At 46.3% G+C, this 922746-nt stretch carries 789 protein-coding genes, 27 tRNA genes, 5 rRNA genes, 6 pseudogenes, 4 riboswitches and 3 other annotated features (2 of these 834 cut by a window edge); of the genes and pseudogenes, 637 read left to right on the top strand and 190 right to left on the bottom strand.

What is annotated here, in order from left to right:
- The 14 genes from MKY87_RS11275 to MKY87_RS11210 all read left to right on the top strand — a co-directional run.
- Positions 1–1521, top strand: the 3' portion of a protein-coding gene (locus tag MKY87_RS11275; RefSeq protein ID WP_340964464.1) for a glycoside hydrolase family 95 protein. It extends 861 nt beyond the left edge of the window; 1521 of the gene's 2382 nt are visible here — the last part of the coding sequence; its start codon lies off the left edge, out of view; the stop codon is at positions 1519–1521.
- 16 nt (positions 1522–1537) lie between these two features.
- Complete coding sequence (locus tag MKY87_RS11270) at positions 1538–2899, top strand: GH1 family beta-glucosidase (RefSeq protein WP_133387168.1); 1362 nt, start codon at positions 1538–1540, stop codon at positions 2897–2899.
- 358 nt (positions 2900–3257) lie between these two features.
- A complete protein-coding gene (locus tag MKY87_RS11265; protein ID WP_091038518.1) occupies positions 3258–3521 on the top strand; it encodes a hypothetical protein in 264 nt (87 codons plus the stop codon).
- A gap of 318 nt (positions 3522–3839) precedes the next feature.
- Complete coding sequence (gene cyoA, locus MKY87_RS11260; protein WP_091038520.1) at positions 3840–4814, top strand: ubiquinol oxidase subunit II; 975 nt, start codon at positions 3840–3842, stop codon at positions 4812–4814.
- A gap of 21 nt (positions 4815–4835) precedes the next feature.
- Complete coding sequence (locus tag MKY87_RS11255) at positions 4836–6806, top strand: cbb3-type cytochrome c oxidase subunit I (protein ID WP_091038522.1); 1971 nt, start codon at positions 4836–4838, stop codon at positions 6804–6806.
- Entirely contained in the window at positions 6807–7427 is a 621-nt protein-coding gene (gene cyoC / locus MKY87_RS11250) for a cytochrome o ubiquinol oxidase subunit III (protein ID WP_091038523.1), read from the top strand.
- The gene (gene cyoD, locus MKY87_RS11245) at positions 7428–7757 is read left to right on the top strand and encodes a cytochrome o ubiquinol oxidase subunit IV (RefSeq protein ID WP_091019256.1); all 330 of its coding nucleotides are present in this window, start codon (positions 7428–7430) and stop codon (positions 7755–7757) included.
- A gap of 216 nt (positions 7758–7973) precedes the next feature.
- Positions 7974–8813, top strand: coding sequence for a 5-dehydro-4-deoxy-D-glucuronate isomerase (gene kduI / locus MKY87_RS11240; protein WP_036606918.1), 840 nt, complete (start codon positions 7974–7976; stop codon positions 8811–8813).
- An 85-nt stretch (positions 8814–8898) separates the two neighbouring features.
- On the top strand, positions 8899–9657 hold the full coding sequence (locus tag MKY87_RS11235) for a DeoR/GlpR family DNA-binding transcription regulator (RefSeq protein ID WP_181155596.1): 759 nt from the start codon (positions 8899–8901) through the stop codon (positions 9655–9657).
- A gap of 77 nt (positions 9658–9734) precedes the next feature.
- Positions 9735–10487: a 2-dehydro-3-deoxy-D-gluconate 5-dehydrogenase KduD gene (gene kduD / locus MKY87_RS11230; RefSeq protein WP_036668040.1), complete on the top strand. Its 753-nt coding sequence runs from the start codon at positions 9735–9737 to the stop codon at positions 10485–10487.
- 37 nt (positions 10488–10524) lie between these two features.
- Positions 10525–11370: a sugar phosphate isomerase/epimerase family protein gene (locus tag MKY87_RS11225; protein WP_340912777.1), complete on the top strand. Its 846-nt coding sequence runs from the start codon at positions 10525–10527 to the stop codon at positions 11368–11370.
- A 238-nt stretch (positions 11371–11608) separates the two neighbouring features.
- Positions 11609–12916, top strand: a complete 1308-nt coding sequence (locus MKY87_RS11220; protein ID WP_036668035.1) for a homocysteine synthase — start codon at positions 11609–11611, stop codon at positions 12914–12916.
- Positions 12917–13339: 423 nt separating this feature from the next.
- Positions 13340–15355 (top strand): heavy metal translocating P-type ATPase, encoded by a 2016-nt coding sequence (locus MKY87_RS11215; RefSeq protein WP_340964461.1) that lies wholly within the window; start codon positions 13340–13342, stop codon positions 15353–15355.
- A 132-nt stretch (positions 15356–15487) separates the two neighbouring features.
- Positions 15488–16297 (top strand): alpha/beta fold hydrolase, encoded by an 810-nt coding sequence (locus MKY87_RS11210; RefSeq protein ID WP_215077971.1) that lies wholly within the window; start codon positions 15488–15490, stop codon positions 16295–16297.
- A 122-nt stretch (positions 16298–16419) separates the two neighbouring features.
- Here the strand turns inward: MKY87_RS11210 and MKY87_RS11205 are convergent, their stop codons facing one another.
- Positions 16420–17151, bottom strand: coding sequence for a ZIP family metal transporter (locus MKY87_RS11205; RefSeq protein ID WP_036606933.1), 732 nt, complete (start codon positions 17149–17151; stop codon positions 16420–16422).
- Between the two features lie 256 nt (positions 17152–17407).
- Between MKY87_RS11205 and trxB the strand changes: the two genes are divergently transcribed.
- The 3 genes from trxB (at position 17408) to MKY87_RS11190 (ending at position 20903) form a co-directional block, all read left to right on the top strand.
- Positions 17408–18349 carry a thioredoxin-disulfide reductase gene (gene trxB / locus MKY87_RS11200; RefSeq protein ID WP_036668032.1) on the top strand — a complete coding sequence of 314 codons (942 nt, stop codon included), beginning with the start codon at positions 17408–17410 and terminating at the stop codon, positions 18347–18349.
- A 62-nt stretch (positions 18350–18411) separates the two neighbouring features.
- Positions 18412–18642, top strand: coding sequence for a glutaredoxin family protein (locus tag MKY87_RS11195; RefSeq protein WP_036668031.1), 231 nt, complete (start codon positions 18412–18414; stop codon positions 18640–18642).
- A gap of 281 nt (positions 18643–18923) precedes the next feature.
- The gene (locus MKY87_RS11190) at positions 18924–20903 is read left to right on the top strand and encodes an AraC family transcriptional regulator (RefSeq protein WP_340964454.1); all 1980 of its coding nucleotides are present in this window, start codon (positions 18924–18926) and stop codon (positions 20901–20903) included.
- Between the two features lie 123 nt (positions 20904–21026).
- Here the strand turns inward: MKY87_RS11190 and MKY87_RS11185 are convergent, their stop codons facing one another.
- Both MKY87_RS11185 and MKY87_RS11180 read right to left on the bottom strand, forming a co-directional pair.
- Positions 21027–21224, bottom strand: a complete 198-nt coding sequence (locus MKY87_RS11185) for a hypothetical protein (protein WP_017692236.1) — start codon at positions 21222–21224, stop codon at positions 21027–21029.
- Between the two features lie 147 nt (positions 21225–21371).
- Complete coding sequence (locus MKY87_RS11180) at positions 21372–22538, bottom strand: ROK family transcriptional regulator (RefSeq protein WP_036668027.1); 1167 nt, start codon at positions 22536–22538, stop codon at positions 21372–21374.
- A gap of 198 nt (positions 22539–22736) precedes the next feature.
- Between MKY87_RS11180 and xylA the strand changes: the two genes are divergently transcribed.
- From xylA to MKY87_RS11130, 10 genes are all read left to right on the top strand, one after another.
- Complete coding sequence (xylA, locus tag MKY87_RS11175; protein ID WP_133387161.1) at positions 22737–24053, top strand: xylose isomerase; 1317 nt, start codon at positions 22737–22739, stop codon at positions 24051–24053.
- Between the two features lie 508 nt (positions 24054–24561).
- Positions 24562–24720 (top strand): hypothetical protein, encoded by a 159-nt coding sequence (locus MKY87_RS11170; protein WP_340964452.1) that lies wholly within the window; start codon positions 24562–24564, stop codon positions 24718–24720.
- A gap of 51 nt (positions 24721–24771) precedes the next feature.
- A complete protein-coding gene (xylB, locus tag MKY87_RS11165) occupies positions 24772–26265 on the top strand; it encodes a xylulokinase (RefSeq protein WP_340964450.1) in 1494 nt (497 codons plus the stop codon).
- Between the two features lie 223 nt (positions 26266–26488).
- Positions 26489–27205 carry a glycosyltransferase family 2 protein gene (locus MKY87_RS11160; RefSeq protein ID WP_340964447.1) on the top strand — a complete coding sequence of 239 codons (717 nt, stop codon included), beginning with the start codon at positions 26489–26491 and terminating at the stop codon, positions 27203–27205.
- Between the two features lie 1082 nt (positions 27206–28287).
- Positions 28288–29358, top strand: coding sequence for a glycosyltransferase (locus MKY87_RS30725; protein WP_445669454.1), 1071 nt, complete (start codon positions 28288–28290; stop codon positions 29356–29358).
- Positions 29359–29609: 251 nt separating this feature from the next.
- Positions 29610–30236 carry a bifunctional 4-hydroxy-2-oxoglutarate aldolase/2-dehydro-3-deoxy-phosphogluconate aldolase gene (locus MKY87_RS11150; RefSeq protein ID WP_339788867.1) on the top strand — a complete coding sequence of 209 codons (627 nt, stop codon included), beginning with the start codon at positions 29610–29612 and terminating at the stop codon, positions 30234–30236.
- A 167-nt stretch (positions 30237–30403) separates the two neighbouring features.
- A complete protein-coding gene (locus MKY87_RS11145; protein WP_315939679.1) occupies positions 30404–31330 on the top strand; it encodes an alpha/beta hydrolase in 927 nt (308 codons plus the stop codon).
- A 226-nt stretch (positions 31331–31556) separates the two neighbouring features.
- On the top strand, positions 31557–33950 hold the full coding sequence (locus tag MKY87_RS11140) for an S-layer homology domain-containing protein (protein ID WP_340964439.1): 2394 nt from the start codon (positions 31557–31559) through the stop codon (positions 33948–33950).
- A gap of 430 nt (positions 33951–34380) precedes the next feature.
- Positions 34381–35508 (top strand): transglutaminase domain-containing protein, encoded by a 1128-nt coding sequence (locus MKY87_RS11135; protein ID WP_062836448.1) that lies wholly within the window; start codon positions 34381–34383, stop codon positions 35506–35508.
- Positions 35509–35671: 163 nt separating this feature from the next.
- Positions 35672–40183: a collagen binding domain-containing protein gene (locus tag MKY87_RS11130; RefSeq protein ID WP_340964437.1), complete on the top strand. Its 4512-nt coding sequence runs from the start codon at positions 35672–35674 to the stop codon at positions 40181–40183.
- Between the two features lie 133 nt (positions 40184–40316).
- On the opposite strand, the gene MKY87_RS11125 is transcribed toward MKY87_RS11130, so the two are convergent.
- From MKY87_RS11125 to MKY87_RS11115, 3 genes are all read right to left on the bottom strand, one after another.
- A complete protein-coding gene (locus MKY87_RS11125; RefSeq protein ID WP_315939683.1) occupies positions 40317–40958 on the bottom strand; it encodes a class D sortase in 642 nt (213 codons plus the stop codon).
- 278 nt (positions 40959–41236) lie between these two features.
- Positions 41237–42718 carry an amino acid permease gene (locus MKY87_RS11120; RefSeq protein ID WP_340912800.1) on the bottom strand — a complete coding sequence of 494 codons (1482 nt, stop codon included), beginning with the start codon at positions 42716–42718 and terminating at the stop codon, positions 41237–41239.
- Positions 42719–42837: 119 nt separating this feature from the next.
- A riboswitch (Lysine riboswitch) is annotated at positions 42838–43053 on the bottom strand.
- A 147-nt stretch (positions 43054–43200) separates the two neighbouring features.
- Positions 43201–44343 carry a virulence factor gene (locus tag MKY87_RS11115; RefSeq protein ID WP_047841582.1) on the bottom strand — a complete coding sequence of 381 codons (1143 nt, stop codon included), beginning with the start codon at positions 44341–44343 and terminating at the stop codon, positions 43201–43203.
- Between the two features lie 242 nt (positions 44344–44585).
- On the opposite strand from MKY87_RS11115, the gene MKY87_RS11110 reads away from it, so the two are divergent.
- Complete coding sequence (locus MKY87_RS11110; RefSeq protein ID WP_339788881.1) at positions 44586–45005, top strand: hypothetical protein; 420 nt, start codon at positions 44586–44588, stop codon at positions 45003–45005.
- 47 nt (positions 45006–45052) lie between these two features.
- Here the strand turns inward: MKY87_RS11110 and MKY87_RS11105 are convergent, their stop codons facing one another.
- On the bottom strand, positions 45053–45751 hold the full coding sequence (locus MKY87_RS11105; protein ID WP_036668013.1) for a response regulator transcription factor: 699 nt from the start codon (positions 45749–45751) through the stop codon (positions 45053–45055).
- A 344-nt stretch (positions 45752–46095) separates the two neighbouring features.
- On the opposite strand from MKY87_RS11105, the gene MKY87_RS11100 reads away from it, so the two are divergent.
- From MKY87_RS11100 to MKY87_RS11075, 6 genes are all read left to right on the top strand, one after another.
- Positions 46096–48942 carry an ATP-binding protein gene (locus MKY87_RS11100; protein WP_340964435.1) on the top strand — a complete coding sequence of 949 codons (2847 nt, stop codon included), beginning with the start codon at positions 46096–46098 and terminating at the stop codon, positions 48940–48942.
- A 384-nt stretch (positions 48943–49326) separates the two neighbouring features.
- A complete protein-coding gene (locus tag MKY87_RS11095) occupies positions 49327–50673 on the top strand; it encodes a cytochrome ubiquinol oxidase subunit I (protein WP_338588552.1) in 1347 nt (448 codons plus the stop codon).
- The gene (locus tag MKY87_RS11090) at positions 50670–51704 is read left to right on the top strand and encodes a cytochrome d ubiquinol oxidase subunit II (RefSeq protein ID WP_307416099.1); all 1035 of its coding nucleotides are present in this window, start codon (positions 50670–50672) and stop codon (positions 51702–51704) included. Before MKY87_RS11095 ends, MKY87_RS11090 begins: the two co-directional genes overlap by 4 nt.
- Positions 51705–51712: 8 nt before the next feature.
- Positions 51713–51910 carry a cytochrome bd oxidase small subunit CydS gene (cydS, locus tag MKY87_RS11085; protein ID WP_091038556.1) on the top strand — a complete coding sequence of 66 codons (198 nt, stop codon included), beginning with the start codon at positions 51713–51715 and terminating at the stop codon, positions 51908–51910.
- A 71-nt stretch (positions 51911–51981) separates the two neighbouring features.
- Positions 51982–53028: an MBL fold metallo-hydrolase gene (locus MKY87_RS11080; protein WP_338588550.1), complete on the top strand. Its 1047-nt coding sequence runs from the start codon at positions 51982–51984 to the stop codon at positions 53026–53028.
- A 215-nt stretch (positions 53029–53243) separates the two neighbouring features.
- Positions 53244–54869 carry an ABC-F family ATP-binding cassette domain-containing protein gene (locus tag MKY87_RS11075; protein ID WP_091038559.1) on the top strand — a complete coding sequence of 542 codons (1626 nt, stop codon included), beginning with the start codon at positions 53244–53246 and terminating at the stop codon, positions 54867–54869.
- A 114-nt stretch (positions 54870–54983) separates the two neighbouring features.
- Here MKY87_RS11075 and MKY87_RS11070 read toward each other — a convergent pair whose 3' ends face one another.
- Positions 54984–55172, bottom strand: coding sequence for a hypothetical protein (locus tag MKY87_RS11070; protein WP_017692261.1), 189 nt, complete (start codon positions 55170–55172; stop codon positions 54984–54986).
- Between the two features lie 290 nt (positions 55173–55462).
- On the opposite strand from MKY87_RS11070, the gene MKY87_RS11065 reads away from it, so the two are divergent.
- Complete coding sequence (locus MKY87_RS11065; RefSeq protein WP_338588549.1) at positions 55463–56350, top strand: cation diffusion facilitator family transporter; 888 nt, start codon at positions 55463–55465, stop codon at positions 56348–56350.
- A 91-nt stretch (positions 56351–56441) separates the two neighbouring features.
- Here MKY87_RS11065 and MKY87_RS11060 read toward each other — a convergent pair whose 3' ends face one another.
- Together MKY87_RS11060 and MKY87_RS11055 are read right to left on the bottom strand one after the other, a co-directional pair.
- On the bottom strand, positions 56442–56921 hold the full coding sequence (locus MKY87_RS11060; RefSeq protein WP_340964434.1) for a hypothetical protein: 480 nt from the start codon (positions 56919–56921) through the stop codon (positions 56442–56444).
- A 369-nt stretch (positions 56922–57290) separates the two neighbouring features.
- Positions 57291–57455 (bottom strand): DUF1328 domain-containing protein, encoded by a 165-nt coding sequence (locus MKY87_RS11055; RefSeq protein ID WP_017692264.1) that lies wholly within the window; start codon positions 57453–57455, stop codon positions 57291–57293.
- A 220-nt stretch (positions 57456–57675) separates the two neighbouring features.
- On the opposite strand from MKY87_RS11055, the gene MKY87_RS11050 reads away from it, so the two are divergent.
- The 11 genes from MKY87_RS11050 (at position 57676) to MKY87_RS11000 (ending at position 69967) form a co-directional block, all read left to right on the top strand.
- On the top strand, positions 57676–58185 hold the full coding sequence (locus tag MKY87_RS11050) for a DUF948 domain-containing protein (protein ID WP_036606976.1): 510 nt from the start codon (positions 57676–57678) through the stop codon (positions 58183–58185).
- Between the two features lie 68 nt (positions 58186–58253).
- Positions 58254–58787: a hypothetical protein gene (locus MKY87_RS11045; RefSeq protein ID WP_339788891.1), complete on the top strand. Its 534-nt coding sequence runs from the start codon at positions 58254–58256 to the stop codon at positions 58785–58787.
- Between the two features lie 94 nt (positions 58788–58881).
- Entirely contained in the window at positions 58882–59226 is a 345-nt protein-coding gene (locus MKY87_RS11040; RefSeq protein WP_017692267.1) for a general stress protein, read from the top strand.
- A gap of 349 nt (positions 59227–59575) precedes the next feature.
- The gene (locus MKY87_RS11035) at positions 59576–60745 is read left to right on the top strand and encodes a PP2C family protein-serine/threonine phosphatase (RefSeq protein ID WP_338588546.1); all 1170 of its coding nucleotides are present in this window, start codon (positions 59576–59578) and stop codon (positions 60743–60745) included.
- On the top strand, positions 60742–64467 hold the full coding sequence (locus MKY87_RS11030; protein WP_339788893.1) for a response regulator: 3726 nt from the start codon (positions 60742–60744) through the stop codon (positions 64465–64467). The genes MKY87_RS11035 and MKY87_RS11030 overlap by 4 nt, the downstream gene beginning before the upstream one ends.
- Before the next feature lie 86 nt (positions 64468–64553).
- A complete protein-coding gene (locus MKY87_RS11025; RefSeq protein ID WP_074096446.1) occupies positions 64554–65426 on the top strand; it encodes a CheR family methyltransferase in 873 nt (290 codons plus the stop codon).
- A 16-nt stretch (positions 65427–65442) separates the two neighbouring features.
- Positions 65443–67119 (top strand): response regulator, encoded by a 1677-nt coding sequence (locus MKY87_RS11020; RefSeq protein WP_338588544.1) that lies wholly within the window; start codon positions 65443–65445, stop codon positions 67117–67119.
- Positions 67120–67205: 86 nt separating this feature from the next.
- Entirely contained in the window at positions 67206–67544 is a 339-nt protein-coding gene (locus MKY87_RS11015) for an STAS domain-containing protein (RefSeq protein ID WP_340912822.1), read from the top strand.
- 18 nt (positions 67545–67562) lie between these two features.
- Positions 67563–68015, top strand: coding sequence for an anti-sigma B factor RsbW (gene rsbW, locus MKY87_RS11010; protein WP_062836469.1), 453 nt, complete (start codon positions 67563–67565; stop codon positions 68013–68015).
- On the top strand, positions 68012–68785 hold the full coding sequence (locus MKY87_RS11005) for a sigma-70 family RNA polymerase sigma factor (RefSeq protein WP_047841571.1): 774 nt from the start codon (positions 68012–68014) through the stop codon (positions 68783–68785). Before rsbW ends, MKY87_RS11005 begins: the two co-directional genes overlap by 4 nt.
- Before the next feature lie 138 nt (positions 68786–68923).
- Positions 68924–69967: a magnesium transporter CorA family protein gene (locus MKY87_RS11000; protein WP_445669453.1), complete on the top strand. Its 1044-nt coding sequence runs from the start codon at positions 68924–68926 to the stop codon at positions 69965–69967.
- A gap of 21 nt (positions 69968–69988) precedes the next feature.
- Here the strand turns inward: MKY87_RS11000 and MKY87_RS10995 are convergent, their stop codons facing one another.
- The 4 genes from MKY87_RS10995 to MKY87_RS10980 form a co-directional block, all read right to left on the bottom strand.
- Positions 69989–70354 (bottom strand): DUF5665 domain-containing protein, encoded by a 366-nt coding sequence (locus tag MKY87_RS10995; protein WP_017692276.1) that lies wholly within the window; start codon positions 70352–70354, stop codon positions 69989–69991.
- Between the two features lie 84 nt (positions 70355–70438).
- The gene (locus MKY87_RS10990) at positions 70439–70846 is read right to left on the bottom strand and encodes a YtxH domain-containing protein (RefSeq protein WP_036606997.1); all 408 of its coding nucleotides are present in this window, start codon (positions 70844–70846) and stop codon (positions 70439–70441) included.
- A gap of 64 nt (positions 70847–70910) precedes the next feature.
- Positions 70911–71168, bottom strand: coding sequence for a GlsB/YeaQ/YmgE family stress response membrane protein (locus MKY87_RS10985; protein ID WP_017692278.1), 258 nt, complete (start codon positions 71166–71168; stop codon positions 70911–70913).
- 134 nt (positions 71169–71302) lie between these two features.
- Positions 71303–72004: a phosphatase PAP2 family protein gene (locus MKY87_RS10980; RefSeq protein ID WP_340964429.1), complete on the bottom strand. Its 702-nt coding sequence runs from the start codon at positions 72002–72004 to the stop codon at positions 71303–71305.
- 177 nt (positions 72005–72181) lie between these two features.
- On the opposite strand from MKY87_RS10980, the gene MKY87_RS10975 reads away from it, so the two are divergent.
- Positions 72182–73201, top strand: a complete 1020-nt coding sequence (locus MKY87_RS10975) for an asparaginase (protein WP_091038570.1) — start codon at positions 72182–72184, stop codon at positions 73199–73201.
- A 139-nt stretch (positions 73202–73340) separates the two neighbouring features.
- Positions 73341–74066 carry a pirin family protein gene (locus MKY87_RS10970; protein WP_340964425.1) on the top strand — a complete coding sequence of 242 codons (726 nt, stop codon included), beginning with the start codon at positions 73341–73343 and terminating at the stop codon, positions 74064–74066.
- A 95-nt stretch (positions 74067–74161) separates the two neighbouring features.
- On the opposite strand, the gene MKY87_RS10965 is transcribed toward MKY87_RS10970, so the two are convergent.
- The gene (locus MKY87_RS10965) at positions 74162–74386 is read right to left on the bottom strand and encodes a DUF1128 domain-containing protein (RefSeq protein WP_017692283.1); all 225 of its coding nucleotides are present in this window, start codon (positions 74384–74386) and stop codon (positions 74162–74164) included.
- Positions 74387–74544: 158 nt separating this feature from the next.
- Here MKY87_RS10965 and yyaC point away from each other — a divergent pair, with 158 nt between their 5' ends.
- From yyaC to MKY87_RS10940, 5 genes are all read left to right on the top strand, one after another.
- Positions 74545–75102 carry a spore protease YyaC gene (gene yyaC, locus MKY87_RS10960; RefSeq protein ID WP_340912833.1) on the top strand — a complete coding sequence of 186 codons (558 nt, stop codon included), beginning with the start codon at positions 74545–74547 and terminating at the stop codon, positions 75100–75102.
- 60 nt (positions 75103–75162) lie between these two features.
- Positions 75163–75954, top strand: coding sequence for an alpha/beta fold hydrolase (locus MKY87_RS10955; RefSeq protein ID WP_340964423.1), 792 nt, complete (start codon positions 75163–75165; stop codon positions 75952–75954).
- Positions 75955–76226: 272 nt separating this feature from the next.
- Positions 76227–76931, top strand: coding sequence for a DUF6483 family protein (locus MKY87_RS10950; protein WP_340964420.1), 705 nt, complete (start codon positions 76227–76229; stop codon positions 76929–76931).
- A gap of 96 nt (positions 76932–77027) precedes the next feature.
- A complete protein-coding gene (locus MKY87_RS10945) occupies positions 77028–78275 on the top strand; it encodes a class I SAM-dependent methyltransferase (protein ID WP_340964419.1) in 1248 nt (415 codons plus the stop codon).
- Between the two features lie 191 nt (positions 78276–78466).
- Positions 78467–81085 (top strand): O-antigen ligase family protein, encoded by a 2619-nt coding sequence (locus MKY87_RS10940; RefSeq protein ID WP_340964417.1) that lies wholly within the window; start codon positions 78467–78469, stop codon positions 81083–81085.
- A gap of 666 nt (positions 81086–81751) precedes the next feature.
- On the opposite strand, the gene MKY87_RS10935 is transcribed toward MKY87_RS10940, so the two are convergent.
- Positions 81752–82099, bottom strand: a complete 348-nt coding sequence (locus MKY87_RS10935) for a dehydrogenase (RefSeq protein WP_091019351.1) — start codon at positions 82097–82099, stop codon at positions 81752–81754.
- A gap of 160 nt (positions 82100–82259) precedes the next feature.
- Here MKY87_RS10935 and MKY87_RS10930 point away from each other — a divergent pair, with 160 nt between their 5' ends.
- From MKY87_RS10930 to MKY87_RS10850, 17 genes and pseudogenes are all read left to right on the top strand, one after another.
- Positions 82260–82874, top strand: a complete 615-nt coding sequence (locus MKY87_RS10930) for a DedA family protein (protein WP_339788914.1) — start codon at positions 82260–82262, stop codon at positions 82872–82874.
- Positions 82875–82876: 2 nt separating this feature from the next.
- The gene (locus MKY87_RS10925; RefSeq protein WP_340964414.1) at positions 82877–83446 is read left to right on the top strand and encodes a thioredoxin family protein; all 570 of its coding nucleotides are present in this window, start codon (positions 82877–82879) and stop codon (positions 83444–83446) included.
- Between the two features lie 6 nt (positions 83447–83452).
- Complete coding sequence (locus tag MKY87_RS10920; RefSeq protein WP_340964411.1) at positions 83453–84085, top strand: MBL fold metallo-hydrolase; 633 nt, start codon at positions 83453–83455, stop codon at positions 84083–84085.
- 319 nt (positions 84086–84404) lie between these two features.
- Complete coding sequence (locus MKY87_RS10915) at positions 84405–84671, top strand: hypothetical protein (RefSeq protein ID WP_340964409.1); 267 nt, start codon at positions 84405–84407, stop codon at positions 84669–84671.
- A gap of 113 nt (positions 84672–84784) precedes the next feature.
- Complete coding sequence (sigY, locus tag MKY87_RS10910) at positions 84785–85321, top strand: RNA polymerase sigma factor SigY (RefSeq protein ID WP_340964406.1); 537 nt, start codon at positions 84785–84787, stop codon at positions 85319–85321.
- Complete coding sequence (locus MKY87_RS10905; RefSeq protein WP_340964403.1) at positions 85318–85653, top strand: YxlC family protein; 336 nt, start codon at positions 85318–85320, stop codon at positions 85651–85653. Before sigY ends, MKY87_RS10905 begins: the two co-directional genes overlap by 4 nt.
- A complete protein-coding gene (locus MKY87_RS10900; RefSeq protein WP_340964402.1) occupies positions 85646–85876 on the top strand; it encodes a sigmaY antisigma factor component in 231 nt (76 codons plus the stop codon). Before MKY87_RS10905 ends, MKY87_RS10900 begins: the two co-directional genes overlap by 8 nt.
- 132 nt (positions 85877–86008) lie before the next feature.
- A pseudogene (locus MKY87_RS10895) lies at positions 86009–86393 on the top strand (ATPase).
- A gap of 205 nt (positions 86394–86598) precedes the next feature.
- The gene (gene gatC / locus MKY87_RS10890; RefSeq protein ID WP_036607033.1) at positions 86599–86886 is read left to right on the top strand and encodes an Asp-tRNA(Asn)/Glu-tRNA(Gln) amidotransferase subunit GatC; all 288 of its coding nucleotides are present in this window, start codon (positions 86599–86601) and stop codon (positions 86884–86886) included.
- A gap of 27 nt (positions 86887–86913) precedes the next feature.
- The gene (gene gatA / locus MKY87_RS10885; RefSeq protein WP_036667997.1) at positions 86914–88371 is read left to right on the top strand and encodes an Asp-tRNA(Asn)/Glu-tRNA(Gln) amidotransferase subunit GatA; all 1458 of its coding nucleotides are present in this window, start codon (positions 86914–86916) and stop codon (positions 88369–88371) included.
- Positions 88372–88397: 26 nt separating this feature from the next.
- Positions 88398–89837, top strand: coding sequence for an Asp-tRNA(Asn)/Glu-tRNA(Gln) amidotransferase subunit GatB (gatB, locus tag MKY87_RS10880; RefSeq protein ID WP_062836483.1), 1440 nt, complete (start codon positions 88398–88400; stop codon positions 89835–89837).
- Between the two features lie 96 nt (positions 89838–89933).
- On the top strand, positions 89934–90398 hold the full coding sequence (locus MKY87_RS10875) for a GNAT family N-acetyltransferase (RefSeq protein WP_091038586.1): 465 nt from the start codon (positions 89934–89936) through the stop codon (positions 90396–90398).
- Between the two features lie 32 nt (positions 90399–90430).
- Positions 90431–91141: an MgtC/SapB family protein gene (locus MKY87_RS10870; RefSeq protein WP_017692302.1), complete on the top strand. Its 711-nt coding sequence runs from the start codon at positions 90431–90433 to the stop codon at positions 91139–91141.
- A 147-nt stretch (positions 91142–91288) separates the two neighbouring features.
- Entirely contained in the window at positions 91289–91882 is a 594-nt protein-coding gene (locus MKY87_RS10865; protein WP_307542189.1) for a hypothetical protein, read from the top strand.
- A 26-nt stretch (positions 91883–91908) separates the two neighbouring features.
- Positions 91909–93318, top strand: coding sequence for a DUF4097 family beta strand repeat-containing protein (locus tag MKY87_RS10860; RefSeq protein ID WP_133387134.1), 1410 nt, complete (start codon positions 91909–91911; stop codon positions 93316–93318).
- A 167-nt stretch (positions 93319–93485) separates the two neighbouring features.
- Positions 93486–93908, top strand: coding sequence for a peroxide-responsive transcriptional repressor PerR (perR, locus tag MKY87_RS10855; RefSeq protein ID WP_026081471.1), 423 nt, complete (start codon positions 93486–93488; stop codon positions 93906–93908).
- 203 nt (positions 93909–94111) lie between these two features.
- The gene (locus MKY87_RS10850) at positions 94112–95776 is read left to right on the top strand and encodes a glycosyl hydrolase family 18 protein (protein ID WP_340964396.1); all 1665 of its coding nucleotides are present in this window, start codon (positions 94112–94114) and stop codon (positions 95774–95776) included.
- Between the two features lie 260 nt (positions 95777–96036).
- Here the strand turns inward: MKY87_RS10850 and MKY87_RS10845 are convergent, their stop codons facing one another.
- Positions 96037–96417 carry a DUF2614 family zinc ribbon-containing protein gene (locus MKY87_RS10845; RefSeq protein ID WP_017692307.1) on the bottom strand — a complete coding sequence of 127 codons (381 nt, stop codon included), beginning with the start codon at positions 96415–96417 and terminating at the stop codon, positions 96037–96039.
- 122 nt (positions 96418–96539) lie between these two features.
- Between MKY87_RS10845 and MKY87_RS10840 the strand changes: the two genes are divergently transcribed.
- The 20 genes from MKY87_RS10840 to MKY87_RS10745 all read left to right on the top strand — a co-directional run bounded on the left by MKY87_RS10840 (position 96540) and on the right by MKY87_RS10745 (position 105675).
- Complete coding sequence (locus MKY87_RS10840) at positions 96540–97418, top strand: nucleotidyltransferase-like protein (protein WP_340964394.1); 879 nt, start codon at positions 96540–96542, stop codon at positions 97416–97418.
- Positions 97419–97876: 458 nt separating this feature from the next.
- Positions 97877–99429 (top strand): 16S ribosomal RNA (locus MKY87_RS10835).
- Between the two features lie 313 nt (positions 99430–99742).
- Positions 99743–102665, top strand: a 23S ribosomal RNA gene (locus MKY87_RS10830).
- The 16S and 23S rRNA genes sit together here with 15 tRNA genes alongside, the layout of an rRNA operon.
- A 68-nt stretch (positions 102666–102733) precedes the next feature.
- A tRNA-Asn gene (locus MKY87_RS10825) sits at positions 102734–102809 on the top strand.
- A 3-nt stretch (positions 102810–102812) separates the two neighbouring features.
- Positions 102813–102904, top strand: a tRNA-Ser gene (locus MKY87_RS10820).
- Between the two features lie 9 nt (positions 102905–102913).
- Positions 102914–102985: transfer RNA gene (locus tag MKY87_RS10815), tRNA-Glu, on the top strand.
- Between the two features lie 67 nt (positions 102986–103052).
- Positions 103053–103128, top strand: a tRNA-Val gene (locus MKY87_RS10810).
- 17 nt (positions 103129–103145) lie between these two features.
- Positions 103146–103219, top strand: a tRNA-Met gene (locus MKY87_RS10805).
- Positions 103220–103246: 27 nt separating this feature from the next.
- Positions 103247–103324: transfer RNA gene (locus MKY87_RS10800), tRNA-Asp, on the top strand.
- A 95-nt stretch (positions 103325–103419) separates the two neighbouring features.
- Positions 103420–103495 (top strand) — tRNA-Phe (locus tag MKY87_RS10795).
- A 20-nt stretch (positions 103496–103515) separates the two neighbouring features.
- A tRNA-Thr gene (locus MKY87_RS10790) sits at positions 103516–103591 on the top strand.
- Positions 103592–103600: 9 nt separating this feature from the next.
- Positions 103601–103686: transfer RNA gene (locus tag MKY87_RS10785), tRNA-Tyr, on the top strand.
- A 6-nt stretch (positions 103687–103692) separates the two neighbouring features.
- A tRNA-Trp gene (locus MKY87_RS10780) sits at positions 103693–103766 on the top strand.
- Positions 103767–103795: 29 nt separating this feature from the next.
- A tRNA-His gene (locus MKY87_RS10775) sits at positions 103796–103868 on the top strand.
- Positions 103869–103890: 22 nt separating this feature from the next.
- Positions 103891–103965, top strand: a tRNA-Gln gene (locus MKY87_RS10770).
- Between the two features lie 4 nt (positions 103966–103969).
- Positions 103970–104044: transfer RNA gene (locus MKY87_RS10765), tRNA-Gly, on the top strand.
- A 6-nt stretch (positions 104045–104050) separates the two neighbouring features.
- A tRNA-Cys gene (locus MKY87_RS10760) sits at positions 104051–104124 on the top strand.
- A gap of 6 nt (positions 104125–104130) precedes the next feature.
- Positions 104131–104209 (top strand) — tRNA-Leu (locus MKY87_RS10755).
- 164 nt (positions 104210–104373) lie between these two features.
- Complete coding sequence (locus MKY87_RS10750) at positions 104374–105300, top strand: class I SAM-dependent methyltransferase (RefSeq protein ID WP_338588526.1); 927 nt, start codon at positions 104374–104376, stop codon at positions 105298–105300.
- A gap of 298 nt (positions 105301–105598) precedes the next feature.
- Positions 105599–105675, top strand: a tRNA-Asn gene (locus MKY87_RS10745).
- 56 nt (positions 105676–105731) lie between these two features.
- On the opposite strand, the gene MKY87_RS10740 is transcribed toward MKY87_RS10745, so the two are convergent.
- Entirely contained in the window at positions 105732–108095 is a 2364-nt protein-coding gene (locus MKY87_RS10740; protein ID WP_340964393.1) for a helix-turn-helix domain-containing protein, read from the bottom strand.
- 584 nt (positions 108096–108679) lie between these two features.
- Here MKY87_RS10740 and MKY87_RS10735 point away from each other — a divergent pair.
- The 12 genes from MKY87_RS10735 (at position 108680) to MKY87_RS10680 (ending at position 119372) form a co-directional block, all read left to right on the top strand.
- Positions 108680–108988 carry a LiaF transmembrane domain-containing protein gene (locus MKY87_RS10735; protein ID WP_017692311.1) on the top strand — a complete coding sequence of 103 codons (309 nt, stop codon included), beginning with the start codon at positions 108680–108682 and terminating at the stop codon, positions 108986–108988.
- A gap of 35 nt (positions 108989–109023) precedes the next feature.
- Positions 109024–109695: a PspA/IM30 family protein gene (locus MKY87_RS10730; RefSeq protein ID WP_091037978.1), complete on the top strand. Its 672-nt coding sequence runs from the start codon at positions 109024–109026 to the stop codon at positions 109693–109695.
- A 4-nt stretch (positions 109696–109699) separates the two neighbouring features.
- Positions 109700–109933, top strand: coding sequence for a PspC domain-containing protein (locus tag MKY87_RS10725; protein WP_017692313.1), 234 nt, complete (start codon positions 109700–109702; stop codon positions 109931–109933).
- 17 nt (positions 109934–109950) lie between these two features.
- The gene (locus MKY87_RS10720; RefSeq protein WP_340964389.1) at positions 109951–110454 is read left to right on the top strand and encodes a PspC domain-containing protein; all 504 of its coding nucleotides are present in this window, start codon (positions 109951–109953) and stop codon (positions 110452–110454) included.
- 1 nt (position 110455) lies between these two features.
- Positions 110456–111163, top strand: coding sequence for a PspA/IM30 family protein (locus MKY87_RS10715; protein WP_017692315.1), 708 nt, complete (start codon positions 110456–110458; stop codon positions 111161–111163).
- Positions 111164–111313: 150 nt separating this feature from the next.
- Positions 111314–111961, top strand: coding sequence for a cell wall-active antibiotics response protein LiaF (liaF, locus tag MKY87_RS10710; protein ID WP_036605686.1), 648 nt, complete (start codon positions 111314–111316; stop codon positions 111959–111961).
- A gap of 31 nt (positions 111962–111992) precedes the next feature.
- Positions 111993–113108: a sensor histidine kinase gene (locus MKY87_RS10705; protein WP_339788953.1), complete on the top strand. Its 1116-nt coding sequence runs from the start codon at positions 111993–111995 to the stop codon at positions 113106–113108.
- Positions 113050–113718, top strand: coding sequence for a response regulator transcription factor (locus MKY87_RS10700; protein ID WP_091020933.1), 669 nt, complete (start codon positions 113050–113052; stop codon positions 113716–113718). Before MKY87_RS10705 ends, MKY87_RS10700 begins: the two co-directional genes overlap by 59 nt.
- A gap of 447 nt (positions 113719–114165) precedes the next feature.
- Positions 114166–114915: a YwmB family TATA-box binding protein gene (locus MKY87_RS10695; RefSeq protein ID WP_339788956.1), complete on the top strand. Its 750-nt coding sequence runs from the start codon at positions 114166–114168 to the stop codon at positions 114913–114915.
- A gap of 214 nt (positions 114916–115129) precedes the next feature.
- Positions 115130–116680 (top strand): glucose-6-phosphate dehydrogenase, encoded by a 1551-nt coding sequence (gene zwf, locus MKY87_RS10690; protein ID WP_339788959.1) that lies wholly within the window; start codon positions 115130–115132, stop codon positions 116678–116680.
- Positions 116681–117035: 355 nt separating this feature from the next.
- Positions 117036–117434, top strand: a complete 399-nt coding sequence (locus MKY87_RS10685; protein ID WP_340967424.1) for a DoxX family protein — start codon at positions 117036–117038, stop codon at positions 117432–117434.
- Between the two features lie 354 nt (positions 117435–117788).
- Positions 117789–119372: a peptide chain release factor 3 gene (locus MKY87_RS10680; protein WP_091037965.1), complete on the top strand. Its 1584-nt coding sequence runs from the start codon at positions 117789–117791 to the stop codon at positions 119370–119372.
- A 227-nt stretch (positions 119373–119599) separates the two neighbouring features.
- Here the strand turns inward: MKY87_RS10680 and sspI are convergent, their stop codons facing one another.
- Positions 119600–119833: a small acid-soluble spore protein SspI gene (gene sspI / locus MKY87_RS10675; RefSeq protein ID WP_036673259.1), complete on the bottom strand. Its 234-nt coding sequence runs from the start codon at positions 119831–119833 to the stop codon at positions 119600–119602.
- A gap of 128 nt (positions 119834–119961) precedes the next feature.
- On the opposite strand from sspI, the gene MKY87_RS10670 reads away from it, so the two are divergent.
- The 9 genes from MKY87_RS10670 to MKY87_RS10630 all read left to right on the top strand — a co-directional run bounded on the left by MKY87_RS10670 (position 119962) and on the right by MKY87_RS10630 (position 127064).
- On the top strand, positions 119962–120663 hold the full coding sequence (locus MKY87_RS10670; protein WP_076211287.1) for a potassium channel family protein: 702 nt from the start codon (positions 119962–119964) through the stop codon (positions 120661–120663).
- A gap of 26 nt (positions 120664–120689) precedes the next feature.
- Positions 120690–121481: a TrmH family RNA methyltransferase gene (locus tag MKY87_RS10665; RefSeq protein ID WP_340964386.1), complete on the top strand. Its 792-nt coding sequence runs from the start codon at positions 120690–120692 to the stop codon at positions 121479–121481.
- Between the two features lie 181 nt (positions 121482–121662).
- Entirely contained in the window at positions 121663–122046 is a 384-nt protein-coding gene (locus MKY87_RS10660) for a hypothetical protein (RefSeq protein WP_340964384.1), read from the top strand.
- Positions 122009–122164, top strand: a complete 156-nt coding sequence (locus MKY87_RS10655; protein ID WP_340964382.1) for a hypothetical protein — start codon at positions 122009–122011, stop codon at positions 122162–122164. Before MKY87_RS10660 ends, MKY87_RS10655 begins: the two co-directional genes overlap by 38 nt.
- 310 nt (positions 122165–122474) lie before the next feature.
- Positions 122475–123233 carry an SDR family NAD(P)-dependent oxidoreductase gene (locus MKY87_RS10650; protein WP_340964379.1) on the top strand — a complete coding sequence of 253 codons (759 nt, stop codon included), beginning with the start codon at positions 122475–122477 and terminating at the stop codon, positions 123231–123233.
- A gap of 60 nt (positions 123234–123293) precedes the next feature.
- Positions 123294–124364: an alkene reductase gene (locus tag MKY87_RS10645; protein ID WP_340964378.1), complete on the top strand. Its 1071-nt coding sequence runs from the start codon at positions 123294–123296 to the stop codon at positions 124362–124364.
- Positions 124365–124555: 191 nt separating this feature from the next.
- Positions 124556–125554 (top strand): NADP-dependent oxidoreductase, encoded by a 999-nt coding sequence (locus MKY87_RS10640; protein ID WP_340967422.1) that lies wholly within the window; start codon positions 124556–124558, stop codon positions 125552–125554.
- 61 nt (positions 125555–125615) lie between these two features.
- Positions 125616–126194, top strand: a complete 579-nt coding sequence (locus MKY87_RS10635) for a TetR/AcrR family transcriptional regulator (protein WP_340964376.1) — start codon at positions 125616–125618, stop codon at positions 126192–126194.
- A gap of 87 nt (positions 126195–126281) precedes the next feature.
- Complete coding sequence (locus MKY87_RS10630) at positions 126282–127064, top strand: SDR family NAD(P)-dependent oxidoreductase (RefSeq protein WP_339788979.1); 783 nt, start codon at positions 126282–126284, stop codon at positions 127062–127064.
- 55 nt (positions 127065–127119) lie between these two features.
- Here MKY87_RS10630 and MKY87_RS10625 read toward each other — a convergent pair whose 3' ends face one another.
- From MKY87_RS10625 to MKY87_RS10605, 5 genes are read right to left on the bottom strand one after another with little or no spacing between them, the layout of a single operon-like run.
- Positions 127120–127683: a class I SAM-dependent methyltransferase gene (locus tag MKY87_RS10625; protein ID WP_340964374.1), complete on the bottom strand. Its 564-nt coding sequence runs from the start codon at positions 127681–127683 to the stop codon at positions 127120–127122.
- Positions 127684–127717: 34 nt separating this feature from the next.
- Positions 127718–128761, bottom strand: coding sequence for a sensor histidine kinase (locus MKY87_RS10620; RefSeq protein WP_340964371.1), 1044 nt, complete (start codon positions 128759–128761; stop codon positions 127718–127720).
- Positions 128762–128810: 49 nt separating this feature from the next.
- Positions 128811–129491, bottom strand: a complete 681-nt coding sequence (locus MKY87_RS10615; RefSeq protein WP_340964369.1) for a response regulator transcription factor — start codon at positions 129489–129491, stop codon at positions 128811–128813.
- Between the two features lie 57 nt (positions 129492–129548).
- Positions 129549–130115 carry a class I SAM-dependent methyltransferase gene (locus MKY87_RS10610; RefSeq protein ID WP_340964367.1) on the bottom strand — a complete coding sequence of 189 codons (567 nt, stop codon included), beginning with the start codon at positions 130113–130115 and terminating at the stop codon, positions 129549–129551.
- A 45-nt stretch (positions 130116–130160) separates the two neighbouring features.
- The gene (locus MKY87_RS10605) at positions 130161–130664 is read right to left on the bottom strand and encodes a DedA family protein (RefSeq protein WP_340964365.1); all 504 of its coding nucleotides are present in this window, start codon (positions 130662–130664) and stop codon (positions 130161–130163) included.
- A gap of 853 nt (positions 130665–131517) precedes the next feature.
- Between MKY87_RS10605 and MKY87_RS10600 the strand changes: the two genes are divergently transcribed.
- Positions 131518–132105, top strand: coding sequence for a sigma-70 family RNA polymerase sigma factor (locus MKY87_RS10600; protein ID WP_339788991.1), 588 nt, complete (start codon positions 131518–131520; stop codon positions 132103–132105).
- Entirely contained in the window at positions 132092–132841 is a 750-nt protein-coding gene (locus tag MKY87_RS10595; protein ID WP_340964362.1) for a DUF3600 domain-containing protein, read from the top strand. Before MKY87_RS10600 ends, MKY87_RS10595 begins: the two co-directional genes overlap by 14 nt.
- Positions 132842–132914: 73 nt before the next feature.
- On the opposite strand, the gene MKY87_RS10590 is transcribed toward MKY87_RS10595, so the two are convergent.
- Entirely contained in the window at positions 132915–133790 is an 876-nt protein-coding gene (locus MKY87_RS10590; RefSeq protein ID WP_340964359.1) for an AraC family transcriptional regulator, read from the bottom strand.
- Positions 133791–133901: 111 nt separating this feature from the next.
- Between MKY87_RS10590 and MKY87_RS10585 the strand changes: the two genes are divergently transcribed.
- The 3 genes from MKY87_RS10585 (at position 133902) to MKY87_RS10575 (ending at position 135659) form a co-directional block, all read left to right on the top strand.
- Positions 133902–135059: a Gfo/Idh/MocA family protein gene (locus MKY87_RS10585; RefSeq protein ID WP_340967420.1), complete on the top strand. Its 1158-nt coding sequence runs from the start codon at positions 133902–133904 to the stop codon at positions 135057–135059.
- 159 nt (positions 135060–135218) lie between these two features.
- Positions 135219–135440 (top strand): AraC family transcriptional regulator, encoded by a 222-nt coding sequence (locus tag MKY87_RS10580; protein WP_340964356.1) that lies wholly within the window; start codon positions 135219–135221, stop codon positions 135438–135440.
- Positions 135441–135443: 3 nt separating this feature from the next.
- Positions 135444–135659, top strand: a complete 216-nt coding sequence (locus tag MKY87_RS10575; RefSeq protein WP_340964353.1) for a hypothetical protein — start codon at positions 135444–135446, stop codon at positions 135657–135659.
- Between the two features lie 129 nt (positions 135660–135788).
- On the opposite strand, the gene MKY87_RS10570 is transcribed toward MKY87_RS10575, so the two are convergent.
- Complete coding sequence (locus MKY87_RS10570) at positions 135789–136109, bottom strand: winged helix-turn-helix transcriptional regulator (RefSeq protein ID WP_036605715.1); 321 nt, start codon at positions 136107–136109, stop codon at positions 135789–135791.
- A gap of 415 nt (positions 136110–136524) precedes the next feature.
- Here MKY87_RS10570 and zwf (MKY87_RS10565) point away from each other — a divergent pair, with 415 nt between their 5' ends.
- From zwf (MKY87_RS10565) to yunB, 4 genes are all read left to right on the top strand, one after another.
- Positions 136525–137979, top strand: a complete 1455-nt coding sequence (gene zwf / locus MKY87_RS10565; RefSeq protein ID WP_133387427.1) for a glucose-6-phosphate dehydrogenase — start codon at positions 136525–136527, stop codon at positions 137977–137979.
- Between the two features lie 534 nt (positions 137980–138513).
- Positions 138514–139407 carry a phosphogluconate dehydrogenase (NAD(+)-dependent, decarboxylating) gene (gnd, locus tag MKY87_RS10560; protein ID WP_017692367.1) on the top strand — a complete coding sequence of 298 codons (894 nt, stop codon included), beginning with the start codon at positions 138514–138516 and terminating at the stop codon, positions 139405–139407.
- An 86-nt stretch (positions 139408–139493) separates the two neighbouring features.
- Positions 139494–140138: a fructose-6-phosphate aldolase gene (gene fsa / locus MKY87_RS10555; protein WP_249912808.1), complete on the top strand. Its 645-nt coding sequence runs from the start codon at positions 139494–139496 to the stop codon at positions 140136–140138.
- 272 nt (positions 140139–140410) lie between these two features.
- On the top strand, positions 140411–141289 hold the full coding sequence (gene yunB, locus MKY87_RS10550) for a sporulation protein YunB (protein ID WP_340964350.1): 879 nt from the start codon (positions 140411–140413) through the stop codon (positions 141287–141289).
- Between the two features lie 92 nt (positions 141290–141381).
- Here the strand turns inward: yunB and MKY87_RS10545 are convergent, their stop codons facing one another.
- The gene (locus MKY87_RS10545) at positions 141382–142452 is read right to left on the bottom strand and encodes a M23 family metallopeptidase (protein WP_340964348.1); all 1071 of its coding nucleotides are present in this window, start codon (positions 142450–142452) and stop codon (positions 141382–141384) included.
- A 240-nt stretch (positions 142453–142692) separates the two neighbouring features.
- Between MKY87_RS10545 and lipA the strand changes: the two genes are divergently transcribed.
- Both lipA and MKY87_RS10535 read left to right on the top strand, forming a co-directional pair.
- Complete coding sequence (lipA, locus tag MKY87_RS10540) at positions 142693–143592, top strand: lipoyl synthase (protein ID WP_017692371.1); 900 nt, start codon at positions 142693–142695, stop codon at positions 143590–143592.
- 14 nt (positions 143593–143606) lie between these two features.
- Positions 143607–144026 carry a YutD family protein gene (locus MKY87_RS10535; RefSeq protein WP_340964346.1) on the top strand — a complete coding sequence of 140 codons (420 nt, stop codon included), beginning with the start codon at positions 143607–143609 and terminating at the stop codon, positions 144024–144026.
- Positions 144027–144054: 28 nt separating this feature from the next.
- On the opposite strand, the gene MKY87_RS10530 is transcribed toward MKY87_RS10535, so the two are convergent.
- Positions 144055–144858, bottom strand: a complete 804-nt coding sequence (locus tag MKY87_RS10530; protein WP_036673293.1) for an NAD kinase — start codon at positions 144856–144858, stop codon at positions 144055–144057.
- 100 nt (positions 144859–144958) lie between these two features.
- Positions 144959–146215: a sporulation integral membrane protein YlbJ gene (gene ylbJ / locus MKY87_RS10525; protein WP_340964344.1), complete on the bottom strand. Its 1257-nt coding sequence runs from the start codon at positions 146213–146215 to the stop codon at positions 144959–144961.
- Positions 146216–146368: 153 nt separating this feature from the next.
- On the opposite strand from ylbJ, the gene MKY87_RS10520 reads away from it, so the two are divergent.
- The 3 genes from MKY87_RS10520 to MKY87_RS10510 all read left to right on the top strand — a co-directional run bounded on the left by MKY87_RS10520 (position 146369) and on the right by MKY87_RS10510 (position 147930).
- Positions 146369–146533: a hypothetical protein gene (locus tag MKY87_RS10520; protein ID WP_155984997.1), complete on the top strand. Its 165-nt coding sequence runs from the start codon at positions 146369–146371 to the stop codon at positions 146531–146533.
- A gap of 244 nt (positions 146534–146777) precedes the next feature.
- A complete protein-coding gene (locus MKY87_RS10515) occupies positions 146778–147155 on the top strand; it encodes a globin domain-containing protein (protein ID WP_036605723.1) in 378 nt (125 codons plus the stop codon).
- 43 nt (positions 147156–147198) lie between these two features.
- The gene (locus MKY87_RS10510) at positions 147199–147930 is read left to right on the top strand and encodes a DUF2225 domain-containing protein (RefSeq protein ID WP_338588502.1); all 732 of its coding nucleotides are present in this window, start codon (positions 147199–147201) and stop codon (positions 147928–147930) included.
- A gap of 12 nt (positions 147931–147942) precedes the next feature.
- Here MKY87_RS10510 and MKY87_RS10505 read toward each other — a convergent pair whose 3' ends face one another.
- On the bottom strand, positions 147943–148176 hold the full coding sequence (locus MKY87_RS10505) for a hypothetical protein (protein WP_017692378.1): 234 nt from the start codon (positions 148174–148176) through the stop codon (positions 147943–147945).
- Positions 148173–148343, bottom strand: coding sequence for a YycC family protein (locus tag MKY87_RS10500; RefSeq protein ID WP_338588501.1), 171 nt, complete (start codon positions 148341–148343; stop codon positions 148173–148175). Before MKY87_RS10500 ends, MKY87_RS10505 begins: the two co-directional genes overlap by 4 nt.
- Positions 148344–148682: 339 nt before the next feature.
- On the opposite strand from MKY87_RS10500, the gene MKY87_RS10495 reads away from it, so the two are divergent.
- A complete protein-coding gene (locus MKY87_RS10495) occupies positions 148683–150488 on the top strand; it encodes a M3 family oligoendopeptidase (protein WP_340964342.1) in 1806 nt (601 codons plus the stop codon).
- 282 nt (positions 150489–150770) lie between these two features.
- Complete coding sequence (locus MKY87_RS10490; protein ID WP_017692381.1) at positions 150771–151181, top strand: hypothetical protein; 411 nt, start codon at positions 150771–150773, stop codon at positions 151179–151181.
- A gap of 85 nt (positions 151182–151266) precedes the next feature.
- Here the strand turns inward: MKY87_RS10490 and MKY87_RS10485 are convergent, their stop codons facing one another.
- Both MKY87_RS10485 and MKY87_RS10480 read right to left on the bottom strand, forming a co-directional pair.
- Positions 151267–151500 (bottom strand): alpha/beta-type small acid-soluble spore protein, encoded by a 234-nt coding sequence (locus MKY87_RS10485; protein WP_047841310.1) that lies wholly within the window; start codon positions 151498–151500, stop codon positions 151267–151269.
- A 205-nt stretch (positions 151501–151705) separates the two neighbouring features.
- A complete protein-coding gene (locus MKY87_RS10480; RefSeq protein ID WP_133387432.1) occupies positions 151706–152680 on the bottom strand; it encodes an aldose 1-epimerase in 975 nt (324 codons plus the stop codon).
- Positions 152681–152925: 245 nt separating this feature from the next.
- Positions 152926–153192 (top strand) — a binding site (T-box leader).
- Between the two features lie 76 nt (positions 153193–153268).
- Between MKY87_RS10480 and trpS the strand changes: the two genes are divergently transcribed.
- Positions 153269–154261: a tryptophan--tRNA ligase gene (gene trpS / locus MKY87_RS10475; RefSeq protein ID WP_133387433.1), complete on the top strand. Its 993-nt coding sequence runs from the start codon at positions 153269–153271 to the stop codon at positions 154259–154261.
- Positions 154262–154376: 115 nt separating this feature from the next.
- Here trpS and MKY87_RS10470 read toward each other — a convergent pair whose 3' ends face one another.
- Positions 154377–154577 carry a hypothetical protein gene (locus tag MKY87_RS10470; RefSeq protein ID WP_017692385.1) on the bottom strand — a complete coding sequence of 67 codons (201 nt, stop codon included), beginning with the start codon at positions 154575–154577 and terminating at the stop codon, positions 154377–154379.
- 120 nt (positions 154578–154697) lie between these two features.
- On the opposite strand from MKY87_RS10470, the gene MKY87_RS10465 reads away from it, so the two are divergent.
- Positions 154698–154916, top strand: coding sequence for an alpha/beta-type small acid-soluble spore protein (locus tag MKY87_RS10465; RefSeq protein ID WP_017692386.1), 219 nt, complete (start codon positions 154698–154700; stop codon positions 154914–154916).
- 116 nt (positions 154917–155032) lie between these two features.
- Here the strand turns inward: MKY87_RS10465 and MKY87_RS10460 are convergent, their stop codons facing one another.
- Positions 155033–156013 carry a metal-dependent hydrolase gene (locus MKY87_RS10460; RefSeq protein ID WP_076328972.1) on the bottom strand — a complete coding sequence of 327 codons (981 nt, stop codon included), beginning with the start codon at positions 156011–156013 and terminating at the stop codon, positions 155033–155035.
- 423 nt (positions 156014–156436) lie between these two features.
- Between MKY87_RS10460 and MKY87_RS10455 the strand changes: the two genes are divergently transcribed.
- Positions 156437–157048, top strand: coding sequence for an SCO family protein (locus MKY87_RS10455; RefSeq protein ID WP_340964337.1), 612 nt, complete (start codon positions 156437–156439; stop codon positions 157046–157048).
- A 75-nt stretch (positions 157049–157123) separates the two neighbouring features.
- On the opposite strand, the gene MKY87_RS10450 is transcribed toward MKY87_RS10455, so the two are convergent.
- Together MKY87_RS10450 and MKY87_RS10445 are read right to left on the bottom strand one after the other, a co-directional pair.
- The gene (locus MKY87_RS10450) at positions 157124–157471 is read right to left on the bottom strand and encodes a toprim domain-containing protein (RefSeq protein WP_062837991.1); all 348 of its coding nucleotides are present in this window, start codon (positions 157469–157471) and stop codon (positions 157124–157126) included.
- A 534-nt stretch (positions 157472–158005) separates the two neighbouring features.
- Positions 158006–159181: an MFS transporter gene (locus MKY87_RS10445; protein ID WP_340964335.1), complete on the bottom strand. Its 1176-nt coding sequence runs from the start codon at positions 159179–159181 to the stop codon at positions 158006–158008.
- 188 nt (positions 159182–159369) lie between these two features.
- On the opposite strand from MKY87_RS10445, the gene MKY87_RS10440 reads away from it, so the two are divergent.
- From MKY87_RS10440 to tnpA, 12 genes are all read left to right on the top strand, one after another.
- A complete protein-coding gene (locus MKY87_RS10440; RefSeq protein ID WP_174806458.1) occupies positions 159370–159852 on the top strand; it encodes an ATPase in 483 nt (160 codons plus the stop codon).
- A gap of 18 nt (positions 159853–159870) precedes the next feature.
- Positions 159871–161016, top strand: coding sequence for a transglutaminase domain-containing protein (locus MKY87_RS10435; protein WP_249912814.1), 1146 nt, complete (start codon positions 159871–159873; stop codon positions 161014–161016).
- A 105-nt stretch (positions 161017–161121) separates the two neighbouring features.
- Complete coding sequence (locus MKY87_RS10430) at positions 161122–163158, top strand: peptidoglycan D,D-transpeptidase FtsI family protein (protein ID WP_338588495.1); 2037 nt, start codon at positions 161122–161124, stop codon at positions 163156–163158.
- Between the two features lie 395 nt (positions 163159–163553).
- A complete protein-coding gene (locus MKY87_RS10425) occupies positions 163554–165506 on the top strand; it encodes a peptidoglycan D,D-transpeptidase FtsI family protein (RefSeq protein WP_339789034.1) in 1953 nt (650 codons plus the stop codon).
- A gap of 237 nt (positions 165507–165743) precedes the next feature.
- A complete protein-coding gene (locus MKY87_RS10420; RefSeq protein ID WP_338595045.1) occupies positions 165744–166688 on the top strand; it encodes a metal ABC transporter solute-binding protein, Zn/Mn family in 945 nt (314 codons plus the stop codon).
- Between the two features lie 31 nt (positions 166689–166719).
- Complete coding sequence (locus MKY87_RS10415) at positions 166720–167541, top strand: metal ABC transporter ATP-binding protein (protein WP_338588493.1); 822 nt, start codon at positions 166720–166722, stop codon at positions 167539–167541.
- A 3-nt stretch (positions 167542–167544) separates the two neighbouring features.
- Complete coding sequence (locus MKY87_RS10410) at positions 167545–168504, top strand: metal ABC transporter permease (RefSeq protein WP_338588492.1); 960 nt, start codon at positions 167545–167547, stop codon at positions 168502–168504.
- On the top strand, positions 168504–169376 hold the full coding sequence (locus MKY87_RS10405; protein WP_047841304.1) for a metal ABC transporter permease: 873 nt from the start codon (positions 168504–168506) through the stop codon (positions 169374–169376). Before MKY87_RS10410 ends, MKY87_RS10405 begins: the two co-directional genes overlap by 1 nt.
- A 394-nt stretch (positions 169377–169770) precedes the next feature.
- Positions 169771–170520, top strand: a complete 750-nt coding sequence (locus tag MKY87_RS10400) for a Cof-type HAD-IIB family hydrolase (RefSeq protein WP_036605740.1) — start codon at positions 169771–169773, stop codon at positions 170518–170520.
- A gap of 54 nt (positions 170521–170574) precedes the next feature.
- Complete coding sequence (locus MKY87_RS10395; protein ID WP_047841365.1) at positions 170575–171015, top strand: DUF456 domain-containing protein; 441 nt, start codon at positions 170575–170577, stop codon at positions 171013–171015.
- A 61-nt stretch (positions 171016–171076) separates the two neighbouring features.
- A complete protein-coding gene (locus tag MKY87_RS10390; protein ID WP_339789040.1) occupies positions 171077–172705 on the top strand; it encodes a putative polysaccharide biosynthesis protein in 1629 nt (542 codons plus the stop codon).
- 228 nt (positions 172706–172933) lie between these two features.
- Positions 172934–173407: an IS200/IS605 family transposase gene (tnpA, locus tag MKY87_RS10385; protein ID WP_307536646.1), complete on the top strand. Its 474-nt coding sequence runs from the start codon at positions 172934–172936 to the stop codon at positions 173405–173407.
- A 255-nt stretch (positions 173408–173662) separates the two neighbouring features.
- Here tnpA and MKY87_RS10380 read toward each other — a convergent pair whose 3' ends face one another.
- Positions 173663–174949 carry a DUF2515 family protein gene (locus MKY87_RS10380; RefSeq protein ID WP_340964330.1) on the bottom strand — a complete coding sequence of 429 codons (1287 nt, stop codon included), beginning with the start codon at positions 174947–174949 and terminating at the stop codon, positions 173663–173665.
- Between the two features lie 142 nt (positions 174950–175091).
- On the opposite strand from MKY87_RS10380, the gene MKY87_RS10375 reads away from it, so the two are divergent.
- The 6 genes from MKY87_RS10375 to MKY87_RS10350 all read left to right on the top strand — a co-directional run bounded on the left by MKY87_RS10375 (position 175092) and on the right by MKY87_RS10350 (position 180602).
- On the top strand, positions 175092–175436 hold the full coding sequence (locus MKY87_RS10375; protein WP_017692403.1) for a thioredoxin family protein: 345 nt from the start codon (positions 175092–175094) through the stop codon (positions 175434–175436).
- Between the two features lie 299 nt (positions 175437–175735).
- Complete coding sequence (locus MKY87_RS10370) at positions 175736–176674, top strand: COX15/CtaA family protein (RefSeq protein ID WP_338588489.1); 939 nt, start codon at positions 175736–175738, stop codon at positions 176672–176674.
- 204 nt (positions 176675–176878) lie between these two features.
- The gene (locus tag MKY87_RS10365; RefSeq protein ID WP_340964327.1) at positions 176879–177595 is read left to right on the top strand and encodes a Cthe_2314 family HEPN domain-containing protein; all 717 of its coding nucleotides are present in this window, start codon (positions 176879–176881) and stop codon (positions 177593–177595) included.
- A 129-nt stretch (positions 177596–177724) separates the two neighbouring features.
- A riboswitch (SAM riboswitch) is annotated at positions 177725–177866 on the top strand.
- 126 nt (positions 177867–177992) lie between these two features.
- On the top strand, positions 177993–179027 hold the full coding sequence (locus MKY87_RS10360; RefSeq protein ID WP_340964324.1) for a methionine ABC transporter ATP-binding protein: 1035 nt from the start codon (positions 177993–177995) through the stop codon (positions 179025–179027).
- A complete protein-coding gene (locus MKY87_RS10355) occupies positions 179028–179687 on the top strand; it encodes a methionine ABC transporter permease (RefSeq protein WP_047841298.1) in 660 nt (219 codons plus the stop codon). It abuts the gene before it with no gap.
- Positions 179688–179762: 75 nt separating this feature from the next.
- Positions 179763–180602 (top strand): MetQ/NlpA family ABC transporter substrate-binding protein, encoded by an 840-nt coding sequence (locus tag MKY87_RS10350; RefSeq protein WP_133387447.1) that lies wholly within the window; start codon positions 179763–179765, stop codon positions 180600–180602.
- Between the two features lie 135 nt (positions 180603–180737).
- Here the strand turns inward: MKY87_RS10350 and MKY87_RS10345 are convergent, their stop codons facing one another.
- Entirely contained in the window at positions 180738–181697 is a 960-nt protein-coding gene (locus tag MKY87_RS10345; protein WP_340964321.1) for a DUF2167 domain-containing protein, read from the bottom strand.
- A 212-nt stretch (positions 181698–181909) separates the two neighbouring features.
- Here MKY87_RS10345 and MKY87_RS10340 point away from each other — a divergent pair, with 212 nt between their 5' ends.
- Entirely contained in the window at positions 181910–182689 is a 780-nt protein-coding gene (locus MKY87_RS10340) for an SDR family oxidoreductase (protein WP_340964318.1), read from the top strand.
- Between the two features lie 139 nt (positions 182690–182828).
- Here the strand turns inward: MKY87_RS10340 and MKY87_RS10335 are convergent, their stop codons facing one another.
- A complete protein-coding gene (locus MKY87_RS10335) occupies positions 182829–183074 on the bottom strand; it encodes a NifU family protein (RefSeq protein ID WP_053783253.1) in 246 nt (81 codons plus the stop codon).
- A gap of 80 nt (positions 183075–183154) precedes the next feature.
- On the opposite strand from MKY87_RS10335, the gene MKY87_RS10330 reads away from it, so the two are divergent.
- On the top strand, positions 183155–183409 hold the full coding sequence (locus MKY87_RS10330) for a YuzB family protein (protein WP_036605750.1): 255 nt from the start codon (positions 183155–183157) through the stop codon (positions 183407–183409).
- Here MKY87_RS10330 and MKY87_RS10325 read toward each other — a convergent pair.
- Both MKY87_RS10325 and mqnE read right to left on the bottom strand, forming a co-directional pair.
- Positions 183406–184467, bottom strand: a complete 1062-nt coding sequence (locus tag MKY87_RS10325) for an NAD(P)/FAD-dependent oxidoreductase (protein WP_036673332.1) — start codon at positions 184465–184467, stop codon at positions 183406–183408. The two genes, MKY87_RS10330 and MKY87_RS10325, sit on opposite strands and share 4 nt — an antisense overlap.
- Positions 184468–184701: 234 nt before the next feature.
- Positions 184702–185808, bottom strand: coding sequence for an aminofutalosine synthase MqnE (mqnE, locus tag MKY87_RS10320; RefSeq protein WP_340964315.1), 1107 nt, complete (start codon positions 185806–185808; stop codon positions 184702–184704).
- Between the two features lie 671 nt (positions 185809–186479).
- Between mqnE and MKY87_RS10315 the strand changes: the two genes are divergently transcribed.
- The 5 genes from MKY87_RS10315 (at position 186480) to rarD (ending at position 190298) form a co-directional block, all read left to right on the top strand.
- Positions 186480–186836 (top strand): HesB/IscA family protein, encoded by a 357-nt coding sequence (locus MKY87_RS10315; RefSeq protein ID WP_062837974.1) that lies wholly within the window; start codon positions 186480–186482, stop codon positions 186834–186836.
- A 224-nt stretch (positions 186837–187060) separates the two neighbouring features.
- A complete protein-coding gene (locus MKY87_RS10310) occupies positions 187061–187702 on the top strand; it encodes an NAD(P)-dependent oxidoreductase (RefSeq protein ID WP_339790476.1) in 642 nt (213 codons plus the stop codon).
- A gap of 251 nt (positions 187703–187953) precedes the next feature.
- Positions 187954–188319 (top strand): hypothetical protein, encoded by a 366-nt coding sequence (locus MKY87_RS10305; RefSeq protein ID WP_340964312.1) that lies wholly within the window; start codon positions 187954–187956, stop codon positions 188317–188319.
- Positions 188320–188692: 373 nt separating this feature from the next.
- Entirely contained in the window at positions 188693–189322 is a 630-nt protein-coding gene (locus tag MKY87_RS10300; protein WP_340964310.1) for a hypothetical protein, read from the top strand.
- A 97-nt stretch (positions 189323–189419) separates the two neighbouring features.
- Entirely contained in the window at positions 189420–190298 is an 879-nt protein-coding gene (gene rarD, locus MKY87_RS10295) for an EamA family transporter RarD (RefSeq protein WP_249912823.1), read from the top strand.
- 534 nt (positions 190299–190832) lie between these two features.
- On the opposite strand, the gene MKY87_RS10290 is transcribed toward rarD, so the two are convergent.
- From MKY87_RS10290 to MKY87_RS10280, 3 genes are all read right to left on the bottom strand, one after another.
- Positions 190833–191288, bottom strand: coding sequence for a hypothetical protein (locus MKY87_RS10290; RefSeq protein WP_339789075.1), 456 nt, complete (start codon positions 191286–191288; stop codon positions 190833–190835).
- A gap of 876 nt (positions 191289–192164) precedes the next feature.
- Entirely contained in the window at positions 192165–193214 is a 1050-nt protein-coding gene (locus MKY87_RS10285) for a glycoside hydrolase family 53 protein (RefSeq protein ID WP_445669416.1), read from the bottom strand.
- Positions 193215–193562: 348 nt separating this feature from the next.
- Positions 193563–193790: a hypothetical protein gene (locus MKY87_RS10280; RefSeq protein ID WP_338588477.1), complete on the bottom strand. Its 228-nt coding sequence runs from the start codon at positions 193788–193790 to the stop codon at positions 193563–193565.
- 248 nt (positions 193791–194038) lie between these two features.
- Here MKY87_RS10280 and ppk1 point away from each other — a divergent pair, with 248 nt between their 5' ends.
- Complete coding sequence (ppk1, locus tag MKY87_RS10275; protein ID WP_036605760.1) at positions 194039–196120, top strand: polyphosphate kinase 1; 2082 nt, start codon at positions 194039–194041, stop codon at positions 196118–196120.
- Here the strand turns inward: ppk1 and MKY87_RS10270 are convergent.
- Both MKY87_RS10270 and MKY87_RS10265 read right to left on the bottom strand, forming a co-directional pair.
- Entirely contained in the window at positions 196080–197609 is a 1530-nt protein-coding gene (locus tag MKY87_RS10270) for a Ppx/GppA phosphatase family protein (protein WP_340964307.1), read from the bottom strand. The two genes, ppk1 and MKY87_RS10270, sit on opposite strands and share 41 nt — an antisense overlap.
- Before the next feature lie 26 nt (positions 197610–197635).
- Positions 197636–197890, bottom strand: a complete 255-nt coding sequence (locus MKY87_RS10265; RefSeq protein ID WP_017692428.1) for a hypothetical protein — start codon at positions 197888–197890, stop codon at positions 197636–197638.
- Between the two features lie 238 nt (positions 197891–198128).
- On the opposite strand from MKY87_RS10265, the gene MKY87_RS10260 reads away from it, so the two are divergent.
- On the top strand, positions 198129–198788 hold the full coding sequence (locus tag MKY87_RS10260; protein ID WP_091037871.1) for a YheC/YheD family protein: 660 nt from the start codon (positions 198129–198131) through the stop codon (positions 198786–198788).
- A gap of 354 nt (positions 198789–199142) precedes the next feature.
- The gene (locus MKY87_RS10255) at positions 199143–199286 is read left to right on the top strand and encodes a sporulation histidine kinase inhibitor Sda (protein WP_017692430.1); all 144 of its coding nucleotides are present in this window, start codon (positions 199143–199145) and stop codon (positions 199284–199286) included.
- Between the two features lie 21 nt (positions 199287–199307).
- Here the strand turns inward: MKY87_RS10255 and MKY87_RS10250 are convergent, their stop codons facing one another.
- Complete coding sequence (locus MKY87_RS10250; protein WP_074096361.1) at positions 199308–199559, bottom strand: hypothetical protein; 252 nt, start codon at positions 199557–199559, stop codon at positions 199308–199310.
- A gap of 76 nt (positions 199560–199635) precedes the next feature.
- Positions 199636–200610 carry an NAD(P)/FAD-dependent oxidoreductase gene (locus tag MKY87_RS10245; protein WP_210437008.1) on the bottom strand — a complete coding sequence of 325 codons (975 nt, stop codon included), beginning with the start codon at positions 200608–200610 and terminating at the stop codon, positions 199636–199638.
- A gap of 654 nt (positions 200611–201264) precedes the next feature.
- On the opposite strand from MKY87_RS10245, the gene MKY87_RS10240 reads away from it, so the two are divergent.
- Together MKY87_RS10240 and MKY87_RS10235 are read left to right on the top strand one after the other, a co-directional pair.
- Positions 201265–202458 (top strand): NAD(P)/FAD-dependent oxidoreductase, encoded by a 1194-nt coding sequence (locus tag MKY87_RS10240; protein ID WP_036605766.1) that lies wholly within the window; start codon positions 201265–201267, stop codon positions 202456–202458.
- Positions 202455–202706 (top strand): hypothetical protein, encoded by a 252-nt coding sequence (locus tag MKY87_RS10235; RefSeq protein WP_340913111.1) that lies wholly within the window; start codon positions 202455–202457, stop codon positions 202704–202706. The genes MKY87_RS10240 and MKY87_RS10235 overlap by 4 nt, the downstream gene beginning before the upstream one ends.
- Positions 202707–203009: 303 nt before the next feature.
- Here MKY87_RS10235 and hemQ read toward each other — a convergent pair whose 3' ends face one another.
- Positions 203010–203756 carry a hydrogen peroxide-dependent heme synthase gene (gene hemQ, locus MKY87_RS10230; RefSeq protein ID WP_062837936.1) on the bottom strand — a complete coding sequence of 249 codons (747 nt, stop codon included), beginning with the start codon at positions 203754–203756 and terminating at the stop codon, positions 203010–203012.
- A 228-nt stretch (positions 203757–203984) separates the two neighbouring features.
- Here hemQ and MKY87_RS10225 point away from each other — a divergent pair, with 228 nt between their 5' ends.
- The 5 genes from MKY87_RS10225 to MKY87_RS10205 all read left to right on the top strand — a co-directional run bounded on the left by MKY87_RS10225 (position 203985) and on the right by MKY87_RS10205 (position 212954).
- A complete protein-coding gene (locus tag MKY87_RS10225) occupies positions 203985–204278 on the top strand; it encodes a YuiB family protein (protein WP_091037866.1) in 294 nt (97 codons plus the stop codon).
- 383 nt (positions 204279–204661) lie between these two features.
- The gene (locus MKY87_RS10220; protein ID WP_340964303.1) at positions 204662–206197 is read left to right on the top strand and encodes a helicase DnaB; all 1536 of its coding nucleotides are present in this window, start codon (positions 204662–204664) and stop codon (positions 206195–206197) included.
- Positions 206198–206537: 340 nt separating this feature from the next.
- Positions 206538–211451 carry an immunoglobulin domain-containing protein gene (locus MKY87_RS10215; RefSeq protein WP_340964301.1) on the top strand — a complete coding sequence of 1638 codons (4914 nt, stop codon included), beginning with the start codon at positions 206538–206540 and terminating at the stop codon, positions 211449–211451.
- 299 nt (positions 211452–211750) lie between these two features.
- Positions 211751–212377: a hypothetical protein gene (locus MKY87_RS10210; RefSeq protein WP_340964298.1), complete on the top strand. Its 627-nt coding sequence runs from the start codon at positions 211751–211753 to the stop codon at positions 212375–212377.
- Between the two features lie 157 nt (positions 212378–212534).
- Complete coding sequence (locus tag MKY87_RS10205; RefSeq protein WP_340964295.1) at positions 212535–212954, top strand: hypothetical protein; 420 nt, start codon at positions 212535–212537, stop codon at positions 212952–212954.
- Between the two features lie 82 nt (positions 212955–213036).
- Here MKY87_RS10205 and MKY87_RS10200 read toward each other — a convergent pair whose 3' ends face one another.
- The 3 genes from MKY87_RS10200 to MKY87_RS10190 form a co-directional block, all read right to left on the bottom strand.
- Positions 213037–214275 carry an RNA polymerase sigma factor gene (locus MKY87_RS10200; protein WP_340964293.1) on the bottom strand — a complete coding sequence of 413 codons (1239 nt, stop codon included), beginning with the start codon at positions 214273–214275 and terminating at the stop codon, positions 213037–213039.
- A 657-nt stretch (positions 214276–214932) separates the two neighbouring features.
- The gene (locus MKY87_RS10195) at positions 214933–216579 is read right to left on the bottom strand and encodes an RNA polymerase sigma factor (protein ID WP_176873021.1); all 1647 of its coding nucleotides are present in this window, start codon (positions 216577–216579) and stop codon (positions 214933–214935) included.
- A 577-nt stretch (positions 216580–217156) separates the two neighbouring features.
- Positions 217157–217642, bottom strand: a complete 486-nt coding sequence (locus MKY87_RS10190; RefSeq protein ID WP_340964290.1) for a hypothetical protein — start codon at positions 217640–217642, stop codon at positions 217157–217159.
- Positions 217643–217935: 293 nt separating this feature from the next.
- On the opposite strand from MKY87_RS10190, the gene MKY87_RS10185 reads away from it, so the two are divergent.
- Positions 217936–219513, top strand: coding sequence for a class I adenylate-forming enzyme family protein (locus MKY87_RS10185; RefSeq protein WP_340964287.1), 1578 nt, complete (start codon positions 217936–217938; stop codon positions 219511–219513).
- A 141-nt stretch (positions 219514–219654) separates the two neighbouring features.
- Here MKY87_RS10185 and MKY87_RS10180 read toward each other — a convergent pair whose 3' ends face one another.
- Positions 219655–222477, bottom strand: a complete 2823-nt coding sequence (locus MKY87_RS10180; protein WP_340964284.1) for an endo-beta-N-acetylglucosaminidase — start codon at positions 222475–222477, stop codon at positions 219655–219657.
- Positions 222478–222689: 212 nt separating this feature from the next.
- Here MKY87_RS10180 and MKY87_RS10175 point away from each other — a divergent pair, with 212 nt between their 5' ends.
- The 11 genes from MKY87_RS10175 (at position 222690) to dnaI (ending at position 244100) form a co-directional block, all read left to right on the top strand.
- Positions 222690–224519, top strand: coding sequence for a sensor histidine kinase (locus MKY87_RS10175; protein WP_445669415.1), 1830 nt, complete (start codon positions 222690–222692; stop codon positions 224517–224519).
- A 1-nt stretch (position 224520) separates the two neighbouring features.
- On the top strand, positions 224521–226035 hold the full coding sequence (locus tag MKY87_RS10170) for a response regulator transcription factor (protein ID WP_340964280.1): 1515 nt from the start codon (positions 224521–224523) through the stop codon (positions 226033–226035).
- Between the two features lie 281 nt (positions 226036–226316).
- Positions 226317–227789, top strand: coding sequence for an ABC transporter substrate-binding protein (locus MKY87_RS10165; RefSeq protein ID WP_036673370.1), 1473 nt, complete (start codon positions 226317–226319; stop codon positions 227787–227789).
- Between the two features lie 77 nt (positions 227790–227866).
- A complete protein-coding gene (locus tag MKY87_RS10160; RefSeq protein ID WP_249912842.1) occupies positions 227867–228796 on the top strand; it encodes an ABC transporter permease in 930 nt (309 codons plus the stop codon).
- 23 nt (positions 228797–228819) lie between these two features.
- Entirely contained in the window at positions 228820–229740 is a 921-nt protein-coding gene (locus MKY87_RS10155; protein ID WP_091037844.1) for a carbohydrate ABC transporter permease, read from the top strand.
- Between the two features lie 36 nt (positions 229741–229776).
- Entirely contained in the window at positions 229777–232134 is a 2358-nt protein-coding gene (locus MKY87_RS10150) for a glycoside hydrolase family 3 N-terminal domain-containing protein (protein ID WP_340967418.1), read from the top strand.
- A gap of 4 nt (positions 232135–232138) precedes the next feature.
- Positions 232139–235363 carry an alpha-mannosidase gene (locus tag MKY87_RS10145; protein ID WP_340964277.1) on the top strand — a complete coding sequence of 1075 codons (3225 nt, stop codon included), beginning with the start codon at positions 232139–232141 and terminating at the stop codon, positions 235361–235363.
- Between the two features lie 258 nt (positions 235364–235621).
- Entirely contained in the window at positions 235622–236941 is a 1320-nt protein-coding gene (locus MKY87_RS10140; RefSeq protein WP_074096344.1) for a glycoside hydrolase family 125 protein, read from the top strand.
- The gene (locus tag MKY87_RS10135) at positions 236938–240117 is read left to right on the top strand and encodes a beta-galactosidase (protein WP_340964274.1); all 3180 of its coding nucleotides are present in this window, start codon (positions 236938–236940) and stop codon (positions 240115–240117) included. The genes MKY87_RS10140 and MKY87_RS10135 overlap by 4 nt, the downstream gene beginning before the upstream one ends.
- Positions 240114–242897 (top strand): alpha-mannosidase, encoded by a 2784-nt coding sequence (locus tag MKY87_RS10130; protein WP_340964272.1) that lies wholly within the window; start codon positions 240114–240116, stop codon positions 242895–242897. The genes MKY87_RS10135 and MKY87_RS10130 overlap by 4 nt, the downstream gene beginning before the upstream one ends.
- A 252-nt stretch (positions 242898–243149) precedes the next feature.
- Positions 243150–244100, top strand: coding sequence for a primosomal protein DnaI (dnaI, locus tag MKY87_RS10125; RefSeq protein ID WP_340964269.1), 951 nt, complete (start codon positions 243150–243152; stop codon positions 244098–244100).
- Positions 244101–244280: 180 nt separating this feature from the next.
- Here dnaI and MKY87_RS10120 read toward each other — a convergent pair whose 3' ends face one another.
- Positions 244281–244436: a YqzM family protein gene (locus MKY87_RS10120; protein WP_338588459.1), complete on the bottom strand. Its 156-nt coding sequence runs from the start codon at positions 244434–244436 to the stop codon at positions 244281–244283.
- Between the two features lie 264 nt (positions 244437–244700).
- Between MKY87_RS10120 and trxA the strand changes: the two genes are divergently transcribed.
- Together trxA and uvrC are read left to right on the top strand one after the other, a co-directional pair.
- On the top strand, positions 244701–245018 hold the full coding sequence (gene trxA / locus MKY87_RS10115) for a thioredoxin (protein ID WP_017692451.1): 318 nt from the start codon (positions 244701–244703) through the stop codon (positions 245016–245018).
- Between the two features lie 445 nt (positions 245019–245463).
- Entirely contained in the window at positions 245464–247551 is a 2088-nt protein-coding gene (gene uvrC / locus MKY87_RS10110; RefSeq protein ID WP_340964267.1) for an excinuclease ABC subunit UvrC, read from the top strand.
- Here uvrC and MKY87_RS10105 read toward each other — a convergent pair.
- Positions 247520–249217 (bottom strand): CPBP family intramembrane glutamic endopeptidase, encoded by a 1698-nt coding sequence (locus tag MKY87_RS10105; protein WP_340964265.1) that lies wholly within the window; start codon positions 249215–249217, stop codon positions 247520–247522. The genes uvrC and MKY87_RS10105 overlap by 32 nt on opposite strands.
- Before the next feature lie 446 nt (positions 249218–249663).
- Here MKY87_RS10105 and MKY87_RS10100 point away from each other — a divergent pair, with 446 nt between their 5' ends.
- Together MKY87_RS10100 and MKY87_RS10095 are read left to right on the top strand one after the other, a co-directional pair.
- A complete protein-coding gene (locus MKY87_RS10100; RefSeq protein WP_445669452.1) occupies positions 249664–250983 on the top strand; it encodes a TrkH family potassium uptake protein in 1320 nt (439 codons plus the stop codon).
- 54 nt (positions 250984–251037) lie between these two features.
- Positions 251038–251709: a potassium channel family protein gene (locus MKY87_RS10095; protein ID WP_017692455.1), complete on the top strand. Its 672-nt coding sequence runs from the start codon at positions 251038–251040 to the stop codon at positions 251707–251709.
- A gap of 60 nt (positions 251710–251769) precedes the next feature.
- On the opposite strand, the gene MKY87_RS10090 is transcribed toward MKY87_RS10095, so the two are convergent.
- Entirely contained in the window at positions 251770–252693 is a 924-nt protein-coding gene (locus MKY87_RS10090) for a LysR family transcriptional regulator (protein WP_339789148.1), read from the bottom strand.
- Positions 252694–252988: 295 nt separating this feature from the next.
- On the opposite strand from MKY87_RS10090, the gene MKY87_RS10085 reads away from it, so the two are divergent.
- The 6 genes from MKY87_RS10085 (at position 252989) to MKY87_RS10060 (ending at position 259531) form a co-directional block, all read left to right on the top strand.
- Positions 252989–253657, top strand: coding sequence for a succinate dehydrogenase cytochrome b558 subunit (locus MKY87_RS10085; RefSeq protein WP_339789150.1), 669 nt, complete (start codon positions 252989–252991; stop codon positions 253655–253657).
- 43 nt (positions 253658–253700) lie between these two features.
- Complete coding sequence (sdhA, locus tag MKY87_RS10080; protein WP_036673387.1) at positions 253701–255443, top strand: succinate dehydrogenase flavoprotein subunit; 1743 nt, start codon at positions 253701–253703, stop codon at positions 255441–255443.
- A gap of 414 nt (positions 255444–255857) precedes the next feature.
- Positions 255858–256622 (top strand): succinate dehydrogenase iron-sulfur subunit, encoded by a 765-nt coding sequence (gene sdhB / locus MKY87_RS10075; protein ID WP_036605794.1) that lies wholly within the window; start codon positions 255858–255860, stop codon positions 256620–256622.
- A 175-nt stretch (positions 256623–256797) separates the two neighbouring features.
- Positions 256798–257772: a metallophosphoesterase gene (locus tag MKY87_RS10070; protein ID WP_340964260.1), complete on the top strand. Its 975-nt coding sequence runs from the start codon at positions 256798–256800 to the stop codon at positions 257770–257772.
- A 226-nt stretch (positions 257773–257998) separates the two neighbouring features.
- Entirely contained in the window at positions 257999–258730 is a 732-nt protein-coding gene (locus MKY87_RS10065) for a metallophosphoesterase family protein (RefSeq protein WP_340964258.1), read from the top strand.
- Positions 258731–258898: 168 nt separating this feature from the next.
- On the top strand, positions 258899–259531 hold the full coding sequence (locus MKY87_RS10060) for a GNAT family N-acetyltransferase (protein ID WP_339789158.1): 633 nt from the start codon (positions 258899–258901) through the stop codon (positions 259529–259531).
- 488 nt (positions 259532–260019) lie between these two features.
- On the opposite strand, the gene MKY87_RS10055 is transcribed toward MKY87_RS10060, so the two are convergent.
- Positions 260020–260829 carry a histidinol-phosphatase gene (locus MKY87_RS10055; RefSeq protein WP_339789161.1) on the bottom strand — a complete coding sequence of 270 codons (810 nt, stop codon included), beginning with the start codon at positions 260827–260829 and terminating at the stop codon, positions 260020–260022.
- Between the two features lie 30 nt (positions 260830–260859).
- On the bottom strand, positions 260860–261762 hold the full coding sequence (locus tag MKY87_RS10050; RefSeq protein ID WP_036605798.1) for a LysR family transcriptional regulator: 903 nt from the start codon (positions 261760–261762) through the stop codon (positions 260860–260862).
- Between the two features lie 457 nt (positions 261763–262219).
- Between MKY87_RS10050 and MKY87_RS10045 the strand changes: the two genes are divergently transcribed.
- The 5 genes from MKY87_RS10045 to MKY87_RS10025 all read left to right on the top strand — a co-directional run bounded on the left by MKY87_RS10045 (position 262220) and on the right by MKY87_RS10025 (position 267316).
- Positions 262220–262678, top strand: a complete 459-nt coding sequence (locus tag MKY87_RS10045; RefSeq protein ID WP_036605799.1) for a chemotaxis protein CheX — start codon at positions 262220–262222, stop codon at positions 262676–262678.
- Between the two features lie 56 nt (positions 262679–262734).
- Positions 262735–263508 carry an SDR family NAD(P)-dependent oxidoreductase gene (locus MKY87_RS10040; RefSeq protein ID WP_339789163.1) on the top strand — a complete coding sequence of 258 codons (774 nt, stop codon included), beginning with the start codon at positions 262735–262737 and terminating at the stop codon, positions 263506–263508.
- Between the two features lie 434 nt (positions 263509–263942).
- A complete protein-coding gene (locus MKY87_RS10035) occupies positions 263943–265316 on the top strand; it encodes a DEAD/DEAH box helicase (RefSeq protein WP_340964256.1) in 1374 nt (457 codons plus the stop codon).
- A 27-nt stretch (positions 265317–265343) separates the two neighbouring features.
- Positions 265344–266096, top strand: a complete 753-nt coding sequence (locus tag MKY87_RS10030; protein WP_036605802.1) for an ABC transporter ATP-binding protein — start codon at positions 265344–265346, stop codon at positions 266094–266096.
- Positions 266097–266098: 2 nt separating this feature from the next.
- Positions 266099–267316, top strand: a complete 1218-nt coding sequence (locus MKY87_RS10025; protein WP_339789165.1) for an ABC transporter permease — start codon at positions 266099–266101, stop codon at positions 267314–267316.
- A 179-nt stretch (positions 267317–267495) separates the two neighbouring features.
- Here the strand turns inward: MKY87_RS10025 and MKY87_RS10020 are convergent, their stop codons facing one another.
- From MKY87_RS10020 to MKY87_RS10010, 3 genes are all read right to left on the bottom strand, one after another.
- Positions 267496–267621 carry a YjcZ family sporulation protein gene (locus MKY87_RS10020; RefSeq protein ID WP_206759599.1) on the bottom strand — a complete coding sequence of 42 codons (126 nt, stop codon included), beginning with the start codon at positions 267619–267621 and terminating at the stop codon, positions 267496–267498.
- Between the two features lie 217 nt (positions 267622–267838).
- Positions 267839–269137, bottom strand: a complete 1299-nt coding sequence (locus MKY87_RS10015; protein WP_339789168.1) for an aminotransferase class I/II-fold pyridoxal phosphate-dependent enzyme — start codon at positions 269135–269137, stop codon at positions 267839–267841.
- A 178-nt stretch (positions 269138–269315) separates the two neighbouring features.
- On the bottom strand, positions 269316–269933 hold the full coding sequence (locus MKY87_RS10010) for a pyridoxamine 5'-phosphate oxidase family protein (RefSeq protein WP_339789171.1): 618 nt from the start codon (positions 269931–269933) through the stop codon (positions 269316–269318).
- A gap of 155 nt (positions 269934–270088) precedes the next feature.
- Between MKY87_RS10010 and pdxR the strand changes: the two genes are divergently transcribed.
- Together pdxR and MKY87_RS10000 are read left to right on the top strand one after the other, a co-directional pair.
- Positions 270089–271546 (top strand): MocR-like pyridoxine biosynthesis transcription factor PdxR, encoded by a 1458-nt coding sequence (gene pdxR / locus MKY87_RS10005; RefSeq protein ID WP_339790483.1) that lies wholly within the window; start codon positions 270089–270091, stop codon positions 271544–271546.
- 369 nt (positions 271547–271915) lie between these two features.
- A complete protein-coding gene (locus MKY87_RS10000; protein ID WP_036605807.1) occupies positions 271916–272701 on the top strand; it encodes an AraC family transcriptional regulator in 786 nt (261 codons plus the stop codon).
- A 347-nt stretch (positions 272702–273048) separates the two neighbouring features.
- Here MKY87_RS10000 and asd read toward each other — a convergent pair whose 3' ends face one another.
- Together asd and MKY87_RS09990 are read right to left on the bottom strand one after the other, a co-directional pair.
- Positions 273049–273840 (bottom strand): archaetidylserine decarboxylase, encoded by a 792-nt coding sequence (asd, locus tag MKY87_RS09995; protein ID WP_047841263.1) that lies wholly within the window; start codon positions 273838–273840, stop codon positions 273049–273051.
- 85 nt (positions 273841–273925) lie between these two features.
- Entirely contained in the window at positions 273926–275137 is a 1212-nt protein-coding gene (locus tag MKY87_RS09990; protein WP_340964252.1) for a YheC/YheD family endospore coat-associated protein, read from the bottom strand.
- 434 nt (positions 275138–275571) lie between these two features.
- Between MKY87_RS09990 and MKY87_RS09985 the strand changes: the two genes are divergently transcribed.
- Positions 275572–280776: a WIAG-tail domain gene (locus MKY87_RS09985; protein WP_340964250.1), complete on the top strand. Its 5205-nt coding sequence runs from the start codon at positions 275572–275574 to the stop codon at positions 280774–280776.
- A gap of 173 nt (positions 280777–280949) precedes the next feature.
- Here MKY87_RS09985 and MKY87_RS09980 read toward each other — a convergent pair whose 3' ends face one another.
- Both MKY87_RS09980 and MKY87_RS09975 read right to left on the bottom strand, forming a co-directional pair.
- Positions 280950–282515, bottom strand: a complete 1566-nt coding sequence (locus MKY87_RS09980; RefSeq protein WP_339789179.1) for a M4 family metallopeptidase — start codon at positions 282513–282515, stop codon at positions 280950–280952.
- A gap of 45 nt (positions 282516–282560) precedes the next feature.
- Complete coding sequence (locus MKY87_RS09975; protein ID WP_339789181.1) at positions 282561–282833, bottom strand: hypothetical protein; 273 nt, start codon at positions 282831–282833, stop codon at positions 282561–282563.
- 450 nt (positions 282834–283283) lie between these two features.
- Between MKY87_RS09975 and MKY87_RS09970 the strand changes: the two genes are divergently transcribed.
- The 31 genes and pseudogenes from MKY87_RS09970 (at position 283284) to MKY87_RS09820 (ending at position 315152) form a co-directional block, all read left to right on the top strand.
- Complete coding sequence (locus MKY87_RS09970) at positions 283284–284240, top strand: glycosyltransferase family 2 protein (RefSeq protein WP_340964248.1); 957 nt, start codon at positions 283284–283286, stop codon at positions 284238–284240.
- A 41-nt stretch (positions 284241–284281) separates the two neighbouring features.
- Complete coding sequence (locus tag MKY87_RS09965) at positions 284282–285394, top strand: glycosyltransferase family A protein (RefSeq protein ID WP_339789184.1); 1113 nt, start codon at positions 284282–284284, stop codon at positions 285392–285394.
- The gene (locus tag MKY87_RS09960; protein ID WP_338588441.1) at positions 285394–286167 is read left to right on the top strand and encodes a glycosyltransferase family 2 protein; all 774 of its coding nucleotides are present in this window, start codon (positions 285394–285396) and stop codon (positions 286165–286167) included. The genes MKY87_RS09965 and MKY87_RS09960 overlap by 1 nt, the downstream gene beginning before the upstream one ends.
- Entirely contained in the window at positions 286164–286895 is a 732-nt protein-coding gene (locus MKY87_RS09955) for a sugar phosphate nucleotidyltransferase (RefSeq protein WP_036605812.1), read from the top strand. Before MKY87_RS09960 ends, MKY87_RS09955 begins: the two co-directional genes overlap by 4 nt.
- 5 nt (positions 286896–286900) lie before the next feature.
- Positions 286901–288442 (top strand): GT-D fold domain-containing protein, encoded by a 1542-nt coding sequence (locus MKY87_RS09950; RefSeq protein WP_340964244.1) that lies wholly within the window; start codon positions 286901–286903, stop codon positions 288440–288442.
- Between the two features lie 66 nt (positions 288443–288508).
- Positions 288509–290236, top strand: coding sequence for a glycosyltransferase family 2 protein (locus MKY87_RS09945; protein ID WP_340964242.1), 1728 nt, complete (start codon positions 288509–288511; stop codon positions 290234–290236).
- Positions 290237–290588: 352 nt separating this feature from the next.
- On the top strand, positions 290589–290867 hold the full coding sequence (locus MKY87_RS09940) for a glutaredoxin family protein (protein ID WP_339789189.1): 279 nt from the start codon (positions 290589–290591) through the stop codon (positions 290865–290867).
- A 321-nt stretch (positions 290868–291188) separates the two neighbouring features.
- The gene (locus MKY87_RS09935; protein ID WP_249912865.1) at positions 291189–292532 is read left to right on the top strand and encodes an LLM class flavin-dependent oxidoreductase; all 1344 of its coding nucleotides are present in this window, start codon (positions 291189–291191) and stop codon (positions 292530–292532) included.
- A 170-nt stretch (positions 292533–292702) separates the two neighbouring features.
- Entirely contained in the window at positions 292703–294346 is a 1644-nt protein-coding gene (locus MKY87_RS09930; protein ID WP_340964239.1) for an ABC transporter substrate-binding protein, read from the top strand.
- Between the two features lie 41 nt (positions 294347–294387).
- Positions 294388–295320 (top strand): ABC transporter permease, encoded by a 933-nt coding sequence (locus tag MKY87_RS09925; protein ID WP_036605816.1) that lies wholly within the window; start codon positions 294388–294390, stop codon positions 295318–295320.
- A gap of 60 nt (positions 295321–295380) precedes the next feature.
- Complete coding sequence (locus tag MKY87_RS09920) at positions 295381–296298, top strand: ABC transporter permease (RefSeq protein ID WP_091037784.1); 918 nt, start codon at positions 295381–295383, stop codon at positions 296296–296298.
- Positions 296299–296323: 25 nt separating this feature from the next.
- Complete coding sequence (ssuE, locus tag MKY87_RS09915; protein WP_074096318.1) at positions 296324–296872, top strand: NADPH-dependent FMN reductase; 549 nt, start codon at positions 296324–296326, stop codon at positions 296870–296872.
- 69 nt (positions 296873–296941) lie between these two features.
- A complete protein-coding gene (locus tag MKY87_RS09910) occupies positions 296942–297814 on the top strand; it encodes a LysR family transcriptional regulator (RefSeq protein WP_017692495.1) in 873 nt (290 codons plus the stop codon).
- A 121-nt stretch (positions 297815–297935) separates the two neighbouring features.
- The gene (locus MKY87_RS09905) at positions 297936–298997 is read left to right on the top strand and encodes an LLM class flavin-dependent oxidoreductase (RefSeq protein ID WP_340964237.1); all 1062 of its coding nucleotides are present in this window, start codon (positions 297936–297938) and stop codon (positions 298995–298997) included.
- Positions 298998–299047: 50 nt separating this feature from the next.
- Positions 299048–300274, top strand: coding sequence for an amidohydrolase (locus MKY87_RS09900; protein WP_340964234.1), 1227 nt, complete (start codon positions 299048–299050; stop codon positions 300272–300274).
- A 332-nt stretch (positions 300275–300606) separates the two neighbouring features.
- On the top strand, positions 300607–301467 hold the full coding sequence (locus MKY87_RS09895; RefSeq protein ID WP_340964233.1) for a diaminopimelate epimerase: 861 nt from the start codon (positions 300607–300609) through the stop codon (positions 301465–301467).
- Positions 301468–301510: 43 nt separating this feature from the next.
- Positions 301511–302305, top strand: coding sequence for an SAM-dependent methyltransferase (locus tag MKY87_RS09890; RefSeq protein WP_340964231.1), 795 nt, complete (start codon positions 301511–301513; stop codon positions 302303–302305).
- Positions 302306–302362: 57 nt separating this feature from the next.
- On the top strand, positions 302363–303649 hold the full coding sequence (locus MKY87_RS09885; RefSeq protein ID WP_340964229.1) for an opine metallophore biosynthesis dehydrogenase: 1287 nt from the start codon (positions 302363–302365) through the stop codon (positions 303647–303649).
- Positions 303650–303931: 282 nt separating this feature from the next.
- Complete coding sequence (gene cntA, locus MKY87_RS09880) at positions 303932–305563, top strand: staphylopine-dependent metal ABC transporter substrate-binding lipoprotein (RefSeq protein ID WP_340964226.1); 1632 nt, start codon at positions 303932–303934, stop codon at positions 305561–305563.
- Positions 305564–305576: 13 nt separating this feature from the next.
- Positions 305577–306509 (top strand): nickel/cobalt ABC transporter permease, encoded by a 933-nt coding sequence (opp1B, locus tag MKY87_RS09875; RefSeq protein ID WP_133387061.1) that lies wholly within the window; start codon positions 305577–305579, stop codon positions 306507–306509.
- Positions 306509–307405: a staphylopine uptake ABC transporter permease subunit CntC gene (cntC, locus tag MKY87_RS09870; RefSeq protein ID WP_340964222.1), complete on the top strand. Its 897-nt coding sequence runs from the start codon at positions 306509–306511 to the stop codon at positions 307403–307405. The genes opp1B and cntC overlap by 1 nt, the downstream gene beginning before the upstream one ends.
- On the top strand, positions 307386–308195 hold the full coding sequence (gene cntD, locus MKY87_RS09865) for a staphylopine uptake ABC transporter ATP-binding protein CntD (protein ID WP_340964220.1): 810 nt from the start codon (positions 307386–307388) through the stop codon (positions 308193–308195). Before cntC ends, cntD begins: the two co-directional genes overlap by 20 nt.
- Positions 308196–308948: an ABC transporter ATP-binding protein gene (locus MKY87_RS09860; protein ID WP_340964218.1), complete on the top strand. Its 753-nt coding sequence runs from the start codon at positions 308196–308198 to the stop codon at positions 308946–308948.
- Between the two features lie 13 nt (positions 308949–308961).
- Positions 308962–310155: a staphylopine family metallophore export MFS transporter CntE gene (gene cntE, locus MKY87_RS09855; RefSeq protein WP_340964215.1), complete on the top strand. Its 1194-nt coding sequence runs from the start codon at positions 308962–308964 to the stop codon at positions 310153–310155.
- Positions 310156–310196: 41 nt separating this feature from the next.
- Positions 310197–311417: a staphylopine family metallophore export MFS transporter CntE gene (gene cntE / locus MKY87_RS09850; RefSeq protein WP_340967415.1), complete on the top strand. Its 1221-nt coding sequence runs from the start codon at positions 310197–310199 to the stop codon at positions 311415–311417.
- Between the two features lie 559 nt (positions 311418–311976).
- Positions 311977–313173, top strand: coding sequence for a GTP-binding protein (locus tag MKY87_RS09845; protein ID WP_340964212.1), 1197 nt, complete (start codon positions 311977–311979; stop codon positions 313171–313173).
- 264 nt (positions 313174–313437) lie between these two features.
- Entirely contained in the window at positions 313438–313707 is a 270-nt protein-coding gene (rpsN, locus tag MKY87_RS09840; RefSeq protein WP_036605831.1) for a 30S ribosomal protein S14, read from the top strand.
- Positions 313708–313820: 113 nt separating this feature from the next.
- Positions 313821–313955: a hypothetical protein gene (locus tag MKY87_RS09835; protein ID WP_340964209.1), complete on the top strand. Its 135-nt coding sequence runs from the start codon at positions 313821–313823 to the stop codon at positions 313953–313955.
- A 30-nt stretch (positions 313956–313985) separates the two neighbouring features.
- A pseudogene (locus MKY87_RS09830) lies at positions 313986–314156 on the top strand (DUF3024 domain-containing protein); the annotation flags it as partial.
- Positions 314157–314432: 276 nt separating this feature from the next.
- Positions 314433–314909: a DUF2975 domain-containing protein gene (locus MKY87_RS09825; protein WP_192136289.1), complete on the top strand. Its 477-nt coding sequence runs from the start codon at positions 314433–314435 to the stop codon at positions 314907–314909.
- A 9-nt stretch (positions 314910–314918) separates the two neighbouring features.
- On the top strand, positions 314919–315152 hold the full coding sequence (locus MKY87_RS09820) for a helix-turn-helix domain-containing protein (protein WP_339789229.1): 234 nt from the start codon (positions 314919–314921) through the stop codon (positions 315150–315152).
- Between the two features lie 78 nt (positions 315153–315230).
- On the opposite strand, the gene MKY87_RS09815 is transcribed toward MKY87_RS09820, so the two are convergent.
- Positions 315231–316088: a helix-turn-helix transcriptional regulator gene (locus MKY87_RS09815; RefSeq protein ID WP_340964203.1), complete on the bottom strand. Its 858-nt coding sequence runs from the start codon at positions 316086–316088 to the stop codon at positions 315231–315233.
- 175 nt (positions 316089–316263) lie between these two features.
- On the opposite strand from MKY87_RS09815, the gene MKY87_RS09810 reads away from it, so the two are divergent.
- A complete protein-coding gene (locus tag MKY87_RS09810; RefSeq protein ID WP_339789235.1) occupies positions 316264–318336 on the top strand; it encodes a beta-galactosidase in 2073 nt (690 codons plus the stop codon).
- 143 nt (positions 318337–318479) lie between these two features.
- Here the strand turns inward: MKY87_RS09810 and MKY87_RS09805 are convergent, their stop codons facing one another.
- Entirely contained in the window at positions 318480–319523 is a 1044-nt protein-coding gene (locus MKY87_RS09805) for a helix-turn-helix transcriptional regulator (RefSeq protein WP_339789237.1), read from the bottom strand.
- A 237-nt stretch (positions 319524–319760) separates the two neighbouring features.
- On the opposite strand from MKY87_RS09805, the gene modA reads away from it, so the two are divergent.
- The 21 genes from modA (at position 319761) to MKY87_RS09700 (ending at position 337083) form a co-directional block, all read left to right on the top strand.
- Positions 319761–320633, top strand: a complete 873-nt coding sequence (gene modA / locus MKY87_RS09800) for a molybdate ABC transporter substrate-binding protein (protein WP_339789239.1) — start codon at positions 319761–319763, stop codon at positions 320631–320633.
- The gene (gene modB / locus MKY87_RS09795; RefSeq protein WP_338588426.1) at positions 320630–321316 is read left to right on the top strand and encodes a molybdate ABC transporter permease subunit; all 687 of its coding nucleotides are present in this window, start codon (positions 320630–320632) and stop codon (positions 321314–321316) included. Before modA ends, modB begins: the two co-directional genes overlap by 4 nt.
- A gap of 184 nt (positions 321317–321500) precedes the next feature.
- Complete coding sequence (locus tag MKY87_RS09790) at positions 321501–321833, top strand: hypothetical protein (protein WP_338588425.1); 333 nt, start codon at positions 321501–321503, stop codon at positions 321831–321833.
- Between the two features lie 316 nt (positions 321834–322149).
- A complete protein-coding gene (locus MKY87_RS09785) occupies positions 322150–322971 on the top strand; it encodes a transporter substrate-binding domain-containing protein (RefSeq protein ID WP_036673581.1) in 822 nt (273 codons plus the stop codon).
- Positions 322972–322994: 23 nt separating this feature from the next.
- Complete coding sequence (locus tag MKY87_RS09780; protein WP_133387072.1) at positions 322995–323750, top strand: amino acid ABC transporter permease; 756 nt, start codon at positions 322995–322997, stop codon at positions 323748–323750.
- A gap of 85 nt (positions 323751–323835) precedes the next feature.
- Positions 323836–324546 (top strand): amino acid ABC transporter permease, encoded by a 711-nt coding sequence (locus MKY87_RS09775; RefSeq protein WP_074096309.1) that lies wholly within the window; start codon positions 323836–323838, stop codon positions 324544–324546.
- Positions 324543–325295 carry an amino acid ABC transporter ATP-binding protein gene (locus MKY87_RS09770; protein ID WP_017692508.1) on the top strand — a complete coding sequence of 251 codons (753 nt, stop codon included), beginning with the start codon at positions 324543–324545 and terminating at the stop codon, positions 325293–325295. Before MKY87_RS09775 ends, MKY87_RS09770 begins: the two co-directional genes overlap by 4 nt.
- 121 nt (positions 325296–325416) lie before the next feature.
- Entirely contained in the window at positions 325417–325704 is a 288-nt protein-coding gene (locus MKY87_RS09765; RefSeq protein WP_017692509.1) for a hypothetical protein, read from the top strand.
- A gap of 23 nt (positions 325705–325727) precedes the next feature.
- On the top strand, positions 325728–326069 hold the full coding sequence (locus MKY87_RS09760) for a hypothetical protein (RefSeq protein WP_017692510.1): 342 nt from the start codon (positions 325728–325730) through the stop codon (positions 326067–326069).
- Positions 326066–326365, top strand: coding sequence for a hypothetical protein (locus MKY87_RS09755; RefSeq protein WP_076211204.1), 300 nt, complete (start codon positions 326066–326068; stop codon positions 326363–326365). The genes MKY87_RS09760 and MKY87_RS09755 overlap by 4 nt, the downstream gene beginning before the upstream one ends.
- A gap of 1 nt (position 326366) precedes the next feature.
- Positions 326367–326708, top strand: a complete 342-nt coding sequence (locus tag MKY87_RS09750; RefSeq protein WP_338588423.1) for a hypothetical protein — start codon at positions 326367–326369, stop codon at positions 326706–326708.
- Between the two features lie 250 nt (positions 326709–326958).
- Positions 326959–328053: a CgeB family protein gene (locus tag MKY87_RS09745; protein ID WP_340964197.1), complete on the top strand. Its 1095-nt coding sequence runs from the start codon at positions 326959–326961 to the stop codon at positions 328051–328053.
- A gap of 60 nt (positions 328054–328113) precedes the next feature.
- The gene (locus MKY87_RS09740; RefSeq protein WP_339789246.1) at positions 328114–329253 is read left to right on the top strand and encodes a CgeB family protein; all 1140 of its coding nucleotides are present in this window, start codon (positions 328114–328116) and stop codon (positions 329251–329253) included.
- A 45-nt stretch (positions 329254–329298) separates the two neighbouring features.
- Entirely contained in the window at positions 329299–330945 is a 1647-nt protein-coding gene (locus tag MKY87_RS09735; RefSeq protein ID WP_340964193.1) for a glycosyltransferase family 4 protein, read from the top strand.
- Between the two features lie 14 nt (positions 330946–330959).
- Complete coding sequence (gene wecB / locus MKY87_RS09730) at positions 330960–332051, top strand: non-hydrolyzing UDP-N-acetylglucosamine 2-epimerase (RefSeq protein ID WP_339789250.1); 1092 nt, start codon at positions 330960–330962, stop codon at positions 332049–332051.
- Positions 332044–333030, top strand: a complete 987-nt coding sequence (locus MKY87_RS09725) for a polysaccharide biosynthesis protein (protein WP_017692517.1) — start codon at positions 332044–332046, stop codon at positions 333028–333030. The genes wecB and MKY87_RS09725 overlap by 8 nt, the downstream gene beginning before the upstream one ends.
- Positions 333027–333854: a dTDP-4-dehydrorhamnose reductase family protein gene (locus MKY87_RS09720; RefSeq protein ID WP_340964191.1), complete on the top strand. Its 828-nt coding sequence runs from the start codon at positions 333027–333029 to the stop codon at positions 333852–333854. The genes MKY87_RS09725 and MKY87_RS09720 overlap by 4 nt, the downstream gene beginning before the upstream one ends.
- On the top strand, positions 333836–334777 hold the full coding sequence (locus tag MKY87_RS09715; RefSeq protein ID WP_340964189.1) for an NAD-dependent epimerase/dehydratase family protein: 942 nt from the start codon (positions 333836–333838) through the stop codon (positions 334775–334777). Before MKY87_RS09720 ends, MKY87_RS09715 begins: the two co-directional genes overlap by 19 nt.
- Positions 334774–335490: a glycosyltransferase gene (locus MKY87_RS09710; RefSeq protein ID WP_338588418.1), complete on the top strand. Its 717-nt coding sequence runs from the start codon at positions 334774–334776 to the stop codon at positions 335488–335490. The genes MKY87_RS09715 and MKY87_RS09710 overlap by 4 nt, the downstream gene beginning before the upstream one ends.
- Before the next feature lie 96 nt (positions 335491–335586).
- A complete protein-coding gene (locus tag MKY87_RS09705; RefSeq protein WP_338588417.1) occupies positions 335587–336303 on the top strand; it encodes a glycosyltransferase in 717 nt (238 codons plus the stop codon).
- Positions 336304–336552: 249 nt separating this feature from the next.
- Positions 336553–337083, top strand: coding sequence for a GNAT family N-acetyltransferase (locus MKY87_RS09700; RefSeq protein ID WP_340964186.1), 531 nt, complete (start codon positions 336553–336555; stop codon positions 337081–337083).
- A gap of 144 nt (positions 337084–337227) precedes the next feature.
- On the opposite strand, the gene MKY87_RS09695 is transcribed toward MKY87_RS09700, so the two are convergent.
- Both MKY87_RS09695 and MKY87_RS09690 read right to left on the bottom strand, forming a co-directional pair.
- A complete protein-coding gene (locus MKY87_RS09695) occupies positions 337228–337398 on the bottom strand; it encodes a hypothetical protein (RefSeq protein ID WP_340913248.1) in 171 nt (56 codons plus the stop codon).
- A complete protein-coding gene (locus MKY87_RS09690) occupies positions 337395–338633 on the bottom strand; it encodes a glycosyltransferase family 4 protein (protein WP_340913250.1) in 1239 nt (412 codons plus the stop codon). Before MKY87_RS09690 ends, MKY87_RS09695 begins: the two co-directional genes overlap by 4 nt.
- A 186-nt stretch (positions 338634–338819) precedes the next feature.
- Between MKY87_RS09690 and MKY87_RS09685 the strand changes: the two genes are divergently transcribed.
- On the top strand, positions 338820–339179 hold the full coding sequence (locus MKY87_RS09685) for a hypothetical protein (protein ID WP_340913252.1): 360 nt from the start codon (positions 338820–338822) through the stop codon (positions 339177–339179).
- A gap of 218 nt (positions 339180–339397) precedes the next feature.
- Positions 339398–340927 (top strand): DHA2 family efflux MFS transporter permease subunit, encoded by a 1530-nt coding sequence (locus tag MKY87_RS09680; RefSeq protein WP_340964184.1) that lies wholly within the window; start codon positions 339398–339400, stop codon positions 340925–340927.
- 65 nt (positions 340928–340992) lie between these two features.
- Here MKY87_RS09680 and MKY87_RS09675 read toward each other — a convergent pair whose 3' ends face one another.
- Positions 340993–342075 carry a glycosyltransferase family 4 protein gene (locus tag MKY87_RS09675; RefSeq protein ID WP_340913257.1) on the bottom strand — a complete coding sequence of 361 codons (1083 nt, stop codon included), beginning with the start codon at positions 342073–342075 and terminating at the stop codon, positions 340993–340995.
- Positions 342076–342311: 236 nt separating this feature from the next.
- Between MKY87_RS09675 and MKY87_RS09670 the strand changes: the two genes are divergently transcribed.
- The 8 genes from MKY87_RS09670 to MKY87_RS09635 all read left to right on the top strand — a co-directional run bounded on the left by MKY87_RS09670 (position 342312) and on the right by MKY87_RS09635 (position 350124).
- Entirely contained in the window at positions 342312–343445 is a 1134-nt protein-coding gene (locus tag MKY87_RS09670; protein ID WP_340915417.1) for an ABC transporter ATP-binding protein, read from the top strand.
- A complete protein-coding gene (locus MKY87_RS09665) occupies positions 343442–344158 on the top strand; it encodes an ABC transporter permease subunit (protein ID WP_340964181.1) in 717 nt (238 codons plus the stop codon). The genes MKY87_RS09670 and MKY87_RS09665 overlap by 4 nt, the downstream gene beginning before the upstream one ends.
- A gap of 4 nt (positions 344159–344162) precedes the next feature.
- Positions 344163–345557, top strand: coding sequence for a GldG family protein (locus tag MKY87_RS09660; protein WP_339789270.1), 1395 nt, complete (start codon positions 344163–344165; stop codon positions 345555–345557).
- Positions 345554–346570 (top strand): DUF4340 domain-containing protein, encoded by a 1017-nt coding sequence (locus MKY87_RS09655; protein ID WP_340964178.1) that lies wholly within the window; start codon positions 345554–345556, stop codon positions 346568–346570. Before MKY87_RS09660 ends, MKY87_RS09655 begins: the two co-directional genes overlap by 4 nt.
- A gap of 279 nt (positions 346571–346849) precedes the next feature.
- Complete coding sequence (locus MKY87_RS09650) at positions 346850–347839, top strand: YhcN/YlaJ family sporulation lipoprotein (protein WP_339789275.1); 990 nt, start codon at positions 346850–346852, stop codon at positions 347837–347839.
- Between the two features lie 359 nt (positions 347840–348198).
- Positions 348199–348807 (top strand): type IV toxin-antitoxin system AbiEi family antitoxin domain-containing protein, encoded by a 609-nt coding sequence (locus tag MKY87_RS09645; protein WP_076211329.1) that lies wholly within the window; start codon positions 348199–348201, stop codon positions 348805–348807.
- The gene (locus MKY87_RS09640) at positions 348807–349727 is read left to right on the top strand and encodes a nucleotidyl transferase AbiEii/AbiGii toxin family protein (protein ID WP_340964173.1); all 921 of its coding nucleotides are present in this window, start codon (positions 348807–348809) and stop codon (positions 349725–349727) included. The genes MKY87_RS09645 and MKY87_RS09640 overlap by 1 nt, the downstream gene beginning before the upstream one ends.
- A 172-nt stretch (positions 349728–349899) precedes the next feature.
- Positions 349900–350124 carry a helix-turn-helix domain-containing protein gene (locus MKY87_RS09635; RefSeq protein WP_017692532.1) on the top strand — a complete coding sequence of 75 codons (225 nt, stop codon included), beginning with the start codon at positions 349900–349902 and terminating at the stop codon, positions 350122–350124.
- A 198-nt stretch (positions 350125–350322) separates the two neighbouring features.
- On the opposite strand, the gene MKY87_RS09630 is transcribed toward MKY87_RS09635, so the two are convergent.
- Entirely contained in the window at positions 350323–350616 is a 294-nt protein-coding gene (locus MKY87_RS09630) for a hypothetical protein (protein ID WP_340964170.1), read from the bottom strand.
- Positions 350617–350842: 226 nt separating this feature from the next.
- Between MKY87_RS09630 and MKY87_RS09625 the strand changes: the two genes are divergently transcribed.
- The gene (locus tag MKY87_RS09625) at positions 350843–351382 is read left to right on the top strand and encodes a DUF4303 domain-containing protein (protein ID WP_340964167.1); all 540 of its coding nucleotides are present in this window, start codon (positions 350843–350845) and stop codon (positions 351380–351382) included.
- 112 nt (positions 351383–351494) lie between these two features.
- Here MKY87_RS09625 and MKY87_RS09620 read toward each other — a convergent pair whose 3' ends face one another.
- Positions 351495–351842, bottom strand: coding sequence for a hypothetical protein (locus MKY87_RS09620; protein ID WP_340964166.1), 348 nt, complete (start codon positions 351840–351842; stop codon positions 351495–351497).
- A 223-nt stretch (positions 351843–352065) separates the two neighbouring features.
- Here MKY87_RS09620 and MKY87_RS09615 point away from each other — a divergent pair, with 223 nt between their 5' ends.
- The 4 genes from MKY87_RS09615 to MKY87_RS09600 all read left to right on the top strand — a co-directional run bounded on the left by MKY87_RS09615 (position 352066) and on the right by MKY87_RS09600 (position 355420).
- Positions 352066–352929, top strand: a complete 864-nt coding sequence (locus MKY87_RS09615; protein WP_338706930.1) for a MurR/RpiR family transcriptional regulator — start codon at positions 352066–352068, stop codon at positions 352927–352929.
- Positions 352930–352938: 9 nt separating this feature from the next.
- Positions 352939–353667, top strand: coding sequence for a glucosamine-6-phosphate deaminase (gene nagB, locus MKY87_RS09610; RefSeq protein WP_091037991.1), 729 nt, complete (start codon positions 352939–352941; stop codon positions 353665–353667).
- Positions 353664–354884 (top strand): N-acetylglucosamine-6-phosphate deacetylase, encoded by a 1221-nt coding sequence (gene nagA, locus MKY87_RS09605; protein ID WP_340964164.1) that lies wholly within the window; start codon positions 353664–353666, stop codon positions 354882–354884. Before nagB ends, nagA begins: the two co-directional genes overlap by 4 nt.
- Before the next feature lie 164 nt (positions 354885–355048).
- A complete protein-coding gene (locus MKY87_RS09600; RefSeq protein WP_340964162.1) occupies positions 355049–355420 on the top strand; it encodes a hypothetical protein in 372 nt (123 codons plus the stop codon).
- 598 nt (positions 355421–356018) lie between these two features.
- Here the strand turns inward: MKY87_RS09600 and MKY87_RS09595 are convergent.
- The 3 genes from MKY87_RS09595 to MKY87_RS09585 form a co-directional block, all read right to left on the bottom strand.
- On the bottom strand, positions 356019–357605 hold the full coding sequence (locus tag MKY87_RS09595) for an oleate hydratase (RefSeq protein ID WP_340964160.1): 1587 nt from the start codon (positions 357603–357605) through the stop codon (positions 356019–356021).
- Positions 357606–357760: 155 nt separating this feature from the next.
- Complete coding sequence (locus MKY87_RS09590; protein ID WP_340964157.1) at positions 357761–358396, bottom strand: TetR/AcrR family transcriptional regulator; 636 nt, start codon at positions 358394–358396, stop codon at positions 357761–357763.
- Between the two features lie 984 nt (positions 358397–359380).
- The gene (locus MKY87_RS09585; RefSeq protein WP_340964154.1) at positions 359381–360736 is read right to left on the bottom strand and encodes a dipeptidase; all 1356 of its coding nucleotides are present in this window, start codon (positions 360734–360736) and stop codon (positions 359381–359383) included.
- 314 nt (positions 360737–361050) lie between these two features.
- Between MKY87_RS09585 and MKY87_RS09580 the strand changes: the two genes are divergently transcribed.
- From MKY87_RS09580 to MKY87_RS09550, 7 genes are all read left to right on the top strand, one after another.
- Positions 361051–363357, top strand: a complete 2307-nt coding sequence (locus MKY87_RS09580) for an AraC family transcriptional regulator (RefSeq protein WP_340964152.1) — start codon at positions 361051–361053, stop codon at positions 363355–363357.
- Between the two features lie 274 nt (positions 363358–363631).
- Complete coding sequence (locus MKY87_RS09575; RefSeq protein ID WP_445259869.1) at positions 363632–364618, top strand: ABC transporter permease; 987 nt, start codon at positions 363632–363634, stop codon at positions 364616–364618.
- A 12-nt stretch (positions 364619–364630) separates the two neighbouring features.
- Entirely contained in the window at positions 364631–365518 is an 888-nt protein-coding gene (locus MKY87_RS09570; RefSeq protein ID WP_017692544.1) for a carbohydrate ABC transporter permease, read from the top strand.
- 18 nt (positions 365519–365536) lie between these two features.
- On the top strand, positions 365537–367042 hold the full coding sequence (locus tag MKY87_RS09565; RefSeq protein WP_340964150.1) for an extracellular solute-binding protein: 1506 nt from the start codon (positions 365537–365539) through the stop codon (positions 367040–367042).
- Positions 367043–367281: 239 nt separating this feature from the next.
- A complete protein-coding gene (locus MKY87_RS09560) occupies positions 367282–370641 on the top strand; it encodes a glycosyl hydrolase (RefSeq protein ID WP_340964148.1) in 3360 nt (1119 codons plus the stop codon).
- 17 nt (positions 370642–370658) lie between these two features.
- Positions 370659–371480 (top strand): polysaccharide deacetylase family protein, encoded by an 822-nt coding sequence (locus MKY87_RS09555; protein WP_340964145.1) that lies wholly within the window; start codon positions 370659–370661, stop codon positions 371478–371480.
- 57 nt (positions 371481–371537) lie between these two features.
- Positions 371538–373715 (top strand): glycoside hydrolase family 88/105 protein, encoded by a 2178-nt coding sequence (locus MKY87_RS09550; RefSeq protein WP_340964143.1) that lies wholly within the window; start codon positions 371538–371540, stop codon positions 373713–373715.
- A 191-nt stretch (positions 373716–373906) separates the two neighbouring features.
- Here MKY87_RS09550 and MKY87_RS09545 read toward each other — a convergent pair whose 3' ends face one another.
- The gene (locus MKY87_RS09545) at positions 373907–374782 is read right to left on the bottom strand and encodes a DUF72 domain-containing protein (protein ID WP_340964141.1); all 876 of its coding nucleotides are present in this window, start codon (positions 374780–374782) and stop codon (positions 373907–373909) included.
- Positions 374783–375014: 232 nt separating this feature from the next.
- On the opposite strand from MKY87_RS09545, the gene MKY87_RS09540 reads away from it, so the two are divergent.
- The 5 genes from MKY87_RS09540 to MKY87_RS09520 all read left to right on the top strand — a co-directional run bounded on the left by MKY87_RS09540 (position 375015) and on the right by MKY87_RS09520 (position 379114).
- Entirely contained in the window at positions 375015–375758 is a 744-nt protein-coding gene (locus MKY87_RS09540) for a class I SAM-dependent methyltransferase (RefSeq protein ID WP_340964140.1), read from the top strand.
- 27 nt (positions 375759–375785) lie between these two features.
- Positions 375786–376769: an MBL fold metallo-hydrolase gene (locus tag MKY87_RS09535; RefSeq protein ID WP_340964138.1), complete on the top strand. Its 984-nt coding sequence runs from the start codon at positions 375786–375788 to the stop codon at positions 376767–376769.
- 198 nt (positions 376770–376967) lie between these two features.
- The gene (locus MKY87_RS09530) at positions 376968–377384 is read left to right on the top strand and encodes a hypothetical protein (RefSeq protein ID WP_340964136.1); all 417 of its coding nucleotides are present in this window, start codon (positions 376968–376970) and stop codon (positions 377382–377384) included.
- A complete protein-coding gene (locus MKY87_RS09525) occupies positions 377381–378424 on the top strand; it encodes an FAD:protein FMN transferase (RefSeq protein ID WP_340964134.1) in 1044 nt (347 codons plus the stop codon). Before MKY87_RS09530 ends, MKY87_RS09525 begins: the two co-directional genes overlap by 4 nt.
- A gap of 36 nt (positions 378425–378460) precedes the next feature.
- Positions 378461–379114: a ferric reductase-like transmembrane domain-containing protein gene (locus tag MKY87_RS09520; protein WP_338588385.1), complete on the top strand. Its 654-nt coding sequence runs from the start codon at positions 378461–378463 to the stop codon at positions 379112–379114.
- A gap of 161 nt (positions 379115–379275) precedes the next feature.
- On the opposite strand, the gene MKY87_RS09515 is transcribed toward MKY87_RS09520, so the two are convergent.
- On the bottom strand, positions 379276–379842 hold the full coding sequence (locus MKY87_RS09515) for a phosphatidylglycerophosphatase A family protein (RefSeq protein WP_340964131.1): 567 nt from the start codon (positions 379840–379842) through the stop codon (positions 379276–379278).
- Between the two features lie 188 nt (positions 379843–380030).
- Here MKY87_RS09515 and MKY87_RS09510 point away from each other — a divergent pair, with 188 nt between their 5' ends.
- From MKY87_RS09510 to MKY87_RS09470, 9 genes are all read left to right on the top strand, one after another.
- Positions 380031–381086, top strand: coding sequence for a GerMN domain-containing protein (locus tag MKY87_RS09510; RefSeq protein ID WP_339789321.1), 1056 nt, complete (start codon positions 380031–380033; stop codon positions 381084–381086).
- A 118-nt stretch (positions 381087–381204) separates the two neighbouring features.
- The gene (gene rph, locus MKY87_RS09505) at positions 381205–381960 is read left to right on the top strand and encodes a ribonuclease PH (protein ID WP_017692572.1); all 756 of its coding nucleotides are present in this window, start codon (positions 381205–381207) and stop codon (positions 381958–381960) included.
- Position 381961: 1 nt separating this feature from the next.
- Complete coding sequence (locus MKY87_RS09500; protein ID WP_340964128.1) at positions 381962–382585, top strand: XTP/dITP diphosphatase; 624 nt, start codon at positions 381962–381964, stop codon at positions 382583–382585.
- A gap of 351 nt (positions 382586–382936) precedes the next feature.
- Positions 382937–383779 carry an STM4015 family protein gene (locus MKY87_RS09495; RefSeq protein ID WP_339789323.1) on the top strand — a complete coding sequence of 281 codons (843 nt, stop codon included), beginning with the start codon at positions 382937–382939 and terminating at the stop codon, positions 383777–383779.
- A 3-nt stretch (positions 383780–383782) separates the two neighbouring features.
- Complete coding sequence (locus MKY87_RS09490) at positions 383783–385051, top strand: STM4014 family protein (protein ID WP_339789324.1); 1269 nt, start codon at positions 383783–383785, stop codon at positions 385049–385051.
- The gene (locus tag MKY87_RS09485; RefSeq protein ID WP_339789326.1) at positions 385044–385829 is read left to right on the top strand and encodes an STM4013/SEN3800 family hydrolase; all 786 of its coding nucleotides are present in this window, start codon (positions 385044–385046) and stop codon (positions 385827–385829) included. The genes MKY87_RS09490 and MKY87_RS09485 overlap by 8 nt, the downstream gene beginning before the upstream one ends.
- 47 nt (positions 385830–385876) lie before the next feature.
- A complete protein-coding gene (locus MKY87_RS09480) occupies positions 385877–387265 on the top strand; it encodes an STM4012 family radical SAM protein (RefSeq protein WP_339789328.1) in 1389 nt (462 codons plus the stop codon).
- Entirely contained in the window at positions 387262–388125 is an 864-nt protein-coding gene (locus MKY87_RS09475; protein ID WP_338588379.1) for an STM4011 family radical SAM protein, read from the top strand. The genes MKY87_RS09480 and MKY87_RS09475 overlap by 4 nt, the downstream gene beginning before the upstream one ends.
- A gap of 333 nt (positions 388126–388458) precedes the next feature.
- Entirely contained in the window at positions 388459–390153 is a 1695-nt protein-coding gene (locus tag MKY87_RS09470) for a methyl-accepting chemotaxis protein (protein ID WP_340964125.1), read from the top strand.
- A 142-nt stretch (positions 390154–390295) separates the two neighbouring features.
- Here the strand turns inward: MKY87_RS09470 and asnB are convergent, their stop codons facing one another.
- Positions 390296–392140 (bottom strand): asparagine synthase (glutamine-hydrolyzing), encoded by a 1845-nt coding sequence (asnB, locus tag MKY87_RS09465; protein ID WP_340967411.1) that lies wholly within the window; start codon positions 392138–392140, stop codon positions 390296–390298.
- Positions 392141–392333: 193 nt separating this feature from the next.
- Between asnB and MKY87_RS09460 the strand changes: the two genes are divergently transcribed.
- Positions 392334–392633 (top strand): hypothetical protein, encoded by a 300-nt coding sequence (locus MKY87_RS09460; RefSeq protein ID WP_017692581.1) that lies wholly within the window; start codon positions 392334–392336, stop codon positions 392631–392633.
- A gap of 31 nt (positions 392634–392664) precedes the next feature.
- Complete coding sequence (locus tag MKY87_RS09455; protein WP_340964123.1) at positions 392665–393021, top strand: hypothetical protein; 357 nt, start codon at positions 392665–392667, stop codon at positions 393019–393021.
- Between the two features lie 187 nt (positions 393022–393208).
- On the opposite strand, the gene MKY87_RS09450 is transcribed toward MKY87_RS09455, so the two are convergent.
- Positions 393209–393502 carry a DUF4870 domain-containing protein gene (locus MKY87_RS09450; RefSeq protein WP_017692583.1) on the bottom strand — a complete coding sequence of 98 codons (294 nt, stop codon included), beginning with the start codon at positions 393500–393502 and terminating at the stop codon, positions 393209–393211.
- Between the two features lie 291 nt (positions 393503–393793).
- Between MKY87_RS09450 and MKY87_RS09445 the strand changes: the two genes are divergently transcribed.
- The 3 genes from MKY87_RS09445 (at position 393794) to MKY87_RS09435 (ending at position 399284) form a co-directional block, all read left to right on the top strand.
- Positions 393794–393867, top strand: a tRNA-Arg gene (locus MKY87_RS09445).
- Between the two features lie 293 nt (positions 393868–394160).
- Positions 394161–394769, top strand: a complete 609-nt coding sequence (locus MKY87_RS09440) for a class I SAM-dependent methyltransferase (RefSeq protein ID WP_340964121.1) — start codon at positions 394161–394163, stop codon at positions 394767–394769.
- A gap of 555 nt (positions 394770–395324) precedes the next feature.
- Positions 395325–399284, top strand: a complete 3960-nt coding sequence (locus tag MKY87_RS09435) for a S8 family serine peptidase (RefSeq protein WP_340964118.1) — start codon at positions 395325–395327, stop codon at positions 399282–399284.
- 116 nt (positions 399285–399400) lie between these two features.
- On the opposite strand, the gene MKY87_RS09430 is transcribed toward MKY87_RS09435, so the two are convergent.
- The gene (locus MKY87_RS09430) at positions 399401–400630 is read right to left on the bottom strand and encodes a CynX/NimT family MFS transporter (RefSeq protein ID WP_340964117.1); all 1230 of its coding nucleotides are present in this window, start codon (positions 400628–400630) and stop codon (positions 399401–399403) included.
- A 633-nt stretch (positions 400631–401263) separates the two neighbouring features.
- Positions 401264–401337 (bottom strand) — tRNA-Arg (locus MKY87_RS09425).
- A 233-nt stretch (positions 401338–401570) separates the two neighbouring features.
- Between MKY87_RS09425 and MKY87_RS09420 the strand changes: the two genes are divergently transcribed.
- From MKY87_RS09420 to yajC, 66 genes are all read left to right on the top strand, one after another.
- Positions 401571–402500 carry a hypothetical protein gene (locus MKY87_RS09420; protein ID WP_445259889.1) on the top strand — a complete coding sequence of 310 codons (930 nt, stop codon included), beginning with the start codon at positions 401571–401573 and terminating at the stop codon, positions 402498–402500.
- A 138-nt stretch (positions 402501–402638) separates the two neighbouring features.
- A complete protein-coding gene (gene tig, locus MKY87_RS09415; protein ID WP_091037594.1) occupies positions 402639–403979 on the top strand; it encodes a trigger factor in 1341 nt (446 codons plus the stop codon).
- A gap of 379 nt (positions 403980–404358) precedes the next feature.
- Positions 404359–404949, top strand: a complete 591-nt coding sequence (gene clpP / locus MKY87_RS09410) for an ATP-dependent Clp endopeptidase proteolytic subunit ClpP (RefSeq protein ID WP_036605886.1) — start codon at positions 404359–404361, stop codon at positions 404947–404949.
- 12 nt (positions 404950–404961) lie between these two features.
- Positions 404962–406215 (top strand): ATP-dependent protease ATP-binding subunit ClpX, encoded by a 1254-nt coding sequence (clpX, locus tag MKY87_RS09405; RefSeq protein ID WP_036605887.1) that lies wholly within the window; start codon positions 404962–404964, stop codon positions 406213–406215.
- A gap of 121 nt (positions 406216–406336) precedes the next feature.
- A complete protein-coding gene (ispG, locus tag MKY87_RS09400) occupies positions 406337–407434 on the top strand; it encodes a flavodoxin-dependent (E)-4-hydroxy-3-methylbut-2-enyl-diphosphate synthase (protein ID WP_076216934.1) in 1098 nt (365 codons plus the stop codon).
- Positions 407435–407601: 167 nt separating this feature from the next.
- Positions 407602–409356, top strand: coding sequence for an ATP-dependent protease LonB (gene lonB / locus MKY87_RS09395; protein ID WP_133387115.1), 1755 nt, complete (start codon positions 407602–407604; stop codon positions 409354–409356).
- An 86-nt stretch (positions 409357–409442) separates the two neighbouring features.
- Complete coding sequence (lon, locus tag MKY87_RS09390) at positions 409443–411782, top strand: endopeptidase La (protein WP_338588371.1); 2340 nt, start codon at positions 409443–409445, stop codon at positions 411780–411782.
- 156 nt (positions 411783–411938) lie between these two features.
- The gene (gene yihA, locus MKY87_RS09385; protein ID WP_124117707.1) at positions 411939–412595 is read left to right on the top strand and encodes a ribosome biogenesis GTP-binding protein YihA/YsxC; all 657 of its coding nucleotides are present in this window, start codon (positions 411939–411941) and stop codon (positions 412593–412595) included.
- A gap of 267 nt (positions 412596–412862) precedes the next feature.
- Positions 412863–413450, top strand: coding sequence for a hypothetical protein (locus MKY87_RS09380; RefSeq protein ID WP_036605891.1), 588 nt, complete (start codon positions 412863–412865; stop codon positions 413448–413450).
- Between the two features lie 334 nt (positions 413451–413784).
- A complete protein-coding gene (speD, locus tag MKY87_RS09375) occupies positions 413785–414186 on the top strand; it encodes an adenosylmethionine decarboxylase (protein WP_338588370.1) in 402 nt (133 codons plus the stop codon).
- A 341-nt stretch (positions 414187–414527) separates the two neighbouring features.
- Positions 414528–415913, top strand: a complete 1386-nt coding sequence (hemA, locus tag MKY87_RS09370; protein WP_340964113.1) for a glutamyl-tRNA reductase — start codon at positions 414528–414530, stop codon at positions 415911–415913.
- A 14-nt stretch (positions 415914–415927) separates the two neighbouring features.
- A complete protein-coding gene (ccsA, locus tag MKY87_RS09365; RefSeq protein WP_445259491.1) occupies positions 415928–416755 on the top strand; it encodes a cytochrome c biogenesis protein CcsA in 828 nt (275 codons plus the stop codon).
- Positions 416756–416760: 5 nt separating this feature from the next.
- The gene (locus MKY87_RS09360; RefSeq protein WP_340964111.1) at positions 416761–417411 is read left to right on the top strand and encodes a precorrin-2 dehydrogenase/sirohydrochlorin ferrochelatase family protein; all 651 of its coding nucleotides are present in this window, start codon (positions 416761–416763) and stop codon (positions 417409–417411) included.
- A gap of 2 nt (positions 417412–417413) precedes the next feature.
- A complete protein-coding gene (gene hemC, locus MKY87_RS09355; protein ID WP_091037577.1) occupies positions 417414–418370 on the top strand; it encodes a hydroxymethylbilane synthase in 957 nt (318 codons plus the stop codon).
- Positions 418371–418374: 4 nt separating this feature from the next.
- Positions 418375–419937: a uroporphyrinogen-III C-methyltransferase gene (gene cobA / locus MKY87_RS09350; RefSeq protein ID WP_340964110.1), complete on the top strand. Its 1563-nt coding sequence runs from the start codon at positions 418375–418377 to the stop codon at positions 419935–419937.
- A 102-nt stretch (positions 419938–420039) separates the two neighbouring features.
- Positions 420040–421041, top strand: coding sequence for a porphobilinogen synthase (gene hemB / locus MKY87_RS09345; protein ID WP_340964107.1), 1002 nt, complete (start codon positions 420040–420042; stop codon positions 421039–421041).
- A 26-nt stretch (positions 421042–421067) separates the two neighbouring features.
- The gene (hemL, locus tag MKY87_RS09340) at positions 421068–422372 is read left to right on the top strand and encodes a glutamate-1-semialdehyde 2,1-aminomutase (RefSeq protein WP_047841187.1); all 1305 of its coding nucleotides are present in this window, start codon (positions 421068–421070) and stop codon (positions 422370–422372) included.
- Positions 422369–423268: an RluA family pseudouridine synthase gene (locus MKY87_RS09335; protein ID WP_340964105.1), complete on the top strand. Its 900-nt coding sequence runs from the start codon at positions 422369–422371 to the stop codon at positions 423266–423268. The genes hemL and MKY87_RS09335 overlap by 4 nt, the downstream gene beginning before the upstream one ends.
- A gap of 373 nt (positions 423269–423641) precedes the next feature.
- Positions 423642–425225, top strand: a complete 1584-nt coding sequence (locus tag MKY87_RS09330; RefSeq protein WP_340964102.1) for a LysM peptidoglycan-binding domain-containing protein — start codon at positions 423642–423644, stop codon at positions 425223–425225.
- 155 nt (positions 425226–425380) lie between these two features.
- Positions 425381–425662, top strand: a binding site (T-box leader).
- A 61-nt stretch (positions 425663–425723) separates the two neighbouring features.
- Positions 425724–428390, top strand: coding sequence for a valine--tRNA ligase (locus MKY87_RS09325; protein WP_340913339.1), 2667 nt, complete (start codon positions 425724–425726; stop codon positions 428388–428390).
- 78 nt (positions 428391–428468) lie between these two features.
- Complete coding sequence (locus tag MKY87_RS09320) at positions 428469–429845, top strand: bifunctional folylpolyglutamate synthase/dihydrofolate synthase (protein WP_124117791.1); 1377 nt, start codon at positions 428469–428471, stop codon at positions 429843–429845.
- 56 nt (positions 429846–429901) lie between these two features.
- The gene (murC, locus tag MKY87_RS09315) at positions 429902–431221 is read left to right on the top strand and encodes a UDP-N-acetylmuramate--L-alanine ligase (RefSeq protein WP_253442774.1); all 1320 of its coding nucleotides are present in this window, start codon (positions 429902–429904) and stop codon (positions 431219–431221) included.
- Positions 431222–431337: 116 nt separating this feature from the next.
- Positions 431338–432567: an SPOR domain-containing protein gene (locus tag MKY87_RS09310; RefSeq protein WP_340964099.1), complete on the top strand. Its 1230-nt coding sequence runs from the start codon at positions 431338–431340 to the stop codon at positions 432565–432567.
- Between the two features lie 145 nt (positions 432568–432712).
- Positions 432713–432955: a DUF4321 domain-containing protein gene (locus MKY87_RS09305; RefSeq protein ID WP_047841183.1), complete on the top strand. Its 243-nt coding sequence runs from the start codon at positions 432713–432715 to the stop codon at positions 432953–432955.
- A gap of 94 nt (positions 432956–433049) precedes the next feature.
- Complete coding sequence (locus MKY87_RS09300; RefSeq protein WP_340964096.1) at positions 433050–433661, top strand: Maf family protein; 612 nt, start codon at positions 433050–433052, stop codon at positions 433659–433661.
- A gap of 37 nt (positions 433662–433698) precedes the next feature.
- The gene (gene radC / locus MKY87_RS09295; protein WP_076216949.1) at positions 433699–434388 is read left to right on the top strand and encodes a RadC family protein; all 690 of its coding nucleotides are present in this window, start codon (positions 433699–433701) and stop codon (positions 434386–434388) included.
- Positions 434389–434571: 183 nt separating this feature from the next.
- Positions 434572–435606, top strand: a complete 1035-nt coding sequence (locus MKY87_RS09290) for a rod shape-determining protein (protein WP_017692612.1) — start codon at positions 434572–434574, stop codon at positions 435604–435606.
- Between the two features lie 185 nt (positions 435607–435791).
- The gene (mreC, locus tag MKY87_RS09285) at positions 435792–436664 is read left to right on the top strand and encodes a rod shape-determining protein MreC (RefSeq protein WP_047841182.1); all 873 of its coding nucleotides are present in this window, start codon (positions 435792–435794) and stop codon (positions 436662–436664) included.
- A complete protein-coding gene (gene mreD, locus MKY87_RS09280) occupies positions 436664–437197 on the top strand; it encodes a rod shape-determining protein MreD (protein WP_036605906.1) in 534 nt (177 codons plus the stop codon). The genes mreC and mreD overlap by 1 nt, the downstream gene beginning before the upstream one ends.
- Positions 437198–437271: 74 nt before the next feature.
- A complete protein-coding gene (minC, locus tag MKY87_RS09275; RefSeq protein WP_017692615.1) occupies positions 437272–437934 on the top strand; it encodes a septum site-determining protein MinC in 663 nt (220 codons plus the stop codon).
- A gap of 3 nt (positions 437935–437937) precedes the next feature.
- Complete coding sequence (gene minD, locus MKY87_RS09270) at positions 437938–438732, top strand: septum site-determining protein MinD (RefSeq protein ID WP_053783092.1); 795 nt, start codon at positions 437938–437940, stop codon at positions 438730–438732.
- Between the two features lie 149 nt (positions 438733–438881).
- A complete protein-coding gene (locus tag MKY87_RS09265) occupies positions 438882–439730 on the top strand; it encodes a M23 family metallopeptidase (RefSeq protein WP_340964089.1) in 849 nt (282 codons plus the stop codon).
- Positions 439723–440583: a site-2 protease family protein gene (locus MKY87_RS09260; RefSeq protein WP_338588359.1), complete on the top strand. Its 861-nt coding sequence runs from the start codon at positions 439723–439725 to the stop codon at positions 440581–440583. The genes MKY87_RS09265 and MKY87_RS09260 overlap by 8 nt, the downstream gene beginning before the upstream one ends.
- A 106-nt stretch (positions 440584–440689) precedes the next feature.
- Positions 440690–441940, top strand: coding sequence for an Rne/Rng family ribonuclease (locus tag MKY87_RS09255; protein ID WP_091037546.1), 1251 nt, complete (start codon positions 440690–440692; stop codon positions 441938–441940).
- A 56-nt stretch (positions 441941–441996) separates the two neighbouring features.
- Positions 441997–442081 (top strand) — a sequence feature (ribosomal protein L21 leader region).
- A 14-nt stretch (positions 442082–442095) separates the two neighbouring features.
- Complete coding sequence (gene rplU / locus MKY87_RS09250; RefSeq protein WP_017692620.1) at positions 442096–442407, top strand: 50S ribosomal protein L21; 312 nt, start codon at positions 442096–442098, stop codon at positions 442405–442407.
- A 14-nt stretch (positions 442408–442421) separates the two neighbouring features.
- Positions 442422–442751, top strand: coding sequence for a ribosomal-processing cysteine protease Prp (locus MKY87_RS09245; protein ID WP_036605912.1), 330 nt, complete (start codon positions 442422–442424; stop codon positions 442749–442751).
- 23 nt (positions 442752–442774) lie between these two features.
- Positions 442775–443086 (top strand): 50S ribosomal protein L27, encoded by a 312-nt coding sequence (gene rpmA / locus MKY87_RS09240; RefSeq protein WP_017692622.1) that lies wholly within the window; start codon positions 442775–442777, stop codon positions 443084–443086.
- A 90-nt stretch (positions 443087–443176) separates the two neighbouring features.
- Positions 443177–443974 (top strand): Spo0B domain-containing protein, encoded by a 798-nt coding sequence (locus tag MKY87_RS09235; protein WP_235193928.1) that lies wholly within the window; start codon positions 443177–443179, stop codon positions 443972–443974.
- Between the two features lie 17 nt (positions 443975–443991).
- Positions 443992–445302, top strand: a complete 1311-nt coding sequence (obgE, locus tag MKY87_RS09230) for a GTPase ObgE (RefSeq protein ID WP_076216952.1) — start codon at positions 443992–443994, stop codon at positions 445300–445302.
- Between the two features lie 228 nt (positions 445303–445530).
- On the top strand, positions 445531–445968 hold the full coding sequence (locus MKY87_RS09225; protein ID WP_017692625.1) for an ACT domain-containing protein: 438 nt from the start codon (positions 445531–445533) through the stop codon (positions 445966–445968).
- A 58-nt stretch (positions 445969–446026) separates the two neighbouring features.
- Positions 446027–447313, top strand: coding sequence for a homoserine dehydrogenase (locus tag MKY87_RS09220; RefSeq protein ID WP_133387123.1), 1287 nt, complete (start codon positions 446027–446029; stop codon positions 447311–447313).
- 115 nt (positions 447314–447428) lie between these two features.
- Complete coding sequence (gene thrC, locus MKY87_RS09215) at positions 447429–448499, top strand: threonine synthase (protein ID WP_036605915.1); 1071 nt, start codon at positions 447429–447431, stop codon at positions 448497–448499.
- On the top strand, positions 448496–449464 hold the full coding sequence (gene thrB, locus MKY87_RS09210) for a homoserine kinase (RefSeq protein WP_340964085.1): 969 nt from the start codon (positions 448496–448498) through the stop codon (positions 449462–449464). Before thrC ends, thrB begins: the two co-directional genes overlap by 4 nt.
- Positions 449461–450333: a prephenate dehydratase gene (gene pheA / locus MKY87_RS09205; RefSeq protein WP_339310536.1), complete on the top strand. Its 873-nt coding sequence runs from the start codon at positions 449461–449463 to the stop codon at positions 450331–450333. The genes thrB and pheA overlap by 4 nt, the downstream gene beginning before the upstream one ends.
- A 151-nt stretch (positions 450334–450484) precedes the next feature.
- A complete protein-coding gene (gene ilvE / locus MKY87_RS09200; protein WP_017692630.1) occupies positions 450485–451369 on the top strand; it encodes a branched-chain-amino-acid transaminase in 885 nt (294 codons plus the stop codon).
- A 195-nt stretch (positions 451370–451564) separates the two neighbouring features.
- Positions 451565–453193, top strand: coding sequence for a LysM peptidoglycan-binding domain-containing protein (locus MKY87_RS09195; protein ID WP_339789366.1), 1629 nt, complete (start codon positions 451565–451567; stop codon positions 453191–453193).
- 545 nt (positions 453194–453738) lie between these two features.
- Positions 453739–455291 (top strand): 16S ribosomal RNA (locus tag MKY87_RS09190).
- A gap of 313 nt (positions 455292–455604) precedes the next feature.
- Positions 455605–458530, top strand: a 23S ribosomal RNA gene (locus MKY87_RS09185).
- A 75-nt stretch (positions 458531–458605) separates the two neighbouring features.
- Positions 458606–458722: ribosomal RNA gene (gene rrf, locus MKY87_RS09180) — 5S ribosomal RNA — on the top strand.
- An 84-nt stretch (positions 458723–458806) separates the two neighbouring features.
- A tRNA-Asn gene (locus MKY87_RS09175) sits at positions 458807–458882 on the top strand.
- Between the two features lie 4 nt (positions 458883–458886).
- A tRNA-Glu gene (locus tag MKY87_RS09170) sits at positions 458887–458958 on the top strand.
- A 7-nt stretch (positions 458959–458965) separates the two neighbouring features.
- Positions 458966–459041: transfer RNA gene (locus tag MKY87_RS09165), tRNA-Val, on the top strand.
- Positions 459042–459058: 17 nt separating this feature from the next.
- Positions 459059–459132, top strand: a tRNA-Met gene (locus tag MKY87_RS09160).
- Between the two features lie 27 nt (positions 459133–459159).
- A tRNA-Asp gene (locus MKY87_RS09155) sits at positions 459160–459237 on the top strand.
- A gap of 25 nt (positions 459238–459262) precedes the next feature.
- Positions 459263–459337, top strand: a tRNA-Gly gene (locus MKY87_RS09150).
- Positions 459338–459343: 6 nt separating this feature from the next.
- A tRNA-Arg gene (locus MKY87_RS09145) sits at positions 459344–459420 on the top strand.
- 16 nt (positions 459421–459436) lie between these two features.
- Positions 459437–459515: transfer RNA gene (locus MKY87_RS09140), tRNA-Leu, on the top strand.
- A gap of 7 nt (positions 459516–459522) precedes the next feature.
- Positions 459523–459596, top strand: a tRNA-Pro gene (locus MKY87_RS09135).
- Positions 459597–459799: 203 nt separating this feature from the next.
- Complete coding sequence (locus tag MKY87_RS09130; RefSeq protein ID WP_340964082.1) at positions 459800–460492, top strand: BofC C-terminal domain-containing protein; 693 nt, start codon at positions 459800–459802, stop codon at positions 460490–460492.
- Positions 460493–460800: 308 nt separating this feature from the next.
- Positions 460801–461304 (top strand): crossover junction endodeoxyribonuclease RuvC, encoded by a 504-nt coding sequence (gene ruvC, locus MKY87_RS09125; RefSeq protein WP_017686765.1) that lies wholly within the window; start codon positions 460801–460803, stop codon positions 461302–461304.
- Positions 461301–461915, top strand: coding sequence for a Holliday junction branch migration protein RuvA (gene ruvA, locus MKY87_RS09120; RefSeq protein WP_338588354.1), 615 nt, complete (start codon positions 461301–461303; stop codon positions 461913–461915). Before ruvC ends, ruvA begins: the two co-directional genes overlap by 4 nt.
- 55 nt (positions 461916–461970) lie before the next feature.
- Positions 461971–462981: a Holliday junction branch migration DNA helicase RuvB gene (ruvB, locus tag MKY87_RS09115; RefSeq protein ID WP_091020485.1), complete on the top strand. Its 1011-nt coding sequence runs from the start codon at positions 461971–461973 to the stop codon at positions 462979–462981.
- Positions 462982–463073: 92 nt separating this feature from the next.
- Positions 463074–465161 (top strand): SpoIID/LytB domain-containing protein, encoded by a 2088-nt coding sequence (locus MKY87_RS09110; RefSeq protein WP_339789372.1) that lies wholly within the window; start codon positions 463074–463076, stop codon positions 465159–465161.
- Positions 465162–465168: 7 nt separating this feature from the next.
- Positions 465169–466197 carry a tRNA preQ1(34) S-adenosylmethionine ribosyltransferase-isomerase QueA gene (queA, locus tag MKY87_RS09105; protein WP_340964077.1) on the top strand — a complete coding sequence of 343 codons (1029 nt, stop codon included), beginning with the start codon at positions 465169–465171 and terminating at the stop codon, positions 466195–466197.
- A gap of 35 nt (positions 466198–466232) precedes the next feature.
- Positions 466233–467369, top strand: coding sequence for a tRNA guanosine(34) transglycosylase Tgt (gene tgt, locus MKY87_RS09100; protein WP_036616872.1), 1137 nt, complete (start codon positions 466233–466235; stop codon positions 467367–467369).
- A 67-nt stretch (positions 467370–467436) separates the two neighbouring features.
- Complete coding sequence (gene yajC / locus MKY87_RS09095; protein WP_340964074.1) at positions 467437–467751, top strand: preprotein translocase subunit YajC; 315 nt, start codon at positions 467437–467439, stop codon at positions 467749–467751.
- A 125-nt stretch (positions 467752–467876) separates the two neighbouring features.
- On the opposite strand, the gene MKY87_RS09090 is transcribed toward yajC, so the two are convergent.
- Positions 467877–468269: a TIGR04086 family membrane protein gene (locus MKY87_RS09090; RefSeq protein WP_340964071.1), complete on the bottom strand. Its 393-nt coding sequence runs from the start codon at positions 468267–468269 to the stop codon at positions 467877–467879.
- Between the two features lie 228 nt (positions 468270–468497).
- On the opposite strand from MKY87_RS09090, the gene MKY87_RS09085 reads away from it, so the two are divergent.
- Positions 468498–469211 carry a YetF domain-containing protein gene (locus MKY87_RS09085; RefSeq protein WP_445259890.1) on the top strand — a complete coding sequence of 238 codons (714 nt, stop codon included), beginning with the start codon at positions 468498–468500 and terminating at the stop codon, positions 469209–469211.
- 3 nt (positions 469212–469214) lie between these two features.
- Here the strand turns inward: MKY87_RS09085 and spoVB are convergent, their stop codons facing one another.
- The gene (spoVB, locus tag MKY87_RS09080; protein ID WP_340964068.1) at positions 469215–470849 is read right to left on the bottom strand and encodes a stage V sporulation protein B; all 1635 of its coding nucleotides are present in this window, start codon (positions 470847–470849) and stop codon (positions 469215–469217) included.
- Positions 470850–471076: 227 nt separating this feature from the next.
- On the opposite strand from spoVB, the gene MKY87_RS09075 reads away from it, so the two are divergent.
- From MKY87_RS09075 to MKY87_RS09050, 6 genes are all read left to right on the top strand, one after another.
- A complete protein-coding gene (locus tag MKY87_RS09075) occupies positions 471077–471316 on the top strand; it encodes a post-transcriptional regulator (RefSeq protein WP_036617497.1) in 240 nt (79 codons plus the stop codon).
- 91 nt (positions 471317–471407) lie between these two features.
- Positions 471408–472658, top strand: a complete 1251-nt coding sequence (gene secD / locus MKY87_RS09070; RefSeq protein ID WP_051447453.1) for a protein translocase subunit SecD — start codon at positions 471408–471410, stop codon at positions 472656–472658.
- Complete coding sequence (secF, locus tag MKY87_RS09065) at positions 472648–473556, top strand: protein translocase subunit SecF (protein WP_091027615.1); 909 nt, start codon at positions 472648–472650, stop codon at positions 473554–473556. Before secD ends, secF begins: the two co-directional genes overlap by 11 nt.
- Before the next feature lie 72 nt (positions 473557–473628).
- Positions 473629–474588, top strand: a complete 960-nt coding sequence (locus MKY87_RS09060) for a cation diffusion facilitator family transporter (RefSeq protein ID WP_340964065.1) — start codon at positions 473629–473631, stop codon at positions 474586–474588.
- Between the two features lie 40 nt (positions 474589–474628).
- Complete coding sequence (gene recJ / locus MKY87_RS09055; protein WP_340964063.1) at positions 474629–477037, top strand: single-stranded-DNA-specific exonuclease RecJ; 2409 nt, start codon at positions 474629–474631, stop codon at positions 477035–477037.
- Between the two features lie 37 nt (positions 477038–477074).
- A complete protein-coding gene (locus MKY87_RS09050) occupies positions 477075–477587 on the top strand; it encodes an adenine phosphoribosyltransferase (RefSeq protein ID WP_017686780.1) in 513 nt (170 codons plus the stop codon).
- A 153-nt stretch (positions 477588–477740) separates the two neighbouring features.
- Here MKY87_RS09050 and uraA read toward each other — a convergent pair whose 3' ends face one another.
- A complete protein-coding gene (gene uraA, locus MKY87_RS09045; protein ID WP_338588346.1) occupies positions 477741–479057 on the bottom strand; it encodes a uracil permease in 1317 nt (438 codons plus the stop codon).
- 373 nt (positions 479058–479430) lie between these two features.
- On the opposite strand from uraA, the gene MKY87_RS09040 reads away from it, so the two are divergent.
- From MKY87_RS09040 to MKY87_RS08970, 15 genes are all read left to right on the top strand, one after another.
- Entirely contained in the window at positions 479431–481608 is a 2178-nt protein-coding gene (locus MKY87_RS09040) for a RelA/SpoT family protein (RefSeq protein ID WP_062835889.1), read from the top strand.
- A 12-nt stretch (positions 481609–481620) separates the two neighbouring features.
- Positions 481621–482082 carry a D-aminoacyl-tRNA deacylase gene (gene dtd, locus MKY87_RS09035; protein ID WP_340964061.1) on the top strand — a complete coding sequence of 154 codons (462 nt, stop codon included), beginning with the start codon at positions 481621–481623 and terminating at the stop codon, positions 482080–482082.
- Between the two features lie 74 nt (positions 482083–482156).
- Complete coding sequence (locus MKY87_RS09030) at positions 482157–482324, top strand: hypothetical protein (protein ID WP_340913392.1); 168 nt, start codon at positions 482157–482159, stop codon at positions 482322–482324.
- Between the two features lie 267 nt (positions 482325–482591).
- Complete coding sequence (locus tag MKY87_RS09025; protein ID WP_340964060.1) at positions 482592–483098, top strand: type 1 glutamine amidotransferase domain-containing protein; 507 nt, start codon at positions 482592–482594, stop codon at positions 483096–483098.
- A 104-nt stretch (positions 483099–483202) separates the two neighbouring features.
- Entirely contained in the window at positions 483203–483649 is a 447-nt protein-coding gene (locus tag MKY87_RS09020; protein WP_338588344.1) for a hypothetical protein, read from the top strand.
- Between the two features lie 633 nt (positions 483650–484282).
- Positions 484283–485551, top strand: a complete 1269-nt coding sequence (locus MKY87_RS09015) for an SEC-C metal-binding domain-containing protein (protein WP_339789391.1) — start codon at positions 484283–484285, stop codon at positions 485549–485551.
- 819 nt (positions 485552–486370) lie between these two features.
- Positions 486371–487624 carry a histidine--tRNA ligase gene (gene hisS, locus MKY87_RS09010; protein ID WP_315938409.1) on the top strand — a complete coding sequence of 418 codons (1254 nt, stop codon included), beginning with the start codon at positions 486371–486373 and terminating at the stop codon, positions 487622–487624.
- 213 nt (positions 487625–487837) lie between these two features.
- Positions 487838–489616 (top strand): aspartate--tRNA ligase, encoded by a 1779-nt coding sequence (gene aspS / locus MKY87_RS09005; protein WP_340964055.1) that lies wholly within the window; start codon positions 487838–487840, stop codon positions 489614–489616.
- Between the two features lie 18 nt (positions 489617–489634).
- On the top strand, positions 489635–490393 hold the full coding sequence (locus MKY87_RS09000) for a tRNA threonylcarbamoyladenosine dehydratase (protein WP_091020457.1): 759 nt from the start codon (positions 489635–489637) through the stop codon (positions 490391–490393).
- A 434-nt stretch (positions 490394–490827) separates the two neighbouring features.
- On the top strand, positions 490828–492126 hold the full coding sequence (locus MKY87_RS08995) for an NCS2 family permease (protein WP_339789394.1): 1299 nt from the start codon (positions 490828–490830) through the stop codon (positions 492124–492126).
- 73 nt (positions 492127–492199) lie between these two features.
- A complete protein-coding gene (locus MKY87_RS08990; RefSeq protein ID WP_339789397.1) occupies positions 492200–493999 on the top strand; it encodes an ABC transporter ATP-binding protein in 1800 nt (599 codons plus the stop codon).
- 148 nt (positions 494000–494147) lie between these two features.
- The gene (locus tag MKY87_RS08985) at positions 494148–494813 is read left to right on the top strand and encodes a TetR/AcrR family transcriptional regulator (protein ID WP_339789399.1); all 666 of its coding nucleotides are present in this window, start codon (positions 494148–494150) and stop codon (positions 494811–494813) included.
- Positions 494814–494834: 21 nt separating this feature from the next.
- Complete coding sequence (locus tag MKY87_RS08980; protein WP_339789402.1) at positions 494835–495641, top strand: DUF4097 family beta strand repeat-containing protein; 807 nt, start codon at positions 494835–494837, stop codon at positions 495639–495641.
- A 39-nt stretch (positions 495642–495680) separates the two neighbouring features.
- Entirely contained in the window at positions 495681–495851 is a 171-nt protein-coding gene (locus MKY87_RS08975; RefSeq protein WP_176872515.1) for a hypothetical protein, read from the top strand.
- A 135-nt stretch (positions 495852–495986) separates the two neighbouring features.
- Entirely contained in the window at positions 495987–498167 is a 2181-nt protein-coding gene (locus MKY87_RS08970; protein WP_249911885.1) for a HelD family protein, read from the top strand.
- Between the two features lie 124 nt (positions 498168–498291).
- On the opposite strand, the gene MKY87_RS08965 is transcribed toward MKY87_RS08970, so the two are convergent.
- A complete protein-coding gene (locus MKY87_RS08965) occupies positions 498292–499194 on the bottom strand; it encodes a DMT family transporter (RefSeq protein ID WP_340964047.1) in 903 nt (300 codons plus the stop codon).
- Positions 499191–499934, bottom strand: coding sequence for an SDR family NAD(P)-dependent oxidoreductase (locus tag MKY87_RS08960; protein ID WP_340964044.1), 744 nt, complete (start codon positions 499932–499934; stop codon positions 499191–499193). Before MKY87_RS08960 ends, MKY87_RS08965 begins: the two co-directional genes overlap by 4 nt.
- Positions 499935–500070: 136 nt before the next feature.
- On the opposite strand from MKY87_RS08960, the gene MKY87_RS08955 reads away from it, so the two are divergent.
- The 4 genes from MKY87_RS08955 to crcB are packed head-to-tail and all read left to right on the top strand — an operon-like array spanning position 500071 to position 503102.
- Entirely contained in the window at positions 500071–500961 is an 891-nt protein-coding gene (locus MKY87_RS08955) for a LysR family transcriptional regulator (protein ID WP_340913413.1), read from the top strand.
- A 42-nt stretch (positions 500962–501003) separates the two neighbouring features.
- Entirely contained in the window at positions 501004–502311 is a 1308-nt protein-coding gene (locus MKY87_RS08950) for a replication-associated recombination protein A (RefSeq protein ID WP_340964041.1), read from the top strand.
- Between the two features lie 33 nt (positions 502312–502344).
- Complete coding sequence (locus MKY87_RS08945; protein WP_340964039.1) at positions 502345–502746, top strand: fluoride efflux transporter FluC; 402 nt, start codon at positions 502345–502347, stop codon at positions 502744–502746.
- Positions 502743–503102: a fluoride efflux transporter CrcB gene (crcB, locus tag MKY87_RS08940; protein WP_340964036.1), complete on the top strand. Its 360-nt coding sequence runs from the start codon at positions 502743–502745 to the stop codon at positions 503100–503102. The genes MKY87_RS08945 and crcB overlap by 4 nt, the downstream gene beginning before the upstream one ends.
- A gap of 131 nt (positions 503103–503233) precedes the next feature.
- Here crcB and mnmA read toward each other — a convergent pair whose 3' ends face one another.
- Positions 503234–504358, bottom strand: coding sequence for a tRNA 2-thiouridine(34) synthase MnmA (gene mnmA / locus MKY87_RS08935; RefSeq protein ID WP_339789425.1), 1125 nt, complete (start codon positions 504356–504358; stop codon positions 503234–503236).
- 321 nt (positions 504359–504679) lie between these two features.
- Here mnmA and cymR point away from each other — a divergent pair, with 321 nt between their 5' ends.
- On the top strand, positions 504680–505099 hold the full coding sequence (gene cymR, locus MKY87_RS08930) for a cysteine metabolism transcriptional regulator CymR (RefSeq protein WP_076212458.1): 420 nt from the start codon (positions 504680–504682) through the stop codon (positions 505097–505099).
- Positions 505100–505278: 179 nt separating this feature from the next.
- Here cymR and MKY87_RS08925 read toward each other — a convergent pair whose 3' ends face one another.
- A complete protein-coding gene (locus MKY87_RS08925) occupies positions 505279–505674 on the bottom strand; it encodes a hypothetical protein (RefSeq protein WP_340913418.1) in 396 nt (131 codons plus the stop codon).
- A 132-nt stretch (positions 505675–505806) separates the two neighbouring features.
- Here MKY87_RS08925 and MKY87_RS08920 point away from each other — a divergent pair, with 132 nt between their 5' ends.
- The 14 genes from MKY87_RS08920 to MKY87_RS08855 all read left to right on the top strand — a co-directional run bounded on the left by MKY87_RS08920 (position 505807) and on the right by MKY87_RS08855 (position 521826).
- Positions 505807–506958 carry a cysteine desulfurase family protein gene (locus tag MKY87_RS08920; RefSeq protein WP_340964034.1) on the top strand — a complete coding sequence of 384 codons (1152 nt, stop codon included), beginning with the start codon at positions 505807–505809 and terminating at the stop codon, positions 506956–506958.
- Between the two features lie 164 nt (positions 506959–507122).
- On the top strand, positions 507123–507644 hold the full coding sequence (locus tag MKY87_RS08915) for a PRC-barrel domain-containing protein (protein ID WP_017686814.1): 522 nt from the start codon (positions 507123–507125) through the stop codon (positions 507642–507644).
- A gap of 10 nt (positions 507645–507654) precedes the next feature.
- The gene (locus tag MKY87_RS08910; protein ID WP_017686815.1) at positions 507655–507864 is read left to right on the top strand and encodes a hypothetical protein; all 210 of its coding nucleotides are present in this window, start codon (positions 507655–507657) and stop codon (positions 507862–507864) included.
- 292 nt (positions 507865–508156) lie between these two features.
- The gene (locus MKY87_RS08905) at positions 508157–509224 is read left to right on the top strand and encodes an AI-2E family transporter (RefSeq protein ID WP_091027676.1); all 1068 of its coding nucleotides are present in this window, start codon (positions 508157–508159) and stop codon (positions 509222–509224) included.
- A gap of 435 nt (positions 509225–509659) precedes the next feature.
- Positions 509660–512290: an alanine--tRNA ligase gene (gene alaS, locus MKY87_RS08900; RefSeq protein WP_340964033.1), complete on the top strand. Its 2631-nt coding sequence runs from the start codon at positions 509660–509662 to the stop codon at positions 512288–512290.
- A 243-nt stretch (positions 512291–512533) separates the two neighbouring features.
- Entirely contained in the window at positions 512534–512794 is a 261-nt protein-coding gene (locus tag MKY87_RS08895) for an IreB family regulatory phosphoprotein (RefSeq protein WP_036616950.1), read from the top strand.
- A gap of 125 nt (positions 512795–512919) precedes the next feature.
- On the top strand, positions 512920–513336 hold the full coding sequence (gene ruvX / locus MKY87_RS08890; protein WP_062835871.1) for a Holliday junction resolvase RuvX: 417 nt from the start codon (positions 512920–512922) through the stop codon (positions 513334–513336).
- 12 nt (positions 513337–513348) lie between these two features.
- Entirely contained in the window at positions 513349–513648 is a 300-nt protein-coding gene (locus MKY87_RS08885; protein WP_017686820.1) for a DUF1292 domain-containing protein, read from the top strand.
- Positions 513649–513963 carry a DUF1292 domain-containing protein gene (locus MKY87_RS08880; RefSeq protein WP_047844066.1) on the top strand — a complete coding sequence of 105 codons (315 nt, stop codon included), beginning with the start codon at positions 513649–513651 and terminating at the stop codon, positions 513961–513963.
- 75 nt (positions 513964–514038) lie between these two features.
- Positions 514039–515079 (top strand): endolytic transglycosylase MltG, encoded by a 1041-nt coding sequence (gene mltG / locus MKY87_RS08875; protein WP_340964031.1) that lies wholly within the window; start codon positions 514039–514041, stop codon positions 515077–515079.
- 14 nt (positions 515080–515093) lie between these two features.
- Entirely contained in the window at positions 515094–516023 is a 930-nt protein-coding gene (locus MKY87_RS08870; RefSeq protein WP_340964028.1) for a peptidase U32 family protein, read from the top strand.
- Positions 516024–516040: 17 nt separating this feature from the next.
- Complete coding sequence (locus MKY87_RS08865; RefSeq protein WP_076252944.1) at positions 516041–517369, top strand: peptidase U32 family protein; 1329 nt, start codon at positions 516041–516043, stop codon at positions 517367–517369.
- 234 nt (positions 517370–517603) lie between these two features.
- A complete protein-coding gene (locus tag MKY87_RS08860) occupies positions 517604–519892 on the top strand; it encodes a methyl-accepting chemotaxis protein (RefSeq protein WP_340964025.1) in 2289 nt (762 codons plus the stop codon).
- Between the two features lie 122 nt (positions 519893–520014).
- Positions 520015–521826 carry a peptidoglycan D,D-transpeptidase FtsI family protein gene (locus tag MKY87_RS08855; protein ID WP_340964022.1) on the top strand — a complete coding sequence of 604 codons (1812 nt, stop codon included), beginning with the start codon at positions 520015–520017 and terminating at the stop codon, positions 521824–521826.
- Here the strand turns inward: MKY87_RS08855 and MKY87_RS08850 are convergent.
- Entirely contained in the window at positions 521805–523001 is a 1197-nt protein-coding gene (locus MKY87_RS08850) for an AI-2E family transporter (RefSeq protein WP_340964019.1), read from the bottom strand. The two genes, MKY87_RS08855 and MKY87_RS08850, sit on opposite strands and share 22 nt — an antisense overlap.
- Before the next feature lie 174 nt (positions 523002–523175).
- Between MKY87_RS08850 and MKY87_RS08845 the strand changes: the two genes are divergently transcribed.
- The gene (locus MKY87_RS08845) at positions 523176–524579 is read left to right on the top strand and encodes a polysaccharide deacetylase family protein (RefSeq protein WP_340964017.1); all 1404 of its coding nucleotides are present in this window, start codon (positions 523176–523178) and stop codon (positions 524577–524579) included.
- Positions 524580–524663: 84 nt separating this feature from the next.
- On the opposite strand, the gene ilvD is transcribed toward MKY87_RS08845, so the two are convergent.
- The 3 genes and pseudogenes from ilvD to MKY87_RS08830 all read right to left on the bottom strand — a co-directional run bounded on the left by ilvD (position 524664) and on the right by MKY87_RS08830 (position 528073).
- Positions 524664–526349: a dihydroxy-acid dehydratase gene (gene ilvD, locus MKY87_RS08840; RefSeq protein WP_074096200.1), complete on the bottom strand. Its 1686-nt coding sequence runs from the start codon at positions 526347–526349 to the stop codon at positions 524664–524666.
- Between the two features lie 317 nt (positions 526350–526666).
- Positions 526667–526909, bottom strand: a pseudogene (locus MKY87_RS08835) (KGG domain-containing protein); the annotation flags it as partial.
- Between the two features lie 123 nt (positions 526910–527032).
- On the bottom strand, positions 527033–528073 hold the full coding sequence (locus tag MKY87_RS08830) for an acyltransferase family protein (protein ID WP_340964014.1): 1041 nt from the start codon (positions 528071–528073) through the stop codon (positions 527033–527035).
- Between the two features lie 222 nt (positions 528074–528295).
- Between MKY87_RS08830 and MKY87_RS08825 the strand changes: the two genes are divergently transcribed.
- The 6 genes from MKY87_RS08825 to mgrA all read left to right on the top strand — a co-directional run bounded on the left by MKY87_RS08825 (position 528296) and on the right by mgrA (position 533648).
- The gene (locus MKY87_RS08825; RefSeq protein ID WP_339789453.1) at positions 528296–529261 is read left to right on the top strand and encodes a sugar kinase; all 966 of its coding nucleotides are present in this window, start codon (positions 528296–528298) and stop codon (positions 529259–529261) included.
- Between the two features lie 88 nt (positions 529262–529349).
- Positions 529350–530015: a bifunctional 2-keto-4-hydroxyglutarate aldolase/2-keto-3-deoxy-6-phosphogluconate aldolase gene (locus tag MKY87_RS08820; RefSeq protein ID WP_017686833.1), complete on the top strand. Its 666-nt coding sequence runs from the start codon at positions 529350–529352 to the stop codon at positions 530013–530015.
- A 95-nt stretch (positions 530016–530110) separates the two neighbouring features.
- Positions 530111–530875, top strand: a complete 765-nt coding sequence (locus MKY87_RS08815; protein ID WP_339789456.1) for an alpha/beta fold hydrolase — start codon at positions 530111–530113, stop codon at positions 530873–530875.
- A gap of 63 nt (positions 530876–530938) precedes the next feature.
- Positions 530939–531706, top strand: coding sequence for an HAD family hydrolase (locus MKY87_RS08810; RefSeq protein WP_339789458.1), 768 nt, complete (start codon positions 530939–530941; stop codon positions 531704–531706).
- A 115-nt stretch (positions 531707–531821) separates the two neighbouring features.
- Positions 531822–532562 carry an NAD-dependent protein deacylase gene (locus MKY87_RS08805; RefSeq protein WP_340964009.1) on the top strand — a complete coding sequence of 247 codons (741 nt, stop codon included), beginning with the start codon at positions 531822–531824 and terminating at the stop codon, positions 532560–532562.
- Between the two features lie 78 nt (positions 532563–532640).
- Positions 532641–533648: an L-glyceraldehyde 3-phosphate reductase gene (gene mgrA / locus MKY87_RS08800; RefSeq protein ID WP_340967408.1), complete on the top strand. Its 1008-nt coding sequence runs from the start codon at positions 532641–532643 to the stop codon at positions 533646–533648.
- An 81-nt stretch (positions 533649–533729) separates the two neighbouring features.
- Here the strand turns inward: mgrA and MKY87_RS08795 are convergent, their stop codons facing one another.
- Complete coding sequence (locus MKY87_RS08795) at positions 533730–534704, bottom strand: AraC family transcriptional regulator (protein ID WP_338588315.1); 975 nt, start codon at positions 534702–534704, stop codon at positions 533730–533732.
- Positions 534705–534857: 153 nt separating this feature from the next.
- On the opposite strand from MKY87_RS08795, the gene MKY87_RS08790 reads away from it, so the two are divergent.
- From MKY87_RS08790 to ptsP, 11 genes are all read left to right on the top strand, one after another.
- A complete protein-coding gene (locus MKY87_RS08790) occupies positions 534858–536039 on the top strand; it encodes a galactokinase (protein WP_340964006.1) in 1182 nt (393 codons plus the stop codon).
- 1 nt (position 536040) lies between these two features.
- Positions 536041–537030 (top strand): UDP-glucose 4-epimerase GalE, encoded by a 990-nt coding sequence (galE, locus tag MKY87_RS08785; protein ID WP_315938440.1) that lies wholly within the window; start codon positions 536041–536043, stop codon positions 537028–537030.
- A 14-nt stretch (positions 537031–537044) separates the two neighbouring features.
- Entirely contained in the window at positions 537045–538643 is a 1599-nt protein-coding gene (locus MKY87_RS08780; protein WP_340964002.1) for a UDP-glucose--hexose-1-phosphate uridylyltransferase, read from the top strand.
- Between the two features lie 152 nt (positions 538644–538795).
- The gene (locus MKY87_RS08775) at positions 538796–539383 is read left to right on the top strand and encodes an MSMEG_1061 family FMN-dependent PPOX-type flavoprotein (RefSeq protein WP_340963999.1); all 588 of its coding nucleotides are present in this window, start codon (positions 538796–538798) and stop codon (positions 539381–539383) included.
- 93 nt (positions 539384–539476) lie between these two features.
- Positions 539477–540640 (top strand): iron-containing alcohol dehydrogenase, encoded by a 1164-nt coding sequence (locus MKY87_RS08770; protein WP_338588311.1) that lies wholly within the window; start codon positions 539477–539479, stop codon positions 540638–540640.
- Positions 540641–540918: 278 nt separating this feature from the next.
- Positions 540919–541455, top strand: coding sequence for a hypothetical protein (locus MKY87_RS08765; RefSeq protein WP_017686844.1), 537 nt, complete (start codon positions 540919–540921; stop codon positions 541453–541455).
- Between the two features lie 63 nt (positions 541456–541518).
- Positions 541519–543075, top strand: coding sequence for a flotillin family protein (locus tag MKY87_RS08760; protein WP_340963996.1), 1557 nt, complete (start codon positions 541519–541521; stop codon positions 543073–543075).
- 165 nt (positions 543076–543240) lie between these two features.
- Positions 543241–544095, top strand: a complete 855-nt coding sequence (glcT, locus tag MKY87_RS08755) for a glucose PTS transporter transcription antiterminator GlcT (protein WP_047844046.1) — start codon at positions 543241–543243, stop codon at positions 544093–544095.
- 287 nt (positions 544096–544382) lie between these two features.
- Positions 544383–546434, top strand: a complete 2052-nt coding sequence (gene ptsG / locus MKY87_RS08750; RefSeq protein ID WP_340913447.1) for a glucose-specific PTS transporter subunit IIBC — start codon at positions 544383–544385, stop codon at positions 546432–546434.
- A 77-nt stretch (positions 546435–546511) separates the two neighbouring features.
- Positions 546512–546787 carry an HPr family phosphocarrier protein gene (locus MKY87_RS08745; RefSeq protein WP_036617010.1) on the top strand — a complete coding sequence of 92 codons (276 nt, stop codon included), beginning with the start codon at positions 546512–546514 and terminating at the stop codon, positions 546785–546787.
- A complete protein-coding gene (gene ptsP, locus MKY87_RS08740) occupies positions 546780–548492 on the top strand; it encodes a phosphoenolpyruvate--protein phosphotransferase (RefSeq protein WP_340963995.1) in 1713 nt (570 codons plus the stop codon). Before MKY87_RS08745 ends, ptsP begins: the two co-directional genes overlap by 8 nt.
- Positions 548493–548787: 295 nt before the next feature.
- On the opposite strand, the gene gcvPB is transcribed toward ptsP, so the two are convergent.
- The 3 genes from gcvPB to gcvT all read right to left on the bottom strand — a co-directional run bounded on the left by gcvPB (position 548788) and on the right by gcvT (position 552853).
- Positions 548788–550227: an aminomethyl-transferring glycine dehydrogenase subunit GcvPB gene (gcvPB, locus tag MKY87_RS08735; RefSeq protein WP_340967406.1), complete on the bottom strand. Its 1440-nt coding sequence runs from the start codon at positions 550225–550227 to the stop codon at positions 548788–548790.
- Between the two features lie 137 nt (positions 550228–550364).
- Positions 550365–551720 (bottom strand): aminomethyl-transferring glycine dehydrogenase subunit GcvPA, encoded by a 1356-nt coding sequence (gene gcvPA / locus MKY87_RS08730; RefSeq protein WP_340963992.1) that lies wholly within the window; start codon positions 551718–551720, stop codon positions 550365–550367.
- On the bottom strand, positions 551717–552853 hold the full coding sequence (gcvT, locus tag MKY87_RS08725; protein WP_340963990.1) for a glycine cleavage system aminomethyltransferase GcvT: 1137 nt from the start codon (positions 552851–552853) through the stop codon (positions 551717–551719). The genes gcvPA and gcvT overlap by 4 nt, the downstream gene beginning before the upstream one ends.
- A 216-nt stretch (positions 552854–553069) precedes the next feature.
- Positions 553070–553170: riboswitch (glycine riboswitch) on the bottom strand.
- Positions 553171–553173: 3 nt separating this feature from the next.
- Positions 553174–553296: riboswitch (glycine riboswitch) on the bottom strand.
- Positions 553297–553641: 345 nt separating this feature from the next.
- On the opposite strand from gcvT, the gene gcvH reads away from it, so the two are divergent.
- From gcvH to MKY87_RS08700, 5 genes are all read left to right on the top strand, one after another.
- On the top strand, positions 553642–554034 hold the full coding sequence (gene gcvH, locus MKY87_RS08720; RefSeq protein WP_047844042.1) for a glycine cleavage system protein GcvH: 393 nt from the start codon (positions 553642–553644) through the stop codon (positions 554032–554034).
- Between the two features lie 420 nt (positions 554035–554454).
- The gene (locus MKY87_RS08715) at positions 554455–555909 is read left to right on the top strand and encodes a PTS mannitol transporter subunit IICB (RefSeq protein WP_339789481.1); all 1455 of its coding nucleotides are present in this window, start codon (positions 554455–554457) and stop codon (positions 555907–555909) included.
- A 38-nt stretch (positions 555910–555947) separates the two neighbouring features.
- Positions 555948–558050: a BglG family transcription antiterminator gene (locus MKY87_RS08710; protein WP_340963986.1), complete on the top strand. Its 2103-nt coding sequence runs from the start codon at positions 555948–555950 to the stop codon at positions 558048–558050.
- The gene (locus MKY87_RS08705; RefSeq protein ID WP_017686856.1) at positions 558047–558481 is read left to right on the top strand and encodes a PTS sugar transporter subunit IIA; all 435 of its coding nucleotides are present in this window, start codon (positions 558047–558049) and stop codon (positions 558479–558481) included. The genes MKY87_RS08710 and MKY87_RS08705 overlap by 4 nt, the downstream gene beginning before the upstream one ends.
- Complete coding sequence (locus tag MKY87_RS08700) at positions 558478–559623, top strand: mannitol-1-phosphate 5-dehydrogenase (RefSeq protein ID WP_339789488.1); 1146 nt, start codon at positions 558478–558480, stop codon at positions 559621–559623. The genes MKY87_RS08705 and MKY87_RS08700 overlap by 4 nt, the downstream gene beginning before the upstream one ends.
- A 60-nt stretch (positions 559624–559683) precedes the next feature.
- Here MKY87_RS08700 and MKY87_RS08695 read toward each other — a convergent pair whose 3' ends face one another.
- On the bottom strand, positions 559684–559935 hold the full coding sequence (locus MKY87_RS08695) for a cysteine-rich CWC family protein (RefSeq protein WP_133385867.1): 252 nt from the start codon (positions 559933–559935) through the stop codon (positions 559684–559686).
- A 140-nt stretch (positions 559936–560075) separates the two neighbouring features.
- The gene (locus MKY87_RS08690) at positions 560076–562079 is read right to left on the bottom strand and encodes an endonuclease MutS2 (protein WP_340963980.1); all 2004 of its coding nucleotides are present in this window, start codon (positions 562077–562079) and stop codon (positions 560076–560078) included.
- Between the two features lie 527 nt (positions 562080–562606).
- On the opposite strand from MKY87_RS08690, the gene MKY87_RS08685 reads away from it, so the two are divergent.
- From MKY87_RS08685 to MKY87_RS08635, 11 genes are all read left to right on the top strand, one after another.
- Positions 562607–564943 carry an AraC family transcriptional regulator gene (locus MKY87_RS08685; RefSeq protein WP_176872517.1) on the top strand — a complete coding sequence of 779 codons (2337 nt, stop codon included), beginning with the start codon at positions 562607–562609 and terminating at the stop codon, positions 564941–564943.
- A gap of 281 nt (positions 564944–565224) precedes the next feature.
- Entirely contained in the window at positions 565225–566178 is a 954-nt protein-coding gene (locus MKY87_RS08680; protein WP_017686861.1) for an ABC transporter permease, read from the top strand.
- A gap of 45 nt (positions 566179–566223) precedes the next feature.
- On the top strand, positions 566224–567096 hold the full coding sequence (locus MKY87_RS08675) for a carbohydrate ABC transporter permease (RefSeq protein ID WP_133385864.1): 873 nt from the start codon (positions 566224–566226) through the stop codon (positions 567094–567096).
- 61 nt (positions 567097–567157) lie between these two features.
- A complete protein-coding gene (locus MKY87_RS08670) occupies positions 567158–568657 on the top strand; it encodes an extracellular solute-binding protein (RefSeq protein WP_340963977.1) in 1500 nt (499 codons plus the stop codon).
- Positions 568658–568681: 24 nt separating this feature from the next.
- Positions 568682–569794 carry a glycoside hydrolase family 88/105 protein gene (locus MKY87_RS08665; RefSeq protein WP_340963975.1) on the top strand — a complete coding sequence of 371 codons (1113 nt, stop codon included), beginning with the start codon at positions 568682–568684 and terminating at the stop codon, positions 569792–569794.
- 221 nt (positions 569795–570015) lie between these two features.
- The gene (locus tag MKY87_RS08660; RefSeq protein WP_340963973.1) at positions 570016–571527 is read left to right on the top strand and encodes an extracellular solute-binding protein; all 1512 of its coding nucleotides are present in this window, start codon (positions 570016–570018) and stop codon (positions 571525–571527) included.
- A gap of 347 nt (positions 571528–571874) precedes the next feature.
- The gene (locus MKY87_RS08655; protein ID WP_340963970.1) at positions 571875–573143 is read left to right on the top strand and encodes an S-layer homology domain-containing protein; all 1269 of its coding nucleotides are present in this window, start codon (positions 571875–571877) and stop codon (positions 573141–573143) included.
- 407 nt (positions 573144–573550) lie between these two features.
- A complete protein-coding gene (locus MKY87_RS08650) occupies positions 573551–576835 on the top strand; it encodes a DUF5704 domain-containing protein (protein ID WP_340963968.1) in 3285 nt (1094 codons plus the stop codon).
- A gap of 173 nt (positions 576836–577008) precedes the next feature.
- The gene (pulA, locus tag MKY87_RS08645) at positions 577009–579057 is read left to right on the top strand and encodes a type I pullulanase (RefSeq protein WP_340963965.1); all 2049 of its coding nucleotides are present in this window, start codon (positions 577009–577011) and stop codon (positions 579055–579057) included.
- A gap of 479 nt (positions 579058–579536) precedes the next feature.
- Complete coding sequence (gene pulA / locus MKY87_RS08640) at positions 579537–582413, top strand: type I pullulanase (RefSeq protein ID WP_340963962.1); 2877 nt, start codon at positions 579537–579539, stop codon at positions 582411–582413.
- A gap of 280 nt (positions 582414–582693) precedes the next feature.
- Positions 582694–583323, top strand: coding sequence for a 50S ribosomal protein L25 (locus MKY87_RS08635; protein WP_076212356.1), 630 nt, complete (start codon positions 582694–582696; stop codon positions 583321–583323).
- A gap of 142 nt (positions 583324–583465) precedes the next feature.
- Here MKY87_RS08635 and MKY87_RS08630 read toward each other — a convergent pair whose 3' ends face one another.
- Together MKY87_RS08630 and MKY87_RS08625 are read right to left on the bottom strand one after the other, a co-directional pair.
- On the bottom strand, positions 583466–585238 hold the full coding sequence (locus MKY87_RS08630) for a sensor histidine kinase (RefSeq protein ID WP_340963959.1): 1773 nt from the start codon (positions 585236–585238) through the stop codon (positions 583466–583468).
- A gap of 3 nt (positions 585239–585241) precedes the next feature.
- Positions 585242–585979 carry a response regulator transcription factor gene (locus MKY87_RS08625; protein ID WP_340963957.1) on the bottom strand — a complete coding sequence of 246 codons (738 nt, stop codon included), beginning with the start codon at positions 585977–585979 and terminating at the stop codon, positions 585242–585244.
- A gap of 379 nt (positions 585980–586358) precedes the next feature.
- Between MKY87_RS08625 and MKY87_RS08620 the strand changes: the two genes are divergently transcribed.
- From MKY87_RS08620 to MKY87_RS08570, 11 genes are all read left to right on the top strand, one after another.
- On the top strand, positions 586359–587363 hold the full coding sequence (locus MKY87_RS08620) for an ABC transporter ATP-binding protein (RefSeq protein WP_340967403.1): 1005 nt from the start codon (positions 586359–586361) through the stop codon (positions 587361–587363).
- Positions 587360–588358 carry an ABC transporter ATP-binding protein gene (locus MKY87_RS08615; RefSeq protein ID WP_340963954.1) on the top strand — a complete coding sequence of 333 codons (999 nt, stop codon included), beginning with the start codon at positions 587360–587362 and terminating at the stop codon, positions 588356–588358. The genes MKY87_RS08620 and MKY87_RS08615 overlap by 4 nt, the downstream gene beginning before the upstream one ends.
- 22 nt (positions 588359–588380) lie before the next feature.
- Complete coding sequence (locus MKY87_RS08610) at positions 588381–589331, top strand: ABC transporter permease (RefSeq protein ID WP_253440055.1); 951 nt, start codon at positions 588381–588383, stop codon at positions 589329–589331.
- A 50-nt stretch (positions 589332–589381) separates the two neighbouring features.
- Positions 589382–590281: an oligopeptide ABC transporter permease gene (opp4C, locus tag MKY87_RS08605; protein ID WP_253440053.1), complete on the top strand. Its 900-nt coding sequence runs from the start codon at positions 589382–589384 to the stop codon at positions 590279–590281.
- A gap of 58 nt (positions 590282–590339) precedes the next feature.
- Positions 590340–591989 (top strand): ABC transporter substrate-binding protein, encoded by a 1650-nt coding sequence (locus MKY87_RS08600; protein ID WP_338588292.1) that lies wholly within the window; start codon positions 590340–590342, stop codon positions 591987–591989.
- A 39-nt stretch (positions 591990–592028) separates the two neighbouring features.
- Positions 592029–593012 (top strand): ABC transporter ATP-binding protein, encoded by a 984-nt coding sequence (locus MKY87_RS08595; protein ID WP_340963952.1) that lies wholly within the window; start codon positions 592029–592031, stop codon positions 593010–593012.
- Positions 593013–593107: 95 nt separating this feature from the next.
- On the top strand, positions 593108–594586 hold the full coding sequence (locus MKY87_RS08590; protein ID WP_340963949.1) for a M20 family metallopeptidase: 1479 nt from the start codon (positions 593108–593110) through the stop codon (positions 594584–594586).
- Positions 594587–594610: 24 nt separating this feature from the next.
- The gene (locus tag MKY87_RS08585) at positions 594611–594748 is read left to right on the top strand and encodes a hypothetical protein (RefSeq protein ID WP_340913495.1); all 138 of its coding nucleotides are present in this window, start codon (positions 594611–594613) and stop codon (positions 594746–594748) included.
- Positions 594749–594808: 60 nt separating this feature from the next.
- The gene (locus MKY87_RS08580; RefSeq protein WP_340963947.1) at positions 594809–595423 is read left to right on the top strand and encodes a hypothetical protein; all 615 of its coding nucleotides are present in this window, start codon (positions 594809–594811) and stop codon (positions 595421–595423) included.
- Positions 595424–595698: 275 nt separating this feature from the next.
- Positions 595699–596676: a helix-turn-helix transcriptional regulator gene (locus MKY87_RS08575; protein WP_338588287.1), complete on the top strand. Its 978-nt coding sequence runs from the start codon at positions 595699–595701 to the stop codon at positions 596674–596676.
- Between the two features lie 40 nt (positions 596677–596716).
- Positions 596717–597079: an HIRAN domain-containing protein gene (locus MKY87_RS08570; protein ID WP_237176987.1), complete on the top strand. Its 363-nt coding sequence runs from the start codon at positions 596717–596719 to the stop codon at positions 597077–597079.
- 21 nt (positions 597080–597100) lie between these two features.
- Here the strand turns inward: MKY87_RS08570 and MKY87_RS08565 are convergent, their stop codons facing one another.
- Positions 597101–598204, bottom strand: a complete 1104-nt coding sequence (locus MKY87_RS08565) for a glycosyltransferase family 4 protein (RefSeq protein WP_340963946.1) — start codon at positions 598202–598204, stop codon at positions 597101–597103.
- Between the two features lie 216 nt (positions 598205–598420).
- On the opposite strand from MKY87_RS08565, the gene MKY87_RS08560 reads away from it, so the two are divergent.
- From MKY87_RS08560 to msrA, 6 genes are all read left to right on the top strand, one after another.
- On the top strand, positions 598421–598732 hold the full coding sequence (locus tag MKY87_RS08560; RefSeq protein ID WP_237176989.1) for a DUF3817 domain-containing protein: 312 nt from the start codon (positions 598421–598423) through the stop codon (positions 598730–598732).
- Between the two features lie 277 nt (positions 598733–599009).
- The gene (locus tag MKY87_RS08555; RefSeq protein WP_036617064.1) at positions 599010–599828 is read left to right on the top strand and encodes a TerC family protein; all 819 of its coding nucleotides are present in this window, start codon (positions 599010–599012) and stop codon (positions 599826–599828) included.
- Between the two features lie 500 nt (positions 599829–600328).
- Positions 600329–601792 carry an RtcB family protein gene (locus MKY87_RS08550; protein WP_340963944.1) on the top strand — a complete coding sequence of 488 codons (1464 nt, stop codon included), beginning with the start codon at positions 600329–600331 and terminating at the stop codon, positions 601790–601792.
- Positions 601792–603096, top strand: a complete 1305-nt coding sequence (locus MKY87_RS08545; protein ID WP_340963941.1) for an AAA family ATPase — start codon at positions 601792–601794, stop codon at positions 603094–603096. Before MKY87_RS08550 ends, MKY87_RS08545 begins: the two co-directional genes overlap by 1 nt.
- A 308-nt stretch (positions 603097–603404) precedes the next feature.
- Positions 603405–603662 carry a GlsB/YeaQ/YmgE family stress response membrane protein gene (locus MKY87_RS08540; protein ID WP_062835823.1) on the top strand — a complete coding sequence of 86 codons (258 nt, stop codon included), beginning with the start codon at positions 603405–603407 and terminating at the stop codon, positions 603660–603662.
- Between the two features lie 178 nt (positions 603663–603840).
- Positions 603841–604356, top strand: coding sequence for a peptide-methionine (S)-S-oxide reductase MsrA (gene msrA, locus MKY87_RS08535; RefSeq protein ID WP_315938472.1), 516 nt, complete (start codon positions 603841–603843; stop codon positions 604354–604356).
- 93 nt (positions 604357–604449) lie between these two features.
- Here the strand turns inward: msrA and MKY87_RS08530 are convergent, their stop codons facing one another.
- The 3 genes and pseudogenes from MKY87_RS08530 to MKY87_RS08525 all read right to left on the bottom strand — a co-directional run bounded on the left by MKY87_RS08530 (position 604450) and on the right by MKY87_RS08525 (position 606875).
- The gene (locus MKY87_RS08530) at positions 604450–605151 is read right to left on the bottom strand and encodes a methyltransferase domain-containing protein (protein WP_301290438.1); all 702 of its coding nucleotides are present in this window, start codon (positions 605149–605151) and stop codon (positions 604450–604452) included.
- Positions 605152–605160: 9 nt separating this feature from the next.
- Positions 605161–605262, bottom strand: a pseudogene (locus MKY87_RS30720) (putative RNA methyltransferase); the annotation flags it as partial.
- 353 nt (positions 605263–605615) lie between these two features.
- Positions 605616–606875, bottom strand: coding sequence for a hypothetical protein (locus tag MKY87_RS08525; protein WP_340963932.1), 1260 nt, complete (start codon positions 606873–606875; stop codon positions 605616–605618).
- 270 nt (positions 606876–607145) lie between these two features.
- Here MKY87_RS08525 and MKY87_RS08520 point away from each other — a divergent pair, with 270 nt between their 5' ends.
- Positions 607146–607742 carry a restriction endonuclease gene (locus MKY87_RS08520; protein ID WP_338588281.1) on the top strand — a complete coding sequence of 199 codons (597 nt, stop codon included), beginning with the start codon at positions 607146–607148 and terminating at the stop codon, positions 607740–607742.
- Positions 607743–607985: 243 nt separating this feature from the next.
- Here MKY87_RS08520 and MKY87_RS08515 read toward each other — a convergent pair whose 3' ends face one another.
- Positions 607986–608420, bottom strand: a complete 435-nt coding sequence (locus MKY87_RS08515) for a MerR family transcriptional regulator (protein WP_091027770.1) — start codon at positions 608418–608420, stop codon at positions 607986–607988.
- Positions 608421–608644: 224 nt separating this feature from the next.
- On the opposite strand from MKY87_RS08515, the gene MKY87_RS08510 reads away from it, so the two are divergent.
- From MKY87_RS08510 to MKY87_RS08500, 3 genes are all read left to right on the top strand, one after another.
- Entirely contained in the window at positions 608645–609763 is a 1119-nt protein-coding gene (locus tag MKY87_RS08510; RefSeq protein WP_340963928.1) for an NADH-dependent flavin oxidoreductase, read from the top strand.
- 164 nt (positions 609764–609927) lie between these two features.
- Complete coding sequence (locus MKY87_RS08505; RefSeq protein WP_315938477.1) at positions 609928–610155, top strand: hypothetical protein; 228 nt, start codon at positions 609928–609930, stop codon at positions 610153–610155.
- Positions 610156–610289: 134 nt separating this feature from the next.
- Complete coding sequence (locus MKY87_RS08500; protein ID WP_340963926.1) at positions 610290–611519, top strand: DNA glycosylase AlkZ-like family protein; 1230 nt, start codon at positions 610290–610292, stop codon at positions 611517–611519.
- Positions 611520–611700: 181 nt separating this feature from the next.
- Here the strand turns inward: MKY87_RS08500 and fabV are convergent, their stop codons facing one another.
- Complete coding sequence (fabV, locus tag MKY87_RS08495) at positions 611701–612894, bottom strand: enoyl-ACP reductase FabV (RefSeq protein WP_340963924.1); 1194 nt, start codon at positions 612892–612894, stop codon at positions 611701–611703.
- A gap of 203 nt (positions 612895–613097) precedes the next feature.
- Between fabV and MKY87_RS08490 the strand changes: the two genes are divergently transcribed.
- The 4 genes from MKY87_RS08490 to MKY87_RS08475 all read left to right on the top strand — a co-directional run bounded on the left by MKY87_RS08490 (position 613098) and on the right by MKY87_RS08475 (position 616698).
- A complete protein-coding gene (locus tag MKY87_RS08490) occupies positions 613098–614378 on the top strand; it encodes an XRE family transcriptional regulator (protein WP_340963922.1) in 1281 nt (426 codons plus the stop codon).
- 256 nt (positions 614379–614634) lie between these two features.
- Positions 614635–615039 (top strand): VOC family protein, encoded by a 405-nt coding sequence (locus MKY87_RS08485; RefSeq protein WP_145150094.1) that lies wholly within the window; start codon positions 614635–614637, stop codon positions 615037–615039.
- A gap of 325 nt (positions 615040–615364) precedes the next feature.
- Positions 615365–615781, top strand: a complete 417-nt coding sequence (locus MKY87_RS08480) for a hypothetical protein (RefSeq protein WP_339789568.1) — start codon at positions 615365–615367, stop codon at positions 615779–615781.
- Between the two features lie 122 nt (positions 615782–615903).
- Positions 615904–616698 carry a hypothetical protein gene (locus MKY87_RS08475; protein WP_340967402.1) on the top strand — a complete coding sequence of 265 codons (795 nt, stop codon included), beginning with the start codon at positions 615904–615906 and terminating at the stop codon, positions 616696–616698.
- 100 nt (positions 616699–616798) lie between these two features.
- On the opposite strand, the gene MKY87_RS08470 is transcribed toward MKY87_RS08475, so the two are convergent.
- Together MKY87_RS08470 and MKY87_RS08465 are read right to left on the bottom strand one after the other, a co-directional pair.
- A complete protein-coding gene (locus MKY87_RS08470) occupies positions 616799–617614 on the bottom strand; it encodes a class I SAM-dependent methyltransferase (RefSeq protein ID WP_340963919.1) in 816 nt (271 codons plus the stop codon).
- Between the two features lie 73 nt (positions 617615–617687).
- Positions 617688–618629: a helix-turn-helix transcriptional regulator gene (locus tag MKY87_RS08465; RefSeq protein ID WP_340963918.1), complete on the bottom strand. Its 942-nt coding sequence runs from the start codon at positions 618627–618629 to the stop codon at positions 617688–617690.
- Between the two features lie 308 nt (positions 618630–618937).
- Between MKY87_RS08465 and MKY87_RS08460 the strand changes: the two genes are divergently transcribed.
- A complete protein-coding gene (locus MKY87_RS08460; protein ID WP_036617092.1) occupies positions 618938–620371 on the top strand; it encodes a glycoside hydrolase family 1 protein in 1434 nt (477 codons plus the stop codon).
- A 164-nt stretch (positions 620372–620535) separates the two neighbouring features.
- Here MKY87_RS08460 and MKY87_RS08455 read toward each other — a convergent pair whose 3' ends face one another.
- Positions 620536–621204 carry a phosphatase PAP2 family protein gene (locus tag MKY87_RS08455; protein WP_340963915.1) on the bottom strand — a complete coding sequence of 223 codons (669 nt, stop codon included), beginning with the start codon at positions 621202–621204 and terminating at the stop codon, positions 620536–620538.
- A 171-nt stretch (positions 621205–621375) separates the two neighbouring features.
- Between MKY87_RS08455 and MKY87_RS08450 the strand changes: the two genes are divergently transcribed.
- Entirely contained in the window at positions 621376–621954 is a 579-nt protein-coding gene (locus MKY87_RS08450) for a hypothetical protein (RefSeq protein ID WP_340963913.1), read from the top strand.
- A 174-nt stretch (positions 621955–622128) separates the two neighbouring features.
- Here the strand turns inward: MKY87_RS08450 and MKY87_RS08445 are convergent, their stop codons facing one another.
- Positions 622129–622905, bottom strand: coding sequence for an AraC family transcriptional regulator (locus MKY87_RS08445; protein WP_340963909.1), 777 nt, complete (start codon positions 622903–622905; stop codon positions 622129–622131).
- A gap of 19 nt (positions 622906–622924) precedes the next feature.
- Positions 622925–623506 carry a LysE family translocator gene (locus tag MKY87_RS08440; RefSeq protein WP_340963907.1) on the bottom strand — a complete coding sequence of 194 codons (582 nt, stop codon included), beginning with the start codon at positions 623504–623506 and terminating at the stop codon, positions 622925–622927.
- A gap of 203 nt (positions 623507–623709) precedes the next feature.
- Between MKY87_RS08440 and MKY87_RS08435 the strand changes: the two genes are divergently transcribed.
- From MKY87_RS08435 to mmsB, 6 genes are all read left to right on the top strand, one after another.
- On the top strand, positions 623710–624717 hold the full coding sequence (locus tag MKY87_RS08435; protein ID WP_289390148.1) for a substrate-binding domain-containing protein: 1008 nt from the start codon (positions 623710–623712) through the stop codon (positions 624715–624717).
- A 91-nt stretch (positions 624718–624808) separates the two neighbouring features.
- The gene (locus MKY87_RS08430; RefSeq protein ID WP_340967401.1) at positions 624809–626677 is read left to right on the top strand and encodes a cache domain-containing sensor histidine kinase; all 1869 of its coding nucleotides are present in this window, start codon (positions 624809–624811) and stop codon (positions 626675–626677) included.
- Between the two features lie 8 nt (positions 626678–626685).
- Positions 626686–627990 carry a response regulator gene (locus MKY87_RS08425; protein ID WP_340963904.1) on the top strand — a complete coding sequence of 435 codons (1305 nt, stop codon included), beginning with the start codon at positions 626686–626688 and terminating at the stop codon, positions 627988–627990.
- A 360-nt stretch (positions 627991–628350) separates the two neighbouring features.
- Positions 628351–629436 (top strand): multiple monosaccharide ABC transporter substrate-binding protein, encoded by a 1086-nt coding sequence (gene chvE, locus MKY87_RS08420; RefSeq protein WP_340963900.1) that lies wholly within the window; start codon positions 628351–628353, stop codon positions 629434–629436.
- Between the two features lie 21 nt (positions 629437–629457).
- On the top strand, positions 629458–631023 hold the full coding sequence (gene mmsA, locus MKY87_RS08415) for a multiple monosaccharide ABC transporter ATP-binding protein (RefSeq protein ID WP_340963897.1): 1566 nt from the start codon (positions 629458–629460) through the stop codon (positions 631021–631023).
- Entirely contained in the window at positions 630992–632155 is a 1164-nt protein-coding gene (mmsB, locus tag MKY87_RS08410) for a multiple monosaccharide ABC transporter permease (RefSeq protein ID WP_340963896.1), read from the top strand. Before mmsA ends, mmsB begins: the two co-directional genes overlap by 32 nt.
- Before the next feature lie 67 nt (positions 632156–632222).
- On the opposite strand, the gene mgtE is transcribed toward mmsB, so the two are convergent.
- On the bottom strand, positions 632223–633593 hold the full coding sequence (mgtE, locus tag MKY87_RS08405; RefSeq protein WP_340913539.1) for a magnesium transporter: 1371 nt from the start codon (positions 633591–633593) through the stop codon (positions 632223–632225).
- Positions 633594–633782: 189 nt separating this feature from the next.
- Here mgtE and MKY87_RS08400 point away from each other — a divergent pair, with 189 nt between their 5' ends.
- The 12 genes from MKY87_RS08400 (at position 633783) to MKY87_RS08345 (ending at position 641775) form a co-directional block, all read left to right on the top strand.
- Entirely contained in the window at positions 633783–634487 is a 705-nt protein-coding gene (locus MKY87_RS08400; protein WP_340963894.1) for a DNA alkylation repair protein, read from the top strand.
- A 42-nt stretch (positions 634488–634529) separates the two neighbouring features.
- The gene (locus MKY87_RS08395; protein ID WP_340963892.1) at positions 634530–635084 is read left to right on the top strand and encodes a methylated-DNA--[protein]-cysteine S-methyltransferase; all 555 of its coding nucleotides are present in this window, start codon (positions 634530–634532) and stop codon (positions 635082–635084) included.
- A gap of 222 nt (positions 635085–635306) precedes the next feature.
- Positions 635307–636533: an amidohydrolase gene (locus MKY87_RS08390; protein ID WP_340967399.1), complete on the top strand. Its 1227-nt coding sequence runs from the start codon at positions 635307–635309 to the stop codon at positions 636531–636533.
- A gap of 128 nt (positions 636534–636661) precedes the next feature.
- The gene (locus MKY87_RS08385) at positions 636662–637072 is read left to right on the top strand and encodes a GNAT family N-acetyltransferase (RefSeq protein ID WP_340963889.1); all 411 of its coding nucleotides are present in this window, start codon (positions 636662–636664) and stop codon (positions 637070–637072) included.
- Positions 637073–637098: 26 nt separating this feature from the next.
- On the top strand, positions 637099–637554 hold the full coding sequence (locus tag MKY87_RS08380) for a GNAT family N-acetyltransferase (protein WP_340963887.1): 456 nt from the start codon (positions 637099–637101) through the stop codon (positions 637552–637554).
- Positions 637555–637571: 17 nt separating this feature from the next.
- Complete coding sequence (locus MKY87_RS08375; RefSeq protein WP_340963884.1) at positions 637572–638000, top strand: GNAT family N-acetyltransferase; 429 nt, start codon at positions 637572–637574, stop codon at positions 637998–638000.
- Positions 638001–638041: 41 nt separating this feature from the next.
- Entirely contained in the window at positions 638042–638743 is a 702-nt protein-coding gene (locus tag MKY87_RS08370; RefSeq protein ID WP_340963881.1) for a DUF1361 domain-containing protein, read from the top strand.
- A gap of 39 nt (positions 638744–638782) precedes the next feature.
- A complete protein-coding gene (locus MKY87_RS08365) occupies positions 638783–639412 on the top strand; it encodes a hypothetical protein (RefSeq protein WP_340963880.1) in 630 nt (209 codons plus the stop codon).
- Positions 639409–639870 (top strand): DUF6896 domain-containing protein, encoded by a 462-nt coding sequence (locus tag MKY87_RS08360; protein WP_340963878.1) that lies wholly within the window; start codon positions 639409–639411, stop codon positions 639868–639870. The genes MKY87_RS08365 and MKY87_RS08360 overlap by 4 nt, the downstream gene beginning before the upstream one ends.
- A gap of 38 nt (positions 639871–639908) precedes the next feature.
- Positions 639909–640853, top strand: a complete 945-nt coding sequence (locus MKY87_RS08355) for a GNAT family N-acetyltransferase (protein ID WP_340963876.1) — start codon at positions 639909–639911, stop codon at positions 640851–640853.
- Positions 640850–641596 carry a metallophosphoesterase family protein gene (locus tag MKY87_RS08350; protein WP_340963874.1) on the top strand — a complete coding sequence of 249 codons (747 nt, stop codon included), beginning with the start codon at positions 640850–640852 and terminating at the stop codon, positions 641594–641596. The genes MKY87_RS08355 and MKY87_RS08350 overlap by 4 nt, the downstream gene beginning before the upstream one ends.
- A 29-nt stretch (positions 641597–641625) precedes the next feature.
- The gene (locus MKY87_RS08345) at positions 641626–641775 is read left to right on the top strand and encodes a hypothetical protein (protein WP_339789607.1); all 150 of its coding nucleotides are present in this window, start codon (positions 641626–641628) and stop codon (positions 641773–641775) included.
- Positions 641776–641880: 105 nt separating this feature from the next.
- On the opposite strand, the gene MKY87_RS08340 is transcribed toward MKY87_RS08345, so the two are convergent.
- Entirely contained in the window at positions 641881–642783 is a 903-nt protein-coding gene (locus MKY87_RS08340; protein ID WP_340963871.1) for an ArsR/SmtB family transcription factor, read from the bottom strand.
- Between the two features lie 180 nt (positions 642784–642963).
- On the opposite strand from MKY87_RS08340, the gene MKY87_RS08335 reads away from it, so the two are divergent.
- The 13 genes from MKY87_RS08335 to MKY87_RS08275 all read left to right on the top strand — a co-directional run bounded on the left by MKY87_RS08335 (position 642964) and on the right by MKY87_RS08275 (position 651972).
- Complete coding sequence (locus tag MKY87_RS08335; RefSeq protein ID WP_340963869.1) at positions 642964–644454, top strand: glycoside hydrolase family 43 protein; 1491 nt, start codon at positions 642964–642966, stop codon at positions 644452–644454.
- 129 nt (positions 644455–644583) lie between these two features.
- Entirely contained in the window at positions 644584–645129 is a 546-nt protein-coding gene (locus MKY87_RS08330) for a GrpB family protein (RefSeq protein WP_340963867.1), read from the top strand.
- A 47-nt stretch (positions 645130–645176) separates the two neighbouring features.
- A complete protein-coding gene (locus MKY87_RS08325) occupies positions 645177–645593 on the top strand; it encodes a hypothetical protein (protein WP_340963866.1) in 417 nt (138 codons plus the stop codon).
- Between the two features lie 30 nt (positions 645594–645623).
- Positions 645624–646145 carry a cysteine hydrolase family protein gene (locus MKY87_RS08320; protein ID WP_340963863.1) on the top strand — a complete coding sequence of 174 codons (522 nt, stop codon included), beginning with the start codon at positions 645624–645626 and terminating at the stop codon, positions 646143–646145.
- Between the two features lie 47 nt (positions 646146–646192).
- Positions 646193–646627 (top strand): hypothetical protein, encoded by a 435-nt coding sequence (locus MKY87_RS08315; RefSeq protein ID WP_340963860.1) that lies wholly within the window; start codon positions 646193–646195, stop codon positions 646625–646627.
- A 12-nt stretch (positions 646628–646639) separates the two neighbouring features.
- Complete coding sequence (locus tag MKY87_RS08310; RefSeq protein ID WP_340963858.1) at positions 646640–646921, top strand: hypothetical protein; 282 nt, start codon at positions 646640–646642, stop codon at positions 646919–646921.
- Positions 646922–646937: 16 nt separating this feature from the next.
- Positions 646938–647474: a GNAT family N-acetyltransferase gene (locus MKY87_RS08305; protein ID WP_339789625.1), complete on the top strand. Its 537-nt coding sequence runs from the start codon at positions 646938–646940 to the stop codon at positions 647472–647474.
- Positions 647475–647503: 29 nt separating this feature from the next.
- Positions 647504–647983, top strand: coding sequence for a DinB family protein (locus MKY87_RS08300; RefSeq protein WP_339789628.1), 480 nt, complete (start codon positions 647504–647506; stop codon positions 647981–647983).
- A gap of 37 nt (positions 647984–648020) precedes the next feature.
- Entirely contained in the window at positions 648021–648893 is an 873-nt protein-coding gene (locus MKY87_RS08295) for an aminoglycoside phosphotransferase family protein (protein ID WP_339789631.1), read from the top strand.
- Positions 648894–649028: 135 nt separating this feature from the next.
- The gene (locus tag MKY87_RS08290) at positions 649029–649376 is read left to right on the top strand and encodes a hypothetical protein (protein ID WP_081746078.1); all 348 of its coding nucleotides are present in this window, start codon (positions 649029–649031) and stop codon (positions 649374–649376) included.
- A 241-nt stretch (positions 649377–649617) separates the two neighbouring features.
- Positions 649618–650619, top strand: coding sequence for an endo-1,4-beta-xylanase (locus tag MKY87_RS08285; RefSeq protein ID WP_339789634.1), 1002 nt, complete (start codon positions 649618–649620; stop codon positions 650617–650619).
- Between the two features lie 198 nt (positions 650620–650817).
- Positions 650818–650988: a hypothetical protein gene (locus tag MKY87_RS08280; protein WP_165980249.1), complete on the top strand. Its 171-nt coding sequence runs from the start codon at positions 650818–650820 to the stop codon at positions 650986–650988.
- A gap of 165 nt (positions 650989–651153) precedes the next feature.
- Positions 651154–651972 carry a purine-nucleoside phosphorylase gene (locus MKY87_RS08275; RefSeq protein ID WP_036617166.1) on the top strand — a complete coding sequence of 273 codons (819 nt, stop codon included), beginning with the start codon at positions 651154–651156 and terminating at the stop codon, positions 651970–651972.
- 117 nt (positions 651973–652089) lie between these two features.
- On the opposite strand, the gene MKY87_RS08270 is transcribed toward MKY87_RS08275, so the two are convergent.
- The gene (locus tag MKY87_RS08270) at positions 652090–653166 is read right to left on the bottom strand and encodes a LacI family DNA-binding transcriptional regulator (protein WP_340963855.1); all 1077 of its coding nucleotides are present in this window, start codon (positions 653164–653166) and stop codon (positions 652090–652092) included.
- 540 nt (positions 653167–653706) lie between these two features.
- Between MKY87_RS08270 and MKY87_RS08265 the strand changes: the two genes are divergently transcribed.
- From MKY87_RS08265 to pstB, 14 genes are all read left to right on the top strand, one after another.
- Entirely contained in the window at positions 653707–654567 is an 861-nt protein-coding gene (locus MKY87_RS08265; protein ID WP_340967397.1) for an ABC transporter permease, read from the top strand.
- Positions 654568–654583: 16 nt separating this feature from the next.
- Positions 654584–655465 carry a carbohydrate ABC transporter permease gene (locus MKY87_RS08260; RefSeq protein ID WP_091027870.1) on the top strand — a complete coding sequence of 294 codons (882 nt, stop codon included), beginning with the start codon at positions 654584–654586 and terminating at the stop codon, positions 655463–655465.
- A gap of 55 nt (positions 655466–655520) precedes the next feature.
- Positions 655521–657128, top strand: a complete 1608-nt coding sequence (locus MKY87_RS08255) for an ABC transporter substrate-binding protein (protein ID WP_017686933.1) — start codon at positions 655521–655523, stop codon at positions 657126–657128.
- Between the two features lie 25 nt (positions 657129–657153).
- Positions 657154–658626, top strand: a complete 1473-nt coding sequence (locus MKY87_RS08250; protein ID WP_340963849.1) for a glycoside hydrolase family 32 protein — start codon at positions 657154–657156, stop codon at positions 658624–658626.
- Positions 658627–658654: 28 nt separating this feature from the next.
- Positions 658655–659554, top strand: a complete 900-nt coding sequence (locus MKY87_RS08245) for an ROK family protein (RefSeq protein WP_339789643.1) — start codon at positions 658655–658657, stop codon at positions 659552–659554.
- A 247-nt stretch (positions 659555–659801) separates the two neighbouring features.
- Entirely contained in the window at positions 659802–660245 is a 444-nt protein-coding gene (locus tag MKY87_RS08240) for a GNAT family N-acetyltransferase (protein ID WP_339789645.1), read from the top strand.
- 206 nt (positions 660246–660451) lie between these two features.
- On the top strand, positions 660452–661684 hold the full coding sequence (locus MKY87_RS08235) for an MFS transporter (RefSeq protein WP_340963847.1): 1233 nt from the start codon (positions 660452–660454) through the stop codon (positions 661682–661684).
- 70 nt (positions 661685–661754) lie between these two features.
- Complete coding sequence (locus MKY87_RS08230) at positions 661755–663077, top strand: LLM class flavin-dependent oxidoreductase (protein ID WP_340963844.1); 1323 nt, start codon at positions 661755–661757, stop codon at positions 663075–663077.
- Between the two features lie 134 nt (positions 663078–663211).
- Positions 663212–664039, top strand: coding sequence for a sugar phosphate isomerase/epimerase family protein (locus MKY87_RS08225; RefSeq protein WP_340963842.1), 828 nt, complete (start codon positions 663212–663214; stop codon positions 664037–664039).
- Between the two features lie 301 nt (positions 664040–664340).
- Positions 664341–665741 (top strand): stalk domain-containing protein, encoded by a 1401-nt coding sequence (locus MKY87_RS08220; protein ID WP_340963840.1) that lies wholly within the window; start codon positions 664341–664343, stop codon positions 665739–665741.
- A gap of 72 nt (positions 665742–665813) precedes the next feature.
- The gene (locus tag MKY87_RS08215; RefSeq protein WP_017686974.1) at positions 665814–666677 is read left to right on the top strand and encodes a phosphate ABC transporter substrate-binding protein; all 864 of its coding nucleotides are present in this window, start codon (positions 665814–665816) and stop codon (positions 666675–666677) included.
- A gap of 105 nt (positions 666678–666782) precedes the next feature.
- A complete protein-coding gene (gene pstC, locus MKY87_RS08210) occupies positions 666783–667751 on the top strand; it encodes a phosphate ABC transporter permease subunit PstC (protein WP_340963839.1) in 969 nt (322 codons plus the stop codon).
- Positions 667748–668659, top strand: a complete 912-nt coding sequence (pstA, locus tag MKY87_RS08205; protein ID WP_339789659.1) for a phosphate ABC transporter permease PstA — start codon at positions 667748–667750, stop codon at positions 668657–668659. The genes pstC and pstA overlap by 4 nt, the downstream gene beginning before the upstream one ends.
- A gap of 96 nt (positions 668660–668755) precedes the next feature.
- The gene (gene pstB / locus MKY87_RS08200; RefSeq protein ID WP_062835772.1) at positions 668756–669511 is read left to right on the top strand and encodes a phosphate ABC transporter ATP-binding protein PstB; all 756 of its coding nucleotides are present in this window, start codon (positions 668756–668758) and stop codon (positions 669509–669511) included.
- A 59-nt stretch (positions 669512–669570) separates the two neighbouring features.
- Here pstB and MKY87_RS08195 read toward each other — a convergent pair whose 3' ends face one another.
- On the bottom strand, positions 669571–670449 hold the full coding sequence (locus MKY87_RS08195; RefSeq protein WP_340963834.1) for an SDR family NAD(P)-dependent oxidoreductase: 879 nt from the start codon (positions 670447–670449) through the stop codon (positions 669571–669573).
- Between the two features lie 135 nt (positions 670450–670584).
- Here MKY87_RS08195 and MKY87_RS08190 point away from each other — a divergent pair, with 135 nt between their 5' ends.
- Complete coding sequence (locus MKY87_RS08190; protein WP_340963831.1) at positions 670585–671046, top strand: MarR family winged helix-turn-helix transcriptional regulator; 462 nt, start codon at positions 670585–670587, stop codon at positions 671044–671046.
- A 130-nt stretch (positions 671047–671176) separates the two neighbouring features.
- Here the strand turns inward: MKY87_RS08190 and MKY87_RS08185 are convergent, their stop codons facing one another.
- Positions 671177–671521 carry a hypothetical protein gene (locus MKY87_RS08185; RefSeq protein ID WP_340963829.1) on the bottom strand — a complete coding sequence of 115 codons (345 nt, stop codon included), beginning with the start codon at positions 671519–671521 and terminating at the stop codon, positions 671177–671179.
- Between the two features lie 12 nt (positions 671522–671533).
- Positions 671534–672493 (bottom strand): hypothetical protein, encoded by a 960-nt coding sequence (locus tag MKY87_RS08180; protein ID WP_340963826.1) that lies wholly within the window; start codon positions 672491–672493, stop codon positions 671534–671536.
- Between the two features lie 608 nt (positions 672494–673101).
- Between MKY87_RS08180 and MKY87_RS08175 the strand changes: the two genes are divergently transcribed.
- Positions 673102–676641 (top strand): S-layer homology domain-containing protein, encoded by a 3540-nt coding sequence (locus MKY87_RS08175; protein ID WP_340963823.1) that lies wholly within the window; start codon positions 673102–673104, stop codon positions 676639–676641.
- A gap of 215 nt (positions 676642–676856) precedes the next feature.
- A complete protein-coding gene (locus tag MKY87_RS08170) occupies positions 676857–677564 on the top strand; it encodes a phosphodiester glycosidase family protein (protein WP_339789674.1) in 708 nt (235 codons plus the stop codon).
- Between the two features lie 44 nt (positions 677565–677608).
- Here MKY87_RS08170 and MKY87_RS08165 read toward each other — a convergent pair whose 3' ends face one another.
- The 3 genes from MKY87_RS08165 to MKY87_RS08155 all read right to left on the bottom strand — a co-directional run bounded on the left by MKY87_RS08165 (position 677609) and on the right by MKY87_RS08155 (position 678636).
- A complete protein-coding gene (locus MKY87_RS08165; RefSeq protein ID WP_340963821.1) occupies positions 677609–678028 on the bottom strand; it encodes a hypothetical protein in 420 nt (139 codons plus the stop codon).
- Between the two features lie 102 nt (positions 678029–678130).
- The gene (locus MKY87_RS08160) at positions 678131–678349 is read right to left on the bottom strand and encodes a helix-turn-helix domain-containing protein (RefSeq protein WP_339789680.1); all 219 of its coding nucleotides are present in this window, start codon (positions 678347–678349) and stop codon (positions 678131–678133) included.
- Positions 678250–678636 carry an RNA polymerase sigma factor gene (locus MKY87_RS08155; RefSeq protein WP_339790813.1) on the bottom strand — a complete coding sequence of 129 codons (387 nt, stop codon included), beginning with the start codon at positions 678634–678636 and terminating at the stop codon, positions 678250–678252. Before MKY87_RS08155 ends, MKY87_RS08160 begins: the two co-directional genes overlap by 100 nt.
- Positions 678637–678946: 310 nt before the next feature.
- Here MKY87_RS08155 and MKY87_RS08150 point away from each other — a divergent pair, with 310 nt between their 5' ends.
- From MKY87_RS08150 to MKY87_RS08135, 4 genes are all read left to right on the top strand, one after another.
- Positions 678947–679117 (top strand): S-layer homology domain-containing protein, encoded by a 171-nt coding sequence (locus tag MKY87_RS08150; protein ID WP_339789683.1) that lies wholly within the window; start codon positions 678947–678949, stop codon positions 679115–679117.
- A gap of 216 nt (positions 679118–679333) precedes the next feature.
- On the top strand, positions 679334–680281 hold the full coding sequence (locus tag MKY87_RS08145; RefSeq protein ID WP_340963818.1) for a helix-turn-helix transcriptional regulator: 948 nt from the start codon (positions 679334–679336) through the stop codon (positions 680279–680281).
- Positions 680282–680348: 67 nt separating this feature from the next.
- Positions 680349–680885, top strand: coding sequence for a DinB family protein (locus MKY87_RS08140; protein ID WP_340963817.1), 537 nt, complete (start codon positions 680349–680351; stop codon positions 680883–680885).
- A gap of 26 nt (positions 680886–680911) precedes the next feature.
- Entirely contained in the window at positions 680912–681388 is a 477-nt protein-coding gene (locus tag MKY87_RS08135; protein WP_340963814.1) for an EVE domain-containing protein, read from the top strand.
- A gap of 42 nt (positions 681389–681430) precedes the next feature.
- On the opposite strand, the gene yidD is transcribed toward MKY87_RS08135, so the two are convergent.
- Both yidD and MKY87_RS08125 read right to left on the bottom strand, forming a co-directional pair.
- Entirely contained in the window at positions 681431–681658 is a 228-nt protein-coding gene (gene yidD / locus MKY87_RS08130; protein ID WP_076329189.1) for a membrane protein insertion efficiency factor YidD, read from the bottom strand.
- Between the two features lie 295 nt (positions 681659–681953).
- The gene (locus tag MKY87_RS08125) at positions 681954–682175 is read right to left on the bottom strand and encodes a hypothetical protein (protein ID WP_036617217.1); all 222 of its coding nucleotides are present in this window, start codon (positions 682173–682175) and stop codon (positions 681954–681956) included.
- Positions 682176–682441: 266 nt separating this feature from the next.
- Between MKY87_RS08125 and MKY87_RS08120 the strand changes: the two genes are divergently transcribed.
- Together MKY87_RS08120 and MKY87_RS08115 are read left to right on the top strand one after the other, a co-directional pair.
- Entirely contained in the window at positions 682442–683035 is a 594-nt protein-coding gene (locus MKY87_RS08120; protein ID WP_340963811.1) for a YdeI/OmpD-associated family protein, read from the top strand.
- A 121-nt stretch (positions 683036–683156) separates the two neighbouring features.
- Positions 683157–683414 (top strand): type II toxin-antitoxin system HicB family antitoxin, encoded by a 258-nt coding sequence (locus tag MKY87_RS08115; protein WP_340963810.1) that lies wholly within the window; start codon positions 683157–683159, stop codon positions 683412–683414.
- Between the two features lie 25 nt (positions 683415–683439).
- Here MKY87_RS08115 and MKY87_RS08110 read toward each other — a convergent pair.
- Positions 683440–684312: pseudogene (locus tag MKY87_RS08110) on the bottom strand (amidohydrolase family protein); the annotation flags it as partial.
- A gap of 197 nt (positions 684313–684509) precedes the next feature.
- Here MKY87_RS08110 and MKY87_RS08105 point away from each other — a divergent pair.
- The 7 genes from MKY87_RS08105 (at position 684510) to MKY87_RS08080 (ending at position 694223) form a co-directional block, all read left to right on the top strand.
- Positions 684510–685256 carry a nucleotide-binding protein gene (locus tag MKY87_RS08105; protein ID WP_340963809.1) on the top strand — a complete coding sequence of 249 codons (747 nt, stop codon included), beginning with the start codon at positions 684510–684512 and terminating at the stop codon, positions 685254–685256.
- A gap of 11 nt (positions 685257–685267) precedes the next feature.
- Complete coding sequence (locus MKY87_RS08100) at positions 685268–689197, top strand: AAA domain-containing protein (protein ID WP_340963807.1); 3930 nt, start codon at positions 685268–685270, stop codon at positions 689195–689197.
- 23 nt (positions 689198–689220) lie between these two features.
- Entirely contained in the window at positions 689221–689520 is a 300-nt protein-coding gene (locus MKY87_RS30715; protein ID WP_445669414.1) for a topoisomerase DNA-binding C4 zinc finger domain-containing protein, read from the top strand.
- A 389-nt stretch (positions 689521–689909) separates the two neighbouring features.
- Complete coding sequence (locus tag MKY87_RS08095; protein WP_340963806.1) at positions 689910–690977, top strand: hypothetical protein; 1068 nt, start codon at positions 689910–689912, stop codon at positions 690975–690977.
- A gap of 207 nt (positions 690978–691184) precedes the next feature.
- The gene (locus MKY87_RS08090; protein ID WP_340963805.1) at positions 691185–691454 is read left to right on the top strand and encodes a hypothetical protein; all 270 of its coding nucleotides are present in this window, start codon (positions 691185–691187) and stop codon (positions 691452–691454) included.
- A 199-nt stretch (positions 691455–691653) separates the two neighbouring features.
- Positions 691654–692691 (top strand): ROK family protein, encoded by a 1038-nt coding sequence (locus MKY87_RS08085; protein ID WP_340963802.1) that lies wholly within the window; start codon positions 691654–691656, stop codon positions 692689–692691.
- A gap of 332 nt (positions 692692–693023) precedes the next feature.
- Positions 693024–694223, top strand: coding sequence for an MFS transporter (locus tag MKY87_RS08080; RefSeq protein WP_340967395.1), 1200 nt, complete (start codon positions 693024–693026; stop codon positions 694221–694223).
- 126 nt (positions 694224–694349) lie between these two features.
- Here the strand turns inward: MKY87_RS08080 and MKY87_RS08075 are convergent, their stop codons facing one another.
- Both MKY87_RS08075 and MKY87_RS08070 read right to left on the bottom strand, forming a co-directional pair.
- Positions 694350–694919: a hypothetical protein gene (locus tag MKY87_RS08075; protein ID WP_339789722.1), complete on the bottom strand. Its 570-nt coding sequence runs from the start codon at positions 694917–694919 to the stop codon at positions 694350–694352.
- A gap of 305 nt (positions 694920–695224) precedes the next feature.
- Complete coding sequence (locus MKY87_RS08070; protein ID WP_340963801.1) at positions 695225–695830, bottom strand: DedA family protein; 606 nt, start codon at positions 695828–695830, stop codon at positions 695225–695227.
- 313 nt (positions 695831–696143) lie between these two features.
- Here MKY87_RS08070 and MKY87_RS08065 point away from each other — a divergent pair, with 313 nt between their 5' ends.
- The 3 genes from MKY87_RS08065 (at position 696144) to MKY87_RS08055 (ending at position 701605) form a co-directional block, all read left to right on the top strand.
- Positions 696144–699311, top strand: a complete 3168-nt coding sequence (locus MKY87_RS08065; protein ID WP_340963799.1) for a GNAT family N-acetyltransferase — start codon at positions 696144–696146, stop codon at positions 699309–699311.
- Positions 699298–700176 (top strand): amidohydrolase family protein, encoded by an 879-nt coding sequence (locus MKY87_RS08060; protein ID WP_145323737.1) that lies wholly within the window; start codon positions 699298–699300, stop codon positions 700174–700176. The genes MKY87_RS08065 and MKY87_RS08060 overlap by 14 nt, the downstream gene beginning before the upstream one ends.
- Positions 700177–700441: 265 nt before the next feature.
- Positions 700442–701605 (top strand): iron-containing alcohol dehydrogenase, encoded by a 1164-nt coding sequence (locus MKY87_RS08055; protein ID WP_340963792.1) that lies wholly within the window; start codon positions 700442–700444, stop codon positions 701603–701605.
- A gap of 156 nt (positions 701606–701761) precedes the next feature.
- Here the strand turns inward: MKY87_RS08055 and MKY87_RS08050 are convergent, their stop codons facing one another.
- Together MKY87_RS08050 and MKY87_RS08045 are read right to left on the bottom strand one after the other, a co-directional pair.
- Positions 701762–702187 carry a hypothetical protein gene (locus MKY87_RS08050; RefSeq protein WP_340913676.1) on the bottom strand — a complete coding sequence of 142 codons (426 nt, stop codon included), beginning with the start codon at positions 702185–702187 and terminating at the stop codon, positions 701762–701764.
- A 25-nt stretch (positions 702188–702212) separates the two neighbouring features.
- Complete coding sequence (locus MKY87_RS08045) at positions 702213–702617, bottom strand: hypothetical protein (RefSeq protein ID WP_340913679.1); 405 nt, start codon at positions 702615–702617, stop codon at positions 702213–702215.
- A 239-nt stretch (positions 702618–702856) separates the two neighbouring features.
- Here MKY87_RS08045 and MKY87_RS08040 point away from each other — a divergent pair, with 239 nt between their 5' ends.
- Positions 702857–704914 carry a methyl-accepting chemotaxis protein gene (locus tag MKY87_RS08040; protein WP_340963791.1) on the top strand — a complete coding sequence of 686 codons (2058 nt, stop codon included), beginning with the start codon at positions 702857–702859 and terminating at the stop codon, positions 704912–704914.
- A 98-nt stretch (positions 704915–705012) separates the two neighbouring features.
- On the opposite strand, the gene MKY87_RS08035 is transcribed toward MKY87_RS08040, so the two are convergent.
- The 6 genes from MKY87_RS08035 to MKY87_RS08010 all read right to left on the bottom strand — a co-directional run bounded on the left by MKY87_RS08035 (position 705013) and on the right by MKY87_RS08010 (position 711636).
- Positions 705013–705399: a RidA family protein gene (locus MKY87_RS08035; RefSeq protein WP_340963789.1), complete on the bottom strand. Its 387-nt coding sequence runs from the start codon at positions 705397–705399 to the stop codon at positions 705013–705015.
- A 19-nt stretch (positions 705400–705418) separates the two neighbouring features.
- Positions 705419–706795 carry an amidase gene (locus MKY87_RS08030; RefSeq protein WP_340963787.1) on the bottom strand — a complete coding sequence of 459 codons (1377 nt, stop codon included), beginning with the start codon at positions 706793–706795 and terminating at the stop codon, positions 705419–705421.
- Positions 706796–706988: 193 nt separating this feature from the next.
- Positions 706989–708017 carry an ABC transporter substrate-binding protein gene (locus MKY87_RS08025; RefSeq protein ID WP_340963786.1) on the bottom strand — a complete coding sequence of 343 codons (1029 nt, stop codon included), beginning with the start codon at positions 708015–708017 and terminating at the stop codon, positions 706989–706991.
- A gap of 34 nt (positions 708018–708051) precedes the next feature.
- Positions 708052–708918, bottom strand: a complete 867-nt coding sequence (locus MKY87_RS08020; protein ID WP_340913689.1) for an ABC transporter permease — start codon at positions 708916–708918, stop codon at positions 708052–708054.
- A complete protein-coding gene (locus MKY87_RS08015) occupies positions 708918–709694 on the bottom strand; it encodes an ABC transporter ATP-binding protein (protein WP_338588201.1) in 777 nt (258 codons plus the stop codon). Before MKY87_RS08015 ends, MKY87_RS08020 begins: the two co-directional genes overlap by 1 nt.
- A 241-nt stretch (positions 709695–709935) precedes the next feature.
- Complete coding sequence (locus tag MKY87_RS08010; RefSeq protein WP_340963784.1) at positions 709936–711636, bottom strand: PucR family transcriptional regulator; 1701 nt, start codon at positions 711634–711636, stop codon at positions 709936–709938.
- Positions 711637–711833: 197 nt separating this feature from the next.
- Here MKY87_RS08010 and MKY87_RS08005 point away from each other — a divergent pair, with 197 nt between their 5' ends.
- The 7 genes from MKY87_RS08005 (at position 711834) to MKY87_RS07975 (ending at position 716816) form a co-directional block, all read left to right on the top strand.
- Entirely contained in the window at positions 711834–712310 is a 477-nt protein-coding gene (locus tag MKY87_RS08005; RefSeq protein ID WP_340963782.1) for a hypothetical protein, read from the top strand.
- A gap of 102 nt (positions 712311–712412) precedes the next feature.
- The gene (locus MKY87_RS08000) at positions 712413–712751 is read left to right on the top strand and encodes a hypothetical protein (RefSeq protein WP_340963781.1); all 339 of its coding nucleotides are present in this window, start codon (positions 712413–712415) and stop codon (positions 712749–712751) included.
- 126 nt (positions 712752–712877) lie between these two features.
- Positions 712878–713528 (top strand): hypothetical protein, encoded by a 651-nt coding sequence (locus MKY87_RS07995; protein WP_340963778.1) that lies wholly within the window; start codon positions 712878–712880, stop codon positions 713526–713528.
- A 233-nt stretch (positions 713529–713761) separates the two neighbouring features.
- Entirely contained in the window at positions 713762–714271 is a 510-nt protein-coding gene (locus MKY87_RS07990; RefSeq protein ID WP_340963775.1) for a hypothetical protein, read from the top strand.
- A 199-nt stretch (positions 714272–714470) separates the two neighbouring features.
- Positions 714471–715376 (top strand): AraC family transcriptional regulator, encoded by a 906-nt coding sequence (locus MKY87_RS07985; RefSeq protein ID WP_340963772.1) that lies wholly within the window; start codon positions 714471–714473, stop codon positions 715374–715376.
- 431 nt (positions 715377–715807) lie between these two features.
- Positions 715808–716278: an NUDIX domain-containing protein gene (locus MKY87_RS07980; protein WP_340963770.1), complete on the top strand. Its 471-nt coding sequence runs from the start codon at positions 715808–715810 to the stop codon at positions 716276–716278.
- 85 nt (positions 716279–716363) lie between these two features.
- The gene (locus MKY87_RS07975; protein ID WP_340963768.1) at positions 716364–716816 is read left to right on the top strand and encodes a hypothetical protein; all 453 of its coding nucleotides are present in this window, start codon (positions 716364–716366) and stop codon (positions 716814–716816) included.
- 153 nt (positions 716817–716969) lie between these two features.
- Here MKY87_RS07975 and MKY87_RS07970 read toward each other — a convergent pair whose 3' ends face one another.
- Positions 716970–717332, bottom strand: a complete 363-nt coding sequence (locus tag MKY87_RS07970; RefSeq protein WP_017687018.1) for an iron-sulfur cluster biosynthesis family protein — start codon at positions 717330–717332, stop codon at positions 716970–716972.
- 289 nt (positions 717333–717621) lie between these two features.
- Between MKY87_RS07970 and MKY87_RS07965 the strand changes: the two genes are divergently transcribed.
- From MKY87_RS07965 to MKY87_RS07930, 8 genes are all read left to right on the top strand, one after another.
- On the top strand, positions 717622–718650 hold the full coding sequence (locus MKY87_RS07965) for a LacI family DNA-binding transcriptional regulator (RefSeq protein ID WP_340963766.1): 1029 nt from the start codon (positions 717622–717624) through the stop codon (positions 718648–718650).
- A gap of 180 nt (positions 718651–718830) precedes the next feature.
- A complete protein-coding gene (locus MKY87_RS07960; RefSeq protein WP_253439739.1) occupies positions 718831–720102 on the top strand; it encodes an ABC transporter substrate-binding protein in 1272 nt (423 codons plus the stop codon).
- Positions 720103–720192: 90 nt separating this feature from the next.
- Complete coding sequence (locus MKY87_RS07955; protein WP_307542940.1) at positions 720193–721080, top strand: carbohydrate ABC transporter permease; 888 nt, start codon at positions 720193–720195, stop codon at positions 721078–721080.
- A complete protein-coding gene (locus MKY87_RS07950) occupies positions 721073–721918 on the top strand; it encodes a carbohydrate ABC transporter permease (RefSeq protein ID WP_036617294.1) in 846 nt (281 codons plus the stop codon). The genes MKY87_RS07955 and MKY87_RS07950 overlap by 8 nt, the downstream gene beginning before the upstream one ends.
- An 89-nt stretch (positions 721919–722007) precedes the next feature.
- On the top strand, positions 722008–723504 hold the full coding sequence (locus MKY87_RS07945) for a glycoside hydrolase family 30 protein (RefSeq protein ID WP_340963762.1): 1497 nt from the start codon (positions 722008–722010) through the stop codon (positions 723502–723504).
- A gap of 561 nt (positions 723505–724065) precedes the next feature.
- Entirely contained in the window at positions 724066–727104 is a 3039-nt protein-coding gene (locus MKY87_RS07940) for a beta-galactosidase (RefSeq protein WP_340963761.1), read from the top strand.
- Between the two features lie 498 nt (positions 727105–727602).
- Entirely contained in the window at positions 727603–728937 is a 1335-nt protein-coding gene (locus MKY87_RS07935; protein ID WP_340963759.1) for a glycoside hydrolase family 43 protein, read from the top strand.
- A gap of 199 nt (positions 728938–729136) precedes the next feature.
- Positions 729137–730981 (top strand): RICIN domain-containing protein, encoded by a 1845-nt coding sequence (locus MKY87_RS07930; RefSeq protein ID WP_340963757.1) that lies wholly within the window; start codon positions 729137–729139, stop codon positions 730979–730981.
- A gap of 130 nt (positions 730982–731111) precedes the next feature.
- On the opposite strand, the gene solA is transcribed toward MKY87_RS07930, so the two are convergent.
- Positions 731112–732245, bottom strand: coding sequence for an N-methyl-L-tryptophan oxidase (gene solA, locus MKY87_RS07925; RefSeq protein WP_340967394.1), 1134 nt, complete (start codon positions 732243–732245; stop codon positions 731112–731114).
- A 132-nt stretch (positions 732246–732377) separates the two neighbouring features.
- Here solA and MKY87_RS07920 point away from each other — a divergent pair, with 132 nt between their 5' ends.
- The 6 genes from MKY87_RS07920 (at position 732378) to MKY87_RS07895 (ending at position 737115) form a co-directional block, all read left to right on the top strand.
- On the top strand, positions 732378–732935 hold the full coding sequence (locus MKY87_RS07920; protein WP_340963755.1) for a GNAT family N-acetyltransferase: 558 nt from the start codon (positions 732378–732380) through the stop codon (positions 732933–732935).
- Positions 732936–733184: 249 nt separating this feature from the next.
- Positions 733185–733940, top strand: a complete 756-nt coding sequence (locus MKY87_RS07915; RefSeq protein ID WP_339236583.1) for an exodeoxyribonuclease III — start codon at positions 733185–733187, stop codon at positions 733938–733940.
- Between the two features lie 233 nt (positions 733941–734173).
- A complete protein-coding gene (locus MKY87_RS07910) occupies positions 734174–735157 on the top strand; it encodes an alpha/beta hydrolase (protein ID WP_340963752.1) in 984 nt (327 codons plus the stop codon).
- A 50-nt stretch (positions 735158–735207) separates the two neighbouring features.
- Positions 735208–735354, top strand: a complete 147-nt coding sequence (locus MKY87_RS07905; RefSeq protein WP_165980244.1) for a hypothetical protein — start codon at positions 735208–735210, stop codon at positions 735352–735354.
- Positions 735355–735386: 32 nt separating this feature from the next.
- Complete coding sequence (locus tag MKY87_RS07900; RefSeq protein WP_340963750.1) at positions 735387–735926, top strand: hypothetical protein; 540 nt, start codon at positions 735387–735389, stop codon at positions 735924–735926.
- Positions 735927–736137: 211 nt separating this feature from the next.
- Positions 736138–737115, top strand: a complete 978-nt coding sequence (locus tag MKY87_RS07895; RefSeq protein WP_372238418.1) for a diaminopimelate dehydrogenase — start codon at positions 736138–736140, stop codon at positions 737113–737115.
- Between the two features lie 160 nt (positions 737116–737275).
- Here MKY87_RS07895 and MKY87_RS07890 read toward each other — a convergent pair whose 3' ends face one another.
- A complete protein-coding gene (locus MKY87_RS07890; RefSeq protein WP_338588176.1) occupies positions 737276–738130 on the bottom strand; it encodes a pentapeptide repeat-containing protein in 855 nt (284 codons plus the stop codon).
- Between the two features lie 110 nt (positions 738131–738240).
- The gene (locus tag MKY87_RS07885) at positions 738241–739281 is read right to left on the bottom strand and encodes a LacI family DNA-binding transcriptional regulator (RefSeq protein WP_340963746.1); all 1041 of its coding nucleotides are present in this window, start codon (positions 739279–739281) and stop codon (positions 738241–738243) included.
- A 243-nt stretch (positions 739282–739524) separates the two neighbouring features.
- Between MKY87_RS07885 and MKY87_RS07880 the strand changes: the two genes are divergently transcribed.
- The 4 genes from MKY87_RS07880 to MKY87_RS07865 all read left to right on the top strand — a co-directional run bounded on the left by MKY87_RS07880 (position 739525) and on the right by MKY87_RS07865 (position 744956).
- A complete protein-coding gene (locus MKY87_RS07880) occupies positions 739525–740799 on the top strand; it encodes an apiosidase-like domain-containing protein (protein WP_340963743.1) in 1275 nt (424 codons plus the stop codon).
- Between the two features lie 66 nt (positions 740800–740865).
- Complete coding sequence (locus MKY87_RS07875) at positions 740866–741909, top strand: Gfo/Idh/MocA family protein (protein ID WP_340963742.1); 1044 nt, start codon at positions 740866–740868, stop codon at positions 741907–741909.
- 2 nt (positions 741910–741911) lie between these two features.
- Positions 741912–743000: an ethanolamine utilization protein EutH gene (eutH, locus tag MKY87_RS07870; protein WP_340963740.1), complete on the top strand. Its 1089-nt coding sequence runs from the start codon at positions 741912–741914 to the stop codon at positions 742998–743000.
- A gap of 87 nt (positions 743001–743087) precedes the next feature.
- Positions 743088–744956: a beta-glucoside-specific PTS transporter subunit IIABC gene (locus MKY87_RS07865; protein WP_340963739.1), complete on the top strand. Its 1869-nt coding sequence runs from the start codon at positions 743088–743090 to the stop codon at positions 744954–744956.
- Positions 744957–745068: 112 nt separating this feature from the next.
- Here MKY87_RS07865 and gdhA read toward each other — a convergent pair whose 3' ends face one another.
- A complete protein-coding gene (gene gdhA, locus MKY87_RS07860; RefSeq protein ID WP_445669451.1) occupies positions 745069–746445 on the bottom strand; it encodes an NADP-specific glutamate dehydrogenase in 1377 nt (458 codons plus the stop codon).
- 397 nt (positions 746446–746842) lie between these two features.
- Here gdhA and MKY87_RS07855 point away from each other — a divergent pair, with 397 nt between their 5' ends.
- The 5 genes from MKY87_RS07855 to MKY87_RS07835 all read left to right on the top strand — a co-directional run bounded on the left by MKY87_RS07855 (position 746843) and on the right by MKY87_RS07835 (position 751132).
- A complete protein-coding gene (locus MKY87_RS07855) occupies positions 746843–747316 on the top strand; it encodes a GreA/GreB family elongation factor (protein ID WP_339789814.1) in 474 nt (157 codons plus the stop codon).
- A complete protein-coding gene (locus MKY87_RS07850; RefSeq protein ID WP_339789817.1) occupies positions 747306–747812 on the top strand; it encodes a cation:proton antiporter regulatory subunit in 507 nt (168 codons plus the stop codon). The genes MKY87_RS07855 and MKY87_RS07850 overlap by 11 nt, the downstream gene beginning before the upstream one ends.
- A gap of 3 nt (positions 747813–747815) precedes the next feature.
- Complete coding sequence (locus tag MKY87_RS07845) at positions 747816–749021, top strand: cation:proton antiporter (protein ID WP_127550026.1); 1206 nt, start codon at positions 747816–747818, stop codon at positions 749019–749021.
- A gap of 338 nt (positions 749022–749359) precedes the next feature.
- Entirely contained in the window at positions 749360–750076 is a 717-nt protein-coding gene (locus MKY87_RS07840; protein WP_340963735.1) for an expansin EXLX1 family cellulose-binding protein, read from the top strand.
- A gap of 111 nt (positions 750077–750187) precedes the next feature.
- Positions 750188–751132 carry an alpha/beta hydrolase gene (locus tag MKY87_RS07835; protein WP_339789823.1) on the top strand — a complete coding sequence of 315 codons (945 nt, stop codon included), beginning with the start codon at positions 750188–750190 and terminating at the stop codon, positions 751130–751132.
- Between the two features lie 77 nt (positions 751133–751209).
- Here the strand turns inward: MKY87_RS07835 and MKY87_RS07830 are convergent, their stop codons facing one another.
- Positions 751210–752088, bottom strand: coding sequence for a PhzF family phenazine biosynthesis protein (locus MKY87_RS07830; RefSeq protein ID WP_339789826.1), 879 nt, complete (start codon positions 752086–752088; stop codon positions 751210–751212).
- Positions 752089–752298: 210 nt separating this feature from the next.
- Here MKY87_RS07830 and MKY87_RS07825 point away from each other — a divergent pair, with 210 nt between their 5' ends.
- Positions 752299–753225, top strand: coding sequence for an NADP-dependent oxidoreductase (locus tag MKY87_RS07825; protein ID WP_339789829.1), 927 nt, complete (start codon positions 752299–752301; stop codon positions 753223–753225).
- On the opposite strand, the gene MKY87_RS07820 is transcribed toward MKY87_RS07825, so the two are convergent.
- Entirely contained in the window at positions 753209–753844 is a 636-nt protein-coding gene (locus MKY87_RS07820) for a type 1 glutamine amidotransferase family protein (RefSeq protein ID WP_339790525.1), read from the bottom strand. The genes MKY87_RS07825 and MKY87_RS07820 overlap by 17 nt on opposite strands.
- Before the next feature lie 199 nt (positions 753845–754043).
- On the opposite strand from MKY87_RS07820, the gene MKY87_RS07815 reads away from it, so the two are divergent.
- The 3 genes from MKY87_RS07815 (at position 754044) to MKY87_RS07805 (ending at position 756708) form a co-directional block, all read left to right on the top strand.
- Positions 754044–754781, top strand: coding sequence for a cyclase family protein (locus tag MKY87_RS07815; RefSeq protein ID WP_340963731.1), 738 nt, complete (start codon positions 754044–754046; stop codon positions 754779–754781).
- Between the two features lie 214 nt (positions 754782–754995).
- Positions 754996–755535, top strand: coding sequence for a nucleoside deaminase (locus tag MKY87_RS07810; RefSeq protein WP_340963728.1), 540 nt, complete (start codon positions 754996–754998; stop codon positions 755533–755535).
- A gap of 300 nt (positions 755536–755835) precedes the next feature.
- Positions 755836–756708 carry an AraC family transcriptional regulator gene (locus MKY87_RS07805; protein ID WP_340963727.1) on the top strand — a complete coding sequence of 291 codons (873 nt, stop codon included), beginning with the start codon at positions 755836–755838 and terminating at the stop codon, positions 756706–756708.
- 284 nt (positions 756709–756992) lie between these two features.
- Here the strand turns inward: MKY87_RS07805 and MKY87_RS07800 are convergent, their stop codons facing one another.
- On the bottom strand, positions 756993–757493 hold the full coding sequence (locus MKY87_RS07800; protein WP_340963725.1) for an AAA family ATPase: 501 nt from the start codon (positions 757491–757493) through the stop codon (positions 756993–756995).
- Positions 757494–757724: 231 nt separating this feature from the next.
- Positions 757725–757925: a hypothetical protein gene (locus MKY87_RS07795; protein WP_026080945.1), complete on the bottom strand. Its 201-nt coding sequence runs from the start codon at positions 757923–757925 to the stop codon at positions 757725–757727.
- Between the two features lie 207 nt (positions 757926–758132).
- Between MKY87_RS07795 and MKY87_RS07790 the strand changes: the two genes are divergently transcribed.
- From MKY87_RS07790 to MKY87_RS07780, 3 genes are all read left to right on the top strand, one after another.
- On the top strand, positions 758133–758588 hold the full coding sequence (locus tag MKY87_RS07790) for a hypothetical protein (RefSeq protein ID WP_340963722.1): 456 nt from the start codon (positions 758133–758135) through the stop codon (positions 758586–758588).
- 568 nt (positions 758589–759156) lie between these two features.
- On the top strand, positions 759157–760143 hold the full coding sequence (locus MKY87_RS07785; RefSeq protein WP_340963721.1) for an ROK family protein: 987 nt from the start codon (positions 759157–759159) through the stop codon (positions 760141–760143).
- A 62-nt stretch (positions 760144–760205) separates the two neighbouring features.
- Positions 760206–760847, top strand: coding sequence for a sugar O-acetyltransferase (locus tag MKY87_RS07780; RefSeq protein WP_340963719.1), 642 nt, complete (start codon positions 760206–760208; stop codon positions 760845–760847).
- A gap of 55 nt (positions 760848–760902) precedes the next feature.
- Here the strand turns inward: MKY87_RS07780 and MKY87_RS07775 are convergent, their stop codons facing one another.
- From MKY87_RS07775 to MKY87_RS07765, 3 genes are all read right to left on the bottom strand, one after another.
- Positions 760903–762723 (bottom strand): ABC transporter substrate-binding protein, encoded by a 1821-nt coding sequence (locus MKY87_RS07775; RefSeq protein ID WP_340963717.1) that lies wholly within the window; start codon positions 762721–762723, stop codon positions 760903–760905.
- A gap of 73 nt (positions 762724–762796) precedes the next feature.
- Positions 762797–764308, bottom strand: coding sequence for an ABC transporter permease (locus tag MKY87_RS07770; RefSeq protein ID WP_253439690.1), 1512 nt, complete (start codon positions 764306–764308; stop codon positions 762797–762799).
- 12 nt (positions 764309–764320) lie between these two features.
- A complete protein-coding gene (locus MKY87_RS07765) occupies positions 764321–765763 on the bottom strand; it encodes an ABC transporter permease (protein WP_445669413.1) in 1443 nt (480 codons plus the stop codon).
- A 143-nt stretch (positions 765764–765906) separates the two neighbouring features.
- Here MKY87_RS07765 and MKY87_RS07760 point away from each other — a divergent pair, with 143 nt between their 5' ends.
- Positions 765907–767649, top strand: a complete 1743-nt coding sequence (locus tag MKY87_RS07760; protein WP_340963713.1) for an ABC transporter ATP-binding protein — start codon at positions 765907–765909, stop codon at positions 767647–767649.
- 116 nt (positions 767650–767765) lie between these two features.
- Here MKY87_RS07760 and MKY87_RS07755 read toward each other — a convergent pair whose 3' ends face one another.
- From MKY87_RS07755 to MKY87_RS07745, 3 genes are all read right to left on the bottom strand, one after another.
- Positions 767766–768545 carry a hypothetical protein gene (locus MKY87_RS07755; protein ID WP_340963712.1) on the bottom strand — a complete coding sequence of 260 codons (780 nt, stop codon included), beginning with the start codon at positions 768543–768545 and terminating at the stop codon, positions 767766–767768.
- A 107-nt stretch (positions 768546–768652) separates the two neighbouring features.
- The gene (locus tag MKY87_RS07750; RefSeq protein ID WP_340963709.1) at positions 768653–769414 is read right to left on the bottom strand and encodes a LuxR C-terminal-related transcriptional regulator; all 762 of its coding nucleotides are present in this window, start codon (positions 769412–769414) and stop codon (positions 768653–768655) included.
- A 63-nt stretch (positions 769415–769477) separates the two neighbouring features.
- Positions 769478–770542: a suppressor of fused domain protein gene (locus tag MKY87_RS07745; protein ID WP_340963707.1), complete on the bottom strand. Its 1065-nt coding sequence runs from the start codon at positions 770540–770542 to the stop codon at positions 769478–769480.
- Positions 770543–770690: 148 nt separating this feature from the next.
- Between MKY87_RS07745 and MKY87_RS07740 the strand changes: the two genes are divergently transcribed.
- The 6 genes from MKY87_RS07740 to MKY87_RS07715 all read left to right on the top strand — a co-directional run bounded on the left by MKY87_RS07740 (position 770691) and on the right by MKY87_RS07715 (position 779263).
- Positions 770691–770984, top strand: a complete 294-nt coding sequence (locus tag MKY87_RS07740; protein WP_340963701.1) for a hypothetical protein — start codon at positions 770691–770693, stop codon at positions 770982–770984.
- Positions 770985–771291: 307 nt separating this feature from the next.
- Positions 771292–772749 carry a glycoside hydrolase family 1 protein gene (locus MKY87_RS07735; RefSeq protein ID WP_253439678.1) on the top strand — a complete coding sequence of 486 codons (1458 nt, stop codon included), beginning with the start codon at positions 771292–771294 and terminating at the stop codon, positions 772747–772749.
- Positions 772750–772977: 228 nt separating this feature from the next.
- The gene (locus MKY87_RS07730) at positions 772978–774657 is read left to right on the top strand and encodes an S-layer homology domain-containing protein (protein ID WP_340963697.1); all 1680 of its coding nucleotides are present in this window, start codon (positions 772978–772980) and stop codon (positions 774655–774657) included.
- A 52-nt stretch (positions 774658–774709) separates the two neighbouring features.
- Positions 774710–776140 carry a glycoside hydrolase family 1 protein gene (locus MKY87_RS07725; RefSeq protein ID WP_340963694.1) on the top strand — a complete coding sequence of 477 codons (1431 nt, stop codon included), beginning with the start codon at positions 774710–774712 and terminating at the stop codon, positions 776138–776140.
- A gap of 232 nt (positions 776141–776372) precedes the next feature.
- Positions 776373–777224, top strand: a complete 852-nt coding sequence (licT, locus tag MKY87_RS07720; protein WP_036668684.1) for a BglG family transcription antiterminator LicT — start codon at positions 776373–776375, stop codon at positions 777222–777224.
- A gap of 128 nt (positions 777225–777352) precedes the next feature.
- The gene (locus MKY87_RS07715) at positions 777353–779263 is read left to right on the top strand and encodes a beta-glucoside-specific PTS transporter subunit IIABC (RefSeq protein ID WP_338588154.1); all 1911 of its coding nucleotides are present in this window, start codon (positions 777353–777355) and stop codon (positions 779261–779263) included.
- A gap of 74 nt (positions 779264–779337) precedes the next feature.
- Here MKY87_RS07715 and MKY87_RS07710 read toward each other — a convergent pair whose 3' ends face one another.
- The gene (locus MKY87_RS07710; protein ID WP_339310282.1) at positions 779338–780243 is read right to left on the bottom strand and encodes a LysR family transcriptional regulator; all 906 of its coding nucleotides are present in this window, start codon (positions 780241–780243) and stop codon (positions 779338–779340) included.
- A gap of 184 nt (positions 780244–780427) precedes the next feature.
- On the opposite strand from MKY87_RS07710, the gene MKY87_RS07705 reads away from it, so the two are divergent.
- Positions 780428–781015: an ankyrin repeat domain-containing protein gene (locus MKY87_RS07705; RefSeq protein ID WP_339789871.1), complete on the top strand. Its 588-nt coding sequence runs from the start codon at positions 780428–780430 to the stop codon at positions 781013–781015.
- Positions 781016–781065: 50 nt separating this feature from the next.
- The gene (locus MKY87_RS07700; protein ID WP_240768073.1) at positions 781066–782409 is read left to right on the top strand and encodes a uracil/xanthine transporter; all 1344 of its coding nucleotides are present in this window, start codon (positions 781066–781068) and stop codon (positions 782407–782409) included.
- Between the two features lie 72 nt (positions 782410–782481).
- Here MKY87_RS07700 and MKY87_RS07695 read toward each other — a convergent pair whose 3' ends face one another.
- Positions 782482–782859: a PilZ domain-containing protein gene (locus tag MKY87_RS07695; RefSeq protein ID WP_036617371.1), complete on the bottom strand. Its 378-nt coding sequence runs from the start codon at positions 782857–782859 to the stop codon at positions 782482–782484.
- Positions 782860–783047: 188 nt separating this feature from the next.
- Here MKY87_RS07695 and MKY87_RS07690 point away from each other — a divergent pair, with 188 nt between their 5' ends.
- The 7 genes from MKY87_RS07690 (at position 783048) to MKY87_RS07660 (ending at position 787540) form a co-directional block, all read left to right on the top strand.
- Positions 783048–783515 (top strand): DUF6386 family protein, encoded by a 468-nt coding sequence (locus tag MKY87_RS07690; RefSeq protein ID WP_339789874.1) that lies wholly within the window; start codon positions 783048–783050, stop codon positions 783513–783515.
- Positions 783516–783543: 28 nt separating this feature from the next.
- Positions 783544–784224 carry a hypothetical protein gene (locus tag MKY87_RS07685; RefSeq protein WP_339789877.1) on the top strand — a complete coding sequence of 227 codons (681 nt, stop codon included), beginning with the start codon at positions 783544–783546 and terminating at the stop codon, positions 784222–784224.
- A complete protein-coding gene (locus tag MKY87_RS07680) occupies positions 784184–784900 on the top strand; it encodes an SMI1/KNR4 family protein (protein WP_339789880.1) in 717 nt (238 codons plus the stop codon). The genes MKY87_RS07685 and MKY87_RS07680 overlap by 41 nt, the downstream gene beginning before the upstream one ends.
- A gap of 14 nt (positions 784901–784914) precedes the next feature.
- Positions 784915–785241 carry a hypothetical protein gene (locus MKY87_RS07675; RefSeq protein WP_339789883.1) on the top strand — a complete coding sequence of 109 codons (327 nt, stop codon included), beginning with the start codon at positions 784915–784917 and terminating at the stop codon, positions 785239–785241.
- A gap of 36 nt (positions 785242–785277) precedes the next feature.
- Entirely contained in the window at positions 785278–785679 is a 402-nt protein-coding gene (locus MKY87_RS07670; RefSeq protein ID WP_338588146.1) for a hypothetical protein, read from the top strand.
- Positions 785680–785877: 198 nt separating this feature from the next.
- Entirely contained in the window at positions 785878–786408 is a 531-nt protein-coding gene (locus MKY87_RS07665; RefSeq protein ID WP_062836143.1) for a sigma-70 family RNA polymerase sigma factor, read from the top strand.
- On the top strand, positions 786398–787540 hold the full coding sequence (locus tag MKY87_RS07660) for a DUF4179 domain-containing protein (protein ID WP_339789884.1): 1143 nt from the start codon (positions 786398–786400) through the stop codon (positions 787538–787540). The genes MKY87_RS07665 and MKY87_RS07660 overlap by 11 nt, the downstream gene beginning before the upstream one ends.
- 124 nt (positions 787541–787664) lie before the next feature.
- Here the strand turns inward: MKY87_RS07660 and MKY87_RS07655 are convergent, their stop codons facing one another.
- Complete coding sequence (locus MKY87_RS07655; protein WP_340963687.1) at positions 787665–789650, bottom strand: beta-galactosidase; 1986 nt, start codon at positions 789648–789650, stop codon at positions 787665–787667.
- A gap of 115 nt (positions 789651–789765) precedes the next feature.
- Between MKY87_RS07655 and MKY87_RS07650 the strand changes: the two genes are divergently transcribed.
- The 4 genes from MKY87_RS07650 to MKY87_RS07635 all read left to right on the top strand — a co-directional run bounded on the left by MKY87_RS07650 (position 789766) and on the right by MKY87_RS07635 (position 795135).
- Positions 789766–790608, top strand: a complete 843-nt coding sequence (locus MKY87_RS07650; RefSeq protein ID WP_340963685.1) for an AraC family transcriptional regulator — start codon at positions 789766–789768, stop codon at positions 790606–790608.
- A 289-nt stretch (positions 790609–790897) separates the two neighbouring features.
- On the top strand, positions 790898–791941 hold the full coding sequence (locus MKY87_RS07645) for a pectate lyase family protein (RefSeq protein ID WP_445669412.1): 1044 nt from the start codon (positions 790898–790900) through the stop codon (positions 791939–791941).
- A 307-nt stretch (positions 791942–792248) separates the two neighbouring features.
- Positions 792249–793727, top strand: a complete 1479-nt coding sequence (locus MKY87_RS07640) for a methyl-accepting chemotaxis protein (RefSeq protein WP_340963683.1) — start codon at positions 792249–792251, stop codon at positions 793725–793727.
- 184 nt (positions 793728–793911) lie between these two features.
- A complete protein-coding gene (locus tag MKY87_RS07635) occupies positions 793912–795135 on the top strand; it encodes a GNAT family N-acetyltransferase (RefSeq protein ID WP_340963681.1) in 1224 nt (407 codons plus the stop codon).
- A 119-nt stretch (positions 795136–795254) separates the two neighbouring features.
- Here the strand turns inward: MKY87_RS07635 and MKY87_RS07630 are convergent, their stop codons facing one another.
- Both MKY87_RS07630 and MKY87_RS07625 read right to left on the bottom strand, forming a co-directional pair.
- The gene (locus MKY87_RS07630) at positions 795255–795620 is read right to left on the bottom strand and encodes a VOC family protein (protein WP_339789891.1); all 366 of its coding nucleotides are present in this window, start codon (positions 795618–795620) and stop codon (positions 795255–795257) included.
- Between the two features lie 164 nt (positions 795621–795784).
- Positions 795785–797437 carry an alkaline phosphatase gene (locus tag MKY87_RS07625; protein WP_340963679.1) on the bottom strand — a complete coding sequence of 551 codons (1653 nt, stop codon included), beginning with the start codon at positions 797435–797437 and terminating at the stop codon, positions 795785–795787.
- Positions 797438–798161: 724 nt separating this feature from the next.
- Between MKY87_RS07625 and MKY87_RS07620 the strand changes: the two genes are divergently transcribed.
- Both MKY87_RS07620 and MKY87_RS07615 read left to right on the top strand, forming a co-directional pair.
- Positions 798162–800405 (top strand): carboxylesterase/lipase family protein, encoded by a 2244-nt coding sequence (locus MKY87_RS07620; protein ID WP_340963677.1) that lies wholly within the window; start codon positions 798162–798164, stop codon positions 800403–800405.
- Positions 800406–800551: 146 nt separating this feature from the next.
- Positions 800552–800764, top strand: a complete 213-nt coding sequence (locus MKY87_RS07615) for a hypothetical protein (RefSeq protein ID WP_340963675.1) — start codon at positions 800552–800554, stop codon at positions 800762–800764.
- A gap of 135 nt (positions 800765–800899) precedes the next feature.
- Here MKY87_RS07615 and MKY87_RS07610 read toward each other — a convergent pair whose 3' ends face one another.
- Positions 800900–802486: a choice-of-anchor I domain-containing protein gene (locus MKY87_RS07610; RefSeq protein ID WP_340963672.1), complete on the bottom strand. Its 1587-nt coding sequence runs from the start codon at positions 802484–802486 to the stop codon at positions 800900–800902.
- A gap of 321 nt (positions 802487–802807) precedes the next feature.
- On the opposite strand from MKY87_RS07610, the gene MKY87_RS07605 reads away from it, so the two are divergent.
- From MKY87_RS07605 to MKY87_RS07595, 3 genes are all read left to right on the top strand, one after another.
- Positions 802808–803767, top strand: coding sequence for a helix-turn-helix transcriptional regulator (locus MKY87_RS07605; protein WP_340963669.1), 960 nt, complete (start codon positions 802808–802810; stop codon positions 803765–803767).
- A 314-nt stretch (positions 803768–804081) separates the two neighbouring features.
- Positions 804082–805284, top strand: a complete 1203-nt coding sequence (locus MKY87_RS07600) for an MFS transporter (protein WP_340963667.1) — start codon at positions 804082–804084, stop codon at positions 805282–805284.
- A 191-nt stretch (positions 805285–805475) separates the two neighbouring features.
- Positions 805476–805919, top strand: a complete 444-nt coding sequence (locus tag MKY87_RS07595) for an Hsp20/alpha crystallin family protein (RefSeq protein WP_340963664.1) — start codon at positions 805476–805478, stop codon at positions 805917–805919.
- 122 nt (positions 805920–806041) lie between these two features.
- Here the strand turns inward: MKY87_RS07595 and MKY87_RS07590 are convergent, their stop codons facing one another.
- The gene (locus MKY87_RS07590; protein ID WP_340963662.1) at positions 806042–806689 is read right to left on the bottom strand and encodes an Imm50 family immunity protein; all 648 of its coding nucleotides are present in this window, start codon (positions 806687–806689) and stop codon (positions 806042–806044) included.
- Between the two features lie 55 nt (positions 806690–806744).
- Positions 806745–807302, bottom strand: coding sequence for a DUF1697 domain-containing protein (locus MKY87_RS07585; RefSeq protein ID WP_340963660.1), 558 nt, complete (start codon positions 807300–807302; stop codon positions 806745–806747).
- A 298-nt stretch (positions 807303–807600) separates the two neighbouring features.
- On the opposite strand from MKY87_RS07585, the gene MKY87_RS07580 reads away from it, so the two are divergent.
- Both MKY87_RS07580 and MKY87_RS07575 read left to right on the top strand, forming a co-directional pair.
- The gene (locus MKY87_RS07580; RefSeq protein WP_339186290.1) at positions 807601–808437 is read left to right on the top strand and encodes a sce7726 family protein; all 837 of its coding nucleotides are present in this window, start codon (positions 807601–807603) and stop codon (positions 808435–808437) included.
- 25 nt (positions 808438–808462) lie between these two features.
- Entirely contained in the window at positions 808463–809404 is a 942-nt protein-coding gene (locus MKY87_RS07575; RefSeq protein ID WP_340963658.1) for a sce7725 family protein, read from the top strand.
- 48 nt (positions 809405–809452) lie between these two features.
- Here MKY87_RS07575 and MKY87_RS07570 read toward each other — a convergent pair whose 3' ends face one another.
- Positions 809453–810103, bottom strand: a complete 651-nt coding sequence (locus MKY87_RS07570) for a hypothetical protein (protein ID WP_340963655.1) — start codon at positions 810101–810103, stop codon at positions 809453–809455.
- Between the two features lie 332 nt (positions 810104–810435).
- Here MKY87_RS07570 and MKY87_RS07565 point away from each other — a divergent pair, with 332 nt between their 5' ends.
- A complete protein-coding gene (locus MKY87_RS07565; RefSeq protein WP_340963653.1) occupies positions 810436–812070 on the top strand; it encodes a nucleoside hydrolase-like domain-containing protein in 1635 nt (544 codons plus the stop codon).
- An 84-nt stretch (positions 812071–812154) separates the two neighbouring features.
- On the opposite strand, the gene MKY87_RS07560 is transcribed toward MKY87_RS07565, so the two are convergent.
- A complete protein-coding gene (locus MKY87_RS07560; RefSeq protein ID WP_340963652.1) occupies positions 812155–812718 on the bottom strand; it encodes a TetR/AcrR family transcriptional regulator in 564 nt (187 codons plus the stop codon).
- On the bottom strand, positions 812711–813925 hold the full coding sequence (locus tag MKY87_RS07555; RefSeq protein ID WP_340963650.1) for an MFS transporter: 1215 nt from the start codon (positions 813923–813925) through the stop codon (positions 812711–812713). Before MKY87_RS07555 ends, MKY87_RS07560 begins: the two co-directional genes overlap by 8 nt.
- Before the next feature lie 219 nt (positions 813926–814144).
- Between MKY87_RS07555 and MKY87_RS07550 the strand changes: the two genes are divergently transcribed.
- Positions 814145–814951, top strand: a complete 807-nt coding sequence (locus tag MKY87_RS07550; protein ID WP_091028120.1) for an alpha/beta fold hydrolase — start codon at positions 814145–814147, stop codon at positions 814949–814951.
- A 25-nt stretch (positions 814952–814976) separates the two neighbouring features.
- Positions 814977–815960, top strand: a complete 984-nt coding sequence (locus tag MKY87_RS07545) for a sensor domain-containing diguanylate cyclase (protein ID WP_340963647.1) — start codon at positions 814977–814979, stop codon at positions 815958–815960.
- Positions 815961–816094: 134 nt separating this feature from the next.
- Here the strand turns inward: MKY87_RS07545 and MKY87_RS07540 are convergent, their stop codons facing one another.
- A complete protein-coding gene (locus MKY87_RS07540; protein WP_340963645.1) occupies positions 816095–817582 on the bottom strand; it encodes a DUF5123 domain-containing protein in 1488 nt (495 codons plus the stop codon).
- 102 nt (positions 817583–817684) lie between these two features.
- Between MKY87_RS07540 and MKY87_RS07535 the strand changes: the two genes are divergently transcribed.
- Positions 817685–818341: a DUF2625 family protein gene (locus tag MKY87_RS07535; protein ID WP_340963644.1), complete on the top strand. Its 657-nt coding sequence runs from the start codon at positions 817685–817687 to the stop codon at positions 818339–818341.
- Positions 818342–818495: 154 nt separating this feature from the next.
- Here the strand turns inward: MKY87_RS07535 and MKY87_RS07530 are convergent, their stop codons facing one another.
- Positions 818496–819836: an MFS transporter gene (locus MKY87_RS07530; RefSeq protein ID WP_340963642.1), complete on the bottom strand. Its 1341-nt coding sequence runs from the start codon at positions 819834–819836 to the stop codon at positions 818496–818498.
- Between the two features lie 247 nt (positions 819837–820083).
- Between MKY87_RS07530 and MKY87_RS07525 the strand changes: the two genes are divergently transcribed.
- Positions 820084–820467, top strand: coding sequence for a VOC family protein (locus MKY87_RS07525; RefSeq protein WP_340963640.1), 384 nt, complete (start codon positions 820084–820086; stop codon positions 820465–820467).
- 63 nt (positions 820468–820530) lie between these two features.
- On the opposite strand, the gene MKY87_RS07520 is transcribed toward MKY87_RS07525, so the two are convergent.
- Positions 820531–823182 carry a cation-translocating P-type ATPase gene (locus MKY87_RS07520; RefSeq protein ID WP_340963638.1) on the bottom strand — a complete coding sequence of 884 codons (2652 nt, stop codon included), beginning with the start codon at positions 823180–823182 and terminating at the stop codon, positions 820531–820533.
- A gap of 307 nt (positions 823183–823489) precedes the next feature.
- On the opposite strand from MKY87_RS07520, the gene hcp reads away from it, so the two are divergent.
- The 8 genes from hcp (at position 823490) to MKY87_RS07480 (ending at position 832967) form a co-directional block, all read left to right on the top strand.
- Positions 823490–824782, top strand: a complete 1293-nt coding sequence (gene hcp / locus MKY87_RS07515) for a hydroxylamine reductase (protein WP_091028135.1) — start codon at positions 823490–823492, stop codon at positions 824780–824782.
- Positions 824783–825080: 298 nt separating this feature from the next.
- A complete protein-coding gene (locus MKY87_RS07510; protein ID WP_339789936.1) occupies positions 825081–826490 on the top strand; it encodes a PTS transporter subunit EIIC in 1410 nt (469 codons plus the stop codon).
- Positions 826491–826716: 226 nt separating this feature from the next.
- Positions 826717–828342, top strand: coding sequence for a helix-turn-helix domain-containing protein (locus MKY87_RS07505; protein ID WP_339789938.1), 1626 nt, complete (start codon positions 826717–826719; stop codon positions 828340–828342).
- A gap of 102 nt (positions 828343–828444) precedes the next feature.
- Positions 828445–829461, top strand: coding sequence for an ABC transporter substrate-binding protein (locus tag MKY87_RS07500; protein WP_339789939.1), 1017 nt, complete (start codon positions 828445–828447; stop codon positions 829459–829461).
- The gene (locus MKY87_RS07495) at positions 829462–830487 is read left to right on the top strand and encodes an NAD(P)/FAD-dependent oxidoreductase (RefSeq protein ID WP_339789942.1); all 1026 of its coding nucleotides are present in this window, start codon (positions 829462–829464) and stop codon (positions 830485–830487) included.
- Between the two features lie 327 nt (positions 830488–830814).
- Positions 830815–831528, top strand: coding sequence for a collagen-like protein (locus MKY87_RS07490; RefSeq protein WP_340963632.1), 714 nt, complete (start codon positions 830815–830817; stop codon positions 831526–831528).
- A gap of 249 nt (positions 831529–831777) precedes the next feature.
- A complete protein-coding gene (locus tag MKY87_RS07485) occupies positions 831778–832014 on the top strand; it encodes a hypothetical protein (RefSeq protein ID WP_091028144.1) in 237 nt (78 codons plus the stop codon).
- A 182-nt stretch (positions 832015–832196) separates the two neighbouring features.
- Positions 832197–832967 (top strand): SDR family NAD(P)-dependent oxidoreductase, encoded by a 771-nt coding sequence (locus tag MKY87_RS07480; protein ID WP_338588111.1) that lies wholly within the window; start codon positions 832197–832199, stop codon positions 832965–832967.
- Positions 832968–833073: 106 nt separating this feature from the next.
- On the opposite strand, the gene MKY87_RS07475 is transcribed toward MKY87_RS07480, so the two are convergent.
- Positions 833074–833706 carry a TetR/AcrR family transcriptional regulator gene (locus tag MKY87_RS07475; protein ID WP_340963630.1) on the bottom strand — a complete coding sequence of 211 codons (633 nt, stop codon included), beginning with the start codon at positions 833704–833706 and terminating at the stop codon, positions 833074–833076.
- Between the two features lie 164 nt (positions 833707–833870).
- Here MKY87_RS07475 and MKY87_RS07470 point away from each other — a divergent pair, with 164 nt between their 5' ends.
- The 3 genes from MKY87_RS07470 (at position 833871) to MKY87_RS07460 (ending at position 837642) form a co-directional block, all read left to right on the top strand.
- Positions 833871–834413 (top strand): CueP family metal-binding protein, encoded by a 543-nt coding sequence (locus MKY87_RS07470; RefSeq protein WP_340963628.1) that lies wholly within the window; start codon positions 833871–833873, stop codon positions 834411–834413.
- 182 nt (positions 834414–834595) lie between these two features.
- A complete protein-coding gene (locus tag MKY87_RS07465; RefSeq protein ID WP_133385711.1) occupies positions 834596–835597 on the top strand; it encodes an ABC transporter substrate-binding protein in 1002 nt (333 codons plus the stop codon).
- Complete coding sequence (locus tag MKY87_RS07460) at positions 835594–837642, top strand: iron ABC transporter permease (protein ID WP_091028157.1); 2049 nt, start codon at positions 835594–835596, stop codon at positions 837640–837642. Before MKY87_RS07465 ends, MKY87_RS07460 begins: the two co-directional genes overlap by 4 nt.
- A gap of 223 nt (positions 837643–837865) precedes the next feature.
- On the opposite strand, the gene MKY87_RS07455 is transcribed toward MKY87_RS07460, so the two are convergent.
- Together MKY87_RS07455 and MKY87_RS07450 are read right to left on the bottom strand one after the other, a co-directional pair.
- Positions 837866–839038: an aminotransferase class I/II-fold pyridoxal phosphate-dependent enzyme gene (locus MKY87_RS07455; protein ID WP_340963625.1), complete on the bottom strand. Its 1173-nt coding sequence runs from the start codon at positions 839036–839038 to the stop codon at positions 837866–837868.
- Between the two features lie 94 nt (positions 839039–839132).
- Positions 839133–841208, bottom strand: a complete 2076-nt coding sequence (locus MKY87_RS07450; RefSeq protein ID WP_340963622.1) for a methyl-accepting chemotaxis protein — start codon at positions 841206–841208, stop codon at positions 839133–839135.
- 246 nt (positions 841209–841454) lie between these two features.
- Here MKY87_RS07450 and MKY87_RS07445 point away from each other — a divergent pair, with 246 nt between their 5' ends.
- A complete protein-coding gene (locus MKY87_RS07445; protein ID WP_340963620.1) occupies positions 841455–842483 on the top strand; it encodes a hypothetical protein in 1029 nt (342 codons plus the stop codon).
- 76 nt (positions 842484–842559) lie between these two features.
- Here MKY87_RS07445 and MKY87_RS07440 read toward each other — a convergent pair whose 3' ends face one another.
- From MKY87_RS07440 to MKY87_RS07430, 3 genes are all read right to left on the bottom strand, one after another.
- Entirely contained in the window at positions 842560–843279 is a 720-nt protein-coding gene (locus tag MKY87_RS07440; RefSeq protein ID WP_339789956.1) for an SDR family oxidoreductase, read from the bottom strand.
- Positions 843280–843524: 245 nt separating this feature from the next.
- A complete protein-coding gene (locus tag MKY87_RS07435) occupies positions 843525–845588 on the bottom strand; it encodes a beta-xylosidase family glycoside hydrolase (RefSeq protein ID WP_340963617.1) in 2064 nt (687 codons plus the stop codon).
- A gap of 33 nt (positions 845589–845621) precedes the next feature.
- Positions 845622–847562 carry a carbohydrate-binding protein gene (locus MKY87_RS07430; protein WP_340963614.1) on the bottom strand — a complete coding sequence of 647 codons (1941 nt, stop codon included), beginning with the start codon at positions 847560–847562 and terminating at the stop codon, positions 845622–845624.
- Positions 847563–848466: 904 nt separating this feature from the next.
- Here MKY87_RS07430 and MKY87_RS07425 point away from each other — a divergent pair.
- Both MKY87_RS07425 and MKY87_RS07420 read left to right on the top strand, forming a co-directional pair.
- Complete coding sequence (locus MKY87_RS07425; RefSeq protein ID WP_339789964.1) at positions 848467–848826, top strand: hypothetical protein; 360 nt, start codon at positions 848467–848469, stop codon at positions 848824–848826.
- 33 nt (positions 848827–848859) lie between these two features.
- Positions 848860–850482: an exosporium glycoprotein BclB-related protein gene (locus tag MKY87_RS07420; protein WP_340963610.1), complete on the top strand. Its 1623-nt coding sequence runs from the start codon at positions 848860–848862 to the stop codon at positions 850480–850482.
- 181 nt (positions 850483–850663) lie between these two features.
- On the opposite strand, the pseudogene MKY87_RS07415 reads toward MKY87_RS07420, so the two are convergent.
- Positions 850664–850835, bottom strand: a pseudogene (locus MKY87_RS07415) (iron(3+)-hydroxamate-binding protein fhuD); the annotation flags it as partial.
- A gap of 49 nt (positions 850836–850884) precedes the next feature.
- Positions 850885–851238, bottom strand: coding sequence for a DoxX family protein (locus MKY87_RS07410; protein WP_340963608.1), 354 nt, complete (start codon positions 851236–851238; stop codon positions 850885–850887).
- A 140-nt stretch (positions 851239–851378) separates the two neighbouring features.
- On the opposite strand from MKY87_RS07410, the gene MKY87_RS07405 reads away from it, so the two are divergent.
- Positions 851379–851783, top strand: coding sequence for a winged helix-turn-helix transcriptional regulator (locus MKY87_RS07405; RefSeq protein WP_340963605.1), 405 nt, complete (start codon positions 851379–851381; stop codon positions 851781–851783).
- A 2-nt stretch (positions 851784–851785) separates the two neighbouring features.
- Positions 851786–852823: an NAD(P)/FAD-dependent oxidoreductase gene (locus MKY87_RS07400; RefSeq protein WP_340963603.1), complete on the top strand. Its 1038-nt coding sequence runs from the start codon at positions 851786–851788 to the stop codon at positions 852821–852823.
- A 151-nt stretch (positions 852824–852974) separates the two neighbouring features.
- Here MKY87_RS07400 and MKY87_RS07395 read toward each other — a convergent pair whose 3' ends face one another.
- The 3 genes from MKY87_RS07395 to MKY87_RS07385 all read right to left on the bottom strand — a co-directional run bounded on the left by MKY87_RS07395 (position 852975) and on the right by MKY87_RS07385 (position 855890).
- Positions 852975–853736 carry an ankyrin repeat domain-containing protein gene (locus MKY87_RS07395; protein ID WP_340963601.1) on the bottom strand — a complete coding sequence of 254 codons (762 nt, stop codon included), beginning with the start codon at positions 853734–853736 and terminating at the stop codon, positions 852975–852977.
- Between the two features lie 83 nt (positions 853737–853819).
- Positions 853820–854791 carry a phosphotransferase gene (locus tag MKY87_RS07390; protein ID WP_340963600.1) on the bottom strand — a complete coding sequence of 324 codons (972 nt, stop codon included), beginning with the start codon at positions 854789–854791 and terminating at the stop codon, positions 853820–853822.
- Between the two features lie 325 nt (positions 854792–855116).
- Complete coding sequence (locus MKY87_RS07385) at positions 855117–855890, bottom strand: SDR family NAD(P)-dependent oxidoreductase (RefSeq protein WP_338588091.1); 774 nt, start codon at positions 855888–855890, stop codon at positions 855117–855119.
- A gap of 126 nt (positions 855891–856016) precedes the next feature.
- Between MKY87_RS07385 and MKY87_RS07380 the strand changes: the two genes are divergently transcribed.
- From MKY87_RS07380 to MKY87_RS07370, 3 genes are all read left to right on the top strand, one after another.
- Positions 856017–856850, top strand: coding sequence for a helix-turn-helix transcriptional regulator (locus tag MKY87_RS07380; protein WP_338588090.1), 834 nt, complete (start codon positions 856017–856019; stop codon positions 856848–856850).
- Positions 856851–857302: 452 nt separating this feature from the next.
- Positions 857303–859012, top strand: coding sequence for an AraC family transcriptional regulator (locus tag MKY87_RS07375; RefSeq protein WP_340963598.1), 1710 nt, complete (start codon positions 857303–857305; stop codon positions 859010–859012).
- A 67-nt stretch (positions 859013–859079) separates the two neighbouring features.
- Positions 859080–859667, top strand: coding sequence for an imm11 family protein (locus tag MKY87_RS07370; RefSeq protein ID WP_340963596.1), 588 nt, complete (start codon positions 859080–859082; stop codon positions 859665–859667).
- Positions 859668–859773: 106 nt separating this feature from the next.
- On the opposite strand, the gene MKY87_RS07365 is transcribed toward MKY87_RS07370, so the two are convergent.
- Complete coding sequence (locus MKY87_RS07365; protein WP_340963594.1) at positions 859774–860991, bottom strand: hypothetical protein; 1218 nt, start codon at positions 860989–860991, stop codon at positions 859774–859776.
- A gap of 569 nt (positions 860992–861560) precedes the next feature.
- Between MKY87_RS07365 and MKY87_RS07360 the strand changes: the two genes are divergently transcribed.
- Positions 861561–863120, top strand: a complete 1560-nt coding sequence (locus tag MKY87_RS07360; protein ID WP_340963592.1) for an acetamidase/formamidase family protein — start codon at positions 861561–861563, stop codon at positions 863118–863120.
- 129 nt (positions 863121–863249) lie between these two features.
- Here the strand turns inward: MKY87_RS07360 and MKY87_RS07355 are convergent, their stop codons facing one another.
- Together MKY87_RS07355 and MKY87_RS07350 are read right to left on the bottom strand one after the other, a co-directional pair.
- The gene (locus MKY87_RS07355) at positions 863250–863696 is read right to left on the bottom strand and encodes an OsmC family protein (RefSeq protein ID WP_340963591.1); all 447 of its coding nucleotides are present in this window, start codon (positions 863694–863696) and stop codon (positions 863250–863252) included.
- Positions 863697–864017: 321 nt separating this feature from the next.
- Entirely contained in the window at positions 864018–868991 is a 4974-nt protein-coding gene (locus MKY87_RS07350; protein WP_340963588.1) for a discoidin domain-containing protein, read from the bottom strand.
- Between the two features lie 436 nt (positions 868992–869427).
- Here MKY87_RS07350 and MKY87_RS07345 point away from each other — a divergent pair, with 436 nt between their 5' ends.
- Positions 869428–869553 (top strand): hypothetical protein, encoded by a 126-nt coding sequence (locus MKY87_RS07345; RefSeq protein WP_340963585.1) that lies wholly within the window; start codon positions 869428–869430, stop codon positions 869551–869553.
- 255 nt (positions 869554–869808) lie between these two features.
- Here MKY87_RS07345 and MKY87_RS07340 read toward each other — a convergent pair whose 3' ends face one another.
- The 3 genes from MKY87_RS07340 to MKY87_RS07330 form a co-directional block, all read right to left on the bottom strand.
- Positions 869809–869931 carry a hypothetical protein gene (locus MKY87_RS07340; RefSeq protein ID WP_340913834.1) on the bottom strand — a complete coding sequence of 41 codons (123 nt, stop codon included), beginning with the start codon at positions 869929–869931 and terminating at the stop codon, positions 869809–869811.
- A 24-nt stretch (positions 869932–869955) separates the two neighbouring features.
- Complete coding sequence (locus MKY87_RS07335; RefSeq protein WP_340963583.1) at positions 869956–870795, bottom strand: sulfurtransferase; 840 nt, start codon at positions 870793–870795, stop codon at positions 869956–869958.
- Positions 870796–870858: 63 nt separating this feature from the next.
- Complete coding sequence (locus MKY87_RS07330; RefSeq protein WP_340963580.1) at positions 870859–871803, bottom strand: DMT family transporter; 945 nt, start codon at positions 871801–871803, stop codon at positions 870859–870861.
- 429 nt (positions 871804–872232) lie between these two features.
- On the opposite strand from MKY87_RS07330, the gene MKY87_RS07325 reads away from it, so the two are divergent.
- The 3 genes from MKY87_RS07325 (at position 872233) to MKY87_RS07315 (ending at position 874658) form a co-directional block, all read left to right on the top strand.
- A complete protein-coding gene (locus tag MKY87_RS07325) occupies positions 872233–872934 on the top strand; it encodes a polysaccharide deacetylase family protein (protein ID WP_338588079.1) in 702 nt (233 codons plus the stop codon).
- Positions 872935–872971: 37 nt separating this feature from the next.
- Entirely contained in the window at positions 872972–873625 is a 654-nt protein-coding gene (locus tag MKY87_RS07320) for a YkyA family protein (RefSeq protein ID WP_338588078.1), read from the top strand.
- 142 nt (positions 873626–873767) lie between these two features.
- The gene (locus tag MKY87_RS07315; RefSeq protein WP_340963577.1) at positions 873768–874658 is read left to right on the top strand and encodes a hypothetical protein; all 891 of its coding nucleotides are present in this window, start codon (positions 873768–873770) and stop codon (positions 874656–874658) included.
- A 254-nt stretch (positions 874659–874912) separates the two neighbouring features.
- Here MKY87_RS07315 and MKY87_RS07310 read toward each other — a convergent pair whose 3' ends face one another.
- Together MKY87_RS07310 and MKY87_RS07305 are read right to left on the bottom strand one after the other, a co-directional pair.
- On the bottom strand, positions 874913–876085 hold the full coding sequence (locus tag MKY87_RS07310; protein WP_340963574.1) for a mannitol-1-phosphate 5-dehydrogenase: 1173 nt from the start codon (positions 876083–876085) through the stop codon (positions 874913–874915).
- A gap of 48 nt (positions 876086–876133) precedes the next feature.
- Entirely contained in the window at positions 876134–876802 is a 669-nt protein-coding gene (locus tag MKY87_RS07305) for an HAD family hydrolase (protein ID WP_340963572.1), read from the bottom strand.
- 505 nt (positions 876803–877307) lie between these two features.
- Here MKY87_RS07305 and MKY87_RS07300 point away from each other — a divergent pair.
- The 4 genes from MKY87_RS07300 (at position 877308) to MKY87_RS07285 (ending at position 881267) form a co-directional block, all read left to right on the top strand.
- Complete coding sequence (locus tag MKY87_RS07300) at positions 877308–878234, top strand: ADP-ribosylglycohydrolase family protein (protein WP_340963569.1); 927 nt, start codon at positions 877308–877310, stop codon at positions 878232–878234.
- Positions 878235–878260: 26 nt separating this feature from the next.
- On the top strand, positions 878261–879508 hold the full coding sequence (locus MKY87_RS07295) for an MFS transporter (RefSeq protein WP_340963567.1): 1248 nt from the start codon (positions 878261–878263) through the stop codon (positions 879506–879508).
- Positions 879509–879912: 404 nt separating this feature from the next.
- The gene (locus MKY87_RS07290) at positions 879913–880860 is read left to right on the top strand and encodes an alpha/beta hydrolase (protein ID WP_340963566.1); all 948 of its coding nucleotides are present in this window, start codon (positions 879913–879915) and stop codon (positions 880858–880860) included.
- A gap of 224 nt (positions 880861–881084) precedes the next feature.
- A complete protein-coding gene (locus MKY87_RS07285) occupies positions 881085–881267 on the top strand; it encodes a hypothetical protein (RefSeq protein WP_249912092.1) in 183 nt (60 codons plus the stop codon).
- A gap of 295 nt (positions 881268–881562) precedes the next feature.
- Here MKY87_RS07285 and MKY87_RS07280 read toward each other — a convergent pair whose 3' ends face one another.
- Entirely contained in the window at positions 881563–881913 is a 351-nt protein-coding gene (locus MKY87_RS07280) for a hypothetical protein (protein ID WP_338588072.1), read from the bottom strand.
- A 325-nt stretch (positions 881914–882238) separates the two neighbouring features.
- On the opposite strand from MKY87_RS07280, the gene sigK reads away from it, so the two are divergent.
- From sigK to MKY87_RS07265, 3 genes are all read left to right on the top strand, one after another.
- A complete protein-coding gene (gene sigK, locus MKY87_RS07275; RefSeq protein WP_090915017.1) occupies positions 882239–882937 on the top strand; it encodes an RNA polymerase sporulation sigma factor SigK in 699 nt (232 codons plus the stop codon).
- Between the two features lie 359 nt (positions 882938–883296).
- Complete coding sequence (locus tag MKY87_RS07270; protein WP_340963562.1) at positions 883297–883542, top strand: hypothetical protein; 246 nt, start codon at positions 883297–883299, stop codon at positions 883540–883542.
- A 428-nt stretch (positions 883543–883970) separates the two neighbouring features.
- Positions 883971–885332, top strand: coding sequence for an amino acid permease (locus tag MKY87_RS07265; RefSeq protein WP_340963560.1), 1362 nt, complete (start codon positions 883971–883973; stop codon positions 885330–885332).
- A gap of 136 nt (positions 885333–885468) precedes the next feature.
- Here the strand turns inward: MKY87_RS07265 and MKY87_RS07260 are convergent, their stop codons facing one another.
- From MKY87_RS07260 to MKY87_RS07250, 3 genes are all read right to left on the bottom strand, one after another.
- Positions 885469–886308 carry an alpha/beta hydrolase gene (locus tag MKY87_RS07260; RefSeq protein WP_340963558.1) on the bottom strand — a complete coding sequence of 280 codons (840 nt, stop codon included), beginning with the start codon at positions 886306–886308 and terminating at the stop codon, positions 885469–885471.
- A 58-nt stretch (positions 886309–886366) separates the two neighbouring features.
- Positions 886367–886789, bottom strand: coding sequence for a MarR family winged helix-turn-helix transcriptional regulator (locus tag MKY87_RS07255; RefSeq protein WP_340963557.1), 423 nt, complete (start codon positions 886787–886789; stop codon positions 886367–886369).
- A gap of 163 nt (positions 886790–886952) precedes the next feature.
- Positions 886953–888017, bottom strand: coding sequence for an ABC transporter substrate-binding protein (locus MKY87_RS07250; RefSeq protein ID WP_340963555.1), 1065 nt, complete (start codon positions 888015–888017; stop codon positions 886953–886955).
- Positions 888018–888150: 133 nt separating this feature from the next.
- Between MKY87_RS07250 and MKY87_RS07245 the strand changes: the two genes are divergently transcribed.
- Together MKY87_RS07245 and MKY87_RS07240 are read left to right on the top strand one after the other, a co-directional pair.
- Positions 888151–889260: a FecCD family ABC transporter permease gene (locus MKY87_RS07245; protein ID WP_340963552.1), complete on the top strand. Its 1110-nt coding sequence runs from the start codon at positions 888151–888153 to the stop codon at positions 889258–889260.
- A gap of 2 nt (positions 889261–889262) precedes the next feature.
- The gene (locus MKY87_RS07240) at positions 889263–890030 is read left to right on the top strand and encodes an ABC transporter ATP-binding protein (protein ID WP_340963550.1); all 768 of its coding nucleotides are present in this window, start codon (positions 889263–889265) and stop codon (positions 890028–890030) included.
- A 121-nt stretch (positions 890031–890151) separates the two neighbouring features.
- Here the strand turns inward: MKY87_RS07240 and MKY87_RS07235 are convergent, their stop codons facing one another.
- Complete coding sequence (locus tag MKY87_RS07235; RefSeq protein WP_340963547.1) at positions 890152–890781, bottom strand: TetR/AcrR family transcriptional regulator; 630 nt, start codon at positions 890779–890781, stop codon at positions 890152–890154.
- A 284-nt stretch (positions 890782–891065) separates the two neighbouring features.
- Between MKY87_RS07235 and MKY87_RS07230 the strand changes: the two genes are divergently transcribed.
- The 4 genes from MKY87_RS07230 (at position 891066) to MKY87_RS07215 (ending at position 896263) form a co-directional block, all read left to right on the top strand.
- Positions 891066–892520, top strand: coding sequence for a 4-hydroxyphenylacetate 3-hydroxylase family protein (locus MKY87_RS07230; protein ID WP_340963545.1), 1455 nt, complete (start codon positions 891066–891068; stop codon positions 892518–892520).
- Positions 892521–892538: 18 nt separating this feature from the next.
- Complete coding sequence (ssuD, locus tag MKY87_RS07225; protein WP_339310200.1) at positions 892539–893696, top strand: FMNH2-dependent alkanesulfonate monooxygenase; 1158 nt, start codon at positions 892539–892541, stop codon at positions 893694–893696.
- Positions 893697–893872: 176 nt separating this feature from the next.
- The gene (sfnG, locus tag MKY87_RS07220) at positions 893873–894949 is read left to right on the top strand and encodes a dimethylsulfone monooxygenase SfnG (protein ID WP_340963542.1); all 1077 of its coding nucleotides are present in this window, start codon (positions 893873–893875) and stop codon (positions 894947–894949) included.
- A 108-nt stretch (positions 894950–895057) separates the two neighbouring features.
- Positions 895058–896263, top strand: a complete 1206-nt coding sequence (locus MKY87_RS07215; protein WP_340913858.1) for an acyl-CoA dehydrogenase family protein — start codon at positions 895058–895060, stop codon at positions 896261–896263.
- 355 nt (positions 896264–896618) lie between these two features.
- Here the strand turns inward: MKY87_RS07215 and MKY87_RS07210 are convergent, their stop codons facing one another.
- Positions 896619–897185, bottom strand: a complete 567-nt coding sequence (locus MKY87_RS07210) for a DUF421 domain-containing protein (RefSeq protein WP_339790041.1) — start codon at positions 897183–897185, stop codon at positions 896619–896621.
- A gap of 130 nt (positions 897186–897315) precedes the next feature.
- Here MKY87_RS07210 and rnhA point away from each other — a divergent pair, with 130 nt between their 5' ends.
- The 7 genes from rnhA (at position 897316) to MKY87_RS07175 (ending at position 909275) form a co-directional block, all read left to right on the top strand.
- Positions 897316–897969, top strand: coding sequence for a ribonuclease H (rnhA, locus tag MKY87_RS07205; RefSeq protein ID WP_339790043.1), 654 nt, complete (start codon positions 897316–897318; stop codon positions 897967–897969).
- Positions 897970–898301: 332 nt separating this feature from the next.
- Complete coding sequence (locus tag MKY87_RS07200) at positions 898302–899171, top strand: alpha/beta fold hydrolase (protein ID WP_338588062.1); 870 nt, start codon at positions 898302–898304, stop codon at positions 899169–899171.
- A gap of 300 nt (positions 899172–899471) precedes the next feature.
- Complete coding sequence (locus MKY87_RS07195) at positions 899472–900461, top strand: serine/threonine protein kinase (RefSeq protein ID WP_091028275.1); 990 nt, start codon at positions 899472–899474, stop codon at positions 900459–900461.
- Positions 900462–901014: 553 nt separating this feature from the next.
- A complete protein-coding gene (locus tag MKY87_RS07190; protein WP_340963535.1) occupies positions 901015–906708 on the top strand; it encodes a S8 family serine peptidase in 5694 nt (1897 codons plus the stop codon).
- Positions 906709–906889: 181 nt separating this feature from the next.
- Positions 906890–908131, top strand: a complete 1242-nt coding sequence (locus MKY87_RS07185) for a transcriptional regulator (protein ID WP_253439511.1) — start codon at positions 906890–906892, stop codon at positions 908129–908131.
- Positions 908132–908262: 131 nt separating this feature from the next.
- Positions 908263–908700: an Imm48 family immunity protein gene (gene imm48, locus MKY87_RS07180; RefSeq protein WP_340963530.1), complete on the top strand. Its 438-nt coding sequence runs from the start codon at positions 908263–908265 to the stop codon at positions 908698–908700.
- 35 nt (positions 908701–908735) lie between these two features.
- A complete protein-coding gene (locus tag MKY87_RS07175; protein ID WP_340963527.1) occupies positions 908736–909275 on the top strand; it encodes an RNA 2'-phosphotransferase in 540 nt (179 codons plus the stop codon).
- Positions 909276–909462: 187 nt separating this feature from the next.
- On the opposite strand, the gene MKY87_RS07170 is transcribed toward MKY87_RS07175, so the two are convergent.
- Positions 909463–910320 (bottom strand): SDR family oxidoreductase, encoded by an 858-nt coding sequence (locus MKY87_RS07170; RefSeq protein ID WP_340963524.1) that lies wholly within the window; start codon positions 910318–910320, stop codon positions 909463–909465.
- A gap of 111 nt (positions 910321–910431) precedes the next feature.
- Positions 910432–910857: an Rrf2 family transcriptional regulator gene (locus tag MKY87_RS07165; RefSeq protein ID WP_036668516.1), complete on the bottom strand. Its 426-nt coding sequence runs from the start codon at positions 910855–910857 to the stop codon at positions 910432–910434.
- 423 nt (positions 910858–911280) lie between these two features.
- Here MKY87_RS07165 and MKY87_RS07160 point away from each other — a divergent pair, with 423 nt between their 5' ends.
- Together MKY87_RS07160 and MKY87_RS07155 are read left to right on the top strand one after the other, a co-directional pair.
- Positions 911281–911757 carry a DUF6790 family protein gene (locus MKY87_RS07160; protein ID WP_026080959.1) on the top strand — a complete coding sequence of 159 codons (477 nt, stop codon included), beginning with the start codon at positions 911281–911283 and terminating at the stop codon, positions 911755–911757.
- A gap of 63 nt (positions 911758–911820) precedes the next feature.
- Positions 911821–922746, top strand: partial view of a non-ribosomal peptide synthetase/type I polyketide synthase gene (locus MKY87_RS07155; RefSeq protein WP_340967392.1) — the 5' portion only. Its footprint extends 5853 nt past the window's final position; the window shows 10926 of its 16779 coding nt (coding positions 1–10926); it begins with the start codon at positions 911821–911823; its stop codon lies off the right edge, out of view.

Genomic DNA, 922746 nt, shown 5'->3' with positions numbered 1-922746 from the left:
ACCACACATGGCGCGGAAGTCCTTCGTGACCGACATATTCAGGATCATAGCGCGTTGTTTAACAGAGTCTCTATTAATCTGGGGGTGTCGGTTAACGCCGAATTACCTACAGATGAGCGGCTGCAGGCTTATCAGGCAGGGCAACAAGACCCTGGACTGGAGGCACTTTATTTTCAATATGGAAGATATCTGTTAATGGCTAGTTCGCGTCCGGGCAGCCAGCCTGCGAATCTGCAGGGAATCTGGAACCATCAGGTAGAGCCGCCATGGCATAGTGATTACACAATCAATATCAACACGGAGATGAATTACTGGCCGGCAGAAGTCTGCAATCTCAGTGAATGTCATGAGCCGCTGTTTGATATGCTGACCGATCTCAGTGATACGGGACGTAGAACGGCGCGGATTCTGTATGGAGCCCGTGGATGGACTGCTCATCATAACGTGGACATCTGGAGAACCTCTACACCAACAGGTGGAGATGCCAGCTGGGCTTTCTGGCCGATGGGCGGCGTATGGTTGACCTCGCATCTATGGGAGCATTATCAATTTACCGGGGATCAGCGTTTTCTTGAGGAACGTGCGTATCCCATCATGAAAGAGGCGGCGCTATTCTGTCTCGACTGGCTGGTGGAAGGGCCTGATGGTTATCTGGTTACGATTCCATCCACTTCACCAGAGAACAAGTTTCTCACAGATGCTGGGGAGGCACGCAGTATATCCATGGCTTCAACGATGGATATGACGTTAATTCGTGAACTGTTCAGCCGTTGTATTGAGGCTGCGAAGCAACTGGGCATTGATCAGTCATTGGTGAGCGAGTGGGATGAGGCTCAGGAGAAACTCTATCCATTCCGAATTGGAAGCGAAGGACAATTGCTGGAGTGGTTTAAAGATTTTGCCGAATCTGAACCAGGGCATCGTCACGTTTCCCATCTATATGGGTTGTATCCGGGGGAGCAGATCAATCGAGTGCACACACCGGAATTGGTAGAAGCAGCACGGGTATCGCTTGAACGTCGTATCTCACAAGGTGGCGGGCATACAGGATGGAGCTGTGCATGGTTGATCAATCTGTATGCACGACTGCTGGATAGCAGCCAGGCACATCAGTTTGTGCGCACGTTGCTGGCCCGATCCACACATCCGAATCTGTTTGATGACCATCCACCATTCCAGATCGATGGTAATTTTGGAGGCACGGCTGGAATCGCGGAGATGTTATTGCAGAGCCACTTGAACGAGTTACATTTACTGCCTGCACTGCCTGAACTCTGGACTCAAGGTCGTGTTGAAGGCCTTCGTGCAAGAGGTGGTTATACGGTAGCGATAACGTGGACGGACAACAAGCTTGCGTCAGCGGTTATTAAGGCAGATCGAAATGAGTCGCTGACCCTTCGCAGTGTTTATCCACTGCGTGTGGAAGGAAACGAACAAGCCAAGGCAGAGCTTACGCCTCAGGGCGATTATGTAATTATTTTAACCATGACCGCAGGACAGACGATCCGCGTGTCATCATGAGACGGAGGAGCCAACCATGACCATTTTCAAATTTCCGCAAGATTTTCGCTGGGGTACAGCAACAGCTTCCTATCAGATAGAAGGAGCGGCACAGGAAGGTGGACGCGGGGTATCCATCTGGGATACGTTTGCGCGCACGCCTGGCAAAGTATATAACGGAGACAATGGTGATGTCGCGTGTGACAGTTACCACCGGTATGAGGAAGACATCGAATTGATGAAGAAACTCGGGATTAATACGTACCGGTTCTCCATTGCGTGGCCGCGCATTATTCCTGACGGAGATGGGGAGATCAATCGGGAAGGTCTGGACTTCTACCACCGCTTCGTGGATGCATTGATCGAGGCTGGAATTGAACCGTTCCTCACCCTGTATCACTGGGATCTTCCGCAAACGCTGGAGGATGACGGAGGCTGGGGCAACCGCAGAACTGTGGATGCTTTTGTGAAATATGCCGAAGTGATCTTCAAAGAATTCTCTGGCAAAATCAACTTCTGGCTGACATTCAACGAACCATGGTGTATTGCGTTCCTGTCAAACCTTCTCGGGATTCATGCGCCAGGAAACAAAGACCTGCAGACGTCAATTAATGTTGCTCATGGATTGCTGGTCGCACACGGTAAAGCTGTTCAATCCTTCCGGCGTTTGGGTACAACCGGTCAGATTGGTATTGCTCCGAACGTATGCTGGGCTGAGCCGTACAGCAAATCTCCTGAGGACCAAGCTGCGTGTGATAGATCAATCGCGCTCAATACGGACTGGTTCCTTGACCCGATCTACAAAGGCTCGTACCCGCAATTTATGGTGGACTGGTTCGCAGAAGCGGGAGCTACGGTGCCAATCCAAGAAGGCGATATGGAGATCATCTCGCAACCGATCGACTTACTAGGTATTAACTATTACACCATGGGGATCAATCGTTTCAATCCAGAGGCAGGCGCTCTGCAATCGGAAGAAGTTGATATGGGTCTCACCAAAACCGATATTGGCTGGCCAGTGGAATCACGCGGCTTGTATGAATTCATGCATTATTTGCAAAAGTACGGCAATGTAGATGTGTATATCACGGAGAACGGTGCCTGCATCAATGATGATCTGGAGAATGGCAAAATTAATGATGATCGCCGGATTGCATATTATGAACAGCACTTGGCTCAAATTCACCGCATCATTAATGACGGGATTAACCTGAAAGGGTACATGGCATGGTCACTGATGGATAATTTCGAGTGGGCAGAAGGCTACCGCATGCGTTTTGGTCTTGTTCATGTGGACTATCGCTCACTCGTGAGAACGCCGAAGGAGAGTTATTACTGGTATCAGAACGTCATCAAGAATAATTGGTTGGAGACACGGAACGAACATAATCCCCAATAGTTTAGGTGGCAGGTTTAAGGGAAAAGCAGGTCCTCATTATATATAGTTCCCTTATTGAAGTTGAAAAAGACGGTAACATTGGAGTATTCCAATGTGCCGTCTTTTTTTGTATTTTTACCGTTGGAAATGAGTAGTTCATAAAGGTTTCATAAGGTCAAGTGCAGTTCCTGTTATGAAGAGACGTTTTTTGGGTTATAAGAAGTATGATGAATTGAAAAATGTTTTGTCAACGGTCGAAATCAAAATAAAGTGTCCAAATTGCGAATAAAATTTGAACATTTGTTGACTAAAAATCATACTGATGTGGTATATTGGTATAAGGAAAGCACTTACAAAAAGGGAAAAGGAAGTGTTTACTATGGCATCGAAGACAGCAATGGTTAGCCAATTGGAGCGCAAAGACAAAAATATGCGGCGCGCCGTCTTGACGATGACAGTTCTGGCATGGGTCGCACTCATTACGGGAGTGGTCATGTGTCTGATCAATCTGAACGACTTTAATGATCGTAATCTTGGCTTGATGGTTGGTATTGGATTCCTTGTAGGTAGTGTGTTTATTTACGTTATTGCCAAAGCGATTGGCCTTGTTCATACACGCCGGGAAGACGAAGGCGCCGATTGATTATAATCCTGCGTTAATTCGTTCATAATAAGACTGGATAAGTTCCCGGAATCCAGTCAATAAAGCCCTTTGCGGATTCGTTGACACTGTTCAACGGGACTGCAAAGGGTTTTATTTTGTGACTTGAAGTGTAAAGATTACGAAGTACAAATATCAAGCATGCAAGCGATTTGTGAGAAAAAATTCACACATTTAAGGTGTAAAATCGACAAATTTGTTAACAAGAACAAAAAAGTTGTTCATTTCTGATATCTTTAGTAGGAAGAGAGTAGTATACTGATTTTTCAGTATGAGCGAATTTAAGGAGAGGGGATCAAAATGAACAAGAAACCTAGGTCGCTAATCCGGATTATCATTCCGGTTGTCCTGACGTTGGTTACAATTGCATTGATTGTCTGGCCAATGCTGGCAGGCGGGCAGTACGTTGTTCTGGATCCGAAGGGGCCAATTGGCGCTTCGCAGAGAGATTTGATTGTCATCTCGACAATTTTGTGTGCTGTCATCATTGTGCCAGTACTCATTTTGTCTGCCGTAATCGTATGGCGTTACCGCGACAAGCCGGATAACAAAGCTGCTTATGAGCCTAACTGGTCTCATAGTACGAAGGCGGAGGCAATCTGGTGGACGGTTCCAATTATTATTATTGGAATACTTGCAATTGTAACGATTCGTTACACGTATGATCTGGAGCCTTCGAAGCCGTTGGCTCATGAGAAAGAACCAATTACCATCCAAGTGTCTTCACTGGACTGGAAATGGCTGTTTATGTATCCTGAGCAAGGGATTGCAACGGTCAACACGCTGAATATTCCGGCAGACCGGCCCGTGAAATTTGAACTCACTGCGGATTCACCAATGAACTCATTCTGGATTCCGCAACTTGGAGGACAGATTTATACGATGTCGGGTATGGCGATGACCTTGTATCTGCAGGCAGATCATGAAGGCAAGTACTGGGGTTCAGGCGCTAACTTCACAGGTGAGCATTTTGGAGAAATGCGTTTTGATGTGAATGCTACATCGGACGAAGATTTTGACAATTGGGTAGCTGAAGTGAAACAGAGTTCTCAGGCGTTGACTACAGAAGGTTACAAAGCACTGGCTGAACCAGGAACAAGCAATGTTGCTTATTATTCTGCCTTCCCAGAAGGATTGTTCCAAAATATTGTGACCAAGTATGTTGTAGATGGTCAAAGTGCTCACAGTAAGCATGGAAGTTCAAGTGAAGCTTCTGGAGCCATTCAAAGTGCAACTGACAAGTCCAATCAAGACGAGGACAAGAGTGCTAACTAAAGATTCGAAAGGAGGCCCCCAATGTTAGAGAGACTTAAAGAGTTTGCATCGGAGTTTTTCGTAACTGGCGACCCGCTGATCTATGGAGCAGACGTGGCCATCGGTATTACGATGATTACTATCGTAACGGTGCTGACTTATTTCAAAAAATGGGGCTGGCTCTGGCGTAACTGGTTAACTACCGTCGATCATAAAAAGATCGGTATTATGTATATCATTGCTTCCATTATCATGTTGTTCCGTGGTGGTGTGGATGCATTGATGATGCGTCTGCAGCTGGCTATGCCTAACATGGATTTCTTACATCCTGAACATTATAATCAGGTCTTTACAACTCACGGCACGATCATGATCTTGTTCATGGCGATGCCATTTATGTTTGGTTTATTTAACGTTATCGTGCCATTACAGATCGGAGCAAGGGACGTTGCCTTCCCGTTTCTGAATGCATTGAGCTTCTGGTTATTCTTCCTGGGAGCAATGCTGTTTAACCTGTCCTTCGTTATCGGTGGTTCACCGGATGCGGGATGGCTGAGTTATCCACCTCTATCGGAGCTGTCACACAGTCCGGGGGTCGGACAGAACTTCTATATATGGGGTATACAGATATCGGGTATCGGTTCCCTGGCTACCGGTATCAACTTCCTGGTTACCATCATTAAAATGCGTGCGCCAGGCATGAGATGGATGAAAATGCCGATGTTCACATGGTCGGTATTCTCCACTTGTATCATTATCTTGTTTGCTTTCCCGATCTTGACCGTGACACTTGCATTGTTATTCCTCGACAGGTTTGCCGGGGCGCATTTCTTCACACTTGATCTGGGCGGTAACCCAATGATGTATATCAACTTGATCTGGATGTGGGGTCACCCTGAGGTATACATTGTCGTCTTGCCGGCATTCGGTGTGTTCTCCGAGATTGTAAGTACCTTCTCTCGGAAAAAACTGTTTGGTTACAAGTCAATGGTATTTGCAATGTTAATTATCAGCTTCCTGTCCTTCTTCACATGGGCGCATCACTTCTTCACGATGGGTTCAGGAGCGGACGTGAATGCCTTCTTCGCCGTAACTACGATGTTGATTGCTATTCCAACAGGGGTTAAAATATTTAACTGGTTGTTTACCATGTATCGAGGAAGGATTCGCATGGCGACTCCGATGATGTGGACACTTGCCTTTATCCCGTGCTTTATTGTCGGGGGTATGACAGGCGTTCTGTTATCCGTTGCTCCTGCTGACTTCCAGTTCCACAACAGTTACTTCCTGATTGCCCACTTCCACCAAGTATTGATCGGTGGCGTTGTCTTCGGATACTTCGCTGGTCTGTATTACTGGTGGCCTAAAATGTTCGGTTTCCAACTCGAAGAGAAACTGGGCAAATGGGCATTCTGGACTTGGAATATTGGTTTCTATGTCTGCTTCATGCCGCAGTACGCTGTCGGTCTGATGGGTATGACACGTCGTCTGAGCACATACGGCTGGGATACTGGCTGGTGGGAACTGAACTTCGTATCCACAATCGGGGCATTCCTGATGGGTGTCGGATTCTTGTTCCAAGTTGCACAAATTGCAGACGGTATTCGCAAATACAAAACACTTAAAGCTTCCGGCGATCCATGGGATGGTCGTACGCTCGAGTGGTCGATTCCTTCACCAGCTCCTGAATATAACTTCGCTGTTACACCGCGCGGAGATGATATCGATGAGTGGTGGGAAGAGAAAGAACGTCGTGCCAAAGGCATCTATCCGCCTGAGCAACCGCTTGAGCCGATTCACATGCCGAAGAATTCCTCGATTCCGTTCATCATGTCTGTCTTCTGGTTCGTTGCTGGTTTCGGCTTCGTATTCGGTTGGCTGTGGATGGCGATTCTCGGACTTGCTGGCGTAGGCATCTGTATGATCGCCCGTTCATTCTCTTACGATACGGATTATTACATTCCGGTCGACGAAATTAAGCGTACCGAAGCGTCGTTAAGGGGGTCGGTATAGATGGCTCAAGCAGCCGCTAAGCACGGTGAGAATCATGCGCATGGTCATGACCATGGCCACCATGATCCACAGGAAATGAAAATTCTCGGATTCTGGTTCTTCCTGATTTCCGACGTTATCTTGTTCTCCGTATTGTTCGCAACCTTCATTGTGTTGCGTGACAATTCGGCGGGCGGACCGATTTTGTCCGAACTGATCAAAATGCCTGGCGTTATCGCCGAGACATTCATCTTGCTCACGAGTTCATTTACAAGCGGACTTGCCGTTCTGGCAATGAACCAGGGTAAAGTAAAACAATTGATTAACTGGCTGATTGTTACAGCTGTTCTGGGTGCAAGCTTTATCGCCCTGGAGGTTTACGAGTTTGTTGAGATGGTTCACGAAGGTTTTAGTTACACAACGAGTGCAGCTTCTGGTGCATTCTTCACCCTCGTGGGTACTCACGGACTTCACGTATCGCTTGGTCTGATCTGGATGATCGGACTCATGTTCCAACTGAAAAAACGTGGGATTACCGACGTTACTCGCGGTAAGATCAACGTCATCAGCTTGTACTGGCACTTCTTGGACGTCGTATGGATCTTCCTCCTGTCGATCGTCTATCTCATGGGGGTGATGTAGATGGCAGAGCACAACTCACATGATTCCCACGGCCATGAACAACATGGCTCACTGAAGTCTTATGTCATCGGCTTCATTCTGTCCGTCGTACTGACAATCATTCCACTTGTGGTGGTTTTGAACGACATGATGGGCAAAACAGGTACACTCATTGTGATTCTTGGTACAGCAGCACTTCAGTTTGTGGTTCAACTCTTCTTCTTCATGCATATCCGTGAAACAGAGAAACCACGCTGGAATGTCATGGCCCTTATTTTCGGATTACTGATTATGATGACCATCGTAATTGGTTCGATCTGGATCATGCTTAACAATGCTGTTGCACATTAATATGTGAAGCAAAGAAGATCTCCCGGTCTGTTTTACAGACTGCGGAGATCTTTTTTTTGCTTTTATTTAAGAAATAAACATCGTTAGTGATTAATGATATGAATTATTTTAAAAATAAAGGTACACAAAAGATACATAATGAACTAAAATGAACTTATATGAACATTATCAAACTCAATCCCAACTAATTCAAATGACGAAAGGAATGGATTAATAATGGAAAATCGTTATGCTGCACATCCCAATGAAGTAAAAACGTATGATACATCTCGCCTGCGTGAGGAATTTTTGATGGAGCAACTGTTTGCAACCGATGAATTGGTTACGGTGTATTCTCATGTAGATCGTTATATTGTGGGAACGGCTGTACCTGAGAGCAAGGACATTACCCTTGAAGTGAACCTGAAAGATATCGGAACGAACTTTTTCCTGGAGCGTCGTGAAATCGGTATCATTAATGTCGGTGGTCACGGAACAGTGACAGCGGACGGACAAGGTTATGAGATTGGAGCCAAGGAATGTCTCTACATCGGTAGAGGTGTGAAGGAAGTTGTGTTCACGAGCAGTGACAAGGCTCAACCTGCCCAATTCTATTTTGTATCCACACCGGCTCATCACACCTATCCAACAGTAAAAGCAACACAAGAACAAGCTCAGCCAAATCATCTGGGCAGCATCGAAACTTCCAATGAGCGTACGATCTATCGTTACATTCACCAAGGAGAAGGTGGAATTCAGAGTTGTCAGTTGGTGATGGGCATTACCGAACTCGACAAGGGTAACATGTGGAACACGATGCCTGCACATACCCATAACCGCCGTTCCGAAGTATACTTGTACTGGAACTTGCCTGAAGACGGTGTTGTATTTCATATGATGGGTGAGCCAAACGAAACACGCCATCTGGTTGTACGTGATCGCCAGGCAATCATCTCGCCAAGCTGGTCCATTCACAGTGGTGTGGGTACAAGTAATTACACCTTCTGTTGGGCGATGGCTGGTGAGAACCAGACGTTCGAAGATATGGACGGCGTAGCGATGAAAGACCTGAAATAATAAATTACAGATGTCTGAGTTAAATTGACAGGGTAGAAATTATAACTCATTCATTTTACTCAGGTAGTATAGGAAGTTGATTATGATGAATCCATTGAAAAGACATGAAAAAATTATGGAGGCTCTGCTGGAGCGCCAGGAAGTAACCGTCAGTGATCTGAGTGAGTTGCTGCAGGTGACTGGGAAGACTGTGCGAGAGGATCTCGACAAGTTGGAGAGTATGGGACTGCTCGTACGTGTCCACGGTGGTGCTATGCTGGCTCAGAATGATCAGTATGGCATCTTGAATAGCCGCGGAGTCACAGAGAAACATCATCCGGAGAAAACAGAGATTGCTGAACGTGCCCTTGCTTACATCCGACCTGGAGATATCGTTGCTCTCGATGGTGGCAGCACCACGCTGGAGATGGCCAAACGTCTCGATAATCAACCGCTGACGGTGGTGACCAATGACCTGTTCATTATTGCGGAGTTGACCAAAAAGGAGCAAGTGCGACTGGTTGTGCCTGGCGGGGCGCGTGTACGGAATATGTTGGTTGGGGATGATACGGCTGCATTTATATCCAGTCTTAACATTCACAAAGCCTTTATATCCACGACAGCCCTTCATCCGGAATTTGGATTATCCATATACACGGGAGATCTGGTTCCTTTGAAAAAAGCAATGATATCTGCCTCGCAGCAAGTATACGGCGTTGTGGATCATTATAAATTCGGACAATTTGCACTGCGAACTTTCGCCCAGTGTTCGGAACTGGACTACATTATCAGCGATAGTCGTTTGGATGAAGAGACGGCTGCCTTATACGAGCAGAGTGGTGTCACAGTGGATTATCAAAGTTAACCTCATTCATTATTCATGGGATTAAAGAACGGACGGCTCTAAGGATTGCATATCAAAACCATGCGGAGGAATCATTCATGAACCCATTTGATTTAAGCGGACAAGTTGCACTGGTGACAGGTACCTCGGGAGGACTTGGACAAGGGATGGCAATTGGTTTGGCAGAAGCAGGTGCTGATGTGGTGCTGGTCTCTTATTCCAAACCTGCAGAAACGGCAAGTGCCATTGAAGCCCTTGGGCGCAAAGCTTATGTGATTGAAGCAGATTTAAGTCGTGAAGATGAGTTGTCAGCTGTGTTCGAAAAGGCGCTTGCGTTCCAGGGCAGAATTGACATTCTCGTCAACAATGCCGGAATCATTCGTCGCACACCTGCGGCTGATCATGCAGGGCAGGACTGGCACGATGTAATTGGTCTGAACCTGAACACTGTATTTTTCCTGAGCCAATTGGCTGGCAGACATATGATTGAACGCGGAAGCGGCAAAATCATTAATATTGCTTCCATGTTGTCCTATCAAGGTGGGATCAACGTGCCAGGATATACAGCCAGTAAACATGGCGTTGCCGGTTTAACCAAAGCACTCGCCAATGAATGGGCAGGTAAAGGAATTCAGATTAACGGTATCGCACCTGGTTATATGGAAACCGATAATACTACTCAGATCCGTGCGGACGAGAATCGTTACCGGGATATTACAGCCCGTATTCCTGCGGGGCGTTGGGGAACACCTGAAGATCTGAAAGGCCCGGTTGTCTTCCTGGCATCTGCCGCTTCGGATTATCTGAATGGTCATGTGCTGAATGTCGATGGCGGCTGGATGGCACGTTAATCGTTTGATAATCGGATTAGCATAAGGAGGCAGTGAGATGAAACTTGGTATTCTGGCGCATACATTTGGCAAACAGCCTACAGCACAGCTTGCGCAGACGATTGCGGATAACGGATTTAATTCCGTACAGCTTGCGCTGGCCAAAGCATTATCAGATGTGGACTCATCGAATGGCAAGCTGAGCCCAGGGCTAGCGAATGAGATCGGAGATCAATTTGCACAGCGCGGGGTGAAGATTGCAGTACTGGGCTGTTATATTAATCCGATAGACCCTGATCCGATAAGACGACGTGCGGACATTGATCGATTCAAGGAGCATCTGCGTTATGCCCGGGATTTTGGTTGCAGCATGGTAGCAACGGAGACCGGGGGCTTGGACACCTATCAGGATACACATCCGGATGGATATGAAGAGAAGGCGTGGAGTGTGCTGAAAGAAACGGTTGAGGAGTTGGCTGAGGAAGCGGAGAAATGGGGCGTGCATGCGGCAATTGAGCCTGTGTCCACACATACCCTTCATACCCATGAACATATGACCCGTTTGTTTGAAGAGATTCCTTCATCTAATCTGGGGATGCTGTTCGACCCGTGTAATCTGATCAAGCAACCACATGCTGCAGATCAAGGGGCTTTCTTGCGCGAGGTGATGGAATCGCTGTATCAGCGCATGATTGTGATCCATGCCAAAGATGTAGCCTTTGATGCACAGGGAGAGAAGTTCAATCCGGTACCTGGGGCAGGAATACTGGATTACCCGTTATTTTTTGAATTGCTAAAAACGTATAAGCCACATATCGATATTTCACTTGAAGGCGTAACTGCAGAGGAAGCTGTACCTGCGGCCAAACATTTGCGTGAAGTATGGAGTGCAGTTCGGGTCTAACCAAACCCAGGATGAGGTATTGCATACCGAAGCCAAAATAGTTGAAAAACCTTTGCGAGGGCAAAGGTTTTTTTGGTACAGAAATCGATAAAGTACATATTTAATATTTCTTATCGGAACAATCGGAAATAAGTCTTTTCAAATGCGACATCTTGTGAGAGAATATGGAAAACATACGCCACCATGTGAAGACATCAGGAACGTAAAGAACGTATATATCGAGGGAGGATTCAGATTTATGTCAAACGAACGTGAGCTTTCATTTGAAACATTGGCAATTCATGCAGGCCAGGAGATTGATCCAACCACCAACGCACGAGCTGTACCCTTGTATCAGACAACATCCTATGGATTCAAGGACACCGAGCATGCAGCTAACTTGTTTGGTTTGAAAGAGTTTGGCAACATCTATACCCGTCTGATGAATCCAACAACCGACGTGTTTGAGCAACGGATTGCAGCGTTGGAAGGCGGAGCTGGCGCGCTGGCTACAGCTTCTGGTCAAGCAGCCATTACGTTTTCACTTCTGAATATTGCTGGTGCAGGTGATGAGATCGTGTCTTCGGCGAGTTTGTATGGAGGTACATACAATCTGTTCTCGACGACTTTGCCGAAATTGGGTATAGACGTGAAATTTGTGGATTCCAGTGATCCTGAGAATTTCCGGGCAGCGATTACGGAGAAAACGAAAGCACTGTATGCCGAAACGATCGGTAATCCAAAGGGGAATGTTCTGGATATTGAAGCGGTGGCAGCGATTGCTCATGAACATGGAATTCCTTTGATCGTGGATAATACGTTCCCAAGTCCGTACCTGCTTCGTCCAATCGAACATGGAGCAGATATTGTCGTTCACTCTGCAACGAAATTTATTGGCGGTCATGGTACATCCATTGGTGGCGTTATCGTGGATAGCGGAAAATTTGACTGGAAAGCAAGTGGCAAGTTCCCTGGATTGACGGAGCCGGACTCCAGTTATAACGGTGTTGTATATACGGAAGCGGTTGGACCGATTGCTTATATTATCAAAGCTCGTGTACAGCTATTGCGTGACCTGGGTGCAACAATCTCTCCATTCAACTCCTGGTTGCTGCTGCAAGGACTGGAGACATTACATCTGCGCGTAGAGCGTCATAGTAGCAATGCCCTTGCGGTTGCGGAATTCCTTGAGAAACATGAGGACGTGTCTTGGGTTAGTTATGCAGGTCTGCCGAGCCACGGTTCTTACGAGCTTGCACAGAAGTATCTGCCAAGAGGGCAGGGTGCCATTCTGACCTTTGGAATCAAAGGTGGTGCGGACGCAGGTCGCAAATTGATTGAAAGTGTCAAACTGTTCTCTCACCTTGCGAACGTTGGCGATTCCAAGTCACTGATTATTCACCCGGCAAGTACAACTCACGCACAGTTGACTGAAGATGAACAGACCGCAGCAGGGGTTAATCCGGAGTTGATTCGTCTGTCTGTGGGTACGGAGAACATTCAAGACATTATCTATGATCTGGAGCAAGCCATCAAAGCAAGTCAGGGAGCAAGTGTAGGCGCGTAAATGGCATTGGGTGGATGTGTAAACAATCACTTAAGCGATATGCCATAAACAGGTCATATTGAATATCAATACATGGTTAAAGCCGTTGTCCTCTGAGACAGCGGCTTTTTGTCTTTTTTTAACACGCATATATGAGTACCATCGAAAAAAGCCCATTTACAAATGTGGATCACAGGCATATACTGATTAAAAGTTGTATTGAGTAAAAATAATTGCATAAGTACAAAAATGATTATCATTCTCATTCGAGATTATTGTAAAATCATTCACAAAACCATGCTGCTGCGGGATTCCCGCAGCAGCATGTGTCATTTTTAGGGCATTAACAATGGCTCTCATTCTCAATACAACTTCATTTCTGGAAGCGGAACTTGAGCACATTCACTATCCGCAAACCTACCATTTGAAAGGAACGTGATTTATATGCAAGCGATACATCAACCTCTACACAGACAGCAACAAGCAGAACAACGCTCATCCCAAACACCCGGCCCCAATCGGGGCAAGAAGCCTGATTTTCGAGCCATGATGCAGAATAAAGAGATGCAATCTGCATTGGGCAGCGGGCTGTTGATGCTGATTGCCTGGGGAACTGCACCGTTTTTTGGTACCTTATCCATCATGCTCTACATTGTGGCGTATGCCGTGGGCGGTTGGACCAAAGCGAAGGAAGGTATCGAGACACTGGTTAAGGACCATGATCTGGATGTAAATCTGCTGATGATTGCCGCATCCCTTGGGGCAGCAGCCATCGGTTACTGGAATGAAGGGGCGATGCTTATCTTTATTTTTGCACTCAGTGGTGCGTTGGAAAGTTATGCGACAGAGCGCAGTCATAAGGATATCTCATCGTTGCTCGCACTTAAGCCGGAGACTGCACTGCGTATTGAAGATGGACAGATGAATCTCGTGGCTATTGATGATCTGCAGCCGGGTGATCTGCTGTTGGTCAAACCGGGAGAACTGATTCCTGCGGATGGCGTGGTGTACCGAGGGAGTTCTTTTATCAATCAGTCGTCCATTACTGGAGAATCCCTGCCTGTGGACAAAGTTGCGGGGGATGAAGTCTATGCAGGTACGGTAAATGGCGAGGGCGCATTATACGTAGAGGTCACAAAATCGGCGGAAGGTTCAGTGTTCGGCAAAATCATTAAAATGGTGGAAGAAGCGCAGGCGGAACTACCGGATTCTCAGCGTTTCATGGAGCGGTTTGAAGGGATTTACGCACGTATTGTTGTGGGGGTGACCTTACTTGTCATTGCAGGAACTCCGCTGCTGCTTGGCTGGACATGGAATGAGGCATTTTACAAAGCGATGGTATTTCTGGTGGTTGCTTCTCCTTGTGCATTGGTGTCTTCCATCATGCCTGTTATGCTGTCCGCGATGTCCAGCAGCGCCCGCCGGGGCATTCTTTTCAAGGGAGGTGCCCATATGGAGAATATGGCTCGCACGCGGGTCGTGGCTTTTGACAAAACAGGTACATTGACCATGGGCACCCCGCAAGTCACCGATATTATTACGGCTGAACATGTAGATCGTACCCAGCTGTTAGCTGCGGTGGCAGCGATTGAGAACATCTCCATGCATCCTTTGGCTCGTGCCATCGTAGATCAGGCGAATAAGGAGAATATCACACTTCAGGAAGCGGAGCACGTACAGGCTCTAACGGGCTGGGGCATCGAAGGAACGGTGAACGATGTGGTCTGGAGTATTGGCAAAACAAATGTAATGGAATCGATGCAGTCAGAGGAGATGAAAGACAGCAACGTTGATGATCCAGATAAACAGGGTGTTACCCCTGTGAAGGTGTCTTCTGAGTGGGACGATGTACGCTCTCGTCTTGAGGGGGAGGGAAAAACCGTATCCGTTGTTATGGCTGATGGTGAATTAGTCGGGCTGATCGCGATGCGGGACACGGTACGGCCACAGGCAGCAGCTGCAGTGAAAAAGCTTGAAGTGATGGGTGTAAAAGTTGTCATGTTAACAGGAGACCGAGCCAGATCAGCTTCTGTAATTGCCCGTGAAACAGGAGTAAGTATGGTCTATGCAGATTTGCTGCCTGAAGATAAAGTGAAGCAGGTCCAAGCGCTCCGCAAAAAGTATGGTCCTGTGTTAATGGTAGGGGATGGTGTCAATGATGCACCAGCACTTGCAGCAGCTACTGTGGGTATGGGGATGGGATTGTCCGGCAGCGGGACTGCATTGGAGGTCGCTGATGCGGTACTGATGAACGATAACATTGAAGAGATCGCTTGGGTGATTGGGCACGCTCGTCGAGCACAGCGCACGGTGAAGCAGAATATGTTTTTTGCCATCACCGTTATTCTGGCCTTAATTGCTGGTAACTTCCTCCAGGATGTCGCACTGCCTCTAGGTGTGGTAGGACATGAAGGAAGTACAATTCTGGTTATTCTGAATGGGCTCAGGCTGCTACGGTAATCAGATTTGGAGAGGAAAATGGTTAATTGGTTTCGCTGGTAGCATGCGGCTGGTTGAACAGCTTACGTTTGAACCTTGGGTCAGCGGGTAATGATTCGAAGAGACGATTCGATAATAAGGGAGTTGTGAAATATGGGACGTTATGTACAAGTGGAACCAAATGTAAAAGTATATGTTGAAGATATTGGCGAAGGCACCCCGGTTGTCTTTTTGCACGGCTGGCCTGTTAATTATAAAATGTTTGAATACCAATTGAACGTACTGCCGAACCATGGCATTCGTGCCATCGCGATAGATTTTAGAGGATATGGCTTATCGGATAAGCCTTCCACAGGATATGATTATGATCGCATGGCAGACGATGTTCGTGCCGTTATCGATGAGCTGGAGCTGAAAGACGCGGTACTTGCAGGGTTCTCCATGGGTGGAGCGATCGCAGTTCATTACATGGCTCGCCATAAGGGACATGGTGTCTCCAAGCTGGCCTTGTTATCTGCGGCAGCCCCTGTGTTCACACAGCGTGAGGGATATCCGTATGGATTGACTCCAGAGCAGCTGAACGAGCAGATCATTGAGCCGATCTTCGCAGATCGTCCGAAGTTGCTGGAGACGTTTGGCGGCATGTTCTTCGCGAAGAAACACAGCCAGCCATTCATGGATTGGTTCCACGCGCTTGGCATGGAGGCTTCATCTTATGGTACCATTCGCAGTGCAATTGCGTTGCGGGATGAGGACTTGCGTGGTGACCTGAGTTCGATCCAGGTTCCAACAGCCATTTTGCACGGGAAAAAGGATGAGATCTGTCCGTTTGAATTCGCCGAGCAGATGCACCAAGGTATCGCTTCGTCTCAACTGATTGCTTTTGAAGAGAGCGGTCATGGTGCATTCTATGATGAATTGGAGAAATTCAATTCGGAACTGATACGTTTCATCCAATCCTGATCAGGAGAGGGCATAATGCCTCTGACAGGCGATCCCAGTAATTTCATGGAATCTTCATTTGTGGCTAAACAAAGAACCCGGTCGACAGTCTTGGACTGATCGCCGGGTTCTTTAGTCTTCAATTAAAACAGTTCGGTCAGACCAATCATCGTGATGAGTCCGAGCAAAAAGGACATCGTCGCCACACGTGCATTGCCATCGCCGTGACTCTCGGGAATAAGTTCCTTGTAAACAATGAACATCATCGCACCAGCTGCAAAGGCCAGACCATAAGGCACAAGACCAGCTACGAGACTGCTCAAGGTGTAACCAATCATAGCTGTAATAATCTCTACCGCTCCGGTCAGGGTGGCAATACCCAGTGCTTTGAAGCGGCCAATGTTCTGGTTCACGAGAAAGAGGGCCACCAGGAATCCTTCCGGCGCATTCTGCAATCCGATGGAAAAGGCAATGAGATTGCCCAGGTTCTCATCCGAACTTGCATAGCTAACGCCAACGGATAACCCTTCTGGCAGGTTATGCATGGTGATGGCTGCAATAATCATGAAGGCTTTGGTTTCAATTTTAAAAGGCATTTTCTCGGGATTCTCCAGATCGACGTGTGGGATCTTCATCTCCAGCACCAGTAGAACCAGGCTACCAAGCATAATACCAAATGCAAGTACAAAGAGATTTGATTGGCCAAGCGCTTCGGGAATGAGATTATACACCGAGGCCGAGGTCATAATACCTGCGGCGTATGCCAGCAAGATATCACGCAGACGGTGCGATATTTTGCGCATAAATAGAATCGGTACGGCCCCTAGGCCGGTAGACATGGCTGATATAAAACTGCCAATGAGTGCATCGTTCATGCTTCCATTTTCCCTCCTGATGAAGACTTCTTCATAATCGCTGCCGAGCATTGACACCGTACATAAAAGAGATCATAATGAACAACAGATTAGAATGATTATAAATTAGAATTCCGTTTCTGCATAGGGCCATTGTCATATCACAGGCAGGTCTTGTGGACATGATGTGGGCTTTTCGTTCTAGTGTATGCAAAAGCCTAAGCTTTTGATGCCGGAGGGTCTAACCTTTTTGCAGAACCCGGGGGAGGAACTATACATGTATAAATCAATTATTATTGGAACAGGCCCTGCAGGGCTGACAGCAGCAATCTATCTGGCACGTGCCAACTTGAACCCACTCGTTATTGAAGGACCACAACCTGGTGGCCAACTGACAACAACGACTGAAGTGGAGAACTTCCCAGGTTTCCCTGATGGTATTATGGGTCCTGAACTGATGGACAACATGCGTAAACAAGCTGAGCGCTTCGGTGCTGAATTCCGTACAGGCTGGGTGAACAACATCGACATGAGCGAGCGTCCATTCAAGATTCAAGTTGAAGGTATGGGTGAACTCGTGTCTGAAACATTGATCCTGTCTACAGGCGCATCTGCTAAATACCTCGGTATTCCTGGCGAAGAAACAAATGTGGGCCGTGGTGTCAGCACATGTGCAACATGTGATGGATTCTTCTTCCGTAACAAAGAAATCATCGTTATCGGCGGTGGCGACTCTGCCCTTGAGGAAGCAAGCTTCTTGTCCCGTTTCGGTTCCAAAGTAACACTGGTACACCGTCGTGAAGAACTGCGTGGCTCCAAAATCATGCAGGATCGTGCACGCAGCAACGAAAAAGTAGAAATGGCTTTGAACCGTACACCACTCGAAGTACTTGCTGGCGACAACGGCGTAACCGGATTGAAAGTGTTGAACAACGAAACAGGTGAAGAAGAAGTGATTCCGGCAAGCGGCGTATTCGTAGCTATCGGTCACACACCAAACACTGGATTCCTTGGCGGACAGATCACTACGGACGAACATGGTTATATCCTGACTACACCAGGTACATCCGAGACAAACATCCCAGGTGTATTTGCATGTGGTGACGTACAGGATACACGTTACAAACAAGCGATTACAGCTGCAGGTAGCGGATGTATGGCTGCCATGGACACAGAGAAATACATTGAGAGCTTGGAGCACAGCGCAGTTGTTCTGTAATAGAATGAGCTGATTTCAACCAAACTATAGATTAATATAAAACCATATGAGGTGAATTAAACATGGAAAACGTAATTGTATATACATCAACGAACTGCCCGAACTGCAAATCCGTAAAAACGTTCCTGGCTGACAAAGGTATCTCTTATGAGGAGCGCAACATCGAAACTAGCGATGAATTTGCACAACAAGTATGGGACATGGGTGTACGTGCCGTGCCATTGACTGTAATTGGTGAACACCGCATTCTGGGTATGAACAAAACTCAATTTGCCAAAGCATTGGACGCTTAAATCAGGCTTATTATCTGAATTATCATGTGTTGAAAGAAATTTTCGATTCATATGCAATTCCGGTTTTCGCGAGCCGTTAGGATATAGAAAGAACCGTACCCGGAAGGGTACGGTTTTTTGTGCATTTACTCTGAGTGTAATGAACGGATATTTAACTGATCGCAAGCAACGTGAAGTTCTAAGATGATGGCGCAATGAATTATCATTCGCAATTGTCCGATGTACAGAAGTGCGATATCATTTTCTTAAGTCGCAGAGCATAATTGAGGTGAACAAGCAGCATGATTATAGATCAGGAGGAGCATTTTCGCTTCTGGGAACAGGCAAGTATACGAGATATCCATGTTGAACGTGCTATTCTTGCAAAGGGTGAAAGAGCATTATTCACGATGCAGTCCAGCAGTTTTTTCTGTATAAAGAGAGGGAACTTACTGGTATTGCTCAATCAGAAGACCTATTCCATCCATCCTTTTGAGGTTATTCATGCTCCTTCCAAAAGTCTGTTTGAAGTTAACGCAGGTTCAGACGGAGCAGAGTATATACTAATTTCGTATAAAGCAGAACGGCAGTCAACGTCCGGCGATGAGCCGCTGTTTGTAGATGAACACAAAGATCCAACTCACATTACATATCGTGTGACACTAGCGCAGCCAATGATGTTATATGAAATTGCAGATCGTATGTTAGAGACCCAGCAGCAGGAGGGGCCTTCGGTTCCGCTTCAACTTAAGGCTTCTTTCTATCAATGGGTTTATCATATGGTGGAACAATACTATTTACAGTCTCCGGTCGTCAAAACGGCCAGTCCAGTCGAGTTGGTCATACAGACTTTGGAGTACCTGTTGCAGAACTATGCAAAACCGCATACGTTGGATTCTTTGGCTGGGGTGATGGGGCGGAGTCCGGGTCATCTCTCGAATTGTTTCAAACAAGTGCTTAATCGTGGACCGATTGACTGTCTAATCCGTCTACGTATGCAAAAAGCATATAAACTATTGGCCGAGACGAAGCTTCCGTTACGAGTAATTGCATCATCTATCGGGTATCAGGATGCATATTATTTCAGCAATGCCTTTAAAAAGTACAGCGGAATTTCTCCACAGATGTATCGGAAGCAAATCAAGGAGGAAGATGTTATATCCTTAGCAGGAAGAAATCATATTGTAGGCTTTCCAGACCCGTGTTATATTCCATTTTATGATAATGATAATTATTATCAATATTTGGATGGAGGGTCTGATGAAATGGTGAAAAATATAAAGAGAGTCCCAATGGCTTTACTGATGGCTTTTGGGTTGCTGTTAAGTGCATGTAGTGGCGGTTCTTCAGGGAATACAGGGGCTGCTACAGGAGATGGAAGTACAGCTCAATCGAAAGCACCAGCTTCCCAAGTAAACAGTTCAAGCGATATTAATACAAATGAAAATGTCCAAGCGACAACACGTATAGTGAACACATCCATGGGTGAGGTCGAAGTGCCAGCTAATCCGCAGCGTGTCGTAACGGATTTCTTTTTGGGTCATATTCTGGCCTTGAATGTAAAACCCGTAGGAAGTAACGGCGTATTCATGCAAAACCCTTATCTGGAGGGCAAGGTTTCCGGTATCGAGGATATTTCGGACAATCTTGAAGCAATAACTGGACTGAACCCTGACCTAATCGTTACAGGTAATGCCAAAAGTTACGATGCTTATTCCAAAATCGCCCCAACCGTCTTTCTGGACAACTCGGCCCCCGTTCGTGATCAGGTTAAAGAGCTTGGCGTTATATTGGGGAAAGAGGCTGAAGCATCGGCATGGCTTACCGATTTTGAACAAAAGGTGACTTCGGCCAAGGATAGTTTAAGCAGTATAATCAAAGAGGGAGAAACCGTTACTGTGTTTGACGGAGGCTTGAGCAAAGAAATCACGCTTTATGGTAATGCGCATACAGGCAGAACGATCCATGGTGAATTGGACTTGCCTATGAACGAGAACGTGATACGCAGCATTGATCCAAAAGTGGGCTGGGCTACGATCTCCAATGAACTCGCCGGATCATATGCTGGTGATTACATATTTATGGCCGTGGATGCCAAAGCGGAATCGTTTGACTATGCAAGTGATCCGGTGTGGGGAACGCTAGACGCAGTCAAAGACAATGAGTTATACGAAATTGATGGCTACAAATTCTATTTCTCCGATCCGATCTCCGTGATGGGCCAGATTCAGGATATTGTCGACATGATGGAAGAACGCGCTCTAGAGAATTCCAAAAAGTAAGCACGGTTACGCTAAAATAGGTAAGTAGAAAAATCCCCTTGCGTCCGTAATTCAGAGTACATGATAACGTGTACCCATGAATAACTGCGAAAGGGGATTTTGCATGAAAACAAATAATTACATCTAGAAAAAAATACTCATGAAAGTCTGAAATACAACATACACCAGCAATCCTGACAGCATGTACATGAAACCAGCCTTCTTTTTGCTCTGGAACAATCGGAGTATGCCAAGGCTGAACAGGGGCGCAAGCACAATCAGGAACAGGAGGACGGTGACAAACATTTGCGCCGAGATATCTGAAGTATCCACGTAGGTCACGCTTTTTTTCACTCCGTTTCGTTATCGGAATTAACACAGCTTAATTCACACAGCCATGACAAAAATCACATAACCCCATTATACATCTGGATTTCTTTAACAAAAAGGGAGGAAATGGGGCGAAATGATGTCAATTTTCATCTGTTATTAGACAGACACTCTGATTTTTCCTAAAAACTGGGATATCGCAGAGTAAGCGGCACCAACGCGGGTGGAACGGCTGCCCAGAGCTGCCCATTCAATCTGCAAACTGCGGCGGTGATAAGGTAATGTACGTTCCTCGACAACCTGTTTTAACGACGTTTCAATCCAGGGACCTGCTTCAGAAAGCGGACCACCAATGATAATACGTTCCGGGTTGAAACTGTTAACGATGTTGGTTATGCCAATCCCCAGTTTGCGTCCAATCGTGTTGTATAATTCCTGAACAGTATCGTGGCCTTGCTCCGCATGATGAATAAGCTCTCGTGTGGTATGAGCAGGTAATTTTAGCTGATGGTCCGGGTGCTCGTAGGCTTTTTCCGATGCGTATAACTCCCAGCAACCACGATTACCACAGGAGCAGGGCAGACCTTCCGCTTCAATGGACATATGGCCTGTTTCCCCTGCGTAGCCCCACGCGCCTTTGTATAATTCACCATCTACCATGATGCCTGAACCAATCCCCATGCCTGCACTGATGTAGATCATGTGACGGACACCGATACCTGCCCCAAAATTCAACTCTCCATGAGCACCAGCATTGGCTTCATTATCGATCGTTACAGGCAGTTCAAATTCTTCTTCAAGCATCGAGCGCAGAGCTACCTTCTCCCACCCCAGGTTGGGTGCAAACAGGACCGTTCCTGCCTCATCCACCATGCCGGGCACTCCGATACCGATGCCAATGACACCGTGAGGGGAAGCAGGAGCAGCTTCAATGAGCTGTTTTGCTGCCAATTTCAATTGCTCCAGTACAGAGGAGACGTCATGATGTTCCAAGGTCACTGCGTACTCTGTAATGATGTGTCCTTCCAGATCTGTAAGCACGCCTTTCAAATGGGTCACACTGAGTTCCAGACCGACTGCATAGCCTGATGTCCCTCGGAACAGCAGCATGAGTGGTTTACGTCCGCCGCTGGATTCACCAGGGCCAATCTCCTGCACCAGGTCATCACTGATCAGATCAGCAACCAGGTTGGATACCGTTGCTTTGTTCAGCCCCGTAACCTCGGACACTCGTGCGCGAGAAAGAGGGGCATGGCGCCGGATCGTATCGAGAACGATCGACTTGTTTATTTTTTTGACCAGCATCTGGTCTCCGGTAATTTTCATATGGTTAAGGCACTCCTATTCTTCTGATAAAAGGGTTCTGACCCACATCCGAAACAAGTTATTCGACTATTATAGCGTAAACAAACATGTAAAAAACAATTTTATTTTACTTTGTTTAACCAATAGACAAAGTATATTCGATGTGATAGGATAACGGTGTAAACGATTTCTTAAAACTATTGAGGAGGCATTTTACACATGGCCTATTTTGAATCCGTTAATAAAATTGCATTTGAAGGTAAAGATTCCAAGAATCCTTTTGCTTTTAAACATTATAATCCGGAAGAAGTGGTAGCCGGCAAATCGATGGAAGAACATTTCCGTTTCGGCATGGCTTACTGGCATACATTAACTGCAGGCGGCAGTGACCCGTTTGGTGCGGAGACAGCTGTTCGTTCGTGGGATAAATACTCAGGTCTGGACCTCGCGAAAGTACGCGTGGAAGCGGCATTTGAATTTTTGGAAAAAATGAATCTGCCGTTCTTCTGTTTCCACGATGTGGACATTGCACCAGAAGGCAACAACCTGCGCGAGTTCTACAGCAACATTGATACAATCGTTGATCTGATTGAAGATCATATGAAATCCAGCGGCAAAAAACTGCTCTGGAACACGGCGAACATGTTCTCGAACCCACGCTTCATGTTTGGTGCAGCTTCCACTTGTAATGCAGACGTGTATGCTCACGCTGCGGCACAGATCAAGAAAGGTCTGGAAGTGGGTAAACGTCTGGGCGCTGAAAACTATGTATTCTGGGGCGGTCGTGAAGGTTACGACACATTGCTGAACACAGACATGCAACTGGAGCAAGACAACATTGCTCGCATGTTCCACATGGCTGTAGACTACGCGAAGGAAATTGGTTTTGACGCACAATTCTTGATTGAGCCTAAACCAAAAGAGCCAACGAAACACCAATATGATTATGATGCAGCAACTTCCATTGCTTTCTTGCAAAAATACGGTTTGGACAAACACTTCAAACTCAACCTGGAAGCCAACCACGCTACACTGGCTGGTCATACATTCGATCACGAAATCCGCGTAGCTCGTACAAACGGTATGCTCGGTTCCCTCGATGCAAACCAAGGCGATATGTTGATCGGTTGGGATACAGATGAGTTCCCGGTTGATATGTACGATGCTACATTGACGATGTATGAAGTATTGAAAAACGGCGGTATCGGCCGTGGTGGTGTGAACTTTGACGCGAAAGTACGTCGTGGTTCCTTCGAAGCAGACGATCTGTTCCTGGCACACATCGCAGGTATGGATACGTATGCGAAAGGTCTGAAAGTAGCAGCGAAATTGATCGAAGATCGCGTATTTGATGACTTCATCGAAAAACGTTACAGCAGCTTCAGCGAAGGTATTGGCGCAGATGTAGTTGCAGGTAAAGCAACACTGGCTTCCCTTGCGGAGTACGCGTTGAATAACGAAAACCCACGCAAAAACCAATCGGGACGTCAGGAACTGCTGAGAGCACAACTCAACCAGTACATCCTGGCTGACTAATAGCGGATTAGGCAGGGTTCGTGTACGTCGACAACCGATGGTTACTCAACTCATATGTGTTGGACATTAGTGTCGAAACTAGCCTATGCACAAGATTAGCTTGTACCATGGAACGCCTGAACAAGCATGACATTCGGACCGTCCCCGACTTTCCCTTGGGAAGACGGGGGCGGTTTTTTGATTAAATAACGCGATTTTTAAATTTTTGATATAAATGAATAATTTGCATGCAGAACGAAGTGAGCAGAAAGGACCCGAGGAAGCGGAGCGTTCGCTAAGAGCTTTCTGAAAGAAAGCTGGCTTCGGAAGCATAGGCTTATCCCCGGATTTCACCCTTGCTAAAGGGTATAAAGGAAATCCGGGGGTAACGGCGATCCAAGGGTTTTCTGATCACGGAGTGACCACATGAGCATCAAGGTTTCATTCATAACCAATGACGAATCAAGGTCATTGGATCAATCTTTCTGTTATAAGAACGAGTATGTTTTTACTGTTTTGATATAAATGTTTGTCTAAGATGGTACATGCAGAACGAAGTGAGCAGAAAGGACCAGAGGAAGCGGAGCGTGCGGATTTATCCCCGGATTTCACCCTTGCTAAAGGGTATAAAGGAAATCCGGGGGTAACGGCGATCCGAGGGTTTTCTGATCACGGAGTGACCACATGAGCATCAAGGTTTCATTTATACAATCCTGTTACAAACGAGAGGAGTTAACCTATGAGTTACGTAATTGGTGTCGATCTGGGAACCAGCGCGGTTAAAACCGTGTTGGTCAATCGTGAAGGGAAAGTGGCATTTGAAGCATCCGAGGCATATCCGTTGTACCAGCCCAAAGCCGGATACAGTGAACAAAATCCCGAAGATTGGGTAGAGCAGACGATTGTTTCCTTGCGTAAATTGCTCGAAGTGTCTGGCGTACAGCCTTCGGAAATCGAGGGATTGAGCTTCTCCGGTCAGATGCACGGACTGGTTTTGGTGGATGCTGAAGGTAAACCGCTGCATAACGCAATCCTGTGGAACGATACACGCACAACGGCTCAGTGCCGCCGGATCGAAAAAGTACTGGATGGCAAGCTGTTAAGTATTGCCCGGAACCGTGCACTGGAAGGATTCACCTTGCCGAAAATTCTGTGGGTTCAGGAGAACGAGCCTGAATTGTTACAGCAAGCATCCTTGTTCCTGTTGCCAAAAGACTATGTGCGTTATCGCCTGACCGGGGATTACGCTATGGATTATTCTGATGCAGCGGGAACTTTGTTGCTAGACGTTGCAGGTAAGCAGTGGAGCAAAGTGATTGCAGAAGCATTCGAGCTGCCGATCTCCCTTTGTCCACGGCTTGTGGAATCGTTTGAGGAAGTGGGCACGTTGTTGCCTGAGATTGCGGATCAAACGGGTCTGGCGGCTGCGACGAAAGTATATGCAGGTGGCGCGGATAATGCTTGTGGTGCCATTGGCGCAGGTATTCTGAGTGAAGGACAGACGATGTGCAGCATCGGAACGTCCGGGGTTGTGCTTTCCTACGAAGAGCGTAAAGATCTCGACTTCGAAGGCAAAGTACACTTTTTTAATCATGGGGAGAAAGATGCCTTCTATATTATGGGGGTAACGCTTGCCGCAGGATATAGCCTGTCCTGGTTTAAGGATACGTTTGCAGCGGATAAATCGTTTGATGTGCTCTTGCAGGGCATTGATCAGGTTCCGGCGGGCAGCAACGGATTGTTGTTCACACCGTATATCGTTGGGGAGCGTACACCTCATCCGGATGCGAATATCCGTGGCAGCTTCATCGGTATGGATGCAGGACACAAGCTGGAGCACTTTGGACGTGCGGTGATGGAGGGCATTACCTTCTCGCTGCGCGAGTCCATTGATATTCTGCGCGGCGCAGGTAAAACCGTTAATGAAGTCATCTCCATTGGTGGCGGTGCCAAGAACGAAGCTTGGTTGCAAATGCAGGCTGATGTCTTTAACGCTACGATTGTGAAGCTGGAGAGCGAACAAGGTCCTGCGATGGGTGCAGCAATGCTGGCTGCCTATGGCTGTGGCTGGTTCCCGTCCTTGCAGGAATGTGCAACAGCGTTTATTCGTCCAGCGAAGTCCTATGAGCCGAACCCGGAAACGGTTGCCGTCTATGATGGACTGTTTGCACTGTATCAGGAAGTCTATGGACAGACACGTAGTCTCAATGATCGTTTGGCTGAATACCGTTAATTCATTTATTTCACTACATTAATCTTATGATTACATTTAAAAGCATCCGCGAAGGCGGGTGCTTTTTTTGTCGTTCATCAAGATTAACCCCATGAAAGGTTTCCTTGTCCTGCATATCTGCATTCCGGCTCTGCATAGATTGAGAATAGAGAATTGTGATCCGTCCACGCATCGTGTGTCCGACGATTTTAATAGGTAGAAGCTTGAGCATGGGGGTGAAGCTTTGGATGGACATGAGGAACATGGAAGACCACATATTACCTTGTCGATGATCGTTCGTAATGAAGAGAATCGCTATCTCAGGCAGGCACTGGTGAGACATCGTCCCTGGATTGATCGCGCAGTAATCATTGATGACGGAAGCACGGATGGAACGGTCGCGCTGTGCAGGGAACTTCTGGATGGTATTCCACTCGTATTAGTGGAGAACGCTGCTTCACGTTTTGCAGACGAGGTAAGCTTGAGAAAACAACAATGGGAAGAGACGGTGGCGACCAATCCGGAGTGGATTTTGAATCTGGATGCGGATGAGATTCTAACCAGTGACTTTGGGGTGGTACGGGATCTGCTGCTCAGTGGCAATGAAGATGCGATCTATTTCAGATTGTTTGATATGTGGAGTGAGACGCATTACCGAGAAGATGAGTTCTGGCAGGCGCATGCCTATTATCGGCCATTTCTGATTCGTTATCACCCGGGGATGAGCTATGAATGGAAGGAAACACCCCAGCATTGCGGTCGTTTTCCGTTAACGATCCAACATTGGTCCTATGGATGTCATGCTCCCCGGGTGAAGCACTATGGGTGGGCGCGGGAAGAAGACCGCATCCGCAAATATGAACGCTATCAAGCACTGGACCCTGAAGCAAGATACGGTTGGAAGGAACAGTATGAATCGATATTGGATCAAGAGCCACGACTGTTGGCATGGTTCGAATAAGGAGAGGGGGAGTGAGCACGTTGAAGAAAGACCCGTTACGTAAATCGCAAGAAGAATTCAAACCTCAAGCAGAGCCGAATTCCCAAGAGAAAGAGAATCAGAATGAGAAGCAACATGAGAGCGCAAATGAGAATCAGAAAGAGAGCCAGATTAATCATCGACCGTCCAGTCGTTCTGATAAATCGCTGGAAACCCGCCAATCGGAAAAGCTTGAAGAACTTTGCCAGGAAAGAATACTGATCGCCAGCCCGGTTCGCCAGACAACTCCGGTGCTCCGTGAATTTCTGGATTCTCTGCATGCACTGGAACGAACAACAGTGAAGACGGATTATCTGTTTGTTGACGATAACGTGGAAGAAGCCGCATCGAATATATTGCATGAATTTGTGCTTCAGCATGAAGGGACGGTTATTCAAGCAGATGAACATGGCAGTGGTAGTTCTGACAACAAAGGGGTGTACACCAAGGATGAGGGAGGACACTATTGGCAGGATGAGCAGATTTGGCGTGTAGCCGGTTTGAAAAATCGCATATTGCAATATGCACGCGATAATCACTACGATGCGGTTCTCCTGATTGATTCTGACTTGGTGCTGCATCCGCGGACGCTGGAGCAACTTGTATCGAGTGGCAAAGACATTGTATCCAATATCTTTTGGACCCGCTGGCAGCCGGATGCCAGGGAAATGCCGCAGGTATGGCTGCAGGATGAGTATGCTCTGTATCGCCGCGGTGGCAAAACAGTAGACGGAACCGAGGCGGAAGACGAGGGCACGCAAACGACTGCTTTTCTAAATCAGCTGCGGATCCCGGGTTGTTATGAAGTTGGAGGGCTAGGGGCATGTACCCTTATTCGCAAAAATGTTCTGGCAGCAGGAGTTTCGTATGACCAGATTCCCAATGTATCCTTCTGGGGCGAAGATCGTCATTTCTGCATCCGTGCTCAGGCACTGGGTTTTCGTTTGTTCGTCGATACTCATTTCCCTGCGTACCACATCTATCGATTGTCCGAACTGCCGGGGGTATCTGCCTTTAATCGTAGGGCGAGACGAGGTGAGGAGACGATCAGTATTACCCTGTGTATGATTGTGAAAAATGAAGAAGCTTCCCTCGCCAGATGTCTGGACTCGGTCAACGGTATTGCCGATGAGATTGTAATTGTGGATACCGGATCAACGGATCGCACTCGTCAGATCGCTTCCAGATATACGGATCGTATCGTTGATTTTGAATGGGTGGATGACTTTGCAGCAGCACGCAATTATGCCTTCGATCAGGCAAAGAGTGAATATATTCTTTGGCTGGATGCCGACGATGTGTTCGAACCGGAAGATCGGGCGAAACTGATCGCCTTGAAACGTTCGCTGGACCCGGATGTTGATAGTGTCACGATGGATTACAATCTGTCATTCACAGCAGATGGCAAGGTAGCCTACAGCCTGCGCCGGAATCGTCTGGTGCGTCGGGATCGGCAATTTCGCTGGATTGGCGCGGTTCATGAATATCTGGCTGTAGCGGGCAATCTGCTGCATAGTGATATAGCGGTTACCCACAAGAAAGATAAGGAGTATACCGATCGTAATCTGCGGATCTATCGCAAAAGGGAACAGGCCGGAGAGGAATTTGGGCCGCGTGACTTGTACTATTTCGGTAATGAACTGAAGGACCATGGACAGCATGAGGATGCGGTGAAGTACTATGAGAAGTTTCTGGATACCGGGCTGGGCTGGGTGGAAGATCAGATCGCTGCTTGCCAGAAAATTGCGGATTGTGAAGCTGCACTTGAACATCCGGAACAGGAAGTCACGGCGTTGTTCCGATCATTTGCCTATGATTTGCCAAGAGCCGAGATTTGCTGTCGATTGGGTGGTTATTTTGCCGACCGTGAAGATTATCGCAAGGCCCTGTTCTGGTACGAACAGGCGACTCGTGCTGTACGTCCTGACGATCCTATGGTGGTGCTGAATGAAGCAGCCTGGACCTGGATGCCGCATCTGCAACTATGTGTGTGTTATGACCGGATGGGTAACCGTGCCAAGGCCCGAGAACATAATGATATCGCACTCGCCTATCATCCAACACATCCAAGCATGTTATATAACGATCGATACTTTAAAGATTTGGAGAAGGATAACGTATTGGAAAAAGCTTAGTATTTTTCGGTTGAAATGCTGCCTCTTTTGTGGAGTTTAATGGGTGAATTAATCCCGTTTTCCATGAAGAGGTTTTTTTGCGTTATGATAAAAATACTTCATAGTGTCCGTGGAACACTCATTCACTTCAGAAATGGATTAATGTATTTCATCCAGGGGAGGATATGCTTTACAATAATGAATAACGGAAAAGCGGTGACCATGATTGCCTGTCTTCGGCTGCCGAATTGATAAAGCAAGGGGAACTGGATATGAATCTGACGGAAGTACTATTGGAGTCAAGACTGGTAGCGATTGTGCGCGGTATAAGCCGCGAAGCGGCAGTAACAGCTGGACAAGGTATGACAGGTGGTGGAATCCGACTGATGGAAGTCACACTGAACACACCTGGAGCACATGATATTATTGCAGACTGGCGTGAGCGGCATGAAGGAAAGGCTTTTGTTGGAGCGGGTACGGTACTGAATGTGCAGATGGCGAAGGAAGCGGTCGCAGCAGGAGCACAATTTCTGGTGTCTCCCAATGTCGATCTGTCTGTCATTGAATATGCTGTAGAACATGGTGTCGAGATCTGGCCTGGAGCCATGACACCTACGGAGATTGTCGCTGCTCATGAAGCGGGAGCACGAGTTGTGAAGCTATTTCCGATGGCAAGTCTGGGCATTCCGTATCTGCGGGAGATCAAAGCCCCACTGAATCATATTCCACTGCTGGCAACAGGTGGTGCTACACTGGAGAATATTGCCGATTATTACGCAGCAGGCGCTGCTGCAGTGGGTCTGGGAAGTGCACTTTTACCACGAGAAGCTCTTGTAGCAGGAGATCATGAGCAGATTGCAGCTTGTGCACGGAGATTTGTGGAAGCAGCCGAAGCCTAGGCTCCAGTGTCAGATGAGGGATATGTATATTTGGGTATATATATGAAGGCACCTTTAATTAATTGTTGGATCAATCTTTATCATAATAACCGATGTCCTTTAACGTGCCGTTCATTCTATTGTTTTATGATGGATGTATGCCAGAATTCGGAGAGGAGAGATGCCCTGTGAAAGCTAAAACAATGATAGGCGGCATGCTCGCCGTGGCCGCAGTAACGGCAGGTGGATTATGGAAGGCAGCGGTAAAGAGCCAGACACCCAAGAAGATTCCAATCACACTGACACCCCCAATGCCATTTGAGGATGTGACCTTTGACAGTGGGGGAGGTCGGGTGCATGGCTGGTTCATCCCGGCCAGAGCCGACATTCCAAAACCATGGCCGCTCGTTATTATTGCACATGGCTGGGGCTCCAATCGCTCCCGTGTTCTTCGTTACGCACGTCCGATCTGGGAAGCAGGATATGCCTTATTTATGTATGATGTGCGTAGTCATGGGGCCAGTGATCCGGTTCGTGCTGCATCTGCCTACCTGTTCCGGGATGATCTGCTCGCGGCGTTGCAGTATACGACTGCACGACCAGAGATTGATGCGGATGCCATCGGAGTGCTTGGTCATTCTTTGGGGGGATTGGGTACGATTCTTGCAGTGACGGAGGGAATTCCTGTATCAGCAGTGATTACGGACTCGATGCCTTCGCAATTTGAGGTGATCGTCAGTTCAGAGCTGAGACGCCGGCGTCTGCCCTTGTTTCCACTGGCCCAGTTAATTCCGAGAATCTGGTTCTGGCGACTGGGTGAATCTCTGAAATCCTATCGTCAGCGTGATCCGGTGATGATGCTGAATGAACGGCGCAGGGGGATGCAACTGCCGATGCTTATGGTGCACTCCAAGGGAGATAATTTCATTCCCCCGAGTGAGCTTGAATATTTTATGTCCAAAGCCGATCCGCCTGTTGAACATCTATGGGTCAACAGCGGAGGACACAGTTGTTCCGAGGAAGATCCCGCCTTCTGGGACACCGTTATTCCCTTTTTGAAAACCCATGTCCAAGGTCAGGCGAAGTCGAATGATTCGTCTATAGCGAGTAGTTGATAAGGTAGAATCAGCCTACATAAGAGTGCAGGCTAACAGAGAAAACGCCAACGTGGTTGGCGTTTTTTTGCTGTTATTAGCAATATGCAGAAATTCACATTTGTAAAATTGCCCGGAAAACGACGATTAAAAAGGAAGCTTATGGTATCATAGAATAGACTGGCAATATTCATGCGAGGTTATTTGTTATGCTTCTTTGTATGAAATTGAAGGGAGAGGTCGAGATTTGAGTTTGAATTGGAAGTTTAATTTACGTATGAAAATGTTCGCAACCAAAGCAACAACCGCAGCGATGGCAACACTGCTGCTTGCTTCGCAAACACCAGGTTTTGCAGGCAGTGCATCAGCCGCGCAAGCAGAGCAGTTGACCGAAGCGACAACGGGGGAAAATGAACAACTAGACGCAACGAGCAATGACGTGCCTGAGGGAGCGAAAATCTCATCCAGGCAAGCCAGTGAAAATATACTGAAATTATTTCCATTGTTAAAAAAAGCAACAATCTCATCTGCACGATTCGATTCACCTAATTCCTATCCACCGCCAGACTACAAGGCATGGGAGATCGGGTTTCAGATTACACAAGGAAATCATACGTCGGGATTCAGTGGAACTGTACATGCAGGCACAGGGGAAGTGTTAAGTGTACATTTGCCGTCGGATATCCTGGATAAACATGTCTTGGAATCGGATGTGAAGTTAACCAAAGCTGAAGCTGAAGAAAAGGCCGTGGCATTGTTGTACCAAGCGATTCCAGGTCTTAAGGATAATGAATATGCTCCGCTTGGAGATCTGTATTCTTCCATTGAACAAGAGTCATTGTTTGGCAGAACAGAGTATCGATACGGGTACCAGTTAAAACATGATGGATTGTTATCTGACGCAGAGACAGTCTACATTAATGTGGATGAAAGTGGTTTGGTGACAGGTTACTCACGAGGTACGATCGAAGCTAAGTATCCCTCATCGAAACCGGCAGCTTCAGAAGAGAAGGCCAGACAGCAGTTTGAAGAACAGTTCGATGTGGAACTGGCTTATATCGCCAAAGATCGTCTATCTTCCAAGCAGGGTCAGCAGTATTACCTCGCATATACACCGAAAAACATCAGTATCGTTCCGATCGAAGCCAATACGTTGGAACGGATTAATACATTAACAGGTAAAGCTGTAGATGAGAACTCTTTACAGCAGGATACGAAGTTAAAAGGTGATGTGACTCCTTTTGTCCCGGCCAATGGTACGAGATTAAATGTTCAGCAGGCCGCCAATCGTGTCGCAACAATCTTTGATATTCCCAAGGGTTATAAGCTGGAACATAGCCAGTTGAGCAAGGGACATTACTCAAGTCCGAACAATCAGGTATGGAGTCTGAGCTGGAGCGATCGAAGTGCCAATATGTCCTATATGTTCATGCGGGATATCTCAGCACAGGTAGATGCAGTAACCGGGCAGATCTACAGCTATACGATGATGCAACGAATGGGACCGGAGATGGAACAGGAGAAGCCTGCTGAAGAGAAGGCAGGCCAATTGGTAACGCGGAAGCAGGCTGAGAAACTGGCGATGAACACGGTCATTGCGCTAGTTCCAGATGCAACGGAGCAGTTCCAGCTATCTAACGTTATTGAGGTAGATGATGCGCGTACCTTTATGTTCCAACGTTATCTGAACGGAATTCCGGTTAAGGATGATACGGCACAAGTACAGGTGTTGAACAACGGTACGATTAACGAGTTCTATACGCGTATTGCGGCTACGTCTGAACAACTGCCGGCAGATCTTAAGCCAGCCATCAGTTATGAAGAGGCCAAGGCACTCTATCTGGAGGAGTTCAAGCTGATCCTCGCATATTCCCGTTATGGCGGATATGGTATGAACGGTGGTCAAGTCATCCCAGCGGGGGTGAATCTTGCTTATATGCCTACACGTGATGAGAATTCGATCTATGGCAACTATGAAGCGCTGGATGCGAACACAGGGGACTGGAAGCTTTTATACGGGGACACAAGCTCTGCAACCAAGGTTGAACCTACGGATATCTTGGGTCATGTGGCCGAAGCAGCTCTACGCAATATGACACAGCATGGCGTATTGCTTGCTGATGAGCAGGGGCGCGTATTTCCGGATCGTGTAATCACCCGAGGAGATTGGTTTAACTATCTGGCAAGAGCGATTAATCCAAATATGGATCTGTACTACAGTGGGGACGGAGATGACAAGTTATACGCTGATGTGACACCTGACAGCCCTTATTATAAGGCAGTTCGGGCATTAATCGATCAGCGTTGGCTTGCCGGAGCGGACCCTGAACAGAATTTGAATCCGCAAGAAGAGATGACACGTGAAGAATTGGCAGTGTTACTTGTACGTATTTTACGCTATGAGAAGCTGGCCGGATTCTATACGTTGCCATCGGATCTTCCCAACATCGCGGATGCCAGTGCCATTACGAGTAAGGGAGCGGTTTCCCTGAGTCTGAAGCTGGGATTACTTCCTTCGATTGAAGGACGATTCATGCCTGCACGCAAAGTGACAGTAGCTGAAGCTTCACAAGTATTGGAACGGCTGGCGAAGCTTCAAGGTAAGACAGATACGTTTATGAGTGGTAATCGCTTGTATTAGACGAGGAATCAATCATATCGTGACCAAACGAATCATAGGATGAAGATAACGGGTAATCGTGATTCATTGAACTGAAGATCAAAGGGACCTTCCATAGAAGGTCTCTTTTGATTTAATTTTTACAAAAATTAAATCATTTCAACTAACATTTACACGATAACGGAGAGGTCAGAAATAACTTGAGGAAGCGAAGCGTGCGCCTAAAAGCTTTCTGAAAGAAAGCTACGTCGGAAGCATACGCTATCACCGGATTTTTCCTTTTGAATAAAGGATCAAAAAAATCTGGGGATAACAGCGATCGGAAAGTTGTTCTGACATCGGAGTGTTCTTGTAAATATTCTTTAGTTGAAATGATATAGAAGAATGACGATAGAGCCTTTTGTGATACAATAGGGCGTGAGAACTTTGCAAAGAAGGGTGGGTTCCTTTCATGGGTAAGAACGGGAAACGAATTATCACCATACTGCTGGCAGGCTGTCTGATTGCTGTAGCATTACCACGTACGGTTGATCTGGATCAGCTGTATGCTGCATCAGGGACATCAGATATATCCACGGCAACAGATTTGCGCCAGACCTTGCTTACCGCAATGTCACAGCGAACGGAGGAACTTGTTTTTACATACAAAGGCAATGTGAAAGGCCTCAAAAAACAATTACAAACCTCCATCGATGAGGCAATGAAGAGTGACCCCTATATCCAATATACCGTTAAAAGTTATGCATTTAATTATAAAGGCTCCAATGTGTCGGCCGAAGTACATGTGACTCTCTCCTACCGGGAGACCAAGGAACAGACCGATTATGTGAATCGTAAAGTCACAAATGTGTTGAAAGAAATCATCAAACCAGGCATGACGGATCATGAGAAGGTCAAGGTCATCCATGATTGGATTGTACTTAACCTTTCCTACGATACTTCGTTGAAGAAATATACGGCTTATGACGGGCTTGTAACAGGCAGTACGGTCTGTCAGGGATATTCATTGTTGGCATATCGGATGCTGGAGCGAGTAGGTATCGATAACCGGATTGTGGAAGGTACAGCGGGTGGGCAGCTTCATGCCTGGAATATCGTGAACCTGGACGGCAAGTGGTACCACATGGACACCACCTGGGATGATCCTACCCCTGACCGCAAAGGTAAGGTGAGCCACAGCTATTATTTGCTGAGCGATGATGAGATGGCACGTGACCATATCTGGACAGGCAAAAGCAAGTACCCCGCTGCGCCAGCCCCATATCGAGAAGCTTTATTAAAGCTGGTGAAGGCCGGAGATAGCAAAAAGGCCGCGTATCAGAAGCTGTACCATGCTCTGGACTATTCCCTGTATGATGAACAGGATGCCGTCAAAGGCCATGCTGCGCTGAAGACCAAGGTTCAAAGTACACTGAAGGAAGGCGGAACTTCGCTCACGTTCAGGTACAAGGGTACGGAGGCTGGACTGATTGAAGATTTGCAAGATTTGTACCAGCTTGGCATGAAATCGATATCTTATTATGTGTCCAAAATGGAAGGTACTACGGATCTGCGCGTCAAAATTAACTGGACACTATAACAATTGTTTGAACAGGATGCTCCGCTTGAGGGGTATCCTTTTTTGCGTTTAATTTTGTGTTCAAAAACGAGGATTTTAGTGTTGTCTATTTTTTGTATATGTCGCTTTGCTATTCTAATCTTCGGCGTATGCCAACACTACGTACGAGGAGGATATGCAAAAAATGAGGAAAAAAGTGAGCATAGTGATCATTGCTCTGTTACTGGTCACGCAAATGATGCAGGGTTGGATATTTACACCAATCATGCACGCTCAGGATGAATTAACTAATTTGCCAGCCAGTGCAATCAGCGATACAGCGTCAGAAGAAGGTTTGGCAGTTTCGGAAGAGGTGAACAACGTTGACGTTGCAGCCACTCCGGAAGAAGAGGGGGAGGGAAACCTCAACCAGAGCAGTTTAGCAATGGCAGCTGCAGGTCCGGTAATTACAGATCAATTGATTACCAGTGTGCAGATGTACAATCAGGTACCAGAAGACAACGGGAATGGCACGATTGAAGTCAAAGGAGATAAAATCGAGGATATTCGACCGCGCATTCAGGATGAGGTGGCTGTAGTCTTTACATGGGGACTTGCAGATGACAACCACAACTACAGCGATGGCTCTACGTTCACCTTTAACTTGCCCGATAAATTCATCATCGGATCGCAGCTTAAGGGTAATCTGGATGGCGGTGTTGGGGAGTATGTGGTGAATCCAGATGGCACAATCATTTTTACCTTTAATGAACTGATCGAGCATGCGCAGCTGGAAGGTAACTTCTACGTGTGGATTAAGTTCGATGAGAGCAAGATGGAAGATGGCTTGAAACAACAGATAGACTTTAGTTCCGTAGGGCAGGGCATCATTGATGTGCATTTTGCCAACACAGCTGTAGATAAGTTGAAGAAATCGGGAAGCGCAAACAAAGAAAACTTCAACTCCGACGAAATTGAATGGACCGTAGATTTTAACCAAGGCGAGAAGGCTTTGAAAAATGCGGTTCTTACAGATACGTTGCCAACAAACCTTGAACTCAAGGGCAATATCGAAATTCGCGAATTGGAAGTGCAATTGAATGGATCTGTAAAAGCAGGTCCAGTAGTTCAAACGGAACCACAGTTTCCAATCCAATTGGGGGATACAGATAAGGCCTATCGTGTGACCTACACGACAAGTGTTAAAGCACCAACCACTGCTCCGTTCACCAACGTGGAGTATCAAAACCAGGTTGCGCTTACAACGGATCAGAGTGAACACGATGAAACAGCTATTGGCCGAGTTCGTGTGAGTTTTAATGAGCCTTTGAACAAGTCAGGGCAAGATAGTGCTTATGATCCGGTGACACAGACGATCACATGGAAAGTGCAATATAACTACAATCAGCAAGAAATCATGCAAACGAATGCATGGATTGAAGACCGCTTTGATACGGCAAAACAGCAACTGATCAACAATTCCGTCAAAGTGTATCAAGTGGACATTAATGCAAGCGGAGCGGCTTCGAACAGAATACTGATCAATCCGAATGAATACACACTCGAAGCGATGGGTACAGGGTTCGATGATGGCTTCAGATTACATTTTAAGAACGATATTACCAAGGCCTATGAGATCGAATATGATACACAATCCATTCATCGTGTTTATACAAACGACACCATTACGAACACAGTGAACATGTATGATGGTACTGCAAAAACAGGCCGGAGAGACATTCAGGAAGTCATTTTTGCAAAAAGCGTGAAAAGTGAAAACTTCAACACAAAAGAAATCGAATGGCAGATTGTTTTGAACCGTGATTTGCAGGACATGACGGATATCATCATCACGGATAATTACGAAGGCAGGCACATGAAGCTGATTCCGGGTAGTCTTCGAGTGAGTGGGGTTAACAAAGAAGACTTCGAACTGACTCCAGACCCGGCTGATCCAACCTATGAAAAAGGATTCTCCGTTCGCCTGAAGGACGGCGTTACAATTAACACGGAACATGTCATTACCTATACAACAAGCTTTGACCCGACGGCAGGTATGCCAACGGATAATGAATATCGCAACTCTGCCAAGATCGATTGGGAAGAATCCAATGTAGCACAGACTGCGATTACCAAATCTGCTGTTGTCAAACCTCAAGAGTACACCATTCAAAATGGTAACAAAAAGGGCGAATACAGCGCCAAAGACAAAAAGATCACATGGACAATTGATGTAAACTACAACTTGTTTGATATTCACGAGGCCATCCTCAAGGATGCCTACACGGGTAACCAATCTTTTGTAGACGGTTCATTAAAAGTTCATGAGTTAGAGTTACAGGGAGCCAATAATGTTACTGCTGTAGGTAGCGAGGTTCCGCTCACACCTGGTCAATTCCAGCTGAACCCGGACGGTAAAGGTTTTACATTGGATCTGGGTAACATCGGTAAAACAGCTTATCGCATTCAGTATCAAACGAGCCTGGATGGACCTTATTCCGTCGAAGGCACGTATGCTAACCAGGCTGTTCTAACCGACGGTGAGGATGGTGAGGTACGCTTTAATCGATCAGCGAGCGTCACGCCAGTTCACGGTGGTGTGTATGTACAAAAAACAGGTCAACAGATCGGTACAACGGATAAAGCATCATGGACGGTAAATATCAATCCAAGTCAATCTTATATTCCAGCGGGTTCTCAATTAACAGATACCTTGTCGGAGAACCAAATTTTATTGGCTGATTCATTGAAATTATATGCAACGAACCTGCCTGCCAACAATTCAGGCAATGTATCCAACAAAGCTGGACTGGTTGATCCTGCTGATTATGAATTGATTGTGGAGGGCAATACATTTACCTTCACCTTCAAGAAAGATATCCATACTGCATTCATTTTGGAATATCAGTCCTATATTAATGCCGATCATGGCGCCCGAATTGAGAATAAGGTTGAATTTGCAGGCCAATCTTCTTCGGTGGTAGGGGAAGGCAATCAGGCGGGGATTAAAGTTTCATTAGCTGGAGCAGGTGGAGGAGCCTCCACTGGTTTAGGCAAAATCAGAATTCACAAAGTCAGTGATACCGGAGTTCCGCTGGAAGGAGCGATCTTCGCAATCTATAATGCGTCTGGAACTACGCTTCTGGAAACATTGAAACCAACGGACGAGAATGGAGTAGTTGAAAGCTCCAGAAACTATCGATTAAACAATCTGACCAATGGTGTACCTTATAAGTTAAAAGAATTATCTGCACCTGCAGGATACTTGGTTGATCCTGAATATGGCTCTGCCTCAGGTAAAACAATTGAGTTCAAAGATGCGGATATTGCTTTTGAAATTGAAAATAAAAAGATTCGTCAAGGCTTCGAATTAACTAAGGTAGATGCCGCTGACAGCACGAAAACGCTAAAAGGTGCAACATTCGAACTGTACCTGAAAGGTGGTACAACCAGCCAGTTGATCGATACGATAACTTCGGGTGACGATGGAAAGATCGGAGCAACAGATCTGGAGCCAGGGGATTATGAGTTGATTGAGGTCGAAGCACCTGAATTCTATCAATTGGATTCAACGCCCATACCTCTTACCATTGTAACCAATCAAACTCAGATTGTTACGCTCACACATACCAATACGCAGGGCACAAATGCCAAGCTGGTGGTGACCAAAGTGAACGCCAAGGATCAATCCGTGTTAGCTGGAATTGAATTCGAACTGCGTAATGGTACAAATGCGGTGGTTGACACACAGGTTACGAATATCAATGGGGTCATTGAATTTGATAACTTGCCGTATGGTCCATATACATTGGTAGAGACCAAGGCAGAAGGCTATGTTATTGAACAGCCAGAGACGCTTGTATCTATTATCAAGCCGGAAACTCAATTGACGATTGAAAATAAAGAAAATGATCGTTCCGTGAAATTGATTAAAACCAATGCGGGTCGAACTCAGCACCTTCAGGGAGCAGTATTTGAATTACGGGCTCAAACTGCATTGATGGATGCCAATGGGAATTGGGAGTTCCACAAGGTAACAGGTCTGGATGAAGCTACACTGACAACCAATCAACAAGGTGAAATTGTACTTAAAGACCTGGATATCAATAAATATCAGTTGGTTGAAATAAAAGCGCCTAACGGATATATTTTGGACACAACACCAGTACCATTTGAAATTACGAACATACAAACGGAAGCTGTAGTTGTGGAAAAAACGAATCAGGCTATCCCGGTATCGGGTGGTGGATCGAGTGGACCTTATAATCCGGGAACCCCTACTACGGGGGGAACACCAGACCCGGAGAAACCAGTAAATCCGGAACCAGGAACATCAAATCCGTCGGTTCCAGGCACGGTTGTTACTGAACCTACAGAGTCTGGGGGAGGAACCGAAAGCCCGACAGATGAAGATGGCGGGGTAGCGCCACCGACACCAGGCGTATCCAACGGTGAAGACACTGCACCTCCTGTTGGGGATACAGATGCACCGGATGGGGATGGTGCACTGGCACCTCCTGCTGGAACGGATACAGATGGATCACAGGGCAATGGAAATTCTGCATCACAGCCAAACGGAAGTCCTGGATCTCAGGGAATGCTGCCACAAACAGGTGAAGAGAGCACAATGGCTTACACTGCTGTGGGCATGATGCTGATGGCGCTAGGTAGCGCGGGATTCATGTACTTCCGCCGCAGACAATTGCTTCAGCGCTAGATCGCAGCACGTAATGCAGGAACAGATCATATTTGGATAAAAAAACACCCTCTAACTTTCACAAGTGACTCAGCGTCATCATGTGAATTACTAGAGGGTGTTTTATTTTATTTCAGCTGCACCTTAGGGAAGATCAATATCCGGCAACCTCCGGATTCACTTCAATAGCTCTTACAATTAGGCGATGTGTTGGATTGACGAGTGGATCACAGGTAATTAAGGTAAGGACCTGGCCAAGTCCGGGGTCTTCCAGCACAGACAAGTCATTTGGCTCCACAACGGATATCTGATCTACCTTGTACTGGATAATCGTTCGATCTGCCAAGGTGACTTGCATCGAATCACCAATCTGGAGTTCTCCCAGACGATTGAACAGCCGTCCTTTTTTGTGGGCGCGATGAGCGGCTATGGCGGCATTACCCTTGTTACCGATCCTAGTGGTTTCGACAAGATGGGTTGCAGCTACCTTCATGTTGGCTTCCGTTGCACCCTCCAGAATCGGTAAGCGGACATCAATCTTGTCAATCGATAGTATCCCCAACGTATCCGAAGAGGCGTCTTGCACTGTATCTGTACTATCCGTAGTCGGCTCGGCAGAAGCTGCATCTTGTATGCCCTGTTCGAAGGAGTGATTAAGCTTAGACAAGCCGTTTTGCAATTGCTCCAGATCGTTCATAACACGGGTTTGCTTCCAGTCATAATACGTTTCCCGCAGGAAAGGAAAGCTGATGATCAGGATGCCCAATAGAACGAGCAGAATAGAGAATTTTTTCATTATGCATCAACTCCCGTTGTCCAAGAAAAATAGTATACCTTTCTCTATTTTACTTACCGACCTATACAAAATATGGACAGGGACAAAAGGACGTACAGAAATGTTCGAAGGGGGAAGCCGACATAAAACAAAACCTCCCCGTTTCGCCACAGTAGGAAAACTGCAACGCCACGGGGAGGTTTTTTAATATGAAGTTAAATCGTATCAGCTGTATAAGTTGATAACAGCGATCGGTAGGTTATTCTGTCATCGAAGTGGCAAGTGTAAATATTGCTTCGTTAGTGCTTGTCACTTGGTGAATCGGTAGGTGTGAAATCACATTCCTGCAGCGGCACCACTTTGGTCTTTTTGATCCATTTGTAACCCAGCCACAACACCAGGAACAGGGGCACACTCAGGTAGGCAACGATGGCTCCACTCCAGTCGATCTGATCACCCGTGAATGCCTGGTAGTTCTGTCCGATGATTACGATGATACACAGGACAAACGCAAAGATCGGCCCAAACGGGAACCAACGTGCACGGTAAGGCAGATCGCTTAGGTCTCTGCCTTGTGCAACGTATGCACGGCGGAAGCGATAATGACTGATAGCGATACCCAGCCAAGTGATAAATCCGCACATCCCGGATGCATTTAGTAACCAGGTATACACAATACCATCGCCGAACAGGGAGGCAAGGAATGCCAACATACCAACGGCTGTCGTGAGCAACAGGGCATTCATTGGAATACCTTTTTTGTTCAACTTACCGAGGAAACGAGGGGCTTTACCGTCTCGGGCAAGGGCATAGAGAACCCGACTTGAAGCGTACATCCCTGAGTTACCGGCAGAGAGTACAGAAGTCAGAATAACGGCATTCATGACGGATGCCGCAATAGCAAGTCCTGCTTTCTCAAACACCAGTGTGAACGGGCTGACACCGATATTCTCCAGGTCACCTTTGAGCAGGTTCGGATGCGTATACGGGATGATCAGACTGATCACGGTAATCGCCAAAATGTAAAAAATCAGAATGCGCCAAAATACCTGACGAATTGCACGAGGTACATTTTCGCGCGGGTTTTCACTTTCACCAGCGGCTACCCCGATAAGCTCGGTACCTTGGAATGAGAATCCCGCAGCCATGAACACACCAAGCACAGCGAAGAATCCGCCATGGATGGGCGCATCACCGATGGTGAAGTTGCTGAAACCAACCGCTTCTCCGCCCATAATACCAAAGATCATGAGCACACCAACGGCCAGGAAGATGATAACGGTAGCGACTTTAATAATAGCGAACCAGTACTCGGACTCTCCATAACCTTTAACGGACAACACGTTCAAGGCAAAGATCAGCACGAGGAACAATAAGCTCCATAACATGGACGAACTCTCGGGGAACCAGTATTTAATGAGTACTGTAGCGGCAGCAAGCTCTGCTGCAATGGTTACCGCCCAGTTGTACCAGAAGTTCCAGCCCATAGCGAATCCGAGAGCAGGATCGACAAAACGTGCGGCATACGTATTAAATGAACCGGAGTCCGGCATAAAGGTAGCAAGCTCACCAAGGCTGGTCATTAGGAAATAAACCATGATGCCAACGGCCGCATAGGCAATTAATGCTCCACCAGGGCCTGCGGTTGAGATGGCGGTACCACTTGCGAGAAACAGCCCGGTACCAATCGAGCCACCGAGGGCGATCATCGTCATATGGCGTGCGCGTAATCCTTTTTTCAGGGAAGGTCCAGTTGTTGTTGGGTTACTGCGGTCTTGCATGGAAACACTCCTTCATTCGATATACTGATGTTTGCGATACTTGAATTCATAAAAACAAAAAGACCACAGGCATCAGCCTGCGGTCTTTAATATTTCAATGTCCGCACCATGTCCCAGATGATTAAGATAGCTCAACACAGAAGAATTCATACCTTTATATAAAGGAAATGTACTTCTGTGACAGTTCTGCGCCTTTCGACAGCAGCCCCAGCTCACTGAACCGTATAAGGAACGTCCAGCGAGCTTCGGCGGGTACACCTTTCGGCTGATCTCATAAGCGGCTCCTTAGCGCCTCCATCAGCGTACTGATCGCACCCGCGACCTCTACCTCACCATCAATGGATGAGGTGTATCTATTGTCTATGAAATTATGAACAACACAAATTAACACTGTGTGTCCTGTTTAGTAAACAGACAATCAGTATAACGCGCATGGTTTTCCAGTGCAATAACAATTGTTGGATGTGAGGTCTGAGAGACGACTATTCCTCTTTTTTGTTACGGCCAGCCATCTGCTGCCATACCGTTCCAGCGGCCTGTTCGCCCGATTCGATCCGCTCCAGAGCCATCTTGGCCTGTAGGCTGACTTCAAATTCAGGATCATCAGCTGCAACTCGCAACGCTTGCTCTGCTTCTTCAGTTCCGACCTCATAGAGAAAACGTGCTGCACGCCAGCGTACAAGTTTACTTTTATCGGATAACGTTGCTGTCATGGCTGGAGTAGCGGCAGGATCGCCGATATCAGACAAGGTATCCCCGGCAGTCCGGCGTACCGCAGGAGAACTGTCCTGAAGCGCTTCATACAGCAATTCCATCGCTTCCGGTGTACGAATGTCACCCAGGTATACGACAGCCAAGCGACGTATCTGCATTTTATTGTCATGCAAGGCATGGGCTACGAGAGGCAGTCTTTCTGCTGTAGGCTCCATGCCGTCAAATGCCGCATAGCGAACATTCCAGTCCTCGTTTCGCAGAGCCTCTTCAAGTTCGGCTCCATCCAATTCACGGCGGCGCTCGACGAACTCTTCGGATTTGGTACCATGTTCAATGGCCTGTTTAATGACTTGCTCCAGCCGTTCCGGCGGGTAAGCGGCTTCGAGTTCCTGCTCGACTTCACGTGCAATATCAGGCAATTCACCATATCGAACACCGTAATCACTCAGTTTACGTTCTTTAATCATCGTTGCACTGGCGACTTCTGTCACGGCTTTGACAAAACGATCTGACAACGAGATTCGTTCTTCCTTGACCCCGGCCTTGACCCTAATTTGCATCGGTACACCTCGGAAGAATTGTACAAATACCTGTGCTTCTCCGAAGTGCTCGCCTGAACCATCTTCGGATTCAATCCAGTCCAGATCAATGCCTTGCTGTCCAAGGCGATTTTGGACTTCGCCCAAGATAACGGACCAGTCGGCATTCCCTTTTCGATCAAGTGCGACAAAGTCTGTTGTGTGGAACACACTCTTTACACCGGGAATATGAAGCATCTGGCGAATGAACGCCGGAGCAGATCGTTCGTTGTCCAGTGTATATGTTTTGCGAATTCCGTCCTCCAGACGTTCATCGAGATGTAGCATCATCGTATTTGGGCTCGGTGTTGGTTCAATGGAAACAATATTCATCAATGTAACCTCCTATAGTACCAGATTCATCTTTCACTTCCCGTAAATTAAATCACACGGGTATTTCTCTATTTTACATCAATGTGTGGAATCTGCGAAATCATCCATAAGCGAAGTGGACGTGTCTAACACTTAATGTGAAGAAGTACGAAATTTGTTAACACTTCTTTCATGTTCACGCACAAACATTTTTAAACGAAAATTGGCACAATAAAGATAAGAATCAACTGGAGGTTATACCTATGGAACCCATTACCGTGCTCTCGGATGGAAAACGTCGTATTGCATATGAGAATATTATTCAATTGTTCAGGAACTGGATTGAGGACTCAACATCTGGTTCTGCCATAGAAACACATCGGGGAAGTTGGGAAAATGCCCGTTATTGTATTGTTGATTATCAGGTTGCCGAAGAAGCGGTGTCAGCAGCAAATGCCATTCGGGCTTTTATGCCACAACTTCCGTTACTGGTCATTACGGATTTCAAATCCCTTATTCGGAAGCGTCACCTGCAACAGATTACAGGTACAGGTGAGATGAAGATGATTCTCTGGAACGAGCATGACCCTGATCAACTCATCAAGGATATGGAAAGCTGGTTGCATTCGTCGTCTATCCATAAATCAGAAATAGCCATACCGCCCATCTTATCCATGAGATAAAAGAGAGATATGGCCAAAAGTGTTTAACTTCAATCGTTACGATCGTATTAGATCACATATTTATAGCCTGTTCCCCAAACCGTCTTAATATAACGTGGGTTTTTGGGGTCAGGCTCAATTTTTTTTCGCAGACTTGAGATATGAACATCAATGGTACGATCCAGATAGGCGCGTTCGGAGCCTTTGATCCGATCCATCAGTTCATTACGGGTGAACACTTTACCCGGATTTCGGTACAATTCCTTCATAATCTCAAACTCAATATGAGTGACCTCGATTTCAACGCCATCCACAAACAGAGTTCTTCTGTATTCATTCACATTCACATGTCCCGTAACCTCTGCCTGCTTGTCTTCTTTTACCGGTTTATCCTTATAGGAAATGATGGATCTTCGCAGCAGTGCTTTAATCCGGGCATCCAACTCTTTCAAACTAAACGGTTTGCACAGAAAGTCATCCGCACCATTATGCAATGCGCGAAGTCGATCGTTCAGCATGGTACTTGCCGAGATCATCAGAATGGGCACAGTGGAGTGCTGGCGAAAGGCTTCTACGAGATCATTTCCATCCATTTCAGGAAGCATGAGATCCGTTACAACAATATCCGGCTGGAATTGTGGAAACAGTTGAAGTGCCTCGCGGGCATGATGAACCCGTTCAGTGATATATCCTTCCTCCTCAAGAAAGAAAGCAATCATGTCGGCCAGATTTTTCTCATCTTCTATAAGAAGTACTTTGATAGTCATAGGGTCACACTCCTGGTGAAAATAATATGTTAAGAAAATGCTAAAAAAACAAGGTGAATTGCGAATAAATGCTGCAAATTTTTTAATGTTTCTATCCCAAAATATAGGATGTATATGTAGAGAAAGAATAAGCTTTTTTGATGAACTTCAATATTCTAGCATGAATGTAGTTTGGTTGCCGATCAATCAGAATTTCCCAAAGCTACACCAAGTACTAATTACAGTATAATGGATCAGAACGAGTTAAGGGGAAAAAAGTAAGATTGTATCCGCTTAAGTTTATAGGGGGAACCAACGTTGTTGTTGAAAACAGAAGAAACAATGATCCATGAGGGCAATTGCTTATGGATCGTATAAAGGCAAGACAAATGCTGGATTGGGTCGTGTTGAAGCTGAGAATACCCTGGATTGGGACCAGTCTTCTAATCATTCTGGGCTCACTAAGTACTATTTTTCCGTTTACTTTATTCTATGGTGTACAGTTTATGATTGGTAGCGCGGCAGCACTCGTTGCTCTTCGTTTGCATGGGGCCATCTATGGATTTGTCACCCTTACAGTCATCCATCTGCTAAATACCGTCTTTGTCGGCTTTGTGCCGCACAATTTAACTGTCATGCTTGCCCACTTCTTGGAATTAATCTGGATGCTCGTTTGGCAGATCCGTTGGAAGAATGGCAGCCTAATCAAGGCTAATGCAGTCTTTTGGGTAGTCATGTTACTTCCAGTTATCTATGCCGGGCATTTTATGTTGGGTTTAAATATAGACGATTTGAAGTATGAGTATATGTATATTGCTGTCATTGGTATGGTGAATGCGCTGATCGCGGGAATTGTAGTCGATTTCTGGATCACCACGGGTGAACACAAATCAAAGCGGACGGGAACCATCCCACTAACGAGAATTGCGTTTAAATACGTAGTCGCCTTTGTGGTATTTGTTTCTCTCGTACTGTTATCCGCAGATAGCCGTAGACAATTGGGTCAAATGAATGATGCCATATTACGTGATATGAAATATGCAGCGACTGCGGTTGTTCAGGATATTGATGAAGAGTATGTTACCTCCGAGAACATGGATCAGAATATGGCGCGTTATCGTCATCTACTGGGTGTGAATGTGATTCTGCTGAATCGGGATGATACAGTCGTTGCTTCTGGATTGAACACACTTCAGGCCGGCGATTACCTGGACATGGACAGATTCCGTCTTCTGAAATCAAGGGATAACCTTTTTCTGTTAAGTTCCGCAAATATCCATTACAGCGATGTATTGAATCACTGGAAACAAGCCTCTTTTATCTATGAAGCAGAAATGACAAATATAACACCTTATCGGGTATTCATTGTGACCGACTCGTCCAATTATTACCCCCGAATCGAATCCATCTATCTGACCACGCTGCAATCCCTGTTCATCATCATCGTGGCTTCCATGATCGTAGCGGCTCCCCTCAGCAGTAAAGTTGTTAGCCCATTGTTAAGACTGACCAGGATGACAGGCTCTCTTCCGAGACTGCTGTTTCGAAATGGGAAGATGGAGTGGCCAACTAGCCATGTAACCGAAGTACAGATTCTGATTGGTAATTTGCGCAAAATGGCCGATGTGCTGCTGGAACAATTTGAACAGATTCGTCACGACAAGTTAACGCTGGAGGACAGGGTAATTGAGCGTACCAAGGAACTCAAGAATAGTGAAGAGGTCAAACGTGCCATTATTGAATCCTCTATTGATGCGATTATCGCTGTGGACTCCAGTGGGCTGATCGTTGAGTTTAATCCGGAGGCTGAAAGAATGTTTGGATTGCGTCGGGAAGAAGTGATTCTGCACAAGGAAGCGCCGACTCTTTTTCAAGGGGCCAGCTGCAAGGAGATCAAAAATTTGCTGGAGCGATTTGAATATGTTGAAGGTAAAAGATACACCATCGTTGAAGAAATTTCAGGTATCCGACGGGATGGTTCCGTATTTCCGATTGAGTACAAAATTGTTGAGATCCAGTTGGGCAAAAATGAGACATTATATAACCTGTTTATTAAGGATATTACGGAGCGGACCAGAGCAGAAGAAGATCGTGTACGTCATGCCCTTGCGCTGGAGAAGCTGAACTCGGAGTTGTTCAATGAGAAGATTGCCATTCAGGAACAGCGAGATATCAGTGAGCAATTTATTGAATCCGTACGAGAAGGGCTCGTGATGTCTGATCGATCAGGGACCATAACCATCGTCAACCGAAGGATAGAAGAGATGTTTGGTTTGGGTGATTTTATGGGCAGATCCATTGAAGATTTGGCGCAGGCAATTGATACGATGGTATTAACGGACAATTTCAACCTGATGGAACAGACGAGAGCATTCCTGAATGGAGAAACGGCGTTTATCGAGACCGAATTTATATTTAATAATGTGGATAAAAGTGTGTTTTCCTTATACATGAAACAGATGGATGTCCCGGGTAAAAACCATGGGTTTCTGCTGGTGTTCCGTGACCGGACAGGAGAAGAACGGCTGGATCGGATGAAAAATGAGCTGATCAGCGTGGTATCTCATGAGCTTCGAACGCCTGTAGCCACCATTATGGGATATGTGGAATTAATGATGATGTATGATCTTCCGGCAGCTCAGCAGCGGGAATTCATGCAGACCATCTCTTCGGAGGGCAAGCGGCTGAGCAGTTTGCTCGATGATGTACTCGATATTCAGCGCCTCGACAACGAAGGTATGACTTACCACATGACGTATGTGCCGCTGATTGAGTTGGTAGAAGGGGTTGCGGAACAGTGGAATATGAAGTCTGCCCAACGTATCTACGTGCATACGTTTAATGGAGACTTTTTTGCTTATGCTGACCAGAACAGGATGGTTCAGGTTCTGCATAATCTGGTGGGCAATGCAGTCAAGTATTCGCCGGGAGCCGATCGTATCGATGTTACGTTATGGGAAGAAGAGGAATGGTTATGTCTTGATGTGCGTGACTACGGAATAGGTATTGCGGAGCAAGAGAAGGACATGCTGTTCAACAAATTCTATCGAGTCGATAATTCGGATCATCGGCAGATTGGTGGAACAGGAATCGGGTTGTACATTTCCCGTAAAATTGTAGAGGATCACAAGGGTACGTTGACCTTTATATCTGCACCGGGCAAAGGAAGTACGTTCAAGGTTCGACTGCCCAAGCAGGACGTATTGGTGTAGATTTAAGGATGGATGAAGAAATGTGTTTCACTTTTTTATGAATAATAATTATGTATGAGACCTACGGATAGAGCCTTTGCCCTTCAGCGCGTGAGCGTGATGAGGGGAAAGGCTTTTTTTGTTTTTCAATTTCCCCGGATAAAAAAACAACTTCTTTTGCAAACTGTCTATAGAGCCATAATTTGCATCCCATGCAAAAGGAGGACGGCAGGTATATGTTCCGTAAACAAGAGAAAACACTCATCATCGTCTGTCTGGTTGCAGCTGTGGTTGTGCTGTATGCCGTTGTGAAGAGCATCATCCGAATCATGAGTTATTGAGATACACGTTCAAGCAGAGTAACTGCTGTGGTACATAACGATTATGTGAAAGAGGAGTGTAACCATGTCATCCCTGGACCCTGTTTTGCTCAGCCGGATACTAACCGGCCTTACCCTGTTTGTGCACATTATTTTTGCATCTATTGGTGTAGGCGTGCCACTTATGATTGCCTTGGCCGAGTGGCGAGGACTCCGAACCAATGATATGCATTACACCTTGCTGGCACGCCGGTGGGCGCGAGGTTTTGTCATCACCGTTGCGGTTGGCGTCGTTACAGGCACCTCGATCGGATTACAGCTCAGTCTGCTGTGGCCGATGTTTATGCGGGTAGCGGGCCAGGCAATCGCCCTGCCGCTGTTCATGGAGACGTTTGCCTTTTTTATAGAGGCTATCTTTCTTGGGATTTACCTCTATACGTGGGATCGTTTCAAAAAGAAATATACGCATATGCTGCTGTTGATTCCGGTAGCTCTCGGCTCATCTGCATCTGCGATTTTCATTACGACGGTCAACTCCTTCATGAACCAGCCTCAGGGATTCACCCTGATTAATGGCATCATGAAGGACATTCATCCGATTGCTGCCATGTTGAATCCGGCAACGCCAACCAAAGTGTCCCATGTACTCGCCTCATCCTACACCTTGAGTGCAGGTATTCTGGCAGGGATTGCAGCATTCAGTTTGCTTCGGGGACGGGATCATGTGTATTACAAAAAAGCACTGAAACTCACGACGGTATCTGCGCTTGTATTTGCCATCAGTACCGTCATGATCGGCGATTCCTCTGGTAAATTTCTGGCGAAATATCAGCCGGAAAAGCTGGCTGCCGCAGAATGGCATTTCAAGACGATGAAAGAGGCACCGCTCGTCTATGGTGGTATTTTGGATGAGAACAATGAGGTGAAATACGCCATTGAGATTCCCTATGCTCTTAGCATTTTGGCGGGTAATCGTCCAGATACGGAAGTAAAAGGGCTCGAAGAGTTTCCTGCGGATCTGAGGCCACCGCTGTCCATTCATTATATGTTCGACCTGAAGGTCACAACGGGAGTAATCATCCTGATGATTCCTGTGTTATATGTTCTGCGGCGCTGGTTGCCCGGGCGCAAACCATATCCCAAATGGCTGTTGCTCGGCATTGTTTTGCTGGGGCCTCTGGCCATGATTGCGATCGAGCTGGGGTGGATGTTCGCTGAAGTTGGCAGGCAGCCTTGGATCTTACGCGGGTATATGAAGGTGGCGGAAGCAGCCACGACGTCAACTTCGGTAGGCTGGATGTTAGTGTTGTTCATCTTGCTGTATCTGATCCTGTGTTTCTCGTGCATTCGGGTACTCAGCAAGCTGTTCCGTAACAAGGAAGCAGAGAAGGAACTGGAAACGCTGGGGCTTGAAGGAGGGATCGTGCATTGAGTTTCGAAATTGCAGGCATCGCAATATTGTGGACGTTTTTGTTCGGTTACCTGATCGTTGCTTCGATTGATTTTGGCGCCGGGTTCTTCAGCTTTTACAGCATCTTGACCGGGCACGAGAACAAAATTCATAACATCATTCAGCGCTACCTGTCTCCCGTGTGGGAAGTGACGAATGTGTTTTTGATCTTTTTTGTGGTTGGACTGGTCGGATTTTATCCGGACAGCGCCTTTTATTACGGGACAGCCTTGCTGGTACCGGGTTCCCTGGCCATTGTACTGCTTGCGATCCGGGGCGTGTATTACGCCTACAATACCTATGGCAATCATGGGCAGAACAGCCGGATCTATATGGCATTGTACGGAGCGACGGGATTGCTTATTCCGGCCGTATTTTCAACCATTTTGGCGATATCCGAAGGTGGGATCATTGAGCAGGTGGGCGATCAGGTGTTTTTTCGCTGGCGTGAATTTTTGACGAATCCCTATACCTGGTCGGTCGTTTTGCTTGCACTGGTTAGTGTGCTCTACATCTCGGCGATGTTTCTATCCTATTATGCAAAACGGGCGGGGGATGAGCCAGCATATGAGGTGCTTCGAGAGTACGCGCTGCTCTGGAGTTTGCCTACCATTTTTGCGAGCTTTCTGGCTTTTCTGCAGATTAACAAACAGAATCCCGAACACTTTGAGCAGATGGTGAATATTTCGTGGATGTTCATCGCTTCGTTTATTTGTTTTGTCATTGCCGTGTCGCTGGTGTGGAAAAGTAAATATCTAGGTTGGTGCTTTGTCGCTGTCATGCTTCAGTTTGCCTTTGCCTGGTATGGTTACGGGCGATCCCACCTTCCGTACATTCTGTATCCTTACATTAATATTTACGACAGCTTTACGAATCGGACGATGGGGATTGCGCTCATTACAGCGTTTAGTCTGGGGCTACTCGTGCTCATTCCTTCGCTTGTGCTTATTATGAAGCTGTTCCTGTTTGATGCCAATTATGTGCGCGGTAATTCTGGTAAAAAGAAAGGATGAGTCTGTTCATGCACCCAAACATGTTCTTACTCATGACTCCCTTGCTGGATCCACTATCTACTGAGGGAGTCACGGGGATACCCGGTATAACCGGATTGAGCTTTTTTGAGACATTCACCATTATGTACGCCCCTCCACTGATCATTGCTGCTGCTATTGTCTTTCTGTTTGTATATCTGGCCGTATGTAAGAACCCAAAGGATTGATTGGTTGGTACGTCCATTCCCGTTTGGGGTAATCTTTTGTTAAGAAATGAGGAAGGGAGGAGGGCCCTTTCATGCCGAAAATCCGTTATAACAATATCGATAATGTAAGTACGGACAAAACGCTGAAGGAATTCAAACAATGGAGGGAGCAGCGGCGCAATAAAGTGAAGGACTACTCCTACACCGTGCCCAAACACCCGCCTGAACTGGATTATCTGCATGCCAACCGGGATGACACAAGTATCACCTGGATTGGTCACTCCACGTTTTTCATTCAATATTATGGATTGAACATCGTGACTGACCCGGTGTGGGCCGAAAAAATGGGATTTCAACGAAGGCTCGGTGCCCCCGGCATTCCGATTCAGGATATTCCACCTTTGGATGTGATTCTGATATCCCATTCCCACTATGATCATCTGCATCTGGCTTCCTTGCGCAAGCTGATTACAGCCAAGACGTTGCTGATCGTACCCGATGGTCTGAAGCGCAAGATGATTCGCAAAGGGTTCCATCGATGCCAGGAGATGAAATGGTGGGATCATATGACACTTGGCGGAGTCAAAATAACTTTTGTCCCTGCACAGCACTGGACGCGCCGAACGTTGTTTGATACCAACACGTCCCATTGGGGCGGTTATGTATTGGAATCAATCCATCCTGCAACGACTTCAGCAGCGGAGAGTGCTGCAACAACGAGCAATCAGGATGAGTCATCCACGGAATCAGGGAAGAACGAAACATCCAAAACATCAGGCGGTCCGCCTGTGTTGTATTTTGTGGGTGATACAGGTTACTTCCAGGGATTCAAAACGATTGGAGAACGCTTTGACATTGGTGTTACCCTAATGCCTATCGGTGCCTACGATCCGGAGTGGTTCATGACTTCTCAGCATGTGACACCTGAAGAAGCGCTTCAGGGGTTCGTTGAATCCGGCTCCCAGCTCATGGTGCCAATGCATTACGGCACATTCAAGCTGGCGGATGATACGCCCAAGGAAGCACTGGATCGGCTGGAAGTTGAACGTGAACGACTAGGCATTGGTAAAGAGCGGATTCGGGTGCTTGGTCATGGCGAGACGCTCCGCATTCACCACGAGAAAAGCAAACAGGACTAACAAAAGCGAGCCAAATATGTTAATGTAGGGATATGCCTGCATGAACAGTACATTTACCAAATCTTTAATAAGTAAAAAGCGGCCAATTTTCGAATTTGCCGCTTTTTTGTGTTATAATATGGTGCCAGAATAGGCATCGGGATATTGAATCCATGATTTACGCAACTTGCTATTCATGCAGTATGCAGATTAACCAATAAAGGATGGTATGCTTAATGATCAGTACAAGCGGCATCACGCTCCGCTACGGAAAACGTGCACTTTTTGAAGATGTAAATATCAAATTCACACCAGGAAACTGTTACGGCCTCATCGGCGCCAATGGAGCCGGTAAATCAACATTTTTGAAAATTTTGTCCGGTGAAATTGAATCAAACTCGGGAGAGGTGCACATCACCCCGGGCGAACGTATGGCCGTTTTGAAGCAAAACCACTTTGAATATGATGAGTATCCGGTTCTCGAAACGGTAATTATGGGTCATAGTCGTCTCTATGCCATCATGAAAGAAAAAGATACGCTGTATGCCAAAGCGGACTTCACTGAAGAAGACGGCCTGCGTGCAGGTGAGCTTGAAGGTGAATTTGCGGAGCTCAATGGCTGGGATGCTGAGCCGGATGCAGCGGCACTCCTGATCGGTCTGGGTATCGACCGTGACATGCACGATAAGAAAATGAATGAACTAAGTGGTAACGAAAAAGTTCGTGTCCTGCTTGCACAAGCACTGTTTGGTCGTCCAAACAACCTGTTGCTCGATGAGCCTACCAACCACTTGGATCTCGAATCCATTCAATGGCTTGAGAACTTCTTGATGGACTATGAAGGTACTGTTATTGTGGTATCCCATGACCGTCACTTCCTGAACAAAGTATGTACGCACATTGCGGATATCGACTTTGGTAAAATCCAGTTGTACGTAGGTAACTATGACTTCTGGTACGAGTCCAGCCAATTGGCACTTGCGTTACAACGTGATGCCAACAAGAAAAAAGAAGAGAAGATTAAAGAGCTTCAAGCCTTTATTCAACGTTTCTCGGCGAATGCCTCGAAATCGAAACAGGCGACTTCCCGGAAGAAACAACTCGACAAAATCACGCTGGATGACCTTCGTCCATCGAACCGTAAATATCCGTTTATCAACTTCAAACCTGAGCGTGAAGCCGGTAAACAATTGTTGACTGTAGATCGCATCAGCAAATCCATTGATGGTGTGAAAATGCTGAATGATATCAGCTTTGTCGTGAACAAAGGGGATAAAATCGCATTTGTTGGCCCGAACGGGAACGCCAAGTCACTGTTGTTTGATATTCTTATGGGTGAAACGGAATTGGATAGCGGCGAATACACTTGGGGTGTAACTACAACTCAAGCTTATTTCCCGAAAGACAACTCCAAATATTTTGACGGTGTAGACATGACTCTTGTGGATTGGCTCCGTCAATATTCCAAAGATCAGGATGAAACGTATCTGCGTGGATTCTTGGGACGTATGTTGTTCTCAGGCGAGGAATCCTTGAAAAAGGCAAGTGTACTCTCCGGGGGCGAAAAAGTTCGCTGTATGCTGGCGAAAATGATGCAGACTGGTGCTAACGCATTGATTCTGGATGAGCCTACGAACCACTTGGATCTCGAATCCATTACAGCGCTGAACAATGGTATGATTGATTTTGACGGCACCATGCTGTTCACATCCCATGACCATCAGTTCATTCAAACCATTGCTAACCGGATTATCGAGATTACGCCGAATGGCATCATTGATCGCCAAATGAGCTATGACGAATATCTGGAAAGTGATGAAATCAAAGAACTGCGCAATAAAATGTATCCGGTAGAAGCTTAAACCAAGCATCATCTACTGCACATTATTATAGGAACACCAAAGAACCGCAAGCCTCTGTGAAGAGGGCTTGCGGTTCTTTTTGTAATTCAATGGGTTTCTCTGCGGCTTTAAGACCTAAGATCCACCAGTACGGCGACGTTGGTTGTTAGGCTTCTTGTTGTTTTGACTCTTCATCGCTTTAGGTCCGCCTTCAAAGTAGGCGCTGGATTGGTTACCGGAATTTGCTTGTTCTTTCTTTTGCGCCAGCTTTTGGCGTATAGCATCCTGCAAACTGACCTTTTTCGGTTCGTTATTTTCGCTCATCGTTATTTCCCTCCCGGTCTTACAGTGAGCCGTCCAGATTGGACGGGATGTACCTATTTTATACGTTTTATAAAAGCCCCACAAGGGCAACCTGATAAAATGCTCAAAACCTTTGGTTTTACCCAGGCCAACATTTTTTCTCATTAACTACAGCCCTGCCGTCTGGCAACTTTGTTTCGGCTTGCCTACAGCAATGCAGCCTGGCAACACTGTTTCTGTAGACCCACACGCTCCGCATTTGGTAACATGGAAAAACCGTAATACGAAACGTTAAAGGGGTGTCGCCCGGTTTGAACGCTTATGAAGAAATTCGAAAAGGGGAGCGAGGGGCTTGGGTTAGTATCGTAGCCTATCTCGTCTTATCCGCCTTTAAGCTGATCTGTGGATATTTATTTGCTTCCAGCGCCTTGCTGGCTGATGGTTTCAATAACCTTACGGATATTGTGGCATCCGTTGCTGTATTGATTGGGCTTCGAATCTCCCAGAAACCACCTGATTCGGATCATGCCTATGGTCATTTTAGAGCGGAGACGGTTGCTGCCTTGGTGGCTTCATTTATTATGGCTATGGTTGGGCTGCAAGTATTGGTTGAAGCTGTTCGCTCCTGGTATGAAGGAGCCTTTGTGGCTCCCAACCTGTGGGCGGCAGCGGTGGCTGTAGTCTGTGCTGTAGTGATGTTAGGCGTATATCGTTACAATCACCGTCTGGCTAAACAAATTAATAGTCAGGCTCTGATGGCAGCGGCGAAAGATAATCGTTCGGATGCCTGGGTCAGCATAGGCGCTGCAGTTGGAATTATAGGCGCGCAGTTTGGACTTCCATGGCTGGATAAAGTAGCTGCCATTGCTGTAGGTCTGTTGATCTGCAAAACGGCTTGGGAGATATTTCGGGATTCTACACATCGTCTTACCGATGGATTTGACCAGAAGGAACTGACGGATCTCAGATCCTCAGTAGCACGCGTTCCAGGTGTTGAGATGATCAAGGATGTGAAGGCACGTGTGCATGGCAGTCATGTACTTGTGGATGTGGTCATTGAAGTGGACGGAAGTTTAAGCTTGATTGAAGGCCATCAGATCTGTGACCGAGTGGAAGAGCGTTTGAAGCGATCGCATAATATCATGCATGTACATGTACATGTGGAACCGAAGACAGAAGAAGTCATAGGGAACACTTGAACAGGGCGTGAACATCTTGGAAAATCAAAAGAGGACAGCCGCGATTGTGCGTGCTGTCCTCTTTACTTATCGTTAGAACGATTATACGATGTTACTGAATGGCAACGTGGATCCACGCTTTGCCTTTCCAAGTGTACACTTGCACCCACTCGCCACCGTCGAATCCGTCAACCACTTCACCTGTTGTATCGATGACTTGGGAGCCTAATGCACCGATTGGTTTACCGTTAGGTGCATCATAGAACCAAGTGCGCTCCAGAAGGTTCAGCAACATTGTAGGTGCCAGTACTTCATCACCTGGTTTTACAACTGGTTCGTCGAATAACTTATCTGTTGTAGGAGAAGGGTTATTACCATTAGTGCTGTAGGTAGCACCGGTTACTGTCTCAGTAGTACCTTCTACTGTTTCTACAGCAGGTTTGTTCACTTCAACTGCAGGAGTTGTTGTTGTCGTAGCCTCTGTTCCTTTTTCCGGAGTTACCGTTCCAGTAACTGCTTCCTCAGCACCTGCAGCGGCAGCCATCGAACCCATCAACGTTAAAGCAGCGGCGAAACTTACGATTTTTTTCATTTTTTTTCCTCCTCGGTTTGTTATGTAATTTGTTGTCCTGTGTTAAAAGTAACCAAGCAAGCTACCTTATGAATCACAAATTATAACAATATTTTCTTGCATTCTCCAGTGTCAACTGGATCATATGTGGGTATATAGCAAGCCTGTAAATATCATACTTCGGTGGGATAAAACCGGGTTGGCTATCTCAAAAAGGTCCTGTTTTTTTTAAATTCATGGGAGAGCAGCTTGGAATAAAGCAGGAAGGAGTGCAATACATAATATAGAAAAGTTGACCTATGCCTAAACGCACAAAAGCCAATCGGCTGGGTAGCACGATCGGCTTTTGTATGTATTCGTTAATATTGCTCAGTCATATCAGAGCTGAAGTTATCGCATTCGGCTACGTCCCGTAATCAGGGAGATTACGAACAGTACAACAAAGATGAAGAAGAGTACTTTCGCGATTGAAGCAGCTGCTTCAACAATACCGAAGAATCCAAAAATACCTGCTACCAGTGCAATAATTAGAAATAATACAGACCATTTCAACATAAGTATTCATCCTTTCGTTTACTTGATTGTGGAGTGAGTTGTGTTCACCTCACCGCCTTGTGTAGTCTAACTTTAACCGAGTGCTAACCGCTTGAAACATTGGTTTTTTTTCCAAGCGAAGGCATATATGAAGGGATATATAATTTTGTTTCGTCCGGGAAATCGCCGGGTAACTATAGCAATAACAAACTGATGCACATATGGAAAGTGAGGTTCTTCTATGATCTATCAAATTAGCGTGGCCCTGATTGCAGTGGCATTTGCAGTACTGGTTTTCTTTTTAATTCGTACCTTGAAATCCGCTCAGGGTTCTTTGGACAATGTCTCACAGACATTGCAGGAGGTACAGAAAACCATTGATGAACTTAGTTATGAAGTGAAGCAGACGGTAAGGCATGCCAATGATATTACGGTGGATGTACAGCACAAAATGAAAAAAATTGATCCTGTTATGGAATCTGTTGAGAATCTGGGAGAAGTGTTGAATGAAGTGACGGCAGCAGCCAAACAAGTCTCCACAACGCTGATGGCGAAATTTCAGACCAAACGTAACAACGCTGAACAGACGAAGCATGCTGAAGCGGTTCATGTAACTGCACCGCCTGCTACATCAACGGATCGTACCCTACAATCCTATGAAGCTACATATAATGGTGAAGCTAAGGGCGGGAAAAACTGGATGAAGTATGTTGATGTTGCAGCGAATGTATGGCAACGGATGCGCAAGTAACATGACCGCTTTGTAACCCATGAAGAAGCCTTCAGAGCGGTGATGAACCTGATGAAAGGGTGAGAATCATGATGAAACTACTGCTTGTGATGTTTAGCGTAATTTCTCCCTTTTCCGTTCAACCGGCAGCGGTACCCGCTGCTCACGATATGCAATGGACGGCAATGGAAGAGAAGGCGTCAGAGGTAACTCTGGCTGTTGATCGATCCGAGACTTTCCAGCATTTTCGGACTCTGAATGGCATTTCTCTGGATGACACCATGGATAATATGTTGGCCAAGAAGGGCCAGCCGGGGCATAAACAGGAAGATCCTTATCTGGGGTGTCCTGAATATCACTTTCATGATGTGAAGGTTGGCTTGTGTGAAGATACGGATGTCATTCAATATGTGCATATCGATGCATCTGAGAATCACATCATGTTAAACGGAAAGAGAATTGAGATGAATATTGAAGCGATCCATCATGCTCTAGGGAAACCGTATTATGTGGCAGAGGACGGAGAAGTGTTTCTCCGTGGAGACCAGGCTCTAAAGGTATATATGAAGTCAGGTTCTCATCAGATTGAAGGCATTGATCTTTTTGATGACACAGTTTCCTAGGATTGGTTATTACCGAATCGTTTCAACCCCATATAGTATGGTTATATATTAAGTAGCTTGATACAGAAGATTAAATCAGAGGAGAGTGGAAACGATGAATTCAACCAATGAGCAAGCTTATGCAAAAGTGGTAGAAAACGGAGTCCAGGCGGTAGAAGCGGTGAAAGAATTGCAGATTACCGGATACCTTGCTGATCAAATCTTTGTTCTCGCCCATGAGAAGGATCGTACAGATCGCATTGCTGATACAGCAGATGCCAAAGAAATTGGCATAAAGGAAGAAGGCGTATTTGATTCCTTGGCGAATCTGTTCCGCTCACGTGGTGATGAACTCCGGGCCAAAATTGTTTCGATGGGCTTTACCGAAGCCGAAGCTGACTTCTACGAGAGTGAGTTAGACAAAGGTAAAGTACTCGTAATTGCCAAAAAGAAAGATTGATCCATATAACAGTGCAAATGGAAGTTTGCTGAACAAGACAAGCTTCTGTATCACTTAAGTAAAATGCTTAATCAAAAACATAGATAAGGAATGGGGCTTTCCCCATTCCTTATCTATGTTTTTGCAAGTTTGGAAGCGGGATCAGAACGCTGCAAAAACAGGGTAACAAGCGGGCTATTTCCCCTGCGATGGTGCCATTTACTGATAGAGTTTTTTTGTTTTTACGATTATAGTTATACTAGGAATTATTATGTCTACTGCCGTTTTGTATGCAAAATTTGTATAATCAACGTTCGTTTTACCTTAATAAAAATCGACAAACCCGGACGCCACAGATAAGGAGATATCAATGAGAATACTTATTGTTGACGACAATCCGACGAATGTCATTATCATTCGAGAAATTCTGAAAAAAGAGAACTATCGTGACATTGTAACGGCGAGTTCCGCCATGGAAATGTTTGAAGTGTTGGGAATTGGAGAGGAAAGCAACGAACTTCGTCCAAAACCGTCGGATATTGACCTGATTTTGCTAGATATGATGATGCCCGAGATGGACGGTATCGAAGCCTGCAGTATTGTGCAGAAATTTGAGAACCTGAAGGATATACCGATTATTATGGTGACTGCCATCGGAGATTCCAAGAAACTTGCCGAAGCATTGGATGCTGGTGCATCTGACTATGTGACCAAACCGATTAATAAAGTCGAACTGATGGCCAGAATTCGACTCGCACTTCGTTTGAAACAGGAGAAGGATTGGCATAAAGAGCGTGATCAACGTATTCAGGATGAGCTCAAGTTGGCAGCAATGGTCCAAAATGCTGTTTTAAGTCCGGCAATTAGGGACCCGTTGTTCCAAGTGCATGCCATCTATAAACCATCCTTTGAGCTTGCGGGTGATCTGTATTCTTGGTACCCCCTTGGGGAAGGCCGTTACGGAGTACTGCTGCTCGACATGATGGGACATGGGATATCTTCATCCCTGTTTACGATGTTTATCGCTTCCGTGTTGAAAGATACGGTTACCACTTATGTGGATCCAGAGAAGGTCATTCAGGAGTTGAACCGTCGTTTTAACCAGCTCCATCTGGAGAAACAATTGGTGCAGTATTATTTTACGGCAATTTATCTGGTCGTTGATACACGGATGAAGCGCATTGATTATGTTAACGCAGGGCATCCACCTGCTTTATTTTTCCGAAACGACGGCAGTGTGACCACATTTGACAGCGTCTGCTGTCCTGTCGGTTTATTTGACAAGATGGATATTGAACCACAAACGATCCATTATGAGGGTGACGGGCATATTGCACTCTATACGGATGGATTATTGGAAGCTGTTCAGGGCGGGCAGGAGGAACAACATGAATTCCTGATCGAAAAACTGACCGGCTCGCATCAGTGGAATGAAGCTGCCATGCAGGCCATGTTTTTTGACGACGAAATTCCCCAGGAGCGGGATGATGATAAATGTCTGGTCTGGATTACTCTGGATAAAGGGGCGGGGGATGAATGAAGATCAGGAATAAACTACTGATTGGTTTTACCGCTCTGATGGCTATTTTGATCGTGCTCACATTTGTGAGTTATGAACGGCTAAACAGCAGTAATCAACAGATTGATCAGATGTATCAGGAACGTTATCTCAAAGTAAGGTTCACTTCTGCTGCACGTGGAGAAGTTAACGATATTGCCAAAGTGCTGGCTAACTTGTTATTAAATCCGAACAATTCGATCAGTGCTGCTGAAGGTGACCTGAAGGAGATGAAGGATCGGGGGGATGGCTACCTCGCAGAAGTGAGAAACCGAGCAGACAGTGCACCTGAACATCAATTGGTGGATCGTGTGAATACGGCGTGGACCGCTTATACTTCTTATGCAACGAGACAGATCAACCTGATGTCCCAAAGCAGGGTAGAAGATGCGAATAACTACCGCAATTCAACAGGACTCGCGGTGCAAAAAGAAGCTGTGGATAGTTTGAATGCTCTCTCCCGTTATCAGGACCAAGAGATTGATGCTGAGATCAAGAACGCTAACGCAGCGTATACGAGAGCCGTACAGATCACGATAAGTATCATGATTGCGGGGTTGTTGCTTGCATTGGGTGTCATTATGTGGGTGCTGCCGAGTATTACACGGGGTCTGAACACTGTATCTATGATGATTACCAGCTTTGGTAAAGGGCGTTACCGAACCATTCGGCGCATACAGGTCAAATCAACCGATGAGATTGGTCAGATTGCCAGTGTGTTCAAAGATGTATCCAGTGATCTGGAAGAAAAACTGGAGATCGAGAGGGCTTATGTACAGGCTCAGCAGGATCAAAACTGGATGAGTTCGAATATTGCAAGAGTCCCGGAGCTGCTTCGGGGGATTGGCTCCATTCGCCAAATATCACAGATGTTTATCAGTGAATTCACACCTGTGCTTGGCGCTCAGTTGGGTGTCGTCTATCTGATTGATGAGGAGAAACATCCCGACGAACTGAGACGCTACGGTGCATACGCATTTGAAGAGAACGAAGATGTTGGTAAAGAAATGTATCGCATCGGTGAAGGCCTGATTGGTCAAGCCGCGCTGGATATGACACCGATTATTCTGGAAAATACGCCTGAAGATTACGTGCATATTGGTTCAGCTTCAGGCTCAACACGTGCTGCGGGTATCATGATCTATCCTGTCGTGTTTGAAGATGAACTGATTGGTGTAGTTGAAGTGGCTTCCTTTGAAGGGTTCAACGAACTTCACAAGCAGTTGTTCACACAACTGATTATGAACCTGGGCGTAATTTTGAACAACGTTCGACGTCGTTTGCGTGTGGAGGAGCTGCTGCGTGAATCTCAGGCACTGACTGAGGAACTGCAGGTTCAATCGGAAGAATTGCAGACACAGCAAGAAGAACTCCGTCGTTCCAATGAGAATCTGGAGGAGCAGACAGAAGCGCTTAAACGTTCCGAGGAATTGCTGCAGCGTCAGCAGGAAGAACTGGAGCATTTCAATACGGAGCTCATGGCCAAGACGCGTGCGCTTGAAGAGCAGGTGCGTGAAGTCGAAGAGAAGAATGACGAAATTGAGAAAACAAAGACACAGTTGGAACAGCAAGCTACACAGCTGTCGATGACAAGCAAGTACAAGTCCGAATTTTTAGCGAATATGTCACATGAACTCCGTACACCATTGAACAGTTTGCTCATTTTGTCCCAGTTATTGTCGGAGAACAAAGGTGGAAATCTGACTGACAAACAGCAGGAATATGCGCAAACCATCTACATGTCGGGCGCGGATCTGCTGAAGATGATTGATGAGATTCTGGATCTGTCCAAGGTGGACGCAGGTAAGATGGATATCAATTATGAGACAGTTCGAATGGAAGAGCTGACCAGCTTTGTTCAGCAGAACTTTGGACCGATGGCGAATAAAAAGGAACTTAGCTTGAATATCGATTTCGACAGCAATCTGCCGGAATGGGTATACACCGACAGTCATCGCGTCAAACAGATTTTACGGAATTTGTTGTCGAACGCCTTTAAGTTTACCAATCGGGGTTCGGTTAGTCTGATTGGACGACGGATGAAACCGGAAGAACTTCCGGGTTATATGAACACCAATCAGGAATATCTCGGATTTAGTGTAAAAGACACGGGCATTGGTATTCCATCGGATAAAACAGATCTGATCTTTGAAGCGTTCCAGCAAGTAGATGGCACAACAAGTCGGAAATACGGCGGAACTGGCCTGGGATTGTCCATTAGCAGGGAGCTGGCACGTTTGCTTGGTGGCGCAATACAGGTGGAATCATCCGAAGGGGAAGGTAGCTGCTTTACCTTGTACCTGCCGGATAATCATGAAGAGGAAGCGCTGGCGGAGGAAGGTGCTTCAAGAGAAGCGGCTGTATCCTCAGAGGATCTTTATGAACAGTCCATCGAAACACGGACCATGCTTTCAAGTCATCAGTCCATTCTCTCTCCTGATCCGGAGCGTAGCGTGGGTAAAGATCTGTCTCCTTCCCATACTCCAGATGTCACGCAGATCGAAGATGATCGGGAGAATATCATGGAAGGCGACAAAATTCTCCTCATCATTGAGGATGATGTGAACTTTGCACATATTTTGATGGATATGGCGAGAGGAAGAGGATTCAAAGCACTTGTTGCCCTTCAAGGTGATAAAGGACTTGAAATGGCACGTGAATATCTGCCGGATGCCATTATCCTGGATATTCAACTGCCGGTGATGGATGGTTGGACCATTCTGGGCGAGCTGAAGAGCAGTTCGGCAACACGTCACATTCCGGTACATGTGATTTCAGTCATTGATGATATGAAGCAAGGGCTGATGATGGGTGCCATTGCGTATCTGAAAAAACCTTCGAGCAAGGATTCACTGGATAAAGCATTCTCGCATATCAAATCATATACCGAGAATCAATTGAAACGACTGTTGATCGTCGAAGATGATGAGATTCAGCGTAAAGCCATTATTGAATTGATTGGTCATGATGATGTTGCAATCACCGCTGTATCGACAGGTAGTGAGGCTTTGAATGAATTACACAGCCAACGTTATGACTGTATGGTACTGGATCTGATGTTAACGGATATGACCGGGTTTGAGTTGCTCGACCAGATTCGCGATGATGAATATCTGAACGATCTGCCGATTATAATTTATACAGGCAAAGAACTGGATTCCAAAGAAGAAATGAAGCTGCGCAAATATGCGGAATCCATCATTATCAAGGATGTGAAGTCACCGGAACGTCTGCTGGATGAGACCACTTTGTTCCTGCATCGGGTAGAAGCCAATTTGCCGGAAGACAAGCGTCGAATCTTACAGAAACTACACAACAAAGAAACGTTGTTTGAAGGCAAGAAAATATTGCTTGTAGATGACGATATTCGTAACGTATTTGCCCTTTCAAGTGTCCTTGAAGGCTATCGGATGGATGTGACGTTTGCTGAGAACGGCCGAGAGGCTTTAGAGATTTTGGACAAAAATCCGGAATTTGATCTGGTACTGATGGATATGATGATGCCAGAAATGGACGGTTATGAAGCAATGACACGAATCAGACAGATCCCGCAGTTTGAAAAGTTGCCGATTATTGCGCTCACGGCCAAAGCGATGAAAGAGGATCGCGGTAAATGTATTGAGGCCGGAGCATCTGATTATGTGAAAAAACCGATCCAGACCGATCAATTGTTATCCTTAATGCGCGTATGGCTGTATTCGTAAGTTCATTATTCGTATGCTCATTGTTTGGGTAATGAAGGACAATACGACGAATACGCAAGTAACAAATGAAGAAGTGGAGAGAACTTATGACACCGTGGGAACCTACCGAGACGGGGGCAGATTTGGTCCGTATGCCGCAAGATGAAGAACGCGAGCTGATCGAGATTGAGTTGCTGTTGGAAGGCATGCACCGTTTATATGGATATGATTTTAGAAACTATGCACTGCCATCCCTGAAACGAAGAATCTGGCATCATGCACATGCTGAAGGTGTTAAAAGCATATCCGGTTTGCAGGAACGTGTTCTTCATGACCGTTCCGCGTTTGACCGTTTTGTACAGAACTTATCCATCCCTGTAACGGAAATGTTTCGAGATCCTTCGCTTTTCCGAATGTTTCGGGAACAAATTATTCCTATCCTGAGAACCTACCCGTATATCCGAATATGGCATGCGGGATGCTCTACGGGAGAGGAAGTTTATTCCATGGCAATCATGTTGCATGAGGAAGGACTGTATGACAAGGCAAGAATCTACGCAACGGATATGAATGATCGCTCTTTGCAACAGGCCAAAGAAGGCGTATACGGTATTGAGAAAATGAAACTATTTACTACAAATTATTTGGAGGCAGGGGGTACCAGAGCCTTCTCCGAGTACTATACAGCGAAATACAATTCGGTGATATTTCATCCTTTTCTAAGGAAGAACATCATTTTCGCCGAGCACAACCTGGCAACAGACCGGTCATTTAACGAGTTTAATGTTATCTTTTGCCGTAATGTCATGATTTATTTTAATGATGAACTGCGGAACCATGTGCATGGGCTGTTTCATGAGAGCTTGAGCCACTTTGGTATTCTGGTTCTGGGGTCGAAAGAATCGATACATTTTACAGAGTTCAGTGATACCTATGAGCCGTTAGACCGGACCGAAAAAATATACCGGAAGATCAAATAGGGGGTTAGGGTTAGCCATGGGGCTCAATGAACCAATCCACATATTATTGGTAGATGACCGCCCTGAGAACTTGCTTGCTCTTGAAGCAGTTCTGGAATCGGAACAATATAAACTCGTTAAGGCAACTTCCGGAGAAGAGGCACTCCGCTGTCTGCTAAAAGACGAATTTGCGGTTATCGTTCTCGATGTGCAGATGCCTGGAATGGACGGAATTGAGACAGCAAAGTTAATTAAGGCACGGGACAAGTCCAAGGATGTGCCGATTATATTCATCTCTGCGAATAGCAGAGAAGCGGAGCACTTGTTTGCCGGATATTCAGCCGGGGCCATTGATTACATGGTTAAGCCATTTATTCCTCAGATTTTGAAATCCAAAATCGAGGGCTTTGTGGAGATGTTTATCACCAATAAACGTTTGAAGACACAGACCATGCTTCTTCACCAGAAGACACAGGAACTGGAGAAGATGAATCAACAACTCATTCAGGCTAAAGAAGAAGCAGAAATTGCAGCCAATGCAAAGACCGAGTTCCTGGCAATGATGAGCCATGAGATTCGTACACCGATGAACGGAGTTATCGGCATGGTTGATCTGCTGATGGAGACGGAACTGAGGGAAGATCAGAAGGAATATGCAGACATTGTTCGTCGCAGTGCAGATGCACTCGTTACGGTTATCAACGACATTCTTGATTTTACCAAGATGGAATCCGGCAAAATGGAACTTGAAGAGCATCCTTTTGAACTTGTCTCCTGTATTCGGGAAGTGTTGGGATTGTTTGCTGCAGAAGCAGGCAAAAAGAATCTGGAACTGGATTATTTTCTGGAAGATTCTGTACCTGAATTAATCTATGGAGATATGGCAAGGCTACGTCAGGTTCTCTTGAATCTTATTGCCAATGCAATCAAATTTACTGACCAGGGTGGAGTATATCTGATCGTGTCAGTGAATGAAGAAAAAGACGGACAAATAGCATTGGAGTTTGCTGTTAAAGATACCGGGATAGGTATCGCTTCAGACAAAGTTGATCGCCTGTTCCAGCCGTTTTCCCAGCTGGATACATCCATGACACGTAAATACGGTGGAACTGGCTTAGGACTGGCAATATGCAAGACTCTGGTTGAAATGATGGGTGGACAGATCTATCTGGATACAACAGAGCAACGGGGAGCGACGTTTGTATTTACAATTCAGGCGAAACGTTATGTAGAAACTGAACTGGTCCAGAGGAACGGGGAAGAGAAGCCAACGGATGTGAAAAATGAGAATAAATATCCTACGGTATTAATAGTGGATGATCATCCTATTAACCAGAAGTTGATGGCGATTATGCTCGGTAAGCTTGGGTTGCTCTCTGACATTGCTGAAGATGGGCAGAGCGCACTCGATATGGTAAACGGCAGCCGTTATCCCTATGACTATGTGTTTATGGATCTGCAGATGCCTGTTATGGACGGTTTGGAATGTACACGGCGGATTCGAGAGAGTCTGTCCCAGTCTGATCAGCCAATCATTATAGCCATGACTGCTAACGTGATGGAAGGTATTCAGCAGCGCTGTATTGCTGCCGGTATGGATGATTATATTAGTAAACCGGTGAAAATGGGCAATGTAAAACAGAAAATAGCCCAGTTTCAGAAACAACGACAAATGTTAGACCCAGGCCCTTCAGCCATGAATCAGGCCAATTGAAACTTTTGCCAAACTTCTTTTTGTTTCACTCGTGCTGAAGTTGGGTTATTAGGTAAGGAAACCATTGATCAGGAGAGAGATGTCTAATGAATACAAATAAAAGTGAAAAATTCAATGCAAGAACTGAAACTCAGGACGGCGTATGCACGGTGTATCTGACTGGCGAACTGGATTTGTCGGTTGCTCCTGACTTCCGCTTGGTGATGGAGCCGCTCGTGGATAACAAGGAACAGGATCTTGTAATCAACATGAAAGAATTGAAGTACATCGATAGTACAGGGATTGGTATCCTGTTATCTGTTCTGAAGGCAAGACATGGAATGGAAGCTCGCTTTGAAGTACAGGAAGTTCCTGCGCAGATTCAGAAACTTTTTGACATGACGGGCATCGCCAAATTCTTTGTCACACAGAAGAATTCCCAATAGGAAAGGATCGAAAAAGGAATGAATGCAGAAGTTCAAAGAGTCACCCTTAATTTACCGGCGACAGCTGATTACGTTGATATTGTAAGACTTAATCTCTATGGAGTTGCATCCAAAATGGGATTTTCTTATGAAGACATTGAGGATATGAAAGTTGCTGTATCCGAGGCCTGTAACAACTCTGTACTGTATGCCTACTCACACGAAGGCGGCATGGTTGAAGTTGTATTCGAAGTGGATGGCGAAACATTGTCCATTACTGTCAAGGACGAAGGTGCCAGCTTCGAGAACATGAACCCTGCTGTGTCACGCGCTGGTCTTCACGACAAAGAACTGACAGAAGCACAGATTGGCGGACTTGGGTTCTACCTGATGCAAGCCTTGATGGACGATGTCAGTGTGGAAAGTGAGACGGGCAAAGGTACGAAAGTAGTACTCGTAAAACGTCTTGCAAGAAGTGAGGAGAAAGTATGAATGAAAAAGTGACTCCCCCAGAGTCCATGTCTGAAGCTATAGGTTTGATCTGGGAATACCAGCAGACCCAAGATAATGAAATTGCAACAGTTCTCATCCGTAAATATGAACCGATGGTCAAGATGGCAGCAGGTAAAATCGCTCGGAATCGCCCCGATCTATACGAAGATTTGTATCAGACCGGGCAGATGGCCTTGATTCGTTTGCTTAAGCAATACGATATCAACCTGGGTATTCCGTTTGAACCTTATGCCATGAAGAGCATGATTGGTCATATGAAGAATTACTTGCGAGACAAATCCTGGTATATTCAGGTGCCCCGGAGGATTAAGGAAAAGGGAGCACTTGTGCAACATGCCATTGATGAGTTAACCGTGAAATTGGAGCGCTCACCCGGTGTGAATGAAATCGCTGAATACCTTGATTTGACTGCAGAAGAAACGATTGAAGTTCTGGCTGGTCGGGAATGTTATCACTATGTATCACTGGATTCTCCTTTATCTCAGGATGACAGTGCAGCTACTTTGGGTGAACTGATCAGTGCAGATGTTAACGACTATGATTCGGTCGAAAAACGGATGGACTTGCAACAGGCATTGGGACAATTGAAGGAACAAGAACAACAGGTACTTATTCTAGCATTCCAGGATGGCCAATCTCAGCGGGCAATTGCCCAGAAGCTTGGTGTTTCACAGATGAGTGTATCTCGGATTCAGAAACGTGCTACAGAGAAATTGAAACAGATCATGTCGAATGCTTCAATGTTATGAAAAATGGAACCCTAATGTTGTTGAGTACGGCATAAAGAAGGACACGTCATTGCACTGAAATGCATACGTGTCCTTTTTGGGATCAAAAAAAAGATGGGTATGCAATGAACGAACATAAGTGCAGGAGTGGATAAAGTGATTGTGAACCAAATCAAGTTGGAACCCCGCCGTGACAAGTTAAATTGCTCGGACCATTGGCAATGGTGGGATTGGGTTGCACCTGACACCGATAGCATGAAGGATGCTGTGAAGGAGCTGACAGAGGCATTTCCGGATATGCAGTATTGGCTTCATAAAATTCTGGAAGTTGAATCGAATTATCTGTCCGTGCGTTTTGTGAATGGTACAGAACCAATTATATTTGGTTCATTGTTGTATGCGATCAAGAATGAGAGAGATGACCAACGCCAAGATAATCAGATGTTTTTTTATGTCGATCGCAATAACCTGGTTACTTTAAATATGGATGACAATACCCGAGGGATTATGAAGACGGATGAACGAGCGTATATGTTACAGCAATGTAGTGAGGCCAGGGACGGAATGTTTGTACTTTTTCGAGCTATACTGCATTACTACCATGTGGGAATGGATCATTTTGAGATGAACCTGCGTGATCTGGAACGGAAGATGGAATCCCGCAATGCTCGCACCTTGATGGACCAGATTCTCGCTGCTCGATTTGAATTATTGTATTGGAGTAACCTGTTCATCCCTTATTCGGAACTGATGGCCGCTTCACATGAGGCTTACCTTGATGAAATAAATGAGAATCGATACTTCCAACAGCTCCAACATCGAGTAGAGCGAATGGAACGATTGTTTAGTCACTACGAGAAAGAGATCGATACATTAATCTCCATTGATAATGCAATCTCCGGTGTACGTGGCAATGAGATCATGAAAACACTGACCATTGTTACCGCTGTGTTCATACCCGCTACAGCAGCTGGCGCGATATGGGGGATGAACTTTGAGAACCTGCCCTTTATTGATAAATCATGGGGAGTTGTACTGGTCCTTGTTGTTATTATCTTAAGCATGATCAGCATGTATGTATGGCTGATGATGAAAGGCTGGACAGGAGATCTGCTCAAAGTGAAATCCTCACAGCCTTCAGCTGAAGAGACAGAGAAAAAAGGAGCAGCGGAAAAACGTAAGGGTAAGCCTACTGTTGGTTAGTCCTCTTAGTTTCTTTGTTTCTTAGTTTTTGTAATCTTCAATATAACCAAGCAAGTCAGCGATATATTGGCCCACAATCGGCATATTCACGAATTGGCTGAGAATGAATGCCAGCAAACCGAGAACAACAAAGGTACCCACAGTCAGACCGAGTCCTCGTGCCATGCCCGCTGTGAAATTGGTAATAATCCGCTTTTTGGGACTGCTGTAATTCTCAATAATATCCTTGATCTGTGCTCTCTCCAGACTGTCTGCAATCTGGTCCAGACGGGTGTTCAATCGCTTTACCTCATGACGCAATTCAAATGGATGCTCGCTTGTATCATACTGCTGTGCCGGTGTTCCTCCCGTAATTGGAGTATTACCGTTAATTGTAACTTTACTCATGTTATTCGTCCTCCTCAACTCGCATTGGATAAAAAATAGCCAGCTGGAGTGCAGCTGGCTATTGGTCACTCGATCTGTATAGCCTTACAGGCTAGTCGAGTTAAGTTCTTTGCGTGCATCTTCCTTCGCTTCAACGGAAGCGGCAGCCACTTCATCAGATGCACGGGATGCTTCGTTAGCCACATCAGCGGACGCTTTTCTCACAGAGTCCATTACATCATTGCGGCCTTGATTTACCGTTTTTGCAATGTCTGAAGTTTTGGAAGAGACCGTTTTAGCCAGTTCAGAGGCTTTGTCACCTACAACAGTTGCCACTTCTTTGGTGCGGTCAGTAACGATGCCCACTTTCTCCGAAAGGTCACCACGCAATTCACGTCCCGGTTTAGGCGCAAAGAGTAGTGCTGCTGCAGCTCCCAGCAAACCCCCGATGAAAATACCTTTTGCGAAAGTCGAACCCGTCTGTACAGGATATTGCTCTTCTGCTTTATTCATGTCTAATCACTCCTTCTTCAAATTAAGAAACAAATACGAAACAACGAACACCTTGTTGCCCGAATCAGGCAGCCTGTCTTAGCAGTCTGGACACAAGCCCCAGCAAGAAAACAAAGAGCGCTGTACCAATGATAGCAGGGATGATGGCAAAGTTACCGATAACTGGTCCCCAGTTACCAAGCAAAAGTGCTCCCAGCCAGGCTCCGGCAAATCCGGCAATCATTGCACCGATTATGCCTCCAGGCATGTTGTGACCGGCAAGTGCATCTCCGATCAAACCGATGATGACAGCCATCACAATGCTGATAATGATGCCCCACATAACAACCGCCTCCTTTAAACTTGATGTAGGATGTTGTCTGTTCGCGTTTGCTTACTTCGTATATAAACCCCGTGCAACCCTGTGAAACAATAAAGATGAGGATGAATGAACTGGAAATCAGAGGAATTCATTCTTTAGCGGCTTTGTTTAATGCCTTTAACCATGCAGAAGATCCATGCCAATCCAGCAGTAAACCCAGTAAATACATCCGTAGGATAATGAACGCCTAACATGATCCGGCTGAGGCCAATCAAGAAAATAAAACTAATGCCACATAGAACAGGAAGCCACACACCGGAAGAATTATGTCGCTGTCGTTCCATGGCCCAGATTACAAAGAGCATGCCGTAGAAGCCCATGGAGATCATGGCATGTCCGCTGGGAAAGCTGTACCCGTGAACGACCAGCAGATGATCCAGTTCAGGTCTGCTTCGTCTGAAAAATTCCTTCAATAACGTGTTCAGAATCCACATCATGGCAAAACTTCCCGTGAGCGCATATCCATATATAACAAACCTTGGGCTACGTTGAATGAAGAAAAGAAGAGCAAAACCTCCTGCAGCCACAGCAGAGATTTTGAATGAGCCCAGTGCGGTTATGAATGCAGTGTAAGGGAATAGATGAAGACGTGAATCTGAATTCAGATAAAATAATTGTTGAATTTCATCATCCAGACGAATAATAACTTCAGCACCCAACCAGGCACCCAGACCAGCCAAGATGAATACGACCGATGCGCTAAGGGCCAGACCAGCCAAACCCCAGTTGAGGAGTGGACGTAACAACGTGCCGGAAGTTGAACTGAATGAGGCTGATGAATACGTTTTGCGCTGCATAATGAGTTTCTCCTTCAGTTATTGTAGTAGATGAACATAGATGATAAAGCTATACCCGAAATGCCTGTCGAAAAAACTGTAAAAACGTCGCTTTTGTACTATACTATTTAAGATATCCCATGCGGCGTCGTGACGCAAAGCAGAGATGAAATCGGGAGCACAAAGGAGAGAACTCGCATGGAGAGTGCCTTGTTAATTAAAGAATACCGTGCAGGCGTTATGGAATGCGCCCATTACGGACACATAAGTATTACGGATGAGTATGGCCGAATCGTATACTCGGCTGGTGACCCTCATTTTAGAGCGTTCACTCGTTCATCTGCCAAACCTTTTCAAGCCATTCCAGGTATTCGGGCAGGGATTGCCAGTCACTATGGCCTCTCAGCACAGGAGATTGCCATTATGTCCTCTTCGCATCGTTCGGAACCGGAACACATTCGAGTGCTGGAGCAGCTATCCGGTAAAATCGGATTGGGAGAAGAATGCCTGATCTGTGCACCAAGTTACCCGCTTAATGAAGAAAGCCGTAATCAATGGTTACGTGGACAAGGAGAGAAACGGCGCATCTTGCACAACTGCTCCGGAAAACATCTGGGAATTCTGGGGTACAGTCAGATGAAGCAGGTTGATCTGGGCAGTTACGCTGAACCGGATCATCCGGTACAACGTGAAATTCTTGAAACCTTTGCCGACCTGGCAGGTATTGAGGAAAAAGAGATTGAGCTTGGGACGGATGGCTGCGGCTTTCCGGTATTTTCTTTGCCGTTGTCGGCATTGTCGAACGCTTATCTGAAGCTCGCCTGTCCGGATCTTATCGCTGATCCTTCCACAAGAACAGCTGTAGAGACCATAACATCAGCTATGAATGAACATCCGTTGATGGTAGGTGGCACGGAGCGTGTAGATTCAGTCCTGCTGGAAGATGATAACATTGTAGCGAAAGGTGGATTCAAAGGGGTATTCGGTTTTGGGCTGAAAAAAGAACGATTGGGGATCACCTTCAAGGTCCTTGATGGTTCTGAGGAAGAGTGGGCCTTTATTACCCAATCCATCCTGAAACAGATTGGTTACTCCAATGAGAGAACCATTGCGCGATTGGCTGAAGTATTCCCTTCGGACATCCGAAATGATGCGGGTACCCTTGTAGGTCATGCAGATAGTGAGTTCATTCTTCACTCACTTGAAGATAGCGTATAACCTTAAGAAGGGGCGTGATTAGAGTTGCCGGACCCCGGGTAAAGATGACATACCAACTGGTATTCATCTATACAATTCATATACACGCACGGACTGCCGCGGTAATGTGGCAGCTCTAAACCCTTGGAGGTGGATGAACATGATTAAAGTGGTGACATCGGAAGAAAGGCACACGTCGGATCGAGGTTGGATACACAGTGAATTCAGCTTTTCCTTTGCGGATTATGATGATCCAAGCAATGCCCATTTTGGCTGTCTGTTGGCTCATAATGAAAACACGCTGATGCCGCAAGAAGGCTTTAAGAAACATCCACATCATGATCTTGAACTTGTCAGTTATGTCATATCAGGTACACTCAAACATACGGATAGTATGGGAACAGAGCAATTGCTTGAACCGGGTACGGTCCAGGTGATGAGTGCGGGTACGGGAGTGGAACATTCTGAGACCAATCCGTCAGCGGATGAACCGGTACGTTTCCTCCAGATGTGGTTTTTGCCATCGGAGCGTATGCTGAAACCATCCTATACGAATCGGAGAATAGAGCCGCAGGAGCATTTAAATCGTCTATGTCCGATTGTATCCGGGCAAGGGGGAGAGGGAACCGAAGGCGCATTGCCTATTTCCCAGGATGTAACCTGTTACCTGTCCCATTTGGAGTCCGGGAAGAAGTTGATGTACCCACAACACGAAGATCGACGGACACATCTTTTCCTGATCAGTGGGCATGTGGAGATTCATTGTTCGGATGGTAACTTCAACCTGAAGCCGGGAGATGCTGCACGAATTCGCAAAAGTTGTGATCTGCAAATCACGAGCACAGCCAGTGAACCTGCCGAATTTGTTTTGGTTGACCTGCCTTAAGGATGGGATATATTCCTTAAAAGATAGTCTGGAAATATAAACATGTGAAAAAGGACCTGTTCCCACGGTGATGTGGAAACAGGTCCTTTTTTGGCTTAAGATTTACGAAGATTACCCAGTTCCGAAGCGACAGCTTCCACTTCAGAGATACTGAGATGTTCCTTGCTCAAAATCATTTCATACAGGTCAAACAGATCTTCATATTTCTCAAGTGGGAATGAAGAAGCTTGCATGGCGGCACCGCTTGCCATACGAAGTTTGGTTTTGATCGCTTCAATCATATATTCCATATTGGCTGCTGTTGCTTGTGTTAAATCCATCGTTAAGTTCATCCCTTCCGTATCGGAAACTCTTGTTATTGTATCATGATTGGAAGTGCTCAGGCCAATGCTTTTGCGGGGAAACCAAGCATCGGTTACAATGATGGATACAACAACAGGTTTTCATGGAAACCTGAGTGTACTGGAGGGAATACAGCTTGGCAGCGTATAAGCGAGAAATGGTTCGCCATCAAGGAAGGGAAGTCCGCAAAGGTGTGCCTGCAGAGAATCTGGTCTTATTTTTCAAAAACATCGTTCAACTTCATTCTCCAGCTGAAATCACGTTTGTCTGCATCGGTACTGATCGTTCCACCGGGGATGCTCTGGGTCCACTGACCGGAAGTTTACTGCAAGAGAGTGGAATGGAGAACGTGATTGGCACGCTGTCTTCCCCTTGTGATGCAGATACGCTGGAAAAGAAATTGGCACTTATTCCTGCACACCATGCCATCATAGCGATTGATGCATGTCTGGGTCCAAAAAATGCGGTAGGTACATACTATCTCTCGAATAACCCACTCATTCCGGCCCAATCGGTCGGAGGCAAGCTACCCCCTGTTGGACAATACAGTGTAGCAGCTGTGGTTAATGCGAATGGACCAAGGCCCTATTCCATTTTGCAGATGACCTCGCTCCACTTGGTCATGGGGATGTCCCGGACGATTGCAGACGCCGCAATTGAAGCATGGAAATGGAGACAAACGTTTCATTCATGATATGTAGGCTTAATAATATACAACCTGAATTATTTAATTCGCGCAGAGAGAGGGATTCATATGGAAAAAGTGATGTGTGATGGAACGACGATTTGTTATGCCGAACAAGGTAAGGGAGAAGCACTCATTTTGCTCCACGGATACTGTGGCAGTTCATCGTATTGGGATGAGGTCGTACCTGAACTGGCACGCAGCTATCGCTGTATCGTACCTGATCTGCGTGGACACGGAAAAACAGATGCACCTGTAGGAAGTTATACCATCGAACAAATGGGCAACGATGTATTACAGTTGATGGATGAGTTAAATGTGGAAAAGGCGGTCCTTCTGGGACACTCGATGGGGGGATACATTGCGCTCTCGATTGCACAACGTCACCCGGAGCGTTTGAATGCATTTGGTCTGATTCATTCGACGGCCTATCCGGACAGTGAAGAAGCCAAGGAGAAACGCCTTCGCGCTGTATCCACCATTCAAACTGAAGGTATCGTAAATTTTGTAGATGGACTGGTTCCCGGACTGTTTGCACCGGAACATGTGGAATCGCTATCTAAGCATGTCACACGTGTGAAGGAAATTGGTTACCAGACTGCTCCTCAAGGTGCGGTTGGTTCTGCACTTGCTATGCGAGAACGCCCGGATCGCCGCGATGTGTTATCGGCTACACCTTTACCTGTATTGCTGGTTGCGGGAGAGAAGGATGCTATTATCCCGCCAGAACGTACATTTACAAGTGACAAGCCACATATCGTACAGGCCGTGATTGCGGGTGCGGGTCATATGAGCATGTATGAAGCTCCTGAAGAATTAATTCAGGTCATTAAACAATTTATGGCTGGATTATCGAAGTAATTGATGAAGTGATTTATGTTGATATAATTAGAATATAGTTTGGTTTCTGGATGATTCAACCTCTTGTGGAGGAGGAGTAACCAGTTCCATTCCAACCGAGCCCCTGCAATATCCCTATGGGATAGGCGGGGGCTTGGTGTGTTCATGGCCAGAGCATAGACGCGTGTGTCTTGTTTTTGGCTTTTTGTCATGGCATGAATTAAAATAAATATAAAGGAACGATATTAGGGCGATTGGGATATATAGGGTCGAATGATGAGGGGGCATACAGCATGTTCAGAAAAGATTATCTGCTCCGCATGATGGAGGAAATGACTGAAGCAATTGGCAAAGTGTTCACGCTCAAACAGCAACGTAAACACACCGAGGCATTGTCTGAACTGGATGAGCTGATGCGCAGGCAGTTTGGGTTGAACTTATCTCTACTGAACTCATTGCCTGCAGAGGATGTTATTGAAATGTTCCGTTTTCGCGGAATGATTGAGGTAGACAATCTGCAGCAAGCCGCGAGGCTGATTGAAGAAGAAGCTTACATTTATCAAGAGAAGGCCAAAGTGGAAGGCATCGATGATCAGGAGAGAATGGACGCAGAGGATGAGGCTGTCATTCGATTGATGAGATCACTTCATTTTTACCTGTATGCATTGAATCATGGCGCTAATCCCAAATTATTGGACGCACCGGAACGGGTGGAGGGTGTATTGGGGCTTACGAAAGAATATGAACTTCCTGCTCGAACTGAAAGACAGCTTGCCCTCTATCGTGAACAACAAGGACGTTACGACCAGGCAGAGAACAGTTGGTACAGACTGCTCCAGCTTGGTGATGAGTTCCCGGTGAGCTACCGAGATGATGTACAGTCGTTCTACGAAAGGTTGAGCCAACTCGCGGATGAACAACTGGAGCAGGGCGGTCTGCCACGGAACGAAGTTGAAGAGGGACTAGATGAATTAATTCGTCAAGAGATGAACTCATAAAATATGGATTGGATCAAGGTCTGTTACATGCCTTTACTTGGAGAGGGAACGGAATTGTGGTATGGTAACGGATGACCAAACCAAACCGAAAGTGAGATGTACCCCTTGGATTCATTGCGAAAGCTTATACAAGACATCTTTGAACAGAATTCGCTGATTACAGCGACCTGGAGCCAGCTGCGCAGACGGGACAATGTCTCGTATACCAAAGTGCAAGTCAAGCCGGTGACACTGAAGAATCAGCTGCATTATCAATTTGCATTTCATTATAACAACAAAGTGCTGCACGAGAATTTGACTCCGGCTGAAGCGGCTGAGCGCATGACTTTGTTATGCGAAGAGACGTTTCGTCAAGGCCTGCTCTGTACGACCGAGGCAGACTATCAAATTTTGATCAGCAAAAAATATAAAGTATCCATTCTGACTAAATCTGCTTCCAAAACTGCGGTGGACCTGTCGCATAATCGCAAAAAGCAATATGTATTGGAAGAAGGCGTACCTGTATCGTTCCTCGTTGAACTTGGTATTATGAACGAAGAAGGTCGTGTGCTGGCTCGTAAGTATGACAAATTCAGACAGATCAACCGTTTCCTCGAAATGGTGCAGGATGTTATTCCGCATCTGCCCGAGGGACGACCACTGACCATCGTTGATTTTGGTTGCGGCAAGTCTTATCTGACATTTGCGTTATATCATTATCTGTCTGTACAACAACGGCGTTCACTCAAAATTATTGGGTTGGACTTGAAGGCAGATGTAATTGAACACTGTAATGATCTGGCTAATCGATTGCATTATGGCGATCTGAAGTTTCTGGTTGGAGACATCGCGGACTACGATGAATTGAATGAAGTGGATATGGTTGTCACGCTTCATGCCTGTGACACAGCTACCGATGCTGCTTTGGAGAAGGCAGTTCGTTGGGGGGCTTCTGTTATTCTGTCTGTTCCTTGCTGTCAGCATGAACTGTTTGATCAAGTAGAGGCTTCCGTGATGAATCCGTTGTTGTCCCATGGCATCCTCAAGGAACGTTTTTCCGCACTGGCTACGGATGGGATTCGTGCGAAGTTGCTTGATCTGATGGGATACAAGACACAATTGCTTGAATTCATCGATATGGAGAATACGCCTAAAAACATATTGATTCGTGCTGTTCGCGGTCAGGCGGGCGAAGTGACGGAGATGTGGAATGAATATACGGCTTTCCGTGATTTCATTCATGCCGATCCATATTTAGAGCGGGCTTGTGCCGATTTGCTTCCTGGCGATGGCAAGCAGGCCAACGGGAAATCAAATTCGAGCAAAGAAACCGTTCAAGATTCCGCGAATTGCGACCTTTGCTGAGTGTGCCAATGACAATACAGGGACATACTGCAATTAGGGTCTCTGAATGTAAAATCATATTCAATGCACATACTTCGTAGCAATCAACATTATAACTGTCAGATGTATATCAGGCAGAAGGACCCGTTATCGGGATCTTCTGTCTTTTTGTTATGCATATGGAGCGGTGGAAGGAAGGAGGGTGGATAAGGATGAAGAATAGGACAATGCATAAGGGAGTTGTAAGGTATAGACGAGGGTATGCGGCGAATGAGGAAATGATGGAACAGGTGTTTGAAGGGTCTCACCATGCAAATGGTACAGAATGTATAGATAACAGGGACTTATGTAATGGGGGCAAGAGGGACGGTAGAGACAGTAAAGGCAGTAGAGACAGTGCATATCATAGGGAAAATACATACAACAAAGATGATATGAAAGATGATATGTATGAAAAAGATGATACATATCAATCAAATGGAGTTATCCAAATTGATGGGTCAAGTCGTTTTCCTTGGATCTTGAGAAGTGAACATTATTCAGGGTCGGGAGGGACTGTTGGGCTGGGCATACTCTCAATTATCTTGCTACTTGCAGGGTGTCTGAGTCGGGGACTATATTATTCGGCGGATCTGTATCCTGTCATTCTGATCGCAGCAGGAAGCATATTGATCCTATTATTTCTTTTCCTTGTAGGTACTCGTCCACAGAAGGCGAGTGAACGAATACCCATGTCATTGGTACAGGATCAGGGGAACATCGAACGAATCGTTGAGAACATATTTCGATTTCCGGTAATGTGGCGGGTATTGTGGCCGCTGGGGATGATGACATGTTTTGGGGTACATGCGTTGACAGGCTCGGTGAGTAAACAGGGCAGCATGGATGAGATGCTGCGATGGAGCCTGCTTGCGATGTTTACTCTGCTCACTGCAATACTGGCTGCGCGCACGGATGGTGCACGTTGGTTAGCCTGCGGTTGGCAGATGGCAGGCGGCTTGCTTGTGCTAAGCGGCATCCTTGCCGTGTGCGGGATATTGCCGCTGCCCTTCGGGGTGATGCGGACTGCTGACCCCGAGATCAGCTCCGCCGGAGCAAGGCTCGGCGGATTATTGCAGTACCCTAATGCGTACGGTGCCATTGCTGGCATGTACGCATTGGAGCGGCTCATAGCCGCCGCACGAGTCATAGCCCGGCCTGTGCCGGTCGGGCGACTCATCGCGGCAGTGCTGCCGCTCATGCCCGCGCAAGCCGCGCTCCTGCTGAGCGAGTCGCGCGGCGCTTGGCTGGCGACCGGCTGCGCCGCGGTCGCCGCCTTTGCTTTGCAGCGGCGCGGTGCCCGCCTGTCGCTGCTGCTGGCCATGGCCGCGCCACTGGCGTGCGCGGCCTGGCTGTACCGCCAGCTGGCTGCTGCCCAGCTGGCGCCTGCACCCGTGCCCGGCCTGCTGGCACTGGCCGGGGCATGGGCAGCTGCGCTGCTCGGCACGCTGCTGCTGTGCCGCCTATGGCACAGCGGCGCCGCCAAGGCTCCGCGCGCCGCTGCCCTGACGGCCGTCGTGCTAGCGGGAGCCGCCGCCGCACTCATGGCCGTGGCCTCCACCGCCGATCGCCTTGCGGCGGGTGTCGGCACGGAGGTGTCCCGCCTACAGATGTGGCGAGACGCCCTCCAGCTGTGGACCGAGGCCGCATGGCTTGGCCACGGGGGAGACACATGGCGCAACATGTTTCGCGCCATTCAATCCTCGCCTTATGTTGGAGGCGAGGTTCACAACGGCTTGCTCGATCTTGCCCTGGACACGGGCTTGATCGGCATCGTGCTTGTCGCAGGGTGGTTTCTCCTCACCCTGCGAAGCATCTTTTATTTTGCACCGCAGCTCATGCCAACCATGCTTGTTTTTGGCCTGCATGGGGCGATGGACTTTGACTGGAGCTTTACATTATTTTGGATGCTCTTCATCTGGCTCGGTGCTTGGGCAGCCGCATTGAAGATGGAAGCAGAGGGAATCCAACGATCCGGCGGAACTGTGGAATACACTCCTATCAGATCCAAATCGGGATCTAAATTGAGATTCAAACTGAAATCTAAATCCAGATCTCTTTTCTTGCGATATTTACCAACCCAATCCCACCCATCAGCTGTCCCGATGCGCTCCTTCTTTCATATTTTTCAGCGAGTAACTGCTCGGCTAATAAGGATATCCACAGTGATGATCATCTTTTTCTGGCTTGGTGGAACAGTCTGGCTGACCTCCCGATATGCCGTAGCAGAAGTGCAGTACCGTCAGGCGATGTCTGAACCTTATGGCACTCCAGCACAGAAGGTGCATCTTATGGCTGCCCTTCGGTCTAACCCGAATCGATCGGATATCGTGATATCTCTTGCGCGAACGCTCCCAGGACGAGAAGTAGAATCACTCCTTTTAAACAACCTGTCCCATTCCCCGATGCACCCTCAGATTTACATCGAACTGGGACGATTGGCAGCACAATTCGGCGAAGGACAGCAGGCTGGAGTATATTTTAAACAAGCGATCGCATTGAATCGGTATGATAGCATTGGCCAATCCGCGGCTTTGTATTGGATGGAGCAGGCAGCGCGGCGGGAATGGGAGGCAGGATATAGAGAGCGAGCCCGACAGACTGCTGCCGCTGGTGTCCAGATGTATGAACGGTATCAACTGTTGGCTGAGGAAGTGGAAGCAGGAAACGTTCGCAATGATCGCCGTTTTGTATTGGAGGAACATGCTCCAGGCTATGGAGAGAACCTGCGCAGGCTTGCCTCGGCTTTTTACCCTCCGTTTACTCCAGAGTTGACCAAGCGGAGCCCTTGAATCACTGCTGGATCTTGTCGTTTACCCAAGCGATATGATGATGGATGTCAGCGTGTAAAAAGTCTGGAAGTCCAAGCTGGCTGCTCTTTGCAGAGGGTATGCAATTTTCTAAGGAACACAGGACGTCTTATATCGCCTCTAGCTTCTGTTTGTAAATTGTAAGGAACATCAGACACGTTATTTTCCGAAATCCCCTAACAAAAACTCTATAAAAAGCCAAAAATTCCGATATAACGTGTCTCAGATTCCTTAGATTTCTAAGAGTGCTCCAAATCCTTGAATAAGACGCCTCAGATTCGTTACCGCTCATGGGCTTGGGCTTGAGCTTGAGTATGGCCTTGAGCATGAGCATGAAAATATAATTCCAGCTTATGTTCATACTCACAGTTTATATTCATGCTCCACCTGGAGGTCGGCTCCATGCTCTGCTCCAACCGCAAGCCATAGGACGACCCTGAATTCCACCTGGAGCAAAGCTTTACATCGGAAGGGAGAAATTCGCATTTATGTTGTCTCTAACGCTTACTCGTACGTGAAGGTGGCATTAACATCACACGTTAAGGACACAGTGCCCGCGCCTGTTCCTAACATGTTCAGATTCGCTTCAGCTTTGCTGCGTCATTCAGTAGGTTTGAAAACACAGCTACCTGCCTCATTCCTCCATATCTACAGACGATAACCGCCAAATGCGTGCTGAAACGCATCTTTTAATGGTTCAACATCTACTTCCCACATCGCCGCGATCTCTGCACTGACATCCGTGTTCCACCACTCACATAATTTTTTACGGTTGTCGCGATTCTCCCCAATCCAGAGCAGATTAGCAATCACCTTACCGTAATAATATTCTTCTGCCTGCTTCATCCGTTCGGGAGAGACATATACTTTTAGCCTTTTGGCTGTCCGGTACAATTCCTTGCTGCATGCCCGGCGAATTCCTCTGGCAGAAGGAAGGTTTTGACCAGATTGCGTATGTTTGACCGGCGGAGAACCGGGTATTGACTTGTGTGACATCTTCTCACGCTCCTCTCCCCATACCATATGCGGACTGCTGCGAACGGGACACTATCCCAACCTCGTGAAGTAGCAACGTCCACAGCCCTGTGATAAAATAGGGACGAACATCCATGGTGCGGAGGGGCACCGCCAATCAGGATGGAGAAAGAGGGTTGAGATGGACTTTATTCATAACCTTGTTGGCCAATTGTTCGATTGGATTCAAAGTCTTGGGTACTTTGGAATCATGCTTGGATTAATGGTGGAAGTTATCCCAAGCGAAATTGTGCTGGCGTATGGAGGTTTTCTCGTTTCACAAGGTAATATCAACTTCTTCGGTGCTATGATTTTTGGTACGGTGGGCGGTGTGATTGCCCAGTTATTTATTTACTGGATTGGCCGTTATGGCGGCAGACCTGTACTTGAACGCTACGGTAAATACATACTCATCCAGAAAAAACACATCGACCATTCCGAGGAGTGGTTCCGCAAGTATGGTACAGGTGTCATTTTCACGGCGCGTTTTGTTCCGGTGGTAAGACATGCAATCTCCATCCCGGCTGGCATCACGAAAATGCACACAGGCAAATTCATCTTGCTTACTACACTCGCTGTTATACCTTGGACTGCATTGTTTATATATTTAGGGATGATTCTTGGAGATCAATGGAAGCATATTGATGAGAAAGCGGCACCATATGTTATGCCTATTTTGCTTGTCGCGCTCGCCCTTATGATCGTTTATGTACTTATTAAATGGATGAATGCTCGTAAAAAGAAAGGAAGTGTCTAGTCATGGGTAAACCCAACTTGTCTCACAAATTTGGTAAAGGTCTGCCACCGAAGGATTTTATCGAGAGTATGACCAAGAACCAAAGTGAATTCCAGGCCAACTATGATAGCTTTACTTGGTCGAACGAAGAGGATCGTGAGTTCTTTGAGAGCCTGAACCATCGCGACGATCTGCGTGTGTTAATTTTGGCTGCTGACTGGTGCGGGGATGTTGTACGTAATATTCCCGTTGTATTCCAGGCGCTTGAAATCTCAGGAATCCCAACGGAAGTTCTGATTATGGAGAACCATCCCGAAGTGATGGATGAGTTTCTGACGATGGGTGGCCGTTCCGTGCCAGTTGTTATTTTCGCTGATACAGGTGGTCATGTGTTAGGTAAGTGGGGACCTCGTCCGCAGCATGTACAGGAAGTCATGATTGAATTCAAACGCCTTAATCCGGATCGTGAAGCAGCAGATTATCAAGAGAATTTGGCTGTAGCACGTCAAGAGATTGGTAAACGTTATGGGGAAGGAACGGAGTCACATGCAGCCATTATCCGTGAGTTGCGTGAACTGATTTCGGGTTACTAAGCCGATATGCTTAACATTCGCACGTTTACACTAGGCCCGCTTCAGACCAATGCGTATCTCTTACAAGGAGATGATCCAGGTAAAGCCGTCATTATCGATCCGGGGATGAATCCAGGGCCGCTGCTTAAAGCGATCCAAGACTTGGAGATTGAAGCCGTTCTCCTCACACATGCTCACTTTGATCATATGGGCGGGGTAGATGAGATCCGTAAATTGAAGGGATGTCCCGTTTATCTTCATGATTTGGAGAGTGACTGGCTCACTACCCCGAAATTAAATGGATCTTTGAATTGGCCGCAGGCGACACCACCGCTTTCGACAGATCCTGCTGAATATGCCATGGACGAAGGGCAGAAGCTGAATCTGATTGGTCATACGTTTAAAGTGTTCCATACACCTGGACATTCACCAGGCAGTGTAAGTTTGCTTTGTGATAACGACCTGTTTGCCGGGGATGTGCTGTTCCGCATGGGTGTGGGCAGAACGGACCTGACAGGAGGGCGTGAACGGGATCTGATTGATTCCATCCAGAACAAGCTATATACCTTTGCTGATGAGGTTAAAGTATATCCAGGTCATGGTCCCAAAACGACCATTGGTTATGAGAAACAGAACAATCCTTACGTGTCCGCAAGATAATCCGACATGATATGTGAAGAAAGTCTGGACAAGTGACAACTTTTTCATTAGAATAGCAATTAGTTGTTACAAGCGTTAAGGCATCATCTAACTGAAGCATTACCAAGAAACACCCAACCTCGCGAAGCACGCAGACTGTGGTCTATACCCGGTTTGCGTTCTTTTTTTGTTTTCAGCCCCTTTTTATCGCAGAATTAGCCTTTTTTACGCTACATAGAGATGCAAGATGCGCTTCGTCACAAGCCAGTTTGAGACCAATAGAAAGTTAGTAGCAAGTACAGATTGTTTAGAAATGATGGGTTTAAGAAAATAGTAGATTATGAGAGTGGGGAATATCAAAGTGGAGAAAACAAGAGTTATTCCGTTGGGACAGCGTGTCGAGTATCCGATTATGGAAGAAAACCGTCGCATATTGGAAAGTGGGAAAAGAGAAACCGGTACCGAGCAAACTTTAATACATAACCCTGGCGTGACCGGAGGAGTGATGAAGTCTCAGCAGAATATATGGACAAGCCGTGTATTAAGAAACGGAGCCCGCAACCAACCGTGGTTCGACAAGCTGCAAGATTACCGGAATGAAGTCTGATTGCCCGGGAAATTGTCGGGTTTGATTTTTTTTTTTTTTTTTTTGATTCCATTGAACGTTTCTGCAGAGCCTGTCGTATTAACTCCAGATTGAACGGGAAGCAGGTGATGATCATGATAAAGGCAGCTGAACTGGAAGAGGTACGCAGAGCAGTATCGGGAGACGATAGCGCACTCGCGGCGTTGCTACAACGTCACTACACGTTTGTGTATAAGTATCTTGTCAAAGTGACGATGGACGCAAACCTCGCAGAAGAGACGGTGCAGGATACGATGATTCGTTGTATGGAAAATATCCACCGATATGATGGCACGTCTGCCTTTTCATCATGGATGATTACCATTGCGACCCGGATCTATATCGATAAGACAAGACGTAGGAAGAGAGAGCAGAGCTGGCTTAGTCTTATCCGTGATCAGGCTGTACGTCGATTTCGCTGGCAGCTTGAGAGTCGGAATGAAGAATGGACAGATGTCATGGATGCGATGACAAGGCTGACACCCGAACATCGTGTGGCAGTGCTGCTGAAGCATTATTATGGATACGGATATGACGAGATTGGCGAGATGTTGGGTGTTCCCACCGGAACGGTGAAGTCTCGGACAGCCTACGGTCTCCGTCAGTTAAGAAAGGAGCTGGAACAAGGATGAGCAGATCAGATGATGCACAAGAACAAGAGGTTGTAGAGCGATTGCAGCAACATATGAAAGTACTTGATGATGCATTTGAGCCGAAAAACATACCTTCACTAGGTTCACTTGAAGCCCAAGTCAGAGAACGAAGACAGATCAGACGCCGAACCAATTGGATCGAGATGATATGTTTCTGGTTGGTAGGGTTGCTTGCCATTACGTTCGGGGCATTATTGTTCGTATCTGCTCCAGCTCTATATTTGAGTATCCAGGCTCTTGGTACAGCTGTTGCCGTGATTTTAGTTGTGATCTGGGCAGGACGGCGTCGGAAGGAGGTTCATCATGAATAAAGTGCATTATTCATTGGATGAAATTTCTCCAATATGGCTTATACTGCTTGGCATTTTTCTCCTGGTTCAGGGCACATGGATTTTTCAGGACGCACGCAGACGTGGACGTTTCCCTTGGTTATGGGGATTATGGGGAATCACCGGATTTCCCACGCCGCTTATTATATACTGGTTTGTCGTGATTCGATCACAGCGCAAGCCAGGTGCACGAAATCAGAAATAACATCATTTTAAAAATGGAAAAAAAGATTTTGCACAAATATGTTGTTTAATTCTAGTATTCCTAGACATCGTTATTCTTTTCTAGTAGACTATACAAATAAATATTAATGATAGACTACCAGGAGGTTAGACGATGCTGCGATTAGGAGAGAAGGTTGTCATCGTCGCGGATGCGTTTGAGCAGAATCTTCCTGTGGGGGAATATGGTTTCATCATCGCTTATGACCGGAATCCGGACAATGCGTTCGATTACGTGCTTCGAGTGCCGCAGGTGAACCGGAACTTTTTTGTTCCATCCGGCGACGTCGATCTGGAAGAGGTTCTGCTGAAGCAGGAAGCTGAGCGGGTCGAGCGAGAAGCGTTGATAGATTACGCCCTTTGCGACACACAATGAGAAGCTGTTTCATCATTTGATGAACGGAGATTTTCAAGCTGTGGAAGAGGAAGAGGAAACCGCGAACGATGTAATGTCACAGGCGGATTTTATAAAGCAGGTTAATCTGCGTGCATGGATTTAGAATTTTAAGAGTCGGCTGATGCCGGCTCTTTTTTATTTTATAAGTTCGTTTTTGGCTTCCCGGAAGACTGTCAGGTCATTTGCATTGAATTGTCGAACTATCTCACCTATAATGAAAAAAGTTATCTTGAGACTTTAGCCCGTTAAACGAGCGATTCGTTTCAGGTCGTTTCGGGAATCAGAACGAATGAAGGAGGCATCCGCTAATGAGTATTTCGAATAATGACGTTCAGCATGTGGCCAAGCTGGCCCGGCTCAACTTGACTGCTGAAGAAGAACAGACCCTGACAGGTCAGCTGAACGCGATTTTAAAATATGCAGAAAAGCTAAATGAGCTGGATACGGAAGACATCGAACCTACCACTCACGTTCTGCACGTAAGCAATGTCATGCGTGAAGATGAGACCAAAGAAAGCCTGTCGATTGAACAGGTGATGCGTAATGCACCGGAAGAAGAAGACGGGCAGTTTAAAGTGCCTGCTGTAATGGAATAACGGATAACCGGAAGGAGGACAAAAACTGTGAGTTTATTTGAACAATCGTTGCCTGAGTTACATAACAAGCTGCATGCCAAAGAGCTGTCGGTCAGCGATCTGGTGGATCAGGCGTATCAGAACATTGGCGCGCATGATGATAAAGTTAAGGCATATTTGGCACTGGATGAAGAACAAGCACGCGCTCGTGCACGTCAACTGGATGACCGTTTGGTTAGCGGCGAGGAGAAAGGTTTGCTCTTTGGTCTGCCTGTAGGTATTAAGGATAATATCGTTACGAATGGACTGCGCACGACGTGTGGCAGCCAATTCCTTCGTAATTTCGACCCGGTGTATGACGCGACAGTTGTCGAGAAATTGAAAGCTGCGGACACCGTAACTATTGGTAAACTCAACATGGACGAATTTGCCATGGGCGGCTCCAATGAGAATTCAAGTTTCTCCCCTGTACGTAATCCATGGGCACTTGATCGTGTTCCCGGAGGTTCCAGCGGTGGTTCTGCAGCAGCTGTGGCTGCGGGAGAAGCTTACTTCACGCTTGGATCAGATACAGGTGGCTCCATCAGACAGCCTGCTTCATATTGCGGTGTTGTTGGATTGAAGCCAACGTACGGACTTGTTTCCCGCTTTGGATTGGTTGCATTTGCATCATCCTTGGATCAGATTGGACCTTTGACGAAAAATGTTGAAGATTCTGCTTATGTATTGCAAGCCATTGCTGGTTATGACGCCAAAGATTCGACATCTGCAAAAGTAGAAATCCCGGATTATTTGAGCGGACTGACAGGTGATGTCAAAGGACTTCGTATTGCTGTTCCGAAAGAATACATCGGTGAAGGCGTCGATCCACAAGTGAAAGAAACGGTTTTGTCTGCATTGAAAGTTCTTGAAGGACTCGGGGCAACATGGGAAGAAGTATCCCTTCCGCATACCGAATATGCGGTGGCAACGTATTACCTGCTGGCATCTTCAGAGGCTTCTTCAAACCTGGCTCGATTTGATGGCGTGCGTTATGGCGTGCGTGCAGACAATCCGGACAACTTGCTGGATCTGTATCATCAGTCCCGCAGCCAAGGCTTTGGTCCCGAAGTGAAACGGCGTATTATGCTCGGAACGTATGCACTCAGCTCGGGTTACTATGATGCCTATTATCTGAAAGCACAGAAGGTACGTACATTGATCAAACAGGATTTCGACAATGTATTTGCCAAATATGATGTGATTATCGGACCAACTGCGCCAACTACGGCGTTCAAACTGGGTTCACAGGTGGATGATCCGCTTACGATGTATCTGAACGATATTTTGACGATTCCGGTTAACCTTGCTGGTGTACCTGCTGTTAGCATTCCATGTGGATTCTCGGATGGATTGCCTGTTGGCCTGCAGATTATCGGTAAAGCCTTTGATGAAACAACCGTATTGCGTGTAGCGCATGCGTTTGAACAAAATACAGAATTCCACAAGCAGCGTCCGCAGCTGTAGACTGCCCGGAACGGAGGAATATAGAAATGTCCGCATCTAAATATGAAACGGTCGTTGGACTTGAAGTCCACGTGGAGTTGCATACCAACTCCAAAATTTTCTGTGGCTGCTCCACAGCTTTTGGAGCTCCGCCCAACACGCATACCTGCCCGGTCTGTCTCGGACATCCGGGCGTACTGCCTGTACTGAATCGTCAGGCGGTAGACTACGCGATGAAGGCAGCGATGGCCCTGAATTGTACGATTGCTGATGTCAGCAAGTTTGACCGTAAAAACTACTTTTACCCCGATTCACCAAAAGCCTACCAGATCTCACAATTCGATCAACCGATCGGTGAGAACGGCTGGATTGATATCGAAGTGAATGGTGAAACGAAACGAATCGGCATCACGCGTCTTCACTTGGAAGAAGATGCAGGGAAGCTCACGCATATCGATGGCGGATACGCTTCTTTGGTGGACTTTAACCGTGTTGGTACGCCACTCGTGGAGATTGTATCCGAGCCTGAGATTTCTTCTCCGGAAGAGGCACGTGCGTATCTTGAAAAATTGCGTGCGATCATGCAGTACTGTGATGTATCGGACGTGAAGATGGAAGAAGGTTCACTGCGTTGCGACGCCAACATCAGTTTGCGTCCACATGGACAGGAGAAGCTGGGAACAAGAGCTGAGCTGAAAAATATGAACTCCTTCCGTGGTGTTCAGCGTGGTCTCGAATATGAACAATATCGTCAGGCTGAAATTCTGGATGATGGCGGTGAAGTGGTTCAGGAGACGCGTCGTTGGGACGAAGCTCAAGGAAAAACACTGTCGATGCGTGGTAAGGAACAGGCGCATGACTACCGTTATTTCCCGGACCCCGATCTCGTGAAGCTGCATATTGATGCAGCCTGGAAAGAGCGCATCAAGGCTACCATACCTGAGCTCCCAGACGAACGTAAAGCTCGTTACACGGCTGATTACGGATTGCCTAGCTATGATGCAGAGGTTATTACTTCATCCAAGGCTATAGCTGATCTTTTCGAAGATAGCTTGAAATTCACTCAGGATGCCAAATCCGTATCCAACTGGATCATGGGCGACTTGCTGGGTTACCTGAATACGAGCAATCTTGAGGTGACTCAGGTCCCACTGACAGGTCAGGGTTTGGGTGAGATGATCGGGCTGCTGGAGAAGGGCACCATTAACAGCAAAATCGCCAAAACGGTATTCAAGGAAATGCTGGAGAGCGGCAAGCTTCCACAGCAGATCGTTGAAGAGAAGGGTCTTGTGCAGATTAGTGATGAAGGCGCCATTCTTGCCATCGTTGAGCAGGTTGTAGCGAATAACCCTCAATCCGTGGAAGACTATAAAGCTGGTAAACAAAAAGCCATTGGCTTCCTTGTGGGTCAGGTTATGAAAGAAAGTAAAGGCAAGGCGAATCCTGCTTTAGCCAACCAACTGCTTGCAGATGTACTGAACCGCTAATCCTTCCGGTGAGGCCGGACAGAAAGAGGCTCGTCCCTGTGACAGCCTCTTTTTGGTATTGATAGATACAAATGTATTTCGGACGGGGGAACGGATATGAACATTCAACCATTGTCACTGAGTGATCTGGAGATGTTGGGACAGTTATGGAGACTACAACATGTAGCTTATCGATTGGAAGCCGAAATCATCGGATTTCAGGAGATTCCTCCTTTGATGGATACGATGGAGACACTGCGGGATTGTGGAGAGAGCTTTTATGGTTGTATCCATGATGACGGAGATCTTATCGGGGCTGTCGCTGTGGCGGAGGAAGAGGAGAATACACTGACCATCACACGAATGATGGTGCACCCGGATCACTTTCGCAAGGGAATTGCGGCATCTTTGATGACGTATGTGTTGGAACAGCATGCGGATCTTCCACGTTATATCGTCTCCACAGGAACGCTGAACCAACCCGCAGTCAATCTGTACACCAAATTTGGTTTTAATCCCGTGGAGGTCACACAGATTGCACCTGGAGTGGAATTAACGACTTTTCACAAGAATAAACTTTAATAATATTAACAACTTGAGGAGGAATACCGACTTTGGGCGATCCCTGGTTCATTGATGAGTGGCACATTTTATTACGATTATTGCTGGCTATGCTGCTTGGAGGGCTCGTAGGCCTGGAGCGGGAACGGTCCAATCATGCTGCCGGTTTGCGTACCCATATCCTGGTATGTCTTGGCTCTGCACTGATTATGATGTTGTCTGTTTATGGCTTTAAAGATTTTGCTAATGAATTAAATGTAAGGATCGATCCAGCACGTCTGGCTACTGCTGTAATTACTGGTGTCGGATTCTTGGGAGCAGGGACAATTCTCTTCACGGGAAAATCCATTACCGGACTGACTACAGCTGCTTCAATCTGGGTTGTTGCAGCCATTGGGCTCGCAGCAGGGGCGGGATTCTTTTTTGCCTCTATCGTATCAACCGTTCTGGTATTGCTTAATCTCTGGGTCTTTAACAAATTAGAGCTGAGGTATTTACGAGGGAATAAACTGCATGTTGTTACACTTCATACCTTGTCAGAACCCGGTTTTCTCGAACAACTGTCTTCATGTATGGAGCAGGAAAAGATCAAAATACGTAAAATCACTGTGAATGAACAAGACCTGGCTTATGCAGAGATGGTGTCGGTTGAACGTAAAATTGAGATTGTTTTACATGTTCAGGTACCGCATGATTTCCAAACTGTAGGCTTGGTATCCAAGTTAAGACAATGGGAACACGTTACCAAGGTATCGATCGAATAAATGAATTACAACCCTCCCCAGGCCAGTAGTGCCGGAGGGTTTTTGGTCATATCCATATTTCTTCCAGTTACTCTCCTTGCTCTTTAGGGTACTATCTAACCAAATGCATGAAGAGCGGAAGGTCAGATCAGAAGAGAGGAGTATGTTATGAAACGGAGACGTCAATCGAACAAAAAGACCCGTACAGTCCAGGCCAAACCGGTCAGGAATCGGACTCACAAGTTTATTGCGGGATTACTGAGTGCCATTATTCCTGGTCTGGGTCATATTTATCTAAGATTGTACATGAGAGGTTTGACCTTTATGCTGCTTGTTTTGCTTGATCTGTCAGCAGTATTGTACTTCTCATCCATTGGAATACAGATCAATGTGCCATTGCTCATCTTACTGGCTTTGTGTATCCCGGTTATTTACTTTTACAATGTATATGATGTGTTGCAATCTGCAGATTGGGTCATGATGCGCAGACGTAGAGCAGTGACCCAGGCAACTTCGGACAAGCCGATAACTAATGAACGTTCTACACGAGATGCAATGATGGTCTGGGAGAGAGGCATATCGTTTGGATTACTTCTGATTGTGGGAGGGTCTTTGATGGTGCTGTTTTTCCGCAAACCACGTTGGTTTCAAGAGATTCTCGCCATGTACGGCGGATATTCATTTGCGGTTCTCATGATCGTAGGCGGTTTGCTTTTGTTTGGTCGTGAATTCTGGGTTATGTTGAACAAGAAAAAAATGTAGTGGAAACGACACAAGGAGGGAACGTGATGAACCGTAAAGTCCGGGTTGGCCGCTATACGGCTGCCGCCTTAATCATAGCGGTCGGTGTGCTGTTGATTTTGGATAAACGGTGGGGAACTGACTATGTATATGAGATGGTGGACTGGTGGCCATTTTTGCTCGTTGTTTTAGGTGTTGAATATATTGTGCTGTTCCTGTGGACACGCAGAAGAAACAAGGTGCAATCGGATAACCCGAGCAATCCTGATGAGCAAATCAAAGTACGCTTCAGACCCGATGCCAAAGGCATTCTAACCTCACTGATTTTGGCAGCTTCCGTATTTATCGTCACCGAGCAGGATCACTACATGCACTTATGGAATAGAGTGAGTCTAAATCTCGGAGCGGCATCCATGGACTACAGTCAAGCGGCAGGATATATGGAGGATAAGGGCACGATTCGTGTACCTGTTCGCATGGATACGTCGGATCTTGTGGTCGAAGGTGTCAACGGAGATATCTCGGTACAACGCGGAGATACGGATGAGATTGAAGTACGGACGGTGATCTGGGTAGATCAGACGACGGAAGTACAGGCAAAGGCCGTTGCAGCAGCCTCTTTTGTAGAGACCGATGGTACAAAAGTAATTTATATCAAGGCTACAGGCAAGACGTATGGAGACAATGAAAAAACGCAGCCACGTATGAATCTTACCATTACGATCCCGGATGATCGTCGTTTTAATCTGGATATTCGAACTTCCAATGGAGCCATATTATTAAACCGTCCGGAAGCCATTAGTACCATACTGGCCGAAACGGGTAACGGACGTATCCGGATTACCAATGCTGTTGGAGATATCTCAGGGAAAACGTTGAACGGAGATGTCATTGTAGCCAACGCCATCGGTAATGTGGATCTGGACAGTAACCGTGGCGACATGAAGGCTCGCGGTATTTCCGGCGATGTAGATCTTACTACACAAGTGGGAAGTATCAGTATTGCGGACTCCGTTGGTGAATTCACCGCAGAGACACGCAACGGCAATATTACGCTGGATGGAGCCAATCTGGGAATCAAAGCCCAATCGCTTAATGGCAGTATTAACATCATATCTACCAAAGTCGGAGGGGACTGGGATGTGTACAGTGCGGTGGGAGCCATTAACGTATTACTTCCTGATCGTGGAGACTACAGTCTTGCGGGTTCCAGCAGTTATGGAGATTTAAGTACGGATCTGCCGTTCAAAGTACAGAATAAAACCATAGAAGGCCAGCTCGGTGAGGGCGAGTACAGGGTGAAAATTGAAGGCAACAGTGATCTCACCATTCAGAGCAACCCGGCTGTATCTACGCCTGAAACAGTTACACCTGATTCTGAAGATACGGCTGAGAATCTGGAACAGACTACCGAGGACGGACCAAATTCCCAGGAGGATTCTACAGAGGTTCCTTGACTGCCGCGTTGACAATAAACTTGTAATCGCCGTACAATAAATGTACACTGGCAAGATTACACGGCATGAAAGATGGATTGTCGTTCTTAATGGCCGGGAATCAACTCTGAGCGAGGAGACAGTAACTTACTCTTCACCAGAGAATGAAAGGTAAGGCGGTGGGTTTTATGGCAACACGTGTCCAACATGCGTTGGAGCATCTGAAAACGACCGGTGTCCGTATTACACCCCAGCGTCATGCCATATTGAACTATCTGATGGAATCCATGGGGCATCCGACAGCCGATGAAATTTACCGAGCCCTTGAACCCCAATTTCCCAGTATGAGCGTGGCAACGGTATATAATAATTTGAAGATGTTTCTGGAAGCTGGCATGGTCCGGGAATTGACATACGGAGATAATTCAAGTCGCTTCGATGCCAATGTGACGGATCATTATCATGTTATCTGTGATCAATGCGGCAAGATTGAAGACTTCAGCTATCCTTCACTCAAAAGTGTAGAGCTTCAAGCGGAGTCTAGTACAGGATTCGAAGTACACGGTCACCGATTGGAAGTATACGGCGTTTGCAAAAGTTGCAGGGATTAAGAGAGTTGAATTACAATATTAACGTGCAGAATTCAGTATGGATTCTTCACGTTTTTTTAGCATTTATGCAAAAGGCTCATCTTTATAACAACTTATGCGCACATCCTTATGATCAGCATAATTAACGGAGGTAGACGTTTGGGTAGAAAAAGCAGATATACACGTCAGAAGCGACGTTCATTTTGGCCCGGTTTTCTGGGGGCTTGTCTAATCGCCGGGGGGCTTACTGGCTTATAACAAATGTATGGTTGAACCAGACCCATGAAGACCCCGACTGGGTAGGAAGAAGCCAGCCTATTTTTGTAGACGGGCAACTGATGGATGGAGACGCTCTGGGTACAGGAGATCAACTCAAGTTGCCTGTAGATGTGCTGCAAGAAGCGATTGATGCAGGCATACGTTATGAATCAGAATCGGGAGATATCATCATTGCCTCTCCTCAGCGAGTCCTTCATATGAAAGATGGAAGCACACAAGCAGAACTTAACCACAAAGATTATCCTATGACAGTTAAGCCTGAGGTTAAGGACGGAGAAGCCTATATTCCGCTCAAACCTTTGAAAGAAGTATATGGCATAACCGTACAGGAAGATTCGGTAACAGGTGCTGTACTGCTGATGCGTGGAGGAGACAAGATACAATATGCAGAGGTTGATACGTTGTCATCCAAAGCAGACAAGACGGTGCCGTTATATAAACGTGGGGGAGAATCCTCACCAATCATTGCCGATATGAAAAAGGATGCACGGGTACGTGTATGGCAGACGGGTGATAAACAGAGTTTTGTTCAACTCGATAATGGATATGCCGGATATGTAGATAATGATTATATTGCACTCACTGAGAAAAAGAAGGTGGACTTGCCCAAGTATACGCTGACTGCAGCAGAGAAAAAGTGGCAAAATAAACCGGTAAACCTGGTTTGGGAAGCCGTGTACAATCGTCAGCCTGATGTGGGCTCTATCGGTAAAATGCCCGGTGTGAATGTAGTCAGCCCCACATGGTTTCATATTACGGACGGACAGGGCACTGTGAAAAGCAAGGGAAACCAAGCTTATGTAAACTGGGCTCACCGTTCGGGTATGGAAGTATGGGGACTCATGGATAACAGCTTTGATCCGGACGTTACCAAAGAAGCTGTAGCTTCTTACGAAACACGTACTCATATCATTGAGCAGATGTTAGAGTATGCACAGACGTATCAATTGGATGGTATCAATATCGATTTTGAGAACGTGTATACCGATGACGGGCCGAATATTACGCAGTTTGTGCGCGAGATCAAGGCGATGGCTCGTATACATGGATTGATGTTATCAATCGATGTAACACCAAAATCGAACAGTGAGATGTGGTCTGCCTTTCTGGATCGCCGTGCATTAGGTTCTTTTGCAGACTATGTTATTGTGATGGCTTATGATGAACATTGGGCGGCCAGTCCTAAGGCAGGTTCGGTTGCATCTCTGCCTTGGACCGAGGCTTCCATGAGACGCATACTTGAGGAGGATGAAGTCCCTTCTAACAAGTTGATCATGGCGGTTCCGCTCTATACCCGGATATGGACGGAAGAGACGAATGATCAGGGTGAGGTTAAAGTGTCTTCCAAAGCGGTGGGCATGAATACCATCGTGGAGCTGATCAAAGAGAAGAAACTCAAACCTGAACTGGATCAGGCAAGTGGACAGAACTATGTGGAATATAAGGAAGACGGAGCTACCAAGAAAATATGGATCGAAGATGCCGTGTCCCTTCAGGCGCGGGTGGATTTGATTGCTTCGTTGAAGCTGGGCGGAGTAGCAGCTTGGAACCGGAGTTTTGCTAATGCTTCTGCATGGGAGGTATTGAAGCAGGCCGGTTACCAGAAATAATTTACTCGAACTCAGAGTGTCTGCTTGGTTCAATTTGTTTTCGCTAAGCTCAAAGTTTCTCCTTGGATACCATCATACGTACAGTCTACCGTTTTATTGGTCGTAGAACTTATAACTGAACTTCATATTTTAGCTATTGATAACAGCAACAAGGGCTTACTTATAAGCCAAGCCCAAAAAGGTCCGGTAAACATACCGGGCCTTTTTTTGTTCTTCAATGAAATTAAGGTAAAGCATTTAGCGTTGGAGATCATTTTGTGCTAACCATCGGTGGGGGGAGCTTGTGTAGAAGGCGCTTTCAGTTGTTGACTGGTCATATTGGCCTTATTAGGGTCTAGGGTGAGGATGGTATGACAGAACATACAACGATCCGTTTTGCCAAGCATTTTGGTTAACTTCCCGCATTCCGGACAGTCGACTTGTACTGCGCTGGTGGAGAGCATACCCGCCCAGAAATAAATGGCTAGACTGGCCATCATGGCAATCAGTCCGATGACAAGTCCTACAGCTGCGAAGACCTTTCCTGCATGTCCCCAGAAAACAATCCCGGCTGTTCCCAGTATCATTAGGCCCATACCTAGCATGGTCAGTAGTAATCCCCAAGTGCGAAAAGCATTAATTTTTGCTGATTTAAAAATCATGAAAAATGCTCCTATCGTATGAGTAGTATTGGACCTGGAAAAGAAGGAAACTTCAGTCTGGATGTAGAATTACATTATAACTGACTTGGCGCTTATCTGCCATGAAATGTATGGAGGGAATCGTGGAATTAAAGAACCTTGCTTTTTTGTCCGAACAGTCGGAAGAGACAGGGGCAGTTGGGGCTATCGCTTATTCCCACCCGGGAGAGCGATTCCACGGCTCCCTAATTCAAGATTTCGAATTATTAGTACTTGTTGTTCATAATGATGATCAATTAAAGTCGGCGGTGGGACATTACAGATATGGTGATCTTCGTTATCAAATGATCTATGCGAGCCGTCATGAATTAAAGAGTAGCGTAGTTACCGGGAATCAGAATAATCTCACCCAGTGTCTGATTGAAGGTGAGATTATCTGGGAAGCGGACAGCACCTTAAGTGATTTGCGAGAAGAACTGTCTGCTTTCGGGACAGAACTGCGTGAGCAGAAGTTGCTACATGAATTCACCAGTTTCTTGAGAATGTATGTAGAGGCGAAACGTCATATTCAGGAAGGTCATGTGGTAGACGCCTACTACAATGTATTAGAGGCTCTGGGGAACTGGGCAAGAATTGTATTGATTGAACAGGGGATATACCCGGATCATGCCGTCTGGACACATGTGCAGAATCTGGATCGCGCTTTATGGAAACTATATCAAGAGCTTACCGTAAGCTCGGAGACGCTGGAGCAGCGAGTAGAGCTTGTCCTGCTTGCCTGTGAGTTTTCCGTAATGTCCAAAATGAGTGAATGCTCAGAACTGCTGCTGCGTGTGTTAAGAAGTCGCAAGGAGCCGTGGAGCATGAATGAACTTGTTCATCATCCGCAGTTAAGATTTGTTCGAGAAGATCTGCCTTTGGTTATACGTAAGCTGGTCTTTCGTTCTATTGTAAAAGAATCGGCAGGATGGCCATCGATCGAAGGAGAGGGCCGGGAAATCCGGTATTGGATTGAGACATAAACTTCTCCATAAGTCGGGCATTATATTGATCACATAAGGGAGGGGAAACCTTCCTTTTTTGTTTGTTTAATAATTTATAAAAAAATGTTGACTCTGATTCGAAATATATGATACATTATATTTCGTTCCTCAAATGAGATTATCGCCAACAAACGATAAATTCTTCAGAGGGAAAGTGAAGAACTAAAGCTTCAAAAAAAGAAATTTAAAAAAAGTTCTTGACGAAAACAAACGAAATGTGATACATTATTTAAGTCGCCGCCGAAACTTGGTTGAGACGGAAAAGAAGTGAAACAAATCGTGTTTGATCTTTGAAAACTGAACAACGAGTGAGTAAACATTCTGCTTGCAGAATGAACGCGAAAGTTTGAAACAAGCCTTGGCTTGGATCGACTGGAGCACAAATGAGATTTTAATCTCGTCAGATTCAAAATGAGCTTATCGCTCTTTTCAATACTTTATTGGAGAGTTTGATCCTGGCTCAGGACGAACGCTGGCGGCATGCCTAATACATGCAAGTCGAGCGGACTTGAAGAGAAGCTTGCTTCTCTGATGGTTAGCGGCGGACGGGTGAGTAACACGTAGGCAACCTGCCCTCAAGTTTGGGACAACTACCGGAAACGGTAGCTAATACCGAATAGTTGTTTTCTTCGCCTGAAGGAAACTGGAAAGACGGAGCAATCTGTCACTTGGGGATGGGCCTGCGGCGCATTAGCTAGTTGGTGGGGTAACGGCTCACCAAGGCGACGATGCGTAGCCGACCTGAGAGGGTGATCGGCCACACTGGGACTGAGACACGGCCCAGACTCCTACGGGAGGCAGCAGTAGGGAATCTTCCGCAATGGGCGAAAGCCTGACGGAGCAATGCCGCGTGAGTGATGAAGGTTTTCGGATCGTAAAGCTCTGTTGCCAGGGAAGAACGCTTGGGAGAGTAACTGCTCTCAAGGTGACGGTACCTGAGAAGAAAGCCCCGGCTAACTACGTGCCAGCAGCCGCGGTAATACGTAGGGGGCAAGCGTTGTCCGGAATTATTGGGCGTAAAGCGCGCGCAGGCGGTCATTTAAGTCTGGTGTTTAATCCCGGGGCTCAACCCCGGATCGCACTGGAAACTGGGTGACTTGAGTGCAGAAGAGGAGAGTGGAATTCCACGTGTAGCGGTGAAATGCGTAGATATGTGGAGGAACACCAGTGGCGAAGGCGACTCTCTGGGCTGTAACTGACGCTGAGGCGCGAAAGCGTGGGGAGCAAACAGGATTAGATACCCTGGTAGTCCACGCCGTAAACGATGAGTGCTAGGTGTTAGGGGTTTCGATACCCTTGGTGCCGAAGTTAACACATTAAGCACTCCGCCTGGGGAGTACGGTCGCAAGACTGAAACTCAAAGGAATTGACGGGGACCCGCACAAGCAGTGGAGTATGTGGTTTAATTCGAAGCAACGCGAAGAACCTTACCAGGTCTTGACATCTGAATGACCGGTGCAGAGATGTACCTTTTCTTCGGAACATTCAAGACAGGTGGTGCATGGTTGTCGTCAGCTCGTGTCGTGAGATGTTGGGTTAAGTCCCGCAACGAGCGCAACCCTTATATTTAGTTGCCAGCACTTCGGGTGGGCACTCTAGATAGACTGCCGGTGACAAACCGGAGGAAGGTGGGGATGACGTCAAATCATCATGCCCCTTATGACCTGGGCTACACACGTACTACAATGGCCGGTACAACGGGCTGCGAAATCGCGAGATGGAGCCAATCCCAACAAAGCCGGTCTCAGTTCGGATTGCAGGCTGCAACTCGCCTGCATGAAGTCGGAATTGCTAGTAATCGCGGATCAGCATGCCGCGGTGAATACGTTCCCGGGTCTTGTACACACCGCCCGTCACACCACGAGAGTTTATAACACCCGAAGTCGGTGGGGTAACCGCAAGGAGCCAGCCGCCGAAGGTGGGATAGATGATTGGGGTGAAGTCGTAACAAGGTAGCCGTATCGGAAGGTGCGGCTGGATCACCTCCTTTCTATGGAGAATCGTTTCCTGCAACGGAAACATTCAAATACAAAATCTAGCCAGGTCGGCTAGTTACTCACTCGTTGCTCAGTTTTGAGAGCTCAAACTCTCAAACAGCTTGCTTTTGCATGGAGCTTGTTCTTTGAAAACTAGATATCGAAACGAAACAAACGCGAATTAGAACATTCCTTTAAGCTGATCTTGTGTAAACAAGTGAAGTGTTTTTATAAGGTAGATTGCACGTACGATGGTATCGAGTGGGAGCAACTTTTGGCTTTGCGCAAGCAAAACAAGGGAAGCGAGCAGTCGGAACCGGAGCACGAGGTTAAGCTACTAAGAGCACACGGAGGATGCCTAGGCGCTAGGAGCCGATGAAGGACGTGGCGAACAACGAAACTGCCTCGGGGAGCTGTAAGCAAGCTTTGATCCGGGGTGTCCGAATGGGGAAACCCAGCTGGGGTAATTTCCAGTTACACCTAACTGAATACATAGGTTAGTGTGAGGCATACCAGGGGAACTGAAACATCTAAGTACCCTGAGGAAGAGAAAACAATAGTGATTCCGTCAGTAGCGGCGAGCGAACGCGGAGAAGCCCAAACCAGAGAGCTTGCTCTTTGGGGTTGTGGGACGTCTCACATGGAGTTACAAAGGAACCGGTTAAGCGAAGAGGTCTGGAAAGGCCCGCCAAAGAAGGTAAAAGCCCTGTAGTTGAAAGTCTGTTCCCTCCGAGACGGATCCCGAGTAGTGCGGGGCACGTGAAACCCCGTATGAATCCGGCAGGACCATCTGCCAAGGCTAAATACTTCCTAGCGACCGATAGTGAAGCAGTACCGTGAGGAAAGGTGAAAAGCACCCCGGAAGGGGAGTGAAATAGAACCTGAAACCGTGTGCTTACAAAAAGTCAGAGCCCGTTTTAGGGGTGATGGCGTGCCTTTTGTAGAATGAACCGGCGAGTTACGTTCCCGTGCAAGGTTAAGGTGAAGAGCCGGAGCCGCAGCGAAAGCGAGTCTGAATAGGGCGACTTAGTACGTGGACGTAGACCCGAAACCGGGTGATCTACCCCTGTCCAGGGTGAAGGTGCGGTAACACGCACTGGAGGCCCGAACCCACGCATGTTGAAAAATGCGGGGATGAGGTGGGGGTAGCGGAGAAATTCCAATCGAACTCGGAGATAGCTGGTTCTCCCCGAAATAGCTTTAGGGCTAGCCTCGGAAAACAGAGTCGTGGAGGTAGAGCACTGATTGGGTGCGGGGCCCGCAAGGGTTACCAAGCTCAGTCAAACTCCGAATGCCATAGACTTACTTCCGGGAGTCAGACAGTGAGTGCTAAGATCCATTGTCAAAAGGGAAACAGCCCAGACCATCAGCTAAGGTCCCCAAGTGTGTGTTAAGTGGGAAAGGATGTGGAGTTGCACAGACAACCAGGATGTTGGCTTAGAAGCAGCCACCATTGAAAGAGTGCGTAATAGCTCACTGGTCGAGTGACTCTGCGCCGAAAATGTAACGGGGCTAAACACACCACCGAAGCTATGGCTTGATGCTTTGCATCAGGGGTAGGGGAGCGTTGTATAAGGGTTGAAGGTGTACCGTAAGGAGCGCTGGACATTATACAAGTGAGAATGCCGGTATGAGTAACGAAAAGATCAGTGAGAATCTGATCCGCCGAAAGCCTAAGGGTTCCTGAGGAAGGCTCGTCCGCTCAGGGTAAGTCGGGACCTAAGGCGAGGCCGAAAGGCGTAGTCGAAGGACAACAGGTCGAAATTCCTGTACCACCGTAAGCCGTTATGAGCAATGGGGGGACGCAGTAGGGTAGTGACGCGGACTGATGGATGTCCGTCTAAGCAGTAAGGCTGATGTGTAGGCAAATCCGCACATTGTAAGGCTGAGCTGTGATGGGGAGCGAAAATTGTAGTAGCGAAGGTCATGATCTCACACTGCCAAGAAAAGCCTCTAGCCAGGTGAAGGTGCCCGTACCGCAAACCGACACAGGTAGGCGAGAAGAGTATTCTAAGGCGCGCGGAAGAACTCTCGTTAAGGAACTCGGCAAAATGACCCCGTAACTTCGGGAGAAGGGGTGCCCCGGTAGTGTGAATAGCACGAGGGGGCCGCAGTGAAAAGGCCCAAGCGACTGTTTAGCAAAAACACAGGTCTGTGCGAAGCCGTAAGGCGAAGTATACGGGCTGACGCCTGCCCGGTGCTGGAAGGTTAAGGGGAGTGGTTAGGAGCAATCCGAAGCTGTGAACCGAAGCCCCAGTAAACGGCGGCCGTAACTATAACGGTCCTAAGGTAGCGAAATTCCTTGTCAGGTAAATTCTGACCCGCACGAATGGCGTAACGACTTGGGCGCTGTCTCAACGAGAGATCCGGTGAAATTTTAATACCTGTGAAGATGCAGGTTACCCGCGACAAGACGGAAAGACCCCATGGAGCTTTACTGCAGCTTGATATTGAATTTGGGTACGATCTGTACAGGATAGGTGGGAGCCTTTGAAACGTGAGCGCCAGCTTGCGTGGAGGCAACGTTGGGATACCACCCTGATCGTATCTAGGTTCTAACCTGGTACCGTAATCCGGTGCGGGGACAGTGTCAGGTGGGCAGTTTGACTGGGGCGGTCGCCTCCTAAAGAGTAACGGAGGCGCCCAAAGGTTCCCTCAGAATGGTTGGAAATCATTCGAAGAGTGCAAAGGCATAAGGGAGCTTGACTGCGAGACCTACAAGTCGAGCAGGGACGAAAGTCGGGCTTAGTGATCCGGTGGTACCGCATGGAAGGGCCATCGCTCAACGGATAAAAGCTACCCTGGGGATAACAGGCTTATCTCCCCCAAGAGTCCACATCGACGGGGAGGTTTGGCACCTCGATGTCGGCTCATCGCATCCTGGGGCTGAAGTAGGTCCCAAGGGTTGGGCTGTTCGCCCATTAAAGCGGTACGCGAGCTGGGTTCAGAACGTCGTGAGACAGTTCGGTCCCTATCTGTCGTGGGCGTAGGAAATTTGAGAGGAGCTGTCCTTAGTACGAGAGGACCGGGATGGACGTACCGCTGGTGTACCAGTTGTTCCGCCAGGAGCACCGCTGGGTAGCTATGTACGGACGGGATAAACGCTGAAAGCATCTAAGCGTGAAGCCCCCTCAAGATGAGATTTCCCAGTATGTAAGACCCCTTGAAGACGACGAGGTAGATAGGCTGGGGGTGGAAGTGCAGCAATGCATGGAGCTGACCAGTACTAATCGGTCGAGGGCTTATCCAAATATGCAAGTGATAATTCGCGTGTTTCGTTTCGAATCTAGTTTTCAGAGAACGATCTCTGAAGCATATTCCCTGATAGCTCAGTTGGTAGAGCACTCGACTGTTAATCGAGTTGTCACAGGTTCGAGCCCTGTTCGGGGAGCCATATGGAGAGGTGTCCGAGCTGGCCGAAGGAGCACGATTGGAAATCGTGTAGGCGTCACAAGCGTCTCGAGGGTTCGAATCCCTCTCTCTCCGCCATAATATTAAGGCCCGTTGGTCAAGGGGTTAAGACACCTCCCTTTCACGGAGGTAACAGGGGTTCGAATCCCCTACGGGTCATAATAACTTCAAAAAAAGAAGTTGATTTTTACAACAAGATTATGGTATGATCATAAATGTGTTGTTCGGAGGCTTAGCTCAGCTGGGAGAGCATCTGCCTTACAAGCAGAGGGTCGGGGGTTCGATCCCCTCAGCCTCCACCATATAACTTTTATAACGACGCGGGGTGGAGCAGCCCGGTAGCTCGTCGGGCTCATAACCCGAAGGCCGCAGGTTCAAATCCTGCCCCCGCAATTATACTTTCCTTTGAGAAAGTGATCTGGAACCGTGGTGTAGTTGGCCTAACATGCCTGCCTGTCACGCAGGAGATCGCGGGTTCGAATCCCGTCGGTTCCGCCATTTAATCTTTACATGAGGCAAACTGTTCACTACATCTGCTGTATGGCACTGATGCCCTATATAAAGTGTAAGGAATTAAGATTAGACTTTATTATGGCTCGGTAGCTCAGTCGGTAGAGCAGAGGACTGAAAATCCTCGTGTCGGCGGTTCGATTCCGTCCCGAGCCACCATTTTTAAAATAATTTAATATGCCGGTGTAGCTCAACTGGTAGAGCAACTGACTTGTAATCAGTAGGTTGGGGGTTCAAGTCCTCTCGCCGGCACCATGTAATCCTGGAGGATTAGCGAAGTGGCCAAACGCATCAGACTGTAAATCTGCTCCCGTACGGGTTCGGTGGTTCGAATCCATCATCCTCCACCAGTTTTTAGGGGCATAGTTTAAAGGTAGAACAACGGTCTCCAAAACCGTTGGTGTGGGTTCAATTCCTGCTGCCCCTGCCAATTAACTTTTTAGAAAATAACCTTTTGTGGCGATCGTGGCGAAGTGGTTAACGCACCGGTTTGTGGATCCGGCATTCGGGGGTTCAATTCCCCTCGATCGCCCCTTTGTTTTTTCATTTTTTATTGGGGATTAGCCAAGCGGTAAGGCAACGGACTTTGACTCCGTCATGCATAGGTTCAAATCCTATATCCCCAGCCATTATGCGGACGTGGCTCAGCGGTAGAGCATCGCCTTGCCAAGGCGAGGGTCGCGGGTTCGATTCCCGTCGTCCGCTCCAAAATATGGCGCCATAGCCAAGTGGTAAGGCACAGCTCTGCAAAAGCTTTATCCCCAGTTCGAATCTGGGTGGCGCCTCCAGCATATGCCGGCGTGGCGGAATGGCAGACGCGCTCGACTCAAAATCGAGTGGGAAACCGTGGAGGTTCGAGTCCTCTCGCCGGTATATTGAATAGCCCTACATGTTGCTTATGCAATGTGTAGGGCTATTTTTATTTTATATGAAACGATTTATGTGCAGTAAGAAAATCTAGAGTTAAAGATTGACGTATGATTATATAAAGTATATTGTAGATAAGTAAAGTCTTTAATGTAGAGGAGTGAAGTAGAGTGACTGATGGAAAAAATGTATCGGATACCGATCTGTTATTTGATCTTTCTGTATGGGAAGAGGCATGGAAGAATCGTCCGAGAAGTTCAAATTATAAGAAGAAAAGCGTCCCCTCTAATACAGAAGAAGCATTTGGGCGGTGGGCCAGGGATTATCATGCACAGTCGTTCACTGAAGAAGGAAAGCAGCGTTCTGAGCGCATTATGGGCTGGATTGAGAATCAGGGTGTAGAATTTGCAGGGTTATCCATTTTGGACATTGGAGCAGCCTCAGGCATATTTACGATTCCTTTTGCGGAAAAGGGGGCAAGTGTGACCGCAGTTGAGCCTTCGGAGTTGCTTGTCTCCCTTATGAAAGAGACGATACCTTCATCTTTGGAATCCAATATCGAAATCGTAAACGAACGATATGAGGAAATCTCCATTAAGGATAAGGGTTGGGAGAAAAAATATGACTTTGCATTTGCATCCATGTGTCCAGCAATGTCGGATTGGGAAACGATTGAGCAGGCGATTAATTGCGCCCGGAAGTATGTGTATATAAGTACTATGGCGGGACAGAAGGAACACACACTAATGGATGAACTTAAGGATGTACTGGGTGTAACTTCTTCACACAAGGTCGGCGATATGGGGTATATCCAACAATTGTTGTATCTGAAGGGGTATTCATACACCATGATCATTACGAAAGAAGTTAACTCATTTGAAATACCGGTGGAAGAGGTTGTAGAGAAGCTGCCAGAATGGCTTAATACGTATGAGTTACCATCGGATGAAGATTCTCTCAGACTGGCTGAGAAGTATATTCGGGATACGTACAAGGATAGTACGGTGACCTTCTCACGCGGAGCAAGGTTTGGTAAAATTCTAATCCAACTGGAACAGCCCAATATGAAAACAGTTCGTACTAAGGATAAGCGATAAATCGGATAAGCTCGGCACGTGTACTAATAAACGGGAATTGAGGCGGACAATGTAGTCTAACGTCTAAGATGACGCTAGCAAGCATCACAATGCTGTGCCAAAAGATGAACGGTTGAAACATATGAAGTTAAGATTGCAGAAGTGAAGTTGTAAGTGAAGGGAGCAGGTTATGTGCTCCCTCTTTTTTGAAGCACTTATATCGACCGCTTTGAACCAGACCCTCGTTTATTTAGAGATGTTCGAGACAACGAAAAACAAAACACATACCTCGTTTTCAGAGAGTGATCTCTTAAGCATATTCCCTGTTATTTCAGTTGGTAGAGCACTCGACGGTTAATCGAGTTGTCACAGGTCCGAGCCCTGTTAGGGGAGCCATATGGAGAGGTATCCAAGCTGGCCGAAGGAGTACGACTTACAATCGTGCTCCTTTTCTAATTTCTGTTCGACACTTCTACTTTCTGCTTACGCTCCCGGTACTGGCCGGGTGTGATTCCTTCCCACTTACGAAATGATCGGATAAAGTTTTGCGGATTATTGTACCGAAGTCGTGCTGCGATATCTTTAACGGTTAGATCACTTTCGTCCAGCCATTTTTTAGCGATATTAAATCGGTACTTGGTCAGATATTCACTAAATGCACAGCCTGTCTCTTTGCGGAAAACACTACTTAAGTAGTTGGCATTGTAGTGAAGCTTAACAGCACATTCCTCAAGCGTCAGATCCTTATCATAATCTTGATGAATCATGGCAATCATTTTCTCAGATATATGCTGATACTGGGCATACTGTCTCGCTTTAAAAACCTGAATAACGGGCAAGATGACTTGATGGTTAAACCAATCCTCAACTTCAGCAGCGTACTGCAAACCATGAAGTTCATGAAACATCGAGCCACGACCTTGGGAGATCTGTCCGAGTCGTATGCCGGATTCCTGAGTCATTTGCAAAATATGCGTGAGTAGCCTCGTAAGAGCCACCTCATACTCCTCGGGTGTAACCTCCATACCAAAGATCACTTCAAGCAGTTGTTGCAAAAAAGCAGAGGCCTGGACTTCGTCCGCATTTTGAATAGCTTGGATCAACGAATATTCCAATGATTCCGGGTAGGTCATGGACCAAGTGGGAGCGTAATAATCTATGTTCTCATATTGAAAAATAATGCCTGTTCCCAGCTTCATCCGATGCCTTAGTGCTTCCATGGCTTCTGTGTAAGCTTGAGGGATGTGATATATAGAGCTGTGCGGCTGGCTGAATCCTATACTGACTTGAAGAGCCAGAATCTTGTCCATCTGTTGCTGTAACTGGTCTGTTAATACATATAGCTGCTGTGAAAAAATAAACTGATCCTGTTCAACGGTCCCAATCACCGTGACTACCGTATGTTCCAGCACAATGGGAAGCAATTGTTGGTTATGCACAACCGTTTCCGCCAATATATTTTGAATAGCGAATAATAAGAGGTCACGATCACAAGCTCTATATTTTGTATGATTAACAAGATCTGCCTGTAATGTAATAACAGCAATTTGTTGCCATTCCCGAACCTGATGCGTGTAGCCATATTCATTCAAGGTGTCATGAAGAGTATGCACAGGGCTCCTGCCCTGGAACAGATTCATCATAAAATGAGTGCGAATCTGCAACAGATGCATATTAAGTGTGTTCTCTAATTGGGAGCGAGAGGCAGATAATTGTGAGACTCCTGCTCTAATCTGTTCGAACTCATCAGAAAATGGTGGTGATTGCTGAGCTAATGTGTTTCCTTCTTTGGACAGGTGGTTGTCACCAAGTTGGGTTAAAAGTTTACGAATCGGGACATGCATTCGCTTGGATCCGAGCCAGGCGAGTAATAATGAAAGTAAAAGTAAGAAGATACTGATATACAAGGTGTGCAATCCGATATCGATATATTCTTGTGTCAGAATATTGGTAGGTGAGATTAGAACATAAGTCCATCCTTTTAAGGTAGAAGGGCTATACGTCAGAGTATAATGTGTATCGGCGATCTTAACTTCCCGTTTTTCAAAGCCTGTTGAAAATGTGATGGGTGATAGTTTGGTTATGTTGGCTTCCGCATCCACATCGTGTAATCCAATGGCAGACAACGGTTGTCCAATGTATACAGGATCGGGGTGGACCAAGATACGTTGCTCCCGATTCAAAATGATCAGTCCTGAGGCAGCATTGCCTAAGGAGGCTTCTCCTAGTGTATTTTGCAAAGAGCATGCAGGAATTCCCGCAATCAGAGCAGCATCGGAAGACGTATTTAGATTCGGAATAGATCTCGCAAGGGCAATATGATAAATACAGCCTGTACCGGGTGAACGCTCATCATTACTGAACACCGATGAAGGGGAGAGCTGCCATCCAGAGGTAATCGTATCCGATATCAATTCCTTCATTGGAAGAGCCAGCGGAAAATCCGTATTACGATATAATCCGGCATGATCAATGAGCCAATTCTGAGATTGATTCACCAGGGTAATATCCAGCAAAGGTTCCCATGACCTCATATTCTTAAATTCACTCTGTAGCTTGTCGGCAAGCAAAGGCCCTTTCACTTCCAGTGAAGAAGAAGCAGACAGGGAACGGAGAGTTACTGGGGAGCGAACGGCCTGATCAAGCATATAACTGACTGTAGCGAGTTTGTGCTCTACGTTGGATTGCATTTGTTCCAGCAACTGTCTGTTGGCCTGCGTACGATGCAGCTCAGTTTGGTTTGATGAATAGATAAATGCGGCAATTCCCGTTAACAAAATGGGCAGGGTGCTTAACAGGATTCCAAAGATGATCATTTTATGGAGATAGCTGATTGGTCGCACAGTCTCAGTTCCACCCCTGACATTAGAAATAGTAACACTTTCTATTTTAGTAAACGCTTACATATAGAACAATCTAAATTTTGTTTATTTGGATAAATAAGTAATTTTACGAGAGGGTATAGAAGTAGAGATAAGGGATTGCTGATAGATGATCTTGCAGAAACGGCTAGAGAAACGGCTTGGACTGACTATCCAACACGGAATCATGAGAAACGAAATTGCAGTGTGAACGTAAATAGAGACATGGACATCATTCTCTCTACAGGTCGATATCGGCTAAAGGGTAGCCTGAATACGGGTAATGGAAGGTATCTGGAGTGTTATTCAGCTTAGGTGGAACGTTGGTCTTATACAGGGACAGTCAAAGGTCCAACTAGATCCCCGACCTGAGTCTAGGATGAAAAACCGTCCACGGTCTGTTTTGAAAAGTCGCGGAATCCCCTAGAATAAGGACATAAGGTTAAACAAGAAACACGGAAACAAAAAAACAAGAAACAAACGAACAAATGACTCAACACATTAAAACGAACGAATGGAAAGGGCGGTGAACAACAATTATGAGATTGAATAAGGGAAATGGCTGGGCGATTGTATTGATTGCGCTGGGTGCACTACTCCTCTTCGGAAAGTTAACTCCACTTCTTGGACACTTAATGGGTTATCTGATTCCAGTCCTGATGATTGCACTGGGATACTACGGAGTTAAACGAGGGAATGTGATGCTTGGCTGGATTGTTCTCATCATCGGTATCATCTCACTGATGGGTAAACTGGCATGGTTGATCGGACCGATCATCGCGATCGGGTTAATCATCTTTGGTATCTCAATGCTAAGCAATAACCGCAGTCGTCGTGGTCGGTACTAAGTTTTCACGATTATGAAAAGGAGGGACAGAACATAATGAGTGTATTTCGTCGAATGCGGGATATTACCGTAGCCAATCTGAACGAACATTTGGAGCAAAGTCAGGATCCAGTCAAACTGATTGATCAGTTCCTGGTCTCGACCCGCCAAGACATCGGTGAAGCCGAGAAACTTCGTCATCAATATGCAAGCCATACCAGACAAATGAAACAACAAGCCGATCAGGCAGCAGGTATGGTGAACAAACGGGAAGAACAGGCTTCCATGGCTCTGAAAGCAGGGGAAGAACATCTCGCTAAGCTGGCCTTGCAGGAGAAAATCCTCCACGAGGAAAAAATGGAACAGTACAATGAATTGTATGCACAAAGTTATGCGGCATTACAGGAGCTGGATGAACAGATCGACCAGCTGAAGGTTGAATATCAGAATGTATACAGCAAACGTCAATATTACTACGCTCGTATGCAGACGATTCAGTTACAACAACGTATGAACCAGAGAGGCAATCACAACGGTCAGAATGTACCCCGTATGTTTAACCGACTGGATGACCAAGTCTCTGATCTCGAATATGAAGCACAAAGTCTCCGCGATATCCGGCGGATGAGTCAAGATGGTTCAGGAGTGACTGGCAGCATGTCATCCTCTACGCTGGATAAGGAACTGGAACGCTTAAGACAGAAATTGAACAATGACAGAAAGGAGTAGTCACATGAGTAAATTATACCGCTCGGCGCGTAATCGAATGCTAACAGGTTTGATCGGCGGCATTTCTGAAAATCTCGGATTGAGTACCACGCTGCTACGTATCATCTTCTTCATCAGTATTTTCGCTACGGGAGGTACATCATTGTTGATCTACTTCATCGCTGCATTGGTGGTACCAAAGGAATCCAACCACGTTGATCCATATGCTTATGATTCCAACGTAAGAGGATACAAGTAAACGAAAGGAGCAAGCACATGAGCAAATTATACCGCTCAACGCGTGACCGGATGTTAACCGGCTTGTGCGGCGGAATTTCCGAAACCATCGGAATGGATTCCACCCTGCTGCGTATCATCTTTGTTATCAGTATCTTCGTAACTGGCGGCACGTCGTTGTTAATTTACTTTATCGCAGCACTGGTGGTACCAAAAGAGCCGTATCCGCCTTATGATCCATATGGCTACGGTCCGGGCCCAGGCCCTGGCAGAGGATACGACAACTATGATCATCAGCCACCAAGAGGTCCTTTTCAAAATAATCACAACCAGCAAGGTCCTGGTAACTTCGGTCCCGGCCCTGGATTCAACGGCAGACCTCAATCTGGTCCCCGTTCTTATGACAACAACGCCTACGGAGCAGGAGCACCGCAAGAAAGTGAACTTGATTCCATGATGAAAGATATCGAGAAAAAAGCACTGAAAAAAGAAGTTGAAGAGCTTCGCCAAAAATTATCTCGTTACGAGAAGGGAGAAAAGTAAAATGGGAGTATTTAAACGGATTAAGGATATGACGAAAGCATCGGTAAATGATATGTTGGATAAAGTAGAGGATCCGATTGTAATGTTGAACCAGTACTTGCGTGATATGGAGGCTGAGATTCATGAGGCAGAGGTAACTGTTGCCAAACAAATGGCAAATGAGCGTCGCATGAAACAACGTTTGGATGAAGCGGAGCGTACTTCGGTACAACGTGAGTCCCAAGCAGAAGCTGCTCTGTCTAACGGTCAGGAAGAAGTGGCACGCAAATTGTTGGAAGAGAAAATCTACTTTGATCAAAAAATTACAGAGTACAGCGAACTGCACGCACAGTCCGAAGCACAAGCTAAAGATCTGTTGCAACAGTTGCATGATATGAAAGATGAGTTCTACAAAATGCGTAACAAACGTAATGAACTCGTATCCCGTGCCCAAATGGCAAAAGCCAAAAAACAAATGTCTTCCATCAACAGCTTGCATTCGATCGAAAGTGGCGGCGCATCACTTGGATTCCACCGCATGGAAGAGAAAATCATGCAGCTGGAAGCTGAAGCTGACGTAGCTCGTGCACCTTATCGCAACACATCATCCACGTATACAAATCCTGTAGATGTGGAAAAACAGTTCAAAGTGGATCAGCAATTACAAGCCCTCAAAAATAAAATGGGCAATGGTTCCAAGAATGAAGCGAACGGAACTTCAAAAGAATAACTGTTCGCTTAGTGGACAATATGATATTCTATAAATCGTGTATAATGTACGGTTGGTAGAACAAAAGTTAAGCCATACAGGACTTCATTGCCTGGTATGGCTTTTCCGTTGAATAAAGAGAGATTAACTTACAGAGGAGGTGCGGCGGGGATGAATCAAAAGAGTAAATGGCTTGCAGTTGTCATTATGATTATTGGCACAATGATGTTATTGAATGACAATATTAACTTCCTGACCGCTGCCGCACTCATTCTGTTAACGGTTGGAATGCTTCAAGTCCGCAATGGGGATACCCGCAAAGGTCATCGGTATCTTGGCATTGGTGCGGCACTGTTATTGCTGGATAATTTAATGATTGTATTTTTGATTGTACTTGCGTCTTTAGCTTACTTTTATTCAAAAAACAAAAAGATTCATCTGGACGAAGGCGTTATGAAGAAACAGAATTTCATGGCTCGTTACTACTGGGATCAATCATCCTGGACGTTACGTAGTATGAGTCTGTGGCATGCCATAGGTGAGGTTAACGCCGATCTATCTCTTTCGATTCCGGAGGAGAAACAAACGATTGTGCTGCTGCAAGGAGTTATGGGTAATGTTCGCCTTACACTACCAGAAGATTATGGTGTGGAGATTGAAGCATCGGTTCTTTTCGGCCGGATTAATCTTCTTGGAGAACAAGATAGCGGCATGATGAACAAATTAGTATGGAGAACACCTGGATATGAATCCAGTGAACATAAAGCAAAATTTGTCATTTCTTATATTGTTGGCGACCTAAACATCAGTAATCCGTAGTAAAATAGATGAAGAGAAGGAGGAGACCCCGATGAAGACAAAACGACATACCGACATGGTAACCCGAAGTATGGGTGAAGGGATCCTCCTGGTTTTCATTGTGCTCGCTGTTATTTTGTATGTATTGTATACATATGGTTATCTTGCTCCGTTTACAGGCTGGCGGCATCTGATTCAATCGGGTCTGGCCTTATTGCTGCTTCTGATTGGGATTGGTGCGGTCTTTGGGTTCTATCAGAGTTACCGGGTTAAACGCCGGCTCGAACTGCTGCGGGAAACACTTCTACTGTGGGAGAAGGGCTCTCTATCACGCACTGTACCTGATCTGGGCGATGATGATGTGGGCCGTTTAAGTGAGCAACTCGGACGAATCGGCAAAAAGTGGGAAGATCAGATATCTTCGCTCCAGCGATTGTCTACTCATAATGCACAGCTTGCTGAACAAGCCAGAATTACGGCTATTGTGGAAGAGCGGCAACGTTTGGCACGGGAACTGCATGATGCGGTATCACAGCAATTGTTCGCGATATCCATGACAGCAACGGCCGTTGGACGGAAGATGGAGAAGGATTTTGAACGTGCTCAGCGGCAGGTGGCTTTGATTGAGGAGATGGCTTCGGTAGCCCAGTCCGAGATGCGTGCGTTGCTGTTACATCTGCGGCCAGTCTATCTGGAGGGTAAACATCTCGAACAAGGTCTGCGTGATCTGGTGATGGAACTGAAAACAAAAGTACCCATGGACATTGTGCTCGAAATGGACGAAGACATTGATCTGATCAAAGGCATCGAGAATCATCTGTTCCGGATCGTTCAGGAGGCTATGTCTAATACGTTACGGCATGCAAAAGCGGAAAAAATGGAGATACGGATCCAGCGACGTACTGATGCGATTCGGGTATTGATTCGTGATGATGGGCAAGGCTTTGATCTGGATGAGAATAAACAAGCTTCCTACGGTCTGGCTAACATGCGTGAACGTGTTACGGAGATTGGCGGAGCCATACAATTTGTAACAGCACCTGGTAAGGGAACGCGGATTGAGATTACGATACCTTTGATGAACGATGAAAGCGAGGAAGAACATGTCAATGGAACCGGAAGTCGAAACGGAGACGGAAACGTCGATCAAAGTATTGCTCGTGGATGATCATGAGATGGTACGTATTGGTCTTGCAGCGGTACTGGATACCGAAGATGGAATTGAAGTTGTTGGTGAAGCAGGTAGTGGAGAGGAAGGTATTCGGCTCGCACAGGAGTATAAGCCTGATGTTGTTCTGATGGACCTGGTTATGGAAGGCATGGATGGCATTGAGGCTACTCGTCAGGTACTTAAAATGTATCCGGAGTGCAAAGTCATCGTATTGACCAGTTACCTGGATGATGAAAAAATGTATCCTGTCATTGAAGCAGGCGCATTCAGTTATCTGTTGAAAACATCAAGAGCCAATGAAGTAGCAGATGCGATTCGCGCAGCCGCTCGCGGGCAATCCGTTCTGGAGTCACAGGTCGCTTCGAAAATGATGAATCGATTTCGGCAGCCACAGGCAGCAGCTCCTTTGCATGATGAATTGACAGACCGTGAAATGGATGTGCTCCGGTTGCTGGCTAAAGGCAAATCGAATCAGGACATCGCTGATGATCTGATCATCGGCATTAAGACAGTCAAATTCCATGTTACCAACCTACTGGCAAAATTGGGTGTAGACGACCGTACACAGGCAGCGATCTATGCTTATAAAAACGGACTTGCAGAGTAAGCAAGATCATATGCAATATCATAATCAAGCCAAAGAACCGTGCATTAATGTGCGGAAGTTATAGATAAGAGATGATTTATATATAAGTGCGTGTTCAAAAAGGTCGGTTTTCAGTACGAAGAAGATGGAATAAAGCTAGAAATGGAGTAGCGGAGCGTAGATCAAGCTACGTGAGCAACCGCAATGTTTCCAAAGGAAACATTCTTCGTAAGCCTCTACTTATTTCGGCTGAATTCCATATTCGATGTTGATGCCGCCGCTAGGCACCCTTCGTAATCAAAAGCGGACTTTTTGAACAACCTCTATAAGTATGAATGGAAAGCTCTGATCTGCCATGCATGTGGCGGGTGGGGCTTTTTTGCTGTGTGCAGAAGAAGTATAGCAAATATGCGAAAGGGGCATGCTGTTGATAGATTCATAGAATGCAAGAATGAACGGGGGATTCAAATGGTAAATCGTTGGATGACAGCAGGTATTTTGGCAATAGCAATCATTATTCTTATCGGTGTGACACAGGTATATGCAGAGAAGAACGAACCCAAAGCAGCCCAACTGGAACAGCTAATCTATACAGCTGACAGCGTGATTGATAATGTTGATCGTCTGGTGATTAAATGGCAAGGAGAAGGCCGGGGAGATGCTGAGGCACAAGCAGCATTACTGGCCAGTCACTTGGGTCTGGAACAACCAGTACGGGTACGCCAGACGGGCCATGATGTGTACCGCAGTGAGATGGCTGTTAATGAGGCTACTGGAGAAGCAGGTCTTTTGGTCAATGTCGTCGAGACAGGAGATAACGGCTACTACGCCATCGTACAAATTTCAGGGGATGCACACACGGATCGGAAGACTTTAATGACAGTTCATGAACAGGTGGATCAACTGCTTGTAGACTCAGGGATGAAGGCAAGCTGGAATATGTCTGTGCAAGGTACAGCAGTAACTGCTACTGAACATGATGCGAGTCAGCAACTGGAACTGATCGAAGAACAGCTGTCCACAAAGGTGGATAACACCTCCGTTGAACGTTATACAGACGCAGGCACTGCAAGTATCTCTTATGAAGCTGCTGAGCTGCCCCTGTCGATCAAGAGTGGCTCGCATATGTTGAATATGCAACTCGCAGTTCACCAGGTTGGTGAACAAGGGAACAATCGAATCACCGTAGGTTTCCCGGTGATTACGATTGAATATTAAGGATGAATTTTTTATGAACTTGGAGCGGCTAGTGAGAATCTTTATCAGAAAAAAGAGTTTGAAATAGTGCATCCATTCAGTTGATATGCTAAAATGGCATCACATCCAAGAAGGAACTTGCTGGTAATTGATAGTTGTATGTCGTGCATATATAACACCATTACATAGCTCGGGGAGAGCGTGAAGGTTATCTTCCCGGAAGAAAGAGGAGCCCATGGTCGAAAAACAATCGCAAGATGAAGTACAGACACCAGGCGCAGTATTTTTCATTTTTGGAGCAACGGGTGATTTGGCCCGCCGGAAGCTGTTTCCGGCCATCTACAGTCTTTACCGTGAAGGCAAGCTTGCCGAAGACTTTGCGGTTATTGGCGTAGCACGTCGTCCGAGGTCCCCAGAAGAATTCCGGGAAGACATCTATGAATCCATTAAAGAGTTCTGCCGTTATCCAGCGGGGGAACCTGATGAGTGGAACGCTTTTGTCGATCATTTTGAATACAAAGCACTGGATATCAATAATGTGGAAGGATTCAAAGAGCTGCGTGCGCAGACGGAGCATCTGGAATCGAAGTTTAACACGCCGGGTAATCGGCTGTTCTATCTGGCATTGGCACCTGAGCTGTTTGGCAGTGTCTCGTACAGTTTGCGGGACGGCGGTATGTTGGAAAGTCAGGGGTGGAACCGTTTGGTGATCGAAAAACCATTTGGTTATGATCTGCAATCGGCTGAACATCTGAATGAGCAGATTCGTGAGGTATTCCGTGAAGAGGAAATCTATCGGATTGATCATTATCTGGGCAAGGAAATGGTGCAAAATATCGAAGTGATCCGCTTCGGAAATGCTTTTTTTGAACCGCTGTGGAATAACAAACATATTGCCAACGTTCAGATTACGCTGGGCGAGACGGTAGGTGTGGAAGAACGTGGCGGTTATTATGATCACTCTGGCGCACTGCGTGATATGGGGCAAAACCATATGCTTCAGATGCTGACGATGATTGCGATGGAACCGCCGAGTCGCCTGTTCCCGGAGGACATTCGGGATGAGAAGGTGAAGGTATTGCGCTCATTGCGAGCCTTTACTTCGGATGAGGAAGTGAGCAACAACGTTGTGCGGGGACAGTATTCCGAAGGGGAGTACCGTGGCAAGCAGCTTCCGGGGTATCGCCAGGAAGACAAGGTTGATCCACAGTCGAATACGGAAACTTATTTTGCAGCACGTGTATTCGTGGATAATTTCCGCTGGGCGGGTGTTCCATTCTACATTCGGACAGGCAAGCGTCTTCCGGTGAAAACGACTGAGATCGTAGTTGAGTTCAAGTCGATGCCAAACAACGTGTACCTTGGGAAAAAATATAAGCTCGAACCGAACTTGCTGGTCATTCGGGTGAATCCGATGGAAGGCATATATATCAAAATTAATGCCAAGAAACCAGGCTCTGATTCCGAAATTCAGCCACTTGCAATGGATTTCTGTCAGAGCTGCATGATTGGAATTAACTCGCCTGAAGCGTATGAACGTCTGCTGCACGATGCAGCAGAGGGTGATTCTACGTACTTCACCCGTTGGGATGAAGTGGCAACAGCCTGGTCCTTTGTGGATCGGATCGCAGCAGCCTGGGGGCAGAATCAAGGAGAGCTTCATACGTACCCTGCTGGAACTTGGGGACCAGAAGCGACAGATAAGCTGCTGGAGCAGGACGGATTCCACTGGTGGCCGGTGAATGGTCAGGACGAGGACAGCGTGATCTGGCAAGTGAACGGTTAGGTTAAGGGAATTAACAACATAAACAACATGACTGAGCCTGGAGACTCGCAATTTTGCGGTGTCCCCAGGCTTTTTAGCGGGTAAAAGGGAGGTATCCATCATAAGGAAATAAGTAATTTAAATTAAGTTGTTGACAAAAAGTAAGTATGTAACTTATACTCAACACATAAGTTAAAGAGTTACGCAAATGACAAACTTCATCCGGGCAAACGTTGCGGATAAGTTATCATTCATGAGATAAAATGTAAACCAGTTGAAGGGGTTTGCGTCACAGAGAATCATGAAAAAAATATGCATAATATCTTTAATCTAAGAATACTATTTTGTATATATTGAATGGAGGAAAAAGAAAATGATGTTGGATGTAGGGTTGTTGTTGATTCGTTTGGTGATTGGCTTGTCGTTCATGGCGCACGGGGCTCAAAAGCTGTTTGGTTGGTTCGGAGGTTACGGGATCAAGGGTACAGGCGGCTGGTTTGAGTCGATGGGCATGAAACCCGGTGCATTGGTGGCGCTGCTGGCTGGACTCGCGGAATTAGGTGGCGGATTGCTGCTGGCTCTGGGTCTGCTCACACCGGTAGGTGGCATTCTGATTGCATTGACGATGGTCATTGCGATTGTGAAAGTCCATGGTGCGAACGGATACTGGTCCACACAGAACGGATTCGAATATAATCTTGCGATTCTGGTGATTGGTGTAGCGCTGGCCTTGACAGGTGGCGGACAATACGCGCTGGATGCATTGATTTTCTAAAACCGATAACTAAAAATGAATGAGGAGTGCTTGGATGCCATGAAAATGGCTGAAGGGTGCTTTTTTTTTGCAAATGAAAGAGAAGAATCTGCGGTAGTAATCGGTTATTTTCGGTACAGATTATGGTACAATAGGAGAGTTGGGTTAAGAAGCAGTTCACGGTAATACATGAAAGCACAGATTTGAGGAGGATGAACTCCATTGTAAATGTGTAAAATTAATCTAGTGTATGAATACCTCGTATGCAAAATGACCAGTGTACAATCAACCGGCTTTGCCGGATTGCATAAAGATTGAATGATGGACCGGCGATGCCGGATTAACGTGAATGAACGGACGAAAGGGATTAAACCTATGAGCAAAGCTGCAAATGATATTCTTCAACAGGAAGTGGACAAACGCCGGACGTTTGCCATTATCTCTCACCCGGATGCGGGTAAAACCACATTAACCGAGAAACTGTTGCTGTTCGGGGGCGCGATTCGCCTTGCGGGAACGGTAAAAGCTCGGAAAGCCAGCAAACACGCAACCAGTGACTGGATGGAAATTGAGAAACAACGGGGGATCTCGGTTACCTCTTCCGTAATGCAATTTGATTACCTGAACCATCGCGTCAACATTTTGGATACACCGGGTCACCAGGATTTCAGTGAAGATACGTATCGTACACTGACGGCTGCCGACAGCGCGGTGATGTTGATTGACGTGGCAAAAGGTGTCGAGGCACAAACGATCAAGTTGTTCCAGGTATGTGCGAAGCGTGGGATTCCAATCTTTACGTTCATCAACAAACTCGACCGTGAGGGTAAAAGCCCATTTGACCTGATGGAAGAACTTGAAAATGTACTGGGTATCCGTTCAGTTCCGATGAACTGGCCTATTGGTACAGGTCGCGAGCTGTGCGGTGTGTATGACCGGATGAAAAATCAGGTGGAGTTGTTCCAAGGGGACGATCACTCGACAATTAAAGTTCAGAAGGTAAATGGTTATACAGATCCAATTATCCGTGAGATGGCAGGAGAATATCTGCATGATCAGTTAATTCAGGATCTGGAGCTTTTGGACGTTGCGGGAGATCCGTTTGATATGGAGAAGGTTCAACGCGGCGAATTGACCCCTATTTTCTTCGGTAGTGCGATTAACAATTTCGGCGTGCAGACCTTCTTGGAGAATTTCCTGGAACTGGCACCGAAGCCTGAACCACGTCGCAGTACGGCAGGAGAGATTCAGCCAACGAATGAGAAATTCAGCGGTTATGTATTTAAAATTCAGGCGAACATGAACCCGGCACACCGGGATCGTATTGCGTTCCTGCGTATTGTATCAGGCAAGTTCCAACGTGGAATGAGTGTGAAGCATACTCGTGTGGGTAAAGAGATCAAGCTGTCACAGCCACAGCAATTCCTGGCACAAGATCGGGATATTGTGGAAGAGGCGTATGCCGGCGATATTATCGGTTTGTTCGATCCGGGTATCTTCCGGATTGGCGATTCACTGAGCCAAGGCAGCGAGGTTATCTTTGAAGAGTTGCCAACGTTCTCGCCAGAGATTTTCGCTAAAGTTACCGTTAAAAATGCGTTGAAACATAAACAGTACCAAAAAGGAATTGACCAGTTGACGGAGGAAGGAACCATTCAGGTGTTCCAGACGGCAAGTTTCGACGAGACGATCCTCGGCGTAATTGGTCAACTACAGTTTGAGGTATTTGAATACCGGATGAAAGGTGAATATGGGGTAGACGTGCAATTGCAGCGTATGCCTTATCAGTTCGCTCGCTGGATCGTGGACGAGAATCTGGACCCAAGCAAATTCCGGATTAACTCTGCGCTTGTAAAAGACAAAAAAGGGAATTATGTGGTGCTCTTCGAAAATGAGTATGCCATGAGAACGGCTATGGATAAAAATCCTACTGCTAAATTCTTGGAGACTGCACCTTAAGTAAGGCTGACATATTCCTCGGGAATCATGGAAGTGTTAGTTAAACGTGACAAGTTCATACGATGAGATAGAGCTTGTTAAAAATAAGATCCCTCCGCCAATTGGCGGAGGGATCTATTGCTATACACCTTACCTGGAGGCGGGTATGATCCAGCCGAATAAGGGAAAGCTTTCTTTTGCAGACAGAACAAACGGTTTGATGGTTACCTTACCCTTCAATGCTTCGATTAGCGAAGCGGTTGAACGGGAATGGTGTGCAGATGCTCCTGCGCGATTTGAATGAGTTCTTCCTGCTTGGCAGGTTCTGTGTTCTTCCAGATCATCTCGAAAATGGCGCCAAGTCCGGGTAATGCAGCTTCCGGTCCATCTACTGAACCTTCAATCATCTCCCGGAGCTGATCATCACTCTTGTCATGAACTTTATGAACAATCGCTTCACGCAGGCTTAATGTAATGGGCATCGCAATTCCCTCCTCGTATATTCGGCTGCTCTAATACTGTTCCCTGGGAAGCGCGAGCGCATTCAAGTTTATCAGGCTTTGTGGTATACTACGAAGGATTATTTACGTTAGCATGGGTATCCGTAATGATGCGTCATGCTGAAGTGCAGCGGGAGGTTAAGACCCTAATGGCCAAGAAACAGTATGCCGTAATTGGCATGGGACGGTTCGGATCAAGTGTTGCCAATGCACTGAGTGGTATGGGATTTGACGTGCTGGCAATTGATGCGGACGAGCAGCGGACTCAGGAAATGTCCAATGTGGTGACCCATGCGGTATCGGCAGATTCAACAGATGAAGAAGCGCTGCGAGCGCTGGGCATACGGAATTTCGATGTTGTCGTTGTGGCAATTGGTGAAGATATACAGGCGAGTATTCTGACAACCTTGATATTGAAAGATATGGGTGTACCAGTGCTGATCGTAAAAGCTCAAAATGAGCTTCATGGTAAGGTGCTGCAGAAGATTGGGGCAGACAAGGTGATCTATCCTGAGCGGGATATGGGACTACGTGTAGCCCATCATCTGACCTCGCCGAATATACTAGACTATATTGAGTTGTCTGAGGATTACAGCATTCTGGAGATGAGAGCTTCCGAGCAAATGATCGGTAAGAACCTGATGGAATTAAACATCCGGGCACGTTTCGGGTGTAACGTGATGGCGATTCGCAGTGGGAATTCGATGAACATCTCGCCGTACGCGGAGGACCGGATCGAAGCTGGAGATGTGCTGATCATTGTGGGTCACAAGGATCATTTGACGAAAATGGAGCTTGCGTATCCGAAGTGATGGATGCAGATGGGAAGGATGGAAAGATGGATATTGTATCACCGCAAAATACACGTGTAAAAGAATGGGCACAGCTGCTGGAGAAAAAGCATCGTACCCGTCAACATAAATATATTATTGAGGGCATTCATCTGGTACAGGAAGCATTGCGGGTCGGAGCGGATCTGGAGTGCATCGTCTACGATGGAGAGCAAGGCGTACCTAGCGAACTCGCCGGGCTTGAGAACCCGCTACAGCGTGTGGAATGGGTTAGTGTATCTCCTGCCGTTATCGCCAAATGTACGGATACAATGACACCGCAGCCTGTATTCGCAATTGTGCGTAAAGGCAGTGAGCCACTGGAAAGCCTGATCGCAGGAGCTCGCGGGCTTGTTGTTGTGCTGGATGGGGTGCAGGACCCAGGGAATGTGGGAACCATTATCCGTAGTGCAGATGCAGCGGGAGCAGCGGGTGTGGTACTTGGCGCGGGCTGTGCTGATGTATATAACCCGAAGACCATTCGTTCGACGATGGGGTCATTGTTTCATTTGCCCATTGTGGAGGGCCAGTTGGAATCCTTGCTTCCTGAAGCGAAGGTTGCGGGCGTGAAGCTGGTCAGTACTTCTTTGCAGGCAGAGCATTCATGTTATAGTTATGATTTTACGCAGTCGGTATGGATTGTCATTGGTAACGAAGGCAAAGGCATCTCGGATGCTACGGCACGTTTGGTAGATGATGCGATTACGATCCCGATGCAGGGACAGGCAGAGTCGCTTAACGCGGCAATGGCGGCGACGATTTTGTTATTTGAGGCGATGAGACAGCGGATGTTTAATTAACTAATAATAACTTTCCCCCAACCGCCAAAGGCTGGAACCTGGTTGCCGCTTTTCTCGGGCCATGTTTCCAGTCTTTTTGTCTTTCTCTTTGAAGCACCACAGCAGGGATTTTCCATTCAAATCCCGAATAGGTGATATAGTTTCTATCTCTTAAGCTGATGGGCAGGTGTTCATTCTGGAAATGAATAATGGAAAAGGAAACACTCTCTTTAGGGAATTTATGACTTGGGCCGGGGAAAAGGGCTGGGACATAATGAGTGAATCCGGTTCGCAGTCACATTTAAACAGCAGCATTACTTCAAGATATAAAGGACTTCCAGATGAATATTTAGAATTTCTAAATGTAGTTGAAAAATGCGTTGCACCGGATGAGCAAACCTGGTTTATTTGTGAGGCTGAGTTCAACAATAGCACGGAGACCGCATTCCAATGGAATGAATTTGAAATGCTTAGTTTGGAGGCAGCAGAGGGATTCTATTTGGCAGTCAGAGATAACGGCCTGGTGGGATCATTACTTACCGATCGTAATGTCTGTGGAGGATGGATATTCCTTCTATGCCATTGACTTAACAACCGACAGTGGAGCTATTGTCCGTGGATGTGAACCTGAATTTGAAGAGGTTGAAAAGGTATCCGATTCGTTTGGAGAATTTCTGGCATGGATGATGTCGAATTCAGATTAGATAGCTAGGAAAGGTTGATGGTTATACTTGTGGCCAGCGGCCTGACATTAGATTATTCAATGAAAGAACTTATGAAACGATATAGGAATTCTCAATTTATGATATAAAAATGGTTTATATAGCGTGTTTTTATTCTCATTTAAGTATGTTCCAAGCATATTTTTTATATATAAAATAATTCTTTACTGTTCGTTCTAGAAATGATATGCTAACAGCAAGTTAGATCTAACTGTTTTTTTTACACATTAAAGAATGATCGTTCTAAAAACCGGAATTACACTAATCTAAAGAATATTAGGGAGAGAATATAATGAAATACACAGTGATTACAGGAGCAAGTTCAGGAATTGGATATGAAACAGCATTGGCATTTGCAGCACGGGGCAAAAACTTGATTTTGGTAGCTAGAAGATTGGATAAGCTGGAAGAACTTAAATCAACTATTCAGAGTATCGATCCGAAAGTAACTGTTATTGTTCACACAAGCGACTTGTCTGTTACCGCAGAGGCATACGCACTGTATAACGATTTGAAGGAATATGAAATTGAGACTTGGATCAATAATGCAGGGCTTGGAGAAGGCTCGTTCATTGCTGAACAGAATTTGGATAAAGTGGAGACCATGTTGCGTGTTAACATCGAATCTTTGACCATTCTATCTACACTGTATGTGCGAGATTATGGGAATGTGGAAGGCACTCAATTGATTAACGTCTCATCCGCACTCGGATATGCCATTGCTGTAGGCAGTGTTGCTTATTCTGCATCAAAATACTACGTTAGTGCCTTCACAGAAGGTCTTGCCAAAGAACTGGAACTGAAAGGTGCAAAACTAAAAGCGAAGATCCTGGCACCAGCGATCACGGAAACAGAATTTGTACAAAAATCAATAGATGCTGAAGGATTTGATTACAAAGCGAATATGCCCAAATACCATACAGCTAAAGAAATGGCAGGCTTCATGATCGATCTGTATGATCACAATGAAGTGGTCGTAGGAATTGTAGATCAGAACTATGATTTTCAGCTGACTGGTGCAATCTACCCGGTGATTTCAGAATTGAATTAATACTGCAGAATCCTTAGGATACATTTACAAAATCCCAAATAAGAAGAGGAGTACATTCCATTGGAAAAGTTATGGAGTAAAACAAAGATTGGCAACATGGAATTGCCTCATCGACTAGCGATGGCACCTATGACACGCAGTCGAGCACAAGAAGATGGTACACCTGGAGAGTTGGCGGCACTTTATTATGCTCAGCGTGCAACGATGGGACTTCTGATTACGGAAGGAACACAACCATCTGATGATGGACAGGGATACTTGTGGTCACCTGGCATCTACACCGATAAGCATATTGAAGGATGGAAAAAGGTAACGGATGCGGTGCATGAAGCTGGCGGATATGTATATATCCAATTAATGCATGCGGGTCGCATGTCACATCCAGATAATACCCCGCATCATCGTCAACCGGTTGCTCCATCTGCAATCGCACCGGGTGTAGAAATGTTTACGGCTACAGGGATGCAGAATATCCCCGTTCCCCGGGAATTGAGTCAGGAAAATATTCAAACGACCATTGCCGATTTCCGAAAAGCAGCTGCCGCAGCGATCGAAGCAGGGGCGGATGGCGTCGAAATTCATGGAGCCAATGGATACTTGATCAATCAATTTTTGGGTGAAAATTCGAATACACGCACAGATGAGTATGGCGGATCTATAGAAAATCGTGCTCGCTTTGCGATTGAAGTAACCAAAGCCATCGTGGAGGAAATAGGGGCAGAACGAACAGGCTTCCGTATCTCACCAGGGACACCGCTGGGTGGAATTCAAGATGGCGAACAAGGTCCTGATCTGTATCGCTACCTTGTAAAAGAATTAGCTCAATTGGATTTGGCTTACCTTCATGTTATGCATCTTGGAGATGAGAACCTACTCCAAGACATTCGTTCGATCTGGCAAAATCCATTGCTGGTCAATCGGGCTGGAAGAACGTTGGATGATCTCAGTGTCGATTTAGATCGCGGTCTCGCTGATGTGGTACCTGTAGGTGTATGGTCCTTAGCTAATCCAGATTTGGTGGAACGACTTCAACAAAGTGCGCCACTGAATGAAGCAGATCCGACAACATTCTTTGGATTGGGAAGTAAAGGCTACACAGATTATCCCACGTTGGAAGAATTACAGTCATAAGAGGGGCAGCACTAGCACAAAGCATAGAGCATGGCGTACAACTGAACATTGCGCGCCATGTTCCTACATAAGTTGGACTAATCATTTTACACGATAACAGCGATTGGAAGGTTGTTCTGTCATCGTAGTGTCAGTGTAAATAATCTTGACTTCAACTTTTATAGTCTACAAGCAAAGGATGAGGATAAATGATGAGAGCAGCTCAAATACAGAAATACTCTAAAAAAATCCAAGTGGAAATCAATAATATTGAGATACCTCAGATTCATAGCCATGAGGTCCTTGTCAGAGTAAAAGCTGCGGGTGTAAATCCGCTGGATATCTTGAATATGAATGGCAGTGTTCGGATGATTGCCGACTATAAGCTACCTCTAACTTTAGGGAATGAATTATCGGGTGTCATTGAAGCCGTCGGTGATGATGTTTTGAATTTTAAAGTGGGGGATTCGGTTTATACCAGGTTGCCACTGAATAAAATTGGTGCTTTTGCTGAATATGCCGCTGTACATGAGGATGCCTTATCCATGATGCCTGGAAATCTTTCTTTTACCGAAGCTGCTGCGGTACCCCTTACTGCCTTGACCGCATATCAAGCATTGCATGATGTACTCCGAGCTGAACCGAATAAAAAGTTGTTTATACCTGGCGGAACTGGTGGATTCGGTGCGATGGCCATCCCGATTGCCAAGTCCATGGGATTAACGGTTATTACAAGTGGCAGTGAGAGGGGCAGAGCACGTAGTTTATCCATTGGAGCAGATCAATTCATTGATTATAAGACCGAGCAGTATGCTGATATTCTGTCCGATATCGATTATGTGATCGATACCTTGGGTGCGGATGAGATCAAAGCTGAATTGAGTATTTTGAAACCACAGGGCAAATTAGTTTCTTTGAAGGCGGGACCCAATTATCGCTTTGCAGTGGACAGTCAATTCCCGTTGTGGAAAAAAGCATTGTTTGGTCTCGTAGGTGCACGCCTGGATTCTTTAGCGCGTAAGAATCAAAATGAATATCGTTTTTTATTTGTGCATTCCAGTGGGATTCAATTGCAAGAAATCACAGCTCTTGTAGAAAAAGAAGACATTAAACCCTCGATTGATTCTACGTATACGTTTGACGACATTGAAAAGGCATTGATTAAAGTATCCACGGGTCACTCTCAGGGCAAAGTCATTGTTACCTTTTAAAGGCTCGTTAAGATGGTGCTCATGCTATTTAATGTTCGTTTTCTGAACAGGAGGGAAGCCAATGGCGAGAAGCAAAGAGTTCGAAGAGTCTGTTGTACTGGATAAAGCGATGAGACTTTTTTGGGAACAAGGATATGAGAAGACGTCTATGACGGATCTGGTTAATCATATGGGAATTCATCGTAAAAGCTTGTATGACACATTTGGCGACAAACATACCTTGTTTCTAAAGTCAGTAGATCTGTATGATCACAAAATCAGCTCAGCCCTTGCAGCAGGCGTAAAGCGTTCTAAAACGGCAACTGAAGCACTTCAGTTTATATTTCTTTCTTTAATTCATGGAGAGGAATCTCCAGCATCAGGCTGCTTCATTGTTAATTCGACGGTAGAATTGGCGGCACGCGATAAAGACATGAACCACCGATCGACGGAGATGTTTGCAAATACGGAGAAACTAATCAAGGACATTATTGTGTGGGGACAGCAAGAAGGTGAATTCACAACGGAGTACAACGCCGAGGTATTGGCGGAATATCTGCATAACGTTAGCATTGGGTTAAGGGGGATGTCCAAGACCTCGATGACCAAGGAAAAACTGCTTCGTATAGCGATGCTATCGATGGATCTCATACGAAGGTAATCTATTTTTTCACATTAAAAGAATGTTCGTTCTAATATGGGTGTTCCAGATGAAATATATTTATAGAAAAGAGAGGCAGGTAACGATATGAGAAAGACAGTTCTAATCACAGGGGTATCGGGTGGGATCGGTAAAGAGTTAGCGGATCGGTTTGCCAAAGGTGGACATCATATTGTGCTGGTAGCACGAAGTGAGGGTAAAATACAGGATCTAGCTCAGGAGTATCAGAAAAAGTATGGCATTCAGGCGACGGTTATTGCCAAAGATGTAGCAGCACCTGGGGTACCACAGGAGATTTATAATGAGCTGAAGGAAAAGGGGATTGTTGTTGACTATCTTGTAAACAATGCAGGCTTCGGTCTGTTCGGGACGTTTATGGAAACGGATATGGAGCAAGAAGTTAATATGATTGACGTGAATATCAAAGCTTTAACCATCATGACAAAGCTATTCTTGCCGGATATGATCCAACGTGGACACGGCGGTGTGATGAATGTGGCTTCGTTGGTAGGTTTTTTCCCAGGACCGATGATGTCGGTATATTATGCAACAAAGGCATATGTGCTATCATTCACCGAGGCTTTGGAGAATGAAGTAAGTGGAACTGGCGTTACGGTAACGGCACTGTGTCCAGGCCTGACATCCACCGGGTTTGTGGATCGTTCGGGTATGGGTGTCTCGAAGATGTTGCAGGGCCCGATCATGGAAGCCGGACAGGTGGCCGAAGAAGGGTATCGAGGTTTCTTACGTGGCAAGACGTTAATTATGCCTGGTGCTCGAAACCGATTCATCGCGTTTATGCCGCGGTTGTTGCCGCGTAAGATGATGACTCGCATGATTAGATCCTCACAGGACAAGACAGGACATTAAACATATAAAGAGGATAAATCAAGTCTTCCTCAAGTCGATCGCTTCTCGTTGTTCTTCATTCTTTTCTTTTACGACAAACATACACAAAAACAGGAGGAAAGCTGAAAGGCACAAATTGAATTTTCTCCATCTCAAATAACTCAGCTAATTGTTTCTTCATATGAAGTGAGTACTGGTATAACACTAAGGTGCCTCCAGGTCGGAGCGCTGTATGAATCTGTGACAGGATGTTTTGTCTCATTTCTCTGGAAAAATTAAAAAATGGCAGTCCGCAAATGATGCTATCCAACTGATGGATATGTTCTTGATTGATCCTTTTCAACAGATAGGATGCATTCGAATGGAACATGAATTCAGGATATGTTTTCTTTAGATTATTCCTCATTTTGGGGTCTCTTTCAAATAAAAACACGGTTGCAGATTTCGGTAAATGTGCTCTCATGAGACGAGTGACGGCACCTGTTCCTGGCCCCAGCTCAGCCATGGTTCTAACCTCCTCCCATCGTACAGAATGGACGATTTTACGGGCTAGAAATTTGGAACTGGGCAGGAGACTGCCTACTCGTTTGGGATTCCTCAGAAATCCTTGCAGGAAAAGAAATGGTTCGGATGTTTTCATCGCGGTATCCTCCATGGTTGAATTCATTGATGGTTCACTTGATGTTGGAAGGCAAGTTTAACTCGAATGTAAATACGTTATGTGTATGTTGAAGCGTCAAGGTGCCTTGATGTAGCTCTGCAATATTTTTTGCTATCGAAAGACCTAAACCTGACCCCGCTTGAATGCCTTCACTGCTTCTTGAATAATCCACCTTATAAAAACGGTCAAACAGTTTATCTTTTTGCTCCATTGTGAGCGGCGCACTTTTATTTTCGACTTGAATGGTAATGTGCTCATGGTGCATACTCATTCGAATGTGAATCACACCAGGTTTAAAGGAATACTTCAGGGCGTTCATGAGAAGGTTATCGATAGCCCGAGCAATCTTGTCACTATCCACGCAGGCCATAATTGGGGCATTACCGATCTCTTTCTCGATATGAATACCATTCTCCTGAGCTAACGGTTCAAATTCAAACAACAACTGGTCTAACAGCTGATATAGGTCAACCTTTTTCAAATCCAATTGGGTATCTACTGAGGTTAGACGTGTGTATTCAAATAAATCATCGAGCAGCTTCTTTAGATGCGTTGCTTTGTTATAGGTGTTTTGAATAAAGCGGTCATACTCTGCTTTGTCTTGAAATGATTCTGTTCTAAGAAGCTCAATATACCCGATGATGCTGGTAAGCGGTGTGCGCAGGTCATGAGAGATCCCCGTAATCATGTCCATCTTGGATTTCTCCAGCTCACGCTCTTTGATGATCTGCAGCTGCAACTGTTCAGTCATGTGATTGATGTTGGAAGCGACGCGTCCAAGTTCATCTTGTCGATTGACAGGCACCCGATAGTCCAGATTGCCTTCTGAGATGAATTGAAGTCCTTGCTCCAAAGTAATGAGATCTCTCACAATTTTTCGTGTGGAAAACAAAAAAATTAACGTGAAAATTACGATGAAAATTGGTGTTAGGACATAAGGAAAGATGTAGAGAAGTGAAGGCCAATTAAATTTTTCACTAATTTTTGCGGCACCTATGATCAACATATTATTTACACCCACAGAACCAACAAACGAAATCAATAAACTGATCAACATTCGATATAGGATGTTAATCTGTATCTTTTTTTTAAACTGTGGTAATCGTTTAATCAATTTTATAACCCACTCCCCATACCGTTTTAATATACTGAGGTTCCCGTGGATTCACTTCCAGCTTTTCTCGCAGGTTACGAATATGAACCATCACCGTATTATCGGAATACCCGTAAGGTTCTTTCCATACGGTTTCGTAAATCTTCTCCGAGCTAAATACTTGTCCAGGATGGCTGGCAAGCAACACCAGAATGGAAAACTCCAGTGGTGTAAGCGAAATATCATTTTCTTTGAGCTTCACGGAATGTTTACTTGTATCAATGACAAGGTCCTTGATCAGGATAAGTGAATTGAATTCGGCTTTGCCAATCAGTGTTTGACGTCGTAACTGAGCTTTAACGCGAGCCAGTAACTCTAACGGATTAAACGGTTTGACCATGTAATCATCAGCCCCGGTAGTCAGGCCTGTAATTTTATCGATGTCCTCTTCCTTGGCGGATAACATAATAATCGGAGTGGATGATATTTCTCTTATTTTGAAGCAGGCTTTGATTCCGTCCATGATGGGCATCATGACATCCAGTATTACGAGTTGGACCGATGTTGTTTTGATAATATTTAGCGCTTCCTCACCATTGGTTGCTTCAATGACCTGATATCCTTCGTTACGTAAATAGACATGAATGACATCACGGATATCGGGTTCATCATCAACCACGAGAACGGTATTCACAATTCAACACTCCTTAAAAATTAGTATAATATCAGTGTAAACGATAGCCTAAGATGTTTAAATTGTTTCCTTTTTGCGACAGACATAAACGAACGCAGGTGGGATATTCAAAGGCACTAATTCTATTTTTTCGATGATAAAGTGCTCCGATAATGTTTTTTTCATTTGAAGTGAATATTGAAAGGCGATGAATAACCCTCCAGGTTTGAGTGCCTTATAGATCTGGTCTACCAACGTATTTCTTAATTCAGGCTCAAAGTTGAAGAAGGGCAATCCGCTAAAAATGTAATCCAGTTGCTGAACGCCCTCTTGATTCATGGATTCTACCAATCGAGCGGCGTCTGGATAACAGGAGAACTCCGGGTATGCCGTCTTAAGAGTATTCCTCATCGTTTCGTTCATCTCAAACAACAACACCTTCGTTGAACCCTGCACCTCTTGTTGAATATAACGAGTGACAGCACCTGTACCCGATCCGAGCTCGGCGACTGCTTTGGCCTCTAGCCAAGAGGCTTGCTTCACCATTTTAATGGCGAGAAACCGGGAACTGGGTATGATGCTACCGACATGTTTAGGGCTTTGAAGAAAGCTTTTCAGGAATAAAACAGGTTCATTGGAATTCATGATTGTGGTTCCTCCGTATATGTGATGGTCTGTTATCAAAACCAGTTAGAAATGTAATAATTGGAGCGTAGAAAGAATGGGACCGCCGAAGTAGATTCCCGCTGTAAAATACGTTATGGTCCATAACAAAGCACTGGAATAGGAGATGAGAGCAAATATTCTATACTGCACGCCGCTTAGCCCAATGACCAAAGGGAGAACATATCGCACGATTGGAATGAACAAACCGATGCACATCGCCCAATTGCCACTCTTATTAAGAATCAGTTCAGCTTTGACAAAGTGTTTATGATGTTGAAATCTGTGTTTTATCTTGGTTCCAAATAACTTCCCTGCAAAATAAGCAAAGGTAATGGCCGTTAATAGTCCTGATAAAATACAGAAGTATGTGATCCATGAATTGATAACTCCTGTGTGACTCAGAATGGCACCGCTGATAATCGTGATCTCATTTGGAATTGGAATCCCGAAAGGCCCCAATGAGAAGGCAAAATAAAAAATCAGATATCCATACTGATGAAGTAGCTCTAAGATCGTATTACTGATCATTGTTTGGCCTCCTCTCTTGTTGATATAGCAATCTTAATGAAAAAAACTAAGGAATTAATGAGCATAAATCTGAAGAAAATCTAAAGAATACATTAGCAAAGCCACACAACTGCGTTCAAGAGAAAAAGCCTTGCCAACGTACTGGCAAGACTTGAACAGGTGGATATACTCAGGAGCGGTGATCAAGTGATATGAATTTCTGAATATCAAGTAAAGTTAGTCTCGAAAAGGAACGGTATAAGCGGGCCCGAGTTGATTACCTATATCTTTATCTGCAAGGAAGAGGATGAGCATCAAAGAAGAGCCGAGACGTCATAATGACGACTCAGCTCTTTTTTATGTCCCAGGGGATCAGACTTCTTTGAAATCAGTTTAATGTAGGAAGTAGAACCATCTGAATTTGGTACCAGCAACAAAAAACAAAACAATCCATCCCCATAGAAACAGTAAACGTAAAGGTCGTGGAATCAGTAAATATTCCGAGTACAATTTGCTGAAAAGTTTCATTACAGTAGTGACCACCCCTGCTAAGTTACTCCCTTATATCCGCTTTCGAAAGAAAAAGAGACGACCAAGATCCCAATAAGTCTGTATACCGTGGCGTAGGCCTCGAGGTTGCTTCTGGCGATTACCGATCCGATGATCGAAATAAGATAATAGCAAAAGACCAAAGGTGATCTTATAACTCAGATGCAGAACCTCCAATTATATCAAAATTAGGTATATTATATCATGATAAACACAAGAGGACCTTTTTGTATCAGATTCAGCCATACCTACTCATTCAATAAATAAATCGAACGAAATAATGCTGTCATGCCAATATATAGTGTAAGGAGGAGGGGGATGGATAATGAGTGAGCATGATGAGTACATAGAACTTGTAACGTTAATACGGGCTGGGCGTGAAGAAGCATATGGAGAATTATATGAGAAAACAGTGACGGGGGTATATCAAACTGTGCGATTTCTCATCAAGGACAAGTCTGACGCGGAGGATGTAGTACAGGAGATTTACATTCAGGCGTATCGATCATTAGCGCGATATGATGCGGAGCGTGCTTTTCGTCCCTGGTTAATGGGTGTGACGATGCGGCAGGTCCAGAGTTATCGACGCAAAAGATTGATGCAGTTTCGGTTTGGCAAGCGGATCGAAAAATCTGACGTGGGACTAGAATATGATTTTTCCACTGATCTGGTCAACAAACTGGCGAATCGGCCTCTGCTGGAACTGGTCCGCCGTTTGCCGTACAAGCTGCAGCAGGTGGTCACCCTTCATTATTTAAATGAATACACGCAAGAGGAGATTGCTGACATATTAGAGATTCCGCTTGGAACCGTAAAATCGCGTATACATGCGGCGCTGGCGAAGTTGAGATTGAAAGAGAAGATGAATCCGAGATTGCGGGGAAAGGTGGAGGATCTGCATGAAACTCGATGAACAGTTGCGAACAGCCTACCAGGAAGAAACCAAAGACTGGTCCATCTCTGCGAGTATTAAACACAAAATGATGGATAGTATTCGAAATGATTCACACATCAGGAGAAATCGAAAAAAATGGCTGGTCACTGGGCTATTGGCTGTTGTACTAATTGTTCCCACCGGAGCCTACGCAGGGTACACCTATCTCGCAGACGGAATATATGGTTCACAGGAGAATATTAAAGCTATGGGGGGAACAGCTGAGGATTATATGAGGTTGGAAGCAAAGTTGCAGACGGCCAAGGCCCATTTCAGCGAAGAAGAATTTGTTCAATATATGGACCTGTTGAAGCAAATGGGACAAATGGCCATGAAGCATGCCGATTCTCAAGGCAATATGCATCCAGAGCAGTGGAGTACAGTGGAGCAGGAACGATATAACCTTCTTGCAGCTGAGCTGGAACCGTTTTTCGAGAAGCTGGAAGCTGTGAGTGTAGGGTCCTCCAAAAAACGGATGGACGAGGAGCAATTTTGGACGGAACAGTTGGAACAGGCAGAGAAGACATTTACCAAGGAACAATATCGTGAGTTCAAGTCTGTCTATGAACAAATGAAGAAATACAAAGTTATGGTGATGGACAAGGATGGAAGTATTCATGAGGAACGTTTGTCGGCGGAGCAGAAGGATGATTTAAACCAGCTAGAGAGACGCCTAATCCCCTATTTGAAACGGTTAGAGCTCAATTTGCGTTAATTCGGGTGAACTGTGAAAGTGGAGAAGAAGCGGAGAAGTGAATTTTTTCGCTTCGTTCTTGTTGTTGTGACTGTTACTTCCTCCCCTGCACCTTCAGCCGATATTGATGCGGTGTAGAGCCTGTGGTAGTACGGAATACTTTGCAAAAGTAGGAGGGGCTGGTCATACCAACACGGTGACCGATTTCGGGAACGGTGAGCGAGGAACGGGTGAGCAACACACAGGCATGACGAATGCGGGTGGCTTGAGCATAAGCAACAATTGTGGTGCCAGTCGCTTTTTTGAATACATGAGATAGATGATAGGGGGATAGATGAAGTGTATCTGCGATATGCTCCAAACGAAAAGGCTCTTGGTAGTGCTGTTCAATCCACTGCATGGTGGCTTCGGCATGAGGGTGAAGTACATTTGGACTGGACGCAAGTACATCTTGGGAACGGCTTTGCTGCCCGTCTTGCCACAGATAGCGAAGTTGTGCGAGCAGATCCAATACAAAGAGGCGTGTATCCTCCTCTACTTCGTGGGGAAGCAGACCTGGATACGTATCTGCATATTGTTCCATTCGTTGAACGAGTGGGGAAATGGCCGTAAGTCGGATGGGCTGAATGGGGGATTGCTCTCCCACCAGATCCTGTATGAAGTGGTGTGTAACTCTAAATTGCGACCAATGTGTCTTCAGTAGATCAAGCTCAACCATGAGTACATTTCGAATGAAAGGCTGCTGTCTGGATACTTGAATCTGGACGTGGTGCAATTGGAAAGGTCGAAAAACCATGAGCATACCGGGTTCAAGGGAGAAAACCTGACCTTCGGTTATCAACTGCCCATATCCTTCGTGGATATAGGTTATCTCCATCTGGGAATGAGCATGGAACACTTCGCGAAACGTAGTGTTGGATGTACGACGACAGGCCAGTTTAAATTGTTCTCCCAGGATGATGGACATCATGAATGCCTCCCTTATCATGCGCAAGATAGTTATATTTTAGCACAAGATGAACGCATAAAAGCGCTTTATTATTGTGTATTGTGAAGGGAATAAGGGAGGTATGCAACGATGATGTTAAAAGTAGCGATTATCGGAGCAGGTGCAATTAGTGGAGCACATATCTCAGCATATTTTGCATTCCCTGAGCGATGTCAGATTGTTGCTGTGGTCGATATCTACGTGGAAAAAGCACAGAAGCGAATTAATGAATATGGTCTGGAAGGTGCACAAGCTGTCACGGATTACACAGAGTTACTTGCCCAAAACATTGATCTGGTATCAGTCTGTACGCCGCCGTATACACATGCTTCAATTGCGTGTGATTTCATGCAAGCAGGTGCGCATGTGTTGGTCGAAAAACCGATGGCCTCTTCTCTGGAGGAAGCGGATCTGATGTTGAGAGCAGCGCAAGCAACTGGCAAGTTGTTATCCGTAGTAGCACAGAATCGGTTTACGACACCGATGATGAAGCTAAAAGGTGTGCTGGACAGTAAACGGATGGGCCCCATCGTACATGTGCAGGTTGATTCGTTCTGGTGGCGGGGCCACAATTATTATGATCTGTGGTGGCGCGGGACATGGGAAAAAGAAGGCGGAGGTTGTACCCTTAATCATGCGGTTCATCATATTGATGCCATGCTCTGGATGATGGGACCTCCAGTGGAATTACAGGCCATGATGGCGAATACCGCACATGATAATGCAGAAGTTGAGGATATATCCATGGCGATGCTTCGCTTCCAGGAAGGGGCGCTTGGCATGATTACCAGTTCCGTTGTACATCACGGAGAGGAGCAGCAGTTAATTTTTCAGGGGAAAAAAGCCCGGGTATCTGCACCTTGGAAAGTGGTTGCTTCTACCGCGCGAAATAACGGATTTCCGGAACCGAATCGAGAGTTGGAACACCAGATTCAGAAGTTCGCTGACGAATTACCGGATGTTACTTATGTCGGTCACGCTGGGCAAGTTGAGAATGTGTTAAACGCTATTGAGACAGGATCACCCCTTCTGGTGGACGGAGAAAGTGGTCGAAATACGCTTGAACTGATTGTGGGTATCTATAAGTCGGCAAGCACAGGAGAAAAGGTTATTTTTCCAATAGGGGCGGAAGACGCGTTTTACACAAGAGAAGGAATTATGCAACATGCCGTACACTTTTATGAAAAGAAAACGACGGTGGAGAACTTCGAGGATTCGAGTATTACACTCGGGAGGAAGTTGGATTCGTAGTATTTTACATGAAAAAGATGCCCCTCATATGAGTGAGAATGGGCATCTTTTTGTACTAGGTCGATTACACCTACATCACCATAAAAAATTAATACACTCGGTTTTTCCATCCATGTAACTTCGCAATTGCTTCCAGATAATAATCTCCATAATCAGGGATTGGATCAACAGAAAGAGGGTGCAAATGTAGCGCTTTCACGGTTAGCGGATTCACGTCATCTGAAACACTTGGAGAAGATGATGCAATGGGTTGAAGAGCATTTCAAATATGAGATCAGATTGGACCAGATAGCGGCAGATGTTCATCTGTCCAAATCATATGCTTCCCGCATTTTTCATCAAGAGACAGGTAGCAGCATTACGGAATATGTCACAGCTTAATGGTTGCAGCAAGCCTATGTTCTCCTTGATACAACACCACTTTCGGTGGAGGAGATTGGCAGACGTGCCGGATTTACAAACGGATCGTATTTCATCCAGTTATTTCGCAAATCTGCGGGGACGAACCTACGACAACATGGGCAACAATTTGACCAGAGTAGTGAGCATTCATTTGGTTTGCAAAAAGTAGCGTTATTACGTCTCTATATATACAATTAGTATTCACCGTTTGAAGTAAATAAATCCCGGATGCGGATTGCACTAGCCATTTGCTAAATGCGTTACTCCTCCTCCGGGATTGCACGTGTTACCTTCAAGCTAAACAAATCATAATGATTCCTCAAAATGTTACAGCCACTTATCAGCCCAACGTTCCACGGCGCTTAAAGCTCTCCCTAGTTCCGTGCCTTTTCGTGACAACATATATTCAGTTCGAACTGGACGTTCCGTGACCACATGGCGAACCACAAGTCCTTCTTCCTCCAATTCCTTCATTCGCTCATTTAACACACGTTTGCTCAAGTCAGGGATATAAGCGTGAATCTCACTGAAGCGTTTGGGCTCCTCCATCAACGCATGGATAATGAGGGCTACCCATTTTCGGCCAATGATCTGATAAGATTGTTCCACTTTTGTGCATATTTGCTTGGCATTCTCATCATCGCTCATGATTGTACTCCTTTGATTTAGTATTGCTTGTAATATCATTAGTATACTTATTGTAACCTACTTGTCCACAGGCCATATGTGTAAAATGTCACATACCAATTGTTCTTAATGTTACCACATAAAGCGTTATCATCAAATAAAAACCCTATAAACACTGGAGTTCACAGGTTCGACACGATTGTTGACGAATTGTGACGACAGGTGTAATATGGGTAACGTTAATTCAAATGGTTACAATTTATAACCTAAACACAGGTTGTGGAGAGAAGGAATGTTCCATGGTTGAATTCAGGTGTGTTATATAAACGGAGGCAAGGCGGGGACCATACCCACTTATTCCGTCTTTTGTCATGCTTGGATTTGAACATTTTGCAACATCATATACTATACTGCACAGATCACAGGAGGCACTCCAATGGATGCAATGACATTTGTCCTGTTCGGGGCAACAGGCGATTTAGCCAAACGCAAGATTTACCCTGCATTATATAATTTGTACATGGATCAGAAAATGCCGAAATCTTTCTCCGTTATCGGATTGGGACGACGTGAATTGTCGGATATGGACTTCCAGGCCAATGTTGAAAAGTCACTGCACGAATTCTCACGTCAGACGCCAGAAGAAGCATCTCAGGTTCGTGATTTCATTGGAGCTTTCCGTTATTGTTCTTTAAATAATACGAAGCTTGAAGATTACACCAAACTGTTGGAGTTGGTTCAACAGCGTGAACAAGAGCTTAACATTCCCGAAAACCGCATGTTCTACATGTCGGTGGCACCGGAATTCTTTGAGCCAATCGCATTAAACATTCAAGAAAGTGGCCTGGGTAACACCAAAGGCTGGAAGAAACTGATTATTGAAAAACCATTCGGACACGATCTGCAATCGGCTCGTGATCTGAACGAAAAACTGAGCAATACCTTTGCGGAAGAAGAGATCTATCGCATTGACCATTTCCTCGGTAAACCGATGGTTCAAAATATTGAGACGCTCACCTATGCAAATCCGGTAATTCAGGCGTTGTGGTCTAACCGTTATATTGCCAATGTACAAATCACGGCAAGTGAGACGGTGGGTGTTGAAGAACGTGCCGCGTATTACGACCAAAGCGGTGCCCTTCGTGACATGTTCCAGAACCATATGCTTCAGTTGCTGATGATGATTGGTTTGCATTTGCCAAAACGTTGCACACCGGAAGAAATTCAATTCAAAAAACAAAAAATTGCTGAAGCACTTCGTCCGTTGACAAAAGAAAATATCGCATCTGAAGTTGTTCGTGCGCAATATGCAGCAGGTGAGCTGCAAGGTTCTTCGGTTGTTGGATATCTGGACGAGCCTGGCATCCCTGCCGGATCTCAGAACGAGACCTATGTTGCCGCAAGACTGTGGATTGATGATCCATTCTGGAGTGAGGTTCCATTTTACATCCGTACAGGTAAACGCCTGGCTGAGAAATCCACCAGAATCGTTGTTGAATTCAAGTCTCCGCTCAAAACGGGGCATGAATCCGAGAATACAACGGAACCTAACCTGCTTACGATTGAAATTGGTCCGGGAGAAAGTATTTCCCTTCAATTAAATGCGAAGAATCCATTGAACCATGGTGAAGTGGAACCCATGCATATGACCTTCAACTCAGGTAAACGTAACATTCCTGAAGCCTACGAGAACTTGATCTTTGATGCGATGCGTGGCGATTCCACCTTCTTCGCTCACTGGAACGAAGTGGAGCTGGCATGGCAATGGGTGCAACCGATTCAGGAAGCATTTGAAGCAGGCAGCGTGCCACTGGATACGTACAGCGCTGGTTCGCATGGACCAGAGTCAGCAGATCGCCTGACAGCAGCAGACGGCTACCGTTGGTGGTAAGTGAAACGAAAGAGTGGGCATAAAAGAACAAAACAGTAAAAACAACAGTACAATCCGTTCTGCTCACCCATGAATATTTTGCACAATCCAATTGCGTCTTCAAAGTTAGCAGGATATAGAACGAGATGTTTTATTACCTTAGAGCTTGTACTCAGAAGCGAGTTGGATCGAAGGTGTAAATTGTTGATATAACACAGTATCTATCACGAATATACCGTTCCAATTTTGCATAAGCCCTTCCGGTTATGTGGCCGGAAGGCCGTGAAAATTTTTGAATATAGATTAGCGGACGCACTGAATTTTTTGCCTAAGTAGCGACGTAGTGTAGGGGACGGAGTCGATTCTGTAGAAGCAAAGCGTTCGCCTTTGTATCCAAATTTCATCAATTTAAAGGTTGATGAAAAGAAATTTGGATACAACAGCGATCGAAAGAACGAGCCGTAACCGGAACGGTTGCTGCGAAACGGGAATGTAGTCTGGCGCTCTGCAACAAAAGTGAAATTTAAACATTGTTCATAACAGGAGGATTTTGAAATGAAACTAGGACTTGTCGGATTAGGAAAAATGGGATTGAACCTGGGTAGAAACCTGATTGATCACAAACACGAAGTGGTTGCTTTTGACCTGAACGCTGAAGCAGTAAATGAAATGAAAGAATACGGCGCTGAAGGCGTATCTTCATACGCAGAGATGGTGGCTTCGCTCGAATCCCCACGTGTATTGTGGATCATGGTCCCTCACAACGTGGTAGATGCTGTGCTGGCTGAAGTGAGTCCATTGTTGTCCAAAGGCGACATCATTATTGAAGCGGGTAACTCCCACTACAAAGAATCCATCCGCCGTTACGAAGAGATGAAACCTAAAGGCATTCACTACATGGATGCAGGTACATCTGGCGGTATGGAAGGTGCACGTAATGGAGCATGTTATATGATCGGTGGAGACCCGGAAGCTTGGGCCATCGTTGAACCGGCATTCAAAGATACTTCCGTGGAGAATGGCTACCTGTATGCTGGTAAAGCGGGCAGTGGTCACTTCCTCAAAATGGTTCACAATGGTATCGAGTACGGTATGATGGCATCCATCGGTGAAGGTTTTGACGTATTGGAGAAAAGTGGATTTGATTTCGACTTCGAACAAGTAGCACGTGTATGGAACAACGGTTCCGTTATCCGCTCTTGGTTGATGGAACTGACAGAACGTGCTTTCTCCAAAGATGCAAACCTCGATGAAATTAAAGGCGTAATGCACTCTTCCGGTGAAGGACGCTGGACAGTAGAAACGGCATTTGACCTTCAAACCGCTACTCCGGTTATCGCGTTGTCCTTGCTGATGCGTTATCGTTCCCTGGAAACAGATACATTCACAGGTAAAGTGGTAGCAGCATTGCGTAATGAATTTGGCGGTCACGCTGTAGAGAAAAATTAATTTTATATATAACTGTTAACATATGATGAGAATCGGGTAATGACTTATATCGTGTTTACGAATTCATCAAGTGGAGGTAACATATCATGAAATTTTTCTTAGATACAGGGAATGTGGAAGAAATCAAACGGATCGAACGTCTGGGTCTGGTGGATGGAGTCACGACTAACCCGTCTTTGATTGCCAAAGAAGGTCGCGTATTTAAAGAAGTCATTCAGGAGATCTGTGGCGTTGTTAAAGGCCCGGTCAGTGCTGAAGTCATCGGTCTCAAAGCCGAGGATATGTTGAAGGAAGCTTATGAAATTGCAGAATGGGCACCGAATGTAGTCATTAAATTGCCGATGACCGAAGATGGGCTATATGCTTGTCATGAGTTGACGCAAAAAGGGATTAAAACCAATGTTACGCTGATTTTCTCCGCAGCACAGGGCCTGATGGCGGCGAAAGCCGGTGCAACCTTCATCAGTCCATTCGTTGGTCGCTTGGATGATATTGCGGTGGATGGTATGAAATTGATTCGTGATCTGCGTCTTATTCTGGACATGTATGATCTGCCTTCCGAGATTATCGCAGCAAGCATTCGCAATATCAAACATGTAGAGGATGCAGCCCTTTCCGGTGCGCATATTGCCACCATTCCGGGTTCGCTTCTGCCAACACTTTGGAAACACCCACTGACGGACAGCGGAATTGAACGTTTCCTGAAAGACTGGGAATCTGTTCCGAAATAAAAGGATAGACATGGCCTGAATCTTTGGTTGGTCTGAACGTAAAACCTTTCGCCTTGCAGAGTAATCTGCGGGTGAAAGGTTTTTTTATCTCTGTTTATGTAGTTTCCGATTTCCTGTTAGTTTAGCCAATGAGGAGTACGAGGAGTACTTGTCCCTTTAATGTTGTTGTTACTTTCTATCCAGTGTCCACGTACTGTCCTTCTTTTTCGGGACAACGGTGCATAAGGTTAACATATAGCCTATAGCTCATCCCGTAGGGGAGGGACACTTCGATGATGAGAAGAAAATGGCGAAGCCGGAGACGCCGTAAGCCGCCAAGCGGCAAACGCAAAATGTGGTTAATCATTTTATTGGTCACCGCGTTTTGTTTGATGCAGGGCTTTGCTTATGTAGATAAGAAAATGAAGCCCCCCATCATGCACTTGGCCAAGATCAGAGTGAAGCAGATTGCGACCGAAGCGATCAACAAGGCAATTACAGCACAGGTTGCAGATGGCAAAACCAACGAAGGACTGATTGATTGGAAGACGGATACCGCCGGAAAAGTGTCCGGTTTCATGCTGAACTACAATGAGCATATGCGAATCACCGCAAGTACGATGAATATCGTGCAATCCACGCTGCAGAATGTACACATGTTAAAAGAAAAAATCCCGCTGGGGCAGGCGCTCGGCAGTCCGGTGCTGGCTTCATTTGGCCCGAGTATACCGGTTCGTATAGAGCCCCAGGGCGCTGTCAAAGTGGACCTGAACACCCGTCAGCAGAATGCGGGTATTAACATGATTTTGGTGGAAGTGTACATTCACATCATTGCTGAGGTCGCGGTCGTGGTGCCATTTGACATGGAGCCCGAAACGGTCGATACGGAGATCCCGATTTCCTACCTGCTGGTTGTCGGGGATGTGCCAATGTATTATTACGATAATCAGGGCAAGCCAGTGGGCAGTAACGGCAGTAATGCCCCAGCTATTGCGCTGCCATCAGGTCATACGGGTGTATCAAGCGATAATGGAGTAACTACGAATCCCCCTAGCCAGAACCAGCAACAGACGCCGTCAAACCCTTTGCAAGGGAATGAACTTGAAATTGAGCCGGATGATCTGCCTGATATGAATGGGGGGTTGCAACCTAATAAGGATACCCAGCCATGATACACACAAATTTGAATTGCAAAGCAAAGCGAAAAAGGGGCCTCTATTAAAGAGGTCCCTTTTTCGCTTTGCTGATCATGCATTTACTCGTCTCACTTGCTTTTCTTGTTCTTTTGTTTGCGTTCATCCTGTTCCCAATGTTTCAGCAGTGGATAAGGATCGAACGACCATTCGTGCAGTCCGCTGTCCCGGTAGATCCCATAGTGCAGATGTGGAGGGAATTTGCCCTGCGTGCCCGGTTTACCGTAACCCGAACTGCCAACCCAACCCACAACCTGACCGGGGATCACAACTTCACCAATGCGTGCGCTCTTGTCAAAACCCGAGAGGTGGGCGTAATAGTGATAATGGTTGTTCAAATCCCGAATTCCGATGCGCCAGCCGCCAAACGGGTTCCAGCCTTTGATTTCCACGACCCCGTAACAGGTACTGCGCACAGGCAGGCCATGCGGAGCGAAGATATCCGTTCCCTCATGAATGCGATAACCGCCCCAGCTTCGTTTCGTCCCCCAGGTACTGCGATAGGAGTAGTTGGTTCCGAGCGGGACCGGAAAGGCATGTCCGAATAGATCCAGATTGTCAAAATGCTCATATAACTTCGCGAATTGCTGTATCCGTTGCACAGCACGGGAGTTGTGATAATATTCCCACAAGGCAATGTTGAAGTCCTCTTGCTTGTTTCCGTAACCTTGAATAACCGAAGCCATGCTGTACAGCACATCCTGATCATTGTTGGCATTCGCTATACCGTCTCCTGAACCATCACGTCCATATCCTTTGAAAAAAAGAATGGATTCCGGATGTTGATCCGTCTCATCGGGATTTAGCCATCCTCTCCAGGCCGGAGGGGTCATGAAGATACCCGTAAGCCGCTCCGGATGCTTGCGATCCTTCGGGTGTGCACGGGTAATCGTTCGTTCATACTGATCAATGGCGGCAAGCCTGTACCAGGGAATCTGGGTCATCTGACCGATGGTTTCATATAAATGGCGACGTGCAGCGAAAATGTCTGCGGGTTTTAACTCGGTAGCCTGTGGTTTGGGAGCGGCCTGGGCGGGTTCACTGTAAACTTCAACAGGCAAGAATGGGAGAAGCAGAGTACCTGCAAGTAATGTTTTGATCCAAAAGCGGTACGTTTGCCTGAAGGTCAAGCGTTGTTGCACTGGGAAGCAGCCCCTTTCCATTAGAATGATACAAGGTACCCGATGAACCAAGCTAAAGGTTAGCGTTCTTCAAAAGTTCTCATTTTATCCATGTAAGCTCTTGGGGGGAATCGAATTATACAAATTGTCCATATCGGGCAGGAATGCACAAGATGTGACAAATGGGGGTTTTTCCAGCGCTTTCATGGTATAATATGTTCCGAGCAACAGCCTAACTTCAGTAGAAAGAAGGTTTATGCATTGGCTAAACGTGTTAAAGAACCGAAGCCGGATTGGATTCGGATCAAATTGACAACCGGCGATAACTATCAGGAAATGAAAACGATGATGCGTTCCAAAACGCTGCATACGGTATGTGAGGAAGCACGGTGTCCGAATATTTATGAATGCTGGGCCAATCGAACGGCCACTTTTATGATTTTGGGCGACATTTGCACAAGGGCATGCCGTTTTTGCGCGGTGAATACAGGCTTGCCAACGGAGCTTGATTTGCAGGAACCAGAACGTGTGGCGGAAGCAGCAGAGCAGATGAATCTGCAACACTGCGTAATTACTAGTGTAGCCCGTGATGACCTGAAGGATGGGGGAGCTACGATTTTTGCAGAGACGGTAAAGGCCGTACGGCGGCGGTTGCCATTGTGCAGCGTTGAAGTACTCATTCCAGACTTTCTGGGCGATCGGGAATCTTTGCAGATTGTAATGGATGCCAAACCGGACATTCTGAATCACAATATTGAAACGGTTGAGCGGTTGTCAGACAAAGTGCGTGCCAAGGCGAAATATAAACGTTCACTGGAATTGCTTGCTCGTGCCAAAGAAATGCAACCTAACATCCCTACGAAATCAAGCATTATGCTTGGTGTAGGTGAGGAATATAATGAAATTTTATCAACAATGGATGATCTTCGTGCGGTGAACTGTGATATTATGACGATTGGTCAATATTTGCAGCCATCGGAGAAACATCTGTATGTTGAAAAGTATTATCCGCCAGAGGAGTTCGCTGCATTGAAACAGGAAGGATTGAAACGTGGGTTCAGCCACGTCGAGTCCGGCCCAATGGTTCGCAGCTCCTACCATGCGCATGAACAGGTGAAATCGGCTACCAAACATGCTGAACAGGCGGCAACACACGCGTGATGGAGGATACCGGATTGGAAGAAGAAAAAATCACAGAACAGATTCAGGACCAACTTCAGGAGAAGATCCAGGAGCCGGTTCAGGAATCGGTTGTTGAATCAGTTGAGGAAAAGCCTAAAGAACCGGTCATTGTACAGATCGGCGGCAAAAATTATGAAATCGTCCAGAACCACAAAGAGGGCTGGAATCCAGAGGTCTTCCGTGATCGTTACAGTGAAGTGCTGGAGCGTTATGATTATATTATCGGAGACTGGGGTTATAGCCAGTTGAGGTTAAAAGGTTTCTACCGTGATAACCATCCAAAAGCGACGAAGGATTCCACAATCGCCAGTATGGTGGATTATATCAATGAATATTGTAATTTTGGCTGTGCGTACTTTGTGCTTCAGAAAAGCAAGGATCAGCCTCAAGCCAAAGCAAAAAGCGGTTCCTGAGAAGGACCGCTTTTTTGGTGTGTTTATTTTAGTCAAGAAATGCCGTGCGAACCCGGTTCCAGAATGGATAAGGGCGGAAACGCGCGAAACTGACCTTGTGACTGGATACCTGACAACGGACGGAGATCAGATCCTCCACCATCACGTTCACATGATCAATCGTCATCAATAACCGCTGATCCTTGCGGGAGAAAATATCACAATGATGATGCTTGGGCAAAATAACCGGTGAACCAAGTGTCCGATAGACCCGGTTATTAATCGATGCAATCTCCGCAATCTGAATCGCCTCGATGGTTGGATGAACCATGGCACCGCCGAGGGCTTTGTTGTATGCCGTGCTGCCTGATGGCGTGGATACACAGATGCCATCGCCACGGAACATTTCAAATGTCACATCGTTAATATCGACCTGCGCCACAACGGTACCGTCTACACCTTTTAACGTAAATTCATTAAGGGCGATGTAAGAGGAATTCCCCGACTTTTTCCGAATCTCAAGCTCCAATAGCGGGTATTGTACAATGCGTGGTTTGAGACGCTCCGGATCTCCTTTGCCACTCATCAGCCTGACTAACTCGCGTAATTCTTCTTTCTTCCAATCGGCGTAAAAGCCGAGATGGCCTGTATGAACCCCAACAAAAGCAATATCCGGAATGCGGTCGATGAAATTGTGAAATGCCTGTAGCATCGTACCATCGCCCCCGATGGAGATAACAATCTCCGGCGATTCTGCATCCAGCTTGAACCCTTCTTCCTTCGCCAGCGCATGAAACTGCTGACTGAGATCAATCGATAACTGGTCTCCGCGGTCTTGAACATAGTATCTCAAGATGAAAGCTCCTTTGTGGTCATTATACTACCGATGATAATCAATTCCGCGGAAGAACACAACGTTTGGGCGCATATTCAGTTAAATATAGATGAATCGTTCACTTATTTTTGGCATGTCGTCTAGGCTTGAGAATGGAACTTAATATCGCAAGGAATAACAACAATACGATGAGGCTTACAAAAACAATCATTCCGGATAAGAAAATCAGTCCCCAGTCCGGTGAATACGCAGATAACGATGGGATGGAACCGGGCTCCATGAGAACGGGTGAAGAGGAACGCCCCATCATGGGTGTCCACAACATCAGGACCAGCACAGGTGCGATGAGCGCATGAATTGCTCTGGCAAATAGAAATGGACCGTATCTCATGGGTGTGTTGCTCAGAATACTCATAATCTGTGCATGGACGGATAATCCACCCCAGGAGAGAACAAAGGCTGCTGCTGCGACTTTATAGACGAGAGGGATGGATGCACCGGCACTTCCGGCCTCTTTGTTCCCCAGCGTTACTTCAAATAACCCCCCGACCAAGCTAGGAGATAAGGATGGAGGAAGCCCGCTATGTCGAAGCAATTGCTCGGTTATCCCGTATAATCCACCAAGCCAACCGGTCTGTACAAGCAACTCCATCATGACCGAGAAGAATACAACCAGCCCTCCTACGATAATAATAAGGCGAAGGGATGAGGAGACTGCCTGGCGCAGCAGTTCACCGAATGCCCGTCCGTCAGCCTTTCTTGCCTCATGCATTGCATAGATGGCCCGGACCAGTCTGTTTCTATGTATTTCCCTCGGTGGAGATGCAGAAGAGATGTCTGGCTGTGAGCCTTTTGCTGTACCCCCGTGAAAACGCATGAGCATACCCACCAGAAAAGCTGCAGCGTAATGGCTCGCAACCAATACTGGAGCGATGGCGACATTATGGAAGAAGCCAACCGATACCGCTCCAATCATGAAGATCGGATCGGATGATGTCGTGAAGGCAACGAGCCGTTCTCCTTCTTCCCGGGTAACCAGCTTTTGTTCCCATAACTGAGCGGTCAGTTTCGCCCCTGTTGGATAACCGGATGCACAGCTCACGGCAAATACAAAACCACCGCTTCCGGGAACACGAAACAATGGACGCATCAGTGGATTAAGCAAGGTACCTAGAAAATGAACAATGCCAAAGCCGAGCAGCAGCTCGGACAGCACCAAAAAAGGAAAAAGGGAGGGAAACAATACGTCCCACCAGATGGACAGTCCGCGTACACCTGCATGCCAGGTTTCCGCTGGATACAAGACCATTAACAAACAAAGGATCAGGAGAGCGAGTGTGACCAGGACATGGGTGAGTCGTTGTGAAGCAGCCATGAATTCTTCTCCTTTATTTTTGGAATGGTCGGTGTGCGGAAGTCTGTGATGCCTATTGCCATCAATATATGAAAAAAAGTGGACAAACAGTACAAAATTATACGTAGAAAGCGCTTGCAAAAGTGGCTGTGTTTTTGAGTGATGTATGCTAAAATGAGAAAAACGCCTGAACGTCACCTAATTGTCTCCAAGGTGGAATTCAATTCGGATGGAGTGATGATCATGAGTCTTGTCACCGGAATCCTGGTCTGTGCTTTTGTATATGTGATACGTGCCTCGCTGGTACGCTCTGAGGAAGAGGACTGGCGGAGTTATTAATGGAATATCTAGTGCGCCAACCTATGCGGTTGGCGCTTTTTTTTATTATTTTTTGAAGAAGGTCCTATATACAGATGACCTGGTTACATGTCCTGATGATTTCATGTTATATAGGACTTTTTGGTTTTTTTTGATAGAATGGAGATAAAGGCTTTAGGGGCCTTGATATTGTTACTGTTTTCACAATGTTCACGGAACGTGTAATATATGGCAAAATTCGACATCAGAAAGGGGAATCAGACGCATGAATCCCAGTTTGAGTATTTATGACAATCTTGGCGGTGAGAAAGGTGTTCGCGCACTGGTCGAGGCTTTCTATCCAATCGTTCAGCAGAATGAGCAACTGGCTCCGCTTTTCCCGGAAGATATTCAGCCGGTCATCGACAAGCAGTATATGTTTTTGTCTCAATTTTTTGGAGGACCAGGGCTGTTTTCCGAGGCATTTGGACATCCGATGATGCGTGCCCGTCATATGCATTTTGAAGTGACGGTTGAACGGGCCGAGGCTTGGCTTGCATGTATGGATCAAGCCTTAACACAGATTGGTGTGGAGGAGCCCTTGCATTCGTTTATCCTGCAGCGTTTATCCGGGCCAGCACATCATTTTGTGAATACACCGTAGTTCCGAATATGATTATAAGCGTACGGGAGAGGGATGGAAGAGATTGGAATTAGAGCCGCTATATAAGGTGAAGGTGACCTGTCATTATTGCGAAACCGAGTATGAAACCTCACGGGTAAGACCGAGTTTGAAAAGGCCCTACCGGACGGATTCGGATTTTTGTGCGTACTACAAGCTGGAGAATCCAGATTTTTATGTGGTTCGCATCTGTCCGCAGTGCGGGTTTGCCTCGACGGAGAACGCAACGGAGCATTTGAATGATGCTCAGCGCAAGGCTTTTAAGGAACAGGTCGGTAATCGCTGGGTAAAACGTGATTATAGCGGAGCACGAACACTGGAACAGGCGCTGGCTACGTACAAGCTTGCCTTGCTGTGCGCACAGGTTATTCAGGAGAAAGATCGTGTCGTCGCTGGTCTGTTGCATCATATAGCTTGGTTGTATCGTTATATGGAGGACCATGCACAGGAACATCGTTTTCTTGAATTTAGCCTTGAAGCCTATGTGAAGGTGTTCGAACGTGAAGGAACGGGTGGCAATGAAGCCAAACTGTTGTATTTGCTCGGGGAATTGAACCGCAGGGTAGGACGGTTTAATGAAGCAGTGCAATGGTTCAGCAAGGTCATTCATGACAAGCGGATCACAGATGCGGCCATGATTCGTGCTTCAAGGGAACAGTGGGCTGTGCTGCGTGAGCAGATGATTTCAAGTAAGTTGGAACTCCCTGAAGAGATGCTGGAAACAGACAAAGAGGCTGCGAAGCGCAGCCCCCTCTAGGTTGATCTTACATTAGTTACGGACAGGACGGCTGGATAACAAATAGTCACTGTCGTTGTCGATCACGGTCATGCTTGTATTACAGCAGGGAAAGACCAGTAATTTCTTTTTGCCTTCGCGAATGAGCACAAGCTCTTTGGGTTTGAGGGGGAGCAGCACGTTGCTTGCATGACAGTAGGGACATTGCTGTACATAGATGTCTCCCATCACAATATCGTAAGGCCAGCTGTTCTCAAACGGAATCATTCTTGTTCGCCTTCTGATGCGGAAGGTTTGGAGGCTTCTTGTTTGGCGAGTTCCGCAATCTTCTGCATCAGGATATGTTGGGGCATGTGCATCAGGTGCTCCAAAGGTACGCCCAGGGATTCTGCTAATTTGACGGCTGTATCAGCCGATACTTGTAAAGGTTTCATACGTTTACCTCCTGAAAGTTACTATGAATACATGTTCAAAAAGTCTGGTTTTCAGTACAGAGAAGATGGAATGAAGCTAGAAATGGAGTAGCGGAGCGTAGGCAAACTACGTGAGCAACTACATTGTTTCCAAAGGAAACAACCTTCGTAAGCATCCGCTTATTTCGGCTGAATTTCATATTCGATGCTGATGATGCCGTTAGGCATGATTCGTAATCAAAAGTGGACTTTTTGAACAACCTCTGTAGCTATTTCTCTAGTATAGAGATATGGCACGCATAAAACCAGTTTTTAATTCAATCCTAACCATCCAATTTATAGAGAGAGGTGCCTTATTAAATGAAAACGCCATTACACCCCGTATGGGATCTGGAGTCCATTTTTAGTGGAGGTTCTTCCTCCGAGACATTCGCTGCGTATCTGATTGAACTGGAAGAGGATGTACGTAAACTGCAACTTCTTCTAAACGAAACACTTGCACCGACTTCATTGGAAGAGACGGCAGCATTTGATCCCATTTTGGAACTGCTGCAAAGCTGTTATATCCGCATATCGGAAGGCTCTGCGTTTGTATCCTGCCTATCATCACAAAACCAGAAGGACAAAAAGGCAACGCAGCTTCAGGGCGCCATCAGTTCTATTGCAGCGATGCTGAACGGTAGCAAGTCAAAGTTCGATAATACACTCAGTCAGACATCGGATTCGGTGTGGGACGCGTGGATTGCTCGGGAAGATATTCAGCCGCTGGCATTTGTACTGAACGAGAGTCGCACGCTGGCACGTGAGAAGCTGTCGCCGGAACTTGAAGGCCTTGCACTGGATCTGGGTGTGGATGGTTATCATGGTTGGGGCAAATTCTATAACACGATTGTCAGCAAGGTGAACATTCCATTTGAACAAAATGGGGAAACAGTGATGCTGTCGGCAGGACAGGCTGCCAACAAGCTGAGCGATAGTGATCGGAGTGTACGCGAGACGGTATTTGCAAACTGGGAACAGGCTTGGACTGATGTCGAAGATTTCTGTGCAGACACGCTGAACCACCTCGCGGGATTCCGTCTGAAGTTATATGAGAAACGTGGCTGGGATGATATCCTCAAAGAACCTCTAGCCATCAACCGGATGTCACGTCAGACACTGGATACGATGTGGGATGTAATTAATGGTGCCAAACCTGCGCTTGTTCAATATCTGGAGCGCAAGGCAGAACTGCTGGGGGTAGACAAGCTCAGCTGGAGCGACGTAGATGCACCTGTAGGTAAATCGAGTGGCAAAATCACTTACGATGAGGCAGCCATCAATATTGTTGAACAGTTTGCCAAGTTCAGCCCTAAACTTTCCTCGTTTGCAGAGATGGCGTTTGAGAAACGCTGGATTGAAGCTGAAGACCGTCCAGGCAAGCGTCCAGGCGGATTCTGTACGTCTTTGCCACTTAGCAAAGCAACCCGAATTTTTATGACCTTCTCCGGGACACCATCTAATGTGTCGACTCTTGCGCATGAACTTGGTCATGGATATCATCAACACATTATGGAAGAGCTGCCTGCATTGAATCAACGTTATGCGATGAATGTGGCTGAGACAGCGTCCACGTTTGCTGAATTGATTGTAGCAGATGCCCTGGTTCAGGCGGCAACAGATGAGCAAGAGAAGCTGGCTTTGCTGGAAGACAAGATACAGCGAAGTGTAGCTTTCTTTATGAATATCCATGCCCGGTTCCTGTTTGAGAATCGTTTCTATGAACAACGCAAAAAAGGCCTGGTTAACGCGGATGAGCTATCCAAATTAATGGTGGAAGCACAGCAGGAAGCGTTCTGTGGTGTACTTGCATCAGATCATCCTCATTTCTGGGCATCCAAACTGCATTTCTATCTGACAGGTGTGCCATTCTATAACTTCCCGTACACGTTTGGGTACATGTTCAGTGCGGGAATCTATGCGAGAGCACAGCAAGAAGGAACAGCATTTGCAGATAAATACGATGATTTGTTGCGGGATACAGGGCGTATGACAGTCGAAGAACTTGCTCAGAAACATCTGGGTACGGACCTGACACAACCGGAATTCTGGCAAAATGCTGCAGACTTGGTTATTGCCGATATTGAGCAGTTTCTGCAGATGACAGCAACCGAAAAAAAAGGTTGAATATAATAGGTTGATAATATGAAAGAGGCTGCAATCCCCTGTTAACAGACACGGGATTGCAGCCTCTTTTTGTACAGAATCCTCATTTTTGATTCTCGAAGATTTTGTCGTAATTAAGTGAAAAAGCTCAGTTTAAGGGAGTGGAATGGCAATTAATTGTGCAAATAATAGTTAGAAATACCCAACTTTGCCGTTGTTTGTTGAATGAGCACATATGATGTCATATAATGAGTCGTAAGTCCTTAATGTATAGGACTATAAGCATATAAGGAGAGTGTTAATATGAAAATTGATGAGCTTTCATTAGCGAGACAGTTGGATCTGGTATTCAAAGAACTTGATAATGAGTTATCAGGGTTAGATTCAGGGGTGGTTTTTGTGCAAATACGAAACAACGTAATTGGGAAATTCGGTATTCGACATAATCCGATAGCTGGACGAGATGGGCAGATGGATGTGGAGGAAGGGGGGCTAAACGAAACCCAGAGAACTTCTTTCCGTGCGATGGCACTGGAGACGTTGAAATTTAAACGCAATTGGACACATGGCGAAATATCGTACGACTTCACAGTAAGACAAGGTATGATTTTGGTAGATGCAACGATGGAGTCTAATTACAATATGGCAAGCTTGATGATTCGTTACCCTAGAACCAATACATACAAGGATTCAGATATGGAGTCGACCTCATAATTAGTTAAACAAGAGAAAGCGGCACTTCCGAAGAAGGCCGCTTTTGCTTTTGGATTCTGCTTAGGCTCAAGCAATAATTACGAGCTTACGAACGACCCGATAATTGCTGCTCAGCGATTTGTACCAGACGTTTAGTGATGTATCCACCCAGAGAACCTGTCTCACGGGAAGTATAGTTACCGTAGTAACCATCTTGTGGAATAGTTACACCCAGCTCTTGAGCAGCTTCAATTTTCAATTGTTGCAATGCTGCTGTTGCTTGGGGAACGACCAGGTTGTTGGAGCGGCTACCGCTACCTTGGTTTTGACTTCCGTACATATGTGTCACCTCCTTATGGGTTGGTGATGTTAGTATGGTTAGAGAATACGGAAATATACATGATATGGCGTAAGGGAAAATATGGATAACTATCAGTGCACAGGACACATAAAAAAGCCGACCCAATGCGGGTCGGCAAGTTGTATTTGGATATCAAAATAAAGGTTGATATGCGTAAAAGCAAAATAGAGCATGATCAGCTCGCTTAATCTGTAGGAGGTATAACCTCAATACGTGTGAATAACTCAACAGGCTGTTCCGGTTCCAAGCGAATCAACCCGGTTTGTTCATCCGATAAAGCCAAATTAGGTGCATCCGGGAGCCAAGTGTACGGTTCAATGCACAAAAACTGATCGGATTCACCTTTGGTAAAGAGAACCCAATGTTTGAAAAATGCTTCATCTGCTGAATATTTCAATGTATATCCATCTTGCCTGCGTAAGTAAGCCGTAGCCGGTTCACCTTCGGTAGCTTTTAATAGGGTATCCCAGTTACGTCCCTGCAAATTGATGCCTTCGTTCAGAGCAGACCATTCACCCAGGGACTCCAGTTCACCTGTCGGTAGTTGTTCTTCATTCTGTCCGTATATTCCGGAAACAGGCAATTGCAGTGTCCAGTCGGCAGGTTTGCCGTCTAACAAAAACCATGTATGATATCCCATCCCAAAAGGAGCAGGCGTTGAGCTCAGATTGGTGACTCGCAGACGCTGGCTAAATACAGCGTTTTGCAGACTGAACGTCATCTCAAGTTTCAGGGGAATCGGGAATTGAGCCATCCAATGCTCTTCATTTTCGGTTAGTAATTCGGTCGTTATTGCACAACCGTCTTCATCTTCCTCAATGTCACTGACACACCAGGATTGGGTACGATGGAGGCCGTGAATATGGTTGTCATTCGCCGTGTTCTGATCGAACTGGTAACCGACACCTTCATATTCGAATTGTCCCCGATGAATGCGCCCTGGTGGAATCAGGAGAGGAACGCCAAAATGGTACGGCTTCTGCAGATAAAAGGCAAGATCGTCTTCATCCGGACGGCGGACGACATCTCTGTCCTGCACTAAATCGCGAATAGAAATAATATTATTCCCAAGACGCGGCAGCAGGGTGATTTCCAATTCACGGCTATGTAGGATATACGTGTCGTAACCATTCCATTGGCCTTTGGTCACTTGTTTCATATCGATGCTCCTTTTCCCACTTGAAATCTGTCTGCAAGCAGTTGTGATGACTGTACTGCTGCAGGCGTGTCATTGTGTACATGCCAGCTATTTCCTGCGCTGCTTCGTGTGAACCAGTCATCAGGATAAGCAATTCCATCATAACAGATTTCAGTGTCTCGGGTAAAAAAGTTCAACTCATTTTGACATTCGCGCCTGTGCGCATTAAGATGGAACTCTGAAAGCATTTATTAGAATTGAATGACATGAAATCGATGACAGGGATAAGTAGGCCAAGAGAATCCTCTTCAGAAAGCCGGTGGTTGATGTGAACCGGTGTGAGCTCTTTATCGAATGGACCCTTGAGTGTAGGTTTGAACAGGTTAAGCCAGAAATGGGCTTGCCCCACTAGAGTCTGCCGTATAATCCACGTTACGGAACAATGAAGGCATTTCTTCGGCTTGACTTGATTCAGGGTCAGAGCAGTCGAAGAAAAGCGAATAAGGGTGGCACCACGGTCTCACGTCCCTTGCGGATGTGGGGCCTTTTTGCGTTCGCAGAGAATGGCAGGAGTTTTTTTTATATACAATCAGGGAGGCGTTATGTGCAATGAAAACAGTACTTTCAGGTATTCAGCCAAGCGGTAAGCTCACATTGGGCAACTATATTGGTGCTATCAAAAATTTTGTAAAACTCCAGCATGACTATCAATGTCATTTCATGGTGGTTGATCTTCATGCCATCACTGTGGCTCAGGAGCCAGCAGCATTGCGTGAACAGTCGGAAGCGGTAGCTGCACTGTTTATTGCAGCAGGTATTGATCCTTCGAAATCTAACGTATTTTTGCAATCCCATGTACCGCAGCACGCGGAATTGGGCTGGTTGATGACAACGCTGACCTCCATGGGTGAGCTTGAACGCATGACTCAGTTTAAGGATAAATCATCCGGTAAAGATTCCGTTGGTGCCGGACTGTTCGTGTATCCATCATTAATGGCGGCGGATATTTTGTTGTACAATGCTGACCTTGTGCCAGTAGGTGAGGATCAGAAGCAGCATCTGGAACTGACACGTGATCTGGCAGGACGTTTTAACCACCGTTATGGGGAGTACTTCACCATTCCAGATCCGTATATCCCACAGGTAGGTGCACGGGTAATGTCACTTGACGATGCCTCTTCGAAGATGAGCAAAAGTAACCCTAATGCTGGCAGCTATATTGCCCTGCTGGATCCACCGGATGTGATTCGCAAAAAAATCAGCCGTGCCACTACAGATTCGGGACGTGAAGTCGTATATGATCCGGCAAACAAACCGGAAGTCAGCAATCTGATGAGTATCTATGCTGAATGTGCAGGTATGACGCTTAAGGAAGTAGCTGAGCGTTATGAAGGCAAGATGTACGGTCCATTCAAAAAGGAACTGGCTGAAGTGGTTGTATCTGTGATTGAACCGCTACAACAACGATATAATGAGATTCGTGAATCTGGCGAATTGGCGGATATTCTGGATACGTCAGCCCGTCGTGCAGAAGAAGTTGCTGCTCAAACGTTGGATGCAGTGAAAGAACGCATGGGATTTGTTCCGAGACGTAAACAGTAGTCCTGAACAAAGATCTTCATTTCATGCAATGAATAGTTAACATAAATAAAGAGGAGTCCTATTGAAGGACTCCTCTTTATTTATGCGTTCATTATTGAACTGTCAAATGACCTGCTCAAGAAGTGGGCTCTGAAGCAGCCGAGCGAACTTCCTGACGTTCTTTTTTGGCGCGAATCACAAATCCCCAGCCAATGTTGGCAATGGACAGGACAAACAGTAGTGCAGCAAACCAACCGGAGTAGGAGATCATAATTGCTGAAACCGTTAACAAGATAATCGAAGAGAATGCGAACCATAAGGATAAGCCTTTACTCATTGGGAAAAACCTCCATCTACAAATTTAGTAAAACTCCGTATAACCTGTAGCCTACGAGCCATAATAATCTTGCAAGCTTGCAATTACATTACAGACACAGATTGAAGGGAGATTATAAATATGGCTCAAGGATCTCGTTCTAACAACTTGGTGGTACCTCAGGCAAATTCAGCACTGCAACAATTGAAAATCGAGGCTGCACAGGAACTGGGTGTAACTATCCCACAAGACGGTTACTATGGTAACTACACTTCCCGTGAAACAGGATCTTTGGGTGGATATATCACCAAACGTCTGGTACAAATCGCTGAGCAGTCTCTGGCTGGGTCTGGCAAATAATTTATTTTAACCAACAGCAACAAAACAGGATAAACAGAAAGCCCGGAGCGGAAACGCTCCGGGCTTTCTCGCGTATCAGTTCCTATGTCTGATTGTGCCTTGCCATGCTCACTTCGTCAAGGGCGTGCAGATAAAAGTTTTTTATCCATTTTCTCATCGCTTAACCAGCCTACATACGTATCAATCGTTTCAAAATTCCGATCCATCACAATCACAGCGACAAATGGATATTGTTTCCGGTGTCGATAACGTACATCTGCCCAGCGGACCTTGTAACCGGCAGGCAGTTCTTCAACCTCTGCCACCGCATAGGAGGTGAAATAGAGGAAGGCGCTGACTTCCGGCGATTTGCGTGAAGCAGCAACGGCCGCATGAGTAGAAGACGAGGCGTGCAGACTCCATACCAGATTAGAACCATCCATTTTACCGATCACATAACTGCCGTCCTCAACTCGTTTAACCACATGCCAGCGGTTCCAGGATATCGTTGGAATGACGATGTATTTTGCCTGCTCTGGGCTGTTATCGAGACGTCTAACTTTTCTGACCGCTTGTGCACGAGCAATCGTTCGCCATATATAATATAAACCGGTCAAACTATACAACGTAACGAAGAGTGGTGCAGGGGCGATCAGATCAAAGGCCCATAACAGGATAGCTATGACATGTGTAGTGAATAGAAACGGATCAAAAATATGAATGATGTTCCAGGCGATCCAGCGTTCCGTAAAAGGCCGGGCGGCTTGGGTTCCATAGGTGTTGAACAGATCGGTGAATACGTGAAAGCCTACGGCCACAGCGGTCCACGTGGCAACGTGTCCAATAGGGACACCAGGGAATATCAGTGCAATGACGCCGGTGATGAGCAAAACCCATAACAGGAGAAATGGCAGAGAGTGTGACAAGCCCCGATGATTACGAATGTAAAGCGAATTGCTTTTGAGACGTAACGCAGTATCAATGTCAGGGGCCTGGGAACCGGCGATCGTGCCAACCATTACCGCAGCTGCAAGCATGGGACTCGCTGCAACGACAGGATCGACATAAGCCAGACCGGCTAGACCAATCCCCATGACAAAATGTGTAGAGGTATCCATAAACGTCTCCTTTGTGTGGTGTATCGTTCTAAGGCATATTACTTCTCTATCTAGGTGATACCCATATATAGTGTATAATATCCTTCTGTCAGGATGCAAAACATCCCTAATTTCAAAGTTATGACAATTTCCTGTGATATACCCAATAAATGTACGCAGTTTGTCAAACTATTTTGGCAGTTGCTATGATAAACTTTATATCGGATACTGAGAGAAATTGCGTCAGAGAATACGCAGTCGGTTATGTTACATAAATATTTATGGGCATTGTTTCTTTTAACCGTTACAATAATATAGAATCTCATAAAAAGTAGGTTTCTTTGAATACATATGTCACAGTAGATGGATGAAGCGAAACAAACGTGATTTGGGTTCACATATGTATGCGTATTCATAAGAGAAGTTACAGAAGGGACGAGGAAGATGCTGAAAAAGTACAAATGGACATGGATACTGCTTGGGCTCGCACTCATTATGGCTATGTATCTGATGTGGGGCACCGTATTTGCCAGTAAGGAAAAATTACCCGAGATTCGTGAGATCCAATCCTTTTCCATGGAAAATGTAGATGGCAGTACTGTATCACTGGAGGATACGCAAGGGAAAGTCCGTTTGTTCTACTTTTATTTCACCAGTTGTCCGGATGTCTGCCCGATTACGACGTTTACGTTATCCCAGGTGCAGGATCTGTTGAAAGAGGACGACACCTTTGGTAAAGATGTCTCATTTGTATCCATTTCATTCGACCCGAAAGTCGATACAAGAGAGAAGATTAAGACGTTTGCGGACCGTTTCCACGCGGATTATTCCGGATGGTACTTCTTGCGAGGGGATATGGACAAAACCAAACAGTTTGCCAAGGATTCATTCCAGATCCTGATTGAAGGGGAAAATAAGGACGATTTTGCCCATATGAACATGATCGGGCTGGTGGATGAGAATAACCAGCTGCGCAAGGTATATAACGCATTTAATACAGAGGCCGTTGTGCCTGCTGTGATTGCCGAGGATATTCGGAATCTGATCAAGGAATAATCATCTGATGCTCATAATGTAAAGGCTGCCCCAGGTTGGATATCAACCGAAAGGCAGCCTTTTGGCATTTTTCTTTTAAAAGGAAGGATGTTCAGGGTATTGGATGTATGTCTCTAGCCCGGCCTTCTCCAGCTGGGCAATGATATACTCATCAGGTGTTCCTTCCACCCCCGCATATCCTCGTCGTGTATACATCTGTACTGCATCCGGGAAAGCATCCCGAAGTACACCTCTAATTTTCTTGCCAGAACTGTCATTATCCATAAATAAAAAGACTTCATCATAACCGACTTGCTTGCGCAGGGTCTCCAACTTGAGGGAATTAAGTGTTCCAAACGTACACAGAATGTTGATTTCGGGTCCAACCAAACGTTTCAGTTTGCTTCGGTCATTCTTACCTTCCACAATGACATGAATAGGCATGATATTCACCTCTTGTTCGAGAGCTTATGTCGACATTCCCCGGGAAATGTTGCAGCGAAAATCGACTGATTATATAAAATGGACTCCTTTCTTTACACGTTTGCTAACTGGAGAGAACAACCCATCAAGACAATTCTCTGAAATCTTATCTCATGTGCATCATTAGGTCAGTAATAGCTGGCAGTGGCCGTTCCGGTTACGGATCGTTCCTTCGATCGCTGTTGTCTCCAAATTTCTGATTGATTTTATTTTTTATAGGTTGAAATATGGAGACAAAGGCGAACGCTACCGCTTCTTCAAAATCGATTCCGTCCCCTCCACTACTTTTGGCTAATTGTTCAACCTTAATGATCTTCAATAAGATAAAACCTTCGGTGATTGTAAAAGATAGATTTCCCAGTTAGCTTTTATCAACGTGTAAAACGTTAGTCCATTTTATATAGTTTAGCTGTAAATGGGGGAATGATGCAAAGCTAATGAAAATACTGGCCTAATTGATGCCATAACGGTAAGAAGACAGAGTCTGATCGGAATTTAATTCAATATACTTTTGGGATCGGTGAGGGTAGCTTCGCGTCTGGATGTATAGTATGGAAGCAGCAGCATACCAATCATTAATAAAACAAAGGCGATGAAATAGGGTGATAACCCGACACGAAGTTGTCCGGCTGTGATGGGGCCGATGAAAGAGCCTATGGAGGTGGCAATGGATTGCAGCGAGAAAATGCGGCCCAACTTGCTTCCTCCGCTCAGACGGATAAATAGGGTAGCCATAGCTGGAAAGATGATGCCTTTTGACATCCCAAGTACAAATAACACGGTGGACAACGGAACTTGCGGAATGGCGGCCATTACAAAAAAACACAAGGACATCAACAGCACACCCGCAACCAGACGCAGTTTGGGGGAATACCGGTTGAGAAATAACATACTTAGTGTGAAGAGAGCTCCGATACTGATTACGGAAAATAACAGGCCGGTAGACATGATGGACGAATGCCCTCCTCCTCGAAGGGGCAACTCGAAGAAGAGAATCCCTTGAGCACAGGCAATAACCAGAGGCAAGGCAAAGTATCGCCAGGACACCGGCAGGAATGCACTTGTGGCATCTGCTGGTGAAACGTTAGGTTTGGCAGGTTCAGTTACTCTCTCATGCTGCTTGATGATGCCACGGGGCATCGTCATGAAAGCAATGACACCTGTGAGAATAAGCAAGTATCCCAAGCCTGAGAATGTAGCAGAGAATCCCATGGAACCTACAATGATCGCACCGGCCGCTGGCGATACCACAGACGCGAGGGTATGTACTACCCCATGACCCGACATATACTTCCCCTGTTTCACCGGATCGCTGGATAACTGTGCAAGCAGGGCGAGACATGCGGGAGACAGGAAGGCCAGCACAAAACCGCTGATGGAACGCAGCGCCAGCAGTTGCCATGGTGTCTGGACATAGGCTTGCAGGAGCAGGATAAATCCTGCCCCGAGCAGACTGAATACAATGTAGCGGCGACTGCCATGTTTATCAATTTGGGTTCCGGCAATCAGATTACCAGGAAGATGCGTTAAGGAATAGATGCCCATCATCCAGCCAATGAAAGTAGGGGCGGCTCCCAGCGAGATGGCAAAAGGGGTCAGAATGGGATACTGGGCGTGCAGATCAAATACAGCAAGGAACAAAAACAGGTATAACCAGATGGCCGTTTTCACATAAGCCCCTCCTTGTTAAGCGATGCATGTTCAAACTACGGGTCTTGAACGTGTTCCCGTTCGCCAGCAGAACCTCATGGTACTACTTGTACGCCCGGCGGGACGAACTTAGACCGTTTATTTTTAAGGGAGAGGGCTTAGCTGACAGCAGCTTCGGAAATCATGTATAATATTCGGGAGTGTTACGAATGAATTCTAATACGGAAGGTGTAGTCATGAACATAGAAGTAATCAAAGAGTTTGTGATGCAGAACTGGCTGGTGATCGTGGTTGCATTGATCATATTGTTCTTTGTTCTGAATGTGGTCAAAACCGTATTGAAATGGGCGATTGCCATCATCATTATTGCGGCTCTACTGATATACAGCGGCATCTCCATTGATCAGATCAAACAGACAGTGACAGACGTACAATCCAGCACGATGGACACATTGAAGAAGGAAGCAACCAGCATGATGCTTAAGGAGGCTTCCAAAGCGAAATACGTCAAAGGACAGGATGGAGCGTTCACCATCACAAGTCCCAATGTGGAGATTAAGGGCAGAACTCAATCGGATAAAGTTGATGTGACCTTCCGCGGAATTTCACTTGGCGAATGGAAACTCGACAATGAAACTATACGTACGTTTGTCGAACAGGCACAGGAGAACAAAACAGCACCAGCATCGTAGTAAAGGGGGAATCGGTACGTGCTGCAGAATTGGCTGGACAGCCTGAAGGAATTGAATGGCATCACGATTATGCTGCTGCTGATTGTGGCTGCTTCATTATTGCAGGGTTGGTCCAGAGGGGCTTCGCGTTCAGCAGGCAGACTCTTTGGGTTTCTGATGGATGGCATTATGGCGGTCATTGGTATTCTGTTGTCGATCGGTTTAACATTGTGGCTTGCACCATATGTACAGCAGTGGCTGTCTGAGTATGCTTCTGCCATGCCTAATCGTGAGTTGAACCGGTGGGAACAGATGTATTATACGTTGGTTACGGCGATTGCAGATTTTCCACTAATGCGGTTCGCTGTATTATTTGTATTAAGCTATGGACTCATCCGACTGATTCTCGGGTTTCTCTCTTCATTTATTTTTAGCAGCAGGCAGGGGTCAGCCGAGGAAAGTGCGCCTAAAGGTATGTTTAGTCGGTTGACGGGTGCATTAATTGGCACGATCATAGGCTCCGTCCGCGGAATGATTGTTATTGCAGTCTTGTTCATGATTGTCAGTCTTTATCCCGGGAGTATGTTCAGCCGATATGTGGAAGCATCTCCGATCTATATGCAAGGGGCCAAATCGGTTATCGAACCGTTGTCTGGAACGTTTATCAAAGACAAGCTTCCCGTATTTACGCAGGCTGTGCAGAAGGAACTGGGCGGCATCCTGCAACGCAAATATGAAGTTATCGACCACAATATTCCGACGGACATTGAATCTGCAGCGAGTGAGATTGTCAAAGGCCAATCGACAGATGAAGCCAAAGCAAGAGCGCTATACGACTGGGTAGGTTCACGTATTCAGTATGACTATGGTAAAGTGGATGACTATGAGCAAAAGGGCATATGGCATGAACAGAATCCACAGAATACATTTGATACACGCAAAGGCGTATGTATTGATTATGCCCGTCTCTACGCTGTGATGGCCCGTTCACAAGGACTTGAAGTCAAAGTTGTTACGGGACTGGGTTATAACGGCCAGGGAGGGTACGGTCCGCATGCGTGGAATGAGGTGTATTTGAGTGATTCCGAGAGCTGGGTTCCGCTTGACCCGACATGGGCGATCAGTGGAGACTGGTTTAATCCTCCGAATTTTGCCGACACCCATCTAAAGGATCAGTCAGCTTAACATTACAACGGACATGGGTCCGGAATATGACGACGTTGCCAAGTTATCATGCCGCGAAGAATCTGTTTGAGTGGTATGCATCAAGTCATGAAAGAGGTAGGATGGATGAAAAAGCATTCCAATGAGAAGGATGAACTTACAGACAAACGGCGCTTCAGTTACCGAATGAACGTATTTTTCTTCGCTTCCTTTGTTATTTTTAGCGTTATTATTGTACGCTTGGCCTTTTTGCAATTTGTGGAAGGGCCTGAACTCAGTCAGGAAGAAGCAAGTAACATTACCAAGGATGTACCACTTCCTCCTGTGCGAGGCACGATCTATGATTCCACAGGTGAAGTGAAGCTGGCTTATTCCAAGCCCATTCAGTCTCTCTACCTGACGCTGTATAAAAACTATGGGGATGTTGATGGGAAACCGAGTCCTAACATAGGGGAAGTACAGGATATTGCAACCCGGTTGCATGATGTATTTGAACAGTACAAGCTGAAGGATTCAGAGTCACTTACAGTGGAGAAAATTATTGAAGAGATGGACTTGAACTCCCGCAAAGCGAACGGTTTTATGCCGCGTCTGATCAAGAGTGATCTGTCCGAGGAAGAAGTCGCTTATTTCCTGCAACATAAGGACGAGTTCAAAGGTATTCAGATCGTCGAAGAGAGTGTACGTTTCTACGATCCGGATACGGTAGCGGTTCAGACAATCGGTTATCTGAAGAAGTTTAGAAGTTCGAAGTCCTTGGACAAATACAAAGAGGTGGACGAGGCCAATAAAACGCAAACGGACCCGGGTCTGGTGTATACGGAAAATGAATTTGTAGGCTTTGATGGACTGGAACTGCAATATCAGGATGCTCTCCGCGGCAAAAGCGGATATACATCCGTTGATGTTGATTTGCGTAATTTGCCTGAAGGTGTAGCAGGTTCTACCCCGCCGCAGAAAGGTTACGACCTGATTTCCAGCATTAACAAGAACGTCCAGGTGAAAACAGAACAGGCCATTCTGGATCAGTTGAGTTGGCTTCATCGGAATCAGGTTTCCGGTCGATTGCATCCCAATGCCAAGACCGGATTTGCAGTTGCGATGGAAGTGGATACCGGGAAAATCGTATCTGCTGCCAGTATGCCAGATTATGATACCAACATCTGGAGAACAGGCAGTATCACCAATGATCAGTATGATGATATCAAATATGTGTATCAAAATGGTACGATTCGTTCATTCCCTCCGGATGACTCTAAGAAGCGAGCTGAATCGATCGTGCTACTCGGTTCCACCATCAAACCGCTTAGTGTCTTGATCGGTTTGAAAGAAGGTTTCTTCACTACCAATACGGTTTATTCGGATAGAGGTTCAACGACCTTTGGTGGGGACAATCGCAGAGTGCAGAACTCATCAGGGCATGTGTATGGTGCAATGTATCCTCGTGATGCGATTCGTCATTCCTCGAACGTATTCATGATTGATGAGATTGGGAAGAAGATGTACTCAAAATATGGTGCGACCGGAATTGACAAATGGGATGAATACATGAAGCAGTTCGGCCTTGGGGTATCTACAGGGGTTGATCTGCCGAATGAATTCCTGGGCATACGGGATTACATGAACGACACGGAAAGCTCGCTGACTCGTCTCGTGTATGGTTCCTTTGGACAGCAGGGAAAATACACAACCATGCAGTTAGCACAGTACACGACAATGCTGGCGAACAAAGGAAAGCGGATGGAGCCACAATTGGTTAGAGAATTCCGGGATTCGGAAGGCAACGTGGTCGAGAAAGTAAAACCGAAGGTACTCAGCACGGTGGAGTTTAACGATGCCTACTGGAATGAAGTACAACGAGGCATGGCAACCGAGGTATCTGCATTTAGCGGATTCCCTTATGACTTTGCTAGAAAAACAGGAACATCGACACAGGTAGTAGGCGGTAAACTGGTGGATAACGGTGTATTTATCGCCTATGCACCACGTAATAATCCAAAGCTTGCTGTCGCTGTGGTTATCCCCGAAGGGGGCTTTGGATCGAGCAGTGCGGCTCCGGTTGCACGTGCGATCTTCGATGCCTATGACGAGGAATTCGGTCTCGACGGTGTACCGAAAAAGGACAAAAATAAAGATTCAGATTCGGAATCAGGCACACAGTGATGTGAGGCATTGGTTACAGAGGGGACCCTTCGTGGGTCCTCTTTTTTGTTTTACATGGAGAATGGATCATAAGAGTGAACTAATTAGTTGCATTAATATGTAACCATATAAGCTGTACCACGTTTATATAAGGGAAGGGGAAACGCGATCCGAAAAACGGGATAACGTTGATATGTCAGTGTTTACATTGGAATCGGTAGATTGGGTAGTGTAAAGGTTTTGTTTACGAAAATGTAACCAAATATTGAAAGACTTGACAGCTAACCTTTGGTAGACTTGGTTGAGAAAGGATTAAATTTTGGATTGAACGCGTTCACAAGACGGATTAAATATTTTATTTTTATATAGGAACGGGAGAGGCTTAAAACATGTTTAACCGATTGAGGAAGAAACCCATGACTGAGGAAGATACAGCCGTCAACAAGCCTTCCACCGCAAGGCTGAATCTGTTTTTTTTCGCGGCATTTGTCATATTCAGTATCCTTATTTTCAGATTAGCCTTTGTGCAGTTTGTGGAGGGTCCTGAGCTGACGTATATGGAAACGAGTCGCAATACCAAGGATATTCCACTCGCACCTGTTCGTGGTCCCATCTATGATGCGACAGGGGAAGTAGCGCTCGCTTATTCCGAACCTGTGCAGTCCCTCTATGTGTTGTTGTATGAGGATTATCGGAATGATGAACGCAGGCAGGAAGCAGAGGAACTGGCTCATGATCTGGCGGCTGTGTTTAAGCAGTTTAATCCAGGAGACAAAGAGCAGCCGGACGCGGAAGAGATCATCAAACGATTGGATCTCAAATCTCAGAAGGCACATGGGTATACCCCTCGCCTAGTGAAGTCGGATCTAAACACGAAAGAAATTGCTTATTTTATGGAGAAGAAGGCGGAGTATCCAGGTGCCATGGTACTGGAAGAAAACATTCGAAAATATGATTCGGATAGAGTTGCCGTCCAGGTGATTGGATATACAAGAGAGTTCAAAGGTCAACAGGAAAACTTGAAAAAATATATAGAAATAAGCAAGGCGGAGGCAACAGAACGTGATCCTGGACTGCGCTATACCCAACAAGAAAAGGTTGGAGTTGATGGTCTGGAATTTCAATATCAGGAAGAGCTCCGTGGACGTAGCGGTTACCAATCCATAGATATTAATTCACGTAATTTGCCAGAGGGGACGATGAAACAAACTCCACCGGAAAAAGGCTACAGTCTGGTCTCCACCATTAACAAGGAAATTCAGTTGGCCGCACAAGAGGCGATAACAGACGAATTGCGCAGACTTCCCAAGGCAATTACCGGATACGCAGTAGCCATGGAAGTGGATACGGGAAATGTTGTCGCTATGGCAAGTATGCCGGATTATGATCCGAACGATTGGGATTATGACAAAATCAAATTTGTGTTCCGGAATGGAACCACCGAGTCGTTCCCGCCGAATGATGCCAAGCCTAGACGGGCGGAATCCGTTGTTCTTCTTGGATCGGTCATCAAACCGCTAAGTGTGCTTATTGGATTGAAAGAGGGATTATTTACAGCAGGACAGACCTATCATGATCCGGGATATGCCATTCTGGGGAAAGACGGACGACAAGTGAGGAACTCGCATTCTGCGTATAATGGTTCCATTACCGCCAGAAAAGCGATCGAGAAATCGTCCAATGCGTTTATGATCGATATGGTGGGTAAACGTTTGCTGAGTAAATATGGCTCGATTGAGGGTGTTAAAGTGTGGGACGAACACATGAAAGAATTCGGATTGGGTGTGTCTACGGGTATCGATTTACCCAATGAATACCTAGGTACTTTGGAATATAATAATGATGAATATGAATCAGCTCTAACACGTTTGGCATTTGCCTCGTTTGGGCAGCAAGCCAAGTACACCACGATGCAACTCGCACAATATACCACCATGCTTGCCAATAAAGGCAAACGGATGGAACCACATCTGGTGAAGGAAATCCGTGACGCGGACGGCAATGTGGTGAAAGAGATCAAACCTAAGGTGCTTAATGAAGTTGATTTTGCCGATGCGCACTGGAATGAAGTTCATAAAGGTATGGTTACCAAAGTAAGCTCATTTGACGGTTTCCCTTACGATTATGCTCGGAAAACAGGAACATCAGAGCAGGGGACCGGACCGAACAAAAAAGAGAATGGTGTATTTATTGCCTTTGCACCTCGAGATAATCCGAAGCTTGCTGTCGCTGTTGTTGTACCGGAAGGTGGGTTCGGGTCAGTCAGTGCCTCGCCGATTGCACGGAAAATCTTCGATGCATACGATGAAGTGTATGGTCTCGATGGAACGCCAAAAGGTAAGAAAGACGAAGGAAAAGACAACGAGTAATGTAAAAGAAATGCCGCAGATGTAGCGCTTTTACATCACCTCCAACAGGTTAATGAAGTGAACAACATATGAATTTGGACAGGCAGGGGAAATAATCCCTTGCCTTTTTTTTTGGCTTCGGATAAAATTTGCACAAGGGAAACATTATTAGTCTTGATTAAAACTTAATACCTTGTACAACAAAATTAGATGCAGACAAGTATTTTAGGAGAGGGAAAGGGGACGGTTGATTTGTTAATGGTGAAAATGAGGAGTATTCAGAGGGGGTTCATTACGCTAGCGGCTCTGGTTCTGATGGTTGTACTTACGGCATGTTCCAGTGATGCAGAGACGAGCAGTGCTGGCAAGCTTCAAGTAACCGCTACAACGGGAATGATCGCTGACGTAGCACGTGAGGTAGGCGGGGCATATGTTGATGTTACCGGGTTAATGGGCCCGGGAGTTGATCCCCACTTGTACAAGGCATCCCAAGGTGATATTCGCAAGCTGGAACAAGCCAAAGTCATTTTCTATAATGGACTGCATCTCGAAGGCAAAATGACAGATATTTTGGAGAAAATGTCCTCAAGTAAACGGGTTACTGCTGTTACAGAGACTATTCCAGTTGAGGAGTTACATTCAGGCAAAGATACAGGTGGCACCGAATATGATCCACACGTCTGGTTTAACGTCAGCCACTGGATGCATGCGGCAGAAGCCGTACGCGATACGCTCGTGGAGGCGGACCCGGACCATGCGGAAGAATACAAAGCTCAGGCAGAGGCGTATCTGGCGAAGCTCGAAGCACTGGATGCCGAGGTGCGCGAGAAGATTCTGGAGATTCCGGAAGCAAGCAGGGTATTGGTTACGGCGCATGATGCATTTGGATATTTTGGTCAGGCTTATGGCATGAAAGTGATGGGGCTTCAGGGCATCAGTACAGCAGCCGAATACGGTGCAAAAGATGTTAGCGAACTGCGGGATTACCTCGTAGATAACCATATCAAAGCAGTATTTGTTGAATCGAGTGTGCCTGCAAAAGCGATGGAAGCCATTATTGCCGGAGCAGCTCAAAAAGGGCATACAGTTAACATTGGTGGAGAACTGTTCTCGGATGCCATGGGGGCTGAAGGAACGGAAGAAGGCACATATATCGGTATGATTCGCCACAATGTTGAGACGATTGTAGAAGCCCTAAAATAATGAATCACATGAAGAGAGGAGTTACAGGATTATGGAAGATACAATTTTATCGAAACAAACTCCTACAAATCTGAACAACAGTCACTTGCAGGGAACGCAGCCAACATCGGCTCCTCTTAGTGTGAGGGATCTGGCTGTTGCGTATCACAAAAAGCCGGTGCTTAGCAGCGTATCCTTCGATATTCCGGAAGGACAGCTCATCGGAATTCTCGGACCAAATGGTGCAGGGAAATCCACCCTGATCAAAGCTGTTCTGGGACTGGTACCGAAGATGCATGGAGAGGTTCGGATCTTCGGACAGTCGTACAGGGAACAACGTCGCCGCATCGGTTATGTGCCCCAACGGGAATCGGTGGACTGGGATTTCCCTACGCATGCGCTTGATGTGGTGATGATGGGACGGTATGGTCATCTGGGCTGGTTCCGTCGTCCGGGGAAAAAGGAGCGGGACTTGGCGGCACACTGCCTGGAGCAAGTAGGCATGGGTGATTACATGTACCGCCAGATCAGTCAGCTGTCCGGTGGACAGCAGCAGCGTGTCTTTCTGGCGCGGGCACTCGTACAAGACGCAGATCTGTATTTCATGGATGAGCCATTTGCAGGTGTCGATGCCACCACGGAGAAAGCGATCATTTCGCTTTTGGAACAGTTGAAGAAACAAGGCAAGACGGTACTGGTTGTTCACCATGATCTGGCGACAGTCGAGGAATACTTCGACCATGTGCTGCTGCTCAATGGACGACTGGTGGCAGGTGGACCGACAAGTGAAGTATTTGTACCGGATACACTGCAAGAGACGTACGGAGGCCGGATTGCGATGATCGGAAGCCGGACGGAGAAAGGCCAGGTGTAGTGCATGTGGAACTGGATCATCGCCATCTTATCTGACCCCAATACACGTTGGATATTGCTTGGCTGTCTGTTGTTAGGATTCAGTAGCGGAATTATTGGCTCCTTCACCTTTCTTCGTAAACAGAGCCTGATGGGGGACACCCTTGCTCATGCTGCTCTGCCTGGGATCTGTATTGCATTTATGTTGACGGAAACGAAGTCGGTCGGATTATTCCTGTTCGGTGCTCTGGTGGCAGGCATTGTCGCTACCTTCGGAATCTCTTGGATTACGCGCTACTCCCGGATCAAGCAGGATGCGGCGATGGGAATTGTGCTGACCGTCTTTTTCGGGATTGGTGTAGTGATGCTGACGCGCATCCAGCATGGGGCGAGTGGAAGCCAAAGCGGACTCGATAAATATTTGTTTGGGCAGGCGGCATCCATGGTCATGACGGATGTGTATGTCATGGGTGGTGTATGTCTCGTATTACTGATTGCCTGTCTTGCCTGGTTCAAGGAATTCAAACTGGTGAGTTTTGACCCGGGATTTGCACGTGGTATGGGTCTGCCAGTTGCGATGTTGGAGCAGCTCATCCTGCTCTTGACGGTGATCGCGGTGGTTGCCGGAATTCAGGCCGTTGGTGTGGTGCTTGTTGCAGCCTTGCTGGTAACTCCAGCAGCAGCGGCACGTTGCTGGACCGACTCACTCGCACTGATGGTGGTATTGGCAGGCATATTTGGTGCATTGAGTGGTGCAACAGGGACCATCTTCAGTACGTTTGTACCTAATCTGCCGACAGGACCTGTAACCGTTCTTGCGGCTACGGTGTTGTTTGCCGGGTCAGCCTTGCTGGCTCCCCGTCGTGGATTATTAGCTCGACGGTTGCGCAGTATTCAGGCAAAATCGGCGTATATGCGTGAAGAGCGGGCTACACTTCAGACTCTCGCCACACAGCGAAATCAGCAGGAACGGGGGGAGATGTAATGGCAACGTTTTGGATTATCTTAACGGCCGTATTGGTTTCTTCTGCCTGCGCCATTCTGGGTTGTTTTCTGATTCTGCGGCGAATGGCTCTGGTCGGTGATGCGATCAGCCATGCGGTTCTCCCCGGTATTGCGATTGCTTTCCTGTGGAGTGGTTCCAGAGATTCATTGTGGATGCTGCTCGGCGCAACGGTGTTTGGACTACTGACGGTGTTCTTCATACAGAGTTTGCAGGCGGGTGGACTCTCGTCGGATGCCTCGATCGGAATTGTGTTTACAGCACTCTTCGCCGTAGGGGTCATTCTGATTAGTCTGAACGCCCAGCATATTGATCTGGATCTGGACTGTGTCTTGTTTGGTGAGATCGCTTATGTACAGTGGGATACACTAACCCTTGGAGGTACGGATGTCGGGCCGAGGGCGGTCTGGATGCTGGGTATCACTTTGCTGGTCATCCTCGTCGTCATTGGGCTGTTCTACAAACAGTTCAAGCTATGTGCCTTTGATCCGGCGCTGGCTGCGGCCTGCGGCATTCCAGTGGTATTGTTCCACTATCTGCTCATGGGACTCGTCTCCATGACGTCCGTAGCTTCATTTGAAAGTGTTGGTTCGATTCTCGTGGTGGGCATGCTGATTGTACCTGCGGCAACGGCTTACCTGCTTACAGATCGTCTGGGCAAAATGATTCTGTATGCCGTCCTGATCGGGGCAGCATCTTCGGTTGGAGGTTACATCATGGCATACGCCCTGGATGCTTCCATCGCGGGCTGTATGGTGGCCGTTGCTGGGATTTTGTTTGTTCTCGCACTGCTGCTGTCACCGAAACATGGCATCGTATTCCGTTACGCTCGTCGCAAATTCGCGGCAAGGTAATGGAAGTTTAAGTAGATAACAGGTGAATAAACAAAATTACAAGAAGCCGTCTGCATCGCAGGCGGTTTTTTGCGTGTCTGGTCGTATTACTTTTACAAGGGCAACCGGATATAAGATATGCAATATAAAATGATAATGTAGCGTCATCCTGCCGATTACGGGTTATTTTGTTGCATACAGATGATCTGTGGTAAAATGTCGTTAGCTGTGACGTCCGGAGCGTCCGTTTTTACAGATGCCGGGCGATCTTGTTGTGAGAGAATGTTTAAAATAGATAAAGAGAACCTTTAAGTTGAACTGGAGAACCATTGTGGAACGTAGAGGGCCCGCGTAGTGCCTGAATGGATATTCATGAGTTCAATTTGGAGAGAGACAACCTAGGAGGAACTACTGTATGAGTGAACTGAAATACAAATTGCTTGCATTGGATATGGATGGAACATTGCTTAACGATAATCATGAAATTACACAGGAGACCGCCAAGTGGATACAGATTGCCATTCGTCGGGGTGTACATGTGTGCCTTTCTACGGGAAGAGCGGTATTCCACGCGATGCCTTATGCGGTCCAACTTGGACTGGAGACACCGATGGTTACCGTTAACGGTAGTGAGGTCTGGAAAGCTCCACATGATCTGCATATGCGTCATCTGATGGACCCGGCATTGATTCGCAGAATGCAGGAAATTGGTGAGAAATATAATAGCTGGTACTGGGCATACTCCGTGGAAGAGCTGTTCAATCGGGACCGCTGGACGGACAATATTGAAGGTCTGGAATGGTTGAAATTCGGCTTCAATACCGAAGTGGATGAAGTTCGTCACCAGATCATGATGGAACTGCAACAAATGGGCGGTCTGCAAATGACCAACTCCTCACCCGTTAATATTGAGATCAACCCTGCTGGCGTATCCAAAGCCAGTGGTGTAGCCGAAGTTTGCAAACTACTGGGTATCGAGATGTCCGAAGTTGTTGCTGTCGGAGACAGTTTGAATGATCTGGCTGTCATTGAGGCCGTGGGTCTGGGTGTGGCTATGGGTAATGCGCAAGAGCAGGTGAAGGAAGCGGCTGATCTGATCGTAGCGAGTAACAATGAAGACGGCATCGTCGAAGTGATCCGTGAACATATTTTGAAGGGGGAGTAACCTTTGCTCGCAACCATTGCCTGGATTTTAATTGTGCTGCTGTTTGCAGTGGGGATGGCTGGAACGGTATATCCCATACTGCCTGGTGCTGTAGCCATTTTCTTTGCGTTTCTGGTCTACGGTTGGTTCTTCAGCTTTGATCCGTTTGGTGTGTGGTTCTGGATCATTCAGATTCTGATTGTTGTTGTGTTGTTTGTGGCTGATTATGTCGTCAGTGCATGGGGCGTGAAGAAGTTCGGTGGCTCCAAGTTATCAACAACGCTGAGTACCATTGGTGTTATCATTGGACCATTTGTCATTCCGGCATTCGGACTGGTATTGGGACCATTTATCGGTGCTTTTATCGGGGAACTGATCGGAGGGTCTTCACCTTCCAAAGCGTCGAAAGTTGGATTTGGTTCCGTCGTGGGGCTATTTACGAGTACTGTGATGAAAATTATTTTGCAAATCGTCATGATTGTTCTCTTTATTATCTGGGTGGTAAGATTCGCCTAAACGTTCAGGATTAGCTTCAACGGGATGCACGTCCGGTGTGGAGGAAAGAAGGGGAATTCGTTTGTCTAAGAAAGAAACATTCATTAGGGGTACGCTCATTCTGGCGGCCGCTGCACTGATCGCAAGAGTACTCGGATTGGTTCAACGGGTGCCGCTGGAGCATATTCTCGGAGATGTTGGTAACGCATCGTTTACGATCTCCAATACGGTATATTTAATGCTGTTAACTGTAGCAACGGCGGGCATACCGAGCACACTTAGTAAAATGGTATCGGAACGTTATGCGCTCGGACGCGCGAGTGAAGCTCAACAGATCTACCGTGCAGCCCTGATCTTTGCGGCTGTCGCCGGGGTAGTCATGTCTGCTTTGTTGTGGTTCGCAGCACCTTATTATGCCACGTATGTCTCTAAAGTACCGGCATCGGTCAGCGCCATTCGCGCCTTGGCTCCAGCCTTGCTGCTGTTCCCAGCCATTGCGATGATGCGTGGATATTTCCAGGGACGCGGCAACATGACAGCAGGCGGTATTTCACAAATCGTGGAACAGTTCGCTCGTGTAGGTACAGCCATTATCGTGGCTTATGTCATGCTGCAATGGAATTATGATGACCAGACGATTGCTGCAGGTGCTTCATTTGGTGGAGTATTAGGAAGTGTGGGTGCCTTTGGTGTCATGCTGTACTTCACCTTGAAGTTGCGTCGTAGCGACCGTGCGGCCCAATTGAATTACGAGCGTGCAGAGCAGTTACCGATGCGAGGTATCTACAGTGATATCTTCAAGCTGTCTATTCCTATTGTGCTGTCTTCACTTGCGGTTCCAGCCATTAACTTCATCGATTCATCCCTTGTGGTACCACTGCTTAGTGGCCAGATCGGACTCGAAGAAGCGACAGGTGTACTTGCGATCCTGGGTGCGAAAGCCCAAAGTATTGCGGGTATTCCTCCGATTCTGGCTATCGCTTTGAGTCAATCGTTGGTGCCTGTCATATCGGCAGCATTTGCCCGCAAGGATGAAGCGCATCTGAAGAGTCAGGTTACACTTGCGTTGCGCATTTCGATTCTGACAGGTATGCCGATTGTCATTGCACTTTGTGCGGCAGCATATTCGGTTAACGGATTGCTGTTTACCAATCTGGATGGAACGCCGATCATTGCCTTGCTGACATTCGGTACCATTTTCCAGATTACGATGATGACCACCAACTCCATTTTGCTTGGGGTAGGTAAACCGCGGATTACGATGGTCAGTGTGGCAGCAGGTGTTGTGATCAAACTGATCGCAAGTCTGATTTTGGCGCCGATCTTTGGCATTTACGGCATCATTATAGCAACGGCCCTTTGTTTCCTGGTTATCACATACCTGAATCTGCGGGTCCTTCGCAAAATCGTTGATTTCTCCATCATGGGAGATCGTTGGAAAGGGTTTATCATTACGGTCTTGCTTGCAGCAGGTGTAGGATTTGCAACGAACTGGATTGGGAATACGATCTTTGGACTGTTCCTGCCAGCGCGTGTATCTTTCTTGTTTACCTGCCTTGTGGTTGGTGTGCTTGTTGTGGTGGTGTATCTGGTTCTCATGGTTGTGCTGCGTGTACTGCGCAAGGACGAGCTGGGCAGTTACCCCCGTATTCTGCAAAAAATTCTTCGTCCACTTATGCGTCTTCAACGTGGAGCTGGGCAAAGAGGTTAAAAATGCAAGGAGCATCATTCAATCATTAATATTTTGTGAAAATAGGATACAAGCTCTGTCTGCTGTTAAGCGGACAGGGCTTTTTGTTATGGCTTTAGCCAGTTGAGTGCGTGTAACGTGCGAAACAAAAAACCACCCGCTATGCGGGTGGAGGAATCGAGGGTTTGACCACTAAGACCATTCCGATAAAATTGAGATGTTCAGGCTCAAAGAAAGGAATGGTCTTAGATGGCAAACAAGAGCTATAGCCTAGCTCACACAAAGTGGATGTGCAAATACCACATTGTATTCACCCCGAAGTATAGACGGAAAGAAATCTATAATCAAGTGAGAAAAGACTTAATCGAAATTTTTAGACGTCTATGTAAGTACAAGGGAGTAGAAATTATAGAAGGTCATATGATGCCCGATCATGTTCATATGTTGGTAGCGATTCCACCGAAAATAGCTGTCTCAACGTTCATGGGATATCTAAAGGGGAAAAGTTCGCTAATGATATTCGAGAAGCATGCCCAGCTCAAGTATAAATACGGCAATCGAAAGTTTTGGGCAGAAGGGTACTATGTGAGTACAGTGGGTCTAAATGAAGCAACGGTAAGAAAATATATTCGAGAACAAGAAGCACATGATCAAGCGTTAGATAAGCTGAGTGTAAAAGAATACGAAGATCCATTCAGCAGTAATCGGAGCAAAAAGAAGTAAAACCAGTTTAACTGGTGAGTGAAAGTGACAAACAACACTGAGCCTGAACAGCCCTGCTGTCAGGCTAGCGTCTTTAGGCGCAGTTTGGCAACAGGGGGTTATACCCCAAGAGCAAATCACCCGTTGGACGGGTGGTCCTGATTTAGCTAAGGCGAGCTGAGCGACTGAACTCGACATTAGCCCAGCAAGCGAGGATTAGCGATACATCGGGGTATCATATCATCCGTCTTTGTCTGCTCTATATGATTTTTAGCATTAGTGTGTGATGGCTTTAGCATCATGAGCCAGTGCTGTTTTCAGCATGCCATACCGGTGTTCGTGACTCATCTCAAACAGCCATGGCCGACGTGGTGCCGTCAGATAACCGAGACAATCCCGAGTCTGAAGCCAGTCATGTCTGGTGATCGGTTCATAAGGCGTGTCCCCCCATACGGAGAGCAGTTCTGGACTATATAATCGTTGCCCTTCTGGAAGCCATTCCTCATCAAGCAGCGCCTGAGCGTATAATGTGTGATCACCCGCCTCGTCTTCACGATCGGTAAACAGCCCAGGCCAATATTCGGCACGCGAGCCACGATGGGGAACCGAACGTGCAAACTCCAACACTTGTGTGTGTACTTGCTCCACGCCAAACAACAGGGCATATAGCCCTTTGCCAAACATGATTCGCTCATCCAGCTTGCCAAAATGTTCAATGACGCGTCCTGCGAGTCCTGCTCCCCGTCCAAGAGGGAAGACGATATGATTCAGACCCGCCAAATTATGCAGATGGAATGCGGGTTTGGAGAGGACTTCTTTTTGAAAATAAGGATGCTGCACCACCCGGCTCTCGATATAGTTCTGCTCATTAATAATTAATGCCACACTAAGCAGTGAACTGCACCGTTCCAGCCAAAAGCGTTCCCAAAACGGCGTCATAAACGCCGATACGTGAAAGTGCGACAAGAGATGGAAACAGCTTCGTCCGATCCGGCGACTGTTCATATACAGCAGAAGCTGTGGATAGGCATCCTGGAAAATGAGTGCATTGCATCGCTCCAGCAGTCGGTACATATGCTCGCGATCGCTTTGATTCTGTAGATTATGCATTAAGTCACTCTGAAGATCTGTCATGTGATATCCGCCGTTGCGAGAGACCATATGGGCCAGCAGTGCCCAATGCAGTTCGGGATATTGTTCATAACATTCCAAGTAGGCTGCCGTGCGGGTGATATTACTCCGATTGTGCTCCTGAGTCAGTGTCTTAATCTCTTCCAGAATGATGCAATCTTCTTCACAGACGAGTGCGCTTTGAACCTGGTCCGTGCGTGCAAAAGACTTGCCGCTGGCAGGTAACAAACGCTCCACCTCAGACTGTAAGGCAGCTGCCGTATCTGTATCCCACTCGATGTCACGCAATGGGTGACGAAGCTGTGCAGAAGCTTGCCATGCCGCCTGTTTGCCACGCCAGATTTCCCGGGCAGCACCCGGAATGGAACGGACCATCTGCAGGAGGGACCCGTGATGTTGTTCGCTGGAAGAATCGGTTCTGGTGGAAGTCATGATGTGACATCCTTTCATGATGTTCTGGGTTTAAATTCACAGAGCATGTGGTTTATTCTAAGTATGCGCTGATTATTTGACTTCCACTCGCCAATTTGCTTCACTTAGGGTAAGACAAGGTACAGAAAGGGAGATGAACCGAATGGAACAGATTACTTCCAAACCGGCTTTTGATGTAGCCATCCAATCCCCACGTTTGACGATTGCCGTATTCAAGGCAGACTGGTGTGGAGACTGCAAATACATCGATCCGTTTATGCCTGAAGTTGAAGAGAAATATGCACGTGAACTGACTTTGATTGAGGTCGACGTGGATCAGGTTGGAACGGTTAGTGAAGAGCAGAATATTCTTGGTATTCCGAGTTTTGTGGCGTATACAGATGGCCGCGAACTCGTACGGTATGTGAACAAGCTGCGCAAGTCGAGAGAAGAGATTGAGCAGTTCCTGGATCGCGCAGTTGAGGTGTACAACACGATCCATAAATGATAATAAAAGTATGACAGGTTCATGTTGTAAAAGGGTATACTTAAAAGAACGCCATTTCTCTTGAAATAGGGAAATGGCGTTTGTGTGTTGGACACGTTCTATGTAAGAAACGTTTCTGTACATAACCCCAATGACCTGCGGGTCATTATTTCACCAGACGTTAACATTTTGTCACAAAGCGCGACGTCAATGAACATTTTATCCGGTATAATGAATTTAGTTGTGAAATAAGTGTCAAAGTACCGAAACAAGCGGAGAATATTCTTCGCCATCTTAAACCAACAGCGGGTGAGAAAAAATTGAAACACTTAACTTTGTTTAAATGGTTAACCGTATTAACCTGTCTTGTCATGTTTCTGGCCACTTTTGGTGGAGGCATCGTAACCAAAACGGAATCAGGCCTTGGCTGCGGAACGGAATGGCCTTTATGTAACGGAAAACTCGTTCCGGCACATACTGTGGCTTCACTTATTGAATATTCCCATCGCGCTGTGAGCGCACTGGCTGGACTGTTGTCCATTGCCTCGTTTGTTGCTTTTCTGCGGTTCGGCAAGTCACGCCGTGATCTGCAATTGTTTTCTTTCTTAACCTTGGTATTTGTTATCGTCCAGGGAATCATGGGGGCTTTTGCCGTTGTCTTCTCCCAATCTTCAGCAGTTATGGCACTGCATTTTGGTTTTGCACTGATTGCTTTTGCCAGTTCCCTAATGATGGCGCTGGGCATCAGGCAAGAAGCAAAAGATGGCGGATTGGAGCGCCTGAATAAATACCCTCGGGTTAGCAGAAAATTCAGGAATCTGGTCTGGTTTTCCACCATTTACACATATCTCGTGGTATACACGGGTGCATTTGTGAGTCACACGGATTCTGCCGGCGGATGTTCCGGATTCCCGCTCTGTAACGGGCAGATTATTCCTGAGCTTTCGGGTGGGGTAGCGGTTGCTTTTGCTCACCGTGCAGCTGCTGCGTCGCTCGTGATTGTTATTGCGATCCTGGGTCACTTCGCTTACCGTAATCATCCGGACAACAAGGAAATGCGTACTCTGGGTGTGGTATCCGTTGTTCTTATTCTGATGCAAGTAGTCATTGGTATTTTCATGATGGTGACAATGAACCGTCCGGAAGTATACATGTTCGTAGCTCTTGCTCATATGCTGGATATCGCCATATTGTTCGGGGTTTTAACCTATATGAGTTTCCTGGTGTACAAGCTGTATCGACCGGTTAATCGGTTCTAAGAGATATATCCATTCTTTATTCAAAGGTAATTGGGCTAAATATGAAAGTCCACCATCCAGTGATGTACATCATTGGACAGGTGGACTTTGTTTGATGTCAGGGGGATCAGGGCAACCTATGGCAAGCAGCAATTACACGGAATGGATGATGTGTTACGTTTACGGTGATGAAATCTTGTTGATTTGGAAAAGAGGAGGTTAGATATGCTGCGAACGTTGCTGGGGGAAAAACCGCGTATCAATGAAGGTAAATTAAAGGCAGCGATGGACGCAATGGCGCATACGCTTGAGCTATTTCAGCGCCAAATGCATGTGGACCGTGATCCCACGCATGACTATCGGAAACTGTATGTGTGGACTCAGGGACTCATCTCCTCACTGGATGAACTGGAGCAAAGCAGTTTCGCTGCTGCTCATTTTCGTAAAAAGGTCGTTGCAGGTTCAACGGATGATATGACGCCGACTGAAAAAGCCGAGTATGCACGGTATGTGTATTTCTACAAAGATGGCTTTATCCGTTGCTTTGCCATCCTGGATAAAGTGGGCACGGTATTAAATGAAATATTCCAGTTGAATACTTCAAATACCAAAGCACATTTTTCTTATTTTACTGTGTTAAGGCAGTTCGACTATGCGAGGGAACATCATGATCTTGCGTTGCAATTAATACAGATCAAGGACTCTTATCGTGAGCCGATGAGCAAGCTGCGCAAACGACGTAATATGGAAATTCACTACATGAACTCAGAAATGCACGATGACCTGTGGCAGTTACACCAGACCATGCAAGGTAAAGTGAAATTGGAGGATCTGAATCAGCATGTGCAGGAAATGCGTCAGGGCGTCGATATGGTCTGTGAAACGTTAACAGCCTCTTATAGTTATATCAACAAAATATGGAAAAGAAATAATTCCCTTTGACAAATCGGAATACTTGGAATATACTGAGTTTCAATCGAATGTTACATGGATATAACTGATATTTCGGAAGTTACGTTCACATTATAAAGCATAAACTACATGAACTTATAAAATCCTACAACAACATATTTCTTATCGAGAGCGGCGGAGGGACAGGCCCGATGAAGCCCGGCAACCGATTTGTAACGACATGATACATGTGTCATTCGTTATAGATGTTAGGTGCTAATTCCTACAAAATGGTGCAAGACACGATTTTGGCAGATGAGAAGGTATATTCTTTCACGTGAAGAGCCCTCTTTGTATCTGCAAAGGGCTCTTTTTTTGTACTTTAAGGGGAGTTTTCCTTTAGATCGGGTAAAGATACATGTAGGTGGTTGGAAAGGGGCAAGTGCGATTGATTGAATTAAAAGGTTTAACGAAAACGTACGGCAAAGGGAAAAAATCTACAACAGCGTTATCCGAGCTGAACTTGAGCATCCAAAAGGGTGAAATCTATGGTGTGATTGGCCATTCCGGAGCTGGTAAAAGCACATTGATTCGCTGCATTAATTTGCTGGAACGGCCTACGGAGGGTGAGGTATGGGTCGACGGAATCAACCTGACTGAACTGAGCAAAACCGAATTGCAGCAACAGAGACGCAAGATCGGGATGATTTTTCAACACTTTAATCTGTTATCTTCGGCAACGGTATATGACAATGTAGCTTTTCCACTAAAGCTTGTGAATACCCCCAAGGAAGCCATTGATCGCAAAGTGAAGGAAATGCTCGCACTGGTTGGTCTGGAGCACCATAGCAGCAAATATCCGGCTCAATTATCAGGTGGACAGAAACAACGTGTAGGGATTGCGAGAGCACTTGCAAGTGATCCAAATGTACTTCTCTGTGATGAGGCTACTTCGGCACTTGATCCGCAAACGACAAATTCAATCCTGAAGTTATTGCTCGATATTAATGAAAAATACAACCTTACGATTGTGCTGATTACACATGAGATGCATGTCATTCAGAACATCTGTGACAAGGTGGCTGTCATTCATCAAGGCGGCATTGTGGAACAGGGACCTGTAACAGAAGTGTTCCTGAAGCCCCAACATGCGATTACGCGAGACTTCATGATGCGTGACCATGAAGCTGGACTTGCTCTGGAAGAGACCGCTCTGGCAAATGCAGGCGTTGAATTGCAGGCAGGTGCTGCTTCCAAACTTGTGAAGATATCTTTTCTGGGTAACAAAACGTATGAAGCGATTTTGTCCAGGACGGTACGTAAGACAGGTGTGGATTTTGCCATCCTGCAAGGAACAATCTCTACGATCAAACAGGTTCCTTATGGACAGCTGACCGTTCGGTTCGAGGGTGATTCCATTGCGATTGATCGGACGATATCAGAATTAACCGCAGAGGGACTTGATGTGGAGGTGCTTCGTTAGATGGATTTTTCAACAGTTCGTTGGGAAGAGGTTGGCAAAGCCTCCATTGAGACACTGCAAATTTTGGGTGTATCAGGCTTGTTCACCGTAATCTTTGGTTTACCGCTCGGAGTTCTGCTGTTCATGACAGCCCGATCTGCTTCGATCAAATCACGGACGGTGTACATTATATTGTCCTTGATTGTTAATATTTTGCGCTCAGTCCCATTTATCATATTGATTGTTGCTCTTATTCCATTCACTCGTTCACTCGTCGGTACTGCTACAGGTGTGTTAGGTGTTATACCACCTTTAGTTATTTCAGCAGCTCCTTACTTTGCTCGATTGGTGGAGACGACGTTGCGAGAAGTTGATCGGGGTGTCATTGAAGCGGCACAGTCGATGGGTGCATCGACCGGACAGATTGTAAGACGGGTATTACTGCCTGAGGCGTTACCTGGTTTGGTTGCTGGGATAACCATTACCATCGTTACGCTTGTCTCTTATACGGCAATGGCGGGCATGGTTGGTGGTGGAGGACTAGGAACGCTGGCAATCAACTATGGGTATTATCGTTATCAAAATGAAATCATGATTATATCCGTAGTGTCGATGATTATTCTAGTGCAAATTCTCCAGATGGCTGGAGATCGCTTGGTTACATTTTTCACCAGGAAATAACACATAGATAACATGATGGTCATGCAATCACGCGGATGCCACATGAAAAAAATGATTAGAGAAGGGGTTTTACACATGAAAAAATGGTCATTTGCTCTACTTAGTCTTATGTTGATTGCGGTTCTCGCAGCTTGCGGAAACAACAAGGACGCCGATAGCGGCGCAGACAATTCAGCAGGCGCACCACGTACAGTTGAATTGAAAGTTGGAGCTTCACCTACACCACACGCAGAGATTCTGGAAAGCATCAAGCCTGAACTGGAAGCACAAGGAATTCGTTTGCAAGTCGTTACGTTTAATGACTATGTACAACCTAACCAGCAACTTGCTGACAAAAAATTGGATGCAAACTTTTTCCAGCATCAGCCTTATTTGGACACAGAGAATAAAGAACGTGGATTCAACCTCGTTTCTGTAACACCTGTTCATGTTGAACCTTTTGGCGGCTACTCCAAGAAGATTAAGTCTTTGGATGAATTGGCAGACGGCGCAAAAGTAGCGATTCCGAATGACCCATCCAATGGTGGACGTGCACTGTTGCTGCTCGCGAAGGAAGGTATTATTACGCTGAAAGACAACACAAATATTACATCTACGATTCAAGACATCACAGCCAATCCGAAGAACCTGGATATCATCGAGCTGGATGCAGCTATGATGCCTCGTCAATTGGATGAAGCAGATCTGGTATTCATCAACGCCAACTATGCGCTTGAAGCAAACCTGAATCCGGCAAATGATGCTTTGCTGATCGAAGATCTGCAAGGTAACCCATACGCAAACATCCTCGTTTCCCGTGAGGACAATAAGGATTCAGATGCCATTCAGAAACTGGCTGCTGCCTTGCACTCCGAAGAAGTGAAAACATTCATCAAAGAGCGTTATAAAGGTGCAGTTGAACCTGCAACTGAATAATTCACGATATGTATGATATGATGTGAAGTTTGTAAGAAATAAAGAAATAAAGAAATAAGCCGTATATCTCTTGAGAAGAGATATACGGCTTATTTTATGTTTCCTAATCTGTGCTGACGCGGGGATCAACATAGGTCAAAGTTTTTCCGGTTTATCCACGTCAGATGGATGTCCAGATTGGCGGTAGTAGGATAATTCATTCTGATCAGCATACTGCTGTTCATCCGCTTCTTGCAGGTACGTCCTCTCGGAGGGAGAGAGTGTTTCTTCTTCTCCGTGTGAGCTTTTGATTCTGTATCTGATCCAACCGATCAGCCCAAGGACGACAACGAGGATCAAAGCCCATCCTTTTTTAAGCAAAAGAAGAGCACTGAATTTCTGGGAAGCAGTGTACCCGATCCCGCCCATCAAAAGACTGTTGAGCCCTATGGTGGATGTTTTGTCAGTCGAAGCATTGTACTCCTCGTAGGTATATCCAGCATTGATGCTAAGTTGATTAAGGACTGTTTCCTCGAATGCCTGGCGGCTTTGTTGAAAGTTGGTCGTATCTGTAACCAGAATGGCTGTGATGTACCCTTCACGTGTCAGGAGTTTTACATTGTAATTGACCATGGCTTGCTGATCAGCATTCTTAAAGCCGAGGGAGTAAACCAACTGATGTTTGGTACTGTCATATGCCGGTTCGATTTCCCACCCCGTTATGTACGTTCTATATTCAGGATCAAGTTCTCTGTTATCTTCTTCTGTGCCTCGGATATAACTGCTTAACAGTTCTTCGGCACTCAGATTTTGATCGTCATCATGGATATGACCCGTCTTCACGTATTCAAACACAACATACCACGAGCCGAATTCGCTATTACTGGTTAGACTTCCGATTTCGTTCCCGTTAGGCTTGCCCCCGCTGTTAAGTATCGAGCGTTGAGTGTTGGCCTTATCCAGATAGGAATGGCTTTCAGGGACTTCCAGGGTGGCCTTACCGTCCAGAGAGACAGATGCTGGTCCAGTAATCCAATCGTACTCATCAGGTGCTTGCTCATTCTCACTTGCGGCTGAAACCTGTAAGGCACTAGAGACTGTGAATAAACTCAACATTAAAAGTGTAAGAAATGATATCCATCTTTTGTTCTTCATATTCGTGTAAAGGTCCTTTCGGGTTATATCCTCGACAGTACCATAGGTGTTTGATTTCAATCAAGATATATTTGGAATTAAAGGTGGATAATCCCTTGTGGATAAGCGAGTTGTAGGAGGACGATAAATCTTTTATACTGGATAGTGACTGCTCTTTGAAGAGGGGGATGAACGTGAAGGGAAAGATTGCCCTCATAACGGGAAGTGCCAAAGGTCTTGGTAAAATGACGGCCCTCAGTCTGGCAGATCAAGGGTGTCATATTGCCCTCAACTATGTACACAGCAGAACAGAAGCTGAGGCTTTAAAGGCTCAGATTATAGCCAAGGGTGTGCGGTGCATTGCCATCCAGGCTGATATATCCAAGGTGGAAGATATCTCTTCATTGGTTGAGCAGGTGGAAGGCAACTTGGGCAGCATTGATATTTTGGTGAATAACGCAGGTCCATTTGTCCGTGAACGACGATTATTTGCGGATTATTCTGAAGCTGAGGTCCAGATGCTTGTGCAGGGAAATCTGTTGGGACCGATGTTGCTGGATCAGCGTGTATTGCCAGAGATGAGACGCAAGCAATGGGGACGCATTATCCATTTTGGCTTCAGTCACGCTGGAGAAGCGAGATCCTGGCCTCATCGCGCCGTATATGCGGCTGCCAAGGTGGGGCTGGTATCTTTTACAAAGACACTCGCGGTTGAAGAAGCCCCGTATGGAATTACGGTTAACATGGTATGTCCAGGTGACATTCGTGGTGCGAACAAAGAGAAAACGATTGAAGAAATGGCAGGCATCACCGACGAGGAAACGCCAAGAGGGCGTCCAGGCAGTGGTGAAGATATTGCACGAGTGATTACGTATCTGTGTCTTGATCATTCCGATTTTATAACAGGTAACATTATGGATGTATCTGGGGGGCTTGATCCGATTCGTCCAACCATACAGCGCGATGATACTTAAAAGGTGAATTGAAGGATTGTACGTGGTGACGGGTCAAGGTGACTGTGAACATGGACTCTCTGCATATACACACAGAAAAAAGAGCCCTCCGCTTCATGCGAAGCGAAAGGCTCTTGAGGTTTATTTCGTGAAGGATTGATTAGAATACTTGTACGACTTCTTGTACACCCTCAACTTCTTCGAGAAGGGCACGTTCAATCCCGGCTTTTAAGGTAATGGTGGAGCTTGGGCAACTGCCGCAGGCACCGACCAGTTTCAGCTTAATGATGCCGTCCTCCACGTCGACCAGTTCCACGTCACCGCCATCGCGCTGCAGGAACGGACGAAGTTTATCAAGCACATCAGATACCTCATCATACATGGTGCTTTGTGCGTTTTCGCTCATATTGTTCAACTCCTTTCCTTCCTATATTATATTACAAATGGCCACAAATTAAAATGGTCAAACAAAGCAGGTGAACTTAAATGAGACCGATTATTGAATTTTGTGCCAATAATATGCATTTTGGCACAGATGAAGTCATGGATCAACTGGAAGAAAATCCAGACTATGACGTGATTGAATACGGCTGCCTAACCAACTGCGGCCAATGTTCTATGACTCCATTTGCACTGGTGAATGGCGAAGTTGTCATCACGGACAAAGTGGAAGATCTATATAATGCCATTCTGGCCAAAATTGCCGAAGCCGATGTCTGGGACGAGCTCGATCTCGACTAACCGAGATGGCGCTTGGACATCCAGAGCACACCACTTTTCAATATACGAGGTACACGTCCCATCATGGACGTTTTGCCCATCAGCCCAAACCCAGACTTCTTGCCGAGTGCACCGAGTGTGCCACGAAGCTTTAGTGGATGTGGATTGGGCTTTTCGCCTTTCCAGAGGGCATGCTGAATATGGGCGATCTGCTCACCCTGTACTTCCGCAGCTTGACCGCTAGGTGCATAAGGGACACTGGCACAGTCACCAACGACATACACATCGGTATATTCCGGGATTTGGTAGTATTCATTCAGGACGACACGACCTTGAGGGTCTTTGGTCACGTCCAGATCCTGTACCACTTTTACGGGCTGAATGCCTGCAGTCCACACGACAGCATCCGTTAGAATCTGTTCATCCCGGTTATAGATGGCATTAGGTTCAACACGTGAAATGGCGATATGTCCGCGTGTCTCTACCTGATGTTCGTTGAACCATTCATGGACATACACGGACAGACGTTGCGGGAAAGCGGATAATACACGTTCACCGCGATCCAGAATGCTGATGTTTAGATCGGGTCTGCTCTCACGAAGTTCGGCTGCCATCTCGACACCACTTAATCCGCCGCCTACGATATGCACATTGCCATAGGCTTTGACTTCATTAAGGCGCAGGTAAGTCTCGCGTGTTTTGCTAAAGCTTTGAATGGTGCAGCTGTAGTCTTCGGCACCTGGCGTATTGTGGAAACGGTCTGTACAACCAAGTCCAATGACAAGTTTGTCGTAAACAAGCGGGTCTTGGCCTTCAAATTCAATCTGACGCTGTTCCAGGTCAATCGAAGTAACTTCTCCATAACGGTAAGTGACTTTATCGCTCACGGGAAATTGGATACGCAGGTCATAATCGGATACGGTGCCTGCTGCGAGTGCGTAATATTCTGTCTTTAATCCTTGGAAGGGGCTGCGGTCCACCAAAATAATTTGTGTATCGGATGGAATTTTACCTTCCAGAAGTTCCTTGATGATGGTGAGGCCGCCATAGCCGCCTCCAAGAATGACGAAATTTTTCATGACTCGGCTTCCTTTCTGCATCAGTCCCACTGAAATGGGGCTGTAACCTGTGGAGCAGCTATGTAATAACATAGCTGCTCCTTTTGTTTGGATTTGAATTATTGAAAAATAGACATTGAAAATTGAAGATATAAATCAGCAGTTTGCACCACTCGAATTCAAACGTCTCTCTATAATGAAAGTAGCGTCCTGGAGTGATGCTGGTGCAATATAGTTATAGATGGTGTTAATTTACTATTCGTACACTTCAATTTCATTGTAGAACGTATCACGTTCTACCGGAATACGTCCTGCACCTTTAATTAGCCAAATGAGCTCTTTGCGGGTGAGGCCTTCAGGCGTTAGTGCACCTGCTGCATGACTAATTCGTTCGCGAACGATCGTGCCATGTGCATCCGAAGCACCGAATCCAAGGGCGACTTGAGCCAGTTGAGGACCGATGTTGATGAAGTAGGCTTTGATATGATCGATGTTATCCAGCATCAAACGGCTGATCGCAATTGTTTTGAGATCCTCATAGGCCGAGTTACGACGCATAATGCTCGCGTTTTTACTTTTTGGCTGCATGGAAAGCGGGATAAAGACCATGAATCCGTTGGTCTCGTCTTGCAATTCACGAATCTGCGCCATATGGTTAACGCGGTCCTCATAGGATTCAATCGATCCATACAACATCGTAGTATGCGTACGCATGCCCAGGTTATGAGCTGTGCGGTGCACCTCGAGATAACGATCCACGTTCGCTTTGTCTACACGCATTTTTTTGCGATATTCATCCGACAAAATCTCAGCGCCGCCGCCAGTCAATGTTTTCAGACCTGCTTTTTGGAGCTCCTGTAGAACTTCCTTAATACTGAGTCCGCTGATGCGAGTGAAGAAATCAATCTCGGCTGCCGTGTAGGCTTTCAGTGTAACATCCGGATATTTCTCGTTTAAAGCACGCAGGGAATCGACATAATATTGAAAAGGAACATGGTTATTATGTCCGCCTACAATATGGAACTCACGTACGCCCGGATGAATATGCTGTTCCACATAATCGATCATTTCCTGACCGGATAATGTGTAAGAGCCATCTTCACCCTGGTCTTTGCGGAAATTACAAAAAGCGCAGCGAGCTTCGCATACGTTTGTAAAATAAAGACTCATGTTTTCAATGAAATACACTTTCTTACCATTCTTCCGCAGGTTGGCCTCATTGGCCAACTGGCCCAAAGTCAGCAGATCATCTGTTTCATACAGATATACGCCGTCTTCTACGTTCAGCCTTACGCCGTTCTGCACTTTCTCAACGATTTCAGCCATTCTTTTGTCTGTGAACGGTGTTACCAATGTAGACATACTGTTTCCTCCTGTTCTTAACCGGATTTGAGTTGTGTGTAGGATCTGCATACAGAACTACATAGCAAAGATGCGGTCAACTGCCGCCTTCTTATAAGGAATAACTCTTATTTACCCGGTGCAGCGTGTGCTGCATATGAAAGCTAAATTTTTTCAAAAAATGGAGTCTGATGACTCATATATGCATTGGGGACTGCGTTGCAGTCTCGAAATGTGAAAAAAATTACAACTCCAATTATGACCATCGTCTGAATAAGTCATGACAAAATATCGACATTTCAGTGTGACCACCTATTCATTATAAACCTCGTATCGCGGGGGTTCAATACACTGGGAAGAAAAAGGAGTAGAGGGGGAACGCGGAAAGAGGCAAACATGACTTGAGACCCTTGACGGGGTGGAGTATAATTTAAAGAAGAGTTAATGAAAGGTAGTTCAAAAAGTCCGCTTTTGATTACGAAGGATGCCTAGCGGCATCTCAGCGTCGAATATGGGATTCAGCCGAAATAAGCGGGAGGCTTACGATGTATGTTTCCTTTGGAAACATTGTAGTTGCTCACGTAGTTTTGCATACGCTCCGCTACTCCGTTTCTATCTTCATCCCATCTTCTTGGTACTGAAAAGCGCCCTTTTTGAACATGATTTTATATGAAAAAGGAGAGTGACCTGGCATGATTAACATCAGCGAAACGGCTGCTGACAGATTGAAAGAGATGCTTGCACAGCAAGAGACACCTGGTATGTTCCTGCGTCTTGGCGTAGCACCGGGCGGTTGCACCGGATTTTCGTACGCCATGGGCTTTGACGATAAAGAGTCCGATGAGGACCTGTATATGGATATTCAGAACATGAAGGTTGTAGTCGAGAAGGAAAACCTGAAATATCTGAATGGACTTGAAATTGATTTTGAAGAGTCCGGTATGACGGGTGGGTTCACCATCCATAATCCGAACGCAGTAGCCACTTGTGGTTGTGGATCTTCTTTCCGTACGAAGGAAGATGCGGGTGTGCCTGATAAGGATTGTTAAGAAACTGAGTTGTACAGCGGTTTCCCAATTCTGTTTTGAAATAAGCAGTTTGCAATCCCTTTAATAGATAGCCTCTGAATTGTATCCGTTTTGCACGGGCATGATATCAGGGGCTTTTTTGCGTGTACTGATTGTGCATGGTTGACAAACTTAGTTGTAACAATTATAGTTACAATATAAAGTTCAAACATAAACAATATCGATAATTTAAAGGAGAGATCATGATGAACATTGCAATCATTGGTGCAACAGGCAAAGCAGGAAGTGTAATTTTGAAAGAAGCAGCAGACAGAGGTCATAAAGTAACGGCAATCGTTCGTAATGCATCCAAATTGGAAGATAAAAGCCTGAATACGCTGGAGAAAGATGTATTCGATCTTACAGCTGAAGATCTTAAAGCATTCGATGTGGTTGTAAATGCATTTGGTGCTCCAGCTGGTAAAGAAAACCTGCATGTGGAAGTAGGACAAGCGTTGATCAACATCCTGAAGGATGCACCAAACACTCGTCTGATCGTGGTGGGTGGAGCAGGAAGCCTGTTCACAGACGATTCCAAAACATTGCGTGTCTTTGAATCCCCAGGATTCCCTGATGCTTACAAAGCAACTGCAACGAACCAAGGCCAAAACTTGCAGGATCTGCAAGCATCCTCAGGTATTCAATGGACATTCTTGAGCCCGGCTGGATTCTTTAATCCAGAAGGCGTACGCACTGGAAAATATCAAGCAGGCAACGACGTTATTCTCGTGAACAGTGAAGGTAACAGCTATATCAGCTATGCAGACTATGCGATTGCTTTGGTTGATGAGATCGAAAATCCACAACACAAAAATGAGCGCTTTACCGTTGTTGGCGAAGTGAAGTAACACTTTCAAATAATAATATGTAATATACAAACGGACGCTGATCTCCACAGATCGGCGTTCGTTTTTTATATTTTCGAAGAGAGAAGTTCTGCAATAACGTTAGACAGATTAGATGATTATCGTTCAACTTCGGACCCCATGATTCTATGTTATATTATTCTAAATATGGAATTCGACTACGATTATATGGAAGGTCAACTTCTTTTAATCGGATTTTCTGCGAGTTCAAAAGTATAAGGGAGTGAACAGTTGTGAAGATGTATTCTAATGGAGTTATACTATTGATCTTTGTGGTTTTTATGATGAATGAATCGAGTGGTTCAGGGTTATCCCAATATCCAAACGTTAAAAATGCGCTGAATCAAATTCACATCACTTCTCTTTATCCGAAAAATAAGAATGGACAGACATATGGTTCTGCCGCATATGCGACTTCTCCAGAAACGGAACCTGATTTAATCTTGGCTACTGGTGCGGATGGTACAGACGGATATCTGCTGAAAAAAGACATGGATGGCCAGCAACCAAAAACACCTGAAGAAGCTATTGCGATACAGAACAGCAGATCACCAGACGATGGGATATTCCACTGTATGACAAGGATGGTGAAACCGTAATTGGTGTGTTTCATGTTGGAGGAAAGTGAAAGTAACTCAAATGGAATCTAATGTGACGCTACCATACATAAACGATTCTTTTCTGAATGGCTTCCTACTACAGGATATGAACAGGTCGACGGAATGGAATTTGAAATTACTGGAGTTAAAGATGGACTGAATTTTGTTGAGCTATGGTTTGCTGTAAGAAAAATATCTTAGTTTTATTTCTTTTAGATTATTCTTGAATGGTAACTTAATAAAGACAAATGGAGCAACCAACTGTGTCCGATTGGTTGCTTCGTTGTTCATTCTCCTAACGGCAAGGGGAAATGCAACATTTTTCCTGTTAAAGAGGTCAATAAAGTGTACGAAATAACATTATGAGAAGAAGGTGGAAAAACTGAAGCTTCGTATAATCACGTTAATTTTTTTTATATCTAGCGTGTTCTTTATCTCAAATGCACAAGATGTTAACGCTTTGTCATGTGTAGAATCGGGAAGTCCCCAAGAACAGTTAGAAATATATGATGGAGCTGTTTATGGTGAAGTAAAGCAATTAAAGGTTGACTTGAAGCAAGAGGGATTTACGGGGACCAAAGAGAAAATTAGATATATTTTAGTAGAGGCTGAGAGGAGTTGGAATACTGAAGTTGACTCTCAACTCATTATTGCAACTAACTACACTTGGGGGTTTGATTTTAAGGAAGGCAACAAATACTTAATATACTTTAGCGAAGTGGATGGCGAGTTAAGCAGTAGTCCGTGCAGTGTGACTACCGAAATGAATAATCTTAATCAAGCAACTGAACTATTCGGGGAAGGATATCCACCAAAACAACAAGTAAACTTAGAACACAAAATGTGGTTTATGTTTGAGCAAGATATTGATTTATATATCATAGGTGTAGTTGTATTTGCGGTGATTTTTATCCTTTTTATGAGAGTAAGAAAGAAAAGCGCAAAGTATAATTTGGTTGCGCTAAGCGGGGAATTTTGCTCAAAGAAAAGTCGTTTGAACTAGGAATGGATTCCTGTATGACCTATTACCCCCTTTACTTAAACGAGGATCGAGGCGTATAATCCGTTGAGATATTAGAGTAATAAGAGGGGATACAGTTATGAATAGTGGATTAATCAACGCGATCATTGCGTATATCATGTGGGGAGTTCTCCCGCTGTATTGGAAGTTGTTTGAAAATGTACCGGCAGGCGAGATTTTATCGCACCGGGTTGTCTGGTCATTTGTCTTTATGGGGATTTTCGTTGCCGTCCAACGTCGTTGGAGTGACATGAAGCGCATTTTGACCAGTCGTTCGACCCTGCTGTCCCTTACCGCGAGTGGGCTGCTAATTGCTATTAATTGGCTTATCTTCATCTGGGCGGTTAACAACGGTCATGTCGTTGAGACAAGTCTGGGCTATTATTTAAACCCGTTGCTGAACGTGTTACTGGCAGTTGTCTTCCTTCATGAAAAGCCAAACCGTGGACAATGGCTCGCGATTGCCATCGCTGGTGTCGCGGTGCTTATCATTGCCATCGACTACGGACGTTTCCCATGGGTTGCGATCTCACTGGCCGTGTCTTTTGGCTTGTACGGTCTGGCAAAGAAGAAGATCAAACAAGACGCTTCAGTGGGGTTGTTTTCGGAGACAGCTGTAGTTCTGCCCGTCGCACTCGGCTACTGGATCTACTTGGCTTTCGTTGGAAAAGCCACGGCATGGACTCTGCCTGCACCGATGTTCTTCGAACTGCTGCTTTCCGGTGTGGTGACGGCGTTGCCGCTGCTGTTCTTTGCACGGGCGGCTGCTCGAATGTCGTTGTCCACACTAGGCTTCGTACAGTATATTGGGCCGACAATCATGCTGATCCTGAGTGTGTTTGTGTTCAAGGAAACGGTCTCGCCAGTTCTGCTCGTTGGTTTCGCGCTGATCTGGACAGCGCTTATCGTATACGCTGCCGCATCAATGCGTGCTACGAGACTTGCTAAGGTAAGCTGAACAGATGTATCTGAATCGTTATAAATGCCCTGCCCGCCTATGAGGTGGACAGGGCATTTATACGTTTATGAAGAAAAGATAAGATAGCCCAGCAAAACTAAAAAGGCAGCTGATCAACGTTGTGGTAAAATACAGGAGTACTAATCAAAAATAGTAATAAGAAAATGAGGAGGCAACAGATATATGATGGTCAATGACCTGTACCGTAAACGTGGTTGGTTCTTTTTAAAGAATGATGTAGTTCAGACACTATTTCAGTTTTCTATTTCAGCGATAATTGGTGTTATATACGGGGTTATGCTCGTCAACGAGACGATAGGTGGGCTTATTAATAAATTGCTCCCGAGCACGGATGGTCCGGATCTTCATTTATATCTGCCCGTTGTGATAACGGTGTTCATCTACTCGTGTTTTATTCAGAAGAGACAACGGATTTTACTTGAAAAAATCTCATTTAGTTGTCTCCATATTTTTGTTGCCCTACTAGGCTGTGTTTCTTCAGTTATTGTGTTATTGGTGTTCTAATCCAAATTCCTACGTATCCACACCTTCAGCCCCATCAACTGCATCAATCACACCGACAGCCAGTGTTGTTACCGCAGCAGCAGCTAAAAGATTCTTGGCACCAAGCTTGACTCTGTCCTTATCTTCCTCTTGCATGCCCACAACAACATCTTTACCGCTGTTATATACATACTTGGCTGATATCGCTACACCTTTTGCGGTATTGGTTACAGCACCTCCAATATCGGCAAGTCCCGCGTCTATGGCGGTATCATCTTTTCGAATTGCACCACTGGCAAGATCATATGTGCCACTAGCCAGTTGTCCAACGGTTTTGCCTGTATTAATCGTTGCTTTCTCTACGCCGTTTCCGATTTCTTTGATAAAGGGGCTTCCTGCGATCTCACCAACAACCCTCACGCTGCCGCCGATTACTTTCCCGGTAACTTCCCCAGCTAACTGACCTAGCCCTTTTAAAAAACTCATCCTTATGCCTCCTCTCCTATAAAAAATTGATCCTGTGTCATCTCAATAAACTTATTATATTCATATGTAAGCCAAAAGAACATCAGTCTACAGCCCGAGTGGTGCACCCCTCCTCGATTGATCGCGACACGCTTTAGAAGTTCCACAAGGAGCAGCAACGTAGTGAAGGGGGCGGAATCGATTCTGAAGAAGCGAAGCGTACGCCTTTATCCCCGGATTTTCCTTATCAGGGGAATTCATAAAATCTGGGGATAACAGCGATCATAAGAACGATCCGCCACCGGAACGCCACCACGCGGCCCCCTCAACGCACTTCATCGCCAAAAGGCGCTCATCCCACCGGGAACAGCGCCTCAAGCCCTTGTTTTACCTTGCTACCTAATCCATTTGACTACACACGGTTTTAGAAGTGCCTCAAGGAGCAGCAACGTAGTGGAGGGGGCGGAATCGATTCTGAAGAAGCGGAGCGTGCGCCTTTATCCCCGGATTTTCCCCTTATCAGGGGAATTCATAAAATCTGGGGATAACAGCGATCATAAGAACGATCCGCCCCCGGAACGCCCACCATGCTACGCCCTTAACGCACCTCATCGCCAAAAGGCGCTACTCCCACCGGGAACAGCGCCTCAAGCCCTTCTGTTACCTTACTACTAATCATTTGACTACACACGGTTTTAGAAGTGTCTCAAGGAGCAGCAACGTAGTGGAGGGGGCGGAATCGATTCTGAAGAAGCGGAGCGTTCGCCTTTATCCCCGGATTTTCCCCTTATCAGGGGAATTCATAAAAATCTGGGGATAACAGGGATCATAAGAACGATCCGCCACCGGAACGCCCACCACGCTGCCCCCCAAAGCCCGCACTTCTACCCACCGTACCTAGTCAATAAATCCTTCCATGACAGCCGTTGGCATCATATTGGATTGCCATGCGCCTTTGCCGTAGCCGCCGTTGTATCCTGGTGTAGCCTGAGGCTCCCAGTAGAATACACCTTTACCTTTGCCATTTGGCAGATTGCGGATTTGGTTTTTCATCGCGGCAACAAAACTTTTACCAGCTGCAGCCTGATTATTGTCCATGCCAATTTCGGAGATGATGATCTCTTTGCCATAACGGTTGATCATATCCTTGGCGTTGTTTACCGTATTTGTAACAGCGGTGTTCCAGCCGGAAGCTGAAGGATAGAGGGACATGGCAATCATGTCAAAGTTAGCTCCGTTGTTAATCAGACCACCAATATTCCATACATAGAGGGCGTTATCATCTCCACCTGCCAGATGCACAATGGTTTTGGTGCCGCTGCTCAGGGATTTCACTGCGTTATGGCCTGTATTCACCAGCCACGCATAGTTTTTCATGTTGGTGGATGCTTTACCATCTTCCCATAACATGCCGTTGCTTGTTTCATTACCGATCTGTACCCAGTCTGGGGTAACGCCTTTGCTTTGCATCGCTGTCATCACATCACGAGTGTGGTTCCATACCGCATCCATGAGCTGTTGGAACGTATAGTTTTTCCAGGCAGCAGGTTTGGTTTGCTGACCAGGGTCTGCCCAGGAATCGCTGTAGTGCAGGGTAAGCATTACACTCATGCCGGCATTCTTGGCACGTTGTGCGAGTGTAGCCGCACGATCCTTATTCATGTAACCGTTCCCATAATCATTCGAAGGATTAACAAAGACCCGAATGCGAACGGAGTTGATCTGATAGTCGTTTTTCAAAATATCAATGATGTCACGCTGTACCCCGTTTTTATCTTTCCATTTGTAACCTTGGGCTTCCATTCCGGGAACCCAACTGATGTCAGCTCCTTTGGCGAAACTTGGTGCTGCGCTGGCATGCTGACCTGCGGGCAACATGATGGAGGTGAATAACAAAACAAAAGCCAACATGATGGATGTCTTGAGACCCCTTACATTTTTGAACATTACAAGATGCCTCCTCGGATTTAGGTTGAGTTGCATCCTAATTATAGCCATCCTGGTTTGCTCTACTAAAGGGTCCATTTCCAATATTTTGGGTGTTTTCTCAACCTCTCTACAGAAAAAAGAGAAAACAAAAAGCCGTCCGAAGACGGCTTTTCTACCCGTGGCGCTTTTTGAAACATTGATCCGTATCCCGCGCCTCCACCAGACTCTTTTAATTTGAGCTAGTGGATCGGGTAAGGGACACGTTCAACATGACATTAGAAATGTTGACGCACCTCCTTTCCTTGTGGCAAGAGTATACAACACCTTGTTTCGGAAAGCTAGTCTTTTTTACGTATTTATGCAAAATTATTTTTCAGTCTGGAACATCGTAATATCTCGTGCATAATGACTCTTTGTTCCGTCATTGTTTCGGATGCGCACGCTGTCTTCACTGATCCGCTCCACGACGCCGCAACCTACTTCACAATAGACGCCAGCCGGGTCTTCCTGCCATGCGCTTACCATACATTGGGATAGTGCAGCCGTGAAAAACTCTATATTTTTTTGTAACGTTCTAGGTTTGTTGGATTTCATTATATACTCCTTTAATCAAATATATTTGGAATGAGAACAAGCAACCGGACCAAATCACACTGTACTTCACTTTACTCTGTCTATTGACCTTTGTAAAGGGATGGAAAAAGTTGCGCCCATGAGGTATCATTTACATAAATTTTACGTAGCGTTTACACTGCGCTGACGCTTGATGTTGATTACGAATAGTACAATTATATGAGAACTTCTAACCAAGAATAGATATGCAACACATTCGGAGGCCATACATGCATAGAGACGTCAAAACAGGCAACTACGTTAATCGTGATTTGAGTTGGGTTGAATTTAATCGGCGCGTACTTCAGGAGGCCCAGGATCCAACAACGCCTCTGCTGGAACGCATGAGATTTCTCGGCATTGTCGCTAGTAATCTGGACGAGTTCGTCAGTGTAAGGGTGGCGGAGACAAAAGAGAAGATCAAGGCCGGATTCACGCAAAAAGATTTTACAGGATACACGCCTTCGGGATTGTACCGCAGATTGATCAAACGAACCGGGACCATGGTCGCCGAACAGTATAAAACGTATCGTGAACTCATTCGTCTACTCGCCAAAAAAGGCGTGAACATTCAGGAATATACCGATCTCAATGTGACACAGCAGCGTGCAATGGACCAATACTTTCATGAGATTATTTTTCCGGTACTCACACCAATGGCGATTGACCAGAGTCGTCCGTTCCCGCTGGTACACAACAAGTCTGTCTATCTGTCCGTGATGTTACAGAAGGAAGGGGAGCAAGAGGGAGAGCCGTTTATGGCTATTGTTCAGGTGCCTTCCAATCTGCCGCGGGTAGTTCAGGCTCCCATTCGGGCGAATAGCAAAAAGAAAACATTCATTCTGATTGAAGATCTTATCAAACATCATATTCATACGCTCTTCAGTGGATATATCTCGCTTGCTGCACAGGAATTCCGAGTGACCCGCAATGCGGATCTGTTCATTAATGAAGAAGAAGCGGAAGATCTGCTTGAGGCTATTGAAAAAGAATTGCGACGCAGACGGCGCGGGGCTCCTGTACGACTGGAAGTTTGCAAGGATTTTCGTCCGGATGCCTTATTGGAATTGCAGGATGAATTTGATATCCAGGACCCGGTATATGAAATTGATGGACCACTTGATCTGAGTTTTCTGGCTGGATTCGTGGACAGTCTGGAAAGTTTTTCACATCTGAAATACAGTCCGGTGAAGCCAGTCTACCCACTTGAGTTTCTGCCAAGAGAAAGTCATTTTGAGCTGCTGCGTAAACGCGATGTACTGGTGCATCATCCATACGAATCGTTTGAACCAGTCACTGATTTTATATTGGAGGCTTCGGAAGATCCAAGAGTTCTGGCGATCAAGATGACTTTATATCGGGTCAATGGCGATTCACGCCTTATTCCGGCACTTGCTCTTGCCGCTGAGAGTGGTAAGCAGGTCACGGTGGTGGTGGAACTGAAAGCACGTTTTGATGAAGAGCGCAACATTGCTTGGGCTCGTAAGCTGGAGAAGGCCGGTTGTCACGTGGTTTATGGACTGGTTGGACTGAAGACCCATGCCAAAATCATTCTTGTCGTACGCAGGGAACAGCAGGGGCTGAGACGTTATGTCCATGTAGGAACCGGTAACTATAATGAGAGCACAGCCAAAGTGTATACGGACGTGGGACTGTTCACCTCTAATCCGATTATTGGGGAAGATGCATCCGAATTGTTCAATGAGATTACCGGATACTCCGGTCCGAAGGCATTGCAGGCGTTCCGCGTAGCTCCGGATGGTATGAAGGATGAGTTGTTTGCACTGATTCGTAGAGAAACAGAGCATGCGCTGAAAGGCAAACCTTCCAGAATCATTGCCAAGATCAACTCCTTATCCCATCAGGAAATGATTGATGAATTGTACGAGGCTTCTCAAGCTGGCGTGCAGATCGATCTGATTGTGCGTGGTGTATGTTGTCTGCGTCCGGGGGTAGAGGGGCTCAGTGAGAATATTCGGGTCATTAGCATTGTGGATCGTTTTCTGGAGCATTCAAGGTTGTTTTATTTTGAAAATAGCGGAAACCCGGATGTATTCATCTCCAGTGCAGACTGGATGACACGTAACCTGAATCGAAGAATTGAACTGATGTGTCCCGTATTTGATCCAGAGCTGAAAAAGATGCTAGTAGATATCCTTAATCTGTCCCTTATGGATAATGTCAAAGCGAGACAACTTATGCCTGGTGGCAATTATGTATTTGTAGAAAATGAAAAGCCCCCGCTGAGAAGTCAGACGGAGGCCATGGGTATTATCCCTTGGAAGCCTGCTGAATGGAGTGCGTTAACGTAACTCCCCAAGCTTCCTTCAGATCCTTGACGGCCTCTTCCAGGCCATCAAGTTCCAGTAACGGCTCAGCTGTACAGGTGAATTGCACCTGCAGCGAGTCGTTTTCTTTTGTTGCTTCGATCGCAGCGATGCTCTCGGATCGATTAATGGCTTCGGCTACGCGCAGCAGAGAGCCAATACGATGAGCATGCCGCTCATCCGAGTTTTTCAGAATGTCCCGGTGCTTATTCAGCAGCTGGGGCGTTCTTTTTTTGGGATGATAATCAGCTGCGCTGGCACTTAGAATGGTCTCCCGATGAGAAAGTCCATAGATGCTTGAATTCATGATCCAATAGGCCGAGTGCTGTGTATAACGGAAATAGTTAATCTGTTTACCTGCCATGTGCAGCATGGAGGATGCATACAGGATTCGGGCATCTGCTTGATCAGGAGGGGTACCTTGTAATGCCGTATACAGGGTAACCATATCCTGATGAATCCGTTGCAGACGTTTCTCTGGAATAGGCGGACCAAAATGGATAAAGTTGCGGATACTGTCCTTCAGCGCGTCCGGAACGACCGGCTGACCTCCAGCCATGTAATCACGCAACAACCCGTCTCGTAGACCCGCACCACTAACCACATAACGATCTCCCTGTATTAACTGGAAGACGGTTCGAAGGATCAGTACGCCGGGCACAATGATGTCTGCGCGATCTTTGGCGAGCCCGGGTACCTTTTTGCGCTGTGCCGAGGTGAGATGAGGCAAGGAGCGAGCGATGTTCTCCATCGCTTCCTCACTGATCTCATAATGATGGGTGACAGGCAAAGAATACTGGGTACGCTTCTGTTCCACTTTGGCAAGTGTACGCATTGTGCCACCAAGTCCGATGAGTGGCAGGCCGGGATGCTCACGAATCCAATCCTGTCCACGGAGAGCCTCAATGACTTCGTTGCACAATGCATTTGCATTCGCCTCGGTCCACTGATCTTCACCCCCATAACGGGCATGTGAATTCACTGCACCAATGGGGAGGGAGATGCTATGTAACCTTTTCCGATCCTGAAAGACCGTGATCTCTGTGCTGCCGCCTCCAATATCTACGACGTAACCGTCTGCCAGATCAATGGATTGAGTGACACCAAGGAACCCATAATAGGCCTCCCGATCTCCCGATACACATTCAATGGTAAGTCCCGTCTCTGTCTCCAGCCATTCAATAATTTCCAGGACATTGTTTGCATTACGAATAGCTGCGGTAGCTGCTGCGCGAATCAGCTTGGTCTGATACGCTTCACAGGTCGCTTTGAATTGACGCAAGATGGTAATGGCTTTATCCAGAGAATGGCGCAGAATGGTTCCATCGGACTCAACAACGCTGCTCAGACGAGCGGCGTATTTGTCTTCATGAATGATGCGATAGGCTGCGTCTTGATCCAGTTCATAGATAACTAGACGAATGGAGTTCGAGCCGATATCAATAATTCCTAAGGTTTCATTAGTACGTGTCATAAGCATCTCCTTCTACAGAGGTTCAACTACCCGAAGTGAAGAAGGGCAGCCATGGCTTCCGGTGAACCCGGCGGTGTGGCAGAGAAGGGCGTAGTTAACATAACAACAATGATAAAGACGATGAAACAGGCAAATATAAGACAACTCACGGCAAAGCCGCGATTACGCTTTTGCATAAACAGTCGAATACCTGTGACAAAAAGAAGTACCGTAACAGCTACCAGAACGATCGACATTGCAAAATAGGCTACGCCATAAAGTGATTTGAAAAATGCTTCCATTTGTTCTGAACGCTCCTTAGATCCTCATATTTAAGCCCTTCCAAGCCATTCCTTAGTAGCATACGACAGATTGACTTGTTTGAAAAGCAAACCGGGCGCTTGTTCCCGTTTCCGCCATCACCCCTGGGACAGGTTACATGGAAAAGGGGCCTTTGCCGTGGACAGACATCCAAGAAAGCAAGGCTTCTGTTGAGTATGTATAAGGAAGGACTATTGTTTCAAGGAAGGAGATCAACCCATGTCGAGACAACTTGCAAGCAAATGGCGGAAGACAGCGGCTCTGATGAAATACCCGGTAGCGGCTGTCCATATCCCACAGACCAAGGCATTCAATTCGGGTAATCTGCTACAAATGCTCAGTCGTTATGGAATGGTGTACGTCAAACCTATTGTAGGAGGCGGTGGTTACGGTGTCATTCGGGTATCGGCGAGCGGTGGGGCTTATCGATACACCCATATGAAAACGACCCGTTCTTTCGCCAGTTTCAGCCAGATGTATCGCTCTCTGGTGCGTGTAAAAGCTAGACGCAAGTACTTGATCCAGCAAGGTATTCATCTGGCAACAATTCAAGGGAGACCTGTTGATTACAGAGTCAAAGTTGTCAAAACCGAACGAGGCTGGGTATTCCGTTCTTTAGTAGGACGACTCGCTCGTCCCGGACTCTGTGTGACGAATCTGAGCAAGGGTGGCACCATGTTATCAGGAAGGCGAGCTCTTGGTTTATCCCTGCCACATATATCCGGTCGGCACAAACGCCGGGAGATGCGCTCCCTTACACTGACATGTACGTACATTATGGAAAGTCAGTTCCCTGGTGTAGGTCAGCTTGGATTTGATTATGGACTGGATTATTCAGGCAAGATCTGGATTTTGGAAGTGAATACCAGACCTCAATAGAAAATGAATGGAAAACTCAAGAAAATTCAAGAAAAACCGATAATATATAGAAGAAAACGGTATGAAAACCGTTTGAAATTTTACATTACTGGGTAATTTACTCGCAACAAGTCTTGAAACTATGAATTTATTCCAAAAAAAATACGCTGATAAACGTTCTGACAGTAGTACAAACTTCCTGTGCATAAATATTGTCCACACTATACACGTTGATTACTCTGTATTTTTTCCATTTATCAACAAACTATGCACAGGATTTCCACATAACGTTGTGGATAACAAGAACGCTTGTTCTCTATATGAATCTCTGATATGATAGTTTTGAGGAAAAAAAAGGAAAGGTTGTGGCGGGAAATGGCTATGTTATCCGATGAGATGTTGTTGGATTCCTACCATAAAGCGATTGAGTTGAATCTCGAACGAGATTTCATCGCACTGCTGTTGGCAGAAATCCATAAGCGCAAACTGGGTACCGACGTATCTGCCATTCTTCACTAGAGATCCTCATTGCAGGCAATGTTACAGGTTTCCGGACAAGTCCCATAGTGAGACAGGCCATGGCGTGCTCGTCTGACAATGGTGACAGTACATCACATGATTGCAAACGTTTTCGACTTCGTCTGCCGTGTCAGAGGAAGGTTGGAATACGTAGGGGCTGTATGGTCCGGTGTAATCATCCAATTTGCCGCATTCTAACAGTCCCTGAAGGCAGTGGGGGCAAGCCTGCTCCGGTACAACCAGACCGTTACACAGCGGGCATATATAAGACAAGGGTATCCCTCCTGATATGGATTCACTCAGGAGTAAGATACCCTTTTTTGTATCAATATATGTTATTTCAGCCAAACTAGCGTTTCATGTTACTACTGTGTCCTGGGGACAACTTGGCATCCGGATCGAAGTATACCTTCGCATTGTTAACGGCTGTTGGAGCTTCGCCGAATCCGACAGCGATCAGCTTCAGTTTACCTGGGTAGGTTGTGATATCTCCGGCAGCGAAGATTCCTGGAATAGATGTTTCCATGCGGGAATCAACAACGATGGAGTTGCTGTCAATTTCGATACCCCACTCGGCAATCGGTCCGAGAGAAGAGACAAATCCGAAGTTAACGATCACGTCATCTACTTCGATTTCCTGAGTTTCTTTGGTTTTCACATGGGAAAGGGTTACCTTGGTAATGGTATCATCCCCATGAAGTTCCGTGATTTCGGTCGGTGTAACAACGTTCACCTTGGAATTCATCAGGTTTTCAACACTGTGCTCATGTGCACGGAACTTGTCCCGGCGATGGATCAGCGTCACTTGCTCAGCGATAGGCTCCAGCATGAGTGCCCAGTCTACCGCGGAGTCACCGCCGCCACTGATCAGTACTTTTTTGCCAGCGAAGGCATTCAGATCACTGATGAAGTAGTGCAGGTTGCTCTTCTCGAACTTGGCAGCACCTTCAAGCTCCAGGCGACGTGGTTCGAATGCACCTACGCCAGCTGTAATAATGACGGCTTTGGCATGATATTCATTCTCATCCGTCTTCACGACGAAATGTTGTTCATCCTTTTTCTCCACCGATACAACCTTTTCTTCAAGGCGGATGTTCGGGTTAAAATGGCTCATTTGCTCAACCAGGTTATTCACCAGTTCCTGAGCTGTTACTTTCGGGAATCCGGCTACATCATAGATGTATTTCTCCGGGTAAAGAGCGGCAAGCTGTCCGCCAAGCTGTGGCATACTTTCAACCAGTGTAACGGATGCCTGACGCATCCCACCGTAAAACGCGGCGAACAGACCCGCAGGGCCTCCACCGATAATAAGTAAATCAGTCATATCATGACTGGAATTTTGTGCAGTCAAGAATCAACAACACCTTTCATATTTTAATAGGTAGTTAACAGAAAGAATGTGCAGGCTACGTATCGTAACCGGCATTGGTGCTGAACTGTCTTTCCTATTATAAACGGTGTATTCAGGGTTGCAAAGTTAGCGGCGTCACGAAACTGAGAATAATTGATGAAGATCAGATGAGAATAGGATGAAATTGGAAATGAAAGGTTATGAAAAATAACAAAAAAAACCTTGATCTTTACTAGAAATACAGATATCCTTGACCTGTACTATGTGTTTTTTTGTCTAATTTAGAGTCAATATGTAATATGAAGACAGATCCCGTGTTTTGTAGAATCTTGTGGTTAATTTCACAACATGAAACGATAACTTGCGTGCAAACGTATCAATTTCATAAACCCTTTAGTTGCTTCAATCAAGTCTAGATATAGATCAAAACAGTTCGATATGTCGATATCTAGTTTCATAAAATCCATTTTTAGTGAGTCATGAAATTGATGCAAACGTTTAAATAAATTCGCGAAGTTAACATTTGTCGTCATAATGGGCAAGACCTCATCAATATTTGTAAGTATGTGCATTTTGCATCTCACCCAAGATCGGGCTGATGCAAGTGAAACCGGAAGGGGTATAGACATGAGCAGTATTCCCAAAATCGTCATCCTCGGCGCGGGCTATGGCGGGATTCTGACAGCCCAGCGGCTGCAGAAGGAATTGAACTATAACGAGGCCGACGTCACACTGGTGAATCGGCATGATTATCATTATATTACTACACATCTACATATGCCGGCAGCCGGCACGGATACCATTGAGCATGCAAGAGTGCCCATTTCCAAGCTGATTGATGAGTTCAAGATTGATCTGGTCAAGTCTTCCGTGAAGGAGATTCGTCTGCAGGATCGGAAGATTATTCTGGAGGACGGCACGTTATCCTATGATTATCTGATTATTGGACTAGGCGGTGAGCCTGAGACCTTCGGTATTCCGGGTATGCTTGATCACGCCATGACAATCCGAAGCATTAACTCGGTCAGACTGATTCGAGAACACATCGAATATCAATTTGCGATGTACAAAAACGATAACAAACGAAATCGTATTCGGTTTGTCGTAGGTGGAGCGGGTTTCAGCGGTGTTGAATTTGTAGCTGAACTTGCAGATCGTATTCCACAGCTGTGCAAAGAGTTCGACGTGAACCCGAAACATGTGCACATCTATAATGTAGAGGCAGCGCCTTCGGCCTTGCCTGGATTTGACCCGGAATTGGTAGAACATGCGATGAATGTGCTCAAGAAGAAGGGCGTTACTTTCAAAATTGGTGTTCCAATCAAGCAATGTCTCCCGGACGGGGTTATTGTGGGTGAGGGTGAAAAGCTCGATGCGGCTACAGTCGTATGGACCGGCGGTATTCGCGGTAACTCACTGCTTGAACAGGCAGGTCTTGAAGTGATGCGAGGACGTGTGAAAGTAGATGACTACTTGCGTGCTCCGGGGCATGAGCATGTCTATGTCATTGGTGATAATTCACTTGTGTTCAATGCTGAAGGACGGCCTTATCCGCCAACAGCTCAGATTGCGATGCAGCAGGGTGTGAACTGCGCCAAGAACGTCGTGGCATCCATTCGCAAGAAACAGCCACAACCTTTTGTATTTACGAGCAAAGGCACGGTTGCATCACTGGGTAAAGGTGAAGCTATTGCCGTTGTAGGCGGCAAGAAATACAAAGGCTGGAAAGCGGCTCAGCTGAAGAAGCTGGTTGATCTGCGTTATCTGTTCATCATTGGTGGTATTCCGTTAGTCCTGAAGAAAGGGCGGTTTTTTGGATGAGACATTGCAGTGTTCAGGTCCGGGGACTATTAACACGTGAAGAGCTGGATCGATACAACGCCCTGATGCAGGTCGGGAGTTATCTGGAGGAACAGGATCAATATGATCTGGCCTACATTGTGCAGAAAGAAGTGGATATTCTCATTATGCCTGCGATTGAGCGGCTTAAAGAGAAGGGTCGTGACCGTGACCGGGCCACAGCTGAGTTCCTCGAATCGCTGAAAGCGGTAGATGAGGAGCAAGATTAGAGACGATATAAGTTGAACTAAAGATGTTTACACATACACTTCAATGACAGAATAACCTTCCAATCGCTGTTATCCCCAGATTTTTTTGATTCCCTTTTGTTAAAGGGAAAATCCGGTGATAAAGGCGAACGCTTCGCTTTTTCAGGTTTTTTCTGTCCTTTCCGTTTTTGTGTAAATAAATAGTTCAAACAATATAGATCTAAATCAAGCTTGAGGTAGTAGAATATTGATAGATAATAAAGCACCGCAGACAGTATCCTTTACAGGAGATGTCGCGGTGCTTTATTGTGCGTTGTGCTATTTTTACAGCTTAAGCATGTCTTCCAGTGTTCCTTCGTTCAACAGACTTCCCACGTAGAACGAACCGAATTCGCCATACCGTGCGCTAACTTCATCGAAACGCATCTCATAGACAAGTTTTTTGAACTGAAGTGCATCATCCGCAAACAGTGTAACGCCCCATTCCCAATCGTCGAAACCGACAGAGCCGGTAATAATCTGTTTTACTTTACCCGCGTAGCTACGACCAATCATGCCGTGACTGCGCATCATGGTACGACGCTCGTCCATGGACAGCATGTACCAGTTGTCATTCAGCTCACGTTTTTTGTTCATTGGATAGAAACAGATGTATTGCCGTTGTGGCAGAACCGGTTTCAGACGGGCGATAATCTCCGGATTTTGCATCGGGTCTTCGCCTTCTTTGCCAAGATAGTTGCTCAGTTCCACTACACTGACGTAGGAATACGACTTAGTCGTGTATTGAGCAAACATCGTTTTGTTAAACGCGTTCTCAACAGCCTTCAGATCTTCCAGCGTTTCACGCAGGTGCATCATGACGAGGTCTGCTTTTTGACCTACAACCGTATATACAACGGTACTTCCTTTGGATGAATCCTCGACTTCTTTCCATTCTTTCCAGAATTCCTGAAGCTCGTCCAGTGCTACAGCGCGTTCTTCATCATCTGCTGCTTTCCAGGCGGCCCAGTTAATCGAGCGAAAATCATGCAGGGCATACCAGCCCTCCAGTGTTGATGCGGCTTCGTTCATTGGTTGTGTTCCTCCTGCAAGGTATATTTCCAAATCCCTATAAGGGACGGGTGAGTGCTTTATCGTTTACATTGTATCCCAACATGAAGCAGAAGGGCAAATGAACAGAGTATAAATATAGGGAAATTTGTCCAGAAAGTTCGTTGCTTCGCCACATTTTTTGCGGTACACTAACTACTATCCAGAAGTGAAACCTGAATGTGTGAAAGAAGAGGTGAATGTCGCCCGATGCAATTTATACCTGTGTTGGTATTGATGGTATTATTTTTCGTTATGATGTTTGGTATCGGTTTCATTCTGAACATGCTGATGAAGACCACCTGGTTTCCTTCCTATCTGTTCATCATTGTGATTTTGCCTGTCGTCGTGTACTCTCTATGGGATCATTCGTCATCTCTGATGTCACATCTGGGTTCTTTCCAGCTTGTAGACTATATGACGGGCATCGCTGGACTGGCTGGTGCGATAATCAGTGGCTGGACGATCCAGAAGTTGCGTTTGGGTGGGTACAGAATGTTTTAGATTGTTGGAAGTAGTTACACATGCCACTGTAATCGCGTGAAAGTCTTGTCTTTGTCGTAAACGCTTACGAGTACAAAGGGAAGGCTTTTTTGCTGTTCATTTATATTAGAAGGATTATTGTACACTTGTACTTCATATACATCTGGAGAACATTCTCTTTAGATATTCCCTTGTATTCTGCGGCTACAGCTTTTATAGTATTCTAGCGGCTCTCGACATTTTATTTTAGAAATTTGCTGAATTCGGCGAAAACGTGAATGATGTCGACCTAGGATGAAACGGAGCGAGAACAGGCCATCTTTTTACCTGTTTTTGAGCATTTGAGGATCAGACATTTATGATAGAATAGATAAACATACTTTTGGGGAGAAGGAGATCAGGCTATGCGCATGAAGAATCTGCACCATTATACTGAACATCATCGCTACTGCGTATACAGGGAGTTTGGACTTAGCGCCCTGGATGACCGTATGCTTACAGGAGCATATCAGCCCATGGTAGGTGCTTTTGCGGTTGGCTTGTATCGGCTGTTGTTTCAGCATCTTCCCGGTGAACAGGTCGGTTATTCGCCGGTTGAACAGCAACGGAGGCTGTTCATGACGCTTGGCTTGGAGCCAAGTGAGAAGGGGCGCAAATATATGTTAGAGCAGACATCCAAGCTTGAGGCAGTGGGGCTACTTCAGACTTCACGGTTATATATACCGGAAAATGATGATTACATCTACGAATATGAGCTGCAACCGCCGCTCTCTCCGGCAGAGTTTTTCCGGACACAGCATTTGACACTGCTGCTTCGTGACAAGATTGGTAAATTCGCAGTTCTTTCCCTGCGTTCCGGTTTCTCGGCAGTGGAAAATGGGGACGCACCTTATCCGGCAGCCAATAAAGAGAATATTTCCGTTCCCTTTTACGATATATTTGAATTGAATACCCACGTAATTGATTACGAGTTGGAGCAGGCTTTGTCGGAAGTATCAACTACAGCCCAGCGGACAGGCACGAATGATGCAGCGGAAGAAAATAGTTTGAACTATGCCGACATTATTTTGCGTTTCCCGCGGGAGTCCGTCAATCGCCGTCATGTGGAACAGCTGCGGTTCGATCACGAACAACTGGGCATTGTAAATTATGTAGTAAACAAGTTTAACCTCAGTGTGCAGGATGTATGCCGTCTGTTGGATGAAGATGATATCTTCAGTCCACAGGGCCAGCTGATTCTGGATGATCTTCAACATAAGGCGAGTATGCAGTTCAGACAGACGAAGAAGCGGCATGAGCAACAGACTGTACAGGCAGCCAAGGTCGTGGCACTGAGACAGCATATGGAGGAGCCTGAGCGGAAAGAGGACTCTGGTGAACCACCTGTTGAGCATGGAGTACAGATGGAATACTACGTCGAAGTACCTCCGCAATTTATGACCAAGTGTGATATTCATCAATATAATATGATGTTACGCAATGAGCCATATACTCGTCTGTTGCAGACATTTTTCCCGGGTGCAGTACCGGACAATCTGATCGATATATTTGAGAAAATTGATCTGAGTTACAAGTTGCCGGGTGAAGTTATCAATGTATTGATTCATTATTTGATGGCATTGCTAGTATCCGGCGGAGAGCAGCGGATTAACCGTAACTTCGTTGAGGCCATTGCCTCCAACATGTTGCTTAAACAGGTGAACTCATATGAGAAAGCTGTTCAATATATTCGTGATCAGGCCAAGGTCAAAGGCAAACAGGCTGCTGGTGCAGCTGGAACCCGTACCCGTACATACGGCAAAGGAACCAAAGCTAAGCCCGAAATTCCGATTGTACAAGACATAAGCACCGATGGGGATGCCGTATCTGAGGAAGAGTTCGAAGAGATGATGAGATTTGCCCAGCAGATGCAAGCCAGTAAGCAAAAAGGAACTTCTTAAAAGTTCTGCGAATTTGACTAATAAAAATGATGAATTTTTCACTCATACGTGTGGCGATAAATAATTAATTCTCCGTTGTTTTGCTTTCCTGAGCTCTTATTCATTCATAATAGGTTTTAAAAAAGACAGCCTGGCTTCGTAGCAGGCTGTCTTTTCGTTTCGTCACGATCAGGATTATGCAGTACTAGCTCCGTTATGAATCACAAGAAGTTTGAAAGGTTCTTACAATGTTCAGAATCGGTTCAGTGGACCCCGCTATACTCATTCCCAAGGGGGAACATAGAGTTAATCAATGTAAGAGGGCTCATTGTAGAATCATAACTTTAGGAGGAGTATTACATTGTATAACAAACCAAATCGTTTTCTATTTGTATTTAAAATATTCTCTATCGTATGCCTTACCTTTAGTATTACTCTCTACAACTTCGTTCCAAATCAGGCGTATGCGAGTTCGAATGTATCTATTCGTGTGATCAACGATCCTGTAGGAAGTTTTATCGATTCGACAGTTGGATTGCCGAACGGAAAAATTGGCCTCATGTATTACTCCAATAATGCCAAAGAAATTTGGTACAAAGTTGTTAAGGCAGACGGAACTGTCGAATTTGACAAAAAACTGTTTGATTTTGGCACGAATCGATCATATAAAGTTTTCCCTTTCGCTACATCAACAGGGGATACAGTCATTCCATATATTGAAGATTTGGATAATATGAATTCGGCCGGTGAGTATAAATATATGGTTGTCGATAAGAACGGTAATGTGGGGAGTAGCTCATCGTTTGCGACATCAACCTACATGACTTATCCAACCGGCGCTGCCCTTCTTTCCAACGGTGGAGTGGCTATTACTTTTCATAGCAATACGACTGGCTTATACGATTATGAATTGCGGTTTTACGACGCAAATAAAAGTCTGGTTCGTACGGTGTTATTTCAGGATCGTATAAGCATCTATGAAAAATATTATCCTGTTATCGCAAACAATAACGATAGACTTTTACTGACAAGTAAAACGGACTCGGGGTATCAGGCTACGTTATATGATAATAGCGGAAATAAAATAAAAGATGTGGTTAGTGGGGCAAACCTTCGCGCTACGGCATTATCCAATTCAAATTTTGCTATTATATCTGGTGATGCAAGCAGCCAGATGTCTATGAGTATCTATGATCAGGATGGCAATGTTGTAGGAAGCCCAGTTGTAATAGGAGGACCTCTCGGGCCGGTGTCCAATGACTATAAGGCGACGATGCCGAATCCGCTTATACTTTCAAAGGCGGATGGTAAGATCGTGTTTTATAATTTTAATGGTAACAACAATACGGTAAAAATGAAGGAGTTCACGAACACTGGTTCATTATCCAAAGATTGGTATACGATAGATTCTGCAGCTTCTTCAGAGTATGGATATGTGCCTTATAGCGGGTATGAAGGGGGATTCGGCGTATATAACGATGTAACGGGTTTCTTAACATACGAACCTTCTACTCAAGCACCAGTATCGCCGATAATCACAAGCCAGCCAAGTGACCAGACAGTAACGGAAGGCCAGACGGCCACGTTCACCGTAACGGCAAGTGGAGACGCACCGCTGAGTTATCAGTGGAAGAAGAACGGCACCGATATTACTGGCGCAACATCTTCCACGCTCACCGTTACCAATGTGCAAGCAGTGAATGCGGGCAGCTATACGGTAGAGGTAACCAACACGGCGGGGAATGTAACAAGCAACGCCGCGTTGTTGACGGTAAATCCGGCACCAGTATCGCCGGCAATCACAAGCCAGCCAAGTGACCAGACAGTAACGGAAGGTCAGACAGCGACGTTTACGGTAACGGCAATTGGAGACACGCCGCTGAGCTACCAGTGGAAGAAAAACGGCACTGACATCAACGGTGCGACATCATCCACGCTTACCGTCACTAATGCACAAAAGGTAGACGAGGGCAGCTATACGGTAGAGGTGACCAACACGGCGGGGAATGTAACAAGCAACGCTGCGTTGTTGACGGTAAATCCGGCACCAGTATCGCCGGCAATCACAAGCCAGCCAAGTGACCAGACAGTAACGGAAGGCCAGACAGCCACGTTCAGCGTAACGGCAAGCGGGGACGCACCGCTGAGCTACCAGTGGAAGAAGAACAGTACTGACATCAACGGTGCGACATCATCCACGCTCACCGTCACTAATGCACAAAAGGTAGACGAGGGCAGCTATACGGTAGAGGTAACCAACACAGCAGGGAATGTAACAAGCAACGCTGCGTCGCTGACGGTGAATCCCGCACCAGTATCGCCGATAATCACAAGCCAGCCAAGTGACCAGACAGTAACGGAAGGCCAGACGGCCACGTTCACCGTAACGGCAAGTGGAGACGCACCGCTGAGTTATCAGTGGAAGAAGAACGGCACCGATATTACTGGCGCAACATCTTCCACGCTCACCGTTACCAATGTGCAAGCAGTGAATGCGGGCAGCTATACGGTAGAGGTAACCAACACGGCGGGGAATGTAACAAGCGACGCCGCGTTGTTGACGGTAAATCCGGCACCAGTATCGCCGGCAATCACAAGCCAGCCAAGTGACCAGACAGTAACGGAAGGTCAGACAGCGACGTTTACGGTAACGGCAATTGGAGACACGCCGCTGAGCTACCAGTGGAAGAAAAACGGCACTGACATCAACGGTGCGACATCATCCACGCTTACCGTCACTAATGCACAAAAGGTAGACGAGGGCAGCTATACGGTAGAGGTGACCAACACGGCGGGGAATGTAACAAGTAACGCTGCGTTGTTGACGGTAAATCCGGCACCAGTATCGCCGGCAATCACAAGCCAGCCAAGTGACCAGACAGTAACGGAAGGCCAGACAGCCACGTTCAGCGTAACGGCAAGCGGGGACGCACCGCTGAGCTACCAGTGGAAGAAGAACAGTACTGACATCAACGGTGCGACATCATCCACGCTCACCGTCACTAATGCACAAAAGGTAGACGAGGGCAGCTATACGGTAGAGGTAACCAACACAGCAGGGAATGTGACGAGTAACGCCGCGTTGTTGACGGTAAATCCGGTACTAGTATCGCCGGCAATCACAAGCCAGCCAAGTGACCAGACAGTTACGGAAGGTCAGACAGCGACGTTCAGCGTAACGGCAAGCGGAGACACGCCGCTGAGCTACCAGTGGAAGAAGAACGGCACTGATATCACTGGCGCAACATCTTCCACGCTCACCGTTACCAATGTGCAAGCAGTGAATGCGGGCAGCTATACGGTAGAGGTAACCAACACGGCGGGGAATGTAACAAGCAACGCCGCGTTGTTGACGGTAAATCCGGCACCAGTATCGCCGGCAATCACAAGCCAGCCAAGTGACCAGACAGTAACGGAAGGTCAGACAGCGACGTTTACGGTAACGGCAATTGGAGACACGCCGCTGAGCTACCAGTGGAAGAAAAACGGCACTGACATCATTGGCGCAACATCAGCCACGCTCACTGTTACCAATGCGCAATCGGTGGATGCGGGCAGCTATACAGTAGAGGTGACTAACACGGCGGGGAACGTAACGAGCAACGCCGCGTTGCTGACGGTGAACTCGGTCTCACTACCCGGCCCGATTAGCCCAACGACGGCGACGTTTGATAAAAACACGACGAACACATTAGCCGGGTCCTACCGGGATGTTGAGACGACGATGAGCTTAAATGGCAACATGCTAATCAACATCGCGAACGGTGTGACACTGCTGAGCGGGGGAATTGATTACACAGTCAGTGGGTCCACGGTGACGATAAAGAAAGAGTACTTGGCTACACAGCCTGTTGGTTTAACGACACTGACGTTGAACTTCAGCGCAGGAACAGCTCAGACATTGACGCTTACGGTTCGCGACACAACGGCATCAACCCCGATACCGTCAAACCCTACGCCATCAAGTCCGACACCATCACCATCAACACTACCTTCAACACCACAAACGCCTGCTAACACTGGAGTGGACGTTATAGTGAACGGAAAGGTTGAGAATGCTGGCATAGCAACAACTTTCCAGCAAGGTGGTCAGACGATCACAACTGTTGTGGTCGATGAGAAAAAGCTAGAACAGCGCCTTGCGGCAGAAGGCAACGGTGCTGTAATCATCATTCCGGTGAACACGAATTCGGATGTGGTGATCGGCGAACTTAACGGTCAGATGGTTAAAAATATGGAGAATCGGCAGGCAACGGTGGTAATCCGGACGAAAAATGCCAGCTATACGCTGCCAGCCAAACAAATGAATATTGATGCTTTATCCCAGCAAGTGGGCAGCAATGTGCAATTGCAAGATATTATAATCAAGATTGAGATTGCCGAACCGAAGGCGGAAACCGTTCAGGTTGTTGAGAAGGCTGCTTCCAGCGGTAACTTTACACTGGTTGTTCCCTCAATGGACTTCGCTGTGTATGCCTCTTATGGTGACCAGACTGTGGAAATAAGTAAATTCAATGCATATGTAGAGCGGACGATTGCGATTCCGGCTGGCATCGATCCTAACAAGATAACGACAGGTGTGGTCGTGGAGCCGGATAGTGCGGTACGTCACGTGCCGACGAAGGTTGTACGAACGGAAGACACCTATTTTGCCAAGATCAACAGTCTGACAAATAGCACGTATTCTATCGTGTGGCATCCGCTTGTGTTCAACGATGCCGCAAATCATTGGGCTAAAGAAGCGGTGAATGACATGGGATCGAGGATGGTTATAAACGGCTTTGAAGATGGAACTTTCAAGCCTAACCAGAACATGACCCGAGCAGAGTTTGCAGCGATTATAGTACGAGGATTGGGACTTCGTTTGGAAAATGGCGAGGCGCCGTTCAGCGATATTCAATCCGCTGATTGGTACAATGCCGCAGTGCAAACAGCTTCAGCGTTCAAACTTATCGATGGCTTTGAGGACGGCACGTTCCATCCAAACGACAGCATCACACGTGAGCAGGCGATGGTCATTATCGCTAAAGCCATGACAATCAGCGGTCTGAAAGATAAGCTCAAGCTACAGGGGCAAGATGCTGCGACATTGCTCGGCCAATTCGAGGATGCGAATAAAGTTTCCATTTGGGCAAAAGCTGGTGTATCCGATGCGTTGTTGGCAGGTATTGTAACCGGTCGGAACGGAAACATATTAGATTCAAAAGCTTATGTAACCCGAGCTGAGGTTGCCACGATGATTCGAAATCTGCTCATTAAGTCGGAATTAATTTAAAGTGTTGAAGGCCCTCTATTTACAGAGGGCCTTTTTGTGAGTACTTCAAACAGAGAATGTTTTTTTCTATGGATCTATTCACGGGGGTGCATCTCCGTCAACAAGCAATTCAATACTGGTTACTTCATTAAACTGAAAAAATGTTCCTTTCAAAGTATCGATAGCCAAAAGCTCTCCTCCAGACCCTAATCTTGCTTCATCCGGAATATCTACATCCAGCGTTAATTTTCCTTGAAAGCGTTACGATCATGTCTATTCAAGATTTGATTTCAATTGTTAATAAGGGTGAAAACGAGGGATTGAACAATCGGTTCAATAAAGTACACCATGATTTGTTCAATGAACTAAGTGATCATATTGAACGAATCTCGCTAAAGTACAATTATCATCCATCGCGAAAAGTAACGATTGAAGTATATCCTGATATGCCATCGTTTCACCAAGCGGTCGGAGAAGCAGATGCTCCGAATTGGTTCATGGGTACCTATGAAGGGAGTATTCTCAAAATTGTATCTCCATTAAATCCAGGACCGGAGCATACCTATCAATCGATTCTTAAAGGTACGGTTCACTTGTTCGCCATGTGGCTAATAAGTGAAATTAATCCGAAGGCTCCGAAATGGATAAGGCAAGGAATTGGTGGATATGAAGCCAAGCTGATGACTCAGGACTTTATTGAAGGTTCAACAGAAGAGTCTATTCACAATTTAGAGATCCCAACGTTCGAACAATTAGATAATGATACCTGGGAATTCGAAACGATGAAGGGTTTTCAGTTTTCGTTCCTATTTGTGGAGTTTGTTGTTCAACAATATGGAATAGACCAGTTAAACACATTGATCCGTAACCCCCAGGATTTTAATGGTATCTTTCAATGTTCCGAGAAGGAATTGCATCAGAAGATGGTAGAGTTTATAAGTAAATGACTTATACAAAAATGTATGTTGCCCGGGGGAAGAACCGGGCTCTTTTTAACTTGGTTATAGCTATGGTAAATGCACTATCAATAAATTGGGTTATTTTGTATAATGTATATAAAAAGAGGTTATCTATGAATCCTATGGATGAACGTAAAGAATACATATGGAGGTAATTAAGTTTGAAAACTCACTACTATTCATTGATTACCGTATGCAGAAAGAAGATGCTCAGCGATTCATTCGGAACGCTTCTGTCATTTTTTTATGCGGTGGATATCCTGTTCTGCAGAACGATTTTTTGGCGGAATATGAATTATCGGATGTTATTAAGAATAGCAATGCCATTATAATGGGTGCCAGCGGCGGTGCGTTAAATATGGCTGCAAAATGGTTAAGCTTGAATAACACTGATGAAGTTGAAACAAGTATTATTTATGATGGTATTGGCTTTGATCATTTTGCCTACGAATCTCATTCTCAACGCGATTACGCCACGTTTGTTCAAGGCTACCTGTTCCCCTTGTCTGAAGAGATTGATGTTTATGCGGCAGAACAGGAGAGCGCTGTACGTGTAAATGTATAGTGTACTGTTGAGCTATGAGAGACCCTAACAAAACCACCTTTTCGAAGGTGGTTTTGTTAGGGTCAAATACTAGTATCAAAATTTAACATAGCCTAGATTTTAAATATTGCACCCACATCTCATGCAGCTCAGTTTCCGATACTTGAAATGCGCCTTGAAAATCAGTGGCATCGCGTATGAATTTGTTGAGCGCATCTAAACTGTATGAATGGATGAGATATTCTACGAGCAAGTGCGAGAATCCATATCCCCCTATCTTCTCGAAATCCCAGGTATCATTTGTTAATGCTTGAAAGCTAGGGACAGCGTTATTTTTAATCGATTCGGAGGTGCTATACTCGATATATTCTTGTGACATTTGTTTGGCTTCATGCCCGCCGAGACCGTGTGTAAGCCATTTTGGTGCCAACGGATTAATATCCTTCACTAACCACATTGTAAACAAGCTTATAGTGTGCCGTAGTACCGATTGATACGTATGCTCAGGGCCTGGGTTGAGTGGGGATACAATCTTAATTTTATTGTCTTCATAGGTTCCCATAAACCAATTGGGCGCATCCGGCTCGTTTATTGCTTGATGAAAAGTGGGCAGATCCGGATAGATCTCAATAGCGATTTTCTGAGAAGGTCGATGACGATAGATTGTAATAATTCGATCTACATTGCTTTTCAACTCTTCAAATAAGTCATGGTATACCTTGTTCATACCATCATTTTTGGAGGGAGCCTCGCTTTTATCCACAATGGATATCAATTCTTTAATAGACATGATTGTAATGTCACCCCATTCTTTTAATTCTTTTTTTAGTTTGTTTAAGGCACGATAGAGTCTGTTCTTGACTGCGCTTTCAGACATCCCGATGATTTTGGATATTTCCAATAAAGTGCAATCGACGAAAAAACGCAATGATATGATTTGCTGATCTAATTCATTCAATCGGGCTAATGCAGCACTAATATCAAGACGGATATCGACATCTCTAGCAATATCGAGGGATATCGATTGGGACTGAAAATCGATTACTTCGTGCAACATTTCTTTAGTTCGTGATTTCGTGCGATACTCGTTTTTCACAATATTTTGAGCGATTTTGAAGAGCCAAGTAAATATACTGGAGTTATACTTAAACAAGTGAAAGTTTTCCATTGCTTTTAAAAAAGCTTGTTGCGTTAAGTCATCGGCAGTTGCCGAATTTGTTTTTACTGCAATATAATTTCGAATTCTATCTCGATATTGATTATAAATGGCTTCGAAATGCTGGATGTGCTCCTGATCCTCCGGAAGAACAGGGATTTTCTTTTTGTCTTGAGCTCGTGACACCAGTAATACCTCCTCCTGAACTTACAATTCATTAGACACCGAAGGGAGGTAAAAAGCCACATCGTTTTAAAATAATTTTACACGACGCCACTCCACTTTTTTTAAACCCCGAAAAAGCAAGCGTAAAGGCAATTCGGCTATGTGGTATTAAGTGAGGATTACCAATGGAGAAAGAGATGCAGGAGCTAAAAAAACGTATTGGCTTTCTGGGAAAGCAAGTTCAGCTCATCTTGATTGGAATCTTTTAATTTAATCCCCCCCAACCAATTGAACTAACGGGAAACGTTAGCTCAATAACAACAAGAAAGCAGCTGATCATTGTGATTAGCTGCTTTTACTCAACTAACGGGCAGTTTTGCTGAATAGATCTGCTGAGTATGTGGAGCATCTGGCCTCTCACGGTTGGTTGCGAACAAGAAAGATAAAAATCGTAAGGTAAAGGGGAGATCTTGCAGATACGATTGCGATTAAAAACTCCCCATGGCGCACATGCGTCATGGGGAGTTTTTAATCATTTTCATACGTTCAGGAGGGGCCGTGGTGAAATAGCGATGTCCTAATCACTTCGTTGGACAGACAGAGTGGAAAGACAGAGTTTTGTGTAAAAATGGCCACCGTCCGGGAACGGCCATTCTTCGTATACATTTCCGAACCGACTTACTTGACTGGCCCCATCCAGGTTGAAATCGTCTTCTGCTGGTGCGGCAACGGCGGTTTCAACTTCCCGTTATCGATCAAATGCTTCAAAATATAAGCGACAAGCCGGCCTCCGCCGGTGTTGCCTCTCACCATGTAAGCAAGCTGCGGCTCCAAATGCTTCGGCTGATTTTGCAGGAACAGGTTGAGCATTTTATCGTAGAGCTTGCCGACAGCAGGCGCATACAGAGCGGACAAATCCGGCATTGCCTTGTTCAACCGATCCAACGTTTGCGGAGAGTCGATCCAAACCGCATTGAACTTGTACCCCTCCTCCGTCTTGCGGATGTACCCCTTCTCCAGCAGGAACGAATATTGCTCGGCGTTCTCTTCGTTGTCGGGCAGCTCCCCTTGTTGGAACGCATGACAAATCTCGACATTCCGGTATTCCAGGAAACGCCAATCCATCTGGCGGTCGCTCCAGTACGTATTAAATTGCCACAAGTATAAGGGAGTGTCTTCGACGTAGCGGAGCGACGGACCGAAGGTGACGTAACTACTCAAATCAAAACCCGGATCGGAACTGTGGCTCTGGTTTAACGCCGCATAGGCAATATACTGACCTCCGTCCTTTCGCATTGGTGCGACCGCATCGAAGTTTTCGCCCGCCGGCATGCTCCGCCATGATTGCTCCTCGACGTTCTTGGGCAGCAAGGTCCAGAGCAGGAAGTTATAGTCGCCGTCCGGAACGTACACTCCGCTATCCTCGACTTGCTGGCGAACTTCCATTAACGCGTCGAAATGAACATCGGCCACTTCGGCGGCGCAATCTTGCCAAAATTGATGACCGGCTACAGCCAACTCGAAGAGGTCCCAGACGATGGTATTGCTTTGATATTTGCCGGGAGAGGTTTGGGTGAGAAAATTGTAATCGGCCAGGTGCCGGACTTCGCCTTCCAGTAAAGACGGCGGCATTCCTAGCTCCTCCGCGATTTGATGTACGGTACGCGCCTTGTGATAAGCCGCGTAAACGATATTTTGCGCCAAGGCGCGTCCAAGAAAATCGTTGGTTTCGCCTAGACTGCCGGCCGAACCGGAATGGCCCATTTCCCCCATGCTGACCGGATTGACACTTAAAGTTCCTGTTGCACGCATACGTTTCATCCCTTTCCGTAACTTCTTTTTAGCCTCGCTCAAATGCCACTTCACCGTGTTGACAGGAATGTTCAGAGCAATCGCGATATCGCCGATTTTAAGCTCGTCGTAGTAATGCATGACCACGATCCGGCGATGGATGTCGGATAGAAACGCGACTTCTCGGCGCAGTTCGCGGTAAGCTTCGGTTACCAGCAGCCGGTCAAGCGGCTCCCGGGAAGGGGCGGCAGACAGTTCGGACATGCCGTTGATTTCAATCGCTTGGGGAGCGTGCGCACGCTTTTTCAACCAATTCACCCAAGTGTATCGGGCAACCGTCCAGACGTAAGCGTCAAGGCTTCTAATGTCCCGCACCCCAGAGAAGGATTTCAACAACTGCAGCATAATCTCCTGAGCCAGATCCTCCGCCTCGGCCCGCTGCTTGACCCGGTTTAACGCAAAACCGAAAATCGGTTTGACATAGCTCCGAATCGCTTCCGCCGCTTCTTTTCCGTTTTTACCAATTGAGTCCATTTTTTGCCTCCATAGTTGCATCTGTAATTCCTGACAATTATATAGTGTGCCAGGCGAAATAAAGGTTGGGATTATTTCAAAAAAAAATTGGACGTCCTACCGGATCGCTCATATATGTATAATTATTACAAACATCATGAGTAGATTATTTAAATGGTTAAAAAGACGTTATGAATTTTTTGTTAAGTATATTGGAAAAGAATTAAACAAGTTGAAGATTACTTTAGATGTAAAGGCCTCACTTTTAGTATATAAAGATACTTCTTTTCGGTTCAACTATGGGAGGATACAAACTAGGAGCACGAGCCAAAGTTCTTCTTCGGGGACTTGGGGTAATCCTTCGTTCCGTAGTTAACCAGGAGTGGTTTCGATTAATTATTCAAATGCATAATTGAGGTTCATTAAACTAACGGATGACAATAGGGATCGTTGCAAAACTGCTAACGGTCCTTATTGGTATACCTTTAGGGATGGTATGTGCTCCAGAAAATACGGATAAAAAAAGCCCTAAAGGGCTACTTCCATAATGTCATAATAAACTTTTCCTAGTTCTCACTGGTAAAAGAAATTATTTCCTTTAACTTTCCCTTGTAGGAGTATGGGTAGCAAATTTCCATTTACCTTCCTCATAGGTTAATGTTATTTTTGCAGAGAGCGCCCCCTCATTGGCACGATACTTACTGACCTCTATGGCAATGTTATTATCTGATTGCTTCTCCTGCTTTTCAATTTTCAGTAAAATTCCTTTTAGCGTGTTTTCAGACTGTTCAGACAGTCCTTCTTCAATCAATTCTTCATAGGTTAGGCTATAAATTTTTACGTTATATTTGCTGTGAAGGTAATCCTCAATGCTTTTCTTATCAGAATCCTTTAATGGAATTCCTTTATCGAAATCTAATGAGATATACTCCATGTTTTCATTAAGAGCCGTATCTGTTGAAATTAACTCCTCCAACGCCATACGATATGGTTCACCTAGTTCATTCTGTTGACTAGAGCCAGTAACACCACCTGCGCAAGCTGATAGTAAAAATAACGCTACAACACTGAGAATAAAATACATTGTCTTTACTTTTATGACAATCCCCTCCGTGGTACTTGTTACCTAAATTAACGTAATGATAACCATAAATGTTGTATTTTAGCTCAAAAATCAGTCCAATTTGGGCTGCCTAATTAAGCTAGCAAGTAGGTTAACGGCAAGGATCATCTGTTGGTTGAACTGTAATATTAGGAGAATTTATGGTTTTAATAGGGGATAATGATTACTTATTATTCCAGATATATGCTACTCTCTTGTTATTCCATAGTTTTCTTAACGGAAAAAAAGGAAATTTAAATATTGGGGGTGATTGCTTGCTTCTATCCGAACGATTGCCAATTGCAGCAAGTCTGTACCCTGAGGAACCTTCGTTAATGCGACATGGCCAAACGATGAGTTATGGGGAGCTTTACGGTCTGGTTGAAAGACTTAGTCATGCTCTGTATGTTGAAGGACTCCGGGCCGGTGATCGTTTTGCCCTTTTAGGTGATCCAGATCCCCAGCTCGTTGTTGCGTTTTATGCAGCAGTTGGGATCGGTGCTATACCGCTCGTACCGTCTCCTATGCTAACAGTGCCTGAACTCGCTGCCATATTTCAGGATGCAGAACCACATATGATTATTCATGATGACCAACATGCTAAAGCAGCTATTGCCACGGTAAAGCTTCTTGGGTATTGTCCAAAACTGTTCACGACAGACGAAGAAGGGACGAATAGCAGTTCGCTCGCTGCTCTTTTACAGCAGGAACCCGCGTTCTCTCCAAAAGACCATTTCAAACGAAGTGTAGACGATACGGCAGTTCTGATTTATACGGGTGGGACAACTGGTCGGCCAAAAGGGGTCATGCATTCGCATCGCGGAATGGCTGCTTGGAATCAACTTACGCCTTCTGCAGGCTTCGGTCATGATCTCAAGCGTCGTGTGTTAGTGCTCAATTTATCCCATCTAGTGGGTCAGTTCCAGCTGTGGGCGACCATGGCTGCCGGGGGCTGTCTTGTATTCCTAGACGAATACCCGGCAGATGTACACCGCATTATGGAAGCTGTTGAACGTGATCAGATTACACAACTCAGCACAGTAGGCCAACTGCTTCGTGATCTTACCCGCGAGGTATCCGTAGGAGGTAGAAACTTGAAGAGCCTATCGCTTATTGGCTGTGGAGGGTCCATTATTTCCCCGGATACACTTCAAGATGTCGTATCGCAATTCCCTGAAGTTATCATTGTGAACAACTACTCACAAGCGGAATGTGGAATGTCCATAAGCCGCCTTTTTCCTGCTCAACATATGGGCGATCCTCATCGCCTTCGATCTGTAGGTCGTCCCGCCGACCTGGCTGCCCAGGGTGAACAGGCCTTCGAAGTTCGGATATTAGATACGGACGGAAGTGAGACAGTTAGGGGCGAGGCTGGAGAAATCGTTGTTCGAGGTGAACAAACCATGCTGGGGTATTGGCGCCAGTCGGAGGCTTCTGCCGAGACCATGCACGATGGCTGGATTCGAACTGGGGATGTCGGTTGTCTGGATGTCGAAGGTTATCTTTATGTGTTTGATCGCTTGAAGGATATGGTTATTGTGGGCGGTTCCAATGTGTTTTGTGCCGAAGTGGAGCATGTTATTGTAAGCCATGAGGCGGTAAGCGAGGCGGCCGTAATCGGACAGCCTCTTCCCGACGAAGGAGAGGAGCTCGTCGCTTTCATAGTGTTACGGGACGGTGAAAGTTTGGATCTGACACAGGTGCGGGCGTTCTGTGAGCCACACCTTGCTCCGTACAAATGGCCGACTAAACTGTTCATTGTGGATACTTTGCCGAGAACAGCCGTGGATAAAATAGACAAAAAGCAGTTGCGCAAGCATCTGTCCTCAATTTCATCCGAAGGACTATGCTAACGGAAAATGGTGTTTAATAGCTGTTGGTAGAATATTTATTGTTAGATCAACAAGAACAGCCCTTCAACTTCCTTTTGGAAGTGAAGGGCTGTTTGTTTTCATTACTGTTATGCTGGTGTATACAAAAAATACTTTGCAGTATTATCTCAAAATCGTACTGGCCTGATTGCCCGCATAATCCTCAATGACCAGCTTCAAAGAGCTGCTGCTGGAGGCTGGTGTGAAGGTCAGTTCACTCAGCTTCGTTCTACCCCGAATGATATACGGGAATTTCTGCGAAACGTAAGTGACTCCGAACTCGCGTGGTACCCCATTTTCATATACATAGATCTTGTACCAGTCCTCCAGATCCGGCAGGGCAAGTGTGTATTTTCCATCTTTTACCGTGACCTTTTCCTTGGCGTATGGTGTAATCTGAAGATCTGCGAGCTGTCCGGTATGGGTAACCGGGTTCTGCCCGCCAATGGCGATGTTCAGCACATAATGCTCACCATTGGTCGGAAGTCCGGTCAGAACGGCAGATTGTTTTCCTTTTTTGACCTGAAGCGACTTGGTGAAGGGTTCTTTTGTGTATTCGGTTTCTAGTGTGAGCTGAATTGACTCGTTGCCTTTACCTTTGTCTTTATTTTTATCCTTGTCCTTATCCGTATTCTTATCTTTGTCTTTGCCTGATTCTTTTGCCTTTTTCGGGTTTTTCCAGCTTACAATAGCATCGCCATTCTTTTTGAATTTCACATCAATATTCTGAACGGCTGCATTCAGATCGTAAGGCAGGACGGTTGCTTTACTTTCGGTACCATCTGCACCAACCGCACGAATGGACAGTTCACCAGACGGCTGTTTCAGCGATTTGATATAAAAAGTAGAATCATACACGCCGCCAACGTAGGCACCATTTTCATATAAATTGTATTGTTTGACCTCTGAATAGTCCTTCATATCCCATGCAACAACCAGTTCATCGGTGTTGGTCAGTGCTTTGGCAATATGGAATCCGGTCGGTGCATCCGGTACAGCCGCTGAACCGTCGTAAATGCGGATCTCACCAATATTCATCTGATAATTTTCGATTGACTCGCCATTAGGGTCAAAGGATAATCCCATAGCGGCAATGGTTTTGCCTTGATAGGCACTCAAATCCAATGTAGCTGTCTTCCAGTCTTCCGTATGCTGACCTGAATTAGGCACTTCCACATTGACCACGTTGGATGGATCATCTTCGAAGATCAGCCCAACATGCAGGGAAGAAGCGTCACTAGTTGACGGTTTGTTATACGTCAGATCCAGTTTGGATTGTCCGTTGACGGACAGGTCGGTTTTGTATAGGCGCAGGAAGTTGTCAGCGTTCAATGTACCGTTCACCACGAGAGAGCTGCCGCCATTGAATGCGCCGATGGAGTCATAGTTGTACCTTGCGCCTTTCTCATAAGAGGGACCATAGTCAAAATCAACACTGAGCTTGTCGCCTTCACTATCCATCCACCATTGCCAAGTGACAGGGATATCCTGAATGTTGATATTTGACCATTCTTTATCGTTCGAGACAGCACCGTCTTCATAATATTTCAGACCGTGGCCCGTATTGAAACTTGTTGCAAAATTAGAGCCATTGATGACGGATCTCTCGGTAAGATACGCAGCGATTCCATCCCAATTTGCACCGGAAGCATACACATCGGACAGATCGGCAGACGCATTACGACGTGCATCCGTAGGGTCCTGATTTGGACCAGACCACCACGCACGATCACGTACAAAGGTCATCCATTGGTACTCATCCTCAGCTCGATGATTGGTACTGCCATCGCCCATTTCTTCATCCAGGGCGTTGTGGGTGAAATCGGCACCCAATGTCGCGATACTATTCATGGGCTGACCGTTCTCATCCAGGTTATGGCGCAGGTCGTAGGACTGCTTCCAGCGGCCGAATTTGTCATGTCCACCTTCGACACCAGCAAATACGGTTTCCAGTGGATCCAGTCCCAAGCTAAGGGCATGATCACGGGAATCGCGGAGCATCTTGTGGTTCCATACATAGTTCAGGAAGATGGAATCCGAGACTCTGCCGAGAACGGAATCTTGTACAAAGGGGCTGTTAAGCCCATTGAATTGGTTCTGGTATTGAATTTTGCCTGTTGTATTGATGGTGGAATCATACCACTGAACGTACAGGCCTTTATCTCTTAGATATTTCATGAATTTCTTGTAGGAAGCGATATCCTCAGGGGCTACACCCCGGGCAACCTCTTCCTGATTGAAGAAATATCCATCGTAGTTGTAGTATTCCGCCATCTCGGCCAGTTTCTCGGCCACAGGGAAATTGCCGTTTTCATCCTGGATCAGCATTTGTTTATAGGTTTGTGGCCCACGGTCATTGTCCGAGAAAAAGATATTAGCAATGGATTTGACGCCATTCTTGTGGGCTGCATTGGTGTAGGCCGGATTCGGAATGTTCAAAATACCAAACTCGAAGTATTTCTCCGTCCATTCTTTACTTGGGTCATACAGCTCCTCAGGTACTCCCGCAGAGGCCATGCCGTGCCAATAGCTGTAGTAGTCTGTATATTGCCAATAATTAAACAGATACTGGCTGAATTCATTGGTATAAGGTGTGCTATCGAAGAATGCATTGCCGTAATCGCCACTCATCGTGAATAGCTGGGTGTCCGGACTAAGCTCAGGATAAGCCTGTGTGGCAGCGAACGCTTCATTACGGGGCTGCAAGGGAACATGGGCACGAAGTAAATCGCCATGGATATCACTTTCCGGTGTCCAGTTCAGAATCTGGGCCGAGGTGTATCCATGTTGATAGGGCTGATTCACCCCTTTGGCGCTTTCGCCTGTGTAAGGGAGCGTGTCTCCTGCATAAACGGATGATGCAACAACTTGTCCAAGCAGAGCCGTAGTCAGGACCATGGCGGTTACCTTGGGAATGAGGCCTTTTGGTTTGAGTTTGCGTGTCATGCTGTTCCTCCTTCAAGTGGAATGAATGTAAGGTATTCTTTTACACAAAGCTAAACTTATGGTTAACGATAGTGGATGAAAGCGTTTTTAAATAGGGTGAAATTAAAGAATCGCTAGTACAAACTAAAGAAAAGTTCCAGGTGACAAGTTAATGTCAGAAGCCTGATGGTATAATTCAAGTCAGGAAAACAGCATCGGAGGGAACATGCGAATTGAAAATTGTTAGCGTTTACAATAATTTCTTTAAAAATAATATGTTTATGAAAATGCTCCTGATTTTCTCGATGATATCCATTGTCACGATCATTACATTGTCTTATATCATCTTCCTGTCAGTGTCCGACTCCACGATTCGCCGGGAACTGGCGATCCAGAAAGCGGCGATGGAACATGTGGATCGATACATTCATCAGCAGTATGAATCGGTACAGAATATGGTGAGGGATATGCATCAGAATGAGGCACTGTCCGCCAACATTACTTATCTGATGAATCATTCGTACGCTGAATATGTTCAGCACATGACCAATGGATATTATGCTAATCAGGATGACTATTCGGCCGATGTGTTGAAACATTTTCAGAACATTATGGATCGTAATTCGCAGATTAACCAACTCATGTTGTATAGCGCTGAGCAGCAGGATCTGTCTACCTTTAATCAACATAAGCAGTTCCGCAAGCTGGACACCAATGTGGCTCATTCCTATATTCCGGACGTGATGGCGATGGAAACGCCCAATATCAGTGCACCCAATTACTGGATTCGCAAAGAGATTAATCAATGGGACCCTGCGCTCTACTCCATCCGCGTACCAATTAACAATACACAGACTCTTCGGAATCAGGGCCAATTTCTTGTCTTCTTTGACTCGGAGGGAATCGGTAACGCGCTGGATAACTACGAGAGTAACCTCAAGGGAGAAATCGTGGTGTTATCGGCGAAAGGGACAGTGTTATTTGACTCCAACAATCATTATTACGGGAAGAAGTATCCCTACGTGAATGTGGCCGATTCCCTGTTTGATCAGACGGATATGGATTCGATGAAAAAGGAGCAGAACATGTATGTGAACAAGTTTGTCTCCGCGGATCAGGGTTATGTGGTCATTGGCACCGTTCCGGTAGAAGAGATGGCTGAAACCTATGCGGGCATTCGCAATACCATCATCTCGATCAGTATTGTGTGTATTTTATTTGCTGTGCTGGTTCCGGCGTTTTTCATTATTAACTTTGCCAAACGAACTCGTCGAATTATCCGCTTTACGCAGAAAGTGAAATACGGCAACTTGACGGCTCGCATCGACGATCCGCGAGATGATGAACTGGGGCAGATCTCCCATAGCTTCAACGACATGCTGGATGAGCTGAATCTGTATATTGAACGAGTCTACAAAGCCGAGATCAAACAGAAGGAGACCGAGCTGGTCGCATTACAGGCGCGCATCAACCCTCATTTTCTCTATAATACGCTTGAAGTGATTCGGATGAGGGCGATATCCCAGGGGGCGAGAGATGTTGGCGAGATGATCTATAGTTTATCCGTATTGTTCAAGAGCCTGGTACAGCAGAAGAAAAATTATACGCTGAAGGATGAGATGGAAGCTTGTCGCTTGTATCTGGAGTTATTCCGAATCCGCTACAAGGATATTTTCATATATACGATCCAGATCGATGCTGCTTATTATCAACACCCTGTGGTGAAACTTTCGCTGCAACCCATCATTGAGAATTATGTCGTACATGGCATTCAGACAGAACGTTCGGATAACCGATTATCAATTGTTGTGGAAGAAACAGATGATGTGGTGCAAGTGGAAGTCAGAGATAATGGCAAAGGCATTGATCCAGCACGCCTGACGGAAATCCTTGAAGAACTGGAACGTCCTGAAGAGTCTGGTCAGATGTTCGGGCTGCGCAGTGTCCATAGTCGATTGCGCTTCCTGTATGGGCCAGAGTTCGGTATCACCATAGAGAGCACCCTCGGAGAAGGAACACGGATCAGGGTGCGTTATCCACATACAGAAGGGACAGGTGTTTAACATGTACAAGGTGTTTATTGTGGACGATGAGCCATTCATCATTGAAGGTTTATACGATATTGTGGATTGGTCTTCATTTGATATGGAAATTGTGAGCCATGCAGGTAATGGGCAAGCAGCGTTACAGGCGCTCTCTTCTCAGCCTGTGGACATTCTGATCACAGATATATCCATGCCACTCATGAATGGTCTCGATCTGATTCGGGAAGCAAGGCGAGTGCAGCCTGAGATTAAGGTCATTATCCTGAGTGGTTTCAATGAGTTCGAATATCTGAAGGAAGGTATGCAGCTGGGGATCGAAAATTATCTGCTCAAACCGATTAATGTGGAGGAACTGGAATCCACGCTGAGCAACACCGCGTCCAAGCTGGATCATACGGTATCACCTCAAGCCGATGATGCGTATGGCATCCAGATTCTGAAAGATAACATTCTTCATCGATGGCTTACGGGACAGATTGCAGCTACCGAATTTGAAGAACGTGCCCAGTTTATGAACCTTTCGTTGGATGCACCGGACGTTGCTGTGGCCATTCTACGTGACAAAGGGCAAGTACCCGGCATGTTTGAACGTGTAGAAGAGATGCTTAGAGACAAACGCCATCTGAACGTATTTCATGATATCGATGGAGACATCGTCATTATTGCCAATATTCAGGGTACGAGTGACGAGGAACAGAAGTTGATGGATGGCCTGCAGGCATTATCTGATGAGATAACCGTAACCCATCCGGCGGTGCGCATTGGAGCAGGCAGAATGATGAAAGGGCTGTACCATGCGCCGACCAGTTATGCCGAGGCCAAAAAAGCACTCCAGTATGTGATGATCTATCCCGACCTTAAAGTCATCGACCATGGCATACTGGAAAGGTGCGGAAGTTCAACTGCGACCTTTTTCATTGATTGGAGGGAATACGCCAAACTCATTCTGTCCCGCAATACAGAACAACTTGCCGACCGGATTCGTATGGATTTTGAACAGCATCGCGATGGGCTTACGCCTGGGGAGTTACAGAATACCGCATTGGAAGTTGTGATTCGCTTCAAAATGGAACTGGAGAGCATCAAACACTCGGATGAGTCTGCCATATACCAACAAGGGCTTCAACTTGTACTGGACAGTGGCACTTTTGATGAACTCGTGCGGGCGCTTCAGCAGGTTGGGTCCCAGACAATCCAATCCTTATTGCAGGATCTGAAGAATCCGATTGTAAACCAAGTGCTTCAGCATATCGACAAACACTACGCAGAAGAGCTTTCCCTGAAGCTGCTGGGTGCCCACTATCATCTGCATCCGGTGTATTTGGGACAATTGTTTCATAAGGAGACCGGGGAGACGTTTGCCGAATATATCAACAAATACCGGATTGAACGTGCGAAGGAGCAACTACGCAATTCCAATCTGAAGGTACATGAGATCGCACGAAATGTGGGGTATTGGGAGACAGGGTATTTTTATAAACAGTTCCGCAAATATGTAGGAATTTCACCGACTGATTTCAAGGTGTTTGGTTAATTCGGTGACGGGTAGATCCAACTATGCGGACAGAGAGCCAAGAGACATATCGGGAACAGGAATGGCATGGATGAAAATCATGGCATACGTTACCCGGCATGTCTCTTTCATGTAAGCGATTTAATTAAACAGGTACAAAATAGTTGTCCAAGGACGATTTCTCTTTAATTTGTACCTCGAAAACTTAAGTTTATCTTCTTTTTGTAAATGCTTTCATTCGATAAGGTTAAAGCAGTTAGTAAGTAGAGCCTAAGGGAACACGAAAAGGGAGGATCAAAGAAATGAGTAAACAAAGAAAACGCTTCTCACTCGTTCTTGCATTGTTAATGGCCGTTACACTTGTTCTTAGTGCCTGTGGAGGAAGCAAAGATGCTTCAGAATCCGGGGGAGCTGGAGATGACGCGGTAGAGTTGATCTGGTATACCATCGGTACCCCTCAGAAAGACGTCAACAAAGTGATGGAAGAAGTGAGCAAGTATACCAAAGAGAAAATTAATGCCACGGTAACGATGAAGATGGTTGACTGGGGTGACTACCCGCAGAAGATGCAGGTTAACGTAGCATCCGGTGAGCCGATGGACATTCTGTTCACTTCTTCTGGTGGATTCGATTATGTACAAAATGCCAGAAAAGGTGCATTCCTTGAACTGGATGACCTGCTTGCTGAATACGGTCAGGATCTTACCAAGACCATTGATCCTGCATTCCTCAGCGGTTCCAAGGTAGATGGACACAATTACGGAATTCCAGCCAACAAAGAGTTGCCACAACAAGAGGTATGGCGCTTTAACCAAATGCTGGTTGATAAATACAAGTTGGACATCTCTGGCGTTCGTACGTTAGACAGTCTGGAGCCTCTGCTCAAAACAATTAAGGAAAACGAGGCGAGTGTAACACCATTTGCCATGGATAAAAACTATGTTCCTTACGTGCCATATGACTATGTCATTCAGAATCTGCCAATGGCAATCAAGCTGGATACAACAGACTATAAGCTCGTGAACATACTGGAAACACCTGAAATGAAAGAAGCACTAACCACGATGCACAAGTACTACAAAGCCGGTTATGTATCGGCAGAAGCGGCAACAACAGGTTCCACGAACGACCTGACAACATCGGGCAACTGGTTCCTGGATCGTGCACAGACTCAACCGCTCGCGGACAATCAATGGTCTGCAAGTTACGGTTATCAAGTTGTTTCAACACCTGCAAGTGAAGCAATTATAACGAATACATCTGTACAAGGCTCCATTATGGCGATCTCTGCCAACTCGGAATATCCGGAGAAAGCGATGGAGTTCCTGAACCTGCTGAATACAGATCCTGTGCTGCGTAATATGGTAGATTCCGGTATCGAGGGCACACACTACAAAAAAGTGGATGACACACATATGGAAAATCTGCCTGAATCGAAAAACTACGATATGCCTTCATACTCCCTTGGGAACAACATGCTGCTCTATCTGAACAGCAATGACCCGGATAACAAATGGGATGAGTTCAAGAAGTTTAACGCTGAAGGTGTCAATTCCCCGATCCTCAGCTTTAACTTTGATGCAAGCAATGTATCTGCCGAACTGACAGCGGTACAGAACGTGAAAGAGCAATATTGGGCAGCACTGATGACAGGTACACTGGACCCGGCAGCCAATCTGGATCAAGTGATTGAGAAGTTCAATCAAGCCGGACTGGAGAAAGTAATGGCTGAAGCCCAAAGCCAACTGGATGCCTGGAGAGCGGAAAACAAGTAACGATACATCGTAAGGATCGGGCGGCTGCTTATCGCGTCCGGTCCTTTTTCATTCAAGCCTGAAGGAGGATCTCCACAATGACTACATTTTTGAAAAACCTGATTAGAAACCGAGTCATGCTGCTCATGGTACTGCCAGGCGCCATCTGGTTCTTCTTCTTCTCCTACTTGCCACTCGTGGGCACCGTGGCTGCTTTCAAAGAATATCGATTCAGCCGTGAAGGGTTCTGGGCAAGTCTGATGAAGAGTGAATGGGTTGGCTGGGACAATTTCAAATTCCTGTTCAGCACAAGTGACGCATGGCTCATTACACGCAACACGCTCTTTTATAACATCGCCATTATCTTCTTGGGACTGGTATTTTCTGTGGCATTGGCAATCCTGCTCTCGGAACTAGTGAATAAACGACTCGCCAAACTGTATCAAACCGGTATGTTTCTGCCGTATTTTCTATCTTGGGTTATTGTTGGTTACTTCGCATTCAGCTTCTTGAGCATGGACCGCGGGATGCTGAATCAGATTATCGGCTGGTTTGGGATGGAACCAATTCAGTGGTACTCCGAGGCGAAATATTGGCCGTATATTCTGGTATTCGTAGCGTTATGGAAAACCATCGGTTATAGCAGCGTTGTCTATCTGGCTTCCATACTGGGGATTGATAAATCACTGTATGAAGCAGCCATGATTGATGGAGCAAGCAAATGGCAGCAGATTCGCAATATTACGATTCCGTTGTTGTCGCCCATCATCACGATTATGACCTTGCTGGCCGTAGGCCGCATTTTCTATGCCGACTTTGGACTGTTCTATCAGGTGCCAAGGGATTCGGGTACGCTTTATTCCGTGACAAATGTTATTGATACGTATGTATATCGTGGTTTGAAAACTAGTGGTGAGATTGGGATGAGTACAGCTGCCGGATTGTATCAATCCGTGGTGGGTTTTGTGCTTGTTATTATCTCCAACTATGTGGTCCGCAAAATCGATAAAGACAGCAGCCTATTCTAGGACAAGGAAAGGAGTGAACCAATATGGCTCAAGCAAGGCTCGTTAAAAAACGCGACTTCCACCACGTATCCAGCGGCTGGAACGTGATCATGAACATCATCGCCGGTCTATTCGCTCTGATCTGTGTATTTCCTTTTGTATTTGTAGTCATTATCTCGTTTACGGACGAGAAAGCACTGGCCCGTGATGGGTATCGTCTGATTCCGGCAGAATGGAGTCTCGCGGCATATCAGTTTGTCTGGCAGAGTGGGGACACGCTGCTGCGGGCGTATGGAGTGACCATTCTGGTGACGGTACTCGGTACCATCATCAGTCTGATTCTCATGTCGCTGTATGCGTATGCGATTTCACGCAAGAGCTTCAGATACCGGAGATTTTTCTCCATCTTTGCGATTCTGACCATGTTATTCAACGGCGGGATGATTCCAACTTATATGGTCGTATCCCAGCTGCTTGGGTTGAAAGATACGTTATGGGCACTGATTCTGCCGCTGGCGATGAATGCCTTCTATATTATGATCCTGCGTACATTCTACTCCACTAGTGTGCCGGATGCAGTCATTGAATCGGCCAAAATTGATGGCGCCGGTGAGTTCTATACCTTTATGAAAATCGTGATTCCACTCTCCTTGCCGGGACTTGCAACCATCGGGTTGTTCAGTACACTCGGTTACTGGAATGATTGGTTCAATGCGCTATTATACATCGATAATCCGAATCTGGTACCGCTGCAATCCATGTTAATGCGGATTGAGTCGAGTATCCAGTTTATCCAGCAGAACTCTGCTAACAGTTCGATGAGTCTGGCAGCCATGCAGTCCATTCCGCAGGATACGTCCCGAATGGCGATGGTTGTGCTTGCTACGTTGCCGATTATATTCGCTTATCCGTTCTTCCAGCGTTATTTCGTACAGGGTCTGACGGTGGGCGCGGTCAAAGAATAACCGGATCACGTTATAGGATTGGAGAGATGCAGATTGATGACTTACAAGGACCAAAGCAAATCCGTAGAGGAACGGGTACAACACCTGCTTAGCCTGATGACAACGGAAGAAAAGGTAGGCCAACTTACGCAGCCATTTGGCTGGCAGACCTATACGAATGATCAAGGGAACATTACGTTAAATGAATCCTTTAAGCAGCAAGTGGAAAATGGGGGCATCGGCTCCCTTTACGGTGCGCTTCGGGCAGATCCGTGGACTGGCGTTACGCTGGAAAATGGACTATCCGCCAGAGAAGGCGCTGAGGCGGTTAATCTGATTCAACGTTATGCGGTAGAGCATTCCAGACTGGGGATTCCCATCCTGATTGGGGAAGAGTGCTCGCATGGTCATATGGCCATTGACGGAACGGTCTATCCTGTCCCCCTTTTACTGGGGAGCACCTGGAATGTGGATCTGTATCGGGAGATGTGCCAGGCAGTAGCAAGGGAGACACGTGCTCAAGGTGGTGCGGTCACCTATTCTCCGGTACTGGATGTTGTGCGTGATCCGCGCTGGGGACGTACCGAGGAATGTTTCGGTGAAGATCCGTTTCTCATTGGAGAACTGGCAGTTGCTTCCGTGGAAGGGCTTCAGGGTGAAAGTCTGGACCGTGGAGATACAGTGGCGGCAACGCTGAAACATTTTGTTGGTTACGGCAGCTCCGAAGGTGGACGTAATGCAGGGCCTGTACATATGGGCTGGCGTGAACTGCTGGAAGTGGATCTGTATCCATTCCGCAAAGCGGTGGAAGCTGGCGCGGCGTCGATCATGCCGGCGTATAACGAAATTGATGGCACGCCTTGCACCGTGAATACGGAACTGCTGGAAGATGTTTTGCGTAAGGATTGGGGCTTTGACGGTCTGGTCATTACGGATTGTGGTGCGATCAACATGCTGGCAAGTGGGCATGATGTCGCAGCAGATGGAATGGAAGCTTCCATACAGGCGATTGAAGCAGGCATCGATATGGAGATGTCCGGTGAGATGTTTGGGCAATATCTGGTGCAGGCGTTAACAGAAGGCAAGCTTGATATGCAGGTTCTGGATCAGGCTACCTCTCGCGTGCTGGCGTTGAAGTTCAGACTGGGCTTATTCGAACAGCCTTATGTGGATGCCGATCGGGCAGCAGAAGTAATTGGAAGTGAAGCGCATATTCAACTGGCACGCCAGTTGGCTGCGGAAGGGGTTGTACTTCTCAAAAATGAGGCTGACACGTTACCTCTCTCGTTAGCAAATGTGGGCCGGATTGCCGTGATCGGCCCAAATGCGGATCAGGCCTACAATCAACTGGGCGATTACACATCTCCGCAACCGAAGTCGAAAGTGGCGACGGTACTGGATGGGATTCGCATTAAGCTGACTAATCATGTGGATGGGCAAACGGAGAAGAAGAGTTCTGTTGGTGCTTTGACTGGTGACAGCAGTACAGATCAGGTTCTTTATGCACCAGGCTGCCGGATCAAAGGTGATTCGAAAGAAGGATTCGAGCGTGCGATCGAAGTTGCCAGTCAAGCGGATACGGTCATTATGGTGGTTGGCGGTTCCAGTGCACGTGACTTTGGAGAAGGAACGATTGATCTTAAGACGGGTGCTTCCAATGTATCGGATAACTCCTGGAATGATATGGAGTGCGGCGAAGGGATCGACAGGATGACGTTGGGTCTTGCCGGAGTACAGTTGGAACTCATTCAGGAGATTCACAAGCTCGGCAAGAAACTTGTCGTTGTTTACATTAACGGTCGTCCCATCACTGAACCTTGGGTGGATGAACATGCACATGCAATTCTGGAGGCGTGGTATCCGGGTCAAGAGGGAGGGCATGCCATTGCAGATATTTTATTCGGTGATGTGAATCCGTCAGGCAAATTGACGATCTCCATTCCGAAGCATGTCGGCCAATTACCGATCTATTATAACGGCAAACGTTCCCGAGGCAAGCGTTACCTCGAAGAGGATCTGGAGCCACGTTATGCATTTGGATACGGACTTAGCTATACCACATTTGAGTACAGTGAACCGCAGCTGAGTGCTGAGTCCATGACAGCTGATGATTCAGTTACGGTATCGGTGAATGTGACCAACACCGGCCGTTATGCAGGTGCAGAAGTTGTACAGATGTACATTGCTGACGTGGTCAGCTCACTGACTCGTCCCGCCAAGGAACTGAAGGGGTTTGCAAAAGTGAACCTGGAGCCTGGAGAGACACAGACCGTGGAATTCCAAATCGGAGCCGAGCAGTTACAGTATATTGGTCGTGACTTGAAGCCTGTTGTTGAACCGGGAAAATTCCATATTCATATCGGCAGCAGCGTAAACGATACGCAAATGGCCGAACTGACCGTAAGGGAGGCGTAAGATTTTGGAACGTATCAGACGATTTATTCGCGAGTTGTCCGAACATCAGTGGCTGGAGCAATTACAGCTGCGCAGCTGGGATATTACCCGCGCTTATTATAATGTGCCAGGACAGTATGAGGATCAGGGTGAGTACCCGGAAGGTCAAGATTTTGAGCGTTTTCCGAGCAAACAGGGAACGACTTATTTTTTTAGAACACGTCTGGAGATCCCTGCTACATGGCAGCAAGCACCTTATGGGCTTGTATTTGAAACAGGCGGAGAAGGCTTGCTTCGGGTAAATGGGCACTCTTATCAGGGCCTTGACCGCAATCATACCTACGTCACGCTTGATCCATCCAAAGTCGGAAACGCTCCGGAACTTGAGATTGAGATGTTTGACCCGGTACCTGAACCTGTAGACCCGTTGAATCAACAGGCGGTTATTCAGCCGCCGATCACATCAATTACGAGCCTGCTGGTGAGACCCAATGAAGCGGTTCGCAGTCTGATGTATACCGTCATTATCGTGCGTGATTCGGCTGTGTTGCTACCGGAAAGTGACTTTCGGCGGGTTCGCCTGTTAGAACTGGTGTATCGTGCGATGGATCAATTTGTAGGCATGTCAGCAGAAGAGATTGAGCAGGGAGGGGGTATTCGTCAGATTGAGAATAATCTGAAGCATCATGTGCGTGAGATTGGCGGCAACGCAGAAGGTCTGGAGCATATGGTGGGACAATCCCATATTGATATTGCCTGGCTGTGGCCTGTACGTGAGACGGTTCGCAAAACGAGCCGTACCTTCTCCACCGTGGATGCACTTATGAATGAATATCCCGACTATGTCTATTCCCAGAGTCAGCCCTTATTATATGCATTTCTGAAAGAGCATGATCCTGAGTTGTATGCACGAGTGAAGCAGCGGATTGTAGAAGGCCGCTGGGAACTGGTTGGCGGTATGTGGGTTGAGCCGGATCTGAACATCCCGAGTGGGGAGTCCCTGATACGCCAGATGTTGTATGGTCAGCGTTTCTATATGGAGGAGTTTGGCAAGACATCACAGATTGAATGGCTGCCGGATACGTTTGGGTACTGTGCCTCCCTGCCGCAGATTTTGAAGCATGGCAATGTGGAGTATTTCATGACAACAAAGCTCGGATGGAATGACACAAATGTGTTTCCATACGATCTCTTCCATTGGGTGGGTATTGACGGCACACCGATCCTGTCCTACCTCAATCATGGGGTTAACGAACACACCCTGCCGAAGGACATTCATGATCACTGGCAGTCCTACCGTGAGAAAGCAGCGCATCCGGAGCACATGCTTCTATACGGACACGGAGATGGCGGCGGTGGCGTAACACGCGAGATGCTGGAGTATGTGGATCGCGCAGACCTGATGGTTGGACAGCCTGCGAGCCGATATAGCACAGCTGGAGCTTTCTTTGCCGGAATTGAAAAGGAGCAACCTGTACTTCCGAAGTGGCATGGCGATCTGTATCTTGAGTTACATCGGGGAACCTACACGACCCATGCGCGCAATAAGCGCAACAACCGGAAAGCGGAGGTTCTGTATCGAGAAGCTGAGCTGTGGAATACACTCGCTCTGCCAGATATGGAGGCAGATGCAGAAGCTGAAGTGCGTTCAGCACTGCATGAAGGCTGGAAATTAATTTTGCTGAATCAATTCCACGATATTATACCGGGCTCGGCAATTACGGAGTCCTACGTCACTTCGAATGAGGAATATGTACAGGTATTTGAATTGGGCAGAACCGGACTGGATCAAGGCATTTCAGCATTAACAACGGGTATCAACACAGAGGGGCCAGAAGGTTCAGTAGCCTATGTTGTATTCAACAGTCTGGGCTGGAAACGAAGTGCAGTCGTTCAATTGGCTGTGCAGGATGGCTTGGATCGCTATGGCATCGATGAAAAAGGTCAGCGCCTGCGGATGGATCGGGAAGATGGCAGTATGTCTATTCTCGTGACAGACATTCCGGCGTTTGGATATAAAACGATTTGGCTGGTACCGGAAAATACAAGGGAAACGAATGTACGGGAAATGAAGAACCTTGCCGCACAACCAACCTTTAAAGATACATGGGATACTGCCTTATATCATGTGCAGTTCAATGAACGTGGGGAGATCATCCGCCTGTGGGATAAAACCGCAGAGCGTGAGATGTTGAAGTCGGGTGAACGGGGCAATCAACTTCACTTCTTCCATGATCGTCCAACGCTCTGGGATGCATGGGATATCGACAGTCGTTATGAAGAGCAGATTGCTGGCGAAGTGGAGCTGTTGGAGAAAAAGCTGGTGCTGGCGGGTACAACGAAAGATGTCTTGCGTTTCCGCTGGAAGCTGCATCAATCGGTGATTACACAAGATATCGTCTTTTATCATGACTCACGGCGAATTGACTTCCAGACACAGGTGAACTGGAATGAAGATCACAAACTTCTGAAAGTTGGTTTCCCAATTGATGTGGTGACCTCCAAGGCCACATTTGAGATTCCATTTGGCGCACTGGAACGTCCAACACATCGCAACACAAGCTGGGAGCAAGCCCAGTATGAAGTCTGTGGACATCGCTTCGCGGATGTATCCGAATATGGATACGGCGTGAGCCTGCTCAATGATTGCAAATACGGGTACGACGTGCAAGGTAGCACCATTCGTTTGTCCTTACTTCGTGCACCAAAATGGCCGGATCGCACGGCTGATCTGGGAGAGCATGAATTCACGTATTCCCTTTATCCACATGACGGAGACTGGCGAACTGCACACACCGTACGTCAGGCAGCTGAGCTGAATCATGAGGTGACGGTACAGCAGGTGAAACAAGTCAAACAAAAGGGTCAGATACAACAAGAGCAGCAGATAGAGCAGTTACAGCAGAGGGAAGAAATACAGCAAAGCACAGGGAGTGAGGTAGCTCCAACCGCAGATGCAACTGCTAATGCCGCCCCTGTACGCCCAGCAACCGGAGCATGGATTGATTTTAATAGTAATCACGTCATTCTCGATACGGTCAAAATGGCAGAGGATGGGCACGGAACAGTCCTTCGTTTCTATGAATCGTCAGGCAAACGCGAAAACATCACATTGCAATGGCCGCATGCCTTTGAGCAAGCGTACCACTCCAACGCGCTCGAAGAACCCGTCCAACTACTGGCCCATACCAATGGCCAGATCACATTATCTTTTAAACCTTACCAAATACAAACCGTGCTACTGCGGTAAACCTTTTTGAAATATTTTTGAGCTACACATGTCCAGCTCGTTATTCACACGTTAACGGAGAGGACAGAAATAACCATAAGAAGCGAAGCGTTCGCCTTTATCCCTAGATTTTACCCTTTAGAAAAGGGAAACAAAAAAAATCTGGGGATAACAGCGATCGGAAGGTTATTCTGTCATCGTAGTGGTCTAGTGTGAATGCTCTCAGCTTGATCTTTTATAGCTACACCATTCAATTTGTTTAAGGAGTTGCACTCATCCATGGAACAGTTCAGATTACCCAAAATACCAATGCCGCCTGTTGCTTTGCCACAATCCATTCAAGCCGTGCTCGAAGAAGCGGAACAGAAGTTGGCTCACCGACCAAAGCTGCTTCAATTATTCAAAAACTGTTTCCCTAACACCATAGAAACAACAACCAAGTTGATGGAGGACGGTACGACTTTTGTTATCACGGGAGATATTCCGGCTTCCTGGCTGCGTGATTCCGTGGAGCAGGTAGTACATTACATTCCGTTTGCAAAAGAAGACGAGGACCTGCAACGCATTATTGGCGGGCTGATCAAACGTCATATCCAGTATGTTCACATCGATCCATATGCCAATGCCTTCAATGAGACGGCCAACGACTGGCACTGGAACACCACGGACGAAACCGAGATGTCACCTTGGGTGTGGGAACGCAAATTTGAGATTGATTCATTATGTTTCGTTGTGCGCCTGGCCTATTTATATTGGAAGGAAACCGAGCTAACTGACATTTTTGATTCAAGCTTCAAAGCAGCGATGCGTAAAATCGTGGATCTGTTCAAAGTCGAACAGCATCACATGGAACAATCTCCATATCGCTTTACTCGCAATAACGGTATTCCAACAGATTCCCTGCGCAATCACGGAAAAGGTATGCCAGTCAACTACACGGGTATGATCTGGTCCGGCTTCCGTTCCAGTGATGATGCGTGTGATTTCCACTACAATATCCCTGGCAACATGTTCGCGGTTGTAGCTCTGCGCCAAATGCAGGAGTTTGCCGAGTGGGTGTTCCGGGATATGGAACTTTTGCAGGAATTGAAGGATCTGGAGCAGGACGTGGATCACGGCATTCAGCTGTACGGGATTTATCGTCATCCGGAATTTGGACCGATCTATGCATACGAGACGGACGGTTATGGCAACCACTGTCTTATGGACGATGCGGGTACACCGGGACTCATGTCCATTCCATATCTGGGTTACGTCACAGCGGATGATCCGATCTACCAGAATACGCGCCGCTTCGCTCTGAGCAAAGAGAACCCGTTCTATTATGAGGGCAAGGTTGCCAAAGGGATCGGAAGTCCGCACACACCACCAGATTACATCTGGCATATGGGATTGTCCATGCAAGGTCTGACTGCGCAGTCTGCCGAGGAGAAACTGGAGATTATTCGCATGCTCGAAGCGACAGATGCAGATACAGGTTATATGCATGAAGGCTTCCACGCCGATGATCCAACGATTTTTACAAGAAAATGGTTTGCATGGTCCAACAGCCTATTCTCCCAGTTGGTCTATAAATCCATGAAGGATGGCCTGTTATGAGTATCCAACCTAATGCTAAAAAGCTGATTATCTTCGCTGATCCTGCGTTTCCAATGGAAGGTGCTTCTCCAACTCATGAGGCTCTGAATACATGGAAAGCAGTAGAAGAGATCACCGTTGTAAACGCCGAAGAACTCGCAGAGACTTTGAAGACTACAGCAGGTGAAGGATGTCTGGTCAATCTGCATGCACCCTATTTTCCCAAGTCCGCCTGGACGGAGATTGCAGCTTACCTGCACCAGGGCGGAAGCCTGATCAGTGTGGGGGGCGCACCCTTTAAACGTCCGGTTCGATATGAGAATGGGGCATGGGTTGTAGAGTCCGAGCAGACCGCGTATCATCAGGAACTCTATATTCATGAGGCGTTGAACGTATCTTCTGCTGGCGTACAATCCTACACTTCATCCGAACAGCATCCGCTTCTCACTGGGAAAGAGGGGCTGTTCGAGAAGGCAGATACATGGAATCTGGTTCCACATACAACCAAAACAAGTGATCTGCCCCACCAGATGGGTTCATCCGGTCCCATGAGTACGCAGATTTATCCATTACTTCGTGGCATGAGCAAGGATGGACGCAGCATCGCCGCTCCGGTCGTTCTGTGGGAAAACTCGCGCGGGACTTTCGTTGGTTCACGTTGGATGTTTGTGCATCTGCCGCTGACCACCTCATTCTGGACGCAGGATGGCGCTGACGAGATTGTGAAGTGGGCGCAATTCTGTGCGCAAGGTGTAACGGAGTTATCCCTGAAAACAAATTATGCTTCGTATGAGCCAGATGAACGGGCTGTACTTACACTTCAAGGCCAGATTTTACAGCGTGCAGGCAGCAGGCGTACAACGTCTGAGCTGTGGACATTCCACATAACGGTCGAGCATGAGGATCGCACAAGTGGCACGACGGAAACGGTATGGAGCCATCAACTGGAGATGGAACTTTCCGGTGAGCAGCGTTTCGAACGCATACTTCTCCCCGTTTCCATTGAAAGTGGGCTGTATCGGATCGTATGCCACGCGCAGGCACCTGACGGGGAAGTTCGGACCTTGCGTCAAGGCTTCTGGGGACAGGATGCTGCATTGCTGGCAGAAGGGGAAGTGATTACCCGCAGCAGAGACTATTTTGTAAAAGACGGACGTCCTCTCCCTGTTGTGGGCATGACCTACATGACCTCCGATGTGGCACGGAAATTTCTGTTTTTGCCGAACGCAGATGTCTGGGATCGGGACATGGCTCAGATGGCAAAAGCCGGCATCAACTGGATTCGGACCGGAATCTGGACCGCCTATCGCAACATGATGCAGGTAGACGGACATATGGCAGAGGATGTGCTTCGTGCCATTGATGCATTTATTTTAACGGCAAAACGTCACGGCTTGCAGGTCACGTTCACCTTTTTCTCCTTTACACCGGAGACATGGGAAGGCACGAATCCGTATTTGGACCCGCAGAGTGTAGAAGCACAGAAACGTTTCATCCGAAGCATTGTCAGTCGTCACACGCATACAACACATGTGGACTGGGATCTGATTAATGAGCCATCGATGTTTGATCCGGTGCGTATCTTCTCCGCTGGTCCACGCTCCGCAAGGGATTCGTATGAACAGCAGGCTTATATCGCTTGGCTTGAGCAGCGGCATGAGACGATTGAAGCGTTGCAGGAGGCATGGAACATGTCACCGAAGCAGCTCCCCAATTTTGCAGCCGCGGTGATCCCGGAGGCGGAAGAGATTAATTTTGATGTACAGGACATGCACAAGGCCAAAAAAGGAACACGCTGGCTCGATTACTGTCTCTTCTCTATGGAGATGCACAATGTTTGGGCAAGAGAGCTTGTAGGTACGATCAAGGATCTGGTACCGAATCATCTGGTCACTGTGGGACAGGACGAAGCCCTTGGTGCGCAGCGTCCTTCACCATTCTTCTATGAACGTGAAGTGGATTATACAACCGTGCATTCCTGGTGGTTAAACGATGATCTGATCTGGGACGGTATTTTCGCTAAAACGCCACATAAACCAAATCTCATTCAAGAGACGGGCATCATGTATGTGGAAACCCCGGATGGACGAGCCAAACGAACGGAAGAAGAGCTTCGCGGCATTCTCGAACGCAAGTACGCCTATGCTTTCTCGACAGGCGGTGCAGGAGCAGTGCAGTGGATCTGGAACACCAACTTCTATATGGATAATGCCAATGAGTCTCATATCGGGGCGCTGCGTGCAGATGGGACGGAGAAGCCGGAGGCAGATGTGTCTTATGATTTTGGCGGATTCATGCATGGCATTCGTGATCTCTTTGAAGACCGCGAGCTGGAGGATATTGCAGTGGTGTTCCCGTATTCCAATGATTTCTCCAACCGTGCCCTGGCCTATGATGCCACAACAAAGCTGACCCGTGTAATGTCCTATGATCTGAAACTGCCGTTCCGTGCGTTATCCGAATATCATCTGGAAGCGTTGGAGCAGCAGCCACCGAAGCTGATTATCGTGCCGAGTCCGCATAATATGGACAGCGACGCACTGCATCAATTGCTCACGTTTGCAGAGAAGGAAGGCACGAGCATGCTCATTACAGGGCCGCTGGGACTGGATGCGTACTGGAAGGCAAGTGACCGGGCAGATCATATCGTCGGCCAACGCAGTCTGGGTAACGTGCAGCGGGAAGAGCTGCTGAATATTAATGGCGTGAATCACCGGGTGACCTATGGACGACGTCGGATCGCCGAGGTGGCGAAGGAGACGTTGCTTCATGGCGATAATGGTACACCAGATGAAGTACACGTGTTGCCTTTGGGCAAAGGGAAATTAATCTGGACCCCACTGCCGCTCGAGTTAAACGGACGGGATGAACCACTCGCTGAATTGTATCGTTACGCCACTGAGATTGCTGGCATCGAACAGGAGTTGGAATGGATATCTGGTGGGGATGTCGCAGGAATCTACGGGCGGAAGCTGAGTTTTCCAAAAGGGAATCTCTATGTATTCGTATCGGAGTTTGCCTTGAACCATGAAGTTCATGTGAGAGATCAACGTACAGGTGCATCGTACGCGTTCCAATTGGAGAAAAATCGTTCGGTGCTGTTTGCCACAGATGTTTCTGGAAAGCTGACTGCGGTGTATCGCCCTGATGAGGTTGAGATTGTACAACAAGATGAAAGAGGTGGGATAACACGATGACCAAGAAAAAGAGAGCACATATTATTTCGCATACCCACTGGGATCGGGAATGGTATTTGCCGTATGAGAAGCATCATATGCGTCTTATTCAGCTCGTCGATTCACTGTTGGATCAGCTTGATGAGGGATCAGACTATAAAAGCTTTTATTTGGATGGACAAACGATTATCATCGAAGATTATCTTCAGGTTCGCCCGGAACAGAAGGAACGACTGGAGAAGCATATTCGCAATGGGCGGATTGTGATTGGACCATGGTACATTTTGCAGGATGCGTTTCTGACGAGCGGAGAAGCCAATGTGCGCAACATGCAGGTTGGACATAAGGACGCCAAACGTTATGGAACACCTTCGAAGATTGGTTACTTTCCCGATACATTTGGATTGGTCGGACAGACTCCGCAACTGATGCAGCAATCGGGCATTGATAATGTGTTCTTTGGACGTGGCGTCAAACCTACGGGCTTCAACAATACGGTATCGGATGCCGGATATGAATCAAGCTTCTCGGAGCTGATGTGGGAAGGGCCAGACGGATCTAAAGTGCTCGGCGTATTGTTTGCCAACTGGTATTCCAACGGGAATGAAGTTCCGGTAGATGAGGCTTCGGCCCGCAAGTTCTGGGAAACCAAGCTGGCAGATGCGGAAAAATATGCATCAACAAATGAGCTGTTGTACATGAACGGATGTGACCACCAGCCAATTCAGCGAGACCTGCCAGAAGCCATTCGCATGGCTGAGCAATTATATCCCGATATCGAGTTCATTCACTCGAATTTTCCAGACTATCTGAACGCCTTGAGAGCATCGGCTGAACATGAGTTGTCCACGGTCAAAGGAGAACTGCGCAGCCAGCGTACCGATGGCTGGGGAACCTTGGTGAACACCGCCTCGGCTCGTGTGTATTTGAAACAGATGAACCAGCTGGGCCAGACGATGCTGGAAAAAGTGGCTGAACCCCTGGCAACCTATGCCTATCTACTTGGGCATGCCTATCCACATGATCAACTGACATATGCCTGGAAAACGCTGATGCAGAATCACCCGCATGACAGCATCTGTGGATGCAGTGTGGATGAGGTGCATCGCGAGATGGTGACGCGATTTGATAAGAGCCGCCATGTGGCAGAGGCACTAATTGAAGAGAGCACCAGCCATATTGCCACCGCCGTCGATACCTCCATATTTGAGCGTTATGGAGAGCAGGCCCGGCCTGTTGTGGTATTTAATACAACCGGTTGGGAACGCAGCGGTGTAGTTCAGATGGAACTGGACGCCGCTCGGTTGTATTTCCGGGATGGATATACATTGGAGGAAATGGCGGCACAGATGAAAGCCGTTGACCTGTCAGGTCGCATACTGGTTGATGAAGAAGGTACGCAGATTCCATGTACGGTGGAGGATCTGGGTCTGCAATTCGGCTATGATCTGCCGGATGATCGCTTCCGTCAGCCGTATAGCTGTCGGAGCGTTCTTATTCGTTTTGAAACAGAGAATGTAGCGGCATTTGGCTTGAAGACTTATGCGTTGGTGAACTCAGTGGGTCATGCTAAGAGTGGCTCTCAACCGAAAACAGATACGTTGTTGTGTGGTGAACGTAGCATGGAAAATCAACATATGATCGTCACGATTGCCGACAACGGTTCATTCACACTCACAGATAAAAGGTCAGGCCGGACTTACAAGGACCTTGGCGTGTACGAAAATGTGGGTGATATCGGTAATGAATACATGTTCAAACAGCCAGAGAACGAAGTGGCTCGGACAACTGAAGCGCTTCAGGCTGAGATTCGGGTCCTTGAGGATACATCATACTTGACCTCGTTCGAAGTGATTCATCATTGGGAGATACCGGAGTCGGCGGATGAGATGCTGGATCAGGAACAACGGGAGCTGATTTATTATCCACACCGTAAAGCCCAGCGTTCAGCGAAAATGATCCCACTTCAGATCCGTACAGTGATATCACTCAGTCGTAATGGAAAAGGAGTACAAATGGAAACAACCTTCAACAATCAGGCGAAGGATCATCGGGTGCGTGCTCTTTTCCCAACGGATCTTGTATCTGCTGTTCATCATGTGGATTCCATGTTCGAAATTGCAACGCGTGATAACACCCCTGCACCGGAGTGGCAGAATCCAAGCAATACACAGCATCAACAGAGTTTTGTGGATGTGAGTGAAAAAGATGCGGGATTGGTCGTGGCCAATCTGGGTCTGAATGAATATGAAGTTCTTCAGGATGGACGCAACACCATCGCCGTGACGCTGCTTCGCGCTGTGGGCGAACTCGGAGACTGGGGTTTGTTCCCGACACCTGAAGCACAATGCCTGGGTGAACATACATTCCAGATCGAGATCATTCCTCACGATGGCAATGGTGCAGCGTCAGGTGCATATATCGAGGCCTATCAGTTCCAGGTGCCTTGGACGCTGGCACAAACCGAAGTACACCCGGGTTATCTGACACCTAACAACACACCGTTTGCATGGCAAGGAGACGGTTTAGCATTTTCTTCACTCAAGGTAAATGAGGATTCCGGCGATGTTATGCTTCGCTGGTTTAATATGACCACCAACTCTGCCACGTTGAAGCTTGCAACATCGCAAGCGAATCCACAGCCATTTGAAACGGCCTACAAGAGCAACATCCTGGAGGAAGAGGGCGAGATGTTTCATGCCCACAGCATAGAAGAGGCATCAACATTATCATTTGCCAACAAGGAATGGAACATACAGACAGGTTCATGCGAGATCATCACTGTTGGCTTGCGCCGCTAAAATAAGTCGGAAAACAGAGTTTTGAACACGCACTAAAAGGTACAGTACTGCAACTGTACTATAAACTAGGCATTACACTCGGTGGTGGAAGGGTTACGCTATTTACCAGATGTATCTGTTGAGTTATTGGTTGTTTTTCTATAGAATGAACAGTAGAATTGCTAATGATCGAAAGTGCCTATGCCAACAAGATGGCCATGGGTACACTTCAATTGTTCATTCTATATTGAAACATTAAGGGGGCTTGAAGCCATGGAATCCTTGGGAGGACTGCTTCAGCAGCTGAACCCTGCCTTTCGTGAGCAATCGCGGCGGATTGCGGCGGAATTGATGGAAAATCCGTACGTACGCGAATTCCGCGCAGGTCATCCTGAACTGCAAGATGCACAGCTCATGACCGATCTGAGCAAGCTGTTTCAGTACGCCAAAGACTCTAAGAACTGTGCGAATTGTCCGGGACTCGACAACTGTCCTAACGATTTTCAGGGCCACTTTTGCAAACTGGAAGTAGAAAATTTTAACGGTAAACCCGAAATCATAGATATAAAAGCGCCTTGTTCCAAACATATCGCCCGGCAAAATGAACATATCATTAAGCAACGCATTCGCAGTTTCTATGTGGATGAGCGTGCGCTCAGTGCCGGATACAACGACGTGGAGATCATGGGCAAGGATCGGATGCGTGCTCCGGCAGTGAATCAGGTGCTTCGTTATATTAGGGAGACTAAGGAGAACGGATTATCTCCGCAAGGACTGTTTCTGGAAGGAACATTCGGCACAGGCAAGACGTTCCTGATGTGTTATCTGCTGCATGAACTGGCGGTTGCAGGCCACACGGGTGTCATTATTTATATGCCTGACTTTGTGGAGGATCTGAAATCCATGATCAGTGAAGGGCAGAAGCTGAAGGAAATGACGGATATTTTGAAAAGTTGTGATCTGCTCATCTTTGATGATATCGGGGCAGAAAATCTGAACCCTTGGGTTCGAGATCATGTGATGGGGTCCATTCTGAACTATCGGATGAATCGCAAACCAACGTTCTATACGTCCAATTACAATCTGGATGGGCTTGAAAAACATCTGAGCTTCACCAATCGGGACGGCGAGGAATCGAATAAAGGCCAGCGTCTCATGGACCGGATTCGTCCATTCGTAGATGTGATCTCCGTTCGGGGTGAGAATCAGCGCGGCAAACGTTAAACCGATCTAATTGAACGAAATGGTTCTGGACAAGGTTAATCTTCAAATTATCGGTGGAGCTTACGATTTAAAAGCTGAGCTGATTGCAATCAAAAGCTAAAGTAGTCCCAAAAAAAGCCTGGCTTTCGCATTGTCGCGAAAACCGGGCTTTTCTGGTCCTGCGTGAGACCTGTGAGTGTCCTATTCGGTGATGAATTTGAAGATAACCATACCGAAAAAGATCACTGTCATCAGACCGCCCATGCCGACAGCACCCAGGACGAGATCAAAAAAATCGTTCCGGGGTTCCTCGTTTACATGTTCACGCGGGTCGCTGATCCGCACATTTGCATCCATGTTATTGCCTCCTTATGGGGAATACAGCTTGCCCGTATGGGGGCTGAAACCCGGAGTAATTTTAGTATACTTGGAAAAGAAAGCGTTTGTAAAGATTTTGAAGTTCGCAGGCCACATCCTGTAATTGTGAAGATTTGATGTTGGGAAGATGAACATTGCAGCGTTCAATTCACAAGTTTGACGTACCTGTGTTATACTGGAAGTGTCGTTCACGACGTTACAGGTTAAAATAAAACCGTAAGTATATATAAGGAGGACAATTTCATGGCTATTGTTAACGTATCCGATCAATCCTTCAACGCTGAAGTAGAAGGCGAAGGAACGGTTCTTGTTGATTTCTGGGCGCCTTGGTGTGGTCCTTGTAAAATGCTCGCTCCAATCCTGGAAGAGCTGTCCACAGAAGTTGGCGATGCAGTGAAAATTGCTAAAGTTAACGTGGATGAAAATCCGGAATCTGCTTCCCGCTTCGGCGTAATGAGCATTCCAACTTTGATCTTCTTCAAAGACGGTCAACCGGTAGATAAAGTGGTTGGTCTGAACTCGAAAGATGCGCTCAAAGGAATTATCGCAAAACACCAATAATTCACAGGCTTACACATACGCCTCCGGTTTACATGCCGGGGGCGTTTTGCGTCGAATACCTTTATATAGGACAATATAAAGTATATATTTTTTATAAAATGAAACTGGAAATTTACATGTTTAACGAAGAAGACAGAAATGAACTATAGAAGCATAGCCGTTGCAATTTTTATCCGAGTTTCGACTTTAATATGTTTTGGACTAATTACTCACACAATAGCGGAGAGAACAGAAAAAACCTGAAAAAGCAAAGCGTTCGCCTTTATCACCGGATTTTCCCCTTTAAAGGGGAATCAAAAAAATCTGGGGATAACAGCGATTGGAAGGTTGTTCTGTTATCGTAGTGTTCGTGTGAATTACGGCGATTGAAAGGTCATTCTGTCATCGGAGTATTTCATGTAAGGTGAGGATTTCAGCTTTTTCGGGAAGGAGGATTCACCGAATTATGGATCAATTCATAAATGATTTGCAAGATCAGGAGAAGGCATTGGAGCAGATTCGCCACAAGCTCGCTTTGCTGCCAGATATGTCTGGATGTTACCTGATGAAGAACAGTGAAGGCACCATTATCTATGTAGGTAAAGCCAAAGTGCTGAAGAACCGCGTACGCTCTTATTTTATTGGCAGTCATAACGGAAAGACGCAGCGTCTGGTGTCCGAAATCCGTGATTTCGAATATATCGTGACGGGCAGTAACATGGAAGCACTCATTCTGGAGTGTAACCTGATCAAGAAACATATGCCGCGGTACAACGTGTTGCTCAAGGATGACAAGACATTCCCATATCTTAAAATTACCAATGAAAAGCACCCCCGGTTGGAAGTAACCCGGCGTGTGCTGAAAGATAAAGCCAAATATTTCGGACCTTATCCGAACTCGTATGCGGCACACCAAACGAAAAAATTGCTCGATCGCATGTATCCACTGCGCAAATGTGGTGTGATGCCCAAAGAAGTGTGCTTGTACTATCACATGGGACAGTGTCTTGCCCCTTGTGTGAAGGAAGTGGAGAAGGAACAGTACGACCAGATTTCCCAAGAGATTGGTTCATTTCTGAGCGGTGGTCACGAAGAGATCAAGAAGGATTTGCAGCGTAAGATGCAAGAGGCTGCGGAGGATCTTTATTTTGAACGTGCTAAGGAACTGCGCGACCAGGTGATCGCCATCGATGCGATGATGGAAAAACAGAAAATTACGATGGCTGATGCCAGAGACCGTGATGTATTTGGTTTTGCCATTGATAAAGGCTGGATGTGTGTCCAGATTCTATATATGCGTCAGGGTAAAATGATTGAACGTCACGTATCTACTTTCCCGTTTTACGGTGAGGCGTACAGTGATTTCATGTCTTACGTAACACAGTACTACAGTGATAATCCGGCATTGCCACAAGAGATTTTGTTGCCGGAAATGCCCAAGGATCTTGCAACAGATAACGACAGTTTGGATACGAGTTCTGATGCTGATGGATCGCTGCCTGCCGCAGTTACGGTAGAGTTCGAGCAGACGGGACAAGTGGAGCAAAGTAACGCCGCCCAGCCACTGGTTGCTGAGACTCGTGCAGCTTACGGAAGTTCCGCTGAGGTAGAAGGTGAACAACCCGTTAGTATGCAAGAGGATGCTTCCGAAACGGATACAACTGCATCAACTGAGAAGCTCCCGGCAGGTCTGGAAGACCCAACTCAGGTTGCTGCCGCGTTACAGGAGTGGTTGGAAATTAAAGTGCTCATTCCGCAACGTGGATTGAAACGCCAGATGATCACCATGGCTGTGGATAATGCACGTGTAGCACTGGAAGAGAAGTTCCGCCTGATTGAGCGAAATGAAGAACGGACATCCAAAGCTGCTGAAGGACTGGGACGTTTTATTGGACTGGATCAGCTTCACCGTATTGAAGCGTTTGATAACTCGAACATCCAGGGTACGAACCCGGTATCTGCCATGATTGTATTTACGGATGGTAAACCGGATAAGAAGGAATATCGGAAATACAAGGTCCGTTCGGTTGAAGGACCGGATGATTATGAAACGATGAGAGAAGTCATCCGTCGCCGTTACGAGCGAGTATTAAAAGAAAACCTGACCCAGCCTGACCTGATCGTGGTCGATGGTGGTAAAGGACAGATCTCGGCTGCGGTCGATATTTTGGAAAATGAGCTGGGGCTGTTTATTCCGGTATGCGGGCTGGTGAAGGATGCAAAGCATAAGACTTCACAGTTGATGATCGGTAATCCACCCGAAGTCATCTCCCTGCCTCGGGATAGTCAGGAATTTTACCTGTTGCAGCGGATACAGGAAGAGGTCCACCGTTTTGCGATCTCGTTCCACCGGGAACAGCGTGGCAAATCGATGGTGACGTCTCGTCTGGATGCCATTCCAGGGATTGGAGAGAAGCGGCGTAAGCTGCTGTTGAAACATTTTGGCTCTTTGCGCAAAATAAAAGAGGCCAGAGTCGAAGACTTCCGGCCTCTATCTATTGGTGACAAGCTGGCAAATCAGATTATTGCAGCACTTCGTGATGAGGAGTCGTAACATACGGCTTCTCTTTTTGTTTTGGATTAAATTTGTAGACCACATATCCAACGATGGCCGGGAGAACAATCCAGAAGATTCCGGCAGCCATATTCAGGGCATCGCCCATAAAGACCAAGCTGAGTCCCATCAACAAGCTGTCGAAGATCACATGTGCGAATACAACGGCAATGAAGCCGTGACGCAGCATGATAAGACTGAACAGTAATCCAATCACCATCAGCTCAATGGGCCGGGTGATTACTGGATAGATCGGATACAATGTGTGTCCAAGTGCCCAAATGATGGTTGGAATCAGACACGCAATAAACGTGTTACGCACAATCTTTTGCATCATGCGAATGCCAAACAGTCGATAAACAGTTTCTTCACCAATACCGGCCATCCAGGCCATGATTGGGAAGAGCCAGGCATAGGTCATATTAAATGTAGATTGATCTGCTGACGTCGTTGACCATGTTCCGATGCTTCGCTCCAGAATGAAGAACAGGATGGATTGCACGCCCAGTAGAATGAATGCCCACAAGTAACCAGCGTACATGCTGTGAAGTACATATTTTCCGTATCCTGGTTCTTTGGCACGAGGCCATGGGTTCAGACCTATTTTGCGCCACATGCCGTCACCGGCAACGAGGGACAGATAGATGGTTGCACTCATAACCAGCGTAATACCCGCCTGCATTAACATCAGGAACGCTAACATGAAGCTGGAGAGCCCTTGTGCCTGAAAGAGTGGAATCATGTTCAGCGTACCAATTACCGAAGCTGCGAAATACACCAGCGATAGAATGATCCCGCGTTTGAAAGACGTGTGTGCTCGGGTCAGAATGCTATAGATGATTGCCAGCACACCTAGAACAAAGGTCAGGAATGCATAGCCGCCATAGGTCATCCAGTTGGCTTGGCGCGTTTGATCTTTCACATAATCGGTATGGGATTCAGGGACCGAGAAGCCAGGATCGAACGATCGTACCGCACCCTCTTCAAACGTAAAGTTCAGTTCAAGCTTGGAGTTTCCGATGGCTTTTGCAGAATCTGTATACTTCAGTCCCGCTTCACCATCACGAGTATCCAGTTGAAGTGTTGGCACTTCGTAACCGAATTCAGTCAGAACACCAGCCGCGAGCCGTTCTTTCTCTTCCAGTGACATATTGCCTTCGGCAAGCACTTGCGATGTGGTTGCTTTCCCGGTGCTTTGCTCCGCCTCAATGGCGGTATAGAGGGATGAAGGAAGTTCCCGTTTGAAGCCGACCACTTTTCCTGTTTTCATATGTACGTCAACATTTAGATATCCGCCTTTGTCCTGATCAGGCAAGCGAACGCGGAATACATCGTAAGGATAGCTTGTTTCCCATTTCTGGTTATAGGTATCAAGTTGTTTGGTTTTGGCCATATACCCGTAGATATCCGAATGTGTCTGGTAGGTTACCAGGGGTTTTCCGCCATCATTTGGTAGTGTATAGTCATCCACAGAAGCTGCGAATGATCGTGCGGATTGCGTCGCTTGCTCCTTGGTTATGAAGGACGTGGACGAAATTTCTGTTGTTTGCGATGAGGTAGCAGGAAAGATCTGAAATACAAAAAATAGAATCAGGCCAATCGCCGCAAGCAACCCCAGCCGCTTGAAGTTAGCCTTGAGTTGCAAAGGCTGCCCTAAGGGATTCATGTAATGGTGTTCCTCCTTAATCTAATATGGATATTAAAGTTAACATAGCACAGGCCAAGCACCGAATGCCAATGATGTAACGAAAACAGGTGTAAATCCTTGAAAATGAATGAAAAGCACCGAAAGAATCTGATCCATCCGTCGCCATATCTGAGTTCTTCCCTTTTTGGCTGAATTCGATCCGATTTACACAAAAATCGTTTTGTCTACAAACGTCGCAGCGCTTATAATTTTGAAACAAATGTGCAACGATTCGCATGTCTTTCGCCCAACAAGGGAACGAATAGAATATATTCCAACTTCATTATATATGTCGTTTTAATCTGAATCATACATGTTTAACGTTTGGCAACAGCATTTCAAATGAAGAAGGCTCCACGGGGTGTGGAGTTATTTTCATTTTAGAAGAGGTGGAAGATACTCAAGTGAAACTGAATGTTCAATGGATGCGATTATCGCCACCCCGTATTCTTGTGTTAGGGTTTGCTGGCATCATATTGGTTGGCACACTGCTGTTAATGCTTCCGGCATCCAGCCGTAACGGTGACAGTCTTGCATTTATTGATGCGCTCTTTACAGCAACTTCGGCTGTTTGTGTCACTGGTTTGGTTGTGGTCGATACAGGGACTCATTTCTCGGTGCTGGGTCAGGTTGTGATCGCGATTTTGATTCAGATTGGCGGACTGGGCTTCATGACGATGTCCACGTTGGTTGCCATTGCGTTCAAACGGCGGATCTCGCTCAGGGAAAGGTTGATTCTACAGGAAGCGATGAACCAAAGCACGATGGAGGGCATCGTCCGGCTGATTCGTAAAGTTGTGATCTACTCACTCATTATCGAAGGGATATGTGGCACGTTGTTTGCCATTCGCTTTTCGTTCGACATGCCAGTCGGACAGGCGATCTATTATGGATATTGGCACGCCATCTCCATGTTCAACAATGCCGGATTTGATATGTTTGGGGATTTCCGCAGTCTGACCGGTTATGTGTATGACCCGTTGGTTAATTTTACAGCGATGTTCCTGATTGTCTCTGGCGGTATCGGTTTTGTGGTGTTGTCAGACCTGGTGGATTACCGCAAAACGCGGAAGCTGTCTCTACACTCCAAAGTTGTACTGTTAATGACTGGATTGTTGATTGTGTTTGGTGCACTTGTCATTTTCGTATTTGAATTTAGCAATCTGCGGACACTGGGTGGCCTGAACTGGGGTGGCAAAATTCTCGGTTCATTCTTTCAGTCCGTTACGCCGCGAACAGCAGGAGCCAATACGGTAGATATTGCCGGACTCAGGCAGGCAACACAGTTCTTTATGATCATTCTGATGTTTATTGGTGCTTCGCCGGGTTCTACCGGAGGCGGGATCAAAACAACGACATTTATGATTATGGCTGGCGCGGTCATCGCGATGATGCGTGGACGTGAAGATATCGTGTTTTTCCGCTACCGGCTCGTACAGGAACGGATCTTCAAGGCGCTTACCATTACATTGCTGGCACTCTTGTTCATCATAGCTGTAACCATGGCACTGAGTACCACAGAAGACGCCAGTTTTATGATGATCTTATTTGAAACGACATCGGCCTTTGGTACCGTTGGATTATCGCTCGGACTAACGCTGAAGTTGACTACATTGGGCAAACTCCTGATCTGTTTTACGATGTTTGCAGGAAGGCTTGGACCGATCACATTAGCGTATGCACTTGGGCAGAAAAAGGGTAAAGAGTTATACAGGTATCCGGAAGGCAAAATGATTATTGGATAAATCTATTTTTAGTGAGTTTTGAAATTGATTTGGATAAGGGGTTCGTGAAGAACAATGAAAACACAGCAGTTTGCGGTGATTGGGCTTGGGCGGTTTGGCTCCAGTCTGGCACAGGAATTAATGGAACTCGGCTACGAGGTGCTCGGGATTGATAAAAATGAAGAAGTCGTCGAAGACATTAGTGAATTGGTCACCCATGCCGTTGTAGCCGATGCCACAGATGAGGAAGTGCTGCGCTCCCTGGGTATTCGTAATTTTGACTGCTGCATCGTTGCCATCGGGGATGATATCCAGACGAGCATTCTCACCGCGATTCTGTTAAAAGAGCTGGGCGTCAAGACGGTCGTGGCCAAGGCCATATCCGTCCTTCACGGACGAGCATTGGATAAACTGGGGATCGATCGTGTCGTTTATCCTGAGCGGGATATGGGCATTCGCGTTGCCCACCAGCTGGTTACCCCGAACTTGCTGGATTACATTGAATTATCCAATGATTACAGTATTGTCGAGATGAAGGTTCCCGCCTGTCTACACAACAAAACACTTTCAACCCTGAATGCACGTGTACGTTTTGGTTGCAGCATTGTGGCGTTACAGAAAGAAGCTGGGGTCATTATCGCTCCGACAGCACTGGATTCGCTTCAGATGGGGGATATCATGGTCATTATTGGTAATAATGCAGATATCGACCGATTTGAAGAAGAGGTTATCAGCCAGGAGAGCTGATAATTAGGATGAGTTAAATAAGGAAGCCAGGGGTTAGAGCCTGGCTGATTCAGATCAAAGCTAAGGCGTCGTAGTCCTCCTTGAGGGCAATGGCGCCTTTGCTGTAAAGAGTGCAGCCGTCTCCTTGACCCATTGTCTGGAGGTCTCGCTGAGGTCTTCCTTTTCCCCATAGATCATACAGGTTGTTCTGCGGGTCTGCTGTAATTGAGGCAAATGAACAGAAACAAGATCATTGTCCGCGAGTAATTGTGGACGAAGATATGACTTGGGCAATAGAGCAGCAGCTTTGGCAGAAGGCAGTAGTCGGATAATCGCTTCAAAGGAATCAATCTCCATGCGAATATCCGGCATCACGGCACAGCGCTGGAAGAGGTCGTCAGTTAATTTGCGGTACCAGGTGCCTTTGGAGAACGTGATCATCGGCAGATCCTGCAAATGTTCCATTCCGGCTTCCTTGCCAGACAAAGGGTGTGTGAGCGGCACAACCAGTTCCAGGTGATCGTCAAAGAGAGGCACACAGTTCAGCCCTACTTCGCTGATGGAGGAGGCGACAATGCCCACATCTGCTTTTTTGTCACGCACAAACGAGACAATCTCATGTGTTTTTCCCGTCAACAGTTTCAATTCTGCATTTGGATGTTTCTCCATAAAGGCATTCACGAGCGGTGGTAACGTGGTTTGAAGTGTCGTCAGACTGGCTCCAAGTGTAATGGTGCTCTGTTCTTCATCTTTATACTGGGCAAGCATGGTGAGGAATTTCTGTTGCTGCTGCTTCTGTTCGATCGCGAAGGTATAGGCGAACTGGCCCACACTGGTTAATTCCAGACGTTTACCACGACGATGAAAGAGGGCTACCCCAAGTTCGTCTTCTAACTTGGCAATTTTGCGTGAGAGTGCAGGTTGGGACAAGTTCAGTAACTTCGATGCGCGGTTCAAGCTGGACTGCTCCACGACCGCCGCAAATGCATCTAACTCCTCAAACATGAACAATAACCTCTTTTCCATGAATGTGATTCTTGCCCTTGCTTAATCGTTTTCCATGTTGTATAGCCTGTAAACCCAATGTTTCACTGCTTATACCTATAGGGTATAACATTTAATAATTATATTGCAATTCCCTTATAAGAAAAAAAGGAGTAACATGGTTCGTGACACAAGTTGTTCACACCTGGGGAAAACGGAACAATTTGTCGAACCTTTTCATGGAAAAGGATTCGTGTCATGATAAGTGAAATTATTTATGAAAACGTTGTATTTAGCGAAAGGGGATCGACATTTTATGAAAGGGTTTTACTCCAGAAAGCTGCACTCCTTGCTTGGCGTCATTCCGCTCAGTTTGTTTTTTGTTGAGCATTTGGTGACGAACTTCTCGGCAGTTGAAGGCGGCAAAGAGGCTTTTGACGGTGCTGTTGCATTCTTGAACAGTCTGCCACTGGTTATTGTTTTGGAAACGCTCCTCATCTGGTTACCGTTGTTCTATCACGGTGTATATGGTCTGTATATTGCTTATCAGGCCAAGCCTAACGTGGGTCGTTATGGCAATGAGCGCAACTGGCGTTACACGTTGCAGCGGGTCAGTGGTGTCATTACGTTTGTATTCGTAATCTGGCATGTATGGGAGACTCGGGTACAGGTTGCGTTGGGTACAGTCACCCACGAAGAACTTGGTGGTGTCATTCATGAGATCGTGATGAACCCGGTAACATTTATTCTATATCTGATCAGTGTGGTTGCGGCATCCTATCACTTTGCCAACGGTCTGTGGTCGTTTCTTGTTAGCTGGGGGATTACCGTGGGTCCGCGTGCGCAGCGTGTGTCCTCTTATGTGTGCATGAGTTTGTTTGGTATTATTTCCATTATGTTTATTGCTTCGTTGTTCGCTTTCCGGAGCATGGATTTCCAAGCAGTAACTTCGATGGTTGATGTAGTAAAAACAGTTCTAGTTTAAGCATTTAGCGTATAAATGCTGACTTATAAGGGAGTGAACAGCAATGGCATCAACGAATGTAATTATTGTGGGCGGCGGTCTCGCGGGATTGATGGCGGCGATCAAATCGGCTGAAGCCGGAGTCCATGTTCATTTATTTTCACTGGTTCCTGTTAAACGATCCCACTCTGTATGTGCACAAGGCGGCATCAACGGAGCGGTGAATACCAAGGGTGAGGGTGACTCCCCATGGGTACACTTTGACGATACGGTATACGGCGGTGACTTCCTCGCGAACCAACCTCCTGTTAAAGCGATGTGCGAAGCAGCACCTGGCATCATTCACCTGATGGACCGTATGGGCGTCATGTTCAACCGGACACCGGAAGGTTTGCTTGATTTCCGTCGTTTCGGGGGAACGAAGCATCACCGTACGGCGTTTGCCGGAGCGACAACAGGACAACAATTGCTCTATGCATTAGACGAGCAGGTACGTCGCTGGGAAGCAGCGGGCCTGGTTACGAAATATGAGAACTGGGAGTTCCTGCAGGCGGTTTTGGATGATGAGGGCGTATGTCGCGGGATCGTGGCTCAGGATCTGAAAACGATGAAGGTACAGACCTTCCCGGCAGAAGCGGTTATTCTGGCGAGTGGTGGTCCGGGTATTATCTTCGGTAAAACGACCAACTCTGTAATTAACACAGGTACAGCGGCAAGTGCGGTGTATCAGCAAGGTGTAAATTACGCCAACGGGGAGTTCATTCAGATTCACCCGACAGCCATTCCAGGGGATGACAAGCTGCGTCTCATGTCTGAATCCGCTCGTGGTGAAGGTGGACGGATCTGGACGTACAAAGACGGCAAACCTTGGTACTTCCTTGAAGAAAAATATCCATCCTACGGTAACCTGGTTCCACGTGATATCGCGACTCGTGAAATCTTCAGCGTCTGCGTAGATATGGGTCTGGGTGTGAACGGCGAGAACATGGTTTATCTCGACCTGTCGCACAAAGATCCGAAGGAACTGGATGTTAAACTCGGCGGAATCATTGAAATCTATGAGAAGTTCATGGGCGATGACCCGCGTAAAATCCCAATGAAAATCTTCCCGGCAGTCCATTATTCCATGGGCGGTATGTGGGTAGATTACAACCAAATGACTAACATTCCGGGGCTGTTCGCAGCTGGTGAATGTGAATATCAATACCATGGTGCAAACCGTCTGGGTGCAAACTCATTGGTATCTGCGATCTATGGTGGTATGGTGGCTGGACCAAAAGCGGCTGAATATATCAAAGGACTTAAAAAATCATCCGCTGATATCCCATCTTCCGTATTTGAGAAACACACCAAACAACAAAGCGATAAATACGAAGGCATCTTGAAAATGCAGGGCACGGAAAATGCCTATGTTATTCATAAAGAGCTTGGAGAGTGGATGACAGCCAACATGACGGTTGTACGTTACAACGACAAGCTTGAAGCCACGATTGGCAAGATCAAGGAATTGAAAGAGCGTTATGGCAAAATCAACATGTACGACAGCTCCGGTTGGAACAACCCTAGCGCAGCTTTCACTCGCCAACTGTGGAACATGATTGAATTGGCAGAAGCAATGACACTGGGCGCACTGCTGCGTAACGAAAGCCGCGGCGCGCATTACAAACCGGAATTCACGGAACGTAATGACGAAGAGTTCCTGAAAACGACTATCGCGAGCTGGTCGAAAGAAGGCCCGAAAATCTCGTACGAGCCAGTAGACGTATCCCTGATCCCACCACGTATCCGGGATTACTCCAAGGATTAAGAAGTACCATACTATTCAGGTAATGAATCGTTAAACACCTGAACGGAGAGGCAGGAGAACTTTGAAGAAGCAAAGCTTCTTCAAAGTTACTGCCATCAAAGTGAAGGAAAGGCCCATAAGAAGCAAAGCGCCTAGCAATGCTTCAGAACTGTAATACTGCCATCCACAATGAATTGGAGAGCAGTTTCCAGCAAAGTGACCCAGTGCACGACGTAGCGGAGGAAGCGGAAATGCCCAGAAGAAGCGAAGCGTTCGCCTTTATCACCGGATTTTAACCCTGGAAAGGGTTGATCAAAAAATCCGGGGATAACAGCGATCAGAGGGGCATTCCGCTGACGAAGCGTCTCCCGTGCACCAAACCATTTTGCGCATCAGCAACACCAATCATCGTCACTCAAAGGAGGGGACAACGATATGGCGGAACAAGCTACAGCCAACAAAACCGTCAAGTTTATCATCACCCGTCAGGATAGCCCGGAGTCATCTTCGTACAACGAAGAATTTGAGCTTCCGTACCGTCCCAACATGAACGTGATCAGCGCCCTGATGGAGATTCAGCGTAACCCGGTTAATACAGATGGCAAATCCATTGCTCCCGTGTGCTGGGATTCCAACTGTCTCGAAGAAGTCTGCGGTGCCTGCTCCATGGTTATCAACGGCAAGCCTCGTCAAGCGTGTGCAGCCCTGATCGACAAGCTGGAACAGCCTGTTCGTATCGAACCGATGAAGACATTCCCGGTGGTTCGTGACCTTGTCATCGACCGTAGCCGGATGTTTAGCGCCCTGAAACGCGTAAAAGCATGGATTCCGATCGATGGTACCTATGACCTCGGTCCAGGTCCACGGATGCCTGAGAAGAAGCGTCAGTGGGCATATGAGCTGTCCAAATGCATGACATGTGGTGTATGTCTGGAAGCATGTCCGAACGTCAATGAGAAAACAGACTTTATCGGTCCAGCAGCACTGTCCCAAGTGCGCCTGTTCAACGCTCACCCAACAGGTGAGATGAACGCTGACGATCGTCTGGAAGCGTTGATGGAAGACGGAGGCATTGAGGGCTGTGGTAACTCACAGAACTGCGTGCAATCCTGTCCAAAAGGCATTCCACTGACAACCTCCATTGCTGAAATGAACAAACAAACGACCAAGCATATGTTCAAACGCTGGTTGGGTGTATAATCTCGTCATAACATGTGCAGAAGTGTAATCTGCAACTTAGAAGAAGTCGTGATCCCGTGCAGCAATATGCCGGAGATCCCGGCTTCTTTTTGTAATGAAGCAGAGGAACCGGGCTACCCATGCAGAATATGATATACTAAGGGGATGGATTAAGAGCGTAGAAGGAGGGGGAGATATGGCAGAGACACCGCGTCAGGGTAGCAACAACTCGCCGTCCCAGCGCTCGCACAAATCACCAGGTGCAGAAGAGTCTGTGTTTCCTGGGGAAGAAAAGGATCATGATCCCTCTCGCCGAAGTTTCTTATTGCGCATGGTTTTGATGACGGCGGGTGCCAGTTTGCTTACAGGAGGTTATGCCTGGTTATGGGAACCGCGTCGTCTGGAGATCAAGCAAGTGGAGCTGAAACTTCCGAAGTTTCCAAAGGCATTTGACGGTTTGCGTGTAGTTCAGTTCAGCGATGCCCATCTTGGTTTTCATACCGGGGTGAAAGAGCTGAAGAAGTTGGCAGCAACGATTGAGGAGCAGCAACCGGACTTGATTTGTTTTACCGGAGACATCGTCGAGAGGGAAGCAGAGCCGATGCGTGAATGTATTCCGGTACTCGCCTCCATGCAAGCGAAGTATGGCAAATTTGCTGTTTTGGGGAATCATGATTATCGGGGCGGACAGCAGAATCAAGTGACAACCATGTTCCGTGAAGCCGGATTCACTTTGTTACAGAACGAACATGTGGTGATTGAACAAGGGGGCGAACGTCTGGCCATAGCTGGTCTGGATGACGCACTTACAGGCAGGCCTGATCCTGCCCAAGCCATCAAGGGATTGGATCATGATGTGTGGAAGTTGTTACTTATGCATGAACCGGATTATGCCGATATTGCCACTCCCTATGGTTTCGGATTACAACTTTCCGGTCATAGCCATGGTGGACAGGTACGTTTTCCCTGGATCGGGGCACTGACAACTCCGCGAGGTTCACACAAGTATGTTCAAGGATTGTATTACACGGATGTCCAGGGGGTATATTACACCACCCAGACACAAATGCCTGTGTATGTGAATCGTGGTTTTGGCATGACTCAACTGCCCATTCGTTTTCTGTGCAGACCAGAATTAACGGTGTTTGAGCTTAAAGGATTAACCACATAAAAGGAATATGAGATCATATTAGTTCAACTAAACTTTTTACACGAGAACGGAGAGGACAGAAATAACGTGAAGAAGCGAAGCGTTCGCCTTTATCTCCGGATTTTCCCTTTGAAGAAGGGAATCAAAAAATCTGGGGATAACAGCGATCGGAAGGTTATTCTGTCATCGGAGTGGCAAGTGTAAACGTACAACAGTGAACGATTCAACATGAATGGAGGTTATCCAGATGGAACGAATTGCGATTGTATCCGACATTCATGGCAACATGACTGCCTGGGAAGCAGTGTTGGAAGATATCCGAAGTCGGGGCGTGGAGCGAATCTTTTGTCTTGGTGACCTCGTGGGCAAGGGACCAGAACCGGTACAAGTTGTGGATCAGGTGAGAGCAACGTGCGAACTTGTCATCCGTGGCAATTGGGATGAACTGGTTGCGGTTAACCAGGACAACGAGAACTTTACGTGGCAAGCAGAACGGCTGGGTGAAGAACGATTGGCGTACTTGGCGGGCCTACCCTTCAGTCATCAATTTCAACTGAGCGGTCGCACCATCCGTCTGGTCCATGCTTCACCTCAAAGTGTGTACCATCGTGTACAGCCGTGGGATGCAATAGAAAAAAGGTTGGCAATGTTTGATCCTCCCGCTGATGAGCCTGAGCAAAGTGTTGCAGATGTTGTAGGTTATGGGGATGTGCATAACGCATACTTGCAGTATATGAACGGCAAGTTACTGTTTAATGCAGGCAGTGTTGGTAATCCACTCGATCTTCCCCAGGCTTCTTACTGTATTCTGGAGGGTGAAGACAGCAACGATAACAATGCCCCGTTCAATGTTCAATTTGTGCGGGTACCTTATGATATTGAGCGAGAAGTACAGGTTGCACAGTCGACGAATGTTCCTGCATTGGATTTCTATATTCGTGAGATTCGTACGGGTATCTATCGCGGGCTGCAGGAGTAGTCAGCATCTGGGACTTTTAGCGTGAGGAATTGAATGATGCAATATATTAATACTAAAATGCGAATACTAAAGTTCGTGGATCAGTTCAAATGGTATTACGCCGGATCATCATCAGAGCATGCTTGTCTTACCGGACTAGAGCCCGTTTAGGCAAAAGGAGCGATTGTCATGCTTACCCGAAAAATGCTGGTTCAAGGTCTGCCGGCTTTGTGGACAGAGCGTCTTGTCCTGCGATCATTACGTCAAAGTGATTACAGCACATTATCGGAACTTTTTTCCGATCCTCAAGTCATAAGATATGTGAATAGGGGAAGCCAGCCCACGCCAACCAGGGCGAGACGGTTATTGAACCAGATACGGAGCAGCAGCGCCAAGCTGGATTCGTTACATTATGGGATCTGCTGGAGAGGTAAGGAACAGGTGATTGGAATCACCTCATTCCAGCACTGGAATGATCAGAATGGTACCGCACAGATTGGTTATATCCTTAACAGGTCCTGTTGGGGCATGGGGGTGGCTACCGAGGCGGTACAGCGGCTGTTGCAGTTTGGATTTGACGATCTTCATTTGTGGAGGGTGGAAGCACGTTGTTATGAGGCCAATGTATCTTCACAACGGGTGTTAAGCAAAATAGGGATGTCCTATGAGCGGAGTCTTCCCTCGTTCGGACTGCATGATGAAGATGACGAGGCATCAGAATCCCTGATGGATGTCAAAGTGTACAGCATGTACCGGGAACAATACGTACGCCCGCTTCAGGAAAAAAACCTGCAAACCCTGGTATCTGACAAGCCGCAATGACATAGAGTAAGAGTAGTCGAACGTGAATGAATCGAACTTCAATCATTTGTTACACAAATGAAATATAGCTGCAATTGAACTCTAACAGACAGGGGGTAAACTTATCTCATGACCCCCTTTTTGATAATAGATAATGCTGTTGGGACCCGCGCGAGCGGGTTCATTTTTTTTGCCCATATAAGTTAACTGTGGAGTATTTACACTGGCCACTCCGATGACAGAATAACCTTCTGATCGCTGTTATCCCCAGATTTTTTGATTCCCTTTTGAAAAGGGAAAATCCAGGGATAGCGTATTCTTCCGATGCAGCTTTCTTTCAGAAAGCTTTTAGGCGACCGCTTCGCTTCTTCAAGTTATTTCTGTCCTCTACGTTATCGTGTAAATATGTAGTTTAACTTTATATAATATTATTTTATTTAGAATTAAACCCAAAACCCCCACAGCGTGAACAAGCGCGCTGTGGGGGGTTCTATGTGGTTCTATATTTTTTACAGTGGTACAACCTGCATCTGTTTCTGCTTGAAGTATACCCAGTCGGTGAATCCGATCTCCTTGAGACGTGTACGAACGTCATCCAGCTCGTCTGCCACCCGCTGTGGTTTATGAGCGTCCGATCCAAATGTCACCTTCACTCCATAATGATGGGCGCGTTCCAGAATGGCATCCGAGGGATACCAGCCACCGCTGAGTTTGGTTTTGCCAGATGTGTTAATTTCGATCGCTACGTTGGATTCTGCAATAACCTGCAACGTTTCATCAATGGCCTGATCAGCGATAATTTCGGAGAAAGGTGGATAGTTTCCTTTCATCGCATCAATGTGTCCAAGAATCTGGAACATACCGCTGCGAGCCGATTCGCGGATTAATGAATAATAGCTCTCTTTCACTTCAACTTTGCGAGCATTGCTTAGGCCATTCCACCGGGTTTTGTTGAAGATACTCACATCCTCGGTATGATGAACTGAACCAATAATATAGTCAAAAGGATACTGTCCTAGCGTGGTACGATACAATTCCGCATGAGTAGGGAAGTAGTCGGATTCAATGCCAAGCAGCACATCGATTTTACCAGCGTATTCTTCTTTCAGAGCAAGGACTTCTTCCACATAATGCTGTAATTCCGACTTACCCATTGCGATCCGGGGAAATGCCTGCTCAAGCTCACTGCCAAAGTATGGCGTATGATCCGAGATACCAATGGCCTGAAGTCCTGCCTTAATACCTGCCTCTATATAATCGCGGATGTTGCCGTCTGCGTGACCACAACGAAAATGATGTGTGTGAAGATCAAATTTCATATGGAATCCTTCCTTTCTCATGGCTCATTGTCATTCTGAACTGATGAATTGGGTTTCCGGCATACCTTTGAGGTCACTTATGAATTGCTGCATCGCTGAGTTAAGGTACCGACTGGACTTATAGATAACACCAACAGGGTGACTGACCTCCAGCTCACTTAAGGGTATCATTCGCAATGTACCTTGACGCAACTCATGCGCAACAGATTGTTTGGAGATGACAGCTGCCCCGAGATCAATCTCGACCATCCGTTTCACTTCTTCGCTGCTCGACAACTCCATTACAATATTAGGTTCAATATTATGTTTCTTGAAGATCGTTTCCGTAAACCTTCGTCCTACGGTATCAGGGGACAGCAGAATCAATGGTGTACTCCGGAGCACATCCACTGCAGCATGTTTCTTCTTTGCCAGCGGATGGGAAGGAGATACGACGAGTTCAAATGTGTCATAGTACAGCACAGATGTATTCAGGTTGGGATTACGCTCCGTGAGATAACCGATACCAATATCAACCAGACCATTTTCGACCTGGGTATAGATCTGTGATGATGGAAGGGATTGGATACTGGTTTTGATCAGTGGGAATTGATCTTGGAAATAGGATAACACCCTTGGCAAGATCTGAATAGCAATGGAAGTTGTTGTGCCTAACACGATACGTCCCTGAGGCGTTTCATCGAGATCGGACAATTTTTGTTTCAACTCATCAACGATGTCGAGCATCCGTTCAGCGTGCTCCAGGAATACCTGTCCACGATCTGTCAGGGTAACAGGTTGGTTCCGATCCACAAGAACGGTGCTGAATTCGTCCTCAAGACTTTTGATCTGGGCCGAGACGGCAGGCTGGGTCAGGTTCAGAAGTTCTCCCGCTTTGCGGAAGCTCATCGTTTTGGAAATGGTAATTAGTGTCTCCAGTTGGCTTATGTTCATAGGTGACCTCCTTGCAGGCAAAGTATCTTGATTATGTAGTGTTTGGTGTGATGTAATCCCGTAACTGGTTATTGTTCCGTTATCTTAAATTATAGGTGATTCAGGACAGCAGAGCAATGAAGGTAATTATCAGGATCAAAAGTAGTTCAAGAGACTGTGAAAAAAACGCGAATACAAGAATTTGATTTTTTTTACAGTTGTGAGAAAGCAGTAATAAAGTCCTAAATGCCTTTTGCCACGCACCATGAACGAAAAGCTTTCTTCAAAAGAAGTGAAAAGCGCTGTTTATTCGCTAGAATCAGCTATAAACATTTGCCCCACGGATGACGATAAATTATAGTACACATGATTTAACGAATTCTTAATGAATTCTTGTACGTGATAAAGTATAATAAATTTAATGAATATGGGACTTTTGGTGTGTGACCAATAACCCAGTGTGAGGGGGACATAGACAGTGAAAGCGGAAGTGATTAATCCTTTCCTGGAATCGGCACGGAACGTATTCGAACAGCTCATCCAGGTTTCGCCTTCCACCGGGAGTCTTGGCGTGAAAAATGTAGAGTACATTGCAGACCATGTCTGGATCGTGATCGGAATGACCGGACAACTTAGCGGAAACATTGTATTTGGAATCAATGAACAAGTTGCATTGAAAATTGTATCTGCGATGATGGGCGGTTTTGTCATTACAGAAATGGATGAAATGAGCAAAAGTGCGATTTCGGAACTGGGTAATATGATCAGTGGTAATGCCAGCACCATCCTGTCAAACCAGGGTGTTGTGGTCGATATTACACCTCCACAAGTGATGAAGTCCGAACATCTGACTACATTTAGTGCAACGAAAGCACTGAGTATTCCTTTGCTGATGGACGGCATTGGTGAGATGGATATTCAGGTCATGATCTCGTAGAATAGAACCATACGCCTCAAAAGGCAATATGTGTTCAATACGGGAGGACATCACGGATGCTGAAAGATCAGGTAGTGTTTATCACAGGTGCATCGAGTGGTATCGGTGCGCTGTGTGCGCAGATGCTGATAAAAGAAGGAGCCATCCCAATTCTGGCTGCCCGTTCGCGGGACAAGCTGGAAGAGATTGGTGCCTCGCTGAAAGGGCCGCATGAATTACTCACGCTTGATGTTACGGATAGTGAGCAGGTTCAGGCAGCTGTGGATGTGATATTGCATAAATACGGACGAATTGACATTTTGCTGAACAACGCAGGTTACGGGAAATTCGCAGCGATGACAGAGATGTCTGTACAGGAATTCGATGAGATGATGGACGTTAATTACATGGGCATTGTCCGCTGTACCAAAGCAGTGCTTCCACAGATGCTGGAACGTGGCAAAGGTCAGATTGTGAACGTGGCCTCCATGGCTGGCAAAATCGGTACAGCCAAATCCGCTTCCTATACTGCTACGAAACATGCTGTACTCGGATTTAGTAATGCGCTGCGTCAAGAGCTTCGGAAGACTGGCGTCATGGTGACAACGATTAATCCAGGTCCGATTGATACACCATTTTTCCATCGGGCTGACCCTTCTGGCAATTATGTGAATAATGTACGCTGGATGATGTTGAAACCGGAAAACGTTGCGGGTCATATGATTCGGGCGATGAAAAAGCGCAAGGAAGAAGTGAATCTGCCAAGACTTGCTTCTGCTGGCATATGGCTGTACCAGCTATTTCCACGTCTTGCAGATCGATTGTCGCACGGTGTAATGAATCAGAAGTAAATGTGATACGAGGCATCATATACGGAATGAAAGAAAGGCTCCGCCGAGGGGCTTTTCTTTTTTTTGGCGTGTATACATACAATTCTGGAATAAGATTTGGTACACGGGCTTTTTTCGCATATAATGAAAGGTAATGTGATGACAGGCTTCGGTTTTATACAAGCAACTTATATGTTCAACTAAACTTTTACACAATAACGGAGGGGGCAGAAATAACCTGAAGAAGCGAAGCTAAAAGCTTTCTGAAAGAAAGCTGCATCGGAAGCATATGCTTCGCGTTTATCCCCGGATTTTTCCTTTTGAAAAATTCGATCAAAAAAATCTGGGGATAACAGTGATCGGAAGGTTGTTCTGTCCTCGAAGTGTCAGTGTAATTACTCATTAGTTGAACTTATATAACATCAAAATGAATAAAATTAAAAGGATGGACATACATGACGAATCAAACATTTGCTTCAATTGGCGTGGAACAGGATCTGGAGGCCGTTTTGGCGAAACATGGCATTAACGAACCTTCACCTGTACAGGCTCAGACGATCCCGGTTATTTTGGAAGGCCGGGATGTCGTATCCAAATCCCAGACGGGAACAGGAAAAACGCTGGCATATCTGCTGCCACTGTTACAATCCATCAAAATGGATATCAAAGGTACGCAGAAACTCATTATTGCACCTACACAAGAGCTGGCGATGCAGATTGTACGTGAGGCACAGCGCTACGGGGAAGAACGCAAGATCGGCGTATTAGGTCTGATTGGTGGCGCAGCGGCTAAACGTCAGATCGAGAAGCTGCGTGAGCATCCCCAATTGGTTGTGGGTACACCGGGACGACTGAAGGAATTGATCACACTCAAAAAACTGAAAATGCACAACGTCTCTACGATTGTTATCGATGAAGCGGACCAAGTGTTCCAACTTGGCGGCGTAAGTGACGTGAACTTTGTACTCAAGAGCGCATTGCGGGATCGTCAGTTGATCTTCCTGTCAGCAACAATTGATGAGCACACGGCTGGACTTGCGAAGCGTGAGATGAAAGAGCCTGTTCAGATCGGAATTGAACCGGATCGAGCTACGGCTGCGGGCCTGGAGCATTATTATTTTGTTGAAGAAAACCGGAACAAAATCGACATGCTGCGTCGTCTGGTTAGACAGTACAATCCGGATCGGGCAATCGTATTTGTGAATGCAACCGAAGATATTGGTGAAGTTGAAGCAAAAATGAATCATCTGGGCTTGTCTGCTGCTGCGCTGTATGGGGATGCTGACAAAGTGACCCGCAGTAACGTATTGTCTGCCTTCCGTAATGGCAAACTTCAGTTGCTGATTGCCAGCGAAGTCGCTGCCAGAGGACTGGATATCGAAGGCTTGCCCATGGTCATTAACTATGACCCTGCCTTTGACTCGGAGCACTATGTTCACCGTGCAGGTCGTACAGGCCGGATGGGACGTTCGGGTATCGTTTTGTCCATTGTGGATGAAACACAGATCTTTATTATGCGTAAATTCGCACGCGAACTCGGAATCGAACTTTCAGAACGTGTACTCTTTGGCGGTAAAGTACTGGAGGCTGATCCGCGTCCGGACACGCGGCCTGAGGGACATTCGTTCTCCAGAAAACCAGGGCAATCCAGAGATCGCAAACCAGGTCAGGGCAATCGTAATGGGGGAACCAGAGCTACAATCTCCAATTCGCGTCCAGCAGGTAGCAAACCAACGGGGAATACAGGCCGTACGGAGCGCGACCAGGATCGTAAAAACAAAGGAGCACCCAAGTGGAGTAAAGACAAAACGCCACGCTCCGAAGAATAGAATCTGACGAAAGGGGTGCAGGGATAGATGGAAAACGTTCAATCACCTGTTCTGCAAATCAGCGGGTTAAGCGGAGGTTATAGTGCCAAAAGGCCAGTCCTTCACGGCATTGATCTGGAAGTTGGACGTGGAGAGATGGTCGGACTAATCGGCTTAAACGGTGCTGGAAAAAGTACAACCATGAAACATATCCTCGGCTTGATGACACCTCAACAGGGCGAAGTGCGAGTGATGGGCAAGAAGCGGGACGAGGATGCGCAGATCTACCAATCGGCCATGGCATTTGTACCGGAATCACCCGAACTGTATGATGAGATGACGGTGATGGAGCATCTGGAGTTTACGGCAAGAGCGTACAATGTGTCGGAGGCTGATTTCAAACAACGTACGGAGAAACTGCTGGAACTGTTCCGTATGAATGAAAAAAGTACAAGTCTGTCGACTCACCTGTCCAAGGGGATGCGGCAAAAGGTCATGATCATGTGTGCTTTTGTGGCCGGACCACCACTGTACATCATTGATGAGCCTTTCCTGGGGCTGGACCCGCTGGGTATTCGCTCCTTGCTTGATTTTATGCTTGAGATGAAAGCTTCGGGATCATCCATTCTGCTCAGTTCACACATTCTGTCCACGATTGAAAATTACTGTGACCGTTTTATCGTTCTGCACCGTGGGCAGGTTATTGCTCAAGGGACGCTGAATGAACTGCGCTCCCAATTCGGGGAATCGGATGCCACGCTGGAGCACATGTTCTATTCCCTCGTACAAGGCAGGGATTGAGCATGGATCTCAAGCTGCTATGGAAGCAAAGACGCACAGGATTCTGGAACGGAATTCTTCCTTATCTGGGTTATGTAATCCAGAGCGGTGTAGCTATGGTCTTTTTATTTCTCGTCATTGCGTTCTCCGCCTGGTATACATCGTTTGTTCAGAACATTCCCGCAGAATTGCCCATTCGCTGGATTGCATTGGTACTGTTGGCGCCACTGGTGCTGTTTAGCAGTTATCGTACATATCTGCTTCCGGCAGATATCGTGTTCCTGCGACCACAGGAATACCGGATGCAGGAATATTTGAAGAACAGCTTTGCCCGGGGCATTATCTATAAAAGTCTGGGCCTGTTACTTGTGTTTGTTACATTGTGGCCTCTCTATGTTAGAGCAGATCTGGATGCACGGCCATTTGGCTGGTTCATCGTATTCCTGTTGCTGTGGAAAGGGTTGTCCAGTTATGGAGCATGGCAAGAGCTAAGAATGGTTCAGGTTGGGGCAGCAAGAGGATATCGCCTCTTGCGATGGGCTCTGGCAGTGCTGGCGGTTGGCGCCTGGTTATGGCAACCACCGCAGCGGAGCGTATGGTTCCTGTTGTTGCTGGCTGTTGTCTACATCGTCGCCTTGCGTATACCAGTGAAACATCGGGTAGCGTGGGAAAGACTGATTCAGGTGGAGCAGGGTCAGGCTGGACGGGTTATGCGGACGCTTGGCTGGTTTGTGGATGTACCTTCATCCGGACAGAAAGTAAGTTCGCGTCGCTGGCTTAGCAAATTGGGGAACGCTCTTCCCTGGAACGCGGGGAAAGCTTACCGTTACTTGATAACCAAAACGTTTATTCGAACCGAAGTGTTCTCAATCGTGTTACGCCTAATTGTACTGGGCATGTTACTATCCTGGTGGACAGCAGGCAGCTACTTTGGTGTCGGTGTGTATTTGTTCTTCCTGTTGCTTGCAGGTGTACAGCTTGGTGCGCTGCGTCGCAGTCATAGTGAATCGTTTTGGATTATGATCTATCCAATTTCGGGTGAGAGTCGTCGTTCTCAGGTGTTGGGATTCATATTCCATCTACACGCACTGGCTGCGTTACTCATGTGGTTGCCTATGCTGGTTGCCGGAGCAAATGGACTGACTGTCACCGGAGTAGCACTTATTTTGGGTATACTGGTGATTGTGATCATGCGACGTTCGCAAGGCAACAAGTGGTTGAAGGAAGAAGAAGACGAGTAAACAAGAGACCGTACCTTCGTACCTCTCGCCAGCCAAGATGGTGGGTCGAGGTGGAGGGTGACTTCTACTTAAATTAACAAAGAAGGGTATTCCGGGCTGTATCCCGGTATACCCTTCTTTGTGCTGTAATGGAATCATGCAATCAGATCACTGGGTTCTCGCGCAAGTGTGTATTGGTACTAACAGAGGAACGATTTAGTGATAATCACGAGCAAGATGAACAGAACGAGAATGGCACCTGTGTTAGTAAATCCTCCGTAACCGCCGCATCCATAACCGCCTCTTGTATCTTCAACTCCAGACATGGTCATTCCCCTTTCAAGTGGTTGTTTGGCACGCCCTTGCGTACATCGTATATTATGTGCCTTGGGGGTAGGCTGATTGGGCCGATGCCCGGTAAAGCCAGAAATTGACGCTTTTGGGCTGATAAAACACAAAAGAACCCTTCGTATATCCAGAGACATGAAGCGTCGCCGTTATACAAAGGGTTCTTATATCATTCAGGGTTCAGGTCTGTGTTAACTAAGTCGTCCGCAGATCCTGAACTCCACGATAAATGGTTTCATACAGATCTTCCAACCCGGATTCTTCAATACAGGAGAAGGCGATTCGAAGATCCGATTCACCCAGCGCGATTGTACCCACACCATATTTGTGCAGCAAATGGCTTCGAAGTTCTTCAGCGCCAACTTCTTTCAGCTTCAGGCACATGAAGTAACCGGAGTTGAACGGATAATAGTCCCATGCATCTCCATACTTGCCGCTATCGAGAATGGCTTTTACCTTATTGGCGCGGCCTTTCATAATATCGAACTTCTCCTGTTTCTGTGCTTCAAACTCCGGTGCTTTGAGCGCATCCAGTACAAAAGTCTGGGAAGGATGCGGGCCACTGGAGATCGTTGCCCGGATAATACCGAGTGTTTTTTGTTCCAATGCATGCAGAACGGCTGCATCTTCATGGGCATACGTAATGAATCCAACGCGGAAGCCCCATACGAACTCCTCCTTGGTTGCACCATCCACTTTTACAGTCAACACACGTGGATGAATGTTGGCAAGTTTGCCAAACAGGGATTCATGAATGGAATCTTCGAAGAACAGTCCGAAGTAAGCATCATCTGTTACAGCAACCACGTTAACGCCGGCTTCAGCTGCCTTAAGAATCGTGTTCACAATTGCATCTGCTTCTTCCGCTCCAGGCGTATAACCTGTTGGGTTATTCGGGAAGTTGAGCAGAACGATCGCTTTACCTTTGTCCTTTTGATCAAGCAAAGCCTGAAGCAGACCCTCACTGTTGAAGTTCAACTGATCATCGAACAGGGGATAATGAACCAACTGGCCATGACGACGAATTCCGAAGGTCAGCTCGTAATTTTCCCAGTTTTTATCCGGATATATGACAGCGTCCCCTTCATCGGCGAACAGGTCGGCTACGATACTTAGTCCATGGGTTAATGCATTGGTTACAATTGGATTGCCAAACGTTTTGCCTTCCAGGGAAGGCGTTTCCTTCAGCATCTTGTCTCTCCAGACGGTCCGCAATTCAGGTTTGCCTGCAGGTGGAGCGTAAGGATACAGATCCTTTGGCTGGAATGCAGACAGCTTCTCCTGAATAACCTGAAGATGCATCGGCACACCACCCTCCAGGGCGATACCAATCGTGGCATTATGGGTCTTGGCCAAGCTTGCTGCTTCAGCAGATTGACTCAAAATCCCCTCTTTAGGAAAATAAATTTCTTTGCCAAGCTGTGACAGCATGGAGTAGACGTGACTGCTGCCTGTCTGAATACTTTCGTTCAACTGTTCAGCCAGTGGATTCATTCTTTTCATCCTTCCAAGTCTTTGTGATTCAACTGCCTAACATTATATCACCTTGACATGCCCCCGTCACGGAAATTACGCAATATGACAGTTATATCACTTTACCGCGTTGTTGCAGAGGGTTTTCAGGTGGGTTATCGTTGAAATCAACCTTGAAGTAATCCTCAAGAAATGAAACTTATTGCTGATGAAATGGACAGTATTTCCGCATCATTTCAGCAGTTTCGGCATCGCGGCCCTCATTGCGCTGTTCCAACTGACCACTAATATGATCGAATCGTTCACTCGAGAGGTTTTGTCCAAATTTAAACTTGGCACTGATCCGTTCTGGATTAATTCGGACTACGGCTACAGCTTTGAGGTTGCCTGTGTAACGCGAGTCAGTAGCGTCAATGGGTACATATCCGCCTTGCGGCTGGAGTTTCTCCATGAATCGTTGCAGTACCTTACCTTTGATGTCCAGATCTTTAACCGGTTCAGCCTCACCGAAGGCCATGACACTTTTGAAGAAAGAAGTCGCCGGACAAGCAAGCTCAGGATCACTGAAATAAGATGGAATCAGGGAGAACTCTTCAGCTACCGTGAAACTGACCGACGAATCCTGTTTGATCTGTTTCATCTTCTCGCCAGCCAGACTGCCATGAAAATAAAAGCAACCGTCCATATATACGAAATTCAGTGGTGTAACCCGTGGTTGTCCGTCCGGGCTGACCGTTCCCAGAAACCCGAAGGAGCACTGATCCAGAAATGCGGTAATCTCCTGTTCTTCATCTACTGTGAATTCTTTCCGTCTCATGTGTATTCCCCCATCATTGAATGTATAATAGAACGCCATATCTTATGAATAACAATAGTTCATACATTGACAATGAAATAGATCCAATTTACATTCACTTTAGGAGGCCAATTCGTCGGGGATCACAGATGAAGTCAAATGAAGAGAGGTGCATGATGGAATTGTGGCTGCCGATGGAAACCTATGAACTTCAGCATCGATACAAGTATGAGGCACTGTACCATGCGTTACGTGATGCCATTCATGCAGGCACATTGGTAGGAGGCACGCGGCTTCCTTCCACCCGTGAGTTGGCAAGGCAATATGAGATGTCACGTGGTTCGGTAGCTCAGGTATACGACATGCTGCTTGCGGATGGTTATGTCCATGCACATCGGGGAAGAGGTACATTTGTAACCGAAACATTATCCACTCAGGAAAATGAAAAACAGGAAGCCGTTCTCAAGTTGTCTGCCTGGGGCGAACGAGTACAGCGGTTGAATACGCAACATGAAGTCCTGCGGACTCAGATGTATTCAACGAAGCCGTCCGTCATTAATTTTCAAATGCAGCGCATGCCTGCAGAACATTTCCCGTTAGGGGAGTGGAAGAGTGCACTCGCTGCGGTTCATCGCAGTGGTTGGCGAGAATCGAGCGGTGTAGCCGGTGATCCGGAGCTGCGTGAGGCCATCGCCTCCCATCTCAGATGGACACGTGGTATCCAGGCTGAACCCTCTCAGATTGTATTGTTCAGTGGTTCAATGCAAGGCATCACCCTGTTATCTCAATTGCTGATAACGGAGAATACAGCAGTTGTATTAGAGAATCCGGGGTATCCGGGTATCGCCCATGCCGTCAAGTCCTGTGGTGGGCATATCATCCCGGCAGAGGTGGATGCTGCAGGCATTATTCCTCAGCCTTGGGAGGCACAGACGTTATTTGTCACCCCTACCCGGCAGTTTCCAACAGGGGCCGTGCTGGGGTTGGACAGAAGACGTGCATTGCTTGCGTGGGCCTCAAAGCGTAATGCGGTCATTATTGAAGATGATTATGACAGTGAATTCCGATGGGGCGGAAGACCAATTGAACCCCTCAAAGTGCTTGATCGTGAACAGCGCGTCATCTACGTTGGTTCATTCTCACAAACGATGGTTGTTTCGTTCCGACTTGGCTATGCCGTACTGCCACCTGGTCTGGTAGAACCTCTCCTCGCCGCCAAGGCGTTGTATGAGCCGGTACCTCCTGCGCTGTTAGAGCAGCGCGCACTGGCAAAATTTATGACCAGAGGAGGTTACCTGAGGCACTTACGGCGGTTAACCCGATTATACGGGGAACGGCATGATTTTTTTGTCCGAGAGATGGAACGACAGTTGCCGGAAGCATTCACAATGCAGCTTGGTGATGCAGGACTGCATATCTACGCTACCTGGAATGGTGATGTGGACAGTTATCAGCGGTTTAAAAAGCTCGCTCAGGAGGATGGCATACTGTTCCGTGATGCAGAGCGATATCGGCTGACTTCAGGTCATCCGGCGGCCTGCTTTGCTTTTGCACATCTGGAGAAAGAAGAGATAACAGAGGGAATCCGGCGAATGCGGCTAGCCTGGGAGAAGTGCACATTTTCGTTTCGGTGAATTCCGCTGTATAATGGGATAAGACATTTCGCTCCTGTAGGAGCAGAGATCATATATGAGCAAGTTGTATTTAATCATGCTATACAAGTTGAACTAATTATTTACACGAAAACGTAGAGGGCAGAAATAACCTGAAGAAGCGGAGCGTTCGCCTTTATCGTCAGATTTTCACCTTTGAAAAAGTGAATCAAAAAATCTGGGGATAACAGCGATCGGAAGGTTGTTCTGTCATCGGAGTGGCAAGTGTAAATGTTCTTTAGTTCAATTTCTATAGATACTGAAATACATATGGCCTGGATTGAAGAAGTGAGATTCAGATCAGAATGATGCCATATGCAGAGAGATTAACTATCAAGGGGGAGTGGCGACATGCTGCAGGCATCGCCGTCATCATTTGTTATTTTGCCCGCTGTCGCCAAAATTGTCTGTGAACCGGGCTGGAAGTGGCAGAAACGGGAAAAACCGATGCAAAACTATGATTTATTTTATGTATGGAGTGGTGAAGGAACGCTTGTACTGAATGACCAGTCGTATGAAGTTGGCAAGGGCAGTTGTTTCTTGTTCAGGCCAGGAGATCATCCTACTGCAACGCATAATAAGCAAAAACCGTTGGTACTTACGTATATTCATTTTGATGTGGACGTGCCTGTTGCTGACGTTCCCCAGTCCTATCGCGAGGTACAGGAAACGGTGGAGTTTGAGCACTTGCTGGCACGGTATGTAAGACTATTCTTATCGGATGTGTACGGACGTGATGAAGAGAGCCGATTGATTCTGAAGCAATTGATGATTCATTTGCTGCGCGCCGATACGGAAGAACCTGTGGAGAAAAAGGTAAGCAACCAGTTGTCCGATGTCATCCAGGAGGTCGCCAATTATGTGCGTCAGCATCCGGGGATTACGCATCGGGTGGAAGATCTGGCTGCCCGGGCCGGCTTATCGCCCCGATACTTCTCGATCAAGTTCAAGGAACTGGTGGGATCATCAGTGCAATCTTATATTATCCGCATGCGTATTGAACGGGCGGAACATCTGCTGGTGCATACCGGCATGAATGTGACCGAAGTGGCGGATGCTCTGGGCTACCGGGATATTTTCTTCTTCAGTCGTCAGTTCAAGCAGTATACAGGCAAGAGCCCGTCCGAGATTCGTTAAAATTCTGATGAGAAAAACATGACACCGTTTCAAGTCTGGAACGCAAGGGTAATTATCTAGCATTCCAGATGACCAAAAGGGGGAACTTGTGATGAACGGAAAACGTCGGGTCCGCAACCGGGGATGCTCTACGAAGGGATGCAATATTTTCCGGAACCGTCTGCGTCGCTTCAAACCGGCAGAGGACTTGCAAGATGTGTGGTTTTGAGGAGAACTCAGCAGACCAATAACGACGGAGCGAAGCTTCGTATTGCATGTATACATGGATGAATATGAAAGCATAAAGAGGATGGCGCAATACCTGGTTACAGGTGCTGCGCCATCCTCTTTATTTGCGTATGGACTCATTAGTTCTTCGGTTTCAAACGACCAAGCAGTGCACCCATTTTGACCGAATCGCCTGGCTGTAAGCCCGGGTTTGGTTCGAATGTGCCGCTCTGCGTCAGCAGAACAACGGTGGAACCGAATTCAAAATAGGCCAGATCATCGCCCTGTGCCCAGGTACTTGTGTCCGTATCAGCATACTGTATGCTACTCACGTTCATCGCACCTACTTTGACAACCGCCACTTCACCGTAATCGTGTGCGATATACGTAATGAGTCGTTCATTTCGACTAAGCACGGATCTCATATGGGTCAGGCCAAAGTCATTCACGGGATAAACTTTGCCCTTGATGTGTTCGCTCTCTATTTTGCGGCCGCTGACAGGTGCATGAATGCGGTGATAGTCGCGAGGGCTGAGATAGAGGACGAACCCGTACCCGTGCTTGTACTTCTCCAGATGGGGAGAATGGTTTAATAATTCAGCAAGTGTATAATTTTGTCCCTTAACATTCAGGAGTGTCCCTGCAGATATTGGACCGGCTGCCGTAATCTTGGCATCTACCGGGCTGATCAGTGCATGCTCTGAAAGTTCCAACGGGCGCATGCCCGGCTTTAATTTGCGGGTAAAGAAATCGTTCAGTGAACGGTATTCCTTCCAGTCTTTCTCGGCCTCCTGAACAGGGATGTCGTAGGTCCGGACAAAATAAGGGATAAATGCCTTACTTCCCCGGCTTTTGGAGAAGGCTCCCACAGTCCGGGAGATCCATTTGCGCGAAGAAAGCTCGGTCATTAATCGCAACAGCGTTTTTGCCATGAATATCCCCCTTAGGGTTAATGCGAACTTCAAGGCCGGCAAGACCGGCCGTTCTGCATAATATTGACACAGAATGCACACGAAATCAATATAGTCTCCTATCGTATGTCTGCGGTTGTCTCGGAATCCTCGAATTATGTTCCAGCAGCAGACGCCCATAAGCCATCGGTTTGCTGTACGTTGCCTTCCAGTGTTCCGACATTCCCGCCTTGCGAAAACCGTAACGCTGATCCCGTCCATTGCATTCAATAAAATAGATTTGGCCGCTGCGCGTTATCCCGAGATCAAGGCCCAGATCAGCCAGATGTGGCAGACTGGTCGCCAGGTTCTGGGCAATTTGAAGTGCAACGAGTCCGATTCTGTATTCCAGTCGAGCCAGGTCAAAGCCAGATTCTTCTAATCCAAGGGCCTCTGCGAGCTTCATGACTTTACCGCCCTGGGCGATGTTGGTGACAAACGTATGGGCAGGAGCGGCTTTGGCAAACATGCCTGTTATTCCCCAAAGACCATCGCTGCCACGTTGTACAGATACCCGCAGATCTACCGGCCTGCCCTCATAACGTACCAGTGGGATACGCTCTTCAATGAGGTAGGCATGGCGAAAGATCCGCCTTAGGGTGGCGGAAGGAAGCTGTCCTTTGCTCAATCGGAAGGTAGCCCACCCTTTGCGTGCAGCCTTCGTCTCACAGGTTAGTTTCCACTGTCCATCTCGCTCAAAGACTCGCATAATCCCATGACCGATGCTACCGCTGCATGGTTTGATGACGAGGTCATCATATTGTTCCATCATATAGGCCAGAGACTCTGGCGTAGCTTTAACTGCGTGGGGCAGGTGTTCTCGCAAGGCGAGGTCCTGATGAAGCATGTCATGAATGTGATCTTTACGGTACCGGTTGCGAACATTAAATACCTGGATACCCTGCAACATCAGCTTGGTAATCTGATGCTGTTCCGTCCGGCGAAGTTGGAGTGATCGGTTATGAATGACGGAGGGCAGTGGCATGCGCTCGCGAACATATCTGCCTTCTTTTTTTACATAGGCAAGACAAGTCTTTTGATCCGAATCAATATCTTCCAGCCTCAAAAAGCAGGGGGTTAATCCATAACTGGCCGCTGCCTGTTCATAATTCGCGAGTGATTCCTGACCGGTCCTTCCGGCCGGTATCCCCCGGTACATGCGTGAATCGAACATAATGCCGATCGTTTCTTGGAGCATGACCGTTCCTCCTTCGATGTTATCGCGACCATGGATCGTCCATTCATGGAATGCCGGCCTGTCACCGCATGGCTCAGACATCGCGATAACGCAGACCGGTGTGTAAGATGCATCGCCAAGCACTAGTGCTTGCTCAGGGCGTGTCTAAAACTCCGAAGGAAGCAGGTTTTGCCGAATTTCCGTTCCAAGCAAGAAAGTTTTCCGCATGCGTGCCGGGGCACGTCAAGGGAAAGTGACGTAGCAGAGGGCGAAAAGACGGTGAAAGATGCACTTCAGCGAGTTTTCAGACACGACCTAGATATAATATCCTATGACATGACTGGGACGGGGGCGTGGACAGCCGCCTTTCATCTGAAGCCCTGACACGCCTATTTCCACGAAGATCATTGAACCTTCCTGTCTTCACGCCTGTACATTCGTGCTCTGGAATCCGCAAAAGTCATAAATGAAGTGGCAGATGCCCATATGGAAGCATATGATGCCGGAGACGAACGTTAGAGGAAGGAGCAAGCTGCATGAGTAAAAATGGCAAAAAGAAGGTTCCGACGCCGAAACTGCGGCATGTGAGCCCGAAATTCAAGGAATTGGAACTGACTGATCGCCGGGCAGACAAGATGAACTCAGGTTTTACTGTGAATAGGGAAGAACGTTTGAATACGAATAAAAGGGATTCGAGGGCTGTTCAGGAGTCGGAAGAATTTCTATTTGAATCAACAGAGCTACCTGCTTCAACGAACGAGCTGGAAGAGCTAGAGATCGAAGCCAAAATCAAGCCGGAACCCGTAGAGTCTGATAGCAAGGAAGTTGAGACACAAGATAGTTCGGAAAAGCAGATTCAGGTTAGCAGCTTGGCTACGCTTGCTCTGGAAGAAGAGCAGGACATCAACAAGCAGGAGATAACAAGCAAGGACCGGCTGCAGATCCTGAACCAAAATCAGATGCCGGGTCATACCGGACACTACATCTACACGGACGACTTGAGTGAATTTGCTGTTACGGAGAGCAAGTTGGCTCCTTTCTCTGTGGATGCCTCCAAGCTGAAACCGGATGCGGTCGGTAGTGAAGCATTGCAGGATTATGCGGTGACCAGCATTCACATTGCAGATGGGGCCATTGTATCGGCGAAACTTGCGGAAGCGTCTGTATCTGAGGAACACCTGATAGACGGCTCTGTGTCTGGTCATAAAATACGAAATGCTTCGATTGCCGGTGAGAAAATCAGAGATGGCAGTATTACTTCTCAGAAGCTTGGCAACCAGGTCATCGATTCGACCAAAATTGCCGACGGTTCCATCGGCACAAGACACCTCAGCCGCATGCTGGTAACGGAAGAATTAATCAAGAATCATGCCGTAACTGGAGACAAGATTGCGATTAGCGGGGTGGATACAAGACATCTCACGGGGGGAGCTGTGAATACCTCCAAACTGGCTGACGATGCAGTGACTACATCCAAAATTCGGGAAGCTGCTGTCACAGGCAGCAAAATCGAAGAACTATCCATCGAGTCTCACCATATTCAGGCAGGTGCTGTTAAACAGACACATCTGGCAGAAGGGTCTGTCGGTCGTTCACAACTTTTAAATGGCAGTATTGGAAGTGACCAGATAGAGGATGGATCCATACAAACAAGACATTTAGCTGAGGGTTCACTAAGTGGAAGACATCTCTTGGATGGTTCAATCGGATCAAGTCAGATTCGCGCTCATTCCGTTGGCAAGGAGCAGATAGGCAATGGAGAAGTGGGCAGTGAGCATTTGACGGAAGGTGCAGTAACCAGCAGCAAACTGGCAGACCAGTCTGTGGGAACAGCAAAATTGCTGGAGCAGTCCATTACGTCATCCAAGATCTCTGATCAGAGCGTCATTTCTTCCAAAATTGCGGATGAAGCCGTACAAGGTAAACATCTTGCCAAAGGGTCCATTCGTGCGGAACATATCGCGAATCGGGGAATCACACCGGTACATGTGGACAATTCTGCAATTCACTCCATTCACATTGCAAGTGGAAGCATCGAGGCAACTCATCTATCTGCCGGAAGTGTGTCCGGAGACGCTCTTGCAGACGACGTGGTGTGTGAGCGGCATCTTGCAGAGGCGGCCGTGGGTAGTTATGAATTGCAGGATGCTGCCGTTACAGACGTTAAACTCGCGGATGGAAGTGTGACAACAGAAAAGCTTGGAACGGCATCGGTGAGTAGCAGAGCGCTTGCCCCGGGAAGTGTTATATCCTCACATCTTGCGAGTGGTGGAGTCACAGGTACACATCTGGCTCCAGGCAGCGTGGGTTCCGAGGCCCTGAGACCTTATGCAGTGAAATCGGAACACCTGACAGAACATGCCGTAGGTGTACCTCACCTTCAGCCGGGCAGTGTTGAAACGGATGCGATTGCACGGGCCGCGGTCACAACTGACAAATTGGCTATTGATAGTGTAACTTCAGCCCAGTTGGCTGGCGGGTCCATTTTTCCGCCTCATCTAACAGATCATGCGGTTACCTCCCCCAAGCTTTCACCAGAGAGTGTTGCCACAGATAAACTGGCGGATTTTGCTGTCACGTCAGCTAAACTGGCAGACGGCAGCGTGACTTCTTCCAAGATTATGGCAGAGAGCATTAACGCCAAACATATTCCAGCAGGAACCATTCGTGGGTATCACCTGAAGCAGCATGCCGTTTCACTGGAACATTTGTCGGAAGAAATACGCTCGCCGGAATTATTCGCTGATGGCAGTATTACGGGCAACAAACTTCGGCATGGTTCCGTAAGTGCAGACCATTTGACAGCAGACTCGGTATCCGGGACAGAGCTACAACAGGCTGCTGTAGGTAGCGAGCACTTGCAGCCATCCGTTGTACAATCGGTCCATCTGGCTGAAGGCAGCGTGAAATCGGAACATTTGGGAACTCAAGTAGTGAACTCACAACATCTGAAGCCGGACATCATTCATGAGGAGCATATTGCTGAACAGGTGGTCACGTCCCACCACTTGGCACCTGGATCTGTGGAAACAGACCATCTGGCACCTTTATCGATTACAGCGGCTCATCTTCAGCCAGGTTTGATCAGTGGTTTGCATCTTCAGGCAGAGTCGACAAGTGCTGTTCACCTGCAGCAAGGAGCTGTACATTCCCGTCATATTCAAGATGGTGAAATTCTTCCTCATCATATCCATGAACGCAGCATCGGAACGACGCATCTGGAAGAAGAAGCGGTAAGTACGATTATTTTGCAGGATGAATCTGTCACACGCTCCAAACTGGCGAGTGGTAGTGTAGATGGCAGCAAATTAGCTGCAGGGGCAGTATCGGCTGCCCACATTGCCAACGAAAGTGTGGAAACCCGTCATATCCAAGAAGGAGCGATCCTTGCTGAACATATTCAAGAGTGCAGTATTGGCTCCATTCATCTGGATGAGGACTCTGTAAGTGCGGTGCATTTGAAAAATGGATCTGTAACAAGTGCCAAACTGGCGGATGGCAGTATTAACGGTAGCAAATTGCTTGAAGGTACGGTATCGGGGATTCATATTGCATCCGAAAGCGTGCAATCCGAGCATATTCAGGCAGACGCCATTCATGCTGACCATATTCAGGAGCGGAGCATCGGCACAATCCATCTGGAGGATGAAGCAGTAAGTGCGATTCACCTGCAAAATGGGTCTGTCATCAGTGCCAAACTGGCCGACGGCAGTGTAACCGGCAGCAAGTTGATCGAAGATGCGGTGTCGGGAATCCATATCGCCTCTGAAAGTGTGCAATCCCGCCATATCCAGGCAGGAGTAATCCTTGCTGACCATATTCAGGAGCACAGTATTGGCATGCTTCACTTGGAACAGGAAGCAGTAAGTGCCATTCATCTGCAAAATGGATCTGTGACAAGTACCAAGTTGGCCGACGGCAGTGTAACCGGCAGCAAGTTGCTTGAAGGAGCAGTATCGGATATCCACATTGCAGACGATAGTGTGCAATCCCGTCATATTCAAGAGGGAACAATCCTTGCTGATCATATTCAAGAACGGAGCATCGGCACAGTACATTTGGAAGAGGAATCGGTAAGTGCCATTCATTTGCAAAATGGATCTGTAACGAGTGCCAAACTGGCGGATGGCAGTATAACCGGCAGCAAGTTACTCGAAGGTACCGTATCCGGGATTCATATCGCATCGGAAAGTGTGCAATCCGGGCATATTCAGGCAGGAGCTATTCAGGCTGGTCATATTCAGGAGCGAAGCATCGGCACAGCCCATCTGGAAGAGGAAGCAGTAAGTGCGGTTCATCTGCAAAATGGGTCCGTAACAAGTGCCAAATTGGCTGACGGTAGCATTAGCGGCAGCAAATTGCTCGAAGATACTATATTGGGGAGTCATATCGCATCGGAAAGTGTGCAAACTCGCCATATCCAGGCAGGAGCGATCCTTGCTGATCATATTCTGGAGCATAGCATCGGTACGTCCCATCTGGAGGAGGAAGTAATAAGTGCGATTCATCTGCAAGATGGGGCCGTAACGGGTGCCAAACTGGCGGATGGCAGTGTGAGCAGTAGCAAACTGCTTGAAGATGCGGTGTCGGATGTCCATATTGCCAATGGAAGTGTGCAAACCCGTCATATCCAAGAGAGAGCCATACATGCTGACCATATTCAAGAGCGAAGCATTGGGATCTCCCACCTCAAAGCGGAATCGGTAAGTGCGATTCACCTGCACAATGGTTCCATTACAAGTGCCAAGATGGCCGACGGCAGTGTAAACGGAAATAAATTGCTTGAAGGTGCGGTATCGGCTATCCACATAGCAGACAAAAGTGTGCAAACTCGTCATATTCAGGATGGAACCATTCTTGCTGATCACATTCAGGAACGCAGTATTCGCACAACCCATCTGGAAGAGGAAGCAGTAAGCGGGGTTCATCTGCAAAATGGGTCTGTCACCAGTGCCAAATTGGCCGATGGCAGCGTGAACGGCAGCAAACTGAGTGAGCAGAGTATTACCTCTAATCATTTGAATGCGGGGATTGTAGGTCCAGCGCATCTGAGCGAAGAGATATGGAATGCGATCCGTCAGTTCAGTGGAGAAACGCTGGAGCAACTGGCAGCTATCAAAAGACAAGAGGGATTGCTTCAACCAGAAAATGAAGGTGTACAGCAATCACAGCAGGTAATCGTCGAGGCATTACCGAGTACTGATCTGGAGCAACAGCAAGAGCTGATATCCGAAACAGATCAGCTTGGTGAACTACCGGCAGCTTTGTTCACGACGGAGCAGGCAGATGAGGCAGATCAGGCTCAGCAACCACAGCTTGAACAGTCACAGGAGATCGCTGGAACTACGGAGTTTATGTTGAGTGAACAATCGATTAAACAGGAACATCTCTGTGATGATGCCGTGGGCAGCAGCCAGTTGCAATCGGGGGCAGTTCAGGCCAAACATCTGGCCTTCCAACCCGTTCGCAGCGTAAGCAAACAACCGGTTGTACAACAATTCGGGATGGAAGCTTTTGTACTGCCAGAGAGTGAAGTAAGCACAGAGGTAACGGTTGTTTTTGAAGAGTCATTTGCTTCAGAACATTATGTGATTGTGGGCATGAGCAATGATCGGGGATTCCAGATTTCCCTGCTCTCACAGAGTGAGGACGAAGCGGTGCTTGAGGTGTCACGTACGGCAGATTGCAAGCATACGTACGGGTTGTTGTCATGGATTGCTGCGGGACCTTCGCAAGGATAGTTCCGATTGTTGTATCCGTAATACACAAATGACAAAAGCGGTGTCCAGAGTTGTCCGGGACACCGCTTTTGGTTGATATAAGCTTAATCCGTTCGGACGGTGAGGGGGTGTCTGAACGTTTCGTTACCATTATGATGAGTACATTATAAGTTCAACCACAATAAAATAAGATTTTACAGGCCTACAGCTTGATATGCTTTGGTAATAGCAGTAGCTTCAGCGGAAGTTGCTCCGTACAGATCTTTGGCTGCTTGAATGGTAGCTGTTTTGGCAGCGGCAAATTTGGACGTTGGTGTCAGGTAGTTCACCAGTGTGCTGTAGAAAATCTGGATCGCTTTATCCCGGCCGATTCCGGTAACAGTTACACCATTATGTGTTCCGCCCTGAGCAGCAAGGAAATAGGCTTTATTGATGATACCACTGTTGATATGGACACCGCCGTTGTCCTGTGTGCCTGTGTAGCGATCGCTGTATTTGTCAGGTTGACCATACAATGTAGGGTTGGAGAGGGAGCGCAGCGCATCTCCTGGAATGTTAGGTGTGTAGATATCATCACCGAGCAGCCAGTTTTTGCTTTGGATCGTATTACCGAAAATATCGGCAAAGGCTTCATTGAGTGCACCTGGTTCATTGCGATATTCCAGATTGGCTGTGTATTCAATAACACCATGCGTTAGTTCATGACCCACAACATCGAGGTCACCAGATAAGGATCGGAACGTCGTTCCGTCTCCGTCCCCAAAGACAATCTGTGCCCCGTTCCAGAAGGCATTATTGTAATTGGAGCCGTAGTGCACGGTTGATCTGATCAACAATCCGTTACCATTAATACCGTTACGGTTGAATTTGTTCTTGTAGAAATCATACGTAGCAGCTGCATGAGCGTGAGCATCTACACCTGCACGATCGGTCCATACATTATCCGAATCCGTGAGCAAGGTACCAGGCAGTGAGGAGCCATTGTTCGCTGTGTACGTTTGGATGCCATTGCCGCGAGTGGTGTCTTTCAGTTGGAAGGTGCTTCCGGATTGGGTGGTTGTCAGGGTTTTGGTATCTCCAAGCACACCTGTACCTGTTCCAGTGGCAAAGTTAATGAGGTCAAACTGGGATACGATACTGCCATCCACTGCGTTAATGAAATATTTGGTCCGTAGAGGGGCAGGTTCCAGTACGTTTACTTCCGTAATGTAAACCAGATACGTCTGACCATCTTCTTCATGATGATAGATGTTCAATTCAGCTTGAGGTGTGATTTCCGCGGCACCAAGTTCTCCAATCCGGGAAGTTGCTTCTTCGGTTGCAATACGGATCGCGTCTTCTCCGCTGATCTCGGCTACACCATCATTCGGAATGGCCTGCTCTTCAATCGGTGGAAGATCGCCAAGTGCGGAACTCACGGCTCCGGTTTTGTCCAGGTGCACCGTCTGTTCTGCACCATATACCGGGATACCTTTAATATACTGTTTCAGGCGGAAGTGTCTTACGCCAGATGTATCTGTGTTTCTTTTGACAATTTTGAGCTGGGATTTCACATCGGAATTCAGGAATTGTTCCTGCTGTCCAAGATAATTAAAGATGGTGTCATCTGTTCCACTGTTCAATGGAATACCCTCCTCAGAGGCATAAGGGGCCTGAAGTGGAATGGATTGATCAGACACTGGAGCTGCAGTAGCAGAGGATACGGAAGCGAGCAAAAGAGCTCCTCCAAGAATTGTTGGCATAACTTTGGCAAATTTCATAGTAAACTCTCCCATTCTTATACTTATTTTTTGGTTGGAAAATGTTCATGCCAGTCTCGGTTGGAATTCCGTCTGCAACTTGGGCAGCGCGGAGCGTGGGGCTGAACCTGAAGCGTGGAATGAGACAAGAAACGATTGGAACAAAATCGGCTTGGCCTTAGCTCGGGAAGTGTTAAGCACAACACCAAACGAAAAGGATAACCGTTTATTCAGTTCAACCCGAAGGTTTAATCGTCTATTGTGTTCCTCTTTCAGAAAGCCGGGGGTTGTCCAATTGCGCAGGTAGAAGATACGTTCACGGAAAACTGGGGTGTTCAATCCGGGTTTGCGTAAATGACAAAGGCAGTGTGTTCTGAACGGCATCACTCCTCTCAAGAGTAAAATGTATCTGCTTAACAGGTTCTGTGAATGAGGTCATAATCTAATCAACCTAAGGTCAATAAATGATTTAAAAAATGAATGGGAACTTATGTTCGCAACAAGGTTATTTTTGTAAATAAAACTGCTTGGAACGTATATTATCACAATGTAAAACTTTGGAAAAGATACAAATTTGGATTTTTGCTAAAATTGTGTCTGAAGTAGGGGAGAGGTAGCGTTTTTCACATATTTTGGCGTATTTTGTCTAAAAGCAAGGCCTGTACCCTCGTGTTTACAGGGAGAACCTGCTTAGTGCAAGGACAAACGCCGTTTCCACTGCTCCACGAATACATAGAATAACGTGTACTCCCTTGGCATGCCGATGATCGAATGCGGGAGGTGAAACTGTTGCGCAAAACCCGTACTACAGCACGTTATGCAACTCGATCGAATGTGCCACGAAGAAAAACAGTGCTGAAGAAACGAAGATTGAAGTCTGGACACAAAAAGGGTACAAAGGCCTATACGTTCGTTATTCCATCCAGACAGCTGATGTCACAGGCTAAGGATGGAGTAGAGAATGGAGCGGAAAATGGCATGAGTGATGCTCCTTCACACAGGGATGTTTCTCAGCGACCGATGCTCTCGATCATTATCCCTGCTATGAATGAGGAGAAAAGGATTGGTGCAGTTGTTCGTGAAGCGCGGCGGATATGCCGCGATGCTGAAGTGCTTGTCATTGTGAATGGTTCAACAGACGGTACGGCTAGCGCAGCCAAACGGGCTGGAGCACGCGTGCTCACGTATGCAGAAGCGCTAGGGCATGATGGAGGACGAAAAGTAGGCGCAGCGGAGGCGCGCGGTCAGGTGTTGTTATTTACTGATGCAGATATCGCAATTCCCGCAGAGCATCTTGCACCTTACGTGAAGGCTGTGCTGAAGGGAACGGATGTGGCACTTAACGACTACCATGGGCCGGTCACTCATCATCCTGTTCATCCGGTAGTGGAGGCCAAACACATGTTGAACAGCATACTCGCAAGATCCGATCTCCGGGGGGCATCCATGACAGCTATTCCACATGCAATAAGCCGAAAAGGACTTGAGGTCATGGGCATATCCTCACTGGAAGTTCCGCCACTCGCACAAGCGAAGGCAGTGATCGGCGGACTTCGAGTACGCGCTGTTCATCACGTACCTGTGGGTAGAATGAATGCAGTGCGAATCAAGAAGCGAAGCGGACCTGATCCGCTCAGTCAAGTGGTACTGAATGATCATATGGCAGCGATTAAGTGGATTACGGATACGCTCGGTCCCCGCGGAGGTTATACCGATCTGAAACGTGTTCGCAACCTGGCGAGGTAAGCATGTCGCATCGGATGATGCAGCATGCTGGAGGTGAGGAAATGAAGGGACGTTCAGGGGTTGTCCGCCGTAGGCGGACAACAAGTAGACAAATGACAGCAGGAAGAACAGTAATGAACAAGCGTCATAGGAACAAGAAGCATGTAGATATTCAAAAAAAAAGAAGAAGCCGAGCAAAGTCTGGCCAAGTAGATCTGCACTTGATGTGGAAAGCGGGGCAAGTTGCAGGAAGCGAGGCAAAGGCGAACAACACAGTATCAGAAGAACATGCACGTCTCGTATGGAATGCACACGCGGCGAACGTTGGGGAGCTAAGCAACTTCGAGCTAGCTCTGAAGGCAGGTAAGGCATTTATGCAGGGTTATGCTCAGGCCTCGGGACATTCATTCCAGATCGTGCCGCTACCCCTTCGTCATTCGGCTGCTGCCGTTGTCTGTGCCTGTAATGAGGAACATACACTGGGGCAGGTGTTATTGCAACTAAAGCGGTTGCCTCTGACGGATATTATTGTGGTACTGAATGGAACGACAGATGACAGTTTGAAGCAGGTACTAGGGCAGCCGGGACTTACAGTAATCTATGAACCGGATCGGGCAGGACATGATGTGGGCCGGGCACTTGGAGCCAAGATGACGGATGCGGAGACGGTACTTTTTGTGGATGGAGATATGGTCGTCTCGGCTGAACAGCTTGCACCCTTTCTGTTCGCGGTTGATCGGGGACAGGATGTGGCGTTGAATAATCTGACGTCTTTGCTTCCTGCGTTTGCAGGGCAGGATGAGGTAAGCCGGATCAAAGCATATCTGAACCGAACATTAGGCAGGGCAGATCTTGGTTCCAATTCCATGACAGCCGTGCCTCATGCATTATCTCGTCGTATGATTCAGACCGTGAAGTCAGCATCACTGGCCGTTCCACCTAAGGCACAAAGTTTAGCTATTCAGCATGGAATGAACGTCTCGGCACCAAGTCAGGTGGATGTTATTCGTTCCAATCGGTTGCGTCCTGGTAACACGGGAAGTGGGAATGATGTCGCAAAATTGATCATCGGAGATCATCTGGAGGCACTGGCTACATTGCTGGGTACAGGTTGGAATCCAGCCCAGGCACATACACTCTCCCGTGTAGAAGTGGCTTACAGGAGGAACGCCTAATGACACTGACGAGTATGATTATCCCAACTTACAATGGTCTGGATCTGATCAGGCCCTGCATCGATGCCATACGTCAATACTCGGGCGATCCTGCGTCATATGAAATTATCGTGGTAGATAACGGTTCGACGGATGGAACGGCTGAATATTGTGCGCTGGAGCGAATTCGATTTGTAAGGTTCCCGGACAATCGGGGGTTTCCGGCAGCGTGTAACGCTGGACTTCGTGCAGCTTGCGGGGATGAGCTGTTGCTGTTGAACAATGATGTTACGGTCACGCCCCGGTGGCTGGAGAACCTGCGAACGGCTCTGTACAGTGACGCAAGTATTGGGATCACGGGTCCTGTTACGAATTATGCAAGCGGCATCCAGCAGATTAAACTGCAGTTTCGGGACATGGAGCATTTTCAGGAGTTGGCCAATTCCAATAATGTTGCGGATTCTTCAAGGTGGAAGGAAGTACGCCGGATCGTCGGTCTGTGCATGCTGATGAAACGAGATGTCGTGGAATCGGTTGGACTGCTTGACGAGGCATATTCTCCGGGACACTATGAGGATGACGATTATTGTTATAGAGCAAGATTGCAGGGATATCGCCTGCTGGTATGTGGAGATGTTCTCGTGCATCATCAGGGAAGTGCCAGCTTCCAGAAGACAGATCCGGTAGCGTGGAAACAGCTGCTTGAGCGTAATCGTTCGATTTTTATTAACAAATGGCATGTCGATCCGCTTGAATATATGGACATATCCGATGAAGGAGGGAACGTGGAATGAAAGGTGTAATTCTTGCCGGCGGAACAGGAACTAGACTGTATCCGCTGACCCGGCTCATTAACAAACATCTGCTTCCAGTCGGTAAACATCCGATGATTATGTATGGCATCGACAGGCTCCGCCAGGCAGGCATTGATGAACTATTGATTGTGATCAACAAACATTCCGCCGGGTTATATACAGAGTATCTTGGTGGCGGAGCGGATCATGGGGTCAAGTTGACTTATCGCATTCAGGAAAAGGCAGGCGGGATTGCGGAAGCGTTGGATCTGGCAACTTCTTTTATTCTTCCTGGCGAAAAATTCGTTGTGCTTCTCGGAGATAATCTTTTCAGCGATGATCTGAAGCCTTATGTGGACCGTTACATGCAGCAACCTGCTGGTACAGCGCGAGTTCTGCTCAAAGAGGTGGATGATGCACGACGTTACGGGGTGCCTGTTTTTGATCCAAAGCATCCAGAGCGAATCTCGTACATTGAGGAGAAGCCAAGCCAGCCGAAAACCTCTTATTGTGTGACGGGCATATACATGTATGATGATCATGTATTTAACCTGATTCGCAACATTGCGCCGTCTGCGCGCGGAGAACTTGAAATTACGGATGTGAATAATCACTACGCATCTGCTGGCGGACTGGAATACGACATTTTGCAGAAATACTGGAGTGATGCAGGTACATTTGAATCCCTTCAGGAAGCAGCTGTCCGTATGAAAGGACAATTGCCCTAAAATATATGCGACTGATGCTGCCGCTGTGCGGTGCCCCATGGGAGCAGAACACTCTGCGCCGGAGCTGGAAGGATGCTCCGGCGCTTTGCGCAGCGACAATCCTCGTGCATGCCAAAGGAGGGAATGGCGTGAGAGTAGTGACACGCAACGGGGCTGCTAGGGCCACCGTGTCAGGTAAACCCCGGGGCATCCACCCGGCCGTATTTATGGGCAGTGGCACTCCGGCAGCAGCAGATACAGGGTCTGCTGGAGTCAGAGGTGTGAAGTCAGGGAAACGTAGTACTCTGACCAAAGCGGGTACATCTGCAGGCGCAGCGCATAAGGTCCGTGCAGGCAAAGCGAGCAGCACAGGCAGTGTTGTTGGCAGAGCAGGCAAAGCTGGCCGTGCGAGTGCGAGCAAAGCGGCAAGAGCCAGCCGCACCGGCAAAGGCAAAGCAGGCCTGCGCCGGGCCACTGCTGGGCGCAGGCCTGCACCAGCGCGGGGCCGGCGTGCCGCTGCCCGCGCCAAGCAGCGCACGGCGATGCGCCGTGCGCCCTTGCCAGCACCGCAAGCCAGCACGCCACAGGCGATGCCTGCCAGCGGTGCTGGCCCCGCCCCGCGCCAGGTGACACACCCGAAGGGTGTCGCCCCCGCGGGGCGGGGAGGCGCTGCCGGCGCGAAGGCGGGCAGCGCGAAGGGCTTGCCGCCTCCGCCCGCGGAGCACGCAGTGCAGGCGGAGGCCGTGCCCGGCGGCTACGCCGAGGGCTACCGCGACGGCGTATTCGCCGGCGGGGAGGCGCTGGTGGCGCAGCACATCCCGCCGGATCACATTCTGCCTGCCGTGGCGGCGGCAGATCTGATCGCGGCGGGATTCCGCCAATATGCGCCCAGCCTGGCCCGGCTGTCCAGCCCGCATGAGATGGCTGGACACATCACGGCGGCGCTGGATGCACAGCGCCCCTTGTCTGTCGTTCGCCTCGGAGATGGCGAACTGCTCACGCTGGCAGCCGATACGGTGCTGCCAGGCCAGGAAGTGCAGGAGCTGGCACCGTTTCTGCCCTATGCAGGGGTGCCATGCTCAACCCCCGACATCCGCGCGATGCTTGCGGAAGCCATACAGGCCGCCGACTGGGTTGGCGTGCCGATCTCGCGGGCGCCGACATTCCAGGGGCTGTTATTCCCGGTATTGCGCCACTTCGGGATCGACTGGTCCCGGCTGAAATTGACCAGTTCCACGATCAATTACAGTCTGCATCAGTCCGGCCTGGTGTTGCCCTTGCTGCAAGGACGGCGGGTTCTGCTCATAGGTAGCCAGGCACCAGAGCTTGCGGCACTGCTGCATAACCGGGGAATTCATGTCACAGGCATCATTGGTTCTGTGGCAGGAGTTATGGATATACCGAGGGTGATGCAACAAACCGCAGAACATGCTTTTGATATCGCGTTGGTGGCGGCGGGAATTCCGGCGGTCATTCTGTGTCGGCGAATTGCAGGTGAACTCGGCAAGGTCGCTCTGGATTTTGGACATTTGGCTGACAAACTGGTAACAGGAGAGCTTCAACTCTAGTGGACCGTCCGGGGGCTGGTTATGTGCGTGTTGGCCTCACGGACAAGTGGAAATGGAGGGAGCAACATGAGCACACCCGATCAACAGCGCGGGGAAGAACGTCATAGCCGCAGCAACAAGGTTAAGGCTCGAAACGTCGTCCGTCGAAAGGGTCACAGTCATCACAACATCACTCCAAATATCAGCACTCGCAGTGACAACAGCCGCAGTGAAAACAACCGGAATGGCAGCATAAGCAATGAAAAAAAAGCGGCACGCCGTGCCACACAGCACGATGTTTCGCGATCTGACATGGCAGTCCTACATGCAGCAGGTCGTCGCTCAATACGGAAATCCAGACGTAAAGGCAAAAGCAGGCGCACACCCAAAGGCGCCAGGCTCTACAAACAGGGGTATACCAGAGGATACAACGAAGGTGTCCGCCAGGGACAGAGTTCATTTGGTCTTGTTTTTGAAGGAGTCAGCATCATTATCCCCACGTACAATCAGCGGGAGTATGTGCTGCAATGTGTGTCCAGTATCGAAAAGCATACCCCTGCCCCCTTCGAAATCATTGTCGTGGATAATGGCTCCAAGGATGGAACTGCCGAGGCCATGCTCCGCAAAGGCGGCATGGTGAGGGTGGCTGCCCTGGATCAGAACCGGGGGTTTGCCGGAGGTGTCAATCATGGGCTGATGATGGCGAGAGGACGACATATCATCGTGCTGAACAACGATACGCTCGTTACTCCAGGCTGGCTGGATAACATGATGACTTGTCTTGCCAGTGATCCGAAGATTGGTGTGGTGGGTCCGGTGACCAACTATATTGGTGGGGATCAGCAGATTCAGGTTCCGTACCGTGAGGTAGAAGAGATGTGGCCTTTTGCCGCGACACATAATCGTCCGGATGCAGACAAACATCGAATAACCGATCGTCTGGTCGGATTCTGCTGGCTATTCTCACGGGAGCTGCTGGAACGAGTAGGTTATCTGGACGAAGGGTACGCGGTGGGCAATTTCGAAGATGATGACTGGATCATTCGGGTGAAGCTGGCAGGATACCAGCTTGCGGTAGCCGGGGATGCTTTTATCCACCACTTCGGAAGTGTCAGTATGAAAGCCTTGGGTGAGCAGGACTTTGCTGTAGTGAATAAGGATAACGAGCAGTTTTATAGCCAAAAGTGGGGAGATCCCCATGCGCTGGTTGCCGAAACCTCCCGCTTGGCTAGACAACAAACCTCTGGTACCCCATCCGGTCAACAAGAGGATGGTGACACAAACCCAATGGATCCGCGTCAGCGAATCTCAACGCAGGGCAGCCAAGATCCAGCATTACAGTTCAGACACAGTTATGACTTCTACCCGGCAGGTTCGTTCCTGTCCGATGCCAAAGGAGATGTCTATACTTTAACCGGCGGTCGGCGGCGGAAGCTGAATATCCCTGTACCGCGTGGAATATCTCCTGTTCAGGTTGCCAAACCGGACCTGCTCGCCATTCCTGCCGGAGAAGCACTGATATCAGCGGGGAACGTGCAAGGATGGCCGAGGGAATCACAACAGGTGCATACGACAGCGGTTCATGGTTCTCACCATGGCTGGGCAGAAGGAAGTATTGTTGCCGCAGTGGATGCACCCGAGATTCGATATCAGATCAGCGGAGACAAGCGGAGACGATTTGTATCGGTCTATGCGGCAGAACGTTGGGGTGTACATTCTGGGCATATTATCAGCGTGTCTGCGGACCAACTGAATTCAATGGAAGAAGGCTGGCCCATTATCGCCCCACCTCAGCTCTTGAACCCGGATCTGTAATGTCAGGCGATCTGTTTATCCAGATTGGCAGTATGATGCGGAATGGAAAATGTAGCGGTACCCTGTGTAATCGCTCTGATTCATTCCGCATCCGAATATTACATATGAGTTGTTAGCTAGACTACTGAAGCAGAGCGATTCATTCCTGTAAAATAAGCCATCTTTCAAATTTATAATTTAATCTTTCTATTTGGTTATAGGTTTATTCTATTAGCAGATCCATTGACGCATGAGGGGCGCAGGAGTACATTTAGAGCCATAATTCTTATTTAACAGATGGGAATTGAAGGTCTAGGGCGTTCATAGTTAATCACCCAGACCTTGATCTTAAAACCAATCAGGAGGTATGTCGATGTCATCATCAACCAAAAAAGTCGTGCTGTGGAGCAAAACAGGCTGTCATTTCTGCGGGGAAGTGAAAGCATTTCTGACAGAGCGAAACCAGCCTTTTGAGAACATTGAAGTGCAGGGAAATGACGTGCTGCGAGATGTGCTTGAAGCAAAATATGGCATTCGGCATGTACCTGTCATTGAAGTGGGAGGGGACGGCAAGTTTGAAGCCTTGCTGGAACCTGATCTGGAGAAGCTGGCTGAACTTCTGGCACGAACGGACGAAGCGGCAGCAGTCTAACGGGAGTTAATATATACCTTTGAAGCAAGCCGTTCCGGCTGTTGCATGATGCAAGATCGCATTTGTACAGCAGCTGGAACGTTCATAAGTTATGGCTCACTTGGGATGTAAATGGTCTTATTTACATCTTCAATGTTCATATAGAAAAAATCTATTAGTCACGCTGTTGACCCTTTTACGGGGCAGTGATAAGATTTGTGAAATTAAAACAAACAAAACTCATAGGAATAGTTAACTTTTAAGTTATTCGTATACGTAATCAGTTCAGTTGGCCCTTGATCATTCTTTTGAAGATTCTAATCCAAGGAAGGCGGAGTGCATATGACAGCGAAACGCAGTTTGAAATTTGGAGCCATTATTCATGGGGTTGGAGGAAGCAACACCACATGGAGACACCCGGAGGTTCTGTCGGATGCCAGCGTTAACTTTGGATTCTACAAACGTCAGGCACTGAAAGCGGAGGAAGGCAAGTTCGATCTGGTCTTTATCGCAGACGGTCTGTATATTACCGAGAAATCCATTCCGCATTTCCTGAATCGCTTCGAACCAATCAGTATCCTCTCCGCTTTGGCTGCCGTTACTTCACGCATTGGACTGGTGGGTACCCTCTCAACATCCTATAGTGATCCGTTCACCGTAGCCAGACAGTTCGGTTCCCTCGATCAGATCAGTGATGGCCGTGCAGGCTGGAACGTTGTGACTTCTCCGCTGGAAGGTACAGCGAAGAATTATAGTAAGAGCAGTCACCCTTCGCATCCGGAACGTTATCGCATTGCCGCGGAATATTTACAGGTAACCAAAGGGTTGTGGGACTCTTGGGAAGATGATGCCTTTGTAAGAGACAAAGAGAGCGGCGTTTTCTTCGATCCATCCAAGCTGCACACGCTTAATCATGAAGGAGAGTTTTTCTCCGTACAAGGTCCGCTCAATATTGCCCGTTCACGGCAAGGACAGCCGGTGATTTTCCAGGCAGGTTCATCGGAAGATGGCAAAACGCTGGCGGCACAAGAAGCGGATGCTGTCTTTACCGGACACGATACGATTGAAGATGCACAGGCATTCTATAAGGATGTCAAAACACGGGCGGCCTCCTATGGACGTTCTGCACAGGATATTGTTATTCTGCCAGGCATCAATCCCATTGTTGGACAGACCGAAGAGGAAGCGGAACAGAAATATCAGGAGATTGCGAGCCTGGTTACCATTGATAAAGCGCTGGATTATCTGGGACGTTTCTTCGAACACCATGATTTCTCCCAATATCCGCTGGATGAACCGTTCCCGGAGCTGAATGGCATTGGAAGCAACAGCTTCCGCAGTGGAACCGACAAGATCAAGAAGGATGCCAAAGAGCAAGGATTGACCTTGCGTGAAGTGGCTCTGCGGGCAGCAACACCGCGTAGCAAATTCCTGGGAACACCGGAGCAGGTCGCTGACAAGATTCAGGAATGGTTTGAGACGGAAGCAGCGGATGGTTTCATTATTGCTTCGGAGTTGCCAAGTGGATTGTCTGATTTTGTGGAACTCGTTGTGCCGATTCTGCAAGAACGCGGCTTGTATCGTACGGACTATGAACACGATACATTGCGGGGGAATCTTGGGGTACAGATTCCGGTTAACCGTTATACGGCTGCGAAGAAGCAAGTTGTATCTGATTTGGCATGACGGATAGGGAGCGAACGAGTATCTGATTTTGTCTGCTGTTTTCTCCAACCGTAAAAAAAGCAATTACTACGATTCACACTATCTTAAAACCAACTTAACTCATAGGATATATAGAGTATTGGTATAAACATCAATTTAATGACACCTGTATACACAGAGGGGGAAGCGATATGAACAGGTCTATCTCATGGATGAAATATATGGCATTGGCAGCAGTATTGGTGATGGTATTATCCGGTTGCGGAGCGGCGGGAGGCAGCACGAACAGTACGGCACAAGCATCAGGCGGGGGGCAGGCCGGGCAAGCTGAAGGAGGCAACCTGACTTTTGCACTCGCGACTTCACCGGACACACTAGACCCTCATCGCAGTGGGCTTGCCGTAACAGTACGCGCCATCCGAACGATCTACGACAATCTGGTCGTGCAGCTGCCTGATGGTTCCGTCAAACCTTGGCTCGCCACGGAATGGAGCGTATCCGAGGACGGCAAGAGTTATACGTTCAAGCTGCGTGAAGGCGTGAAGTTCCATGATGGTACACCTTTTAATGCGGAAGCCGTGAAATACAATCTGGACCGGGTGATTGATCCGGCCACCAAAGCTGCCAATTCTCTGGCCCTGATTAGACCGTATAGCTCCTCCGAAGTCATTGATGAATATACCATCAAGGTAAATCTGGAATCACCATCGCAAGCTTTTCTTGGCAATTTGAGTCAGGCGCTGCTGGGAATCGTATCCCCTACGGCTGCTCAAAAATATGGAGACCAATTAGGTAAAAATCCGGTGGGCACAGGTCCGTATACCTTTGTGAAATGGGATGAAAATGCGGATATCGTCGTTGCCAAGAACAAGGATTACAACTGGGGACCTGAGACGGTTGAAAATAAAGCCGCGCCCCATGTGGATACGATCACATTCAAAATTGTACCAGAAGAAGCGACGCGCATCGGAAGTGTTCAGAGTGGCCAGGTACTCGCTGCCGAGACTGTTCCGCCGCAAAATATCGCTGCATTAAAAAACGATCCGAACCAGCAATTGTTACAGGCCAATACGGTTGGACTGCCGTACACACTCTTCTTCAATCTGCGCAAAGCGCCTTGGGATGATGTGAAAGTAAGGCAGGCAGTACAATCCGCTGTAGATGTTGAATCGATTGTCAAAACATTGTATCTGGGCAACTACGAACGTGCGTGGTCTGCACTGTCTCCTGGAATTCTGGGTTATGATGCATCGCTGGAAGGAAGCATCAACCCGGACATCAATAAAGCCAATCAGCTGCTCGATGAACAAGGCTGGGTGAAAGGCGCTGACGGTATTCGTGCCAAAGAGGGCCAGAAACTGACCCTGCGTTATGTCGATGGTTCGCCAAATCGGGAGAAACGCAATGACATTGCCGCCATTATCCAACAACAGTTGAAACAGGTTGGCATTGCTGTTGAAGTAGAAATTACAAAAGACGTAGCAACGGTCATCTATCAGAACTGGGATTATGATCTATATGGCAATAGCCAGGTCAATTCTGATCCAAATGCCTTGTATGCTTTCTATCATACGAGTGCAGAGGGCCAGCGTCCGACATTGTCCGGTTTGTCTGATCCAAAGATCGATAAACTGTTAGAGCAGGGAGCCGTCGAGAGTGACGCGGATAAACGTGTCGAGATCTACAATCAAATCCAGCAATACCTGATTGAGCAAGCGGTAATTCTGCCGATCTATGTATTCCCTTATACCGTCGCAGCATCCAAAAAGGTCGAAGGCATCAAGTTTGATTCACTGGGGTATCCACTCTTTAACGACGTTCGCATTCAGCCCTAACAGGAACGACCAATCCAGATTCAGGAAGGAGATATCCCGGTATGGTTCAAACGATACTGTCACGACTCGCAACATCGCTTCTGGTTATTTTCGGAGCTTCGGTGCTGGTGTACTGCATCATGTATCTTCTGCCGGGTGATCCGGTTCTACTCATGCTGGACCCGTCCTCGGCTACCCCGGAGATGATCGAGAATCTGCGGGTTCAGCTTGGACTGGATCAGCCGTTTTACATCCAGTTTGCGAACTATTTTGGTGATATGCTGCGTGGGGATTTCGGTAAATCGATGATCAATTCGGATCCGGTTTTGCCAAAAATCCTGGAACATTTTCCAGCGACACTGGCTTTGACCGCACTCAGTTCAATCATTGCCATCACGATTGGAATTACACTTGGTGTACTGTCTGCAATTCATCGCAATGGCGTGATTGATTTCGTCGCCCGGCTCGTTGGACTGTTCGGTATCTCTATGCCAACCTTCTGGACGGGGATACTGCTCATCCTGTTATTTTCAGTACAGCTTGGCTGGTTCCCTGCGATGGGTTCCGACGGATTCAGCTCACTGGTTCTTCCGGCAGCAACGCTGGGTCTCGTTGGTGCCGGGTTTATCGTACGAATGGTGCGGAACAGCATGTTGGAAGTGATCAATGAACCATTTATCGTGGCTTTACGGGCCAAAGGACTTTCGGAGCGCGCCATCATGTATGGCCATGCGCTGCGTAATGCGCTGATCCCTGCCGTAACGGTAATTGGCATGCTGATCGGTGATCTGCTTGCGGGTACGGTTGTGGTGGAGACTGTCTTCTCCAGACAAGGAATCGGCCGGATTATTGCAGATGCGCTAATGGCCAAGGATCTGCCAGTGGTGCAAGGTGTCGTCTTTTTTACCTCAATTATCTATGTCGTCTTGAACTTGCTGGTGGATATCTCGTATTCGTACATTGATCCCCGGGTTCGGCGTGCAGTCCGCACATGATATTGGATGGAACAGTCAGAAGTGTCCTGACGCGGAGTATGAAAGGAGGAGTTGGTGCTCATGAGCATGAAACCTTTGGCTGGTGACAAAAAAGCATGGGCGGGCAGTGTAGGACGTATCCGTCTGTGGAATCGCCGCCCTTGGCGTTATCGCGTTTCATTCGCGGTATCCCGATTATTCTTTTATGCAGCATTGCTGGTGGTGGTATTTACCGTGGCATGTGCGATTGTGCCAGGCTGGATTGCGCCCTATGATCCAACTCAGATGATGACGGATGCCATCCTGCAGGCTCCCTCTGCTGCGCACCTGTTCGGGACGGACTATTTTGGCAGGGATATCTTCAGTGTGGTTGTGCATGGGAGCAGAGATTCATTGCTCATTGGATTCGCCTCGGTACTTGTAGGCGGGATTGTTGGCAGTGCTCTTGGTATTATCTCCGGTTATGCCGGAGGTATTGTTGATACCATCACCATGCGGGCTGTTGATATTCTGATGGCTGTACCCGGCGTACTGCTTGCATTATCTGTTGCAGCTGCTCTCGGGCCAGGACTGATGAATATTGCACTGGCTGTTGCGGTTTCCTCCATTCCGGGCTACGCACGGGTGATGCGTGGGCAGGTCATATCAGTTAAAGGTCTGCCTTTCATTACAGCGACACGTTCACTGGGCGGTTCCAATACACGTATTTTCTGGAAACATGTACTGCCACATTCGTTGTCACCCTTGCTGGTCATGGCTACGCTGGGCGTAGGGACATCAATTCTTACGGGCTCCGGACTCAGTTTTCTGGGACTTGGGGTGTTGAAGGAAATACCGGATTGGGGCGCATTGCTCTCACAAGGTAGAGGTTATCTGACGGTTGCCTGGTGGATCTGTACGTTCCCGGGGCTGGCGATCACTTTGTTTGTACTGGCGGTTAATCTGATTGGAGACGATATTCGCGATCGGTTGGATCCCAAAGTAAAAGGAGCGGCTTGACCGCTATTCCAAGGAGGAATACGTTATGTCACATGTTGTCATTATTGCCGGATCACCTTCCAAGCGTTCGCGTTTGACAGGTCTGACGGATTACAGCAGCCAAAAATTAACGGAGGCAGGCATCACCGTTGAAGTCATTCATGTTGTGGATCTTCCCGCTGAGGATCTGGTGCAAGCCCGGTTTGACAGCTCTTTCATTCGGGATGCACTTGCTGTCGTGGAAGCGGCGGATGCAGTTATTGTGGCTACACCTGTGTATAAGGCATCGTACTCGGGAGTGCTCAAGCTGTTCCTGGATCTGATTCCGCAAGAAGGGCTACGGGGTAAGTTGACACTCCCACTCGTTATTGGTGGCTCCATTGCTCATCTGCTCGCCATTGATTATGCATTGAAGCCTGTACTGGCAGCCCTTGGTGGAAGACATATCTTGGGTGGCGTGTATGCTGTAGATCAGGGAATCGAACGATTGGATGATGGGAAATTTGTGCTTTCGGCGGATATTACTACACGTCTGGATCGCTCGCTGGATGAATTGATATTGACACTGGAAAAGGATGGGATTACGATATCATAAAACCAAGTAAATTTATTGGATAAATCAATATAAGATCAAACGTCTGCGGACGTGGATACGGAGGCGCTCATGAATATCGAGAATATTGAAGCATTTGTATATATCAATCATTATGGAAGCTTCAATAAGGCTGCCGAAGTACTCTTCTTGTCCCAACCTTCGGTCACAGCTCGCATTCAGTCACTGGAAAGGGAGCTGGGCTGCAAGTTGTTTGATCGGCTTGGCAAGCAAATTGTGCTGACAGAGGAAGGTCGGAAATTCCTGCCATATGCGCAGCAAGTGCTGCAAGTGATTCAGAAGGGCAAGCAGAAGATTCAGCAACGGCGATCAACACCGGATGCGCTTCGGCTCGGTAGTACAGTATCGGTGTCCAATTATGTCATTCCTGATTTTCTACCCAAGATCAAGGAAGCTTACCCCGAAATTAACATCAAATTGACGACAGCAACGACGGATCAGCTGATTGCCAAACTGCTTGGTCAGGAGATCGATCTTGCCTTTGTACGCAAGGTCATGCATCCTGCGATCCGTACGGTTGCTTTTTATGAAGATCCGATCCAGCTCTATGTGTACAAAGGACATCCATTCATTGAGAGCGGGCATGTCAGCATGGAAGCCATCCGGAATGAGCAACTGGTCTTTTTTGAATGTGGTTCACTGGACTGGCTTCGCATTCACCGGGCTTTCGACTCGCTGGAACATCCGCCGAATATTACATATCATGTCGATAATTCGGAGACGGCGAAGAAACTGGTTATGCAAGGGGCAGGCATTGCCTTTCTCCCGGGACTCACGGTGAAGAAGGAAGTGCAGAATCAGGAGTTGTTCCCCATTCAGGTACATGAGGTAGCAGGTGTATCGTTGCAGATCAGCGTTGTCACGTTAAAAGAAGAATATTCGCCATTGGCAGAGCCCTTCGGGGAACTGCTGCGGCAACTATAAAGCGTCTAACGTTGAATCTGACTTTTAAACCAAAACGGAGAGTGCAGAACTGTAACATCTCCAGTTCAACTTAATAGTGATTCAAGAACAGCGGTTCAGCACAATCAAGGAGGAGAAGGATATGAGTATTCGTGTTGGCATTTTGGATCAGACTCCCATCTATGAAGGGGAAACGGCGGTGGATGCTTTTCGGCATACAATTGAGCTGGCACAGCGGGCAGAGCAGCTTGGATTCCATCGATTCTGGGTGTCGGAGCACCATGATTCAGGGCATGTTGCAGGGTCCTCCCCAGAGGTACTCATCTCCCACTTGCTTGCGCATACCAAGCGGATTCGGTTGGGGTCTGGCGGAGTAATGCTCCAGCATTACAGTCCATACAAAGTCGCCGAGAATTTCAATATCCTCGCAGCGCTAGGGCCAGGAAGAGTTGACCTGGGAATCGGTCGTGCACCAGGCGGGTTACCTCGTTCGACGCAGGCGTTGCAGGAAGGTATTCAGGAAGCTGCCTCTCTTCAAGAGAAGATTGTTCAGGTGAAACGATACATCCACAATGAGCCGTTTGAAGATCAGTCGCATCCACTTGCAGGTCTCAGCGCCTCGCCTGTGTCCGACATTCCAGCGGAACTGTATGTGCTTGGAGCAAGTGTCGATAGTGCAGGCATGGCTGCGGAACTGGGACTCCCATATGTCTTTTCACTGTTCATTAACAGTAATATAGAGGTAGCGCTTCAAGCGATCCGTGTATATCGTGAACAATTTGATCGTTCCCAGGGACGGGAGCCTTACGCTGCATTAGCCATATCGTTAATTGTGGCCGAAAGTGAGGAAGAAGCGGAAGGTCTTGCGAGTGAGCATATGCTGGTGAAGATCCATCTGGAGAGTGGAAAGGTGCTGACGGTGGGTTCTGTGGAACAGGCGGAAGAATTCGGACGTCAATCAAACGAAACCTATCGGATCGAGATTCTGGAGCCAAGTGTGACCCGAGGTACGAAGGAAAGCGTAGGTCAGGCGCTGCTGAAGTTCCAGCAGGATTTTGCTGTGGAAGAGTTCATTGTGACTACAGCTACACGGGACTTTACCAAGCGAATTCGTTCATTCGAATTGTTGCGTGAGATTCTGGCAGAGCAGGGACTAAGCGAATTTGCACTGGAATCCAAGGAACAGGAAGCTGCAATCGGATAGAATTAGGCAGTTAATATAGCAGTGAATATATACGAATGGGAGGTCATGTGATGAAAAGTGATCTGGAACAGCCCAAGCAGCAGACTGAGCAATTAGTACAGGGCGCCGAGCATGAGCTTCACGGTGAACGGGCAGAAGCATTCGTGGAACGTTTAATCACTATTCGGCGACACCTGCATCGTAACCCGGAATTGTCCGGCGAGGAAAAGGAAACGACGGCAGCCATTCGCAGTTGGCTGGAAGAGGAAGGTGTCCGTATTGCAGACGAATATGTACTGCGGACAGGGCTTGTTGCTGAAGTAGGTCAAGAGGACGGACCTGTGGTTGCTCTAAGAGCGGACATTGATGCGCTGCCTATTCAAGAAGAGACAAAGCTGGAATTTGCCTCCCAGGTAGATGGAAAGATGCACGCTTGCGGACATGACGCACACACGGCGATTCTGATTGGTGCAGCACGATTGTTAAAGCAGCGTGAGTCCACGCTTCCTGGGAAAGTACGGTTGATATTCCAGCCATCGGAGGAAAAAGCAACGGGTGCACGGCAAGTGATCCAGAGCGGCGCATTGTCCGATGTTCGGGCCGTATTTGGGTTGCATAATAAGCCTGATCTCCAGGTGGGTACAGTGGGCATTCGGGAAGGTGCGTTGATGGCAGCAGCAGACGGTTTTGTTGTCAAAGTGGAAGGTGTAGGCACCCATGCAGCCGTGCCGGAAGCAGGCATTGATCCGATTGTGGTTGCTGCCCACATTGTTACGGCACTACAGGCCATTGTGAGCCGTAATGTGGGAGCACAGGAGAGTGCTGTAATCAGCGTCACCAAGCTTCATAGCGGCACAGCCTGGAACGTTATCCCGGATGAAGCAATCCTTGATGGCACAGTACGTACCTTCGATGAGAAAGTGCGTGCACGGATTCGCGAGCGTTTCAATCAGGTGGTCGCCGGTGTGGCGGCAGCCTATGACACACGAGCTACGGTTCGCTGGATTCAGGGACCACCTGCCGTGGTCAACGATGAAGCTCTCGCATCTGCGGCGGAACAAGTTGCAAGTGAGATTGGATTAAATAGCGTTAGACCGTTACCTTCTCCAGCAGGTGAGGACTTCTCTTTTTATCAAAAAGAAGTTCCCGGCCTGTTCCTCTTCCTGGGCACCTCTGGCCCGCATGAGTGGCATCACCCTGGCTTTGATGTGGATGAACGGGCACTGCCGCTGGGAGCACATCTTCTGGCTGCACTGGCTGAGAAAGCACTGCACAATGTGCAAGCACATCAAGAGTGATGAGTATAGTGAATCACTGGATCATATCCAGATCGAAACGGTTCCGTTCGACGGCAACCGTTTTTCGAATTCCCTTTTTTAAGTGAGAGTGAGGTAGGAACGACGATTCGTTGAATCTTGTTATATGGTGTAGTTATGGCTAGGGCTGGCGCATAAGCGTCAGCTTTGTTTGGGTTTTCTTACAGGAGGGGCAGCTGAAGGTATTGTTAAATTTTATTTTTTTAATGGAAATATTTGTTGACGCTCCCTAAAAGGTTGTGCTATATTTTTCTCGACCTTTAATCGTAATAATTACTATTAGTAAAAAATGAAGAACAGGAGTAGCTGCTGCGATGAAACAGGAGATCGATTTTATCAAGTTCAGTCCCACTCAAAACATGACGATTCTGGTTAAAACGGATCATGCAGCAGAGAAATACAATCATATTGCGACTCGTCTAATGTCGTATGATAACGTTTACGCTGAACAAGTGGGATTCATTGAACCAACGAGGAGACCGGAAGCTGCTGCCCGTTTGGAAATGGCCGGAGGAGAGTTCTGTGGCAATGCCTGTATGGCACTTGCAGCACACCACGCATATGAAGCAGGACTGGCACAACAGGAATCTATGGATATCATGCTGGAGGTTTCCGGAACCGATCAATTGATCATGTGCCATGTGAAGAAACAGCAGAACGAATACAACTGCCAGGTAACGATGCCGATTCCGAAGCAGATCGAACAACGAACAATCCGATACGAAGGCATCGAACTCGATATGGTGATCATCCGGTACGCTGAGTTCATCCATATCGTGATCGAAGTTGATGACTTCGACGATACGATGAGGAAGAGGGCACAGACCCTTGCAAGATTACTGGGATTAACCCTGGGAGATAAGCTGATCGGTATCTTGTTATATCAATCGCACTTGCAAGAAATGGCCCCACTCATCTATGTTCCGGAGCTGGATAGTCTGATCTGGGAGAGAGGGTGTGGTTCGGGTACGGCCTCCGTCGGAGCGTATCTCGCATGGAGCCAGCAGAGGCAGATTACACAGTACATCAAGCAGCCTGGTGGTGCGATTAAAGTGGTAGCCCAGTGGAATGGCGCAGAACTTGGGAGTATTACGATTGAGGGATCGGTTGGCATCGTGGCTCAGGGCAAAGCCTTCATAGATGCTCCAGCAGAATGGAGCGTTGTAAACGCATGAGGTACATGATACATGATCGAGACAACGTATAGGGGGAAAAGAAATGATCACATTGGTCCATTTTCAGACATGTTTGAGTGAATTTGCAGAGATATTCGATAAGCTCGCGAGCAAGTATGATCATACGATTCAGCATAGTTCGGAGCTGGAGGCTGTGATCAATGACTACTCCCGCTTTGTGACCGATCAGGAGAATAAGGCAGCTTGGGAACAGTTGGATCATTCGGAGCTGCAAGAGCTTGATTCGCTTGTATGGGCGTTAAGAAATAAATCTGCTCAATGTGTGGCGATCATGGAGAAATATCGTGCATTGAAGTTAGAGAACGGGGATGTACAGATTGCGGATTATTTCAAAAACATCGAAGAGTGCATCGATAAAGAATTTGGCAGCTTCCATGTGACCTCCGATTCGAAAGTATTGTTGGTCGGCTCCGGTTCATTCCCCATGACTCCATTACTCATCGCCAAGCGAACAGGTGCAGAGGTCGTTGGGATCGATATTGATGAAGAATCCATTAGACTCGGGCAGAAAGTAGTGGAGACGCTGGGCGCGGGCTTGAAGATTCGTTTGGAGTCAACATTGCTTGAGGATCTGGATTATACCAGGGAAGCAACCCATATCATTTTCAGCTCTACGGTGGCCCCTAAATATGATTTGCTAGATCAATTGCATACCCTGACGAATGCGCAGGTGGTAGTAGCTATGAGATATGGTGACCAGTTGAAGTCCTTGTTCAATTATCCGATGAGAGAGACGGACAACAGCAAGTGGAAGCTGGTCGACAAGATTTTGCGTCCGGATGATGTATTCGATATTGCGTTGTACCAAAAAGCATAGCCATCCAAGTTAATCTAAATGGAGTCCAGGTCGAACTTTGAAATAAAGGAGGCTTATATGAGCAATCTTCAGCGAATTTTGTTACTTGGAACCGGACCGGTATCCATTCAGTTGGCGGTAACGCTCAAAGATCATCTCAACTGCTTAATAGGCATTGCGGGGAGACAATCGGTTCGTTCAGCGTCCGTATTCTCAGCCCTCGAACAGAGCAATCAACGTATTCAGGTCAGCATTCAAAATGAGAAACATCAATCGCTCGCAGGTGAGTGTTTCGTTGATCATGTGTTCAAGGGATATGACACCACCCAGGGGGAATGGGATACACTCATTTTGGCGGTTACCACCGATGCTTATATCGATGTATTGGAAAAAATGAAAAATGAATTCATCAAACAACTGAAATGTATCATTTTGATTTCTCCAACGTTTGGGTCGAATCGACTCGTGACCCATTATATGAGAGAGCGGAATGCAACGCCGGAAGTGATCAGTTTCTCTACCTACCTTGGAGATACCCGTTGGATGCACGAACATCCGTCCAATCATGTGATTACTACAGGGGTGAAGAAAAAGGTCTATATCGGTTCCGCTCGTTACCCGTCTGAACAGGTCAGTATGTTATGCCAAGTTTATGAACGTTTGGGTATTGAGTTGGAAGTGATGCGATCTCCACTGGAGGCGGAAACGAGAAATATTTCGTTGTACGTGCATCCACCCTTGTTCATGAATGACTTCTCATTAGAGGCCATCTTTGGAGCTCCAGATACTCAGAAATACGTATACAAGATGTATCCTGAAGGTCCGATTACACAAGTTTTGATACGGGATATGCGGGCACAGTGGCAGGAGATTATGAATATTACGGAACGACTTGATATCCAGGGAGTCAACCTGCTTCAATTCATGACGGATGACAACTATCCGGTTCGATTAGAGAGTATATCACGTCAGGATATCGAGAATTTCAATCAGCTGCAGGTCATTCATCAAGAGTATTTATTATACATACGATACACCTCATTATTGATTGACCCATTCTCGGAACCCGATTCGGAAGGGAAATATTTCGACTTTTCAGCAGTGCCATTCCGTCAAACGTTCATGAACCGCGAAAGGGAACTGGACATCCCCCGGATGCCCAAGGAAGATTACTACCGCATCAAAATCATTCATGGCATTGCCAGACATCTCGATGTGAGCTGCCCAACGATTGATCAATTTATCGCCAAATATGAGGCGAAGCTTCAGGAAGTGGCAGACGCACACCCGAATCAGCCCTTGTCCAACGCCTTTGTCATCCAATCCTTTGAAGAGGATATCCGCATGATCTGCACCGGACTTTGACTTTGAGTAATTGGGTTAATTACATCTCAAATTAATCAAGTTGAACCTGATGTTTACATCATAACGAAGAGTGCAGAACCAATCTGAAGAAGCGAAGCGGTCGCCTAAAAGCTTTCTGAAAGAAAGCTACTTCGGAAGCATATGCTATCCCCGGATTTTCTCTTTGGAAAAGAGATCAAAAAAATCTGGGGATAACAGTGATCGGAAGATGGTACTGCAATCGGAGTTGCCCGATGTAACCTACGAGGTTCGCTTGTAATTTCATCATCAGGAGGAAATGTTGTGAAAAAGGGTCTTACTTTTACATCCATACTATTACTGGTGTCTGCCATTGCGCTGCTCGTCGGATGCGGACAGCAGAGCACAAAAGAAAAAGATGGCGCCCAAACGGAGCCTGCCAATAGCCAGGTACAAACGGAACTTATCTATGCTTCTGCCAAAGATATTAATGATATGAACCCCCATCTGTATACAGGCTCTATGCCTGCACAAGGGATGGTATATGAGTCTCTGGTAGAAAACACGCCTGACGGAATCAAGCCATTGCTGGCTGAATCATGGGATATTTCCGAGGATGGGAAGACCTATACCTTTCATCTGCGACAAGATGTGAAATTCCATGATGGAGAGCCGTTCAACGCAGAGGCGGTTAAACAAAATATCGATGCAGTACAGGCGAATGCCGAAAAACATGCCTGGATCAAGCTGTCTACCAAAATCACAAGTGTAAAAGTTTTAGATGAGCACACGGTGGAGCTGACGCTATCGGAAGCCTATTATCCGGCACTGGTGGAATTGTCCATGACAAGACCTTACGTCTTCATATCACCCAAGGATTTCAAGGATGGCGGAACCAAAGACGGAGTAAGTGGTTTCCACGGTACAGGACCTTACAAGCTTACTGCTCATAAAGTCGAAGAGAATGCCACGTTTGAAGCCAATGAAGACTATTGGGGTGGTGCACCTGCAATCAAGAAGATCACATCCAAGGTCCTTCCGGCAGGTGAAACAACATTCCTGGCATTGCAAAAGGGAGAGATCAACTTTGTGTTCACCGATGACCGGGGAGCAGATAGTATCGATGTCGAAGCCATGGACCAATTGGCTGAATCCGGTGGTTATCAAGTGGTTCGAAGTGAAGCGATGAATACTAATATGATCGTAGCCAATAGCAGTCGCCAGAATAGTCCGGTTCAGGAAACGGCAGTGCGAGAAGCGCTATGGGTTGCCATTGATCGCGAAACGATCAGTAAGGATATTTTCAACGGAACGCAGACTGTAGCGGACACGCTATTTTCAGCCAATGTCAATTACGCCAAGGTAGACCTGAAGAAACGGGATTATGATCCGGAAATGGCTAAAAATCTTTTGGACCAAGCTGGCTGGACATTGGCGGATGGTAAAGAGGTGAGAACGAAGAACGGTCAGCCTTTAGCCATGAAACTATACTATGACAGCAACTCGTCTTCACAGAAAATACAGGCTGAATTGATCCAGTATTCGATGAAAGAATTGGGTGTTCAGCTTGAGATTGTGGGCGAAGAATCCACTTCCATTGCGAATCGGAGAGCCACCGGGGAATATGACCTGCTCTTTAATCAAACCTGGGGACTGGCCTATGATCCACAAAGTACCATTGCGGCATTTACGTCCGATTCGGCATACAAGCATACGACAAGCGGAATTTCCAAAGCAGATGAATTGTACAAAAAAATCGATGCGGTCATGGTTTCCACGGATGAGGCTTCACGCCAATCCCTGTATGCCGACATTATGAAGATCGTCCATGATGAAGCAGTCTTCATCCCGATTACCAATGGACGTGTCACCGTAGTCGCTCCTGAAAATCTCGATGGAATCTCATTCAAGCAGACCCAATATGAACTACCTTTTGAAAAAATGAATTTTAAATAGAGCGGAGATGGATATGGGAAGTTATATCGTCAAAAGGATTCTGTTAACCATCCCTTTACTGATTATCATTTCATTTATAACGTTTGTTCTGATTAATCTATCTCCCTTGGACCCGGCGGTTGTTGTGTTACAGGCACAGGAAGTTCCGCAGATCACAGAGGAATTAATTGCCCAGACCAACAAGGCATTGGGGTTCGATCAGCCGTTCATGATCCAGTATGTGAACTGGATCATGGCTGTTGTGCAGTTGGACTTTGGCAACTCTTATGTATCTGGTGAACCCGTATGGTCATTGATGGGGCCGGCTTTTATGAACACATTGAAGTTAACGCTTGTCTCATCGGTATTCATTATTGCGCTGTCCATTCTGCTGGGTGTGATCTGTGCCATGAGAGAAGGCAAGTTGCTGGATCGATCGGTCAGAGGCGTATCATTTTTCCTTACCGCCATGCCATCCTACTGGCTTGCAGCCATGATGATCTGGTATTTTTCCGTCAAGCTGGATCTGCTACCTACCAGTGGTATGGACTCATATCGAAGCTACATTCTACCGGTGATTGTAATCACGGTGAGTTATACAGGCATTTATTTCCGAACGGTTCGAAGTTCCATGCTGAGCAATATGAATGAGGACTATGTATTATATGCAAGGGCAAGCGGTCTGAGCGAAAAGAAAGTAACCCTGCATATTCTGAGAAATTCATTACAGGTAGCCGTATCGATCTTTTGTATGGCGATCCCGATTGTGCTGGGCAGTACGGTGGTCATTGAAAATGTATTTGCCTGGCCGGGGCTCGGAAGGCTCAGTGTAAAATCCATTTTAAGCAGGGATTTTCCGATTATTCAGGCGTATGTTCTGATGTTGGCTGTAACCTTTGTCTTGTTTAATACGTTATCCGACATCATTAATGCGGCGATGAATCCCCGGTTGAGAAAGGAATTCTGATGCGAATACTGAAAAATCTGAGCAAAGACAAGCTTGCGATGACCTCTTTGGTAGTGATTATGGTCACGATTCTGGCGGGCATTTTGGCTCCGCTTATTGCACCGCATGACCCTGGGCAAGTGAACATGAAGCTTCGATACGCCTCCTCATCCTGGGAGTATCTATTAGGTAATGATCATCTGGGCAGATGTGTATTATCCCGACTTATCTATGGCATCCGTCCAAGTGTGTTATGGGTTCTGGTTGCGCTGAGCCTTTCTGTTCTGATCGGGGCCATTGTTGGATTCATCGCAGGTTACTTCAAGGGGAAAGTGGATGCGTGGATCATGAGAGTCTGTGACATTATGCTTTCTTTCCCCGGATACGTAATGACACTGGCGGTGGTTGGCATTCTGGGTGCAGGACTGGAGAATATTTTGATTGCCTTTGTGTGGATGAAATGGGCCTGGTTTGCCCGCGTTATTCGAACATCTGTGATGCAATTCTCTGATATGGATTATGTGAAATTCGCTAAAGCCTCCGGCACGCCTAATCTGAGAATTATAACCAAACATATTGTTCCGGTTACATTTGCCGATATTGCTGTCATTGCCAGCGGTTCCATGTGTTCGATGATGTTGCAGATCTCCGGCCTTTCCTTTCTGGGGCTTGGAATCCAGGCTCCGCATGCGGAGTGGGGCATGATGCTCAATGAGGCGAGGGAAGTCATGTTCTCCAGACCTGAGTTGATGTTGGCACCAGGCCTGGCCATTGTGGTGGTGGTGTCTGCTTTTAATTTTTTATCGGATGCGCTTCAAGTGGCTCTGGACCCCAAATTGATGACCTCTCAAGGTAAGTCTGACAAGTCTTACGAAAGTGAGGTGAGAAAGGCCGCTTATGAATATAGTCGAGGTTAAACATTTGAAAGTATGGGACAGCAATACAGGCAAAGTGATCATTCATGACAGTTCATTTGAAGTCAAACAGGGAAGCTGTATGGCCATCGTGGGGGAAAGTGGTAGTGGGAAGTCCGTTACGTGCAGGGCCATCATGCGACTGAACAAGCCATGGATTCGCCAATCGGGCACAATGTCATTTCAGGGCGAAGACCTGAACCAGCTTTCGGAACCGGAGATGCGGCGTAAGCGGGGCAAGCATCTGTGTATGATTTTGCAAAATGGCATGAGTGCATTTGATCCTTCCTGTGTCATTGGTGTTCATATTCGGGAGACGCTTCAGCAGCATTTTGGCTGGAACACTCGCGTGATTGAACAGAAAATCATCCATGCCATGGAAAGCGTCATGCTCAGAAACCCACGCGAGATTCTGAATCAATATCCACATCAACTGTCTGGTGGGATGCTGCAACGAATCATGATTGCACTGGCGTTGGTGCTGGAGCCCGATCTGATTATTGCGGATGAGCCGACAACGGCACTGGATACGATCTCTCAATATGAAGTGGTGGAGCAATTGATTCAATTACGTGAACGCATGGGCTGTTCCATGATGTTCATCTCCCATGATCTCGGCGTCGTCCAGAAGATTGCAGATGACGTGATGGTTATGAAAGACGGCAAGATCGTTGAGCGTGGCAGCATGCATTCTGTTTTGACAGAGCCGAAGCATGCCTATACGCAGTATCTGGTCTCTACCCGGCTGGAGCTAAGCAATCATTTCAAGGCGTTGATGCAGGGGGAGTCATAGATGCTAAAGGTGGAAGGTATCGAAAAATCATATAATCAAGGCGGACTGTTCTCCAAGCACAAACAACAAGTTTTGAAACAGGTTACCTTTGAATGCCAGCAGGGCGAGTGTCTGGGCATCATCGGTGAAAGCGGAAGCGGCAAATCCACATTGGGCCGTCTGATCCTCGGCATTGAACGGCCGGATCGTGGAACGATCTCGCTGGATGGGAAAGACGTACAGGATCGACGTGTTCGAATGGGTAACATCAGCGCCGTTTTTCAAAATTACACGTCTTCCATTAATCCGTTTCTTACGGTTGAAGATGCCATTATGGAACCGATGCAAGCTCAGCAAAAGGTACGACAGGATAAAGATACCTCAGGGAAGGTGGATCAGCTGCTGCATCAAGTTGAACTGGACCCTTCTTATAGATCCAAATATCCGCATGAACTATCGGGCGGTGAGGCTCAGAGAGTGTGCATTGCGAGGGCCATCTCTACCGCCCCTAAACTTATCGTGTTTGATGAAGCGATCAGTTCACTGGACGTGTCTGTTCAGATTCAGGTGTTGCAATTACTGAAAGAGCTGAAGGAAATCTACAAGCTGAGCTATGTCTTTATCACCCATGATATACAGGCGGCAGCTTATATCTGCGACAGGCTAATTATTTTCAGAGAGGGACAGGTTGTAGAGATTGTTCCGACCAAGCAACTCAAGGACGTACAGTCCGACTATGCGAAGCGATTATTGAAGCATTTAATACCATTTTAGGAGGAGCCCCATTGTGAGTGGAGCGATGTCTTGGCCTTTTCTACGCTTGTACATATTGGTTCTTCTATATTTCAGTGCCAATGCCATTCTTAACGTGATCATCCCATTACAAGGGGAGTCCTTGGGTGCGAGCGGTACAACGATTGGACTGATCATGGGTGCTTATATGTTCACAACGATGTTCTTCAGACCCTGGGCCGGTCGGATTATTCAAAAGCACGGATCAATCAAAATATTACGTCTGATTCTGATTATCAATGGATTTGCGCTGATTTTATATACCTTTACGGGACTTGGAGGTTATTTGGTTGCTCGTATTTTGCAGGGGGTATCGACAGCGTTCTTTTCCATGGCTTTGCAGATTGGCATTATTGATGCCCTTCCGGAGAAAGATCGGTCACAGGGCATTTCGTATTATTCGCTGTTCAGTTACATACCAGGGATCTTGGGGCCTGTGCTCGCATTGGGGATATGGCAGGCGGGAGGCATGGATTATTTTACAGTGGTTCTGATCGGCATTGCCGTCTGTACGGGCGTCTTCGGATATACCGCCAAAATGGAACCAAACAAGGAGAAACCTGCTGAGAATCCATCGAAGCAGAATGTGAGCATGTGGGAATCCTTTGGGCAGTTGGTGAAGAATCCGTATTTATTTCGCTGTAGTGTGTTAATGCTCGCTGCCTCGGTTGTATTTGGCGCGATTACAACGTTTATTCCGCTGTATGCGAGCCAAGTACCAAACGGGAATGCCGGCGTATATCTGATGCTTCAGGCAGGAACGGTGGTACTGGCTCGAATTATGCTTAGGAAAAGGATTCCTTCCGATGGCAGTTGGCATTCTCCTTTCATGATGGGCACCATGTGTCTGCTCGCCGTAGCTGCGCAATGTGTCAGTTTTGCCGTGACAGGCGGGGTGGTCTTTTTCTATGTGGGTGCTGTATTCATGGGAATCGGTCAGGCGATCCTGTATCCGACACTCACGACCTATTTATCTTTTGTCTTGCCTAAGCTGAATCGGAACGTTCTGATCGGGTTATTTATCGCGATGGCGGATCTGGGTATTTCTCTGGGTGGTGTGATTATGGGACCCGTTGCTGACTTCTCTTCCTATTCATTTATGTACATGATCTGTGCTATCCTAGGAGCGGTAATGATCGTTTTTGCCTATGAACGGCGTAGACCCGTGACAGGTACATCTGTGAATTGACTGCTAGAAGAGAAAGTGGTGACAAACGTTTGAAGTCTTCAATGACGGCAACATCCAATGGGAAATTAAATCCGGTATCCTTTTCGTTTATCCGGTTTTATATGCTGGCCTTTTTATTTTTTGCGGCGAATTCTGCTTTGACGATTATTCTGCCTTTGAGAAGCGAGGCCGCCGGATTGAACCAGGCCGAGATTGGTCTGATGATGGGGGCATATATGTTCACCTGTATGCTCTTGAGACCTTTTGCAGCACAGCTGCTGGGCAAGTATGGTCCACTTCGAGTGATGCAATGGTTATTGCTTTTGCATGCGGGCACGCTACTGCTGTTTGTTGTTTTTGGTGTGGAGACGTATCTGTGGTTGCGAGCCCTGCAAGGGGTGGCTACGGCGTTTTTCTCCATGACGATGCAGGCAGGCATTGTGGAAAAGCTGGAGGACAAAGACCGGGCACAAGGGCTGTCCATGTACACCCTGTTTACGATGGTTCCTTCTCTGGTCATTCCGATCCTGGCCATACAAATCTGGGAAAATGCCAGTGATCTAGCGTTTACGCTGCTGATGATCGGACTGGCGGCTTTGCCACTTCTGATTGGGTATAATGTGGATCTGCCGCGGAGTACCGTGCAGAACAAATCGTATACCTTGGGCGATATGTTTCGTTCATTCGGCGGCATCTGGCGCAGTACGCCACTGCTGATCAGCAGTGTGGTGATGTTGTTTGCGTCCTGCGTTTTTGGAGCAACAGCGACCTTCCTTCCACTGTATATGGTATCCACCGGAACGGCGAGTGCTGGGGTATTTCTGACGATACAGGGATTGGTTGTGATCCTGTGCAGGTTTATTTTGCGTAAAAAAATTCCGTCCGACGGTAGCTGGAATACCTGGCTGATGGCAGGATTAATGCTGTGTGCAGCACTGGGAACCCAGTTACTCAGCCTGATGGAGATCATCGGGCCATTGGTGTATCTCTCCGCGGTGTTCAGCGGTTTTGCCTTGGCACTGTTGTACCCGACATTAACCACATATCTGTCTTTTGTGCTACCTGCGGATTCCAGATATGTACTCATGGGGATTTTCATGTCCTCGTATGACCTTGGATTCTCTCTGGGAGGACTGGCGATGGGGCTCATTGTACAGGTGAGTTCGTATTCGACCATGTTTATGATCTGCACGTTGCTGTCTATTGCAGCGATGGTACTGGTGTTGGTGTTCAGGCAACGGATGGAAGCGGGCAATAAGGCCAGATCTGTGGTGACTATATAAATTGAACTAAAGAACATTTACACGGATCACTCCGATGACAGAACAACCTTCCGATCGCTGTTATCCCCAGATTTTTTTGATTCCTTTTTATAAGGTTAAATCCGGGGATAGCGTATGCTTCCGATTTAGCTTTCTTGCAAAAAGCTTGTAGGCGAAGTGTATGCTTTCGAAGTAGCTTTCCTGCAGAAAGCTTGTAGCTCCGCTTCTTCAGGTCCTTTCTGTCCTCTCCGTTTCGTGTAAATGTTCAGTTCAATCTATATAGTTTTGTTGAATATGTCCCGGTACAGGCGTACTTCTAATTTATATTGATAGTTCCGCTGTCTAGCCTATCCCGCATGTAGTGCGAATATTTACAGAGGAGGTTTATGACTCACTTCTTGCCAAAACGTATCATCAGGATGCGAAAGTGTAAGGGGCGGTCATCAACCTTTTTTTGCAGGTTGAATCAAAAATAGTTTGACAACGACCGTCCAACAGGATTATAGTCATTGTTGTTAATCGTAATAATTACTATTAAAGTCTGGATTACGCAGACTGCACATATAAGGAGTAGATTTCTATGACACAAAAGCAAGTTCCGGTAACCGTACTGAGTGGTTACCTCGGTTCAGGGAAAACGACGGTTTTGAATCATGTGTTGAACAACAGACAAGGGCTTAAGGTTGCCGTGATCGTTAACGACATGAGCGAGGTCAATATTGATGCTGCGCTGGTTAAGGGGGAGGCAACCTTGTCTCGAACGGAAGAGAAGTTAGTGGAGTTGTCCAACGGCTGTATCTGTTGCACCTTGCGGGATGATCTGATGCAAGAGATTGAGAAGCTGGTGAACGAAGGCAAGTATGACTATATTTTGATCGAATCCACCGGAATTAGTGAACCTGTTCCCGTTGCACAGACCTTTACATACGCCGATGAGGAGTCGGGTATTGATCTGACTCGTCTGGCCCGATTGGATTGTCTGGTAACGGTGGTGGATGCCAATCGATTCTGGCATGATTTTGGATCAGGACAGAGTCTTCTGGATCGTAACCAGGCGACCGGAGATGAGGACACCCGTGATGTCGTAGACTTGTTGATTGATCAGATTGAAACCTGTGATGTGCTGCTGCTGAACAAATGTGATCTGGTCGATGACACCGAGCTGAACAAGCTCGAAGGGGTCATCCGCAAGTTACAGCCTAACGCCAAGATCATTCGGACTGAGAACGGACAGGTGAATCCGTCTGAGATTCTGAACACAGACCGCTTTGATTTTGAGAAGGTGAGCATGTCCGCTGGATGGATTCAGGAGTTGGAGAAGGAGTCGCATACACCGGAAACCGAGGAATATGGCATTGGTTCCTTTGTATATCGCCGCAGAAAGCCGTTCCATCCTTCCCGTCTGGCTGAATTCATGAGTTACTGGCCGGAAGAAGTGGTACGTGCCAAAGGTTTGGTATGGCTCGCGGCCGAAGGGGATGTTGCTGCAAGCCTGAGTCAGGCGGGACCATCCATTCAATTTGGTCCTGCGGGACATTGGATCGCGGCGTTGCCGGAAGCGGACAAAGAAGAGATTTTACGTAACGAGCCAGATGTTCTGGAGAAATGGGATGCCCAATGGGGAGATCGTCAGACGGAACTTGTCATGATTGGGATTGAAATGGAGCGTGAGAGCATTGAAGATGAGCTGGACCAGTGCCTGCTCAGTGATGAAGAAATGCTAGGCGACTGGGGCCAGTTCGACAATCCACTGCCATGGCCTGTGGAAGCGGTATAACTCGGAAGATGATGTTTTGCATTGGGAGTAGCGCTGTATAAGCACATCTATATAAATTGAAATAAACATTTACACAAAACGGAGAGGACAGAAAGGACCTGAAGAAGCGGAGCTACAAGCTTTCTGCAAGAAAGCTACATCGGAAGCATACGCTATCCCCGGATTTACCCTTTGTAAAATGAATCAATATAATCTGGGGATAACAGCGATCGGAAGGTTGTTCTGTCATAAACATAAATTCGATGGATAAAGGAGCTATAATTCATGGCTAAAAAATCTAAAGTGGTACGTGAGAAGCAACGTCAGGCGATCGTGGCAAAATATGCGGACCTGCGCCGGGAATTGAAGGAAAAAGGGGATTACGAGGCATTGCAGAAATTGCCACGGAATGCATCTCCGACCAGACTAAAGAATCGTTGTGAAGTGACAGGTCGCCCGCGGGGTTATCTACGCAAGTTCAAGGTATCTCGAATCAAGTTCAGAGAACTTGCTCATCAAGGGCAGATTCCTGGCGTAACAAAATCCAGTTGGTAAAATGATCAAGGGATGTAGCTGACCACTTTTGCATGAGGAAGGGCACTACTTGTTGGAAGCTACATGCGGTGCGTAGAACAGGGCGTTTTTTTGCTGAAAGGGTGTGCATCTTCATGTTGGACTTGTTTACGTTACGAAGAATTCAGTCTGTAATGAACGGATATATTCACGAGAAGGTACCTGCGCCACTGCGTACGATGATGAAGTTGACGTATGAGATGAATGACAATGAATTGATCCTGACCTAAGAAAGACCCGCCGAGGAGCGGTATCACTGGGATAAGATGCATATTGCCCGATTTTACTGGGAAGAAAATCAGTGGAAAGTGTATGCCAGAGATGAACAGAGCAGCTGGAATCCGGTAGATGTTATTACACCTTGTTCCGATTTTGAGAATGTGCTCGAGCAGGTGGAACGGGATGAGGCTGGACTGTTCTGGCGTACGTGAGCGAGATCGGTTGAGAGTATATTTCATTCGTGAAAATTAATGTTAATTCAGACAAATATGGCGTAGATGCAACCGAGTTCGAAGCTAGCGAAGCAGTGGCTAGCTTTGGGCTTTTTTTGTGTCCAAGAATCACTGAAGCAAAGAGGGGGGATCTTTTGGTCTTCCTTCCTTAGTGAGCAAAAGAATAAATAAAATCTGTTTTACAATAAAAATTTATTGTAAAACGATAAATATTATGATAAATTCATATCACTTAAAACAAGTGAGGTGCTTTTTGTGAAGCGAGGTACAACCATCTTTTTAAAATTGGCTGTGTTGCTTATTGGTGTTCCCATTCTTGCCTTATGTATATTCGGCATACCCTGGTTAGCGAATAATCCGGTGAATCCGAATTATGCAGGTGCACTATACCCCATAGTGATTATTATGTATGTGTCCGTTATTCCGTTTATCGTTGCACTGTACCAGGCATTCCGTCTGCTGAGCTACATCGACAAAAATGAAGCGTTCTCTCTAATATCAGTGAAATCCTTAAAAACTATAAAATATTGTGCTATTGTAATCAGTAGTCTCTATTTTGTGATGTTGCCTTTTGTGTATGTTGTAGCAGAGAAAGATGATGCCCCAGGCCTCATTCTTATGGGAATGGTTCCTGTTTTTGCTTCATTGGTCATCGCAGTGTTTTCTGCTGTGCTCCAAAGATTGTTACAGGAAGCGATTGATATCAAATCAGAAAATGACCTAGTGGTCTGAGGTGAATATATGGCCATTATAATCAATATTGATGTGATGTTGGCAAAGCGGAAAATGACGGTTACCGAGCTTGCAGAGAGAGTTGAGATCACGATCGCCAATATTTCCATATTAAAAACAGGAAAAGCAAAAGCGATCCGTTTATCCACTCTGGATGCCATCTGTAAAGCACTGGATTGTCAGCCTGGAGATATATTGGAATATAAGGCTGACGAGGACGAAGATACAAATGAAGATATATGAAAAATGACAAAAGAAGACTCTGCATGTTGTATGCAGAGTCTTCTTTGGCGTCGGCTTGATCAAGGAATACTGCCATGCCTATAACGAATGATTGTGCATCATACGGAATTGCATAGGCGTTACGTTTTCCTGGGTTTTAAAACAGCGGATGAAGTAACTTGACTGTGAAAATCCCGTTTCCAGCGTAATTTGTTTAATGGAAAGGTTGGTTGTGGCAAGCAGCTGTTTCGCATGTAATAACCTGGATTCCATCAGGAATTCCGGGAAGGAGATACCAAACGTCTGACTGAACTTGCGGCTAAAGTATGTTGTACTGTATCCGGCAATCCCGGCAGCGTGGTCAAGTGTAATGTGCTCGTTACTATGAGAACGAATATAATTCCCTGCTTCACGAATTCGCTCTGATGTGTGATTTAACGAAACATTAATTTGGCTCGCTGCGGATTGTAATTGGGTCAGAAGTTCATATAAAGTAGCTGCCATGCTGTGCTCGTCCTCCACCTGATAGCCTCTTCCGAGCTCCAGTAATCGATCCATGAGCGCGGTAACCACCGGGAAGTTGGAGCATTGAAACAGCCATGGCTCGTCAACGCCTTTTCCATTTAACAGCTCTTCGAGACGAATACCGTAGAAGTGAATCCAACGAATACTCCAAGGATCATCCAAATCTGAGTAGTAGGTTTGTCTGAGACCGGGGCCATAGAGGAATCCCTGCCCACGTGTTAGCTCATAACAAGCGGTTCCAGTGTCCAGGAACCCTTTACCTTCAAGTACAAGGTGCAGATTGTAGCAATGATCTAAGTTGATATCTTTGGTTCGATATTCCCGATTCACATGATGCTTGGGAAAATCACTGTACCCTCCAATAAAATCGGGAAAACATACATGTCTGGGGAAAACCGGCTTGGGGAGAAAGATATGTTCTTTCACGTGCATCCTCCATTTAAACGCAATATTTTTATGTAGTGAACTGAAATAGATTCAGCCCACTGTTATTTGAATATTCAGCAATGACAATATTTTATTATAAGTCGCATAATCTTGTCATTTATTATATGTGAAGGTTCCAATAGAATGGAGGCAATATGGCAGGTTAAGGGGGCAATTAAAGGTGGCAAAATCAATCCAATTGGATGAATTAAAAATGGGGGTCTGTTATTACCCTGAGCACTGGTCGGAAGCGTTGTGGGAGGACGATTTCCTTAGAATGAAAGAGATGAATATCACGGTTATTCGGATGGCTGAATTTGCATGGTCCATCTTTGAACCGGAAGAAGGTCAGTTCGATTTTAGTTTTTTCCAGAAGGCACTGGATCTGGCGCATCAATATGGTTTAAGTGTTATTTTGGGAACACCTACTGCAACTCCACCAGCATGGTTAACATCCAAATATCCTGAAGTATTAAACGCAAATAAGGACGGGGTATTGTATCAACACGGTATGCGACGCCATACCAACTACAGCAGCCCAATCTACAGACAGCAATGTGAGAAAATCGTGCGTAATATGGTGATTGCCTATAAAGATCATCCGGCTCTCATTGGATGGCAGATCGATAACGAATTCAATTGTCATATGGATGTTTTCTATGCTGAGGCTGACCATGTCGCCTTCCGTGAATGGCTTAAGAATCGTTATGAATCGTTGGAGAACCTGAACCAGGCTTGGGGAACCGTTTTCTGGAGTCAGACCTATACCGACTGGGAGCAAGTTCACCTTACCCGAAATATGGTCAGCCAATCGCCAAATCCTCACCTGGCATTAGATGAAAAGAGATTCATCTCAGCAAATACCATTTCATTTGCCAAACTTCAGGTGGAGATCATTCGGGAACTGGATCCGAAACATTGGATCACAACGAACGGTACGTTTGGACACTTGGATAATCATGAAATGACAGAAGACCTGTTGGATTTCTTCTCCTATGATTCGTATCCGCAGTTTGCCACGATCTTCCCAGGGACAGACGATAACTCATTACAAGATCGGACCTGGAGCATGAAACTGTCGAACGTGCGCAATATGTCACCGAACTTCTGCGTCATGGAACAACAGTCTGGGCCAGGAGGCTGGGTCGACAGTATAGGCATGGGTACGCCAAGACCGGGACAGATCCGATTATGGTCGTATCAATCTGTTCTTCATGGAACAGATCTGCTCGTCTACTTCCGCTGGCGGACGGCAACATTTGGCACCGAGATGTACTGGCATGGCATCAATGATTACCATAATCAGCCCAACAGAAGGGTACGCGAGGTTGCACAAGTAGGGGAAGAGTTTGCCAAGATCGGGCGTGTTATTGCGGGCACTACATATCAAGCCGATGTTGCAATCCTACAGGATTACGATAACATCTGGGACGGGGAGTTGGACGAGTGGCACGGCCCGCTTCAGCAACAGAGTGTACGCTCTTGGTATAAGCAGCTCCAGTATCGTCATATTCCGACGGACATGGTTACACTGCAACCAACGACAACACTGGAAGAGTTATCTGAATATAAGGTGATCATCTATGCTCACCCGGCCATCATGACAGACGAGACAGCAGAACTTCTCCAAGCCTATGTCAGTCAAGGGGGAATCCTGTTTTTCGGTGCCCGCACCGGCTATAAGGATCTCAAGGGACATTGTTATATGAGACCGTTCCCTGGGGCTGTCGCTGAGTTGTGTGGTGTAACCGTAGAGGACTTTACCTTAATCAAAGGAACCATTCCAGCAGCTGAGCTGCAATGGAGTGGGGCGAGTGAGCGACTTCAGGAGGGAACGTCAACGGCCGGATTTAACGAAGTTCTTCATGTGGAGCATTCTGACGTGCAGGTCATGGCTGAGTATACATCCGAATATTATGCAGGTAGTCCTGCATTGACCAAACGTGCGGTAGGTCAGGGGCAGGTATGGTATTATGGTGCGGCTTACAATGAATCGGTCGTAGATGCTCTTCTTGATGAAATCAGGCTAGTCTCGCCTGTGGATGACCTGGTAGAGGTACCGTCCGAAGTTGAGCTTGGTATCCGTTCCGGTAAGGATAAAGCTTATGTATTTTTACTCAACTACTCGGATCAACAAGTACCCATTAAGCTTAAGAAACAAGCAAAAGAGTTACTGTCAGGTACAACACTTCAGAATGAGATCAACATGCCCGCGTATGGTGTGTTCATTTTTGAGATCGATTTGCCGCAATAAGGAATCCATTCATCAATATCATGCGTTATATATACAAATAAACACCAAAAGCGCCTTGCAGCCATTGCAAGGCGTTTTGTATATGCATGATGTGATGTGTAACATCCATTAAGCATGAGTGTTGTTGGTTATATTCTGTATAACTACGCTTCGTACAAAATTTCACCTGTCCGGGATACATCATATCCCTCGAATGATTGCAGTTCCTGCCTGAACTCCGGCGATTGGAGAATTCGCAGTACAGATTCTGTCCAGGCTTCATTACCTTGCTTCCTGAGCATGACCAGATCATAGCGCTCCTGTGTGAGCGGGACAAAATCAACCTGGCCTACAAGTCGTGCAGCTTTCTCAATGCCAACTCCGACATCGGCTTCGCCAGAACTGACTTTGGCAGCCACACCCATGTGACTGGTTTCCTCGGTTTCATATCCAATCAGACCTGCGGTAGGAATTCCATGCAGCCGAAGTTGCTCATCCAGCAATACTCTCGCACCAGAACCTATCTCCCGATTAGCTAGTCTCAGTTCAGGCTTGCTCAGATCGGTCCAATTCTGCAAGTTCTGCGGATTGCCACGCTGTACATACAGTCCGGCAGGACGTGATAGCAGGTTCACCACAACATAGGACCTTCCAGTCAGAATTTTGCGAATATACGGCAGATTATACTCACCGGTATCTCCGTCGAGCAGATGAGTGCTGACCAGATCGGACTCACCGCGATACATCGAGATAAGCCCATCCAGACTACCCATGAACGAGCGTAGCGGACGAATGTCCCGAGTTTGTTTTTCCATATGGCGCATAAGAATATCCAGACTGACATCCTGACCTGTTATGACCAGATGCCGTGGTACAGCAGTCATTGCATGAGCAGAACTCGCTGGAGTATTCGCATGCGCAGACCCAATGGGTGTAGTCGATTGTAAGGAAGTTCCCTGAAAATCACCCTGACCTGGCTGAGTTCCTGATGCCGAGGTCTGATGAGGAGCCGGGATACGCTGACCTGAGGACTGAAGTTGTTTGGAACGACGTTTATATGCCTCCAGATCGGTTGCATCAATTCGCATTTGTTTACCCACACGGTATGCGACGAGCTCTCCTTTTTTGATCAGGTCATAAACTGTCAGTTTCGATATTTTGAGCAGCTTGGATATTTCTTCGGTTGTGTAGGATTGCTCCTCCGTCATAAGTGAAGATCCTCCTTCAAAGGTATAGAGCAATTATGGTTTTGTTATGAATGTTTCTTGTACTATATCATTAATTGAGGGATGCCATAAACCTGAGGACACGCAAGAAACGCATAGGACAGGTAACAAAAATCAAATGAGATCTTAATCACCTTCCCATTTTGTTTGTCTTGTGTATAATTAGATATAATCAATTATAACTAGTTATATCTAAAGATAACGTTGGGGGAGAAATGAATGAGAAAGAGAATCGGATATGTGTTGGGAAGTATGTCACTGGGACTGGCTCTTGTATTGGCTGGTTGTGGTGCAAGCAAGGGCACTACGGATACATCCATGGGTGCAGAACAAACGACCTCAACGCCAGCGGCATCAGGTGAAAGTTCATCAGCAGGAAATACCGATCCGCAGGAAACGGTAGATCTGACGATCTCTGCGGCGGCCAGTCTGACCGATGCGATGAAAGAGATTGAAACCAATTATGAGTTAGCTAATCCTTATATAGAACTTAATTTTAACTTTGGCGCCTCGGGTGCCTTGCAACAGCAGATTGAACAGGGTGCCCCGGCTGATGTCTTTGTATCGGCGGCAACAAAAAATATGAATGCGCTAGTAGATGAAAACCTGGTTGCATCGGGCGATCAGAAGAATCTGCTACAGAATTCACTGGTGGCCATAGTACCAGCAGATGGGACCCACACAGTAACCAGTGAAACGGATCTCACCAGCGACTCCATCAAGACGGTAGCCATTGGGATTCCGGAAAGTGTTCCGGCGGGAACCTATGCCAAGGAAGCTCTGACCAATGCCAAGCTGTGGGATGAACTGGAAAGCAAGCTTGTGCAGGGGAAAGACGTTAGACAGGTTCTTCAATATGTAGAGACAGGTAATGCAGATGCAGGATTTGTATATAAAACGGATGCTCTTACTTCGGATCAGGTGAAAATTGCGTTTGAAGTGGACAAAAACAGCTACACACCAGCCAATTATCCAATAGGCATTATTGAAGGAACCAAACACCGTACTGAGGCCGAACAATTCTATGCGTATTTACAAACCCCTGAAGTACTGGATATCTTCGAGAAATACGGATTCACAATTCCGGAATGAATGTGAACGCCATAGACTGGTCCGTATTCTGGTCACCGGTGCGCTTATCACTTCAGGTTGCGCTGTTATCCAGCGTGGTGGCCACTGTGCTCGGAATCGCGATAGCCTGGAAGATGTCACGTTCTTCATTTCGGGGAAAGATCCTGCTGGAAACGGCATTTATGCTGCCGTTAGTCCTTCCTCCGACGGTGGTTGGATTTCTGTTACTTGTCATACTGGGGCGTAAAAGTCTGTTTGGACAATGGATTGAAGCCATATTCTCCGCTCCGGTTATTTTCACCTGGTGGGCTGCGGTGATTGCTGCGGTGGTGGTTGCTTTTCCACTCGTGTATCAGACGATGAAATCGGGATTCAGTGGTGTGGATCGTGATCTGGAGGATGCGGGTCGTTCGATTGGGGCAAATGAGTGGCAGGTTTTTCGTTATATTTCCCTGCCGCTCGCAGGCAGAGCATTGATGACCGCTTTCATCCTGGGCTTTGCCCGTGCACTCGGGGAATTCGGTGCGACACTGATGATTGCAGGCAATATTCCGGGCAAAACACAAACGGTACCTACGGCAATCTATGTCGCTGTGGATTCGGGCAATCAGACCATGGCTTGGGCATGGACTATTTCCATTATCATCATCTCGTTTCTCATGTTACTGATGACCAGACAGCAGCGAGATGGAAAAAATGTCTGATTTCATATGTACCAATATCAATATCCTGCCAAATTGGTCTTAATGGAAATGTAAAGATGTTTTAACATAAAAAAATAAAAATTTTCCCAAAATTTAATCGTTCAGTACTCGCTTTCAGTGGGCTTGTTCCTGTAAGATAGAAGTAATGGATTCCAGCCAAGTACTGAAATAAGGAGAGACGACGATGAACACTAAATTTGATTGCGGCGTTTCGTTGCAAATCGATGACTATCTGGATCTTTTGCATTTTGCCATCCAAATTCAGGATCAGGAATGGCAACAATCCCTTATCCGCCAACTCAAAATATTTCAGACGGCGACGGAGCAGCAGCGCACACCTGAAGAGGAATTATGGACACGGTTTGATTACATCAACAGCAAACTGACAGGTCTGTGCCACCAGATTCATGCCGCTCATTCCATGGACGAACGCAAGAAGTTCGAGGAACGGATCGGTATCTTACAATTACAGCGAGTGGAAGTTGCACGTAAAATTAAATGGGCGAGTCGCAGATAGATGAGTAGTGTATACACCAAGTGATGCACCGCCAAAATGGTATAATTAGTGAGAGTCATACAAGAAGAAGCCATCCGCCAATCGATATTGGGGATGGTTTTTTCTTGTACTATAGAGAAGTCCTATAACCATATCAGGATGTCCTATTAGTTTAGTTATTGCCCTAAGATGACTTGTAATGATATTCTTTGTTCAACCTAATTCCGACTATACAAGTAAGAATGGTTTGTTAATAGGGTAGAGGAATGGGAGTACACATCATATTCGCTGTGATAACAGCCTGTGGAGGAGATTGGGAATGGTTAAAAAACGGGGGATTCAAAAATTCCGGACAGCACTGCTGTTCATTACAATGCTGGCGGTACTGGCTGGATGCAGCACAGGAACTGCAAGCAATGATTCAGAATCTGCTTCGGCAGCAGGCGACACCAAAGTGAAAAAGATCATTGTAGGAACAGGTACACAGTTCCCGAATGTCTGCTTCATTGATGAGAATGGCAAGTTAACAGGTTATGATGTGGAACTGATCCGGGAGATCGACAAACGTTTGCCTGAGTATGAATTCGAATTCAGCACCATGGATTTCAAAAACCTGCTGCTGAGTCTGGAAACGAAAAAAATTGACCTGATCGCTCACCAGATGGAAGTGAATGATGAGAGACAGGCCAAGTTCCTGTTTAATGATGAAGCCTATAATATTTTTCCAAATAAAATCGTCGTAAGTCAGAAAAATGAGGAAGTAAAATCGATTGAGGATCTCAAAGGGAAAAAACTGATTGTTGGTGCTACAAGTAATGCGGCTGTACTTGCTGAGAAATGGAATGCAGCGAACGGCAACGGGATTGATATCGTTTATTCCGGAGCGGGTGAGGATACCATTACCCAGATCAAAACAGGCCGGGTGGATGCCACCATCAGCACTCAGTTTGCCATTGATTATCAGAATAAGGCGGTTGATGCTCAGTTGAAAACGGTAGGAGATGCCCTCTCCAACTCCAAAGTGTACTTCATTCTGAACAAAGATGAGCAGGAGCTCAAAACCAAAGTGGACGAAGCGCTCAAAGCGATCAAAGAAGATGGAACATTAGGCAAACTGAGCACAGAGTGGCTTGGAGCTGACTATACGGTTGAAGAGTAGTCTGAGAAAGGTGTGCAGCGGTAATGGGAAAATCATTTGATCTGTCATTGGTTCTGGATTTCATCCCGGAACTGCTACGATATTTGCATATAACACTGATTGTGCTGGGTGGTTCCATCGTGCTCGGACTGGTGGGCGGCGTGCTTCTGGCCGTTCCCCGGCTGTATCGGATTCCGGTACTAAGCCAGTTGGCTACCCTGTACGTCTCATTCATGCGGGGCACACCGATCCTGATCAAATTGTTCCTGGTGTATTACGGACTTCCCGAGTTGCTCAAACCCATTGGCATCGACCTGTCGAGAACCGACCCGTTGTTATTTGTCATTGTGACCTATGCGCTTAGTGACGCGGCATCCTTTGCCGAGATCTTTCGCGGAGCGGTGCGCAGTGTGGATAAAGGTCAGACGGAAGCAGCCTATGCTGCGGGTATGACCACATTCCAGTCTTTTCGGCGGATTGTTGTTCCGCAGGCACTGATTGTTGCTTTTCCGAATATGGCAAATACGTTAATCGGTTCATTGAAGGATACGTCTCTGGCTTTCTCCATTGGTGTCATGGATATGGTGGGCAGAGGGCAGACGTTAATTTCGGCTACATCGCATGCACTTGAAGTGTATATCAGTCTGTCTGTGGTCTATTATGTCATTGTTATTGTGCTTGAAAAAGGATTCGCCTTTGCAGAACGCAGACTCCAGCGTCATGAACGCAAGAGAGTTGTACGCAAACCGGCAATTCGAGCCAAACGCCTGAAAGAGGTTGTTCAAAAAGTCCGCTTTTGATTACGAATCATGCCTGGCGGCATCTTCTTGGTACTGAAAACCAGACTTTTTGAACTCTCACTGAAACGAATAGCGGGGTGAGCATATGTCGATTGATCTCCAGTTTATCTATACCTCTTTTTTTCAAATCCTGAAGGCATTGCCACTGACACTCGTCATTACGATTGTTCCGTTGATTGCAGGCTTCGGAATCGGTCTGGCTACAGCTTTGATCCGTATTTATCGCGTGCGGTGGATTCACCGCATTGCTGACTTCTACGTTTCGTTCCTGCGTGGAACACCGATGCTGATGCATCTATTCCTCATCTATTACGGCATTCCGATGATTATCGATAAGCTGTCGGAACGTTACGGTTGGGCTTTCCAATCCTCGTCGATTCCAATTCTCGTATTTGTACTGATTGCTTTCTCGCTCACTGCGGGCGCTTATATGTCCGAGATTATCCGTTCAGGCATTCTTGCTGTGGATATCGGCCAGATGGAGGCGGCTCACGCTGTAGGCATGAGCACATTCCAGGCTTTAAGGCGCATCATTATACCTCAAGCGATCGGGGCTGTATTGCCTAACCTGTGCAGTATGTTTGTTGGATTCCTGCATGGATCAACACTCGCTTTTACCGTGTCTCAGATGGACATACTCGGTAAAGCGGATGTGGTGGCATCCGTAAGTCTGAAGTTTCTGGAGGCCTTTATCGCCGCAGCGTTCATCTATTGGGGGCTGACCATCATTGCCGAGCGGATCACTGCTCTGCTTGAGCGTCGGGTTGCCGTGTACAGCAAAGGAGGCGTGTCATGATTACACTAACGAACATACACAAGACATTCGGCAAGCAGGAAGTATTGAAGGGCATTGATCTAACCGTGGAACAGGGCGATGTCGTAGCGATCCTTGGACCGAGCGGATCAGGTAAAACAACGCTGCTGCGTTGCGTCAATTTTCTGGAACGTGCCGATGAGGGCGAAGTTCAGATCAGTGGATTGACCGTCGATTGCAAGCATGCACGCAAACATGACATTGTGCAGTTGAGACGCAAAACAGCGATGGTGTTCCAGCATTATAATCTGTTCAAACACAAGACCGTGCTGGATAACGTCACCGAGGGATTAATTATTGCCCAGAAAATGTCCAAAGCCGATGCCCGCACGCGTGCCTTGCGTGTGCTTGAACAAGTCGGACTGTCTGCCAAAATCAATGAGTATCCAAGTATGTTGTCAGGTGGACAACAGCAACGGGTGGGCATCGCCAGAGCACTGGCACTGAATCCCGAAGTGATTTTGTTTGATGAACCGACCTCGGCGCTGGACCCTGAGCTTGTAGGTGAGGTATTGTCTGTCATCCGCTCCATTGCTCAAGAGGGGATTACCATGATTGTAGTCACCCATGAAATGGGGTTTGCCCGTGAGGTGGCAAATCGGGTTGTTTTCATGGATGGAGGTTCCGTTGTGGAGGAAGGAACCCCGGAAGAGGTATTTGTGCGTCCCAAGCAGGAACGTACTCGCCAATTCCTCAGTCGATATTCTTCCGACTGGAGTTATGTCATCTGACGATATAGGCGCAAGCTGTAGTAACTGACGATCCCGGCCCGGCATATGCTGTAACAGGCAAATGCTGATAGGCCGGGTTTTTCTATGGGTGAAGCAGGCCGTGACGGTAAGGAGGAGGACCATGCAGAGCAAAATCGATGAAATCATCACACATATTGCACACTCTCACCAGCAGATCGCACGTGTGCTGGATGCCAAACGCCAAGTCGCTGTACGCATGTCTGAAATCATCAATCATTTGCCAGATATCGAACCGGAGTTGGATGGCGTTGACGGTCTGCTGGATAGCTCTGGGCAAATCAACAAAAGCATTATCTCTTACTTGGGGGGCCTTGCAGATCTGGAAGAGGCTGTTGCCGAGACGCTGACTCAAGTCATGCGGGAGATCGCGGTTCAAGAGGAAGAATAAGCCCGGAAGGCGGGTGAAGGAAAATGAGTAGAGAACAGAGCCTCATTCTGATGCTGGACGCAGCAGCCAAAATGCAGTGGAATATTGCCCTGATCCTGGAGGCAAAAGCGATTGAGGCCGAGAAGGTACGGAACTGGACGTTGAATCATTTGAATGGTGATACCTTTCTGACGCATGGGGATCAGGTAGGCGAGCCGCTCAAAATGCATGATCAGCTGGTGGAATTGCTGGAAGGATTAACCCGGATGGAGACCGGACTGTGCAACAATCTCAAAGCGGTGATGGTGCAGAACGATAGCGAAGATGGCGGCGGTATGGACGGTGGCATGTTTGGCGGCATGGATCTGGGAGACATGGGAAAATGAGTCTGATGCGGCGTGAGCAGGAAGCTAAACTGGCGCTCATTGAATCCATCGCACACAGTCAGCAGGCGCTGGCACGCATTCTGGACAGTGTAGCCAGTGTAACCGCTCATTCGGAAGTATCCGCCCGCAGTCTGGCCGAGAACATTCGTTTGCTGAGTCGCTATCAGGAAGAAATGTCTCGTATGGTTACGGGAATCAGGCTGGCCCGAATCCAGCATGGGGAGCCTGGCTTGCCGTGGCTCAAAGACCCCGGGTGTGCAATTCGTATCGTTCGGGACATACAGGAGGAATGTTGACATGTTAAAGAAGAAGAAAATACGACTGAGAACCAAAAGAGCTTTGTTAATCCGTGGAGCCCGTCTGCGCAAAATTCGCAAGCTGCGTGCGCTCAGAGCCAAACGTGTTCTTCACAAACGCCCACTTAAAGGACGCAGTGCGTGGCTCAAAAAAAAGAAACGTGCGGTACGGCGGCACCGGAGTCCAAAGCCCGTACAACCAGTCGCCCCGGCTACCCCTACCGATCCGAACCCGGACGGTGCGTACAGCCAGGGATACAACGAGGCGTACAACGAGGGATTCAACGCGGGTTTCGCCAAGGGATTCGAGGACGGACATCAGCTGGCGTACAAAGCACAGTAACCGAGTAGATAGGATTATTCCTGCATGGAATGATACCTGTATACAGTTAGCCCGGGGGACAGATCCCTCCGGGTTATTTGCATCGCCGCAAAAGCGGACATGCCCGTACAGGCGGATGTGGAGGGCAAGCGCCAATTTTGCGCCTTGCAGGACACCCGTCCATGATGCATCTGACCCCGAGGCATATCCTTTAGAGGGAAGACCAATCTCGTGGAGAGTCTGGAAGTGAGATCTCCTGAAGGAAGACAGGGTGAAGAATGTGGCAAAACGAAGGCACCGTCCGCTGACCGAAGCGGAAACGGCTTACCGCGGCGGATATGCAGAAGGCCGCAGATTTGGCGGCTGTCAAGCCATGATGGAGCGGGTGCAGATGTTTGAACCGACCCTGCGGGACATGAAAGTGTTATATATCCCGCAAGGATTCGATGCCATCGATGAAGGTGTCACCTTGGCTCTGCAGCAATCTGTACGTGAATGCGTTGTTGGATCGCCAGCAGCGATGTTGCAGGAAGCCAGTCAGCATCGGCCCGATGTTGTGCTCGTCATGAATGGTCTGCATGTATTTCCCGCAGATCATGTGGAGCAGGTGAATGGCATACGTGCACTCGGTATCCGAACTGCCGTGTGGTTTGTGGATGATCCGTATTTCACCGAAGATACAACGTCCCTTTGCCAGCACTATGATGTCGTGTTCACGCATGAAGAGGCCGCGGTGCCCTTCTATCTGGCACATGGAGCGAACCAGGTTATCTATATGCCACTCGCGGTGAATCCAGGCATGTTTCAACCGCGGCGCGTGGCACCGCAGCATCAACACGACATTTGTTTTATCGGTACCGGATTTTGGAACCGGATTGCTTTGTTCGACGAGCTGGCCCCTTTTCTGGCGGACAAAAAGGTATTCATTGCGGGTAGCCAGTGGAATCGGTTGGCACGCTTTGATGTACTAGGCCGTTTCATCCACGAAGGATGGATTGCTCCTGGAGAGACAGTGGATTATTACAATGGTGCCAAGATTGTCATTAACATTCACCGGACTTGCGAGAATGGGGAAGACAATCGCAACACACATCATCTTGAAGGTCACTCGATTAATCCACGCACGTATGAGATCAGCGCCTGCGGCACAATGCAGATTACGGATGCACGTGCAGATTTACCCCGCTATTATAAGCCGGGATATGACATCGAGACGTTCACCAACGCAGCAGAACTTCAGCGCAAGATTCACTATTATCTGAAGCATGAAGAAGAACGACAGGCGATGGCGTGGCGGGGACTTCTCACCACGATGAACCAGCACACATTCACTCGTCGCATCGGTCAGTTACTGGAACATTTGTAATTCCCATCTGAAGTGCAGCACCAACGAGAACCTTATCCCAAAAAATAAAGGAGTGGCGGTATGTCTCTCAAACACCGTAAAACCAAAAAGGTTCATGCACCCGTACTGAGCCTGGCTGATCAAGCACGCAAAAATGGGCAACATGCCGGATATGACGCAGGTAAGGAAGAAGGATATCTGCGCGGGCGCGCCAACTATATTGTGAATTGTGCACAGGAACCGTTGCCTTTCCGACAGCTTCACGTGCTGTATGTATCCTCGGGTAAAGGCTTCCCTTACTCCCCGTTGGATGAGGCCATTATGGCTACGCTACAGGGTATGGTAGCTCAAGTAACCCTCTCTGATCCGCGTCAACCGGTTTCTGAGATTGCGCTGCAGACGCGTCCTGATCTTGTGCTTGTGCTGGATGGAATGGATATCCCCATTGAACATATCGATGCGATTCGCCAAGCGGGCATTCAGACGGCGATCTGGCTCACGGACGATCCGTACTATACAGATATGACGCTGGAAATTGTGACACATTTTGACCATGTCTTCACGTTGGAACTGAACTGTATCGATCTATATCGACAAATCGGCTGCGCGTCCGTTCACTACCTCCCTTTTGCCGCATTCACTAATCATTACTTTCCGATTACAACTCCTTCCCCGTTAAAACGGGATGTCAGCTTTATCGGTTCTGCCTACTGGAACCGGGTATACTTCTTCAATCCGATCATGCCTCAGTTGATGTCACACAATACGGTATTTAACGGAATCTGGTGGGATCGCCTGCCTGACTACACTGCCTATGGTGAGAAGATTGAGCTCGGTCGCTGGATGAGTCCGCCGGAGACCAATGATGTGTACAATGGCACCAAAATTGTCATCAACCTGCATCGATCCCACGAAGATGATTCCGTCAATAATAATCACCTCAAAATCCCGCCAGCCTCACCGAACCCGAGAACGTTTGAAATTGCCGCGTCCACGACGCTACAGCTGACCGACGCCCGGGATGACATTGCGCGTTTCTACAAACCTGGTGTGGAGATTGAGACATATTCCTCGCCGCAGGAGTTACTCGACAAAGTGGAATATTATCTTACTCATGAAAAAGAACGCCGTGAGATAGCACTTCGTGGACTAGAACGTACACTGAAAGACCACACGTATGGCAAAAGAATTAATGAAATGTTAACCATTATATTCCCTTAATTCTGGCCGGGAGGAGGTGTGCACAGTACCCTGTATCGGATAACCGTGTACAGGGTCCGTGCGGCCATGGCAACGAAACCAAAGATGATGTTATTTTCACATGTGTGCAATACTCGCAGCATTACAGGCGCCGAGAAGTTGCTGCTTCATTTTATGAGAGAGATCGGTACGATCTTTGAATGTGTGCTCGTAGCCCCTCAGGAGGGGAAGCTTGCGGGGCTTGCGCGAAGATTCGGCATTCAGGTCAAAATATGCACTCTGCCGATGCTTCACGGTGTGTACACACCTTACCAGGGCATTGCAGATGATGCGGAGCATCTTCGCCATACACCAGCGTATCAGGAAGCAGTCTCCCTAATACGGGAGACTGCTCCCGATATAGTGTTAACGAACACCTGCGTTAATGTGATGCCGGCTGTAGCGGCAAAGTCCCTTCAGATTCCGATTATCTGGAAGATTACCGAGATCATTCATGCGAATGAACATACAACCGAGGCGATCCAGATGATTGGCCGTTACGCGGATTGGATTATCGGCATATCCGAGACAGCGGTAGCCCCATTCCAAGAAGCTGGCATGGGTGACAAAGTGACCATCATATCCCCAACTTGGGAACCCGCGCTACCTGCACCGGACCGCTGGGTTCATCTGCGCGAACGCAAGCGTAAGGAGCTCGGTTTCAAATCATCGCAGACCTGTATCGGTTATATTTCTTCATTTATATATGATGCCAAAGGGTTGAAACCTTTTGTGGATATGGCCTTGAGGATCTGTGAAACGCATTCGCGCTGTCGCTTCTGGATCATCGGGGCAGCATCGGATAAAAAGTATTACGACGAGTGTGTATCACGGGTGAAAAAATCCGGGTATTCACGCCGGTTTACCTTCACCACATTTGAAGAGAACGTATCTCTGGCGTATACCGCGATGGATATCCTGGTCATCCCAAGCATGGTCAAAGAAGGATTTGGCATGACCGCACTGGAGGGTCTCTATTTTGCCAAACCGGTCATCGCTTTTGCTCAGGGTGGACTGAAGGAATTAATGGAATCCGTAGGCAGTGATGCATTTTTGGCCCCGCCGGGTGATGCCGAAGCACTTGTCACCTTGGCAACAACCTTGCTGAATGATGCAGAGCTGGCCTCCAATACGGGGTGGCGCAATCGGACAGAAGCGGAAAGGCTCTACGGCGTTGAAACCTACCGAACGAAACTGCATACGATGGTGACACAGTGGTTATTGCGTTTTCCCGGATGGTTTGCTTATATCCAACCTCCGAATGGACCTGTGTATACCCATGGGGAGGGAGGACTGCGCACTGTACTGGTTCTGGAGCCGACTACGGTTCGGGCACTGTTATTCCCACTGACCGTCATACAGGCGTTGCCACATTCCTCATTACCTCCAATCGCATTGGGTCACGATGCTCCTGTTGCCTCAGGTACTGGCACAGCTGCAAAGCCGATTCAACAGAGGGGCAAAACGCGGAAACGTCGTCGCAAACCACTTGCACCTCATTCTCGCCGAGACCGTGAGGGGCTGAAACGTGCTTCCGGAACTGGCAGACGTAAGGGGAGAAGCCGTACAACGAAGGGACCGCGTCCACATATGGGGAAATCGGCTAGTCGCAGACGCAAATCTGCCAAGGCGGGACGTAGCCGTGCAGGGCGCAAGGGTTCCAATACAAGATGAAGGCAGGGATTACGATGAAGATCATGACGGTGCTGGGTACGAGACCTGAGATCATACGGCTCAGCCTGATCATCTCCAAGCTGGACCAGTACGCGTCCAAACATATTCTGGTGCACACGGGACAGAACTTCACGGAAAGTCTCAGCGGTCTCTTTTTCAAGGAAATGGGCCTGCGCGCACCGGATTACGTTCTTCAGGATGAAGCGGCCACTCTGGGACGACAGCTGTCCTCGATGTTTACGCAGATGGAAGATCTGATATTGCAGGAGAAGCCCGATAAATTGCTGCTGCTTGGCGATACCAATAGCGCATTATGTGCAATATTGGCTGAGCGCATGGGTGTTCCTGTTATTCATATGGAAGCAGGCAATCGTTGCTTCGACCTGGATGTGCCTGAAGAGAAAAATCGTAAGGTTATTGATGCCATCTCTACCGTTAATATGCCTTACACGGAACAGAGCAAGAAACATTTGGTCAGCGAAGGGGTACCAAGCAGGCGCATCGTGCTAACGGGCAATCCCATCTATGAAGTCATGCAGCACTACGACGCGCAAGTAAGTTCCAGCAAAATACTGAAGAAGCTCAAGCTGAAGTCCGGGCAATACTTCCTGGTTACTGCCCATCGAGCCGAGAATGTGGATCATGCCCCTCATTTGCTGGAGATTATGAAAGGGCTGAACCAGGTCGCAGAGGAACACGGGTTACGTGTGATCTGCAGTATTCATCCGCGTACCGCGATCCGGATTGCGGAGCATCTGCATCTGGAGATGAACCCGCTGGTGGAGTTTCACGAGCCGTTTGGATTCTTCGACTTTGTAATGCTTGAACGTCATGCACGCTGTGCACTTACGGATAGCGGTACCGTACAGGAGGAGTGTTGCATTATGGGCGTGCCGACCGTAACGATGCGTCGAACTACCGAGCGGCCGGAAACGGTCGATTGCGGTAGCAATGTCGTCTCCGGTCTGGATGCCGCGCGCATCGCTGATTGCGTGAAAGTCATGACAAAGATGCCTGCCGATTGGGATTGCCCGCAAGGTTACAAAGCCACAGATGTATCCAGTAAAGTGGTTAAATTTCTGCTTGGAGGGAAAATGCATGTTTGAAAATAAGCGTATACTCGTGACTGGCGGTACGGGATCATGGGGTTATGAACTTGTGGCTCAACTACTGCCCCAGCAGCCCAAAGAAATTATTGTATATTCCCGGAACGAGTCTAGCCAAGTGGCTATGAGTCGTGAATTTGAAGACCCGCGTCTTCATTTCCGGATTGGAGATATTCGTGACAAGGATGCCCTGACGGCGGCTTGCCAGCATGTGGACTATGTATTTCATCTGGCTGCGCTCAAGCATGTTCCGGTGTGTGAAGACCAACCGTACGAAGCACTCAAAACCAATGTGATTGGTACACAGAACGTAATTGAGGCGGCTATTGAGAACAAGGTGGAAAAAGTAATCTATATCTCGACTGACAAGGCTGCCAATCCGTCCAACTTCTATGGCATGACAAAAGCGATCGGCGAGAAATTAATTGTATATGCAAACTTGTTACACAGCGATACCAAGTTTGTTACGGTACGGGGTGGGAATGTACTGGGAACAAACGGCAGTGTGGTACATCTGTTCAAGAATCAGATCCGCCAGAAAGGGCAGGTCTCCATCACGGATATGAGTATGACTCGATTCTTTCTTACGCTGAAGGATGCAATTACCTTGCTGTTCAAAGCTTCGGTGGAAAGTGTCGGCGGAGAGATCTTTGTCATGACGATGCCTACCTGCAAAATCGTTGATCTTGCGGAGGTGCTGATTGAGGATTCCGGTGTGGAGAATGTGAGCATTGTGGAACGTGGCATTCGTCCAGGGGAGAAAATCCATGAAATATTGATGAGTGAATTCGAGAGCATGACCACCGTTGTCTACGATGAGCAGTACCTGGTTATTCTTCCTACCCTGGGTATACCGGGTCTGCGTGAACATTATACCAATTGTCCCCCGGTCTCCTTTAACAGTTTCAGTTCTGAACACCAACTCATGACCAAAGAGGAGATTCGTGAAATTCTGAAACGCGGAGGATTCTTGTCATGAAACTGCTGATACTTGGTGGAAACGGAATGGCCGGCCATATTTTGGTCGACTATTTCCGCCGTCAAGGTGTACACAGCGTCTTCTACACATCTCGGGATGTAACGGACCCCAATGGTCTGCTCCTGGATGTGAACGACAGCTTCATGGTTGATCGATTGGTAGAAGCTGTGCACCCGGATGTGATTATTAATGCTGTAGGTGTGTTGAACAACTTCGCAGATGAGGACAAAATTACTGCATATCATATTAACGGTTTCCTGCCACATCGTCTGCGGCGGGTTGCAGATACGATTGGTGCACGCTTAATTCATATCAGCACGGACTGTGTGTTCAGCGGAGAACGGGGAGCATACCGGGAAGATGATGTTACGGATGGGACTTCAGCTTACGCCATCACCAAAGCACTTGGCGAAGTCCAGGATGAAGGTCATCTGACGATCCGTACGTCCATCATTGGACCCGAGATTCGGCAGGGCGGCATTGGTTTGATGCAATGGTTTATGTCCAGCACAGGTGAAGTCGGCGGGTATACCCGCGTATTCTGGAACGGTGTGACCACACTTGAGTTGGCCAAATGGGTAGACCATTACCTGGCCTCATCGGTTAGTGGTCTGATCCACTTAGCTCATCCGGCACCTGTCAACAAGCATGACCTGCTTGTATTGTTCAAGCAGACCTGGGATAAGCAGGATGTGACGATTGTGCGTGATGACAGTGTAGTGCAGGACCGTACGCTGGTGTCCACTCGCGAGGATGTGAAGACAGACCTGCCGGATTATTCTACAATGCTGAAGGAGTTGGCATTATGGATGGAGCAGAGCTGAGAGGCAAGAACGTACTGATTACAGGCGCCTCCGGTTTTACCGGGCGACATGCCGTATCTTATTTTCGGGAAGCGGGTGCAGTGGTTGCGGCGGTAGTCCGGAGGCCGGATGTGTATTCATTTAGTAAAGGTACTCAGGTCCATGTCTGTGATCTGAACGATAAACAGCAAGTACGTCATCTGATCGGCGAGGTGCAGCCCGACTATGTGCTGCATCTCGCTGGCAAAAATTCAGTGCCTGATTCGTGGTCTGATCCGCTACTGGTCCTGGAGACCAATGTGATGGCCGTGCTGTATTTGCTGGATGCGCTTCGCAGTTGTCCGACAGCACGAACCGTTATTGTAGGATCGAGGTTAAAATATACGCCGGAACCTGGCCGGATTCCTCAGCCCCCGCATCCATACAGCCTCAGTAAAGCGCTGGAAGAGATGGTGTCCTTGTCGTGGATGTCGCTCTTCGGACAACAGATCATGTTGGCAGAGCCAGGCAATCTGATTGGTGCGGGTCCTTCCACAGGCATCTGTTCACTGCTTGCACGCCATGTTGTTGCCTGTGAGCAAGCGGGCAAAACCGAGGCATTCCGTCTGTCCGGACGGGACAATACCCGTGACTTTCTGGATGTGCGGGATGCCGTAAGAGCGTATGCAACCCTCCTGGTACACGGGTCCAGCGGTACAGTTTACCCGGTGGTGTCTGGAGTCGAGCGCAGTCTTGGTGAAATTGCAGATCTGCTGTTGTCCATGACAGAAGCGGAAGTCCCTGTTCGCTGGGATGGGGCATCTTCTGGTCCGGATGGTTCGGGAAAACAGGAGGAATTATCACTGCTGCGCAAGCTTGGCTGGCAGCCGATGATTCCATTTGCCTCATCGCTTCAGGATATCCTGAGTGATGTTCGTGTCCAGCAAGGGAGGACGACAAGTTGAATCCGAGAGTATCCATTGTCATTCCATTCTACAACTGCCCTTATGTGCCTCAGGCGATTCAGAGTGCGCTGAACCAGACGTATCCCGATGTGGAAATCGTTGTTGTGAATGACGGTTCAACCCGGCATGCAGAGTTGCTTCAACCCTATCTTCCTTATATTAATGTGCTTGGCAAAAGCAATGGCGGGACGGCTTCGGCACTTAATCATGGCATCCGCCATGCCTCTGGTGATTATGTAGCCTGGCTCAGTTCGGATGATTATCTGTACCCTGATAAAATTCGTTATCAGCTGGAGTTTATGCAGCGTGAGAATGTGCTCGTCTCACATACCAACTTTCACTATATCAACGAGCATTCGGCAGTTACCAGAATGCATGGTGGACCTGAACCGATGTCGGATATGGATTTACTACGACGGTTTGTTAACGGCAATCCGGTGAATGGCTGCACGGTCATGATCCGCAAGGATCTCTTTAGCGGAGTGGGGCTGTTCAATGAACTTCTTCCCTACACCCATGATCTGGATCTCTGGATGCGTATTTTACTGAACGGTCATCGGTTCCCATACCTGAATGAACCACTTACTGCCTATCGGTGGCATGGTGGAATGGGATCGGTACGTCATGCGGATGTCATCGGCAGAGAGGCATCCATGGTATGGTCCAGATATCGGGAACCGCTGTTGCAGCGAATAGCGACGCTTGGCGGGTAGCGTAGGGAGGGCAGTTAAGAAAGCCAAAAGATGGCTGATTAACGCCCTCTTTGCGCAGCATTTTACCTAAGACAGTAAGAGGAGGGGAAGGCCCGAATGGAGCCAAAAGTATCGATCGTCATTCCTTTTTACAATTGTGCTTATATCGAGCAGGCTGTTCACAGTGCCATTCACCAGACGTATCCGCATATCGAGGTCATCGTAGTGGATGATGGGTCAACCGAGCACGTGGAGCGGCTACAGCCATTCATGGATTCCATCCGCTATATTCACAAAGAAAACGGTGGAACCGCGACAGCATTGAATGAGGGCATCAAACATGCAACAGGGGATTACTTTGTCTGGCTCAGCTCAGATGATGTGATGCTGCTGGATCGGGTGGAGAAACAACTGAAGTTCATGCGAGAGGTCAAGGCTTCATTCTGCCATGGTGCCTACCATTATGTGAATGAGAAGAGTGAATGGTTGGATACGGTGCATCCGGAAGTGGGCAGTCGTCTGGAGATGTTGCAAGTACTGCTGGAAGGTTGTCCGATTAACGGCTGTACTGTCATGTTAGAGATGGAAGCATTTGAGCGGTTCGGACTGTTCGACACTGATTTTCGCTACACCCATGACTATGAGATGTGGATGAGGCTGTTTCCAATGTATGAGCTGTTCTACTACAATGAACCTCTGATGTGTTACCGATTGCATGAGTCGATGGGAACCAAACGTCATTTCAAGGCACTGGTTGCCGAGATGGAAAAAGTTCAAGAGAAGCATCGGCCTATTCTGTTTAACTTGCTTCAGGTTGGCGGGTACTGGAAATAGATGGATTTGGCAACGATGGCTGAATGGAATAGGTGTTAAATGGACAGGAGAGCACCCTTATGAAGCACTTTTTAAGTGTTATAAGTGGAAGCTCTTTTTTGCTTTATGGACAGATTTCGTGGACAGAAAGGGTGATCGATTGCTGAAGTCTTTGTATAATGAAATGATTCATACACGGAAGGGACTGGACTATGCGCAGATATCAATATCTTAAACCCAACTATTAATAAACTAATGGAGGTAAGAGTATTGATTACAGAGTTACACACAGAACGGTTATATTTGCGAAAAATGGACGTATCGGATTCAGCCAGCTTGTTTAAAATTTGGTCTGATCCGGATGTAACTAGATTTATGAATATCAGTCATTTTACGGATGAAAATCAAGCCATAGCCATGATTAATCTTCTGAATGATCTTGCTCAGGAAAACAAGGCCATTCGGTTCTCTATCCTTGCGCAAGAGTCCAACGAAATCATAGGTTCCTGTGGTTATAATTCACTGGATTTTGACAATCTTAAAGCAGAAATCGGGTATGACATTGCCAGATCACACTGGGGGAAAGGATATGCTACGGAAGCGATTTCTTCTTTGTTAGCTCACGCCTTCTCGACTATGAAGCTGAATCGAATAGAAGCAAAGGTGGACCCCGTTAATGTGAATTCTATCAAGCTATTACAAAAGCTCAATTTCACATATGAAGGCACCCTCAGAGCATATGAGAGGGCAGGCGAAACGTTCAGTGATCTGAATATGTATTCCAAGTTGGCGACAGATTAATAAGATCTGTAATAGCGTGTTCTCGGTCCGTTAGAACACATTTGAAGCATTCAAGGGGTGTCCTCAGTCATTCATATGACAGATGGGACACCCCTTGTTTGATATTTCGGTATGTTATATAAAGACGGCATATCATTGGACGACTCAATCTTTTGAATTCATGATCACCATCGATGCAGGATCGGGAAATACATATCCTTTAGGCAGCTTCTGTATCAATTCGTTCATTACAGCGTAATCCACGTCGATGTGAGGTGTGGAAACAGGAGTCGAAAACCAGCGATTGTATAGATCACTTGGTACAAGTAACGTCATACCGTATGTCCTCCTCTGTAAATGGCTTCTTGGTAGACTTGAAATGTACGAAATCCCATCACTTCCAGTGAACGGTGTTGTTCAGCCCAGGCTTTCGCCGATGCACCCACTGTTCTCCGGGTAACATTATCCTCAAGTAGTGCATCCAACAGTTCACGAAGCGAGTCGACATCCTGCGGAGGAACAACCCATCCCGTACGTCCAGGTTCAACCATCTCAGGCATGCCGGCTGTACCACTGACGATAACAGGTACACCCGCCAGTTGCGCTTCGGTAACGGAGAACGGCTGGGTGTCCTGCAGGCTGGGTTGGACATAGATGTCTGCATGGCGCAGGAAGGAAGGAATATTGTCCAGCTTGCCCCAGAACACAACATCGGCTCCAATACCCGTTGAAGCGGCCTGTGACCGCAATTCATCGGTTAGATTGCCTTCTCCTGCGATCCAGCAGACCCAATCGGAACGTTTACTTTTCAGACTGGCTAAGGCCTTGATTAACACATGAACGCCCTTGATGTATTCAAGTCGTCCGGTAAAGGCAATGACTTTCTTGCCAGCAGGTGGTCGCTGGCGGAACTTCACAGCTGCTGAGGCACGGTAGGCTGGCAGATCTACAGCATAGGGAATCTGTCTGAACTTTGATTCAGGAACGGCAAGCTCTGTAAGCGTACTCTTGATCCAGTGGCTTGACACGAGAATGAGCTCGGACTGTGCTGCACTTCGTTCTTCCAATGAGAGGAAATAACGTCCACGCTTGGATTGCAAATATGAAGGGAGAGTAAGCTGTGGGTTGGAATTTTGAGCATCGTAAAAGGCTTCGCGTGCAAGAGCGCCATGATAGCTTGTAACCAGTGGGATATTGCGGTTCAAGATGCGTTTTATGGCTACGGCAGCTACCGGATCTTGCGCATGAATAACATCATAGTGGTCCACCCCCAGATAAGCGGCCGCCATCTCGAAGGCATATCTATTCAGTTCATAATAAGCGAGAAGAGGATCGGCAGTGAATTGTGGCAAATCAGTCGGATTGAGTTTGGCTTGCAGCATGGGCCATACCTTATCCTTGGAGAAAGCACGGTTCAGATTACGAACATATACTTCGTTATTGGCACCATTTGTGCCCATGATATCAACCTCTACACCAAGTGCGATTAACCTGTCGGCCAATTGTTTAACATATGTCCATATGCCTCCCATATGTGTAAGCTCCCAATACGTAACGAGCAGAACTTTCATAGCGACCTCCTTGTCACGGCCTGCACCGGCCGAGCTTCTATCCTTTTATTCTATGAAAAAAGAGGACCGGAAGGTCGGGCATTTCCGTGTAATTGGTCGAAAATGGGTGAATGCAAATGGCAATGGACGAGAGGAAGCATATCCTATGTACAGGAAGGTTCATGTGCTCCGAAGGAGGGATCTACAGTGGCGGTATATTTACTTGAGATTCATGAGAATCTGTTACAGACAGTTGTTCCCGTCAAGTACATGGATGTGGAGTTGGCCTATGTGGGCGGCGAGGAAGGGACGGATGTATTTGTTGGTGGAGCCAGTATGCACGGAGAACTGTACCGACACCTTTTTCACCTAACGGCATATTCGGGGGGAGCGGGCGGTAATCAGGTCATTCATAATCTGGATGTGTCACCCGAGCCTTATGAACTGAGGGTCATCAGCAACAGTTCTTCACCGAATCATTTGGTTATTCGAATATATTGCAGAAGTATTCACGGTCAGACATTGGGCATACTGTCAGAATATCAGATGATGAAGCTTGCAGATTGATATGGACATCATTGAATAGTCATGAATAACCAACGTATGGAGCAGGGAAGGTGCCTGTTCCATTTTTTTGTGGTGTATCCATAGTAGAAATGCCTAAAAAAATAGCTTGACAGCAAAGGTATTTTCATTAGAATTAGATCAGTATTAAACGAAAGTTTAAAACGACGATTTAAAACGATAGTTTGAAATTAGTCGTCAATATAGGCTGAGTGAGACGCATGGGTAAGCCTGCGATCTCCTGGCTGGAAAAGAGTGTGGAGAACGTGAAAGAACAAACAGCAGTATCCCAGGAGCCCGCAGAGTTTTCAATCAAAACGATTATACTGCCACTCCTGGCAATTATCGTCGGTATGATCATGGTTATACTGGACAGCACGGTGGTGAACGTGGCCATTCCGAATCTGGTTCAATATTTCGAGACCGACCTGAAGACCATCCAATGGACGGTTACGGGTTACACTCTGGCTTTGTCTGCAGTTATTCCACTGGCAGGCTGGTTAACGGACCGTTTTGGTGCCAAAAGAGTATTTCTGTTCACGATTGCCATGTTCACCTTGGGTTCTGTGTTATGCTCGATTGCCCAATCACCTGAGCAATTAATCATTTACCGTGTTATTCAGGGCCTTGGTGGAGGCATGGTTGCCCCTATTGGTATGGCAATGGTCTTTCGTCTGGCTCCTCCTGAGCGAAGAGGTTCCATCATGGGGATGCTGGGAATTCCGATGCTGCTTGCCCCTGCATTGGGTCCGGTGTTGTCCGGGTGGTTTATTGAATCACTGAGCTGGCACTGGATCTTCCTGATTAACTTGCCCATTGGTATTGCAGCTTTCATTCTATGTATCAAGTTTTTGCCTGATACAGATCGTGGACGCACACCTGCACTGGATCTGCTCGGCATGATTCTGGCGCCAATTGCGTTCTCGATGCTGGCCTACGGTGTGAGTGAGGGTGGAACGAGCTGGACATCTACAACAACGCTGACTGGTGTAATTGTAGGTGGTGTGGCGCTCATCTTATTCATTATTGTAGAACTTCGTCATCAAAATCCATTGCTCGAACTCCGGGTATTCAAATCATCTGATTTCTCACGGGGGATTGTACTCGCATGGGTGTCTCAAGTGGCACTGTTCGGTGCGATGATCCTGATCCCGCTCTACTTGCAACAGATCAAAGGATACACTGCACTGGAAACTGGATTGATTCTGCTGCCACAGGCATTGGCTTCCGGAGTGGGTATGCCGCTTGGTGGTCGATTGTTTGATAAAATCGGTGCTAGACCTCTGGCCTTTGTGGGTCTGGGTATTATCTCGGGAGCATTGTTTATTCTATCCTCCATCACTGCGGAGACAGGTCTTGGCCTGATTATAACGGCTCTGGTTATGATGGGTCTGGGTATGGGCTTGTCCATGATGCCACTCAATACGCATGTATTAAATGCTGCACCGCGTAAGTTGGTTGGACGGGTGACACCGCTCACGGCCGCTGCACAGCAAGTGGTCGTGTCCTTTGCGGTTGCAGGGCTTACAGGCTTCCTTACTTCAAGAATCGCAGACAATACAACGAGTACGGAGCCGACCGCTATCGTTCATGGTTTGGTGGCTGGTTTCAATGATACGTTCTTCCTGGCCGCTTGTATTGCATTGTTCGGATGTTTGCTCAGTCTGATTCTGCGCAAACCTAAACCGATGCCGGAAGAAGAACTTCAAAATGGCGACAAGCCTGATCCCGCGATGATGATGGGACACTAAGATTTCTTAAAAACCATACTAAGGCAGTTCAGAGAAAATTTTGCTGAACTGCCTTTTTGCTATATTCAATGGAAAATTCGCAGTGCTGTCATCATTTCACGGAAAGAAATGGCATATCGATCGGGTGAAAAAGACAAGCTCATATGCTGTCTGCCCTGAATGCGAATATAGTCACGCAGTTTCTTGTTATCCATGAGCTCCCTTGCTTCGGCTACAGCTGCCTTTACATTTCCAATCGGATAAAACTTACCAGTCTTATTATGTGTGATAAATGAACGTACACCATCCGAATCCGTGCTGAGCACCGGGCAGCCACAACTGATGGCTTCAGCGACGGCATAGCCGAATCCTTCAAGCAATGAAGTGGATAACATGATCCCCCCTGATTCGGCAATCATGGAATAGTATGCAGGCATCTGAGAATGTGGAACATTGATGAAGATGCCAATCCGATCCTCAAGTCCGTATTCTACCAGCATGTGCCGGAACATGACCTCATCTTCTGGATTAGCCAAAGTTGGATCGTGGAATAACCATAGTCTGGCTTTTGGATTTTTTTTGACGATTTCACTTGAGATGATTAAATATTCACGCCAGTTTTTGTTGTGTTCAAGTCGTCCTACCCAAGCCAGCACCGGATAGGGTGGGGTATCCACCAAAATGGGTGCGAAGGTGTTCGTATCCAGCATATTGGGAATAACAAACCGATGAAGCCAAGGACAGATATGGATGAACATATCCAGCAGATGGTCTGTGGGAGGTATAACGGCAGCATCGCAATGGGCTTGAAGGTAAGGGACACCCATCTGTATCGTTTCCAGAGCTTGATCGCGTGTTCCGAGTCCCTGCGCTTCAAAAATAATTCGTCCGGTATAACCAAGTCCTCTCAAGCGGCCGGGCATAGCGATGTCTGAAGTGGCAATGATGGCATCATAATGATGAGTATGAATGATATGATGAATATCCTCGTCACTGGACGCGGTGAAAATGGGCGTATCACTGTTGTTCTGCAATCCCGAGCCTGTGTTGAGATACAATAGGTGCGCTTCAATGCCGTGGCGTTTCAGAACAGCGGTGCGCAGTCGATTTAACGTATCCACGCCACCGCTCGGAACATAAAACGTGAATAATACTTTCACACGATTCACCCTCTGACTTTTGGTCAGGAGCACATTCTCCTGTACTCTATGTTACGTTGGCTTTAAGCGCAGGGTGTGGGTGTTGGTCAGAATGTTCACATTTTGGACAAATATTTTTAAGCTGTCTTTTAAGTGTCATTAAGCTGAGGCTAGGATAGCTCACGTAAGATACAAGGAACTTCCCGTGTCTATCATCTAACCTGAACGATGGTGCACGGGTATTTTAACGGGAAAGGATGAATGATGTGCTCGAAGTGAAACAGGTCAGCAAAGTTTACGAAGGGCAACGCGGCGTACATCAACTGGATTTCACCATGGAACGTGGTGAGATTGTTGGCTTTCTCGGGCCAAATGGTGCCGGAAAAACAACAACGATGCGTATGATTACGGGCTATCTGCATCCAACCGCGGGTACCATTATGGTGGATGGGGTATCGGTGCATGAGCAGGGTCAGCGTGTTCGTTCCAAGATTGGGTATCTGCCTGAAACTCCGCCACTGTATCCGGATATGACGGTGCAGTCCTATCTTAAATTCGTAGCCAATTTGCGAGATGTCCCGGCACGTGAGGTTAAGCTGCGTGTCAGTGAGATGGTTAGTAGATTGGGACTTCAGGGTCGGGAAAGGCAAATGGTACGTGGGTTATCCAAAGGATACAAACAACGCCTTGGGCTGGCAGGAGCCATTATTCATAAACCGGATCTGCTGGTTCTGGATGAGCCAACATCGGGCCTTGATCCAAATCAGATTATCGAGATCAGAGATCTGATTCGGGAACTGGGAGAGAACCATACGGTGCTGCTCAGTACGCATATTTTGCCTGAAGTGAGTACGCTCTGTAATCGAATGTTGATCATCAATCAGGGACAGCTCGTGCTGGATGGTTCACCTCAGCAATTCGGATCAGCAATGGGGGATCAGTTCAAGGTGTCGATTGAAGTGAAGGCCACTGCGGAGCAATTACATAATGTGCTGACCCCATGGGAGAAGGTGCGGAGTGAAGTCATTCAAGCATCGGATGCAAATCACACCAAAGATATTTCACTTAATTCAGATTCAGCGAATACGGTTAAAATGCTGCTTACTGGAGAAAACTCGGAAGATTTCCGGGAGGAGCTGTTCTACCTTTTGTCTGGTGCAGGATTACCGATCCTGGAGATGAAGAAAGAGAACCTGAGTCTGGAGCAAATCTTCCTGAAGCTGACCACAACCGAGCCCACAGACACAGAGGCAAATTCGGCAGATGTGGATAAGGTTGTTGGGGCAGAGATGGATCAGGACGTAACTTCGGACATCGACTCGTCGAGTATATCGGGAACATCAGTGAGTACAGCAGCCGATACTTCGCCCCAAGCTCACAAAGGGGAGGATTCCAAATGAGACGAATGATGGCGGTATGCAATAAAGAGCTACAAGCTTATTTTCTGTCTCCGACGTCCTATTTTGCTTTTGCCGTATATGTACTGATGACCAGTCTGCTGTTCTATTCAAGCTTTGTATATTACCAGCCGAGTATTGTCGATTATCGTCTCGTGTTGGGCGATACGTTGTCCATGCTGCTGTTTGTCGTGCCATTGTTAACGATGCGACTGGTTGCAGAGGAATTTAGACAGGGAACGGATGAGTTGTTGCTGACTTCTCCGGCACGGGTAACAGAAATTATTTTTGGCAAATATCTTGCTTCTCTGGCCATTCTGGTCGTGCTCATCCTGTGTAGTCTGGTGTATCCATTCATCATGTCGTTCTATGGGACATTGGATATGACGACAGTATGGATGTCTGCGCTGGGGTTATTTTTCCTGGGCGGAAGCATGATGGCGATTGGATTGTTCGCTTCTACATTATCCCAGCATCAGATGGTGTCTGCGGTGGCGGGTTTTATTATTTTGCTCGTTTTGTGGATGCTTGATTCATTCGCAGGCAATGCGGGATCTGCTTTGCAACAGTGGCTGGACCCATTTGCTCTGACCAACCGGTTCGACAGCTTCATGAAAGGTGTACTTAGTGGACCGGATATATTGTACTATGTCACACTTTCAGGTGTGTTTCTGCTGTTAAGCATTCAAATTGTGGAACGGAAGCGGTGGAGGTGAGAAGATGAAAAAATGGTTAAGTCATACCAACAGTACCGTGCTGTCCGTAGCGGTGATTGGCATCTTTATTTTGCTAACACTGTTCCTGAATTCACTTGGCGGCTTCCAGCTGGATCTGACCTCCAACAAACAATACACGTTATCTGACCAGTCCCTAACTGCGATCAAAGACGTAAAGGATGACGTCAACATTCTGGTGTTAACCGTCGAAAATGCCAACAACACCGTCCTGAACCGTGAGGTCACGGATATGGTCGAGGAATACACGAAACGCAATAGCAAGTTGAAGCTAAAACAGTATAATCTGACGCAAGAACCTGCGCTTGCATCCAAATACGGCATAACAGGCAGCTCCATTGTGCTGGAGCAGGGAGATCAACACAAAGTGATTGATATCGCCAGTTTGTTCACTGCGACAGGTGACGGCAGTGACGGATCATATCAATTTACAGGTGAGGAAAAGCTGACACAGGCGCTCATGAATATGTCATCCACCGAGATGCATAAAATGGTCTTTTTGACCGGACATGAAGAGCTGAGTCTCGCTCAGATGACTACGCTGAAATCCTCCTTGGAACAAAATAATGTGCAGACGGAAGAGTTGCAGTTGAATCAGGCCGGTAAGGTTCCGGAAGATGCAGATGTGCTTGCCATTATAGGTCCACAACGTGATCTCAGTGATGCAGAAATGAAGGCCATTCGCACCTATCTGAGTAATGGAGGCAAGCTGTTATTATCCCTCGGATTTGTGGAAGATATGAAATCCAGTTGGAAAAACATCGATGCCCTGATGGCTGACTATGGCGTCGTTGACGAGCATGCGGTCATGGTGGATAACCAGCAAGCCAGTACGATGGGGCCACTCTGGGTGGTGCCGGAGTATGGTACACATGCAATTACGGACAAACTTGCTGCAAGCCAATTGTATCCGATGTTGTCGTTGTCGATTGCGCTGACCAGCAAAGAACAGGATAAATATACCCTTTCACCGTTAATTCATTCTTCGAATGACAGTTATGGGGAGACAAATATCGGCGGCTTATTGCAGAATGAAACAACCAATGATGCCGAAGAGGACATTCAGGGACCCGTTGAATTAGGGTATGCAGCCGATACGACGGATGGCAAACCGAAGGCGGTTATTCTGGGCTCGTCCATTTTCATGCAGGATTCGGAAATTGCGAATGGCGGCAATCGGGACTTTATTTTGAATACGGTAAACTATCTGAGTGAGAAAGAAAATGGATTGACGATTCGCCCACGGGTACAAGCCGGGTATGAGACGGCATACCTGAATGGCGAGCAAGCCAGAACGATATTCTTCGTGGCTATTGTAGCGTTCCCACTTATCTTTGTTATCATCGGTGTACTCTTATGGTGGAGGCGTAGACGGGTATGAGAAAATGGGTCCCAACAATTCTGGTGGTCATCGTACTGATTGTGGGCTGGGTGTACGCGGCCAGTCAAAATTATTTTCGAGAAGAAGAAGCGGTACAAGCCAAATTGCTCGGTATTCAATCCGGGGATATTCAATCTATCACAATACATGACACTACTGAGGAGACATCCGGTGCAGCAGGATCTTCGACTTTGTCGCTTGAAAATGGCGTATGGCAGATGGTTGAGCCAAAAGCCTATCCTCTGAACGGTTACAGTGTAAGCAGCTGGCTGGATGCTCTGAGTGGTGCAAATCAGGAACTGGTGGTGGAAGAATCGCCGACGGATCCGGATAAGTACGGATTAGGTACAGATGCTACACGTATGGATATCAAACTCAAAGATAATCGGGAGATCAAACTGGCTATTGGCGGACAGCTTCCAGCAGATGATGCACGGTATGTACGCGTAGATGAGGGTCCCGTAGTTGCCGTACAGACAGAGACGATTACCAATATAGCCTTGTCTCGTCGTGATTTATTGGACACGACACCTTTCAACATGGATGAGACGAATGTTGAGTCTCTGGAGTGGGAAGGTGAAGCAGCTACCTGGATGTTAACATCGACATCGGAGAACGATGCGGCAGAGCAGACTTGGACAGTGAATGGAAAAACGATTGAAGCCACAGATGCCGTATCTCTTATCGGCAAAATCAAAAACCTGTCGACAGCAGATGATGTGCGCAAAGCGTCCGAGCTGAAGAATTCGGTTCCACGATTCACTCTGTCTGTTGAACAGACGGTTGATGGGCAACAAGTTAGAGACGTGTATCGGGGACTTACAGTGCCATCCGACCCGGATCAGATCTGGGTCATTACGCCAGATGGTCAATGGGCATATGGCATGGATGCGACAAGTCTAACGGAAGCCGAGAAATTCCCGGATACAATTAAAGCATCCACAACTTCGTCGGAAGAGTCATCGAGTTCTGCAAATGACGCAACGACATCCTCATCAACAGACGGGAAATGAGCGGGGCGGAAGATAAGTGATATTATTGAGTTAAGATGCAATATTATTTCGAGGCAGTGCTGCGAACAAGCAGCACTGTTTTTTTATTTTATATAGCGAAGAAACTCACTGTCCACAGATCAAACCTAAAGGCCAATAAGCAAAGACTCAAACCAGAAGACCCAAACCAGAAGACCTGAATCTACAGGGTAAGGTACCATATCCTTTCAGCATATCGGTACGTACAGAAGCGCATCCTATCTTTGTGACCAAAACCAACAGACATTGGAGGATGAGTACATGCCAGCAGTCAAAAAGGCAACAGCTATTACGTTATCATTATCTACTGCGATCTTTGTAATGGCCGGTTTGACAGGTTGTGGCACGAATCGGGATACCAACAATATGCATACACAAAGTGTTCGTCAGCAAGCCAACGGCATTAACCGTTATGGTGTGGAAACAAATGGCATGGATGGCATCCGTGCGAAAAGTTATCGCATGCATAATGTGACTGACCTGAAATCCAGTGAAGAGCTGGCAAAACGCATCACGGAGATGAAGGAAGTTAAATCCGCCCGTGTCATGTTAACGGATCGTAATGCTTATGTGGCGGTTCGTTTGGCAGATGGTCATGCAGGCAAGTTGGAGAGCAAGTCCAATGGTCGTACGAGCATGCTGAATGGAACAATGCGTAATCATGCCAGTGATACCATGCGTGGGGGCAACATGAATCACGATATGGGTGGTATGCGTGTGAATGGCGGTACGGGAACAATGTCTCCGTACAGCACTAGCGGAATTGCTCCAGGACTGAACACAAATTCAGCAACGGATCGCAGCCATATGGGTAATGACCGTGGCATTTATGGCACGATGGGCACAGGAACAATTGGTATGATGCGTGGTCTGACAAACAGCGGCAAAGCACGTGGGACGGACGATGGGCATTATGGTATGAAAAGTGAAGGACAACGTGTAGATAGCACGGATGATAACACATCAGCTGAGATTAAAGGCAAGATTTCAGCCAAAATCAAGCAGTTTGCACCAAACATCGAGAATGTATATGTATCAGCCAATCCGGATTTTGTGGAGCATGTCGAGAACTATGCCACAGATATTCGTAACGGTAAGCCCGTTAGTGGCATGATCGATACGTTCCAATCGATGGTGGAGCGCATTTTCCCAACGAACGGTACGGATACCAATCACCGTGATGGCATCCTTGACGATGGCCTGATGAACCGTAATCACAACGGTGGTGTCATGAACCGAATGGATCGGTAGTTTTTTAAGACATGAACAAGTGTGCCTTTGCGCAGATGGTAACATCCGCTGCAGGGGCATGTTTGTTTTACATGATCTCAACAGGATACACTTTGAATGTTTCTTCAATAAATTCAGAATATTTGTCTTCCATATAGACTAAATAGACTAACGAAATGAAGTACCATCTAATATTCTTGCGCTCCTAAAAGAATTATGTTCTGCTCTTACGTCTAAGTGCAGAGTTTTTAGTGAATAATAAAGGGGATTGAAATTAGGGTGTGGAATAGTTATGGATTAGAATGAACTTGGAAAGAAAATTCTGAACAGATCCAGATAAGGCAAGAAATGCACGCGCAAATGTGAATGGTGGTGAGTGTATGAACGAGAAAATTGTAGTTGCTGCAATGCGAGTATTTGAAGAACAGCATGGTTTTGCTCGAACAAAAGATTTTATAGAAGCGGGCGTATCCCCTTACTACATAAAAAAACTGGAGTCCGCTGGTGAAATTGAACGGGTAAAACAGGGGATTTACCGACAGTCTGGTCAATTTAATGAACCGCCCCATGAAATGGTTGAGGTATCCAAACTTGTTCCCAAAGGAGTTATATGTCTTCTCTCTGCGCTCTCCTTCTATGAACTGACAACTTACAATCCATGGGAATATCAGATTGCTATTCATCGTGGCGGTAAAAAGCCAAAGCTTCCAGACTATCCTCCTATTAAAGTAATCTATTTGGCAGATGCTCAATACAAAATTGGAATTGATGAAGTCTATATTGATGGCTCGGCAGTTAAAATTTATGATCGTGAGAAAACAATTTGTGATATGGTGAGATATCGTGAGAAGATTGGAATTGACTTGATGAAGGAAGGGCTGAGGAATTACCTTCAATCCCCCCACAAGAATATAACAAGGCTTGTCTCCTATGCTGATAAGCTACGAATTCGAACGGTTTTGCAAAAGTATCTGGAGGTGCTGATCTAATGAGTGAAATTAAAAATATTCCCGCCTCTGTTTCTGAACGTTTGAAAAATATAGCTAAAAAATCAGGAAAAGCATTTGATACCTTGCTGTTGCTTTATTTTCAGGAGCGTTTCTTATATCGTTTATCCATTTCTGAGTACAGGGATAAATTCATTTTAAAGGGCGGGTTGTTTTTGTTCTCACAAACTCAATTCAAGGCACGTCCAACCAAAGACGTTGATTTTCTCGCCAGGCAGATTGCTAATGAACTGGATTTATTAAGAGAGTCGTTTGTCTCCATTTGCTCAATAGCGGTTCCTACGGATGGTATTGTATTTCAGTTGGATGAACTGACAACGGAGAGAATTAAAGAAGATGCTGATTATGAGGGAGTAAGAATTAAAGTAACTGCTCTTTTAGGGCGGATGAGAAAAAGTTTGCAGTTTGATATCGGATTTGGTGATGTGGTGGTCCCGAAGCCCCAGCTTATTGAATATCCTGTTCTCCTGGATATGACAGCACCACAAGTTCAAGCCTACTCGAGGGAATCCGTCATTTCAGAAAAATTTGAAGCCATGATCACATTATCTGTGATGAATAGTCGGATGAAGGATTTTTATGATATTTATACGCTGTTAACAACGAACAACTTTGATGGTCGAATCCTTCACGAGGCAGTGTCCGAAACCTTTCAACAACGGGGCACAATATTTGAAAAAGAGCATCCTCTGTTTCATGAAGAATTTGCTGAAAATGAAGGTCGGACAAAACAGTGGCAGGCTTTTCTGCGTCGTTTAGGGGTTGAAGAACAACTTGCATTTCAGGATGTGATGGATGCTCTTGTTTCTTTTCTTGAACCTGTTTATCATTCAATAATTGATGAGAAAGAGTTTTTTAAGCATTGGAGTTATACCGAAAGGGCTTGGAAGAACAATAACTGATTAATACATAAGTTTTTGAACTATGCACCAACTATTTTAGAGGGATGTATGCAAATTACTGCCCATTTTTCTTATAAAACTGAACCAACGCCCTTGACCTGACATAAGATGAGTTGACTGTATCCCCTTAACCTTGTTACACCAACACAACCCGAGCAAGGAGGGGTGAACATTGAAGGGTATCGATCATAAAAGCAAATTTTTGTTGACCCACCGTGAACGCGAAGTATTCGAATTACTGGTTCAAGACAAAACAACGCGTGACATCGCAGGGCAGTTATTCATCAGCGAGAAAACGGTGCGTAACCATATTTCGAATGTGATGCAGAAACTCAATGTTAAGGGTCGTTCGCAGGCAGTTGTCGAGCTGATTAAGCTTGGAGAACTGAAGATTTAGTTGCGAATTACAGTTAGGATTAAGTAGCAGCATGAAAGCCTTTCTCTATTCTTTGTCATGAAGAATGGGGCAAGGCTTTTTTGCTGTTGATTATAGTTTATTACATCAGATGATCCGTGTTCCGAGATTGAGTCACCCAACCATGGTGTACAAAATAAGCCACGCAACGACAACCATCAAAGGTTATCATTACATGGCTTATGTTGAAAATTGAACAATCATTAATTCAAAGCCGACTTTGCATGAGGCTCCTGAGAAAAATTCCTCTACAACCTCAACATCGCTTCTGCTCGTATGAAATACATATAACTCGCGTGTCGGATGGAGCTTGTGCAGTTCTTTGTAACCGCTCCAGGCTTCTTGAGGATTATCATAGTTTTGAATAACAGCTATTTCCTCTAGTTGACGGAAACGGTTGCTGGAGCTTGCCTTGATTGCTTCCACAAGCACAAAACGATCTGGGTGTAATTCAGTAATCTCTCCCCATTTCATCGGCGTCACCTCGCTTGGATAGTCGTATTTTTATTATAGCATAGTCGTTTAAGGGTGTAGGAAGTAAGCACGTTAATTGTAATTATGTGGTACCTTGTAGTTATTGAGAGACCTACATAGCAACAGGGCGGGGATATGAATATCTCGTTAACCGTTTCGGCCCGAATCAATGGTTTGAAAAGACATTTGAATCTTAAACTGCATTGAAAATGAAAGGATGAGCTGTGTGGACCACTTTTTAAGTGAATTTGAAAATCAATTTCTAGCGGGGTTTCTACCTGATCTGGAAAAAACGCTGGCTAAGGTAGAGCACGAGAAAGTATATGCTTGTGCCTTTGGAACAGACAGTGATTGGGTAACGCTGTTCATGGCGGTAAATACAGAGGAATCCCTGGCTAAGCATATTACCAATATGAAGGAACAGGGGTTGTGCGACAGCGAGGAGGACGAAATCTATTACAGATGGGGCTGCTCCGAATATCAATATGGCGAGGATACGCACTTTAACCACATCAGTCGATTGTTGTATGCAACAGAAGATGTCCAGAAGTATAAGGATGAGATCATTCGAATCATCGTCAAAGTTGTGAATGAGACAGCAGATGACGTTTTCGCCCGATATGGACAAACCAAAGCAGACATTACGTTTTTCGTTTCTCTCACAGATGATGATCTGGCGGAGGAAATTGAAAATCAATCGGTCCATCAAATGACTGTACCCGGCTTAGCCAGCAAATTCTTAAAACGATATGATGACATTAATTAGAACGAATTGAATCTTAGTACCGCGAAAGTCTTTCCTATTCTTTAACTAAACTAAAGAAGGAAGAGGCTTTTTTGTTTGAGCGTGAAAAAATGAAACAACCGAATCCATACACTTATTGATTCCTATTCATTTGAAGGAACGTCCTCCATCTTTTCTTCGAAAATGGCTGATAAAAGAGCTGCTCCAATTCCTCAAATTGTGCTTCGTTCAGATGAAGATGGAGTGCTCTTTTCGCAATTTTTGCGGCAGGCTGGGAAGCGGATTTCCTTCCTCCGGCTTTTCGTTTGATCGGAATATGAAATTGCAGCAGGTCTTCGAGCTGATTCCAGCCTTCCCAACTCAGCCTACCTCCGCGTTTCCAGTCGATGGCATAGAGGGCATAATAGGCATGTGCTTCTGTTGGTTTGCTAGCAATAATCCAGGTGGAAGGACTGAACTTTTTCCGTTGTCTTCGATTCATTGAATTGCTCCTTCTCTTACGAACATATCTCGATTCTCAATATAAAGGACATCAACTATGCGTATCAAGCAGGTCAGGGTCTATACACGCTCAGCATCATTGCAAAAGTCATGTTAAATTCCTCTTGATTTGCAGGATCGTCTTGATTAAAATGAAGTTATAAAAATGATTTTCTTAATTTATTAGAAATAAATAAAAATAATTTTCATAAAGTGAGGACCTCATGGCAGCCATATTACGTGCGTTGCAGCAAGAACTGAATAACCTTCCGTCTCAGGAGCGACGTATTGCCGAAGTCATTATGCAATCTCCCTCGGATATTCCAGGTTGGACGATTAGTCATCTGGCAGAGCAGAGTGGCACAAGTGCGGCGACGGTGACCCGCTTTTGCAAGTCGTTTCATTTCAAAGGTTTTCCCGATTTCAAAATGAAACTTGCCGCAGAATTGTCCCACGCATCCGATGAAACGGCGTATCAGGATATTGTAGCGGGCAATTCCCTATCCAAAATTGTTGAAGCTATCGAAGCCAACCACCTCGCGTCGATTGCAGATACCACCCGTTTGCTGGATTTGGGCAGATTGGAGCAGGCAGTGCAATTATTGTGTCAGGCTCGCCGCATCGATCTGTACGGTGTAGCTACCTCATCGATTGTTACACAGGATTTCTATCAGAAACTGGTGCGGATTGGCAAGAGCTGTACGGCTTTTTCCGACTCACATATGCAGATTACATCCGCATCTTCGCTCGCGGAGGGAGATGTGGCGATGGCCGTATCCTATTCAGGCGAAACACCCGAGACCATCGATGCCCTGCATTGTGCCAAAAAAGCCGGAGCTTCTACGATTTCACTGACTTCCTATGGCAGCAACACGCTTGCAACGGTATCGGATATCCCACTATTCACCTCTTCTCTGGAAGAAGGCATGAGGCGTGGAGATATGGCTTCACGTATTGCACTGCTGCATGTGGTCGATATTTTGTTCACAGGCATGGTAAGTGCCGACTTCGACCGTTTTATCCCCAGACTGGAACAATCCTATCATAATGTGCAATCTTATCGAGTCCAACACAACGGAGGTGCCTGACAGATGAAGATGAATATACGAATTTTTGAAAATGAAGAAGACTTGAACGCCACGGGTGCTGGCCTCATTGCCAGCTTGTTGCAAACCAAACCACGGGCTGTACTGGGGCTCGCGACAGGAAGTTCTCCTGTGGGCATATATAAACAGCTTATCACGTTGTACCAGAAGGGGCTTGTCAGCTTCTCACAGGCTTCTTCTTTTAATCTCGATGAGTATGTTGGACTTCCAACAGAACATCGCGAGAGTTACCGCAGTTTCATGAACGAACAATTATTCAAACATATCGATATAGATATTGCTAGAACGCAAGTGCCTGATGGTCAGGCTGCCGATCTGGAACAGGAATGTAATTCCTATGAACAACGGCTGGACGATCGTGGACCTGTAGATCTGCAACTGCTTGGCATTGGACATAATGGTCATATTGGCTTCAATGAACCGGGAACTGAACTTACAGGACGAACACATGTTGTGGATCTGAAAGACGAGACTCGAAAGGCAAACGCACGCTTCTTTGACAGCATTGATGAAGTTCCGGCTCAGGCGATTACAATGGGTGTTGGTACCATTTTGAAAGCCAAACAAATTCTGCTCATTGCCCGTGGCGAGGAAAAAGCCGAGATTATTCGCGAAGCGTTCATGGGCCCAATCACAACGGCCTGTCCTGCATCGCTTTTGCAATGTCATCCGAATGTGGTGGTATTGCTGGACCGTGCAGCTGGGAGGCTGGTGAGATGACCGGAGCGAATAGCCATGAACCTGGGAGACAGCGTGATGAAAATATTTCTCTTCTTCGGGGCAAGCTACTCCTTTCAAATGAGATATTGGAAGACGGTGTATTAGCTTGGAAGGATGGGAAAATCATCTATGCTGGGATACCGGAAGGTCTTCCTGAACAGATTCGGCGAGAGGCTTTGCCGCTGTCTGTACCGGAACGCGGTCTCATTGTGCCTGGATTCATTGATATCCATGTGCATGGTGGGAACGGAGAAGACTTTATGGACGCAAGCACTGAGGTGTTGGACAAGATCACTTCTTTCCATAGTACGCAGGGCACAACAGCGATGCTTGCGACTTCCATGACGGCTCCAAAAGAGCGACTGGACAGCGTACTTGCTGAAGTCGACCGCTATCGTTCGAGTGAAATGCCATATGCGCAGCTTGAGGGTGTGCACCTGGAAGGTCCGTTTTTTAGTCCGAAATGGCCTGGCGCGCAAAATCCAGAACATATCATACTGCCTGATGTATCTTGGCTCGAAGCATGGGAGAAGCAATATCCCGGCCTGATCCGTCAAGTTACGTTGGCACCGGAACGTGAAGGCGCGCTGGAAGTCATTTCATGGCTGCGAGAACAACGGATTACAGCGGCACTCGGCCATACCGATGCGACCTATGAAGAGGTGGAGCGGGCAGTGGAAGCAGGACTGCATCATGCAGTACATACGTTCAATGCCATGACACCGCTGCATCACCGGCTACCCGGAGCTGCCGGAGCTGTACTGAGTGATCCGCGTATCAGTGCCGAGGTGATTGCCGACGGCATTCATGTGCATCCTGCGGCGATCTCGATCCTGGCTCAGCTGAAGCAACATAACGATCAACTCGTGTTGATTACGGATGCCATGTCTGCTGCGGGACTGGATGATGGGGAATACAAGATCGGCGACCTGCCCGTAATCGTGAAGCATGGCGAGGCCAGACTGAAGGACGGCGGCGCACTGGCTGGAAGCACACTGACGATGATTCGCGGTTTCCGTTACCTGATACAGGAAGTGGGCTTGAGTCTGAACGCTGCATCAAGAGCAGCAAGTCTGACTCCTGCACGCCTGCTCGGCATTGATCACCGGACAGGTTCCCTGGCTCAAGGAAAACAGGCAGATATCGTTTTACTGAATGCGGAGCTGGATATTGAGGGTGTGTGGGTGAAGGGCAGACGGATTGGCGAGTCATATTAGATTTAGAAAATTAGTATCGTGCTAATAACTCTCATTTGTGATGCATCCGTCTTAGGAGTTAAAACTTGGCTTTTATCTGTGTAGAGGCAACACCTTGCGCAATATGTTAAAATAGATCTCAAAAAGACGGGATCTGCGGATCACGCATAACGGAGGCGTGAAACATGGAACGTAACGCTATGCTCGAACATGATCCGTTCATCACAGTGTTGGCGGAGAAGTTGCACATACACGGATATTATGCCTTTTATGGCGAGCATTACAATGAGACCGATATGGAGCTGTACCGCAGGCATCTGTTCACATCATTCAGCAACATCGTATGGGTAGAGCTGGACCCACGCAAAAAGTATATGATTGTCGATCATCGTGGACGTAACACGGTCATGAAACTGATCGAAGGTATGCTGAACACACGTAGAACGCTGCGAGCGAATCAAGCAATGGCAGGTGCGGACACCTCTGGAGTCCAGCAGGAAATCGCACATTTATCCAAGCTTGTGCACATGTTGAAGTTCACAACATTCCGCACATAAGCGAAGTGTGATATGTAGGCTGTAATAAGCGGCGTGAGTAAGAAGAGTAGAGTATAATATGTGGCTCTCATAAGCGATGAGTAACAACGAAAAAATGTAAATAAACACCAAGAATAATAAGAACAACTACAAGAGTATACGTGAGTAACATGGAAGAGTAATAAGTTAAGTTTCAAGGAAGAATAGACTAGGATCTCGACAATAACATTTCACTACGATTCCATTCTCATAAGTAGTTTTCTCCGTAGGCCGCGTAGCGCTAACGAATCTGTGAAGCCTTATTCCAATGATTTGGCAGTGATAGAAAATGTAACGAATCTCAGACACGCTATTTAATGCAATTTAGCGATATTTCGGTACTTAAACATGTCTAAAGCGCAAATAAGATGTCTACGATTCGTTAGATTTTCAAACCTGCGAAATTTCAAGTAATAAGGCTTGTCAGGTTCTTTAGACGACAGTTGGCAATCTCGAGTAAGGTTATGTGTCGGGCTTAGATAGTAAACGAGTAAACGAAAGAGAGAGTCCTGTCATAGCTGACGGAACTCTCTCTATTTGCTTTATACAATTCAACAACACACATTCTCTATATAAGCAATTATCTAAACGAAGTCACAAAACTGCTGAACAGCGTCCGAACATCATACTGATACTGGTTGATCGGCTCAATTGGACGGTTCTCTCCAAGCAAGGTGTAGACGGCGATCCTTGCTGCCCGGACCGAATATTCTTCCGTGAATACCACGTCATCGGGAATCTCGCAGAATTGGCTGATGAAGGCCAGGTTGGTTGAGCCTTCAGGCACAACCTTTGGTCTGTCGCTGTTCAGTCTAGGCATGAATTGGGCTGTAATGTAAGGCATCATGCATGGAATACAGTTGGCGGTAGCCATGATAGCCTCTTGATGTTCTTGGAAATGAAGATGTCCAATCAACTCCTGCATAATCTCTTCCCCGGTACAGTCGCACATTCTTTTCTTCACGTAGTCGCCCACGTTATCCGGATATAATCCGTATCCCCAGAATACGTTGACATGCTCAGGCTGACCGCGGAAGTGCGGTTGAAAGGCCAGAACAACAGACATGAACCAGCTGGAATCCTTGAAAGTAACCAGAGCCCCGGTGCCTGCCCGGTTGCGTGTGAATTTCTCCATCAGATCAAAGAAGACCGAATCCTGGAAGGTGACCGTAAACGATTCCCATTTGGACTCATGCACATGATCATTAAAAGAAGAAGGGTTGCCCAGCATCGGTTTCTTTGCGGCAATGTTCTCCCATAGCTTCCATGAGCTGCCCTTGCCGTTCAGTTTCGGTGCGGAAGTCATGGAGCCGATATCGGCCCCTTCGGTCATCGAACCATTTGTGACAATGACGAGATCACCTTCAAGGATGTCAATGACTTCCTCTTCACCTCCCCTGAGCACATGCATCCGACTTACCGTAATGCCGTCGCCGTCTTTGAAATCCAGATCAGTAACCGTGCATTTCAGCGTGAAATCTACGCCAAACGGTTCCAAATATTTATGCAGTGGCAGGATGATCGAGTCATACTGGTTGAACGGTGTGCGGGTAACACCTTCCAGCGTCTGAATTCTCGGGAATTCGTGAAAAAAGCGAAGCATGTATCTTTTGAATTCCACGGCGCTATGCCAAGGTTGGAATGCAAAGGTGGTCGCCCACATATACCAGAAGTTTGTTTTGAAAAAATGAGGACCAAACCAGTCGTTGATGCGCAGTTTACCCAGCGTGTCTTCAGGAGTAATAATCAGTTTACCCATCGCCAGACGGTCCGCCATATCAAAGCCCATCGAGAGCACATCTTCAACCTTCCCGTCACGGTTGATGAGCCGTGCATTGGAATGTGTGGGATTGGCATCGTCAAATTCGGTAATTTCCTGTCGGACAGATATGCCCGGACGGTCGATGGAAGGGATGGAAGCCAGCAGCTCCCACAGATTCTCATAGGCCTCGTCATTGAGCATTCGCCCGCCGCGGATGATATATCCTTGATCGGGATTACCAGCTCCGTCATTGCTACCGCCGAGAATGGACATTTCTTCGATAATGTGAATATGTTCTCCGGGAAAGACACAATCTCTAACCAGATAAGCTGCACCCGCCAAAGATGCAATGCCGCCCCCTACAAAATAGACCTGTTTATTACCGTAATCTTTCTTCACGATCATTCGCCTCCAAAAGGTTCTGTAATCACATCCCTAATGTAAACTTTGCAGGTCCCGTAAGGTATGATCAAAAGAACGAGAGTGTCTAATTTTTGGTCACTTTTGGAAAAGTGTCTAAAACCTAGGCTTAGATCACATATGAAAAAAGCCGCACATCATTAAGTGGATGGCAGCTTATTCTCATACCTGTGCAGTGCCCTCAGGACATTGCCTTCGATCAGCCCATTGAGCTTCTCAATAATCTGTTTTGGCGGTTCTTGCATGTCACCTCTCATCCACTGAATAACTAGCCCAGTGAAAGCCAGGGTATAGAAGTTGGCGACAAACTCTTTGTCTTCATCGCGGACCTTAATCCCACAGGCCAGTTCATCAATAACACCCATAATCAGATCATAGGTTACTTCATAGAGGTATGTGTCCAAGTGGGTACGCCCGAGCGAGTTGAGTGTGTTGCAGCAGAACGTTTTGTTGTTCTCGATGTAACAAAAGATTTTATAGAATCCGTCCGTCCATGTACTGTAGCTTCGGTACTCCGTAAGGCTCTCCACCGCTTCAGTCTGATAGATCCACCCAAGTAGCGCGTAAATATCCTGAAAATGATAATAAAAGGTTTGCCGGTTCACTCCGCAATGGTCAACCAGATGTTTGACCGTAATCTTGTTCAGTGGAGTATGCTCCATCAGTGATTTAAGCGAGTGAGCCAGCGCATGTTTGGTTAGGTGAGAAGCAGACACAACATTCACCTCATCATTTTGGATTAGCTTGCCGGGGCGCAACAGCAGGTAAACACTCAAAGCAAAAGCCCCGCGCCGAAGTCGCTTAACATAAGCAGATCAAAACGCAGGAATCCTGCAAGATCCTCCATCCACAATACCTCTGTAGCTATCAACATCTACGTTACCCGATCCGCACCATACTCCATAAGGGTGCATCAAATAAACTCCTAAAGGCCACTTGTGTTGTCTCTATCACAATCCCTTAAAAGTTAGCCGTCGTCTAAAACCAGTCACAATAAAGAGCAACCATGGTAAAAGCCTGAAACCTAGTGAGGAGACGTAATTAATCTAAAAAAACCGCCGATAAGGTCGCGTAAGTTATCTCCAATACACTAAACCATTAAAAGAGAGACCCCGTCTATAAAATCAGTCATAGGAAGAACGATAACGAAGTTATTGAGAAAAAAACGAAAAAGTGTTCAGCAGCCCATCGTTAAGGTAATCTATCACACTAACCCATCAAAGTCAGACCCAATCCTTTAAAGCAGCCATGATGAAGCAAGCTGTACGTAATGACCAATACAAAATAAATTCAAAGAAACGACCTATTAAGTCATCATGATGTTATCTCTAATACATTAACCCATTTAAAAGTAAGTCTCCATCGTCTCCATTCATAAAAAGCAGCCATGAAAAAAACTACAATTTCACCAAAGAAACAAGAAACAAGAAACAAGAAACAAGAAACAAGAAACAAGAAACAAAAAAACAAAGAAATAATATAAATCAAAAAAGACGACCCGAAGGCCGTCCTTTGTTCTCCCCATTACACTAACCAATCAATAGTTAGGCTCAATCTTAAAATCAGTCACGCGACAAGCTGCAACGTAGTGAAGGGGACGAAATCGATTCTGAAGAAGCGGAGCGTTCGCCTTTATCGTCGGATTTTACCCTTTGAGAAGGGGAATCCAAAAAATCCGACGATAACAGCGATCTAAAGAACGATTCGGCCCCGGAACGTCCACTCAGCACGCTCTCATGAACTGCTTTTAAACACGATGATTACAAACTCTTCAGAAATTGAACAATCGTCAACAACCCTTTATCAAAATTCTCCAGGTTGAAGTGCTCGTTCGGAGCATGCAGGTTCTCATCCGGCAAGCCAAAGCCCATCATGACAGCAGGGATTTCGAGTACACGTGAGAGTTTCTCAACAATCGGAATGGAGCCGCCATCTTTGGTAAAGAGGGCACGAACGCCATACACGTGCTCATACGCATCTGCCGCTTTTTGCAGAATTGGATTGGAAGGATCGGTGTTGAAAGCAAAAGCTTTCTCGATCTGTTTCACATGCAGCGTTGCACCCGGTTGAACGTGAGCGCGCAGATGTGCTTCGATGCGATCCAATACATGTTGTGGATCTTGATCCGCAACAAGGCGGCATGTAATTTTGGCATGAGCTTCCTTTGGAATAACCGTTTTGCTGCCTTCGCCCTGGAAACCACCCCATACGCCGTTTAGTTCCAATGTTGGACGAGCGCCAACACGTTCCACGAACGAGTAACCTTCTTCGCCGTACAATTGCTCCAGTCCGAGGTCTTGACGAAGTTGTTCTTCATTGAAGCCCTGTTTCACAAATTCTTCTCTCATCTCAGGAGATAGTGGCAGAACGCCGTCGTAGAAACCATCTACACTCACACGGCCTTGCTCATCATGCAACGAAGCGAGCAGGGATACGAGTGCGTGCAGTGCGTTAGGTACACCACCACCAAATGAACCGGAGTGCAAGTCGGTATTGGCTGTGTGCAGATCTACGTGAAGCGAGCAGAGGCCGCGCAGGCCAGTGGAGATCGCCGGTTTACCTTTTTCAAGCAGGGACGTATCCGAGATCAGTACCATGTCTGCACGCAGCTTGTCCGTATTATCATTCAGGTAGATGGGCAAGTTCGGGCTGGAGATTTCCTCTTCGCCTTCGATGCAGAACTTGATGTTAACCGGAAGTTCTTTGTTTTCTGCCAGAATGGCTTCAACTGCCTTGATATGTAGGAAAATCTGTCCTTTGTCATCCGTTGCACCACGAGCGAACAGCTTGCCATCACGAACGGTAGGTTCAAAAGGAGGTGTCTCCCACAGGTTAAGCGGATCAACAGGTTGTACATCATAGTGTCCATAGATCAGCGCCGTCGGTTTGCCGGGTGCATGCAGGTGATCTGCATAAACAATCGGATGTCCAGCCGTTTGAATGACCTCTACGTTTTCCATGCCTGCACGTGTGAGCGCATCTGCTGCCCATTGTGCTGCACGATTAACATCCTCTTTATGCTCTGAAATGGCAGAGATACTCGGAATGGACAACCATTCATTCAGTTCTGCCAGGTGTTTTTCTCTATTTTGTTCAAAATAAGTCTGTTCTTTCATTAAAAAGGCCTCCTTCATGTTTGCTTTATCTCATTGTAATCCATTTTGTCATGTTAATAAAACATTGGTTAAAAAAATGATCGGTTACAGATCGTTTCATTCACCAGAAGATTGTGCGTATAATACAAGAAAAGGATTTCATCCATATATTCTCAGGGGAGTTGAGGAAGTTTCCATGACAGTCAGACCCGATGCAAGCAGGCAGGTGAGCAGCGATGGAACCGACTAGGAGCGATCGAATATTTGGCAGATTCAAGCGTTTGTCCGATTTGAAGGCTGGAAGGCATAAAGGGCGATTTTATCGAAACAGCCTCATGCTGATTTTACTCATTGCCAGCATTCCCGGGCTAATCACAGGTATCGTCATGTATCAACAGGTGGTTGGCCGAATGGAGACCGAGTTCAATCAGATGCATCAGAACCAGATCGAGAACCGGGCACGCAATGTGGATGACCAGCTGGCTTATCTGGAGATGAACTTATCCCATTGGGCTTTTGAACCGAGGTTTGGCAATGCTTTGCGAACACTGGATTTTGTGTATTATTTTAATGAAACGCAGGAGATTGTGACTACCTTATACGTATTACAAGGTTCCCATCCACTGATCAAGTCAGCACAGCTGTATTTGCAGGAACCGAAGCCAATCTTGTTTAATCGGGATTATACCGAATTGAACGATGAAGCGAAAGTACAAGCCTATGATCGATACCTTTCCATGGGGAACCACGTGTACTGGACAGACTGGGTTTCCGGCATCAACAGAGATACCGAACCTTCGACCAACGATAGTCCGCTGCATACGGATGCAGGCAATGCACTTGTTCTAGTACATAAGATACCCGGGGAGAGCATTAATCCGTTTGGTGCACTGATCATCACGCTGGATAACGAGAAAGTTGCCAGTTTGTTGAAAACGCTTACTCCTTACGACGAAGGGTTAACGTTCCTCATGGATCAGGAAGGAAACACACTGGTTACCGGGAATCCGGGAACGGCGGGAGAGACTTCTGCTTTTGAGCAGCAGCTAAAAGAAGAAGTAGCCCTGCATGCGGGCAGCCGCTCATTCCTGTTCCGATATGAGGATCAGACCTATTCTGTGTCATACGGCTCATTGAGTCGGATCGATTCAGACTGGACTTACGTCTCCGCAGCACCTTTGACCTCAGTCACTTCGCCAGTCAAGCTGGTATCCAAAATCATCGTCATTGCGAGTATAGGCAGTCTCATCCTGGGATTATTGTTATCCTGGTTTGCTTCACGCCGCATATATTCACCTGTAGCGCGGATGCTCCATCTGCTTACGCCTGGCAGAAACGAAACAACACCAACGGATGCCAAGCTGGATGAGTTTGAGCTGCTGGAGCAACAGTGGAACGAACTGACCTCCCGCAGTGTTACGGCACATCGCCAGTTGCAGGAGCAGCTCCCCCATCTGCGAGACAGCTTTGTCCTACAACTTGTACAGGGGCATCTATATGCCTATAACGAGCAGGATCTCCAGCAGCGCATGCGTCATCTTGGATTTGAGCTGGAGGGCCAGCAGTATTTGCTGGTACAGATGTATTTTACGGGGTACGAGCAACTGCAAGGCAGATTTGGAAGCCAGGACACGGGATTAGTCACTTTTGCAGCAGTGAATATCACTCAGGAAGTGGCAAAGAATTATTTTAGACAGATCAGTGTCATGAATTTTCATGACCTGTCTTCCGCCATGCTTGTAATCGCTCCTCAGGATGAACCTGTCAAGTCACAAGCGCTGTTATGGGGACAGGAACTGGTGGAGGTCATTGGACGTACGCTCAAAATGAAGGTGACCTTGATGGTCAGTCGCCCAGCAGCTTCACTACAGGAACTGCCCGGACGATTTGTCGAGATGGAACAGGCCGTGGCTTACCGCAGTGTGGAGGAAGGTAGTCAGATTCTCGATCTGGAGGATGAGGCGTGTTTCCGCAGAAATGAAGCAACTTCCTATCCGCTTGGACTGGAACGGGAGTTGTTACAGGCGGTCAGGCTGGGCAAACAAGCCGAAGCAGAACGTGTGCTGGAACAATTCATGAGTGAGATTACGCGGACGGGCAGTACCGAATTTCAGGTGCAACAGATGATGCTTCAATTGCTCGGCAGTATTCAGCACATGATGCTGCAAACGGGGGTCACACCTTATAAGCTGTTTGGTGGTTACAACATGTATGAGCAACTAATCGGTATTCGTGAACCTGTACAGATGAGGCAGTGGATGATGAATGAGGTATTCATACCGTATATACAAGAGGTTGAGGTACGATCGCAGGAACCGCTGAAACTGGTGGTGGAACGAACGATGTTGTATATCGATACACATTACCGCAGCGACATTTCGCTGGAAAACTGTGCTGACGAGGAGCAGATGACACCCTATGCACTGAGTAAGGCTTTCAAACAGGTTTCAGGCATTAATTTTATTGATTATCTGACACGTGTGAGAATGGATGCGGCGAAGCAATTGTTACGTGAGACAACGATGAAAATTAATGATGTTGCGGCGGCTGTGGGATATCAGCACAGTTATTTTAATCGGATCTTCAAGAAACAGGAGGGAGTTACCCCGAGTCAGTATCGCGATCAATGGTTTGGACAATAACCGTTCGTATCTTTGTCATTTCAGACTGGCATCCAGCTTTAGTGGATGTCGGTTTTCTTTTTTTTACTGTGATACAAAGAAGGATAAACCCGCAAAAATGTGCAATTCTACCTGCTACGTTATGTTCAGTTTCTTGTGGAAATGGCGTTATAGCGGGCTTTTCGGCCAATGATCCGGAGCAATGCAAAAAATGAAGGTTGCCGGAAAAAGATCGGCTGTATAGTCTGAGTATCAGGTTATTTGATAACGCTTACATCGTTGAGAAAGGGGAGACATGATGAACGGGAAGACGGACTGGAATACCAACGGCACTGCAACCACCCAAGCGGATAGGGCCACAAGGCCCATGAGACGAGAGTCCAATTGGAAAAGGCAGATTAAACGAAACAAATGGTTATATGTGCTTGTGCTTCCCGGCTTTTTGTACTTTGTCATCTTTAAATACTTGCCCATGTGGGGGATCGTCATTGCCTTTCAGGACTACCAGCCTTTCCTGGGCATCCGGGAGAGTAACTGGGTGGGGCTAGAGAACTTTACGAACTTTTTCTCCAACCCGGACTTCTTCCGACTATTACGCAATACATTGGTCCTTGCCCTGTATGATCTTATCTTCTTTTTCCCGGCACCGATCATTATCGCCTTGTTATTAAATGAAATTCGGGTCGCTTTCTTCAAAAGAACGATTCAAACGCTGGTTTATGTACCCCATTTTGTATCCATGGTGATTATCGCCAGTATCACGTATGTGTTCCTGACCCCCCAAGGCGGGGTGTTATACGACCTGATCGCCTGGATTACAGGCAAGCCCATTGATGTACTCTCCAGTCCAGGTTCGTTCCGTCCGCTCATTATTGTGCAGATGATGTGGAAGGAGATGGGATGGGGCACGATCATTTTCCTTGCTGCCCTTGCAGGTGTCGATACGGAACAATATGAAGCCTCCATTGTCGATGGTGCAGGACGGTTACGGCGGATGTGGCATATCACACTTCCAGCCATTCGTACGACCATAGTCATTTTGCTCATTCTCAGACTGGGGAACTTCCTCGATACCGGATTTGAGCAGATCTATCTGATGACCAACTCCCTCAACCGGGATGTGGCAGATGTATTTGATACGTATGTGTATACGGTGGGGATTACGCAAGGTGCGTTCAGTTACAGTACCGCTGTTGGACTATTCAAGTCTGTGGTGGGGATTATCCTGGTGCTTGGCAGTAATAAACTTGCGAAAAAATTCGGCCATCCCGGAATTTATTAAGGAGGAGAGCCCATGAACAGCCGTCTATACAACAGCCCTGCCGGCAAGGTATTTGATATCTTCAATTACGTCATGCTGGGGATTCTGGGCATATTAACCGTCCTTCCGTTCCTGTATATTATAGGGAATTCTTTCGCAACGGAAGCCGAGATCACCGAACGCAGTTTTTTCCTCATTCCGAAGGTGTTTTCCTTCAGCGCGTATGAGTATATCTTCTCCTCGTCCACGATCTTTCGCAGTATTGGTGTTTCCATTTTCATCACGGTGGCAGGTACACTGGTCAATCTGTTCTTCACATTAACGATGGCCTATCCACTATCCAGAAGTGACTTCTGGGGCCGTAACGTCATGATGAACATGGTGATTTTCTCGATGTTATTTGGTGGTGGCATGATTCCAACGTATCTCGTCATTCGTGGACTGGGACTGCTCGATTCTTACTGGGCTCTTATGCTTCCTGGCGCGATCAGCGCTTTTAACTTAATCGTTGTCAAAAACTTTTTTCAGCAAATGCCGCCCGGGCTGGAGGAAGCGGCCCGCATCGACGGCTGTTCGGATCTAGGCGTGCTGTGGCGAATTGTTCTGCCTTTATCCAAACCGGTCATTGCCACGTTTGCCTTGTTCTACGCCGTAGGACACTGGAACAACTTTTTCTCGGCACTTCTGTACATTTCCGACAGTGACAAATGGCCGCTACAAGTCATGCTGAGACAGATTGTGTTACTCTCGCAAGCCAGTGTCGGAGATATGGCTAACATGGACCCCAATTTTGTACAGCCACCAGAGCAGTCGATTAAAATGGCGGTGATCGTTGTAGGTACCATTCCGATTTTGCTGGTGTATCCGTTTTTGCAGAAGCATTTTGCCAAAGGTGTCATGTTAGGTTCAATCAAAGGTTAAAGCCAAGGGGGAGAACGTATGGGACAAAAAACGGGATTCAAAAAAGGTGCACTGTTACTCTCTGCGTCACTGGTATTGAGTACAGTTCTGGGAGCATGCTCCACGGACAAAGCAGGTTCAGGAACCGCTGCGGGTGGAACCGACGAAATTACCATTATGCTTCCGAACTTCGAAGCGGAGAATCCGCCGGAGAACAGCCCGGTCATCCAGAAGCTTGAGGAATTGACCAAGGTGGATGTGAACTTGCAGTGGGTGCCGAGCAGCTCGTACGAAGACAAATTCAACATCACACTGGCCTCGGGAAAGCTTCCTCAGATTATGGTGGTCTTAGGGAAGTCTCCAAGTTTTATCAATGCGGCCCGAACCGGGGCTTTCTGGGAGTTGGGTCCTTATCTGAAAGATTATCCGAATCTGAGTCAAATGAATGAAATCATCACCAACAATGCGTCAATCGATGGCAAAACCTATGGCATCTACCGGGCGCGCGCCCTGGGACGTAATGGGGTCACAATCCGCAAAGATTGGCTTGAGAATCTGGGGCTGGAAGAGCCAAAGACGATTGATGAATTTTACAATGTGTTGAAAGCGTTCACGAAGGATGATCCGGACGGTAACGGCAAGGATGATACGTACGGTCTGGTTGCCAGCAAATTCACGGGCCCGTGGGATAACATGCAGGTATGGTTTGGTGCGCCCAACAAATGGGGAGATGATGGCAGTGGAGGTCTGATCCCGGCGCATGAGACACCAGAATACATGGAAGCCCTGAAATTTTTCCGGCAAATCTATAGCGAGGGTCTGGTCAACAAGGATTTTGCGGTGATGGATGCAACGAAACTGCCTGATCCATTTGTGAATGGGCAAGCCGGTGTCATGGTGGATGTAGCAGATAATGCCCAGCGCATGGATCAGAAAATACTCGATAAAGACCCGAATGCGACAGGACGCGTAGATGTGTTGCAAGCGATGGAAGGTCCAAAGGGACTGCGTGATATGCCAACGTCTGGCTACTCCGGCTTGATTGCCATCTCCAAAAGCAGTGTCAAAACGGAAGAAGACCTGAAGAAGGTACTGAGCTTTCTGGATCAGCTGAATGAACCGGAATTGCAGGCATTGTTGTACAACGGACTGGAAGGCAAGCAATACGAGAAAAAAGAAGACTACATCATACCGAGCACTGACAAGCTGGCGCTGCGCGACCTGCAGGGTTTAAATCAGATTTTGATGTTTGTGCCAGAAGACAGAACGCTTCGCGTACAACAGACACCTGTCCGTGAAAAGGTTGCACAGGTGCAGAAAGCCAACGAAGAGATTGTCATCGCCAATCCTGGCGAACCGCTGATCTCTGATGTTTACGCCCAGAAAGGACCGCAGCTGGACAATATCATTAACGATGCGCGGATCAAATATATCGTAGGTCAGATTGATGAGAAAGGATTCGAAGATGCTGTTGCCCTGTGGAAGAACAACGGCGGAGATGATTATGTGAAAGAAGTTAATGAACTGTACGTTGCACTGAAGTAGTCGTATAAGCCAGAGCCCGGTAGCCGTGCTTTCAGTGTAGCGGAAACAGCCGGGCTTTTCTTATCGCTGTAATGGCTTGATTCGCGAACAAAATTTCATCCAACTTTCTGGAAAATACGACTTCCTGAATATGGTTTTTGATGTATAATCAAAACAAAACAAACCTATTTGAACTGAAATGAACGTTATTGGTAAAGCTGGTTACCATACACTCTTGAACATGCAGGGAGGAAGGCAACATGTGGAACGGGGATGCTTTTGAAAATCCCGAGGCGCAGTACAGGGTCCATCCCTTTTGGTTCTGGAACGGGGATATGGAAGAAGAGCAGATTAAGCGGCAGGTGGCTGAGATGGCCACGCAAGGTGTAGGCGGATTCTTCATCTGTCCGCGTCAGGGGCTACAGATTCCCTATCTCTCTGAAGCATGGTTCGATAAGGTGCGGATTGCAGTGCAGGCAGCTGCCGATCATGGCATGCAGGTATGGTTATATGACGAGTATCCCTATCCGAGTGGAATGGCTGGCGGGGAAGTGACCCTTGATTTCCCTGAAGCGAAGCAGCGTCAGCTCGTGCATCATCAGTTGGTGGTTCAGGGCGGAGAAGCTGTGGATCTGGATCTGGAGTTGCCATGGGGACGAGTCTTGGTTGCCAAGGCGATTCCCAAGGATGACCAGGGCAAACGGTTGTGGCATGAATCCATTGACTTGCGAAATAAAATCGGCAATATCCAGACCGATCAGGTCTATCAGGAGACAGGGCTCACATCGTATAACCGCAAGCGGTTCTTCACCTACCGAACAGCGTTCCGCTTGTTGTGGGATGTTCCCCCAGGTGATTGGGAGTTGATTATATTTCAGGAAATGGAGATCGACGATTTCAAATATTACGGCAACTTTGTTGATCCTTGCCACAAGGAAGCGATGAGTCGATTTATTGAACTGACACATGAGCGTTATAAGTCAGCGGTTGGAGATCAATTTGAAAGCGTGATCAAAGGCATGTTCTCGGATGAGATTGCACCGCTCGGCCGTATCCCTTGGTCCCCACAGCTTCCCCGTTATTTCAATGAGCGTTGTGGTTATAGTCTGATTGATTCACTACCGGCGCTGTTATATGGTGATGTTCCGGACGCGCATCGGATTCGGTATGACTATTATCAGTCCCTACACCTGCTTCTCAGGGAGTCCTATCACAAACAGGTGCATGACTGGTGTGAGGAAGCAGGAATCCAGTACGCGGCAGAGGTGCCTGGCGTAAGGATGACCACCCAGTTGTTCAGCCATATGCCAGGTGGTGATTCGGCACATGAGAAAATTGGACGATCCTTATCGTGGATTCTGGAACGATATGGTCAAAAGATGCGTGACAATCCCAAGATGGTCAGTTCGCTTGCCCGGCAATTGGGCCGAAGCCGCAATCTAATTGAATGTTTTCACAGTGTGGGCTGGTCGATGACGCTACAGGATGCCAAGTGGATGATCGATCGAATGGCCGCCATGGGCACCAATTTTTATAACTTTCACGCCTTTTTCTATACGATTGGTGGGCTTGCAAAACATGACGCACCGCCATCTCAATTTTTACAGAATCCCTACTGGAAGCATTTCCGGCAGTTAGGGGATTACACCGGACGGTTGAGCTATCTCATGAGCACCGGAACAGCAGACATTCGTATTGCCGTGCTTGACCCAACGACGACATTCTGGAGTCTGATGGGTAATCCGCTGCATGGATTTGAGTATAGCGGCGAGGACGAAGCAGAACGGGTGCAACTGGAGCGCCTGACGAAGGACTGGATGCGGATTACTACCCATCTGCTCGAAAACAGACGTGACTATGATCACCTTGATCCCGAATTGTTGGATGAAGCTGACTTAACGGATGGCATCATTCAGATCGGCGTTGCCCGTTATGACGTACTGATTCTGCCACCGATGCTGAATCTGGAGGCCGCGGCCTGGGAACAGGTGAAAAGATTCGTTCAGCAGGGAGGAACTGTCATCTCTGTTGGGATGCCTCCACATATTGCGATTCAGCCGGGAAGTCCAGAGGGGTGTGAAGCTGCCGAGTTCTTTGGCGCAGGCGAGCAGCCGCAAGAGGTGTACTGGGGCCGTAACGTGACAACGGATCACGATAACCGTGAAACCATGTGGCATCAGGGTGAGGGGAATGCCTATTTTCTACCCGCAGGAACGGGCCAAGGAGATGACTTTTCACTGGAGCTGATCTCTCTCCTGCTCGATCAGGTATTGCCCGAACCCATCTGTTGGATCATGGAAGAGGAAAGTGCCTCCCTGCTGATGCACACCCGTGAATTGTCGGCTGGGGAGCATATGGTTTTCTTGACCAATCAGGAGGGTCAGGACCTGAAGGGTCAATTGAAGCTGGTCGCCAGACAGCTGTGGGATGGAACGGAGCTGGCAGAGGGTGCTTGTCTCGTGGCAGAACGACTTGATCTGGAGACAGGGCAGCTTCAAGCCTTGCCGTATACGAGCAGTGGCGGGGAATGGTGCATTTCACTAACGCTGGCGCCTTATGAAGCACATGCTGTTCGTCTTACTTTACAACCTGCGAAGGAAGAGGAATTAACAACGAAGGTGGATGTAACAGACAAAACAGGATCGACGTTCGGAGCGGATGTTTCGGTAGGAGCAAATCAAGCCTGTAAGATCAGAGTTCCTTCGGAAGGGCCATGGCGACTCGAAACGGTGCAATCTAACATTTTGCGAATGGGACAATTCCATCTTCAGGCTTCCAATGCTAATGGTGTGATTCTGGAGAGTCAGCATGTAACTGTGAAACCGTTTATTGATCAGGCGGCAGAATTATCGGAGCAGCAGCATCTGCCAATCCAGTTTAGTCAGGTATTTGGCACACCGAAAAAGGCATCCGTTGCTTACCCGATCGAGTGCCGATATACGACCACATTTGAGCTGAGAACGGCATTGCCTGCATGCCTTTTATTCATGGACAGAGCGGCGATTTCGGGCAATTGGTCGATGGAGATTAATGGGCATCTGCTTGAAAAGGAACAATTCGATCCAATCGAAATAACCGACCACAATAACATCGCTTGTGATATTACGGCGCTGCTGCACAGCGGTCTCAACGAAATGACGGTGATTGTGCAGGTAACGAAAGATGAGGATGGTATCGTTGATCCCTTGTATCTACAAGGTAGATTCGGCGTGGAGTTCCATCATGAAGGCATGGCTTCGCTTGTACGGGAGTCGGATACGGCCCTTCGCATCGGACCTGAACCGCAGCCGCTGTATCCCCATTTTGCCGGGGAAATGAGTTATAAACGCACGTTCTGGCTGGATGAGCCAGGGGAAGATATGACCACGTTTGAACTGGAATTTAGCGATTGGCGGGTGCAGGATGTGACGGAAGTGAGGGTGAACGGACATAGTCTTGGTGTGCGATGCTGGTCTCCGTATCGCTGGAAGGGAGAAGCCTCCTGGCTTCGTCCAGGGGATAACGACATTGAAGTGCGGATAACCAACACATTGATTGGCCTGCTGGAAGGTACGTATTTTGATTCGGAACATCATCGATTACAGGAGGCAGGTCATGTACCTGTTGAAGAATTGGGATAAAGGAGTGGAAGTAAGGGATGGGACATCGGATTCAGTTTGACCGCTATCCAGGCGGCCTGATGAAAGCGTTAACGCTCAGTTATGACGATGGAGTGGTGCATGATCGCAGACTGGTGGAGATCTGTAATCGGTATGGCCTGCGGGGAACCTTTAATCTGAACTCTGGTACCCTGGGTAATCCAGGCCGCATTGAGGCTGGGGAAGTCGCTGAACTGTATACGGGGCATGAAGTAGCCGTTCACACGGTTACTCACCCTACGCTGCCTTATGTTCCGAATGAACTATTGACCGAAGAGATTATCGAAGACCGAAAAGCGCTGGAGCAGCTCGTCGGTTATCCGGTACGAGGCATGGCTTATCCCAACGGAGGGTATGACCGTGCGTTAAGTACAAAGCTGGAGTGGCTTGGCATTGATTATGCCCGTACCGTTGAATCACATGGCAGATACACGTTGCCCGATCGGCCGCTTGAATGGCATCCGACCTGTCATCATAATCATGATCTGGCGGGGCATGCCAAACGTTTTATCCAACATTCCAAAACAGGTACGCCACTATTGCTCTACGTCTGGGGTCACAGCTATGAGTTCAATGACAACGACAACTGGGAGATCATCGAACAGTTCGGTGAGCAGATTGGAGGCAGGAACGACATCTGGTACGCCACGAACATCGAAGTGATCGCCTATTGGAAAGCCGTACAACGATTGGAGTGTTCGGCCGATCGATCCATCATCCATAATCCGTCTGCCATCCCGGTATGGTTCACGGCAGATCAGCAGGTTGTTGAAGTGCAGGGCGGAGAAACATTGCGGCTAAGCGAACGAAACAAGGTATAAGGAAGGGAGCTGACGATCATTCGTTATTTTCATGAGAACGAGGCGATTGCAGGCAAGGTGTACGATTCAATTCCGGATATATTGACTACGGTGGCTCAGCGTTATATTGGTGATCATCCGAAACATTCATTTTTGTTCAGAGCCTATCATCAGGGAGGTTTCCGCAGGTTAGGGGACTATCGCTACGACCTGAATCTGCATGAGAAAGGCGCAGAGGTGCGTGCAGGACAGTACGTGTATGTATGGGGCAAGTTATGGAGCGAGCAGAATGCAACGTTAAATACGGGTTTGAACTGTTATAGTCCGGTGACAATCTATGTGAACGGTGAAGAGGTGTTTAAGTCCGAGCTGTTGCAGGAATTATTTCCCGAGCGAAGAACCCAGATTCCAATTCCCGTGAACTATGGTTGGAATGATGTGTTGCTGTGTTTTGTCAAAACAGAAGTAGGATTCGGCGGTATCTACGGAACAGCTTCATTCAAAAATTTCCCGCTCCACTTCCTCACTCCTGGGGCAGATCGTCAGGGACAGGAGGGCTGGTTATATTCGGAACCCGTCGATGAACCTGTACTATCTCTTCCTCGTGACGGCATGACGGAAGAAGAAACAGGTCTTACCTGGTATCCGCGCAAGGCGTGGACAGATGAGGAGCAGAGTATGGGTTCTTTTGCCCGCATCTTTGGAGCGGAGCAACTAGCTGTTGCTTACGCCTGGTTCAAATTGGATGTAACCTTGCCAGGATCAACGCCAGTTATTTTAAAAGGCCGTCATGATGGAGCTTTGACTCTGTATGTGGATGGCACGGAAGTATACTCTGCTGGAGATAGCGGTAACTTTCACGTTGAACTCCCGCGCCGTTACGGTTCATCTGATCTGGTCGCGAAAGGTGAAATTCAAGCACTTGGTGGATCATGGGGATTCACGTTGGAAGATGCCGAGCGTTCGGGTTCCACAGGCTGGAGACTGAAACCGCCTCATCCGGTTGCGGGATGCTCTGACCCTTGGCTGTACACAGGTGTATTTGCTCCCGGTGCTGAACCATCCCACGCCGACATCGTGCGAACAGATACCGTATTTGATGATGGCGCACAAGGTGTGTATTGGCGGGTAGATCTTCCCGACACGCATGTTCGTCCTTACCTGGAAAATACACATTACGGGAAGTGGAATTATCCGCTCGGCGTTACCCTGCTTGGACTTCTCCAGACGGGACAGGAATTGGGACGGGATGATTACATTCAGTATGTACGGCAACATATTGAACTGAGCACTTCATTTGACCGCTACGGTCTGTGGGATCGGGAAGGGTACGGTGCGGCAGGAATCAATAATCAACTGTCTGCCATCGACAGTCTGGATGATTGCGGTTCGTTTGGTTCCACGCTGCTTGCTGCGATGGAATTGGGCGATATTCGTGGGGGAAGAGATACCGCGGATCGGATTGCAGGCTACATTACGCATGAGCAGGAGCGTCTGGAGGACGGTGCCTTTTACCGGGTACGAGGCAGTGGGGAGATGCGTCAGGAGACGATGTGGTGTGATGACTTGTACATGAGTACACCATTTCTGATGCGTTACGGTCAGTTGACAGGAGATGCGACATATTGGGATGATGCGGTCAATCAGTTCCTGATGTTCCGTAAATACCTCTATCTTCCCGAACAACAGATCATGTCCCATGTGTATGATTTTGTACGTGGTCGGGCGACAGGTATTCCGTGGGGACGGGGTAACGGCTGGGTGCTATTCTCCTTAACCGAACTGTTATCTATCCTGCCACATGATCATGTGAAACGAACGGAACTATTACAGTTCTATCGTGATTTAAGTGAAGGTTATTTGGCGCTGCAAGGGGAAAATGGACTATGGCATCAGGTGCTGAACCGTCCGGATTCGTATGAAGAAACCTCCTGCACATCGATGTTCATCTACGCCTATGCCCGTGGTATTCAGGAGGGCTGGCTGGAACAGCCTGAGCCTTATCTGGAGGCCGTACGCAAAGGATGGGAAGGTATGACGCGTTTGTCGATTGACTATAAAGGCAATATATACGGGGTATGCCGGGGTTCGGGGTACTCGTTTACCTCCTTGTATTATCGCGATGATCTGGGATGGAATCTAAACGATACCCATGGGATCGGCATTGTGCTCTTGGCTGGCATTGAGGCTCATAAAATGAACCAGAAGCTACGCAAGGTGTCTATCAATTCTTCGGTTACAGCCGCGCAGCGCTGATGTTTGACGCAACGGAACGGATGTATGTGGATAGACTTCTATAGGTAGATTACCAGCTAAAGAAAGCGGCAATGCCCTCAGGCTTGCCGCTTTTAGTTTGTTTCCAATCCCGAATCTGATCTGCATAATAGCAATATATAAATACACTTACCTTCACCCAATAATATGAATAACTCCATCATTAGTTCGGATCAAAATAATTCCAGCTGTTCCGGTCCTTCTTCCTTCTCCGGTTCAGTACGGTCAGGAAAAGGCTTCATTGGCTGGTCCAGCAGATCCATCATCATCTGGGCATTCGCCGCTGCATCACCACCGGAGTTGTTGTTGAAAATAACATAGACATCCTTGCTCTGCTCATGCAATTGCTCCAGATACCCTTTCCACTCCAACAGTTCTTCCTTGTTATAACGATACAAATAACGAGTCTCCCGCCAATTAGGCGCACCATTCTGATGCCAGCCGGACACGTTGCGTCCATGCATGCGCACCAGCGTCATCTCCGAATCCGTGGCCTGTGGAACGATGGGAATGGAACCTGGACCCGCCTGAGGTTCGTCACAGACGCTGTGAATCCAGCCTTGCTCTTTCAGGAACGCAAGCGTCCGCTCGCGCATGTCACCTTCATACCAGCTACGATGACGGAATTCGAGGGCACACGCAATACCTTCCATTCTCAGTTTCACTTCACGAAGCTCTTTCACGTTGTCTTTATTGCACTCAAACCAAGGTGGATATTGAAACAAGGCTGCCTGCATCTTGCCGGCTTCAATGACCGGTTCCAGTGATTCCCGAAAAGCCTTATACATCTCTGACGTGCTGGTGAAGTAGGGCTTGCCCCGTAGATGTCCGGTCATTCCCTGATAGGCTTTGATGATAAAAGCAAAGGATTCGGGCGTCTCGGCAGCCCATCGTGCCATTCGATCCCGCGGCTGAACGGCGTAGAAGGAACTATCCACCTCCACGGTGGAGAAGTACTGTCCGTATAGACTGAGCTTGTCTTTGGCTTTGGTACGGTTTGGATAGAGATCTTCCTGATCCCCCCATCCGGTAAGTCCGATGCGAATCATAAGAACACCTCCTGTTGCTTTTTGAACAACTTCTTATAATTAACCGATTTACTGGCGTATGTCTAACATTATATCGTGTGCATTTTGGCTCTTCAATGTTGGAAACTTACTGGAATTTTTTGAGTTTGCAGAATAAAGACGTTACAATACATTAAAGCTAGGGGAAATGATCAGGCCTGTACATAGCGTACTACAGATAGAGAGCCAGTGACCAAGTGGAGGGCGAGAATGGATGACGGAATGGTATGAAAAGAGTTTTGGAGAAGATTATCTTCTCGTATACAAGCACCGGGATGTGCAGGGTGCCTATCAGGAAGTACATAAAATGATCAATTGGTTGAAGCTTGAGCCCAATGCTGAAGTACTGGATCTATGCTGCGGTATGGGACGGCACTCCATGGCACTTGCTGACGCAGGATTAAGAGTGACCGGAGTTGATCTGTCCGATGTGCTTTTACGTGAAGCACGCCTAATGGACACTGAACGCCGAGTATCTTGGTGTCACGCAGACATGCGTGAACTCCCGCTGAAAGGTGGCTTTGATGCTGTAGTCAATCTGTTCACATCGTTTGGTTATTTCCTGGAGGACGGAGAACAACTGAAAGTATTACGTGCCATTCATCGCATGCTTCGCCCGGGTGGCAGCTATATTATTGATTTTATGAATACGGCTTATGTGACTCGTCATCTGGTGCCGCACTCCGTCCGAGAGGATGAAGGGCAGCGAATTGAGGAGTTCCGCAAGATTGAGGATGGATTTGTGCAAAAGGAAATTCGCATTACGGATACCACATCCGGACATGAACCGCGGGTATATCAGGAGCGTGTGAAGTTGTACACACGGGATCAACTGAGTCAGATGTTAAGTGCCGCCGGACTCCCGGCAGACCAGGTACATGGCGGCTATGACGAAGAGAAATATGACGAGCAGACTTCTCCACGCATGATTTTTGTTGGTCGTCGTCCTGCGGAGTGAACAGAGACAGTCTGGAAGGGGGATAACATGAAGCGCACAGAAGAGATGGCCATGACAGAGGGCATACACCGGGTCAAGATTACCATGTCTTTTCCCTTGCGATGGGTGAACAGTTATGTGTTATCAGAACCGGATGGGAAGATAACTATTATAGATCCGGGACCGCGTAATTCGGAAACGGAACAGGAGTGGGTTGAAGCGCTGGCAGATCTCGACCTGACCTTTAGCGATATTCGTCAAATTGTACTGACCCACCATCACCCCGATCATCTTGGGTTGTCGGGTTGGATGCAACAGATGACGGGCGCACCCGTTCGAATGTCGACACGCTCCCTTCAAGAGGCTGATTATATGTGGGGACCTGATTCACGTATTAATACAATATTACCTGATTATTATGGTTGTCATGGTATGCCAGAAGACAAGACTGAGCAGATACATGAACATATGAAGGTATTTACTTCGCAGATTACGCCACTTCCGAATGTCACACCTGTTGAAGATGGCGAGTGGCTCGATATGGGCGGGAAACGTTGGGTTGCTGTGGAGACGGGTGGACATGCCCCAGGCCATTTATCCTTTTATGCGCCGGAGTCCATGGAGATTCTGTGCGGAGATGCAGTTTTGCCACAGATTTCACCGAATATCAGTCTGCAACCTGGCAGTGACCCTCAGCCATTATTGTCTTATATGGAAGGATTGCAACGTCTCGGTGCTTTGAATGTCAAGCAGGCGTATCCGGGACATCGGAATCCTTTTGCCCAGTTCAACGAACGGACAGTTCAATTGCTGGCTCATCACGAGGAACGTCTTCAGAAGATGACGGAGCGAATTCAGGAGTCACCGGCGAATGCTTATGACATCTGTGTGCACATGTTTGGCAATCGGCTGGGTACCCATCAACTGCGATTTGCCATGAGTGAGACGTTGGCCCATTTGCAGGAGTTACTTCGACGCGAAGTAGTGAAGCAAGAGCAGCAACCGGATGGCACGTTCTATTTTCAAATCTAAACGGAATGATGATATCGATATGAAATGATAATGTGATCTTGTATAGAGGCTCGGGACAGGAAATTCACCTGTTCTGGGCCTTTTTAGCCTCTCTTAACGGTTCATTCATCTATTTTTAAGCCAGCGCGCCTATGATACATCTATGAACTTCGCTAGGGCGTGTCTTGAGACATACCCTAAAGAAAGTAGGGAAGAGCAATGACCAGAAGAAAACGGAATCAATGGAGAAAATGGCAAGCTTCAGCGGCAGCAACGTTGACTGTGGCTGCACTCTTTCAATATGTAAGAACTTCGGATGCCTTTGATGTGGCCTATGCAGCAGCGAATGGCACAGATACAAGTGTTACTGCTTCAAGCCAGGTGGATACGCATGATGATGTGATGGATGAATGGATCAACAGTACAACGGACAGCAACAACTGGAACACGCAGGACAATGAAAATAATGATAGTCAATATAATGGAACATCCGATAGCACACAAGCAGCTCGGCCAGATCAGAGCACGAGTAACAAGGGGAATTATTCAGATTCTCAGCGTATCGGACAAAATAACCAGGGTACAGACTCCGGATACAGCAGTGGCAACTATCAGTCACGCACAGGTGCATCATGAGCCGCACAGAGCAAGTTGCTCGTCCGCTCCGGTTTCAATTCCGTGCGATGAACACGGATGTTGAAGTGCAACTGTCCGCTGGGCGGGAAGAAGCTGAACATGCGGCAACCTTGGTGAAGAATTGGTTTGAGACGCAGGAGCAGCGCTTCAGCCGATTTGTGGCAGACAGTGAACTAAATCGTCTGAATGCTTCAACCGGATGGATGCCCATCTCCGCTGCGATGGATGAAGTTTTGAGTCTGGCCTATGGATATATTGGACTGACCGAAGGGATTTTTCAACCGGGTATCTCCCAGGCTCTTCAGGTTTCGGGATATGATCTAAGTTTCGATAAGGTGCAGCAACGACAACCGCAACGTCCATTGCTTGAACGCATATTGCGAACGAGAACACCTGAATCATCAGGCTGGATGGAAGATCGATATGACCACAGCCGTCCGAGTTGGATTCAGCGGGAAGGTAGCCGAATGGTTCATCTGGACCCCGGAGCTGAGTTGGACCTGGGAGGCATTGTTAAGGGCTGGGCAGTGGAGCGCATCGCAGACTGGTTACAGCGAACGTTGCATATTCCGGCGGGGTTGATTAACGCTGGTGGAGATATTCAAGTATGGGGTTCACCAGACCATTCCCAGTGGACCTTGGAAGTAGCAGATCCTTTGCAGAATCAGGGTGCTGTGTCGGGAGTGATCCGTTTACAGCGAGGAGCTGTTGCCACTTCGGGTATTTCCCGCAGACAATGGAAGAATACGGATGGAAGTCTTGCGCACCATCTTATTGACCCTCGGACGATGGAACCGGCGGATACGGATGTGTTACAGTGTACCGTTCTGGGACAGCATGCTTCGCAATGCGAGATCATTGCCAAGACGGTCTGCATTTTGGGAAGTGCTGAAGCGGTGGGCTGGTTAAACCGACATTACGATCGGCATGACGTCCTGTGGATGACACGGGATGGAATTACTTATTTTAGAGGGAATACGGATACGCTTGCTGAGCACTGGCCCGGGTTTGATCCGGATCATCGCTTCAGTCTGATATAAACGAGGACAAGTCTAACAGATATGGGGGAGCCGGTTATGGCACAATGGATTGTAGATTACCTGCCGACGTGGAATATCATTCGAATTAGTGGAATTGCTGCTTATGTACTGCTCTTTGCCGGAGTGTTTCTGGGCATTGCGCAAGGGATGCCTATGGCCAAAGGCAAACCAAAAGCAGCCATGTTCAAATGGCATACTCGAACGACCTGGCTCGCCTTCGGACTTGGACTCGTGCACGCATTAACGTTATATATTGATCATTACAGCCCATTTACCTGGGGAGAACTTCTGATTCCTTTTACCGCCTCCGTGCATCCGATTGGCAGTGGTCTGGGAACGTTAGCCTTCTACGGATTAGTGATTGTCCTGTTATCCAGTGATCTGCGAAACAAGCTGGGCCGTAAATGGTGGTTCATGTTCCACCTCTTGTCCTATCCGGTGTTCATTGGTTTGCTGGTTCACGGCATGGTTACCGGAACGGATTCTGGCAATATCATCATGCGGATGATGTATGTATTTACCGGACTCAGCATTCTCGGTATCACGGTGTTGCGTGGCATGTTGAGAGAACGCAAAGGCCCGGAAATTACGATTGGACCGAAACGGGCAACATCTGGTTCACCTTCTGAGCAGAATTGGGTTGAAGGTTTTGGTTTGGTGGGAACGGTACGACCTAAACATCTGAAATAATAACACGTGGATTATCCAATATGTATCGTTACACATGCAAAAGAAGCGGCCATCAGGCCGCTTTTTCCATGAACAGTTATTTTATTAAACAGTTATTTCACGAAGCATCCATACACATGTCCAATGTCCCACATGACTTCAGATATGAAACGAGTTACGCATTATACAGCGTCATCACTGACAGGTTTTTCTCCCAGTGCTTCTTCAAGCTCGGATTGTTTGCGATGGGCGATCCGACTGCTCGCTGCCGATGCAATCGCACCGACAATATCATCGAAGAACGTATGGACAGGCCCCAGGCTCTTGTCATTCAGGCGTTCAAGCACCCCTGGTTTTAGCTTGTCCACATAACCATAATTCGTAAATCCAATGCTGCCATATACATTGACGATGGAGAATGCCAAAATCTCATCCACGCCGTACAGTCCTTCATCATTCTCAATCATCTCCTGTAAAGGAGATATGAGCTGCCCCTGTTCTGCCAGAATATCGAGCTGAATCCCGGTCAAAACAGCGTTCTGTACCTCACGTTTACGGAGAACCATCTCCACATTTTCGATACATTCTTCCATCGTAAGACCTGGATAATATTTTTTCTGCAATAACATAACCAGTTCTGCGATCTCAGGGATCGTGACGCCCCGCTTATGCAGCCATTCCTTTGTTGCCTCCGCCACCTTGCGGCTATTCAGGCTGTAAGGGATTTTTTCTTGCTCAGGATGTTCCATGGGCGATTCCTCCTCTGAAGTTAGCAATGTCCCTACTCTTGCTTCCTAATACGTTATTAACCTGTTTTACGTTTCTTTAAGATCATATATAAGTTTTCAGCAAAGCGATTATCTTTTAGTTATTTTTTGGACAAAGGCTCGTATACATGGTAGTACAAACTGTAAAAATGATGAGGGGGAACGTGATCATGAGAAAGATCCAATCTTTGCGTACGGTATCGGCAGCTGCGCTGCTGAGTATTCCTATGGTGTTGTCAGGTTGTGGCATGTTTGGAGCACAGTCTTCTGAAGCTGTTGATCCACCACCGCCCATTCAGGAAGCAGCCATGATTCAGGCAGCCGAAGGAAATGGTGCACTCGCAACGCTCCCATTAACGACGGTATATCTGCAAGACCAGCAGGGGCTGCTCGCTCCGGTATCCCTGACACTTCCTTCTGGAACAGATGCCAGCAGTCCAAAGACAGCACTGGATACACTTGTCACAGGCGGGGCCTATGCGGGTATGCTGCCTGAAGGATTTCAGGGCGTTCTCCCGCAGGGAACAGTTGTGCAGAATGTAACGATTCACGCGGATGACAAGCTGGCAGTCGTGGAGTTCTCGGGTAATTTTGCCAAGTATGATGCGAAGGAAGAACGGAAAATGCTAGAAGCTGTCACGTGGACATTGACGGGAACACCTGATGTGGAGAATGTACAGATCTGGGTGGATGGTAAAAAGTTAACACAAATGCCGGTGAACAGCACGCCGTTGCCTGAACCGCTGAATCGGGCTGTGGGAATCAATCTGGATCTGGGTGATGCGTTTGTGGCGAACAGCAGTCCGGTCACGGTCTATTTCTCAGCAGCTTCACCAGCAGGCATCCAATATTATGTTCCAGTTACACGTCTCGTTACCCCTGGTGAAGATCGGGTGCAGGCAGCATTGAACGAACTGATCAAGGGACCTGACAAAGGCGGCGAACTGGAAGAGGTTATGACAGGTGGAACGGAGCTGCAATCGGTCAAAACGGCAGAGGATGGCACGGTCACGGTTGCCTTGAAAGATGATATGTTTGCCGAAGGGGATATCGTGCCAAGCGAGCTGTTACAGTCTGTCGTGTTAACCACTGCGGAGAATACAGTCAGCAAGGATGCCAAAGTGCAGATCGAATGGAACGGCCAAAAAACGGTCATGGGTGACGATAACCGGGATTACAGTGCGCCAGTTTCCAAGCCTGAATATATCAACGAAATTCCGATTTAATGAGCAAGGAATGCTTAAGGATGCTTTTAACCGAACTCTTTGGTAAAATATAAGGGATTAGTAAAAGTGTGAACAAGCTCAACATTACAGAATGCTTAAGTCGTAGGAGGCAGAAAATATGAGATCAAACGGACGAACCAGCGAACAGCTGCGCCCGCTGAATTTAACAGTGAACACGAATAAATACGCCGAGGGCTCTGTACTGATTGAAGTTGGAGATACAAAGGTGATCTGTACAGCTACAGTGGAGGAACGTGTTCCTCCCTTTATGAAAGGGCAGGGGAAAGGCTGGGTAACAGCTGAATATTCCATGTTGCCACGTGCAACACATACTCGGAACCAACGTGAAGCCAATCGCGGCAAATTAACTGGACGCACCATGGAAATTCAGCGTCTGATTGGTCGGGCACTGCGCTCGGTAGTTAATCTGCAGGCTCTTGGTGAGCGTACGATTACCTTGGACTGTGATGTTATTCAAGCCGACGGAGGCACACGCACAACGTCCATTACCGGTGCGTTTGTAGCGCTGGCGCTTGCTGTGAACAAGATTTCCCAACAGCACAAACTGCAAGTGTTCCCGATTACGGATTTCATTGCCGCAGTAAGTGTGGGTGTTGTGGGTGAACAGCCTGTACTGGATCTGAACTATGATGAAGATTCCAAAGCCAAGGTGGATATGAACCTGGTGATGACAGGTGGCGGTAAATACGTCGAGCTTCAGGGAACAGGTGAGGAAGCACCATTTGATCGCCGTGAGCTGAACGCCATGTTGGAACTGGGCGAACAGGGAATTCTGGAAATGATCGAGCGTCAAAAAGAAGTGCTTGGACCGATTGCGCTCAAGATCGGCGCGCGTGGATTAGGGGAAGCTTAAGATGAGTTTGGACAGCCCAATCCTCATTGTTGCAACCCGCAATGCGGGTAAAGTCCGTGAATTCGCTCATGCTTTCGCACCACTTGGCAAAGAGGTTAAGAGTATGTTTGACTATCCGGAGCTGCCGGATGTGGTGGAAGATGGCGTAACGTTTGCGGAGAATGCCTGGAAGAAAGCCAAGGCGGTTGGTGATGCGCTTGGTTTGCCCGTTCTGGCAGACGATTCAGGACTTTGCGTAGATCTGTTGGACGGGGAGCCAGGAGTATATTCAGCGAGATATGCGGGCGAAGGAGCAACGGATGCACAGAACAATGCGAAGTTGCTGGAGACGCTGGAATCGTTAAAATCCGGTGAGGACACCGAGCAACCGCTACTGAGTCCAGCTCGTTTCGTCTGTGCGCTGGTACTGTACGATCCGACAACAGGTGATAAGTATGAATCGGAGGGCACTGCGGAAGGCTGGATTACGGCTCAAGCTGCAGGTGCTGGCGGTTTTGGATATGATCCACTCTTCTATGTACCTGAATACGAGATGACGATGGCGGAGCTGACGCTCGAGCAAAAGCAGACGATTAGCCATCGTGGTCATGCGCTGAGAGCACTCGTATCCAGACTTGAAGGCTGAGACTAAACGAAACATCTTGATTTAACTTCATGATATGTGAACATCAAAGCGTTAATGGAAGGACAGAAGCATTCCGATGGAATGGTTCACCCGCCATTAACGCTTTTTTCTATGAAATGAAGTGTTTGAGTGAGGTTTGGGGAGATCCATCCATATACCTAATTGAAGATAGCTATCTCTGCGACTATATATCAGAACGTATGTTCTTGTACCTACATGAGAAATGGTTTACATTGCACGATTGGGAATCTCATTGGGACTGGAGTTGGAAGAAGTTGCAAGCCTTGTGTGGTATGGGTTAACATTCAAACTAACGAATCACATATGAACCTTAAACGGAGGGATCTACTCATGCAAGAAGTGAAGCTTGTTGTGTCTTACGATGATTATGAGGACGGCATTCGTATGGAAAAATTAATAAAGGAACTGGCGGCTAAACCGGAGGCCAGCTCATTGGAAAGTCTGGTCATCGGAGATTGGGGACAAGCTTATGAAAATTCGCCTGATGAGTTCATGGGTACGTTGATTGAGCTGGCTCCAAGCTTCCCGGCATTAAAGAGACTATTTATAGGAGATATGGACTCTGAGGAATGCGAAGTATCATGGATTATTCAGACCAATCTTGCACCTCTGCTACAAGCCTTTCCCCAATTAAAAGCATTCGTGATCAAAGGTAGCAGTGGACTGGAATTGGAACCATTGCGACATGCGAACCTCGAAGAGTTGGTCATTATCTGTGGTGGTCTGCCTAAAAGTGTGTTAGCCTCTATAACTCGTGCAGAACTGCCGGAATTGCGGAAGCTTGAATTGTATCTGGGTGTGGATGATTATGGGTTCAACGGCTCGCTTGAGGATGTATTGCCCTTGTTGGAAAAAGGACTGTTTTCGAAACTGGAATACCTGGGGCTGAAAAACAGTGAAATTCAGGATGAGATTGCCAAAGCGGCAGCTGACGCGCCGATTTTGGATCAGCTGCAAGCACTGGATCTATCCGAAGGAACGTTGACTGACGAGGGAGCTGAGGCTCTTATGAAAAGTGACAAAATCCAAAAACTGAAACATCTCAATCTGAGTTACCATTACATGACTGACAAGATGATCACTCGATGGAAACAGTCAGGGATTTCGGTGGATGTCAGCGATCAGCAGCAGAGTGACGAAGACGACTGGCGTTTCCCGTTATTGACGGAATAAGGAATGCTGGACATTGAGGCAAGCACAACAACGATAAAGAGCCATATGAATCATGCATTTAATGAAAGTAATGAGCCAATGTTGTTAATCGGTAATCCGAATAATCGGCGAACTCAGGGGTTGCAAGAGGCCAGACATAGAGTGGGTCTGCAACCTGCGGTTGTACTACCTTATGAGGAATTACTCCACACCTGGAGACAGGGCGGGACGATTATAGATGTCATACATTCGGAGCTGCCTGCACCGCTTATACGGATTGATGCGCCCGGAGAGGTATGGGAAGTAGAGCGTGAGTTGCTGCATCTTGGGGCAATGAAAGACAAGTCACCTTTGTTGGATGGAATTGCTGAAGCTGAAGTGTTCACTGCAGAGCAGGCTCTAATGCTGGAACAGGAATGGGGGAGAATCTACGCTCCCGCCCAATGGTTCCGCGGCTGGAAATCCTGTCTGGAACGCATAGGCCGTGAAGCTCGTGAGACATGGCCTGGTGTGCGCTTCATGAATGATCCTGCCGATATTGAATTGATGTTCGACAAAAGGAAATGTCAGCAGCACCTTTCTCTGTATGGGGTTCAAGTTCCTCGAACATTACAATCTTCACAGCCGATCCTTAGTTACGATGTCTTGCGCACAACTATGGAGTCTGCAGGGATGCATCGTGTGTTTGTTAAGCTTGCCTGTGGCTCGGGTGCTTCGGGTGTTGTCGCTTATCAGATCAACCCGCGTAGAAGTGCTGAGATTGCGGTAACGACAGTAGGTATGGAACAGAGACAGGGCAAGACGATTTTCTTCAATGAAGGACGTCTACGCAAATATACCCGCAGTGAAGAGATTGCTACATTGATGAACTGGTTATGTGCAGAAGGTGCACAGATTGAACGATGGATGCCCAAAGCCACACTGGATCAGCGGGCCTACGATATTCGCCAATTGGTTGCGGGTGGACAGGCAGGCCACGCGATTATGCGACTTAGTCGTACCCCTATAACCAATCTGCATCTGCGCAATGAGCGTATGTTGCCTGCTGAAGCAGGTCTGGATGAACAGCGGATGTCACTGGTTCGGAAGACAGCGCAAGCAGCTATGTCTGCATTCCCTAACTCGTGGTCAGCCGGGATTGATGTGATGCTTACGAGTGGTCCGAGTCCGCGTGCTTATGTACTGGATGTGAATCCATTTGGAGATCTGTTATACAGGGTTGAGCATCATGGGCTCGGAACCTATGAGTGGGAAATGGAGCTTTTACGAAAGGAGCCTATTCAACATGCCTGATATGAACACCATCGTGGGCTCCCATGATCTGTTAATGATTACGCTGGATACGTTACGATATGACGTAGCCAAGCTGGAAGAGGCGAATTGTCCTAATCTGTGTGGTTCGGGTCCGTGGGAGAAACGTCATACCCCGGGAAGTTTTACATATGCGGCACACCACGCTTTTTTTGGTGGTTTTATGCCCACTCCTGCTAATACGGATAAGGCATCTCATGTACGGCTCTTTCACTCCCGGAATACTGGGCTCAAGACACATCCGCACACATGGTTGTTTGATACACCAGATATCGTATCCGGGTTCGCAGCTGAAGGTTACCGCACCATCTGTATTGGCGGCGTCATCTTTTTTACGAAAAAAAACCCGCTTGCAAAAGTATTGCCTGGTTATTTCCAACAGAGCTATTGGCGAATGAACTTTGGGGTAACCAACCCCAAATCGACAGAACATCAGGTACAGCATGCATTAAAGTTGCTTGAACAGACACCGCCGGATGAAAAGATATTTATGTTTTTGAACGTGTCTGCCGTTCATGGCCCCAATCGTTACTTTGTAGAAGGTGCCAAGGAGGACTCGGTGGAGACCCAGCGAGCTGCACTCCGATATGTAGATGAGGCTCTTGGGCCATTGTTCGAGGCGATGAGGCAACGCGCCCGGCCTGCCTTTTGTTTAGCTTTTTCCGATCATGGTACAGCTTACGGTGAAGACGGATATCAAGGGCACCGGCTTGCACATGATGTCGTCTGGACGGTGCCTTACCGTGAATTTATAGTATAGAATGGATTACTCTTATGATGACAACAACCGGAGACAGGAGGAAACCGATGGACAAACATTTACAACATACAACAGCAGGCCATTCCACACAGTCCGGATCCAATATAGCTACAGGTCTCGGTGAAGTATTGGCATTCCCTTATCGTTCTTACTTATACTCGTACCCGCACAAGACCGCATATCGGGAGCTTGACCCACCACTGCCGTTGGGGCCACTGTGGGAACGAGAAAACACCGATACGTATTTTTTATATATGCACATTCCCTTTTGCGCTGCTCGTTGCGGATTCTGTAATCTGTTCACCCTGCCGGATCGACGGGATGATACGCATGAACGCTATGTAGATGCACTGGAGCGTCAGGCGAAGCAGTGGGCACCCATTACATCTCGGAGACCGTATTCGCGGTTTGCGATTGGTGGAGGAACGCCTACATTATTGAATGAGGTTCAGTTGAATCGTCTGTTTGATATTGCCGAACATGTGATGGGGCTGGACCCTGCGCAAGCATCGATTTCGGTGGAAACGTCGCCGGATACCGTTACGGAAGCCAAGCTGGCCATTATGAAGGAACGAAGTGTGGATCGTATTAGCATGGGCATCCAGAGTTTTATTGAAGCTGAAGCATCTGCCATCTATCGTCCACAAAAACCGCAGGAAGTTGAACGAGCGCTTGAGAAGCTTACTCGGTATGATTTCCCATTGTTAAATCTGGATCTGATCTATGGTTTGCCGGGTCAAACGGTGGAATCGTGGATCTATTCATTGGAAAGAGTTCTGGCCTATGAACCGGGCGAAATCTTTATCTATCCCTTGTATACACGGGAAAATACAATCGTGAAGCCAGATGATATTCGCCGTCAGGGACCTGACATCCGGATGGAACTGTATAAAGCTGCACGTGAGACTTTAAAAAGTAAAGGTTATGTGCAATATTCGATGCGCAGATTTGCCAAAGAACAGTCGTCCTCCAAAGTGCTTCTGCCTTATAGCTGTCAGGAGGAGGGCATGGTTGGTCTGGGATGTGGTGCACGCTCTTATACGAGTGAAGTACATTATGCTTCCAAGTATGGCGTGAGTTACAAGGCCACACAAAGCATCATTGCCGATTATGTGGCAACTGAGCGCTACGATGTGGCGGATTATGGCATCGTGTTAAGCCGTGAGGAACAGAGACGTCGCTTTATTCTGAAAGCCTTGCTGCATCGGGAGGGATTGACGTTGTCTGACTACCAACAGCGCTTTGGTACCGATGTGATGTCCGACTATGTCTGGTTGGCTGAACTGTTGACAGAGGGCATGGCGGAGTTGGAGAACGATGAGGGCAAGCAGGTGCTGCGTCTGACAGAAGAAGGACTGGGTTACTCCGATGCGATTGGAGATTGGCTTATATCTGCCGAAATTCGTGAACAGATGGAAGGGTTTGTTTTCTCATGAGAGCGACTTTGTATTATCGGGGGAAGTTGTCTTCCTGTAATTACGACTGTCCATACTGCCCTTTTAGCAAAACGGTGGATTCCAAAGAGACGTTGGAAGTGGATGAACAACAATTGCGTCAATTTGTGAATTGGGTGAGGGAGCAGGAGAGTGCCGGGCATCAATTTTCGATTTTCTTCAATCCCTATGGTGAAGCTTTGGTGCGTCGTTGGTACCGGGAAGCGATGGTTGAGCTGTCACATATGCCACATGTGGATAAAGTTGCAATTCAAACCAACCTGTCCGTCAAGCTGGATTGGGCGAGGGAACTGGATGCGAACACAGCAGCCTTTTGGGCGACGTATCATCCTCGTGAGACAAAAGAGGCTTCTTTTGTAAAACAATGTCTGACCTTGCGTCAGATGGGACTTGCTTTTAGTGTCGGTACGGTCGGACTCCGTAGTGCTTTCCCCGCAATTGAGTCCATGAGACAGGCTTTGCCGGATGATGTGTATATGTGGGTAAATGCCTTCAAAGATCGACCCAAGTATTACGCGCCGGAAGAGATTCAGTTTTTACGTGGGCTTGATCCGCTTTTTGAAGGTAATCTGCAGGATTATGAGAGCTTGGGCAAACGATGTGCTGCCGGTTCGGAAGTATTTTATGTACAGGGGTCCGGGCATGTGAAGAGGTGTTACAAGGATCGTCGAATCATTGGACATCTGTATCGCGATGGTTTGCAGGCTTTGGCTGAGGATCGGCCTTGTCGCATGAAAAAATGTGGCTGTTACATCGGTTATATCCATATGGAGGATTCCCCGTTCAGGGAAACCTTTGGTAGCGGGCTGCTGGAACGTAATCCGGTATTGATCAATCGTTAACTTTGAATTGAAATGCGCTGAAATTGATAAAGACTTTACACCAGTAAGTACTGCTGGGTAAAGTCTTTTTTTTTATTTTGGTCTAACGATTCAAAATGTGTAATTTAGGATAAAAGAGATGTAGTATATTGTCGATTATGCGTGTATAAAAACCTAAATTATAGTATGGGTAGATACTATAGACCTAAATTTAATTGCGCAATATACTAACCTGTTTTAAGTAGTCTCATATTTATCCATTTTTATTTGAATTAAAAGGAGGGAGAATTTTAGCGTTCAGATTGACTACATAATTCATGATTGAAATACATTGAAACGTATGGGGGAAATGAAATGAAAAGAGTATCCATTAGTAGGAAATTGCTTTTAGGTTTTGGTTCTGTACTTCTTTTATTGATAGCCGTTGTAGTCATCTCATATACTCAGTTTATCTCGGTTGAGAAAACGTTTACGGATTTAATCCGGGAGCGTACCGCCAAACTGCTCACTATTAAAAACATGATCATCGATGTGAAATCCCAGCAGGTTGCTTTACGGAATTTTGTGACGGAAGAGAATGATCAAAGCGAGCAACAATTCAAGTCTTTTTATGAAGATTATCGTAAAACAAGCGAAGAATTAAGATCAGGGATTCAAACCCCAACGATGATTGATTTTCTGGATCGTTCAGACCGCAGTGCGGAGGAATATTATGCTTTTGGACAGAGTGTCATTGAATTGAAAAAACAAGGCAGCACTAGCGAGATCACAAGGATGCTGTTAGATACAGGTCCAACGATTATATCCGGATTTGAAGAAACGGTAACTGCCATGGAACAACATCAGCAAAATTCATTGGACACTGGCATTGTAAATGCTAATCAACTCATTCAAAAAGTACTTCGTTTAATCATGATCATTGGTATCATCTCGATCGTTTTAGGCGTGGTAATTGCATTGATCATGGGGAGAATCATATCCAAACCGGTTGCACATGTGGCAAGGGCTGCAAGCCGAATTGCTGATGGAGACCTGACGGGTGAGGCGATTGTTGTTCGTAATCGGGATGAGATCGGAGAACTGGCGGAATCCTTCAACAAGATGATGGAGAACTTGCGCCATTTAATCCATCAGGTGGGTCATAATGCAGATCGGGTAGCTGCTTCTTCTGAGGAGTTAACGGCAAGTACAGAGCAAACGGCGACAGCGACCGAACAGGTAGCTACAACGATGGAAGAGATTGCTACGGGTATGGATACGCAGGTGAGTATGGTTGGAGACGGGTTTCATACGATTAATGAATTGTCCACAGGCTTTCAGCAGATGACAGTGAATACGCAAAATATGTCGGATGAAGCAACGAATGCGTCAGCGAAAACCATATCTGGTAATGATGCAGTTCAATCGGCTGTTGGGCAGATGAACTCGATTCATCAGACTGTACGTGTACTCGCTACGGTTATTGAAGAACTAGGTAATCATTCAGATGAGATTGGATCTATGGTTGAAAGTATCTCCGAAATATCGGCACAAACGAATCTGCTGTCTCTTAATGCGGCTATCGAAGCTGCAAGAGCAGGTGAGCATGGTCGTGGATTCGAGGTGGTTGCTACCGAGGTGCGCAAGCTGTCTGATCAATCTGCGAAATCAGCGGAACAGATCAGTGTACTCGTAGCTGCTATACGCAATGGGATGAATAATGCATCACAATCCATGGGAGAAGTAAACGCTGAGGTTCAGGAAGGCATAGAACTTGTCCGTAAAGCAGGAGGTACTTTTGAGGAGATTCGTGAAGCTGTCGGCAATGTCGCAGGTCAGACTCAGGAGGTATCTGCATCCATTGAACAAATGGCGGCGGGTGTGGAGCAGATCAATGTGTCCATGAAGACCATCATGGAAGTAACAGAGAATGCGGCTGCCGGAACAGAGGAAGTTAGTGCAACGTCCGAGGAACAACTGTCTGCCATGCAGGAGATCGCATCGGCGGCTAATGACCTTTCCTCTATGGCGGAAGAGTTACAGGAGTCCGTTAGTCGATTCAAAGTGTAATCATGGATATACTTTTGGGTGAAGTTCAATATTTATGAATAATCGTATCGTGTATGTAAAACAAGTGGGTGCCCAGGAGAACAACAGTTATGCTGTTCTCCTGGCACCCTTTTTTTGATGAAGTAGCGATCAGGGGGTCATTCTAACGAATAGCGACTTTATATGTCCGCAACCAGGTGTTGATCTGAGTCAGATAAGCAAATAGCTGAGGACCCGACATGAGCTGCCCGAACCAGGGGAGGTTGGAAGCTGCATCTGGTGAAGACGCGAGATTGCGGATTTGAGCTTTGTCGATCAAAGGCAAAATCGGCGAAGTGGGATCATCCAGGATATCAAGTACCTGCTGTTTGACCGCGGCCAGATATTGCGGATTATGTGTTTTCGGGTATGGACTCTTTTTGCGATATAACACATCGTCAGGCAGGACACCTTCGAGTGCTTTCCTCAGAATACCTTTTTCGCGTCCACCCGTTATTTTCATTTCCCACGGGATGTTAAACACATACTGGATGAGACGATGGTCACAGTAAGGTACCCGCACTTCCAGTCCTGCCCCCATGCTCATCCGGTCTTTGCGATCCAGAAGTGTAGGCATGAAACGTGTAATGTTCAGGTAGGACATCACCCGCATTTGTGCAGCTTTACCTGTTTCCCCATCTAACAAAGGGACTTCAGCCACTGCATCTGAATAGCGGTCTGCCAAATAGTCGAGTGGCCGAATCCATTTCCGAATATCCGGGGATAATAGCGCTGCTCGCATGTCAGGTGCTACAGACCACGGAAACGTACCAGAGTTCAGCATATCTTCGCGATGGAACCAGGGGTAACCGCCAAACACTTCATCTGCGGCTTCGCCTGAAATGGCAACCGTGGCCCCTTTTTTGATTTCTTTACAGAACAAATAGAGCGAAGAGTCTACATCTGCCATACCTGGCAGGTCCCTGACTAACATGGCCTGTGTCAGTGCATGAACCAGTTCTCCGTTCTCGATCTCAATCCAGTGATGGTCGGTCTTGAGTTCATCCACCATTCGCTTAATCCAGGGACCATCTGCACCAGGCTGAAAGGAATGCGCCTGAAAATGCTTGGCGTTATCCACATAATCGACCGAATACGTACTGACTTGGCCTTGCCCGGTCCGGTTGTAATAATCCACGGCTAATGCAGACAAGGCACTGGAGTCCAGTCCTCCTGATAAAAGAGAGCATACCGGAACATCCGAAGCCAACTGGCGCTCCAGTGTATCTTGCAAGAGAGTTCGTACCTCGGCTGCCGTCTCTTCCAGGTTATGTTCGTGATTCTGGCTTTCCAGTTTCCAGTAGGCATATGTTCGGATCCCGTTTCGGTTATAGATCAGCGCGTGCGCAGGTTTGAGTTCGCTCAGTGATGAGTATACACCGTGTCCTGGTGTCCGTGCAGGCCCTACGATAAACACTTCGGCCAATCCTTCCGGGCCAACAGCGGCTTCCACGTCCGGGTGAATGAGCAGAGCTTTGGGCTCTGAGCCAAATACGAGTGTATCTTTTACATTACTATAGAACAGAGGTTTCACGCCAAGGCGATCTCGTGCGATAAAAACCTGTTCGCGTCCCCCATCCCATATGGCAAAAGCAAAAATACCGTTAAACCGGTCAACACATGCCGGTCCCCACTCAATATAAGAGGCGAGCAACACTTCCGTATCACATTGCGTGCGGAACTGATGCCCCCGCTGGAGCAATTCCTTTTTCAACTCGGGTGCATTGTATAGTTCTCCGTTATACACGACGGTATAGGAGGTATCTCCCTGTAACGCATGCATGGGTTGTGCGCCGTTCTCGGGGTCCATTACACTAAGACGCCGATGTCCAAAGGCACAAGGATTGGAGATCCATGTACCTGAAGCGTCGGGCCCCCGGTTCGACAAGCTATCCGTCATACGGACCAGAAGCTCTGATTCCTGGGTCAAATCCCGATTCCACTGTATGAAGCCGGTAATACCGCACATGGTTTGTTCATCCTTTCTTGGTCGAGTCATTCATCCGTATGGCTGCTTAATTACTGGCAACCTGCAAATGTTGTCTTTTTCGTCAGAGGTCGTAACAAATATATGCCGAAAGCAGGCATAAAATGTCTGTCCTCTTCGGAAACTAGTTCTAGGGACAACGGCCTCAACATGCCTGTGAAGGAGAGAACATGCAATGGACAGTATGAAGTATTATGTGTCTGTCATGGGCCGCTCCGTTATTCCGGATCCGTCGGTAACCTCGTATGAATGGATCATTCAGGCAACGCCGCAGGAAGCGGAGCAATTACTGGGACTGCTGAGCCTCATGCAGGAAAAGGAGGAAGAGGCCTTTCCTGGCATGGTATTCCCATGGCCAGATACACCGGAGGAGTCCGTAAACCGAGCGTATGAAACGGTATTACAACAGGTGTATCGGGAGATTTACCGATTGGGCACACCAGAGACACGATACCAGATTGAACAAAGTACATGATAAGCACAAAGGAAAAGGAGCGCGATGACGAATGTATGCCATTCAAGATGCCAAAATACGCAGATTAACCGAGGTAGATGGATTGTCTTGTGCAGAGGTTGAAGTGCAGCCTGGAAATGTCGGAGATCCGTCGTTACTTGTATACGTGGCCTCAACACAGCCAGGAAATTCGCTGGAAGTTGTTCGGATTGTACGCAATCACTCCGATTCGGCGATCGACTGGTATAACAATAATATGCATACCGCGTTTGAAGAGGCGACAGAAACAGCATTTGAGAACAGCGAAGGGTTGACAGTTGAAGAAGACAAGGCTCGGTTTCAAAGTGAGTTGTTTGCCTTTGGTTTGCTTGGTCCAACACTTCAGCGGTACCTGGTTGGGCAGGCTTAAGAGGGAACGCCACAGCAACAGATGTGGTGTTTGCGGGATAGGAGCTCAAGGTTGAGCTATACGTAGATAGTGACCTGTTGTTGTTGGTTGTTGTTGGTTGCTGTGACTGCATCTATAACTGGAAAACCCCGCCGTTGTTGAACGGCGGGGTTTTGTTATGCGGTGGTCAGATCAGGTGGAGATGTGATCAAGCATACTCGCGCAGGACTTGAATCCCTTTAACCACATTGTACACAAAGCTTAATCCGTAGATTACAAAGAATAGAATGACAAACCCGACAGCGGAACCCAGACTATGCGCAGTCACGAAGAAATAAAATAGCGGAATGGCAGCGAGAAACGGGAATACATGTGAGAATAAGGCGCGTTTTGCATGTCCCTCAATGTAATCATCCTTGGCAACAATCCATATAATGATTGGAAACAGGAACGGGGCAAAGAAAATACTAAAGTAGGATAGCGCTGATAAAAGTTGTCTCATGACGATTCTCTCCTTCAATGGATCATTGAATGTATGTATGCAAAAGATTACCCAGCAATTCTGACATTGAAAATGTCTGATGTTCATCTTACTCTAAAAGTCCCAATCTCCTCAATATAACCTGGTTCAAGCTATCATATTCTCAAAGGGATTGGAGTATGAGAAAAACACTGAAAAGTACATTTTTGAACCCGCATTCAAGTATAATTATTAATTTTTTTATAAAACTATTGAAAAATATAGAAATCAGAGTATAATAAGAACCGCGCCGAAAATTTATTATACATATTTGTCTCAGTAGCTCAGCTGGATAGAGCAACGCCCTTCTAAGGCGTCGGTCGGGGGTTCGAATCCCTCCTGGGACGTAAAGAAAGAGAAGCTTCCCCTCGGGAAGCTTTTCTTGCGTTCATGGGAAGAGAACCCCAATGGTTCGTCGGAGCATCCGCTTCGTTAGCGCTACTTCGCAGTCTCGACTGTAAGGAGAGTATCCCTCCTGGGACGTAAAAAAAAAGAAGCTTCCTTCGGGGAGCTTTTTTGCGTTCAAGGTAAAATTGTTTTATTGGTAATACCTATTAACAATATAGAATTTATATATTTAAAGAATAAATAATTCTATGCCACAATGAGGATATCAATAACGAAAGCGACGGTGGTATTCATGAAATCATTAAATCAATGGCAAGCAGATGAGTATGACAACAAACTGGCTTTTGTGTCCGGATATGGAAAAAAACTGATCTCTTGGCTTCAACCCCAAAAAGGGGAATACATTCTTGATCTGGGTTGCGGGACGGGGGATTTGACGTATGAAATTTCTCTGACCGAAGCTGAAGTTATTGGCATGGATGCATCCACGGACATGATTCGCCGTGCGAGGGAGAAGTTCCCCGATATTGAATTCGTGGAAGGAGATGGTCATCAGTTTGAGACGAATAGACTGTATGATGCCGTTTTCTCCAATGCAGCCCTGCACTGGATGCGAAGCCCGCGATTAGTGGTGGATAGTATATGGAAATCTTTGAAGCCTGGAGGGCGTTTTGTAGCAGAATTTGGTGGTAAAGGGAACGTGCAGACCATTGTGAATGCATTAGAGGAGGTTATGGAGCGAAACACGGGCATTCGTGCATCGGAAAGCAATCCGTGGTACTTTCCTTCGATCGGAGAATATAGCCATATTTTAGAGCAAAGTGGATTTGTGGTGCGACAGGCCTATCACTACGACCGTCCTACCAGACTGGCAGATGGTGAGCAGGGTATAGTAGGCTGATTGACTCATTTTGGAGGGGACTATTTTGAGTGTCTCAGTCATGAAGAGATACAACAAATATGCAAGGAAACCAGTCAGATCGTGATGCCTCACCTTTGGAAAGATGATGCTCTGTATGCTGATTATAAGCGCCTGCGTATTGAAGCCGTGAAGCCAGAATAACTAGAATTTTGTGATATGTAGCAATTTTTATCGATGTTAAACGAATTATTGCGATCCTTTGTATACTAACCATGTTTCCCCTATACACCAGGAATCTCTTTCTGATAAAGAGGCTCTTGGTCTTTTTTTTGATGCATTATTTTAAAAATAAAATATTCAAACGACAAATAATTACAAATGGATATTTTTATCATACTCAAGACCCATATAAGTAATTTCTATATCATATTTGTAAGTATTTAGAAGGAAAATGTGGTATTTTGATAGAATAATTTACCAAGGGTCAATCTTCTTGCAGATAGGTGGTGAAATTGAGTGCGTATTGCAGTACGCACAAACAGCAGGAACCCATCATTTGGTGACGTATTCACATTTAAAAGGAGGGGCAAAGCCTTGAGTAAACGATTGATATCCACGTTATTAAGTGTTCTGATGGTCTTTTCCATTATTCTCCCCGCGGCTGGAGCCGCTCCCGCAGATTCAGGTATTCAGCTTGAGAATTTACCCAGTACAGCCGAAGCCAAACAATGGAGAGAGATTCTTGCAGAACGGGAAGCAAAACTTGCCGCAGATCCATTTTTGGATAAAAGCTTGGAAGGCCTGGGTGGAGAGAACACCCGAGTAATCGTTGAGCTTTCCAATAAACCTGTTGCAGTAGCGCAAGGTGAATCAACCCTCTCCGGAAAATCTTTTACCTCCTCTATGGAAACAAAGGCTGTGACTCAAGTTGAGCAACAACAACAGTCATTTGTACATAGCCTCACTCAGAAGAAAATCAAACATGAAGTATTGGAAGAATATGCATATGCCCTGAATGGTGTAGCGATTGAGCTTAAAGGAAACCAAGTGGGACAATTGCTTCAAATACCTGGCGTGGTCAGCGTATATCCTGACCTTGAAGTTACAATAGCGCCTGAGACAGATGAAGTGAACCCGTACATGAAAGACACAGCGCCTTTTATTGGTGCACCTGAAGTATGGGATCTGGGTTACAAAGGAAATGGCATCAAAGTGGGTGTCATCGATACAGGGATTGACTATGAACATCCTAATTTGCAGGAAGCTTACAAAGGCGGATGGGACTTTGTTGGAAACGACAATGATCCGTATGAAGCAACATATCAGGAATGGAAAGCTTCGGGTGAACCTGAGTTCAATGCTACTGGAAGCGCCTATTACACCTCCCACGGTACGCACGTAGCAGGTACCGTTGCTGCTCGCGAAGCAGGGGACTACGGTATTGTTGGTGTTGCTCCTGAAGCAGATATCTATGCTTACCGTGTACTTGGACCGTATGGTAGTGGTCAAACCTCATGGGTACTCGGCGGAATTGATCGTTCTGTTCAAGATGGCATGGATGTAATTAATCTCTCGTTGGGTAACGCCGCCAACGACCCGAATTATATTACTTCAGTTGCCCTGAACAATGCGATGTTGTCTGGTGTGACAGCAGTTGTAGCAAGTGGTAACAGTGGACCCAACCGTTATACACTCGGTTCTCCGGGTGCGTCTGCAATGGCTATTACGGTAGGTAACTCTACAGGACCTAGCCAGCTGATTACAGCCGATACTCACTTCTGGATTGGTGAGGAAGGCGAAGAGACACAACCTGAACAACAACCGGTGCCAGAGGTTGAACAATCTCCTGAACTGGGGACGGCACCTGGAACAGAAGAGCCTGAAGGTTCAGAGCAAGGTGTACCCGCAACTGCTGATGAGGAAAGTGCAGCGGCTGTGGAGGACGCAGTTTCTAACGAAGCTGAAGTTCCGAATGTAGAAGAAGCTACAACGGAAGAAAATACTCCATCTGCATCACCTTCTGCACCGGTGGAAGCTTCTCCTGAAGCTGCTCCAGTGGAAGAAGAGTCTGTAATTGCTCCGACTGAAGCTCCACTGGCTATTACAGAGTCGGTTTACCGTCTGGATCTGATGGGATGGAGTCTGTCAGCAGATCCTGAAACTGTTTTGACAGGGAAATATGAGCTTGAATTTGCAGTACTGGGTAAGCCAACTGACTTTGAAGGTAAGGATTTTACAGGTAAAGTGGCATTAATACAGCGTGGTGAAATCGCATTTGTAGAGAAAATCGCCAATGCTAAAGCGGCCGGAGCCGTGGCTGTTATTGTATATAACAACATTCCGGGTCCAATCGGTGTAAGTCTGGGCGATAACTTTGAACTCATTCCAACACTGAGCATGTCCAAGGAAGATGGAGATGTGATCAAGGCTGAGCTGGACGCAGGCCAAACCGTTGAAGTGAGCTTTAGTGACTTTGAACGTTCCCAAACTCCGGGCGATGAAATGAATTCATCGAGTTCACGTGGACCTGCAAAAGTAACACTGGATATCAAACCGGATATTGTTGCACCAGGTACAAGCATTCTTTCTACGATTCCTGCCTACGGCAAGGATGAGCCAGATGCAGATTACGCACAAGCTTATGATCGTAAATCAGGTACAAGTATGGCTACACCTCATGTAGCAGGTCTGATTGCGCTGTTGATTGAGAAACATCCGGACTGGACGCCATTTGATATCAAAGTTGCGCTCATGAACAATAGTAAGGTGCTGGATACAACCAAGTTTGATGTATTTGATCAAGGTGCTGGCCGCATTCAGGCTGTAAACACCATCGATCCTGCTGCTTTTGTCAAAGTGCTTGATGTAACTCAATACACAGAAAGTGGCTCTGTTGTTGAAAAAGAAAATATTACTGGAAGCATCAACTACGGTAATTTCCTGAGCACAGATGAAAAGACGATTACCAAAACGATTAAAGTTGAAGCGCTGAATGGTAGTGGCGGGGATTACACCGTAAATGTGAATCCAACTCGTAATGTTGCTGGTGTATCTGTTGCGGTAGACAAGAGTTCCTTCACACTGAATGGTGAGGAAGAACTTGCAGTAACAATCACCGTACCACGAGGGGTTACTGCGACTACAGAAGCACAAGGATACATCGAGTTGTCGAACGGAACCAATACCTTTTCGGTGCCATATGTTGCTCATTTCAACGTTACGTTGACTGGAGTTAAATATATTGAAACCGTAAAAGGAACTGAAAAAAATCCTTTCCACTATCCATTGAAGGCTGATGGTACGTTGGATACGCTTAATGTAGCAATGGAATTCTATAATCCGATGACATTTGCCCTGATTGAGATTTATGATGGTCTTAATCCGGAAGGTGGATATTATCAAGATGGTTATATCGGCTCCATTTTCGGTAACTATTTTAACTTCAATGCCAATGCAAGATACAACCTTGCTTGGGACGGCTCATATGCAGATTACACAACCGATGAAGTGACTGAGATTCCGGATGGTTTATACACCGTTGATATCACTACCATTGGTACGGACGGCAAAACCTATAAGGAAGACACTTCGCCATTTTTGGTGAAAAAGACAGCTCCGGCTGTAACTGCACCAGCAACATTGGAGTTCAAAGAGGATGAGTCAGCTGTCCTTAATGGTAGCGTGGAAGACTTGTACTTCCGTGTTGCTCCTGCGCTTGCAAGCGGATGGGACATCACGTTTGATCCGGCAGGTTCCCTGGAAGCAACGTATGTTGTGAAAAAAGAGGATGGTTCGGTTTATAAAGAAGGAGTATTTGAAGTACAAGCTGATGGTACCTTCAGCCTTCCTTTGGAGGGAATTGAAGCAGGCGATTATGCTGTTGAACTTACAGTAAAAGACCAGCAGGGGCTTTCGGGCACAGCCAATACGGCACTGAAATTGGAAGCCGTGGAGACCGAACCTGAAACTCCGGCAATCAAGGCCCCAGGTACGCCTGTATTGTCTCATAATAACTGGGTAGGCAACGGCCTGCCAGAGGGCTCGTATATCGTTACAATGAACCTGTGGTGGGGCGAGAACGGAACTAGCTACAAGTTATATGAGGACGGGGTTTTGGTTGATACGCAGAAATTGACTTACAACGCGCCTTGGGCGCAGTTTGCTCAGACGAAGATCACGGGCAAAGCCAATGGCACATATACGTACGTGGCCGAGCTAACCAACGACAAGGGAACAACGCGGAGTCAGACGTTGACCGTTCGTATTACCAACGCAGCGCCAGGCAAAGCGGTTCTCTCTCAGGATAACTGGGATGGCGATGGAAATTATAAGGTAACCATGAATCTGTGGTGGGGAACCAACGCTACAGAGTATCGTCTCTATGAAAATGATACGTTGATCGACACGCAAGAACTCCGTGCGGTATCACCGCTTGCGCAAAGTGCTGTGACTAAAGTGTCAGGGAAAGCTTCGGGCACTTATACGTACCGGGCAGAATTAATTAACGCAGCTGGAGTTACCAGCACAGACACAATTAAGGTAAAAGTGAAGTAAGTTCTTCCTTATTAAAGCCGAATGAATTAATGAAGGAATTGTCCTATGCATAAACGGCCTCCATCCTGATTTGCAGGATGGAGGCCGTTTTGTTTGTATATAAATGAATTGTATGACTAACCGATCATTCGATTTTTGCTCGCCTGAATCCCTGCGATAAGTAAAGCAATGGCCAGAATGACCTGTATTAGCAACGGAAGGGTCCATCCCTTTGTCCAGTCATGAAGCATACCGAACAGTAGAGGTCCCACTGCCGCGAGCATATATCCGAAGGACTGGGCCATACCGGACAGGCTGGCAGCTTGTCTGGCATCTTTTGTACGAAGGACGAAGAACATCGTTACCATTCCAAACGAAGCTCCAGCACCTATTCCTGCCAACGTGACACCGATGGTAACGAGCGAAGCGATGCCACTTAACAATAAAGCATACCCGACAATTAAAGAAGAGCATGTTATCGCCGTTAGAACACGCTGATCTTGCGTTCGGCCGGCGAGGATTGGAACGATAAAGGTAGCCGGTACACTAACCATCTGCATTAGGGAGAGCATCCACCCTGCTGAGGTTGGGCTGAATCCTTGCTCAGCGAGAATCTCGGGAAGCCAGGTAATCGTTGTATAGAATATTAGAGATTGCAGACCCATAAATAAAGTAATGAACCAGGCCAGAGAAGAGGTCCGTAGACGTACAGGCGTCCCTTCACTTTGTGTGGCTATAAATAACATTCGCTGACGTCCTGATGCGATCTGGGGGAGCCACAAGAGAAGCGCCAGTATGGACAACAAGGCCCAGATGCCTAACGAAGCACGCCAACCCATAGATGTGGCTCCTGCTAAGGGCACACTCACACCTGAGGCGATGGCGCCAAATATGTTCATGGATACAGAGTATAATCCGGTGACGATACCTACCCGCAATGGAAAATCACGTTTGATCAAACTTGGCAAAAGCACGTTGCTTAATGCAATGCCGCACCCCAAAATTGCGGTTCCTGCATATAAGGAGAGAACGGAAGGCAACAAGCGTAAGGCCACCCCAATGGTTACGATCATAACAGCCAATAGCAGAGCAGATTCGAGTCCTAAACGTTTGGCAAGACGTGGTGCAAAGGGGGAGACTGCTGCAAAGGCGAGCAAAGGTAGTGAGGTCAGAAGCCCGGCCATCGTATGGCCGATACCTGTATCTGAGCGGATCATCTCCACAACGGGACCTGTTGCCGTAATCGGTGACCTCATCGTAGCGGCGATGACGATAATGCCTGTTAATAACAGGCCGATTCTTTTGGATGTCGAAGAATGTTCTTCATCGGCATGGATAGATGAGTGTTGCTGTATTGAAGATGACATTGATAAAATCTCCTGTTTCCTAAGAAGTTAATATGTATGGATTGTTACATAATCCACTCCGTAAGCATAACATTCCATGTCAATGTTGAGCAATGAAATGAAAAAACACCCAATGGACCGTGGGTCCTTGACTAGCGTGTGAACTCTAACGAATCCACGAAGTCTTATAATGGGTAAAACCGCTATTTTTACATCCTAACGAACCTCAGCGACGTTAATTAGGCTATGAAGTACATATATGTGAGTTAATACCCCAGAATTGGTGAAATAAGCTCTTTAAGATTCGTTAGAATTCCATGCTGCTGAATTTGGAGCACATAAAGTGTCCTATGTTCGTTAGAACATCGATAATGCCACGTATTGCTATAGAGTGAGCAAATGTGGGCGCTCCAATGCAGCGACATAGAGCATGTAACGAAGTGAATGCTCCGACGAACCGTTGGGGTTCTCATCCCCAGAACGCAAAAAGAAACTTCCCGAAGGAAGTTTTCTTTTTATACGTCCCAGGAGGGATACTCTCCTTGCAGTCGAGACTGCGAAGTAGTGCTAACGACGTGAATGCTCCGACGAACCGATGGGGTTCTCATCCCCTGAACGCAAAAAAAGCTTCCCGAAGGAAGCTTCTTTTTAATACGTCCCAGGAGGGATTCGAACCCCCGACCGACGCCTTAGAAGGGCGTTGCTCTATCCAGCTGAGCTACTGAGACATGAATTTTTTCAAGCAAAATTGATTTTATCATATGCATACAGGAATATCAAGCATTTTATTTTAAACTGTTTTTCGTATATGATATTTGGCGGCAGTAACGTTTTTTTCATTATATTTAAGGTTATGTTAGAATATCAGGAGAACTCAAAAATAGATCAACAATCGTTTTAATATATACATCTATTTAGGTTGATTCCAACTGGAGATTCAGGATATAGAGGAGGTGCTCCCATTAAGGAATCCACGACCCCGGAAACCGAGCATAACAACAATATTGTGCTGTTTCCTAAGACGCTGGACTATTACCAGATTCAATTGACAGTTATGCTTGAAAATGAACGGTATGGTGAAGCGATGAAATTGCTTCACTTTTTGCTGCAATGTCAGGGACAGGAAGAGCGCCATTATGATGAATGGCGGGCTCTGCTCGAATGGCTTCAGGCTGCGTTTCCTCAATATGAAGAAACCTCGCCTGTCGTTCTTGAAGAACAAGAAGAAGAGATTAGTGAGGAAGACATGGCACGGCAGCATGCCCGAATGAAGCTTGAACAGGATGATGGCTATGCTGATAAGATGCTTCGCACAGTCATGGAAGAGCCGCTGTCTGAACAGACGATGCTGGCTTTGGAGCAGCTGGCCTATCTTGATCTGCCGAAGATTGACGAGGCACTTACCAGTTGGTTAAAACATAAGTCGCTTCACCCTCTGCTTCAATTTCGGGTGCTGCAAACCTTGCGTCGACGAGGTGTTCAAGGTATGATCCTGTTTACGAGAGGCGAAGAGCAGGTTGAAGTCGAGATCGACACCGTGCCTCTTAGACCAGAAGAATTCCCGCTCCAAATCGTTCAGATTCTGGAACGAGTGGCAGATCAGACGGAGGTTCATGAACCTACGCTCTTTTATTTTGCCCAGGAACTGTGGATACAATATGTCATGGCGGTGTATGGAACCCGTGATTATGTATCGATGCTGGAAGAAAATGATTCCATGACAGATATATGGGCAGCAGCTCTACATATGACCGTTGCAGACAGTCTGGGTGGTTCGCATGATGAGGAAAATACCCGCTCAATGTATGCTGTGACAGGCGCGATGCGCTTTCGACTGGAACAGGCTTATCGTTCCATGAAACAATTTGTATCTGCCGGTTTGGATGGTTAATCGAGGCCGGAAACGTTTTCCTTAAACTGTATCAAGGGATTCCCCTTGAAAAAGAATCTAATCTTGTTTATACTAAAATGGTTATTTTGTACGTGATTGTCTACGTGAACATGTGAATTTTGGAGGGGAAAGTATACAATGAAAGCAACTTGGGAAAAGATAGAGAAGAACCTTGGGGTTCTTGAGGTTGAAGTGGATGCAGATCGTGTAACTGCAGCACTCGACAAAGCTTTTAATAAAGTGGTTAAACAAGCAAACGTACCTGGATTCCGTAAAGGTAAAGTACCACGTTCCATCTTCGAAGCACGTTTTGGTGTAGAGAGCCTTTATCAAGAAGCAATCGACATTTTGCTTCCTGAAGCTTATACAGAAGCAATCGACCAAACGGATATTTTCCCGGTTGATCGTCCTGACGTAGATGTTGAACAATTCGCTAAAGGACAAACATTCAAGTTCAAAGCTAAAGTAACTGTGAAACCTGAAGTTACTCTGGGTGAGTACAAAGGAATCGAAGTTGCTGTAGCAAAAGGTGAAGTAACTGACGCAGAAGTGGCTGAAGAACTTGAGCGTCTTCAACAACGTCACGCTGAACTCGTTGTAATTGACGAAGGTTCCGCTGCTAACGGCGACGTTGCAGTAATCGACTTCGACGGTTCGGTTGATGGTGTACCTTTCGAAGGTGGACAAGCTGAGCGTTATTCCCTGGAACTGGGTTCCAATACATTCATCCCTGGATTTGAAGAGCAAGTTGTGGGTCTTTCCACAGGCGACTTCAAAGACGTAGAAGTGACTTTCCCAGAGAGCTACCATGCAGCAGAACTTGCTGGCAAACAAGCGGTATTCAAAGTGAAAATTCACGAAATCAAACGCAAACAACTTCCTGCATTGGATGATGAGTTTGCTAAAGATGTTAGCGAATTCGACACATTGGAAGAGTACAAAGCTGACCTGAAAACACAATTGGAATCCCGTAAAGCTGACGAAGCCAAAGCTGCACAAGAAAATGCAGTTGTAGAAAAAGTGGCTGAGAACGCTGAAGTGGACATTCCTGCTGCAATGGTTGAGAGCGAAGTACAAAACATGATGCGTGATTTCGACAACCGTCTGCGTAACCAAGGTATGAACCTTGAAATGTTCCTGAGCTTCTCTGGCCAGACTCAAGCTGACCTGAGAGGACAAATGCAAGAAGATGCTTCCAAACGTGTTCGCAACAACCTGGTGCTTGAAGCTGTAGGTAAAGCGGAAAACATTGAAGTATCTGACGAAGAAGTGAATCAAGAACTCGAGAAAATGGCTGAATCTTACAAGCGTCCTGCTGATGAGATCCGTGGCATCCTCGAAGGTAATGGTTCCCTGGACAGCCTTCGCGATGAAGTAAAACTGCGTAAAACGATTGACGTTCTTGTTGAGAACAGCACAGTTGTTGAACCAGTTGAAGCTCCAGCTGAAGAAGTTGTTGCAGAAGCTGACGAAAAATAAGACAAGCTGTTATCAACTTGTCAGTTGAATAAACGATAAGGCACGTGAATTATTGCGTGCCTTATTTTTAAATTATGACATCCATTTTATAGAAAATGAAGTAATTATATGGATGAATACTAATTTTATTGATCCGTGTACACTTTTTACATACCTATGTACTTCATGCAAATAAAAAACGGTAAGACGGCATAGGATGGCTTCAATTTGCACATACATAGAAAACATGGTTAAATATGATCAGGCTAAAAAAGTAAACAAACGGATGTCTGACCCCTCTTGTGAAAAATGACATTGTCACAGGAAAGTGTTAGAATGAATTTGGGTTTGCTTTACAGGTGGCCTATGTCTAATTACATGTAGAAAAGAGGTTGGTCTCATGAGTCTGGTGCCAATGGTTATAGAACAAACCAATCGAGGCGAGCGGTCTTACGATATATATTCACGTTTGCTGAAAGATCGCATTATCTTTCTAACCAGTGCGATTGATGACGATGTAGCCAATCTTGTCATAGCACAGCTTTTGTTTTTGGCAGCCGACGATCCTGAGAAGGATATCAGCTTGTACATTAACTCACCTGGTGGTTCTGTCACCGCAGGGATGGGTATATACGATACGATGCAATTTATCAAGCCGGATGTATCTACCATTTGCGTAGGGATGGCAGCAAGCATGGGCTCGTTATTGCTGACAGCCGGTGCACCTGGCAAAAGATATGCGCTGACAAACAGCGAAGTAATGATTCATCAGCCGCTTGGCGGCATTCAAGGACAGGCTGCGGATATTAAGATACACGCAGAATGGATTATTAAAACACGTCAGAAACTGAATCAAATATACGTCGATCGTACGGGTCAGCCTCTTGAGAAAATTGAGCGGGATACAGACCGTGACTTCTTCATGAGCGCTGAAGAAGCTAAGACGTACGGCATTATTGACCAGGTGCTCAGTAGACCGATCAATTCCTAAAGGGGTGGTTTCATGTTTAAATTTAACGATGAGAAAGGGCAATTGAAATGCTCTTTTTGCGGTAAATCTCAGGAGCAGGTACGCAAGTTGGTCGCTGGACCAGGCGTGTACATTTGTGATGAATGTATCGAACTTTGCACCGAAATCGTTGAGGAAGAACTTGGTCATGATGAAGAAGTAGACCTGAAAGATATTCCGAAACCAAAAGAAATTCGTAATATTCTGGATCAATATGTTATTGGACAGGAACAAGCGAAAAAATCATTGTCTGTTGCCGTGTATAATCACTACAAACGGATCAACACACAAAGCAAAATTGAAGACGTTGAATTGTCAAAGAGTAACATTTTGCTGTTAGGACCAACAGGTTCTGGTAAAACGTTGCTTGCGCAAACGATGGCGAAAATTTTGAATGTTCCTTTTGCTATTGCGGATGCTACGTCATTAACAGAAGCGGGTTATGTAGGTGAGGATGTAGAGAACATCCTGCTCAAACTGATTCAAGCTGCTGATTATGATGTGGAAAAAGCAGAGCGTGGCATTATTTATATCGATGAGATTGATAAAGTAGCGCGTAAATCCGAAAACCCATCCATTACTCGTGATGTATCGGGCGAAGGTGTGCAACAGGCTCTCTTGAAAATTCTTGAAGGAACTGTGGCTTCTGTACCACCACAAGGTGGTCGTAAACACCCTCATCAAGAATTCATTCAGATCGATACAACAAACATCCTGTTCATTTGCGGCGGTGCCTTTGATGGTCTGGAGCAAATGATCAAACGCCGGATCGGTAAAAAAGTCATTGGCTTTAATACCGTTTCTGAGCAAAAAGATCTGAAACCAGGTGAATACCTGGGTATGGTATTGCCGGAAGATTTGCTGAAATTTGGTTTGATTCCGGAGTTTGTAGGCCGTCTACCAGTCATTTCCACTTTGGAGCCGTTGGATGAAGATACGCTGGTACGGATTCTTTCCGAACCAAAAAACGCGCTTACCAAACAGTACCAAAAACTGCTTGAGCTGGACAATGTGAATCTGGTCTTTGAACCAGCTGCATTGCTCGCGATTGCAAAAGAAGCAATTAAACGTAACACAGGTGCACGTGGATTACGTGCCATCATTGAAGGTATCATGCTGGAAATCATGTATGAAGTGCCTTCACGTGAAGATGTTACGAACTGTGTCATTACCGAAGAAGTTGTTGAGAAAAGAGTCGTGCCTGAACTAAGCCAATCAAAGGACGATAAGCAGGAAGAGAGCGCCTAATAAAAGGCCTGAATCCCGTTGAACTCTGAAATATAGACTTGTCAGTTCTCCACTTTGGCAGAAGGCGAATTCATGTCTCTGTCAGGGTGGAGCTTTGACGTTGTGGGGAGAGAAATCACTCATGTATTTAAGACAGGATACACGTCCCGTGAAAGTGGGAAACGTAACGATCGGTGGCAGTAACGAAGTCATTATCCAAAGTATGTGTACAACCAAAACGGCAGACGTTGAAGCAACGGTTGCAGAGATTCTGCGACTGGAAGAAGCGGGCTGTCAAGTGGTACGTGTAACGGTGAATAATGAGGAAGCTGCCGCAGCCATCAAGGAAATTAAAAAACGCATTCATATACCGCTCGTAGCGGACATTCATTTCAACTATAAGCTGGCTTTACTTGCGATTGAGAACGGCATCGATAAAGTTCGGATTAATCCAGGTAACATCGGTAAACGTGCAAAAGTGGAAGAAGTGGTTAAGGCTTGTAAAGACCGCGGCATTCCGATTCGGATTGGAGTAAATGCGGGTTCTTTGGAAAACCATCTCCTTGAGAAGTATGGATATCCTACGGCAGATGCTATGGTAGAAAGTGCATTGTATCACATTGGTATTTTGGAAGAGCTTGATTTCCATGATATTATCGTATCTCTCAAAGCATCGGATGTGCCGATGGCGATTGAGGCGTATACCAAAGCAGCTCAAATCATTCCGTATCCGTTGCATCTCGGAATTACCGAAGCGGGTACACTGTTCTCGGGTACGATCAAAAGCTCCGCAGGTATGGGAGCCTTGTTGTCGATGGGTATTGGTTCAACGATGCGGATCTCACTGAGTGCGGACCCGGTAGAAGAAATCAAGGTTGCTCGTGATCTGCTCAAAACATTTGGACTCATTACAAATGCAGCCACATTGATCTCCTGCCCAACGTGTGGACGTTTGGATATCGACCTGTTCTCCATTGCCAACGAAGTGGAAGAGTATATCTCCAAACTGAAGGTGCCGATTAAAGTATCGGTGTTGGGTTGTGCGGTTAATGGTCCAGGTGAGGCTAAAGAAGCGGATATCGGGATTGCCGGTGCTCGTGGAGAAGGTCTCTTGTTCCGTCACGGCAAGATGATCCGTAAAGTGCCTGAAGAAATCATGGTTGAGGAATTAAAAAAAGAGATCGACAAAATCGTCGAAGCCTACGAAGAGACAGGTGTTATTCCTGGTCGTTCGCACTGATTGATTCATATCTTGTTACAGCAAAAGCTCGCCAGCGATGGCGGGCTTTTTATTTTCTCGCATACAAATTCCGCATCGCCCGTTTACGTCGCGTTGAAAAGGCTATACTACCAAGTATTAGCATGATCTCATATGAGAATAGCGACAAAATAGGAGGATGTGAAGACATGGAATTTGGTATGGTCATCATGTTGATTCAGTTATTTTTTGGAGTGGTGATTGGTTTGTATTTCTGGAACCTGCTGCGTGGTCAGAAAACAAACCGCAGTGCCGTTGAGCGTGAATCTCGCAAGGAACTGGAGAAGCTGCGCAAGCTGCGTTCGATCTCACTCACCAAGCCGCTGTCGGAGAAGACGCGTCCAGCTACCATTAACGATATTGTTGGGCAAAAAGACGGGCTACGTGCCCTTAAAGCTGCATTATGCAGTGCGAATCCGCAACATGTTATCATTTATGGCCCTCCCGGAGTCGGGAAGACAGCTGCCGCAAGGGTCGTGTTGGAAGAGGCCAAGAAGAATCCATCTTCTCCATTCAAGCCAGACGCCAAATTCACGGAGCTGGATGCAACAACAGCCCGTTTTGATGAGCGCGGTATTGCGGACCCCTTAATTGGTTCGGTTCATGATCCGATATATCAGGGAGCAGGAGCTATGGGCGTTGCTGGTATTCCCCAACCAAAACCGGGCGCTGTGACGAAAGCGCATGGGGGAATGCTTTTTATAGATGAAATTGGTGAATTACATTCGATACAGATGAATAAGCTGTTGAAAGTGTTGGAGGATCGCAAGGTGTTTTTGGAGAGTGCGTACTATAACTCGGAAGACACGCATACTCCTGCTTATATCCACGATATTTTTCAAAATGGCCTGCCGGCCGATTTCCGCCTTGTTGGAGCAACGACACGTTCGCCGCATGAATTGCCACCTGCTTTGCGTTCCCGCTGCATGGAAGTTTATTTCCGTCCTTTGTTGCCTGAGGAGATTGGGCGAATTGCAGAGGATGCTGTTCAGAAAATAGGGTTCAGTCCATGTCCGGATGCCGTTGATGTGGTCAAGCGATATGCAACCAATGGACGTGAAGCGGTCAATATCATCCAGCTTGCTGCTGGACTTGCGCTGACAGAGAAGCGTGAGACGCTTCAGGCGTCTGATGTGGAGTGGGTGGCGGGTAGCAGCCAGATTCAGCCACGGCCTGATCGGAAGGTCCCTACACAGCCGCAGGTGGGGTTTGTTAACGGCTTGGCGGTATACGGACCGAATATGGGAACCATTTTGGAGATCGAAGTGTCTGCTGTTCCGGCTCTTAAAGATCAAGGCCGAATCAACATTACAGGCGTTGTGGATGAAGAAGAGATTGGAGGCGGTTCGCGTACACTCCGGCGAAAAAGTATGGCCAAAGGCTCGGTTGAAAATGTGTTAACCGTATTAAAAGCCATGGGTATTCGTCCGAATGATTACGATTTACACGTGAATTTCCCAGGTGGGACGCCTATTGATGGTCCATCCGCCGGGATTGCGATGGCGACTGCCATTACATCAGCCATTCAGGGACGCCCTGTGGATCATGAGACAGCGATGACTGGCGAGATCAGTATTCATGGTCGGGTTAAGCCTATTGGTGGCGTGCTGGCCAAGGTGGAGGCTGCCTTTCAGGCAGGAGCGAAGACCGTTATTATTCCTGCGGAGAACTGGCAGTCCATTTTCGAGAATCTGGATGGCTTGCGTGTTATCCCGGTAGATACGGTACAGGACGTATTCCGTGAAGTGTTCGCCTGGGTTCCGGAATCACAACAGATGGAACAAACGAAGCTTGCAGAGGAGACAGTTGCACCTGCACCGGAGATTTTTCCACCGGCATCCGCTTCCTATTTGCGTGCGGACGTGCCTCGTCCAGGACAGGTTACAGATTCGGGAAGCTGCTAAGCGCTTCCCTTCATTGGTTTTTTATGTGAACATTTGATAGAATAATGAATGACTACAACCTGAGAGCCATTGGAGGTGCGAAAGCGATGGGACCGAGCAAAGCGAAAGGTCGTCGTTTTCCTTTACTGCCTTTAAGAGGACTTCTCGTCTACCCGAGTATGGTACTGCATCTCGATGTGGGCCGGGAGAAATCGGTCAAGGCTTTAGAAAAAGCGATGGTAGAAGAACATCTGATTCTCCTATGTTCCCAAGCCGAAGTAAATATTGAAGAACCAACACAAGAGGACATTTTCAGAATCGGAACCGTGGCCAAGGTCAGACAGATGCTGAAGCTTCCGAACGGTACGATTCGTGTACTCGTGGAAGGCTTGGAACGGGCTGAAATTATTGAATATACGGACAACGAGGAATATTATGAAGTACTGGCTAAAGAGCTGCCTGAAGAGGAGAACACCCATCCGGAGACGGATGCCTTGATGCGTACCGTTCTGAACCAGTTCGAGAATTATATTAATCTGTCCAAAAAAGTGACACCAGAGACACTCGCAGCGGTGTCTGACATCGAAGAACCAGGGCGTCTGGCCGATGTCATCACGAGTCACCTGTCCTTGAAGATCAAGGATAAACAGGAAATTCTGGAGACCATCGACGTTCGGGAACGTCTGGAGAAATTGCTGGATATCCTGAATAATGAGCGCGAAGTGCTGGAGCTTGAACGCAAGATCAGCCAACGTGTGAAGAAACAGATGGAGAAAACGCAGAAGGAATATTATTTGCGCGAGCAAATGAAAGCGATCCAGAAAGAACTGGGTGAAAAAGAAGGCCGTGCGGGTGAGGTCGAGGAACTTCGCACTCAGATGGAAGAACTCGGCTTGCCGGACAAGGTGAAAGAAAAGGTCGAGAAAGAAATTGATCGACTGGAGAAAATGCCTGCGAGTTCAGCCGAGGGCGGAGTCATTCGCAACTACGTGGATTGGCTGCTTGGCCTTCCTTGGAGTCAGATGACAGCGGATGATCTGGATATTCAAAAAGCCGAAGATGTGCTCAATGCAGATCATTACGGATTGGAAAAACCCAAAGAGCGTGTGCTTGAATATCTGGCTGTCCAGAAGCTCGTCAAGAAGCTCAAAGGGCCAATTCTCTGTCTGGTTGGACCTCCAGGGGTCGGTAAGACATCACTTGCCCGTTCGATCGCCAGATCACTGGGTCGGGAGTTTGTAAGAATATCTCTTGGCGGCGTACGTGATGAAGCTGAGATTCGTGGTCACCGACGCACTTATGTAGGCGCCATGCCTGGGCGTATCATCCAGGGGATGAAAACGGCAGGTTCACTGAATCCGGTATTCCTGCTGGACGAGATTGATAAGATGGCTTCAGACTTCCGCGGAGATCCTTCTGCAGCGTTACTTGAAGTCCTTGATCCGGAACAGAATAATACGTTTAGTGATCACTTTGTAGAATTGCCGTTTGACTTATCCAACGTTATGTTTATAACAACTGCCAACACGGTGCACAATATTCCGCGTCCATTGCTGGATCGGATGGAAATGCTCAACATCCCTGGTTACACGGAGCTGGAGAAGCTGCAAATTGCGAAAAACTATTTGTTGCCCAAACAGAAGCAGGACCATGGTCTGGAAGAAGAGCAATTGGAAATTCCGGATGACGCGTTGTTGCGTGTAATTCGTGAATATACACGGGAGTCCGGTGTGCGTAATCTGGAACAGCAGATGGCTTCGTTGTGCCGGAAAGCTGCCAAAAATATCGTATCTGGTGTGGAAGGTCAGATTAACATCTCATCAGATGAGATCAAAGACTACCTTGGACCTGGCAAGTTCCGTTATGGTATGGCCGAACTGGAAGATCAGATTGGTACTGTAACGGGTCTGGCGTGGACTGAAGTGGGTGGAGATACCCTTGTCATTGAAGTGACAGTTGTGCCTGGAACAGGTAAATTGACTCTCACAGGTAAACTGGGGGATGTCATGAAGGAATCGGCACAAGCCGCATTCAGTTACACCCGTTCCAAAGCTACACAGCTTGGGATATCGCCTGACTTCCATGAGAAGAACGATATTCATATCCACGTTCCGGAAGGAGCAATTCCGAAGGATGGTCCATCTGCCGGGATTACGATGGCAACAGCGTTAATCTCAGCCTTGACGAACAAACATGTGTCCAAGGATATCGCGATGACTGGTGAAATAACACTGCGTGGACGTGTGCTTCCGATTGGTGGTCTGAAAGAGAAATCACTGGCAGCCCATCGTGCCGGCTATAAAAAAATATTATTGCCTAAGGATAACGAACGGGACCTGCGTGACATTCCAGACAGCATCAAGGAAGATGTGGAGTTTGTCCCTGTAGCCCATATGGATCAGGTATTGCAGCATGCACTTGTTGAGCAGGCAGGAATTCACCTGTAATCCACGTATCCGAAAGGTTCGTATGAAGAGTAGACCGTTCTGCGGAGGCTTCGGCGTCCGCTGGAACGGTTTTTTTGGTATGATAGAACAATCCATGGCATAATACCTTCAACAGGTGATGCATAGCACAGGCGTTCAAGAGAGGAAAGATACAATATGAAAGTAAATCAATCTGAATTTATTATCAGTGCCGTTCGGCCTGAACAATACCCCGAGGACGGTCTGCCAGAGATTGCTTTGGCGGGACGCTCCAATGTGGGAAAATCTTCCCTGATCAACCGTTTGATCAATCGTAAAAATCTGGCTCGGACGAGCTCAACACCGGGTAAGACACAGCAACTTAACTATTATAAAATTAATCAGGATCTCTACTTCGTCGATTTCCCGGGATATGGCTACGCTAAAGTTTCCAAGGAGCAACGCTTTGCCTGGGGCAAAATGATGGAGAAATACTTGCTCGGACGCGAAGAGTTGAAACTGGTTATGCAGATGGTGGATATGAGACATGAGCCATCCAAGGATGACAAGATGATGAATGAATGGCTTCGTCATAACGGATTGCCTTTGGTTGTCGTTGCAACCAAGATGGACAAGATTCCAAAAACACGCAGAGCCAAACATATCAAAGTCATTAAAGAATCACTGGGTCTTCGTTCAGGGGATTTGTTTGTGCCGTTTTCATCCGAAGAGGGATTGGGGAAAGAAGAGTTATGGGACATCATTACCCGCCATGCCCGCATAGATAAGTATGCACCAGTGCTGGAAGCAGAGGGTGCTTCTGATGAGGAAGAAACCAACGAAATTAACGGATAACCGAGATAGTATACCGTTTTAGTGCAGGAAAGTGAGCATGCTAAGTGAATCTTTGATGAGATCCAGATTAATCCGGTTTTTTATGGGATTTCGTGAGAATTCATCATCTGGGTCTGGAGAAAAATAGCGTTAGGGTAGTGTATAATGAGCATAGGTGCATATTGCCAACAGTACCAAAAATACCGGCCTTGCCGGCCTGAAGAATTTTGAGATGACTGCTACATGTGCAGGAAGACAAAACAATCGGGAAAGAATTGAGGGATTTGTATGGCTCAGCGGTTAGCCACAGAGTATGTTAAGGCCACTATGAAATTGTCAGAACCCCAGATGCATCAGTTTTTGCGCATGACAGAAGACGGCAGGCTTCATCATCGGGTTAAGGTGTTGGACAATGGTTGTCAGGAGGTTGTGCTGGGGGATGTAAGTGGAGAAGAAGTGCATTTCCCTTTTGACCGCATAGAAGGGTTTTATATCTGTGAGTTATCTTGCCGCCTGGTGAATCTGCATTTGACCAACGTTGTGCGGAAGCTCTTTGTGACTTTCAAAGGTGACGGGGTCGTTCATCGGATCTATAAAGGGTTCACCATGACGTATGTTTATGCTCAAGGCACTGTCCGTAAAATTGTGGAGAAAACCGGGGAGAACACCCGAGTGATCTATGAATACAAAAATACGTTGCTTGAATTGCAACATCTATTCCAGGCCAGAGATGTAGAACGCGAAATCAACCGTGTGTATGCCGAGATCGATTCACTGCTGGACACTAGAAAAGATGCGACTGCTGATCAGCTCCATCAGATTGATGAGACCCTTGCTCGACATCAAAAACGGTTGTTTGAGCTTGAAGCCTATTAACTTAAAATTGTATGTTTATAAACGTATATGAATGTAATGAATTCCCTTGTATCTTCCGGGCAGTGGCACTCGCCAATGTGGAGGTTTCAGGGGATTTTTTAATGTGAGATGGAATATTCCGAATTGAAAATATTTATTTTACAATCTTCTGGAAAAGGGTTGATTTCACTCTGATTCAATGTTATTTTTAATCTCGTTGAAAACAATATAGGAACCAGGATTCACTCAGGACATTATATGTTGCGAGAGATTTTTCCCTCGGGAAGTGAATGACGTAGGTCCTAGCGGATGAAATTTTTCAAACATTTTATTCCTAGGAAGGGGGAACCGAAGGATGGAATATTCAACTTTCGGAAGACACGTTGCTGTTGATACATGGGGTGTCGACTTTAATCTACTGAACAATGCAGAGTATCTGGAATCCCAAATGGTTGAAGCAGCGGAGGCATGTGGCGCGACAGTGATGTCCGTGCAGTCCAAGCAGTTTGATCCACAGGGAGCGACCGTACTTGTACTATTGTCTGAGAGCCATCTCTCCATTCATACGTATCCTGAGAGAGGTTTTGCTGCGATTGATTGTTACACTTGTGGGGAGACTGTAGATCCACAGCTTGCTATTGACTACCTGGTATCCGTATTAAAGCCTGAAAAAACGTATGCAAAGAAGTTGGTACGTGGATTGGGCGAATTGCAAGTTGAAACACCAGACATGAACAACCAGACTGAACGGGTTTAAATAAAAGTATATTGCATATACAATGTTCACATATCGGGATGGACACATAACCTCCCAAACTCTAATAGTCATGGAATAATTCCATGGCTATTTGTTTTAATATGCGTATCGTTATGAAAATTCATAATCGACACTTTTTAACGCATAACGGTGAACTTTGGTGAGACACTACAATAAATGACAGTGCATATGATGATGAACATGGTGATTTCATAAACATTTCATAAAAATGACCCGGTCACGGCTATGATGTGTGATATAATTAACCATGTCAATCATAAATGGATAGACATATGCAGTAAGCACTTTGATTGGAAATTTATTAGGCAGGTGAACTTGCAATGCACATCGTTGTCGTTGGTTTGAATTATCGCACGGCGCCTGTAGAGGTTAGGGAACGATTCACATTTGCAGAAAAGGACTTGTCTGAAGCGCTGCAGCAGCTCAAGCTGACCAAGAGTGTATTGGAAGGTGTAATCGTAGCCACATGTAACCGTACCGAGTTGTATGTTGTGGTGGACCGTCTTCACATGTGTGGTTATTTTATTCGAACATTCATGGAACAATGGTTTAATGTACCACGGGAAGAATTTACGCAACACTTATATATATATGAAGATGATCAAGCCATGCGCCATTTGTTCCGCGTCATCTGCGGACTAGATTCCATGGTCATTGGTGAGACTCAGATTCTTGGACAGGTGAAACAGGCTTTTCTTAAAGCGCAGGAAGAGAAATCAACAGGTACCTGGTTTAATAAGTTATTTAAGCAGGCAGTTACATTGGGCAAACGGGCACATTCGGAGACTTCCATTGGGGAAAGCGCCGTATCTGTCAGTTATGCTGCTGTTGAACTCGGTAAGAGGATTTTTGGCATGTTCACAGACAAGAAGGTGCTCATTTTGGGTGCCGGCAAGATGAGTGAACTTACCGTGAAACATCTCTACGCCAACGGGGCATCCGAGGTTATCGTGGCGAATCGTACGCTTGCAAGAGCTGAAGAATTGGCAGCCAAGTTCCGGGGCACACCTTGTACCATGGAACAGGCATTAGATCGACTTAATGAAGTTGATATTGTGATTAGTTCCACTGGAGCTGAACGTTATGTCATGGATGCAGCAGTGGTACGGGAGAGCATGAAGCGTCGTCAATCTCGTCCATTGTTCCTGATTGATATTGCGGTTCCACGGGATATTGATCCGGCGATTGGTGAATTATCCAACGTATTTCTCTATGACATTGATGATCTGGAAGGAATCGTGGAGAGCAACCTGGAGATGCGTAAGGTGGAAGCTGCCAAGATTGAGAGAATGATCGAGCTTGAGATGGAGGATTATTACCATTGGCTCAAAACGTTGGGTGTTCGTCCCGTTATTCGCGCTTTGCAGGAAAAAGGTGTCTCCATTCATGAAGAAACGATGGATAGCCTGTTTAATAAACTGCCTGAGCTCGATGAACATCAACGTAAAGTCATTCGTCGTTTGACCAAGAGTATTGTGAACCAAATGACGACAGATCCGATTAATCGGATTAAGGAAATGGCAGGCACGAAGCAAGGTGATGAAGCTCTGCGCATGTTTACTCAGATTTTCGCTCTGGAAGATGCAGTAGAGGTGGCCGCTGAAAAAGTGAGTCAGAGTGATGCCACAGCTCTGGCGAAACCAGCTACTCACCTTAACGAAAACCGGCAAGACCCCGTGCCGGCTTATGCTCCGGCAGGCGTATAAGGCGGGTGGGCAGCTTGACCCTTGCTGAACAAGTCTATGAAGCTCTAATCTATATGTATGCCCTGAGCCTACTGTTCTATTTCTCGGACTGCATTCGACGCAATGCGGGGGCGAAGCGGACAGGCACAGGGTTTCTTGTCGTTGTTTGGGGATTGCAGGTAACACATGTCATATTGCGCATGTGGACTGAAGGCCATTTCCCTATCTATACTACCTTTGATTTTTTGTTTATATTTTCATTCAGTATTGTGCTGATGTCTCTTGTCATGACTCGCATCCAGCGTTCTGAATTTGTGATATTGTTGCTGAATGTTGTAGGTTTTTCCGTTACGGTATTAAACCGACTGTGGTTTACGGCCGGAGAGATATCACTGCATAACTGGCAAACGGTACATGGATTACTTATCATGCATATTACCTTGGCGAATCTTGGTTTTGCGGCGTTAACCGTTGCTACGGTATTTGCCATGTTATATCTGTTCCTGCACCGTAAGTTGAAGAAAAAAAAGTGGAATGATACGATGCGACGGCTGCCAAGCCTGGAAGTGATCGGCAAATACATGGATGGTGCTAATTTCATAGGTACACCGCTCCTTGGCGTTTCTGTGATGCTTGCCGTATTATCCATTGTGGCGGAAAGACGCTGGATTCTACTCTTGGATCTCAAAGTTATTGCGACAGGTCTTGCTATAGCCATCTATGTGGGGTACTTCGTATCTAAGAGAAGGAAACAGTTCTCTACAATTATCATGGCAAGATGGACACTGATTGGGTACGGATTTGTCATTATAAGTTTTTTATCCAATGCGTATTCAGCGTTTCATCGTTGGACGGGAGAGTGAAGGGGATGGACCGTTACACGCCGATATTTGTGAATACTTCAGGCAAGAAGTGCTGCGTGGTTGGTGGTGGACGTGTTGCCGAACGTAAAATTAAGGGATTACTGTATGCCGAGGCACAGATTACGGTCATTAGTCCGGAGCTTACCCCCGTATTAAAACAACTGCATCATGAATTCCGAATTCAATGGATAGACCGGTCCTACCGCAATGGAGATTTGCGGGGGGCCTTTCTCGTATATGCAGCGACTGACCATTCAGAGGTCAATTCAACTGTGGTTCGGGATGCTGAGGCTGCGGGCATATTGGTGAATAACGCAATGTCTTCGGAGCACAGCAGCTTTATTACGCCAAGCGTGGTAAGGCGTGGGAGATTAAGCATAGCGATATCCACAGCAGGAGCAGGACCGGCAGCAGCTGCGGAGATACGTGCCACACTCGAACGACAATTCGGTGATGAGTATGAGACGTACCTTGAGTTTTTGCACCAGATGAGGACCGAGGTGAAGTCACGCGTATCATCTTCAAGTCTCAGAAGTGCGTTGCTTCGGCAATTAACTGAAATGCACATATTAGAAGATATTCGTACAGGCCATTTTCGGTGGTGGACCGAAGAAGAAATCGGGGACTGGATATCCCGTAATCAGGAGGAAGTGTAGATATGCGTACAATTAAAGTTGGAAGTAGACAGAGCGCGCTTGCGCTAACCCAAACAGGCCATGTCATTCAGGATTTACGTGATATTTGTGAGCGGGAAGGATTAGCTTTTGACTTTGAAGTACATAAGATTGTTACCAAGGGAGATCTCATTCTGGATGTAACGTTGTCAAAAGTCGGAGGCAAAGGTTTGTTTGTCAAAGAGATTGAACAGGCGATGCTTGATCGTACGATTGATATGGCTGTGCATAGCATGAAGGATATGCCCTCCGAGTTACCCGAAGGATTAATCAATGGTGCTATACCCCGTCGTGCAGATCCACGGGATGCGCTGATCTCCAATGGTGGACTTACTCTGGATCAACTGCCAGAAGGAGCTAGAGTCGGAACAAGCAGTCTGCGCCGGTCGAGTCAACTAAAGGCCTATCGTCCGGATTTGCAATTGGAATCGATTCGCGGCAATATTGATTCCCGTCTGCGGAAACTGGAGACCGAAGGATTCGATGCGATTATTCTGGCAGCTGCAGGATTGTACCGTATGGGCTGGGAAGACCGGATCACAGAGTACCTGACGGAAACAGCTTGCCTTCCGGCAGTGGGTCAAGGCGCGCTTGGTATCGAATGTCGTGAAGACGATGAGGAACTGTTGCACTTGCTGCAGCTGTATAACGATCCGGAGACAGCATTTCCTGTACAGGCGGAACGCCGTTTTCTCAGTGTATTGAATGGGGGCTGTCAGGTTCCAATTGGTGCTCATGCGGTATGGCTGCCTCAGGAAGATGCGGATTCCCTGAATGGTGAAAACACGTTACAATTAACAGGTATGGTCGGCACGCCGGATGGTGGACTGATTCTTAAGGAAGCTCTGATCGGCAAAGACCCGGTTCGTCTGGGTGAAGAAGTGGCTTGGAGATTGATTGAACGGGGAGCAGAGCAGATACTGGCAGAAGTTAGGGGATGAAGACATGGTGGGAAAGGTCTTTTTGGTAGGAGCAGGTCCTGGGGATGCAAAGCTGATTACGGTAAAAGGGTGGGAATCCATCGGTAAAGCCGATGCTGTAGTCTATGATCGTTTGGCAAGTCCGAGATTGTTGAAACAAATGAAACCCGGCGCAGTCAAGATTTACGTGGGCAAGCGCCCGGATCGGCATACGATGAAACAGGAAGAGATCAATCAACTGTTGGTTGATCTGGCTCTTGAAGGCAAGGTTGTGGTTCGGCTTAAGGGTGGCGATCCAACGATCTTTGGACGCGTGGGCGAAGAGGCAGGTTTGCTGTACAAAAACGGGATTCCGTTTGAGATTGTGCCTGGGGTAACCGCTGCGATAAGTGTACCTGCGTATGCCGGAATTCCTGTGACTCACCGTGACTATGCATCTTCCATCTCTATAATTACGGGGCACGAGAGTCCGGACAAGCTTGATCGCAGTATCCATTGGGATAAAGTGACGAATGCAACGGGTACACTGGTATTTATGATGGGGGTTGCCAAAATTGGATATATCAGCGAACAATTGATTCGTCATGGTCGTCCAGCGCAAACACCGGTAGCTCTGATTCGTTGGGGAACACGAGCGGAACAGGATACCCTTACAGGTACCCTTGAAGATATAGAAGCGAAAGTGATCGCAGCCAATTTCCAACCACCAGCTGTTATTGTGGTGGGGGATGTCGTCAATCAAAGGGAACAATTGAAATGGGCAGAAGCGCTGCCGCTGTTTGGCAAACGAATTCTGGTAACCCGTGCTCGCAGTCAGGCGAGTGAACTGGTGAATCGCATTGAGGAACTCGGCGGGGAACCGTATGAGTTTCCGGTTATTGAGACTGTCATGCCGTCCAGTGAATCTGCCAAGCAAAGTGTCAAAGACGCCTTCAGTGCTTTAAATACCTATGACTGGGTGTTTTTCACAAGTGTGAACGGCGTGGAGTTTTTCTTCCGCCATCTGGAACAGGAAGGCAAGGATATTCGCTCGATTCATCAAGCGAGAATTGCTGCCGTAGGACCTTCCACAGCAGATGCTTTGCGCAAACATGGCATCGTTGCAGAGGTTGTCAAAGGTCCTTTCCAGGCCGAAGGCATGCTTGAGGCTTTTGAAAGTGAATTGAAGGAAGGTCAGAAAGTACTGCTTCCGCACGGGGATCTGGCACGTACATGGTTACGTGATCAGTTGAGAGAACGAGGACTTCAGGTCACCGAAGCCATCACCTACGATACGATCCTCGCTGGTGAGGATGATGATGAACTGCTTAAGCTACTCGAAGAAGGTGGAATTCATGCGGTGACCTTTACAAGTTCATCGACGGTTACCAACTTCATGAGTATGTTGAAACGTATGGGGTTGCAAGATCCTCTGCCTTTATTGAAAGATGTGGAGGTTGCGTGTATCGGACCTGTTACAGCAAAGACGGCAGAAGCCGCTGGACTAAAGGTTACACTGATGGCAGAGGAAGCAACGATGGATAGCTTGATCACCGTGCTATGCGACTGGAAACGGACAGGCACCAAAGAAGGCGCTCTTCGAAATTAATACACATGTAATCATGTCAATATATGAAGCGTGCTGAATTCGATAGGATACCAGCGCGCTTCCCTTTTTGCTCTATTTAACTTTCAAGGAGGTTTTACACGTATGAGTTTTCCAATTGTACGGCATCGCCGTTTACGCCAATCCACAGGTATTCGCAATATGGTTAGAGAAACCCATTTAACCGTGGACGACTTTATTCAACCGATCTATGTAACGTATGGAGAAAATGTAAAATCCGAAATCAAATCCATGCCTGGGGTATTCCGCTTCTCGCTGGATCGTCTTCAGGAAGAAGTAACAGAAATTGCTGAGCTGGGAATTCCAGCGGTGTTATTGTTTGGTATTCCGGAGACTAAGGATAGTGTTGGTTCATCTGGCTTTGCTGAAGATGGCATTGTGCAGGAAGCGACAAGATTGATCAAATCCTGGTACCCAGAACTGCTGGTTGTTGCAGATACTTGTCTATGCGAATTCACGGATCATGGTCACTGCGGTATGGTACACACCGTGGAGACTGACGGTCACATCTGCGGAGATGTGTTAAATGACGAATCCCTTGATCTGCTCGTGCAAACGGCAGTGTCCCAAGCCAAAGCAGGAGCGGACATTATTGCACCATCCAACATGATGGATGGATTTGTACAAGCGATCCGTGCCGGGCTGGACGAGAATGGATTCAGTCATATTCCGATCATGTCCTACTCTGTAAAATACGCGTCGGCATTCTATGGTCCATTCCGTGAAGCTGCGGATTCCACACCCCAATTCGGAGACCGCAAGTCGTATCAGATGGACCCGGCCAATGCACGTGAAGCTTTGCGGGAAGCCGAAACGGATGTGCTGGAAGGAGCGGACATGTTGATGGTAAAACCATCCCTTTCCTATCTGGATGTTATGCGCACGATTAAGGATCAATTTGATCTTCCCCTTGTCGCTTATAACGTTAGTGGCGAGTATGCCATGGTGAAGGCAGCGGCGATTCAAGGTTGGATCGATGAGAAAAAAGTCGCCATGGAAATCCTGCTCAGCATGAAACGCGCAGGGGCAGATATGATCATTACCTACTACGGAAAAGACGCTTCACGCTGGTTGGCTGAGAAATAAAATAATCGTTATTAGGGAGGATACACATGACTGCACAACAAGGTAATCGTCGCAATGATGAGCGCTCACGCAGCGCGTTTGAGGAAGCGAAGCAGTACATACCCGGGGGGGTGAACAGCCCTGTGCGCGCATTCAAATCGGTGGGACTTACTCCGATCTATGCTGAGCGCGGCGAAGGGTCCAAAATCTACGATATTGATGGCAATGTTTTTATTGACTATGTGGGATCGTGGGGTCCACTCATCATGGGACATGCACACCCTGACGTTGTTGAGGCTTTGCGTGAGACAGCCCTTAAAGGAACAAGCTTTGGTGCACCTACCTTGCTGGAGACCGAGATGGCAAAACTGGTCTGTGAACGTGTACCTTCCATCGATATCGTGCGGATGGTTAATTCCGGTACGGAAGCAACGATGAGTGCCATTCGACTGGCACGCGGGGTAACCGGACGCAGTAAAATTCTGAAGTTTGAAGGATCATATCATGGACATGCGGACAGTTTGCTGATCAAGGCGGGTTCAGGTGTTGCAACGCTGGGGTTGCCAGATAGTCCAGGCGTGCCTGAAGGCGTAGCTGTGAATACAATTACGGTACCTTATAACGATCTGGAGTCCGTGAAGCTTGCTTTTGAACGTTATGGTGAAGAACTGGCCGCTGTTATTGTGGAACCTGTGGCGGGTAACATGGGGGTTGTACCTCCGGCTTCCGGATTCCTTGAAGGCTTGCGCAGTTTGACAACGCAATATGGCAGCCTGCTTATTTTTGACGAAGTCATGACCGGTTTCCGCGTAGGATTGAACTGTGCTCAGGGACGGTATGGGGTTACACCTGACCTGACTTGTCTGGGTAAAGTGATCGGTGGCGGACTCCCGGTTGGTGCTTATGGTGGTCGCCGGGATCTGATGGAACAGATTGCCCCTACGGGACCGATCTATCAGGCGGGTACACTTAGCGGGAATCCGCTGGCTATGGCAGCAGGATATACGACGCTCAAATTGTTAACACCAGAGGTCTATGACCGTCTGGAGACACTGTCTGCACGTTTGCAAGCCGGATTCGAGAAAAATGCAGCTGAGACGGGTATTGCAATAACCATTAACCGTGTGGGTTCCATGGTTTGTCCATTCTTTAGTGCCGTTCCAGTAACCAATTATGATATTGCCAAAGAAAGCAATCTGGATCAATTCCGTCGTTATTTTGCGGCCATGATTGATCAAGGTGTGAGTGTTGCGCCTTCGCAATACGAAGGCATGTTTGTCTCTGGTGTGCACACAGAGCAGGATATTGACGATACGATCGAGGCGAATCGTAAAGCTCTTCAATCGCTATGACTATTAAAAGTTGGAAACGCCGCGGGGAATGGCTTGAGCTGATGCCAGGGAAAGCCGTAACAGGCAGTTCGGACAAACCGATGGCTGCAGAGCAATGGCTATTGTCTGAGCTTCAGTTTCCGGAGAAACTGCTCCGTCAGCTTAAAGCAAACCGAGGAATACAACTTGCAGGGGACCGGCTTCGGCTGGCCCTTTTTGCGTCCCAGCCAATCGATGTTGAGCCACGCTGGGCTGATGTGGATGTATTGTATGAGGATGATTTCTGTCTGGTTATGCACAAACCGGCAGGCATGAAACTGCATCCGGATGGAAGCCGTGCTGATCAGGCCATCACGCTGGATCATGTGGTTGCCTCTTATTATGAAATGAACGGAATACAGGCGAGCGTACGCCATGTTCATCGACTGGATGAGGATACAACTGGACCTGTCCTGTATGCCAAAAATACATTTGCCCTCGCCAAACTGGATGAAGCGATGCGTCGCAAAGAAATTGGCCGCCATTATGTAGCTATTGCAGGTGGACAAATCCCCCTTGAACTCCGCAAAATTGATGCTCCAATTGGCAAGGATAGGCATCATAAACAGCGTAGACGTGTCTCCGAAGGTGGACAGGAAGCTGTTACTCATGTGGAGATCGCCGAAGTATGGGAACGAGCAACCCTTGTACGATTAAAGCTGGATACAGGACGAACACACCAAATTCGTGTACACCTAAGTTACGCGGGACACCCGCTTATTGGTGATGCGTTGTATGGAGGTAGAGCGGATGCCATTGGTCGGCAGGCGCTTCATGGAGAGGTGCTGAAGTTTAGCCACCCGTTAACTGGAGCCATGATTGAAGTGAATGATCCTTGGCCATCCGATTTCACACAATTGGCAGAGCGAGAGAGTTAATTTATTAATACACTATTTAAGTTCGACTAACTATTTACACGAAAACGGAAAGGACAGAAATAACGTGAAGAAGCGGAGCGTTCGCCTAAAAGCTTTCTGAAAGAAAGCTGCTTCGGAAGCATAAGCTATCCCTAGATTTTCCCTTTGAAGAAGGGAATCAAAAAAATCTGGGGGAAACAGTGATCGGAAGGTTGTTCTGTCATTGGAGTGACAGTGTAAATATCCATGAGTTGAACATATATAACAAGGTTTTTCAAAAGGTGGCATGCTCATCTCATTCAAGGCATATAGATGGGTAACGAAGGATTTGGACCATGGATCAGTCCCATGAGAAGGATCATGGTGAACATATGCCGAAAGGAGGACGCCACCTTTGTTGAATCAACCTTATGGTTTGCGGTTCGATATTTATGAGCGCGTTCATTTGTCTGAGGGAGTCCCTGCGATTGAAGAATTGGAGGAGATTGAACTATACCCGCGCATTCAAGTCATAGGGCAGGATGATCATGCCACATTAAGAGGACATCTTTTACTTACAGGTGCGTACAGAGGAGAAAATGAGGTTTCAGAGGAGCTCAAACATTTCATTCCTGTGGAGATCACGGTGCCGCTGAATCGGGTCAGATCGATTGAGGATATTTCCATCGAGATCGAAAATTTTGACGTGGATCTGTTATCCAATCGCAGTCTGAACATTACAGGCGTGTTGTCGTTGCGAGGCATCGAGGGCTTTCCTGTTGAAGAGCCACAAGTGTGGTCAGCAGATGAGTTTACAGTTGTTCATTCACCTGATGCTCAGCAATCCAACCGTTCCGATGAAGCAGCACAGACAGGCAGCGACCCCAACACATTTGCACAAGAGTACCTGCTCCAGCGGAGTGAGGAAGAGAGACTTGCGAATGCAGCAGAACTTGCATATGGTGCTCCGGAATTCGCTGACCTGTCCACAAGGGAAGAGACATTAAGGAATAGCGAAGAATGGCAGCAAGAATATGCGGATTCGTCATCGGCCGAGCCACTTCAATCTGAGGAGCTAAATGCGGAGTACACTAACGAAAACAGACAACCTGATGCAAACGAAGATCCCGCATCTCTGACAGCGAATGGAGATGAATTGGCATCTCATGAGCAATACAGCGAACCTTCTCCGATCTCGTCATTTATGGCTGAGACCGCAGATCGATTAGCTTCTTACCCTGAGTCAGAACCATTGCTGCCTCTGGAAGATGAGTCTTCGGGTTGGTCCGAGCCTTCCGTGAATGCATTGCCTGCGAACTTGAGAGGTGGAGATCAAGCAGTCTCAGAGCCTGCAGCTCAATCATCTAATGAGTTGGCAGCACCGGATGTACCGGACGAACCAGAGGTATGGCACTTCGAATCAGCGAGATCTGTACCTCAGCAGGAGAATCAGGCTGTTGCCGATGTCCCGGTCGAATCACAGGCGGAGAACTGGCAAGGTGTATTTGCTTCGTCCGAACCAGACAATGCTGAGGAAGACCGACCGTCTTTTGAAGCGACTGGGGTAGACGAGTTCGTGCAGAACGAAGCATTTGTTCCTGAACCTGTGGCTGAGACGGAAGACAAGCCGGAGCTGAAGGTTGCTTTTGGCAGCAAAAAGGAATCCGCACCACGGCAAGAAGAGGGCGTAGGTATCTCTTCCTTGTTATCCTCGGGCAGAGCGGCACGCGATGCTGAAGTGGAGCGAGGCGATGAAGTTCCTGCGGGTGTGGTACAGGAAGAAACGTATCCAGCTGATGATGTGGAATGGAAGAACCTGTTCCTGGGAACGATCGTGGACCAGACCCCATTCCGCAAGGTGAAACTGTGCATCGTTCAGCGAGAAGATACACTGGATGCCATTGCAGATCGATATCAATTGAGCACGAGGGAACTTCAGTTGTATAACCGATTATCTGAGCAGGTTGTGGAAGAAGGTCAGATATTGTACATCCCTTAATCCGTAGTTAAAGCCTTCGTTACGACCCGTGATCCCCTTGAGGATTGCGGGTTTTTGCATGATTCGTCCTAAACCTGCATTCCAGCGCTCTTTATCCGCTGTTGTCAGGTTGACTATCGCGCACGAGCAAGGTATGATGTGTGTAGGTTTTTTGAAGAACAACGTGGAACGGGAGTAGTAGACAGTATGACCTTTCAGAGAGTGGAATTGCAGCGCTGTGAGATTCCGCAGGAACCAACTGATCGAAGTCGCCCGGGAGTTGCCTGTTTGAATACAAGGGATGAATGAGATCTATCGTCATTTATTTCTGAGGTAGGATGGGCCGGTAGCAGCCGTTATCTGCTTGAAGTGTCACGTCATGTACAGAGGGTGAAGTCTATCTTGCTGTAGGCGTGAAACAAAGGTGGTACCGCGAAAGCTAACCTTTCGTCCTTTGATGGATGAAAGGTTTTTTTTGTTTTTTTTGGCGAAGATGATGAAGTAACGGAGGAATGACACATGTCTGAGGAAAAAAAATCAGCTGCAACAGAAATGCCGACCACTTACGATCCTAAGGCGGCAGAGGATAAATGGTACTCCACCTGGATGGAACGTGGATATTTCAAAGCCGGTCAACGTAAAGATGCCGAGCCGTATACGATTGTAATTCCACCCCCAAATGTGACCGGGATGCTGCACATCGGGCATGCGCTCGATTTTACACTGCAGGATATTCTGATCCGCACCAAACGGATGCAAGGTTATGATGCACTGTGGCTTCCGGGTTCCGACCATGCAGGTATTGCTACCCAAACCAAAGTGGAGCAGAAGCTGCGTGAAGAAGGTCTGACTCGTTATGATCTGGGACGCGAGAAGTTTCTGGAGAAAGTATGGGACTGGAAAGACCAATATGCCACTACCATTCGTCAGCAATGGGGCAAAATGGGATTGTCGCTTGATTACTCACGTGAACGTTTTACGCTGGATGAAGGTCTGTCCCAAGCGGTTCGCAAAGTATTTGTTCAGCTGTATGAAAAAGGCCTTATTTACCGAGGCAAACGCATCATCAACTGGGATCCGGTGAACCGGACAGCTCTGTCCGACATTGAGGTTGAATATAAAGAGGTACAGGGTCACTTGTACCATCTGCGTTACCCGCTCAAAGACGGAAGTGGCTACGTTACAGTGGCAACAACGCGTCCTGAAACGATGCTGGGTGATACAGCGGTTGCTGTTCATCCGAAGGATGAGCGTTATGCAGATATGATTGGTAAAGTACTTGTACTGCCTATCATTGGACGCGAAATTCCAATTATCGCTGATGATTATGTGGATAAAGAGTTCGGAAGTGGTGCTGTTAAAATCACGCCTGCGCATGATCCAAATGACTTTGAAGTAGGTCTTCGTCATGATCTGCCTCAAATTACGGTAATGGATGAGAGCGGCACAATGAATGCTGAGGCTGGCAAGTATCAGGGACTGGATCGTAGTGACTGCCGCAAGCAGATTGTTGCTGACTTGAAAGAGCAGGGCGTATTGATCAATATCGAGGATCACACGCATCAGGTTGGACACAGTGAGCGTACCGGAGCTGTTGTTGAGCCGTATCTGTCTACACAGTGGTTCGTTGAGATGAAGCCACTTGCAGAGAGAGCGATTAAGAAACAACAGAGCGGCGAAGGAGTTAATTTTGTTCCAGATCGTTTTGAGAAAACCTATCTGAATTGGATCGAAAACGTTCGTGACTGGTGTATTTCCCGTCAACTGTGGTGGGGACATCGTATTCCCGCCTGGTATGATGAAGAAACGGGTGAAATCATCGTATCTGCTGAAGATCCAACAACGCTGCCAGAGTATGCTGGACGCAAGCTCAGACAGGATGAAGACGTACTCGATACTTGGTTTAGCTCCGGCTTATGGCCATTCTCCACACTAGGCTGGCCGGAAGATACGGAAGACCTGAAACGTTATTATCCAACAAGTGTACTTGTGACAGGGTATGACATCATATATTTCTGGGTTGCACGTATGATTTTCACTGCACTGGAATTCACGGATGAGATTCCGTTCAAGGATGTGCTGATGCATGGTCTTGTTCGTGATGCAGATGGACGCAAAATGTCCAAATCACTGGGCAACGGCGTAGATCCGCTGGATGTGATTGAGAAATATGGCGCAGATGCAATGCGTTACATGATCTCAACCAGCAGCACGCCAGGTCAGGATCTCCGTTTCCGTTGGGAACGGGTAGAGCAGGCTCGTAATTTTGCCAACAAGATCTGGAATGCTTCGCGCTTTGCATTGATGAATCTGGAAGGATTCACCTATGAGGAACGTGACATCAGTGGAGAGCTTGGTACAGCGGATTATTGGATTTTGCACCGTCTGAACGAAACTTCCCGCGATATTACGCGTCTAATCGAAGCGTATGAATTTGGGGAAACGGGTCGTGTGTTGTATAACTTTATCTGGGATGACCTGTGTGACTGGTACATCGAGTTTGCTAAGCTGTCCTTCTATGGGGAAGATCCGGTTGCCAAGAAGAAAACACAATCCGTGCTTGCTTATGTGCTGGATCAGACCATGCGCCTGATTCATCCGTTTATGCCATACATCTCCGAAGAGATCTGGCAGCATCTGCCGCATGAAGGTGAGACCATTACGCTGGCATCATGGCCGGTATATGATCCTGCTCTTGAGAACCCAGAGGCTGTTGCCGAGATGAACCTGCTCATGGATACCATTCGTGCAGTTCGAAACATTCGTGCAGAAGTGAACGTGCCGATGAGCAAAAAGATTGAGTTGATGGTCAAAGCAAATAGTGCTGAGACGTCCAGCATCATTGAGCGTAACAGTCACTACATCAAACGTTTCTGTAATACGTCCGAGTTCGATAGTGGGCTGGATCTAAGCTCACCGGATAAGGCGATGACTGCGATCATTACGGGGGCAGAACTATACTTGCCGCTCGCAGGTCTTATTGATATTGAGCAGGAAGTGGCTCGTTTGGAGAAAGAGTTGCAGAATCTTGAGGGCGAAGTTCTCCGTGTAGAGAAAAAGCTGGCGAACGAAGGCTTTGTAGCCAAAGCTCCTGCCAAAGTTATTGAGGAAGAGCGCGCCAAGCAAGCAGATTATTCCGATAAACGGGATAAAGTGATTGCAAGAATCAAGGAACTTAAAGGTTAATATATTTGGGTCGGATGGAGAGCCATTATGCCATCCGGCCGCTTTTTTCACTCAAACTCGGGACCGAAGGTGAATCAGATGACGGAATTAGACGGGACAGATGCAGCAGCTCCTTTACTTACGTATAACGAGGCCGTGGACTGGATCAATGGCCTTATTCCTTTTGGCATCCGACCTGGATTGGAACGAATCGAGAGTCTGATGTCCATGTTAGGCAATCCACACCAACGTCTCAAATTTATTCATGTCGCGGGAACGAACGGCAAAGGTTCGACTTGCGCTTTTTTGACGTCAGTGCTTCTTCAGGCTGGATATGATGTAGGTACCTTTACGTCGCCGTATATCACCAAGTTTACAAACCGTTTTCAATACAACGGTGAGGATATTCCTGAAGAAATCCTGCTTAAGCTCTCGAACCGATTACATCCACTGGTCATGGAAATGGCCTCCACTCCGCTTGGATCACCCACGATGTTTGAGGTTTCCACGGCTCTGGCGCTTCTGTACTATGCAGAGGAGTGTTACCCTGACGTTGTGGTATGGGAGACGGGGCTAGGGGGAAGGATGGACGTAACGAATATTGTCGCACCTGTTGTGTCCGTCATCACCAACATTGGTATGGATCACACGGATGTGCTTGGAGATACGATTGAGCAGATTGCTGGGGAAAAAGCAGGTATAATCAAGCCGGGAGTACCCGTTGTGACTTGCGCGACTCAACCCGAAGCTGTGAAGGTGATTCAGGAGAAAGCACAGCAGCTTCAATCAAGCGTGTATTTGGCTGGAGATCAATTCTCTTATCATAGACTGGACAGCAATGAGAACGGACAATCTTTTCATTTTACAGGCCCGTTTCGTGATCTGGACGTTCGCATACGCATGCAGGGCTCACATCAATGTGACAATGCAGCGGCCGCACTTATGGTGCTTGAATTGCTTAGACAATACATGGCATTTATGCTGGATGACAACGATATTGCACTTGGACTGGAGAATGCTTTCTGGGCAGGAAGATTCGAAAAAGTCGTCGATGAACCCCGAATTGTGCTCGATGGAGCACATAATCCGGAAGGGGCAGAATCACTGGCCAAGAGCATTACGGATGTCTATCCTCACAACAAGTTAATTTTGATGATGGGTATGTTGGCAAATAAGCATCACGAAGCGTATTTGCAGCATATACTGCCACTAGTGGATACGCTGATCCTGACCGAGCCAGATTTCCGACGCAAAATGGATGCAGCCGAATTGCTGCAGATTGTCGAACGGGTACGTCCCGCCATTGCGAAGCAGGAACTGGAAATCATCGTCGAGCCCGAATGGGCAAAGGCACTTGATCTATTGAAGTCACGGACGGAAGCGGAAGATCTGGGGGTGGTCTCCGGCACACTGTACCTGATTGCGGATGTGCGGGCAGCCCTTTTGCATCAAACCGATTCTGAAAAAGGTTGGTGAAAGTTTTGTTAAATACATCGGAACACGTTCATTTTATAGGGATTGGCGGATATGGCATGAGTGCCATCGCAAGAGTTATGTTGGAAATGGGATACACCGTTACCGGATCGGATGTCGCTTCACAGGAGTTGACCGAGAAGTTGGCAGCCAAGGGAGCGAAAATATATATCGGACATACGGCAGAGCACGTCACTGGAGCAGACTTGGTTGTTTACTCTACGGCAGCGCCTGCTGATAATGTGGAACGGGTAGCAGCTGCAGAGCTGAACATTCCGATTCTGCATCGTTCCCAGATGCTTGCACGTTTGTTGAACGAACGTAAAGGTGTGGCTGTGGCTGGAGCTCACGGTAAAACAACCACCTCATCCATGATTGCACTTGTTATGGATAAATGTGATACGGACCCGACATATATCATTGGCGGAGAAATCATGAATGTGGGCACCAACGCCAAGGCAGGCCAGGGCGACTGGGTAGTCGCTGAGGCAGACGAGAGCGATGGCTCATTTTTGCAGTACCATCCATGGCTCGGTATTGTAACCAATATTGAGGCAGATCATCTGGAGAATTACAACAGTGATTTTGAGGAGCTCAAAAAGGCTTATGTGCAGTTCCTGAGCCAGATTCGTCCGGAAGGAACAGCGATTGTGTGTTCTGACGACGAGAATGTTCAAGCGATTTTGCCTGAACTCAAGTCACGGATTACAACCTATGGTATTGATCGTGCTGCGGATTATACGGCAACGGATATTGTACTGGGTGATCGCCGGATTTCCTTTACGATGAATCATCAGGGTGCTGCTATGGGCACGGTTGAGTTATCAGTGCCGGGTAAGCATAACGTTTATAATGCGATGGCTACGGTGATTACCTGTCTGGAAGCAGGCATTCCATTTGAGAAGATTGTGGCAGCTATCATCCAGTTCCACGGAGCCAAACGCAGATTCCAGGTATTGGGCGAGGCGCGTGATATGCTAATCATTGATGATTATGCTCATCACCCGACTGAGATTGAAGCTACGATTAGTGCAGCCAAAGCAACAGGCAAACGCATTATTGCGGTATTCCAGCCACAGCGTTATACGCGGACGTTCTTCCTGTTGGATGCGTTCAGTCGTGCTTTCGCGGAAGCGGATGAGGTGCTTATTACGGATATCTATTCTCCTGCGGGCGAAAAGCAGATCGAAGGGGTAACCTCAGCCAAACTGGTTGAACTGATCGTTCAAAACAGTAATGCTTCTGCACGTTACCTTCCTACAAAAGAAGAAGTTGTAGCTGACCTGCAGCATCGTCTGCAGCCAGGAGATCTTGTGATTACGATGGGTGCAGGTGATATTTGGAAAGTCGGCGATACACTTGCCAAAGGTTTGAAATAAATCAATTGAGAAATCGCCTGTCTTCGGTACGAAGCAGGCGTTTTTTGCGTTATATGGAATGTATTCTCCAGTCTCTGCATATAGCTGATATAAATGGGACAAAGGAGAGGGTACGGGTGAGCAATGCTAGAATGACGTTTCGCTTCGGGGATCATGAGTCGGACAAGCCTGAAAACAAGAGGATATCCGCGTCCAGTCCATTGGTGACGTTAAGTGAAGAATTACCGCATAATCAACCGCTAACGCCTAAGCAGATGGATACAACCCCATCATGGACGCCTGAGGATATCCCCGGAGACTGGGGAGAGACGGTGCTGACAAGCTCTACTGTACCTGAACCTGACGAGCGGGTGAGCCATGATTCGAACTTGAACTTGGATGAGGCCCATTATTTTGGGAACCGTTCCGGTTACGGTTATGTTAATCACACCGATAATCCGGAGGAAGAGCGTCGTGATCTGTCCAATACCCATGATGATCAAGGCCACGACTGGCTTGCAGATTCGGAGAACTATTCGTACAAACGCAATCGCCCTCCAAGGGGATGGAAAATGATTGGTTCTGTTACCGGGGCGCTTGTTACCGGAGCACTCTTTGGTATGGTTATTCTCTCATTTTTTAATAAAGAAGGAGCCGCCAAGCCAGGTGATCTTCTTCCCGTCAATCAGGCGGTTTCCACCGTGACGGGTCAGGAGGGGGCTGCTGGTACAGAGCAACAGCTTCAGACAGCTACGACTGGCAGCACGTATTATGCACTCCAATACGGTGTATTCAGTTCTCCTGAACGAGCTGAGCAGGCCAAGCTTGAGCTGGCTCAGGCAGGTATAGCCGCAGGTTCTGATCCTGAAGATGGCAATCGAGTATATGCAGGCATTTCGGCTGATCGTGAAGAGGCCAAGCTACTTAGCTCCAGGCTAAAAGCCCAAGGAGTTGAACTGTACGTCAAGGAGATCGTGAACCCTGAGATCAATCCGGCTATATTCGGTGGCAAGCAAGAGGATGTGCAGCTTTTCTTCACAAACAGTTCTGCACTGGTCGAACAATTATCTACCTTGTCCATTCAACAGCTGGGACAGTCTGCTCCGGCAGCAGTCTCTACAGAAACGATGACCGCGATTCAGAATAAGCATCAGTCATGGATGACGGGATTGAATAGTATTACACCTGGTCTGACCGCAGATGTACAACCTATTATTGGCGGAATGGAGAAATCAATGAACAGTGCAATTACGGCTATCGCGGAGTACAACAAAAACCCGGATGATGTGCACATGTGGTCCGTGCAGTCCGATCTGATGGAATATGTACTGCAGCAGAAAAAATGGCTCGAAGCGATAAAGCAGTAACACGCTCTTTCCCATAACAACGCTTGGAAATACCTATCCGGCAAGGAACTGGAAATAGTTCCCCTTGCCGGATTTGTGTTTGTATTGACGTACAAAACCCCGTATAATAATGTGGGTGTCAAAAAATGGCGAGGGAAGATTACCGATGAAAAAAAACTTCGGCATGTTATTGCTGTTTCTGCTGCTCGGCTGGATGGCCGGAGCGTGGATCGCCAAGGCACTGCAGCCTGTTAAGGCAGTAGCCTTTCTTACGAAAGCCACGACCATACGTTGGTCGCCGCAGGCTGATCTGGATATTATCAGTTATGATATTTCACTTCAATTTCAAATGAGCCTTCTGAGTCTGATCGGTATGATTGCCGCTGTGTGGCTGTATCGCAGACTGTAGGAGAATGACGAGTTATGACGAAAAAAATTAAACCAGTGACATCTATTATCGTGATCCGGACAGGATGTTGCCGTGGCATAAGGAGCCGTTCATTTTGGATAACACTCAACAGCGCCCTATTATTCTGGCCTCCACATCGCCTCGGCGCAAAGAACTGATCGCATCACTCCACCTAGCGTTTGATGTAATACCAAGTCATGCCAATGAAGATACACCACCAGAGTGGACACCTGAACAGACGGTACAGGAGCTTGCTTTGCGCAAGGCGCTTGCCGTGTATCGCGGGCTTGAAGGCCGTGAGCAGGAAGCCATTATTGTTGGTAGTGACACTGTTGTTGTTCTGGATGGTGAGATTCTAGGCAAACCTTTAGACGAAGCGGATGCTGAACGTATGTTATCCCGACTGCAGGGCCGCGTACATCGGGTGTTCACGGGCGTCGCTTGTATTGATGCGGGCAATGGACAGTCGTTAGTTCATTACCGCCAGACCGATGTAACGATGAAAGAGCTGACGGATGCGACCATCCGTGCTTATGTGCAGACGGGTGAGCCTTCAGATAAGGCAGGATCATATGCCATTCAGGGCATTGGTGCTTCACTGATCGACCGCATTGAAGGATGTTATTTTAATGTGGTTGGCTTGCCGCTATCCTTGCTAAGTGATATGTTGGACAGGTTCGGCGTACATGTGTTGCCACGAACATGAATGAAGCCAAATGTTGTGAAATGAAAAGAGGGAACATATGGAGTCGCCTCAATACATGATGCGCGACATCCCCCAGGAAGAACGCCCGAGAGAACGCATGATGGAATACGGGGCGGGCGCCTTAAGCCATGCTGAATTGCTGGCAATTTTACTTCGAACAGGCACAAGACAGGAATCCGCGGTGCATATGGCACAGCGGATTCTGGCCGAAGCGGGTGGCATTCGCTCGTTGATGGATTTGAGTCTGGAAGAACTGACCGCGATGAAAGGAATCGGCAATGCCAAGGCTGTGCAATTGAAAGCTGGCATTGAGCTGGGTCATCGGATTGCCAAAAGCAGACTCACGCAGTCGACTTCAATTCGTACACCCCGTGATGCAGCTGACATTCTGATCGAACAATTGCGTTACTTGCAAAAAGAACATTTTGTGTGTCTTTTTCTGAATAGCAAAAATCATATTATTGCCCAGGAAACACTCTCCATGGGCAGCCTTAACGCTTCGATTGTACATCCACGTGAAGTGTTCCGGGCTGCCATCAAATGCAGCAGCGCATCGATTGTGTGCGCACACAACCATCCGAGTGGTGATCCTACGCCCAGTCCGGAGGATATCCAAATAACCAAGAGACTGATTGAAGCAGGTGCTATTGTTGGCATTGACGTGCTTGATCATATTATTATCGGAGATGGAACGTACGTAAGTTTGAAGGAGAAGGGCTTAGTATAATATAATGGTTGGCGTTGATGTTTTCCTATGAATGTTAACGGCGTTGTCCGTAAAAGATAGGTTCACTTTACTAATGCAAAAAAACAAATGCGAATATTAGCTCCACGTGTTGCGTGGGAATGAAATTATTACGCTCTGGATCATAATGGAGCGGCTATATGAGGCAGAAAAGGAGATTATGTTATGTTTGGTGGTTTTACGAAAGATTTGGGTATTGACTTGGGGACAGCAAATACGTTGGTTTATGTACGAGGAAAAGGAATTGTGGTGCGAGAACCTTCGGTTGTCGCTATACGGACAGATACAAATAGCATCGAGGCAGTAGGTGAAGCCGCCAAAAAAATGATTGGACGTACACCTGGTAACATTCGTGCCATTCGTCCAATGAAAGATGGCGTTATTGCCGATTTCGATACAACGGCAACAATGATCAAATATTTCATCCGTGAGGCGCAGAAACAGCGCTCCATGTTCCAACGTCATCCAAACGTAATGGTATGTGTACCATCCGGGATCACAGCAGTAGAACAACGTGCGGTTGAAGATGCAACCAAACAGGCTGGAGCACGTGAAGCCTATACAATTGAAGAGCCTTTTGCAGCTGCAATCGGTGCAGATCTGCCTGTATGGGAACCAACAGGTAGTATGGTTGTCGATATTGGTGGCGGTACAACGGAAGTGGCTGTTATCTCTCTTGGTGGTATTGTTACGAGCCGTTCGGTTCGTGTAGCAGGTGACGAGATGGATGAATCCGTTATCCAGTACATCAAACGCCAATACAATCTCATGATCGGTGAACGTACATCGGAGCAATTGAAGATGGACATCGGATCAGCTATGCCATTGGAACAAGTAGAAACGATGGAAATTCGTGGACGTGACCTTGTAACAGGTCTGCCGAAGACAATTACGATTACTTCGGACGAGATCAGTGAAGCGCTGGCTGATACCGTGAATGCAATTGTTGAAGCGGTAAAAGTAACACTTGAAAAATGCCCGCCTGAACTTGCTGCCGATATCATGGATCGGGGTATCGTTCTTACAGGTGGTGGGGCGTTGCTTCGCAACCTGGACAAGCTTCTCGCTGGTGAGACAGGAATGCCTGTCATTGTGGCTGAGAACCCGCTGGATTGTGTAGCAATCGGAACAGGTAAAGCGCTAGAGAATATTCATTTGTTCAAAAGCAGAAGCAGTTCGGCCGTTCGTTCCAAACGTTAATTGGTATTTGCCTAACTTGGCATAGCGACCAAGTGGCAAGATATCTTTATAGAGGACCCGGTTAACCCCGGGGATGAGCTATTACCCGCTTAACAGGGGAGGATCGGCTGATATTCTCGCAGGGACTACAGGTCTGACAGTCTCCCCGCCGGGCATGGCTCGGAAGAGAATATGGATGTTAGAGGGTGTTCGAACTGTTTAAACTGCTAGGCAACAAAAGACTTTTTGTTTTGCTGGTGGGCCTTGTTACATTTATCGCGTTAATGGGCTTTACGCTCAGTCCGCGAACCACTCTATCCTGGCCGGAGAAATTCCTGAAGGATTCAGTTGGATTTGTACAATACGTATTTTACAAGCCCGCTTCCTATGTAGCGGGCTTTTTCAAAGATGTAGCGAACATGCGTACGGTATATGAAGAGAATGAAGAGCTTCGTATCGCGATGGGTCACTATACCCGGGATCGGCTGAAGTACAATGATATGGAGCAAGTGAATGAGCAGCTTCAGAAAGCGCTCAATTTCACAGAAGAACAGAAGAATCGCTATAATTACGGTTCACGAATTGCTCAGGTTATCAGTGCCAATTCGGATCCGAATAGCAGAACCATTAACATTGATATCGGTGAAAATGCGGGAATCAAGCCGGGGATGGCCGTTACCTCCCAGGAAGGGCTGGTCGGCGTGATCAGTCATGTCAGCTCATATACATCAACGGTTAATCTGCTAACGTCCATGGATGCCAATGATCCGACATCCAATGCCATTGCAGCAACGGCAGTAGGTAAAGAGAAAGTATTTGGTATGATTGAGAGCTACGATCCGAAGACGGGCATGCTCAAGATGACCAAAATTTCGGAGGATTCAAACATCAAAAAGGGTGATGAGATCATCTCTTCAGGGATTATCAATAACTTTCCCAAGTATATGCGGATTGGTGAAGTGGAAAAGGTTGAAGTTGGGGAGTACGGTTTAACGCGGACTGCGATTATCAAACCATACGCCAGTTTCCTTGATTGGAAAGAGCTGATTGTCATTATCCCGCCTGAGGTAAAAGAATAATGGTAACACGTAAGCAAGTTTTGTTTCTGTTACTATTCGTTTTGTTCATTGCGGAAGGCACAATTTTGCCGCTGCTCATCCCTTCTGGCTGGCAGATGCGTATTTCTGCCAATCTGGTCTATATCGTCATTTTGTTTATCGCTGTATATCATCATCGTCACACGGCACTAGTACTCGGTATATTTTTTGGACTATTGCATGATGTCGTATTCTATGGCGAGATGATTGGACCTTATGGATTCTCGATGGGTTTATCGGCATACATGATGGGACTCATTTTTCAAGCACCACGTGCACCACTGCCGGTTATGGTATCGGTTGTCATTTTGGGAAGTCTGCTTAATGACACCATGCTATTTTTCCTGTACAAGCTCTTCCAACTTAACCACGTGACCTTTGACTGGGCGTTGATTGAATACATGATTCCTAATTTGTTCATTCATTTTGTGTTTGCCTTGATCATATATGTCCCCCTTCGGAAACAACTGGAGCGGATCGGCAAGAGACGGAGCAAGACAGAGGAAGCTTCCTAAATACATTTATGGAGCGCAAAGCAGGAACTTGGGGCCCCGGGCACGAAATGTAATGAGATGGGAGGGACAGGCTTATGACGGTAAAATCGAATCACGTAACGATTAAAGGCATCCGAGACGGCCTGGTTTTCCTGTTGGACGATCAATGTGAATTCGAGGAATTGCTCTATGAGCTCCGCTATAAGCTGGAACACAGCCATCAAAATATTTTGACCGGACCGATTGTTCATGTGGATATCAAGTTGGGTGCCCGCGAAGTGACAGAGGACCAGAAAGAAGCAATCCTCGATATATTGAAGCAAAAAGGGAATCTGCTTATTCGATCCATCGACTCACCTGCACTCCAACCGGAGGTTAAAGGACCGCCGCCGATTGTAACCATGTGTGGTATGGTGCGTTCAGGTCAGGTGCTTCATCATGAAGGAAATCTCCTGTTTCTTGGGGATATCAATCCGGGGGGCACAGTGACGTGTACCGGAGATATATATGTGTTGGGTTCACTCAGAGGTATGGCTCATGCCGGAATTGGTGGGGACGAGGAAGCGATCATTGCCGCTTCGGTATTTGCACCGACGCAGCTACGGATTGCGGATATCATCAGTCGTCCTCCCGATGAATGGGAGAGCCGAGAGACCGGAATGGAATTTGCTTACTTACAGGACAATCAGATGCAGATAGACAAAATGAGCAATATCGTTCGGTTACGCCGAGATTTTAATGTGTTTAAAGGAGTGTAGCTCATGGGAGAGGCGATCGTGATCACTTCGGGTAAAGGCGGCGTGGGTAAAACAACCACCTCGGCAAACATCGGGACAGCGCTGGCGCTGCTCGGCAAAAAGGTTTGTCTGGTAGATACCGATATCGGCCTTCGTAATTTGGATGTCGTGATGGGACTCGAAAACCGTATTATTTACGATCTGTGCGACGTTGCGGACGGCCGCTGCCGTCTGAATCAGGCTTTGGTCAAAGACAAGCGTTTCGAAGAATTATACATGTTGCCTGCGGCGCAGACGAGAGACAAAAACTCAGTGTCGCCAGAACAGGTCAAGGATATTATCCTTGAATTGAAAAAAGATTTTGAGTACGTCATTATTGATTGCCCAGCCGGCATAGAGCAGGGTTTCAAAAATGCGGTAGCAGGAGCAGATCAGGCCATCGTGGTCACTACACCGGAAAATGCTGCAGTGCGTGATGCGGATCGTGTCATCGGCCTGCTGGAGAGTTCACACATTCAATCACCAAAGCTGGTGGTGAATCGAATTCGCAATAATATGGTTAAATCGGGTGACATGTTAGATATCGATGGTATTTTACAAGTACTTAATATTGACCTGATTGGCATCGTGCCTGATGATGAACTGGTCATCAAAGCTGCCAATTCAGGAGAACCTACGGTCATGAATCCGGATTCACTTGCGGCGATTGCCTATCGTAACATTGCAAGACGCATTTTGGGAGATACAGTTCCATTGATGCAGCTGGAGCAGAAAAAGGGAGCTTTCACTCGTTTCAAAAAGTTCTTCGGAATGGGTTAATTCATTTAAATGGGCTTATTCATTATCTGATTACATGACAGCCGTGGCTTATAGCCCGGCTTTTTTTGTTACCTGCTGGCAGGCTTGTTCATATTATCAACCACCTCTTCATAGGATGTAGTAAACAAGCCTCGGCGGGAGGATATTCCATGAACACGAAACTCAGAATTAAGCAGAGACGAGAAGAACGCATTCGGCGACTGATGGATGGTGCCACTGTGGAGGTCTTACAGGAGCAAAAAGTAGGTTCACTGTTGGACAAGAATGAGATCATACAAACGAAACCAATCGCGCCTAGTGAGGGGATACAGGAAAGAGATCCGGAATGGTTATGGAAAAAAGAGAATGGTCATTTCGTTCCAGGGGGGCATTCGAGATTCAACCTGTTCAAGTCACTTCTCAAACGGACGGTTATTAGCGCTTTGATATTTGGCGGAGTGTGGGGGCTATTTCAGTTGGATACATCGTGGACGACATCACCCAAAACAGTAATTGCGGATGCACTCCATCGGGATATGGATTTTGCCTCAGCCGCGGCCTGGTATGAACGGCATTTTGGAGGAACACCTTCGTTTCTTCCGGTCCTCGGACATACGACGGATGCCGTGAACGGATTGAAAGTAAGGCAGTTACTGGGGAAACCGATCTCAGGCACAGTTGTTCAGCCATTCGCGCTGAGCATGAAGGGAATTGAGATCGTTCCGGATGCCGCAGGTGCAGAACTTATACAGGTCGCAAGTTCTGATGCTGGGCGTGTCATGGAGGTTATCGGCGATGCAGCAAGTGGGTTCACAGTTGTCATCCAGCATACAGGCAATGTCACGGCAATATACGGTCGGTTGAACGAAAGTGAAGTGAACGTGAATGACTGGGTGGAAGCGGGGAATCCAGTGGGGAGTCTTAAGGCTACGGGTGGTGAACAACCGGCCACGCTCTATTTTGCAGTCAAAGAGGGTGAGGAGTACGTAGACCCGGCGGAAGTCGTTGCCCTTGATTAGGGTGTGGGGAGTACGCATTACGTTTCATCCGTTTTTTGTAATTATCATGATGGCCTCCCTTCTGACTGGACATTTTATTGAGCTTATTACGTTGTTTGCCATCGTATTTATTCATGAATGTGGACATGCTGCGGCGGCTGCCCTTCTGGGCTATCGTGTCTTGTCGATCCAGATGCTTCCTTTTGGAGGAGTAGCCGTTATCGAAGATGGAGGTACAATCACGGCCTACCGGGAAATCATCATTGCTCTGGCAGGTCCATTACAAAACATGCTGATGGTTGGTGTGGTTTTGCTGTTGCAGTATGGCAATCTGGGCGATCCGGTGTTTCTCAACTATATCATTCAGGGGAACCTGCTCATTGCCCTATTTAATCTGCTGCCTGTTCTTCCTCTGGACGGAGGTAAAATTGTTCAGGCGCTTGTCAGTCTGTGGGCACCCTACTATACAACATTAATGTGGACTTACAGAATTAGCATTCTGTGTAGCGTAGGGGTTATTTTATATGCTATCAGCCGATGGTTTACTGGGGACTACGGCCTACCGCTCAACATTCTGTTAATCGGCCTTTTTTTGTTCTATTCCAACGTAACGGATTACCGAAATGTGCCCTATCGCTTCATCCGTTTTCTCATGAATCGCGAGGGTGTGTTCGCTCGTCATGCGGCTACCGGCAGTTTGGCGCAGCCAATAATCTCATTTCCGGCGAAACCTTTGGACACTATTTTGCGTCTATTAAAGAGAGAAAGATACCATATGGTATACGTGATGAACAGACAGGGTCGAATTATGGCCGTCTTGCCTGAGCAACGGATTATCGGTTCCTATTTTCAACAAAATGGTGATAAATTGTAGAGTTCTGGTGGACCTGTTCTGAAATGGGTTAATACATGTACAATGAGAATTGCAAAGATACTGAAATGGATGTGGATGAATTGAATTGTCTTCTAGAGGTGAAGCCATGAAACAAATGATAGTACATAATGAACATAACCTCATGCAAATGGCGCTTCTGGAAGAAGGCAAAGCTGTGGAATTTACGGCAGAGCGTACACGCGAGCGTGGACTGCTGGGTTCCTTTTTCAAGGGACGGGTCGTGAATGTGTTACCAGGTATGCAGGCTGCTTTTGTGGATATCGGTCAGAAAAAAAATGCGTTTCTCTATGTGGACGATGTGTTGCATCCCCATCTGGAGAAACAGCCCAAGGTGAAGCCTTCCATCTCGGAGTTGCTTCGTCCGGGTCAGGAAGTCATTGTTCAGGTTCTGAAAGAACCGGTAGGAGGCAAGGGAGCCCGGGTGACGACTCATTATTCACTCCCGGGCCGTTGGCTTGTCTACATGCCTGTTGCTGACTATGTAGCGGTATCCAAGAAAATTGCCCGTGAAGGGGATCGTTCCCGTCTTAAGGCACTTGGGGAGCAACTGAGGCGGGATGAAGAAGGACTTATTATTCGGACCGTATCTGGAGAAGAGCAGCATGAAGCCATTAAGTCGGACTTGGAAACATTACGCGCGCAGTGGTATCTGATTCGTGAAAAAGCGGACAGTTTGCCTTCACCAAGCCTATTGCATCGGGATCATAGCATGGTACAGCGAATCATCAGAGATGTGTATACGCCAGGGAGTGACGAAGTCATCACTGATAGTGAAGGACAAGCCCGTGAGGTAAAAGCGTTGCTGGAAGAGATTAGTCCTGGTCATCAACCCAAAGTACAGGTGTATCGGGGAACAGAATCCATCTTTGCTGCCTATGGTGTGCAGGAACAGTTGAATAAGGATTTTGCCCGGAAAGTGTGGTTGCCCGGAGGCGGATACATTGTCATTGATCATACCGAAGCTCTGACTGTAGTGGATGTGAACACGGGGAAATACACGGGAGCTGGCGGTGACAGTCTGGAAGAGACCGTGACAGAGACCAACATACAGGCAGCAGTGGAGATTGCTCGCCTGATGCGCCTGCGAGATATCGGTGGCATGATTATTGTCGACTTCATTGATATGGAGGAAGCCTCGAATCGGCATGAAGTCGCGGCAACCTTGGAGGGTGAGCTCAAGAAGGATCGGACCAAAGCGTTTGTAATGGGTTGGACCAAGTTGGGTTTGCTCGAACTTACCCGTAAGAAAGTGCGAGAAGAAAGTACGTTGCCCTATGTGGAGCCGTGTTCTTCCTGCCATGGAACGGGAAAAAGATATATTTCACCTTTGCATTGATTTTTGATATATTGCGTGATATAATCTTCAAGTATGTGTTTAGCCTAATGGTCTTGCACATGCTGTAACCGCACTGGCCGGGTATAAGAACAGTTCCGCAAGGACACTGTCACCTGAGAACGGGCGAGTCTGAGACATGAGGAGGTGCAAGGCAAATGTACGCAATTATTGAAACAGGCGGCAAACAGTACAAAGTCCAAGAGGGCGATGTTCTGTTCATCGAGAAATTGACTGCGAACGATGGCGAAAGCGTAACGTTCGACCGTGTCCTGGCTGTATCTAACGATCAAGGTTTGACAGCAGGTACACCATTGATTTCCGGAGCTACTGTAACGGCTAAAGTGGAGAAACATGGCAAAGGACAAAAGGTTATCGTATACAAATACAAACCTAAAAAGAACTACCATGTGAAGCAAGGTCACCGTCAACCGTACACTAAAGTAACTATCGAAACAATCAAAGCGTAAAGAAGGTGCGATAAGTGATTATCGTTCAAATCTTTCGTGATGAGGACGGGAACATCGAACGTTTTTCCATTGAAGGGCATGCTAATTTTGCCAAGCGGGGAGAAGACATCGTATGTGCCGGGGTATCCGCTGTTACAGTGGGTACGGTGAACTCGATTGAAACATTGACCGGTGTCGAAATGGATGCCAAGATGAAGAATGGCTTTTTAAGCGGTTCTTTACCTTTGTTAGAGAGAGGGGAAACTTGGTCCCAGGTACAATTGTTACTCGAATCCATGGTGGTTATGCTCTCTAATATTGCAGAGTCATACGGGAAGTATATTAAAATACAGCAATTCAAATAAGCAAAGAAGGAGGACAACCAATCATGTTGAAATTAAATCTTCAGTTATTCGCATCGAAAAAAGGTGTAGGTTCCACGAAGAACGGACGTGACAGTAATGCTCAACGTCTGGGTGTTAAACGTGCTGATGGTCAAACTGTAACTGGTGGTAGCATTCTCGTTCGCCAACGCGGAACGAAAATTCACCCAGGAACTAACGTTGGCATCGGTAAAGATGACACTTTGTTCGCGAAAATCGACGGCGTTGTAAAATTCGAACGTTGGGGACGCGATCGCAAAAAAGTAAGCATCTACCCTGTTAATGTTGCTCCTGTAGCAGCAGCAGTAGAAGCGTAATATCGGCATTCCGCCTAAGGAGCCTTCGGCATTTTTGCCGAAGGTTTTTTGTATTCAACGGTTATTCGATAATGAACTGGCAGAAAAGACATGTTATACTTGGTTACGGTGGGTGTAGACCAACCGAGTTTTGTAGAACGGGGAGAAGCCATGAAATCTTGGAAAAGAGTGCCGTGGATTGCGGCATGTTCACTTCTGATTCCTTTGGTTTTCGTTATGTTGTATCCGGCGATGATCTCAAGCGTCGTGTGCGCATTGTGGTCCGTCGCAGTATTGCTCATTTCTGTGAATGCGATGAAGAAACAGGCGGAGGCGGAACGCAGAGCCATCATACAATCCATGGAAAAAACAGCAATTGCTTCATTAAATCATCATCGACACGACTGGATGAACGACCTTCAGGTGTTATATGGATATCTTCGGCTGGGCAAACTTGATAAATCCTTGCAATGTGTGGAAAGAATAAAAGAGCGGGTTACAGAAGAAAGCCGAATCTCCAGATTAGGTATTCCTTCCCTCGTATTTTATCTTCAGTCTTTTCGCGCCAGTGGAATTGCGCTGGACTTGCATGTGGAAATAGAAGATGAGTTGCAGCTTAGTGCTCTGGTCTCTCCCGAGGATGGCGAGTCACTTACCGGGGCGATTGCGGATGCAATCAGGGCCTATCAATATGGCGGCGGCCGGTCTTCTTGGGGAGAGGTTCGCAAACTGACCTTAAACTTCGGACAGGATCATGGAGATGTGGTTGTCCGACTGGATGGGGATCAAACACCCGATCCGGAAACACTGCGGCAGCTTACTGCCGTACTCAAAGGAAAAAAAGTCAGAACGGAGCAGTTTCCGTCTGAGGATACGTTTATACAATTCAGAATGCCGTGTGGAATATAGGAAGAAGGGGTTAACCAATGTTTGTAGATAAAGCGAAGATTTATGTAAAAGCCGGAGACGGAGGGGACGGAATTATTTCGTTCCGTCGTGAGAAGTATGTACCAAACGGCGGACCTGCAGGGGGCGATGGAGGCAGAGGAGCTGACATCATTTTCCGCGTGGATGAAGGTTTGCGTACGTTGATGGATTTTCGTTACCAGCGCCACTTCAAGGCCCCACGTGGTGAGAAGGGACGTAATAAAAGTCAGCATGGTGCAAATGCGGAGAACATGATTGTGCGCATTCCACCAGGAACTATCATCTTGGATGAAGACAGTGGAGAAGTACTGGCGGATATGACACGTCACGGTCAACAGGTTGTTATTGCACGTGGTGGTCGGGGCGGGCGGGGTAACATCCGATTTGCTACACCGAATAATCCTGCACCTGAACTTGCTGAGAACGGTGAAGAAGGACAAGAGCGTTACATCGTACTCGAACTGAAAGTTATGGCAGATGTTGGTCTGGTTGGTTTCCCGAGTGTCGGGAAATCCACATTGCTTTCTGTCGTTTCGTCAGCCAAGCCAAAGATCGGGGCATACCATTTCACAACCATTACACCGAATCTGGGTGTAGTCGGTGTAGGAGAAGGCCGAAGCTTTGTCATGGCCGATTTGCCTGGACTGATTGAAGGTGCGCATGAAGGAGTCGGACTGGGACATGAGTTCCTGCGTCATGTCGAGCGTACTCGCATTATTGTTCACGTTGTAGATATGTCGGGTTCGGAAGGACGCGATCCTTTTGAAGACTGGCAGAAAATCAATGACGAATTGAAGTTGTACAATCCGCTTCTCGCCGAGAGAACGCAAATTGTAGCAGCTAACAAGATGGATATGCCAGACTCTGAAGCGAACTTGGAGCAATTTTTACAGCAAGTTCGTGAGGTTCAACCTGATATTGAAGTGATGCCAATTTCATCCTTGACCCGGAAAGGGATTCAAGAACTTCTCTATCGTGCAGCTGATCTGCTGGATCAGGTTCCAGACGAGCGAGTGGTTGAAGAGGTAGCAGATGTATCTGAACGTAAAGTATACAGTCTGGACAAAAAAGAAGATGATGGTTTCAAAATTGTGCGTGAGAACGAAATGTTCGTTGTCGAAAGTGCCAAGATTGACCGCATGATGAAACGGATGCAATTGAACTCGCATGAAGCTATACTGAAACTCGCACGTACACTTCGTTATATGGGGGTGGACGCTGAGTTGCGTAAGCGCGGGGCTGTAGAAGGCACCATCGTGCGTATTGGAGACTTTGAATTCGAATTCGTGGAAGGCAGCAGTTACTATTAAGTAGCCGTCTTCCGTGGAGAGACAGATCGATATAGGAACGCAGAGAAGTGGGAAGTTGACCCGCAACTCTGCGTTTTTTTGTTTTTTCCTGACATGAGAGAGGGATAAACTTGTATACTGTGAGGAACGTATTTCAAAAAATAGGCGTGTCATGTATTGCCCTTTTGCCATAGATCCTATATAATGTCCACTATATGAATACATGAGTCTTTGAGGAGAGGACGTTCTGTGAACGAACGCTATTACTTAGTACGGGAAGATATTTTACCAGAGGCTGTGGTGAAGACCATGCAGGTAAAAGAACTACTGGCTTCTGGTGATGTTAAAACAGTGCATGAGGCGGTTGAACAGGTCGGATTAAGCCGGAGTGCCTTTTACAAGTACAAAGATGGAATTCATCTGATCAACCAGCTTGAGCGCGAGAGAATTGTAACGATCTCCATTGATCTGGAGCATCAGTCGGGTATCTTGTCACGTGTACTTGGACATGTAGCTGGTTATGGAGCTAATGTACTCACGATTAATCAGAGTATCCCGCTTCAAGGAAGAGCCAATGTTGTCATTTCGGTGGAAACGACACATCTTCATGGCGAAATCGGTGAAATGCTGGATCGAATGCAAGATATGCCTGGCGTAAGACGTACACGTATTGTAGGCCAAGGGTAATTAGGCTTTAACATACAGGACTGACGGACAAGAATAGACATTAGGGGGTAGATCGTTAGTGAAACCAGTAAAAGTCGGATTGTTGGGTCTGGGAACTGTCGGAACGGGAGTCGTTCGCATTGTGGAAGGGAATCAGGAGGATCTGAGCAGTCAGGTTGGATCGCCGATTGTCATCGAGAAGATCGCAGTGAAAAATACAGAGAAAGAACGTGTTATTGCTGTAGACCGTGCCAAGCTTACGGAAGATCCTTGGGAAGTCATTCGTCATCCGGATATTGATGTCATCGTTGAAGTCATGGGCGGTATTGATCAGACGAAGGAGTATATTCTTGAAGCGTTGGAACGTGGGAAGCATATCGTAACAGCAAACAAAGATCTCATGGCACTGCATGGTACAGAGATTTTGGCGAAGGCACAGGAAAAACAATGTGACGTGTTCTATGAGGCGAGTGTTGCTGGAGGGATTCCGATCATTCGTACGCTGATTGAAGGTTTCTCTTCTGACCGGATTACTCGCATTATGGGGATTGTGAACGGAACAACGAACTTTATTCTGACCAAAATGAGTCAGGAAGGTGCATCCTATGAAGAAGTACTGGCTGAAGCACAGGCTCTGGGATACGCTGAATCGGATCCAACTTCCGATGTGGAGGGACTTGACGCAGCTCGCAAAATGGCGATCTTGAGTACACTCGGTTTCCGCACCAATGTGGAGTTGAAGGATGTAACCGTTAAAGGAATATCCTCCGTAACTCGTGAAGACATTATGTATGCCAAAAGACTGGGCTATGAGATGAAGTTACTTGGTATTGCGGACCGTATTGGCGATGAGATCACGATCAGCGTTCAGCCGACAATGGTTAGACAAAATCACCCGATTGCTTCAGTCAACGGTGTATTCAACGCAGTATATGTACACGGTGAAGCTGTAGGGGAGACGATGTTCTACGGTGCAGGTGCGGGAGAACTCCCAACGGCAACTTCGGTTGTAGCTGACATTGTGGCGGTTACCAAAAACCTTAAACTTGGCGTGAACGGTCTCAAAGCCATTGTGCCTTATAAGACGAAGCGACTGCAAAGCGACGAGCAGATCGTGTCGAAAAACTTTATTTTACTACACGTAGACGATAAAGCCGGTGTATTGGCACAAATCACACAAATTTTCGCAGAGTATGATGTCAGTCTGGCGTCGGTTGTTCAACAGCCGAATGAGCACAACCCGGATGCCGAGATCATTATCGTTACTCATAATGCAAGCAAGGCAAGCATGGATAAAGTGTTAAAACATTTTGAATCACTCAGCGTCATTCGCCGCATTAAGAGTGTCTATCGGGTCGAAGGATAAATGTCCGTATCCCATACGGCATCTCAATTATTTCAGTTATAACGTACAAGTTAATCATATCCGGTTCAACAGGTCATCATTTCAGATTATTAAAACATAAAGGAGTTTACCCACAATGAGATATCAAGGACTTTTGCAAACGTACAGAGAGCACCTTCCAGTTAATGAAAATACACCCCTGCTTACGCTTCAGGAAGGAAATACACCGTTGATTCATGCAGAGAATCTGTCTGAGGAACTCGGATTGAATGTTTACTTCAAATACGAAGGTTTGAACCCTACGGGATCTTTCAAAGACCGCGGTATGGTTATGGCTGTTGCCAAAGCTATGGAAGAGGGCAGTCGTACGATCATGTGTGCATCCACAGGTAATACGTCAGCAGCTGCAGCTGCCTACGCCGCACGTGGTGGTCTCAATTGTATCGTACTGATTCCGAATAACAACATTGCACTGGGTAAACTGGCCCAAGCCATGATCTATGGAGCTAAGGTGATTGCGATCAATGGTAACTTTGACCGTGCACTGGAGATTGTGCGTGAGATCACAGCCAAACATCCGATCACGCTTGTAAACTCTGTGAATCCGTTCCGGATTGAAGGACAGAAGACAGCAGCGTTTGAAGTAATTGAACAACTTGGCGAAGCGCCTGACGTTCTGGCTATTCCAGTCGGTAATGCGGGAAATATCTCGGCTTACTGGAAAGGTTTCAAGGAATATAAAGAGGCAGGTAAATCCAACACGCTTCCACGTATGGTTGGTTTCGAAGCAGAAGGTGCGATGGCCATTGTCAAAGGTGAGCCGATCCTTGAACCTGAAACGGTAGCAACAGCAATTCGAATCGGTAATCCGGCGAGCTGGAAAACGGCAGTAGCTGCAGCTGAGGAATCTGGTGGACAGATCAACTATGTAACGGATGAACAAATCCTGACAGCGTATCGCACACTTGCTTCTCGTGAAGGAATTTTTGCTGAACCTGCTTCTGCGGCTTCCCTTGCCGGTGTATACAAACTGAAGAGTGAAGGGTACTTTAAAGGCGGAGAGACTGTAGTTTGTGTACTGACAGGTAATGGCCTGAAAGATCCTAATATTGCGATCAAAACAGTAGCGACTGAGCCACTTGTTGTTGAAGATACGGAAGAAGCAGTAATGGCCGCTATTGCACAACTGGAGCAGCAATCTGTATGAGTTTGCGTGAAAAGGTAACCGTAAAAATACCTGCAAGCACAGCCAATCTCGGTCCGGGGTTTGACACCCTGGGCATGGCATTGTCTTTGTACGCCTGGTTGGAAATGAAACCTGCCGAGCAGACGACATTTCATCTTCACGGCAATCATTTGACAGGCCTGCCTACAGACAAATCGAATTTGATTTACGAAGTGGCCCAGATGGTATTCGATGAAGCTGGTGTGTCCGTACCTGAATTGGAGATTTCCATGTATTCCGATATTCCGCTTACGCGGGGGCTCGGGAGTAGTGCATCGGCCATCGTTGGTGCATTGGCAGCAGCGAATGCATTAATTGGTGCTCCTTTATCCGATGCGAAGCTTCTGGATATGGCCACATCCCTTGAGAAGCATCCTGATAATGTGGGAGCATCTCTGTATGGCGGTATTATTACGGCTGCATGGAATGGTCAACAGGTAGATCATATACGTATTGAACCACACCAGGATCTGCAGGCTTTGGTTATTGTACCTGAATTCCAGCTGTCTACTTCAAAAGCAAGGAATGTCATTCCAGAGCAATTTGGCATGTCTGATGTGGTGCATAACATTAGCAGATCCTCACTGCTCGTTGCCGCTTTGGCGAGTGGACGACTGGATATGATTCAGAAGGCGATGTCAGATCGAATTCACCAACCATATCGGGCATCATTGGTGCCAGGCATGGCTGAGATATTGGAACATGCTGTCGATCATGGAGCGTTGGGAGCTGCCCTGAGCGGAGCTGGACCGACTGTATTGACTTTGGTAGATCGTCATGACACCCGGAAAGCGGGATTGGAACAATATTTGCTGGACACTATGGAGCGGGAGGGCATATCTGCTTCTGCACTGTGGCTCGATCCGGATTTGGACGGTGTAACCGTGCTGCCTGATCAAGACAAACGTCCTTTTCTGGACAGAATCAAAGGGGAAGTTAATGCATGAAACGAATTGCAGTATTACCTGAAGGCTCAGTCTCTCATGAGGCAATTGATTTCCTTTTCAACGGAGAACCATTAGATTTGCTTCATTCCAAGCTGATTTCGGACGTGTTTAGAGCAACGGATAGCGGGACTACACAATACAGTGTCATTCCGATTGAAAATACCATTGAGGGTTCCGTTAGTCTGCATATGGACTGGCTTGTGAATGAAGTCGACATTCCAATGCAAGCGGAGTGGGTATACCCATCCATCCAAAATGTCATTGGACATGGCTCGGAATTTAAGACGGAGAGCGGCGAGTATGATTTTAGTAAAATTACCAAGATCATGTCTCATCCTGTGGCTATTCCGCAGTGTCAGAATTTTATTCGGCTGCATTCGCCTGGGGCAAACCTTGAAGGTGTGAACAGTACAGCCGAAGCTGTAGAAATTGTGAAAAAAAATCCGGGTAAGGGCTGGGTAGCCATCGGTACCAAGCTTGCTGCTCAGAAGCATGGTCTGGACATTATGGCTGAACGGGTTACAGATCATGACAACAACTATACCCGTTTTGTGCTCATCGGCCATGAACCTGTGAACATTCCACGTGAACCGGATCATGTGAAAACCAGCTTGCTGGTGACGTTGCCAGAAGATGCACCGGGTGCGTTGCATCAGGTATTGTCGGCATTTGCCTGGCGGAAGCTGAATTTGACCCGACTTGAATCTCGTCCAACGAAGAAACAATTGGGCAGTTACTATTTCTACATTGACGTTGTGGAAACGGTGGATTCGGTATTGCTCACCGCAGCCATGGGGGAGATTGAGGCATTGAATTGTCAGGTGCGCGTTCTTGGTAGCTATCCTTGTTATACATATCCTTCGAGGTAATCGACCTTTATGCTGGTTGTGATTGTTAGAAGGTTGTCATAATTCTGGGTAGAGTGAACAAGTAAGGGCTTGTCATTTTGGTGTACAATGGACGGGTTAATAAACGTTTCGGAGTACAGTTAATGGATATTTTATGGAGGTGCAGTCATCGGTGGCAGAACAATGGATCTATTTGGATGGTCAGTATGTGACCAAAGAGAACGCAACCGTTTCGGTATATGATCATGGATTTTTGTATGGAGACGGGATTTTCGAAGGTATTCGGATCTATAACGGAAATATTTTCAGATGTAAGGCCCACTTGGATCGTTTGTATGATTCGGCGAAATCCATCAGTTTGAACATCCCGCTGTCCATTGATGAGATGCTGGAAGTCATGGCTGAAACGGTGCGCCGCAATGATATGCGTAATGGTTATATTCGTCTTATTGTATCGCGTGGCCCTGGTAACCTGGGGTTGGACCCGTTACGTTGCCCTAAGGCATCCGTAATTATTATCGTGGAGCAATTGGCGATCTATCCGGAGGAAGCGTATCTTACTGGATTGAAAGCCGTGTCCGTATCCCAACGCCGGAACATTCCGGACGCATTGAATCCAAAAATTAAATCGTTGAACTATCTGAATAACATCCTGGTTAAAATCCAGTCTAACTATTCAGGTGCTGGTGAAGCAATTATGCTGAACTCCCAAGGTTACGTAACTGAGGGTTCAAGTGATAACATCTTCATCATCAAAAATGGTGTAGTGTATACGCCGCCTTGTTATCTCGGAGCACTTGAAGGGATTACACGTCAAGCCATTATCGATCTATGTGGCGAACTGGAGCTTGAGTTGAAAGAAGTGCCATTCACCCTGCATGATGTGTATATCGCAGACGAAGTCTTTTTCACCGGGACAGCTGCGGAAGTTATCGCTGCATATGAAGTGGATGGAAGAACAATTGGCACGGGAGTAGCAGGTCCAGTAACGCTGAGACTGCTGGAAGCATTCCGTCAGATTGTTGACAAAGATGGATATAAAGTGTGGGAATCTTAAGTTAGAATTGCATAACATAGGGAACAGGAATCCTCCTTGTCCGATAAAATTCTGCATACCTGGTGTATGGGGATTTTAGAGACAGGAGGATTTTTTTTGTTTAGTTGATGTCATTAGCCCGGTTTCTGCATAGGATGTAGTAACGGTATGGGCGAATGTACTGCCCAAGTATGACGTCTAGGAGGTTAGTTCCCTGTGAAAATACACATGGTGAAAAAAGGCGACACATTATATCTGCTGTCCCAAAAATACAATGTAGCGCTGGACAAATTGATCGCGGCTAATCCGCAAATCACAAATCCCGACAAGTTGGATATTGGCATGAAGATCAAAATCCCTGCAGAACCAGTAACACCGAAGCCGGAGGGTGTGCTCCACAGTCACAAGGTGCAGCAAGGAGATTCGTTATGGAAGTTGGCACAAGCCTGGGGAGTTCCTTTAAAAGATATGATCAATGCCAATCCACAGTTGAAAAATCCGAACGCTCTGCTGGTGGGGGAGACAGTTTATATTCCATCTATGCACGCACAAGGAAACAGCACATCTAATTCGGGTGCCGGCAACATTGCTGCTCATGAAAAGTTGTCACCTGAAGGTAAGGAATACACGGGAGTCAAAGAACCGGAACCACCGGCGCCAGTTATGCCAACTCCTCCTGCTCCGGTAGCAGAGGTTCCTGTTCCAGTCCCTGTGCCTGCTCCACCACCAGCCAATACGGAGAAGCCGAATGTGAAGCCTGAACTGGAGGTACTGCCGCAGTTACCGGAGCTTCCTGAAGTGAAACCTGAAAAGGAAACGTACAAAAAAGAAGAGGTTAAACCCGAAGTTCATGTAAAACCGGTAGCAGAATCCAAGAAATACACAATGCCTAATCTTTCGCCTGAAATTATGCCTTTGCCTGTAATGCCTAATACAAAGTCTCCAACTGAGGTTGCACCAGCAACGAAAAAGCCTTGTGGTTGTGGTAATAAGTTGCATCATGCGCCAGCCGAGCACCCTTATGTTCAAATCCCGGTTCCTGTACAAGAGGTGTATGGTGCTCAGCAAGACATGTACACGGCAGGAGCGAGTAACAATGCGTCGTTTCCAGGGATTTCGGAAGTTAGTCCTTATAGTGGCACTGATCTGCCTAACAGTCCGTGGACTGGCGCAGAGCAGGGTTATAACCACAATAACGTTATGCCGAATCTGTCCGCAGACATGCAAAATAACTCATTTCCGATTGCGCCAGCTAGCGAAGTGAATAGTCCATTCCCGACGTATGTGGCGCCTAGTCATATGAATCATCAGCCGCCGTTCATATCTCCATACTCAATGCTTCCGTACCCTCCATGCGGATGTGGCTCACATACACATATGCCTCAGTATACTTATCCTTCTCATGGCTATCAGGATCCGGCTTGGAATATGTATGGTCCTTCGTACGGTATGCCGCCTGAAATGTCCACATCAACAATGCCAAACCAGCCAATAGAGTACGCTTATCAGAATCCGTACCCTACTCAGAACATGGTTCCGCCGTCCCCGCTTGGAGCATTTGGTGAAATGTATCCTCCTCAAGGGCAAGGCCAGGGTGGTAAAAAAGGGGGGCGTGAAGACGCTAACTTAAGCCAGGTAGCAATTGAAGAGGTAGGATCAGACTCGGAAGGGAAGTCCAAGCAAGCGGGGAATAAGCCGGCAGCTGGAAAACGCAGAACAAGCAAGGCTCCTCTGAAGAATAAATCCAAGGTATCCGTGTCCGGGAAAACATCCAGAGAGGGTGCGGCTACTTCCAACCAACGGAAATCCGATAAAAAGCGTCGTAATCCATGGATACAGAACTAACCTGAGGATTGCGATTGATGAATAAGTGAGGTACCTGTTATATAAGCGGGAAGCCAGCTCTGCAATAGAGAGCTGGCTTCCCGCTTACCTGAGTGAACATTGAGTTGCACACAACGGAGATATAGTTGCTCAGGAAATGATAGAAAGTATTTTATTAAGAAGTTATTGTAAACCCTTTCATAAATGTGTTAAAATATTTGTACCCTATGAGCATGACCTAATATGATAGGACAAGATAGGGAACGGATATGATAACTTTAGCTAATGTAAAACTACTAAAGAAAAGAAATGAAAAAAACTGTTGCATTACATTCAGCCGTATGATATATTATTTAAGTCGCCGCTGAAACACACGGCTGACACGGGAAACACAATAAATAACGAAACAAGTTTGATCTTTGAAAACTGAACAACGAGTGAGTAAACATTCTGCTTGCAGAATGAACGCGAAAGTTGAGACGAGCCTTGGCTTGAATCGACTGGAGCACAAATGAGATTTTTAATCTCGTCAGATTCAAAATGAGCTTATCGCTCTTTTCAATACTTTATTGGAGAGTTTGATCCTGGCTCAGGACGAACGCTGGCGGCATGCCTAATACATGCAAGTCGAGCGGACTTGATGAGAAGCTTGCTTCTCTGATGGTTAGCGGCGGACGGGTGAGTAACACGTAGGCAACCTGCCCTCAAGTTTGGGACAACTACCGGAAACGGTAGCTAATACCGAATAATTGTTTTCTTCGCCTGAAGGAAACTGGAAAGACGGAGCAATCTGTCACTTGGGGATGGGCCTGCGGCGCATTAGCTAGTTGGTGGGGTAACGGCTCACCAAGGCGACGATGCGTAGCCGACCTGAGAGGGTGATCGGCCACACTGGGACTGAGACACGGCCCAGACTCCTACGGGAGGCAGCAGTAGGGAATCTTCCGCAATGGGCGAAAGCCTGACGGAGCAATGCCGCGTGAGTGATGAAGGTTTTCGGATCGTAAAGCTCTGTTGCCAGGGAAGAACGCTTGGGAGAGTAACTGCTCTCAAGGTGACGGTACCTGAGAAGAAAGCCCCGGCTAACTACGTGCCAGCAGCCGCGGTAATACGTAGGGGGCAAGCGTTGTCCGGAATTATTGGGCGTAAAGCGCGCGCAGGCGGTCATTTAAGTCTGGTGTTTAATCCCGGGGCTCAACCCCGGATCGCACTGGAAACTGGGTGACTTGAGTGCAGAAGAGGAGAGTGGAATTCCACGTGTAGCGGTGAAATGCGTAGATATGTGGAGGAACACCAGTGGCGAAGGCGACTCTCTGGGCTGTAACTGACGCTGAGGCGCGAAAGCGTGGGGAGCAAACAGGATTAGATACCCTGGTAGTCCACGCCGTAAACGATGAGTGCTAGGTGTTAGGGGTTTCGATACCCTTGGTGCCGAAGTTAACACATTAAGCACTCCGCCTGGGGAGTACGGTCGCAAGACTGAAACTCAAAGGAATTGACGGGGACCCGCACAAGCAGTGGAGTATGTGGTTTAATTCGAAGCAACGCGAAGAACCTTACCAGGTCTTGACATCTGAATGACCGGTGCAGAGATGTACCTTTTCTTCGGAACATTCAAGACAGGTGGTGCATGGTTGTCGTCAGCTCGTGTCGTGAGATGTTGGGTTAAGTCCCGCAACGAGCGCAACCCTTATATTTAGTTGCCAGCACTTCGGGTGGGCACTCTAGATAGACTGCCGGTGACAAACCGGAGGAAGGTGGGGATGACGTCAAATCATCATGCCCCTTATGACCTGGGCTACACACGTACTACAATGGCCGGTACAACGGGCTGCGAAATCGCGAGATGGAGCCAATCCCAACAAAGCCGGTCTCAGTTCGGATTGCAGGCTGCAACTCGCCTGCATGAAGTCGGAATTGCTAGTAATCGCGGATCAGCATGCCGCGGTGAATACGTTCCCGGGTCTTGTACACACCGCCCGTCACACCACGAGAGTTTATAACACCCGAAGTCGGTGGGGTAACCGCAAGGAGCCAGCCGCCGAAGGTGGGATAGATGATTGGGGTGAAGTCGTAACAAGGTAGCCGTATCGGAAGGTGCGGCTGGATCACCTCCTTTCTATGGAGAATCGTTTCCTGCAACGGAAACATTCAAATACGCAGCTTAGCTGCACAAACTACTCACTCGTTGCTCAGTTTTGAGAGCTCAAACTCTCAAACAGCTTGCTTTTGCATGGAGCTTGTTCTTTGAAAACTAGATATCGAAACGAAACAAACGCGAATTAGAACATTCCTTTTTAGCTGAACTTGTGTTAAACAAGTTTCAATAAAAACGGTAGTCAAATTGCTTTTGTGATGGTATCGGGTGAGAGCGACTTTTGGCTTTGCGCAAGCAAACCAAGGGAAGCGAGCGACCGAAACCGGAACAAAATGGTTAAGCTACTAAGAGCACACGGAGGATGCCTAGGCGCTAGGAGCCGATGAAGGACGTGGCGAACAACGAAACTGCCTCGGGGAGCTGTAAGCAAGCTTTGATCCGGGGGTGTCCGAATGGGGAAACCCAGCTGGGGTAATTTCCAGTTACACCTAACTGAATACATAGGTTAGTGTGAGGCATACCAGGGGAACTGAAACATCTAAGTACCCTGAGGAAGAGAAAACAATAGTGATTCCGTCAGTAGCGGCGAGCGAACGCGGAGAAGCCCAAACCAGAGAGCTTGCTCTTTGGGGTTGTGGGACGTCTCACATGGAGTTACAAAGGAACCGGTTAAGCGAAGAGGTCTGGAAAGGCCCGCCAAAGAAGGTAAAAGCCCTGTAGTTGAAAGTCTGTTCCCTCCGAGACGGATCCCGAGTAGTGCGGGGCACGTGAAACCCCGTATGAATCCGGCAGGACCATCTGCCAAGGCTAAATACTTCCTAGCGACCGATAGTGAAGCAGTACCGTGAGGGAAAGGTGAAAAGCACCCCGGAAGGGGAGTGAAATAGAACCTGAAACCGTGTGCTTACAAAAAGTCAGAGCCCGTTTTAGGGGTGATGGCGTGCCTTTTGTAGAATGAACCGGCGAGTTACGTTCCCGTGCAAGGTTAAGGTGAAGAGCCGGAGCCGCAGCGAAAGCGAGTCTGAATAGGGCGACTTAGTACGTGGACGTAGACCCGAAACCGGGTGATCTACCCCTGTCCAGGGTGAAGGTGCGGTAACACGCACTGGAGGCCCGAACCCACGCATGTTGAAAAATGCGGGGATGAGGTGGGGGTAGCGGAGAAATTCCAATCGAACTCGGAGATAGCTGGTTCTCCCCGAAATAGCTTTAGGGCTAGCCTCGGAAAACAGAGTCGTGGAGGTAGAGCACTGATTGGGTGCGGGGCCCGCAAGGGTTACCAAGCTCAGTCAAACTCCGAATGCCATAGACTTACTTCCGGGAGTCAGACAGTGAGTGCTAAGATCCATTGTCAAAAGGGAAACAGCCCAGACCATCAGCTAAGGTCCCCAAGTGTGTGTTAAGTGGGAAAGGATGTGGAGTTGCACAGACAACCAGGATGTTGGCTTAGAAGCAGCCACCATTGAAAGAGTGCGTAATAGCTCACTGGTCGAGTGACTCTGCGCCGAAAATGTAACGGGGCTAAACACACCACCGAAGCTATGGCTTGATGCTTTGCATCAGGGGTAGGGGAGCGTTGTATAAGGGTTGAAGGTGTACCGTAAGGAGCGCTGGACATTATACAAGTGAGAATGCCGGTATGAGTAACGAAAAGATCAGTGAGAATCTGATCCGCCGAAAGCCTAAGGGTTCCTGAGGAAGGCTCGTCCGCTCAGGGTAAGTCGGGACCTAAGGCGAGGCCGAAAGGCGTAGTCGAAGGACAACAGGTCGAAATTCCTGTACCACCGTAAGCCGTTATGAGCAATGGGGGGACGCAGTAGGGTAGTGACGCGGACTGATGGATGTCCGTCTAAGCAGTAAGGCTGATGTGTAGGCAAATCCGCACATTGTAAGGCTGAGCTGTGATGGGGAGCGAAAATTATAGTAGCGAAGGTCATGATCTCACACTGCCAAGAAAAGCCTCTAGCCAGGTGAAGGTGCCCGTACCGCAAACCGACACAGGTAGGCGAGAAGAGTATTCTAAGGCGCGCGGAAGAACTCTCGTTAAGGAACTCGGCAAAATGACCCCGTAACTTCGGGAGAAGGGGTGCCCCGGTAGTGTGAATAGCACGAGGGGGCCGCAGTGAAAAGGCCCAAGCGACTGTTTAGCAAAAACACAGGTCTGTGCGAAGCCGTAAGGCGAAGTATACGGGCTGACGCCTGCCCGGTGCTGGAAGGTTAAGGGGAGTGGTTAGGAGCAATCCGAAGCTGTGAACCGAAGCCCCAGTAAACGGCGGCCGTAACTATAACGGTCCTAAGGTAGCGAAATTCCTTGTCAGGTAAATTCTGACCCGCACGAATGGCGTAACGACTTGGGCGCTGTCTCAACGAGAGATCCGGTGAAATTTTAATACCTGTGAAGATGCAGGTTACCCGCGACAAGACGGAAAGACCCCATGGAGCTTTACTGCAGCTTGATATTGAATTTGGGTACGATCTGTACAGGATAGGTGGGAGCCTTTGAAGCGTGAGCGCCAGCTTGCGTGGAGGCAACGTTGGGATACCACCCTGATCGTATCTAGGTTCTAACCTGGTACCGTAATCCGGTGCGGGGACAGTGTCAGGTGGGCAGTTTGACTGGGGCGGTCGCCTCCTAAAGAGTAACGGAGGCGCCCAAAGGTTCCCTCAGAATGGTTGGAAATCATTCGAAGAGTGCAAAGGCATAAGGGAGCTTGACTGCGAGACCTACAAGTCGAGCAGGGACGAAAGTCGGGCTTAGTGATCCGGTGGTACCGCATGGAAGGGCCATCGCTCAACGGATAAAAGCTACCCTGGGGATAACAGGCTTATCTCCCCCAAGAGTCCACATCGACGGGGAGGTTTGGCACCTCGATGTCGGCTCATCGCATCCTGGGGCTGAAGTAGGTCCCAAGGGTTGGGCTGTTCGCCCATTAAAGCGGTACGCGAGCTGGGTTCAGAACGTCGTGAGACAGTTCGGTCCCTATCTGTCGTGGGCGTAGGAAATTTGAGAGGAGCTGTCCTTAGTACGAGAGGACCGGGATGGACGTACCGCTGGTGTACCAGTTGTTCCGCCAGGAGCACCGCTGGGTAGCTATGTACGGACGGGATAAACGCTGAAAGCATCTAAGCGTGAAGCCCCCCTCAAGATGAGATTTCCCAGTATGTAAGACCCCTTGAAGACGACGAGGTAGATAGGCTGGGGGTGGAAGTGCAGCAATGCATGGAGCTGACCAGTACTAATCGGTCGAGGGCTTATCCAAATAGCAAGTTGTAATTCGCATGTTTCGTTTCGAATCTAGTTTTCAGAGAACGATCTCTGAAATGTAAGCTACGCGTTTGGTGGCGATGGCGGAGGGGTTCCACACGTACCCATCCCGAACACGACCGTTAAGCCCTCTAGCGCCGATGGTACTTGGACCGCAGGGTCCTGGGAGAGTAGGACGCCGCCAAGCGAACTCTTTCATCATACATAGAAAACAGGCTCTGCATGTTGATGTGGTACGATGAATTGCATTTGCCCTGCAAATGCATATTATTCCCTGATAGCTCAGTTGGTAGAGCACTCGACTGTTAATCGAGTTGTCACAGGTTCGAGCCCTGTTCGGGGAGCCAGTAAGGCCCGTTGGTCAAGGGGTTAAGACACCTCCCTTTCACGGAGGTAACAGGGGTTCGAATCCCCTACGGGTCATATAGATGGAGGCTTAGCTCAGCTGGGAGAGCATCTGCCTTACAAGCAGAGGGTCGGGGGTTCGATCCCCTCAGCCTCCACCATATAAACTTTATAACGACGCGGGGTGGAGCAGCCCGGTAGCTCGTCGGGCTCATAACCCGAAGGCCGCAGGTTCAAATCCTGCCCCCGCAATTATACTTTCCTTTGAGAAAGTGATCTGGAACCGTGGTGTAGTTGGCCTAACATGCCTGCCTGTCACGCAGGAGATCGCGGGTTCGAATCCCGTCGGTTCCGCCATTTTTATATTAATTTAATACCGTATGCGGAAGTGGCTCAGCGGTAGAGCATCGCCTTGCCAAGGCGAGGGTCGCGGGTTCGATTCCCGTCTTCCGCTCCATTATTTGCGCCCTTAGCTCAGCTGGATAGAGCGTTTGACTACGAATCAAAAGGCCGGGAGTTCGAATCTCTCAGGGCGCGCCATTATAACTTCAAATTTGCCGGCGTGGCGGAATGGCAGACGCGCTCGACTCAAAATCGAGTGGGAAACCGTGGAGGTTCGAGTCCTCTCGCCGGTATATATAACGGGATGTAGCTCAGCTTGGTAGAGCACCTGGTTTGGGACCAGGGGGTCGCATGTTCAAATCGTGTCATCCCGATCTCTAAAAACACTATCTATAATTAGATAGTGTTTTTTTTATATTTATCTATATAAGATTCTATAAATGCAGGTTCGATATTAACTATGACAAATTCTTTAAGCTAACACATGCGTGTTCCTTCTTCAGACAACAAGTTAGTTGTGCATAAAGCCTCAATCTTTAGGTCACAATAGGTTTAAAAAGTGATAGAAGGGGTTCATGTGAACACGTTTAACTTCAGAAAACAATTCAAGAGACGCTGGAGACGGTGGAAACGAACAGTATGGATGACGGCGGCTCTGCTTGCAGTTACGATATTGGCTTACAGCGGGTTGTCTATCTCATCGGCGATAGAGCGTTTGCTGACAACTAATTTTAGTGAGGCAACGAGTGTGATGGGCCCTGTTACGCAGGAAACAAGATCTGAACAGGAGATTCAGGCGTTAGTAGAGCAACTTGATTCTGATCCGGATCATTTAACAAGTGTGGTTTTGGAAACACAGTACATCTGCGGAGTGGAGACAGAGCAGTTAGGCAAGATGGCTAGACCGCAGTTGAAGATGCTTCTGGCTCAACATCCGGAATGGGATGCTACCGTTGGAACATCAGATGAGTTACATTTGAAGCAACGTGTAGATGACCTTTCACCGCTTTGTAAACAGCAGGCTTATATCAGCATAGATGCTGTAGGGAACCTTAATTTGTACGAGGGTAAGCCTGGAGAAGAGAAGGTTATTCGTACGTTCTTTCAATTGGATGTTGGGACGTTGGAAAGTTCTTTGCCTGAAGGGGTGTTGGAGCAATTGCAGCAGGGTATTCGGATTCAGGACAAGGATGAATATGATAGCGTGATCTCTACGTTCAGTGACTATGCCGTGGATGAAGATCATCATTTAATCCGCAATGGCGGTTAATCCAAACGTACTCACCTACAGTATTAAGATTGTGAAGTACTGAAACGATGGTGGCAATAGCAATAACATTGGTGGTTTACGTAACCAAGCGATAGAATCTAAAATACGTGGAATGTGGTGAAGGACATCGAAGAGATGTCCTTTTTGTCGTTTGAATTGAAATACATGAAACTACGTATAAACCTGTAAAAAATTCACGAATAAAGACGAGTAATCAGTTAGACAAAGTTTTTCCTGCCGCAGGGTCTATCTTTTGTTATAATGAAATGAACGATACATATGTTCGCTTTTGTGAGGGAGAGATGGTTTTGCGTTTTTTGGGAATTGACCCGGGGATTGCGATTGTTGGTTTTGGTTTTGTGGATAAAATCGGCAGTAAGGTAGTACCCGTACAATATGGATGTATTCAGACAGAAGCTCATACGCCTGAAGAGGAACGGTTGCTTCATGTATATGAAGGTATGGTGCAATTGATTGATAAATACAAACCGGACGCAGTAGCGCTGGAGAAACTTTTTTTCAATCGGAACGTTACAACAGCGATGTCAGTCAGTCAGGCTAGAGGAGTCATGGTACTCGCTGCGGCACAGAAGGGTTTGCCTATTGCAGAGTATACACCAATGCAGATCAAGCAGGCTGTCGTTGGGTACGGTAAAGCGGAGAAGAAGCAAGTACAGGAGATGGTCAAAATGTTCTTGCGTCTTCAGGTCGTTCCTAAACCGGATGACGTAGCGGATGCATTGGCTGTAGCCGTGTGCCACGCACACTCTTATACATTAAATTCCAAGTTGAATGAGGTATTGCGAAAATGATTGATTTTCTAAGAGGACAGTTCATTCATGTAGAGAATGATTATATTGTGCTGGATGTTCATGGTGTAGGGTATCGCGTATTCTGTCCGAATCCATTTGTGTTTGCCAAGCAAGAAGGCGAAATTACCGTGTACACTCACCATCATGTGCGTGAGGATGCGATGTTGCTGTTTGGATTTGTTACACGGGATGAGCAACGGTTGTTCCGTAAACTGATTGAAGTATCCGGTATCGGTCCAAAAGTGGCACTGGGCATACTCGCTGGAGGTACACCAGAACATGTGGTTACGGCGATTTATCAGGAGAATCTTACGTTCTTGACCAAATTGCCAGGCATCGGCAAGAAGACTGCACAACGCATGATTCTGGATCTCAAGGATAAGCTGGATAGTTTTGGCGCGGCAGCGTATGCAACGGGTTTGTTCGCTCCTCCATCGGAAGAGTCGGGAAGTGGTTCAGCCTGGGATGAGGCACGTGAAGGTCTCAAGGCACTTGGGTATACTGACAGTGAGCTTGATAAAGTATGGCTCAAAATGAAAAAGGATGTTACTACAGCGGATTCCGTTGATGTGTTAATGAAAAAGGCGCTGCAAATGCTGTTTACGGGATAATACAATTTGCATATTATAATATAGCTGTAGCCTGCAAAAAAAGGTAGGGATGAACATGGATGATCGGATTATTTCCGCGAACCTGATGATGGAGGACCAGAATGTTGAGTTGAGCCTTCGTCCCCGGTATCTGAATGAATATATCGGGCAGAATCAGGTGAAGGAAAATTTAAAGATATATATTGAAGCTGCCAAATTTCGTAATGAGGCATTGGATCACGTTTTGTTATATGGCCCACCTGGACTGGGTAAAACAACACTTGCCAACATTATTGCCAACGAATTGGGCGTTAACCTAAGAACTACGTCGGGCCCAGCCATTGAACGCCCGGGTGATCTTGCAGCATTGTTAACCAATCTGCAGGAAGGCGATGTCCTGTTTATTGATGAGATTCATCGTTTGCATCGTACGGTTGAAGAAGTCATGTACCCCGCTATGGAAGATTCGGCATTGGATATTATGATTGGTAAAGGTCCAAGTGCACGTTCTGTTCGGCTGGATCTGCCGCCATTCACTCTGATTGGGGCTACAACGCGTGCTGGCTTGCTGTCTGCTCCACTTCGAGACCGATTTGGTGTTATCAGTCGCTTGGAATTCTATACGGTTGATGAGCTGGCTTATATCGTCTCACGCTCTACCGAAATATTGGGTGTGGAGATTGTGGGAGATGCTGCGCAAGAGATTGCATTGCGCTCACGTGGGACACCGAGGATCGCGAACCGTTTGTTAAAACGAGTACGCGACTTTGCACAGGTGCGTGGTGATGGGATTATAACGCAGACACTCGCGGAAGAAGCGCTGCAACGTCTCCAGATTGATCCGCGTGGCCTCGATGAGATTGATCACAAGATGCTCAAATCGATGATTAATAGCTTCCGGGGAGGCCCGGTAGGGCTGGATACCATTGCTGCTACGATTGGTGAAGAAAGTCAGACGATAGAGGATGTCTATGAACCGTATCTGCTTCAGATTGGTATGATTCAGCGTACACCAAGGGGCAGGATCGTAACAGATCTCGCCTATCATCATTTGGGTCTACCTGTTCCACCAAGAGACGGGAAATAATCGAGCCTATTGAACATTCACCATAAACATTGAAATAATCACGTGTTAACCCGATATAAAAGTGAAGGAAATGCATGGAGAGGAGTCTGATTGTGGGAAAAGCAATACGAACGAAGAAGTGGAGTCGTCGATTGAAGGTACTGGCGGCAGCTCTTTTGACAGTGGGTTGTTTGCAAGTGCCTGCGTATGCAGCAGCAAATGATGGACAGACGATCCGGGTAGCCATGTTTGCAAATCTGGGTAGTACGTATAAATCAACTACACCACTCATTACGCTTGAATCGACGGGACAATGGAGCATCCAATCGGAGAGTGGCGCAAATGTAAGCCTTCCGGCAGGACAAGTCCGTTTCAGTGCAGATGGATTCCGAGTGAAGGTGTTGGAAACAGCGGACTTTAAGGCAGCATCTGCAGCAGCAAAATTGTTGCAGGCAACCGCAGATAAACCGTTGCTGTTCACAACGTCTGTGAATGGAAATGCCATTTACCAGCTCTACACAGGCAACTATGCAACGGAGGCACTGGCAGGACAAGCTGTTACACGAGTACAAAAGGTAGCGGCAGCTCAATTGGCTGGTCAAAAGCCAGCTGTAACAGGAAGTAAACGCCTGTCTGCTGGAACCTATGGTTCGATTCAGGAAGCAGAGGCAGCACAAGCCAACCTTTTATCAGCAGGAGTTAGTAGTGTCTATCCAGTTCTTCAACTGAGTGGAGGAAGCCAAGCATATGCGGTATGGGTGGGTGAAGCTTCAACGGATGCGGAATTAACTGCATTGAAGAACAGTGTGGAAGCCAAAGCTCCAGGGGTAAGCCTTTCACCTGTCAACAATAGTGCAGGACTCATCATCCGCCAGGATGCAGGATTAAGTACGGATGCACTCAAAACAGCTCCGCATTACACCATTGCAGGTACTGATTCCAAAGCATTGGTACAAGGAAATAGCAATGGTATCAAAGTAGTGGAACGTTCCCAGCGAACGTATCGTGGAGATATGGAAATCAGCATCGTGAGCGGTGATCTGGCGTTGGTCAATGTCGTTCCGCTGGAACAATACCTGTACTCTGTCGTAGGGGCAGAGGTGTATTCCTCCTGGCCTGCTGAGGCTCTGAAAGTTCAAGCTGTAGCTGCTCGTTCCTACGCGCTTCAACAGGGTGAACGTTTCAAAATTGCAAATGTTGTGGATACAACGCTCAGCCAAGCCTATAACGGGATTGGTTCGGAGAACGATAAAGTAACCAGCGCAGTGGATGCAACTGCTGGAGAAGTGGTCAAGAGCGGTGGGAAAATCATCGAAGCTGTATTCTCCTCCAATGCGGGCGGCCAGACGGCTCATCCTTCTGAGGTATGGAACGGTGGAGCAGGTGTGTTCACCAATGTAGTTAGCTCGGGGGATACATCAGCCCAGGCAGGATTACATACGTGGTATCATGTGCTGCTCAGCTCAGGCGTTAGTGGGTACATTCGTGAGGATAACATCAAAGAATTAACGACCAAGACCAATGCAGGACTGGCTAAAGTGACGGTAACAGCTCAGAATACCAATGTGCGTGCCATTCCGTTAATTCAATCCACCGTTGAACCTGTAGCTAAAATGAATCCAGGCAACGAAGCTGTTGTACTGGCAAAAGTAGCTCAATCCAATGATTATGCTTGGGTGAGAGGACCTTTCACGTCTGCACAGTTGGTTAAATCCCTTCAAGGTAAAACAACAGCGTCTGTTCCTGCTTCCATCTCAACCTTGGAAGTGACCAAGCGTGGACCTTCCGGAAGAGCACTTGAAGTCACTGCCAACGGACAGGCTATGACGGTGAAATATGCCGATACATACCGCTCTGCACTAGGTGGATTACCGAGCACTTTATTTGATATTGCAGGGACCGGAAGTTATACTGTATTAGGCGCTGACGGCAAAACAGCCAGTAAAACCGGCTCAAATGGTGCCTCTGTATTGTCTTCTTCTGGCACAGGAACGTCATCCGGTAATGCACTTGTAGTTATGAGTGGTGATGGTCAAGCCAGAGCGGTAACGCAGGGTCAGACCTACATGTTCATCGGTCAGGGCAATGGCCACGGATTGGGCTTGTCCCAATGGGGAGCCAAAGGCATGGCAGATGAAGGGTATGATTACCAGGCAATATTGAAACACTATTATCAAAATGCGACTATTGTTAAGGAATGAAACTAAAATGAATGTGAACTTATATGATTTTGAATTACCAGAGCAATTGATAGCACAGACGCCGTTGCTTGATCGCACGGCATCCCGTTTGCTCACCTTGAACAAAGATAGTGGTGAGATTAATCATCAAACGTTTCCCGATATTATCGATTTTCTGAATCCCGGCGATACATTGATTCTGAATGACACACGTGTTCTTCCAGCCCGTCTGTTCGGTACAAAGGAAGATACCGGAGCAAAAGCGGAAGTGTTATTGCTCAAAAATGTGGAAGGCGACAAGTGGGAAGCACTGGTTAAGCCGGGGAAAAAGCTGAAAGCCGGTTCGGTGATCGTATTTGGCGATGAACTGAAGGCAATCATTGAAGAAGAAGGCGAGATGGGGGCACGTACACTTACGTTTACGTATGATGGAATCTTTCAGGAGATTCTGGACCGTCTGGGTGAGATGCCGTTGCCACCTTATATCAAAGAGACATTGGATGACCGTGAACGTTATCAGACCGTGTATGCCAAGCATGAAGGATCAGCGGCTGCACCTACAGCAGGATTACATTTTACGGATGAGTTGCTGGACCAAATTCGTGCCAAGGGCGTTAATGTTGCCTTCATTACGCTGCATGTAGGACTGGGAACGTTCAGACCTATGTCGGTTGACGTTGTTGAAGATCATGTCATGCATGAGGAGTATTACTCCTTGTCACAAGAAACGGCAGATCTGATTAACCAGACCAAAAAGAATGGACACCGTGTTTTTGCGGTTGGGACAACGAGCTGCCGGACTTTGGAAACGGTAGGCAGCAAATTTGAAAATGGAATACTGCAAGCGAGCAGCGGATGGACCAGCATTTTCATCTATCCAGGCTATTCCTTCAAAGTAATTGATGGGATGCTTACGAATTTTCATCTCCCGAAATCCACGTTGGTTATGTTGGTTAGTGCACTAGCAGGCAGGGAACATATTATGCAGGCATATGAGGAAGCCATCCAAGAGAAATACCGGTTCTTCAGCTTCGGCGATGCCATGTTGATATATTAGAATAACGATTAACTTTTAGAGGATGATTAAAACCAATGGCAGCAATTACGTATGAACATATCAAAACTTGCAAACAATCCGGTGCACGTCTGGGACGTGTACATACACCTCACGGTATTATTGAGACACCAACCTTTATGCCTGTAGGTACACAGGCGACTGTCAAAACAATGAGCCCTGAAGAGTTGAAAGAAATGGATGCTCAGATTATTTTGAGTAATACCTATCACCTGTTTCTGAGACCAGGACATGAAATCATCCGTGAAGCTGGCGGATTGCACAAATTCATGAACTGGGATCGTCCAATCCTGACGGACAGCGGTGGATTCCAAGTGTTTTCTCTTAGCGAGATGCGCAAAATTACGGAAGAAGGCGTTAACTTCCGCTCCCACTTGAATGGAGACAAGAAGTTCCTTTCACCTGAAGTGGCCATGGAAATCCAGAATGCACTTGGGTCCGATATTATGATGGCGTTTGATGAATGCCCACCGTATCCGGCTGAATATGAATATGTCAAAAAATCACTCGAAAGAACGAGCCGCTGGGCAGAACGTTGTCTTGAAAGTCACGCTCGTCCGCATGACCAAGGTCTGTTTGCCATCGTACAGGGAGGCATGCATGAAGATCTTCGCCGTCAGAGCGCCGCAGATTTGACTTCCATGGATTTCCCGGGGTATGCTATTGGTGGACTGAGTGTTGGAGAACCGAAACATTTGATGTATGGTGTATTGGATTACACGTTACCTTTGTTGCCATCCAATAAACCACGTTATTTGATGGGGGTAGGTTCGCCCGATGCGTTGATTGAGGGATCTATTCGTGGAGTGGACATGTTCGACTGTGTTCTGCCAACTCGGATTGCCCGTAACGGAACAACAATGACCAGCCAAGGACGTCTGGTAGTTCGCAATGCCAAGTTTGCAACTGATTTTGGGCCACTTGATCCTGAATGTGATTGCTACACTTGTCGCAACTATTCCAGAGCTTATCTGCGTCATTTGATCAAAGCAGATGAAACATTTGGCCTGCGTTTGACAACGATCCATAATCTTCATTTCTTGCAGAATTTGATGCGTAATGTACGTAAAGCCATTATGGAAGATCGTTTGCTTGATTTCCGGGATGAATTTTTCGATCAATATGGTCTTCATGACAATGACAAAGGTTTCTGATTGAGTTTTTGAGGAAACTGGCGTAACAAGCAATATCTGTATGTATAGTCGATAAGGGGGAGTTTGAATGTTTCAGGGAATGACTCTAGCAGGAGCACAAGCGGGTGGAGGCATTGTATCTTTGATTGTACCTTTGGTACTCATGGTTGCAATTTTCTACTTCTTGATGATTCGTCCACAGAACAAAAAACAAAAGCAACGGAATTCGATGCTGAGCCAATTGAAAAAGGGCGATAAAATTGTAACGATTGGTGGCCTTCACGGTACGATCGCTGAGATTTCGGACGATGTGGTTGTATTGCGTGTAAACGATGTAACTAAGCTTACATTTGACCGTAATGCAATCAGCACGGCTGTAGCTCGTGATACGGCTGTTGAATAGGTACTGTAACATAGAATAACGAGGGTGCGTTTGTGGCGTATTCCCTAGTAGAGAACCGGATCTCCCTGGAGACCCGGTTCTCTTTTTTGGTTTATGAGGGAAGGTCGATGTTCTTTACCAGTCAGTCAGGAGCGATGCGTATTAACACCGAACATGCCACCGAGAGCTGAAATGAAGAACGCGCTAAGCAGTTGTAAACTATCCTTCCAATTAAACGAAGCATCCAGCGCGAGAAATCCGATCAACAGCACAAGGAGTCCATATACGATTCCGGTAATCCCTCCGTAGTACCATCCTTTTTCACCAGAACGTTTGCCTGCGACAAAACCACCAACCAATAATGACAAGCTATGAACAACATAGGTATACAACGAGAGGTCCTGTTCCCGCATTCCGCTCATCCAGAGAAACAAGGAGAGAATAAATGCCCCGATAAACATCCATACAAAAGCCTGACAGAGGCCTGACAGAATCGGATTGGACACTCGAAACGAAACCAAGCGGCGGATCAATTGCATGAAGCAACCCCCTTGTACAAGTTATAAGTTAATACAGTGTATGGTCAAGCCTTCGGACTTATGAACTGTTTTCCATTAAATGAACGGATTATTTCTGCATGAGCATGTAAGGTTCAGGTCAAAATAGGGATTGCACTACCCAGCTAATTGTTAAAAACTCAGCTTCGAAGGAGGACCCCTGTTGTGAACTTCCCAGATGTCGGATCACATATCTTTCGAACCATTCTCATGTACTTTCTGGTGTACTGTGCAATGAGGGTTATGGGTAAACGTGAGATAGGTAAGCTATCCATGTTTGATCTTGTTGTCTCCATTATGCTTGCTGAAATGGCTGCTTTTGTGATTGAAGATATTGATAAACCGCTCTCTCACGGGATTGCCCCCATGCTTACCTTGATCATTGTACAGATCGGAATGGCCTTTATAGGTCTTAAAAGTCGGCGTCTTCGCCTGATAATTGATGGCAAACCTACTGTTTTGATCTCCAAAGGCGTTCTTCACCGTGATGAGATGCGGAAGCAACGATATAATCTGGATGATCTATTGCAACAACTCCGTGAACAGAATGTAGACAGTATCGGTGAGGTTGATTTCGCTATCTTGGAGACCACAGGCAAGCTGACCGTTTTTCCCAAGGATGAGAATGCTTCTAACGACAGCAGTTCTTCCGGCTCTGATTCAGAAGGGGCTTCTTCCGGTAAATCCAAAACGGGAAAAAACCAGATTGACGGATTTCCAAATATCAAATATGAAGGTCTGCCGCTGCCTCTGATTATGGACGGAAAGGTCCAGGATCAAAATCTGGAGATCATCCAGAAAACGAGATTTTGGCTGAAAAATCAAATTCAACAGAACGGAATTATGGATTTCAAAGATGTATTTATATGCTCCATTGACCACAATGGGAAGATATATGTCAGTCCAAAAGATGATAAAAAATGAAAATCATTTGCCTGACCGGCGCTTAAACCATGAACCGATCAAAGGGGCACGGGACAGATCATGAAAGTCAATCATTTTGGTCCAGCCCATAACGATGAAATACACAATAAGTCCGACAAAAGGAGCGAGAAGCATCCGGAACCAGAAGGGCAACATCATCGTAGTCTCTTCGTACACGAGTAGGGTCGCTGCTCCCATAATAAACATTCCTGCTCCCGTCTTGACCCAATCCATCATTTTGAAGCGGAACTGTAACAAACTGCGTACGCTTTGGGCATGTAACAGGGTAACTACCGTAGAATTCACACAGATGGCGATGACTGCACCGAAGATGCCATATTCAGGCCTGGAAGCGAGCGTTAAAATCAACGTGATTTTGATAACAGCACCGATAAATGTATTCAGCAGTGCTTTACCTGGGCGGTCAAGAGCTTGTAATGCAGCTTGAAGAGGGGCTTGAATATAAATGAACAAAGCAAAAGGAGCCATTAGCTTCAGCATGCTTCCAATCGATGCATCATTATACAGAACAAGACACATCGGTTCGGCAAGCACATACATAAACACAGAAAACGGAGCACCTGTCACAAGTGCCAAGCGTAAGGCCTGATGCATTCTTTTGTGAATCAGTGCGCGATCCCCCTGAGCAGAAGCCTCGGACAGTGAAGGCACAAGTGATGTCGCGAGCGATGAGGTTAGTGCACCCGGCAGCAGCAGCAAAGGAATAATCATACCTTGTAATGCACCATATTGTGCTGTAGCAAGCCCTTTGGATATGCCTGCCAGAGCCAGACTTTGGGCAGTAACAATGGTTTCGGCCAAATAGGATAAGGAGCCAACCAATCGGCCTGCTGTAACAGGAATAGAGATTGCAAGCAAACGCCGGATTAATCCGGGCTGTGGAGTACCCGTCTCTTTCAGAACTGAAGGTATTGGGTTTAAAGGCTTGGCTGAAGGTTTGGTTGTGAGATTGGACATGTTCTGTTGCTTAGCTAGAGGTAACTCTTTCTTCTGCCTGTTATACTTCCACAAGAGTACAAGCATACCGCCGAATTCTCCAACGAGTGCGCCCAGCATGGCACCAGCAGCAGCTTGGGCAATACCGTGGGGGAGAAGAAGCCAGGCAAACCAAATGACACAGACGATACGAATGATGGTTTCAACAATGGATGAAATGGCAGTAGGCATCATGTTTTGCTTACCTTGGAAATACCCTCTGTAGACGGCTGATACGGCGATAATGGCAATCATGGGGCTCATACTAACAAACGTATGGTACACCCGCTCATCTGTGAGCACGTACTTGGTAACCCAGGGTGCAAACAGGATGCACAAAAACATGAATACAACACCCAGGGTCAACGTAAAGCTTAAGCTTACTTGCAGGATTCGCTGGGGGGAATAACGATTGGCACCGGTATCAGCTTCGGCTACGAGCTTGGCTACGGCGAGCGGAATACCACCCGTAATTAATGTCACCAGTACGATAAAAAAGGGATAGCTCAATTGGTAGATGCCAACACCTTCTGCACCAATGACTCGTGGCAGCACAATGCGCGGAATGAAACCAAGTATTCGATTAATTATGCCTGCCGCGAGCAGGATCATGGCCCCCTGGATAAATGTCTGTTTCTTCAAGACTACCCCTCTTTCCCGGTTGAAAGTACAGGCTATCAACATAAACGGGACAAAGCCGTTGTTCTTCATCCTATGCCAGTCCTTTATCTTCTCATGACAACTTGGACACGATTAACAAAAAGAACCATAATCAGCAAGAAGGAATATGATCAAGCGAAGTCGAATCATGTAATATTGATGCCGCATAAAGGCTTGGATGTACGAAGGGAGGCTCCCCGTTGGAAGAAATGAATGATGTGGAGTTGGAACAGTCAATAGAGATGCTCTGCCGTAGCAAAGCGGAGGAATTAAGGCTTGTCGGTTACGAATATGTCACCAGCAAAGATGTCTGGAATTGCGTCAGTCATAAATATGAAAAACAGGGCATTCCACCGCTTCACCAGCTGGTGAACGACATTTTGTCACTGAAAGCAACAAGCTTTATGAACTTTATGACCGTGTCTGCATACCGGGGGTCCTCTTTCTAGACGAAAGGGATCTTTTTTGTTGAAAATTGACTGCTTTTTACGGCATCGCTATAATAGGAATATTGAGAACGAAAGGGGATCTAGGAACGGCATGAAAAGAATTATCAGTTTCATTCTGGTCGTGCTTGTCACCACAGGGGTAATGGTGGGAACAAGCCCGGAACTGCTCAAAAATATACGCTTGGGCCTTGATTTAAAGGGAGGCTACGAGATCTTATATGAAGCAGAGCCGCTCGAAGCAGGTCAACAAGTCACCAAAGCATCTCTGGTGCAAACGGCCAAAAGCCTTGAAAGCCGCGCCAATGCGCTCGGAACAAGCGAACCGGAGGTAACCACAGAAGGAAGCAACCGGATTCGTTTGAAGTTGGCAGGGGTTACGGATGAGGCTGAAGTTAGAGCCAAAATGAAAGAACCGGCTGTTTTGACCTTCCGTAGTAAAGCTGAGAACGACAAGGAAGGCGAGTACACCAAAATCGAACTTCGCGGAAATGAATTTGTTGAGAATGCAGCCAAAGTTGTGTTCACTCAATTGAATGAGCCTATGATTGACATTCAAGTGAAAGACAAAGCTAAATTTTCCGAGATTACCAAACGTTTGATCGGACAACCTCTCGCTATTTATTTGGACGATGAGCTGTTATCTGCTCCAACCGTTAGACAACAGTTGACAGATGGTTCCGCTCAGATTTCGGGTGCTTACACACGTGATGAAGCAAACCAGCTTCGTGACACCATTAACCTGGGTGCATTGCCACTGAAACTTACAGAGAAGTATTCACAAAGTGTTGGTGCAACACTTGGTAAACTTTCTCTGGATCAGACCATTAAAGCGGGATTGATTGGTTCCGTTATTATTCTAGTGTTCATGATTGGGCTTTATCGCATTCCTGGTATTATTGCGAGTTTTGCCTTGATTACACATACGTGGCTGGTACTTGCAATCTTCTATTTAGGAGAATTCGTACTTACCCTTCCAGGTATTGCGGCGTTTATCCTGGGTATAGGGATGGCGGTGGATGCCAATATCATCACGTACGAACGGATTAAAGAAGAGATGCGCAGTGGTAAGTCGATCTTGTCTTCGGTTAAAGCGGGTGGTAAACATTCCTTCCGAACAATCATTGACTCCAACATCACAACCATTATTGCTGCGGCTGTTATGTTCTTCTTGGGAACAGGTGCGGTTAAAGGTTTTGCACTCGTGCTGATTTTTGATATTGTCACCAGTATTATCACGAATATTTTCTTCTCCCGCTTCCTGTTGACCCTGCTTGTACGGGGTAACGTGTTGAAGAAGCCTAAGTACTTCGGAGTGAAGGAGAGTGAAATTCGTGCGCTTTAATTGGAATTTTGATTATGTTAAAGGTAGTAAGATTGCCTATATCTTCTCGATTATTCTGACGATTACGGGGATCATCAGCATTCTGGCTTTGGGTTTGAATTACGCGGTTGATTTCCGTGCTGGATCGAATGTGGATATCTCGGTATCCAAAGCAATCACAGCGGAGCAGATTAAACCTATCGTTAAGGACATCGGTGTTGATGAGGGTGATGTTACCATTACACCGGGGGCTGACCGTGTAAATGTTCGTTTCTCCAATGAATTGGATGAGACCCAAGAGAGCAAATTTAAACAGGAATTTACCAAACTGGATGCATCGGCTTCCTATGAAGTAAATACCGTTGATCCGGAGATGGCCAAAGAATTGGAGCGCAACGCGATCTACGCGGTACTCATTGCAAGTATCGGGATCATGATCTATGTTGCAATCCGGTTTGAGTGGCGCTTTGGTTTGGCTGCGGTTATCGCACTCTTCCATGACGCATTTGTCGTAATAAGTGTGTTCTCTATCTTCCGTTTGGAAGTCGATCTGACCTTTATTACTGCAGTATTGACCATTGTCGGGTTCTCGATCAACGATACGATCGTTATCTTTGACCGGATTCGTGAGAATCTGCGTTTTGCCAAAAAGACAACCAAAGCCGACCTACGCGAAGTAGTCAATCGCAGTTTGGCTCAAACGATGACACGTTCCCTGAATACAACATTCACCGTGTTTGCAGCTTCAATCTGTTTGTTCATATTTGGTGGAGAATCCATTCGCATGTTCTCGCTTGCGATGGTTATCGGAACACTGTTCGGCGCATATTCTTCAATCTATATCGCCGCTCCACTATGGCTGATGCTTAAAGGTAAACAAGTGGAAAAGCCAAAAACAGTAGCTAAAGAATCTAACTAAACATCTTATTGTGAGCCGCGTCTGCCAGGCGCGGTTTTGCAACTTTATGTACAGAATTAAGGGGGAATATTCATGACCAGAGAACATATCCCATCTGCTCAGGCTGCCACATGGAGCGGTATTGCTGGTAATATGGGACTTGCGGTGATCAAAGCGGGAGTCGGTTATATGGCAAACAGCAAATCATTGCTCGCTGACGGCTTGTATTCTGCTTCTGAAGCTGGTTCTGCCCTGGCTGGTCTCTTTCCCTCCAAGTCTGTACGCGATAAGAGCAGGGCTCACAGGGGACGGTTTAAAGAACATTCACGTGTTGCTAGACCCGGAATCTCAGTATTGTTATCTGTGCTGATCCTCATGGGTGGATTACAACTTGCTATCTCCGCATTGGGTAGTCTCTCCGGAAGTGAACCGGAAGCGCCAGGCAAGTCGGTACTTTTGGTGGCTGTTGCAGCTCTGGCTGTGAAAGAAGCAATTTTTCAATTTCAGTACAGATATTTCCGTAAACGAAACCAGTCTCAGGCGCTGGCCTATGCACAACAACATCGTCGTGCGCTCTATTGCTCGCTCACCGTGTTAATCGGCATTATAGGATCGATGGCTGGTGAAGAGATGGGTTTGAGCATGTTGCTCTACCTGGACCCCACGGCAGCGTTGATTGCTTCCTGTTTTGTGCTTCACAAGGGTTACCGAATGATTGTGGACACAGTCTATGGTTCACTCGTTCAGGAACTGCAGCAGGAAGAAGCGTCAGATTTCAAAGAGACTGTACAGCGGGTGTATGGCATCATTACCATTGAACATTTGGTTGCACGTGAACAGGAACATGACGTTACGATTGAGCTGGTTATTAGTGTGAATCCAAGAATCTCAATACTGGAAGCACAGGAGATTGCGAATCGTGCCAAGACACTACTGCTAACCCGGTTCAGTCATGTGAAAGAAGTACAGATTCAAGCGATACCTTATGATCCAGGTTATCCTTATAAATCCAATCATGAACTGCCCGATCACGAAGCGACATTAATTCAGTAGTGAAGCGCGGGTCCAGTAGATCAGGAAAGGAGCGTTATCATTGCTTTATTCGCAATACCGGTGGAATACACCGAATATCGATTTGGAGGCGGCTGCGGGACTCTCGCAGGCGCTTTCCGTTTCACCCCTTGTTGGACGTTTGCTTGTGAGTCGAGGAGTGCACAATGAGAAGGAGGCCGAACGTTTTTTGCATCCTGACCTTAATCAGATGCATGATCCCTATCTGCTCCTCGGTATGAATGAAGCTGTGCCACGTATCAAGCTGGCATTGGAACGGGAAGAACATATTTTGATCTACGGGGATTATGACGCTGATGGCGTATCCAGCACATCACTCATGATCCATTTGATGCGTCATCTTGGGGCTTCGTACGATATATATATCCCTCATCGCTCGAATGAAGGGTATGGATTGCACAACCATGCGTTGGATTGGGCGCATCAACAAGGCGTTTCATTGATTATTACCGTAGATACCGGAATCAGTGCTGTTGAACAGATTGCCTATGCGGCAACGCTGGGCATCGAAGTCATTGTGACAGATCACCACGAGCCGCCTGAAATTTTGCCCGAAGCCTTTACACTTATTAATCCAAAACTTCCGGGATGCCCGTATCCTTTTAAAGGTTTGGCAGGAGCAGGAGTAGCCTTGAAGCTCGCTCAGGCATTAATCGGGGAAGTGCCCGGTGAATGGATGGAGATTGCCGCCATCGGCACCGTTGCCGATCTGATGCCTTTGGAAGGGGAGAACCGGGTTATCGTCAGTTATGGAATAGAATCGATGCGTGGTTCACGTCTTCCTGGTGTAAGTGCATTGCTGGAAATTAGTGGTGTGGATCAGAGTCAGGTGACTTCGATTAATATTGCCTTTGCCATGGCGCCTCGTATTAATGCCAGTGGACGTTTGGATCATGCCGGGAGAGCGGTATCGCTTCTCACCACCGAGAATCTGGATGAAGCTCATACGCTTGCGGGCCAGCTTGATCTTTTGAATCGGGAGCGGCAGCAAGTCGTAGAGGGCATATTACAAGAAGCAACGGCACAGTTGGAACAAAAGATACAGCTTCGTTCAGGAGCCGTTCCAGATGTAATCGTATTGGCTGGTGAGGGCTGGAACGTCGGAGTGGTTGGTATTGTGGCTTCCAAATTGCTGGAGCGTTATTACCGACCTACACTTATCCTTGGGATCGATCCAGAGAGCGGTGTCTGTAAGGGCTCTGCGCGCTCTATTGATGGCTTGGACATCTATGAGGCGCTCACAGTCAATAAACACACCATGGACCATTACGGGGGACATCCTGCTGCAGCAGGTATGACCTTGCATCGGGATCAGTTGGAAGAACTTGAGGCTGGTTTGAATGAGTTTGCCGCATCTGTATTGACTGAAGAGGACTTTGTACCTCAACGTCTTGCGGATGATGAATGCAGAATCAGTGATGTTCCGCTGAAAGTGATCCAGGAGATCGACAGATTGCAGCCTTTTGGGATGAGCAATCCTTCGCCACGGTTTGTATTGAGAAGTGTGACTGTGAAGGAAACCAGAACAATGGGACGAGAGAAACGCCATCTGAAACTGGTTCTGGAACAGGATGGTCAGCAACTGGAAACCGTTGCTTTTGGCAAGGGAGCGTTAGCAGAGTTTCTTCTCCCAGGTTCCGTTATTGATGTGATGGGAGAACTGTCCATCAATGAATGGAATGGGATGAGAAAACCTCAACTGATGCTTCAGGACATTCATGTTCCTCAGGTCCAAGTGTTTGATTTGCGCGGTAATGCCGAGCCATTAAATGCGATGAAGCATTTCTTGAGCTCACTTGAGGTGCATCTGCGATATAAATCTGGTTCTGTTGGTGCTATTGTCCGGAAAGAAACAGATGTTTCCGAGGGAAATTCATTGTATGAACCTTGCCTTTGGGTATATGATAGAAAGGTCGGGTTATTTCCGTGTAATGCTGCTGCACAGCATTATGGACAGGAACAAGTCCGGACGTTATTTGTGTTTGATACGCCGGAAACCCCGGAACAACTTAATGCCATGCTGGCTTTGTTCAGTGGAGCTGAGAATATCATCCTTCTGCACGGATCAGGCAACCGCCGAGATCGCCTTCAGATGCCTTCCAGAGAACTCTTTAAGCGTATTTATATGCAGGTGTTGAAATGGAAAGCTGAACCCGTGGAGGAACAAGAGATTACTCCTGTGCTCAGTCGTCAGTGTGGTTGTTCGCCGCGCATGATTACGATGATGTTGGATGTATTCGAAGAGTTATCCTTCATTACCCGTGATAACGGCAAAATTGCGTTTGTGGATAACCCGCCTAAGCGTGAACTAACCGCTTCACGTCACTATCAGGCGCTCGAAAATATGGCCGAGATAGAACAGGTGATGCTGGATGCAGCCACACCGCAACTGACACAATGGATGATATCCCGGATGAAGGGCGTATCTTAGATGGAAGTTTGTGTATTTATTTTAGGAGGAGATTATTTTGGATTTTAAAGATTATATTCGTGTCATTCCTGACTTTCCACAACCGGGAATCAGCTTTAAGGACATTACAACATTGTTGAAGGATGGAGAAATGTACCGCAATGCGATCAATGAACTGAAAGTGATGGTTTCTGATCTTAAAATTGACGTTATTGCTGGACCTGAAGCACGTGGATTCGTTGTGGGCGCCCCTCTGGCATACGCTCTTGGTGTCGGTTTTGCTCCGATTCGCAAAAGTGGAAAACTGCCTGGAGAGACGATTGAAGTTGGTTATGATCTCGAGTATGGCAAGGATACACTCGCGATGCACACAGATGCGATTGAAAAAGGTCAAAATGTCCTGATCGCAGATGATTTGCTCGCAACGGGTGGAACGATTGCAACTTCCATCAACTTGATTGAACAATTGGGTGGGAAAGTTGTCGGAGCTGCCTTCCTGATCGAGCTGTCTGATCTGAATGGTCGTGCCAAATTGCCAGAAATCGATGTATTCACATTGATGAATTATTAAGCTGAGATCTCCACATGTACCGCTGTGACGAAACATGAATTGTTTTTTCCGTTTCCCGGGAAATAATATACAGCATTAATGATTATCAAAAAGCCTGTTCTTCCAACCGTAAGGTTAGGGAGAACAGGCTTTTTGATGTGTATACGATGGAAATTAATGTGGCGTTTTTTCAGTGACAGGCTGTTTACGCGAATCGTCATTCAACCAACCTAGCACTTCAAACAGTTTGAACAACAAGCTCATCAGGATTCCGACGATGGTTGCCAATGCCATCCCTTTCAGATGAACGCCGTAGAAGGTAACTTCTGTACCACTCAGTCCGATGACCAGTACAAGTGTAGTAAGCAGTAGATTGGTCGGTTTGGCAAAATCGACTTTCTGTTCAACAAGAATACGCAGACCGGATGCTGCAATGACCCCGAAGAGAAGTAGTGATACTCCACCCATAACAGGCACAGGAATGTTGGCTACAAGCGCCGAGAATGTTCCTGAGAAGGAGAGCACGATTGCAATAACTGCTGCCCCACCAATGACATATGTGGAGTATACGCGGGTCAGGGCCATTACACCGATGTTCTCACCATAGGTTGTATTAGGAGTAGATCCTACAAACCCGGACAGAATGGTGGAGACCCCATTACCAAGCAGGGAACGATGAAGCCCAGGGTCTTTTGAAAGATCTTTGCCTACAATGCTGCTCGTTACAAGCAAATGTCCAATATGTTCAACGATAACCACAAGCGCTACAGGTAAAATGGTGAAAATAACGGACCAGTCAAATGTAGGCGTTGTTACGGTTGGTAGTGAGATGAAATCAGCGTTTCCAATAGCCTGTTTATCAACCAGACCCATAGAATAGCCAAGGATATAACCGACTACAATACCGATTAGAATATGAATGATTTTGGGGAATCCACGGAACGTTACGGCTCCAATAACAGTGATACCGAGTGTGGCCATGGATAAAATAATGGGTTTGGCCTGAGGCACCCAGTTGGGGTTAGCAACAGGATCAGAGTTAATCAATCCTGCCATACCAGCTGCAACAGGTACAAGCTCCAGACCGATCAGAGCAACGATGGCGCCCATAACCGCTGGTGGGAAGACTACGTTAATCCATCCGGTACCCGCAAATTTAATAATGAGGGCCACGAAACAGAAAACAAGTCCTGTTATGATAAAAGCTCCAAGTGCCATGGAGTAGCCATTCTCTGGATGTTGTTTTAATACCATTGTGACAGGTGCAATAAAGGCAAAGCTTGATCCGAGATATGCTGGAATCTTACCTTTACACATGAGTATGTACAACAGTGTTCCAATCCCGTTCATCAGCAGGATCATACTTGGATCAACACCGAACAGGTTTGGTACAAGCACCGTGCTACCAAACATGGCGAACAAATGCTGAAGGCTAAGCAGTGAACCTGAGCCAAGAGGCATCTTTTGATTAACCTGAATTTCGCGTTGCAATGAATTTCATCTCCTTTTCCGAAACACAAACTTTCAATAGATTACAGAGTTTCTCTTAATTAAGCAATAACATTTTTGACGTAGCAAAGCGATGGAATTTATATTTTCATGAATTTTCCTTCTATTTCAGCAAATAACGGCAATAATACAGAAGAAATAAGAAATACATCCAATCCCCTGTGAGTCATAGGGAAATGGGATAGAAGTAATCCAGATCACCAATATAAAAATTGGATAAGCGCTGTTATTCGTCAGCAGTTGACGGGAAACGGGCGAAGCGTCATAATTATAGGAAATTACTTTTACGGGGAACCTGTGTTGCAGCACTGTCACGGGTTCCATTTGGTATAGAAAGGACACGGAACAGATCAGAATGGGCATAGAGCAATTACTCGAGAAGGCCGGGGCATATATCAAAGAACCCGATCTGGTGCGCATACGAGAAGCTTACGAATTTGCTGATCAGGCCCACCATGGACAGACGCGAAAATCGGGAGAACCGTATATTCTGCATCCGCTTGCGGTTGCCGACATTGTTGTGAACATGCAGATGGACACCATCTCCATAATAGCAGCGCTTCTTCATGATGTAGTAGAGGATACTACGGTCTCACTTGAAGAGATCCGCAATCATTTCGGCAATACGTGTGCCATGCTTGTTGACGGCTTGACGAAGCTGGAACGTATTCAGTTTCGCTCCAAGGAAGAACAGCAGAACGAGAACTACCGCAAAATGTTCATCGCCATGGCGCAGGACATCCGTGTCATCGTGATTAAATTGGCTGACCGTCTGCATAATATGCGGACACTCAAGTTTCAGTCGGAAGAAAGCCAGCGCCGGATTTCATATGAGACGCTGGAAATTTTCTGTCCGATTGCAAACCGTTTGGGTATCTCTGCAATCAAATGGGAAATGGAGGACATCGCCCTCCGTTATTTGAATCCGCAGCAGTATTACCGAATTGCAAACCTCATGCACAAAAAACGTGCGGAACGTGAGCAATATATTGATACGGTTATGGATGGAATTACGAACAAGCTCGATGAGATGGGAATTCAGGCAGACCTTTCGGGCCGCCCGAAACATATCTACAGCGTGTTCAAGAAGATGACCACCAAAAACAAGCAGTTTAACGAAATTTACGATCTGCTTGCTATCCGTATTATTGTGGATAATATCAAGGATTGTTATGCTACCCTGGGAATTATACACACGTTATGGAAACCGATGCCTGGACGCTTCAAAGACTACATTGCGATGCCGAAGGCGAACATGTATCAATCGCTGCATACAACGGTAGTTGGTCCCAATGGCGAACCAACGGAAGTGCAGATCCGGACATGGGATATGCACCGGACTGCTGAATTTGGTATTGCTGCCCACTGGGCCTACAAAGAAGGCGCTGCGAACGGAAATCATTTTGAAGATAAGATTACGTTCTTCCGTGAAATTCTTGAACTTCAAAACGAAGCACAGGATGCATCAGAATTCGTAGAGTCACTCAAAATGGATTTCTTCTCGGATCTGGTATTTGTATTTACGCCAAAAGGAGAAGTCATCGAATTGCCGATCGGCTCTGTTCCTTTGGATTTTGCTTATCGAATCCATACGGAGGTTGGTAATCGGACCATTGGTGCCAAAGTGAACGGTCGGATTGTTCCGCTCGATTATCATCTGAAGACAGGCGATATCATCGAAATTTTGACGTCCAAACATTCTTACGGACCGAGCCAGGACTGGATAAAAATTGCGAAATCATCTCATGCACGAGCGAAGATCAAGCAATGGTTCAAGAAGGAACGCCGTGAAGAAAACGTTGAAAAAGGTCGGGATAGCTGTGAGCGTGAACTGAAACGCATGGGGCTTGATCCTTCTGCATGGATGACGGATGACAAGTTGATGGAAGCTGCCAAAAAATATGCGTTTAACGATATTGATGACATGCTTGCGGCTGTTGGATTCGGTGGGATTACTGCTGCACAGATTGTAACCAAAGCAACGGAAAAACTGCGTAAAGAGCAGGAAGAGTCCAGTTTGCTGGAATTAAATTCCGAGATGCGTGAGCTGAAACCTGCACCTGAGCGCAGAAATCGACCAACCAACGGTATTCGTGTCAAAGGCATTGATAATCTGCTTGTCCGATTCGCACGATGCTGTAATCCTGTACCTGGGGATGACATTATCGGATACGTTACACGCGGACGCGGCGTTTCCGTACACCGTAGTGACTGTCCGAATATCCCGACAAGTGCAGACGGAGAAGAAGCAGCACGTGTGATTGAGGTCGAGTGGGAAGAGAATATTGAAGCAAGTTACAGTGTGGATATTGAGATTACAGGCCATGATCGGAATGGCTTGCTCAACGAGGTACTTCAGGCTGTATCTGAAAGTAAAACCAATATATCTGCCGTTACAGGACGGACAGATAAAAATAAATTAGCATTGGTGCACGTCACAATTCTGATTCGTAATACGGATCATCTGCAATCCGTTGTAGAACGGATCAAACGTGTGAAAGATGTCTATTCGGTGCATCGGATTATGCAGTAAGGAGCCTGTAAGATGAGGGTGCTTGTACAACGCTGTAAAGAGGCTCAGGTGACCGTGGGAGACGAGCTGACAGGGAAGATCGAATCCGGATTAATGCTGCTCGTAGGCATTACCCATGAGGACACCACGAAGGATGCCCAGTATCTGGCTGACAAAGTTAGTGGGTTACGGATATTTGAGGATGATCAGGAGAAGATGAATCTCAGCCTGCTTAATGTAGGCGGTGCTGTATTGTCTGTTTCCCAGTTCACCCTGTATGGGGATTGTCGCAAAGGAAAGCGTCCGAGCTTTGCGGCTGCGGCCCGACCTGAAGCGGCAGAACTGTTATATGAAACGTTTAATCAACTACTACGGGATAAAGGTATTCAGGTTGAAACCGGGCGTTTCGGAGCGATGATGGATGTAACATTTACCAATTGGGGACCCGTGACTTTGATGCTTGAAAGTCCGGTTCGTCAGGAACCACGTGCATAATTTCATGGGGTTTAGGCCATAATGAGGGATAATTCGTTGATGACTATTTCATGATCAAAGGAGTATCCCTCATTATGCGCCAATCTGCGAAAGAAACACGTACCCGTACAGAACCTTTGTTACTCCCTGGCAACCTGTATGAATCATTGCACCTTGCCCGTTCGGCTGCTGAGTATGTTGCAACGATCTGGGCACTTCAGGATACGGACAAAGGGAAGCAAAGTCATCTTCCGCGATCTTGAATGTTTACAAAGGTATATAAACATCCGATATTTGGATTATACAGATTCTGAAAAAGTCCTGATTCCTTCCCGAATCAGGACTTTTTGTCGTGAGTAGATCTTTTTTAACTATTCGTTTGACGACTTCGTTACAAAATGAAATTACATCAAATTGTTATAAATTGCTCTGGTGAGGGTAATAACAAAACGAGGCACAACGAAGTGCCAATGTACTGCAAGACCCGATTTTATAAAGAAAGTTCGAACACGGAAAGGAGAACATACGTTATGAGTAAAGTTGCTTTTTTATTGGCGAATGACTTTGAAGATTCGGAGATGCAGGTTCCGTATGACGAAGTAAAAAAAGCTGGACATGAAGTGGAGATTATCGGATTAAAAGCCGGTGAGACCCTTAAAGGTAAGGGAGGAAAGGCCTCCTATACCACAGATAAGGCGATCGCTGATGCATCCGCTTCAGATTATGATGCAGTCGTGATTCCTGGTGGATCATCCCCTGAGAATTTGCGAACTGATGCGCACATCTTGAAGTTTGTCACCGAGATCAACAGTGCGAAGAAACCAATTGCTGCGATCTGTCATGGTCCGCAAATTTTGGCTAGTGCCGGTCTGTTGAAAGGCCGCACCATTACATCCTATCCACCACTTAAGGATGACATGGTAAACGCAGGAGCAGAGTTCAAGGATCATGAGGCCGTTGTGGATGGAAACTATATTACATCCCGAACACCTGAAGATGAGCCAGCGTTTGTACGTGAACTGCTAAAAGTTATATAACTTCAGCCAGTGCCACTGACATACATTGATGTATCTTAACTACGTTACATCGTGACGTTTACAAACTTCACGTTGCATTTCATTCCGAAAAAGGAGGGTTTGACATGACAAAACATATTCAGGCGTATTTTCGAACCGAGGACGAGGCAGAGGGAGCAAGAACTTCACTTCAGACGTTCCGTACAGAGCATTTGGAAGTAGGTCAACTCGATAGTGCGATAGGTAGAGACACGCGTGTTATGGTGCCACTGGTGCCTTATAATACAGCAGGTGGGGTAGGCACCAACGGAGCAATGGGTGTAGGTGCAGCCCCTGGTGTTCCAGCTAGCGAAAATGTGATCCCTGTAGTAGCCAATGTGGACCGTGATGCAGAACGGGATACTCGCGACAGAGTGAATGAGGATGGAGACCTGCTGAATGCTGCAGATGTGTCTTCGGCCGATTATGATGATCTGCATTATGTTCTGTCTGCCAAAGTAAGGGATGAGGATTATGAGGAGATTGTTCATAAGCTTCGTTCCAACCATGCCTATGTGGAAGATTTGAATTAACGTGTAGATACTTCTTGGCCCTTGCACTGCTCGACCACACAGTCGAGTGATGTGCAAGGGCTTTTTAATCAGGAGGATATTAAAAAACTAATTTATAAAGCGCTATCATTTTTGTAATATTACTGTAATATTAGATACATAAGCCTTTAACATAGTGGGCTTATAATAACACACATGACCCCCTTTTTTTATATATCCTTTGAGCCTGCACACCGTGTGCAGGCTATTTTTTTTTGAGCTGAGAATGTGTATGTTTTGGGCAGAGCTTACCCCTTTATTCAATTTTTGCTAGAATAGAGAGATGGGTTTATATATTCTACAGCGAATTGTTTTCATAGTTGGGCTACATTGGACGGTAAATCTAGCTCCAGCGATTGGGTTCAGGCGAATCCAATCCTATGACAGAGAGTATGAGGAACTCATCGCCAGAGTGATCGGTCATATTCCAGATGAACATATACTCGCTGAAACGGCCCCGCCTTTTTTTATATAAGTACGGGGCAGCCGTTTCTGCTTAATCGATGGAATTTGAAAGTTATATAGAATGCCTCGTTTGAGAAATGACACCTACAATGCTAAAGCAACAGAGTTCTCATGCGAATGGCTAGAGACAGATTTAAGGGGGAATTAGTTTTGAGTAAGGTTGGAAGAAATGATCTATGCCCATGCGGTAGTGGGAAAAAATATAAGAAATGTTGTCTGAACAAGGAGTCCTCTGCAGTAGAATCCATACTGGGGATAATATCAACGGAGCAATCGGTTCGGGAAGCCTCCATTCAGCCTGAGAGCAAACTGACCTTGACCAAGCTGAAAAAGATGGTGGCAAGCGATTTGAAATGGGAGCATCCGGCTCACGAACAGCTGGCACTGCAGACTATTGAGAACATGAGGAAACAATACGAGCCAGAGGTAATTTTGGAAGCTCTGGTGTTATGGAACGGCTACTCCCGTCAGACCCGCCCTACTGTGAAGAAGACAGGCTCGTTCTCTGCTGCAATTGAGTATTTGCTGTCCGAGGAATACGGCTTCAATGTCTCAAAGGCTGAGCTGGCTGATAAATATGAGGTAACGACAGGCACGATCTCCCGGAAGGTTAAGGAGATGAATAGTTACATCGAAGAATACGGCATGGGCGGTGAAACGGACGAGCTATTGATGCTGAACGGTCCAGGCACATCGAAAGACAAAGCACAGGCTCTGCTGTCTAAGGCGATGGAAGCGAGCTCTTCCAAACGGAGAGTACGTCTGGCGGAAACAGCGCTGGAGATGTATCCTGACAGTTCTGATGCGTATCTCATTTTGGCTGAGGAATCGGACAATGAGAATGATGCACGATCTTACCTCAAGGAAGGAATTACTGCTGGCAAACGTGAACTGGGTGAACTGTTCTTTGAGGAGAACAAAGGGGACTTCTGGGGGCTTCATGAGACTCGTCCCTATATCCGGATATGCAAAAGCTATGCCGAATCCTGCTGGTTTGGCGGAGATACGAAAGAAGCATCACAGATCCTGGAGCATATTCTAGAGCTTAATACGGAAGACAATACCGGAGCACGTTACCTGCTCGCTGCTGTGTATTTGTATAGTAACCAATTGGATCAGGCAGAGCAATTGCTGGAGGAGTATGGAAGAGGCGACGCCGCAGCGGCCTTTGCCTATGACAAGATTATTCTGGAGTATAAGAAAAACGGAATCACCTCCCAGCTTAAAATGCTATACCGTGTGGCCCGAGGTGTGAACAAACATGTGCCTGATTACCTGTTGGGTTTGAAACGGCTGCCGCATAACCTCCCTGACTTTGTCGGAATGGGCGACTCAGACGAAGCGATTGCATATGTCATTATGCATTCCCGTTTATGGGCAAGCGCGCCGGATCTGTTGAAATGGATGCTGAAACAATAGAGGAATAAGAAGCGAATAGAAGTTGGAATTCATAGATGAATCCAGCTTCTATTATCCGTGATTTCTGTGACTCCCCCATCCGGTGCAGCGTGTGAGCAAATTTTTTAGAGCTATCTTTTTGTGTTAACCCTTGACTTTAGCACTGCGGTTCATTACAATCAGAAAATAATACGTTGACTATAGTCAATACAAGTCGATTTTTGAACTATATTACTGATTTGATGACGGGACCAAGTACTCCGTGCCCACATGACCAGAGAGGAATCCCAAGGCTGTAAGGATTCTCTTGATGAGCGGACGAATGACTTCCCCGAGAACAGACGGCGAACATAGCAGAGATGATCTGTTGACCAGTAGCCGGCCTGCGCAGGACGTGCGTTACACGTAGAGCGGAATATCTGCTTGATCAGGGTGCTGTATGCAATCTTGAATCATCAGAGATCACCTGAACGGCTAAAGTGTCAGGTTTCCGGAATGTGGGTGGTACCACGGGTGAATGTATATTACACAATCTCTCGTCCCTTGTTTGCTGTATACACAGCGACAGGGCGAGGGATTTTTTTGTTATATAAGTTGATTTAAAAGAAATACACGAAAACGGAGAGGGCAGAAAAAACCTGTAAAAGCGAAGCATTCGCCTAAAAGCTTTCTGAAAGAAAGCTACTCCGGAAGCATATGCTATCACCGGATTTCCACATTGTAAAATTAATTCAAAAAATCTGGGGATAACAGCGATTGTAAGGTTGTTCTGCCCGCGCAGTGATCACGTGTAGAATTTTTTAACTTTTAGAGAAAAAAATCAATGCTGGAGGGATCAAGATGGCTTTTCAAAAACCGACTGGAACGCAGGACTTACTGCCTGGAGTTGTCGAGAAATGGCAGTACGTAGAAGAAAAAGCACGAGATCTGTGTCGACGGTTTAATTACCGTGAGATTCGTACACCGATCTTCGAACAGACTTCTTTATTTGTACGCGGTGTAGGAGAGACTACCGATATCGTTGAGAAAGAAATGTATACCTTTGATGACAAAGGTAATCGCAGCATGACTCTTCGTCCGGAGGGAACAGCGGGTGTTGTCCGTGCGTATGTAGAGAATAAAATCTACGGCGAACCGGATGTGAGCAAGCTATATTACATCGGTCCAATGTTCCGGTACGAGCGTCCGCAGGCAGGCCGTCAGCGTCAGTTTCACCAGTTTGGTGTAGAAGCCATCGGTGCGCTGGACCCGGCAATTGATGCGGAAGTAATCGCACTTGGATACCAGTTGTGTGTAGAACTCGGCTTAAAGGATGTCAAAGTGGAGATCAACTCCGTTGGTAACTCAACCAGCCGTGCAGAATACCGCGAGACGTTACTTGGGTTCCTCAGACCGATGAAAGACAGCCTGTGTAAGGACTGTCAGTCACGCATGGAGCGTAATCCGCTGCGTGTGCTCGACTGCAAAGTCGATCAGGACAAATTCGTAGGGGCACCTTCCATACTGGATAGCCTGGATGAAGAGTCTTTGAATCACTTTGCCAAGCTGCAGGCATACCTGGATGATTTCGGAGTGGATTATGCTGTGAACAATCGTCTGGTACGGGGCTTGGATTATTACACACTGACTGCTTTTGAATTAAAAGCTCAAGGTATTGGAGCAATAGATACGGTTGGCGGCGGTGGTCGTTACAATGGTCTGGTTGGAGATATCGGCGGACCTGATCAGCCGGGTATTGGCTTCGGTATTGGTCTGGAGCGTATTCAACTGATTCTGGAGCACCAAAAAATTGAGGTTACTACACTGGCTCCACTGGATGTATACTTTGTTGCTCTGGGAGAAGCAGCTGATCGTGAAGTGAACCGTCTGTTGTTCAAACTTCGTCAGTCTGGACTGTCTGGGGAACGTGATTATCTGGGCCGCAAGATGAAAGCACAGATGAAATCAGCTGATCGTTTCAAATCCCGCTACACTGCCATCCTTGGTGATGACGAGCTGGAGCGTGGTGAGATCGCCCTCAAATCGATGGATACGGGTGAGCAACAAACCGTGAAGCTTGATGATCTGGTAGCGGCAATTCGCGAAGGTAAATAAGCACGAAGTGTTACATTAAATCTTAAACATTCAAGTAAAACAATTGATCCGGCAAAATTACTGAGGTTCACTAACATTTTCGACTAATCGGAAGTTGACGAGCCAGAGAGAATATGCCTTTTCGAATACATGGTCTACACGTAACCGGACTGTTGAAGAGCAGGTACTAACTGCCCATACAGAACGGAAATTCACATAATGAGGAGTTTGGTTATGAAAAGAAGTCATCATTGCGGCGCATTAACACCCGCACACATCGGTGAAACAGTAACATTGAACGGTTGGGTTCAGACCCGCCGTGACTTGGGAGGCGTACTCTTCATCGACCTGCGTGATCGCAGCGGGATTGTACAAGTTGTCTTTAACCCGGCTTATTCCGGTGAAGCTCTGCAAATCGCAGATCGCGTACGTAGCGAGTATGTTATCGCTGTAACGGGTAAAGTTGTTAAACGTGATGCAGAAACAGTTAACAAAAACCTGCCTACAGGCGAAATTGAAGTTCAAATCACAGAAATCGAAGTGCTGAACGCAGCCAAAACACCTCCATTCTTCATTGAAGATGGTGTCGAAGTTGATGAATCCCTTCGTTTGAAATATCGTTACCTAGACCTGCGTCGTCCGGAAATGTTCGAAACACTGAAACTGCGTTCCAAAGCATCCAAAGTGTTCCGTGACTACCTGGATGGAGAAGAGTTCGTTGAAGTGGAAACACCGATCCTGACCAAGAGCTCCCCGGAAGGTGCGCGTGATTATCTCGTACCGAGCCGTGTGCATGAAGGTGAATTTTTCGCCCTGCCACAATCTCCACAAATCTACAAACAATTGCTGATGGTGGGTGGCGTTGAACGTTATTACCAGATCGCTCGCTGTTTCCGGGATGAGGATCTGCGTGCAGACCGTCAACCTGAATTCACTCAAGTCGACATCGAGACTTCCTTCCTGCAACAGGATGACCTGCTGCCAATGATGGAAGAACTGATGGCCAAATTGCTGCGTGAAACCAAAGGTGTTGAGCTGGAACTGCCTTTCCAACGCATTACGTATGCAGATGCAATGGGTAAATACGGTTCAGACAAACCAGATCTGCGCTTCGGTATGGAACTGGTTGAAATGAACGATATCGTAGCGAACAGTGGTGTGAAAGTATTTGCTTCTGTCATCGAAAAAGGTGGAGAAGTGAAAGTGCTGAACGCTAAAGGCTGTGGCACATGGAGCCGTAAAGAGATCGATGATCTTGGACCATTTGCTGCACGTTACGGTGCGAAAGGTCTGGCTTGGATTCAAGTGAAAGACGGCGAGTTCAAAGGGCCAATCGTGAAGTTCTTCACGCCTGAAGAAATCGAAGCTGTCAAAGAGCGCACTGGTGCTGAGGATGGCGACTTGTTGCTCTTCTCCGCAGACACGAAAAAAGTGGTTGCTGACGTTCTTGGCGCATTGCGTCTGAAAATCGGCCGTCAACTTGGATTGATCGATGACAGCAAATTCAAATTTGCTTGGGTTGTGGACTTCCCACTCCTCGGATATGATGAAGATGCAAAACGTTATGTAGCAGAACACCATCCGTTCACACGTCCAAAAGATGAAGATGTACATCTCTTCGACACTGATCCGGGTGCAATCCGCGCTCAAGCCTATGACCTTGTTCTCAATGGTTATGAAGTAGGTGGCGGTTCGATGCGTATCTACAAACGTGATGTTCAGGAGAAGATGTTCGCTGCCCTTGGACTTTCTACAGAAGTAGCGAATGAGAAATTCGGCTACCTGCTGGAAGCATTTGAATACGGAACACCACCGCATGGTGGTATTGCCTTTGGTCTGGACCGCCTCGTGATGTTGCTGGCGGGCCGCACGAATCTGCGTGAAACGATTGCCTTCCCGAAAACGGCAAGTGCAACGGATCTGCTCATGAATGCACCTTCTGAAGTGGATGACTCGCAATTGGAACAACTTCATATCCGCGTAGCCCGTAAACCGGTAGCGGAAAAGAAATAAAGGAGGCATCGATTCTCAATGCTCCATCAATTTTCAAGAACAGAACTTGCGATCGGACCTGAAGGTCTGGATGCATTAAAGAATAGTACAGTCGCTGTGCTCGGTATTGGCGGCGTAGGTGGAATTGCTGTAGAAGCTCTTGCCCGTAGCGGCGTTGGGCGCATCATCCTGATTGATAAAGACGTCGTGGACATCACCAACATTAACCGCCAGATTCATGCGCTGACCACGACAGTGGGACAGAAAAAAGCGGATCTGATGGTGGAACGTGTGAAACTGATCAATCCGGAATGTGATGCGATTGCCCTGAATATGTTTTACACGGAAGAGACGTATGAGGAATTGTTCAAATATGAACTGGATTATGTGCTGGATGCATCCGACACGATTATCTACAAAATCCATCTCATTAAAGAGTGCCTGAAACGTAAAATTCCGATGATTTCCAGCATGGGTGCGGCGAATAAAATGGATCCAACGAAATTCCAGGTTGCGGATATTTCGAAAACGACCATGGACCCGATTGCCCGTGTTGTGCGGACTACACTTCGTAAAGACGGCATCAAAAAAGGCGTGAAAGTGGTCTTCTCGACTGAAAAGCCGATGAAACCACGTGAGGACGTAACACAAAAAATCGTTCCCGAGAATGCTCCGGAAATTCGTAAGGCCAAACAGCCACCTGCGAGTAACTCATTTGTGCCTCCGGTAGCCGGATTGATTATGGTCAGTGTTGCGATTAAGGATTTGTTAGAAATTGCAGAGAACAAGCAGCAGTAACTTGCTGCCAACTGAAGAAGCGTGGATGCCGATAAGGCATCTGCGCTTTTTTGTGTGATCATACTTCGCAAGAGAGGAGCGGATGGGACGTCAATTTTCTATGATAGCCGAACTATATTCCTAGATAAATGTCAGAGTTACGTCATGTACTTCAAAGTCAAAACCGTGTATGATATTCACTGCTGCGCGAAATGATGATACATACATAAAGAATTTGCAGCCATATAAGCTGAATAAGATTTACACAAGAACGAAGAGGACAGAAGAAACCTGAAGAAGCAGAGCGCTCGCCTTTATCACCGGATTTGTACATTTAAAAAATTTAATCAAAAAATCTGGGGATAACAGCGATCGGAAGGTTGTTCTGTCCGCGTAGTGGTAGAGTGTAAATACTCAGTTATTCAGCCTATATAGAGAGAGGGGAATAGAACGAAATGAAACACGGATGGATGACCAGACGTCTTGGCATGGAGCCAGGAGACCAGTGGAAGAAGGAAATTGTGGCGGGAGCCATTTCTTATTTTGCTGTGGTCTATATCGTTATGGTCAATGCTACAATTCTTTCCGATGCCGGGATGCCCTTGCAGGCAGCCATGGTTGGAACCCTGCTGACGTCCATTGCAGGCTGTTTGCTCATGGCATTTGGCGGAAAATCACCGATTATCGTGGTACCCGGAATGGGGATTAATGCATTTTTCACGTATACACTTGTACATTCCATGAAATTAAGCTGGCAAGAAGCGCTGGCCGTTGTAACCGTTACAGGTATACTGTTTGCCATTGTTGCGTTTACGTCATTATACAAAATGATCAGCGAAGCAATCCCGAAAAATCTGCAGCATGGCATTACGGTCGGGATTGGTTTGTTTCTGACATTTATCGGTTTGCAAAAAAGTGGAATTGTTATCGCGCATCAGACCACGTTTGTTGCGATTGGGCATTTCAATGATCCGAATGTCATTACAGCCTGCGTTACGCTGGTGCTTGCCTTGATTTTATTTATACGGAACGTACAGGGTGGACTTCTGATCAGTATTTTGGTCGGGACAGGCCTTGCCTATGTACTTGGTGCTGTGAACCCGGGTGAATCCGTATCAGCGATGGATGCGCTGCGTCAATACGGTGGGTTATTTGGGGAATTGTCTTTGATGAAGCTGGCTGATGTCGCATTCTGGATCGCGGTATTTTTGCTACTGTTGATTGTGGTGTTCGAAAATATCGGATTAATTACTGCTCAGACACAGATGATTGGTCGTCCAGAGCGGTTCAAAGGAAGTCTGCGCGCACTATCCATTAGTACCGTATTGGCAGGCGTATTCGGAAGTAGTCCTCCTGTTGCTGCAGCCGAGACGACAGCCGGAATTGCCGCAGGCGGTCGCACAGGTTTGACTCCACTCGTTACAGCTGTGTTATTCGGGGCTACTTTCTTCTTCATCCCACTGCTTGGATACATTCCGGACAGTGCAATTGCACCTATTTTGATCATTATTGGTGGCCTGATGGTGCAAGGTGTGAAAGATATGGATTTTGGTGACTTCACAGAGGCATTCCCAGCATTTCTGATCATGGTCATGATTCCATTTACATATAGCATCGTGGACGGTATGGCGTTTGGATTTATTGCCTATCCATTAGCGAAGCTGGCAGCAGGTCAAGGTAAACAGGTGCCTGTGGTCATGTATGGCATTTCCATCCTCTTTTTAGCCAATTTTGTGTTGCATGGAGTCTTGTAATAAGAAAAGGCAACGTCATGTAAATTCATACGTATGATCTCTGGTGAGCAGATGGAGAACGGGAGGAACGGGAATGGAAGAGCAGCAACAAGCAGGGCAGAATGACCAGAAGGTAGGAAAAAAGGGATTTAAGGATTTCGTCAAGCTTATCGCTTCCACGAACCCGCCAAAACTGATCTTGATTCTGGCCCTCATCTTAACTCTGATTCAAACTACAGCCGGACTGATTGTGCCATTGATGACCAAAGGTCTGATTGATGGCCTAACCACTTCGGCACTGAACAAATCTGTTATTTTGTTATTGCTTGGGGCATTTGTGATTCAGGCGATTGCCTCGGGCATTAGCATTTATATGTTAAATTACGCCGGACAACGCGTGGTCGCAACGCTTCGCACCAAGCTGTGGAACAAGGTCTTGTCGCTGCGAATGCCGTATTTTGATCGTAATCGGACAGGCGATACGATGAGCCGGATTACGAATGATACAAGCCAGATCATGACGTTGATCGCGGATTATCTGGTTTCCTTTGTGTCGAACATCGTTGCTGTTGTGGGTGGCGTGGCATTACTATTTTACTTGGATTGGGTGATGTCGCTCATTATCCTGAGTCTGGTGCCACTTACGCTGTTGATCCTGTTGCCGGTGGGTAAAAAAATGTACAAGATTTCCAAGAAACAGCAGGATGAGATGGCAGGTCTTACGTCCGTACTTAGCCAGGTTATTGGTGAGATCCGCTTAGTCAAAGCCTACGGCACGGAGAAACAGGAATCAGAAGCAGGGGATTCCCGGATTCGTAAAATGTTTGCTTTTGGCTTGCAGGAAGCACGTATTCTTGCTCTGATCGGTCCCTTGTTTACATTTGTCATGACTGCCGTATTGGTCGTTATTCTGGGTGTGGGGGGAATGCGTGTAGCGTCTGGACTGTTGTCGCCTGGTGAACTGGTTGCGTTCATTTTGCTGTTGTTCCAGGTCATTATGCCAATGGGACAATTCACGACGTTATACTCCCGTTTGCAAAAAGTTGTAGGTGCAACAGAGCGTATACAAGCTATTCTTGCTGATGAAGAAGAGCCACATGACAGCACCAAGGTAGCGCCAAAAGGAAATGAGACGATTGCATTCCATGATGTACACTTTTCCTATGTCACAGGTGAGGAAGTGTTGCACGGGATCAATCTGACGGTTCCCACACGCAAGGTGACGGCGATTGTTGGTCCAAGCGGTAGCGGGAAATCAACACTGTTTTCTTTGATGGAGCAGTTCTATATGCCCGATTCAGGCCATATTTCATATGGGGGACAAGCGATAACGGAATATTCGTTAGCCTCCTGGCGCAGCAAGATCGGGTATGTATCTCAGGAAAGTCCACTTATGGCGGGTACGATCAAAGACAATATCACATACGGATTGGGCCGTGAGGTCACGATGGATGAGATAAGGCGAGCTGCTGAGATGGCCTATTCTGCCGACTTCATAGACAAGCTGCCACAGGGTTATGACACGGAAGTGGGCGAGAGAGGAATCAAGTTATCCGGGGGGCAACGTCAGCGAATTGCTATTGCTCGAGCCTTACTGCGCAGTCCGGATATTCTTATGTTGGATGAAGCAACATCCAGTTTGGATAGCACCTCGGAGTATGAAGTACAACAGGCTTTGTCCAACCTGATGGAAGGCAGAACCACAATTGTTATTGCCCATCGGTTATCTACCGTTGTCGAGTCCGATCAAATTGTTGTATTGGAGCATGGACATGTTACCGGAACCGGAACTCATGCTGAATTGATCAGCAATCATCCGGTATATCGTGAGTTGGCACAGAAGCAGTTTGTGGCACAGGAAGGCAACGCAGCAATAGTACAAATAGAAGAGTAATCTCCATTATTGGAGGGTTTCCGTTATACCCATGAGGTATTTCAACGGAGATCCTTTTTTCTTTTTGTTTAAATTCCTCATATTGACATTAAGACCAACATAATCTATATTTTGGATACCGACCGTTGGTATGAATGAGGAGGAACTTATGGCCAGAAATAAATACCCTGAGCAGACACTGGACCTGATTCTGGCAGTCTCAACTCAAATGTTTACCGAAAAGGGATATGAAAAAACCAGTATTCAAGACATTATAGAAAAATTAGGTATGTCCAAAGGTGCCATATATCATCATTTCAAGTCCAAGGAGGATATCCTTAGTGCAGTGATGGAGAAGGAGCTTGGGCGGGCAGAAGACATGTTTATGGAACTCATCCAGAACACGCATGCTCCAAATGCCAGACAGAAGCTCATCAGTATTTTGGAAAATGTTATCGTTGATCCTGGAATTCAGTCTAACTCAATTGATCAGGTTCTTAGCACTCAGATCAAGAATCCGCAGTTTGTTCTTGGCGGCATAAGAAAAGGTATTCTGAAGGATGCCCAAATTATTGCCGACATTATGGAGCAAGGCAAGGAAGATGGGTCCATTTCAGTCGAATATCCGCTGGAGTGTGCTGAAATCTTCATGCTGCTCGTCAACATCTGGATCAACCCTCTTCTATTTGGAAGAGATCAGGAGCAGACAATGGAAAGGCTTAAGTTTTTGCAACACATGATGAAGCTCTTGGGAGCAGATATCGTTAGCGAACAGCTCATTCAGCGAATTACGAATCGCCATGCCAGCACAGGAGGCTATGCGGAGGCGGAATAAACATATACCTGATTGTTTGAAATGGAGAGGGAGAAGATATTGAAAAGTAGTGAGCCTGCCATATGCAAGAGCATAGACATTGATCAACCCATTCATGATATACAGTTAAATTGGTTGTCAGGAGATATCAGAGTTCTTCCGAGTGTGGATGAACAGATTCACGTTATGCAATATGCGGATGCATGGTTTTCCAAGCGAAGGCTGATGCAAGTTAACATACGAGGGGATACCTTAAGCATTGTGGACGGGAGAAAAAGGGGAGGACTCATCGGGTTAAATGTAGGTAGAACAGCATTGAAGATTCATGTACCAGCTCGGGTTTTTAACAGTATTTCGCTGATCTCCACAGGAGGACACCTCCGGTTGAATTCGCTTCTGGCCACTCGCTGTCAATGTAAGATCACCTCAGGTCGTGTAGATCTATCAGGGAGGATGGATGAGCTTGAACTGTGCGCATTGGCATCCGTAGTGAAAGGGCAGCACCTTAGTGCAGATAAATTCAATCTTCAATCACATTCAGCCAAGATCGACATTTCGGGGGAGTTTCGTCACTTGCAAATTACCACATTAGGCAGAAAATTAAATATGGACTGTCTCAAGATGCCAGAGAAATTACATTCCGTATCCACAGGGGCAAAGGCAGTGGTTTCCATCCCAGATAACGAAGGTTTCCAAATTATACTTAAAGAAAGATCAGGAGCATTAAATAGTGAATTTGATCTGACTCCCCTTCATGGGGACAGCAATAATCTAATACACAAAAGTGGAAAAAGTGAATTCCAAGTGGATATTCGAGGAGGAGCTTTTCATCTGAAATCCAGGAAATGAGACACCGATTGTGTACTGAAAACCAAGGGGGCAGATATCATGGCTGGTTGGATCGTAGGAATTAGCTTTTCCTCCATCGTACTGCTAATTGGGATTTACGGCGCATTGAACGGCAGGCGCAGGCAGGCCAGAAACAAGTGGGCCTGGTGGTTTATTTTGTTTGGTTGTTGTGCGCTTGTCAGTGCCATCATTAATTATCAATTCAGATGAGCTCATGTCTTACAAAAGTAAGCCAGCAAAACGGATGTGGCTTTCAATTGCCCTATGTGATATAGTAAGTATCCTTTTGTATTTCCAGATCTAGGTGATGCAGAGCAAAACATATTCTTAGGAGGTAACTGAAACATGTCAGACAGCTTTCAAAGTGCCTATCAAGAAGAAGAGTACAGGTTAGAGCGAACGATGGAGGAAGTGGACAGTCAGCTGGAACGACTGCAGAACATTCCGGTGTATACCGGCCACGACTTCACAGAACAAGTGCTGGAAGCTGGACGCGAAGAGCGCCGCACCGCCTTGTCCAAGAGCGCGCAGCAACCCTATTTCGGACGCTTGGATTTCGAAGAACAGGGCAGTGGTGCACGGAAACCGCTGTATATTGGCAAAATCGGCGTAGACCGCGAAGAGGTGGGAGAGCATCCGCTCGTCATCGACTGGCGTGCTCCTGTCGCCAGCCTGTTTTACTCATTTACCGGAGGCGAAGCCTCCGCTACGTATGAAGCCCCTGAAGGGCTTATTGAAGGTCTGGTATACCTGAAACGAAACGTTGTCATTCGACAGCGGATATTGGAACGTGTGGCGGATACATATAACCGTGACAGCGACCAGCCAGCGGTATCAGATGAATTCCTCGTTTATCGTCTGGGAGAGAACAAGGATAACAAACTCCGTGACATCGTATCTACGATTCAGGCGGAGCAGGATCTGATCATTCGTGCGGCGAGAAACACCGCATTGATCATTCAGGGTGTAGCTGGATCCGGGAAAACAACGGTTGCCCTGCATCGGCTTGCCTTTTTGCTGTATCAGTACAAGGAGCAGGTATCTGCGGAGAAGATGGTTATTTTTGCGCCCAACCACATGTTCCTGGATTACATCTCGGATGTGCTTCCGGAACTCGGAGTAGGGGATATTCAGCAGCGGACATTCCCGGATTGGGCGATGAATCTGCTGGGGCTGGAAATGCCTTTGGCGAATACGTCGGATACTTTGAACACCTGGTTCGAAACACCTGATGCCCGGCCTGAATTGAATGATGATGTACCTGGACGTTACAAAGGATCGATCCGTTTCATGGAGCTTATTCGAGAGTGGCTCTCGGGGATGGAAGCGGATTCCGTACCGGATATGGACTTCAGTCCATGGGATGGTAAGGTGCTTAGCAAGACGGAGATTGAGAACTGGTTCGGTGAGGAATACAAACATTATCCGCTGGCCAAACGCAAAGAACGGGTCATGGCGCGGGTTCACCGCTGGATTGAGATGGAACTTAAGAAGCCGATGCCAGAAGCTGTGCGCAAAGAACGCAAGAAAAAAGCGTCTACTCGTGAGAAAGCTTATGCCAAAAAATGGCCTCAATACGAGCCGCTTACGTTATATAAACAGCTGTTCAAAGCTGCAAAGGGTGGCTCTGTGCCAGCCTCGCTCAGCGGGCTTATTCCAAAACTAGTCATGAAACAAACGGCAGCAGATCTGAAGCAGGATATCGTCCGTGAAGAGGATCTGCCTGCATTGGTATACATTCATACATTGGTCCATGATATTGAGGGTTCGGAGCGGTTCGATCATGTCGTGATTGATGAAGCACAGGACTTTTCTCCTTTTCATGTGGCGTTATTGGATCAGTTCGTCAAAGGGCATTCCTTCACTATACTGGGTGACTTGTCTCAAGGCATTCATGAGTACCGTGGTGTTCATGCGTGGGAAGAGATGAGTTCTCTGTTTCCTGAGGAACAGAATGCATACTTTGCATTGACCCGAAGTTATCGTTCGACGATGGAAATTATCGATTATGCCAATACGATTCTGGAACGTGGCGTCAAGAGCGGAATTACGGCGATTCCTGTTTTCCGGAGTGGTGATCCGGTTCGGACGTTGGCTTATGGAGGCGAAGGGCGGACGGCGAGTCTGGAGCAGGCTTTGAAGGTGTTAACGGTCAAAGACTACCGAACAGTCTCCATCCTGACCCGTACACTGCATGAAGCAGAGGAACTTCATCGTGAACTTCAGGACGCAGGCTGGGATCTAAACCTGATCGATGGTGGCAAAAAGCAGTACACGGGTGGACACTCCGTTTTACCGGTCTACTTGTCCAAAGGGTTGGAGTTTGATGCCGTTATTGTGGCAGACGTAGACCAGAAGCATTATTTGCCAAATGCGGGTGATGCAAAGCTGTTGTACGTTGGTTGTACACGGGCCTTGCACGAATTGTGGTTGTTCCATGACGGTGTACTGCCGATCTATGCGGCTGCAACACATAATCCCGATGGCGAACCTGTAACCATTCAGGGTTGGCCAGAGCTTGGTTAGATAGAGTTTACTTATACAACAAAAGGCATGACGTTCATGGGAAAGTCCCATAAGCGCATGCCTTTTTTTGCTTTTGTGCGAGAAATGATTAATCTTCCAAGGAAGAACGATGAAGAAGTTCAAGTTATGTTACTCTATTTCTCATTCTGGATGAGCGACGGTTCACCAGGAATATACCAACACCAATAAATAAACCGCCTGCCAATGCAAACCACTGAACGTGCTCTCCCAGCAAAATCCAACTCGATAGTACACCAAAGAACGGTGCCAGAAACAGATACGAACTGGTTTGGGCTGGGTCACTATTCTGCAGCAGGTAAAACCAGAGTGAAAACTGAATGATGGAGCAAACAAGCGTTAACCAGAGCAGCGCCATAACCGAGGTGGTATTCATTATAAAGTGAGGCTGTTCAGTCCATACGCTCAGCAGAAGCAACGCAGCACCTCCAGCAAGCATCTGATAGGCTGTTAAGACAAAAGTATCATAGCCATTACCCCAGCGTTTGATGAGCAATGTGGACACGGCAAAGGAAATCGCTCCACCAAATCCAATCCAGGTTCCGGGGCTAAAGCTCATCTGCCACCCAAAAGTTAACATTATCCCGATGAAACCGAGTATAACACCGATCCACTGACTGAAACGGTAGGTCACTCTATATAAGAGAGCACTGAGGATAATGACCAGTAGCGGATTGGTAAACGTAATAATGGCGGATTCCCCAGATGTAATCCAGTTCATGCTGTAGTAGGCGCAGCCCATCACTCCTGCGGATTGGAACAGACCAATGAGGATTATTTTCAACCAAGCCTGCCATCCGGTAGGCAAAGGACGTTTACGAAGGAACAAGGCCATCAAGCCACCTGCCAGTATATAACGTAAGCCCATGAGCAGGAAAGGTGGGGCATATAACATGCCGATCTTGCCAACTGGAAAAGAAGTACCCATGATTAGCGTTGTCAAAATGATCAATAGTGTATATTTCAATGGTTTTATGATCCGGGTATCTTTAACATGAATGGAGCTCATAACGTCTGTCCGCTATCTACAGTAATTAGCTGCCCGGTCATGGATTGCTGTTCAAGCGCAGCACAGATCATGTGTGCGATATCTTCAGGTGAGGCAATATGTTGTAATAACACTTCTCCACCAAGACGATACATTCGCTCCTCGTTTCCAGCCCACCACCTTGTCGCAACTGCGCCAGGGACGATAGCATTCACCCGAATGTGTGGTGAGAGTGCGTGCGCAAGTGATAAGGTCAGACCATGAACTGCCGCTTTGGAGACGGCGTAAGGAAGGGATGAGCCCGAACCCGTACTGCCTGCGATACTGCCCAGATTTACGACAGAACCAGCGCCAGCCTGTCTCATACCTTCCGTCACTGCACGAGCGCAATGAAACATGCCTTTCACATTCACATCAAGCAGCTCATTCCAGACGTCATCTGTAACAGACTCCAGATCGTGCATGGGGATATGGTGCGTGATTCCGGCGTTATTTACAAGTGCAGTGATTGGGCCGTAGGTTTCAGTTATTGTAGTGACCATCCGCCGGATATCAAGATCATTGGCTACATTGGCTTGAACGGCGAATGCATTGCCTCCTGAATCCAAAATGTGTTGGACTGTATCGTTTGCTGCATCTCGTGAGCGGGAGTAGTTGATGGCAACCGACGCTCCACGCTCGGCTAGTATCAGACTTACAGCACGGCCTATGCCTGTTCCGCCACCTGTGATCAGAGCAACTCTATTTTTCCAGTATGTCATGCTGAACACTCCTTATCATCATCCAGTCAGATGACTGGTTTGGGATCTACATGAATTGTAGTCCGGTTTACACATGAAGTATAATGATTGGTAATGAATCGGATATCATTTTGAATGATGTCAGAGTGGAGGGACCATGGAGAGCGGGGATCTTAGGATATTTCAGTGTGTTGCACAGGAAGGGAATCTGACCAAAGCTGCTTCTAAACTGGGGTATGTGCAATCCAACGTAACGGCACGAATCCGGCATCTGGAAGCAGAAGTAGGTACAACGTTGTTCATTCGTCATAACCGAGGCATGACGTTATCTCCAGCCGGAGAAATGTTGCTGACCTATGCAGATAAAATTATTGGTTTGCTGAATGATGCTTCCAAGGCACTTCGGGCGACGAGCACACCATCGGGTCCAATGCGAATAGGGTCTACACAAACCGCGGCGGCCGTGCGACTACCTGAACTTTTCGTCAGATATTATAAACAGTATCCAGATGTCTCCTTGTCACTGGTTACTGGTAATTCGCAGATGCTTATGGATCAGGTTATTGGGTATGAATTGGAGGGAGCATTTATAGGCTGTCCCTGTGATCATCCTGATATCGTTTCTATTCCCATATTTGATGAGGAACTATTTGTTGTCTATTCTGGTATGGGTCCTACGGATGAAGATCTTAAGAGTAAACCCATTCTTGTCTACAGCATGGGGTGTTCCTATCGTCAGGTTTTGGAGGAATGGTTAGAGGTGGGTGGTGTTACCCGCCCAGTAATTATGGAATTCGGAACCCTTGAAGCGATTATTAGTGGGGTTACTTCAGGTATGGGAATTTCCTTATTACCAGAGATTGTGATTAGGCATCAGATCGAAAATGGATTACTGCGCACGCACACACTCCCCGTCGGTATGAATCGTATGATGACTCATTTTATTACTCGCAAGGATGCCTTTGTCAGCAGTGCACTTCATGCATTTATGGCTATGTTACCGCGAGAGTATGATATGATAGAGAGTGGAGAACCATCAGAAGTGTAATTGTATTCAAGGCAAGGCAATCCGTTAAGGAAGTGATGAGCAATGGATTTATTTTCGTTTCAGCAAGACTCAAAATCACAAGCTAGATTGCTCGCAGACCGCATGCGGCCAGAGCATCTGGATGAATATATTGGACAGGAACATATTATTGGACCGGGGAAATTGCTCCGGCGCGCCATTGAGGCTGATCAGATTTCATCCATCTTGTTATACGGCCCTCCGGGATGCGGTAAGACAACCCTTGCACATATTATTTCTCAGCAAACGCAAGGACAGTTCGTTCGACTGAATGCAGTGGAAGCTTCCGTCAAGGATGTGCGTGAAGTCATCGAACAGGCGCAAACGAATAAACAGCTGTATGGAACCAAAACCATTCTATTCCTCGACGAGGTACATCGGTTTAACAGTTCACGTCAGGATGCGCTATTGCCAGCGGTAGAAAAGGGCACGATTATTTTTATCGGCGCAACAACAGAGAATCCCTTTCATTATGTCAATGGAGCCTTGATGAGCCGTTCTACTCTGTTCCAGCTAGAATCGCTAAATAAGGATCATTCCCTAATTGCAATGCGCAGAGCATTGAGTGATGCGGACAAAGGTCTGGGGTTCATGGAACTGCAGGCGGACGATGAGGCGCTTGAGCATATTGCTACGATGGCCAATGGGGATATTCGACGTGCGCTTAACGCGCTTGAACTGGCTGCGTTGACGACGCCACCGGAGAAGGATGGGTCCATTCATATTACGCTTGGTGTGGCAGAAGAGTCTATTCGACGCCCCATTGTGAAGGCAGATGAATCCACCCAGTATGATGTGCTGTCTGCATTTCACAAGAGCATTCGGGGTTCCAGTGATGCGGCGCTGTTCTGGTTTCTATACGCGGTGGAGAAGCTCGGCATGGACCCGATGACCTTCATTCGGCGTCTGATTGCAGCGAGCAGTGAAGATATTGGACTTGCGAACCCGCAAGCCATGACTCAGGCGATTGGAGCACTTGATGCGTACCGAAATAACGGCTGGCCCGAAGCCAAGCTGAACATTGCACAAGCGATTCTGTTTGCGGTCGAAAGTCCAAAATCCAATGCGGTGTATACCGCCATTTCCAAAGCCATGAACGCCATTGATGAGGTGAAATCGGCAGAAGTTCCGCTTCACTTGCGAGATACGCATTACTCGGGTGCCGTGAAGCTCGGACATGAGGGTTATCAATATCCACACAACTATCCGGGGCATTACGTGAAACAAGAATATTTGCCGAAGCAGCTCTCACGGAGAGTATTCTATGAGGCCACGGAGCAGGGGAACGAATCGAAGATTAGGTTAAACCAACAGCGGCGTAGGGATTTGTAAGATCAGTCAGATCACTCGGGAGATGCACATAACATGAAAGAGCTTTTGTATATAGGGGCAGGTGGATTTCTCGGAACAGTGACCCGATATGCCATACAGTTGGCGATACCAACTGTCCATGGGGGGTTCCCTTGGGCAGTGCTGTTAATCAATGCGATGGGCAGTCTTTTTTTAGGGTGGTTCTTTACCATAGCTGTTCCAGGCAAAATAACACCACAACTTCGACTGGCGATTGGCACAGGTTTTACTGGCGCATTTACAACATTCTCCACGTTTACACTGGATATTGTTCGTTTATCCGAAGGGGGCGAATGGATCAGTGCCGCTATTTATATGATCGTAAGTCTGTTGGCAGGGGTGTTGCTCTGTGCGCTGGGAATGAGCCTTGGACATCGTATGTTGGGAGCACAAAGACAAGAGGGTGATGCCTCATGATCCTGTGGATTGGTTTTGCAGGTGTACTGGGTGCGGTACTGCGTTTCAGTCTGGGAAAATGGGTCTCTGGCTTGCTGGGAACGGCTTTTCCATGGGGAACATGGATCATCAACATCAGTGGTTCACTGCTGCTTGGGCTGTTATACGGGTGGCATCAATCTGCAATGATCTCAGATGGAATCTGGGTGATCTGGGGAACCGGGTTCTGCGGTGCGTACACCACGTTCTCCACCTTTGGCTATGAAACGTTAGGACTTATCGGTCGACAACGATATGCAAGCGCGGCGCTCTACGTCGTCAGTTCGGTTGTAGTTGGGGTGTTGGCCTCCTTGGCAGGCGTCTGGTTGACTGCATAACGAACTATTTTTAATTTTTTTGCAAAGAAAAGCAGGAAAAAAGCCATCCTTCATGGTATACATGAAAGACGGCTTTTTTAATAGGGATACACGGTATTGTGTATAATCCGCATTTTAATGGACAAGCTCTATTATTGCATTGCGGGTACAGGTACCTTTTGCACCTGATCGATCGTACCCCCACCCAGGCAGACCTCTCCGTCGTAGAAAACAACGGCTTGTCCTGGTGTAATGGCTTTTTGCTGCTGATCAAATTGTACATCCACACTTCCATCTTCCTGCCAGGTCAATGTAACACCTTGATCCGGCTGACGATAGCGGAATTTGGCAGTACAACGGAATGGCACATTAGGCATGTGCTCTGCACCGGCAATCCAGTTCACACCCGTTGCGGTTAGACCCGTGGAGTACAGGCTTGCATGGGCATCGCCCTGAACAACAAGTAATTGATTTTTCTCCAGATTCTTGTCTGCAACGAACCAGGGTTCACCATTGCCGGAACCACCAATGCCAAGACCTTGGCGTTGTCCAAGTGTGTAGTACATCAGACCGTCATGACGACCTTTGACTTCACCGGTTGCGATATCAACCATGTCTCCACCTTTGGCAGGCAGATAGTTACTCAGGAACTCTTTGAAATTACGCTCACCGATGAAGCAGACACCTGTGCTGTCTTTTTTCTTGGCAGTATACAAACCAGCCGCTTCTGCGATTTTGCGTACTTCCGGTTTGGGCAGATGACCAATCGGGAACATGGCTTTGGACAGCTGGTTCTGATTGAGTGCGTTAAGGAAATACGTTTGATCCTTATTGTTGTCCACACCACGAAGCAACTTGAGTGTGCCATCTTCTTTAATCAGGCGAGCATAGTGTCCTGTAGCTACATAATCTGCGCCGAGATCCAGAGCTTTGTTCAGGAATTCACCAAATTTGATCTCACGATTACACATGACATCCGGATTTGGCGTGCGACCCGACTTATATTCATCAAGGAAATAGGTAAATACTTTATCAAAATATTCTTTCTCGAAGTTGACAGTGTAGTAAGGAATGCCGATCTGTTCACATACGCGGCGTACATCCTCTGAATCTTCTTCAGCGGTACAGTGGCCGAACTCGTCGGTGTCATCCCAGTTTTTCATGAAAATGCCGATGACATCGTACCCCTGCTCTTTCAGCAGCAGTGCGGTAACGGAAGAATCGACACCTCCGGACATGCCAACGACGACCCGTGTATTTTCAATTGTTTTGGACATCGTTATCACCATTTCTATATATAAATGTGTTTCGTTTCTTATTCTAGCATAACCGGACTCAAGATACGATACACCCGGCCAATTTTGGATAGTGTCCACCAGAGGCGCACATTTTGGAATATCGTCAATCTTTCTTTTCCATAAAGCATGCAGATATGTTAACATTAGCTGAGGGTTATGATCGGAATACGGAGGATTAGAAGGTTTATGCTAATCTCAATGCATCTCCGCTGTGAACAGATCGTGAAACATACGGTCATGGACCATAGGATTAAATATAAAGTTTCCAATCGTTTCTGAAAATTGAAAGAGGTGACTCCTTTGAAAATATCGACAAAAGGCCGTTACGGCCTCACAATCATGATGGAGCTTGCTGCCAGAACAGGCGAAGGCCCTACATCACTTAAAAGCATTGCCGAGCGCAACCAGCTTTCGGAGCATTACCTGGAGCAACTGATTGCTCCACTACGTAATGCAGGACTGGTGAAAAGTATTAGAGGTGCTTACGGCGGTTATATCCTTGCGGGTGATCCTGCAACCGTGACTGCAGGCGATGTAATCCGTGTACTGGAAGGGCCAATCTCTCCAGTAGATTTCACAGAGGAAGATGATCCGGCGAAACGTGATCTCTGGTTGCGTATTCGTGACGGCATTGCGGAAGTGTTGGATTCCACAACACTGAAAGACCTGATTACCTTCCAGGATCAGGACAAAAAAGACAGCTACATGTTCTATATTTAAGATCATTAATTCGCATCACAGAACACAATAAAGCCCCCAACTTGGGGGCTTTAGACATGCCAATGGGTACTTTGTTCTGTTCTTCAATTTCTACAGATTATTTTAATTGAGCAGGGCTATGTATTCAGCCGCGGGATTTACAAGATGGTCAGTGTGAACCTAACTGGATCACTTGTAAATCAGCGACTTTTTAAAGTTTCTATATCAGCTTCCATGCGTAACTGACGGCGATTCAAAATATCAATGCTGTGCTGATGGGTATTCAATTCGGTAGTTACTTTGCGTTCAGAGGCGGATTGGGAAGCGTCAAGACGTTTCGTAACTGTCAATGTTTCCAGAACAGCTTGTTGAAGAAGTGGAATGTTTTTAGTTTGTTCCTCAATGGTGTCCAATCTGCTTTCCATGGTATTCAGTCTGTCATCGACAGTGTCTAGTCTGCTCTCTACGGCACCGAGCCTCTCTTCCATAGCATCAAGCCGGTGGTCTATTTTTCCAAGATGTCCATCAATACTGTCGAATCGTTTGTCCATTTGTTGAAGCTGATTCAGAATCTGCCCGAGAATGGGGTCACTCATGTCTCTCTCTCCTTTTTGAAATGGATATATAACATTATACACGAAGATGTGACAATAGAGCATCCGTTTCAGTTTCCAATTTTGACAGTTTGCCATGAGATAGAAATTTAACATATAACGGGGTGAAGATAAATGAAACGAATTTATTTGGATCACGCCGCATCGACACCTATGCATCCACAAGTCGCAGAAGCGATGATGAACGTCATGACAGGGCAATATGGCAATGCATCAAGTATCCATGCTTTTGGGCGTGAGGCCAAACGGACTGTCAGCGGAGCAAGGGATGTCATTGCGGCGTCTTTGGGCTGTTTCCCGGACGAATTGGTATTTACCGGAGGTGGCACGGAGAGTGATAATCTGGCGATTTTCGGAGCAGTCTCAACAAGGCAGGATAAGGGGAAACACGTCATCACGACCGCAATTGAGCACCATGCTGTATTGCATACGTGTCAGGAATTGGAGCGGCAAGGTTATGAAGTAACCTATCTATCTGTTGATCGTTATGGACGAATTAATCTGGATGAGCTAAAAGAGGCCATTCGACCAGATACGGTATTAATCACCATGATGTATGCCAACAATGAAGTAGGCACGATTCAGCCTATCCGCGAGGTGGGTGAGCTTGCCCGTCAGCATAATATCATTTTCCATACCGATGCAGTTCAGGCTCTGGGCAGCCAGAATATTTCCTGTAAGGAACTGCCTGTGGATCTGATCAGCTTCTCAGCGCATAAAATCAATGGACCTCAGGGCGTAGGTGCACTCTATGTACGACGAGGAATTGTGCTGGAAGCAAGAGCTCACGGTGGATTGCAAGAGCGTCAGCGGCGCGCTGGTACGGAAAATATCGCAGGTATTACCGGATTTGCAGAGGCTCTCAAGATTGCATCAGCTCAAACGGAGGTGCATCGTCAGCATGATTTGGAATTGCGTAAACTTTTGTTGGAACAGCTTGAAATTCATGTGGGTACGGAGCACTTTCACGTGAATGGACATCTGGAGCATACGCTGCCAAACATCCTGAATATCAGCTTTCCGGAAGTGTCCACAGAGACGATGTTAATGAATCTGGATATGGAAGGGATTGCTGTTGCAAGCGGTTCTGCCTGCACTTCCGGGTCACTTGAAGTCTCTCATGTGCTGAAAGCGATGAAATTACCTGAAACATTTTTACACTCTGCGATTCGATTTAGCTGGGGATTGGGTAATACTACGGAAGAAATCATGATAACCGCCGAAAAAATTGGAACCATTCTTGGACGTCTGCGTAATAGACCCTAAGGGGAACTTTACACATGGAACAGAAGGAGGGAAGAAGTTCCATTTCATCGGTTGGATAGAAGCGGTTTTGATGATCGGCGTCTGATTGCCACTCATCAACTTTGGGCATACCTAGCAATAGCGCCGCGCCTATTTAATGATAAGAAGATGAGGGGGACCCAGCGATGAAGCTTCAGGAAATGATCGGACTTGCCGTTTTTGATGTTGAGGACGGGAAGCAGGTCGGTAAAATCCAGGATTTCATTGTGAATGATGATTGGGAGATCGAAGGCATTGAGCTTGAGAACAAAGGTCTGTTTACCAATCATGTCAAAATCGTGCAGTGGCAAGATATCGTTGCCTACGGCGAAGATGCCGTCATGATCCGTAATCAACAGGCTGTCCGCAAGACGGGAGCCGACGACATAAAATACACGTACCTCCTCGGTCGGTCTAAATTGAAGGAGATGTCCGTGCTCACCGAAGAAGGTTTGCTGCTCGGGCGTGTCTCCGATGTTTATTTTGACCAAGAGTTGGGAAATACAATAATAGGGATTGAAATTACGGACGGTTTTGTGTCCGATCTGATCGAGGGCCGCAAATGGCTGCCATGTACAAGCGATATGTCCATCGGGGAAAGTGCCATTATGGTGCCGTCTCTGAGTGAACAACGCTTGGAAAATGCCATTCATTCTGTTAATGGATAGGTGAATGAATATGAAATGTCCAAACTGTAGTTCCAAAGATATCGGGAAAATTGGTTCCCACCAGTTTTATTGCTGGGGATGCTTTATTGAATTAACGGTGAACGGTGAGAAAATGTCTGTATATCAGGTGGAAGAAGACGGTACGCTGAGTTCCCTGGATGATCTGTTTTTCGGGGACGAGCTGCCACAAGACTTCCCTCATCTTCACGCTTCTTCTTAATAAGCAGAATAACTTCCTCTATATGCGGTTTCATGACAATGTCTGTCATGAGAGGCTGTCGTTAATTGTTGGCAGATGTATATAGATGCGGTTACATAGTGGTTCGGTTGGTGTATGTATGATTATATGCTATCCTATACTGCAAAATGCGCTTCCTTCTCTGATGAAGGAGGCGTTTTTTGGTTTGAGAAAAAAAGTTCGGATTGCTCCTTCCACTTCTGCGCTTTGTTAATAAATATTACCTTTCCTACATATACTGACTCTCAGAGCCAGTCCAAAAGGAGAGATACAAGTGGAGCAATTAACCAAAAACAAGCTGTTCCGTTACGCAATCTGGCTGCTGCTCGGATTGATTATTTTATATTTTATATGGCTGCTGCGGCCTTTACTGCTTCACATATATGCGTTCCTGAAAACAGTGCTGGCGCCCTTTATCGTAGCTCTTATCATATCCTATGTACTTAATCCGATTGTCAGCATGCTGGGAGGGCGCAAGGTGCCTCGTACGATTGCGGTACTCCTCATATATGCCTTTTTCCTGACCTGTCTCGGTGTCATTCTGATGAATGTCATTCCGGTATTGATTGAACAGCTGGGGGAACTCAACGAGCATATGCCTGAGCTATCCATGCGTGCCCAGAGCCTGATGAACAATATGGATCACAAATTAATGCCGCCAAGTGTGCGAACAGGCATGAACAGTTGGTTTTTTCAGATGGAGGATCGACTAACTCAGGGAATTACCGTGCTCATGGACAATATCGGGGCGACCATTAATGTGTTATTTAATGTGTTTATCGTGCCATTTCTGATCTTTTACATGTTAAAAGACTTTGAGGTATTCGAGCGTACCATTGTGGCATATCTTCCGCGTTCACGTCGTAAAGCGATTGTCTCGGTGATGAAAGAGATCGATACCGCACTGGGGAACTACATTCGGGGACAGTTTATTGTCTGTGTCATTGTTGGTATCTTTGCCTACATTGGTTATATCATCATTGATATGCCGTATGCCCTGCTGCTTGCAAGCATTGTAGCTGTGTTTAACATTGTGCCCTACTTGGGACCGTTCCTTGGAGCTGCTCCTGCTGTGGTCATGGCATCAACCGTATCGTTTAAAATGGTGCTGCTGGTTGTCATTGTGAACACACTGTGCCAGGTGCTGGAGAGCAACGTTATTTCTCCTCAGGTGGTGGGACGTACTTTGCATCTGCACCCACTGTCGATTATATTTGCACTGCTCGTTGGAGGTGAACTGGCAGGCATTGTAGGTTTAATTCTGGCAGTACCCGTTTTTGCCGTACTGAAGGTGATTGTGCAACACTTTTTTGCCTATTACATCAAACGAAGGACCGACTAAATAGTAGACTTAAAACATCAACTGGCCCGCGTTGACACCCGCTTGTGCTACCGATATAATTAGTGTGTATGTTGAGAACATGAAATCGATGATGAAATAAAGTACGCCGAGGGTTCCTTTCCTCAGAGAAAAGACTTCTTCAGATCAGGGTGAGCCTGAGCTGATGGCTGGAAGAGTCTTGAAAGATGAAGCGGCGGAAAGCTAATTTCGGAGTGCAGGACAACCCTGCCGGGAGCGACCGTTATTTCGCATGAACGAGGAGATTGTTTGTTTGTCCGGGCAGCAAGGGATGAACAGCAATAACCAGGGTGGTACCGCGATAACATCGTCCCTGATTATTCAGGGGCGTTTTTTGTGTTTATTTTTACAAAAACAATGTTGACCAACCGGAGCGAATACGCAACGGACTATTATAATTTAATGGGGGCATCCAGTATGAAAGCCAGTGAAATCCGGTCCAAATGGATAGAGTTTTTTGCAAGTAAAGGACACAAAATCGAGCCGAGCGCATCGCTCGTGCCTCACAACGATCCTTCCCTTCTGTGGATCAATGCAGGTATGGCACCACTCAAACCATATTTTGACGGACGTGAAAAGCCGGAGAACCCGCGCCTTGCGAACTCCCAAAAATGTATCCGTACCAATGATATCGAGAATGTTGGCAAAACGCGTCGTCACCATACGTTCTTTGAAATGCTCGGCAACTTCTCTATTGGAGATTACTTCAAGGAAGAGACCGTAACATGGGCGTGGGAATTCTTGACCAGCAAAGAGTGGATCGGATTCGATCCGGAACGTCTTTCCGTAACGGTATATCCGGAAGATGAAGAAGCATTCAAACTGTGGAACGAAAAAGTAGGACTGCCTGCTGAACGTATCATCAAATTGGATGAAAACTTCTGGGATATCGGCGAAGGCCCATGTGGACCTTGTACCGAGATCTTCTATGACCGCGGCGAAGCTTATGGTAACGACATGAGTGATCCTGAAATGTATCCAGGTGGGGAAAACGAACGTTATCTGGAAGTATGGAATCTGGTATTCTCCCAGTTCAACCATAACAAAGATGGTAGCTACACACCGCTTCCTAACAAAAACATTGATACAGGTGCAGGTTTGGAGCGTTTTGCTTCCATTCTGCAAAATGTTGATTCCAACTTCGACACAGACCTGTTCCAACCGATGATTCAAAGAACAGCCGCTCTTGCGGGTGTGAAATATAACGACAGCGTGGAGATCGATGTTGCACTAAAAGTCATTGCCGATCATATCCGTACGGTTGCCTTTGCAGTAGGTGATGGCGTCCTGCCAAGTAATGAAGGACGTGGATATGTCATCCGTCGCTTGCTTCGCCGTGCAGTTCGTTATGGAAAAGTGCTTGGACTCGACCGTCCATTCCTGTATGAATTGACAACAACCGTTGGTGAAGTGATGGGTATGTACTACCCTGAGGTAGTAGACAAACAGGAGTTCATCGCAAAAGTAATCAAAACCGAGGAAGAGCGTTTCCACGAAACACTCACAGATGGTCTGGCTATTCTGGCTGACATCAGCGGCACAGCCAAATCCGAAGGACGCACGGTTATTAGCGGACCTGAAGCTTTCAAGCTGTATGATACGTATGGTTTCCCGTTTGACCTTACAGAAGATTATGCTGCAGAGCATGGTCTGACTGTGGACCGTGAAGGTTTTGATGCTTCCATGCAGAAACAACGTGAGCTTGGACGTGCTGGGCGTCAAGAGAACGAAAGCATGAAAGTTCAAGGCGGACCACTTGCTGATCTGGAGGTTAAAAGCGAGTTTGTTGGTTATACTGACCTGTTGACGGAAGCAAAAGTGGTAGCCATCGTAGCTGGTGATGCCCTTGTTGAATCTGTAGGCGAAGGACAGACGTGTCAGGTTGTTCTGGACAAGACTCCGTTCTACGCGGAAAGTGGCGGTCAAGTGAGTGATCAGGGCTTGCTGCGAGGTGCTGGTGTAACAGCGAAGGTACAAGGTTTGTTCAAAGCTCCACTCGGACAACATGTACATCTGGTGACTGTGGAGTCTGGTGAACTGCGTGTAGGTGATGTGATCAACGCCGAAGTGGATTCAGCGAAACGTGGCGACATTATCAAAAACCATACAGCAACTCACTTGCTGCACAAGGCACTCAAAGATGTGCTCGGCACACACGTAAACCAGGCCGGATCGCTCGTAGAGCCACAGCGTCTGCGGTTCGACTTCTCTCACTTCGGGAGCATCACACCGGAAGAGTTGACAGAGATTGAACGTCAGGTGAATGAACAGATCTGGAATCGTCTGAACGTGAACATCGAGCTGAAAGCTATTGATGAAGCTAAAGAAATGGGTGCGATGGCCCTGTTTGGCGAAAAATATGGAGATATTGTACGTGTCGTTCAAGTTGGAGACTACAGTTTGGAACTTTGTGGCGGCTGTCACGTAAATAATACTTCAGAGATTGGAATCTTCAAACTGGTGAGCGAGAGCGGAATCGGCTCCGGCGTTCGTCGGATCGAAGCTGTAACTGGCCGTGGCGCATATCTGTATGTGGAAAGCCAGTTGGAACTGCTCAAGCAATCAGCAGCACTGCTCAAAGCAAATGTGGCTGATGTACCTAAACGGATTGAAGGTCTGAACCTGCAACTGAAAGAAGCAGCCAGAGAGACTGAATCCCTGCAAAGCAAGCTGAGTGCCATGGAAGCGGGTCAATTGACCGAACAAGTGGTACAAGCAGGAAATACACAATTGCTGGCAGCACGCGTAGATGCTCCGAACATGGATGCATTGCGTACAGTGGCAGATGAGTTGAAAGTAAAATTGCCTAACGCGGTACTCGTATTGGGTGCTCCAGCGGACGGCAAAGTGAATTTTGTTGTAGCTGTACCTGCTGAACAAGTAAAACAAGGACTACACGCTGGTAAAATCGTCAAAGAAGTCGCAGCAGTATGCGGCGGCGGTGGCGGTGGACGTCCAGATATGGCGCAAGCCGGAGGCAAGGATGCTAGCAAGCTGGATGAAGCGCTGAAACTGGCGGTTTCGCTGGTTAGCGGGCATAATGCATAAATCCATTGAGTGGCTTTCAATCGTCAAAAAATAAATCGAAATGCTTCTGTTCGTTTATTTTTTGTACCCGAGAGCGTGTGGAATCGAATGATGCAAATTTGCTGAAGCCAGTAAAGGACAAGCAAAAAACACAATTGCCTTATCCTTTGTTTACTTGTGGCAGTCAGAATATGTTATTATATAAACAGAAATCAATTCGGCAGGACATGGTCCCCATGTTCATGCAGGAGCGAGGTGTCATCAATGGACTCCATGGATAAGACGGTTAAATTTAATGTGAAAGGTGACGAACAGGAAGCATCATCCAAAGAGATTCTTCTCACGGTATATGATGCATTGGTCGATAAGGAGTATAATCCGATCAACCAGATTGTTGGGTATCTGATTTCCGGAGACCCGGCATACATTCCTCGTCACAACAATGCACGTAGTCTGGTCCGTAAAAAGGAGCGCGATGAGCTGATTGAAGAGCTTGTACGTTCCTATCTGGCCAATCACCGGTAATGTACGCCGCTTCCGCTGTGTTGCAGCTATGCAGGCAGCGGGAAATGAACCGACAGAAGACAGCCTGAAGCTTGAGAAGGCGATGTTGAATCGACCTGAGCAGGCCCCAGGATGGGAGAGCATGGATGAAAATATTAGGTTTGGACTATGGGGACCGAAGAATCGGAGTTGCCGCGAGTGACGCCTTCGGTTGGACTGCCCAGGGATTGGAAGTGCTAGAACGCCGCCGTGATGAAGGCGAGTTCGCTCGGATTGCCGAACTTGTGCGTGAGCATGAGATTAGTGAGATCGTAGTCGGACTTCCCAAAAACATGAACGGCACCGTAGGACCGCGCGGTGAGATATGTATTGCTTTTGCCGAACGCCTGCGGGATGAACTGAATTTACCTGTTCACCTTTGGGATGAACGGCTGACAACCATGGCAGCAGAACGTACGCTGATCGAAGCGGATGTCAGTCGGAAAAAACGCAAGCAGGTTGTGGACAAAATGGCCGCAAGCTTGATTTTGCAAAATTATTTGGATGCCAATAGTAGAAGGTGAGGGGGATCAACAATGGCTGAAGATCAACTGGGTATGGAAGAAGAAGCGGAAATCATTTACATTGCGGATGACGAGGGTAATGAAGAGGAATTCGAAGTCATCATGAAGTTTGAAGTAGATGGTTCGGAGGCCAAGTACATGATGGTTGCTCCGGTTGAACCTGAAGATGGCGAAACGGATGTATATGCATTCCGTTATGAAGAAGAGGGCGACGATATCAAACTTTTCGTTATCCAAGATGATGCCGAATGGGATATCGTCGAGGAGACGTTTAATACATTTCTTGCTGAAGATGAAGAGGAAGCGAACTAAATGACGGAATATAGCCGCAAAGACCTGAAATGGACAGATTCACTGCGTCTGGCATTCGGTGCTCATGTTGAGCTCGAGGAAGAGAACGGTAAATCACAACCGTATGACTTGTTGGCTGAGTTCGAAGTGAACGGTCAGCAGTACGCGGTGCTCCGCAGTTCGTTGCGACCTTATGACGAGGTTGAACTTCTGCGGGTATCACCTGGAAGTGAAGACCAGATCATGCCAGAGTTAGTTACGATCGACGATGATGATGAGTGGGAGAACATCTCGGAGCTGTATGATGAGTGTACACTCCCCATTGACGAAGATTAATCAGCTTCAAATTGAAGAAACCGGGAGGGCGGAGAAGTCCGCTCTTTTTGGTTGTGTAAAGGAGTTGTTTCTTTTTTGAAAGGGAAAGTAATTTTAGTCATACTGCTTATCATTGTAGTTCTTGCCGGTGGTGCAGGCGGTTACGTATGGAGTATGATGCGTCCCGTGGAAGCTTCTACAGAACCGGTCGTATTCGAGATTAAGAGCGGATCGGGAACTTCGAAAATCGCGGATCAGCTTCAAGAAGAAGGCCTCATTCGAAGCGGGTTAACCTTCAAAGGATATTTAAAGTGGAAAAAACTAGGTTCTAATTTCATGGCGGGTACATATTCTATGAATCCTGGCGTGACATATGATGAGATTGTTAGCAAGCTGAGTAGTGGTGAAGTTGTACCGGAGGAAATGGTGAAATTTACGATTCCGGAGGGTTATAACGTTTTGCAAATGGCGGGTAAGCTTTCTTATGAGCATGTTGTAGATCGGGATGAATTCATCAAGCTGGCCAATGATCCTTCGGCCTTCGATGTAGATATTATCAAAGATATTCCAGTGGATGAAGAACTTCGCTACGTATTGGAAGGGTATCTGTTTCCGGAGACGTATGAACTGAAAAAGGGAAGTTCCACGCATGATGTGATGCAGCGGATGCTGGAAGAATTCCAGACCAAGATCAATTCCATACCTGATTTGGAAGCCAAGCTTCAGGAAAAGAACCTTTCCCTGCATGAACTGCTGACGATTGCGTCACTCGTGGAGAAAGAAGTTGTGGTGGACGAGGAGCGTGCTCTGGTTGCAGGTGTAATCTACAATCGGATCAATCAGGATATGAAGCTGGAGATTGATGCTACCGTGCAATATCTGCTCGATAGGCCAAAGGAACGATTGTTTTACAAAGATCTTAAGGTGAAAAGTCCGTATAATACGTATCTGAATAAAGGCTTGCCACCAGGTCCAATTGCGAGTCCAAGTCTTCGGTCCATTGAAGCAGCGCTAAATCCGGAAGCTTCGGAGTATCTGTTCTATGTGACGAAAAAGGACGGGTCATCCGGACATCTATTTGCCAAAACGTATAAGGAACACCAGCAAAATATAGCCAAAAGTAAGGCTGCGCAATAAGCGGAGGGGATTATATGAGTAAGAAACATGAACTGCTCGTTACAGCAGCGAATGTGAAAGAGGCAGAAGTGCTGCTCCAGGCTGGAGCAGATGCTCTGGTCATCGGAGATGATCGATTCGGCATGCGTCTTCCAGGCAGTTTTAGCGTGGAAGAGACAGCAGAGGTGGTTGCCATTGCAGCCAAACATCAGGCGCGTGTGTATGTATCCATGACTAATCTGATGTCCAACGAACTGTTAAAAGAATTGCCTGAATATGTTCAAGCACTTGGCAGAATTGGTATTGATGGTGTGGAGTTTAATGATCCATCCGTGCTGGCTACCATGAAGGAATACGCACCACATGTGAAGCTGCACTGGAATGCGGAGATGACTTCAACGAACTATGCGACGGCCAACTATTGGGGAACCAAGGGAGCGAGTCGCGTTGTACTTGCCCGAGAGCTGAATATGGACGAGTTGACGGAAATGGTTCCTTTTCTGAAGGTGGAAGCTCAGGTTCAGGTGCATGGCATGACGAATATTTATCATTCCAAGCGCAGTCTGGTGCAAAGTTATATGGCTCATCAAGGGCGGCAGGTTGAGGGACATCTGGGCAAAGAGCGGGGATTGTTCCTGATCGAGGCTGAACGTCGGGATGAGAAATTCCCGATCTACGAGGATATTAACGGTACACACATTATGAGCTCAGAGGATATATGTATCCTCGAAGATCTTCATCTGTTGATGGAGGCGGGTGTGCACAGTTTCAAAATTGAAGGTATGTTAAAATCCCTTACCTACAATGAAGCTGTTGTACGTGCATATCGGACAGCGATTGACAGTTATGTAGCCGATGCTGATGCATATGCGTTCTCTGAAGAGTGGCTAGATGAGGTGCGGAAGTTACAGGACCCTGAACGTGAATTGTCGTTTGGATTTTTCTATAAAGAACAAGTGTATTAATAGACGAGGTGAACAGAATGGAAACAGTGGCGGTACAGCGGAAGTTCTCGGGTAAACGTAACCGTCTGGACAAACCGGAGCTGCTAGCTCCGGCGGGTAATCTGGAAAAACTGAAATTTGCAATCCATTACGGTGCAGATGCCGTATATATCGGTGGACAGGCCTATGGACTACGTTCCAACGCGGATAACTTCAGCTTTGAAGAGATGCGTGAAGGTGTGGAGTTTGCCAAAAAGTATGGAGCCAAAGTGTTCGTAGCGACAAACATCTATGCACATAATGAGGATGTTGAGGGGATCGAAACATATCTGCAAAACCTCTATAATGCGGGAATCTCTGCGATCATCGTAGCTGATCCGGCTATTATTGAGGTTGCCCTTCGTGCTGTGCCGGGCCTTGAGGTACATCTGAGTACTCAACAATCCACACTTAACTGGCAAGCCGTGAAGTTCTGGAAAGATGAAGGACTTCCACGTGTTGTTCTCGGACGTGAGACCAGCTTTGAAGAGATTGAAGAAATCAAGGCCAATGTGGATATCGAAATTGAAGCCTTTATTCACGGGGCGATGTGTTCTTCGTATTCCGGACGTTGTGTGCTCTCCAACCATTTTACGGATCGGGACTCCAACCGGGGTGGCTGTTGCCAGTCTTGTCGTTGGAAGTATGATCTGTTCGAGGATGCGAGAGAAGATACGGTTTGGGTTAGCGAAGAGGACATGCAGATGAAGGCACCTGCGCCATTCAAACTGGGTGAGAACCAGCTTCCTCTGTTCCAGGAACAGGATAATTCATTCTCCATGGGATCTAAGGATCTGTGCATGATTGGCCATATTCCCGAGTTGATTGATGTGGGCGTGGACAGTTTCAAGATCGAAGGACGTATGAAATCGATCCACTACGTGGCAACTGTGGTTAACGTATACCGTCAAGCCATTGACGCCTATATGGCAGACCCGGAGAATTATGTTCTGAAACCTGAATGGGTTGAAGAAATGAACAAAGCGGCAAATCGCCCGTTGAATACCGGATTTTTCTATGATACACCAGACCATGAAGATCATATCTATGAACCGGAAGAAAAAGCTGTGCCTTTTGACTTCGCTGGATTGGTCATGGGGTACGATGCTGAAACAGGAATGGCAACTATTCAACAGCGCAATCACTTCAAACCAGGACAGGAAATTGAATTTTTCGGTCCGGGAGGTCACTTTTTCAAACAGGTCGTCGGTGAAATACAGGATGAAGAAGGCAATGTTCTTGATGCAGCCCGTCACCCGTTGCAACTGATTAAAATGAAGGTAGATCAACCTGTTTCTTACTTCGATATGATGAGAAAAAAGAAGTAGGCTCAAATACCTATAATGTGTCAATATTGTATTATGATTTAACAAAATAGTGTTATGAAATTTACATGGGGACCTCCGTTTATCGGCAGATGGGGGTCTTTTTTTTATAGAAAAATAGGAATAAAGTTGTAAAATATTTCTGGAAAGTGAAAGGGGAACGAAGAAAGCTGTCGAATACTACATATTTATAGGGGAGAGAAAGAAAAATCCAACAAGTAAATTACTGGCAGGTGAATGGGATTGGTTCAAAAGAAGCAGAACGACAGTGGGGAGCAAGTGACAGAAGCCGAGCAGGTTAATCCTGAGAAGGTTCAGAAAGTGAAGAAAGAAAAAGTAGTCAAAAGCAAAACAACAGGCAGTGGCAAAAGATTGTTTAAGATTGACCGCAGCAAGCTCAAGCTGGGCTGGATCAAGACTGATTGGGTGAAGAAACAATTAAAAAACCGGGATTGGAAAAACCTTGGAGGGTCTTCTTTCCAACAGATTAAGAAGGCAAATCCGGTTAAATCCGTAGGGGTTAAACTGTTCTTGATCTTTTTTGCGGGAATTATGATTTTTGTAGTGAGTTTGGGTCTATTATCCTATTCAAAAGCCAAGGGTACGATAGAGAAGAATGCATCTCGGGCCAATCAGGAGACAATTGATCAGACCAAACAAAAAATGGACATCATTTTGGAGCGGTTTGTGGATACATCCACACAGATTTTCTTTGATCCGGAAATGCAGTCCTTGCTTCAAAAAATGTCAGATACGAATTTGACTGCGTATGATACATTCATAAACTCAAGTTCAATCAACAAGCAACTGTCCAATGTTGCATTTACAAATAAATCTATGGAAGCGATTTATTTGGTACCTACGGACGATACAAAGTCCATTATGGGTACAGGTAGCAACAGTTCATCCATGGGCAATATTCGCCAGGAAGCATGGTACAGTGAGTTGATTGAGGCGGGCGGTTATCGCTGGCTTCCAACAGAGGTCAAGGAAGATGGCTCAACGCCAACGTTCAAAATTGCACGTTCAATGAAAAACCTGCAGGGAACGACCCAGTCGTATGTTCTGGTTATTGAACTGAAACTGGAAGTTCTGGAGGAACAATTGAAATCACTTGATCTGGGTTCAGGAGCTGTTCTTCAACTGATTGCTCCCGATAATAAAGTGGTTGCATCCTCCATCTCGGATCGTACGGGACAAGATACAGAGCTTGCATTTGTCAAAGAGTTGACCGAACCAGCAGGTAGCACGAATACGGAGTATACGGTAGATGGCAAATCTACGGAAATGTTGGCTGTATACAGTACGATGGATACATCCAATTGGAAACTGGTTGGTATGATACCTACCTCTGTTTTGGTTCAGGATGCAAAAGGCATTCTGACCCTGACCCTGTGGATGGCGCTGATTGATGCGGGGATTGCAGTATTGATCGGGATCTGGATGGTGCGTATGATCGCTCGTCCACTCGGCAAATTGAAAGACCTGATGCAGGAAGGTGCGAAAGGTAATCTTAAAGTTCGTACACCATATAGCTCCCAGGATGAAATCGGTCAGCTCTCATCCGCCTTCAATCTGATGATGGAGCAGATCACAAAGCTGGTTGAACAAACCAATCGTTCTGCGCAGGAAGTATTGGATACGGCCTCTGAGCTGAGCAGTGCATCCAAGAAAACGGCTGTATCTGCTTCGGAGATTGCCGTAGCTACAGAAGAGATCGCAGGCGGTGCAGGCAGTTTGGCAACCGAAGCGGAACGTGGCAATGAATTAACTGACAATATCTCTCGTCAGATGCAGAGTGTAATCGCTGCGAATGAACAGATGGGTGATTCTGCTCGTCATGTAGAGAAGTCCAGTCAGACAGGAACGCAACATCTGAATCAGTTGATGACCAAAACGCAGAAGACAGAAGAAATGATTGGTGCACTGGTGAATAAGGTTGATTCGCTGAAAGAGAGTACGTCTTCTGTTCTGAAAGTGCTTGAAGTGCTGCAAAACATAACGAAACAGACAAATATCCTTTCCCTGAATGCAACCATTGAAGCAGCACGTGCCGGTGCAGCCGGTCGCGGATTCATGGTGGTGGCTGATGAGGTTCGTCAGCTCGCGGCTCAATCCAGACAATCTATTGAGATGGTTGGAGAGATTACAGACAAAATCATGACTGAAATGAATGAGACCGTGGATGCTTTGTCGGCAGCTTATCCGTTATTCAAGGAACAGATGGATGCGGTTAAAGACACCAACGTCATCTTTGCTTCCGTACAGGAACAGATGGGTGCATTTGTGGAACGTCTGGGCATGGTGACAGGTTCTATTGGAGATTTAAACAAATCTCAAGGTACGTTGTCTGAAGCCATGAGCAATGTCAGCGCTGTAGCTGAAGAATCTTCTGCAACGTCCCAAGAAGTAGCTTCCTTGAGCAGTGAACAGCAAAATATCAGTAACCAGCTGGTAAATCTGTCCGGCAAACTGGAGAATGTGTCTACTGAACTGAAAGAAACCTTGTCACGCTTTACGGTGTAACAAGCCAAGGTTGAAATGAGGAGAACCTGTCCCGCACATGGGACAGGTTTTCTTTTTGTTTACCGGATAATTCCAAGCCATATCAGCAATAATATGTCAAAACGACAAAAGGTGAGATTGGGATGCATCTCCTTGCGAAACGGCGAATCTATATTACTTGTATTCTTCTAACTCTTGTCTTTGGATTGCTTATATTGCGATTGGGATGGATCCAGATCGTTCAGGTGAATCAGACGATGCCTGGATTTCATCGAACGGTACGGGAAATGTCTGTATTGCAGCGTGAACGCGGGGTGATGCTTGACTCAGGGCGGGGACAATTTACGGATTACAAGGGTGAGGCGTTGACCGGTAAACTGCAATGGGGACTGGTTCTTTTTCCACAGGCAAGTCCATTAGAGAAATTACGCAAGCAAGGGGCATTAGAAGGCTCCGAGATAATACAGTTGGCAGCTATATTACATACAGATTTGGATCAATTGAAGAAGGAATGGAATCAGGAAAGCGCACCTCATTTCTGGACAGCAGGTACAGATCAGCCTGTTCATTTGAACGCTGCTCAGGTGGAGCGCCTACGTAGTTTGCACCTGCAAGGAGCTGGCATCTATCCGATGATGACAAGGTATCTTCTGGGGCATACAGGGATGCAGTGGATGGGTTATCTGGCTGAACAGCCTGAGTCCTCCAAAGTTCTAACTGGGCATCGGGATGAAGTAAAACAGCCATTTGCCATGAAATCAGGGGCAGCGGGACTGGAGAGGACACTTGAACCCCTGTTGAGGGGAATTGGCCCTACGCTTGTATCACGTATGGTCTCGGGTGGTGGAGAGACTATTCCTGATATTCAGCCGCACGTCATTGCACCGGCCAATAGTCATTATCCTTTACGTGTAGAAACCACAGTCGATGCTGAGTTACAGCGTGGGTTGGAGCAGTTGACGCAAGAATCTGGATTACAAGAAGGGGCCGTGGTTGTGTTAGATGCCGCTAACGCAGATGTTCGCGCCATGATTTCCCGCCCTTTCTATCAGCCACAGCATGTTGACCCCAAGCAATCGGCATGGGGGAATCGTGCAGTACAGGGAGCCGTACCGGGTTCCATTTTCAAAATTGTCACTGCCGCTGCCGCTTTAGAGTATCATGCGGTTTCTAACGGAGAAGAATTCCATTGCGGTGGTGAGTACGGAAGATACGGGCTGTCCTGCTGGAAGGAGCATGGGCATGGAGACCTGAACCTGGAGCAAGGGTTCGCTGAGTCTTGCAACATCGTATTCGCGGAAACGGCGCGCAGGCTTAGTATGGAACAACTGGAGAACACGGCTGATCGTCTTGGACTCGCGCGTCCGATTGGCTGGGAGGGGAAGCAAATGGTAGGAATACCCGTGTTACGACACTTTGATCATGAGGATCACGGGCGTGTGAGAACAGAGGCTGTTTCTTCTGCTGATGAAGGTGCAAAAATACAGACAGCAATCGGTCAGCGAGATGTCTTGGTCACACCGCTGCAAGCTGCCAATCTGATCGTTACACTGTTACATGATGGAAAGGTTACTGCCCCGCGTCTCGTTAAGCGCATCCGATATGCGGATGGTGGCACCATGCTGGAGATGCCCTTGCATGATTCACCTTCAGCATCAGGACAGATTGCTCCCGCAACAGCGCATAAACTGTTATCCTGGATGAATAAGGTCGTCCGTGAGGGAACAGGAAAATCCCTGCAGCGTGCACGGTGGCATGTTGCAGGGAAATCAGGTACAGCTCAGGTTCAGAAACATGGGGAGAAGCGAAACAATCAATGGTTCATTGGTTATGGACCTGTAGAACAACCTAAATATGCTGTAGCTGTTCTTGTCCAAAATGTCTCTCCTGACAGCCAACATCAGGCGACGGCTCTCTTCAGGAAGGTGATGGACTATTTGGCGGAGTCCTCATGATCCTTCGCAGGAACGTGACGTTGTACAGTAGACTCGGCAGAATTCGCTGAGGCCTTACTAACGGGTGGGTCCATGACCAATGGAGAGGACTCAAATTCATCTTTTGGCAGGTGAATCCACTTTTGCAGGTACCCTTGTTGTAACAGTTCTTTCAGAAGGATCAGAAGCACTGGAGATAACACTACGCCAGCCAGGCCAAAGATCGAAAGGGAGATCAGCATAAACGAAAGCATCAAGTACGCCGAAGATACACCAATCGAGTTACCCGATATTTTTGGTTCCAGCAACTGCCGTGTCAGCATCGTTACTGCCAGAATCACAATCAGGCCAATCGCCAAGCTACTATTGCCAATAATGAATAAGTAGACGATCCATGGAATAAATACAACAGGAACGCCAAGCAATGGTACCAGATCAAAAACCGCACAGACTGCTGCAATGGTAAAGGCGTTAGAGGTTCCCAAAATCAACAAACCTGCATAAATCAATACAAACGTAATGAGCATCATGATCATCTGTGCCTTCAGATACGAGCGGATCGTCTTGAACACGTGATTACGCATGAATTCAATAGCTAACTTTAATGTTTTGGGCGTTTTCGCACGGGCGAACTTGCGCCAGGATTCAATCTCGATACTGAGGAAAAAAGCCAGAATAATCGCAATTCCGAAGTTCGTAATAAACGAAGAGAATGAACTGAGGAAACCTACGACGAATTGTGCTCCGCTAGTTACCCATTTGGACAGGAACCCGGTCAGTGTTGCAAAATAATCATTCGCTTTTTCCATAACTCCATCAGGAAGAGCGTCTGACTTGTCCTGAATGAATAACACCAGATTGGTGAATTCACGCTGTATCATTTCAATGTATACAGGGAAATTGTCTTGAAGATTGGAAATTTGTGAAATGATAATTAAACCTACACCAAAAAAGGCAGCAACAATTAATGCAAGAAACAACAAGACGGAGATGGCGGCTCCAAGTGTCTTGGGCAATCCTTTGCGATGTAAAAATTTGGCCAGCGGTTCAATCATCCAATACACAATGAATGATAGAAAGACCGGTGCAGCCACTTGGTATAATTGACTGAAACCGTACATGATCACATACACGGTTAATACGAGCAACGCGATGTCAAAGACAGTGCGCCCGTATTTTTTGTAAAGCGGTAGCATGGACATGGCTCCTTTGATGGCAATAATTAGATTGTATTTATTGTACACGATAGCTATCTTTTTGGGAAAACAGGATTTAAGAAAAGTATGAACTATGATAAAATTAAAGGCGGTTTATTTTAGATAGTGCCATTGTGCACCGTAATTCAGCATGAGAAGTGGGGAGCTTGCATCATGACAACGATACTTCATAGTATTTTACTGTGGTTATTGTATCTTTCATCTTTTTACGCCTTTATTCCAAGTTTGATTAGCAGGCTTTTTGGTTTTCGTGTATTTCGACGGGGAAGAAGTGATACACAATTTGCATTAACGTTTGACGATGGGCCAGATCCACATTATACGCCGAGACTGCTCGATCTGCTTCGTCAGCATCAAGCAAAAGCAACATTTTTTGTCGTTGGAGAACATGCCGCGAGTCATCCTGAACTCATTCAGCGCATACATGACGAAGGTCATCTTATTGGCATTCATAATTATATTCACAAGACGAACTGGCTCATGCGGCCGCGTACCGTTCGTGATCAGATTCAGCGAACAGGTCAGATTATCCATGAAGTAACCGGCGTGAAGACTTGTTATTATCGTCCACCGTGGGGGATTATGAATCTGTTTGATTTTTTCAGCAAGAAAGAACGTAAAATCGTACTGTGGTCTTCCATGTTTGAAGACTGGAGAAGCCGAATAGGTGCCGAGAGATTGACCGAACGGATGCTGAAGGAACTGAGAGGTGGAGAGGTCATGCTGCTGCATGATCGAGGAACGACCCTTGGTGCAGATGCACACGCGCCGGAGCAGATGCTTCAGGCGCTGGAAGTCGTCTTGCAGGAAGCTGAACGGCTAGGCCTGCAAAGTGTACGTGTCGATACGTTGATGGGAGGTATCACAGTGAGCGAATCTCAGAACAAAACGCAATTACAGACACCATTGAAGCTATGGAAACGAATCGTTGTTGCCTTATGGCTGGGCTGGGAGAAGTTGTTCCACTGGGTATATCATCTGCGGACGGCTTCGCCAGAGGACCCGATGCTGCACTTCAGATCACGTGTATATCACGGAGCACGGGTGGAGATGAATGATGGCCATGTCATTCAAAATGGAGATCCGGTGATAGAACTGCATTTTGACAATCAGAAGTTGTTTGAACTTGGAGTGACATCACGTTCCAGTATGCATTTGGCAATTCGCATGATTCGGACGATGGAACAGCAATTGCCGGATTTGGCACGCATGGTAGCACTCGAACCTGAGCTACGCTCCGCCAAGGCGATATACGGTGTGAGCATGATTAACAGAGGCCCAGAAAAATTTGGATTTACCATACAAGAATTGCCTCCTGGACCGTTCAGTGCTGCATCCAAAGTATACCTGAAACTGCTCTTAAGTGTGATCCATCCAGCAGGAACCAAACGTTTGAAACAGCGTACAGAACAATTGGTACCCAAGATGATTGCCATGCCGCTGGATGTACTGCTGGAACGTTATGGTCAACATACGACGCAGGTGGCAGCAACGGTAGAAGAGTCGAGAGATGGATCGCTGTTAATTGAACAAGAGATACTGCCAGAACGGAACTAAACGGACTGATCACACCAACCAGCAAAAGAAAAGGGTTGCCCTTCGCCAGATTTGGCAGAAGAGCAACCCTTTTTTATTAGTGAATTAGATACTCAGCACGCCACCGTTGCTTGCATTGGTAACCAGTTTGGAATAACGAGCCAGGTAACCGGTTTTTACTTTCGGTTCAAAGCCTTTCCAACCTGCGCGACGACGTTCAAACTCCTCGTCGCTGATGTGCAATTCGATGATACGGTTGTTCAGATCCAGCTCGATGATGTCCCCTTCTTCAACAAAGGCGATTGGACCACCTTCAGCTGCTTCCGGAGAGATATGTCCGATACTGATTCCGCGGGATGCACCAGAGAAGCGTCCGTCGGTGATCAGACCAACTTTGGCACCAAGACCCATACCTACGATCTGGGAAGTAGGAGCCAGCATCTCAGGCATACCTGGTCCACCTTTTGGTCCTTCATAACGGATAACAACAACATGTCCTTCTTTTACTTTGCCGTTAGCAATACCTTCGAGCGCTTGCTCTTGGGAGTCAAAGCAGATGGCAGGACCTTTGTGGTATCCACCAACCGAAGCATCAACAGCACCAACTTTGATGATAGCTCCTTGTGGTGCAAGGTTACCAAACAATACAGCCAGGCCGCCTTTTTCGGAATGCGGGTTATCCAGATGGTGGATGACATTGGTATCCTGGATTTCTTTTCCTTCAACGTTCTCACGGATTGTTTTACCTGTTACTGTAATACAGTCACCATGAATCGCGCCTGGTTTCTTGAGCAATTCGTTCAGCACTGCGCTTACGCCGCCTGCATTGTGAACGTCTTCGATGTGAAGATCGGAAGCAGGTGCAAGTTTCGCCAGATGCGGAACGCGGTTAGCTACTTCATTGATCCGTTCGATTGGATACTCGATCCCTGCTTCATGAGCCAGTGCCAGCGTGTGCAGTACTGTATTCGTAGATCCACCCATAGCCATATCCAGTGCAAACGCGTTATCGATCGCTTCTACAGTAACGATATCACGTGGTTTCAGATCCATTTTAATAAGTTCCATCAGTTGTTTAGCGGATTGTTTAACAAACTCACGACGCTCAGGAGCAACAGCCAGGATGGTTCCGTTACCTGGCATAGCCAGTCCCATCGCTTCAGCCAGACAGTTCATGGAGTTCGCTGTGAACATACCGGAGCATGATCCACATGTTGGACAACCGAACTGTTCAAGTTCAAGCAAGCTCTTGTCATCGATTTTACCCGCTTGATAAGCGCCTACGCCTTCAAATACAGAGGTCAAGGACAGAGCTTTACCATTGCTGTCACGACCGGCTTTCATCGGTCCACCGCTGACAAACACGGTAGGGATATTACAACGGAGTGCACCCATCATCATGCCGGGTGTAATTTTATCGCAGTTCGGGATACATACCATGCCGTCGAACCAGTGTGCAGATACAACGGTTTCCACGGAATCCGCGATAATGTCACGGCTTGGTAGCGAGTAACGCATACCAATGTGTCCCATGGCAATACCATCATCTACTCCGATGGTGTTGAATTCGAATGGAACGCCACCGGCTTCACGAATAGCATCCTTTACAATTTTACCGAATTCCTGAAGGTGGACGTGGCCGGGCACGATATCGATGTAAGAGTTACATACGGCAATAAATGGCTTGCCGAAATCCTCTTCTTTAACGCCCGCTGCGCGGAGCAAACTCCGGTGCGGTGCACGGTCAAAACCTTTTTTGATCATATCGGAACGCATCTTCTTGGCTGACATGGTGTGTTTCCCCCCAAATATATAATATTGAGCAACATGAATGGAAAAGTAAATGGCAGTGCATCTGTCGTTTAATTTCATCCGTACTCTAAAAAAAGATCCGGCTTGCCGGTGTCGAGCTCCCCGTAGTTTGTGAAATTCTTTGCTGCTTTAAACCCATGAACACCCGGTTTTTCTATTGAGTCTATCACAACCGTCGTCATATTTCTACAATCAATAGAAAGAAGCCTCAAACCATTTTCATGGAATTAGACTTCTTGATTTGCGGGAAAGCTATGATCATGTTTCGATGTGGCGAGCGGAATTCATCAGTTGCTTCCGCCTTTGCGACCAATCTCACGATAGAATTCCTTATTATGGGTTTCGGAGGTTGCTTCGCCGCCCTTGCGACCAATCTGCTTGTAAAAGTCAGTATCATGGGCATCTGAAGTCGCTTCTCCACCTTTTTTTCCAATCATCTGGTAGAAGCTTCGATCATGGTTTTTGGAAGTGGCTTTACCACCTAATCTACCGGCTTCCTCACGGCTCATCTTGCGTTCTGACGTCGGTTGACGTGCCATTACAAATCACTCCTTACAACGATAAGTTGTTTTTTGTAGCGCGTATCCCTAATTTACCACATCATTTCCAGCCTGAAACAACACACCAGGATGGAATCGATGGTGAAGAGATCCGTCAGAGCGTTAGGCCGACCGTTTGAACACCCCATGCCGATTGAAAGAAAAGCGGGATATATCCGGTTCAATTAAGGGTTTGAACGTGTGACGTACAGCCGGTAGAGCCAGTGTGACTGCAAAGAGTACCGCGATGACAAGTATGACTGGAATATAAGCTGAGCTTCCCATATAACTGTAGACTCCAGACCAGATCGCGAGACGAACGAGAAAACCATGCAGCAGGAATACATAGAGTGTGCGTCGTCCAAGGTCCGTCAGTCTGGAAGTCAGGGAAGGTACCCAGGCCAAGAAAAGTGTTGCCGATGCGATTTCCAATAGGTAGACACCAAGTCGGAAGATGCCGGCATACCATTCGTGGTGACCCAGTTCGGCGTACGTCATGCTGCCAAGTAACCATCCCGATGAAATATTCATACCGCCATACCCGATCCATACCAACAGTGCAGCGGAGAGGATGGCTGCGGTTTTTCGCCCCCAACCGGATAATAAACGAGAACGAATGGATGCTCCATAGTCATAACCGATGACAAAGAACGGCAGGAACACAAACGTACGGCTGAAGCTTAGCCAGAACCCGTCGATGGGCAAATACCCGGCAATTACACCGAGCGCAATCGATCCAATCAGCCGATATATCGGTTTCCATGAAATCGTCAGACGAAGCAACAGTCGCCAACAGAAATGACTCGCGAGAAACCATAACAGCAAGTAAGGTGCAAAGAAGGATAGCCGCATATGGGGTGTGTGGAAGACGGTAAAGTCCATTAATGCGTATAAGGACTGAAACAGTACATATTGTAAGGCAATCTGCTTCAGGACATTTCGCCCAGAGGCACCTTGAAGTGAGTGTGTCGCAAAATACCCGGTTACCCATACAAAGAGTGGCATGTGAAACGTATATATCCACAGGAACAGAGCTTCTGCTCCTGCAAAGCGTGTGATGAGTGGTTCCAGTGCATTACCAGCAAGGACACAGACGATAAGCATAAAGCGCAGATTGTAAAAGAAAGATTCCTGATCATCCCGGATCAGTGTCTGTTTTTTCATGGTGTAGCCCCCTTATAGACCCTAGTTGCAAGGTCATTTGCATCTGTAATAAGGGTAATACGGATGTACATTATCTATTGTGATTTAATTCACATTAGTAAGCGTTATCTTTTCTCAAAGCTGTGACAACAAAATGAACGCAACGGGATTGACAACGGTTGCATAGAGGATGACAATAGTAAAAGAAGATGAGGGAATGTAAATATAAGGAGGGAAGAAATCATGTCAACGAGTCCCTATCCAAGCCCGGAAATTATTACGTTTGGGGAGAGTATGGGTTTGCTGACCGCCAAGGATACAAGAGGGCTGGAATATGCAGCCACACTGGACAAGTCTTTCGGGGGTGCTGAGAGCAATCTGGCTATTGGCGTATCCCGCCTGGGACATACCAGTGGTTGGTTTGGACGCTTGGGCAATGATCCGATCGGCAGTATGATTCTGAAAGCCATTCGCGGTGAAGGTGTAGATGTATCCCGGGTAAGGTTAAGTGATGACGAGCCTACTGGTTTGATGATTCGTGAGAACGCTTCCGGGAAAGCCTCGGTGCATTATTATAGGAAGCTATCTGCTGCAAGTGCGATTACACCTGATGATCTGGATCCCGACTATATTGCCGGGGCGAAGATATTACATGTTACAGGTATAACGGCGGCGATAAGCCCGTCCGGACTTGCAACGGTAGAGGCTGCCATACATATTGCCAAACAGGCAGGGGTGAAAGTAAGCTTTGATCCAAATCTGCGTCTCAAACTATGGTCTGCGGATGAGGCTCGTCCGGTTATACTGCGTTTAGCTGAACTGGCGGACTACTTTTTACCGGGTCTGGACGAGATGAAACTTCTATATAACGAAGAAAATGATCAAAAAGTGCTTGAGCGTTTATCTGCCATGAATGCTGTGTGCATCGTGAAGGGTGGCCCTGATTTGACCTACGTATTGGCGAATGGTACCCTAACGGAAGTTCCGTACTTTAAGGCGGATTATGTTCTGGATACGGTAGGAGCAGGAGATGGATTCTGCGCGGGATTTTTATCGGGGTTGTTAAAAGGATACTCCCCGCAGGAAGCAACCCGTCTCGGCAATTTGACCGGTTCCATGGTTATACAGGCTGTTGGCGATTGGGAGGCGCTCCCCACGTGGGGGCAGGTCGAGGCCAAGCTGAACAACGTTGCCCATGTTGAGCGCTAGTCGCTGCTGAAATCATATATGGCTCATCTTCGTTCTTAAATGTAAGGCTTGTATACACAACCACCACATTGACAAGGGAGAGAATGAAATGAAGAAGCTTCAGCTGTTGCAAAAGATTACGGACAATGGGGTTGTGGCAGTTCTGCGTGCAGATTCTGCTGATCAAGTCATTGCCATGGCCGAGCAAGCGATTGCGGGTGGCATTAAAGTTATCGAGATTACGATGACAGTGCCCAGTGCGCTCAAAGCCATTGAAAAATTAAGCCGTGTATACCATTGGAACACACAAGATCCAGAGAAGTTCGCGATTATTGGTGCGGGAACGGTATTAGAACCGCAAACGGCAAGAGCGGCCATCATGTCGGGTGCCGAGTTTGTAGTCGGACCTTCCCTGAATCCGGATACCGTTCAGATCTGCAACCTGTATCGAATTCCGATTCTGCCTGGTGTGATGACGATTGCTGATGTTCAACGCGCATTGGAACTCGGTGTGGACATCGTGAAGTTGTTCCCGGGTAATCTGTATGATCCTTCGATTATCAAAACGATGAAAGGGCCTATGCCACAGGCGAATTTTATGCCAACTGGCGGGGTATCCTTGTCTAATCTGGGGGATTGGATCAAGGGTGGAGCAGTGGCTGTTGGTATCGGCTCCGACTTGACATCGGAAGCTGTGAAGACGGGTGACCTGAGTCATGTCCGTCGCAAAGCGGAACAATATATGGATGCTTATCGCAAGGCCAAGGCTGAATAATATTTGTTCAATTCGGAGAAAGGGAGCCTGAATTAACGAAGGCTCCCAATTCTGTGAGCCGCGGCACCTGCGGAAGTGAAGAAAGGTGATTAACGTTGAGAAATCGGTATAATACAGGGCGCAAGAAGAGGGGCATCGGGAAATTCCTGCTCGTACTTCTGGCGCTCATTGTCATTGGATGTGGATTTGTTGCGTGGAAATTATTCACACCATACGGTCCACAGGAAACAGCTCAAACGGCCATGGAAACAGCCAATAAGGTGACCGTGAGCGAACAAGAGAACTGGATTGATTTTGTGCCAGATAAACCGACTGGGAAAAGTGTACTTTTCTACCCTGGTGGACTGGTAAAACCTGAAAGTTACGCACCACTTGCGCATGAGTTGGCCGCTGCGGGTCATCACACGATTATTGCCAAGATGCCAGTTAACCTGGCAGTGCTCAAGCCAAACTTGGCAGATGAGATTCTGGCCGCATATCCGGACGAACAATTTGTTATGGGTGGACACTCTCTCGGCGGGGCGATGGCTGCACGTTATGTAGCATCGCATCCTGATGCACTTCACGGCATCTTCTTTCTGGCATCCTACCCGGATGAAAAAGGAAGCGTAATGACACTGGGAATACCTGCATTATCCATTCTGGGTACTAAAGATGAGGTTGTGAATATGACTAAGTATCAGAGTGGACGTATGTATTTGCCTGTAGAGACGGTATATTACACCATTGAAGGTGGTAACCACGCCCAGTTCGGTGATTATGGTCATCAAAAAGGAGATGGCGAGCCGGAAGTGAGTGGAGAAGAACAGCTGAATCAGACCGTCAAGACAGTTCTGGCTTGGTTAAGTACCATCAAGTAGGTTTTGGTTATTCTGCACTAAGGGCTGTATGCATTTATAGCATACTTGATGGAGGTGATACGGATGACCATGCTTCAAGTGAATGGAGCGCAGATCCCATGTAAAGGTATCCTGTTTGATAAAGATGGAACACTACTGGAATTTCTCCAGCTATGGGGACCGTGGGCAGAGACATTACTGGATCAGTTGCAATCACGTATGAATGAACTTGGAGCTTCATTTACGGTTGAACGGGAGCACGTTCTGGGCACCATCCATAATCCCCAAGGTCATATTGTTGGATATGATCCGCAAGGCCCGCTGGCCATTGCGACTGTGGATGAGTGCACGGGATTGCTTGCCGGGCAGCTATATGCAGCAGGCATGCCATGGAATGAAGCGATCACAACGATACGCAAATTTTCAAGTGTAGCCATGAGATCGGTAAGAGAGCGCAAATCCGCTGAACCCATGTCAGGATTGCTGGATTTCTTGCAGAAATGCAGGGCAGCGGACATACCACTGGCGGTCGTCACTTCAGACAGTACAGCGGCAGCAGAAACACATCTGGATTGGATGGGGATACGTTCCTTTTTCACATCCATTGTGGGCTGTGATCGGGTGACCCAGGGCAAACCGGATAGAGAAGCAGCACTCTTGGCTTGCCGTGAATTACATATCGATCCTGCGGAGGCCGTTGTAATTGGAGACAGCAATGGGGATATGCAGATGGGGCGGCACGCAGAGGTATCCTATACGCTTGGTTACTGTCCACAGTTAGATCAAGGATCCCACCTGGTTGATGCCCATGCCATTATTCGTCATTATAATGAGATAAGCGTGATTATATAAGTCACTCTGGTTTGGTTGAACGATATAAATTGAACTCAACATTTATACAAAACGGAGCGGCCAGTGTAAATATTCTTTAGTTCAATTTATATAGTAAACAAAAGGAGGAGAGAGGATGAACGCAATAGAACAACTGGCTGCCTGGATTCAGGAAAGCTCCCGTATTGTTTTTTTCGGAGGGGCCGGAACTTCAACGGAAAGCGGGATTCCCGACTTCCGCTCGGCTGCGGGTCTGTATCAGACGGAGCAGCATTCACCTTATCCACCGGAAGAGTTATTAAGCCGGCATTTTTTTGATCAACATGCCGATATTTTTTATGATTTTTATCGAGGCAAAATGCTTCATCCAGATGCGGAACCTAACGGGTGCCATCGACTGTTGGCCCGTCTGGAGCATGAGGGGAAACTTCAGGCAGTGATCACGCAAAATATCGACGGACTGCATCAGAAGGCAGGCAGCAGCAATGTCTTTGAGCTTCACGGCTCAATTCATCGTAACGGCTGCATGGATTGCAAGCAGTTTTATACGCTGAATGAAATTATACAATCCCAACATACCGTACCTCGCTGTACCGCATGTGGTGGTGTGATCAAACCGGATGTGGTGCTGTACGAAGAGGAGCTGGATCAGACGACATTGTATCGTTCCATTGATGCACTGTCTTCTGCAGATCTGTTACTCGTGGGAGGCACGTCACTGACGGTATATCCGGCCGCCCAGTTAATTACGTATTTTCAGGGAAAACATACCGTTCTGCTGAACGCTACACCTACTGCTTATGACCGCAGGGCTGATTTGCTGATTACAGATCCGATTGGCGAGGTAATGAATAATGTGGACCAGCTTCTTGGTTAAACGTATGGACTGAACAACCACATTCTCCGGCACAGACCGGACAAAAGAGGCGGAACCTGGGGAAAGAAGGGATTCATGATGGTCTACGTAGCAAGCGATACTCGCTATGAAACGATGAAATATAACCGCATTGGACGTTCAGGTTTGAAACTGCCAGCGATTTCACTGGGGCTGTGGCATAATTTTGGCGGTATTAATAACGCTGAGAATGGCCGTAATATGATTACCCGATCATTTGATCTGGGCATTACACACTTTGACCTTGCCAACAATTATGGTCCACCGGCAGGTTCAGCAGAGCAGTTATTTGGACAGGTACTTGCCCAGGATCTGAAACCTTATCGGGATGAACTGGTGATCTCCACCAAAGCGGGATATTATATGTGGCCCGGGCCGTATGGCGAGTGGGGTTCACGCAAAAATCTGGTGTCCAGTCTGAATCAGAGCTTGAAGCGTATGGGCCTGGATTATGTGGATATCTTCTATTCACATCGTTATGATCCCGAGACACCTTTGGAAGAAACGATGATGGCACTGGACCATATTGTTCGCTCGGGTAAAGCCCTCTATGTAGGGATCTCCAACTATCCCGCAGAGCAGACAAGACAGGCTGCCGAAATTCTGAAAGGTCTGGGTACGCCCCTGTTAATCCATCAACCGAAATACTCGCTGCTGGAGCGCTGGATTGAAGATGGTTTGCAGGACGTGCTGGATGAGTATGGAACAGGCAGTATTGCATTCTGTCCATTGGCACAAGGTGTGCTCACGAACAAATACTTGAATGGTATCCCGGAAGACTCACGTGCCAAAGGACCATCGGTATTCCTGAATGAAAACAACATCTCTCCAGAGACGCTCCGCAAAGTGCGTGCGCTGAACCAGATTGCAGCAGCCCGCGGCCAGAGTTTGGCCCAATTTGCACTCTCCTGGGTGCTGCGGAATGGCAGGGTAACTTCTGCGCTGATTGGCGCAAGCCGTCCTTCACAGATTGAAGAGAATGTGGCTGCGCTTAGTCAGCTGGATTTCTCTACAGAGGAATTGGAACGGATTGAATCCATTCTGTCTCCGCAGCCTGATGACAAATAAATAAAGTGTAAAAGGTGCATCTTAGCCATAATGGCGGAATGCACCTTTTTTTGTCGTATGTGGTTCCGGCCGTTATCTTGCTCACCGTTTGTTTTGTTGAGCGTTCTTCTGTAACCCCTGATGTAGTGGGCGGGACAGTATTTTCTCTCGATACAAGCTAGGTGCTTCACCGTGAAATCGTTTGAACTGTTTGGAGAAATACAGCGCGTCTGGCAGTCCGACCGATGCAGATACCTGTTCGATGGACAGATCCGGGCGTTCTCTTAGGAGTTGGCGCGACTTGTCGATCCGCAGTTTGAGCAGATAAGTGACTGGCGAAAGACCGGTTTCCTGTTTGAAAATACGGGATAGATACGCACGGTTGTACCCGAGACTCGCAGACATTTGTTCAATGGAGACAGGATAGGCATATTGGGTGGACATATACTGAATCATCTGTTTCACCGTACGTCGGATGGATGATTCACCTGGAATTAAGGTTTGGCCCTGCGAAAGGTGATTCTGTGCTTCGGCTAGAATCATATATAACGTACCCAGTGATGTGAAATGGGAGCTTTCTTTGCGCTCGGCAAAAGCATCCTGCATCACGGATAACCAATCGGATATTCCACAAGAGGGTCCGGCATGAAAAACGGACTTCTCGGGGCGGAATCCCGCCTCCTCGGCATGCTGGGCAGCCTGGCTGCCCGTGAAAGCGATCCAGCGGTATTGCCATGGATTGCGGGCGTGAGACTGGTAGCTTACCAGTTGCCCGGGATGAATGAGAAAACAGTCACCTGCGGATAACTCGTAGGTGTGCAGTTCGGTACGGAACGTACCCGCCCCTTTTTCTACATAGTGCAGCAGATAATAATCAAACAGTTTGGGGCCGACGGCGTGACCCGGAAGGGTCTGGCTTGCTCCGGCAAACAGGACATGCAGTGCGCCTTGCTCATAATAGACGGGATTGGAGGCAACCGAATAACTGAGTGCTCCACTTTTACCGGAAGGTGATTCCTGTATTTTTTCTGTAGAAGATGCAAGGGATTCTTTCTTGGCGTTGAATGAGTCTGTCATACTCGTTTCCTTCTTTCTGGGATGCTCCGATCATTATACGCCTTAAGGTCACATTTATCCATATGAAACACACATGGTTGCATTACAAGAGGCACCGCTTTCTTATATAATAACATTAAGAAAACAACAACAACGAGGCGAGGTGCACCAGCAGTGAACGTAACTGAATTGAAACAAAAGTTTATTGAAAAGTACGGAGAGAGTGGAGCGGACATCCGTGTATTTCATGCTCCTGGGCGTGTGAATCTGATCGGTGAGCACATTGACTATAATGGTGGATACGTGCTTCCGGCAGCACTTGAATTCGGAACAACATTAATTATCCGTGAGCGTGAGGACAACAAGTTGCAATTGGCTTCCACGAACATGTCATATGAAGGGGTACTAGACACTTCCTCCATCGGTAAGGAGAAGACCGGAGAATGGACCGACTATCCTGTTGGTGTCATGGTTGAATTGCAGGGCAAAGGCGTTAATGTAACAAAAGGCTACGACTTCCTGTACCATGGGGAGATTCCGAACGGGGCAGGGCTTTCATCATCTGCATCATTGGAGGTACTCACCGGATTTGCGATTCAGTCTCTGGAGGGCGTAACGGATATTGATACGGTTCAATTGGCGCTTCTGTCCCAGAAAGCGGAAAATGAGTTCGTAGGCGTCAACTGTGGAATCATGGATCAGTTCGCTGTCGCAAACGGTGCTCAGGATCACGCGATCCTGCTGATGTGTGACACACTGGAGTACGAAAAGGTTCCTTTCCGTACAGGCTCCTACAAATTGGTCATCGGTAACACAAACAAACGCCGCGGTCTGGTAGATTCGGCTTATAATGAACGTCGCTCCCAATGCGAGCAGGCACTTGCCATCTTGAAGGAACAGCTGCCTGCACTGAATTACCTGGCTCAATTGACGCCAGAGCAGTTCGTAACACTACAGGATCAGATCAAGGATGAGAAAGTAAGACAGCGTGCACAACATGTTGTGGAAGAGAACGCGCGTGTGCTCGCTTCGGTCGAAGCATTGCAGGGTAACGATCTGGAAACCTTCGGCAAGCTGATGAACGCTTCTCATGAATCGCTTCGTGACTTGTACGAAGTAAGCTGTGATGAGCTGGACGTTATGGTTGAAGAAGCCCAGCGGATTCCAGGCACGCTTGGTGCTCGGATGACTGGCGCAGGATTTGGCGGTTGTACCGTATCACTTGTGCATGAAGATGATGTCGAGCGTTTTGTAAGCGAAGTGGGCGCTGCATATGAAGCGCGTACCCGTCTAAAAGGTGATTTTTATGTATGCGGTGTAGGCGACGGTGTTAAAGAATTGAAGGAGGCGAAGTAAAATGGCAATTTTGGTGACAGGTGGAGCAGGATATATTGGTTCTCATACGGTAGCAGCATTGTTGGAACGTGGTGAAGAGGTTGTTGTACTGGATAACTTGCAGACAGGGCATCGTGAAGCGTTGCTCGGCGGTAAGTTGTATGAAGGGGATCTGCGTGACAAAGAAATTCTGGCGAAGCTGTTCGCTGAGAATTCAATCGATGCAGTTATTCACTTTGCGGCCAACTCACTTGTAGGTGAGAGTATGAAAGACCCGGTTAAATATTATGACAACAACGTGTTTGGTACACTCTGTCTGTTGGAAGCGATGAATGCAGCGAACGTACGCCGCATCGTCTTCTCCTCTACAGCAGCTACCTACGGTGAGCCTGAGAAAGTGCCAATCGAAGAAAGCGATCGTACAGAGCCAACCAACGTATACGGCGAAACCAAGCTGATGATGGAACGCATGATGTCATGGTTCGATAAAGTTCAGGATATCAAATACGTTTCCCTGCGTTACTTCAATGCAGCCGGTGCTCATGAGAGCGGCAAAATTGGTGAAGATCACCAACCAGAGAGTCATCTGATTCCACTCGTTCTACAAACGGCTTTGAAACAACGTCCGCACATCGCCGTGTTTGGTGACGACTATGCAACAGAAGATGGAACATGTATCCGTGACTATATCCACGTGAGCGACTTGGCTGATGCACATCTGCGTGCAGTAGATTATCTTCGCAAAGGTGAGAACAGTAATGTGTTCAACCTGGGTAACGGCACAGGATTTTCTGTAAAACAAGTGATTGAAACAGCTAAAAAAGTGACTGGCCTGGATATCCCGGTTGTACAGGAGCCACGTCGTGCAGGTGACCCGGCTGTGCTGGTAGCTTCGTCTGCAAAAGCGAGATCTGTCCTGGGTTGGAATCCAAAATGGACCAATCTGGAAGATGTTATTCAAAGCGCTTGGAGCTGGCACCAATCACGTCCTGACGGCTACGGAAAAAACTAGGAGGCGAACACCTTATGTCACAGACTCATATTGCAGCAGGTGCCACAGAGCGGACACCGGAGCAGCAGGAAGCACTGCATGCCATTGAACGTCTGGTTGCATTTGCCTTGCAGAAACAATTAATCGAGGAAGCGGATTGGGATTATAGCCGCAACCTCTTGCTGGAACAATTCGGATTCTCAGAGCCTTATGCCGGCGAGTTGGACGCGACTGTGCCCGATGGCCCACAGGCTATGCTGGATACGTTGATCGATTATGGATTTTCCATTGGACTCATTCCTGAAAATAGCGATACATTCCGTGATTTGCTGGATGCCAAGATCATGGGTCATTTGATGGCACGCCCATCCGAAGTTGTACGCGCCTTCCGCCACACGGAGCAGACGGAAGGCATTGAGGCGGCCACATCTCAATTCTATGACTTGTCGATTAACTCCAACTATATTCGGATGGATCGGATCTCGAAGAACGTTTACTGGACTCAGGACACGGCCTATGGAGACATGGAGATTACTATTAACCTGTCAAAACCGGAGAAAAGTCCAAAGGAAATTGCCATGGCGAAATTGCTTCCGCCACCGGTATATCCAAAATGCCAGCTGTGTCGTGAAAATGTAGGTTACGCTGGTCGGGTGAATCACCCGGCCCGCCAGAATTTGAGAGTCATTCCGTTGGAGCTTAACAACGAGCCTTGGTTGTTCCAATACTCGCCGTATGTGTACTACAACGAGCACTGCATCATTTTCCATCATGATCATGTGCCGATGAAATTAACCAAAGATACACTGCGCAGACTGCTTGCCTTTGTTGGGGAGTACCCACACTACTTTATCGGATCTAACGCGGATCTGCCGATCGTGGGCGGTTCTATCCTGACACATGACCATTTCCAGGGTGGTCGTCATACGTTTGCCATTCAAAATGCACAGCCAGAGGCGGTCTTCCGCCATGCGGATGCACCTGGACTTACGTTGAGTCTTGTGAAATGGCCAATGTCCGTCATGCGCCTGGCCTCACACGATCCTGCAGAACTGCTAGAAGCTGGTAATGCTGTATATGAAGCGTGGAAGGTCTACAGTGATTCTGCTGTGGATATCGAAGCATTCAGTGAAGTGGACGGGGAACAAGTACCACACAATACGGTAACACCAATCGTTCGTCGCAGTGCAGATGGTGGTTATGAGATGGATCTTGTATTGCGTAACAATCGTACAAATGACGTGCATCCTGAAGGGATTTTCCATCCTCACCGTGAGATGCACCATCTGAAGAAAGAAAACATTGGTCTGATCGAAGTGATGGGGCTTGCCATCCTGCCAGGTCGTTTGAAAGAAGAACTGGACAGTATCGCGGATATCCTCGCTGGAGATGCCAAACTTGCTGAAGCCGCCAAAGCTTCTGATCATGTGTTGAACAAACACCTGAGCTGGGCGGAAGAATTGATTGAACGGTTTGGTCCTAACCTGGACAAGGAACAAGCCGTTGCCATTGTACAACAGGAAGTCGGCTTGAAATTTGCCGAGATTCTGGAACATGCAGGTGTCTACAAATATGATGAAGCAGGACGTCAGGCTTTCCGTCGTTTTGTAAGCAGCATGGGATACACTGAATAGTAGTCAACAAACCAAAACACCCGCCCAATCATGAGCGGGTGTTGTTCTTGTTATTCTAGACATTTGTATGCATTGGAAAGAAATTCCGGGCAAGTTATAATGGAGTGAAGTCCTAGAGTACCACAATGAATTGAGGAAATGGGGTTAATAACTTGGAAAAGAAAGCATTGAATATTCCGTTGATTACAGATGCTGAGGAACTGCAAGGCATGGTGGGTGAACCGCATGAACATGTGCGCAACAAGGCAATTTCATTTGTGGATTCACATGTTCAGAACTTTCTATCCATGTCACCGTTATTTTTCCTCTCCACCTCCGATCGTGATGGAAAAAGTGATGTGTCACCTCGGGGTGATGGAGCGGGATTCGTAAAAGTGTATGATACATATCGGCTCGTCTATCCCGAACGCCCAGGAAATCGGCGCATAGATTCGTTGCTGAACATGTTGTCGAACCCTGGTATTGGTATGCTCTTTTTGATTCCGGGTATGAATGAAGTGCTGCGTATTAATGGTACAGCATCTATTACCAAGGATGAGGAATTCATCGCCAGTATGGGCTGGAGTGGTAAAACCATAGGTGCGGCTGTCATTGTAGATGTGAAAGAGTGCTTTATCCATTGTCCGCGGGCATTCAAACAGTCTGGATTATGGGCCTCAGAAACATGGGTCGATGCTGAGGATTTGCCTTCAACGAGCGAGATGTTTCGAGCCCATTTGGAGATTAACGGATTGTTATAAAGTGAGTGACTATCGATTTGTTTTTCTATAAACGGGGTACTATAATTGGAGTTGCACTAAAAATTCTAAACTCCATTGGAGGCGACAATAGATATGAGATCTTTCCAATTCTATAATCCAACCCGGCTGATTTTCGGCAAAGGACAACTGGAAGCATTGAAAACAGAAGTGCCGAAATACGGTAAACGGGTTCTGCTTGTATATGGTGGCGGCAGTATCAAACGCAGTGGTCTGTACGATCAAGTGATCGGTTTGCTTAAGGAAGTTGGAGCAGAAGTGACTGAACTGGCAGGTGTGGAACCTAACCCACGTCTTTCTACGGTGCATAAAGGGGTAGACCTCTGTAAAACAAATAACATCGACCTGATCCTCGCTGTAGGTGGCGGCAGTGTACTGGACTGCTCCAAAGCTATTGCTGTAGGTGCCAAATATGATGGCGATATGTGGGATTTTGCTCAGCGCAAAGCCGTTGCACAGGACGCTCTTCCACTCGGTACCGTATTGACGATGGCAGCAACCGGTTCGGAGATGAACTCCGGTTCGGTTATTACGAATCAGGATACACAAGAAAAATTGGGCTGGGGTAGCGCATACTCATTCCCTGCATTCTCTATCCTGGATCCAGTGAATACATACACTGTTCCACTGGACCAAACGGTATACGGCATGGTAGATATGATGTCCCACGTATTGGAGCATTACTTCCATCTGGATGCCAATACACCTGTTCAACTTGGCTTCTGTGAGACGATTCTGCGTACTGTCATGGAAGCAGCGCCTCGTCTGGTTGAAGATCTGGAGAACTATGAACTGCGCGAAACGATTCTGTATTGCGGAACAATGGCACTGAATGGCGTGCTGAATATGGGTCTCGCAGGCGACTGGGCAACACATAATATTGAACACGCGGTATCCGCAGTGTATGATATCCCACACGGCGGTGGACTTGCAATCTTGTTCCCACACTGGATGAAACATAACCTGGATGTGAATGTGGATCGATTCAAACGTCTGGCAATTAATGTATTCGAAGTGAACCCAGAAGGCAAGTCGGACAGACAGATTGCCGAAGAAGGTATCGATGCGCTCAGCAAATTCTGGACATCCATTGGTGCACCTAACCGTCTGGCAGATTACGATATCGATGATAGCCAGATCGACGTAATGGCAGACAAAGCGATGCTGTTTGGCCCATTCGGTAACTTCAAGAAACTGCAACGGGAAGATGTTGTATCCATCTACAAGGCTTCTCTGTAATTCTATAATCACTGCAAAGTGAAAGGACACATTCCGTTGTCCAATAACCGCAAGTCTCCTTTATGGGGGCTTGCGGTTTTTTCATGTATTTGGCTCTGCACGAGAATGATGGAGGAACATGAAGCAAGAAGAATAGAATGTCGTGATAATACCCATTATCGGGTTCAGAATACATTTGAGGAAAGATTTTGAAACATTTTGATGTCAGCTACGTATTTATTTACATGTGGAATGCCCAGTTAGGATGAATTTGCGGCAGAGGAGAGGAGGAACAGGGGATGGAGACAATTTATTGGGGGTGTCTGATCGGAGGAGCAATATTTGCGGTTGTCAGCCTTGTGCTGGGTGACTTGATTGACGGCTTGCTGGACGGAGCCTTCGAAATGCCAGGTCTTGATTTTTTCAAACCCGTTGTGTTAGCTGGTTCCATTACAACCTTCGGTGGGGCAGGCATTATGCTGACACGTTATAGTTCATTAAGTGCGATGTCGGGTCTAATATTATCCCTGCTTATAGGTATTGCTGCAGCCATGCTGGTATTCTTCGCATATATCAAACCGATGCGTAACAGCGATGTCTCGATTGCATTTTCAATGAAAGAGTTATCTGGGAAAATTGGGGAAATCACCATTCCGGTGCCGGAGAAAGGTTTTGGCGAAGTGATGATTCGTTTTGCATCCGGTAGTACGATTCAAACGGCATCCAGTTTTGAACACCTCCCCATTGCGGCGGGAGCACGTGTTGTGGTGGTGGATGTTGTAGATGGTGTACTGCGTGTGTCGGAATGGGATGAAAATGTACTTAAAGATTTATAAAGTATTCTTATCACCTAAGTAGTTTAAGCACTCATCATGAATGAATAAGGGGAGAGATGTGGAATGGATAATTTGAATTTGAATTGGGATGTATTGCTGATTCCTATAGTTGTAGTCGGTGTCATTCTAATTTTAGGTTTGGCTTTCTGGGCGAGATACAAAACGGTTGGACCGGATGAGGCAATGATCGTTACGGGATCATTCCTGGGTAGCAAAAATATCTCCGATGATGATTCTGGCCGAAAAATTAAGATTGTTCGTGGTGGCGGTGCATTTATCCTGCCAGTATTCCAGCAATCCGAGTTTATCTCCTTATTGTCCCACAAGCTGGATGTCTCCACACCTGAAGTGTACACGGAGCAAGGGGTTCCGGTTATTGCTGACGGTGTAGCTATTATCAAGGTTGGAGGCGCTGTAGAGGACGTTGCTACGGCAGCTGAGCAATTCATCGGTAAACCTGTAGAAGCGCTGAGAAGCGAAGCACAGGAGGTACTGGAGGGGCATTTGCGGGCCATCCTCGGTACAATGACGGTGGAAGAAGTATATCGGAACAGGGATCGGTTTGCGCAAGAGGTTCAAGGCGTAGCAGCTAGAGATCTGAAGAAAATGGGCCTTCAAATTGTCTCATTTACCATCAAGGATGTTCGTGATAAACAGGGCTACTTGGATGCTCTCGGTAAACCGAGAATTGCTGCTGTGAAGCGTGATGCCGAGATAGCTGAAGCGGAAGCGATGCGTGATGCACGTATTCAGAAGGCCAATGCGGAAGAACAGGGGCAAAAAGCGGAGTTGCTGCGGGATACCAATATCGCTGAGGCAGCCAAAGAGAAAGAACTGAAAGTAGCCACGTTTAAGCGGGATCAGGATACAGCAAAAGCGGAAGCCGATCAGGCTTACCATATCCATGAAGCGCGTGCTAGACAGATTGTGGTGGAAGAAGAAATGAAGGTTGAACTCGTTCGTAAAGAACGTGAGATTGATCTCCAGGAAAAAGAAATCGTCGTACGTGAGAAACAATATGATGCTGAAGTGAAGAAAAAGGCAGAAGCGGATCGTTATGCGGTAGAGCAGGCTGCCGAAGCGGATAAAGCCAAAAGAATGCGTGAAGCCGATGCAGTACAGTATTCCATCGAAACACATGCCAAAGCAACAGCTGAGCAGAAGCGACTTGAAGGTCAGGCCATGGCGGATGCGGAACTTGCCAAAGGTACAGCAGATGCAGAAGTTATTCGTTTGCGTGGTCTTGCGGAAGCAGAAGCGAAAGAAAAACTGGCCGAAGCATTCCAGAAGTTTGGCGAAGCGGCTGTACTCGACATCATTGTCAAAATGCTGCCTGAACTGGCTGGCAAAATTGCAGAGCCAATTGCATCCATTGATAAACTGACGGTGGTAGATACAGGTAAAGGTGAAGGTGCAGCGCGAGTGAGTAACTATGTTACCGAACTTATGGCGACCGCTCCAGAGATGCTCAAAAGTGTATCGGGCATCGATGTAGAGCAGCTGATTAAAGGCCTTACGAAGTCTAAAACACCTGCGCCAGTTGCCATTCAACAGAGCGAGGCTGTTACTACTCCTTCTATAATCGACAAGATTGTGGAAAGAGCTGGAGTTGACGAGTAAGAAGCACTTCGAATCTTGCATGGTTGCTCTATTGACCTTAAGACGAATTTTTGTTACTTTTTAAGCGAGACGTCCGGCGCGGTTTGCCCGCTCCGGGTGTCTTTTCGTTCGTAACAGGGTGTGACTTAATCACACCTAAGATGGTGTGAAAAAGAGGTGCAAACAATGAGCAGCTTGCATGTAGATAAAGCGCTAAATAATAATGTAATCATTGCACAGCATCCAGAACACGGGGAAGTCGTTGTTATTGGTAAAGGCATTGGCTTTAACCGAAAACCGAGTGATCACATTCCATTGATGGCTGTGGAGAAAATGTTCATTTTGAAAAACCAGCAGGAGCAAGAGCAGTACAAACAGCTTCTTCCACAGGTGGATGAAGCACTGATCGAGATTATTAACGAAGTTATTACGTATATTGCAGAGCGTACGGACGTTCCTCTGAATGAACATATCCATATTGCATTAACCGATCATATTTCTTTCGCGTTAAAACGCAAGGAGCAGGGCATTATCATACAAAATCCATTTTTATATGAAACCCGCGAGATTTATCCTGAAGAATATCGAATGGGAGAATACGCTGTTCGTCTGATCAAAGAGAAAATGGGTGTAGATCTGGGGATGGATGAGATTGGCTTTGTTGCCCTCCATATCTATAGCGCAATGACCAATCAAAATATATCCCAGGTACGTGAACATTCACAATTGATCACTGATTTGGTGAACCTGGTGTCCGATCAACTCGATTATTCGTTTGAAACGGAATCGCTTGATTACTCACGTTTGCTGACTCATCTTCGTTTCGCCCTTGAGCGTGTTCGCCGTGGAGACAAAGTGGAAGAGCTTCATAAGTTAGATTCCCTGCTTAAGTTGGAGTATCCCGAAATGTACTCGCTTGCATGGAAACTGACCAAAGTAATGGAGAAAAGACTGAAACTGCCTGTTTATCCTGCGGAGGTAGGTTATCTGACCATTCATCTGCAAAGGCTGAATCAGCGGAAAGAAGAAGAGAATAAGTGAGATCATTCCAGTGATGGAATGCGGAATTATTTTTTTGGTGTAAAGGCTTGCAATAGATTAGAACTGGTGCTACAATGGTTTCCGTAATCAAGCAACTGAATAAACATAAGCGACGTGTTACTGACTCGATCAGGCATGAGTTAATTAAAGTGTGATTGTTCTTTCCTTGTACAGGGTATGCTATACCCCAAGGTTGGCACAGTTTACTTTATTAATTCATGCCTTTTTTTTGTGTTCCCTTGCTTGCATCACAACATATAAATTAGACGAAAGGGAGATACGACGCGATGTTCAAAAAGCTTTTTGGTGTATTGCAAAGAGTAGGTAAAGCTCTCATGTTGCCTGTAGCCATTCTACCTGCGGCAGGTTTGCTGCTCGGAATCGGTAACATGTTGGTTAATCCAGATTTCTTGCAATATGTAACGGCGCTCGACACCCCTTGGGTGAACTCGATCGCAACAATTATGATGAATGCAGGTCAGATCGTATTCGATAATCTGGCATTGCTGTTCGCCGTCGGTGTAGCCGTCGGATTAGCCGGTGGCGAAGGGGTTGCAGGTCTCGCAGCGATCATCGGTTATCTGGTCATGAACGTCACACTGGGTACCGCAGTAGGGGTTACTCCGGCAATGATCGGTGAAGTACCGGGTTATGCCAGCATCTTGGGTATCCCAACATTAAGTACAGGCGTGTTCGGAGGTATAATAATAGGTATTGCCGCCGCGCTATGTTACAATCGATTTTTCAAAATCGAACTGCCGTCTTACCTCGGTTTCTTTGCAGGTAAACGTTTCGTTCCGATTATCACTTCGGTTGTTTCCCTCTTAATCGGGTTGCTTCTGGTGATTATCTGGCCACCGATTCAAAATGGGTTAAATGCTGTATCTCACTTCATGGTAGATACAAGCCCGACATTGTCGGCATTCATCTTCGGAGTTGTAGAACGGTCATTAATTCCGTTTGGTCTTCACCACATTTTCTACTCCCCATTCTGGTTTGAGTTCGGTGAGTATGTGAACAAAGCTGGAGATGTCATCCGTGGTGACCAGCAAATCTTCTTCAATCAATTGCGTGACGGTGTGAACCTCACAGCGGGAACATTCCAAGTTGGTAAATTCCCGTTCATGATGTTTGGTTTGCCAGCGGCCGCACTTGCGATGTACCATGAAGCAAGACCAGAACACAAAAAATATGTTGCAGGTATCATGGGTTCAGCTGCGCTGACCTCGTTCCTGACAGGGATCACAGAACCACTTGAATTCTCGTTCCTGTTTGTAGCACCAATCCTTTTTGCAGTACACTGTATCTTTGCAGGTTTGTCTTTCATGACCATGCAAATTCTGGGTGTAAAGATCGGTATGACCTTCTCCGGTGGGTTCATTGACTTCCTGATCTTCGGGATTATTCCGAACCGCACACCTTGGTGGGACGTGATTATTGTCGGATTGATTCTTGCGGTGATCTATTACTTCGGTTTCCGGTTTATCATTCGCAAATTCAATCTCAAAACACCTGGACGAGAAGATGCAACGCCTGAAACCGAATCTGGCGGAGGCTCTGGTTCAACGGATGATCTGCCCCATAACATTCTTGAAGCTTTTGGTGGCAAAGAGAATATCAAACATCTGGACGCTTGTATTACTCGTTTGCGGATTGAAGTTAATGAGAAATCCAATGTGAAAAAAGATCGTTTGAAACAATTGGGTGCATCTGGTGTACTTGAAGTGGGTAATAATGTTCAAGCCATCTTCGGAACACGTTCCGACACGATCAAATCTCAGATGCAGGATATTATTGCAGGACGAACACCAGCACCAACGCCAGCAGCTGCCAAACCAACTCCAGAAGAGGAGAAGGCACAAGGTGAGCAAGGCGAGCGCATCGTTGATGAGGATATCGTTATGCCAGTCAATGGTGAATTGCTGGACATTACAAACGTACCTGATCCGGTCTTTGCTGAGAAAATGACAGGTGATGGGTTCGCAATTTTGCCACATGATGGTACGATAACTTCTCCTGTGTATGGTAAAGTGTTTAATGTATTTCCAAGCAAACATGCCGTGGGCATTATGTCCGATGGTGGCAAGGAAGTGCTTGTTCATATAGGTGTTAATACGGTGAAGCTGAAAGGTCAAGGCTTTAACGTACTGGTACAGGAAGGTGATCTGGTATCGGCAGGCCAGCCGATTATGGAAGTGGATCTGGAGTATGTAAAAGCAAACGCTCCTTCGATCATTTCACCAGTTATTTTCACCAACCTGCCAGAGGGCTCCACAGTAACTCTGAAGAAGAGTGGAGTGCTGAAAGTTGGCGAACAGCCAATCATTGAGATAAAATAAGAAGTGTTACGACGATGGCAAGCAAGTGTAAATATATGCAATGCCTAAACCAAACTACTGAAAGTGAGATGATTGTAATGCAACAAACATTCAGAATTACAGACGAAGATGGTATCCACGCACGTCCGGCGACAGCCCTGGTTAATACAGCAAACAAATTCAAAGGTGCAGAATCCTTTGCAGAAGCTAACGGTAAAAAAGTAACTTTGAAATCCATCCTGGGTGTTCTTTCCCTCGGATTGGAACAAGGCGACACTATCAGCATCATCGTTGAAGGCGAAGGCGAAGCTGAAGCTCTTCAAGCTTTGACTGACGTTATGGTTAACGAAGGGTTGGGCGAAATTAATGCTTAATGTCTCCGGGATCGCGGCTTCGGCGGGTATTGCTATCGCCAAGGCGTTTATCTTGGAGCATCCTGACTACTCTGTAGAAAAACGCCAAATTAACGACGTTGACGCAGAGATCGCAAAACTCGACTCAGCTCTGGGTAAATCCCAGGCTGAGCTTGAGGCGATCAAAGAGCGTACTTTACAAGAGCTTGGCGAGAAAAAAGCTGAAATTTTTGCTTCGCATTTGCTCATTCTGAATGACCCGGAACTAATTGATCCGGTTAAAGCTAGAATTGCGGATGACATGGTCAATGCAGAATTTGCTTTGAACGAAACGGCATCGCAATTTATCTCCATGTTCGAGAACATGAAGAGTGCATACCTGCAGGAACGTGCAGCAGATATGCGTGACGTTACCAAACGTGTGCTAAATCACTTGCTTGGTATCGACTTCATGAGTCCGGCTGAGATCAATGAAGAAGTGATCGTGCTTGCGGAGGATCTAACACCTTCCGACACGGCTCAATTGAATCGCCAATTTGTTAAAGGTTTTGCAACCAACATTGGTGGACGTACTTCTCACTCGGCGATCATGGCGCGCTCTCTTGAAATTCCAGCTGTTGTTGGAACCAAGGACATCTTGGCTCAAGCAAAACAAGGCGATATGATCATTGTTGACGGTCTGGATGGTCACGTACTGGTTAACCCTACTGATGAAGTTATTGCTGAATACCGTGCCAAACAGGAACAGTATGATGCACAACGTGCAGAGTGGAGAAAACTTCGTGACGAGCCAACGGTAACAGTGGACAACGTTCATGTTGAACTTGCAGCCAATATTGGTACACCAAATGATGTAACGGGTGTTCTGGAGAATGGCGGCGAGGCTGTAGGCCTGTACCGTACCGAGTTCCTTTATATGGGCAGAGACAAGCTTCCTTCTGAAGACATTCAGTATAATGCTTACAAAGCGGTGCTGGAAAAAATGGAAGGCAAACCTGTCGTTGTTCGTACACTCGATATCGGTGGAGACAAAGAGCTTCCATACCTGGATCTGCCAAAAGAAATGAATCCATTCCTCGGCTTCCGCGCAGTTCGTCTGTGTCTGGACCGTCTGGATATCTTCCGTACACAATTGCGTGCATTGCTGCGTGCAAGCGTACATGGAAACCTGCGTGTCATGTTCCCAATGATCGCAACACTTGGTGAATTCCGTGAAGCAAAAGCTGTCTTGCTCGAAGAGAAAGAGAAGCTGGTTGCTGAAGGTATTGCTGTTTCTGACAGCATTCAACTTGGAATCATGGTCGAAATTCCTTCGACTGCAGTTCTCGCGGATCAGTTTGCCAAAGAAGTGGATTTCTTCAGTATCGGAACGAACGATCTGATTCAATACACAATGGCTGCTGACCGTATGAACGAACGAGTGGCTTATCTGTACCAACCTTACAACCCAGCCATTTTGCGTTTGGTTAAAATGGTTATCGATGCAGCGCATCGTGAAGGCAAATGGGTTGGCATGTGTGGTGAGATGGCAGGAGACGAAACAGCAATTCCATTGTTGCTTGGTCTTGGATTGGATGAGTTCAGCATGAGCGCAACTTCCATTCTGCCAGCTCGTAGTCAGATCACCAAACTGTCCCGTGCTGATATGCAGGAACTGGCTGCTAAAGCTCTGGATATGCAAACGGCTGAACAAGTCGTTGAATTGGTTCAAAGCATTAAAGCGTAATTTTGCCGGGGTTTCCTCCGGATTTGAGGTTTTTCTTTTTCCGATAATGAGCTGCATTGATGCAGCGATTTTGCCGGTATCCGCGATTCATGTGGATATCGGCTTTTTTTGTTATAAACAGGATAATGTGATTCGGACACTGGTATACATCCGACTATAGCTTGCCTTCGTTTGAGACATGTTCTAACAGGATGATGGTGAGCTGTAAGAGTGGCATCTTTAAAGGGGAAGGCAACACAAAAAGCTCTTGCTGATTGGAACCTCAGCAAGAGCTTTCGTATTAACAATGATTTAATTAACTGCAAGCGCAGTTCAGTACAGGTTTGCGGGCTGCGGTAGTCTCATCAAGACGAGTGACCGGTGTACCATAAGGTGCGTTCAGTACCAACTCAGGTGTCTCTTCCGCTTCTTTGGCAATCCGTATCATCGTATCGATGAACCCATCCAGCGTTTCTTTGCTTTCGGTTTCCGTCGGCTCGATCATGATGCATTCCTCCACGTTGAGCGGGAAGTACACCGTAGGCGGGTGATATCCAAAATCAAGCAATCGTTTGGCAACGTCCAGTGTACGTACACCATATTGCTTCAGTCCACGACCAGACATGACAAATTCATGTTTACATACGCCTGGATATGGAATCTCGTAGTAAGGTGTGAGACGTGCCATCATATAGTTGGCATTCAGTACCGCACATTCAGAGACACGGCGCAAACCTTCCGGTCCATAGGTACGAATGTAGGCATACGCGCGTACCAGAATACCGAAGTTGCCGTAATACGCTTTAACACGACCAATGGATTGATCGCCTTCACGGTCCAGTGAATATACACCATCATCATTCTTGATCACCATCGGTTTAGGCAGGAACGGGATCAAACGGCTCTTCACACCGACTGGTCCGGCGCCAGGTCCACCACCGCCATGAGGCGTGCTCATCGTTTTGTGCAAGTTCAGGTGCACCACGTCAAAGCCCATATCACCCGGACGGGTAATGCCCATAATGGCATTGGAGTTCGCTCCATCGTAATAAAGCAAGCCACCAGCCTGATGTACGATGGATGCAATCTCCTGAATGTCTTTCTCGAACAAACCAAGTGTATTCGGGTTTGTCAGCATCAATGCTGCCGTATCCGAACCGACTGCTGCACGGAGTGCATCCAGATCGACCAGTCCGTCTGCACGAGACGGAATCGTCACAGTTTCAAATCCTGCAACGGTTGCACTTGCCGGGTTGGTACCATGCGAAGAATCGGGCACGATGACTTTGGTACGTTGTTCGCCACGACCTTCGTGGTAGGCACGAATCATCATAAGTCCAGTCCATTCTCCATGGGCACCCGCAGCTGGTTGCAGAGTCACAGCATCCATACCTGTCAAACCTGCAAGGTCGTTTTGCAACGTATATAACAGTTCAAGTGCACCTTGAATGCTGGATTCGTGCTGGTACGGATGGATTTTGGCGAATCCATTATAACGGGCAACATCCTCATTAATCTTTGGATTGTATTTCATCGTACAAGAGCCCAGTGGATAGAATCCGTTATCTACGCCGAAGTTCCGGCGGGACAACGCAGTATAGTGTCGAATAACATCTATCTCAAACACTTCCGGCAGTGCTGCTGCTTCCGAACGGAGCATTTCCCGGGGAATCAACGTATCGGCAGCCTGACGAGGAACATCACATTCTGGCAAGGAATAAGCGACACGTCCAGGGCTGCTGAGTTCAAAAATCAATGATTGTTCCGGAGCAGGAGATAAGGTCTGTGCACTGAATGTTGTATCTGTCTCAGATTGAGCCGAAGTGGAGAAAGAGGTACCTGTTACCGATTGTCCTTGTACCGATGTTGTCGTTGTCGTCGTCGTTTCCTGAGTCACAGTGATCCCTCCAATGCTCGTGCGAATTCGTCAATCTCTTCCTTAGTGCGCCGTTCCGTAACAGCAATCAGCATATGTCCGGCAAGCTCCGGATAATCACGTCCGAGTTCGTAGCCACCAATAAAGCCTGCATCCAGCAGTTTCAACTGAAGAGTATCCAAGTCTGTTCCTTCAGGAAGTTTAATCACAAACTCATTAAATGTTGGTGCATTAAAAGTAAGGCCAACTCCAGGAATTGCAGTTAATGTATTCAGGGTGTAATGACTCTTTTGCAAATTCAGATCCGCGACATCGATCATGCCCTGTTTACCCATGATGGACATGTACACAGATGCGCTGAGTGCAAGCAAAGCCTGGTTGGAACAGATGTTGGATGTCGCCTTTTCGCGGCGGATGTGCTGTTCACGTGCTTGCAGTGTGAGTACAAAACCACGCTTGCCGTTGCGATCGGTGGTCTGGCCTACAATTCGGCCAGGAATTCGGCGCATATGAGGCTGGGATACGGCGAAATATCCGCATGTCGGGCCGCCGAGTGAAGCGGCGATGCCGAGGGGCTGCGCATCACCTACAACGATGTCAGCACCCAGCTTGCCTGGGGCTTCCAGCAGACCCAGCGATAGCGGGTTGGCACTTACAACGAGCAGGCCCTTGTGCGCATGCACGAGGTCGGCAGCCTGCTTCACATTTTCCACAGCACCAAAGAAGTTCGGACTCTGGATCATGACAGCAGCGGTATCGTCCGATATGGCGGCTTGCAGAGCATCCCAGTCAGTTACTCCATCCTTATAACCAATCTCGACAATCTCCAGACTTAATCCGTGCGCATATGCCTGCAATACCTGACGGGCTTCCGGATGAACGGTACGGGATACGATGAGCTGTTTGCGACGAGTTGCCGCTGCGGCCAGATTACCTGCTTCTGCAAAGGCAGTTGCGCCGTCATACATACTGGCATTGGCTACAGCCATACCGGTTAATTCACAGATGTAGGATTGAAATTCGAAAATGGCCTGTAGTTCACCTTGGCTGATCTCAGGCTGATAAGGTGTGTAGGCGGTGTAGAACTCGGAACGGGAAATGACATGATTGATAACGGAAGGAACATGATGATCGTATATGCCTGCGCCGAGGAAGCTGGCGTGTGTTTCGAAATTGGCGTTGGCACCAGCTTGTTTGGACATGTGACGTGTCAGCGCATATTCATCAAGTTTGGAGGATACGGGCAGCTCGCCCTGATAACGAATCTCCTGCGGAATGTCCTGAAACAGTTCCTCCAGCGTATCCACACCGATGGTTGCGAGCATGGCGCTCTGATCTTGCTCGGTCATGGGAATGTAACGGTGCTTGCTCATGCTTGATCAGCTCCTTGAGTAGGTGTCTTTGACGTACGTGTCCGTTTATGAAAAGGGGTCTTCACAACCTCGGCTTTTAGTTTCTTGCCGCGGATCTCAATCTCAAGCGGGGTTCCCAGCGCAGCGTATTTACTGTCGATGAGAGCAAGCCCCAGATTACGCTTCAATGTAGGTGATTGCGTGCCTGTTGTTACTTCACCAATCTGTACGCCTTCGGCGTAAATCGGATAGTGGGGGCGGGGAATACCACGCTCCAGCACTTCGATGCCGACCAATTTGCGGGCAGGCCCGTCATTTTTTTGCTGTAACAAGGCTTCGTATCCGATAAAAGGTCCGGCATTCAGCTTCACAAACATGCCTACGCCAGCTTCGAGCGGAGAGATGGTTGCCGACAATTCCTGTCCATACAGGGGGAGCCTTGCTTCAAAGCGCAGTGTATCCCGGGCACCAAGTCCGGTTGGTACGAGTCCGTGACCTTCTCCGGCTTGCATTAATCCATTCCAGACCACAGCGGCCTGATCTGCAGGTACATATAGTTCAAAGCCGTCCTCACCGGTATAACCTGTACGGGACAACAGTAATTTAACGCCGCATACCTCTGCCTGCTGTACAAAACGGAAAGGCTCAATCGAGGATATATCCGTATCTGTAACTTTCCCGATAATGTCTACAGCCAGTGGACCTTGCAAGGCGAGCAGCGCCGTCTGCTCCGAATCGTTGGTCATGCTTACGCCAGGGATCAGGTGCTCTTGCAGCCACGCCCAATCCTTGTCGATGTTAGAGGCGTTAACAACGAGCATGTAATGCTGATCTTCCAGCTTATACACGAGCAGATCATCCACCACACCGCCATCTGGGTAACACATCAGGGTGTACTGGGCTTGACCGGGAATCAGCGTGGTCACATCATTGGTCGTCATTTGTTGCAAAAAAACTTCAGCCTGCTCACCCTGTACTGTGAATTCGCCCATATGGGATACATCAAACAGTCCAGCACGCTCACGCACCGCTTCATGTTCTTTCTGGATTCCGCTAAATTGCACTGGAAGCTCCCAGCCTCCAAAATCAATGCACCGTACGCCTTCGTATTGCTGATACAGTGGGAAGAGTGGTGTTCTAAGCAAATCGGACATCAAATCACCTCGTCATGGGCCGTCAACCGGCCGGATATACAATCGTGGATCAATGAACCAGGGTATTTTTACATTTTTCAGCAGAGATTTTTCGTAGATAAGTATGGTAAGGCAGCTATGACAGCGCCGTTCTACATCCTGTTTTTCGTTTTTTGGGAAAAAGGAAAAGGACAGGCCAAAGAATCGGCATGCCAAGTAGCACGCTGTATTCTAAGGCTCTGTCCCTTGTACCTGAGAGTTACCCCGCTGCCTTGTGCAGCAGGTTTCCCCTTGGGTGATCATAACGCCCGCTCAGGGCGAATAGATGCTCTCCAGAGTTGCGTCCCGTAAAAGTCCTTTTGCCTGAGAGATTCACCCCCGCTTATCGGTGGTTTACTCCTTCGGCGTTACCTCATGTACATCCCGAATCGGGTGTCACGGGTAATCTCTCCCTTTACATTCATCCGCGGGTATAACATAGTCCAATAAACACATTTACTCCTCTCATTAAAACGTGAATCCACTACCGATGTCAAGAACGATGTCATATATCATAACTAAAAAACCGAATATTTAATTTATCTTAAATGTTATTGTTCGTGTATTTAAAAAGACTGCGCTTACTATTCTAATATTCACCAGTATATGAAGAAAGAGTGTAATCGGGTTACAGGATTTAGAGGTGATCAATAAATAAATTGTGAGGTATCTTGACATTTGAATCAAAAATATCATACGCTATGTTCTGGGAAAAAGGTTAAGGTCAAAGAACGCATGCACTCATTTAATGAAAAGCGAGGCGGATATCGATGAGCGAATTGAAAAGTGATTTCCTGTACAGTGAAGAGCACGAATGGGTGCAAACCGTAGGGGAGGATACTGTACGTATTGGCATTACCGAGTTCGCGCAGCATCAGCTGGGTGACATTGTGTTTGTGGAATTGCCTGACCTTGAAACCAATGTAAAAGCAGAGGACAGCATTGGAACGATCGAATCGGTCAAAACGGTTTCGGACTTGTTTTCTCCCGTCACTGGTTCAATTATTGCAGTGAATGATTCGTTGCAGGACTCCCCTGAACTTGTCAACAGCTCTCCATACGAGGAAGGCTGGATGATTGAAATCCGTGTTGAGGGAGATCTGACAGCAGCATTGTCTACATTGATGAATGCAGACGCGTATCGTAAACATACGGAAGAATAGTATCAACGAACTTGTACTTATTAACATACATTTTATAAACAAAATGAGATCTGCTTCATATTGTTTCGACCTGTGTGAGCCTGAGGCTTGCACAGGTTTTTTGTGCTTTCCGAGAATGGTTTCCAATGCGGATTGAAGCAGATTGTGGATGTGAATCGCCTGATTAGACCAAGCTATAGGTTAGAAATTGATTTTGGAAATGATAAAAGTCATAGGCAAGAAAAGCCTTGTGTACCAATGGGTTCAGCCATTATGCATCAATTAAAACGATTACATAACCTAATGTTGTCATCATTGTTCATGACGAAAGTACGCTTTCATTTCATTGAACAGGAGAGCATTCTCGCTTAGGATTACAGCAGGGGAGAAATGATACCCCTTTCATAAATCATAATGACTTGATCCAAGGAGGATAATACAATGAGTAATTTGGACCAATCGTCCAATTCCAAAGGTGGGCTACGGGTAGGTGTTCAGCGTTTTGGCCGATTCCTGAGTGGTATGGTCATGCCGAATATGGGAGCGTTTATTGCCTGGGGATTAATTACGGCTCTGTTCATTCCAACAGGCTGGTTCCCTAACGAGACGCTTGCGCAGCTAGTCGATCCGATGATCAAATATTTGCTGCCACTGTTAATTGGTTACACCGGGGGTACGATGGTGCATGGTCAGCGTGGTGGTGTCGTGGGTGCCATTATGACCATCGGGGTCATCGTGGGTAGTGATATCCCGATGTTCCTAGGTGCCATGATTGCCGGACCACTGGCAGCATGGATCATCAAAAAGTTTGATAAATCGATCGAAGGTAAAGTTAGAGCCGGATTTGAAATGCTGGTTAACAACTTTTCAGCCGGTATTATTGGCGGGATCTTGGGGATTTTTGCGCTACTGGGCATCGGGCCTGCTGTAGAAGCAATTAGCAAAGTATTATCTGCCGGGGTACAAGGCTTAATGAATCTTGGTTTGCTGCCGCTGGTCAACCTAATCATTGAACCAGGTAAAGTATTGTTCCTGAACAATGCAATCAACCACGGGATTCTGACACCAATTGCAACAGATCAAGCGAGAGAGTTAGGGCAATCCGTATTATACATGCTTGAATCGAACCCGGGTCCGGGACTTGGTATCTTGCTTGCTTACTGTTTCTTCGGACGCGGAATGGCCAAATCTTCTGCACCAGGTGCCGTTATCATTCATTTCTTCGGGGGAATTCATGAGATCTACTTCCCTTACATTTTGATGAGACCGATTCTGATTCTTGCCGCAATTGCGGGTGGCGTCGCAGGTACATTAACATTTATGCTCACCGGAGCAGGACTTGTTTCAGCACCATCACCGGGTAGTATTATCGCGTATTTCCTCTTAACACCGAAAGGTGGATACCTGCCAATGCTTGCAGGGGTGCTTGTAGCAGCCGTCGTTTCCTTCCTGGTAGCAGCAGTGTTGCTGAAAACGGGTAAACAAAAGGACGAAGATCTGGAGTCCGCATCCAGTCGGATGAAAGACATGAAGAGTCAAGGAACCGTGCCAAACGCTGGCATTACGGCTAATCATCGTGAAGCAGACAGAGCCGCAGATATGGCTTCTTCTACAGTCAAAACAGACGTGAAGAAAATTGTCTTCTCCTGTGATGCAGGCATGGGGTCGAGTGCCATGGGTGCTTCCATTCTGCGCAAGAAGATGAAGGCAGAGGGGATTGACGTTACGGTGACCAATACGGCTATCAGTGATATCCCGCCGGATGCAGATGTGGTCATCACACAACAAATATTAACCGATCGTGCCCGCTCCGTTGCGCCGAACGCAGAACATATATCCATCGACAACTTCCTAAAAAGCCCGGAATACGATGCGCTCGTTGAACGTCTAAAGTAATTGCACGCATTCGTTTTCCCTGAGCCGGAGGCTGAGATATGAGTATTACCAAAAGACAACGTGAAATCGTGGAGTTTCTGCTGGAGCATCCACATGAAGTCACTGCCGGCGAAATCGCCGTTGAAGTTAAGGTCAGTACCCGAACAGTTCACCGGGAGCTGCAAATGATTGAACAATGGCTTGAACCTTTGGGCATGAAGCTGGAAAAAAAATCAGGAACCGGTATCCGAATTGATGCCGGTTCCGATGATCTGGCTGTATTGCGCCATCAACTAGAGGGTAAAGAATATGTAGAGTTTACGCCGGAAGAGCGTAAGCTCTTCATGCTTTGCATCCTGCTGGATGAACCGGAGCCTGTAAAGTTACTCGCCTTGGCTTCGGATCTGAAAGTGACCGTATCCACCGTAACCACTGATCTGGACGATCTGGAGTCACGAATTCGTCAGGCGGGACTGAAGCTGGTTCGCAGACGTGGATATGGCGTCAAGATTAACGGAAGTGAGACGATTCATCGCACAGCCATAGCTGCACTTGCTCTCGAATTTCTGGATGAGTCCGACCTATTCGGAAGACAGCCAGAACAGGGAGGCTCCATCGTAAACCAAAAACTGTTGGATATGATTGGGCACGGTGATGTGCTTACGGTCGAGAATGCGTTATGGCAACCAGATATCGAATGGCTGGAGAACATCCCGGAACGCCAATACATGAAGTTGCTGATTCAATTATCCGTAGCGGTTGTACGGATTCGTAAAGGCTTTGGCATTGGCCGTATACCTCCCCTGGTGAACAAGGTAGATGAAGTCGCAGAGCAGGATGAAATGAAGGTTCCACCTTATATGGCTTCCCGCTTGTGTGGTGTGTTATCCACCCAGCTGGGGCTGACATTCTCCCAAGATGAGCAAGCTTATTTTCATAGACTATTAATTGAGACAGAGCAGCGGATTCACTCTTCGCGGCTGTTGCCAATAGACGACTTGATTTTACTGGACAGGGTACATTCACTGATTGATCAGATGCAAGCGAGAACGCATTACGCCTTTCATGAGGATCGTTTGCTTCGTGAAGGTTTGCTTGGTCACATGCAACCTGTAATGGAGCGAATTGAAGGACAACAGATGATTCGTAATCCGCTTTTGCAGCAGATTCGCAAGGATTATGATTCCCTCTTTGAAGAGGTTAAACAATCCGTGCATCAAGCTTGGCCAGGTACAGAAGTTCCTGATGAGGAAATTGGTTTCCTGGTCATGCATTTTGGAGCTTCCATCGAGAGGTTACGTGCATTGAAACGGGAGATCAGAGCGATCATCGTGTGTACAAGCGGAATTGGATCATCACGCATGCTTTCCAGCCGATTATCCAAGGAGATTCCCGAGATTCGGATCATGGATAGCGTGTCCTGGTACGAGGCTGCCCGGATACCTACAGATCAATATGATCTTGTCTTATCTACTGTTGATCTGCCGATGGATGAGCATCAGTATTACAAAGTGAGTCCACTGCTTACTGCGGAAGAGAGTGAACGTCTGCGTCATTTTATCCGAACAACAACATTACAACGACAGCATAATAAGCCCCGTGAAACAGAGGTTCAGACGACAAGTCGTTACTCTGACCCTGATGGAATGGAAGCTATTTTAGTTGAAATCGTCCGAATTATTGGCAAGTTTCAGGTGTACCCGCTGGATAATCAGGACATCGGGTTCTATAAAACGGTGTATGCGATGTGCAACGTACTCCATGGATCTGGTGTGCTAAAGGAACCGGGGGAGATCGCAAAACGGTTGGAGGCACGTGAGGCAGTGGGGAGTCAGAAGATTCCCGGCACAAGACTTGCGCTGTTTCATACACGCAGTGAGGGGATCTACAGGCCGTCCATTAGCTTGTTTCAGCTCACTGAGCCACTCCTTCGTACGCCGGATGATCCGGCAGGAGTTACCCATGTCCTCTTGATGCTCGGTCCCAGAGAATTATCCAAGGAAAGCCTGGAGGTTCTCAGTGAGATCAGCGCACTGTTATTGCAGGAAGAAATGATTACATTGCTGGAAAAGGGAATTAGGGATGAACTCATTCATTACCTGTCCCAGGAACTTGTTGGATTTTATCGCAGTAAAACCGAAATTGGAGGTCAACCATTATGAGTATGTTAACAACAGATAAAGTCATCATGAATGCGACGGCTCAGGACAAATACGAAGCGATTCGTATGGCAGGGCAGATTCTGAAGGATGCAGGACATATTACCGCTGATTACATTGAGAAGATGATTGAACGGGAAGAGATTGTCTCGACCTATGTAGGGAACGGCTTGGCTATTCCGCATGGTACAAAGGAATCCAAAGCTTTCATTTTATCCACAGGTATCTCTGTCATTCAGTATCCACAAGGTGTTGATTTTGGCGAAGAAAAGGCTTATATGGTCATTGGTATCGCGGCTCAAGGCGGGGAACATATGGAGATCCTGACTAGCATCGCGGTGATCTGTGCTGAGGATGAGAACATGGAGGCACTGCGTCTAGCCAAAACAGCAGAAGAAGTTATCGCAATTCTGGAAAGTGAAATGGAGCTATGAAGGCCCTACACTTTGGCGCAGGTAACATTGGACGCGGGTTTATCGGATTGATCCTCTCCCGTGCGGGTTATGAGGTGGTTTTCTCCGACGTCAATCAGACCTTGGTAACAGCTCTCCAGCAACGGGGGCAATATACGGTGGAACTGGCTAACGAGAGCAAGGATCAGGAGACCGTCACAGGTGTAAATGCAATCGATGGAACCCAACTGGAGACGGTTGCCCAAACCGTTGTGGAAGCGGATCTGATTACAACTGCAGTGGGCGTGGGTGTGCTGAAACATATTGCACCAGGTATTGCGAAAGGACTTGAGAAAAGATTAAATTCCGGTCCTGCTCAAAACCCGCTTCACATTATCGCTTGCGAGAACGCCATTGGAGCCAGTACACAGTTGAAAGAGCATGTATATGCTCTGCTTGATGAAAAGGTACGTTCCCTTGCGGATCAATACGTTTATTTTCCAGATTCAGCCGTAGACCGGATAGTGCCTATTCAGCATCATGAAGACCCGTTGCATGTACAGGTGGAGCCTTTTTACGAGTGGGTGGTGGATCGTTCCCAGATGGCTCCTGCATTCAAACCGGTTGAGGGCATTCTATATGTCGATGATCTGGAGCCGTATATCGAACGGAAGTTGTTCACTGTTAATACAGGACACTGCGTTGCAGCTTATATAGGTAATGTGCACGGGTATGACACGATTCAGAAGGCTATTGCCGACGAGAAGGTGAAATCGATTGTATACGGTGCTTTGCAGGAAACCGGAAAAGTTCTGGTGAAACGGTTTGCATTCAACCCGGAAGAACATGAGCAGTATATTGTCAAAATATTGGGACGGTTTGTCAACCCGTATCTTACCGATGAGGTTACTCGAGTAGGTCGTTCCCCGCTGCGCAAGTTGTCTCAAAATGATCGTCTGGTTCGCCCGGCCCTTCAGGCATATGCGGATGGAACTGATACGACTTATCTGGCTATGGGTATGGCAGCAGCCTGCAAGTTCGATGTCTCCGATGATCCGGAAGCAGTTGAACTGCAGAACATGATCCGCCAGAAGGGGATTACAGCTGCACTGCATCATTATACGTCCATGGATGAGCATCATCCGGTGCTTGAACAGGCTGTTGCTCAGTATAACCAAATGTAAGAACAGTAGCAGCCAGCTAACAGTATAGATGAGGCATAATGAAGAAGAGCCATACAGTTGTTAACTGTGTGGCTCTTCTTTTTGTTGGCTTTTATCGGCATATTCGTCCAAACAGCGTTGACATATGCACGATTTTCGGCGCTGCTCTGGCGGAATGCGGTCAAACACACCCTCGGGGAAAGTAGCCCGGTTACACCAGCATTCCGAATGAGGATGTCCTGCGGCATAGGAACAGCGATTAGCTTCCCCGCATAATGGGCAGACAAGAACATCGATATGGATGTGCTCTTGATCGTCTTGTTCTGCAGACATTCAGTTCTTCCCTCCCTGTGCAATAGCTACGAGCTGAAGTTAAACATACTGGTCCCCAGTATAACAGAAATGTGCCGGTGATTATGGATTTCGCTCTGTATATATGACTTCCAGTTCACCACATCTGTTTCTCCCATCGGCTATTCTTCAGGCGGTAATTCGATCTGTAGGCCTTCCACATGTTTGCGTCCCATCAACTTACGCTTCTTTCGATTTTCCTTTGTTTCTAGCACAATGTCCAAGTCATAATCGTCACCCGGATAAAGCTCATCGGCTGATATATGCAGGGTCAGGCGTTTCTTATGGATTTTGACTTTGCGTCCTCGCAGCATGACCCCGATATTTCCACGGCTATCCTCCACATCACAGACGATGCCCGACTGATTAAGATAGGCCGCATACACCCGATCCCCTTTGCGAAAAGTTTTGGCAGGAGCAGGAGAATCCGACTCTCTAGTTGTTGTCTTTTTGTGGGGACCGATTGAATCCTTTGACTGTTTCGACTGGTTCCGCTTGGATAACTCTGCTGGGCCGTCTGCTTCTGCAACGGAACGATCAGGCGTCAGGGCCGGATTTTCCAAAGGAGGTGATGTGAACACGAATGTACGATCTCTTGAAATACTTTGATTGGACAGGGACTTGGATCGCTCGATAATTCGCTGTGGCATGCCCAGCTTTAATGCGATGGAATAAGCATAGCTCTCACCAGCTTCTCCGATACGTAATCGATACAGCGGCTGGAGAGAAACGGTGTCAAATTCCATACGGGCATTTTCGAATCCTGGCGTGGCAGCTGCAAAATGTTTAATTTCACCAAAATGTGTTGTCGCTACAACGGTTGCTCCGCGGCTGTGAAGTTCCTCCAGCATGGCGATGGATAGTCCAACACCTTCACCGGGATCTGTGCCGGAAGCCATCTCATCAATGAGCACCAGAGTTGACGCATTGGCCTGTTCCAGTATGCCAATCATATTGCGAATGTGTGCAGAGAATGTACTGAGTGCTTGTTCCAAACTCTGCCCGTCACCAATATCAACTGCTACCTCGTTATAAACAGCCATCTCGCCACCTTCCTCCACCGGAATAAGCAAACCCGATTGCATCATCAGGGTTAACAAACCAAGTGTTTTGAGTGCGACCGTTTTACCCCCTGTATTCGGGCCCGTTATAATGAGCGACGAGTACGTTTTGCCGATTGCAAAATCAAGGGGGACCATGGAAGAACCCATGAACGGATGACGTGCACGTTGAAGGCTAATGTGGCCCTGAGTATTGACTCGAACGGTACGTCCGTCCATGGTGGCCGCATATTTGGCTTTGGCAAACAGGAAGTCCAATACACCTACCGTTTCGGTGTTCAGTGCGATTTCACGGTTATACGATTCGGCCAGGGAGGTTAAATCACCGAGAATTCTCATCTCCTCTCGGGACTCCTCCGCTTGTAGAGCGGCCAATTCCATCTGTAAATTTACTAATTCAACAGGTTCGATATATACGGTTTGCCCGCTCCCGGATTCATCCAGTACACTGCCTTTCACCTGTTTACGGAACTCTTTCTTAATGGGCAGAACCGTTCTTCCTCCCCGTTGGCTGATGACATGTTCCTGCATAATGGAGCGATGTTTACTCACCAGAGAATCAAGTTTTCGTTTCATGCGTTCCGCATTGACCGTTATTTTTTTACGAATACGAATGAGTTCCTTGCTCGCCTGATCCTGAATGCGTCCACTATGGATGCAGCGCTCAATCTCACTCAGCAAAGGTTCGATCAGAATCATGGATGCTGCATAACGACTGACGGTGGGAGCGGCCCCAGATTTGCCCTCCATGTACTTCATGAGTTGTGCACAGCTCCGCAGGAACTGAGCGAGATGACTGAAGTCGCGTTCACTGAATAGATAACCGGTGCCAAGCAGATCCATAATGGTTTCCATTCCGTCGAGTGAAGGGAGGGGAATACTGGCCCCGAAGCGAATCAACGCAGCCGCTTCTGCAGTTTCTTCCAGGCGAATCTGAATAAGGTGAGCATCTACCATCGGTTTTAGTTCTCTCGCATAACGTTTGCCCAGGTAAGACAGGGCGCAGTTTGCAACGTTTTTTTGAATTTGTGGATAACCCAGACTGTTTAATGTGTTTTCATTCATGCGTAATCTCTCCTTGAATTTGAATTGTAATTTCAGTTGATGCGCTGAAACATATTCCTGGAAAACGCAAAAAGGGCGGAGAATGAACAAACGTCATTCTCCGCCCTAAACATATGGGAAAGCAAAGTCCACTACAGGTCTATATTAAAAAATCCGCGCTGAACTCAGCGCGGAAATAGACCCGGACAATGACAATCCCGGAGGCGATTTATGATATCCGCTGTTCTTAACTAAGTACAGGGATCTGGCGCATCATGAAATACACGTATGCCATATGGGCACAAGCGCAATGAAAGGCCAAACTCCTGAATATGAAACTTGGTTAGTTAAGAACATTCACCGACATTAAAAATCTCTCCTTTGATTGAGGAATATGCAACCAATATAAACTGGAAATTGGTTTGAAGTCAACCTTTAGAATAAATGAGTGGACTTGAATAAGAATGGGTTTTAAAATAACAATAGTAAAATAATCCAATGAAAGCGATTTAATTTAATGAACATATGTATAAAGGAGGATGCTCTTCTTGCCTAAGTATTTACTGCGTTTGCTCTGTTTTACCCTGATCCTCGGAGCCCTTCCGGTCATTGTTATTGGTTCGGTCTCGTATACGATTGCATCACGTGACATTGAACAGAAAGTGCGTGAGAGCAATCTTCAGATATTACATCAGACCCAAATGAGGGTAGAACAAGTTCTGCGCAGCCTGCAATTATCATCCATCCAGTATGTTAATTCGCCCCTGGTACTACAAGCGATGAAGAAACCACTAGACAGCAGCGAGTTTCAGGAGATTCGTGATCTGACATCCGGTTTTAACAACTTGCAAGCGGTTACGAACATTGACCAAGCCTATCTGGTTAATCTGGATGAAGATTGGGTCGTGTCCATGCGTTCTTTTGGCAAATTGGATGATTTCAGCATTCGAGACCGAATTGGCTCCTACCTAAGTTATACCAACAGCCTGTTCTGGGTCACTCAGAATGCCAGTTCAGCCAAAGAAAGTGTACCTGTGTCAGCAGGTATGGGTGAACTAACACCCGAACAGGCACCTACCCTTATATCATCGGATAATGTGGTCAGTATGGTATTCAAAATCCCGATGATACCAACCAATGTGAAACCAAAGGGATTTCTTGTAATTGATATCGCCGATACGGAACTGAGTACCTACTTGAGCCGAAATACGAATTCTGGAGATATGTACGTTCTGGATCGGGAGCAGAAGTATTTTCTGAACGATATGCAGCAAGGCGGGAAATATGACGCGCTGAATAAGGAAATTCAGGAAATGGTACAAACGACGGCCCAGTCAGAGGGTTTCTTCAGTGCGGAGGTGGAAGGTAATCAAGTGGCGGTTAGTTATAGGCAATCTCCGCTCAATGGCTGGTTATACGTGTCCGTTGTATCTCTTGGACAGATTACGGCCCAGTCACAGAAAATTGCATTGGTTACCGGTATCGCTACACTGGTCATGTTATGTGTAACGGGATTGTTCGCCATATACGGCAGTCGGCGGATGTACTCACCGATCTCCAGACTGCTGCAATTTACGAAGGGGTTGGATTCCCCAGTTGCTCCGTCAGGACGCCGACAGGATGAATTTATCTATATTGAGGAGCAATTGTCAACCTTGTTCAGCTCGGAGAAAACGATGCGTGAGCAGATGAAGGGGCAGCATGTGCACCTCCAGGAGTTTTTTATGACCAAACTGCTCACAGGCAAAATCTCGGAAGAGGATTTCAGATATCAGGGAGAATTGTACGATTTCCCGACAGGGTGGGCAAATCTTGGCGTACTCATGCTCCAGATCGATACCTTGGAAGGGACACGATATGAGGAACAGGATCGCGATCTGCTGCTGTTTGCTGTCAACAATATGGTAGGTGAGCTACTCCCTTCGGCAGTTCGGTTCACCCCGGTCATGCTGGATGATGCTCAGGTCACCGTACTTGCCTCCGAACTCACGGATGAGGTGAAGCTGAAGGAATGGATGCATACCCAGGCAGACTGGATTCGCGAACGTGTCGTGACTTATCTGAATCTGCCCGTAAGTATCGGTATCAGTCGTTCCTACGCTTGTATCGGCGATACGCCAAGAGCTGTTCAAGAGAGCCGAGAGGCTCTGCAGGGCCGGGTAAGTCTGGGCAGCCGTATTATTTTGCATTACGAGGATATTCAGCCACGTGGTCAGATGGAGGCCGCGTTGTATACCCAGTTACGTATGATTGAGGATCAGCTTGCGTCTGCGCTCAAGCAAGGAGATGAGGAGAAGACGGACGCCTACTTTAAGCAATATTTGGGGCTGCTTGCAGACAAAAAACTCCATTTCAGTGAATACCCCGTCATTATGGTTCAGTTATTGTCTCGTGTATATCAGCTTGTGCAGGAGCAAGGTGGAGATGTGGCTGAAGTACTGGGTGAAAAAGCATCCATGTCACATTTGCTGAAGTTGTCCACATTGGACGAAATGACCAATTGGTTCCGCAAGCGGCTGTTCCTGCCCGTCATTCGTTTCTGGCGAGAACAGGAAGAATCCCAATACATGAATATTGCGAGACGCATGATTCGCTTGATCGAGGAACGTTATGACCGTGAATTATCGCTGGAAGCCTGTGCCGCGGAGCTTAATTTCCATCCTGTCTACTTAAGTCGGGTATTCAAGAAGGAAGCGGGAGTTAATTTTACAGAATATCTCGCAGAGTATCGTATGGAAAAAGCGAAGACCTGGCTGCAAACAACAAATCTTAAAATATCAGAGATTGCCGAGAAATTAAACTATACCAATCCAACCGCTTTTATCCGTACGTTTCGCAAAATCACAGGAACAACCCCCGGCAAGTACCGGGAGCAGCAGCGATAAAACAACCTGCTCTGCCCGCCATGGCAGGCAGGCTTTTTTATGTTCGGATGAAGGAAGAAGACCACTTTCCTCTATGAAGTTAAGACAGGAATATGGAGGTTGAAAGCAGTCCATTGCGCCTTTAGATTCTGTGAGGGAAATGGACTAAACCCTTGCTACATAAGGAAAAACAAAAGGCTAAAACGAGACGATAGCCAGTCATTCGTTTATCCTCCACAATGAAGACATGAATTCAGGAAGTGATATTTTGTAATCGTTTCCAATGTGGGGAGGAAGACAATATGAAAGCCGAAACGGCGGCTCGAACACGGCCCGCTACCCGCAGTGACAAAAACCTGCTGTGGAGGGACATTATCAAAAACCGGTGGCTGTATATCATGTTAATACCAGGTGTGCTTTACTTTGTTATTTTCAAATACATACCCATGTATGGCATCACGATGGCTTTTCAGGATTACACGCCTTACAAGGGCATCTTGGGAAGTGACTGGGTAGGGTTCAAACATTTTCAGCGTTTCTTCGGAGAACCGCAGTTCTGGACATTATTTCGGAATACCTTTTTACTTGCCATTTATAACATTGTATTCTTTTTCCCACTGCCGATTGTACTGGCACTCATGATGAATGAAGTTCGCCGTGAACGGTTCAAACGATTTGTACAAACGCTTGTCTACGTTCCACACTTTGTTTCCTGGGTTGTTGTTGTCGGTGTGTTCTACATGCTGTTCACAACCGAGGGTGGTGCGATTAATGAATTGCTCTATAACCTGACTGGACAAAAAGTGGCGTTCCTGCTTGAACCCGGATGGTTCCGAACGATGATTGTTGGACAATCCATCTGGAAAGAAGTTGGTTGGGGCACAATTATCTTCCTGGCGGCGCTTTCCGGTGTGGATACACAGCTCTATGAAGCTGCACGGATTGATGGTGCCAATCGCTGGCGCCAAACCTGGCACATTACGCTGCCTGCGATTCGCAGTACAATCGTCATTTTGCTCATTCTGCGTCTGGGCAATTTCCTGGATACAGGCTTTGAACAGATCTTCCTGATGCTGACTCCGACAAACCGGGATGTGGGCGAGGTATTTGATACCTACGTGTACACGAAGGGGCTTACACAGGCACAGTACAGTTATAGTGCTGCTGTCGGATTGTTCAAATCGGTTGTCGGGCTGGCACTTGTCCTTGGTGCCAATACGCTGGCCAAAAAATTCGGGGAGGAAGGCGTCTACTAACTCTCGGGAGCAGACGTTCTTCACCAGACAGGAGTGAACATTAAGATGCAACAGGATAAAACGTGGGGCAACCGGATCTTTGATTTTGTGAATCACGGCTTGCTGCTGTTGATTGGTATCGTAACGGTCATCCCGTTCATTTATATTTTGGCTGTCTCATTTACCAGTCCGCATGAAGTGGCTAAGGGAGGATTCATTCTTTTTCCAAAAGAGTTCTCTCTGGCCGCATACCGTTACATTTTCTCTACAGATACCTTGATTCGCAGTCTGGGTGTATCGGTCTATATTACGGTGATTGGTACCTTCATCAACCTGCTGTTTACATCACTTATGGCATATCCGCTCTCCAGAAGATATTTGCGTGGACGCCAGCCAATTTTGCTGGGTGTATTGTTCACGATGCTCTTCAGTGGCGGGATGATTCCAACATACTTTGTCGTGAAATCTTTGCACCTGACGGATACGTTATGGTCGCTGATGCTGCCTACCGCTATTAGTGCATTTAACTTGATCGTACTCAAAAACTTCTTCCAGGCCATTCCCGACGAACTGGAGGATGCAGCCAAAATTGATGGATGTAACGATGTCGGCGTATTGTTCCGGATTGTTCTGCCTTTGTCCATGCCAGCGATGGCGACATTTTCACTCTTTTACGCGGTGGCCCACTGGAACAGTTTCTTCAGCGCTGTTATCTATATCAACGATAGTGAGAAGTGGCCTGTTCAAGTCTGGCTGCGTGAGATAGTCATTCTGGCACAGAGTCGAATCGGAGACACGAGTATTGAAGAGACCGAGATCCAGCCGCTTACCATTCGCATGGCGGTTATCGTATTCTCCACAATCCCGATTATGCTGGTGTATCCATTCCTGCAAAAGCACTTTGCAAAAGGAGTGATGCTGGGTTCGGTGAAAGGTTGAGTCGTCACATGGTTCAAAGTCAGTTCAATATGACTGCATAAAAAAGGGAGGTTTTCATGTTATGAAAGCAACAAAAAAGAAAGCCGTAGCTGTCTTGAGCACACTGGCACTGGTGACAGGTTTGCTGGCAGGATGCGGATCAGACGAGGGTCAGGCTGCCGAGAGCGGCGTACAAAATGTGTCCATAGCCATTGCACAGGTGGGTGATGTGCCAAGCAAAGGCAATGAAGTTCAGCAAAAGATTGAAGCGTATACCAATACCAAACTGGATATCCAGTGGATTCCGGCTTCGGCCTATAATGACAAAATTAACGTGATGATCGCTTCAAGCGATATGCCGAAAATTGTGAAAGTGCAGTATAACCCGACCGTGACCAGCGCGATGCGTAATGACGTGTTCTGGGAAGTGGGGCCTTTGCTGAAAGACTACAAAAATCTGTCGGCACAGAACGAGCGTTTTTTTGACAACATCAAGGTAGAGGGCAAAATCTATGGAGTTCCTGTATTCTCCGATATCGCGCGGGCTACAGTGATCTATCGCAAGGACTGGTTCGAGAAGTTGAATCTTAAGGTGCCAACAACACCGGATGAATGGTATGAAACGATTAAAACACTGGCCACCTCCGATCCGGATGGAGACGGTCAGGATAATACGTTTGGACTGATGCTTTTCAAAAAATATAATGAGGACCAATACTCCTTCACAACGCGCCTTGGCGTAAGTTTTGGTGCTCCTAACAAGTGGAAGGTCGAGGATGATGGCAGCTTCACGCCGGAATTCATGACACCGGAATATATGCAGGTGCTGGATCTGCTGAAACGTTTGTACGATGAGAAATTGCTAAATCAAGACTTTGCCGTATTCGACTCTACGGAAGCGGAGAAAAAGTATGATTCCGGTGTTGTCGGTATCCGTGTTGGTGTTGCTCAGAACGGAAAAAGTCAGCAAGAGCGTTTGTCCAAAAACAATCCGGATGGTGTGGTAGACATCGCTGGTTTGCTTGGGGCGAACGGAGATCGTGTTGCAGGACAGACGGGTAACTCCGGCATTCTGGCATTCCCTAAGTCAACGGTGAAATCGGAAGAAGAACTCAAAAACCTGCTCTCCTTCCTGGATAAACTGATGGACCCTGAGATGGCGACCCTGTTGATGCGTGGTATGGAAGACAAACATTACACCAAAGTGGGCGAAGATCAGGTGGAGATGAGTGACTTCGATGCATTCCAGCGTGAAGTGAAACCTTACCGTGACAATCTTCCTTATGTCGAAGGATATAACGTACCAAAATTGAAGGACACCGAACTGGGTGAAAAAGGTACGGCACTTGCCAAGGAACTGGCGGAGCATGCTGTGCCAAACCCTGCGCTGACGTTATATTCTCCAACGTATGGTGACCGTGGGGCGGATCTGGATCAAGTGATTGCCGATGCACAGACCAAATACATTATGGGTAAGATCGATCAAAGTGGCTGGGAGAAGGAAATCGAGAATTGGGGCAATGCTGGTGGAAACAAGATTCGTGAGGAATATGCCGAAGATTATAAAAAACAGGCTCAATAAAGAGCCGGAAGCGGAGGCTTGATCATGAAGGAAACACTGCAACTCACATCGGTGCGCATGGCACAGCAATTCATGGAAAGTTATCGCAACCATGAGCTGTACGCCACTTGGCATTACGAGAACGGCTGCTTTTTGAAAGCATTGGAGGAGCTGTATACACACACGGGGGAGCAAAAGTATTTTGACTACATCCGTGAGCTGATGGATCATTTTGTTCAGGAAGATGGCTCCATTCGATCCTATACGATCGAGGAATATAATCTGGATCAGATTAATCAGGGTAAATCGTTGTTCCTGCTGCATGAGAAAACGGGAGAAGAAAAGTATCGCAAAGCTGCGGAGTTGCTTATGACTCAGCTCAAGGGACAGCCACACACAAGTGAAGGCGGATTCTGGCATAAAAAGATTTACCCTTTCCAGATGTGGCTGGATGGATTGTACATGGCCACTCCATATCTGACCCAGTATGGCGCAGTGACAGGCGAAGAGAAGTGGTTTGACAAGGCGGCTCTGCAGCTTTTGTTGGTGGAGCAACGCACACGTGATCCGCGTAGCGGTCTCTTGTACCATGCTTGGGATGAGAGCAAAGAGCAACGCTGGAGTTCGGGAGAGACCGGATGTTCTCCACATGTCTGGAGTCGGGCGATGGGCTGGTATGTGATGGCGGTTGTGGATACATTGGATCACCTCCCCGTAGATCATCCGCAGCGCGGGCAGATTGTGGGTATCTTCGAACGGGTAGCAAACGCACTAGTGCATGTGCAGGATCAGCAGACCGGACTATGGCCACATTTGTTGGATCAACCGGGACGTGAGCGGAACTATCTGGAGGCTTCTGGGACCTCGATGTTTGTCTATGCATTGGGCAAAGGTGTGCGTAAAGGATATCTGAGTGGCAAGTTCAAAGCGGTTGCGGAAAAAGGATATCAGGGTCTGCTACAGCATCTGCTGCAAACGGACCGTGAAGGCGTGCTGTCCCTGACGCAGTGTAATGGCGGAGCCGGTCTCGGAGGAAGCCCGTATCGTGACGGGTCCTACGAGTATTATGTGACCGAGTCCATTCGGATCAATGATCCGAAGTCGGTCGCTCCGTTCATTTTGGCGGGAGTGGAGATTGAACTTTACAAGTCCAACTAACATGTACATGAGAACGTAGAGGACAGAAATAACTTGAGGAAGCGAAGCGTTCGCCTAAAAGCTTTCTGAAAGAAAGCTGCATCGGAAGCATAGGCTTATCCCCGGATTTTCCCCTTTGTTTAGAAGGGAATCAAAAAATCTGGGGATAACAGCGATCTGAAGGTTGTTCTGTCATCGGAGTGGTCTGTGTACATAACCTTATCCAAAAGGAGAGATGGTTCATGAGTCCAAAAGGTCCAATGTCCCGTTTAGGCGGAATCGTTGTAATTGGTGCAATGTCCGCTGGATTGCTTGCAGGTTGCGGGGGAGAAAAAGCGCCTGCTGCAGGGGAAGGTAAACTTCCCATTTCCATCTCTTTAATGCAGGTAGGTGATATACCGGCCAAGGAGAACGGGATTGAGCAGAAGATTGAGGAATATACGAATACGGATGTCAATGTACAGTGGATTCCGCAGTCTGCTTTTGATGATAAAGTGAACGTTATGGTTGCTTCAGGCGAGATGCCTACCATTATGCGTGTGAATTATGTACCGACAACGTTTAATGCCGCCAAAACGGGATTGTTCTGGGAACTGGGGCCATACTTGAAGGATTATAAAAACCTGTCTGCCCAATCCGAAGCTTATTTTAACAATATCAAAATTGAAGGCAAGGTTTACGGTATTCCAAACTTCCGGGATATTGGACGGACTGCGATCGTGTATCGCAAAGACTGGTTCGATACATTGAAGCTGGACATACCCAAAACGCTGGATGACTGGTATGAAGTGATGCGCTCTATTCGTAAAGATGACCCTGACGGGAATGGTAAGGAAGATACGTATGGTACACTGCTCTTCAAAAAGTATAATGAGGGTGTCTCTTCCCCGCTGACGCGGATCGCTGTAAGTATTGGCGGCGTTAACAAATGGGGTGTGGACGATGCTGGGAGATTGACTCCGGAGTTCCTGACCACCGAATATGTGGATACGATGAAGCTCTTCAAGCGACTGTTTAGCGAGGGATTAATTAATAGTGACTTCCCTGCGCTGGATCCTTCTGATGCGGACAAAAAAATGGATTCGGGCCTAGTTGGCATGAAGCTGAATGGTGTGGCCCAGAACGGAAAGTCCTCTCAGCAACGGCTTACGCCTAATGCTCCGGACGGAGAGATTGATGTGGCTCCGTTCCAAGGAACCGATGGTATTCGTATCGCCGGAGAGCCAGGAAACTATGGAATGCTGGTCATCCCGAAGGCATCCGTTACGGATGAGGAGCAATTGAAACAAGTTCTCACGTTCCTGGACCAGTTGATGGATGAGGAATTAAGCACGTTGCAGCTCCGTGGATTGCTCGATGTGCACTACACCAAGACTGCGGATGGGAAAACCGAACTCAAAGATTTTGACGCTTATCAGCGTGAAGTGAAGCCATATCGTGATAATTTGTTAAGCATTGAGGGTTATAATGTGCCTGAACTGGTTGATGTTCCCATTGGTATGAAAGGTACAAAGATGGCGCGTGAGAATGAGCAGTACGCCATTGCCAATCCGGCACTTACATTATCTTCGGCGATCTATACCGAGCGTGGTCAGGAGCTGGACCAGATGATCTGGGATGCGCAGACCAAGTACATTATGGGTAAAATCGATGACGCAGGTTGGGAGCAGGAAATCGCAAGCTGGAGAAAAGCCGGTGGTGATCAATTGATCACGGAACTCGAAGCGTCCTATAAGGAATTGAACGGAAAATAAAGCTGGCTGAAATAAAAAAAGGTTGATCAAATGGAATGATATGGTTTATTCTATGAGTGAGTTCATTTTTCCAATATCATAAGAAAGACCACACCCTTAAAGCATAAGGCTATGAATCTGCGGATTCATGGCCTTTTTTTGTGTTTTAGGCGAATGAAGTGGGTCTATGGAAGGAGCGTTGCACGCCTTGAAGTGATGGGGATGGTCGAAAAATAATACCAATAGCCTAGTACAACATGGTAGAATATTGATTATTATGACAAATTTAGGTTTTGGTTATGAAGAGAAGTGACTAGCTTGACCAAGTAAAGCATCCCCATACTAAGGTACATAGGAGCGTGAGTAGATTGAAGAAACGAATTGAAGGTCATGAGAAGAAGAAAAAACGGAATGTTTGGATCGTCGGATTGGTAACGACAGCTGTATTGGCAGCAACACTATTACCGATTGGCCCCGTACATTTGACGTCAACAGCGAATGCTGCATCGGGAACAAGTGATACTGCTCTTAGCAAGTTCAAAGATATCAAGGGTCACTGGGCTCAAGCGACAATTGCCAAAGCTTATGAAAAAAATCTGATCTCTGGTTACCAGGACGGAACGTTTCGTCCCAATGGCAAAATCACGCGTGGGGAATATGCGACAATACTCGCCCGCGCGACTGGACTAGAGAAGGTAGAGGGGCAGAATCCCTTTGCTGATCTCAAGGGACATTGGTCTGAAGCGGCGGTTAACCAGCTTGTAGGACAAGGGTTCATTAACGCTGGCGATTACGCCAAAGGATTCAATCCAAATGCGGAGCTAACGCGTTACGAGATGATGAAATGGATTGCCAATGGACTGATTAAGTCCGGAACCAGCTTCCAGGATGCTTTTAACGATTCAAAAAATACGCTGCTTCCTACACCGGAAGTGAATCGTGGCACGATTCGTGCCGAGCAGGTTCCGTATCTTGCCCTTGTTCGTGGGACAGGTATTGTCGGTGGATTCCAGGATGGCACATTAAAACCAGCGGATTCCACCACTCGTGCAGAAGTATCAGCCATTTTGCTGCGTTATATGGATGTGGAGGGCACGGATGCCGGGAAGTACAGTGATCTGAATGAAATGAGAGAGGTCGGCACGACGGGTACGAATTTAACGACAGTATCAAATTACAAATATATTAAAGGTAACTTCGGAGATATAGTTAACACAGAGTACACATTGAAAAATAATGTGGGGGTCGTAAAGTACCATAGATTTATCGTAGTGGATACCCGAGGGACTAAACCCAAGGGACTGTACGCCACGTTATTTGTAGATCAAAATAACTTGACTAGGGCACAAAAGGAGCGCTTCTCTACCTACGCTGAGATAACGTTTACTTCTAGACTTGATAAGTCAAATCTTTTAAATATTGCTAGAGCGAATGATAATATAGCTATTCCAATTCAACGATTATTTAACGTGAGCTATTTGAAAGAAAAAGGGTTTATTACTTTACCAGACGACTCAAACGCAATGTTGAAGCAAGGGGTATCTTCCAAATTTTGGTCATCACATACTCTGGATCCTGTAAAGGGAGGATATATGTTAAAGAATGATGCTGGTAAAGAAGTTCAAATCTATCAATAGAACTTTTGGTGGTGTTTAAATTTAATATTAAACGTTATCTACTAGGTGGTTTTAAAAGTTTATATAGAATCTTAGTAATTATATTTATGATATTACCAGTCTATTACTGCACTTTTGATACTCTTAAAGCTAATGCCGTAGAAGAACAATATGGTTCCAAATCCATGAAAGGGCCAGCAGTAACAGTTGATGCAAACCCAACTCAAGGAACACCAGGAGTTTACTGGTATCAACTTGATTCAGGAGAATTTAGGGCAGAATATCAAGGCATGCACAAAGATGTGGATAACGGAGGAACTGATTATGATGCATACCCTGTAAAAACAGAAATTCCTGATAATGTTGATATGAGTAGATGGCCCCCACTAAGTTGGAAGCCATATAGAGGTATAGGAATTGATAAGGAAATGGTAACTGATATTAAGTTAAAGAACGATCCTGATGGTGTAAAATATCAGCAGGTAAATAGTTATGAAGGAATAGGTAGTCCAAGAGTTACAAGTGAAAAAAATGCGGATCTTAGAACATATACTGGCAAAGGGTTTGAGTTCTTTGAAAGGGAACCTTATGGGACTAGGCCGGGCAATAAACCCAAATATAAGATGGTATACCACACCCCTGTTAGCATCTTCTGGGAAGGTAAGATTCACGAAGAAAAAGAAATCGATGTAACTCCAAATAAAACCCTTACCCTAGGTCAAACCCAGCAGATGGAAGCCTTGGTGAAAACGAAGGGCTATGGTGCGACAGCCTTTGGTGGGGGCATCGACGTATCCCGCAGGGAGACGGAGATCAAATGGTTTTCTTCTGACGAGACGATTGCGAGTATAGAGCTTAAAACAGGGATGTTAACGGCCGAAAGTCCGGGCACGGTCACTGTGCGTGCGATATGGAACAATGGTACATATCTGATCTCGGATACTGCCACCATAACAGTCACGTCTGAGCCAGGACTTGTTGTGAATCTGCCGAATGCTTGTAAGGCCAATACGACACCTTTACAGGCAGAAGCAGTTTTAACCAAACCGGATCGCACTGTTCATAAACTGACGGCTCATCCCAAATTGACGTGGCAGAGCTCGAATCCGACTATAGCCACGATTGGTGCTGATGGCAAAATCACGACAAAAGGGATCGTGGGTAGCACTACCATAAAAGCTCATTTTCTTGATTCTGTTCAGCAACTGGATGAACAAGGGACTCAGATGCTTGAGGTGAAGGACTGCACGGATAATGGGGAAGGTGGTAATGATGGAGATCCGGGGGGCGACCCTGCGAACGCTTGCCCTGTGACCATCAGCCCACCGAGTAGAGGCACGGTTATTGAAGCATCGGTAATGGACCCGTCTGTTCGAGGTGTGTTGAAGGCAGACGATCGGGGATCTGAGAAGTTCGATGTTACCCGTGGTATTCCGACTTCGGAAGATCTCTATGCCAATGTCTTGGCCAAGGAATATCTGTTTCAGCACCGTTGGGTTAATATGACAGGGACGGTGACTTACACCGTTAAAGTGAAAAGGGTTTATCATAAAACCTGGACGATCCCGGGAAGAGCATCTAGTGGTGAGGGGGATCCAGGAACACCTCCTCAGCCGAGAGAACGTGATGTGCCTGGGGATAAAACGATGCAAGTAACAAGGACATATAGCTATTGGCAGATCGATAACCTGGAGGTATACAAGTTAAATGAGGCCAAGGTCTCTAACTATGCGCTAGGCGGTTATGGTGACACCGTGACCCTTATGCCCAATGCATATACACCACCGACTTTGCAATCGGCCATGGATACTGCGGTTACCAATCATGTGAAACCTGCACCATGTCGAGAAATTGATCTTGGCATCAAAGGGGTCCCAGGTGGTTCTACTGAACCCTCTACGCCAGATGAAACGTCATTGTTTCAATCTGAAGCTGAAGCGGAGGTTAGAGAGAACACCGTTAATAACGACAAGGTAACCTTTAATGGAGCAACGATTGTTGATCCTGCTCCTGTGGAGAAAACAGCTCCAAGACCTGGGACGATCCCGCAGCCTGGCATGATCGGAGACGATGTTCTGTACCTGAACCGTCTGACGATCAAAAACACATTGTTGAACGTAGCTAACCAGCCGACCACGGGTGAGATTACGTATGGACTTCTCCCTGGCAATGTTAACGGAGGGCAGGATCAGAAATTCCCCATTCTGGGCATCAACTCGGTGACGGTACATACTCCAGTTGTGAACTATGCTTGGGTGTCAGATGATCAGCCTCATAATCAGAAGACTACGCCAGATCCGACCAGAGCTGCACTTATTTTAGAGCGTCCGTTTATTGTACGCATCCCAACTTCAGGGCAGCATCTGGATGTAGCGAGTTACCCTGGGTATGGAAACCATGATTATGCGAAATATTTCCGGATCAAACAGGTTCGTTTTCCATTCGATGTTTATAACGGTGCCAGAAGTCAGTTTATTCCGGCCATGACATGGGTGGATATTCCGGTAAATCAGTTGGACACTCCTTTTTATCTTCCTGTATGGGTAGATGAAGGGAATTACCAGGTCGAGTTTCGAAATATCGCCGAAAATGCACCTGCAAACTTCACAGAACAACAGGATGCCAATACGAATCTGACTCATCATGTCGCAGCAGATACCGTTGCGATAGAGGTTATCGGACGATTGTATGATTTTCACATCACCGATATTTCAGACTACAACTGGGAGAATGTGTTCCGCAAGCGGATAGGCAGCTCCGAACCAACGGGTGTGAGCTACTGGGCCGGAGGAAACAGTATAGACGGAGATCCCCGAGGTAATTTGGCTCCCTTTGTACTTCCCATTCGTCCCGGCAGTCATCCGGTACAGGGTTTCCGAAATGCTGCAGTGAAGACAGGTTACCATTTCAAGTTTGATCTGAAAACCAAGGGCAATATGTTTGGGAAACAGGATGGTATCCGAATCACGCCGACGTTCTCTTTTGTGAGTAAAGATGGCACCAACCGGCAAGAAGTGGATTTATACTACCATCGAGGACAGGATCGACTCATTCGTATCGGATCGGCACAAGATTTAGAAAAACGTTTTGTTGTCCTGAACTCACGGTTGCGGAATGTCCCCGGTACGGAGTTGGGTGATACAGCGCGTTATCAGTATACCTATGAACTGTCGGCGGAGGAACGTAATCAGGGTACAATGGCGGAACATATGGTTCGTTTCGTGGATCAGACCTCTCATCATAAAACGTGGGTAGGTCGTTATGACTGGATGATTCTTCCTTCACAGATCCGCACACTCATTGGCCCAAAAGCAGATATTCCCTCCAGTGTTAATGTGGATCGGGCGAATGCAGCGATTCAGCGCTGGTATGGGGAATATAGCTTGCCAGCAGATGTATATGCAGTGCCCAAAGGAACCGATCTCGAGTCGCTTGCCAGACAAAACCGGTTGGATGAGAAGGCAACGGTATTTCTGAGGGGCGGTTACATTGTGGTTAACTTCAATATCGAAACATTGCGCAGCGGCAATACGAATGCACCCCATCTGCAATATATTCATGCACCGTTGATGAATCAATGGCAAATGGAAGGTTTTGATAACAGCCCGGTAGATGGTCAGGGGAGAAGTTGGCCGATGCAAGATGGGGACGTGGTTTTGTACCACGCGGATCAATCCAGCCGAAATGATTTCCAATCCCAGGTACCACATTAGAGAGGTATCGTTTTACCCATAAAGAAGGCAGGCGTCATGTGAATCTACATGACGTTTGTCTTCTTTTTTGTGTAATTTGGATTATGGTCGGGCAGCAGAACGGGTATAAAGGGTAAAGAGCACTCGTACCATCCATATTCATCAATTTTCTCAACGAGAGGGGAACAACACACATGATTGAAGAGGATAAGCAGGAACTATTGATTTCAGAAGATACATACAAAGGAAGAGATTTAGGCGTCACATTAGAAGCACAAGCCTGTCACTTCAAAGTCTGGTCACCGTTAGCTGTTCAGATGGAACTACTTCTGTACCCACCTTTGACAGGGGGGAGCCCGGAGGAAGAGCCCAATCAACGGAAACAGCAGGCGTTACCTATGCAAAAGAAAGAACAAGGCGTCTGGGTTCTGGAACTGGAGGGCGATTTAAGTAACTACCGTTACATGTACAAGCCTACTTTCGAAAATGGACATTCAACCCATGCTGTAGATCCCTACGCACGAGCAGTGACCATGAATGGAGAAATGGCTGTAATTGTGAGACTGGAGCAGACACATCCGAATGGATGGAGTGAGGATATTCGCCCGGAATTGACCAGTCCTGTAGATGCAGTCCTGTACGAACTGCATGTACGTGATTTTTCCATTCACTCATCATCGGGTATAACGAATAAAGGTAAATACATGGCTTTCACCGAGACGGGTCTGCGTGATTCGGAGGGCAACACACTGGGGATCGATCATTTGGTTGAACTCGGGATTACCCATGTTCATCTGCTGCCTGTATTTGATTTTGCGACGGTGGATGAATCCAGGGTGGATGGTGATACGTCTGATGCCTCCAACTATAACTGGGGATATGATCCACTTCATTACAATGTCCCGGAAGGGTCCTATGCATCACGTGCAGATGATCCGGAGACACGGATTCGTGAGTTCAAATCAATGGTGCTTGCCCTTCATAACAAGGGAATAGGTGTCATTATGGATGTGGTATATAATCATACGTTTGATACGGCAGGCAGCTCTTTTGAAAAACTTGTACCAGGGTACTACTATCGACAAAACGCCGATGGGACCTATAGCAATGGCTCAGGTACGGGCAATGAGGTAGCTACTGAACGCACCATGGTTCGCAAGTTTATCATCGACTCGGTCCGTTATTGGGCAGAGGAGTACCATGTTGATGGTTTTCGATTTGATCTCATGGGCCTGATCGACACAACTACGATGAAACAGCTTGCGGCGGAATTGCATACAGATGTGTCACCTTCCATATTGTTATATGGTGAACCATGGGGCGCGCTGGATTCGCCGCTTGGGGATGATATGACTCTAAAAGGAACGCAGCGCAGAGCGGGTTTTGCTGTGTTTAACGATAATTTCCGCGGAGTGATCAAGGGAGACAGTGATGGCATGGGTACGGGATTTGCGACGGGTGCGGACGGAAAAGAAGACGAATTGTGGACTGGCGTCCGGGGAGCCATTCAAGATTTTACGGATGGTCCATCCGAGACGATTAACTATGTAACAGTGCATGATAATCTCAACCTGTGGGACAAAGTCGCACGTACACAAGGACTCCACGATACCTTGAATTTCCTCACCTATGACGAGGATGGAAGTATTCGTGGATGCCAGAGTGTGGAGGAGGCCGTAGAGAAGGCTAAGCCTTACCTACAGATTGATCCGGAACACATTCTGGAGAATGAGACCGTTAGGCGTAGTCTGCTTGCCAATGGTATCGTTCTAACCTCCCAGGGTGTTCCCCTGATCGCGGCTGGAGATGAGCTGCTTCGCAGCAAATATGGGGACGCCAACAGCCACCAGAGTGGAGACGTGGTCAATGCGATACATTGGGAACAGAAGAAGCTGTTCAAGCCGGTATTTGATTATTATCGTGGGCTGATCCGTCTTCGGCGAGAACATCCAGCCTTTCGGCTTCGTACCCGGGAAGAGATCGAGAAGCATGTTCGTCTAATCGAAAAAGGTAATGGGCTGCTAGCCTATGAACTGAACGGTACAGCAACCAACGATTCATGGGAACGTATTGTTGTCATCTATAACGCGGCAAAAGAAAACCGTGACATCGCTGTTCCCACAGGGACATGGAATGTGATTGTAGAAAAAGGACAAGCAGGCGTTAATACGATACGCACCATACAGGCTGGTCAGGTACATGTGAATGCGATATCCCTTACGGTGATGTATTCCAATTCCTAATGAACGCAATGCTTGCCAAGAATTGAAGGGCCCAACAAACCATTAGTAAAATGGCTAACAAGGCCATGGTCAAGATTCCAATCAAATCTAATCAAATAAATTGAGATAAAACAAATCCTCCTTTCCCGTAAGAAAGGAGGATTTGTTGATGCATCAGAGCCATTGGCTTGGTCTCAGGACTATACATCGTCATATATCGACCTTCTTTATGTTGTGCATCAGTTGGGCATTTTTAATCTCAACCCAATGACATCCTGCATTATATTCTTGTATATTTCAAACTTTTTTTGTCAGGACAGGTACAAATGCTGTCAATCTATGGCGCTTGTTTTCATATCTATATTTTGAAAGCGATTGCTAATTGAATACGCAAATTGGACCGATATGATGAGTACAGACAACCCCGGGTTGACAAATCACGTCCCGCTCCGTAACATCGGGACAACACGAAAACAATGGATATAAAGGCGGTGGGAACGATGCCGGAATGGACTTCTTTTCGTTACGCAGGCAACGATCTTGGCTTAACATATACTCGTGCTGCAAGTACTTTTAAATTGTGGGCGCCTACGGCACAACAGGTTTATATATTGATTTTTGACGATGAAGGGCATTACAACGATAGTGGTAAAGTACAAGATCATGAAAATGGGCAGGAACATACTCTGACGCGCGATGCGGACGGAATATGGAGTCTGAAGCTCAGCGGCGATTGGGCAGGACATTATTATATGTACCGCATTATCCATGATGAGCAGCGGATTGAAGTGGTTGTTGATCCTTACGCCAGAGCGGTAACGGCTAATGGGCAACGAACGGCTATTATAGATCCCGAGACCACCAATCCGGTTGATTGGGACCTGGATGTCAAACCTGCTTTTCTGCGTCCTGTCGATGCCGTCTTATATGAGTTGCATGTCCGTGATTTCTCCTCGGATCCACATGCAGATATTCCGTATAAGGGAAAATATCTGGCATTCACGGCATCTGGTCTGACGGATAGAGCAGGCAATAGTATTGGGGTAGACCATCTTGCCGAACTGGGAGTCACTCATGTACATCTTCTGCCTGTGGCAGATTATCAGACGGTGAATGAACTCGCTACAGCAGATGTGGGTTCAAATGTCAGAGCACCATACAACTGGGGGTATGATCCCCAGCATTATAACGTTCCCGAAGGTTCGTATGCGACAGATCCACGTGATCCGGCAGTTCGCATCCGGGAGTTCAAATCCCTGGTTCAATCGCTGCACAGACAAGGCATTCGCGTTGTTCTTGATGTTGTCTATAATCACACGTATAGCGTGGAAGAGGGACCTTTTGAACGGATTGTACCAAGCTATTATTACCGTTATCGGGAGGATGGCACCCTCAGTAATGGTTCTGGTGTAGGCAATGAATTAGCAACAGAACGTCCAATGGTGCGAAAATATATTTTGGATTCTCTCCGATATTGGGCAGAAGAATATCATGTGGACGGATTTCGATTTGACCTCATGGCCCTGATTGATACGGAAACGATGAATGAATTGACACGCGAATTGCGGGAGCAGATCGATCCGGCGTTTCTGATCTATGGGGAACCCTGGATGGGTGGAGATTCACCCTTGGACCGCAAAACATTAAAAGGAACCCAGCGAGGTCAGGGGTTTGCAGTATTTAATGATCATTTTCGCAGTGCAATCAAGGGCGATAGTGATGGCAGTGGGAGAGGGTTTGTCACGGGTGCCGGAGGACAGGAATATGAGATTCTCAGAGGATTAGCCGGAGCACTGGATGATTTCACATCTTCACCTGTGGAAGTTGTCAATTATGTAACTGCCCATGACAATCTTAATCTGTGGGATAAAATTGCAACAACAATGAACCTTAGACATGAATTAGGATTTCCCGTATGGAAGGACGGACAGCCCGTGGGTGGCGGGAGTGCTGAGTCCGCTGTAAAAGCAGCAGATCCTTATCGGTATGTGGATGCAGATGATGTTTTGGATCATGAGATGGTTCGTCGCTCGTTACTGTCTTCCGGCATTCTGCTTACTTCTCAGGGAATTCCGTTTCTGCATGCAGGGGATGAGATGCTCAGATCCAAAGCCGGTGATCATAACAGTTATCGGAGCGGGGATGCGGTGAACGCTATCACATGGGCCAACAAATCACGGTTTAGACCGGTGTTCGACTACTATCGTGGTCTCATTCATTTGCGGCGAACACATCCTGCTTTTCGTATGATTGATGCAGAACAGGTACGAAATCACCTTCGTGTCATTCGTGCGGATGGCAATGTAGTTGCCTTTATACTTCATGATGGTGCGAATCAGGACACTTGGAATCAGATTATGGTCATCTATAACGGAACGGAGCACCAACAGCATGTCGACCTGGGTGAAGGGGACTGGCATGTTGTAGTCAATGATCATCAGGCAGGCACAGACTTGATCGAGACTGTTCGTGGTACTGTTCAGGTAGAACGATGGTCTTTAATGGTACTGTATGACACAGAGCATGCTGGAGGCGCTGAACCATCAACAGTGGAGATTAGTTTTCCTCGTCAGGTATATAGTCCACAGGAGACCACTCAACTGCGAGCGATCGTACGGGACAGCATTGGTAATGTGGTCGAAAAAGCTCCAGTTACCTGGACTTCTTCTGATCCGGCTATTATTCAGATCCAGTCTGATGGAACAATCCATGCACTGGAACAAGGGGAATCTTCGATTACAGTCCACTGTGGGGACATAACGGCAAGCTGTATGTTACAAGTGAATTATCGTCATGCTGAACGAATCGAAATTGTGGGCGAACCTGTCATGTACATGACTCGAATCAGTCGCTTCCGTGCCTTGGTTCTGGATCAATTTGGTCAGCCGCTTCAGGATTCGAATATACGCTGGAGCTCTTCTCATCCAGAACTTGCAGCGGTGAGTGCAGCAGGGATCGTACGTGCGATGACACCAGGTGTAACCCATATTATTGCTGAAGCTGGAGGAATCCGGGCAACGCTTGCCGTGACGATTCATAAACAGATTTCGCGAACCGTCACGCTTCGATACGAACGGGAAGACCAGCATTATGAAGGTTGGGATGTCTGGGTATGGGGCACAGGTATGGAGGACGGAGCAGTACGGCTGGAACAAGTCGGAAATGCCGCCGAAGCCCGCTTCCGCGTTGCTCCGGGTCTGCATCACCTGGGATTGATCATTCGATTGAACGAATGGGAAGCTAAAGATACGTGCGGAGACCGTTACGTGGACATTGTACCTGAAGATGGGGATGTGCACATTATTGTCCGTAGCGGATCAGACGAGATGCAGATCATTCGTGAAAGCGAAAAAACAGAGGATCGTGATAGCGCATAGTTTCTTAATTTATAACGTCGAACGTAGTTCGTCAAAACCTTGTTAAATCAGCAGTTGGAAGAGATTCCGACTGCTTTTTTGGTCTGATTATAAGCCGCATAACTTGCCAAAAAATAAAGAATTGTCCTGTTTCGTGTTTGAGATCCTCTAACATTGGGGTAAATATAGATATGGCCCACGATTCGGCCAAAGGAAAAAAGACCATTATGGTCTATAAGCGACGCTTTAGCGCTTTCCAACAAATATAATGTAGTGATCCCTTGAAGGAGGATGTTCAATCATGAAATCCAACGGAAAAATGGCTCAACTTACAGCAACGCCAAGAACGGAAAAGAAAGGTGCAGCACTGCGCCTGTTAAGACAAGGCGGACGAGTTCCCGCAGTCGTTTACGGCCCGGGACTTGAAGGTGCTTCAATACATGTAGATGAAAAAGAGATGCTGAAAGTGGCACGCACAGGCCGCTCCGAAATGTTCAACCTGAATGTTGAGGGCGGTAAAACGGTTCCAGTGCTGATCAAGGATCAGCAAGAGCGTAACGGACGTTTGCTGCATGTAGACTTCCTGCAAATTTCCAAGAACAAGCCGATCAGCGTAAGTGTATCGATCGACTTCCAGGGTACAGCGGCTGGCTCAAAAGCTGGCGGTGTATTCCAGACACAAGAAACACAATTGGAAGTAGAAGGATTGCCTGCGGATCTGCCAACGTCCATTGAGGTGGATGTGAGCGGATTGGATATTGGTGATCGCTTGACTGCTGCGGATATCAAGCTGGATAAAGGTTTGACACTCATAACATCACCTGAGTCCATCATCGCGTCCGTCATGCCGCCACAAGCGGCTGAGGAAGAGCCAACAGCTTCTGCTGAGGAAGCTGAACCGGCAGCTGAAGAAAAAGCTACAGAAGAATAAGCGAAGCTCAGGGATCTCATCAGATCCCATGCTTAGCCGAAGCCCAGTCCTAGTGACTGGGCTTTTTATATTTCCAGGACAAACATATGGAAGTGAAATACATGTGAAAAATATTGTAACACCCCAGCCACCAATCCACGAATTAACTGATTGGAAGCGTAATGTCAATTAGCGTTCCCCAGCCGGGCTTGCTCTTGATGCGAAGCTTACTTTTATGACCGTAAGCAAGCTGAATTCTTCTCTGTGTATTAATAAGGCCGATGTGGTTTGCATCCGTCGAATCACTAAACAACCTCGTGTGAAGCTCGACCATTCGCTCCTCCGATATACCGTTGCCGTTGTCAATGATGGCCAAGCGGAGGGAATTGCCACAACGCTGAATCTTGATCTTGACTGCCAGCTTCTGATCCGAACGACTCAAGCCATGCTGTAGGCTGTTCTCGATCAGTGGCTGGAAGATCAGCTTGGGCACATGGTACTTCTCTAGCTCCGCGTCATACTCCCACCAAATGTAAAATCTCTCCCCATATCTTGTTTTCTGTATCGCTGTGTAGCTCTTCGTATTGGCGATCTCCACGTTAAGCGGCACAAGTCCATTTTGCCCGTCCAGGGAGTACCGCAGAATATCGGACAAATGCTCCACGATGCTCGTTAGCTCATTTGGCCCTTCGGTATAACCTGCTGCCTTCCAATGTATCGTCTCCAGCGTATTATAGAGAAAATGAGGGTTGAGCTGCGATTGTAGGGCGGCGAACTGGGCGGCTTGCGTTTTATACTGGCTCTCTGAAAGTTGAACGCGCATATAGTTGTGCTCGATAAAATTTTGAAGCAAGCTGCGGATGATATGGCTGTGAACGCTGTTACCCTTTGTGCGGTGTAGAGGGAGCGGTTTGCCTTGTTCTGCTGCGCCGAGAATGGACATGATGATCTTAAGGTCCAAATAATTCTTCTTCGTCAAATGAAAGGCTAGCAGAAGCGCTGCGAGCAACGCCATGATCATCAGCACAGCCCCGATGCGAAGCAGGCGATTAAGCGCGGTGTACAGGGTTTGCTTTGGAGTAACGGAGATGAATACCCAGTCATAGGTCTTGGAGTAAATCATATTGATCAAGGCCTCGTCATTCGGAGTTTGTGTCGTAATAAAGTTGCTTTTACTTGAAATGACCTGTTCCAATTCCTCGGGACTTAGCTCGTACCGGGCGTTATTGCGGAATATAACAGAGCCCTGTTGATCTACAACGGCGAGCAGCTGCCCTTTTGCTGTTGAGAGATCGTTCAATCTGCGTTCAATATACTCCCGTTTGATATTAAGGACGATAACACCGCGAGTGTCATCTGACACCTTGAAATTGCGGTACATGGTAATGACATCTGCATATTCAATCTCTTCGTTCAGATTATAGCGCGGAACCGCCCGACTTTCCGTCCAGATTGCTTCGTGATGCTCATGCTTTAGATAGCTGTCGTACCATAAGTGGTCTGGATCCTCTCCAAGCTCGATGAAGCCTCCGGTAACGGATGAAATGTAGCGCTGGTTGTCGTTATTTAGAAAAATATAGATGGAATCAATATAGGGGCTGGCAATGGAGGGTGAATCGATAAAATTTTTTAAGACCGCCAGTTGTTGGTAATCCTCTGCCGATGGCAGGGGCTTGTTCAGCATACCCTTGAGGTTCATGAACTGGGTCGTGCTGGCGATGATATGCAGGTTCAGGGAGTTCTGTTCATTGAACAGAAGTTCAATGTTCTCCTTGGTCTGTTTAAGCATGTTCATGTTGTTGTTGTTAATTCCGTGAACGACGTACTGCTGAATCAGGAAGGCGGACAGAGCACCGAGAACGAGGAGAGGGATCAGCATGGGCAAAAGGAAGGTCAACAGGTTCTTGATGAAAAAGCGGACGGTGGTCGTGATCATAAGTTATTCCTCGTTCCGATATTCTCTGGGAGTCATGCCGAAAAAGCTCCGGAACATTCGCGTGAAATTCTTTGCGTTACTGTACCCGACGATTTCGCTGATCTCGTACGTCTTGCAGTAGGTAGTCTTCAGAAGTACGGCCGCATGTTGCATGCGAAGCTTCGTCACATAATCCGAGAAGTTCTCACCGGTCTTGGTCTTGAAGTATTTGCTTAAATAGAAGGGGTTAAGAAAAACATGCTTTGCGGCGTTCTCCAGGGTGGCGGCGGACAAGTTATCCTGCAAGTAAATCTTAACCTTCTCGATGGTCTGGTCCGCCAGGCCGCTCTCTACGGTTGATGCAGAGAGGGGAGGAGGCATTTTTGCATTGTCCATTTCGCTTCGGAGATGTCCGAACACTTCGGCGATTTCCGTGTATTTAGTAGGTTTTGTCAAATATCTCTTGACTCCATACTGTACGGCCAACTGCGCGTATTCGAATTCCTTGAAGCCGCTTAGAAGAACAACCTTGACCTCCGATCCTTGTCGGTATAGCCGCTCTGCTACATCAATGCCCGACAAGGAGGGCATGCGGATGTCACAGAGAAGCACATCCACAGGCTTCTCCTGGATAAAGGCGAGTGCAGCCTCACCGTCGCACGCTTGCCCGACAACTTGATAACCGAATTCATGCCATGGGAAATAGTTACTTAGACCGTTGCGAATTTCGCTCTCGTCATCGGTGATTAGAAGATTGTACACGGCCCACACTCCCTTCTTTTTTATTAATTCTTAAAATTTGATACCTTTCTGGTCTTACGGAGGCATGGATGCCAAGAAATGATTCCAAAAGCTAATGTAAAGTGTCTTTAATTAATCGTCATATTGACGTTAAATAAAGTTACAAGAAGAGAGACATAATCGAAATGTTAGGGGGCGTTTGCAAGAAAATAAATCTTATATTTGAAATATAGCATAAGTGTCCTATGAAAAATATGTAGTTTTCCCCAAGAAAAAAGAGAAAAAAGTGTGGGATTTCACAGGTGCCTTCATAATAGGGTATTAGGATGTTCTTTCAAATGTTAATAAACATAACATAAAACTGCTTATCGGCATACCAAATATTGAGGCAAAGGAGGGGCTGCGCATGCTACTAGAGCTTAAGGACGTAAGGACCGTTTTCAAAACGGAAAAAGGGGAAGTCACTTCGGTGGACCGGGTCAGCCTTAAGCTGGAGAAGGGGGAAACCATCGGTATCGTCGGCGAATCGGGCTGCGGTAAGAGTGTCACTTCTCTCTCGATCATGAGGCTGCTCGGCAAGAACGGCAGCATCAGGGAGGGGGAAATACGGTTCATGGACAAGGATCTCGCGAAGCTGCCTGAGGCCGAGTTGCGCCTGATTCGCGGCGGAGATATTGCGATGATCTTTCAGGAACCGATGACCTCACTCAATCCGGTGTTCACTATTGGGAATCAATTGACGGAAGCCATCCGGCTACATACCGAATTGAGAGGCAAGGCTGCTGAAAGATACGCAGTCGAAATGCTTGAAAAGGTCGGCATCCCCCGTCCTGAAGCGATTATGAAGAGCTACCCACACTCTCTATCCGGGGGAATGAGACAGCGGGTGATGATCGCAATGGCACTTTCCTGTAAGCCGAAGCTACTCATCGCCGATGAGCCTACGACCGCACTGGACGTGACGATTCAGGCACAGATTCTGAATCTGATGAAGGAGCTCCGCGAAGAGATGGGTGCCTCGATCATGCTCATCACCCATGATCTCGGCGTTGTTGCGGAGATGGCGGACAAGGTTGTGGTCATGTACGCCGGTCAGGTGGTCGAGGAAACGGACGTGTTTACCCTGTTTGAGAAGCCGCTTCATCCTTACACGCAAGGATTGATGAGATCCATTCCCCACATTGAAACTGATGCCGATGAGATGCTGACCTCCATCCCGGGTGCGGTGCCTCCACTTACCAACATGCCGAAGGGCTGCCGATTCCATACTCGCTGCGAGTTTGCCGCAGGGAAATGTCTTTCCGAAGCGCCGAAGCTGCTTCCGGTTCAGGAGGGACATCAAGTGCGCTGCTGGATGTCACAGGATCCCGGTGCCTGGAAGACGCGAGAGGAGGGGGTCATATGACGCTTGCGGAACGCAGAGTGGCCCAAGAACCTCTGCTTAAAATCGAAGGCTTAAAGACGTACTACCCCATCAAACGAGGATTGTTATCCCGTACAGTCGGGAATGTCAAAGCAGTGGACGACATTTCGCTGGAGCTATACCAAGGAGAGACGCTAGGACTTGTTGGTGAGTCGGGCTGTGGCAAGTCGACCATCGGCCGGAGCATCATTCGACTCGAGAATCCAACGGCCGGCCGAATCTGGTTCGAAGGGCAAGAAATTACGACAAGTAAAATGTCGGACCTCCGTGAGGAACGAACGAAAATGCAGATGATTTTTCAGGACCCCTACTCCTCTCTTAATCCCCGGATGCGGGTGCAGGAGCTGCTGGCCGAGCCGATGCGGGTGCATGGCTTGGCCAGTGGAGCAGAGCTAGAGGCAAGAATAGATACCCTTCTGGATACGGTTGGCATTCCCCGCAGCTACAAGCAGAGATTCCCTCATGAATTCTCAGGCGGCCAGCGGCAACGCATCGGCATCGCCCGCGCACTCTCCATGAACCCGAAACTCATTGTGTGCGATGAGCCAGTATCCGCGCTCGACGTCTCCATTCAGGCACAGATCTTGAACCTGTTGAAGGAGCTGCAGCGGGAGCTCGGACTCACCTATTTGTTCATCGCTCATGGTCTAGGGGCGGTTAAGTACATCAGTACCCGCATCGCTGTTATGTACCTTGGCAAGGTGGTTGAGATCGGAACGAAGGAACGGATCTTTGCGAGTCCACGCCATCCGTATACCCAAGCTTTGCTCAATGCTTATCCGGTACCGGATCCCCGCAAGCGTGGACAGGAGCGAATCGTTCTTCAGGGAGATGTGCCAAGTCCCTCTAGTCCGCCGTCAGGCTGCCGGTTTCATACCCGTTGTCCGTTCGTTCAAGCAAAGTGCAAGGAGGAGGAGCCTCTTCTGCAAGGAGGAGAACACGCAGCGGCTTGTCATTATCCATTGACTACAGGATAAATCGCAAGAGAGGAGAGAGAGCATGTTTACTTACGTCATTCGCCGCATTCTGATTGCGATTCCCGTCTTGTTTGGCATTACGATTATCAACTTTGTCATCATCAACCTTGCGCCGGGTAACCCGATCGACATGTACATGACACCGGACACACCTCCGGAGCTGCTTGAGTTGCGTAAGGAGCAGCTTGGATTGAACGATCCGATCATCATTCAATATTTCAAATGGCTAGGGCAACTGCTGTCCGGCAATCTCGGATACTCTTTCAGCACAAGCGAATCCGTTATTTCGCTCATCGGTGAGCGTCTGGGGCAGACGGTGCTGCTCGGCATCTGTGCTCTGCTTATTGGCCTTTTGATCGCGCTGCCGATCGGTATTATGAGCGCTGTCCGGCAAAACTCGAAATTTGACTACCTCATGACTGGACTATCGTTTGTCGGAACCTCGATTCCCCAGTTTTTCCTTGGTCTCGTGTGCATTTATATTTTCGCTGTTCAACTGGGCTGGCTTCCCGTCGGCGGAACGGAGGATCTTGGTGGAGGAGGAGGGTTAGGCGACCGAATCAGTCATTTAGTGCTTCCTTCCATAGCACTGGCCGTCGGTATTGCGGGACGCAAAGTGCGTTATATTCGGGCCAGCATGCTGGATGTACTGAAGCAGGATTACCTGCGAACAGCGCGAGCCAAGGGGCTCAAAGAGTTTTATGTTACCAACAAGCATGCGCTACGCAACGCTCTGATTCCGATCATTACCGTCGTCGGAATGGAAATCCCGATGCTCTTCGGGGGAGCCGTCATTGTTGAGCAGTTGTTTCAATGGCCGGGCATCGGTCAGTTGACCATCCAATCGATCATGTCCCGCGACTATTCCACCATCATGGGCCTTAATCTGGTCGCTGCCATCATTGTGCTGGCCGCCAATCTGCTCACGGATATTTTCTACTCGGTAGCCGATCCTCGCATCCAATATCATTAAATTAAGGCTTATTACTGTGAAACGAACACGAATGAGAGGAGGCGGACTCGATGTCTGCTGTACAAACCCCAGTCGCCGGAGGAGTCATTCTTCCCATTCAACAAGAAGAGCCCGAGGGTGTCTTCCGGCAAATGGCCCGGCGTTTCCTGAAACATCGGCTGGCCGTCGCCGGTCTTGTCGTTACCTTGCTGCTTATCCTCATCGCCATCTTTGCCCCGTGGCTCTCCCCGCATAGCCCTTATGCGGTAACCGCCGAATTTTCTGCCGCGCCTTCATCTTCCCATTGGCTTGGAACTGACCAGGTGGGAAGGGACGTGCTGTCTCGTCTGCTATACGCGACGAGAGTCGCTGTCACGGTTGGGTTCGGAACGGTCGCTCTGTATGTGGCGTTCGGAACGATCATCGGTCTTTGGTCTGCTTATGTTGGTGGCTGGGTCGATATGATGGTCATGAGAATTACCGATATGTTTATGGCATTCCCCTACATGATGGTTATTCTCGTTGTCGTCAGTGTGCTTGGACCAACGCTTTGGACGCTCGTACTTGTTCTTGCTCTGTTTTCCTGGCCGTCCATCGCCCGACTTGTCCGGGGGAGTGTATTGACGCTCAAGCAAATGGATTACATTAAAGCCGGAGTCGCTCTGGGGCTCAGCACGCCGCGCATTGTCTTCCGTCACATCCTGCCGAACGCGCTGGCACCGATCATCGTAAATGCGACCTTTGGTGTTGCGGCGGCAATCATGGCGGAGTCAGGGCTGAGTTTCCTAGGCATGGGCGTACAGCCGCCGACCGCCAGTTGGGGCAATATGCTGACGGACGCTCAATCCATTAGCGTCATGACCGACCAGCCCTGGCTTTGGCTGCCTCCCGGAATCATGATTCTGGTGACGGTGCTCGCCATCAACTTCGTAGGTGACGGGCTGCGCGACGCACTGGACCCTAAACAATAAACCACAATGCATCTCTCAAATATGGCATTCAAAAAGATAATCAGGTGGAGGAGATCAGATGAAAAGGGTGCGTAAAGTTTGGATTTGCGGAGTACTGACATTATTAATGGTATTGGTCGCGGCCTGCGGTTCGAATTCTGGCAGCAATAAAACAACGTCTCCGGGATCGGATGGCGAGAGCGCTTCTGCTTCCGGAGGCTCCGGTCAGCCTCTTTATATCGGTCTTGTGAATCCGGTGACAACATTCGATGTCTTCAATCTGGACAATGCAGGTGTTTTCGTTAACTCGTTGATGAGCGATACTCTTGTTGCGATGAACAGCGAATATGGATTCGATCCGAAACTTGCTGAATCAATCGAAACGACGGACAACCGGAACTTCACCATCAAGCTGAACAAGAATGCTAAGTGGAGTGACGGGGAATCGTTCACGGCGGACGACGTTGAGTTCACATTCCGGATGTTCACGGACGTTAACGTGAAGACACTCCTAAACATGACGTTTGTCACTGGACTGAACGAAGCCGGTAAGAGAGAGGAGGGGCAAACGGAGTTGGGATTTTATGAGAAGGTTGATGATTACACTTTTGTTATCAAAACGAAAAACCCGATGGAGACGAATCAATTCAAGAGTCAATTCGGCACGTACTTCCGCTTTTTGCCAGAGCATATGTTGAAAGATGTAGCCCCGGTGGACCTGAACAAGAATGAATTTATGATGAATCCTACGGTCACCAACGGGGCATACAAGTTCGTCAAATTCGCCAAGGACCAGTACGTTCAGCTGACCGCGAACGAGCAATATTACGAAGGTGCGCCAAATATCAAGAATATTTACATCAAGATGATGCCGGCGACAAATCTGGCAGCGCAGCTCCAGACAGGAGACATACAGTTGACTTCTCCGGGTGTGGGTCTTATTCCGGTGCAGGATTTTGACAAGGTAGCCAATATGGCGAATGTGACTACGGGCTACGGCGATGCGAACAATCCGAACATTATGTTCATCAACTCGAAGAAGTTCCCGGATTCAAAAGTGCGGCAAGCAATCGCTTATGCCATGAACCGCCAGCTTATTGTAGATCAATTGCTCAAAGGACAAGGGGAACTCGTAGATGGCATGCTCGGCCAAAACCACCCTTACTACAATAAGGAAATACCACTGTATGGCTACGATCCGGAGAAAGCGAAAGCACTGTTGGAGGAAGCGGGCTGGGACTTCAATCAGACGATTGAATTCGTCGTTCCGACAGGTAACAAGATCCGTGAACAAGCTTCTGACATCATTGCGGAGAATCTAAAAGCAGTCGGTCTGAAGGTACAAGTGACAAAGCTTGATTTTCCGACAACCTATCAAAGAGCACTTAAGCACGATTACGACTTGACGATAATTAATCTCGGATTCATTCTCGATCCGAACTCCGTGCTAGGGCTGTTCAAGACAGGAGTCAGCTTCAATATCGCAGACTATTCGAGCACCGAAGTCGACGAGCTGCTGGTCCAAGGAGCGGAGGAGCTGGAGCCATCCAAGCGTTTCGAGATTTATAAGCAGGTTCAGCAAATCCTGCACGACGATGTTCCGGTTATCGCTCTGTTCGCTGACAAGCAAATGTATGCTGCGGCCAAAAATCTAGACCTTGGCAAAGGCCTTGAGACCAGTACAGTCGGCCTGACAAACAATGTCGCCAAGTGGACGTTCAACCCATGATCGAATAACGACTAGCTTCGGTTCAGGGAGGAGCTGTAGATGCCAGGTTTGAAAAAGGAGAGACCACCTTTGCTGAGCGTAGAAAGTCTCAAGACGTATTATCCGATCCGGCAGGGCATTTTCTCTCAAGTCACAGAATACGTCAAGGCGGTCGACGGTGTCAGCTTCTCGATTCGCGAAGGAGAAACGCTCGGTCTTGTCGGAGAATCGGGCTGTGGTAAGTCGAGTGTCTGTCGCACGCTGCTTCAACTAGAGACTCCTTATGAAGGAAGGGTTCTCTATGCGGGCCGGGAATTGGCAGAACTTGGCAAGAGGGAACTTCGCCGAACCCGGGCGAGCATAGGGGTGATTTTCCAAGACCCATACTCCTCGCTTAACCCCCGGATGAGGATCAGTGATATTCTGGCAGAGCCTCTGCTAGCGCACCGACTCGAGAGCCGTTCGTCTGTTCGGGATCGGGTAGATATGCTGCTTGAAACAGTCGGAATTTCGAAAGAAGACAAAAGTCGTTATCCTTATGAATTTTCAGGAGGACAGCGACAGCGTATTGGCATTGCGAGAGCTTTGTCCCTAAACCCCAGGCTGATCGTGTGTGACGAGCCTGTTTCCGCTCTTGACGTCTCTATCCAGGCACAGATTCTGAATCTCCTGAAAAAGCTCCAGAAGGAGGAGGGGCTCGCTTATCTATTCATCGGACACGGTCTAGGCGCCGTCCGCTATATCAGTGATCGAATAGCGGTCATGTATCTGGGAAAGATCGTGGAGATTGCGAACCGGGAGAAGCTGTTCAGGGTGCCGAAGCATCCCTATACGAACGCCTTGCTTAGTGCAAATCCGGTAACAGATCCCAGGCTTCGTTCGCAGAAGCGGATTATCATCCAAGGGGATGTGCCAAATCCGGTTCGCCCGCCAGGTGGCTGTCGTTTCCATACGCGCTGTCCGATCGCCAAAGCAATCTGTCGCGAATTTGAGCCGGAGCTCAAAGGTCACGATCATGCCGTTGCCTGCTTCGCATTTGATTGACCGATAGCCGGTACTCAAAGTATTTGCTGCATCTGTTGCATCCTTTGCCTGTGAATAATGAAGATTAGCCAAAATGAAGGAGAGAGGTGTTTAGGATGAATGAGAAGATCATTGAAGAGGTTACTGCGTATATCGAAGGGAAGAGAGATGTATTTATTGATGTAAGTGACTCGATCTGGGGCTTCGCTGAGACGCGATTCGAAGAGTTTGAGTCAGCAGATTTGCTCTGCAAGGAACTGGAACGTGAAGGGTTTTCCGTTGAGAGAGGTGTTGCCGGACTCGCCACTGGCTTTATAGGCAGCTTCGGGAACGGTTCCCCGATCATTGCAATTCTTGGTGAGTTTGACGCCTTGGCGAGTCTTAACCAGCAAGCGGGGGCAGCGGTATTCAATCCTGTTGTGCCAGGGACAAATGGACATGGATGCGGGCATAATTTGCTCGGAGCAGGATCTCTTGCGGCTGCCTTTGCGGTCAAGAATTATTTGCAGGAGCATCAAATCTCCGGCACGGTTCGCTACTATGGCTGTCCGGCTGAAGAGAGTGGATCCGGTAAAGCCTACATGGCCAGATCAGGCTTGTTTCAGGATGTCGACGTCGCTTTTTGCTGGCATCCTGCCACGATGAATGTTGTCATGCATATGTCCTCTCTTGCCAATCTACATGTGCACTTCAAATTCGCAGGTCGCAGTGCCCACGCTGCAGCCGCGCCCCATCTCGGACGAAGCGCGCTGGACGCGGTCGAGCTGATGAACGTGGGAGTGAACTACTTGCGTGAGCATATGATTTCGGATGCCCGAATCCACTATGCCGTGACGAATACAGGCGGCTTCGCACCCAATGTTGTTCAGGCGGAAGCAGAAGTGAATTATTTGGTTAGGGCGCCGAAGTCCTCCCAGGTGGCTGACCTGTTCGAACGGGTTCTCGATGTTGCTCGTGGAGCGGCTCTGATGACGGGAACCAAGATGTCATATCACTATGAAGGTGGAGCGTCCAATCTCATTCCGAATGCGACCCTGGAAGGCAAAATGCACGAGTTCCTTAGTGGGCTGGAGCTTCCCATTTATACGGAGGATGAATTGGCCTTTGCCCAAGAGATCTTTGCTGTGATCCCGGATGAGGATAAGACGAGTGCATCGCGGCAAAATGGCAAGGGGGTTCATGACATGCTTTCGGCTCGCCCTCTTGCGAGCTTCGTTGCTCCACTTATGGAGACAATGCGCGTTATGCCGGCGTCGACGGACGTTGGAGACGTCAGTTGGAATGTGCCAACTGCGCAATGCGGCACGGCGACCTGGGCTTACGCGACGCCAATCCATGCCTGGCAGACCGTTGCGCAGGGCAAAAGCGGCTATGCCCACAAAGGCATGCTGCTCGCGGGGAAAGCGATGGCGTGTACTGCCATTGCAGCGCTGCTCGATCCTGTGCTCATCGAGATGGCAAAGGCTGAACTGACGGAAAGGCTGGACGGAGAGTCATACGTTAGTCCGTTCCCCGATGAGGTGATGCCTCCGAATCTTTCATTTTCTCAAAGTACTGGCGGAGCAGCAACTGAACAAACAACGATGAATGTGTAATTCCCATCCAAATGAATATAGAGAATGACAATGGCAGAGAAAGACCATCGAAGCAAAATAAAGCTTCGGGCACCGCAGGAGCAAGTCAGCGGCTGGCCAGCCGCTGGTTACACCGAAGCTAAACGTACTGCCATCCGACGCAACTCTGGAGAGAGCGAATAATCCACCAGAGGGGTAACAACGGTCGGAGCTACTGGACGCTGCGGAAAAAGTGCATGGAAAGTGAGAATATACTACAATAAACCTGAACATAGGCTTGATCAAGTGATGAGAACCAGTGCAGATGAAGTCAAAGGAAAAGAAAGTGGGTTTATTTCAATGTTTGACCCAACGGTGTATGACAATCTGAAAGTCGGGTTTGAGAATTATCTCTATGATATGGATAACCTGGACGAACGTATTCAGATTACAGGGCGTAAAGATCGGCTGGAGATGGCAGTGATGTCCAGAAAGTTCACAATAAAATTCTGTCTTAGGGATCGCCCGGAAGTAACAGGGGAAGTCGTATTAAGCAGTTCCCTTGAGGAGCTTGCAGCGGAGATCCTGGAGACGCCTGGTGCAAATCCGGGTTGCCGCTTGGAACTACGGTTTAGTACGGTTGTGAAGGACCCTGAGAAGCAGTGCCCGGTTATTCGTCCGATCTTACAGAAGAGCTGGCCTGAGCAGAGGATGTGCCAGAACATCCGATATATCTTTGATGAACAGCCAATCATGTATAACGTCACGGCTCATGTTTATTTTGACCGCAGTGTGAATGAAGACCAGATGGGGGACATTGCTGAACTCTGTGAGCATATGGCGAATGTGATGAATCAATTATTACAGTTGCATAACTAGTAATTCCGAGAAAAGTCTTGTCTCTTTGTAGAGATCAGGGCTTTTTTTGTATTATTTTTAGAAAATTGTATAGGCTTTCAGGCTTAGGTTTAAGGCCTTTTAGGTTAATGTTTTACGCAAGCAAGTAAGAGAATGTATATTAAAGGGGGGTAAGAGTGCAATTGGACTATACAAAAATGGTGAAATTGCGAAAATAATATTGGGACTAAAGATTTAGTTCTGTACTAAAGGAACTAGTTTTCCTTGCCGATAAAATATCGAAGGGGAGAAACTACATGACAGAGAAATTAATTCGTCTGCTGCGTATACTTCAGGCTATACAAGCAAATCCTGGAATTTCGGCCAAGGAATTGGCGCTGAAATGCGGTACGACTGTACGCACGATTTATCGTGATCTCCGGATTTTGGATAGGGTCGCCCCGATTATGAATGAAGGATACGGCAAAGGTTACCGATTTATTGGTGAGTTTGCAATGTATCCATTAGATTTTACTGAACAGGAAGCAATGGTTTTCTCCTTGCTCCCGTCCGTAGTTGATACCTCCAAGTTACCTGCTGAGTTTGATTCAGCTTTTGACAAGGTTATGTCGGCTCATACCAAATTAAAATCAAGAAACAGTGACATTGTAGAGAATATTGCGGGAATTATTCGGATGGGCACGCCAGCTTATCGTGAGGAAGGAAAAGACCCTAATCTGCTGATTCCCATCATCGAAGCTATTCTAAGCCAGCAAACCATTCGTACTCAATATCATACGCTGACAAGAAATGAGATCACAGTTCGCGATATCGATCCCTATTATCTCATTCCACGTGATCAACGTTTTTATTTGATTGGATACTGTCATTTGCTGCAAAAAGTTCGATTGTTTCGAATTAGCCGTTTTTTGGATGTGACACGAACAAATGCCGGTTTCGACATGGGTGATTTCAACATAACACAGTACATGAAGAACACCTGGTCTATTGACCGTGGCGACGAACATATCCATTTCAAGGTAAGATTCTCTGAGAAAGTGGCCCCCTACATAAAAGAAGAAGAAATGTTTGTTCGCCCGCGAATGACGAATATGTCGGATGGGGGATTGTTATTTGAAGTGACACTGAATAGCAGCAGAGAATTTTTGAAATGGTTGTATCAATTTGGGCCCGAGGCAGAGGTACTTGAACCTCGTGAGTTTCGTAGAGAGATACGCAGGCAACTTGTGGAGTGGTTGGAACATTATGAAACCGATGTACCATTGCTAAAATAAATTTTAATTATGGAGAAATACAGAAAAAGGAGCAGGTCATATGAGTACCAAATTATTCGCAGCTATGTATGGGATGGACCACTACCATGGAGTACAGGCTTTACATGTGGGGGATACCGTGTATCTCGTCAAAGATCCAGATAATCGTTTGGATCATCAAGCGATTAAGGTTGTTATTCCCCCGATTGGAGCCGTAGGTTATATCGTGAATGATCCGCTTGTCGTACCTCATGGATGTTGGACCGGGACGGCATTCTACGATGTATTTCATCAACTAACGTGTGCCAAAGTACGATTCATGATGAGAGATATGGTTATTATGGAGTTAATTGAGATGAGTCACATTCCTGTTCCGCAGATGGATTCTTTGATTAAGGGATGGCAATTTCGTGAAAAAGCTTGATCATCGTAACAGAAGAAAGGCTCATTTACGGATGAGCCTGGTATAGGTCGCTTCCAGATGCATGGCTGTTCTTGCCCAACTGAAATGTGCCCTTGCGCTGTCTCGGCCAGACTTCCCTAACATCTCGGCAAAAGTGGGATTACTTGCAAGTTTGTACAGGTAAGAGGTGAAACGTTGGGGACGCTTATAAGCGGTGACAAGGTATCCATTGATACCTGATTCAATAATCTCACGAATACCTCCGTTATCCGAAGCAATGACGGGTAATCCTGAAGCCATCGCCTCAACATTTACCAGGCCAAAAGCTTCATGTTCTTGAGACGGACAGACCAGACAATCGACTGCCCGGTACAACTGATCGATATGCTCATGGTTTATCTGACCACGGAAGGAAACATGGACTTTTTGTTTTTGGGCAAGTTCGCGAAGTTTACGCATGTAATACGGAGGTCCTTTGCCTGCAACAACCAGTTGAACAGGCATCTGTTGCTGAAGGAGGGCAGTTGCACGAATTAATACATCTACACCTTTTCCAGGAATAAGCCTGCCGACATACAGAATGGAGAATCGTTTAGTTACTCCAAATTTTGTACGCAGATGAATCTGTTCTTCGCTGGATTCAACAGGCCTGAAGCGGCTTAAATCTGCACCTAATGGGACAACACTCATCCGGTGTTTTACCAACGGAAATCTGCGGCCTAACCTTTGTCTCAGGGATTGACTATTGACGGCAATCCAATCGGCTTTTTTCATTAATGTGAGTTTGGAAGGTCCGGGCTGGGCAAACGTTAACGAGTGAAGATAGAGTACAACAGGTGTGCGTGGAAAAGCTCGTTTGATGGTCGCCATACTGCGTGGCCTGTTATCCACTTGAATTACATCAAAGGGTTGTTTGGATAACAAACGTATGACTGCTTTGGTGTACATGACAGGACTCGACGCAGGGACACGTTGAATGGTGATCCCGTCGATCTGTTCCGTGGCGGCGAGGCCTTCCATTTGACGACTTATAATGGTCACCTGATGGCGATGGGCTAGTTCACGAGCGATGCCCAGGATACAGATTTCCACAGAACCATTACCAGGCAAAGGCAATTTCTCGGGTGCAACCATAGCTATTTTCATGATCAGGCTCCTCCTTGTCCGACATCTGTAACAATCTTCGTCATATATCTTATGAGAAGCTAAAGCATTTGGCTCCTGCGAAATGGTAGATGAACCACCCATATAAGCATGCAGGAATAATCTGTTGCATGGAATGAAGCGGAGATAGACAACTTTTGTGATATACTGTACGGGAACAATTGAATTCGTTACATGTATAAAAGCAGGAGGAAAATAATGTTACATTCTACGCTGGGGCGCTTCCGGCTGATGTTGTGGTTGCAGGGTATTTCGTACGTGTTGCTACTGTTTGTTGCTTTTCCGTTGAGAGATGCAGGGATTATGCCGCAGGCTGTCACATGGTTTGGAAATCTGTACGGTTTTTTGTTTTTAATGTATTTGTTATTCATGGTGAGTATGTACACCTCACAGAAGTGGCGTCTGCGCCGTCCAATTGCTCTGTTCTTTGTTTCTTTCATCCCACTGGGGAATATGATCTACGATGTTGTCGTATTCCGTAAGCTGTATCGTCAACTAAATAAAGCTTGACTTTATTTAACGTTATGAAATATGATGAGTACAGGTTAAACAACCCGTTCCAACTAAAACTACATATTCCTGTTAAAGGGGAGTAGCTTTTACAGTAAAGTCGTCAATTCGGGATCATATCCCCGGCTTTATTGGCAGCAATTTTGTTGTTAGCGAGACCTTTACCAAGTTTTCATGCTCGGTAAAGGTCTCTTTTTGTGGATATAAAAGGACCTTACCAGTGATGGTAAAGGTCCTTTTTTTTGTACATCATAAGAATATTAAGGAGGAGTCAATTTTGGATGTTTCATTATTATTAGAATATGGGTGGGTGCTTGCTGTCTTAGTTGTCCTTGAAGGATTACTCGCAGCAGATAATGCATTGGTACTCGCAATCATGGTTAAACACTTGCCTGAAGATAAGCGCAAAAAAGCGTTGTTCTATGGTTTGATGGGTGCATTTGTTTTCCGTTTAGGTTCGTTGTTCCTGATCTCTTTCCTCGTCGATGTATGGCAAGTACAAGCGATCGGTGCCCTGTACCTCCTGTATATTTCGATTAACCATATCGTTAAAAAGATACTGGGTAGTCGCAATAAGACAGATGAAGCAGCTGATTCAACGCCTAAGAAACCGAAAAAACAATCCGGTTTCTGGATGACCGTTTTCAAGGTCGAAGTAGCGGATATCGCATTTGCAGTTGATTCCATTCTGGCTGCTGTTGCTTTGGCCGTGGCGTTGCCACCAAGTGGATTGCCTCCAATTGGCGGACTCGACGGTGGACAGTTTATCGTTATCTTCCTCGGTGGATTCATCGGGCTTGTGATCATGCGTTTTGCAGCCTCATACTTTGTGAAATTGCTTCATTCCCGTCCAGGACTGGAAGTTGCGGCATTTGTAATCGTAGGTTGGGTAGGGGTTAAGCTGGCAGTTATTACACTCGCACACCCTTCATTGGGTGTTCTCGATGAGCATTTCCCGGAAAATAAAATTTGGAAATTCGGATTCTATATTGTACTGATCACCATTGCGGTATGTGGTTGGTTCCTGTCTTCCAAAGTTCCTGAAAAAGAAGACGAAAATCCGGTTGAAGAGTTGGAAAAACAAGCAGGACTGTAATAATCATGTTACGCTAACAACATCATTATTATTTGGGAAACAGGAGATTGTCCTAGGACAATCTCCTGTTTTTGTTTACATATGCAATCTACACCATGGACCAATTTCCAAGAAAAGGGTTGACACATGAATTCTAGTCCCCTTAATATAAGACTAACATTAACGAAGGGAGGCCGAGAGACATGATGCTTGGTTATGATTTGATTCAAACAGGGCGCAACGTAGACACAATAGCATATCCGGCTCATCGTTTCATTGGCCTCATACGGTCGACATAGGGGATAGGCATATCGTTTAGCGGTTTTTATAATCGATATGCGTTCTTCGCTTATATTATAGCGATGGATGACAGACACACAGCATGTATGCTGTTCTGTTCTCCGTTATTGTCATTCAGTAGAAGTCATGGGCGATTAGCCTATGGCTTTTTTTAGTTTTATTTTACAGATGAATCAGCAAACCGAATTTGCTGAACGTACAGAAAGGAATAATACACTTTTATGAATACAGAATTTAATTTATTTACCAATCCAAATGAAATCGCAGGTGGCTACCGGCATGAAGTAAAATTGCCTGCAGGCGACCTAACCGTATATGCGGCGCAACAGCTCTTCTCCTCGCTCGATTACAAGGTATTCGAGATGGCAAACAATAATCTGCAGATTCCGGGAATTTCTTATATGAGTTACACGCCAGACGTACACGTCGGTGTAGGTACGTGCATTGGAACGACAGCCGTGTGGGATGCCCACAGCGGATACGTTTCTCCCTCCATCGTGGGTAGTGACATCGGCTGTGGCATGCGAGTGCATATGACGAATTTGCACAAGGACGAATTGAAAGACATCAAGCTTCGCCGTAAACTCGTCAAGGCCATTGAGAAAGTATTGCCGATGGAGGCGAACCAGCGAGGTCATTACTCGGACATCAGACTGGAGCATATTGTTCGTAAAGGACTGCATGGTTTACCCAAAAAGTATATTCCCGACAGCTATACACCGAAAAAATCAACCTCGATGACACATGTGGAAAGCAGCAAGTTCAGTTATGATGAGGATGTGTTAAACCATGTTCCTGATATGACGTGGCATCGTTCGCATCGTCAGCTCGGAACACTGGGTGGGGGGAATCATTTTGCCGAGATCCAGGCGATTGAGATCGCTGAAGAGAATCGTGAAATCGCCGAAGCTTGGGGATTGTATGATGGACAAGTCGTGGTCATGATTCATTCCGGCTCTCGTGCATGGGGTGGTTATGTAAGTCAGACGAGTTCGTCAGCGATTGCCAAAGTCATGCAGCGGCTTAACCTGGGTACATCCGATCCCAGACTGGTCTTTGCTCCACTGGAGCATGCGGAAGGTCGTCATTATGTGAACATGATGTATTCTGCATTGAATTACGCTGTTGTCAATCGGCACCTGATTGCGTATGCTATTCGCGAAGCATTCCGGGATGTGTTTGGCTCCAAATGTGAATTCCGTACGTTATACGATCTGATGCACAACTATGCCTGGGAGGAATCTCACGTAGACAAAGGTTCTGTTTTTGTGCATCGCAAAGGGGCGACACGTGCGTTGCCGGCAGGTCACCCGGATAATCCGAAACCTTATCTGGCAACTGGACATCCGGCGCTTATTCCCGGTTCCATGGGAACTGCTTCATATATCATGGTAGGTCAGCCGCAGGGTGCTGATAATTATTATTCAATATGTCACGGTGCGGGTCGCATCCGTTCACGGACGGCAACGAAACGATTGATTAGCGTGGAATATTTTGCCACGGCACTAGGTGTGGGTACAGAAGATGAGATCGTGGTAAATCAACGCTCACTTGAATCCATTATTGATGAATCACCTCAGGCTTATAAAAATGTAGATGAAATTATAGACAGTGTTACCGGCGCAGGCCTGGCTCAAGTTGTAGCCAAATGCAAACCGCTTGTAGCGGTAAAGGGAGCGAAATAATGACAATAAACGAACAACAAACAGATCCAACTCAAGCGATCTATACCTATGACGAACAACATGATACTCGAATTCGAGTGGAAGGTTACGCTATCTATTCAAGGCTGATTCGTGGAATCAGTGAGGCGCTCCATCAGCGCTATGGAGTTGAGTACAAGCTTTATGCCAGTTCTGACCCGAACAATGAATATTGGGAGTTACTCCGGGAAGACCTGCAAAATGGCAGTGACGAAGTAGAATTGGTAGCCCGCATATTCGAGGATCTGGAGCTTCAGACGTTACATTACGACGATGATGGAGATGTACCCACTTATGGTGTGCATTACTCCATTCGCAATAACGTATTTGCCTATCCGAAATGGGGCGTTGCACTTGTCCGGGTTCCGTTTTTCCGAGAGAACGGGATCTACAGTGAAGACTTTGTCTTTGCCGTCGGTGATGAGGAGATGAAGCAATTTCTGGGAAGTGTCCGGGAACGGGAACGTCAGCAAAATATGAAAAAAGTAACGGTCTACACCGATGCCCGGAATGGCAGCGATCGCCATGTGGAATCCATCACTCGCTCCGTGGGACGAGAGGATGTTGTTCTCTCGGCACAGATCAAGCAGGATATTTTCCGCTCGCTGGATCAGTTCTTCGAAGCAGATCGTTCCTTTTACAGAGATTATGATATCCCGTACAAACGGGGCATTCTATTGTATGGACATCCGGGGAATGGTAAGACCACGTTGGTGAAATCCATTGCGGGAAGTATCCCGGGCCCGGCTGCGTATTGGCAGATTACGGAGTATACCAACAGTGAATCGGTGCGTGAAGTGTTCGAGGCTGCCAAGCGGTTGGCACCGATGGTACTGATCATTGAGGACATCGATTCGATGCCGGATGAAGTCCGTTCCTTTTTCCTGAATACACTGGATGGAGCTACCTCAAAAGAAGGCATTTTCCTTATTGGGACAACGAATTATCCGGAGAAAATAGATCCTGGTCTCATGAACCGTGCCGGACGGTTTGACCGTGCTTACGAAATTCCGTTGCCAGATGAAGCGTTGCGCCTGCAATATTTGCGCCAACGAGGCTTCACCGTATTTGCGGGTGAAGAAGGCATGGTAGAAGCAGCTCGTCTGACCGACACGTTTTCTCTTGCACAGCTAGGTGAGTTATATGTGAGCGCTGCGCTGGAATGGCATCAGAATGGACAGACAGACATTGTGAAAGTCATTCAGTCGATGCGTGGCGAGCTGGACAAGAGCCATAAACATACTTGGCTGGCGCAGCCAGGTAAGGGCCGTGCAGGCTTTTATTGATCAGACCTAACCCATCCATCCTATAATATGACGCAATTTTATAAATAATCCTACCTCATTTGGTGATACTAACCTTGTCTGCTCTAACATACAATGACTTTCGGGAGGTACATAACGCAGCCCTGAGCTGGTGAGATACCGGAAAGTAACGCGATCTGTTCCATACCTGACTAAGGCTTGTTTTGCAGAGGGAGATGCATGGGGACAAAAGGTAATATGCAAAAATTTTTATGCCAATTGTTTAAATGCTTCTGTAGCGGTTAATAGTAGACAGACAACAACAAAAACTTTAATTAGAGGTGAATGATATGGGTTGGTTATGGTCATTAATTATCGGTGGTATCATTGGTTGGTTGGCAGGTTTGATTGTTGGTCGTGACATTCCAGGTGGTGTTATTGGTAACATCATTGCTGGTTTCATCGGTGGATGGTTAGGTGGAGTAATCTTGGGCGATATGGGTCCTGAGATGGGCGGATTCCACATTGTACCTGCATTGATTGGTGCGATCGTTCTTGTAGCCATCGTAAGCTTGATCTTCCGTTCGATGGGACGTAGTCGCGGGTAACTTCATCAAGATAATTTCTTGAATTAGTTGTCAGCTAAATGCATTACCAATGAAGAGGTTGATTGAGAGCCATAACCATGGCTTTCAATCAACCTCTTGTTGTTTTAGAATATAAGGATACATGCGTAACTTAGCATCAGTATTGTATAGGTAGTTTAGATAAGAGGGGATGAACGGAATGGAAAAAGCTACATTCGCTGGCGGATGTTTCTGGTGTATGGTTACACCGTTTGAAGAACAACCGGGCATTCATGGCATTATATCGGGTTATGCTGGCGGTCACGTCGAGAATCCAACATATGAGCAGGTCAAAACCGGGGAGACCGGTCATGTCGAAGTGGTTGAGATTACATTTGATCCAGATGTATTCCCTTATGAACGACTGCTGGAGCTGTACTGGCCACAGATTGATCCGACGGATGACGGAGGCCAGTTCCAGGATCGGGGAACACAGTATCGTACGGCAATCTTTGTGCATAATGAACGTCAACGTGAGCTTGCTGAACAGTCCAAGCAGGAACTGGCAGCCAGCGGACGATTCAGTCAACCGATTGTTACGGAAATTCGCGATGCAGCTATATTCTATCCGGCTGAAGATTATCATCAGGATTACCACAAGAAAAACGAGAAACATTATAAGGAAGACCGTGCGTTATCCGGACGGGACGAATTTATAGACGAGAATTGGAAATAATGCATCAGATCACATGAAAAGCCGGGAAAGTTCCAGTTGGAACTCGCCCGGCTTTTTGGCTGTATGGCGGCTGAAATCTGCCATAACGGTTATCTAATTGTTCGTTCCCACCAGTATTTCTACGTCAATGGTAATCTTCGACAAGGAAGCTTGAATGCCCATCCGGGATATTCCCGACAGATGCCAGGAAAGTGGTGTCATATGAACGAGTGAATCCAGCATGTTTGCGGTGACGGGCAGCGTGTAGGTCAGCGGAATGCTGGCGATGAGATGATGATGTTTGCGGAATCGGTCCAGCGTAAGTTCCCGGCCGTCTGCTCGATCAGGTCGATTCAGGAACAGCATTTCTCTCAGTTCAATTAAATATCGTTCACGGGGGATGACTTTGATGATCCATCCCCCATCTTTCAGAATTCGTCCAAACTCTTCATAGTTGGAAGGAGAAAGTATATTCAGGATGATGTCCAGCTGACCTTCTGCAAACGGACTGCATGCCAGATCGCCGACAAACCAAATTTGCTGGTTGTAGGCAGAGGAAGCCATGGCAATGCCTTCTTTGGCAATGTCGATGCCCCAGCCAACGGCTGGAGTATTCTGCGTAATCTGCTGCAGAAATGTTCCCTCTCCTGTGCCTGCATCCAGAATATGCACGGGACAGCTGATGTCAACGGAATAACGTGCAATCCACCTGCGTAGTACTTCGGTCAAAGGAGCATAAATACCGGTTTCCGATAAGATATTCCTTTTGGCTGTAAATAAACGTTTGTCATAGTTGCCCTTGAAAAAACGTGTCATGAAATTGATATAGCCTTGTCTTGCAAGATCAAAGCTATGCCTGGACACACATTGAATGCTCCCTGAGTTAATGGTTGCCATAGGGCTATGACAAATGGGACAGTTCAACATATGGATGTATGGATTAATAAGCGCAGCGCTACGTTCTCTGCGATGGACTGACATGGAAAAACACCCCATTCATTCAGATTTGGATAACTGAAGAAAAGGGCATAACAAATAAACCTCTGCACAAAATTCAAAAAAAGAGGTTTATGGCTATGCCCCAAGTTATCTGTATCGAATGAACTGAATAATCATAGGAAGGTTAAGCTCCTTTGGCCTATCAAGATCAGGGTGAAGCAAGAGAACGTTACCAGTATAACAGGATGAGAAGAAATGACAAGTAAAGGGAGCCAGGCGGATTTGAAATAAAAGAGCGCCCTGTCAACCGTTTAGGCGGTCATACAGAAGCGCTCTGTTCATTATTTTGCAGCAACCTTTAATGCATATTTGGACAATGTCTCATTGTTCATGGAATAGATGACATCATCCACATAAGTAGAGACACCTTCTAATGAAGGAACCGAGGCACTGGTCGTGTAGATATGCACGTCTTCCAGCGTCTGTGGATCAAGAATGTATCCTGTTTTGGCAAAATCAAGCTGATACTGACCATCCTGTGTCTGGTCGACATGCATCAACGCAGGCTGTGCGTCCTTGAATGTACGCTCAGTCACTTTGCCTTTCATCGTGTACAATTCCAGCTTCTGCCCTGTAAAGACTGTATAACCGTTGCCAGCCGTCTGAATGTAGGCATGACCAGCAATGGCACGTCCCCAAGCAAGCTTGCCATCGATGCCAAAGCCCATCAGTCGGTTACCGGTGTTCTCGAAATTCGCACGCATAATAATGGAACCATCGTCGAGAATGGCCAGTGATTCACCGCCGCCATCTCCGAGTGTATTTGCATTAGCAGGGAATTGGTAGAAGGACAGACGATTCAACGTACGATCATAGATCTCTAATTTGGGATTCGCAGCTTGCTGCCAGAAGTTGCCTACCTTGGTTTGTTTACTGGCATCCACTACAATTCGACCATGGTCAGCCTTAAGCACGTTGCCGTTGATGGTCTTTTCGGTAATCAGCTTGCCCTTTTTGTCATATAACGAGATGGCGGAGCGAACCGAACCATTCGATTGCACGCCCTGACTTGAAGCAACCATCAGCGTATCGTTATCCAATAGGGATATGCTTGCAGGTGAATTCACCGTTTTGACCCAGTTGGTTTTACCGGATGTATTAAATGAGTACACTTTCTTGGTTTTGTCCGAATATTCCATATACACGTAAGCTGTACCGTTGCTGGCATATACCGAATCAGAGTAGGTGGTATAAGGACCACTTTTCTCATGGAATATCGTATTCCACTTCAATTGTCCAGTTGTAGCATCGAATGCTTGGAGAGAGTCCAGTTGCCAGTCCAGGGTTGTTTTGCTGCTGGTTTTTGTTACGGGCTGGGAGGCATGTACATATACAAGATTCTTGGATGGCACGGCATGGATTCCTTTGATCAGGACATCTTTCTCTGTATTAGCCTCAGAGAGCATCAGGGAAGATGACGTCCACGCCGGTTTGGGCATGGATTCGGTTGAAGCAGCGGCGTAACCTGTTGTATTCATGGTGAAGAGGAGCATGCCGCTGAGAATGAGGGCAGCCCATGTTTTGGACTTGTGTTTGGTCAATGTATGCAAGTGATAAACCACCTTTCTTCTTCGGTTCAAAATAGAACCGATTGTTGAATTTTACCATTAAAGTCAAGCTGAATTCAACCGAACGCACTGTAACCTTTTATCATTTGTTTATCGAAATAACCATGTTTGGTGAAGTCTAACGGTTACAGGGAATTCATCTTCTTTCGATGAAGGTGGAAGTCTGATATATTTAGTGCGGTGACAAGCCATATCTGCGTAAGACGTTGGATAGAACATAGGAAATGAACAAGGAGAACAGCTATGAACTGGAGTGAAAATGTGACCCTATGGGTCATTGGATGTATCATCATATTGTTGTTGCTGGCCTGGATTATTCGGCGGGTTATCGGGCGCGGGCAGCGGATCCGAAGTGAAGCCAATCCTCGTAAGATCACAATAAAGGACATCGACAAGATGGAGGATGGTTCGGAATTTGAATTATATCTCTATCATTTATTCGAAGAGCTCGGGTACGAGGAGGTGCATAAGACAACGAGCAGCCGGGATTTTGGGGCAGATCTGGTGTTTGTTGATAGACTCGGCAGACGAAGTGTGATACAAGCGAAGCGATATGGTGCGAATCATCCTGTAGGATTGAGCGCAGTGCAGGAGATATATACATCGATGCGTTATTATGAAGCCGACCGGTCAATTGTATTAACTTCCGCTCGTTACACCGAAGCCTGTCGGACGCTTGCAGCAGTCAATGGAGTGAAGTTGCTGGACCGGGAAGACCTGATGGAATTAATCCTGTTATTCAAAGCGAGAAGAGTGGAAGAAGCATTGGAACTGATCGAAGAAGATGATCATGAACCAATCGAGACGTGGCAATCCCGGCGAAAGCGGCAATCTCGCTAGTTTCATTGTATTACTGTGCCACAACGTAGATTTTTTAAATATAGTCAAAAAGTAATAATGTAGTCAGGATTAACGTTTAAACCGTTGAGGCTCCCTCAAAAAAAAGGATGACTACGACAGATGCAGATTTTAAAACAATTATAACCAATCGCTAGTTAGATACAGGCGACTGGTTATTTTTCTGGATGGATATTTCGAGCTCCGTTTGTTCATCTGTTAGTTTTAGCATTTCGAATATTTGATTCACCCCTCTCTGGTATCGACAATGTTCACCTCAAGGCCGTGACATTTAAAATTGTGGTTAGGATTTTTCCTAACCTCATCTTTTTGAAGTTCATACATAGCTAATTTATAATTTATTTCTTCCATATATTTCAAACTTTCTTCAATTTTCTTTTGTAATTCAATTTTATGTTTCTTTAACATTTCCTCTCTTTCTAAATAGGTGGAGTTCCCCATCTCATAGGATTCCTTGTAGTCTTTAATTTTAGAAAGCGGCATTCCTGTTTCTTTGAGACAAAGAATAAAAGAAATCCAATCGATTTGTTGTTCGGTATAAACTCTATTCCCTTTTTCGTCGCGTGAAATATTCGGTAATATCCCTTGCTCTTCATAAAATCGAAGTGTCTTTGCAGTTATATTATAATTCTCCACTACATACTTCATTGAAAAAAACATCTGATCGCCTCCATAGTTACAGTTACTGTAACTGTTATTTTATCACATAGAATAGTAGTTAAAAGAAAATCGTTTAAAATTACGTGTCAATTCCTACTTTACTTCCCCTTAGGTTAACCTGATATTCTTGTGTAGAACTTGTGATTGGGATGGATGAGATAAGGTTATCTTCATCTGTTCCATGAATAAGCACTTAGAAATCAAAATATAAAGGAGAACGTACAATGAGTAAATTTAATAAATTGTTTGAACCCTTTACATTCAATAAAGGGATTACCTTAAAGAATAGAGTGGTTATGTCTCCGATGACGACATGGTCAAGTAATGATGATTACACGATTTCCGATGAGGAAGTTGCATATTATAAAAAAAGAGTGAATGGTGTAGGTTTAGTTATCACGGGCTGTACTCATGTCCTACCCAATGGTATTGGATTTACACATGAATTCGCCGCATATAATGATTCATTTATCCCTAGTCTAAAAAAATTGGCAGATGCTGCTAAGAGTGGAGGAGCTCCAGCAATTCTTCAATTGTTCCATGCTGGAGATAAAGCGATTGCTGAATTAGTTCCTAATGGTGACGTGGTGAGTCCGAGCGGTGTTGCTCTGACTGAAGCAGTATCCCCTAGAGAACTTACACATGAAGAAATTCTGGAAATTATACATGCGTTCGGTGAAACTACAAGACGTGCAATTGAAGCTGGTTTTGATGGTGTTGAACTCCATGGAGCCCACGGTTTTTTACTTCAAAGCTTCTTATCTCCATTCTTCAACAAACGTCAAGACCAATGGGGGGGATCACTGGAAAAACGTCTGAGTTTTCCACTAGCTGTTATTCGAGAGGTGAAAAAAGCTATTGAGAGATATTCGACAAAACCATTTATTTTAGGTTACCGCATTTCCCCAGAGGAACATCAACAAGATGCCCTTAGAATGAAAGATACTTACGCACTGATTGATAAACTGATTGAAGAAAATGTTGATTATGTTCATTGTTCCTTGGTACAAGCCCTTACGTCAAAACCAAACTATAACCAAGATAACAAAAAAACGTATCTTGAACTGATTGTTGAACATGCCAACAATCGGATTTTTGTAATTGCAGCGGGTGCCTTGGAAAGCCCAGAGGATGTCTCTGAAAGCATGGAGAAAGGACTCTCTTTGGCGGTAATTGGACGTGTATTAATCTCCGATCCAGAGTGGGTTGAAAAAGTTCAACAAGGAAGAGAATCGGAAATTCAAAACGTGATTAAATCATCTAACGTTAGAGATCTTGTGTTGCCAGCGAAACTATGGGGTGTCATACAAAATGCAGGTCCATGGTTTAAAGTTGAACAATAAAGAAGATGAAAGATCAAAAAAGGCCGCTAATAATAGCTGCCTTTTTTGATTTCAAGAACAGTTGTACTAATTTATCCGCTTCAACAAAAAAAGCTTCACCTTCACTTGCATAGCTGCACATGATATATTGAGTGTATATCAACCAAAGGAGTGTGTGATCCATTATGGCACGTACACAAACACAAAAAGCATTACGCAAAGCAGAGCGGTCAGGTCAATGGTGCTCGGAACAGAGCCGAAGAGTTAACGGAGATTATGGTGCGTTATCCCAGCATGTGCGGCTCATGCCTACAAAGCAGGAAAAATTGCAAAAGGTCAAACACAAGAAGCAGATCATCCAGGATGGTGGTGCTTCTTTTTATTTTGTCCATAAGGACCGGATTGCTGGATAAGTAAGACATTGAATTCTTTCTTTGGTTGGAAAGTAATGATGTGGACTGTTAAAATCAATCCTAATGAACTGAACTATGAATCCTTGTATATCTAATGAAGGGAAGAACCTATACATATGACAACAGCGCTGCACATGAATAAAAAAATCATTCGGCGTTTTTTGCTGCAAACGCAAGCTTTACTGGGACGTTGGCCCGCAGTTTCCTTACCTTCGGGACCCGATCAAGTTTTGAGTTTGATTCGCTCCCTTGGTTGCGTGCAGATCGATCCTGTGGCTGCTGTAACCGGAAACCAGCATTTGGTGCTGGGTGCTCGTGATCCTGGTTACACTGCTGACAGCTTAAATACGCTGCTGAGTGATCACAAGGTGTTTGAATATTTTGCAAATGCTGCCTGTGTCATTCCAATCGAGGACTATGCTCTCTTGGAACCTGTGCGTGCCCGATTAAGGGAGCGTCTGGCTCCGTCCCTGCAAGGTCTGGAGAAAACAGTTCAGCATGTGTTACAACGTTTGAAGGAAGAAGGACCTTTACCTTCCAGAGCCTTCCGTGCTGTTGAACGGGTAAGTGGTTATTGGGACAGTGCAGATGTGCCAAAGACGAAGGATACCACACTTGCTCTGAATTTACTGTTAGACTCCGCTGTGATTCGTGTGGTGGCGAGGCAGGGGAATGAACGTTATTTTCATATTACCGAATCCGGATTGCAACAACAGGGACTTACGATAAAAGAAGACATGGATGTGTTGGCCCAGAGACAGGCTCTGCTGGATAAATACATTCATGCGTATCGTGTCGTAGATGCCCGTGATCCCCGTCTGGGTTGGCTAAAATCTACAGCGGCTGAACGACGCGCCGATATTGCTGACCGTGTGTCAGATGGGCGAATGATCCCGCTTAAGGTGGAGGACGTGGCGACGCCTTATTATATACGTGCTGAAGATGAGAATTTGCTGCTGCACATGGAGAGGGAAGAGCCACACTATGATCCATCAGGCCCGGTCCGTTTCCTGCCGCCACTGGACAACCTGTTATGGAGAAGAGAACGTATTGTCGATTTATTCGATTTTCATTATAAGTGGGAGATTTATACGCCAGAGGTGAAAAGAACCTACGGTTATTATGCCATGCCTATTCTTCACGGTGATCGGTTGATTGGACGTATGGACCCACGACTTGATCGCAAAACGGGAGTACTTACCGTTCGTTTGTTATCGATGGAAGAGACTGCTCCACCTGTGGAGGAATGGATTACGGATTTTCGGGAGGGACTTCAATTCTTTGCATCCATGCATGGAGCGCGTTCCATTAATATCGAGAAGACGGTACCAAAAGAGCTGAAAAAGCAGCTTAAATCGATTTGATTAGGGTATATACGAAGGAGTGTATGGATAAGGGAATTGGAATCAGTGTGTGGAATTAAAAAGGACAAAAAAAGGGGAGCCAATTGGCTCCTCCTTCATTGATTTTAAAATCATATTTTTAACATGATATCCGCAGTTAGCTCTAACAAAAACCTAAGCTCACGTCCACGCAAAAACTTCTTTAGTTCACCAGATGAGGCATTTCAACGTTGGGATCAACATCTGCTTCATAATCCACACCATCGGTTTCAAAACCAAACAGCTGGAAGAATTCGCGACGGTAACCTTCCAGATCGGACAGATCGTAGATGTTTTCTGTGGTCAACTCATTCCAGAGCTTCGCCACTTCATCCTGAACGTCAGCTCTCATCTCCCAATCGTCAATACGAATGCGACCTTCAGCGTCGGTTGGAACTTCTCCCCCCGCATACAGGCGATCAGCGAACAAACGTTGCAATTGCTCGATGCAGCCTTCGTGCAAGCCTTTTTCTTTCATGACTTTGTACAATGCTGAGATGTACAGCGGCACTACTGGAATCGCGGAGCTGGATTGAGTCACCAACGCTTTGGCTACAGTTACGTACGCACGTCCACCTTTGGCACTCAGACGATCATTCAGCTTGTGTGCTGTCGCTTCCAGATGATTCTTGGCCTGACCGATGGAACCATCACGATAAATGGCATGAGTAAGTTCAGGACCGATGTAAGAGAAAGCGATGGTTGTTGCATCGTCAGCAAGAACGCCGCCTTGTTGCAGGGCATCCATCCATAGTTCCCAATCGTCTCCACCCATTACGGTTACCGTCTGACGAATTTCTTCTTCGTTTGCCGGCTCAAGGGTAACGGAGCTGATTTCGCCTGTGTGGAAGTTTACCGTTTTGTTTGTGTAGGATTGTCCGATAGGCTTCAGCACAGAGTTGAACACTTCACCCGTGTTCGGATCGGTACGGCGTGCCGAGGCTACGCTGTATACGACCAGATCTACTTGACCGAGTTCACTGCGAATCAGTTCAACGGTTTTGTCTCGTGTTTCGTTTGCGAATGCATCACCTGTGATGCTGTACGATTTGAGGCCTGCTTCTTCAGCGGCTTTTTCGAATGCAGCGGAGTTGTACCAACCTGCTGACGCTGTACGTTTCTCTGTGGAACTGCTTGGACGATAAATGCCGACCGTATTCGCTCCCGCTCCAAAAGCAGAGACAACACGTGACGCCAGTCCGTAGCCAGTGGAAGCACCGATGACGAGCACATTACGGGGTCCTTTCAGCTCAGGCTGGGATTTCACATAATCAATCTGTTCCTGCACTTGCGCAGCGCAACCTACAGGATGGGAAGTGGTACAAATAAAACCACGTGTTCTTGGTTTAATAATCATTTATTTGCATCCTTTCATATTCAGCTCATGTTTCAGCATTTCGATAAAATGCTCTTACACATACTTTCTTATTGTAAAACAATTACCTCGGAAACGGAAACCGTTTCGTTTGATTTCGCCGGAAGGGTGGCGTTATATCTCTAATTTTGCGATGATGTGAATAGAATGTACTCGTTTGTTAGGATAGAAAGGACAGGGATACCATGCTGAAGGAACGCATTGAACTACTAAGCAAAAGAAAACAAATCTCACGTAAAGACCTTGTGGAAGGTCTGGTCACGCAGGCCCACTTTGCCAATATCCTGGCTGATCGTTATCCTCTACCTGAGGACTTGGCAGAAGCCATCGCGGGGCGTTTTGGGGTATCCCCTTCCTATATTCTAAAGGCTGCGGCTCAGGACGAGGAAACACTCGAACGGGCAGAGGTTATTTTCGAACAAATGTCTGTTCCAGCGTCGGCGATATCCGAAGATACGGTGCATGCTCTGGCAGATCGGGATGACACGCTGACCGTAGAGTTGACAACGGCCTTGATGAAGGCGGTCTATTATCAGCAATTAAACGATGCAACGGCTCATGAGTATATACATACGTCCTACCTCAATTTTTACCTAGAGAAGTACGGTCGTCCAGATGATATTGATCTGCCGCGTCCGTTAGTCAAAGCACTTTTGTTCTATAAAATACAATATTATCGCTCCAAAATGGCCTTTGTGGATGTATTAACTCATGCAACCAGGCTCAGTGAGCTGGCGCTTCCTGGCAGTGAATTCTGGCTGTCTGTGCAAAATATCAAGATGGAAGCCTACATTCAGGTCAAACAGTATGAAGAGGCAAAACAGGTATTTGAGCTTACGATGCGTCATGTCTATGATCAGCGGATGTTCCATCGGTTGTCCGGGTTATATGTGGCATATAGTGGCTATTGCTTCGCAATGGGGCTGGTTCAGGAGGCACTCTCGGCATTAACCATGGCGGAGGCAAACCTTGTATATGCCGGCAACCAGGGAGATCTGGTGACGGCGATTGCGAACAATCGGATTGTCATGTTAACGATGACAGGTGAACTGGATCAGGCACAGACGGAGATTGAACGATTCGAGTCGCTATTGCAGCAGGAAACGGAAGAAACACAGCTCGCGATGCGACCGCTCGTCAGTGTATATCGGTGCGAAGTGGCTCTGGCGCGGAAGAACTGGGGCGTGCTGGCGCAAAGTGTAGATCAACTCTTGAAATGTGCAACCACACAGGACCAGCAGATGAGCGCAACCTTCTACCAGAGCCATCTCGCTCTTGCGCATGGAGATCGCGAAGTTTTCATGGAGCGGGCGCTGGCCTGTCTGCCTTATTTTGAATCCGCGCAGCATGTCATGCGGCTTGAACCGTTATATGAGGGAATGGCTGTAGTATCTGAGGATCAGCGGAAATACAAGGAAGCAGCCATGTATTATCGGAAGCTGGTATATTTATTACGCAAAAAATAGACTGGATTAAAAGTAATGCTAGTAATAAAGGGTGTTAATCAGGAAGAGTACATTGGTATGTACCACCTATGTTCGCCAATACCATCGCATCTACAGTAACAGGAATAAAACCCAAAAATGTTGAATAGCGCTACTGACATACCGTTGTCAGTAGCGTTATTTTATCATCAATGAAGTAAACATAAAGAGATGGAAGGCCGATTCTGGCCCAAAAAATGATAGGGTACTTTATCATTAACAGGAAGGATGTTATTTTATGTTTTTTGCTTCTGTACGCATTATTACCGACGACGTGGATCGTCTTGTCGAGTTTTATGAGAAAGTCATGGGTGTTTCGGCGGTACGCCCCGCGCCTGTCTTTGCCGAACTTGTTTTGCCATCGTGCACCCTGGCGATTGGCCACTCCCAGACGGTGCCACTGTTTGGCGTTGGTTCTGCAGTGGCGGCCGACAATCACACTGTCATCCTCGAGTTCCGCGTTCACGATGTCGATGCCGAATACGAGCGTTTGCAGCCGTTTGTGGACGAGTGGGTAAAGGAACCGACCACGATGCCGTGGGGGAATCGTGCTGTGCTGTTCCGTGATCCTGATGGCAATCTCATTAACCTCTTCCAGCCAGTGACCGAGGAAGCGATCAAACGTTTCAGCGGTAGGGGCTGATTCTAGGGGAACAGCTCACTCAGTGAAAAGGTTGAAAAAGTGTGTGTTTTGGAAAACTTATGGGTTAAATCCCGCTGTTTTGGCATGATTTTGTGCATTGCCAAAGCACTTGGCACAAAATATGGCCGTCAATCGTGAAATGAAGATCGGATTAGCAGATCTTTTTTTGCGGAATTAGCATACTTCCTTACCAAAGAAACGATTATCCGGTAATTCAATTGCCGGATTTTTCGTTTTTTTTGTATGCCGCCAGAAGGGTATTCAAGGACAAGCCGCGGTGTTTATAATTTAACTATAATCAAATAAAACAAATGAGGTGCTTGATATGGGATGGTTCGGTAAAAAGAACAAACAGGAAGATGCGATTGCCAAAGCGGATAAAATGATGAATAAAGGACTTACTGGCATGATGATGAAAGGTTTTGTATCAAAAGAACATCGGGAGGCCATCAACCAAAGTCTGGATTCGGCGAAGCAGGCACAGTTGGCAGCGAGTGGTTCTCTGCCTTTAACAGCTACGGCTACGGTGGTGACAATCACCGATACAGGCAAACTGATCAATTTTGATCCGATTGTTGTGCTTGTGTTGGATGTGACAGAAACGAATGGCAACCAGTATCAGCGAACATTGGAGACATTGGTGTCCAAAATGCAGATTCCACGAGTTGGAGATCGGGTGGGATTGGGCCAGAATCCAGCGAATCCGTCCGAACTGATCTACATGGGGTTAATATCCATCTAGAAGATATTTGGTTATAGACAGCGATACTCTATTTAAATAATGCGTATAACAACGATTAATAGATATATTATTAGAGGTTTTGATAGAGATATTAGGAGAAGGATTAAGAAAGGGTGGATCATATGGTAGGTTTCCTGAGATTGATTGGCGTATTAACGGTGTTCGGAGTGGGGTTCTCCCCATTTCTGGCACAGCAGCTGTGGAACGATCCATTTATGATTATGCAGGCATGGTGGTATACTCCGGCAATCTTTGCCGGGTTTGCACTAATCTTTGTTCCTGCGATTTTGAGCAATATTTTTGGCGTAGGTCGAGTGAAGACAGGTTTACCAGCAGTTGGGGTCATTAAGACTATACAACAGACAGGTACGTATATTAATGAACAGCCTGAGGTTCGATTGGGTCTGACGGTGTCGCGCAAGGGGCGTGAGAAATACGATACGGAGATGAAAACCGTCATTCCGCTGACCTCCATGGCACAGTTTCAGCCGGGCAGTTTTATTCCGTTAGTGGTCTCCGTAAAGGATGAACGCAAGGTAGGGCTTGATATGAAGGGGCAATTATCACAGGAGGATATGCAGCAGTTGTTGGATGAAAAGATGGTACAGCAAGGGGTATCACCTGAAATGATGGATATTGCAAGAACAGGGGAAAAAGCGATGGCCAAGATTCTTGATGTCACTCCACTTGGGAGTGGAGGCAGTAATAAGATCAAGCTTCAGCTCAAACTCAGTATAACAAAGACGAACGGTGAAACCTTCAATGTGACAACGCAAAAAGAAATTTTGTCATCTGCGCTGCCCCAGGTGCAGCAAGGTCATATCATTAATGTCATCTATTCAAGACAAGACCCAACAAAATTGGTACTGGCATTGAATATACAGGAAGGACAATTAAGTGACTTGTTCTCCTCCTGAGGATGTGGACAAAAGGAGGACCTACAGATCATGTTAATGACTTGTAGGGCCTCCTTTTTTCATTTTGGTATGTATGAGAGATGCAAGCAACGGACGGTTTTCAAACAATACCAAGGCGCATGCGATAAGAAAAGAGTACTTTTCTGGATTCTCCGTCAAATACACGATTAGCCAGCGCTCTGAACTCGTCAGCAGCTGTTAATAGATCATCCGCTCCGAGCTTCAACGCCGTTTGCAGGCCGCCTTGGCTCAGGGCGAGATTGACATATCGATCGGCTGTGAATGTCTCGTGGTGATGAAACACGATTTCCCGCACATATCGGAACAGACCGGACTGCTGAATCTGCTGTAAATGCCCATCTTTGCTCCATTTGTGTGCCTGGCTATCCTGGGGAGCCAGACTGGCTGCTCGTTGATCTGCTTCCTTATTCAGCTGCAGATAGGCTTGTTCTAATTGCCAGTCCAACATTGGCGGCCAGTCGCAATCGTAGGCAGCAAATATGCCCCCTGTGCGAAGTACACGTGCGAATTCGCGTAGTGTAGGTTGCGGCTCCATCCAGTGGAATGATTGGGAGCAGGTCAGCACATCGACACTGCCATCTGGTAGTCCGAGGTCATGAGACAAGCCGGACACAAACCGCAGGTTATCCGGCTTCCCGGCAGATTCCCACTTGGATTCTGCTACAGACCTCATGTCATCACTGGGTTCAAAGCCGATAATGCGTTCTGCCTCATTAAGCCAGATCCACGAGGATAAGCCGGTGCCACAGCCAACATCTGCGACCATACGCGGTGTGCTGCCAAGATATGTCGTTAGAATGTCCACCACTTCAGTGGGAGCGGCTGGTCGGTTCTGATCGTATAACGTACCAAAACCTTTGAAACGTTCCACATTGTTGCGTCTAATGTCTTGCATGAATAAACCTCCTTCGGTCAGATGGATGACGGAGAGTCAGCTGTGATCAAAAGTTGTATAGGCCTATATTATATCATTCATTGTTGGGAAGTTTGTTCATGACGTTCTGCAAATGTTCAACAGCTTTGATATGACGTCTGAGCAATTCCTGTCCAACATGAACAGGCTCGACTACGGTCAACTCGGAACCAAACGACAGCAGGAAAGAGTAGAGCCATTCCCCTACATTCAGATCGAGAGACACACGGAGCCTGCCATCAGGCTCTTTTTTAATGAGGGAAGGTTCGAAAAAATCATACACTCGGTATGCAATGTTGCTGGAGAACGAGAGTGTAAGAGGAGTCAGAACAGGAGCTGCTTCTGATTCAGGGTCGTTTGATCCGGCAGTAACAGAGTGATCGTGTTTTCTCGCCAGAAAAGTCAACTGGGTGATCCGTTTCATCTTGAATGTCTCGAATTCTTTACGATCAGGATCATCATGAATATAGCCTTTGAAGTACCATGTACTATTTTTGAAAATAAGCTTCTGTGGCTCCACAGTCGGCCTACTTTTCTCGCCATCCGAATTAACATAATGAAACGTAATCAGTTGATTCGTTAATATGGCTTGTTTCACCTGATTGAACAGTTCTCTCTCTTGCAGAGGGATGCTTCCCCATGGTGAGAAATTGAATTCGATCCAATCCAGTTTGTGATCAAACAGGGCGGTCAGCCGTTGCAGCATATGGGCACTATTCAGGTGTGGGATCGCACTGATGCTGTATAGTCCCATCAAAATTTCGTTCTGGTCTTCTTCCGACAACAGGGATTTGTCCATGACATAGTTGTCCATTAGATGGATACCGCCATGCTTGCCGGTCGTGGTATAGACGGGAATGCCCGCGGCACTCAGCCGGTCGATATCGCGATACACCGTGCGTACAGAAATCTCGAACATACGGGCGAGTTCTGGTGCGGTGGCTTTCTTTTTCTCCAATAACAAAAGCAACATTCGAAATAGTCGGTTATTTTCCATGCTCTGATTATACCATGACAATAGGTGTCAGGGTATGGATGGTACACTGGTATAAAAGTCTTACGAAGACATTTTGACTCAGATTTATAATTTGTTCTTCATTTATTGCGAAGTAGTGAAGGGGACGATATCGATTCTGAAGAAACGAAGTGTTCGCATTTATCATCGGATTTTTCCATCTGAAAATGGGAATTAAAGAAATCCGAGGATAACAGCGATCAGAAGAACGATTCGTGACCGGAACGGCTACTCGCATACTATCAAGCACTTTATATTGAAATGAGTTAATTATGAAGGAGGAACTGGTCATGACAATGAAAGAAGGATTTTACTGGGGTGGCGCAACGGCTGCCAATCAATTCGAAGGTGGATGGAACCAGGGTGGCAAGGGGCCAAGCACGTCTGACATGATGACAGGAGGAACCCACACGATTCCACGCCGGATTACACCTGTATTGGAAGAGGGCACGTATTATCCGAGCCATGAAGCGGTTGATTTTTACGGACATTACAAAGAAGATATTGCCATGATGGCAGAGATGGGCTTCAAAATGTTCCGCATGTCCATCAACTGGTCCCGAATCTATCCGAATGGTTACGATCTGGAGCCAAACGAAGAGGGATTGCAGTTCTACGATAATGTCTTTGCCGAGTTGAAAAAGTACAATATTGAGCCGCTCGTAACGATCTCCCATTATGAAACGCCATTCGGTCTGACACAAAAGTATAACGGCTGGGCTTCCCGTGAAGTTATCGATTGTTATATCCGTTATTGTACAACCCTGTTCAACCGTTACAAGGATCAGGTCAAATACTGGCTGACGTTCAACGAAATCAACTGTCTGACGATGCCGATGGGTGCTTATATGGCTGCAGGTATTCTGTTTGAAGGCAAAGAGACGCTGGTCGACGGAGTGGATGATCCACAGACTCGTTTCCAGGCATTACATCATCAATTCGTTGCGAGTGCCAAAGCGGTGAAGCTGGGACATGAGATTAACCCTGATTTCCAGATCGGCTGTATGGTCGCTTTTATGACAACCTATCCAAATACTTGTAACCCGGACGACATGTTGCTTGCACAGAAGAAAGACCAAATCTCCAATATGATCTGCGGTGATGTACAGGTTCGTGGAGCATATCCTGGATTCGCCAAACGTTTCTTCGCCGAAGAAGGTATCCAGATCGAGATGCAACCGGGAGATGAGCAGACTTTGCGTGAAGGCTGCGTAGACTTCTATTCCTTCAGTTATTACATGTCTCTGGTTGAGAGTGCGGACGAGTCCCTCGAGAGAGCAGAAGGTAATCTACTGGGCGGTATCAAAAATCCATATCTCGAAGCTTCCGACTGGGGTTGGCAGATCGATCCAAAAGGACTGCGTTATACACTGAATCATCTGTATGATCGTTATCAGATTCCACTGATGGTGGTTGAGAACGGTTTGGGTGCTGTCGATGTGGTAGAGGAAGATGGCTCCATTCAAGATGACTATCGCATTGATTATCTGAAAGGTCACATTGAACAGATGAAAGAAGCGGTAGCTGACGGCGTAGATCTGATTGCCTACACCATGTGGGGATGTATCGACCTGGTTAGTGCATCCACTGGAGAGATGAAGAAGCGTTATGGCTTCATTCATGTCAACAAGGACAACGATGGTAATGGTGACTTAAGCAGAACACCGAAGAAGAGCTTCCACTGGTACAAAAAAGTTATCGAATCCAATGGTGAAGAGTTATAAGTTGGTGTGAAAAAACCAGATCGGTCTGTTCCCTTAAATGGGACAAGCGGTCCATGTAGTCCTGAACGAGTTCAGGACTACTATATATGAATATAAAAAATACCCGGTTATCCTTCAGTTAAGGAAAGCCGGGTATTTCTTTGTGTAGTTCAATAGCGGACCGCCTAGGCGAGCCTTCTGCTTTGCAGTTGGGACATGCGCTCCAAATGCCGGCGGTAAAACCATATGCAGGTGGAGAGCCAGCAACCACTCAAGAAATATCCGCCGACAATATCACTTGGATAATGGACCCCCAAGTAGATACGACTTATACCAATGGTCAGTATAAATACGGCGCTGGCAACAATCATCAGCACACGTCCGGTGAGGGTGGGTACATGTTTCCAGATTAGAAAGGCCAGTCCACCGTACAGGCTAAATGCTGCCATGGAATGCCCACTGGGGAAGCTGTAGCCGCTCACTTCGATGATCCGGTTAATGGTAGGTCTGGCACGCTGGAATACCATTTTGAGCAATGCATTTAACAGGGTTGAACCTGCAAGCACACAAGCCAGGAAGAGCAGTTCGCGTTTGTGTCGCAGGTAAACGTACAACACAATCATGGCGATGATGGTAATGAAGACCACTGGCATTTCGCTGCCGATCCAGGTAAAAAGGTGCATGAATTGTGTCATACCAGGGGATTCCAACCCCTGAATCCAGCCGATCAGCGTGTCATCAAATCGATGAATCTGGTTGTCGCTGATGGACAGGGCGATGCTTATAAAAGCGATCATGCATAACGCTGCAACGAGCAGCGGGAATGAGATATTCTTTTTCCAGTTGTGTATCAAATGTTGAGTTCCTCCGTGATCGTTGATTTCGTATGTTGTGTCCTTGCGTATCTCGGACATAACGATATTTGTATTGTGCTATAATTTTACAATAAATATAGCAGCAATAAAAATATGTAACCTTAACAACGCTTATTCAAGCAGAGAAATGTAGGAGGGGGAGCGGTCGGAATGAAACGACGTTTGGTGATGTGCATGTTGATCTTACTGTTGGTTACGTCTGGGTTAGCTCTATTTCCCGGAGAGAAAGTGTATGCTTGCAGTTGTGTCGAGAGTGATGTTCAAGAGAGATTGAAGACAAACACAACTGTATTTACAGGAGAAGTGGTGAAGAAAGGACGTTCTCAACAGTCGAAGCATGATGGCTTATTAAGAGAGTATACCTTTGAAGTAGATACTGCATGGAAGGGGGTTAATGCCAAAAAGTTGAAAATCCTCGCGAGTGACGGAGGGTCTGAATCCTGTGGCATTCAATTTGAAAAGAATCAGTCCTACCTGATCTATGCTTATCAATATGAAGTGGATCATAAGCTACATACGAATCTGTGCAGTCGCAATGTTCCTGTCGAACAAGCCGGAGACGATTTGAAATTGTTGGGTTCGGGCAAGGTTGTAAGTAAAGAAGATTTTGGAGAAGTCACCGATGGTGGTGGGCGAAGTGGGTCTTTCTATCTTATCTTATACAGTGCAGTCATTTTATTGGCAGCATTGGCAATCGTATGGATATGGAAACGAAAGAAAAGAATCTGATTTCAGGTCTAATGAAATTTGAAAGTTGGATTGTATAACATAAGGTTTGTATGACGAAAAAAGAAACTAATCCCCGTACAGAGTGTTAAGGTACATTAACGTTCTATACTGGGATTTTCAGGAGTGGCGTCAAAATTATATCCATTTGGAGTCGAGATTATCGATCCGATGGAACTAGTTTAGCTGCAACATGTATTCATAAGCTGTGACACCAAATACCCGTTTGAAATGCCTATTCAGATGGGTCAGATCAACGAATCCACAATCGGCAACAGCAGCATAGACGTCCTTCTGCTTTTCGATGGATTGACGGGCACGCTCCACCTTGCAGTTTAAGAAAAACTGGTAGGGGGATATGCCTGCGTGTGCCTTGAATTCACGGATAAATTGAAACTTGGACATGCCAAATTCGGAGCTCAGGTTGTCCAGCTTGAGTACATCTTCGGTGCTGCAAAACATGATTTCCTTGGCTTTGCGGACCAGGTTGTCCTGAGGCAACCAGAGCTTGGTATCCATCTCCTTCTGAGCCAGAAGGTGAACCAGATCGAAGACCCGTTCGCTGCACTCGGCTTCGTCCTGTCTGAGTTGAACGGCATCGTTCAGCATCAGGATGTTACGTGCAAGCTCGGGATCATAGACGATGGGACTTCCAAAACGCAATTCCTTTTTGCCTATAATCTCCTCTACCAATTCCGGCTTTAAATACAGCATCACATAATCAATGCCAGCCTTATCATAGGAGCTTCCGTCATGGGACTGTTCACGGTTAAACAACATGACGCCATTTTGGTGAGACGCCTGATATTGTCCGTCCAGGTTGTATTGTTGAATGCCACGCAGGGTTACGCCCACCGCATACTCTTCGTGGCAATGTTTTTTATATGCAAAATCAGTAAAGCTGGCGGATAGTGCCAGCACGTCTTGCGACTTTTTATAGTTAAACCGTTCCATGCAGCACACCTCCCAAGCTTTAGATTAATCCGGATACTATAATGGCTGAGTATAACAAAAAAAGGGCCATGAGAATACTCAGTAATTTTTGGTGGCGATTCAGCATCGTTCTGAAAACCGTGCCAAAAACAACCCAACTGGAATAAGCCAGAAAACCAATGAACGTAATGAGCAACACAAACAGAAACGATGAGAAGGAACTTTGATAAAAGGGCAATACATAACTAGGAATGACAGTGAAAGTAAACAAGACTACCTTTGGGTTCACAAATTGCATGATGAAACCGTTCCAGAATCCGGTAACTTGTTTCGGTGCATCCTCGGTGGTACCCATCTTGTAGATCTGGTACGCCAGATACACCATGTACAGACCGCCGACGATCTGCATCACCTTCAGAATTCCGGGCAACACGCCGGCAAGAAGTTGATTAAGAAACGCTGATGCGGTAAGCAACAGACCAAATGCCAGTGTAGCTCCCCAGACATAACGCATTGTTTTTCGTGCGCCAACGATCTGTGTAGAAGAAAGAATTACGATATTGCTGGGGCCGGGTGTGAATGTAACAACGATGCAGTAGATTAAAAAAGATGCAAGATTCATGATGATGCTCTCCTCTGGTTGTAGTCTAGTTCCATGATCATACGTCCAGAGGGAGAAACTATATAGTACATTATTGCAGCAGGTACACCGTTAACAGCAGGCGCTTGTTTTTAAAAGATAAAGGGTGGTTTTCTTTTTGAATGATTGCGTTTACAATTTAGACGATGTACAAGGTGATCAGACCACTTGAGGAAGTGAACGGAATGAAAAAAATGCTACTGGTATACATTTTACTAATCTCAGCCTTTGCATTGTATGTGTTGAGATTCGAATACACCAGTCAGGTAAACAGTTCTTGGGAGGACCGGGGGCTGCGCGGCGATATCGGAGAGACGTATATCATGATTACATTCCAGTCCGGGCTGGAGTATTGGAAGAGCCCGCTCAAAGGTTTCGAGGATGCCGCGGATGCGCTTGGTGTGACCGTAGAATATCGCGGAGCTACCCGGTATGACGCGAAGGAGCAAACGATGGTGATTGAGCAGGCCATCGCTCGTAAACCGGCGGGTATTGCCATATCTGCAATCGATCCGCAATCGCTAGTTCCAGCGATTAACAAGGCAATCGACGCAGATATTCCTGTTGTATTATTTGACGCTGATGCACCTGATAGCCAGGCCTATTCTTTTCTTGGGACAGATAATTACAAGTCGGGTGTAATGGCTGCAGATAAAATGGCTGAACTGCTGGGTCGTGAGGGAGAGGTCGCGGTATTAACCTTACCTGGGCAACAAAATCATGAAGAGAGGACGAAGGGTTTCCGCGATACGATCAAGGAGAGATACCCTTCCATGCAGATTGTAGAAGTTGCAGACGGACATGGTGATGCGATGGTATCCAGAGACGAAACACTGAGAATGATGAAGGAACACCCGGAGCTGGCGGGTATTTTTGTGACTGAAGCCACCGGAGGAGCAGGAGCGGGTGAAGCCGTTCAGACTGCCGGGGACAGACATCCATTGCAGATTATTTCGTTTGATACGAATAAGGATACATTGGACATGATCAAGAACGGTACGATCTCAGCTACCATTGCACAGGGAACCTGGAATATGGGATATTGGTCACTCCAATATTTGTTCCATCTGCATCACCAGTTAACGGTTCCGGCCCCATCCTCATCCGGTGAAAATGCACCGCTTCCCGTGATGGTGGACACAGGGATCTCTGTGGTGACACGCTCGGATGTGGATGATTACTATGCCAAATAACAAGGGAGATTTCAAGAGTCCAAGGCCTTGGAGCAGGAGAGCAATTCTCTCCACTTTCAGGAACGGGATTCGGCGTTTACGCTTGCGTAATATGCCCCTCCGCTACCAGCTGATGCTGCTTTTTCTGTTATTCGCCATTGTACCTTCCGTAGGACTTGGGTTGCTTGTGAACTGGACAGTGGAGCGGGTAGTTGAGCGACAGGTTGAAGGGCATACCATGCAGCTGATTGGCAAAGTGAATGAAGCTCTGAACAGCAAAATGGAGAATTTGCAAAACATGACCTACCTGATTGCCTTTGACCCGGATATTGATGCTTTTATGGACGACAAAATGCCACCGAATGATGATGCAGGCATCAAACCGATGAACATGGACAACAATGCCGCAACGGAGCAAAATCGGTTATATGGCATCAAACAAACCTTGCAGGGGTTCACAACGTTGTATCCTGAAATCGCCGGGATTGTTCTTGTTAATGAACGTGGTGACTATATTAGCAACGAGATGTATCCCCGGGCGGAACAGAGCCTGATCCAGGAAAAATGGTATCAAAAAGCTTCGGCCAATCCGGGCATTTTCATGGTATTGGGTCAGCCAAAAGAGCGTAATCTCACGACACATGTACGGTACAAGGACGATGAGATTGTATCGGTTGCACGTTCCATAACGGATGAAGCGTCAGGACGTGTACGGGGCGTTATTTTGATTGATCTTAAACTAAGGTCCGTCTCTCAGGCTGCCCGTAATGTAACCTTGGGGAAATCCGGTTATGTGATGGTGACGGATGCAGAGGGTCAAAGTGTATACAAGCCTGAGCATCCGCTAATAGAACACATTCCCACAGACTGGTTCCCCTCCGGTGAGAGTGGAACGTTTACCGCCGAAACAGAGGGCGGAACGTTATTATTCATGTACCAGTCGTCTACCTTTACGGGTTGGAGAACGGTAGGGGTATTTCCCACCAGAGACTCGATTTCGGAAGTGCGCCAGATCCAGTTTTATGTGGTTAGCTTTGTATTTGTGGTGTGTTTGTTTGGCCTGAGCGCCTCTTTATGGTTCTCCCGTTCTATTGCTCAGCCCATTTTCCGGCTCATGTCCTATATGCGCAGGGCGGAGACCGGCAATCTCAGACCAGGCCGCTGGAGCGATCGCGCTGACGAGATTGGCATGCTTGGCAACAGTTATAACCGAATGCTGGCACAGATTAGACAACTGATATCACTAAATGAATTGAGGGAGCGGCAGAAGCGCGACGCTGAAATGCGGAGTTTGCAGGAGCATATCAAACCACACTTTTTGTACAATACCCTGGATACGATTCATTGGATGGCACGCAAAGAGGGTGCAGAAGATGTCTCCGGCATGGTTGGTGCGTTATCTCGATTATTTCGCATAGGGCTTAGTAAAGGACAGGATTATATTCCGCTGCACTCCGAGCTTGAGCATATGACCAGCTATATGCAAATTCAGCAGACACGATACCGCGATCGTCTTCAGTATACATTGAATATTCCAGAGGAACTGCAGGACCTCTTCGTGTTAAAGCTGCTGCTTCAGCCCCTGATAGAGAATGCAATCTATCATGGAATCAAGGGCAGGCGTGGGCCAGGACACATTCGGGTGGAGGCCAGATTGGAACATAACAGACTGCTGCTGACTGTTCAGGATAATGGAGCAGGCATGTCCAACGAACGGCTTGCCGAGATGCAGCATCTGCTCGAAGCTCCTCTAGCAAGTTTGGAAGCGTCTTCGCCTGGGATGACAGGCAAAAGTTATGGAATGTTGAACGTGCAGGCCCGTCTCCGGCTGTCCTTTGGCGATGAGTACGGTATTGAACTGGAGAGCCAGGAAGGGGAAGGAACTCGTGTGACCATCATTCATCCGTTGATGCGAGAGCTCCCACCAATCCAGCAAATCAATAACGAAGAGAGGCAGGAGAATGAATGGGAAAATTCATAAAATCGACCATGACAACTTCCACTGGGATAGATGAGACATCCGAATCAACCAAGGTAATGGAGATTACGCCGGATAGCCACATGGCAAAAAAATACCGCGTGCTCATCGCGGATGATGAACCGATCATTCGTGAGGGGATTCGGGATGCCATTGACTGGACAACTCTCGGGATGGAAGTTGTAGGTGAAGCGGAAGATGGCGAGGAAGCGCTGGAACGGGCGGCTGACTTGGGGGTGGATATTGTTCTCGTGGATATGAACATGCCATTCCTGAACGGAATCGAACTAATCCGTGCCCTTCAGCAGAAGTGCCCGGGCTGTCGTTATCTGATCATCTCTGGACATGATGAATTTGCATATGCACAGGAGGCGGTGCGTCTTGGCGTAGAGGATTACATCTTGAAGCCTGTGCAAGCAGAACAATTATATGCGGCACTTGAGCGTTTGCATCAGCGACTTACTGAAGAGTACCAGAGGACGGCATATGTACAACAGGCAGCTCATCAGATTGAACGTAATATCCCGCTGCTTCGCCAGCGATTTATGCTGGAGTGGCTGGAGGGGCAGGCTGAAGGGAGAGATCTGACGGAGCAGCTTGTGTTTCTACGTCTGCCCGCGGTTCCACCTGTGCAGGTCGGGATTGTGCGCTGGCCTGCCGCTGAAGCGCGTCAGACGATACTGAGAGAGAATGATCGTCAGTTGTTTCTGTTTGCAGTAGAAAATATAGTGAGTGAACTGCTGGCACACCTGCCGCATGTTCTGTTCCGGGACGTAAGCGGGTTAATTGGCATGTGTCTGTGGCAGGAAGCCCCCGAAGAAATAGAGTCCCTTCTGGAACAGCAGATCAGTTCTTGCCTGAATATTGCTATTCATGCTCATGTGGAGACACATGCAGGGACACTTGAAGAAACGCCGGATACGTACCGTCATTGCCGTGAACGGGTACACGAAGATGTGCAGTTGTCCCCTCTGGTTCGCCGGGCGAGACAACTTATTCACGAAGAGTATGCCGAGCGGGAACTGACCCTGGAGTCGCTCGCTTCCCGTCTACAAGTATCTGCCGTATATCTTAGTCGTGTGTTGAAGAAAGAGCTGAATGATTCCTTTGTCACGCTTGTCACCCATGCTCGCATTCGCAAGGCTATACAGCTGTTGGACTCAACAACACTTCCGATCCACACCATAGCTGAGCGTGTAGGTTATGACACCCAGCATTATTTCAGTACCGCGTTTAAGAAAACAATGGGCATTTCGCCTGTGCAGTATCGAAAAGACGGAGGGACGGCTTATCGTCCTTCAGCGAATCGAATATAATATGTAGCATATGAGGACAATCAAAAGACTTACCTCAACCGATATAAACGCAATACTTGATCATTAAGACGTATGAGGAATGAGATGGATGTGTTCTATTTCGTGTGAAGCGAAGTGGAGCATGTCCTTTTTTTTTGACTCTGGAATGGTATCTCATGGGTCACACTTGTACTTAAAGCGTTTCCATCAAAAGTTAAATTTTTATAAAAAAGGTTCAAAACGTGCAAAGACCTTGCAGTATCTCCAATGCTACCATTGGTCTCAGATAGGAACACCAAGCAACAGAATGTACCACATGCATTGTAAGCGTTATCTTATAACTCATTCAGAACCGAAGATGTGAGGAAAGGGGAACTTCATATGAAAAAAGGAGCAATGCTCATCTGGCTTCTGGTGATGACCTTGATGCTCTCGGCTTGCAATCTGGCAGAGAGTGGGCCAGGCAGCAAAGAAAAGGGATATGTCGGTATATCGATGCCAACCAAATCATCAGAGCGATGGGTGGGAGACGGGGAGAACATGGTCCGTCTGTTTCAGGAGCAGGGGTACAAAACCGATCTTCAGTATGCTGAGGACGTGGTCGAGAATCAGATTTCACAGATTGAAAACATGATCACCAAGGGTGTGGATGTGATGGTCATCGCGTCCGTGGATGGCAACACATTAACGGATGTGATCAAGAAGGCACATGACGAAGGGATACAAGTGATCTCGTACGATCGGCTCATTCGCAATACGCCTTACTTGACCTATTACGCCACGTTCGACAATTTTAAGGTGGGTGTGCTTCAAGCCTCCTACATCGAACAAAAACTTGGACTCAAGGATGGAAAAGGACCGTATAACATTGAGCTGTTTGGTGGCTCTCCTGATGATAATAACGCCTATTTCTTCTTCGACGGTGCGATGTCTGTCCTGAAGCCGTACATCGATTCCGGCAAGCTGGTCGTGCGCAGCAAGCAGATGACGATGGCCCAGATTGCGACCTTGCGCTGGGACGGCGCATTGGCCCAGTCACGGATGGATAACCTGCTGAGTGCCTATTACTCGGGTGATCATCTGGATGCAGTATTATCTCCTTATGATGGAATTAGTATTGGTATCATCTCATCCTTGAAAGGGATCGGTTACGGTACTTCGAACAAGCCGCTGCCCGTTATTACAGGACAGGATGCCGAACTTGCCTCGATCAAGTCGATTGTGGCCGGGGAACAGACGCAGACCGTGTTCAAGGATACGCGGAAGTTAGCCGAGAAGACGGTAGAGATGGCCAATAGCATTTTGCAAGGAAAACAGGCGGAAGTTAATGACAAAACATCATATAACAACGGAATTGAGTTTGTTCCGGCGTATCTTTTGGATCCCATCTCGGTGGACCGTACAAATGTGGAGCAGGATATCGTTGGTACCCAGTATTACACGAAGGAAGAAATCGGACTGAAATAATAAGTGAAAGGAGCACATCCCATGGCTGGAATCATTCTGGAAATGAAGAACATCACCAAAACCTTTCCTGGCGTCAAAGCGCTGGAAAATGTCAATCTGAAAGTCCGTGAAGGCGAGATTCATTCCATATGTGGTGAAAATGGCGCTGGTAAATCTACGTTGATGAAGGTGCTGAGTGGTGTATATCCACATGGCACGTATGAAGGCGACATTTTATTTCAGGGCAAGAAATGTGAGTTCAAGGATATCAAACAGAGCGAGGATCTGGGAATCGTTATTATACATCAGGAGTTGGCCCTGATTCCCTATCTTTCAATCGCGGAAAATATATATCTGGGCAATGAGCGTGCCAGCAGAGGAATTGTCAACTGGAAGGAAACTTTTGTAGGTACACGAGAATTGCTCTCGAAGGTGGGACTGAGCGAAAATCCAAACACGCTGGTATCCAGCATCGGGGTAGGCAAGCAGCAACTGGTCGAAATTGCGAAAGCGCTCTCCAAAAAGGTGCGGCTGCTTATTCTGGATGAGCCAACCGCTGCGTTGAACGAGGACGACAGTGAAAATCTGCTGCAATTGATGCTGGAATTCAAGAAACAGGGCATCGCCTGTATCCTGATCTCGCACAAGCTGAATGAGGTATCCAAGGTATCCGATTCCGTGACCATTTTACGGGATGGCAAGACAATTGAGACGTTGGATATGAAGAAGGAAAAAGTGACGGAGGACCGGATTATTAGCGGCATGGTAGGACGTGATCTCACCAGCCGTTATCCGGAGCGTCATGCCACCATTGGTGAAGTTATCCTTGAGGTAAAGGACTGGACGGTATATCACGAACATCATGCCGAGCGAAAAGTACTGGATCAAATCCATATGAATATCAGACGTGGTGAGATTGTAGGGATTGCCGGGCTGATGGGCGCTGGGCGTACCGAGCTTGCCATGAGTATCTTTGGCAAATCCTATGGCCGGAATATTTCGGGGCAACTCATTAAGAATGGTAAACCGATCCACAACAATACCGTCACGGAGGCCATTCAGAATGGCTTTGCTTATGTGACAGAAGACCGCAAGGAATACGGACTCATTCTGATGGATGACATCAAGCGTAATATTTCCTTAACGGGTCTGAGCAAGCTGACGCGAAAATCGGTAGTGAACGAGCGTGAAGAAGTGCTGGTGGCGGAAAAGATGAAAAAAAGCATGAACATCAAAGCACCAAGTATTTTGCAGAAGACCGGTAATCTGAGTGGAGGCAACCAGCAAAAAGTGGTGCTCAGCAAATGGATTTTTGCCGGACCGGATATTCTTATCCTGGATGAACCTACCCGCGGTATTGATGTGGGAGCGAAATTCGAAATCTATACGATCATTCATCGGCTTGCTGCTGAAGGCAAGGGCGTACTGGTAATCTCATCCGAGCTTCCGGAGGTTCTTGGCCTGTGTGACCGGATCTATGTGATGAATGCCGGGCGAATCACCGGTGAAGTCAGCCGGGAGCAAGCATCGCAGGAAACGTTGATGAGATATATGACCAAGTCTGGAGGCGGCAAGCATGGAAATGATAACAAAACTGTTCAAAAATAATATCCGTCAATACGGCATGATTATTGCCTTGGTAGTGATTATGCTCTTGTTCGAGGTACTTACAGGCGGGCTGTTGCTCAAGCCGATTAATATTACAAATTTGATTTTGCAGAATAGCTACATTTTGGTGCTGGCGATCGGAATGGTGCTGGTCATCATTACCGGGCATATTGACCTGTCTGTTGGTTCCATCGCAGCCTTTGTTGGTGCCGTTGCCGCGATTATGATGGTTGATTGGCAGCTTCCGGCTTGGCTTGCAGTCATCGCTTCCTTGCTGGTTGGCGCTTTGATCGGTGCATGGCAAGGCTTCTGGATCGCGTATGTGCGGATTCCGGCATTTATCGTGACGCTTGCAGGAATGCTGCTATTCCGCGGCTTAACGATGATTGTGCTGGAGGGGCAATCGATCTCTCCTTTCCCGGGTGGATTCCAGAAAATAAGCTCTGGCTTCCTGGCGGACATTCAATTCTCAGGTTTCGGTCTGGTATCCATCATTGTGGGTATTGTGCTCACCGTTTGGTACATTGTCAATGAACTGCGGGAACGCCGTTCCCAGCGAAAATATGGATTCGAGGTTGTGTCACAGGGACTGTTTCTGCTCAAGTTGATTGTGGTGGCTGTCGTGACAAATCTGTTTACGTTTGTACTCGCAAGTTATGCAGGTATTCCGAATATTCTGGTCCTGCTCTTTGTCCTGATCGTTGTGTACTCCTTCGTAATGAATCGTACTGTCATGGGACGGCATGTGTATGCGCTTGGAGGTAATGAGAAGGCAGCAGGTCTGTCCGGGGTCAAAACAAAAAAGGTAACCTTCTGGGTTTTCGTGAACATGGGTACGCTTGCCGCGGTATCCGGGTTGATCTTCGCCGCACGTCTGAATGCGGCTACGCCAAGAGCAGGCACCAACTTCGAGCTGGATGCCATTGCGGCCTGTTTCATCGGTGGTGCTTCCGCTTCAGGGGGCATAGGTACGGTATTTGGTGCCATCATCGGTGGTTTGGTTATGGGTGTGCTGAATAACGGGATGTCCCTGATTGGTCTCGGTATTGACTGGCAACAGGGGATTAAGGGATTGGTACTACTGCTCGCGGTAGCGTTTGATATCTATAATAAAAATAAAAGATCAGCGTAACACTGCATAAAATGAAAAAACAGACCTTGATCTCAGGATCAGGTCTGTTTTGCTGTATGCACCTTAGTTACATCAAGGCATCGAGGAAACGTGTGGCGATGCCAAAATAGATAAACAGGGACAAAATATCATTTAATGTGGTGATTAATGGGCCAGAGGCAACAGCCGGGTCGACTTTGAAACGACTAAGTAAAAGCGGGATGCAGGTACCGGTCAGTGTACCAATGACAAGAGTGAGGAACAGAGACACCCCAATAATGGCGCCTAGCAGCCAGTCCCCTTGCCAGAAATAAGCGATGACGGTGATCAGTAATCCACAGACCAAGCCAATCATGGTGCCTACCTTGATCTCTCGACCAATCAGTGCGAGTACGGTGGATTTGTCGAGTTTGCGTCCGATCAAGCCGCGTACAACGACAGCCAGAGACTGTGTTCCTGTGTTCCCCGTCATACCTGCGATCATCGGCATGAAGAATGCCAATGCGACTACCTGATTCAGTGTATCCTCGAAGAAATCCACAATACTTCCCGAGATTAGACCGATCAGCAGCAATAGAATGAGCCAGGGAAGCCTTCGTCTGACGGCAACAAGTGGTTTGGTATCAAAGTCGATATCCTTGCTGCCACCTCCCATCTTGGCTAAATCTTCACTCGCTTCATCCATAATAATATCGATGACATCATCCATCTGGATGATACCGCATAGTCTGTGATTCTCATCCACTACCGGAAGTGCCATAAACTCATAACGCTGCAGAAGCTGTGCTGCTTCCTCCTGGTCCATATCTACCGTTGCATGGATCACCCGCCGGTTCATCAGTTCCTCAACCTGGGTCTTGTCGTCAGCCAAGGCGAGTGAGCGATAACTCACGACACCGACCAGTTTGCCTTCATTATCGGTCACATAGAGGTAACTGGAGGCGGAGATATGCATGGTACCTTGCGATTGTCGTAAGGCTTCCTTGGCTGTCTCATGGGCGAGCAGGGTCCGGTACCGATCTGTCATGATACGTCCTGCCGTCTCCGGCGGATAATTAAGCACGGACCGGATAATGGCAGAGTGGTCCAGGTTCATGTTGGACAGCAATTCTTCTCTGCGTTTGGCAGGCAAATCGTGCATGAACCGGATCAGATCACTTTTGTCCATCTGTTGCATGACTTCAAGCGTTCGTTCCGGCCCAAGTCGTTCAAACAGTTGAATCTGTTCGTGAAGCTTCAGGGTCTCGGCAAGATCCGCCAGAGCATCGGGTTTGAACAGGAGAAGAAATCGATTGGTTTCTTCTTCAGGGAACTTTTTATATACGAGTGAGAGATCGTAGGGATGCAGCTCTTTCACCAATTTATAGAAATCGGGAAGGTTCCGGGATTGTACATGTTGCACGAGTTGTTCGGTGATCTCCTCCACGGAGAAATCTTTCTTGGTATGAGGTCCGTTCATATCGACACTCCTTTCTAAACGGTCGGCTTCATATTTTTAAACGAAATGGGTTAGCAGTTAAACAAATCGAGAAAAAGAGAATACCCAAAATGATATTGTAATCTTGCTCAAACATTCGATATGGGCTTACAAACAGCCGCTGCAAGGATATACTTGTTGTATAGCAACAGACGAGGAGGACATGCGCTAGTGGAAGCAGATATCAGAACACAATTACTCAGCCTGGTTGAGCCGGAGTATCAGAAATTCTCGGCTGCACTTATTCCCAACATCACGAATGTACTTGGTGTAAGGTTGCTGGCCTTACGAAAAATTGCCAAGCAGCTTGCCGCCGGGGACTGGCGCACGTATCTGGAAACGGCAGAGGATGAATATTTTGAAGAAGTGATGCTGCAAGCGATGGTCATTGGACATGTACAGGCTGATCTGGACGAACTGTTAAAGGCTATTGAAACATTTGTACCGAAGATTGACAACTGGTCGGTGTGTGACAGCTTCTGTGCGGGGCTGAAATATACGAAGGTCCATTCGGAGCCGATGTGGACTTTTTTGCAGCCCTATCTGAGATCAGATCAGGAATATGAAATCCGGTTTGGCGTGGTAATGCTGTTGAATTTTTATCTGAATGAGAGATATATTGATCAGGTTCTGACCGCATTGGATCAGATTAGTCACGAGGCGTATTATGTGAAAATGGCAGTTGCTTGGGCCATCTCAATGGCCTATGTGAAACAACCTGAGGTGACTCTGCGTTATCTGAACCAAAATAATCTGGACGATTTTACGTATAATAAGGCACTTCAGAAAATCACGGAATCTTATCGCGTTGATCCGGAGAGCAAGCAGATGATCCGCAGTATGAAACGTAAGGTGAAGAAGCAGGTTACCTCCTAGTCCTAACATGAAGCATTCCACCGGGGAGAAGGCGATAAACGAATGAGAAAAAAGTTGATGTACACTACGATGCAGTTGGACGGTCGTCCATGGGTGCTGCTCGCAACGGAACAGGGATTGTGCCGAGTGGTCATGCCCAACGAAACACTGGAGGACTGGAATGGCTGGTTACAGAAAGTTGCACCTGGCGTGGAACTGGAAGAGAACGAGCATGCGCTGAAACAAACAGGCATGGTGGACTGGTTGCAGTCCTACTTTGCAGGGGAACCGATGGCTTATACAGATGCAATCCCACTGGACTTGATCGGAACGAACTTCCAGCAGGAGGTATGGAGAGAGCTAGGGCGTGTGCCTTATGGTGAAATTCGGACCTATGGTGATATAGCTGCTGCGATTGGAAGACCATCGGCTGTGCGAGCGGTTGGGGCTGCAAATGGGGCCAATCCAATTCCGGTTCTGCTACCCTGCCACCGCATTATCGGGGCTAATCGCAAGCTGACCGGGTTCCGTGGAGGCCTAGAGATGAAGCGCAGATTGCTGGATATCGAACAGATTGAAGGCGTGACCGATGGAGGGCATGCGCGGTTTCATTTTTAATGGAAGAGGGAACATAGAAGATTAAGATGATATGGACAGGGCAGGCACTTCATTGTGTCTGTTTTTTGCATGTATTAAGGTAGAGTAATACAAACGTTCCGCATATGGAACACCAACGTTTTACGTATTTTTGCACTGTGAAACCGTATGGTACCATGGATCATAGATTATCAATCGGAATCCGGAAAACGTAATGCCGGGTGAGAAAAGAGGGATGACATGATGAAGCAGGCTTATTGGTTAACAAACGTGACTTTGGAGCGGGGTTATGTTCGGGAGGGGGAACAGGTGACAGGGACACGGACAACCCTTGCTCATCTGCGAATTGAAGATGGAGTGATTGCGGCGATTGTGGAAGGAAACGAACCGTTGTCCAACGATCTGCCACAAGTAGATGCCAAGGGACTGTTGCTGCTGCCTTCGTTCGAGGAGGCGCATATTCATCTGGATAAGACGTACTACGATGGACCGTGGACAGCCGTTAAGCGTATCTCCAGTATTTTCGAACGTATAGAAGAAGAGAAGGTTCTGTTGCCCAAGTTGCTGCCAGATGCCAAGCGTCAAGCGGAGAGTATTCTGACCTTGATCCAGGGATACGGCTCCACTCATGTACGTAGCCATTGTAATATTGAACCTGTCAGTGGGTTGAAAAGACTGGAAGCAACGCGGCAGGCTCTGGAATCATTTTCGGGCAAAATCTCTTCGGAGATCGTGGCTTTCCCGCAGCATGGACTGCTTCGCTCCCATTCAGTGGAGCTTATGGGCCAAGCGATGAAGGAAGGTGCAACACATGTAGGCGGACTTGATCCTCATACGGTGGACGAACAGATCGAGAAATCACTGAATGCCATGGTTGAACTGGCTGTTCAGCACCAGGCGGGCATCGATATTCATCTGCATGATGGAGGGCAGGCAGGCAAACAAACGCTGCTTGAACTCGCAAATCTGACCGAAGCGGCAGGGCTTCAGGGCAAAGTTACGGTGAGTCATGCGTTCTGGTTTGCCCGCGCAGAGCAGCAGGAAGCGGAAGATATGGCGCAGCGAATGGCCTCGCTCGGGATGAGCATTGCTTCCACGGTGCCCATTGGCAGAACGATGATGCCTCTTCCCATGCTCCACCGTATGGGCGTGAACGTGAAGTTGGCCACAGACAGCCTGACAGATCATTGGTCTCCTTTTGGCAATGGGGATCTGCTTGAGAAAGCGGGACGCTTTGCAGAACTTTATGGATATAGTGACGAATTGTCCTTGTCTCAATCTTTGGCATTCGTTACAAGGGGGATAACACCGCTGGATTCACAAGGGGAACAAGTCTGGCCGAGGGTGGGAGACACAGCGAGTTTTGTGTTGGTCCATGCAAGTTGTTCAGCGGAAGCCGTTGCGCGGCGATCTGCGCGGCAGGCCGTATGGTACAAGGGGCAATTGGTAAGCGGATCAACAGCGGATTGAGGAAAATAGAGCGGGTGCAGCCACGGGAAACCGTGGTTTTTTGGCATGGGAGAAAAAGAGGAAAGAACTGTTCGCATATACCACATTTTGGGTTATGATGGACGTAGTTAATGAAGGGAGCACTACGAATGAAGATTGAATATGCAACGGAGGCTGACTACGACTATATCATTGATAGAGATCGACATATCCATCATCCACTTGTGAAAACGAAGATTTCTGAGAAAGAAATATTCATCTTATGGGACGAGGACAAGGGATCGAGAATTGGATGGATGAGGTACGGTTACTTTTGGGACAACCTTCCCTTCATGAATATGATATGGATTGATGAACCCTATCGAAACGGTGGATTTGGCAAAAAAGTGGTGCATCACTGGGAAAGTCTAATGAAGCAACAAGGCTTCGATACCGTGATGACTTCAACGCAATCAGACGAACATGCCCAACACTTCTATCGAAAGCTGGGGTATGTTGATGCAGGGGCTCTGTTGCTGGATACACAACCTTTGGAGGTTATATTAATCAAGAAAATTTAGTAAGCAAGCTGCAAGGAGAGAGGATTGTGGATGTGAAGAAAGTAAGCCTACAACCCATAACCAAAGAAAATGAACTCGAGTGCATTAACCTTAAACCGCGGGAAGATCAGCTGGATTTGGTCGCAAGCAATGCGGATTCATTGATCCATGCGACGAAGGAGATTACGTCCAAACCATATGGCATTTTTGCAGAGGATCAGATGGTCGGTTTTATTTTATTTGATAACGAGATCTACAATGACGGGTATTACTGGATTCTGCGCTTCATGATGGATGAGAAGTACCAGGGGAAGGGCTACGGTAAACTTGCTATTCAAGAAGTGATTCGTATGTTGCAAGATAGAAGTGATTGCCAGCAAATCAGGGTATCCCATGTTCCGCATAACCTTGCGGCAAATGCGCTGTATAAGCGTTGCGGGTTTCAAGAAACGGGTGAGTTGGAAGACAACGGTGATATCATTTTAAGTTATCAAGTGAGGTAACAGGGAGGGGAAGCTTGATGATAAGAGAGGCAGAAGCTAGGGATGCAGCGGTTATCGAAAGGCTGTATACAGAATTATTGCCGAACAACTTAAACACAAAAGTACTGGCAGAGCGCATTGAAGAAGTTCGGAATAGCCCAAACAGTTTCTTGTTTGTGTATGAACTGGGTGATCAGGTGATCGGAACGGCTCATTTACATATATGTCTGGATGCTTTGGTGGAAAATAGACCATTCGGTGTAGTTGAGCGGGTTATCATTACGGAACATGTGCAGAGCAAGGGATATGGATCTGACTTGATGAAACATATAGAGCATGTATGTGTGCAGAAAAATTGTGTGAAGGTGTTTCTTACCAGTGGATCATCCAGACAGGAAGCACACCACTTTTATACGAAATTGGGGTACAACGGAGAATCCAGCAAGGCATTTAAAAAGTATTTATAACTTATAACATTCATCAAGGAAAAGGAAGTAGAAGCAAAGAAATGAAAGATAACAAACATCCGGTTCAAGATCTCCGACTTATTGGTACATTGCTCGTGGCTACTCTTTGTTGTCTAGGTGTTGTGATGTATTTACGTGCTCAAACAGATACGAACATGTATCGCTTTTTGAGCTGGGATATGTTCTTGGCATGGGTACCCTTCATCATCTCATCCTGCATTAGATACATATTCAATAAGAAATTAACCACAACGAGCATGATATGTATGGGGCTGATGTGTGCAGTTTGGCTCTTTTTTCTGCCCAATGCAGCCTACCTTTTTACGGAGATCCTGCATTCATTCAGATATTTTGATGCTCAGGGGGAGGTTAGATTTTGGGTTAATATTGATTTTTGGTATAGTCTCACCCTGACGTTTGCCGTAGCGATCATCGGATTGCTGCTCTCGACTTGTTCGATCTTTCAGATCCACAAAATGTTAAACAAATTAGTTAATAAGTACATTAGTATGATGGTTGTCGGCGTTATTTTGCTATTGAGCAGTATAGGGGTCTACATTGGCAGATTTAATCGGTGGAATTCATGGGATGTGTTGTCGAGGCCTGGGAAGATCTTTGTGGATCTTGTTAATGATTTCAATGCAGCGAACAGCATGATGGTTGAGTTTGTCGCTATTGTATTTACGGTTCAACTTTTTGGATACGTTATCGTATCTTTGCTAACCGCAAGGTCGGGCAACTAATTATTCCATTTGAAAGGGTAAAGGAGGCAATATCACACGATGGGTAATCTTAATTTTATCGATAAACTTCCTCACATTAGTGAATGCAAACAGATTCTAAAGGCAGCAGCTATGTTGGATGCCATTTTGATGCCGGAATGGGAGTACAGGTATTACTCGTATAATTCCCAGTGGGACACGAATGAGCAAATGGCATCCATGAGAGATGGGCAAGGAGATCATTATTTTGCAATATTCAGTCCAAATGGGCTGATTATTAAAGGCTTTGATAAAGAGCATACACTTCAGCATAAGGTTGATAGGAGTGAGGTGGTAAAAAGCGTTCCAGAAGCATTTAATACTTTTGTGGTAGAGCCGGCATTTGTAATGGATCAGACGACGTTCTGTATCTGGAGTGTGGCGGATCAGGAAGGGTGGTCTGCGGGCACGGAGCTTGGGGATCATGAATACGAACTGTTAGAGATTTTGGTAGGCGGCGCGAAATATTATCATGCTTGGGCACAGGATTACTACGAGATAACGTTGGATATCACACTGGTTGAACAGGTATTTGATATGAAGCCGATCGATGAGGTCTTACTACAGCAATTAAATGATGAACTGAAATTAAGTGATATCGAAGGTGAAATTGCAGAAATTGGATACCCGGATAAGGATATGAAGGTATGAAGGCGATAACGCAGGAAATCACGGAAGAATTATTGGCTGTGATGGATATGTACCAGAGAATCGCGGGGCAATTAATCGACCAATTGATATTGGAAACCGATCAGCCTGATCGGACGGCAATTCTCGAAGGGGCGTACCATTTGCTGTCCAATGCGGATGTAATCCATGGAGAAGAAGAATTAACGGGAAACTGGTATTTTGATGTTCACGGTGAGCACTGTATGTTCAAGAATACAAAAACAGGGCAGACATTAGAGGTTTTCCTTGGTAGTCCAGAAGATGTGGGCAACATGGACCCCTACTTTTTTTACAATTTTATAAAAACAACGCCAGAGCTTGCATACCTGACTTCGTATTTCGAGAATCCGTTTAAGGACATGTTGGATTTCTTCGAACGTATGGAGACAGAGCATGTGTTAATTCATGTTCACGGGGTGGCGTATAGAAAGGTTCTTTAATTGCTGTACATGTAATTAGAATTGAGGAGGAATGACGTATGAGTTTAACGGAATGGTCTACAGATATTCTTCAATATGATCTGTCGGATGAATATTCGATTCGCAAAGCTGACTTTGCCGAATGGGGGTTATATTGCACGGTTTATTATGATATGCGTTATGTCGGATTTTTCAGGGAAGAAGAGTTCAGTTCTTCCAAGATCAGTGCGTACTGGATTTACAAGGGGGAAAGCAAAATAGGTGGCGTGAGAATGGAGCCTAACCGGATGTATCATTTGTTTTTTATCCCGCCATTCCAGCAGTGCTTTGATGTATTGAAGCTTCTGAAGGATAAATTAATGCAGTGGTCCGATCGCACCAAACGCATTCTGACCTTTGAGATTCTTCCAGACCAAGTTGATCTATACGCAAGAGCTGGATTCTGGCCAGTGGAGTTCAGATGTCGCTGGATGCAGCGGCCGACAGATCATTTTGAGATCGAGTGGGACAGCAGGGTAACCGTGAAGAGTCCAGAGATTATTGAAAGTGAAACCGGCACCAAAAAATATGTGAATGAAGATGAAATTGCTCATTGTGACCTGGAGAGTTTTGCAGGAAGTCTTGAAGCTACACGAAGAAAACATACCACGCTTGCAGATTTTATTCCAAGTGATGACCCTAATTATACAAATGAAATTCTGACTCAAGCCTCCACGCTTGTATACGATAAGGAAACGGGGCAGCTTATTGCCAACTGTCGTCTTTGTCTGCAGGATAATCAGGCTGCTGTATATAGCATAGGGGTTCGGCCGGCATATAGAGGAAGAGGGCTTGCTACACTGATGTTACAGAGAGCACTGAATGCACTTAAGGGTCAGTATCCCGTGCTGCGATTGTATGTGATGCAAGGAAATGATGCCGAGTCCGTATATCTGAATCGGGGATTTATTCCGGGTGTACAGGAGATTCAGACGATGTATATTCCTGAGGAGGAGTCACAATGAAGGTTGCCATCTTAACCGATATTCATGGGAATTTCCCTGCTCTTCAAGCGGTATTAAGTGATATCGATTCCAGAGGAGATGTTGAGCATACATTTTGTTTGGGGGATATGATCGGTATTGGCCCTTACTCCAATGAAGTGATCGAGATGTTGTACAGCCGTAAAAATATGATAGCGATTTCGGGGAATCACGAAGAAGCCGTATTGAGTTTGCTCCAGAATAAGGGGCCATTAGATGGGCATAAAGGCATAGCTGAGCACCACGAATGGATTGGTCAACATCTAAGTGCAGAATCGATCAAGAGTATACAAGCTCTACCGAAATTCGTTGAAAAAGAGGTAGAAGGACGTCGGTTCCTTCTGACTCACTATCATATGAGCAACGACAAGTTGGATGTCATCGATAAAGAACCATCTGGAACCAAATTAGACGCGAAGTATCAGGGGACGGCCCATGATTTGGTTTGTTTTGGTCATCATCATATTCTTCATTATTATAGGACAGATCAAAGAGTATATCTGAATCCGGGCGCTTTAGGTTGTAACGATCTTGCCATTGCCAGATATGGTATTGTGGATCTCCAAGAGGGCAAACTGGATGTGAAATTCATGGGCGTTCCATATGACAACAAGGAGTATCTGCAATCCTATGAACGGTTGAACGTTCCGGATCGGGCTTTTCTTTTGAAGGCATTCCATGGGAATCAGTTGGAGAGAGAGTACGGGGGGAGTAAACGTTCGTAGCAACGTTTCTTGGTAAAGGAGAGATGTACATGGGAATGATCATTATGTTGGTGGTATATCTGTTTCTCGGTATTTATGTTGTAAAAGTTGGAATAGATAACTCAAAAAGTAGCCAGCAAACCAAAGAGATATTATCAGAGTTAAGGGAAATTAAGGACCTATTGAAAGAACGAGGGTAAAGATTGATTAGGCTTGTGCTTCAAAATTAGCTAAGGATCAGCATTTTCCAATGCCTCCCTCTCCTGTAGGTCAGGTAAGGGAGGATTCTTGTGCAGCTAGCCACTTTAACCCAATACACGAATAACAATATCCTGATCGTGGTTACCAAAACCGGCACCATAAATTGTTAATCCACCTACGTTGGGACTTTCCTCGTCAACTGTGAAGCGAAGCGTCCAGAACGGTTCGCTAAGCTTAATATCCGCGAGAGTAACGTCTGACATCCGCTCACCATCCGTATAGGTACCGGAGGCATCAATACGAATGGTCTTCAATAATCCATACTGATTCACATTGCGATGCCACCATTCCGGTGTATATTTGCCGCGTGCTGCTCTGCCAAAGTCGGCAGGGCTTGTCCACGTTCCGAGAGAAACGCCATTGAAGGTGAAACGAATATCGGAAGGCCAGTGATCTCGCAATCCAGGAGCTTCAGACGCCAGTTCCATCGAAATCTCAATAGCATCAGTTGTCTGATCCGGTAGTACAAAGTTAGGTGTTTTATATTCAACATAGCCCTTTCCAAACCACAGAATAGCGGCGTGTACCCGCTCGGGATCAAGGAAGTAACGTGGATCATCCCATACACCAATTTCTTTCTCAAGTGTCCCTAGCCCACAGGTGGGGTGGATATCAAAAGCAGTATAGTGTCCTACGGATATTATCTGCTCTCTGGTTCGTGAAGTTTGGCTTGCGGATGGCAGCTCGATCTCAATCTGATTTTGCTTGAGGTAACATAATTTGTGTGTTCCCCCGTTAATCCGAACTCGTCTGCTCCCAATTAGATCCGCCTCCTCCAGTTTGCGAATATGCATCGTGACAATGGAGGGGCTAAGCTCTAATACTGCCGCAATATCCTTCACATTCATTTCGCGATCTGCAATCATATCCATGATTCTCCATCTGACTTCGCTTGCAAGCGCCTCATATAAAGGAAGGAACTGGGGCTCCCCATTTGCTTTGATCATCTGTACAACTCCCTAACCTCAATCATCTAAAATCACATATATATTAATTTAATAAAATTAACTCCAAGATGCAATCCAGATTCATTGCAAGTTTACACCCAATGGTGTTTAATTTTTTTAGTTGTTACGAAGTTGAATTCTTATATTTGTGAATTTTATAATAAGAGGTGGAGTGGAGTAATGAAATATAATAACCCTGTTGTAAAAGGTTTCTATCCGGACCCTAGTGTGATTAAGGTGCACGATACATACTATATGGTTTGCAGTTCTTTTCAATATTTTCCGGGTGTACCGCTCTTTGAAAGCAAGGATCTGCTGAATTGGAAGCAGATTGGTCACTGCCTGACTCGCAAAAGCCAGATTCAGCTCGAGACGGTGAACAGCTCTGGGGGTGTATTTGCACCAACGATCAGGCATAATGACGGGCGTTTTTATATGGTCACAACCAACGATACAACACATCAGAATTTCTATGTCTGGACGGACGATATTTACGGAGAATGGTCTGAGCCTATCGATGTGGATCAAGGCGGGATTGATCCCGATTTGTATTTTGAAGATGGGAAGACCTTGTTTATGAGTAATGGCGTGGATGATGAAGGCGTTGGCGGAATTGTCCAGTGTGAGATTGAGATTGAAACGGGCCGCAAACTTAGCCCAAGTCGGTCGATATGGAATGGGACAGGTGGAAGATATCTGGAAAGCCCGCATCTGTATAAAATGAACGGTTATTACTACCTGCTTGCAGCTGAAGGCGGCACCGAATATGGTCACATGGTTACGTATGCTCGGGGCACTTCTTCTTCAGGTCCGTTCGAAGCCTATGCACACAATCCAGTTCTGACCAACCGCAATCTGGGAGGTTATGAGTTGCAGGGTGTGGGGCATGGCGACCTGGTTCAGGATGATCGGGGAAACTGGTGGCTCTTTCACCTGGGATTCCGTCAGATTGGCAGATGGGCTACGTACCATCATCTGGGCCGAGAAGTATTTCTGACTCCGATTACGTTTGATGAAGACGTTTGGTTTACAGCCGGACATGAAGGCACAACGCTGACGAGTTTTGAGACTAATCGTATCCCGGACACGGTGATCCAGCAGGACAAGAAGCATTATACGTTTGAAAATACAGACTGGAACCTCGACTGGTGTTACCTTCGTCATCCAAATACAGAGCACTATCAGCTTGAATCAGACAAGCTTGTGCTAACAGGAACCGATGTAACGCTGGACGTTCCAGCATCCCCAACGTTCATCGGGCTACGTCAAAAAGACTTTAATGCAACAATTTCAGTCGATGTTAGTCTGACGAGTGGAGAAGCCGGGATCACGATCTACATGGATGAGAATCATCATTATGAAGTGGCTATTCGTGGGCAGCAGGACGGCTATAAGGTGATCGAGCGTCTGAATATCGGTGATGTCAGATCGATAGAACATGAAGTGAATCTGGGAAATAAACAGCATGCAACGCTGGTCATACGCTCAAACCAGGAACGCTACAGCTTCCTGTTTCAAGCAGATGGTGAAGAGATTCTGCTGGGCACGGCACAGACGAGATACCTATCCTCGGAGGTGGCAGGAGGTTTTACAGGCGTACTTATTGGGTTATACGCGAGCGGGCAAGATGCTTCAGCTGAGTTTACAAATTTCAAGTGTGATTATCATTAAGAAGTTAAGGGGAGGGCCTAAGGGTCCTTCTCTTTTTTAATTTGTGTCAAATAATCTACATGTAACAAAAGGTTAAGAGAACGTGTTATTTAATTATATAGCTTGATTGGATAACCAAGGAGGACTTGTATGGAGGATCAATGGAGAATCGCAAAGTATGATCCGGCATGGCCTAGTTTGTTTCTCGAAACGGGTTGGAAATTAAGAGAAGCGTTAGGAGAAAAGGCTGTGCGGATCGATCATGTTGGGTCCACTTCAATTGTTGGTATAGATGCCAAACCCATCATAGATATACAAATATCTGTTTCCCAGTATGAAAATTTGTTGGACTACAAACGTGAGATCGAAACAGTTGGTTTTGTATTCAGACCAGAAAATCCAGATAAGACTAAACGTTACTTTCGTGAAGAACCCGGAAACAGAAGGATACATATACACGTTAGACAGGTAGGCAGTTTCTCCGAGCAGATGACCTTGTTGTTCAGAGACTATTTAAGGGAGCATCCAGAAGATTGTTTGAAATATGCAGAAGAAAAGCACAGACTCATGTCATTGTATAAAGATCAGCGTCCCAAATATGTTGAAGGAAAAGGGCCAGTGGTGTGGAGCATATTACAGAGAGCACATCGTTGGTCTCAAGAAATCGGATGGCAACCGGCAAAATCTGATGCATGAGCAAATCCAATGAATAGAGATAACTTACTTGGAGTAATGAGATGAACATGGGAAGAAAGCTGATAACAACCGTTCTAACCATCATTTGTTTTACTTTGGTTGCAAGTATCATATCGATGAATGAATCCTACAGTTTTGATTTTTACATTGTTATTTATCTGGTATACGCGACTCCCTTGATCCTGTTGATTGGGCTACCTTTATCGATATTGCTGGACTACCTGCTCAGCCAAATACAATTCGTCAATCATGTGTTGTATCTAAGTACGAGGATATTGAGTTATGCCTGTGCTGGAGTTTTAGGTATGTATATTTATTATCTGGTCATGGGTGCAGGAGAAGCAATCTTGGATTTCAAAGAGACGTTAGTTCTGACCTTATTTGGCGTTCTTGCTGCTATTCTATTTGTACTGATTGATATGGGATTGGAAGTTTTGTTAAAAAAGCAAAGAAGAAAGAGTTGAATTAAATTGATTCGTCAGGAGGAAAGCAAAGTGACAACGCATTGTGCACTTCTAATCATTGATGTACAGGTAGCGATGTTTGATGAAGCAGATCCCGTATATCAAGGGGAACGATTGCTTCAGAAGATTCAGGTGTTAATTGCCAGGGCCCGTGAAGCAGGCCATTCCATCATATATATCCAGCACAGTGAAGGGGTAGGCAGTCCACTGGAACGAGGAACTCCGGGATGGGCCATTCATCCGTCCATTGCACCTATAGCTGGTGACCTCGTTATCGAAAAAGAGACACCGGATTCATTTCACAAAACCGATCTGCATCTGAAATTGCAAGAAAATGGCGTGACGGAGTTGATTCTCGCCGGTATGCAGACCGAGGTATGTGTAGATACGACTTGCCGCAGAGCGCACAGTTTGGGTTACACAGTCAATCTGGTTCAAGATGCGCACAGCACATGGAATTCAAAGACACTTCAAGCGGAGCAGATTATTGAACATCACAATACGGTACTGAGACTGTTTGCCAACGTGGTGGATACGGAGAATGCGCTGTAATGCTAGGAAAACGTAGGCGATTCTGGTTTTTCATAGGTGCGGCAATCATGTTTCTGTATTTTCTAATCACGAGTAACCCTGATCCAAATAAGCCGATTTCGAGAAATCAAGTGATAAGCACAGAGATGAGCATAGTCGTGTACAGCAGGACAGGCGACGGTGGAGCACACACTAGGATTGACAATGTCACGTTAAGTAAAGAAGACATTAGCCGTATAGTCGGCTGGCTGAATGCAGCCCCGGAATCGGCCAAAATACCAGTAGATGATGTCACAGGAAGCATTAGTGCAGGAATTGCTTTGAGATTAAAGCATAACGCTGAAATTACGATTCAATACAATCGGAAACAAATTATTGTATCCACAAAAAGCAGATTTAATAGAGATTCGAAATATATACTTGATCAAAAGGACTTAAGAGACTTTATGGATCAAAAGTTGAAAGAGACGTATTTTGGTAAAGATCCCGTTAAGGATGAATGAGGAGGAGAGGTATTGACGATTAACAAAAGAATAATGAATCTATCAGCCTGGCTTGCTGTATTAGCCATCCTATGTATTCCTGGAACTTTACATACTGAAGATGGACCGCTCCGAACAGAGTATGGTTTCCCGATCCGATTCTTTACGGATTATCATTATGCTAATTCAGAGGGAACAATCTGGTTTATATCTGGCATCTATTTAAATGTACTTCTATATTTGTTCAATGTGCTGTTTATTTATGCAGGGATTCATGTAATCTTGTATATTAAAAAGAAATTAACTAGAACGTAAAGATGGAGTGATGACGATGAAACAACTTCCAGAAGAATGGAAGTCAGACCGGCTTATTGTCTCGAATGTGAAAGAATCCGATATTCCTGAACTTGAGTCCATATATGAGACCAGTCGGTACTTGCATCAATGGGATGGACAAGAGCATGATCGGAATTATGTGAAAGAATGTTTTGAAGAAGGCCACCTTCCGCCGGGAGGCAGGCTGGAGAATTATCGAATTCAATCCATTCGCACGAATGAGGATGACCGCTATATTGGTTTGTTAAGTGTGTACCATGGGTATCCCTCCGAGGATTCGATCTATCTCGAATTTCTATATATCCAGAGCGAGATCCAGAAGCAGGGATATGGAAAAGAATTAATTCAGGCACTAACTCTGCACTGTTCCGAGCTTGGTTACAAGGAAATTCGAATTAACGTGGCACTCAAAAATTGGCCTGCATTACGCTTCTGGATCAAATCCGGATTCAATCAGATTAATGGAATTTATGGTGATCTTGAATATTCGGAGGATACCTTTGCCAATACAGAATTGATCAAATCTCTCTGAAAAACTAGCTAGTAAAGGGGAATATACTAATGGAAACATTCTTTCGTTATAACTGGATGGTGCGTGAGCAATGGTATGTGTGGTGTGAAGATGTGCCGCTTGAAGAGTTGCTTCGGCCTCGTACAGGCGGAGTAGGCAACATATTACAAACATTGTTTCATATCATTGATGTAGAGTGGAGCTGGCTTCAGTTGCTTCAGGGCAAACCGGATGATGCGGAAGATTTTGCAAACTACCAGAATCTTGAGGCGGTAAGGCAATTGGATCGCAAGTTACGTCCTGATGTGGAGGCATTTGTTACAGCATGGGATTCGAGTATGGAAAAAAGAGCTTATATCGATCATCGCTCAGCGGGCAAGGCCAGTACAGATTCATGGGGAGAAGTTATGCGACATGTGATCGCCCATGAGATTCACCATATGGGACAGCTGTCGGTATGGGCCAGAGAATTGGGCAAACAGCCAGTATCCGCCAATGTGATTGGCAAAGGCCTGATTATACCTGACTAACAGGGAGAGGCGGTCATAACATGGGAGGAGGAGAACGATGACGATTCAACTTAGCCAGATTAATTGGATAGAACTGGATGCGCGTATCCAGGAGGTGATGGAACAGGAGTATCAGATCATTCCTTTGCCACCTGGACTGGAAGCGAGTGTGATGAGAATCGAAATGGGTGATCAGCGGTACGCATTGAAAGTCTGGGACAAGGATTCCAAACCGGATATCGCCAAACAATATCGATTAATGTCCAAGCTTTATCAAAGTGGGATTCGTGTTTCTGAATCCTACGGTTGGGGGTTAAACGAGCAAGGGAATCAAGTGCTGTTAACGAGCTATGATGGAAAGCCGGTTACCCAATTAACACAAACCAAACTGACACATTTGGCTGGGCGATTAATGGAAGTCCATCGTTATCCGGTGAATGAAGTGGGTACTGGAGCAGATGAAGAATACATATTCAGGTACGATTTTGTTCAATACTTTTTTCCTCAAATTGAGTTACATGACGATATATATGATCTTCTGGCAAACTTGATCCAGCAGGTCCAGATCAGACAGGACTGTTTGATTCATGGTGATTATAATCTGGGAAACATTCTTGAAATGGAAGGCGATTACACCATTATCGATTGGACTAACGGCCAATACGGTGATCCAAGGTATGATATTGCATGGTCGGTGTTTCTCATCACGATCTATAATGGTGAGAGTTACGGTGAGATGTATCGCTCTCAATTTGCACATTCTGCAAGTAATACATACACGCTGGAAGAGGAGCAGGTTTTTGAAGCGATAGCTTGTCTGCGCTGGATTCTGTTAAGACGCGTTGGGGATGTACCCATGGGGCCAGATGTAATGGAAAGGGTTCACAGCATGGCTGTCCATAATCCATATTTGAATGAACATCTGCTGTAATCGTAATACGGGGATACACAATGACGACAGTATACGATTAAGTAATAAAAAGACCGCATTTTTCAATTAAAATAAACAGCCAGTCCTAAACTAGCGATCCTCGCATACCTATGATAGTAGAGGAGCGTGATCGATATGGAGCAGAAAGTGCAAACCTACTTTGAACTGAAGCAGCAGCAAAAAGATATTGAGCAGCAGTTGTCTGTACTACGAGATGAGATTGTCGCGTATTGTGCAGAACAAGGGGTCTATGAGACGCAGGTTGGTGGTTACACCGTGAAAACAGTGCTGCAGAACCGGAAGGAATACGATGATCAGAAGCTGTATGCTTCTCTTCCAGACCCGGACATCTGGCGATTGTTGTCCAAGGTAGACAGCCATAAGCTGAAAAGCCTGATCAAGCTGAACATTCTGTCCGAGGAGCAAATTAACCCGGCATGCACCGTGAAACAGGTGACCTTGTTACAGGTAGACAAGCTGTAACGCTTCATACCCTCTTTGTACATGAGTTGAATTTAACTGAACATCACGATCACAAAGCACCTTCGAAGAAATGTTCTGTTGCGATGAGCATTGGAACATACGTGGAGGTGTTTTTGTTTTGCGCGCACAGGGCCCGGGATCATAAATAGTTAAATATGAGGGGGAAGAAGTATAATTTGTTCATTGTAAGCGTATTCAACAAACGATATGATGGATAAAAACTGGCAGGGAGGAATTGTAAATGCCAACAAAAATTCCATCACTACATGCTGCATACGCCAATACGTTTAAAATAGGTGCTGCTGTACATACCAGAATGTTGCAGTCCGAAGGGGAATTTATTGCCAAACACTTCAATAGCATCACGGCTGAAAATCAGATGAAATTCGAAGAAATTCACCCGGAAGAGGATCGTTATACATTTGAGGCGGCGGATCAAATTGTTGATTTTGCCGTTGCCCAAGGAATTGCGGTTCGCGGACATACTTTGGTCTGGCATAATCAAACATCGAAATGGGTTTTCGAGGATACAACAGGTGCTCCTGCTTCCAGAGAACTGTTATTATCCCGTTTGAAGCAACATATCGATACGGTAGTAGGTCGGTATAAGGGGCAAATATACGCGTGGGATGTTGTTAATGAAGCTGTTGAAGACAAGACAGACCTGTTCATGCGGGACACGAAGTGGTTAGAGCTAGTGGGAGAAGACTACTTGCAGCAAGCATTCAGCATGGCTCATGAAGCTGATCCCAATGCCCTTCTTTTCTATAATGACTACAATGAGACGGATCCGGTCAAACGGGAGAAAATATACAATCTGGTGCGTTCTTTGTTGGATAAGGGAGCACCTGTACATGGAATCGGCATGCAGGGACACTGGAATATCCATGGTCCTTCCATTGAAGAAATCCGAATGGCTATTGAGCGTTATGCTTCACTGGATGTACAGTTGCATGTTACCGAGCTGGATATGTCCGTGTTTCGTCATGAGGATCGTCGAACGGACCTCACCGCGCCAACTTCGGAGATGGCTGAGCTACAGGAGCGTCGATATGAGGAGATCTTTAATTTGTTCCGTGAGTATAAATCATCCATTACCTCTGTGACGTTCTGGGGAGTAGCGGACAATTACACCTGGCTGGACCATTTCCCGGTTCGTGGGCGCAAAAATTGGCCCTTTGTTTTTGATCAGCAGTTGCAGCCTAAGGAATCATTCTGGCGTATCATTAACCCTATGTCCTGAACATCAGGGAAGTGGAGAGAATCGGTCACAATGTGGCCGATTTTTTGCTGTAGTCAATATAGATTATACAGTACGTCTATCTCGTGCATGATTGAGGCGTTGATTGGTGTGGATGATAAAAATATGGTATTAAATGGAATTTTGTGATAGGCTTGAAGAAATGGCGAACCAAATTCTTTCCTGAAAAGAGATGAGAAGATGGATTACATCCGAAACTATTTAATTACTTTTGCCGGAAATTTTGCATTTAGTTATTATATCTTTGAAGAAGGTACTTTTGCCAAACCGCTGATGTTTGCTACATTCATGTTGTTGCTGATCATGACAATCGATTACATGAAAAGTAGAAACAAATATACATTGGATTAGGGTATGTCCATGTTTTTAAACGATTCTGGAGTACACGTTCGTTTTTTTATTGTATATAGAACAGCTTCCATTTACATCAAGACCATTGTTCATTACACTTGATGAGTAGCACTTCATTAACTCAGTTTTAGTTAACTCAATTCAGATCATCAGGAGGATATCATTATGCATCAATCCGCACATATTCAGGAAGCAAGAGATTACATATTAAACCGAATCCATACCAAACCTGCCGTAGGCATGATTCTGGGTTCGGGACTGGGAGCGCTCGCGGACGAGATTGAAAATGCGACCGTTATCCCGTATACAGATATTCCGTATTTCGCGCAATCGGAGGCTATCGGTCATGCCAATGAATTGGTTATTGGTGAACTGATGGGCAAAACGGTTGTAGCGATGAAAGGCCGTCTACATTATTATGAAGGTTTTACATTGGACGAAGTGACATTCCCGGTTCGCATCATGAAGGCGCTGGGTGTCGAGCAATTGCTTATCACCAATGCCTGCGGAGCAATCAATACAAGCTTTGAGCCAGGTCAACTGATGCTCATTACAGATCATATTAACCTGGTAGGCAATAACCCATTGATGGGACCAAATAATGCTGAACTGGGTGTGCGCTTCCCAGACGTATCACAGGTATACAATCGCGAACTGCGCAGTATTGCCCTTAAGGTTGCAGAAGAACAAAATGTTGGCCTGCAGCAAGGTGTCTATGCATGGTGGAGTGGCCCGGCATATGAGACACCAGCGGAGATCCGCATGATTCGTACGATGGGTGCGGATGCAGTGGGCATGTCTACAGTACCTGAAGCCATTGTTGCCATCCATGGCGGTATGAAGGTACTAGGCATTTCCTGCTTGACCAACATGGCCTGTGGTATTCTGGATCAGCCGTTAAGTCATGATGAAGTTATTGAAGTGGCTGCGCAAGTGAAAACAACCTTTATTGGTTTGGTAAAAGGCATCTTGAAAGAGATCTAATCGCGAGATGATTTCTATCTAGGCCACGATGGATAGGATAGAGTTTTCATCCAACCAAATCGAAAACACAAAAAAACGTATGCTTCACGAGTTGTTACTCGTGAGACATACGTTTTTTTATTTTGCAGAACTATGAACCATCTGAGAATGATCGGCCATGATTGCTGGCGTGGACTCCCTGATAATGGGTTTGGTCACAATGTGCGAGACCTGATAAGGTTGTGAGGGGCTATTAATCCGGGATAACAGCATCTCCGCAGCCTTAATGCCCATCTCATTGCTGTAAATATGAACCGTTGTTAATGCTGGCTCAATAATTCGAGATTGGGGTGCATTATCGAATCCGCATATCACAATATCCTGTGGCACAGCGACATTTCTGTCTTTTAACGCCCTGATCAGATCAACTGCTATAAAGTCATTAGCGCATACGTAAGCGGAAGGTAGGGAGGTCAGCTCTGCCACTCGCTGGTTCAACCATCCTGGCTTGGAGAAACACAGGCGATCATTATCTACGATGCAATGGGAGAGGTCGACCTGCAACCCCGCCTCCAGCATAGCACGCTGATATCCAACCCATCGTTCATTAAAGCTCTTGCAGTGATTGTAATCCCCGACGAATCCGATACTTGTGTAGCCGCTCTCAATTAATTTTTTGGTTAACTGGTAGATGCTATGTTCATTCTCCATGAGTAGCAAATCTGCTTGGAATTCGGGATAACATATGTTGGAAGCGCAATCGATAAAGATGGTGGGGATGCCCAGATCGGTAATGAGCTGTGTATATTCCAGATCAAATAATTCGATGCAAATGATGCCGTCTACTTTGGCTATATCAAAATTGTTAGGAAGTGTAAGTGTATCTTGATCGTCTTCACGCACGATATGAATCGAGAGATTGTATCCCTCCGCACTGATTCTTTTCTCCAAACCACTGATTAACAATGAACCAAAGTGAGATGTATTAGGCAGGTTTTCAGTTAACAGGGCGATATTGCCTGGAGCCTTGGTTAGAACATGTTCATTGTCCATATAGGCAAACTGTTTATATTTGAGTTCAATTGCTTTTTTAATTACACGATTTCGGGTCTCATCCGGGATGTTTCCACTATCATTTAATGCTTTGGAAGCCGTATTCCTGGAAATCCCCAAAGCATCAGCAATGTCTTGTATCGTGACTTTTTCCTTTGCCATCTAATGCTTCACCTCTAATCATCAATAGTCATCCATATTCTTCTCTAAGTCAAATGTATAATAGAACGGGACAAATAGCAATCTCTGTTTTACAAATGCACAATTGTATTTACATTTAGATAGGCGAATTCTATTTTCATAATTGTTCCAGAAGTTTCTTTAACTATGTAACAATGATGATCTATTACAGTATTGATATAGAAATATCTTTGCTATTATTGACGATTCAGTGCTATATATATGCAAATTTAATCCTCTTTAGTTACATTGATGCAAAGATAAAATGATCAAATGCACAAATATTTTTTTACAAAACGTATTGACTAAATCCGTTTAAACCTGATAAATTGTAAATTATTAAATAGGCAATTGTAAATATTGAAAGCCCTTACTGAAAACAATTGTCAACTTCTAGAATGGAACGGGGGTATTGTGTTGGATAACATAGCCGACAGCAAAAAGGGCGGAGGAAGGGTACTGAAAGTGAGGACGACAAGCGGTCATAGGTTGCAGCAGCTCAAAAAAAATTACTTTTTATATATGTTGCTTGCACCAGCCTTAATTTTGACTCTTATCTTCAAGTACATTCCGATGTACGGAGCCATCATTGCGTTTAAGGATTTCAGTCCGATCAAAGGCATCATGGGTAGTGATTGGGTAGGACTGAAGCATTTTGAGAAATTTATAGCTTCACCCAATTTCGATATCATTTTAATGAATACGCTTAAACTCAGCTTTTTGGGATTGATATTCAGTTTCCCGGTGCCCATTTTACTGGCACTCATGCTGAATCAGGTACGCAAAGCTGGCATCAAAAAAAATATTCAATTGTTTCTGTACGCACCCAATTTCATCTCAGTTGTTGTTGTTGTGGGTATGCTGTTCATCTTCCTCTCACCGACAGGGCCGATTAATCAATTAGCCACATGGATTACAGGTCAGCCGATTATGTTCATGTCTGAACCGGAATATTTCCGCTGGATCTACATTTTGTCCGATATCTGGACCGGAGCCGGCTGGGCTTCCATCATATACGTCGCGGCTTTGGCCAATGTGGATCCGGAGCTTCACAATGCGGCTAATCTGGATGGAGCCAATCTCCTTCAGCGTATTCTCCACATTGACCTTCCAACGATTCGTCCGATTATGGCCATCGTCTTTATCCTTGCAGCTGGCGGGATTATGTCCATTGGATTTGAGAAGGCCTATCTGATGCAGACGTCCATGAACCTGCCTTCCTCCGAGATTATTGCCACGTATGTCTACAAGGTGGGGCTGCAGTCTGGAGATTATGCTTATTCTGCGGCAGTTGGATTGTTCAACTCGGTTATCAATGTGATTTTGCTGGTGACGGTGAATCTGATTGTGAAGAAATTGAATGAAGGCGAAGGCCTCTATTAGGAAAGGAGTATTATCCATGGTTGTTAAACACACGGGAATGGATCGATTGATCCTCACACTCAATGCCATCTTTCTCACCTGTGCTGTACTGGTTGTGGTTGTTCCCCTGATTTATATTGTTATCGCCTCATTCATGGACCCCACTGTGCTACTGAATCGTGGACTGTCCTTTAATGTATCGGACTGGAGTCTGGACGGATATCAGATGATTTTGTCCAATCCAGCCATGATCCGGGGGTTTGCAAATGCGGTATTGTATTCGGTTTCCTTTGCACTGATCACCGTGACCGTATCCATATTTGCAGGTTATGCATTGTCGGATGACAGGCTCGCGGGACGTGGATTTTTCATGATTATCTTTATCATTACCATGTTCTTCGGCGGGGGATTAATCCCTACGTATCTACTCATACGTAATCTCGGCATGCTTGATACGGTGTGGGCGATCATCATCCCTGGAGCCGTTAACGTCTGGAACATCATTCTCTCCAGAACCTTTTTCAAAGGAGTCCCTCGAGAACTGAAAGAAGCTGCAAACGTGGATGGCGCCTCTGAGATGAAGATTTTCTTCCAGATCGTCATTCCGTTGTCGAAACCGATCATTTTTGTACTCGCACTCTATGCGTTCGTAGGGCAATGGAATTCCTATTTTGATGCAATGATCTATCTGGATAATCCGAAACTGCATCCGTTACAGCTCGTTCTGCGTTCCATTTTGATTCAGAATCAGGCAGCACCTGGCATGATCAGTGATCAGCTTGCGATGGCAGAACTGAAACGGCTCTCCGAGATGATTAAATACTCAGCGATTGTCATTTCGAGTCTGCCACTCATCATCATGTACCCGTTCTTCCAGAAGTATTTCGAAAAAGGTGTCATGGTCGGTTCCCTCAAATAGTGAACAGCCTGCGATACAGTAAGTTGATCCAATCCAACTCATGGAGGTCATTATTATGAAAAAAGTGAACAAATCCAGAAAAGCCGTTACAACGGCATCCATTTCCATGTTATCTGCAATGCTCTTTCTAACCGCCTGTGGCGGGGGTGGAGGCGGCGCGGCAAGTGAGGCGCAATCCCCTGATGGCAAGGTGACATTGAATTTTATAACACAGAGCTCTCCGCTGGCTCCCGCTGATCCGAACGACAAGCTGATTAACAAGCGACTCGAAGAGAAAACCAATGTGCATATCAACTGGAAGAACTATACGAGTGATGTGTTTGCAGAAAAAAGAAATCTGGCGGTCGCCAGCGGTGATTTGCCGGATGCTATTTTTGATGCAGGTTACGGGGATTATGATCTCCTGAAACTGGCGAAGGACGGGGCGATCATTCCACTTGAGGACATGATTGAACAACACATGCCCAATCTGAAAAAGGTGCTGGAGGAAGCTCCCGAATACAAGAGCATGATCACGGCTCCAGACGGACATATCTATTCATTCCCATGGATTGAAGAACTCGGAAGTGGCAAACAACGGATTCAGGCAGTGGATAACTTGCCCTGGATTAATGTGGAATGGCTGAACAAGCTTGGACTGAAGATGCCAACGACAACCGAAGAACTGAAAGAAGTATTGATCGCGTTCAAAACCCAAGATCCTAACGGCAACGGTAAGGCAGACGAAATTCCGTTATCTTTCATTAACAAACCGGGCGGAGAAGATCTAACATTCCTCTTTGCGGCATTTGGACTCGGAGAGAACTGGGATCATACCGTGGTAACCAATGATGGGAAAGTGGTCTTCACGGCAGCTGATGAAGGCTACAAGGAAGCGGTTAAATACATTCATGAGCTGGTTCAGGAAGGTCTCGTCGATGTTGAGTCGTATCAGCAGGATTGGAACACGTATCTTGCGAAAGGCAAGGACAACAAGTACGGCATGTACTTCACTTGGGATAAGGCTAACATTACAGGCATGAATGATACGTATGATGTTCTGCCTCCGGTTGCTGGACCTAACGGCGAAGTTAATGTCACAAGAACAAACGGTATTGGGCTTGATCGTGGTCGCATGGTCATCACCAGCAGCAATAAAAACCTGGAATCCACAGCGAAGTGGGTAGACCAATTGTACGATCCGCTCCAATCCGTACAGAACAACTGGGGTACCTATGGAGATGAGAGTCAGCAAAACATTTTTGAATTTGATGAAGCCAAAGGGATGCTGAAGCATCTTCCACTGGAAGGATCTGCACCTGTGGAACTTAGACAAAAAACCAGTATCGCAGGACCATTGGCCATTCTCGACAGTTATTATGACAAATACACAACCAAACCGGAAGATGCGGCTTGGCGGATGGAACTTCTCGACAAGGTTATGGTTCCGCATATGAAAGCGGAGAACGTATATCCAAGTGTGTTCTTCTCCATTGATGAACTGGATCGATTGTCCACGATTGAGACTGATCTCTTCGCCTACGTGTTACGTTTGCGTACAGAATGGTATCAGAACGGGAAAATAGATCAGGAATGGGATGCTTACTTGAAAGAGCTGGATCGCCTTGGATTGCAAGAATGGCTACAGATTAAACAAGCAGGATATGACCGTAATAACAAATAAAGAAAAGTACGGAGGAGAAACCATAATGTCGACAATTCTTAAACAAGATTACAGAAATGAATACCACTTTTCACCGAAAGAGAAGTGGATGAACGACCCAAACGGCATGGTGTTTTTCAATGGGGAGTATCACTTGTTCTACCAGTATCATCCATTTGGTACTACATGGGGGCCGATGCATTGGGGTCACGCGGTAACCCGAGATCTCGTCACTTGGGAGGAACTTCCTGTAGCTCTGGCACCGGATGAACATGGCATGATCTTCTCCGGCAGTGCGGTGGTGGACTGGAACAATACTTCCGGATTTTTCGAAGATGAGCCGGGGTTGGTAGCCATTTTTACACATCATCTGGAAGTACCAAATGATCATCCTGTTCAGCGTCAGAGTCTGGCGTATAGCAAAGACAACGGCAGAACCTGGACTAAATACGAGGGTAATCCGGTATTAAAGCATGAGTCCTTTGTTGATTTCCGTGATCCCAAAGTGTTCTGGCATGAGCAGACCAAGGAATGGATTATGATTATCGCTTGTGGTCAAACGGTATGTCTGTACCGATCTCCCAATCTGAAGGATTGGACGCTAGGAAGTGAATTTGGCGAAGGGATCGGTTCACACGATGGCGTGTGGGAATGCCCGGACCTGTTCCCGCTTGCAGTGGATGGAGATTCAGAGCAGGTGAAATGGGTGATGCTCGTTAGCATCGGTGCAGATCCTGCTTTTAAAGAAGGATCCAGAACACAATATTTTACCGGAGATTTTGATGGAAGAACATTTGTTCCAGATGAGGCATCCCATACGATTCGCTGGATTGATCATGGCCGGGATAACTACGCGGGAGTTAGTTGGTCAGACATTCCGGCTGAAGACGGCAGACGCCTGTTTATGGGGTGGATGAGCAACTGGATGTATGCCAACCAGACGCCGACCAATGATTATCGTGGAGCAATGACCATTGCACGGGAGCTGTCACTCGAGACAAGAGTCGGAGAAGTAATATTGATTCAACGTCCTGCACGTGAACTTAAGCAAGCCCGTACGCCATTATTGTCCCTACAGGATGCTTCGATTCAGCAAGTGAGTGAGCAGTTGAACGCTCTGCAACTAGTGAACTATGAGATCCATGCAGAGTGGACTCCAGATCAGTCGTTCCATTTTGCCTTAAGAAGTGGAGCCGACAACGAAACGCTCGTTGGCGTAGATGCCAACCGAGGGGAAGTATATATCGATCGTAGTGGATCGGGTATCGGCGATTTTCATGAACATTTCCTGAGCCGCCATGCAGCTGAGTTAAAAGATGTAAATGGGAATCAAAGTCTGCGTATCTATGTAGATCATTCATCTGTGGAGGTATTTGCAAATGATGGTCAGGCGGTTATTACGGATCTGATCTATCCGGATGTGGATTCCAAGGGCATCTCTGCTCATGCTGAAAATACTGATCTGGTCTTCTCCTCACTTCATATCTATGAGATATCACCAACCAAGGCTAAAGGTTAATTGTAATGAAGGAAAGGAGCCCAGAACGATGCGTATTGGAGCCATAGAAGCGGGCGGAACGAAGTTTGTATGTGGTGTAGGTAATGAGCATGGACAGATTGAAGATCGGATCAGCTTTCCAACAGAACATCCGGAGACCACTCTTGCCAAGGTGATCGACTATTTCAGGGATAAAAATGTGGAAGCAATGGGTATCGGCTCCTTTGGTCCGATTGATCTGCAACCGGATAGTCCCACCTATGGTTATATTACGACCACACCTAAGCCTGGGTGGGGAAACTGTAATGTGATTGGAACCTTGAAGCATGAATTTCCGGTTCCTTTTGGATGGGATACGGATGTGAATGCTGCCGCGCTCGGTGAAGTGACGTGGGGAGCGGCGCAAGGGCTGGATAACTGTGTATATTACACGATTGGCACAGGAGTTGGTGTCGGACTTGTGGCAGGGGGCAAACGAGTACACGGATTGTTACATCCCGAGGGTGGACATATTCGCACAAGACGCCATCCAGACGATCACTTTGCCGGATTATGCCCGTATCATGGCGATTGCCTGGAGGGGATGGCAGCAGGACCAGCCATTGAAGCTCGCTGGCAGATTCCTGGCAGTGAACTGCCGGCAGATCATCCGGCGTGGGAGATCGAATCCTTTTACATTGCGGAGTCGATTACAACGGCCATCCTGCTTCATTCGCCGCAGAAAATCATCTTGGGCGGTGGTGTGATGCAGCAAGATCATCTGTTTTCTATGATCCGGGAGCAGGTAGTGCGGAATCTGAATGGTTATGTAAATGCTGCACCAATCACGCAACATATCGACCAATATATTGTCCAGCCCGGATTGGGCCAGCATGCAGGTCTGTGTGGTGCGCTCGCATTGGGTCTGGAAGCATTGCAGCATGCAGCACAAGCGTCACATGCTTCGTAGTTTTCTTAAATAATCTTCATCCCAGAAGGGACGGTTGCGGATTCGCTTATTTGTATAAGCAAGACTGCACCGTCCTTTTTGGGCTTTTTTATTTTTTGCGGAGATAAATAGTTTGAAAAAAATATTGCGTTCTAAAATCCGATGTTGCTCATGTGAGCTGCCAAAGGTATGATTTTTAGTGTCTATCCCTATAGTGCGATAAGACATTCAAAATTTAGCGTGTCTCGAATGGAAAGGAATCCAACCAATGAACCATATAACAATGCGTCAAGCTGTACAGGCAGACCAAGAGAAACTCGCTGATTTGCGAGCGTTGGTACTCTACGATGATCTAACCAGGCTGGGAAGGTACGATGATGTGAAAGTGCGTGAACGTTTCCGCAATACATTCGACCCTGTTCATACGCGGATTATTGAAGTGGAGGGTTCAATGGTAGGTTGTGTAGCCTTGAAGCCCAAGGCTGAGGAATATCTATTGGAACATTTCTACATACATCCCGATTATCAGGGCCAGAGAATAGGAACTCAGGTATTGAACATGCTGCTGGAACAGGATGAAGTTCAGGGGAAACGGGTTATTTTAAATGTTTTGCAGGGAAGTCCTGCTCGGCGATTGTATGAACGATTTGGATTTATATTGGACAGTGAAGATGAGGTCGATGTGTTTATGTCGGTTCAATTGCCGGAATAGTATGATTACCATACGTATTGAAAGTTAACTTCATATTTACGTTCTGACTGCGTAGTGGTCAGTGTAACGGTTACGTAACAGACCCATTCATTTAATTCTTGAATGGGTCTATTGAACTTTTCTATTATACTTTCCGATGACGTTACCCTAATATGGATAATAACCTACTTTTTATATAGGAATTATATAGTATGGAGAATGCCAAGATGCCACAATGGAAGCGAAATCTGTATATTCTGTGGTTCGGCCTGTTTTTTAATCATATGGCGTATTCATTATCCGTTCCGTTCTTTCCTATCTTCCTGCAAAATGATCTCGGTATCCAGAGCGGCCTGGAAGCTTGGTCGGGTATCTCCATTTCGATCAGCTTTCTGATCAGTGGATTATGCGCACCCTTCTGGGGATCACTGGCTGATAAATATGGCAGTAAACTGATGCTCGTCCGTTCAGGAGTTGGGCTAGGCATTGCACATCTGGCTAACTTCTTTGTGTATGATCCGTATACGTTTATCGCGGTGAGGGTCTTTCAGGGACTCATGGCTGGTTTTCATCCCGCCTCGATTACACTGATCGGCACCAATACTCCGGAGAAACAGGTGGGTTATGCACTTGGCGTGATCTCTACGGCCAGCGCTGCGGGCGGAATTCTTGGTCCTCTTGCCGGTGGTGTATTGAGTCACTGGATCGGACTGCGGGGGTGTTTCATTGCATCCGCTGTAATTACATTGCTCGCGGCTCTGATGGTCCTCGGTGTTAAGGAGTCACGACAAACTCGTACGATCGTTCCAACGAAGATCATAGGGGATTTGAAAAGAGCGGCTTCCACGCCGGGTTTGATGCGAATCTACGGTTTGATTCTCTTAGTCTCGACCTCCGTGCTCATCATCGAACCGGTGCTGACGCTCTATGTGGTCCAGATTGGCGGAGATATTGGCAGTGCAACACTCAGTGCAGGAATTGTCTTCTCGGCGATTGGTGTGGCAACCGTCATTATGGGGCCGCGATGGGGGAAGATTGGTGGAAGGATCGGATACGAGAAAACCCTGTTTATCGGTCTGATTGGCGGTGGAATTGGAAGTCTGCTGCAAATGACAGCAACTAATCTGATTTATTTTGGCAGCCTGCGATTTGTTTATGGTTTGTTCTTTGCCGCGGTCTATCCGGCGCTTAATGCGCTGATCATCAAATATGCTGATCACGATTTTCGTGGGAGAGCTGTCAGTCTAAGTCAGACGGCGAGTCAGTTCGGTATTGTACTTGGACCGTTAATCGGTGGTTTGCTCGGTGGATGGATCGGCATTCCATTTATTTTTCTATTTATAGGGATTGTATTGCTTGGAGCGGCTTGGGCAGTCAGAGTTAGTGATGTGAAACAGGCGGATAAACGGGGATTAGGCATGGCAGCAGCAGAAGCTGGCGGAAACAGCATAAAGAAATGACGAAACGATTCTCAGAGATAAAAGGATACTCGAACTGAATGGTCATCACTACAACATAGGAGGAATATATATGTCGCAACGACAATTGAAGTTGGGAGCCAATCTGAACGGAGTGGGGAACAGCATTTCCTTTTGGCGTCACCCGGATATTCCGATTAACGCGAGTGTTAGTCTGGAGTTCTACAAGAAGCAGGTGCGTATCGCGGAAAAAGGCAAGTTCGATCTGCTCTTCATTGCAGATGGCCTCTTCATCAACGAGAAGTCCAATCCTCATTTTCTCAATCGCTTCGAACCATTGACGCTTCTGTCCGCACTCGCCGGGGCAACATCCCACATCGGGCTGGTTGCTACATTGTCTACTTCCTATAGTGAACCCTTCACGGTTGCGCGGCAATTTGCCTCGTTGGATCAATTAAGCGGTGGGAGAGCCGGATGGAATGTGGTCACTTCACCTCTGGAAGGATCGGCACTTAATTTTGGCAAAGGAGAACATCCGAACCATGCGCTGCGCTACGAGATTGCGGAAGAACATCTGAATGTGGTCAAAGGACTTTGGGATTCCTGGGAGGACGATGCCTTTATCGGAGACAAGGAACAGGGCGTATTTTTCGATCCTGCCAAGTTACATACGCTGAATCACAAAGGAGCACACTTCTCGGTACAGGGTCCGCTTAATGTAGGACGTTCGAAGCAGGGTCACCCGGTGATTTTTCAGGCGGGCTCATCTGAATCTGGTAAAGATCTGGCCGCCCGATCGGCAGATGCCGTCTACACAGGACATGAGACGCTCGAGGAAGCAAGGGAGTTCTACCGGGATGTGAAGGCAAGAGCGGTGGCTTATGGACGCAAGGCAGAAGATATCCTGATCTTCCCGGGCATCGGTCCCATTGTAGGTAGAACAGCGGAAGAAGCGGAGCAGAAGTATCAGGAAATTGCCGAACTGGTGAGTATTGATCAGGCGTTGAATTATCTGGGACGTTACTTCGATCATTACGACTTCTCCCAGTACGCGCTGGACGAACCCTTTCCCGAGATTGGGGAGATTGGCAGCAACAGCTTCCGCAGTACAACAGATAAGATCAAGCGACAGGCGCGAGAACAGGGGCTGACCCTGCGCCAAGTCGCGTTGCTGGCATCCACTCCACGTACATCGTTCATTGGTACACCGGATCAGATCGCAGATCAGATTCAGGAATGGTTTGAAGGCGAAGCGGCAGACGGATTCAATGTTCGTACCGTGGTGCCCAATGGATTGGAAGATTTCGTGGAGCTAGTTGTCCCGGTTCTGCAAGAACGAGGGCTGTTCCGCACGGAGTATGAACATGAGACGCTAAGGGAGAATCTGGGTCTTGAGATTCCTCGTAACCGGTATACGTTAGAGAGCGTGAGATAGAGAAGTTAGAGCGGTAATGACGTTAATATAACGTTGTTGCGGCTCTTTTTTGATGGTTTCTTTTTCGGAGAGTACTGCTATTATAAAATGATAAACAAGCTGCAATTCCAGACGAGTCACAGGAGGAGATTGGGATGATTAGAGGGTTAACGAATGCGGGACTGGGCAACATCGAGTCTGATGAACAATATATTATAGATGCGGCCAAGCACGGATTCGGATCTGTAGATTTGAATCCGCTCTCATTGATTGAAACGTATGGCAAAGAACAGGCGCAACACCTGCTGAAAAGCAATCAGGTGATCATCGGTTCATCGGGTCTGACGGTAGAGTGGCGGACGACAGATGAACAATTTCGTGAGGGGTTGCAATCGTTGGTCGCTATGGCAGAAGCCTCTGCTTTGCTGGACTGTCACAGCTGCTGCACGTATATTTTACCCTCAACGGATCAACCGGCAGCGCAATTTATGGCAGCGGCTACAAAACGCTTGAGACTCTGCGCAGATATCCTGGACGCTTACGGAATTAAGCTAGGGCTGGAGTTTGTTGGCTGCCATCACTTGCGGACGCAATGGAAGAATCCGTTTATCTGGCGTGTGGAGGATACCCTGGACTGGATCGAAACGATCCATGCGCCTAATGTTGGCCTGCTCGTAGATTCCTATCACTGGCATACGAATGGTTTACCGATGGAAGATCTGTTGAAGCTGAAGAAAGAGCAGATTGTTCATGTGCATATCAACGATGCCTATGATCTGCCGATCGAGGAATTGAAGGATGGCGAACGCTTGTATCCTGGGGAAGGTGTAATTGATCTGAATGGTTTTTTGAAAAATCTGAAGGCCATTGGCTACAACGGTGTGGTGGCTCAGGAAGTACTGGCACCGGCATCGAATCTTAGTACGAACGAACTATTCGCCAAGTCAAAGGCTGGTTTCGATCAGGTGTTTGTCACAGTATAATGTGTGAGAAAATATATAATGAGAGCAAGGGCCCATACATTCTGTATGGGTCATTTTGTTGTTTTAATAATATGAATGTGCTGATATGAAAACATTGACAATTCGTTAACAATTCCAAGATTTTCCGTTTACAATTCGCTCCTATAATTACAAACGTGATAGGTCATTTTTACTATGAACGTGGAAGTTTGGGGGGATGAGGCGGACAAGCTCTCATATTGATGATACATGCAACATACCAGACAACAGGGCACGGCATACAAGGCAAATTATATGGAGAAAAGAAGGGTGACCAAAGCCAATGTCAATGAAAAAGGTGTTAGTAGTGTCCATGGTAGCCACAGCGTTAACAACTTCTGTGGTTAGTGCAGTATCAGCTGCTCCTGCAGTGAAACCTGCGGCTAGTACAGCTCAGGTGCAAAACTCCACGCTTACAATAAACGGAAACAGCGTTATCGTTCGCTCCATCGTGAAGAATGGTGAGACACTTGTGTCGCTCCGTGATGTGATCAAGGCCATCGGCGCGCAAGCAGAAGTACAACGTGGAACGACGGTGATCAAGCTAAATGGTCACACGGTGACACTTCAGAATAATGCGAAACAACTTCTGGTGGATGGCAACAAAGTGAATTTGAATCAACCAGTTACGATCATTGGAGGTACAAGCTACGTTGCACTTCGTCCATTGGTATCTAGCGTTGGCGGTACAATCGTCAAGAGAAGCGGAGCGCTGGAAGTTAGCACGGTAGCATTGCTCGAAGGTGCGGAAAATCCCCGTTTTGCCGGAGCGGATAAGCTGATCGTTTCCAAGAGTGATGATAATGGCCGAACCGATTATCTTGTGAATACAACGAGTGGTAAATATGAGCTGTTGTTAACGACAGATGGCGGATCGGATCTGGTTGTTTCCCCGAGTGGAGATCAAGCGGCGTATACGAATGCGGATGGAGCCGTCTACGTTATCGATCTGAAGACAAAGGCTTCGAAATTAATCACGAGTGACACAAGTATCAAACCGGAGTTGGTATGGTCTGCGGATGAAAGCTCAATTTATTTCCTGCAAGGAGATAAGGGGTCGGTGATTGCAAGCCTGAATCTGGCAGATGGCGTAATTAAGAAACTGGTTGAAGACAAGGTGGATTACAAAGAAAACCTGAATGTGTCTGCGGACGGCAAAAGATTCATCTACACGGTAACGACACTGGGTAAGGTTACCTCTGATGCAACCAATGTAGATGAAGACAACGTGTCTATCGACTTTTCAGCCAATCAACAGCAAATATTTTCGTATAACAACGGTATAACAAAAGCGGAAGCGACGCAGTTAACGACTACAACGGATGACAAAGTGTTTGTATGGTCCGTTGACGGTCAGAAAGCCTACTATGTGAGCGTACCGTCCGAGGACGGCAATGCTTCGCTGCAATCTGTGGATGCATCCCAGAAGGCAACAACGGTGTACGGCGATCTGGATGTAGAGCAAGCGATTCTGTCGGGTGGCGTCTTGTACGTACTGGCTGCGCAAGATGACAGCAATAGCGTCATTATTTCCATCGACACGGTGACAGGAAAACAAACCAAACTGTATACCGTATCTTCCGATGTTTCCTCCATTACCGTTGCCGGATCACAATTGGCTGTCATTGAGAACGGCCGAGTTCTGGTACAGGCGGGTGGCAGCTGGAGAGCCGTAACGAAGTGATTTTTTTGATCCAAGAGTGATAAGCACATAATCGCAATTAACTATTTTATAATTCGAGAGGAGTTTATAAAAATGAAAAAATGGATCAAACCCTTCACGGCAATGCTTATGGCAGTATCCCTAATTGGTGGACTTGGAGGAGCAACGACGGCATCTGCTGCCAAGAGCACGGAGAAAGGGAAAATTGTCATTAACGGTTCCTCGGCATTGCTCCCACTGACTCTTCAGGCTGCAAGTGAATTCAAGAAAGATAATCCAAAAGTCAAAATCTCGGCTTCCGCCGCAGGTTCCATTACAGGTCCTCAATCCGTACGTAAAGGGATTGCCGACATTGGCGCTGTGGACTGGGACGCATCCAAGGATGTACCCGGCTTCAAGAAATTTGATGGCATGGTAGCCAATCCGGTAGCGGTAACAGTATTCACGGCTGTTGTTAACACCAATGTGGGGGTAAGCAGTCTGACCACGAAACAATTGCAGGACATCTTCTCCGGCAAAGTGACCAACTGGAAAGACGTTGGTGGTGCGAACGCCAACATCGTTGTTGTTAACCGTAAGTTCGGTTCCGGCACACGGGTCAACTTCCAGCAAAAAGCACTCGACGGTAAAGACTTCATGAGCAAAGGCGACAATTACAAAGAAGTTGGTTCCAGCGGTGATATGAAAACAACCATTGAAACGACACCGAATGCGATCGGTTATATTGACCTTCCTTATGTAACTAGCAAAATGAAGGCTGTATCCATCAATGGCGTGGCACCAACAGAGAAAAACGTTCTGAACAAAACCTACAAAGTATGGGGTATTGGATATTACATGACCAAAGGTCAACCTACCGGTGCCACCAAAGCGTTCATTGAGTACATCCAAAGCAGCAAGTTCCAGAACGGTTCCCTGAAAAAGCTGAAATTCATTCCGCTTGCGGCTGTAAAATAACGGAGCTTCAAACGTTCGTCATTCTCACATTTCATAAGAAAAGGGATAGCCAGCTTCTGCGCATGGTCGCAAGCTGGCTTCTCTATGTGAAAGGAAGAGCACTTCATGATCGATTTGAATCCATCCCCGAACAGCCCCGCCCCGAGTGAACTTGGCACGAGCCTTGGTAAGGCCGCTGATTCGGGCACTCGGTTTAACCGTAAAGCGCGTTTAAGGTGGTCCAATAACCTGTTTCGTATGGTTTGCATCGGCAGTACGATCTTTGTATGTTTGGTTCTCTTATGTATCTTAATTCTCATGCTTCGTACGGGCGTTCTTACTTTTGCAGATGTGTCGCTGCGTGAATTCTTTTTCTCCACCAACTGGGACCCGGAAAATGAACATTATGGTGCACTGACCTTTATCCTCGGAACATTTGCTCTTACAGGTCTTACCATGTTGTTTGCCATTCCACTCTCTGTCATCATTGCTGTATTTCTGGCCGAAATGACACCCAAATGGCTTCGCCATATTCTACGACCTGTATTGGATCTGCTGGTGGGTATTCCTTCTGTGGTGTACGGTTTCCTGGGACTGACGATCCTCATTCCATGGCTAAGGGATATTAGTGGACGTGATCTGGCTGACGGATTACTCGCTGCGTCCATTGTATTGACCATTATGGTACTTCCCACGATTAGCCGGATCAGTGATGATGCCATATCTGCTGTTCCGAACAAATACCGTGATGCTGCCTATGCACTCGGCACGAACCGATTCCAGACTGTGACTCGTGTCGTCTTACCTGCTGCAAAAGGCGGGATCATGTACGCGGTCATTCTTGGAATGACTCGTGCGATCGGTGAGACGATGGCGGTGGTGATGGTCATTGGTAATACAGCGCAGCTTGCCAACAGTCTGTTCACGCCAACAGCTGTACTGACCAGTAATATCGTCATGCAAATCTCTAGCGTTGAATTCGACTCTACCTGGAATCATGGTCTGTACATGATGGGCTTTATCCTGCTCGCGATCTCGATCCTGATGATCGTTATTGTAAGACTGCTTCAGAAGAGAGGGGACCGAAACGTATGAGTGTGAAGAAGCAGGCGAATGCTGTCGTCCCGTCTTATTCTTTTGGCAAACGGAGAAGTTCATCGATGGTGATAGATCGGCTCTTTACAGGCATGGTATGGGGTGTCGGTATTGTCGTCATTTTGTTTATTGTTGGACTGTTATTTCTGCTGCTGAACAAAGGATTGCCACTGCTCAGCTGGGATTTCCTATACGGTGTTCCGAGTGAGATTGAAGAAGGCGGAGGGATCGGCCCGGCGCTGTTCAACTCGTTCTATGTGTTGATTCTGTCCCTGCTCATCTCCATCCCTATTGGTATGGCGGCAGGCATATATCTGGCAGAGTTTGCACCAAATAATAAGCTGATCGAGACCGTTCGTATTTGCGTGGAGGGATTGTCCTCTGTGCCATCCATCATCTTCGGATTGTTCGGTATTGCCCTGTTTGTGGAGTTTTTCGAAATAGGGCTTACCATTTTGGGCGCAGCCGTCAGTCTTGCTTTCCTGAACCTACCTGTGCTTACCAGGGTAACGGAGGAATCCGTCAGGGCGGTTCCGGTGGAGCTTCGCAATGGATCGTTTGCGCTGGGCTCAACGCATCTCCAGACGATCCGTCAAGTGTTGTTGCCGGTGGCTATAAATGGGATCATGACGGGTATTTGCCTGACCGCAGGCCGGGCATTCGGTGAGAGTGCTGTCATTATTCTGACCGCTGGGGTGTCTACATCTGGGGAAATGTGGGACTTTAATTTGCTATCGCCGGGAGGAACCCTTGCTGTACATCTCTGGTACATTCAATCCGAAGCCATTGTGCCAGATGCCGAGGAAATTGCGCAGAAAACCACAGCTGTGCTGATCTTTGTGGCGTTGCTCATTAATGTTCTGTTCCGTGTACCCTTGTGGCTGAATGCACGCAAAAATCAAGCCTGATGAAAGAGGATGCCGCTAATCGGTATCGTCTGGAACAGCGCCAACTGTTTAAGCTGAATCCTTAAATCATTCCATTTCAACCCGGGAGGGCGCCTTGTGCAACCTATTATTGAGATCAACAAATTGAACTTGTATTACGGTCAATTTCAAGCGCTGAAGGATGTTTCCATTGAAATTCCTGAGCGGGCAATCACAGCCTTTATCGGACCATCGGGTTGTGGAAAATCAACACTGCTACGTACGCTGAACCGCATGAATGACCGGATACCCGGCACACGGATTGAAGGCAAAGTGGCCGTAGGGGGAACCGACATCTACAGTGGTGAAGTTCATGTGGAGACCCTTCGCAAGAAGATCGGCATGGTCTTTCAGCAACCGAATCCTTTTCCTAAATCCATCTATGACAATGTGGCTTTCGGCCCCAAACAGCATGGTATTCATGGCAAGAAAAAGCTGGATGAGATTGTAGAGCAGAGTCTGCGATCTGCTGTCCTGTGGGATGAGGTAAAAGACAACCTAAAGCGCTCCGCACTAAGTCTGTCCGGTGGACAACAACAACGTCTCTGCATCGCACGTGCGCTGGCAGTGGAGCCGGATATTCTGCTGATGGATGAGGCAACCGCTTCGCTTGATCCCGTCTCCACCTTCAAGATTGAGGAGCTGACGCATGAATTGAAGGAGCGTTATACCATCGTGATGGTGACACATAACATGCAGCAAGCCGCTCGCGTATCCCAGCAGACGGTGTTCTTCCTGAACGGCGAAGTCGTGGAGTATTCCGCTACCCAGAGCATGTTCGCCGAGCCAGTCGATGTGCGTACGCAGGATTATATTAGTGGTCGGTTTGGTTGATTGTTGTGGAATGTGAAAGTCTTTCAGATCTGATCTGAAAGGCTTTTTGCTGTTTTTAATTACTTTAGCAGCCCCCGTTGTTCCATCAATTGTGTCGTAACCACCCACAGTCTGTTTTGCATCGCCGCATCTTCGCCAGGATGTATAGGAGTTATAGATGCTCCATTTCCCACATTGAAATATCCTCCCGAAACCTCGCCATACTTCGGTTCCACAGCTAACCGAGTTATGATATCCGCACCCCGTCGTGGGTCGCCGATGTGCAGAAAGGTTAGAATGCGCTCAAGCACACTTGCAAACCATAGTTCTCGCCCTAGACCCGTAACATTGAAGCCTGGATTCAAAGCATTTACACAAATCCCAGTTCCGCGCCATTGTCTGGCTAGTTCACCAGTAAACATAATATTGAGCAGTTTGGTTTTGCCATAGATTGGAGAGGAACCACGTGCAGTAAAAGGAGTGATATCCGTTAAGTCATCTGGCAGCACCAGTGTGCCATGATTCCGCGAAGCTTCAGATGCAACATTGACGACTCGGGCATGGCCGGACTGAATCAGGGAAGATCGCAATGTGTGCGTTAACAGCCAAGGTGCCAAATAGTTGACGGCAATCATCTCGGCATATCCTTCGGACGTGACTCTCTGTTCAAAAGCATGAAGTCCGGCATTATTCAAAAGTACGTCTATACGCGGATAAGCGGCTGCAATCTCAAGCCCAACACGTTTTACATCACTCAGTAACGACAAGTCTCCATAGAAAAATTCAATTTTGGCAGAAGGCATGATTTCCTTGATTTTGTATCTGGTAGCGTCTGCACGTTCCTTGCTTCGGGCTGTGAGTATAAGGTGTGCCCCGCGTTTGGCGAGTTCCATGGCAGCAAGCTGACCTAAACCGCTTGTTGCTCCGGTGATGACAATAATGGGTTGTGTTGTTTTCATAATGAGGTCTCCTTTTGACACGAATAGAGTTGAATTATATAATGGACATAAATCAACTATAAATATTAATTGATATTTGTCAACTATATTTCCGCAAGTTTATCTTCGTGTATCGAGGAGAGGAAGTTAACAATAATGAGTAAAAATCCAGTCAAAACCAAAGATAGAACAGCCCTGGAGCTAGCGCTGGGTGAGCAGATTCATGCACTGATCAGTGCTTCGCATGCGCTTAACGTTCGATCTGCCGAGCGCTTTGATGCGAATCTGCAACCTGCCGCTTTTCAACTGGTACGGTGGCTCTACTCCTACGGCCCAACAAGCGCCGCGGCTTTGGCAGAAGCGAATGCAATGGACCGCAGCTCGGTCAGCCGATTAATCAAACAACTCGAAAAGTTGGGATATGTTAGCAAAGAGCAAGACCCCAAGGATCGGCGCGGGGTGTTACTGTCTCTTACGGAACTTGGTCAACAATCGACGGTTGGTGCGCTCAAGGAGAAGGAGTCAGCTTTTTATGACCGTATATCCAGATGGGATGATAAGGAACTAGAACTTTTCACCGCCATGCTCAGGCAGTTTAACGGTTTGGAAGAAAAGTGAGATGAACAATAGTGTGGATTGTATTTGATACCTGAACCATAGGACATGTCACCATTGAGCGAGGTAGACTACAAATTCATAGCAAAAGCGAACATCTGGTGATGTCTGCTCGTGAAGTTCCCAGATCATTTTATAGTTTCCAGGGAAGCTGCGGGATTTTATATCGGAAACCCTGATGGTTTTCTTTTCTCACATATATCCAAGGTGGTGGGACAGGGGTGCCTAGTGCTTTATACAAGACCGTTCCTTCATCGCTTGCGGAATATTCTTCGATACTACTTTGGATATCCTCCCAATGAACCTTACCTTGGTAAGACAGTGTCTGCCCTTGAACGATAACATGAGGTGCACCTGAAATGATTCTCTGCGTTATGTTGAGAACTCCAACCTTTCCTGAGGACAACATTATCAATTCGCTCATGAAAAGTATGATAATCAAAATGACTATGCTCACAATCCATCGCTTTTTGCTCATTTTGTGCCTCCACTACCTAGGGATCATTCCCTCATAGTTAATGTCTTTTAATGACATAATCTCGTCAGAGATGGTATTGATTTTGACTGAATAGGGCCTAATAGCTTGCAGGAATTCATGAATGATTTTCTTGCGATCCTTATCAAAGACGGCAGATGTTATGTGATTCTCTTTTAATACGTTATCGTTCATTATGACTTGTTTTGAATAACTAACTGAATTACTATAATCGATTAGATGTGTAACCCCCGTGAATTTGCCATTAGTTAATGTACCTTTGGAGAATTGGGATGGTTTAATCCCAATATATTTTTCAGAAGAACCATGTTTCTTTTTATAATTGATAATCGTGTCAAAAAAGTCCTTATCCCCGGTTAACTTTTCGTTGAAATAATCATTTTGGAGAGCAATCGTAGTTGTATGATCAGTATATCCTAGTGAGACAGTATCTGAAGAGTGGATTGCGTAATATCCCTGAGACATCTTGCCCTGATTGAATGTTCCATCGTTAATGGTGTTGTTGTAACGGTCATGTACAGGGTAAACCTTACCATCAGAAGTAAGATACTGTACTTCTAACCATTGCGTAATTTCTTTTCCTTTACCATGATATGTATCATTAATCCATGATCCGGTGTAGGTTTTTGTAGTGAATTCACCTGTTCCATGGCCCATATTAGATTCATTGTAATCCTCAAAGGGGACACCTCCACCTTCAACTAATGTATATGTATATTTGCCTTTTCCTTGCCGCTTACCACTCACCCAATCTCCAGAGTAAACTTCGGTTTCTCCCCATCTTGCGGTTCCTTTACCATGAGGTTTCCCGTTTAAAACTTCACCATAGTACGTCGCTCCATCTGACAATTTTAAGTTTACTTTCTTCGATGCTGCTTCAGTTGTAGAAGAGCTTGATAATAGTACAATGATAACGATGATTGTTAATCCAAAACTTTGATAGAATCTTTTCAAAATTGTGCAACTCCTTCAATAAATAATGATCTTTGCGTTATTAGCCATCTTCAACATTATCGGTTTATGTATCGTATTTTTCCAGTTTAAATATAAAGTGGAGATAGTTCGGATTTCACAAACAACTCGTCCCCAGTTTACAAAAGTAAAGATGTAAAGGCTGAAACAAAATCCCGCTCAACTCAAAGTACCTGCGGCTTCTGGGCATATCATGCCTGTGATTCGTGGGTGCTTTTTTCTATACTCAGCATATACGTAACCCTGATCTTTTTACAAAACCTACTATGTTCTCGGTTTCATCATTTCTCCTACACGAGGTCTCCTCCTAATGATCCACAGCAGTGGTGGAACTTTCCTGAATCGTGAACAATCTCTGAATTTTGAATCACCTCCTATTTGCTGCGTTTTTCCTAGATTCACTATCTCAAAATAGAGCAGCGCAGAGCATGACTCTATTAGAAAAAGCTTGAGTAACCTTTAACGGAATATGAAAGAATGCAGGTATATGTAAAATTTTAAATACATGCTTCCAGGCCGTTGACCCTGCCCCCAAATGTCTCTTATATTTACTCCCGACACAACAACTCAGAACGGGTGGTGGGATGATTTTGTTCAATAATAAAGGCAAGAAAATGCTCGCTATGCTTACACTTATACCCTTGGCTACAGGGATGGTCATGGGAGCTTTCCCCGCTGCGATAACGTATGCAGATGCAGGAGATAACACACCAACCAACAGCTCGGCAACAGGTTCATGGCAAACGGGAGATTTGCATGTACATACGTTTGAGTCCGATGATGCACAGGTTTCACTGGAGAACGTGCTCGACGCGGGTTTAACCAAGTATGGGCTGGACTGGATCGCGCTTACGGATCATTTGCGGTTATCCAAGCGAGATCACAACGGGAACGACATTTCGGGTGGACCAATACCCATGTCCCAAGGGATGAATGAATATCAGGTACCACAGATCAAGGCACTTCAGGATGCAGGCAAATATGCAGGTAAAACGATCTTCTCCGGTTTCGAATGGGACATGCCAACACATGAACACGTTGGGGTGGGGATTCTTACGGATGAGCCGAACTCAACCGAAGCGCTGAACGCTGCCAAGGAATTCGAATACCTTTTCACGAATCGCGCAGCGAATTTGTTTAATGCGGCTGACGTAGCCAAATGGGATCAGAACGGAGGGCGTGCCTACACGACCCATCAGGATGCCTTAACCGCCATCAATTGGCTCGCTACGAACTATCCAATGACAAGTTATGCGATGATCAACCATCCTTCACGCGGCAAAAACAAATATACCATCGCGGACTTCCGTGATTTCAACGATCTGGCTCCACAAGTGGTATTTGGTATCGAGGGCATGCTGGGTAACCAGATGGAACCGGATCGTGGAGGGTACAACACAAGCTACAATGTAGCTAATCCGACCGCTGATGATGGATACAAATACCGTACATACGGCGGTGTAGACTATATGGTTGCCAAGGTTGGCGGATTATGGGATGCATTGCTTGGAGAAGGACGCCACTTCTGGAACTATGGCAATTCGGATTACCACTTCAAGACGATTGGGGCAAATTCCAGCGGTTATTTTCCGGGCGAATATGCCAAGACCTATTCATGGGTTGAGGGGACAGGCATGCAGGCTGTTCTGGATGGACTGCGTTCGGGAAAATCATTTTCCGTATTTGGTGACCTGATCAACGCACTGGATTTCACGGCTTCCGGAGCGGGTGCTCAAGTTGAGATGGGCGGAGACCTTAATGTGACCCAAGGCGATGAAGTAGAGCTGAAGATTCGCTTCAAGAGTCCAACGACGAGCAATAACTATGAAAATCCAATCAACAGCGGCATGTCCGCTGGACAAGTACCCGTGGTGGATCACGTCGATCTCATCGCTGGGGATGTGACAGCCAAGGCCCAGAAGGGTACAGCCGCTTATACCAAAGACACCAACGACTCTACCAAAGTACTGGCTACCTTTACATCCAACGATTGGACGACAGATGCCGAAGGCTATAATGTCATCACGTACAAAATCAAAGCCACAGATCAGGACAAGTATTTCCGCCTGCGCGGTACGAATCTGGGCATGAACGTGACAGGTGAGACTGTAAATGGTGAACCACAGCTGGATCCGAAAAATACAACAGCTGATGCAACGACCCGTTTTAATCAAATTAACGATAGCAACTATCGCGATCTGTGGTTCTACTCCAACCCAATCTTCATGAGTGCCACACCGTACAGTGACGCACAGGCGGTAACCGATACGCTTCAAGCAATCGATCTGGGGGATCTGAATGCGGTCCATTCCGATCTTACCCTTCCTGTTGAGGGGAAGCATGGTGCAACCATTAGTTGGTCTAGCTCCAAGCCGGAACTAATGAATAACGAGGGCAAGCTGCTAATGCAACCGGACAATAATGAGCGACTGGAACTGACGGCAACCGTGCAACGTGGCACGGAATCTCAACCCAAAACGTTCACTGTCATTGTAGAAGGCACGAATAATCAGGCGCTGGTGTTAAAAAGCAACATAACTACCGCTGACGGCCAGCCGTATCACACGGATACATGGACGAACCAGTCCGTAACGGTTAATGTAACCAGCGCAGTATACGCACCTGCTACTTCCGCGATCATCGAGTTGTCCCGTGATGGAGGGCAGACGTATGAACTTTATACAGAGAATACACCTTGGGAGGTAACAGAGCCTGGAGAGCACAACCTTTTATTCCGAGCAACTGACGATCTGGAACAAACGTATACTTTACCTCTGGTCATTAAAATAGACCGTGAGATTCCCGTCATTACCCTGCAAGGTAGCAGCCAGATGACGCTGAATGTGGGAGACACATATAACGAGCCTGGAGCACAGGCTTCTGATAATGTCGGCATCCGTGGTTCCGTGCAGGTGGATGGCACGGTGAACACACAAGCAGCAGGGATCTACACCCTTCGCTATAACGTGAAGGATATCGCTGGTAATGAAGCACAGGAAGTTATCCGTACCGTGACTGTACAAACCCGCTCAGGCAATGGTGGCGGGGGTTCAGGTGGAGGTAATGGAGGCAACTCTGGTGGGAATTCTGGAGGAAGCACACCAAGTGTGCCAACAACACCTGTCGTTCCAACCACACCAACCAACCCGGAAACGGGGTCAGATTCATCCACTGAAGTCAAGGTAGAGGTGGAAGCAAATCAGTCTGTCCAAACGGGTTTGAAAGACATCGTGCAATTCAATGTTCCATCGGGAGCCATTGGTTTCAAGGATACGCTGCAAGTGTCTGTGGTTACTAAGGACAAGTTGCAGAATACAGCTTCCCTGAATGTACTTGGACAAGCTGTACAGATCAGCCGCAGTGGCGGAAGAACGTTGAATGATCAGGCGGCATTGAGCCTGAATGTGGATTCGGCAGCTCTGCCGAATGGCACCCAACCTGCAATCTACTATTATAATGAAGCTCGTCAGAACTGGGTATTTATCGGTGGCAAGATGAATGCAGCAGGAAGCATAACGGCTAATGTTAATCATCTGGGTACATTTGTTGTGTCCAGTTACACACCGGTGAATCTGTCTGACCTGAATGGACACTGGGCTTCTAACTATGCAGATCGTTTGTTGGGCATGAACGTGATTCAAGGTTACACAGATGGAACATTCCAACCATCGAAGAAGATCACACGGGCAGAGTTTGTTACGTTGCTCAGTAAGGCGCTGGCATTGAAGTCCGTGGAGTCCGATCTGACATTTGCAGATCAAGGCAGTCTGCCAGACTGGGCAAAAGGTGATATTGCCGCAGCCGTGCAAGCCGGAATCGTGAACGGCTACGGTGATAATACATTTAAGCCCGATCGGACGATTACGCGTGCCGAGATGGCAGTTATGATGGCAAATGCGCTGAAAGTAAGTTCAGATGCACAAGCCGGAATGTCTGGCAATACATCCGTTAAACCAAGTTTCACCGATGCATCGCAGACGCCATCTTGGGCACAAGAAGCACTGGATACAGCCGTGCAGGCCAAGATTGTGAGCGGATATACGGACCATACGGTTCGTGCAGGAAGTGTAACGACCCGAGCGGAAGCTGCGACGATGATCTATAATTTGTTGCTCGCCATGTACGTGTAATCTCAATAGAAAGAAGCAAGGACCGTCCTAAGAGGGATGGTCTCTGTTTATTTCAACGTTTAGTACAGTCCATTAACTAAAAAAGTTGAATACTGGTTTCTAATTACAGAATAAAAACTCCTTAGTTAGTGAAAGACGAAGAGGATAGAAAGGCTTGGGACGGTCGTTTCCTCTTGCTCCCCGTCTTTACTAAATTAAGAATGAGGGATAAGAGAATGGCTACTAACTATACTTATTTTGAAAGCAGTGGATATCGTGTAATCAAGACTCATGTTAGTAATATTGTCTCAGAAGTTATTAAGAAACCGGTTTGTTCTACAAACAATTATGGTATTAATGGGGGTTTTTTTGCATCAAATCTATATACTGCGCCTCCAACAGGTGGTCTCTCAATCAGTTATGATGGTGCAACCCAAGATCCTGGAAGCAATGCAGGGGGGACACGGAATCGTGGTACGTTTTTTACTTACCTAGATAATGGTGTTACTAAAGCAGGAATTACCCGCTGCACAACTATTCCAAATTTAAAGCAACAAGTTGGTAACTTACAGTTCAAAACAATTATTGGTGGGGGGAGCCTTCATCTAACTGGGACAGAAGACCAGTTTAAGACCGTACACGAAGATGAAATGTGGAACGTACACGCTGGTATTCCTGGAACAAGACGGGCTGGACTAGGTTTTAAAAATGAAAGCAATGGTGTGTATGCATACTTAGTGACATCAACTATATGGAAAACCCTGTACAATTTAAGAGACTTTTTTAAAGAAAATCTTGGTTGTAATAACGCTGTTTTCTTGGATGGTGATGGTTCCGTTCAGATGCAAGTGTATGCTAATGGTGAACTGATCAAAGCAGATGGTACAGATCCGACCCCGGGAAGATATGTATGGAACATGGTTAAATTGATAAATAAAAATTAATGTGGTAAACAAAGAACAAGCCTTATCCAAGGCTTGTTCTTTGTTTATTTGATAGTTAACTCATATATTTCAAATAAATGATTATTTATTTGTCTCGTCCAACTTTCAATTTTATCACCTACTTTAACTTCATCGAAATCAGCCTCGATTCGCATTTTACTGAATTTTGCGTCTGCTTGATAAAAATCACTCGAAGTAACATAAAACCTCGAATTTTTCGTTACATTCAGATATTCTCCATTATCCAGTACGATCGAGTAAAGTACCTTGTCTCCGTCTACTTTACTGTTTTGCTCTTTTATTTCAACGATGGTGCCAGTGTAATATTGCTGTTCCTTTGCTGGTGAAGACCATCCTTTCATATAATCTGAAAAGAAAACGAAATAGACGATTACCAGAATTATCACGACAAAGCTGCTTAATACCACGAAGGGCCATTTTTTTTTTGCTTTCAAATTTTTCATCCTTCCTCAATGTACTTATAGTATGTAGACGTCCAATCATTCAAAAAGTTACAAAAAAAGAAGCTATGGCTAAAAATATCCATAGTATTGCTTTCTTTAATTTTATTGTGTAGGAAAAAGCTTAATAAACTCCATTAGTTCGAGCCGTAAACTTTGTATGGTATCTTCTTTTGGCATTCTAATGGTTTCTGCTAATTTCTCCATTTCTGGGTAATAAAGTTCTAATATTTTAAGTGTTGCCTGTTCTTCTCCAGCTCTAGCTTGGAAGAGTAGTCGGGTGAGATCTTCTTTCGTAGATTCTCTAGTGTTTTTCTTTTCCATTTATTCACCCCCTGAACACTAATATTCATTTCAACTGAGACTTCCTTAGCACTTTTGTCCTCCACGTAAAGTGAATATATTACCTTCCTTCCACTTTCCTTATCGATCAGACTTAATATATCTTTGATGTTTAACTCGTCAATAATTTCATCTTCGAAGGATTCTTGTCTTGTGAAATCAAAAGTGAAGGGATGTTGCTTCGCTGCTTTCCTACCGTGATACTGGAGTCTCCATGCCATCCGCTGGAGTTCGACATCAATTATTTCTTTAATTTGTGCATCTTTCATTGGATTTTACCCCTTTCATGTGTAGTGTAATGATACATAATATCTAGGAACTATATCTAAAGAATTTGAAACCAATTCCGCTTAAAATAAGAACATTAGTTCCTATATATGAATATATTACCTTCTTTTAAGTCCGAGTGAAAGTGTTTTTGTATATAAAATCGATAAATTAGTTAGTTTCTATTCTAGTTTTTGTTAATCTACTATTCTTTACAGATAGAAAAATGTATCTATATGTTACAATGGTCCAAAACCAGTTTAAGATTGGCACACACGGCTGTCAGTAGTCTGCTAGACTAGGTAAAAAGGAATGGCCGATGCATCGCAGACGCCATCTTGGGCACAAGAAGCACTGGATACAGCCGTGCAGGCTAAGATTGTGAGCGGATATACGGACCATACGGTTCGTGCAGGAAGTGAAACGACCCGAGCGGAAGCTGCGACGATGATCTATAAGTTGTTGTTGGCCATGTATGTGTAAGAAGTAACAAAGAGAATTAACCGTATTGACAGCAGATATAATGTAGATAAAAAACTGATATCCTTTTGGGGTATCAGTTTTTTTGAGATTAAGAGTTGCTCATCTCTTCGGGGGTGGCATGTAAGAAGGTCCATTGCTGTAATTCACGAGACGAAAGGGCAAGTTACTGTGATAGAATGAGTTAGGTTTGGATGATGAAACGGTGGGGGCTAGAAAATGAACAAAACGGAGCGGCAGCTTGCGATTACGCTTGAATTGCAGCGAAGAAAGATGCTACGAGCAGAAGATTTAGCTGCTCAATTGGAGACAAGTGTACGTACGATATATCGAGATATTCAGGCATTAAGTGAAGCTGGTGTTCCAATTATGGGTGCCCCGGGTCATGGGTATTCCCTTATGGAAGGATATTTTCTGCCCCCGGTAAGCTTCACCGCAGAAGAAGCGGTATCCCTGCTCATGGGAGCTGATTTTATCGAACAGAGATTGGATACAGAATACGCGATGGAGGCTAAGTCGGCTCAACGGAAAATTGAAGCGATTTTACCAGAAGCCGTTCGTAACGAATCCACGCGTGTTCGGGAAACGATGCGACTGCTTCATACGGTTGAACCTTTAACCCGAGCGCGGGTGAAAACATACCTTAACCAGATACGTAATGCCATCTTGGAACAACGTAAAATTAGCTTTATGTACCTGAAAAAAATGCCAGGAACGGATGGCAATCGGTATAACATGCGTGAGGTATCACCCTATGGACTCTCACTGGTTCAGGAGAATTGGGTGTTAATTGCACGTTGTGATATGCGACAAGACATTCGTCATTTTCGTTTGTCACGCATGACTGAACTTTCCGTGCTGGAGGATCAATTCCTTTTGCCACCGGATTTTGATCTAAACAGTTATCGACCTCCTGACGACCGTAACGAACACATATTAATCAGGGCAAAACCCGAAATTGCTGACAAAGTTATGGAGGCACTTCATTTTTATATGGATGCATTTGAGGAGCAAGAGGAAGATGTGATTTTTCATTTTCGTGTCCGCTACCCGGAGGAAATATTGCATTATTTACTTGGCTGGGGTGGAGATATCGAGGTCTTGGAACCGGAGTCTTTACGCTTCCGAATGCAGGAAGTAGCCAAAAACATCTTAAAACACTACTGACATACACCTGTCAGTAGTGTTTTTTTATACTTTGATATATCACAGATCAAGAGGAGTGGGTTGAAGGATGAGAAGTACAACGGAAGTATTGAAATCATTGGAAACGGCAGTAGAACGATATTTGGCAGAACTGAACAAATTGGATATGGAGAGCTTACATAAAAAACAGAGTGAAGAGGAATGGTCCATTGGACAGATGTATGTACATTTGATTCAATCAGCGCTTTTCTTGCATCTGCATAATATTGAGCAGTGTTTGAGCAGCGAGGATTCGACGTTAAATTCGGGTGAGGAAAAAACAGAACTGGGTAGGAGAGTGTTCGAATTAGGACAATTCCCTCCCGTTCCAATTAAGGTTCCTGCTTCCCCGCAGTACACCCCGCAACCACCCGAGAGCATGGAGTCCTTGATCGATGGGCTTCACATGGTCGTGGAACGGATGAGAAGTACAGAACCCCTTTTATACCAAGCATCGGTAAGCAACAAAATACATCATCCAAGGCTTGGCGCTCTAAACGCTCAGGAGTGGTTTTTGTTGATAGAGATGCACTACAGACATCATTTTTTACAATTGGATCGATTGATATTGAATCTGGAAATGTAAACGAGAGAAGGGAATGGGATATATCCATGAAACCAAATCAGGACAGCAGATATTGGATTGGCGTTGTATCTGCTTCTCATGTGAATGTAGCCGTAGAGGGAGGGTTTGCGCAGTTGTGCCATGGCAAGTCAGCGCTGTTGCGACAGATGTCCCCGGGTGATTGGCTGATATACTATTCTCCACGCACAGACATATCAACAGGCAAGCCACTTCAGGCGTTTACCGCTATTGGTCAAATTATCGACGATAGGATATACCAATATCAGATGTCGGAATCCTTTATACCCTTTCGCCGAGATCTCCGTTATCTTCCGTGTCGAGAAGTAAAGATCGCAACGTTGTTAGACCAACTTAGTTTTACACGCGGGAATCGCAATTGGGGGTTTCCATTTCGTAAAGGTCACTTTGAAATTGGGGCTGAAGACTTTATGATGATAGCTTCCTCCATGTTGGAAGATGAGACACAGTCACTACTAAATATTAGCTTAAGCCAGAAATGTTAACCAAACCAAAAGGTCCATAGATTGTCTATGGACCTTTTTGCTTTATGGATAATCATATCCTCCACCGTTGATATTACATTTGCGAAGACGATGAATGCCCAAGGAAAGACCTTTAATCGCCCCGTATTTCTCAATAGCTTGAATCATATACACAGAACAGCTTGGTTCAAAACGACATTTGTTCCTCACTTCAATAGGGGCAAAACGTTGATAAATTCTAATACTCCATATCAGGATTGCTCTAACACGTCGTAGAACGATGAAAAACATACTTGTTATGAAAACAATCTGGGCACTTAGCAAAGCATATATTGGGGTGAATAGATTCAAGAGATAGAAACACATCATAGAGATGATTAGACCTGTGAATAATGCAAGTGAAACGTTAAGCAAAGACTTCAACCAATCGATTTCTGGAATAACATGAGTTCTTATATAGAAACTGCTTCGAGGATCGTTTTCTTCATGATGTGTATGTAAGAGTCTAATAAGTTCTTCTTCGGATGGCATGTTATTATATATCAGTTCCTCAGATTCTGAGTTTCTCATGATTGTTGTACTATTATTAAATCTCTCTGTAGAAAATAAGCATATAATGATGCGTTGTAACAGGTTGCTGGAGACAACCGGGCTTCTCAGTGACGGATAGCGACTCCATCGATTGATAGGTCCATCCAGATTGTGCTTTGTGATTAATGATATCCGCAAATAAATTAACAGCAGCCTGAGTATCACCTCGGTTTACTTGAACATTTTTCGGACCTGGAACAACTGTGTACTCTCTCATTTAAATCTTCCTTTCGTATGTTGGAATTATGGCAATAGACATTCCATTATTTTACTATGGGGATGGTAAACTGTCGATTGAAACTTATTAGATGGGATGGGATTGGATTAAATGATAGGCCATCTAACAGGATGGTCTTTGTTGCTATTAAGGTTTAAATTCAAGTAGAAAAGTCAATAAAAGCTCTGTAAGCAACGCTGTACAATCCACTGAAAACCAGTACAATTGAACCTATAAGAACATGTGATAAAGAGAGGAATTTCTCCATGACCGATACAAGTGGGAATCGCAAAGTTGACGGCTATCTAAAGAAACTCAAAACGTGGAAGGAAGAGTCCACAAAGCTGAGAGAGATTATTCGGGATTTTGAACTGACAGAAGATATGAAATGGATGCACCCATGTTACATGCTGGATGGGAAAAACATCGTTCTCATCCATGGATTCAAAGAGTACGTAGCCATTCTATTCTTCAAAGGGGCTCTGCTGAAGGATACACACGGCATTTTGGTCCAGCAAACGGAGAATGTACAGGCAGAACGCCAGCTTCGCTTCACCAGTCTGGAGCAGATTGTGGAGCAGGAGGTTATGATCAAAGCCTATATCCAGCAAGCGATTGAAGTGGAACAGGCGGGATTGCAGGTGGAAATGAAAAAAACTGCCGAATATAGCGTTCCTGAGGAACTTCAACAGCAATTCGATGAGAATCCTGCTTTCCGAGATGCATTTGAAGCACTGACACCCGGACGGCAGCGGGCATATCTCTATTATTTCTCACAACCAAAGCAATCCAAGACAAAAGTGTCACGAATAGAGAAGTATATGCAGCCGATCCTGGAAGGTAAAGGGTTGAATGATTGATCTTATAACAATATATTTGAGGGAAATTAAGAGTAAAAGCGAGTTGAGAGCCTTTCAGATATAATCCGAAAGGCTTTTTGCTGTTTTTGCTAAAAGTATAGATAACAGGAGAGTATCCCATATGATTCGAACTTACCAATACTACGCAATTTTTAATTTTGCTGAGGATGGAATTAATGTTACATTTCCTGATCTGCCTGGATGTATCACCTGTGGCGATTCAGTTGAAGAAGCATTAGTGATGGCGAAAGAAGCACTTGAATTATTTTTGGATGGAGAACCTGTTAAAGATATTCCGCCACCTCAAAGCATAATGCCTGAATTATTGAACTTTAAAGATAAAGCGTACTTAATTGAAGCAAGTGTTACGTATAATTGATAATTCTATGTTCTCATATCTGAATTCACCAAACTGAGTTTAGAACATCGTCGACTTCTTTGATTCTTTTGACAGATGGTTTTTGAATTAGATTTCCTTTGACCATGACCATAGAGATGTCTGACAAGGCCTCAATATGTTCCAGCGGATTTTGCTCCATGATAATCAGATCGGCATGTTTTCCGATATCCACCGTCCCTGTAACATCGTCAACACCGAGGATCTTCGCATTAGTTCGAGTCACCATGTCGATGACCTGTTTGTTGTTCAGGTTGGCCTGTCTCATGTAGTGGTCCATCTCTCTCCACATATCATAGTGAGTCACGTAAGGCATAGCGGCATCAGTACCTATACCGATGGTGATGTCGTTTTCGATTGCTTGTTTTACGCCTTTGAGCATGGAATCGTAGACCAGTTTGGAATTCTCTTTTACCGTTGCACTTACCTTCGTTACGCTGGTATCCAGTGAAGCGGATGGATAAGCGGCTTGCAGGGTGGGGATGAGTGCGGTGTAGCCATTCAGGGCATTGGGATTATTTTTGTACAAACGAATGATTTCGTCGTCCATCTCCGAACCGTGCTCGATGGTATCGACGCCACCTTTTAAAGCAACTCTTACGCCTTCCGTGCTTTCCACATGAGCTGCCACCCGCAAACCAATCTTATGCGCTTCATCGCAGATCGCCGCAACTTCGTCCACCGTCATCTGTAAACGTCCAGCTTCGCCGACCATCTTCGCATCCGTCACGCCACCCGTAACACAGATTTTGATCAGATCCACGCCGTGTTTCACATTGATCCGTACATTTCTTCGTGCTTCCCACGGAGAGTCGCCCACCAGAGCCAGAAATGGAGCACCATGTCCGCCAGTGACACTTAGGAAAAATCCGGATACTAGCTGATTAGGGCCGACAAAGTCGCATTTGGGTAGCTTTTATATTATGAGTTCGAATAATATACTACAATTTTAGTTCTTTCGTATTGTTGAAAATATCAATAACAACAAATTACTAGTCATTTCGCATCATACCTAGAATGTGATTGTCTAAAATTGTATAATGAGGATAGTAAGTAACGATTCTAGGGGGGAAATTTATGTCGTCCAAGCTTGATAAAACAAGACTGAATCAAGTTATCAAACAGATTAAGGAATATGAGGATTCCAATGATTATTTGAAGGTAGATATACTTGAGTCATTGGTTTTAAATATGAACAAATATTCAAAAGATTTTGATATTGAAGAGTTCGAGTTTGATGCGCCTCTACACTATTCTAGCACTGGAAAGACAATTAGTTCAGTAGGTTATAGAGCCTTAATTGACCATACAGAATTACTCGAATCTATTATGAATGAAATGAACTCTAATGAAAAACCAGTTCAAAAACATAATCAATCCAATTCCAATAAAATATTTATTGTTCATGGAAGAGATGAACAGGCAAAACTTGAAGCAGAGGTTTTATTACATAGAATTGGATTGGAACCAATAATCCTATCATTAATGCCAAACCGAGGCATGACTATTATTGAGAAGTTTATTAAATATGCTGATGTTAAATTTGCATTAGTTCTATTGACTCCTGATGATGTAGGAGCATTGAATGAAGATGAAGCTAAATTGTTACCAAGAGCAAGGCAAAATGTCATATTTGAGCTAGGCTACTTTTACGGGAAATTAGGTAGAGATAACGTCTGCTGTGTTGTAAAGTCAAAGGTGGAAATCCATTCGGATATAGCTGGCGTTGTTTATACATCATATAGCAATTCATTAGATGAAATCAAAATGGAGTTATATAAGGAGCTTGCTGCTGCAGGCTTTGTATTTAATCCTTTGAAATAGGGGGCAAAGCTTTGACAGATTTAAAGGACTTTTATGTAGAACTTTTCAAATATTATATGGAATTTCTTCAAACTGATTTTAAGTCACAGAGAGGTCCAAATAGGCTTGTTACTTTTGAAAATAAAAAGGGGCTACTTTGTGACATCGATTTATCAACATACCCCAAAGTAAGTCCTTTAATCTTAAAATTGCTTCAGAGTAACTTTGCAAAAAATTCCTTTGGTACAGTCAAAAAGAACAGCTATGTTGTTCACTTAACTCAATCCTTGATTAATTTGGTTATTGAAAAATTCCAACTGAACAGAGACATAGAGCAAGCGATTGGAGTCGTAAAGAAGGAGCTTCATAAGCAAAGTATTACTTTGAAAGAAGATTTTTTAGAGGGATTCAAAGAAAAGGATAGTATAGAGATTAATGATTTGAGGTCATATTTAAACGAATATGTTGCTTATAGTCTATATGGAGACTTATTTGATATGTGGAAAAATAAGCTTCAATCAGAAAATGAGGAATTTTATTTATATTTTTTTGATATCAGATATAAAGGCAAGATATACCCTTTGTTTTATTTGCAAGTGTCAGTAGAAAGAACAGTAGATGGAGATTTTGAATTCGAATTCTCACCAACATTGTTAATTAATAAAAAAGCTGTTGAGTTTGTATTAAGTAAATATTCGAAAGAACTTGATAAAAATGTACGTATACCACTATTTCCCACTAGGCAAATTTATTTGAGTGACTTCCAAGAGGAAGGAGGGTTAAATCAACATCTACAAAATAGCTTGTTGATTGATCTGTGTAATACACTTGGACTACCTATTTTTAATATACAATCTTTGGAACCATTCAAAATAAGTAACGAATCCGTACAATTAACAAATACTTGTTATTTTTCTCTAGCTGATAAGTCAGATGAAGCTCTTTTGAATGATTATGAAGAGCTTCATCACATAGTCACAAATAGCGAAAATAATGAAGCTTTTAAAATTTTTGAGAAAATCGGGAATGATTTTTTATTCAATAACCCTGAAAGTTTTGAATCAGTGATTGAAGAAGAATTTAATTCGTTGTCACTTGATGAAAAATTATCATATCTAAGCCCGATTCCTCTTAATAAAGAACAACTCATGATTCTTAAGGCTATTGAAAAGGAAGAGTGCAACCGTATCATTGTTGAAGGACCACCTGGAACTGGAAAGAGTCATACGATTGTATCTATTATTTTTAATGCCTTATTGAATAAGAAATCTGTATTAGTGGTATCTGATACAAAAGAAGCATTGGATGTTGTAGAGAATAAAATTAATGATGTCTTAGAAAAAATTGAATTGAATGAGCGCATGGAAAATCCAATATTAAGATTGGGAAAACGTGAAAACAACATTAATAACATATTTAGCCAAATGAATTTTGATAAGATAAAGAATAGGAATAGCTCGTATAAGTCATTAGGGAATCAAACAGAAAATGAAATTAGCGGTATTATTTCTAAAATCAAAAATAATATTAATGAAGAAATAAAAATACAAAAGTCAATCAGTCCAGAAAAAATCTTGCGACTTTTGACATATGAGAAACACTTTATTAACGAATGGATGAACTTCATCGACATCGATGAAGTAAAAGATTCCTCTGAAAGCATTAAAGAGTTATGGGAATCCATTCAAGAAGCAGACCAAGCCTATAAATTTCTTTCGGATCGCTACCAATTTGTTTTACAAGATGAAAATATGTCTTTCAATGAAACTTTAAATCTAATAAGAAAACTTCAAGAAGATGTTAAATCAATTCAACTGAAAATAAAACAGGAAAACTTCAAACTATATTTCTCCAAAGACATTAACAATAAGAATGTTACTGTACTTGCAGATACGTTAGAACAGTTAGAGTTGTTAAAACTTCCGCTTATCAATACGTATTGGTTTAAGGGAAGAAAAATAAAACAATTAGAAAGAAATCTACAAGAGATTTTCTTTAATTGTACAGTGCCATCAATCAAAAAAAATCAAGTCAGTATAGAGAAAGAACTTGCCATATATAAACGATGTATTCAGTTAGAAAATATCTGGGCCAAGAATCAAATAGACTTTTTTGCACTTCTTCGAGATGAAGAACAAATTGAGTTTTTAGATTTGGTCCACCGACTTGGAGAAGCATTAAAGCGGCTAGTGAATGTTTCTTTAAAGATACCATTGTCATTTGCAGCACTAGGGCTAGATATAAAACACACAAAAATGATTTTCGCTTCTAAACTTAGGCATCAAAAAGAAGAGGATATATTGAATTTAATTGAGTATGTGGATATTTATTTTAACACGCTTGAAGGAAGTGGAAAGTCAATAAGTAGCTCGTATAATGAAGAGCGTAATTTTTTGCAAAATAGGCTTATTTTTAAAATGACAAATACCCTAGACCAGAGTGTAGTGTTATTCAGAGAAAGTTTCAAGAATGATTCAGAGGAAATTCGAAGAAGGGTGAAGGCAAAACAAAAACTTTCTAAAAGTTCATTAGCAAAATTAGTTGACGCTTTTCCTTGTTTAATCGTTGGGGTTCGTGAACTGGGGGAATTCTTACCACTCGCTCCTAATCTTTTTGATATTGTCATTATTGATGAAGCGTCTCAAGTTAGTATTGCACAAGCATTCCCAGCTATTATTAGAGGGAAAAAGGTGGTTGTTTTGGGCGACCCAAAACAATATGCGAACTTCAAATCTTCTAATGTAGATGGTGAAATAAATAATGTTCTTTTCAATCAAGTTAAAGATGAGTTCACGAAAAGTATTGTGAATTTTGATTTAGAGGACAGTTCCACCTTGACGTTTAAAGTTAATGGTTTTAATGTTAAAAACTCTATCCTAGATTTTATAAGAAATATTTCTAATCATCAAAGTGCTCTAAAAAAGCATTTTAGAGGTTACATGGAGTTAATTGGTTATTCCAATAAAAATTTTTATAAAGAATCTCTTCAAGTTATGAAAATAAGAGGATTAGACTTACATGAAGTTATCAAGTTTCATGTGATAAAAGATATTTCAGAAAAAGAAAACAAAAAAAATATTAATATAAGTGAAGCTAATTTCATTTTAGATGAAGTAACAAAATTGAAAAATGTTGGTTTCAAAGGAACTGTAGGCATAATAACGCCTTTTGCTCATCAACACAAATATCTTACAGATTTATTCTATTCTAACGAGAATCAAACTTATTTCAATGAAAATTTTCAATTGAAACTTATGACATTTGATAGTTGTCAGGGTGAGGAAAGAGATATTATATTCTACTCCATGGTTGAAAGGGAAAACGAGGATATTCTTAAAAGAATCTTTTTACTTCAATTTGGAAACTTGGATAACGATGAGTTGAACAGTAGAAATGCTACAAGACTTAATGTTGGTTTTAGTCGTGCGAAGGAGTCAGTCAGGTTTGTTTTGAGTAAGGAGCCAGAGGATATAAGAGGCGAAATGGGAAATGCTCTAAAATATTTCAGAAATATTTTAGAACAGCCTGTAGTTAATGAAGCTCATGTTGATGGTAGTAAAGATGTTTTGCTTGATTACATTAAAAAGACTTCATTTTATAATGCCAGAAAAGATGAGATTGAATTGGTTCCAAATTTTGATGTTCATCAATATATCAAACAACTGGATAATAGAGCAATAAAACAAAAGTTCAAGTCATATGTATTGATGAAGATTAAAAATGAACTTTCAAAACCTAAAATTGCTATTATTGAATATGATTGCTTTGATGAAAACTCACTCTTTCCAATGCAAGAAGATATAATTTTTGATGCTCATTATATAGAGAAGGATATAGAAAAACGAAAAACGATTGAATCGTATGGTTATCCGTTTTTTAGAGTGAATAAATTTTTGATGGATACAGACCCAGAGGGAGGAATGTTAAATAAATGCTTTGAGGCTAGTTTGATAAAAAAGTAGTGTCTGACCCGCTTCATGACAAGATGAAGGACACATTCGAAAAGATTGAAAATAAAGAACTAAAACGTTGTTCAAAGTGTGGTCAGTATAAAGAACTTGCTAAATTTTATGATAGTAATCTTTCTTCAGGATACGGGCGCATTTGCGTATCATGTAAACAAATTAAAAATTTCAAACCACAGCTTAAGGCGAAACAAACCACTCCATACTGTCCTAAATGTAATGGATCTATGCTTATTAGGAAAAGTTCTTTTGGTAAGTTTTATGGTTGTGCAAGTTTTCCGATATGTGATGGGAAACGAAATATCAACTTCATATCTTAAGTTTTTTAATTATCTGCTGTAATTAATTATCTTTTTATTGAATTTTAGTAAACAACGTACACTCTTTTAGTATCCGAGTTCTCTAGGAGTCGAATAGAGAGAGATTCAAATATGAAAATAATTACTTTTGTACACTTAAAAGGACAACGTGGTCCTTTTAAGTGTACTTTGTTTTAAGAATTTAGTAGATTTTGTATTTTGTTCACTTGTTTGTAAGCTTTTTGTACTGTTAAGAATAAGAGAACAGTAGCTACCAAAACATTAATTGTTTTATTCACATATATCATCCCTTTCACTTGGATTTGTCATGCTTATTATAAAAGTAATCGATATAAAAACTTGAGAGTTTTCGCATACCGATGCTCTAGTACTTAGCAAGGAGGACGGATATGACGCGTGATGAACTTAGAGAAATTATTTTAGAACTTGGATATTCGGTAACAAATGATCAAATCGAAAGATGGCATAAAGCAGGGATAGTTCCTGCTCCCAAACGTACTCATCACAAAGGAATAAAGGGCTCTAAATCAGAATATCCTAACTACGCAGTTCATAATTTGATTTTACTCAAAACATCTGAGCAAAGTAATAGAAATCTAGAAGGTTTACTTATTGATGTTTGGCTTCGTGGGGGGATTGTAGAAGAAAAACATCTACGAAATGTTATACTAAACGGAAACTTCTCTAATATAGAAAAATTCGTTACTAGATATCAAGGATTATCAGAAAAGTTAGAAACTAAATTAATCGAATACATGAAAAAGAACCCTCTACTTCCTTATGCAAAAAATATCGATGTAATTGCCGTAATTAACGTATTTTTAAGCGTGCTATCTCCTAACAAAGAAAATTCCTCATGGAAAGCTTCTGGGGTAGAACAGTTTACAAAGGAAGAAACTACTGGTGAAATTGCTCAACGTGTTCTGGGTCTAGATAAATTAATAAATATAGATTCTGATAATTTTCATATTGATCAAATATATGAGGATTTAAAATCTAGTCTTAATATAAAAGAATTACGTCGATCTGTGGAAGAGGCGAGTGAAAAGGAGTTTGAACAAGTTAGAAAGGATTTTTTCATTCTTGAAAGAATTGTTAGAGCGCTAAGTGGTATGAACTTTATAGGAAATAACTCATTTAGTATGTTGAATCTATTAAATAATAGATTTGTTGGTAAACGGAAATTAATGCTACATCTACTTTTAGTAATGAACAAAAAAGATCCACAATCAAAATGGCGAGTAGATTGGGAAGAAAATTTATCCTCTTTAGAATTACTTTGTGGTTACTATCAACATATGAAGAAAATTCCGCAATTAAAAAAAAGGTCAAACTTACATCAATATTTCGAAAAATGTAGTTTGCACGAGCTTGATATAATTAAAACGTATCATCAGAAATACTGCGAACAAAATCCGGAATTTAAACTTTTGATAGAAAATGAAATGAAAAAGTAATTTGCTCTTGTATCATATTTACTCTGGTGTTCGTGAAGCTAACGCTTATAAAAGATAAATTTAATAGTCTTGTAATTATTATGCTCAAGTCATAACTTATTTTGATCGAAGAAATTTAACAAGTTTTCTAAATGAAATTGATACGTATCGACGTACCACATTTTTTTACTCTTCATGTTACTCTCTCCTTAACAAAGGAGTGGTGACATGACAAGTACCAACAGCGAAAACCTTGCTTTGCAATACACACAACTCACCGAACAAGAAGACGATTACGTCGACCAACTGGTGACATGCAACAAACTTATCCTAGACGCCCTGGACATTATCGCGAAGCGAGCAGGGGTCTTACACATGGAGACGGTGAAACAGGCTGCATATCACCTTCATTCCATGGAACAGGATCTAAACCGAAAGTTATTTAAAGTACGACTGGAGAAGAGCATCTTGGCAAATCAAATGAGTCAGTCTACATAAAGTCACCTTAACTAAAGGACAGCGCAGGATCACACAAGATGATCTTGAACTGTCTTTTTGTCTGTCCATCCAAACGTTTTTCGATCCCAATTAAGCATTGACTTTCCTCCCAAATCCCCCTAAACTTCAATTATTAAAACACTTTTAAAAACATTCATTGAATGGTTCGAAATGAACGAAAGGAGGCATGTAACTTACCATGTTACCCACATCACACAACACCCAGCAGGTGAAGCGCATCAACGTTGAATTGGTGAAGAACACACTCCGATCCATGGGCGTAGGCACGAAGGCTTCCATTGCGAACCTGACCAAACTTAGCGTAGCGACATGCGGCACGATTCTGAATGAGTTGCTACAGACGGGTGAGATTATCGATCTGGGTCCAGATGAATCGAGCGGTGGAAGACCGGCGAGTCGGTATCAGTTTAATGCGGACTACGCCAGCGTACTTTGCCTGATTATTCGAACAGAGGGCGGCATTCACTCGATCACACATACATATGCCAATCTGAACGGAGAGATGGCGGACGAACAGACACTATTTATGGATGAGATTAATGTAACGGTGGTAGAGGAGCTGATTGTAAATCTGATCGAACAATACCACAATGTGCAGGCGATTGGTATCGGCATACCTGGGGTGGCACACAACGGTGTGATTGGCATTTGCGATGTACCAGAGCTGATGTATCAGCCGCTCGGCCCAAGGCTTAAGGAACAATATGAAGACATGGAAGTGGTCATTGGCAACGACATGAACCTGACGGTCTACGGACTGTATAACCAGCAGCAATTTGAGGAAGAGAAGAACTTTGCGGTGGTGACTTTCCCAGAGAACCATTTTCCGGGTGCGGGCTTTATCATTGATGGTCGTCCCCTGACCGGGAATACGCAATTTGGGGGCGAGGTGTCCTTCTTACCTTTTGGCGTGTCACGGGAAGAGCAGCTGCGCATGTTGAAATCGACGGAAGGGTTGCAGGAACTCGTTACAAAGACGCTGATCTCCATCATTGCAATTATCAACCCGGCAGCGATTGTCGTTACGGGCGATACAATGGACCCGGCTATGCGGGATGACCTGTTACAAGGCTGTCTGGATTACCTGATCCCACAGGAACATATGCCGGAGTTGATCATCCAAAGAGACACGCGCCGCGAATATGTTACAGGGCTGGTCGCGGTAACGCTGGAGAGCCTGACCTACCGCATTCAGGTGGTTGAAAAGCAGTGGTAAAGAAACTGAACGTCGATCAGAAGGATGATCGCTCATCAGATCAATGAGTTGTAATAACCCTTTTATATAAGTGAAGAATTTCATTAAACAAGTAACGAAGAGGACAGAAAAAACCTGGAGAAGCGAAGCGGTCGCCTTTATCACCGGATGTTCCCTTAAGGGAAGGGAATGAAAAAAATCTGGGGATAACAGCGATTGGAAGGTTATTCTGTCATTGGAGTGTCCAGTTTATGACCCTTGTTTCAACTTATATAGACACAATGGAGGAACTTATTTTGAATCAGCAAGCAGGCACGCAAGGGAACAAACGAAAGTTCAACAAGCTGTACGCCATGCAACTGGCAACGATTTTTCTTGGATTTATCGTATTCGGTATTTCGGAAAATATTAAGGGGCCGGCCATCCCGCGCATTCAATTCGACTTCAATCTGGATGAGAAACAGCTCGGGACGTTATTGTCCCTGAATGCACTGGGGTACCTGATCGCCTGCTCCTTCACGGCTATTCTGGTTCACAAATGGGGCATCAAGGCGGTTAGCATCATATCTTTTGCATCGATGATCCTATCAGGTGTGTTCATTTATGCGTCTCATACCTATCCACTCTTTGCTTCATCATACTTCTTCATGTACATCGGTAACGGCATGCTGGAGATTGCTTTGGCGATTCTGGGTGCGCGGATTTTTGTGAAAAACACAGGTACGATGATGAACCTGTCCCACTTCTTCTATGGACTGAGTTCAACGGTTGCACCTTTGCTGGCGACGGGTGTGATGTCTTTGAGCGTGTTTGGACACGAACTGGACTGGCGCGGCATGTATGTGGTGATGCTGTCACTCTGTCTGCTGCCGATCATTGCGGCGCTGCGCAGCAAATTCCCGGGGGACGATCTTCCTCATGAAGATCGGACTTCACTGAAGACGTTAACACGTGATCCTGCCCTTTGGCTGATGGTGCTCATTCTTTCTTTTGGCGTGGTATCGGAGCTGGCGGTTGGGGGTTGGCTGGTTAACTTTCTCGAAAAAGCCTACACGTGGGACACGGTCAAAGCTTCCGGGTTATTATCTGCGTTCTTCCTCACATTCTCGCTGGGACGCCTGCTGCTTGGGCCATTGACGGACCGGATCGGATTTGTATTGTCACTGATTCTATTCTCGGCTTTCTCGGGAGTCTGTACGTTCGTAGCGCTTGCAGGGGGAGAGCGTCTTGCGATTTTCTTTGCGATATCTGGCGCGGGCATAGCGATGATCTATCCAACCGTTATGGCGTTTATCGCACGAAGATATCCAAACGGCAGTGACACCGCGATTACGTTCACGGTTACCTTGATGGGGGTTGGTAGTGTCATCGGTAACTATGTGATTGGTTGGGTGATTGAAGGTGTGAAGAATCTGTACGGTTCAACGACTCAGTTGGGACTGCTGCGCGGACTTCAGGCGGGATATGGATTCATCGGTTTATGTGCGGTCATCTGTGCGGCGTCTGGCGTAGTGTTGTATGTGTATTTGAAAAGAAGGCAGGAACTGATTTAGTTAGATGATCATTCCTATGTAGTGTGCATTTGTATGTTCGATTTAATAAAATAAGCAGTGTGAAAGATGCCTATAAAAAGTATCTCTCACACTGCTGTAAAATCTGTATGTACTGTATTTATATCCTTAATTTCGTTTTCTTAATATTTTTTTTAAATTTTCTTCTAACACTTCATCGCCTCTTACATAAATCTCCTTAATTTTCTTATCTCTTTCTTCATCTGTCATAGCTAATATGTTATCAACCTCATACTCGGATAACCAGAAAATTGAATCTAGTTGATCAAGATATTGTCTTCTAACATCTAATAATTCTTTTGTGACATTTAATTCTTCGGCGCGTTTGTAATCAGTAACATCAATGGAGATAATTCCAGTAAATAGACTACTCATTATCCATTCGAAATCAGGCTTACCCCCTAAAGGAGGGCTTAAATCATAATCACTTGCTAGGTTTAATTTGGAAAATTTGATTAATTTAATCTTCTTGAATAACAATTCATCTGCTGTTTTTGGTTTTTTCTCAGATATGGATTGATATGCTAAGTCATAATCTTCTAGCTCCACTGCTGCTTTAGCATTTTTTATTGCTTCGGCATAAGCTTGTTCATTCCTGTAAAAAACTATTGATGAAACTAAACCTAGTAATACGATAACACTTGAAATCCATTTCCACTTATGTGCTCTTAAGTTCAATTTCGTACCTCCAAAATCTATTTTATAGGAATATAGTACCACTAAAATTATTGCTTTTCTACTTCTTGAGCAGTGTGTTAATAATACTTCAGCAACAGCAGAAAATTAAATAGAATTTAAACTGGGAACAACGAATTAAACTGCTTGTAAGGCCGGGACGAAGCTTAGGGATTAATTCTCTCTGACGTTTCAACGGAAAGGTGGCGTTGTATATAGGCCAGGCGAATCTCCCTTGAAACAAAAGCCCCACCGATATTCACAATCGGCGGGGCTTTACATCTATTTGTTTCCTTACTTAAACAAGCCTATGACTTGTTCAAAGCCGTTCTTCTTTTCCAACGTTTCAGAAGCACGTACAATTCAAAAGCACCTAAGAAAACCACCGCTGCCGGAACGATATAAGGCTTAACAATCTCGTCCACGTGCTCCCATTGAGAGCCTAATTTGAATCCTAAGTAGATGTACAATGAGGTGATCGGAAGCATGGCCAAGAATGTAAAGATACTGAACTTAAACACATTCATCTTCGCCATACCACAAGGGATGGAGATCACGGTCCGAATACCAGGCACAAAACGTCCATAGAAAGCTACCCCGCTGCCATATTTTTCGAAGAACTTATCGGAAGCGTCCAGATGGTGGGGGCGAATCAAGAAATATTTGCCGAATTTTTCGACCATCGGCCTGCCGCCGTATCGTCCCAGGGCATATAACGTTAAAGGTCCAAACGTTCCACCTACGGTACCAGCGAGTATAGCCAGCCAAAGCTTCATATCCCCAAGATACACCCAATATCCCGCCATGGGCAGTACAAGTTCAGCGGGTACGAATTCAAACGACAAGGCAATAACGAGACCTGCGTATGACAAATCTTTAAAAAAGAGTATAAATTGCGTGATCCATTCTGTCATGCTTTCCCTCCATGAATCTATCTTTTTTATATATAAAAGAAACACTCCTGTACAAAGAGTAACAATAGCGAATAGAGCTTGTCAAAACTCACATGCATATCCGATTTAGCCCGTCACGGCGGGATATGTTAGGCCATACATAAGCGAAATCTCATTCGACATGAATGGAGCAGGCGTTTGATCCTCGAAAAAGTTGAACTGCATATCACTCCTAACACCAATATAACACTCTGAAAATGCTTCCAATTATAGTATGATAAGACTATCACTAGCTTCTTCACCATCCTGTACATAAAGAGAAGGAGATCAGAACATGACCGTAACTTCGATTATTGATCAAATCCATATTATTGAATACGACCCCTCTTACGCTGCCGCACTTGCGGATATGTGGAACCGTAGTAACGAAAGCTGGGGAGGTGGCACCAACCTTAGAACAGAGGAAACAGTTCGCCGGGAGATGGAGAGTTCGTCCAATCTTTATGCATTTCTAGCTGTTCATGAGAAAGAGGTTGTTGGCTTCTGCAGTTTTGCTCATTACCGCTATGACGAGAGAGCACTATATGTACCGTTGCTTAACGTACGCCCCGACTATCACGGTTACAAGGTTGGACGTAATCTGATCCTGAATGCTGTGCGCAAGACCGTGGAGGCCGGGTGGCCTCGTCTGGATCTGTTCACATGGGCAGGCAATACAAAGGCTGTACCAATGTACAAGAAATGTGGATTCTTTTGGGAGAAAAAAGATGATAATGTGCATCTGATGAATTTCATCCCCACAATCTTGCAGACCGAAGCACTTGCTCCTTATTTCGAGGAGTTGGATTGGTACGCAGACAGCACGCGTGAACTCGTGATCGAGCCGGATGGCCGACGGGAGCGTGGTTTTGATTTCTTTGACTACACGTGGAAAAAGGGAGATGTCTCCCTGCGGGCTGAATTTGAAAAGTCGGGTCGCGGGCTGACTGCCCTCGAAACACCGGATTACGAAATCTCAACAGAGGTTGATGATCATGATCTCGTTTTCGGTTCCAGTTATAAGGTTCGCTATCGCATTAAAAACATTTCAGCTTCCGAACTGGCGATTGAGATCAAGGGTGAGGATAACAAAAACATTCGATTTTCGCTGGACGTTGCACGAGCAGTCGCTCCGGGAGAAACCATCATCGTGGAAGGTGAGTTTCACTTTGATCCAATTACAGAGGAACAGAATAACAATAAGACCCATCCCGTGGTTGCCACCACATGGTTAATCAACGGTAAGAAAGCGGAGTTCAGGTTAGGTATTGCCCCGAAATTCCCGGCCAAGATCAAGACTATCTTGCCTGTAAAGGAGCTATATCCAGGTATTCCGGCGGAATTGGTCCTGAACGTGGAAAATAATGTGGATGCCGAAACGGAGTTCAGCTTGGACCTGCCAGAGGATGAATTCCTTGAATGGGAGGAGCGTTCGGTGCGCTTTACGGTGCCAGCCAAAGGTAAAATGTCTGTGCCGGTGCCTTTCACCTTGCGTTCATATGGTCTCTATTTCCAAGAAGTAGAAGTGACGGCTGTCCCAGTGGGGAACCATGCGATCTCTTTTACAAGCAAAATTTCTGTACTGATGAAGGGAATCGAAGGGAAATATGGTGGGCAGATTGAGGATCAATGGGTGGCTGTGAATGGTGCATTCTCCCTTCATATGAGCAAACAAGATAATAACATGTGGATTGAATATCCCGGTTCCCGTCATTCGTTCTGGTGGACTTATCCGAAGCTGGGTAAGCCGTTTGCCGAAGAGTTATCCAAGAAACATGCAAAAGAAGTGAATATCTATCCCGAAGGTGAACGTCAGGTTTTTGAAGCACTGTATGACTCGGAGGATTTCCCAGGCTTGCAGATTAAATCCGTGGTCAAGCTGTCTGCGAATGGAATCGCCGAATTCCACCACGAGGTTGAAAATACACGGGACACGGCCTGGGAAGAAGACCTATTTCTAATGAATAACTTCGGTTTCTACGGAAACCAGCTAATTCTACCGTACCAAGGCCGTTTTGTGGATATGGGCGATTCTTACGCTGGCGATCCGAGTCATTGGGACAGTTCGCAGATTACGGAAAACTGGCTGTTTTGCAAGGAAGAGTATGGCGCGTGCGGCATCTATTGGGACCCTTCTCTGAAGCTGCTTCGTCCGGAATACACGCTGGGATTGCAGCATGAGCTTGGACGTATTGCAGCAGGAGGCGTTGTGCGGACCAAGACAACTGTATATGCCCTGAACACGTTTGCCAAATGGTCGGATTTCCGTGCGTTTGCAAGGAAGCAGCGTAACCCGATCATTCCGCTGCTGGACAGTCATCTGGATCTGACACTGAGTGAGGGGAATCCGTTTGCCCCAGACGTGCTGCAAGCAACGTTGACTGAACATAAACTGGTTTCGCTTGCGGGCAAGCTGGAGCTGTATGTACAGCAGGGTGGCAAACAGGAGGTTATGACCAATGTGAAGGAATTCAATCCGGAGCAGAATCTAAACTCTGCCAAGCTGACATTTTCACCAGACGAAGCGGACCGAGACCAGCACGTGAGTGGTTGGAAAGTTCGTGGGCTATATCGGGGCGAAGATCGGATTCAGGAGCGAACTGCCCTTTGGTTCCCGCAGAGCAAAACAGAGATTAAGCAGATGATTGAAGAAGGTTCATCTGGACCAGTGTACACCGTAGATAATGGAGTATTGTCGATTTCCGTTGCTCCTGAATTCGGGAGTGTAGTACACTCTCTGAAATATGCAGGAGAAGAATGGTTGGATAGCTCATACCCTGAACCCGCTCCACGCTCGTGGTGGAATCCGTGGTACGGCGGGCTGGGTGTGGGGATTCCAGGCATGAATGGTTTCAGCCGCCAGTTGGAACAGAGAGCCGCTTCCTGGACAGAGCACAAGGACCAATACGGCAACGTCTGGAAAGGCATAAAGCTGACCACCCGAATTGAAAAGCATGAAGCCAATCGGGGAATTACGATCCACCAGCATTATCTGATGCTGCCCGGTGCTCCTGTGCTCTGCACCCTGCTTGAAGTGACAAACGAAAGCGGCCTGACGCTGACGAATTACTCGCTTGCGGAGGAACGTTTCCTCCAGCCTTCATCTGTCTTTGCGGAAGGTTGGATTGAGCAACCGGGTAAAGATCGGTTCCCGCTAGGCAAGGTGGATGTGGGCCTGCCACTTGAAGACCTTTTGCGAGTCGGATCGGTTTCGCGTGAAAACATGCTGCATGCGGTCCATCGTTACCCGAATCAGAGTGCATGGGCTTTTGCCAATAATCAGGTGACGGGTCTGCACGTGAATCATCATCTGACACTCCAGCACGGAGAAACGGTCTGGACGGAGCCGACATATCTGGTTCTGGGACCAATTCCGCTGAGTTCAGCGGATGTGCATGACCTTCTCAAACTGAATTTTGCAACTTCTACCGATGAAAAGGAGGCTTCACATGCCGATTATTGATATTCATATTCACCTTTCGGACATCGACAGCTTTCACCGAACAGCGATTGATCTGTCCAAAGTGGATTACTCTGCCGCTGGTCTGAAAGCGGAGTTTGATAAAAACGACGTCATTCTGGGTATCGGGATGGGGGTTACGGAGCAGACGAAGGGAGCGTTCCCGGATTCCAGTTCTCCTAACCCGATGGGACTTGACCTGGAAGAGAAGGTTCCGTCATTCCTCATGGAATGTGTGGGGATCAATCCCAATGCGCTAGATGGTAAACACGCTCAGGACGAGCTTGACCGGATTGAAGCTAGACTTCAATCCCCTGAGGTAGCCGGAATCAAATTATATGCCGGATACTATCATCACTATGTGTATGACAAAATCTATACTCCAGTCTATGAACTCGCAGCCAAGTACAACTTGCCTGTGGTGATTCATACAGGAGACACGTACTCCATGAACGGGTTGCTCAAGTATTCGCATCCACTGACGGTGGATGAATTAGCCTTGCAACAGCGTGGTGTGAACTTCATGATCTGTCATCTGGGTGATCCCTGGGTGATGGATGCAGCTGAAGTGGTGGCGAAGAATCCTAACGTGTATGCGGATTTGTCTGGTCTTGTGGTGGGGGATCGGCCTCATTTTGAACGCTTCATGAACGAGCCTCTGTTCATGGATCATTTCCGCCGGGCTTTGGTCTATTCGGATCATTATGAGAAAATGCTGTTTGGCACCGACTGGCCGCTTGCGCCCATCGATCTGTATGCCGAATTTGTCCGCCGACTTGTACCGGAGCAGCATCATGATAAGGTTTTCTATGAGAATGCCTTTGGGCTGTTTCCACGTATTGGACAGCGGATTGCCGATCTGGGTTAGAACCTAAGTACCGAATTCTTAATATCTGAGGGGATGTAGACCATGTATGTCACGGAAGCATGTGATGTTTATGTTGAATCCCCGTGATGTAAGCTCCTGCCACTTTGCTGGCAGGAGCTTTTTTTGTTCAGGAGAACAGTGTTTAGCCATAACAGACTCCATGCTCATCTGTTATCTCCTTCTTGCCTGTATTTGTTTTTACGAATAAAGAGAACTATAATGGTGGATGCACAAAATTTCAGACTTCTTTGGAGGAACATACGTTATGAGATCTTTTCAGTTTTATAATCCGACCCGGCTGATTTTTGGCAAAGGGCAACTTCAAGCACTACAGACCGAAGTTCCAAAATACGGAAAACGTATTTTGCTTGTATATGGTGGTGGAAGCATCAAACGTAGCGGGCTGTACGATCAGGTAATCAGCCAGTTGAATGAGATCGGAGCAGAGGTTACGGAACTGGCCGGTGTCGAACCGAACCCTCGTCTATCAACGGTTCATAAGGGTGTAGAGCTATGTAGAACACATAACATTGATCTGGTTCTTGCGGTTGGCGGCGGCAGTGTACTTGACTGCGGGAAAGCCATCGCAGTAGGAGCCAAATACGATGGAGACATGTGGGATGTTGTTGTACGTGAAGCAACCCCGGAAGGCGGACTTCCACTGGGTACAATTCTAACGATGGCAGCGACAGGATCCGAGATGAACAACGGTTCAGTAATAACCAATCAGGACACGCAGGAGAAATGGGCATGGTTCAGCGAGTATTCTTTCCCGGCGTTCTCCATTCTTGATCCGGAGTACACATACACCGTACCACTGGATCAGACGGTATACGGCATGGTGGACATGATGTCTCATGTGTTTGAACATTATTTCCATCTGGATACCAATACACCGGTTCAGCTTGGATTCTGTGAGACGATTCTTCGTACCGTTATTGATACGGCCCCTCGTCTGATTAAAGATCCAGAAAACTATGAACTGCGCGAAACCATTCTCTACTGTGGAACAATGGCGCTTAACGATGTCCTGAATATGGGTCTTGCCGGAGATTGGGCTTCTCACAATATTGAACATGCCGTGTCGGCTGTGTATGACATTCCCCATGGGGGAGGCCTTGCGATCCTTTTCCCACACTGGATGAAACATAATCTGGATGTGGATGTAGATCGATTCAAACGTATGGCTGTTAATGTATTTGATATCAACCCTGCTGGAAAGTCGGACAAACAAGTTGCTGAAGAAGGCATTCAAGCGCTGCGTACATTCTGGACTTCAATTGGTGCCCCTAGCCGTCTGGCGGACTATGACATCGACGACAGCCAGATTGATGTGATGGCTGATAAAGCGATGCGATTCGGTCCGTTCGGATTCTTCAAAAACTTGCAGCGTGAAGATGTAGTACAAATTTATCAAGCTGCACTGTAATTGTAAATCTCACAATCACTTTGTATATTAATTCACATTAAACAAGGACCTTCCTGTATTACTTAGGAACGTCCTTGTTTTTTTATTATGACATCATATCGTGTACTCTCCACCGTTTTTTTTTGGACTTCAATGTCATGTGATTCTCTTTTCGAATTAATTCTTCGGTTCAACTACGGCTTCATTGACAGGGGTATCCTTTCGTTTCAGATACAACTTGCTTGGACGATGCAAGAGCACGATAAGCAGGGCGAAGAGATGAATCAGGGTAAACAGGTTACTCTCATTCGGAATGGCAACGAATAGCGCCAGACTCAGAAACGTCACGGTGAGCTTGAACTTTCTTTTGGTGATGAATATAACAGCGAGCAGGCTGGGACCGATGATAAACAACATTCTGGCTGAGATTACGCCAGAGGCGTAAGCCAGATCATCTCCTTTGCGTAAGAAACCCAGATAGGCCTCCATATTCTGGTTGAAGTCAATGAGGAACACGATAAAGGACACAATCACGTAGATCAGTTTTACACTTAATAAAATGCGCACGACATTTAATAGCGTAGGTAATGCTGTTTTTACCATATCACTTCTCCTATTCTCTTCGAACCTATAACCGCAGATTCTTCTGGTTGTATTCTTCCCGAGAGCTTTCCTGCTTCAGATACACCTTGCTGGGCTTGTGGAGCAGCAGCGTAAGCAACATAAAGATGTGCAGCAAGACGAGAAAATTCTGAAAGAAAACAACGCCAAAAAATAAGGCCAGGCTCATAAATGTAATTGTTAGCTTATAACTTCGTTTGGAGATAAATACGATAGTCAGAATTGGGGGAACCAGAACCAAGAGTACACGGAGCCCGATACTTGTAAAATAGGCGATCTGATCAGATAGCGGAAACGCGGAGTAATCCGCACTATTACGGAATAGATCTGCAATAAGGAATGTCATGGAAATCCCAATGAAAATGGATTGTACCCCTAACAGGGCACGGATAACATTTAATAAAGTAGGCATTTTCGGATTCAATGCGTTTTCCCTCTTCCTGCGCGATATGTATTTCATATATTATACGATGTTGATGTCATATTTTGTATTAACCCAAAGTCTTCATTTTCCAATCGTTTGCAGTGGCCTTTGACCTAGTATAACTGGGGAAACAGCTTACAGATTATTTGATATCGACCGATATAAAGTAGATACATAGAATTTGGACTTCATAATGACGAAAATGAAAATGGATGGTGAATGTAATCATGGTATTTAGCAAGGCAAGAGAACGCATGCGCAACATGTCGTTCAGAGTCAAATTACCACTTATGATCAGTCTGCTGGTGTGTATCGTACTGGCGGTAACTGCGGTAGTGTGTTACAGCGTAGCGGCAGTTATTACACTCGACAAAAGCAAAGATGAAATTAAGGCAACCTCGGACCGGGTGGGGGCAGGTTTGTATGCTTCACTAAGTTTGGAAGAACAGTCCACCTTTCTGATTACAACACATCGTACCTTCCGGGATCTGCTAGAGATTCGGAATACGGATGGGCAGGAAGGTGAGAACTTTTTCTCGGAAAACAATGAACTGCTGGATAAGGCAAGTGGTATTCTCGCGGACAGTCTTGCAGGTATGGAAGGTAACAACAGTCTGATTTTGTTGGATCGGAATGGCATTATTGTTGCAGCGAATGATCCGGCAGTTATCAAGGCAGAACGCGGAGATCGGGCATATTTCCAAGAAGCGATTCTGGGTAAAAACGTGATTAGTGAAGGGATTGTAGCCAAGTCCTCAGGACAACTTGGTACGGCTTTTGCCATGCCAATCTACAATGAGAATCAAGAAGTACAGGGAGTGCTCGTATCTGCGGCATCCACCTCGTTCTTCGTTAATCAGCTACAAAATATCAATATTAATGATGAGGGAAAAGTAATCATTATGGACCGCGTAGGTACGGTCATCTACGATTCAGCAGATGAGAAGATGGCAGGCCAGAAGATGGAGTCGGGCGAATACCAATCATTGATAGATCTTGCACCTGGCGCTGAACTGCAGCAAGGGGAGGTTAGTACAGACGAGAAAGTGGCGTATTACTCCAAAATCCCAAGATCCGACTGGACCGTCGTTGTTGAAGATAAAATGAGCGATGTGCAGAAGCCTTTACGTGCGATGGCAAAACAGATGTATATTGTTTTGTTTAGTGCTATTGCGGTTTCCGTCGTAGCGGGTATCCTGATCTCTTTGCTGGTAACCAGACCAATTACAAGACTAACTGTGTTGTTCAGACAGCTTGCGGGCGGCGATCTGACGGTACAGGCTCAAGGTAAATATAGCGGAGAATTCAAACAATTGGTGGACAGCTTCAATACCATGGCAGCAGGCAATAAACAGCTGATCTCCAGCATGAACCGTTCCATCGGCATCCTGAAAACAAGTACATCCGAGCTGGAACAGTCCACTCAGCAAACCTCAACCACGATTGCCGAAACAACGACAACGGCATTTGAGATTTCACGAGCCATGGAATCCCAGGCGAACGATACGGAAGCCATTGTGGACAAATTCATGAATGTTGGTAACAAGATTGCAAACGTGAATGGAATGTCGCAGGCAGTGAAGTTCAAGGCAGATGAAATTACGGATGCATTCAAAAATAATCATGAAGTTATTGATGCGCTTATTGCGGTGAACGGGCAGAACGAGATTGAAGTTGGCAACATCTCCAAAATTACAGTCCAACTCGCTGAAAGCTCCTCTGGCATTCACCAGATCACGGGCACGATTGCCGAAATTGCAAATCAGACGAAATTACTTGCGTTGAATGCTTCGATTGAGGCCGCAAGAGCAGGTGAGCAAGGGCGCGGCTTTGCTGTGGTTGCTTCCGAGATTCGCAAGCTGGCAGAGCAGACAACAGCTCAATCGGAGGATATCAACCGAATTGTGATGCAGACCATTGATCATGTGGAGCAGAATAACCGAAGTGTTCAGGCTATTGAAGCAATTGCGGAACAGCATAAGAGCAGCGTTAGCCAGACGAAGGAGACATTCAATTTTGTCACCGAGAATATGAATGATATGATGAGCCAGATTCAGGCTATTGCCACTGAGATCGAATCGATTGAACGTGATAAGGATGACGTCATTGGGGCTGCACAGAACTTGTCTGCTTCCGGTGAAGAGGTGTCGGCTTCTGTTGAGGAAGTCACAGCAACAATGCAGGAACAGTCCGGCATGACGGAACATTTGACAAATATGGTGCAGAGAATCGATGGACTGACCAAACAACTTGCCGAGGAATCATCTCGCTTCAAAACAAAATAGGAATACGAAAAGAAACCCGTTTCTCAAAAGAGGACCGGGTTTCTAGATAAAAAGAGCACCTGTGCCCATCTATGGCTACAGGTGCTCTTTGTGATGTGTTACTCTCCTCGGACGGAAGGCGCATACGCCAGCACTTCCATTTCAATTAAATAAGTGCCTAATCCGCTAAATACGGTAATACGGGCGGGATAGGGCTGCTTAATCATTCGCGCATACACTTCGTTGTATTCGGGCTGATCCTCGACTCGGGCCAGATGAGTGGTTACCTTCACAATATGATCGAGTGTAAGTCCGGCTTCTTGCAGGATCACCTCAATATTACGAATGCACTGCTCAGTCTGCTCCTTAATGCCGCCGATAGGCTCAAGCGTCTGTGGATCAACGCCTACCTGACCTGCAACGTAGACCAAATCTCCTGCGCGGACAGCATGGGAGAAAGGAAGCGGGAATTTGGGTGCTGCACTTGCATGTATGATGGTAGACATCGTAGCTGTCATTCCTTTCCTAATGAGTGTTTATATTCGTTGTTATCTGATGCCAGTTCGTAGCCTGCTGATAATGATGAGCGATGGACAACAAGCGGTCTTCTCTCATGTGTGGACCGGCAAGCTGCATGCCGATAGGCAATGGCTTCCCTGAGGTGGTATCAAACCCGATGGGTACGGTGATGGACGGTAGACCTGTATTGGTGAACGGTCCGTTGAAAATTGGGCTGCCTGTCTTGTAGCCATGTGGAGCTACATATGGTGTGGATGGAGTCAATAACACATCTACTTCATTGAAAAGCATCATCATCTCGCTCCGGAATATCGTTCGGATGCGTTGTGCCTGCAAATAATCAACGGCACTCGTCTGGTAACCGAGTTCAAGCTGCTCCCGCATCGTGTGACCGTAACGATCAGAGGCTTCCGCGAAGCGTTCCTGATGGAAGGCGGCAGCTTCTGCCCGCATTACCGTACGATGAGCAGCAATGGTTTCTTCCATATAAGAAGGCAGGTCAACTTTCTTCCATTGCATGCCCAGCTTCTCAAGCACAGCGATTGCCGACTCTACCGCTAACAAGATCGCCGGTTCATCAGTCTGGAAGAAGCTGCTCGGTAGCCCGACCATCATTCCTGATATAGGATTCTCAAGAGCATTTGTTAAGTCTGGCTTGCCATAAGGAAGCGTGAAGGAGTCCAGCTCATCTTGCCCGGCCATCGCTTCCAGAACGATTGCGTTATCTTGTGCAGATCGAGTGAAGGCGCCAATATGATCCAGGCTCCAACTGGCTGTGATAACACCATTACGGCTAACCCTGCCGTAAGTGGGTTTCATACAGGTTAATCCGTTGTAAGCTGCGGGTCTAAGCAGAGATCCAAAGGTCTGTGTTCCGAGTGTGAAGGAAGCCATGCCAGCCGCTACTGCAGCGGCGGAGCCGGAGCTGGAACCGCCCGGGGTATGTTCTAGATTCCACGGGTTGCGTGTTGGCGGTTCTCCTCCCTGAAAGGCGTATTCCGTCGTTGTTGTCTTGCCGAGCAGGATAGCGCCTGCAGCTTGCAACTTATTAATCACAGTTGCATTCGTTCCGGGTACGAAGTCAGGAAAGGTATTTGATCCGGCCGAGGTGCGTATGCCAGCGGTATGGATAATGTCTTTGGCTCCATAGGGAATACCATGCAGAGCACCGAGATATTCGCCATTCATCAGTTTTTGTTCAGACTCTCTTGCGGCCTGCAAAGCTTGTTCGGCGGTGACTGTAACGAAGGCTTGCACAGCAGGTTCTACTTTCTCAATGCGATTCAAATAGGATTTTGTAAGCTCTACAGGAGATATCAACTTGTTTTTAATCAATTTTGCGGCTTCAGCAATGGTCAGCTCGTTCAGTGGTTTCGTAATCATCGCAGAGGCACGCTCCTATGCGGAGGATTGGGTCCTATTTCTTCCGGCAACTTGAAGCCACGAATCAGTTTCAAGTCGGCTGTAAATAGGGCAAGCTCCTCGCTAGTAATAACTCCATTCGCATATTTCGCACTTTCCGTGAGGCGGTGTGTGAGATAGTCGTCCTGGTTCAGAGTAATCAACCTTTCTCTCTCTATTTGGTGAAGCTTGAATCGATAATATCCTCGTAAGCGAGATCTTCCTTCAGATTGCCGATGAAGCGCTGCATATCGATTGCGGTCTCGAATGCTGATTCATTGATGAGTCCCTCCGCAGGATATACCTTGCTGTCGATCATGCGTTGTACCGCTTGCTCCACGACGTTTTTGTCCAGATTCGGGAATTCCTTCACGGCAACTGCTTTTGCGCCTTCAGGATTCGATTGAATATATTCCAGAGCTTGCTCAATAGAGGTGACAAAGCGCTGGGTGAGATCAGGATTCTTTTCAATGAAGCTTGCGGTTGTATTCATCGTTGCAAAGGCAAAGTCAGGATAATCCTTCGTGAAATCATGGACGATATGCAGCCCTTCTGCAATGCCTTGATCCAGCTGAGGCTCGTAAACGATAGCAATGTCGGCTTTGCCGGCTAATACAGCACCAAGCTCGGAGCCATTCTGAACCTCAGTGATCGTCACATCCTTGTCGATATCGATGCTATTGTCAGCGAATAGTTTCCGCAGTAAGCTGTTCGAGCTTGTAGGTGCCAAGCCCACAACGATGGTTTTACCTTTGAAATCCGCTGTCGAGTTCACGGTTACTCCTTCTCGCGCAACTGCCCATACTGGAGCACTGCCGGATAGAAGGACCAGTGAGCGAGCATCTCCGCCCTTTGCATTAGCAAATGCGACATGCTCAGGACCGTGGAAGGAGAACGCAGACTCGCCTGAGATCACCGAAGACAATGCTGTTGGTCCACTTCCGGCAGCACGGATGGAAGATAGCTCAATGCGATTCTCCTCTAGGAATCCTTGGTTATTCGCTACATACAGAGGAAGGTAGAGCAGGTTGTGATACACCTCGGAGACCATAATATTGTCCACCTGTGTATTTGCTTGCCCCTCGCTATTAGATGCACCTGCGCCGTTAGCAGGTGTTGTGGCATTGCTGCCACACCCGCTGAGCAGTGTAGTCAATAGAAGTGTCATCGCTGCTAGAATAGCTATCTTTTTGAATGTACGCATTAGTCATCAGTCCCCTTTAATCGTTGTAGGTCAGCTATACAGATGTGGATTTGCTGCTGGTCTTGTTGTCATTCCATGGAAGGAGACGGGATTCGATATAACCGACACAGGTGTAGAGGAGCATGGCGACCAGCATAAGCATGAACACGCCAACCCACACGGCCGGAAGGTTGAACAGGTTACCTTCGACGAATACCATGTGTCCAAGTCCTTTGTCAGAAGAGATGAATTCTCCACCTACAACAGACACCAATGCCAAACCGATATTGATCCGGAAGGCCGAGATGATCCATGGCAGAGAGGAAGGAACGATAATTTTGCGGAAAATTTGTGACTTCTTTGCACCGAAGGATTTCATCAGATTAATCTGGGATTCGTCGATTTGATGAGTCGCTTGGTAAGCGGATAATAGCGCTACGATAAATGTTGCTACGGAGGCCAAAGCAATCTTGGAGAAGATGCCTGAACCAAACCAGATGATAATCATGGGAGCGAGTGCGATCTTCGGAATACCGTTCATCGCTACAATGAATGGATCGAGCACACGGGCAACGGACTTGGAATACCACATGAGCAGTCCTGCCAATGAGCCGATTAAGCTTCCGGCTACGAAGCCGATAACGGTGGCATTCACCGTTGCAAACGCGTCTGTAAGCAGTTGCCCTGAGCTGGCCATCGTGATGGCGGCATCAAGAATGGCGCTTGGTGACCCCATGAGGAATCCGTTAACCATTTCTAAGCGAACGGCGGATTCCCAGATCACCAGGATGACCGCTACAATAATGAACCGCCACAGCATCGTCATCAGCCATTCTTTGGAGAAGGTGGACTGTCTGCGTTTGCTCTTCGCAACTCCAGCAGACTTTACGGCAAGGGTAATTTCAGGTGATGTGCTCTTCATTAGCTGATCCTCCCCATTTGGATATCAAGCTCTGACCAGATCGATTCAAAATACTGCTTGAACTTCTGGTCGGAGCGGGCTTTCAGTGCTGAGCCATATTGTGAGGCGAGACCAATGTCATACACCTGCTTCACGGTCGTTGGTCTTTTACTCATAACGGCAATGCGGTCGGAGATGGCGATGGCTTCCTCAATGTCATGCGTGATCAGGACGCCTGTCTTGCCCTCGGATTTTAGGATAGACAAGATTTCATCTTCCAGAATGAGTCTGGTCTGATAATCAAGTGCGGAGAAGGGTTCGTCCAGTAATATAATATCGGGCTGGGTAACGAGGGTACGAATGAGGGCTACACGTTGGCGCATACCGCCTGATAGTGTGGAGGGATAGGCTCCTGCGAATGAAGCCAGGCCATATCGATCCAGATAATCCATGGCAATATCGCTGCGATCCTTTTTGGACATCCCCTTCACTTCCAAGCCTAACGTGACATTGTCCAGGATGCTTCTCCAAGGAAGTAACAGGTCCTTCTGCATCATATAACCGACATGCCCGGTGGTCTGATCGATCTCTTCGCCACAGACGATAACCTTGCCATTTGTTGGCTTAAGCAGACCTGCGATAATATTAAAAATCGTACTTTTGCCGCAGCCGCTCGGTCCCACGATACTGAAGAACTCCTGTTTCTTGATTTGCATCGAAACCTCAGCCAGGACCTGAATATCTTCTCCGGTTGCACTGACAAATGATTTGGATACGCCTTGTATCTGTATAGCCATGATAGGTAGCCCCTTTCCTACAGCCTGATGGTAGTTCGTTTCTTGATGTAAATTGATGTTAATTAACATGACATTAATGAATATATTCCTAATCATATAGACTGTTTGCATCATTGTCATTAGTTACTCTGAACATAAAAATAGAATTAAATCAGTTAAAATGCACAAATGAAGGTTGAACATGAATTGAATATGAAAAGAAAACAAAAGAACGTGTCATTATACATGACACGTTCTCGGTTTAAGACGTATGATTAGCTTCACTAGGAGCTGGATTAACATTCAAAAGGGACTCAAGCGCGAAGGCAAGTCGGAAGCGCAGGCTCTCCATCGGGTCCTTAATGTTCCTGCCGGTCAGTTTCTCGCATTTTTCCAACCTATAGATCACTGTATTGCGATGTACGAACAGCTCTTTCGCCGTATCAACGATCTGGCAATGATTCTCATAGAAGGAGGACAAGGTTTTCATAAGCTCGTTACGCTCATTTGGATCTCGGTCAGCGAAGGCCTTAAAGGTTTCGTGATGGAACTGCAGCATCTCATCGTGGGGAATCATGCGCAGCAGACGGCTTATATCCATGGTTTGATAGGAATGAGCGAAGCGTGTCTTTCGCATCTGATAGCCGGATTGGAGCGCCTTGACTGCTTCTTTATAGGAGAGTCCTATATCCAATACATTGGTGTAGGGATTACCTATTCCGAAGGATAGGCTGAGCTGCGACTCCGAATACAGATTAGTCGCAATCCGCTCAAGCTGCTGAACAACGGTATGTTCGTCCCAAGACGATTCGGCCAAAAAGACGAGTATGCCGAACTGGTCGTTCTTTGTGAACATGACAAAGGAGAGATCCAATTTGGCAAACTCCTGCTTAATCAACTCGTAATTAGCGTCTCGTTCCGAGATGAACCGCTCTTCCCCGGAGGAAGTAGAGTTCTGCTTAGGTATGCCCGCTAAGGATTCATCCTTTTTGGCAACGATGAGAACAGAACTTCCTTTGGCTTGCAGCCCATATTTCTTGCCGCGGTGCAGCGCTTCTTGTTCCGAACGAATGAAGCCTTGAATGAGATCGGAGAAATATTCATTTTTGTAACGGCGGGAGCGTTCCTTGACGGCTTGCTTCTTGGTTAACTCCAGGCCGATCACATTGACGGCTTGCTCCAGTGCCAGAGTGGACAGCTTGGAGGTTGCGGAACTGTCGTATAGTGCGATCAAATAACCCTCGTGCCGATCTGTGAAGATGGGATGAAGCTCGGTGTGTCGATATTTCTCGGTAGTAAGCAGGCAGATCGAGATTGCGGTATGGAAGGAAGGATGCTCATCTATAAATGTCAGTATGGGCGCGGCGAGAGACTGGTCATCCATCTGTTGTGCATAATAGGAGCTTGCTGTAATCTGCTTCTTCGAACCAAGCAGCAGCACAGGTGAGGATAGCAGTTGAGACAACGTATCTACGATGGATGGTATGCCTTTTCCCTGCATCACCATCGTGGAAAATTGCTTGTGAATAGACAAGGCGTAATGTAGCTCATGGGTTTTGTTCTGAAGGATGGCACTGATCGAATGTTGAAATATTTCACCGAGTGTATTGTCTATCTCAGACAGCTCGATGATTGGGAAGCCCAGCTTGTCGGCCGTCTCAAGCAGTTGCGGAGATAACTCAAGAGAGAAACGCTGAGTCTTGACAGCAAGCGCCGCACAACCAATCGCATGCATGTCTGTAATGAATCCAAGATGAGCATCGGGACGATCTTTCAAGATATAACCGTTGGTCAGCAGCATATCTCCCGGCTTCAGGAATTGGACAATATCTGGCGCATCCATAATATTAATCGATTGCACCAAGCGATCAAGGCCACGATGCCCGGCAATAACCTTTGCTTTGGAGAGAATGGGGATAGTTAATAACTGTTGCAGATCCATCTTCAACCCACTCGCTTTCATAATGATATGTTATAAAATCTAACATTAAGTGGGGTGGGCGTAAAGAAGAGTTTGGATAAAGAGGCTGAAAGATAGATGTAAACAAATTTCTCATAAATATAAAAACTTTCCAATAATTGAATGCGTTATACTAAGTAGGTCTATATAAAATTTGATCATTATTACTAACTCGAACACTAAAAAGGAGTTCTCGATCCATGAAACGAAAAGGATTAGTATCGCTTTTACTTGCCAGTGTTGTTGCTGGATCTATTTTAGTAGCATCGACTACAACTGCGGAAAGAGTTGTAGCCCAAACTCCGATGGAAGCAGCAACGGAGTATTTTCAGGCTTACATTGCTAAAGATGTAGAGGGAATGATGTTTTATTCTAAAGATACCAATTATTTGGATGAGAAAAGTCGTGAAGAAGGATATGTAAAGGATCTTAAAACTAATCCAACTACAGGGTATGAAATTGTGGAAAGCAGACAAATCAACACGGATGAAGTTCAATTTTATGTAGTTCAACAGTATGCAGGACAAGGCTACGAACAGTCACCACCACTCCCGTATAAAATTTTCAAAAGCGAAAATGGATGGAAGGTTTTAGTAGAACCACTAGAAATCAATACATTGACAGGTGAAGTCACTAAAGGTACACCGATTCACGCTTGGCAGTATACAGATCATTAGTTTTTTAGCTGCTTTCTACTAAAACACAGTTCCAGTTGAACTAGAGGGCAATGGATTTATGAATGCACAAACATTATTGAAACGATTGAGGAGTGACCTCCAATGAAAAAAATCTTTATCAGTACGGCATTAATAATGACTGTTTCGGCAGTGACTGCTTTAAGCATTTATGCGAGTAATTATTATGATGATGCTAAAGCGGATAACCCAAACTATCCGGATTTTGGTCCTGCAGTACAATTATCAGAAGAGGAAATTAATAGAGCTCTAGAAAATGTAAGTAGTATAACGACATCTTTTGGAACATTTAATAGGGTACCCGAGAAAGACGCCTTCATTTCCGAGAAGGAAACGGTGGATAACTTAGATCATTTAACTGCTGATACCAAACAGATTCTTTCTCACGGTAATTATTTTGTGAAAAGCGAATCAGAGGAATAATTTTGTCATAAAAGGAAGCTAGGAAAGGCGGTGTAAAAATGCCAGATACTTGGACATTTAGTGCAAATAGGACAAGAGACATTAACCCTTTTAAGAAACAATCTTAAACAAAGGGATGGTTGTACAATGAAAATTTCAGACCGACTATTAAGACAATATTTAGATCACGTTTATTGGATATGTGGAGGCCCTTGCGGCGGAAAAAGCACGATGACAAAGTTGCTTTCTTCAAAATGGAATATAAATTATTATTCTTCAGATGACCACACGTTCGATTATCAAAAAAAGGCTAATCCGCAGGATCATCCCGCCATATTACGACATTTCATTGATTGGGAATGGTTCTTTTTAGGACGAGGGAATGATAGAAGTCACTGGTTAAATTCCGTGTTTGACGAGAGTGTGGAATTTATCATCCTGGATTTGTTACAGATGGGGAAAGAGAAGCCGATCGTAGTAGATACTTTTATGGAACCTGCTTATCTAAGGGAGATTGCTGACCCCAACCGAGTGATTTATATGTTTGCAGAAGATGACCTCATTCGAGCAGATTATCTGGATCGAGATCATCTGAGAGGCATGGAGGGTTTGTTTCCTAGTTTATCAGATCCACAACGTGCACGGGACGAAACGTTAAACACGGTGGTTAGAGCATCGAATCATTACCTGCAACAAGCGGAGCAGTATCAATTAAAATGGTTTATGAGAACATCTCAATCCAATAAAGATCAGATGTTAATGGAAGTTGAGAAGCACTTCGGTTTTTCGAGAGACTGAAGGGTTAAATTATATCAGTCGTCGTTACACTTAAGGAATACGATAAGTCAATAAACCCCAGAAAGTAGCCGATCAACCTGATCGGCTGCTTTTATTCAGCTAATGGCAAGGTTAACTCAATGCCATCTTACAAATTACACGTGTAACTTTTATAGAGTGATAGTGTTGTTAATGACGAGGAGCTTCTTATAGGTTTTAAGAATAACTAATAAAAGAATACGGGGAATGAAGTAATGAAGAAAAAGAGACTATTTGCTACTGTTATATCATTAGCTTTAACAACAGCGACTGTAACTGCCTGTGATTCAACAAGTCAAACTCAAGAGAATATGTTTAATCCAAAAACTGGTGTATTATCAAGCAAGTACGAAAGTACAACCCATTCTAAGTCTTTGAGTGAACAAGAAAGCAAACCCTCCCACTTTATTGCTTCTGGAGGCGCAACGGTACAGCAACCCTTTTCCGTAAATCCGGAATCTGTACATATAAAACTGCTTATGAAAAACAATAGTAGCCATGAAGTTAATGTTAGTTTAACGCACTTAGATACTAGTGAAGTGTATTTCGCTAGAACGATTGCTCCTGGGGAATCTTTAGATTGGATAAATAGTAAAGAAGGTTTCACACAGGGGATGAGTACTGGAGGCTACTTGCTTCAATGGAGTGGTGGTTATCAGGTTGAGGGGGAATTATGGGGATCAGCTGGTTCAGACCCGGACGATACTGTTGATCTAACTTATTGAACTAACTGGCAGGTTAGTTTTGTACCAATCGAGTATAAAAATACTACTAAAATAGATGCTTCAAACTAATAAAGACTTGGATTAATTTAGGAAACAAGGATTCTGTATACAGATGATTAACACCTGACATTATCCTGCACGGAAAGTCAGGCGACATAAACTACCGGATGATATGCTTCTTACGAAAGGAGGGATTGTCGTGGATTGGCTAGAGAGAATGAATCGAGCTGTCAGCTATATTGAAGACAACTTAGAACAAGATATTGATTATGACCAAATTGCAAAAATCGCCTTATGTTCAGTTTACCAATTTCAGCGCATGTTTTCATTTGTACTTGATGTCCCCTTATCCGAATATATCAGGCGCAGAAGACTGACGCTTGCTGCATTTGATTTAAAGAACAGGAAGAACACGGTGACGGATATTGCCTTGAAGTACAGATATGAAACACCTGAATCATTCTCACGAGCATTTCAAAATCTGCATGGAATGACGCCTACATTAGCGCGAAATGCCGGAAGTGAGTTAAAAGCCTTTCCTCGCATCTCCTTTCAAATCATATTAAAGGGAGTTGTTGGAATGAATTATCGGATTGAAAAAAGGGATGCTTTTCAAGTTTATGGGCTGGAAGATATCTACCGTTACGACACTATTGCGAATGAGGAGGGGATATCGATCCCTGAGGTTTGGCAAACCATCAGCAATAATGGTGAGTTGGACCGATTATCCCAGTCGGTGAGCAGGGATTGGAGAGACGAAAGCAGTTTCAGCAAGGAACTTGGAGCTGTCTTTGCATTCGAATCCTATACATTCACAAACAATACGACGTTCCCTTATCTGATCGGGTGTTACAAAGCCCTTGATAGCAAGGTGAAAGGATATACAGTTGTTGATGTTCCAGCATCTACGTGGGCAGTATTTTCGACATTAAATGATGGTAATGGCAACGGCAAGTATGATTTACGGTCTTTGAAGAATCGAATATTTTCGGAATGGCTGCAAACATCAACATTTACGATTTTAGATGGCGGCAACTTCGAGATGTATGGTACAAGTGTAGATGGCTACGAATATTGTGAACTATGGTATCGGGTCGAGGGATAGAATGGAACTACGCGGCTGTGACATGCTCGGTCACAGCTTTTTTCTTAACTCGAATATGTCACAAGGTCCATTTCAGAAACTAACGTAGAAACGATAGCTCAATAATACAAAGAAAGTAGCTGATCAATGTGACCGGCTGCTTTTGTTCAGCTAACGGCAAGATTACGTTATTGGTAAATCAGCAAAATTATATACTTGACTCTAAAGTACTAAGGTGGGTATCATTTCCATATATTGATGATTAGGAGAATGGTCGATGTTAATTTTAGAGTTAAAACAATCTCATCATCATGAAAAGCGTTAATTCATTCCTAAAAAAATTGGGATGGGTTAACGCTATTCGCGCTTCCCATCCTGTGATATATGAACGCGCAGGACTTAGGTCTAGCGCGTTTTTTTATTTTTGTTACACAAGAAATGGAGGAATGTAAATGGCAATCATGACAGATTCAAGAGGTAACATTTTTCTGGAATTCATTCGTATCGAGTACGATAAGGTCATTACAGGTAAACTGGATGCTCCACTAACACATGCTCTAATTGTGGTGAAGTACCAAGGAAAGTATCTATTCATGCATAATAAGTGGAGAAAAAAATGGGAACTACCAGGGGGTATTATTGAAGCAGGAGAGAATGCGGAGCAATGTGTAATTAGAGAATTGTTTGAGGAAACCAATCAAATTCTGGATACAGCTGAATTCAAAGGGCTAATGAAGTTTAGACTCCAGCCAAGTTTTCATGGACCGGAACGGACAGAGTATGGAGCTCTGTTCATGGGTGAACTGTGCCGACTTGATGATTTTGTTGAAAACGATGAAGCTTCTTCAATAATTCTTTGGGATGGTACATCCGAGATTGGTGATATCGCAGAAATAGATAGGAAGTTAATTGAATTCGTGTGATACATGATTGAACTAAGGGAAACGATATTTCATGGAAATCAATGAATGAATTGAGCAACACTCTCCATATATCATTCGTTAGAGTATGAGAGAGGTGATTACTATTAATAAAATGAGTTATAGCATCTTAATGTTGATATCAGTGGTATTCATGATGTTATCTGGTTGTTCATCAACAGATAAAATTGAAGATACAGTTACTGAGCGTGTAGTCGCATCTAACTTTGTTCTCGAAGTCACAACACCAACTGTTATAGGCACGGGTGAGACAATGAAAGTAAAAGGGACTTTAAAATATACAGGCATTAAACCCGTTGAAGTTACCCATGGAAAACCAATCATTCGTTTTTTCTTTTCCGGTAGTGACGAGGAGCGTAGTTATACGGATGTGGGATATGTAACTGAATTTAAATCAGGTCAAGTGGTTGAGGTTGAAGATGAATTTTTGGTATCCAAAAAAGGGGCACAAAATCTCTATGTGAATATGACCGCGGATATCGCATTAACCATGGATCCCATTGAAATTCTTGTGAAGTAAAATTGGTAATCTTGAATGGACTGAAAACGTTAGCTCAAAACGAAATGGCTACGAAAATAGTGGCATATTTGAAATTCGAAATTTATAAAAAAACCTCCCTTCCCGCAGAACATCTGGGATTGGGAGGTTTTGATTATAGTGCTAATTCAACGTTTATCGTACAAACCATCCAGTGGGCTGAGGGGCTACGTCTGCGGTATCTCGTAGATCATGGACTTTGACATTACTGCCATAGATCATGGAATCACTGCTCAGTCGGAACGAAGGGAAACTGTGCTCGGATTGCAGACGCAGAGAGGGTTCGAAGTAAATCTGCTGCTGTTTGTTGATTACAAAGGGAAGCGACCCCGCTTCTACGGTAACATCATCGCTATCTGGTTCGTTCAAGATCAGAAGTACCGCAATTCCGTCACAACCGCATCCATCGGTATCATAAAACAATTTGAAATAGCCTGGTCGATCTCCCAGCTTTTCAGTAAGTCTTGCTTCTGCCAGCGGACTGACTTGAATGATCATGACGTTGTTCACACTCCTCTAATCTCCAATGAATTCGCTTACATTTTAATATATGGACCATAAACGCAGATTAGAAGGTGAAATAAAGAAAAGCAAACATGTCCTGTGAAAATATGGACGCTAATGCGTAATGCAACGAACCATTCATGTATGAATGTCATACCCGGAACTTCTATGGGTTCAGTGTGAAATCATTCGCCCGTCACTGAAACCCATTTCATCGCCAATCCTTATCTGGTATGATAAGCAGGGAAAATAGGGAAAATTAGAGAAAAAGGAAGGTTCCGCTATGACACCGATCACCATATACGACATCGCCAAAGAAGCAAATGTATCTGTAGCGACAGTCTCCCGGGTACTGAATGATACGGCACCTGTGCGTGCAAGCACCCGAGAGAAGATTATGTCCATCATTGAAAAACACCAGTTTCAGCCCAATGCGCAGGCGCGCAGTCTGATCAAGAAAGAGACGGGTACCATCGCCATCATCCTGCCGGACATTACAAACCCGTTTTTCCCGGAAGTGTTCTGGGGAGCGGAGAATGAGGCTCGCGGATTGGGGTATACCTTCTTTCTGTGCAATACCGCAGGCGACTACAACAGGGAATCTGAATATTTGTCCATCCTGCGAGAGAAGCGGGTAGACGGGATTATTTTCCTCGGCGGGCGAATTAACATGCAAGTCTGTCCGGATGACATGGCTCAGGAATTGATTGATATGGGCAAGCGTATGCCAATTGTGCTAGTCAATGGCAATATTGCCAAAGGCGGGTTTCACCGGGTATACACGGATGAGGGGGCAGGGGCAGCCCTTGCAGCTGAGCATTTGCTTGAACTGGGGCATCGCGATATCGCCTTTGTCGGCGGTCTAAAAGAGTTGTCCACCACCATGGTCAAGGTCAGAGCTGTGCAGAAGAAACTTCGGGAGCATGGGCTCGAAATACCGAAAGAACGGCAGCTGCTCGGAAGTTTCTCCATCGACGATGGCAAAAGGGAAATGTCCAAACTGCTGGATCGGGACAATCCGCCAACTGCGGTCATCTGTGTGAATGACAATACGGCCATTGGTGCGATCAAGTCGACGATTGAGCATGGACTCTCGATTCCGCAGGATATATCCATTGTGGGTTTTGATGATACACCTCTCGCCAGTGCCGTTATACCGGAACTGACAACCGTATCCCAGAACACATACCAGCTTGGCAAACAGGCTGTGGACGTGCTGCATGAGCTGATTAACCAAGGCAAACCGAAGAAGCAGATTATTCTGCAACCGGAGCTGATTGTGCGTCAAAGTACAGGACCTGCTGCAAGATAAAGGGCCTGTAATTGGAAAAGAAAGCGTTGACATTTCCTCGAAGGGTGAAATATAATGAGTGCGTGAATGAAACCCCTTTCATAAAGTGGAACGGGTTTTATGTTTCAGCTTAATGAAACCCATTTCATGAAACGGGTTTCAGTGTGGTCATCCATTCATTAGTTCAAGGGGGCGTAACGTATGAGAAGAAGTTTAAAGGTCATTTCGTTATTGATGCTGGTCATGGTAATGGGTCTGACAGCCTGCAGCAGCGGGAGTAAAAGTGGTTCCTCCGGCGAGTCCGGTGGCAAGGTTGATTTGAGCATGACGATCTGGGGCTCGGAGGATGAGAAGAAAATTTATCAGGAGCGACTCGACATCGTGAAGCAGACGTATCCCGATATTAATGTGAAACTCAACGTGGTTGCAGGAGATTATGACCAGAAGGTACAGACCATGATCGCCGGAGGAACAGCACCGGACATCATGATGATTGCCGAGAACTATCAGGCCTACGCCTCCAAGAATCAGATTATACCGCTGGATGACATGATTAAGGCGAACAATGTGAACATGTCTGAGCGTTATTCCGATGATATTGCGAACCTGATGAAGTATGATGGCAAGCAATTCGGGTTGCCGGATCGGGCAGGCGCAATGGTCCTCTTTTATAACAAAGATCTGTTTGATAAAGCCGGGGTGGAATACCCAACCAAAGATTGGACGCAGGACGATCTGATGGCAGCTGCTCAGAAGCTGACAGTGAAAGAGAATGGCAAAACAGTACAATGGGGCTACTATCCGGGTAGCTGGTGGCCACAATGGATGCAGCTCATCTACCAAAACGGTGGCTCATTGTTCGATGAGAGTGGCAAACCAACTTTCGATACGGAGCCTGTGCGTAAAGCATTACAATTCATGAATGATCTGACCTTCACCCACGGTGCAGGACCAACGCCAACCGAGATTGCCGACATGGGAAATATCGGAGCCGATCCGCTGTTTGCGCAAGGCAAGATCGCCATGGAAACGACCGGTTTCTGGAACATTGGTTCGCTTGCTAAGGTCGAAGGCATCAACTGGGATATCTCTCCGGTATGGGGCGAAACGAACGCATTCTTTAACGGTTTAACGATTACCAACGCTTCCAAACACAAGGAAGAGGCATTCAAAGTGATTGAAGCAATGACGACACCAGAAGCGCAGATGCCAATGGTCAAAGCCGGTCAGGATGCTCCCGCAACCAAAGCAGGTCTGTCCAGTGATGAATTCCTGAATGCCGAATATGGCGGCAAGAAAATCAACATGGCTGCGTTCAGTGAATCGACAATCTATGCAGAACCGTTCAACCCGCAATGGAATGAAATGATGAAGCTGATTAACGACAAGTTGGGTGTGTACTTCAACAACAAAGCTTCGCTTGATGATACCGTAACTGAAATCCAGAGTGGACTGGAAAGACTCTACAAATAGAGGTTGTTCAAATAGCAGCGACAGGAGGACAGGTGGAATTCGGCATGATTGCGGGTTCCATCTGCTCTCTGCGTCATGGGAGGGCTTAACGTGAGAAAAAAGGACGGGAAATGGTTCTACATCTTCATCTCGCCTTGGCTGATCGGGTTCCTGGGGCTGACCCTGGGTCCGATCCTGTTTTCCATCTATATGAGCTTCACGAATTGGGATCTGTTCCAGTCCCCTGAATTCATCGGTATCGACAATTACAAAACGTTGCTGACCGATGATCCGATCTTCTGGAAATCCGTCGGCAATACCTTCTTCTATGCGCTGATATCCATTCCACTGGGCATGTCGATCTCGCTCTGGATTGCATATTACCTGAATAAGAAAATCAAAGGGATTACCTTCTTCCGTATTCTGTTCTATCTACCTTCCGTTGTTCCGGTGGTTGCGAGTTCATTGCTCTTCATTCACTTGCTTGCACCGACGGAAGGATTGATCAACCAGGCACTCGCGATCTTTGGTATTGAGGGTCCAGCCTGGCTTCTTGATCCCAACTGGGTTAAGCCTGCATTGATTCTCATGTCCTTATGGGGTGTAGGTGGCGGCGTGGTATTGCTGCTTGCAGGGATGAAAGGCATTCCGCAGGAACTGTACGAGGCCGCAGCCATCGACGGTGCGAAAAGTACACAATCGTTCTTCCATATTACATTCCCTATGCTGACTCCTGTCATTTTCTTCAATCTGGTGACCGGTATGATCGGAGCGCTCCAGACCTTCGCGCAGGTCTTCATCGTCACTGCCGGCGGACCTGATAATTCAAGTCAGATGGTCGTTCCCTACTTGTTCCAGAATGCGTTCCAGTTCTACAAAATGGGATATGCATCAGCGATTGCCTGGGTACTATTCATCATCATCATGGCGTTGACACTGGTTGTATTCCGTTCATCGGCGCTATGGGTGCACTACGAGGAGGGAAAAGCCAATGAGTAATCCATCGACTGTGGAGAAGACGATATCCTATATTTTTCTGATTCTGGTCGGGGTGCTGCTTGCTTCGCCTTTCCTGTACATGATCTCCATTGCACTGGCCAGTGACGCAACAACCGTCAAATCAGCTTTTACCTTCGTTCCAATGGAGTTCCAATGGTCCAACTTTTATACGATTTTCACGAATAACAATCTCGGAACATATCTCAAAAACTCGGTCATCATTACCATCTTTACAATTGTTGGATCGGTATTGTCTGCTTCCATCGTATCCTACGGCTTTGCCCGAATCAAAGCGAAAGGCAGTCGTTTCCTGTTTATCGTGTTGCTCAGTACGATGATGATTCCGGGTGAGGTGACGATGGTACCGCAGTTCATCATCTTCCGTCATCTGGACTGGATTAATACATTCTACCCGCTGATCGTACCGAGCTTCTTCGCCGGAGCGTTCAACGTATTCCTGATTCGGCAGTTCGTCATGAGTATCCCTAAATCACTGGATGAAGCCGCCATGATTGACGGTATGGGACATCCGGGGATCTATTGGAAGATTATTATGCCACTGACTTATCCGATTCTGGCCGCTATTGCCATTTTCTCGTTTTCCTATAACTGGGGGAACTTCATGGGGCCGCTCATCTATATCAATGATCCGGAGAAAATGCCGCTTGCACTCGGGGTGCAGCTGTTGACAACGGTCGGGGGCGGACAGATGCCGCCATGGAACCTTGTGATGATTGCTTCCCTGTTCCTCACCATTCCGATGGTGCTGGTATATCTGTTCGGACAACGTTATGTCTATGAAGCGAACATTAGCGGCGGAAGCAGCGGAATCAAGTAACAGAAGGTGTGTAGTGTGTGTATGTATTGAACCTGTTGTTCAAGGCCAATGAAGTCATTAACGTACATGGAGAAAGGATTGTTTAGCCCATGGCGCATAAAGAACAACGCAGCAGGAGCAAACGGAGTTACATCCTCATGGGTGTGGCCCTGGTTGCCCTGCTGGCAGGAGGAGGAATTGTTATCAATCATTTTGCCAATGAATCATCCAAAACACTTGTATTCCAAGAGGAACCGGTACGTTTGAAACTGGATCAGTCCTACGATCATTTTGAAGGCTGGGGCACGTCACTTGCCTGGTGGGCCAACGATCTTGGCTTATGGAAGGATCAGGCGAAGGTGAGTGAAGTGATGGATCTGGTCTTTGACCCGGAGAAAGGATTAGGTCTGAACATCGTTCGTTACAATATTGGCGGTGAGGAAAATCCGGAGATGAAAGCCCTCCGTCCCGGTGGGGATGTACCTGGCTTTCAGCCTGAACCTGGAGAGTGGGATTGGAATGCCGATGCAGGCCAGCGTGCTGTATTACAGGGCTCGATGGAGCGCGGCGTGAACATTGCCGAAGCTTTCTCCAATTCACCACCCTACTGGATGACGATTAGTGGATCGGTCACTGGAGCCGTAGATGGCGGTAATAACCTGCGTGACGACCAGTATGATGCGTTTGCCGATTATCTGACCGAAGTTGTGAAGCATTATCGGGACGAGTGGGGGATCACCTTTCGCACCCTGAATCCGCTCAATGAACCTTCCTCCGACTGGTGGAAGAAAGGCAATATGCAGGAAGGCAGTCATTTTACGAATGAGAAGCAGGCCGAGATTATCAAGAAAGTCGCTGCATCGTTGAAGAGCAAAGGATTGGATGGAACCGTCATTAGTGCCGCAGATGATAACAGCATTGATGAGACGGTGTTCAATTTCAACCTCTATGATCAGGACACGCTGGACGTGATCCAGCAGATTAATACCCATTCCTATAATGGTAGCAAAATGGAAGAGCTGCGCACGTTGGCAGAACGCCATGGCAAGAAGTTGTGGATGTCCGAGTACGGAACAGGCGGTAGTGAGCCGCACAGTCATGAGGATATGACCTCGGTACAAGAGTTGGCGGAGCGGATCATGTTTGATTTAAAAATCATGCAGCCATCCGCCTGGGTATACTGGCAGGCCGTTGAAGATGAAGGCGCCAATAATAATTGGGGCTTCATTCACGCCAATTTTAACGGAGAAGAGCAGTACGAGATGACCAAACAGTATTACGGTATGGCCCAGTTTACGAAGTTCATTCGTCCTGGCGCAAAGATTATTCCAACGGATGATGGTCGCACGTTGGCTGCCTATGACGCGGAACGTCAACGACTGGTGCTGGTCATTCGTAATGAATTGTCGGCTGGAACAACGGCGTTTGAACTGGAAGGGTACACGTACGGAAAATCATCCACCGCGCAGGTGTATCAGACTTCACCGAATCGGAATATGGAGCAGCTAGAAGACATTCCGGTGTATGCCAACGGACTTGAAGTGCCTACGGCAGACAATTCCATCACAACGGTTGTACTGGAAGGCGTAACGTTGCAGGCGAAGTAATAACAGTGATTGGAAGGATTCTGTCATCGTAGTTCCCGTATGAATATGAACAATATCATTTTGAACTAATCATTTACACAGAAACGAAGAGGACAGAAATAACTTGAAAAAGCGAAGCGGTCGCCTACAAGCTTTCTGCAAGAAAGCTACATCGGAAGCATACGCTATCCCCGGATTTTTCCTTTGAGAAAAGGGAATCAAAAAAATCTGGGGATAACAGCGATTGGAGGGTTATTCTGTCATCGTAGTGCCAGTGTAAACATTCATTAGTTGAACTTATATTTTAAATGAACAACAGGACATATGAACTATATAAATTAAACTAAACATTTACACCAAACGGAGAGGACAGAAAGGACCTGAAGAAGCGGAGCGGTCGCCTACAAGCTTTCTGCAAGAAAGCTACATCGGAAGCATACGCTATCCCCGGATTTTCCCTTTGAGAAAAGGGAATCAAAAAATCTGGGGATAACAGCGATTGGAAGGTTATTCTGTCATCGTAGTGCCAGTGTAAATAATTTTAGTTCAATTTATATCAATAAAGAGAAGGAGGGGATATCTTTGACAGAGAAAGCATCCCTTTTGCTGCAGGAACAGGAGAAGAACATCGCCAGGGCTGAGAATGGTGTTCAATCCGAATTAACGTACGATGCACGCAGTTTTTTCCTGAACGGGGAGCGTGTATTTCTGAACAGTGCCACGATCCATTATTTCCGCATGCCGAAGGAGGAATGGCGTGAGGTTCTACTGAAGGCGAAGCTGGCAGGCATGAACTGCATCGACACCTACTTTGCGTGGAATGTGCACGAACCGGAAGAAGGACAGTGGTCCTTCGAAGGGGACAACGATTGCGGCGCGTTTCTGGATCTGTGCGCAGAACTGGGCATGTGGGTCATCGCACGTCCGGGTCCGTTTATCTGTGCAGAATGGGATTTTGGCGGTTTTCCATACTGGCTTGGTACGAAGGACGGCGTGAAGTTCCGGGAGAATAATGAGACGTATCTGCACTATGTGAACCTGTACTTTGACCGGATTGTACCGATCATTCGGAAGCGCCAGTTATCTGCCGGGGGGACGGTCATTCTCGTTCAGGTGGAGAATGAGTATGAGTATCTGATGGATGACGCCGCGGCAAGTGAACATATGAATACACTGAGGGATGGATTGTTACAACGTGGCATTGACGCTACGCTGATCACTTGCGTTGGCGAGGCGGAAGGCACGATTGAAGGGGCTAATTTCTGGTCGGGTGCTGACGGGCATTATGAGAACCTTCGGGCCAAACAGCCGGACACCCCGAAGATGGTCACGGAATTCTGGACCGGATGGTTCGAGAATTGGGGAGGGCCTTCGGCTATTCAGAAGACGGCGCCGTTGCTGGAGAGTCGCATCATGGAGATTCTGCGTGCCGGGTATACCGGAATCAGCCATTACATGTTCTACGGCGGCACCAATTTTGGTGGTTATGGTGGCAGAACGATGGGTAGCAGTGACATCTTCATGATTACGTCTTATGACTATGATGCACCACTAAACGAATATGGTCGGGTTACACCGAAATATGCGGTAACCAAAAATCTGTCTTACTTTGTCCATGCTTTCGGGGCACTGTTGATGGAAACAGAGGAAATTCCAGAAGAACAGATCGTTGTACGTCATCCTGAAGGCATATCTGTACGAGGCAGACAAGCAGACAACCAGAAAATGTGGTTCCTAGAGAGTCACAAGGATGAACGCGAGACGATGCACATTACGCTTGAAGAAGGGCGTACTCTTCCCGTATCGCTGAATCCGGGTCAGATTGTTCCCTTGCTGGATCGAGTAGCGATTGCTGAAAATGTATACCTGACTGCGGGTACGATGATTACGGGCAATGAAATGATCAATGGAGAATTGACCCTGTTCATCGTGGCCCCAGCAGGGCAGCGTTCCATAGTTGAACTGGAAGCCGTGGACTTGAACGTCATGGACAGTTCGGTGCAAGTGCTGGTCGAGCATGATTCGGCAAGGAACGTACACCGCTTCGACCTGTTCCATTTCCAGGAGCCGGGAATGATCCAATTGGAAGCAAACGGCACACCGATCCGTTTCGTCATTCTGGATCAAGAGATGATGAATCGAACATGGCGATTGGAAGCAACAGATCAGAAGGGACTACGTTATGTGATCGGCTTCGATGACGTGGACGTGATGTCATCTGGTCAGGTCAAGGGCATGATCACAGATCCGGATCGCACGATTACGCTGCTTGGTAACTGGACAGATGGAGAACGGACGTTAACAGGTCACGAATTCTTTGCCAGCGAGGAGTCTATTGCAGGTATACAGAAGCAGCGTCCATGGACATCACCTAGTGCGCCGACGTTATCTGATTCTTATGAGCTGTCTCGTATTACGTTAACTGCGAAGCAACGCTCGGCGAGTGGACAACCGGAAGACTTTTCTCGGTATGGACAAGATTTTGGTTATCTATTGTACGAATGTGATTTCGAGAGTGCAACCGAAGGGATGACCAGTCTCATTTTGCCAGATATTCAGGATACCGCCAGGATTATTGTCAATGGAGTACAACAGGTACTGGTTCGTCAGGTAGGTGCCGCAGGAGTTCAGTTACAAGTAGTCCAGGGGAGGAACACACTTCAGATTCTGGTGCAGCATATGGGCAGATTGAACTTCTCTCCGTATTTGGGTGAGAGCAAAGGTCTGGCTGGTGCTATGTATCTGGATGGCAAGGTTCAGGATATTCGTCGGGATTGGCTTACGGAGAGTGGACTTGTGCATCTCGATGAGGTGAACTCTCTCCAAGGATCGCCACTTCTGAGCAGAAGCTTTACGCTGGATCGTATGGATCGGGCGATTCTGGTGGGTGCCTTGAGTAAAGGCCTCCGTATCAATGGCATCGAAGTTCCGATGGAAGGATATCAAGATTGGTTTGCTTTCCAGACGCTAGACATTTCCTTGTATATCAAGCCTGGAGAGACGAATACACTGGAAATGCCGTATAGCCGATCCTCACTGAATCGACTGGAACTGATTACGTATCCGAGTCAGGGAGAACTGAAGGATTGGCGTATGGCAGGAACGGATGCTTTACTCCCGGAACATTGGGAGAGCACCGAGACAGGGCAAGAACTGGCTCAACGTAGCGTACAGGGGTCAATCCTGCGTACGGCACAGCCCGATGTCGCCAAAAGTGGCAATTGGAATGCCAACCTGGTGACCGATACCTCAGACGGTGGAGGCTCACGTGCTGCGGTGAGCGAGAAGTCTAAACCCACATCTAATGCTCTTCAAGCACAAGGCTCGCACGGTCAGCCTGTCTGGTACCGCTGGCATTTCACTAAGCCTGTAGTATCTGAGCATCATAAGGTGAACTTGATGCTTCGCCTGACCGGTATGAGCAAAGGAACCATTCACCTGAATGGACATCATCTGGGCCGTTACTGGCAGATTGGTCCGCAAGAGGATTATAAGATTCCGGTATCGTGGCTACAGGATGATAATGAATTACTTTTGTTCGATGAAGAAGGCAGAACACCAACACATGTACGTTTCCTGCTGGATGCATTATCCCATTATCCGTGGGTTATGGTTGAGTAGTTCATGTATTAGTCGGTAGATGTCTTACCAATATCCAACTATGGTTCGGAACGATAATTGAACCGGGAGAGTTCAAGTTGGAGCATTTTCTTGAAGAAATAGATTAGGACTAGAAAGCAGCATCACATACCGCATAAGTTTACCTTTTATCGTAGCCATAACACCTCATTTTCTTAGCCAAATTGACCTGGGTTGTGAGTCATCTGATTCAGTCCTTTGAGTGAGCTAGGCTAAGGGAATGGGGAAACTATGGTCATCAGGTTTTTACAATAAGCATAGGGAACATTTGTAGCAACATTTTTTGTAACCGTTTACATATAAGGTGATTGTTCATCCATGATCTGTGAAGGGAGTGATGCTTCATGTAATTGGAATTTGATCAGGTAGTCGTAAGGTGTGCTTATAGAGGGATGACTCCAAGATAACGTTTAAATCGGCTGTAAGGTATGTTATGTCTAATTCATTATTCCTTTCAACCCTGGATAAGGAGATGACCTGATGTTAACGAAGAGGAAAGACAGCGCAAGAGGACTCAGCGGTTTCAAGGCCGGAATGATCCTGCTGCTCGGAACATTGCTTCTATTAACCATGGTATTCCCCAATACAGCCAGAGCAGCGACAAGTGTCTATACGATATCCGCCTTCACGAACACAAGTGAGTCCAATATGTACATCTATGAATCGTATAATGCGACACACTATGGTTTGCTAAAAGGGCCAGCCTATACACCTCCGGCCGATCTGATCCGCGATCCCAGCATCATGAAGCACACAGATGGTTTATATTACGTCGTCTACACCACGAACTGGTCGGGTAACACCATCGGCATCGCCTCAAGTCCGGATAAGGTAAACTGGACATTTGTCCGTAACATTACATTATCCACACCTACCACAATCGCACACACCTGGGCACCGGAATGGTTCAAAGACAGCAACGGCAGTCTGAACGTTATCGTGTCCCTCTCACCAGGCAACTATGAGAATTTCAAACCTTATGTCATTACCGCTTCAGGTAGCAATCTGGCTTCCACCTCATGGTCTGCACCTACTGAACTGGCAGGCATTGCTCCCAATTATATCGACACTTTTATTGTGAAGACAGGCTCAACCTATCATGCGTTTACCAAGAACGAAACCACCAAATACATTGAATATGCGACAGCCACTTCGCTAAAGGGTCCTTATACCTTCAAAGGTACAGGAGATTGGGCAGGTTGGGGATCCTGGGTAGAAGGTCCGGCGCTTGTTCAGCTGGATAATGGTTCATGGCGAATCTACTTTGACGGCTATGCGACACAAAAATATTATTACAGCGACTCTGCTGACAACTTCCAGACCTGGGGTGCCAAACAAGAGATTGCGGGTCTTACCGGACTGGTCCGGCATATGACCGTATTGAAAGAGTCCGGACAGCCGGGTGATATCCGCAAGTTGGAGTCATTCAATGTGCCTGGCAGCTTCATTCGTCACTACAACTATCAGGCACGGATCGATGCCAGTGTTAGTCCGGCGGAGGATGCACAATTCCGTATCGTTCCCGGGCTGTCGAATGCAACAGGCATTTCGTTTGAGTCCATGAATTACCCGGGTTATTTCCTGCGCAATACTAATGGCAACATTACACTTGTGAAAAATGACGGCAGCGCTACATTCCGAAATGACGCCACGTTCAAACGGGTAAATGGACTTGCTAACACCAGTTGGACATCGTATGCCTCGTTTAGTAACCCAAACCTGTATCTGAGACATTACAACAATGTGCTGAAATTGGAAGCTGTCGTTACCCCACTGGATAAGTCAGACGCGACCTTCCGAGAGGTTGCACAATAATAGGTGTTTATTTTCTAAGTTAAACTATACATTTACACGATAACGGAGAGGTCAGAAATAACTTGAAGAAGCGAAGCGTGCGCGTTTATCCCCGGATTTTCCCCTTTTAGAGAATAATTAAAAAAATCTGGGGATAACAGCGATCGGAAAGTTGTTCTGACATCGGAGTGCAAGTGTAAAATGATAAGGAGTGAAGCGGATGAAGTGGTTAAAACGAATGAGCTCGCTGCTGCTGGCAGGAAGTCTGCTTACAGGCAGTTTGGGTCTGGGCACAGAGGTATCTGCTGCAGGAGCATACACGGCAGTTGCCGATCCATCCAAGCAATATCAGACGATGGAAGGATGGGGAACATCCCTCGCGTGGTGGGGCAAAGTGGTTGGAGAATATTCCAATCGGGATGAGTATGTGGAGAAAATGTTCAATGCGAATACCGGACTGGGGCTGAACATCCTGCGGTACAACATTGGAGGCGGGGATAATCCATCATCCAATGTCCTTGAATATCGCAAAGCCGTTCCTGGTTACCAGCCTTCTCCAGGCGTGTATGATTGGAATGCAGATGCAAACCAACGATATATGCTGCAGGCTGCCAAAGCTCAAGGCGTGAATATCATCGAAGCTTTTGCGAATTCCGCACCTTACTGGATGACGATCAGTGGCAATGTATCCGGTTCGGCCAATGGAGGTAATAACCTCAAGCCTGATTACTACGATGATTTTGCCGATTATTTAACCGAGGTTGTGAAGCATTTTCGGGATAACTGGGGGATCACATTTGATAGTGTAACTCCGCTCAATGAACCGATCTCGACGTGGTGGAAACAGGGGAATGATCAGGAGGGCATGCACTTCGACCGGGCGGATCAGAACACCATTCTGAGTCAGGTACAAGCTTCGTTGAATACGAAGGGCCTGTCCACGAAGCTGAGCGCACCGGAAGAATACAGTATTGATGATACCAATGTGTCGTTTAACAGCTACAGCAATGCCGTTAAATCAGCGATCACTCAGATCAACACCCATACGTATGGCGGAAGCAATCGTACTGCTTTGCGCAACACAGCGACGTCTGCGGGCAAACATCTGTGGACCTCTGAATATGGAGATGGGGATGCAAGCGGACTTACGATGTCACGTACCATCCTCAAGGATATTCGCAATATGGGCGCAAGTGGATGGGTGTATTGGCAAGCCGTGGATAGTGCAGAAGGATGGGGATTCTTCAAAAACGTGTTGAACAATACACAAACGACCAGTTACACCGTAAACCAAAAATATTATGTCATGGGCAACTACAGCAAATTTATTCGTCCTGGGTACAAGATTATCGGCATGAGTGATGCCAATACCCTTGCAGCCTATGATGCAGCTTCCGGCAAAGTAGTGCTGGTTACAACCAATTCGGAATCGACGGATACAACGGTAACCTATGATCTCAGTCGTTTTACTAACACAGGCACGTCTGCTCAAGTATATCGGACCTCTTCAACAGAGAAGTTGCAGCAACTGACCAATATTTCGGTGCAAAACAAAACCTTTACCGCTACAGCCAAGGCCAACTCGGTCACAACTTACGTCATTTCCGGTGCAACTTACAATGGTGGTACAGGATATGAATCCGGGGCAATCTACAAATTAATCAACCGCAATAGTGGACTTGCACTCGATGTTAACGGTGCTTCTTCTACGGGTGGGGCAACAATCATTCAGTGGAATGATAATGGAGCAGCCAACCAGCAGTGGAAGCTGGAGTCGGCAGGTAACGGATATTACAACATCCGCAATGTAGGCAGTGGCCTTTTATTAGACGTGAATTCGAGTTCTACACAAGGCGGAGCCGCTCTGATTCAGTGGCAGGATAACGGAGGCAACAATCAGCAATGGCTGCCAATTGATGTGGGAGGATATGTGGTACTTGCGAATCGAAACAGTGGCCTGACGGTTGACATCAATCAAGGGTCTCTAACCGCAGGTGCCTCCACGATTCAGTGGGCCGACAATGGCGGGGCCAATCAGCAATGGAGCCTAGTCAAAGTTAATTAGTGTGAGTACGCATGAAATAAACGTTGTTACGTGTCCTTCTTTCTTGGAGGTGCAGTGCTCTAAGCGACACTGCACCCTCAAGGAAAGTAGCTATTTTAGACATACATATATTCATCCACCCAGCTGGTACTTAACGAAAACGGGATAGGGCGAACCTGCTAATATCCTGATCCGTGTGCCCCGTTTGCACCAAGTCGGATAGAATCTGTCCAATGGCACTTGCAAACTTGAAGCCATGACCGGAGAAACCACCTGCGAGCCACACACGTTCATGGGCAGGGTGTCGGTCGATAATAAAATCTTCATCCGAAGTGAATTCATATTTGCATACACTACCACGTTTCAATTCTCCAGCTGCCTGAGGCATATGAAGTTCGAGCAGCCTGCGCAGATCCCCCTCGTCCGTTTCTTCCGTACCAAAAGGAGCCATTGTACTTCCTGGTGTCCACATTTGGCCCGTATCATGACGACCCATCTTCAGACCTGATCCGCCAATGCTTGGAAATCCATAATATGTACCTTCTTTTCCTGCCAGTGTAAAACCGGGGAAGTGTGCCTCGCCATACAAGGCTTCTGGTGCATCAAACCATCCAACCGTTTTACGCACTGCCTGAATTGGGAGATCCACAAAAGGTTTTAATGTCTGAAACCAGGCGCCAGCGCTCAGGATGATTTGATTTGCATGGTATGTCTCACCACCTGAAGTCTGAACTGCAACGGAATGGGGTCCGTATTCGATATGCTCCACAAGCGTGTGCGTTAACAAGGTGGCACCGTGAGTCTCGGCTGCTTTGCGGAAGGCACGAATACAGGGTTCACTATACAGATAACCCGCATCAGGCTCATACATGCCCTCGTAATGTTCAGGTATTGTAATACCTGGCCAGCGTTTCATCACCTCGGCTGCGTGCAACGTTTCATACCGAATACCTGCATGATCTGCATGGCTCAATCGGTTGTGGAAGGAATGAATCTCCGGATCAACCACATTTAGTACACCGGAAGGAACAAACAGTTGGTCTCCGATCGTTTCCTCCAGCTCGTGCCATAACTTCTGTGCAAGTAATGCCATGGCAATATAGTCAGGCCCACCACTGTACACATGGCGCATCAGTCTGCTATCCCCGTGATGACTTCCTTCCGTATGCGGAGGATCAAAGGCATCAATTAATAAAGTTTTGCATCCACTGCGCGATAGATAATACCCAGCACTCATACCCATGGAGCCGGCTCCAACGATAATAACGTCATATGATTGTGTGATAATAGCACGTCCTTTCCTATGTACCCTTTTATACAGTAATGCCTTAATAGAACATATTAATAGTAAAAGCTTGATGAAGGCAAGTGTAGTAAAATGGACTTCTACAATAAATGTTGGCAAAGGAGACCAAGCATGAGTGAGCAATTTAGGTTTGATCTATTTCCATTAATTCAGACAGAACGATTCATCCTCCGGTCGGCAGAGGCTGGGGACAGCCATGATCTGCTCGCGTTATATTCGGACGAAGCTGTGGTTCAATATATGCCATTCACTCCCTTTGAATACGTGGAGGATGCACAGGGTGAGATGAACTGGTATACGAAGATTTTCAAGGAACACACGGGTTTACGCTGGATGATTGAAGACCGTGAAACTCGTAAAGTGATCGGAACCTGCGGGTTCCTGAACTATGAAGATGTACATAACCGTGCAGAGATTGGATACGATTTGCGTTCCTCTTTCTGGGGCCGCGGTGTGATGACGGAAGTGGCACATGCTGTGTTACATTTTGGATTCACAAGCATGCAGCTCAACAAGATTGAAGCAAAGGTTGAACCGGAGAATGAGGCGTCAATTCGCTTGTTACACAAGCTTGATTTTCAACAGGAAGGTGTACTGCGGCAGCATGAGTTCGAGAAAGGCAGATATATTGACCTTGCGGTGTTCTCCAAGTTACGAAGCGAAATATAGTCAAGCTAAACCGATAAGGATTGCACTAAGGCAAAAGGCCGCACTTCCCTGCGGCCGAATGAAGACCGGATACTGCTCCGGTCTTTTTTATTTTACCCCTCGTGGAGGGGTGTATTGTCCATATCTGATTTGGCAGATTGTCCTAGCTGATAACTTGCTCTGAGCGAACTTCATCTCATTTCCATGTCGTGAACCTTGTCCTCCTGAATTCGCCCGTGCTATATTGGAGAGATGTGAGGAGATGAGGATATGAAGCTGGTGTCCTGGAATGTGAATGGCTTAAGGGCATGTGTGACCAAAGGATTTATGGATTATTATCAAGAGAGTCAGGCGGACATTTTCTGCCTTCAGGAGACCAAATTGCAAGCCGGACAGATTGAGATGGACCTGGGGGAAGATGTTTATCAATATTGGAATTATGCGATCAAAAAAGGATATTCCGGTACGGCTGTATTTAGCCGCATCAAGCCTATATCCGTTCGTTACGGGATGGAGGAGGACAGCGAGCCGGAAGGCCGGATGATTACACTGGAGTACGATGAGTTTTATCTGGTGAACGTTTATACACCTAACGCGAAGCGGGATCTGACCCGACTGCCTTACCGTCTGGAATGGGAGGACCGATTCCGGGGATATATCCTGCAGCTGGAGCAGATCAAGCCGGTTATCGTCTGTGGTGATCTGAATGTGGCTCATCAGGAGATTGATCTGAAGAATCCAAAGCCCAATCTGGGCAATTCCGGCTTTACCCTTGAAGAGCGTGGCAAGATGACCGATTTGCTTGCTTCTGGTTATGTGGACAGCTTCCGCCATCTGTACCCGGATCGTACGGATGTGTACAGCTGGTGGTCTTATATGCCAAAAGTCAGAGAACGGAATGTGGGCTGGCGCATTGATTATTTTCTAGTATCCAATCAATTGGCACCTAAGGTGGCAGATGCGCATATCGACTGCCACGTGATGGGCAGTGATCATTGCCCCGTGGGTCTTACTTTGCAACTATAGGTAAGAATCATCGTGAGATAGATTGAGGTAAGAGTTTTAGAATACAAGTATAGATGAACTGCAAGTTTCCTGAATGGGAGATTTGCAGTTTTTTTGCGTTCACAGGTAGGGGAGGGACACTGGACTTTGGTTGGGGAAAGAACTGGACTCGGGATTGTTTCAATCCCGCTATTTCTTGGGTACGATTGAAGCATACATATATAGATGAACCTTTGGGGTAAGGGGTAGAGAAGATGAAGAAGGGGTTACGGAGAGGTTTAAAGGTGCTGGGAGGCATCATGCTTGCCACAGGACTTTTGCTGCTGGCAGGTACAGCGTATGAAGCGTATCAATCCACGCAGGATATGAAGTCCTATCCCCCGCCAGGCAAGTATTATGAAGTGAGTGGTCGCAACATGCACCTCTACACCGCTGGCAAAGGAGAGGTCACGGTGGTATTTGCCTCAGGCTGGGGTACACCGAATCCGTATGTGGATTTCAGTCCGTTGTATGACAATTTAAAATCACAGGTGAAAATTGCGGTATATGACCGGTTCGGATATGGATACAGCGACTATACGGATGCACCTCGTGATGTCGATACCATCTCGGAAGAGATTCACCAATTGCTGCGAACATCCGGTCAACGTCCACCTTACATTATGGTCGGCCACTCCCTGGGTGCGTTGGAGACACTGCGTTTTGCGCAAAGGTATCCTGATGAGGTGGCTGGGATGGTCATGATTGATGGCGGAAGCCCGGAGTATTACAGTCGTACAGACCTGAATACACCAGAATGGATGATGGATTGGTCCCGTTTTCTGGTGAAAACAGGCATTGCACGAACATTGCTGCAGTCGGATCACATGATGGCGTCTCTGGTTATTGACCCCAAACTGGTAACGGAACCGATGAAAAAGGCCGTCACGATATCCACGCTGAGACATGCGTACAATGACAATGTCATGGAAGAGGTTCGAAATTCCAGAATAAATGCTGCGTGTGTGCTTGAGAACAAAACGAAGTTTGATTTTCCACTGACGATCCTGACAGCGAGTTCGGAGGAATCGGATGAGGACAGTCAGGCATGGCAGGCCGATCAAGCGGGTTTTGCTTCATGGTCAACACACGGAACACAGCTGACGGTTCCACACGCGAAACACAGTATCCACAACAGTCAACCGGATATTGTCGCTGCCGAGATCATGAAATTAGTGACAACGTCCAGTGATTTATGAGTAAGATGATCCCACAAACACATGATGAACAGGATGAGGAGGAGGGATGGATGAAAAAGTTTAGAGTGATTACCCGGTTCCTCTCCATTCTCGTAGCCAGTTGTCTATTGTCTTTAAGTGTATTATCTGTATCTGTGATATGGGTCAAGAATAATGTTCATGCGGTGCCTGTAATCCAGTCGTTTGAGCGTGATTAGCACTTAAAACGAAGAAGAAGGAGTGATAACGGATGGTGAAGAGAAGGAATTATGTATTAGTCTGTGCGGCACTGGCGATGATGGTGGCCTTGAGTGCTTGCAGCAGTGCAGCAGACGAACCAACAGGTGAAACGGAGAAGGTGGATACCGAAGTTTCCTCCGGAACGGGTGAACAGGTGACCAATGAAGGTGCAAGCGAAGCAACAACAAGTGGAGTGACCGAGACGGAAGGTACGACTGCTGGAAGTAACGAGTTGCCAGAGAACTTGCCAAGTGACTTCCCCCTACCGGAAGATGCAACGATTCGTTTAGCCAATTCGGGTGAGAACGAAGGCAAGCAATCAGCCATGGTGATTTTCTCCACTGAACAAGATATGAAAACCGTATCCCAGCTGTATAAAGATTACTTCAACGCCAAAAAGTTGACGGATGCGGGTCAGACAATCGATGACAAAAATATTATCATTCAGGGAACCGATCCGGAGACGCAGGATGTCTGGTCCTTGATTGGAGGAACATTGGCAGGGCAGGAAGGCGTCATTGAACTGACGTTGACCTGGACAGAATCATAAGTACAAGATAAGGGCTATTGTTCGTTCCTGTTTTCTTTCTTCCTAAAATAACGAATGAACACCACGATACCTTGCATGCGGAGCCGCATTATTGCTGCACCGCTGCAAGGTATTTTTATTTCGAACTGGAAACCTGACAGGTTACATGGTATGTTATATCATTATAATAGATTAATAGACAACTATAGAAGAAGACAGGAGAGGATTGAACATGATTAGAGTGGGTATTGTTGGTTACGGTAACTTGGGTAAAGGTGTAGAGAAAGCCATTTCCCAGAACGAGGATCTGGAACTGATTGCTGTGTTTACACGTCGTAATCCAGAACAGATGGTTGCTGAAAGCACAGAAGTACGTTTTGAGCATATCTCTGCAGCGGAGCAATACATAGGCAAGATCGATGTTATGATCCTCTGTGGTGGTTCTGCAACGGACCTTCCAGAGCAGACACCAGCTATTGCCAAGTTGTTCAATACGGTAGATAGCTTCGATACACATGCGAAGATTCCTGAATTCTACAAGGAAGTAAATGCTGCGGCAGAGCAAGGCGGTCACGTAAGTGTCATTTCCACAGGTTGGGACCCAGGCTTGTTCTCCATGAATCGTCTGCTTGCACAGTCCATCCTGCCAGAAGGAAAAGAGTACACGTTCTGGGGCAAAGGTGTGAGCCAGGGTCACTCGGATGCGATTCGTCGTGTTCCAGGTGTTAAAGCAGGTGTGCAGTATACGGTACCTGTCGAAGAGGTTATCAATCGTATTCGTGCAGGGGAAACACCAGAGCTGTCTACACGCGAGAAACATCTGCGTCAATGTTATGTGGTAGCAGAAGATGGTGCTAATCAGGATGAGATCCGTGAAACGATTGTATCGATGCCTAACTACTTTGCAGATTACGATACAACTGTAACGTTCATTAGCGAAGAAGAATTGAAATCCGAGCATGAAGGTATGCCGCATGGTGGATTTGTTATTCGCAGTGGGGTTACGGGTGCAGGTCAAAAGCAAATTATTGAATTTGGTCTGAAACTCGACAGCAATCCTGAATTTACAGCAAGCGTACTTGTGGCGTATGCAAGAGCAGCACAACGCTTGAGCGTGGAAGGACATAAGGGAGCGAAAACGGTATTTGATATTCCGCTCGGTCACTTGTCTCCGAAATCGGCTGAAGATCTTCGCCGCGACTTGTTATAATTCTGATTTGTTCCAGTGATTTGTATAACAAACAGCTCGTCCTTGGATATATAGGACGAGCTGTTTTTTTGCTGTTGCTGTATACGATTCATACATTCATATGAATTGGCAGGTAGCATCTTGCTTGTATCCCTGCTCGTGCTCTTGTGGAAATGGCACCCTACACCCAGTGTGAGGGAATGTTAAGATGATCCGGCAACTTGGTATTCACATTACCTTTGGCCGCATTAATCTGGGATTGCGTGAGGAAGATGCCACCTCTCAGGTCTGCATCGCCCAGATCCGTATCCCGCAAGTCCGCGCCAATCCAATCGGCATTTCGTGTATCTGCATTTCGGAGATCGGCTGCGATCATTAAAGCCCCTCGGAAGCTTGCGCCCCGCAGGTCAGCCCCTTTTAAATTGGCACCAAAAAAGTCACTTCCGGTACGTTTTTTACTCTTCTTCGACTTTCCTTGTCCATGAGCAGTGGGTGAAACATTCGCGCGTACCATCTCACTTGCCTGGACCAAGAGTTGATTCACACTGGACCGATAATTGGCGATGTCCAGACGGAGGAGTGCCGCAGGCTCCAGATTGCTCAAGCGCTCAATTTCCTCATATAACTCACCAAATGCCGAATGAAGGGATGACGTCTCCGGTCTCATCATCATTTCCTTCATATAACTGAGCAACTCGTGAAGTTGTCGCAAGGCAGGCAGACAATCGAACATCTCGTTTGCAGACTCTGGATGATCACGCCAATCTTTGCCCGCATAGGTCACTTGGGACAGCTTCTGTCCAGCTCCGAAACAGTCGTATACCGTGCAACCTTTGAACCCTTTCTGCCGAAGCTGGGTATGGATACCGCAGCGATTGTCCGTGCGCAGATTGGGACAGGGTGTGCCGCTGGCTTTATCAAAAGCAAAGTCAGATGACTTGCCATAGGGCAAGGCAACACAGCACAGGCCAAAACATTGCTCACAGTCTGCGCTAAGATGAGGACTCGCAGTGCTGGCAAATGGTTGGTTAGACAATGTAAACACTTCCTTATAATAGTACAAAATAATAGTACAAATAGATGAAATTACGTCAGTACCACTTTATCATCCCAGCGAAATACGATCAATTGTCTTGTTAACCATTATTAAACAGGGGACGCGGCTACAGGCACACAAGATCTGCGTTCCACAATTTCCGTATTCACATAGATGTGAGCACCGTTTTTCTCGCTGTTTCCCAGGTTAGTCATAATCAGATTGACGGCCGTTTTGGCCATCATATCTTTCTTGACATGTACGGTGGTTAACTCAGGGCTGATTACATTGGCTTCGAAAATGTTGTCAAACCCCATTACTGAAATATCTTCGGGCACTCGGATGCCGATATTTTGCAATGATTTGATCGTGCTGATTGCCATATAATCGTTCTCGCAGAAAATAGCAGTAGGTCGTTCCTCTAGGTGGAGGATCGATTGCTGCAAATGTTCCTGCGCCATCACCAGCATGGGCTGCAGATGGAAGGTTAGTGTCTCAGCAACGGTCAGATGATGTTCGGCCAGCGCTGTGCGAAATCCATCTTCCCGTTTGATGAAGTTTGGGATTCGTGTACCGGATTTCACATATCCGATACGACTGTGCCCCAGCTTAACCAGATGTTGACCTGCCTGATATCCGCCCAATGTATTATTAATAGATACGAAATTTGCATCCACATGTTCAAATGACGTGTCCAGAATGACGACATTGTCATGAATGGATTGAATGGTTTCAATCATGGGCGCAGTCAGGTTGATCCCGAGCAATAAAAGGCCGGCGGACGGTTGTTCCTTTTCTAACGTTTGCAGTTCTTGCTGCAAATCCTGTACGTCAATGGAAGAGATGACAAGTGTACTGCCATGTTGCTTGACCTGTTCCGTGATGTGGTGGATCAATTCATTGAAGAACGGGAGAGAATCATAATGCTCTGTGACGATGTCGGAATTTTTGCAGGCAACAAAACGAATAATAGCATTGCTTTTCGGTACTTCTCTTCCAACTTTGACTGTTCTTGGTTTGTAGCCATGTGCTTGTGCGATGTTAAGTATATGTTCACGTGTCTGTTCGCTGACACCAGGTTTGTTGTTAAATGCCAGAGAGACCGCTGCTTTGGAAACTCCAGCAAGCCTTGCAATATCATCAATCTTCAATATGGAACCTCCTAAATGAAATACATAGGATCAGTATACCATGAATGAAGCGTTAAGTTTAGTTGAATACTAAACTAAACTTAACTAAAATTATTGAATTAAAACTAAAATTTTGATTGACTGTTTAGGTTTGTGGTGCTAATATTCAAATTGAAAACGCATTTATGTTCCTTTTTAAATGTTAGTTTATATTAATTTTACTAAAATAATATAATAAGTTTAGTTGGAAGGATAGGTGAAATCATGTCTGTTCAAGTAACAGCCAACCGTAGGACGTTTGAGAAAGAAGGAAAACCGTTCTTCTATTTGGCGGATACGGTTTGGAGTGCATTTACCAATGCTACATTGGAAGAATGGGAAGAGTACCTCGATTATCGCAGTATGCAGGGATTCAACGTCGTGCAGATCAATATTTTGCGCCAATGGGATGCCAGTGGTTCTGATCTGAATATCGAGCCTTTTGTCCAGCAAGAAGATGGTTCGACGAACTATTTTTCATTTAATGAAGCTTATTTCGACCGTGCACAGGAAATGGTTCGTATGGCAACAGAACGTGGATTCACACCCGCGCTTGTACTTCTGTGGTGCAACTATGTACCCGATACCTGGGCTACTATGTTTCAGAAGGATGGCAAGATGCCGCTGGCAGCTGTAGAGCCTTATGTAACCTATGCCGTAAACCGATTCTCGGAGTTTAATCCAATATATCTGGTCAGTGGGGATACGGATTTCCCTTCCGAAGAGGCGAATGCTTACTATCAGACAGCACTGGAGACCGTAAAACGCATCAGCCCATCCAGTCTGACGACATTACACATCCAAGGCAGACTACGAGAGATTCCGGAAGTGTTCGCAAACCATGAAGGGCTGGATTTTTACATGTATCAGTCCGGGCATAACTCGGAATTCCAAGCCTATGCGCATGAGATTGCAGATCACTTCTATCATCAGTCGCCTGTACGTCCAGTGATCAACGGCGAACCTTGTTATGAACAGATTAGTTATAGCCGCAACGTCTATGGGCGCTACTCTGCATTTGATGCCCGCAGGGCTGCATGGCAGAGCTTGCTTGCCGGAGGCGGGGGCGGGGTCACTTATGGTGCACATGGCATCTGGAGTTGGCACAAGAAAGGCAAGTCTTTTGGCATTGTGGAGGGTGAAGGTTTTGACAGCCCTTATGATTGGAGATCAGCTCTTCGGTTCGAAGGTGCATGGGATTATTCCTTTATCAAGTATCTCTTTGAGCAGTACAAGCTGGTCGGTGTGGAGCCGATGGATATCGTATTGAACAAGACGAAGGAGATTCGTGCGGCAGGTACGGAGGACACGATTATGCTGTATGTTCCGGTAAATACCAAGGTGCGTCTGAACTTCCCGGTTGAAGAATACGATTTTACGACCACTGATCTCGTACAGCGCCGATTTGCCAAGACAGTAGCTTATCGCGAGGACGATTACGGCGTAATTCCCATGCATGCTTTTGAACATGACGTGGTTGTGATTGGTACACGTAAATAAGAATTACCAGAGAGAGGTGCCAAAGCTGGCACAAATAGAGATTTACATTATAGATGGGGTGAGGGTATGTGGAAAATCGGGATCGTTGGAACAGGATATTGGTCAGAAAAACATATTAAGGCTTGGCAATTCATTGCCGATGCCGAGATAACAGGCATTTGTGACAGGCATGCAGACACGCTGAATGGCAAGGCAGAGCTATTTAACATCCCGGCAACGTTCCGTTACTCGGATGTGGCCGTGATGCTTGAAGAAGCGGATGTGGATGTGCTGGATATCATCACGCCGCCGGAAACGCATCTGGAACTGGTGAAAATGGCTGCAGCAGCTGGCAAGCATATCATGTGCCAGAAGCCATTTGCCCGTTCAATTGAGGAAGCTGAAGAGATGGTGCGCATTGCTGAAGAGGCGGGTGTGCGTCTGATGGTGACAGAAAATTGGCGCTGGCTTGAACCGTTTCAATTGATCAAGAAACTGCTTGAGGAACATACAGTGGGGCAACTGAATACGATTCGGTACATTCATACTGATTTTTATTCCCCGAGATTTGCGCCGGAAGAGAAGTTGCCACAGCCTTTTTTCAGAGACATGCCACAATTGCTGTTCTATGAGATGGGCGTGCATTGGTTTGACACCTGGCGTTTCCTGTTCGGTGAGCCCGAGCGTCTATATGCCGAGACGAGAAAGGTTAGCGATTATACGGTGGGGGAAGACAGCGGTATGGTCATGCTGGGGTACGGAGATTATGTCGGACTCATGGATATGAGCTGGGCGACTCGCCGGGAACTCAGTGAACCTTTGCCGAAGCAGGTCCTTCCCGATCATAAGGAACAACTCATCATTGAGGGAGACAAAGCTTCCATTAAGCTCTATAAAGATGGAAAGTTGTCCATCATTGATAATGCCGGTGTGGAGACAGTATACGCTGAACGTACGGAGCTTAACTACGAGGACAGTCATCGCAAACTGCAATCCCACTTTATCGAATGTTTAAATACAGGTGCGGAGTTTCAAACCAGTGGTTCGGATAATGTCAAAACGCTTCGCTTGGTATTTGATACGTATGACAGTGCAGCCCACCATCATGTGAAGCGGTATGTACAGGAGTAATCATGTCCATTAATGATATGGTGATGATCCTGATTGCGTTCTTCTTGGTGCTTGGGGCTGTTGACAAGGCTTTCGGTAATAGGATGGGCCTTGGAGCGGCGTTCACGGAGGGCATCATGGCCATGGGTGCACTCGCGCTGGTGATGGTGGGAATCGTATCTCTGGCACCTTTCCTAGCGAGTATACTCATTCCGCTGATATCTCCGCTCTATGAAGCGATCGGTGCCGATCCGGCATCGTTCGCCAATACCATTCTGGCGGTAGATATGGGAGGATACGCTCTGGCAGAACAGATGGCACAGAGTGAACAGGCTGGTCTTTTCTCTTGGGTGTTCCTGGGGACTATGTTCGGGCCAACCATCGTTTTTACCATTCCTGTTGCGCTGGGTATTCTGGATCGGAAAGATCATCCGTATTTTGCCAAAGGGGTACTGATTGGCATCAGTACCATTCCCGTTGGGTGTTTAGTCGGAGGGCTGGTGGCGGGCATCGATTTTACAGTGATATATCAAAATCTCATCATACCCATTCTGTTATCTGTAATCATTATGATCGGCTTGCGCTATTTTACGACTCAGACGGTGAGGTTGTTTAAAATATTTGGAAGCGGTATCACCTTGTTGTCCCTGATTGGACTGGTGGCTATAGCGGTCAAAACCCTTACTGGATGGGAACTAATCCCCCATATGGCACCACTCTCCGAAGGGATCACAACGGTTGGTACGATTGCCATTGTGCTGGCGGGGGCTTTTCCGATGGTTGCAGTAATCAATAAAGTCTGCAAAACTCCGCTTGAGCGAGCGGGCCGATTGCTGAACCTGGATGCTCCAACAACTGCTGGACTAATCGCTTCACTAGCTCACAATATTCCGACCTTTCGAATGGTCAAAGATATGAATTCAAGAGGTAAAGTCATCAGTATTGCTTTTGCAGTAAGCGGCTCATTTGTACTTGGAGGTCATCTGGGCTTCGTGGCCGGGATGGATAAGTCCATGGTAACCGCTATGATTGTAGGCAAACTGGCAGGTGGCATCAGTGCAGCGATGGTCGCAGCATGGGCTACACCAACCACGAACGATATCCAACTATAAATCGTATAACAACGAGTTAATTTCACTTATTTACCTGATGGAAATTTTAATAAGAAACTATGGCATCCATGTAAAGGAGTATATGACATGAATCATGACCAAACAGCAAAGGAAATTCTCAGCGCCGTCGGTGGCAATGATAATATCAATAACGTCATTCATTGTGTAACCCGTCTCCGATTCAACCTGAAAGATATGAAGTCACCTGACAAGGAAGAAATCAAGAAGATCGATGGAGTACTTACCGTTGTGGAAAGCGGTGGACAGTTCCAGGTTGTCATCGGAAATGAAGTTCCCAAAGTATATGAGTCCCTGCTCAAAACGATGGGTAAAGATCCGGCAGCATCTACATCGGAAGATACAACTCAAGGAGAGAAAAAGGGCTTGTTCAACCGCTTTGTTGACGTGATCTCCGGCGTATTCCTTCCTGTTGTGGGTGTATTGGCAGCAGCAGGTATTCTGAAAGGACTATTGGCGCTGTTCATCACTTTGAAATGGTTAACCGAAGAGATGAGCACGTACAAGATTTTGTTTGCCACAGCCGATGCCCTGTTCTATTTCTTCCCGATCCTGCTTGGATTCTCTGCAGGCAAAAAGTTCGGCGGAAACCCGTTCATCTCGGCAACCATTGGTGCGGCGCTCGTCTATCCAACCATGACGGCTGCCTTTACAGATGGCACAGCCATGTCGTTTCTCGGCATCCCGGTCGTACTCATCAACTATACGCAATCGGTTATTCCGATTATTATTGCATCCTATCTCGCCGCGAACTTTGAGAAGTGGCTCGCCAAAATTTCACCTTCATCCGTTAAAATGTTCTTTGTACCTCTTGTTACGTTGGCGATCATTACCCCGATTGTATTCCTGGCCGTGGGTCCGGTCGCAACGTTCATCAGTGATTACCTGGCCACAGGTGCCATGTGGGTGTATGGACTTAGCCCGATCATCGCTGGTTTCATTCTTGCAGGGATCTGGCAGACCGTCATTATCTTTGGTTTGCACTGGGCGTTTATCCCGATCTTGATCAACAACGTGGTAACCAATGGATTTGACCCAATCAACGGTATGCTCTTCTGTACGACGTTCGCGCAGACGGGTGCGGCGTTTGCCATCGCAATCAAAACAAGAGACAAACGACTGAAACCTATTGCGACTTCGGCCACAATTGCCGGTTTGATGGGTGTAACCGAGCCTGCAATCTATGGTGTAACATTGCCGACCAAGAAGCCGTTTATTATGGCATCCATTGCAAGCGGTATCGCGGGGGCAGTAGCAGGTTTTATGGGTTCCAATGCTTACGGATTTGCGGGTGGTGGCGTATTTGGTATTCCACTCTTCATTAATCCGAAAGGGATAGATACGGGATTCATTGGTTTCATCCTGTCGGTCTTGATCGCTTTTGTATTAGGCTTTATTCTGACGTACATCTTGGGTTACAAAAATGAATCGGCAGATGGTGTTTCGTCTACTGTCACTCCGGTTCAGGCAACCCCTCAAGCACGAGGAGAGAAAACGGTGTCCAGCCCGCTCATAGGTCAACTGATTCCGTTGATAGAGGTGGGAGATGAGGCCTTCGCTAGTGGAGCTATGGGTCAGGGAGCAGCGATCATTCCGACCAAAGGCGTGGCGTATGCCCCGTTTGATGGTGTGGTGGTTACGATCTTCAAGACAAAACATGCCATCGGGCTGTTATCTGAGGATGGTGTGGAAATATTGATTCATGTGGGTATCAACACCGTGACTCTCAAGGGAAAACATTTTACTTCCTATGTCTCTGATGGGGATACCGTTCGTAAGGGCGACAAACTGGTGGAGTTCGATCTGGAGGGCATTACAGCCGCAGGGCTGGATACAACAACTTCTGTCATCGTATCGAACACAGCCGCCTTTACGGATATTCAGGTTAAGTCACAAGGCAGCGTAGAGCAAGGTGAAGCTTTGATCACTGTAAAATAAAAAAATATTACATGTCAGACAATAACATGTCTGTGAGTTCACAAAAGGGCAGTTCTCCGAATTAACGGAGAACTGCCCTTATTCATTTCGTACATTTAGGTGTGGGGATAAATTAAACTACACCTTGAGCGATCATGGAATCCGCTACCTTGAGGAAACCGGCGATGTTCGCTCCAGCTACGAGGTTGCCTTCACAGCCATACTCTTCAGCAGCTTCTACACAGCTGGTGTAGATGTTCTTCATGATGTCATGCAACTTGGCGTCTACTTCTTCAAATGACCAGGACAACCGCATGCTGTTCTGTGACATTTCAAGAGCAGACACGGCTACACCGCCAGCATTAGCCGCTTTGGCTGGACCAAACAGTACGCCCGCGCCGTGGAAGACGTCAATGGCAGCCAGGGTGGAAGGCATATTTGCGCCTTCGCCGATGGCTTTCACGCCACCTTTGACCAGAAGGGCAGCAGCTTCTTCATCGATCTCGTTTTGCGTCGCACACGGAAGCGCGATATCACAAGGAATAGACCAGATTCCTTCACAGCCTTCGGTATATGTAGCATGCGGATGTTCTTTGATGTATTCGCTGATGCGAAGACGATCAACCTCTTTCAGACGTTTCACGGTATCCAGGTTGATGCCTTGTGGATCGTAGATGTAGCCGCCTGAGTCACTACATGCCACCACTTTGGCTCCAAGCTCCTGAGCCTTCTGAATAGCATAGATGGATACATTACCAGAGCCAGAGACAACAACTGTGCTGTCTTGGAAGCTGAGGTCTTTGGATTGCAGCATCTCCTTCACGAAGTACACACAGCCAAAGCCAGTGGCTTCCTTGCGTGCCAAGCTTCCTCCGTACAGCAGACCTTTTCCTGTCAATACGCCTGCTTCATGCCCGCCATGGATACGTTTGTATTGACCGAACATGTAACCGATTTCCCTTGCGCCTACACCAATGTCACCTGCCGGTACATCCGTATCGGAACCGATATATTTGTACAGCTCTGTCATGAAGCTTTGCGTGAAACGCATAACTTCCAGATCCGATTTTCCTTTGGGATCGAAGTCAGAACCGCCTTTACCACCGCCAATGGGCAGACCGGTCAACGCATTTTTGAAGATCTGTTCGAAGCCAAGGAACTTGATGATGCCCGAGTATACAGAAGGGTGGAAGCGAAGTCCGCCTTTGTAAGGACCAATGGCACTGTTGAATTGCACCCGGAATCCACGGTTAACCTGAACTTTGCCCTGATCATCTACCCATGGGACACGGAATGTGATTACACGTTCGGGCTCAACAAGCTGTTCCAGAAGACTATGGTTCCTGTATTTGGGGTGTGCTTCAATAACAGGAATAAGGGAATCCAGAATTTCTTTGACAGCTTGATGGAACTCGTCTTCATGCGGATTTCTGGCGACAACCGACTCATAAACGGCATGAACATATTCTGCGGCAGTAACTTGAACGGACTCTGTAGTTTCTTTTGTTATCGTGGACACTTTTTCAATGCACTCCTTTATTGTGTTAAAGTCTTCAGATGCTTATTTGCATAAATTGAATAAAAGTTTGTAGTTAAATATACAGTAAAGCAAATAAAAATACGAGATAAAAAACCATAAAATGTTTTTTATGCAGTAATTAAAATGTTCTATGGATCTACCACATGATGTGAAGAATTAAGTTATTAAATGGAAGATATGACCACATATGATAATAAAACAGCAAGTTAGACGAATATACTGGATTAAAATATTAGTTTTGGTAATATGGTAAGAAGGTCTCGTATCCCGGGGTCTTTTAACAATCAGAAGGAGGACAACAAGATGATGAAGAGAAACATGCCAATCAACATGGAGAACAAGGCTTGTATAGGGGGTGAAATCTATTATGAACCATAGGACTTCCCGCCATAATTGCAGAGAGAAGCTGGTGAGCCAGCTATTTACATTCGGTGAAGAGAAAAGAACATTTCTCGACGCCTATTTCGACGTGCGTGATCCAGAGCGGATACAATTGGAAAAACAACTGTCGGCATATACGGAGTTTGTGGAAAAACTGCTTCTGGGCCCTGATGAAGATCTGGACTCGGCTGTATTGATCGGCAGTCATATTGATTTTGAATATCTCGATTTTCATACGTCAGATTCGTTCATGATTGTCATGCCAGAAGATACGGACCCGGATGAGGGTCGGATTTCTTTTCTCTCTCCCGTAGGGAGTCAATTACTGCTTGGCAGTAAAGGGGAAGTTAGGTCTGTTCATACACCATCAGGTTCCATGAGGATACGCATCACGGGGATTGAGCTGAGAAGCGAAACCTTGAACGGGTCGGCCTTAGGGGGTGCAGATCATGCACTTTAAAGAGACAGACTTACCAGGGATCGGACGTAAATACTGGCTGCATACCCGTAGTGGTGAGCACTTGGTCATTGTGATTCATAACGACGAGCGTCGTGACCTGTTCCATATGGAGGCAGGGGATACGCCTGAAGAGGTAGGTGATATGGTATCTCTTGTCACCTTGGACGATGATGAAGCCCGGGCGGTAGCCGCCATCGTTGGTGGTATGACCTATAAACCGAAGTTCCAGGATGAGCGTGAAGTGATGCTCGAAGGATTGTTAATCGAATGGTTACGAATTGAACCTCACGCAGCAAGCGTAGGCATGACGATTGGTGAACTGGACATCCGTCAGGCTACGGGCGCTGTTATTCTTGCTGTTGTGACCAAGGATAAGGAGAAGCATTTTAATCCAGGCCCGGATTATGCTTTTACCGCTGGAGCTACCATTGTAGTTGCTGGTGAACGGAATCAGATCAAACAGCTCAAACAATTGTTGACTGATGGACGGACTTAGCCTATGGATATGCTCATATTTGAAGTGGGAATTGCCGTTGCGCTGATTACACTTACTGGGCTGATATCTTCACGATTACGATTTTCGGTCATTCCTTTCTATATTTTGATTGGTATGGCTGTTGGACCACATGCACCACAGATTGGCATAGTGGATTTACGTTTTATCGAAAGTTCGACCTTTATTGAATTTATGGGCAGGCTGGGCATTTTGTTTTTGCTATTTTACCTGGGTCTGGAGTTCTCGGTCTCCCGTCTATTAAAGTCTGGTAAAGCCATTCTGACCGGAGGCATGTTCTACGTAGGGCTTAATTTTGTCTCTGGATTACTGTTGGGGTGGTTCATGGATCTGCCCCTTCAGGAGACTCTCGTTGTCTGTGGGATCATGACCAGCTCTTCTACAGCCATTGTAGCTAAAGTGCTCGTTGATCTGAAACGCACGGCAAACCCTGAAACAGAGATTATTATGGGCATGATCATGTTTGATGACTTATTCATCGCGATTCATATCTCCATCCTGACCGGGCTTGTGCTCAGCGGGGCAACTTCCTTCTTAAGTGTTCTGCTGGTATCGCTGTCTGCCCTGCTGTTTATTGTGCTGTTCCTGATTATTGGCAGGAAAAGCATCAAATATATTGATAAAGCACTGAATATCAAGTCATCAGAGTTGTTCCTGCTTACCGTCATGACACTGCTCTTCCTGGTGGCTGGTTTCTCGGAGACACTGCATGTAGCAGAAGCCATTGGAGCATTGATGATGGGTCTTGTGCTGGGCGAATCAAGACATGTCAGTCGGATTGAACATCAGATCATGCCTTTCAAAGATTTTTTTGGTGCAATTTTCTTCTTCAGTTTTGGCCTAACCATCGAGCCGTCTTCACTTGGCGGAGCTGTTGGCATGACGATTATTGCTGTTATTCTGACGATCGCCAGTAACTATGGTGCAGGTATGATCGCTGGCAGACTGGCTGGAATGAGCCCTAAGGCCTCGTTGAATGTGGGCTTTACCCTGGTCTCGCGGGGCGAATTCTCCATTATCATGGCGAACATCGGCAAGGCGGGAGGGCTCATGGCATCCATCCAATCGTTTGCCGTGTTGTATGTGTTAATTCTGGCTGTGCTGGGGCCTATCCTGACAAAAGAATCTCCGCGGATCTATGCTCAGTATGCGCGGCTAAGGAAGCGGATGAAACGAAGGGAAACGGGTTGAGTCAAATGCTGACTGTCCTTGGACAGACCGGGTATTCTGACCGTAGTGTTTAATAGGCGTCACACCATTCGGAGAGCGAAATTACTCCGGGGTGTGGCGTTTTTTTATTACTGGGAACCCATCCAATACAGGCTTGTTATTATATCAATTTCACCAAATTATGGTATGTATCCATATCTTGTGCGTGGTCGTGAATGTTCAAGTCCACGGGCAGGACTATAGTTGTGATTTGGTATAGAGGGATTGAAAATAAACAGTTATTATGTAAAATAATGTTATATTCAAATCTAGCAGTTGAATAGATATTTTACACGAGAACGGACGAGGAGGAATAGCTCATGAACAAGAAAAGTAGATTTCAACGGTTAAAATGGGCCGGTACAGGGATGTTGCTCAGTCTCGTATTATTTGCTCTACCTGCATCTGCTGCATGGAACGATACATATCAGGGTTACGCGACGTATACAGGCTCAGGTTACTCGGGAGGTGCGGTGTTGCTTGATCCCATCCCGGCGGACATGAAGATTACTGCACTTAATCCGTTCCAACTCAATTATAACGGTGTCAAAGCCGCTTTAGCAGGAGCCTATCTCGAGGTGCAGGGTCCTAAAGGCAAAACAACCGTCTATGTAACAGACCTTTACCCAGAAGGAGCCAGCGGAGCACTGGATCTCTCACCGAATGCCTTTAACCTGATTGGTGACCCAAAGGCAGGCAAAATCAATATCAGTTGGAAAGTGGTCAAAGCTCCAATTCAAGGCAACGTCTCCTATCGGATCAAGGAAGGCAGCAGTCAGTGGTGGGCAGCCATTCAGGTTCGTAATCACAAATATCCGGTGCTGAAGTTCGAAGTGAAACAGAAGGATGGTACGTGGCTCAATCTTGAAAAGCAAGACTATAATCATTTCCTCGGAACTGGACTGGGCAAAGAAAAACTAAACGTTCGTATTACCGATATTCGCGGTCAGATATTAAATGACACGATCCCGGCTCTGCCTAATGATGGGTCAGGCGGTGCATATATCGTACCGGGCAATGTACAGTTTCCCGATTGACAGATATACGGAAGGTGTTATAAAAAGAAGTATGGTCATAGACGTATTCTTAACGAAAAGTCGTACACTGTACGGCTTTTTTTTGTATACGAAAAGAGGAGAATGTACCGTATGAAAAAAAGTTTGCCTTCATATCAGACAACACATCCCTATTGGAAACAGTATCAGGGCTTTTTCCCGGAAGAAGTGAGGTTAGGAGAGCATACAGCTCCTGAGGAAGAATGGTGGGAGTCAAATGGGGTTCATCTGCATATCGATCGCTTGCCTGCACCGGAGTCTTCAATCAAGATTCTGTTCATTCATGGTGCGGGGGGTAATGGCAGGTTGCTCGCTCCGTATGCCCGCATGTTGCAGCGACATGGATACGAGGTGGTATCGCCAGATCTTCCGCCGTATGGGTTAAGTTACGCAATGTTTGGTACACGTATTAACTACGAACTTTGGATAGAGCTGCTTGTGTCACTCATCGAACGGGAACACAAAAAAGATGGCAAGCCAATCGTTGTATTGGGAAGTAGCATCGGAGGTATGCTTGCCTATCACACCAGTGCACGCAGCAAGCGTGTTAAGGGTTTGATCGCAACTACATTTGTAGACACGAGTAATCCGGAAATGCGTGACCAGCTTGCACCGAATCGTCTGGTAAGCCGGGCGGGAAAACGGATGATGGATTTGTTCCCAGGTCTGCTGGATCATGTACGTATTTCGGTCAAGCAGGTATCCCGAATGCAACTGATTACCAATAACAAGGACTTAACCCGGCTTATCATGAATGATCCACAAGCGGCAGATACACGTATTCCGTTGGAATTATTAAGAACATTCCTTAATAAAAAACCGGAGGTAAGTCCGGAACAGTTCAGCCAGTGTCCGGTTCTGTTGGTTCACCCTGAACTGGACCCCATGACACCGATCAGGTTCAGCCAATCTTTTTTTGATCGTCTGGTGGTCGATAAGGAATGCATCATTTTGGAGGGTGCGGGCCATTTTCCTATAGAGCAGCCAGGACTGAACCAGTTGGAGGTAGCGGTACTACGATTTTTACAACAAATTTAATGATGACCACAGGCCAGGCTACTACACTGCTTCGCATAAGATAGTTTACATATCCTAAGTACGGAAAACACCTCCCATTAAGGGAGGTGAATTTGAATGTTTTTGATATGAATTGCACTACCGCCAACCTGAATCTGTGTAATTTCATTGGAACTGTCCAAAGTTAATCTGGCTCGGATCTCGGAGGGACGGTTCATGGTGTACCCTTGTCTGATCGTATACGTGTGATGATGAGGATCTGTAAGCTGGTTGTAATGATATAAATAACAGAGCATGGCACCATTGGATGTGCCCGTCGCGCTCTCTTCCGGTATATCATAAAGCGGTGCAAAATTACGGCATTCTGCCAGGACGTCCTCAGCATCTGATTCGAGTGTAAACACGTGATAACCTATGGCATGATGAGTCTTGCTTATTTCAGCGATACGCTGGAAGTCAGGATCGATTTTGGTTAGAACATCAACATTTTTAACAGCTATCATGATATCGGGTAACCCGGTAGACACAATCTGTACAGGTAGTTCGGAATGTAAATCCTCCATAGAAATGCGTAATGAGTCGGCAATCTGCTGACGGTCCACGATCTCCCCAAACTCCGGCAATGTCTGTGACAGATAGACTTCTCCATTGACTTCGATAACGACTTTAAGAATTCCCGCCAGTGTCTCCAATGTGTATGTACCAACATCAACGAGCTGCTGTGTCTTCATTAGATAAAATAAAGCAATCGTGGCATGCCCACAGAGATCGACCTCATCACTTGGAGTGAAGAAACGCACTTTGAAATCAGCCTGATCCGATGGCATTACAAATGCAGTCTCTGAAAACCCGACTTGTCGGGCAACCTCCTGCATCTGGGATTCAGACAAATGCGTAGCTTGTAAAACAACACCTGCGGGGTTTCCGCCAAGAGCCTTGTCCGAAAATGCATGTAATGTACTTACTTCAACTTCCATATCGTTACCTCGCTTGTTCAAGTATTGGATTCAGTATTGGATTAAGATTTAACATAATCGATAATCGACATTATATCACGATTGTTGAACTGGATCGTGAATCCCAGATTGCTATGATTTTTGGAATGAATAGGTCAAGTGACCGCGGGAAAAGGGTAATGAAAGGAGAGAGAGCATAACGTTAATCCAATGGAAAGGCTGGGATCTCTAATGAAAGCAATTGTGATTGAGGAATTTGGTGGAGCGGAACAATTGAAGGAACAAGAAGTAGCCAAGCCAGCGTGTGGAGTCAATCAGGTGCTGATCCGAACACATGCCACGTCGGTTAATCCGGTGGATTTCAAAATCAGACAAGGTTATATGAAAGAAGCAGCGGAGAATTTTCCCTTGATTCTGGGCGGCGATGTTGCGGGTACTGTGGCTGAAGCAGGCTCGAATGTCACGCGGTTCAGAGAAGGAGATCGGGTATTTGCACGTCCGCGTCAATTCGGAACCTATGCAGAATATGTTGCCGTTGATGCAGACATTATTGCCCGTATACCGGAGAAATTAAGCTTTGAGGAAGCAGCAGCTATCCCGCTGGCTGCGATGACGGCTTGGCAGGCCCTAGTGGATCATGGACGTTTAGCCAAAGGGCAGAAGGTACTCATCCATGCTGGTGCAGGTGGTGTGGGAACGTATGCCATTCAGATCGCCAAGTCCCTCGGCGCTGAAGTGGCTTCCACGGCAAGTGAATCAAACGAAGCGTTGCTTCGTTCGTTGGGTGTGGATCATTTTATCAACTATAAAAAAGAAGATTTCTCGGAGATTCTCTCCGGTTATGATGTTGTACTGGACACCATGGGCGGTGATATTCAGCGCGACAGCTTCAAGGTGTTGAAGTCCGGCGGGCATCTGGTATCCTTGGTGGTACAACCGGATGAGAAACTTGCCAAGGAAGCTGGAGTAACGGCCAATGTCTTCATGATGGAGCCCAAAGGGGATCAACTGGATCAGTTGGCTGAACTGGCTGCGGAAGGCAAGCTCAAATCGGTTATTGATGGAACGCACCCGCTAACTCAACAGGGAGTAAGGGAAGCACATGAGAAGAGTGAAACCCATCATACCCGCGGGAAACTGGTTATTCAGGTGCAATAGAATTCATTAACTCGTAGAAGTATTTGGACTCATGAGTCTGATATAGATTGTACCAGGCCTGTAAGGTTTCTGGTGCAAAGACATTCAACAGCTTCAACACATGCATCGTAAATTCTAACGGAGCTATTCCAGATGCAGTAACTAGATTTCCATCGGTTACTGCAGGCTCCGTTACATAATAGGTTTCTCCAGTATAATCTGGGCATATCATCTTCAAGTAATCTAAATCATTGCTTGTGTGCTGTATGGAGTCCAGTAACCCCCTCTTTGCTAGTCCAACCGTGGCACCACAAATTGCCGCAATAACCGTACCTTTTTCTATAGCATCAGTCACTTTTTTTAATAAAGGATCATGGATGGTGTCCATCCAGGTATTTCCTCCAGGAAGAATGATGACATCGTTACCTTTCAATGTACATTCATCAATAGAAATATGGGGGAGGATGTTCAATCCGCCCATGGTAGTTACCGGATGTTTATCCACGCCTACGGTTACGACCTGTAAAGGCTTGATCTCTTTCCTGAAATACCTTCCCGAGTTCAATTCAGCAGTTAGATATCCTACCTCCCAGTCTGACATCGTATCAAATACATATAGATATACGTTCTTCGTTTGCATCATGCATGCTCCTTTTGTTTTCATGATTGAATGGATTACTCTTGTATTATAAATAAACTTCACTGACAACTACGGTCAGTGAAGTTTTAAAATTTGAAATTTATAGCCCTAAGAACCAATATAGGGACTGCTCCCCAATTGCAGTGGAATAAGATATAATAGGAGAAATTTATTCCATTTTGTGCATGAGGTGATAAGGATGTCCAACGAACTCATTCAAGCCATTCAATTGTTAAAAGAAAAGAAATGGGTAGATCTGACCCATACGTTTGGACCGGACTCTCCGCATTTTTCAGCTTTTGAGGCAGCACAATTCGATACCCTGTTTGATCACGATCAAGGTTTCTTTGCCCAGAGCTTCAAGTTCCCGGGTCAATACGGGACACATCTTGATGCGCCGATCCACTTCGTTCGGGATACCCGGTATCTGGATGAGTTGGGCTTGAAGGAGCTTGTGCTCCCGCTTGTGGTCATTGACCAGTCTGCCGAAGTAGAGAACAATCCGGATTTCACACTGGATGTGGAGCATATTCTTGAATTTGAAAGAGAGCATGGCGTGATTGAAGCTGGAAGCTTTGTAGCCTTACGTACCGATTGGAGCAAACGCTGGCCTAACCATGAAGCATTTGATAACAAGGATGATGAGGGCAACAGTCATGCACCCGGATGGTCGGTTAGTGCGCTCATGTTTTTATTTGAGGAGAGAAAAGTACAAGCCATTGGGCATGAAACCTTTGACACGGATTCAGCGGTGGATTATCAGAAGAATGGAGCACTTCTGGCAGAATATTATGTACTTGCCCAGGATACATACCAGGTCGAGCTGTTAACAAACCTGGATCAGGTGCCGGCTAAAGGCGCTGTTATTTTCAATATTGTACCCAAAGCGGAGAAAGCATCTGGCTTTCCAGTCCGGTCTTTTGCCATTTTGCCGTAAAACTAGCTAGATCAAAAGCTGAAATAGATAAATCAGGCACAGAACTCAGAATACTCAAGTAGACAGCCGGCTAAATAGTCGGCTGTTTTTCAGTTAAGATAACTGGCAGGTTAGCGTAGCCGTACAAGAAAAATTAGCATTATGGGAGAAGGAGTAGCAGTATATTTCTGGAATATATTATTATTGGGAATTACTGAGATGGGGTGTGTATAAGATGGACAAGCATTACGAAAACCTTCTGTTAGCTTTTGAAGAAGCAGAAAAGGCTAGAGATGAAGGTACTTTTCCTATCGGTGCAATTATTGTTGATGCAGATGGTTCAGTTGTAAGCCGAGGTAGGAACAGAGTTTTTTCAAGCTGTGATTCTACAGCTCACGCCGAAGTGGACGCTATAAGAAAAGCCGGAAATGTGATACTTCATCTTGAGAGCAAGAAATTTATTCCAAAGAACGAACTTACCTTATATACTACCTGTGAGCCTTGTCCCATGTGCACAGGTACAATCGTGTTGTCTTTGATTAAAAAAGTGGTTTGGGCTGCAAATGATAGGGATATAGGTGCATTTAAAAAATTCAAGGAATTAAATAGCGAATTACCTATTTATAATGATCTGTTCCACGACATCGTGTTTGTTGCAGCCCCTTACAGAGATTTAGAGTTGAGACAAAGAAAAATGTTAGCAGAATGGAACAACAGCCGTGGGTATAGCGATAATCATTGGAATGATGAATTAGTAAATGAAACTGTTCAATAATAAATGAAACTTTGCATCTGATGTATTAAGCTAACGGGAAACGTTAGTTCTATAATACAAAGAAGCAGCTGATCAATGTGATCACCTGCTATTGTTCAACTAAGAGTCAGGTTAGTTCAGGAAAAATCCAAGAACAGTTTGCCACCACGGCAGTTTGTTACATCTTGCTGAGGAATCGAAGCTTTACCAGATCTCTCATTGTTGTACTTAAATTTCTAGACAAAATAGAGCATTTCTAAACAAGAAGGTGTTTAACGGTTCTTTTATACTGTAGGAGAAAGGAGATGAGAGATCCTGGAGATGCTTAAGCTGCTTAGTCAATCCATTGATTATGTGGAGCAACATCTGCACTTGCCGATTGAGATTGAGGACATTGCTAGGTCAGCAATGAGTTCAAAATATCATTTTCAGCGAATGTTTCATGCAGTAACCGGTGTTACCGTGACTCAGTACGTGAGGAATAGGCGACTAACGCTTGCGGCGCAGGAGTTAGCGGGAACGGATTGTAGAGTCATTGATGTAGCGCTTAAGTACGGTTATGACAGTCCGGCGGCATTTACGAAAGCTTTTCGGCGGATGCATGGGGTAACACCTCTTGCGGCTAAGAAAATGAATGTGAAACTTAAAGCATTTCCTCGAATTTCCTTTCAAATTCAGATTAAAGGGGAAACCGAGATGAATTATCGAATCGTGGAGGAAATGGAATCAACAGTATTTGGTAAGAACGTTACTATCCATAAGGATGCCTATGAGGAGATACCCGTGTTTGTGGAGGTAATTTGGAGGAATGGTATTCATGATCAGATTAACGAGTTGGTAGGGAGACCAGCGGGATCACTGCTGTACGGTTATCATTTCGACTTTGACGAGGATGGGTCAAAGTGCTATTTGTTGGGAGCGGAACTGCCGGAAGGAAAACAGGTTCCAGATGAATTTACCGTCCTTAATGTTCCTAGTCAAACTTATGCGGTATTCGATAGTCGTGAGACGATTCCGAACGATGTAGAAATCGGATTGGGTATTCAAAATATCTGGAAACGCATCTACACGGAATGGTTCCCCTCGGTGAGTTTTGAACAAGTTGAAGGGCCATGTATAGAGAAGTATTACTGGGTTGATGACACGCATAAAGATTCAATCTGTGAGGTATGGATTCCGGTTCGTAAAAAGTAGAGACGGTTTTTTCCAGTTATTGGTCACCATTAGGTGGCCATTTTTTAATTAATACAATCAATGTCAAGTGTTTGAAGGAATTTGATGAACGATAAGAGTAAAGTAATTATTATAATTAGCTCCAATATTTCTTTATTAAACTAACGGGAAACGTTAACTCAATAAAACTAAGAAAGCAGCCGACCATTGTGATTGGATGCTTTTGTTCAACTAGCGGGCAGGTTAGTGTAACAAGGTAATTAGATTGGTCGAACTGGGCGGTTTTGTACAGTGTGAAGAAGTGATCAGCTAGTGGAGTTGGCAATGAGTTCAAGCTCGGTTACAACTTCATCAAGCGGCTTCCTGGTGTCGATCTCAACAGTAGCTCCAGCACGTAAGAGCGGTTCAACACTAGCGACGTTTTGTATAATTTCTTCATGTTGTTCAACAGTTTTTCCATAATCGTTCGTCTTACGGGAAGCTATACGTTCAAGGATTACTTCGAGGGGAGCACTTAACAACACTATTGCATCAAACATCGGGTAAAACTTCCCCTGATTAGATACACAACCCGAAATGAATAAAGTACCTTCTCTATGTTCAGTGAGCATCTCATCAATTCGATTCTCGTTCCATAACCACCCAGAACCATCCACATTCTCACTCCAACCATCATAATCGGTATCGATAATTCTATGACCCCTATGAGCAAGTTCGCCTAGAACCGTTGATTTACCTGTACCCGACATTCCTGTCACCAGAATTATCACCTTCTTTATTGATATTGAGTCCGAAGTATTTGTCATATTTTCACTCCCTTTATAAGAAAGTCCCTTGGACTAGATTAACACATAAAGGCAATAAACTGGAAACAGGTAAGTAGGCTTATCAGGACCCAAGTCTAGCTAGGATTTGATTTATTAGAAGCATAAATGTGTGCTTTGGCAAACTTATGGATTGAGTCACAACTAACGAAGCCTATATGATTGAAATATGTAAATAGCAAGGGAGGCGTATTCCGCCTCCTTTTTATGTTGTTACTTTTGATCCGAGTGAGGATCTTGATTAAATCTTTGAGAGATTTTTTTCTCTGTTTTCTTACGCCGTATCCAGCGCTTGAGTATGCCTTCTTCTTTGCGTTCTTGCAGTGTTTCCTTCAAACCTTGAATCATAAATTCCGATCTTCGTCTGTCATCCCGACTAATCTCGCGTAATTCCTTAATAAATTTGTCGTCCATATCTGCCTCTCGCTTATTCAGGATAATCCTATTATACCGAACGTACGTTCTTTTATCAAGTTTTTCCATTACGTATGATTTTCGAGATCAATATAGTGAAAAGAAGCACAGGAACAATGCGCGGCATGTGTGAGAATGGTATTAGAGGGTTTAAGCATAATCCTCCATATATGAAGTTGAGAAACGAGAGAACGGAAGGAGCAATTCATGATAAAGCAGCGTATAGGCAGATCGTGGTTACTCATTTTGATGCATGGAATGCTGGGGATTGGGGCGATTGTTGGAGGCGTCATTTTAATCATAGACCCATCTGGAAGTATGGTGAATTTGCCCGCATCTTTATTAGAGAATTCTCCGTTTGCCAGTTTTTTGTACCCGGGGATCATCCTATTGCTGGTACTTGGCGTGATGCCTACAATGATTGCTATTTCGCTCATCCGCTACGTTCATTGGGGGCTGGGTGAGAGACTGAATCTCTATCCTGACCGCTATTGGGCTTGGACTTTTTCGTTGTATACGGGGTTTGCTCTCATCATCTGGATTATGGCGCAGGTGTATTGGATTCAGGATGTTTCTATCATTCACTTGGTCTATTTTGCATGGGGAGTGGGTATTCAAGTTGTAACCTTATTGCCTGCTGTACAGCGAACCTATTCAAAATAAACTGCTTGTATATTGAACAAACGGCTGCCGAAAGAATCGTTGAATGATTCTGTCGGCAGCTATTTTTATGGGCATCGAGATGATATATGTTGTTTTAGTCATGTTGTCCACTTGTATCTTGGACTGAAAAGGAGTCGGATAAATCTAAATCATATTGACAAAGAACTATTATCCTCGCATACTTACGATATAAACTTTATAAAGTGTATTTATTAAATAGAGAAATAATCACAGGTGATGAGTATCGCAAAATCATAATCCGTATGAAACAGGGAGGTAAGTATGGATGGTATACGTTATTATGGCAGTTATAATTTGGGCAGGTACCTATGCCAGTATGGTCTTGTCAAAGCAACCAATTGAAGTGAAACCTGTGAAGTCAATGGATGATTTGTTTGAGTGAACAAAGAAGCTCTGCCGATTTCGATCCATTGCCAGCACGATGGAACTCATGTGTTCGAATAAGGCATTATGTTATGATATGGTGTGAAATAACATCCATACCATTGCTTTGGCTCAATTGAACCAAAGTAGAAACGAGAGGGTTATGAAAAAAGCCAACGCTACAATGATGAAATACATCAATTTGAATAATGTGCGTGAAGTCATGCAGCAGATTGAGACGGCGACCAAACCGCAATTAGCTTCACTAACCAATCTTAGTGTTGTTACCATTAATGCGCTGATTCAGGAATTATGTGATGGCGGAGAGTTGTTCCAGGATAAAGTGGTTCCCTCTAACGGTGGTCGTCCTGCTCAGGCTTATCGATATAATTATAACTTCAAGCTTGCTTTGGTTCTTTACATCAAAGAGATGAAAGGCCAGGAGTTGATTTCGGCAACGGTCATGAATCTGGAGAATAAGGTTGTGCTGAAGGAAGAGAGCATCTTGCCTGCTTTTGATAAACAGCATGTGCTGCAACTTATCGCGCGTTTCGTTGCGGAGTACCCCGCCATTGATATGATCGGCATCGGTATTCCGGGGCAAGCCGTGGATGGGGATATCACGGTGAGCAGTCATGAAGAGCTTATCCATTCACATCTGATACGGGAGATCGAGAGCGAGTTCCAACTGAACGTTCTCGTGGAGAATGATGTTAATGCAGCGATTAGCGGATACTGTACACAGCATGCGGATATGAAGGAACAGAGTGTAGCAGGAATTTATTTTCCGAACCGATACCCGCCGGGTATGGGCATGATGTTGAATGGACAGATGATCCGGGGGAAAAACGGGATGTTTGGTGAGATCAAGTATCTTCCATATTCACCTGATTGGAAACGCGACATGAGCAAAGATGATTTTGTGGTGCAGGTATGTCATATTCTGCAAACGATTAATGCCGTCGTTGCCCCGCACCAGATTGTCATTTATCAGGAACGTGTGGAGAGAGAAGAACTGGATTTGGCGTGGCAAAAGTACGGGGAGGATCATCCCATGCCGTCGTTGCCGGAGATTGTACATCAGGACTCGTTCCAACATGATTTTGATGCTGGGTTACGAGGAATGGTTCTTCAGGCGTTGAAATCAAGCATTCTATCAGAAGCTTTATAACCCCGCAGATCATGTCAGTGACTTTTATTTTATAAGCGAACTCGTGTTGAGGAGGATTCATCATGCGTGAAGAAGAGAGAATCATGAAGGGCATATTGTTTAGTCCAAGCGATCCGGAATTAAAGACCATCAAAAGGCGGGCCCATAATCTCAGTCAGCGTTACAGTCAGACCTTTGAGGAACAGACGGAGGAAAGGGATCAGATATTGCAACAGCTACTGGGGCAGATCGGTGAAGGTGGATTCCTGCAAGGCCCCATCTTCTTTCATTATGGTGTGCATACCCGGATAGGCGATCACTTCTTCGGTAATTACAATCTGACGATACAAGACGATGCGCAAGTGACGATCGGGGACTATACCAGTTTTGGACCCAACGTTACGATTGTCACTCCTGTTCACCCCATGATTGCCCGTGAGCGGAGACAGATGGTGGATCAGAACGGTGATGTGAAGTCGCTATGTTATGCCAAACCGGTCACGATTGGAAACGATGTATGGATCTCGGCGAACGTCACGGTGTGCGGAGGCGTAACCATTGGAGATGGATGTGTCATTGGAGCAGGGAGTGTCGTGACTCGTGATATTCCACCGCATTCATTTGCAGCAGGCGTACCGTGCAGAGTTATTCGCAAAATCACAGAAGCGGACAGCATGCGAAATTACCCCGATGTTCTGGCAGATTGCCGTGTGCTGGAAGAATAAAAAGGCTGTCACGAGGATCAGTAGATGATCCAGTGACAGCCTTTTTAGTATACGTTTATTTGGAGGCGTTATAGTTGCTCAAGAATTCTTTTACTTTTGCAGGATCAGCTTTCAATTCATTCCCGGTCGGAACGAGCGGGCTTACTGTGGAGTATGCTTTGAGTTTGTTATTCTTGTAGAAACTCAAAATCTCATCCTGATTAATGGAGTACAGTACGGCTTTTCTCAAATCACTGCTCTTGGCCACATCACGGTTAGCCGTGTTGAACAAGAGATAAGAAACGGCGTTGCTTGGAATGCTTTGCAGATGCAATTTGCTGTCATTTTTGATGATGTCATACTTGGTTTCAGGCACACCATAGTATAAATGAATTTCACTGCTGCGTAGAGCAGAGAGGGCGCTGTCTGCATCCGCGATGAACCGGACATTGACCTGAGCAATTTTCGGTGCATATTCAGTGCCTTTGCGGTATCCCGGATTTTGCAAGAATACAGCTTCATAGTCATTTTTATAAGATAAAATATAAGGTCCGCTAGTATACAGGGTGTTATTGTATGATGCGCCTTCAGTCACCGTGTTCTGATCACCGTAAGGAATATCTTTGTTGACGTCAAAGGAAGCTACATCATAGGTGTTGATGCTCTCCACCTGTTTTTTGGACACGATCCCGGCTGATTGGTGAGCCAGGTAGTTCAGTACTTGTGGGAAAGGTTCAGTTGTTGTCAATTTAACGACCTGATATTTACCTGCGCTATTATCTGCTTTGGTTTTGTCAGTTACGAGTTCTGTAATTTTGCTGCCCAGTCCTTGTTCTAATGCTTCGAGGATGGTGCCGTTACCACTGGATTGTTTAATGGATTGCAATGCACTCAGATCCGTTACAACTTCAGCTTCTTTGATGTGTTCATGCAGACTGTATGTCCGGTGATCTGGAACGGAATCTTTGTTTTTCGCACGATCCAGGGAGAAGATGACATCATCTGCACCCACACGTTCGCCTGTATCTACCGCTTTTTTGTTATCAATCTTCGCAAAGTTGATGTCGTCTCTGAGAATGAAGTAATAGTCCGAATTACCTTCAGCAATGCTGAAATTATGGGACAGTGATCCTTCTGCTGTCAGCTGATCGTCATCCGTCAGGTTAACGAGACGTACATACATATTGGTGTTCAACTGGTTGATGGAACCGTCGTTTCCTTTGATTGGATCAAGGGAAGTCAGTACGGATGCGCTTTGCGTCAGAATCAACGGATCTTTGGCATTTTTGGAGCTGTCCTTGAACTCAATCGGTTCCCAAGCCATCGCGCGGGATTTGGAGAGACGAACGGTATCGACATTCAGAATGTCTTTGTTCACAGCCTGACTTTTCAGGGAAATATATAGAGGAGCGATATAAGCCTGATCCGTTACCAAGCGATCTTCCAATTGTTTGTACGTATCTTTGTATTCGTCTGGTGTTTGGGTAGCTGCCTGATCGATGAGCTTATCAATCTCCCCATCTGCGAGGATACTGTAATCTCCACCTGTTTTGAAAAGAGAACGTACGGCATAATCGGGATTTCCCGTTACCGTTGTCCAGCTGGACAAGGCAATGTCATAATTCCCTGCATCCTGCTGGGATTTGAAGCTGCCGTAATCCGGTTGCAGGTTCAGCTTCACATTGAAGCCGTTTTTGGTCAGCTGGTCGCGGATAATATTCACGTCATTTTCCGAAGAACTCATGGCAAGCAGTTCAATGTCTGCCGGTTTTTGTGCAGTTTCTGTTGTGTCTGATGGTGCGGTCTCCGCCTGTGATTCGGTTTTCGTTTTTACACTGCAGCCGGAAATCACAATGACGAGAATTAATAACAATGAGATCAGTGTACGTTTTTTCATGGGATTACCCTCCATATCTTGAATGTGTGATGTGTGATTTTATTTTTCTATATCATTCATTTCAACGAATCGTTTAGGCCTTTTCCAGCTTGGGATCGAGCGCATCACGCAGACCATCACCGAGAAAGTTAAAAGAAAGAACCAGCAGAATAATAGCCAAGCCTGGATAAATCGCCAGATAAGAGTGAGTTTCCAGGTATGTACTGCCCAGCTTCAGAATGTTACCCCATTCCGGAATATGCGGCTCCACGCCGAGTCCCAGATAACTCAAACTGCTGGTAGCGATAACAGCTCCACCAATCGTGAGTGTAGACTTGATGATCATGGGCGCAAGGGAGTTGGGAATAATGTGTTTGAAAATAATCGTACGATTGTTGTACCCCAGTGCACGTGCAGCTTCCACAAATTCAAAAGTAGATACATAGAGTACACTGGCTCTCATGGTACGGGCGTACGTTGGGATGGAACCCAGACTCAGCGCCAGAATGAGATTGACCGTATTCGCTCCGAACGCTGCAATAATGGCAATGGCGAGCAGAATTCCCGGAATGGCATAGAGAATATCAAGCAGCCGCATGATGATGTTATCCGTATGCCTGCCGTAGAAGCCGGAGAGCGCTCCGAGGATTCCACCAATCAATACAGGAATGATTGTCGACATGCAGCCTACGATCAAGGAGATCCGGGCACCGAATACAATCCGGGAAAATAAACATCGTCCGAAGTCATCCGTTCCCAAGGGATACGCGAGGGAAGGGGATTGAAGCAGAGCCGAATAGTTATTTTCCACAGCCATGCTGTAGTCAAAGGTAAAGAAGCTGCAGATCGATATCGAGAACAGAAAAATGATAAAAAACAAACCGGACATTGCAGTCATATTCGGAGCAAGGCGCTCCCACAGATCGTTCCAGAAGTTTGATTTTTGTTTCCCCTGTCTGCGAATGCGTCCAATAATGGAAATGCCGAGCAATAGTGCGAATACATTACCTGTGATCGAGGTCAGAATCAGTACCACACTGACACCGATCATCCAACGAGGGAGGGTAGTGGTCGCGTTATATCGGGATACGATAATCAGAACGACCAAGTCGATGACCAGAATAAAGATCAGCACCGCCATGGATGGCAGAAAGTTGTCAGCCACATAAGGTTTGAAGATATTTAACGCGGATACACCGATTACGAACAGCTGGGTTAACAGCATGTACACCGCAAAGGTATACTCCACGTTCCTGGATTTTCGAATCAGATGAAAGGCTGCCGTTACGATAAATATATTGCCTGAAATGATAGCAAGTAGCTGAACCCAGGCTAACCTGCGAGTCAGAGCAGAGACTGTACCGGTACGGATCAGGTCTTTTCGAATCCGAATGGTGATGACACTTTGGACCAGTGTGAAGAATAAGTAGATGCCAAGGATCGTTAGCAGAAATGGTTTGAACGTCCGCTCGCTCCAGTCATAACTGTTGAACAGCAACAATGCAGTCAAGAGAAGGGACGTAACCCAGGCAAAGCTGGCCTGACTGTATTCTCGAGAAGACTTAAGCCGAAAACGCATTTCTTGTGTTAAAGACGAGTTTGTCATAGTACACCTGCTTTAATATTGTTTCATCTTGGAGCGCACTCTTGGATCAATAAAAGCATACAGCAGATCAACCGCTACATTAATAATGGAGATCGTTATGGCTGTGTAGATTACTCCGCCCATGATACTCGGAATATCGGGGATGAATTGTTTATCCACAATGTAGCTGCCGAGACCGCTGATATTAAACACTTTCTCCGTTACTGCTGCTCCGCCCAACATGGCTCCGAATTGAAGTCCAACTACCGTCACGATCGGGATCAATGCATTACGTACAGCATGTTTCAGCATGACTTGGCGTTCGCTTAATCCCTTGGCACGGGCGGTCATGACATAGTCCTCATGAATGACTTCCAGTGTAGAAGAACGGGTCATCCGCGCCACCGCAGCTGTGAGTCCCGTACCCAGCACAATGGTTGGCATAATGATCGACAGCCAGTTCTGCGGGTTAAAGGTGGCGGGAAGCCACTGCATTTTGATCGAGAAGTTCAGAATGAAAATAAGTCCTTGCCAGAAATTCGGGATCGATAATCCAATCAGAGCAATAAACATGAAGGTGTAGTCGAACCACGAATTAGGCTTAATTGCTGAGATAATGCCAATGGGTAATGCAATGACAAGTGCTAACAGCAGGGAAATGACCGCAAGCGTCAAGGTAATGGGAAACTTCCTTGCAATCGTGGCTGTTACGTCTTCATTTCCTGCAAAAGATTTGCCAAGATCGAAGAAGGCGATGCCCTTGATATTGTTCCAGAGCTGTGTAAGATAAGGCTGATCCAAGCCATACACCTGATTGAATGCGGCAATCTGTTCCTGCGTTGCTGTCTCTCCCAGAATGTTAGCTGCCGGGTTGAACGGAGACAGATACAAAATTGTAAATACGAGTGTAGCTACGCCCAGAATGACAAATACCGTCATCAGTATTCTTTCAAATATGTACTTTAGATAAGGATTACCATACAAAAACAGGATGCTATACATGAGACAGCCTGGAATAATGGATATCGCCAAAAACCATGGTTTGTCGATCAGTGAGTGGAACGTATCGGCCATTGTAAGACGTTGATTTCCTTGTTCCTGAAGTATACGGGATGTCCGCTCCTTCAATTCTGTCTGAACACTTTCCTCCACCCATTCCTCGGTCTGACGTTTGAATTCTCCCTCACTCACCTGCTGCTGGAAAAAACGATGTTTGCGGCGCAGTTGTTCTTCCACTTCCAACTTCAGCCTGTTCCGGTAGGAAGAAGCGAGCAGTTCTTGCTCAGCCGCCTGTCTGGCAACTACCCAACCGTCATTTTTTCGATGTGAACGCCATATTAGAAACACGACCAGATTGATCGGTAATCCAAGAATGAACAAAACATATCGGTAGGAAGGATGAAGCAGCATTTTGCCATAAATAAAGCTTAAATTGTGTACCAACCGTGAGATTCTACTGCCTTCTGCAAAATTCAAACCAAGCGTACCTCCTTTCATTCAGGTTTAAATTGCATTATTCCGATTGATATAGTATATATTATTTAGGGTCTAAACAATTGTCAAGGTAATAATTGTATACATATGGGTATGTGAAAAAACGGATGAGAGCTGGTGATAACATGGAACCTTTACTGAAAGTTAATGATTTATCTGTCTCTTTTCACTCCGGAGAGAGTGAGTTTCAGGCAGTGCGAGAAGTAAGTTTTGAAGTACGAAAAGGTGAGACGCTAGGCATTGTAGGAGAATCGGGAAGTGGAAAGAGTGTTACCGCACGTTCCATTATGAGGCTGCTTGCCTCCCCACCTTCTCAGATGAAGAATGGAGAGATTCTATTTAAGGGTGTCGACCTGGCCAATAAAACGCAGAAAGAGATGGAGAGCATCCGTGGACGTGATATTGGAATGATCTTTCAGGACCCGATGAGTTCTCTTAATCCGACAATTAAAGTGGGGAAACAGATCTCCGAGAGTCTGATCAAACACCAGAAGGTGTCCAAGAGGGAAGCCAAGAAACAGGCGATTGCCATGATGGAGCGGGTGGGGATAACTCGCAGCGAAATACGCTACAACCAGTATCCGCACGAATTCTCTGGAGGCATGCGTCAGCGTGTCATGATCGGTATTGCGCTCGCTTGTCGTCCTGAATTGCTCATTGCGGATGAGCCAACGACCGCTCTGGACGTTACGATTCAGGCACAGATTCTTCATTTGATGAAAGATATGCAGGATCAACTGGGCACATCGATTATCCTGATCACGCATGATTTGGGCGTAGTAGCAGGCATGTGTGATCGGGTTGTTGTTATGAAAGAAGGACAGATTGTGGAGACCGGGACGACGGCAGAGATTTTTGCTAATCCCAAACATCCCTATACGATCAGGCTTCTGAATGCATTACCACGTCTGGATCAGAAGAAAAAGCCAAAACCGGTATCCCTGGTCCCGAGAGATCTGGAAGACGATCAGCCATTGCTTGAGGTGAAGTCGCTCAAACAACATTTTAATCTGGGTAAAGGCAACACCTTAAAGGCTGTGAATGATATCAGTTTCCATATTCGGCAAGGAGAGACACTCGGCGTTGTAGGAGAATCCGGTAGTGGTAAATCGACCACGGGGCGTGCCATTCTGAGATTGCATGAGCCAACAGGCGGGGATGTGCTGTTTAAGGGAGTTCCTCTTAATCGTCTGTCCGCTTCGGAGATGAAAACGATGCGCAGACATATGCAGATTATTTTCCAGGACCCCTATGCATCTCTGAATCCCAAAATGAGAATTATGGATATCATTGGAGAAGCGCTTGATATCCATCAGCTTGCAGGTAATGCCGCTCAGCGGGAGAAGCGGGTGGAGGAACTGCTGGAGATGGTAGGTCTTGATCCTACCCATGCGCAGCGTTATCCACATGAATTCTCGGGTGGACAGAGACAGCGGATCGGTATAGCGCGAGCTCTGGCTGTGGAGCCGGAATTCATCGTATGTGACGAACCATTGTCTGCACTGGATGTATCGATACAGGCTCAGATCGTACAATTGCTTGAAGAGTTGCAGCAGCGACTCGGATTGACGTATCTCTTCATCGCACATGACTTGTCCATGGTTAAACATATCAGTGATCGAGTGGCTGTGATGTATAACGGGAAAATTGTGGAGCTTGCAGAGAGTGAAGAACTGTATTCCAACCCGCAACATGACTATACCAAGGCATTGCTGTCAGCTATTCCTGTGCCTGATCCGGCGGTAGAAGCGAAGAAAAAGAGACATGTTGTAAAAGAAACACCTGTTGAAGTAGAAGACCGTTATAATCTGGAACATTCCAAGTGGGTAGAAGTTACGGAAGGACACTGGGTGGCCATATCAAGCTAAAGTGATGTACTCATTTTTAGCTAAAAAGAACCCCGACAATGATCTCTATAGATCGTTGTCGGGGTTGTGTTAGATGTGCTTGATATTATTAATATGATGGCAATATTCAAAAGCGATTATTTGAATTGAACGGATTTCTTGATGGTATCAATTTCAGCTTTGGTTGCATCATCCATGTAAGTGAAGATGAAGTTGAAAGCATATCCTTCAATAATCGTGCTGTAGTAGTCCTGAGTAATCGTTGAACCGTCACCTGCATCCATCGTAATTTGCATCAGATCCATCTCTTTACCGCCGATGGTTTCCGTTGTCATTTCTTTATAATCATAAGGGAACTGGCTATCCATCATGAATTTTTTGGTTGCTTCCAGGTAGTCTTTACCTGTACGAATGCCTTGCAACAAGCTTACTTTCTCAGCAATGGCCATAGCGGAAGGACCAACTTGACCTCCGTCCAGTGGATACTGTGAAGCCATAAGCAGATTCAATGTTTTGGTTTGAGACAGTTCAATTTGTTTTTTCTTCGTTTCATCATCACCAGCAATCGCTTCGGATGATGCGCTTGTCAGTTCATTCATACCTGCAGCATCCTGGAACTCCCAAGCTTCCGGGAATTTCAAAGATACGCCGAAATAGTCGTTGGTGTAAGAGCCTTTTTGCGTAGTTCCCAGCTCAACGTCTTGGGAATTATCGGTTTCCTTGGACTCTTCGCTTGCTGGTTCTGTGTTCTCTGTTTCTTCTGTATTCGCTGTCTCAGAATCAGTGCCAGTCGTTGTTTCTGTCGCGGCAGGCTCTTTTGTTGCGGCTGTGTTATCTGCCTTGTCACCGCAAGCGGCTATAACCAGCATAATCATAATGAGCATGGCGAATAAAGAAGTCTTCTTTGGAATTGTCATATTACCCTCCTGAAATGTGTGTGTTTTCTCTCTCTACATCTTGCTTGTTTCTTAAATTGTAGCACAAACGTTCCCATTTACTACCTATAGGAATCTATAGGGGTCCTTTATAAATAAGACAATCGGCTGGCAATTGAAACAGCTTCCGTGCTGGATTGCACACCTAATTTGTTGAAAATCACTTTTTTATGATGATTCACAGTGCATTCCTTGATTTTCAATTTCAAAGCAATAGCTTTCACAGTGAACCCTTTCGCGATCATTTCCAGAATGGTTAACTGACGCTCTGTGAACTCCACCGCTGGTTTGTCACAAGGTTCAGTAGTCTGCTGATTCTGGTAACTGTTCTGCATATATGCAGGAATCAGCTTGGCAATAGCAATTAGCTCGCCCTGCATATCCGCGTTAATGGTGGACACATCCAGATAACCGAAAGGCTGCGATCCCATGGACAGAGGGGCAGCGTAGCAATGCCAACTTTGAAAATAGGGGCTTTCATGCTGCTCGGGCAACAGAAGCACAGGTTCATTGTTGTCCATCGTTACAGAAATGGCGTTTACTCCACAGCTCTGTGCGGTGAAGATCATGCCCGGACGAATGGGTGAACCTTCTACGACAGTTTCCAGATCTGGACTATAATCCATGGAGAGAAGCACACCGTCCATATCTGTGAGTAGAAAAAGATAAGTGCCCGTTAAATTCTCTTTAATATCCGAGAGGCTGTTCTGGAATGCATGAATCAGGAAATGATTGATTTTGCGAAGCCTGTCCAGTTGAGATTTTGGTAAATAGTCGAACGGAGCCGTTTCTGTTACGTGCTTGCAAATGGCGGACTCCTTGTGCCGTGAGGCAAGTGTAATGGCAGGCATGTTTGATTCCTCCTTCCTGCACAGTCGCTAGTAAGCGTAGGATCTGATTGAATCTGAGGTGCGTCATCCAATCGTTTTGATGACTTGCCCTTCCTGGTTTTTAATTTCTGTTTTAACAATCTGAACGAGCATATGATCCAGTGAAGTTATCTCGAATGTTCCTTCAATGGGTTGAAGGTTTTCTGCCAGCTCCTCAACAATTTGTTCGTTCACCGTCAGGGTAACTTGTCTATCCAATTCCAATACTGCAGGATGTTCTCCGGCTTCGAACAGAATAGTAGTATCAGGTCCGATCAAGGATAGAGAGGCACCTTTTGAAATTCGGCTACGAAGGATGGTGCCGACCAATACAGCCTGTTTGGCTCCAAGCTGGAGTTTGCCCGGAACGGTCTTTATCAGCATTTTTTTACGCGGGGACTCCCAGGCCAGTTGTTGTATGAATAAAAACGCTGTACTTGATCCGTCCTGTTCCATTCCATGCTTAACCGCTTGTACAACAGAAGGAATATCTGCGTACGAATTTCTCATCAGATCGGTCACGTATTTGGGCATGAAATTGGAGCAGGCCGAGAGGAAGCCGCGCGCATTCCACGTTTGAATCATTTCCAGCTCCCGACCTGTAATACCAACCATCTGAATAAACTGCACTGAACCGTTAGGTGTAGTGATCGCCGGTAGATCCGGGTCTTCAATAAATGAGAGAGCAGTCAACAAAGTATCGGACTCCAGACAGATGGGGCCATTGGCGTCCATGTAATCTCCTGGCTGAAAGATATTTCCGCTAGTGAACACGTAACGTCCTACATTTTGAAGCAGATTCAGCGCCCAGGCTGGCGGATCAGTCTCTCCTTCACTGCGTGTAAGACGAAATGTGAGTTCAAAACCATACCCGCTTTTGGATGCATCCTGCATCTCTTTTTCATATAATTCAGAGAAACCATATGTGACAAAATGCCAGTGGGGCATGGGTGTATTCACTGCATAAACACTGATCCCATCGAGTGGGTCCGGACCTCCGAGCATGTAAGGAATGGATGTTCCATAATGGTGCGGCTCCTGTTCACCGTATAGCTCACCGATGGCTTTATCAATCGCATCCCAACCTGATGTGTTTTCTTCATAAGTCATTTGTTGAATCCTCCTGTACTAGTCTTTCCCCCGAAAAACATTTAAAATTAAGTCTACCTGTTACAGAAACGGATTCAAGCGGCTTAAGGATGAATTATGTCAGATAGGACTTCGGTGTTATTAATTGCAATCCAGGGAGTGAATTTACATGAGTATGAAAGATATGTATTTCAGAGAGTTTAATCAGGCAAGCTGGGACTCATTTTCCGAACTGTTTGAAGAACTTGAACAGAAGGTGGATCCCGCGTGGGCAGAACGTGCACAACGACAAGGTATTCCGGCGGACATAAGTCGGGTACTTTTGTGTGAAATGGGAGAGTACACTTTTGAATGGATCATGAAAGATATCCCGGCTTTAGGGGACCAAAGTCCTGCTACGTACCTGGAAACTGAGGAGGGAGCGCAGGCATTAAGGGCAGCCATTTTGCATATGCCGCGTTAATTTTTCTTATGGAGTGTATGTGCGAATGGAGTGTATGTGCGAACGATCCTATGATCCAGTGAAGTTGATTTTGCAAAATAGATATGTTACGCTTACATTACAAGAGCAAACACAACAGAATACGCAATAACATCTTTTGATGGATTGTAACTGTGAAGACAGGCAAAACCTAAACTGATGGTGAAATGAAGGCCCCTTTTTTTGGTGCTATTTTACCTTGAGTTTAGGTTTTTCTTGTTTTCTGCTCTACATCACACCATTTTTACCTGGAAAAACCAAAATAAATTTCGAAAAGAGGTTGTTGTTTATGACCACGGCAAAAAAAGGATTCCCCGAAAACTTCCTATGGGGTGGCGCTACAGCTGCCAATCAATTGGAGGGTGCATTCGATAAGGACGGCAAAGGCCTCTCCACAGCGGACATGATTGCTCATGTTCCGAAAGAGAAGCGTACAGGCGGACATGCCATGGAAATTTCCTCTTCCCGAATTGAAGAGATTCTCTCTGGCAAAATTGAAGAACGTTTCCCAAAACGTTTTGGTATTGATTTCTACCATCACTTTAAAGAAGATATTGCATTGTTCGCTGAGATGGGCTTCAAAGTATTCCGCTTGTCCATTCACTGGGCACGTATTTTCCCGAACGGTTATGATCAAGAGCCGAATGAAGCAGGTTTGAAATTCTACGATGAAGTATTCGACGAATTGTTGAAATACGGTATCGAACCGCTCGTTACATTGTCTCACTACGAGACTCCGCTTGGCTTGACGCAAAAATACAATGGATGGGCTGGTCGTGAAGTAATTCAGCACTATGTGAGATATGCAGAAACGGTGTTCAACCGTTATAAAAATAAAGTGAAATACTGGCTGACGTTTAATGAGATTAACGTAATGTTGTTCAGCCCGTACACTGGTGGCGGCATTCTGATCGATAAAGTGGACAACAAGTTGCAAACGACGTATCAAGCTCTTCATCATCAGTTTGTAGCAAGTGCCATGGTAACGAAGCTTGCACACGAAATTATCCCTGGTTCCCAAGTCGGCTGTATGCTTGCTCGTATGGAAACTTATGCAGCAACATGTAATCCGGTAGATGTTCGTCTGGCTCAGCACGAGAATCAGATTAACCTCTTCTTCACAGACATGCATGCTCGTGGTAAGTACCCGAACTACATGGCTCGTTATTTTGAAGAAAACAACATTGTCATCCAAAAAGAAGCTGGCGATGATGAAATCCTGCTAAACAATACGGTTGATTTCATCTCCTTCAGTTATTATATGTCCGTAACCAAATCGGCATCTGCCAGCGAGGAAGAAACCACAGGTAACCTGACTGGTGGTGTGAAGAACCCTTATCTGGAAGCGTCCGACTGGGGCTGGGAGATCGATCCGATCGGTCTGCGCGTAACGCTGAACAACTTCTGGGATCGTTATCAGAAACCATTGTTCATCGTAGAAAATGGCCTGGGAGCGTATGACCGTGTTGAAGAAGATGGTTCAATCCATGACTCCTATCGTGTGGATTATCTGAAGAAACACATCGAACAAATGAAAGAAGCCATCAAAGACGGTGTGGATCTGATTGGATTCACAGCATGGGGCCCGATTGACCTTGTAAGTATGTCCACTTCCGAAATGTCCAAACGTTATGGTTTCATCTACGTGGATCTGGATGACGAAGGTAACGGAACACTGAAACGTTCCAAAAAAGATTCATTCGACTGGTACAAAAACGTAATCTCCAGCAATGGTGAGCAGCTGTAATTTTTCGCTCCGAGCGAAACCTTATGGAGTATATGAGTTAGATTGCTACATTTGAAATAAACATCAGAAATAATGTAATGACATTCTTAGGATTGTTACCGTATACGAGCGGGCAAAACCTGACTTAAAAAGTGTGATATGAGCTTCCGCTTCATACAACCCTTTTGGTTGGCGCTTGTCCGCTTTTTGCTTTTAGATCATGCATCATATGAGCTGGGAGGCGTTCTTTTGAAAAAGTGGAATCACAATGTTAAGCATGTTTCCTGCATGCTGGCACTAACTTTAAGTCTGAGTGTAATCTGGCCTGGGACAACGGGGGCGGAAAGTGCACAAGTGACGCAGATTCAGGCAAATACATTTGTTGGGGATCCGGGAGAGATGGTCGAGTCCTTCGATATTACGGTTGCAGACGCAGAAAAATACAAAAATTTGCAGGCATCTGACTTCGATATTACAGGCAATTATGACGGTTATCCATTAGATGCTAAAGGCGAAGTTGTGCAAGACAATTACGAAGATGATGGAATCACGTTGTCCATGAAGGATAATACAATTCATATGGCTGTGAAACCTTTCAAATATCCTGGAGGTCTAAAATCGGAATTTGCTGTAACCAGCAAAACGTATCCAGAGCTATCTTTTGATAAAACAAGTGTAAGTCAAGTGAAAGCGCGTACCGTGGATGAGTTTGAAAAAGCCGAATTTACAGCTAGCAATGGTGTAACGCTATCCTATAACCTGAAGCGTAGTCCTTCCAAGGAAGCGAAACCGCTCATGGTATGGCTTCACGGCGGTGGTGAAGTTGGAAACGATGGACGCAATCATCTGACGGCGAATCGCGGTGCAGTAGTCTGGACGGAATCGGGGTATGATACTTCTGTGCTCGCGGTGCAATATCCTGAGAATTACAGCTTTAAAATTTACAACAATGCAGAGCAGTTGCCGATCATGCAGGCCTATTTTGAGGCACAGGTCGAATTGATTCAAAAGCTTGTTGCTGAAGGCGAAGTAGATCCTGACCGGATCTATCTGTCTGGTGTATCTAGTGGCGGTGGAGGTGCATTCCGTTTCCTGATGCAGTATCCTGACTTATTTGCTGGAGCTATCATCGTTGCTGCCAAAGATACCGTTGCCGATTATACGGGTTCCGTTGAGGCATTCAAGCAAGAATTGAAAGGCATTGTGGATGTACCGATGTGGATTATGCATGCGCAAAATGACCCAACGACAGATAGTCGTACGAGCTCACTTGCATATCAAGCATTGACTGAAATGGGAGCCAAGCAGGTACATCTAACGTTATACGATGATGCATTCATGGATAGCCAGAGGTTCTACGGAGGTTTGAAACACTGGTCATGGGTGCCTGCTTTTAACAATAAAGAGGTTATCGCCAGTCTGTTCAACCTTCACAAAGGCACGAATGAAGAGCAAAGCACGGGTTCATCTGAACAGACTGTACAACTCTCTGAACCTGTAACGCGCGCACAGATCGCTGTGATACTAGCAGATGTTTTACAGCTTTCGGAAGCAACAGAGGAGTATCCTTATGTGGACAGTGCTCCTGACTGGGCTGCTCAAGCCATTGCGAACGTCACCAAGGCAGGACTAATGAAAGGCATCGGCAATCAGATGTTTGCTCCAGAGAGTGAAGTAACACGTGCGCAGATGGCAGTTATTGTAGACCAGATCCTGACTAATAAGGATTGGAAGCCTGCTGCAGATTCGGTGGAGCTGGTGTTTGGCGATGTTGACAGTAAGCATTGGGCATATGCAGCGATTCAGAATAGCGCCCATGCAGGTGTAATGACGGGTGTAAGCAAAGGAAAGTTTGATGCGGTGCAGACCGTAACAGGCTCACAGGTTGAGCTAATCATGGAACGTTTAGAACAAGTGGGGACAAAATAAAGATCTAAATGGATAGATAATAAATTCTATATATTCAATGTTGAGAGGATGAATGCAAATGACTACACCATTTCCGAAGGATTTCCTATGGGGCGGCGCTGTAGCAGCCAACCAGCTTGAAGGAGCTTATAATACAGATGGCAAGGGCCTGTCTGTTCAAGACGTAATGCCACACGGGATTACAACGCCCAGAACGGAAGCACCTACAGAAGATAACCTGAAACTGATCGGAATTGACTTTTATAACCGTTACAAAGAAGATGTTAAACTGTTTGCTGAAATGGGCTTCAAAGTGTTCCGTACATCTATCGCGTGGTCCCGTATCTTCCCTAAAGGTGATGAACTGGAGCCAAACGAGAAAGGTCTGCAATTCTATGATGACCTGTTCGATGAGTGCCATAAGTACGGTATTGAACCACTCGTAACCATCTCTCACTATGAGACACCGCTGCATTTGTCCAAAACATATGATGGCTGGGTTAATCGTAAAATGATCGAGTTCTATGAGCGCTATGTAACGGTGTTGTTCAACCGCTTCAAAGGCAAAGTGAAATACTGGCTGACGTTTAATGAAATCAACTCCATTCTGGAGGAGCCATTCATGAGCGGCGGGATCTATACACCAAAAGCAGAACTGTCCAAACAGGATCTGTACCAAGCAATCCATCATGAATTGGTAGCCAGCGCGTTAGCAGTGAAACTGGGACATGAAATTATGCCTGAAGCCAAAATCGGTTGTATGGTACTGAGCATGCCTACGTATCCGTTGACTCCGAATCCAGATGATGTGGTTGCAGCGATGCATGCGGAACAGCGTAATGATATCTTTGCTGATATCCATGCACGTGGTTACTATCCGAAATACATTAATCGTTATTTCAAAGCAAATAATATCAATATCAAGTTTGAAGACGGCGATGCTGAAATTCTGAAGCATACCGTAGACTTTATCTCGTTCAGTTATTATGTAAGTATCTGTGAGACAGGTGATCCCCAGAAGCGTATCGAAGGAAAAGGAAACCTGTTCGCAGGGGTACAAAACCCTTATCTCCAAGCGAGCGAGTGGGGCTGGCAGATCGATCCGCAAGGACTGCGCGTAACCTTGAACAAATACTGGGACCGTTATCAAAAACCATTGTTTATTGTCGAAAATGGTCTGGGTGCAGTAGATGAGCTGATTACCGACGAAAATGGCAATAAAACGGTCAATGATGATTACCGTATTCAGTACTTGAATGACCACTTGGTACAAGTGGGTGAAGCTCTTGAGGATGGCGTGGAAGTGATGGGTTATACGTCATGGGGCTGTATTGACCTGGTGAGTGCTTCAACAGCAGAGATGAAGAAACGATATGGTTTCATCTATGTAGACCGCAACAACGACGGTTCGGGAACATTGGATCGTTACAAGAAAAAATCATTCCACTGGTACAAAGAAGTTATTGGTACAAATGGCGCAAGTCTTAAACGTAACAATAAGTAAATACTAGTTCTTCAGGCATAGTTGTTATGCACCTTCTTATGTCATATTAACGCACATTAACCGCTTTCACAAAAACATTGTCATATGGATAATTATATGGTAAGATGGGCCTAAGGCTAATGAATACTGGATTGTTACTGTTCAATCAGGCAAAACCAGAAGCGGGGCATATTTCGTGACCTGCTTTGGTTTTGCCTTTTACTACTTTGACGGTGCAAGGTGATGTGAAGAAATGAAAATTGAGAAGGTGCTGAACAACAACGTAGTCACCGTAATTGATCCGGGAGGAAACGAACTGGTCGTTATGGGACGTGGAATTGCCTTCAAAAAGCATACTGGTGAATCGATAGACGAGAGTCTCGTCGAAAAAATATTCTCGCTTGAAAGTAAGGAAGTATCACAGAAACTTAAAACACTTCTGTCTGATATCCCGGTTGAATATGTCGAGTGCTCGGATGAGATTATCCGTTATGCCGAGACGGTGCTAGGTGAGAAGCTGCATGAAAGCATCTACATTTCACTGACGGATCATATTCATTTTGCCATTGATCGACATCGTCAAGGATTGCAGATCCGTAACGCATTGTTCTGGGAGATCAAGCGCATGTACCGGAAGGAATATGCCATTGGACTCAAGGCGCTACAGATTATTGAGGAAACGTTAGGGGTCCTGCTACCCGAAGACGAATGCGCATTCATTGCAATGCATCTGGTTAATGCCCAGATGAACGGTGAGATGAGGGAAACGATCAGTATTACGAACATTGTTAAGGACATACTTAACATCGTAAGACGTAGCTTTGTGATTGAACTTGATGAAGATTCATTGAGTTATTATCGATTTTTAACTCATCTGAAGTTCTTTGCCCAACGTGTGTTGCAAGGAACGGCGATTGAAGATAAAGAAGAAGATAATCCGCTTCATGACTTGGTGAGCAAGCAGTATCCGGAAGCACATGCATGTGCAGTAAGGATCAGTGACTATACGCGTAAGATTTATAATCGGGTGTTGTCCAAGGAAGAAATACTGTATCTGACCATTCATATTGAACGAGTTGTCAGAAATGAACAAACAATTGAATAAAGTTGGGATTGTTACTGCTAAAAAGGCAAAACCTAAACGTTGAATAATGATAAGCTTTTCTGCTTTGTCATTATTCAGTGTTTAGGTTTTTTTTTAACCTTCATTACACATAAAAGGAGCAAAACACAATGGATAAACAACAATTGTCCAAGGATATTTTGAAGCTTGTTGGTGGCGAAGAGAATATCGATCAAGTCACACACTGTATGACAAGACTCAGATTTAACCTGAATGACAACCAAAAAGCGGACAAAGCGACGCTGAAAAATACACCAGGCGTTATGGGCGTGATGGAGAACGGTGGACAGTTCCAGGTTATCATTGGTAACGATGTGCCTATCGTGTATAACGCACTCGTTGGCAACATGTCCAAATCACCAACCGCAGATAATGCCTCATCCGGTGCTTCAACTGGAGAAAAGAAAAAGAGAAATCCAATAAGTGCGCTGTTCGACTTCATCTCAGGTATGTTTACACCAATTCTGCCTGCGATTACGGGTGCAGGTATGATCAAAGGGATCGTGGCCATCCTTGTCGCAGTTGGATGGTTGTCCGATACCAGTTCGACCTACATCATTTTGTCTGCAATCGGTGACGGTGCATTCTACTTCCTGCCAATCATTCTGGCGATTAGTGCTGCACGTAAGCTGGGTAGTAATATGTATATTGCTGCGGCGCTTGCTGCGGGTATTATGCACCCGACCATTACAGCATTGCTGGCCGATGGTCACAACTCATCCTTTATGGGGATTACAGTCATAGCGGCAACGTATTCTTCTACAGTTATTCCGATTGTTCTGGCAGTTTGGATTGCTTCATATGTAGAAAAAGCCGTTGATCGTGTAGTACATGCTTCACTTAAGTTACTCATTGTTCCAACAGTTACCCTGTTAATTATGGTTCCACTGACGTTGATGACTGTTGGACCATTGGGTACGGTTCTTGGTAATGGTTTGTCTGGTGGTATTTCATGGTTGTTCGACAACATGTCCATCTTTGCAAGTATTCTGATTGGTGGTACGATGTCACTGCTTATCATTACTGGTATGCACTATGCGTTGCTGCCAATCGTTGTAGGTTCAATGACAACACTGGGTTACGACTTTATTATTCCACTGATGTTTGCAGCTAACTTGGCACAAGGTGGTGCAGCATTTGGTGTAGGTCTCAGATCGAGAAATAGCAAAACCAAATCCCTTGCCTACTCCACAGGTCTTACGGCTATTATGGGGATTACGGAACCAGCGATGTATGGTATCAACATGAAGTTCAAAAAACCATTTATTGCAGCGCTTATCGGTGGAGCTATCGCAGGTGCATTTATGGGGATCTTCAATGTTAAATCGTATGTTATTACAGGACTTGCGGGTCTGCCGAGTATTGCGGCATTTGTCAGTCCAGCAATTAGCACATTGATTTATGCTTTGGTTGGTGGTTTGATTGCCATCGTAGCGGCAGCAATCATTACGTATATCTTGGGCTTCCAAGAAGAAAATGCATCGGAGCCAGTAGCTGCACCAGCAGCAGAGCCGGCAACACCAGCAGCAACAACTTCTGCTGCTGTAACTGAAGAAGCAAAAGCACAAGATGAGCAAGTATTCAGCCCGATCACAGGTGAAGTTAAACCGCTGAGCGAAGTGCCAGACCCTGCGTTCTCTGAAGAGATTATGGGTAAAGGATTCGCGATTCAACCATCTGAAGGTCGCGTCGTATCTCCGATCAACGGAACCGTGTTCTCGTTATCGAAGAGTGGACATGCCATTGGTCTGGTAAGTGATACAGGCGCAGAGATGTTGATTCATATCGGGATTGATACCGTGAAACTGAAAGGTCAATTCTTCTCTCCTAAAGTTCAAGCAGGTGCGAAGGTTGCCGTAGGTGATGTACTGATGGAGTTTGACCGGGAACAGATCGAAAAAGCCGGTTATACAACGATTACACCAGTCATTATTACAAACATGCACCAGTATGAGTCCATTGAGTCTGCTGGTCGCACGACGATCAAAGAAAAAGACTTGTTGTTTACAGCTAAAGCTTAACCATAAAAATGAAACAGCAGCTTTACCGGAATGGATGTAATCCGGTAAAGCTGCTGTTTTTTGCTTATAGCCTTTTACACCACGGGAAGCATACCCTGGACCAGTTGCACAAAGTGTTGTGCAGGCTTGGACAGATAGCGGTTCTGCAGCCAGACCAGTGCCGAACCAACCGTGGAATGCTGATCCTGAATGCGATATACGTGAAATGGGTGCTCGTGATATAGCTGTAGTACCGTGTGAGGCACGATAGAACTGGCGAAGCCGAGTCGGACCAGCTCCAGCAACATATTAATGTCTGAGCACTCACCCATGATGGAGGGGGTAACCTGATGCTCCCGGAACTTGTCCAGAATCAACTCGAACATACCAAGTCCTTCTGTACTTGGAAGCAGTAGAGGGATACCTGTAAGCTGCTTGAAATAGGTCCGCATCTCCGCTCCAGGGGTCATCTCCGTTGGGCTATCCAGCGGTGTTGAAGAAATGTAGAAGAGCGGCTCCTGTGGCAGGTGCAGCACTTCATAACGTTCGGTCTGGACAGGCATGCGTACACAAGCGAGCTCGACTTTGCCATCATCCAGAAGGCGGCATAATTGTGCGGACTCATTTTGCTGAATTTTATAAGTAACCTGTGGATGTGTGGTGCGGAACTGCTGAAGTGCTTGGGGGATCAGACGATCAGATATGGTATTAATGCCAATGGAGAGTTTGCCCCGTATGCCGTGACGGAAACTTTGCATCTCCATTAGAGCTTCCTCCATATATTTGGTCAAGGTGACCGCATAATCATAGAAGCTGCGACCCGCCTGCGTTAGCTCCATCATGCGCCCTTTGCGTTCAAATAGAATCACACCAAGCTCTTCTTCCATTAACTTAAGCTGCTGGCTTAAGGGCGGCTGAGCCATGTGAAGTCTCCGGGCTGCTGCTGTAATCTGTTTCTCCTCAGCAATGGCAATGAAATAGCGACATTGTTTGATATCCAAGTGGTTGTTCTCCTTCGCCTGCGATGTATATGTAATTCGTATGGAAAGCCAACAAAACATGTATTTTTAATATACTACGATCTTATGTTACCATACATTAGATTTGCATACCTGACTAACGGGACTTGGTTTCCATATAAATATTGCTGCACGAGAAAGACCTTGAATTGGAGGATGAAACAACGTGGTTAGAACAATACATGATGCCGCTCTAGCGGGCCATACTGATGAGGTCATTCGATTTATCACACAACAGGGCAGCCGGTTGAATGAACGGGATGCATTGGGGCGAACACCTCTGATGGCAGCGGTGCACGGTAACAAGATAGACACGGCAAGGATGCTAGTGGACGCCGGAGCCGACATTAATCTTCGGGATGCACGATTGGACAACCTGCTGTTATACGCGAGTGCTGAGGGTATGTATGACATGGTCGAACTGGCCGTTGAAGCAGGTGCAGATACAAGGTTAACGAATCGTTTTGGCGGTACAGCCCTTATTCCAGCAGCGGATCGGGGCCATGTGGACATTGTGGAGCTTCTGCTGACACGCAGCGATGTGGATGTGAATCATATCAACAACCTGGGTTGGACAGCCTTGCTGGAAGCAGTCATTTTGGGAGATGGTGGACCGCGTCATCAGCAGATTGTTGCCTTGCTTTTGCAATATGGTGCAGATCCAAAGATTGCGGATCGGGACGGGATTATACCGCTTGCACATGCGAGCCGGCATCAATATGCCGAGATGGAACGACTATTAACCCAAGTCTGAAGAGACTTATACATTTATGATACAGAACAGTGAAAGGATATTCCGAACGAATGAACAGACATCAAGAGCATTTTTTACAAAAGAATATGAAGGACGTATCTTCCCTGATTTTGGCAGGTATACAATGGTTTTTCTTCCTGTTTACCAATACCGTTGTTGTTCCGCTATCCATTGGACATAATTTTCATCTGTCCCCGGATGCGATCGCTGCCTCGATGCAGCACGCATTCATACTTACCGGAGCAGTGTGTATCCTTCAAGCCGTATTCGGCCATCGATATGCGGTCATGGATGGTCCATCAGGATTATGGTGGGGATTAACGCTAAGTTTGACGGTATCTGCTTCATCGGCCGGTATGAGTCTGGAGCGTATCGGCGGTGGGCTGGCTGCAGGTTTTCTGTTAGCGGGACTAACCATGATGATTCTGGGTTGGCTGGGGGCAGCGCAAGTGCTGCAGAAGCTGTTCACACCTATGGTGAAGAGTGCCATGTTGTTTCTAATGACGATTCAATTAACCATGAATTTTTTCAAAGGTATGATTGGATATACGGAGTTTGGTCGTTTCGATCTGCCTGTTGCCGCATTGTCCGTTGTCATTGCATTTTTGGTGGCATGGATTCAATTAAAGGGTAGGGGGAAACTGGGGAACTACGCGATCCTGATTGGGATTGTGGCAGGCTGGATCGCTTATAGTTTATTGTTTCCTGGACAACATAGCGGACAGCCTAATCAGGCCCCGGCAGGCCTCGAACTGTTTCCGTGGGGAGCACCCAGATGGGAACCGGGTATTGTCATTACTGCATTTTTCGTAGGGCTGGTGAATATGACGAATTCGATCACCACCTTAAGCACAGTCGAGAAGCTATATCAGGCAGAGACAACAAGCCGTCAATATCAGCGATCCTATGCACTAACGGGTCTGTTTACGATGTTGTCATCCTGTGTGGGTGTGCTGCCCTTTGGTTTATTTGCATCTTCAATCGGGTTCCTGGAGAGTACTCGCATTCTGCGTCGTGCTGCCTTTATTATTGGAGCGGGGTTGTTATGTATGATGGGTCTTACACCTTCTGTGACAGCATTTTTTGCACAAATACCACCAAGCGTTGGCAGTGCTGTTCTGTTTGTGGCTTATCTTCAGATGTTCGGCACGGCACTAAGAACGCTTGAAGGTACAACGTTTAATTCTAAAACGATCTATCGTGTAGCGTTGCCGGTCCTCACGGGAGTTGCTGTCATGAATATTCCTGCTGAAGCCTTTCAAACCTTGCCCATGTATCTTATTCCGATCATAAGCAATGGTCTCGTCATTGGGGTATTGGTCTCACTGGTTCTTGAAAAAACCGTGAACTGGTCCAAAATGGAACAACCAGCGACAGTTAGTAAAGCGGCATAAAGAGTTTCATCTTGCGACAGTCCAATTTGATTGGGCTGTTTTTTTTGTTTTTTTTGTTATCAGGCTATTTAACTATTTCACGATAATTTTGCCTTGTCCTGCAAGCATTCGCATCTCTCTGGAGAGACGGTCCTGGTTCCCATCCTGCATTTCGAGTTGAACACCATAATGCCATGAGGTATTTTTTTCTTGACCCCAGCGGAGAGTGCCTTCCATATATAGAGGGTCTTCAAAGAGCAGCATATTCATTCCAATCCGAATATCGTTGTTCTCTACAGGAAGGGATAGCGGAAATGACAGCTGACAGCCGGATCGACTGATATCGCAGAGTTCGGCCTGAATGGGTTTGGCTGGTGCGTTAACCCCGTTGATGCTGAGAATATAGATCTCAAAGTGGATCGGTTCCTTCAATGTGTAGCGAAAGGGTTCTTTTCTATTGTTAATTGACATGGCTTGGCTTCCTCCATCAGGTTCAAAAAAAGTCAGTTATGCTTATATCGACCATTTGGAGCGAGAAATGAAGAGTTACGCAAGCAGAGATGGTCCATGGGTTCCTTTTACACGTGTATCAGGCTTGATATAATGATGGAATATATTTCTGAGTTCAGACCTGGATCAGACAGAAGGGATGGGTGAATATGAGAGGAACATTTCAAATGGTTACAGATACGGCAACATTGTGCCTGTATGATCTGGCAGCGTTAAAACATCGTGCCGAGGATACTTCGGACTGGTGGTCCATTCCAGTGGATGAGCTGGCTGAGGTGAATGCAGGTCATTGTCTGTTCCTGAATCTGGGTGCGGATGGAGTGTATGAGGTGGAATGGAGCCTGGAGGATGTAGAGGAGGATTCAGATCCAGATCACGGAGCGGAACGGGAAAAGGTGTATCATCTGCAAGTTCCGTCTGGGCACGTCTATCTGGGAGCGGCGGATGATGTCACTGGGGGTGAATTGGAGCCGGATGAGACGTGTGAAGGGGTTCTGTTTCAGTTAAAGCCGGGAAATTATGCGTGTAACGTCTCCAGAGAAGCCAGTCGGATCACCATTGTCATGACACCAAGTATTCAGGGAAATAACACGCTGGATGAATTAATCCGGATATAGTGTACAGATACAAACAGGAGGGATTCATATGCAGGATTGGAACGAGATAACAATGATGAATGCAGATGCCCTGCGTAAACGGATGAGAATACTCGCTGCTTTGGATATCATCTTTTCGGAGGAAGAATGGCTACGCGTTCATCAATATGAAGATAAACTTCAGCCAGGTGTGGCATGGGGAAACATCAATAACGGCGCAGGGGATCATCTGCATGTCTTGTTTACGAACTCAGGCACGTTGATCAAGGGATTTGATCATGAGTCACCTTTAAGTCCGCATGCTCGTGAGGATGGTGAGATCTACCCGGGCATGTACGATGAAGTACCAGAGGCCTTGATGACTGTTCTGCGAGATCATGAGGAAACATTGGATATGGAGGATGTGACCTTTTGCCTATGGAAGGAAGGGAACGACTTGTCATGGAAGGTTGGTAACTGGATTCAGCTGGCGATGACCGAGGAAGACGAAGCGGATGCCAGAGGTGGTGCGGAATTTTTACTGGGATATTTGGAGAAGAACACGGAAGATTACGTTGACTGGGCCAAAGGGTACTATGACTTTCCGGATCTGCCTTTGGAAGCCGTAACTGATGTATATGCAGAAAAACCGGTGACCGCCAGCCTGATTAAGCAGTTGTGTCCTGAGCGAGATGTGGCAGCAGCACTGGATGAGTTGCAGCAACGCGGGTATGCCGTGGAACAAACGTAATAGAGTAGCTAAGGGAGATGGGGAAGCCATGTACAAGATGCAATTGGAACGTATGCGTGAAAAGTTGATCACTCTTCGAAGCCTGGACCCGGATCTGGACCTGTTTGGCGCAGAAAACCATGAATATGAAATGGAGCCTGTGTGGACGCAGGAGGATATCACGCAATTTGAACAGAAATGGCGAATTGAGTTGCCGGAGGAGTATAAGGCATGGCTTCTTCATATGGGAACGGGTGGTGCAGGACCTTATTATGGTCTGGAAAACCCGGATGACGGCGTATACGCTGTGCTTGGTTATGATGATGAGCTGAATGCAATCTCGGACCCTTTTCAATTCACAGAATCATGGAACTGGAACTATGACTGGTTCGAAGACAGCAAGGAAGAAGAGGAATGGGAAGCGTTGGAACATGAATATCTTGATCCAAAGTGGTCGGCAGGCATGCTGCGCATCAGTGATTTTGGTTGTGGCATATCCATGAATCTAATTGTTAAGGGAGCCTCCTACGGAGAGATCTGGGTTGATGACCGGGCTAACCGCAATGGAATTTATCCTGATCAGTATTGGGGCAATACGAATCGACTGCATTTTCTGGACTGGTATGAGTTGTGGTTGAATCGTTCCATCCATCAAATACATGGACAAAAGCAACAATCTGGAGCGAACGAAGTCTGAAGGAGGTTGTACATATGGGCTGGGAATATGGAATCAGAGCAACAGAGCCTGTGATTTTACCTGAAGTTGTGAAGCGTTTGGCAAGTTCATTAAAACTTACCGAAGTGTATAGTTTGGAACACCAAGCCAACGGCTTTGTATTGAAACGTGAAGATCCTTCCTGGCCTATAGCTCTTGAAGTGTGCATAGAAGAGGCCTCTGGGTTAGAAGAAATTGTGGATGGGGAATCGTATATCTACTGTTTGTTCCATATCTGGGGTGAAGAAGGTCGGAGTTGGATGCATCAGATGGAGCGAGAAACCAGGCAGGTTGATGGTGGTTTAATCTGGTTTGAACTCTGATCGGTAAGAGATTTGCCTGAAACAGGAGGAGCATATATGGCTAAAAAATCAAAGAGAACAATTCCTGCGCTCATGTATCAGTATCAAGGTCCACAGCGGAATGTGGGTTTTGTTTTATCCCCTTTATACATAGAAGAATCGGTTGAAGTAGAGATGGAAGACATGCTATTCATATATAATGAAGACTTTGACTATATTCGTCCTGCATTGGATCGCGCATTTCCATTAACTGACCCGCGAACTGGAGAAGAGATGAAGGCACTTGATCCCTGCTGGGACAATCCCATTACGAAGGATGGATGGGTAGAGATTTTATCAGAGTTGGATCAACAGGTGGTTGCAGAGCCTGAATTACGGAATTTTTTGAATCAGTTCACAGCTTGGGTGAGAAACCATCTGCAATTGGCCGACGGAATCGAAGTCACCGGCAACCTGTAAGTCAGTTGATCTTGGAGTGTTCATGCGTGTACGTAATTCTGTATACCGACGGCCGAAGTGCTATGTAATCAAGCTCCCTCATGATGATGGCGGAGCTTTTTTTGATGAACAAATATTAAAAACCGTTTGCTTCACTCCCCCGTCTTATACTACAGAAAGAGAGAGAAGGAGGGATGCGGGGTGGAAACAAAAGCAGAGATGAACCAGAGGATCTATGTACAGACCGAAGATGAGACGGAATTTGTGCAATCCATTATGGAACATCAAGATACGCTCATGTCCATTGCCTATAGCTACCTGCGTAACCAGCAAGATGCGCTGGAAGCGGTACAGGAGATGACGTGCCGGGCTTGGATCAAGCGTCGGACGCTGAACAATGAGAAGGCGTTCAAGTCGTGGATCATTCGGATTCTGATCTATATCTGCATCGATGAACAGAGGCGCCGCAAGCGGGCGACACCTCTGGCGAAGGAAGATCTGGAGGACAGCATTCCGGCATCTTGGATGATTAGCGTTGATGATAATCGAATCGCTATGGAATCTCTTTTGCAAAAGGTGAAACCGAAATATCGCCATGTATTATTGCTGAAATATTATAACGACATGACACTGACGGATATTGCCTCGATCCTCGGCAAACCGGAAGGGACGATCAAGACCTGGCAGCACAAGGGACTCCAGCAGTTGCGCAAGTTGATGAAGAACAGGAGGGATTGGCATGACCACTAACCCGGAGGAAAAAGCACTTCTTGCAGATGCATATCAGGTGAAAAGAGAGAAACAGCAATGGAATCCGGCGGACACGACTGCTGCAATTCAACGTGGTCTCGCAAAGGGCAGAACAAAACGATCAGGTAGGACCTTTCGTGTCAAATGGATCACGGCAGTGCTGGTCACGGTTCTGGCTGCAGGTTGGTTTCTTATAGGCCCGCTTGGAAACTATGGGCAACAACCGGCAACATATACTGAGCCTGTAACCCATTGGGGAGTACTAGAGCCCTTTCGTGGCCTGCTAACTTCGGATATGGATAGTGCCACGATTACTTCAACGCTCAATAATGGTTATGTGCAACTTGTAGACCAGACGGTTACATCGGGGATATATCAGTTTACCGTGAACGCGGTTATGGCGGATGAGAACAGGATAACTGTATTGTATACCGCCAGAACGGATGCATCGCAAAAGATTTATTCGATAGTCAATACCAAGATGACGGATGCAAGAACGGGTTATGTCCTTGATAACGGAAATATAGGAGGTATACATTTTTCGAAGGATAAGCATACCATTTATGGCCGGAATACAATTGAGCGTAATCAAAATAAACCGCTGCCTGAGCAAGTGAATCTTCAGTTCCAGCTTTCTTCCGTTGTTCCAGATGTGGTGGAATATTCAGAAAACGGGGAAAAGGAACGGAAGTATCAATATTCCAAAAAAATGAATCTTTCTTTTGCGCTGGATCCTAAATTCTCTATCCCCAAAACGGAAATCCTCAACGTTAATCGTACGTTTACCGTTGGGGGTTATGAAGTTATGTTGTCAGAAGTGGAATTATCACCGCTTGTTACTCGGGTTAGATTTGTTTTTGAGCCGGAGCAAGAGATCGATTACAAAATGAAGTTGTTGATCAGTGAGGTCGTTCAGCCTCTCGAGATTGTAACTACCACTAAAAACGGGAAGAAGACCAAGTTATCCGGGGTAGGCGGGAGCGGAACGGAAGACGGAATGATGTATTCTTTCAGTAGCAATCTGTTGGACCATCCGGAGTCCATGGTATTAAAACTTCGTGGTAAACCATATAAGGTCTATGATGATTTACAAGAAGCCAAGAATGATGAACTGGAAATCAAAATCAAATAAGATGAACTAACTGGCAATACTCTTATTCAGATTAGGTGGATGTTAGTGAAAGCAGAGAAGGGATGTCCCTCAAGGTCGTAAGCCTTGTGAGACATCCCTTCTTAAATACGAAAAGCTGCTGATCTTATACACTTATAATATCTACTCCCAGAGCTGGAAGAGTCAACTTCTGATCCAATCTCTCGCTAGTCAACAAGCTGCGATAAGGAACGTCCAGCGTAATCTCTGTTTGCTCATTCGTCAAATTGATCAGGAAGAGGAACTTTTGCTCCCCCTTCGTTCGAATCGACAGCTCGACACCTTTCGGCAACTGGATTTTGGGCGCCAATTCCTTTTCCTTCAATATGTCTTCAAACAGCTGATAGAAATACGATGGCTCCGGCCAAGTGCCAACATAATACACTTCACCTTCACCAAGCTTATTGACAGTAACCGCCGGTTCACCCTCGTAAAAGTCGTTGTCATACCAGGCGATTGGCTCTGCACCTCGCAGTTCCAGTAGATCACACCATTGCTTCGCAGTGAATGTCTTGCCCTCCGTGTTCCGTATCCGATGCTCACTGTTGCCGATGGCATCATATTCACTTACGACAACACCCGCCGCTTCAGCCAGTAGCCCCGGCAGAGGTAGCATCTCACATACATTCCTCATGTTTTTCACGCCAGTCCGATTGGTGAGGACAACCGTACCACCCTTGGCTGCGAATCGCTCCAGCCGCTGTGCTACTTCTTCACTTAACAGGAAGAGGGAAGGGACAATGACCAGCTTGTACCCATCGAGTTCCTCAGTCCAGTTGATAACGTCTGTACCTACACCCATTTTCAGAAATGCATTATGCATAGAGGACAAGTTGTCTAAGTAGTGCATACCCCCTTCCGCCTGCGGCTGAAGGGAAAGCGCCGTATGCTGATCATGCGAATGCAGAATCGCAACCTGAGTAACAATGGTTGAGTCGGCCAAGAGTTCTCCTAACTGGTTCACCTCGCGAGTAAGCTCCGCGAACTCCCTGAACCTGCGTCCAGGAACATTGCTGTGGTCGATCAGCCCATGCCAGAACTGTTCCGCTCCGACGGTAGCACTCCGCCAGCGGAAATGGACGACCATATCCGCGCCGCGAGCGATTGTCTGCCAGGAGCGAGCTCGGATCAGTCCAGGATACGGCGTGCGCTGAATCGGCATCCAGGCGCCCTGTGCCCCGCTGAGTTGTTCCATTACCCAGAAATTCCGGCGTTTGATGCCGCGAACCAGGTCCAGCGTAAGCGCTCCGTTCCTCGGAAACCGATCGCCATAATCGCGATACAGCTCATTCGGATAATAATCAACAGAGACGAAGTCCAATTCGTTGTGCATATCATAATAGTCCAGGCTATTCGGATATTGCCACATGTTATGCGTCACAAATTGGCCTGGACAGTTACGGCGTAAAATCTCAAGCTGCCATCCCAGCAGATAGCCTACGCTGTCAGAACAAAATCGCTTGTACTCCAGAAGATAGGAAGGATTCATCGGTTTGCTGGCACCGAGTGGTGTTGTTACCTCAGCCCAGCTGCTGTACTCACCACTCCAGACGACCGTACCCCATTCCCGGTTCAACTCCTCCAGATTGGAATAACGCTTTTGTAGCCAAGCGACAAACGAACGATTACATGTATCACAATGGCATTCCTGGTAGTGCATCTCGTTATCGATTTGCCAGCCTATGACTGCGGGATGCTTACCATAGCGCTGTGATATCGCTTCCACAAATTTGGAGCCCAGCATTCTCAAGGAAGGGCTGTTGTTGCAACGATGTCCACGCACACCTGGCCGAATGATGTGGCGTTGTTCATCCATGGGCAGCACATCCGGATAACGGGTTGTCATCCAGTTTGGCGGGGTATTGGTGGGGGTGCATAACACAATTTCCATACCACGCGAAGCGAATACTTCTATAGCCGCATCCAGCCATTCAAACTGATAATTACCCTCAGTCGGTTCCATTCGGCTCCAGGCGAACTCCGCCATTCGCACAACTGCAACCCCTGTCTGTTGCATAAGTATGGCATCTTTCTCCCATATCTCCGGGGTCCATTGCTCTGGATAATAATCAATTCCGATCTTAATTGTCATCCTGTGATCTCCTTTAATTTATCAATATATTGCGATTATATGTTATATTTATTCGAGTGAATATCTTAAATAATTAATATAATATAACAATATTAAGATTAGGAGAGTTAGTCGTATGCCTCATCCCAATCGTAATTTTCCGGTGTTATCTGCACGAGACAAGTTGCTCCCTTTTTATTTACTTGGCATCGGCCTGCATCATGAACAGGAGCATATCCGCCGAGACCAAGGCATTGAGGATTATCAGTGGATACAATGCCGTAGCGGTGTGGGTAAGCTCAAGCTCAGTGAAACGGAACATATTGTCAAGCCAGGTATGGGCATGCTGTTATTCCCTGGACAGAAGCACGAATACTATGCGCTATCCGGCAGTTGGGAAGTCGACTGGATCATTTTCGATGGCAACGGGACAGCAAGCTTGTTTGAAACCGTTGGCATTGTCGACACATGCGTATACACGCTTGCACAGCCTGAATACCTTCTCTCTCGAATGCGGGAGCTACTGCAAGCTGCCTTAACACCACAAGAGCAGACATTAAGCAATTACGCCTGCTCCGCTGTCCTCTATACCTTATTGACAGAGATTATTCAACGCGTATCTGTTGAGGGCAGCGATACCGTCGGACAGCAGTATGAGCGAATAAAGCCGGTTCTGGACTATATTGAACAACATTATGCTGAAGAGATTACTTTGCCAACGCTTGCTGGATTGATCTGTGTCACACCAGAATATTTCTGTCATTTGTTTAAGAAAACGACAGGTATTCGTCCCATCAGCTATGTTAATCAGGTAAGAGTCAACAAGAGCAAGGAACTGCTGCTCGATAATGTGCAACGCGGGATGGAGGATATCGCTCGTCAAGTCGGTTTCGAATCGACCAGCTATTATGGAGCCATCTTCAAGAAGCTGGAACGACTTACACCTGGCGCCTTCCGCCGTAGCTATCAGAAGTCGTAACATATTATTATCCGCAAGCGATGTGTTTTTGTCAGAGGCTTTAGGAACTGATCCGAGGGTGGATCAGTTCCAAGTTGTATCACATAGTACTCGTTAATAGAGCCGCTAATTAGCCGCTCTATTTTGTGTGAAAGAATGGCCTGGTTTTACGTTTTTTCACTATATCTGATCTGCTGTTGCATAAAAGTGATAATTGTTGTCTTTTTGCAATTTTTGTGTTGTCACAGCCAAAGTTACACGATATAATCGAGTTGTCTTTGAGGATAATATTATAAAGGATGGTGAAATTTTGAAGAAATTTTCGATGCTTTTACTCGCTGTAACTCTATTGTTGTTAACTGTCTCCACAGCCCCGTCTACATATGGTGCGGCCAGTTATCCAAACACAGGTACGAACGGGTTGACTGGTTTTGCAGGCAGTGCCAAGAATGAAAATGGTGTGTCCAAGTCGGCTACGACAGGTGGCAAGAACGGTCAGGTGGTTTACGTTAGTAATCTCAATGACTTGAGAACACATATGGCGGGCTCTACAGCCAAGATTGTCGTCGTTGAACAGAATATTTCTTCCTCAACGCTGCAAAAGGTTGAATTCGGAGCGAACAAGACACTTGTAGGTTCCTTTGGCAAACATACATTAACGAATGTTCATTTCAGATCCACAAGCAGTTCAAGCAATGTGATTTTTCAGAATCTGACTTTTGAACACGCTTCCAATATTAATGCCAATGATGATATCCAGATGTATATCACTTCAGGCTCCAATTACTGGATTGATCATGTGACGTTTGCTGGTCACAGCTACAGCTCTGGCGGTAGTGACCTGGACAAACTTCTGTATATTGGTGATCGCGCCGACTATATTACGATTAGCAATTCCAAATTTGCGAATCATAAGTATGGCGTCATCCTCGGTCATCCGAATGATGGTAACAGCAGTTACAATGGAGTACCTCATGTGACGATGTCCAATAATTACTTCGAAAATTTATATGTACGGGGTCCTGGACTTTTAAGATATGGTTACTTCCATCTCAAAAACAACTATGCAAACAACTTTAATCAGGCCATCACAATTGGTGAAAAAGCACGGATTTATTCCGAAAACAACTACTTTGGTGCTGGCGCTGAAAAGGGTGGCATCCTGGATGACAAAGGAAAAGGAGAGTTTACGGATAGCGGCAGTACACCAGCGCTTAATAGTCCGACTTCTCCTAAAACGAATTGGAGACCAAGCTCCAATTATAGTTATCAGGTAGAGAGTGCCAGCTACGCGCGTGAGTTCGTCACCAAGTACGCAGGTTCCTCCAATACGACACTTGTATTCGGAAAATAAGACCTTGTATTCATGTTTATTAGCGTAACCAAGAAGCCTTTCTTGTACGTAACAGCGTATAAGAGGGGCTTTTTATGTTTTTTTGATATGGGAGCACATTAATTAAAAAGTAAATATTTAAATTTATATCCGGAATACCGATATACATAATGTAGCGCTGCTTTCATGTTTGTGAAGTAACATTGTACTATGGCGGTGGCCTGAGCGTTGCGTCGAAATATGCACGGTAGAAAACCATAAAGAGGCCGGTGTGAGTGCGAGTATGCCCTACAATCGCAAGTTATTTTATCTAAAGGACGGGGTATGCATGAATCGTATTGACGAAATTATATGGAAACGGAACAAGATCATCAGCATCATTCTATGGGTTGTATTAATTGTAGGATTTTCTGTAGCTTTAATTGAGCCCAAATTATTTATTTCCAACGGTGTTGTGATCTTGTATGGAATATGGCTCGCTTATGCAAACGCCAAAAAGAAGCACATCCATCTAATTCCTTGGGTGAACACTGTGCTGATCTCGTTGTGTGGGGTATTCGCCGGATGGGGAAGTGTTGAACCGCTGCTTGCCATTCTCATCTCTTCGATCCTGCTTATTTATCCAAATAAAAAATTATTTGTCATCGGATTTTCGGTTATGCTTGCGAACAACATTCTTCAACTTGTGATTATTCCTACAACGACTCAGGATCAGTTTGTGACTAATGCAATCAACGTAGGGCTGTTCGCCGTTACGGGCGGAATCATGTTCATGGTGTCCTATCTGAACCAAAAGCTCTTTCATGAAAGTGAAAAAAGATGGAGCGAGGTCGAAGCGTCGCGGACCCGGGTGGAAACGATGCTTGAACGGGTTAAGGAGTCTGTTGGCGGACTATCTCGTTATACGGATCAATTGAAGCAAAAGGTGGATTCAACAGGTTCCATTACCCATGAAGTGACCCTGGGATTCAGTGAAGTTGCCAAAGGCGTGGAGTTCCAGGCGACCAGTGTGGCCGACATTTCGGAATCCTTAGCTGTATCGGATCGGCATATTAAGGACGTTGCGTTGTACTCCCAGCAGATGAAAGAGTTGTCTGCAAGTATGGCAACGAGCACGCAAACAGGAAGCGAACATATGGACCAACTGAATATTCAGATGCAAGATCTATATGAAACGATCAATACAACTGCAAATGACATGCGAAAGTTCAATGAGGAAAGTGAATCCATGACGCTTATGCTGAACAGCATAGCGGATATCGCAACTCAGACCAACCTGCTCGCGCTTAATGCAGCCATTGAAGCGGCTCGTGCAGGCGAGCATGGACGCGGGTTTGCCGTTGTATCAGAGGAAGTACGCAAGCTGGCCGAGAGCTCGGGTAAGTCTGCGAATGATATTTCAACCATTCTGTCTCGATTAAAAGGACAAACGCAGGCACTGACAGATCGATTCGAACGTATTCGTCTATCGTTACAGCACGGAAGAGACAGTGTGCAAACGGCGGATGAAGTGTTCCGTACGATCAACAGCAACTCTCAGCATGTGTTGAATCAAGCGACAGATATTGAGATTAGTTCGGCTACAATGAAGGAATCTTCCACCAGAGTAGTGAATGAGGTTTCCGAGATTTCAAGTGTAACGGAGCAATCCAGTGCAGCGACAGAAGAGATTCTGGCGAGCATGGAAGAACAACGCAACCTGACACAGAAGATGGTGGAGAGTTTTGGAGAACTGGAGCAACTGATTGTGAACCTGAATGAGTTAGTCTCGGATCATCAGGCTTCTTCCGTTGAGAATAAACTTTAATATTAATTGTTGAGGGCCTGTCGGTGCGAATTTAGCGTACTGGACGGGCTTTTTTTTATCTGTAAAACAGCTTGATGGCGACATTTTTTTCCTATACAGTGTGTTGTGTAGAGTATGAAGAGAGTAGAACTAAAAATGTAAATGGTAGTAAAAAGAAGAGGTTACCTCATGGGGGAGTAAAAGGTTGAAGAATAAAAGAATGAAAGACAGCTCGGCCTACGATGACCTTACATATGAGCATAGGAATGATAATAGCGTTGCACGCGTGCATCTGTATGATCAGAATTCTTTTAAAGACATGGACTGGCCCAATACGGAGGATGGCAGATATGCCAGAGCTTATATGGAACCTATGATGCTGGACGGGACTCAAAGCTTTATGTCCAACGTGGAAACGACATTGTTGCTCGCCCGGATTGATGATCTTGTTGTTCCACTGACGGTGAATGATACAGAGTATGATAATGCTTACGTTTGTTCGCCATATACGCATTATGTGAGTTACGCCAAGCAAGAATTGACCATGTTGCAGAAGCCTGTGTTGGAAAAGGGTCTTTCTGTGCTGCTCAGTCTAATAGGTTGGGGAATGAAGCAATCACAGATCAACAAAGTTGTGCATGTGAACAACTGGTTGTTGTCTACGAATCTGTATCCAGCCATGTCCGGTGAACAGGCAGAACGCTTGCTTGAAATGGTACAAGAGCGATACCCTGAGCATGTCATTGTGTTTCGCTCCTTGTGTCCGGGACTTCATCCCGATCTGACAGCGAGGCTAGCGGAAGCGGGGTGTAGACTAATTCCGAGCCGACAAATCTATTTGTATCATGCGCATGATCCGAATTTTGGGAACTCGAAATCGCGCTGGCTGTTGAAGCGGGATTACGAATTATTGGCAAAGCACGACTACGAATTCGTTTCCGAGTCAGATATGACGGATGCAGATATTCCGCGAATCGTTGAGCTGTACAAGCTGTTGTACCTTGAAAAATACTCCTATCACAATCCGCAATTTACCGAGCGGTTCATTGCTGCTGCGATGGCATCAGGAACACTCAGACTCTATGGACTGCGAAAGGAGGGGCGCCTGGACGCGGTGATGGGTTATTTCTGCCGAAATGGAATCATGACAACGCCGCTGTTTGGTTACGATACAGCGGTGCCCCAGTCCGTTGGACTATACCGCATGTTATCCGCTTGTCTGATCGGCCAGGCCCGCGAGAACGGCCATCTGTTACATGAGAGTGCCGGGGCTGCGCAGTTCAAGCGCAATCGCGGTGCGGTGGCGGATTTTGAGTATTCGGCCGTGTATGAGCGCCACCTTCCATGGGGCAGACGCTGGTGCTGGCTGCTGCTTGATCGGTTGCTGAATCGGATAGGTGTGCCGCTGATGCGCCGCATGAAGCTGTAAACAGACATAAAAACGTGCTTACGCTGCCCGATGCAGATGTGAGCTTGCATCTGGTTTGACTGCACACTTGCACACCCAACCGGTCATCGTGATACGCACATTTGTGCGCAGTCGCCTAATTAGAAATGCTCTGCGAGTTGCACCTCGAAGCCATCTGGATCTGTAATGTAAATAAACCGCAGATGCGGATTGGGCTGGATGGGGCCGCGCACAATCGGAATATTCAGCTCAGCCAGTCGTTCCATGGCTTCATCCAGCGAGTTCACCTCATAACCGATCGACACGCCGGCCTCTGGTTTAAGAATGGATTCACTGCCCTCAATCAATTCCAGCTTGGCTTCATTCTCCATGCCGAGCATGGCAATCTGCCGTCCACGGCTTTCGAATCTGCGCTGAATTGGAAGTTCGAGCATGTCGTGGTAGAACCCGAGTGAAGCTTCCAAATTACTGACCCTCAGCGTGATCCAGTTTAATTTGATCAACATGGGTGAATCTCTCCTTTTTCTTGCATGATATGTATTTTTGTTACGTTCATTATACGCTAGGCGTTAGCAGGAACCTACCCCTTATCAGTAAACAATAAAATAGCTGCCGAAATATTCGGCAGCCAAATGGTGTAATCTCTTGTAGTTCCAGTAGTTCTAACGAATTACTGAATCAGATCAACGGCCGTTTGTGGTACAAATGCCTCTACACCGTTATAAACAATGACACCCTCCAGAGTTGTCTTTTTGCCGTTCACCAGTGCAATATTTTTGTAGATTTGCAGTTCCAGCTTGGTGTTGCCTTTTGTTACGAGGATCTTCGGATTTTTAGCGTCAGTCAGGTCCAGTTTGTACGTCGCACCTTTGGTTGTAAATGCCTGTTTGGCAGGTACAAACAATTGTTTGCTCACGCTGTCGAGATCCAGATCCAGTACTCGTGCCATATATTTGGCGACATCCGTGTTATCAATCACACCGAATGGACGGTCATTGTTCGGAGCATACGTGTACAGCACGACATCTCCACCTGTATGACCACCGGTTGTCCAGCCGATCCCTGCGCGTTTGCTGATCATTGGACCGATTGCATAGTTAAGACTGCCCGGCTCGGCAGCTTTAATTGTGGCAATCTCTTCGGAAGTCAGATCGGTAATACCATAATATTGTTTCATCACTGCTTTGATGTTTGTGCGCTTCGCATTCAGCTTCGCTTCAACGCCCTCGCCTGTCAGTTTGGCCTTTTTCAAAGGTCCGATAAATGTGGACAACGGCTCTTTGTCATAAGTGCCGGAAGTTGCGTTGTTACCAATGGTGAGTCCACCATTACCGTGGTCCGTAACAGCCACAACGGCAGTCTCTCCATCTGCTTTGGCAAAATCCATGGCTACTTTTACGGCATCATCAAAAGCCAGCACGTCACTGATAATACCAATCGGATCATTGGCGTGAGCTGCCCAATCCACTTTACTGCCTTCAACCATCAGGAAGAAGCCATCTTTGTCTTTGGACAGAACTTCAATGGCTTTGGATGTCATCTCGGCAAGGCTTGGCTGCTTCGCAGGATCACGGTCCATATTATAAGCCATGCCTGCGGGTGCAAACATACCCCACAGTTTGTTCGAATCGGATGCTTTCATTGCAGCTGGTGTAGTGACGTAATCGTAACCCAGGGCTTTGATGGACGAAATCAGATTCTCGCCGTCTTTACGTCCGGCTGGCTCAAGATATTTGCTACCTCCACCCAAGACAACATCCATGCCATTGTAGACTTGTTGTTTGCTGAGTGCATCATAGTTTTTGCGGTCCGGATAGTGAGAGGAGAAGTCCGCTGGTGTGGCGTGCATAATCTCGGATGTAGCGATAATGCCAGTTGCTTTACCCGCTAGTTTGGATGCTTCCAGCACGGAAGCAACCGGTTTTCTTTCGTCTCCAGGCGCAATAGCCTTTTGTCCAGGCATGGTAGCTTTGTCCGGCAATACACCGACAAATCCGGTATGCGATTTATAACCTGTGGCAAAAGCTGTTCCGGCAGGGGCCGAGTCCGCAATCGGCGCATCGGCGGAGTGTGTCCGAACCATGCCGCTTGCCATGGAGTCCAGTGTCAGGGACGAGCCCTTATACCAACGAGCCAGAGCGGTAGCATCGTTAGCCATACCGTCAGGAATCAGAATAATCACATTTTTAATCGGTGATGCAGATGTCGTTGAGGTGGTGTCTTCCACAGCCCACGCTACACTGCTACCTCCGAGTGTAGCCGTAACAATTGTTGTCACCGCGAGCATCATTTTGGCTGCACGGACATTAAACCGGTTTAACATGAATGCATCCTCCTAGAATATATGTATAGTTTGGTATCTCAAACCAAGTGTATACAACAATTGCTAAACTACCGTATGAAATGGGTTAACTATATGTAAAATTTACGATTAGTGAAGGATGCTGGAATTCAGTGAACTGAACAAAATGAAGAGTCGACGAATTAAGAGACAGTATTATAGATCATCATGTTGTATGTTGAGTTTAAACCCGCATGAGAATGCAGTTTTTTATGTTGCCCTGTCAGAAGTCCTATGAAGACGATTAGAAAAAGATATTGCGAACGCTTACATTATGTGCTAACATCACCATAACAACAGGATTGTAACCGTGTTTAGGGCAATACCTGTGTCAGTTCATTCGTTGGTTCTTTGTTCATCAAACGATTGATTGCGTTTACATTTTCATATGGAATGAACCTCATTCCTCAGGGTTGTTACTGATTGCAGGCAAAACCTGAATTGAGGGCAGTAGACCACGCTAAAGCGATGTCTGTTTGCCTTCGGTTCAGGTTTTTTTATATAAAAAAATGCCTGGTGGCATGACCGCAAGCGCCGTAGCAGATATTTCGAGCAGAAAGGAGCGAGCGTAAGAGACCATTTTTCCTAAATAGAGATATAGACTCATCCAGACATTGGAATACTGATTCTTAGATACGCATCTCTAATGGACATTCCAATGAACTTATCCCATCACACACTATTCGACAGCGAGGAGATTTATGACATGAAAACCATTAAACGTTCGATTGCTGTAGCAACAATTCTGGGGTTATGTATATCCGGTTTACCGGCATATGCAGCAGGCAATACAGCATCCTCTTCTTCAGCAGCGATGGACAAGTTGATCCAATCCGAGCTTATTCGCGGCAGCGGTCAAGGTGTTAATGCAGCTTATCTGAACAAAAAGGCTACACGCATTCAGGCCGCAGTACTTTACTTGCGTTTGTCCGGATTGGAGAAAGAAGCACTCGCTTATCAGGGATCGGAAACGTATGACGATGCGGCTCAGGCAGGCAAAGTGTTGAAACCGGTCGTTGGTTACTTGAAGCAGCATCCGTATGTGTCCGAGATCGTAACAGGAACGGAGAAGTTTGAACCTCATGCACCACTTACAGCGGAAGGTTATGCCGAAATGCTGCTGAAGGTGCTTGGATATGAAGCAGGTACGGATTACGAGCAGGGAGCGGCTTCCACCTATGCGGCTGGTAAAGGAATCAAGGTGCTTCAAGGGAAGGGAGCGAGTCAACTTACCAATCGCCTGATGGCAGAGGCAACCGCACAGGCTTTGCAGATACAGCTCAAGAATGGCAGTGGAACTTTGGAGCAGAGCTGGTTGAAACATAAAGAAGCTGGAGTGTTCAAACCTCAAACGGTGCAACAGACCAAGTATGGCACAATTGATGGCAAAACCTACGAGCAATATGGCACGCTGGGTTGGCTCGGTGTTCCATACGCGGCACCTCCAGTAGGGGAACTGCGCTGGAAAGCCCCGCAAGAACCGGAATCATGGACAGGAACGAGATCGGCTAAGGAATTTGCAGCGAACAGCTTGCAGATCTCCGGTAAAAATACAGTAGGTAGCGAGGATTCTTTGTATCTCAATATCTGGCGTCCCGACACAACCAGCTCGAAACTTCCGGTTATGGTGTTCCTGCACGGCGGTGGGAATATGACCGGATCAGGCAAAGATTTTCAGGGTGAACAGCTTGCACGGAGCACCAACAGCATCATTATCTCGGTGAACTACCGTTTGGGAGCTCTCGGATTCTTCGAGAATGCAGCGCTGAAAACAGGCAATGCCCTGGATGACTCAGGTAACTACGGTCTGCTTGACGCATTCCGTGCACTGGAGTGGGTACAGGATAATGTCGAAGGTTTTGGCGGAGATACAGGCAATGTTACATTAGCCGGACAATCTGCTGGTGCACGTGATGTGCTGGCAACCCTGATCTCTCCACTTAGCAAAGGGTTGTATCAAAAAGCAGTTGCTTTCAGCGGAGGATTGACGACAGCATCACCGGAAGAAGGCGAGCAAAAATCCGAGGATGTACTTGTGAAGCTACTCGTGCAAGAGGGGAAAGCGGCTAATGCAGAAGAAGCCAAAACATGGATTGGCAAGCAATCTCAGGCACAGCTGGAGAGTTACCTGCGTGCACTGCCTGCGGACAAGTTGGTCACAGCATTTGGTGCAACCGCAATCCGTATGGAACCATTCCCGCATCTGTTCCGGGATGGTGCAGTGATTCCAAAAGAAGGATTTGACGCCATCCAGAGCGGTAATTACACAAAAGTTCCTGTATTGCTCGGCAGCCTGGAAACGGAGTTCTCCGGATTTGCCTTCGGTGATCCAAACTTCTCTCCATCGATTACCGATGGAACCCTGTTTACCGATAAAACCAAGGCGGAGCAATATGCCGCTGCGTTGAAATACGGTAGCGAAGCTTATGCAGGCTTTAATGCAGAGCGTGTAGCAGAACAATTGACAAGTGAAGCAGGTCAGCCACCGGTATATGCGTATCGTTTTGCATGGGGCACACAACCTGGGGTTATCTCTGAGCGTTTGCTCACGTTACTGGGTGCACCACATGGTGCGGATATGGACTTCTATACAGGACACGCAGACGGAATTGCTGCTTATTTCCCTGATGGGTACTTTAGCGATACAAACAAACCAGGACGTGATCAGTTGTCCGCCGCGATGGCAGCATATCTGAAGCAGTTCCTGTACACAGGCAATCCAGGTACGGGTGGATCACCTGATCTGGCGGCATGGACACCTTGGACGAAAGATGCTCAAGCCCCAATCATGCGTCTGGATGCTAGCAATACAACGGCAGAGATTGGCATGTCCACACAATATAATCAAGGCAAAGACGCCGTTATGGCAAAGATGAAAAAAGAATTGCCTGAAGAAACGTATAAACTGTTGACGGAAAAAGTGTTCGCAGGTCGTTTCTTCTGGGAATAAGGATCACCGGATAGGAAGGCATATATAGATAAATTGAAAGCCAAGGGAGCATGCTCTCTTGGCTTTTTATACTGTTCGTTATACATAAATATGGTATTGTTGTAAATATAAATTAATAAGATATGGGAAAGGGGAAAACGTACATTATGAATGGAGCTAGTAATTTTGGTATTGCAGGTATTATAACGCTATTAATTTTCTTTATTATGATTGGTCTTGTATTATATCTGGTTTTCTATCTTGGGATGAAGAGGTCTGGCGTCAAGGAGGAAGTATCCGCATTAAGGATGGAAGTACGAGTGTTACAAGAGGAAGTAGAGCGGAACAGGCGGGAAGTGGAAAATATGAAGCGACGATAACCTTTGCAGCATTGTATGTGGGTACGTGGAATAGTGCGTACAATAGTAGGAGAGGACAGGGGCTTCTTCGCCCCCTCCTACTCAATACTACGTGACACCGTTCAGTTCAGCCTTTGCATACCAAGGGCACTCAATCTATTTCTTGGCAAAAAAACTAAGGGTTCCGGTGCTCTCATCTGCACTCACAAACAGGCTTCGTCCGTTAACACGATGAATTCCCTCCGGTGACTCTCCGGCTGTAGGGATCAGCCCCAGGTAGTCCGGATTGACCGGATCAGCAAGATCAAAGAACAGAATGGCATCTGCCCTTTCGGAAGCTACGGCTGCATACGTAGTGCCGTCTACAGTAGCAACGGTCAGGTTCTCAACTTCGCTGCCCTTGTTGGGACTGCGATCATCGGGATACAAGCCGACCATAGCTGTTGCCTCGTCAATGAGGTTCTGGCTATCGTACATCCGCTGGCCTTGCAGATCCCAGACAGCGATATTACGTCCGCCTGCTTTTACACCATCCTCAAATTCATTCTTGCCCAAGTCCCCTTCGTTAGCTGTCAGCAGGTATTTGCCATCTGCCGAGAAAGCAATCCCATCCGGTTCATAACGAGCAGTCAACGTCTCTTTAAACTGAACGATACCATCATCTTTCAGATCCGCTTGATGTGAAGTAGTACCCAAAGCGAAGATGGAGCTGATCTTTTTTGTCTCCAGATCTACAATAGCAACGACATTGTTTTCCTGTAACGTGATGGCTGCTGTTTTGCTATCTGGACTAATGGCAACATACTCTGGTTGTGGATCATGCGGATAGATGGCGCCTTCTACATTTTCGAGAGATACCGGCAAGTTGGTGATTTCACCCTCCAATACGTTCCCGCCAGCAAAAGATACTACCATAATGCTACCCGGACGTTTGGTGTTGGCATAGTCAATTTCATCGGCAGCTTTATTCAGCTCTTCATCTTCTATCGCGATCACCGCATGCAGACCGTCAGGTGACAGTGCAATCGAGTCAGGACCAATACCGAGTTCATACGTTTTGACGGTTTTGTAGGTTGTCAGATCCACAATGGCAAGCAATCCTTTGTTTGCTTCGCTATCTGTATCCCCTGTACGAATAACAGCAAGACCGTATTTGCCATCTTTGGACACGGTTACGCTTGTGACTTCAGCTTTGGCGGAGAGGTCATGGAAGCTGACTGTCTTTAATACGTTAATGTTTTTCAAGTCAGCAATATCCAGTATGGCAATGCTACCATTGTCTGCTTCGGTTACGAGCAGGCGCTGTCCATCTGGCGTAGAGGCTGATATTTCTGCTTTGCCACCGGGCATCTGAAACGATGCGGTTCGTTCAAAACCGGTTTTATTTTGGTTTAGGATCAGTTGATCCGTAATTAATTTTAGCGTTTGGGAAGATACATACGTTGTACCTTTGGTGATGTAACTTTTGCTGTCCAAAGGAGTTTTTACACCGTTGATGGTAGCTGAGGACGTTCCTATTGGAAGTTGTACTTTAGTATCTGCGATCTGGATATCAACACTGCGACTGCTTCCGTTCCATGTGACCGTACCCTGCATATTTTGGATGGCTTTACGCAGTACGACATGATCATTGGTGGTTTTAGTTGTGTCAGCGGCATGAATCATTGATGTGTAGCTGGTTGCTCCTGCGCTAAGAATGGCAGTCATCGACAGAACGGCAAGCCATTGATTTCTCTTTTTCAATGTTCCAGATCCCCTTTATCGTTTCGTGTGTAATGAGTTATACAATTGTTTTAGTATAGGGAGCTTATGTTAAGGAAAGGTAAGAGAAGTCTGCAATTTGTGTAAAAGGTTAGATAAGAGATATTTCTCCAAATTGGATATGTAAGTTAGCGTATAAAATGATGTTGCCACATGAAGAAAAAAGCAGACGTGAACCTTCATATATATAGGACTGGTCGAACGGGAGAAAATACGCTAGAATCATAATTGAGAATCATTATCAATCAATTCGGACTTTCTTTACTGGCAAGTCTGATCAAGATATAGGCGAGGTGAATACCCATGCGCACGGATGATGCATTAGGCGTAGTATATCAGCATTACCTGACCCAAGAACCTTACAGTCAGCAAGATGAACACACGTATCTGCTCTCTCCCAAGGCGGGTAGCGGTAAGGTTAAAAGAGTGACAACATACAGTGGCATTGAGATTTTATATTCCCAGGTTGAATATCATCAGCCTTATCCAACGTATTTTGCGTCCGAGACACCCATTGTGGAATTGCAATTTGCCTTGTCAGGAGAACGACAGGTGGATATATCGGGTCAGAATTATTCGTTATCCATTGGGCAGGGTGCCCTCATTTTCATGCATGATTTCGAAGCGTGGTTTCATCCTCCGGCAAGAGAGCTGTATACGTCCTTTTCGCTGGGGATTCCGGTTTCTCTATTCAATTATGCCGCGGCGCAACTGGGCAGTTTTAAGCCAATTGCGTTTAATCAGGTGTTAGGGCGAAAAGTGTTCAAGCCGATTGTATTTCAATTGGATAACCGGATACGAACGATGATTGACAGTCTGATTGTAGAATTAAACAACAGTTATCGATCCTCCTTAATGATGGAAGCGACAGCCTTGGAAATCTTGAATCAATTTATGTTCCAACTGTTTGATCTGGCGCCAATCCCCGCGGGATTCTCCAGAGAGGACATCCGGAAGTTACATAGGGCACGGGAGATTATGGAGGCCTGTATGGTAGATCCTCCATCCTTGCTAGCATTGTCCAGACAAGTGGGTCTTAATGATTTTAAATTAAAAAAAGGATTTAAGGAACTTTTCGGAAGCACGGTCTTCGAATATTTGCGTCAGGTTCGTCTCGACAACGCCATGAAGTTGCTGCGCAATCAAAATAACAACGTCACCGAGGCCGCGATTGCGGTCGGTTACAGCAATGTCAGTGCCTTTTCACAGCAATTTTATCGCAAATTCGGCGTGAAGCCTTCCGAGATGAAGAAGATTTATTAAGTAAGATGAACTGAAACATTACACGAGAATGAAGAGTGCAGAACCAGTCTGGAGAAGCGGAGCGTTCGCCTTTATCAACGGATTTTTTTCATCATAGAAGGGAATCACGGAAATCCGTTTATAACAGCGATCGAAAGATGGTGCTGCAATCGTAGTGGTCTGGTGTAACGTTTAATGGGTTTATCTTATTTAGAATAAAATTAATAATCCGGCTTGCCGTGAATTGTTCCGTATAGAGGCAGTGGGGATTCATTTCGCCTTGTATACTCCAGGTACAGTGGATACTGTACTGAAATATAGAGGAGTGTATAAGCATGAACCGAATTAGAGGAAGTATATTTTTTAGCGTATTTGCAGCCATGCTGGGTCTGATGCTGATTGCACCCATCATGCCACCACTTATTCGCGAGTTGGGCATGAAAGAAAGTCATTCCGGTCTTATTATCTCACTAGGGTCCATTATGATGGCTGTTATGGCTCCGGTATGGGGCAGATTCAGTGATCTGAAGGGCAGAAAACCCATCATATTGATTGGATTCATAGGCATGTCTGTTAGCTGTGCATTATTTGCCCTGGCCTTGTATGGGGGATTAAATGCATGGATCGGAGGGGGCGTGTTGTTAACCCTTCTGATTGTGACGCGCAGTCTGATCGGCATGTTCATTCCGGCGGTGCTGTCTTCTGCCCAAGCCTATATGGGTGATGTGACAGAAGGGGAAGAGCGGGGAAGCGGAATGGCGATTATCAGCGCTGCGAATGGACTTGGCCTTGTATTTGGACCTGCGATTGCAGGAGCATTTACTATTATCGGTCTGCTGTGGCCGCTTTATTTTGGCATTTTTATAGCGATAGCTGCGTTTATTATTGCCTTGTTGTTAATCCCGGCAGCCAAACCGGTCATTCAGGCAAAACCGCCTAAAGTCAACCCGTTCCAACGTGGTTTACGAATGTACCTTGCTGCAGGCTTGGTTACGATGATGGGCATTATGACATTGCAGGTTGTCGGAGGATTTTATTTTCAGGATCAACTGGCTCTATCCCCAGCGGCGACGGCCCGAATGGTTTCGTTTGGACTCATGTTCTCTGGAGCAGCGATGTTGATCATGCAGGTCATTCAGATGAAATGGTTGAAATGGCAGCCACGCCCGATGATTTTGCTCGGGTCCCTTTTCCTGATCGCAAGCATGATCCTCTTTTTGGTCTTCCATGTGTTATCCATGTATTATTTCTCGTTTTTCCTGTTTGGTATGGGTTCGGGTCTGATGATGCCGGGGTTCATGGCAGGTGCTTCGCTTGCAGTTAGCAAAGAACAGCAGGGCGGTGCAGCGGGATTGGTAGCAGCGATTCAGGGGATATCCGCCGTCATTACGCCTTTACTTACAACGACACTTTATCAGGTGGACAAACATGTTCCATTTATGCTCGTAGCTGTTCTGGTTGTCTTGCTGGCAATCATGATGATGGGAATGCGGAAGAATGAATCCAATACTGTAACGGACCCCATTCATTCGTTATAGTCAGACAAAGTCAGAAAGTCAAATAAGGTCAAAATAAAAGAAAACAGGATCTATTTTAAAATAGTGAACTATGATGAAAGAAAATCGTTTTTTTTCATCTTTTACGGACTTTGAGCCTTATTTGCACGGGTATTATAATAATCAATGTAAGCAACACCAATTAACCAACCACACAAAAGGAGCTGATTTTCATGTTTGATCTGATTCCGTTTCGTAAACGAAATGAAGACCCGTTCGGACACATGTTGAAATCCTTCAATGACATGGTTGAGAACTCATTCCTCTCCCCTTTTGGAACTGGCTCCCAGCCATTCCGGACCGACATTCGTGAGGAAGAAGACAAATATTCGGTAGAAGCCGAGCTTCCGGGCATTGCCAAAGAGGACATAGACATTCAGGTTGAAGGTAAAGAATTGATCATTCGTGCCAAACGCCATGACATGGTTGAACAGAAGGACGACTCCAATCGGATCATTCGGCAGGAGCGTCGTTCAGGTGAATTTATCCGGCGTTTCTATGTGGATCATATTGATGAGGAGAACTTTAAGGCCAGATTGGAAGATGGTGTGCTGAAGCTAGAAATTCCGAAACGTCCTGGGGATGATCAATCTCGCAGACGCATTCAGATTGACTAAACCAGATGCAAATTGTGTAGCTGAAGAAGTTGAGCTATCCCTTTATGGTAATAGGCATGGAAGAGCATCTCTAAAGATGTTCTTCCATGTTATCCCATGAAGGGATTTTTTACATAACCGGGTTAATGGAATTGAATATGAATTGTGCTACATAGGAATGTAGCAGCGAAGCCGGATACGGAATCCAGGTTAACACGAATCTGATCGGCTGCATAAGTGAAACTTAGCTGTAAACAAACGTTAGATGCCTCCACAGGGGAGAACATCTCTTGCTGAATATGTTCAAAATGGAAGTGCACCTGCTGTTCCCATTCCTGATCAGCATTATGCGTTAGCACAAGAGAGAGGGATTGTATATTCTGGACTGTTTCCAGCTGCACATCCGTAATTTCGTCATAATGGAAGGGAGGGAAATAGCCCAGAGTTTCCATTACATGTTGCGCTCCGAGAATGGAAGCCAAAGGAGAAAATTCGCGTTCCAACCTCCGAATATCCATTAACTGTGCCTCGTACTGAGGACTTGTATAGAGCAGGAGAGAGTCTGGTGCGCATTCCACAACTGTTCCGATAAAAGCAGCCCAGTTCGCTGTACCTTCCTCACCAACGGTAACAAGCAGTCGATCTTGAGCAAGCAAGTCAATTGCTCTATTGGTATGGAATTTCACTCGAAAACCTTGTCCCTGTTTCTGCCAGGGAGTCTGGGGTGCATACCAGAATGGTTCCCGCTCTACGGATCGGACGCTGACGTTTAATGTCCATGCTCTGTTCATTAGACTACCTCCAATTGCCACAAGCTGCGTGGCACATCATCTCAACCTGTCTGTATTATTTCTCAGCTGCTGCTTGCATCAGGGCATAGATCTTACGTGTGGTATTCACATTTCTTACAGTCATATAAGCATAGACTTTGGAACCCACAAGCTTGTTCATGCCACTTTTGGATGCATCCTCTCTGCTGACTGAATACAAAATGGCTCCGGGAACATAGATCAGTGTGCCGATTTCCGGTTTGATGGGCAGTTGATCCAGCACGGAGGGTTCATTGATCTCATCCCAGAGGAACATCACATCACTTTTGGCTGTATCATCATTAACCCATTCCGCTGGCAGCGTCTGAATAACACTTTGGATTTCATCCATATTCCGTACCATTACCCTGATCTGTAGGCCGAAATCAGCGGCGATGGCCTGTTCTAACAGAAGGGATATCTCTCTATTTGCATCGGCCCGTTCTTGATGATCGGCAAAAATAATATTGCCAGAGTTGATGTATGTAACGACATCCAGCATACCTGCTTGTTCAAACGTTTCTTTCAGCTGCTTCATGTTTATCTTATTGTTTCCTCCTACATTAATGCCCCGCAGCAAAGCCACATAGATCATATGGGCGCCCCTCCTTGATATGAACTGTACTTTAATAACAATTATAGGGAATAACTTAGAATGTCTAATTGAATAATGTGCAACTATCGAATGATATAGGAAGATTAATACATAATTTCTTTAAAGTTATTATATATAAGTATACAAAAAAAGAAACTATAAACCATTTTCAGGAATGTAACCAAATCAAAATTGAGTATGATATTATGAAAGATGGTTCTAGTGATTTAATCTTGATATGAAATTTCTTCTATAAATTTCTATTACTTTGAATTAAAAATATTGAGAGGTGTTTAGGTTGTCTTCACTTAGCGATTTAGCAAGAATATATTCTGCTTCATTTATCCGACAAATTATCTCATCTGGATACCAACCATTACTTGATGAACTTTCGAAATCTTTTGAATTTGTCAAAGAAGCTAATATTAATGGAGATTTTCGACTCTTATTCGATGAAGCATATAGTATACTTTTGAAGCACTATAGATGTGAATATATTTACAAATCGGAACTATATGGTAAAATGAAAAAAGAAAGTCGTAAAAAGATGAAAAATGGCATATTGACCGAAGTGAAAAGTGGGAGTTGTGTCGCAGATTTGTTGTGGTTGAATGGGACTTCAATAGCTTATGAAATAAAAACTGAAATTGATAACAATCGGAGATTAGCTAATCAGATAAATTCTTATCAACAGTTATTCAAGCAAACTATGGTTGTCTCATATGAAAAAAACATTGAATTAATACTTTCACAAGTACCTAATCATGTAGGAATTATGTTTTTGAGTAAAAGAGGGGCATTAAAAGTATATAGAGAAGCTGGAGAATATACTAACGAATTAAATCCTGGTTCAATGTTTCTGACACTAAGAAGACATGAGTATGAAGCAGTGATTAAAGAAGCTTATGGTGACGTGCCAAGAGTCTCGGATGCATTCATTTTTGAAGAGTGTTTAAAATTGTTCAAGGAATTGGAGCCATTAGATGCACATGATTTGATGGTCAAACAACTCAAGCTTAGAGCTCAAGCCAAAATAGATAATTCTTTTGTTTGGCCTAAATCTATTAGGTTTCTACTTGAGAGGGGTTCTCTTAAAAGATCAGAAGTTTTACAGTTTCGTAGAATAATACATTAAATGTTATCTAATAGGAGGATAAATTATGTACTTTCCTTTTCTACGTGGTAAGCAAAATGAGCTATTTGCAATAAATGAATTAAACTTTTTGATCAAAGAAAGTCAAAAAGTAACTCCGATAATTGAACCCGTTAATCTCAATTCAACAACTAGGAGGATACTTCCTGAAATAAATAACTCGGGCGTCCCTTTTGTTCTAATTGTTAATCCACAAACTGGAGACTTAAGTAATAAGGGATATGAAATTTATAGTCCCTTATTAGAGGTATTCGAAAATAAAAACATAGTAAGTTTAGGCTATTTTATTACAGAGTCAACAAGCATATCGGAACTAGAGCAAGTAATGAATTTTTACAAAGAATTCTCGTTCTCTTTTATCTACATAGCGGTTAATTATAATATTTTAAATTTTATAGAAGGATCCAAGGAGAAAAGAGACATCGATTATCACATTTTCCAAGATGGGAAAGTTAGTAATTCGTTTTCTAATTCTTTTAAACAATTTAATAGGGTTATTATTAAAGATTGTTTTAACCGTTTATCACGCAATGCTGATTATCAGTCTGCTGAGTATTATTCAGATTTAATTTGCGTGTATAGGCCAGATTTTTTTGGCTTTGGAGATTATCAAGTAATAGGTTCAGGAACAGGAGGAGGAGGACCTGCTCATGCAGTTGCCCTACATTTAACCTATAAAAATAGTCCCGAGAGCAATGAAATTTGGATTCGTCACTTTGTATCTGATGATAAAGAAGGCACTTCGAACGTTCAAGGTAAGTATTTTCAAGCTTTAAGTAAGCTTGTTGAGTTTCTAAACGAGTATAATAATACTCCTGAAACTATAGGAGCTAAACAATTTCGTGATAATCTAGCTGACGGAGTTTTCCATCAATTGGGATTCCCTAAAAAGCTTTCTGTTAAGCATCACATCGAATTAATGATACAACTACTAGAACCCGACAATTAATGCTGGGTTCTAGTTTGATAATAGCGTTATTACAGAGTAAATATATAATTAACAAAAGGACAGATACTCGAAAAGATGTGCAGTAGATTCTTCTCCCAACAGATCATTCATTAGCGGTTCCACATGCTCCAGATACTCGGGCTTGGTCTCATAGGTTTCTTCATCTTTCACTTCCCCGGCATAGCTCCGTGCCGCTTCGATCAGGATAGCTAGTGCACTGAAAAAATCAGACAGCGAATCAGCAACACGGTTTGGTTCTCCACCTGTAAAAGCGGCATATACGGGAGAATTTGGTGCTTCCACATCTACAATTAACGGGTCATCGTTAAAGTTTGCGATGACGACGTGATTTTTTGGCCAATTGGAGGACTCCTCATAAGGTTCATTCATGCCAATCCAGCGGAACCCCAGTTGCTGACGAAGCAGATGTTCAGGTGCAACAAAGGAGATCAACGCTGCATCACCGATCTCAACGGCGGCATTTTTCATTTTGAGTGTACCTTCAGCACTGGCATCTATCATTTCATAATGACTGTACAGATATTGAAGTTCTGGAGAAAGAGGTATTCGTGTATCCACTTCCGGCTGGTGATGTTGTTCGCGTGGACGCAGATCATGATTTTTGAAAAGTCCATAAGCTTCATTATATAAATCCTGCTGTTCCACAAAACGGCTCAAGGCCGCATCCAGTTGTTGCATGATGTCTGAGTCCTCCTAATAACATTGATATAATAACAGGCCGATTCGTTTGATTCTTGGCTATAAGCATTATACTATATCAAAGATAAATTCAAAAAAACATTTGAATACGTTTACATTCATGAGAGGACATGATATACTTTCACTCAAATAAGGATTGTTACTGCTTCGGGCAGGCAAAACCTGAACATCACTATGCGTGGACTTTGTTCCATTCATAATGTTGTTCGGGTTTTTTTGCATTCTACGGTCCATATTAAGGATAGAAAAACAGAGGACGTACTTATCCCAACCCAACTAACATCACGCTGTACAGAAGAAAGGGGAGCATTATGAACAAGAGAAAATGGTTAAACGTTTTTGCCGCAGGTTGTCTTAGTATTATTCTGGTGATTAGTGGATGCGCATCCAAAGCGCCACAAACCGCGAGTGATACACCGAATCAGGCGACAGAGCAGACAGAGAATGAAACCCAGGAACCTGCAAACAACCAAGCTGCCAAAGGCAGAACGGTTATTACAACCGACGGTGAAGTGGATGATATGAACTCCGTCATTCGTTTCCTCTTGTATTCGAATGAGATGGACCTCGCCGGAATTGTACTGACCAGTTCGGTGTATCATTATGCTGGAGACGAGGAAGCAGGGATCCAACCATTCCGCTGGACAGGCACACAGTGGGTATACGACATGATCAATGCCTATGGCGAGATCTACCCGAACTTGTCCAAACATGCGGATGGGTACCCGGAGCCGGAACAGCTTCGAGCGATGACGAAGATCGGTAATATTTCCGATAAAGGGGAGATGGAGAAGGAAACCGAAGGTTCCGAGTTCCTCGAAACTCTTTTCCTCGATGATGATTCCCGAGACCTGATTGTTCAGACATGGGGTGGCACCAATACCACGGCCAGAGCGCTAAAATCGATTGAGGAACAGTACAAAGACACAGCTGAGTGGGAGACGATCCGCAAAAAAGTCAGCGACAAACTGGTCCTGTATATCATTCTGGATCAGGATGACAGTTACAACGAATACATTGCGAAGAATTGGCCGGATATCCGCATTCTTAACGACCAATCGAACTTCTGGCATTTTGCCTATGCATGGAAGATGCATGCCGAAGAAGTGAACAGCAAGCTTCATGGCGACTGGATGGTCAAGAATATTCTGAACGGACATGGCAAGCTGATGGACATGTATGCATCGATGGGTGACGGCAAAATGATCGAAGGCGAACTGGCTGAAGAACAGCGGGGAAGTGCTGAATATCTCAAGAACAATCCGCAATATGACAAATACGATTTTATATCTGAGGGTGATTCTCCATCCTTCTTTTATCTGATTGATAATGGACTTCGCAGTATGGAAGACCCTTCCTACGGCGGTTGGGGTGGACGCTTTGGCGTTGTAAACGACAAGCTGTATAGAAACAATGTACTTGATTACGATCCGTACACCAAACGATATGAAGCCGAATACTCTCTGATGAGATGGTTTGACGATGTGCAGAATGATTTTGCAGCACGTGCGGACTGGGCAGTTGCAGACACTTACGAAGGTGCCAACCATAATCCGTCTTTAATGATTAAGGAAGGGTTGGATCTAAGTGTTAGTCCCGGGGAGGAAGTTACTCTTCACGCGGAAGGCACAGACCCGGATGGAGATCAACTGACGTATACGTGGTGGAGATATTTCGAAGCGGACACTTATGAGGATTCCAAAGTAACACCAAACAAAGTTGAGCCTGAAATGGCGGGTGATCTGCAGCTTGGATTGCATCGCGAACTTGCCAAGGATGAGCAGGTGGATACGATAAAATTGCAGGGCAGTGACACCGAAGCGGTGACATTCACCGTTCCTGACGATGCCAAATCGGGCGATACCATTCATATCGTTGCCGAAGTACAGGATGATGGAGAGCATCAGTTGAAGCATTATCAACGTGTGATCCTAACCGTAAAATAGAGAAATAGAGGGGGGGCCCAAAAGTCATCAACATGGCTGGTGGGACGCCCCTCTTATTTGTGTAGTCTCATCTTAATTGATCCGTTAACGCTGGATGCCTGACCAGAAGACATTCCAGGTAATCGCCAAAGCTTGTTCATAGGATTGCCGTGTCTCATACACGAGCTGTACATCCAATCCATCCATCACGGTGACAAAGGCTACGGTGGCTTCTTCCGGACTCAGGCGTATATCGGAATGTCTGGTAAATACGGCTGCCAGCTCTTCCTTCAGTGTCCCGAGGTACGTTCGATATTGGGCCAGCACAAAATCATGCACTTCCAGCGGTGTGATAAAGGACAGGATATACATAAAAGCGACGTTTGGATTTGTCAGGAAACGATTTTTGTGTTCATGTAAAAAGGCATATAGTTGCTGATCCAGAGTTTGGCTAACAGACGCGCTGAAAAATTGGCGTACAAACTGCTGTTCCTCCTGCACAACTTCCTCATATAACTCCAGCAATAACGCTTTTTTGGATGAATAGTGATAAGCCAGGGATTGTTTGCGAATGCCTGCCTCTTCGGCAATCTGCGCCATCTTGGTCCCCTCATAACCCAGACGATTAAAATGTTGAATGGCAATTTCCTTGATTCTTTTTTTACTCAATGTCTACCTCCAGTTGGCGAGCTGTATACCTCTGCTGTTTTTGGGAGTATACCAAATATAACAAGATATATACCACAAAAATGCCTATAGAGATAGCATACACCACCGTATAGGAAAATGCAGAAGCCACCACGCCTAGAATCAACGAGCCACCACCAATCCCGAGGTCAAAAAAATTAAAGAAGGAAGCCATCGCATTTTCATGCTCATGTTCTTCTACAAGATTCACACACCAGGTCTGAATGGCCGGGAATATGGCACCAAAGCCAAAGCCGTATAACGCGCCGGCGATCAGGAATTGCACATCACTCTGGGCGATAATCAGAACCAGTAGCCCCGCGATTGCAAACACGGCAGAAGGTAACAACACGGAACCTGGTCCCCATCGATCAAACATTTTCCCCGAGAACAGTCGAACGGCGAAGCTGGCGATGGCGACGATGAAGAAAAACCAGGCTATATTCTCGAACCCTCTTTCGGCGGCGAATAAAGCCACAAAGGACATGATTGAACCCGCTGCAATACCAACGAGCATAATGAGAAGGGAAGGGAAGAGTACCTTCTTTTCAATCAGTTTCACCGAAGGGACATGAGTTTGCATAGACTCGCTACTACCTCCTGTTTTCGGCTTTCTGGATACAAACACTGTCATCAGGAGAGCTAACAGCAAAATGCACATACCTCCCATAAACAGGCTCTGGTAGTCGTACCTAAACAACAGGCTTGTTCCAATCAATGGACCGATGGATATGGCGACCGTTTCCCCTACGCCGAAATATCCCATGCCTTCTCCCCGGCGATCTCTTGGTATGTTTTCAGTGGCAATCGTTGCAAAATATGTTGTTGCCAAACCAAATCCGAATCCGTGGATTACTCGGAATACAAGAATCATCCAAATACCTGACGACAGGTAGTATGCGCCTGTCATTAATGCACAGATAGTGATACCAATAATCAATAGATATTTTTTATCTATTCGAGCTGCCAAAACAGAAGTGAAGGGTCGAATCAAGATGGCAGAAAACATAAATACGCCGGTAACAAGCCCAATTTGGGAGGCTTCGCCACCAAGGATTGAGACAAACAAAGGCAAGGTGGGAAGCAACATTTCAAATGCCATAAACAATAATGCGTTGGCTAACATGATAAATAGGAATGATCTTCCCCAGAGTTGCTGAGGTGTAGAGCTATGTGTTGAAGTACTCATGGTTTTCCTCCGTAATGTTGATCTTTGTCGCGCGACATGTTGAACTGATTTTACCTGACGTTGGTCAGATTGTAAAGCGTGTTTTCAGAGCAGGGGTTCATGACTTTTTGGTGGATGAGAGAAGTTATTAAACATTTTTAATCCATATCCCAACATTTTCCGGTATAATAATCAGATAAAATGATTCAAGTGAATACTACCTCGGAGAGGTGATATGCAATGACGGTTGATATACTTGTAAGAAATAATGTTAAGGTACTTGGCTCGGGTAGCCAAACGATTGTATTTGCTCATGGTTTTGGATGCGATCAGGATATGTGGCGTTACATTATTCCAGGTTTTATGGAGAACTACCGTGTGGTGTTGTTTGATTATGTTGGATCTGGCGAATCTCAAATTAACTATTATGATGCTGTCAAATATAGCAACCTTCAAGGATACGCCCAGGATGTGCTGGAAATTATGGAAGCGCTTGAGCTAAAGGACACCATATTTGTCGGGCATTCCGTCAGCAGTATGATTGGTATGCTGGCATCAATTCAGAACCCCAAATATTTCAAACAAATCATTATGTTGGGACCCTCCCCACGTTACGTGAATGATCTGCCGAATTATTATGGGGGTTTTGATCGGAATGATATCGATGAATTGCTTGAGATGATGCAGATGAATTTTATTGGGTGGGCGAGTTATCTGGCACCCATTGTGATGAACAATCCGGAACGGAAAGAGTTGACGGAAGAGTTGGAGAAAAGCTTCTGCTCCAGAGATCCGCATATTGCGAGACAATTTGCCGAAGTGACGTTTTTATCAGACTGTCGAATTGATCTGGAGCAGGCAACTGTGCCAACATTGATTCTTCAGTGCTCCGATGACAGCATTGCCCCGGTAGAAGTAGGGGATTATTTACACGCTCATCTGAAGAATAGCAGGTTGCAGCAGATGACGGCTAAAGGACATTATCCGCATCTAAGTCAACCGGAAGAAACCATCCGAATGATTAAGGATTATTTAACGAGCGCATAAAACGCGGAAGAAAGGCAGTTATTCCATGGATATACAATTAGATCTGGCTCCCTGTGGATACTTCTCTATCTCTGATTCGGGCGTCGTCCAGTCGATTAATCAAACTTTGCTTACGATGCTTGGCTATGAACGTCATGAGCTGATAGGGCAACATATTGAATCGACCATGTCGGTGAGCAACAAGGTGTTTTTCCATACGTATTTCTATCCCTATATCCAGTTATATGGACATGTGGACGAGATGTACTTCACGTTCCGTACCCGTGATCAGCAGGCTGTTCCTGTTCTGCTTAACGGTGTTCGTCAGACCCGTAACGGGGAAAGCGTGGTGGATTGTGTTGTTGTTGTCATGCGTAAGCGAATCGAACATGAGAAGGATATTTTGCATACCAAAACGAAGCTACAGGAGCTGTATCAAGCGACGCAAGAAGCGAACAAGGAGCTTGAACGACTGCATGAGGAATATAAAATTAAAGAGCAGGCGTTAATCAAAGTGAATGATCAGTTGGAGACACTGGCCTCCACCGACTTGTTGACAGGATTGAAGAACCGCAGGTTTTTCCAGGAAAAAATGGTTGAAAGCTTGATATTATTCCGTGAAAAACAACGTAATTTCTCTCTTTTGGTTGTGGACATTGATCATTTCAAAAGCATTAATGATACCTACGGACATCCGATCGGAGATCTGGTACTCGGCAATCTGGCAGGGCTGCTGCAATCGTTGTCGCGAAGTACGGATGTGGTTGCACGTTATGGCGGGGAAGAATTTGTGATCATTCTTCCAAATTGTGAAGAGGAGCAAGCGATCGGTATTGCAGAACGATATCGTTCACAGGTTGCTTTAGCCGACTGGGGTGAATATAACATTACTGTGAGTATCGGTGCGGCCACTGTAATAGAGGAAGATACGGAAAAGTCTTTGTTCCAAAGAGCGGACAACGCCCTGTATGCCTCCAAAACCGGAGGACGAAACCGGGTGACACATGCAGCTCAGATGGTAAAAAGTTAAAGATTGGATTGCATCAAAAAAAAGCGAAAAGGAGCCTGTGCAATGTGAGGGAGATGATCCCACATAGCACAGGCTCCTTTTATTTGTATGGAAATAGGCAGGGCTAATTCCGCTTGAGTAACATCAGATTAACTTTATCGCGGAGCAAGGTAACCATACGCCTTAGCCGGAGAGTTGGCCTGAGGACGAAAATCTTCGCTCAGTTCATCCATAAATGCCGGGTTCACATATATGGAGTGTGCATCATTGCCAGATCCCTTGATGTAGGCGGCGATGCCGGAGTAGGCTTTATTTTTCCAAACCCACAGGGCATCTTGCTGCTCACCTGGTGAGTAATAGACATTATGGTCAAACACATTGCCGGTATTGCTAGTGTATTCGTTGTATATCAGTACTTCCGAGCTGCCCGATACGAGAATGTTATGCATGAACGTATTGTTCTTTGTCCGTGACTGCATGAATAACTGTCCATTGCCAGCATTCAGGGTATCATTCCCCACAAGTGTATTGTACATAATCTTGCTATCCTCGGTAGCTCCTCGTTCCTCGTCATAACCTCCCATGGCAATACCCGTCAATCTGTTGGAATAAATTAGGTTATCCCGCAAGGTAATGTTGCTGGTTGAACGTCCGGCATGCTCTGAGGCAATCTCAATTCCGATATCGCTCCGATATACCCGGTTCTGGTTGATGATATGATCTTTCCCGCCATCTACATAGATGCCACCGGCCGAGTTGGTATCATTGGGCAGGTCTGTTCCATAGGAGGGATTGTTATTGGACGTAATATCGTATACTTCGTTGCCTCGTACAATGCCGTTTCGGGCCTGATCGTACGTGTCGTCCTCGGATGTACCTTCGTACCCGATCAGATCAATACCAATGTTGTCGGTATCATGGATGATATTGTCCTGGATGGCAAACGTATCGACATTACCGTTGACTGCGAGTGATTCGCTTGAACCAAGTGTAAGATCATACAATTCATTATCCTTGATGATGATATTGCGTAATGCTTGAGGGTGCTCTGTGCCATAAATGGCAATACCGTGGGCATCCCTGCCCCGCAAATCGGGACCTTCAGGAGGTGCATAACTAGCAATCGCGTGTATGGTGTTGCCTAACAGCTGAATATGCTCACCTGCTCCGTGGACATAGATCCCGGTTGGAACTTGGCCCCCAAGTGTGGTCGTGAAGTTACGAATTTCGAGATTCTGGATCGTGATATAACTGGCATTTTCAATTTCAATCAACCCTTCAATACCCCGAACAGATAAACCTTTACCATCAATGATAACCTGCTCCTGAGGATAACTTGAAAATAGGGTTGGATTAGCGGAAGAATTACCGCTCCTGGTGATTTTGACTTTCTGATGATAGACACCTTCACGCACATAAATCGTGCTTCCCGGCGAAGCGTGGTCAGCTGCGTGCTGCAACGTTTTCCACGGAGATTGAATGGTTCCTTTATTCGAGTCGTTTCCTTGGGGTGATACGTAATGGATGACCTGGGGATCAGACTTTTGAACCGAAACGGGTTCCTTCATGGAAGATTTATGATTCTGACAACCGGATACGAGCACCATCAGAATCGGAATTATAAGTATAACTACGCGAATCAAATCGTTTCCCCCTTGAAATTAGCTTTGAAGATAGATTATAGCAGATTTGAACGGGTTAATAAGCCATGATATGCTCTTATAAAATCAGCGAGGAGACTGCTCATGAATACATTAACGATAGCTGAATTAGTAGATCGGGAGAATCACGCATGGGAAGAACTCAAGGAACTCCTGGACAGCGGGCAAAATACATATGTGTATGTTCCAGCAAAGCAGGAAGCTGGAGAGGATACTCTCTATCGTCTGCAAATAAGCACCAAATCCTATCTGGGGGCTGTTGCTTATGAGACAGAGGGCATTGTACTGGACCATGGCTGGATCACGCTGCTTGGTGCGGGGGGTGACAGTACATCGGGAAGTCTAACCAGTTGGAATGGTGTGAGTGAGCAACCTTGGGTAGATGTACTGGAAGGTATGATGGTCGTCGCATATGATGCGGCAGGCGGTTTCTTCGGAATGGATACAGGCAAGTATGGCCGCACGGGACAGGTCTATTATTTTGCCCCGGATACACTCGAGTGGGAATCGACAGAACTGACATATTCAGGTTTCATGAATTGGCTCGCAAATGGGGATCTGGAGCAGTTCTATCAGACCTTTCGCTGGAAAGGCTGGCAGGAGGATATGGCACAGCTTCAAACGGGGCAAGTATTCGCGTATTTTCCACCACTTTGGACGCAGGAAGGTGGCGGTGAGAGCAGCAGCAAAGCGCCTATTAGCATCATGGAGGCCTGGAAGTTCGCACTGGACGGGAAATAGTTGGGATGCTGCTGTAGGATGGAATAAGGAAAGTAACCTGTAAGTTCAAGTTCATTGAGTGATCCACTTTTAAAAAAAGGCATTTCTGTTCCAAACTAAAAAAGGCTCGCGCTTGGCGCGGGCCTTTTTGGTTCTGAACTTTAAACATCAATTATCAATTGTCTAATGGAACAGGTTTAATGCTTGAGCGTGAAGCTCTGCTATGCCAGATGGTCAACCCGAGTGAAACAACGCAGACGAACAACAGACATGCATACACCACATGGTAAGCTTTCTCTACCGAGACTCCCGGAATGCTATGCAGTAACAGCCCACACACAGCTACAGACACCGAACCACCGAAGAATTGAATCAGTTGTAACATGCCCATACCGGAACCGATTTGCGCTTTGGGCAGCACTCGTGATGCTTCATTATTCAGTGAAGCCATGGAGGCTGACAGTGCCGGTGAGAAAAAGAGATAACCACTGGTAATGACCAGGGCAGATTGATCCAGTCCGAGCATGAATAGGGCAAGTACCGCTGCAAGCAGGGTGTGTCCGATGATCATAAATCGCATATTGCCATAACGGTCGATCCACCGTCCAACGAAACGGGTGCAGAATGCTGCAACAATGGCTCCGGGAGCAATCAGCAAACCAATGGCGAGCGAAGAGCGTCCATACAGATCAGCGAGCACAAGTGGCATCAAAAACAGATTGCCCAGATTCACCACCAGCACGCAGAATCCGATAAGGATTAAACGGGTGTATCCTGGCGTTCGGAATACTTGTGGATTCACAAACGGAAGACTCGCTTTCCGAATATACAAGAGGTGTGCAACAAGTGAAATAACGCCAATGGCAAACCATAACCAGGACTGCTGGGTGATCGCGACCAGAAGTGTAGTGGCATTAATGATGGTTAATATGGCACCAATAACATCGAACGGCTGATCTGTTTTGACGGATTCACGGGGGAGAAAATAGAGCAATACAGGCAGGGCGAGCAGGACAAGCACCGTTATGGCAAAAAGTCCGTTCCAGCCCCAGTACTCGCTAATGAGTCCGCCGACAATGGGACCCAGCCCAAAAGCCATGGCGCTGCCTGATGAGATGAGAGCGATGGCAGCTCCGCGTCGTTCCACCGGGATGTAACGACTCGCAATGACGAGGCCCAGACCCGCCATCACCCCTGCACCCGCAGATTGCAGAATACGTGTCAGTAACAGGATCGCAAAGTTATGCGCGAACAACCCCAGCAATGAAGATAATCCCAGGATCAGAAGCCCGACCGTTAGCAGTTTGCGTACCGGAATACGGTCTGACAATCGACTGTAAATCACCGTCGACAGGGCGTAACCAATGGAATAACTTGAGATGACCCAAGACCCCAAGTCTGAGGTAATCTGCAGATCATGAATAATGACTGGCAAAGAAACATTGAACATGGTGGTGTTCATCACAACGATGAACAAACAGCACGTCCAGAGTGGCATGACAATTTTATCTTTCACGGTACCATTCCTGTCTTGTCTATGAATGTGAATTCGGATTGAGCTTTGATGAAAATGTGATAAAAAGTAATATATCATTTTACACTTCATTTTATTATATGGCAATAATGTCATACTGTATATTGCACAGTATAAGTGAGATTTAAGAGACATAGGGTCGGGATTTATAGACTATTTCCCTGAAATTGGGTAAGATGCTGGTTGGAATACATAACTAGATTTGATTATATTTTAAGGAGTTTACAGTATGAATCACTTATTATTAATGTCCCACAGCGTATTTCCGACTCTGGATATGAAGCGAACCGCGCAGTTTTATGAAGAAAAGATGGGCTTCCGGTTGGTCGAATATCTTGATGCCGCGGAACCCCATATCTGCCTGTATCGTGATCTTACCGAGATTATTTTAACCCAAAGCAATGGACAGAAGGTCATTCCCAACAGAGAATTATATGGGTATGGATATGATGCATATTTTATTACCAAGAACCAGGAGAAGCTTCAACAGGAATTGATCAACGCCGATGTGAACATCGTACGTGTCCTTAATCACACAGACTATAATAACAAGGAGTTTGTGATCGAGGATATTGATGGACGATGGATCGCTTTTGGCATCAAACAGGGATAATTAGATACAGAAACAGGCGCTCCGATAACGGGCGCCTGTTTGTGCATGTTATAACTGCAGATCTTACGCCACAGTAACTTGTTTGCCGCGATTGCGAACCCACTTGATGACATCCATCAGAATGACGGCAGCAAGAGCAAGTCCGCCTGCAATCAGGAACTCATTCCAGCCGAATGTATCCGGGATGGCGAAGACACCGCGAACACCTGGAATCAGTGTGATTGCATAGAGACAGAGACATACCAGAATGGAGCCAAGCACGAATTTATTGGTCATGAAGCCCACCTGGAAGATGGTTTGTGTATTGGAACGTGCTGCAAAAGTTTGCAGGCTGCGTGCCAGAATCAAGGTTGTGAAGGCCATAGCCACACTGATTTCCTCCGAGATGCCAAGTCCGATATATTGGGACACAATAACAGCCGCACCAATCAGGACACCACGTGTAATCACAGCTTGCAGGGTTCCGCCTGCGAAGATCCCCTCGTTAATATCACGCGGTTTGCGTCGCATGACATCCGGCTCGGGTTTCTCTGTACCCAAAGCAATGGCAGGCAGGGAGTCGTTCACCAGATTGATGAACAGCAGCTGTAGGGCCGTAAATGGATTAACCCAGCCGACGATCAAGGCAAACAAAATGGCGATAATGGCACCGAGGTTACCGGCGAACAGGTATGCGATGGCTTTTTTGATATTATCAAATACCATCCGTCCAACACTGACCGCATTCACGATGGAGACAAAGTTATCATCCGTCAGAATCATGGCAGCCGCATCTTTGGCAACATCTGTTCCGCTGCCCATTGCTACGCCGATGTCAGCTTGTTTCAGCGCAGGTGCATCATTGACTCCATCTCCGGTCATCGCTGCAACCTTGCCTTTACGTTGCCATGCACGTACAATCCGGATTTTATTCTCAGGTGATACCCTTGCGTATACTGAGATGTGTTCGAGTTGTTGATCCAGCTCTTCATCAGACATTTTGTCCAGTTCGGCTCCGGTAATGGCGAGGTCATCCGGTTCGGCAAGGCCGATATCCACACCGATCGCCTGAGCCGTCGTTTTGTGATCTCCAGTGATCATGATGGTGCGAATGCCCGCTTTTTTTGACTCTTCAATAGAGCCGTATACCGCTTCACGCGGTGGGTCAATCATCGCTGTCAGGCCAACCAGTGTCAGATCATGCTCGTCATCAATGGTGACCTGGTTTTTGTCATCGAATTTTTTGTACGCATAGGCCAGCACACGGAAGGCGCGTTTGGAGAAAGCCTCATTTTTTTCTTCAAACTGTGTGCGAATCTCGGGTGTGAGGGGCTGAACCTCACCGTTGATAAATACATGACTACAGCGACTGAACAGCACATCCGGTCCACCTTTGGTCAGCAAAGCCGTCTGTCCCTCGAAGGTATGCACCGTACTCATGAGCTTTCGATCCGAGTCAAAAGGAAGCTCGGCTTCACGCGGGAACTGGTCACGGATTTCATTATAATCCTTGTTCACCCGGTTGCTGAAGGCAATCAGGGCCACTTCGGTTGGATCACCCAGTTCCTTGCCTTCCTGGTTAATATTTGAGTCATTGCAGAGCACTGCAATATGTAACAAACGTCGTTCCTCTTCCGACCACTGATCGGGATCATCGGGAAATTCGTCCTTGGTGCCATGAGGAATATAATAATCGACGACAGTCATCTTATTCTGGGTTAGTGTTCCTGTTTTATCTGTACAGATGATACTGGCAGAACCGAGCGCCTCCACGGCAGGCAGTCTGCGAATGATCGCATGTTGTTTGGCCATCTTATTTGTTCCGAGTGACAATACGATAGTCACAATCGAGGAGAGCGCCTCAGGAATGGCAGCAACCGCAACTGCTACGGCAAACATCAGTGCATTTACGATGGATGGCCCGATATTCTCCGTACCTTCGGTCAACCATACACGACCGGCTTCAATGCCAAAGATGAGAATCGACAAGCCGAGGATGAAAAAGCCCAGTTTTTTGCTGAAAGATTCCAACTTGCGCTGTAATGGCGTGTTTTTGGCTTCGGCATTTTCAATCAGTTCGGCAATTTTACCGATTTCGGTTTTGAGAGCCGTACCTGTAATGACAAGCATGCCCCGTCCATATACGACGAGTGAGCCACTGAAGGCCATATTGCGACGATCTCCAATAGGAGCTTCATCCGGGATGGTATCGGCGTGTTTCTCCGCAGCTTCCGATTCTCCGGTCAGCATGCCTTCGTTGATTTTCAAACTTCCTGATTCCAGGATACGCCCGTCTGCCGGGACATAATCACCTGCATCCAGCATAACAATATCACCGGGAACGAGTTCTCTTGCTGGAATGGTCTTTTTCTGCCCGTCACGAATGACCTTGGCTTCAGGAGCAGACATTTGTTTCAGCGCGTCGAGCGAGCTCTCGGCTTTTTTGGTCTGAACTACGCTGATTACCGCATTGAGCAAAATAACCAGGAATATGATCAACGATTCAATCAGGTGTCCAAGTACAACCTGTACAGCGGCTGCAATCAGCAGCACGATGACCATCGGATCTTTGAAATTTTCGAGGAACAATTTCCAGACTGGTGTTGCATCTTTACCTTTTAACTCGTTATATCCTTCCGTTTCAAGTCTCTTGGCAGCTTCGGATGTTGTGAGTCCCTTGGAGGAACTCTGCACATCCTGAAGGGTTTCCTCCGCACTGTGTCTGTAATGTTGCAATTGACCAGCTCCTTGAATATTAGATTTCTCTGTGTATTACCCTTACGGGCAAAATCTAGAATCGTTTCATTTCCGTATTTTTTAAAATTATGGATTTATACGTTTTTAGCTGTACACAGTATTTTTCATAATGATCCGAGATATGCCTTTTTTTGAATGTTATTATTTCCAGTTTGGATGATGGTCTAGAGAACTATATTTAGATGTTGGTCAGAAAGTGTGTGCACCATCACACTAGCTCATATCAGGGTCTGTTACGCTATTCCATAACGAACTGCGTTTAATCTAAGTTTGGAGGGGAATCCATATGTTTTGTTATCAATGCGAACAGACGCCGAGTGGCGGGTGTACTGTGGTAGGGGTATGCGGCAAAAACGAAACAATCGCAAGTTTGCAGGATACGATGATTTTTGCGTTAAAAGGCATTGCTGCTTATGCGACACATGCACGCCAGTTGGGATATTCTGATCCTGAGGTGGATCGGATTACACATGAGGCATTATATATGACATTAACGAACTCGAATTTTAATGTACAGGAACATCTGGAGATGGCGATGAAGGTAGGTAATGCAGCAATCCGCATTATGGATGTGTTGGATCGTGCGCACACGGACCGCTTTGGTGTACCGCAACCGATTACGGTTAGCCAGAACCAGATTGAAGGACAGTGCATTGTGGTGACGGGACATAATCTGTATGCATTGGAGGAGTTGCTGCGTCAAACTGAAGGGAAAGGAATCAACATCTATACCCACTCGGAAATGTTGCCTGCGCACGGTTATCCTGCGCTGAAGAAATACGCCCATCTCAAGGGTAATATCGGCAAAGCCTGGTACGATCAAAGAAGACTCTTCGAACAATTCCCGGGTGCTATTCTCGCAACAACGAACTGTGTTATGCCGATCAAAGGCACATATGCAGACCGCTTTTTCTCATACGAAGTGGCGGGTCTGGAGGGTGTTGCCAAAATTACAGAGGATGACTTCTCACCTCTAATTGAACGCGCATTGTCACTGCCTGCGGCTAATGTACAGTCCGAGCAAGTCTTAACGACAGGATACCATCATGAGACCGTGATTGGACTTGCGCCCGAGATTATTCAGGCGGTAAAAGACGGTCATATTCGTCGATTTTTCGTTATTGCAGGTTGTGATGCGCCAGGGAAAGGTGGCAACTACTATCGTGAACTCGCGACATCCTTGCCAAATGATACTGTAATTCTGACGACTTCCTGTGGTAAGTTCCGCTTCAACGATGTGGATTATGGTACGGTTGGAGACACGGGTATACCGCGTTATATCGACTTAGGTCAATGCAATAATTCCGGTTCTACGGTGAAAATTGCTATGGCTTTGGCGGATGCTTTTGGCTGTACCGTGAACGATTTGCCTGTCAGCATCGTCCTGTCCTGGTTTGAGCAAAAAGCAGTTGCGATCCTGCTCGGTCTGTTCAGCCTCGGCATTCAGGACATTCGGATAGGACCGAAACCGCCTGAGTTCATATCGGAAGGTGTCTTGGATGTACTCGTGGATATGTTTGGTCTCAAGTTAATTACAACGGCAGAAGAAGATATGAACGCGATGTTGGCACTGTCTTAGGATGAGGATGTATATTTACGTGCAACACCATCTGATGACTGCGAATGCCGGTTGTGAGTATGAAGAGTATGACTCATAAGTAAAGATGGATAAGAGCCTACATAAGAGTAGGCTTTTTTTGCTTTTTCGACCTTCATAGGTCAATATACCTTGTATAAATGAACATGCAATGTCAGGGAAATTAGTTTTTTTATCCTATTGAAGTTTTTTCATGGAAATGTGTATATAGATAGAGGCATATTAGATCATAACACATCACAAAACACGGGTTTACCGTAATATGAGGAGATCGTACATAATGCATGACACACAGATTGAAGATTGGTTGAAACTCGCAGGTGGCAAGGAGAACATCAAGCTTGTAGAACATGATAAGGGCACAACAACGCTGGTAATAAAGGACAGTACTCAATTGAACATGTCTATTCTTGCTTCCTCAGATGTCGTGGCAGATATTCGGATAACGGGTGAGCAGTGCCATCTGGCAATAAGAGATGAATCTTCACTTATCTACAATACGTTACTGGGTATGGACGCTTGGGAATCGACAACGACAGCGTTGCAGGAAGAAGGACACACGAAGAAGAACAGATTCTCGATCTTACATTTTGTATCCGATGTGTTCAGGCCCTTGATGCCTGCAATTCTCGGAGCCGCTGTTATTAAAATTATAATCGCCATTATTGCGTTAATGGATACGTACAGTTCTGCGGATTCTTCTGTATTGATGGACAGCCAGACCTTTACGATCTTCAGGATCATTGGAGACGGTGTATTTTATGTACTGCCTATATTGGTAGCAATCAGCACAGCGTATCGGTTGAAGAGCAACATCTATGTTGCTGCATCGATTGGCGGACTCATGTTTTATCCGGAGATGACGATGCTGATGTCAGGGGAAAAAGAGGTGCATTTCCTGGGTTTGCCACTGGTGTCCCAGCCTGCTTTTTACTCTACGCCCATCTGGGTCATTCTAACGATCTGTGTAGCCGCCTTCTTGGAAAGAGTTGTTGAACGATGTAGTCCAAAATTTTCCAAAGGGATGGTTGCTCCATTCCTGACGTTACTGATTCTTGTTCCGCTAGTATTGATGATTCTTGGTCCAGTCGGCACCTGGATTGATGAACATCTGCCGGAGGCATTGGATACACTAGTAACTAATGCTCCAGTGGTGTCGGTGATGTTACTGGGAGCGGTCTTCTCACTGATGTTAATTACGGGATTACACTACTGGATAATTGCCATCATCATTAATGAAATGGTTATGAATGGTGGTTCTATGGTGATTGCTGCCATGTTAGTGGCGATTGTAGGACAAGCAGGGGCTGCGCTTGCAAACGCTTTGCATTCGAAAGAGCCAGCATCCAGAAGACTTGCTTTCTGGGCAACGGGAACAGCCCTCCTTGGAGTTGTAGAGCCTGCATTGTATGCGGTCAACATGAGAAAAAGATCCTCTTTCTACGCTGCATTGCTGGGTGGAGCTGCGGGTGGACTGTATTTAGGACTGTTATCTGTCAAGGCATTTTCTATGGTGGGGAATCCGAGCTTGGTCAGCCTCCCTCTCTTCATCGAAGAGGGTAGCCTGAATCTGTTACACACATGCATTGGTGTGGTTATTGCTTTCGGTGTCTCAGGTGGACTGACGTATTGGATGGCAAGAAAAGGACAGAAACGGGGACAGGGGTCACCGAAGGCCAGCATTGAGTAATACGTAAAACGTACTTTTGAAAAAGTAGTGTTAAAGTTGTAAGAAAGAGCCTATACCTGATGGTACGGGCTCTTTTGAGTTTTATCTGAATAATACAAGTATGAAATGCTCAGTAGCTGTCCACCATTTTATTCAAGCCATAGCTTGTTGGTTATGGAGTTGTCATGTATTTTGATATAGTGAAACCTATAAATCTGGATTACTAATCCCTTTGAAAGGATAACCTATGTCTGACAACATGGAATGGATTGCTCAATGGAAGTCAACGAATGCACTAAGCAACGCATGGATAACAAAAGGCGAGCTGCATCACTTTCCCAGTCACACCTTGATATTTATCATTGATGGAAAAGCGATCTGGAATATAAATGGACACCGAGTTCACGTCTCCTATGGTGAATTAATTGCGCTTGAAGAGAACTCTGTAATGGAGGTCATTGAAGGTGGCAACCTGGATCTGGCAGGCTGGCATGTTCAGTTCGATACATATTCGGTGCTGCATGATCGACGGGAAGCTGAGAAGTTTGAATGGCGGTTACCGTCAGGAGAGGCGTATCAGAAAGTGCAACTGTCCGGTGGAGGTCTGGCAAGTATCATTCAGCATTGGAGTGAAGTACATACACAGGATCAGAGTGCAGAAAGGGTTGGCCATCAGCATTTGTTATATGAGTTGTTAAGTAATCTATATCGGAAACAGCCGGATAACGAGTTGAAGCCAGAACACGGTATACTTCGCTCCATTGACTACATGCAGCAGCATTATGATCAGGTCATTACACGTACACAGTTAGCTCAGATTGCCGGAATCAGTCCATGGCATTACTCCCGCAAATTTAGCGAGCGATATGGTAAGCCACCTCTGGATTATCTGGCACACTACCGAATCTACCGTGCGCAGGAAGAATTGATATTAACAGCTGCAACCTCACAGGATATTGCCAAAAAGACTGGATTTGAAGATGCTCATTATTTTAGCCGACGCTTCAAACAACTGACTGGCGTATCACCTAAGATATATAGGCAGACGATGACGCAGCGCAAGATCGTATCACTTTCTCCAATCTGTGCAGAAATTATGATTCATCTGGGTGTCATCCCCCATGCCGTAGTGGTCACCCCGATCCTGTTGTCCCCACATCATCATGAACAATTTACAGCGTATGGAGTAGAGATGCTGGAGGTAACACAGTATGAGGTGGAGATAGAACTTGTTCGACAAATTCAACCGGAGATGTTGATAGGAAGCGTATTGACGGAAGAGGTCAAAAGGGAGCTGCGCACAATTGCACCGATTCTAACTGGACTTCATCAAGATGTAGAACCAATGCTCGATCAATTGGCAGTCTGGTTTCTTAAAGAAGAAGAAGCTTATAGACTGCATCAGCAGATGAAACACGAAGTCAGCGTAGCTAAGCAACAGTTGCAACCCATCATCCAATCCGCGGCCACAGTCATGTTGCTAAGGGTAGAAGCGTTTGGTTATCGATATCTGGGTGGGCATTCACACGGGGTATCACACTTGTTATATGAACAGCTTGGATTAACACTGCCGCAAGCACTGGATTCAGGTACAGCCTGGTTTAATCCTTGTTCGCTTGAACTACTGACACAAGCCAATCCCGATTATGTGTTTGTGGAGAAGCGGATCATGCAGCACTTCAGCGCTGAAGAGAATATGAGGAAACTATGGGAGAGTCCGCAATGGAACGAGCTGAAGGCTGTGAAAAATAATCGGGTATTTTACGTAGATACTCACCTGTGGGTAGACGGTCACGGAATTACGGGTCACACTCTGATTCTAAATCAGATCGTTCGCCATCTTACGGAACCTTTTCATGAGAGAGCACAATAATCCAACCGAATACGCACGATATGCTATGGAAGCAACACTTCTTATTTGATACTATTTGATAATAATTATCATTATCAATGTACATAAGGGGCGAAGTATATCATGTCACGAAGATTTAAAGGGTTAGCCATCATGCTGTTGGTGATCAGTATGATGCTGGCGGCATGTTCCGGTGGAACTACTGAAGGGAACGCTACAGCTGGAACAGCAGGTACTCCAACTGAAGGAGCAACGAATACAACAGAAGAAACAGCGACTGAAAGTGGGACTAAGGTGGTGAAGGATCAGTTTGGAGAAGTAACGATTCCAACTCATCCTCAAAATCTGGTTGTGTTTGATTCGATCTATGCCGAGTATCTGATTGAAATGGGTGTTACACCTCAAATCGTTTTGTTAACTCCAGAAGTTGAAGCGGAATATCGCCCTGATTATTTGAAAGAACATGGAGTCCAGATCATTGAAGTTGAGCAATATCAATATAATTATGAGCAGTTGCTTGCGTTGTCACCGGATATGATCCTTGCAGCTGGCGAAGGTATGGAACAGGGCGTATATGATGAATTGTCCAAAATTGCTCCTACGGTGGCACTGGATGCCAACAGTGAAATGAAACGTGCTATGCCAAAGCTGGCTGCCATATTTGACAAGACCGAAGAATCTGCCAAAGTATTGGCTGAATTTGATGAGAAAGCCTCACAAGCGAAAGAGAAAATTGCGGCAGCCCTGGGAGACAAGACCGTATTGGTTCTCCGGGTAGAGCACAATCGTTACCGTTTCATGGGTCCCAAAGGAGGAAGCAGCAGTGTTTTCTTCTATGATATCCTGGGTCTGAATAGCCCTGAAGCGATCAAAGACTCTACAGATTGGTTTAGCCAGTTCTCACTGGAGTTTTTGCCTGAGATGAATCCAGATTATATTTTTCTGGAAGATAGAACCCTCGTAGGTTATGACACGAAGAAATCCATGGAAGATCTGAAAGCAAGCCAGGTGTGGTCGAATCTGGAGGCTGTGAAGAATGATCATGTCTTCCCGTTGAAGACAAGCCAATTCGTATCCGGTGTGGGTCCGATTGGATCTGTAAAATTGATGGACTATGTTGTTGAAAAGTTGGTGCCTTAAATGACAACGGAGACACAATTAGACATCTACGATATTACGATCATTGGTGGTGGGCCTGCTGGCATGTATGCCTCATTTTATAGTGGTATGAGAGCCATGCGTACCAAGATCATCGAAGCCAAGCAGGAACTGGGTGGATTCATGCGTACGTACCCGGAGAAGCTGATCTGGGATGTGGGCGGGATTGATCCGATTCGCTGTGAGAAGCTGATTGAATCGCTGGAGAGACAGGCGAGAACGTTCGATCCAACGATTGTATTTGGGCAGGAAATAGCCGAGCTTGAACGACGTGAGGATGGTGTATTTGTACTCATTTCCAAAACAGGCGAACGTCATTACACACGTACCATCCTGTTATGTGCGGGCAGAGGCATGACCCAGGTGCAAAAGCTGGATGTCGAGGGTGCCAATCGGTATGAGCTGACAAATCTGCACTATACCGTAACTGATCTATACCGATTTGCCGGGAAGCGTGTTCTGATCTCAGGCGGCGGCGATTCCGCAGTCGACTGGGCGAATGAAATAGGCAAGATCGCAAGTGAAGTTACAGTAGCACACAGACGTCATGAATTTACCGGACATGAGTCGCCTGTTGCTCAGATGAAAGCTCAAGCCAACGTCATGACGCCATATACTATCTCTCGCTTATACGGTAAAGGTGATAAAATCGATCGTGTCGAGTTGGCCCATGTAGAAACCGATGAGATCACACATGTCGAAGTGGATGAAGTTGTTGTAAGCCATGGGTATGATCGTGATTTTGGTAACCTCGTGCAATGGGGGCTAGCGCGTGAAGACTACGGCGTATCTGTTGATCAGCGCATGCGTACCAACATTCCAGGCATATTCGGAGCAGGTGACTTTATCACTTATGGAAGCAAAGTCAGGCTGATCGCAGGTGCTTTTAACGATGCGGTGCTCGCCGTCAACAGCGCCAAGACGTATCTGGAACCTGCTGCTTCCGATATGGCAGGTGTATCCTCTCACAATGCCCGGTTCTATGAGAAAAACAAAGCACTATTGTAAAATAAGAAGAACCTGTGCGAAAGGGATAAGCATAGCAAAAGCCAGTCAAACATCGAGAATATCTCGTGTTCGACTGGCTTTTTTATCTGCATTTTATATTGAAAATGGGTCTATACATTCATGTTATAGACTGGATTCATAGACCAATTTTCTCATTATGGGCACTAAAATTTTCTAATTTATAGTTAATAGTCTATGCCCCTTGTGATGGATACACATAGTATGGGGAGAAATATCACGGAGGTGAGTTCATTGTTAAATCGTCATGGAAAACGCATTTGTAGACGTAAATTTAAACAAAGCATGCATTGTCGTGTTAAGGTTAAGGTGGTAAAGGTTAGACCTAAGGTTGTTGTTAATGCACCGCAAGGCGCTCAAGGAACTTCTGGACCAATAGGACCGATAGGTCCAAAAGGGGCAACTGGCGCTCAAGGGATACCGGGACCACAAGGACCGATAGGTCTCAGAGGAGCGACCGGTGCTCAAGGGATACCGGGACCACAAGGACTGCAAGGGATTCCGGGTATACAAGGGCCAGTCGGGCCAGCAGGCGCGCTCGGAGCAGTGGGTCCAGTAGGTCCAGTGGGTCCAGTAGGCCCAGCAGGAGCAACAGGTCCGGCCGGTCCAGTTGGGGCTGGAATATCCGATTTCCTAAGTGTTTTCCGAGCAGATCCTGGCACAGGCACAGACACAGTACCTGGCAACTCACCAATAACTTTAACCGGGGTTTTGGCTAATGTTGGAGGTGCATTCACTTTTGTGCCGCCGTCCTCCACGATAACAATCAATGAAACAGGAAGTTACTTGATCTCTTTTAGCATTCATAATCAGGGCAATGCGGATTTCAACCTCACGGTAAATGGAACGCCCATAACACCTGTGCCATTCACAGGTAATGGAGGTGGACCTATATCTGCTGAAGTTATTGTTACGGTTACAACGGTTCCGACGACGATCCAGCTGGTAAATGCGAATGCAACTCCTGCACAGTTGCATAACAATCTAAATACCACTGTGACCATTCTAAAACTGACTCCTTAATTCGGATTCTCAATATAGTCTATGTCAGCATAAAAATAAAAGTTTATGTGTTTTATCCAGTCAATAAGTCTATTTATTCAAAAAGATAGTCTGATTTATCGGGGGCTTGAGAGTGGCGGGACGATGACATTAAAGGGCATCGCCGCTACTCTCTCCGTTTTCGAAGCTAAGCTCCCCAAGTCTGGGTAAAAGAATCACGGTGCTAGTAGCTACCGAAGGTATGGGGGCACTAAGATTACGACCGTCTTTATGTTCAAGCTGGACAAGATACTTAAGCAAGTGGATAGTTACTTTTTAGCTCTGCATAAGGACGGATACGATTTTTTCATCCAAATTGATGAGGATGGCTATTCGGATGGAATGTTTGAAGAGTATGTCTTTGGTTATGGGGCACTGTACTTGCTTGCCAATTCAGTGAATGTAGATGGACAGATCCCATCGCCGGATTTTGGCAGTACTCGTAGATTGAAAATAAAACCAACATAAGTTGTCCATGTTGTTGATTAACATCTGGGGAATAAACAGATCCATACTTAGCTATCGGTTATCCCACAAAAGGCTGTTTATTTGCTGATTGAAAGAGCTTTCATTTCATCCGTATACTAAAGGTGTTAACAGGTTGGGTGTCAGAATGAGGCATTCATCGTAATAGGAAAGGATGATATGAAATGGGCAGATTAACTGGAAAAGTTGCAATTATAACCGGTGCCGCAAGTGGAATGGGATTGGCAGGTATTCAATTATTTGCAAAAGAAGGAGCCAAGGTAGTGGCTACCGATGTGGCAGTCGAGGCTTTGGAGGAACAGGTTAAACAGATCGTAGCCGATGGCGGGGAAGCTATCGCGTTAAAGCTGGATGTGTCCAGCCCAGAGTCCTGGAACACTGTTGTGGAAGAAACCGTATCGAAATACGGCAAAATAGATATTCTGGTCAACAATGCCGGAATTCATATGGCCAAAGGCATTTTGGAAGCTGAGCTAGAGGATTGGGACAAAGTTATGTCTATTAATGGAACAGGTGTATGGCTCGGCATGAAAGCAGTCATTCCTTATATGCAGAAGAATGGACAAGGTTCCATCGTTAATACCTCTTCCATTGCAGCAATCATTGGTGGAATCGCGGATGCTCAGGGCGCGGCTTATAGTGCTTCCAAGGGATCTGTACGTTCATTGACAAAACACGGTGCACAATGGTTCGCCAAAGATAATATCCGTGTGAACTCCGTACACCCGGGTGCTGTGTTTACGGGTATGGTGGAGAAAGCAGGCATCAAATCCCAGGTGGAGATGGGGGAGAATTACAAAAATCTTGCTCCACTGCCTCCACATGCTGGTGAATCTATGGATATTGCTTACGCCTACCTGTTTTTGGCATCTGATGAATCCAAATTCATTACAGGTGTTGAGTTGCCTGTAGATGGTGGATGGATCAGCAACTAATTAAAATAAACGTTTTGACATATTAAAGAGGTACTGTCTCTCAAGCTTCAAGGGAGACAGTACCTCTTTTTAACAACAGATCCCACTACTGAGTTATGGCGTAACGTTATCTTGATGGACTCGTTGCAGAATGGAGATTAGACCGATAGATCTCTTGGGATCGGTTCATGCGAGTGAATTCCAGCAGTTGTTCGGCCATATAGGAAGCGCTGTATTTGAAGTTGCTTTGCACCCAACCCGTAATTAAACCAAGAACGGCATTAGCCTGATAACAGGCGAGAAGTTCTTTATCCAACCGTGGATCAGGCGACAGATCGGTCACATCCTCCAGATACAAGTTCTTAAGTGTTATATAGAGTGTATCCCTGAAATCCAGTAGCACGTTTGAATGAACCAATAATGTATAGAAGGAGGCATGAGCCAGCACATGGTCGAAAATTTGAATTGCTGAGGCGTTAAGGTCCTTAATATCGAAATCTCGGAAATGCTGATAGGGTGCTCGATAGGCTAATTTTAAATCGTCAATCACGTCATTTAACAATTCATCAAACAGGTCTTCTTTGTATACATAATGCTTGTAAAATGTGCTGCGGTTCAAATCGGCGGATTTGACAATATCGGTGATGGTTATACTGGCCAATGGCTTACGGGACATCCATTCCAGAAGGGCTGACTTCAGAGCATGTTTGGATTTGTGTACTCTTCGATCGGTGTCAGATACAGATGGAGACTTAAACATATACACAACCTCCCTTACTTATCAATGATACAGTGCACAGGCAGCAGATTACGCTTACTACAATACAAAAATGTGAATATATGGTGACTTTGGTGTCGTAAACTGTCCGTATCACTGTGTTCTACCTTATAATAAACCAAAACGGACGAGGAGATGGACTCCAGATGAAAAAACAAATATGGATCATTGCAGGTATTGCAGCTGTGATTGTAATCGGAACCTATCTGTTTGCAAGTAATACGGGCAAGGAAGAGGCGGGTACAGCCAATGCGCCCAACATCCGAAAATTGGTGGAAGATATCAGCACAGGAAAAGAGACACCCGAATCTGCCTCCATCAATGCCAAACAGTTAATCGTAACCGATCAAGATAAAAAGACCACTACATACGATTTGCCTGAAAATGAATTTTTCCTTTCCATTGCACCCTATGTGGATCAGACCCATCCCTGTGCAATTCATAGCTTGACCGGTTGTCAGGGGGAAATGAGCAATAAGGAATTCAGTGTTACCATTCACGATTCTCAAGGCAACACTTTTATGAAAGATGAAGTGATGAAGTCTGGTGCAAACGGATTTATGGATTTTTGGGTGCCTAGAGACAGAATCTATCTGATTCGTATTGTTCGAGATGGAAAGGTTGCGGAAACGCAATTGTCTACATACGAAAATGATAATACATGCATCACTACGATGCAGTTGAGTTAATGCAAACAGCAAACAGTAGAAGGAAAGGATGGCTTTTGAGCTCTCCCTTTCCTTTTTTATTTCATAAAAGAAAGGGAATAAGGTACTTTCCATTGACAAAAATCCATTCCTACGGCATAATCCAATAGTGATAATGATAATTGTTATCATATAAATACATATTAACAGGGGAGAATAGAGATATGAAAAAAGGGTTGAATGGACTGTTGATTATGCTGGCCTTTGTGCTGGTTTTGGCGGGCTGTGGTAAAACCACGACTACAACAGATACAAGTCAAGGTAGTGGCTCGGGTAGTGCTCCGGCTGAAGAGACAGCAGGTCCTGTTACTGTGAAGCATAAACGTGGAGAGCTTAAGCTGGACAAGCCAGCAGAACGTGTCGTTACGCTTGAATGGACATATACGGAAGATGTTGTTGCCCTGGGTGTTCAACCAGTAGGTAACGCAGATAACGCTAACTATAAAGTGTGGGTAACATCCGAAGCAGCACTGGATGACAGTGTAACGGATATCGGAACACGCAGTGAACCAAATCTGGAAGCTATTGCTGCATTGAAGCCAGATCTGATCATTGCTAATGCAGATAATAACACGGCGGTCTACGATCAGCTTAACGCGATTGCGCCAACGATTGAATATGATCCGTATGATGGTGACGGCTATGATTATGACAAGATGACAGAGATCTTTAATAACATTGCAACAGCTCTCGGTAAAGAAGACAAAGCAAAAGAAGTTCTGAGTAATCTCGATCAGCACTATGTAGAAGCCAAAGAAAAACTGGCTGCTGCGGGGAAAGAAAACTTTAACTTTGCACTGACACAAGCGTTCACATATCAAAATGCAGTCAGCCTGCGTATGTTTACCGATAACTCGGTTGTGATTGGTACTTTGGACAAAATCGGACTGGTTAACGATTGGCAGCCGGACAAAGTTGAAAACTATGGCTTCTCTACAGTAGGCATTGAATCCTTAACCGATGTGAAGGACAGTAACTTCATTTATATTACACAACCAGACGATGACGTCTTTGGCACAGCCATGAAAGATAACTCGGTTTGGAACGGACTGAACTTTGTGAAGGAAAAACGCACATATCAACTCGATAGCACAACATGGACATTTGGTGGACCCATCTCCTCCAAAGTATTGGTTGATGGGGTAGTCGAGGCGATTACCAAATGAGTTCGGTTCAAGGATCTAAGCCAGCTATGAATTGGCGCACAATAAGCATATATGGGGGCGGTCTAACCGCTCTCATCGTGCTTTTTTTTGTAAGTCTGTGTTATGGAGAAGCATCCATTCCATTGCATGTCGTTTGGGACGCTCTTACAGGCAGACAGGATTCATTAGAGCACAATATGGTCTGGGACTTGCGCATGCCGCGTACAGTGATCGGTATTCTTGCGGGTGGCGCACTGGCTGTTGCGGGCGCTTTGCTGCAAACGATTACTCGTAATCCACTGGCTGCTTCAGATACGCTGGGCATTAATGCGGGAGCATACTTTGTGGTGGTGCTGGGAGCTATCGCTTTTCCAAGTCTATTAAGTCAGTCGCCTTTTCTTTTCGCAGCCCTAGGTGGTTTGCTGGCAGCATTTGCGGCTTATTTCATGGGCGGCGGACGAACATCAAGCCCGGTTCGACTTGCGTTGTCCGGTATGATTGTATCGATGGTCCTTGGTTCATTTACGAGTGCATTACATATTTTTTTCTCCATGGAGACACAAGGGTTGTTCCTTTGGGGTTCAGGAACACTTGTCCAGAATGACTGGAGTGGTGTGTTTTATGCTTTGCCTTGGGTGGTTGGTATTACCCTTCTCGCATTAATCCTGTCCAGACAGTGGGATATGCTGGAGTTGGATGAATCAACGGCCTCTTCCTTGGGACAAAAGGTTGCATTGGCTCGTGCAGGAGGGTTAATCCTCGCTGTATTGCTGGCCGCCGTGATTGTCAGTGTAATTGGACCGATTGGTTTTGTGGGATTGGTTGCACCTCATCTGGTTCGATTGAGTGGTGTACGTTCTAATCGATTACTTTTACCCGGTGTGTTCATATGGGGCGCAGCGCTCCTGGTTGGAGCAGATGTCCTCGCTAAGATGGTGCATAACTCCAGCATGGAACTGCCAACGGGTGCCGTTATGGCGATCATTGGTGCACCGTGGCTCATCTGGCTTGTTCTTACACGTATGAAGGCTGCAAACGGATCAGGCATGTCAACTTCAATGAGCACAGGAGGAGCTGCGCGTCGCTTTGCATTTGGCCCGATGGCTGTATTATTCTCAGTCATAACGGTCGTGCTTATCTTGCTCAGTACGATGTTTGGTGGTATGCGAATTCCGCTGGCCGATTGGTTACCAAGTCTGTTCCAATCGGATGGACTGTTCTCCGCGCTGATTCAGCTTCGGATTCCGCGTACTCTTGTTGCCGCAGGTGCAGGAGCTGCACTGGCAATCAGCGGTGTGCTCATTCAGATGGCGGTACGTAACCCGCTGGCAGATGCTTCAATTGTTGGTGTGTCCTCAGGTGCAGGGCTTGGAGCAATGATGGTCATCATCTTATGGCCGGGTCTTCCGATATACTTGCTGCCAATTGCGGCAATTATCGGTGCAGCCATTGCTGCAGTGGTTGTGTTCTCCCTCGCCTGGAAGAAAGGACTGAACCCTTCGGCGGTTGTGTTGCTGGGGATCGCGATGTCTGCCATTGCTGGAGCAGGTATTCAGATTCTGATTGTCCGTGGTGCGGTATACGGTAGCAGCGGATATATCTGGCTGACAGGAAGCACCTATGCTCGTACCTGGGAACAGGTGAGGGTTATCGGATTATTTTTAGTTATTCTGGTACCGGTGGCTTGGTGGCTGGCACGCAGATTCGAACTGCTGGTATTTGACGACAACAGTGCATCCGGGCTTGGTCTCGGAGTACGTCGCACACGATTATTGGCCATGACAGTTGGTGTATTACTTGCAGCAGGTGCGGTTGCTTGTGTAGGAACCGTTGGTTTTATCGGGCTGATTGCACCACATATGGTACGGCTACTGACGGGGAATAAGTTAAGACGATCCATGTTCCTATCCGCATTAGCGGGTGCAGTCATGCTGGTGCTCGCCGATACTATCGGCAGAACCGTCATGGCACCGACAGAGATTCCATCAGGCATACTCATTGCGATCATCGGAACACCGTACTTCCTGTATCTGATGTATCGTTCTAATTGGCGCAAGTCTGTATAAATCGTTGAAACAAAAAGCCTGCTCCCCGAGCAGGCTTCTTGCTATCACGTGGTACCATTCAGCTGCGATCTTAAATCACCCAATGAATGTTTAGTCCTCTGAAAATGAAAAAAATCCCCTTCACGTCTACGAGAAGTAGAGATCACGTTTTCAAACGTGAAACTCTTACTCCCTGTGGACCTTGAGGGGATTTTTGCTTGAGCACATTCGAATCGTACTCCCGTTAGCTGGATTTCAGAATCCCGCTGTCATCGACGGATTGTACGGCTTGCTGCAATATTTCATTATCCTGAACAAGCGCGAAGCGCACATACCCTTCACCTGAAGGAGCAAAGGCACTGCCTGGGGTTGCAATGACACCCGCATGTGTGACCAGATCCATGGCAAATTGCTCTGAGCTGTCGTAGTGCGCCGGAATCCGGCTCCAGACGAACATCGTTGCTTCAGGTTTGGCAATCGGCCAACCGAGATTGCTGAAGCCCTCACAGAGGATGTCTCTACGCTGTTCATAAATAGCTCTGACCCGTTCAACCTCGGATTGATCACCGGTAATGGCTGCAATTGCTGCTTTTTGAATCGGAAGGAACATCCCGTAATCCATATTGGATTTTAGCTTTTTCAGCATGGAGACCATGGTTGTATTGCCCACACAGAAGCCGATTCGCGCTCCGGCCAGTCCGTACGTTTTTGACAGGGAATTGAACTCCACACCGACGTCCATGGCGCCAGGGAATGCAAGGAAGCTTCCACATGACTTTCCGTCAAATACGAGTTCACTGTACGCATTATCGTGGAGCACGATAATATCATACTTCTTGGCAAAGGCAATCAGGTCAAGATAGAACTGATCCGGTGCCATCGCGGTTGTTGGATTGTTGGGATAGGAGACCAGCATGAATTTCGCTCGATGAGCGATATCTTCCGGTATATCCTGAAGCTGAATAACATACCCGTTTTCTTCTTTTTGCGGCATATAATACAGTTCTGCACCTGCCAGTAACGGCCCATCCGCGAAGACGGGATAGCAGGGGTCAGGGACCAGCACCAGATCACCTTCATCGACAATGGAGAGGGATATATGTGCCAGCCCTTCCTGTGAACCGAGCAAGGAACAGATCTGTGTTGCCGGGTCTAACTCGACCTGATAGCGTTGCTTGTACCAATCGCTTGCAGCTTGCAGCAACTCACTCTGATCATTCACTGCATATATATAATTAGCCGGATCAGCTGCGGCCTCACATAGTGCAGTTATAATATGCTGCGCAGGTGGGATATTCGGCGTACCCACACTGAGATCAATAACCGGCAGTCCGTTCTCCAGTCTGCGGCGCTTGATCTCCAGCAACCGGGTGAAAATTCCTTCGTTGAAATGATCCATTCGTTTAGCAAAGTTCATGATGATGATTCAGCCTCCAATCCTCTTCGTACGCATATTCATTAATAATAAATGGACAGCGACTAAAAGAGAAGAGCAGAGGAAAGCTTGTGGATCATGACTTTACTTTAAACTGACTTAGTTCCTCTTGCAGTTTGCCAGATAGCTGGTTCAACTGTTTTGACAGATCCGCTACCTGTTCGATACTATCCAGCTGCTCCTGCGTGCTGGCGCTTACTTCTTCCGTCGATGCCGAGTTCTCCTCTGTGGTGGAAGAGATAATCTCCAGTGCCTGGAATATCTCATCTTTGTGTTTGTGTACATTGGCGGTATTAGTGGTAATCTGCATCATACGTTGCTGCAGATCTTTCAGGTCTTGGTTAATACTGAAGAATACATGTTTGGTATCTTCTACGGATTTGGCATTCTCCTCCGCAATCTTCATACCGCGCATGGTATGTTCAACCGATAGGGTCGTTTTCTCTTCAATAACATTCACCTTTTTGTTGATTTCCTCTGTTGCCTGAGCCGTCTGTTCTGCAAGTTTGCGGACCTCTTCGGCAACGACGGCAAATCCTCTTCCATGTTCGCCAGCACGTGCAGCTTCAATGGAGGCATTCAGTGCGAGCAGGTTCGTCTGAGAGGCAATCTGTTTGACTGTATCCACAAAACTGGATATTTCATTCCGACTCAGGTCAATCTCCTGGATAATAGATGACATTGCTTGGGTGGACTGATGGTTTTCCTCGGACCATTTCGATAATTGTTCCACGACCGCCAGTCCTTGGCTGCTCTGATCAGCAGATGTCTGCACGACCGTTCCCATAGCCTGCGCATCGGTAGCAATTTCATCGATTTGGCTGGATAAAGAGCCTGTTTTGCGTAAAATATTTTCCGTTTCGATGGACTGATAATTCGTTGCATTGGCAATTTCGTTAATGGCTGTTGATGTATCATTCATAGTCACAGCTGTTCGAGAGGAGATGGCTTGCAGATCATTCGACGACTGGTTCAGGATTTGCGCCGAGCTGCCGACCATTTGCAGCATGACCTGAATTTTCTGCACCATGGAATTCAAGCCTGTAGCGATCTGTCCAATTTCATTATTAGATTTGATATCCAGTTGGACAGTCAGGTCACCTTGTTCAATCTGTTTAATCTTAGCCAGCAGCTGTGGTATGGAGCGTAACAGACGGCGAAGGGTAATGTAACAGATAATCACAAGCAGAAGGGTGGCTGCAGCAAAGCCGCCAAGCGTAATCCACGTGAATGTTTTTAATTCCGCGAGAACTTCTTCTTCGGATATGGTCAGACCAACGGACCATCCCGTATCCTTGCTGGTAGCGTAGCCGATATATCGACGTTCCCCATTGTCGTTCATAAGCTGTACGCCGTTTTCACCGGCAAGCATTTTCTTGCCGATGTCCCCCATGTCCCCCGTGCTGTCCAGGATGTTCTCCTTCAATACCTTCTCTTGATCTGGATGGTACAGAATTTCCCCGCTCTTGGACAGCAACATGGAATAGCCCGTGCTTCCAAGGGAATAACTCTCCATAATCGCCGGAATATCCTTGAATGCAATATCCGCTGCGGCAAAGCCGATCGTGGTGTTGTTTTCGTCTTTGATCGGATAAAAGATACCCATGAGTACATCGCCTGCTGCAATATCAATGTACGGATCGGAGAAATAAAGTCCGTCTGCGTCGGTAACTGGCTTGTAGTAAGGACGTGACTGGATATCAAAGTCCGGTGCAGATACGACACCATCATTTTGAATCCAAAAGCCTTTTCCATCCAGACCCGCGACCCAGGCATCGGCAAACGAAGGCTCTGCCTTAACGATAGCGGCGAGTGTCGCCTGTGTTTCCGCAGCGTAGGTAGAACTTGCCGCATCCGCAGCAGATGCTGTTGTTTCTATGTATTGCTGAAATAATGTGTTGGTGGACATTTGCTTGACCAGCGCACCTTTTTCCTTGAATAGTGCATCAAATTCACTAACAATGGCTTGTGTCTTGGTCTGGAGCATGGATTCCTGCTGTTTCACCAGAATGTTTCGTGTACTTGCAAACATAAATGTTCCCAGCACGGCAAAGACAACTACGATAATGACGAGCAGCACAATGGACAACGTATTTGCCATACTGGATGTCCGTGCTCCCTTTTTCCCCCACTTGTTCAACATGTTCGACATATTCCATCTCCCCAGATGAGTAATAAAAAGCTCAAAACGCCTAAGTTATATGTCGGCATATTCTATAGTTTTCTGTAGATTTCTGTCGAATAATCCTGAAAGCAACGGGAAGGAAAGGGCTGAGAAAATGAAAGGGGGGAAAGAGGATAGGTATAAAAAAACAGGGTCCAGTGGTGGTTCATCCAGGTAATGTTGTTTATAATGGAATGAATTGGAACCATAGGCGTGGAAAAAGGGGGATTATCTGTGAATAAGACATGGCATGCTTCGATACAGGGGGTTCCATGGAATGCCGAAAAGATGCACCAGGCGGTGCATCTGTTGCGACGCAGAGCAACGGTTCATTTTCGCGTTGGCGCGGATACATACGAGGAACTTGCCGAGCTAGATGCTAAAGTGTTCTTTGCCCGGCCGGATCTGATCCTGCACATATCACATATGGACCCTAAAGGGGTATATTCGTCGGGATTTTTAGGGCGACTGGCACAGTTGAAACATGTGTCTGCCTTACAGCTTGATCTTTCGCAGGCACAGGATTTGACGATTCTGGGTGCCATGGAGCAAATGCAGTTTCTAAGATTGAATTCACCTGCAAAGGCAACCCGGCTCGATTTTATTGAACACTACAGACAATTAACCTTTCTTGAACTGCGTGGCAAATTCAACGGATTGGCTTCCATTGCAGCATGCCTCCAACTGCACACGCTCATTCTGAACTGCACGGTCGAAAGTGTTGATGTGTTAGCAGAATTGCCTATGCTTCAGTATCTGTCCCTGGATCAATGTGAGTTAAAAGGGGGACTGGATGTATTGACACAGTCGACCATCTCGATGTTGAAGCTAAGCTCTGTTCGCAAGATGACGAGTATTCAGGGACTCGAACAGATGCGCGGGTTGGAATATCTGCATCTGTCGTTGCCCAAGCTGGAGCAGTTATGCGACTTTTCCCATCTCACCTCTCTCAGACAGCTCGAACTGGACTATATGAAATCGTTGCGAGATACCACACATCTATGGACAGCCCGTGCTTTGGAGTCCATTGAACTGAAAGAGATGAATACGGCGCTCAAGGCGGATTCGTTTGCTGGACTAACCGGGATGGAGCAGTTGCGCCAAATCGATTTTCGTTTTATTGATGTTAATAAAGGACGGATTGCAGCTATGCGTGATCAGCTGGCCAAGGCAGGAAAATCCCATTTGTTATATGAAAATATCCCTGAACATGAACGCATGAATTCCATAGGTATTGCACACTTGTCGCAAGTATTAATGTAAACGAGCTTTTGTCCAGCATATATACAGAACGAACTTAGGTGAACGGACCGATTGAGGCGGGCAGATGTCTTGTTATCTAGGTGTTTGTATCCGTTAATGCGGGTATGTTGATCTCTTTCACGCAGGCCGCTTTGGACAAGCTGATAATACATCGAACGATGGCGACCATATCCTGTAGGGGAATACGGGTCCCGTCATACTCGGCGAGTGCACGTTCCATTCCGTCTTCATACGGAATTTCTGCCGCCAGTTCTCCCGGATTGATACATGTCACCGCGATCCGGTCATCTCTCGTATGTTCTCTTAGAGCTTCCGTGATACCCCGTATGGCAAATTTGGAGGCGACAAAAGAAACCTGGCTGCTGCCTGCATTGCTCAAACCGGCTGTTGAACCGATCAGGATGATCTTCCCTGCTTCAGATTGGCGGAGCTGAGGCAGTAAAGCCTGTATACATACAATCGTAGAAGTCACATTCACATGGATCAGCTGACTAATATCTGCGGGTTCATCCTTATCAAACGTGTAGTGCTCTTCAAATCCTTCCTTTTCCCAGATTCCCACGTTATAAATAAGCACATCCAACGTCTCGCCTTGAAGTTGGCTGGCAACTTGCTCCGCGGCCTGAAGCTCGGAAAGATCAGCTTGAATCCATATTCGCTCGACGCCATCCTCCACGGACAGACTTTCCGGCTTGCTGCGGGAGACCACCCAAACTTTATCGCCGGACTGTGGCACGCCTCGGACGAATGCATCGCCCAATCCTTTACTTGCACCGAAGACAATTATATTTTTCACATGAAACCCTCCTTACAGATTAGAAATGATTAAGTATTTACATTAATCTATATCTTACTATAGAGGTGATATATGGAACATGAAGTTTACATGAGTTATGCTTCATCCTTATCAAGATTCGGGATTTTTGAAGTTAAAAGGTGAAGCTCTTCATAAGAAATGTACTGAAAGGACCTGGCTCCACACATGGTGAAGTCCAGGTCCTGATCAATAAACGAAAAATTAATAACCGAATAAAACTACATTTATTCTACGCGGAAATAATCGAAATCTGCATATCCTCCGGTAGACTTCGTTGCATAATTGAATAGTGCAAACCGGTATCCCATAAAGTGTGGCAGGGTGTAAGACATTTGAAGTGTATTGCCAATGGTTGTCCAGTTGCTGCCATTCAGGCTATAAGCAAAGTAGGCTTTGTCGGTCTGGTTCGTAAAATTACAGATGAGGCGGAGATAGATTCTGTTCTGGTTTAATGGCACAGTTGCTACTTCAGTCATGATGCCAGAACTGGCATTAGCCATAACGATGGATTTGGTGCTGCCCGTCATTTTTACCCCGACAAAACCATATTTGGCCTGAAAAGCAGCGAGTCCAGCATAATCACCATCCTTCATGCCTGCTGTATCCAAAGCGGTCATCCCTGTGCTTTTTGGACCAAAGGTTCGTTGTGTCAGCGTGTTGCGGGCTTCTAACAGGTTTTTGCTGAGTTTGCCTGCGGTTAACCGCATGAAACCGGGCCGCTGGAGTAGGGACCAGTTGGCAGCATCAGGGTTATGATTCCACTGCCAGAAAGTAGCGAGACTGGATGTACCGGAAGATGAATTGCTCGTCAAGGAGACGTCATCCACATAAAACGCCATCAGATCATTGGTCGGGTCCGGATTCGAGTTATACGGTGTTTCCACAAAAATAAAGCTTTGGGACAGGTCTGCATTTGACGGAACGGTATACGTACCTTGAATGGTACCCCACTGTCCGCGGGTTAACGTCGCACTGCCCATAATGGTAATTCCGGTATAACTTGCACCGTTTTGGATGCTAAGATTGAACGTTTTGGTTGCAGGACCAGTAGTGTATTTGATCTTTGCCGAAAAAGAGTATGTTCCTCCTGGTACCAGCTTGCCTGTAACCATCTGTTTGGCTCCGCCTGCTGTCTGCTGTCTGCCGCTGACGAGCAGACTTTTTGTACCGCTGAACGCTTCGGCATTTGTTACGGTGATGTTCGCCGTATTATTGCTGGTCCACGGCTGAATGTTACTTTCCTCAAAGCCGCCGTTCACTAACAGTTGCGTTACTGAGGGTGTGCCTGATGTGGTTGCGTTGAACTCATCCGACCCGTAGATTTTGGCAGCAGGCTGACCTTCAACGGGCATATTCATGGTAAGGGGAACCTTGCCGTTCACCCCAAACACAGGCCAGTTATCCGACCACGTCACTGGAACGAGATAGGGGATGCGTCCAATGGCCCCGCTATCACGAAACAGCAAGCCGTACCAAGCGCCGGATGCGGTATCCACGATGCCTCCTTGGGCGATTCCCGAGTCTCTGAGTACAACTTTACCTGTATATGGACCAGTCAATGTGTTTGCACGATAGGCAAGCTGAATGCGACCATCACCTGAAGGCCAGGCAATCAGGAACACATAGTACATGCCATTGATCTTCTGAATGTGTGCTCCTTCTGCCTTTACAATCATGTTGGAGCCGGCAACACTGCTTGCGTTTGGAATCAGGACCTGATTGAGCCCGCCGGATTTAACGGCCTTGGCATCAGGTGTGAGCTCAACGATACTGATGTTATCACTGCCATGAACAAGAAAGGTTCGATTCCCGTCAAACAAAAGGGAAGGGTCATGGTAATAACTGTTCAATGTGTAAGGTGTCCATGGTCCTGTTTCAATATTGCTGGTTTGGTAAATATACGTCTTGCCCGTGGAAAGTGAGCCAAAGGCCACATAATATATACCGTTGTTGTACCGCAAGCTGCTTGCCCAGGAACCACGTCCGTACTCGTTTTGTCCATTGTTCAGATTCTGTATGTCCCCGTTCCCAAGCGTATCGTATACATAGTTTACGATGCTCCAGTTGACCAGATCATAAGACTTCATGATGGGTACTCCCGGATTCATATGCATCGTTGTGCTTGTCATATAAAATGCATTGCCCACCCGAATGACGTCACTGTCAGGAACATCCGCGTAAATAACCGGATTGCTGAACGTTGCGGCTGAAGCTGCCGGACTTGTCAAAGGGAATGATGTTATAAGCAAAGGAAGAGCGAGTAGAAGAGTACTGATTTTTTTCCACATATTCTATCCTCCCAATTGATCATGTCCTATGAATTAAAGCGAGTACTCCAGATAATCAATGTAAGCATCCCAGGTGCCATTATCCGTTGTTACGACCAGCTTGATTTCCTGATTGCCTGTAGCGTGAGTGATGCCGGTGAGGGTTTGAACGGTCGGCTCCGTTCCAGTGAAGTAGAAAGAACCAGCGGTTACACCCCCAATGACCAGATTAACACGAGCTGTATTATTGTTGTTGGAAGCGCCGCGAACAGAGAATTGATGGGTTGGGAATGCAAAATATTGATTGTATGCTGCATAATCATTGTTCCCGTAAAGAGCGACTCCATTAAAAGGGGAACTGATTACGCCAGCGTATTGGCCGCCAAGCGTCATATTCTCGGCTTCGTAACGAGTAACGTTTGGATTGGGATTAGGATTAGGATTTGGGTTAGGGTTGCCGCCCGAACCGGATGTGAATTGCCAGTAGTCCAGTTTGAACAGATTTCCATTGCCCGAGCCTGTAAACACCAGATACAAACGATGTACCCCTGTAGCATTGGTAACATTGGTCTCCATCTCGCGCCAAGTCTGCGAACCACCAGTTGAGCTTACGTTAAGTGTTCCAACTAGTGGGCCTGTCGGACTGTCCAGTCGAACCTCGATGTTGCCATTTCCAGTAGAAGCGACATTGGCCTTGAACTTGGAGGCTCCAGCTGAGCCAAAATCAACATTGCCGACCGCGATCCAATCCCCGTTATGAATGTTAGTGACATTCTGATTGGCTACAGGGCCACCGCTCGCTTGACTTGGTTCAGTGTTAATTCCTGCTTGCCAGCCAATGGTTTCTGCTTCCACGCGGACATACGGGTTGAGGTTAGTAGTCTGAGGTACACCTGTCATATTCCCCTGAACTTCCTGGATTGTTCCATCCGCATTATGTGTCAGTTTGTTGATATGTGTGGAACGGTACCCTTTACCATCACCGAGGAATGCCTTGCTTACCGTTTGCGCATGGTACGCCACATACCATTCGTTGTTGAATTGGAACACGGCATGGTGGTTATTGCCGCCTACACCGAAGAATGTGCCAGGATTTTTCAGAAAGTGTCCTTTATACGTGAAAGGCCCCATCGGACTGTCGCTGACCATGTATCCGATCTCACCTTTTGGATATGCAGTGGGATGTGTTCCCGCGAAGTTGATACAGTAGGAATAATAATATTTGCCGTTATACTTGTGGATGCCGGAATCTTCGAACATATAAGGAGAATCAATAGTCACAGCACTGCCCACCACACTGGTCATGTCGGCACCGAGACGAATGACCCGAGCTGTTTTGGGATTGGCAATGGAAGCAGCGTTGGTATCGTTTGGAATGCCGCCTCCAGCATACAAGTAAGCAGAACCATCATCATCGACAAGTACAGCCGGATCAAAGAGCCAGGTTACGCCGGACATACCCGGTGTTCCGTGTGTCAGGAGGGCACGTCCGAGCGGGTCGGACCACGGTCCAATGGGGGAATCCGCCGTGAGTACGCCAATACCTCCACCTGAGTTGGAAAAATACAGGAAAAACTTTTCTTTGCCAGCAATGGTTTTCTTCGCCATGGCAGGAGCCCAGGACTGAGTAGCCCATTTGGCAATCCCTTGTCCATTATTGGCATTATTCGCACCTGCTACAGGGATGGAACCATGGTCTGTCCAGTTCACCATGTCAGCTGAAGAGATGACGTTAATTTTCCCAATCGTGCTGTACTGGTTCTCTCGGACAGAGCCGTCGCTGTTGTACAGATATGCATCACCTGTCATATAGACATAGACCCGATTGTTATGGACGAGCACATAAGGATCGGCTCCCAGTTTATGATCGATGAGGGGATTAGAGTTTCCAGGAAGTTTGGCAACGGCTGCATTGGCTGCATGGCTGGATTCAACGGGCAGGGTGACAAAGATTAGCAGACACGACAACAACAAAACTAGCGGTTTACGAATCATACGTTTCGCCTCCATGAGATTGGATTAGTTGGTGAGCTGAAATTCAGAATAGCTGAGATGATGAAATGCCGAAAAAACGAAGAGATTTCCCTCATGTCACCCCCTTCTTGAAATAATGGTTAGGTTGGCTGTTAGGATAAGTCTTCATGTTGTCATATATGGTTTAAGCCAGACGACCTGTGCACCGGGTACGTGGTCACGGCAGCAAGGGGAGTGGCTATAACCCGAAGTAAGCCTGCATCTATGAGTGCGATTAGAAAAGCTATAATCTGTCAGGTTTCTTTTTGTAATCGCTTTCAATAAAATGGGTTAGAACACTGAAATTTGGCGAAGAAAGAAGTTTGGTCACATTTAAATGTAATTATTTTTCATATTTTCTTTTAAATGTTTATTAACTTGACGATATCATATCACAATTTTAAGATAATACAATCTTTTTCTATTTTTAGTAGAGAATGAAGAAGACCATTATTATTCTGTGTGTTTAACATTGGGCTTGATGGTAAAAATACTATCTCGTACTCTATAAAACTACACTTTCAAGCATAGCTTTGCCCGGCCAACAATTAGATACGAGAAAAAGACGTCTTAAGCTGCGACCGTTTCCCTGGAATCTACCGGGGGAACGGTCATTTCGTTATTTTCTGAAATCGATCCTGGTTACATAACAAAATCTACTCTTACTTGCTGACCAACTTTGACATTGCATAATTTCTTCTCTTTGTTGTACAGATTCCAATTTTTGTATAGCTAAAGCCCTGTGCGTAAAGGGTTGTTAAGTGATAATGGTGGATTGCCCCCTGTGTTTTGTCCACACCGTTGATTGAGTGTTTGAATATTACTATCGAGTGAGCTTATGCCAAATACTGCTAGACTCAGAGGTTCATAAAGGTGGGATGGGAAAATGGCTATTTTGTCAACTGGGCCGATTGAAAACAATCTGGTTTCCGGGGTTAGACCGACCCAACAGGTAACGATTAGATTGGTAAGTCGGGCTGAGGTGGATTCTGTAACAGTATCCATTCAGGGGTATGTGCTAAGCACAACAAGAACGCTGTATGTGAGTGAAGTAATCAGTATTGCCCCTAATGAAGCAGCGACCAGAAATTATTTTGCAGATTTAGATGCTTTTGAGTTTGTTTTTGGAACAGATGTGGAAGGCGTGGAGGAAGTAGAGATTTCAGTGTGGGGCAAACAAGCCTCTGGACAATTGGTTGATGCACACCGAGTGGTACAGCACGAAAAAACAGTTAATGACATCTAGCAGATCAAAATCCCCAAAAGAGGAGATGTAGCGATGAGCTTTTTATCAACAGGGCCGATTGAAAATAATGCTGTTAGCGGTGTAAGACCGACTCAGACCGTTACTGTCAGAATTGATAACCGTAGTAATGCCACAGCTTCAACCGTACAGATACAAGGGTATTACATGGAAAGTGGAATAAGAGTACTGTACGTCAGTGAGTCTTTTGACATCGTACCCAATCAAGTAATAACCAACAACTATTATGCTAATTTTGATGCCTTCGAGTTTACTTTTTCAACACCAGCGACGGTTAATGATCCTGTTCAAGTATCAGTATGGGGTAAGAGCAGCACAGGCGCATTGGTAACTGCCCATCGTTTGGTTTCTTCCGAATTGCTGGGTGAAACCCCAAGCATCAACGGAGCTACAGGCGCGACCGGGGCTACGGGAGCGACAGGCACACCAGGGACAGCTGGAGTGACAGGTGCAACAGGCGCACAAGGTACAGCGGGAGCAACAGGAGCGACGGGTACGCCAGGTACAACCGGAGTAACGGGAGCGACAGGTACAGCGGGTACAACCGGAGTAACCGGGGCGACAGGTACAGCGGGCACAACCGGAGTAACCGGGGCGACAGGTACAGCGGGCACAACCGGAGCAACGGGAGCCACAGGCACAACAGGTGCAACCGGAGTAACGGGAGCGACAGGTACAGCGGGCACAACCGGAGTAACGGGAGCGACAGGTACAGCAGGTACAACCGGAGTAACAGGAGCGACAGGTACAGCGGGTACAACCGGAGTAACAGGAGCGACAGGTACAGCGGGTACAACCGGAGTAACCGGGGCGACAGGTACAGCGGGTACAACCGGAGTAACCGGGGCGACAGGTACAGCGGGCACAACCGGAGTAACAGGAGCGACAGGTACAGCGGGTACAACCGGAGTAACGGGAGCGACAGGTACAGCGGGCACAACCGGAGTAACGGGAGCGACAGGTACAGCGGGCACAACAGGAGCGACGGGAGCGACAGGCACAGCAGGTACAACCGGAGTAACGGGAGCGACAGGTACAGCAGGTACAACGGGTGTAACGGGAGCGACGGGTACAGCAGGTACAACCGGAGCAACCGGGGCTACGGGTGCGACAGGTTCTGGAACAATCATTCCTTATGCATCAGGACTTCCAGTTGTCTTGACTACAGTTTTGGGTGGACTTTTGAATACTTCCAGTTTAGTTGGTTTTGGCAATAGTGCTACCGGAGTAAGTGTTAACGGGGGGATTATTGATCTCACAGGCGCTGCAGGCACATTGCTTAACTTTGCTTTCTCGGCATCTCGTGCAGGAACGATTACTTCACTGGCCGCTTATTTCAGCACGACAGCTGGACTTAGTTTGGTTGGATCTACAGTAACCTTAACTGCACAATTATTCAGATCCACTACACCTAATAACTCCTTTACAGCTGTACCAGGTGCATTGGTAACCTTGGCTCCTCCACTGACCGGCATTTTGGCACTGGGCACAATATCCAGCGGAGTGACTACAGGACTGAGTATTCCAGTATCTGCAGGTGACCGCCTGCTTATGGTGTTCTCAGCATCAGTAACAGCCGGAATTGATGTGGCTACAACCGTAGCCGGATATGCAAGTGGCGGCCTTACCATCACTTAACGGAAATTTAGCTCTATAACAAGTTCATAAACAGGGACCCCTTGCGATCATGGTGAGTGGCCCCTGTTTATGTGTGTGCTTTTGTTTTTAAATTCTTTTCAAATGAAAGATAAGGACTATACAAAAACATAAAAAGGCGAGGATTGCTCCTCGCCTCGTACATACCGTGGTCTACTCAATTTCACTCCGTTTTGGTTAGGCTGTCTACGACAAATTTAAGTTGGGCTTCCAACGAAATTGGGTCACTAAACACGAAGCCCACGGCTTTCCTCGCGATAAACGTGGTTATTCTGGACAGCAGGGAGGTTATCCCAGATAGGACCTTCAAAAACGGAATCCCCACTCTCATCACCTGTCCATCCACTTTTGAGTTTTTTTTTGATTTGTACTTCACCGTTTCCTCTATAGTCTTCCAAAAACTATGACCAATGCCAGAACTATAAAAAAGATATTTACGCCAAGCTCCCGGTACTCTCTACGCCGAATATGAAACAACATTCCAAGCATTGTGACAACAGCCAGAGCAATCGCGGCGATGGGTGTAAGCACCGGAGTGATGTTCAGCGCCCAAGGCAATACTAGGCCAAGTGCTCCTAGTAGCTCCGCGATACCGATCAGAACAACTAGATTCTTCGGCACATCATTGACCCAGGCCCAGGTCTTTTTTGACGACTCGATACGAATGGTTTTCATCCATCCTGAATATACGAAACCTAGAGCCAATATGATTTGTATGATCCATAACGTTACATTCATCTTTTCTTATCCCCTCACTTGCTCGATTTTAATATCTGCCTCTATACTAAAGTGAGAAAGCCGAATCAGGAAGTAGGCACTTAAACCTAACCAGGTAACCAAAAGTAAACCTGGGTATGGTCAGAAAGTGAGGAATAAGAATGACGGTATATTGCAGATTCGGAACGGCCTTGGATATCCTCACGGGTAAATGGAAATCATTGATTCTTTTACGCCTGCTGAGCAACGGTACAATGCGGTTCAGCGAATTACAAAAAGCCATTCCAGATATTTCGAAAAAGATGCTGACCCAGCAGTTAAAAGAACTGGAGTATCACGATATTGTGCATCGGGAAGTATATGCCCAAATTCCGCCAAAGGTCGAATACTCGATTACGGAGTACGGACAGCTCATGAAACCTGTGCTCCAGACAATGAGCAACTGGGGAGTCGGCCATATGCAGCATATGGAGAAGCTGTACGGCGAAGAAGACGAAAAAGGAGCACACCCATCCGAACCTCGGAAAATCGATTCCTTGGGGGATAGGGTGACAAGGGAGAGTTAGTTTTGAATAAACCAAAAATTGTGATCATTGGTGCAGGGATTGTTGGGGCGTGTATGGCCTATCATCTAGCCAAACGAAATCAAGATGTAACTGTTATTGAACGGCACTCAGCCGCGGCGCGTGAAGTCACGGAAAAATCATTTGCCTGGATACATACGACGCATAGAGTGGCTCCTGAATACTGGCATTTGTACGATGCAGCTGTGGAAGAATATCACACACTTCAGCAAGAGTTGTCGGAACTGAAAATTCATTGGAATGGCGCGCTAACTTGGGACACTCCGCCTCTAAGGGAGCAACATTTTCAAAAATTAAACCGGGAGCAGCTTGAGGCATTGGAGCCCAATCTGAAGGAATATCCGGATGAAGCCATGTTTGTCAGCGAAGAAGGTGCGGTGGATCCTATAGCGGTAACGGAGCTGTTGTTGAGCAAAGCGCAAGAGTACGGAGCAAAGATTCAGTTCGACACCAACGTTACACAGCTGAAGCAAGAGGGTTCCCGTCTGGTTGGTGTTCATACATCCAAGGGTTTTGTGGAGTCGGATGTTGTGGTCTTGGCGGCAGGAACTGGTACACCCGAACTTTGTAACCCGTTAGGTTGTCACGTGCCGGTAACTTCGTCACCTTCGATTCTGATTCGGATGAAAACTGCTAATAAACTGATACACACATTAATATCCAATGCGCAATTTGAAGCGCGTCAACTGACAGATTATACGCTGCTGGCTGCGGAAGATTATATCGACGAGTCGGAGGAAAACGGACCACAGGCGGTCGGTAAGCGAGCTTACGACACATTGCGTCACAGTCTCAAGCACGGAAATCAACTGGAACTGGAGAGCATAAAGGTTGGATGGAGACCCATGCCTGAAGACGGTTATCCGATTGTGGGCTTCCATGATCACATGAATGGACTTTATCTGACGCTAATGCATTCTGCAATTACGCTGGCGCCGCTGATTGCGAATCTGGCTGCAAGTGAAATTATTGATGGTAAATCAAGAAATGAATTAGACCCTTGTCGCCTCTCACGGTTCTAGGGTCACTACACAACGAAAAGGACATCGCTCAAGTGGCGATGTCCTTTTCGTTGTGTATGATTGTTGGAGTCTTCTACACTTCCCCAGTAGCCACCGGATTCTCCTCATAACTAAGTCGCTGGCGATTGGCCATTCCATGCTAGCCATTCATCTACCTGTGAATCTCGCTAGCAGACGTGGCACCTTGACTTTCAAGCCACGGGATAAGTTCAGCTGAAAAATTACGTTTTGCCGTGTCCAGTGGAGTCATTCCATCCCAGCTGGCTATCCAGTTCAGTTCGGCGCCTTGGTCAAGCAGGTACTCGGCTGTTTCTCTTTGACCTCCATGGCAAGCACACCAGAAGGCAACGGTTACTGCATCGGGAGGAGAAGGGGAGGTGCTTGTTCCCCAAGGATAACGTTCCGGGAGTTGGGCTCCTTGGAAATGTTCTTGTATGGCGTCAATATTTCCAAGGGCGGCCGCATGCCAAAGGGCAAAGATCGCACCGCGCTCAACCAAGCGTCGTGCTGTATCCCATTGTGCGAAAGCAATAGCATCGTCCAGCGGTGTGCCACCGGCGATCACCGCGCCAGGCGCTTCCATGTCTGCGCCAGCATCAAGAAGGGCATCGAGCACTTGTACATCATTGGAGCTTGCAGCCCAATGCAAAGGTGTCTCGATGTTTGGACCAACCAAAGGAGCGTTCACTTCCGCACCAAACTTGGTCAATACTCTCACGGTATCCGCTCCATGAGGGAAGTGCCCCGGCCAATCCGTCACCACGTGCAGCAGCGTTCGAGCGATGCTAAAGTCTGAATCTACGTTGTCAGGCTTTCTTTCCAATATTCTTATCTTTGCCAATCCCGGATTCTCTTCCAGCAGTTGCTGTAACGATGGAATATCTCCTGTGTGAATGGCTTGAATAACGCTCACTGCAAGTTTTTCATCTTCGTAAATAAATTCCATGCTCAAACCTTCTTTCAGGCTTAAATCCATATTCATGTATATGGTTCTTATCACATAAGCATCTGAACTGTGCATCTGGCATGATACTCCGCGAGACCTTTAGCAAATTGCTGATCGGGGAATTGTCTGTGAAGCAGCTTCAATCCTCCTGATATCAAGGACAAATGATGGCAAAATCGATAAAATGTCATCCGCTCCGGGTCGAGATTGTTATTTTTTAAGTAGTGATAAAAGTCTCCAAATCGAAACTGGAGAAAGCTATGCTCATATTCGAGATCGAAGAATCCTGCGCCCTCAATATCAATAAGGCATGGTTGCATAGCATGATCTATCCATATATGATCCGGACCTAGCTCTCCATGAATGAAACTATAGAGATCTCTGGGTTGAATGGCTGCTTCCAATTCGTAAAGTTTCTCAAGCAGCCTTTCGTTATTTTTCCTGATATCTGTCATATGTTTGGATGCATAGGATAAGGCTGTTTCGGCATCCAACCGCTGAACTTGGTAGCAAGGCCCAGCCTTTTGGCTGTTATCGTTGGCGTTTCCATAAACGTTTCTTTGGATTCCATGCATATTAGACAACATATCCCTGATCCGTTGAAACAACTCATCCCGATCTTTGTGATTTTTATGCTGGAAATAGACTTCGGCTTTCTGTCCATCCACATACTCAACAAGAGCAAAATCATAAGAGTACCGGTCTTTATCGTTATTCAGATCATATAAGCTCGGCGTTCGGATTCCATGTTGAGCGAGAAAGCGAGTATTCAAAGAGAAAAGTTCGCTGCCATAGGAACTGTGGAAAGTGGGTTCATTCAAGATCTCTTCCTGAAAATAGTTGCTGGAAATATCCCAAACGTACAACATACAAGTGAAACCATTCGTGCAATCAATTTTGTAAATGACTTTTTGTGCGCCTCCATGAATTCTTGCGCTCTGCGTTATGTGGTAACCGGCACCAAATACATTGTACACATAATCCTGTAATTCTTCACGAGTAAGATGGTTGTTGGACATCATTGATGTATGCTCCGTTTCATCTGTATTTTGCCGGCCAGCTACCTAAATATATAGAATATTTTCCCAAAAATATAGACTGTTTATTTTCGATCTGTTAAAGTGTTGATTAAGGTCTGTATATTCATATTTACATCAAAGCAAGGGGCTAGTTACTCACGTTAGTGAGTGACTGGCCCCTATTTTGCATGCAAGTTGACTCTCTATTGACATCAATTAAGACACGGATATTATGTTGCAAGGTATCTTTTTTCGTGTACACCTAGTCAGATCTGAGTTATGGATTATACCGTATAAGCCTTTTACACTTCGACCGTAGCCACGAATTCTATACACTAAGTCCACCGTCTACAGGCAGAACGACCCCGGTAACAAAAGAGGAATAATCACTAAGCAACCAAGCGGCAGCGTTAGCAATCTCTATAGGTTCAGCCGGACGTCGAAGAGGTGTCTTAGCACTAATTTGTTCAATAATGTCGGGGTTAATAGAAACCCACTGCTGAATCATATCCGTCATTGTGGTTCCCGGAGCAATGGCATTGACACGGATACCCGCTGGCCCATATTCGACCGCAGCCGTTTGAGTCAGACTGTTTACCGCTCGTTTAGATGCCCCGTAAGCACCCAATCCCGGATTCCCCTTCAGACTACCCACGCTGCTGGTATTAACAATAGAGCCTGACCCCGAAGTCTCCATCATAGCTTTAATCTGGGCTTTCATGCACAGCCAGACGCCTTTATAATTTACTGACTGAATCAGATCGAAGTCTTCTTCTCTTTCATCCACCAGCGATGATACAGTAACTCCGACGCCTGCGTTATTAAAAGCAGCATCAAGACGACCATATCGTTCCACTGTAGCCTTAACAGCTTCTTCAACGTTGCTTGCATCTGACAGATCGGCTGTAAAATACGCTGCATCTCCGCCCGACGTCACAATTTCATCCCTGACTTTACGCAACTCAGACTCTGTTCTTGCAACAAGCATCACAGAAGCTCCCTGTTGTACAAACAGCCTTGCTGCCTCAGCTCCAATACCTCGCCCTGCACCTGTAATCATTACTACCTTGCTCGCCAACATTTGTCCTGCAATGGTTGTCATATTCATTCTCCTTGCCTGGAATTGTTGATCTCATCAACTGGCTTAAGTATACTTTGACTATTAAATGGTCACGAGAACCTGCTTGATGGTGGGTTTACGAGTGATAGGATAAGGGGGAGGTTTTACTTGAACGACAGTGAGCGCCGTTTAGCGCTAGGTAATTTCTTAAGAGATTTACGCTCCTCACTTTCTCCCCTTGATGTCGGCCTTTTGCCTGGCAATCGTCGTCGCACACGAGGTTTGCGGCGAGAAGAAGTCGCTGGGATCGCCAACATAGGGCTCTCATGGTATACACGCCTTGAACAAGGTCGTGATATCCGTCCATCGGTAGGTGTACTGGAAAGCTTGGCTTCTGCGCTCAAGCTGACACCCAATGAGCGAAGACATCTCTTTCTGCTTGCTGGAGAATCATTGCCTCCTCAATCGTCTAGTGTTGAAGAGAAAATCAGCCCATCCATTCAGGACATGCTGAATGAATTGAATCCTAATCCGGCCTATGTAATCGGGAAAAAGTGGGATTTTCTCGCTTGGAATAAAGCGGCAGATGCTGTATTTACGATTAATAAGGTATCACCTCCGCATGATTATAATTTGATGTGGCGCCAATTTACGGATCCTGTGTGGAAAGAGGGATCGGAGGATTGGGAAAGTGTCTCACGGAGAATGATTGCCGAGTTTAGAACGTCAAGAGCACGCTATCTGAACGATGATTCATTCGACAAGTTAATCGAAGATCTGAAGAGGACAAGTGCTGACTTTACAAGGATGTGGCAGTATCATGAAGTGCCAAGCTCCCTTGACGGCTACAAGAGGCTGTTGCACCCCACTTTTGGAGTTATTGAATTTGAGCATGTCACCCTTCAATTTCCAAATGAACCAGATCAGCGAATCATGATTTATATGCCTCATCCAGCAACAAAATCCCGTTTAGAGCATTACTTCACGAGTAGTCAACCGTAAAAATTGAAAGCAAATGCCGCCTGAAGTTATCTCAAGCGGTATTTCTGTCAATCGCTTCTGCTGTGAAAGTTGAGAGGTATAATAATAATTGGGATAAGCGCAAATAGAAGAAAACGGGCTGGTATGAAAGACGTACGAATCCGAGCTGATCCTATTGCACATATTGCATACTAATTTCACTAGATTATATATGACCAATGATTTTAAGGAGCTGGGAAGCCATCTTACATTTCAATGAACATCTTTTATTATGGAACAAGGCATCTATTAAAATAATGGATATTCGCCATATAACTATGCAAAGGAAGGAGGGACTTTACTCCTATCGATTCCCTGCGAGCTGTTTCTTATACACGGTGCGTGGCAATGCTGTTATACGGTTGGATGGAAAAGATCATCAGGTCTCGCGATTCCATGTTTTGCATGGTGGGAAGGGCTGTTGCCTGAACATTTTGCCTATTGAAGAGGCCCTTGAATATTATATGATTTATTACAAAGCCATCATCCCGCTGCCTGAACGTCAGGATATCCTGGCTTTGATGGAGCACCGTAATCCCTTCAAGCTTCAATACGGCTTTGCACCTGATCATCCTGTTTCCTTGTTGGGTAAAGTACAGTACATGATGACAGCTTGGGAAGAGCAAGAGGCACTGGAACAGTTCCATGTAAAGTCATTATTTTATCAATTTGTATACGATTTGTTATGGCAAATCCACAATGGGCGCGTGCCAACAATAAAGCCAGACCTGGTTGCACAAATGAAATATTATATGCAGGAACATTACGCTGAACCCATTACAATGGACTTGTTAGCAGAGCTTATGGACAGTAGTCCACGACATTTATCAAGGCTATTCAAACGCCAGACTGGTTATAGTCCGATTGATTTTGTCATTCAAATCCGTATGAACAAAGCGAAGGAACTACTGCTTGCTACAGATGCTACTTTACAGGAAATTGCCAAGGCTGTTGGTTATCCAGATGGTTATTATCTTGCTAAAATATTTAAAAAATATATGGGTATTGCACCTATTCGTTATCGAAAGCAGCATGAAAGTCCTAATGTACCATCGAATGTGGCACGATTAGGCATTGTACAGGACCTAACTTCCTTATATATTGATAATGATTATCATAATCAGCATATATTTGAGGAGGAATTATTGATGTACAGAAGTAGAAAGACACCCTTGGCTATCACATTATTACTTTGTTTAACCCTATTGCTCAGCGCTTGTTCAACTGGTGGGGCAGGAAGTCCTTCGGCAAATGAAGGTTCTGGGAAGCCAACGAACCAGGTAGCGGCCAACAGCTCTAACAATACAGCTACACAATCTCAAATGAAGACCGTAACCACCATAAAAGGTGATATTGAAGTACCGGTTAATCCACAACGAGTGGTTGTCCTGTATCTAATGGGTGATTTGCTTGCTTTAGGCGTAAATCCTGTGGGGATTTCTTCTATAGAAGAAGGCGCGGCTTTTGCGAGCGAACTGGAAGGTGCCACCTCATTAGGAGCATTTAAGCCGGACCCGGAAGCAGTAACTGCGCTTAATCCCGATCTCATTATTGTTACCAATGAAGAAATATATGAAGGACTTAAAATGATTGCCCCTACAGTATATATTCCTTATGACCTGCCAGTAGAAGAACGTATGAATTTGCTTGGAGAAATTCTGGGTAAAGAGGGACAAGCTCAGGAAATGTTAGATAACCTTCACAAAAAGGTTGAGCAAAGCAAGGAAAAACTTGAACAAGCAGGTATTTTGGATAAAACCGTCACAATTATGGAAAGCAACAAAGGTTCCATGGCTGTAATGACAGGATTGGGTTATGGCCGGGGTTCGCAGATTATTTATCAATATTTAGGAATGAAAGCACCTGAAGTCTTGCAACGTGAAATTGAAAACGCAAGAAACGATGCGACCAGCAAGGACGTTTCTTATGAAGTATTACCTGAATATGTGGGTGATTATATATTCCGTTCTTCCTTTGAAGGAATGGTTGATCTGTCAGACAATTCAATTTGGAATAACATCCCGGCAGTCAAAGAAGGACGTCTGATTGATATGAGCTTTGGTTTATTCTTCTACAATGATATTTATTCGTTAGACAAACAGCTTGATTTTATTGTGGATAACTTGCTTAAAACCGCGGAGTAATTGGAGGGGCCATTTGACCCGTATAATTGATTGAAAGGCACTACATTCGGAAAGGAGACATCATTTTTTGAACTATTATTTTCTGGAATCTCAATATCCACGTAGAGGGTTTATTAGTGGCGGAACAATCTTCACTCCCCAATTAGATATGAATTATTTGGCGATAGAGAATCCGTTGCCCGAGGGAACAAAGGCAGAGGTTGAGTTACTGTCTACAGTGCGTAACCTGAACGTAGATTACTTTGAGACGATCACAGGAACGAGACATGTATCAGATCGTTTTAAAACGCTGTTGGAGGAGACGAAAACAAATACACAGTTTATTCCGACAACAGTGTGTTACCACGACGGTCGTGCGGTTGAAAAAAACTATTGGACTGCACATCAGCTCGATCGTTTGGATGTTTTCGATTATGAACGTTCGGAATATGGGCGCAAAGCGGTCATTGCTGCATCTGTACAACAACCTCCACGTAAGATCGTCAAAGTTGTATCTCGAATCTGCCTTCATGAAGAGCGAATTGGCGAGCATGAATTTTTCATGCTGGATTATATAAATATCTTCAAACCCATTGTTTCAAAAGATTTTTACGAAGTATGCCAAAAACATAAGCTAAATCTGAACGTGACAGAAGTCGAAAATGAAAGCATCTAAAATGCTACATGGATATAATGGAAGCACAAAGAAGCCCACGCAAAACGTGGGCTCTTAAGTCTTTATTTTTCCCCGGTAGCCACCGGATTCTTAGATTGTGAGTTGCTTAACTCGTCAGAATGATGTTAATGTCCTTTATGGTTTGATTTCGTGCACCTTCTACATTTAAGCCATGCTTAGTATAGAATTTAATACCTTCTGAGAGAGAAGAAATAAAGTTACTACTGGAACCGTTGTACAGGGATTCTAAAGAGTTTTGATAATTTATTATATCAAAAGATACTTGAGAGTTGAAAATTATGCCGTGATGTGTACTTTCACTCATTAGATATGATTTAATTGACTGTTTTTTCGTTTCTGTTGGGGGCATAAGAGGAATTGACGACGGATTAGTCTCAAATGGTTGAATTAAATCCATTTCAATTTGATTCTCTATAGCTAAATTATCAGCACCAACAAATGTATAAAACTTTTTACCATATTTTTTAGTGACTTCAAGTAGATTTAGATTAGTCCGAGATTCATTTAAAAGGTATGCATAGGTCTCTAACATAGGAAATTCACCAAATACTTCTTTGGAACTTGAATTAAAGTTGTAAGTTACATTATAGAGGTAATCCTCTATAGATAGGTTCCCAGAGAGATCAAATCGAGTCTTGTTGTAAGCTGTGGTATCATCATAACCCAGAGAAGTGTAGAATTGCTTGCCAACGATAATTGATTTCTGTTCAAGTTCTTTGTTTAACTCCACTTCATTTAGATTTTCAGCGTAGTTTTTTAATGTTTTGAGTTGGCTCTGGTTTAAATTATGTTCAGAAAGACTATATAGTAAGTAGCTTTCCTTTAGAGAAATGTCTTGATTAGTATTAAATATGAAACTTGGATACTTTGTATGTGGGACTAGTGACGAAATCCCAAGATAACTAAAGTTGTCATTGATATAATTATTAGGATGCGTTCTGTAGTGTGGTCTAACATAGGTGCCATCTTTTCGATAATATCCGTTTACATATACGAGATTTTCAATCTCAGCATTTCCTACATAATTATTTCCTTTGTACAGATTGACTGTATTTGACAAGCCGAAATAATTATTATCTTGAGTGTACGTAGGTACGTAAGGTTTATAACTAGAGTTATTATCTGTTGTCCCACAGCCTCTATAGTATCCACTCACTCTCGTTCCATTTTTCTTAGTATAACCACTTACGTATGTACATTTAGCTTCAGCAAATCTAGGTGAAATAGAATCTAGGATTAATGATAGCAATGCTATAGTGAATACGATCACTATAAATTTCTTTAACGAATTGTTTTTTACCAAGTAATATCTCTCCTTAGGACTTTAGTAGGTACTCCATTTCCTTATAGTACCATTTCTTAGTGAGGAATGAAGTTTTTTTTATGTAGTTTAGTGCACGTTACATGTTCATATCTATTTTAGAAACGTTTTTTAAGAAGTACACTTGGTAACAGAAGATCATCTAGGGGAGCAATCACTGCCACCTAATCGATAATATTGAAGAGAAAATCAGCCCATCCATTCAGACATCCTGAAGCAAAATACCGCCTGAATTTACTACAGGCGGTATTTATGTCAATTGGTTCTTTTGTATCCCCTATAGATCGAAAGACATACATAGTTTTCCTGTAACTTAATTTCGTTTGTTCAAATCTCTGAAGAAGGATCCTTAAGTTTACTAAATGTATTTAAGTTTCACATGACCTATTTGTGGTAAGTATATTTACATATTGTTTATAGTTGTAAGTTTGTTCTTGAAACATAGCTCATTTATGTTATGTTTATTGACAAAAAAATATTGTTGTAAATGTATTTATATGTTAGTGTGTATTTGTGTTAGAAAATATTACATAGTATAGAGGGGGAACGTAATGTTTATTAACCGAACGATTAGGAAATTTGGGGTTTCAGTAGGGATTATAAGTATGTTTACATTTGCTCTACCTTCAGTGGGCTTTAGTATGCCACTGCAGCCAACAACCATCGATAAGGTAGAAGGTGATTATTATGTAACGTCTGCGATTGAGAACATTCGCTGGGGGTCACTGCCTAATCGAGATAGCTCTCCGATTCTTACTGTACCATCAGGAAGTGCTGTAACATTTGATACGGTATCGCATGAGGGATTGATAGAGGATCAGGGGAGAAATCCAGTGGAGTACTTCGGCAAATTCGGTATCTCACCCGATGGAGTGTTGGATGATGCGAAGGCAATTGCGGCTTCTGCGATTAAGCATGATTATGTAAAAGACGGACCTCATATTATCACTGGGCCGGTAGCGATTGAGGGAGCGGAGCCAGGAGATGTTCTTAAAGTAGAAGTCCTTTCGTTGCAGACTCGAGTTCCGTATGGTGTCATTTCTAATCGCCATGGTAAAGGTGCTCTTCCTAACGAATTTCCAGAAAACACAGGTCCACAAGAGGGAGCTAGCGCAACAAAACCGGAATTATATAATAATGTATCTATATTTACGCCTATTGAAGAAATCAACGGCAATTGGTATGGGGTATTACCAACAAAAGCTGGCAAGAATGTACGTTTCCCAATTAACCCGTTTTTAGGTGTTATGGGGGTTGCACCAAATACCAGCGAAGTTGTGAGTTCGATCCCACCTATTGAAACAGGAGGGAATATGGATATTAATGAGTTGGGTGTTGGTGCAACTATTTATTATCCGATTCAAGTTAAAGGCGGGCTATTCTATACTGGAGATCCGCACTTTGCTCAAGGAGATGGAGAAGTAGCGTTAACTGCATTGGAAGCTTCCTTAAGGGGGACAGTTCGGTTAACGGTGTTAAAGAAAGGTGATCCATCACTGCCCCATCGAGGAGAATTCACGCAACCCTTTGCTGAAACAGAGGATTATTGGATTCCAATTGGACTGGACCCTGATTTGGATGAAGCAATGAAAGAATCCGTACGTGAATCGATTCAATTCTTATCCGATAAGCTTGATATGGATAGAAGTGTAGCTTATGCTTACCTATCGGCCGCAACGGATTATGAAGTATCTCAGGTGGTAGACCGAACGAAAGGGGTTCATGGACTCATTCGAAAAACCGATTTCCTTGAATATGTTGACGTTGCCATGAATGTAGGTGGTACGACAATCAAACCGGTTGTTCATAACGATGAGTTTTACGTACCGATTCGAACAATTTCGGAGCTATTGGGCGGTACAGTAGTATGGGATCATAATACGCGTACAACTCAAATCAAATTAGGCATGAAAAATATAAGTGCTCAAATTGGTTCAGATGTGTATTCAATTAACGATAAACTAGTGTTCAATAGTAACGTACCAAAGCTTTTAAATGGCGAAACCGTAGTTCCGGTCTCTGTTATTAATGAAATACTAGGTGCTTATGTCAACTGGACGACGATCGACAAGACGTTAACAGCTAATGTATCGTTAAGTAAAAAGCAATAATAATAGATTTCATTATTCAACCGTGGTGGACAGACGTCCATCACGGTTTTTTTCTGTTATCATGAATCAAAAAAAAGCTGACGGTTAGCAATTCAATATCAGTCCGGTTTCACGGTATTTATAGGCTGCTTAGTGTTCGATGATAATTCTGTCCAACTTGAGATTAACCGGATGTGCCAACGTATCTCCAACCGGGCACTTGCTCTCCAGGAATTGTACAAATGCTTCAACCTGCTCTTGGGGAGAATCTGTTTTGATACGGAATGTATACCGAATATCGGAATAGCCCGGACGCACCTCTGATTTGTTGAAAAAGCCATCCAGGTCAATATCGCCTTCTACATCCACAAAAAAATCCTTGAGATTCACCCCGAATTTAGGCGCATATACCCTAGCTACGATCGATTGACATGCTCCCAGCGAGGCGAGTAAAGCTTCCACCGGATTCATGCCGGTATCGGTTCCACCCAAGTTTTTGGGCTCGTCGATAATAAACTCGAAGTTTCGAGATGTTACTTTCACTTGAACTCCGTTGTGCAGATGAGCAGATGCTTTAAACGTTTGGAGGGCAGCCATTTTGTAGTCTCCTTTAGTGGGTTTATTGATACTGACTCTATTCATAGTTTTCCGCTATGATTATATTAGATTGGATAACTTGCGCTGTCAATCCTCAATTTCCCAATATTTTGATCTCGGGAACAGCGCAAAGAAGCATATGCTGGTCTCTAAAGTTGCTTAGGCGGACTGCTTATTACATTTAGAAGCGGGTGATTACCAAAAAACCACCCCTGTCCCGCAAAATTGAGGGAGAGAGGTGGCTGGATGAACGATATTTAATTCCTTAGATTAATGATTTTTTAATGCTGCGTAAAATTGATGGTTTTTTTATTCAGCGTATCAATGGTACAGCTTCAATTCAGCAATAGACCACCACCACTCAGCATTGTCCGTAGTCAAAGCAATTTTGACATATCGTGCCTTCTGGTTGGTGAATGTCGCTGAGATTAAAGAATCTGTTCCCACAGCTTCTGAAACCGGATTCCAATGCTCGCCATCCGTTGAAGTGACGATTGTAAAACTGCGGGCATAGTCATTGGTACTGCTGCCTGAGTCCATAGTTAATCGGCTGAAATTCTGGATGCTTCCCAGATCGATCTGAATCCACTGGTCTGCTTGTTGTCCGGATGCAGAGGTCCAGCGTGAGTTCAGATCATCATCCAGCAGTGCACCAACGTCTTCAGACGTGGAGGCTGTAGCTGTCCAAGATGTCCGATCCAGTTCGGTAGGCAGCAGATCATCCTGTTCCCCGGGTGCCCATGGTGTCTGATCGGCAGTATAAACTGTGATTTCAGCTACAGACCACCAATGAGAATCCGTTCCGGTCTGAACGATTTTGATATAGCGGGCCTCATGAGCAGGGAATGCAATGAAGAGCAAGGCATTTTTTCCTTCACCCGTAGCCACAGCTTTACCCCAATCCATGCCATCCAGAGAGGTGTATACTTCATAACCGCGAGCATAATCCTCACTGTTGTGCGCACTATCCAGTACAATCCGGTTCACTGTCTCTGAATTGCCCAGATCCAGCTGAAGCCACTCACCGCCTGTTTGTGCCTGACCGGAAGTCCAGCGTGTTTGGTTCGAGCCATCCAGTATCGCCGTTGCAGCTTCCTCATCGGAAGACGCTGTGACGGACCATGCATCTGAAAGCAGACGTTTTTGTTTTCCTGTTCCATAGTGATTAACAAATAGCTCGGAGACCGACCACCATTGATCGGATTCACCCATCTGCATGATCTTCACATAACGAGCCTGCTGCTCAGGGAAGGTGATGGAGAGACGTTCTGACACGCCTTCGCCTCCAGCAATAGAGGTTCCCCAGTTTTGCCCGTCATCGGAAACGAAAATGCGATATTGCCGCGGATAGTCATCCTTCGCGTTCCCTGGGTCCAGCTCTACTGCGTCAAAAGCACTCGTTTCCCCAAGATCAATCGTAATCCACTGTCCGCTCGTTTGCTTTCGCCCGTTCGTCCATAATGTGTCTTTATTTCCATCCAGCATGTGAGCCGTGACATCCGTTCCTTGCGTGGAGGAAGCGGTCACGATCCAGTTTGAGCGATCGGACAACGGAGCTGGATTTGGATACTCAGGGGTCTGAGCCAATTTTCCAAATCGGGCGAGCTTGAGTTCCGAGATGGACCACCAACTGTCTGCGGGAGCAGTCAATACAATTTTGATATAACGTGCGGTCTGCATTCCCAAATCGACGGACAGGCTTGGAGAAGAGCCTGTTCCCTGTGCAATTGGCTTGCTCCAGTTTTCATCGTCCTTCGAAACGTAAACTTCATACCCGTGGGCATAATCACCTCCGCTGTTGCCGGAGTTCATGAAAAGTGTGTCCATCATCTGCTCGTTGCCCAGATCAATATGGAGCCAGTCTCCAGGCTGTTGCGTTTGTCCAGATGACCAGCGGGTAGTCAAATCTCCGTCAATCATGCGTTCGACTGCTTCCGAACTGGAAGAGGCGGTAATCGTCCATTCACTGCGATCCAGATAGGTGACGCCTTGTGAAGCATCTGGCTGCTTGACTACTGTATGCTCCAATGGATTGACTTTCACTTGAGCTTTCGCATAGACGGTAGCTGAACCCAAAGCTCCGCTTGCATTATAAAAACGAACCGTTTTGGCGGTATCTGACGGATTCCAGATTTGCGCCGTGTAGACACCGTCCTTTTCGTATACGGTTGCTGTGGGAGAATCTGCCCAAATATCCATGGTACGTGTTCCTGTGGATGCCATGCTATGCATGAACCAGTAGGCGTTAAAGACTTCGTTTTGCTGCATCTCTTTTGTATCCCACTTTGCAAGAGCAGTCTCCGGGTCCCCGATGGATTGGAATGGCCAGATGATGTGCTGCCATGTTTGCTCCTGCTGACCACCAAGATCCTTGATCAGACCGTTGTATAGTGCCGCGGTATTCTTCGGATCACGACCATAATAGGTCATCCACTCTGCGGGCGGCAACCAGTGAATGCCATAAATATGCTCGGCCTCGTTGGAGAAGTACGTGCCATACAGGTAAGCACTGCCGTATACATGCCCTACGGTAGCGTGTTTGTATCCTTCCAGCCAGTTGTCCCCATCGTAGTTGAACCAATATTGCTCAGCCGCTTTTTCCTCGGTGACGAAGCCCCAGATGCCCGCATCGCGATAGGCTTTGTTCCCCGTTACTTCGCCCCACATATATTGTCCGACCCAACTGAACAGAGCTTCGCCTGCAGCTTCCTGATTGTTTCCGCTGCGATTGTCGGCATAACCGCCCGCCCAGGAATGACCAGAATAAGGATCAAAATTACGCATCCATGGGAATTGATCGTCTGTGTGTGAAGGATTGGCATAATCCCGGATCAGCAGTTCAACCATATCGCCATAATCCTGTACAAAAGTTGGATCATACATAGCCAGCACCGCAGATGCAAAGACGTAATAGCCATACGTAAAATGATGATCCGTCAGTCCGGTATTGACCCCGAACCCGCTTCCATAAGGGAAGATCGTTCCCCATTGCTCCGAGTAATAGAAATAATAGGAGTGCAGACGTTCATCCGGTGAATAGGTGTACCAGTCGGTCAAAATGCTTCTTAACAGGGACAGGTAGTGGTCCCGACGTTCCTGATCTCCAAGCTGATCGCTAATGAGCACACCTAGCGCAAGCGGATGAAGCTTTTTCCCCTGCCAGTAGGGATCTTCACTCATTAAATTGCCTGACGTATCTGCATCAAGCTGATCCAGATAACTGATCAATTGCGCGCGTGAGTATGTCGGATCATCCGGCTCCACAAATTGCGGAATAATGCCGTAGAAACGATCTTGTGTCGTAAAGCTGTTGCCTTCGCTCACTTTCATCATTCCACGAATAGAAGGATAAGCGAGCTCCGTGAGTGGAGTTGTTGCAAGTTTCCACTGGTGCGGGAACAAAGCCATTAATGTGTCGGCGGAAAAGTTGGCACGCTTCGTTTGTGTAACGGAGTTAAAGGTCGTTGTAACTTGTGAAGTGCTCTCGTTATAGTCGTAATCGACCTTCGTATCCGTTACAAAAGCATAGGCGTGTTGGTAATAGTATGCTAATTCTGATGCAGATGGCAGGGTAGCGAGCGACAAATAATTTTCGCTTGATCCCAGCTTAATCTTAAGTGTATTGCCCAGCTTTATAAATGTGGTTCCTTCAGGTGCATAAAGACCATAGTTTCTTGTAAAAGTTTGCGGCGAAGGTGCTCTGTCCTGATTGGTGACTTCTACACCGATATGATCTCCTGTCCATGATTCCCCATCCTGCAACACAATCTCACGGTTTTGATCATCAAAGAGACGTGTAATGTTCGGTGAACGAATCAGGATGGTGTCCGGGTTCTCAAACGTGTTGTACAGGAAAGGGGAGCCTTTTACAAAGGTTGTATTGACCTTTGCCGTGTCATCATCACTCATGATGATGTTAGCGGAGTAATCCCCGTATCCTGCGATCTTGGTATTGACCTTGGCTGGGTTCATATCGCTTGTTGTCAGGATGAGGTCTGCTTCACCGTCTGCATCCATCGAGTTGCCATCAGCAGAAACGTATCCAGCACCAGGATTCAAAATATGAAGCCCCTGTTTGGTGTATCGATTTTTGAATGGGAGCGTGACCAGGCTGTTTCCATCTCCTAAATCCGAAACGAGAATCGATTGCCACCAGTCATTGGATGGAATCGGGGCGGTGATGTCAGCTGTGCGATTTTTTGGGTTTTTCGGTTGCAGCATCGTGATGTCATTAATGGCATAACTGCCAGCTCCGACTTGTACCGAGCTCATCTCTGGGATAGACGGAATGGTGTAGACCGGTTTTTCATCTCCTTGAATATACTCATATACATCAAAGACATAGAGTGAATAACCGTTGGTTGTACCTCGGCCAAGACCTGCAAGTTTGACATATCTGGCTTCTGAATATACAGGAATGTCATCCCGTCCTCCATTGCTGTGTAACTCCCGATACAGCGTAGTCCATTGCTTTGCGTCGTCGGATACCTGAATGTCATAAGCACGTCCAAACGCATTTTCCCATTGTAGAGAAATTTCTCCGATTGCCTGACGTTGACCAAGGTCCACAACAATCCATTCCTGATCCTTGTATATGGAAGACCAGCGTGTACCTGGATCACCGTCCGTCACATTGCGCGCTTCATAATCGCGCTTCTCCATTTTGGCCTTGTCTTCGGCGGAGCGGCTAGGTTCGTCAATCTCTTCCGACGACGCTATAACCGATTTACCAAGGGCGAGGTTTGCGGCAGTTGGTTTTGGAGGTGGGTTTTCTCCACCCGTTCCATACACATCGAACGCGTACAGAGAAATACCATAGGCTTGCTGCGCCCGTTCATGACTGAACAAACGTACATATCGTGCATTGACGGAAACCTCCACTTCTGTCAGACCGCCTTGCCCCTTCGTTGTGGAGTACACTTGCTTCCAGTTGACTTCGTCATCCGACACTTCAAGGTCGAAGGCGGAAGCATAGGCATTTTCCCACTCAATCGAGATGTTGGAGATGGAGGCATCTGCACCCAGATCAACATAGATCCACTGAGGGTCCTGTTGCCACACACTTTCCCATCGGGTATTTTTGTTGCCATCCACGGCATGATCGGCTGTATTCCCACCAAGGGATGAGGAGCTATACACCGGTCTGTTCAGGGATAAGAGATATGACCCTTCTGCAGCAGCGTTTGCTGCCTTGCTAGGCCATAGCGGCAAGCTGCTGACCAACAATAGCATGGATAACAGCAAGTTCACGCAGATGCTGCGTGTGTTTCGTTTGTGACTCGTTCGTCCATTCATATCTTCTTCTCCTTTGTTAGTTCCTGCCTTTCAACCAGACAGAACTTTCTCTGTTTCCTAACCACCTGTTATATGTATTGTTCTGTTCTCCCGTGCCACATTTCTGAGGTAGATTTCAGGATGCATACATGGGATATGCGGATGTTCATTTGTTGTATATCGAACATTTTGTGTGGATTATAAAGATTTTTTAAACGTTTTCGTAGAAAAGGAGACATATGTCCTACATGAGGTAAGTGTGGTGTGCAACTATGAAATGCTGAATTGGGATTACGGTCCGATAGCAATAAAATGTTTTCTTTTCGTGTTATAGGAACAAACATCACAGGAATCAACTTGCGAAGAACTTCACTCGATTTTTGGGGGAGAAACGCGACCTAATGACTTTATAAATTACGTGTAATAATGTAATGTCGATGTGAGGGAGTGTGAAAAAATGGATATTCAAAAAGCTACGGAAGAAAAGCTTGAACGTAAAATGCAAATGGGAGTTCCAATTGATGAAACTATGCTTGAAGGTCTTATACAAAAAAAATGTCGTTTCAGTTCCTATTTCAGATGATGTTATGAATATTATCGATGATTTAATTACAAGTGGACATGTAAAAAGCCGATCTGAAGGAGCTTCATACTTAATAATGTTGGGAGTCAAAAGTCATCTAGCTAATGATATACAGCTTTAATTTCGTATATCTGGCTTCTCCAGCCCGTTATGAAAATGGGCTGGAAAAGCCGAAGTCAATTCAGCCAGCTCGCGGAAATCAGACAGGTGCTTCACTTCTTCCTCAAATTGCAACTAACATAACTACAAAAGATATTAATATCTTGGTACCTTTTGCTGAAGATTAAATTGCAGTACGAGTGCAGCCAGAGCAAATGTGGCGATATTGAAGTATAAAGCGATATTCCTCAGCAAGCCAAACAAGGCTCGACGATTCAAGTAGCTCCGTATATTGAATAAAAATTAGTCTTCTTCCCCCGTCGCCACCGGATTCTCCTCATAACTAATCCAGTCGCTCCAGCTCCCGGAATACAGCTTCACATTCGTATATCCCGCTTCTTCCAGTGCAATCACGTTCGGGCAAGCCGAGACGCCGGAGCCGCAGTACACGATAATCGCACCATCCTTGTCTAGCTTGCTGAAACGTTCTTCTAACACCTCAGTACCTGTCCAACGTCCATCCCAATCCAACACATCTTTCCAAAAATAATTCACCGCACCCGGAATATGTCCGGCCTTGGCATCAATCGGCTCCTCCAGACCCGCATAGCGGCGAGCATCGCGAGAGTCGATTAACACGGAGCTGCCACTTGCCGAGGCTTGTTGAACATCTTCAACACTTGCCAGCATGGCTGGCTGCACATTCACCTCAAAAGATGACGGGATCTGAACCGGTACGTCCGTGGTCACAGGGAATTTGGCGTTTTTCCAAGCGGAGAAACCTTCGTCCAGGATATACACCTGTTCATGACCGATGTAGCGCAGCAGCCACCAAAGACGAGATGCATTCATCCCGCCTTGATCGTCATAAGCAACAATACGACTATTGGAGCCGATGCCAGCTTTGGAGAGACGACTTGCGAGCACAGCCGGATCAGGAAGCGGGTGACGTCCTCCGTGCGCAGAGACAGGAGAGGATAGATCTTTTTCCAAATCGAGATAGACAGCGCCTGGAATATGTCCAGCTTCATAGGCTTGTCTTCCAGCCTCCGGCTGACCGAGCAAGAATCGGCAATCTGCAATGACCACATCCGGTTCATACATTCTGGCGAGCAGCCACCGCATGGATACAATATTTTTCATTAAAATACACCGCCTTATGAGAGTGGTAGAGTCGTTTATAACTATGCATTACGAAAAAATACGTTACACCACTGTAGGTTCAACAGGTCCTTTGCCAGCGATAGGAGCGTCAGCAGGAATGGGTTGAGGTTTGGTTTTACCATATCGAATGAAGATCCATACCCCGAATATGATGACGACCCCGGCAGACATCTGTAATGCACTGAGGGACTCGCCGAGCAGCATCCAGGCCAGTAAGGAAGAGAATACGGGTTCCCCAAGTACGCCCATGGATACCGTCGTGGCATTCATATATTGAAGCAGCCAGTTGAAGAGATAATGTCCAAAGATCGTTGGCACAATGGCGAGCAGCAGGAAGATTCCCCACTCTGACGCAGCGTAACCTCCGAACGGGTGGCCCATGATCAGATTATATACCGCCAGCGTGCAAGCAGCCACGAAGAACACCCAGAAGTTATACGAGAATGCACTAAGTCCCGCTCGCAAAAATTGACCCAGCAGCATATGGACAGCGACTGCAATTGTGCCAAGCAAAGACAGTATATCACCTTGCAGGGCAGTACCTGCCAACTGGAAATCTCCTGCGCCAATGACAATTGATCCAAACAGGGCGATGCCCATGCCGATGATCATCATGCGGTTAATTTTGGCTTTGAACAGCCATACCGAACCGGCAAGAATCAGTATAGGCTCCAGTGCGAGAATAACTGTGGAACTGGCAACACTGGTGAGCCGCAGCGAACCCATCCAGAGCAGGAAATGAAGGGCCAGCATCACACCGGATGCAAGCAGCAAGCCCCATTGGCGTAAGCTCAGACGCATCATCTCGTGTCTGTATTTCCAGACAAACGGGAGCATTAGCAGATTGGTCAAAAATAGACGGTACATGGCAATGACCGCAACATCTGCGGTAGACCAACGTACAAAGATCGAAGAAAAAGAAATGGCGATAATGCCGACAAAAAATAACAGATAGATGGATCTGCCGGCACGGTTCAAGCTTGTCATGGGTGTAGCTCCTTCTTGAAGTCTGATAGCGTAAATCACTTCATTATACAGGAGAAGGTAACCGCAGGAAAGATAAAGAGAACGAATAGATAAGTAGATTGTAACCGGCCTTGTAACTATTCTGTCATTCTCCCGATCCATTTTTCTATTAATCTTCTATATAGAGACATGAAACGAGATAATCTACCAATAATCGGGAAAAAATGAAAGTAAGGAAGTGGCATGAAAGTGAGAGTCCAACAAGAGAGAGCGGGAGAACGTGGAAGTATTCCGCCTAGCACAAGTCGCACGAAAACACATAAACGAAGAAAAATCCGGTATGGAAGGATTAGCATAGCTCTAATGCTCCTGGTACTGTTCGTTACCGGTATAACATATATATTCCTTGGCATGACGCATTGGATCAAAAGCGTTGTGGCGCCGCCTCCAATGACTGTAATCGAACAGCCCGCCAAGCTCGGCATGATACAAGTTACTCCGGATGCGAAGGAGGAGCCGGTACGGTTCCAGGGTCAGGTTCGCAAATTGGCATACATAACGTTTGATGATGGCCCAACTGAATATACGGAACAACTGCTGGATATTTTGAAGCAGCATGAGGCGAAGGCTACCTTTTTCATGATCGGACGTCAGTTGAACCAGCATCCAGAGGCAGTGAAGCGGCTGTTGAAAGAAGGCAGTTACCCTGGACTTCACAGCATAACGCATAACTATAAAAAGCTGTATAAGAGCGGCAGCTCTGCGAACTTTGTGAAAGAGTTCAAGAAAGAGCAGAAGATGGTGCAAGACTTGATTGGTTTTACACCTCATCTTATTCGTGCACCTTATGGCAGCAGTCCACAGATCGGTGAAAAGTTCAGAGGTGACATTGCAGCGGCCGGGTTCAAAATGTGGGACTGGACGACAGATTCACTGGATTGGAATCTTCCCGGTCAGCCGGACAAAATTGTGGCCCGCGTGAGCAAAAGTGTACATCGGGATAAGGAAGTGATTCTGATGCATGAGCGAGAGCAGACGGTGCAGGCTTTACCACGCATTCTGAAGCTGCTCGAAGATCGAGGTTACGAGTTCGAAGTATACGATCCGGATGCACACTGGGTAGCCAATTTTAGCGGAGATAGCCGCTTGTAATATAACAACAAGATGATGCAAGAGAGGAAGGACTTGGGTGCTAACGAGTAAAAAAGTGGCGCTAGCGGCAGTTAGTGTATTGCTAATTCTGCTGGCGAGTGGTTGTGGAGATCCGCAGGAGCCTGCGGCAAATCAGGTAAACCAATTGGTGCTCAGCGGTCAGGAGATCGATCAGAGTTTGAAGACGCTGGCCAGTCATGAGCAGGAAGATATGAAGTTATACAAGTCTATTTTGGACAAAGGCAAGAACAAAAATAGTGATCTCGAAGCACTATTGGATCAGGCAGCAGGTCATATTCATGAACGAAGAACGTTGTTGAAGCAGGCGGAAGAGGCCATGAAACTGACCAACGAGAAGACGGTGGCCCTGCGCAGTTCATTGAAAGAACTATCATTCGAAAAAGAAGAAACGTTGGCACAGGCTGAAAAGGTGCTGGATCAATATGAAGCAAGAGCACGTGCATTGGAAAATTTTGTTGCTTCGTATCAGTTGAGTCTGAGTGCCGATGAGCAGTTGTATGATCTGATGAGAGAAAGTGCAGAACCTAATCTGGTTAAGCTTAAACGAGCCATTCGGGTACGGAATAGCGAATATGCGAAGCTTGCTGAATTCCGAAAGCAATTTAACCTTCAGACCAAAGCATTTAACGGAGCTAATGCGAAACTGGTACAGATGGATCAGGCTAGCTAAGTCGAGAAACTCAGCACCTGTTCAGACATTTTGCATGATTGAGCTGCCTGTCTCCCGTGTAAGTACTAGTATACAGCCAAGCCAATGGATGAGAAGCAACATGGACAAGCATCATTGCGTATAAGCTAACGGAGGTGTTCATATGCGAAAAGGAAATACAATGAAAGTCAGTGCATCACTCCTGGTTTTACTTATGGGATTCTCGCTTGTGGCCTGTGGGAACAGTAATCCTGCTGCACAGCCACCAGTGAATAATACGGAAGAACAGTCACCAGCACCGGAGCAACAACCGAATGAAAGTGCTGCAATAGAAGCAGAAGGTATTCTGACTGGATGGGCTGATCCGCATACCGTTGAGATTCGAGTGAATGAGAAGCCGATGTCATTCCAGGTGAGCGAAGATCTGCAGAAGTCTCTGGATGATATCGATGACGAAGATTCCGTTCGTTTCAAATATGTAGAGAAAACGATTGATGCAACAACGAAACAGTTGGTACTTACAGAGATTGCAAAGATGGAATCGAGTGATGACAATAACGGTTCCAATGCAGGCGGTACAGTAACGTCCGATCGTCCGAAGACATCAGAGCTGGAAGTGACGGTAGAAGGAATGACCGAGAAACGTCCAGTGACATTGGCACAAGCGAAAGGTTATTCACTTTATGTGTTTGAACCGATGGCTTTTGACGCCGAAGACCATGAATTAACAATGAAGATTTATCCGGATTATGAGGTAGAGATTGAGAAGCTGCCGGCGAATTACAATCTGGATGCGCTGAAGATGGATGCCAAGGAAGAGTTGTCCGAGACCGGAGAAGTGAAGCAGTTAACGGCTGAACAACTCAGCAACGGCCCGATGAAGGATGCGCAACTGTACATGATGTCCCAGAATGATAAGAAAACAGAGTATTTTATCGTGAAAGAACTGGACGGCAATGGTTTCATTTTCCACATCCAAGCACCTATTGGTGAACCTTCGGAAGGTTTCCTGCCCATGGCATATGCATCCCTCAATTCCATTATGAATGAGTAGAAAAGGGATGAGCCTCAAGGCTGAGCCAAACGATGTAGTAAATTAAAAAGATTCCCTAAACAGCGTGTTTCCTTGAGAGAGGAGATGCGCTGTTTTATTAACGTTACTACAATATAGATAGGATGTACCGTGCCATGTAAAGACAAAGAGCCGGAAGGAACAGTGCCATGCATAGGTTCCTCCCGGCTTCTTCGCCGTGTTTTATTCAGTTTGCGGGATCGAACCAATAACCTTGATAGGACTGATAGGCATAATCAGGTTAGTATAGTCGATTCCTTACGCCCTCTGAGTTCCTGATAGCGGGCGATTACATTCTGATGAACGGGATGTTCGTCGGGAATTCCCATGCGTTCACGGATAAAGGCGGAGACGCCATCTTCGCGAATCATGTGTTGTAGCTTCATGGCTTCTTCGTCGCGTTTGTCATTAAACAGCATTGCGGCCGCCATAGCAGAAGTTAAATGAGGAATTTCAATTCCGAATTCACTGGCCTGCAGCGCTGGGCGAACAAGCCGATCATGAGGCGAAAGCTTGCGAAGGGGGGAACGTCCAACCCGGATGACCTGATCCGTCAGGTTGGGATTGGCGAAGCGTTCCAGTATGGTGTCGATATATTTGTTATGCTTCTGTGCGTTGAATCCATGCTTCTGGATGAGCATCTGACCCGTTTCTTCCATAACATGGCGTACCTTGGCCCGAAGGGTGGAATTACTCATGACCTGTCTAATCGTCTTGAATCCTTCGAGATAGCCGAAGTATGCGGCGACACAGTGGCCTGTATTTACAGTAAACATTTTACGCTCAATATAAGGTTCAAGCGAATCCACATAGTGGACGCCATCTATTTTCTTAAAACCATCCAGAAGTGCTGGACGATGAACGACCCATTCGTAAAAAGGTTCAACAGTGACCTGCAGCGGGTCTTTGTGGTTTTGAGCCGGAACAATCCGGTCCACAGCTGCATTGGGGAAAGAAACATAACGTTCGGCTTTTTTGCGAGTTTGTTCATCCAGAAATGGATAGATGCGTTTCTTCAGCCGGGTGCTACCACCGATAGCATTCTCGCAAGCGATAATATGCAGTGGAGCCTGAATATTGTTTTTCATGCGAAGTTGAATGCCTTTGGCAATAGGCTCTGCGATATCTCCGAGTGCAGATACACCGACGGCGGTTGTGATCACATCGGCTGAAGCGATCTCTTCAGCAACCAGATTCTGCTCACTCACATTGATAGCCGTCACGTTGTTGACAATCGTTGTATCCTGTTCGCTGTTGGCAAGTGTAATCGGATATTCCTGTCTCTCTTGAAGCATGGAGATTTTCTTCGGGTTACGTGCGACAAAGCAGACTTCGTAGTCGGAAGCGGACAACATATGACCGATAAAACCGCGGCCTATATTGCCCGCACCAAAATGTACAGCTTTCATGTGTGAACTCCCCCTTTAAGGATTAAATCGCGAAATTCGTGCAGACCTTTAGACGGTAGTGACGAGTGGCTTCGAAATCAAATCGTTAAATGCGAGGTCAGTCAAGCAAGACAGCCGTTGGTGAGGCATATCGAATTCCAGTGTTCCTGTGATGGTATTCGAGATGACTACGCAGTGCATACCAGCCGCAGCAGCTGCACGCGCGCCGTTAGGTGAATCCTCAATCGCTACGGCTTCGTCTGCAGTTACTCCAAGGGCTTCAAGCGCTTGATTGTAGAGTTCCGGGTCAGGCTTCACATTGGCAACATCATCTGCGGTACAAATAACTTCGAAATAATCTTTCAGTTTCAGTTGTTCCAGATGCTGTTCAACCCAATCCCGTTTGGAGCTTGATGCTACAGCGAGTTTCAGTCCGGCTTCACGTGCTTGTTCAAGATATTCCTGAATACCAGGACGAACCTTCTCTTTGTTCATCAATGCAGCGTGCTGCAACTGAACGGATTCCCTGAACGCTTCCCGATCGATCGGAAGATTCAAATCTGTGATGAGGTACTCATACGGATTAAATGTTTTCAGACTGGTCCCGATGCATTGTGAATACATCTCCAGGGTTAGATCCACGCCATGTTCCTTGTAAGCATCACGAAAAGCAATATACCATGCTGTCTCTGTATCAATAATCGTCCCGTCGAAATCAAATACCAGTGCCTTAATCATAAATTTGTTCCTCCTGTTTCAGAATTAGTTTGGGAATAAAAAAACGAATGAAAATTTTCTGCAAATTCATTTCCGTATATTCATTAACCTGCGGGAAGTTAGTTGACGCAGTAAATCGAAAATGAATATTAATTTGGGAAAAAATATGCGTTTGAAGCTAATAAAACCGTAACATAGGACAAATCTAGGGGTCAAGCGCGTCATGATTGTTTACATTGAAAATTTTCACATGTGTGATTTGTTTTCAGAAAATGATGAACGTTGCAAACCGTTAACCCTTTTGCATGTAAGCGGTGTACTGAATAAACTGTTTTTACAGCTCAAAAAAATAAAACTTTTTTTATGAAAATTTGATAATCTGGCCGTTCAACAGCTTTCGACACTTTTATAATAGAAGAAATGGAGCTTAATTGATTGGATTTTATTAGCTTTACGCCGGATCAGGCCCTGTGGGAGAATGGAAGAAAGATTCTGAAAGTATATGGAGTAAGGGAGGAAGATAAGGATGCTGCAAAAAGACCGTTTCAATGGCTGCTTCATCGGACTTGCAGCGGGTGATGCGCTCGGAACTACCGTGGAATTCAGCAGCCCGGGCACGTTTGAACCCGTAACGGATATCGTGGGTGGCGGCGTATTCGGGCTGGAGGCAGGGCAGTGGACAGATGATACATCCATGGCTCTATGTCTGGCAGAAAGTTTGGTACGTAAGGCAGACTTTGATCCTGCGGATCAGATGCGCAGATACACCAATTGGTACAAGGTCGGGTATATGAGCAGTACAGGCGATTGCTTCGATATCGGCGGGGCCACCCGAAGTGCCTTGGAGAGGTTTGAGGTAACTGGGGAAGCCTACAGCGGATCAACTGACCCGATGACGGCAGGCAATGGCTCTATTATGAGGCTTGCACCTGTCGTGATGGCTTACGCTAATCAACCAAACGAGGCGGTCCACTATGCTGGACTGAGCTCTCGGACAACACATGCTGCAACGGAAAGCGTGGAAGCATGTGAAGTGCTGGCCGCCATAATTGTTGCCGGTCTGCGGGGAGCGGACAAAAACGTCATGCTGATGCCGGAGACATGCAGACAGTGGAGGGAAGAGGTTTCTTTTTCACCCGCTATTGAAGAGGTTGTTAGGGGCTCCTATCAGAGGAAAGAACCGCCCGAAATTAAGGGCAGTGGCTATGTGATTCGTTCACTTGAGGCAGCGCTATGGGCGTTCCATAAGTCGGCAAGTTTTGAAGAAGGCGCATTGTTAGCTGTGAATCTGGGTGATGATGCGGATACTACAGGTGCGGTGTATGGGCAGATTGCAGGTGCTTATTATGGACTGAGTGGTATTCCGGCACACTGGCGGGACAAGCTGGCTATGCGTGAAACGTTCGAACAACTAACAGATGCCTTGTGGTTGAAGGCGACAGAACATCGTTGATTAAGAGATAGGAGAAGAGAACATCTATGAGCACGACTGGACACACAATACAACCACAGGTTTCACAGTCAGGTAAACGAGGGGCGTTTCCATTGTCCCTGTTATGCTTGACTATTGGAGCTTTTGCGATTGGTATGACTGAATTTATTATTATGGGCCTGCTGCCCAATGTAGCAACAGATTTGAATGTAAGCATTCCACAGGCAGGACAACTCATTACGGGATATGCGCTGGGTGTAGCGGTAGGTGCCCCGATATTAACCGTATTTACACACAAGATTCCACAGAAGAAACTGCTGGTGCTGCTTATGTGCATTTTCATTATCGGTAACGCATTGTCTGTCATTGCTCCCACATACGGGTTGTTAATCTCGGCACGGATATTAACGGCATTTGCCCATGGTACGTTCCTCGGTGTAGGTTCAATCATGGCAACGCGGCTTGTTGCACCCGAGAGAAGGGCAGGAGCAGTATCCGTTGTTCTTGCAGGGCTTACAATTGCGAATATTATTGGTGTTCCGTTTGGTACGTTTATCGGGCAACAGCTTGGATGGCGTTCATCTTTCGGGGCGATTACGATCTTGGGCATCATTTCGTTGATTGGCATCATTCGTTTTATTCCCGTGCTCCCGCAAGGAGCACCAGCAAATCTCGGACAGCAATTTCGAAATTTGGTTCGTCCCCAAGTATTATTGGTTCTGCTTGTTGGAGCGATGGGATGTGGAAGTTTATTCGCCGTGTTCACTTACATCACGCCGATGCTTGTGGACATTAGTGGTTTTGCCGAACAGAATGTGACCTGGATTCTGGTGCTCTTTGGCTTCGGCGTTACCTTGGGGAACATGGTTGGCGGCCGTCTGGCGGACTGGAAGCTGATGCCTTCCCTAATCGTCAATTTTGGGATACTGGCGGTGCTTCTGGCTGCACTTACGCTTACCCTGGAGAACCCTTATCTTGCTGTAATCACTATATTCTTGTGGGGCGTTGCGGCTTTTGGCATTATGCCGGGGTTGCAGATTCGAATCATGAATATGACCCGCGAAGCGCCACTGCTCGCGACAACATCAAGTCACTCCGCATTTAACCTGGGGAATGCAGGCGGTGCCTATCTGGGCGGGTATGTAATTACCCACACGGGTCTTATATCCGTACCTTTGTATGCAGCAGTTATTGCCGGATTGGGTTTGCTAGGACTGCTCTTCAGTCTGTTCATGGAGCGTAAACATCATTGGCCAGAGGTTGCCCAGGTTGCAGAAGCAGCGTCGGCAAGCTGAAAATGGAATCGGTTCGCCTCAATTCTTCCGTTGAACGCGGAGAGTTGAGGCTTTTTTATTTCATGATGAGATCTGAAGTGGAGGAAGCGAATAGAGGGTATGGTGGTGTGCAGAAGTATACTTTTTAAAGTATAAGATATAGTTATTTAAGTTTTTTGATGATGTACAAGTCTTGGGAGGTGATATAATAAAGTTGTAATTGGAATTCATTGTAAATTATGGATCGTGGATCTTTGCTTCCATATTGGGAAAGGCGAAGCATGGCGGTCCGTATTCATGCGTGGAAAGGAGGAACTTTACTTTAAAATGTAAGGGCTTTCAATTGAGGTTTTGTGTATATCTGAAAGACCTGTTATGAGGTTTGTACACGGTTGAAAATCATATTCCAAAGGAGATTGATATTGATGAAAAAACGTCTGTCCAAGATTCTGAGTCTCTCCATCACAGCAGCACTCCTTGTACCAACGATGGCGTCTGCAGCCGATATGCAGGAAACTCCAGCTACAACCCCCATTCAGGCGGTGATCGATCAGGGAGCGACCGGGACCATGGATAACTCGGGGCAAAATGCGCTGGCTAACACTCCGGTTGTGCCTGCACCGCCGGGTTATGATGCGTATCGAAACAATATTCCGCACGGCAATACCAATCTGATCTCCTATTATTCCACAACGGTAGGCAATACACGGAAAGCGACGGTGTATACACCGCCAGGATATTCACAGAATAAAAAGTATAACGTCCTGTATCTCTTGCACGGTATCGGTGGAGATGAGCATGAGTGGGTAAACGCCATGAAACCGAAGAACATTCTGGACAACCTGTATTCTGAAGGTAAGCTGTCAGATATGATTGTTGTCATGCCGAATGGCCGTGCCATGAAGGACGATCGTCCAGTTGGTGACATTTTTGCTCCGGACAAAGTGGCTGCGTTTGAACGATTCGAGCAAGACCTGTTGAAGGATTTGATTCCTCATATCGAGGCCAATTATCCGGTGTACAAAGACAAGAATAGTCGTGCGTTGGCCGGTCTGTCCATGGGTGGTGGGCAGTCGCTTAACTTTGGTTTGAAAAATCTGAATACCTTCGCCTGGGTAGGGGCCTTCTCGGCTGCACCGAATACGCAATCTGTATCGCAGCTGGTTTCCAACCCGGGACAAGTTGCCAGCCAACTCAAATTGCTCTGGATCTCCTGTGGATCAAGTGATGGTCTGTTATGGGTCAGCCAGAATTTCAAAAACGGCTTGAGCAGCATGAACATTCCGCATACCTGGTATCTGGATGTAGGTGGACATGAACCATCTGTCTGGAACAGCGGTTTGTATCAGTTCTCACAACGAATCTTCAAGTAATTAACCGGTATTCCTAGGGATTTAGGGGCTCACGAATATTTACGGGGATTCTCATAGGGTGAGTAAAGGCCTCAGTTCTGTTTTGTACAGAGCTGGGGTTTTTGTTATGAATCAAGTGATCGGAATGGAACATATGAGGTATTTTTATTTTTGAGGAAGGGGTTAATGAGAGTGTAAGTAATGGTTTAATTGATTACATAGGTAGTGTTATGAAGGAGAGGGATATGATGTTTTATTACAAAGGTGCGTTCCGTGAAACGGACAATGTGATCTATTTTAAAAGTGATGTTTCATTAGCCCAGAATGATGTTGTCCTATTTGGTGAAAAGAAGTATTTTATCGAAAGTGTGGAAAAAGAATTTCTTCTGCTTCAGCGGGTTGGCTCCATAGTTTCTGTGAGTCTGTGAAATCTTCGCGAGATCTTTGAAAATTTATTTAGTGTGATTTGGCCCTAGGGTGTCGCTTTTTTTTAGTTTTCTTTAAAATAGACATTTAGAGTGAAGGGGGATAGAGATGAAAAATAAATTTATTCGCGAAAACAACAAGTCTTATTTATGTAACCAAAAGAGTAGATAAAAGTATAAACCCAAAAGAAGTATAATCAGATGTGACTTAAGGAATCTAACACCACTTATAATGGTGTACTGGGATCTAGCCACTTGACAATAGTACTGATGAAATAAATATAAGCCCAGTGAGGGCTTAGTTCATTAAAAGCATCGCAAGTAATGTAGCTATTATTAATAGAAGCATAAGAGTCAGTGGGATTGCGCTTATAGTAATTGCCGCAATAGCCAACCCTCTTCCCGATGTTGAGCGTCTAGCACTCATGCCAAGAAAAAAACTAGTTGCGTTAATTAATAAAACCAATGCAATTGTGATCATTATTCCGTTTCCATTTGCATTGTAGCTTTTATTTGCTTCCATTGCCATATGGAATAAAGCTAGGGAGGCTAATCCAATAAAGCTAAATATAAAGGATACTACTGCTCTGCCAAGTCTGTCTACTTTCTTGATTTCCTTTTTCGCTTTCTGTTGTGATACGGTTCCCATAACAACCTCCTGAGTCTTATGTACTATTTTGCTAGTCGAAAAGTAGCGCTTTATTATGTTAGCATGTTTACAACTTTAATGGAATAAATTTCTTTTATCGTATCTTAATAAAATTGATAATTCATTAAGAAAGGAGAATGACAATATTAAAAGGTTGGATATGCTACCCACTCCATTTACATAAAATAATATTTTTAAAAGCTGTATAGCCCGTACCTATTTCCCCGTACATGCACTTCTGGGCCTCTGCCTACATACAATAGATCGACCCTGTTCCCACATGTGCTCAGGCCAGATCGTTGTAAAACTGCAGGAGGTGTCATCTGTGCCCGGATTGTTTACCGCAATTGCTCTATTCATTAAAGAGTTAACGTTACTCGTCTCGTATGTCAAAAATAATGCGTTCCCCCAGCCACTGGCTGAGGATGATGAAGCCAAACATTTGCGCCTTATGGCTGAAGGCAATGCTCACTCTCGCAATCTGCTCATTGAACACAATCTGCGCCTCGTCGCGCATATCGTCAAAAAGTTCGACAATACGGGTGAAGATCAGGAAGACCTGATTTCCATCGGAACCATTGGTTTGATCAAAGCGATCGAAAGTTTTCAACAAGGCAAAGGCACAAAGCTTGCCACATTTGCCGCGAGATGTATTGAAAACGAAATTTTGATGCATCTGCGTTCCCTGAAGAAAACACGAAAAGACGTATCTTTGCATGACCCTATTGGTACGGATAAAGAAGGCAATGAAATTACATTAATCGATATCCTTGGCACAGAAGCTGATGATGTTGTAGATCGGGTACAGCTTAAGATTGAAAAAAGCAAAATTTATCGCAATCTAGATATCCTGGATGACCGGGAGAAGGAAGTTGTAATCGGTCGATTTGGTCTGGAAGCAGGCGGGGAGGAACGAACTCAACGCGAAATTGCGAAGGAACTGGGCATTTCACGCTCATATGTATCACGGATTGAGAAACGAGCGTTAATGAAGCTGTATCATGAGTTTTATAAGCAAAAATAGTTGCTGGATAGATAGCACTTTTCGTTAAAAAGATGGTGCTTTCTGAACCTTCCGCATTTGTAGGGAGATGCATTAAGATCGAAAATTTGATACACTGCGCGTTCTGAAGTTGGTACGGACAAAGAGGGAAATGAAATTACACTAATTGATATCCTCAGAACAGATTGAATAAGGCAAGCGGAATAGCTGAACAGATTAGAGGGCGCCTTTATCGGGAGCCCTTTTTACTGTGAAGATGCTTAAAATTGGCTCTGAATAGTATTAATTATTTGGGATTATAACCTAAATAAAGGAATTTTCATTCCTGTTGAAGAATATCTTATACACAGATCAATTTAATATAAAAGGAGTAAATCATAATGAAGCAGCTTTTTCGGAAAACTCCACTGTGGTTTTTGTTAATCTGGATCGTAGGATTTATGATGATCGTTTTTAACATGTTCCAATCAAACTCGGGTAATATTAACTTGATTGCGCTATTGATGATTAGTGTTGCTAATGCTATTCGAGTTTGGAAAACCGAACGTTCATTAGCCATTGCCTTTTTAGTCGTTGCCGCTCTAAGCTTGGTTTATATTTTAATATATTTCATTAGATATGTATGATAAATGTGTACATAATCAGGGAGTCTCAAAAGGGATTCCGCCTCGCCCAAGCGCTAACGAACCTACCGCACCTTAAAAGGCAGATTATCAACGGTTACAAGAATTAACGAACCTCAGTAGCGCTATTTCATCATAAATGGACTTCCAAACCTAAAAAATCCAGTGAATCGACGAAATAGCGTCTCTGTGATTCGTTGGATCTCAGATCTGGGGAAATGGGAGCGAATAGCGTGTGTCAGGTTCATTAAAACAAAATAACACAATAAAGAGGATGTCTCCCGTCATATCCATGACTTATGGCACATCCTCTTTGCTGTGCAAAAAAAATATATAAATGAGGGATATGTATTCTGGGCAGATTATTATATGATGAGTAATAATATTTTGCATCGTAGAGAGTATTTGCAGAAAGAGAGTGGTGGTTGATCATGCAGCAAGAAACGTTAACAAGGGGATTAAAGAACAGGCATGTGCAGTTGATGGCGATAGGTGGTGCGATCGGTACAGGTCTGTTTCTCGGAGCAGGCAAAACGATCCAACTGACAGGGCCATCCATCTTGCTGGCCTACATCATTACGGGTGTGGTGTTGTTCCTGATCATGCGTGCATTGGGGGAGCTGCTGTTAAGTAACTTGCAGTATCATTCCTTTGTCGATTTTGTGCGTGATTACCTGGGAAATATGGCGGCATTTATTACAGGCTGGACCTATTGGTTCTGCTGGATCTCCATTGCCATGGCTGATATTACGGCCGTTGGATTGTATACACAGTTTTGGTTTCCAAATGTACCTCAGTGGATGCCAGGGTTAATTGCGTTAGTCATTTTGCTGATCATGAACTTGGCAACGGTCAAGTTGTTTGGGGAGATGGAATTCTGGTTTGCCCTGATTAAAGTCGTGGCTATTCTGGCACTCATTGTTGTTGGTTTATATATGATTTTCAAAGGTTTTACAACGGATCAGGGTCCAGCGAGTTTCACCAATCTGTGGAGTCATGGGGGATGGTTCCCGAATGGACTGCATGGGTTCATCATATCGTTCCAGATGGTGGTGTTCGCCTTCGTAGGCATGGAACTGGTGGGACTCACAGCAGGGGAAACGGAGAACCCGGAGAAGGTTATTCCGAGAGCAATTAACCAGATTCCGATCCGGGTACTGCTCTTCTATGTTGGCGCACTGCTGATTATTATGAGTATTTACCCGTGGAACGCCATTGTGCCTACTGAAAGTCCGTTTGTACAAGTGTTTGCCGCTGTGGGTATTGCGGCCGCCGCTGGAATTGTGAACTTTGTGGTGCTAACGTCCGCAGCGTCAGCGTGTAACAGTGCCATTTTCAGTACAAGTCGTATGGTGTTCTCCATGGCAAAGGATCGCAACGCACCCGAGTCGTTTGCACGACTGAATAACAGGAAGGTTCCTTCCAACGCGTTGTTTTTCTCCACGATTGTTATTTTAATCGCAATTGTTCTGAATTATATCATGCCAGAAGGCGTATTTACGCTGATCACGAGCGTGTCTACCGTGTGTTTTATCTTTGTCTGGGGCATCATGGTGATCTGTCATCTCAGATATCGTCGTACTCAGCCCGAACTGGCGAGTCGCAGCCGCTTCAAACTGCCACTTTATCCGTTCTCGAACGTTTTGATCTTAGCTTTTCTGGCATTTGTGCTGGTAGTATTGGCTTTGGCTGAGGACACGCGAGTGGCGTTATTTGTCACGCCGGTGTGGTTTATCCTGGTTGCGGGGATCTACCTTCTCAAAAAGAGAAACTTGAGCAGTAACAGACAGTAGAACTTAGCTTTGTTAATAAGTAGACCCGTCCAATTAGATTGGGCGGGTATTTATATTTTTTATATTCTTGCAGCCTTAATGAAAGGCAGGAAGGAGGTTTTAACATGGTATTTATTTTATTTTGTGAGTTTCTCCGTTAATTCAAAAGATGCTGTCTGTTTAACCATCCAAGGATGAGTTCGACAGATTCCATGTACCGTTGGCCTACCAGTAAACCCGTATGTGTTGTATCCCAGAGTCCGGCATATTCGGCATGCAGCTGCTTGGCAGTTAATTTGCCTCTCCGATCTTCGTCTTCAGAGGAAACAGCTTTGATCACCAAGCTGGGACAATAGATCAGATCACCATTAATGGATACTCCATCGGCTCCACACAGAACTGAAAAGGTAGCAAATGCCTTCGCAGACTCCGTTTGCAGATATTTTCGCTGAAAAGCAATGTCTTCTGCCGTCTCATCTATACTGGTCAGTTCATCACGGACAGGTGCAGGCATGATGATCCCAGGTGTGATACGATTGCTTTCCGGGTAGGGGATTAACCCATGAACTTCCTTGCTTATACTGGAGTCAATTACAACTAGGCCTGCCAGAGTAGCGGCTTCTGCAATCTTTTGACTGAGGATCCCACCCATGCTAAAGCCAATCAGAACGGGAGGTTCGTTGATCCCGGCTAACACTTCACGAATATCCTCCAAATAATCGTCAAACGTAATCTTTGTCATGTCCATGACCCGACTCTTGTAGTGACTTCTCAGGTTCATGACATAACAGGTCCAACCGTGCTGGACAAAGTGGGGGATATATTTGCTCCACATCCAGCTGCCTGTGTATGCACCGTGAACGAACAGCAGTGGGGGCTTCTTGGTCGTTGTTTCTTCGTCATGAGGCGGGGTTCCTTGGAATATTTCCAAGTGTAAATCATGTTCTCCGATCTTCTTTACTTCATGTTCCGGTAATAATTGAGTGTAGTCCGTCATACCAAAAACCTCCTCTAAACTATTAGTTTGATATCAAACTATTCCTCCAAAAAAAAAATTAGAAGTTGCCATGAATTTTCATTAAAATTCGAAGCAGTTCTTTTTTCTCCGCTTCCGTAACGTCCGCATAGAATACGTCCAACATGCGCTGAGATATCTCTTCAAAGACAGGCTTTAATTCTTCGCCTTTTGCAGTCAAAGCCACATGAACAACTCGTGAATCTGTTGCATCACGCTCCTTGAGGACGTATCCTGTCCGCACCAATTTGTCCACAAGTGCAGTCACCGTGGATTTATCCTTGCCGATTTTTTTGGCGATTTCAGCCATGGTCATCCTGTGATTGTTGTACAGGGCATAGATGATATCCCCATGGGACGTGGCGAGATCCTGGATTCCCTGCTCAGCCATCTCAGTAAGGATGAAGCGGTTGACCTTCTCTTTAATTTTGGATAGGAGTGAAATAGCGTCTCTTGTTTTCATATGTGTAATATAGTTTGTTATCAAACTAATGTCAAGCTTTGATCCGTGATTTCTTGCATTCACGGCATAAAAAAGAGCAGTGAGAACTTCTTCTCCTGCTCCTTTGTTTTTATTTCATTGTAATACTTCACTGCAATATTATATTACCAACCAACGCCTGGGATTACTTAATCGGATTGGCACTCATTTCCTGTCCCATTTTCTCAATACCATCCAGAATTTGATATCCATAACCCCAGAACTGGCTGAAATCTGTCACATAAATTTGTTTGTTCTTGATCGCGTTCATGCTTTGCAGGGCAGGGTTGGCATACAGGTTCTCAATCAGCTTATCAATATCCGGTGAACCGGCATAAGCGGACAAGAGCAGGTAGTCCGGGTTCGCTGTAATCAGCTGCTCTACACTAACTTCACCTTGCACACCATCAAACGTATTTTTCAGCTTCAACAGGCCGAGTGCATCAAGCTGATACGTATCGTTCTGCATGCTGCTTACGGTAATGGTGTCTTCCGTAGCGGGTACGATGTAGGCAAAAGTATGCTCAGGCTGATCGGCTACACTTGCCTTAATGGCTGCAACACGAGTCTTCAGACTTTCCGTGAATGTTGAGGCATTTTCTTGAACATCGAAGATCTGCCCAAGTTGTGCAATATCGCTATGCAGGCTGTCGAGTGTGCCTTTGTGATTCGTCGTTTGCAGGAACGTGCGGATATTCATGTCATTTAATCCATCGACGGTACCCACACCCCAGTCTGCATCAGCGAATAGGTCACCCCGTCCAAGTACCAGATCCGGGCTTGCACCTACAACCAGCTCTTTACCGACATAATCCTTGGACAATACCGGAATTTTGGCAAAATCATCAGCCACATCCGGTGTAACGGAACCGTATAGAGCAGCAACACCGACCATTTTATCAGTCAGACCCAACTTGATGAGCATCTCAGCCGCAGATTGGGTATTCGCAACAACACGTTCAGGTGCTTTATCGAATACTTGCACTTTGGGTTTCCACTCGCCGCCCTCACCCGAGATCGTGAAATTGTCAATGGTGAGCGGGTACGTCGTTTTATTGGTATTCTCAGCAGGAGCTGAAATTTCTGTCGTGTTCGTTGTTGAAGTCGTTTCTTCGGCAGGGGAAGAAGTTGAAGCATTCGAGCAGGCTGCAAGCAGCAGTAACAGGAGACTTAGAGCAGCGAAGCCAATGGTTCTGGATGTGAATTTCATTAAATGATGAACCCCTTTTCTATGTGTTTTAAATTGACAAAGATAATCATTCTCAATTATAATCCGAGAAAAAGCTTTGTAAATAGCTGAATTTAATTTGTTCTACATTTTACGCGAATTGATGGGGGAAGAGATGGCACAGACGGTTCAGGTTCAGACACAGCGTAGGGGGAAAAGAGAGTCTCTAATTCATAGTAAATCCGGGTTTGCTTTACTGATTGTAGCTTTAATCATAATTACACTTATATCCGTAGGTATTGCAGTTTCCATTGGACAGGTACAAATTCCACTGGCGGAGTCGTATCGTATCCTTTTATACAAATTAACGGGATTTCAGTGGGGAACAACACCCATTGAAGCAGGTTCCTTTACCGATATTATCTGGCAGATTCGCTTTCCTCGTGTGCTGATGGCGATGTTTATCGGTGCAGGCTTGGCCTTGTGCGGTGCTGTTATGCAGGCTGCTGTGCAGAATCCGCTCGCTGACCCTTACATACTGGGTATATCCTCAGGCGCTTCACTTGGAGCAACCTTTGCAATACTCATTGGATTTGGTGCGATTGGGTGGCTTGGTCAGACGGGGGTTGCTTTCTGGGCCTTTGCTGGAGCGATGGGTGCCTCCTTACTGGTCCTGACTTTGGCAGGGATTCGGGGGAAAATGACGTCGGTCAAGCTGGTGCTTGCCGGAATGGTGATTAACGCGTTATGCAGCGCTTTTTCGAACTTTATTATTTATTTTGCCAACAATGCTGAAGGCATCAAAACGGTGACATTCTGGACCATGGGCAGCCTGGCGGCTTCTGGATGGAACAAGCTTCCACTCGTGGGTATCGTCGTGCTGGTGGCGATTCTATTTTTCCTTTTACAGTCCAGAGTTCTTAATACGATGTTATTGGGGGATGAAGCAGCCGTTACACTGGGCATTAATCTGAGTGTGTACCGCAGAGTGTACATGTTGTTAACCGCTTTGGTGACAGGAGTCATGGTGGCGAGCTGTGGCATGATTGGTTTTGTCGGACTCATTATTCCGCATATCGTCAGAGGTCTGGTGGGTTCCGACCATCGTAAAGTGATGCCTGTATCCGTGTTGTTTGGAGCCATTTTCCTCATCTGGACGGATGTTATTGCACGATCCCTGATATCCAGCGTGGAGTTGCCGATCGGGATCATTACAGCCATGATTGGTGCGCCGATGTTTATGTATATGCTGGTCAAAAAAGGCTACGGTTTTGGAGGAAATTAAACATGAAGCTGAACGTAGAAAATGTATCCATCTCTGTGCTGAACACGGACATCATCAAGGATATTTCATTACAGGTAAACGGTAAACAGTTCGTTGGACTGATCGGACCCAATGGTTGTGGCAAGTCAACGCTGCTCAAGAGCATCTATAAAGTGATCAAACCGCAGCAAGGTAAGGTTTTTCTGGATAATACGGATATTCTCAAATCCAGTCCAAAGCTTGTTTCCAGACATATGGGCGTTGTCGGTCAGTTTAATGAATTGAGTTTTGATTTTACGGTACGTGAGATGGTCATGATGGGCCGTACCCCGCACAAAAAACTGCTGGAGACGGATAATGAACGAGATCACGAAATCGTGGAGCAGGCTTTGGAAAAAGTACATCTGACTGGACATGCAGACCGCAATTACGTGTCTCTGTCTGGTGGAGAGAAACAACGTGTGATACTGGCGCGTGTCCTGGCACAGCAACCTCAATTCCTGATCCTGGACGAGCCAACGAACCATTTGGACATCAAATACCAACTTCAGATTCTAAATATTGTCCGCGGACTCGGCATTGGCATATTGGCAGCGCTGCATGATCTCGAACTCGCCGCAGAATATTGCGATTATCTCTATGTGGTGAAAAAGGGCCAGATTGTGGTCCACGGCAAACCGGCTGATATCCTGACTCGTGAGATGATTGGTGAGGTATTTGATGTCGATTGTGAAATCTATACAAATCCGGTTACGGGCGGCCTGGGCATCGCTTACCTGAGTACACGGTGATATGTCTAGTGTTCCAGTGAACTGTCTTTCGAGCTGATTTTCAGCTTGGAAGGCAGTTTTTTGCGTTTAGCTTTCTCAGAGGAGGTTGGTCAAGTTAGCCTCTGGCTCCAGAACAGGTAGGTCAGGAATGGGGGGAGCGTGTATCCTGTGCCTGCGCGCCCATGGCCGTGTAGACACCTAGTCGGGCAAGACGGGTAAGCTGCAAAGCCATATGATGGGGAGAGTATACTTTGTTGTTTTCAAGCCATTTATGAATAATTCCGCTGGTGGAGAAGCTGAGATGATCGAGTAAAATGTCCAGCGGTACCTGAACCTTCTGATCCATCCCGAGTTGGGTAATCCGTTGAAAAAAATAAGTTTTAATCACCTCGTTCAGCCGGGTACTGAAATTGCCGACAGGATTGATCAGTAGCATGACCCGGTAGAACTCATCATGCTCAAAGATGTGCTCAAACAGGACCGCAAAGATCGGGTCAGGCTCGGTAAAAGAAAGGGCCACATCCATGGCAGCAGACCGTTCACTGAGTACATGTTCCAGCAACTCCAATTTCTCGTTGACCATCTTGTCCAGTAAATCCTCTTTGTCTATAAAGTGGGCGTAGAAGGTTGAACGGTTGATGTTCGCTTGTTCAGCAATGTCCACGATACTGATTTCCACGTAATCCTGCTTCTTCATCATTTTCAAAAAAGCTTCAGAGATCATGACACGGGTTCTGTAAATTCTTCGGTCGACACCTCGAGTTTCATTCATTCCATATCACCTCAAAACAACAGATTAGTATTTTTTGTTGGTTAAGCAACATCGTCTAGATCCGCATTTCATGCATCCATGGGAATGCGCTTAAGATGCAGGTACCTTCAAATCAAGCCGGATTGTAGTTTATTTTGGCGTTGCCCGACAGATCAAGCATTTGTGTTTGTTAACCGTCAAATTTGGACTCATTGATTGTTGCGATCCAATGGATATTAGCTATGATAAACAATAAAACATAGCAAATCAATCGGAAAAATAAAATTTAAGTAAGGGGTGACATTTTGAGGGGAGATACTTTCATATCCAGTCTGGAGGATGGACGACGTGTCTGGCTGGAAGGGCAGCAGGTGAAGAATATTTCCGAACATGCGGCTTTTAAAGGCACACTATCCACCATCAGGCAGTTGTTTAATATGCTGGATGATCCTCTTCAACGGGAGCAAGTGGGCTATGCTCTCGAGGGACAGGAGCGATATGCACACAGCTCATTTCTCATACCGCACACAGCAGCCGAATTGAACAAACGCAGTCAGTCCTTTGCAGTCTGGTCTTCCAGCACCAATGGCATGATGAGCCGGTTATCCGACTATGCCCGTTCCATGGTAACCGGATGGTATGCTGCACGGCACGAATTATCCGACCTGGACCCGCAATTTGCGGATAAAATCAGCACCTATTACCATGAGGCCAGAGACCGCGACCTCTTTCTGACAACAGCCATTATTGATCCCCAGATTGATCGTTCCAGCGGACTGGATGACCAGCGGATTGCAGAGCGATTCCTGCATGTGGTGAAGGAAACTTCGGAAGGGATTGTGGTTAGAGGAGCCAAAATGATTGCGACAGGTGCACCGTATACGCATGACTTTCTGATCTTTTCGTTCCTGCAATTTCAGACCCGACATCAGAAACATGCGCATGTCTTGATTGTACCCGCCAATTCACCAGGACTGCATATTGTGTGCAGGGAGTCATTTGCTGATGCCAGAGAACGGAATCATCCGCTCAGTGCAAGGTACGATGAGATGGATGCAGTCCTTTTTTTCGATGATGTCCTGATTCCTTGGGAGAGGGTGCTTCTCTACGGCGATTCTGACAAGGTCCTGAAGCTTCGCGGGAACCGTACAGCCAATGGATTGGCCTTCCACCAAAATGTTGTGCGCTTTGTAGCCAAGCTGGAATTTGTCACGGGTGTGGCCTTTGCAGTGGCTGAGTCGATTGGCGTAACCGGATTTCTGCATATTCAGGAGAAACTGGGTGAGCTGCTGACACAAATTGACGTAATCAAGGCGCTGATTATTGCAGCGGAGGCCAAAGCCGTGCCTGATGCGGCAGGTGTGCTCGTTCCTGATCTGACGTATGTAGAGACGGCGCGAAGTTTGGGAACCAAATATTATCCACGGGCTGTTGAGATACTTCAACAAGTCGGCGCAGGTGGCTTTGTTCAGACCCCTTCCGGAATTGAGGACTTCTACGGTCCGATTTCCGAATTTATGCATTTGTATTTTGAAGGGGCTGCGGTAAGTGCAGAGAAAAAAGTGGAGCTGTTCAAGCTGGCTTGGGATCTCATCGGCAGTCCGCTTGGCGCAAGACATCTGTTATATGAAAAATTTTACGCAGGTGATCCGATCCGGGGGCTCGCGTCCCATTACACTCGACATGACAAATTGTCGTTAACAGGTCCTGTCTGGAAGCTGATTCAAGAGAACAGCAAGGGCAGAGTAGCCACCAATTGAGCAGGAGGAGAGAGAAAAATGGAATTGTTTTGGTTTATCCCGACACATGGGGATGGAAGATTTCTGGGCACCCGAGAAGGTGCCAGGGCAGTGACCTATCATTATTGCAAGCAGGTTGCGCAAGCTGCAGATGAGCTTGGGTTTGCCGGTGCGTTGCTACCTACGGGAAAATCATGTGAAGACGCCTGGGTTGTTGCTTCCTCTCTGGTGTCGGTAACGGACAAGCTGAAGTTTTTGGTCGCTGCACGTCCGGGTCTGATGCTTCCGACCACGGCGGCACGAATGGCGAGTACACTGGATCGCTTCTCCAAAGGAAGACTTTTGATCAATGTCGTAGCCGGAGGGGATCCGATCGAGCTTGAGGGAGACGGGGTGTTCCTGGATCATGATGAACGTTATGCATTGACGGATGAATTTCTAACCATATGGCGCAAGGAGCTGGCGGGCGAAGAAGTCGATTTTGAGGGCAAATATTTAAAGGTCAACGGTGGATCGGTTCTGTATCCGACCATTCAGAAGCCTTATCCTCCACTTTATTTTGGAGGCTCCTCTGAAGCTGCCATGGAGGTGGCTGCCGAGCATGTAGACGTATACCTGACGTGGGGTGAGCCACCTGACCAGGTAGAGGCCAAGATCAACCGAATGCGAGAGCTTGCTGCCAGAAAGGGAAGAAGTCTGCGCTTCGGCATCCGACTTCATGTAATCGTTCGTCCAACCGCAGAGGAGGCCTGGCAGGCCGCGAATGACCTGATCGCTCATCTGGATGAAGAGACGATTGCTTCTGCCCAGAAGATCTATGCTCGCATGGATTCCGTCGGTCAACAGCGAATGGCCAGACTGCATAATGGGGATCGTTCCAATCTGGAGATCAGCCCAAATCTGTGGGCAGGCATTGGACTGGTCAGAGGGGGTGCCGGTACAGCACTTGTAGGTGATCCTGACCAGGTTGCAGCGAGAATTAGGGAGTACGAGGCACTAGGGATTGAGACCTTCATTATGTCAGGGTACCCGCATCTGGAAGAAGCCTACCGTACAGCTGAGCTGTTGTTTCCGAAGCTCAATTATGCACAATATGGCGATAACGGCGAGCGCTCGTTTATTAGCCCTTTTGGCGAGATCATCGCCAATAATAACATTCCTGATCATGTGGTAAAAGCGCCTGCGGCTTCCAAATGATAGGGTCTGCTTTTTACGATCTCTCCATTAAAAACATCATACATTCTGGCCGATTAGACGAACTAAAGGCACCCTCAAACTTATAGATTGTAGGTGTCTTTTTTGTTGTATTCCACTCCGGTAGAGAGGGCCTTGGCCCTTGCCTATATATCATTCCATTGAAGAGGTGATTCAACATGTCCATGCAATTCGCGTATTGGGTTCCTAATGTAAGTGGGGGGCTGGTTATCTCCAGCATCCCGCAAAAAACAGGCTGGTCATTTGAGGATAACGCGAGGTATGCCAAGATCGCAGAAGATGTGGGCTTTGATTATGCGTTATTGCAAACCAGATTTATGGCCAGCTACGGCGCTGATAATCAACTGGAAGCCATTGCTCTTGCCTCCGCACTGGCTGTGGTTACAGATCGCTTGAAACTGATAGCAGCCATATTGCCTGGATTATGGCATCCCGGTCCAGTAGCGAAAGCGATCACGACGATTGATCATATCAGCAAGGGACGAGCTGCCGTAAATATTGTCAGCGGCTGGTTCAAGGGAGAGTTTCATGGATTTGGAGAACCGTGGCTGGACCATAACGAGCGTTATCGTCGCTCGGAAGAGTTCATCCGTGTCATAAAGGAGCTGTGGACGCAAGAAGAAGCCAATCACCAGGGAGACTTTTACCGTATTCATGAAGCGCCACACAAACCCAAACCGGTTGCACTTCCACCTGTGTTCCAGGGAGGGAATTCGGCGGCTGCACGCGACATGGCTGCACGAGTCTCGGATTGGTATTTCATGAACGGGAATAACATCGAAGGCTTCCGTACCCAGATTGAGGATGTGACTGGGCGGGCTGCGTCCTACAACCGCAAGCTGCAATTCGGAGTAAATGCTTTTGTCATCGTGAGGGATACGGAAGAAGAAGCATTGGAAGTACTGCGCCAGATTATTCTGCATGCTGACCCCGAGGCCGTGGAGGGCTTCCGCAGTCAGGTTCAATTTGCAGGCAAAGCTTCACCTGAACAGGAGGGAATGTGGGCGAATTCCAATTTCGACGACCTGGTGCAATATAATGACGGGTTCAAAACCGGTTTGATTGGTACCCCGGAGCAGGTGGCAGACCGCATCATTGCGTTGAAAAAGGTTGGAGTAAATCTCATTCTTACTGGCTTTCTTCATTACGATGAGGATATTCGGGCTTTCGGTGAGAAGGTAATCCCGCTGGTTAGAGAGAAGGAGGCTGCACTAAACCGGGTAGCGGCTACCTGAGAAGACCATCCATTTTTAATAGATGGAATGAAGTGAATTGGACTGGCACATCTGTATCCGTGTTTTTGAGGGATTTACCCCTATTATAATTAGAGGAGAGATGACACTATGAGTATTCAATCAAACACGATTCACACCCGGCCAGACTATGAGCAATTGAGAGTTGAAATTCGGGGGATTGTCGACGAAGTCATTAAACCACGTGCTGAGCTGATTGACCGTGAGGGCCGTTTCCCGCGTGAGAATCTGTCCGCCCTTGCTGAGGCTGGATGGAATGGGGTGCTGATTCCCGAGCGCTTCGGTGGACGGGGACTGGATCATGTTGCCTTTGCGATTGCGGCAGAAGAAATTGCCAAGGGATGCCCTTCGACTTCACTGGTGTATGTCATGCATGTTGGAGCCGTTCAGACGATAGCTCTCTACGGAGATGAGGATCAGAAGGAGCGCTGGCTGAAGCCGGTACGTAATGGCGCTATAGGTACGTATTCCACAAGTGAGCGTGCTTCGGGAGGTCACTGGTGGTTTAATTTCAGCGAGGCTTCCCGAGACGGCGAGGATTATATTCTGAATGCCGAAAAGTCGTTCACGACAAGCTCGGGACAGGCTGATTTTTATGTGACCCAGACTCGCACGCCAGGAGCGCAAACCCCGACAGATGTGAGCTTCTTCCTTGTCGATGGACAACTGGAAGGCATTACTTCCGGCGTGTGGGATGCACTCGGTGTTCGTGGTAACCATAGCGGACCCATTAAATATGAAGGTGTCCGAATTGCAGCTCAGGATAAGCTCGGAACCGAGGGGCAGGGTCGCGAAATCCTGGAGAGTGGTGTATCGCCCGTATATTTGATCGGCCTGGGCTCAACCTGGCTTGGAGTTGCCGAGGCGGCGCTTGAGGCTGCATCCGAATATGTGAAGGGCATGGTTCATCGGGATTTTAACAAGCGCTTAGCCGATTACCAGATCATCCGCCAGCAGTTGGCTGAAGTGAAGGTGCTAATCTCCAGCTTGAAGCCTTGGCAGTTATCACTTGCGCGGCAGCTGGACGAACTTCAGGCACAGGGGAGACCGCAAGTTGAGCTGTTCCTGCCGCTGGTTGAATTCAAAATTCATGCTGCCGAAGTTGCGAATAAAGCGACCAAAGCAGCACTGGATGTTACCGGAGGTTATGGTTATAAAAAAGGCGTGTTTGAACGTCTCTTCCGTGACGCGCGTGCAGGCATTGCCATGGGGCCCTCCAACAATATCGCCAGAGAGTGGATTGGCAAGTCTCTGGTTGGTCTGCCACTGGAGCTGTGGTACGAGGGAGGGGATTAATTCACACAGAAACTGAAAAGGAAGAGGATGCCCCATGAGTCATGAATATGACGGGGACATCCTCTTTGCAGTTTTATTTTGTTTTGGTTTAATGAACCTGACACACGCTATTCGCTCCCTTTTGCCCAGATCTGAGATCTAACGAATCATAGAGACGCTATTTCGTCGATTCACTGGATTTTTTAGGTTTGGGAGCCCTTTTATGACGAAATAGCGTTACTGAGGTTCGTTAAATCTTGCAACCGTTGATGATCTGCCTTTTAAGGTGCGGTAGGTTCGTTAGCCATTGGAACGAGGCGGAATTCCTTTTGAGACAGCCTCTTCCTTTTCTTTTGCGACGAGGGACAGGCAGTAGCTATTCCAGTGTGGAGTCCAGCGGACGAGAGTGTCCATCCTGGATGACCTCCTGGAACAGTTTTTTGGATTCCGTGGGCCACGTACCTTGCTTCAGGAGTGATTCCAAATCACCAATGGTTACTGGGCGCGCGTGTCGTTTGAGCACATAACCGAGTTGCCCGTTTGGTTCCATCGTGGCCGTTTCCAGATCGGTAATACTTGTAATTCCTTTTTCCCGCAACTGCATCTCCAATTGGTCCACGGAAAAGCGCATATGTTTCAGATTCGGTAAATTCAACTTCCCATCTTCCACGACAACCTTGGATTTTCCGCTCATCATTTTTTCAAACCAATTAAACTTCAACTGTAATTGTTCAACGATCAGAAGCATGACGATAAATACCGCCGCTGACCCGATCGCTTTGCCTAACTCATGATTCGCAATTGGCTGCACGATCGTTGTTCCGATCGAGATAATAATGACTGTCGTGGCTACACTCATTTGCGAGATGGATTTACGTCCAGCAATCCGTAGCAGAATCATGCCAATCAGTACAAGCAAGATGGATTTCCATATCCAGTCCATTGGTTGTATTCCTTTCTATACCAAATCATGTTTCGTATTCCTTAGCTTGGACGAACAACTTAACTTTCATTCCCCCCTCCCAATCGTTTACAATAGGGTATTGATGAAGTGAACAAAGGAGTGGGTCACAGTGGCAAAACAGAAATATTATGTTGTCTGGGAAGGCAAGAAACCTGGTGTGTATAACACATGGGCAGATTGCAAAGCACAGACGGATCATTATACTGGAGCAAAATATAAATCCTATGAGTCCAAAGCAGCCGCAGAAGAAGCGTATCGTGCCGGATGGAAAGGAAACTGGGGTTCTAGTGCAGGCGGAGCGTCGAAGACGAAGTCGGCTGGTACCGGAAGAAGTGCAGGCATGGAAACGTCGGAGGAAGTGGATTACGACAGCATCTCTGTTGATGTGGGCACACGTGGTAACCCCGGACCTGTAGAATACAAAGGGGTAGACACCCGTACCGGTGAGATTATTTTTTCCGTCGGACCGATCTCCAAAGGCACGAACAATCTGGGCGAATTTTTGGCCATTGTACATGCCCTCGCACATTTGAAAAAAGAAGGCAGTACCAAAACGGTGTATACCGACTCGGTCAATGCCATGAAATGGCTAAAGCAGAAAAAAGTAGCCACAACGTTACCAAGAGACAACTCCACGGAAGAAATCTGGCTGATGATCGATCGTGCGGAGCAGTGGCTCCAGACAAATACGTACAGCAATAAAGTGCTAAAATGGCAGACCAAGCAGTGGGGCGAAATCAAGGCGGATTACGGCCGGAAGTAAGTATTTATCCGTATCAATTTCATAATACCTGTAGCTGCTTCACTCAAGGCTAGATATAGATCAAAGCGGTTTAATTTGTCTATATCTAGTCACAAAAATCCATTTTTAGTGAGTTATAAAATTGATTTATCCAAAGGATGCCTCCTTTATTTCTGGTCTATTAGAATCGTTATTTACAATTTCCAGTTTCCGCTCTATAATCATCTGAATATGATTAGTTAAACATATGGAGGAGCCTGTCATCTGCAGGCCCTCTTTATCTTTTTGGTCCATCGATTAGCAAGTCCATTCACTAGAATGGGTTATTTGAGTATATATTGCAGGAGGCAGACATGAGTTCCATTTATAGAAGTGAAGAAGGCAAGAGCAGCATACTTGAAGAGTATGAGATTTATTTGAACGAGTTGGGTGAGGATTTTACGCGTGAGTATGTAGAGACGCGTTTTGGCAAGACGCATGTTTTACTGACGGGTCCTCTAGATGGCAAGCCGTTATTTATTCTCCAGGGCGGTAATTGTGTGAATCCGATGACGTTGTCATGGTTCTCTTCCTTATTTAAGGAATACCGGATTATTGCTCCTGATACGATTGGTCATCCTGGTTATAGTGAGGAAGCGAGTATCTCCACACGGTTTGATAGCTTGGCTTTATGGGTGTCGGATCTGCTGGATCACTATGATATTGAAAAGAGTGCATTTATCGGTCCATCGTTTGGAGGAGGCATTATCCTCAGACTGGCTACCTATATTCCGGAACGCATCTCGTGTGCTGTATTGGTTGCTCCTGCTGGTCTTGCGGTCAATTCCAAAATTAAAACAGCTCAGGATATCACGCTGCCACTCGTCAAGTACCGCATGACGTCTTCACCATCTTCTTTGCAAAAAATTACGGACAACATGTCGTGCAACTGCATGAAAGAAATGGATAAAAACATTATCGGCAAACTTTTTAAATACGTCAGCATAGAGCAGGATCTGCCCAAGCTCACGGATCGAGAAGAACTGGTGAATTATACGTCACCAACCTTGTTATTGGTAGGGGAGAAGGATGTCTTTTTCCCTGCGGATAAGTGTATTGAGCGAGCTCAAAAGATTATTACGAATGTAAAAGCCATCAAGTATGATACAGGACATTTTCCTTCACAGGACGTATTGGTTCAGATGAACGAGGAAATCGGACGTTTTTTACAGAATAATTATTAATAAAAGCTGCAAATGAAGGATGAGAAATGTTTTTCTCCAGTTTAATTAAGTAATTACATCCTTCTGTCGATACTCTATATAAGAGAGTCCTTTTCTTCTATAGAATAGTGTGGATAGGGATTAGCAGTGGATCGTAGAAGGCTTGATATCATTTATATTTAAATATTTCGCGTGAAGGTGTTTCAAATTGCATCATTTGGTTTATATGTATAGTTGGCGATGAATTGCTTACTGGTTGAACCAAATGATGCATTTACGCGGAAAGTCTTCCGATTGACAAGGTTGAAAAGAGGTCTGGTTATGAGAAAAGACAATTGCAAAATGGCATTGCAACGCAATGTAATTATAAATGATACATATCAAATAAGACAGGTATTAGCCAGCAGTGAGTTGGCTATTGTATATGCAGGGCGAGATCGTAACACAGGTGCCAAGGTAGCCATTAAGGAATTTTTCCCACAGAGACTGGCTGAACGTCAGGCAGACAAGCGAGGGGTGTTCTGCTCTTCGCGAGGATACGGTGGGCAATATCAGGAGTTACTGGCTGCATTTCTGCTCGAAGGTGAATTGTTATCAAAACTGGATCATCCTCATATTGTTTCGTATTTGGATCATTTTGAAGCGAATGATACGGGGTATCTGGTGATGGAATACTGCACGGGAATCACATTGACCGAGTATTTGAATGAACATAATCATGCTCTTGATGCTGCCTTCATAACGGAGACGCTGCTTCCACTGGTGGATACATTGGATTACATACATAAGCAAGGCATTCTTCACCGGGATGTGAAACCTTCCAACATTATGGTTATGGAGGATGGTACACCCAAACTTCTGGACTTTGGCTCAGCTACCCGTTGGCCAATGCAATCCGGAGAGAAACAGGTGATATTTACATCGGCAGGTTATTCTCCGCTGGAGTTTTATTCGGAGAAATCCAGTCAGGGACCGATGTCGGACATCTATAGTTTGGCAGCTCTGCTCCATTATTGGACATGCGGGCAACCCCCTATGGACGTGAAACAGCGGTTGTTCCAGGATGAATTGCCATCTGTTCGCTCACATAATGAGTATGTGAATCCTTGGCTTGCTCGTGTTATTCATTGGGGGTTGACGGTTCGGTCTGAGAAACGCTGTGCCTCTTTAGCATGGGTCAGAAGCTCGCTGCGAGTTCAAGCCTGGGTATGGAAAGTGCGCAAACCAGGTACAGTGGAATGGTCTTTGGCCGAGAATGAACATACGCAGGTCTATGAAGTGGAGTCGAAAAAGCAACATGAGACGGCGTAAGCAGTCATAACCTATGTTCATAAAGTAGAGACGTTTCAATGAAACATAGCCGTTAAATAGGTGTAAACATAAACAAGCCAGTTCTTACCCTCACATATGGGGTGGACTGGCTTGTTTTCTTTTATAGTTTATAGAATACATCATTCTTTACCAATGCCATCCATTCGAGATATACGTTAAAAAAGCTTACATGTCTCGTTCTGTTTAGAACAATGGTGTAAGCTTTTTTCGCGTTTTTTAACAGATGTTTAATTGAATCCAATCAAAAAATAACAAAAAAAGTAATTTATTTTTGAAAAAACTCTTCATTTTCGAAAGTGATTTTAGGTCTAAAGAAACTTGTTTATCAAATTCAGTTGTGAATAAAAGAATAGAATCCTGAATTTGTTAAATAAAGTCACTAAATTAGATAATTCGGTCTATTCATATGTAAATTTTTCCGAAGGGTAACAAACTGATTCTTCTATTAACATACTCAATTACCCCAATTTACATCCCCTACGCTGCGGAATACGATAAGCCTAATCTGATCGTAAATCGCAGGAGGTATAAAATGAAACGAAAATCAACCCGATGGTTATCCGGTTTAGTAGCAGCAGGAGTCATGTTGTCTTCCATGTTCTCCTTACCTGCTTACGCAGCACCTTCTTATGGTCCTCTACAGCAGAGTGAAAGCGCTAAGTCCATTCTACAATCACTCACGCCAGAAGAAAGACAAGCTTTGAATCAGCTTCAAGTCATGGACGGTGAAGTCATCGACTCCAAGGTGAATACCAAAAGTAACGATTTGGTCAAAGTGATCATCCAATTCAATAGCGAACCCGCTGCCGTTGCCTTGAAACGGGCTGGACTAAAAAATGAGAAGTTGTCAGAGCTTACGGCCGCAAGCAGAGTAAAACAAAATCATCAGCAATTCAAGCAGCACATTAAGTCTTTGCAGCAGAAGAGAGGGCTATCTTATGATGCTGCCTCGATCCAAATCACTCAGGAGTATGAAACCGCACTAAATGGTGTTGCGTTAACAGTCCCTGGCGTAGCCGTAGAAGATCTGATGAAATCCGGAGTTGTGAAAAAAGTATGGGCTGACCAGGAAGTGGTACTTGATCTGCCAGAAACAGACACATCAAGTGAATTTGCATCTGCATCCGGAATACAACCTCGAATGGCTGATAGTGTGCCATATCTCGGAATCGACAAACTTCATGAAGAGGGTATCACTGGTAAGGGAATCAAAGTGGGTGTACTGGACACCGGAATTGATTATAATCATCCGGATTTAACAGGGGCGTATAAAGGGTATCGCGCTCATGCGGGTGAGGATCCAAAGCAAGTAGATCCAACGACAGTTAAAGGATGGGACTTTGTTGATAACGATGCAGACCCGATGGAGACGACCTATAAAGATTGGGAGAATTCGGGCTATAAGGAGCAAGGTGTATTAGCAGAAGATTATTATACTTCCCATGGAACACACGTATCGGGAACCATCGCTGGGCAGGCCAAAAATGATGTGGGGCATGCTGTAAAAGGTGTCGCTCCAGACGTAGACTTATATGTGTACCGTGTACTTGGCCCTGGTGGAAGTGGTGAGATGAGTGGCATTATTGCCGGAATTGACAAGGCTATTGAAGATGAACTTGATGTTATCAATCTATCCTTAGGGGCTGCCACGAATGATCCGCTGGATCCTTCTTCAATTGCACTGAATAATGCGATGCTGCAAGGCGTGGTGAGTATGGTTGCGGCAGGTAATGATGGACCCAATGAAGGTACGTTAGGTACACCAGGCGCGAGCGCACTGGCCATTACGATTGGTGCTTCAGATGTTCCGTTAACTATTCCTACGGCAACTGTGACTCTGGATGTGTATAACAATCCAGGTGCGGGAGAAACAGAGGAAACACCTGAAATGGAAGAAGAAGCACCCTCTGAGGGTGAAGAAACATCTGTAGTGGAGCAAGAAGAAACACTTGAAGTAGAAGAAGAGGCATTAGATGAGGAAGAAACTCCTGTAGTGGAAGAGGCAGCTCCACCAACAGCAGAAGAACCATCTGTAGCAGATGAAGAAGCATCAGCAACAGAAGAAGAGACACCAGCAACAGATGTAGAAGTTCCACCAGCAGCAGAAGAAACACCTGCATTAGAAGAAGTTCCAGCAGCAGAAGAAGAAGCGCCAACGGAAGAAGCACCTGCGGCAACGTATACTGAGGCGTTACCTCTGTTTGGTAAAGATTTTACTGACGATTTGACTGCGCTTGAAGGCAAAACCTACGAACTTGTTTATGCAGGGCTTGGTAATGCTTTTGATTTTGAAGGTATTGATGTACAGGGCAAAGTTGCCCTAATCGCTCGGGGAGATATTGCACTCGATGCCAAGATCGTCAACGCAAGAAAAGCAGGGGCGGCAGCAGCAATCATTTATAATAATGTTGAAGGAACCATCCCCAATTATTTGGGTGAAATGAACGGGTATATTCCCACGTTCCAGATGATGAGAGATCTTGGGGAAAAACTAAAAGAGTTGAACGGCGTGACAGTCACCTTTGGCGCAGCAGGCCAAACCGTTACGGAAGGAAATAAACTGGCCGATTTCAGTTCCCGAGGTCCAGCCGCCGTGAATGATGATATTAAACCCGATATCGTAGCCCCGGGCGTAGCTGTTTTTTCAACCTATCCTGTATTTGTGAATGATCATACGGGTGAGAATTATAATATTGCCTATGCACGGATTTCGGGTACTTCCATGGCAACCCCGCATATGGCGGGTATTGCTGCACTTATGCTTCAGGCACATGAAGAATATACACCTTTTGATGTGAAGACAGCTCTTATGAATACGGCTGTTGATCTGAACGGGAATTATTCCGTATATGAAGTAGGCGCAGGCCGAGTAGATCCTTACCGGGCAGTCCACACATCCGTATTGGCCAAAGTTCAGGATAAAACCATTCACTTCTCGAATGACGAATCGATCCTTATTGATGAAATTACAGGTTCCATCGTATTTGATAATGCCTATTTGGAAGAAGACGGCCAGGGAATCGTATCTGACAGCCGGACCGTTAAAATAGAGAATAAAGGGGACCTTGTCAAAACGTATAACACTTCCATCAAGCTGTTAAATGATATGAATCTAAATGTAGATCTTCCGGAATCGATTACTATAAATGGCGGAAGCACGGAAGAAATGACCGTTACAGTGGATATACCACAGGGCACGCCAAGCGGCCGATATGAAGGATATGTATATCTGGATACGGAAAATGTGGCGGATCATATTCAGATCCCATTTTCTATCCGTATTAGCGAAAAGGGCATTGCTTCGGTGGAGCTAATTCCACCATCCGTCACAAACGATACTCCATTTCATCAGTTCCTGAACCGGATGACACTGAGTACCATTCTTTTGGGCAGTCCTATGGATTCTGTGGATGTGTTGCTGAAGGATCGCGCAACTGGTGAGGAGATCGGCTTTGTAGGTACAATGAATTCGCAGTCCATGCTTCCGGGAATAGAATATATGATCCTGAATTTGTTTAAAGGTTACGCATTTCCGATTGAAAATGGGGAGATCTCCAACGTTGCACGATTTATCCCTGAGGGCAATTACACACTTGAAATCATTGGGACGGATTCTGAATCCCGGCAGTATTCATACGAAACATTGGTGGTTGTGGACAATACAGCCCCCGAGATTGATTTGGGTATAGAGCCTGGTGTATATGAGCTCAACGATAGTATGTTGACGGAAAGGGAAGGTGGACAGGGCGTCTGGTATGATGGCACAGCTATCGATTCAACCATCCAAACGTTTGTTGATAATGGAATTACGGCTTATGATCAATCGTCCAATCGTGTCATCTTCTACGAGAATGGCAGTCCCTTCTATTCCGGTGATTTGCCTGTTTCCAAAGAAGGAAACATATCATTTGGTATTACCAAAGAAGAATATGATCATGGTTACGAACTTCGACTCTTTGGAATGGATGTGGGTACAGCCGCCAATCCCGTCAAGGACCACCGCTATGGCTTTATTTCCGAAGGCAAACCTTATGCGACTAGTAAATATGACAAAGAACAAGTGCGTAAAGGAGATACCATTACCCAGACCATTCAATTGAACAATGTAGAGAAGTTGAACCGTATTTCGGTTACCCTGGAATCAATGTATGACTATAAACAATTGGATCGGATTGAGCCAACACCTGAGCTGCAGGCATTACTGGATGCCACAGGTGCTGAAGTGAAATTCAGTGATCCTGTAGTGACCCCAAGAGAACTCAGCTTTGAGGCATCCATCTCAGGTGGATCCTTTGAAGGAATCACAGGGGATCTTGATTTGTTCCAAGTTATCTTTGATGTACCGAAGGATGAATTCTATTTTAAGAAAAGCGACGTACCATTTCTTGAAGTGAAATACACTACGGTTGGCATGAAAGAGAACGAAGAGAAATTGACATTAGCCGCGTTTAACACAGACAGCTATGAAGTGATCTCCAAATCTTCAAGAACATATGGTTATGTACGTCCCGAAGCTTTTATGGTCAATGGAGAGTATCTGGATTTTGCAAATGACTATTCCGCAATGGGCATTGAAGTTTATGCGGAGACGGCTTCCGGAGAGAAATATGAAGGGACTTTGCAAAAATATGGTGAGTTCCTCATCGATGGAATTCCGGCTACTGGAGAAATGACGACTATCTACACACGAGTTCCCGGTCATTTACCTTCCAAGCTAGCAGTCGTTCTGAGCAAGACGATTAATGGCGAATATTATGGTATCAATCAACTGAATTCGTCAGACTTTACGTATGCTGGAGATATTAATGGGGATGGAGCCATCGATATCTATGACATGGAGCTTGTAACGAAACATTATCATACTTCAGATGAGATCGCCGATATTGACCAGGATGGTTATGTAGGAGACGCTGAAGTGAATTATATTACGAATAACTTTGGAATGACCGCTAACTATTCTACCAAGGAGCCTGTCTTGCAAATGGGTGACAAAGACCTGGGTTACTTCCTCAATAAAATTCAGGAAATGAACAGTGGTGGTTCTGGGAATAATGGTGGCGGTTCGGGAAATAGTAGCGGCGGATCTTCTGCGACCCCTGCGCCTGCACCAACCACAGAACCAGATGCAAGCCAAAATCAGGTCATTACAGAAAAAGAGTTGAAAAATGCGACTAACGGTACAGCGAATGTGGATATTACGGTCGGTAAAAAAGTCGAGTTACCTGTCAATACGGGGGATTTGTTGGGTACGAATACACTCACACTATCTCAGCAAGGTGTACTATCACTCACCATCCCATCTAGCGTATTGAAAGAACTGCAAACCAAAGGAGGTCCTGGTTCTGCTGGTGGCAAGATCGTTTTGGATATAAGGAAACAAGATGTGAAAGCACCAGAAACGAAACTAGGTCTTACGTGGGCAACCGCAAGTGCCGCTTACGAAGTTGAACTTTACCTTCAGGTTTCCAGTGAGAAATTATCGTTATCCTCACTTCCTGAAGATGTTACCCTGACACTCCATTACAGCAGAGAGTTAAACAGTGATCTGATTGGAATGTATCATGAACATCTATCTGCGGATCAATGGGATTACGTAGGTGGGATCGTAGATGAAGAGAAGGGTACCGTGACTTCCCAATTGTCTGATTTGGGCACGTATGCTCTGTTCGCTTACGATAAATCCTTCGAAGACGTGGCACCAACGCATTGGGCAAGTGAAGCAATCAAGTCTCTATCGGCTAAACATATGCTGACAGGCAAAACAGAGACTGCGTTTGATCCCCAAGGTGAAACGACTCGTGCCGAATTCGCCGCTTTAATCGTGAGAACCCTTGGTTTAGAGGTGAAAGGTAACGATGTGCCATTTGGTGATGTGAGTAAGGATGCCTGGTATGCAGACAGCGTGGCTGCGGCGTATCAAGCAGGTCTGGTTCAGGGAATGACGAATGATAAGTTTGCTCCGACCCAAACCATTTCACGTGAAGAAATGGCCGTGCTCATGATGCGAGCATACGAATATCAATCCCAATCAAACGATACCAAGTCAGCGGTTGCCGATTATACGGATGAAGCAAACATTGCATCTTGGGCAAAAGAAGCTGTGGCTAAAGCTTCCGATCTTGGTGTAATGAAAGGTTCTACTGACGGGAAATTCAAACCCCAAAATAGTGCTACTCGTGCCGAAACGGCCCAAACGGTTCACAATTTACTTACGCTGCTCAAATAAAAAGTACAAGGATAAGAGGTTCCTCTAACATTAGAGGGGTCTCTTATTTTTTTGTTATTTTACTTCGTTGAGTTCCTAAAACTCTCTTCCCAAGTATGTCAGACTCCAATATATAACTGGCAGTGTCCATATTCGAACCCTATAATTAGGAATAAAATGATGGGTAAAAAGAGGTGTAGTGATGATTGAAGGGAAGATTATTAAATTTTATCGGGAGAAGAATAGACGAACTCAAGGTGAATTGGTAAAGGGAATCTGTTCGGTCACACATCTGAGCAAAATTGAGCGGGGAATGACAGAGTATTCACAGGAGATTATGGACATGCTCTGTGATCGACTACATATTGATATGGCAAGGGAAGTAGCCAGATATCATCAAATGATCGATCTTCTGGATTCATGGCAAGAGGCCATTATTATGCAGAGAACAGCTGAAGCTATTCGCCTAAAAGACAAGTTGGAAGAAGAACCGTTAAAAGGTATACCTGATTTGCGTTTATCCTATGACTTGCTGCAGATCCGATTTTACTTGTTTATGAACAATATCAATGAAGCCGAGAGACTTATAGCCGAAGTTGAAATTCCGGATGAATCGGAGCATTCATATGAACATTATTTTTATCACCATGTGATGGGGATTTACTATTTCCTTACAGGACATTATCGCAAATCCATCCAGACGTTAACTTCAATCAATCAGTCCAAATATACGAATCATGAGTACTTTTATCATTTGTCTCTGGCATATCACTCGATATATTCGAACATTACGTCTTACTATTACGCTGAGAAAGCTATCCAGCATTTTCGGAAAACGCTCAATATGGTGCGGATCATTGACACCGAAACCATTATGCTGGTCCAGCTCAACTCCCGCGAATATCATGATTTTCCTGAGACGAAACGCAGATATGAAAATCTGATTCGGATTAGTGATGATTGTGGGCTCCCTGATCGAAAAGCAAAGCTGCTGAACAATCTGGGTTATGAATATAACCGGCGAAAGCAATATGAGGATGCTGCTTACTGGTACAGACAAGCGCTTGATATCATTCCGGAGAAACAACCGTTATACCTGATGGTACTCAATAATTACATAGAATCGAACAGACTGGGGAATCTCATTCCTGCAAACAAACTATTGGACATGTCTCTGAAAGCCTTGCATAACTCTAAACTTGTTTCAGATGCAAGTTATATGGAATTAGAACTTCAGTCTGTCATTTTACAAGGGCAGGAGCAAGCATATTATGAAATGATAGAAGAGCGAATTCTTCCTTATTATCGTGAACTGGGTTCCCAGTATCTCGCCGAACGTTATGAAGAGATATTATTTCAGTACTATATGAATCATGGTGAAAAGGATAAGGCACTCAGGCTCGCAAAAAATCGTTTTGAATCACAAGCGGCTTCACTTATATAGGTTAATATACGAGTAAGAGAAGCTTCGACAACATAGGGGTGATTTGAAAGGAATACCCTAACTCCGATACAATGTTTTCATAGAGTCTGAGGAAATAGATTAAATACGGTGCAGAAATGGAGAAAACCAATATGACTGAATTTATTAACGCTGATGATATTAATGATGTAATTCTGGGTGCGGCGGCAAACGAACTGGAGCAGATGGTGGACAAAATGTGTGAGCTGATTGGCACCCCTTTGGAACAAACGAGTGAACTGGAGCGTCAGGTCATGGCTGCTTTTGGTTTTGGCGCGGTATATGGCATCACTCATCGGGATCAGCTGGCGGAGCCACAGGCCCATGCCTTGAGCATTCGGATGCTGATTAAACCGTTTAATTACAGTGAACAGCAGGCGGTTGATTTTGCCGATGATCTGATTCGGGTGGCTTCCGATCGTGAGGTTCATCCGGTGATGAATACGATTATCCAACGTGGGATTGATGGACACCGCCAATTCAATCAGGAAGACGATGAAGGATTGGAACGTAACATTCAGGAGATTTTAACAGCGGTTCAATTGCAGTAATATACGGGTTTTATTAGATGTGGGAGATGATTGCATTGGATCTGATGAAATTAAGCAAAGAACTCTCATACGCTCTGCGACATGCACCATGGGAGTATGAGTTGGAACTGGATGAAGAGGGTTGGGTGGAAATCTCGCAATTGCTGGTGGCTTTACATGAAAGTCCGCAGTGGAAGGAAGTCACGCAAGCCGATCTGGAGCAGATGATTCAAGCCTCGGAGAAAAAGAGACATGAAATCCGTTCTGGCCGTATCCGGGCATTGTATGGACATTCGACACCCCATAAGATATCGAAGTTATCTGCTGAGCCACCGGAAACCCTGTACCATGGGACTCCGGCACGCGCAGTGAATTCTATTATGGAACATGGCTTACAGCCGCGGCAAAGGCAATATGTACATCTGTCCGCAGATATTGATACAGCCAATCAGGTGGGACGAAGACGGGATGATCAGCCTGTTATTTTGAAAATCAATGCTGCTCAAGCTGCCACAGATGGAATCCTCTTTTATCATGGAAACGAAAATATCTGGCTGGCCGATCATATTCCCGCAAGTTATATTCTTGAGCAGTGAGCAGTGTACAATGAGTGATGAACTGTTGTGGAAAACATAAATACCTATCTCGAATTACAGCAGTCGCAATCAACGGGTGAGTGTACGGTCATTCGTACAACGGGAATATCATTGTATTGATCTCTAGCTACACAAAAAAGGGACACATCCAACATTTGTTGGTGTGTCCCTTTCTTATATTCAAAACTTACTTGCCTACAATCGCTTTAATACCTTCGCTAAGTGGCTGAGCCGGACGGCCAAGCAATTTCTCTAAAGTATCACTCTCTACAGCCAATGCGCCTTCACGGATGGCACTTTGCATATCAACAAGCATCGATACAACAAAGTCCGGTAGACCTGCGCCTTTCATGATGTCAGCGTAAGCGGCACCGTCCACGTTTTGCACGTTGATTTCCTGCCCAAGCACTTCACCAACAATGGCAGCCAGTTCAGCTTGCGTGCGTAGTTTGCCGGACAGTTCATATACGGTATTCTCGTGTCCTTCGCTTGCGAGTACAGCTGCTGCAGCATGGGCGTAGTCACTGCGGGTAGCCCAGCCTACTTGGCTGTCATTGGTGGCATGAACCCAAGGTGCACCTTGCGTAGCTGCTTGTACACTGCCTGCTTCATTTTCCAGGTACCAGTTGTTGCGCAGGAAAGAATACGGAATGCCGGATTCACGAATAGCTTTTTCTGTAGCGCGGTGGACTTCCGCCAGGGAAAGGGTATTTTTCTCTGCATTCACAACGCTTGTATAAGCGATGAAACCCACGCCTGCTTTCTTGGCAGCGTCAATGGCAGCCTGATGTTGGCGAATACGCGTTTCATTGTCACCATCAGTCGAGATGAGCAACAGACGGTCTACACCGGCGAAAGCTTTCTCCAACGTCTCCGGTTGATCGAAATCACCGTGACGCACGTCAACGCCTTGAGTGCGGAGTGCTTCAGCTTTTTCCGGATTACGTACACTTACTGCCACATCTTTGGCAGAATCCGTTTTTAACAATGCCTCTACAACCAGTGAACCCAAATGACCTGTTGCGCCAGTAACCAAAATTTTCATTTTCTTTTCCTCCTAGGATATGTGTTGTTGGTTGCATATGGATGTAATCAAAAATGTTATAACAGGTGTGATTACAACGAAAGGGTTAAAAAAAGCTCATAATGAGCTTTTTTATTCAGAGACATGAATCTGATCCATCATCTGCTGTATGGTTACACGATTCAAGCGCTGTTCCATGGCTGTCTGAGCCTCAATGAGTTCGGCACGCAAGGTGTGTTCAATCATGTTGCCGACCGGACATTTCGGATTCGGATGTTTGTGAAAGTTAAACAATTCCCCATCCTCCACGACCTCAAGCGCTCGATATACATCAAGAAGGGTAATGTCGGCTGGATCTTTCAACAAGGAAGCACCGCCCACACCGGGTCTGACGTCAATCAGACCCGCCTGTTTCAGCTTGGACATAATCCGCCGAATAATCACGGGATTTGTATTCACACTCTGCGCGATAACATCTCCGGTGCATTCATTGGGCATAACAGCGATCAGGGACAGGGTATGAACCGCAATGGAAAAGCGACTGCTGATTTGTCTCATGGGATAATCACCACCGTTGTAACTATAATAGTTACAAAGTGATTAGTTGTCAATTCTTTTATATCATATGTGAATTGATAGTTGCTGTTATCCTGTAATCGTATCTGACTAAACAGATGATAATTGAACTATCACCTATGTCAAATAAATGAGTTGTGGTTCTTTTGAAGCGTTAAAAAAGAAGTAGGTTTCAAACCTTTTAATGTAATAATAGGGCTTAATTCCTATTATTTTCAAGTTAAATGGAACTATATGGTTTTCTTGTTTGCGTACAGTAGAAGAAAAAGGACAAAAGCTTCGACAAAATAGAAAATTATGTATGAATTGACAAATGTAAAAGCGATTATATAATGTGTGTATCTACAAGATTGTACATTTAGTTACAAATGATTCCAAATAACAAACGGCGGGAGTGGGACAGGCATGTGGTTTTTGGTTCTATGGTTGTTAGGTCTAATTTCAGGGGGAGTACACCTATATGTGTTAGGTTTTCCCGGAGAAATGAGCGAGATTAGCAGAGTATTGCTGCTTCATCAGTTTGTGGTTACGTTTGGATTGGTTGGAGTGATTGGTTATGTTGTCAACATTGCCAGAGCGGATCAGACAGCCAAAATGTTAGGATGGCCTGGTGGACCATTTCAGGTTAAATACGGTTTTTCCCAGGTAGGGCTTGGAGTTATGGGGATTATGGCCATCTGGTTCCAGGGGAACTTTTGGGTTGGTGTATTGGTAACGATGTACATATACGGATTAAGTGGTCTTTGGTCACATACTTATGTCATGATTAAAAATCGCAAGGCAGATGGAGACAGTATCGGGAATCTCATTATGGATGTGGTGTATCAAACGTTTATCACGGTTCTCTCCGTATTGGCTGGTGGAATCTGGGTAATGCACTAAGCTGTAATTGATTTTTTGCCTTACACAGCTTGAATCTCAATTAAACGATGAGGTGTGGTCGTGATGGTACAAAAAACCGTTGAACTTTCCGAAACACAAAAGGGAATCTATTTTGATTGTCAGGTGAATGATCCCACTTCGTATAACATCTCAGCTTCAATGCAATTTGATCATCTTCAAATGGAGATATTTCGCCGGGCCATCGAATTGCTTATGTATGAGCAAGTGGTGCTGCGTACTCGGATTGAGATTCAAAATGATGTACCCGTGTTATCCGTTCATGAAGATATGGATTATTCACTTGTCTTGTGGGACCTAAGTAGCGAGAATCAGGAGAATCCAAAGGAACAACAGTTAGAAGCATTGGTGGATGAATGCATCGGGACACCTTTTGATCTAGAGAAAGGTCCTCTGTTCCGTATAATGATTGTTCAGATGGATAAAAGCCGATATATTCTGACCTTATGTATTCATCATTTAATATGTGATGGCATGTCGCTTGAACTGATGAAAAACAAACTTATTCAGTCATATACGTGTCTTCTTGAAGATCAGCCTGTGGATGTCAAGCTGGATGAAGGATTCATCTCTTATGTTGAGGCAGAGAACAAGAAACTGCACGAAAACAAGTACTTCAAAGAGCGGGAATACTGGTTAAACAAAATGAAGGGAGCGGAACCTCTTTCTCTGAAGCACGACTTTCCAGCAGGTTCTTTACAAGAAGGAATTGGTCATGAACTGCGATTTGATATTTCGGAATCGTTAATGGCTGATATTACACAGATGTCCAAAGATAATGAAGTAACCGTTTTTATGTTTTTTATGGGTGCCTTTGGCATTCTTATGAGTAAATATGTCGGTACAGAGGATATCACCTTTGCCTCCCCATATTCTCATCGTCCCGGTATGGACTTGGAAGAAACGATTGGATGTTTTGTCCATATGTTGCCTATGCGATTCCATATTGACCTCGAATCAACTCTAAAACCTCTGCTGCAACAAGTAGCCACAACCTGGATGGATACGTATAGGAACATCGGATATCCCAATAACCTCATTGTCAGAGACAGCATGTTACAGGCTCAACCCGGATCACCATCGTTGTTTGATATCTCCTTTGTTTATGATTCCTATGAGGAAGATATCCTCGGAACTCGTATTCTGGATCAGGATAAGGTTACGTTTCCAGGAGATCTAATGGTGGTGTTGAGTCGTTTACCGCAAGGAGCTCAGTTGAAGCTGCAATATAAACCGAGCTTGTTCCGTGAAGATTCAATGGAGCGAATGGGCCAACGATTTTTATACTTGCTGAATCAACTAGTAACCAATTCTGATCAAAAAATCAGTGAGTTCAGCCTCCTGATGCAGGATGAGAAAGAAAACTTACTGTACCGATTCAATCAAACTTCTTATTTTCCCTACACTCCACAACATATTATGGATATATTTCACGATAAAGTAGCACGTTTCCCGGAGCGGGTAGCTCTAATGGAAGGGAAGCATCATCAGACCTATGCGCAGGTCAACGCAAAAGCGAATCAATTGGCTAGGCAGATTGTTGCGAGTAAAAAAAGTGATAACGCGGCAGTTGGCGTGCAGATGCCACGTTCCTCGGATATGGTCATTGCCCTATTGGCTGTATTAAAAGCCGGATGTGCTTTTGTGCCTGTAGACCCTTCCTATCCTTTGTCCAGAAAGGACTATATTATATCGGATGCAGACATATCCATAGTGCTGGCTATGCAGCCCGAAAAAGATGACAAGACTCTGGATGTCCAGTACATCTACGTTGAGAGAGATCAGGCCTATACGGGGGATGCCTCAAACCTTGAAGAGGCGCTGAATCCGCATAGCCTTGCCTATATCATGTACACATCCGGATCAACAGGCAAGCCAAAAGGAGTCATGGTTGAAAATCATAGCGTAGTCAATACACTGCTTGATCTGGAGCGTCGGTTTCCAATGCAGGCGCAGGATGTTTACTTGCTGAAAACAGCATATACCTTTGATGTGTCCGCCACGGAACTTTTCGGCTGGTTCATGGGTGAAGGCGCACTAAGTATTCTTGAGCCTGGAGCAGAAAAAGACCCTGCTCGTATTGTGTCTACGGTGGCATCACATAAGGTGACGCACATTAACTTTGTTCCAACGTTATTCCGTCTTTTTCTGGAAACGATGGAGCTTCGCTCCGATCTGTCAGCATTGGAAACGCTGAAATGGATGTTTGTTGGCGGGGAGGCAGTCACGCCAGACATCATTGAGAAATTTAACAGGTTAGGCATTAGAGCAAGTCTGGAAAATGTTTATGGTCCAACCGAATGCACCATATGGGTTTCTCATTATCCGTTAAGCCATTACGATGGCTTGGGCAATGTGCCGATTGGCTACCCGCTCAATGAGTCCAGATGGTATGTCGTCGGACATCATGATGAGCTTCAGCCGTTAGGTATTCCAGGGGAGCTTTGTCTTAGCGGTGTTGGGCTTGCACGTGGATATCTGAATCTGGAACAGATGACCCGAGAGAAGTTTGTCCCTAATCCTTTCTTTCAAGAAGGACAGGACGCAGAGCATTTCAGGTACATGTACCGCACAGGTGATCTGGTACGTTCACTCCCAAGCGGTACGATCGAATATCTGGGACGCATTGATTTCCAGGTTAAAATTCAGGGAGCCAGACTGGAGACAGGCGAAATTGAGAATACCCTGTCAACCTATCCGGGTGTCATCCAGACCGTGGTAGTCATGAAATCATTTGAAGGTAGGTCCGGCTTGCTGTATGCCTACTATCTGTCAGAGCAGGAGCTGCCTTCTGTCGAATTGAGAGAGCACCTGTCTCGTTTGTTACCGGCATATATGATACCATCCGTTTTTGTACATAAATCCGAATTTCCATTGAATAGCAGTGGGAAGATTGACCGGAAGGCACTCATGGCAGATATCACGCATGCTCACGCTTCCAGTACGTTTTATACCGCCCCGTCTTCTGAGCTTGAGAAGGTTATAGCTGAAGTGTGGGCCGAAGTGCTCGGTGTTGAGAGAGTAGGGCGCGATGACCATTTCTTTGAATTGGGCGGAAATTCATTTTCTGTCATTCAGGCTCACAATAAACTAAAGCATTATACCGATGTGGAGTTCCCTGTTCCTCGTTTTTTCGAATGCCCGACTTTGCGTCAATTTGCGGCGCTGGGATCAAAAGATGAGGGAGTTCGGATACCGACTGAAAGGGAACAATTGTTTCAAAGAAAAGACGGCATTATGCGTGAGGACATTGCAATTGTGGGCATGGCGGTGAATGTGCCGGGTGCTGAGGACATAAGGGAGTTCTGGAGTAACCTTGTTGAACGGCGGGAAAGCATTCACTTTTATAGTGATGATGAATTGAGGGAGCTTGGTGTGGAGGAAGCGCTGCTGCGTTCACCTCGTTATGTCAAGGCAAAAGGACGTGCCAACGGCATCGATGAGTTTGACGCAGGGTTCTTTGATTATACTCCCGGTGAAGCCAAAATGATGTCTCCCCAATTCAGACTTTTGTATCAGGGAATATGGGAAGCGCTGGAGGATGCAGGCTGCAGACCGGATGAAGCAGGTAAGGTGGGTGTGTTCCTTGGCGGGTCCGATGACTTCGAATGGTACCGTCAAGTACTTTTTAACGATGCTAACTATAGCAGTAAATACGAAGCATTTACCCTCAGTACCAATCATTTTCTCGCTACCCGAATGGCTTATAAGCTTAACTTAAAAGGGCCGGCCTATACCGCTCTGACCGGATGTTCTACTTCACTGGTTACACCTCATCTGGCATGTCAATCTTTGATCGTTGGAGAATGTGATGTGGCCGTGGCTGGTGGGATCACCGTGGAGTTGCCCAATGAAGGGGGTTACATATTTGAGGATGGCATGATGTTCTCCACAGATGGACACTGTCGTCCATTTGATGCGGCAGCCAGTGGAACCGTCTTCTCCAATGGTATGGGAATTGTGGTGCTGAAGCGGGTAACCGATGCTCTGCGGGACGGAGATCATATCTACGGGGTCATCAAAGGCTCAGCAATTAACAATGACGGACAAGAGAAACTCAGTTTTCTTGCTCCTAGCGTAAGCGGACAGGCTGAAGTCATTCAGGATGCTTATAAGGTAGCCGGAGTAGACCCGGAAACGGTGAGTTATATCGAAGCACATGGTACGGGAACGTTGCTTGGTGATCCAATTGAAGTAAACTCGTTAACTCGGGCCTTTGCTTCCGACCAAAAGCAATTTTGTTATCTGGGTTCGGTCAAAGGCAATGTGGGACATATGGATACAGCCGCAGGTGTGGTTGGTTTAATCAAGGTAGCTCTCAGTCTTGGACAAGGTTATATCCCTGGAACAGCGAATTATGAGCAGCCTAATCCCAAAATTGATTTTTTGAATACGCCTTTTAAAGTTAATGCACAAGGTGTGGACTGGAAACAGGGCAATGTTGGAGTCATGCGCGCAGGAATCAATTCATTTGGTGTGGGGGGCACGAATGCTCACATGGTATTGGAGGAGGCTCCCGAGATGGAGAAGTGCAGTCCCGATAATGACGTAAATATATTGCTTTTTTCCGCCAAAACAGAGCACTCGCTGAACCGCACCGCTGAACGGATTATGGAACATCTGACTCAGCAGCCGGAGCCATCTGTGTCGAACGCAGCGTGGACCTTGCAGTCAGGTAGATCTGTTTTTGCGTATCGTAAGGCACTCATTCTGGATAAGACATGGAAGGATAATCCGGACAAGCTGATACAGCAGCTGGGGAAAGCACGCGTATACCATTCAGCTCAAGGCACCCGTCCCGTATACTTTATGTTCCCCGGACAGGGCAGTCAGTATCAGGGAATGGGTGCAGAACTATACAGATCTACAGAGCAATCAGGCCTGGCTCCAATCTTCAGAAGTTATATCCAGGAAATATTGGACCTTCTGCCCGCGGAAGAACGAGAAGAAATGCTGTCCGTTGTATACGGAGATCAGCAGCCTGAGCGAATAAACCAGACAGAGTACAGCCAATTCGCACTGTTCATGACAAGTTATGCGCTGGCCAAGTCGCTGCTGGATCTGGGCATCAAGCCAGATGGCATGATCGGGCATAGCATTGGTGAATTGGCTGCCGCAGCGGTATCGGGGGTGTTCGAACTCGGAGATGCTGTCAAGTTAGTTCGACTTCGCGGACGTCTGATGCAGCAACAACAACCCGGGGTCATGCTTGCCATTATGGCGGATGCACAGCAGGTGAAGTCACAACTGGAGGAAGACATGTGGCTTGCCCTGGTGAATACTACAGGTTCCAGTGTAATTGGTGGGACAGCTGAAGCCATTTCACGGATGGAAGCCAAGGCTGAAGGACTGGGCTGGAAATGCATTCGTGTGAAGACTTCCCATGCATTCCATACGCCAATGATGAATCAGGCTGCCGAGGAATTTAGACGTTATTTAGCAGAGAATTCACTTCATACGCCACAGATCCCATTACTGTCCAACACCAGTGGAACATGGGCGCTTGGAGATGAAATCACACAACCTGACTATTGGTCCCGTCATATTTTACAGCCGGTGTTGTTTGAATCAAACCTGGCTGAAGTGTTGAAGGATGAGCGGGCTGTATTAATTGAAGTAGGTGCAGGACGAACGCTAAGTTCCTTTGCCAGACAGCACAGTCAATCAAGAGATTCCCAGGCGGTACTGAACATGCTGCGTCACGTAAGGGAAACGGAGCAGGATAGTATCTATGTGAACCGCAGACTTGCGGAGTTATGGTGCGAAGGCATTGAACCGGACTGGAAGGTGCTCAAAGGGCAGACGGTACGACGCAAATGCTCTCTGCCTACTTATGTTTTCAACAAACAATCCTATCCTGTCAGTGTTTCTCTTTCTGGGTCATCAGCAGCGGAAGGAATGGGTACCGGGGATGATACGGGGCATGCAGAGCAGGGTAAGGGAAGTGGCTCTACTCTAGTAAAAGGGACAGTTTATACAGGTGATTCCGACCAACTGAAACAGATTGTCCTGGACGCATATCGAACGATTTTTGGCATCGATGATCTAGATGAAGAGGTTAATTTCTTTGCGGTCGGAGGAGATTCTCTCAAAGCAGTCAGCTTGTCTGCATGGATCCGGTCTCATTTAGGAATTCAGCCTGAGGTAGCAGATATTTTCAATCATTCAACGCCTATTCAACTGGCGGAGCATCTCTATGTCATGGCGAAACCAAAAGTGGACCAACAGACAATTCAATCAGCACCCACTATGGATGCGTATCCAATCTCTTCTGCACAGATGCGTATGTTCACACAAGCGATGCTTGATCCAGGCAATACGGCTTACAACCTACCATCTGCAACCATTATTGAAGGTGAATTGGACCGTATAAGAGTTGAGGCTGCTTTGCAGAAGTTGATACAGCATCATGAGGCGCTCAGAACATCGTTTGAGATACGGGGCGGTCAGATCGTTCAGATCATCCAACCTTCGGTTCGCTTAAGTATGGGCTATACAGAGCAGCATGTGGCAGATGACCAAGAGTTGCCTGCGATGATCGAGACATTGATTCGTCCTTTTGATCTGGGGAGTGCTCCGCTTATGCGGGTTGAACTGATTAAGATAGGCGAGCGCAAGCATCTGCTATTCTTTGATATTCACCATATTATCGCAGATGGTACATCTGTCGAAATCATCACTCGTGACTTCAATGATTTATATTTTGGCAAAGAGCATGTAGTCCGATTGCAGTACAAAGATTACGCGGTATGGCAGCAGCAGCGTCTCGCTTCACAGGAATACAATTCACATCAAACATACTGGCTGGACCATCTTGGCCCTTCTTTACCTGTGCTGGAGCTTCCACTTGACCATGAGCGTCCATCACAGCGATCCATGCAAGGGGGACGTCTCCATTTCACGTTGAATCGTTCGGTAACACAAGACTTGCACGAGCTGGCTTCCTCATCGGAAGCATCCATGTATATGGTAATGCTAAGTGTGTGGAATCTTCTTCTCGCACACCGCTCAGGTCAGCAGGACATTGTGGTAGGAACGCCTGTTGCAGGAAGGATGCAAGAGGAGTGGAAAGAGACGGTAGGCATGTTTGTCAATATGATTGCGATGCGGAATTTTCCCACGTTTGATCGTACGTACACTGATTTTTTACGCGAACTTAAACAACATACTCTGGATGCTTTTGCGTATCAGGAGTATCCGTTTAATGAGCTTGTGGCACAACTGGGCGTGACACGTGAGTTGAACCGAAATCCGGTATTTGATGTTTGTTTCGATTATCAGAACATGGATTTGCATGGACTTGAACTTCATGGTTTGCAATTCAGTTCTTTTCCGGTGGAGACAGGTACGTCTACTTATGATCTGTTAATGACTTGTCAAGAAAACAGGGAGAAGCAGGTGATTGAAGGATATATCGAATACTCGCTGGATCTGTTCCACCGGGACACAGTGGAAGGTATGATGCAGGAGTTTATCGGACTCTGCCAAGAGGTTGTACAACAGCCTAATATGTCTCTGAGCGAACTGTTTGAGAGAAACGAACGTTCTCATGAGCACCCAGTCCATCGTCTTGCTGGTCCACGTCTGGATTACAATTCTGCGGGGGGTCTGCATCGGCTGTTTGAGCTGCAGGCAGAACACACACCAGACAAGAAAGCTCTCCTTGTATCATCCGGAGCCTCTTTTACCTACAGGGAGCTTAATGAAAAAGCTAATACGCTGGCTTGGAAGCTGATTGATCAAGGTGTACGCCGGGATGAACCTGTGGGCATATTATCCAGACGAGATGAATCATTGATCATTATGCTATTGGCAGTGCTGAAAGCTGGGGCGGCTTATGTGCCTCTGGACCCTGCTTTTCCGTCGCAGCGCATCGTGAATATGATCGAAGACAGCCGGATGAACGTACTGCTGTGTACGCCTGATGAAGAAGAAACAGTGACTTTTAGCGGAGAGCGATTCGTGTATGATCCAACTGCCCAGGATGTGCGTTCATCCGTTAACCCGGACATAAGCTTCCTGTCTTCGGACCTGTCCTGTGTGATTTTTACCTCAGGATCAACGGGGCGTCCCAAAGGGGTCATGATTACTCATGAGGCGATGGTCAATTTTGTTGAGGACATCAGGCACCGACATATTTTTGCACATGAGACAGATCGCATCATCAGTGTAACGACCATATCTTTTGATATTTTCGGATTTGAAGTGTGGACACCATTATGCACCGGATATTCGCTGTATCTGGCCAATGAGCAGGAGCAGCTTGACCCGGCTCTTGCTTCACGTCGAATACGTGAACATGGTATTACGCACATTCTTAGCACGGTCTCACGCATTAAGGCATTTGTCGAAAATCCGGAATTCGCTCAGGCGCTGGGCAATCTGCGGTGTGTTCTTACCGGAGGGGAAAATGTCCCTGTAGGACTCCTCACCGATCTGAAGCGGCTTACGCCTGCTCGAGTCTTTAACATGTATGGACCAACGGAAACTACGATCTGGTCAACGACCAAAGAATTGAATGACACAACCGCGATTACCATTGGCAAGCCCATTACCAATACAGAGATTTATATTCTGAATGATGAAGGTGAAATACTGCCACCTGGCAGCTATGGAGAGCTGTGCATTGCAGGAAAAGGATTATCCCGCGGTTATCTGCACAATGCAGCTGAGACCGATGCTCGATTCATTGCAAACGCCAATGTTTTGGGAGGCCGTTTGTACCGAACTGGCGATCTGGCCCTTATACTGCCGGATGGGGATGTTGAGTTGATGGGGCGGTTAGATCAGCAGGTGAAGATTCGAGGCTACCGGATTGAACTGAACGAGATTGAGCAGGCAGCGATGAATTATGAACGTGTAAGGGAGGCTGTCGTTAAGGTAGAAGGGGCCGAGCCACATTCATTGCAATTAATCCTTTTCTACAGTTTGAAGCCTGGGATTGGGCCTTCCGTTATGGAAGATGAAGACGTACAGCTTCGGACCTGGTTAAAGCAGCGGCTTCCACAGTACATGATGCCTTCTCGCTTGATTCGTCTGGAAAATCTGCCTGTGCTGCCTAATGGCAAACTGAATCGCAATGCCCTTCGTCTGGCTGATTTTGAAACGGGAGAGAAAGCTAATCCGGCTCTGGTTTATGGCTCATCCATTCAAGGAATCGAGCGGGCAAAGGTTGATCTGGAGCAGATGCTCATTGCAGCGTGGAAGGAAATGTTGAATCTGGATACGGTTAATATCCATGATCACTTTTTTGACATCGGAGGCAACTCGCTGGGGCTTATTCTGATCAATAATCGCCTGAATGCCTATCTGGATAAAAGCGTTCCGCTGGTGCAATTGTTTGAGCATTCCTCTATTGCATCACTGGTCAATCATCTGGTGGCTGAGCAGATGCTGCCGACAGTTACACAACAGGTACAAGAGGAGAGCGGACATATCGCTTCGGCTGGATATCCTGTTACGAACCCGGAGCCGACAACAGCTCCAAAAGAGTATGTGAGGAGCACAGTTGAACACAGCAAAGTGGAGCAGGGCAGACCGGAACAGAGTATCCCGTTTGCTTCAGAACACAGTAGCAGAATTTCTTCTTCGACGGATATCGCAGTCATTGGCATGGCAGGGCATTTTCCCGGCTCAAGAAATATTGATGAGTTCTGGGATAACCTAATGGCAGGTAAGGACGGTATCACCCGTCTGAATGAGGAGGATCTAACCGCTGCGGGTGTACGACCGGAAGACTTCAAACATCCTGATTATGTACGGGCCAAAGGTGTACTGCAAGATACTGAGTATTTTGACTCCGGATTTTTCGAATATCCGCATCAGGAATCCAACATGATGGATCCGCAAATACGGCTGCTGCATCAGTGCTCATGGGAGGCGCTTGAGCATGCCGGGTGTGATCCTTACAGTTATGAGGGATCTATAGGATTGTTTGCGGGAAGTGGACTAAGCTTACCATGGATGGTGCAATTTCTAGGTCGTTCCGGTAATTTGCTACAGGCTTTTGAAGCCATGACTTTAAATGAAAAGGACTATATTACAACTCGGGTATCTCACAAATTAAATCTGAGAGGGCCGAGTATGGCCGTACAGACCGCATGTTCGACCTCTTTGGTTGCTATCCACCAAGCTGCTGAATCGCTGATTCGGGGGGAGTGTGATGTGGCACTTGCGGGAGGTGTCTCTATCTCCTATCCGCTCAAAGAAGGTTATCACTGGCATGAAGGCATGATTTATTCAAAGGATGGTCATTGCAGACCATTTGATGAGCAGGCATCTGGTACTGTGTCTGGTAATGGATGCGGAATGGTTGTGCTCAAGTCACTCCGCGACGCGCAGAGAGATGGAGATCATATCTATGCAGTCATTAAAGGTTCGGCGATTAATAATGATGGCATGGACAAAATTGGATATACGGCACCGAGTGTGGCCGGGCAGGTCAAGGTTATTCAATCTGCCCTGCATCGTTCGGGAGTGTCTCCAAAAGAGATCTCCTATCTGGAGGCGCATGGAACAGGAACCAAGCTGGGGGACCCGATTGAAATCGAAGCGCTCAGGCAGTCATGGGGAACAGATCTTAGGAATTATTGTGCTCTAGGTTCTGTAAAAGCCAATATCGGGCATCTTGATGCGGCAGCAGGTGTCGCCGGTTTTATTAAAACCGTACTGACGCTTTATCACCGGGTGGTTCCGCCACAGATTCACATGAATCGGGCGAATCCAATGTTGGAGCTGGAGCATAGTCCCTTCTATATCAACAGGGAGCCACAGCCATTAGAAGACGCGAAGCATGTTCTGCGAGCAGGTGTCAGTTCGTTTGGGATCGGGGGTACCAATGCTCACGTCATTCTGGAGCAGCCTCCTGTTCAAGAGAGCCAAGCCAATTATGAGTCATTGCTTCTGCTGCCCTTCTCGGCCAAAAGTGAATCGGCGCTGGAACGCACGTACGATTCGGTTCTACAGGCGATC

The organism is Paenibacillus sp. FSL R7-0198, assembly GCF_038000415.1.
In the GTDB taxonomy this organism is placed as follows: Bacteria; Bacillota; Bacilli; order Paenibacillales; family Paenibacillaceae; genus Paenibacillus.
This window is presented reverse-complemented; position numbering and strand designations above follow the sequence as displayed.

Bases quoted from the DNA above. Each gene is read 5' to 3' on its own strand.
- MKY87_RS09705 (WP_338588417.1), top strand. From the start codon at position 335,587: ATGGAGCCAAAAGTATCGATCGTCATTCCTTTTTACAATTGTGCTTAT.
- MKY87_RS08300 (WP_339789628.1), top strand. From the start codon at position 647,504: ATGGAAACATTCTTTCGTTATAACTGGATGGTGCGTGAGCAATGGTAT.
- MKY87_RS07845 (WP_127550026.1), top strand. From the start codon at position 747,816: ATGGATATGCTCATATTTGAAGTGGGAATTGCCGTTGCGCTGATTACA.
- MKY87_RS08190 (WP_340963831.1), top strand. From the start codon at position 670,585: ATGAGTAAAAATCCAGTCAAAACCAAAGATAGAACAGCCCTGGAGCTA.
- MKY87_RS08015 (WP_338588201.1), bottom strand. From the start codon at position 709,694: ATGGCTATACAGATACAAGGCGTATCCAAATCATTTGTCAGTGCAACC.
- MKY87_RS10900 (WP_340964402.1), top strand. From the start codon at position 85,646: ATGAATAAAGTGCATTATTCATTGGATGAAATTTCTCCAATATGGCTT.
- MKY87_RS08630 (WP_340963959.1), bottom strand. From the start codon at position 585,238: ATGATCACGACCACCGTCCGCTTTTTCATCAAGAACCTGTTGACCTTC.
- MKY87_RS10220 (WP_340964303.1), top strand. From the start codon at position 204,662: ATGCGCATGAAGAATCTGCACCATTATACTGAACATCATCGCTACTGC.
- MKY87_RS08975 (WP_176872515.1), top strand. From the start codon at position 495,681: ATGGCTGGTTGGATCGTAGGAATTAGCTTTTCCTCCATCGTACTGCTA.
- MKY87_RS09090 (WP_340964071.1), bottom strand. From the start codon at position 468,269: ATGCAATTGATCCGCCGCTTGGTTTCGTTTCGAGTGTCCAATCCGATT.
- MKY87_RS11180 (WP_036668027.1), bottom strand. From the start codon at position 22,538: ATGAAAATTACCGGAGACCAGATGCTGGTCAAAAAAATAAACAAGTCG.
- MKY87_RS07990 (WP_340963775.1), top strand. From the start codon at position 713,762: ATGAAGAAAAAGAGACTATTTGCTACTGTTATATCATTAGCTTTAACA.
- MKY87_RS08925 (WP_340913418.1), bottom strand. From the start codon at position 505,674: ATGAGTGACCCCATTCTCGGGCAGATTCTGAATCAGCTTCAACAAATG.
- MKY87_RS08430 (WP_340967401.1), top strand. From the start codon at position 624,809: ATGCCCCTCCGCTACCAGCTGATGCTGCTTTTTCTGTTATTCGCCATT.
- hemC (WP_091037577.1), top strand. From the start codon at position 417,414: ATGCGTACAATTAAAGTTGGAAGTAGACAGAGCGCGCTTGCGCTAACC.
- MKY87_RS08915 (WP_017686814.1), top strand. From the start codon at position 507,123: ATGAAGCTTCAGGAAATGATCGGACTTGCCGTTTTTGATGTTGAGGAC.
- MKY87_RS09845 (WP_340964212.1), top strand. From the start codon at position 311,977: ATGACACAAAAGCAAGTTCCGGTAACCGTACTGAGTGGTTACCTCGGT.
- eutH (WP_340963740.1), top strand. From the start codon at position 741,912: ATGTCCATTAATGATATGGTGATGATCCTGATTGCGTTCTTCTTGGTG.
- MKY87_RS09925 (WP_036605816.1), top strand. From the start codon at position 294,388: ATGGTTCAAACGATACTGTCACGACTCGCAACATCGCTTCTGGTTATT.
- MKY87_RS08615 (WP_340963954.1), top strand. From the start codon at position 587,360: ATGACGCTTGCGGAACGCAGAGTGGCCCAAGAACCTCTGCTTAAAATC.
- MKY87_RS09020 (WP_338588344.1), top strand. From the start codon at position 483,203: ATGACAAAACATATTCAGGCGTATTTTCGAACCGAGGACGAGGCAGAG.
- pulA (WP_340963962.1), top strand. From the start codon at position 579,537: ATGCCGGAATGGACTTCTTTTCGTTACGCAGGCAACGATCTTGGCTTA.
- MKY87_RS08855 (WP_340964022.1), top strand. From the start codon at position 520,015: ATGCATCTCCTTGCGAAACGGCGAATCTATATTACTTGTATTCTTCTA.
- MKY87_RS07725 (WP_340963694.1), top strand. From the start codon at position 774,710: ATGCAAATGACTACACCATTTCCGAAGGATTTCCTATGGGGCGGCGCT.
- lonB (WP_133387115.1), top strand. From the start codon at position 407,602: ATGGAATTTGGTATGGTCATCATGTTGATTCAGTTATTTTTTGGAGTG.
- MKY87_RS09965 (WP_339789184.1), top strand. From the start codon at position 284,282: ATGAAGGGACGTTCAGGGGTTGTCCGCCGTAGGCGGACAACAAGTAGA.
- sigY (WP_340964406.1), top strand. From the start codon at position 84,785: ATGATAAAGGCAGCTGAACTGGAAGAGGTACGCAGAGCAGTATCGGGA.
- MKY87_RS07455 (WP_340963625.1), bottom strand. From the start codon at position 839,038: ATGAACTTTGCTAAACGAATGGATCATTTCAACGAAGGAATTTTCACC.
- MKY87_RS07345 (WP_340963585.1), top strand. From the start codon at position 869,428: ATGGATATTCAAAAAGCTACGGAAGAAAAGCTTGAACGTAAAATGCAA.
- MKY87_RS07755 (WP_340963712.1), bottom strand. From the start codon at position 768,545: ATGACAATTCCAAAGAAGACTTCTTTATTCGCCATGCTCATTATGATT.
- MKY87_RS07355 (WP_340963591.1), bottom strand. From the start codon at position 863,696: ATGGCTGCCCTCCAAACGTTTAAAGCATCTGCTCATCTGCACAACGGA.
- MKY87_RS10155 (WP_091037844.1), top strand. From the start codon at position 228,820: ATGGCTCAAGCAAGGCTCGTTAAAAAACGCGACTTCCACCACGTATCC.
- glcT (WP_047844046.1), top strand. From the start codon at position 543,241: ATGAGCAGCTTGCATGTAGATAAAGCGCTAAATAATAATGTAATCATT.
- MKY87_RS10685 (WP_340967424.1), top strand. From the start codon at position 117,036: ATGTTGGATGTAGGGTTGTTGTTGATTCGTTTGGTGATTGGCTTGTCG.
- MKY87_RS10915 (WP_340964409.1), top strand. From the start codon at position 84,405: ATGAGAGTGGGGAATATCAAAGTGGAGAAAACAAGAGTTATTCCGTTG.
- MKY87_RS08675 (WP_133385864.1), top strand. From the start codon at position 566,224: ATGCAACAGGATAAAACGTGGGGCAACCGGATCTTTGATTTTGTGAAT.
- MKY87_RS08060 (WP_145323737.1), top strand. From the start codon at position 699,298: ATGCCGATTATTGATATTCATATTCACCTTTCGGACATCGACAGCTTT.
- MKY87_RS07800 (WP_340963725.1), bottom strand. From the start codon at position 757,493: ATGACAAATACTTCGGACTCAATATCAATAAAGAAGGTGATAATTCTG.
- MKY87_RS07855 (WP_339789814.1), top strand. From the start codon at position 746,843: ATGAACCATAGGACTTCCCGCCATAATTGCAGAGAGAAGCTGGTGAGC.
- MKY87_RS08230 (WP_340963844.1), top strand. From the start codon at position 661,755: ATGTCGCAACGACAATTGAAGTTGGGAGCCAATCTGAACGGAGTGGGG.
- MKY87_RS11015 (WP_340912822.1), top strand. From the start codon at position 67,206: ATGAATACAAATAAAAGTGAAAAATTCAATGCAAGAACTGAAACTCAG.
- MKY87_RS09515 (WP_340964131.1), bottom strand. From the start codon at position 379,842: ATGGAACATCCTGAGCAAGAAAAAATCCCTTACAGCCTGAATAGCCGC.
- MKY87_RS08780 (WP_340964002.1), top strand. From the start codon at position 537,045: ATGTCACAGACTCATATTGCAGCAGGTGCCACAGAGCGGACACCGGAG.
- MKY87_RS08195 (WP_340963834.1), bottom strand. From the start codon at position 670,449: ATGAAAACAACACAACCCATTATTGTCATCACCGGAGCAACAAGCGGT.
- MKY87_RS09235 (WP_235193928.1), top strand. From the start codon at position 443,177: ATGTTATACTTGGTTACGGTGGGTGTAGACCAACCGAGTTTTGTAGAA.
- MKY87_RS07245 (WP_340963552.1), top strand. From the start codon at position 888,151: ATGGCACAGACGGTTCAGGTTCAGACACAGCGTAGGGGGAAAAGAGAG.
- MKY87_RS09520 (WP_338588385.1), top strand. From the start codon at position 378,461: ATGGCACAATGGATTGTAGATTACCTGCCGACGTGGAATATCATTCGA.
- MKY87_RS08595 (WP_340963952.1), top strand. From the start codon at position 592,029: ATGCCAGGTTTGAAAAAGGAGAGACCACCTTTGCTGAGCGTAGAAAGT.
- MKY87_RS07295 (WP_340963567.1), top strand. From the start codon at position 878,261: ATGAGCACGACTGGACACACAATACAACCACAGGTTTCACAGTCAGGT.
- MKY87_RS09930 (WP_340964239.1), top strand. From the start codon at position 292,703: ATGAACAGGTCTATCTCATGGATGAAATATATGGCATTGGCAGCAGTA.
- MKY87_RS10990 (WP_036606997.1), bottom strand. From the start codon at position 70,846: ATGAATAAAGCAGAAGAGCAATATCCTGTACAGACGGGTTCGACTTTC.
- MKY87_RS09935 (WP_249912865.1), top strand. From the start codon at position 291,189: ATGACAGCGAAACGCAGTTTGAAATTTGGAGCCATTATTCATGGGGTT.
- MKY87_RS07750 (WP_340963709.1), bottom strand. From the start codon at position 769,414: ATGCCTGCCATTACACTTGCCTCACGGCACAAGGAGTCCGCCATTTGC.
- MKY87_RS07945 (WP_340963762.1), top strand. From the start codon at position 722,008: ATGGCGCATAAAGAACAACGCAGCAGGAGCAAACGGAGTTACATCCTC.
- MKY87_RS07290 (WP_340963566.1), top strand. From the start codon at position 879,913: ATGAAAAAACGTCTGTCCAAGATTCTGAGTCTCTCCATCACAGCAGCA.
- MKY87_RS08910 (WP_017686815.1), top strand. From the start codon at position 507,655: ATGAAATGTCCAAACTGTAGTTCCAAAGATATCGGGAAAATTGGTTCC.
- MKY87_RS07745 (WP_340963707.1), bottom strand. From the start codon at position 770,542: ATGACTTATGAAGAAAACACATCAGGTTGGGATGCGATTGATAAAGCC.
- MKY87_RS10700 (WP_091020933.1), top strand. From the start codon at position 113,050: ATGGAACCGGAAGTCGAAACGGAGACGGAAACGTCGATCAAAGTATTG.
- mqnE (WP_340964315.1), bottom strand. From the start codon at position 185,808: ATGTCTACATTGGTAACACCGTTCACAGACAAAAGAATGGCTGAAATC.
- MKY87_RS08170 (WP_339789674.1), top strand. From the start codon at position 676,857: ATGGCTACTAACTATACTTATTTTGAAAGCAGTGGATATCGTGTAATC.
- MKY87_RS09535 (WP_340964138.1), top strand. From the start codon at position 375,786: ATGAAGCGCACAGAAGAGATGGCCATGACAGAGGGCATACACCGGGTC.
- MKY87_RS07780 (WP_340963719.1), top strand. From the start codon at position 760,206: ATGCGTGAAGAAGAGAGAATCATGAAGGGCATATTGTTTAGTCCAAGC.
- MKY87_RS09440 (WP_340964121.1), top strand. From the start codon at position 394,161: ATGAAATCATTAAATCAATGGCAAGCAGATGAGTATGACAACAAACTG.
- MKY87_RS08315 (WP_340963860.1), top strand. From the start codon at position 646,193: ATGTTTCTGTATTTTCTAATCACGAGTAACCCTGATCCAAATAAGCCG.
- pdxR (WP_339790483.1), top strand. From the start codon at position 270,089: ATGGAATTGTGGCTGCCGATGGAAACCTATGAACTTCAGCATCGATAC.
- MKY87_RS10925 (WP_340964414.1), top strand. From the start codon at position 82,877: ATGGGTAAACCCAACTTGTCTCACAAATTTGGTAAAGGTCTGCCACCG.
- MKY87_RS10285 (WP_445669416.1), bottom strand. From the start codon at position 193,214: ATGTTCAAAAATGTAAGGGGTCTCAAGACATCCATCATGTTGGCTTTT.
- MKY87_RS08105 (WP_340963809.1), top strand. From the start codon at position 684,510: ATGTCGTCCAAGCTTGATAAAACAAGACTGAATCAAGTTATCAAACAG.
- MKY87_RS07835 (WP_339789823.1), top strand. From the start codon at position 750,188: ATGAAAAAAAGTTTGCCTTCATATCAGACAACACATCCCTATTGGAAA.
- rpmA (WP_017692622.1), top strand. From the start codon at position 442,775: ATGTTGAAATTAAATCTTCAGTTATTCGCATCGAAAAAAGGTGTAGGT.
- MKY87_RS11035 (WP_338588546.1), top strand. From the start codon at position 59,576: ATGAGAATACTTATTGTTGACGACAATCCGACGAATGTCATTATCATT.
- minD (WP_053783092.1), top strand. From the start codon at position 437,938: ATGGGAGAGGCGATCGTGATCACTTCGGGTAAAGGCGGCGTGGGTAAA.
- MKY87_RS10595 (WP_340964362.1), top strand. From the start codon at position 132,092: ATGAAACTCGATGAACAGTTGCGAACAGCCTACCAGGAAGAAACCAAA.
- MKY87_RS09380 (WP_036605891.1), top strand. From the start codon at position 412,863: ATGGCTCAGCGGTTAGCCACAGAGTATGTTAAGGCCACTATGAAATTG.
- MKY87_RS08650 (WP_340963968.1), top strand. From the start codon at position 573,551: ATGGTAACTGATATTAAGTTAAAGAACGATCCTGATGGTGTAAAATAT.
- MKY87_RS10310 (WP_339790476.1), top strand. From the start codon at position 187,061: ATGAACATTGCAATCATTGGTGCAACAGGCAAAGCAGGAAGTGTAATT.
- MKY87_RS10180 (WP_340964284.1), bottom strand. From the start codon at position 222,477: ATGACACGCAAACTCAAACCAAAAGGCCTCATTCCCAAGGTAACCGCC.
- MKY87_RS11050 (WP_036606976.1), top strand. From the start codon at position 57,676: ATGATCTATCAAATTAGCGTGGCCCTGATTGCAGTGGCATTTGCAGTA.
- radC (WP_076216949.1), top strand. From the start codon at position 433,699: ATGGAGTCGCCTCAATACATGATGCGCGACATCCCCCAGGAAGAACGC.
- ptsP (WP_340963995.1), top strand. From the start codon at position 546,780: ATGCTTAATGTCTCCGGGATCGCGGCTTCGGCGGGTATTGCTATCGCC.
- MKY87_RS11190 (WP_340964454.1), top strand. From the start codon at position 18,924: ATGATTATAGATCAGGAGGAGCATTTTCGCTTCTGGGAACAGGCAAGT.
- trxB (WP_036668032.1), top strand. From the start codon at position 17,408: ATGTATAAATCAATTATTATTGGAACAGGCCCTGCAGGGCTGACAGCA.
- MKY87_RS08345 (WP_339789607.1), top strand. From the start codon at position 641,626: ATGGGAATGATCATTATGTTGGTGGTATATCTGTTTCTCGGTATTTAT.
- MKY87_RS08830 (WP_340964014.1), bottom strand. From the start codon at position 528,073: ATGAAAAAACAGACACTGATCCGGGATGATCAGGAATCTTTCTTTTAC.
- MKY87_RS10365 (WP_340964327.1), top strand. From the start codon at position 176,879: ATGCTGCGAACGTTGCTGGGGGAAAAACCGCGTATCAATGAAGGTAAA.
- rpsN (WP_036605831.1), top strand. From the start codon at position 313,438: ATGGCTAAAAAATCTAAAGTGGTACGTGAGAAGCAACGTCAGGCGATC.
- MKY87_RS11080 (WP_338588550.1), top strand. From the start codon at position 51,982: ATGCCGAAAATCCGTTATAACAATATCGATAATGTAAGTACGGACAAA.
- fabV (WP_340963924.1), bottom strand. From the start codon at position 612,894: ATGATTATTAAACCAAGAACACGTGGTTTTATTTGTACCACTTCCCAT.
- MKY87_RS08040 (WP_340963791.1), top strand. From the start codon at position 702,857: ATGGTATTTAGCAAGGCAAGAGAACGCATGCGCAACATGTCGTTCAGA.
- fsa (WP_249912808.1), top strand. From the start codon at position 139,494: ATGAAATTTTTCTTAGATACAGGGAATGTGGAAGAAATCAAACGGATC.
- MKY87_RS10410 (WP_338588492.1), top strand. From the start codon at position 167,545: ATGTGGAACTGGATCATCGCCATCTTATCTGACCCCAATACACGTTGG.
- MKY87_RS07200 (WP_338588062.1), top strand. From the start codon at position 898,302: ATGAGTTCCATTTATAGAAGTGAAGAAGGCAAGAGCAGCATACTTGAA.
- mnmA (WP_339789425.1), bottom strand. From the start codon at position 504,358: ATGTCCAAAACAATTGAAAATACACGGGTCGTCGTTGGCATGTCCGGA.
- MKY87_RS07425 (WP_339789964.1), top strand. From the start codon at position 848,467: ATGGCTATTTTGTCAACTGGGCCGATTGAAAACAATCTGGTTTCCGGG.
- MKY87_RS09905 (WP_340964237.1), top strand. From the start codon at position 297,936: ATGAGTATTCGTGTTGGCATTTTGGATCAGACTCCCATCTATGAAGGG.
- rph (WP_017692572.1), top strand. From the start codon at position 381,205: ATGAGATCAAACGGACGAACCAGCGAACAGCTGCGCCCGCTGAATTTA.
- MKY87_RS08070 (WP_340963801.1), bottom strand. From the start codon at position 695,830: ATGACAGAATGGATCACGCAATTTATACTCTTTTTTAAAGATTTGTCA.
- hemQ (WP_062837936.1), bottom strand. From the start codon at position 203,756: ATGAACGAAGCCGCATCAACACTGGAGGGCTGGTATGCCCTGCATGAT.
- MKY87_RS11255 (WP_091038522.1), top strand. From the start codon at position 4,836: ATGTTAGAGAGACTTAAAGAGTTTGCATCGGAGTTTTTCGTAACTGGC.
- hisS (WP_315938409.1), top strand. From the start codon at position 486,371: ATGGCTTTTCAAAAACCGACTGGAACGCAGGACTTACTGCCTGGAGTT.
- MKY87_RS10225 (WP_091037866.1), top strand. From the start codon at position 203,985: ATGCAATTTATACCTGTGTTGGTATTGATGGTATTATTTTTCGTTATG.
- yihA (WP_124117707.1), top strand. From the start codon at position 411,939: ATGAAAGTAAATCAATCTGAATTTATTATCAGTGCCGTTCGGCCTGAA.
- MKY87_RS09780 (WP_133387072.1), top strand. From the start codon at position 322,995: ATGGGAAAATCATTTGATCTGTCATTGGTTCTGGATTTCATCCCGGAA.
- MKY87_RS08520 (WP_338588281.1), top strand. From the start codon at position 607,146: ATGAACTGGAGTGAAAATGTGACCCTATGGGTCATTGGATGTATCATC.
- MKY87_RS08955 (WP_340913413.1), top strand. From the start codon at position 500,071: ATGGAGAGCGGGGATCTTAGGATATTTCAGTGTGTTGCACAGGAAGGG.
- MKY87_RS07250 (WP_340963555.1), bottom strand. From the start codon at position 888,017: ATGAAATTCACATCCAGAACCATTGGCTTCGCTGCTCTAAGTCTCCTG.
- aspS (WP_340964055.1), top strand. From the start codon at position 487,838: ATGAAAAGAAGTCATCATTGCGGCGCATTAACACCCGCACACATCGGT.
- MKY87_RS09600 (WP_340964162.1), top strand. From the start codon at position 355,049: ATGGAACGTAACGCTATGCTCGAACATGATCCGTTCATCACAGTGTTG.
- MKY87_RS08490 (WP_340963922.1), top strand. From the start codon at position 613,098: ATGCTGAAGGAACGCATTGAACTACTAAGCAAAAGAAAACAAATCTCA.
- MKY87_RS10000 (WP_036605807.1), top strand. From the start codon at position 271,916: ATGCTGCAGGCATCGCCGTCATCATTTGTTATTTTGCCCGCTGTCGCC.
- MKY87_RS10375 (WP_017692403.1), top strand. From the start codon at position 175,092: ATGGAACAGATTACTTCCAAACCGGCTTTTGATGTAGCCATCCAATCC.
- thrC (WP_036605915.1), top strand. From the start codon at position 447,429: ATGAGATATCAAGGACTTTTGCAAACGTACAGAGAGCACCTTCCAGTT.
- MKY87_RS08235 (WP_340963847.1), top strand. From the start codon at position 660,452: ATGCCACAATGGAAGCGAAATCTGTATATTCTGTGGTTCGGCCTGTTT.
- MKY87_RS07900 (WP_340963750.1), top strand. From the start codon at position 735,387: ATGGTGAAGAGAAGGAATTATGTATTAGTCTGTGCGGCACTGGCGATG.
- yunB (WP_340964350.1), top strand. From the start codon at position 140,411: ATGATGAGAAGAAAATGGCGAAGCCGGAGACGCCGTAAGCCGCCAAGC.
- MKY87_RS09920 (WP_091037784.1), top strand. From the start codon at position 295,381: ATGAGCATGAAACCTTTGGCTGGTGACAAAAAAGCATGGGCGGGCAGT.
- MKY87_RS08145 (WP_340963818.1), top strand. From the start codon at position 679,334: ATGAACAAAACGGAGCGGCAGCTTGCGATTACGCTTGAATTGCAGCGA.
- MKY87_RS07385 (WP_338588091.1), bottom strand. From the start codon at position 855,890: ATGACAACCATTGCAGGACAAATGTTGGCGAGCAAGGTAGTAATGATT.
- MKY87_RS07850 (WP_339789817.1), top strand. From the start codon at position 747,306: ATGCACTTTAAAGAGACAGACTTACCAGGGATCGGACGTAAATACTGG.
- minC (WP_017692615.1), top strand. From the start codon at position 437,272: ATGACGGTAAAATCGAATCACGTAACGATTAAAGGCATCCGAGACGGC.
- MKY87_RS10090 (WP_339789148.1), bottom strand. From the start codon at position 252,693: ATGTTTGAGGAGTTAGATGCATTTGCGGCGGTCGTGGAGCAGTCCAGC.
- MKY87_RS10345 (WP_340964321.1), bottom strand. From the start codon at position 181,697: ATGTTGAGTTTATTCACAGTCTCTAGTGCCTTACAGGTTTCAGCCGCA.
- MKY87_RS11005 (WP_047841571.1), top strand. From the start codon at position 68,012: ATGAATGAAAAAGTGACTCCCCCAGAGTCCATGTCTGAAGCTATAGGT.
- MKY87_RS07430 (WP_340963614.1), bottom strand. From the start codon at position 847,562: ATGATTCGTAAACCGCTAGTTTTGTTGTTGTCGTGTCTGCTAATCTTT.
- MKY87_RS08715 (WP_339789481.1), top strand. From the start codon at position 554,455: ATGAGTAATTTGGACCAATCGTCCAATTCCAAAGGTGGGCTACGGGTA.
- MKY87_RS10240 (WP_036605766.1), top strand. From the start codon at position 201,265: ATGAGCAGTATTCCCAAAATCGTCATCCTCGGCGCGGGCTATGGCGGG.
- MKY87_RS09660 (WP_339789270.1), top strand. From the start codon at position 344,163: ATGAAAAAATGGTTAAGTCATACCAACAGTACCGTGCTGTCCGTAGCG.
- MKY87_RS11195 (WP_036668031.1), top strand. From the start codon at position 18,412: ATGGAAAACGTAATTGTATATACATCAACGAACTGCCCGAACTGCAAA.
- MKY87_RS10330 (WP_036605750.1), top strand. From the start codon at position 183,155: ATGAGACCGATTATTGAATTTTGTGCCAATAATATGCATTTTGGCACA.
- MKY87_RS09500 (WP_340964128.1), top strand. From the start codon at position 381,962: ATGAGTTTGGACAGCCCAATCCTCATTGTTGCAACCCGCAATGCGGGT.
- cyoD (WP_091019256.1), top strand. From the start codon at position 7,428: ATGGCAGAGCACAACTCACATGATTCCCACGGCCATGAACAACATGGC.
- kduI (WP_036606918.1), top strand. From the start codon at position 7,974: ATGGAAAATCGTTATGCTGCACATCCCAATGAAGTAAAAACGTATGAT.
- lon (WP_338588371.1), top strand. From the start codon at position 409,443: ATGGGACCGAGCAAAGCGAAAGGTCGTCGTTTTCCTTTACTGCCTTTA.
- MKY87_RS09960 (WP_338588441.1), top strand. From the start codon at position 285,394: ATGACACTGACGAGTATGATTATCCCAACTTACAATGGTCTGGATCTG.
- MKY87_RS09695 (WP_340913248.1), bottom strand. From the start codon at position 337,398: ATGACGTTACTTGTACCAAGTGATCTATACAATCGCTGGTTTTCGACT.
- MKY87_RS08530 (WP_301290438.1), bottom strand. From the start codon at position 605,151: ATGACACGTTTTTTCAAGGGCAACTATGACAAACGTTTATTTACAGCC.
- MKY87_RS08820 (WP_017686833.1), top strand. From the start codon at position 529,350: ATGAAGAAGCTTCAGCTGTTGCAAAAGATTACGGACAATGGGGTTGTG.
- MKY87_RS10570 (WP_036605715.1), bottom strand. From the start codon at position 136,109: ATGAGCGATGATGAGAATGCCAAGCAAATATGCACAAAAGTGGAACAA.
- ssuE (WP_074096318.1), top strand. From the start codon at position 296,324: ATGTCACATGTTGTCATTATTGCCGGATCACCTTCCAAGCGTTCGCGT.
- MKY87_RS10660 (WP_340964384.1), top strand. From the start codon at position 121,663: ATGAATAATGGAAAAGGAAACACTCTCTTTAGGGAATTTATGACTTGG.
- MKY87_RS10585 (WP_340967420.1), top strand. From the start codon at position 133,902: ATGTTAAAAGTAGCGATTATCGGAGCAGGTGCAATTAGTGGAGCACAT.
- MKY87_RS11270 (WP_133387168.1), top strand. From the start codon at position 1,538: ATGACCATTTTCAAATTTCCGCAAGATTTTCGCTGGGGTACAGCAACA.
- MKY87_RS07865 (WP_340963739.1), top strand. From the start codon at position 743,088: ATGAATCATGACCAAACAGCAAAGGAAATTCTCAGCGCCGTCGGTGGC.
- MKY87_RS10190 (WP_340964290.1), bottom strand. From the start codon at position 217,642: ATGTATTTTATTCTCAGTGTTGTAGCGTTATTTTTACTATCAGCTTGC.
- MKY87_RS07310 (WP_340963574.1), bottom strand. From the start codon at position 876,085: ATGAAAGCTGTACATTTTGGTGCGGGCAATATAGGCCGCGGTTTTATC.
- MKY87_RS10100 (WP_445669452.1), top strand. From the start codon at position 249,664: ATGCGATTATCGCCACCCCGTATTCTTGTGTTAGGGTTTGCTGGCATC.
- MKY87_RS10865 (WP_307542189.1), top strand. From the start codon at position 91,289: ATGAAACGGAGACGTCAATCGAACAAAAAGACCCGTACAGTCCAGGCC.
- MKY87_RS07315 (WP_340963577.1), top strand. From the start codon at position 873,768: ATGCGAAAAGGAAATACAATGAAAGTCAGTGCATCACTCCTGGTTTTA.
- MKY87_RS09770 (WP_017692508.1), top strand. From the start codon at position 324,543: ATGATTACACTAACGAACATACACAAGACATTCGGCAAGCAGGAAGTA.
- MKY87_RS08115 (WP_340963810.1), top strand. From the start codon at position 683,157: ATGATTCGAACTTACCAATACTACGCAATTTTTAATTTTGCTGAGGAT.
- MKY87_RS08275 (WP_036617166.1), top strand. From the start codon at position 651,154: ATGCATCAATCCGCACATATTCAGGAAGCAAGAGATTACATATTAAAC.
- thrB (WP_340964085.1), top strand. From the start codon at position 448,496: ATGAGTTTGCGTGAAAAGGTAACCGTAAAAATACCTGCAAGCACAGCC.
- mgtE (WP_340913539.1), bottom strand. From the start codon at position 633,593: ATGAACGGACCTCATACCAAGAAAGATTTCTCCGTGGAGGAGATCACC.
- MKY87_RS07390 (WP_340963600.1), bottom strand. From the start codon at position 854,791: ATGATGTCCAACAACCATCTTACTCGTGAAGAATTACAGGATTATGTG.
- dnaI (WP_340964269.1), top strand. From the start codon at position 243,150: ATGGAATCCTTGGGAGGACTGCTTCAGCAGCTGAACCCTGCCTTTCGT.
- MKY87_RS10640 (WP_340967422.1), top strand. From the start codon at position 124,556: ATGAGAGCAGCTCAAATACAGAAATACTCTAAAAAAATCCAAGTGGAA.
- MKY87_RS07740 (WP_340963701.1), top strand. From the start codon at position 770,691: ATGAGTATGAAAGATATGTATTTCAGAGAGTTTAATCAGGCAAGCTGG.
- MKY87_RS09645 (WP_076211329.1), top strand. From the start codon at position 348,199: ATGAACGAGAAAATTGTAGTTGCTGCAATGCGAGTATTTGAAGAACAG.
- MKY87_RS09575 (WP_445259869.1), top strand. From the start codon at position 363,632: ATGATGAACGGGAAGACGGACTGGAATACCAACGGCACTGCAACCACC.
- MKY87_RS10940 (WP_340964417.1), top strand. From the start codon at position 78,467: ATGAAGAATAGGACAATGCATAAGGGAGTTGTAAGGTATAGACGAGGG.
- ispG (WP_076216934.1), top strand. From the start codon at position 406,337: ATGTATTTAAGACAGGATACACGTCCCGTGAAAGTGGGAAACGTAACG.
- MKY87_RS08500 (WP_340963926.1), top strand. From the start codon at position 610,290: ATGAATAAAAAAATCATTCGGCGTTTTTTGCTGCAAACGCAAGCTTTA.
- MKY87_RS08710 (WP_340963986.1), top strand. From the start codon at position 555,948: ATGAGTATTACCAAAAGACAACGTGAAATCGTGGAGTTTCTGCTGGAG.
- MKY87_RS30715 (WP_445669414.1), top strand. From the start codon at position 689,221: ATGAAGGACACATTCGAAAAGATTGAAAATAAAGAACTAAAACGTTGT.
- MKY87_RS10015 (WP_339789168.1), bottom strand. From the start codon at position 269,137: ATGAATCCACTGGCTGAACAGTTGAACGAAAGTATTCAGACAGGCAGC.
- MKY87_RS10520 (WP_155984997.1), top strand. From the start codon at position 146,369: ATGAGAAAAACGCCTGAACGTCACCTAATTGTCTCCAAGGTGGAATTC.
- MKY87_RS10140 (WP_074096344.1), top strand. From the start codon at position 235,622: ATGGAACAGTTCAGATTACCCAAAATACCAATGCCGCCTGTTGCTTTG.
- MKY87_RS07815 (WP_340963731.1), top strand. From the start codon at position 754,044: ATGTCCAACGAACTCATTCAAGCCATTCAATTGTTAAAAGAAAAGAAA.
- MKY87_RS08680 (WP_017686861.1), top strand. From the start codon at position 565,225: ATGAAAGCCGAAACGGCGGCTCGAACACGGCCCGCTACCCGCAGTGAC.
- MKY87_RS10635 (WP_340964376.1), top strand. From the start codon at position 125,616: ATGGCGAGAAGCAAAGAGTTCGAAGAGTCTGTTGTACTGGATAAAGCG.
- perR (WP_026081471.1), top strand. From the start codon at position 93,486: ATGGCAACACGTGTCCAACATGCGTTGGAGCATCTGAAAACGACCGGT.
- MKY87_RS09985 (WP_340964250.1), top strand. From the start codon at position 275,572: ATGAGTAAAAATGGCAAAAAGAAGGTTCCGACGCCGAAACTGCGGCAT.
- MKY87_RS08460 (WP_036617092.1), top strand. From the start codon at position 618,938: ATGACAATGAAAGAAGGATTTTACTGGGGTGGCGCAACGGCTGCCAAT.
- MKY87_RS10440 (WP_174806458.1), top strand. From the start codon at position 159,370: ATGAATTCTAATACGGAAGGTGTAGTCATGAACATAGAAGTAATCAAA.
- MKY87_RS10460 (WP_076328972.1), bottom strand. From the start codon at position 156,013: ATGGATACCTCTACACATTTTGTCATGGGGATTGGTCTAGCCGGTCTG.
- gcvT (WP_340963990.1), bottom strand. From the start codon at position 552,853: ATGTCCGATTTGCTTAGAACACCACTCTTCCCACTGTATCAGCAATAC.
- MKY87_RS09900 (WP_340964234.1), top strand. From the start codon at position 299,048: ATGAAAAGTGATCTGGAACAGCCCAAGCAGCAGACTGAGCAATTAGTA.
- MKY87_RS08005 (WP_340963782.1), top strand. From the start codon at position 711,834: ATGAAACGAAAAGGATTAGTATCGCTTTTACTTGCCAGTGTTGTTGCT.
- MKY87_RS08330 (WP_340963867.1), top strand. From the start codon at position 644,584: ATGGAGGATCAATGGAGAATCGCAAAGTATGATCCGGCATGGCCTAGT.
- MKY87_RS10705 (WP_339788953.1), top strand. From the start codon at position 111,993: ATGAAGACAAAACGACATACCGACATGGTAACCCGAAGTATGGGTGAA.
- MKY87_RS07785 (WP_340963721.1), top strand. From the start codon at position 759,157: ATGATGAAATACATCAATTTGAATAATGTGCGTGAAGTCATGCAGCAG.
- MKY87_RS11235 (WP_181155596.1), top strand. From the start codon at position 8,899: ATGAATCCATTGAAAAGACATGAAAAAATTATGGAGGCTCTGCTGGAG.
- MKY87_RS10095 (WP_017692455.1), top strand. From the start codon at position 251,038: ATGAAAACACAGCAGTTTGCGGTGATTGGGCTTGGGCGGTTTGGCTCC.
- MKY87_RS09555 (WP_340964145.1), top strand. From the start codon at position 370,659: ATGGGACATCGGATTCAGTTTGACCGCTATCCAGGCGGCCTGATGAAA.
- MKY87_RS10020 (WP_206759599.1), bottom strand. From the start codon at position 267,621: ATGTCTGGAGTTGAAGATACAAGAGGCGGTTATGGATGCGGCGGTTAC.
- MKY87_RS09765 (WP_017692509.1), top strand. From the start codon at position 325,417: ATGCAGAGCAAAATCGATGAAATCATCACACATATTGCACACTCTCAC.
- MKY87_RS09910 (WP_017692495.1), top strand. From the start codon at position 296,942: ATGAATATCGAGAATATTGAAGCATTTGTATATATCAATCATTATGGA.
- uvrC (WP_340964267.1), top strand. From the start codon at position 245,464: ATGGATCAATTCATAAATGATTTGCAAGATCAGGAGAAGGCATTGGAG.
- MKY87_RS10415 (WP_338588493.1), top strand. From the start codon at position 166,720: ATGGAAGATACAATTTTATCGAAACAAACTCCTACAAATCTGAACAAC.
- xylA (WP_133387161.1), top strand. From the start codon at position 22,737: ATGGCCTATTTTGAATCCGTTAATAAAATTGCATTTGAAGGTAAAGAT.
- MKY87_RS09255 (WP_091037546.1), top strand. From the start codon at position 440,690: ATGAAACAAATGATAGTACATAATGAACATAACCTCATGCAAATGGCG.
- MKY87_RS07805 (WP_340963727.1), top strand. From the start codon at position 755,836: ATGCTTAAGCTGCTTAGTCAATCCATTGATTATGTGGAGCAACATCTG.
- MKY87_RS09885 (WP_340964229.1), top strand. From the start codon at position 302,363: ATGAGCAATCTTCAGCGAATTTTGTTACTTGGAACCGGACCGGTATCC.
- MKY87_RS10715 (WP_017692315.1), top strand. From the start codon at position 110,456: ATGGGAGTATTTAAACGGATTAAGGATATGACGAAAGCATCGGTAAAT.
- MKY87_RS09360 (WP_340964111.1), top strand. From the start codon at position 416,761: ATGGACCGTTACACGCCGATATTTGTGAATACTTCAGGCAAGAAGTGC.
- MKY87_RS10060 (WP_339789158.1), top strand. From the start codon at position 258,899: ATGCTTACCCGAAAAATGCTGGTTCAAGGTCTGCCGGCTTTGTGGACA.
- MKY87_RS07680 (WP_339789880.1), top strand. From the start codon at position 784,184: ATGAGTTGCAGCAACGCGGGTATGCCGTGGAACAAACGTAATAGAGTA.
- MKY87_RS10670 (WP_076211287.1), top strand. From the start codon at position 119,962: ATGCGTCATGCTGAAGTGCAGCGGGAGGTTAAGACCCTAATGGCCAAG.
- MKY87_RS11060 (WP_340964434.1), bottom strand. From the start codon at position 56,921: ATGAAAAAAATCGTAAGTTTCGCCGCTGCTTTAACGTTGATGGGTTCG.
- MKY87_RS09895 (WP_340964233.1), top strand. From the start codon at position 300,607: ATGAAACAGGAGATCGATTTTATCAAGTTCAGTCCCACTCAAAACATG.
- MKY87_RS08765 (WP_017686844.1), top strand. From the start codon at position 540,919: ATGGAGACAATTTATTGGGGGTGTCTGATCGGAGGAGCAATATTTGCG.
- MKY87_RS10725 (WP_017692313.1), top strand. From the start codon at position 109,700: ATGAGTAAATTATACCGCTCGGCGCGTAATCGAATGCTAACAGGTTTG.
- MKY87_RS08360 (WP_340963878.1), top strand. From the start codon at position 639,409: ATGAAGGCGATAACGCAGGAAATCACGGAAGAATTATTGGCTGTGATG.
- MKY87_RS10195 (WP_176873021.1), bottom strand. From the start codon at position 216,579: ATGGACTCAATTGGTAAAAACGGAAAAGAAGCGGCGGAAGCGATTCGG.
- nagA (WP_340964164.1), top strand. From the start codon at position 353,664: ATGACCGGAGCGAATAGCCATGAACCTGGGAGACAGCGTGATGAAAAT.
- MKY87_RS09450 (WP_017692583.1), bottom strand. From the start codon at position 393,502: ATGAGACAACTTTTATCAGCGCTATCCTACTTTAGTATTTTCTTTGCC.
- MKY87_RS07585 (WP_340963660.1), bottom strand. From the start codon at position 807,302: ATGATCTATGTGGCTTTGCTGCGGGGCATTAATGTAGGAGGAAACAAT.
- cyoA (WP_091038520.1), top strand. From the start codon at position 3,840: ATGAACAAGAAACCTAGGTCGCTAATCCGGATTATCATTCCGGTTGTC.
- MKY87_RS07470 (WP_340963628.1), top strand. From the start codon at position 833,871: ATGAAAAAACAAATATGGATCATTGCAGGTATTGCAGCTGTGATTGTA.
- MKY87_RS09860 (WP_340964218.1), top strand. From the start codon at position 308,196: ATGCTAAAGGTGGAAGGTATCGAAAAATCATATAATCAAGGCGGACTG.
- MKY87_RS09290 (WP_017692612.1), top strand. From the start codon at position 434,572: ATGTTTGGTGGTTTTACGAAAGATTTGGGTATTGACTTGGGGACAGCA.
- MKY87_RS08280 (WP_165980249.1), top strand. From the start codon at position 650,818: ATGGATTACATCCGAAACTATTTAATTACTTTTGCCGGAAATTTTGCA.
- MKY87_RS10315 (WP_062837974.1), top strand. From the start codon at position 186,480: ATGATTAACATCAGCGAAACGGCTGCTGACAGATTGAAAGAGATGCTT.
- MKY87_RS10620 (WP_340964371.1), bottom strand. From the start codon at position 128,761: ATGTTGATCAGTTTATTGATTTCGTTTGTTGGTTCTGTGGGTGTAAAT.
- MKY87_RS10455 (WP_340964337.1), top strand. From the start codon at position 156,437: ATGCTGAAAAAGTACAAATGGACATGGATACTGCTTGGGCTCGCACTC.
- MKY87_RS07300 (WP_340963569.1), top strand. From the start codon at position 877,308: ATGCTGCAAAAAGACCGTTTCAATGGCTGCTTCATCGGACTTGCAGCG.
- MKY87_RS10405 (WP_047841304.1), top strand. From the start codon at position 168,504: ATGGCAACGTTTTGGATTATCTTAACGGCCGTATTGGTTTCTTCTGCC.
- nagB (WP_091037991.1), top strand. From the start codon at position 352,939: ATGAATATACGAATTTTTGAAAATGAAGAAGACTTGAACGCCACGGGT.
- yajC (WP_340964074.1), top strand. From the start codon at position 467,437: ATGTTTCAGGGAATGACTCTAGCAGGAGCACAAGCGGGTGGAGGCATT.
- gatC (WP_036607033.1), top strand. From the start codon at position 86,599: ATGAGTATTTCGAATAATGACGTTCAGCATGTGGCCAAGCTGGCCCGG.
- MKY87_RS08450 (WP_340963913.1), top strand. From the start codon at position 621,376: ATGAAACGACGTTTGGTGATGTGCATGTTGATCTTACTGTTGGTTACG.
- MKY87_RS08065 (WP_340963799.1), top strand. From the start codon at position 696,144: ATGACCGTAACTTCGATTATTGATCAAATCCATATTATTGAATACGAC.
- MKY87_RS07480 (WP_338588111.1), top strand. From the start codon at position 832,197: ATGGGCAGATTAACTGGAAAAGTTGCAATTATAACCGGTGCCGCAAGT.
- MKY87_RS08980 (WP_339789402.1), top strand. From the start codon at position 494,835: ATGGAGAGGGAGAAGATATTGAAAAGTAGTGAGCCTGCCATATGCAAG.
- MKY87_RS08445 (WP_340963909.1), bottom strand. From the start codon at position 622,905: ATGGAACGGTTTAACTATAAAAAGTCGCAAGACGTGCTGGCACTATCC.
- MKY87_RS08285 (WP_339789634.1), top strand. From the start codon at position 649,618: ATGCCAACAAAAATTCCATCACTACATGCTGCATACGCCAATACGTTT.
- MKY87_RS07565 (WP_340963653.1), top strand. From the start codon at position 810,436: ATGAACAAGAGAAAATGGTTAAACGTTTTTGCCGCAGGTTGTCTTAGT.
- MKY87_RS11105 (WP_036668013.1), bottom strand. From the start codon at position 45,751: ATGACTATCAAAGTACTTCTTATAGAAGATGAGAAAAATCTGGCCGAC.
- MKY87_RS10875 (WP_091038586.1), top strand. From the start codon at position 89,934: ATGAACATTCAACCATTGTCACTGAGTGATCTGGAGATGTTGGGACAG.
- MKY87_RS09980 (WP_339789179.1), bottom strand. From the start codon at position 282,515: ATGAAATTTGCCAAAGTTATGCCAACAATTCTTGGAGGAGCTCTTTTG.
- MKY87_RS11100 (WP_340964435.1), top strand. From the start codon at position 46,096: ATGGATCGTATAAAGGCAAGACAAATGCTGGATTGGGTCGTGTTGAAG.
- sdhB (WP_036605794.1), top strand. From the start codon at position 255,858: ATGGCGGAACAAGCTACAGCCAACAAAACCGTCAAGTTTATCATCACC.
- MKY87_RS07325 (WP_338588079.1), top strand. From the start codon at position 872,233: ATGACTGTAATCGAACAGCCCGCCAAGCTCGGCATGATACAAGTTACT.
- MKY87_RS08485 (WP_145150094.1), top strand. From the start codon at position 614,635: ATGTTTTTTGCTTCTGTACGCATTATTACCGACGACGTGGATCGTCTT.
- MKY87_RS08385 (WP_340963889.1), top strand. From the start codon at position 636,662: ATGAAGATTGAATATGCAACGGAGGCTGACTACGACTATATCATTGAT.
- MKY87_RS09485 (WP_339789326.1), top strand. From the start codon at position 385,044: ATGCCTGATATGAACACCATCGTGGGCTCCCATGATCTGTTAATGATT.
- MKY87_RS08880 (WP_047844066.1), top strand. From the start codon at position 513,649: ATGACGGAATATAGCCGCAAAGACCTGAAATGGACAGATTCACTGCGT.
- MKY87_RS10695 (WP_339788956.1), top strand. From the start codon at position 114,166: ATGGTAAATCGTTGGATGACAGCAGGTATTTTGGCAATAGCAATCATT.
- MKY87_RS08225 (WP_340963842.1), top strand. From the start codon at position 663,212: ATGATTAGAGGGTTAACGAATGCGGGACTGGGCAACATCGAGTCTGAT.
- MKY87_RS09530 (WP_340964136.1), top strand. From the start codon at position 376,968: ATGACCAGAAGAAAACGGAATCAATGGAGAAAATGGCAAGCTTCAGCG.
- MKY87_RS09060 (WP_340964065.1), top strand. From the start codon at position 473,629: ATGACCAGAGAACATATCCCATCTGCTCAGGCTGCCACATGGAGCGGT.
- MKY87_RS07255 (WP_340963557.1), bottom strand. From the start codon at position 886,789: ATGAAAACAAGAGACGCTATTTCACTCCTATCCAAAATTAAAGAGAAG.
- MKY87_RS07545 (WP_340963647.1), top strand. From the start codon at position 814,977: ATGGATATACAATTAGATCTGGCTCCCTGTGGATACTTCTCTATCTCT.
- MKY87_RS10600 (WP_339788991.1), top strand. From the start codon at position 131,518: ATGAGTGAGCATGATGAGTACATAGAACTTGTAACGTTAATACGGGCT.
- MKY87_RS07665 (WP_062836143.1), top strand. From the start codon at position 785,878: ATGAACCAGAGGATCTATGTACAGACCGAAGATGAGACGGAATTTGTG.
- MKY87_RS08850 (WP_340964019.1), bottom strand. From the start codon at position 523,001: ATGCTACCGCTTTACAAAAAATACGGGCGCACTGTCTTTGACATCGCG.
- MKY87_RS07575 (WP_340963658.1), top strand. From the start codon at position 808,463: ATGTACTTTCCTTTTCTACGTGGTAAGCAAAATGAGCTATTTGCAATA.
- MKY87_RS09805 (WP_339789237.1), bottom strand. From the start codon at position 319,523: ATGACGGAGGAGCAATCCTACACAACCGAAGAAATATCCAAGCTGCTC.
- MKY87_RS08470 (WP_340963919.1), bottom strand. From the start codon at position 617,614: ATGCAAGACATTAGACGCAACAATGTGGAACGTTTCAAAGGTTTTGGT.
- MKY87_RS08660 (WP_340963973.1), top strand. From the start codon at position 570,016: ATGAGTCCAAAAGGTCCAATGTCCCGTTTAGGCGGAATCGTTGTAATT.
- MKY87_RS07670 (WP_338588146.1), top strand. From the start codon at position 785,278: ATGGCTAAAAAATCAAAGAGAACAATTCCTGCGCTCATGTATCAGTAT.
- MKY87_RS10270 (WP_340964307.1), bottom strand. From the start codon at position 197,609: ATGACACGTACTAATGAAACCTTAGGAATTATTGATATCGGCTCGAAC.
- MKY87_RS07450 (WP_340963622.1), bottom strand. From the start codon at position 841,208: ATGTCGAACATGTTGAACAAGTGGGGGAAAAAGGGAGCACGGACATCC.
- MKY87_RS07630 (WP_339789891.1), bottom strand. From the start codon at position 795,620: ATGTTGATCAAATTAAACTGGATCACGCTGAGGGTCAGTAATTTGGAA.
- MKY87_RS10350 (WP_133387447.1), top strand. From the start codon at position 179,763: ATGAAAAAATGGTCATTTGCTCTACTTAGTCTTATGTTGATTGCGGTT.
- ruvB (WP_091020485.1), top strand. From the start codon at position 461,971: ATGGATGATCGGATTATTTCCGCGAACCTGATGATGGAGGACCAGAAT.
- clpP (WP_036605886.1), top strand. From the start codon at position 404,359: ATGAGTCTGGTGCCAATGGTTATAGAACAAACCAATCGAGGCGAGCGG.
- MKY87_RS08920 (WP_340964034.1), top strand. From the start codon at position 505,807: ATGAAACGAATTTATTTGGATCACGCCGCATCGACACCTATGCATCCA.
- MKY87_RS08860 (WP_340964025.1), top strand. From the start codon at position 517,604: ATGGGATTGGTTCAAAAGAAGCAGAACGACAGTGGGGAGCAAGTGACA.
- MKY87_RS09650 (WP_339789275.1), top strand. From the start codon at position 346,850: ATGCCAGCAGTCAAAAAGGCAACAGCTATTACGTTATCATTATCTACT.
- MKY87_RS07505 (WP_339789938.1), top strand. From the start codon at position 826,717: ATGTCTGACAACATGGAATGGATTGCTCAATGGAAGTCAACGAATGCA.
- msrA (WP_315938472.1), top strand. From the start codon at position 603,841: ATGGAAAAAGCTACATTCGCTGGCGGATGTTTCTGGTGTATGGTTACA.
- MKY87_RS08090 (WP_340963805.1), top strand. From the start codon at position 691,185: ATGACAAGTACCAACAGCGAAAACCTTGCTTTGCAATACACACAACTC.
- MKY87_RS08590 (WP_340963949.1), top strand. From the start codon at position 593,108: ATGAATGAGAAGATCATTGAAGAGGTTACTGCGTATATCGAAGGGAAG.
- MKY87_RS09655 (WP_340964178.1), top strand. From the start codon at position 345,554: ATGAGAAAATGGGTCCCAACAATTCTGGTGGTCATCGTACTGATTGTG.
- MKY87_RS07210 (WP_339790041.1), bottom strand. From the start codon at position 897,185: ATGGACTGGATATGGAAATCCATCTTGCTTGTACTGATTGGCATGATT.
- clpX (WP_036605887.1), top strand. From the start codon at position 404,962: ATGTTTAAATTTAACGATGAGAAAGGGCAATTGAAATGCTCTTTTTGC.
- MKY87_RS07195 (WP_091028275.1), top strand. From the start codon at position 899,472: ATGAGAAAAGACAATTGCAAAATGGCATTGCAACGCAATGTAATTATA.
- MKY87_RS11030 (WP_339788893.1), top strand. From the start codon at position 60,742: ATGAAGATCAGGAATAAACTACTGATTGGTTTTACCGCTCTGATGGCT.
- MKY87_RS08370 (WP_340963881.1), top strand. From the start codon at position 638,042: ATGAAAGATAACAAACATCCGGTTCAAGATCTCCGACTTATTGGTACA.
- MKY87_RS07235 (WP_340963547.1), bottom strand. From the start codon at position 890,781: ATGAATGAAACTCGAGGTGTCGACCGAAGAATTTACAGAACCCGTGTC.
- MKY87_RS07360 (WP_340963592.1), top strand. From the start codon at position 861,561: ATGTTTATTAACCGAACGATTAGGAAATTTGGGGTTTCAGTAGGGATT.
- MKY87_RS09950 (WP_340964244.1), top strand. From the start codon at position 286,901: ATGCGACTGATGCTGCCGCTGTGCGGTGCCCCATGGGAGCAGAACACT.
- ilvD (WP_074096200.1), bottom strand. From the start codon at position 526,349: ATGTCAGCCAAGAAGATGCGTTCCGATATGATCAAAAAAGGTTTTGAC.
- gcvH (WP_047844042.1), top strand. From the start codon at position 553,642: ATGAGCGAATTGAAAAGTGATTTCCTGTACAGTGAAGAGCACGAATGG.
- MKY87_RS11220 (WP_036668035.1), top strand. From the start codon at position 11,609: ATGTCAAACGAACGTGAGCTTTCATTTGAAACATTGGCAATTCATGCA.
- zwf (WP_133387427.1), top strand. From the start codon at position 136,525: ATGGATGCAATGACATTTGTCCTGTTCGGGGCAACAGGCGATTTAGCC.
- hemA (WP_340964113.1), top strand. From the start codon at position 414,528: ATGCACATCGTTGTCGTTGGTTTGAATTATCGCACGGCGCCTGTAGAG.
- cobA (WP_340964110.1), top strand. From the start codon at position 418,375: ATGGTGGGAAAGGTCTTTTTGGTAGGAGCAGGTCCTGGGGATGCAAAG.
- MKY87_RS07495 (WP_339789942.1), top strand. From the start codon at position 829,462: ATGACAACGGAGACACAATTAGACATCTACGATATTACGATCATTGGT.
- MKY87_RS09320 (WP_124117791.1), top strand. From the start codon at position 428,469: ATGACGGAATTAGACGGGACAGATGCAGCAGCTCCTTTACTTACGTAT.
- tig (WP_091037594.1), top strand. From the start codon at position 402,639: ATGAAAGCAACTTGGGAAAAGATAGAGAAGAACCTTGGGGTTCTTGAG.
- MKY87_RS07600 (WP_340963667.1), top strand. From the start codon at position 804,082: ATGAACCGAATTAGAGGAAGTATATTTTTTAGCGTATTTGCAGCCATG.
- galE (WP_315938440.1), top strand. From the start codon at position 536,041: ATGGCAATTTTGGTGACAGGTGGAGCAGGATATATTGGTTCTCATACG.
- MKY87_RS08610 (WP_253440055.1), top strand. From the start codon at position 588,381: ATGTTTACTTACGTCATTCGCCGCATTCTGATTGCGATTCCCGTCTTG.
- queA (WP_340964077.1), top strand. From the start codon at position 465,169: ATGAATGTGAACTTATATGATTTTGAATTACCAGAGCAATTGATAGCA.
- MKY87_RS07605 (WP_340963669.1), top strand. From the start codon at position 802,808: ATGCGCACGGATGATGCATTAGGCGTAGTATATCAGCATTACCTGACC.
- MKY87_RS07820 (WP_339790525.1), bottom strand. From the start codon at position 753,844: ATGCAAACGAAGAACGTATATCTATATGTATTTGATACGATGTCAGAC.
- MKY87_RS07280 (WP_338588072.1), bottom strand. From the start codon at position 881,913: ATGGGAACCGTATCACAACAGAAAGCGAAAAAGGAAATCAAGAAAGTA.
- murC (WP_253442774.1), top strand. From the start codon at position 429,902: ATGAGTGCCATCGCAAGAGTTATGTTGGAAATGGGATACACCGTTACC.
- opp1B (WP_133387061.1), top strand. From the start codon at position 305,577: ATGGGAAGTTATATCGTCAAAAGGATTCTGTTAACCATCCCTTTACTG.
- MKY87_RS10065 (WP_340964258.1), top strand. From the start codon at position 257,999: ATGGAACGAATTGCGATTGTATCCGACATTCATGGCAACATGACTGCC.
- sspI (WP_036673259.1), bottom strand. From the start codon at position 119,833: ATGCCCATTACATTAAGCCTGCGTGAAGCGATTGTTCATAAAGTTCAT.
- mgrA (WP_340967408.1), top strand. From the start codon at position 532,641: ATGGTCTACGTAGCAAGCGATACTCGCTATGAAACGATGAAATATAAC.
- MKY87_RS11110 (WP_339788881.1), top strand. From the start codon at position 44,586: ATGGAACCCATTACCGTGCTCTCGGATGGAAAACGTCGTATTGCATAT.
- MKY87_RS07880 (WP_340963743.1), top strand. From the start codon at position 739,525: ATGTCTGTTCAAGTAACAGCCAACCGTAGGACGTTTGAGAAAGAAGGA.
- mmsB (WP_340963896.1), top strand. From the start codon at position 630,992: ATGGAAATGATAACAAAACTGTTCAAAAATAATATCCGTCAATACGGC.
- MKY87_RS09775 (WP_074096309.1), top strand. From the start codon at position 323,836: ATGTCGATTGATCTCCAGTTTATCTATACCTCTTTTTTTCAAATCCTG.
- mreD (WP_036605906.1), top strand. From the start codon at position 436,664: ATGGTAACACGTAAGCAAGTTTTGTTTCTGTTACTATTCGTTTTGTTC.
- MKY87_RS07690 (WP_339789874.1), top strand. From the start codon at position 783,048: ATGAGAGGAACATTTCAAATGGTTACAGATACGGCAACATTGTGCCTG.
- MKY87_RS10380 (WP_340964330.1), bottom strand. From the start codon at position 174,949: ATGACTTCCACCAGAACCGATTCTTCCAGCGAACAACATCACGGGTCC.
- MKY87_RS08695 (WP_133385867.1), bottom strand. From the start codon at position 559,935: ATGTCTGCAGAACAAGACGATCAAGAGCACATCCATATCGATGTTCTT.
- MKY87_RS11130 (WP_340964437.1), top strand. From the start codon at position 35,672: ATGAGGAAAAAAGTGAGCATAGTGATCATTGCTCTGTTACTGGTCACG.
- MKY87_RS07685 (WP_339789877.1), top strand. From the start codon at position 783,544: ATGCAGGATTGGAACGAGATAACAATGATGAATGCAGATGCCCTGCGT.
- MKY87_RS08465 (WP_340963918.1), bottom strand. From the start codon at position 618,629: ATGGAAAATAACCGACTATTTCGAATGTTGCTTTTGTTATTGGAGAAA.
- MKY87_RS09040 (WP_062835889.1), top strand. From the start codon at position 479,431: ATGGGCATAGAGCAATTACTCGAGAAGGCCGGGGCATATATCAAAGAA.
- MKY87_RS08150 (WP_339789683.1), top strand. From the start codon at position 678,947: ATGGCCGATGCATCGCAGACGCCATCTTGGGCACAAGAAGCACTGGAT.
- MKY87_RS07905 (WP_165980244.1), top strand. From the start codon at position 735,208: ATGAAAAAGTTTAGAGTGATTACCCGGTTCCTCTCCATTCTCGTAGCC.
- MKY87_RS08045 (WP_340913679.1), bottom strand. From the start codon at position 702,617: ATGCCTACTTTATTAAATGTTATCCGTGCCCTGTTAGGGGTACAATCC.
- MKY87_RS09740 (WP_339789246.1), top strand. From the start codon at position 328,114: ATGTCTCTCAAACACCGTAAAACCAAAAAGGTTCATGCACCCGTACTG.
- MKY87_RS09335 (WP_340964105.1), top strand. From the start codon at position 422,369: ATGACTATTAAAAGTTGGAAACGCCGCGGGGAATGGCTTGAGCTGATG.
- ppk1 (WP_036605760.1), top strand. From the start codon at position 194,039: ATGCATAGAGACGTCAAAACAGGCAACTACGTTAATCGTGATTTGAGT.
- MKY87_RS08950 (WP_340964041.1), top strand. From the start codon at position 501,004: ATGGATTTATTTTCGTTTCAGCAAGACTCAAAATCACAAGCTAGATTG.
- MKY87_RS07735 (WP_253439678.1), top strand. From the start codon at position 771,292: ATGACCACGGCAAAAAAAGGATTCCCCGAAAACTTCCTATGGGGTGGC.
- MKY87_RS11095 (WP_338588552.1), top strand. From the start codon at position 49,327: ATGTCATCCCTGGACCCTGTTTTGCTCAGCCGGATACTAACCGGCCTT.
- obgE (WP_076216952.1), top strand. From the start codon at position 443,992: ATGTTTGTAGATAAAGCGAAGATTTATGTAAAAGCCGGAGACGGAGGG.
- MKY87_RS07775 (WP_340963717.1), bottom strand. From the start codon at position 762,723: ATGAAAAAACGTACACTGATCTCATTGTTATTAATTCTCGTCATTGTG.
- MKY87_RS07500 (WP_339789939.1), top strand. From the start codon at position 828,445: ATGTCACGAAGATTTAAAGGGTTAGCCATCATGCTGTTGGTGATCAGT.
- MKY87_RS10395 (WP_047841365.1), top strand. From the start codon at position 170,575: ATGGCTGGAACGGTATATCCCATACTGCCTGGTGCTGTAGCCATTTTC.
- MKY87_RS10970 (WP_340964425.1), top strand. From the start codon at position 73,341: ATGATTAAAGTGGTGACATCGGAAGAAAGGCACACGTCGGATCGAGGT.
- MKY87_RS08245 (WP_339789643.1), top strand. From the start codon at position 658,655: ATGCGTATTGGAGCCATAGAAGCGGGCGGAACGAAGTTTGTATGTGGT.
- MKY87_RS07760 (WP_340963713.1), top strand. From the start codon at position 765,907: ATGGAACCTTTACTGAAAGTTAATGATTTATCTGTCTCTTTTCACTCC.
- MKY87_RS10130 (WP_340964272.1), top strand. From the start codon at position 240,114: ATGACCAAGAAAAAGAGAGCACATATTATTTCGCATACCCACTGGGAT.
- MKY87_RS10495 (WP_340964342.1), top strand. From the start codon at position 148,683: ATGAAAACGCCATTACACCCCGTATGGGATCTGGAGTCCATTTTTAGT.
- MKY87_RS10985 (WP_017692278.1), bottom strand. From the start codon at position 71,168: ATGTGGGGCATCATTATCAGCATTGTGATGGCTGTCATCATCGGTTTG.
- MKY87_RS10335 (WP_053783253.1), bottom strand. From the start codon at position 183,074: ATGAGCGAAAACGCACAAAGCACCATGTATGATGAGGTATCTGATGTG.
- MKY87_RS10025 (WP_339789165.1), top strand. From the start codon at position 266,099: ATGGATCTCAAGCTGCTATGGAAGCAAAGACGCACAGGATTCTGGAAC.
- MKY87_RS07950 (WP_036617294.1), top strand. From the start codon at position 721,073: ATGAGTAATCCATCGACTGTGGAGAAGACGATATCCTATATTTTTCTG.
- MKY87_RS07615 (WP_340963675.1), top strand. From the start codon at position 800,552: ATGAATGGAGCTAGTAATTTTGGTATTGCAGGTATTATAACGCTATTA.
- MKY87_RS10650 (WP_340964379.1), top strand. From the start codon at position 122,475: ATGAAATACACAGTGATTACAGGAGCAAGTTCAGGAATTGGATATGAA.
- MKY87_RS09755 (WP_076211204.1), top strand. From the start codon at position 326,066: ATGAGTCTGATGCGGCGTGAGCAGGAAGCTAAACTGGCGCTCATTGAA.
- tgt (WP_036616872.1), top strand. From the start codon at position 466,233: ATGGCAGCAATTACGTATGAACATATCAAAACTTGCAAACAATCCGGT.
- MKY87_RS09790 (WP_338588425.1), top strand. From the start codon at position 321,501: ATGAACACTAAATTTGATTGCGGCGTTTCGTTGCAAATCGATGACTAT.
- MKY87_RS07915 (WP_339236583.1), top strand. From the start codon at position 733,185: ATGAAGCTGGTGTCCTGGAATGTGAATGGCTTAAGGGCATGTGTGACC.
- MKY87_RS10400 (WP_036605740.1), top strand. From the start codon at position 169,771: ATGAGTGAACTGAAATACAAATTGCTTGCATTGGATATGGATGGAACA.
- MKY87_RS09595 (WP_340964160.1), bottom strand. From the start codon at position 357,605: ATGATCGTGAAGAAAGATTACGGTAATAAACAGGTCTATTTTGTAGGG.
- MKY87_RS10040 (WP_339789163.1), top strand. From the start codon at position 262,735: ATGCTGAAAGATCAGGTAGTGTTTATCACAGGTGCATCGAGTGGTATC.
- MKY87_RS07420 (WP_340963610.1), top strand. From the start codon at position 848,860: ATGAGCTTTTTATCAACAGGGCCGATTGAAAATAATGCTGTTAGCGGT.
- MKY87_RS07475 (WP_340963630.1), bottom strand. From the start codon at position 833,706: ATGTTTAAGTCTCCATCTGTATCTGACACCGATCGAAGAGTACACAAA.
- MKY87_RS07895 (WP_372238418.1), top strand. From the start codon at position 736,138: ATGATTAGAGTGGGTATTGTTGGTTACGGTAACTTGGGTAAAGGTGTA.
- MKY87_RS07185 (WP_253439511.1), top strand. From the start codon at position 906,890: ATGATTGAAGGGAAGATTATTAAATTTTATCGGGAGAAGAATAGACGA.
- MKY87_RS09525 (WP_340964134.1), top strand. From the start codon at position 377,381: ATGAGCCGCACAGAGCAAGTTGCTCGTCCGCTCCGGTTTCAATTCCGT.
- MKY87_RS09990 (WP_340964252.1), bottom strand. From the start codon at position 275,137: ATGTCTGAGCCATGCGGTGACAGGCCGGCATTCCATGAATGGACGATC.
- mmsA (WP_340963897.1), top strand. From the start codon at position 629,458: ATGGCTGGAATCATTCTGGAAATGAAGAACATCACCAAAACCTTTCCT.
- MKY87_RS10150 (WP_340967418.1), top strand. From the start codon at position 229,777: ATGACTTACAAGGACCAAAGCAAATCCGTAGAGGAACGGGTACAACAC.
- MKY87_RS08515 (WP_091027770.1), bottom strand. From the start codon at position 608,420: ATGTTTTTTTCAATGAAGTATGTAGTGGAGAATTATAATATAACTGCA.
- gcvPA (WP_340963992.1), bottom strand. From the start codon at position 551,720: ATGAGCAAGCACCGTTACATTCCCATGACCGAGCAAGATCAGAGCGCC.
- rplU (WP_017692620.1), top strand. From the start codon at position 442,096: ATGTACGCAATTATTGAAACAGGCGGCAAACAGTACAAAGTCCAAGAG.
- MKY87_RS07265 (WP_340963560.1), top strand. From the start codon at position 883,971: ATGCAGCAAGAAACGTTAACAAGGGGATTAAAGAACAGGCATGTGCAG.
- MKY87_RS07410 (WP_340963608.1), bottom strand. From the start codon at position 851,238: ATGAATGTAACGTTATGGATCATACAAATCATATTGGCTCTAGGTTTC.
- rsbW (WP_062836469.1), top strand. From the start codon at position 67,563: ATGAATGCAGAAGTTCAAAGAGTCACCCTTAATTTACCGGCGACAGCT.
- ruvA (WP_338588354.1), top strand. From the start codon at position 461,301: ATGATTGATTTTCTAAGAGGACAGTTCATTCATGTAGAGAATGATTAT.
- MKY87_RS07825 (WP_339789829.1), top strand. From the start codon at position 752,299: ATGAAAGCAATTGTGATTGAGGAATTTGGTGGAGCGGAACAATTGAAG.
- MKY87_RS10930 (WP_339788914.1), top strand. From the start codon at position 82,260: ATGGACTTTATTCATAACCTTGTTGGCCAATTGTTCGATTGGATTCAA.
- cyoC (WP_091038523.1), top strand. From the start codon at position 6,807: ATGGCTCAAGCAGCCGCTAAGCACGGTGAGAATCATGCGCATGGTCAT.
- MKY87_RS10120 (WP_338588459.1), bottom strand. From the start codon at position 244,436: ATGGATGCAAATGTGCGGATCAGCGACCCGCGTGAACATGTAAACGAG.
- MKY87_RS11075 (WP_091038559.1), top strand. From the start codon at position 53,244: ATGATCAGTACAAGCGGCATCACGCTCCGCTACGGAAAACGTGCACTT.
- MKY87_RS10035 (WP_340964256.1), top strand. From the start codon at position 263,943: ATGACGAATCAAACATTTGCTTCAATTGGCGTGGAACAGGATCTGGAG.
- MKY87_RS10010 (WP_339789171.1), bottom strand. From the start codon at position 269,933: ATGAGACGGAAAGAATTCACAGTAGATGAAGAACAGGAGATTACCGCA.
- MKY87_RS08550 (WP_340963944.1), top strand. From the start codon at position 600,329: ATGAATACAGAATTTAATTTATTTACCAATCCAAATGAAATCGCAGGT.
- MKY87_RS10165 (WP_036673370.1), top strand. From the start codon at position 226,317: ATGAGTAAACAAAGAAAACGCTTCTCACTCGTTCTTGCATTGTTAATG.
- MKY87_RS09680 (WP_340964184.1), top strand. From the start codon at position 339,398: ATGGGTAAGCCTGCGATCTCCTGGCTGGAAAAGAGTGTGGAGAACGTG.
- MKY87_RS07980 (WP_340963770.1), top strand. From the start codon at position 715,808: ATGGCAATCATGACAGATTCAAGAGGTAACATTTTTCTGGAATTCATT.
- MKY87_RS09480 (WP_339789328.1), top strand. From the start codon at position 385,877: ATGGACAAACATTTACAACATACAACAGCAGGCCATTCCACACAGTCC.
- MKY87_RS09545 (WP_340964141.1), bottom strand. From the start codon at position 374,782: ATGATTCGCATCGGACTTACCGGATGGGGGGATCAGGAAGATCTCTAT.
- hemL (WP_047841187.1), top strand. From the start codon at position 421,068: ATGACTGCACAACAAGGTAATCGTCGCAATGATGAGCGCTCACGCAGC.
- MKY87_RS08160 (WP_339789680.1), bottom strand. From the start codon at position 678,349: ATGGAAAAGAAAAACACTAGAGAATCTACGAAAGAAGATCTCACCCGA.
- MKY87_RS08995 (WP_339789394.1), top strand. From the start codon at position 490,828: ATGAAACACGGATGGATGACCAGACGTCTTGGCATGGAGCCAGGAGAC.
- MKY87_RS08425 (WP_340963904.1), top strand. From the start codon at position 626,686: ATGACAACTTCCACTGGGATAGATGAGACATCCGAATCAACCAAGGTA.
- MKY87_RS10955 (WP_340964423.1), top strand. From the start codon at position 75,163: ATGGAAAAAGTGATGTGTGATGGAACGACGATTTGTTATGCCGAACAA.
- MKY87_RS10135 (WP_340964274.1), top strand. From the start codon at position 236,938: ATGAGTATCCAACCTAATGCTAAAAAGCTGATTATCTTCGCTGATCCT.
- MKY87_RS09725 (WP_017692517.1), top strand. From the start codon at position 332,044: ATGTTTGAAAATAAGCGTATACTCGTGACTGGCGGTACGGGATCATGG.
- MKY87_RS09715 (WP_340964189.1), top strand. From the start codon at position 333,836: ATGGATGGAGCAGAGCTGAGAGGCAAGAACGTACTGATTACAGGCGCC.
- MKY87_RS10680 (WP_091037965.1), top strand. From the start codon at position 117,789: ATGAGCAAAGCTGCAAATGATATTCTTCAACAGGAAGTGGACAAACGC.
- MKY87_RS08805 (WP_340964009.1), top strand. From the start codon at position 531,822: ATGAACGCAATAGAACAACTGGCTGCCTGGATTCAGGAAAGCTCCCGT.
- asnB (WP_340967411.1), bottom strand. From the start codon at position 392,140: ATGTGCGGTATTACCGGCTTCATACAGTGGAATCGGGATTTGACCCAG.
- MKY87_RS11040 (WP_017692267.1), top strand. From the start codon at position 58,882: ATGAATTCAACCAATGAGCAAGCTTATGCAAAAGTGGTAGAAAACGGA.
- sdhA (WP_036673387.1), top strand. From the start codon at position 253,701: ATGGCATCAACGAATGTAATTATTGTGGGCGGCGGTCTCGCGGGATTG.
- asd (WP_047841263.1), bottom strand. From the start codon at position 273,840: ATGGCAAAAACGCTGTTGCGATTAATGACCGAGCTTTCTTCGCGCAAA.
- MKY87_RS09585 (WP_340964154.1), bottom strand. From the start codon at position 360,736: ATGAAAGAACAGACTTATTTTGAACAAAATAGAGAAAAACACCTGGCA.
- MKY87_RS10070 (WP_340964260.1), top strand. From the start codon at position 256,798: ATGGCAGAGACACCGCGTCAGGGTAGCAACAACTCGCCGTCCCAGCGC.
- MKY87_RS09615 (WP_338706930.1), top strand. From the start codon at position 352,066: ATGGCAGCCATATTACGTGCGTTGCAGCAAGAACTGAATAACCTTCCG.
- MKY87_RS11125 (WP_315939683.1), bottom strand. From the start codon at position 40,958: ATGAAAAAATTCTCTATTCTGCTCGTTCTATTGGGCATCCTGATCATC.
- MKY87_RS11205 (WP_036606933.1), bottom strand. From the start codon at position 17,151: ATGAACGATGCACTCATTGGCAGTTTTATATCAGCCATGTCTACCGGC.
- MKY87_RS10920 (WP_340964411.1), top strand. From the start codon at position 83,453: ATGCTTAACATTCGCACGTTTACACTAGGCCCGCTTCAGACCAATGCG.
- MKY87_RS07795 (WP_026080945.1), bottom strand. From the start codon at position 757,925: ATGGACGACAAATTTATTAAGGAATTACGCGAGATTAGTCGGGATGAC.
- MKY87_RS10480 (WP_133387432.1), bottom strand. From the start codon at position 152,680: ATGAAACAAGTGACCAAAGGCCAATGGAATGGTTACGACACGTATATC.
- MKY87_RS09720 (WP_340964191.1), top strand. From the start codon at position 333,027: ATGAAACTGCTGATACTTGGTGGAAACGGAATGGCCGGCCATATTTTG.
- cntD (WP_340964220.1), top strand. From the start codon at position 307,386: ATGAATATAGTCGAGGTTAAACATTTGAAAGTATGGGACAGCAATACA.
- zwf (WP_339788959.1), top strand. From the start codon at position 115,130: ATGGTCGAAAAACAATCGCAAGATGAAGTACAGACACCAGGCGCAGTA.
- MKY87_RS08085 (WP_340963802.1), top strand. From the start codon at position 691,654: ATGTTACCCACATCACACAACACCCAGCAGGTGAAGCGCATCAACGTT.
- MKY87_RS08365 (WP_340963880.1), top strand. From the start codon at position 638,783: ATGGGTAATCTTAATTTTATCGATAAACTTCCTCACATTAGTGAATGC.
- MKY87_RS07525 (WP_340963640.1), top strand. From the start codon at position 820,084: ATGAATCACTTATTATTAATGTCCCACAGCGTATTTCCGACTCTGGAT.
- MKY87_RS08865 (WP_076252944.1), top strand. From the start codon at position 516,041: ATGGAAACAGTGGCGGTACAGCGGAAGTTCTCGGGTAAACGTAACCGT.
- opp4C (WP_253440053.1), top strand. From the start codon at position 589,382: ATGTCTGCTGTACAAACCCCAGTCGCCGGAGGAGTCATTCTTCCCATT.
- MKY87_RS07650 (WP_340963685.1), top strand. From the start codon at position 789,766: ATGCCTCATCCCAATCGTAATTTTCCGGTGTTATCTGCACGAGACAAG.
- MKY87_RS07550 (WP_091028120.1), top strand. From the start codon at position 814,145: ATGACGGTTGATATACTTGTAAGAAATAATGTTAAGGTACTTGGCTCG.
- chvE (WP_340963900.1), top strand. From the start codon at position 628,351: ATGAAAAAAGGAGCAATGCTCATCTGGCTTCTGGTGATGACCTTGATG.
- MKY87_RS07675 (WP_339789883.1), top strand. From the start codon at position 784,915: ATGGGCTGGGAATATGGAATCAGAGCAACAGAGCCTGTGATTTTACCT.
- MKY87_RS07790 (WP_340963722.1), top strand. From the start codon at position 758,133: ATGATAAAGCAGCGTATAGGCAGATCGTGGTTACTCATTTTGATGCAT.
- MKY87_RS09000 (WP_091020457.1), top strand. From the start codon at position 489,635: ATGCTCCATCAATTTTCAAGAACAGAACTTGCGATCGGACCTGAAGGT.
- MKY87_RS08255 (WP_017686933.1), top strand. From the start codon at position 655,521: ATGAAAAAAGTGAACAAATCCAGAAAAGCCGTTACAACGGCATCCATT.
- gatB (WP_062836483.1), top strand. From the start codon at position 88,398: ATGTCCGCATCTAAATATGAAACGGTCGTTGGACTTGAAGTCCACGTG.
- MKY87_RS10905 (WP_340964403.1), top strand. From the start codon at position 85,318: ATGAGCAGATCAGATGATGCACAAGAACAAGAGGTTGTAGAGCGATTG.
- MKY87_RS08505 (WP_315938477.1), top strand. From the start codon at position 609,928: ATGGCACGTACACAAACACAAAAAGCATTACGCAAAGCAGAGCGGTCA.
- MKY87_RS10170 (WP_340964280.1), top strand. From the start codon at position 224,521: ATGTACAAGGTGTTTATTGTGGACGATGAGCCATTCATCATTGAAGGT.
- kduD (WP_036668040.1), top strand. From the start codon at position 9,735: ATGAACCCATTTGATTTAAGCGGACAAGTTGCACTGGTGACAGGTACC.
- MKY87_RS10735 (WP_017692311.1), top strand. From the start codon at position 108,680: ATGAGATTGAATAAGGGAAATGGCTGGGCGATTGTATTGATTGCGCTG.
- MKY87_RS08355 (WP_340963876.1), top strand. From the start codon at position 639,909: ATGAGTTTAACGGAATGGTCTACAGATATTCTTCAATATGATCTGTCG.
- MKY87_RS08560 (WP_237176989.1), top strand. From the start codon at position 598,421: ATGTTACATTCTACGCTGGGGCGCTTCCGGCTGATGTTGTGGTTGCAG.
- MKY87_RS07335 (WP_340963583.1), bottom strand. From the start codon at position 870,795: ATGAAAAATATTGTATCCATGCGGTGGCTGCTCGCCAGAATGTATGAA.
- MKY87_RS07920 (WP_340963755.1), top strand. From the start codon at position 732,378: ATGAGTGAGCAATTTAGGTTTGATCTATTTCCATTAATTCAGACAGAA.
- MKY87_RS09940 (WP_339789189.1), top strand. From the start codon at position 290,589: ATGTCATCATCAACCAAAAAAGTCGTGCTGTGGAGCAAAACAGGCTGT.
- MKY87_RS07595 (WP_340963664.1), top strand. From the start codon at position 805,476: ATGTTTGATCTGATTCCGTTTCGTAAACGAAATGAAGACCCGTTCGGA.
- MKY87_RS10945 (WP_340964419.1), top strand. From the start codon at position 77,028: ATGTACCCCTTGGATTCATTGCGAAAGCTTATACAAGACATCTTTGAA.
- MKY87_RS08665 (WP_340963975.1), top strand. From the start codon at position 568,682: ATGAAGGAAACACTGCAACTCACATCGGTGCGCATGGCACAGCAATTC.
- secD (WP_051447453.1), top strand. From the start codon at position 471,408: ATGAAAAGAATTATCAGTTTCATTCTGGTCGTGCTTGTCACCACAGGG.
- MKY87_RS10265 (WP_017692428.1), bottom strand. From the start codon at position 197,890: ATGGAAGCATTTTTCAAATCACTTTATGGCGTAGCCTATTTTGCAATG.
- MKY87_RS08050 (WP_340913676.1), bottom strand. From the start codon at position 702,187: ATGGTAAAAACAGCATTACCTACGCTATTAAATGTCGTGCGCATTTTA.
- MKY87_RS08965 (WP_340964047.1), bottom strand. From the start codon at position 499,194: ATGAGCTCCATTCATGTTAAAGATACCCGGATCATAAAACCATTGAAA.
- MKY87_RS08960 (WP_340964044.1), bottom strand. From the start codon at position 499,934: ATGACATACTGGAAAAATAGAGTTGCTCTGATCACAGGTGGCGGAACA.
- ruvX (WP_062835871.1), top strand. From the start codon at position 512,920: ATGAAAATATTAGGTTTGGACTATGGGGACCGAAGAATCGGAGTTGCC.
- MKY87_RS10610 (WP_340964367.1), bottom strand. From the start codon at position 130,115: ATGAATTCCAATGAACCTGTTTTATTCCTGAAAAGCTTTCTTCAAAGC.
- gnd (WP_017692367.1), top strand. From the start codon at position 138,514: ATGAAACTAGGACTTGTCGGATTAGGAAAAATGGGATTGAACCTGGGT.
- MKY87_RS11120 (WP_340912800.1), bottom strand. From the start codon at position 42,718: ATGCAAGACCGCAGTAACCCAACAACAACTGGACCTTCCCTGAAAAAA.
- MKY87_RS10505 (WP_017692378.1), bottom strand. From the start codon at position 148,176: ATGATTCCGTTTGAGAACAGCTGGCCTTACGATATTGTGATGGGAGAC.
- MKY87_RS10845 (WP_017692307.1), bottom strand. From the start codon at position 96,417: ATGATTTTTAAATCAGCAAAAATTAATGCTTTTCGCACTTGGGGATTA.
- rarD (WP_249912823.1), top strand. From the start codon at position 189,420: ATGAATAGTGGATTAATCAACGCGATCATTGCGTATATCATGTGGGGA.
- MKY87_RS10325 (WP_036673332.1), bottom strand. From the start codon at position 184,467: ATGAAAAATTTCGTCATTCTTGGAGGCGGCTATGGCGGCCTCACCATC.
- MKY87_RS10625 (WP_340964374.1), bottom strand. From the start codon at position 127,683: ATGAAAACATCCGAACCATTTCTTTTCCTGCAAGGATTTCTGAGGAAT.
- MKY87_RS09540 (WP_340964140.1), top strand. From the start codon at position 375,015: ATGACGGAATGGTATGAAAAGAGTTTTGGAGAAGATTATCTTCTCGTA.
- MKY87_RS07190 (WP_340963535.1), top strand. From the start codon at position 901,015: ATGAAACGAAAATCAACCCGATGGTTATCCGGTTTAGTAGCAGCAGGA.
- MKY87_RS07625 (WP_340963679.1), bottom strand. From the start codon at position 797,437: ATGTTAAACCGGTTTAATGTCCGTGCAGCCAAAATGATGCTCGCGGTG.
- MKY87_RS08240 (WP_339789645.1), top strand. From the start codon at position 659,802: ATGAACCATATAACAATGCGTCAAGCTGTACAGGCAGACCAAGAGAAA.
- MKY87_RS10105 (WP_340964265.1), bottom strand. From the start codon at position 249,217: ATGAATCCCTTAGGGCAGCCTTTGCAACTCAAGGCTAACTTCAAGCGG.
- MKY87_RS10655 (WP_340964382.1), top strand. From the start codon at position 122,009: ATGTCTGTGGAGGATGGATATTCCTTCTATGCCATTGACTTAACAACC.
- MKY87_RS08870 (WP_340964028.1), top strand. From the start codon at position 515,094: ATGAGTAAGAAACATGAACTGCTCGTTACAGCAGCGAATGTGAAAGAG.
- MKY87_RS11020 (WP_338588544.1), top strand. From the start codon at position 65,443: ATGGGGCTCAATGAACCAATCCACATATTATTGGTAGATGACCGCCCT.
- MKY87_RS09760 (WP_017692510.1), top strand. From the start codon at position 325,728: ATGAGTAGAGAACAGAGCCTCATTCTGATGCTGGACGCAGCAGCCAAA.
- MKY87_RS10050 (WP_036605798.1), bottom strand. From the start codon at position 261,762: ATGAACATAAGCCAACTGGAGACACTAATTACCATTTCCAAAACGATG.
- MKY87_RS08705 (WP_017686856.1), top strand. From the start codon at position 558,047: ATGAGTATGTTAACAACAGATAAAGTCATCATGAATGCGACGGCTCAG.
- MKY87_RS07555 (WP_340963650.1), bottom strand. From the start codon at position 813,925: ATGAGTACTTCAACACATAGCTCTACACCTCAGCAACTCTGGGGAAGA.
- MKY87_RS07240 (WP_340963550.1), top strand. From the start codon at position 889,263: ATGAAGCTGAACGTAGAAAATGTATCCATCTCTGTGCTGAACACGGAC.
- MKY87_RS09455 (WP_340964123.1), top strand. From the start codon at position 392,665: ATGTATGCCATTCAAGATGCCAAAATACGCAGATTAACCGAGGTAGAT.
- MKY87_RS10860 (WP_133387134.1), top strand. From the start codon at position 91,909: ATGAACCGTAAAGTCCGGGTTGGCCGCTATACGGCTGCCGCCTTAATC.
- MKY87_RS08690 (WP_340963980.1), bottom strand. From the start codon at position 562,079: ATGAATGAAAACACATTAAACAGTCTGGGTTATCCACAAATTCAAAAA.
- MKY87_RS09460 (WP_017692581.1), top strand. From the start codon at position 392,334: ATGGACAGTATGAAGTATTATGTGTCTGTCATGGGCCGCTCCGTTATT.
- MKY87_RS07435 (WP_340963617.1), bottom strand. From the start codon at position 845,588: ATGTGGAAAAAAATCAGTACTCTTCTACTCGCTCTTCCTTTGCTTATA.
- MKY87_RS07405 (WP_340963605.1), top strand. From the start codon at position 851,379: ATGACGGTATATTGCAGATTCGGAACGGCCTTGGATATCCTCACGGGT.
- MKY87_RS08885 (WP_017686820.1), top strand. From the start codon at position 513,349: ATGGCTGAAGATCAACTGGGTATGGAAGAAGAAGCGGAAATCATTTAC.
- MKY87_RS08185 (WP_340963829.1), bottom strand. From the start codon at position 671,521: ATGAGCAAAAAGCGATGGATTGTGAGCATAGTCATTTTGATTATCATA.
- MKY87_RS07590 (WP_340963662.1), bottom strand. From the start codon at position 806,689: ATGAACAGAGCATGGACATTAAACGTCAGCGTCCGATCCGTAGAGCGG.
- MKY87_RS07830 (WP_339789826.1), bottom strand. From the start codon at position 752,088: ATGGAAGTTGAAGTAAGTACATTACATGCATTTTCGGACAAGGCTCTT.
- MKY87_RS09570 (WP_017692544.1), top strand. From the start codon at position 364,631: ATGAACAGCCGTCTATACAACAGCCCTGCCGGCAAGGTATTTGATATC.
- MKY87_RS08440 (WP_340963907.1), bottom strand. From the start codon at position 623,506: ATGAATCTTGCATCTTTTTTAATCTACTGCATCGTTGTTACATTCACA.
- MKY87_RS08570 (WP_237176987.1), top strand. From the start codon at position 596,717: ATGAGTACCAAATTATTCGCAGCTATGTATGGGATGGACCACTACCAT.
- MKY87_RS09490 (WP_339789324.1), top strand. From the start codon at position 383,783: ATGCTGGACATTGAGGCAAGCACAACAACGATAAAGAGCCATATGAAT.
- MKY87_RS09025 (WP_340964060.1), top strand. From the start codon at position 482,592: ATGAGTAAAGTTGCTTTTTTATTGGCGAATGACTTTGAAGATTCGGAG.
- MKY87_RS10730 (WP_091037978.1), top strand. From the start codon at position 109,024: ATGAGTGTATTTCGTCGAATGCGGGATATTACCGTAGCCAATCTGAAC.
- MKY87_RS08220 (WP_340963840.1), top strand. From the start codon at position 664,341: ATGTCAATGAAAAAGGTGTTAGTAGTGTCCATGGTAGCCACAGCGTTA.
- MKY87_RS07995 (WP_340963778.1), top strand. From the start codon at position 712,878: ATGAAAATTTCAGACCGACTATTAAGACAATATTTAGATCACGTTTAT.
- MKY87_RS10630 (WP_339788979.1), top strand. From the start codon at position 126,282: ATGAGAAAGACAGTTCTAATCACAGGGGTATCGGGTGGGATCGGTAAA.
- MKY87_RS30725 (WP_445669454.1), top strand. From the start codon at position 28,288: ATGATTGTGAAAAATGAAGAAGCTTCCCTCGCCAGATGTCTGGACTCG.
- MKY87_RS08350 (WP_340963874.1), top strand. From the start codon at position 640,850: ATGAAGGTTGCCATCTTAACCGATATTCATGGGAATTTCCCTGCTCTT.
- cydS (WP_091038556.1), top strand. From the start codon at position 51,713: ATGCACCCAAACATGTTCTTACTCATGACTCCCTTGCTGGATCCACTA.
- MKY87_RS08745 (WP_036617010.1), top strand. From the start codon at position 546,512: ATGCAACAAACATTCAGAATTACAGACGAAGATGGTATCCACGCACGT.
- MKY87_RS09495 (WP_339789323.1), top strand. From the start codon at position 382,937: ATGCAAGAAGTGAAGCTTGTTGTGTCTTACGATGATTATGAGGACGGC.
- MKY87_RS08155 (WP_339790813.1), bottom strand. From the start codon at position 678,636: ATGAAAGATGCACAAATTAAAGAAATAATTGATGTCGAACTCCAGCGG.
- MKY87_RS10030 (WP_036605802.1), top strand. From the start codon at position 265,344: ATGGAAAACGTTCAATCACCTGTTCTGCAAATCAGCGGGTTAAGCGGA.
- MKY87_RS10490 (WP_017692381.1), top strand. From the start codon at position 150,771: ATGAAAATTGATGAGCTTTCATTAGCGAGACAGTTGGATCTGGTATTC.
- MKY87_RS08945 (WP_340964039.1), top strand. From the start codon at position 502,345: ATGAAAGAGCTTTTGTATATAGGGGCAGGTGGATTTCTCGGAACAGTG.
- MKY87_RS09820 (WP_339789229.1), top strand. From the start codon at position 314,919: ATGGCCATTATAATCAATATTGATGTGATGTTGGCAAAGCGGAAAATG.
- MKY87_RS10470 (WP_017692385.1), bottom strand. From the start codon at position 154,577: ATGAGTAAAGGCTTATCCTTATGGTTCGCATTCTCTTCGATTATCTTG.
- MKY87_RS08810 (WP_339789458.1), top strand. From the start codon at position 530,939: ATGACCATGCTTCAAGTGAATGGAGCGCAGATCCCATGTAAAGGTATC.
- MKY87_RS10430 (WP_338588495.1), top strand. From the start codon at position 161,122: ATGAAAAAGCATTCCAATGAGAAGGATGAACTTACAGACAAACGGCGC.
- MKY87_RS10485 (WP_047841310.1), bottom strand. From the start codon at position 151,500: ATGTACGGAAGTCAAAACCAAGGTAGCGGTAGCCGCTCCAACAACCTG.
- MKY87_RS08760 (WP_340963996.1), top strand. From the start codon at position 541,519: ATGGATAATTTGAATTTGAATTGGGATGTATTGCTGATTCCTATAGTT.
- MKY87_RS07770 (WP_253439690.1), bottom strand. From the start codon at position 764,308: ATGACAAACTCGTCTTTAACACAAGAAATGCGTTTTCGGCTTAAGTCT.
- MKY87_RS08600 (WP_338588292.1), top strand. From the start codon at position 590,340: ATGAAAAGGGTGCGTAAAGTTTGGATTTGCGGAGTACTGACATTATTA.
- MKY87_RS10975 (WP_091038570.1), top strand. From the start codon at position 72,182: ATGGAGAGTGCCTTGTTAATTAAAGAATACCGTGCAGGCGTTATGGAA.
- MKY87_RS09030 (WP_340913392.1), top strand. From the start codon at position 482,157: ATGCGCCAATCTGCGAAAGAAACACGTACCCGTACAGAACCTTTGTTA.
- MKY87_RS07960 (WP_253439739.1), top strand. From the start codon at position 718,831: ATGAGAAGAAGTTTAAAGGTCATTTCGTTATTGATGCTGGTCATGGTA.
- MKY87_RS08125 (WP_036617217.1), bottom strand. From the start codon at position 682,175: ATGAGAGAGTACACAGTTGTTCCAGGTCCGAAAAATGTTCAAGTAAAC.
- MKY87_RS08575 (WP_338588287.1), top strand. From the start codon at position 595,699: ATGACAGAGAAATTAATTCGTCTGCTGCGTATACTTCAGGCTATACAA.
- MKY87_RS07270 (WP_340963562.1), top strand. From the start codon at position 883,297: ATGAAGCAGCTTTTTCGGAAAACTCCACTGTGGTTTTTGTTAATCTGG.
- MKY87_RS11215 (WP_340964461.1), top strand. From the start codon at position 13,340: ATGCAAGCGATACATCAACCTCTACACAGACAGCAACAAGCAGAACAA.
- pheA (WP_339310536.1), top strand. From the start codon at position 449,461: ATGAAACGAATTGCAGTATTACCTGAAGGCTCAGTCTCTCATGAGGCA.
- MKY87_RS10450 (WP_062837991.1), bottom strand. From the start codon at position 157,471: ATGCCTATTCATGTCATTGTGGAAGGTAAGAATGACCGAAGCAAACTG.
- MKY87_RS09560 (WP_340964148.1), top strand. From the start codon at position 367,282: ATGTGGAACGGGGATGCTTTTGAAAATCCCGAGGCGCAGTACAGGGTC.
- ssuD (WP_339310200.1), top strand. From the start codon at position 892,539: ATGGAATTGTTTTGGTTTATCCCGACACATGGGGATGGAAGATTTCTG.
- MKY87_RS09510 (WP_339789321.1), top strand. From the start codon at position 380,031: ATGAGAAAGATCCAATCTTTGCGTACGGTATCGGCAGCTGCGCTGCTG.
- MKY87_RS07260 (WP_340963558.1), bottom strand. From the start codon at position 886,308: ATGACGGACTACACTCAATTATTACCGGAACATGAAGTAAAGAAGATC.
- MKY87_RS10235 (WP_340913111.1), top strand. From the start codon at position 202,455: ATGAGACATTGCAGTGTTCAGGTCCGGGGACTATTAACACGTGAAGAG.
- MKY87_RS07620 (WP_340963677.1), top strand. From the start codon at position 798,162: ATGAAAACCATTAAACGTTCGATTGCTGTAGCAACAATTCTGGGGTTA.
- yidD (WP_076329189.1), bottom strand. From the start codon at position 681,658: ATGTTTTTCATCGTTCTACGACGTGTTAGAGCAATCCTGATATGGAGT.
- MKY87_RS09580 (WP_340964152.1), top strand. From the start codon at position 361,051: ATGCTGATTTTACTCATTGCCAGCATTCCCGGGCTAATCACAGGTATC.
- MKY87_RS07510 (WP_339789936.1), top strand. From the start codon at position 825,081: ATGCATGACACACAGATTGAAGATTGGTTGAAACTCGCAGGTGGCAAG.
- MKY87_RS09565 (WP_340964150.1), top strand. From the start codon at position 365,537: ATGGGACAAAAAACGGGATTCAAAAAAGGTGCACTGTTACTCTCTGCG.
- MKY87_RS10055 (WP_339789161.1), bottom strand. From the start codon at position 260,829: ATGAAATTTGATCTTCACACACATCATTTTCGTTGTGGTCACGCAGAC.
- MKY87_RS10420 (WP_338595045.1), top strand. From the start codon at position 165,744: ATGGTGAAAATGAGGAGTATTCAGAGGGGGTTCATTACGCTAGCGGCT.
- MKY87_RS10515 (WP_036605723.1), top strand. From the start codon at position 146,778: ATGAATCCCAGTTTGAGTATTTATGACAATCTTGGCGGTGAGAAAGGT.
- MKY87_RS09640 (WP_340964173.1), top strand. From the start codon at position 348,807: ATGAGTGAAATTAAAAATATTCCCGCCTCTGTTTCTGAACGTTTGAAA.
- MKY87_RS07160 (WP_026080959.1), top strand. From the start codon at position 911,281: ATGTGGTTTTTGGTTCTATGGTTGTTAGGTCTAATTTCAGGGGGAGTA.
- licT (WP_036668684.1), top strand. From the start codon at position 776,373: ATGAAAATTGAGAAGGTGCTGAACAACAACGTAGTCACCGTAATTGAT.
- pulA (WP_340963965.1), top strand. From the start codon at position 577,009: ATGATTGAAGAGGATAAGCAGGAACTATTGATTTCAGAAGATACATAC.
- MKY87_RS07970 (WP_017687018.1), bottom strand. From the start codon at position 717,332: ATGATCATTCAAGTCAGTCCGCTGGCAGAAGCAAGACTTACTGAAAAG.
- MKY87_RS11135 (WP_062836448.1), top strand. From the start codon at position 34,381: ATGGGTAAGAACGGGAAACGAATTATCACCATACTGCTGGCAGGCTGT.
- MKY87_RS10590 (WP_340964359.1), bottom strand. From the start codon at position 133,790: ATGATGTCCATCATCCTGGGAGAACAATTTAAACTGGCCTGTCGTCGT.
- MKY87_RS10355 (WP_047841298.1), top strand. From the start codon at position 179,028: ATGGATTTTTCAACAGTTCGTTGGGAAGAGGTTGGCAAAGCCTCCATT.
- MKY87_RS09265 (WP_340964089.1), top strand. From the start codon at position 438,882: ATGAACACGAAACTCAGAATTAAGCAGAGACGAGAAGAACGCATTCGG.
- speD (WP_338588370.1), top strand. From the start codon at position 413,785: ATGGAATATTCAACTTTCGGAAGACACGTTGCTGTTGATACATGGGGT.
- MKY87_RS11225 (WP_340912777.1), top strand. From the start codon at position 10,525: ATGAAACTTGGTATTCTGGCGCATACATTTGGCAAACAGCCTACAGCA.
- MKY87_RS08670 (WP_340963977.1), top strand. From the start codon at position 567,158: ATGAAAGCAACAAAAAAGAAAGCCGTAGCTGTCTTGAGCACACTGGCA.
- MKY87_RS10995 (WP_017692276.1), bottom strand. From the start codon at position 70,354: ATGAGTAAAGTTACAATTAACGGTAATACTCCAATTACGGGAGGAACA.
- MKY87_RS09835 (WP_340964209.1), top strand. From the start codon at position 313,821: ATGTTGGACTTGTTTACGTTACGAAGAATTCAGTCTGTAATGAACGGA.
- MKY87_RS08055 (WP_340963792.1), top strand. From the start codon at position 700,442: ATGAGATCTTTTCAGTTTTATAATCCGACCCGGCTGATTTTTGGCAAA.
- MKY87_RS09325 (WP_340913339.1), top strand. From the start codon at position 425,724: ATGTCTGAGGAAAAAAAATCAGCTGCAACAGAAATGCCGACCACTTAC.
- MKY87_RS07715 (WP_338588154.1), top strand. From the start codon at position 777,353: ATGGATAAACAACAATTGTCCAAGGATATTTTGAAGCTTGTTGGTGGC.
- MKY87_RS08270 (WP_340963855.1), bottom strand. From the start codon at position 653,166: ATGGCAAAGGAAAAAGTCACGATACAAGACATTGCTGATGCTTTGGGG.
- MKY87_RS07700 (WP_240768073.1), top strand. From the start codon at position 781,066: ATGAACAGACATCAAGAGCATTTTTTACAAAAGAATATGAAGGACGTA.
- MKY87_RS08825 (WP_339789453.1), top strand. From the start codon at position 528,296: ATGTCAACGAGTCCCTATCCAAGCCCGGAAATTATTACGTTTGGGGAG.
- imm48 (WP_340963530.1), top strand. From the start codon at position 908,263: ATGACTGAATTTATTAACGCTGATGATATTAATGATGTAATTCTGGGT.
- MKY87_RS07460 (WP_091028157.1), top strand. From the start codon at position 835,594: ATGAGTTCGGTTCAAGGATCTAAGCCAGCTATGAATTGGCGCACAATA.
- MKY87_RS09085 (WP_445259890.1), top strand. From the start codon at position 468,498: ATGTACTTTCTGGTGTACTGTGCAATGAGGGTTATGGGTAAACGTGAG.
- MKY87_RS08375 (WP_340963884.1), top strand. From the start codon at position 637,572: ATGATAAGAGAGGCAGAAGCTAGGGATGCAGCGGTTATCGAAAGGCTG.
- MKY87_RS07305 (WP_340963572.1), bottom strand. From the start codon at position 876,802: ATGATTAAGGCACTGGTATTTGATTTCGACGGGACGATTATTGATACA.
- MKY87_RS07535 (WP_340963644.1), top strand. From the start codon at position 817,685: ATGAATACATTAACGATAGCTGAATTAGTAGATCGGGAGAATCACGCA.
- MKY87_RS09665 (WP_340964181.1), top strand. From the start codon at position 343,442: ATGAGACGAATGATGGCGGTATGCAATAAAGAGCTACAAGCTTATTTT.
- MKY87_RS08585 (WP_340913495.1), top strand. From the start codon at position 594,611: ATGACAATGGCAGAGAAAGACCATCGAAGCAAAATAAAGCTTCGGGCA.
- MKY87_RS11055 (WP_017692264.1), bottom strand. From the start codon at position 57,455: ATGTTGAAATGGTCTGTATTATTTCTAATTATTGCACTGGTAGCAGGT.
- MKY87_RS10245 (WP_210437008.1), bottom strand. From the start codon at position 200,610: ATGACTGATTTACTTATTATCGGTGGAGGCCCTGCGGGTCTGTTCGCC.
- MKY87_RS07695 (WP_036617371.1), bottom strand. From the start codon at position 782,859: ATGTCAATTAACAATAGAAAAGAACCCTTTCGCTACACATTGAAGGAA.
- MKY87_RS07570 (WP_340963655.1), bottom strand. From the start codon at position 810,103: ATGCAACAACTGGATGCGGCCTTGAGCCGTTTTGTGGAACAGCAGGAT.
- pstA (WP_339789659.1), top strand. From the start codon at position 667,748: ATGAGTGTGAAGAAGCAGGCGAATGCTGTCGTCCCGTCTTATTCTTTT.
- MKY87_RS11210 (WP_215077971.1), top strand. From the start codon at position 15,488: ATGGGACGTTATGTACAAGTGGAACCAAATGTAAAAGTATATGTTGAA.
- dtd (WP_340964061.1), top strand. From the start codon at position 481,621: ATGAGGGTGCTTGTACAACGCTGTAAAGAGGCTCAGGTGACCGTGGGA.
- MKY87_RS08140 (WP_340963817.1), top strand. From the start codon at position 680,349: ATGAGAAGTACAACGGAAGTATTGAAATCATTGGAAACGGCAGTAGAA.
- MKY87_RS08795 (WP_338588315.1), bottom strand. From the start codon at position 534,704: ATGACAGACTCATTCAACGCCAAGAAAGAATCCCTTGCATCTTCTACA.
- MKY87_RS08510 (WP_340963928.1), top strand. From the start codon at position 608,645: ATGAGTAAATTTAATAAATTGTTTGAACCCTTTACATTCAATAAAGGG.
- MKY87_RS07840 (WP_340963735.1), top strand. From the start codon at position 749,360: ATGAACAAGAAAAGTAGATTTCAACGGTTAAAATGGGCCGGTACAGGG.
- MKY87_RS07465 (WP_133385711.1), top strand. From the start codon at position 834,596: ATGAAAAAAGGGTTGAATGGACTGTTGATTATGCTGGCCTTTGTGCTG.
- trpS (WP_133387433.1), top strand. From the start codon at position 153,269: ATGAAAACAGTACTTTCAGGTATTCAGCCAAGCGGTAAGCTCACATTG.
- MKY87_RS08250 (WP_340963849.1), top strand. From the start codon at position 657,154: ATGTCGACAATTCTTAAACAAGATTACAGAAATGAATACCACTTTTCA.
- MKY87_RS07935 (WP_340963759.1), top strand. From the start codon at position 727,603: ATGTTAACGAAGAGGAAAGACAGCGCAAGAGGACTCAGCGGTTTCAAG.
- cntE (WP_340967415.1), top strand. From the start codon at position 310,197: ATGACGGCAACATCCAATGGGAAATTAAATCCGGTATCCTTTTCGTTT.
- MKY87_RS07810 (WP_340963728.1), top strand. From the start codon at position 754,996: ATGGACAAGCATTACGAAAACCTTCTGTTAGCTTTTGAAGAAGCAGAA.
- MKY87_RS11115 (WP_047841582.1), bottom strand. From the start codon at position 44,343: ATGAATATTGTTTCCATTGAACCAACACCGAGCCCAAATACGATGATG.
- MKY87_RS08295 (WP_339789631.1), top strand. From the start codon at position 648,021: ATGACGATTCAACTTAGCCAGATTAATTGGATAGAACTGGATGCGCGT.
- MKY87_RS08845 (WP_340964017.1), top strand. From the start codon at position 523,176: ATGACAACGATACTTCATAGTATTTTACTGTGGTTATTGTATCTTTCA.
- MKY87_RS10260 (WP_091037871.1), top strand. From the start codon at position 198,129: ATGTCGAGACAACTTGCAAGCAAATGGCGGAAGACAGCGGCTCTGATG.
- MKY87_RS08165 (WP_340963821.1), bottom strand. From the start codon at position 678,028: ATGAAAAATTTGAAAGCAAAAAAAAAATGGCCCTTCGTGGTATTAAGC.
- pstC (WP_340963839.1), top strand. From the start codon at position 666,783: ATGATCGATTTGAATCCATCCCCGAACAGCCCCGCCCCGAGTGAACTT.
- MKY87_RS07170 (WP_340963524.1), bottom strand. From the start codon at position 910,320: ATGAAAATTTTGGTTACTGGCGCAACAGGTCATTTGGGTTCACTGGTT.
- MKY87_RS11150 (WP_339788867.1), top strand. From the start codon at position 29,610: ATGAATCTGACGGAAGTACTATTGGAGTCAAGACTGGTAGCGATTGTG.
- alaS (WP_340964033.1), top strand. From the start codon at position 509,660: ATGAAAGCCAGTGAAATCCGGTCCAAATGGATAGAGTTTTTTGCAAGT.
- MKY87_RS10290 (WP_339789075.1), bottom strand. From the start codon at position 191,288: ATGAGTTTTTTAAAAGGGCTAGGTCAGTTAGCTGGGGAAGTTACCGGG.
- MKY87_RS10605 (WP_340964365.1), bottom strand. From the start codon at position 130,664: ATGATCAGTAATACGATCTTAGAGCTACTTCATCAGTATGGATATCTG.
- MKY87_RS07965 (WP_340963766.1), top strand. From the start codon at position 717,622: ATGACACCGATCACCATATACGACATCGCCAAAGAAGCAAATGTATCT.
- MKY87_RS07640 (WP_340963683.1), top strand. From the start codon at position 792,249: ATGAATCGTATTGACGAAATTATATGGAAACGGAACAAGATCATCAGC.
- MKY87_RS08035 (WP_340963789.1), bottom strand. From the start codon at position 705,399: ATGTCTACCATCATACATGCAAGTGCAGCACCCAAATTCCCGCTTCCT.
- MKY87_RS08395 (WP_340963892.1), top strand. From the start codon at position 634,530: ATGAGAAAAAAGTTGATGTACACTACGATGCAGTTGGACGGTCGTCCA.
- MKY87_RS08020 (WP_340913689.1), bottom strand. From the start codon at position 708,918: ATGAAGAGCACATCACCTGAAATTACCCTTGCCGTAAAGTCTGCTGGA.
- MKY87_RS08390 (WP_340967399.1), top strand. From the start codon at position 635,307: ATGAAGCAGGCTTATTGGTTAACAAACGTGACTTTGGAGCGGGGTTAT.
- MKY87_RS10160 (WP_249912842.1), top strand. From the start codon at position 227,867: ATGACTACATTTTTGAAAAACCTGATTAGAAACCGAGTCATGCTGCTC.
- MKY87_RS09630 (WP_340964170.1), bottom strand. From the start codon at position 350,616: ATGAAATGGGGAGAGATTACTGAATTACACCCAGATCGTTTTGTGCTT.
- MKY87_RS07660 (WP_339789884.1), top strand. From the start codon at position 786,398: ATGACCACTAACCCGGAGGAAAAAGCACTTCTTGCAGATGCATATCAG.
- hemB (WP_340964107.1), top strand. From the start codon at position 420,040: ATGAGTTTTCCAATTGTACGGCATCGCCGTTTACGCCAATCCACAGGT.
- MKY87_RS08895 (WP_036616950.1), top strand. From the start codon at position 512,534: ATGGACTCCATGGATAAGACGGTTAAATTTAATGTGAAAGGTGACGAA.
- MKY87_RS07655 (WP_340963687.1), bottom strand. From the start codon at position 789,650: ATGACAATTAAGATCGGAATTGATTATTATCCAGAGCAATGGACCCCG.
- MKY87_RS08025 (WP_340963786.1), bottom strand. From the start codon at position 708,017: ATGCGTACATTCAAAAAGATAGCTATTCTAGCAGCGATGACACTTCTA.
- crcB (WP_340964036.1), top strand. From the start codon at position 502,743: ATGATCCTGTGGATTGGTTTTGCAGGTGTACTGGGTGCGGTACTGCGT.
- MKY87_RS09620 (WP_340964166.1), bottom strand. From the start codon at position 351,842: ATGAATCGAAGACAACGGAAAAAGTTCAGTCCTTCCACCTGGATTATT.
- MKY87_RS08970 (WP_249911885.1), top strand. From the start codon at position 495,987: ATGTCAGACAGCTTTCAAAGTGCCTATCAAGAAGAAGAGTACAGGTTA.
- MKY87_RS08480 (WP_339789568.1), top strand. From the start codon at position 615,365: ATGGGATGGTTCGGTAAAAAGAACAAACAGGAAGATGCGATTGCCAAA.
- MKY87_RS08475 (WP_340967402.1), top strand. From the start codon at position 615,904: ATGGTAGGTTTCCTGAGATTGATTGGCGTATTAACGGTGTTCGGAGTG.
- MKY87_RS10085 (WP_339789150.1), top strand. From the start codon at position 252,989: ATGAAAGGGTTTTACTCCAGAAAGCTGCACTCCTTGCTTGGCGTCATT.
- MKY87_RS10965 (WP_017692283.1), bottom strand. From the start codon at position 74,386: ATGGATTTAACACAAGCAACAGCAGCCAATATGGAATATATGATTGAA.
- MKY87_RS09890 (WP_340964231.1), top strand. From the start codon at position 301,511: ATGATCACATTGGTCCATTTTCAGACATGTTTGAGTGAATTTGCAGAG.
- MKY87_RS10465 (WP_017692386.1), top strand. From the start codon at position 154,698: ATGGCTCAAGGATCTCGTTCTAACAACTTGGTGGTACCTCAGGCAAAT.
- MKY87_RS08120 (WP_340963811.1), top strand. From the start codon at position 682,442: ATGACCGATACAAGTGGGAATCGCAAAGTTGACGGCTATCTAAAGAAA.
- MKY87_RS08265 (WP_340967397.1), top strand. From the start codon at position 653,707: ATGTTGCTTGCACCAGCCTTAATTTTGACTCTTATCTTCAAGTACATT.
- MKY87_RS10740 (WP_340964393.1), bottom strand. From the start codon at position 108,095: ATGATCATCTTTGGAATCCTGTTAAGCACCCTGCCCATTTTGTTAACG.
- sfnG (WP_340963542.1), top strand. From the start codon at position 893,873: ATGTCCATGCAATTCGCGTATTGGGTTCCTAATGTAAGTGGGGGGCTG.
- hcp (WP_091028135.1), top strand. From the start codon at position 823,490: ATGTTTTGTTATCAATGCGAACAGACGCCGAGTGGCGGGTGTACTGTG.
- MKY87_RS08770 (WP_338588311.1), top strand. From the start codon at position 539,477: ATGAGATCTTTCCAATTCTATAATCCAACCCGGCTGATTTTCGGCAAA.
- MKY87_RS08080 (WP_340967395.1), top strand. From the start codon at position 693,024: ATGCAACTGGCAACGATTTTTCTTGGATTTATCGTATTCGGTATTTCG.
- MKY87_RS08540 (WP_062835823.1), top strand. From the start codon at position 603,405: ATGGGTTGGTTATGGTCATTAATTATCGGTGGTATCATTGGTTGGTTG.
- ylbJ (WP_340964344.1), bottom strand. From the start codon at position 146,215: ATGGCTGCTTCACAACGACTCACCCATGTCCTGGTCACACTCGCTCTC.
- MKY87_RS10500 (WP_338588501.1), bottom strand. From the start codon at position 148,343: ATGAAACCTTTACAAGTATCGGCTGATACAGCCGTCAAATTAGCAGAA.
- MKY87_RS10255 (WP_017692430.1), top strand. From the start codon at position 199,143: ATGGCTATGTTATCCGATGAGATGTTGTTGGATTCCTACCATAAAGCG.
- MKY87_RS10425 (WP_339789034.1), top strand. From the start codon at position 163,554: ATGACTGAGGAAGATACAGCCGTCAACAAGCCTTCCACCGCAAGGCTG.
- MKY87_RS08335 (WP_340963869.1), top strand. From the start codon at position 642,964: ATGAAATATAATAACCCTGTTGTAAAAGGTTTCTATCCGGACCCTAGT.
- xylB (WP_340964450.1), top strand. From the start codon at position 24,772: ATGAGTTACGTAATTGGTGTCGATCTGGGAACCAGCGCGGTTAAAACC.
- wecB (WP_339789250.1), top strand. From the start codon at position 330,960: ATGAAGATCATGACGGTGCTGGGTACGAGACCTGAGATCATACGGCTC.
- MKY87_RS08990 (WP_339789397.1), top strand. From the start codon at position 492,200: ATGGAAGAGCAGCAACAAGCAGGGCAGAATGACCAGAAGGTAGGAAAA.
- modB (WP_338588426.1), top strand. From the start codon at position 320,630: ATGAATGTGAACGCCATAGACTGGTCCGTATTCTGGTCACCGGTGCGC.
- MKY87_RS07350 (WP_340963588.1), bottom strand. From the start codon at position 868,991: ATGAATGGACGAACGAGTCACAAACGAAACACACGCAGCATCTGCGTG.
- MKY87_RS07330 (WP_340963580.1), bottom strand. From the start codon at position 871,803: ATGACAAGCTTGAACCGTGCCGGCAGATCCATCTATCTGTTATTTTTT.
- MKY87_RS08135 (WP_340963814.1), top strand. From the start codon at position 680,912: ATGAAACCAAATCAGGACAGCAGATATTGGATTGGCGTTGTATCTGCT.
- MKY87_RS08010 (WP_340963784.1), bottom strand. From the start codon at position 711,636: ATGAAAGCGAGTGGGTTGAAGATGGATCTGCAACAGTTATTAACTATC.
- MKY87_RS09075 (WP_036617497.1), top strand. From the start codon at position 471,077: ATGAATGATGTGGAGTTGGAACAGTCAATAGAGATGCTCTGCCGTAGC.
- MKY87_RS08260 (WP_091027870.1), top strand. From the start codon at position 654,584: ATGGTTGTTAAACACACGGGAATGGATCGATTGATCCTCACACTCAAT.
- cntC (WP_340964222.1), top strand. From the start codon at position 306,509: ATGCGAATACTGAAAAATCTGAGCAAAGACAAGCTTGCGATGACCTCT.
- MKY87_RS08305 (WP_339789625.1), top strand. From the start codon at position 646,938: ATGAAACAACTTCCAGAAGAATGGAAGTCAGACCGGCTTATTGTCTCG.
- MKY87_RS10665 (WP_340964386.1), top strand. From the start codon at position 120,690: ATGGATATTGTATCACCGCAAAATACACGTGTAAAAGAATGGGCACAG.
- MKY87_RS11070 (WP_017692261.1), bottom strand. From the start codon at position 55,172: ATGAGCGAAAATAACGAACCGAAAAAGGTCAGTTTGCAGGATGCTATA.
- MKY87_RS09690 (WP_340913250.1), bottom strand. From the start codon at position 338,633: ATGAAAGTTCTGCTCGTTACGTATTGGGAGCTTACACATATGGGAGGC.
- MKY87_RS08700 (WP_339789488.1), top strand. From the start codon at position 558,478: ATGAAGGCCCTACACTTTGGCGCAGGTAACATTGGACGCGGGTTTATC.
- MKY87_RS09815 (WP_340964203.1), bottom strand. From the start codon at position 316,088: ATGCACGTGAAAGAACATATCTTTCTCCCCAAGCCGGTTTTCCCCAGA.
- MKY87_RS10980 (WP_340964429.1), bottom strand. From the start codon at position 72,004: ATGCAGCGCAAAACGTATTCATCAGCCTCATTCAGTTCAACTTCCGGC.
- MKY87_RS07165 (WP_036668516.1), bottom strand. From the start codon at position 910,857: ATGAGACAAATCAGCAGTCGCTTTTCCATTGCGGTTCATACCCTGTCC.
- MKY87_RS08215 (WP_017686974.1), top strand. From the start codon at position 665,814: ATGAAAAAATGGATCAAACCCTTCACGGCAATGCTTATGGCAGTATCC.
- MKY87_RS07975 (WP_340963768.1), top strand. From the start codon at position 716,364: ATGAGAGAGGTGATTACTATTAATAAAATGAGTTATAGCATCTTAATG.
- MKY87_RS08325 (WP_340963866.1), top strand. From the start codon at position 645,177: ATGGGAAGAAAGCTGATAACAACCGTTCTAACCATCATTTGTTTTACT.
- MKY87_RS07875 (WP_340963742.1), top strand. From the start codon at position 740,866: ATGTGGAAAATCGGGATCGTTGGAACAGGATATTGGTCAGAAAAACAT.
- MKY87_RS09945 (WP_340964242.1), top strand. From the start codon at position 288,509: ATGAGCACACCCGATCAACAGCGCGGGGAAGAACGTCATAGCCGCAGC.
- MKY87_RS10935 (WP_091019351.1), bottom strand. From the start codon at position 82,099: ATGTCACACAAGTCAATACCCGGTTCTCCGCCGGTCAAACATACGCAA.
- MKY87_RS08000 (WP_340963781.1), top strand. From the start codon at position 712,413: ATGAAAAAAATCTTTATCAGTACGGCATTAATAATGACTGTTTCGGCA.
- MKY87_RS08290 (WP_081746078.1), top strand. From the start codon at position 649,029: ATGGAGCAGAAAGTGCAAACCTACTTTGAACTGAAGCAGCAGCAAAAA.
- MKY87_RS07485 (WP_091028144.1), top strand. From the start codon at position 831,778: ATGTTCAAGCTGGACAAGATACTTAAGCAAGTGGATAGTTACTTTTTA.
- MKY87_RS08545 (WP_340963941.1), top strand. From the start codon at position 601,792: ATGACAATAAACGAACAACAAACAGATCCAACTCAAGCGATCTATACC.
- MKY87_RS07910 (WP_340963752.1), top strand. From the start codon at position 734,174: ATGAAGAAGGGGTTACGGAGAGGTTTAAAGGTGCTGGGAGGCATCATG.
- liaF (WP_036605686.1), top strand. From the start codon at position 111,314: ATGAATCAAAAGAGTAAATGGCTTGCAGTTGTCATTATGATTATTGGC.
- MKY87_RS07215 (WP_340913858.1), top strand. From the start codon at position 895,058: ATGAGTATTCAATCAAACACGATTCACACCCGGCCAGACTATGAGCAA.
- MKY87_RS11265 (WP_091038518.1), top strand. From the start codon at position 3,258: ATGGCATCGAAGACAGCAATGGTTAGCCAATTGGAGCGCAAAGACAAA.
- MKY87_RS09955 (WP_036605812.1), top strand. From the start codon at position 286,164: ATGAAAGGTGTAATTCTTGCCGGCGGAACAGGAACTAGACTGTATCCG.
- MKY87_RS10950 (WP_340964420.1), top strand. From the start codon at position 76,227: ATGTTCAGAAAAGATTATCTGCTCCGCATGATGGAGGAAATGACTGAA.
- MKY87_RS08565 (WP_340963946.1), bottom strand. From the start codon at position 598,204: ATGAAAATAGCTATGGTTGCACCCGAGAAATTGCCTTTGCCTGGTAAT.
- MKY87_RS09475 (WP_338588379.1), top strand. From the start codon at position 387,262: ATGAGAGCGACTTTGTATTATCGGGGGAAGTTGTCTTCCTGTAATTAC.
- MKY87_RS09430 (WP_340964117.1), bottom strand. From the start codon at position 400,630: ATGTCATCTTCAATACAGCAACACTCATCTATCCATGCCGATGAAGAA.
- MKY87_RS07930 (WP_340963757.1), top strand. From the start codon at position 729,137: ATGAAGTGGTTAAAACGAATGAGCTCGCTGCTGCTGGCAGGAAGTCTG.
- MKY87_RS07285 (WP_249912092.1), top strand. From the start codon at position 881,085: ATGATGTTTTATTACAAAGGTGCGTTCCGTGAAACGGACAATGTGATC.
- MKY87_RS10280 (WP_338588477.1), bottom strand. From the start codon at position 193,790: ATGAAATCCAACAAACCTAGAACGTTACAAAAAAATATAGAGTTTTTC.
- MKY87_RS08985 (WP_339789399.1), top strand. From the start codon at position 494,148: ATGGCCAGAAATAAATACCCTGAGCAGACACTGGACCTGATTCTGGCA.
- tnpA (WP_307536646.1), top strand. From the start codon at position 172,934: ATGGCAAACAAGAGCTATAGCCTAGCTCACACAAAGTGGATGTGCAAA.
- MKY87_RS08635 (WP_076212356.1), top strand. From the start codon at position 582,694: ATGAAATCCAACGGAAAAATGGCTCAACTTACAGCAACGCCAAGAACG.
- modA (WP_339789239.1), top strand. From the start codon at position 319,761: ATGAGAAAGAGAATCGGATATGTGTTGGGAAGTATGTCACTGGGACTG.
- MKY87_RS08435 (WP_289390148.1), top strand. From the start codon at position 623,710: ATGAAAAAAATGCTACTGGTATACATTTTACTAATCTCAGCCTTTGCA.
- MKY87_RS10205 (WP_340964295.1), top strand. From the start codon at position 212,535: ATGGAGGTAATTAAGTTTGAAAACTCACTACTATTCATTGATTACCGT.
- ptsG (WP_340913447.1), top strand. From the start codon at position 544,383: ATGTTCAAAAAGCTTTTTGGTGTATTGCAAAGAGTAGGTAAAGCTCTC.
- MKY87_RS10720 (WP_340964389.1), top strand. From the start codon at position 109,951: ATGAGCAAATTATACCGCTCAACGCGTGACCGGATGTTAACCGGCTTG.
- trxA (WP_017692451.1), top strand. From the start codon at position 244,701: ATGGCTATTGTTAACGTATCCGATCAATCCTTCAACGCTGAAGTAGAA.
- MKY87_RS08340 (WP_340963871.1), bottom strand. From the start codon at position 642,783: ATGATCAAAGCAAATGGGGAGCCCCAGTTCCTTCCTTTATATGAGGCG.
- MKY87_RS09470 (WP_340964125.1), top strand. From the start codon at position 388,459: ATGAAAAGAGTATCCATTAGTAGGAAATTGCTTTTAGGTTTTGGTTCT.
- MKY87_RS09750 (WP_338588423.1), top strand. From the start codon at position 326,367: ATGTTAAAGAAGAAGAAAATACGACTGAGAACCAAAAGAGCTTTGTTA.
- MKY87_RS08095 (WP_340963806.1), top strand. From the start codon at position 689,910: ATGACGCGTGATGAACTTAGAGAAATTATTTTAGAACTTGGATATTCG.
- MKY87_RS09305 (WP_047841183.1), top strand. From the start codon at position 432,713: ATGAAAAAAAACTTCGGCATGTTATTGCTGTTTCTGCTGCTCGGCTGG.
- MKY87_RS08030 (WP_340963787.1), bottom strand. From the start codon at position 706,795: ATGATTACGAAACCACTGAACGAGCTGACCATTGCTGAAGCCGCAAAA.
- MKY87_RS11045 (WP_339788891.1), top strand. From the start codon at position 58,254: ATGATGAAACTACTGCTTGTGATGTTTAGCGTAATTTCTCCCTTTTCC.
- MKY87_RS11025 (WP_074096446.1), top strand. From the start codon at position 64,554: ATGACACCGTGGGAACCTACCGAGACGGGGGCAGATTTGGTCCGTATG.